Raw genomic sequence first — 922,746 nt, forward strand, 5'->3', positions numbered from 1 at the left:
GACGCATATGTGCAATGAATCGGACCCAACTCGTCTTCGGGCTCTGACCGCCTCGAGAGTGTCGTATCGCTAATGCTCGGTTCGTTACGGCGTCAACTCCGCATCGAGAGATATCTACCGCCGTAATACGCTTGCGCAGCTTTGCGACACACTCCCTCGTAGAACTCGTCAGCGTCTTCAATTGTGTAACCAGCGCCGGCGAAGCAGCCTCGTGCTACCTCGTGGAGCGTATGCCTTATTGACGTCGTATCGTCATATACCGCGTTCAGACACGCGATGATGACTACGACCTCCTCCTTTGAAAGGCGCGGCTGGCCACTCATCAAGCGCGCGTGATTGATGCAGGCGACCGCATTGGCGCGATCCGCCAAACCCGGGAACGTCGAGAAGCAAGGAATTGCCCATTTCGTGGAGCGCAGTCATCGAGCTAAGCTGTCAGGCAGTCCACGAACGATCCGCCGGCTGAGTGGCGAACATCGTGCCGGCTGGTTATTCCCAATTCACATCTCATGCTCGTCAATCACGGCCATGATGCAGGATCAACAGCCCGATTGCGGCCCCTCTTGGCGCGCGCGACATTTCGGTCCGAACACGACCGACTTGATGCACCGCGATATCCTAAAGCATGACCACTTCGAAGGACGCGTCGATGTGCGTAATATATCCACGATTGCCCGCTCGGCACCTCGGCTTTGCAAACCTGACGGGGAGCTACCATTTATCCTCGCCGCTGGTGCTGCCGGGAACGTGCTCCCATTTCACTTCCTTGTAGGTGAACGACCACTCTTCCATGTTCTGATAGAAGTTGTTCTTTGGATCGATCGTCAGCGGCATGTAAGCCATGCCCTCGACCAATGTCGCGTTCTTCCAGCTTATTTTGAAATAGTTTTGCGGCTGTGGCATGCCACCAGGGTCGGTGCGGTAGAACTCGCAAACCACATCTTCGAGCACCTCGTTGGTGGCCAGCGCCTGCCACAGTAGTGGCGAGGCACGATCGAAGAACTTGGTGAAGACCACCGGCTGGTGATTGCGAGCGCCCGTGGCGACTCCGCTCGTCGCGTCGCGCGGAAGGAAAATGCGGCTGGTGAAGGAGACAACGGTGATCTTGCCTTGCTTCCCCGCATCACCCTTGGCGACCTGCCCGATGCTGTCTGGCTTGGAGGCATCCTTCGAGATGTCGCCCTGCTTCTTTCCCTTAATGGTCAAGTAGGCTTCAAGTGACACGTTCGCCTCCCGTTTTGCGACATACGCCGGCACGCACCGGCAGATGAACATCGCAACATCCGTGCCAAGAGCTCTGGGTATCCGCTATCAAATATCGCGAGCCCTCCCAATCTGTGGGCGCAGCGCGGACGTCCCGGCACCGACACAATCGAGCGACGACATCGTCGCGATCGTGACAGCCCTGTCACGACGGAACCGGGCCGACCCGTTTCAATTGACAAGAGACATCAAGAAATGCACGCGTGGTAACGTCGAGGACGGCCCGCCCGGTCACACCGTAACCCGTGCTGTTATCGACAACGACACTACCCTTCAGGGCGTAGACGAGCACCGCGCGAGGTCCGCGTTGTTCCTGCCCGAGACAGTGCGTAGACAATTTGAGGCGCAATTCCCGTCCATCACGAAGCTGTTGCGACCGAATGCTATCGGTCGATGGCGGCGTTATGTTGATCCACACTGTCGGCAAGATGGTTGCGCGTGCCGTATTGGCGACCGCTTCCAATACTGGGTCGATCTCATGAGTCGCTGGACGCCAGGCGGTCATGGGGGCGAAGGTGTCGCAGGTCCGTCGAAGAATTCGATCTTGGAACCAGATTGCGATTTGAGGCAATTGAACAAGTGCGTGTCCGAAGTCACTCCTCCCTTCATATCTGGGTTGTGGACCGCGCCGATCACAACGGGTCGGTCGATGTCGCCGTTCAAGTAGCCGACCAGAACTTCCGTTCCAGGTACCAACGGGCAATGCAAGCCGGTTTGATTCGGACCTACATAAGGTTCGAGCTTGCGCACGTAGTCGCTGCCAGCGCCTTTTGCCAGTTCCTCGGCGAATGTAAACTGCAGCCTGTAGCGTCCCTGATCGTCAATCTCGGCCCGCCCATTCCAGGCTTCTCCATCGACCGTGGCGCTGTGGAGGCCGACGCCCAGAGGCACGGGCGTCATCGCGACCGGTCGATAAGGTACGTCTGAGCGGATGCAATGGACCATGTTCTGGTAGGCTCGCCCATTTTGCGTGGATGCATGGAATCCAGTCGGGGCCGGGCAATAGGCCGAGTGATCCGCCGCGATAACGAGATACTTTCCATCGAAGCGGGGATGGCCCTCGAGCTCGAAGATGACGCCAGCTCGTAGCTCCGGCGCGTCGCTGTGAGCGATGTACATTGTCTGGCCGGCACAGATCTGTTCGGCCCGGGTCCGGGCCAGCGAGGTCGCTTCGGCTTCGTTAGCAAGATGGCCGCCGAAGCGTGAGGCCTTGCCCACGAAACCGCTGCCTTGCCCGACCTGTTGATCGGCGGAGACGACGGAAGGCACCGTTTCATTATAATCGCGGAGCGCGACCGTCTTTGTCGAGAGAACCCGGCGCTGCCGGAATGAGCGAACGGCGCTTTCGTCGACGCTTCGCGGTGCCTGCCGTTCGTGCGGGTGCGCGTAAAGAATCCTCGACTTATCGCCGAACTTGACGCTGGGAAAGGCCAGATTCTTGTCGCCAAAAACGACGATTTCCCCGTCGTCTTCTTGCTTGAAGAAGTAGAAAATTCCATTCCGTTCGCAAAGCCGAGAAATGAACGTCAGATCACTTTCGTTGTATTGCACAATGAACTTTCGCTTCGGATAGCGATCAAGGTTGTATTCGCTGGGAATTGCGATGCTCACTTTGGCCAACTGCAATTTGATGATGTCGTCGACACCCACGGGTTGGTCAGGGCCATAAATGCGGCTCGCAACCGAGAGTTCGGCGACCGCAAAGCGCGGTCGCAGGACAAACTGGAGCACCCGCAGGTCGGTCACCGTAGGGTCGAGTTCCTCGATTTGGGCGCATAGGCCCGAGGCAAGCCATCGCCCACATGCGGTTTTGACAGACAGCGTGGCGCGCTCGCCAATCAAAGAGCTGGTATCGACATCGCTCGACGTCGTGGCGTAAATCACGTAGCTAAACGGCAAGGAAATACACTCTGTGCCCTCGAACCCTTGGACGTTGAGCTCAATGCTGCGCTTGCTGTGAATGTCTAAGTCAATTCTGAGATTGGATTCGTTGGTCATCGGCGCACCAAATCAACTGCGGCAGAGCTAACAACGCTTGTCACAGTGCCGCACAGCAAGGGGCAAACACCTAGCGCAAACGAATCTCGCGTTCTCGACCCTTTTACGGCGGCAGCAAGCGCCGACAGGAGACGCAGACTCGGGATGATCGAGGCGCCAGGCGAACTCGCCGATAGGCTCGATACGGTCGCGTCGGTGGCCTGTAGCGAGCCCGCCTGTTCCGCTGACGAAACGGCAGGGGGCCAGCCAGCCCGACGTCAGTTTCTCGTCGCCATGAATAAGGTATCGCAATCGCGCTGGCGCCGCATGGTGCACGTCCCAACCGTGGATCTGGCGCCCTTGATTGTGATGAGTTCATCGCCTCTCCAATGCTCCGAGCGCAAGACGCATCTTTCGGCGAGCCTTGCCCTCAGCAAGAGACCGACGGCCGGGTGGTGCATTTCGAATTGGCTGCGGCACTAGTATTGGCCACCTCTGTCGCGCCATTGTCGTGAGCCCAATCGACTGTGGGGATATCTTGGGTTTCCTTCTCGAAACGATGCGCGTGGGTTCAAGGGAAAGCGAGCGTCATTCCCAACGGTTTGTGTACTCTGCGCATCGGTGTTTCTGCATCTCAATAGCAACAGTTGTGCCAATGGCATTTCCTCTTTGAGCTCTGATCAGGTTTGAAAAGCGGTTTGCCAGTTAGTGTTCTCAAGCTGACAGAGGCGGCGCGACTGTCAGATACCCCACAAGTCAAGCTGGCCCGAACCCTGAGGTCCTTTTGCCACATCACATGATTTGTCGATTGAGAAGGATCGATACTTTTAAATGGCCGACTTGCAGATGGATAGCCCGAGATGATCGGCAGACGAAGTACGGCGCTGGAAGATAAGTCTTTGTCGGGTGCTGAGCTACCACATTGGAAATCGCACGTCGGGTCTAAGAATTGCCCAGCAGAAGAGCCTGTCGATAATGTTGTAACCGAACAGACGCTGCAGGCTGGTCTGTTTCAGTTCCCGGCATCGCGCTCGAATTGGATATCTTCGCCTGGCCTAAGCATCTCAGAAAGGCGCCGCTGGGAGCGTTATGATCAGTTCAAGCGCGGCCGAGGATTGTGGCTCCTATCTTCGAACCACTTTGGTTGCAAGGCCGTGATTACTCTGGAGCTATCGAGGACGCGGACATTACGACGCGAGAGGACGACCACGGAGTTTTGTCCGGGCCAGACAAAAGAAAGGGATCCAAGCGGCAGAGCGTGGGCGGCAGATGAGCCGCCCGCGTGAGCCTCTCGTCTCTCAGGATTGACTGCAGCCGACCGACTCGCTGTTGCTCCCATGGAGTTGCCTTCTATGAGCGAACGCGAGAACGGGTATCAAGAAGCCCAGATGATTGTGGTCGTCAGAGTTCTCGTGGTCATCGCGGCATATATGGCGCTGCCTAACGAGCAAGTATGGGCTGCGGGAAGATTGATCGCGAAGAAGCGACTGCAAATCGCGCTGCTTTTCAACTTTGAGGCATCGGGCCCAACCGAACTCACGTAACATCGCGCTTCGGATCGAGCGAGCATGCCTCAACGCTGCAATTGCACTTTTTGCCGGAGGTTCGCGTGAGTGACAGCAGCACCGGCTCCAATCAGTGGCCGCGCCCCTATCGGGTGGATACGCAACTCTACGACGACTTCTGGAACTGGCTTGCTGCGAAGCTTCCACGGCGCCGCTCCTATGGTGCCGCCCTTGCCGCTGGCGATATGTACGACTTCCTCGCGTGGATCCGCGAGACCAACAGACCCCCAATGGCCGACCGGATTGCGCAGTCGTCGTTGGACGCCGACGTGCAAGCCTATGCAGCTGACTATATAGGGCGCGATGTACCGTTGATGGGCGGGTTTCGTGACCGCCTGCTGAACTTGCGAGATATGCTTCGCGACCTGCAATTTGAGAACTGGGCTCGTGGAAGGAACTTGATGTTTCAGGCCTTTGAGGGAGCCAGGCCATCGTCATCGGGCAGCAGTAGCAGCCATACCACCAATAGCGGTAGCACCCATACCGCAGACAGTAGCATCTCCAATCCGGGACCCGGCCCTCATGACGTGGACTTGCGCCTCTATGAGGCGTTTTGGAATTGGCTGACTGAGAAGCTCCCGAGCAGCCGCTCCCGCGGCGCCGATCATGCCGCAGACGATATGAGCGATTTCCTCAAGTGGATCCGCGAAACCAACAGACCCCCAATGGCTGATCGGATTGCGCTGCCGTCGCTGGACACGGACATACAAGCCTATGTACGCGACTATATAGGCCGCGACGCGCCCACGATTGGCGGATTTCGTAACCGTCTGCTGAATTTGCGAGATATGCTTCGGGATTTCCACCGCGCCCAATTCGAAAACTGGGCACATGCGAGGGGGGCGATGTTTCAGGGCTTCGAAATTGGCGGGCCATCGTCAGCACCATTGGCACCCACAATGCCTTCGGATGGACCGATGCTTGCAGCCGGCGCAGAGGCTAACTCGGTGCGGCGTGACTTCGGAGCTTATGTCCTCCCCGGTTGGAGCGGCGGCGTTGCCCCGGACCCGCTGATCGCCGAATTGCGAGAAAGCGGCCTCCTTCCAGGATCGTTGCGGCCACAAAGTGTGCTGATCAACGGTATGCGCTATGCTGCGGTATTGCGGCCAGGCCGGGCACCCGTGACCCCAAATAATCCGCAAGGCGAAAATTTTGTTCTCACGCCTGGATACCCCGAATTGGGGCTGCCGCCTCACCCTCGAGTTGACCCGATCAACCAAATCGGGCCATTGCTCGATATCGGAGAGAGTGTCGGGCGTGACTGGATCCACGGCCCGCGCGTCGCCGACCGCTCCCTGATCAGCGTATTGAGCGAGTTCGGACTTCTGCCGACCCATCGGGTCCCAATGACACTGTTCCACATCCACCGCGAGCGATACACAGCCGAATCAGGACCGGACGGCCGCATCCTTGTCATCCATCGACCCCAAGCCGGCTAAGGGAACCGCGCTTGGGCTGCGACCGGAGGCATCAGCTAACCGCACCATCGATAGAACCGGCGCGGGCGGGCAAGACGCTGGACGAACTCACCGACAGTATCGATCCGGTCGCGGCGGTTGAGGGCAAGGCCCGAAGCGAGCACCTGCCACTGCGCCGACGAAATAGTCGGCGGCGGCGCCGGTGTGAGATTTGCGTTAAGTGCCTCGTCGGCTGGCCGCTGGGCATATGGGTGGTTGCCGGTCAGGGTCAGATAGGCGACCACCGCGAGAGAATAGACATCGTCGCTTTCTGCCCGTGACTTACCCATCAGCATCTCTGGCGATGCATAAGCCGGCGTCAATAGTCTAATGTCGTCGAGCAGCGCGGTGGCCCTGTCGCCTTGCGGCGGAAGGTCAAGCATGAGGACTGTCCCAAAGTCCACAATTTTGATCTCGCCGGTCGAGGTCATGAAGATGTTTCCCGGTTTGAGGTCACCATGGACGATCCCTAGACTGTGCATGTGAACGAGGCCCTGCCCGGCGGCGCGGACGATCTGAAGGGACACGGAGGGCGAAAGCGGCCGTCCCTGACGATCCGCCAGGATCTGCGCCAGCGAGCGGCCCTTTAAGAACTCCATGACCAGGTAATGGTACTTGCCATCGTAGTCGGAATCGTAGATCCGCACCAAATTCCGGTGTACGCAATCGCGCAAAAGACGCGCCTCGCGGTGCAATAACTCGACTAATTTCTGGCGCATCTTCGCATGTGGTTGGATGACCTTCACTGCGACTTCTGGATTTTGTTCACGCGCCCACAGGCCGATCCGATCAATCGCTCGATAGACGGTGCTGGTGCCGCCCTCGCTAATAATCTCTGCCAGGTCGAAGCGGCCGCCGAGCACGTATCCCAAGGGAGCCTCACTCACAGCACAATCTCAAGTAGGCATTCGAGGATCGCATTCATGACGCTGGTCGCATGTCGCGCAAAAGCGCAAGGAAGGCCCCTGCCCGTCGGAACGTCGATCGCCAATAATCCGTTGAGCTCATGATAAGGTGTTGCCGTTACGATCTGATTGCGGCCTGTCTGGAACGTGTCGCGTAGCTTACGGGACGGCCTACCAGCGTTGCGGCCGACCCCACCGCTCGCGCCAAGGTGCCGTCAGCGGCATGTGCCCTCTTCCTCCCGAAAAGCCAAGAAGAGCTCTCACGGCGCTCCTGTCATAGGTGATCCGGACATCGGAACGAACGAAGGACGCCCGAGCTGAACGGATTGCTTACACTTTCTGCCCGCAGTTCATAGGTCACGTCGGGCCGGTCAGGTCGACCGATCGTGATCGTGAAACGGTCGGGAGCGCCACGCGAGGTGGGCCGCGAAGCATCGATGAGACGGAACAGAGCCCAAGGGCCTGAGCGCTCAATCCTCTCCTCGGTTCCGTCCAGGGAAACAAGGGCGACGGAAGCCATGCTTGCATCAGTTCGACTCGGCCATTCAAGGTCGTAGGCACGGGGCGCCTCGTGACGATAGACGATCTCCTTGCCATCCATGACAAACGTCGCGCGCAGAAGTTTAGAGGCGAGATAGGCCGGTTTGATGCTGAACTTCACGGCCGGAGCGGAACCCGCGCCGTTGAAAAAGGACCTGCGAATTTCTCGCGCGCGTTGAAATTGAGTCAGGGCATCGGCATGGATCGGCGCCGTCGCACCGTCGATGGTTGCCAGTTTAATGCCGGTTCTGCCCTCGATGACGAACGGCGACAGGTACTTCTGAAAAAAATCATCGAGGATGCCGCCAGGACGAAAGAGATCGCTGAAGTCCTTTAAAGTTACGTCCTCGGTCGCGGTCGCAAACAATGGATAACGCTGGTAGATGCCCGCTTGGCAGATCGGCGCCACCTCCCGTGTCCAAACGGCATTGACATGACCGTGCGCCCGTCGAAGCAAGACGCTCCATGTCGAGAGCGCGATGTCGTTCATGATGGTACGGACCAGTTCGGGCCGTAGCGCCGAGTCAGCGCGCAAGGCGCCAAAGGCATCGTTGCTCGGATCCCTGACGCGTCGCTGAAAGAGCTGAAATGCAGCCTGGCCGGGATCGGGCGCGGTCGCGATATTGGCCATCGTTGCATACAGGCCGCCGAACAGATCGCGGATGTGATCCATGCTGGCCGCCTGTCCGGAGGCTCCGCCTATGCCCAGTTGAACCACAGGCCGGAAGGCTTCGGTGATCCGTGTTCCCGGCCAGGGGGCGTCGCCGAATGCCGCCGAGAATACGGCGGCCGCTGTCTTCCCGGCCTTGACCGCGGTCTGCTCTCCGGGCGGCGGCAGGTTCGTATTGTCGCGTACGAGGGAAATGATCTGCTGCAGTGCGCTTTCCGGGCCGGCCAGCCCGCGCAGGATCGCCGAGGCACGCTGCATATCGTCGAATTTGATGACGCGGACGCTGCTCAGTGCGCTTGTCCAAATGCGAATGTAATCGGCAACATAGCGATCGACGACCTTGCGCACGACCTGTTGTGTGTCCGCCACATCAAACGAGCTGCCAGCAAGCACCCAGTCGCCGCTTTGCTCGTCCTGGACAATGAGTGGAAGGTGCGGCAGCAGGAAATCGATCAAACCATCCCGCGTGAAGATGCCCGGGATGATCGCGGTGCCGCCCGACGAAGGGAGATCCTGCCGACCAATGGTGGGGAAAACAGCCTGGGGCTTTATCTCCAGCTGGCCGGCTCCCAGCAGACTAACGAGGTCGATTGGCCGGAGCTGCGTGTCCTCAGCGGCTTCGCGCAAAAGCCGGGCGTAGACCTGCTCGACGAGAGGACGTTCCATCAGCCGCAAGCCTACCGCAATCACGAACTTCCGGTCGCTCGTGATGGGCCTCGGCAGCAACTCAATAAGACGTGAAAAATGCTCCTGCAGTTCGCCAGCTGATGTCGTCTCGAGCGCAAACGTAAGCGCCACTTCACGGCGCATAGCCTGTTCGATTTTGCCGCGATCGAAATGCCTCGGATCGCCCAGCATCAAATAGGTGCGGAACATTTCCTTGGCCTGGTCCAGCAGAGTATCGTTGCCCGACTGCAATACCGTATCAATCCGAACGGCAAGCCTTCCAGCAAAAACCGGCAGCAGGCGGTCGACCAGAATCTGGTCATAGGTTCGTTGCGCAGCCGGCGCGAGCACCGGGGTCGCCGAAATCCCGAGGCCACCGAGCCATGCAACCCAAGTGTTCTCGCCGGCGGCCAGACGCAGCCGGCGCGCGGCGTTGAGGGTCGGCAGGAGCCTGGTCAGATCCAGCGGCTCGCGTGGTTCGTTCAGGCGCGCTTGCATTGTCTGTACGGCCATTCTGGTTTCAGCGATGCGTGCTTCGCTGCGAGCGAAGGCGCCGTACCACTGCGTCAGCGCAGCGACCGCCAGTATGACTGCCACGAGATAGCCACCACAGTGCACCATCGCGAGCTTGCGTTCGAGTTTGAGATTGCGGCCGACCAGTCCCTGCTCAGCGAAGATCACGTCGGTCAGCAACTTCTTGATGAAGAATGCTTTTCCCGGCCCGATGGACGGCGTGGGTGGGCTTGCGTGCAGACCGAAATTCCTCCTGATCGCAGCGCTCATCCTCTCGATCGGCACTCCTTCCTGGGCAGCGCTAGTCAAGTAGACCCCGCGCAGCATCGGTTGCACTTCGAATCGGCTCGGCCGGAAGACCTCACTAACGAAGGCGCTGACCGCGGTCCCGATGCTCCACAATTCTTTCGGGAACATATACATCATTGCACGACGGTCATTATTACGTTCGTCATGCATGCGGAACGCCAAGTTGCCCTCGAGCCGCTCGGCAAGTTGGTGAATCTCGAGGGCTACGGCGCCGTCGATCTGATCGCCTGGTCCCTCGAGAGGAAAGGTCCTGCCCCAGACCTGGGCACGACCATCATGGTCGAGATCGTCGAAATACTCGGTGAAGCCAACTACCAGATCGCATTTGGTTACCAGAACATAGACCGGAATACGCATCCTAAAGGTCTTGGCGAGCTCCTGTATCCGCGAACGAATCGACTGGACGAGCCTGCGCCGGTTGTCATCGCCCGATAAGAGATCGCGCAGGCTGATCGCAACCAAGATCCCGTTGATCGGTCGCCGGCGTCGATGCACGGTAAGAAGATCGAGAAAGCCATGCCAAGCCGCGCGATCGACCTCGGCATCCGTATCCTGTGTCGTATAACGGCTTGCCGTGTCGATGAACACTGCCTCTTCGGTAAACCACCAGTCGCAGTTTCGCGTGCCGCCGACACCGGCCACCGGATCGACGCCGAGCCGTTTGGCCAACGGAAACTCGAGCCCCGAGTTGCGCAGGATCGTTGTCTTTCCGGCCCCCGATGGTCCAATGATGATGTACCAGGGCAACTCGAACAGATAGCTCGGTCCGCGCTTGCCGGCGAACGCCGTATCGCGCAGGACCTTCAGCGCATCCTCGAAGCGTCCACGGATGAGATCGATCTCTTCGTCGCCACGATTTTTGGAGCTCGTGACGAGGCCCTCGCTCGCCATCAATGACTTGATAACACGTCGGTTAGCACGGCGCGCCAGCCAGTAACGGACAAGGATGGTGACGACGACCGTCAGGGAGAGGCAGCCGATTGTGGCCGCGCGAACCGTCATCGAAACCAGCGGGTGCTGATCGAACAGGTCAAGGTGGGGGCCGCCGAACCAGATCAACGCGTCGACCAGCAACAAGGTGACCAGCGTGATGACGCCTCGAACCGAAAAGAGGGCCGCGAATCGACCGCCAAACACCTGCATCTCCCTTTTAGCGTGATCCAGACTGGCCGATCATGACGAGCAGTTGCTCAACGGGCGCGAGTTCGTCCGATAGGCGCCAATGAAAGACACCGTAGCCGATCAGCCCAATGACGGCCGCAGCGGTGAAGATGATCCATAACGGCACGTAGCGACGCATCCGTGTATGTACTTTGGCGCCGCGCCATCGGATCGATAGTTCGGCCGGCGGTTCGCTCGTATAATCCCGCAACAGACGCCGAACGTCGGAACGCAGGTCTTCGAGCCGCTCGCGGCCTCCTTCCACCACGCGATATTTGCCCTCAAACCCCATCAACAAGCAGATGTTGATGAGCTTGAGCAAGGCGAGGTATTTGGCCGGCTTTGTCTGCACACGTTCGAGTATCTGGAAAACCCTCTCGCCACCCCACGTCTCGTTATGGAACTGGTTGAGCAGGCTGTTGTTGCTCCAGGCGCTCTCACTGCCCCAGCGCGTGGTCATCACCGCTTCGTCCAGCAACGCGCATATCACGTAACGGGCGGCTGTGACATCACTGCCGCTCGCCTGATCTTTGGCCGCACGCACCTCGAAACGGTGGATTTCCTCGACCATCTCACGTCGCAGCACGCTGATATCGGCGTTGTTGACGACGCGAAGCTGCGCGACGACCAAAAGGATCGGCGTCGCGGCCGCGACCAAGGCGTCCTCCATTGCCTTTGGCTCGAACGGGCTTTGCATGACCATCTCGGCATGGTTCGCCGCCCACACCTCGTCGGATTCAGATACAGGCGACGGCAGAGCGCCCGCTGGGAAGGCGATCTTCGGCGCAACGCACGCTGAGGATTGCCCGACTTGAGTGTTACGGGTCGGACCAACTGGCCTGCGACCGATGACTGTTGGTTCATCCATGTGGTTCGGGCCCGTCACGTATGTTGCCCACGGATGGCCCAGAACTCGAGATGGAGATCCGTGTAGTCACCGCTGACGTGGAACGCAAAGGCCGCCGAGCGCGGCAGGATCCGCCACAGCTCCACCGACTGGTCCAGCTCGAAATAGACGGCATTCTGGATGTAGGGCAACTCGCGCGGCGCCACGGCGAGCGCGTGAATCGGAACACCCGGGAGCTGAAGATTGACGAGATCGCGAATCTGCTCGACCGAGCCCACCTTCATCTGCGCCGGAAGCTGGTTGCGCAACGTCTCGCCTGGTACGCTTGCCACGGCGATGAGAACGAACCGAGAGTCCTGGAACAAGGTGCGGTCGGTGATCAGGCCAATTAGAATGCCATAGCCTCGGTCCTGCAACGGAAGCGATATTGCGGCGCTCTCGATCACAACAGCCAGCAGCCCACGCAGAATATGAGCCAACGGAGTGAAGCAGCTTTCGAGGTCCTCATGCCGATAGGAAGGCACCTCTTGCGCCTTCCGTCGGTCGCCAACGAAGCTCGATAGCTGTCCGGTAAGGCTCAGCAATGCTCGGAAGAGGGTTTCGGGATGATGCCCACGTGTTGCTGCGAAGTGGTCGAACACGGCTTCTGCACCATTCACGATCGATAAAGTGACAAGATCAATCAGTCCGGCTCCGTCCGCCGTCGTGCGCGAAGGATCCGCGCGCGCAGCAAGCGCCTCTGCGCGTGTCCGCAGCAGCGACCTGACCTCGTTCAGCAGCGCGATCAGCGACTCGGCTGCGTGGATGTCGATGGCAGGCGGAACGTAGGTGTCGGATAACGCAATCGCGCGAGCCGGATCGATATCACGGATGCGACAGATAGGCAGCGCGATCAGATCACCCTGTTCCTCGCCGTCAAAGATGAGATGTGTTGATAGCGACGCAACCTTGATATCGACCGGAGCCTTTTCAGGCGAGGTCGCATTGCGGATCTGCAAGACCTCCTGATCGTGGCGGCGCGTTAATGTATCCCCGGAACAGACGTCGCTGCCGGCCTGCCGGCGCGTACCCACCGCGATCTTGACCAGCAGATTTTTCGCAGCCGGTGGAGGGATTCGTCCGGTCGGAAGGCGGACATGCGCCGGCGCATGAAGGGCCGTGCCGTCGGGCATAATGGCTTCAAGTTCGGTAAGTGCGACTTGGCCAAGCGCCAGAAGATCACGATCAAAGCCAATTTTTCGAATGCCCCAGCCGTAGCCGAGCAGACCAGCAACACGGTTCTCGACCAGTTGTTCGACCCAGCGGTCATATTGCTGAAAGTGCTGCGGCCGCACCAACATGCCTTCGGACCAGATCGGTTTGCTTGTCGCAGACACCAGTTCAGTCGCCTCTTCGCTGGCTTTCCAAAAGGTGCATGTGCCCCCGGCAGCTGCTAGTGGTCACGACGGACCGGTCATTGGATTTTCCACCAGTTTCGGCTGGCTTCGTGCTCAATGCTGACAGCTTGAGCAGTCAATTTTACCGAGATTCTGTTGTCACGATCGGGCTTGATTTCGGCCGTTGAGCGCCACTGGGCATCGTTGCCCGCGCGGAAGCCCGCGATTACGCCGATATTTCGGGTCTCGATCGGCGTATCGCGCTCGAAGTCCATCTTATCGCCAGGCGCCAGCTCGACTTCGCGCTTGGCCACCAGATCCGGCCCAAGTCGTTTGGTGTCATCGTCGAACAGCTCGAAAAACTGCGCGTGGGTGAAGGTGGTCGTCGACCTCAGTTCATAAATGCGGACGACGACCGGCGACGGCTTGCCGCGCGCGTTCGGATTGACGAATTCATCGGCCTCGATCACGAACTTTATCGGCGTTGTCTTGGCGGTCTTGTCAGTCGAACAATTGGTGGCTACAGCGGCCATCAGCAACGCACCGCCAATCTGGGACAACCGATGGGCTGTATTCGGCGGCACCATTAGGCCGTCTTCCCTTCAATGCGGCCAGATTCTGAGCGTTGCGTTTCGTAGCTTCGAGCAAACTCTTCTGCGACATAGGAGCGAGCGGTTCGATCAATGTCATTGACCATCGATGCGTGCAGTTCCACAAATCTGTCCCACAACTTGGCCTTATTGATGCGAGCGCCGAAAAGCCCGCTGATTGCACCGTCGCTCTCGATACGCTGGGGGCTCATGTGCGTGAGCACATTGCTGACCGCGCCTCTCATTGCGGCCATTGCCGCGACCTCGTTGGCCTTGATGTCGTCGAAGCCTGCGCGCACCGACCGGGAGAGCAACCGGAATCCGTGATCCTTTGCGAGCGCCTCGCGGAGGACGTGACGGCTGTCCGTGAACTGTACTGCGTTGTCATTCCCGGCGCGTGTCTGCGTCGGCCTGATTTGGCACTCACTCTTGAGCATAGCCCACGCCGCCAGTATCGAATGCAGCCCGTTCGTCATCTCGGCGACCGCATGGCCGAGTTCGGCAAAAAACTCTCGACGCTGTGCTGGCGGCACAAGATCCGGATTGAAACCGAGCGCATCCCAGAACGCCTGCAATTCGTCTGTGTCGGATGGAGGGCTCGCAGGCAACGGCGGAGCACCGCTCCTTGTCGCGCTTCTTGTCTCAGGAACGCCGACCACGCGCGGCGCAGCGGTTTCCTTCAGTCTCAGCAGCAGCCGATCGAGCTCCCGCTCATCGGGCGGCGGCGTCCTTGATCCGGAATTCGGCAATTTCCCGAAGTGATTGGTCAAAGAAGAGGCGGTCGGCTTAGGCGCGATCCGGAGCGCTTCGTTCGACCCATTGAGGGGCGCTTTTGTTCGCTGCGATGACACCGACGCCATGCAGCACGAGACCGGTCCCGTCAATAGATCGCCAAGATCGAGATCCTCGGGGATGATTGGCGCAGGATGGCCATTCGGCAGTACACTCCTGCCATTGGAGGAGGCGGAGGGCAGCGGTTGGGATGGCTCGACAAATGGCGTGTCGACCGATGACAACAGAATTGATCCGACATTTCCCGATTGTGCGTGCGAGGATGGCCTCTGGGTCGTAGTAGCGCTCGACGGTCGCCGAGGAAGATCCGCCAGTATCGGATCCACAGCCTCGATGTCGCTGCTGAGCGGCTTGTCTCCAGGCAAGGATGGCGGATGAGGTGCCTGCGGCTCACATTGTGCCGCTGAATATAACATCTGGCGCGGGCCGGTCAGTCTTGAGGGTTCGGGCGGAAGATGCGCATCGCTTACCGACGGTCCGGCAGTCGGAACGGCTGCAGTTGCGGACTTTTGGGTGAATGCAGGAGGCGACGACGTCGGCGTTGCACGGTCGACACGCACCGCCTTCGACCCCGTCAAGCTTAGCCGTTGACGTTCCTCGACAGGATCGTCCTCGATCATGACCGAGAGGATGTAATGCGCCAAGTATAGCGTATCGCCATCAGCTAGCGGTGTGGTATTGCCGCGTCCCAGCGGTGCGTCCACCGTGTTGATGTACACACCATTGGTGCTTGTATCGGTGATCGTGAAACCGATGCCATTGAATGCGATCAACGCGTGGTGTCCTGACAGCGTGTTGGTTGGATCTGGAAGCCGCCAGTAGCAACCGCGCCCGCGACCGATGGAGCCCCCTTCCGGTCCAAACGCCTGCCTTGCGTTGCGGCCCAAGGGCTCGGCATTCTCCCCGAGGACTCCGAGTGTGAGATGCATCCTGCACCTTCAGGCTTGCTCGCCGGCACACGTGGTCATCCGCAAGCCCCATTGGAATTGCCGTGGCGGCAGCATTGCTTTCGACTGACGAGCATTGTTGCTGGGCCGATCGATTGTCTCATGCGCCGGTTGCGCAAGGCGAAAAGGAAGGTCTCTTCGTGCGCTCAGCGGTATCGGGCGCCGCGCGGGGCTTTCTCTCTCAGAAACAAGGAATGCGAACGCAAGCAAAGAAGCGCGGTCATCTTACGCATCTACGTGCACTCCGCCAATTAGTGTTGCTAGCTTTCGGTAGCAACGGTCGTGCCAATTGCGCCTCCAATCTAAGCCACTGATTGGAATACGACTCTCTGGTCCGGCGAATGACGCCGCTGTTCTCAAACTGACAGAGGCTCGTGCAGCCGTCAGACACCGGACAAGGTGCCGCCCTCAAGCAACTTTTTTGACTACCACCGCCCCAATGTCATCTCGCTATCCTTGACCAAACGGACAGCGGCAACTTGTCGAGCCAATATGGCGTCGACTTGGGACCCCAGAGATGCGTCGCCGCTTGCGGCAGGCAGTGGATTCGACGACACGGCAGTGCTTGCGTCTTGAAACGAGCGGACAGAAGTCCGTTATCCCCGGCAAGTTATTGCGGACGTGATGCCGCACCGAATTCTACCCCAGAGCTCGCATATTGGAGTTCGATATCGACGGCATCGACATAGGAAACCTTTTTTTTGCCGCGATCAGATTTAGTTTGTTGCTATCCAAAAAGAGTGCAGATGCGGTGCGAGTGTAGAGCCCGGTCGGCTTCTGCTTCACGAGGTTCGCATTCTCGTCCTCTTCACGGCGAGGCAAAGCCGCTTTAGGACGGCAAGGTCTAGGCGTCGCGGAGTGCACGACGCTGCGATATAGGCGACGGCGCCAAACGCAGAAAAGTTGCGCGGACGGCTGAAAAGACCGCGCGCACGTGTTGAGCGAGGCCTTGGCTGTCTCGCCGGGCGTCACGGCCAAGCAACCTAGCCATCACACGTCACAGCAACCGGCTTGCCGACAATCCTATGCGATGAAGGGAGGCCAAAGCAGCGTGCTTTCACGCCATGCCCGGCCAACCAATCGCGCCCTCGGCGACGGCTTCTGGCCTTACATGTCGCCAATCGGATACGAAAGCAGGAGGAGGTGTCTTCGCTCGGGCGTTCGCTATCGGAAGGCCTTGCGGTCCAGAGGGGGTTTTCACAGCCAGTCGCGATTCTTGACGAAAAGGTCGTCGAACAAGAGACTATCGAAGTTGATCACTCCACGCGCTGGATAAGACGGATCATTGTAGCACAACATGTCTTCTATCAGACCAGTCAGCACTATTATATGCCCGTTCCATGGTGGTTCGTTCCCGGAGATTGACGGCAGACGCAGCGCAGCCCAGATTGGCCCTCGTGCGATCAACGTTTCTGCAATAAAATCACGCGTAAATCCGTCATCTGGCTGGCTGAGCCTCTCTAATCCTTCGGTGCGCGCCAACCAGTCAAACTGGTAGCCATTGATGCCTATGTCGGCCCGCCAAACGGAAGGTAGACCCAGCCGAGGCCCTGGGCGAAAGTAGTACGACAGCATACAAGCGCAAGCATACCAACAATTGTGGTTCCCATGCGGTCGTACATTTCCGGCATAGTCTCGTCGCATGTTTAATTGGCCGTCATAGCCATGTCGTTGACCGACAAGCGGGACATCCAGCTTTACGTTTGGCACCCTGCACTCCCCCAAATTTACCAACGAGCTGTGGCAAATAGCGTGCCGAACGGCGTTAGCGCCAACCGCCGGTGGCCATGCCTACTCACACACTTGGCGCGAACGAGGTGGCTCTCATGGGCCCGGCGGGCGCGCACCGGCTCGTGGCTCGGATCGATGCGCAACATGATCTTCGCGACCTCGCGCCAGTCCGCGCTCTCTGCATCCGCATCCAAGGGGCGCGTGCAGGTGACGGCGTGCTGGCGGTCGTAAGGAGTCGTCTCGTGCACTGGCATGGCATTCGGTCATGGAAGCCATTGGACCGCAGCCAGCACGCGATGGTAACGTCTAACCAGGTTGACTGCGACTCTGGCCCATGATCCGTAACGCGCGATGATGGTCCAGTATCCTGTCATCGCGAGTGATCTTCACCCGAACGACTCGAAAACGATCACAATAGAACAAGGCTTCCGGTTCCATTGGGCGGGTCGATCCATGTCGTCCAACCTAACTCTCCTTCGCCCAGAGTCCATTGCGGTGTCTGACCGAGCGCCAATTCTAGCTGGAGATCCCATGCCAGGGGTTCGCGCAGAATAACGCTAAGGAGACGGCAAAGGATGGCATGGGTTTCGCAACCGGGCAGCAGTGACCGAAACTGCTGCTGGTTGAGCGGGCCGAGGCAAAGCCGAAATTTGCCTACGATGTCCGGCATGGTTTCACCGGCAAGGGTATCAACGCCGAGCTCAAGACCAGGTCGGCCAAGGCGCCACTGCGCCTGCCGTGGAATGTCGATCTCGCGCCAGATGAATTCCTCGACCCGGGCTGAAATGTTGAGATGGCTGGAAATCACACCGGCCACAAGCTTGGCGGACCGGCTGCATAAGGCAAGGACGCCGGCCTGCGGCAGTAGCCGCGCCCGCCATTCCCGTTCCCTAGCTGTGTCTTTCCCGGGCACGAGCCCAAAGAGCATGCCAATCAGCACCGAGATCGCGTCGGTTGCGCCCTCCTCGAACCGCAAATGGTGACGGTGGTACCGCCAGATCCGCAGCAGCAGGCTGATCAGACGGTGATTGAAGAAATCAAAGAAATCGCTGAGCGATCCCATGCCGTCTGCATGCATGACCCGTTCGGTGTAGAAGGGCGGCAGCGGCGAGGAGGGACCATGCAGCCCGAGGAAGTTGACGTTGACCTCCACGCGCTCGCCGGCGGCCTTGGCCTGTCTGATTCCCGCGATCTCTTCGGCAGGAAAGCCAAGCGTTGGTGCTGCACGGAAGCGCACCGCCTCATGCGCGGGATCAACGGTGGATCCGATCGGGGGAGCGTCGCTAAAGCGCCGCTCGAGATGCGCAACGAGCGAAAAGAACCCGAATGCCGAAAGCTCATCGCGTTCGTCGAGCGTCGTCAGAGTGCCGTCATCGATCCGCTTCTCGCTGGCCATAGGTAGTGTGCGTTGCTTTCCGTGCCACGAACCGAAAACCGGTGCAGCATATTGATGCCGGCAAACGTCGCGAAGAAGGCGTCGAGTACCGCTCCCAACAGGAACAATTCGCTCTCGCCCCCGATCTTGCTGTCGATCACGGCCATTTCGATATTTCGCATTCGGATCGGGGCGCCGCGCACCACGTGATCGGTGTCCGTGCTCACGAACTGATCGAGGCCTTCGAGCAACAATTCCAGGCGACGACGCGCCTGAACGTCGTAGACTGCACGGAACTCGTAGCTGGCAAGCACAGTCCGCAACGCATCGACGTTAGCCATCGCTCCGTAGTTGCGCGCCAGATTGGCCGTCAACCGCCGCAACAAGCCATCGCTGACCGGTGGCGGCACCTCTGCAACGACCGCTGTGATGTTGGAGAAGGTCACCGAGCGAGGTGTATCAGAGGTCGGCAGATCCACGCTACCGATGGGTAACCGGTCAGCAATGGGTCCATTGGAGCAGGTCAATTGCAGGGATGCGACGTCGATCGGCGGATGTTGGCCGATGTCGAGCCGGTCAACGAAGCTCACGTAGTGATCGACGCCCCGGCCGACCACCGCCGGCCGGATACGCTCGCGAAAGTAGGCGCGGTTGCGCTCGGCGCCCGGCAGATCGTGGCGCAACAGGTCGAATGGCTCGAACTCGATGCGTTCGGGACGGCCTTGGACATAGCCGGTCACATCATCGACGGACCGGATGGTGAAGTTTGGCCCTCCCGAGGCAAGTACGCGGTATTCGGTCTTGGTCCGATTCAGCCGAATTGGCGAGGCCTCATGGCTGAAGACATTGATTGCCGGCGTGCAGTTCAAGCAAATCTGACCTTTGCCGACGCGCAACTGGGCGGGGAACGGGCGCCGAAACTCGAAGGTGAGCCTGCACTCAGTCTCCGTGTGGCCTGCAAGCGGCTCAAGACCAGATAATTCGACGTAGAGAAATTTCGACGGATAGCTCAGATACTCCTGAATGATCCGGAACCCTGAGAAAGCGTTGTGCGGCCAGGGCAAAACCGCCTCGTCATCGCTAAAGCCGACAGGCGCGATCTGTGCTGAGCCGATTGCGGCGACCTGTCGATCGGCCACGCTCACAGTTCCCTGCGAGGCGTGACGGCACAGCCATGCCAATAGGCAGCGTCCCACTTGCGGCTCTCGTTCGGTCGAGAAGAAAAGACGGAGCCGACCCTTTTTAAGACATGACAGGTTTTGCTGGCCGGTTGCTTTGATATCCAAGGTAAGGCGAGCGGAACTCGTCCGGTTCTCGAGCTGGACATCAATCATCTCAAGCGGCAGCACGTCAATTGGGTAGCAGGTGACGAACGTGCAGTTCGTTCCTTCAATCGGCCGCGAACGCACGCTCGTGCCGGCCGGCACGTTCAGGCTCGCGGCGCTCGCCGATGACTTCAAGGCAAAAGATAGGGTCGTGATGGGCGGCAGGGCTTGAAGATATTGCGGCCACACCATCCGCAACAGGCCGTGGACGAATTCGGGAAATTCGTCATCGAGCTTTTGGCGAAGCCGCGCGACAAGGAAGGCGAAGCCTTCGAGCAACCGCTCGACGTCGGGATCGGTCGCATCCTGCCCGAGAAAGGGCGCAAGCTTCGGATTGGCCAACGCGAAGTCAGCGCCGAGCTCGCGCAAATAGGAGAGTTCGTCCTCGTAATAGGGATTAAGGGCCACCGCCGCCTCAGCCCCTTATCCGAACGTGCTTGTCGCAGATCGCATCGAAGGAAATTGGCTCCATCTGGTCGTCATAATCGAGCGTCGCGTTGACGTGAAAGCTCAGCTGCAGCGGGTTGTCGGGATCGGCATGAAAGCGTATCGACACATTCTTCAAGCGGGGCTCAAATGTCTCGATCTGCTGCTTGAGCGAACGGGCGAGCGCGCGTACTGCGTCGGCTCCCTGCCCGACCGCCTCGTTAAGGTCGGGCATGCCGAGGTCCGGCCGTGTTTCGCAGCAGCCCTGGCGCGAGTTCAGAACCCGACGCAGGTTTTCCAGAACGCTTGCCCGGAAACGGTCGAACGACACCCGATGGGTCGCCGCGCCGTCCTCCAAGCGCTCCATAAGGCTGCGGTCGAACATCGCCTACCACCATTATTTCTTGTCGAGCTTACCTTTGAGCGTCAAAGCAAAATCTGCGCCCATGTACTTCAAATGTGGAACGACGGCGATGCCGACGCGATACCAGCCCGGTTCACCTTCGATGTCCTCGACGATGATCTCCGCCTTTCGCAAAGGCCGCCGCGAGCGCACCTCTGCCGACGGATTCTCTTGATCGGCGACATACTGATGGATCCAGTTGTTCAGCTCGCCTTGCAGCTCTTGCCTGCTCTTCCAGGAGCCGATGTTCTCGCGTTGCAGCACTTTGATGTAGTGGGCGAAACGATTGATGATGAACATATAGGGCAGCTGGCTACCGAGCTTGTAGTTGAGTTCGGCCGCCTTGCCTTCCTGGGTGTTCCCGAAATATTTCGGCTTTTGCACGGAATTAGCCGAGAAGAAAGCTGCATTGTCGGAGCCCTTGCGCATGGTCAGCGCGATGAAGCCCTGCTCGGCTAGTTCGAACTCGCGCCGGTCCGAGATGAGCACCTCAGTCGGCACCTTGGTCTGCAATTGTCCCATTGCCTCATAGGTATGCAGATTGAGATCCTCAACCGCGCCGCCAGACTGGGGGCCGATGATGTTCGGGCACCAGCGATACTTGGCGAAGCTTTCCGCTAAGCGCGTCGCAAAGGCAAAGGCAGCGTTGCCCCAGAGGTAGTTGTCGGTTTCGCCGTCCGAGGCCTCCTGGTAATTAAAGTCCTTCACTGGAACCGTCTCTGGACCATAGGGCAAGCGCAGCAGAAAGCGCGGCAGCGTCAGGCCAAAATAACGAGCGTCCTCGCTTTCGCGGAACGAGTTCCACTTGGCATATTTTGGTCCCTGGAACACCGATTGCAGGTCCTTCAGACCCGCGATCTCCTCGTAACGTTCGACGCCGAACATGTCCGGTGCAGCAGAAGCTATGACTGGTGCATGCGACATGGCGGCCACTGCGCTCATGTACCGCATCAGCTTGACGTCCTGGCTGCCACGGCCAAACTCGTAGGCCGATATCATGGCGGCGACAGGCTGGCCGCCGAACTGGCCGTACTCTGCTGTGTAGACCTGCTTGTACAGGCCGGACTTGACGATCTCGGGACTGTCCTCGAAGTCGGTGAGCAGTTCATCCTTGCTGACGCTGAGGATTTCGACCTTGATGTTCTGGCGGAAGTCGGTGCGATCGACCATGAATTTCAGCCCGCGCCAGGCTGACTCGAGCGCCTGGAACTCGTCCGTGTGCAGCACATCGTCGAGCTGGGCCGAGATTTTGCGATCGATTTCGGCGATCATCCGATCGACGAGGCCGTTGTTGACCTGCTCGTCGGCGCGGCTCGGTTTCATGAGCTCGGCGAGGAAAGCTGCGACGCCGCGGCGAGCGAGGTCGTAACCCTCGTCGCGCGGACTCATCCTGGTCTCAAGGAGGACCTGATCCAGCAGCGAAAGCTCAGTGGTCGGGGTGGTGACTTCGGCCGGCTGCTGCGCACTTGTGTCGGTCATAGCGCCCTCGCCTCAAAACGGCTCGTTGGTCCGCTCACTCGCTCTTGCTGGTGAGCTCGCTCAAGAGCTGCGGCCGCGCGCCGTGGTCTTCGAGCAAATTTTGAATGGCTTTGCGGAAGCCCGGCACGTTGCCGAGCGGGCTTTTCAGGGTGATCAGTGCTGCGCGCAATTCGGTCAAAGCGCGCAGTTCGGGGATTTGCTGCACGATACGCTCGGGTTCGAAATCCTTGAGGCTCTGAAACTGCAGCGACACCGACAGCTTGCCAGCCTCAGGCTGATCGTCGAGCTTATTCTCGGCGGAGATATGAAGAGTCAGATGCTGGCTTTTGACAACCTCGTTAAAATTGTCCTTGTCGATATTAACGAGCTCGCGCTGTTCAATCGGGCGGTCATCGGCCTGTCCGGTGAAGTCACCCAGAACCAGCAATTTGAGCGGCAGCTCGACATCCTCCTTGAGGTTGCCGGTTGCCGGCTTGAAGCGGATGTTGATGCGCTCCTTTGGAGCAACCGAGCTTTCCTGTGCCATATCAGCTCCTGTTTAAGACTCTGCCTTGATTAAGTCAGCTAGCGACCAAGCTGGCTCTCCCGTGCGATATCGATGCTAGCGACCCTCTTTCGGATTTGTTCGAGCACGGCGCAACGGCGCGGCTCGTCAATCAATTGCTGAGAGTCGGAATGGGTCATTGCGCGAAAGCGCAATTCGGCGACGTCGAGCGCAAGCCGAGGCTCCCAGCGTTCGAGATTGCGCTCGGCGATCACCTCTTCCATGTGCTCGAGCAGCGGGACGGCGGTCGTCACGAAGCCGGTTTCGATGCAGAAACGTGCTTGCGCAAGCTGGCCCACGAACCGCGCTCGTTCTCCGCTTGCGCCATCCAGCGCACGTGACAGCTTCTCGAGGGCAGCCTGAGGCTGCCCATCGCCAACCAGCTTATGTGCCTCAACAACCGCTTCGTCGGCAGGATCACGGCCCGGCGACACGTCCGCACCACCGACGGCAGCCCAGGCGCGCGTTTCCTCATCCGCGAACGCCCGTCCGTCATTGAACTGAAACGTCAAGATCCGCGGATAGCGTGTGACCAGCAGGGCTAGGCTTGCGCGCACTGCCGCGGCCGCCGGCTCAAAGAGCGGCCCCATTTGCTGCAATGCTTTCGCGGCATGCCGGTGAACGTCGAGCCAGAACGGTGACATCCAGACGATCTCTTCGGCCAAATTCAAGACATCGGCGTGCTGACCGGCCGCTATTTTGGTTTCCAACGCTGCGATATTGTCCGCAGGTGCAAATATCGTTGTGCGGCCGCCCGTATCCGGCGGCAGGGCTTCAAAGCGCATCCAGGAGCCGACACGATTGAGCAGATAGACCGTCGGGTCTGTGGGGGACGTGACGCGCCGGGCGGCCGAAGCTAGCCGCAGCATATCAGGCAAGTGGTCGATCAAGCCGGCCCAGTCGCCGTCGGCGCCAACCGGTCGTGCCACCTCAACCGGCGAAGTGGATTCCGCCGGGGCGACGCCGGCCTGCTCGACAGCTCGGGCCGCCTCCGCCGTACGTTCCAAGGGCACGGCGGTTGCGCGCTTGGCTTCTTCGTAGTGCGGCCGCAGAGCCCTCAACAACTCGCCCAAAGAGGCTTGCTCATTGACCAGCTTGTCGCGCAGCTGGCTGTCGAGATTGTCAAGCGCCTCATAGGCAGCGAGCACTGCCGGATATTCAGTTTCGATCGGCACATTCTCGGCCACCTCCGGCCCAACGCGACCAACGAGCCAATCGATCGCTCCGACCCGCGCCCGTTCCCGCTTGATCGGCGGAAAGAGCCCCTCCCAATGTGCTTCCACCATGCCGCGCAAAACGCCTAGGCCGATCGCAAGGCCCTGGTATCCTCCGGTCCGGAACAGACCATAGGTGGCCCAACAGACCACCAAAAGGTCCTTTGACTGATTCGACAGGATATGGAGCGACAGCGTGCTGACTTTGCTCCAATCAACCGCAGTCGGTCCGTCGGCGTCCATGCGCCGGACCTCGGTTTCGAGCTGTTCAAATTCGGCCGCACCACGGACATTGATGCCGGCGGGCACGGGGCCCGGCACAGGCGCGGCACCGGGCTGCGCACGCGCATCGATGTCGTCTCGAACCGCCGCCCAGTGATCAATCACCGTGACAAAACCATACGCGAACACGCACTGCGACGGATGGCGGAAAGTCAACGTCGTACCCGCCGCATACAATAAGCCGAGAGGCGACACCCTTGTAAGCCATCACTACCGTCCTTGCGCAAGCGCTGCTGGATGACGTCCGCCTTTCGCCTTCACCTCCTTCAAGCCTTATGCCAATTGCAATGGCTTGATTAGTAAAAAGCGATTTTATCAATTCGAGGCGTCACGGCCTCGACAGCATGTTGTAAACCCGACATCAGAGGTGGTGGCTGTTGGGTCGGCTCAGTCATTGGCCTGAAGGGGCCATGGCTCAGGCAAAATGCGCCGCGCGCCAGCCTCGGGAAACTTTGAAAGAAGATGAGGCGAGGATTTTCAACTCGCTACGTCGATGGATCGTCGTTGGAACATCTCACGTCGTACACGACTTTAAGATCACAACGACATCGGCTTGCGCATCACCGACAGGAGGATCCGTAGACGGCGGCGCTGGCGCCGTCAGCTCCCACAAACCGTGCGATCTCGGATTGCCGTGCATCGGACGAACTCGTTTGACCTATGATCATCAATGACATCGACCTACACATGATTGAGCTGTCACAGAATCAACTGCAAGATTGTACGCGCGGTCTTACGCGTTATTGGGTCGCTGGACGCAATAAAGCCATTGGCCAACCGCCGGGCTCTCATAAATTCACTTAATCCGGTCGGTGGCATCCTTTGAGCAATTTGAGACAATCAAGCGATCATACATATGTTTGGCAAGAACATCCAATTTGGCGAGCCGGCGGCTGTCGCGTCCAACCCAGTCGCGGATGCTCGCGTATGCCCCGTCGGCAGGTCGCGCAACGGGCACCCGAGCAGTCGGCCCATTCCTTCAATTCACCCGAGCTTGAGGTGATAGCAAGGGGTTTGACCAGAGGTCGGGATTGGGAGGGCTTCGCCGCCCGAAGAGCCTTCACCGAGCCGTGAGTTCCCAGATGATACGGATATGTCCTCCTTCGATCGATGGCCGGAAGACATGCATGTTTCTAACACGCAGCTTACTCTCATCGATCAAGTTCACGACGCGCCCAACATCTCCCTGATCGGAAAAGACGACATACATCAGGCCATTGGAAGTGAGCCAGTTATGCGCTCTCCCCAGAGCTGAGGCCATAGTGCTGTGACCTTCGTCAAAGCAGGAGCGCTCCAGGTCGTCGTTTGCCTTTCGGTTCCAGTACGGGGCGGCAAACAGAATAAGGTCGAACCTTTCTTGAGGCTGCAGCGCAGAATAAACGTCACTGAGGCGCACTTCTGCCTGATCGGAATAACCTAACCGCTCGATGTTCGTCTTTGTGGTAAGAACGGCTTGTGGATTAATGTCGAGAGCCACCAAGCGTTCTGCCCCAGCGCGGAGTGCCGCCAGGCCCAGCACGCCTGATCCGCATCCCAGATCCAATACTGTCGCTCCAGATTGGATGTGCCACTTCGATACCAAGGCATCGGGAGCGTGACTTAGGCGTGGCGATAGAACACCAGGCAAAATGTGCAAGAGCATACCGCACACCTCTACATCATGCGGGTGTTCGCACGACCGGAGATCAGCGATCATTGCGTCTACATCGGTGGTTTGGCGTCGCACCGATATGGCTAGGGGGACGGTCATTTTAACTTTCCAATTCACTCGCGAGCGCGCCGCCTCATCGCCGTCCCATCCGATCAACGGATCGCCTGTTGAGCGAGTACGGTAGCTGTCGCAGGCTCGGTGCTCTGTACGGGGCCCGTTTTAAAGAAGTTGCGAGCATGGTTTGTCCCATCGTGTCTGAATGCACTTCGCGCCTTCACTGACTCGTCGCCTCCAAAGCAACGGCCGTGCCATCAGCATTTAGAGCGCGCTCGGCTTCTGATGTTCCCTAGAGAACGGCAGCCGGCAGGCGCTCGGATGTTCTGTCGCCCCAGCGAGCGTGTCGCGCCAGTGTCGCAAACCCAACACCTCTAACCGGGTTGGTGTATGAATTGACTTCGTGTCGCAATTCTCACGGCGGGATTGACCAGACGTCAGAAGTTGCGACCTTTAACTGACGCGCCAACGAAAGCTCGTCGGGAACGCACAAGACTTCGTGCAATTCACGATTTTGATGCCGCTCCAAATACCTATCTACTAGCTGATCTTAAGGAAGTGATATTTTACCCTACGCTGGCCTACGACGATCAAAAACTCGTCGATCATACCGGTCGCCCCAATCACAGCGCCGATCGCCGCAACTGAAATCTGAAAAGACGATCATTAATGGAGCGACATACTCCTCTTGCAACTCAACTCATCAACCGTCCCCCTTTTTTCACAAATTTCTCTTTGCGCCCCGACTCACGTTGCAACGCCTTAGAGCAGGCACCTTCAGGACCCCGTTCATTTTTACCTGACCGGCGGTCACGTCAAGTTTTGGAAAGCTAACATGAGTAGCGAGGAGCCAGAGAGCTATGCTGGCGGACGAGATCGTGGACCGATTGAACGCTATCAACCAGGCTGATCATGATTCGGCCGCATCCAATACAGCCGCGGAACAGCCGCAAGCGGAGTTTGAGCAGCACCTGCCGGACGCGCCCAGGCATCAGCGAGTAGGGCGTCGCGAATGCGCACGACCGCTCAGTCGATCCTGGAGTGCCCGCCGATCGGCGACGAGGTTGTCGAGGTGAAGCGACTCAGGCCGCTCTCCTTCCGCCAATCGTCTCGCCAGCGCCCGTGTGCCGTCTACCACAAAGACGCCGCAGTCATAATTGTTCCGCTGTTGGGCCATGGGGGCGGACTGAAGGTTGGCGCCAAGGTTTTCCGCGAGCTGTTCTGCGCTAGCGATGTTAGATTTCCCGGAGGAGTCGTAGTGATAGGCAACTACGTCCTCCCGATTGCGGCGATCAAGGAGCAGTAGTGACCAGTGGTAGCCGTCATCGGCCTTGACACCTCTACCATTGTTCACTGGCACGAACAGGAAGTCGGCAGTATCGTTCTCATCCTCGTCGTAGACGATTCCTTGCACGGCTAACAGCAATTCGGCCGCGTCGTGGTTCAAGCGCAGCATTTGGGCTTGCGCCGGCCGCAGCAGCCGCATCCGAGCAGCCAGATCCGGATGTTCCCTCTGCAGCTCCCGCTCCAGGAGCGTGTAATCCGCCCTGATATGCTCGTCAGTTAGCCAGCTGCGCTGAAGCACCGGCGGAGCCCGCACTCGGACGCCGGATCCGGAGGCCTGTCCATCCGGCTGATCCAGACGGGCCGACGAGTTTTCGCGACGGCTCCCTCGGAACGCTTTGGACAGTCCGGACTTAAAATACCGCCACAGTCCACGGCCTTTGCCATCCTTCACCGGCATCGCGGACGTCATAGCCGTGGTCGATGATGATTCTTCGCCATGTCTCGGGAAGCTATCGATGCCCGCCACGACTGGCTGGTGAGATTCAAGCCCATGCCCCGGGACGAGCGTTACGCTAAGCCCGCTCGGATTGTTTGAGGTCGGCTCTCTTGTTTCTTGCCCCAACTTAGGTGTGTAAGGCCGACCATGGATGTAAAAATGTGTTCGCGAATGGAGTGGTGTCGTCGGTAGAAGTCCTTTTCTGCTCAGGGAACCGATCAAGGCATCGGGGGCTGATTGGCAACCATGTTCCCATCCCAAGCCGACGAGATGTGTGAGGTCTGTTGTGCATGGGAAGTTCTCCGCGGGCACGCTGGCCGGCATATCAACGGCGGGGGCGGACAATTTGGGTAGCGGATCCAAATGGCTGCAAGCGACGCTGGATTCAGGAGCCGCCGGTCGCTCAAGGTGACCGCACGTCGGTGATGGCTCGGCCCTAGCAGTCCGCGATGGCAACATTGGCGGCGTCCTCCCAAGTATCCCATCCTGATGGGTCGGAAAATTGAAGTCATCATAGTCTCTGCGGCAAATGACCTCGAACGTCTGACGCTGCATCTCGGAGACCACACCATGCTGAGCACTATCCGCGTCATTGACCTCGATCAATTGACGGGCACCGGGCATGGCAAGTCCTTCGAATTCATTTCCACAAGAGGAACCAGGACGTCTCGCCCATCTCGCACAACTTCCCTCTGCTCATGATCAGCAACTGAGCAGAGTTCGCCAAATGAGGCGGTATGAGCGGAACAGCGCGAATGCCGCGACTTTCGCCGGGCAGGCGCGAAGCATCAGTTCAGTGACGGATTGCGGGGTGTAGCCGCCCGACTTGCCACTCGATGAAGATCTCCGCCGCATGCGAATGCCGGATCGGTTCGCCGACTCGGCCCGATGACTCGTAGCGCCATCTCTCAATTTTAGGGCGGGAAAATGGGTGACGTCCGTGCCGGCTGGTCAGCGCGATCTCGAGCTGATTTCTCTGGCTGACCAACGCGCCGTTCGTAATTGGCGGCCAGCTGCAACAAGCGCACCTTGATGAACGGGTCAGCTTGCTCGGCAAGTTCCCGCACGGTCCGCGCCCTCTCTCTACAAAACTCGTCGTCCATGACATCCTACCAGAAATTGTCTCGCTGATAATGCCAGTTGAGAAGCGGGACTGCATATGACCGAGGTTACACTGCAAGATATTTTCCCCCAGTCCCAGCCCTTGGAAGCAAGCGCTCGCCTCATTTAGCAACAAGGGTCGGCGTGTCCTTGCCCTTTCCGCCAGACGACTTTGCACGGGCAGGTCGTGTTCGGAGGAATGACCACTGTGAACCGCTCAGAAAGCGGCGAGGAGATCGCCCTTCAATGCTCCGCTCCTCTCCTCTGAGGCCTCCAGGTCCAGCACAGTGACAGGAGCCAAATCTGTCATGACATTATTGAGCAACAGATCACGCGGCAGGGCTTTCTTCATCCGGATGGCATTTTTGCTAAGTTAAGTGCCGCGCGCCTCGCCCCCGGTGCGGGTGACAGTTAAGGCAACCCTGCTTCATGCTGTTCGTCGACTGTGTCCGCGATTTCGCTCGGCGGCATCCGGGAGTCACGATGGTGGAAAGATCTGATCTGCCGGACCTTCAACAGTTCTGCAACGAGGTGGTGGACGCGTCTGATGATCCCAAAAAGATCGTGAATTTAGCCATCCGGCATGCGGAAGCGGTCATGACGTCGGTTCGTGGGACCGTTCTGTCACAACGAGTGGAAAGCCTCCTGAGTGGCCGTGCTAGGAACGCTCCTGACCAGGCAGAGCAAGCTGCCCTTTCTTTCTTATCAGACCCCTCGCCGAAGGGCCTAATACAAGTCCTAATGTCCCTCCGAGCAAGAAGAGGTACACGGCTGTTTCGGCCGGAGCTTTTCGAGGCTACCACTCAAACGCTGTCTCGCTGTCAAGCATTCAGCGAAATTCAAGCTAGCGCCGATATCATCAGAAACAGACGTCGCTTTTTGCCCCGGGCTCTTTACCAAAAATCTATCGGAAGCACCTTGCTGCTAAAGGGCTTGCAGTCACACTCAGCGATCGTACTCGATCACGGAGCCTTGCCTACACGCCATCTCTATGTTGCCCTGACAAGGGCTTCCAACAAACTCCTTGTATTATCCTCGCGCTAGAGAAGCGGCGTTGGACGAGATAAAATCGTACGCGTGACGTCTGCGCAGATGGCGCGCCTCACTCGGCGGCTTCAGCGGCCTGGTTTTTAAGCTCCGCGAACTTCGCGGCCATCGTCGGGTTAGACCGGGTCAGCTTCTTAATCGTCACGTCTTGCGCCTTGTCGTTCGCAAGGCGCAAGTTGCGGTCCGCGCCGATCAGCGCATCCTTTGTTTTCTGGAGATGATCGATGGACTTATCGATCTCAGTGATCGCCGTCTGGAAGTGCCTGGAGGCAAGATCGTAGTTCTTGGCGAACCCGTTCTTGAACGTCTCAAGCTGGTTTTCAAATTGTGTGATGTCGATGTTCTGCGCCTTAACGAACGCCAGCTCCGTCCTGTACTTCAGTGAGTTGAGAGAAGCATTCCGCAGAAGCGTGATCATGGGTAGAAAGAACTGCGGCCGGATGACATACATCTTCGGATAGCGATGGAAGACGTCGACGATGCCCGCGTTGTAGAGTTCGCTGTCAGGTTCGAGCAGTGAGACCAGGATAGCATATTCGCAGCCCTTCTCATTGCGATCCCGGTCGAGCTCCTTCAGAAAATCTTCATTCTTGCTCTTCGTCGCGGTTTTATCGCTCTCGTTCTTCATCTCGAACATGATCGAGATGATTTCGCTGCCGGCCTCGTCCGAGTCCCGAAAGATGTAATCACCCTTGCTGCCGGTCCGCGCGTCGTTGTCTTTCTCGAAATACGCTCGTGGAAAGGCCATCGATCGCACCCGGTTGAACTCGGTCTCGCAGTGCTGTTCGAGGGTCTCGCCAACCATCTTGGTCGACAGGCGGACCTTCATATCCTTTAGCCGTTCGATCGCGTCATCGCGATCCTTGAGCTGCGTTTCGTACTTGTCCTTGAGCGACTGTTCAGAGAGCTGCCTTTCAAGCTGTACCTGCTTGATGCCGTTTTTCAGCTCATCGCGCTCCTTTTCGATCGTGCCGACGGCCTCGGTCACGGCGAGCTTTTTCTCAAGCTCGACGCCTTGGAGCTTGGCCTTCAGCTCTCGGATTTCCTCTTCCTTGGCGGCGGAGACTTTGTGCAGCTCGCTGGCCAAAAGGGCCTCAGCAAGCTCTGAGGAAGCTTTCTTCTCGCGTTCAGCTTGCGCGAGCGCGTTCGCTAGCGTGTCACGCTCTTTTTCCACTGCACTAAGGGCTTCGGTGACGGCGAGCTTCTGAGTAACCTCACTCGCCTCAAGCTTGGACTTCAGTTCCTGGATTTCGGCATCCTTGGCGGCCGCGGTCTTCTGCAAATCGCTGCTGACCTTGGCCTTGGCCAATTCCACAGCGTTCTGCTTTTCCCGCTCGGCCAACTCCAGCCGTTCGTGCAGTTGTTTCTCAAAATCGCCGTCACGGACCTGCTTCAGAATCTCGGCATAGCCGGATTCGTCGACTTTGAAGGCCTTTTCACAGTGGGGACAGATGATCTCGTGCATTTTTCCTGTCCGAGGGGTTGGGGCGGCTGCTGTTGTCTAGAAAGCTTGGGGGGAACCCGGCCCAATCTGGCTGATCGGCTTTCTGATAGGCTCCCTTGCGCATGAGAACAAAATTAGAACTTGCCGCTTTGGACGGTCAAGCAATGCGCAACGTTTCCGGGCATTTTCCCCGGTTTTCCGATCGGGCGAGTTGGTTTGGCGGGCGTAGGGGAGAAAAGCTGCCCAAACGGAGGGCTCCGTCCTACCTAAGGAAAGGAAAACCAATTATCCTTTACTTACACGAATCGTAAGGAAAGGATAGCTTTCCTGGCTAATGCGACCGGAACCCGGCTGGGTACTTTCATCGAAAGCGCCGTGGGGGGCGAGGTCGTGCGCGCCTTCATGCCGCCCCCTCTCCCGCCGGTTCCGCCCATTGACCTGGTCAAGATCGTCGAGCTGCTGCATCGGGCGACGGCCGCCTTAGGCCGCCTGGACGGCGTGACCACCGTTCTACCAGCCCCGCCACTTTTCATCTACATGTACGTTCAGAAGGAAGCGGTCCTGTCGTCCCAGATCGAAGGCACGCAGTCCTCGCTTTCCGACCTCCTGCTCTTCGAAGCCGATGAACTTCCCCACGCTCCGATCGACGATGTCGAGGAAGTGTCGAGCTACGTGGCCGCCCTCAACCACGGCCTGCGCCGCCTGCGCACAGATAATTTTCCTCTGTCGCTGCGGCTGATCAGAGAGATTCACGGCGTACTGCTCCGCAACGGACGCGGAAGCACCAAACAGCCAGGCGAGTTTCGGCAATCCCAGAACTGGATCGGTGGAACGCGACCCGGGAACGCAACGTTTGTGCCCCCTCCCCCACATCTCGTCATGCAATGCCTTGATGAGCTGGAGCGCTTCCTTCATGCGGAGCATCAGGGCATTCCTCTCCTCATTAAAGCCGCTTTGGCGCACGTTCAATTTGAAACCATTCACCCATTCCTAGACGGCAACGGCCGTCTCGGCCGCCTGCTCATCACATTCCTTCTTTGTGAAGCGGGTGCCCTCAAAGAGCCTGTGCTCTATCTCAGCCTCTATTTCAAAACTCATCGAAAACGCTATTACGAGCTGCTTCAACGAGTCCGCGAGACCGGCGATTGGGAAAGCTGGATATCCTTCTTCCTTGAAGGCGTGATTGAAACCGCGACCCAGGCAACCGAAACCGCGCGCCAGCTATTGGAGCTGTTTGAAAAGGACCGGCGCGCCATATCCGCGCTTGGCCGGCCTGCGGCATCGACGCTGCGTGTGCATCAGCTTCTGCAGAAGCGCCCACTTCTATCGGTGCCGGCGACGACAAAAGAACTTGGTCTTTCGAAGCCTACTGTCGCCAAGGCGATGGAGCATCTGGAAAAACTCGGCATCGTCCGCGAAATCACCGCCAAGCAGAGGCGGCGGATATACGCCTACGTCCGCTACCTCGACATTCTCAATCAAGGCACCGAAGCGCCAGCATGAGACCATAACCACCAGCACGTCACCTTGGTCCAGCGCGGCGATGGCACGGGCGAGCTGTGGCCGATCGGCCCTCATACCGCTCATCTTTTCACTGAAGACCTTGACGGCGCCGGCAGCCTTTAGACTTGCCCAGCATGATCCTGCTCGGAGGTCGACACGCGGGCGTAGCCGTGTTTCACTGTCTGTAATTTGCAACAGACTGGTGCAACAGTCAAAGCGGTTACGAAGACTGATGACTACCAGTGTTGCAAGTTTTTGACTTGTGCAACAAGCTCGCCAGTGACTCACACATCATTCATCGTCGTGCGAGTCATCCTGATCCGATTCCAACTCCTCCTCGAGTGTTGGGATGAGCTCATCGTTCTCGCGAAGCGCTGAACGCTCGTTGGCATCTATAAACTTCACGGCCGTTACGGACTTGGCGGCTTCGAGTGCTTTGGACTGCAAAGCGCCATAGCCGCCCGAAGCCAGTTCGAAAAGAATCCAATCGTGATCGGCCATCCGGCAGCGCCTGCGCGACGCCGAGGCCATCCACAAGGCAACAAAGGGAGACCCAGATACTGGCCGTCATCGAATCCACGGTGGGAATGGTCGGCGACCTTCAGGCCATAGCTGGGAAAGCCATGCCAGAGATTCCAAGTTTGGAGGTGCGCTTGCTGGAAAGCGACAGCGAACTGGAGAGAAAGCTAGGATAGCACTGCAGCAGCTGGTGCTCCGGGGCCACAGGGCTAATCGCAGATGCTTATGTCAGTTTTCGGAGTCGATCGACCAGTTGAGCGTACCGGACGCCGCTTCCGCCGGAGAAGTGCCCGCACCACGCGGCAAGGAACTGTTTCTCTAAATCCAATCTCTTTTCGCGCCGTAGAATGATGGCAATGCGCCAGGGATAGTGCGGGGCCGGGACTTCGCCCATCTTCAGGTACTTGGAAAATGCGTCGGCAACGATGGCCGTCTACTCTCAGAGATTGTTATCGATTGCCTTCAGGTGGTGTCGGAATTCGCTTTCGCTTAGGGAAAGAAAAGCGGGCTCGGACGAGGCTTGATTCCAGCTTTCGCCGCTCGCGAGCATTCGCTCAATGACGGTATCCTGGTTGGCGGACAAAACAACGATCTCTTCGTGAGATAGCGGTGGCGTCTTCTCCATACAGTCGATGAGTACGCGCAGTGCATCAGAGTCCGCTTCACTCACCTTGGTTTCAGACATAGTGGGAGCCCCTCTAATCGGCACGATAATAAGGTACGCCAGATCAAATCGTATAATCGTAAATGCGATTTCACGATGATGGTGAGCTAACTCGTTGATAAGCCGCTGCGCCGCACGAAATCGGCCAAGCGTGCACCGACTTCAGGAAACAAAAACGATAGCGCAGGCATCCATTCTTGAGGCGGCGCGTACTTTGGATCTCCCTTGCGCAATTGGGTACGCATTACCTTACACCGTGAAGCCCACTTCCCGGTCGAATCTTGGCTTTTCAGCAACTCCTTGTGGCCCGCCACCTCGACAGCAAAAGCAAACGCAAGCAGGCTTTCCGGGTGCTTTTCGGCAGCCTGGTGCGCGCACTGTATCAACGTATCAAACTGCCATCCTACGCCGTGGCCCTTCAGGCCACTCAACACGGCATGCATCATACCCCTAAAGCAACTATCCCATGCCGGGCGGTCTGGCACGACGACGTGGCGCTCGGCAAGTTTCCCTTTGATAGCGAGCCAGCGATCCTGATGTCCCGGCCTTCCCTCCATCTGCCGGGTCATATTCTCCATCCAATAGGCAATGACTTCGTCACGCAACTGCCGGTCCAAAGCCTTCGCTTCTTCCGCCTCATAATCGAAATAGTAGGCGGCGCGTTGCTGCTCGATCTCCTTCTTGACCGCGCTAAAAGGAACCACGGCTTCCTGCCACTTGTCGCCGACGGAGCCGGCATTGCAGAACGGAACGCGGTAGTGGCATCGCAGGTGAAACTGCTTGGTTTCCTCCGACAAGCGAACCGTTTCCTCGTCGACGACAAAGACGTTTGAGTTATTGGAGAACAACAGGTCGTCAGTGGTCGTGCGCCTGTAGTCTTCCGAGAAACTCGCCAAAACCCAGATCAGGTGCGCTCCAACCTCGCGATAGAACATCCGACGACTGACCACGACATCCAGAAAGGTCGTCGATAGCTGGGCCTCAAAGGCAAACTGTCCTTCAGTCGAGGTCGCCTGCAGATCGGGCTTGCGCCAAGTCCGGGGATCGTCCGCCGCACTCCAACGTTTCTCTTGAACGATTGTCTCTGTGTCGAATGCCGGGTCGGCCCGCAAACTGCGTTCAATAAGCTGCTTGATGCGCTTGTGTGCTTCGCTTTCGCGCAGACCATGATACTTTCGCGCGCGGATTTCTTCTTCGCTTAACGCACCCCGCGTTATCGCGAGGCATGAGCCATCTTCTGTCTTATGGCGAAAGAAGAAGCGCTTGCGCATGTTGGCGACTAGGTGCACTGGCGTACCGCAAATCGCGCAAATATGCCGTGGCTGTCCCTTCTTCATCCGCTCGCGCATGGCGACACGCGCTTCCACCAATTCGCTGTAGCGGTGCGACGCTATGAACGTTGTTGCGCGCTGTACCTCACCTGAATTGAGGTCGATAACCTCTCGATCTCCGGGTCATTCACTCGCGCCGCGAAAGCGCGCGGTTCGATGATGACGTTATGGCCCTTGCGGATTCCGATGATCGCGCGCAGGTATTCCAATCTGATGCCGCGCAGCGTTCCGATCTGATCGCGCGCAGGTGAAGTACCCGATCGTTAAAGGCAATTGGCACTATCGTTAGCCCGTGGTCAAGCGGCTGCCGAAGAGATCGCGTCGCATGTTTGATGGTGTCGCTCGATGGAGCGAAGCTGACCGGACGCGCGCCCCCAACAGTGCCGTAGCGGCCGGTCAGCTTCGCGGGCTGCAGTCCCGGTCTTCATTGGCAGACCGCGTAATCAAGGCCGAGGAAGAACGGGCGGGCGACGCATGGAGTCACCGTTCAGTTCGAGCCTGTGAGCGTTGTGAAGCAGGCGATCGAGTATGGCATCAGCATAAGTTGGGTCGTTTATGAGCTCATGCCATTTGGCAATTGGAAGCTGGCTGGTGACGAGCGTCGACCGACGGCCGTAGCGATCTTCGAGGATTTCGAGCAGATGATGCCGCGCGTTGGCGTCGATGGCCTGGAGGCCCCAATCGTCCAAAATCAGGAGCTCGACGGCGGCGATGCTCTTCATCCGCGAGCTGAGTCGGCCGTCGCCCCGGGCAAGGTCCAGTTCTTCGAACAACCGCGGCAGCCGGGTGTAAAGTACCGAGTGGTTGTCCCGGCAGGCCTTGTGACCAAGTGCACAGCCAAGCCAACTTTTCCCGATGCCTGTCGGCCCGACAATGGCGCAATTCTCGTGGTTCTTGATCCAGTCTCCCTTGAGCAGCATGTCGAACAAGCGGCGGTCGAGCCTACGGGGGGCGCGGTAGTCGATATCCTCGGGCACGGCATGATGACGCAGCTTTGCCTTACGAAGGCGAAGCGCCAGGCGCCGGTTGTTACGCCAGGTCGCTTCATGGTCCAGCAGCAGCGCCAACCATTCGGCGTGAGCGAGGCCATGGACCTCCTCGTTGTCGGCAAGGCTCTTAAAGGCCTCGGCCATGCCGGTAAGGCCGAGCTGGGTAAGCAAGTGGAGCGTGGGGTGTGTCAGCATTTTCTTCCCTATTAGTGGTAATAGTCCGAGCCTCTGATGTTGGTGTGTAGGATCGGCTCGCGCTCGGGGGACGTGGGCGTTGCAACGCGATCGAGCCCCTTCTCGAGGATCGATTTGACGCTCGGGTAGTTGCGAGCCTGGATCTCAATTGCGCGCAGCGCGGCCGCCTCGAGGCGCTCGGCGCCAAAGCGCTTCTCAAGCCGGATGATCCCCAGGCACGAACGATAGCCCTGTTCGGGATGCGGCCGATCCTCGATGATCCGGTCGATCAGCAGGCGCAGCATCGGGCCGATCCGGCTTGCCTCGCTGCGGATCTTTGCCGGCGTCCACTCGCCATAGCGCCGGTGGCTGGAGGGCATGTGGGCGCTGATCGTCGTGTGCCGCCCGTTGCCGCTGCCGCGCATATGCGCGGCAATACGCTCGCCCCCCAGGAAGATTTCAATCGTTCGCGCACAGATCCGCGCTTCTACCTCGCGACGGGCGAAGCGATAGGGCACCGAGTAGTAGTGTCGTTCGACCTCGACGTGATAGTCGAGCCCGACCCGACATCGGCGCCATTCGGCATGGACCCACGGCTCGCCGGGAAGCGGTTTAAGATTCGGCGCGTCAATTTCCTCGAACAGCTGGCGCCGTGTGCGGCCATACTGGCGCAGCACCCGTCCGTCATTGAGCTTGGCCAGCCACTCGGCGATCGCACCGTTGAGTTCGGCCAGGCTGTAAAAAGTTCGGTTGCGCAGCCGCCCCAGCAGCCAGCGCTCGATGATTCCGACGCAGGCCTCAACCTTCGCCTTATCTCTCGGGCGACGCGGCCGTGCCGGCAAAATCGCCGTGCCGTAATGCTGCGCCATATCGCTGTAGCTGCGGTTGACCATAGGGTCATAGAGGCAGGCCTTGATCACCGCGACCTTGGCGTTGTCGGGCACCAGCAGTTGCGTCGCGCCGCCAAAAAAGCTGTAGGCCGCGTTATGTCCCGCGATCCAGTCGCCGAGCTGCTCGGTCCAGGTCGCCAGCGCGAACGACAAGCTGGATGCGCCCATGACCGCCACGAAGATGTGCGCGTCACGCACCTCGCCAGTCTTACGGTCAACCACCGGCACCGTGTCGCCGGCATAGTCGACAAACAATTTCTCGCCGCCGCCGTGGTGCTGGCGCATCACCTGCGGCAGCCGGCCTTCCCAATTGCGGAACAAGTCACAGAAGCGGCTGTACCGGTACCCGTCCGGATGCTCCGCAATGTACTCGTCCCACAGCACCTGCAGAGTCACATGCTTGCGCTTGAGCTCGCGGGCAACAACGGACCAGTCAGGCTCGGCCACCTTGCGGCGACCAGGCTTCACGCCAGGCACCCCGTACAGCAGTTGCTCCAGCTCGGCGTCGCTTGTCGCTTCCGGGACCGGCCATGCCAGACCCGCGCGCGCAAACCGCTTCAGCGTGTCACGTACCGTCGTCGGTCCGATGCCGACGCGCTCGCCAACCACGCGCGTCGAGAGCCCAGCCTCAAGGCTCAGCCTCACAATCTCGCGCACCTGGCGCATGATAACCCTCCTCGTTGGCATCCAATCCTCCCAGCTGCTTCCAGCCGGAGAATTGGCCCAACGATCGGGCTTCACACCATCCGAAACTGCGCGCGATCAAATCGGAATGCTGCGCGGAGAATGCTCGGAATGCTGCGCGCGATCATCTCGGAACCCTGCGCGCCATCAAGTCGGTACGGTGCGCACCATCATCTCGGAATCCGCAGGCCCTTAAAGGTCATTGGCGGGTGCCCAGGCAGGAGGTCGAACAGACGACAAGCTTGGCCGATTCGCTCGTAATATGGTTCAATGATCTGGCTGGCCACGACTTCACTAATCCAAGCTGCCTATAGGGAGTGAAAGATGATTCCCACTAGGAAGCCCATAATGCTCGTCCATTCATGCGACCAACTCTCGACAAACGGTCGTGCGAGACCGAGCCAAAACAAGAGGCTGGCGATGCCCACGATCATGGTGAGCAGGATGCTACCACGGATGAGCATTCGCTCCCGCGTCGTTCGCAGCAAAGCTGCCGCATCGTCATGAAGGGCCAACATGGCGACCCCGGTTTTGGCAGAAACCAGTACTATCGCCAGGATGACTGCTGACCAGAACCGGCCGTTTAGTGGAGTGAGGTGAGAGATCAGCCACCCCGCCGGTAAAACGAAAATTGACTTAAACAGGCCGTCCGCTGCTCCGTCGAACTTACTGGTCCACCATCGAAGCAGCGCATTGGGAACCTCTTCGGGGCTTCGCTTAAATTGGGTCAGAAAGCAGCCACCTATTGCGGAGCCAAATGCGAAAGAGCCGAAGAATGCGGCTGCTATAGAGTATTCTCGTGCTTCAGAAATAAGTGCGATCGCAAATAGGACCATCGTGTAAAATGCGCTGACCGTCGCCATGCCCCACGATGGACCGTCTTCGATCCTGTGTGGGTTCATCTCGGTCCACTTCTTGGCAGGGATGAGGAAAGCGGCAAGTATGCCCAGGAATAAGAGGTTATTGGCAAAAGGACTCATAGATTGCAGCCCCCGCGAGCCTTCGTAATAGGCAAAGCTGTATCAACTATAGCGAGTATGTCCGCCCTACTATTACTCGCAAGAACATTCTGGCGATAGGCCGCGCTTAAGGGTCAATGCCATGGCGATGTCCGTCGTGCCCCGGCTCTGATACGCTTCAATGCGAACTGTGCCAGTGCGGCCAATACGTCCCAATTCCCCGACCAGGGAACACGCGCCAACCAGCGTCGGCTGGATACGCTAGTGCCATAGCCACGCCACGATACCGACGATGAGGATGGCCGCGACGATCGCCTGCCATCCCTTGGCGTCGAAGTCGAAGCCGGGACCTTTGAATTTCAGTTGATGGTCGGACATACAGCTCTCCATTGAAAACCTTGAGAGCCGGTGGGATTCCTTTGTCGGGGTTTCGGAGCTGATCCGCAACGCACTAATCGGTTATGCACGTTTCCCACAGGCAGCTGTGCGAATCCCGGTTTTCGTCAGTTCTTCCAGTGAGTTGTGAATCTCTATCCCCGCTATATACAAGATTTTCCAACACCCGCCGCTGAACACGTCAGCGAGCACCGGCTGGCACATTCCGCACGTGCTGCATCGTCAGCACCTCGTGCGCTTTCCCGTCTTCCCAGCTCATCGTAAGCCAGTTGGTGGAGGTCGGATACGATATGACAATTCTGGCTGGTCGGTACTTTGCCCCCTGTAAGAAGGGATGCTTGCTGACATCGAGCGGTTCCAGCAGTAACACGAAAACCAGGCCCATGATGCTGAGCGCCAGAGCTTCGATATCGTCTTGCGCATTGGTGAGTGGCTGCAACTGAAAGCGCGACTGGTTCAGCAGCGTATCGCCCGTGTTCATTACACAATAGAGCCCGGCCCCGTCGGGCCAGTGACGCGGATCGTCGAGCATGTCCAGTATCGCCGCGTCCCGCGAGAACGTGCCGGATAGCCGCTCCCGCCCCCTTGCAAGATTCTTCGAGACGGCAGCCGCTTTGGCCGTTTTCAACAGCCAGCGCTCAATGTCGTGCTCCGACACCAGGGCATGCCTCATTCCCGCGTCGTGCTCAAGATACGATTTCAGTGACGCAAAGAGATACTGTGCCGCATCGTCGAGCGGATGTAGCGCGCTGTTGTGCTTGGTGCAAAGGCAGTTGGTCCGCAGGCTTTGGGACGCCAGTATCTTGGTCTCGTCCGGCGCAAGCCATGGCAGGCCGGCAACCGAGAATTCACCGTCCCCTTTTAACACCCGGATGACCGACTCTGAGATGATGTGTTCGCTGGATATTGGGGCAACACAAGACCCTAATTCCTTCATGTAACACTTGGCGACACTCGATGACGGCGGAAGCGACCTTAGCCCGAGAGTGGCGGCGGGCTTGTGCCAGTCTTTGCCGTTAAAGCAGCAATGGCGGGCGGTCTTCTGCGAACCGCACGGACAGGGGCCGTTTAAAACCGCTTCTCGCCTTCGCTTCCGCTCGCCCATCACTTACCCGCATGTTACGCCGCCTCAAACTTGTTTGTCGCATCTCCTCAGCACTACGGGTCAAATGCCGCACCTATCTTGGGTAGGGGACGGGTGGTAGTTGGCGTCAAGCCACTTCATGCTGTACGCCGATCAGACCGGGCCTTCCTGCGGCGCCGCCGCGACCTGCGACGGCGATCGCAGGGAGCAGCATGTGGCTTAGCGGCATCCAACGCATGCGCATGGAGTTCGTTGGACGAGGGATCGATGGTTGATTGGGGCCGCTCTCTTTGATCGGCGACCGCCCTTTCGAGTGCAGACAGGAATTGCCGCCCCTCTTGTGTGATTTCCCAGCCGAGAGCATCACGAATGACAAACTTCGCCGAAAAGATATTCAGATCCGGCGCATGTTCGGCCAACCGCTTCATGCGATCGGTCCAGTCGCGGCCGCTGTTCATCAGGATCTCCACGGCGCGCCGGACTTCGGCAACAGAGGCCCGCCCGGTGGACTGACCGGCCAGCACTTTCAGGACGGTCAGCTGGAAGGACACTTGCCGTGCCTCCGATGGGCTGTGTGGTGCAGTTCCCCTACAATGGATCAAGGCTTGGGGCGCATCGTCAACAGGATGGCGCCGTTAACCTCAACTATATTGGCTAACCCGGCGCCGGCGTCCTCAAATCGCTCGCCGGCTCATGCGCGAGGAGTCCTCGAGCGGGCACGCTATCAGCACGCCGCAGGCTCGTATCGTCCATAACGGACGAACTCGCCTCGGTGAGCTCGTTTTAGAATCGACAGCACAAGCTTTGCGTCGGCCGGTGCAGCAAGTTGCTACAAGGACATGCGCGGCGTACACCTCCTGGCCCGCTGGGCAGGAGTGTACGGTTCGGACCATTCATGGCACCGAGGATATTGTGTCAGGTCCACACTGCTCCAAGGCGGGCAGAATCCGGAACCGCTGTGGCACCGGCGAGCAATGCCTTGATTGAAGCCGCCACGGACCTCAGTTGGAAGCGACGGTCGTAAAGGACCGCCCGGCGCACCAGATACAAGGCATCGCCGGACAGGCGCGAGATCACAAGTTGCAGAGGGCAGCCCGGAGGTGCACTTCAATCAGCCAACCCGAAGATCCTCAGCTGACGTCTTGCCCGATCGCCCGGCCTTGAGCTCGTAACTGACCCGAGCCCCCTCCTCAAGGGTGGTGTAACCGGCCTTTTCCACGGCACTGATGTGTACGAACACATCGGCGCTTCCGTCCTCCGGCCGAATGAAGCCATAACCTTTGCTGGAATTGAACCACTTCACAATACCCATTGCCACGGCGGCATCTCCATCAGTGAACCTTCGTGATCTAGCGAAGACTCTCGCAGCCATCAAGGTGGGCGGCAAAACGACGCTCGTCCGCCGCGGCAGTCACGTCCGCAACTTTCTTGCCCGATGACTGAGATGCTGACTCTTTTGTGCGGCGGCCGACCGCAAGACCCTGACGTTGGAGATTCTCGCTTCAGGGGGGATTCGGATGGGCGTTCAGCCTGCGGCTCAATCATCGCGCGCCACCTTCTTACAGGAAAGTTGCAGAGCCAAGGACGTCGCATGCGCATCCGGAGCCGAGCTGGAGCGAATGCTGCGATCTCCCTTGCAGAACCAGGCGACGGCAAACTCCTTTGCGCAACCCGGCGCAGGATCGGCAATCCGTGCCGCCTCTGTACGAAACGTACACTCGCTCTTACCATTACACGTTTCTGCAAGCGCATCCGTGGTGTTGCCGCGCGCTGACATCCAGCGGCAATTGCCGCCATACGTACCGGAAACGACCGAAATGCCCGATTGCGTGATGGCATCTCCGGTCGCATCCCGCAGTGCATACGCGGCCGCCGCACCAACAAGAGCGGCAAAGCCGACAGTTCCCAATCGCACCAGGAGCCTGCGCTGTTCCGCCGAGGCCGCCTGATAGGCGCCGCGAATTCGCCGTCGGGCCGGCACTTCGAAGCCGAAATGCAACAGGATCGCGGCGCAAGTCGCCAGGGCGAAAGCAAGAGCGAGTGCACCGAGATGGCCAATTAGTTGACTCGCCGTTTCCCAACGCACCACCGGAAAACGCCGGAAGATGATGATGTGTATAAGATAGAGGGCAAAGCTGGCCTCGCCCAGAAAGACAAGCCACCTTGCTGACAACAGCCGTCCTGCAGTGCTGCTGGGCTGAGTCGCCGCGACAAGGATGAGCGCAACCGGCGCCGCCAGGGCGATATTGTTGCGTGCAATATCGAACAGACTCATGGAAGCCGCAAATGCCGGCTTGTGGGCGGTAAACCAGAACACCCAGCTAATCGCTCCGACGCCAACAATTGTTGCGATGTCGAGCAGAGCGCGAGACGGTCTAAAATCCTGCGCCGACCACACTTCATGGAGCCTTGCCAAGCAACAGCCGAGAACGAACTCCCACACCCTGCAAAACGGCGAAAAGTAGACGATCCAGAGGATGAGCGTGTTCTTCCAGTTCGGCAGAGCCGCCTCCGTTCCGTAGGCATGAAGCGCAAACAGGTTGATGCGGCCCTGCAGCATGAGCACGGCAAGGTCGATGCCCAGCTCGACTGCGACGGCTCCAATGGCGCACAAAACCGCGGCGGGCACAGTTCTGACCCGCGCAAGGAGAGGACAAACGAGTGGAAAAACGAGATAGAAAAACCATTCGGTACTCACCGACCAGGAGACGATGCCGACCTCCTCGTACTGCCAGACGGGCGCTACACCGGCGACATTTGCGAAAAACCAGGTTTGAACCATCCCGAGTTGAAATGGGATGAGGTGCGTTGAGAATCCTTCGGCCGACGCCTTGGTTCCGAGAAGCCACGGCCAGACCATCGGTCCGGTCAGCAATTCGACGAGAAACAGAACAACGAACAGAGGATAGATTCGCGCTATGCGCGCCACGAGAAAGTCCGGGATCGCTTTCCGCGGGCTGCTCACAATCGAGCTGCCATAGTTATATTGAATGACAAAGCCACTCAGCGTGAAGAAGACCGACATTCCGAGCAGGCCGAGTGTCCCGACGCTGATATCGAGTCCGAGGCTCGGTCCCTGCAAGAACACGCTGCCGCCGTGAGACAATGCGACCGCTGCCGCCGCGACAAACCGGATACCGGTCAGCGCGGGTATCTGCTTAACCATCGATGTCGCTCGTCATTTGCGAGGTGGGTACAAATCCTGGCGATCGATGGCACCAAAGGCCGGCGGTTGGACTGACCGCTAAAGGCAGGAAGGCTGATCGCATCGAGCGAGCGTGCCATGCGATCAGCCAAACTCCAGCGGTTGCTCAAATCCGTAATCAGAGCGCCCTCGCACCTTATTGGGAAGTCGGCTAGCGCTGAAACTCTGCCTTCTGGTAGGGCTACTCGGATCGAGGTCCATATTCCGACCGGCCCTGGCCCACGCTACGTCCCCTGACCTGTCAAACTTGAACTGCGCCATTGTCTCACCGGAAGCCTTCCGGAATGGGTTGGCACCAGCCAATTTGCTCCCTCTGCGAAGGGAGCTCGGGGCGCAAGGTAGTCGATGAAAGCCCAGGTCAGAGCAACGCGCTGTCGCCAAGGGCAGCCTCACGACGGATACTTGCACCAGTTCACGTCCTACGCGGAAAACCGCAAAGGCTATCATCAGCCAGCCACCAGGAGGTTCATGTGCAGAAGCAGAGCGCACAAGGCGCCTATCCTCGTGACACTCCTTGCGACGAGGTTTATTCTTACGCCCCCGCCGCCAGCCGGCCCAAGGCTGCTGAGCCTGAGATCGCGATACCTGAACGCATCGCAAAAGGAAGGGCGCAGCTATTGCTGCCGGCTCGGGCAGCCGATCCGAATCGCGCGTTCAATCTTTTTGACAACGACTGTCAAGGAATCTCGCTGCGGATTGGTGCAGCAATTTACTATTCTCGTCCTGCACGACTGGCCGCGCCTTCGCTTGGGCCTGGCGTGCCAGAGAAGGAAAGGAGCATATGATGAAAAAGAAGATCGCTGAGATCAAGACCACGATCCGCACCACCACTCCGTACACGGGTACGCTCTAGGTTGGTGTGACGGATGCCTTGGATGCATCTACCTGATGAGAGCATGGCGGCATCGGAGGGTGGTCGTTTCGACCACCCTCTTTTGTGACAGTTCGGGAGAGTAAAATGGTTGATCTGATCCAGCAGCGCGTGGTTTCAGCGATATCAGCATCCGTCGAGCTCAGTGCGATTACGATTTTGAAGGCAGAAGCGGGCATGGCGCCGCTGCCGACGATCAAATCGGCACTCGCGAGCTCCCATTATAACTTCTCTATCACCGACGGCGACTGGCGGACCGGCGGCTATCTTGCCGGGCTGCAAACGCTCATTGACGCCGAACTAAGGTGGGCCAAAGAAGCTAGGCCCAAACTGGTTGAGGCGGCACAACAATCCTTGAAGCGGCTATTCCCCCTCCTAAACAGCGACGCCTTTACCGTGCCGAAGGATCTCACGAATACCTCGAGCAAGGAGGAGCGTACCCGGTTCTATCATCATGAATATCAAAACAAGCTCCTGGTCGGACTAGCCGAATTCCTGATCAACTGCGCCCAACAGCTCAACGAGCGTCACATTATCGTCATCGATCGGGCGGCGGCCCTGTCCGGCTCGGCCAAGAACCTGATCAAGCTGCTCGTCAGGCTGGACGACGATGCGCGGCTGTTTCGCTTCGTTCTGATCGACTATGAGCAACGCCTCTATTTCCCGGACGCCAGCGAGGTTCATTTCGGCAGATATAGCTCGCAAGAGCTGGGACCAACCTTTGATCCGGATCTCGCCGCGGAGAAACATCGGCAGATCTATGAGGCAAGCGGCGGCAATCCGTTGATTGCGGAGGCTTTGAGCAAATGCGCTGCGGCAGGATTACCAGTCGTCGGCTATCTCGACCCGACCGCGACCGTGGATCTCTATCTGGCTAGCCTCAACACGGGGGAACGGCATAGTCTTCTCAAATCTTACATTGAATCCGATTGCACCACGCCCGATCTGATCGCGCAACGAAACTATGCAATTTTCGAACCGGCCACCGCAGATCATCTGCATGAAGAGCTGCACCACGCATGCCTGGAGCGTTATCTGGCGGGCAAGGCGCCTCTCGTCATGCTGCATGCGCTATCGGTACGGGACAAGTACAAGCGTCTGGAGCTGCTTGCAGAACCAAGTCAGATCCTCCAGAGCATTGGCCTGTATGATCTCTGGTTTGGCTACTTCGGGGAAATTTTCGCCGACCCTACGCTTCGCACCTACGGCTCCGGGGATGCTCCCGTGAATGCCGCCTTCATCAACGCGGCTTTTGTGCTGTACTCACTCGGCTGCGGGCGGGTGTCGGTCCCCTATCTGGACGAATTTGACAAAACCTTCCCAAAGAGCCGATACACGCCAACGGTTCTCTATGCCCAATCAATGACGTATGGACGCTATCAGCAGCCAGTCAATCTCACGCTGGCCGAAGAGTACGCGTTACGGAACCTGGAGACCATCGAGCGGGATTTCAGGGGGCACGACAAGTACGACTACATCAAGGTGTTTGCAGAGAACGCCTATGCTTACATCAAGGCCAAACAGCAGAAGTACGACGAAGCCCTCGCGCTGTGCGCCGAAGGGCTTGGCAAGATGCTCAAGGCGTATGGCGACGAGCGCTTCAAGCTTCACCAATCGATTCTGGTCTACAACACCAGTCAGGTCTATGAACTCATCGACGAACTTTCTCGGGCTGAGAAGCAGTTGCGTGAGGCCATTGCGTATGATCCCTACTATGGAGAGTATCACAACGACCTGGGGAACCTGCTTTCGAAAGTGGCTGGACGGGAAGCCGAGGCTTTGGAGGCCTATGCGCGCGCCATTGAACTTTGCCCACCCTATTATGAGGCTCACCTGAACAGGGCCGCACTTCGCAGCAGAATGGGGGATGCCGCAGGCGCGCTCGCCGATCTCGACAGGACACTTGTCATCAAGCCAAACGAATGGCGGGCTCACTTCGAGAAGGGCAACATTTTGATGCGGCAGGACAGGCCGAAGGCTGCCCTGGAGTCCTATCTGACGGCCGCCGAGATCAATTCCAAAAACCCCGACCTACAGAGCAATATCGGCCTTGCCTATTCCGAGCTTGGCAAGGCGCACGAGAGCATCGCGCACTATGTTCAAGCTCTTGACCTTAACCCTCGACATGCGCTCACCCACAACAATCTCGCCATCGAGTACTTCAACGAAGGCCGGCCAGATATTTCACTGAACCACGCGACAGTCGCTGTCGAGATAGGAGGAGATCCAGACTACGTCCTCACCCGTGAGCACATCGAGAAAAGCCTGCAAGCTGACCTGGCTTCGCGGCGGGAGCGAGCTTCTACATCTTCCGCGAAGCCGCGGTGAGCTTGCGGCTCATAGCACTCTTGCCATCGAGCTCGAGCGGCGTGAGACAGGATCGCTAAGGACATGGGTGCTGCACCTCACAGCTCCGGCGGGTCTAGCGGATGCTGTTGCGGCAAGCGCTGCAACTTAGGCTGACCGGAAAAGCAAGCGCCTGGGCCGGCATAGCCGGGAATGGCCGAACGCCGACATGGAGGTAGATAGGTAATACGATGCCTTGCCGAGCCGACCTATTGCGAGCGCGTTCGTCGTGGCGTCCGGGCTCATCGCACCGATGATGCGTCGCAAAACCAATGCCATCCAGCTTCCCTTCCGCGTCAAGCGATATCCAATGATCCTCGATGAGTTAAGCCAACAATGAGTGGGGCGAGCACACGGCAGTTCATCTATCTCTCGCATTTGATCATTCAGATCGGCGGTTGGGCGTTCCGTATCGGCATCCTGATCGGCCTTCTGCAATCCGGCATGAGCGCCGCGGGTCTCGGCGTTGCGGTTACTTTTGCGCCTATCATGCTCGGGAGCCTCTTCCTGTCGCCGTTGGTCGACCGAGGCGATCCGATCTCGGCCATGATGATCGTCAATGCTGTTCGCATATGCGCGCTGCTCGCCATCTTCGGCAGCGACGGAGCCGATTCCTTTCAGAGCTATGCCGCAATGGCCGTCCTGAGCCTGGTCCAGCCGGTCTATTTGTCTGCAGAGGTTGCTTTCTTCCGTCGTGTTACATCGGAAGACGGCATGATCTCGGTGCTACGCAATATCGCCAATATCGACTGGCTCACCTATCTTTTGGGAATGTTTGCAGGTGCCATGCTGTCCGATCAATTGCACTTGCCCGGCGTTTTGGCCTTCAACATATCGGCGATCATGCTGTCCTTGATTGTGCTCCTTGGCATCAAGCAGCAGTTCAGAAGAACGCCAGCAGTGCTTGAGGCGCGGCCGTCGGGAACCGTCCTGGACTTGGCACCGCTCTATCCCGCATTCTTGGCTGTTTTTCTGCTCAACCTCGGCGCCGGTATCATCAATGTCTATCCTGCGATACATGCCACAGCTGACGGGGTTCTCGACAAAAGCGTTCTACTGACGATTGTCATGACGAACGGCGTTTTTGCCTTGCTGGGCGCGCTGGCCGTCAAGCCGATTTACGACCTGCTAGGCGCTCTGCCGACCATTGCCGGGGCCGCGATGCTGCTTGCGGCATGCCTTGCGCTGATGTCGCTTGATGCCGGCCTTTCCGTGGTCATCGCGTCCAGCAGCGCAATGCTTGGTTTCGGCCAGATCTTTGCGGCTGCCGCTCACGCGCACATGGTGTCTTCAGTGGCTCCGGACCGCGCCGGTCGCCTTTCGGGCTTATTTCAATGTTGCACCTATAGCGGCGTTGCGGGAAATGGCATTGCTTTGTCGATTCTAGGTGATTGGCTCGCTCTCGGCACGATCGTTCTCTTATGCGCGGCGAGCGTATTTGTTGCCTTCGCCGTTGCGACCTTCGCGGTGGTCAGATCAAGGGATTCTCAAGCTTCATGTCCTGCCGATCGCTAGATCAGGGATCCACACCATGCCATGGGATCAGCTGTTCATTTTAGAACGCCCTTTTTCGGATCCGGCCTTGCCGGGACGGCAATTCTATTGTTGGCACTGCTTGCTATTAGACGGGTTGCTGTCCGCGTTTCCAAGCCGCGCTGCGAGGCTCGACGTTCGTCGGATTCCCTGGGTGAAGCCACGAGCCGCGCTTATCGAGAGGCTTGGGCAGGATCATCAGTCCGCGCCCGTTCTGATTTTGGAGAAGGAAAGCTCTTTACCAGTGAATGCGAAGTACGCGAACGGGCTCGCCTATGTCGACGATGTGTTTGCAATCCTTGATCTTCTGGCTGCGCGCCACGGATTTCCTGCGTCTTACCGTCGAACAGTCCGCAGCTGGTAGGTCCATGATGTGGCCGTCAACGACTTGATGCTAGCAGGGACCCATCCGGCGGCCCCTTCGATTGAGCGGCTTGCTTGATCTGCCGGGTTGGGGCCTCAAAGAGCGACTGCTGATGATCCCGGCTCAGGATTTCTGACAGCGCCCAGCGCTCAAACTGTTTGACAGCCGCGCTATTGCGCGATTGCCCATTGACGAACATATAGATTGAGCGATTAACCGGCACGAAGCCGAATGGAGCTACGAGCTCTCCCTTTTCAAGGTTGCTTTTGACCAGAATTTGCGAGGATATTGCGGCTCCCAGCCCACTTTTTGCCGCCTCCAAAGCCAAGGAAAATGTGTCGAACACGACCTTGCGCGATGCTTGCAAGCATATTGCAGCTGCGCTGGCCCATTCGCTCCAGGCGTTCAGCCTGTCGGCCTCGTGCAACAGAGAGATAGACAGAATATCTTCCGGGCTTTTGATCGCCTCGAGCGTAGCTGGCGCACAGACTGGGCCAATCATCTCATTTGAAGCGTGCACCTCGCGGACGGGAAGCGGCCGCTTCAGCGGGCCGGCAACAAACAATACGTCCAACGCACCAACAGCCAGCGCGTCAAGATCGGCTTCGGTTTCAAAGACAAGGTCAATGTCCGGATAGAGTTTGCGGAACCGACCGATACGGGGCAACAGGCCGTGCGACAAAAACGTGGTTGAGCACCCGACCACCACAGAACGTCCTGCATGGCGCCTTCGTAGCTCGTAGCATCCCTTCTCGAGCATGGTGAACGCGCTCGCGCAGCTGCGCTTGAGCTGTTCGCCGTCGGATGTCAGCCGCACGCCCGAACTATGGCGCACGAATAGTCTCCTGCCGAACCAATCCTCGAGCAGGCGCATTTGGTAGCTTACCGCGCCGGTCGTCATGTTTAGCCGCTCGGCCGCCCTTGAGAAACTTGGAAACTCGCTGACTGCCTCAAACAGATGGAGACTTTTCAGGATCGGTAGCTTGCGCATCTTCTCTCCTGCCTCTCACTGGGATAGCTATTGTGGAGCCGTGCAGTGTGCACCGATCTTCTCCAGCACCACCAACCGCCATCGCTGACTGCCGGGACCGCGCACGACTGAGACTTCTTTCGGGTCAGCCTGTCACGGCGAACTCAACGACCTGGCTCCCTACCCCACCCGCAGGACCAGATATCGATCCAGGTACACAAACCTTCGAATCTTGGGTTCCCTGAGGCACAGTTGGATTTGAGACCATTCGGTGCAGGGTTCATCGCTACGCGATTTCTCCAGAAAAGCCAGGACGGAGCTTTAGGTTTGGAATAGCTACGCATGGGCCAATCCGGCTCAGCAAAACTACGGTCCTTCATGGGGATGGGCCTGGCCAGCCATATTGCATGACGAACTAGGCATTGCGGGCTTGTGTTCGAACACCTCTAGCGCTGTCGGGATTCGTCCAGTTCCCCTTGAAATCTGCAGCATCTTGCCTGTCGATTGGCTGATTCTGTGTATCGCCTTGCATCTCGCTTCAATGATTTAGCTGGCGGATGTGGTAGGGATCATGAAAGGTCTGGAGCCTGGTTCGATTGACCCGTCCGCCGGCTCATTCAGAACAAAAGCCGCCTCGATGCGTAGGTGTATTCAAGGGCTAGTCGACGCGCCGTTTCGATGAGGTTGGCCGCCGCGCTGTGCCCCCCATCGATGTTCTCGTAATAGAAGTAAGGTTGGCCCAGGGCGGCGAGCTTTGCTGCAGCCTTGCGGCCGTGCGCGGGATGCACGCGATCGTCCTTGGTGGAGGTCAGAATTAATGGCGCGGGGTATGGCTTGCCCGGCACCAGTTTCTGATAGGGCGAGTAGCCTTCGATCCACGCGCGCTGCTCGGGAAAAGCGGGATCCCCGTACTCGCCGATCCAGGAGGCGCCGGCACCCAATTTGGTGTATCGAAGCATGTCAAACAGCGGCACCTGAATGATCGCCGCGTTGAAGAGCTCGGGACGTTGGGTGATTGCGGTGCCAACGAGTAGCCCGCCCTGGCTGCCGCCAATGACGCCGAGCCGGCGCGGACTTGTGATCTTGCGGCGGATCAGGTCCTCGGCAACAGCAATGAAATCATCCCACGTCGTCTGCTTCGCCGCCCGCTGGGCTGCTTGATGCCATTGCGGGCCAAACTCGCCGCCCCCTCGCAGATTTGCAACGACATAGGCATTGCCCTGTTCGAGCCAGAGCCGCCCCACAGGGCCTAGATAAGAGGGCAGAAGCGACGCCTGGAATCCGCCATAGCCATAAAGAAGGGTCGGAATGGCGCCGTCAAACCTTGCATTCTTCGGTCGCACCAAGGAATAAGGAATTAACGTGCCATCACGCGAAGTCGCTTCGAATTGCTCTACGACATGCTTAGACGCATCGAAGGCAGTAGGTGTTGTCTTCAATTGCTCGAGTTTTTGAGTTTTGGCATCAAAATACCAGACCGACGTTGGCCTGAGATAGCTTGAGACGGCGAACATGGCCTGGTCCGCCTCGTCGGAAGCGGCTGTCACACCTACATTGGTATGTTCCGGCAGCGGGATCGGCGTCGCCGACCAGGCTCCCTTATCGTACTTGTAAACGAACGCTTTGCTTTGAACGTTGTCCAGGATCGTCAGGATCAACAGGTTCTTCGTGAAACTAAGCCCGCTCAGCGCCTGACGAGGCCCAGGCTTGAAGACAAGCGAGGCTTTGGCGCGCAGCGGATCCGCTTTCCATTCGGTCAGGTCATACGAAATCAGCGAGCCGGCACTAAAGTTGACATCACCCGACGGCGCCCACTCCTCGTCAAGTTTCACAAGCAAGCGATGACTCACGAGGCCTACGATCTCCGCTTTCTTTGGCAGATTGAGTTTGACGGGCCCATCGGGGCGGAAGAGCACGTACTCATGCTCGAAAAACCCGATCGCACGAATGGCCCCCGTCGCATGAACATGACCTTCACTGTCTCGAAGTACCAAAGGCACCGCCCGAACATCGCCAGGCTCGCCGCGAAAGACCTCGCGCGCCTCGCTGAGCGGCTGAGCGCGTTTGAGCTCCTTCACCACGAACGGGTAGCCGGCCTGCGTCAAAGTGCCCTCGCCCCAGTCCCTTGCAACAAGGAGCGTGTCACGATCGACCCAGCTGACGCTCTGCTTGCCCTCTGGAAGATAAAAGCCGTTCGCAACGAAGGTCTTGGCCTTGCAGTCGAACTCGCGTATGGACGCGGCATCCTTGCCGCCATCGGACAGACTGATCAGGCAGAGACGCTCTTCAGGCGCAAGGCAGCTCGCGCCTTGAAAGATCCAGTTCTCGTTCTCGGCAACGGCCAAAGCGTCCACGTCAAGGATGGTTTCCCACTGTGGGTCTTGGCGACGGTAGCTTTCAAGCGTGGTGCGCCGCCAGATGCCGCGCACATGGTCCTCGTCTTTCCAAAAGTTCTGCAACCCGCGACGTCCCAAGGAAACGTATGGAATTCGATCCTTGGCCTGCAAGATGGTGAGCGCTTGTTCGTAGAAACGCTGATAGCGGGGATCTGCCTGGAGCACGCCGAGTGTCTTCTCGTTCTCGGCGCGGGCCCAAGCCAACGCGTCTTGTCCTTCGATTTCCTCGAGCCAGAGGAATGGATCGTCAGTGATCATCGCAGCCTTTCGCTCCTGTGAAAGCGAACGCTCCTGTGAAAGCGCAATGGCGGTGAAGCAGGCAATCGAAAGCAACGCTGCGGAGAGGACTGACGTGTTCATGGACTTGCTCCGGCTGAGGTCGAGCGGCCACGCTGGCCTGCGCGTCAAGCCGAAGCCGCAGAAAGTACGCAATACATGACATGGCTCGGCTCGCGCTCCCTCGCGAACCCTTCACTGCAAGCTGCATGCCGACCACAGCACCGCAAGTTTCAGCCGCTTAGGGCTGCACGACGATGTCCGCTTGCCGACATTGGTTGCCAAGCAGACAGGCGTGATGTCGGCAAGACCGAGTGTCAGACAGCACCATCAGATCTTTTGTGGCCAAGTACCGGAACAGAGGACCGCGGCCGCCGGCCATCGGAACGCTTACCTCCAAATGCGACGTATAATCTTCCGAGGTGGGTCATCGGGCAGACTTGTCGACGCGCGTCAGCATGTCATAGAGCAGCACGTTGATCAGCAGCCAGATCGCGATCAAGCTGAGGGCAGTGCGCAGGGCGATCTCCGATTCGTGATTGTAAGGATCCGCTGAGGCGTTCCGTTCATCATGCGGGCCAGCGCGGGCCGAAAGCACCGCGCCAGCCGTCAGACCTGTATTGTGCCTCTCGCCTGCTACAGAAGCGCAATTCGCCGTGTGCTGTTCGCCCCGTCAGTCCTCCTCGGCACCGGATTGTTCGGCGACCAGAACTAGGGCAAGCTGTCCGGTGCCGGCAGGACCCAGAGTCTGTCCTGCGTATGCATCAGTGGAGCCGCCAGCGCCTCAAAGTTTGACTTAACATCTGCATAGGCGGCCTCCCTCAAGGCGGCATCAGCGGGGTCGACCTCGTTGAAAGCAGTCAAAGCCGTGGCATAATTCTGGTACAGCGGCATTTGGGCTTCGTTGGTCCAGCCAAGACCGAGATGGTGGAACTGATCAGCCGGAACAGTGACGCGGCTTTTGTCCAGTTCGCTAACATAGTCCGCCGCCCAGTCGTGGATGGTATAGGATTCAATCTTGTCCATCATCGAGCGCCAGCGGGTGACACGCTCCTCAAGCGGCATGTGGGTCGCCTTCGAAATAGCAGCTGCGATCTCTTCAGGGTGGTTTGGATCCACCAGAAGTGCATCGTTCTCGTTGAAGTCTTCAGCTGCGCCCGCAAACTTGGATAGGACCAGCACGCCGGGATCCTTCGGGTCTTGTGCCGCGACATATTCTTTCGCCACAAGATTCATGCCGTCGCGCAACGGGGTCACGATGCCGACATGGGCGGCGCGGTAAAGACGGGCGAGTGCCGCCTGGCTGAAGGGCTCATTCCTGAAGTGGATAGGCTTCCACTCGCTTGTGCCATGCTCGGCATTGACGTGGTCGATAGCGCTCACCACGTCAGCTCTGTAGTTTTGATACTCCTCGACGTCGTCGCGTGAGGGCGGCGCGATCTGCAATAGCGAGATGCTGTGGGGCTCTGTCCTTAGATGCTGATTGAGCCCTTCGACCCGCTTGTCGATACCCTTGGTGTAATCGAGCCGGTCCACGCCGATCGCAAACTTGGATCCCTCGAAGGTTTGCAATAATGACGAGACTTTCTCTTGCTCTGCAGGAGAGAGGTCCGCAGCGAGATACTCTGCGAACTGCCTCGGATCGATCCCGATCGGAAATTTTTGAAGTCGCGTCTGGCCTCGCGCCGTGGTCACGACACCATCCCTGCTCTCCAATCCAAAATGGGTTTGCAGGCAGGCCACGAAATTGTTCAGGTCCCGATTCGTCTGAAAGCCCAGCAGATCGTAGTCCAGCATCGATTTCATCAGCTCGCGATGGTTGGCTACCCGCGCTATCATGTCGGGCGCCGGCCACGGCGTGTGCAGGAAAAAGCCGGTTGGCCGCTCAATGCCGAGCTTGTGCAGCTCGGCGCCGAGCGGAAATAAATGATAATCATGCACCCAGAATGCATCCCGATCCCGCAGGTTGAACGCCGCGCGCGCGATGAAATCGTTCGTCTGCCGATAGCTGTCGTAACCCTTCTCGGTGCGCGCCATCCGGTCGGACAGGGAGTGCAATGCCGGCCACAGCGTCGAATTCGAATAATCCCGATAGTAGCCGGCAAAATGCGCCGCCGGTAGATCGAGCTTGGCGATCTGACCTGTACCAATGTCCTCGAGTGGCAGGGGCCGGTCACTCCCGTCGCCGCGGACCTTCGATGAGAATATCCAAGCCGCGCCGGAGCGTTCAACGACCGGCTCGAGCCCAGCAGCAAGCCCGCCGGCCTGGGGTTTATTAGGATCGAACTCTGCGCCGCGGTTCGAAATGACGACCAGCTTCAAATCAGGTTGCTGGTTGACCACATTCGCCACCTCGTCCGAGGCAATAGAATGGGTGCGACCTGCGCCGGCTGGTTCATCCGGCTCCGGCGGTATCTCGTCCAGCTGATGGTCAAAAGCGTGCTGGTTTATGGTTTCATCTTGCTGGGCAGCGCCTGATGCGCTGCCGTAAGCCAATGTTGCCGTGTCGAGCGCATCGTGAATTCGAACCATCTCAAAACTCCGTTTGACGATGTTTGCGTTTGATTCAGTCGCAGATCAGCCCCGAGCGATATCCCCACGACGCCAGGATGGCAGGTCCAGCTTTCGGGAAGCTGACCAGTCACCCAGCCAAATGGCCGCATTGGTTCACCAATACAGGGCTGCAGCGCGATCGTGGCGGATGAGGCGTCGGTACGTTCAGATTTGATGGGAGACGCCCCTGGCGTTCATCGCCTCGATGAACGCACGGCGGCGTATCCGCACAGGAGGGTCGAAAATCCGACAGCGGCGAATGTCCGACGACTAACGATCACGGCGCACCGCCTTAAGCTCTCTGCCAGATTGTTCCTTCGCACCAACCGACATCTCGATCACCTCTACAATATCTGCCGCGTCACAATCTCCACAGGTGCAGTTAGCTGATCAGCAAAGCACTCAGGAGATGTCGTCCTAATCTTTGACCTTGCGCCGGAGCAAGTCGCGATAGCCGCCCCGCATGAGACGCAGCCCCATCTGGACCAGGCGAATGGTCCGGCTACGCAGATCGTGTGTCTTCCACCCTCGATCGGGAATGCGATGAACTCCAAACAGGCCTTGCGCGATTTTACGATAGCTATTCCCTTCCAGCCACCCGTCCACGCCACGCAAAGCGAGGACGTGCCGATGCCGCGACGTAACCGATTGAGTGAGAGGAGGCCGTCCAACCGGGCGCTGTTCGAGCGCCAGCCAAAATTGATGTGCTGCCTGCAAACGGATATCGAAGTTGCGATCTAGCGGCAGGTCAACGGCAACCAACGAGCCGCCGGGTAGAAATTTTCTTAGCCAAAGACGATGCCTCACTCCGCCGAGTGGCACGATAGCATGCCATCCATCTGGAGCCTCACGAAGGTCGCGGCCCGCGAGATTGGCGAAATCAAGCTCATACTTTTTGGAGGCCGTCGAGCAGAGGGCCTGGCGGACGGCTAGGATGGTCGACAGCGCCTCAGGTGCCCAGAAAACAGCTTGTTCGTCGAACGCCTTCTGCGGATCAGCCGGGAAACGTCAGCCCCCACTTTCTTCGGAAAGCGTCTGTCGCGCGCGATTGTTTGCTGCTCACCAGGGCCCTGTAGTCCTTTTGATATTCGCAATCGCGCCGTAGCCACTCCCAGGCTAGGTCGACCGTTTCGGCCTTCTTGACCTCGCGGTATGCGCTCTCTGATCTCCAGTCCGCACCTGGCATCGCAACTATTTCCTCGCATATTTTGAACGCACGCAAAGGAAACCGCAACTTGTGACGATTTATGGCTGTGCTCTTGCTGTAATTCAATGTTGGCGCACTTCCGCGATGGAACGATCGAGTTTTTCGATTGAAAGAAAATCTGATCTGTTCAGATGCTCACCGTTCACTACTCGGCGGCCGCCACGCACCAGATCACGCTAGTGGATCAAATCTGACATTTGAATCTCGGAAGGGATTCCGTCGGAGCCGATTGCATGCGACGCTGACGCATGCGCACCGGCATTTCCATCAAGGTTAGTCTGTCTGATCGCCACCGGCTGGAGGCGCTCTTGCGGGATCGCAATGCCCCACAGAAGCAGGTTTGGCGGGCCGAGATTGTGTTGTTGAGCGCCGCCGGGTCGGCACCAACGAGATCAGGCGGCGGACCGGGAAGTCCAAGACCTGCGTCTGGCGCTGGCAGGAGCGCTTCATGCAGGAAGGCTTCGACGGCCTTCTGCGCGACAAGACGCGTCCCTCGCGTATTGCACCGCTCGGAACGGAAGTTGCGGCACGCGTGGTGGCTCTCACGCAAACCGATCCGCCAGCCGAGACCACTCACTGGACCGCAACCATGATGGCGAAGGCGGCCGGTATCAGTGCCAGCTCGGTGCAGCGCATCTGGCGCGCACACGGGCTGCAACCGCATCGTGTCCGGCAGTTCAAGCTCTCCAATGATCCCAACTTCGTCGACAAGCTGCATGACGTGGTCAGGCTTTATGTCGATCCACCCGAGCATGCCATCGTGCTCTCGGTCGACGAGAAGAGCCAAATCCAGGCCCTCGACCGCACCCAGCCGGGCCTGCCGCTGAAGAAGGGGCGCGCCGCCACCATGACGCACGATTACAAGCGCAACGGCACCACCACGCTGTTCGCCGCCTTCGACGTCCTCGAAGGCAAGGTCATCGGGCGCTGCATGCAGAAGCATCGGCATCAGGAGTTTATCCGCTTCCTCAACCAGATCGAGACGCAAGTTCCCGCCAACAAGGCCGTCCACGTCATCCTCGACAACTATGCGACCGATAAGCACCCGAAGGTCTACAAATGGCTCGATCGCCATCCGCGCTTCACCTTCCATTTCACGCCCACCTCGTCCTCGTGGCTCAACGCCGTCGAGGGCTTCTTCGCCAAGCTCTCACGGCGACGCCTCAAGCGCGGCGTCTTCCGATCCGTCCGCGAGCTCAAGGCCGCCATCAACCGTTTCCTCGACGAGGCCAACAATGACGCAAAACCCTTCAAATGGACCGCAGACCCGGACAAAATCGTCGCCGCCGTCAAACGAGGGCATCAACTGTTAGATTCGATCCACTAGCCGGCGCGTCCTGCCCGGCGATCACACTGTCGCTACCGCTACCAGACTCTATGCTGGCGAACTGGGCTTCCCCAACCCGGCTCTGAGGGCGATTCGCCACTCTCGTTATCCGACCGCCTAATAAACCGAAGGTGGCGGAATTCAGGTTAACCGCACACGCAGACTCTCCAGATCGTTGGAGAGGATTGCCAGATCATCGTCGCTCGAGCAGCCATCTGTGATCGCCTAGCGTGACCAGCGTTAGCCACACAGCTTACGGCGAGATTCAGCAATTTGAGCTCAAGTCAACTCCCAAGGCTCGTGATTGATCGAGATGACAGACGCATGTCACCTTCATTAACGAACGTCGGCCGGTCAGGTGCACAAGGAATCGGCATGCAAGAACAATCACTATCTGTCCTCGCCAAAGGCTCCGTTCAGTCCGCGGATTCCTCGTCTGCAGAATTGCTGCGCGCTCAGGTCTGCTGCAGCAGCGAACTTTCATTTCTCATGGAAGCGCATGATGGCCTCTCAGCCGCAATCGCTGAGCGCGCAGGTTTCAAGGGTCTCTGGGCATCCGGTCTGTCGATAGCTTCCTCTCTGGGATATCGCGACACCAACGAAGCATCATGGAGTCAGCTTGTCGATGCCGTGGAGCGGATTGTGGAGACCAGCCAACTTCCGGTCCTGGTTGACGGGGACGGCGGCTTCGGCAACTTCAATAACGCTCGCCTGTTGGCGCGCAAACTCCATCAACGCGGCGCTGCGGGCGTCGCGCTGGAAGACAGCTGTTTTCCGAAGACGAATTCATTTGTTGGTGATCGGCATCCTCTTGCCGACATCGATGAATTCTCGGGCCGCTTGCGCGCTGTAAAGGACACGGTCTCGGACGATCTCATCCTCGTGGCCCGCATCGAGGCATTAATCGCCGGGCAAGGAATGGAAGAAGCAATTTCGCGCGCGCACGCTTACGCCGATGCAGGGGCCGATGCGATCCTCATTCATTCGCGACGAACCGCAGCGGACGAGATCCTCGCGTTCATGCGCGCCTGGCAGAACAGGCTGCCGGTCGTGATTGTTCCAACGAAATACTATCGAACTCCGGTGTCTGCCTATCGCGAAGCCCACATTTCTACAGTGATCTGGGCCAACCACTCCGTGCGAGCTGCAATAGCAGCAATGCGGCAGGTCTGCGATCGCATCTTCGCCGAGGAAAGCCCTGCGAGCATTGAGCCCAATATCGCAACACTCGACGAGCTCTTCGAGCTGTTTAAGTACAAAGAACTCGCCGAGGCGGAAGCGCGATATCTGCATTCTGGCGACGTCCGGCAATAACTTTCTTCGCGCATTGCATAGACACTCCTAAGGACTGCCGACATGCAACCATCTGCTCCGCTACAGCATTCCGCTTCACCGTCCGGCGACGTGCTCGTTAACAGTCCCGGTGTTGGAAATACCATCAAGCGGCACGAAAGTTCTTACCAGGCTGACCTATGCACCGCTGCGATGCCCCGCCCCGATCCCTTCACCGGGCGGAAGAACCTACTGAGATCTACGAGCGCGCTGAGCCGGCCGACACGGACAATATTTCGTCCCAGCTGAATTTTGCGTGCCTCCGGAAGATCTCCTAGGCGTTGCGCCGCAACCGCAACCTCCTACAGCATCTTGGATCGAGCGAAAGCGCCCATGGCGGCGGGGGCCAGCGTCCATTGCTATCACCGGCTGGAGCGGCCTGACATAGCGCGTCGCATTGGTGATGGCCTGAACAAAGACGAGATCCTTGGAAACTAAAGCTATTCAAATGGCTATCAATGCACCCAAGAACGCCGTCATCCTCGCCGCCGGCGTCGGCTCTCGCCTTCGACCGCTGACGGATCTACGGCCGAAGCCCTTGGTCGAAGTCAATGGCGCGCCAATCCTCCACAATGCGCTCCGCAACTTGGAAGCAGTTGGCGTCGAAGAGGTGACGCTCGTGGTTGGTTACCGCAAGGACGCTATTCAATACGCGTGCGGTCGCCGCTTCGGTACGCTTGGGATCAACTATGTGGACTCGTCAGCCTTCGACCGTACCGGCAGTGCCTATTCGCTATGGCTCGCGCGAGACGCGCTGCTTTCCGGAGACTGTTTTCTCCTCGAGGGCGACGTCATTTTCGAAGAGGATGCGCTACGTTATTTACTGCTGAGCCAGGCGAACAACGTGGCTGCAATCGTTCCTTTCGATGAATTGATGGAAGGGTCGGCAGTTCTGTTGTCGGATAGCGGCCTCATCTCGGAGTTCCGGATGAAGCAAACCGGAGCCAACCTGGTCGCGAATGGGCCAAGGCTTTTCAAGGTGATGAACCTGTTGAGACTTTCAGCAGCGACTCTCAAGGAGACGATCGTTCCAGCGCTGGACGAGATCATTGGGTCCGGAGCGACCCAAGCCTACACAGAGGAGCTTCTTTCTTATCTTGTCGAACTGCGTGGTCTGCAGCTGGCAACGGCCCGATGCGATCACCTCAAGTGGTACGAAATCGATACTCCTGAAGATCTGCAGATCGCAGAGCGCATTTTCAGAGGAGCGCAGCCTCAAGGCATGACCCGCAGAAAGTGAAAGTCAAATGCTTAGATATCTCTGGGATCCAGCGAACGCCATAACAACTGGCGGCCTTCTTCTTTCGTCCGCCAGTCTATTTCTTGCTCTTTCAGGTCGTCTTGAACTGTCGATAGCCGCGGCACTTTGGGCCGTCCTATGCGATCACCTCGACGGGATCGTGGCAGCTCGCACAAAGCATCGCCACCCGGATGTTGCAAAGATGGGAAAGAGCCTCGACGGATTTGCTGACATTATCTACGGTGCTGTTTTGCCCGCCGCAATTGTAATTCAACTCAGCCGCGCTTCCGTTCTCGCCTTGGTGACCGCAACTGCGCTACTCGCCGCAGGGGCAATTAGGCTCAGCTACTTTGCGAACTTCGGCAAATCAGCCGATGGGCGTTTCTTAGGGGTGCCGCTCTCATATGATGTTCCGATAATGGCTGCCGCTTTTGTTGTCCGACCGCTTCTTCCGAGCGAACTATTCGTAACCGTCACGCTCATCATTTTTCTCCTGCTTGCGGGATTGCATGTCTCGTCGATCCGGGTGCCATCGCCGGCTCCGGCTATGTACGCCGCGATCACCATCTTCGCCATAGTCGCGTCGGCTATCCTCGCATTAAGGCCTCTTGAATAGGCCGGTCCGAGCCGAAGCCTACACACCCACGCTCCGCAGAACCAAGGAGAGCAAAGCTATGCGCATCACTCCTGTCTGCATATCAGCAAGGGTAACAGGAGGTCGCTGACGGCTCGCCGCGCGATCGACGATGGCGAGGTGGTGACCGACTTGCTGATCAGGCGACCCAAGTATCGACAGCTCTTATTCGTCATAGGTGAAGATGGATTCGACCGCACAATTTGCATATCTTAATGGCCAAATCGTTCCCTGGAATGATGCCAAGGTGCACGTATTCGCACCTGTGACGAAGTATGGCATAGGTGTTTTCGAAGGAATCCGCGGCTATTGGAATGAAGATGCAGAGCAAATGCATCTCTTCCGCCTCGCAGAACACCTTGATCGATTTGCGTTCTCGCGAAAGGCAATGCGGTTCGACCTGGGGCCATCCCAAGAAGAGTTGACCGAGGCGCTCGTTAGCTTATGTCGCGCAAACGCGTTTTGTACGACGGTGCATATCCGGATGATGGCTTTCATAGACGGGACCGGCGACATAGGGGCAACAGGTCCCGTAGGAATCGCGATCACTGCGCTGCCGCGGCAGTCCGCTCAGGGATCGATCCAAGGCGCCTCTGCTCAGATTAGTTCTTGGATGCGCATGCCAGACAATGTGATGCCCGCGCGCATCAAGGCTAACGCAAACTATCATAACGCTCGATTGGCAACCATGCAGGCTCAGCGGGATGGTTACGATGTCGCTTTCCTCCTCAACACGAGAGGAAAGCTGGCCGAGGCACCTGCGACGTGCGTGTTCATGGTTCGCGATGATCAGTTGATTACGCCGAGCGGGACCAATGACATACTAGAATCGATTACACGCCGGACCGTGATCGAATTAGCCCGCAGCCATTTTGGGCTACTGACGGTTGAGCGCGATGTCGATCGAACCGAACTGATCCTCGCCGACGAAGTATTCCATTGCGGCACTGGTGCCGAAATTATGCCGGTGACATCAGTCGACCGCATACCTGTTGGGAACGGTCAACCTGGAATCAAAACGCAACGATTAATGGAGGTCTATAAGGCGGTCGCCACGGGCATGAATGGCGCATATGCCTCGTGGCGAACTCCCGTCTTTTGATGGCATGTGTTCAGACGCTTCTTTAACGACCTGGAAGGATCCTCGCGGAGGCGCGGCAGATGCCGTGCTAAATCTCGACGGGCGTGAGCCAATTCGGCCAGAGATTTGTACGCCCGTGGACAAGATCGAAGTAGGCCGCCTGTAATGCTCGTACAACCGGCCCGGGCTTGCCATCGCCCACTGGAAGCCGGTCGATGCCGAGAATCGGCGTCACCTCCGCTCCCGTCCCCACAAGGAAGGCCTCGTCGGCCGCATATAGTTCTGAGCGGTTCACAACCCGCTGCTCCACCGGTAGGCCGAGGCTTTCGCGCGCGAGCTTGAGGATCGTATCGCGGGTGATACTTTCCAGCACGTCTTCGCAAAGCGGCGGTGTCACCACCACGCCATTGCGGACGATGAAAGGCGTTGACGTCGGGGCCTCGGCCAAATTGCCCTGCTCGTTTAGCAGCAGGGCCTGCTGGTAGCCGTCTGCAACGGCCTGCATGTGAGCCAATCTTGAGTTGTGGTAGTTGGCGTTAGCTTTGATGCGGGCTGGCATGGCCCGATCCGGAATCCGCACCCAGGAGCTCACTTGAGCCTGGACACCATCGAGCACCGCCTTGGGCACCGGCCGAGCCAGCGCCGTGATAGCGGTGCCGATCGGCCCTGTTACTGTCATGTCTCCCTGACCGTTCAGGTAACTCATGATCCGCAGGTGGGTGCTCTCTCGATAGCCGCAGGCCCTGAGCAGGTCGGCAGTCTGCTTTGTCAGTTCCGCGGCGGTGAAGGGAGTGTCGAAGCGTACAGCCTTGTGACTGTAGGCCAAGCGCCGCATGTGGTCTTCCATTCGGAATAGGAGGAGACGGCCCTGCTGCTCGCTCCAGTAGGCCCGCACCCCCTCAAAGACTCCGAGGCCGTATTTTGCGGCCGGGCTGAAGATATGCATTGTGGCCTCCGGCCAGGAAACGATCCTTCCGTTCAGCGATGCGTATGGCGCAGGCAGGGTCATGTTCTCTCCTTAAGGAATGTTGATAGGAAGCCGGCCTCGATCCGCTTTGCCGGCTATTTGCCGCAGGCAGAGGAAATCCCAATGAGACGATCTCGCCCTTGAGCCAAGCTTCCCGAACGCTGGAGCGCCGCTACGTCGATGACACGAGCACAGAGCGGATTATCGAAGCGAACTCGTGATGGCTTAGTACGATCACATCTGCAGCCCCGGCGGCGTTCACTCGCCTTTTGGGCCATGACTTCCCAATGCCCGTCCCCATTCATCTTTGAGCTGCCCGCCACGCCTGCCGTTCCCCAGTCAACTCCCAGACCATAGGGGGTCTTCGCCAAAAGGTCTAGTGATATAGATCATTATCAGCTAGGCTGAATGTCCGAATTTCCTTCAGACCCTTGGAGCCCGCATGACTGTCGTCGCCGATCTCAGCCGCAACCTTCCGCCACCTGTTCCAGAAACCAACCAGGCGTTCCGAGCGGCGCTGACCGACCTTCTCGTTGAGACGGACTTCACCGCCCTGACGCGCACCCATCGTTTCATGGGGACGGAAAGAGATCGCATCCAAGGTGGGGAATGGCTGGCACGTCGCCTAGGCAAGGCGCCGGCTCCGGAGCGGGTTGTGCTTACCAATGGCACGCTCAGTGCAATGAACATGATTTATCCCGCCATCATGCGCCCCGGCGAGACCCTCCTCACCGAGCCACTCACCTATCCCGCGGTCCCAGCGATCGCCCGGCAGTATGGATTTCGCACCGAATCCGTGGCCTGCGACGTGGACGGCATGGTACCCGCCGCACTTGACGAGGCCTGCCGCCGGTTCAAGCCCAAAGCCTTGTATTGCCTGGCCACGTTGCAGAATCCCACGACCGTCGTCATGCCGCTCTCCCGCCGACAGGAGATCATTGAAATTGCCCGGCGCCATAACATTGCGATCGTGGAGGACGACATCTATAGCGCTTTGCCTGAAGACGCACCGCCCCCGATCTCAGCGCTCGCGCCCGACATCAGCTGGTATATCCTGGGCCTCGGCAAGAGCTTCACCGTGGGGCTGCGGTTCGCCTATGTGGCCGCCCCTTCTGGCGCGGAAGCCAAGCGGGCCTTTTGGCCTGGGGTACGCTCCACCTTCTGGATGGCGGCACCGATCACGGCTGCAGTGGTCTCACATTGGATGGAAAGCGGCATGGCTAGTCGGCTGTTCGAGGCAGTCCGCGCGGAGGCCGCCAGCCGCCACGCCATGGCCATTTCCGCACTTGCCGGCCTGGACTTCGCCTCTCCGCCTGGCGCGATCCATGGATGGCTGAAGCTGCCAAATGGGCAGCGCGAGGCATTCCACGCTCAGCTGAAGGCCCGGGGCGTGCTCGCCGGCGACGCGGCCCCTTTTGTGACCGATGGTGGTCCGGTGCCCGACGCTGTGCGGGTCTGCTTCGGGTCTCCGGAAACGCGTGATGAGCTTACCGTCGGTCTCAAGGCAATCGCCGAGACTACAGCCGAGGTTGGTGCGCACCCGAGCCTTACGGGCGAACGTAAATGATCTAGCGAATCACGCCAACGACTGTTGGCATCGAGGTCCTGGCAAATTCGGCGCTATCTGGGAGACCACATCTGCACATGGTGAAACGGACGGTGGAAGGGATCAGCATGTGGCGGAGAATCGTGGATTCCTTAGTCGACGACATCAACCGCGGCGCCCTAGCGCCCGGAGGGCGGCTGCCTTCAGCGCCGGCGATCGCAACCAGATTCGGCGTCAATCGCCTGACCGTGCTACGCGCTCTGTCGCACCTCGAAAACGAGGGCATAGTCAGCATGGAGCAGGGCCGCGGGACATTCGTTTCCCGCGGCCCAATTAACTATCACTTCGAGAACAGGAAGTACTTCGAGGAAAACATCCTCGAGAACCGAAAGAAGCCCTCCCGCAGACTGATTTCGATCGAGCGAGCCGACGCCTCGCCCCCGGTTTGCGCTGCACTTGGGCTCCGCGATGGTGAGCGTGTCGTCGTAGTGACCACATTGAGTGAGGCTGATGGCGTGCCGATCAGCTACGGACCAAGTTACTTCCCCGAAAGGTTGCTTCCCAACATAGATAAGGCTTTCGAAAAGGCGGCGCGGCCCGCCGATGCCATTTTGTCCACCTCGGCGGTGCTGAAGAAGCTCGGAGTAGTGGACTATCACCGCAAATCTGTTCGCATGCGATCGCGGCCGCCAACGACCATCGAAATCGAGCGACTGAAGATCCCAACGACGGAGCATGTGCTGCAGACTGATGTCATAAATGTCGACGCGGAAGAGCGTCTGATCTCCTTCGGTCAGACCGCCTATGCCGCCAGCCGGGTGGAATTTGTCTTCGGTGGCTGACAGCTGCGCCGGCAGCTGCCCTCTCGGTTGGATATCGTCGCGCGCAGAGAGCTGGAGAAAGCAGGTTGATTAAATGCCTCGGCGACATCCTCGCGTTCGCTCGTCCAACGGACTCCAGGACAAGTCGCTCGACATCATCAGGAACTTCGCCTGGGTCGCACTGCAAATTTTGCTCGACGATAAAGCTCGCCAAATCCGTTGAAGCATGTCGGCCAAGCGCAACGAGAACGAGATCAGCAAGCCCACGCTGAGCGATGCTCGCTTCGAGCAACGGTTCGCCAGATATGGAACGAAAGACGAGATGCCAGGCAAGCGGAATGGACCGAGTATTTGGGAACGCGGCCTGCGGCTTAAGTACAGCATCGTCATTGGCAGGTTTGCTGACCTGGCGGCAAATAAAATGCCGCCGCTGCGACATCCCCCTATCGCGCTCGACAAACTGGACAATGTCCGCGGCGAGGCCAAATCCATCCCGTTGTAGAATGAGCGTTCCAATGGCATGAAAGCGGCTACGCTGGATTGAAGCGCTATCCATCGCGGCGTTCGGATGCTGTGTTGCGCCTCTCTTCGCAAGCGTTTAGTCCGCTTGCGAGAGGCGTGCTCGGGTGCCAAATCCACCATTGCGCATTTGACGCGAAATGGCGAGATCTTCAGCGAGAGCGTTGGCTCATCTGAAGAACCCTACCGAAAGATCCTCAAATCTGTCGCGCTGGCAAAATATAGCGCGTTGTTGCCGAGAGCCCAGACGATCGTATCAAGGCTATGCCAAAGTATCGTGCCATGATTTAGGGGCTCGGGGTTCTTGAGCAGGCAGTCGATCCTCCATAACCCAAGGTCCCCCGCATCATGACCTTGTCAGAGCGCGGACTGGCAACTCGCTGTCGATTTAAAGTCGATCGCACATCCAAATGTCGGCCGCTCAGTCCGATCCGTACAAAGGTCTACCGTCATGAGGCTAGTCATCGACGTCGCGTCTAAGTACAACCTGGGGAAGTATGCCGCGCAACAGGGGATAAAAAAATGGCGCACGAGGTTGGACTTCATCCGGGTACGACATGGCATAAGTGCGACTTTCAATGTCATACACCGCGCGACCTCAACTGGGTTGGCTCACCCGGCCTGCCTGGCGGGAATGAGGCTGGCGAGTTGGCCCGCCAACAATGGGCTGACAGCTTTATCGATGCCGCCGAGGCTGCAAAACTGCAGGCTATCGCTGTCTCGGATCACCATGATATCTGCCTGTCCGCTTATGTTCTGCAGGCGGCGGAGCGCCGCGGTTCGACCGTACGCGTGTTTCCCGCGGTCGAGATCACCTGCTCGGACAACGCGCAATGCATTGTGGTCTTCGATCCAGCGATGAGCGTCGACACGCAGAAACTCGCACTGGCTGCGGCAGGCAATATCCTTGCCGCGCCGGCGGCGCAGGCCAAAACTTGCGCGATCGTTCCTGCTCGGGAAACCGTGGCCGGCTTCGTTCAAGCTGTCCAGGGCGAGCAGCATCTGCGCGACACAAGCGTGATCCTACCGCACTTCAGCAAGGAGGAAGATCACAAGACCCTGAATGAAACCGGCCATCACCCCAGATTCGCGAATTTGCCGATCGACGGCGTCTATATTGAGCGGCCATATCGTTCGCTGGATGCGACGACCTTGGAAAAGGTCCGCGGGAAAATCGCGGACTGGGGCAGTCGGCGGCGAGCGATTCTCGCGACTGGCGACAACCGCAACGCAGATTGGAGCCGATTGGGCGTCCACGACTGCTGGATCAAGCTTGGCGAGCACTCAATCGAAGCCTTTCGCCAAGCGCTCCTGGCCGACGAGGCGCGAATCGTGTTCGACGCGCCGACGTCTCCGACGGAATACCTGGTGGAGTTGCGCGTAAAGAGCAGCCTCACCGGACCTGCTCCTGTGAAAATATCGTTCAATGAGGGCTTCAACGCATTCATAGGCGGGCGAGGATCGGGAAAGAGCGCATTTCTAGAGTATCTTCGCTTCGGCCTCGGGCGGACCGACAAGGACTTCGATAACAAGATCGACCCTGAGTTTGACCGTGAAGCCAAGCTTATCAGCGAAACGTTGGCAGATGATGGTTATGTGGAGGTCGTGCTTGAACGCGAAGGCGTGAGGGAGACTTGGCGCCGTATCCTCTCGAACAGCGAGATGATTACCGTCAGCGCAGCCGGGCGGACGATTGAGGTGACGACCAGGATCGCTCGGGAACGCTTTCGAGGACGGGCTTTCCGGCAGAAGGGCCTGTCGAGCACCATGAATAACCCGGCCACCGCATCTGAACAGATCACAGGCATTGCCGCGGCGGAAGAGGTCGACCGGGAGCGAGACGTCAAGAGAGCCATCGAGAACGCCCAACGCAGCGTCGGTACCGCGCTGATCAACCTGGCCGCGCTGTGGCAATCTCGCGTCGACCTGCGCCAAACAACCGAGAAGGTGGAAGATCTCAGACAGCGCATTGCGGCGCTGACCAAACGGCTTGAGGAAGAAGGCCTCTCCCCTGAGGCTCTTAAGACAATCGAGGATGGTCCAAAGTACGGTCGAGCGAATGATTACATCCGCACTGTCGGCGATCAGGCGAGAGACGCCAAGGTCGAACTGGAACGGCTGGAAAGCGCTACGCTGACGGTCGAGTTGTCGGCTTACGAGGGCGCGAGCGACTTTGATGAAGCAGCAAGCTTGCAGCGAGCCCTGTCGGATGCCAAGGCTGCGATCAAGTTATCGTTCGAAGCGGCGAAGGCTGCTCTCGACGTTCTTTCAACAAAGCAAAGGGAAGCCGGGGACCGGTTTGAGGTTAAGCGTGCTGCTTTCGGCACGACTTACGCAGCGGCCGTCGAGGAGCAGGGTAAGCACAGCAATCTGATAGACGAGGTCGCTCGATTGAACGGCGAGCTGCAGACGGCCGAAGCCGCGCAGGCGCGCGCCCGAAGTGCGGAGCTTGCCAAAGCGAATGCCGAGAAGGACTACAAGGATGCAATCGCGCAATTGGATCGTCTCGTGAGCCAGCGGCGTGACATCCTAAAATCCGCCGCCGACGCCGTCGCCGGCAAGTCAAGCAACATGCTCAAGGCGCGCGCTCGCCGAGATCGACTGCCGGCGCAGTACTTGGCCGCGCTGCAGAAGCTGTTTGAGGCATCTCACACCCAATCGGTTGAAGAGAGCTGCACGGAGTGGGTCAGTGCGACACTTGCGGCCGACGAGGTCGAAGGCTGGGTCAAGCTGCGCCAGCAGTTTGTCGGGCTTTATGAAGCAAAGATCATGGCCGGGTCACCGCCTGATGCGAGTGATGGTATTCTCAGCTCCCTCCAAACGATCCTGTTCAATGGCGAAAGACAGCTGACAGAGCGGCAGCGCAAGAGGATTTATCTGAACCTCACGGACACAACGATCGCGGGCATCGTGGCAGCGGTTCCGGCGGATTCGATCATCATGTCCTATGTTGACGACGGTAAGGCAATCGACTTCAAAATGGCGTCGCCTGGTCAGCAGGCGTCCGCGTTGCTCGAACTTCTGCTGAAACAATCGGCTGGAACGCTGATCATCGACCAGCCGGAAGACGACCTGGATAACCGAGTGATCATGCGTATCGTGGAGCTTTTGAGGACCTCGAAGTCTACCCGGCAGCTCATTTTTACGACTCACAATGCCAACATCGTCGTCAATGGTGATGCTGATAAGATCATCGCACTGAAGTCTCCTGAGCCATCGTCAAATCCGAACAATAGCTCACCTCGCGTTCAGCTTGACTGCGACGGAGCCATCGAGACGCCTGCTGTGAGCGCCACCATCACTTCGATTATGGAGGGAGGACGTGAAGCCTTTGATCTGCGCAGCCGCAAGTATCGGTTTGATTTGCAAGCATGACGTCGCCCCCCAAGTTTCTCCTTCCGCAAGCTAAAGTCCCATTTACGATGCCGATAGCCGCAGGTTAGGCGCTCTTCATTGGCTTTCTGGCAAACTTATTCCCTCGTCACAAAGATAAGCTGAGCTCCAATCGACCAAGTCTCTGCCCCCACCACCAGCGCGACGGCTTCCGCGCGGCTACGGCCACTTGCCTGAAATCGGGCTAGTCGACGCCGACGAAGAGCAGCTTCTCGGCCATCGTCTGATGGAATCTGATAAGCGGCGCGATCTGGATCTTGGTGAAGCCCTTCGGCCGCCCGGCGGATTTCCGTGCGTTTTTCAAAGCCGGTAAGAACCTCTTCCAGAACCTCACCAAGGGATACCTTCTGGTCTTCAAGGTCAAAGCGGACCTTTTCAGCGATGTCTGCTTCGCGCGCAGTCGGAAGCTGCAGAGGACTCGAACAAAGGTATGCACGTTGATCGTCGTAGACGACCTTGTGTTCTCCATCCGGAACGCTGTTGTTGTCCAATACCGAGCGAATTGCCTTTGGCGTCACAATGAGCGACCGCCGCAGTATCTTTTTCTGCTCATAGTGACCCAGATAGACCTCCCAGTCGTGAAACATGGGAGCAACATAAAATACGCGCGCACCGTCGTGCTCAGCCTTTAACAGTAACTCGAACTGACCGTCAGGCTCTCCTGTATCGACCTGATTTCTCCAGAACTGCTGAGAAAGCTGAGGTCGCGGCGAAGGCCTAAAACGCCGCATGGCTTGGCCCAGCTTGAACTGGATCATCAACGGTATTCCCCGGACATTGAACGCAACATCAAAACCGACGGCGGCTTCTTGGATCAAGCTTGGTAAGAACGGTACCGCTGACAGACCCGCCGATTTCAGCCGGCGTTCGACTTCGCGGGTTACACCATACCCGTAGGAAAATTCAGATAGACGCTCGTGCAATTCGATTGGCATACCTTAAACCGGCGTGCTTAGCGCCCGACATCGCCGGTCACGTTAGCCCGCCCTCCCCGTTTGGATCCATTTGGACGTCGCATCGTACCTACGTATCGACCGAGATCAATCCAGGGAATTCAGTTGTCGTGCGAGCGGGCAGCCCTTGTCGCACTTGGCACTGTTCGCCGCGACCATCTGGTTAGGTTGCGCGAGGCCGGTAGAGCCGCGGAAACCAACGATCAACGGCATCCGTCGGAAATCCAAGCGGACCCAAGCCTGGAGCGATGGCTGGCCCGCGAAGTTACGCGACGACCAGCGCCGTTGTGGCGTAGACGAAGCGCTCATCATTTCGCCGGCGCTGCCGAGGCACATAGATGCAGTTCGATCTGATCAACGGAGGTCTGGGTTCCCCCCGCTGCGCCGTTCCTGTGGCAGTTGCGCTGCTTCAGGGACTTAACGACGTCACAAATTCCCGCCTGGTGCAGCAGGGCCAGCAAACCAAGATGGAGCAGGTCTACCACTATCTGACCGGGACGAAATTCCGGGGCCACGTCGATCGCCTAAGTCGAAAAGTTCACCGACATGCGCGAGGACCTCGATCAGGAACGAAAGTTCATTGGCGGCAATGGGCGAAGCGCGAACCGCAGATCCTATCCATTATTGACTCGACGGTGGGCATGGTTGGCGACCTTCGGGCGATCGCCGGCTAGGCTATTCCGGACATACGGAGCCTTGAGGCGCCCTGCTGAAGGTTCAGGTTGACCGCAAAGTCGGATGATTGGCCGGGCCGAACAAGACCAAGATGGCATGCATTGGGGTCTGCTGCGCTGCGGATCGCCATCATGCTAGAGCGCGCGGGGGCTGTTCACAGCTCGAGACCAATCGTCATCGCGCTGATGAAACATAAGCAAACTGATCCAAATGGTGACCGTACATGGCGTTCGCGTGAGAGGGCCACTCCCAAGAGTGGCCCAAGCCGGGACGAAACATGCCGCCGCAGACCTCTGGCTCTAGCCGCATGCTAGTCGATTGGTGCGCCGGACGTTCCCGGGCTTACGACGAAGTTGCTGTCCTCCAGTCGTCCGGCGGAATCTCACCAATTGCGCTGAACGCGTAGAAGCCCGACCAGTGCGCCCTGGTTCTTCAACTCATACACGGCAGCCGGTTTGCCGACGCCTGCGACTGCCGGCGCTTTGATTGTGCCAGAGTACTTCTGATCGAGGAACGTGGCATCGAGCTCGGCCGAGAAGGTCAGGTTCGTGACCGGCGACCAGCGTGTGATTGTACCGACCCCTGCAATGTTGAAATCGGGATTGCAGGCGCCCGTCAGGCCGAGAGCAGCCATGCCAGAGCTGCCGCAGATCTGGGCCTTAGCTGCGTCTGTATAGCGAACGGCGGCCCAGCCGCCATAAATGCCAGTGTTCCAGTACGGATTCCAATTGTGGGTATAACCGCCATTGAGACCAAAAGTCGTGGTCAGCTGCAGAGCTGTACCTGTTGCTGCCGCTGTACCGGAATAGATCGCATCCGCGATGCCTGCGATACCCATGCTTTGATATGCGCCACTTCTGGCAGAATTGGCGTACATCGCCCAGGAAGCTGGAATGTTTTCGTTGATGCCAAAGTTGATTGCGCCTTTGGCGTAGGCAGCTTGCAAGTTGATGCTATCGCCGGCGCCGGTCGGAATATTCTTGATCGACAAGGCCAGCTGACCAGCCCATCCCCATTTATCGGAGGCGTGTCCAGAGGTTTCGTCCGCGCCGTAATAGGCAGCATGATTATTGTGTGCCGCGACCGATGCCTGAAAGAGACCCCAGGCCTGGTCAAGACGCGTCATACCCACGACATCTGGAGCCAGGGTGCCACCGAAACTCGGTGAGCCATAAACGCCGGTCACAATGCCCGCTGCCGATGCATAGCTCGTGTTCCAGATATTCCTCTGATAGTAAGCGGTCGGGTCCTGCATTGAAACCGTCGCCGTCAAGCCCTGACCAAAATCGGCGGTATAGGTGAACTGATTGACTCCCGTATTATTTCCGCCGCTGCCCGGAAGGCCGTCGAAGTTGCCAGCCGGATATTGCACCCAGGGCGAGCTGTACTGCGAGACTGCCTTTCCGATCGTGAATCCGGCAAATTGAATGAACGCGAAATAGACGCCAACCGAACCATAGGCGACATTGCCAACGCCTGCATTGGCCGGCGCGGTTGTACCGCCGAGGGATTGGTAGACTGTGGAGCCGTTCCCAGCACCAGTGTAGCTACCGGACGCCCAGTTGAGAGTCGTTTCGAAGAAGGTGCGGACCAAGCCGTAGTCTGACGCTGTGCGCGTATCGATGGTGAAGTCGATGCGAGCACGACCGGTATAAGTACCGCTCAGCCGATTATTGGCGCCTGCGAGACCGGAAACGGGTGTCATCACAAAACTTGAGCTGTCCAGTACCGTGTCAGCGCGGACAAAGCCACCGAGTTTGATGCAGGTGTCAGAGCCAGGCACGTAATAGAATCCGGTACCGTACAGCGAGCACGCCTTCACATACTGGATCTCCTTGGCCTTTACGGCAATATCGGCCGCCTGTGCCCCGCTCAGCCCAATTAAGCCCGCCGTTGAACTCAGTACAGCTCGTTTGATCGTTCGATGTAAGCTTGAGCGCGCATCGGAAAATGTCATTGTTCCCCTGTCCTTGTTAGACCCCATCGGACTCAGGGGGTAGCACCGCAAAATAATCGTTTGACAGGCACTCATCGAATAGTGCGATGGTTAGGTTCGTGTTTGATGATGGATGCCCCATGAAAGCCGGCCTCCACTGGTCGGACTTCTATGCTTAAAGAAAGCAGCCCGTTACGATTGGCCGCGGGAGGAACGCGGCACATGTAGCGTAAGAAATCCATCACAAGCCAATCCAGAATGGAGCACGCCTAGCCGGTTGGCATGCCGCATTGCGGTGCACGGTTGGGAAAGCTCGAAGTTCCAAGATGCGCAAATTGCAGGTGCGGTCTATCGCTGGTTCGCAATGCGAACTGGCATGTGCGCGGCGGCGATCAGGGTGAGACTCCGTATTGCCTCACCTATCGATACTCCCGAGTGCGATCGGTTGCCTCATTTATTTTGCTCCCGGCTTGGGTTGAGGAGGAGGCCGGGTGCGGAGATGGCCGGGGTTTCGGAGCGCCCGGCCTCCTCCGCTGGCACCTGGCACATCATGGGGTTGTTGTGACCTCATGCCCCGGCTGCGTTTTCTCCGTAGGAACGAACAATAACGCGTTTGCTTGCTCGCTGCGCCAGGATTTAAGCCGACGTTGAAGCGTTCGAAGGAGCTTGCTCGGATAGGCTCCAGGATATTCCACCTGCAACCGGGAGAGCAGTTCGCTACCAGTCCGCCATGGCTCGGCTTCAAACCATTTTCGCAAATCTAGCGTTGCCCGGATGAGCGGGTCAGGGCGACGCCGGCCTCTTTTCGCTTTCACGATTGGCCGATCCGTCGGTCGCATAGCTCCGTCCTTCCAGGCGGTTCGTAGGCTTGCCAGGAAGAGATCGATCGATGGTGATGCCGCAGCAGGATTGGCGATTGGCTGGGTATCCGTGAGCGCCGCGAGGCGTTCCTGCGCGCCGCGGATATCGCGCAACAACGCGACCGGGTCGAGAGCGGCATAGAATTCTTGGAGATGGTGGCGAACCGCGTCGGGCGTGCGGGCGTCGGCGGCCAAGCGCTGGTGTGGCGTTGCCGGCGCGCTGTATGTCTTGCGCACACGAGCACCGTCGCGCTGCTTGGCCATCAGTTTGAATGAGGGTTGGAAGAAGTTCACGAACAGCCGCGCCGATCGATAGAGTTCAGCCAGCAGCTTGGCCGCTTCCAGGCCCTCGAACCGACGATAGCCGACCATCCTGCGCACGACAGCACCGTTCTTCTGCTCGACGAACGCCTGGTCGTTCTTCCGGTAGGGCCGGCAACGCGTGAAGACGATGTTGGCCGCATCGCAGTAGGCTTTCAGCGTCTCATTCATGAACACGGTATCATTGTCAGTATCGAGGCCGACCAGCGCAAAAGGCAATTGTTTGCGCAATTCCGTCAACACCGTGCTCAACAGCGTTTGTTCGCGCACGATCAGAGGAGCGCACTCCGTCCAGCCGGTAGCAATGTCGGTGAGCACGAGGGTCTGGATGAAGCTGCCGCGCGCCGATGGACCGCTATGCGCAACAAGGTCAGCCTCGACGAACCCCGGCGCCGGATCGTTCCAATCTGCCGACGTCCGTATTGGAATACTGCGACGCAACGAGTGCGTCGCGTGCCGTCGACGCTTGCGACCTAATCCTTCTCGGACCCGCGCCAATGCGCGGTCGATCGTCGCAGCGCTCATTGCCAAAAGTTTGTCGCGGATCTCGGGGGCAAGGTCGAGGTGGCCGTGCCGTTCCATCGCCTCAATCAGCGCAGGCATTAACGCCTTCAGCCGCTTCCCGCAGATCCGGTCTGACGCCTCCCAAAGGAGCACGAGCGCGTTGTGTTCCGCCTCATTATACACCCGGCGTCGCGCTCGCCGGCCGGGGCCTGCGTCTTCCTGACCTCGAAGAAGCCGCATCGCATGCTTGCGATGGAATCCGGTGATGTCGACGAACTCGTCCAATATCCGCGACTTCTTCGCGCGATCCGACGTCCGATAGCGCGCGCCTGCCGCCGCCGTCAGTTCCTTCCGCGTCGCCATGCTTAGCCGCCCCACCTTCGCCCCCCGCTCGTTCCCGATCCCAGGGAGCAATTTACGTGAGGCAACGGCTTAGCATCCGGTAACAATTAAGGTGAGGCAATGCGGCCATCGCAGAAGAAGACGCCGAGGGGCCAGCGCCGGTCCGATCCGCTCGCGCAGTATTGGGAGGCCGAGATCGTTCCGATCCTGAAGGCTGCGCCCGGCATCCGCGTGATCGGCGTGCTGGACGAGCTGCGCCGACGGCATCATGACCTGAACCCGAACATCCGCCGCACGCTGGAGCCGCGCATCAACGCCTGGCGGGCGCTCAACGGCCCCGAACAGGACGTGATCTTCCGCCAGCAGCACGAGCCCGGCCGCCTGGGTCTGTCCGACTTCACCGACGTGAGCGCGCTCGGTATTACCATCGCGGGTGAGCCGCTCGATCACCGGCTCTATCACTTCCGGTTGGCGTTCTCCGGCTTCGAGCATGCCCATGTCGTGCTCGGCGGCGAAAGCTTCGTCGCCCTGGCAGAGGGCTTGCAGAACGCGCTGTGGGCGCTTGGCGGCGTGCCGCGGGAGCATCGCAGCGACAGCCTGTCGGCAGCGTTCCGCAATCTGGCCGCCGACGCACGGGAGGATCTGACGCAGCGCTACGCCGGGCTGATGGGCCACTATGGCATGGCGCCAACGCGCAACAATGCGGGCATCGCACATGAGAACGGCTCGATCGAGAGCGCGCACGGCCATCTCAAGCGGGCACTGGAAGATGCGCTGTTGCTGCGGGGGACGCGCGACTTCGCCAGTCTCGATGCGTACCGGGCTTTTGTCGACGAGATTGTCGGCCGGCGCAACGCCAACCTCGCCAAGCCGATCGCGCTCGAGAAGGAGGCATTGGCGCCGCTGCCAAAAGGCCGCACGACCGACTTCGAGGAGAAAGTGATCCCGGTGACGTCGTCAGGCGGCTTCATCCTGCGGCGCGTGTTCTACACCGTGCCTTCAAGATTGATCGGCCATCGCCTGCGTGTACGCATCTTCGACGACCGGCTCGAATGCTTCCTTGGCGTCACACCGGTCGTGACGCTGCGGCGCGGTCGGCCTGTGTCCGAGAGCCAGGGCGGTCATGTCGTGGATTACCGGCACGTCATCCATGCCCTGCGGCGCAAGCCGATGGCGCTCCTCAATCTCGTTTATCGCGACCAACTCTTCCCGCGTGCAGCTTACAAACGTCTGTTCGAGACCTTGCGGGAGCATGGTGATGACCGGCGCGCCTGCAAGGTGACGGTCGAGCTTCTGGCGCTGGCTCACGAGCGCGTCTGCGAAGCAGAACTCGCCGAGGCGATCGCGATGGATCTGGACGCCCGACAGTTACCCGATCTTGCCGCGCTGCGCGACCGCTTCCGGCCCGAAGCGGCCTCGATCCCGCGTGTCGCCGTCAAGCTGGCGCCGCTCGACGTCTACGATGAGCTGGCCTCCGTCAGCATCGTCTCGGCCCACTCCAGCCTGGGAGACGCGGCATGACCAGCATAGCGACCTCCATCGATGCCGCCCGCGTCGAGCTGCTGCTCAATGAGCTGCGCCTGCCCGGTGTCAAGGCGATCTGGCCGAAACTCGCTGCGCAATCGGACAAGGAAGGCTGGCCCGCCGCCCGCTTCCTCGCCGCCCTTGCCGAGCACGAGGCCGCCGATCGCACCCGCCGTCGCATCGAGCGACACATGGCGGAAGCGCGTTTGCCCGCCGGCTAGACGCTCGCCACCTTCGACTTCGAAAGCGTGCCGATGCTGTCAAAGGCGCAGGTGATGGCGCTCGCCGCCGGCGACGTCTGGTTGAAGACCGGCGCCAATCTGCTGCTGTTCGGTCCACCCGGCGGAGGCAAGACCCATCTCGGCGCAGCGATCGGCCTGGCGCTCGTCGAGGATGGTTGGCGCGTTCTCTTCGCGCGCACCACCGATCTGGTGCAGCGGCTGCAGGTGGCGCGGCGCGAGCTGGCGCTGGAGTCCGCGATCGCCAAGCTTGACCGCTACGACCTCCTGATCCTCGACGACATCACATATGTGAGCAAGGACCAGGCGGAAACCAGCGTGCTGTTCGAGCTGATCGCCTCCCGCTACGAGCGACGCTCGCTGCTGATCACGGCCAATCAGCCATTTGGCGAATGGGGGCGTATCTTCCCAGATCAAGCAATGACGCTGGCGGCGATCGATCGCCTGGTGCACCACGCCACGATCCTCGAGATGAACGTCGAGAGCTACCGTCGAAAAGTTGCCCTCGATCGCAAGCGCGGTCCAGGCCGGCCGCCCGTTCACGCCACTCCAAACGAAGTCGACAAAGCGGTGATTGACGCGCTCTCATCCTGATTGTCGCGCTATAGGCATGCAGGCTACAGCACGACAAGATCAAGTGCGCGGGACGCATGGACCAGCAGACCCGCAAAGTCCTCACACTGCGACAACCATATGCGGCCTGATATTTTGGCTTAGTCCGTCCACAGCGAAATCAAATAGCGAAATGCAACAATTCTCGTGCCAGTCAACTACCAAGGTTGGCATTTGATTCAGATGACCCAAAGGTTAGATCAATATTGCACCTAGTCCCGTTTAAGGAGCAGAAGGCCGGCTGGCACACGTTGCATTCAGATAGCTCCTCGGCTCCTGTCCTCGTTGCGGCTATGCCGCGGGCCCTCACCCATCGAAGTGCAGGGGTTCAATGGCAAGTTCGTGGGGCTGCACTTCTCATCGCAAACCAGGCCAACTGGCTCGTGGCGCTGGGCAGCGGAAACTCAATGAGATCGAGGTGCTGTTGTCGTGGCGGCGACCGCTTTGCCATCGCCCTCCCTTCACGGACTTGAATACGAATTCAGGCGCGCGAGCAAAGCCTCAATGGTGGCCTGTCGGCCATCGGAGAATTCAACGAAAGCAGCTAAACGTATCCGTTCTTGCGAACATGGCCATGGCAACAACCTTCCCCAATTTTGCGACTCCATGGTCCGAGTTCGCCGGCGAGGGAAAGAATTATGATCTTTATCGGCCAGGCTACCCCAGCGAGGTTGCCAAGCTCATCGTGGATCACACTGTTCGCTACCGCCTGAACGGCGCCATTGTGGATGTTGGAAGCGGCACAGGCATTTTTACAAGGGTGCTCGCGACCGCGGCCCAGCGGCAACGCTCCATTATCGGCCTCGAACCGAACGCCGACATGATTCATGTTGCGGTTCAATCGACGCCGGACGAATTGAACATCGAATTCCGAATGGCACCAGCCGAGCGGTTACCCTTTCCGGACTGTTGTGTCTCTGCCATCGCGGCAGCGACAGCAGCTCATCGATTTGACAGGCCGGCGTTCTACAATGAAGTCGCGCGCATATTGGTTCCGGGCGGGCTCTTGGCGCTTGTCCACAATCGGCATCGGTACTCGGACAGTCGCGCACTGTCGGAATATCACGATTTCGTCGAACAGTGCATTCCGGAGTACCGCAAGGGTACTTTTACCTCCGCAGCCGGGACGTACTCCACGATCGATTTCTACAGTGAGCTCGAACCTGACTTCAGATTCGAGGACGTAAAGGTGCGACAATGGAAATGGGATTTTGATACGAGCCTTCCACATTTTCTCGCACTGAGTTTCTCCTCCAGCCTCATCCAACGGTCGGCTGTGATGATCGGCCAACAAGCCGTCACCAAAAAGCTGACCGAATTATTTGAGCGCTACGCGCAGGACGGTCTTCTGCGTCAACCGCACGTTACCGAGGTGACTTTTGCGACAAGCAGTAAACCGGTTGCTCCGCTGATCAAATAGATCGAGATTGGCAATGTTCGACGCAGCTTGGCGCTCGCAAGTTGAGATACCGTCTCCCTTCGCCTGATAGGCTGCTATTCAGCCGCAACGACCATTTGCGCGAGGGCGCCGCGTAAGGGATGATGCGGGCGCCCTCGCGTTGATGAGCGAAGCCGTCGGGGTCGGGTTCAGAGCGTGCTTGCCGATTTGAGCCGTTCCTGCCGGCTTTGGTGCTGAGCGGCAATGGCCTCCTTCCGCCTGCGGCTTTCGGCAACCATCGCCTCATAGAATTCAACAGCATCTGGATCAAAGTCGCGGCTCGGGCGAGGCTCGGCGACAAAATTCCGATACTTGTCGGTCCCGCGGACCAGGGTCGCACTGTCTTTGTACCCGCTGGTCTGGCTGACATGCGCTGCGACATATCTAATGGTGATCCCTAGCCGGCGTGTGTCGGAGAAGTTCGGCTTGGAACCATGGATGAGCATCGTGTGATGAAGGGAGATTTGGCCGGGCCGAAGCTCCAAATCGACGGCGTCGGCTTCATCGACCTTGACTTCGACATCCTGACCACGGCTCAACAGATTGTTTTTATCGTCAGTGTCTCTATGCGGCAATTGCCCCTGGTGATGGCTGCCAGGAATGACCCGCATGCATCCGTTGTTCCGGTTACTGGGCGTTAATGCGATCCAGGCCGTAACAACGCTTGGTTCGGAGAGCCCCCAATACGTCCCATCCTGATGCCAGCTTACAAAGCTCGGATCGTGTGGTTTCTTATCAAAGTGGCCGGTTGCCCATGCCATGATGTCGGGCCCAAGAACGTCTTCAACCGCGTCCAGAATATTCGAGTTCCTCATCAGATCATTCAGCCACATCATCAAAAGATGCGGCTTTATCTTCGAGCGCGCCCATAGATTCGGCTCCCGACTTTCGAGATCTTCCATGCGCGCCAAGAACTCGTTGGCCTCCTCTGCCGACAGAGCGTCAATCGGACAAACGAACCCCTTGGAACGATATTGTTGAACCTGCGCTTCACTCAATATTTTTGGCATTTTCTCTCCTGAGTAGGTCGTTTCACGTCGATTGACGTGAGAAGGAATGAGGCGACCAGCAGAACTGGTGGCCGATGTCGGTTCGGTCCAAAATCGGCGAGTGCCGACGAACGAAGGGGTCTATGGCCTCGTCTAAGATGGTTGGAATTGCTGCGGTCGACGACGTTTATATTGAAGAGGGCGACGAATGACCGAACCTCGGAAATTATGGATCTATCCTGCGGGAGATCAGCGAGAGCTCACGCGTTGAGCAGTTTGCGGGTCTGCTCGGCCATCGTGGCGAGCGCGGCTTTTGGCTGAATCCGATGCACAAGCACTAGCCTGATCAGCTCAGTCATCATATCGGTGATCTTGACCGCGTTGTCACTCGAGAACGAGACCTGATCTGTAGTGATTGCCAACTGATCAAGGATCGCCGCGTGATAGGGATTGACGGCGAGGTACTGGTTACGGAATGCCGGATCCTTAAGCGCCATCAGGTTGACGGGCAGATAGCCAGTGTGCCGGGCAAGAATCATCTGGCCCTCCGGCCCGGCGGCGAAGCGCAAGAACGCCCACAGCGCCTTCTGCCGCTCCCAGTCTTTGGTAAACATCATGAAGCCATGGGCAGCACCGACCAGTTGGCCCCCGGCGGCGGGAACTGGCAGCCTGCCGACTTTCATCTCGAAGCGCCCGTGGGCTGCCTTGGCGACCGATGTGACACCGCTTGCCGAACGAACAAGGATGCCGCAGGCGCCGGCGTTGAATGCTTGGCGCGCCTGTTCGCGGGTCATATTGACAGTGCTCACCTCTCCAAAGCGCCACACAACCTCTAACGCCCTCAAGCCTTCAGCTGTATCAAAGGCGATCTCGCTCAAATCGGACTTCATCATTCGTCCGCCGAATGTGGCGATGAGATTCTGAAACATCCAGGCGTTGGAGGCGTCGTACTCGACAAAACCACCATTAATCGTTCGGTCAAGTGCTGCAACTTTCACGCCGAGAGCGATGATGTCCTCCCAGGTCGAGGGCAGGCTGGGCGAGGTGTATCCAACCCGGTTTAGGAGATCCATGTTGTAGTAAATGACGGGAACCGTCGTGCCGAATGGCATGGCGTGGATTTCACCACCCGCCGATACGGCTTCCAAGAGCGCGCTTGACAGGCCGAGCTCGGCGAAGACCGTGCTTCCGCCAGCAACGGAATCAAAAGGCTGCGCGTAGCCACGCCGCGCGAGCAATGGCGCGTAGGTCAGTGACTGCCATGTGCCGTCAGGAAGATCGCTGATCAAACCGTCGCGCAGTGTGGTCTGGAGCAAGGGATCCCAGTTTTCGCCTTTGGCTACGAACTCTATAACGATGTCGGGATTGGCAGAGGTGAACCGGCGGGCAAGTTCACCAAGCATTTTCTGATAGGTGCCGATTGGGGTGCTGATCTTCAATGTTAGCTTACGGGCAGCGGCGCGCGACGAGCGCAAAGCCCCGATGCCGATCGTGGTCGTGCCGGCGACCAGAATATCTCTGCGTGTCAAAGGCATAAGGATCTCCCAGCGCTACTTCACCGCTCCCCCGGTCATCCCTTCGACGAACCATTTCTGTGCGGCAAGGAAGGCGATGACGAGAGGCAACACGACGAGGGTAGAGGCGGCCATGAGGGGGCCATAGTCGTTGCCAGCCTCTTCGTTCCTGAACGCCATGATGCCGAGCGGGGGCGGCATCAGGGACTGGTCGCGCACCGCAATGAGCGGCCAGAACAGACCGTTCCAATGGCTGACAACCGAGAAGATGGAGAAGGCGATGACGGCCGGCAGCGCCATCGGCAGCATGATCCTCCAGACGATGGCGAGTTCGGAAAGTCCGTCGAGCCGCGCCGCATGCACGACGTCATCTGGAATGGTCTTGAAGAACTGCCGAAACAGAAAGATACCAAACGGCGAGACAATATAAGGAAAGATGAGCGCCGCGTAGGTATTGAGGATGCCGAGCTGATGACCCAGAGCAAAGAGCGGTAGCGAGAGCACCTGGTGCGGCAGCAGCAGTCCCACCAACACCATGCCGAAGAGAAGGCCATATCCAGGAAAGCGAAGCTTGGCCAGCGCATAGGCACAAGGGGCACAGACGAAGATCTGCGACAGCAGAATCATTGCACAGACGATGAGACCATTGCCCATAAAGCGCAGCAGTGATGTCTCCGTCAGCGCTTTGGTATAGTTCTCGACGACATATAGTTGTGTAGGCCAGAAGGAGAAGGACGCCCGAAAGATCTCCCCCGGCGGCTTGATCGACAGCGAGACCATCCACACGAAGGGCAGGAGAATGAGAGTTCCGGTCATGAGCAGCACCGCGTGTCGAACGAGGGCTGCTGACAGCGACAGGCGGTTCGGGGAAATAGCGCCGTTCATTGGTAGTGCACCTTGGTGTCCATGAAGCGGACCTGAACGAGGGTAAGCGTCACCACGATGGCGAGAAATACGACCGCGACGGCAGCGCCGTATCCCGTGCGCAGATACTCGAAGCTCTCGCGGTAGAGGGTGTAGAGCAGAACTTCGGAGGCGTGGCCGGGCCCGCCTTGAGTTAGCACCTTTACCGTGTCAAAGGCCTCGAATGCCCGCAGCCCCACCACGATGACAACGAACATCGTGACCGGCCCAAGCATCGGCAGGGTGACAGTGCGCAACCGATCAATCCAAAGGTCGGCGCCGTCGACATCGGCGGCATTGTATAGCTCCTGCGGGGTGCTCTTCAGGCCCGCGAGAAACAACACCATCGCGTAACCGAGATTCTGCCAGATGCCGATCACGGCGAGGATCGGAAGAGCCATATTCTCATCACGCAGCCAGTTGGCGGTCGGCAATCCGATCGCGGCAAGCGCCTGGTTGACGAGACCAATTGTTGGATGCAACAGCGCTTCCCAGGCGATCGCCATCGCGGTGAGCGTCGCCATGAAGGGCAAGAAGTGGACGGCGCGATAGAAGCCGCGGCAGGACCGTCCGCTTTCGATGACGAGCGCGATCAGAAGACCGAGGATCACGGTTCCGGGCACGACGATCAAGGCGTAGACGACGGTATTGACGAGCGAGGCCCGGAAAGCTGCATCCGAAAAGACCTCGCGGAAGTTCAAAAGGCCGACAAAAGAAAGAGAAGTCGCCCCAAATCGCCAGTCGGTCAGCGCGATGACGAAGACGGCAGCAACCGGCAGAAAAAACAGGACAAGCAGAAAGAATAGCGCGGGCCCTGCCAGCGCCAAGGCCGTCAACGCTTCTGCAAGGGCTCGCCTGCGAGCCAGCGGAGCGGCTGACAATGGCTTTTCGATCGGCATGGATCGCTTGTCCGAAGCCCCGGATAGAGCAAGAGGTCCAATCATCCCGCGACCTCCCGGAACGGGGTGACGGAACCCTTAAAAGAATCCCCTTCCCGCCGTAAGCGTCGCCCATCCCGCGTGAACAGAAGAATGCGGTCCGGTCTCACGCCGACATGCAAGGTCTGGCCGGGCACAATATGCGGCGCCCGTTCAGCGAGCAGCCTTGCGATCAATGGCTGGTCGATGCCGGCCAGATCAAGATGAACGAAGAGATCTGACCCCATATGCTCGATCATTCGCACGGAACCCGTCAGCGTCCCCTGCCCGCCGCGGTCAGCGAGATAAAAAGCCTCCGGACGAATGCCGAGCGAGAGCGGCGTACCTGTGAGGGCATCGGCTTCGATCGTGAGCGTCGACCCGGCCGCGTCGATGAGGCCGCGTTCGCGCACCACGCCGTCAAACATGTTGATCTTGGGTGAACCGATGAATTCGGCGACGCGTCGATTGTCGGGATCGGCATAGATGTCTTGCGGCGGAGCAACCTGCAGCAACTCGCCGTCGAGCATTACCGCTACCCGGTCCGAAAGGGTCATAGCTTCGGCCTGGTCATGCGTGACATAGACGAAGGTGACCCCGAGCCGCTGGTGCAGTTCCTTGATCTCGGCGCGCATCTGCACGCGCAGTTTGGCGTCGAGGTTGGATAGCGGCTCGTCCATCAGGAAGACGGCCGCATGGCGCACCATCGCCCGACCGACCGCAACGCGCTGGCGCTGGCCGCCTGAGAGCTGCCCCGGTTTGCGCGACAACAGGTGGCCGATACCGAGCGATTTTGCGGTACGGGAGACTTCCATATCAATGTCCGCGGTGATCTGGGCGGTTCCTGGCAGCAGACGACCGAGAACGGGAAGCCTCTGTAAGGCAGAGAGTCCGCGCATCCGCAGCGGCAATGCCATGTTCGATGCGACGCTCATGTGGGGATAGAGTGCATAGGACTGGAACACCATCGCGATATCCCGCCGCTTTGGCCGCAGTCCGTCCACCACGCGTTCGCCGATCCGGACCGAGCCCGCATCCTGCACCTCAAGTCCCGCCAGGATGCGGAGCAACGTCGATTTCCCACAGCCCGACGGCCCCAACAGTGTCAGGAACTCCCCGTCGGCAATCGACAGTGAAACGTTGCGTAGGACAGGCGTCTGGCCGTAGTCCTTACGAATGCTTTCGATCGAAACCGATGCCACCGCGCTACTTCCCCACCGGCATGAAACTCTTCGCGCAAGCGCGACGAGGAGATCGTCTATCCCCTCAAGCCCAGGCCGAGCTTCAAGACCCTTAGTGCTACAGCTGGATGACACCGATCGAATAATTCGATGCAAAGCCAAGCTATATGCGATGGCGCGCTACTCCAGAGTTCGAAGCGAACGCTCAAGGCTTAGCGTGCCCGCTTAGTAATCGCAGTGCGCGGGAACAGAGCCTGCCACGCGCTGCACGAGCCTCAGCGCCGATCGCAGCTGGAACACAGCGCAATTGGCCACCGAACCTGACGCGCCGCGTCTCGCCGGTTCCCCCTGCTCGTTTTCTCCTGGACTAAAGGGTTTCCACGTGTCCGCGCCGCATCAACAAAAAGACCAACCAACCTTGCACGCCTTCTGCCGGATGACGCGCGCCTCTCGCCGTCCCTGGCGACACCACGCGGGGCATCGCAACTTACGATCATTTCGTTCAACAAACGCGACGGTCTGTTTGTTGGCCGCTCTGCGAGCGAGTAGAAGCCGTCGAGAATTCATGTCGAAGTCCGCAGGTGCTCCATTTTGTCTCTCGTTGCAGAACGGCTCAGACTTGTCCGCCCCTCTGAAACCAAGGCCATGACGGCGCGCGCGGCCGAGCTGCGCGACCGGGGTTTCGATGTGATCACGCTCAGTCAGGGCGAGCCGGATTTCGAGACGCCCACTGCCATCCGCGACGCCGGTATCCAGGCAATCCACGACGGGAAGACGAAATACACGCCGGTCGCCGGCATCAAGCCGCTGCGCGAGGCGATCCAGAAGAGCCTCGAGCGCGACCACGACCTCGCTTACGGGATCGACCAGATCACGGTTGGTTGTGGTGCCAAGCTGGTCATTTTCAACGCCCTGTTCGCCAGTCTTGATGCAGGCGACGAGGTGGTGATACCGACACCGTGCTGGGTTTCCTATCCCGATATGGTGGCACTCGCTGGCGGCAAGCCGGTCCTCGTGGCCTGCGATGAATGCCACGGATTCAAGCTGCGTCCTGAGGCACTGGAATCGGCGATCACGCCTCGCACGAAGTGGCTGATGCTGAACTCGCCCTGCAATCCGACCGGAGCGGTTTACAGCCGAAGCGAGTTGCAGGCGCTCGCCGCCGTGCTGCGCCGCCATGCCCATGTCCACGTGCTGTCCGACGACATCTATGAAAAACTCACCTACAACGTCGACTTCGCCACAATGGCAGCCGTGGCACCAGACCTCTACGACCGCACATTGACGATCAACGGTGTATCCAAGGCCGATGCGATGACCGGCTGGCGCGTGGGTTATGGCGCAGGGCCTCTGCCGCTCATCAAGGCCATGAACCTGATCCAGGGCCAGACCTCTTCACATACCAGCTCGATCTCGCAATATGCCGCGATCGAGGCGCTGTCCGGCGGACGGAAGCACATCGATGAATTTGCGAGCGCCTTCCTGCAGCGCCGCGATCTTGTCGTTGCCAAGCTGAACCAGGCCGAGGGACTTTCGTGCCGAGTGCCGGACGGCGCCTTCTACGTTTTCCCTTCCTGCGCCGGCGTTATCGGCAAGCGCACACCGAATCGCAAGGTGATCGAAACCGACACCGATTTTGCGATGTATTTGCTCGATGCGTTCGCCGTGGCCGTCGTACCCGGCGCCGGCTTCATGGCTTCGCCATACATCCGTATTTCCTACGCTTCGTCGCTCGCGGACCTTACTCGCGCCTGCGACCGTATCATCGCGGCCTGCGCCACCCTGTCCTGAAGGATCTCCCGTGTTCCCTGCCAAACGCCTGCGCGCCCGCATGGCCGAGACTGGACTCGTCCACGTCATGGCCGCGCATAGCCCGCTTTCTGCAATTCTTGCAGAGGAAGCCGGATTTGATGGCCTATGGGCCTCCGGATTCGAGCTGTCGGCGCTTTACGGCCTGCCAGACATGAGCCTGATCTCGATGACACAGCATCTCGACATGCTGCGAGCGATCGCGGGACACACGAGGCTGCCAATTGTCGCCGACATCGATACGGGCTACGGGAATGCGATCAACGTGATCCATGCGATCGGCGAATACGAACGTGCCGGCGCCAGCGCCATTGTCATCGAGGACAAGACTTTTCCGAAGGTGACGAGCCTTGTTGCCGATGGACGTCAGGAATTGTTGCGGATTGAGGAGTTCCAAGGGAAGATCGAGGCCGCCGTTGCGACAAGACGGGACCCGGACTTTCTCATCATTGCCCGCACCGAAGCCTTGATTGCAGGGCTCGGCGAAGCCGAAGCACTGCGTCGGGCCCATGCCTACGTAGAGACTGGCGCGGACATGATCCTGATTCATTCGAAAAAGAAGGATCCTTCTGAGATCGAAAGCTTTTCACGCGCCTGGACGGACTTGGCGCCGCTGGTCATCGTGCCGAACGCCTATCCGGATCTTAACGCCGAGCGGGTCAAGGCGTTGCGCAACATCCGCATGATGATCTATGGCAACTACGGGATCCGCGCTTCTGCCAGTGCCATGCAGGAGACCTTCCGCCGAATCATTGCCGACGGCGGTGTCCACCACGTCCACAAGGACATTCTACCTGTCGAGGAAATCTTCAGGCTTCAAAGGATGGATGAAGTCAAAGCGGCCGAAGCCCGCTTCCTTCGCTTAACCGTTCGCGAGTAACAATTTTTGAAACTATACCTAGCGCTAGAGGCCCGCTGAGACCTCATCCCGAGCATTAGGAAAGTTTGAGTAGCGGCCTAATACTCTAAAACGTCGCGCGCGGCCGACGCGAGAGCAGTGATCGCGCCACCCATTGGCGCTTAGTACCTGTGAAAAACCGCCGACAGCCGTTGCGCGCCCAACCGTACGAAACGCACCAAAATTGCGGATTTTGTGCGCGAAACCCGCGTGATAAGCGGTTATCCTGACGTACGCATCGAATAATGTGATACAGCATCCATGCTTGGCAACGGCCTGCCGTGGCAAGTAGCCAACAGTCAAAGAGCTACCGGAGCAGAAGATGGCTGCCGAATACGATGAGGTGCCCCTTAATGCGGTCCGGGCATTTGTGACCATTGCGCGAGAAGGAAGCGTAACGCGTGCGGCCAACGCATTGGGAATAACCCAGAGCTCGGTCAGCCGCTATTTGGCTGTGTTGCAGGAGTATCTCGGCACAGATCTCGTGGAACGGCGAGGCCGGCGAAGTGAATTGACTCAATTCGGACGGCTGTTCGCGAATACCGTTTCCGAACCGCTTGATACAGTGTGTTTCACCGCCAAGAGAATGCGACGCCGGAACCGATCGGACACCAACCGGATTGTGGTGCGCACGTCGCTTTCGACCTTCGCTTATTCCTTCCTCATTCCTAATCTCCAGGCGTTCTCTGCGGAGATGGATGGCGTGATCGTAGACGTGATCAGTTCATTGTCTCCGCCGACATCTTCCGACAATTTCGATATCTTGATTACGCGAGATCTCTCCGTCGTTGAACCGGCCGACGATTGGGAAATCTACAATGAGACCCTCGTATGCGTCGGCTCTCCAGGTCACGTCGCAGGAAAACCGCTGTCGATTGCGCGTTCAATGCCACTTCTGAACATCACATCGCGGCCTGACATAATGCCCACATGGCTGAGAGCGATGAACCTGACCGCAAGAGACATAAAGTCCGGGGCACGATACGATCACAATTACCTTGCCCTGCCGGCCGTCATGACGGGAAAATGCCTCCTGGTCGCGCCGGAAATCATTGTCGGCGATCTCGTGCGCGCGGGAGCACTGCACGTGATACCAGGATCCCGCGCGCCAAGCGGCATGCAGTATCGGGCCTATGCGGTCGATCGCAGTAACAATCCCGAAATCGCTCGCGCCTTCTGCCGCTGGGTCGCTCGGCTCTGTAAGAAGGCAGCAATTGCGGAAGCCGCCTAACTTCGCATCAGGCGATACCACAAATTATATGAATAGACACGGACGCCGCAGCTCAACGTGGCCGAAGCTGATCGTTCGAGCAGCGAGCGGTCCAATCCAGCCTGCCCCTTTACTTACATTGTTCTATAGGCCTTCCGCGGTCGCGAAAATCGAACCGAAGTAATGCCCAAAGGAAACCGCGCGCAATGATGCCCTCACGAGCTTACCTGCAAAGCGGCATTGTCGGGCCGCGGTTGCAACGAACCGAACAGCCAAGAGCTTAGGACTTATCGTACTTGCCTTTGCGCTTGTGACGGAGCAATGCGCGATAACCGCCACGGATGAGACGCAGCCCCTTCTTGACCAGGCGAACGATCCGGCTGCGAACATCGCTTGTTTTCCAGCCGCGATCGGGAATGCGAGGAGCGCCGAACAGGCCTTGCGCGATTTTGCGATAGCTATTTCCTTCCCGCCATCCATCTGCGGCACGCAGAGCAAGGATGAGCCGATGCCGGGTCTGGATTGGCAGAGCACGTGGGGACGGCCCGAGGGGGCGCCGTTCGAGCGCTCGCCAAAAGCGCTGTGCCGCTCGCAAACGAACATCGAAATCGCGGTCGAGCGCCAGATCGACGGCAATCACTGAGCCGCTCGATGGCAATTCTCTCAGCCAAAGGCGATGCTTCGCTCCTCCGAGCGGCACGACGGCATGCCATCCATCTGGCGCCCGACGAAGCTCGCTGCCCGTTAATTTCGCGAGATCCAGGTCGTACCGTTTGGACGACCTCAAACCGATAGCTGGATGGACGGGCAGCACGGTCGACAGCGCCTCGGGCGCCCAGAAAATCGCTTGTTTGTCGAACGCCGTTCGCGGATCCGCGGCGAAACGAAAGCCCCCACTTCCGCCGGAAGTCATCCGACATCGCGTCGGATCGTTCGCTGCTGCCCAGGACCTCATAGTCTTTTTCATACTCTACGTCGCGACGTAGACATTCCCAGGCTATGTCCTCCGTTTCTGCCGTCTTGGCATCAGGATATGCTTGCTTTGATGTCCAGTCAGCAGCTGCCATCGTACTTTCTTCCCCGCACATTTACGCAAGGAAATTGCAGCCATGATTGTGACGATTTCTGGTTGTGCCGATGCATTTGTTCGATATTGATGTGCTCTGACGATGGAACAATCAATTTTTGCGATTAGAGCTGGACAAGAAATCACGTCCCCTTCAAGTGGATCCATTATCCACTCTTCGGCCAACCGTGTCGCAGGAGATAACGATAGCCGTGACGCGCCATCCATTTGGCGCGAGTCAGATGAGAGTCGAAAGCACGACGCGCGCGATCCGGCTCAAGGGCCGGATCAACACCGAGCACAATGCGCGCCACTTCGCGCCAATCTGCATTGTCCGCCCGTGCATCGAGAAGACGCATGTAAGTAACGACGTGCTGTTCGTCGTATGGCGTAAGCTCGGGCGCGCTGGGCGCCACATCTTCGATCTTCGGATCGTCCGACACTGCCTGGAACCCCTATCAAACTGAAAAACCTCTATCGAAATCGACGCGATGGTAACCGTTTTCGTGGCACCTTGGTACCGTCCAATTGTCGTGATCCGCAGCAATCCCGTCGAAATCGATTGCAGCCGCCACCGGAAACGTTGGCATCCTTGGTTCCGTCGATCGTTTTCCGTCCGCTCGCCCCATTTTGGATTTGATGGAAGTCCATATCGCTCGCAACACGATCAGCAGATTTGCTATCCGGGCTTTTGCCATCCAGGCTAATGTGTGCTCGCTTCTTGCCTGCGACAAATGCGGTTGCGCGACACGTTGCGTGCTCGCTACCGGATGACTTTGTCACTCGGATCGGTCGGCTGGTGAGAACTTCATTCTCAATTTCGAACCCCACGCGCCTCACTTTTTCTGTTTGGTCGCGCAGCCAAGAAATACGGTTCAAGGATCATTAGAGGGTCTCCCGCGTAGATTGTCGAGAATACTCCGTGGAGAAATACCCTTCAATAGACCTCTCTCGTATCCATGGCGATACGGGAGATTTTGGCGCTCAATTTGATAAAGTACCGACAGGCTGCAGGCCTGTCTCAGGAGGAACTTGCGCACCGTGCCGACATAGACCGCACTTACATCAGCTCGATTGAGCGCTGCAAATATGCGGCCAGCATCGATGTTCTCGATCGGCTTGCCCGCGAACTCGGAGTTGAAGCAGCGGATCTCCTGCAAAAGAGAACCCGCGCGCCACGTGCGAAGCGGGGCACTTAACGCATAGAGTATGTACCCCAGCGGGTCTCCTCTGCCGCCGCTCAAAGCCTGCTGCTCCCCAGAGCCTGGATGCACTTACCCATCCCAGATCCCGGACGTCTGCCAACCGAGCCAATTAACGAAACCTAGAGACGATTCATGAAACCTCGTACCAGTTCGAGAAACCTGGGATATCGACACGCAGTTTCGGTTCACAACGTTCATCAGACGACATTTTGTCAAGTATATCGAGGTGCACGAGTAAGCCGCATCCTTTGCCGTATGGACTTGCGGGATACATTCGCCACCAATTTGCGCCGTCTGCGCAACGCGAGGGGATGGTCGCAAGACGAGCTTGCCTTCGAAGCGAAGATAAGTCGGGCTATTTGAGTAAGCTTGAAAAGGGCGAGTACTACGTCAGTATCAAAATTATAGATCGCCTTGCCGACAAGCTCGACGCTGCGCCTGCCGAGTTCCTGAAACGGCCCGCAAAGAAACCCGCTAGTACCTCAGCACGGTGATTATGACTCCTTGACCGAAGATCGGCTGGGGTAAGCGCGGCCCATTTTGGCGCGAGCTTTCTCGGTTGTGAACATCCATTTGATGCGGGCGCGGGAGGTATTGCGTTGTCGCTCCCAGGCCGCGACCTCGGATACGAGGCGTTGTTTGGATTCGATCCGCCGATCCAAGCATTGGCTGCGCAGCACGCCGATCTCGATCTCGACTATGTTTAGCCAGCTGGCATGCTTGGGGACGTAGTGGAACTCGAGCCGGCGCAGAATGCGACGCGCTTCGGCCGGCGGGAAGGCTTGATAAAGCGCGCCGGCGGAGTGGGTGGACAGATTGTCCAACACGACGCGGATGCGCTCTGCCTTTGGGAAGTAAGCATCGGTGAGTTCGCGCATGCAGGCGGCGAAGTCGACGGCGGCGCGGCTGTCGGTGACTTTGACCTTGCGCCAGGGTCGGTGCGCGTCGAAGAAGATGAACAGATTGACGGTGCCATTGCGCTTGTACTCGCAATCGTAGCGCTCGAGCTGGCCAACTTTGGCCGGGATCGGCCGGCGTACTTCGCCGATGAGTTGGGTCGGGCTTTCGTCAAAGCAGACGACCGGGCGCTTCGGATCGGATTTTTCGGCATAAAGGTTGAGCACATCCTCCATGCGGGCGACGAACTCGCCATCGACCTGCGGAATGCACTACATGTCCTTGCGCCAGGGCTTGAGCTCGTTCTCGGCCAGGCGCCGGCGCACGGTCTCCCGAGAGATGGTATCGTGCTCAGTAAGCCTGACCAATTCGCCCGCCAAGAGCTCCAGGGTCCAGCGCGCACGGCCTGCGGGCGGGTTTGAGCAGGCCGTTGCAACCAACAGCGCCTCCTCCTTGCCCGAGAGCTTGCGGTCCGCTCCGGGGCGCGGTTCCTCGCTGAGCGCTGCCTCCAGGTTGCCGAGCACGAAGCGGCGCTTGGTCCGATAGATTGTCGAGCCGCTGACACCGACACTGATGGCAATTGCGTCGTCGCTGGCGCCCGCATCGGCTGCCAGCAAAACCTGCGCTCGCTTGAGCTTGCGCGCGGCGTGCTTACCGCCACTCAAACGCGCTGTGAGTTCGGTCCGCTCGGTTTGGCTCAGTTCGGTAGAGTCGGAATGTGACGCGGTGGCTGTAGGCTGAACATATCTGTTTCCGCCTCTTTCGTCTGGCGGTGCCTTAGTGGTTCAGCCATGACTCCGTTTTCACATCCACCGGGTCACCGGAGGCGGTCGCCCGCCCCCGGTTCCCACAGAACGTGGCGTGCGGATTTCCCGCACCGACGCTCTTCGACAGTTGGTTCACAGCACCGCAAGCGCTTGCAGCTCCCGATAAGGGAGGCGCAGCTTAGGCTTCAGCAACGGTGTCCGTTCTTTGATTTGGTTGAAGGCGTCCCAAGTGAGGCGTCGGCCTGCCCAGCTGCGGCTGCGCAGCATTCCGCGCCAGTAACGCTCCACGGCCCGATAAACTTTTACGAGACTCCGGAGATTTCCGGCGACGCCGTAATAGGCATAGTGGCCGCGCAGGACGACGTTGATTTCACCGGCCTGGTCACTGATCTTGTAATGCCGTATTCGCCGCATCAGCTCCTGCAGAGACATAAGGCTGCGCTTTAGCCGAGATTTCTCGGTGCGCATCCCAACCTTGAAGTTGCCTTTTTGGTTTCGCGTGCAATAGAGCGTCAGACCCAGAAAGTAGATTGTTTCCGGGCGGTTTCTGCCGCGTTTGCTCGCGTGTCTTTGCGCGAACCGACCAAACTCGACCAACTTGGTCTTGGTCGGCTCTAGAGTGAGGCCGAACTTCCCCAACCGAAGACGCAAGGCCTCCTGTACGCGGATGGCGTCCGATCGATATTGGAAGCAGATCACAAAGTCGTCGATATAGCGCACCAGTCGGGCTTCGCCCCGCAACCGACCCTTCACCACGCGTTCGAACCAGAGGTCGAGAACGTAATGAAGGTAGAGGTTGCTCAAAAGTACACTGATCGATCCGCCTTGTGGCGTTCCTTGTTCGCTCGGGTGCACCGCTCCGTCTTCCAAGACGCCCGCTTTCAACCAGCGCCGGATCAAGCTGATCAGGCGCGGATCACCGACTCGATGTTCGACAAACCGGAGGACCCGATCATGATCGAGACTCCCGAAGAAGTTCTTCAAATCCGCCTCCAACACCCAGCTGATCATGCCGCCGGCGATGACCTCATTGAGGGTCGCCAAGGCATGATGGGCGCTGAGCTTCGGCCTGCCGCCGAACGAGCAGGGCAAAAAGTCCTGCTCGTAGATGGCGGACAATACCTCAGCCGTGCTGCGCTGGAGCGCCCGGTCGGCGACAGTTGGAACCCCGAGGGGGCGCTTCTCCGTCTTACCGGGCTTGGGGATATAGACCCGCCGAATGTTCGGCGCCCGATATCCCTGGCGATGGATGGATTGGAGCATTGGCCCTATCCAGTCCTCGAAGCTCTCCTTCGCCGCCTCCACCGTCTGTCCGTCCACCCCGGCGGCGGAGCGCTTCGGAATCTGTAATAGATTCTTTTGCACTCGGTCGCGCGTGATGTGATGGGCCAACGAGGTGAAGCGAAGATTTGGCTCGCGCCGAGCTTTCACTGCTATTTGTTCAAGTTTCGATTCCATGGTCAGCTGATCTTCTCTTAGAATAGAAGGCCGTGACTCCCGTTGAATGGAGCCCATGTCGCCCAAGAACAATTCAACTACCGCTGACCGCTTCCCCATGTGGCCGGCTCTCCCGTCCTCGGAGTACTATCGGTCAGTCTGACTTCCACCCGGTCGTCAGACCCTTCTCACCTCAGCGGCTTGGCAGGTCTTACAAGCTTGCGCTTGAACCGGATGGATCTCCCTTGTTCACGCTGCTTCCTTTGATTGCATGCTGGCGGTACGAACCCCGGGAGCACCTCTGACCGCTCGCGTTGTCGCGGCCCGCGGTTCCGCCTTCCCCTTTGAGAGACAGGGTCGGCTACTCCGATCACGTTCGATTTCGGGGCTATTTTCCCGTTCACTTCATTCCGGCCTACAACCTCCCTGTCTACGCTTCGCAACGGCCGTTACCGGACGCCACGCAAGACTCGGTTCGCGGCTGCTCGCTAGGCTTTGCCGCGGCCGTCATCTCAGACGGCAGACTTCAACGCGCTTGCAAGGCGCAACGCTCATCGAACCGGACAGGCGAATCTCTCGCATCCGGCTCTCGGACAAGACTTCACGCCTTCACCCACGGCACGCCGCGTCCAAGCGCAGTTAAGCGTACGAGCCCGAAGTGCCCGTAGAGGTGCGAGAGTGGATAGGTCCCGCCCTTGCGTCGCCTGACCTTGTGCTTGCTGCGCAACCACCGGCGCAACCGCACAGCGGTGTAGTTGTCGATCGCTCGGTACGCCTTATTGACGGTGCCTACATTGAAGTAGTTCGCCCATCCGCGCAACGTGCGGTTCAACTTGCCCACCAGCTCTGTGGTTTCTTGCCATGTCCCCGTTCGGTCCGTCAGTGCATGGATTTGCTCAACCATGCGCTTGATGCTCTTCTTCGATGGCCGATAACCCAGGCGCGCCTGGCCGGTTCTCGCAGAATACATTCGTCCGAACGTGTAGCCCAGAAAGTCGAACTCTCCTTCCGGGACCTTGCAGATCTGTGTCTTCTCCTCGTTAACCGTGAGCTTCAGCTTGCTCATGATCTTGCGCAGTTGCTGCAAGGCTTCTTCGGCCTTGCCTTTCCGACACAGAATCACGAGGTCGTCCGCGTAGGTCACTATGCGAGTGCCGAGGCTTTGCTCCAGCCCGAGCATCTTCCATCCCAGCACGAACCGGCGCATGTAGAGATTTGCCAGTAATGGGGAGATGGGTGAGCCTTGCGGGATACCGCACCGGTTGTCCCGGGCTTCGGTCGTGCGTGTCTTCCTTCCTCGATCGTCGGTCTCTTCCACGGGACATTCCAGCCACATCTTGATCAGATGCAGCACGCGCCGATCAACAATCCGGCGCGCTACCGACTTGAGAAGTTCGGCATGCGGAATGCTTCCGAAGTAGTCCGCGAGGTCGGCGTCGACGACTTCCGGGTGGCCGCGGAACAGCAGCTCTTCCACTTCGACCACCGCCTGTTGAGCATTTCGCCTAGGACGGTACGCGTACTGTTCGGGTGGAAGGTCGGCTTCGAAGATCGGTTCTAACACCAGCATCGCTGCCGTCATGCAGACCCGATCCCGCACGGTCGAGATGCCCAGCGGCCTGAGCTTGCCGTTGGCCTTCGGGATGAACACCCTTCTGATGGGATCCGGTTGGTAGCTCTCCTCCCGGAGCGCAAGCGCCAGTTCGCCAAGCCATCGCTCGACGCCATATGCCTCGATGTCCGCAAAGTTCTGGCCGTCCACACCCGATGCGCCCTTGTTGGAGCGGCACTGGGCATAGGCATGGGCCAGTATGTCCTCGCGGCTGATCTTGTCATACAGGGCGTAGAAGCGGTAGCCGGCTTCTGCCTTCGCTTTCGCGTGCAACGCCGTCTGCAGTTTCTGAACACTCTTCGGAGTTGATAGGTTGCCCAATCCCCAGGTCCCTCACTACGTCTTGAACTGAGGTCCCTTCCCTCCACCGGAGTTACCCGGCTTCCGCGGTACTGCGAACCTCTCCGTCTCCGCACGGCGCCCGGCCTGTCCCTCGCGGGCGTCCGGTTGGTCATCCCTGACCACGTCGTGGGGCCTCCCGTGTTGCGTACGCTTTCCTTGTGTACATGCTGTCGCCACTACCCCGGCGCAGCGGCTGGGCGTACTACTTCGCTCATTCGCCCGGCCATATCAGCCTTCCCCGAAAGGGTCGTCGGGTCGGCCTGCGCATCGTACTTTTCGAGGCTTGCTCGGCGTTCACTCGCGTTACGGCCTGCACACTCGCGCTGTCACCAATTCGTGACACGCTAATCGAAGGCTTCAGCCACTTCGTTACCTCCATGACTGCTCCGATTGCTTCCGGCTGGAGCGTTTGCCGGGTGGGGCTTGCACCCACTGGAAAGCGCCGCCTTTGCACGGCGCACACCCGATAGCGTACATTCATCCCTGCCTCCTCGTCTGAGGCATGGACGAACAGCTGAATCGGATGGCCGGCGTGAGTCTTGCTGCAAAAAACCTTCACGCCCAAGCAGGGGCAGTATCTGGCGTTTATCCACCTCTACACGCGCCTGCATCGCCAGCCACCGGCCGAAACCGACATGCAGCAATATTTTCGCGTCAGCCCGCGCTCCGTTCACCAGATGGTGCTGACGCTCGAACGCGAAGGCTTCATCAGAAGGCAACCGAGGGCCGCTCGCAGCATCGAGCTCCTCGTTGATCCGCGCCAGTTGCCCGAGCTATTGTGACCAGCGTGCAACCAGTCAAAATCACTGTGTCACGGTACTAGTGGATCGAATCTAACAGTTGATGCCCTCGTTTGACGGCGGCGACAATTTTGTCCGGGTCTGCGGTCCATGTGAAGGGTTTTGCGTCATTGTTGGCCTCGTCGAGGAAACGGTTGATGGCGGCCTTGAGCTCGCGGACGGATCGGAAGACGCCGCGCTTGAGGCGTCGCCGTGAGAGCTTGGCGAAGAAGCCCTCGACGGCGTTGAGCCACGAGGACGAGGTGGGCGTGAAATGGAAGGTGAAGCGCGGATGGCGATCGAGCCATTTGTAGACCTTCGGGTGCTTATGGGTCGCATAGTTGTCGAGGATGACGTGGACGGCCTTGTTGGCGGGAACTTGCGTCTCGATCTGGTTGAGGAAGCGGATAAACTCCTGATGCCGATGCTTCTGCATGCAGCGCCCGATGACCTTGCCTTCGAGGACGTCGAAGGCGGCGAACAGCGTGGTGGTGCCGTTGCGCTTGTAATCGTGCGTCATGGTGGCGGCGCGCCCCTTCTTCAGCGGCAGGCCCGGCTGGGTGCGGTCGAGCGCCTGGATTTGGCTCTTCTCGTCGACCGAGAGCACGATGGCATGCTCGGGTGGATCGACATAAAGCCCGACCACGTCATGCAGCTTGTCGACGAAGTTGGGATCATTGGAGAGCTTGAACTGCCGGATACGATGCGGTTGCAGCCCGTGTGCGCGCCAGATGCGCTGCACCGAGCTGGCACTGATACCGGCCGCCTTCGCCATCATGGTTGCGGTCCAGTGAGTGGTCTCGGCTGGCGGATCGGTTTGCGTGAGAGCCACCACGCGTGCCGCAACTTCCGTTCCGAGCGGTGCAATACGCGAGGGACGCGTCTTGTCGCGCAGAAGGCCGTCGAAGCCTTCCTGCATGAAGCGCTCCTGCCAGCGCCAGACGCAGGTCTTGGACTTCCCGGTCCGCCGCCTGATCTCGTTGGTGCCGACCCCGGCGGCGCTCAACAACACAATCTCGGCCCGCCAAACCTGCTTCTGTGGGGCATTGCGATCCCGCAAGAGCGCCTCCAGCCGGTGGCGATCAGACAGGCTAACCTTGATGGAAATACCGGTGCGCATGCGTCAGAGTCGCATGCAATCGGCTCCGACGGAATCCCTTCCGGATTCAAATGTCAGATTTGATCCACTAGGTAGGCACATCCCAATACGCGCCTTACTCCCTATCCATTTCGTCTCATCTATTCGGTAACCATTGAATGCTGGTCTAGGTGATTTCCGGCGACCGGTTGTGGGCTTTCCCGCGGCTAATATGGTTGTTCCGTGCCGTTTCGGTTATGTGTCGAACCGCTCGGTCTCGGCGACATGTTCGCGAGGCTTGATAAGATGAAGCTGCCCACCGGACGGGGCGAGGCTCTTTGCTCGCTTGCGGCTCTTGTGCGGCTGCGACCTGGCAGGACGTGAACTTCACTCCTAACAGATTCCCAGTTCGGGTCGAAGGATCGTCGAGCTCGAGCGACAGTCGCGGCTATCTTCGGACCACGTCGCCCCGATCGCCACCCTGCCTGCGCGCCCGATACGGCGCGCAGGCACGAGGACGAGAACCGGATCGATCCACTCGACGCCGGGGCGTCCACCGGTACGCAATTGGGTTCAAGGAACCCATTCTGCGATTGCGTACGGGGGGACTGCCCCGGCCCAGTCAAGATAGGGCCAGTGACGGCCCCAATGCTTAACGCGATGAGCTTGTCGTTAAACTAAACAACCGGCTCACCGCGTCGTGGCCCGCCACGAGCGCGCGTGGATTGTCCATCAGCACTTCCTCCGGCACGCCGCAGAAGCTCGTGAATGCGCTCTCGAGCCCGGCGAGTGCTCTTGCTTCTCGGCTCGGAACGCACGCACATGCAGCCGCCGCGAATGCCCGAGCGTTGCCACGAACACGAATGCTTTGATCTTCACCCCGCCGATCTCGACCAGACACTCGCCGAAGTCGATCTGTACCTGCCGCCCCTGGGGCGTCTCGAACCGCGTCGTCGCCAGCGCTTCGGCCTTCAACGCCTGGCGATAGGGCTGCACGGCCTATTGCAGCGGTTCGCCGGCTAACTGCAACGCCTTCCTCAGCCAAGAGGTCCTGACGCCGCACTGCCGCCGTGCCGAATGAACCTCTGGCGCAGCCAGCCTTCAAGAACGGCTCCCCCCGCCCGCCACCACGTGGCCCTTCACCGTATGATGGCTGCAGCCCAGCTGCCGCGTCATCTGCTTCAGACTCCACCCGCACGCCCTCAGGCGCAACGTCTCCGCCACATCATCCGGCGTCTTCATCACCTGCCCCCCGTCGATCAATCCACGACGAACCTTCCGTGATTCGTTCCTCGTTTATTCGCTCTCTCCTCGGCTATCCAAGGAGAAGGCAATTCCTCGTGACTCCGAGGGGGCAATTTCCATGGCGCGCAACACTCTCCACCGGTCCCAACTCGTAATGGAGGCATTTTTTTTGCGGGCGGCCCGTAATGGCACTCTCGAGTCGAGTGGCGCAAGTTGCAGAGTCATTAAGCTTGCCACGCTACCGCACAAGAAAGGTTTCACGCGGAACAAACTCTCTGGAGCTCTCGGCCTTACTCAAAGATGATTGTGAGCGATTTGAATTGTGATCGGCGTACGCCAGTGGGGTGGCGCCATGGATGCGCTCGAACGGACTCAAAAGCTCGCTAAGCGCCACGTCGTGGTTATTGCCCATCGAGATGCTTTCAAGCGTGGCATCGTTGGACATCCTCGCGCCAGATTCGATATTGGTTGGCTGCCAGCTAGCGATGTGAGGGGAATACTGGCATTGCTCTCTCAAATTCACCGAATTCCATGCCTGAAGGCGGAATGGTCTGCAACTGACGTACATAACTCGCGCGCCAGCTCGTTGCCGCGCGCTTTGTCAAAGAAGTGCATCCACGGCTCGACGTTCCCCGCCCGGACTACTTGCACAGACGGCTTTTGACGAGCCCTGTCCTGCGCACCAGTATCGATTGCTCCAATGCTGCGATGAGCGGTTCGACAGACGCAGCATATGGTATGCAGCTGGGGTTGTCGGTAGCCGGTCTGAGCGTCCATGCTGAAAATCAGTTCTCAAAGAACACCGGCTTGGTCGGTGCGGTGAAATGCCGCCGCGCTCATAGCGACGAAGCCTCAGCAAAAGACCCGATCACGGTGACCCAGATTGGTGGCCGGTCCTCACTGGGCAGATAACATCATCTGCGACGACGATCCAACATCCTATGATCGTCGGATCTTAGAGCATATTCCGATCACGTTGCGTCGTATCCTGCGGCGGCGAGATAGTTTCGACACTCGTGTGGCGTGAATCGTTGATTGCGTTGGCGATTGCTTGCCAAAGATCTGGCATCGAGCGCGCGGCAGCGGCGCGCAACAGCGCCTTCAATTTGGAAGGGCCATTTCGATCGGATTGAAGTCGAGGCTATACGGCGGAAGGTCGAGTAGGTTCGCTCCGACCGCCTGGATGGTCCTCTCCACGCCATGAACTTTATGAGCGGGCAGGTTGTCCATGATGACGGTGTCGCCGGGGCGCAGCGATGGCGCAAGCAGTTGTTCGACGTAGGCAAGGAAAGCATCTCCATCCATGGGGCCGTCCGGCACAAACGGCGCAACGAGACCGTCCGAGCGCAATCCAGCAGTGAAGGTTGTCGTCTTCCAATGTCCACGCGGGACGGCAGCACGGCATCGCTCGCCGCGGGACGAGCGACCGTAGAGGCGCGCCATTTTGGTGTTGGCTGCGATTTCATCGATGAAGACGAGACGCTCAGGATCAAGATCGAGTTGCGCTTCGAACCACTCCTCCCGCGCCAAGTTCACATCGCCGCGCCACTGCTCGGCGGCGCGCGCTGTCTTTTGTAAGGGTGATTTTCCTGCGCCGGAAAAAGCGCCAAAGCGAAGCGACGCCCACAGGTACGCCATGCTTCTTTAACTGGTCCCGCAGCTCGGCAAGCGTGATGTCTGGCTTCACCGCCACAGCTTCTAGAATCAATTGGGACTTCGCTGCGCCGCAACTTGCGGTCCTCTCTATTGTTTGGGGGCGATGTCGCCAGCCTCTCTTTGGCGTCCCCGCCAGCGGATTGCGCTGGTCTACGCTGACGCCGAAGCGCTCGACAGCTTGTAGACATGATAGACCGCCATCAATAGCGGCGATTACCCTTTGACGAAGATCAACGGAAAGTGCCCTGGCCATGCATGCCGGCCTCCTGCGCCAGCATGAAGCTTGAATCCGACTCGAGCCATCTTGGGAATCCCAGTCGATTCAGTCAGACCGAAAAATGCTCTAGCTAGTCTGACTGAGTCACAAAACCGCCGGCTAGAATCAATGATGGTTGCAGCATGGACCATTAGCCGATGAGGCCGACATGAGCGGGCGTGGCACGAAGACGAGCGAGAAGCGATTTGAGGCGTATTTGGAAGGGCTTGCTAGTGTCATCGGTCATGCTGATCGGAAGGCGCCGCTGCGCGACTATTGCGTCGGCCTGATGGCCTGTGGCGGTCGCAAGAGCGTGGAGCCGATGGCGGCGGTGACGGCTCCGGAGCGGACGGCGGCCCAGCATCAATCGCTGCTGCATTTCGTCGGCAGCGGCGCCTGGTCGGATGAGAAGGTGCTGGGCAAGGTACGCGAGATGGTCCTGCCGGCGATTGAACGCCAGGGCCCCATCGAAGCCTGGATCATCGATGACACCGGATTTCCCAAGCAGGGGCGACATTCGGTTGGAGTTGCACGGCAATATTGCGGGCAGCTCGGCAAGCAGGATAATTGCCAGGTGGCGGTGTCGCTGTCGATTGCCAACCACCACGCCAGCTTGCCTGTCGCTTACCGCCTTTATCTTCCGAAGGATTGGACTGAGGACCGCGATCGGCGGCGCAAGGTGGGCATTCCTGCCGAAGTCGGCTTCCAGACCAAGCCGGAGATCGCGCTGGAGCAGTTGCGGTGGGCCTGTGCGAGCGGCCTTCCGCGCGGTGTCGTGCTGATGGACGCTGGCTATGGCAACAACAGCGACCTGCGCACCGAGATCACGGCGCTGGGATTGACCTATGTGGCGGGTCTTCTGTCGAGCACGACGGTATGGGCGCCCGGCACCGGTCCCTTGCCGCCGAAGCCATGGTCGGGCCGCGGCCGTCCACCAAAACTGATGCGCCGCAACCGTCAGCATCAGCCAGCCGCCGTCAAAGCGCTCGCGATCGGCCTGCCGGCCCAAGCTTGGCGCACCATAACGTGGCGGCAAGGAACGAACGAAAAGCTGACCTCGCGCTTTGCCCGCGTGCGGGTTCGTGCCGCGCATCGTGATTATTGGCAAACCACCCGGCGAGCGCAGGAATGGTTGCTGATCGAATGGCCGAAAGGCGAGGACCAGCCTACCAAATACTGGCTCTCGACATTGCCGGAAGATGTGGCATTCCGGACGCTCGTTGAGACGGCTAAATTGCGCTGGCGCATCGAACGCGACTATCAGGACCTCAAGCAGGAGGTCGGACTCGGCCACTTCGAGGGACGCGGCTGGCGCGGCTTTCATCATCACGCAACGATGTGCATTGCGGCCTACGGATTCCTAATCTCCGAGCGGGAGACGATTCCCCCCTCAGGCGCTCGGCGCGCCCGGCCGATCCCGCTCAATCGCATTCCCGCAGATTACAGACCCCGCGGATCTGCCGCTGCGGACCCAACGTCACATTCCAAATTCGATCGCGACGATGCGACGGCGGCTCGAACATGGGCTCGTCCGAATGCTGTCGAGATGTCCTTGTTGTGCGATCAAGTTCGACCACTACACAGATCATCGTTTGTGATCCCGGTAGGGACGCTCATTGCTGAGCGCCCCCCGGACAGATCCGGACATGCAGCTTTCCCGCATCCGGCTCCCACCTCGGGTGCTTGACGGCGAAGCGCTGTTCTGGCCAGGGGTGAAGGATCCTCGCTTTCGGGAGCCAGTCATCCGACAGCTTCGTGATCCGCGCCCAAGTCAGGTGGTCCTTCTGGCTGCGTCGCCTTAGCGAGCGCCGCCATAGGTCGATGACGTGGTAGCGGAACGCCTCCAGCACGCGCCCATTGGTCGGCACGGCATGGTAGGCGAAGAAGCCGGTGACGACTTGCCTCAACCATTTCCCCTGGTCGGGGATCGGCTGATGCCGCCGTCGTCGCATCTCATCCTTAATCTCGCTGAGTTTCGCTCGTATGCGATCGCGCCGTGACTTCCGCTTGAGCAGGAAGCCGCCTCGGCGCGATGTGCCGCAGATGAAGCTGAACCCGAGGAAATTGAAGGTCTCCGGTTTTCCGAGCCCGCGCCGCTCGCGATTGGTCGCAGCACGGCGACCAAACTCGATCAGGCGGGTCTTTTCCGGATGGAGCGACAGTGCGAACTCCTGCAGTCGCGTTCGCATCGCGTCCCAGAAGCGACGGGCGTCGTCCTCATGTTCGAAACCGACGACGATATCGTCGGCGAAGCGCACGATGATCATATCGCCCGTAGCGTCGCGCCGTCGCCAGCGCTCGGCCCAGATATCGAACACAAAATGAAGGTAGACGTTGGCGAGGAGCGGCGAGATCACCGAACCTTGGCCCGTTCCCTTATCATTGGTCGTGACGATTCCGTCTTCAAGAACGCCCGCCTTAAGCCATTTCTGGATCAGGCGGATGATGCGTTTGTCGCCGACCCGATGCTCAACGAAGCGGGCCAGCCAAGATTGGCTGACCCCATCGAAGAACGACCGAATGTCGGCGTCCAGGATGTAGTTCACCTTCGTGCTGTTGATCCCGGCAACCAGGGCGTCCAGCGCATCATGCTGGCCGCGCCCGGGCCGGAAGCCATAGCTAAATCCGAGGAAGTCCTCCTCGAAGATCGCGTTCAGCACGGCAGCAGTTGCGCGTTGGACGATTTTGTCTTCCAGGGCAGCCACTGCGAGCGGGCGCTGACGGCCATCCGCCTTCGGAATATACCGGCGGCGGCTTGGTTGCGCCCGGTACGCTCCCCGATGGACCCGTGCGTGCAGGTCTGCGATCTTGCGATCGAGATCGGCCTCGTAGTCCCGCCACGTCACCCCATCCACTCCAGGCGCCGCCTCCCGCTTAAGCGCGAAGAACGCCGTCCTGAGCATAGGCAGGCTGAGATGGTGGTAGAGCGCGGTGAACCGTTCCTTCTTCCTTTGCCTTGCGGCTTGACGTACGCGCTCCAGCGCCTGTGACACGCTTTCCCGGTCCTGCGCCCGGCGCGTGCTGAGCTGGTTCGCGTTCCCCTTGGCCCCCGCCCTTCGCTCCGCCGACTCCGCCGCCGGTCGCTCGGCTTTGTTCGTCAGCTTCGTTGCTAATATGGCGGGGTCTGACTTCTCGTGTCCGTGCATCACCGGCTACGGCTCCTCGCCTTCCCGGTGCGGGCCGGGGCGGCCGAACCGTCCCCCGGTCAGACTCGAGATCTCCCGGTTTCCGCGCAAGGAACGTCCATACATGCCAGGGTCTACGACCACGCCGGGACGTCCAGGTGCTCGCGTTATCGCACCCGTCCGCGTCGCCTTCCGCTCTGAGTACAGCGTCGACTCCCGGGATAATCTTCTTTCGCGGCTCAATGGCCGGCCTGTATGCTCCCCTGCCGACGCTTCGCCAACGCCCTCACGGACGCTGCCGCACGGCTCGGGGCCGATGTGGGGCGCTACTCCTTCGTCGTAATGGACTCTCACCATCTATTCCTTGCCGGCCTCCCGGCGCACACGCAGTAAGACTAGCCACATTTCTTGCGCATCTATAGCGGGATGTAGAAACTTGTGCCACGGTCAACTACCAATGCCAGCAGTTGATTTGGATGGCAAGAACATGGCATCGGGTCAATTGATGAATGTCGCGCGGTCAAACAGTCCCGGCAAATAAAACTGGCACTTCCCGAGATGGATGCCGAATGGCACAGGTATGCCACCAAAATGAAGGCGCGCTATCATGGCCGCGAGATCGGGCGTCGATACGTCGCCGCCCGATGTTGTCCTTTGCATCAACAAGGTCGTGCCTGAGGGCGGCGCCCCATTTCCGGCGATATCTGCGCCGCGATCTGTTGATTAAGCCTTCAAGATTAAGCGTCACACGCTCTTTACCGCAGATGGCAATTCGCCGATGGGATATGTCGTTACCATTGCCAGAGCGAAAGTCGCGGCACCGTGCCGCCACGTGATTTCCCCCAATGGAGACGGTGACATGCAGCTGAATATGCAAGGGAGTCCCGGTCAACGAAGATTCGTAGCCTTCGCTACCGGTCAATCGCTTAGGTCTTTTCCCGCTCACGCTGAAACATTCGAGATGAAAGTACGCCAATACGCCGGAGCACCTGAGTTTCCAGGTTATCGGCCACTGGCAACTGGCGGGCGTGTCTAGTGTAGCTGTTCCTGTCAGAAACACGAGCTGTTCGGGCTTGCTAACACGCGCTTCGGCGTCAAATCCAGTCGATAGCACCGCCGGATCCAATGCGGTGCTTGCGCCGAATTTCCGACAGGCCGTTACCGTTGGGAGTGGCCGCGGGCACCATTCCCTTGGAATCGTATTTCGTGCCTTAGATGCGGCTCCGGGCCACGTCAAGAGCCCGCCATGGCAGGTGACCTTCCGGCAGCTACTGGCTACGAGGACGAGCGCTCATTGGCCACTTTTATCAAATTTGTGCTGGTCGGTATGGTCAACACGGCCTTCGGCTATGCTCTGTTTGCGCTTTTCTACCTGCTACTTGGATGTCATAGGCTTGCCATAACGCTCGCGACTGCCTGCGGCGTTTTGTTCAGTTTTCATTCCACCGGACGACTGGTGTTTCGCAATCGAAGACTGTCTGCGATCCTGCGCTTTGTGGCTGGCCACACAGCCGTCTGGCTGGTCAATATCCTGCTGCTGGATGAATTGACTGCTCTCGCAATATCGCCGCTCGCCGCGCAAATCCTTGCCCTCCCCTTTCTCGCTCTGCTCTCTTTCGTGATCAATCGCTTTCTTGTATTTGGCAAGCCCTGATAGAGACGAATTTCGATCGTGACGCCGTGTTTCGCTGAACGGCAGAGCGTCGGGATGTCTACGATCCCAGGGCCAGAGCATATAGGCCATGTGCGCGGCGCTGGAGTTCGACAGGTCCACCTACCGTTCCTAGTTTGGTCGCTCATGCCAGATTGCCCTCGGCGGTTCTCGAAGCCACGACAGAACACGTCGTTGGCGAGCACCAGCGCGATTTGCGGGCAATGCCCCTGAGCCGGGCATGATGAACGGTCTTCGCCTCCACCGAGCCGCTTGCTGTTGCCGATGCGCGGCCGCGTTCTCCACGTCGAGTACACTGATCTGCCTCTGCACCAACAGGTGCCGCTAATGCTCGCGACAGATTTTCGTCCTTCAAGCGCGGCAGCAGAGCGCGCCCGTCGCCGGTGCGCATCATATCAAGATTCGGCAGAAAGCTCGGCTTCAAGGTAATGGCATCGCGGATGCCCTGGCCATGTAGCGGTCCCTTGATCCGGTTGCTGTGCGCGGTTCGTTCGTGCAGCAACCGCTCACGCTCGCACGTCCGGCGCTTGCGGTCTTCCGTCCTCAGGCGCGGGAAACACGACCCATGCAGCAGTACGCATACCTCGCCGCGTAGAGGGACGACGCATAAGCTGCGCCAGATCAATCCGATCGGTCTTGGCTCGCCGCGCCCTTCGGCTAACCTCAATGCTCGAGGCAATCGATCTCGAAGTTGGCGATCCCGTTGCTCGTCAGCCAGCGATAGCCCGGCCTCTAGGAGACAGCACGCGAACCGGCTTGCCCATCCGCTCTACCTTCGCTCGAACCCGCGAAAGCGCACCAGACAGAGTCGCCATATCGCCGACATCAATCCGGTAGCGGCTCAGCGTTTGGGCGCCAGGCGGCACAATCCCGATCTGCCATTTCGATTTGCTCAATTCGAAAGCCACATAAATCGTGACATAATCGAATCTGGCGGATGCGTCAGTGCGATCAGTGCGCATGATTGATCCCCAGGGTCGGTTGGTGGTCGCAAACCCACCTTACTCCTGACCACCCGCCATCGATAGGATCTGCGAGCGTGAGTCATGCATCGTAGTACAACAAAGGCTCACGAACGCCCACAAAACCGTTCTCCGCGACTTATCGATTTTCATCCCTGGCTTGGTCGCCGAATTTGCGCTTTCAGCTGCTCTCTGGATGGATCGCAAGCGGATCGATCGTTGGAGGTTCCAGCATCGATGTTCGATTGGGTGCCATGCCATGGCGGGGAGACCAGTTTGTAGGCCTTCATCACTGTCTGCTTGTCGATATCGTACTGCTTACGTCCGGTTACACTCACATGTCCTCCTGCTCATCACAGTTGCATATGGTTCGGCCCCTTCCCTCCAGTTCCATTTCAGCACCTTTCATCACTACTAAGAGCCGATCCGCCCCAGTGTTGTGCTTCAGTACTCTTGTCTCGCGGTGTGCGCCGCTTGAACTTCTCCCTTGGCATCACAACGACTGCTTCCTGCAGTTCCCTGCAAGAACCTGTATCCAGGCCGCGCCCCCTAAACGCCGGTCGCCATCCGCGCAGTAAGCCAAGTGGAAGCGCGGCTCGCCAATATGTCGCGTTGCCTAATCGGCATGGAGGCCTGCGTCGGTGCACATCACCTGAGCCGCAAACTCGCATCGCTTGGTCACGATGCCAGACTGATGCCGGCCAAATACGTCCGCCCCTGCAGCAAGGGACAGAAGAACGAGTTCAATGATTCGAAGCGATTGCCGAGGCCGTGCAGCGCCCGACGATGAAGTTCGTCGCTAGCAAGACCGCCGAGCAGCTAGATCTGCAGGCATTGCATCGGGTGCGCGAGCGCGCTGGAGTCGCAACGCACCGGGATCGTCAACCAGATTCGCGCCTTCATGCTAGAGCGCGGGATCGCCACGCGACGGGGCATCGGCGTCCTGCGCACAGAACTACCCGCCATTTCTTGCGACGCGCGCCGATGCCCTGCCACACCGCATATTGTGTGCCATCGAGGAGTTGGCAGTCGATTGGCGCCGTTTGGATCAGCGCAACAGTGGCCTATCCGAAGAGATCGAAGCCCTTGCCCGTCAAGATCAAGCCTGTTCGCGTCTGATGACGGCGCCTGGCATCGGGCCGATTATTTCGAGCACGATGGTGGTCGCGATCAGCACTGGAGACGTATTCTAAGGCCGCGACATCGGCGCCTGGCTTGGACTGGTGCCCAAACAGATCTCGACGGGCGACCGCACGATCCTTGGCAAAGTCTCGAGGCGTGGTAGTCGCTACCTGCGCGTTCTATTCGTGCAGGCGGCACGGGTCGTGCTGGTCAGGATAAAGAGCTGGGAGCGTTGCGGGTGTACGTCCTGGATCGAAGCCGCCAAGAAGCGGCTACACCACAATGTGCTCGCGATCGCGCTCGCCAACAAACTTGCCCGCATCGCCTGGCGGTGCTGGCCAAAGGACGCGCCTTCGAGATAGCGAAGATCGGCGATGCAGGCGCCTGACGATCGCGCCGTGCTCGGCGCTGTCAAGGCGCGGCCTGGCGACGTCCAGTCGGTCGTAAGCCGAGGGCGACGGCCGGCCTTGACCGCCCCTGCGCGCGACGCGATCGACGTTCTGCGGGTCGGGACGAAGGAACGGCCCCGTGGTCCAAAGAAAGGAACTACGCAATAACAGGAGCAGGCGATGACATAGCCGCATCAACAGTCTCCAGCCGAGGTCTGCGAGAAGAGAAGACAAAATGGAGGATCGATCTTTCCGAGCGTGTGCGGATACTGGTGACAACGCTCGCGATCACGCCGCTTGAGCGCAGCCGCTTGGACTGGTCTGGGCCTGCGCCTGAATGCCGATGCCCGGGCACGGCCATACCTTTTAGCGAAGCTTACTCACAGGCGTAGTGTTCAGCTCGAACTCTCCTTTTCTATGCTGCTGCAGCGCACGCTCAATGGCTGGCCTATACGTTCCCCACCGGCGCTTCGCCGACGTGCTCACGGACGCCTGCGCACGGATCAGGGACGACGTGGATCGCTATTCCTTCATCCCACTGGACTTTCACCATCTATTCCTTGCCGGTTTATCCCGGCGCACGCGCAGTAAGACCTCCCAATTTCTGCGCCGGTTCCTTCGCTCACGCTCTCGCGCCCCCCAGCCTCGAACTGCTTCTCGCTGTACTCGGCGACGAAGTAGCTTGGCCGCGCCTTCAACTCGGATAGGATCTTGCCGATATATTCGCCGAGGATGCCGATCATGATCAACTGCACGCCGCCGATAGTCATGAGGCCGACTACGAGCGACGGATAGCCGGGCACCTGCTTTCCGGTGGTCCAGACTTCCCAGATGATCGAAAGCCCGAACAAGAAGGCGACTGATGCCAAAGGCACGCCGAGCAGGCTCGCAAAGCGCAAGGGCACCACCGAGAACGAGGTTAGGCCTTCGATGGACAGGCCAAGCAGCCGCATGAAACTGAAGGTGGTTACACCATGCGCGCGCGGCGCCGGCTCGTAGTCGACCCGGATCTGGCGGAAGCCGATCCAGCTCGTTAACCCTTTCAAGAAGCGATTTCGCTCGGGAAGCTGCCGCAGCGCTCCGACTGCGCGCGGCGAGAGCAGGCGGAAGTCGCCGGCATCTTCCGGGATCTTCTGCGCCGCGCCTAAGTTAATCAGGGCGTAGAAGCCGCGCACAGAAAGGCGCCGCAGCAGGGACTCATCGTTGCGATGGGCTTTGGCGGTATAGACCACGTCATAGCCGCCCTCGATCCAGTGGCTGACGAGCTGTTCGACTAACGCCGGCGGATGCTGGCCGTCGCCATCCATAAACAGCACGGCATCGCGGCGGGCATGATCGAGCCCGGCCAACAGCGCGGCCTCCTTGCCGAAATTGCGTGACAGCGAAATCACCTGCACGTCGAGCGAAGAGGCCGGCAGCGTGCGCGCGACCGAAAGCGTCGCATCGCTAGAGCCGTCATCAACATAGATGACTTCGCAACCGAGTCCGTAGCGCTGCCGCAGCACCTGGGCCAAATTGCAGATCCGCTGATGGAGTACAGCGAGGCTCGCCGCCTCGTTGTACGCGGGCACGACAATCGAGAGCCCCTTCGCCACGGCACTGTCCGCGGTCGTGGACAGGCTTGAAAAGTCACCACCCAGCGTCATCAATCAGACATCTCAGCTCGCACCGCGGGCAATATCTGGCAATCGTCTGAGCTCGTCGCCAACCCACCGCTAGCGGCACTTCGGCACCGCAATCACGCCGCAGGACCGACTCGATCCGCGCGAACAGCGGGTTCTGCCGGTGTCGAACACATAACCCAGCTAAGCAACCGACACCGCGTCCACGCCATTGGTCCGCGGGAAGCTGACGAGCGTATAAAGCTGCGCCGGCGGGCAGCCACCGTCCGAAACGATTATGGGCCTCGGCGAGCATGCTGCATCACTCCTTTAACCAAGTGCGGACCTCGCGGTATTTGCTGGCCAGCACACGGATTGACGACGCGCGCGGTCCCCAGTGTATCGTCCGACCCGTCGGCTTCGGGCGAGGCTACGAGATTGGCGTGGCTGCACACGACCACGCGGTCGTCCACTTCCGTCGTGCTCCGGCTCTCCTCGAACGAGATCAACGGTCGCCACCGATTTTGGATAGTTCCAAATTGCTTCGCGTGACGCTCCGTCGTACTCTGGCCACGCGGTCGCGGAGCCTATGAAACGCGATCTGGGCGCGGGTGTTGATATCGGCAATGCAGTCTCATAAGTGAGGGAAGACGCGCTTGACGTGTCCGCCGACCTTGCTCTTTTCGCCGCGATCCACCAAGTACCATCAGGGCTCTGCCGTGTTGCGGTGACTGTCGACGCAGCTCTCAGCGACGAGAAGAGTTACATCTGGCGTACCGAGAAAATAACTCACGAAGTATTTCTCAATCAGGTGACCGCGTGTAGGCTGGGCATGCGATGAAATCGTTGATGCCATAGTGCGAGTAGATTTTGAGGATGCGCCACAAAATCGGCTTGCCGCCGATCAAGGCCGCCGAGGATCACAGTTTCCACCATTGTCTCCATTTCTGGCTATGCGGCTGTTGCCGCCTGGTTTCATGGCAGGATTGCTCCGCCAGCGCGGCGGGGCGTGTGGGCTTCAACAAGAACTGCCTGTAAGCATTCGGAAAATCCCCATCATTGACGGGGCTTTCAAATGTAGCGGCGGCGACGTAGTCCGCCTGCCCGGATCCAAAGGAGGCCATGACACTGGCACGGTCAAGATGACGCGGGCCCTCCGGCTCGATCAGTATCCACGCTTTGGCCAGGTCGACGCAGCTCTCAAGTCCGAGCGTTTCGACCGCGACTGCGCTGCTGCCGGAAAATCCCCCCATCAGCGATGGTAGACCGAGCGATCGCGTTTCAAGCACATACACCAAGCCCGGCGAGCGGCCAGTGAGATCGATCACCGGGGTACCGACTTCAAGGCCGGCCGCACGAGCCTGGGCTTTGGCCGTGGCCAGATAGTCGTGGAGGGATTGCGAGAGCACCAATTTTCCACCACCCGGCATGGGCGTGACAGCGGTATAAGCACGCAAATTTCCGACCTGACCGTACGGCTGAAGGATGCCACCATTAACGACTGATGCAGTGAGCAACTGCGCCAGCACCGTCAGGGGCAATAGGATGGCGACGCTAGGTCCTTGTTGCGCGAGAGGGCTGAGGAAGGCAACGGCCGCGAGCATCCAGAACAAGGCGTCCTTCGAACCGATGACCCAGTAGTGGCCAGCGGTGCCTAGTGCGTACAGGTGCGGCAGGACCAAAAACGCTAGTGCTAAGGCGATGCTGGTGGGAGCCTGGGTGCGCAGAACCAATCCCTCACGATAGAACATGGCGCCAAGGCTTATGAAGGCCGGCACTAGGAATAGGGTCGAGACCTTGGTGCTGATCGGATCGGTCGCCAGCAGCGCAATCGGATCGATCCCCAGCAGCGCGATCTCTATCGTGACGACCAACACGGCAGCGAGAGCCAGCGATCGGAACAACTTGTGCGTAGATTCCATGAGAATGCTGAGTAGAAGGGCTATCGCCAGTGACACAGCGATAGCGAGTTGCGAGCGACTGGTGGGGAGCCAGTCGATCCGAAACATGAGGGACATCCCGTGCCCGTCACCCAGCAGGATTATCATTTCAGTGCTGTTGACCATACGGGTCAACAGCCCAGCGATGCGGCCGTCGATCAAGAAGGCAGTAACGATCAGTAGAGCGAGGGCGAGCAACGCCGCGTAGAGCATGGGCAGGAGCAACTTTCGACGCAAAACGACCACATAGATCATAACGACGAGAGCAATGCCCGCGGCGGTGGTCGGCTTGGCCATGAAGCAGCACCAGCCGCCAACGCCGACCAGGATCCATCCCAAGACCTGGCGGGCGCGCCCTGACCGATCGGCTAGCAGCAAGCCGATCATCACCATCAAGAGCGAATGAAAGCTCAGTTCGTAATAGCTAGGGGTGAGCAGCCAAAAGCGAAAGTCGACAAATCCCATGCTGGCGATCCCCGCCGATAGAATCGCAGCATGCGGCCAGCCCACTGTCCAGAGGCGCCGGATCGTAAGGAAGCTGAGAATCCAGCCCAGCGCCATGGTGAGCGTGACGTTTGCCATGCGAAGCACTGCGATGTCGCCACCCGCCCACTGATATGGCCAGTGATACACGAAGCCGAAAAGGGTTGGCGGACTATTGATTGTATAGGCGAATGGGTTCGCAATGGAGTTGAGGTGGAAACCTTCCCACTCGAGATCGAGGCCGCAACTGCTGTAGTATATTAGCCAAGCGAAAAGGATTGCTGTGGTCACTGCTGACAGAGTCAGCAAAGACCGATCCAGCAAGACTGACAATAGCTTTCGGTTGGCGAAGTGGTTGTCTCTTAGCATGGGCCGTTCCGCCTCGTAGAAGAGGCCCATATCCAATGGATATCAGCCTCGATGCGCTTCTAACTGCCCTGAGCCTCACAATCTCCTCCAAGAATTAGTAGCGAGATGGACATGAGGCCGAGGTTTCGGGCCCTATCGCCTCACCTATTTGCCAAGTAGCCGCTTTTGACTGACGATCAACGAGACCGATTCTTCGCTGTTCGCTACCGACACAGGTCCCAGCGTACTTTCAATGATTGTGGGCCCACTGATCGTCCGGGAGCAACAAAGAGGATAAAGTCCGATCCGATGCACGCGCGGCCGCTCGTTTTGGCTGAAATTCGTCGAAGATGGGCCTACCAATGCGGAATTCGAGCGTCGATCCGGGTCGCGTTGCATCAATCAACTCGACGATGTTGCTACAGTGGCGATCAATTTCTCGTTCCGATCAGCGCGCAGGCTAGCAAAAGCCGCTTGCGAGGAGGGGACTATGACCGATCGCGTGCCCACCGCGCTCGAAGCGCTTGACTGCTCCGCAGATGTAGGTATCAAGCAGCTGCCCGGCATACGGCCGGCGCTTCACGGGCCTCTTACGGAGCGTCTTATAAAGCGCCCCTACCCTAAGAATGCGATCTTGGCCCGTCTTTCTGTGCAGCACCTTGCGGCGATAGGGGAGCACCTAGAGCCGATCGTCTTGAAGGAGCGCATGGTTCTGCAAGAGCCACGGAGGCAGGTCGAGTACGTCTACTTTATAGAAACGGGCCTCGTCTCACTGAGAGTTGTTGCCGCGGAAAGCATGATTGAAGCGGCCATCATAGGATATCGGGGCGCGGTTGGCGCTTCGTTTTTGTGGGGAGGACATCTTTCGACGTATCAGTCCATGGTCGTTATCCCAGGAAGTGCGCACAGAATCCGGATTGAGGATTTGCGTCGCGTAATGAAGGCGCATCCTGATGTGCGAGACCATCTGTTTGAGTACGTTCAAGCGTTGACATTTCAGTGCGTCCAGACAGGATTATGCGGGGTTCGTCACCATCGTGAACAACGGCTTGCGAGCTGGCTGTGCCTTGCGAGTGAGGCTGTCGGTGCCCGCGTGCTGCCAGTTACCCACGATTACCTTTCCTCAGTGCTGGGATTGCGCCGCGCCGGGGTGACGGAGACGCTCATCCGATTCGAAGAGCAAGGGCTGATTCGCAAGATGCGCGGCGTCTTGCAGATTAATGAGCACAAATCGCTCGAAGAAAAGGCATGCTGTTGCTACAAGCTTGTCTCAAATGCGTATGCCCCGTCGTCGGTCCGCACTCTTAGTGAGGAAGATTCGAGCTAGTGGATCGAATCTAACAGTTGATGCCCTCGTTTGACGGCGGCGACGATTTTGTCGGGGTCTGCGGTCCATGTGAAGGGTTTCGGGTCATTGTTAGCCTCGTCGAGGAAACGGTTGATGGCGGCCTTGAGTTCGCGGACGGATCGGAAGACGCCGCGCTTGAGGCGTCGTCGCCGTGAGAGTTCGCGAAGAAACCCTCGACGGCGTTGAGCCACGAGGACGAGGTGGGTGTGAAATGGAAGGTGAAGCGCGGATGGCGATCGAGCCATTTGCGGACCTTCGGGTGCTTATGGGTCGCATAGTTGTCGAGGATAACGTGGACGGCCTTGTTGGCGGGAACTTGCGTCTCGATCTGGTTGAGGAAGCGGATAAACTCCTGATGCCGATGCTTCTGCATGCAGCGCCCGATGACCTTGCCTTCGAGGACGTCGAAGGCGGCGAACAGCGTGGTGGTGCCGTTGCGCTTGTAATCGTGCGTCATGGTGGCGGCGCGCCCCTTCTTCGGCGGCAGGCCCGGCTGGGTGCGGTCGAGCGCCTGGATTTGGCTCTTCTCGTCGACCGAGAGCACGATGGCATGCTCAGGTGGATCGACATAAAGCCCGACCACGTCATGCAGCTTGTCGACGAAGTTGGGATCATTGGAGAGCTTGAACTGCCGGACACGATGCGGTTGCAGCCCGTGTGCGCGCCAGATGCGCTGCACCGAGCTGGCGCTGATACCGGCCGCCTTCGCCATCATGGTTGCGGTCCAGTGAGTGGTCTCGGCTGGCGGATCGGTTTGCGTGAGAGCCACCACGCGTGCCGCAACTTCCGTTCCGAGCGGCGCAATACGCGAGGGGCGCGTCTTGTCGCGCAGAAGGCCGTCGAAGCCTTCCTGCATGAAGCGCTCCTGCCAGCGCCAGACGCAGGTCTTGGACTTGCCGGTCCGCCGCCGGATCTCGTTGGTGCCGACCCCGGCGGCGCTCAACAACACAATCTCGGCCCGCCAAACCTGCTTCTGTGGGGCATTGCGATCCCGCAAGAGCGCCTCCAGCCGGTGGCGATCAGACAGGCTAACCTTGATGGAAATACCGGTGCGCATGCGCCAGAGTCGCATGCTATCGGCTCCGACGGAATCCCTTCCGGGATTCAAATGTCAAATTTGATCCACTAGGACTATTGGGAGGGCCGTTCGCGCGCTCTATGCCATGGCGCTCGATGAGCTCAATCTTGAGCGCGGCTATTGGGAGGATCATGGCCGATCTCCGGCATCGCTCGGAAGCCGATTACGAGGACGTACCCACCAGGGTGGCGGGAGATTGTGGGGGCGGTGGCGAGGAGATCGCATTCTCGTATGGCGCGACCGAGACGCTGCAGTCTCGTCGGCAGCTACAACGCGTCGAAGCCCGTCGACGGCATGCTCTCCGATCTCGGGCGAATCGCGAACCGCCTAGTCGATGCACTCGAATTCGAGACCGGCACGAACGCGGGCGGAGGCGGCCTATCCTTGAATAGGGCTGCCACATCATGATCGGGAAAAGAATGGTGAGGCTGGAACGACTGCGCCATTGCCCGAGCCAAGCTGCAGCGACGGCTCACCGGCGCCAACAGTCAGAATATCATCCCGGCAGTGGAGTAAGTATCCCCCGGCAAAGCCGGGGGCTTTAGGAATTGGGCCGCTCAAAGCGGCCGTTGGGGACGCTAACGCGTCCCCCACTTTGTTGGCCGCCTAAAGGCGGCCTTAGCGCCACATGTTCATTTGGTCGAGCCGGGTATCCTCGGCCTCCTGCTTGCGGATGTATTCCCTGATCACCGCTTCGTCTCGACCGACGGTCGAGACGAAGTATCCCCGGGCCCAGAAGTGCTGCCCTACAAAGTTGCGTTTCCTCTCTCCATAGACCCGCGCCAGATGGATGGCGCTCTTGCCCTTGATGTACCCGATCACTTGCGAAACCGCATATTTTGGCGGAATCGAAATCATCATGTGAACATGGTCGGGCATCAAATGTCCCTCTTCGACCCTGCACTCCTTCTGCATTGCCAATCTGCGGAACACCTCCCCGAGATGCTGCCTCAACTCCCCGTACAGCGTCTTCCTGCGACACTTGGGAATGAAGACCACGTGATATTTGCACTCCCATTTGCTGTGGCTTAGGCTCTCGTAATCGTCCATCGCGAAACTTCCTCTCGTGTGCGTGGTGGCTCACAAGTCGCGAGTTTCGTCGATGGACGACTGCCTGAAATGTCAAACTTCTGCTGCCTCCCCGGCAGAGCCGGGGGGCCTCCCTTGTTAGGCTAGGCCCGTGCTCGCGCGGAAAATCAAAAAGGACGCACGAAACGGAAGCGCTGCGTCCATGTATGAACCCGGAGCCTCTCGGACATCTCTTGTGACGCCGAGAGGGCGGTTTCACCTTCGATTAATTGGACTTGATTGCGGTGCGCGGCAATCCGTATGGTTCCACTGCCAACTGCAATTCTTCGACCGGTTCGTCTTGGTCTATCCTTCGAAACTCGCTCTCGCGGCGACGTTTCGGTCGACTTTTGACCAAATTGTCAGGAGACGATGCCCACCTCACTCGAAATGCCCGTACCTCTCACGCTGAGTCCATGCGAGCCGCGAATGACGAGCTAGCACTACTGAGTCAAGCGGTCGCAGCCGTCGAGGCTGAGAATCAAGTAATTGGGGAGATTCAATATTTGGCACGCGGAGGGCCAGATGGATCTCGATCAGGGTTGAGACAGCGAGGCACGGTTTGTGGCGTATGTGGCCGGTCACGCGGAGCGGACAAGACCGTTGCGCGACTATTGCACGGGCCTAATGTTGCCCGGTGAACGCAAAAGCGTTGAGCCGATGGCAGCGCGAACGGCTCCGGCACGCACGGCGGCACAACACCAGTCGCTGCTGCACTTCGCCGCCAACGCGGCCTGGTCGGACGAAGACGTGCTGGCCAAGATGCGCGAGACGGTGTTGCCGGCGATCGAGAAGAATGGACCGATCGCGGTGTGGATCATCGACGACACGTCGTTCCCCAAGCAAGGCAAGCATTCGGTCGGCGTGCACCACCAATATTGCGGGTAACTCGGCAAGCAGGCCAATTGCCAGGTCGCAGTGTCGCTGTCGATCGCCAACCACTCTGCCAGCCTGCCGGTCGCCTATCGGCTGTATCTGCCACAGGAGTGGACCAAGGACCGTGCTCGACGGAAGAAGGTGGGCGTTCCGAAGGAGATCAAGTTCAAGACCAAGCCGGAGAACGCGCTGGAGCAGATACGCTGGGCCTGCGAGGCCGGCCTGCCGCGCGGCGTCGGATTGATGAACGCAGCCTACGGCAGGGACGCGCGGCTGCGTTCAGGCATGACGGAGTTGGGCGTACCTTATGTGGCCGGCATCGTGCCGACCATCTTGATGTGGGCCCCTGGCAGCGGCCTGCGGCGGATCGACAAGCCGATGACCAACATCGGCCGGCGCGACGAGCCCGATCTGGTCTCGGCCAAGAAAGTGGCGCTCGGTCTACCGAAGCAGGCCTGGCGCACGGTGAGCTGGCGCGAAGGCTCGGCCGACCGGCTGTCCTCGCGCTTCGCGCGTGTGCGCGTCCGTATCGGGTACAACAAGCTGATCCCCGAGACATTGTCGCCCGAGTGGTTGTTGATTCGAATGGCCAGAGGGCGAAGCAGAGCCGACCAAATACTGGCTCTCCAGCCTGCCGGAGACCGTCAGCTTCGAGCGGCTCGTCGATCTTGCCAAGCTGCGCTGGCGCATCGAGCGCGACTATCAGGGCTCAAGCAGGAAGTCGGGCTCGGTCACTACGAGGGACGCGGCTGGCGCGGCTTCCATCACCACGCAACCCTGTGCATCGCAGCTTACGGGTTCTTGATCGCCGAGCAGACGACGATCCCCCCTCAGCACCTCGTTCCGCTACGCTAGTCCCGGTCCCTCGCTTACCCGACGATTACCGACCCGGAGGCTCCGCCCGCGCGGCCCGAACGCCACGTTCCGAACTCGATCGCAACCATGCGCGCGCGGCTGATACAGGCGCTCATCAAAACCTTGCCGCGATGTCCATGCTGCGGCGCTCGTGTAGCATCAAATGGACGTCGGCCATGACGCAGTAAGACTAACCAAATTCGAGCGACGGGGGAACATTCTTGCACCTAAGGGTCGAAGCCGCAAGCCGTTGCAAATTTATCGTCTTGCAGAGGGTTGGACCACCGACGGCGGGTTTTTGGCAGCTCGTTTCATCCGGAAATGCAGAAATCAAGCCGCTATCCGACAGTACAGCAGAACATGAGACATCCCCTTCGAGAATATAGCAGTCGCCAGATAGCAGTAGGTCGCGGGAAAGCCACAGCGAATAGCCACTTCCGCTACTGCCAAAGGTACGGGAGTGGAGATCCTTGATCTCAAGTGCGCCGGAGGTGAGTGTTCTGCAATTCATGGGTTGTTGTGAATATCGAGTTCGATTTCACGCGTCACCTCAATGATGCTCTCTGGCTGGCGGCGGATCTCGTAGAGAGCGTATTTCATAGCTTGCGCGCGGTTGACAAACAAGCCGCCAAACGCACCGAGTTGTTCGCGGACAACCCAGTTACCGGCCCGATTCCTGCCGACAAAAACGATGCGCGGGGCGGAGTTACGCGAAGGAAGCTCGAAAAGTTGAATCATGGTGTCCACCCTCAGTGAGATGACAGCACAGACGCATGTAAGGGAACCCCATTCCATGCAGGTCGAGCGCCTCGACGAACACATCGATCACATGGACCGCGTTGCCCTCGCTTACCCAATCCTCCAGACATTCCGGCAAGAGCGTCAGCTGGGATGACACAACCAAGGTAGAGTCGAGATGTGGCGCGGTGGTTGTAGGCTGAACATATCTGTTGCCGCCTCTTTCGTCTGGCGGTGCCTTAGTAGTTCGACCGTGACTCCGTTTCCACATCTCGCTCATCGAACCGGACATGCAGATCGCCCGCATCCGGCTCTCGGACAAGACCTCACGCCTTCACCCACGGCACGTCGCGTCCGCGTGCAGTTAGGCGTACGAGCCCGAAGTGCCCGTAGAGGTGCGAGAGTGGATAAGTCCCGCCCTTGCGTCGCCTGACCTTGTGCTTGGAGCGCAACCACCGGCGCAACCGCACAGCGGTGTAGTTGTCGATCGCGCGGTACGCCTTGCTGACGGTGCCTACCTTGAAGTAGTTCGCCCATCCGCGCAGCGTGCGGTTCAACTTACCCACCAGCTCTGTGGTTTCTTGCCATGTCCCCGTTCGGACCGTCAGCGCATGGATTTGTTCGACCATACGCTTGATGCTCTTCTTCGATGGCCGGTACCCCAGGCGTGCCTGGCCGGTTCTCTCTGAGTACATCCGCCCGAACGAGTAGCCCAAGAAGTCGAACTCCTCTTCCGGGACCCTACAGATTCGTGTCTTTTCCTCGTTGACCGTCAGCTTCAGCTTTCCCATGATCATGCGCAATTGACGCAAGGCTTCTTCAGCTTTGCCCCGTTTACACAAGATTACGAGGTCGTCGGCATAGGTCACGATGCGAGAGCCGAGGCTTTGCTCGAGACCGAGCATCTTCCATCCCAGCACAAACCGGCGCATGTAAAGATTCGCCAGCAATGGTGAGATGGGTGAGCCTTGCGGGATGCCGCGCCGCTTGTCCCGGGCCTCGGTCGTTCGTGTCTTCCTTCCTCGATCATCGGTTTCTTCCACGGGACATTCCAGCCACATCTTGATCAGATGCAGCACGCGCCGATCAACAATTCGGCGTGCTACCGACTTTAGGAGTTCGGCATGCGGAATGCTCCCGAAGTAGTCCGCGAGGTCGGCGTCAACGACTTCCGGGTGGCCGCGGAACAGCTGCGCTTCCACCTCGACCACCGCCTGTTGGGCATTGCGCCCGGGACGGTAGGCATACTGCTCTGGTGGAAGATCGGCCTCAAAGATCGGTTCCAGCACCAGCATCGCTGCCGTCATGCAGACCCGATCTCGCACGGTCGAGATGCCCAATGGCCTGAGTTTGCCATTGGCCTTCGGTATGTACACTCTTCTGATAGGGTCCGGCCGATACGTCTCCTGCCTGAGCGCAAGCGCCAGTTCGCCAAGCCACCGCTGCTCCCCATACGCTTCGATGTCCGCGAAGTCCCGCCCATCTACCCCCGGTGCGCCCTTGTTGGAGCGGCATTGGGCATAGGCATGGGCCAGGATGTCTTCCCGGCTGATCTTGTCGTACAGGGCGTAGAAGCGGTAGCCAGCTTCTGCCTTCGCTTTCGCGTGTAACGCCGTCTGCAGTTTCTGAACACTCTTCGGAGTTGATAGGTTGCCCAATCTCCAGGTCCCTCACTACGTGTTGCGTTCGTCTTGAACTGAGGTCCCTTCCCTCCACCGGCGTTACCCGGCTTCACCAGTACTACGAACCCCTCCGCATCCCCACGGCGCCCGGCCTGTCCCTCGCGGGCGTCCGGTTGATCATCCCTGACCACGTCGTGGGGCCTCCCGTGTTGCGTACGCTTTCCTTGTGTACATGCTGTCGCCACTACCCCGGCGCAGCGGCTGGGTGGATTTCGCTCGTTATCCCAGCCGTATCAGCCTTCCCCGAAAGGGTTGTCGGGTCGGCCTGCGCATCGTCCTTTTCGAGGCTTGCTCGGCGTTCACTCGCGTTACGGCCTGCACACCCGCGCTGTCACCAATTCGTGACACGCTAATCGAAGGCTTCAGCCACTTCGTTACCTCCATGACTGCTCCGATTGCTTCCGGCTGGAGCGGTTGCCGGGTGGGGCTTGCACCCACTGGAAAGCGCCGCCTTTACACGGCGCACACCCATAGCGGACGTGTTCCCACTCGTGATCGCGAATAGGTCGCTAAACTGAAAGGCTTCGTTTTTGTGGTTTCCGAGAGTTAAGGTGGAATGACATCAAACCTCAGTTCTGCCGCGATCCAATTATACGCTGTGGCTTTAGCGTCGGGCCGAGCATCGATCTGCGCTTGAAGAAATACCGTAAACGTGAACAGAGTTCTCCTACCAATTCTGGACAAGGAGAGAGATTCCGCAAGGATGCATGGCCCGAGCGCGGTAACGACGAAGAGTTGTCCGGTGCCTGCTGCTTGTGCGCGGTTCTATGTTTGTGCCGGACCAGCTGTTCTGTTGGCGCAAGTACCGGAAGCGGCAGCTCATGCGGCGCCAGCGTTTGTTCAGTCAGGACGACTATGTTGGGATGCGTGTCGGATTCATTGTAGTGCCGAGCCAATAGGCGGTCGCCAAAAGTCGCGATGACGAGGCTGCGGCGAGTTATCGGAGCATAGTTGCTCACAATCAGGAAATCGCCGATACTCGCTACTGGTTACGCAATATAATGGTTCTCTGGCTTCCTGTCCTTCAATCGTCAGTACACCGGCGTCGACGCGGCCGTCGCTTCTGGCTGCTGCGGCAATGCCTCGTGTTCGCAAGCGGAACGGCCTCGAGCGTAGGAGCATGACACGGCAGAAACTCGGCCACGGCCTTTTCCCAAGCGAACACGCGGGATCGCTGATATACGCCGTGAACTCGTGTGAAGCTGTTTGCTAGCTTGGCATCCCAAAATGTCTTCACATCCATCGCTTAAAGTCTCGCCGGTCCGCCGCCACCTGTCAGCATCTCGTAAGTTAACGCTGAGCGGTTAAACGGAGTAGCGCTTGCATCCCTCAATCGCTTCAACTCCTTCAGGCTATCGAAGTTTATATTAGGGATACGCGGGCCTTCCCCACGCATCATGCAATTGAACAGGTCTTCGCAGTAAATGCGGACATCGTTAATGAACTTGTGCCGAGCGCATCGTCATCGGCCGCAATGGCGGCAGCATATTTGTGCCTCGGCGTGCTGCCGTTCACCACCGTGGCGACGCGCCGCCTTGTTGACCGGTATCGGCGTCGATAGCTTTGCGATCGAGCGTGCCGTTTCGGCGTCCACAAGAAGACGTAGGTCCTTGAGCGGTACCAGCGCGTCGGCGATAGTGGATCAAATCTGACATTTGAATCCCGGAAGGGATTCCGTCGGAGCCGATAGCATGCGACTCTGGCGCATGCGCACCGGTATTTCCATCAAGGTTAGCCTGTCTGATCGCCACCGGCTGGAGGCGCTCTTGCGGGATCGCAATGCCCCACAGAAGCAGGTTTGGCGGGCCGAGATTGTGTTGTTGAGCGCCGCCGGGGTCGGCACCAACGAGATCCGGCGGCGGACCGGCAAGTCCAAGACCTGCGTCTGGCGCTGGCAGGAGCGCTTCATGCAGGAAGGCTTCGACGGCCTTCTGCGCGACAAGACGCGCCCCTCGCGTATTGCGCCGCTCGGAACGGAAGTTGCGGCACGCGTGGTGGCTCTCACGCAAACCGATCCGCCAGCCGAGACCACTCACTGGACCGCAACCATGATGGCGAAGGCGGCCGGTATCAGCGCCAGCTCGGTGCAGCGCATCTGGCGCGCACACGGGCTGCAACCGCATCGTGTCCGGCAGTTCAAGCTCTCCAATGATCCCAACTTCGTCGACAAGCTGCATGACGTGGTCGGGCTTTATGTCGATCCACCTGAGCATGCCATCGTGCTCTCGGTCGACGAGAAGAGCCAAATCCAGGCGCTCGACCGCACCCAGCCGGGCCTGCCGCCGAAGAAGGGGCGCGCCGCCACCATGACGCACGATTACAAGCGCAACGGCACCACCACGCTGTTCGCCGCCTTCGACGTCCTCGAAGGCAAGGTCATCGGGCGCTGCATGCAGAAGCATCGGCATCAGGAGTTTATCCGCTTCCTCAACCAGATCGAGACGCAAGTTCCCGCCAACAAGGCCGTCCACGTTATCCTCGACAACTATGCGACCCATAAGCACCCGAAGGTCCGCAAATGGCTCGATCGCCATCCGCGCTTCACCTTCCATTTCACACCCACCTCGTCCTCGTGGCTCAACGCCGTCGAGGGTTTCTTCGCGAACTCTCACGGCGACGACGCCTCAAGCGCGGCGTCTTCCGATCCGTCCGCGAACTCAAGGCCGCCATCAACCGTTTCCTCGACGAGGCTAACAATGACCCGAAACCCTTCACATGGACCGCAGACCCCGACAAAATCGTCGCCGCCGTCAAACGAGGGCATCAACTGTTAGATTCGATCCACTAGGGTCGAAACGGCAGCAGATTGTATCTATCAGTCCGACGACATTTTCTTTGCTTTTGCGAGCTCGCCCTCGGAAAGCATCGCCGTACCTATGATACCCGCCTTCACCAATTGCGCGATGTCGGTTTCGGAGAGGCCCAGATCTCTTGACAGGATCTCTCCGTTGTGCTGCCCCAACGTTGGCGCCCCTCTGTGGATGACAGTGCGTCCTCCTCCTTCGCGGATCGGCATCGAGGCCTGCGGATGCCAGCCTATGAAGGCGCGTTCGACCTCCTGCAGAAAGGCGCGCGACCCGAGATGCCTATCGTTGAGCAGGTCAACTGGCAGGCGGGCCACACCGGCGGCGACCCTTGCCGCTTGCAATTCGGACATCGCCTGATCCGCATCGCGAGTTAACGTCCAGGCTTCGATGCCACTCTCGATGGCATCCTCGATTTCACGACGACCGTGCGCATTTCTGAGCGATACGTCAGTGGCCCAATCTCTGCGACCAATATGCAGTGCAAGCCTCTGCCACATGTCTTCGTCCGTTGCGGCTACCACAATCCAACTATCCTCACCCGCACAGCGGAAGCAGCCATGTGGCACGAACTGCGGATGTCGATTGCCATACCTTCTCGGTGGCGTGCCATCGATCGAGTGGATAGTGATCCATGGTGCCGCAAAGGGCATCATACATTCGATCTGCGCAAGATCAATAAACTGGCCCTCCCCGGTCCCAAGGGCGTGGATGAGCGCAATCAGAACTGCGGCGCAGCCGTTCAACCCGCCGACAGCATCTCCAAACGCGATGTGGCTCATCACGGGTGGCCCGTCAGCATTTCCGCTCACGCTCGGCAAGCCGGAGCCCTGCTCGAGAGTAGAGCCATAGGCCCGGCAATCTCGATGTATGCTTTCCCCACCAAATGCCGACATTGACATCATCACAAGCCGAGGGTTCAACGTCTTAAGAACGTGGTAACCTAGCCCGAGCTTCGGCAACACATCGACTGAATAGTTGTCGACCACAATGTCGGCTCCAGCCACAAGCCGTTTAGCAATATCGGCCCCCTGCGGCCGCGTTAGATCGAGTGTGATACCACGCTTGTTGCGATTCATGGCGCAGAACCGTGCAGTCTTTTCGTACATCTGTCCGTCGACGTAAGCGGGCCGCCGATCAACGCCACGCCACCAATCTGGGTATTGGATGGCCTCAATCTTGATTACGTCTGCACCGAGATCAGCCAGCGTGCGAGTACACAACGGCCCCGCCCAGCCCATCGAGAAGTCGATGACACGAATCCCATGTAACGGCTGCTGCCGGTCGGCATCGCCGCAGCCGGAGGCTGGCAACGAGGCGCTTATACCATGCCTTCGGCTATGTGCAGAAACTTGCTGCTCGCCTGGAGCCGGCACTTTTCCCCCGCGAAGAGGTGGCGTCAGGGTCAACCGCTGAGCTGGGCCAACCGTGAAGGCTTCTTCTTTGCCAAACAGAATTGGCACGATCGCACCACGCAGCTTCTTCTCCGCGTCATGGAGTAGACTGGATATTTCAGGCACTGGCACGATCGGGATTTTGCACTTTAGTCCCTCCGCGAACCACTCCACCGCCGTGCGCGCCTTCAATCCAGGAATAAGCTGTCGTTCGATTTTTTCCATGTGAAGCAGACGATCTTCAGCGACGATCAAAGCTGGATCATCGCGCAATTCGAGCAGGCCTAGAATATCGCAGAATGCGCGCCATTGTGCCGGCGTTCCCACCGAAACGCCCAGCCAACCATTCTTCGTTTCGTAAATGCCCCACGGAAACCCCGGCCAGAAGCGGTTAATGCCAATCCGGCGCATCACGTCCCCGCGCTCAAACGCTTCAAACATAAGATACTCGCTGAGAGAGATGCTCGCCTCAAAAACACTGAGCGACCAGGAGCGCCCTGTCCCGCCTTCCATCCGTCCGACCGCTGAAGAAACCGCGGCAATGAAGCCCCACAGGCCGGCGAGGATTCCCGTTTGGAAATCCGGTGCATGCAACGGAGGCCCCTCGGCGGGTCCAACGAGCTTGATAAGGCCGGCGAGCGCACGGACAGTCGAATCAGTTGCGGCGAATCCCGCATAGGGGCCATCGCAGCCGAACCAGCTCGCTTCGAGATAGATCAATCCGGGATTCAGGCGACGGATCGCCGCCATATCAATGGCGGGGCAATCTGCGGAGTCAACGTCGCGACCATCTACCAGAATGTCGCATTCCTCGATCAGTGCCGATAGCCGTCTGCTAGCGTCCGGTTCAATAGGGTCGATGATGATGCTCGACTTATTGAAGTTCAAGAATGCAAACCAAGCACTCTGGCCACCGACCGTGAGCGGCGCACTGCGGCGCGCTGGATCGCCTGCTGGTGGCTCAATCTTCTGAACATCGGCGCCGAAATCGGCAAACAACCGCGCACAATAACTAGTTGCATCCGAGCTGCCGATCTCGATGACTCGCAAATGCGATAAAACTTTCGTCGAGCGCCCTATTTTCCTAACCATGCTGATGCTACGGAACCCGATCCGCCCTCAAATGGAAATCTATTGACCACGATGGCGGTGGCGCTCGCCACACGGCCTTTCACGGCAGTTTGTGATTTGTGATACTGGCGGCACTACCGACCACGGGCGAGCCGCCTGTGTCAGAGGTCTGACCTCCGACAATGCTGTGGAACACCAACATGCAGTACATTGCCCACTTAGGCGCGGTCCAGAAGCGCCAGATCTATCTGGAGATATATCTGGCCCGTTTGGGGGTGGCACACGTAATGGATTCAGTCTCACCGAAGTCAAATCCCATCAAAAGCTTGGCGCGTCTGAGCTGAGTTACCCGCTTATGCTACACGAGAAACAATGGATCGAAGCACTACCTAGTTTGGTAAGGATTCGTGGGTGTCGAAGGTGTCATTATTCGACCGCACCCGTGATCCGCATCCAAGCCCCGGCAGCAAACTCGATCTCAATCGACCCGCCGCTGCTGGCCGGCGTCACTGGACAAGGCGTCGGTCCTGATTCCGCGACCACCACTGCGGGTACGAAGCCAGGCTGGGCGGAATCCTTCGGCTCAGGCCGAAACGACCGTCGACATCGCAGCAGCAATGAGCGCGAAACGCCATACCGCCGCGCTGTTGCCGCGACCTGGCGCGGCGCCTGTACGCTCTCCAGGACGATCTTGAGCTTCTCGTCCTCGGACCAGCGCCGCCGCCGACCCGTGTCCACCACCCCAAGCCGTTCGAGTTGGGCACCGCGCCTATCACTGTCTATAAGGACAGTTCTCAACAACACGCCTCATTCCGGAAGGCGGCCTTCACCGGACGGATACCCCTGATTTTTGCGACGTCTAAATAATTTTCGACGCGTCATCGAAAGATTCGCTTTCGCTCGCCTTCTGGATACGTACCTGCTCCGTAAACCCGGAACTTTTGCAACACTTGCTGATGACCGCGCCTTTTAAGCGAAGCCACAGTGTCGTGGTTTTGCACCTGCGCCTGGAACGCCGATGCAGGATGGCCGTCCTCTATCTCTCATAAAGCTGCACGCATTAAATTCGGTTATTCACCTCCGCAATGCCCTGCAGCACACCGTGCCAGATCACTTTCAATAGATCGCCTCTGCATCCGCGGAAGCAGAACAAATAACCACTCAGCGGATCGCTGCGCAGCACCTCTTACACCTGCAGTGACAATGAGGCGAAGCCTTTGCGCATGTCGGTGTGGCCCGTCGCCGGCCACACCCGAACTCCAATAGGAACCGGAATCATTGCGGATCCAGAGCTTCGATGATCTGGCGAAGTGCCTCAACATCGACGCCCGCCTCGACAATGACGCGCCGCGCGCCGGCCAGCTCGATTTCAATCCGACGCTCCGTCAAATGGGGTCTCGCGCTCTTCTATGAAGCCGCCACCGGCGCCACAGGCCCATCTTCGGCCACAACTGTCCTGACAAAGTCAGCCTCGGATTGGGTCGGGTTCGCCACGAAGGATCTTCGCCAAGTCACCAGCAGAGAACGCGACAAGCTGTATCGCCGGGCTGTCGCCGCAACCAGGCGCGGCTCGGATAGGCTCTCCAAAACAATCCGCACCTTCTCTTCCTCAGACCAACGCCACCGCCGGCCTGTACCAACCACTTCCAGTCGATGCAACGTACTGATCGTATGGTTGTCCATACATACGGTTCTCAACCATCAGGCCAGCCCGCCCCAAGGCGTCTCTCCTCGGAGACTTACCTTGAAGTTGGTACAAGATCCTTGAAGTTGGTACAAGATCGTGTGCTGCGCGATCACGTGGACTTGCGGACTTTGATTGCAGCAATCGCTCCTGCGCGCACGGATGATGGGCGCTGGATGATGACTTCGCCGCCTGCTAGGTCGACGACCTGTCGCCGCAGCTCCTGTGGCCGCCTCACGGCCGGCAGCGGTGCCCGAGCCCGACAGCAAAGAAATCCGTTGCGCCACGTGTCCGCTGATTTCGTAAGATGATCTTCGACTTCGTCAAGGTGGTCCCAACCGCTTAGTCATCGGCGCATAGTCAGCTTCAGCAGATATCGCTCTCTTCTGTTCGACAATGACCCGCCGCAACCAAATGGAATCCTTAAGGGTCTATGTCTCTTGAAGTGCTTGCATCTAGCAATCGCCCGACACGTGAGGCATCGGTTCAGATAGGCCAGCGTCGTGTAAAGCGCCGAGTTATAGTAACCGCCAAGCGAGCTTTTCAAGGTTTGCGTTTAGCGCCCACTTAACAACTCGATCCTCCGGTACAGTTCCGCCTCACTCACGCCTAATCGTCGGCCGACACTCACCGGTCATGTCACTACGGATCCTCGATTGTTTTAGCGTTTGAGCAAAAGACTCCTCGAATATCTCAAGGCCATGTATTAGAGTCTCAACGTCAATCGTCAGTGCAGGCAAGAATTTGACCACCTGATCATTGGGGCCGCATCGTTCGACCATCAACCCCTTCTCGAACGCCTTGCGTGTTGTAGCCTCAGCGAGCTCCGGCAATTGGCAATCAAATCCCAAAGCCAAGCCCCGCCCTCGGATAGTAACACTGTTTGCATGTTCGGATGCAATGGCCTCAAGTCGGCGCCGCATGACTTCCCCCTTACGATGAACTTCCTCCGAGAAGATCCGATTACGCCAATAAATATTTACAGCTGCGGTCGCGGATACAAGTGCAAGATTGTTTCCTCGAAACGTGCCAGAGTGTTCTCCCGGTCGCCATGCGTCGATACTCTCTTTGATCAACAGCATTGACAATGGGAGGCCGTACCCACTGAGCGATTTTGACAGTACGACGATATCTGGTGACAATTCCGCAAACTCGAAGCTAAAAAATTCGCCCGTGCGACCACAGCCCATCTGGATATCGTCAACTATGAATAAGGCTCCAACACCCTTTGCTATGGCCTGAATTGATTGCAACCATCGCTTTCCAGCTACATTTATGCCCCCTTCTCCCTGCACAGTTTCGACGAGAATGGCCGCCGGACAATCGATGCCACTGCTCTCGTCAGTCAATAAATCTCGCAGGTACTCGGCAGTATCAACATCCGACCCAAAATACCCGTCGTAAGGCATGAAAGTTGCACCAGACAGAGAAAGGCCGCTGGCCGCGCGAAAAATACGATTTCCGCTCGTCGCAATCGCTCCTAGACTCTGGCCATGATATCCCTGCGTGAATGAAATAACATTTTGACGGCCCGTGACTTTGCGTGAGAGCTTCAGAGCCGCTTCAATAGCATTGGCACCTGTTGGTCCCGTGAACTGGAAACGGTATTGCAATCCCCGTTCCCGAAGTATGATCGAGTTGAAGACCTCAATAAATTCGAGCTTTGCAGGAGTGGCCATATCAAGCCCATGAACCACAGCATCTGACGCTAAGTGCTCAGCAACAGCAGCTTTGATCTGGTGATTGTTGTGGCCGTAGTTCAATGCTCCAGCACCAGAGAAAAAGTCTATGATTTTTCGACCACAGTTTGTCAACATAATGGATCCATGCGCTCGACTGAAAACAGCCGGAAACGAACGCGAGTATGAGCGCACATTTGATTCCAAGGCTTCGAGAATCTGCATGTTACGCGAGTCGTTAATGACTGCACCCATGAGCGGCCTCCTCGGCAAGTACTTTAGTTCAACGAGCAAGCACAGTTCTTGAGATTGCCCGAGCTTGCCCCGCCCGAACGAGCGCTCGGTTCGACGGGCCCTATATCGCACGAATGATCTTCTAGAACCGCTTAACTCCTTATCCGAGAACCGGGAATAGCGAACCTACCAACACGGATAGTGCGCATTTACCCAAATGTAGGCGTGCATCGAGGATTCGAAAAATTCAAAGACCGTTCAGCTTCGGGCTGTCCTCTTCTTCCAGTCCGTCGTGGATCCGACTTACCATTACAGTCCGGCCGCCTCATGACCTTGCCCCTGAATTTTCATCCAGCGGCAGTTAGAGTCTCGGGGAGTTGTACGCCTTGCGGCGCGGTGGAAGCAACGGGCGATCGGCGGAGCTGGTCGGGGTTGCGCAGCCGAGCGCCCGTTGCGGTGAGAGAGGCGGCGTAGGCCGCGGGCGTGAGGTATTGCAGCGAGGAATGGGGGCGTTCGCCATTGTAGTCGGCGACCCATGCCGCGAGTTTGGCCCTGGCATCGTCGAGACCGAAGAACAGCGTCTCATTCAGGAGCTCGTCACGCATCCGGCCGTTAAAGCTCTCGACGAAGCCGTTCTGCATTGGTTTGCCCGGTGCGATGAAGTGCCAGTCGATGCCGGTTTCCTTGCACCAGGCCAGCATGGCGTTACAGGTGAGTTCGCTGCCGTTGTCGGAGACGATCAGGCCGGGTTTGCCGCGCCGCGCGACAACCGTCGTCAGTTCCCGCGCCACACGCCGGCCCGAGATCGATGTGTCAGGAATGGCGCCCAGACATTCCTTGGTGACATCGTCGACGATGTTGAGGATGCGGAAGCGACGCCCGTTGGCGAACTGGTCGTGGACGAAGTCCAGCGACCAGTTCGCATTCGGCTTCGCTTCCACCGGGATCGGCGCCCGGCACCCCATGGCCTTGCGGCGAGCCCGCCGCTTGCGGACCGTCAGTCCTTCTTCCCGATAGATCCGGTGAATGCGGTTGAGCCCTGATGGCTCGCCCTCTCGTCGCAGCAGAATGAACAGCCGATGGCAGCCGAACCGTCGGCGCTCGTGGGCGAGGTCGCGCAGCCGAACACGAAGCTCCGTATCCGCAGCGCGGCGAGATCGGTAGCGGATCATCCTCCGATCCGCGCCGACGATCATGCAGGCCCGTCGCTCCGACAGGCCCATCACGGCCTTCAGGTGCGCCACAGCGGCGCGCTTGGCGGCGGGCCCTACCATTTTTTTGACAGAAGCTCGCGCAGTGCCGCCGCATCGAGCATTTGCTCGGCCAGTAGCTTCTTCAGCTTCGCGTTCTCCTCCTCCAGCGACTTCAGCCGCTTGGCTTCGGAAGCTTCCATGCCGCCGAACTTGGCCTTCCAATTGTAGATCGTCGCCTCCGAGACCCCGTGTTTGCGAGCCAGATCGGCTGTCGTCGCTCCGGCCTCATGCTCCTTCAACACTGCGACAATCTGCTCTTCCGTGAACCTTGCTCGCTTCATCTGTCCGTCCTTGCTCAGGCCGGACTCTAGCTCCATCTGGAGGAAATACTCAGGGGCAGGTCAGTTGCAGTTCGAATGGACACAGTCACATTCCCACTCGCCATCGAATTACTCCCCAAACAGATCCGCGACCTTTGGGGAGGACGCATTATCTCTCACAGAACGTGGTGGTCGGCTCAGGCCACTATAAGCTTTTCAAAAACCAAAATGTCATAATGCTTCCCACCCTCTGAGAAGACCTCTGGAAGGCACCCGGCGCCTAAGAATCCACATTTCTTTACGAAAGAAAGAACCTCGGGCCTATCTTTAAACGTCATTGTCAAAATGCAGTGCAAATCAAGGTTCCTCGATCGATCTAGAAGGGTGCGCGCAAGCGCGGAGCCTATTCCCCTACGACGGACCGATTCTTGAACATGGGTCGACATCTCGACTGTATGCCTAACGTCTTCCCTGACGCGGTACGGAGTGAATGCCGTCCAGCCGACCACACTGCCGTGGTCCACGCAAACATAGGACTCGAGTGACGGGGCCGACCCAAATAGAAATCCTTCCATTTCCTCGACGCTCCAGGGCCGCATTCCATGCGTTGATTCCCTTGCACGACATGCTGCGTTATAGATCGCTGTCACGGTCGGAAGGTCGCCGGTTTGCAATCGGTGCACTTGGTATGACATCAGACGTCCTCCGATCTCATCTCGCAACAGCTGTCTCATTGCTGGTCGCCGAAGCTCGCGGCAAGCTACTAGAGGCGGTAGCTTGTGGGGACATATCCGACTGTGGTCTGTTCGACTTGTTGAGCACAGACCCGCGCGTCTCCGCACTCTCGGCGCAACCGGCTTTCCGAACGCCAAGGACGAATAGAACCAAAATTGCAGGCATGACCGTGCTTCAGTGGACCCTAAGCGCATACCCCTAAAAGCGCTCGGCGCGCAGACGTAAACGAAAGCGGACCAGTCAGACAAATGTTTCGACGCGCAACTATTACCGATGCCGATGACATCGTAAAGATCTACAATCAGGCAATGAAGCCGGGCGTCTTTGCTATAAATCAGATTACTCCAGATACTCGCAGCGACCGCGTCGCATGGCTTAGAGAACACCAAGATCCCTATCCTGTGTTCGTCTATGAAATTGAACGTCGTACAGTGATAGGCTGGTGCTCTTTGAGTAAGTTTTCCGTGCGCCCGGAGTATACAGGCGTGGCCGAAATATCACGCTACATTGATGAGAATCATCGAGGAAAAGGACTAGGCGGCCTCATGCTTACATATCTGATTGAAGCCGCTTCTGGTCTGGGATTGCGATTACTAGTTTCAAATGCGTATGAAAGGAATATCGGAAGTATAAAAAGTGTTAACTCCCACTTTCGATGCGTCGCGGTATTTCATGAAGTCGCACGTGTTCATGGTGAATGGCAGAACGTCGCATGGTTCTGGAAAAAATTGCGATGAGACGATCCATCCCGAAGACGCCTGCCGCGGTTGGCATCCAAAATGGCGAAGACTCGGCCTTCGTTTCGAACTCCGCTGAGTTCTACAACCGCGTAGCTGTCCCTTCCGGTTTGACGCCCGCCTTACGCTTGTGCGATCGGGGTATGCCTATTAGATGGGGCCGCATCGCACAGGACCAAGCCTTGCGGCGACCGAGCAGCACTCGATGAATATCGACGCCACATGTTGCGCAGAACATCAGGAATGTCACGGCTCCGCATGGCTTGAGGGCGTGGATCGAAGAGCGATAACAAGGAAGCTTCACACTAAGCCCATCTGGGGCAGAATTTTCTGCTATCCAAGCCCTTATATATATTGGCTAGATTCAAGTCTAAGGTTCGAGAATAGGAGCTGGAGTGTCCGGTTGATCAAGGTCGGAGCCGAATTGCGCTGGCGAGCGAGCTCTGATAACCTCCAAAAACGTGCGGAGGCATCAATGTTGCTTCCACGCTGCACGTACACCGAAAGCGAATGAATTGGGATTTTGCGGAAGTCAGATCCGAAAATGACGCATAACGGCGGCGCACTTGGCATATTGCAGTTACAGAATGTACCACAGACGATGGCCGGATCGCTCAGCAATCCCGCCACTTTTTCATTTCCAACAATTTTCCGTCAAGTTCCAGGCGCTTGGACCAAGAATGTCGTTCTTGGCGGTGAGGACAAAAAATTGGAAGCCGCGTTCATAAGCGCCGCAAAGGAGTTGGTGAGTGATGGCGCAGTCGCGATCACGAGCAATTGCGGATTTACCGTCAAGTACCAGAAGGCAATGACGCAAGCCCTCTCAGTGCCAGTTTCGATGTCTTCTTTGCTGCTCCTCCCGTATCTCATGGCGACCGTCAAAGGACGCGTCGGCATCTTAACGTTCGACTCAAGACCTCTGACGTCCGATCTGCTAAAATGTGCAGGTATTGAGTCGCGCGATCGAATAGCGGTCGCTGGCATCGAGTATTCCGAGACATGGGAAATCATGTCGGGGCCCGAAAATAACTATACGACTCCGCAGGTGTCGAAAGATCTACAGGCCGCAATCGCATTTATGCGTAAGCGATATGATGACGTCGAGGCCATCTTATTTGAATGCGCGGGATTTCCAATAGCGACGCAGGAAGTGCGCAAGCAGACACAGCTGCCGGTGTACGATGCCGTGACCAATGCGAATCTATTGATGAGCCGATATAACATCTCAATCCCAGAATCTGCACGAAAAGAAGCTTAGCATGTCATTGAAGATTCAACCGCATTCGCAGCCGACGCCTGGACCGTAACGAGGGGGTGCGCTTGCCCGCCCTCCTATTCGAGGCGGCCAACGTGTTGCAGTAACCCAGCGCGGATTGCTGTTGAAGCGTTGACTGGCTAAACGAGCCGCGAAAAAAGACCAAAATCGCCGCCACGCGTAAAATGGCTGCCATCCTCCATACGATCTGAACCGACGGGATGGAATGGAGGAGCGCAAACTCTAATGTTTGGGTGGTTCAAACTTCGGTCTCGCTACACAAAATCCGGGACTCTAACTGCCGATGAGTAAAAGTTTGTTGGCAGGTCACGCGGTGTATGGGTCTGCATAGACCACTGAGGTCCGACAGCGTGATCCGGCAGGGATGCTCTGATGTCCGCTGTCAAGGATTAGAACGCAGACCATCGTCCGATCGTCGATCAGCTGTTCATAGAGAGGCGCACATAGGTTGGGGGCGGAACAACGACGTCGGTGATCAAGCTCTGATGCGCTGATCTGCTACCGCATTCCCGATTGTGCGTCCGAGGTTTGCTCCTATCTTAGAACGCGAGTCGGCACTCTTGCCGGCCACAAGCTGCGATGCGAACAGTTTCGACATTTCTTGTAGCGCGATCAAATAGCGCATCGTCCAGCCCTTCTTGCGGGGATAGGTACAGCATAAAGGCGCTCGCCTGCAGCCGGTGGATTCGCAGCGTCTCAACCGATCGGGCGCGAACGAGATCGCGCATCGCTTGTGTGACCTTCATCGGGAACCCACACGGCCGTTAGCTCGCCGGCGCGGAGCAGCCGCACGAGACAAATGGCGTCCCGGCGGTTCGTCTTCACCCGATCCCAGGCTTCCTTGGGATCAGCGATGGCGCCACCACCAAGCACTCGTGGCCGAGCGACCGATTCAGACGATAAAAACCATAGCCAGTTGGGCCGGCTTCGTAACAGAAGTGGATGCGGTCAAACGGGTTGGCGATCCGCGCAATGATGACACCCGCTTTGGTTGCAAAATCGTCGACCTCGCCGAAGAAGAGAGCTTCTCCCTCGCGGCCTGCCTCCGCCTTTTGCGATGGTGTTTCTCAGCTTGGCCACATCGATTCCGACGAATGCTTCGCTATAATCCGGCACGGTTCGTCCTGCTGTGACGAGGATCTGCTCGGTCTGCCCGAGCCCCCGGACGCGCAGTCTAGGGCGGGTCACCTCATGAGGTGGACATACGCACCTATCCCGCCGGAGCAGAATCCCGCTTATGATGATACTCCGCGGCCGCTCTGATGCCATGGTGCGTCCGGGAAATCCGACCGCGGAAAGAGCCATGAACTCGACAAAGGACGATCATTCAAAGCAGATCACGGTCGCGATCAAAGGGACGCCCCCTCCTAGTGTTCTGTCCCAGAAATTCGTCGACAAAGTCGGGCGAGTTTCTGGAGGATGGAATCCGCGGTAGCAGTCCGAACGAAGGGACGTGAATTTGCATTGTGGGTGCGGATAAGGCGGTCGATTTTGTGATAAGGTCGGTGGTGGACTCGAACGATGCTCGCCGAATGGCGCGTTGGGTGATGAGCGCGAAGAAGCGTTCGACCTGATTGAGCCAGGAGGCGTAGGTTGGCGTGAAGTGAATGTACCAACGCGGCCGGCGGGCAAGCCAGGCCCTGACCTTGGGATGCTTGTGGGTGGCGTAGTTGTCGACGGCGAGATGGATGTCCAGTTGGTCCGGCACGTTACCTTCGATGTAACGCAGGAAGGCGAGGAACTCCTGGTGACGATGGCGGGGTTTGCATTGAGCGATGATTTCGCCGTCGAGCACGTTGAGGGCGGCGAACAGGGTGGTCGTGCCATGACGCTGGTAGTCGTGGGTGCCCCCCTCGATGTAGCCGAGTCCCATAGGAAGCATGGGCTGGGTGCGTTCGAGGGCCTGAATTTGGCTCTTCTCGTCAACGCAAAGCACGACAGCTTTGTCAGGCGGATTGAGATAGAGCCCGACGACGTCACGCAACTTCTCGACAAAGAAGGGATCGGTCGAGAGGTGCTTTTGGCAATTCCCGTCTCTTGGGCGACGGCGCGCACGCTCCAATGGGTTGCGGCTTTGAGCTTGCGAGCGAGCGTTTTGGCGATCAGCTCGGCCACAGCCTCATCCTCAACGGTGCGGGGCCTGCCTGTCGGTACGCATCTCGTCGTAGAGACCCTCGATGCGATTTGCGATGAAGCGATTGCGCCATTTGCCGATCGTATGTGGACCGACACCAAGCCGCGTCGCCACGAGGGCGTTGTTCGGCTCACGTTCGCAGGCAAGCACGATCTTTGCTCGCAGCGTCAACGCTGCAGGGAGCGACCGCGATCGTGTTATGGCCGCGAGCTGCGTGCGTTCGTCGCCGGAAAATCGTCAGCATCGCCTTCGGTCGGTGCGCATCGGGTACCTCCTTCGATCGGGACACCCGAAACACTTGCAATTATTATGCTACGAACTAACGGGACAGAACACTAGTGTCCTGAACCAGACGTTTTCAACATCGCGTCGAGTTCTGTCTGGGCATTGTATCGGCAGAAGCAGCTCGATGGATTGCAAGGATGTCATGCGGATTTGGTCCATCGGAAAGGCTTGGGATCGGCGTTATGTCCGTCGATGAACGAAGTGATGTCGGCCCTGAGGGCGGCGGCGGCGACGCTGCGATAGACCGCGCTAATCTTCTTATCGGTGAGGAGCGCGAAGAAGCGCTCGACCTGATTGAGCCATGGCGAACTGGTCGGGGTCAGGTGCACATGTCAACGCAGCCTTCCAGCCATCGCCGGATCAGCGGGGTCTTGTGCGTGGCGTAGTCATCTATGACGAGATGGACGTCGAGTTCACGCGGCACGGCGGTTTCGATCTCGTCGAGGAACTTGCGGAACTCGGCAGCACGGTGCCGTCCGTAGCATTTGCCGATGACCCGTCCGGTCGCGATGTCGAGAGCGGCGAACAGCGATATGGTGCCGTGCCTTTTGTAGTCATGGCTCCTTCGGGCCGGCTGACCGGGACGCATCGGCAACATCGGCTGACTGCGGTCCAGCGTAAGCGATTCTCTGTCCCCACCTTGTCGGGAGCGAGCTGACCGGCAAGATACGAGCCATCAGATACAGTACGCTTCGCATATATGGTTGACCATATAGTTGACGCTTCGAAGCCGCGTGGCTGGCTGGATATTCAGGTCGGTGCGGACGTCGTCGTCGGTGGAGCGATGAGGTCAAGGGGCGGATCGTGGCGGAGTCCTATGCGCCGGGCGCGATCGTGTCGGGGGTGGCGCGCCGGCCGGTATCTCGCCGCAACATCTTTTCGTGTGGCGTAAGGCAGCGCGTTCCGGCCTGCTCCGCCTGCCGATCGAGGAGGTGCATGTTTCGCGGGATCGTGAGCACGGATTTCAGGGGATCGTGAGCAGAGATTTCAGACGATCGTGAGCACGGATTTCGCGGGATCGTGAGCAAGTTTTCAGCAGCTCAGCCCGCTTCGGCCGACAACTCAACCGGCTTAGGAACTGCCTCGTCAGTGAACGAGGAAGGCCGATGCCCACCCAGAGATTGTCGATGCGCCGGATCAAAGAGGTTCTCCGCTTAAAACATGTTCAAGGCTTGCCGGAGCGAGCCATCGCGCGCACCCTGGGCATCAGCAACGGCGCCGTGCACAGCTATCTGCGCCGAGCCGGGGCTGCCGGGCTGAACTGGCCGTTGCCGGCCGGAATGACCGACGAAGACCTGGAGCTGCTGCTTTTCACCGCCTCGGCCGGAGCGGGCTGCTCACGATCGTCTGAATTCGGCGCTCATGATCGCGCGAAATCGCTGCTCACCATCAGTGAAATATGCAAGGAGGCGCCGCTCTTCGTTCCGGTGGCCTTCCGTAAAAGTGCTGACGGCCCCGCCACGCTGGTACGCGAGCAGCTCCGCCATGATGCAACGCGCGCAGTTAGGCCGCCGCTCGGAGAAGCTCGATCCGGAACACTGCTGCTGACAATCGAGGACATCGAGCAGGCCGTTGCAGCCAACGAGGCGACTGAGGACAAGAAGGACCCTGCGCGCGCACGCAAGCGCGCTGATAAGCGACGCGCCGATCGTGGCGCGCTTCCGGCCCATCTGCCGCACATCGACGTGACGATCGCTCCGGAAGATACCAATTGCCCGTGCTGCCGCGCGCCGATGCATGTGATCGGCGAGGAAACGTCCAAGCGGCTCGACGTCGTCCCGGCGCAGTTCCGCGTGATCGTCACGCATCGTCCCAAGTATGCCTGCCGGGGCTTGCACGGATGGCGTGGTTCAGGCACCGGCGCCAGAGCGGCTGATCAAGGGTGGGCTGCCGACCGAGGCGATGGTCGCCTATGTGCTGGTCGCCAAATATGCCTGGCATCTGCCGCTCTATCGGCAGGCTCAGATGCTGCTTGCGCAGGGCATCGACATCAAGCGCGCGGTGCTTGCGTTCTAGGTAGGCTATGCGGCCGCGGAGCTTCATCCTCTCTGGCTGCGGCTGCACGAGATCATCCTGACCGCGGGCAAGATCGCGGTCGACGAAACCACGGCACCGGTGCTGGATCCCGGTCGCGGCCGCACCAAGAAGGGCTTCTTCTGGGCGATCGCGCGCGACGATCGGCCGTGGGGCAGGGCCGACCCGCCGGCAGTGGCCTACACTTATGCCCCCGGTCGTGGCGTGGTCCACGCGCTCAAGCTGCTCGACGGCTATCGCGGCATCGTGCCATGCTAGTGGATCGAATCTAACAGTTGATGCCCTCGTTTGACGGCGGCGACGATTTTGTCGGGGTCTGCGGTCCATGTGAAGGGTTTCGGGTCATTGTTAGCCTCGTCGAGGAAACGGTTGATGGCGGCCTTGAGCTCGCGGACGGATCGGAAGACGCCGCGCTTGAGGCGTCGTCGCCGTGAGAGTTCGCGAAGAAACCCTCGACGGCGTTGAGCCACGAGGACGAGGTGGGTGTGAAATGGAAGGTGAAGCGCGGATGGCGATCGAGCCATTTGCGGACCTTCGGGTGCTTATGGGTCGCATAGTTGTCGAGGATAACGTGGACGGCCTTGTTGGCGGGAACTTGCGTCTCGATCTGGTTGAGGAAGCGGATAAACTCCTGATGCCGATGCTTCTGCATGCAGCGCCCGATGACCTTGCCTTCGAGGACGTCGAAGGCGGCGAACAGCGTGGTGGTGCCGTTGCGCTTGTAATCGTGCGTCATGGTGGCGGCGCGCCCCTTCTTCGGCGGCAGGCCCGGCTGGGTGCGGTCGAGCGCCTGGATTTGGCTCTTCTCGTCGACCGAGAGCACGATGGCATGCTCAGGTGGATCGACATAAAGCCCGACCACGTCATGCAGCTTGTCGACGAAGTTGGGATCATTGGAGAGCTTGAACTGCCGGACACGATGCGGTTGCAGCCCGTGTGCGCGCCAGATGCGCTGCACCGAGCTGGCGCTGATACCGGCCGCCTTCGCCATCATGGTTGCGGTCCAGTGAGTGGTCTCGGCTGGCGGATCGGTTTGCGTGAGAGCCACCACGCGTGCCGCAACTTCCGTTCCGAGCGGCGCAATACGCGAGGGGCGCGTCTTGTCGCGCAGAAGGCCGTCGAAGCCTTCCTGCATGAAGCGCTCCTGCCAGCGCCAGACGCAGGTCTTGGACTTGCCGGTCCGCCGCCGGATCTCGTTGGTGCCGACCCCGGCGGCGCTCAACAACACAATCTCGGCCCGCCAAACCTGCTTCTGTGGGGCATTGCGATCCCGCAAGAGCGCCTCCAGCCGGTGGCGATCAGACAGGCTAACCTTGATGGAAATACCGGTGCGCATGCGCCAGAGTCGCATGCTATCGGCTCCGACGGAATCCCTTCCGGGATTCAAATGGAGGGCCTCGTCGCCGCCGGCTCGGTGCCCTCCGGCAGCTTCAACAAGCCGTCGCGGGCCGCCCTGGCCGAAAGTTGCTGCGGCGAGATCTCGTGCTGACGAGCGACCTCCAACATCACTGCGCATGGCGCGTAGGATTTCGCCACGATCTCTGCCTTGACATCATCGTACCAACGACGGCGCCGAACCCAAGCCCGCAATGCGTCAACAACATCCGCAATCATGCTGCGACGCCTGGATTTGGGACTTCTCATCCACACACAGAACGATGGCATGCTCCGGCGGTGAGACATAGAGGCCCACGACGTCGCGCGCCTTGGCCTCGAAGCTTGGATCGGTCGGGAGCCTGAACGTCTCCAGCCGGTGCGGCTGGAGCCCAAAGGCCCGCCAGATGGGTTCACCGTCGACACCGACAGGCCGCTGGCCTTCGCCATATCGCGAGAACTCTAATGGGTGGCGTTCTCGGGGCAGTTCTCCAGCCTCCGCACGATCACAGCTTCGATGCGGACATCGTCAATCGTGCGCGGCGCCCCGGAACGCGGCTCGTCGTGCAGCCCGGCCAAGCGCCGCTCGACAAAACGCCGCCGCCACTTGCCCACGGTCTGCCGGCCCAGCCCCAGCTGCGCCGCCACTTCGTTGTTCTGACCGCTTTCCGCGTAGGTCAGCACGATCCGGGCTCTCAGAGCGGGCGCCTGCGCTGTCTTCTGACGCATCGTCAGCGACCGTAGTCCAATACGCTCATCATCGCTCAATATCAGGGCAGCAAGTTACCGAGCCGCCATCAGATCCTCCGTCGCTGCTGCAGTCGCCATCTCTGGCACAGCGACGCGAATCCAATGCGAATCTACGATTGCGAACTAGTGACTCGGGACACTAGGTGTACTCGGTCGATGGTCTCGGTCTAGTCAACGAAGTCGACAGCATGAGGATAAGCGGAAGCATTCGTATACCTGTGAGTTATTTCCTCGTCCACCTTTATGTCCTTTATCGCCACAATGCTCGCCCACGCGCCCGCCGCTTCATCGGTCCATACTATTTGTGTATTCGGATCCGACGAGTGATTCACTATCGAGATCAACCCGAAAACAACGTAACCTATCAGAGGGTCTCCTTTGAGATGCCGATCATGCCGCACGAAGTAGTACTCGAAGATCCCTGTGCGATCGAGCAGCTGGGCTTGAGCATAATCAAATCCCCAGGTTGGAGCGCGCTCAATTACATCTCCAACCTTGAATGAAATGTTTGCAAATACGCCTCGACCCTTTCGTGACACAGTTTTCACATACATAGTGTTGCTGCGATCAAAGACCTTCCCGACCATCATGTGTGCCTTTTCGGCGCCGAGTGTTGACCATTCCTTCACTGTGTTTATCTCTTTCGGACTTTAGAATGCTGGTATTCGAGCAACTATCACCGGTGGCTTCGGCCAAATCGAGATACACCATCCCACTACGTCTTCCACCACGCCCACTAACCAACATCGCCGCACCTTTCCTGCTGAGGCCAGTACAATGGGTAACGCCGACAATCGGGCGCGTCTTCTCCAGTCTGGACGAATCTCGAGCGTCTCATTTAAATACCTCCACGTTGGCGAGCGAACATAGCTGATCCCCAAGCGCCTGCTACCTACCTACAAAGATGGCCCCGCCTCTTTGCAGCCTAGCCGTCAAAGAAAGGGGCCGCCGGCATCTATTGATGATGCCGAGAGACAGCCATTCTCCCGATCCAGAAGGTCAGTGGCCAATTCACCACGTTCCACGATTCGAAGTCAAAGTTGTTCTTGGCGTCGGGCCGGTTCAGTAACGAGCAGTGAAGGTCAGGACCCCGTTGGACAATTCGCTAATTCGTCTCTCGCAGTTCGCCTTGCTTCGCGAATTGCTCGATTTGCTGCGCAGCGAGGTCGATTTCGGAAAGCACTTCGCTTGTATGGGCGCCGCGAACTGGCACATGGGTCGGCGCGACCGACGGTGTGGCCGAAAAGCGAGGCGCTGGTGCAGCCTGCAGGATGCCATCGACGGTCGTATACACGGCCCGCGCGACGTTATGCGGGTGGACAGCCGCCTCCGGTGGACTTAGCACCGGACCGAAACAGGCATCGGTGCCTTCCAGCAATTCTCGCCACTGGGCGCGCGTCTTGGTCGCGAACAGGGCATCGAGCTCCACCGAGAGAGCCGACCAGGACTCGCGATTATTTTGCCCATTGACGAAGCGCTCATCGTGGTTGAGGCCAAGACGCTTTATTAATTCGGTGTAGAACTTCGGTTCAACGGACTCGACACGAATCCACTCGCCGTCGGAGCAGCGATAGGAGCGGACGAAGTGCCTGCCGTAACCGTTCGACCTGATGTACTCGAACCTTCCGTCGCAGCTCGGAACGACCGCGAGCATCAGATTGAGCAAGCTCGCGGAGCCGTCGACTATCGCAGCCTCCACTACTTGGCCGCGTTTGTCCTCTCTCGCGCGCAGGACGCCAGCCAACACTCCGAGCGCGAGATAGAGCGCACCGCCGCCGACGTCACCCAGGAGCGTGAGTGGCGCATCGGGCCGCTCTCCAGGTTGGCTGGCAAGCCACAGCGCGCCGGAAAGAGAGATGAAGGTGCTGTCGAATCCCGGAGCGCGTGACAAGGGCCCGTCGTGGCCAAAGCCGGAGACGCGGCCATAGACGAGCGACGGGTGACGTACGAGGCAAACATCGGGGCCCAACCCGAGCCGCTCCATCATGCCCGGCCCCATGCCTTCGATCAGCGCGTCGGCTCTTTCGGTAACCTTCAATATGGTATCGACTGTTCCGGGCTTGTTAAGGTCCACAGCGATCGAGCGCTTTCCACGATTGTAGATTTCCGAGGGTCTCGGACGATCAGCATCGGTAGCAGAACGCTCCACGACGATGACGTCGGCGCCGAGATCGGCTAGCAACATGCCGCACATCTGAACAGGCCCAAGCGATCCCATTTCGACTACCTTCATTCCGTCGAGAACACCCATCGATGACTCCTTCCGCGCTAGACGGCTATCCGAATATTTAAGCTTGTCGATATCAGAACAGCGAACCTTGCGCGGTTAAGAGGCATTCCTGACAAACATCACCTCGCCAATAACAAACAAATTCAAGCCCGATAGGCCGACACGATGGGATTCCGCTCTCGTGTACTTTGGTCGGCGTTGATCGACAATTTTGGATTGCTAGGTGACCTTTACTGTTTGTTAGGAGCCAATAGCGCGATACCTGTATCGCCAGCTGCCGATGATCGAAACCATAGATCAGCGCATAAGTACAGGACGCACATTTGAGGGTCCTAGAGCAGTCACTTGCGTTCCGTCCGTCTTCAAGACTCGCGTGCCCGCCTGACACTCATGTGCGTCATCATCACTCCGCGGCGAATCGAGGCGGACCCAGCGCACCCGATTTCGTCAGTTGCTTGATCTGCTGAGGGGTGAGCTTGAGCTTAGAAAGCACTTCGCGCGTATGGGCTCCGCGCACGGGCACATGACTCAACTCGTTAGAAGGTGTGGCCGAGAAGCGGGGCGCCGGGCCAGCCTGCAAGATGCCGTCGACAATCGCATACACGCCGCGCGCGACGTTGTGCGGGTGGACGGCAGCCTCCGGCGGACTCAGCACTGGCGCGAAACAGGCATCGGTGCCCTCCAGCAGTTTGCACCATTCACTGCGTGTCTTGCTCGCGAACACTCTCGCGAGTTGATCTGTCAGATCGGGCCACACCTCAGCGTTCATCAGGCCACCGACGAAGCGCTCCTCACCGTCGAGGCCGAGCCGTTTGATGAGTTCGGCGTAAAACTGTGGCTCGATGGCGCAGATATTGACCCATTCGCCATCAGAGCAGCGATAGGAGCGTGCAAAGGGTTGGCCGTCCGACGCCGGCTTTCCGGTCTTGTAGACTCGGCTAGGGATGATCGAGAGCAACAGGTTGAGCAAATGCGCGGATCCGTCGACCATGGCGGCGTCCACGACCTGACCACGCCCGTCCTTGCGCGCGCGCAGGACGCCAGCGACAACGCCTATGGCAAGATAGAGCGCCCCACCTGCCATGTCGCCCAGCAGACTTGGCGGCGGCTCCGGCCGCTGGCCGGATGCCGTGGCGAGCCATAGCGCGCCGGATAGAGCAACATAATTGCCATCATGCCCAGCAGCGCGCATCAGAGGTCCGTACTGGCCCCAGCCGGTCATGCGGCCGTAGACGAGTGATGGGCGGCATGCGAGGCATACATCAGGACCCAGACCGAGGCGCTCCATGACCCCCGGCCTCATGCCTTCGATCAGCGCATCGCTGCCCTCAACAAGTTTTAGCGCAGTATCGATTGCCCCTGGCTTCTTCAAGTCCAGGATGATCGAGCGCTTGCCGCGGTTGTAGATCTCGGCGGGTCGTGCGCGTCCTGCATCGGCGGCCGGACGCTCCACGTTGATCACGTCTGCGCCGAGATCCGCGAGCAACATGCCGCATGCCGGGGCAGGCCCAAGCGACGCCATTTCGACAACCTTCAATCCATCCAGCACGCCCATCTCGATCCTTCCTTTGTGTTCAGTGCAGGTGCTGCTTGCGTCAACCGAGACGACTCTCTCCCAATGGATACACGTTGACAGCATCTTGTAGCCAGACCTGCTGCCCGAGCTACACGCGATTGCTCCCACGACTCGGACATTACCATCGAAGCAGCGTGGTCGGTTCTGGGCTGGAGCTCTTAGCGAGCGCGTGACCGAGCAGGCTCGTTCCAATTTGCCAGCCGTCTGGGCTGCGTGGCCCAAGCGCCTGGTGAAGTTCACCGCGTGGGCCTGCTTTGGCGGCAGGCCGTCGCGCGCAATGATTTCCTGCCACCTCCCGAAACCTGGTGAGCGCCCCGATTCCCCGGGCGGCTTGGCGATTATGACATGCCGAATTGAGGTCGCGGCTCAGCGCAACCTGATACCTGCGCCGACCCGCTCCGGACGGGGCAACTCCGCGTGGAGTCGCGCAAGCTCCAGCAAGCGCTCACGCACGTTTCCCTGCACGGGTCCATGGCGTCCGCTGGGAACGTCGATGTGAACCAGCATCTGCTCGCCCGTGGCCGCCGGCGTCTCGTCACCCTCGCGCATCAGCACGTGAAACAAATGGAGGCTCTTGTCGTCGGCGGCAAGAACGTGCGTGAGCACCTGGACACAATCACCGGCGTACAATTCCCGGAGTCGGGACAGGTGCGTTTCGACCGTGTCGTACCCGCCTCTCCTAGAGAGGTACTCATGGCCGATGCCGACGGAACGGAGCAGAGTATTGTTGGCATTGATGCAGAGCTGGAGGTAGCGGGTTTCAGAGATGTGGCCGCTAGCGTCCAGCCAGTCATGCGGAATTTCCTGCGTCGGAGACCGCAGCGGGCTTGAATCGGCTGGGAAGAGCTGGGGGACTCTGTCAGGTAGCTCCTGCTCCCAACGCGCGAGCGTCTCACCCGCTCCGTGACGTTGTGACCGCAGTCCCTGCAGCAACGCAACGAGGCAGTCGTCGCGCTCCTTCTCGGTAATATTGTCAGTCCTCACCTGCGCGTCCGACTGTTCGGCAAACTTGTCCAGGAATGCGTCGGTCAGTTCGGGCACGTCGGTGAGTTTCGACAACGGCCATTTTAGATAAGGCCCAAATCGCTCCATAGCCTGACGCATGCCAGTCTCGCCGCAGGCCATGCGGTAGGTCATAACAGGGCCCATGATCGGCCGGCGGAGTCCGAAAGAGTAACAGACCGCATCATCCACCTCCTGCACGGTGGCCAGGTCGTCATGCACCAACCATAGCGCCTCGCGCCATACCGCCTCCTGCAGCCGGTTTGCAATGAAGCCGTCCACCTCTTTACGCACCACAAGCGGGTGCATTCCAATTTTCCGGTAGATCTCGGCAGCCCGCACCAGCGTCTCGGGAGCGGTGTTCTGCCCGGCACATAGCTCAACCAATGGCAGAAGGTAGACTGGGTTGAAGGGATGCGCGACGAACACGCGCTCGGGATGATCAGTGCCCTCCTGGAGCAATGACGGGCGAAGCGAGGATGTCGAAGAACAGATTAGGACGTCGCGTGCCGCCGCCCGGCTGGCAGTCGTAAGCAGCTGCCGCTTAAGCTCAAGCCGCTCGGGCGCAGATTCTTGCACTAGCTCGACGTCGTAGACAGCGTCCGCGACCGAGGTCGCCACTGTGAGCGCTCCCTCGGCCGGTAGGGTGACCTGCGTCAGCCGACGATATGCCCGCCGCGCATTGGCGAGGATATTCTGTACGCGCTCGACAGCACGAGCCGAGGGACCATACAGCCGCACATCCACTCCATTTAAGAGGAACCGCGCTGCCCACCCGCCCCCGATCACCCCGCCCCCTAGCAGCCCGACTCCGCGCGGTAGCCTTCCAGACATGGTCTTTGACCTCTCAGGCATGAACTTTGAGCGCGAGCTTGGCGCGTACATCATCTGGACCCATCACCCGGACGCCAACTCGTTCGAGAATCTCGACAGCTCGCTGCACGAGCTCAGCGTTGGTCGCTAGACGCCCGCGGGATAGGTACACGTTGTCCTCTAACCCTACCCGCACGTTCGCACCCACCAATGGCGCCAGCGCCACATATGGAAGCTGCTTCCGTCCGATCGAGAAGGCCGAGAAGATAGAGCGAGGCGGAAGCCGATGTACGAGCGCCATCAGCGTAGTCAGATCGTCCGGCGCGCCGTAGCGAATCCCCATGCACAGCTGGATTAGAGCCGGATCATCGATGAGCCCCTCCTCAATAAGATCGTTCACCATAACAAGCTGGCCTGCATCAAAGACCTCAAGCTCGGGGCGAACACCGAGCTCCTTCACGCGCACGGCCATCGCGCGCAACATCGCCGCGCTATTGACCAAGATGTAGTCGCTACCAGCACCCCAATTCATCGTTCCGCAATCCAGCGTGCAGATCTCAGGCCGCAGTTCTTCCACATGCACCAACCGCTCGATCGCACCGGCCATATCTGTTTTTGCAGGGTCAAGCGGGAGGGGAGAGTTCGCCCCCCCGAGCACAAGATCGCCGCCCATCCCTGCAGTTAGGTTGAGCACCGGATTCACATCGGAGTTCCGAATGCGCTCAACAACTTCCCGATAGAGCGAGACATCTCGCGAACCGCGCTTGGTATCAGGATCGCGTACGTGGATGTGCACCACAGCTGCGCCAGCGCGCGCCGCCTCGATAGCCGAATTAGCAATCTCTTCAGGGGTTATCGGTACGAGCGGACTACGTACGGCGAATCCGCCACCTGTGACCGCACAAGTAATGAAAACCTCGGAAATCATCCTGAGCTTCCCTTTTTCTTGCACATCCCAAGCCGGGCCAGAAAGTTTGATCTCATGATGTTCTTCCATTCGCGTTCTATTGGGAACTCTCGGCGACATCGCCTCGGCGAACACCACGGCTGCAGTTGTCCTCATCGTAGCAAACGGCGTGCCGCTCGCGGAATTTCGTGAGCGGCTTGCCTAATGGGAGAGAGCATATATAGCGAGCGGCTCGCCGTTGGAATCGCACTGCTGGTTGTCGGAGTTCCGACATCATCGAAGTCAACCAGACACGATTTGGACGACAGATGACGCCTCATGTGATGTGGCGCGCCTCGTGCAGAGCTTGAACACTGCTAGAAGATGATGCGCCCATAGCCAACCACCGCCGACGTTGCCGCAATCAGTCTATTGTCTGCCACCATCTTCCTTTAGCCGAATAGATTCGAGTTGATCTGACTGACAGCGTTTCCTCGGCCTCGCTGTGAGACGCCGATCACAACCGAAAGCCGAGAAGAGAATCCGCGCCAAGACCAGCTTGCTCGATTAGCTTAGTGTTCCGGTTCCCGACCAGCCGCTCCAGTCGCTCATGATCGGCCGCGCCGATCAAATCAGTTCGATTTTCCTCTTCGGCGTAGACTTGGGGGCTCGTACCGACTTGTGAATCGTCCGTCAGTGACCGACCATTACACGGCTCACAACCCATCGCGCTGTCGTAGCATCAGCGCCCACAGGCGCTTTGCGGCCTCATCGTTTCTTTCCTTGTCGCTCACCGCATGGAGCCGCTCCCCAGCACTTGCTAGCTAGTCTTACTGTGTCATGGGCGTCGACGTCCATTTGATGCTGCGCCAGCGCCGCAGCATAGACATCGTGGCAAGGTTTTGATGAGCGCTTTGATCAAGCGGGCGCATGGTTGCGAGTGAGTTCGGGACATGGCGTTCAGGCCGCGCGGGCGGAGCCTCTGGGTCGATAAGTCTCGGGTAAGGGAGGCACTTGGACCGGCGCGGCGGAACGAGGTCCTGATAGTTGCGCTCGATGCGCCAGCGCAGCTTGGCAAGATCGACGAGCCGCTCGAAGCTGACGGTCTCCGGCAGGCTGGAGAGCCAGTATTTGGTCGGCTCTGCTTCGCCCTCTGGCCATTCGAATCAACAACCACTCGGGCGACAATGTCTCGGGGATCAGCTTGTTGTACCCGATACGGACGCGCACACGCGCGAAGCGCGAGGACAGCCGGTCGGCCGAGCCTTCGCGCCAGCTCACCGTGCGCCAGGCCTGCTTCGGTAGACCGAGCGCCACTTTCTTGGCCGAGACCAGATCGGGCTCGTCGCGCCGGCCGATGTTGGTCATCGGCTTGTCGATCCGCCGCAGGCCGCTGCCAGGGGCCCACATCAAGATGGTCGGCACGATGCCGGCCACATAAGGTACGCCCAACTCCGTCATGCCTGAACGCAGCCGCGCGTCCCTGCCGTAGGCTGCGTTCATCAATCCGACGCCGCGCGGCAGGCCGGCCTCGCAGGCCCAGCGTATCTGCTCCAGCGCGTTCTCCGGCTTGGTCTTGAACTTGATCTCCTTCGGAACGCCCACCTTCTTCCGTCGAGCACGGTCCTTGGTCCACTCCTGTGGCAGATACAGCCGATAGGCGACCGGCAGGCTGGCAGAGTGGTTGGCGATCGACAGCGACACTGCGACCTGGCAATTGGCCTGCTTGCCGAGTTACCCGCAATATTGGTGGTGCACGCCGACCGAATGCTTGCCTTGCTTGGGGAACGACGTGTCGTCGATGATCCACACCGCGATCGGTCCATTCTTCTCGATCGCCGGCAACACCGTCTCGCGCATCTTGGCCAGCACGTCTTCGTCCGACCAGGCCGCGTTGGCGGCGAAGTGCAGCAGCGACTGGTGTTGTGCCGCCGTGCGTGCCGGAGCCGTTCGCGCTGCCATCGGCTCAACGCTTTTGCGTTCACCGGGCAACATTAGGCCCGTGCAATAGTCGCGCAACGGTCTTGTCCGCTCCGCGTGACCGGCCACATACGCCACAAACCGTGCCTCGCTGTCTCAACCCTGATCGAGATCCATCTGGCCCTCCGCGTGCCAAATATTGAATCTCCTCAATTACTTGGTTCTCAACCTCAACGGCCGCGACCATCTGATCCCGGTAGGGACGCTCATTGCTGAGCGCCACCGGGTCGCGGAAGGCGGTCGCCCGCCTCCCGCTCCCACAGAACGTAGCGTGCGGATTTACCGCACTACGCTCTTCGGCAGTTGGTTCACAGCACTGCTAGTGCCTGCAGCCTCCCGTATGGGAGGCGCAGCTTTCGTTTCAGCAACGGTGCCCGCTCTTTGATTTGGTGGAAGGCGTCCCAAGTGAGGCGGCGACCTGCCCAGCTGCGGCTACGCAACATCTTGCGCCAGTAACGCTCGACGACCCGATAGACTTTTACGAGGCTCCTGTTCACTGATCGTTTGATGTCGTATTCGCTGCATGAGCTCTTGCAGAGACGTAAGGCTGCGCCGTAGCCGAGATTTCTCGGTGCGCATCCCGACCTTGAAGTTACCTTTCAGGTTTCGCGTGCAATACAGCGTCAGACCCAGGAAGTAGATAGTTTCCGGGCGGTTCCTGCCGCGTTTGCCCGCGTGTCTTTGCGCGAACCGACCAAACTCGACCAACTTAGTCTTGGTCGGCTCCAGAGTGAGGCCGAACTTCCCCAACCGTAGCCGCAAGGCATCCTGTACGCGGATGGCGTTCGATCGATATTGGAAACAGATCACAAAGTCATCGATGTAGCGCACCAGTCGGGCTTCGCCCCGCAACCGTCCCTTCACTACGCGTTCAAACCAGAGGTCGAGAAGGATGGTAGAGACGAGCCTTGAAGCGGTAGCCTTTGCGGAGCCTCACTGTTGCTGACGCTTTCACGTCAGTGCCCTCACCGAGCCGGCATGGCTTCTTGAACTCGCCTCCTCAAGCAGAACCCGGCGTGCAGATTTCCCGCACCGGGCTCCCCAGATGACATTCGCGAAGAGCGCCTCATCACACCGTCGGATGCAAGTTTCGAGCGAACGGAAGCTCGAACCACGGGCAGTCGCCCAATTGTGCCCAACTCAGCCGACGGCGTTGGCCACGGCGTTGTAGGGCTTGCTTCCACTGTCGCTGGGTTTCAAGGCGGATCCAGCTCAGCCTACGGTCGCAGTGGTGCAGAGCGAAGTACTGGTAGAAGCCGCGCAGCATCACCGTTAGGTGTTGTTGCTGTTCGCGTCTCTTCCAGTGCCGATGCTCGAGCAGCCACTCGCGGGTACGAGCGAGGAACTTTCTGCAGCTCTTGGTGCTGGGGATACGGATCAGGGCGAACCGCCCGCTCCGATCCACCCCACAGACATGCTTGAAGCCGAGAAATTCAAATGTCTCCGGCCTCTGTCCGTGCTTGCCCCGCATGGTGGCAGCAAAGCGTCCAAAGAGTAGCAGCCGAGTCTTGTCCTCGGCCAACTCCAGATTGAACTGCGCGAACCGCTCCTGCAACTGGCGCTGGAAGTTCTGCGCATCGTCCTGGAACTGGAAGCGCCCCACGAGTCGAGTCGCCCGGGGGAGTTTCACCCCCAGGCGCTCACAGATCCGGACGTGAACGTCTCCGCTCATCCGGCTCTTACCGTCCAACCGCCGCCTTGTGCAGCATCGGCCAATGGGCCAACAGCGTGGGGGTGCGGCAAGCAATGTCCCGTACCCAGTGCTCTGCCCGTCTTCGATGTCGCCGCAGACGTTTGTATTTTGACATCGCCCATCGCGCGAGACATCGGTCGAGATGGCGTAGTGTCGGGTAAAGCGCCGATTTGTAGTACCGACCGTAGTAGTTCATCCAGCCTCGAATGATCGGGTCGAACATCCTCGCCAGGTCGTCGATCCTCTTATCCACCCGGCAGCGTAGTTGCCAGGCACGGATTTCCTGTCGGATTGCCTTCGTCGCGGCATTGCTGACACCGGGGCTGAAGTTGACGAAGTGCTTTCTCCAACGGTTCTTCGAACGACGGGCACGGAACGTGTAGCCCAAAAAGTCGAATTTCTGTTCAGGATAATCACCTCGCCGGTCGTCATCCTTACAATAGACTATCTTCGTCTTGTCCGGATGAAGCTCCAGTCCGCATTCGGCAAAGCGCTTCGCAAGCGCTTCCTTCAGTTCTTGTGCCTGCCGCTCACTGTCGCAATGGCAGAGAATATCATCGGCATAACGCTCGAACTGGATGCTCGGATGATTTCTTCGCATCCACATGTCGAACGTATAGTGGAGAAAGAGATTCGCCATCAGCGGTGATACCACCGAGCCCTGCGGCGTGCCCTTCTCTCGGGGTTCAAGGGTGCCGTCTTCCAGTTGAACGGGAGCTTTAAGCCACCGTTCAATGTACAACAACACCCAAGCGCAGTCCGTGTGCTTCCGAATCGCCTTGAGCAAAAGCTCATGCGATATCGAGTCAAAATAAGCCCGAATGTCGAGATCGAGCACGAAGGGATGCCGCCAGCATCGCTGGCGAGCAACCCCAACGGCATCGAGCGCCGATTTTCCGGGTCGATATCCGAACGAATCTGGATGAAAGTGCTTCTCCAAATCCGGCTCCAGATATCCTTTGACGACCGCCTGAGCAACGCGATCCGACACCGTAGGTACGGTTACGTCGAACTGCACTTCAACCCCGTCAGGATTTGGGTTCGGCTGAGATAACCCATCCCTTCCATGTACTTCGTGGTCAGCGATTTGCTGTCCTCAAGGTCAGAAAGGTCTCTGGCGTAGAGACTTTGAGCCTGCGCCACGCCGAGATCGGATCGCTTGCTGTCGCGCGCGACTGGACGGACTGGGCGCTTCCCGGTGATCGGAGCGAGCCTATCAATGGCCAGCAGCCGTTGCTCATCGACGCCCTTGGTCTGCTTGCGCTCGCCGAATTCGCCTCTTCGTTGAAGCACAAGAAATGAGGCTTGACCAATGACTCAGCTTCTGAATCACTCGGACATCAATTCGATTCGGTCCGCAAATGAAGAAGCCTTCTTCCGCGGCCCTGCGAAAGCGCCGCCACCAGCTCTTGCGTGCCCTGCCGCCGATCGAGCAGATTGTGCGCGGGTCGCTCATCGAGACCTACAAGCGCTGCGGCCGACCCCGCTGCCACTGCGTCGACGGACCGGGACACGGCCCCAAGCGTTACCTGTCCACAATCGCTCGAACCGGCGAACGCCCGCGGCTCGGCTATGTGCCGAATGGCGCGTATCCTCAGGTGGCCGAGTTTCTCGCCAACTACCGCAAACTCCAGGAGATGCTCAACGAGATTTGCGCGATCAATGCCGAGCTTCTGCGTCGCCGCGAAAGTCTCGATTAGATGGATCCGGCGGTCGCAGCCCTCGACTTTGCCGAGGCGGGCGCCATCATCGCCAACATGATCGACTCCTATCTCGCTGCAGGCGCTCCGCCGCCCGATGTGGAAGGACCCGATCATGATCAATCCCAAGATTGCCGATCATCATCTCGCGCGGCAGGCCTGCATCTACATCCGTCAGTCGACGATGGGGCAAGTCCGCTTCAATCAAGAGAGCACAGAGCGCCAGTACAACTTAGCGGACCAAGCGAGGTCGCTCGGGTGGACTCCGGAGCAGATCCGGATCCTCGACCGGGATCTCGGTCACTCCGGCGAGCAGGCGACCAATCGCGACGACTTCAAGACGCTGGTCAGCGATGTGGCAATGGGCCAAGTCGGCGCGATCTTCTCTCTGGAAGCCTCGCGCCTGGCCCGCTCGAACAAGGATTGGCATCGCTTGCTGGAGCTGTGCGCGGTGACACGTACATTGGTGTTCGACGGCGATGGCTGCTACAATCCGGCGGACTTCAACGACAGCCTTGTGCTTGGCATGAAGGGTACGTTTGCTCAGGCAGAGCTGCACATCATTCGCGCGCGCCTCCACGGAGGCAAACTCAACAAGGCGCAGAAAGGTGAATTGCACTTCCCTCTGCCGGTCGGTTTGGTATTCGACGGCGATAGGATCACCCTCGACCCCGATCAGGAAGTGCAAGGCGCGGTTCGAACAGTCTTCGAACTATTTGAACAAGAGAGCAGCGCCTACGGCGTAGTTAAACGGTTCAATGAACTCGGCCTTGTCTTTCCACGCCGAGCCTATGGCGGCGTCTGGGACGGCAAGCTGATCTGGGGACGACTTACGCATTCACGCGTGCTCGGTGTTCTTGCCAATCCCTCTTACGCCGGCACTTACGTGTTTGGCCGATATCAATCTTGTAAGCAGGTTGGTCCTACCGGTGAGATCCAAACTCAGTTGCGCCGCATGCCACAAGATGAGTGGCGTGTTGTCATTCCCGATCACCATGCTGGTTATATTACCTGGGATCGATTCCTTACCAACCGCGAACACTTGGCGGCGAACAGGACCAATAGCGAAGTTATCGCCGGACCCGCTCGAGAGGGACTTTGTTTGCTGCAAGGTTTATTGCTTTGTGGCGCTTGCGGACGGCGTCTAAATGTGCGCTACGCCGGCAATGGCGGTCTTTATCCGATCTATGAATGCAATTGGAGGCGTCGGGAGGCACTGGCGCCGCAGCACTGCATGTCTCTGCCATCAAAACCGCTTGATCACGCCATTGCAGAGCGCCTGTTGACCGCCGTCACGCCACTGACGGTTAAACTGGCGTTGCAAGCGCTGACAAGCTTGGAGGAGCGCGATAGGTCAATTGCTGCGCAATGGCAACGAAGGATAGACCGGGCCCGTTATGATTGTGACTTGGCAGAACGACGCTATGAAGAAGCAGACCCCAGCAATCGGTTGGTTGCCAGTACGCTCGAGAAGCGCTGGAACGATGCAATGGAGCGGCTTCTCGAGCTCGAGACTGAATTGGCCAATTTTGAGCGCCAGAACCTGCGTAGCATCACAACCGAACAGAGGCAGCAAATACTGCAGCTTGGCAGGGACTTCCCCCGACTGTGGAAGGCTTCAAGCACTTCAGCTCGTGACCGCAAGCGCATGCTCCGCCTGTTGATACGCGACATCACCGTCGCTAAGGGTCCAGAGCCCAAACTGCTGCGATTGCAAATTCGCTGGCAAGGTGGGGCTACTGAGACAATTGAGGTCCGGCAGCGGCCGAACCGCCCCGAAGCAGTTCGTTATCCCGAAGAGTTCGTTGCCAAAATCCGCGCGCTGGCGGAACTACATGATGATCATGAGATCGTCGCGCAACTCAAAAGCAATGGCCAGACAAGCTCGACCGGCAGGCCGTTCACCGTCAGCATGATTCGATGGATCCGCTACAAGCATCGTATCACTGGCCGATCTCTTCCCGCCGGAACGTTGAACGTCAGCCAGGTTTGTGAGAGATTTGGCGTCAGCCTGTGGGTCGTCCATTACTGGATCGAACGTGGTATAGTCTCGGCGCTGCAACGCAAGCCGAATGCGCCATATGCAATCACCATCGACGATTGCGTCGACCGGCGTCTCCGAAAATGGGTTGCGACTTCAAGCCATCTTCACCCACCATCCCCAACGCAAACTGTATGAGGTGTATTATGCCCGGCGCGTCGGAATTCCTAGCGGCCTCTTCCCGCCGTCGCGCTTGTCGATCTGCACACGCTTGACCGGCGGTGGAAAGTAGCTACCCGAAGACATTCGATTCCAGAGCTTGTACAGATTGCTCTGCAAGTCTGCCTCGAACACCTCGATCGACTGCTCGTCCACACCGGCTGCGCCCCGATTTGCTTTAACCCGTTTGTACGCCTCCCAAACCCAGCGCTTGGGGATGTCATACGGCTTTGCTTGACCCAAAAGAGTCCTCCCGTTTCCGGTTGTTCTTCCAATCAAGCGGGACAGTGCCGTGCCTTCGCTCCGCCACCATTACAGTGCCTTCGTCACTACTACACACGGCTCCGTCCCTGCATCGCGCATTGGTACTCAGACTCTTGTGGGGCTTCCACTTGAACCATTCCCTTGGCATCGCGATACAGGTTCCCACGTTCCGCACAGAAGCCTGAACCGAGGTCACGCCACCTCGCCTGCCGGACGCCGCCTGAGCCGTAAACAGGTATCGCTCAGACTGATCCCAAGATAACGACTACCCCTTGGTTTTGACGTCTTCCCTACGCTTTCGACAGTTCATCGGTGGTTCGCTTGCGCTCGTCTCCTCGATCCTTACCTGACAGAGTCTTGCTCTGCCTTTTCCGGTCTCGCTCACCACCTCGACCATTGGGCCGAAGCAGCAGCCGGTGGTTTGAACCCTGATCCTGCAACCCGAGTTCGAGGGGCCGACCCCCATCTTCTGTGCAGCAAGGCTGCTCAAAGGTGCTCTACATCACACCTCCTTCGCACCGTCGTGGCGCACCGTCATCTGCATAGCGGCACCATGGGAGGTCAGGGTGCTTCCGTGTCATCCAGAGGTCGAAGCAATAGTGCAGGAAAAGATTGGAGAGAATCGGACTAACTACGCCCCCTTGAGGGGTACCGCGAGTTCGCTCGATCAACACTCTGTCCTTTTCCATGGGTGCCTTGAGCCATCTTTCGATGTAGAGCAGAACCCATTTGCACGTCACATGCTTTCGAACCGCTTTGAGCAAAAGATCGTGCGAGATGTTGTCGAATAGTCCTTTGATGTCGAATTCAAGAACCCAATCATACTTCCAGCACCGCTCGCGCGTAACATCCACGGCATCCAGGGCCGATTTCTTCGGTCTGTAACCATAGGAGTCTGGAAGAAAAATTGGATCAAGAATCGATTCAAGGTACTGCGCAACAACCAATCTGCGCGATGCGATCGCTGACGGTCGGAACACCCAGAATCCTTTCGCCATCTCCCCCCTTTTTCGGAATGGAGACTGCACGCACTGAGGGAGGAAAGTAGCTGCTCGAGCTCATCCGATTCCAGATCTTATAAAGGTTGCCCTTCAGATCTTTATCAAACTCCCCGAGCGTCTGTCCGTCCACGCCAGCCGCACCACGTTTGGATTTAACCGCTTTATAAGCCCGAACCACACTTCTCTTATCTCTTATCGATGCTCAACGGCTTGCTTGTCGTGATCGTCGTATTCATCCTGTCTCCAGTTGGTCCATGATCACAACCGTCCTGATCCGACCCCTTTGCTCCGGCCCCATTACAGAGCCTTCAACGCTCTTACGAGTCGGTCCGCCCCAGACCTTGGCATCGGCACTCTGGCCGCGCGATTTTGGTCGCTTCAGCTTCTCCCTTGGCATCCAGAGTTTGGTTCCTGCAGTTCCACGCGAAAGCCTGCATCCGCTTCACGCCCCCTCTACGCCGGTTGCTGCCTACCCAGTAGTCAGGTTGCCGATAGGCTTATCCCAGAAGATTGAGCCGCCTCTGGTTTTAGCAACGTCCACCAGCTTTCGACGCGTCATCGAGGGTTCATTTTCATTCGTCTCGCGAACGCTCACCTGCCCGAATTTCTCTTCGGACTTTTGATCCAACGCTCACGACCACACCTTTTGAGCGCAGCCGCTTGGACTGGTTTGGGGCCCGCGCCTGAACGCCGATCCCGGAGGGCCCACCCCCATCTTTTCGCGCAGCTTACGCACATGGCTAGGCGTTCATCTCGAACTCTCCTTTTCTATGCTGCTGCAGCACACGCTCAATGGCTGGCCTGCATGCTCCCCTACCGACGCTTCGCCGACCCCCTCGCGGAGGCCTGCGCACGGCTGTGGTTCGCCACACCTTCATCGCAATGGACTTTCACCATCTACTCCTTGCCGGTCTCCCGGCGCACACTCAGTACGACCAATTAGGAGTCGGCACGGGTACCGAGATCTACTTGCATGATCTTCACATTGTCGGCAAAGCAAAGAGGACGGTTGGATATTGCCTTTCGTGCGCACGATGGCCGCCGCGGCCACCGCCAGGACGATTGCTGAAGCGATGTGACCACGAACGTGTTTGTGTGTACATAAGGGCTCAGCGTCGCTCGCGCACGAAGCCCTCCTGGGCGACGGACGCCACCAGCGTGCCGTCGGCCTTGAAGATCAAGCCACGCGCGAGGCCTCTTCCAGAGTGCGCGCTCGGCGACTCCTTGGCGTAAAGCAGCCAATCGTCCGCCCGGAATCCGCGGTGAAACCACATCGCATGATCGAGGCTCCCCGACATCATGCGGTCATCGAACACCGTGCGACCATGGCGAGCCATCACCGCATCCAGCAGGGAGAAGTCTGATGCATAGGCCAGTACGCACATGTGCAGCATCGGATCATCAGGCAGCTTTTCGGTGGTCCTGATCCAAATGTGAACGCGGCCATCGTCAATCTTTTGACCAACATAACGGCCGATTTCTACCGGGCGCAATTCAATTGGACGATCGGATCTATAATAGCCGCGGATGATTTCCGGCATCTCCGTAAATATCGCCAGCTTTGACAATTTTGCCGCTGCGAGTTCTTCCGGCGGCGGCACGTCAGGCATTCTGTCTTGATGATCGAACGCCGCCTCCTCCTCGGCATGAAACGATAGCATGATAGAGAAGATCGTGTCGCCGTGCTGGATCGCGATGACGCGGCGGGTCGAATAGCTCTTGCCGTCGCGCAGACGTTCGACCTCGTAGATAATCGGGACCTTCGGGTCTCCGGGCTGCATGAAATAGCAATGCAACGAATGCGGGAGCCGACCTTTCACCGTGCCATATGCTGCGACCATTGCCTGTCCGATCATCTGGCCGCCGAACACCCATTGCGAGCTAGTTTTCGGACTGTTGCCGCGAAACAGATTCACCTCGATCGGTTCGAGATTGAGGCTGTCGAGCAGGTCGACGAGTATCGTGGACATTGACGTGTCCTTGGTTTATTCTGCCTCATTCCGAGGCATAGCAGGAAAGCCTTGGCCAAAATCCATCCTGGGATCGGCTCTTTCGAGGCTCACCGGTCCTTCGCCGTCTTCCAGCAATCGGCGTGCCAATAAAGGTCGTGCAGGCCTGCTTGAAGGACGGAAATCCATTTCCATGCCGTCGCTGACGGAATGGTCGCGCTGTATGTTGAGTTTCGGACGTAGACGTATCCAGCCGGACACGCCTGGACACGTCAACAAGGCCGCGAAGCCACAACAGCGTTCGGTCTCGTCCCGAACTCTTCGCGGACGGCCTCAATACACATATTCTTTCTATCGATAATTCGCGCTTCGCATGAACTTTGCAGTTTGACGAAGACTCGGTCGCGGTAGGGACGCTGGTTGCCCAGCGCCCGCCGGTCACCGGGCGGTCGCCTGCCCCCGGTTCCCTCAGAACTAGCGTGCGAGTTTATCACACTACGCTCAGCACAGCTGTTACCTGCAGCTTCCGTATGCGAGGCGCAGTTTTGGTTTCAGCAACTGTGTCCGCTCTTTGAGTTGGTGGGAAGGCGTCCCAAGTGATGCGACATCCCGCCCAGCTCCGGTTACACAACATCTTGCGCCAGTAAGGATCGACGATCCGATAGATCTTGACGAGGCTCCGGAGATTTCCGGCGACGCCGTGGTAAGCATAGTGACTGCGAAGGCCGGCGTTGATTTCGCCATCTCGTTCACCGATTATTGGATGTCTTATTCGCCGCATCCCACTCTTCAAGTAATCCTTTCGGTTTCGCGTGCAATAGAGCGTCAGACCCAGGAAGTGGGTAGCTTCCGGGCGGTGCGCGGCGGCGATCAGGGTGAGACGCGCTCTCATCCTGATTGTCGCGCTATAGGGCGGCTCCTGCCGCGCTTGCCCGCGTATCTTTGCGCGAACCGCTCTAACACTCGCCACCGCGGCTCTTTGCTGCAACAACTTGGAGCGGTTTGAGACCTGCTCCTGCAAGCCTATGCCGAGGGACCTGCACTCATCTTTCACGCAGCAACGACACTGCTTTCCCCTTGCTGTTTCCCTCCCTTCTATGTGTCTCTTCAGCACACACACAAAAGCTCAGGAAGCCATCTCGTGGATTGCATTCAGAACCATCGTCACCGCGTGTTGGACGATCTCATCCTCCAACGCAGCGATTCCGAGCGGCCTCGGCTTGCCATTCGACTTGGGGATATATTCGGCCCAGACGGGAGTGCTTGGCAGCGGCCGGATTTGGATCGCATCTCATAGCGCTGCTATTCGCTCGTCGAGCGTCTTCCTCGTGATCGCCGACGTCACGCTGTCGACGTAGAACGCTTCAATTGCTTGAAGCGTTCAGTCAGCAATTTGCGGGTCTCGTGATGCATAAACGCCGTGAACCGTATCCTTCTACCCAGTTTTGTCAGTTCACGTATGGCGTTCAACCTCGTTAACGATCTGGTCCAGTTCTGTTTCCGGGGCGCGGGAGGCCGCTTGCTAATGCCCATTGGCTGCTCACCTTGCCTCCAGAGCTCGCGCGAACAACGGTGTCGACCCATCGCTTTTTTCAGATCGTTCATTGGTGTCAGATCGAAGGAGGCGCGCTCGATGCTCTTGCCCTGCCCCGTCCGCCCCACAACTGGACGTGCAGTTTTCCCGCATCCAACTTTCATGAACGGGCTCTCGCGGCCTTAAGCGAAGGGATCAGTGAGCCAGCCCTACCAGCTTGAACTCTGCGCGCAGCCGTTTCGTTGTACATTCCTTCCAGGCTGCGCTCTGCCACCACTTGGTGCGATGGAACCAGAGCCTTCGAACGATCCAACCATCCAGTTGACGGAAGCGTTTTCTGATATGGGAGCAACGGTAGTGGTTTCGCGATATACAGCGCACAACATCTTGCCTCGCTTAGCGTAACAGCGCCTACGCTCCAGAGTTTCGATTCGCGGACGAGCAGGCCGGCGGAATCTCAGCGCCGGCCTCTCTCAGAATCCAGCGTGAGGGTCTCCCCTCACTGGGTTCCCATCAGGCCAACGAGCCGCGTAGTCCGAGTTTCCTGTGTGCGAAAAGGTCACTCCATTCTCGAGATAGTCGAGCGATGATTTTTCCCGCTCGGGTCTTCCTTCGCTTCGTCCGTTGCTGTCTTTGCGGCGAACGCTGTAACGGGCCAAGCAGTTCTATCGCCAGGCGCGGATGGCGTTTGACAAAAGGACCATCGGACCCAGCCTTGACAATCTCGCCGAGACAACCACATGCGCCAAACACGCACCACTTGATTGGTGAACCAACGCAACCGTCGACTGCTGCCACAACGCCATAGTAGCCGAAGTGGCCCCGCATCATCGAGGACCGATGGCGATGCTGGTCGCGGGAACGACCAGTGGCAGTGCATCCGCCACGTCATTAGCCGTGGCCACCATGCGGGCAAACCGGCCCTTGGTCGTTACTTGCCGAACCATACTCTTGCCGTTCTTACCGTTGCGAGACCCCATAACCAACGAGTTTGGCCAAGAAAGTCGAAACCGGTCCCATCCGTCTCGGGATGGCGCGCTCGCTTTACCCTCCTTAAGCGGAAGAAGTCAACAAAGTGCGTCTTTTCGGTATGGACAGCGAGTCTCCGTCCAGCACCTGATCCATTTGAGAAAAACACCTATCGGTACAGCCATAACAAAGCTGCGCCGGTCCTATGATCTAGCCCTTCTACTCCGCACCCGGCGCTGCCACAACGACACGTTTCTATGCTCGAGCCCTATTCGATTTGGTAGCTGAGCAAGCGAGGCAGGCAATGGTTTAGTTCGCCCGGACTAACGGGTCGATCGAGCGACCCGTGCGATTTGTATAGCACTCCCCGTTCGTTCCGACTTCGTGCAAATCAAATTGGAGAACGAAATGCAAGAGCGGGTCGTTCACTCCGAGGCTGGTCACTCGACAGCACTCCTTCGGAATATCGCTTATGCGACCGGAGAAAGCAGGCCGCATCTAGATACAGGAAGGACGGATTGTCTCAAGCCCGTCGTTGGATGTTCCACGACTCGGGGCATCGTTGTTTCCGGCGATGGCTCAACTGATGATCGTTCGCAGTTAGCTGATTTTGTGCGATGTTCCTACTTAGGCCTGGACAATCATCCAGTAATCGTGGGTAAAGCGATCGAGGCGCAGCGGTCACTACATTCCTCAACCGCCCGAACGCGTCTCAATTTCGATCTTCTGGGAGACCTTGAAGCGGCTCTCTCCGAACTGTTCTGGGCGCGCGTGGTCGTCTTTTCTAGTGGCATGCTCGCCAATCTGGGCGCGATGTCCATTCTTGCTTCGGGCCAATTGACCGGTGGAACGAAGCCCGTCGTCGTGTTTGATAGCTTTGCACATATTTCGCTCGCCTGTCACAAGCCGCTGGTGGCTGATGAAACGAGGGTGGAAACGATCGCACATAATGACATGGACGCACTTGAACGCTTGTGCAGTGAAAATGCGGTGGTCGCCTATGTATGTGATGGTGTTTATTCCACAGGAGGCCATTCGCCGCTCAAGGCATTGTGTCAACTCCAGGAACGTTATGGGCTCTTTCTCTATATCGACGATGCTCACGGCATAACAATCGTCGGACGCCAAGGCGAAGGATTTGCCCGCTCTCATTTTTCAACAATTCTTGGTGAGCGAACGATCATTGCAGCTTCGCTGACGAAAGGCTTCGGCGCATCGGGTGGCATGTTGATGCTCGGAACGACCGAGCAAGAGGCTCTGTTTCGGAGGTGTTGCATTCCGTACATGTTTTCGGCGCCTCCCACTCTGGCGGCAATTGGCGCTGCGCTTGGCTCCTGCAAAATTCACCATTCGACAGAACTGGGTGAGCGGCAGAGGCGACTGGCGCAAAGGATCAAGGTCTTTGACCGTCGTGTCGCAACCGCCGAGCAAGGCAATTCACTTCCGATTAGAAGGATCGTCATCGGATCGGAGGCCAATGCGCTTGCAGTTGCAAGAGGACTTCTTGATCGTGGCTTTTATACCCAAATGACGCTCTTTCCAAAGCTCGGGCAAGAAACGGCGGGAATTCGAGTGCGCATTACAGTGGAGCACGAGGTCAGCGATATAGAGCGGCTGTGCAACAGCATCTTGGAAACAGTCGACGAAATAACCGAAAAGCCCTACCCTTTGAGGTGACGTGATGATTCAACGGACGAATTCATGTAGCTGACCGAAGGACTATGCGGACTAGGAGAATGGAAGCATGTCCTTCCTTAGGGCGTCGCGAGGGAGCCATCCATCTCTATGTCCGATTGAGATACGCGCACATCCTCTTTTGGTACGCTAGATAATACTTCAGAATCAGGACGTTGGCACGACGATTTGGCACCTGAACCGCTCTCGACGCAATCTTTTTGACGGAACCTTACAATATCTAGAAATATAAGACCTAAACAATCGGCTCTCTAGTCACGCGACAGCGATGCTGGAGTGCGATCGGCTCTTTTGATGCAAGGATCGCACTCTAAATGCTTCAGCTCACCTGTAGGTCAGCAAACGGTGAACGCCATGCGGACGACGATCGAGGCTAGAGAATTCGCAAGTGGACCGAGGCTACTGGCTGCACTTCTTCCAGTGGTAGCGATTCCCGGACGCGACGATCGGGCGACGCCTGCGGGAAGGTCTCGTATGCAATGCTGCTTAAGACACGACCCAAATGGATGACTGATTCTGTGACGGATGACGCGGAGAAGGCCTGCAATGCAGCTCAGCCTTAGGGCGCGGGCAATGCTAGGACAGCATCTCGGCTGCGCGTGGCACCGTGGGCATCGTCAGAATCTGCTTCAAGCCGAATAAGCGCGGATGAGCTGATCGAGACGATTGTCGACGAAGTCTTTCGGCGATGACTCCCTTGAGGAAGAAGGCCGCGGTTCGTACAAAAGCTAAGTGCGTCAACTCTGGCAGTCCTAGCGTCTCTCGCGTGGATTCGAGAAAGAATTGAAACGGTGGAACCATTCTGGGCCGCTCACGCGTGATACACAAAGAAACGCCCCTCGACACTCTTACGAGGCTTCGCATTGGGATAAGCGCGACGATTGTCGAACGCCGAGTGAGCCGTTATGGGGTTACAATACACCTCGGAATCGTAGCTCTTAAACAGAATAAGCTCGTCCGCGGTCATTTCCGGAAAATAGTACCAACGTTGAGCCGGATTGAAGTGCACAAAGCCGAATTTAATCGTGGTGTCGAGAGACGCATAGTTCACGGCGTCAATATCGGTATCGTGAAAGGACGCTCCATCGCAGAACGCTAAGGGAAAGTCCTGCGGGGGTGGAGAGAGCGCATGCCAAGTTTGAATTATCATCAATCGAGAATACGATCGAATCGTAACTCCCGCTAGTTGGCTAGCAATCGCGGCCAGCACAGGCCCGTCGATCGGCACGTAATCAATGTGAGCCAGTGCAACCGGATCCTTTACGCTGGGAATGGAGCTCCCACCGGCAGAACGAACGATGCCCCCCCCTCGCCGGGGCACGACCCACGAGGCGTTGAAGTAGTCTTTGATGAATGGCACCATTTCCTCCAGGTACTTATCACCCATAAGTTCTGGATCACGCTCGTTTGCACAGGATATCTTGTGCTGAATTAGAGTGAAGCCTTCCCGGTCAAGGGTGAATTGGTTCATTATCGGACGCGCGTTGCGAATGGTGACTTCGTAGGTTGACATAGACGGCGGGTCGTCTAGGTGACCAAGCAGCATGTTGGGAAGCCGTGCCGGAACCGCAACTTCGGGAGCTTTTTCGTCGGACGTACGTCGAGCAAAGGTAATTTGACCTTTGACACCCTCCGAGCATTGGCGGCTTACTTGCGCTGTCAGTGAGGCTTGTTTCGCATTTCCCATGATGCTTGGCTCCAGATCAGGATGATGAAAGCCCGTTCGGTCGCGGGTACTATTGTGAACCGGGCATCCTCGAAAGAGTACAGCAACAGGGAAAGGAGTCTTCCTACCAATTCTGGCGGACGCGGAAGATTACTCTCACTTTTTACAGACACGGATAGTTCAAGTGAGAAACCTGTGAGGCTGCAGAGGTCGGGCGAGGTGCCGGTCGAGCACCTCGGCCATTCAGCTTGGCCTTCACAGATCCGGGCATGCGGCTTTGGCGAGTAGGCCAGCAGGCTCTCACCGCCGCCATTCATAAACCCCAGCGTGAGACTCTCGCCTCACTGGGCTCACATCAGGCGATGGCACCCCTCCGAGGACGGACGCCTTGCGACGAGCTGGCCTGATGGTTGAGAACTGTACGTATGGACAGTAATATGATCTCAGTGCGCTGAATCGACTCGAAGTGGTGGAGACAGGCCGGCGGCGGCCTTGGCCTGAGGAGGAGAAGATGCAGATTGTTTTGGAGAGCCTGCCCGAGCCGCGCCTAGTTGTGGCGACAGCGCGACGATACAGCTTATCGCGTCTCTGCTGATGACTTGGCTAAGGGCCTTCGCGGCGAACCGGACCAAATCCGAGACTGCCTACGTCAGGGCAGTTGTAGCCGAGGATGGACCTCTAACGTCGATGGCGACGTCATCGGAGATTACGACAGCCCATTCGACGGAGCGTCGGATTGATATCGAACTGACCAGCGGGCGGCGCGTCATGGTCGATGCGGGCGTCGACGTCGAGGCGCTTCGTCGGATCATCGAAGCTCTGGATGCGCGATGATTCCAGTTCCTACGCGAGTGGTGTGGCTGGCGACGTGCCGACATGCGCAAAGGCCGCCTTTTTGGCGGAGGAGGTGCAAGAGGTGCTGCACCGGGATCTGCTGAGTGGTCATTTGTTCTGCTTCCGCGGGCGCCAAGGCGTTTACTGAAGGTAATCTGGCATGACGCCAAGGGGCGTGCCTGTTTACGAAGTAACTGGAGAGAGGTCGTCTTATGCGGCCATCGTTGGCTGGGCGGCATGGTGTCGAGCACGGATGAGCTATCTATTGTCCGGCATTTGATTGCCGCAATCCTCAAGACTCCTGGCGTCCGACGAGCGCGGGCTGAGAGTTTGTTGTTTGAGTCTTGCCGCGAATGTGATTCCATCTGGTTATGGACACCAGCGCCGCCCTGCCGCCCGATCTTGCCGCCGCACATGCAATGATCTGGCCGAGCGCGCGGACAGGCGTGCGACGGAAGTTAGGCTTGCTGAAGCGGCCAATGACCAGGCGAAGCTATCGAGTACCGAAGCGCTGATTGCCCATCTCAAGCTCGAGATCGAGCAGCTGCGACAGATGATCTATGGCGAGCTCAGAGCGGTCGGCGCGGCTGCTCGATGAGCTTGAACTTGAGGAACTCGAGGCGGACGCAACTGAAGATGAACTCGCTGCCGCGCGGCCGGGAAGATGCAAACGGCGTTCGTTTGAGCGCAAGCGGCCGGTGCTCCAACCCGTTCCCGATGATATCGAGCGGGAGCGCTTGGTTCTGCCGGCCCCGACGCAAAATGTCCCTACTGCGGATCGGCCCGGCTGTCGAAGGTTGGCGAAAGCGTGACCTCGACGCTGGAGGAGATCCCACGGTGGTTCAAGGTGATCGGTATCCCTCCATTGAGGGCCTGCGGGCAGCGTGATCACCTCGGTCCAGCGGCAGCGTCGATGGTCGCAGGCGGCTGGTTGCAGCATCGCTCGAGCCCGGAGTCACTGTTTCCGAGATGGCTCGCATGTCCGGCCCTCATGTGAGCCAGCTGTTCAGGTGGCGCAAAGAGTTTTGCAAGCACGGTGAGACGAGCATGGCGCCGTTAGTGCCGGTCGAGATTGGGTCGTTTGTGGCGCCGCGGGATGTGGCCGAAGGGCCATTGACGACGCCGGCGCGTCGACGGAGGAGCCAGGGCATCATCGAGATCGATCTTGGTAGCGGACACCGCATCCGGGTTGATGGAGACGCGCTGCGTCGAGTTCTCGAAGACCCGGCGCGCCAATGATCTCGATTCCGATCGCGTGCGAGTGTAGCTCGCGACAGGCTACACGGATATGCGCAGAGCCCTTCCGTCGTTGGCACTTCAAGTGCAGGAGGTGCAGCGCAAAGACCCGCTCAACGGGCATCTGTTCGTCTTCCGCGGTCGCCGCAACCAACACGCGACATTCTGCATACAGTCTTCGAAGCGCGACAATTGCATATCCGTGACATCCGCTTTTTCGGCGGATGCTTCAGGTCGCACCTTTCCGACGCGGCAAGGATTTGAAGTGCATCTATACCGAGGAGCGGCGTGGGTTTAGCCGCGAGGTTCCCAATTGGATGTTCGACGAAAGCTACTGTGCCGGCATGGCGCTTGGGCCGCCGCAGGTCAGTATTGAGGGGCTCAACGAATTTGCCGCAGTTCTGAAGCTTCTCGGCACGACTCAGGCGTCGGGCGCACGATCCCGTCCTTCAATGAAGAGGGAGAAAGGACGTGCGGAGAAAACACCAATATCGCGAGCCGATGCAACTGGGTCTGGATCTGGGGCATCGGATTCCCCAGAACCCGCTGGGCGCCAATCCCAACGACCTGATCCAGGCGCTCGCCGATCTCCTGCTGGAGGCGGCAGGCGTCGAGACGCTTCAGATGACGGGAGGTGATCATGAGCATCAAGATCACGCCTGATCACCTCAGTCGCGTCGCCGTCGTCTATGTTCGCCAATCGACGATGTCCCAAGTCATGGGGAATCTCGAAAGCCAGCGGCGGCAATATGACTTGGCGCAGGCCGCGGAAGCCGCCGGATTTAAATCGGTGACAGTCAATTGACGACGATCTTGGCCGCTCAGTATCCGGCAGCACGCAGCGGCCTGGATTTGAACGGCTTGTGGCGATGGTATGTTCGGGCGACGTCGGTGCTGTTTATTGCATCGAGGCGTCGCGGCTGGCGCGCAATGGACGTGACTGGCATCACCTGATCGACCTCTGCGCGCTCGCTGGCGCGTTGGTTATCGATCCCGACGGAGCCTATGATCCGCGGCTTGTCAACGACCGCCTGCTGCTCGGATTGAAGGGGACGATGTCGGAGTATGAGCTGAGTCTGCTTCGCCAACGGGGAATCGCCGCTCGAGACTCCAAGGCCCAGCGCGGCGAGTACCGCTTCATGCTTCCACCCGGATTTTGTTGGAATGAACTTGGCAAGATCGAAATCGATCCCGACGAACATGTGGCGGGAGTAGTCCGACTCGTCTTCACGAAGTTCCGCGAGCTCGGCAGCGCCCGGCAGGTCTTTCTTTGGCTACGCGCCGCCGACATCAAAATGCCTGTGGTCTTGAGGAACGTTCAAATCTACAAGCTTAGCTGGAAGGCGCCGGCCTATCACACGGTGATGCAGATCCTGCACAATCCACTCTATGCTGGCGCCTATGCGTTTGGCCGAATCGCCCAGAAGACACGGATCGTGGACGGTCGCGCTCGCAAGTTCAGCGGGTTGAAGAAGCCGCGGGAGGAATGGAATGTCCTCCTGCGCGACAATCATCCCGGTTATATTAGCTGGCAGGAGTATGAAGACAATCAGAGGCTGCTGCTGGAAAACGCGCACATCAAAGAAGAATTGCTCGCGTAAATCGGCGCGCGGGGGACGCGCACTCCTGACCGGCTTGATGCGGTGCGGACGTTGCGGGCGAATGATGCGTGTGTTCTATGGCCAGGCCAAGGGGAATGCCCATCGCTATCAATGCCGCGGCGATGACGCCCATGTCGGAGCAGGCCCATGTATCGGCATCGGCGGAGTGCGCGTCGATCGTGCGGTCGCGCTGCAAATCCTTGAGGCGGTCTCCGATCGGGCTGTTGAAGCCGCGATATTGGCGTCGGACCAGGTTGAGCGCTCGAGACAAGAGATCATCGCTGCCGTCGAACGGGAGCTTGAAGTTGCAAGCTACGAAGCGTCCCTTGCCGCACGCCGATACGAACTTGTGGATCCGGCGAAGCGTCACGTTGCCCGCGAACTCGAGCCACGCTGGAATGGCGCATTGGAGCGGGTTGCCGAGCTTGAAGGTCGTATCAAGGAGCAGCGCGTCGCGTCAGCGGAAACCCCCAAGATCGACCGCGCCCTGCTTCTGCAACTTGCGCACGATCTGCCGCGGGTCGGGAATGCACCGTCCACGGACACGCGCACCAAGCAGCGGCTAGTTCACATCGTGGTCCGAGAGATTGTTTGCGATCTCGACGAAAACACCAATGAAGCGGTTCTGCTCGTCCACTGGACCGGCGGCCGGCACACGGAGGTTCGGGTTGCTCGCGTAAAGACGGGCCGATATCCGGCCGATATGACACCCACTGCCGTTGACGCACTTCGCAAACTCGCTGGTCATTGGCCTGACCGGGAGCTCGCCGTGTCGCTCAATCGGATGCGTTGCAAGACCGGCGACGGCGAAACCTGGACGACTGTTCGCGTGCGGGAAATGCACGAACGCCTGGGCTTGCCGGAATACGACCCCGCATCATCCGACGGCAAAATGATCAGCCTTGCGAAGGCTGCGGCACACTTTGGGATTTGCGTCGGATCAGCAAAGAGCCTCGTGCTGAAGGGCATCCTGCCGGCAACGCAAGCGATCAAGGGGGCGCAATGGTTGGTTCCGGTCGACGCGCTGACGTCGGAGTCAATGCGCATAGCGGTGCAGCGCGTGATCGAACGTCGGCCGAAAAACTACATTGATTATCAGTACGATAGGTTGATCCGCCTGCCTGGAATCTGACAAAGGGACGTACAATGAAACGAGCTGTAGTGATCTTGTGAAGGTGATCTGGCACGGTGTGCTGCAGAGCATGAAGGAGGTGAATAACCAAATTTAATGCGTACAGCTTTATGAGAGATGGAGGACGACCCTCCTGCATCGGGCGTTCCAGGCGCAGGTGCAAAACCAGGACACTGTGGCTTCGCTTAAGAGGCGCGGTCATCAGCAAGTGTCGCAAAAGTCCAGGGTTTACGGGGCAGGTAAGTACCCAGAAGGCGAGCGAAAGCGAATCTTCCGATGACGCATCGAAAATTACTAAGGCGTCGCCAAAATCAGGGGCGCGTGCCATCCCTGAGATCAATCCGTGAGGCGCCTGGACTGCCGCGCGGATGGCGTCGGCGTTTAGGGGACGCGATCTGGATACAGGCTCTTGTAGGGAACTGCAGGAACCAGTCGTTGTGATGCCAAGGGAGAAGTTCAAGCGGCGCATACCGCGAGACGAGAGTACCGAAGCACAACACTGGCGCGGATCGGCTCTTAGTAGTGATGAAGGTGCTGAAATGGAACTGGGAGGGACGGGGTCGAAACAAGTGGGTCACGCCCATATCCAACTGTGATGAGCAGGAGGACATGTGAGTGTAACCAGACGTAAGCAGTACGATATCGAAAAGCAGACAGTAATAAAGGCCTACAAACTGGTCAAAGCCAATGTGGGCGCGGTCGGCGTGGATAAGGTGTCGCTCGACGCTTTTGAGAAGGACTTGAAGGGCAACCTTTATGGAATTGAATGTCTTCTGGCAGCTACTTCCCACCTGCCGTTCGGGCTGTCACCATTCCCAAGAAGAACGCCGGACAACGCATTCTAGGCGTGCCGACAGTAGCAGATCGCGTGGCGCAGACGGTCGTCAAGCTGCAGATTGAACAAGCACTCGAGGAAAGCTTCCTTCCCGATTCCTACGGCTACCGGCCCGGAAAATCCGCGCTGGATGCCGTCGGGCGTCGCCCGACAACGGTGCTGGAAGATGGACTGGGTGCTGGAGTTCGACATCAAAGCCTGTCGGATGTTGCGTCATACTGCACCTTCAGTTTTTTTGAGAGGGTCGAAGAGGCCCGGAGCAACTTCACGTACTTGAATTCACTTGCCTTTTGCCCGTCCGCGATAGACGTGAACGGCCTTAAGCTCGCCGCGCTCTACACGTTGCAAGATGGTTTGCCGCGAGACGCCGAGTAGCTTCATGGCCTTGAACATCTTCACGTAACCTTCGGGCGTGCTCTCCACAAAGCGCGACCGCAACCTCGTCATTGATACGGATGCGCCACGGCGCGCCAGGTGTGATCTGCTCTCCGGCAATGAAGCCATCGTTGAGGCAGCGATGCAAAGTAGAGGGTGCGCTCCTGAGAGCGCGTGCTGCTTTCTCGATTGTCATGCAGTCGCCGTCCTGCACTTGCTGTTTCGGCTGGAAGCACGGGATGTCCAAGTGCGTCCGCAGGCTCGACACACGATTTGCCGTAAACGACAGTCCGGTGGCCGTTGTACGGCCTTGGCGATTGAGGATGCCGGCGATCTTGGTGTCGGGATAATGTGCAGCCAGGTCGCCGCAGCACATCGATCGTATCGTCGGCGGTGCGGATCGGCGATGGATGCGAGTGCGGCAACGGGACATTAACTTCACTGAAGAGACCGCCGCGCCAACGCAGCGTCAGGTGATCATTGTATTTATCGCGCTCGACTCTCAAGGTGACATCGTCGAGCAGCGTGCGGAGCAACTCTTTGCGATCGCGATCGCTCGTCATGGGAGCGAACCAGATACGCTTGAGGTCTTTACCGAGTGCAAGGATCGCGTCGCGTTCTTCGTGCGTAAGCGAGCGCGGTAAGGCATGTCCGCGGTCCGAGAGTTCGGATTCGGCAGTCCTCAGTTCCAGCAGAGCGCTTTCCCATTCTCCTTCGAGTCTACGCGCGACGAGTCTATTCTCCGGGTCCACGGCGCGATAGCGGCGCTCGGCGCGCTGCGCGTTGTAGCGCGCACGCTCGACGTCGCGACGGAACTGCGCGAGAGTCATCTTGTGATCGGCGTCGAATTGCTCGATCGTCTGGAGAGAGGATTCCAGGCCTGCGGGCGCGAGAGCCGCAAGGAACGCTTCGGCGACAGCCGCATCGATCTGCACACCGCCGATGTTGAGGCAGTACTCGCCCCGGCCGTTGACGATGTTCTTGCCGGCGCCGTGATATCCGGGCGCTGAGAACCGGCCGCTGTAGTGTACGGCCAGGCGCCGACCGCAGTGTCCGCATACGGCGAGGCCTTGCAGGAGTGCTGCGCCTTCTCTCACGGCACCCCCGCTCTGGTGCGGTCGAGGACGGATGTTCTGAGCCAGGCGCTTCTGGATCGCCTCGAAGGTATTCCAATCGATGTATCCGGCATGATGGTCACGAATGAACACCGGCCACTGCTCGCGGTCGCGTTGTCGGATGCGCTTCCGGATTCGACCGCCCGCATCGAGATAGCATGTCTGCTGGGTGCGGCCATACACATAAACGCCGGCATAGAACGGGTTGGTGAGGACTCGGTGGATCTTTGTGTAAGTGGGGGCGACCCAGCGGAGATCGACAAGGCTGTTGGAGTGCAGCGGAAAGCGCAGGCCTTGCGAGCGGCACTACAGCCACACGCGTCGTGCCGAGCCGAATTCGGCAAAGCGGTCGAAGACAGCATGGATCGCGGCTTGCACCGACTCGTCAGGATGCAACAGCACCTCCCGTCGGCGACGCCCCGTACCAGACCCACCGGCAGCCCGCGGTGCAGTTCTCCGCGTGCGGCCTTGTTGCGGATGCCACCGAGCAGCCGCGCACGCAGCACATGCAGCACATGCAGCTCGGCCTCTGACATCGTACCTTTGAGCCCGAGCACCAGGCGGTCATTGAACAAGCCCGGATGATAAATCCCATCTCCATCACCGATGAGCGTGTGGGTCAGGCCACATAGATCGAGCAGACGGTACCAATCTGCATTATTGCGCGCTAGTCGCAAGACTTCCAAGCCGAGCACGATGCCCACCTGGCCGAGGCCGACCTCCGCGGCCATACGCGCGAAGCCGGTGCGCTCGGAAAGGCCGGAACCGGAAGCACCGAGGTCCTCATCGAGGACCTTCACCTGATCGCGTCGCCAACCAAGCCGCGCGGCGCGTTCGGCTAACTCGTATTGACGGCCAGTGGCCTCGCGATTATGCTCGACCTGCGTCGTACTGGACTGACGCACGTAGACGATTGCGCATCGGCGTAGGTGCTCAGCGGTGATCTTGCTCAGTTCGTTCATCGTTGTGATCTCCGGCAGTGGCGATTGCTCGGGCGATTAGTCGGGCGAATCGCAGCACGAGATGTGCACGCTGCTCTCTATCGAAGGCCTCCCATACGGGTACGGCACCGTGCTGAGGTGGTGGGTCGAGAAAGCTTAGCTGCTGCATGGCTTTCCTCCGATTCCGGTGGCAGGACAGTATGCGCGGCATCCAATTGCCGCAGCAAAGCGTCGACGATCGTCCGGGCGTGCAGCAGTTCGGCGTGGGAAGCCAGGAATGCCGCTCGAGCGCATTGCGGGCTTGCACGCGGTAAATGTTGTGCGATAGGCAGATCTGTCCACGCGGCCGGTACAAGGGCACGGGTACCATCGGGCAGTACAAGCGTCAGATGAAGTTCGCCGCGTCGATGACACCAGCCAAGCACATTAAGCGCAGATCCCTCAAAGGGATGGCGCGACCGAACGATGGTCACCCGATCGGTATAGTCGTCGAGATGATGAGCGCGGTGGTGGGTAGTCTGTCGAGTAGTCTTTCGACAATATCAGCCACGAGCTACTCATGAAGGCGCCGTCAGGAAGCGTGTGCAAGACGAATGGGCTCTGCTCTAGATCGAACGCTGGCTAATAGCGCCGATGCAAGGCAAATATGGAGCGATCACCGCTCGCGACCGGGGCGCCCCCCAAGGCGGCGTGATGGCGATGACGATCTTGTCGTCGCCGACGAGGACTTCCTTCACGAAAAGGCGCAGCACGCGTCGGCGTTCGATTATATCGAGTGCGCCGACGGACGAGCGCAGGCGGTCGCGGAAGCTCGTCACGGATTCGGCGAGACGCAGACTAACTTCCTGCTCCTTCGATTGGTCTTCGATCGCTTGTAGCTCCAACAGGCACGCCTGTTCGCGGCTGCGCAACTTTGGCATGCGACTACGCAGCTCTTCAGGTGAGAGAAGGCTGTCCTGATAGGCCGTGAGGAGACGCTCGATACTTTTTCGGGAGCGCGCAAGATCGCGGCGAAGCGTTTCCTCCCGGCGTTGTGTGGGATCGGCGTTGCGCGCCGCCTTGAGCCGACGCTCAAGTTCATCTTTGATGAGGTGTCGGTCCTCAAGTAAACGCGCGATCTTTCCATACCACCTCGTCCAACAAATCCTGGCGCATCGGGCGACTGTCGCAGACCGGCCCGCCGAGCCGGCGCCAGCCATCCGAGCCCAAGCAGCGGTAGTAATGGATGGTTCGAGCGCTCGGCCCGGTGGAGGTACGATAGAGCCCATAGCCGCATTTGGGCAGCTCAACAATCCTTGCAGGGCGCTCGGCGTGATCGTGCGTCGCTGGGCATGCTTCTTGTTGGCTCCAAAAGCTCGTTCGCAAATGCGAAGGTCTCTTCGCTGATGATGGTCGGCACAGCGGTTTCGATCCACTCTGTGCGAAAAAGTTCATGATTGGCGCTATTGCGAGGCGCGACGCCGCCGCGCAATAGCAACGGCCGCGTCACACGCATGCGCGGCGCGATCCGCGTCTTGCCAAAGCAGGCCGTTCCTTTATGCCCGGGATTGCGGAGCATCGCCCAGACCGTCGCGCGCTCCAAGCGGCCTGTTTCTTTGGCTGGTGGAATCTGGCGCTCATTGAGCAGGCGCGTGATGGCGCCGACGCAGTGGTTTTTTGCGGTGTAAAGCTTGTCAACCTAGCGCACGATGCGGCCTCTCGCTCGTCGAGCTCATAATAGGCGGCAGAGTGATCGATCTTGCGCTTGTAGCGACAGCCAAACGGAGCGTCAGAAGGCACGCTCACTTGGCCTTGAAGGGCGCGATGGCGCTTCCCTCGCCGCGACCGCTCCAGGAATTGCGCGCGTTCATACTCGGCGATCATGCCTTGAAACTGCAGCAGAAGCTCGTCTTCCGGCGTCGCCGCCCGTCTCGAGCGAATGAGCAAGACCTCGACGCCGGCGCGCGCGAAGCGCACCTGATCTGGAACGAGAATTTCGTAGACTGCAAGCGGAGCGCTCCTCGCTGTCGCGTTCGTCTAACGTGATCGACCCGATCAACTATCTGTTCAAGCGGTGGGATGGCCTCGACCGCCTCGTCCATGAACTGGACGCCTCGCACGTGGGCGTTCTCCGTTCAGGATCTGTAGCCACCTCGGCGAAGTCGAGGACTGGCTCGAGACGTGGCTAACGGAATGGACCCGGAGGACGGCGTCATCTGGGTTTACGGCATAGGTGGCGACGGCGTCATGACGTTCACCGGCTTCGGCATCGAAAACCTGATGGAGCTCATCAGGATACAGAAGGAAGACCCCGGACTCCTCGGGCGGCGGATTCGGTGATCCACTGTCCGCGGCCTAGCCCAGATGGACACGGCGAACGAGCGGCGTATGCTGATCTCCCGGTGTGCGAACAAGCCGGGACGTTCCGACATAGTCGTTCGAGGACGCTGCCAGCCTTGGCCTTGCGATCCATAAAGCGTTTGAACTTCCGCATCATCCAAGCCTAGATTTTCTGATTGACGTATCGAAGGATTGGCCCCAGAGCCGCGCGCGTGAATCGACCTTCGGAGGTTCAAATCCCTGATTGCCGCCCGGACGGATTTCAGCGCCGAAGCGCTGGACTCTAGGCAGAAAATCGCAAAAACCGATGCGTCTTGAGAATTCTTTGCTCGTCGGGGCCGAAGGCTGTAGCCAATGAAGTTACGCTTGACGTTCGCATAGCTTCCTTTCCGCCAGCAGTCCTTACAGACCGACCAACTCCACGCCTTGGGAATTTGTAGTGCGCGAACTTGTAGGCGCTAATCTCACCTTATAGCCTGCGGCCGATTCTCGTCGATCAGCTTTGCCAAAGCGTACGCCTTCTCGCGAAATGCATCTATTTCCCCTTCCATTCGGGATCCCGCTTTTCAGCGAAAGCTCGGAACCCCTCAAGCCGGTCCTCTGAGCCGTAGAGGATATCAACAGTTGCGAGCTGGCGCCGTGTGACCCGGTTCATAGCATCTTGGAAGGTGAGCGATTCAGCCACGCGCGCAGTCTCTTTTATAGCGGCAAATACCAGCGGCGGTCCGCTGGCGAGCAGCCGCGCAATCTCCCAGACCCGTTCCTGAAGTCGTTCTTTGGGGAGCACCTCGTTGACTAGCCCCCAGCGATGCGCCTCTGCGACATCCATCCATCGACCGGTGAGCAAAAGATCCATTGCTACATGGTACGGAATACGCTTTGGGAGTTTGATCGTTGCCGCGTCAGCCAGCGCTCCGGCGCGGATCTCCGGCAGCGCGAAGCTTGAATGTTCAGAGGCAAAGATCAAATCGCACGCGAGCGCCAGCTCCACACCGCCGCCGACAGCCATGCCATTGATGCAAGCAATCACCGGCTTGTTGAGATCACGCAGTTCCTGCAGCCCGCCGAAACCGCCGACACCAAAGTCACCGTTAGATTCACCGTCGGCCGCCGCCTTTAGATCCCAGCCCGCGCAGAAGAATTTATCGCCAGCAGTTTTGATAACAGCGACGCGCAACTCCGGATCATCACGAAATGCCTTAAACGCCTCGCCCATGAGGCGCGAGGTCTTAATGTCGATAGCGTTCGCTTTGGGTCGGTCCAGCATGATTTCGAGGATCGCGCCTTCACGACGGGTGGTTATAACCTCAGCCATTTCATTTTTCTCCAGAGACCAATAAGGCATCAGTAATCCAGGCGCCGTTGCCCTCGCCGCAGACTATGAGCGGGTTGATATCGAGTTCCTCGACACGCTCGCATTGCGCTGCACGAACGCAGCAATATCCGATATGACGTCGATTGCCGCCGAGACATCGGACCTCGGGCGCCCGCGGTAGCCATCTAACAGCGGATACAGCCTCAGACTGCGCAATGCTTCAGCGATGTCTTCTTGTGAAGTTGGCAGTATCAGCGTGACACTGTCGCGCAGTAGCTCGACCAGGACACCGCCGCTGCCCAACGTCATAACAAGACCGAACATTTGATCGCGGGTGAAGCCGACAATCAGCTCGGCGACGCTGTCGCGCACCATACGCTCCACATAAAGCCCAGTGCCGAGCGGCAAAAGCTCATGGGCAGCGGTTCTAACCGATTCGGCATCCTTGAGATTGAGCCTTACCGCCCCGACTTCCGATTTGTGGGCCACCCCGAGCGCTTTTAATGCTACGGGGAACTCAAGCTCCACAGAGAACCTCACCGCCTCGTCCGCGTTAGTGGCACGCTTGCCTTTCGGGACGGGTAACCCGGCTTCGATTAGGCGAGCCTTCGCTCGGGCCTCGTCGAGCGTGACAGTATGACCTGCGTGCGCGCTGCAGGCCGAAGTGTTGGTCGGACGCGCCTGCGGCTTCCGCCAGGCAGTGCCGATAGGCGCCGCCGCCTCCGCGGCGTCCATCGCCTCCGAGATGCCAAACAAAGGCGCCATGCCCTGCGCCATGAGCTCTGCCGTGTACTCTTCTGGGAGATTTTCGGGCAGTGACGAGACGATTGCGCCATGCGCATGGTTGGCCTTCAGCCCCGCTGCGAACGCACGTACGTTTGGTAGGCGGTCAGAGGTCGAGCAACGGTCCGACCGCTGAAAGTCAAGTACCAGCATGTTGAGATCAAAGCCGCCGGACACCATCGCGGTAAAGGTTTCCGTCATCGCCGGCTCGTTACCCCAAATAAACGCATGATAATCCGGCGGATTCGCAACAGAGACCAAAGGCCCTAGCGTCGACTTGACGTGCGCGCGATGCTTGTCGGTTAGGCGTGGAAAGCCCACCGCGCGCCCCTCTGCACTGTCAGCCATCACCGAAGCTTCGCCGCCAGAGCAGCTCATTGACGAGAGTCGGTAACCTGCGATTGGTCCGACAACGTGCAGGAGCTTCAATGTCTCGATGAACGCAGGAATGGAATTGACGCGGGCGATTCCAATACGCTTTAGGAAGGCACCGCAAGCAGCGTCTGAGCCGGCAAGCGACGCTGTATGCGACACCGTTGCCTCCCGTGCCTGCTCGGAACGGCCGACCTTCATCGCAATAATCGGCTTCCTCAGGTCTCTAGCCCGCGCCGATAGCCTTTCGAATCCGTGCACGGAGTCAAAGGCTTCGATGTGTAGACCGAGAGCGGTAACGCGATCGTCCTCGATGAGCCCGAGTGCAATCTCAGAAAGACCGGTCTGCGCCTGATTGCCAGCCGTCATCAGATAAGCGATAGGCAGACCACGCTTCTGCATAGAAATGTTGATAGCGATATTGGAGGACTGTGTGATGACGGCGACACCCCTTTCTCTCTCAGCCAGTCTAACGCCACCATGCTGATCGGGCCACAGTAGTACGCCGTCAGCAAAGTTGATCAAACCATAACAGTTTGGCCCGATAATCGGCATCTCGCCGGCGGCGGAGACTAGGTCGGCCTGTAGTTGCTCACCCTCCGCATCATACGATCCCGTTTCTCGAAAACCCGACGCGTAGCATACCGCGCCGCCCGAACCGCGTGCGGCAAGCGCCTTAACGGTCTCAATGGTGAGGTGTCGGTTGACGCCGATGAAGGCGGCATCTGGCGCACCCGACAGCTCAGCCACCGAACGATAGACTTTGCGACCAGAAATTTCGGTTTTGGTAGGATGCACAGGCCAGATCTCGCCGGAAAACCCCAACTTGATCGACTGCACAACGATGTGAACCGCGTGGCGGCCACCGAAGACAGCGATCGATGTTGGGCGCAAAAGACGTTCTAATCTATGCATTGGCCGGGCTCCCGCACGCAACCGCGCTTGCGCGACTCCTGCGCATCTTCTTCAATTCGCTTGGTCGGCGCTGAGCCCTCCAAGCGCGGCAAGCCGTCTCAGGTGATGGTTGGTGTCGCCGAGGAGCGTGTCCAGCATGATCACATGCTTGAAGCAGTGACCGATGGTGTATTCCTTGGTCATTCCGATACCGCCGTGGAGCTGGATCGCCTCATGACCAATCGCCTTCGCCGACCGGCCGATCTGGATTTTTGCCGCCGAAGTCGCGCGCTCGCGCTCGGTCGCGTCGCTTTCGCCTGTCATCAAGGCGGCGTACATTGCCATCGAGCGCGACTGCTCCAATTCGACGAACATGTCGACTGCCCTGTGCTGCAAGACCTGGAAGCTGCCAATCTTCTTGCCAAACTGCTCACGCGCTTTGAGATAGTCAAGCGTGATGGTCTGCATCCTTTCAAAGCAGCCGACGGCTTCGGCGCATAGCGCTGCGACCGCCTCGTCCGCAACTCGCGTGATGATTGGAAACGCTCTTGTCGGATCGCCAATCACGTTGGCTTGCTTTACACGTACATTCTCGAGCGTGATTTCGGCCGCGCGCAGACCATCCTGAGTCGGATAACTCCGGCGTGTGAGACCTGGCGAATTGGCATCGACCAGGAAGAGACCAATTCCATCCTTCTCCCGACTCTCTCCTGTCGTTCGGGCCGACACAATAATCCGATCAGCCATATCGCCGTGCAGGACGAGGCACTTGGTGCCTTTCAGGATCCATTCGTCGCCGTCTTTCTTCGCCTGCGTCTCAACGTCAAAGAGGTCGTAGCGCGACTGCCGCTCGCTATAGGCGAAGGCGAATTTCATCCGGCCTTCGGCAATCGAAGGGATCAGATCGGACTTCTGTACTTCGCTTGCCCCAAGCCGAAGCACCCCACCGGCAAGGACCACGGTCGCGAAATAGGGCTCCAGAACTAGTGCCTTGCCGAACGCTTCCATAACGATCATGGTCTCGACCGCGCCGCCACCGAATCCGCCATGTTCCTCAGAGAACGGCAATGCCAGCAGCCCCATCTCGGCGTAGCGGGCCCACATCTCCTCGCTGTAGCCTCGCTCCTCCGCCTGATACAGGCGGCGGTCTTCGAATCCGTAGCTGTCGTTTACCAACCGCTCGACGCTGTCCTTGAGGAGCCGTTGCTCTTCCGATAAATCAAAGTCCACTTTAGAAAATCTCCTGAATCAGGGCACGCAGCCAGCGCCCTTGGCTCATCAGAGGCCGAGGATCGCCTTGGCGATGATATTCTTCTGAATCTCTCTGGAGCCCGAATAGATCGACGCCGCACGGCTGTAGAAATATGCGGGCGCGATCGTAGCAGCCCAATCGGGGCGGATCGGCGACTCGTTGCGGCTCTCAAGTTGCTCCTCCGAGAAATAGGGAAGCGCGTAAGGTCCGACCACTTCCATCAGAAGCTCCGCCGTCGCCTGCTCGATTTCAGCGCCCTTAAGCTTAAGAATGGAGCTTGCAGGATCGTGCGTGCTCTTCTGTTGCCTCGATGCGTTAGCTAAGACGCGAAGCTGTGTCACTTCGAGCGCCTTCAACTGGACTTCGACTGCGGCAACCTTCTCGCGGAATGCAGCCCTATCGATTAGTCGTTCACCGCCGACGCACGACTGTTGAGCGAGGTCCTTGATGCGACGAATGCAACCTTTGGAAGAACTTACGCCAGCGTCGGAAAAGCGTTCGTTGCCGAGAAGAAACTTAGCGTAGTCCCAGCCCTTGTTCTCCTCGCCAACGAGATTTTCGATCGGAACACGGACGTTGTCAAAAAAGACCTCGTTGACTTCGTAACCCCCGCTAATCAACTCGATTGGGCGCACAGTGATGCCGGGCGTCTTCAAGTCGATCAGGAGGAAGGAGATACCCTGCTGCTTCTTCGCATCCGGATTGGTCCTGACCAAGCAAAAGATCCAATCAGCGTATTGTGCCCAGGTCGTCCAGGTCTTCTGGCCATCGACGATATAGTGGTCCCCATTGCGCACGGCTCGGGTCCTGAGCGAGGCGAGGTCCGAGCCAGCGCCCGGCTCTGAGAAGCCTTGGCACCACCAGTCCTCAGCCTTGGCGATACGAGGCAGATAATATTGCTTCTGCGCCTCATTGCCGAAGGTGTAGATGACCGGGCCAACCAGAGACTCGCCGTAGCCGAACTGTGTCCACGCCGGAAACGCGCGCACCTCTTCTACGAAAATATAATATTGTACGGGGGTCCACCCCGCTCCTCCATATTCCTTTGGCCAAGTGGGGACGCCCTTCTTATAGAGGACACGGACGCCGGCAGCCTTTTCGTCCTTTGACAGCTTCCGGCCTTCAGCCAGCTTGCGCCGCAACTCCGGCGGCACGTTTTCACGCAAGAACTGACGCACCTCTTCGCGGAACGTACGCTCTTCGCTTGTGAATGCGATATCCATAAGACCTTCTCGTGAGCAAATTAAGCTTCGAATTCAGCGCAGCCGGATGGCGCCGCCAGCGCACTCTGGATGAGGCAGCTTGGCATTGGGTTTAGCAAGCTCCATCAATCGCTCTTGCAGCTCACCCTGGGCGGGTGCACTCCGTCGAGTGCTAGCGTCGATATAGGAAAAGTACTCCTTCCCGGGATCAGAATTTGACCAATATGGCGGCTGCCGAAGCAGAAATTCTGCAGCCGATATCGAAAGATGAAGGTTTTATCACGTCAGGCCTACGGATGACGCAAGCAATCCACGCCGAAGTTTTGCAGTAGATCTGGCTCGACTCTTCAAATGGAAACCTCCACATTCGTCGGCAGCGCGGTCATCTCGATTGGAAATTGGACTACAGCCTCTTGATGAGTGTCCCAAATCAAATGAGGGCCCTCTCGCCCCTTTCTCTTCTCAGAAGTAAGATTTTGCGAAGACAAGCGAGCAGCATTAGCGTCCGTTCAGACGCCTCATCTCAGCTTAGCTTGGTAGGGTGCTCCTGTTAGGCTGCGAGTTGAAGCGCCGGGACTCGATCGAGGCAAACGGTGCGAGTCATCGCGTGCTCAAACGTGCCAGCAAGCTTCTTGACCGATCCCGTTTCCAACCTTTGGTCGTACTCGTCCTTACTCTTTCAACTCGATCTCGACGAATTGCATCGACCGTACCATGTCATCAATCTTGTCCGGACGGTCAAGACCAAGCAAGTAACCTCGAAGTTACCCGGGCGCCAGTTGGCGCATCGACTTGGTGTCACGCCGTTTATCAGTCAGCACAACTATCGTGCGAATTATGCGGTAATAATGCTATTGCAGCTCCGATTGGTGCGCCGGCTTCAAGTTACAATGGAAACAGCCTCTTTCATACGCGGTGCGCTCGCTAACGGCAGATAGTCGTGCGATGCAAAATCGATCCCCCCGCGCATCCTGAGCGCGCGTAGCCGGTCGCTCTCCTTCGCCAGAATTTCATTTTTCAGTCCCCGAGCGGCCAGCGACGGCCGGAGACTTTCTTGACTGCCCGCAAGAACGACGGCTCCGCGCTCCGCTCGGCCTTCACCTTGCCAAGATCCGATTTTCTCGATCAACCATCACAACTCGCGGGTTGAATGTCTTGGCTTCGGCCTCATCAAAGGAGGCATATGCAACGATGATAATTTTGTCTCCAGGCATTGCGAGTCGGGCAGCCGCACCATTAAGGCCTACGGTGCAAGAGCCGCGTCGCGCCTCGATCACATAAGTGGCGAAGCGAGCTCCGGTTTCGATGTTGTAAATGTCGACCCGTTCGTTTATCAGAAAACCTGCTGCATCGATCAGCGCACGATCGATCGATATCGAGCCTTCATAGTGCAGATCGGCTTCGGTCACCGAGGCGCGGTGGATCTTACCTTTCGTCAACGTAATTTGCATTTTTTTCTCACTGGTTGAGCGTAGCCATGCCCTCGTTGGGCGGCTTCCCTCACGGATGCGATTCCGAGCAAAACAATTCGGCGCCGCGATCTTGCGGAGGTCTTTGCGTCAACAGCACGTCGCCGGTAAACTTTGAATCTGCGCCGGCTACAAAACACGGCGCCTGCAGCTCATCGGTCATATACCGGGCGTAGCACACCATTCGGCAATATGATTCAAGCTATTGCCATCAAAGTATTGGTGGAAACGTCTCGCGCGCTTGCCGCGTCGCCACTATCGTGCCGTGTAGCGCCGACCCGATGATATCTCCGCAAGTCGTGAGGGATCGACTTAGGGATGGCCTTCATTCATGGGAATGACCCGCACGTCGTTTGTGTTGATAGTAACGTTGAGGATGTCGCCTGGATTCGGATTGCGGCCAAACAGAAAGCGCTCCTGCATCGTCAATTGCTCTCCGTTGACGTCAAGCAAGAGTCGTGTCGCGCCTCCGTAATAGTGGGACTGAAGGACGCGGGCCTGCTGCAATACTCCAGCAGCCCCATCGGTTGAGAGCTTGACCTGTTCCGGCCGGATCACTGCAGTGCCAGGACCAACACTCCAATTGCCCACGAGAGGTAGGCCCGCCTTGGACGTGAAAGTGCCATCAGCGCGTACTGTTCCCTTGAGCAGAGAACACCAGCCGATAAATTTCGCGACGAAAGATGTCGCCGGGCTCTCATAGATCTCACCTGGCGTTCCGACTTGCTCGACCTGACCAGCATTCATCACGACAATGCGGTCCGACATTGTAAGCGCCTCTTCTTGATCATGTGTCACAAACAGCGTCGTAACGTTGACGCTGCGCACTACTTCCCGGAGCTCCTCTCGCATGCGCAGCCGCAACTGCGCATCCAAATTTGAGAAGGGCTCATCGAGAAGGAGTACTGCAGGCTGCATCGCTAGCGCGCGCGCGAGTGCGATGCGCTGTTGCTGCCCTCCAGAAAGTTGACGCGGCAGGCGTCCGGCTAAATGAGAGAGCTCGACAAGCTTGAGCATCTCCTCAACGCGTTTTGAGCGCTTATCACGCGGCCATTTCAAGTTTTCCAGGCCGAAAGAGATGTTTTCAGCGACCGTCATGTGCGGAAACAGAGCGTAGCTCTGAAACACCATTCCCGTATTGCGCCGGTAGGGCGGTTGGTGCGTCACGTCGGCGCCGTTGATGTACACGGCTCCAGAAGTGGGCTCCACAAATCCAGCAACCATTCGCAACGTCGTTGTCTTGCCGCAGCCCGACGGCCCCAATAGGCAAACCAACTCGCCGCGGCGCACGCCCAACGAGATGTCGGCGACAGCCACCGTTTCGCCATAACGCCTGGAAACGGAGCGCAGCTCCACGACGAAATCACCGACAGTGCGCATTGTGCTCTCTTGTTCTCCTTGAACAACCAAAATCTATCCTCCGCCTAGACAAGTCGTTCGGTGCCAATCAACTGCTCGATCGTCAGGATGACAGTCATGGTCACGAGGATCGTCAGGCTTGATACGGCAGCGACGAGCGGATCATAGCTGGTATCTACATAGGCGAAGATTTGTACCGGCAGCGTCACGTTGCCACCGTAGGTGAGGAACGATGTGACCGTCACGTTTCCGAACGATGTCACGAATGCAAAAATCGCCGCGGAAAGCAGACCGGGAAGAATAAGCGGCAGAGTGATACGTTGAACCACACCCAACGGCGTGGCGCGCAGGTTCATCGCCGCCTCCTCGAGCGTCCGGTCATGTAACGTCAGACTGGCGAGAATGGTGCGCACGACGTAAGGGATCGCAAGAACCAGATGGCCCAGCAGCAACGGATAGATTGTCTGCGTCAGGCCCAACCACGCGAAGAGCTGCAACAGTCCGATGCCGAGCACGACGGCCGGGACAATCAAGGGCGAGAATGTGAGGCCCTGCAGCAACGCTTTCCCGGGGAACGAATAGCGATTGATCGCAAACGCGGCGGAAAAGCCAATCGCTAGCGACACGATGGCCACGAGCACGGCAATGTACGTACTTGTCCAGAGCGACGTCATGAAGAGCTCATTCTCCCAGGCCTTTTGATACCAGCGTAGCGAAAAGCCAGTAGGGGGGAATTTCATTGAGTCGCCGCTAGTGAACGACGAAATGATCACAAGAACCGCCGGTAGCGCCAGCGTTACGTACACGATCGCGCGAATGACCGCGCCGGACACGGCCATTGCATAGTCGCTGAAATCAGACCGCATAGCGCTGCCCCCTCATAATGAAACGTGACGCAGCCAGAGCGTTAAGCGCCGCTGTGAAGCTGAGTACAAATACGAACAGCACGAAAGCCAAAGCCGCACCGGACGGCCAGTTCAGCTCCACCATGATGCGCTCATAGATGAGACTCCCGAACATGGCGACGCGACTTCCACCGATGAGGCGGGGCGTGATGAAAGCCGAGATCGACAAAACGAACACGAGATTGAACCCAACGAGTATACCGGGAAGTGCGAGGGGTATGATCACCTTCCGGAAGGTGACAAATCTATTTGCGTGCAGATTGGCCGCGGCTTGCTCAAGCACTGGATCGATTTGAGTGACGACGCTCATGACAGAGAGAATCATGAACGGAAGAAACTGCTGTACCAACACGATAATTACGGCAGGCCTTGAAAAGAGGAGAGTCTTTGGTGAAGAGAAAATGCCGAGCTTTACGAAGAGCGAATTGAGGAGGCCATTACGGCCAAGGATTATCAACCAACCGAATACAACGACCACGAGACTGAGCGTCAGCGGCAGGATCACTATAATGGTCCGCCACCGCCGAGCCCGTGGTGGGAGGCGGGCAAGCGAGTATCCAGTAGGGAAGCCGATCACCAAGCATACAAGGGCGACAAGAAGCCCATCGACAAACGTCTCAATCAGTATTGACGAGTAGAAAGGCTCCGAAAAGATGCGCATATATTGCTGCAGGCTGAAACCGGTTCCATCGAGAAGATGGTTGCCCGATAGAAAGCTCGATCGGAGCAATCCCAACACCGGCACTACCAAACATGCGATAAGAAGCAAGACTGCTGGGGCAAGCAAAATCGCTATAGTCATGTTTCGGCGATTGAGAAGGGGCTCTTTCACGATGCCCCTCAAGAGTTTAACAGCTGCCATCCTAGTATTCCGCTAATCCGCGAAGTCGCTCTCGGTGTCAACGTGAGTATCAACGCGCACGCCGCGCATCGAAACACGACCTCTTTGATGTTTCGTCCTAGAGTCCCGTCTGCTCGCAGAGCTTACTTTGGTTTAAGGTCATGTTTGGACGACGACCTCTCAGCTTCGAACGGAGCAAAGATCGGCTCCTGCTTATTGTTTGCTGCCATCAACCAAGGCCGGGCGAAAAAAGGCAGGCTTCCCAGCGCTCATCACCGGGATAGCCCGAACTTCCGGAGACCATTGATAATCGCGCGCGCATCCTGAAATTCGCAGTATGCTCGGCTCGCTTCACCGTCATTTCGTATCTCGGCCGTTTGCACTTGACGCAGGAACTATAAGTGCTTCGCCCTCCTCCCGCCCCGCGTGCGAAGAGAGCGGATGGCAGATTTGTCTGGGCCAAGCGGATTGGACACTTACCAAGTGGAGTGACTGGACGCATACCGGCGCATCTTAGATCATAGCCACCGATCGGGTCGGCGTCATACCCAGACACCCGATCGACGGCCTCAGACTTCTCGTTCGGCAGACGGCAGCCAACTAGGTTCGAATGATACCATTGAACCGTTCGATCCGAGCACTGCGACCTTCCGCCCACTTTCGCCAGTCAACGTTCTTCTTCAGGGCGACGCGCTCAGGCGATGAAAACACAAGTTGCTTGCGAAGCTCTTCGGGCATTTTGATATCGGTGGTTACGTCGTACCGGACGCCCTCAGCAAATGCGAGCAACCCCTGATCGGAGAGCAGCTGCTCTGCAAAGGCGTACGCAGCTTCCGGATACTTCATTCCCTTCACAACATTGAAATAGACAGGGTACGCGTAAATGCCCTTTTGTGGAACCACGAATTCCGTGGGGAATCCCTTGGTCTTTAGTTGGTAAGCAGCGCCATAATAGCAGATCGTTGCACTGATCTCTTCGCTTTGATACATTTGGATGAGCGGAACTTGCGCCTGCGCGATAGCGACAATGTTCGGCTTAGCCGCCTCAAGGATCTTCCACGCCGGCTCCATGTTCGAGATCGAGCCACCGTTCTCCTCGGCGAAGGCAAGAAGATATAGGCTGGTGGTGTTTGTGGTCGCGGGGTAAAGAGCCACGCGCTCCTTCAGATCCGGCCGAGCTATATCCGAGTACGACGTCAGCGGCTGCTTGATCAATTTTGGATTGTACGTCGGACCGATCGCCCCGACAGCGAATGGCGCACCATAATCACCGAATTCGCGGAAACTGGTAAGGACCCGCTTGATGTTGAGAACGTCCGACGCCTTGATCTCTTCGATGACTCCGGCGTTAAGGAGCTCGACCATGACAGCACTATCCCCCTGAAACATGTCAAACGGGGGATTGTCTTTCTCCGCGATTAGCTTGACCATTTGCGTCGCTTGCTGGCCGATAGCTATTTCGACCTTTAGACCGTACTTCTCCTCTAGCGGAGCGATCGTGCCCTTCTTCAGCGCTTCATCCCACTCGCTACCCCATCCGTTCACACGCAAGGTAATGCCGGCAAATTTTTTCGACTGAGCATGGACGTAGGGCGCGGCCAGAGCACCCGCAGCAGCCGCCGTCGCGAACTTTAGAAAAGTGCGCCTTTTCATTTCCCGATCTCCACCCAGGGATGATGACAGTTCTTGTTTCTCGGCAACTTAGAAATGATCTCGCCCTTGTTTGCGACGAGCCGCCGACCTGCTCGTGAAACAGGAAGAGGGCATCGGCGCGGACAATGACCATCCACTGCTGCTATCCGTTGCTCAGCTGGGGAGCGGCGGCTTCGCAGTAACTACCATTTGATCATAGGCGAGGGCTTGAAATCGAATTCATCAAATTTTGAGCTGGTTTCGCGGAAATTGTGCGCGCAACGGGCCTGCAAAGCTTTCATGCGACTAGGAGCTGCTCTATCCCCGACCCGAGGCGCTGCAGCGCGACTTTGAACCTGCGGGAGGCCATGAATATTCCGACATGATCTCGGGCTCTGCCGTCATCTGTTCGGTGCTCACCGCTTAGTGTCGGTGACCTCACACTTGTTTAAGCTCCGGCTCGTGGACTGGTGGATGAAGCCGCACGAATCGTCATGCTTGACGCGCTGCGTGGCTAGCGAAATGCACGGTTCGGCGACCGTATCAGGCGATGGGCGCCGTGACCGAAATTCTGTTAGGTTCGCTCGACGTATGGTAAGCGCCCTGCTGTGAGCGGCGCGGCGTGCGTGGGGATCGAGCGCGACATCCTGGAAAAAGCGACGGCGTGCTTCGCGAGAGTGCAGCAGTGAAGCGTGCCTTCGATCGAGTGCAATTGCCGCTACATCTGACCGGTGTCGATGGTGTGTGAGGTGCTGCATAGCCCGGCCGCGGTGATCGGCGCTTCCCTTGGCCTCCTCGACTTCCGAGGCCTTGGCCAAGGCCCAAATTGGGATCACTTTTCCCAGGTGGCGAACCATCGCGCTCAAGCTTCGTCGGGCTAATGTAGCCATTAGAGAGTGGCGTCAGTGTTGGCAAAGCTGAAGCGGGCATGCGCCGTGTCGACCGATGCGGATGACGCGGCAGCGGACTCAGGCAAGCGACCGCCTTGCGCACCAGGGCGCCAAAGTCCTTTTTCTCGTGGAATTTCCTCTAATCGCCTGCAAATCTTGCGTGTTTCGGCGAAGATACGCTTTACATTTGGCCTCCCACCCGTTGAGCAGCAGAGAGAATATAGTGCTTCCACGCTTCCGTTCCGCTATGTCGGCGCCAGCCAGCGAAGGCGGGCTATCGGCTCTCTTCCGACCGAACTCGGTAGCGGTGATCGGCGCAAGTCCAACTTCGGAGACGCGTCGTCAACCCCTCGAACTCTATAAAAAGATCGGGTATTCGGGGAAAGTGGCCGCGGTGAATCCCAAGTACGAAGAGGTTGCAGGTTACCCCTGTTATCCGTCCCTCAAGAGAATGCCGTTCGTGCCGGATGCGGTACTCATTCTGCGAAATCGTGAGGCGACGCTGGCCTCGCTTGAAGAGGCCGCAGACGTCGGGGTACGGGCGGCGGTGGTCCCAGAGATCGGATTCGCGGAGTCTGGTGTGGAGGGGGCGGCGGCGCAAGCCCGGATTGTGGATGTAGCACGAGCGTCAGGAATGGCCATTCTCGGTCCGAACTCCGGTGGAGTGATCAATTGGGTTGATCGCGTGCATCTCAACCTGTCAGCCTTCGAGGTCCGCCGTCCGGGCCGCGTTGCCCTTTTTTCGCAAGGTGGAGGAACAAAACTTGCTCTAATGGGAAGTGGGCGTGGGATCCGCTGGAGCCACGCGATCACCTGCGGGAATGAAGCCGTCACGGGAAGTGCCGACTTCCTTCGCTACTTCGTGGACGATCCACACGTGGGAGTGATCTGCGGTTTTATCGAAACGATTCGCGATCCTGAGCGCTTCTTTTTTGAATGCGACCGAGCGCGCACCGCCGGCAAGTCAGTCATCCTCCTGAAGCCAGGACGCACGGAGGCCTCCCGAGAAATGGCCACGGCGCATACAGGCGCACTTGCCGCACCATATCGGTTTTACCGCGAACTGTTCAAAAGGTATGGTGTGGTGCAGGTGGACTCGTTTGAGGGATTGATCGCCTCTGCCATCGTTGCGCTAGCTGGACGATCTCCGGGTGAAGGCAGACTTGGAGTGGCCTGCCCATCAGGTGGGCTGATCCAAATGTATCTGGACGAGTCGGCGAAGTGCCCCGCGCTCAGTTATGCTGAATTTCAGCCACACACTGCGAAAGCGCTACGCAGCCTTCTAACCGACTCCCTCGCCTGCAGGAACCCTCTGGACTTCTGGGGCATTCAGAACCCACAGGAAAACTCCGAGAAGATTTTTCAGACCATCGCAAGCGACCCGAACGTCGACATTTTCGCTTCTCTCTATGATCCAAATCATACGGGCGCGACCGGCGCGGCATACGAGACGTGGGCTGACTGCGCAGTGGAAGTCGCCGCGGCGACGGACAAGCTCGTTACCTTGATTACACCTGTGGATGGTTCGACTCCGCCCGAGAAAGTCGAGGATCTCCTCGATAAGAATGTTGCCGTCCTGGGCCAACGGGAGGCGTTTCTCGCCCTCGATCGCGCGGTGAAGTCGGCGCGGCCCGTGCCACCATTGGCAGAGGAGCCGCCGGTCGACAGATCTAGCATGGCGAAGCGGCTCGATGGGTTCGACGGAAAGCCATTCTCAGGGAGGCCGGCGCTCGACTTCCTGGGCGCTGCGGGCATTCGGGTCGTCGAGAGCCGTTTTGTAACGAGCGTTAATGCCGCCGTAACCGCAGCAAACGAACTGGGATACCCGGTCGTCGCGAAAGTCGGCGACACGGGCGCGTTGCATCGAACCGAACTATCCGGCGTGATAACGAACCTGAGGGATGCGCACGAATTATCCGCGGCAGCGGCAAAGATCTTTGCGGGAGGCTCGCAACTTCTCATCGTTCAGCCGTACGTACGAGATGGGATTGAGATGATTCTCGGCCTCGAGACCGATGATGTCCTCGGGTCATTCGTACTCGTTGGTCAGGGCGGCATCTGGACGGAGATCATGGATGACGCAGCTCTCCGCCCGGCCGGTCTTCGGATCGGCGAGCCAGAGCAGATGCTTGCCGAACTGCGCGTACAAAAGCTTCTGTCCGGGTTCCGCGGCAGTCCTGTGCTTGATACAAAAGCTCTAATTGCGGCAGTGAGGAGGCTCGATGCGATTGCGCGAAATCTGGGCGACCAACTGCGCTCGATCGACATCAATCCTCTTATCGTAACCAGCCAGGGCGCCGTGGCTGTCGATGCGCTTGTCGTCCCCGCGCGAAGAGCGCGCGACCTACACAGGAAATGGGAATAACACTTAGCTGTGCGACACATGACATCGCCGGGTTCAAGGTTGAAAGGCGTTGTGGCGCTCACCTTTGCGTCAACCTCTAGCGTCCCAAAATGGTGACGCAGGCGGAGGCAGAAGTGATGACGATTTCCGGTCGCAGCAAGAACAAATTTGCGAACTTCAGCGCTTTCTCGACAGGGAAATGGTCGATGCCGACATTTTGAAGTAAGTGCGCATGACGTCGTGGGCGATACTAAGAGAACCGACGTTGCGACGGTTCGCGATAGAGACGGTCTGCAAAACGCTTCGCGTCACGCGTCCGAGATGAGAGCCGTCGTGACCGTACAATTGTGGTCTTGCGCGGCTACGATGGCTTTTAGATGAGCTGCGACGACGTTGAAAAGGTTCGCGTCGCATTCGCACTCGACTGTTGCGACCGCGAGGCGATAAGCCATGTCGCGACCACCGCAGGCTTCAGAGGCGAGGACGTCCGAGATCTCATGGTAACTGGTAAGCTATCGCAGATGTCCTCCTAGAAGCCTCCGTTGACGGCGAAGGCCATGAGTCGACTGGGAAGTCCGGGAATGGGCGCGACGCCGCCGTCGGTCGCGCCCAGGCTGTCACGCGTAGGTCAACTGAAGCATTCGAGGTGAATGCTGCTCAGGTTGCTCCATGCTCAACCCTTCCCTGGCCGTTTGGGTGCTGTGCGCGAGGAAACCCATGATGTTTCGGATTCGAATGGCGCGAAGATTGAGTCGCGCCACTGGAATGCTGCCTTCGCCCCTTCAGTGCGTGCCAACTCACGGAAGTGCTTGAACTCGGAATCCGATCTACTAATGATCAAGTCGGCGGCGAAGCCATATCGCAGAGCAGAATCGAGGCCTGCCGCGTGGAGCGTGTTGTTGAGTACTTTCTTGTTCCACACCAAGGTTGGCAGTGCGACCCGAGACATGCGCTTCGCGATGCGCGTCACCTCTTCCTCAAGTCGATCCTTGGGGAAGACACGATTTACGAGGCCGAGCCGGTACGCCTCTTGGGCGTCGAACATGTCTCCCGTATAGATCAGTTCGCGGCAACGCTGACCGATCAAGTGCGACATCATCGGCAGTTCCGTGTCACCAATCCCCATCCGGGCCTCAATCAAACCGAATCGCGAATCGTCAGAGCAGTAGCGAATGTCACACAACGTAGCCAAGTCCAAGGCCCCGGCCAGACAGTAACCGTCGATCATCGCGATAACGGGCTTGGAGCAGTGAAACACTGAATGCAGAAACTTCACGCCGTGATCGAAAGACCTGTTCAAATCATTGATGGTCCAATCATCAATGTTTGCCGGCCCGAACTCGGTCTTATCTTCATCCATATCAAATCCGGTAGAAAACGCCCGGCCGCCCTCTCCCTTGACCACGATCACGCGAACGTCCGGATCGCGTTCGGCGATCACGAGCGCATCTTGAAATTCGTTGCAGAGCTTAATTGAGAACGCATTCCTTTTGGTCGGCCGATTCAGAGTTATCCACGCGACACGGTCGTCCGCTTTGTAGAGAATGGTGCTGTACTCCATCAGATGCTCCTTTGGTTTTGTTGCTGATGACTCTTCATCGAATTTAGAGAACTCTATCCGAACGCGGCGACACCTGCGGGTAGACGCCTATCTTCCGGTACAACGACGTCTCTTTGCCGGTCGTTTCCGGATGTTCTCGCGCGGCCGCACGAAAAGCGCATGAATCTAATCGAACGTGCTTTATCTCCAAGGCCGCGCACAATCACGTCTAATCGTCTTACAGCTCCAACAAGAGCTTTCGTATCGACAGCAACAGCGACTCCCACATCGCGGAGGCGTTTTTGTGCTCGCAGTTCAGCGAGCATCTGTACTCGTCCACCCAATCGAAGGCTTGGCGGTATGGAGTGGAAGCACTTATTTTCTCTGGGTGGCTATCCCGTCAATCCAGACAAATCGAACGATAAACTATGTCATCGCCGAGAAACCCCGAATTTTGCGGGTGATTGGAGCAAATTCTGCGAAAAAGATAGTCTGACGCCGCACGTTGGCGCTGAACCAGCGCGCTTGCCCGAGTCGGCAGCTGGCGCGACATCATTCGCCACTGGTCGAACCCGCGCACGGCCGAACTAGCGTTCCGAACACCCACGCCATTTTCGAAGTCCTTACGGTTCATAGAGACACTCTAAAGCGCATCGAGCTGACGCAGCACAGGCATAAGCGCAGAGGCTCACAATGCGTGATAAAGCATGTCGCCGAGTTGCGAAGGGGGCATCCGCTGCGGGTTGCAACAGCAGCAGGCAGGCTGGTCGCAGTGCGATGTGACGCTTAGACAGCTTCGCAGCGATCCATTGAAAGACGTCAGTCATGATCTGCACGACGCACAGAATGTCTCCGTTGCGAAGACCGCCCCATTGTTTCATTGAGGGTCACGGGGCGGCCGCCGGACGTTCCACGACGATCATGTCGGTGCCAAGATCGGCGAACAACATCCGGAAAACGGCGACCTTCCCCCATTCAGAAGGCCCACCGTCGATCCGTTAACGCCAGCGCTCCTCCTCGCTATCGTAGGCGCCCGACAGCGGATCTCCGACGTCCATCAGCTCACGTTTGAGCACCTTATTGCTGGTGGTGGTCCGGGGGAGCGCTGACGTGAATGCGATGTATCGCGGCACCTTGAAAGATGCCAGGCGCGCACGAGCATGCGCGAGGATGCGTTCCGGCGGCAGATCGGCCGACCTGAGACCTTTGTGCAATTCCACGTAGATCTTTACTTCCTCCCCGCGCTTATCGTCGTGAACCGGTACCGCGGCCACGTCAGCAATCTCCGGGATCTCTCGAATGACAGATTCGACCTCGCGAGCAGCTATGTTCTCGCCCGAGCGTCGAATCATTTCCTTTTTGCGTCCTACAATCCAATGAAATCCAAATTCGTCCTGGCGGAAGAGATCACCAGTTTTAAACCATTCGCCTTCGAACAATTCGGCATTCGCGTCTGGCTTATTCCAATAGCCCAGTAGTATTCCACGACCTTTCACCCAAAGCTCGCCGATCTCGCCGACCGGCGTCGGACTGCCGTCGTCGCCTACTAAACGAATCTCTCGAAAGGGGGACAGAATCCCGACCGAGCCAGATTCGTCCATCTCTTCAAAGTCATTTGGGAACTGAGTACCCATACCGATCTCAGTCATTGCATAAGCGTTCTGGCCGCGCACGCCGAACCGCTCACGAAAGCGGCGCACCGTGTCCGCATTCCATACACCGCCAGACATCCCTGCCTCCTTGAGGTTTGTCGATGCGACGTCGGCAGTCGCGGCAATTGGCCCGGGGATCGGACACCACTCAATACGGTATGTCTTGAGCCAATCAACAAAACGCGTTGAACTGAGATGCTGAGCTACATAAAGTGTACCGCCCTGTAGCCACGACTTAAGGATCAACAGCTCGCCGAGGACATAGGAGAAAGGCGACCAACACAGGTACGCCTTGTAGGGGCGACGGTCCATAAGGGCATACTGATACGTAAACACACCCCAGTAATCGTGGGTCAACATGCAGCCCTTCGGAAAACCCGTTGTCCCCGAGGTGTATTGGATGTTCAGCAGATCGTTCGGGCGAACATCCTCTTCGACCGGCGACTCGTCGGCACCCTTGAGCAATTCATCGAGGGTAGTAGCTGTCTCGCGGGAGGGCTGCCCGACGAGGATCACGCGCTCTTTGGCGAGATCTTGCGGCCAAGGATCCATCGCGGAAAGCACGGACCACACTGACTCATCGACGATTGCGAATTTTGCCTGTGCATCGCTCAAGACGTATCCGACTTCTCTTGACGTATAGCGCATGTTGATCGCGACCAGCACCGCACTGAGCTTTGCGCACGCGAACCACAGGATCGGGAATTCGATCCGATTGGGAAGCATCACGCCGATGTGATCGCCCTTGCGCACCCCGAATGCGCGCAGCGCATGCGCACACTGATTTGACCTACGGTCCATCTCTGAGTAGGTAGCGCGCTGGCCGCGCTCGAAGATGTCGATCGCAATCGTTGAGCCATGTGTTCTCGCGCGCTCGGAGACCAGCTGAGCAACCGTAACGGTCTGATAAGCAGACTCAAGCTTGCCAAACGTACTCAACGCGTTTACCACGCGGTCGTGCAACCGGTGTTGCGTCAGATCTGTTGAATTCATCGATGATTCACCTGATATGCGCCGTACGAGCTCTCGGCGAAGATATTAGTCCAGCCCTCATGCCTCGGGGATATCGCGCTTCACCTTAGCGCGATTCTTGCGCCGGCCCGCCGTGGACGAGGCAGCTCCGCGTGAAGCTGCGCCAACTCCATCAATCGCTCGCGCACGCATCCTTGCATGCGTCCGCTGCGTCGGGTGCCGGCATCGACATGGACCAGAACCTGCTCGCCCGTGGCTGCCGGCTCGGCTTGACCATCAAGCGCAATCACGTGAAAGAGATGGATGCGCTTGTCGTCTACTCCCAAAATCTGTGTGAGCACCTGAACGCGGTCGCCAACGCGGATCTCCCTGAGGTGCGACAGGTGCGTTTCCAGAGTATAGTAGCTTCCATATTTTGAGCGATAGTCGCGATCGACACCAATGCGATTGAGCAGGTTGCTGGTCCCGAACGTGCAAAGCTCAAGGTAACGGCTTTCGGTGACGTGGCCGTTAGCATCTAGCCAATCAGATGGCATATCTAGCATCGCAGACCGCAGTGGGCTTGAGTCGCCGGCGACGACTGCGGGAGCGCTGTCGCGCAGCCCCTGCTCCCAACGCGCGAGCGTCTCACCCGCTCCGTGACGTTGTGACCGCAGTCCCTGCAACAAGGCAACGAGGCAGTCGTCGCGCTCCTTCTCGGTAATATTATCAGTCCTCGCCTGCGCGTCCGACTGTTCGGCGAACTTGTCCAGGAATGCGTCGGTTAGTTCGGGCACGTCGGTGAGCTTCGACAACGGCCATTTTAGATAAGGCCCAAATCGCTCCATAACCTGGCGCATACCCGTCCCGCCGCTGGCCATTCGGTAGGTCAGAAAAGGCCCCACGATCGGCCGACGGAGTCCGAAAGAGTAACGGACCGCATCGTCGACCTCCTGCACGGTGGCCAGGTCATCATGCACCAGCCATAGCGCCTCGCGCCATACCGCCTCCTGGAGCCGGTTTGCAATGAAGCCGTCCACCTCTTTACGCACCACAAGCGGGTGCATTCCGATTTTCCGGTAGATCTCGGCAGCCCGCACCAGTGTCTCGGGAGGAGTATTCTGTCCGGCACACAGCTCAACCAATGGCAGCAGGTAGACGGGGTTAAACGGATGCGCGACGAACACGCGCTCGGGATGATCAGTGCCCTCCTGGAGCAACGACGGGCGAAGCGAGGATGTCGAGGAACAGATTAGGACGTCGCGTGCCGCCACCCGGCTCGCCGTCGTAAGCAGCTGCCGCTTAAGCTCAAGCCGCTCGGGCGCAGATTCTTGCACTAGCTCGACTTCGACAACTGCGTCCTCGATTGATTGGACCAACTTCAGCGTCCCCTCGGCCGGCAGGGTAACCTGCGTCAGCCGACGATATGCTCGCCGCGCATTGGCCAGGATCTTCTGTACTTGATCCATTGCACCAGGTGCCGGATCATACAGCCGCACATCCACTCCATTTAAGAGGAACCGCGCTGCCCACCCGCCCCCGATCACCCCGCCCCCTAGCAGCCCGACTCCGCGCGGTAGCCTTCCAGACATGGTCTTTGACCTCTCAGGCATGAACTTTGAGCGCGAGCTTGGCGCGTACATCATCTGGACCCATCACCCGGACGCCAACTCGTTCGAGAATCTCGACAGCTCGCTGCACGAGCTCAGCGTTGGTCGCTAGACGCCCGCGGGATAGGTACACGTTGTCCTCTAACCCTACCCGCACGTTCGCACCCACCAATGGCGCCAGCGCCACATATGGAAGCTGCTTCCGTCCGATCGAGAAGGCCGAGAAGATAGAGCGAGGCGGAAGCCGATGTACGAGCGCCATCAGCGTAGTCAGATCGTCCGGCGCGCCGTAGCGAATCCCCATGCACAGCTGGATTAGAGCCGGATCATCGATGAGCCCCTCCTCAATAAGATCGTTCACCATAACAAGCTGGCCTGCATCAAAGACCTCAAGCTCGGGGCGAACACCGAGCTCCTTCACGCGCACGGCCATCGCGCGCAACATCGCCGCGCTATTGACCAAGATGTAGTCGCTACCAGCACCCCAATTCATCGTTCCGCAATCCAGCGTGCAGATCTCAGGCCGCAGTTCTTCCACATGCACCAACCGCTCGATCGCACCGGCCATATCTGTTTTTGCAGGGTCAAGCGGGAGGGGAGAGTTCGCCCCCCCGAGCACAAGATCGCCGCCCATCCCTGCAGTTAGGTTGAGCACCGGATTCACATCGGAGTTCCGAATGCGCTCAACAACCTCCCGATAGAGCGAGACATCTCGCGAACCGCGCTTGGTTTCAGGATCGCGTACGTGGATGTGCACCACAGCTGCGCCAGCGCGTGCCGCCTCGATAGCCGAATTGGCGATCTCCTCAGGGGTTATCGGTACGAGCGGACTACGTACGGCGAATCCGCCACCTGTGACGGCACAAGTAATGAAAACCTCGGAAATCATCCTAACTTTCCTGTCCCTGAAGCTGGCTATCCCAAGCCGCCACACAACGGCAACGATCTCTCAACTCGTACGCCGCAGTAAGATCAGGATTCAACGAATTTAGCCCGCTCCAGCGCAGTAATTCCTCGCCATGACCCGAAAACGTAGGTCATTGAATCGCGAATAGCGCAGCGAGGCGCCATTCGCCCATCTTCGTCCATGGGAACCCGCCACCGAAGACTCCGCATCCGGCTTGTATCTCGGCCATTGCGTTGCTTTTTCTGTGGGACTGCGATGACCGCCGTCAAAACCAACCGGTCCGAGCGACGTCGACGCTTGAAAGTCGAGTATGCCTGATCCGCGCAACCCGATCTTTATCAAAAAAGGTTCGCGACCTCCTCACGTCGGCGCCAAGGTGCACGAAAGCTTCCCATTCTACCGATGAAGTCCAGAATCTCTGCCACGCGAGGCTTGCACCAGCAACTCAGATCTGGGACGCAGCAATAGTTCCGGAGGGAGATCGAACGTTCCAAAGTCGCCAAGAGACACTTGCACTTCCTGGCGCCGTCGCTTGTGTAGAAGAAATGGCGGAGATATCACTTACTTGCCGCGCCGCCGAGAGATTGGCCGTGTACGGATGGCGGCAATAATCTAATTCTTGATGGAGTAATATCTGAACATGGCGCAGAACAGTGGCGCACTCGGCATATTGCAGTTGCAAAATACCCCACAGACTATGGCGGGATCGCTCAGCAATCCCGCTACCTTTCGATTTCCTACAATTTGCCGCCAGGTTCCAGGCGCATGGACTAAAAATGTCGTTTTTGGCGGCGAGGACGACAAAATGGAAGCCGCATTCATAACCGCGGCAAGGCATTTGGTGCGTGAGGGCGCCATCGCGATCACGAGCAATTGCGGTTTCACGATCAAGTACCAGAAGGCAATGACGCAGGCCCTCTCGGTGCCAGTTTCGATGTCCTCCTTGCTCCTTCTGCCGTATCTCATTGCCACCATCAAGGGACGCGTCGGCATATTGACGTTCGATTCAAGGCCGCTGACGTCCGTACTGCTCAGACACGCAGGTGTTGAGTCACATGATCGCATAACCGTTGCCGGCATCGAAAATTCCGAGACCTGGAGGATCATGTCGGGACCAGAGAATAATTACTCGATTCCGCAGGTAGCGAGAGATGTTGGGGCCGCAATTGCACTTATGCGCAAGCGGTGCGATGACGTTGAGGCTATCCTATTTGAATGCGCGGGATTTCCGATAGTAACGCAGCAGGTGCGCGAGCAGACGCGGCTGCCGGTATATGATGCGGTAACCAATGCGGAACTATTGATGAGTAGATACGAAATCGCAGTCTAAAAACGGACCAAAGCGTCGTTACCCATCGAGACAGAGGCGCAGTAGATCCCTTTGCATGAAGAAGTGGAGCCCCCCCGGAGAACGGCATACCGGTTCGTTGGAGACTCACTGCGTTGTTTCGACGTTCAGGCGTGCTCGCAATTTCTGTACGATAGGCGGACGGCAAACTGGGAGAGCACTGAGCAGCTGCTTATAAGATCTGCAAGTCCGAAGCTCCAGATTAAAGACTTCCGAGGGGTACGCTGGAGGCCTTGTCGATCAAGTGCGTTTCTAGAGACCCGCTCGCTTACTTTCCTCCTTTTCGGCGGTTGAACGAGACTCAAAAATTACGCTGAATGGCGAGAAGCGTCGATCCGGCGGGCGCACAGCATCTCATCCAAAAGCTTGTGCTTGCGCTCCAGGATAAACAGGCCGCCGACAAGCGGCGCTGGCAGGCCAGGCTGCCCCGGACCGGTTTGGCACACCGAGCCCAAGCGGTCATCCTGAGACTTCCAGTCGATCACGCCGCCAACGGCACCAGCGAGTTGCCCATCACCTCAACGGCGGACGGAGCATGCAAGAGTCGCGCAACTCTGCTTCTGAATGAAATGAAAAGATTTCCACGACTGCCCCCGCTCTTCAGTCCCCTCACATGGCGACTAAAAAGAAGAACGTTCGCTCGCCGGAAAGCCGACCTTCTTCGTCGTCCGATACGCGGATGACTTTGTCATCCGAGTTGAGGGAACACAGGACGAGGCGGAAGCGGAGTTTCTCAAAGAGGAATTTGCGCATGGAGCTGTCTGCGGATTCCGATGATCGCGCGCAGGTATTCCAATCTGATGCCGCGCAGCGTTCCGATCTGATCGCGCGCAGGTGAAGTACCCGATCGTTAAAGGCAATTGGCACTATCGTTAGCCCGTGGTCAAGCGGCTGCCGAAGAGATCGCGTCGCATGTTTGATGGTGTCGCTCGATGGAGCGAAGCTGACCGGACGCGCGCCCCCAACAGTGCCGTAGCGGCCGGTCAGCTTCGCGGGCTGCAGTCCCGGTCTTCATTGGCAGACCGCGTAATCAAGGCCGAGGAAGAACGGGCGGGCGACGCATGGAGTCACCGTTCAGTTCGAGCCTGTGAGCGTTGTGAAGCAGGCGATCGAGTATGGCATCAGCATAAGTTGGGTCGTTTATGAGCTCATGCCATTTGGCAATTGGAAGCTGGCTGGTGACGAGCGTCGACCGACGGCCGTAGCGATCTTCGAGGATTTCGAGCAGATGATGCCGCGCGTTGGCGTCGATGGCCTGGAGGCCCCAATCGTCCAAAATCAGGAGCTCGACGGCGGCGATGCTCTTCATCCGCGAGCTGAGTCGGCCGTCGCCCCGGGCAAGGTCCAGTTCTTCGAACAACCGCGGCAGCCGGGTGTAAAGTACCGAGTGGTTGTCCCGGCAGGCCTTGTGACCAAGTGCACAGCCAAGCCAACTTTTCCCGATGCCTGTCGGCCCGACAATGGCGCAATTCTCGTGGTTCTTGATCCAGTCTCCCTTGAGCAGCATGTCGAACAAGCGGCGGTCGAGCCTACGGGGGGCGCGGTAGTCGATATCCTCGGGCACGGCATGATGACGCAGCTTTGCCTTACGAAGGCGAAGCGCCAGGCGCCGGTTGTTACGCCAGGTCGCTTCATGGTCCAGCAGCAGCGCCAACCATTCGGCGTGAGCGAGGCCATGGACCTCCTCGTTGTCGGCAAGGCTCTTAAAGGCCTCGGCCATGCCGGTAAGGCCGAGCTGGGTAAGCAAGTGGAGCGTGGGGTGTGTCAGCATTTTCTTCCCTATTAGTGGTAATAGTCCGAGCCTCTGATGTTGGTGTGTAGGATCGGCTCGCGCTCGGGGGACGTGGGCGTTGCAACGCGATCGAGCCCCTTCTCGAGGATCGATTTGACGCTCGGGTAGTTGCGAGCCTGGATCTCAATTGCGCGCAGCGCGGCCGCCTCGAGGCGCTCGGCGCCAAAGCGCTTCTCAAGCCGGATGATCCCCAGGCACGAACGATAGCCCTGTTCGGGATGCGGCCGATCCTCGATGATCCGGTCGATCAGCAGGCGCAGCATCGGGCCGATCCGGCTTGCCTCGCTGCGGATCTTTGCCGGCGTCCACTCGCCATAGCGCCGGTGGCTGGAGGGCATGTGGGCGCTGATCGTCGTGTGCCGCCCGTTGCCGCTGCCGCGCATATGCGCGGCAATACGCTCGCCCCCCAGGAAGATTTCAATCGTTCGCGCACAGATCCGCGCTTCTACCTCGCGACGGGCGAAGCGATAGGGCACCGAGTAGTAGTGTCGTTCGACCTCGACGTGATAGTCGAGCCCGACCCGACATCGGCGCCATTCGGCATGGACCCACGGCTCGCCGGGAAGCGGTTTAAGATTCGGCGCGTCAATTTCCTCGAACAGCTGGCGCCGTGTGCGGCCATACTGGCGCAGCACCCGTCCGTCATTGAGCTTGGCCAGCCACTCGGCGATCGCACCGTTGAGTTCGGCCAGGCTGTAAAAAGTTCGGTTGCGCAGCCGCCCCAGCAGCCAGCGCTCGATGATTCCGACGCAGGCCTCAACCTTCGCCTTATCTCTCGGGCGACGCGGCCGTGCCGGCAAAATCGCCGTGCCGTAATGCTGCGCCATATCGCTGTAGCTGCGGTTGACCAATAGGGTCATAGAGGCAGGCCTTGATCACCGCGACCTTGGCGTTGTCGGGCACCAGCAGTTGCGTCGCGCCGCCAAAAAAGCTGTAGGCCGCGTTATGTCCCGCGATCCAGTCGCCGAGCTGCTCGGTCCAGGTCGCCAGCGCGAACGACAAGCTGGATGCGCCCATGACCGCCACGAAGATGTGCGCGTCACGCACCTCGCCAGTCTTACGGTCAACCACCGGCACCGTGTCGCCGGCATAGTCGACAAACAATTTCTCGCCGCCGCCGTGGTGCTGGCGCATCACCTGCGGCAGCCGGCCTTCCCAATTGCGGAACAAGTCACAGAAGCGGCTGTACCGGTACCCGTCCGGATGCTCCGCAATGTACTCGTCCCACAGCACCTGCAGAGTCACATGCTTGCGCTTGAGCTCGCGGGCAACAACGGACCAGTCAGGCTCGGCCACCTTGCGGCGACCAGGCTTCACGCCAGGCACCCCGTACAGCAGTTGCTCCAGCTCGGCGTCGCTTGTCGCTTCCGGGACCGGCCATGCCAGACCCGCGCGCGCAAACCGCTTCAGCGTGTCACGTACCGTCGTCGGTCCGATGCCGACGCGCTCGCCAACCACGCGCGTCGAGAGCCCAGCCTCAAGGCTCAGCCTCACAATCTCGCGCACCTGGCGCATGATAACCCTCCTCGTTGGCATCCAATCCTCCCAGCTGCTTCCAGCCGGAGAATTGGCCCAACGATCGGGCTTCACACCATCCGAAACTGCGCGCGATCAAATCGGAATGCTGCGCGGAGAATGCTCGGAATGCTGCGCGCGATCATCTCGGAACCCTGCGCGCCATCAAGTCGGTACGGTGCGCACCATCATCTCGGAATCCGCAGCTGTCTATGGAAAAGACCCGCGATCACCGAAATCCAGGAATGATTTGACTTGATCGGATATTGGGTGATTCAGAACGGGGCTCTATACTGGGGCGTCGGTTGGCAAGCTCTTCATTCCGAAGAGCAAGCTGAAAGATCTGCATCATAAGATCAAGGTCATGGTCAGGGCGACGCCGACGGGCGACACGCTGGCGGATCTCATCGACAAGCTCAACCACATAATCACCAGATGGCGAAACTACTATTGGTACGCCACCGGAGCCAACAGTGCCTTCAGCTCGCTCGACTGGTGACTCTGGCAGCGCGTCGGGCCCTGCCTGAAGAAGCACGGGCAAGCGACGTGAACGCATTCACCGCCGCGACCCTGTCCGGCGTGGAAACAAAAGGGCATAGGCAGACGGGAAGACCCAAGTGCGGCCGTTCGCCGAACGGGGCACCCTGCACTTTCCCGACCGACGCATGCGCATATTATTCAATCGATGGAATGCCGACCCGGACGAGTGGTTCCTGCCAGGAGCTGACAAGTTCTGAAAGACAACCAACGCTCTCGCACAACTGCGAGGGCCACCCAAGGCCAGCGCCTCGCATGGAGAACCGGATGCAGGGAAACTCGCATGTCCGGTTCGGTGAGAGGGAGGAAGAGACCCACCTAGCAACGAGGCACGGCGCTTCATCCCTACTCTACAAGGAAGGCTTCCGAGGCATCGATGGGCGGAACCAAGCCGAGCCATCGCGCCCCGGCACGACAGAAAACACCCTCAAAAATGAAACACTGGCCGGAGTGTAGCTCGCGTTTTTACTTGCCGAGTTCGGCCGTGAGCTCCGGAACCGCCTGGTAGAGGTCGGCGACCAGGCCGTAATCGGCGACCTGGAAGATCGGCGCGTCTTCATCCTTGTTGATGGCGACGATCACCTTGGAGTCCTTCATGCCGGCCAGATGCTGGATCGCGCCGGAGATGCCGATCGCGACATAAAGTTCCGGGGCCACCACCTTGCCGGTCTGACCGACCTGCCAGTCGTTCGGCGCATAGCCGGCATCGACCGCGGCGCGCGAGGCGCCGACACCGGCGCCCAGCTTGTCGGCCAGCGGCTCGATGTACTTGGCAAAGTTCTCGCGGCTCTGCATGGCCCGGCCACCGGAGACGATGATCTTGGCCGAGGTCAGCTCGGGGCGGTCGCTCTTGGCGACCTGCTCGCCGAGGAAGGACGACAGGCCCGGATCGGCCGCCGCCGCAACGCTCTCGACAGCCGCGCTGCCGCCCTCACCGGTCGCGGCGAAGGTCGAGGTGCGCACTGTGATGACCTTCTTGGCGTCCTTCGACTTCACGGTCTGAATGGCGTTGCCGGCGTAGATCGGCCGCTCGAATGTGTCGGGGGCGACGACCTTGATGATCTCCGAGACCTGCATGACGTCGAGGAGAGCAGCAACGCGCGGCATCATGTTCTTGAAGCGCGAGGTCGCGGGCGCCACGAAGGCACCATAGGAGGGCGCGAGCGAGACGATCAGCGCAGCGAGCGGCTCGGCGAGATCGTGAGCATAGGCATCGCCGTCGGCGAGCAGCACCTTCGTCACGCCGTTGAGCTTGGCGGCGGCGTCCGCCGCGGCCTTGGCGTTCTGGCCGGCGACGAGCACCTCGACGTCGGCGCCGAGGGCAGCGGCCGCGGTCAGCGCCTTGTTGGTCGCATCCTTGAGCGACGCATTGTCGTGTTCGGCAATCAGAAGCGTCGTCATCAGAGCACCCCGGCTTCGTTCTTGAGTTTCGACACCAGCTCGGCGACGTCCTTGACCTTGACACCCGCCTTGCGGCCCGGTGGTTCCGTCGTCTTGAGCACTTCAAGGCGCGCGGTGACGTCGACGCCGTAGTCGGCGACGGTCTTCTCCGCGATCGGCTTCTTCTTGGCCTTCATGATGTTGGGCAGCGAGGCATAGCGCGGCTCGTTGAGGCGGAGGTCCGTGGTGACGATCGCCGGTCCCTTCAGCTTCACGGCCTGGAGGCCGCCATCGACCTCGCGCGTGACCTTGAAGTCCGAACCTTCGACCTCGAGCTTGGAGGCGAACGTTGCCTGCGACCAGCCGAGCAGAGCAGCCAGCATCTGGCCGGTCTGGTTGCTATCGTCGTCGATCGCCTGCTTGCCGAGGATGATCAGGCCCGGCTGCTCTTCTTCCGCAACCTTCTTCAGGATCTTGGCGACCGCGAGCGGCTCGACATTGCCTTCCGCCTTCACCAGGATGCCGCGGTCGGCACCCATGGCAAGACCGGTGCGGATCGTTTCCGACGCTTGCGCCGGACCAATGGACACCACCACGACCTCGGTGGCCTTGCCGCCTTCCTTCAGGCGCAGCGCTTCCTCGACCGCGATTTCGTCGAACGGGTTCATCGACATCTTGACGTTGGCGAGTTCAACGCCCGATCCATCGCCCTTGACGCGGACCTTGACGTTGTAATCCACCACCCGCTTTACCGGCACTAAGATCTTCATCGATCCCCTCACTTGAACCTGGGAGGGGATTATCATGAATAGATTGAGCCAAATCGTGGAGATCGCAAGGAAAACGCCGGTTTTATGCACGAGCGACCCTTGGCACGCAGCAAAGCGCCTGTGTCTGGCTAACAGCGTGATGGAGCATTTCGGTTTCGGCTATGGTTTGCCATGAAACCAGATATTTCAGAACCCCGCCAGCAGCTGATGGCTGCCCACGTTGCGTTTTTTGGCCTCATTGATCCGTGGGGCAATCGTATCGCGGCACAATAGCTGCTTCACGTGAGGCGATTGAGGCGGTGCGCGTGGCAGAGATGAGCCTGCACGGGTTCCTAAACGTCCCGGCAAGGAGCTCCGTAGTCTTTGCGCGATGATCGAAACCAGATGGGTGGGCGCCGTTGAGGCATGGGGAAGAAGGGAGTGTTCGAAAGAATGGAGTCTGCTGGTTTTTACCGGTGGCGGACTAAACTGCGAAAGCAGAACGGGATCAGAGCATGCCGGGAAGCGTCTCAAAATTGGGCACCGCAGACCGATGGAGAGCACAAGGTCAGGCGTGGAAGGTGAAGGCTGTATTGCCTGAATCCCAGTTTCCAGTCGGAGGGTGGCAGCGGCGACGCAGCTGACCGGCTGCGCCACGCGGGGCGGATCCCACCGGCCAGTGCGATTTGGCACCAGTTCGCGTGGAACGACCACCGATCTGTGGGGGGCGAGACGAATGGACAACTAAACACACTGCAACTCCCCACGCACGCAACTACGGGATCGTCTGCAGCAGGTTCTTTCGAGATCCTGTATGGCGGCGGAGCCGTCATAGTACCCAAACGCCTAGCGTAATGGCTGGACAGCCGCTGTGAGGCGGTCGATCATGCTTATAAGGCCGGGCGACAGGATGGAATGCGCCTCCGATCGGGGAGGACCTTGCCACCCATAGCGGCATATTTGCAGTATGCGTAAAACACGTTCTTCGACGGAGGGGTTCTGCCGATGCAGACCGTCATGTTTTCGTAGGACCACTCGAAGAGGTGCGGAGATCTCGTCAGGCGGAAGGCCGAGTTTTGGTCGAGGACCGGCATTGCATTGGCAAGGTTTTCCCTTAGGAAGCTCTCGCGCTCGGCGGCCTCGTCATGCACCACGACATCTAGGCCTGCCCGCATGAAGTGCGCGGCCCAGCCAGATCCGATCAGGCCGCCGCCGACACAAGTGACCTTGGCGATCTTGCGAGCTCCAGGAGTTCCGACGTCTGACATCCCTCTACTCCAGTGTTGGACTGTCGTCTTGGGATGACATGAGGACATCGACTGCCTCCATCTCCGCTCGAGCACGTGACGGAATTGATATTGGAAACTTCACTAACTTGAGCTTGAGCTGCCAGCCATCGCGAAGAAAGAGCCGGGCCGTGTCGTCCCTTGTCGCTTTGATGTGGCAGCGCGGCCCGAAACACGTTCAACGCTACCGCTCAATCATTTCCGTGATCTCCTGGTGGCGTCCGCCCACTCCGAAGTGACTGGAGGCTCTCAGAAGACCTGCATCGACGATGGACCTTTGCTTCTGAGAAAACGGCAGCGAGCGGTTGGCGGCGCCGACCAGTCATTCTATGCATTTACTGGTTCGGATCCGGAGCTGCATGAAAGCCTCGCACAGCGACCAGATGTCTGAACGCTCACGCTGCGATTTGACTATTGATCGGGAGGAACGATCGTGCATCTCTTGGGCATTGGACGAGGAGCACGACTGTCGAGAGGTGAAGGGCTCGCATGAAGGTGAGGTGACGTTCTGGCCTGGCAGGTCTCGATGCCGAGGCCGAAACGATCGGTGACGACATCGTTCCCGACCCTTGTTGCAAACAGGATCGCTCATGGAAGGCTCGGCGGACGGCCGGGCCGCTCGACGTAGCGTCTCGGCAAGATCTTCTGGAGATCCTCGACGATCGCTGCGGCCGCCGCTCCACCATCGTCACCAGCCAGCTCACCGTCGAGCACTGGCACGCACTCATCGACGACTCCCACCTACCACAACTGAGACTCTTCGTTTCGTGTTAAGTCTTTCGGCGGCTCTCGACAGGACGCGCGACACCTAGGCGGGATAGTCGCAACTGTTGGGTGCTGCTGCCTTGGGCATCGTAGCTTCCGCCCCACCTAACGCGTTGCTGTGCCCCCCTCGGCGCTGCGTTCACGGGTGCAGAATTACCTTGCCCATCGCCTTGCGGCTCGCGAGCACATCCATCGCCTCAGCTGTATGAGCGAGTGGGAAGGTCGCGTGGACGTGGGAGGAAAGCTTGCCTTCCGCAGCCCAGTTGATAAGCTTCCGCAGATTGGCGCGGTTCTTCACCGGATTGCGCTCCGCCCATACGCCCCAGAACACGCCGCGGATGTCACATGACTTCAAGAGCGGCAGGTTCAGTGGCATCTTCGGGATTTCGCCGGCAGCAAAGCCGATTACCAGGAAACGGCCTTCCCAAGCGATCGCGCGCAGCGAAGCCTCGGCAAGCTTGCCACCGACGGGATCGAAGATAATGTCGACGCCTTTGCCATCGGTCAGTCTGCGGAGTCCTTCCTTTAGGTCCTCCTTGGCGTAGTTGAGCGTCAGCTCAGCTCCGTGGGCTTTGGTGAATGCTAGCTTGTCCTCGGATGACGCGCAGGCGATCACCCTCAAGCCCATCAGCTTGCCGAGTTCGCAGGCGGCAAGGCCGGTCCCTCCGGCCGCACCGAGCACCGCAAGGCTTTCGCCCGGCTTCGAGCTACCGCGATCCATCAGCGCATGCAGTGCCGTGCCATAAACAACCGGGATACCCGCGGCCCGATCGTAGTCGAGGTTATCCGGAATCTTGAGAACAGAGCTCGCGGTGACGGCCACCTTCTCGCGGGCACCGTTGTAGCATGATGCGACGACACGATCGCCCACCTTCAGGTCAGTTACACCGGGGCCGACGCTGTCAACCACGCCCGCAACTTCCCCGCAGGGAGAAAATGGAAATGCTGGCGCGCCCTGGTACTTACCTTGAATCTGCAGGATGTCGTAGAAATTCAATGCCGCCGACTTCACAGCGACGACCACCTGGCCCCTTTCCGCCACAGGCTCGGGGAACTCTTCGAACGTCAAGTCTTCGGGTTTGCAAAACTGCGAGCAGAGAATGGCTTTCATTTTTTTGTCACGCGTAAGGTTGGAGGTTTTTCTTCATAGAGGATTGGCTAGAGCAGCTCGCCGCCAGCCGCCGAAGCTGTCGTGCCGTGGGTCTTATATGCCTTAATCACATTTCGACCGATCATCCATTTGTGCACCTCGTCTGGCCCGTCGACGAGGCGTTGCTGGCGGATCTGGGTGTACCACTGCGCCAGCGGCGTATCCTGACTGTAGCCGAGCGCGCCGTGTAACTGTATCGCAGTATCGACCACCTTGTGCACCATGTGCGCTAGGAAGAGCTTCGCCATCGAGTTCTCCTGGCGAAGGTCCATACCTTTCTCAGCCTTGTATGCAATGTGGAGCAGCATTAGACGAGCTAGGTAGAGTTCACTCGCGCACTCGGCGAGCATGAACTGCACCGCCTGGCGATCCGCCAGCATCGTCCCGAATGTCGATCGACTCGTTACGCGCGCCGTTGCCATGTCAAGCGCGCGCTGTGCCTTTGCGATGTTGCGCATGCCGTGACGCAGCCGACCGTACGCTAAGCGATGCTGCCCCATTGCGAAACCATTGCCTTCACCACCCAGCAGATCTTTGGCGGAAACCTTAAGGTCCTTGATCTCAATTTCCGATTCGCCGCCGTAGAGCTTGTCTTCATGCGGGCTTTCGATCGCCATTGTCTTGATGACGCGTTTGATCCGATAACCGGGATTCGGCAGCTCGACGAGAAAGGTCGAAAACTGCTTGTGGCGTGGTGCATTCGGATCGGTCTTCGCCATCACGAAAGCGACGTCGGCGACGCTCGCTGCGCTTGAAAACCACTTTTCCCCGTTCAGGATATAGTTCTCGTCCCCGTCCTTGACTGCCGAGGTTTGAATGCCGGTAGCATCGGCGCCGGCCGCCCTCTCGGTCATCGAAAAGCAGACGCGCTTCTCCCCATTCAATATGGGCTTCAAATATTTCTCTTTCTGATACTCTGTGCCGTACTCCAAAATCGTCAACATGGACGCATCGTCCGGCCCCTGCGTGTTCATCGACAGCTCGGCGAGAGTACTCTGGCTGACCTCCATCTGGACCAACGCGTTGGCGAGCTGACCCAAGCCCATGCCCCCGTATTCCTTTGGGATAAACGGACACCACAAACCCCGCGATCTCGCCTTCTTCCGCAATGGGCCAAGGACTTCGTCAAGGGACTTTTTGTCCAACTCCTTTTCCGCCGGAATGCATTCGTCTTGCACCCACTGGCGCACTTTTTCCCGAATTGCTTTTGCCTCGGAGGGAATTTCGAAATCGATCGCCATCTATTTCCTTTCTCATCCTCATTGCTGATGAATTCAATGAATTCTTCGCAGGCTCGGCAGCTCAAGCCTGCGAACTGTGATCGCCACGAGCGATCTTGATTTAGGGATGATCATCAGCTGCCGAAACACCATCTTCTCAGATTTCGCTGCAATGCAGTCGATCATCGCGATCACTTTGATGCACGCGACACGATCGTCGACCTGATAGAAAAAGATCAGGCGCCGCCCGCGGAGCAGATATCCAAGAAACACGCGTATTGCGTGCCGGCTTCCCTGAGCTTCCTGAACGACCACACGATGAGCGTTTTGATGCCGATGGAGCGCATTCGGACGCCTAAGATTTCGCCAAGTGCGTCTCAAGTCTATGCACGGCGGCAGCACGAAAGACGCAGAGATAGCTGACACCAGATTGTCGAGGCCTATTCTTAAGCACAACGCTCATGGCTTCCCCTCCAAGTTCCCATAGGGCTAAGCGCCGACTGTAAGGAAGACTCAAGATGGATAACTGCATTGATTCACGATCCGGCGCTAAAGTTCTGCGCTTCTCGACGTTATTTTGAGTTTGAGCGACGTGATTCCTTTTGGACTAAGGCCTGTTTACAGTCGGGGGATTCCCAGATCGGTCGAAGATTGATTCAAGGCTGAAAATGGAGATCAGCCTTGATTCGATTGATGTTAAGCGACAGCCAGTGGGAGCGGATCGCGCCGGAGCTGTCGGGCAAAGCCGGTGATCCTGGCGGCACAGGGCGCAACAACCGGCTCTTTATCGAAGCGGTGCTTTGGATTGCGCGCACCGGCTCGCCGTGGCGCGATTTGCCGGAAGCGTTCGGCAAGTGGTTCACCGTCTACACGCGCTTCTGGCGCTGGGCGCAGAAGGGAGTCTGGGAGCGGGTCTTCAAGGCGCTCTGCGAGGATCCAGATTTCGAATATGTCCTCATCGATGGCACGCTGGTCCGGGTCCACCAACATGGCACCGGCGCAAAAGGGGGACTCAAAATCAGGCCATAGGTCGCTCGCGTGGCGGCTTGACCACCAAAATCATGGCCTTGGTCGACGCCCTCGGCAATCTCATTCGCTTCGTGCTGTTACCCGGCCAGCGTCACGACAGCATCGGCATCGAACCTTTGATCACCGGCCTCGATTTTGCGGCGCTGATCGGCGACAAGGCTTTCGACAACAACTGGCTGCGCGCCAACCTCGATGAACGCGGTGCTGCTGCGGTCATTCCGTCCAAAGCCGATCGCGCCGGCCGTATCCCGCATGACGCCGAAATGTACAAATGGCGCCATCTGGTCGAGAACTTCTTCTGTTCCCTCAAGGCATTCCGGCGCATCGCAACTCGTTACGAAAAGACCGATACCAGCTTTGCCGGCCTTCTCAATCTCATCGCGAGCTTCCTCGCAAGCCGCTGACTGTAAACAGGCCTTAGCATTACAGTTGCAATTGATTGAGGGTTCTGAATCCATGGGTGACCATGATTCGGGATCTGATGATTGGTGGTGCGTCGGTTGAAGATACGCTGACGCTGTGGGCTTCCTCGTTGCGAGATGCCAAGCAACGCATCCGTCCGCTGTTTACGCAGGAGCGGGTCGCGGCCTCGGCGTGGCAGTTTCTCGACGGACTGTTGGGTAACGAGCCGCGCAAGACGGGTTGGATGCGGGCGGAGGCGGCTGGCGATCCAGGCCCGTGGCGCCAGCAGGCGATTCTGGGCCGAGGGCATTGGGATGCCGACGCGCTGCGCGACATTGTGCGTGAGTACGCACTGGAGACGCTTGGCGATGAGGACGCGGTCCTGGTCATCGATGAGACTGGCTTTTTGAAACAGGGCAAGGCCTCGTGCGGGGTCGCACGTCAGTACACTGGCTCGGCGGGCAAGATCACCAATTGCCAGATCGGAGTGTTCGCCTCCTATGTGTCACGGCATGGCCATGCCTTCATCGACCGGGCGCTCTACCTGCCAAAAGAATGGACGGACGACTCCGCTCGCCTGAAGGCAGCGCATGTACCGAGCGATGTGAGCTTTGCGACGAAACCCAAGATCGCGCGTCAGATGATCACTCGCGCGACCGCGGCCAACGTGCCGTTCTCGTTCGTGGCGGCGGACAGCGTGTATGGCACTGGAGAGATCGAAACCCTGCTGCGCAAGGCGGGCAAAGGCTATGTCCTGGGTGTTGCGTCCAATCATGTGTTCCGCTCCTGGGGCAAGCAGCAGCCTGTCGCCGGCACCGCCGCCGCGATCGCGCAGAGCCTTCCCAAAAAGGCCTGGCGCCGCCTGTCGTCCGGCGGAGGGACCAAAGGTCCGCGCTGGCACGACTGGGCCTATCTCGAGTTGGCCGATCTCGAAGCCAGTGAATACAACGACGACCTTGCCGGGGAATGGACGCGGGGTCTTCTGATCCGCCGCAACATCGCCGACGGCAGCTTGGCCTTTTTCTCCACATGGTGCCCCAAGGGCACCTCCATGCAGAAGCTGGTGTCGGTGGAAGGCCATCGCTGGGCCATCGAGGACAGCTTTGAAACCGCCAAGAACGAGCTCGGCCTTGATCACAACGAAACCCGCTCCTGGCATGGCTGGCATCGCCATGTCTCACTCGTCATGCTTGCCTTCGCCATGATGGCCGTCATCCGTCATCGGGCCAACACCGGGCCATCGCTCAAAAAAACGCGACAGCGGCCGCGACCGACGCATCGTTCTTGATCCGCTGGTCGATCCAAGAAATCCGGCGCATCGCCATGAAGCTCGCCCAGCGGCGCATCCCGCACGCCCGCATCCTCGCATGGTCGTCCTGGCGCAGGGCTCATCAGGCCAATGCGCGCAAAGCCCATCTCAAGAAAAAACTACAACTGTAATGTTAGTAGGGTCGGCTCTTCTCTACTGTCATGCACCTTTTTCGTTTGATCGAGCCCACCCCTGCGATGCAGGCTAGCGAGCGCGCATATCATGAATCACCAGAAAAATGGGATCGCGCGCGTCGCGTGGTCAGTCTGGTCAAAGTCTCGGCAACATTCTCTGTACATCTGACCATGTCCGGGCAAACGGCAGCGCCCCCCTCTTGAAGCGGGCTTGATCGAATGGAATTTAAGTCCGGACCGACCCGAGCTACTACCCGACGCATTCAGAAATGGCTTGCAGATGGTCCGCGAAGGCGGACCACCGGTCGAGTCGCCCGGGGGAGTTTCACCCCCAGGCGCTCACAGATCCGGACGTGAACGTCTCCGCTCATCCGGCTCTTACCGTCCAGCCGCCGTCTTGTGCAGCATCGGCCAATGGGCCAACAGCGTGGGGGGGGCAAGCAATGTCCCGTACCCAGTGCTCTGCCCGTCTTCGATGTCGCCGCAGACGTTTGTATTTCGACATCGCCCATCGCGCGAGACATCGGTCGAGATGGCGTAGTGTCGGGTAAAGCGCCGATTTGTAGTACCGACCGTAGTAGTTCATCCAGCCTCGAATGATCGGGTTGAACATCCTCGCCAGGTCGTCGATCCTCTTATCCACCCGGCAGCGTAGTTGCCAGGCACGGATTTCCTGTCGGATTGCCTTCGTCGCGGCATTGCTGACACCGGGGCTGAAGTTGACGAAGTGCTTTCCCCAACGGTTCTTCGACCGACGGGCGCGGAACGTGTAGCCCAAAAAGTCGAATTTCTGTTCAGGATAATCACCTCGCCGGTCGTCATCCTTACAATAGACTATCTTCGTCTTGTCCGGATGAAGCTCCAGTCCGCATTCGGCAAAGCGCTTCGCAAGCGCTTCCTTCAGTTCTTGTGCCTGCCGCTCACTGTCGCAATGGCAGAGAATATCATCGGCATAACGCTCGAACTGGATGCTCGGATGATTTCTTCGCATCCACATGTCGAACGTATAGTGGAGAAAGAGATTCGCCATCAGCGGTGATACCACCGAGCCCTGCGGCGTGCCCTTCTCTCGGGGTTCAAGGGTGCCGTCTTCCAGTTGAACGGGAGCTTTAAGCCACCGTTCAATGTACAACAACACCCAAGCGCAGTCCGTGTGCTTCCGAATCGCCTTGAGCAAAAGCTCATGCGATATCGAGTCAAAATAAGCCCGAATGTCGAGATCGAGCACGAAGGGATGCCGCCAGCATCGCTGGCGAGCAACCCCAACGGCATCGAGCGCCGATTTTCCGGGTCGATATCCGAACGAATCTGGATGAAAGTGCTTCTCCAAATCCGGCTCCAGATATCCTTTGACGACCGCCTGAGCAACGCGATCCGACACCGTAGGAATTCCTAGCGGCCTCTTCCCGCCGTCGCGCTTGTCGATCTGCACACGCTTGACCGGCGGTGGAAAGTAGCTACCCGAAGACATTCGATTCCAGAGCTTGTACAGATTGCTCTGCAAGTCTGCCTCGAACACCTCGATCGACTGCTCGTCCACACCGGCTGCGCCCCGATTTGCTTTAACCCGTTTGTACGCCTCCCAAACCCAGCGCTTGGGGATGTCATACGGCTTTGCTTGACCCAAAAGAGTCCTCCCGTTTCCGGTTGTTCTTCCAATCAAGCGGGACAGTGCCGTGCCTTCGCTCCGCCACCATTACAGTGCCTTCGTCACTACTACACACGGCTCCGTCCCTGCATCGCGCATTGGTACTCAGACTCTTGTGGGGCTTCCACTTGAACCATTCCCTTGGCATCGCGATACAGGTTCCCACGTTCCGCACAGAAGCCTGAACCGAGGTCACGCCACCTCGCCTGCCGGACGCCGCCTGAGCCGTAAACAGGTATCGCTCAGACTGATCCCAAGATAACGACTACCCCTTGGTTTTGACGTCTTCCCTACGCTTTCGACAGTTCATCGGTGGTTCGCTTGCGCTCGTCTCCTCGATCCTTACCTGACAGAGTCTTGCTCTGCCTTTTCCGGTCTCGCTCACCACCTCGACCATTGGGCCGAAGCAGCAGCCGGTGGTTTGAACCCTGATCCTGCAACCCGAGTTCGAGGGGCCGACCCCCATCTTCTGTGCAGCAAGGCTGCTCAAAGGTGCTCTACATCACACCTCCTTCGCACCGTCGTGGCGCACCGTCATCTGGGTATCGAACCAGATGGCGTTGCGCCTTTGAGCCGTATGCGCGCTATCTGTTCGAACTATCCAGCACATAGCCGCAGGTACAAGTTCGCAAGCAGTGGCGTTCCGCCAACGCGGGGCGCAGGATACCTTTTCGCACTTCCCAGCCTTCAACCATTTCCTTCGGATGACTTCGTCGGGGACTCGCTAATCGAGGACATTGAAGCAGGTGCATTCGCTCGGTGATGTTGAACTTTTGGGGCTATGGCTGCCAGCGACCCAGAGCAGCGCTTGCTCCATGAACCCGTTGCACAGAGCGTGCAAGGTGAGCAAAGCGAAGCGCGAGAAGCGAATTCAGCCACCATAAACGTGGTGGCACAGCACAAGATCGCCTTCCCACCTACGAGGCCACGGGCCTTTGAAGCGCAATTGCGCTTCGGGGCGTCTCCATATTCCGGCCTGAACACGCGGGAATAACGGCACGAGCCCCCCCTATCTATTCCTCTGCTCGAACGCGTTGCGCATTGCCATATAGCTCTGATGCTGCTGCGTCCAGTTGCGGCCGCCCGTGAGAGCGCCATCGACCACGAGATCGTGCCCGTTGATGAAAGAGGATTCGTCACTCGCCAGGAACGCCGCGGCATGCGCGATGTCGTCGGGAAGTCCGGCGCGAGGGATCGGCTGCGCGCTCTTGTAGACCTCCTGCATCAAGGGTGGCGTGTTTTCTGCCACCTCCACCGACAGACCCATGGCCTTCGCGAAAATGCCGGTTGCGATCGCGCCCGGCGAAATCGAGTTTACGCGCACGCCCGTTTCACCCAACTCCATGGCCACGCATTTGGTGAGATGGATCACGGCAGCCTTAGCCGCGCTATACACCATCGAGGAGGAGAAGCCGGCGAGCCGCCCGGCGATGCTGCCATTATTGATGATGCTGCCAAAACGCTGCTTCTTCATGATGGGCGCGGCGTGCTTCATGCCCAGCATCACGCTTCGCACCAAGGTCGCCATGGCAAGATCAAAGCGTTTGACCTCCAGTCCTTCGACACCTCCGGTCTGTGCCGGCCCGCCTGCATTGTTGAACATGCAATCCAGGCGGCCGAATTTCTCGACCGCCAGCACGATCAGAGCCTCGACCTGGGCTTCCACCGTAACGTCGGTCTGGCGGAAGATGCAGTCCGTGCCCAGCTTCTTTGCCAGCGCCTCGCCTTCAGCCATTCGCCGACCAGCGATCACAACCCTGGCACCTTCGGCAACGAAGATTTCGGCTGTGCGCCATCCGATACCCACTGGTGGCGCCCGTGATGATCGCGACCTTGCCGCGGAGTCGACCCATGACGTTTCCTCTTCTTTGGAGTTGAATCGACCTGATGCAAGCTTCTGGCGCGCTAACTAAACCGCGCCCGCCTTCTGCGCATATTCCCATGAGGCCTTTGACAGTGGCACGGTGCGCTCGGCGGCTTCGGTCGCCCTAGCGCTGGCCGCTGTGCCGTCACGGACGCGGCCCGCGATCCCCTGCGTGATTCCGGCCAGGCGAAACAGATTGTAGGCGAAGTACCAATTCAGATCTGGCAGGGCCGTCTTCGTGATGTTGCAATAGATTTGGGCCGCCTCCTTGGCGCTCGGGATGTTCAGCGCCTTGAGGTCGGCGCCGTCGAGCCCCGGCATGATCCATTGCATCAGCAGATACGTGAAATCCGCCATCGGATCACCGAGTGTCGACAATTCCCAGTCGAGCACGGCTTGGACGCGCGGTTCCGTGGCATGAAAGACTATGTTATCGAGGCGGTAGTCGCCATGAACGATCGAGACGCGCTCTTGCTGCGGAACAGTCCTCGACAGCCATTCAGCAACCTTCTCAAATTCTGGAATGTGCTGCGTTTCGGAGGCGCGGTACTGCTTGGTCCAGCGATCGATCTGACGCACGAAATAATTGCCAGGCCTGCCGAAGTCGCCGAGCCCGATCGCCTCGGGATCGAACAGGTGGAACTTTGCCAGGGTCTCGATCTTGCTGGCAAATATCTTTCTTCGAACCTCCGGCGGTTGGCTGGGCAGCGTGGGATCCCAGAATACGCGTCCCTCCTCCATCGACATGATGTAGAAGGCCGCGCCGATAACGCCATCATCCTTGCAGAGTTCGTAGGCCTTCGAGACGGGAAAGCCCTGCTTGCTCAGTGCTTCGATCACACGATATTCGCGGTCGACCGCATGCGCCGATGGCAGCAGCTTACCGAAAGGCTTGCGGCGGAGGACGTAGGAGCGGGCGGGGGTATTGAGCCGATAGGTCGGATTGGACTGGCCACCCTTAAACTGAAGGACCGTCAACGGCCCCTCATAACCTTCGATTTTCTCGCGCATCCACGCATCAAGGCGCGCTTCATCGAACCGATGCCGCTCCTCTACAGGCTTGGTGCCCGACAATTGGTCGTCCTTCCCGACGCCCTCAGTCACGATGATGCTCCCTTGTTTGTTGCTGGTGACTGGCGCGCTGGAAGAGCTTGGGAACGCCGTTGTATCTCTGACTTAACATAGCGCCCAACACATGAGGCCTCAGAAGATCTCGAACAAGCCCGCCGCCCCCATGCCGCCGCCGACGCACATGGTGACCACACCGTATTTCGCGCCGCGGCGCTTGCCCTCGTACATCAGGTGCATGGTGCAGCGGGCGCCGGTCATGCCGTACGGATGGCCGATAGCGATGGAGCCGCCGGAGACGTTTAGCTTCTCGTTCGGGATCCTCAGCTTGTCACGGCAATACAGCACTTGGCTGGCGAAAGCCTCGTTCAGCTCCCAGATGTCGATGTCGTCAATCTTGAGGCCGTTGCGCTGCAGCAGTTTCGGGATAGCGAAGACCGGGCCGATGCCCATCTCCTCCGGTCCGCAACCAGCCACCGCAACGCCGCGATAGGCACCCAGCGCCTCCAGCCCGCGCTTCTCGGCTTCCTTGCGCTCCATCAGGAGCACGGCAGCGGAACCGTCCGACAGCTGACTGGCGTTACCAGCGGTGATGTACTTGCCCTGCTTCACGTAGCGGCCTCCCTTGAACACCGGCGTCAGCTTCTTGAGGTCCTCAAGCGTAGTCTGCGGGCGGTTGCCTTCGTCGGCAGAAAGGGTCACCTTCTTGTCGGCCGTCTCGCCGGTCTCCTTGTTGACCACCACCTTCATGACCGTGGTGACCGGTACGATCTCGTTAGCGAAGCGGCCTTCCGATTGTGCATGCGCCGTGCGCTGCTGGGACTGTAGCGCATATTCGTCCTGAGCCTCGCGACTGAGGCCGTAGCGTTCGGCAACGATCTCAGCGGTCTCGATCATCGAGGTCCAGAGCTCGGGTACGCGCTCGTTCAGCCAAGGGTCGGCCGCCATGAAGGAGTTTGACTTGTCGTTCTGCACCAAGCTGATTGACTCAATGCCGGCCCCGATGGCGATCGGAGCGCCATCGTTGACGATGTGCTTGGCCGCCGCGGCTACGGCCATCAGTCCGGAGCCGCACTGGCGGTCGATCGTCATGCCCGAAACAGTGTTCGGCAATCCCGCCCGCAGGGCAGCCTGGCGGGCGATGTTGTACCCCGTGGTCCCCTGCGGCATCGCCGCGCCCATTACCAAGTCATCGATCTCGCCCGGGTCGACGCCGGTCTGAGCGACCACTGCTCGAATGGACATCGCACCGAGCGTTGCGCCGTAAGTGTTGTTGAATGCGCCTCGGTACGCCTTGCCGATGGGCGTCCGCTTGGCCGCGACGATGACTGCTTCACGCATAGAAAGGTCCTTTCTGCTCTACCGTGAGGTGGAGGGGCGCGTCCGCCGGACGGCCTACGGTGTGAGGGGCGAGCAACTGAAATTTCACGCCGATTGCGTGGCGATGCGGCTACTTGAAGTCGCTGAACTTCTTGCCCTCGGCGACTATCTTCTCAAGCAAAGTCGCCGGCTTGAATTCGTCGCCTAGGGTCGCATGGAACTCTTTCAGCTTCGCCAGCACCTTGTCCAGCCCGATCTGGTCCGCCCAATGCATCGGGCCGCCGCGATAGATCGGCCATCCAAAGCCAAACAGCCAGACCACGTCGAGGTCGCTCGGCCGCACCGCGATCCCTTCTTCGAGGATTTTCGCGCCCTCATTGATGACCGGGTACATCAACCGCTCGAGGATCTCGTCGTCACTAATGACGCGCTTCTTGCGGCCCAGGCGCTCGATCGTCTCGTCGATCAGCTTCTCGACCTCGGGATCGGGCAGCGGCGCGCGCGAGCCCGCTTCATATCTGTAGTAACCCTTGCCGGTCTTCAGGCCGTAGCGGCCGGCTTCGCACAGCGCATCCTCGATCTCCGACTTGACGCCTCGGTCCTTTCGTGAACGCCAGCCGATATCGAGGCCTGCCATATCGTACATCACAAACGTTCCCATTGGCATGCCAAATCTGGTCATCACCGCATCCACCTGCTGCGGCAGCGCGCCTTCAAACAACAACTTCTCGGCCTGCTTACCCGTTCGATCGTACATCCGATTACCGACGAAGCCATGGCAGACGCGGACGACCACCGGCACCTTCGCGATCTTGCGCGCAATGTTCACAGCGGTGACCAGCGCATCCGGCGCGGTCTTGTCCGCGCGCACGATCTCGCACAGCTTCATGATGTTGGCCGGCGAGAAGAAGTGCATGCCGAGCACGTCTTGCGGGCGCTTGGTCGACTTTGCGATCTCGTCGATGTTGAGATACGAGGTGTTGGAGGCGAGCACGGCGCCGGCTTTTGCGAATTGGTCGAGCTTGCCAAAAATCTCCCTCTTGACTGCCATGGTCTCGAACACGGCCTCGATCACGAGATCGGCATCCCTGACGCCCTCCAGCCCGACAACGCCGTTGATCAGCGCCATCCGCTTGGCGGGCGCATCTGCCGGGATGCCGCCGCGTACGGCGGTCGCTTCCCAGTTCTTCTGCATGACGCCAAGGCCGCGCTTGAGCTGCTCCTCGCCGGTCTCGATCAGAGTGACGGGAATGCCGGCATTCGCAAACGACATTGCGATGCCGCCTCCCATGGTGCCTGCGCCGACGATCGCGACGCGGTTGACAGGACGCGGCTCGGTACCCTCAGGCAAGCCGACGATCTTCTTAGCCTCGCGTTCGGCGAAGAAGGCATATTGCTGAGCCTTCGCCTGATCGCCGGCGGAAAGTCTATTAAAGTCCTCGATCTCCTTTTTCAGGCCTTCGTCGAATGGCAGGTCGATCGCCGCACCCACAGCGTCTGCGGCGACAAACGGCGCTTCCCGACCGCGCGCCCTCTTGGTTATCGCGGTGACAGCATTGGTAAAGATCGAGCGGTCCGCCTTGGCCTCCGCAAGTTTGGAGTCGTCATCTCGCAACCTGCGGAGCGGGCGCTTCTCAGTCAAGACCTTGCGGGCAAACATCTCGCCGCCAGAAGCCGCATCCGCGACGATCTCCTCGATCAAACCGCTCTTTAGCGCATCCGCCGCGCTGATCGGATCGCCACCGACGATCATCTTAACGGCAAGCTCCACCCCCACTGCGCGCGGCAGGCGCTGTGAGCCGCCAGCCCCCGGCATTAGGCCGAGCTTGACCTCGGGCAGACCAAGCTTGGAGTCCGGCGTCGCAACCCGATAATGGCAGGCCAACGCCACCTCGAGTCCACCGCCGAGGCCGTTACCGTGGATAGCAGCGACGATAGGCTTTGGAGAGTTCTCCAGCACCGCCATCATCTCGGCCCACCCCGGCGACTCCGGTGGCTTGCCAAATTCGGTGATATCCGCGCCCGCAATGAACGTACGGCCTGCGCACGTGAGAACGATCGCCCTCACCTCCGGATCGACTATCGCGGCATTCATACATTCCACGATACCGCGGCGCACTGCAGCGCTCAGCACATTCACGGGCGGATAGTTGATCGTAATAATGCCGATCACGTCATGACGTTCGAGTTTGACTACGTTACCCACGCAACACCCCTTGGGTTTGTATTTTGCATCCTGCGGATGAAGTCCTCGCCAGGCAAGCCGCCACAGGCGATCCTCGTTCCGCAAATAGCGTATCGATCATTCTCACGCGCGCCAAATTCTGGCCAGTGCAGCACTCAATCGTCAGACCGACGCGAGCGCTGATCGATTCCTGATCTGTAAGGTTAAATGCTCCCCACTGCGCATCACGACGCAAGTAAATCCGATTTACCAGGCTTCTTCGAAACACTTGCGAGCCTGTGCGCGTTGAGTTCCTGTGAAACTAAAACGGTACCGAGGCATAATGTCGGCAAGATTCGCATCGAGGTCGGCGAAATTCTGCAAGGCATGGTCGCTTTTCTCAGTTTCCACTAGGAAGCGAGGATCGGCGCAAGATCGTCTTGGTTGTCCGCGATCAGCTCGAACCATTTGCGAAGGATGCTGTAGCGCTCCTTCGCCGTTAGCTCGACCAAGGCCGGAAGGCGCGCTCGGCGGCTTCCGCCGCCTCCTGGGCCTCCGCTGTGCTCATGAACCAGCAGAGCACTTTGTTTACTGCCGCTGAGTGCACCATTTCGCTCGAGCTGTTCTGCTCCATCGGATCGAATCGATCAAGAGGCGGGCTCTCGAAGTTCGCGCCCGCCGTTGCTCTTCGACAAACTCGCGGCTCCCAATCACCGATGCTGGCCCAGCGCATTCTGTCTACATAGCGCAGCTGCACTTAACACGAGGATGGTCCCTCAGCCGCATGGGTCGCGAGCGTCCGCTGTGTTCAGCCAAGACATTGAGGCCATCGCGACCTGAAACCAACACAACGTTGAGGCCATCACGGCCTGCAATCCAAGAGACACAATGCCTTCCATGTCATTTGTTGTGAGGTACGGAAATCGAATGCCCCTGAAATGGCTGCGTCGATAGCAATCGTATTCGCAGTAATGTTTTCGCGTTATCACGTCTCGCAGGTAGCCTGGCCCGAGCGACCGAGAACATCCGGTGCAGGTGCCGTCGCCGCGCGGGGACCTGTAATTCACGAGGACGAATTGCATCGCACTGACTCGTTGCTGTATGTCCGAAGTCGCTGAGCTGTCAACGAACTAGGTGCAGGTTGAATCAGGGACATAGTCGGCACCGACACGTCTACTCGCTTGGTTTATTTGCGCACCCCAGAACGGCGCTTCCATCGGCGACGCTTGTGCATGGATTTTTCTGTTTTCAAAGTCTGCCTGTTACCGAACGTGGCGTATTCACACGCTCACAACTGGCGAACCATTTATGATCGGCCTCACGGCGAGCCGCGAAACGGGCTACGCATTTCTGCGAGCAAAGAGCCATCTGCCGGGAGTAGTGGCGGATCAGTCCGAACTTTCCACCGCATATGGCGCAGCACTCTACTGCACCGAGGTGGGTGTGGGAGCTATTGCGCATTCTCGCCTCCTGTTGATACCTGGGCATGGTCTCGCGCACATCTTGGAACGCAGCTCACGTCACGTGGACGCGTTGATATGTCAAAAGCTCACTGCAAGAACGGACAACGGCGCAACAAAACGACTTTTACGTGCGCCTTGCTGAACGAAGCGGCATGCTATGCCGCAGCTTCGCTAGCCAGATCTCGATCGTTAGCTGTACCGATATTTGAGTCCTGCATAATGCAATGATTCGTACTTTGCCGCCAAAATTCTGCACCAAGTCAGATAGATCATCGAAACTCGACGAAGTGAGCGGGTCGGCTGCGCATGACTCTGTGCGCTTCCGATAGTCCAGGAGCGGAGCTCTGCGGGAATGCGCGTATGACGGCCTCAGATAGGCGGCGTATCGGGCGGGCGTCGAAGCCTGCCAGAACATCTCAACGAGAGTGATACGTCATGAACGAGACTAGCAATATTGTCCCCGCGTCGTCAGCCCGAGGAGATCAATGATCCACTGACCAATATCCTGCGCGCTGGTGCGCTGGAGCTTTTTACACAGGCTGTCGACACGGAAGTCGAGACATTTCTTGCCAGTGGTGGAGTTGAAGCTTGCCAACGGGCGCGCCGATTCGTGCAGCAAGGGTATGGTTCGGCGCGAACGATCCGGACCCGCATAAGTTCGGTCGAGGTCGCGCGGGTCGAAGATTTGCGACGACAGGGCGGCCAGCGATGGCGAGCGCATCGGTACAGCTCGGCGATTCTGCCGCTGTGGGCGCGCGGACCCGAAGTCTGGATGCGCTGTTCTTGCTGTGCAAGGTCGCGCCGAACCTGTCACCCGCGGTGGTGTCCCGGTTGACACGGCTGAAGAGACCTTTGACCGATGCTATGCTGGACAATGCTGCCTTGAAGTACCTCCCCGAAAAAAAGCCGCACGAGCCTAAGATTGAAGGGCACCCAGGTGGAGGATGCCGGCCTTCGCCAGTGCATGAAAGATCGCCCAGGAACGCCGCCGTTTCGGCTATCGCGGCCTGCATGTGCTCAAGGGGAGGGCTACCGGATCAACCACAAGAAGCTCATCCGGATCTTCCGATGAGCTGTCAATTGCCGCCGGCACGCCAGGGTAGCCGATTCCCAGAAGTGTTCGTGCCGAAGTGCTTGTCCCGTCGCTAGCGATCGCGGAGAGGCGCGATCGCGCGGTAAGTTCGCCTAGACCTTTAGAATTACGTTGTCGATGAGCCGGGTCGACCCGACGTGTGTCGCCACGCAAAGGGCCGCAGGACGGCTAAGAGGACTCGCAGCCGGCCTGAGAGTGTCAGCATCGACGAGCTCAACGTACTGCACCAGATCGAGTTGGTCCAAATGCTGCTTGGCAATTCCTAAGAGGGTCGCGGCGTCACGTTCGCCTGCACAAAATTCGGCCTCTGCCGCGAATAGAGCGCGACTAATCGCGAGAGCGCGCCGGCGCTCCTCGTCGTTAAGGTATCGATTTCGACTGCTCATCGCGAGCCCATCTGGCTCCCGAACAGTTGGTACGGTGGCACACTCGAGCGGAAGATTGAGATCAATCGCCATGCGACGAATGACCGCGCATTGCTGAAAATCCTTCTGTCCGAAGAACACAACATCCGGCTGTACCATATTAAGTAGCTTGCGGACGACAGTCTGCCACTCCGCGAAAGTGTCCTGGCCTGAAACTTCCGCACAGCGGGTTTGCGAGCTCACCTGGTTCTACAAACGTCTCGAGCCCAGCCCGATAAATCTCCTGCGGATCCGGCGCAAAGACGATTGCGACACCGGCATCCCGGCACAGCCTTTCATCGCGCCGAAAGTCGCGCGGATACGCGCTGAGATCCTCATTTGGTCCAAGCTGAGTGCGATTGACGAAGATACTTACGACCGTGACTTGGCTCCGCGCCCGGCTCGCCTGGACGAGCGCCATATGGCCATCGTGCAGGTATCCCATAGTAGGTACGAAGGCGACGCGGTTGCCCCGATTTCGAAACTTTGTAAGAGCATGACGCAGCTCGGCAATCGTCGTGATCGTTTGCATACCTAGCTTTACATCAGGTTCACTTGGAAGGCGCTCTGAACTGTGGCTCATGTTAGACCCTGCCTCGACTACTGAAGTTCCTGCTGCTTTGAGAGCGTTGAGACGAGAGCTTCACAGACAGGTCCTTGCGATACTCCGTCGATAAGGATCTCGGCCGTCATGAGCCTTCGCTGCGGATCGACTTGAGACGGCGCAGTTGCCTCAAGCATGATATCGCCCTGCTTCCCCGGCCGAAGCGTGATGTTTCCCGCCTCTCCATGCGACGCCCAACCAAATGCCGGTAGGAGGCGGGCGCTGTAGACAGCCGTGCGCTCCAAGTTGTTGCGCACCTTGACCGTGAAGGTGACCTTGCCATTCGGGTGAGTTTCCGACACATAAGGCAGCATTCTTGCCCAGAATAAATCGATGAAATGGTTTACGGGCTCGTCGACGACGTCGCGAAAGGCTGCTTCCTTGCGTTCGATGTAGTCCTTGTATTCGGCGATCCTCGACGCATCCATGGTTATCAGCTCGTTGTGTCCGGGGCACACGAGATCCGGCTTAGCGGCCTGGATCACCGCTGCGCAGCGGCGGTGCATCTCCAACTGAAAGCTATTTCGCATGACCGTCGACTGGACGAGGATGTCGCGGTCAATGCCACCTGCCTGAGGATTAAAGAGAGCCATATTGTCGCCGCCGAACAGGATTCGCTTATCGTCGATCTTACCGAGGATAATGGCGTGGTATTCGGTTTGACCCGGAGCGTAATAAACCTCAAAGTCGAACCCTCGCCAGTGAAATACCTCGCCGTCATGCAGAATCCGCTGTACCTTGATCGGCTTGTGGAAACAGCACGGCGTGCTGGCCCAGGCGGCCGGATTGGCAATGACCTCGGCAACACAGTCGAGTGCCCAGCACTGTGTGCCGAAATGTCTTTGAAGGTATGGTATTCCGCAGACGTGGTCATTATGAATGTGTGTGGGAACCACAAGTTCGATGTCCCGCACTCCATAATCGTCACGCAGTTGATCGATGTGATGCTCGACGAAACGCAGCGCCTGCATGCCGTCGTGGTCGGTGCCAAAATGGAGATGCCCGTAAGAGACCAGTCCGTAGTCGATCAGCATAGCGTGGCCGCTTCCACTCAAAACAATGTAGAAATTGGAGCAGGTATATGGACCCGCCCATAGCAAATTTTTCGAAATTCTCTGGAGTTTGCTCTCGCGAAGGGTCTGGGTATCACTAAAATAGCCCTGTCCCGACGTATTGAGCCGTCCTATGCTGGCAAGTTTTTCCAAGCGTGATTCAAGCCTAGCAATATCCGCGTTCACTTCCCGGATTGGCTCGCCGTGCGAGGGAAAGGCAGTTTCGATATTTTCCTTTTTGAGGGCAAGGATCGACTGCATTGTAAATTCAACGCCTAGAAGATCGCCGTAGCCATATTCCATGGCATGGAGTTGATAGAGCTTCCCGCCGCTGATCATCAGATCGCCGGTGAAGGCACTCTTCTTTCCATCCACATCTGCGATGAGACAAACCATGCCATATGTATGGCCTTTGGCGGGTAGGATGCGAAACGTGTACTCCTTCCAGACAAAAGTGCCGTAGTCCTCAAGAATAGCATCCACCACTAGGTTAGCGCCTATCGAGAAAAACGTGTTGCTGTCGTTGTAGTTGTCGTAGATACGCCGAGTCTGCCAATAGGCTTCGACGTTCTCGAACAGGTGACGTTCGTATTCAGGCACCGCAATTTTCGCTCCAGCCTTCTGCACGAGAGGCGTGCCCCAGCACTGATCGCGATGGTGATGAGTATGTAGAACCCAATCAACTCGCTCGATACCGATAGCGGGAAGGTGCTGCATGATAGCCCCGGATCCTGTATCGATCAGCAGGCACTCCGTGCCACTCTTCAGAATGTAAACGTTACAGGTATCCTGAAATTGCCAAAGGTTTTCGGAGCGCTGGATGAGAGACATTTTTTCCTTGTAACGAGTAAGAGTGCGAGCGAGCCATCTACGAATCGAGGAACATGTGTTGCCGCTACGCGAGGCTTCAGTCGTCGTCATCGAACTTTAGCTGAACCGATGGAGGACATTCAACGTAACGCGTAAAGCCACGTTTTGTAGCCGTTGATCGGCAGGCATCCTATCCAACAGATCGAACCGGTTGAAAAGATGCCCCGTCTCTTCGTATCAAGCCAATCATGTCCCCACGAATTTGCGGATTCTGCGAGCCGCCTTATTCTCCTGGAAAGATGTAAGTGCAATCTGCGATGAAGGCCTGGCAGTCATTGGTCAGTCCGACCGATATTGCGAGCACGGTTGTTTTGGATGGTGTTCCAAAGCCAGCTAGATTATCGGTTTGATCGCCGACCGCTTCGCCTAGCATCATTCTTTGCGTACCGATCAGATCCTCGATGACACTCCGATGATCCATTCGTGTTCGGCGGCTTTGGCGTGAGAGCTGGGTTTGTATGGAACGATCTCGCAAGAGCCCACCGCCCCGAACTTGCTCCCGGTGATAGACGAGCCAAGTCATAGAACATCGACGGCGTCCTGGTGATGGGCCGTAGACCCCTCTTCGGCACCGAGACCGTTTGTGGCGGCAGTCGTCGGCGATTCCACCGCCCGCCTAGAGTACAAAGAGCTCGCGCGGCGCACGAGTCAGCGTCTCAACACCCGTGTCAGCTACGCGGATAGTTTCGCTAACCGTGACGCCGAATTCCTCTTCCACCCAATTGCCCAGCATCAGATGAAAGGTCATGTTCGTCTTGAGCTCAGTCATATCCTCCCTGGCAAAACTTGCGGTCGGTTCGATCCATGCCGTGAATTGGTTTTCGATACCAATGGAGTAGCCACAGCGCGACTCTTTCGGAAAGCCGTGCTTCTCGATCGCGCGATACATAGCATGGGCAACCTCGCTGCAAGTGCGGCCAGGTCGAATGAGATCAAGTGCCGTTTCGATAGCAGCAACCTGCGCATCATGTAAGCGGCGCACGCGGTCGGTAGGCGCACCGATCGAGAACGTTCGCATCAGAGCAGCAAGGTAGTTATAGCGATTTCCGCTGACTTCCGAGTTGATCTGCATGCCTTCGCGGAAGACATTCTCGCTCCACAAAATATGCGGCGTACCCGTCCGTGGGGTTGAGGAAATCAACGGCGGCCGCAATCCGGTCGCGGCGGGTCCGCCCTTAACGCCATTGACCTGCGCCGCCATAATCTCGACCGCCGCGTCGGCCTCCCGCACACCAGGGCGGATAACCTCCTTAGCCCGCATAACGGCCGCGTCAGCAAGGGCTGCAGCTTCGCGCATCACCGCGATCTCCAGATCTGACTTGACCCCGCGGATCCAATCGACCGCCCGCGTACAATCAACGACCCGGGCTTGCGGCAATCTCGTCTTGAACTTCTCTACCGCCGGGGCCATCAGGTTGCCCTGTTCAAGCCCAATGCCACGCTGCGCCACGCCAATGTCATAGAGGAAATCAATCACGGCGTCATAGCCGTCGCTATTAGCCTTGCCGACTAGATTTTCGGAGTAGCCAACAATCTTTTCTCTCGCCATGAAGCTCTGGTGAGCTGCCCCGGGCGCGCACATTTTGCGTACGATCAGGGTCGGCTCCTCATCTTTGATCGAGACGACAAGCGCGTGCACAGCCAACATGCGCGTCACGTTGCCAGTCAGATAAGTGATATTGCCCCAACTTGTGATGACAAGCGCATCGATATCGCGCCGCGCCATGTCCGATTTTACTGCGGCCAACCTGCGTAGATATTCTGTTCTTGGGAACGCTTGCCGCGCTTTTGCGATTGCCATTGTCGTGGGCTCCGTGGTCGCGTAGATTGTATCGGGCAGGCGCCCTGCTTGACCAGAGCGCGACACTAGCTTCTTGATCGCGTGAATAGGTACAACGCGTCAGAAGCCGATTTTCTCCCAAATATTAGGAACGTATCGCAGGTTTGTGCATCAAACGTCGATTACATGCATTTTTCCGGCATTCCGACGGGAATGTAAGACATTGAACGTTGCGCAGCAATGCTGTCGGGGGCGAGGGCAAACTACAACTTAAGAATGATCAGTCGAATTGGCGCCATTCCAAGGAAAAATTGATGCGTCAACTCGCTTTGCTAATCCCACTGCCGAGCTTCCTTGCGCGCCCTCGTTCGGCCTAAAGTTGCTGGGCGATGAAATCACGTCCCATCTTGATCATCATGAGCTTACCTGCGACGTGCGGCGTAGCTTTCGCGCATTCCCACCTCCTGACGATACAGACCGGCTATAGTCGCAAGGGTGGTGACAGGAGCGGTATCTGTTCGCCGAAAATCAACCTTGGCTGCTCGAAAACGCAGAGTTTCGGCGGACGATAGCTTCGAAGGCGCGCCTTCCTCGCACTATCATCACTATGATGGATAAGTCGTTTCAAGATTTGGCCACATCGTCTCTCCTAGAAAGCGGGATCACCGCCCATGAGCACCAACACTATGCCGATCGCGCACGCCCAATTGTCAATGGTATTCCAACATATCGAGACGAATAAAGATCAGTTCGCCAGCCGTTTGTGCGATTACCTGAGGCACCCGAGCATCAGCGCGCACAACATCGGTATGGTTCAGGTCGCTGCGCTCCTCGTGAGCATGTTAAGCCGTTTGGGATTTGAGGCGTGGACAATCGCGACATCCGGCCAACCGATGATCATCGGGCGCTGGGAGCGCGCGCCTGGCGCACCAACAGTCTTGCTCTACGGCCACTATGACGTCCAGCCTCCGGACCCATTGGAGGCCTGGGTCAGTCCGCCATTTGAACCAACGATCCGAGATGGACGCATATATGCTCGCGGTGCCGGAGACAACAAGGGCCAACACTTCGCTCAGATCCTAGCTCTCGAGTCATATTTGGCAGTACATGGCCGGTTACCATGCAACGTTTTAATACTGCTCGAAGGCGAGGAGGAGATCGGAAGTCCGAACATTGCGGAATTTGTTCGCACTCACCGCGACCTGCTCAGAGCAGACTTGGTGGTAACAGCCGATGGTCCTCTGCACGAGTCGGATCGTCCAATTATCACATACGGCGTCCGCGGAATCGCGGCATTCGAACTGCGCGCCCGAGCCGCTAATCGAGATGTTCATTCAGGCAACTTCGGCGGCGTAGTCCCAAACCCGATCTGGACGCTGGTGCACTTGCTGGCAACCATGAAGAATGCAGACGGGGAGATTACAATTGATGGATTTTATGATGATGTCGTGCCCCCTAAAGACGTTGAGCGTGCCGCGGCAGCACGACTGCCTCTAGATTCTGAGGACCTTAAGCGCACTCTCGGGCTCGCTAGACTCGATAATCCGGCAGATAGGCCGTTTGCAGATAGGCTGATGTTTCATCCGACGCTGACGGTTAACGGATTCCACGGCGGCTATGGCGGCCCTGGTTCGAAAACGGTCTTGCCGCACGAGGCGATGGTCAAATGTGATGCCCGTCTTGTGGAACGCCAAGACCCTGACGACATCCTTACGAAGATTGAGGCTCACGTAAGAAGGCACGCTCCGGAGGTCGCGTTCCTCAGAGTTGAATCCATGCCGCCATCAAAAACGCCGCTTGATGCGCCGTTCTCACGAGTTGTTCAGTCTGCGGTGTATACTGCGCACGGTATTGAGCCTCTCATCTATCCTTCGCTCGGAGCAACCCTGCCGGATTACGTCTTCACGAAGATCCTCAGTATACCATCTTTTGTGGTACCCTATGCCAACGCTGACGAAGCCAATCATGCGCCGAACGAGAACATCAAAATTGACTGCTTTCTCAAAGGAATACGCACTGGAGCGGCTCTATTGGACCTGTTGGGTAGCTTTGTATGCTCAAATTGAAGTGTTCACTTAAGTAGCGAATTGAGGAGCCGGACCCAAGCGTAATCGGGTCCCTACTCCTTGCAACCTAGGACGTTCTGCCGTTGTGCAGAGTGCATTCGGTCGGATCGGTGGCTAGGGCGAGCTGGCCTACGATCAAGCCGAAATTGATTGCGTCCGCTCGCTGATGCGAGAGTAAACGGGATTAATTCGGTGCCTACTGCGACCGGGGGGCGGCGCAATGTTCGCGTCCATTTCAATTGGCTGTGCCGCGAGCGCGCATAGGTGCCAGGTCCATTGGCAAGCGAAACTCTGGGTTACCAATCAACGCAACCTGCCACAGCGAATACTTTGCAGACGCAAGGCTTGGGTTTTCTGAATAGAAGCCGCGTCAGTGGACGACAAGCTCTTAGCTTGCTCGTGCTGCGTCACGATCGCCCACCCTGCAATGAGATGCCGGTATCGAGCCAAAGTGTCCTTCACGTGCCAGGCGCTCGGTCTTCATTTGTTTGAAGGACGCGGATCTCGTTGGTGTTGATGGTAATGCTGAGTGTATCACCGGGCGTCGGATGGCGCCCAAATGAAAAACGCTCCTGCATCGTCAGTTGCTCTCCGTTGACGTCAAACACGACCCTCGTCGCTCCTCCGTAATAATGGGACTCAACGACTCGCGCCAGCAGCGATTGCCCAGCATCGCCATCGCTCGACAGTCTAACCTGTTCTGGCCGGATCACCACGGTACCCGGCCCGGCACTCCAATTCCCCGCTAGACGCAGGCCGCTATCAGACGTGAAAGTACCGTCGGTCCCTACTATTCCTTTCAGCAAAGAACACCAGCCGATAAACTTCGCGACGAAAGATGTCGCCGGCGTCTCATAGATCTCACCAGGCGTCCCAACCTGCTCGACCTGACCAGCGTTCATGACCACAATGCGATCTGACATTGTCAGCGCCTCTTCCTGGTCATGTGTTACAAACAGAGTAGTAACGTCAACGCCTCGGATAACCTCTCGCAGTTCTTCCCGCATGCGAACACGCAACTGCGCGTCCAAATTTGAGAATGGCTCATCAAGAAGCAATACTGCAGGTCGCATCGCCAATGCACGCGCCAGCGCAATCCGTTGTTGCTGCCCCCCGGAAAGCTGGCGCGGCAGGCGCCGGGCCAAATGAGATAGCTCGACAAGCTTGAGCATCTCCTCAACGCGCTCCTCGCGCTTGTCGCGTGGCCACTTCAGGTTTTCCAAGCCAAACGCAATGTTTTCGGCTACCGTCATATGCGGAAATAAAGCGTAGCTCTGAAACACCATTCCAGTATCTCGCCGATAAGGCGGTTGATGGGTCATGTCGACGCCATTGATGTTGATGGTGCCAGAGCTCGGCTCTACAAATCCGGCGACCATGCGCAGGGTCGTTGTCTTGCCGCAGCCCGACGGTCCAAGCAGGCACAGCAGTTCGCCGCGTCGCACCGAAAGCGAAACACTTGCTACAGCAGCTACTTCGCCGTAGTATTTAGAAACAGAGCGCAACTCGACGACAAAATCGCCGGCTTCTTGCACAAGATTTTCACGCTCTTTCGACAACGCCAGCATCTTCCCTCCGTCTTAGACTAGAATTTTCGCCCCGATCAGACGTTCAATTGAAAGAATGACAACCAGTGTCACTACGATGATGAGACTCGATACGGCTGCCACAAGTGGGTCATAGCTGGCGTGCGCATGCGGGGTAACAGAAATGCGTAAACGCTGGCGTTTTCGACCACGTCACAAAGGCAAAGATCGCAGCAGATAGCAAGGCAGGCAGGTTGAGCGGCAGGCCGGTACGCCGAATGAGCTGCAATCGCATCGCCAGAAGGTTCATCGCCGCCCGTTCAAGCTGCTGGTTGTTGGGCGCAAGCCTCGCGGGAATCGGCACGACATACGGGATCGCAAGAACCAAGTAGATTGTCTGCGTAAGACGCAACCACGCGAAGAGCTGCAACAGTGCGATGCATAGCACGACGGCTGGTACAATCAATGGGGAGAAGGCCAAGCCCGGCAGGACCGCCTTCGTTCGAAAGGAACTCAGGTTGATTGCAAACGCGCCGGCCAAGCCAATCCACAGGGCGATGTTGGCGAGCGTCGCCTCAACGTACGTGCTGGTCCAGAGTGTGCTCATGAACAGTTCATTTCCCATGAACTCTGGTACTAGAGCAGCGAAAGGTCGGCGGGAGCAAAATTCAACGTGGCGTCGCTGGTGAGCGACGGCACAGTTATGAGAAGGGTGGTGGCGCGAGGAAGTCGCGTGTACAATCTCGCGAATGAATTCGCTGAACACAGCTATCGCATCATCAGCGAGATCAGACCGCATAACGTTCCCTCGTGTCACCACGCGGCCCCACTTAGCTTCGAATTGTTGTATTGACCCGCTCGATCAAAGTGCTGCGAGCCGCCCACAGCTTTTCCCAATCAATTTTCGCTTTTAGGGCATTGCGTTCGGGTGAGTTGAACAGGAGGTCTTTGCGAAGTTCGTCCGACAAATTCACATCGGTTGTTACGCCATACCGAAGCGCTTCAGGTATTCCGAGTATGCCCTGATCAGAGAGTAGCTGCTGAGCATAGGCGTGTGCGGCTTCCGGATATTTTGTACCATTGACTAAGTTGACATAGCTGGTCGTCGAGTAAATGCCTTTAGGTGGTACAACGGTCACGAGGGGGACGCCCTTGGTGCGCAACTCGTGGGCGCGGCCATCCCAGAAGACACCCGCATAGCCCTCTTCATTTTGGAACATCTGCACCTCGGCAACGTTTGTCTGCGCGAGCGCGACAATGTTGGGCTTCGCGGCAGCCAGCACCTTGAACGCTGGCTCCATATCCGAAATCGAGCCACCATTTTCCTCAGCTATGCCGAGTAGGTATAGACTGCTGGCTATTTGATCCGCGGTCGGAATGATCACGCGAGCCTGAAGATCAGCTCGGGCAACATCGGAATACGAGGTAAGCGGCTGCTTGATGTATTTTGAATTGTATACGGGAACTACGGAAGCGACACTGAACGGCACACCGTAATCACCGAACTCGCGCAACCCGGGAAGTATCCTTGCGATGTTGGGAACGTCTGGGGTCTTTATCTCATCGACAACGCCGGCTTTAAGAAGCTCCACCATATAGGAGCTATCAGCCATAAACATGTCGAACGGAGGGATGTTCTTGTTCGCGATCAGTTTCACGAGATCCGCTTGCGTAGTGCCGGCGACGAACTGAATCTTTAACCCATACCTTTCTTCTAGAGGCGCGGCCACGCTCTTTCTGAGGGCTTCATCGTAGAGGCCGCCGTATCCGTTGATACGCAGTGTGATGCCGGCAAACTTTTTCGACTGAGCCTGCACGTAGGGCGCAGCCAGAGCGCCGGCAGCCGTCGATGTCACTAGCTTTAAAAATGCTCGCCTTTTCATTTCCCGATCTCCTCCCTCTTGTACCCCTCAGCGAACATGACGGTGTTGTCGACACTGAGAGGGAAGTAACGCAGCATGCGCTGATGCTGGCTGCCAGTCAGCTGACCTTCCATCGACGCGGGGCCCCGCATTTGGAACGGAAGTTCGAGTTTCCGGCGCGCCGCACGGCGCAGGAGCAGCGCGTACCTCCGGATCACGAGACCATTGTCACGCCAGCAAGGCGACGCTGAGGCGAGATCTGTTCTGACAATAGAGCCCATCTCATCCTGCGAGTCGAAGTCGGCGAGCAGCATCAGCCTTCCGATGGAGCTCGAATCGCTCCGAGCGAGATAATCAGGGGCTCGCCGCGATGAACGGCCGGCAACAAGTGCCGGATCCCGGCGATGCGCCGCTACGCTTTGCCGACCTCGCAAGATTCGATACTCCTCCGCGCTTTTTGATTCCGTGACCCCGATCCTCCGGGAAACCAATATTACCGAGCTACAGATCAGAGTTTAAGTAATATAACATCTCGATCCGCAGGAATTCTGCGTTATAGAGCCAGCGGCGTAAAGATTTCCTGCGCTCCTACACCAACCCGAACAGGCCCCGAGAGTGCTTTGAGCTTTGGGCCCCGACATGGTGTCTGGTCCTGGTTCAAACGGGAGCATCAGCCGCAAAACGGAATGCCCCCCGACAGCGCCGTTGCGATATCGTATGTGTTCAACACGTTCTCGATTGAATGAAAGTGAGCCGCGAGCAGGCGATGACAACAGAATCCCCCGGTCCTGCGGCAGCCGTGCTTCATCGGCGTGAGAAGTTGGGAAGTTGAGCAACGATGAAGGAGGGCATTATTCAGCTATGTCGACCTTTAAGGCGGATTTGCGAAAGCGATCTGCTCCTCGCAAGCCGGCGATCGAGAACGAAGCACCGATCAGCCTGGTCAGCGGTTTGCGCTGCTTTATCCCCTGTTCTGCGGGAGAGATGCTTTTTGCTGCGAATGCCCGTACGGCCACAGATTCGGTCGGCAAGTCGCCTGGGTTCCGGTTGCCTGTGGATAGCCCACACTTCGTGCCGTTAAGGATGGGAACGAAGATTTGTGCGGTCTTCGGTTGCTCGTGAAGTACCCGAAGATGACCGGCCAATCGCCTTCAGGTCCACAAACAACTTTATCGCCTGCCGCATGGAAATGGCAGATCCCAATCTCAAGCGCCACGAATGGTAGGAATTGCCGACGCGTCTCAAAACGGCGTCCCCTGATCATTCTGACGAGATCGCTACAGACCAACTTGCACGAGCTTACTCTCGGGCGGGGGATCGCCACATGTGGCGGATCTCGAACTCATCCCCAACGACAAACCTCGTCGCGAAACTGCCGCACTCAGTGTGTTCGCGAGCAAGTAAGCGACAGTCATGGGCCCGACACCACCGGGCACCGGGGTTATGTAGCTCGCGCGTCTGCTCGCTTCTGCGAAGACCACATCTCCTACGAGCTTCGCCGTGCCCGTCGAATCGATCACACGATTAATACCTACATCAATGACGATAGCGCCCGGCTTGAGCCAATCGCCCCGGACCAGTCCCGCGCAACCGGCAGCAGCGATGACAATGTCTGCCTTTCGAGAGAGGTCCGGCAGGTTCCGGGTCTGGAGCTGGGCACCCGTCACAGTGCATCCAGCATCGCCGAGCAGAAGCGCCAAAGGCTTTCCGACTATATTCGAGCGACCGACGACGAGCACATCAAGCCCATTCAAGTCGCTCACGACAGTCCTGATGAGATGGACGATCCCAAGCGGGGTGCAAGGAGCAAGAGCCGGTCGGCCCGCTGCTAATCTTCCAACATTGTACGGGTGAAAGCCGTCCACGTCCTTTGTCGGATCGATGGTCTCAAGCACGCGCCAACGGTCGATGTGCCCTGGCAGGGGAAGCTGAACGAGGATACCATCGATGCTATCGTCAGCATTAAGCTCCTCGATTAATCGCAGCAGCTCGGCCTCACCGACATCGTCCGGCAGCCGGAACTCTTGAGATTTAAACCCCACGGCCTGCGCGTGTTTGGCTTTCGTCTTCACGTAAACGGAACTGGCTGGATCCTTACCAACTAGCACCACGGCCAAACCCGGGGTGACATTGCATTTGGCTTGGAGCAATGCAACATCACGCGCGACGCGATCCCGAAGGGCTCCGGCAATGGCTTTTCCATTAATTTGAATGGCATTCATGATCAATTCCAGAGGATATCTGTCAAGCTCGCTTTGTGATCTCTCAAAGGTGCGAGGACGGAATCCGCGTTCTCCAACGATCGCTGGCTACGCCCCGCTATGTCTGATTTTCCGCCGTGCGTTCAAACACGCCCACGAGTGAAATCTGGATCTACAACTTGCCGACGTGCTCCGCCAACTCAGCGGCACAGGATCACAGACAAGCTACGACTGAGATCTGATATTGAGAAGACGCTCTCGCGCGCAATGCTGATTTGATCTCAAGAGCAGCCAGGGCGGGTGAACGCTCTAGATCTTTGACACGCTCGAGGTGCGAACGCCTAGACACTCGCTCCACACCGTACACGTTAGACGTCTGCCAGACAGCTCGGAGTCTATCCTTTAACCCATTGATGATTGTTTCGCGAGCTCGTCCATCACTTGCTTGGTCGCTTGATAAGCGAGGTCAACGATCTCTTGGATCTCGCTCTCCGATACGACCAGAGGCGGGGCAAAACCAAGAATGTCTCCATGCGGCATTGCTCGTACAATAAGCCCCCGGTCACGAGCAGCCTTCGAGACCCGGGCGCCCACCTTGAGCTGCGGATCGAACCGCCGTTTCGTCTGACGATCGGCGACGAACTCGATCGCCCCGAGCAACCCCACACCTCGAACTTCGCCAACGATCTCCAGCTGAGCAAATTTTTCGTTGAGTCTCTTATGGAAGAGAGAGCCTACAATTCTCGCACGATCGCTTAGTCGCTCCTTCTCAACAATATCGAGAACTGCGTTGGCAGCAGCGGCTGCAATCGGATGGCCGGAATAGGTGTATCCATGCGAAAATGCCCCGACACGATCGGCTGCCTCCTCCATAACCGCGTAAACCCGGTCACCGACGATGGCCCCAGAGAGTGGCACGTAGCCGGATGTCAGACCTTTGGCGACCGTCACCAAGTCTGGTTCAATTCCGTAGAGTGTGCTGCCGAAATCCGCGCCGGTACGACCGAACCCACAAATAACCTCGTCGGCAATCAGAAGAACGTCGTAGCGCCTCAGCACGGCCTGAATTTCACGCCAATAGCCGGTAGGCGGTGGCGTAATACCGCCCGTCCCTAACACCGGCTCAGCAATGAAGGCACCAATCGTTTCGGGCCCCTCTCGCACGATTAGCTCTTCAAGTTCGGCTGCGCGCCGGCAAGAAAAGGACTCCTCTGTCTCGCCCGGTTCAGCGCCCCAATAGTAGTGGGGCGTGCCCGTGTGCAGAATACCTGGAAAGGGAAGGTCCATGTGGTCATGGTAAAACGACATACCAGTCATCGAACCGGAAATGACCGAGCAGCCATGATACCCGCGCTCGCGCGAGATGATCTTCTTCTTCTTCGGCTGGCCGCGTAGATTGTTATAATACCAGACGAGCTTCGCTTGGGTTTCGTTGGCGTCTGATCCGGACAGCCCGAAGAATACTTTGCTCGGCTTACCTGGCGCCATTCGCACAAGGCGATCCGATAAGTTCGCAAGCTCCTCCGTCGTGTGGGCCGCATAGGTGTGGTAGTACGCCAGCTTGTAAGCTTGCCGCGCAATGGCTTCAGCCACCTCGGTTCGGCCGTAACCGATGTTAACGCAATACAGGCCAGCAAACCCATCGATGTAACTACGTCCCTGCGCGTCTTCGATTCGGATTCCCTTACCCCCAGCGACGATCGTGGGGTTGCCGATTTTGCCACTGGCGAAGTCTTTGAGCTGAGTAAAGGGATGCAGGACGCTCGCGCGATCTCGTTCTGCGATGGTTTTGACATCAATCATAACCGCTCTCCTAAGCCGACAGATCGCCGAAGCAGACGTACTTCAGCTCCATGTATTCCGCTAAGCCGTGTCGCGAGCCCTCGCGACCGATACCCGATTGCTTCCATCCGCCGAACGGAATAGGGGGACCGGTGAATGACGCCGTGTTGACGCCAATCATGCCGCACTCGATTCGCTCGGAGACTCGAAGCGCTCGACGTAGATTGTCTGTGTAGACATATCCGGCCAGCCCCATCTCGCTGGCATTAGCTCGCGCAATAACCTCTTCTTCAGACTCGAACGGAAGGACTGCAGCTACCGGCCCGAAAGTTTCCTCGCGAGCAATGAGCATGTCTTCCGTGACTTCACTTAGCAGTGTCGGAAGAACAAAGTTCACACCTAGACCGGCGCCTTCATTTGCGGAAATCGCTCGCGCGCCCTTCCTCACGGCATCGTCGATATGGGCCCTGCACTTGTTGGCCACCGACAACTTGGTCATTGGCCCTATATCTGTTCCAGGATCCAGACCGTGCCCAACCTTGAGTTGATCCACTGCCGCAGCTAACGCCTGGACGAAGGCTCCATAGACGCCCCTCTGCACGTAGATACGGTTAGCGGCCAAGCAATCCTGACCTGACGTAGCAAACTTTGCGGCCATCGCCCCTCTTACGGCCTTGTCGAGATCGACATCATCAAAAACTACGAAGGGGGCATGCCCCCCTAGTTCGAGGGACACCTTCTTTACCGTTTCGGCAGCCCCCTCCAGAAGCAAGCGGCCGACTTGAGTAGAGCCTGTGAACGAAAGAGCGCGAACTCTTGTATCACGCAACAGAGGAGCGGACAGCTCGACTGGATTGCCGATGACCACTTGAAAGACGCCGGGCGGAACCCCAGCTTGTTGAGCCAACCTAGCTACTGCAAGAGCAGAAAGCGGCGTCTCTGGGGCGGGCTTCACGATGATTGGACAACCGGCCGCGAGGGCAGCTCCGGCCTTTCGTGTAATCATGGCAACAGGAAAATTCCACGGAGTAACTGCCGCCGCGACACCGATCGGCTGCACTCGCACGTACAGTAGACTTTCAAGCTTGTGGCTAGGGATCGTCTCTCCGTATGCACGCTCTCCCTCCGCAGCGAACCACTCAAGGAATCCCGCGCCGTACGCAATCTCGTGGCGCGCGTCTGCGAGGGGCTTGCCCTGCTCACTTGTCACCAAGGTGGCGAGATCGTCCAAATGCTCGAGCATCAACGCCGCCCACGACCTCAGGATTGCGCCACGCTGGGCTGGCAATAACGCTCGCCACGCCGGGAACGATCGCTCAGCTGCAGCGATTGTCAGATTTATCTCTGCGACACCGCAACGAGCAACGTCTGCGATCTCTTCTCCGGTTGCGGGATCAATCACAACATCTCTATGATCACTCGCAACCCAGCAACCATCGACTAGCGCTGCCCCCTCCAGAAAATCGCGACGTCTAAGATTTTGCAGGTGCCTAGTAGCAATACCCGCGAAGCGCGGACTTTTGCGCCGTACAGTTTGAAAGTCCATTTGCAAGTCCCGGGCGGTCATGTGTTGCAATTTTCAACATTCACGATAGTCATATCGGCAAGATGTTTGCCTTGCATTTTCCTGCCGATCGGATGATTTCCTGCATCGCGCGGGCGCCTTGCGGCGAAATTCACCTGAAGGCTTGGGAGCCGATATGCAGTACGATCGAATAGACGCCCGCATCCTTGAGATCGTGCAGAGGAACAACCGTCTGACTACTGAGGTGCTCGGTGAACAGGCAGGCCTTTCTGCTACCGCATGTCAACGACGCCTGAAGCGGCTCCGCTCGGAAGGCATCATTGAAGCTGATGTCTCGATCGTTTCACCGAAAGCTGTAGGAAGAACTATTCAGATGCTCGTGCTGGTGAGCTTGGAGCGAGAGCGTTCAGACATAATCGACAGATTCAAAAAGGTCATCAGATCATCGACTGAAGTTGTAAATGGATTCTACGTCACCGGCGACGCTGACTTCGTTCTCTACATTACTGCGCGTACGATGGAAGATTATGAACAGTTCACCCGGCGTTTCTTCTATGAGAATCCGGACATAAAGGGCTTCAAGACGATGGTCGTAATGGACCGTGTCAAGACGAGCTTTGCCGTTCCAGTCGAGGTCCCGCCCGAGGACTGATCCGGCATTAACGCTGCTTAGACTTTGAGCTAAGGAGAAGTTTCTTTGTACCTGACAACTGAGGTGCGCAAAGTTATCCCCAGCGGAGAATGGGTCCTGAGGCAGCCTGCACTTTCAACCAGGAGCGCGATGCAACTCGCCACCCTGTCGCGCTATATATCGGCTCATAGGGAACACCGACTAGGAAGGTCTTAAAGAGAGCGTGCGGCTGTCGCTGCCGCGCTCAAGTGTCATCGTGTATTTTGCTTTGTGACTGCGACGTTCGGGGATCTAATTTCGCCCATCCGCCATCTAGGTCAGCACGTTTTTTCGTTGGTCCATTGGGTGTGCTTCGATACCGGGCGCTCCGCCCAGCCAACGATCTCGGTGGAGCTTGGACTAAAACCCGAGAGTTCGGTTGGATTCGAAGGCGAACGGTCGCCGTTACCTGGATAGTGCTCCATTTCATTCAGCGGCACACCCGAGTCTCTTGTGCAACTCGGTTCTTACGTCAAGCTCGGTGTCAGCTAGCAAAAACGACGGTCTTTTTGCCATTCAGCATCACGCGATCTTCGAGGTGATGACGTACGGCGCTGGCGAGTACACGCCGCTCGATGTCGCGCCCCTTACGGACGAGGTCGTTCGGCATATCTCGGTGAGAGATTCGCTCCACGTCCTGCTCAATGATAGGTCCCTCGTCGAGATCGGAGGTGACGTAGTGCGCCGTCGCACCGATTAGCTTGACGCCTCGCTCGTGAGCCTGGTGGTAGGGCTTGGCGCCTTTGAAGCCTGGCAGAAAAGAATGATGAATGTTAATGCAGCGCCCCGCCAACTTGGCCGAGAGTCCATCCGAGAGAACTTGCATGTAGCGTGCGAGCACAACAAGATCCGTATTGGTCTCCTGCACGAGCTCCCAAATTCGTGCCTCTTGTTCCATCTTCGTCTGCTTGGTGACGGGCAAATGGTGGAACGGGAGTTCGTCCAGATCGGTGCAAACCAGATGCTCGCGATCGTGGTTGGAAACGACTGCCGTCACTTCCATTTGCAATTCGCCGATGCGCCACCGATACAGCAAATCGGCCAGACAATGGTCGAATTTGGAAACGAGCAGCATCACCCGCTTCTTCGCGGAACGCTCCCGCAGAGTGAATGTCATGGCGAAGCGCTCAGCGAGGCCCCTGATCGACGCAGCGATCTCAGCCTGTGATTTTGCCTGATCGAGGCGATCGAAGACAACGCGCATGAAGAAGCGACTTGTCTCGGTGTCGTCGAACTGCTGAGCATCAAGGATGTTGCAACCAGCCTCGAACAGAAGACTCGAGACCGCTGAGACGACGCCTGGACGATCAGGACAGGATAAAGCGAGAATCATGGAAGCATCGCACAAGAGGGGGGTCCTCGTAAGCCGCGTTCAACAAAGCTGAAAGTCATTTCTTGAGCCGCATTGCGAGCAATTCGGGAGCGATGAGCTCTTCGAGCTTGCGTCGTTCGCCCTTAACTCTAGTGCGGTTCGAATCGTAGAAGCCCCGAAGAGATGCGATGGCAGCATGTCTCTCACCCGCGATCTCTATCTCAAAGGTCCCTTCAGATAGCCACTTGGCGCTCACCCCACTCTCAGAGTTCAGGTACCCCATGCCGACGCCACAACCAAGAGTGTGGCCGAACCCTGCAGAGCGCAGGTAACCAACGAGCGATCCATTCCGCCAGACCGGCTCTGTTCCAAACATGAGCGGCGCGGCCCGAGGCGCGGCCAATTGCACAAGGCGGCGGCGTGGAGTCTGGCCGCGCTGGGATTCGAGAACTGCTCGCCCGATGAAGTCCTCACACTTGTTCCAGGCAACCGTGAATCCTAGTCCCGCTTCGAGCGGCGAATCTTCATCACTCACGTCCGCACCCCAGTCACGGTAACCCGCCTCAAGGCGCAACGTGTTCAGTGCCACGTACCCCGCATGGCACAGGTCGAGATCCCGTCCCGCGGCGATCAGCGCATCATAGACGCCTAGCGCCTGTTCGCTTGGGATGTGCAGCTCCCACCCAAGTTCCCCCACGAAGGTCATGCGGAAAGCAAGCGCTATGCCATAGCCGATCTCGATTTCTCGAGCGGTTGCGAAGGGGAATGCAGCATCGGAAAACTCCGCCGGGCTCACGCGCATGAGCAGCTCTCGGGAACGGGGCCCCATGACCGACAAGCACGCATAGCCAGACGACACATCAGTGACGAACACGTGGCCCGCACCTTTGGCGTGCCTTCGCAGCCAAGCGAGATCTCGGATGCGTTGCACGGCCGCCGTAACCACAATGAATTCCTCATCGCCAATTCGTGCGATCGTGACGTCGGACTCCATGCCGCCGCGCTCATTGAGCCAGGGCGTGTACACAATATGGCCCACTGGAACGTCAACGTTGTTAGTCGAGAGGCGCTGGAGAAACACGAGCGAGTCACGACCTTGCACCAACAGATGCGCGAAGGAGGTCTGATCAAAAAGCGAGACCCCGGAACGAGTCGCCTCATGTTCCGCGCCGCTCGCCTTGAACCAGCCATCGCGAGCGAACGTGGCCCGCGCGTTTGCCGGCGCCTCACGGGTGCAAAACCATTGCGCGCGCTCCCATCCAGCAGCCTCACCGAAATTCGCACCAGCGGCCGCCAACCGATCGTGCAGCGGCGATACGCGAACGTTGCGAGCTGTAACAGGTGACTTGTGAGGCCAATGCAGGGCGTAAAGAAGCCCAACTGCCTCGCCTGTTCGATCGCGCAAGTATCGACGATTGCGCTGGAATGGCATTGCGCGTCGCACGTCCATTTCCCAGTAGTCATTGGCGGGTGAACCCGTCGACATCCACTCGGCCATGACCTTCCCGGCGCCGCCAGAAGACTCGATACCACACGAATTGAATCCCGAGGCCACATAAAGGCCGGCGATGTCAGGTGCGGGCCCTAACAGGAATCGATTATCGGGCGTGAAACTCTCCGGACCATTGAAGTTCAGTTGCAGCCCCACGTTTTCCAGCGCCGGCATGCGCCGCAAGGCATTGGCGAGGTAAGGCTCGATGTGATCGAGATCATCCGGCAGCGAGTCGAAGCTGAACTCGCGTGGAATCCCCTCCATGCCCCAAGGCTTGCCATTGAGCTCGAAGAAACCCACCAGCAATTTGCTAGCGTCTTCTTTTGCATAGAAGCAGGCGTCAAGATCGCGCAGCGTGGGCGTATCGGGTGATAAGCCCGAAATAGATTCCGTTACGACGTAGAAGTGCTCTGCCGCGTGCAAGGGCACCGTCCAATTGAGCTCCGCAGCTAACGTCCGCGTCCACATCCCCGCGCAGATGACGGCTCTTTCGGTGCGCACGGTGCCTTCCGCGGTTTGGACGCCGGCAACTCGCCCCTTTTCGACGAGGACGCGTGTCACCGGTGTGCGCTCGAGGATTTTAGCTCCCCCTTGCCGCGCGCCGGCCGCGAACGCGCGCGCCGTGTCGACTGGATTCGTCTTGCCATCGGAAGCGATCCACGCCGCGCCAAGTACATCGGCCACGTCAAGCAAGGGAGCGCGGCGCTTGGCTTCGGCGGCGTCGATTATTTCGACATCGAGACCGAACGAGCGCCCCATCGACGCACCTCGCTTCAGTTCCTCGAGCCTCTCGGGTGTCGTCGCGACAGTAATCGATCCGCATTGCCGGAAACCCGTAGGCTGTCCAGTCAACTCCTCAAGCTCTCGGAACAGCCCCGCAGTGTACTGTGCTAGCTTCGCCATGTTCTCGCTGGCTCGAAGCTGGGTAACCAGTCCTGCTGCATGCCAAGTAGTACCGCAAGTGAGTTGGTCGCGCTCAAGTAGCAGAACGTCGCGGTGGCCGAGCCGCGTGAGGTGATAGGCGATGGACAGACCGATTATACCACCACCGACGACGACGTACTCGGCATGGGAGGGCAGCTTACCTTCCATTTCACGACCTCAGACATATGACTACCGGCCAGACGGGCTTGGCCGAGAATTGAGTCCATTGATACCTTTGGCGTCCACGTATGAACTCTGGTAGCAAAGTGCTGAGCACCGCCTTCTGGTCGCGAGATGCGTCGACAAGTACAGCACCCCGGCCGCCCAGAACGGTCGATTGCCGGCTGCAAACAGAGATTATTCACCGCGGGACCCGTTGAAATTGCCCGTGCATTCAGGATACTGACGTCGTAAAGATATTTGCGTCGCACTTTGCTGCCATTTGGATGATTTGCTGCGCCCTCCAGCTGCTTTGCGACGGAATTCGCCTTGGAGCCGATTATGAAATACGATCGAATAGACGCGCGCATTCTTGAAATTGTGCAGAAGAATAACCGTCTAACGTCGGAAGTGATCGGCGAACGTACAGGGCTTTCCGCCACCGCGTGTCAGCGAAGACTCAAGAGGCTGCGTTCGGAAGGCATCATCGAGGCCGATGTCTCAATCGTTTCACCGAAGGCGGTGGGAAACCCTATTCAAATGCTTGTGCTAGTAACGCTGGAGCGGGAACGCGCAGATATAATCGACAGGTTCAAGAAGGCCATGAAGTCGTCGGTTGAAGTAGTCAATGGATTTTATGTTACCGGCGACGCTGACTTCGTCCTCTACATTACCGCGCGTACGATGGAAGATTATGAGCAGTTCACTCGACGTTTCTTCTATGAGAATCCGGACATTAAGGCGGTCAAGACGATGGTTATAATGGACCGCGTAAAGGTGGGCTTTGCCGTTCCAGTTGAGCCTCCGCCCGAGGATTGATGCGATGTTCCACCGGCGGATCTATGCGTGAGCGTTTTTTTCATCCCTCACTCGCATAGAACGCGGGAATTCCGCACTGTCGCTCCTCTTTGTTCAAAGATACCGTTTACGTTTTTGGCTTGCACCCACCAACTCGCCACGGTAGCAGAGTCGTGCCGACCCGCACCAAGATAACCGACGCGATCATCGACTGATGCCGCCGCTGAGCGAGAGCCAATTTCGGGCTGCTCACTGTCTTCCAGAGCGTGCTCCTGCTTACGGTCTCCTAGGAGAAGTTTATATGAAGGTCGTGATTGCGATGTCCATCTCGCCTCCGATCACATTGGCTGGTGTAGTCGGGGGAGAATTACGTAGGCCTTCCGAACCGTCTCAATGATGTTCCATTCCCCATTTGTGTTTGGATGAAAATATATGGAGTCGCCGGCTTCAAGGACGATAGACGAACCACCATCGTGGCGTAAACGTACAACGCCCCGAAAGGAACGTGGAGAATTCCACCTCGGCTACCTGACGGCGCCATCTTCCAGGCGAGCATTCCCAAACGCCGGCGCAGGTAACGTTGGTAGAAGACTTGAACGCGAGCTTGCTGCGCATGATAGAAACAGGCTCGCCGATCGGGCCTTTATACTGGGTAATGTTAGTTGCGCCGGGAAGGCACGTATCCGACGGGAGCAAGGTTCGCGATCGCAAGAGTAAGGAAGTCGGGACGCCGGGCACGGTCTTGGAGGCCCTCTTTTCGGCGCAACGCTTCACGCACAAAGATGGAGCCGGCGTAGCGGAAGGTTCTATTGGGAATCGCTCTACATCGTCTCGGACCAGTCCGCAGTCGGACCACTGGCTCGCTTCGTCGAGGGCAAGTGAGGCAAGTATCTTTCCCCCGAGAACGGTCGGCCCGACGCCCTGACCGGAAAAGCCGATCCCCAAACTATGTCCGGGTGATTGTCTAGATGACCGAAAAACGGCAGTCCGTCCACTGACCGGTCGATCGGGCCGGTCCAAGATGATTCGATATTCAGACCATTGAACACCGGGTAAAGCGTAAGCAGCAAGCTAAGGCCGTCAGGCGGCGTGGTTCCATGGCATAGGCGCGTCGAGTTCGCTGTTCGGCCAACCGTTGGCGATACGCTGAAGTGTTACGGCGAGCCAGGCGAACGGATCGACGTTGTTCATCTTCGCCGTCTGCAGCAGTGTCGCGATGGTCGCCCAAGTTCGTCCGCTGCCGGCGAAGAGGCTATTCTTTCTCGTGATTGTTTGTGGCCGGATGGCGCGTTCGACGATGTTGGAGTCGAGCTCGATACGTCCATCGGTCAGGAAGCGTTCGAAGATGGCACGGCGCGAGACGGCATAGCGGATCGCCTCGGCCAATTTTGATTTGCCGGAGATCCGCCGTAAGCGGCAAGCTGAGGCCGTCAGGCGGCGTGGTTCCATGGCATAAGCGCGTCGATTTCGCTGCTCGGCCAGCCGTTGGCGATACGCTGAAGTGTTAGGGCGAACCAGGCGAACGGATCGACGTTGTTCATTTTCGCCGTCTGCAGCAGTGTCGCGATGGTCGCCCAAGTTCGTCCCCCGCCGTCGCTGCCGGCGAAGAGGCTATTCTTTCTCGTGATTGTTTGTGGCCGGATGGCGCGTTCGACGATGTTGGAGTCGAGCTCGATGCGGCCATCGGTCAGGAAGCGTTCGAAGATGGCACGGCGCGCGACGGCATAGCGGATCGCCTCAGCCAGTTTTGATTTGCCGGAGATCCGCCGCAAGGTCTGCTGCCAGAGATCGAAGAGATCTGCGACGATCGCCGCGGAGGTTTGCTGGCGCGCGGCAACGCGAGCGTCGGGGCTTTGACTGCGCACGGTTTTCTCGATCTGCCAGAGCTTCGCCATCCGCTCGACCGTCGCCGTTGCCACTTCTGAGCTCCCTGCAACATGCAGCTCGTAGAACTTGCGTCTGCAGTGTGACCAGCAGCCAGCCAATGTGATGCCATCATTGCCGCGATCGGATCGCGCGAGCTTGTTATAGGCGGCATAACCATCCACTTGCAGGATGCCGCGATAACCATTGAGGTGGCGGACCGCGCATTCGCCGGAGCGGCTGTCTTCGAAGCGATAAGCCACCATCGGCGGACCGTTGCGGCCAAAGGTTCGGTCATCTCGGGCATAGGCCCATAAGTAGGCCGTCTTGGTCGATCCGGAGCCCGGAGCGAGCGTCGGCAAAGTGGTTTCGTCGGCAAAGACCCGTTCGGCCTTCTTGACCTCGCTGAAGATGTAGTCGGCCAGGATCTCGAGCTCGAAGCCGAGCTTGCCCATCCATTGGGCCATCAGCTGGCGGTCAAGCTCGACATGATCGCGGGCGTAGATGGCCTCCTGCCGGTAGAGCGGCAGGCCATCGGCATATTTGGCGACGGCGATGTGGGCCAGAAGCGCTTCAGTCGGAATGCCTCCTTCGATAATAGAGGCACACGCCAGAGCCATCCCACCATACGATCTTGATTCGGTCGGCCCTTTTCGCCCGGAACACGTAAAGCGCACCGTCGAACGGTTATGTTGCACGCAACATAACCGTTCTTGGACGAAGCCGCTCCGCGGCAGAACACTCGGCAAGGGTGGCCCATCGTCGGATGAAGGAATGCGGCTGAAGCAACTGTAACCGCTTTGGCGTGCCATGGTGAGACGTAATTTGCAGCGTTCATGCCAAGGAGCCTTCAATGACCCCGCTTCGGTTACGCATGATAAACGACATGCAGATCCGCAACTTGTCACCGCACACGCAGGAATCCTATCTGCTGCAGGTTTCGCAGTTCGCCCGCCATTTTGCGAAGTCGCCGGCTTTGCTTGGGCCGGAAGATGTCCGCGCCTACCAAGTCTATCTGACGAACGAGAAGAAGCTGGCGCCGAAGTCGATCCACGTGACCGCCTCAGTGCTCCGTTTCTTGTACCGTGTCGCGCTCGGCTTCGAATGGGATTTCGACCTCATCATTCCATGTCCAAAGGTGCCCAAGACGCTCGCCGTCATCCTCAGTCCCGAAGAGGTGCTGCACTTCCTCGGCTGCGTGGAGAGCCTCAAGCATCAAGTGATCCTGACGACATGCTACGCCGCCGGTCTGCGCATTTCCGAAGCGGTACGCCTAAAGCCGGGGGCCATCGACCGACAGCGGATGGTGCTACGCGTTGATCAAGGCAAGGGGAAGAAGGACCGTTACGTCATGCTCTCGGCACGGTTGCTGGAGACACTGACCGACCGTTGGCGCACCGTCCGGCCGAGCACGTGGATGTTTCCCGGCGGTATCCCCAACGAGCCGATATCGACCAACGCGGTGCAGGACGCCTGCAGCAAGGCACATCGGTTAACGGGCCTTGCCAAGCCCGTAACGCCGCATTCGCTGCGGCATGCTTTCGCCGTCCATCTACTCGAGGCCGGCACCGATCTTCGCACCATCCAGCTCTTGCTTGGCCATCGCAGCCTGTCCACAACCACGCAATATCTCCGGATAGCCACAAACAAAGTCTGCGCGGCGACCAGCCCGCTGGAGCTGCTGCCGCGCCCAATCCCTAAGGCACCACCACGGCCGCCGCCTGAACATTTCTGACGGCGGCCCCATGGGACGCTCAGGTTCGGAAGTGGCGGATATCTTCCGCCGCTATGGTGTTGCCTGGCGCGAGCAGCACTGGAGGTCTCTATCGACCGAACGACGTGCAGCAATGACGGCGATCGAGCGCTGCCGAACGGCCGCGCTCGGTGGCCATGTCGAGCAGTGCGATCACTGCGGAGAGCGGCGGATCTCCTACAATAGCTGCCGCTCGCGCAACTGCCCCAAGTGCCAATCGCTCGCGCGGGCAGAATGGATCGAGGCCCGACAAGCCGAGCTTCTCGATACGCAGTATTTTCGCGTTGTTTTCACCATACCCGACCAAATCGCAGCGATCGCATTCCAGAATGCCGGCACCGTGTACGATATTATGTTCCGCACAGCTGCAGAGACTTTGCGAACTATCGCTGCCGACCCCAAGCACCTCGGTGCCGAGATCGGGTTCTTTTCTGTCCTTCATACTTGGGGCCAGAACCTCCTTCACCATCCCCACCTCCATTGCGTCGTTCCTGGAGGAGGACTGTCCCCGGATGGCAGCCGCTGGATCGCGTGCCGGCCCGGCTTCTTTCTTCCCGTGGCCGTGCTTTCCCGTCTGTTCCGGCGCCTATTTCTCAGCGCCTTGCAAAAGTCGTTCGATACCCGGCGAGCTACAATTCTTCTCTCGTCGGCTGGAACCGTTGCGTGATCCGGCTGCGTTTCAGCGTTATCTGAACGAGGTCCGCAGAATCAATTGGGTTATCTACGCCAAGCCGCCATTTGGCAGCGCCGAACAGGTTGTGCACTATGTCGGCCGCTATACGCATCGAGTAGCGATCAGCAACAGCCGTGTCATCGATATCGAAGACGGCAAAGTACGCTTTCGATGGAAGGATTACCGCCACGGAAGCCAGCAGAAAGTAATGACGCTGGACGCCGGGGAGTTCATTCGGCGTTTCCTCATCCATGTTCTGCCCGAAGGCTTCAAACGTATTCGCTACTATGGTTTTCTGGGTAACCGCTACCGCAAGCAAAAGCTCGCTCGCTGCCGTGAACTGCTCGGAATGATATCCGCCGATGCTCATTCGGAGCCGGAAGAGCCATCCGATTGCCCCGAGAAGGCTGAGCACTGCAATGCCGCTTCCTTGCGTCAATGTCCATCCTGTCATCAAGGCCACATGGTGTGCGTCGAGGTCTTGCAGCCAGGTTCGTTCAGCGCCGCTCGTTCACCGGACACTTCTTGATGCGAGACCTCGATCAAACCGCCACCTTCCTTTTCGCAATTCTTCCGGCCGTCGTGGCAGCCGATAGATGCCCTGTTGTCGTTCTTCCGACGTCAAACCTCCGGCGCTTCGCATTTTTCGGCTACTTCGCTTCCCAGATGTTCCTTCCACCCAGTACTTTCGTAACAATGTCTGCTTTGGACTTGTCTCCAGCCCAGATCACGACGTCCACAAATAACGGCGCAGTGATTCAACACCCATAGCTGCAGCGGCGTGCCCGCGGCTTCGTCCAACACGTTTTTAGATTACCGGCGCCCCTCGCGAGTGCCCGTGTTGGGTGCTGAACCACGCGCCGCCAATCTAAAAACGCTCTCTATTATGTGTCGGACGAGATTAAGTGGCGGAGGCTCCCTAACGCCAGCCAGGGCCGGCCATCCAGGGTTTCTCCGCCACATAATAATCAGATGTTGGCCAGCAGCTGCAGGATGGTGTCGTTCGGCCGGAAGCGCGCGCTGCGGTCGCCTGAGACGCCCGCCTTCTCGAGTCCCAGGCGCATCATCTCGACATCCGCAGCGGCGTATCGGTGGGTTGTGGCGACCTGAGCATGGCCAAGCCAAGCCTGGATCGTCAGGAGGTCCACGCCTGACCGGAGAAGCTTCATGGCGAGGGAATGCCGGAAGATGTGCGGCGATATCGGCTTGCCCTCCAAGCTTGGCCTCGTGGACCCGGCCTGGGAGGCGGCACGCCGCACGATGTGTGTCGCGCCGAAACGCGTCAGGCGCTCGTTGTGGACCCCGACGAAGATCGGCCGCGGTTCATGATTGGCGAGGCCGCGTTCGCTCAATAGGTCCGTCAGCGATCGCACCAGATCCTTAGGAATGGGAACGACGCGATCTCGGCGTCCCTTGCCGTGAAGCTGAACCTGCGGGCGTCCTCGCTCCAACTCAAGGTCGTTCGCGTTGACGCCGGTCGCTTCGGACACGCGAGCGCCGGTTCTCGCCAAGAAGAGCAGAAAGGCCCGGTCGCGCCGGCCGCGGGGCGTCGTCTGATCAGGGGCTTCGATGATGGTCTCCACCTCGGCGTTGGTGAGATGATGCGTCACCTCGATGTGGGCCCGTTTGGTGGGGATCGTCAGAACCCGTTGGGCGACGCCGAACGAGGCGGGATCGGCGGCAGCGACGTGATGGAAGAAGGATCGGATCGCGGCTAGTCGGGCGTTGCGCGTTGCGACGGAGTTGTTCCGCTTCTCCTCAAGCTCGTCAAGAAAGGCGAGAACGAGGTCCCGATCGAGATCCTCAAGGGCCAGCGCCGCCGGCTTCTTCCCCAAATGGGCGGCGGCAAAGAGGATCAGCATGCGCAAGGCATCGCGATAGCTGGCTAGTGGATCGAATCTAACAGTTGATGCCCTCGTTTGACGGCGGCGACAATTTTGTCCGGGTCTGCGGTCCATGTGAAGGGTTTTGCGTCATTGTTGGCCTCGTCGAGGAAACGGTTGATGGCGGCCTTGAGCTCGCGGACGGATCGGAAGACGCCGCGCTTGAGGCGTCGCCGTGAGAGCTTGGCGAAGAAGCCCTCGACGGCGTTGAGCCACGAGGACGAGGTGGGCGTGAAATGGAAGGTGAAGCGCGGATGGCGATCGAGCCATTTGTAGACCTTCGGGTGCTTATGGGTCGCATAGTTGTCGAGGATGACGTGGACGGCCTTGTTGGCGGGAACTTGCGTCTCGATCTGGTTGAGGAAGCGGATAAACTCCTGATGCCGATGCTTCTGCATGCAGCGCCCGATGACCTTGCCTTCGAGGACGTCGAAGGCGGCGAACAGCGTGGTGGTGCCGTTGCGCTTGTAATCGTGCGTCATGGTGGCGGCGCGCCCCTTCTTCAGCGGCAGGCCCGGCTGGGTGCGGTCGAGCGCCTGGATTTGGCTCTTCTCGTCGACCGAGAGCACGATGGCATGCTCGGGTGGATCGACATAAAGCCCGACCACGTCATGCAGCTTGTCGACGAAGTTGGGATCATTGGAGAGCTTGAACTGCCGGATACGATGCGGTTGCAGCCCGTGTGCGCGCCAGATGCGCTGCACCGAGCTGGCACTGATACCGGCCGCCTTCGCCATCATGGTTGCGGTCCAGTGAGTGGTCTCGGCTGGCGGATCGGTTTGCGTGAGAGCCACCACGCGTGCCGCAACTTCCGTTCCGAGCGGTGCAATACGCGAGGGACGCGTCTTGTCGCGCAGAAGGCCGTCGAAGCCTTCCTGCATGAAGCGCTCCTGCCAGCGCCAGACGCAGGTCTTGGACTTCCCGGTCCGCCGCCTGATCTCGTTGGTGCCGACCCCGGCGGCGCTCAACAACACAATCTCGGCCCGCCAAACCTGCTTCTGTGGGGCATTGCGATCCCGCAAGAGCGCCTCCAGCCGGTGGCGATCAGACAGGCTAACCTTGATGGAAATACCGGTGCGCATGCGTCAGAGTCGCATGCAATCGGCTCCGACGGAATCCCTTCCGGATTCAAATGTCAGATTTGATCCACTAGGGTCGCGAAGGTTGCGTTGCGCTGCTTGGTCAACCGGCGACGAAAGTACGACTCCAGGAGCGGCGCCAGCAGGAGGTGTTCGTTCATGCCGCGCCTCCGTCGAGGAAGGCGCGCTCAGCCGCGATGGCGAGGAGATCCGACGAGCCGGTGAGGTAGTAGGCTGTGTCGCTATAATTGGCGTGGCCGAGGTAGGTGGCGAGTAAGGGCAGCAGCGCTTGGACGTCTTCGCGCTGTTGGTGCCACAGCCTGAGCCTGGTCACCGCGAACCGGTGCCGGAGATCGTGCGGTCGCAGAGGCTTGCCATTGTCAAGACCCGCGAGCTTGCGGGCCTTAGCGAAGTTGCTTTGCAGGCCGGTCGCCGACAGACGGCAGCCTCGCGAGCTGAGGAAAAAGGCCTCGCCTTTGGGCCTGGGAAACACGGTGTCGCGCTCACGGGCGTATCGACGAAGGGCTGCCTGGGTCGTTGGGTGAACAGGAACCAGGCGGTCTTTACGGAACTTGGTTTTACGGACGAGGACGACCCCGTTGGTCAGATCGACGTCGCCGCGATCAAGGCTGACCACTTCGCCCGATCGTAATCCCGTGCTGGCCAACAATCCAATTAGCGTCGCCATCGTGCGGCCCCTGAGAGGATTCCCTGGCGAAATGAAACTGCATGCGTCGATAAGCGACGTCAGCTCAGCCTCACTTAGGATGCGCGGCGGCGGAATCGCCCTGGACCGCGGGAAAGCTTTGCGCTCCAAGACCTCGGTCTGGGGGGCGTAGACGACCAGGTACTCGTAGAATCGGCGGAGCACGCCGTGACGGACCGCGCGGCTGTCGGCGGCACCACCGAACGACAGGACGAAGTCCAGCACCATCGTCCGGGTGGCGGGCGCACCCAGCTGAGATCGCTCGACGTAGCGAACGAAAGCCCGCAGCGTGCCGGCTTGCTTGTTGAAGGCGTAGCCGAGGGAGCGGCGCAGCTCGATGTAGCGCTCGACCTTGTCGTCGAGGAATGCGGCGAAGGCGGTCATGCGGCGCCTCCCGGAAAGGGAAGCGCGACCTCAGCGAGCTGCGAGGCCGCGACCTTCACGTAGAGCGCCGTTGTGTTGATGCTTCGGTGCCCTAGAAGATCGGCGACCTCGTTGATCGGCCTTCGTCGCCACACGAGCTGGATGGCTAGACTATGGCGCAGGAGATGTGCGCCTCCGACGCGACCGAGCTTGATCCCACCATGCTGCAATCGCTTCCGCACGATCCTCGAAACAGACGACGCGTACGTGAATGGTCCCACGGGCGGCGTGAAGGACAGGAACAGATGCTGACTATCGACCTTCGGTCGAACCCGCAGGATGTAGTCGGCGAGCGCGGCGCCGGTCTCCTCGATGAGCGGGGCCACTCGGTCACGCTTGCCCTTGGTGCGCCGGACAAAAACCTCGCCAGCTCGCCAGTCGATATCCCGGAGCTGAAGAGCGCGTAGCTCGCCGTTGCGAATGCCTGTGGTGGCGAGCAACAACAGGGCAGCTCGATCGCGAAGGTCGATCGGCGTCGCCTTGCCGATCGCATCGATGGCGCGGCGAACATCATCCCACGAAAGCCGGGGCGGTAACTGGGCCAGTCGCCAATATGACGTTCTTGGAACGACGGGAGCCAGATCCTGCTCGTGGTGGCCACCCCAATGCAGAAAGCGGAGAAACGTTCGGATGTGAGAGATCGCCACCGTTCGAGTGCCGGAGGTCGCCGAGAGCGACAGCCGATACTCGACAGCGGCAAGGACATGCTCTGCCGCCAACGCCTCGAGGTCTTGGCCAGGATGGCGATGGCGGAGCCAATCCAGAAAGCGCCGTGCGCCCAAGAGAACGCCATCGCGGGACCTTGGCTCAAGGCCTCGTCCCCAGCTCAGATAGTCAGAAAAGGAGCGCAAAAGCGGAGCGTCCGGATCATCGACTACAATGGGCGTCGAGGCAATGAATCGTTCGGGCGCCACCCGTCGCGCGTGTTGGCGCGCAGACACTGCCGCAATCCGCGATGAGTCCGTGGTGAATGTGCATAGATAGCTATCGTCGCTTCGCCGATCGGCCGTGAACCGCAATGTGCTGCAGCAAAACGGCCGAACCGCGCGATCCGGCTCAGATAAAGCTTAGCGGATGCTTGCTTGTAACCGAGCGAGAAAAAGTGCCCCGCGATGCGATCCATCTCGGCGCCGAGCGCCCCGTCACGAAGGCGTTTAAGCACCCCGCGGTACGAAAAATAGAACTCGAACATTGTGCCCCTCCGGCGTTACGGCGCAGGGGAATCCCGCGTCCGCACGAGGGGCACGAAATATCATGTGGCGGAGGAATCCAGCCGTGGCCGGCCCGGATGGCGTTAAGGCGCCTCCGCCACATAATCTCGTCCGACACATAAGAACGGATCTGAGCCGGCATCGCGCACCAGCGCAACAAGCCCATCGATACCCTTGCGGAAGTCGACTGGATGGCTGGCCAGGAACACCTTCACGCCAGAGGGGATCATGCCGAACGTACCGCCCGGATCACCCGCTGCAGCTGCGCCTCGTCGACGTCCACGCCGGCGCGCACGATCACCTCGCCAATGGCAATTTCGATCACTGCGCCTGACAAAGACGCCATCTCACCCCCGCAACTCGAGTGCCGCTCGCGATAATGTCGTTCCGCCCGAGCATCACGGCGCCAAGCAAACAGCTGCGACGGGTGAATGCCAATCCGGCGAGCGATCGCCGAGACGCTCGCGCCAAGCTCCAGCTTCACGACTTGGGCCTTAAACTCGTCCGACCAGCGTCGGCGAAGCTGCCGCGGCGCTCCCTCAAGACGGTCGGCGACAGATTCGATCATATGGAAGGTTCTAGTTCCAGAACTAGGCGCAGACGTAGAAGCTCACATCGGCTCACAAACTCAGTAGCCGATAGCCGATTGTTCATCCCCCGCGCCAGACGGGGTTACGGTAAAGCGTGCGGAAGTTGTCCCCGACTTCCGCAGCTCTGGGCGATGGCCCATCATAGTGATTGGCTACCTGTCCGGCGAACGCAAAGTGCTACAGCAATTTGCCGAAAATGATGCGACCATCAGGGTGTGTTTCGGTAATAGTTCAGGAACATTCGGGAATCGCATATTGTGACGCCTTTCCTAAAGCCGATCTCATTCAGCTTGTCGGGCCTCGCCGTCGTCGCGATCATGTCACTGGATAACGATCGCCACCTTGCGCCGCAGATAGGGGAACTGGGCTCCCAGGCGTTCATTGCCAGTACGACCTTCTTGCTCGTAACCGAACCTTTGTGCGTTATGGCATTTGGTGTTCACGCGGATCATAGGCGAATGCTCATAGATCGTTACACCTAGCTTGTGGGCGTGAGGTCGCCTCATCGCTTCTCCAAATCGGGAGCGGCTCAACTGCGTCATGGTTTTTGCGGGCCGCAAACGGTCAATCCGTAAAGCAGGGTTACGTTTGACCCTGCACAGTAACGTCGTGTCGATACTGAAAAGGGCACCGCATTGACGCTTAAACTCCGCGTTCGAACGTCCTTGAAGAGTTTCGCTACACCGCCTGCTCGTCTGCGCTAGCAACGCGCCAGTGATCAGCGGATTTTCGGCGACCCCAAGGTAACCCGGAAGCTCGTCGAAGTGCCCGACGATCTAACCGCGCTGTGAAGCTCGACTGGATTTGTTCGAGCAATTGCGCTGTTCCCATTTTTTATCTCCGCTAACGGGAAGGAGACCAAGAATGGACCCCTCGACGTACGATGCCGCCGGATTTGCTCAGCCCAACGAAACAGGCCGGCAGCAGTTCTGCCGAGCTCAGGGCACTTTGCCATTGATGTTACGAGCGCCGAATCGATCGCGACTTTTGGCGCGAACGATCCAAACCAAACAAGAGGCTCGCCATCGGCGTGCGCATCCGCCGGATCTTTAGGGCTGCTGTGGCCAAGAAGCGGCCCGTTCGGAAGCCGCTCCGTCCGGACGTTGGGGACACTGGCGAGCGTCCAGGGACTACGGCAGGGCATCATCGGTTCCTGTCCCCAGTTTCTGAGCAAGCGGATCGGCTCACTGAGGGAGAGGGTTAGTATGTACATACAGCTGCGGCGGTGGGGCCGGGTTCAGCTCCGGCATCACAAGCTTCACTGCGGGTCAATCAAGCGCGGCAAATCGACGCTCAAGCAAACCTTGGAGCTGATGCCGGGATAGGGCGGCGCAATGCGCGTCGCCGCCGAGGACCTAACCGCGATAGGGCCGCAGGACTACCTTCCGTTCGTCGGCCAGCTAGGCCGTGCAACGGCAATTTGAGGCGTGGCCCGATCTCTGCAAAACCGGCCTTGAGGTACAATGCTGAGTTGGGGCTGCGGCTCCACATCGGCTGATTGGGCACCCCCACTTCAAGCTGGCCCCAGCCTTTTGCCGTCCCCAGATCCACGGCGGCCTCAATGAGGCGCATCGCGACCCCAGATGATCGCTGATCTGATACCACGTAGAGCTCCGTGATAATGCCGTAGGTTCCGCGCGCGAAAAGGGCGGCGCTTTCCGACAACATGATGATGCCGACGGGGCGCTCTTCTGTGAAAGCGAGAAACCCTGAGATGCGCTCTTTCATGGCGAGGAGGTCGTTAACTAGCTGGGTATCTAATTCGGCCTGCAGGTGGCCGGCCCCAAGTTCGGCAAGCAGGGCACCAACCATCTCGGTCACCGTTGTGGCGTCATCGACAGACACTTTACGCGTGGTCACCATGTCACATCCTCCTTCAAGCTCACCATGTAGTCCAGCGGCAGCATCGGGGCAGGAAAGCTGCCGCAGCAGCGACCCAAAGCAGATATGCTGCCATGTTGAACGTCAGATGACGCCTTGGTTCACACCATTGAGAGGCACTAACTTCTTCGCTTCACTCTTAGCTGAAAGTATCGCCAGAAGGTCGAAAAGGAACAGGGCTGACCGCTAGCGATTAACCTCGCGAATTTGGATCTACTCTCCTCCCGTAGAACAAACCGACCAGCGACTTGCCGGTCCAGTTGCCGAGCAATGACGTTCGAGGGGGCCCATTGCGATTGCCGCCCGGGCGGCGCGAAGCGAACGCTCGTTGAGTCTGCGGTGATAGCCGTAAACCTTCCGTCACGATCAGCAGCTCTGTCGCGACATCGAATTCCTGCGTTGCCTCGTGGATCTTTCGTCCCGTGGCCCTCTTCGAGACGAAGTACGTCCACTCCTGTCGCAATCCCGGCCACTGGGCAGCCCCTCCTTACGCCTATTCGGCGGCCTGAACGTGCATCGGCGCCTCTAACGTCGGAGCAGCGGGATCGCATGCTTGCCGAAATATTCGACTTCCTCCTGAAAATACCGGAAGCCGAGTAGGATCGACGACATGACAAGACCGCAGGACACGTTCGGCGCCAAATAGCCGCATTTGGTGGGGTCGTTGGTCGTGGTCATCATGCTTTCCTTGGCGGTGCGAGTTTGGACAGAAGGGCAATCGATTGACGCGGGCATCATTTCGCATTCACGCCGCGCGATGCGATCGAGCAGCTGTTCACCGCAGCGCCTGGCTACTATCCGCGATCTGCGGCGTCAGCACGCGGAGGCGAAATGATAGGCCCATAGCGCGACGCGCAAATCGTACGTCGCAGGCACTTGTGCAAATCAGAGTTATCGGATTCGAAGAGGTTTTTTCCAGATCCTCAGGCATTCACCTCTGTCAAGCAGCATTGACTACCGCCAATGATCTCAAAGAAAGAACGACTGCGCGAGTCGAAGATGAACTCTTTTTCACAGCGGTTGGAGAACCCGCTTTCTTAGATTTACAACGAACGGATGTTTGTTGCCGAGTGAGAAAACTATCGCCGGCGAGAACTCACTTGTCGGCAACCCGCGCTACCGCATTGACCGCCTCTCGAATATGTTTCTGCTCTCACGGGCCGGCTGTTCCAGGCTCAGGCGACAATTTCCTCTCGATCCCTCATGCGACGAAATTGCACGACGAAAGGGTCTCCCTTCACATCGATTTGTTTCAACGAAGACAAACTACTCCAGTAACTTCAACACAAGATGGCTCGCAGAAGCTGACACCACGACCTCATATCATGCGGCAAAGGCAGGATCGACCTCCTCAATGCCGTTACGGTAGATAGACGCGCGGGTGCGCTTCCATTTCGGCTGTCCCGGTGCTCCGGCCTCCAGACGCTTCCATCCTAGCGCGCATCCTTCCAGAGCGCTCCCAATAGATGAGGCGCAACGCCCTGCGATCTATGTCGGGACGAAAGCACCGAGATTTGTCCAAACTCGCCGCCCGCGTAGACCGCAGTTCATTCGTCCAGAACTATGACGCCAACCGCCTCGTTGTCTCCACGGGCGATCACCGCGACACCGACATCCGCAAGGCCTGTCTCCGCGTTTTCCGCGACGATTTGGATTCCGGGAGCCTTTCCAAGAGCTCGTCGAGGAGCGCTTAGGCGAAGCCGGCGATGGTTACCGCATCTGTGACTCCAGCGCGGCGTGCGGACAAGTCGGCACCGCTCTCTTTCCGCTCCGCCTTGAATCGTTGTGCGCCACGAGCCTCAGCGTGAGATTTGGGCACACAAAGGTGCGGATTCCGAGATGATGGTGCGCACCGTACCGACTTGATGGCGCGCAGGGTTCCGAGATGATCGCGCGCAGCATTCCGAGCATTCTCCGCGCAGCATTCCGATTTGATCGCGCGCAGTTTCGGATGGTGTGAAGCCCGATCGTTGGGCCAATTCTCCGGCTGGAAGCAGCTGGGAGGATTGGATGCCAACGAGGAGGGTTATCATGCGCCAGGTGCGCGAGATTGTGAGGCTGAGCCTTGAGGCTGGGCTCTCGACGCGCGTGGTTGGCGAGCGCGTCGGCATCGGACCGACGACGGTACGTGACACGCTGAAGCGGTTTGCGCGCGCGGGTCTGGCATGGCCGGTCCCGGAAGCGACAAGCGACGCCGAGCTGGAGCAACTGCTGTACGGGGTGCCTGGCGTGAAGCCTGGTCGCCGCAAGGTGGCCGAGCCTGACTGGTCCGTTGTTGCCCGCGAGCTCAAGCGCAAGCATGTGACTCTGCAGGTGCTGTGGGACGAGTACATTGCGGAGCATCCGGACGGGTACCGGTACAGCCGCTTCTGTGACTTGTTCCGCAATTGGGAAGGCCGGCTGCCGCAGGTGATGCGCCAGCACCACGGCGGCGGCGAGAAATTGTTTGTCGACTATGCCGGCGACACGGTGCCGGTGGTTGACCGTAAGACTGGCGAGGTGCGTGACGCGCACATCTTCGTGGCGGTCATGGGCGCATCCAGCTTGTCGTTCGCGCTGGCGACCTGGACCGAGCAGCTCGGCGACTGGATCGCGGGACATAACGCGGCCTACAGCTTTTTTGGCGGCGCGACGCAACTGCTGGTGCCCGACAACGCCAAGGTCGCGGTGATCAAGGCCTGCCTCTATGACCCTATGGTCAACCGCAGCTACAGCGATATGGCGCAGCATTACGGCACGGCGATTTTGCCGGCACGGCCGCGTCGCCCGAGAGATAAGGCGAAGGTTGAGGCCTGCGTCGGAATCATCGAGCGCTGGCTGCTGGGGCGGCTGCGCAACCGAACTTTTTACAGCCTGGCCGAACTCAACGGTGCGATCGCCGAGTGGCTGGCCAAGCTCAATGACGGACGGGTGCTGCGCCAGTATGGCCGCACACGGCGCCAGCTGTTCGAGGAAATTGACGCGCCGAATCTTAAACCGCTTCCCGGCGAGCCGTGGGTCCATGCCGAATGGCGCCGATGTCGGGTCGGGCTCGACTATCACGTCGAGGTCGAACGACACTACTACTCGGTGCCCTATCGCTTCGCCCGTCGCGAGGTAGAAGCGCGGATCTGTGCGCGAACGATTGAAATCTTCCTGGGGGGCGAGCGTATTGCCGCGCATATGCGCGGCAGCGGCAACGGGCGGCACACGACGATCAGCGCCCACATGCCCTCCAGCCACCGGCGCTATGGCGAGTGGACGCCGGCAAAGATCCGCAGCGAGGCAAGCCGGATCGGCCCGATGCTGCGCCTGCTGATCGACCGGATCATCGAGGATCGGCCGCATCCCGAACAGGGCTATCGTTCGTGCCTGGGGATCATCCGGCTTGAGAAGCGCTTTGGCGCCGAGCGCCTCGAGGCGGCCGCGCTGCGCGCAATTGAGATCCAGGCTCGCAACTACCCGAGCGTCAAATCGATCCTCGAGAAGGGGCTCGATCGCGTTGCAACGCCCACGTCCCCCGAGCGCGAGCCGATCCTACACACCAACATCAGAGGCTCGGACTATTACCACTAATAGGGAAGAAAATGCTGACACACCCCACGCTCCACTTGCTTACCCAGCTCGGCCTTACCGGCATGGCCGAGGCCTTTAAGAGCCTTGCCGACAACGAGGAGGTCCATGGCCTCGCTCACGCCGAATGGTTGGCGCTGCTGCTGGACCATGAAGCGACCTGGCGTAACAACCGGCGCCTGGCGCTTCGCCTTCGTAAGGCAAAGCTGCGTCATCATGCCGTGCCCGAGGATATCGACTACCGCGCCCCCCGTAGGCTCGACCGCCGCTTGTTCGACATGCTGCTCAAGGGAGACTGGATCAAGAACCACGAGAATTGCGCCATTGTCGGGCCGACAGGCATCGGGAAAAGTTGGCTTGGCTGTGCACTTGGTCACAAGGCCTGCCGGGACAACCACTCGGTACTTTACACCCGGCTGCCGCGGTTGTTCGAAGAACTGGACCTTGCCCGGGGCGACGGCCGACTCAGCTCGCGGATGAAGAGCATCGCCGCCGTCGAGCTCCTGATTTTGGACGATTGGGGCCTCCAGGCCATCGACGCCAACGCGCGGCATCATCTGCTCGAAATCCTCGAAGATCGCTACGGCCGTCGGTCGACGCTCGTCACCAGCCAGCTTCCAATTGCCAAATGGCATGAGCTCATAAACGACCCAACTTATGCTGATGCCATACTCGATCGCCTGCTTCACAACGCTCACAGGCTCGAACTGAACGGTGACTCCATGCGTCGCCCGCCCGTTCTTCCTCGGCCTTGATTACGCGGTCTGCCAATGAAGACCGGGACTGCAGCCCGCGAAGCTGACCGGCCGCTACGGCACTGTTGGGGGCGCGCGTCCGGTCAGCTTCGCTCCATCGAGCGACACCATCAAACATGCGACGCGATCTCTTCGGCAGCCGCTTGACCACGGGCTAACGATAGTGCCAATTGCCTTTAACGATCGGGTACTTCACCTGCGCGCGATCAGATCGGAACGCTGCGCGGCATCAGATTGGAATACCTGCGCGCGATCATCGGAATCCGCACACAAAGGCAAGGCTAGCCGAGATTCGCGAACACCTTGGACCAGAACCTGTTGGCTCTTCCCATGCGCGGAGATTCCCTTCTAACTCAGTTAATCTCTGCCGTGAGAAAACGCCCAGATGATCCACGGTTTTGGCTATCAATCGGCATCTACAATTGCGTTTCGATACCAATTGGTGCTGATTCCGCTCGATGTCGCTCAGGATTGAAACGAACCCGCTGCGCGGGAGTTGGGGGGAGCCCGCTGAACTGAGGTGTCCTGTCTGAGAGGATGTTGGTCTTCGCACCACCCCTCTCAAGACAGGGAGACCCAGATGGCTACGATGAGCCCTCTTCGCCAGCGCATGATCGAGGACATGACGGTCCGCAATCTGTCGCCGTCGACCCAGAAATCCTATATCTATGCGATCGCAAAGTTTAGCCGCCATTTCGGCTGCGCCCCGGAGCGGCTGAGTTTCTAGCAGGTCCGCGCCTACCAACTGCATCTCATTAGCCAGAAGCGTTCGTGGTCCCACATCAATCAGGTGGCCTGCGCGCTGCGGTTCCTCTACGGCGTGACGCTCGGGCAGTCGGAGACATTCGAGCGGATCATCGGGGGCCAGAAGCCTGACAAGCTCCCGCTCGTCCTCAGTGTCGAAGAGATCGAGCGCTTCCTCGGGGCCGTTACGGGATTGCGCAACCGCGTCGTGCTGACCTCCACTTACGCGGCGGGCTTACGGGTTGGCGAGGTCGTCCGCCTGAAGGTGAGCTCAATCGACAGCAAGCGAATGTTGCTCCACATCGAGAACGGCAAGGGCGGCAGGGATCGCTACGCGATGCTTTCGCCGCGGCTGCTGGAGATTCTGCGTGCGTACTGGACGCGAACACGGTCGGGCCTGTGGCTATTTCCAGGCCAAGACCCAGGTGAACATGCCAGCATCCCCGCCATCCGGGCCGCCTGCCGGGCCGCCCGTCGCCGTGCTCGGATTGCCAAGCCGATCACTGTCCACACGCTCCGGCACTCGTTTGCCACCCATCTCCTGGAAGGCGGGATCGACATCCGCATCATTCAGGTCTTGCTCGGACATGCCTACCTGGGATCGACCGCGCGCTACGCTCAGGTTGCGACGAATCTGCTCGCCCGCACGACCAGCCCATTCGACCGGCTCTCCATCACGGTGATCCCACCCGACTGAGCTGCGCAGATGCGCCCCGTGCTCGAGGTGGCGGACATCTTCCGCCGCCACGGCGCCGCATTCCGTGCCGCACAGAGCTCTCGGCTTTCATCCGACCAGCGCCGTGTGATGGCGGCCATCGAGGCGTGCCGCACCGCGACGCTCGGCGGCCATGTCGAGCGGTGCGACGACTGCGGCCTGGTTCGCGTCGCCTATAACAGCTGTCGCGATCGGCACTGTCCAAAGTGCCAAGAGCTCGCGAGCGCCCAATGGCTCGCCGATCGCCAAGCCGACCTGCTGCCGGTGCCCTATTTTCATGTCGTCTTCACCGTGCCGGCGCCCGTGGCCGCCATCGCGCTACAGAACAAGGCGGTGGTCTACGACATCTTGCTCAAGACGGCAGCCGAGACGATCCGTCTCATCAGTGCCATGACCTCGTATGCAATGAACAGCACCTCCGAGGCCTCGCAGATCCGCTTCATGAGCACCCATGCTGGGTAAATCGGAATTCCGCCCGTCCCCAATATCAAAAGGCCCGGCCGGAATTTCATTTCGGCATGCAAACTCGAGTGCATCGAGCGTCACCTGTTCATGACCTCTCGCAGGGAATGGGACCGAGGTGACGTCGAACAGTAGGGGTCCGCATGCTTCGTTAAACACGCCCCGGGTGCCGACTGACATTGCCCCAACCTTATCGTCGCGATAGGAGTGCTGCATCAGGACGCTGCTCGCTGACATTATGCCAATAGCCGAGTGCCATCTTCAGCGCTACTTCCACACTCGTCGAGCCACTGTCGGAAGAAGACGTGGTCAAGATCAGAAGGCGCAAATAGAGTAGCGCAGCAACCTTTCAGCCGGATCATGAATATGGCCGGCGAAGATGATCTGGTTGAGCTTGCTTCCTGCTCCTGAATGGCCCTCACGATATGCGGGTGGCAATGGCCTTGGGTCAACCCGCCAGGATGAGATTGCATCGACGATGCGACGACCATCCGCGATGTGGAGATAGGCGCCCTGGCCACGCGCGACCTTCGTCATTTCGCCTTGATGTGCGTGTTGCGTGAACGGATGCCAGATCGTCGAGACTTCACGTTTGGCATCATGGATTCAAGAAATCATCACGAACAAACGACCTCTTGAATGCGACTTGCAGCGCTTCGGACGTGAGAGGGATAAGCTAGAACATCCGCTCGACAAGCATCTCTATGCCCAGCGTCATCTCGTCGAATGCTGCTTCTGAAAGCTCAGGCAATTCCGACGGGTCGCAACCCGATTCGAAAGGTGTCCCTCGGCGAAAACTGCACTAGATTGGCAAAAAGCGAACTGTTTGTGCGATCCGAAGCAGAGTCTATCGAAATTCACAAATTCGATATACACGATCTCAATCCTCTCGCCGCCAAGACCGAGATGGCATCTGCCTTGCGCTTCTGGAGCCGTGCAGTCAGTAGAAGTCCTCGATATTGATCGTCGCCTTCTGCCGGTACCTGCTGATTCGCCTCCGCGCAGTACGGATCAATATTGATGAATGCAACGAGGATGGTTCTGCGATTGAACGAGCGTAACCAGAACGCGCGGACCGTGTCGTCATGCTCGCGATCGCCCTATGTATTCTTCAGCGCGACGCGGAATTCCGCTTCGGTCTTGGCCTTGACCTCGTCGAGCGTGACGCCGTCGGCGAGCTCGATCAGCGCCATGCCGTCCTTGCCGTGCTTGTCGATGGTGAACACCGCCAAATCGGTGACCACCATGTCGACCACGCGCTCGCCGGTCAGCGGCAGATTGCACTGCTTGAGCAGCTTGGGGCCGTCCTTGGCGGAATGCTCCATCACGACCACGACGCGCTTGACGCCGGCGACGAGGTCCATGGCGCCGCCCATGCCCTTCACCATCTTGCCGGGGATCATCCAGTTGGCGAGGTCGCCGTTCTGCGCCACCTGCATGGCGCCGAGGATCGACAGATCGATATGGCCGCCACGCACCATGCCGAAGGAATCGGCCGACGAGAAATAGCTGGTCGAGGGCAGCTCGCTCACGGTCTGCTTGCCGGCGTTGATCAGGTCGGCGTCGACCTCGTCCTCATAGGGGAACGGGCCCATGCCGAGCATGCCGTTCTCGCTCTGCAGGCTGACGTCGATGCCGTCGGGGATGTAGTTCGAAACCAGCGTTGGGATGCCGATGCCGAGATTGACGTAATAGCCGTCGCGCAACTCCTTGGCGGCGCGGGCGGCCATCTGTTCACGGGTCCAGGCCATGAGGCTCTCCTGAGGAAAAATGTTTTAAGCTGCGGGCCGCGGACGGGTGTTGCGGAACTCGATCCGCTTCTTGGCCGAGCCGACCTCGATGATGCGCTTGACGAAGATGCCGGGGGTATGGATGTGATCCGGGTCGATCTCGCCGGCCGGCACCAGATGCTCGACCTCGGCGACGGTGACCTTCGCGGCGGTGGCCATCATCGGGTTAAAGTTGCGCGCGGTCTTGCGGTAGACCAGGTTGCCGGCGGTGTCGCCCTTCCAGGCGTGGACGATGGCGACGTCGGCGAACAGGCCGCGCTCCATGATGTACTTCTCGCCGTCGAATTCCTTCACTTCCTTGCCTTCGGCGATCAGCGTGCCGACGCCGGTCTTGGTGTAGAAGGCCGGGATTCCGGCGCCGCCGGCGCGGATGCGCTCGGCCAGCGTGCCCTGCGGGTTGAATTCGAGCTCGAGCTCGCCGGCGAGATATTGCTGGGCGAACAGCTTGTTCTCGCCGACATAGGACGAGATCATCTTCTTGATCTGGCGCGTCTCCAGCAGCCGGCTCAGGCCGATGCCGTCGACACCGGCATTGTTGGAGACGACCGTGAGGCCCTTGACGCCGGAGTCGCGGATCGCGTCCGACAGGGTCTCGGCGATGCCGCAGAGGCCGAAGCCGCCCGACATGATCATCATGCCGTCCTTGAGGAGACCATCGAGTGCCGATTTGGCGTCGGGATAAACTTTGTTCATGAATGACTAACGTGATGAAGGGGCACTGACGGCCGAAACCGCTGACAGCTGGTATTGGTCCGGAGTTGTTAGGAGAACTCTTCGCCGCGGGTCACCGAGATGGAAACAAGCCCGTCCCAGGGAACCTGCGAGCGCCGAGCGCGCACCTGATCGCAGGCTACGAAAAACGGTTTATTGCCCGTTTGGCCGATTGCACTGCGATAGGGTCGAGCGCTACGGCCGGGGATTAGGTCGCGCGCTACCTAGCCGCGTCATGGCGGGGCACCATTCGGTCACCACGTGACTCCGCGGATTGGACAAAGCGTGTTGGTGCTCATTCGATGCAACTCCTTGCCGCGCCGTTTGGCGGGGCTCCATCTACACATGAATTTAAATTGGATTGAGGAGGAAAGTCGGCCGCTCTCGCCCCTAAAGAGTCTACATCCACCGAATTTCTTTCCTTAATGCAGGACATCATCGCGAAATTCGCGCCGACCACTACGAACCTTTTGAAACCTGGGCAGCTACCTATCTCAGGCCGGTTAAGAGAGCCGTCCGCTAACTATCCGCCGGTTTCGGGAGTTCTCCGCCAAGGTCGATTACGCTACATTTTTCTTGGTGCGAACACGCTTGTGGCCGCGGCAACCAAGCGAACCTCGAGATTATGGCTTTCGGTCAAATTAAGCACGGACCTAAACCCGGCCGAAGTGACGAATCTCGGAGCGGGACGACACTCGCGATCTCATGGACAAACATTTGCAATCGATCTGGCGCCAATTGCTCGTCAGGTCACGATGGGTCCATTCAGCGCAAAAAATGCAATGCACGCTCGAAACTCACAGCTAATCGGCGCCCGAAATGCTGTTCATCAGACACGACAAAAGAATGGTCTCGGAACCGATAGTTCCACAAGCCTGGAGTTCTCGGTGAGTAATCGATCTGATCATCTCGATGCTCCATCACTGGCTAATAGGGGCATTTCCTAGTGATTTGGCTGCGTGTAAGGCTCGCGGGGCCGTTGTTCTGGAGCCAGGTCGCATCGTCAGGCCGGCTCTTGGGATAGCAGCGGCCAGGGTGACCATTGGCTTTCAGGTGTCCGATGATGGGTTCGATGGCGGAGCGGCGTCGCAGCTCGCGCTTGATGACACCCAAGACGCCGCACCTTCAGGCCAGAGATGAAGACTTGGGGAATTTTGTGCGTTGCGGCCGCGGCAACCCTTGTCGACATGGGCCCGCTCGGTCGCGCGGCCGCGAGTGTCTCGGTGCGTCGATGACGTCCCGCAAGGTGTGACCGTCGTACGGGTTATCGGTAGCGCCCTTGGGTGCAGCACGAACGGTCGACCGGGAGCACGGCGGTTGTTGGTGACAATGGAGGTTTTGACACCAAAATCGTAAGGCGCTGCTGCTTTGCCCTTGCCGATGCACCTCACCGCCGGGGAGTGGAAGGAATAAGGCTTCCAGCCGCGCTGGCGCTGCTGCGAGCGGATCTGCGAAGCTCGGCTGAGCGGGAGGGCGGACGCGTTCTCGAGCACAGCCTGACGTTCTACCTTGCGGCGGATATCGCGGATGATCCGACCCAGCCGGCCGCGAATGATGCGCAACTGCCGCTGATGCCGCTTGAATTGCTTGGCGGCTCGGATCGTCCAGTCCTCGTCCCAGTGATAAGCATCGGCAGGTCAGCTCGACGGCGCACTCGCGCAGCGGAGGGAACGGACGCGTGATCGTCTCACGATGTCGCACCAACACACGTTGCAGTTGAGGCTTTCGAAAAATCCAAAAGTCAAAGCTAGCGCCCGAACATGGCCAATCGTGATTGAAAAGAAAATCGCCTCCAGCGGGCATGCCGGGGGCGCTGTTTGGAGGCCAAATGCAGATAAAGAAATCCGCTCCGTTTCTCTTCTTGTGGCTTTGCCAGAGTGTCACCAATTGCGCTGAGCTTGGATTGCCAGCGTCAGAACGTTTTGGTTCTTCAGCTCATATGCAGCACCCGGCTTTGCGATATTTGACTGCTGCGGTAGTGTGACGATGCTTCCGCTCGCGTACTTCTGGTCTAGCATTGTGTAATTGAGATCGGCCGCGAAGGTCAGGTTCTTGACCGGAGTCCAGCGGAGAGTTGTACCGACACTCGAATAGTTGAAGTCGGGATTACAGCCGGAGAACCCGCTCGACAATGCGAGCCCCGCGACTACCGCACCGCAGATGTAGCCTTTAGCCGTGTTATCATAGCGTACGGCGCCAATCCCACCGTAGATAGAGCTGGCCCAGTGCGGATCCCAATTGTGAGTGTACGCGCCGTTAAAGCCAAAGGTTGTAGTCAACTCCTGGCCGGAGCCAGTCACGAACACGGAGTCGGAAAGTCCAGCAAGTCCGACGCTCTGGTAAACACCCGCCAAACTCGTTCCGCCGTACATCGCGAAAGTGCTGTTCATGTAGCTGTGGAAGTTATAACGGCTTGCACCTTTCGTATACACGCCCGCCATATTGATGGTGTCGCCCGGGCCGGTCGGGATATTCTTGATCGACAATGCTAGCTGACCAGCCCAACCCCACTTGTCGTCCGGATGGCCGGTGAGCTCAGTTCCACCATAGTAGGCTGCATGGTTGTCGTGAGCAGCAAACGACGCCTGGAACAGGCCCCACGCCTGGTCAACACGAAGCATGGCGACGAGGTCTGGAGCGACCGTTCCGGCAATATCATTGCCACCGTACGAACCCGCAGCGAGACCTGCGGCTGATGCGACACTCACGTTCCAGATGTTGCTTGTGTAGTTTTGGACTTGATCTTGAGCCGACAATGATACTGTGACGCCTTGACCGAAATCGGCAGTATACGTGAACTGGTTCACGCGCTCCCAACCGCCGCTGCCCGTAATGTCGTAGTAGTTGCCCGGATAGTCGGCCCAAGGCGCAGAGAACTGCGAAAGTGCGTGACCGACGGTGAACCCAGCGAACTGGATGAACGCGTCGTACGTACCGAGTACACCGCCAGCGACAGCGCCCGGGTTGGCATTGTTCGGCGCCTGAACCCCGCCGAGCGACGCGTAAACCGTCGATCCGTTTCCGGCCCCGCTGTAACCCGCATCAGTCCACTTGAAAACGCCTTGGAAGTAGGTGCGCACCACGCCATACTCGGTCGCGGTACGAGTATCGATGTTTAAAGCTCCACGAGAATGGGCTGTGTATCCGTTGGAAAGTCGATTACGTGCCCCACCCAAACCGGCATCGGCAGTGTACAAAATACTATTTGTGTTGAAACCGGCAGTGACACGCAAATAGCCACCAATCATCACGCAGGTGTCAGTGCCCGGGATGTAGTAGAAACCGGGGCCATAGAGCGAGCAGACCTTTACGTACTCGATAGGCTTCGGCTTCGCCTTCGCCGGAAGATCGGCCGCCTGCACCCCCGCACTCGCAATGATTGCTGCAGAGCCGAGTAACAGACTATTCGTAAGTTTCATGGATATCCCCCTTTGGAGCGGATTCTCCCTCCGCTTAATACATATTAAGCGTCTCCAAAGTCGATATTTCCCAATGTAAGGCGCGCATTGCAGAAATTCTGCATCGAATTCGAGAATTCATCGATTCACGACCGACTCCAACGGACGCCAGAAGCAATCTCGTTCGCGCAGGCAATCATCACAACCAGCCCATGGCGCTCTTCATGAAGCGGCCTCCGTATCGAACTCGCGCGCTGAAAACCGCTGGTAGCCGCCACTCGCGAAGTGAGCGGATCGTCAAGACCAACTTCATCGTGCTCTTGAGAATACTCTCGTTGCTGAATCCACGATATGGACACCATAGATTGCGGAGCTGGCAGAATTGTCCGCATAGGAGCCTGCATACTGAGCCCACGAAGACGCCCCCCGGCCGGCGATTGCTTGGCAGGCGAGACGCTGAATCGAATAATCGGCACTTCCGGCAACTGCGGACAAGAACCATCACCGAACATTCGTAGTCTAGTTCTAGCTCTTTCCGGTCGTACTCCTGTCGCCAAAGTAACCTGCTCATTGGCAAGACTTTCGTGGGGTCGCGCACCTCAGCGTAGCGCACCTCGCCAACTCTCGCCGGGGAGTACACAGGTTAAATCCAGACTGAACGGTGGAGTTGCTGGCCAGCGTCAAGCTCTGACCGACAAGAGCAATTGCTCGTCTGCCGTTTGGGACGGAGAAGCAATACAAGGCTTTCGACATCGAACTGCCCGCCTTTCGCGCTCATTGGCAAGCGCCAGTGAAGCTTTATGGCTCAAAGCGAATTCTGGCGTGATGGTATTCGTGAGTTCACATCCCGGGTCGAGCTCGATCAGCCGAATGACATAGCCACGCGCGAGTGGCGAGGCCAAAAAGCGCTCGGTGTAATTTGCGAAAATGCCCCCGTCACGCAAATCGGAAGTCCAGTGCAACAGCGCCTCCTGCAAAAACTAAAAGCCTTCTACATACATAGCTGCGAACGAATTTGGGACGATGGGGTCATGGTTTGAAATCATCAGCAAGGAACGCGGCCTGCCGTGTGTTAGGCGTCAGTGGAGAAAGCCAGGGTAATCGGCCTAACCAATGCACCCGGCCGATCTCGCGTATTGCGACCTGAGCCTCAGCATTTTTTGCCAATGGAGGCGGTGCCTAGGATGGGAATCTCGCGCTTTCGCAGAGCCTCTATCGAGAGCAGCGAGTGATTGACGGTGCCGAGCGCCCTGCTTGGAGATCGATATAGAGTGCGTCGCCTCTCAGCGGCACCATCAGCCCGCCGTAGCCCTCGATCACGAACGGTCGCTCGCCAGAGGCCGGCACATCGAGTGAATCCGAATCGATGTCGATTCCATCAATTTCGGCGGAACAATGAGGCGAAGCGAATGTCCGAAGCCGATAACGCTCCGGCACAATCCGTTCGGGCGAAAGATTGCTCAACCGTGCGGCCACCTCAGAATCGGTCTCTCCTTTCACGACAGCCTGAATCGGCTTCCAATAGTCCGCGCCGAGAAGGTCAGCGAGCCCCGCGCAAAAGACCGTTTTTCCGATCCAGGCGTCCGTGCCGGTCACCACGATCTGCATAGATACCAGCCTCCTCGTCCCCTCAATCAGCAAGCTTGGCCTCCTCATCTATCATCCTGACAAGATGCGACTTTTGCCGTCGACCGGCACTACCTCGACTTTGCCTGAACAGGAATAGGCAACGATAACAACTTTCTCTCCGGGTATCGCCAGTCTCGTGGCCGCGCCGTTCACGCGTCAATCGCGCCCGAACCTCGGGGCGCCTCAATCACGTAGGCAGATAGTAACGCGCGCTCCAGTTTCGGTGTTGAAGACTTCGACGTTTGTCGGCGACAATATCTCGGCGCGTCCATCAGACCACGATCGATCGAGATTGGGTTGTCATACTGCCTGCAGATCAACTTGGGTGAACGATGCACGATCGATTTTGCCCTTGATCAAGGTAACTTGCATTCAGCACCTATATTGGAACCATGCACATCGCTCGGTGAGCTACCGAGCCTCGATGCGACATAGAGCCGCGCGCGAATGCGCATGGTGCTTGGTTGGCCACTGCGCGGTAGGGACGACGACCACGCGATTGACCAAGCCCGTGGCTTTCGGTCTGATATCACAGTGAGCGCCCTGCGAGCAGGAGCCGTACCGCACCTTTTGCAGCTCTCTTGCGCTACGGCAAGCTGACGATTGCGTCGAGTTCGCCCGAACGCTTCTTAAAGCTAAACGGACGGGACGTCGAAACGCGCCCCATCAAAGGCACGATTGCACGATCGGCTGCCCTCGGGAAGATCAGCGCCGCGCTGAGATTCTAAATTCATCCGAGAAGGGCCGTGCCGAGAACACGACGATCGTTGATCTGCTGCGGAACGATTTATCACGTGTTTGCACTGCGGACTCAGCGGAGGTTGTGGCGCTCTGCAAGCTCGAAACCTACGCTTCGGTGCACCAACTGGTGTCAATCGTTGAAGGGAAACTTGCAAAAGAGCCGCGCCCGCAATCGTGACGCCAGGAAGGCAAGCTCGAAGTAGCGAGATGGGTCTTGCTCGCGCAACACGTTCGATCTCCGAGATAAACTCCATCGAGCGCACCTTCGGCGCGCGATCGGCTTCATCGAGTTCAACGGCCGCATGGATGCGAATATCGCGATCCGTACTGTAGCACTCAACTCTGATCTTGCGGTATTTCATGCCGATAGCGGGATAACAGCGATGTCGGATCCACGGAACGAATACGAGGAGACGCTCATCAAAGCGCGGTGAATCTTCGACGCATTCCTAGCTGGAACATCTGGTGCATCTTGATTGTCATCGTCGACAGTTGCGTCTCCTCCGTCTTCAACGTTGTTCGATACTTCAATAAACTTGGTGAAGCGACGGAAGTGATTCCGAACGACGTGGCGACCGTCCGCGATCTCGCTGGATTCACGCCGCGGGCAATCGTTATCTCTACCAGTCCCCGCGCTCCGGCGGAGGCCGGAATATCAATGCCCGTCATTCGCGAACTTTCAGGTCGCGTGCCGGTTCTGGGCATTTGCCTCGGGCACCAATGCTGGAAGCGTCTTCGGCGGTCGCGTGGTGCGTGCAAGCCGCCCCATGCACGGTCGCTCCTCGGCCGTAACGCGTGACCACCGAAGGCTGTTCAGGGTCTCCCGTCGCCAATCCGCGTTGACCGTTACCATTCTCCTGTCATCAAAACTCGATCAGTCACGCGCGTCCCCTCTCAGGGTCACGGCACGTTCGGAGGAAGGCGAGAACGTGGCCCTCGCCCATTGCAACCAATCAACTTTTGGCGTGCAGTTCCACCCGGACTCGATCCTCACCGAAGAAGGCGACATGTTCCTGCAGAACTTCTTGCGAAGCACAGTCCGCTTTGAGCGCTAGGACCTGAGATTATGTCGCACACACGTGTAGACCCACGCGCTCGCTCAATGGCAACTCGGTCAATAATGAGCTAACGCACCACGGAGAACCAAAATGCCTCGGAGACGTTGCTAACCCGACTCCCAGCGATGTAACCGCTGTCAAATCCGTGCTTCGCCCCGGGGGCGTAATGAGCGCATCGGGAAACACAGTCCAGCGTGGCGGCCAGTGAGGGCAATGTATCAAGTCGCTCGTGAAGAACTGGCGCCGGCGCCCGGCTCAAGCGGTGTTTCGAGCCGGGACGGTCTCGAAGAAGGCTCGGATGATGACACGCAAGATCTCTGCGAGCCATCTCAGCAGCAGGCCGAAGTTATAGCCGGCGGCGGCGATAACAGCGTTGATGCGGTCGCCGGGGCGTCCCTTGAGATAATTTCTGTCCATACGGCGCTCGGCCTTGACGTGGCCGATGAGGGGCTCGACAGCCGCGCGACGCTTCATCTCGCGACGGATGGAAGCGCTGACGCGGCGGACTGACCCGAGATCCAGACCCTGAATCGATGCGGGTGGTTATCACCGCGATATCCTTTGTCGACGTGGATACGGCGAGCCTCCACCCCGGTGAGCTTCTCCATGTCGGCGATTACGGGACCGAGCGTGTGCTCATCGAGGGGATTGCCATGCAGGGCCTTGGCATGGAGCACGAACTGGCCGCCCTTCGGAGACGTCACAGGGGTGGCTATGCTGACCTTGCAGCCTAACTCGTAGGGCGCGCCGGCTTTACCCTTGCCGATGCACTCAACCTCCGGAGCATGTAACGCATAGACCTTCGGACCGCGCTGATGCTGATCCTGGCTGCGCATTTGCTGCGCTAAACCGAGCAACGGGCGCAACCGAGCTTCCAGTACCGTATCGCCATTAATCTTGTGGCGGAGGTCGCGGATGATCCGGCGAAGCCGTGTCCGCAGGAACTTGAGCTGCCGCCGGGCGCGTTTGAACTGGTGGGCGTGGGTATAGCGGCCGGTCATGATGGCGGCGCGCTTGGCCAGGCGCAGATAGCTCTGGCGTAGCGGCACACGGTTGCGCTTGGCGAGCCCGACCAGCTTGATGATTGCTCGATGCAGCAGCCGCGCGTCGGTCGGATGCTCAACCGCCTTGGGCTGCACCGTGGTATCGACCACCACGCGCTCCTGGTCCTTCGGGCCGATGGCGCCTGTCTTGCTTGTGCGCCACCGACAGGCTTTCCTAGATTAGCGCAACGAGCTGCTCCTCGCCGAGCCGCTGCCGCCAGCGCGTCATCGACGATCGATCGAACGGCAAGCGGTGGCGGAAGCTCAGCTCGCCGCAGAAGTATTGGTAATAGGGGTCTCGATCCAGCGAGGCACAGCACCTCATCTGACAGGTTGTGCATGTGCTTCAAAATGAACAGCCCAGCGACTAGCCGCGTCGGCAAGCCCGGCAGCCCCGACCCTGCTTGGCATACCGAACTGAAGCGCTCATTCAGGATGTTCCAGCCGATCAGCGCGGCCAACCGCACCAGCGGATGACCCATGTCGATGATCTGATCAAGCGCCGGAAGCAACAGGTCTTTCTGGCGATCATCCCGCGGCTTGCTCATCGCATTCCCCAATGTCGACGACGCCGTCAGGGAATCACGAACCGCCAAAAGCAAAACCTAAAACGCAAGAAAACGAGGTCCAACACCCCGCTTTCTTGCAAAATCGAATACTACATCAAAGACCAATTCTGCTTATTTCTTAGGTCAATCCGCATTCTTCACGGACGACTATCTATCGTTACCCTTTGCACGACGCTCCTAACGTCAATATCGCGATCCGGCGGCGTGCTCACCGGGCCGTCAACGCGACAAGTTCCTGTTCCGTACGCACGCAGCGGACGTCCGCGCCCTTCGAAAAACGTCGCAATGGAATTGGTTCGACGTCGCAGCGCCCGGGAATACGCACAGAGCAACGCTCGAAGAAGCTGCAGGTCGGACCCGGGCCGCGGCGGGCCTCGCCAGTGGACGCCTCCTTCCGGGCCGTTTCGCTGATCTCATCGAGCCAACCCTGGCGCAGCTCCGGCACCGAGGAGATCAGGAGATCGGAATAAGGATGGAGGGGGCGGTCGTGCAGCGCCCTGCGGCTGCCGTACTCCATCATTTGCCCAGCATAGAGGATCATCACCTCGTCGCAAACTGCTTTGACTGTCGACAAGTCGTGACTGATGAAGAGGTAGGAAACACCGAGCTCTCGCTGCAGGTCGGCTAGAAGGTCGAGAATTGCAGCCCCTACTACGGTGTCCACCGCGGAGGTCACTTCGTCGCAGAGGATCAGCGACGGCTCGGCAGCGAGGGCTCGCGCAAGATTCACGCGTTGCTTTTGCCCTCCCGAGAGTTCGCTCGGGTAGTGATGAACCATGGTAGCCGGCAGGCGCACCATTTCAAGTAGCTCGGCGACACGCCGCCGCCGCTTTTCGCCGCCAAATCCGTGATAGAACTCAAGCGGGCGGCCGAGAATACGCCCAATCGGGCGCGCCGGGTTCAGCGCGGTGTCGGCCATCTGAAACACAATCTGAATGCGGCGAAGCTGGTCGCATGTGCGTTCGGCGACGCTGGCCGGAAGCTTTGCACCATTGAGCAGCACGTCACCCCGCTGCGCTGGCAGAAGGCCAGCGATGACGCGGGCCAGCGTGCTCTTGCCGCAACCGGATTCCCCGATGACACCGAGCGTCGAGCCCGGCTTGATGGTGAGGTTGACATCGCATAGCACCGGCACCGCGGGCACGCCTTCGCGATCGACGGAGGCATAGCCCGCAACGACATTTCTAATCTGTAGCACCGGTGGTACGGACGTCTCCTGCGCTTGGTCGTTGCTGACCGGCCGAACCCGCGGCTCCGCAGCCGCCAGGAGGCTCCTAGTATAGTCATTTTTCGGCTGTGTGAGGATGCGGCCGGTCGCGTCGACCTCGCGGATCATACCGTCTCGCAGCACAATAATTCGGTCAGCCATCTGCGCGACCACCGCAAGATCGTGCGACACGTGAATCGCCGTCGTGCCACGTTCCTTGATCGCCTTCTTGAAAGCCCGTAGCACCTCGATTTGTGTTATCACATCGAGTGCCGTGGTCGGTTCGTCGAAAATGACGAGCTTAGGATCGTTAACGAGTGCCATTGCTGCGAGCAGGCGTTGCAGCTGGCCGCCCGAAACCTGATGTGGATAGCGGTCGCCCACATGCTCAGGATTTGGCAGCACGAGCTCGCGGAAAAGCGAAATCGCCTTCGTCTCGGCATGGGTCCCCGACATGGTGCGATGGATCTGCGAACTCTCAATCACCTGCTTGAGAAGAGGATGAGCCGGGTTGAAGGCAGCCGAAGCACTCTGCGCAACGTAGGCAACGTCGCGCCCGCGAAGGCCGGACAGCTCGCGCGAACTCATGTCGAGGACGTTGCGTCCGTCAAAGGTCACGCTGCCGTCGACGATGTGTGCGCCCGATCGGGTATAGCCCATTAGGGATAAGGCAATGGTCGTCTTACCCGAACCAGATTCGCCGATCAGGGCAACCACCTCGCCTGGGTTCGCCTCGAAGCTGACGTCCTTGACGATGATGTTCTGCCGCCCGCCTTCACCGCGTCCAATGACACGCAGGCCTTCGACTTTCACGAGTGGGGCCATCTCAGTCCTCTCTAGTCGAGAACCAACGGTCTGGTAAGTTGTCGATGAGAAGATTTACACCGATTGTCAGCGTTGCGATCGCAACCGCCGGCATGACGACCGCGAGCGCGCCGTCAGCCAACCCGCCGATATTCTCGCGTATGAGCGAGCCCCAGTCTGCATTGGGCGGCTGGACCCCGAGGCCGAGGAAGGAAAGGCTCGATAGCAGCACCATTGAATACACGAAACGAAGGCCGAAATCCGTCAGAACTGGGCCAGCGATGTTCGGCAGGATCTCCTCGCGGATGAGATAGCCGGTGCCTTCCCCGCGGGCGCGCGCTACCTCGACGAAGTCAAGCGCGTTCACGTTCACCGCTAGCGCGCGCCAGATGCGGAAGGCGCCGGGCGTATAAATCACCGCAACTGTGCCGACTAGGATTGGAATCGAGGAGCCGAGCGCAGCGATGGCGACCAGGGCGGACATCTTGCTCGGAATCGCGATGAGCGCGTCGAAGAAGCGGCTGAGCGTCATGTCGACCGCCCCCCGCGAGACGGCAGCCAGCATGCCAAGCGTGCCGCCCATGAAGATAGCGAAAACGGTCGCTGCGGCGGCGGCGCCGATCGAGTAGCGAGCGCCAACAAGAATGCGGCTGAGCACATCTCGACCGAGATAGTCGCTACCGAGCGGCACTCCCCGGTGCATCGGTCCGAACACGTCATCGTCTACCATCACGCCAACGTCATGTGGCGCGATGTAGGGCCCCACGATCGCCATCACTGTCCAGAAGGTGACGATGATGGCGCCAAACATACCGACTGCCGGTAGCCACGGACGGCGACGCGGCGGGGCCAGCGTCTTGAGGGCAGCGATCGTCTTATCTACGCTCATTCGTTGCGAAGCCTCGGGTTTGAGAGAATGCCGGCGATGTCGGCGAGCATGACCAGGATCAGGTAGGCTGAGCAGAACATCATGACGCAGGTCTGGACGAGCGGCATATCGCGCGTCGAAACCGCGTCGACTAGAAGACGCCCCAGCCCCGGATAGTTGAAAATGATCTCGACGATGATTGTGCCGCCGAGAAGGTAGGACAGACTGAGCGCCACTGCGTTCGCGATGGGACCGATCGCGTTCGGAAGAGCATGAACCAGAACGACGCGCATGGGGCGTGCGCCCTTCAAGATAGCCATCTCGACATAGGATGAACGAAGCGTCTCGATCACAGCGGCGCGCGTCATGCGCATCATCTGTGCGATCGTCACGCAGCTTAGCGTCAAGACGGGAAGCGCAAATAGCCGAAAGAATTGACGGAGCGAGACGATCCCGGTCGCGTATGACAGCGCGGGAAACCAGCGCAGGTGGACGGCGAAGACAATGACGGAGAGCGTCGCGATCAGAAATTCCGGTACCGCAACGACCGAAAGCGTCAGGAAACTGGCTGCGCGGTCAAAGAAACTGCCACGCCAAATCGCTGATAGCACACCGAGTGCCAGCGCAATCGGCACGCAAACCGTGGCTGTTATAGTTGCGAGCATGAGCGAGTTAGGTAGACGGCTTGCGATGAGGGTCGCAACAGGTAGATGGTTAACGAGCGAGTGGCCGGGATCGCCGGTGAGCAAACCACCAAGCCAAAGGAAGTAGCGGATATAAGGCGGCTGATCGAGATGAAGGGCTTGCCGCAAGCCAGCAACCACCTCTGGCGTTGCGCTTTGGCCGAGTACGGATTGCGCGACGTCGCCAGGCAGGATTTCGGTACCAACGAACACCGCGACTGAAACAAATAGGAGCGTCAAGATCGCAATAGCGACCCTGTTCACAACGAGACGGATCAACACTGTCTTGATAATCATCGTCATGGCCCCGACGTCCCGCCATGCACGACCCCACTTTCAAAAGCATTAGGGACGTTCACTGGTCGAGCCAAATGCTTTCGGCGAAGTTGAAGCCCATCATGCCGCCTGTTGGAATTGCCGTGAGCCCCTGCACCTGCCGCACATGCGCATCAAGGATTGTCGCAAACACCGGGATGCATACGCCGGAGCCCTCGTGCACGAGGCGCTGCATTTCGCCGTACATCTGATGTCGCCTGTCATTGTCGGTCTCGGCGCGGGCTTCGAGTAACAGCTGATCAAAACGGTCGTTGTGCAAGGCACTCTCGTTCCAGGGGGCCTTTGTCGCAAAACCCAAACTGAACGCAAGATCAGCACTTAGCTTAGGTTGAGTGTTTGAAAAACCGATTGGGTGCTTCATCCAGTGGTTGGACCAGTAGCCGTCGGCTGGGACGCGCTGCAGGTCGAAGTTGAGACCAATCTGGCGACCGCTCTGCTGTAGCAGTTGCGCAATCTCTTCCGAACTCAGCGCTGCCGGCGAGACGACGATCGGAAATGTCTGATGGGCAAAGCGGGACCGTTGCAGATGAAAGCGCGCCTTGTCAAGATCGAAGGGACGTTGAGGCAAGCTCCAGTTGTAGAAGCGGTTGGTGGGATCGATGGGCTGATCATTGGCGACGACCGCAAAGTTTCGGTAGACCACGCGTCGGATCTGCTCGCGGTTGAACATATGCTTTATAGCGAGCACGAAATCTGGGTTCGAACCAGGCGTCTGGTCAAGCCGAAGTGCGAGGTCTTGATATCCGTTGGCCTTGGTCTCAAACAAGGAGAGATTGGGGGCCGAGATGATGCGCTGCGCCGAGCGCGGGTTGATAGCACTGATGAAGTGGACATCACCCGAGAGCAATGCGTCGACGCGCGCCAGTTCGTCAGTAATACCGAAAAGCTCAATCTCGTCGAGATAGGGCTTCCCGGATTTGAAGTACTCAGGATTGCGCACAGCGATAGAGCTCGCGCCTGGCTGAAATTCTTGGCACTTATATGGGCCGGTGCCGTTCGCCGTACGAAAGTCGGTTGCGCCATACTTAGCAATCAGGAAATGCCAGTATCCCAACATGGCTGGCAGGTCGGCATTCGGGCCAGAGAGGCGGATACGCACCTCTCTCGGACCAGTCGCCGTGATCTCCTCCATTAGCATGGCTAGGCTTCGTACCGGCGAGCCGAGAGATGGGTCTTTATGGCGTTGCAGAGAGTAGACGACATCGGCAGAGCTGAGCGGGGATCCATCATGGAACCGTACATCGTCACGCAACTTGATATTCCACGCAGTTGCACGCTCACTCGAAGCAATCTCCTCTGCAAGGCAGAGCTGCGGGGTCAGTGTCTCATCGAGCACGGTGAGCCCATTATAGAACATGAATGCGCGCGAATAGTCCGTGTGGTTAAGACCTTTCGCAGGATCGAGCGTCTCGCCGGTCGAGCTCGCGGCCGTCGCAATCTTGATCTTGCCGCCGCGGCGCGGAGTTTGCGCATAGACTGGGTTGAATGTCGCAACCGCGCCATCAGCGATCGACATACCGGCCGCAACAAGCAGGTTCATCATCTGGCGGCGAGACATCCCATGCTCATCCTGTGACGCGACGCATCAGTACTGCACACTTCGATGATCTTCAGTTCTGATTTCGACAACTCCTCTTGCATCCAACAATTTAACAAGGATGGCCCTTCCAAGCTTCCGTGCCAGCTCGTCGTATAGTTTGAGAACATGAACATCAAGGTTTTGCATCCAAATCTCTCATTGTGTGCAGCCATTCGACGGGATTCAGCTTAGAATACAGCTTCGTCGCTGATCGATCCGAGGTGGCGCTGTCGCCGCAAGCTTTATCTGGTCTAACTTTCCCAGCTGAAGGGTGATGCTCTTTCCGCGCCCTCCCGCGAGGTCCAGCCAAATACTGGCAGGAGGTGAGCGCTGTACACGCTGGCGCGCTTCAATTTGTTGCGAACACGGATCGCCTTTACGACCTGTTATTCGGGCGCGCCACTGCAAGATCTGGTAGCATTCGCGCCTGGAACACATCGAATATGGTCAGCGGATCACGACCACGATTCCGGAGTAGTGCTGATGCATCTCCAATTGAAAACTTTTTTGTGTGTGAATCGGTTGCCGGCGAAGGCCATGAGTCGACTGGGAAGTCCAGGAATGGGCGCGACGACGCCGTCGCGTCGCGCTCAGGCTGTCACGCGCAGGTCGTCGTTCGTGAACAGCCTGTAAGCGATTGAGCGGGAGTCTGTTTTTGGGGATTTGATGGCGTTTGAGATTGCAGGGATTTGAGGCATGGGCGCCGCAAATCTTGCAAATTCAATTTTTGAGGATTCCTCTTCGTTGTGAACCGTGGTTCTGTGGTGCATCGGAGGAGCGATGCGGCCGAATAAGCGCAAGACGACGGGATCGAACGATCTGTTCCGGGCAGGGTTGGATCAGATTATCAACTTGAAGCACGAGCTGGTTCTGCTCGCCGGCAGAATCGATTGCGACTGAATCGATGGGGAGATTGCCCCGCTCTACAGCGAGAACGGCAGACCGGGGATCGAGACCCGCTTCATGATCGGGCTGTTGCTGCTCAAGCACATTTATGGGCTGTCCGACGAGGGGGGAGCGCTGGGGTCGACGACCCGTACTTCCAGTTTTTCACCGGCGAGGAGTTTTTCCAGCACGAGCGCTCGGACCTGAGCCATTGGCGCAAGCGGCTCGGCGATAAGCTGGAGCGATTATTGGCCGAGAGCCTTCGGGTGGCGCACGAGGCCGGTGCGTTGCGCAGCCAAGACCTTAAGCGGGTCTCGGTCGACATCACCGTGCAGCCGAAGGCGATTAGTTTTCCGACCGACGCCAAATTGCTGCATGCAGCGATCCGCGGGCTGAACCGCGCGCCTGGCGAGGAAGCACGGGGTCAGGCTGCGGCAATCCTATTCTCGCGTGGCAAAAAGCGCGGCGATGATGGCGGGCCGTTACGCTCATGCGAAACAGTTCAACCGGCATCAGCGGCAGCTGCGCATCCTGCGCAGCCGGCTGGGACGGATCATTCGTGACGTCCGCCGCAAGATCGAGGGTCAGGCGACACTGGAGGAGGCGTTCGCCCTCCCGCTTGGCAGGGCGCCGCAGATCCGCTCGCAGCAGGAGCGACAACGCGGCTGGAAGCCGTATTCCTTTCATGCCCCGGAGGTCGAGTGCATTGGCAAGGACAGGGCCGCCGCGCCTTATGAGTTCGGAGTGAAGGCCTCCATCGTTACCAACAACCGCCGAGCTCCCGGCGGCCTGTTCGCGCTGCATGCCAAGTCGCTGCCCGACAACCCTTACGACGGTCACACATTGCGGGACGTCCTTGACCGCACCGAGGCATTCACCGGCTGTGCGATCGAGCGGGCTTATGTCGACAAGGGCTATCGCGGCCACGACGCGCAAAATCCCCGCCGCGTCTTCATCTCCGGCCAGAAGCGCGACGTCTTCGGCGTCATCAAGCGCGAGCTGCGCCGCCGCTCCGCCATCGAGCCCATCATCAGACATCTGAAGGCCGAAGGGCACCTCGGCCGGCGCTATCTCAAAGGCCGTGCCGGCGACGCCGCCAACGTCCTCCTCTCAGCTGTCGGCCACAACTTCCGCCGCGTCCTCGCCTGGTTCAGAGAACTTTTGTGCCTATTGTTGGTCTCGCTCTGGCGCTCGCTCAACTGTCCAGTTCAGCTCAATCCGGCTTCTTAACGGGCGACTAGGTCAACTGAAGCATTCGAGGTGAATGCTGCTCAGGTTGCTCCATGCTCAACCCTTCCCTGGCCGTTTGGGTGCTGTGCGCGAGGAAACCCATGATGTTTCGGATTCGAATGGCGCGAAGATTGAGTCGCGCCACTGGAATGCTGCCTTCGCCCCTTCAGTGCGTGCCAACTCACGGAAGTGCTTGAACTCGGAATCCGATCTACTAATGATCAAGTCGGCGGCGAAGCCATATCGCAGAGCAGAATCGAGGCCTGCCGCGTGGAGCGTGTTGTTGAGTACTTTCTTGTTCCACACCAAGGTTGGCAGTGCGACCCGAGACATGCGCTTCGCGATGCGCGTCACCTCTTCCTCAAGTCGATCCTTGGGGAAGACACGATTTACGAGGCCGAGCCGGTACGCCTCTTGGGCGTCGAACATGTCTCCCGTATAGATCAGTTCGCGGCAACGCTGACCGATCAAGTGCGACATCATCGGCAGTTCCGTGTCACCAATCCCCATCCGGGCCTCAATCAAACCGAATCGCGAATCGTCAGAGCAGTAGCGAATGTCACACAACGTAGCCAAGTCCAAGGCCCCGGCCAGACAGTAACCGTCGATCATCGCGATAACGGGCTTGGAGCAGTGAAACACTGAATGCAGAAACTTCACGCCGTGATCGAAAGACCTGTTCAAATCATTGATGGTCCAATCATCAATGTTTGCCGGCCCGAACTCGGTCTTATCTTCATCCATATCAAATCCGGTAGAAAACGCCCGGCCGCCCTCTCCCTTGACCACGATCACGCGAACGTCCGGATCGCGTTCGGCGATCACGAGCGCATCTTGAAATTCGTTGCAGAGCTTAATTGAGAACGCATTCCTTTTGGTCGGCCGATTCAGAGTTATCCACGCGACACGGTCGTCCGCTTTGTAGAGAATGGTGCTGTACTCCATCAGATGCTCCTTTGGTTTTGTTGCCGATCACTCTTCATCGAATCTAGGGAACTCTATCCGATTTGGCGAACTCTATCGGAACGCGGCGGGTAATCAGCAAGGCCAATGGCGTAAGTCGTCCCCTCCGGTGAGTTGTGCCGAGCAGCTTGAGTAAAGGTGTCGTCGCCGAGACACCGCGAATTTCGCTACGATTGGGAGAACTCGTGTGAAAAAGTTGACACCGCGCCCTTGCGCGGACCAGCGTTTTTGCTCGTCAATGTTGCCGCGGCATCATACGCACCGAGCCGGCGAACACCGCCTTGCTTTCCCAGGTTCCACGCCATTCCCGAAGCTCTTCGGCGCCTATATAAGCATTATCATACGGATCGAGCTGACGCAGAACTACCAAGAGCAGGAGGAGTCCAGATGCGTTAACAGGCATTTGGCGAGTTGCGAAACCAAAATCGCGAGCCAGCAGAGCGCGTCAGCCCATACGGATAACTTACTGAAAACTACAGATAGTTGGAGCATGTGATCAGCCCTGACGTAGTTCGCTGGAATCCCGTGGCGCCGAGCTTCACCAAGATACGTAGTTCAGTGGTCCGCCGCGCGAGTCGGTAACTCCTAGTACATGGGAGATGGAGTTCCACGACGGAACGCCGACGGCCGCGGGAAGTTCAAACGCCAGTTTGCCGACGAAAGGGCTTTCCTCCAAAGCAAGCATGCCCAGGCCATCCCGGGCGCTTTAGGAATTAAGCCGCTCAAACGGGTCAATGGCGTCGCTGACGCGTCCCGTTGATGCCGAAGCCATTGTGCACTGCCCTTTTTAAGTCGACGGATCTCGAATGGAAGTCCCATGGCGAACGCGCTCTCGCTCCTTACGACTACCCTCACGTTGTCATCGAGAAAGTCCGTCTCGTGCGCGTGGTAGCTCACGAGTCGACAACTTCATCGGAGGACAACTGCTTTTAAATATACTTCTGCTTCCATCCCGGCAGGGCCGGAGAGACACTCCCTTGGTAGCCTAGAGGATCCGTCCCCGGGCCTCCTGCTCTAGCAACTGCTTAGTGGGCGCGACACGGTCCGCCTCCACGATCGTACAATCCCTTGAACAGGAGCTGTCGCGCGAATATTCCATCATCTTGCAGGCCCAGCTGGCATTGCCGATTGTCCGGCCAATCGAGCGGTCGGATTTGGCGCTGATGAGTTTCTGGCCGTCGTACTCGGTGTCTCACAAGAATTCGACAAAAATGCTCTCAGATCAACCCGAAGCCACATGCCATCGGCGCGTCTCGTCAAGCTTGTTCAAGCTCGGCACGAGGACGACCGCCTCACATGAGACGGCATCTGTAGTGCCAACTGGGTCCAACCAGACGTGTTCGGTTGACTACGTCGATGTCAAACTTCTGACGACCCGCAGCGTGATTAGCTAGATGTGTTCTCTTTCGTAACAACCCGCGCACAGAATTCCACGAGCGGCACGCCGATTGCTAGGATGCGGACAGGCCGCAACCAAGGCCTTCGCAGAGGCGGTGCCGCAGGAGTTTCCGATGGACCAGTTCGATGAATTCTAGTCAACGCTGGCGCTAGCCTCTGAAATCGAACATCGTGAGATGGGAAGGTGAGGACGATCTCTGAAGTGAATCGGATGGATGCAACTTCCGTATGTCACGTCGGCGCCGATGGTGGAGACCAATGCGCGAGTGGGGTTGGAAGATAACCCGAACCTCTCCCAGGCGCGGCTGGCGACAAGGCCTAACTCTAGTCTAAGGCGGCGCAAACATCCTCGATCGGATGGGGGGTGCGCGTGATGAGCCCGGATTAGGTGCGGGAGAAGCTCGCCCTCAAGATGCACACTGAGACAAGTTCATGTCAGAGAAGATTTATGTTTGAGAATTCGAAGTTCATGCCTTGGCGGCCGCCGCGTGCGGTTGGACTGCTGGGAGGCGGGGTAGTCGGCGGCGAGCGGACCGCACGGCTTGTCCTCAACGGAGTCGACGTGCGGCCGTGCGGTCGAGCGCGTGCAACAGATTTTTTTGAGCGCGCGGCGGGCGTATCGTTGGCTGACGCAAGCTCCTCTGCCGGCCGAGGCCTGCTCACAATGGTCAGCTCGGTCGCGGACGTTGTGCCCGGCGTGGGCCTTGTGCAAGAATCCGCGCCGGAGCGACTCCAGCATAAGCGGCAGCGAATGTGGCGAACCCCGAGAAATCATCAGCGGCGCGTGAAGACAGCTATGCGCGCCCGGAGAATCAGACCGCTCACTAGGTATCGTGAGGCTTCAGAGGACGCCCAATGGCGCGCAAGCAGTTCCGCGGCAAGCGAACGTTCTTCGCCGGGCCCACCCGAGACGTCGAGGATGTAGTGGGCGCCGGCCTCTGCACAGGCTGTGGCGTGTGCGCGAGCATCGCCGCCCCTGTGATATCGATGGGCATCAATATCGAAGGTAACATGCGGCCTCTCGTCCGAGGTGAACTCGTTGCCAGCAAGAACGAACAGATCATGGCCGTCTGTCCGGGCGTGTCGGTCCAAGGCCCCGGCAGGCCTCAAGGGGTCACCATTCATCCCGTATGGGGACCCATGCGCGAATTACATAGATCTTGGTCCAGCGACCCGGTCGTTCGTCACAAGGGTGCCGCAGGCGGCACATTGACCGCCCTTGGCCGATATCTCCTGACTAGTGGCCGCGTTCATGCGGTGCTGCATGTCCGCGCCGACGATCGAAAGCCGTGGCTGACAACATCCACGATATCGAGAACACCGGACGAAGTGCTGCGCGGCGCCCAATCTCGCTATGGCCCATCGTCACCTCTCGTGGAGGTGCACCGGTTGCTTGAAGAAGGCAAGCGCTTTGCCGTGATCGCCAAACCTTGCGATATCTCGGCCGTTTGTGCGCTCGGGCGTGTTGACCCGCGGATCGAGCGGCTGATCCCCTACAAGTTGACCAACTTCTGTGGTGGTGTTCACTCCGTCCACATCGCAAAAGCTGTAATGCGCCACCACGACGTCGACGAGTTGAACGTCGCCTTGTACCGATACCGTGGGGAAGGATGGCCCGGCCCGCTGCGTGTGCAGACCTTCGACGGAACCGTTTACGACCTACCCTATCCGGGGGGTTGGCACATGGGCAAATTCCGCTACGAACTCCAGTTTCGCTGCAAGATCTGCCCAGATGGAGTAGGCGAAGTCGCAGATATCTCCGCGCCAGATGGCTGGATACTTCAGAACGGAAGACCGGTTTATGCTGAAGCACCAGGAGTCAACGTGGCCGTCGTTCGCACGCCAATTGGCGAGGAGTTGCTCCATGCGGCGATCGACGCAGGATATCTTGAGGTTGCACCGGCTTCGGTCGAGGAGATCGATCAGATGCATACTAACCATCACGCGAAGGCGGCTGCTTCCGCTGCTTTGTTCGCCCTGCGACTCATGGGCCAAAGGACGATCAAGGCTTCCGGCTACCGCGCGAATGAGGGCCTGAAGCGCGCAGGCTTGCGCAGCATCTTCCGGCAATTCGTAGGGACGGTCAGGCGCGTGCTCACCGGAGAGAACCGTGAGCACCTGATCTGATCTGTTGTCACTATTTGAAAGTCGTAACTTCGCCGGCCGTACGTGGTCCGTTCGGCAATGACCGCGAGCTCGCACCGCACAACGGCACCCGACCGGATTGCATCGATGCAGCTCGACGAGCACGTACCTCCACGGAAGCTCGCCGCAAATGTGGCGGAAAGCAACGGTCCCGGCGAACACCTCGCATAGGCATATCCGGCATTCGTCCTGACCGCCCGGTTAGCAATTTCGGTCAATGCTTCGCCTTCATACGCCGAAGGTTAAATCAAAATCGCCTTCGCCCGTTTCAGTCCTGAATCCGGCGTGCGTTGGTATTTCTGCCTGTTCGCAGCCAAGATATTCCAGCCGAACACGGTTTGACCTGCCCCTGAGTATTTCCTCCAGATGGAGTTAGATTCCGGCCTGAGCAATGACGGACAGATGAAGCGAGCAAGGTTCACGGAAGAGCAGATTATCGCAGTGTTGAAGGAGCATGGGGCTGGGGCGACGACAGCTGACCTGGCTCGCAAACACGGAGTCTCCGAAGCGACGATCTACAATTGGAAGGCCAAATTCGGCGGCATGGAAGCTTCCGAAGCTAAGCGGCTGAAGTCGCTCGAGGATGAGAACGCGAAGCTGAAGAAGCTTTTGGCCGAGCAGATGCTCGACGCGGCCGCTCTTCGCGAGCTTCTGTCAAAAAAATGGTAGGGCCCGCCGCCAAGCGCGCCGCTGTGGCGCACCTGAAGGCCGTGATGGGCCTTTCGGAGCGACGGGCCTGCACGATCGTCGACGCGGATCGGAGGATGGTCCGTTACCGATCTTGCCGCCCTCCGGATACGGATCTTCGTGCCCGGCTGCGCGACCTTGCTCACGAGCGCCGACGGTTCGGCTACCGTCGACTGTTCGTCCTGCTGCGGCGGGAGGGCGAGCCATCAGGGATCAACCGCATTCACCGGATCTATCGGGAAGAAGGGCTGACGGTCCGCAAGCGGCGGCTCGCCGCAAGGCCATGGGGTGCCGGGCACCATCCTGGTGGAAGCAAAGCCGAATGCGCGCTGGTCGCTGGACTTCGTCCACGACCAGTTCGCCAATGGACGACGCTTCCGCATCCTCAACATCGTCGACGATGTCACCAAGGAATGTTTGGGCGCCATTCCTGACACATCGATCTCGGGCCGGCGTGTGGCGCGGTAACTGACGACGATTGTCGCCCGCCGCGGCAAACCCGGCCTGATCGTCTCCGACAACGGCACCGAGCTCACCTGCAACGCCATGCTCGCCTGGTGCAAGGAAACCGGCATCGACTGGCACTTCATCGCACCGGGCAAACCGATGCAGAACGGCTTCGTCGAGAGCTTTAACGGCCGGATGCGCGACGAGCTCCTCAATGAGACGCTGTTCTTCGATCTCAACGACACCAGGACCAAACTCGCGGCATGGGTCGCCGACTACAATGGCGAGCGCCCTCATTCCTCGCTGCAATACCTCACGCCCGCGGACTACGCCGCCACTCTCACCGCAACGGACGCTCGGCTGCGCAACCCCGACCAGCTCCGCCGATCGTCCGTTGCTCCACCCGCGCCACTTGGCGTACAACCCACCGAGACTCTAACTTCCGCTGGATGAAAGTTCAGTGGCAGGTCAGGTTAAACACTTGGGCGATTGATGAACTCCAATACGTTGGCTTGCAATATAGTTAAGTTATTACTTGATCGGCTTTTGTCCCAGCTACGCACTTGGTTTGGAGATCGACCTTGGCGCGTTTGATGCCTGAATTGGGCTTATCAATAGACACGAATGTTCACGAGGGATCCTCGTCCTGCATTCCCAGTTCCCCGCGGCAGGCTCTCGCGTCATGGCCGTTACTTAACAACATAAATGACGCCTTTTGGAACCTTGAGAGATTTTTTTACTCAGCAGGCTGACGATGCAAGAAAATTCACAAGTGAGTCTAGGTGCCGCGGACTCTCCGGTGCCCCATTAATTCGGAGCTCTTCGTCCATTCGCTGACCATGAGCTATGCTCACGCACGTCCTATTCTGATAGCGGCAACTCGACAAGCCCGTTAGGTTCACAATCCGGGACAACGTCTCGACGACAGCGGCGGTAATTAGCCTGAATCTTCCTCTTCAACATTGGCAGCACGGGCTATTCTGAAGCTCAGCTGAATCTCGTGCGACGCCGTCCGCGCCGGAACGTTCAACGTCTCGAATCCTTCGAACCTGAATGAGCTGGTGATTTGGCACGAACATTCTCGACTTTCTCGATCGTGAGTGGCGCCCTTCCTGCTCATAATGGCCGGCGAAAAAAAGGCGTAGAAGACGGCCGCTCATCGGGCCGGCCGGCGAGATTCTGCGACCGCAAGCCGCATGCCCCGTTGCGCCCGCTATCGCTCAAAGCGATGCCGCCTTGAATGCTGATGTTTGCCTAACCGTTGCTTGAATGGCGAATGCAATATTCCTCACCAGACTAAGTAGGGTTTTCATGCTTGTTAATGATGTACCGTCAAATACCAACTCGACGAATAGATTACAACGCAATTTGCCGACAGGACAGGACAAGGTGCAGCAATGGCAAGCATAGATCCGTTGTACGTCTCACGCCCCTATATGACAAACGCCACTTCTATCCCGATACGTCCCGGCGGTTTGTCTGCCTTCAGCGAGCGCAGAAGGTCACGATGATTTCCGAGCCATTTATCTCAATCACAGGGGCGGTTTGCGGTGGAGCCAGCCCGCATCTGCCGGTGAGCACACGGATCGCGAGATCGCCGCGGAAAGCATACGCCAGATCCATAGGATCGTGTCGCAGTCGGCATTTGGGTTCCAGAGCCGATCTGACGAAGTTCGCGGGCCATTGCCGCTACCATCTTCGAGCCCGTCTGCACCACAACCGTTCTGCACCACGAAGAGGGGTTATGAGGAAAGCCCGAGGGCGGTTGATTTGCGTGTCAGGGGAGACCTAGACAGAGCGAGTCCCAGCATCTCCAGCGGGCATACCAATGCGCACAGCCTCCTGATGACCTCGAGGGCGCCGGATTTCATCCTATACGAATCCGATCGGCATACTTGACGCCGACAATACCGATCCCGGACAATCGAAGAGTAATAGCGATGCGACGTTCAAGCCTTCCTCTCTTCGGCGTCAAGGTCGTCGATTTCGGCCAGTACATTGCTGGCCCGGCGGTGGCGATGATCCTCGCCGATCTTGGCGCCACGGTCGTACATATCGACCCGCCGTCCGGTCCCCTATGGGACAGCCCGGCCAATGCGACCCTCAATCGAAACAAGTTAATCGTCTCGATCGACTTGAAGTCTGAGGAGGGGGTGTCGCAGGCGCACGCGCTTATCGGGAAAGCGGACATCGTAGTCGAGAATTTTCGCCCGGGGGTACTGAGCCGCCTTGGAATTGACTTTACGGCTCAGCGCAAGACCCGACCTGACCTGATCACCGTGTCCATTCCGGGCTTTGCTTCCAACGACAGGCTCCGTCGCGAGTGGCGTGCCTTTGAGGCCGTAATCGCGGCAACCTCGGGCGTGTTCACCGACATGGGGCTGAGCCGCGTGCTGATGGGTATCAATCCGTCGTTTTCGCCGCTGCCTCTGGCATCGGCCTACGGCACGATGCTCGCCGTATCGGCCACGGTGCTGGCGCTTCAGGCGCGCGAGCGCAGCGGAATCGGCGACCAGATCGAGGTACCTCTTGCATGCGCGGTTATGGAGGGCCTTGCGTACAACTCGATCAATATTGACGCCCTTCCGCTCCGCTACAAGAATCGACGCGAGCGCGAGATCGACCGGCGGCGCGAAGCGGGCTTGCCTATGGATCTTTCCTACGAGTCCTCGCAAGAGCTCCTAAATCCATTTTGCCGCAACTACAAATGCAAGGATGGACGCATGTTCTATGTTGTCTGTCCAAGCCACAAGCATCACGCCAGGCGCTGTTTGCAGCTTTTGGGACTATACGACGAGCTCGTGGCCGAGGGGTTGACGGAGGAAGCCGATACCTACCGCCCTATCCGCGAATGGCGATCCGACGTCTCGCTTGCCGACTATTCCGTGCCAAAATATTGGGCCGACAAGATCGCCGGACGGATGAAGGCGATCTTTCTGACCCGAACCGCAAAGGAATGGGAGCGTATCTTCGGGAAAGGCCGGGTCCCTGGTGCACCGCAGCGCTGGCTGCAGGAATGGATCAGCGACGATCACGCGGAATGCGCGGGCTTAATGATTGAGCTTGACGATCCCGTATACGGGCGGATGACCCAGCCGGGACCTGTGGTCTGGCTTGAGGAAAGTGGGGAAGCGATGTTGAGCGCGGAGCCACGGAAATGGGTCGCCTTCCACCAGGCACTCGCGGCACTCTTGGCGACACCTGCTAGGCCGCAGGCGGTCAGGGCGGCCAAGGCATCCGCGGGATGGCTCGACGGCGTGCGGGTCCTCGACATGTGCAACGTCATCGCTGGCCCGCATTCGTCGTCCTATCTCGCGCGTTTCGGGGCCGAGGTGATCAAGATCGATCCAGCGAGCCCCTTTTACGACTGCTTGTTCACAGTGATCCTTGGCATGACCCACATGCGGGGCAAGCGCTCGATTTTGGTAGACATTGGCTCATCTGGCGGCCGAAAGGTCTTTGAGAGGCTGGTGAAGTCAGTTGATGTCGTAGTTTGGAATGCAACTGACCGGCAGATCAAGCAATGGGGACTCGATCTGGAGGGCATGAAAGTGCTCAATCAGGACGCGATCTTCTGCCAGCTCGATTGCTTCGGCGGCATCCGTCGCGGCCCGCGTAGCGACTACCTCGGCTATGATGACCTGGTCCAAGCGACAACTGGCATCATGTTGAGGTGCGGGGGCTCCGAGGATACGCCCGAGCAACATGCGCACATCGGTACGATCGACGTGATGTGCGGGTTCGGCGCGGCTCTCGGCATTGCTGTCGCGCTGTACCAGAAGGCTAGGACCGGCCGTGCTGGGCGAAGCCGGACGTCGCTGTCGGCCCTCTCCGGCGTCTTGCAAATACCGTTCTGCTACGACTTTAAACGGCGTGGGGAGTTCAATGAGCCGGCAGGTATCGATGTAAAGGGCTATGATGCACTGACCCGACTCTATCAGACGGCCTCGGGCAGCAGTCTCCTGTTGAGCGCCTTCGAGGACGACCTGGCTCGCTTTGTCCGGGTCGAGGGGCTTGAAAGGCTTGCTGACGTACCGAAGGAGGAACGAGATTCCTTCCTTGTTACGACTATCGGAAAGGTTTCCGCCAAGGAATGGTTATCGAGATTTATTGCAGCCGATATCGGCGCCGCAATCTGCGAGAACATCGCAGCCCTGCTGTCGGCAAATTCGAGGCCCGCAGATGGCACTTCAGGGGTCGAGCAGGGCAGCTATTCCTTCTCAATATTTCGAGACCATCCCAGCGGGCATGCCGTTACGCAGGTTGATCCTTATGCGGTCCGCTCGGCGGTCGGAAAGATCTATGCGTTGTCCCCGGCGGAAAAATACGGCGCCTCGACGCGGCAAGTCCTACAGTGGTTGCAATACTCAGAAGCCGAAATAGATGCTTTGCTCGCCACAGGCGCCGTAAGCGAGACCTGGAGTCGCGAGTATTTGCCTGGATGAAGCAAGTAGATCAAATATATTTATGCGCTGATCCAGTCATCTCTGCCACAGGATCCTTTCGATTGATGACCCACACGATCAGACGCCTATCAATCTTGTTGGACCGCCTCTGGCTGAGGTTTGGCCTAGAGCAAGCCCTTATTTCTTCCGCCCCGTACAGCTCAATCAGATCAGCCAAGATCACCGCGCTATGGACACTTGCTGGAGACGTACGAGTCTTTTGGCTCTAGTCATCTGGAATACAAGCTCATCATAACATGATACCTGAAATCTCTTTAGACAGACGAGAGCGCTTGTGGCGAATGAAGTGTGCGGCCCGGTAGATCGCACCGCTACTGCTGCGTGCGCTGGAGAAAAACGTACTTGACGACGCAAGCTCGCCGTCATCGTGCTGCCGGTGGCTATCTGTGCGACGCGGTGCGATTCTGCTGTTGGAGATGATTTACCAAGCAAATCCGTGGTTGCCAAACTCAGCATTCATGAGCACATATGTGGCGCACGTTATCCAGACATTCAAATCATCGAGCGATCCGCCGCTCGTCGCAGGTGCGCGATATCGTCGCCTCCACCTATCCCACCGAATCGCGTTCTTGTGCTCAGAATCGATGAGAAACACTAGATTCGGGCGCTCAAGCGCGAGCAGCCGGTCTTGCCGATAATGCCTGGCGTACCGTAACGTCGTACTCTGCGAAGGTTTGCCGCATCATGCCTTCCATACGGCGCGAGATCAAGCGTCGTGTGGCTGTCGAGCCTGTCATCCGCCAAGTCAAGGCTGAGCACCGCATATGGACCCGCAAAACTACGGCAATGGATACACTTCGTCGACCGCATCAAGCGGTCCTCGCCGCGGCCGACTACAAATTTGCCCTGCTCCCGCGGTTGGTTGCAGAACTTTTGTGTGCCATCACCCGGGCGTTCGCCACAGCCGTGCGGGCTCAAAACATCACCTAAATCACAGGTCGCGCGCCTCTTTCAGAGGACTACTGATGAACTTCTTGCAGTCGCAGCGACTTTCTGAGCATGGGCGACTGGTTGCTCCCGAGAGGAGCTCGGCATGACAAATGGTGCTTTAGATGTGAGCGCTGCGAACAAGTGTGAGATTCTGCGACGGACGACGGGGAGAACGTCTGCAATTTGCGCTGATCCTCTCAGGCGCGGGCAAGCTTCGAGCACGCCGCTCTCGGTAAGCAGTGTCAGGATTTGTTTCGAGCTAAATCACGCAAGCGAGCTGATCGAGGCGAGTTGACGACGTCACCCGGCAACGATCTCCCGGACGATGAAAGCCGCAATGACAATCCGGTCAGAGCGCTACAGCGAGGCGCGTCTGTCCGTTGGACAACCACGATTCTTGCGGGCACCGACGGAATACCAACTCGCTCGAAGCCCTCAGACATAGACAGCCTGAGTAGGGCCTCGATTCTGGCGTCAACTCCATCAGGGCTCGGATCTCAGACGCTCCTCGGCATATGCTTTTGTTGCACCGCTGCAGTCATGCGCTAACCATAAGAGAGAAGCACTCTCTTTCCGTCAGGGTGGCAGCAATGAAATTTTGTCGACCAACCCAATCTTGAGCCACGCTCCGCGCGTCATCAAGTATGAGCGCGTTTCAAGCCCGAGGTCGTCATTGTTTTTTGACCGATTGAAGTATTGAACGGCACTGTGTGCGCGCGAACTGTGGCGTAAAGTTTCAACTTCAGCGCCAGCGTTCTTCCTTGGCGTCGTAAGCGCCGACGAGCGGATCGCTTACGGCCATCAGCTCACGTTTAAGCACTTTATTGCTCGAGGTCGCTCTAGGAAGCGCCGAGGTGAAGGCGATGTACCGCGGCACCTTGAAGGCGGCAAGTTGCGCACGAGAATGTTCGAGAATGCGCTGCACGGCCAGACTGTCTGGCGTGACACCTTCCCTCAGTTCGACGTAAATCTTGACCTCCTCTCCGCGCTTCACATCGCAAACGGGCACAGCAGCCACGTCCGCAATCTCAGGAATCTCGCGAATGACAGCCTCCACCTCCCGCGCAGCGATGTTCTCGCCTGAACGACGGATCATGTCCTTCGTGCGTCCCACCAGCCAATGAAAGCCGAGTTCGTCGCGACGCATCAAATCACCCGTCTTGAACCATTCGCCTTCAAACGAAGCGCCATTTGCTTCCGGCTTGTTCCAATAGCCCTTGAGAATCCCCCGCCCCCTCACCCACAGCTCACCGACGTCACCGATCGACGTCGCGCTACCGTCCTCTGCCACCAGCCGCAGCGCTCGAAAAGGCGCGCGTATCCCAACGGAGCCTAAGTCGACAACTTCATCGAGCTCCTTCGTCGTTAGTGTACCGAAGCCGATTTCCGTCATCCCGTAAGCATCCTGGGTACGCACCCGAAATCGCTTGCGAAATTGGCGTATCGTCTCAGGACTCGAGCCCCAATTCAGGGTTTGCTTCAGGCACGTCGCCCCGTCTTCGTCCACGGCTTCGGCTTGGCGAGCTATCAGCTCGGTAACTTGGCACCAGTTGATGCGGTACTGCTTGACCCAACCGATGAAGCGCGTCGTGCTGAGCTGCGGAGCCAAGAAGAGCGTGCCACCCTGTCGATACGACCTCAGAAGATCCCCTTGCGGATCGCCATAAAAGAAGGGCTTGGCAGATAAATACCTCCGGTACGGCTGCTCGTCCCAGCACACTCCCTGGTACGAACTCACGCCCCAATAATCGTGCGTCAACATGCAGCCCTTCGGAAAGCCGGTTGTCCCCGATGTGTATTGAATGTTCAACAAGTCATCGGGGCGGATATCCTCCTCTAACGGAGATTCGCTGGCGCCCTTGAGCAATTTATCGAAAGTATTGGCTGTCTCACGGGAAGGCTGTCTAATCAGAATTACTCGCTCCTTGACGAGGTCCTCCGGCCAAGACTCCATCGCCGAGAATACTGGCCACGCGGCCCCTTCCAGAACGGCGAACTTGGCCTGTGTATCACTGAGAACGTATTTGATCTCCCTCGGCGTGTAGCGCATGTTGATCGGAACCATCACCGCACCGAGCTTCGCAAGCGCGAACCAAAAGATGGGAAATTCGATGCAGTTGGACAACATCACCCCAATGCGATCGCGCTTGCGTACACCAAACGCACGCAGTGCATGCGCAAATTTATTAGATAATACGTCCATCTCGGAGTAGGTTGCGCGCTCGCCGCTCTCGAAGACGTCGATTGCAGTCGTTGAGCCATGCGTTCTCGCCCGCATTGAAACCAGCTGTCCGATCGTGATAGTCTCATATGCCGCTTCCATGTCCTCGATCTTGCGCAACGCATTTGCGACGTGCTTTTGCAGCTGGGTTTGTGTCAATTTTGGAGAGAACATTATTGGTATCCTTGGTTTTGAGGTGAACAAAGGCAACTCTGCCAACGGGAGCAGCCTCGGCAATGGATAGCTCGCTGAGGTTGCCGAGCGCTAAAACCGTACGATGCGCTGCCCATTCCAGGACCTCGATCTGCATGCGCGTAACGAACATGACCGCGGATCAGGCGCGCTGTCATCCGGAGCTCAAATCCAACGTGCGCCTCATCGTTTGATTCAACTCGAACGGCGCGACGGCGGAGTGGGCAGCTCCCGTGATCGGATATCTTATCGAGCTTCGTGGCCTTTCAGGGGAGCGTCCCTCCGCGTCCTCGAGGCGAACATGAGACGTCGAACGAACTAAGTACATTTGCCATTGCCACACCTTTTTATGGTGATGAGCTGCATCATAGCCCGTGCGGCGAATTATTGATTGGGTAATATACCATTGTCGACGATCGAGACACTACCTACTCTGGTGAAGGACTTGTTTTGGGCTGTTGAAGAAACGGATTTTGGCACGTGTCAGCATTCAAATGCAGAAGAGCGTCGTGGAGTCGCAGCTACGTCCTTGGAACTGCAGCTTGCGGTAGAGATGACCGCTTGCCAGGCCGTGAGAAGCCCAGCGAAACGCTGCGCTGGTTGGCCCACAGATCAGGATCGCGCGATACCGAACTCGCGGCCTTGATCGACGCTGATCGTCGCCGAAACTCCTCACTGACTTGCGGGCACTTTCCTGCACCGGCACAACGTCAGTGCTGCGGGACGTAGAACCGTGACGCCAACGCCGGCGAGAAGAGGGAAAAGGTATCGACCATCATGAGTCGCTCGTGAAGAACTGGCGGCGGCGCCCCGGCTCAAGCGGTGTTTCGAGCCGGGACGGTCTCGAAGAAGGCTCGGATGATGACACGCAAGATCTCTACGAGCCATCTCAGCAGCAGGCCGAAGTTATAGCCGGCGGCGGCGATAACAGCGTTGATGCGGTCGCCGAGGCGTCCCTTGAGATAATTTCTGTCCATACGGCGCTCGGCCTTGACGTGGCCGATGACGGGCTCGACAGCCGCGCGACGCTTCATCTCGCGACGGATGGAAGCGCTGACGCGGCGGACCTGACCCGAGATCCAGACCCTGAATCGATGCGGGTGGTTATCACCGCGATATCCTTTGTCGACGTGGATACGGCGAGCCTCCACCCCGGTGAGCTTCTCCATGTCGGCGATTACGGGACCGAGCGTGTGCTCATCGAGGGGATTGCCATGCAGGGCCTTGGCATGGAGCACGAACTGGCCGCCCTTCGGAGACGTCACAGGGGTGGCTATGCTGACCTTGCAGCCTAACTCGTAGGGCGCGCGGGCTTTACCCTTGCCGATGCACTCAACCTCCGGAGCATGCAACGCATAGACCTTCGGACCGCGCTGATGCTGATCCTGGCTGCGCACCTGCTGCGGTCGCGGTAGGGACACGGATTTCTCCGTGCCCCCCGCCCAGATCCGTACGTGCGGAACTACCGCATACGGCTCCTGCCTTGGGTCATGACGTATACCTTGGGTTGGGATGCGGATGACATGCGCGGACTTTCGGGATGTATCGCCCAATGAATCGTCGGAACCTTTCCCAGGTCATGCGAGAGCGCTGGCTGCGTCGACGAAGCGAGCGCAGCCAGGCCCGGCAGACCTCGGCGCGGAACATGCCGAGCCGCTTCAGGTTCCCCGGGATCGCGTGGTAGTTCAGGTATCCCTGCATCACGCGACGGAGCCAAACGCCGGTCTCACCGATAGGCGCATGGCGACGTTTCATCAGGTCGTGTCGTATCGCACTCAGCGTCGCCCGCAAGCGAGAGGCGATGGTCACGCGCCGGATTGTGAAGTGCGGGTTTATCCGGGTCACCGCGCAGATGTGCGTGAACCCGAGGAAGTCGAACGTTTCCGGGCGGCGTTGCCCCCGGCGTGCGCGGCGCTCGGCCGCGTACCGTCCAAATTCCAATACCCGCGTCTTCTCCTCATTCAGCGACAGACCGAACTTCGCCATCCGCTCACGCAGTGCGTCGAGAAAGTGCAGGGCCTCGGACTTTGTTTCGAAGCCCATGACACTGTCGTCCGCATAGCGGACGACGATGACATCCCCTTTTGCCGACTTACTTCGCCACTGATGAGTCCAGAGGTCGAAGACGTAGTGCAAGTAAATATTAGCAAGAAGCGGTGAGATCACTGCTCCTTGCGGAGTACCTACTCGCGCTACGGACTTCAATCCACCTTCGACAACGCCAGCGGTTAACCACTTGCGTATCAGTCGTAAGAGCCGGCGGTCTGCAATCCTGTGCTCGAGGAACTGCATCATCCACTCGTGATCGATCGTATCGAAGAACGAACGGATGTCAGCGTCGAGCACCCAGTTCACTCTTTTCTGATGAACGCCGATCCACAGTGCGTCCAGCGCTTGGTGCTGGTTCCGCCCCTCCCGGAATCCATAGGAAAAGCCGAGAAAGTCCACCTCGTAAATCGCATTCAAGACCGTCGTCACCGCGTGCTGGACGATTTTATCTTCCAACGCTGCGATTCCGAGCGCTCTCAGTTTGCCATTTATCTTGGGGATATTCACTCGGCGAGACGGGAGTGCCCGATAGCGACCTGACTGGACCGCGTCCCAAAGCACTTCGATTCGCTCGTCGAGTCCTTCCTCGTAGGCACGCCATGTCACTCCGTCGACGCCGGATGCAGCGGAATGCCTCAGTCGCCTGAAGCTTTCCGTTAGCAGTTCGCGCGTCACATGGTGCATCAGCGCTGTGAACCGTGTCTTCCTATTCCGTCTTGCCAGTTCACGTATAACATCCAACCTCGTCGACGCGCTGGTCCGGCTCTGTGTCCGGGGCACAGGAGGATGTTTGCTATTGCCCTTGGCTGCCCGCCTTCCCTCCGGACCTTCCGCGAGCATCGGTGTGGACCCGTCGCTCTTGTTCAGATCGTTCATTGGTACTGTGCAGACATCCGACTTCTCGTCGACGGTGGTGCTGGGCTTACGGCATTCAGCCTTCCCCAGCCTGCCCGAAGGTTGTTCCCCCTCGGGCGACGACGAGATCTCCCAGTTCCTGTGCGAAGGATTTCCCCGCATGCTCAGGGTCTCCGACCGCGTGGAGCCGTTGGGTGGCTTGCGATAAACGCCGTCCAACGTGTTGCCTTCCGCATTGCATAACTGCGTCGGCGCTCCAGACTTTCGATTTCGCGGCTCAATGGCTGGCCTGCGGTTTCCCCTGTCAACGCTTCGAAGTCGCCCTCACGGACGCCTCCGCATGACTCGGGGTCAGGGTGGGTCGCTACTCCTTTTCTGTATCGAACTTTCATCGACTATCCTTCGCCAGTTTCACTGGCGCACTACGCATACGACGAGGACCGCCTGATTGACGCACGCGCGCGGGCACAGTGAGCTCTATGATCGGTTGGGTGAAGGTCAGGCGGCCTGCTGACCGGCAGGCTTATCGGCTTGGCGCAGGAGCTTCCATTCCCAGGGCAGCAGTTCGTGCAGCCGCGACGTGGGAAGATCGGCGATCCGGGCGAGGACGTCGGCGAGCCAGGCCTTGGGATCGACGTCGTTGAGGCGACAGGTCGTGATCATCGTCAGCATGATAGCGGCACGGTCGGCGCCACGCTGGCTACCAGCGAAGGTCCAGTTGCGCCTTCCCAAGGCAATGCCTCTCAATGCACGCTCAGCGCAATTGTTGGTCAAGCAGATCCTGCCATCGTCGAGGAAGCGGGCGAAGTCGTCCCAGCGCCTGAGCATGTAGTTCATGGGCTTTAGGACCTCGGCGGAGCGCGAGAGGGTTTCTCGCTCGCGCAGCAGCCAGGCGTGCTTGTCGTCGAGCAGCGGCTTGCTCCGCTCCTGGCGCACGGCGCGCCGCTCGTCGGCACTACGGCCGTTGATGGCGCGCTCGATCTCGAACAGGGCGTCAAGACGCCTAACCGCCTCCAGCGCGATCGGGGAGACCGGTTTGCCCTTGCGGCCTTCCCGTGCGGTTTTCTCGATGTCGGCCAGCTCGAAGAAGGCTCGCCGCGCATGGGCCAGGCAAAATGCCGGCGTGATCGGCATCGCTTTCCTTTTTGGGTCGAACAACGGCTCGAAGCCGCCATAGCAATCCGCCTGCAGGATGCCGGCGAAGGCGGCCAGATGCTTCTGGGGATGTTCGCCCCGTCGGTCGCCCGAGGCATAATAGACCGCCGCCGGCGGCGCAGGCCCGGCGAACGGCCGGTCATCCCGCACATAGGTCCAGATCCGGCCGGTCGTGCACTTGCCCTTCGCCAGGATGCGGATGGTGGTGTCGTCGCCATGAAGGCGCTCGGCCGCGAGCACATGACGCTCAATCAGCTGGAACAGCGGCATGACAGCGAAGGTTCCGTGGCCGACCTGGTCGGCCAGCGTCGACAACGGCAGGTCCATCCGCTCGGCCTTGAAGCGCACACTCTGGCGATTGAGCGGGATATGCATGCCGAACTTGTCGAACAGGATCGTCGCCAGCAATTGCGGACCGATGAAGCCGCGCGGCGTGGCATGGAACGGTGCCGGCGGCTGGCTGATCTTCTCGCAATCGCGGCAGGTGAACTTCTCGCGTACCGTCTCGATCACCTTGAAGCGACGCGGGATCTCCTCCAGCGTCTTGGTGACATCCTCTCCGACCTTCGCCAGCCGAGATCCACCGCAGCAGGCGCAGCTCGTTGGAGCCTCAATGACGACGCGCTCGTGTTCGATGTCGTCCGGCCATGGCTGGCGAACCGGCCGCTTGCGCATGAAGGGGCGGACGTTCTGCGTCTTCGCCGCTGCGGCCTGCGCGGCAAGCTCATCCTCGCTCGCTGTGGTGACGAGTTCTTCGAGCTCCAACTCCAGCTGCTCGAGCAGCCGTGCCGAGCGCTCGGAGCGCTGCCCGTACAGTTCGCGTTTGAGCTTCTCGATCCGCAGCTCGAGATGCGCGATCAGCGCCTCGTTGTCCGACAGCTCCGCCTGTGCACTGGCAGCCACCGCCTCGGCTCGCAGCCGCGCCTCACGCTCGGCCTGCAGCGCCGCCAGGGCACTCGCAAGGTCCGATGGAAGATCGTCCGGCTTCGATATCATGAAGCCATTGAATCAGATCACATAGCAGATTCAAACCGTAAAAGCGGCTATCCGACCCGCGTCGGCCGATGGGTTTCTTGAGGGTTACGCCAATCGATCCCGGACAGCAGATAGCTCAACTGCGCCGGCGAGATCGTTACCGATTCACCGGCAACCGATGGCCAGATGAACTTTCCTCTCTCGAGTCTTTTTGTGAACAAGCAGGCTCCCTGGCCATCGTGCCAGATCGCCTTCACAAGATCGCTGCGGCGACCGCGGAAGACGAACAGATGACCGCTGAGCGGGTCTTTGTGCAGCACCTCCTGCACTTGGAGTGCCAGCGACGGAAAGCCTCTGCGCATATCCGTGTAGCCTGTCGCGAGCCACACTCGCACATTCCCCGGTATCGCAATCATCGGCGTCCAAGCACATCGAGGACCCGCGCCAGCGCCTCCGGATCGACGTGCGCATCCACCCGGATGCACCGTCGGTTGCCGAGATCGATCTCTATCAATCCAGTACGCGCGGCTGCCACGGAGCGAACTCGGCCATCAACCGTAGGCAAAAGCTTCGGAGTTTCCTCAGCCGATGCCGCTACGGCGGCGATCTGCACCGGCGTAAAAGATGGTACAATTTGTTCCGATGTCCGTGCTTGTCGACGCCAGGTAAACACCAGGCTGGCCGCTACTCCGTTGCGACGCGCAACCTCAGTCACCTTCGCGCCCGGCGCCAACGTCTCCTCGACAATCCGTGCCTTGTCGTCCTGCGACCAGCGCCGCCGCCGCTCCAGCCCGCCCAAAACCTCGACCCGCATCGCCTGATGACCTTAAAGCTAGACTTAAGGTCACACGCTTCGCGAATTACCACCCGTCACGCAAGACGGCCCCTGTCGGATGCGTACCCTGCTGCGCTGCTGCGCCCATCCGCTGCCAACAGAACGATCCGCGCCCACTTCAAATCGCGCTGCAACTTCATCGGTGAGCGACAGCACGCCTCAAGCACCTTGCGATCTTTCCTCGAAAGGTGGACTTCTCTTGCTTCGGGTATCATCCATATCTTGAATCACGACACACGATCCAAGAAAAGTGGGTCCTAGAGCGCCGCGTCTTTCTGACCGTGGCGTGCCCTTCTAGCACCAGGATGTGAACGTGGCGATAGCCGTACTGAACGCGAGGATGACAGATCTACTTGGTCTTCTGTTCAAGAGCAGCCTGGTCGAAGCGACAGGCATGCAATGGTAGGTTATTTGGCCAGACTTGAGAGCGTCACAGAGACCTGCCATCGCTGCGGATCTCGTCGACCTGCTCGCGCTTCCTGCGAGGCTTCATAGATTTCGGGATCTCGTCCTGCGGCATCTCCTTGTCGGCGACAGCTCTACCGCTAGCCTTCTTCAGTTTGCCGTTCTCCTTCTCGAGCTGTTTCAACGGTCGTTCTTTCTCCAATTAAAATCGGTCGCCGGGCTGATCCTGGCCTTGCAGCAGATCTCCGCAACCGCAACGCCATCGCTGCTCCAGGATGATCGCATTCTGGGCGTCCGAACACTTCGAGACCGTCATCGTCTTGCCTCCTCCCAGCCAATGGGATTTCGGCAACGAAAGCTCTAGCCAAAAATGGTCCAGTTTGCCCGTCTCAGATCAGCGTCGCTCAAATCCGACGTCAACGGTGCAAAACGACGGTCACCGTCCATCTTGATCGAGAGCGCGCAATGCTTCCCCGACCACGAGCGGGTTCTCGCGTGCGGCGAACTGTGGTTCAGTTCAAACTGCAGGGCTAAGTCGATGAGCATTAATGCCAGGTGAGCAGCACGCCGCTAGCACAGCACTGAAGCACCGAGCGGATCCTGCCCGCGTCAGGCCGCGATCGCATTCACTTATGGCGTTTTTGTCCATAGCAAGCCCTCGCACCATATGTGCTCAACGCGCCCCCACTGGCAGGCCGCCGCAGCATCCGGAAAGAACCCACGTCCATGGTGGTTGGCACTCGTATTGCAAAGCAACGGAATTCCGGTGAGTCTTTCACACTCGACGAGGAGTTTGGCGACGTTGTGCTGGGACGTTCTGGAAATTGTTTGCAATCGTGCAGACCCGTCAAGATGCACAACTGCGGGAACTTTGTCCAGCCATTCCGGCCGCGTTTGGTGATCAAAAAGCATGTAAGGATCCGGCGTTCCTGGGCTGAAAATATCCGGTGCTCGATCCTCTAGGCATATCGGTGCCACTGGTCGGAAATGTTCGCGAAGCTTGATCTCGTTGAGATGATCCTTCATTCCCGCAGATGTCGCGGCTGCGAGAATGCTCCTGCTACCTAGTGCTCGTGGCCCAAGCTCGGCACGGTCAGCAAGGAAAACAACGGGCTTGTTGCGCGCCAGGATGGCCGCAAGCTCACGCATGCTGCACGACGCCGAATCCCAACCAGACGGAACCTCGCTGCACTGCAGGGCCGGACCGCTATAAACTGACCACTCCAACGGAACGAAGCCTTTGTCTGCCGCCACTGCGGAGCAGGCAGCACCGATTGCCGAGCCGCTGTCATTCGGAAACGGTGGCACCCAGACAGCATCGAATTGACCTGAGGCACGTAGCGCACTGTTCCATTTGATGTTCAGACCGCACCCGCCCGCTACGCACAAATGTCGCGCTCCTGGTAGATACGAATGCCGCTGCAAGACATTCGTCACTTCGCGGACAAGCAGACGCTCAAGGAAGCAATGAAAGGACGCAAGCACATCTTCGGGTGACTTGGCCGCCAACCGGAGCTCGCTACCATCGAGAATGTCATGTAGTGCCGCGAGCGCGGCATCCATACTGTTATCGTCCCCACAGTATCTAAGAGAGAGAGCATCGGCCGCAAAGCGATCCTCGTAAAGCTCCCGAAATGCCGCCACGATGTCTTCATCAACAGACCCGCGCGCGATGTAGGCCATCAACTTACCGGCAATAGATCGGTCCCCCCAGCCGCGACGGTTCGCTCTCCTATAGGGTCCGAAATGATGACCCATCGCAACATAGGCGCATCCAATTATTGGAAATAAGCATTCGATGAACCGGGCCCCTTTGCGTTCCACATAGTAGAGGCGCGGAAACATGCCGCCGTCCCACACCAAGCAGAAGGCGGGTTCTCCAGCCTTGGCAAATGGGCTAGTGCAGTATGCAGAGGCTACATGGCCTGTGACGTGCGGATAGCTTCTATAAGGGAAGGCCCTCCCGTCGAGCTTCAGGCCAAAGCCGTTGCGCGAAGTAAGCAGACCCTCGGCATGGCGTTCAAGATACGGCCCCCCTTTGAGGATGAGAGGCGCCGCACCACTGACGACGTTGAACCGCGATTCTACCTCCCCGACCCAGCCGTCGATAACAAACTGGTCAACGTCCCGCGTATCCAAACCATGCTCCGCCAAAGCGACGACAATGTCATTGAGATTGTCGATGCTTTGGTACCGCGGGTTGTTGCCCCGCTTCTCCTGTTCAACACAAAAGACGAGCCGCTCATCCTCGACAAGAGCAATCGCTCCGTCATGCGTGAGCTTGATACCGCAGATTCGCATAAGCCCTCCAAATCTAACGCCGACCGTTCGCTTTGATCGAATATCCAATCAGTCTGGAAGCTGGCGATCAAACGTTCTTTCTTGACCGACGCACCTTCGCATGGCGGACGCTCGCCTCAATAAACCTTCGTTTGCGCCCGCGTTTCATTAGCGTTCACCAGAAATGGATTATTTTCGAACGGCCCTTCACCAAAACAAGGCGGCGCCATCGTCCTTGAGCGGCCACGAGGCTAGCCACGCGGGTTGCATCGAAGTACGGGCTGCTCTGATTGATCATGTATGCGGCGTTCCGAAATCTCCGGTCCGCCGATCGCCTACTTGGTGAGCCACTCGCCTCTTTTGCATTTCATTCTTCATTTCCTTCACCCGCTGCGCCGACCGCGCATAAGTTGAGTGGGCGGGACCGACGCATTGACGACGTCGGAGCGAACAAGGGGTTCTGTAATACTGCAGACGGTTTGATCGGCTCCCTTGGTACGCGAACTAAATCACTGGTGACGTCTCCTGGGCAGCTACCACATTTGATAGCGTAACAGAGTAAGGATCATCATGTTGGACACGCCTCGTTTTGACAAAGTCGCCACGACCGAAACAAGCCGTCAATGCGAGCCTAACCAGCGCGTGGTTGCAGCTCTACCGATCCAGCATACCGGTCGATGCTATCCCGATGGATTTACCGGCTTCAAGAAACGAAGTGATCCATTGCGAGACTTGACTTTAAGACGTTCCTCGCGCCCAGCTGCGATCGTTGTTACAAACAGTGGGCGCAATCGTCCTGTAGAAGGTCAGCATTGCGTAGCCATCAGAGCATGTGAAGGACCGAGGCATACGACTCTTGTCCCCAATCGACTTTACTCGTAGCCAAGGGGATGCACTCAGACCGATGGTAGCGACGAGTTCATCACCGACGCAGATTGAACTTTTCTACCCCGAAGACGCATTGCCAGCTCGAGCTCAGAGCAGCCACGAACACGTACATCATCGATCATGTGCCCTGCTGCGCATATTCACGGCTGTTGCATCAGGTTACATAGCGGCGTGTGGCTCTCGCAGCGATCGACCAAAACATTAGCGACGGATCAAGATGACACGCATGGAACTGATTGGTTTCAGAGCTGCGCGACGGCTCACAAGTCAAATTATCTTGGCATGCGTGGTCGTTCATACTCTGATTTGGAGAATGGCCCGGACGGAGTCGCGCCGACTTGTTGTCAACTGAAATGTTGCGCGCTCACGCTGACGATCGCATCGAGCTCTCCTGAGCGATTTCTGAGACTTGACGGACGGCTAGTCGAAACACGACCGATCAAGGGTACAATCGCGCGCTCCGCTGATTCCGCCGAAGATCTGCACTGTACCGAGCTCCTTCTCGCGTCAGAGAAGGATCGCGCTGAGAACATTATGATCCGTCGACCTGCCGCGCAACGATCTGTCACGCGTTTGCACAGACGATTCGGTCGAGGTTTCAGCACTATGCAACTTCGAAACCTATGCCTCAGTCCGCCATCTCGTGTCCGTGGTCAGGGGCGCGCTTGCCAGTGACCAAGATGCTATCAGTCTGCTTCGCGCTTGCTTTCCCGGCGGCTCCGTCACTGGCGTCCCAAAGGTGCGAGCAATGGAGATCATTGCGGATATCGAGAAAGTGGCGCGAGAGGTCTATTGCGGGGCGATTGGCTTTATCGGATTCAATGGACACATGGACACGAACATTGCGATCCGCACCGTCGTGATCGAGGTTTGACGTGGCTGTGTTTCATGCAGGCGACGGAATAACGGCGATGTCGAATCCTGAGTCCGAATATGAGGAGACGCTGGCCAAGGCAAAACGACTGTTCGAGGCCTTTGGTGCCGATCAATCTGGTGCTTTTTGATCTTCATCATCGACAATTACGATTCTTTCGTTTTCAACATGGCGCGCTATTTCCGCAAGCTTGGTGCAGAGACGCAAGTGGTCCGAAATGACGCGATCAGCGTGGCTGATCTCGCTTGGCTCCAGCCGCGTGCAATCGTCATATCGCCCGGACCCTGCACGCCAATGGAGGCTGGTATATCCACCGCGGTTGTCCACGAACTTTCGGGGCGGGTCCCAATGCTTGGCATCTGTCTGGGTCACCAATGTATTGGAAGCGTTTTCGGCGGACGCGTGGTGCGTGCACGTCGTCCCATGCACGGGCGGGCCTCATACATAACGCACGACCGTCGTGGGGTATTCAAGGAACTGCCGTCTCCACTTTGTGTCGGGCGCTACCATTCTCTGGCGGTCGAACTCGATCTACCAGACGCACCGGATCTCATGGTGACAGCCCGTTCGGATGAGGGAGAGATCGTGGCTTTGGCACATCGGCATCAGTCGACCTATGGCGTACAGTTCCACCCCGAGTCGGTACTTACTGAGCACGGTCACGTGCTGCTTATGAACTTCTTGCGATTGGCAGAGAGTTTCGGAGCATGAACCGGAGACTTCATCGCGAACTGGTAACCTGGTCCGCAGAAGCAACTGCGAGCTGCGCATTTGGCGAATCTGGTTGGACGCAACGTCATGCGAAACAGCTAACATGCAACGATAGCGATACGAAAGAGCTCAGTCGGTACGACGCGTACCCAACTTTTTCTTATAGTGCAGTCTCAATTGATTTACTTGAAGCCAACGATATGTGGCCCTTTTCGCATTACCTCGATTCGATGAGTCGGCGGATTATCATCTAGCCTCGTCGCAAATGTTTACTCGAGATCCGCCAAGAGACTGGCGGTGCCATGCGGCAGTCTCGCTACCGCTGCCCTCACGGGCGTTTCCTCCCTTGACTTGGCCGCCGATCCGCTAGGATCGGCGGTTCCCGTCGATGCTAAGTCAACGTTCTCATGATTGAGGAATCGTAGATCAATCTGCACTCGGCTGACGCGGTGTCGGACAGGGGACAACGTGTGTGATGGGGGCTGGAAGAACTTATGTAACACAGACGCGTGCAATTCAACATTCGAGAAGCCTTGCCAGGCGAATGGCGCTACAGCTTTAAGATCGATGGCAAGACGATCAGTGGCAAGACCCAGACGAGATTGCAGCTTCTTGCGGTTCGTCGGGTCAAGATCGCACCAATCGTGAACTCAATCGCAGCGCGGAAAGTAAGACTTGATATTGGTGTGGATGCTTCTCTCGGGTACGCTAGTTCGAAGTCTGCCGTTTCGAGACGCAGCAGCGCGAGTTGGCGCGTCGTCTCGAACTTGATGTGTGGCACGCGCGAAAACGCTGTGCATGATCCGATTGACATCGCCCATCTCAGCACGAGGGGAGGCGCCTCTTTGTCCTGGCCGACGTGCACCTTGCGAAGCGTTCCTCTCCATGTCTCCCATCCATCGGCCGTCATAGAGCTCTGATAAAATAGATTGAATCGGCGCAACTCAGGCAATAACGAGCGGAGACCCACATATGCGTCACGCGATTTCTATCGGCTTTCTAGCCTTGGCTCTCGGCGTCGCGGCATCCCCGGCCCACGCATGGTGGGAGCGCCTCTCCGATCCTGTCCGCGACAAGGCGAACGCCTTGCTGAAGCTCAACAAGGATTGCGCGAAATGGACCTCCGGCGCCGCCGACGACAAGACGGCGAAGATGCACGCTTTCGTCCATGCCGCGACTTGGGCCGACAACATCAAGGCCAAGGAGTACGGCTACACACGCGACGCAGTCACCAGCTCGACGACCGGCCAGAACATCGGTTATTCTGACCACAACCAACATGCCTACTGGCATTTTTAATGACATCGACTTCACACCCGACGGCACGCCCCTGCCCGCCGCGGCCCCAGTGGATTTCGTCACGCAGCTCAAGCTGATGATCGCAGCGCTGCCGGCATCCTCGGGCGTATCCGACGATTTGCGCTCGTATAACCTCGTGTGGATCTTTCATCTCGTCGGCGACGCCCATCAGCCGCTGCACGCCGCCGCCCGCTCCACGCAGCAGATCCCCAACGGAGACGCCGGCGGCAATGCGGAATCCGTGATACCGGCGATTGGATCCAGCATGACTCCGCACGCCTACTGGGACGCAATCTTCGGCGATTCCTCCTCGCCCTATGGCGCAATCTTCGACGCCGACGACAAGGACGGACTGTCGAGCGTCGGCGTCAATGATGCCCAGGCACGGATCGCCGATCCAGCCGTCTGGGCTCAGGAGAGCGCGGAACTGGCCAAGCAATACGCCTACGCTGCGCCGATAAGCACGGGAAAGAATCCCGTCCTTCTGACGCGCGAGTATGAGACGAGCGCCAAAAACGTGGCCCGTGCCCGCGCGGCGCTTGCCGCCGCGCGACTGGCCAACCTGTTCGAGACGGCACTCAAGTAGATTTTTGCCGGATCCCGGCAAACGATGATCTGGAGACCAGACCATGTTGAGAATTTTCGCAGCCGTCGCCTTGTCAGTTGCGTCGCTCCTTTCCGCGCCCACCTTCGCGGGAGCGCCTTTGGCGCAGCTGACGTCGACCTCCGGCACTCCCGTTTTCTTCGATGCCAAGCGCATCACGGCGGTCACTTCGCTGCCGCTGGCCAACGAATTCAACGTGAACGCCGAAGACGTTCCGCCTTTCACCGCAGATATTCTTCCCGACGTCCGCCCAAATCGAGTCGACCACCCCGAAGGCGCCGATCACGCAAGTGCTGGGCGTCTTCGCAAACCTGATGGCGGTAAAAGAATCCGTAGACGACGCTCTGAAGCTGGTTGGCCGCGATCAGTTCGCCGAGTTCACCCTGATGGACGGCTCGAAGGTGTGGATGCGCGCCTCCGCTATCGGGTGGGTCTCCCACGAATTCCCGGCCGCGGGGATCCCCAATGCCGGGTGCTTCGTTGGCCTTGGGCTTTCGCCTGGCCGGCCACCGCGTTGAAGGAAGACGTGGATACCGTGCGCAAGGCCATCGATCAAATTACGCCTCATTGGCCGACGGCGTTTCGCACTTTCAGCTGACGAAACGCGTGCAGCGTCGGTTCCATGCACGGCGGGCATCGGCGGCCGTCGCAGAATCCGTCGTCCAATTCACGGTTGAGAGACCGCGGATGCAGTATGCACTGCGGAGCCGGCACTCCCGGAGATCCACTCAAAACGGTGAAAGAGCATCGGCCGCATGTCCGCGGGTAGACGGACGTCGACAACGTCGCACACGCGCGGCTCCTGCTCGATCCGACCTTGAGATCAACGATTTCGACATCGAGGACAGGCATCGTTTAGATCGATGGCCGCGCGCCGCCGCCAAACATCGACCAGGCGCCTGCCGATACCCGTGAGATGCTCCGCGCCCATGCGGAGGTTATCGGTTTCCCCTGTAGCACCGCCCGGCGCGGCAAAATGACCCCCGCCGGCCTGACGTCGACCAATTGCCTCGACGAACTGGCCGACTGCCACGTCGTTACGAGCACCGAAGCCGATCCCTCGCATTGCATCGGCGCGCCGGCCCGATCCCGCCGCGATTGCCCAGGAGACGGCGGTGGATCCTCCTTATGATCGCTACTCTCGCAGCTGCCGGCTGGCCTGGCAGTACGTCGACAGCCTGCTGTCAATGGTCGGCAGCGGCGCCTCCGAGCCGAATGCCATGCTCGGCGGACGAGGCAATGTTGACCGACGTCCTTGCTGCCCAGCAGAAGCCCGGCGTCTCCACAGAGCGTCCGAAAGAAGGGGACCATGGGGGTCACACTTCGTCGGACTCTCTTTTTCAAGTCGCCGAGGACCTTGTGGCAGGCAGAGCGCGCGAGTAATGCACCAACTGAAAGCAAACGGACACCGGACGGACCAGAAAACGCCGCGCAGACACATGGAACACGCTCGGGCCTTTCAGACTGTTCAGTATGGCCGGATCGAGGTCGGGAAGATCAAGCGGCCTATGTTTTACCTGATAAAGCGTCCGCCAAATATCAGCGGGTTTAGAATACGCGAAAAAACGAAAGTCGCTCGAATACCAGGGAGCGAGACCTAACAGGAGCGAATTGCGTCCGAATTTCACGCCTCCGAAAGGCGATCTCCGAGAGATTGCGATTGCATCCCATACGAGGTTGAAGCGTTCGCTCGTACAGATCTCTCCGTTGAATGGTGCCTCGATGTTCTGCGTGCGCCTTTGATCTCCATCGATCGCCTTGCAGCTCTTGTCGCCCCTTATCCCATTTCCCTATGGACTCTTGAGAAATACTCTCGAAATCGGCGAGTAGGATAGCTTATAGTCGCCCGATACGCGTACAAGGGGGCTTTCTCGGTGCACGACAGTTCGGTGGAAAGAGCCAGATGGCTCCGCGATTTGCTGCGCTTTCTGCCTCTGCGCAGCCAATTCGTGCTCTCCGGCAATACCCGGGACCTTCAGATCCACGAGGTCGGTCCGAGCGAGGTGACCGCAGCGCCGCTATCGAGGGTCCTGCCAGACCATTTAAAGGCAGCTGGTTATGGGCGGATCATCTGGTTCGATCTTCTGAACGGATTTCGCGACGTCGGGGCCGACGGAAGTTACCTCACTCAATTGGGTCTAGTGCCGACCAATGGCACTGCGGCAGGCGGGATCGATCTGTTGTCGACGACGCTTGAACGGCACGTCACGGCTGAAGGCCAGCCCTCCGCCCTGGTCGTGGACTTCGCCTCGAGACTGGTCGCACGAAACGAGGCATTATCACCTGCCGAGCACCAGCTTTTCTCCCGGGCGCTGATCCTGTCTCATGCGGCGCGGGCGCGTCCGGCAGGCGACAAACGCCTTCCCTTCTTCAATACCGTCGTCTGGATCGTCGACAAGGAGGGTGATCTGCCCGATTGGTTTCTGATCGGAAACCCGAAAGTCAGACACGTCCCCATCGGCCGACCGGATCATCTGGCGAGAAGCAGCATGATCCGCTCCCTTGTCCGCAGCCTACCCGGCGCGCAGAACGCGGGCCAATCGGACCTAGAAAAGTGTACGCAAGGATTTGTGGACGAGACTGAAGGGCTTCTGTTGCTCGACGTCAGCGCTGTCGCGCAGCTCGCCCGCAGCGAAGGCGTGCAGTTCGATCGTATCGGGGACGCCGTTCGGCGCTTCAAAGTGGGCGTGACTGAGGATCCCTGGCGCAAGATCAACCGCGACAAGATCACTTCGGGTGAAGAATTCGTCAGACGCCGCGTCAAGGGACAGCCCCACGCGGTCACGCATATGCTTGATATCGTCAAACGAGCGGTGACCGGGATCGGACAATCGCCGCGCGGCGGCCGGCCAAGAGGTGTGGTCTTTCTTGCCGGGCCGACCGGCGTCGGCAAGACGGAGCTTGCCAAAACCATCACCAGCCTGCTGTTCGGCGATGAATCCGCGTATGTCCGCTTCGACATGTCAGAGTTCAGCGCCGAGCACTCCGACCAGCGGCTGATCGGCGCACCGCCTGGCTATATCGGATATGATGTCGGCGGCGAGCTCACGAACGCGATCCGTGAAAAGCCATTCAGCGTCGTCCTGTTCGACGAAATCGAGAAGGCTCATCCGAGGATTCTCGATAAATTCCTGCAGGTTCTCGACGACGGCGTCCTCACCTCCGGCCGGGGCGATCGGGTCTATTTCTCAGAAGCCTTCATCGTCTTCACCTCGAATTTAGGCATCTACGTACCGGGGCCGTCCGGCGAGAGAATTGCCAATGTCACGCCCGAGGAGACTTTCGAGGCGGTACGCAGCAAGGTGCGCGGCGAGATCGAAAGGCACTTCAAGCAGGTCCTCAACCGGCCCGAGATATTGAACCGGATCGGAGAGAACGTCATCGTTTTCGACTTTATCCGCCCCGAGGTCGCAAACGAGATATTCGATTCAATGGTCGACAACCTGCTCAAGGACGTCAGCTCGCTGGGCCATGACGTGACCATGAGCGGAAGTGCCCGCGAGGTGCTTCGCGGCCTCTGCGTTTCTGATCTTTCCAATGGCGGCCGAGGCATCCGCAACCAGGTCGAAGCTCACCTCATCAACCCGCTATCGCGGGCTCTGTTCGATCGCGGAGCGGAAACCGGGCGCAGATATAGGATCGAAGCGGTCCGCCCCGCGCCATCGACCTCGATTGATCTCGTGAGCGAGCAGTCCGTATGAGCATGATGATCAATCTATCGCGCATCCATTTCCCGATCACGACGCTTGGGCCCGGTCGCAGGATCGGGATCTGGTTCCAGGGCTGCTCGATTCGCTGCCCAGGATGCATCTCCATGGACACATGGGCGCAGGGACGCGGAACAACGACCATAACAGACGTCGTCCAGACTGTTTCACCATGGCTGTCGGCGGCCGATGGGATCACGATTTCGGGTGGAGAGCCCTTTGACCAGCGTGAGGCATTGTTCGATCTATTGGCACAGCTTCGCGGCCGAACGGATGCGGACATCCTCGTGTTTACCGGCTACCCATGGACTGCGATCTGCGGAGCACTCGCTATCTCGACCTCTCTCATCGACGCGATCGTTTCCGGGCCATTCGATATTAATGAGACGCAAACTCTCGCGCTTCGTGGCAGCGACAATCAGGAACTGCACCTGCTGACGCCCCTGGGCCGCGCTCGGTTTGCAAGCTTCGAGCGCCGCATCGACGAAACAGACCGCGCGTTCGATATCATGTTCGACGACCATGGCGATCTCTGGCTTGCCGGCATTCCCGCGCGCGGCGATTTCCGGCGGCTGCGACATATTCTCGAAGACGGCGGATCGACGCTTGGAACTTCGGAAGATACTCGTTTCCTTTCTCTTTAGAATCTAATGATGATCAGACTTTGCCCGAACTGCACGACCGAACGGCCTGTCACCGAAATCTTCTGTGAAGGCGTGGTGAATGGACAAACCTGCGGCTGGGACCTGTCGCCGGTCGATATAACGGCTCCCGGCACAACAAAACCGAAGCCTGGTCCGCGGGCGACGTCGCAGTCGAAAGATCCGACCTGCCGAAATGGTCATCAGGGCTCTCCCGGCGACCTGGTTTGCGGCGTCTGCGGCGAGCCGATCATCGAAAGTGCTGAGCCGCCCTTACCAGCCGAACCCCTTCCCGCGCCGGAGCTTCCGCCAGAGACCGAGACGGTCGTCGACGGTTGGCGTCTGGAGGATCGAATCGCCTCGTCCAGCGCGGTTCGCGAGCGCTTCGTCGCAACCCGCGCCTCAGATGGACAACGTGGAATACTTACACTTTACGCCGTAGGTTCGGAGCCGGATCAAGCGATCTATGATCTGCTCGTAAAGCTTCCTCGAGATCATGTCCCCGAATTCTTCGCGACCGGCCGTTGGCAAGAGCGCGCCTACGAGGTCGCGGAGGAATTCAAGGGCGGCACTTTGGCGGATTTTGCCGTCGATCCTGCCGATCCGGCGACCATTGCGACGTTGGTTGGCGAGCTCGGCAAGGCAGTTCATGCGCTCACCGAAGCCGGATTGCGGCACAGAGATCTGCGCCCTTCCGTCGTCTTCGTGCGGTCAAAAGAGCCGCTTGACCTTGTCATCGGCGGCTTCGGATCGGCACGGCTGTCTGAATTCGACCTCGATATCGTGTCTCCGCTCGAAACCACCCGCTATATGGCGCCCGAGGCGATCGCCGGCGGCGTAGCTCCAGCTTCCGACTGGTGGAGCATGGGGATGATCCTGCTGGAGAAGATCACTAAAGGCGCCTGCTTCGGAGGCATCAATGAGCAGGCCTTTCTGATCCACATTCTCACCAACGGCGTACACCTGCCCGAAAACCTGGACGAGCGGATCAGCACCTTGCTGCGGGGCCTGTTGGCCCGTGACAGGCGCCAGCGCTGGCAGTGGAAGGAAGTTCAGGCATGGCTGCGCGGAGAGAGCGTATCAGCACCGGCAGCTGAGGCAGCGGGCGAGAAGGAGGGGCAAAGCTCGATTTCTCTGGGTGGCAAACAATATCGCTCCGCAAACATGTTCGCATTGGCGGCGGCGGAAGCTGGGAATTGGGACCAAGCCAAGGCCCTTGTCCTCAGGGGCGCTGTTGCAAGCTGGGCGTCCGAAGCCGGCTTCGAGGCGGCGATTGCGGCAGGTCTTCGGCAAATCGTGCGAACCGAACATCTTCAGGAGGATTTGAAGCTCTCCATCTCTTTGAAGACGCTCAATCCTTCGATGCCACTGATCGTCAGGGGCAACATCGTCACCCCCGCTTGGCTACTCGATCACCCGAGCGACGGTTACACTCTGATCACGGGGCCGGCCCCCGACCTGCTCCGGAAAATCGATGCGGACGATTGGCTTTGGCGTCTGAAGGTCCGCTCGGATGCGGTTCGAAAGCGACTGGACCAACTCGAAATCGCGGTCGAGGAGGACGCCTTGCGCGTCCACCTGCTGTCGACCTCGATGGCCCGCCTGACCGCCCTGTGGGAGGAGCGGCGAAAGCTCTTTCCCGACAGCGATCATGCTGGCGTCGCCACCCTCACCGAGCGCCGCATCTCGGCGGAAGAAGACCTCATCATCCTGCTCAGCGCGACCTCGAACCAGTTCCGCTCTGCCTCCGAGATCATCGAAGAAGCAGAAAAGGAAGCGTCCACAGCAGGGCTTGGCAGTTTTTCGGCCGAGGAAGCGATGCAACTGCTTGGGCGGCCGCGTCGCGAGATCTACCAGGCAATTGACGAGCGCATTCAAAACTTTGCCAGATGCGGCATCCAGCAGGTCGACGAATGGGCGGATCAGTTTCGCCTCGACAGACGCATGCCGCTTGGCCGCGCGCTCGCCCTTCTTTGTGTGGAACTGGGCGCCTGGAGACCGCTTCCAAAGCAAGGCTATGTGTCCACCATCCTCGACTTCTTCGCCAAGCGGATTTCGGGCGGGGTTTTGCGCGGTCCGCTGACGCGGATGCTGATCGGAAAGTCGACCAGGATCGACCTCACCGAGCTCGATACGTCCAGAGTGCCGGCGGCTCAGATTCTCGATCAACTGATTGGTCGCACGAGCCGGATCGTGAACCTCGATCCAGCAGCTTTCGCCGATGACGATGGCCTTGAGCGAAGGTTGCGATCGCTGCATTCCCACGCGCTGCTCTACAAGCGTGACACCGGCATCGATGGCCTGTTCATGGGATTTCCGTTCCTGATCATGCGCGATCATCGGCCGAACGCCAGGCCCCGGATCGCCCCGGTCCTGCTATGGCCGGTCCGCATCAATCCCGAGGTCGGAAACCGCGGTCATGTCACTTTAAGCTATGGACGCGAGAAAAACCCGGACACAGAGGTCGAGCACGTTCTCGTCAACCCGGCGCTCGAAGCCATGCTCGGCATCCCGGAGGCGAGACGTTGGCAAGAGGCTGCCAATGAGCTTCTGACCCATGCGAGCCTGTCGGTCCAGGCGGCGATGGACGCATTCAGCCGATTGGCCGAGCCAGCCGGCAATGAACTGACGGCCCTTCCCGGAAAAGACGTCCAGGTCGGCGCCCAAGAGCGTCAGCTGGTGCCAGCAGCCGTGCTGTTCCACTTGGCCTTCATGGGCCAAGCGGTGATGAAGGATCTCGAGACCCTCCGCGGCTTACCGCCGACAGCCACGGCACTCGAGGCCGCTCTGCGCCTGAATGAACAGCAGGCGGCATCTTCGGCATTCCCTCCGGTGAAAGAGGCCGACCGCTACTTTACTGCGGACAGCGATCCCTCACAGGAGGCGGCCGTGCTCGAAGCACGTCAGGCCCCCGGACTCGTGATCGAAGGGCCTCCCGGAACCGGCAAGAGCCAGACCATCGTCAACATGGTTGCGGACGCGATCGGCACCGGAAAATCGCTTCTCGTGATCTGCCAGAAGCAAGCCGCCCTCGAAGTGGTCCGCAAACGCTTGGACAAGGAACGTCTGACGGACCGCTTCGTCATGATTACCGACGCCAATCGCGACCGCGAGCCGATCGTCGGCGCAATCCGTTCGCAGGTTCAGGCTTTGCACAACCAGCCTGCTGGCGGGTCTCCGGCCTGGAAGCGCGAGCGCGATCGCCTGGCTGCGCGCATCGAGACCCTCGAGATGGAGCTGGACCGCCGTCAGATCGCGCTTCATTCCGTGGACGATCGGACCGGACTGTCGTATCGAACGATGCTTGGCGAACTGCTCGAGATCGAAGAAGGCAAGACCAAGCCGATCGATGCCCCTGAACTCCGCTCTCTATTGGCTGATCTACATCCAGCGGACGTGGCGACGATCGAGGAGAATTGCGGGCCGCTCGCGAAATCCTGGCTTGCATCGAAATTCGAAGACAATCCCTTATCCGCCCTCAAGCCGTTCAGTCCTGACCGAGGAACCGCCGCCGCCCTCGCCTCGCATCTGCAAGCATTTTTACAAGCCGACGCCCGGCGGGAGCAAACCGACGCTGAGACAGCGAATTGCCTGAAAATATCGGATGCCGTGGAATTTCGTTCCTGGCTTGCCGAAGCAGATGAGCTGCGCTCGATCAGCGCTTCAGTCTGCGCAAATCTCGCTCGGTTGCGGCCGCTGTTTCGGAACGTCGAGGATGGGACATCGGAAGCTAGACGTATTCTCGAAGGCCTATCGGCGATCAAAGAAATCCTCTCATCGCTCGACGGTCCGTCCTACAAGCCAAACTTTTGCTCCAAACTCATCGCCTTAGATGAGGAAGAGCTCTGCTCCGCTGGAGAGCTCGCGGGCCAAGTGCGCTTGCCGGCAAGCGCCATACAATGGATCAACCCGCTCAATTGGCTACGAACGCGCCGTGTACGCCAACTCCTTGCCTCATTGCAGCTCCCGCAAGATAGCGACGCCATCAGCTCGTTGTATTATGCGGTCGAGCTCGAATTGGCCATACGCCAGCCACGGCGCGAACTCGAGCAATATTTCACGATTCTGTTCGGCCGCGCCCCCAGTCTGGATCTATCGCCCGGCAAGCTCGCCGATTTCGCCGGGCGTCTCAGCTCGTTCCTCAATGGTCTGGGCGGCCACAACTCGCTCATAGATCGGTGCCCTAGCCGGCTTGAGCTCGATAGAGCGTTGTCCGCCGGAACCACCGAAGAGCTCGGCACGTTCTTTGAGCGGGCTGATCTCGCGCTCACCAGGCATGACACCCGAGAGGAGAGCCGCGCCGCCTTGGAGCAGCTCAAGACCTATTTCGACGAACTGTGGCTCGGATCGAGACGCTCGGCAATCGAGAATGGCCGCTCCAATGCGAGCGCCATTGATCAGATCGCGCAGGCCCTGCCGATGCTCCATAACTACCAGGAATATCGACTTCGATCTTCGCGACTGGACGCCAAGGAGCGCGCCATATTCGCAACGCTCAGGTCCAGAGAGAGCGAACTTGCGCAAGTGGCTTCCGAAGACCTCGACGCCTGCATTCGCGCCACCATAGGGCGCGAGGCCCGTTTGGCATGGAAGGCCGACATGGAGGGCACAAATCCTGACGTCTTGTTCGACGCCGACGAGCTAGATGCGAAGATAAAATCGCTCGCTGAAGCTGACGCGCAGATCAGGCAGTACAACCGCGATCTTCTCGTCCAAGGTATCGATGCAGCAAACGTGCGTCCGACCGGCGATTGGGAGGCAATCACCAGGCTCCGTGGCCCAAGGGCGCTCAGATTGCGCGAATTCATCGATCGCGCCGCTCCGCTCGGTCTTTTCGCGCTCCGGCCGGTCTGGCTCATGACACCGGATGTCGCAAGCCGCGTTCTGCAACCGCGCGCCGGACTATTCGATACTGTCATCTTCGACGAGGCTTCGCAGATGCCCGTTGAATATGCCCTGCCCTCCCTATTCCGAAGCCGGCTCGTTGTCGTCAGCGGCGACGAAAAGCAGATGCCGCCGACCTCCTTCTTCGCAAGTAGGGTCGAGAACGACGAAGCGGCGATATTCGATGGTGAAGAACCAGAAGAGGGAGCCAGCGAGGAGGAACGCGAGGCCTTCGCGGAGACGTGGAATCGCAGAGAAATCAAGGATTGTCCTGACCTCCTCCAACTCGCCCGCTCCGTCCTTAGGACCCGCACTCTGCAGGTGCACTATCGCTCAAAGTATCGAGAGCTGATTTCATTCTCGAACGCATCGTTCTACGGCAACACACTCAGCGTCCCCGTTCGCCATCCCCAAGAAATAATTCGCAGGCTCAAGCCGATCGAAGTGGTGCGCTCCGACGGCACTTACAAGGCCCAGACGAACCAAAAAGAAGCAAGCGATGTCGTGCAATACCTAGCCGAGCTTTGGGAGGATTCGTCGCCGCCATCCGTCGGTGTCGTCACGTTCAACCGCAAGCAGGCCGACGCCATAGAAGATGCTTTGGAAGATCGCGCCGAAGACGATGCAGCATTCCGAGAGGCATTGATGCGCGAGCGCGAACGTGTCGAGCATGGCGAGGACATGGGCTTTTTCGTCAAGAATGTGGAGAATGTGCAAGGCGATGAACGTGACATCATCGTTTTCTCCACGACCTTTGGTCGCAACGAGCACGGCGTCTTCCGCAAGACCTTCGGCGCGCTGGGGCACGCTGGCGGCGAGCGCCGCCTGAACGTCGCCGTGACGCGCGCAAGACAGAAGGTGGTCATAGCCACATCCATGCCGGTATCGGAGATATCGGATCTATTGACCAGGCGGAGCGGACCCAGGATCCCGCGCGACTATCTGCAAGGCTATCTCGAATATGCCAGGACCATCTCCGACGGTCTTACAGATTCCGGAAAGACGCTTCTGGACCGCATGGTCAGCGAACAGCGCCCTCACAACGATTCTGGAAGTTATGAGGACGACGGCTTCACAAGATCAGTCGAAGGGTTCCTGGAGGCGAACGGCTACAAGCCCAGTCGAGCCCGCGATGGCGGCGCATTCAGCCTTGATTTCGCCGTAACCGATCCCCGGACCGGCCTTTACGCGATCGGCGTGGAATGCGACGCGCCGCGACATCGGTTGCTGGAAAGAGCGCGTGCCCGCGAAATCTGGCGTCCCAACGTGTTGGGAAGAGCCGTCCCTTACGTCCACAGGGTTTCGTCGTATGCTTGGGCTCATGCCCCAGACGCTGAACGCCAGCGGCTCAAGAAAGCTGTCGAACACGCACTTCGTGGGGGAGCATTGCAATGAGCGGACCCAAGGCATTCAGGATCGTTACCCGAGCCGAGATCATCGCGATCTGTCGCCGCAATCTGGCGCGGCTTGACGCGGCGATCGAAAGCTGGACTTCCGCGGGCAGACGTAACGGAACGGTTGAGCAGAAGGACATCGACAGGGTCGTAGCCCGTAGAGATGAACTTCGTCGCCTGCTCGAGGCCGATCGTTTCATTGAACTCCAGAAGCAGGTTGCCGCCGAGATCGGCTTCCTTCAGGTGGACTCCGAGCGCCGGATCGAACGCGCTGCCGAAATGGCGGCCCGTTCGAACCGTGATTTGAGGCGTTCGAAAGCCGCAGCCGAGGCGCTGCTACAGAGGCTGCAAGGTCTGAAGGTCGAGATTCCCGTCGACATTCGAAGCGAGCTCAGTGGCTCGGCGGCATCTTCCGAACGCCTGGAAGCGGCCATGGCAAAGGCGCTCTTGCTGCTTCCTTCCGAGGCGGCACAGGATACCACAACGGACCGGCAACGGAAGCTTGCTGCTCGCCTAGGAGCAGGTGAGCGCCGCGACACCCTGCAGGAATGGATCGCTCGACAGCCTCAGCAGATGGAGGATCCCGCGCTGGGGCGCGTCGATGCTCTTCTCGGCGAGTTGCGCGGGCTCGGCATCGATTTCTCCCCATTCTCCGCCCGTGTCGCTCTCTTGGAAGCGGAGCCGCCGGCTCGAAGATCGCTCATCGCAGATAGCGTTCTGTTGGACCTGGCCGTTGCCGTGAAGGATGGCCGCGCCAGGGCGCAACTAGCGGACGAGCTTCGGGCGCGACGCGCCGAGCTTTCCGTAATGAAGTCAGCGGAGGCTGCCGCGATGCTGATCGAGATCGAGGAGACCCTCGCCTCGCCGACGCTCAACAATGGACAACACCTCGTCAAATGCGCAGACTTTCTCATCGAGGAAGAATTCAAGGCAATGGCAGCCGCCGAGCGCAGGCGCGCGGTGCTCGAAGGTCTTGCCAGCCTGGGATATGAGGTATCGGAGGGAATGGCGACCGCCTGGGTCCAGAATGGCCAGATCGTCCTGCGTAAGGCGGCCAATCCTGGCTACGGAATAGAACTCTTGGGTGGATCGAGATCGGATCTCCTCCAGGTGCGCGCCGTAGGTATCGGCAGCTCGGCCGAAGCTCGCGATGCAAATCGTGACCGCGACATGGAAATGATCTGGTGCGGCGAGTTCGATCGCCTCAAGGCGCTGGTCGCTCAAGCAGGCGGCAACGTTGCGATGGAATTCGCAAGGCCGGTCGGTCAATTCCCTCTGAAGATCGTCTCAGATCCGGGTGCAAGCCACCAAGCGGATGTCGCCATACGAGCACAACGAGAACTACCTCTCGACCGCCGCGCTTAGCAACTTGCGATACTCAAGTAGGGATCACTTTGAAATGGAACAAAAATGTCGATTTTTCCAAGAATCGGATCAATCAGCTAAAATCGCGGCTGCGCAGCTGACAGGCAATGGGGTCTCAGTTCAAGCCAAGGTTGGTACATTTCAGGTTCTGCCGCTGCTATCCGGCAGCGAACGGCCCGACGGCGTGACCGGGCTCTCATGAGACCCCGCCGCCTGGCTCGGTCAGTCGGCCCTTTCAGACATCGTCGGCATGCTCAAGTTCCGCCCCGCGAGGTGGGCTGAGGTAAGATCGTATTGATCCAATTCGTGTCACGCGCCCCAAAAAAACTACTTCTTTTCAATAGGTTGAAGGCGAGATGCAATGGAAAAGCGCCTCGACAGATTGACAAACGCTCCCAAAAAGGGAACATTCTTCGGGCATGAGAATTATCGCTTGGAGCACCTTGGCAGCCTACGCGGCGAAGCATCCGGAGACGAAAACTTCCCTTACGCGGTTCAAGAACCTAGTTGAAGCCGCCAGTTGGACGTCGATGGATGAGGTCCGGCAGGCTGCGCCCCATGCGGTGATCTTGAATGCTCAGCGTGCAAGGTTTGAGGTCGCGGGCGGTAACTATCGGCTGATCGTAATGATCCATTTCCGGAGACAAATCGCCTACGTGAATTTCATCGGGTCCCATGCCGAATACGACAAAATCGACGCTTTGACGGTTTCGATGTTTTAGAGGACGCAACATGGAAATTCGCCTGATCAAGAACGATGAGGACCATGCCGCAGCGCTCGCGGAGATCGCGAAGCTTTGGAATGCTGTCGAAGGTTCGGAGGATGACGACAAGCTCGATCTTCTCGCGACACTGGTCAGCCGCTACGAGGCGACACGCTGGCCGATCGATAGTAACATGGATCCCATCGAGCTTATCCAATTTGCCATCGATGAACTCGGACACACCCAAGCCGAACTCGCGGAGCTGCTCGGATCGCGATCGCGTGCATCAGAGGTTTTGAATCGGAAGCGCGCTCTCTCGATCGATATGATCCGGAGGATCAACGAAGCTTGGAAGCTTCCTCTTGAGCTCCTGATCAAGCCGTACTCATTGCAGCCGGCAGCCGCCTGAGCAACGACGCGCTCGCACGGCCTGGCTGGGCGCGCCCCCAACCCAACGCCGAAGGAGCGCTCGATCTCCTTTGACCTGCCACTGAACTTTCATCCAGCGGCGGTTAGAGTCTTGAGGTCTTGTCCGCCACGTGGCGCGGGTGGAGCAACGGACGACCGGCAGAGCTGGTCGGAGTTGCGTAGCCGGTCGTCCGTTGCGGTGAGGTGAGCGGCGTCGGCCGCAGGGGTGAGGTATTTCAGGGACGAGTGAGGCCGCCGAATGTTGTAAGTCGGCAACGCAGGTGGCAAGCTTGGCACGGACGTCATCCAGATCGAAGAACAGGGTCTCGTTGAGCAGCGCATCGCGCATCCGGCGAGCCAGGTCAGTCGTCTTCGCCCCAGCCTCACGCTCCTTCAATACCGCGATAATCTGCTCTTCCGTGAACCTTGCTCGCTTCATCTGTCGATCCTTCTTCGGGCCGGACTCTAACTCCATCTTGAGGAAATATGCAGTGGCAGGTCACCTTGCGAAACGCCGGGAGCGCTTGCTCCCGCCAATCTTTTCCGCGAGACGTTCAGCGAACAAGTTATAGCTCGTTGACGCCGGCGAAGTGGAGACAGCGATATCGAAGATATTACGCTGCCAACGGATAATGCTCACCGGAATAGCAGGAAAAGGCTCTTGCAGAAGCGACAAGCTGCGCATCGCTGATGCCGAATTGATGTGCGAACTCTTTCTGCAAGGACCGCTCAACTTCACCGAAGAAAGCTGCCATGTGTCCAGGCACAGTCTTAGCGGTAGCTGGATCGTTTAGACAAAAAACGAGCGTCTGCGCGTCCAGCTGTTTGCTGTGAGGCGCATTGATAGTGGCCAGAACTATAGCGATCTTCATACGTGATCCTTATACCGCCGAAAGCGCGCGTATTGCCAATCAGCAACGCGAACATTCACCATTCAATTCGAGTCCAACTAAATCATCGAAGAATCGTTCATCCATGCGTCAGGGTTGGCGCCCGTCCTGCTTGGCTTCCAGCTTTAGAAGAACCTTATGTCGAACCAATGGCGGCAGCGAGGTTGGCTGCAATCGCTCAAACCAACTGGTGTTTCGTAGGCTGCGCGATTAACGCCACTTACCGTGTCGGCAACTCAGAACACTTTCCGGCAGCAATTGGATCCGTGCTCGTCGCCACGCTCCGGACGTTTACATCGATCAATTTCGAGCGCTACCGCGCCGGCGTTCCCTTTCAAGCTGCGATCGCCCAAGCGCCTGACGGGATTACCGCCTGCGTCTGCTCGCATACGAATTACAGAATACCAATTTGCGCATCTCAACTTTGGATTGATATAGACGATCGTTCAATCACGGACAATCGAGGAAAATTATATCAAGGATTGCTGCCTATCATACGGATTCGCTCGAATAGCCACGCGTTTTGGCTTGAACGTCAACAATCTTACGACTTTCTACGTTTGAGCTCCCGCAGAAAACTAGTGATCAGCTCGATCACGAGGCGCGTATTCCCCGTGTCATGTTGCTCAGGAAAGTCCGTATCTCTTCATTTGATTTAATCGACCGCAACGTCGCATTTGGGAAATGAACTATGCTGGTGATGTTTAGCCGTATGCCCTCTAGCGCTCCGGGAGCAGCATGTTGAGCCGCGGTCTGACACACGGCCGACGACCGTCTTCTCGATCGTCAGCTCGCCTTGCCGCGAGGCATCATCATCGCCGGGATGGCCCCGTAGACCCGACCTGGAGCGCCCCCCTGAAAGTCCAATGATCGATAATAACGAGTGTCGCCCCTTCAGATAGGATGCTGGGCGTCTCGCTCTCTGCGCTGGATCACAACGGGCAGGAAGAACCCCAACTCGGCTTGCGCATCGGCTACGTATCGACGTTCCAACGTCGACTCTCTCGCCACGATCTCGAGGCAATCAGGAGAACCCCGGCGGGCGCGCGGCGCTCTCGGATTCAAGCGCCTCAGCCGGCTCGTCAGCGACATGGGTCTTCAGATTGCGCAGCATGTCGCGACAATAACCTGCGACGTAATCGGAAAGCCGCTTGTAGACGGGCGAGGCCTTCAGTGCATTCAGTTCGTCGACCACGGACGGCAGCGCTTCGAGAACAACTTGAGATAGGCCGCTAACGCGACGCCGCACCTGCGTGGCCGAAAGTTGGTTCTCCTCGGCCATGCTGTTCCAATGCCGCGCGTGAATGTAGTGGCCACGGTTCTTGCCCGCGATCTTCATCGCCAGATTGCGCGTGACGTCCGGATAGATGTCGCCGTTCACCACGTCGTAGAGCGGTGCCATCGCAACGGCTCCGCCGGGCAGAAGGAGCAATGAGTAGTTCTTCGAGTGTGCGTCGACGTTTCCGCAGAGCACGTTGAAAATGACGTAGTCGAGAAAACGCGCCGCATTGAATGCGCCGCCTTGCGTGTTCCTCAAGACGTCGAAGCAGTCCTTCAGCGCTGGTCCCCGCAGTTTGCTCGCCGGATTGGACTCGTACTTCGTCGAGGGGATGTGGCCGGTCGCCTGGCAGAAGTCCTCCTGGTGGACTCTCCGGAGGCTTCGCCCATGGGGTTCGCGGTCGTAACGCTTCACCAGAAGATAATCGAGGTCCTCGGCCTTGCCGATGGTGCACTCGGCGACGGGCAGCTTCACCTTGGCTGCTAGACGAAGGCAGAAGGCTTCGTTCTCGACCGCATTGTTGAGATGCTTGTTGGCTGGCTTGAGGATGTGCGTCGTAGGCGCGCCGTCGAGCGCGAGGCCGATGCCACCGTCTGGGTATCTGACGACGGGAAGTTTGTCCTGCGCGCCGGCCAAGGACATGTGGATGCCCTCTTCGCCGACGAGAAGCGGTTTCTCCGGAAGTCGGCGGATCGCTTCGGCGACCTCGGCTTCCGTCAGACGATGATAACGCGGTCTGCGCTGCGGGCGCTGGTCGGCGGGACGATACACCTCGAGCGCGCCGGGAAGGTCCTCTCCCAATTCTCCCAGAAGCGCGAAAACGTCGGCCTCCGGAACCTTGAGGATCGTGCCTACCGTGGCGAGGGTTCGTCCTTCGGGCAGCAGGTTCAGAAACCACCGGTACACGACGCCCGGTTCATGGACCCGTTGCGCCAACGGCATGCGGGTAGAAACCGCAAACGCCTGCGGATCCGCCGTCCATGCGTCGTCGTACACGAACTCGATGTCTTGGATCTCTTCTGAGCGACGGCGCAGCAGTCCGACGAGCTTGTCTCCGAAGCGCACTTCGAGAGTTTCGCCGGCGCCGCCGAATTTCTTCGTGTCCTTCATGGGTGAAATTGCTCTGGGTCGAAGGGCTCGGCATCGTCGGCCGACCGTGCAGGTGGCGCCGGGTTCATCTCGGCAGTCAGCGTTATGCCGAGCGCGCTGAGCAGCCGAAGGACGAGGCCCACTTGACTGGTTTCCTTGCCGTTCTCGATGTCGACGATAAACCGCACGCCAACGTTCGCCGCGAGCGCTAGGTCCTGCTGCCGTAACCCAAGCGATCTGCGTCGGTTCCGAATGGCTTCGCCCAGTTCCGACGTTGTTATGATAGCCATTTCCATTTCCCGAGCGGGAATATTTAGCAAGATAAGCTAAGCTTTTCAATGCATATTTCCCGAGCGGGAACGTCTAGGTTGGGAACTAGTTGGTCACGCCAAAATTTACTGAACGGTAAATTAATCCCCTATCCAGGACTGGCCACGGGGTTTATTTTCCCGATCGGGAACCTACGCGCGAACGGAGCCCAATTCTCAAACGATCCTGGTCGCGCCACGAGCCGCTACCGCGCAAATGTGCAGAGCATTGCCGGACAAACCGCGCCGCACTCACGAGACCGAGTGACATCGCCCGCAGCGGCGACGACCTCATGATTGCGGACCTTCACGGCACCGATCTCGCTGATGCGGTCGCCATTCGACCAGGCGCCGGTGTCTCGATGCCAACCACGAAGCAACCCTGCTCGGGGTCGAAGCGGTGAAGCGGTGATCGTGTCCCCAGGCGTGGTGTAACTGGCGGTGGGGCACCGCGTTCACCGGCAAGGGCCGGACAGGTCAGCTGGCGATTGCCGGAAGGCTGACGGTGGGATCATCGCTCAACGGCGCGATGGTTTCCAGCGTCATGTAACGGGCGCGCTGGACGGCCCATTCATCGTTCTGCTCGAGCAGGATCGCGCCGATAAGGCGGACGATGGCGTCTTCGTTGGGGAAGATGCCGACCACCTCGGTCCGCCGCTTGATCTCGCCGTTGAGGCGCTCGATCGGGTTGGTGGAGCGCAGCTTGGTCCGATGTTGCGGCGGGAAGGTCATGTAGGCGAGCACATCGGTCTCGGCCTCGTCCAGGAAGGTTGCGAGCTTGGGCAGCTTGGGGCGGAGCTGGTCGGCGACCTTCCGCCACTGCGCTCGTGCCGTCTCGGCATCGTCCTGGGCAAACGCGGTGGCGATGAAGGCAGAGACGACACGCCGTCCGCTCTTGCCGGCATGGGCGAGCGCGTTGCGCATGAAGTGCACGCGGCAGCGCTGCCAGCTGGCGTTGAGCACCTTGCTGACGGTCGCCTTGATGGCCTCATGGGCGTCGGAGACGACCAGCTTGACGCCGCGCAGGCCGCGGCGGGCGAGCTTGCGCAGGAACGCGGTCCAGAACGTCTCGGCTTCGGAGGGACCAATGTCCATGCCGAGCACTTCGCGCCGGCCGTCGCTGTTGACGCCGACCGCGACGATCACCGCGACCGAGACGATGCGGCCCTGCTGGCGCACCTTCACGTAGGTGGCGTCGATCCACAAATACGGCCAGTCGCCCTCGATCGGGCGGCCGAGAAAGGCCTTCACCTTGTCATCGATCTCGGCGCAGAGCCGGCTCACCTGGCTCTTTGAGATGCCGCTCATGCCCATGGCCTGCACCAGATCGTCGACCGAACGGGTCGAGACCCCCTGCACATAGGCTTCCTGCACCACCGCGGTGAGCGCCTTCTCGGCCATGCGGCGGGGCTCCAGGAAGCCGGGGAAGTAGGAGCCCTTGCGCAGCTTGGGGATGCGCAGTTCGACCGCGCCAGCGCGGGTCTCCCAGACGCGATCGCGGTAGCCGTTGCGCTGCGCCAGCCGCTCGGGATTCTTCTCGCCATAGGCTGCCCCGGTCTGGCCTTCCACTTCCAGCTCCATCAGGCGCTGGGCGGCAAAGCCGATCATCTCGCGCAGCAGATCCGCATCAGGGGTCTTCTCCACGAGCGTCCGCAGGTTCATCATCTCGTCGGTCATCGGTGGTTCCTCGAATCAGGTTGGTGTCAGCAACCCGACCCTACCGGCGAATCGCCGGTGACCACCGCAAAGCCGTCCGCCCGCTACGGCGCTATCTGAGGGCGCGCGTGCGGACGGCTTTGCTCTACCGAGCTACACCATCACTGGGGACACGACCTGAAGCCGAAGCGGTAGCGCAAACGCAATAATCCGCCACCACCTGAGCGGACGTCGACCAGGGTCAAGCTGCCTTTTGCGAAACCGCCTGCGAGCTGCGAGCGCACCGCCTCCCGTTGCGATGCGGCTCGCCGTTGCCTTGGCGCTGAACTCAGCTAGGGAGATTGTTGGGTGCCGTTTTCGTCGCTTAGCCATCACGCGTCCCACGGCTATCGGCGCGAAGGCGATGGCGTGACACCCGAACAAAACGCCAACCTTAGGCGCTCCACGCATCCTCCGGACTTCGATGCTCACCTGGGATAGACCGCAAGCTGAACTCGACGACGGAGGAAGCAGTCCAGCGGGTTCGACCTCATTGGGGTGTAAGGAACCATTAGCGCAGCCCAAAGCTGCTTGCGCTTGGCTTGACGAAGAACGGTGAGCACGAAATAGCCGGCGGGCGCACTATCAAGATACTCATAGGATTGGTCATTGGGCCATCGCCCCGACAATGCGGCCACGGACCATCTTGCTGACGTGGCACTCGCCCAGTATTCGCTCATCCCGGAAAACAAAGGGATGCCGTCGTGGGCCTTGCGAGAACGACGACGAAGTCGGTCTTCTGTTCCGTCGAGGAAGCAGGGCCGCCCAAAGCGGCTGGCGCGTTCTCCGCGAGTGAAGTCGCTGCGGAAACGACCCACTTCTCTTCCAGACGCCTCGCCAGTTCGGCCGCCTCGAACAAAGTGAGCTCGAAAGCCCGTCAAATCATCTAGTTTGTCCTGCTAGACGGCCGCTATCCAGAATGGTGCTGTAACGTTGATCGAGGCCACCACGAGTGCGCGCGCCGCGTGTCATGAGCCATGAGAAGAATGCACCCACTTGTACTTGGTTGGCGAGCTCGGTCCGCCAGCGCGCGAGTTCCGCGGCTGCAAGGTTGCGATGGGTCTTTTCCGGACCATCAGCCGCCAACGCCACCAGCAGGTCACCTTGGAGCCGGTTAGCCTCGAAAAAATAGACGGCGCCGGCACGACGAGCCTGCTGCAGATACCCAATTGCGCCATCCACATCGGGGGGGTTTTGCGCGAGACGTTGATGCGCCGCGAGAATGGATGCATCTGCGAGCCAACGGTGGTGCCGTGCCAGTTCCTCGAGCCAGTAGTCGTTGTCCCGAAGCCAACCCAGTCGCAGCATCAACACGCCTACCGCCACTGAGACCCACGGATCATCACCAACGTCGGCGCTCGCATAGCGGGCCAGATGGGCTGGACCATGCCCGATTTCGTTCCAGATGCCGGTCGCGATTTCCATCGAATTGGAGGTTAGCGCTTGGAGTAATGCGTGCGTCTCCGGGCGGGACGGTACGATGCTCAGCGTATCGCTACTGAGATAGGGAGCCTCTGCGGTGCGGAGCCTTACTCTGACCCCCCCAGCGAACAGAGGAACGAGTACACGCTGAACACGGTTGGCTTCGATTGCAATCGAAAGTCTCAGGCGCGCTCCCGAATTGGCCGGCGGAAGTGTGTCGTCGCGATCGAATTCGACTTCGACATCTCCTGAATCAGTCCGGCGCGTGTTTACGGTACGCGCTGTGAAGGGTCGCCAACCGCCGGAGCGGAGCGGCTGGCTGTCATAGGATAAGCCGAGACTATAGGCCACCCCGGGACCGGGATTGAAACTCATGGTGGGGCCCGCTGACACGTTGCCGACGTCGAGCCGCCTCTCGAACGCAACGGCATCCGTCGGGAGTATGTTTGGCAGTGTCTCGGGATGGTGGTCGGCCCAAAGTTCGATCGCCGCGATCTCCCCCGGCACCGCTGTATTGGATCCACCTGATCGATTGCGCGCGCCCGCACGCTCGGGACGTTGAACCCGCAGCGAGTCGAGTGGGGGAACTTTCAGTGTCGATGTGTCAGATGCAACTGAAAAGCTCCACAGTACTTGGCCCGCGCCGAGCGACTCCAGACTCGCCGTGTAGGTTCCTGGCTTCGGCGCGTCGAACTCGAACGCACCGGTCGGCGGAAGGACCAACCGAGGGTGTACGAGCAGCTGTCCGTCTGGAGCGAACACGCCGATTCGCACAACTCCGGCCTCGCTCGGCGGCTCTATAGTGATCTTCGGCATCATGTAACCCGATGGAGAAGAACCGGATCGACCCGCATTTCGGACAAGTCAACCCGCGTCAGCGACTGCGAGACATAGGGAACGTTAGGCTTATTGAAGGTCGCTTGGACGAAGCACAAGTCCATACGGGCCTGCGCCTTTCCGATCCACTGCTCGGCTTGATCGGCACGAGCGACGATCACGTTATCGGCTGCATCCCGCAGACAAACCTGGTCGGCATGGTTGATTGCGACGGCCGGATCAAGCATCACGACGAACGGCACCTCGGGCGGCGTCTGATACTTGACGATCGGACCGGAACTAACAAGCGACCTGATTGGTGTCGGGTTGAAGGCGTCCGAGGACCAGCCGCGCAACCGATAGAGTGTGTTCATTGCTCGCGGAAGGCCGTCCAGCAGCACGCCCCACTGTCCAGCCCCCGTGTAATTTCTTGCCCCGGCTCCGTTTAGCGCCTCCACAAGAACTTGTGTGAAGCGTCCTCCGCCGCCCTGGCCATCGTCATAGGTCAACTGCCCCATCGGTCCGGGCACCAGGAGCAGCACCTTGTTCCTTGGCGTAGCGGCGCCTTGAGGGAAGAATCGTAGCATATCGCCCATGCCGACGGATGGATCGATCTGACCAAGCACTATGTCGGTGATGAGCTCCTGACATGCGTCAACAAAGAGATAGCCTTCCCGAAGGTCTGCTTGGCGAGACATGACACTCGCGAGATATTGGACATCAACATGTGACTGCCAAGCAGTGTTTGTAGCGGCAACATTCCCAGCGACATCCGACAGTAGCACAACCGATCGCGTGGGCACTGCCGCCCCGTGCCCGCAGATGTAAAACACGGCAACTTGGTCCGGTATAGCCAGAAGCCGCCCGGACCAATCGGTTCCGTCTTGCTGGATCGAGGCTCCATCGGTTGATGATACGGCAGTCGAGCTTCCGCGGGGATCAACGGCCGATGTGTTAGCCAACCTTCCTTTCCATTCGTACTGAGAAGCAGACGGCGGCGCCGTCGGCGGGGCCGAGAGCGCGAGGTGAACGCTCCCGAGCGGCGCGGGCAGACCATCCGCGTGGCTGAGCAGCCAGTCGCAAAACAACTTGGCACCGACGGGCGCACTATCCAGATCTGGCACATTGGAAAGAGGCAGAGGTGTATTCGGCCCGAAGAGCGAAGCGCCCGGCTTTGCGTAGGGATAGGAGCCGACCCCGATGATGAATGCATGGGTCGCCGGGCCGTTGATTTGTCTCTCGTACACGAGGCTCATGCGCCGATACCGATTTCCTTAAGGCGCTCGCGCAGCCGCGCGTAAAAGCGCGGTCGCTTGAAATAACTTGTGTGTGCGTCGATGAGCCCTGCCACCGAGCTAAACTCAAAGTCGGTCACGTCCTGAAACATCGGTGCGCAGCGGAACGATAGCAGATCCACGGGGTCATAAACGTTCCACCAAGAGCCGACCGTAGCGACAAGCGAGACCTTCTGGGGAGCTTTCGTAAGATTCCCCAGCAAGCTCATTTCCTGAAAAAGGCCGGGCTGCGATCCGACCGTCGCCAACAAATCTATCCTGATGTTCTGATCGAGGCCAGACAATGGGTCCCCAAGCATGTCGCGCAGGATGACGCCTCCGAGGCTATGTCCGATGAGGACGACCTTGCCGCCCTGCTTCTTCGCCTCAGTCGCTGCTGCATTTACATCGTTTGCGATGATTTCGCGGATTTTCACGCGCTTCGACGGCGTTCCGCGATCGTATAGGTACACAAAGATATCACCGAGAAAACGTGCCACAAGCGGACTGGCCCCATCACGTATTATCGGCGCGATACCGGATGACACCAAGTTGCGTGCTCGGTCGGCAAGCGACTTTGCCGCACTGGCGATGTCGTCGCTGAGTCCGAACGACACGGCCGCGGTTGGGGCGACCCGTTTGCGTAGTTCCGAGACGATCAGTTGGTCTGATGATGCTCCGCTAGCCCAGGAAGGAGCGGCGACCGCATTGTTCACCGCATAGTCGCCCGCGGTCCGAAATTTCGCGATTTGGTCGCCGGTCAGAGGCTTGCCAGCCGCTTCGGCCTCATCAATCAAGGCAACGAAAATCGCATCGACCATGGCGCCGAAGTCGGTTGACGCGAGTCCACTCAAGGGCTGAGCCTGCAGAACCGTTGCAGGGGTCGCGACACTGCCAAGCAAGCCAAAACTTGCAGCCTTGGGGCCGTTGCTCGGCAGGCAGGCAAGATCGTAGCCGAATTGCGCGCCCAAGTCGCCCCAGTAGACGTTGCGGATGTTGACGGGCGCCCCCGCCCACGCCGCTTCCTTGAAGAGTCTGTCGCGGTTATCAACCTCTAGATCATAGCCCTCCCCTTTGCGAGTGTTGACGCCATGTACGAACACAAGTTGATCCATCGCATCCTCCGGATTTGTCGCGGTGACGGCGGGTAACCATTTTGATCCTAGTGAATAAAAAGATGAACTTCGGCGGCCACAGACATCTCTTGCAAGTAATATCGAGCACGCCAAAAAAGAAAATCTCTTCAAGACCCCCCTATCTCACACGTCGCCATCGACGCGTATTGCTGGACGATGGCTACTTCAGCAACAGGTTGAGCAAATTCGCCAAACGCGCCGCCATTAATGCAGCCTGATTCCTGGAGATGTTCCTTGCGTTCGTCTCATAATCGCGGGTCAACTGCACGGCTGTATTGTCGGCGCGGATGGGGCCGCGCAGGCATTTTGCTTTGCCAATTCGAAACTCTCTTGTGCCCAGACATCGGGATCCAAGATGAGTGCCTTTTCGCCGTCCGGTGCGACGCTTGCCAGGCCCTCTTTTTCGTCGGCATCGAACATCGCGGCGAATACCGAAGAGTATCCGCCGAAGATCCGATCCCAGTAGGCGTGCAGCGCGATCGTTTCGCCTGTGGCTGGAATGACCATTTCGGCATTGCCTCCCCGGTCTCCGTCCGGGATTTTCGCCGCATACCGCGCAATTGGGTGCAAGGGCTGGTGAAGATCGCCGACAAGATGGACCATCCAGGTTAGATCATAGGAACGCAAATTATCTGATGCTCCTGACACGCCGGGAGTTTGGCGTTCATCAATTTCAGTCGCGTGACAGCATCTGGGGCGGCCGGCGCAGGCAGGGTCGTGCCATCAGGCGAGTAGAGAATATCTTTGAAGTGCCAATAGCCATGTTTCAGGTGCCCATAGGGCACGATCTGACCGGCGGTCGAGCCCGTGACTTCGTCGGCGTAGTAATCGGCCTTGGTCTCGTCCGCCCAGGTCGCCGCGTGAACGAAAGCATAAAGCTTTTCCTTCCGCTCGGGTGCATTGCTAGTCCAGGTCTGATGGTCCGGATTAAGCCTAAGGAGGACGTCGGCCCTATCTTTCACCGCCGGATCGAGTCGCTGGTACACCAAATAGGCAATCTGCATATGCCCTTCGTCCCACCAGGCGAACGCCGGACTGGATACCGACTCAAGCAGTATGACGAAGAGAAACGCGAGGACACGCATCGGCCTAAATCCCAGTTGGCATCCCGTTAGTTCTTAAGAGCAGCATTGAGCAGATTGGCAAGGCGTGCTCCTGCAAGAGCGACGCGATCGCGGGCCACTTGGCTTGCGGTCGCCTGGTACGCTTCATCCAGCGTGAATGGACCCGAGCCATCACCGATTGCGGCAGTATAAACTACCTTCTGCGCGAGCGCGGCTCCTTCCTTAAACCAGGTCTCTGGATCGTTGATGGAGGCTGCAGATGAGTCGGGCGACGACAAGGTTGAGGCGATTACAATTGCATCATCCGGACGCCCAGTATCGCCCATGAGACCATCCCAGTAAGCGCGCAGCTTCAATCCACACACCGTCGTGCGGCACAAGGCTTCGGCATTGCCGCCGTTGCCGCCCTTAGGAAGTTGATGAGAAAAGCGTGATGTCGCATGAAGCGGTTGGTGGGCATCGCCCACAAGATGCAACAGCCAGACGAGATCATAGGATTTGACGTCGTCGCTTGCATTTGAAGACAAAATCGATGTGAAGGTTCTGATCTGCGTCAGCCCATTGGGCTCTTCAGGCCGGATCAGCGGTGTGCCGTCGTCGGAGAACAGAAAATCAATGTAGTGCCAATAGTTGTGCATCGCATGGTCGACATAGCCTATGTTGTCGAAGGCATGGCTTCCATCCTGCGCGAGCGTTCCAAAGTGGTAGTCGTGACGCTTCTTGATGTCATCAGCCCAGGTGCTGGCGCGGGTAAACGCGATGAGGTCGACATTTTGGAGCGATGCGTTCCGGACCCAGTTCTCATAATCGGGATTGAGCTTGACAATCCTTGCCCGTATGGGAGCATCAAGGCGCTGAAAGGCAAAAGCGGCCACTGTCATGTGCCCCATGTCAAACTAGGCACGTGCTGAAGCCGGCAGAAGCGAAACGAGCGCCATAATCGCCACAAATACCGCTCGCATAGTCGCACTCCTAGCAATCTTCTCTGGATTTGCCTGGCTCAGACTTGACCGGGTTTCTCGCCCTTCTTCAGAGCATCAACAATGTGCGAGCCGACACGCAAAGCGTTGGCCACAACGGTCACCATCGGATTGAGGCCAAGGCCAGTTGGCATGAAGCTCGAATCGACCACAAAGACGTTTTCCGCGTCATGCAAACGGCAGAACCTGTTCACGACTGAGGCCGCCGGGTCATCCCCCATGCGGCACGTCCCCATCTGATGGTCACCGACCAATTTGAGGATGGCAGGGCTCGTGCCGACAGGCGTGTTCACGATGCCATTTTGTCGATACTGCTCAAAGACCTTCGGCATCAGGTCCGTTCCAAGGCGATCAACGTTTTGCTCGTTGCGTCCCTTGGCTCGCGAGATGCAAGCGACGGGATAGCCGTACTCATCGACATAAGTTGAGTCGAGCGTGATGCGATTTGCCTTCATCGGAAGATCGTCGGCGGTCAGGCGGATCTCCAGTTGGCGATTGGTGACTTGCATTTGATTGAGAATGTCGATGCCGAGCTTTGGTGGATTTCCTGTCGCGGAGCCAACAGCCGCCTCGAGCGGATTCTTCTTGGCGGCACTGGTGAGATGACCGCCCTTGACCCACGTATCGCCAGTGCCATCCTTCATGAAATAGGTGGCAAAGGTCGTCGTGTTTCCGGTTGGTCCCAATTCACTATGCAGGAAGCCTTGGAATTTCTCATCCAAGGTTGCCGTGGCGCCCAACCCAAACATATGGAACATGGCGTAAGCGCCGAGCTGATCGGTCTTGTTGCCGAGCCCCGCCGCAGGTCCCGACATCAGTAGCAAGCGCGTGGTCTGCACGGCTCCGCACGACACTATGACATGATGGGCATCGACCGTCTGCATGGTCGCATTGTCGGGATCGCTCAGATCAAGATAGGCTACGCCTGTGGCGCGCGAGGTCTTCTCATCGAATATGATTTCCACGGCCTTCGCGTTCGGCCGGATTGTCGCATTCTTGACGTTGGCGAGTTCATACAGCGTCGAGTCCTGGGTACCCCATTTGGGGCCGGTTCGTCCCCAGCAAAGATACTCGCCGCAATAGCCGCACATATTGCAAGCTTGGCGGATGCGGTCAGACCAAAGTTCATCTGCCTTATTTTGCCAGAACGCACCCGGAAGCGCGCCCTTTTGCCGCCGAAGAGCGGCGCCAAGCGCACTGCGTGTATCGGCCCCGCTTGAGCCGGGCTGTACAATCGCAACCGGTGTTGAGAAGGCCTTCCAGCTTTTGTCAATCGATTCAATTCCTTCGAACACAAATTGACCGACCGGTGTTCGTGGATAAGCGCCAAGTGGGAACGGCTCGTCCGGAAACCATTGCTTCTCGTCACCCCAATAGGCCTCGTTCTTGAAGCGCTGGTACCAATCGCTCTGCCGGACGCTCTCATTGATGGCCTGTCGGTCGCCGCTGACGCCAAGAAGGGCTTCGGCTACAGAAAAATATGGCATCATCTCAGTGTAGGCGATTGGCCAATCCACGACGCAATAACCGGCCCTTTCAAGACCGTTCGCCCCCTTCAATTGGCCGGTCGCCTCAAAATGGGTCTTGAGCTTGAAGTCAATGGGCAGCGGCCGAAAAGCCCAGCTGCCCCACAAGACAGACCCCCCGCCGACGACGGAGCCGGTCCAACCGCCATCGAACGGAGTTGGCATGGAGCCTGGAACGCCGCGCTCAAGGAAAGTGTTGTAGTCGCCGCGCCGCCGCCGCTTAGGGTCAGGCTTCCCGAGCCGGAAGAAGAATTCGTCATGGACGGCGGGATCAAAATCCTTAGCCGGATCGCGATGTTCCTTCGCCAAGTCAGGTCCCTGCTCGAGCAACAGAACGTCGTATCCCGCTTTGGCGAGAAGCCAGGCGATCGTACCTCCTCCTCCTCCACTGCCTACAACAATGAAATCGCGTGGCTTGGCCATGGCCCGCCCTCCGAAGCTCTATGAACGACTTGGCAATATGGCCTTAGATAAGGCTCTTAAAATGTTGGACCGCCGTTGCAGCCTCGGCGACCGTATAGGCATTACTAGGCTGTCTATTTTCGCCGGCCTCGATCAAGATGGCACGCGGCCAAAGAAGCCCCTTGCTGCTCGCAGCGGGATTTTTCTGTCCAAGGATTGCGACCAGAATATCGATCGTGAATTGACGCACAAAAAGTGACGAACGAATGTTTCTCGTAGAGGGCCACGCCTGAATGCCATCGGAACGCAAGCGGCTGGCGAAGTTCGGCCATCCGTTCGCATCGGGATTCGATGCCTTGTGAGCATCCTCGAGCGGACCCCAGCACGCGTCGTAAAATCCTTCCCGGGAGATGGCATCTTTCGGATTGCCTTGAGCGTCCTGCGTATAGAATCCAAAATTGCTGCTGGTTGACTCGAAAGCACCAAAGCGAGGCGCAGCGTTCAGGTTCGCGCGCCGCGCTCGCCATGCCGCTGCTTGTTCTCCCGTCCACGACTTAAAGAACGCCGTCGGATTGGCTCTGACCTGCCGCCATCGTGCGGCAAGCGGTTCAAGCGGCTCGTCCTGTTTGGCTCGGTATTCGAGGTAAGCGACGATGTCGAAATCATTTATGCTTAGGCTGGGTGCAGCGCCCGCTGGACGCCATGGGACATTGGCGAGCGCGGGGATAAATTCGGTACATTTGGGCGGCGCCTTGCCTGCTTGGTTAATCCAGTCAGCAATTGGAACGATGACGTCCGCGAGACGCGCCAGGATCGGCCGAATATTTGCCGGGATCTGATAAGCCAAGGCCGCCTCCCCCTCAGAAGACCGCGATCTACCTATAAATGCATGTCACTTTGTTGCACGCAACAGGAATTTTGTACGTTGCGCTACCGCATGATCAATTAAGGTCTAACCTACGCTTTTCGAATTGAATGCACTTGAGAGTTATCCTGTTTCACTCGATAGCGCCTTCGACGATCGCGTTACTTAGAGCTTGCGGGACACAATCATAGCTCCAGCCATTCCCGCCTAGAAATATCGTCCGGATCGAACGAAGACATTTGCGTCCGGCAGAGTGTATCCCAATAGACGCATAACGGTACGTTTTGAATTGAGTCCGCTAGGTTTGGCGTCATTGACGAATCGTCTTCTCCGGAAAACATTCATCGACGGATAAGCGCTTACAGACGGGTTCGCAGAACGATGGTCGTCAACTGCTGTGCCGGTATCACGACACGGCAATCTCCAGTCGTCCCAGATAGCGGCGAAATGTTCGTCGTCTATTCATTGCAGGCGATAATCAACCCACAGGAGTTCGACGGACCAGGTTTGCCAAATAGTTGGGTTCTTTTTAGTATTCGTTTTTCGGTTTGGCGATCTGCTTTATGGATACTTCTGTCGCGTCAGGGATGACGCTTGCCGAGCGCTTGGCGGCCTTAACCCGGCGGGGTCTCGATCTTTCAGCGGTTTTTACAACTGTCACAACGCACGCCGCGGTAGACGGTACAAAAGCCGTTGCCCATTGCCATCATGTCGCGCTCGACGGCAGCTCCTTGCCCCGCCTCTCTGACTTCACGGATGAAGTGGCGAACTGGCTGCTCGATTACGTCACGCCCCGTCGGTTGCTGATGGCTGCAAGCTCATCAACAGATTTGGAAGCCCGTTTGAAAAATGAAAGGCTGCGGCGCCGCGCGATCGACACCTTCAAAAAGCACGGGATGTCCGGCGAGCAGGGAGAGATGCTGCTGTTTGTTCTCGCCGAGAGCTTTTTGAAATTGCCGCAGTTGCTTTGCAAAATGGACCTCAAGACCGATGGCGAGATGCATTTCCACGGGTTGGACGGTGTGCATTGCGGGCCAGGAGATGGACCCGACGAGCTCGCCATTTATTGGTGCGAATCAAAGGTCCATAAAGATCTCGATGGAGCGTTATCGGAGGCCTTCGACGGCCTGAAGCCTTTTCTCCTTGGGCCGGGAACAGGTGGGTCGGACAAACGACGTGAACTCGCACTTCTCGATCATTACATGGATCTCGCCGACGCCGAATTGCAGAAACAAATTCTGGACTCGATCAATCCACACTCGGTCGCTTTCAACAAGGTTTCGTGGCGGGGAATCTGTCTCGTGGGATTCGATTACGATTACCCACAAAAGCCTAATCAGATCAAACACGCCGAATTCACGGCCAAAGTGAAGGCGGCATTCCCCGATTGGTGCAAAATGGCCAAATCGCGCGCGGTAAACCGCGGGGTCGAAAGTTTCGAGATCCACATTTTCTATGTGCCGTTCGGATTTTGTGACGACTTTCGTAACGCAATGAAAACGTCGTTGGGGTTGACGTCGTGACGGTACAAGCGCTTGCCGAATTGATATGGAATGACGGTGGTCTGCAGGCAGCCGTCAGAGAGATAACGTTGAGCGCTGTGGCCGGGGATTTTCCAGCTCTTGCCGAGCAGCCTTCCGTCGCCAAACGCGACTGGTTTCATCTCGTTCGATGCGCGAATATTTTTCTCAACAGCGATTCAGAGCTGTATCACGACGCTGGGTTGCGCATCCTTCACTCGTGCCTGTCATCAGGCAACGAACAAAATGAGCGGGCTTTCGCGGCCGCAATTCTCGCGAAGGCTTCAAATAATCCAACCGTTCAAGTCGCCATCAAGCGTAACTTGTTGCCAGCCGACGTCCTGGAACGTCTCCCGTCGAGCCTGTCTCTCGATATCGCATCCCACCAGATCGCCTCGACCGTCAATATAGGCTCGCCCAGGGAATTTATTGGCAACGATTTTCAGCAGGCGCTGTGGAGAGCACTACAGACGCACGACTGGGTAAGTGCGTCAGCTCCCACTTCTGCCGGCAAGTCCTACGTGCTGAAAAAGTGGATCGAAAATGTCGTTCTGACGAGAAAGGGAACAACTACATTCTTTCTGGTTCCGACGCGTGCCTTGATATCGCAGGTCGAAAGCGACCTTCGGAATCTTGTGGGCCAAAAGCATGATATCAATATCACGTCGCTTCCGCTTTCCTTCAACAACGCAAAACCGCACAACATCTACATTTACACGCAGGAACGTTTCCATCTGTACATGCTCCGTCGCGCTTCTCGCAAGCCGGCCGATTTGATCGTGATCGATGAGGCGCAGCAGATCGGGGCAAATCAACGCGGGGTGCTCTTGCAGCAAGTTCTTGAGCTCGCACAAAGCGAATTTCCAGGCTCGAAGTTCTTATTTGCGAGCCCTTCGACGGACAATCCGCAAAGTTTGCTGCAATTTGCTCCTGAGGGCAAACGCGTAACCGCGGTCACCGGCACCAAACCGACGGTGAACCAGAATTTGATTTGGGTGGAGCAGATAAGGGGAAAGCCTAAGGTTTGGGACTTAAGCCTGCTCGCTGACGAAGAGCCGGCAAAGATAGGCCAGCTAACGCTATCCGACAGACCTTCTGCGACCCAGAAACTGCCCTTCATTGCGTATGAATTGGGCAGGTCCGGCGGCAATGTAATTTATGTCAACCGGGCTTCCGACGCCGAAACCGTTGCGGAGATCCTTTGCCAGTTCATCAAGCATGAAATACCGGATCCAGAGCTGTCAGCGCTGAGCGAGCTCTGCGAAAAGGCGGTGCATCCAAAATTCAAACTTCGCCGGTTTGTCAGAAAGGGCGTCGCTTTTCACTACGGCAACATTCCTCAGCTGATCAGAACTGAAGTAGAGCGGCTCTTCTCAGCGGGTAAAATCAACTTCCTCGTTTGCACGTCCACACTGATCGAGGGCGTCAATCTGTCCTGCCGCAGCGTATTCATGAGAAATCCAAAGCGGGGCCAAAAAGAGCTCATGAAGCCAGAGGACTTCTGGAATCTGGCTGGTCGCGCTGGCCGCTGGGGTAAGGAGTTTCAGGGGAACATTTTCTGTATCGACCCCTTGCATGAAGCGGAATGGTTCGATGGAAGCGCGCCACGATCCAAGCGTAAGCAGACGATACAGATCGCTACACAGCGTCTGGCTTCCGAATTTTCAGAGTTCATACAGTATACGCAAGCCCGTGCGGGAGCGACAAGAAACCGCTTTTACGAGTACCTTCTGTCCTATCTCATCTTCCGCCGTATCGCTTATGGTTCAATCATCGGCTCGCCAAGCATAGACTCTTTGACGGAGCGCGAAATCTCTACCTTGTCGACCGCCGTGGACGAACTTCTGGCGAACCTCGAGGTGTCGGCACAGATCGTTCTGCGAAATCCAGGCATCAATCCGTGGGGCATGAATGATTTGCAAAGACATTTTCTGGCGAAGCCGGATATTGAATTGGAAGGCCTTCTCCCGGCCGATCCCCTGAGCGAGGCCACTATTCAAGATGAGAAAGGGGATAGCCGGGAAGATGCAATAAGCAACTTCATTGAGATTTTTTCGCGCCTCACGGATCATTTGGGAGCAGGCCTGGGAAGCGGCAGTTCCGCTTATCGCAATGCTCGTCTCGTCATCGAGTGGATGCGGGGCTTGCCTCTCAGCCGTATTATCGACAATCAAATTCGCTATTGGTCGAGGAAGCGGCCTTCCAAACCCGCGACTTCCGTCATTAGGGAAACGATGGAGAGAGTGGAGCGGATTGCCCGTTTCGAGACGCCAAAATATCTTCATGCATATCTCGATATCTTGCGAACGGTGCTGATTGCCCGCGGCAGGGAAGATATTCTGCCTCCGACGGAAGACTTTTGGCTGTATCTGGAGTTTGGCGTGTCCAAGCGGACTCAGCTTTCGCTGATGGCGCTCGGCCTTTCAAGATCGAGCGTGACGTCTCTTTCGAATTTCATAGTCGAGGATAACTTCTCCGAGGCTCAGTGCCTCAATTGGTTGTTGACGAATGATTGGCGGGAGTTTGGTCTTGCCAGACTGGTCGAAGTGGAGATCGAAGCAGTCATTAAACGACACAGTGTCGGATCGACCTCATAGACGAGGTGTTGGTTGCGAATCATGATCTGAACCACCTGGCGGGATAATTGGTCGCAGCTAGCGTGATTTGTATTCTCAACACAGCTTCAGTCCACAGCTTCAGAGCCTCGCTCGGTTAGCGACGGGCCGCCGAGTTGAGCTGGAATGAATGAGAAGGCGCCGTCGCGTTCGAGGCGGTCGCTGCTGCTGAGCTGCCCATGCGCGCGGAACCGCTCTGGCTCTGTCGCCGTCGCCTTTCCGCGGACCGGAGACTCCGCCCAAAGGCGAATTCGGCGCACACCAAGCTTATCGGGAAATTCGCGGAGCTGCCGGACGACCTCAGCGTATCCGAAGGACAATCGTCCTCTCCAGGCTCGGACGTTCGCGGCGCTCGAACTCACAGAGTGTCAGCCTCCGTGTAGGAAGAAGCTGATGTGCGTAACGATGTCGTCGCAGTCGCGCGCTTTTCGTTGGCGGATGATTGAAGACTCTACGAATCTAGTCGAACTACTCGTCTTCCGGGAGGTCATCGGCATCGAAAAGCGTCAGCGCTGTCTGAGCGCCTGATTTCGCGCAACGAGCTTTGCGACTGTCGACATCTGGGTTTCCGCTGTGCACGGCATGTGATTTCGCCTTCGAGCTGCTCGGTGAGCAGAAGCACGATTCGGGAGCCCAGCCCGCCCGACTGCGCTCCCTCTCGGAGGCCGACGCCATCGTCTGAGGTCGACAACTCGATGCCGTCCCCTTTAGATAACGAGACCACGATATGGCCCGGACTGTCGGCGGGAAAGGCGTATTTCAGTGAGTTCGTGACGAGCTCGTTCGTAATCATGCCTATCGCGAGCGCGTGATTGTTCGGCAGGTCGATATCGTCGCAAACCACCTGGAAGGCGACCGGCCCGGACGGAGCCAAGGAATGGAAGACCTTTTCGACAACGTCATTCAGGAAGTCGCGCATGTTCACCGAGCGCGAGTCCTCCTTCAGCAAGAGATGATCGTAGACCTCGGCCATCACTTGCACTCTGCGCGCTGTGGCCTCTAGCGCAGCTGCGACCTCCGGCCCGCCGTGCCTTGCCTCAAGCCGGATCATGCCGCCGAGAATAGCAAGATTGTTTTTCGTCCGGTGCGCCACCTCCTGCAGCAGCACAGTCTTCGTCTTGTCCGCCAGCATGACCCGCCGGAGTTCGGCTCGCTGGAATTCGGCTATGGTGGCTGTCCCGGCGGCCGTGATAACAAAGAGCGCATTCGGTGCAAGGAAATCAATGGCGAAGTGGCCCGCGTAGGTGACGTAGGCGCCCACGGCGATCGCGATGATCGCCGCGAATATTCCGGACCCGCGATCAAAAATTAGGCCCGACAAAAACACGCCGGGGAGTAGCAGGAAGTATCCCGGCGCCCCGGTCTCCAACTGAAGCGCGATCTGCAGGACCGCGCACACCACCATAATGCACGCCGAGATACAGTACCGAACCAGGCTCGGAAGCCGGTGCTCCAGAACTAGCGGGTAGAGCCTGTTCATGGAATTCAAGCCGCGCGATTAAAATTCAGTAGCCATTAATTTGCCCACCCGCCCACAACATGGCAAGGGCAATCGGAGCCTCACCCATGCGAGGACTTCGTCCTACCACTTTGTAACTCAACAACGCTCGTCGGAGCGCAGGAGCATGCGCCGGCCGCGCGCTCGATTGCGGATCCGGAGCCTGGTCCCATATGGCTGAGTGAGCTCCTCCTCATCGCCCGGAGCTCGGTTCAGGACGAGCGGCGCTTTTCGCAAATCGCGGTCCCGAGCTAGCCCGCTTACTTTCTCGTTGGCAGCTCGGGCGGTCGACCGAGTTCGCCGACGTCCGTCAGCATCAGAGCCGCGCACGCAGCACGACGATAAGCCCGGTTCCGCGGCTCCCTTTCCATAGTATCCTGCGGCCTTAGTCGTCCGCGGATAGGCAATCGTGCCGCCGGCACGCTGTATTTGAGCCCGAAGACGTGCCTTCTTGACGGTTGATTGGCGCAGGTCGCTTCGACGGCTTCATTCGAGAGGTACGGAAAGTACCCAAGGCGACTTCTTGCCGTGCTCGCAAGCTGTTTGTCGGTTGAGCGGTAGGATCGGAGTTGAGGTAGCCGCCGCGACCTCGGTCCGGTTGATGAATTCCGTCAGATTGGTGTTCGAGGACCACTCCAAATAACGAACGAGCGCAAAGACAAGCGCGACGACAATGAGAACGCCGAGCCCCGACGCTACGGCTGTTCCCGACCAGCTTTCGCTACTGAATAATGACATCATGGTGTCCGAGACCGGAGCTGCTAGGCCCATCTAGGTCATCTCTCGATCATCACGTGTGAACGGCCTCACATCTCACGCGCACTTGATGTCGATACAAGTCATACCAAGGCTCGCTGACGCCAACGGGCAAGTCGTTTCGGACCTCCTGCCGATCTAAGTTGAGGATCGGAGCGACAATCCTCGCCTAGCTGATCGTGCAAACCTTCCCTGCCGATCCGGTCAACACCGGGCCGCCTCTGTCGACCTAGCATAGCGACGGCGACCGGAGTTGGGCTGGCTGGACTCGGACGAGGTGAGTGTTTGCATGCCCACCGCATCGATTCGGATGCCACGAACGCGCTTTCGAAAGATGACTCGGCCACTGGCACGGGCCGTGCAGTACGTTCGTTGCTGGGAATTTCAGTGTCCCGGTTCAGGAATAAAGCGCGGATCGTGTTTTCTTGACACGAGTATCGTTTTTCCCTGGAACAGAGATTTGCAGGTGGCAGGCCAATAAAGGAGGAAGTATTGAACCGGGAATTACCACCGCAACAGCCCAGGTTCCTCGTTCGAATGGGGACCACTGGCTGGATGGTTTACGATCGAGAACGCAAGGGGCCGGCTCTTTTAAAGGATCATAGCTTGGCCGAGAAGCTGTCCAAGGAACGGGCCGAACAAATAAGGCAGGCATTGATCGATGGTTCGATCAAGTGTCGACTCTGAGCCCTTGGGGTTGAGCGTTCGATTGAGGGGAATGAACGACGCGATAGGCCCGCGCACCAGCCGTGCAATGTTCTTCAGCTGAGCAGCCGAAGGACGAGCCCCCACTTGACTGGTTTCCTTGCCGTTCTCGATGTCGACGATAAACCGCACGCCGACGTTCGCCGCGAGCGCTAGGTCCTGTTGCCGTAGCCCAAGCGATCTGCGTCGGTTCCGAATGGCTTCGCCCAGTTCCGATGCTGTTGTGATAGCCATATCAATTTCCAAGCGGGAATATTTCGCAAGCAAGCCAAGCTTTTCAATGCGTATTTCCCGAGCGGGAAAATCTAAATGGGAACCAGTTGGCCAGGGCCAAAATTTTACTGAGCGGTAAATCCATCCACCATCAGGACTGGTCACGGGGCTTATTTTCCCGATCGGGAATCTATAAATGCGCTGAGCATTGCCGGTACAAATCGCGCCGCACGCACGAGACCGAGTGACGTCGCCCGTAGCGGCGACGGCCTCATGATTGCGGACCTTCACGGCACCGATCTCGCTGATGCTGTCGCCGTTCGACCAGGCGCCGGTTGTCTCGATGCCAATCACGAAGCAACCCTGCTCGGGGTCAAGTGGTAGCGCAAGCGCAACAATCCGCCACCACGTGAGTGGACGTCGACTAGGGTCAAGCTGCCTTCTGCAAAGCCGCCTGCGAGCTGCGAGCGCGCCGCCCCCGGCGGGGAGGACGACCTCTGGGAAGCGAGCGCGTCAAACGCGGCAAGTCCGCCGGGATTTTCGCATCCGTTCAATAGAGCCTCGGGAGCCCTTAACCGTCTCTCCTTGGGCGGAGTGCTCCGAGCGATGGAAGTCGCAAAGGCATGATTGGATAAAGTCCGGGAGATCGCCAAAACCCTTCACGGCTTCAACCGAAAGCCGACCCGATGCTAGCCGTCAGCGTGACATTAGACATTCGGCTCGAGACCTATACCTGATGCATTAGGTCACGTGCCTTAGCAAGATGTGTCTCGATTTCGACCCTTGCCTGACTACTCCTACAGCTTCTTCTTTAGCGTCATGGCTTGAAATCATCCGGCCAAAAGGATGCTTTGAATGCGGCTTGCAGCGTGTCTGCCGACAGAGGCGCAATCCAGGGCAATCGCCCTAACCACCGCACCCGGCCGATTTCGCAAATTGCTCTCACAGCATCCGAATTCTTTTCGCCAACGAAAGCGAGTCCAAGAATGTCGATCTGGCGTCGCCGGAGCGCCTCTATGGACAGCAGTGAACAATTGATCGCGCCCAAAGTTGTGCTCGCGCAGAGCACGACAGGAAGGCGCCATTTCTCCAAGACATCAATATAAAGCGAGCCGCAATTGAGCGGCTCCATGAGCCCCCCGGTCCCCTCGATCACGAGCGGCTGCCCTCCAGTGTCGGGCACATCAAGCGAGTCCGTGCTGATGCGAACTTCGTCAGTCTCCGCTGAACAGTGTGGCCAAGCGGCCGTCTGCACTCGGTAACGCTCAGGCACAATGCGATCCGACGCAAGATTGGCAAGCCGAGCGACGCGCTCGGTGTCCGTTTCTCCTTCAAGGCCAGCTTGAATCGGTTTCCAGTATTTCGCCCCGAGGAGACCGACGAGTCCTGCGCAGAACACCGTTTTTCCGACGCCGGCGCCTGTACCTGTCACCACGACCTGCTGCTGGCTCATCAAGCTTGTCCTCTTGCCCAGCATTGTACGCACCAACCTCCATTATATGCAGTAACGGCGCAAAACGGGCTCCAGCCGATGGGACCGCCTTGCTCTTGCGAGAATGATTGACGCTCAGTGCCCTCGCCTCCCGGTTCGAAGCAAACGCTGCTCAGCAATTCAAACGGGCCGTGTATCCACAATTCATGCCAGATAGCTGCACAATTCATGCAAGATACCCGTCGCGATCACGGCTCATCGCTCCAAACTTAAAACGGCTACGGGATGCCAATGTTGTGTTGAATGCTAGAAGGTCGCCGCGGATGACTGCCGCTTCCCAGAGTTGCGCTTTGTGCCTTGTGACAGGTTAAGATTGCTATCGGCGCACAAATACGGTCCGGATCGGACGGCGGCGTTCAGCTGCGGCAGGATGTATCCTAATCGATACAGAACGGTACCCTGCGAACGGAAGCTGTACGATTGGTGACCGACTTCGCTTGATTCTTCGCATTGAAATAGCGCGATAAATCGTCTTGCCGGAAATTAGCCTCGACGCTTATCAGCTGCGATCAGGGCAATCTTCGCGTTTGGACTTGCGCGCGGGGAGTATCTACCGAGGTACGAACCGGTGGGCCGATTTCGCTTCATCGATCACTGTGATCGCCAAATAACACGCCGACGTTCAGTCGTCTGGCAAACATTGCCCCCAATCGAAGAAGACAAGCCGGTAAGATCCCGAATTTTTTGTCGTAGGCAGGCCTTCTAACAGCGATCAGAGCACGCCAGGTTGATCACGTCTCGGCCTCTCGTACGCCACATTCGGACCATTGGGAAACGGACAACTCTCACATCCGCTCAAGCAAATTAATGCGAACTCGTACCGCAACGTCGCGGCATCGTGCAATTTCGGGCCGCTCGGATGTCGGGACTGTCCAGCATTGCGTCGAGCTACATCCCGATATAAGAACGCGGCCAAGTTGCGGCGTCACGTTTACGGTCACCATGATCCGTCACATCGTCTTCTTCACAGCGAAGGATAGAGCCGATATGGACCAAATCATCGACGGTCTCTCGGTTCTCACCTCAATTCCATGTGCACGCCGGCTCGAGATTGCCCGCAACCGCAAGAGCGATCAACTGGGCAACGACATCGATGTCGTGGTGTATGGTGAATTCGACAGTGAGGCGGACCTCGCTGCGTACAAAACGCACGATCTTTATCGAGAAGCGATCCAGCGCGTCAGACCACTCCGGGAGCTAAGGTTTGCAGCTGACTACGAGCTGTCAACAGATGTGCATTTCGCTGGAACAAGGGGGCTAAGACAAGTCGCTCGGAGCCATGGACCAGTTGGCCGCGAGTAGCTTAATGATCAGCTGCAAGCTCTGCTACGTCTCCGGCGGAGAGAACCCTTATTCGGAAGGGCCTCACGAGGCGCGGGCAACTGCTGGTCGCCAGTAGCGGAGAGCCTATGCACGTCCGCGAGTTGCCGTGGATTGAGCCTGTCACGGCCTTGCGAAGCGTTGCGCAGCGGCCGCAGCTTACCTTTCTCGATAGCGCGGCAGGGCATGAGTTGCTTGGACGTTACTCATATTTGACCTGCGAGCCGTTCGGCACCTATTTGGTCGCCGACGGACAGGCAGGTTGGAATGGAAAGGCTCTCATAGGCGACCCCTGGCAAGCCCTCCGCGACCTCCTTGCCAGATACAAACAAGACCATTGCTCCGATCTACCCCCATTCCAGGGCGGCGCAGCAGGCTTCCTTGCTTACGATCTGAACCGCACACTGGAGCGGCTGCCATCGCCGTCGGATCTTGGTCTCGGAGTGCCCCAGTCAATACTGCATTTTTACGATGTGGTGGTCAGCTTCGATCATCGAAACCATAGGTGCTGGATCGTCTCGACCGGATGGCCGGAGCAAGACTCCACTCGACGAGCCGAGCACGCGCGTCGTCGCGCCGACGAGTTTGCGGCACTGCTTGCCAGGCCAAAGCCGCCGCGGATCATAATCCCTAGCACCGCGGGGCAATGGCATTCGAACTTTAGCCGTGAAGGCTTCATGGCGGCGGTCCAGCGGGTCATCGATTTGATCCTGGCTGGAGATATATTCCAGGCAAACATCGCGCAACGGTTCAGTGCGGAAGTGTCGCCCTTGTTCGATCCGCTCACCTTTTATTGCCAGCTCCGTTCGTTGAATCCGGCCCCGTTTGCAGCCCTCCTGCGTTATGACAGGCTGACCATCGCCTCGAGCTCTCCTGAGCGATTTCTGAGAGTTGACGGACGCCAGGTCGAAACACGCCCGATCAAGGGCACAATCGCGCGCTCTGCTGATTGTTCGGAAGATGTGCGCCGCGCTGAACTCCTTCTTGCCTCCGAAAAGGATCGCGCCGAGAACATTATGGTTGTCGACCTGCTGCGCAACGATCTGTCACGCGTTTGTACAGACAATTCGGTCCAGGTTTCAGCCCTGTGCAACCTCGAGACCTATGCCTCAGTGCACCATCTTGTGTCGGCAGTCACCGGCGCACTTGCTGCAGATCAGGATGCCGTCAGTCTACTCCGCGCCTGCTTTCCCGGCGGTTCCGTCACTGGCGTTCCAAAGGTGCGAGCAATGCAGATCATTGCGGACATCGAAAAAGTGACGCGAGAAATCTATTGCGGAGCGATCGGCTTCATCGGATTCAATGGACAGATGGACACGAATATTGCGATCCGCACCGTCGTGATCGAGGGTGATCTGGCTGTATTTCACGCAGGCGGCGGAATAACTGCGATGTCGAATCCTGAAGCCGAGTATGAGGAGACACTTACCAAGGCAAAACGGCTGTTCGAGGCCTTTGGGTCCGATCCATCTGGTGCATCTTGATTGTCATCATTGATAATTACGATTCCTTCGTGTTCAATATTGCGCGCTATTTCCGCAAGATTGGTGCAGAGACGAAAGTCGTTCGCAATGACGCGATCGGCGTCACCGATCTCGTTGGGCTTAAGCCGCGTGCAATCGTCATATCTCCCGGCCCCTGCACGCCGATGGAGGCTGGTATATCCACTGCCGTTGTCCGCGAGCTTTCGGGGCGCATCCCGATTCTTGGCATCTGTCTTGGGCACCAGTGTATCGGAAGCGTTTTCGGCGGACGCGTGGTGCGCGCACGTCGCCCCATGCACGGCCGCGCATCGCGCATAACGCATGACGGTCGTGGGTTGTTTTTGGCACTTCCGTCACCACTTTGGGTCGGGCGCTACCATTCTCTTGCGGTCGAACCCGATCTGTCAGATGCACCTGATCTCATGGCGACGGCCCATTCAGATGAAGGCGAGATCATGGCCTTGACACATCGGCATCAACCTACCTACGGCGTACAATTTCACCCGGAGTCGGTCCTTACTGAGCAAGGTCACTCGCTCCTTGTGAACTTCTTGCGATTGGCGGAGAGTTTCCGATTGTGAAGCCGATACGTCCTCCTTGCGCTCCCGGCAATCTTGTCCGCAGACGGAAATGACAAGCTGCGGCGCGACTCCAGCTCAGCGCAACGTGGTGCGGGAGAGCTCCGGCTTGATCAGGATTGCAACAGACAGCACGAAACAGCTCACTTTGTACGCTGCGTACTCAATTTTTTCTTTTAGTGCCGCCTCGATTGAATTACTTCAAGCCCGCAACGCGTTAGTTCTCTTCGCATCAGCTGCATTGGGTCAATAGGCGGAAAACACCCTCTGCCTAAACGCAAAGATGCTTTCTTGAGATCCGCCAAGAGCTTGGCGGTGCCTTGCGGTAGTCTCGCTACCGCTGCCCTCACGGGCGTTTCCTCCCTTGACTTGGCCGCCGGTCCCATCAGGATCGGCGGCTCTCTTACAGGTGGGTCAGCGTCATTATGCTCGAGGAATCAAGATCAATCTGCACTCGGGCCGACGCGGTAACGAACTGGCGCAAACGGCGGTGATGAGGCTGAAAGAACGATGCAACACAGAGGCGTGCAATTTTGCATTCGAGAAGCGTCGGCAGGCGAATGGCGCTACAGTTTCGAGATGGGCGGCAAGACGATCAGCGGCAAAACCCGAACGCGATTGCAGCTTCTTGCAATCCGTCGGGCCAAGGATCGCATTAATCGTGAACTGAATCGCAGTGCGGAAAATCAGAGTTGATATCGGCATGAATGCTTCTGCCTGCTGTGCTAGCTCAATCTTTGCCGCCTTGGAACGCAGCGGGGCGGAGTTGGCTCGCATATCGCACTTCCTGTGCACGCTCCACACGGGGCCCGATTCGCCATTGGACATCGCCCACCTGACAACGAGCGGTACCTCTGCGTCCCGCCCGGCGTCGACATTACGGAGCCTTCTTCACGAGGTCCGCATCCATAGGTCCGCATCCATCGGCGCGTCACAGAGCACTGGTAAACTTACCCGAGTTGGTGCAACCTCAGGTAACAACGAGCTGGAGACCCACCTATGCGCCGCATGGTTTTGAACAGCGTTCTGGCCTTGGCTCTCGGCGTCGCTTCATCCCCGGCCCGCGCGTGGTGGGACGAAGGGCACATGCAGATCGCTTATTTGGCGTATAAGCGCCTCTCCGATCCTATCCGCGACAAGGCCGACGCCTTGCTGAAGCTCAACAAGGATTATGCGAAGTGGACCTCCGGCGCCGCCGACGACAAAACGGCGAAGATGTACGCTTTCATCCATGCCGCGACTTGGGCTGACGACATCAAGACCAAGGAGTACGGCTATACGCGCGATGCGGTCACCAGCCCAACGGCCGGCCAGAACATCGGCTACTCGGATCACAACCAACATGCCTATTGGCATTTCAAGGACATCGACTTCACACCCGACGGCACGCCCCTACCCGCCGCGGCTCCAGTCGACTTCGTCACCCAACTCAAGCTGATGATCGCCGCGCTGCCGGCGTCCTCGGGCGCATCCGACGATGTGCGCTCGTATGACCTTGTCTGGATCCTTCATCTCGTCGGCGATGCCCATCAGCCGTTGCACGCGAGCGCCCGCTACACGCATGAGATCCCCGACGGAGATTCCGGCGGCAATGCGGAATCTGTGATACCGGCGAGTGGATCCAGCATGGCGCTGCACGCCTACTGGGACGCGATCTTCGGCGGTTACTCCTCGCCCCATGGCGCCATTTTCGACGCCGACGATAAGGACGGGCTATCGAGCGTCGGTGTCAACCAGGTTGAGGCGCAGATTGACGATCCCGCCGTCTGGGCTCAGGAAAGCGCGGACCTCGCCAAGCAATACGCCTACGCTCCGCCGATCAGCACTGGAAAGAATCCTGTCCTTCTGACACGCGACTATGAGACTAGCGCCAAAAACCTGGCCCGCGCGAGGGCTGCACTTGCCGCGGCCCGACTAGCCAACCTGATCGAAACGGCGCTCAAGTAGATTTTTTGCCAAATGCTGCAGACGATAATTTGGAGGAGGAGATCAAGCCCAGATTTTTCGCGTCCGCAGCCTTTTCCTTGCCTCTGCATGACCCGCAGGCCTTGGCAGGGCGGCCGGATCGAAGGCCAAGCTCTGAATACCGCTTTCCAGCACCCCTTACCTTAGTAGTGGCGCGGCGCCCCCGTAATAACCCCCAGTTGCATCACAGGACCCTGTCATGCTCTATGGCGGCGTCAATAAGATCCAGGGACTCAAAATGAAGCAGATCGTACTTGCCACGGCCTTGCTGCTGGCAACCACAGCCGCCCAAGCGCAGTACCTCGGCGGCACCGGTTCAAATCCAAACAGCCATGGTGTGTCGGGCTATACGCGCAGCAATGGCACGTACGTGCAGCCCTACCAAGCGACGAACCCCAACGGCACCCAGCGCGACAACTACGGCACCAGCGGCAACGTCAACCCCTACACCGGCGCCACTGGCCATCGCACGCCGCGCTATTGAGCCCGTGTCACCTCCTGCTTAGGCAATGAGGCGCGGGCACATCTGCATCCCACGAGATTCAGTAAGCAGAAGTCTACTTGCTATTCGCGATGATCATTTTTGTCTCACCAACTGAGCGTTCGGGATAAAGAAAGGGCTAGTGGAATGAACAAAGAAAACGAAGGCACCAGGCACCAGGGAGTTGCGCCAGCTCCAAGCAGGCCATCTCCTTCCCCATCGCGGCCAAGTCCTGACGTTCATGCTCCGGTTCGCCCTGCTCCGTCCGTGCCTTCGCCAAGCCCGCCGCCAAAGCGGGATTGAGCCGCGAGCATGGTCGAGGAAATCAGTGCCCCGAAATTTGATGCGCTACGGAACTCGATCTACCACGCTTCGCGTCGCGAATATTATGACACTCTCAATCGGATACTGAACTTCCTAGTCATCGTTTTCGGAGCCGGCGTCGCAGGAAAAGTCTCGGAGCTCTTTCATTTCAGGGAGCTTTGGCTTGAATTCGGCGTTTTGATTTTCGCCACCTCGCAGCTTACGTTCGATTTCGGCTCGAAAGCACGAACCCACGAGTTTCTGCGGCGCAAGTATCAAGAGATGCTTGCAGAAATTGAGCTTGAACCTACGCCAGAGGCGGCGAGATGGAGGTCTAAGCTTCAGACGATCGCTGGCGAAGAGCCTATGCCTATGCGAGCGTTAGACGCTCTCGCCTATAATGCTGCGCTGGATGCCACTTATAGCGATCCTGAAATTCGGAATGGAAACAGACTTTACGTGCCGTTCTGCCACCGCTTGCTCAGACACCTGATCGCGCGCGAGGGCTATGAATATCGACTCGAAAGTGAGCCACGTAGTTGGTGGCAAAGGTTTTTGAGCTGCTTCAAATCTTAATCAGGAGTTGGCATTGGCGAAGAAAGCCAAGAAAGCAAAGAAGGCCAAAAAAGTCGGCAATAAAGAAGACCGCCAAAAAGACCAGGAACATTGCAAAGCATCATGGTGTTCAGCCCTCCTCCAAAATGAGGAAAGCAAACCCCAACGCAGGACCTTGGCGTCGCGCTATGATTGACCTGCCCCTGAATTTTCATCCAGCGGCAGTTAGAGTCTCGGGGGGTTGTACGCCTTGCGGCGCGGTTGAAGCAACGGGCGATCGGCGGAGCTGGTCGGGGTTGCGCAGCCGAGCGCCCGTTGCGGTGAGAGAGGCGGCGTAGGCCGCGGGCGTGAGGTATTGCAGCGAGGAATGGGGGCGTTCGCCATTGTAGTCGGCGACCCATGCCGCGAGTTTGGCCCTGGCATCGTCGAGACCGAAGAACAGCGTCTCACTCAGGAGCTCGTCGCGCATCCGGCCGTTAAAGCTCTCGACGAAGCCGTTCTGCATTGGTTTGCCCGGTGCGATGAAGTGCCAGTCGATGCCGGTTTCCTTGCACCAGGCCAGCATGGCGTTACAGGTGAGTTCGGTGCCGTTGTCGGAGACGATCAGGCCGGGTTTGCCGCGCCGCGCGACAACCGTCGTCAGCTCCCGCGCCACACGCCGGCCCGAGATCGATGTGTCAGGAATGGCGCCCAGACATTCCTTAGTGACATCGTCGACGATGTTGAGGATGCGGAAGCGAGCCCGTTGGCGAACTGGTCGTGGACGAAGTCCAGCGACCAGCGCGCATTCGGCTTCGCTTCCACCGGGATCGGCGCCCGGCACCACAAGGCCTTGCGGCGAGCCCACCGCTTGCGGACTGTCAGTCCTTCTTCCCGATAGATCCGGTGAATGCGGTTGAGCCCTGATGGCTCGACCTCTCGTCGCAGCAGAATGAACAGCCGACGGTAGCCGAACCGCCGGCGAGGTGACGGAGGAGGCCGAGCCGACCGGGTGATCATCAGCGGCGGGCTCCCGGATGAGGCTGTTCTTTGGTTTGGCGCAGAGCCGGTCGCTGTCGCCGCGGACAATCAGCGCGTAGCCGTGGTGCAACAGCTGCTTCAGGATCACCCGAATGCAAATGATGACCTCGGATCAGTGGACATGGTGCCGGATTCGTCAACGCTGCGGTTCACGCGATCGGCATTGCGCCGGTTTCATGACGCCGGCTGACCAGCTGGAACAACAGATGCGTCTGCGTCAGGCTCCGGCTTCACTCAAGTATAAGTCAGTGGACTAGAGAATGGCCGGCGCACTTCAGTGCGCAGCACTTAGTGGATCTGCTGGTCGAGATACCAGATCAACGATTGGTTAGTGTGTCACAGGGAGGCACCTCAACGGGAACAGCGAAGCCAGCCTTTACCCGATCCAAGACGACCAGCGTCTTGAAGCATTTGATGTCCGGCATCTCGTAAAAGAACCGTCTGGTGAATTGCTCGTAGTCCTCCATGGTACGTGCGGTAACGTATAGGATAAAGTCAGCATCACCGGTGACGTAGAAGCCATTGACGACTTCGACTGAAGACTTGATGGCCTTCTTGAACCTGTCAATGATATCAGAACGTTCCCGCTCCATAGTCACCAGTACAAGCATTTGGATAGGTCTACCAATGGCCTTCGGCGAAACGATCGAGATATCCGCCTCAATGATGCCTTCCGAGCGCAGCCTCTTCAAGCGGCGTTGGCACGCTGTTGCAGAAAGCCCCGCTATTTCGCCGATCACCTCGGAGGTCAGGCGATTGTTCTTCTGCACGAGTTCGAGGATGCGAGCGTCTATCCGATCATATCGCATTGCATACCAGCTCCAAGCCTAAGATGAAATTCTCCGGCAGATCCACGCGCGGGCGACGAGAAGCGCCCAAAGGCATGAAGATATAGAAGATGTTCAGCGTACCCTTGATCGATCAAGCTCGGGAAACTACCGGCTTTCGGCGGGCACTCGTCAAAACACGCCCGCGTTTCGATCGTCTCGGCTATTCGAGGCCCATTTCCGCTCCAGCTCGAACTGATTCCTATGCACATGCAGGACTTCCCCGATGCCGTTCGCACGGTGCACTGCGAATCCTTTCGGGCACTGCTGCACCCACTTCGGCAGAAATGAGCCAGGCCAAGTTCGCGGTTGACGGATTCGCCATCGATTAACGATCGCCGGGTCGTGGCACTTTGAAGTCGAGCGGCAGCGCTTCAATTGGTCGCCGCGCATGATCGATGAGTGTCGGCTCCGCCCTCTTTGCTCGCCCAATTGGCCGCGCATTGACACGCAAATACGAGAGAGCGGCACTGGCCAGTCGATCATGCTCGATATGGCGGGTGCACCAATCACCTTCGATCATTGACGTTCATGCACGCCGACAAGCTTTTTCAAAACGGTTGGCCGCCCGCTCAGCGATGCGTCGTATCCTCCCGATGCGCTTTCTGAAAGAACTGAAGCGCATTGCCGCGCATGATCCGGTCAATGAGGCCACGGGTGTCCTCGAGCGCGATCCAGCCTTCGGTGACCAATTGCGAGATGGCTTGTGCGATTCCACGACGCGCTACGCACGCATGGCCATAAATTGGCTCGACAGCGACATAGTCGCCGCCGAAGGTGAAGATCTTGTTGGATGGAACCGCCATCAAAAACTCCTTCAAGAAGCGAACGCCCGCCACCGGATTGATGATCCATGCCCAGCACATGTCGATCGCCGCGTTAGGATAATGTTTGGCCAGCGCGATAAACTCGTGCTCGTATGGGTAGCCAATATGCATCAGCACGAATCGGGTTTCAGGAAAATCCTGCAGCAGACGGCAGACATCTGCGGCATTGCTGCGAGTACGGGCGAGTTGCATCACGCCGTAGCCAGCCAAAACGCCGGTGTGGAGTTTGACAGGCAAGCCGTACTCGCCAGCCTTGCCGACGCAATAGCGGAATAGATAGTCTTGCAGCGCCTTGAGGTCCTCAGGACCCAGAGCGTGCAAAGCGCCTACCCTGTCGGCATGGTGGGGAAATAGTCTTGCGGCATGCGCCTTGGTGACCGGCTCGAAATCGAGGGCGCGCGAATAGGCAATTTGCGATTTTACGGCCACGGCTTTGGCGCCGTATGTTGCAAAATAAAAGTCAATAACATCGAGCCATTCATCGAGCGTGGTCGGGCGCCTGCCCGTTTCGGCTTCCACCCACGCAAAGTCAGCAGCACTACACCGGCACAATTGAAGAATGCTTATGTCGTGGTCGAGCAGCCCTGGCTGCTCGGTCTCCATAAAGATGCGCTGGAGCGAATTGACGTGACAGCCTTTGATGTTTGCCAGCTCCAGAATCCGTGCGTAAAAACCCGGCTTTACGGTTTGATGGTATTTCTCGGCGATGCGGGGCAGGCTTTCATCCGTCAGGTCCTCTTCACCGTAAACGCCACGAAACGTATGGCGCAGCGCCTGGGCGTAGCCGGTGTGGCGGATCCTTTCCCAATAGGGCGCGATCAACCGATATTTTTCTTCGCTCGTAAGGTCCGGCCCGAGAAACCCTCGAAGGTCGCTCGCTGGCAGGCCTGCAACCACCAGATCCTCGGCAGCGTAGGATCTGAACAGATAGGCCCAGTCGTTGCATGGCAATGTTCGTGGATGGATTGCTCCGGAAAGGCGCTGACTTTCCTCGATCAGGTGTTCATGGGTGTCGACAAATGGCGTCTGCTCGACCCATTGTGCGATTTGTCGATCCACGTCTGTCATCGACTTCCAGTCAACTGCTCCGCTTGTCATTTCGCGCTCCCTTGAGGTGACGACAGTTGCTTGCGTCCGCATTAGCATTCGCAATCAGAACCAGCATTGGACCATGCTGATAGGTCTGGCGTTGACGTCCTATCGCCGCGACGGCTTCGGCTCGCCGCGGTCAAGCTCAGTAATTGACCACATCACTGGGGTGAGCGACGCGCTCCTTGAGCGCATCAGTCATTGGAAAGTTCAGATTGATGTTTTTCGGCGGAATCGCAGCCACGAACCATTTGTCGTAGATTTTGGTGAACTCGCCGGAAGCCATGAGTTTGGAGAGAACGTCGTCGACTAACTTTTTGAAGTCGGGATCATCCTTCGAGAACATCAGGCCATAATAATAGATGGTACCATAGTTAGCATTTAGAAAGATGAGGTCGGCCGGTTTCGCATAATCCGCCTTCATGCCGGCCAAGAGAATGTCAGCTTCCACCCACGCCGCCGCACGACCGGTCGTGAGTAGCAGCAATGATTCCGCATGGTCTTTGGCTTGCGCGATGGTCAGGTTGAGATCGTCCTGCTGCGAAATGCCTTTGGCAATGCCGAGAGCATCGGAACCCTGAGTTACGACAACGGTCTTCCCTTTCAGATCTTTCGGCGTCTTGAGCCCGCTCGACGCCTTTGCGAGCCAGGCCGTTTGACTGGCGAAGGTGGCAACACTGAATGAGACCTGTTCTAGACGCTGCTTACTGCTGGCGGTGCCGCCGCACTCGATGTCGATCGTGCCGTTCTGGATAAGTGGAATCCGGTTGGACGAGTTGACGGGCGTCAGCTTTGTCTGAATGTCCGGAGTACCAAGATCAACTTTCAGACGATCGACGACGTGCGCGCACAGGTCGAGCGAAAAACCAACAGGCTTCTGATCAGCGCCGAGATAGGAAAAGGGAATCGAAGCCTCGCGATAACCAATGGTGATCACCTTTTTCGATCTGATGTTGTCAAGCGTTGGACCCGCGTCCGCCGTGGAAATCGCGGTTGCGGTGATCGCGATCGCTGAAAGCAGTGCAAATATTTTAGCCATGGGAATTCCTCTGATTCATATGAAACGCGCTTTTTGCGCTTCTGATCTTGGGCAGCGCCTGCGCTCCCAGGCGATCCGTGCGCGATCAGGCGTCGCTGAGATGACAGCTTCCAACCGCCGGCAGACACCTAGTTCCCGAAGCAGGGCAACGTACGATCCGCTCATTCCGCACCGCACATTAACCGGGCAGCGTTCAGCCATGGCTAAATGATAGGCCTCTCGAGCCATTTGGCACTACAAAATGTCAGTTTGCGAACATTTAGATTTCGAAATATGAGAATTTGTTGGATGAATGTCATGAACCCGACGGGCCGTCGTCCCCGCTTGTGTGAGGCGCTCCCGCCCATCGGCGATCATGCTCAATCGGAAAACACGAAATCCGGGCGATATGCATTTTCTAGTTTTGGTTGGCCGAAGTTTTTCATGGTTCGCAATTTGCTCCATCGCCGGGGCATCAGAGCGTCTTTCCGCAGCACAAAGCTTGTGGTTTTAGAGCAAGGCAGCGCCGACTAAGGCTACGGGATGGTCGAGGCCGAGCCGAAGGGATACCGGACCGGGTCGAACCGCGAGTAGAGCTGGCGATGCTTTTATTGATGTTGTCGGCGCTCCCCCGATCGCACGGCATCTCGCCTCGTCGTGTGCAGGCGAGACAACCGGTCGAGTTTTGCAACTCAGTCCCCACCCAAACGCCAAGTCGAACGGCTCGAGCGAAAGAGCGGCCACAGCCTACGCGGTGGCCAAGTCAGGACGTAGACATGCTGATCGCCGAGCTTGATGGTCAGACGACGACCGTGTCACGCGGCCGGCCCGTACTGAACAGCCCCGCTTGCATGCTTCGAGGTCCTTGAATTGCCCGGCATCAATTTTCATTTTGGCTACGTCTTGGCGGAACACGCACCGCCGGTAGGCGTGTCGCTTAAGCGTTTCCTCCGACTCCCGAGCAGAATGATCTGACGAGCGCGTCGTCGAGGGCAGCCGAGGTCGATCAGTTCCATGGATCGATCCGGCTTGCTTCTCTGCTCTTGTGAAAGATTTCTGAAAAAGTGACGATCTATATATCGTCGTCTCGTACTTGCCTTTGAGCCTTGATCGGGACCTATGATGCCAATCGCGTCCGCGTTGGCCTAGTAAGTCGATGCGGATCGGCCGTCTGGGCAATCAAATCCGGGGAAAGACCCGGCTCCTCGTCAAATACTTCGCGGATTGTCTTGCCCGAGATGAGCACCTTTTTCGCCAGCTCCGCCGCACGCTCATAACCAATCGCCGGCGCGAGGGCTGTCGCAACCGCAGCGCTGGCCTCGAGGTGTCCAAGGCATACTTGCACGTTTGGCGTGATCCCGGCGACGCACTTCGTGCGTAATACCTCGATCGCATTCATCAGCAGTTCGAGAGAGTGGAGAATATTGTATGCTATCACCGGCTCCATGGCGTTCAATTGGAGCTGCCCGGCTTCCGCAGCAAGCGTGATCGTTAGATCGTAGCCGATGATTTGGAATGCGACCTGATTGACGACTTCCGGAACCACCGGATTGACCTTCCCAGGCATGATGGACGAGCCGGGCTGAAGCGGTGGCAGATTGATTTCGTTCAGTCCTCCGCGTGGGCCACTAGAAAGTAGCCTCAGGTCGTTGCAGATCTTCGACAGCTTAGTCGCGGTGCGCTTGAGCATCCCGGAGAACAAAACGAAGGCTCCGGTATCCCAACATGCTTCTATCAGATTGCCGGCGGCAACGAGCGGGAGACCCGATATCTCGCAAAGCTCCGAAATGGCAAGTGCCTGATAGTCAGGGTTAGTGTTGATGCCGGTACCGATCGCCGTGCCTCCAAGATTGATCTCCTGGAAGAATGAGGCGATCTCTCCAAGTCGAGCGACATCCTCGCGAAGGGTCGTCGCAAAGGCTTGGAATTCCTGCCCCAAAGTCATGGGGACGGCATCCTGCAATTGCGTTCGGCCGAGCTTTATCACCTCGCTGAAGCTAGTTGCCTTCTCCTCAAAGCCAGTCGCCAGACGCTCAAGGGCAGCCTGGAGTTGCCCATGGGACAGCAATATCGCAAGCCGGATTGCCGTCGGATAGACGTCATTCGTGGATTGCGACAAGTTGACGTCGTTGTTGGGGTGGACGACGTCGTATCGCCCCCGCGGCAGTCCCATGATTTCGAGAGCGCGATTTGCAATCACCTCGTTTATGTTCATGTTGGTCGACGTTCCCGCCCCTCCCTGGAAGACGTCCAGCGGAAATTCTCTCCACAACACTCCTCGCGCTATTTCGCCGCAAACCGCGCAGATTACATCGGCCTTATCTTTCTCAAGGTCCCCGAGGCGCGCATTTGCCCTGGCTGCGGCCATCTTCACGAATGCCAGCGCCTTTATGAAGATGGGAAAGTGACTAATCGGAATACCTGAGATCGGAAAATTTGCGATCCCGCGCGCGGTCTGCGGACCATAGTAGGCTTTGAGCGGGATCGTCACCGGGCCAAGGGAATCGCTTTCGATGCGCTCTGTTGGCGATGCGCTGGTCATATCAAGCTCTCATTTTCTGTGGTGGCATTTCAGGGAAGACCGCGCGGGCCGCGGTTTCAGTGAATGATCTGATTGAGGAAGGCCTTCGCGCGTTCCGTCTTGGGCGCGCGAAAGAAGGTGCTCGGATCGCCCTCTTCCACGATTGAGCCGCGATCCATGAAGACCACTCGATCCGCAACTTCGCGCGCAAAACCCATTTCGTGCGTGACGCAGACCATCGTCATCCCATCCTGCGCGAGCTCAACTATGGTTTCGAGCACCTCCTTGACCATTTCCGGATCGAGGGCAGAGGTCGGCTCGTCGAAGAGCATGATCTTGGGCTGCATGCACAGGGCACGGGCTATCGCGACACGTTGCTGCTGGCCGCCCGACAATTGCGCGGGATATTTGTTGGCCTGATCATGGATCCGGACTTTCCTCAACAGCGCCATCGACCGCTGATGCGCCTCGGACTCAGCAAGGCCCCTGACCTTCATCGGAGCTAGCATGCAGTTTTCGAGCACCGACAGATGCGGAAACAGGTTAAAGCTCTGAAAGACCATGCCGACTTCAGAGCGAACGTTGTTGATGTCGCCAATCCGGTCTGTCAGTTCGATCCCATCGACGACTATACGTCCGGAATCGTGCTTTTCGATATGATTGATGCAGCGAATGAGAGTCGACTTTCCGGAACCCGATGGTCCGCAGAGTACGATCTTTTCTCCTTTTGCGACTTTGAGGTTGACGTCGCTCAAGGCATTGAAGCTACCGAACCGCTTGACGAGGTGCTCGACGACAACCATCGGGAACGGGTCAGCTGGGCTAACTGTGCGCTCTTGCTGCATGCTGATCTCCAGGTTGTAGCCCCAGGGAATGACGGGCCATCAGATTGTGATTGACTATCGGCGGGCGCCCGCGATCGCGTACTTCCTGCGAAGCGAGGCAACGAATTGGGACGCGGCGCAGCCTATGATGAGATAAACAACGGCCACTGCGAGGTACATCTCGACGAGACGACCATTGAGCTGTGCAAGCTTGGAAGCCGCACCAAGGAGATCAGTGAGCGATAGAACGTAAACAAGGGACGTATCCTGAAACAGGATAATGGTCTGGCTCAGTATGATGGGGCTTGCGACCCGAAACACCTGCGGAAGGACGACATGACGATACGTATCGAACGTCGACAGGGCGAGAGCCTGGCACGCCTCGAATTGTCCTTTGTTGACGGCGCGCAATCCGACACGGATGATTTCCGAATAGTAGGCGGCTTCAAACAGGCCGAAGGTGATGAACGCTGTATAGGTGGCACCGACTGGAACCGGGCGACCGTTGCCTGACAGGTGCCCCAGAACGAGGGGCACCAAGAAGAAGAACCAAAACAGGACCAGAATGAGCGGAATCGATCGCATCAGCGCGACATAGCTACGGACGAGCTGGCTCAGAATGCGGAGCTCAAAGTGCTGCACGAGGGCGAAGAGCGTTCCAAGAAGCATCCCAACCAAGAAGGCGGCTGCCGTCAAGGAAAGTGAGAACAGCAATCCTGACCACAGATAGGGCCATGCCTGTACGACAATCGAGAAATCGAGACTGTTCATTTCACGACCTCCATACCGTTAGGGACGGAGCTTTCCAGCTGCACAGCGTCGAAATCTGACCCGCCGGCCTCCCTGCCGGGTGCGGTACCGGGTATGCGCAGGGCTTTGTCGATGAGCATCATCGTCTGGTAGGCGATCAAAGCCAAAGCGAGATAGATGAGTGTGGCGGCGCCGAATGCCGCGAAGGTTTGGAACGTCGCATCGCTGATTTGGCGCGCCTGGGCAGTCAGCTCCATCAAACCGATGGTTAGAGCAACGGATGTATTCTTGTAGATGCCCATCACCTCGCTTGTCAGGCTTGGCACGACCAGGCGAAGTGCCTGCGGCAAGATGATATGGCGATATGTTAGATAACCGCTCAGGCCGAGTGCGGCAGCGGCTTCGTCTTGCCCCCTGGGCAAGGCTTCGATGCCTGCGCGAACCTGTTCTGCGATGCGCGCGGCGGTGTACAGGCCCAGGCACCACAGGGCCGGAAAGAAAGTTCCCCAAGGTGGAGGTATCTGCTTTATCCAGTCGCCCATGGTCGTTGGAAGAAGCTCGGGCAGGACGAAGTACCAGAGAAACATCTGTACGAGAACGGGGATGTTTCGGAAGATCTCAACGTACAATCGAGCAAGGACCCGGAAGAAGGGGTTCTGCACAGTTCGACCTATGCCGACGACGATTCCGATTGCGAATGCAATCCACCAGCCGAAGAAGGCAAGCGCCAGCGTCCAACCGAGACCCGAAACAAGCCAGTCGATGTAACGCTGGCCATCCACGGTCTTTTCAAGAAGAACTGTGAACATCGCGAACCTCACGATTGCGGGTGTGCACGACGACCACGCTCGGCATGGTCGTTCATCGTGCGCGTTGTGCCGGTACTAATCGACCGCGTCAGCTGAATGCACGATCCTCTCCTTCAGCGTATCGGCAAGCGGAAGGCCAAGATCTTCGCACTTTGGCTCGATCAGGCCGTCCGCTTCGAGCGCATTTTCTCGAACTGATCCCATGCCTAATCCTATGCAGCCTTGGATGCCTTTTTTGACAGCCGTCCGCGGATAAGATGCACTAAGCGATCCACATCGTCGATCGTGTTGAACATGCCGAACGATATACGGATGCCGTCACGCTCTGGGGAAACACGCACGCCATTCTCTTCGAAGTAGCTGAGCCATTCTGTCGCAGGAAGACCGACGACGTAGATGTGAGGCGATCGATGTTGCCGCTGATGCGGACCGATGAGACTGACGCCGAGATCGTCCAGCTGGGCAAGCAGATGATCACCTAAATCGAAGCAATGGTTCTGAATGTTCTTCACCCCGATCTGCTCGATCATGTCGAGCGAGGCTCCGAGCGCATGAATTGCAGGAAGGTTGAAGTTGCCTAACTCGAAGCGTCGCGCGGTCGGAGACGACGCCAAGCGATCGGGGCGAGCGATAAGGTCGTCAGGAATTTCTGCCAAACTGGCAGCGGCAAGATAGGCCGGCTCCAGCTCCTTCAGAGTCTGGTCCCAATAGAGCAATCCGAGACCTTGAGGGACGAGCAATCCCTTGTGACTTCCGCAGCCCACGAAGGTTGCCTGGATGGCCCTCACATCGATCGGAACGACCCCGATTGCCTGCATGACGTCGACGACGAAGTAGAGCTTCTTATCCGCGCAAAGAGCGCCGATACTCTCGATATCGAAGCGATGGCCTGCGTGGAAGGTCACGTGCGACAGCGAAATCGCGCGAGTCGTATCGTCGATGTAGGGAAGAAAAGCCTCAGCGTTTACGACATCCGTCATGGGAAGGAAGTCGATCCGGATCCCCTTCCTCTTCAAATTGAGGAAAGCATAGGTGTTGTTTGGATGATCGCCATGGATCATCAAAACGCTATCGCCGGCTCGCAGAGGCAACGCGTTTGCCGCGATGTTCATGCTTTCCGATGTGTTCTTGGTGAAGGCAATTTCGTCGGCCGATACCCCAAGGAAACGGGCTACTTTGGCACGCGTTTGCTCAACCCGATCGAGCCACACGCTTTTCGGCCCGGCGCTCTCCAAGCCTTCACGAAGAAAGGTTTCGATGGCGGCCATTACGGGACGGGCGAGCGGCGCCTGAAAACCGGAGTCGAGGTAGACCATCCTTTCGGCTGCAGGGAACTCCTTGCGCACAGCTTCCACGTCGTAGTGACGAGACATTCCCACTCCCCTTTCAAAACGTGTCGCCCGTACTGCCAAATTTCCTGGGCTTGATGGGCCATACCGAGCCTGTGCAGTGCACAAAAACCGATCAACGACCGACGACGCCAACGATATGAGCAAACCCGAGTTCGATCCAGGCCGTTTTTCATATTTCAGTAGCAATAGTTCCGAAAAATGATAATTTACCTCGACTAGGGAGATTGCGATGGCTGACCAAAAAAAGACTGCCGGGCCCCTCGACCGAGCGTTCGCGATAGTTGGCCATGTCGCTCATCAGACAAAGGCCGTCTCGGTCGTTGAGATCGCGAGCGCCCTTTCGTTACCCGTTCCGACGGCGCATCGACTTGTCGGAAATCTGGAAGAACGCGGCTTTCTTCAGAAAGCGCTTGGATCGAAGCGCTACGTGGTAGGCAATCAGTTGGTGATGCTGTCCGCCAGAGTCATCGGCGCGGCTTTTCGCACGGCTCGGCGCCATGCGGTGCTGCGCGCGGTTGCTGGCGAGATCGGCGAACAGTGCGAGATCGGCGTCGTGCGCGACAATCTCGTCACTTACGTTGACAGCGTACGCGTGTCCCAGCCACAGGGGCTTCAATTCAATCCCGGCGAGGCGGCTCCCCTTCACTGCACCTCGACGGGAAAGATCTACATGAGCCGACTGCCCAAGAGGCCGCGTGAAAAGTTATGCCGCTCACTCGCTCTGACCCAGTACACTGACAATACCATCGTCGATTGCGAGACGCTTCTGAAGGTTCTCGAGGAGACGCGCCATCATGGGTGGGCCAAGACCAATGAGGAATACGTGAAAGGCGTGGTCGGCTGCGCGGTCCCTATCGTTTCTCCGGACCGGGAGCTGATAGCCTGTCTCGGCGTCTCGGTGCCCGCGGCGCGAGTGAGCTTCGCAGAGCTTGACCGGTTCATTCCTCCACTCCAAAGAGCCGCCGTGCTCCTATCGCAAACCATTCTTCAAACCGACAGCGAGGATGAAACGCTCGAGGATAGTTGAGGAAAACGATCCCTCGACTTCGCCGCTTCTGGTCGGGAGAAAGCACGGATATCTTCGGAAACGATCACCGTTTGCTTCGGTATAAGTCATTGCGGCAAGCACTTCTAGTCTCCGCAAGATCCGAGCCATCAGAGCTCGAACTGCGCCGCAGCGCCATCGTCAACTAGCATGTCTAGTGGTTGATTGAGATGGAGGGCACCTGGCAAGATGGAAGCCAGAGCAGAGTTCAAATGGGGCTGATAGTTCCAGTACATAGACCTGTCACGCATGATCGTTTCGGCTCCGCTATCGCTGAAAACGGCAGGCGCATCTTTGCCGATCCGGCTCACGCCCAATCCTTGGCATGTACCGCTCGCATGTTGCGGCTTGCTGCCATGCACGGTTCGCGCCTCGTTGACGGACGGCATACCGATATCGTCCCGCATCCGCTTTTTGCGTGACCGGCTCAAAGCGCGAGTCTCGCCGTTTGACGTATATAAATTGACCGCCGGTGACCGCATGACATGTCTTCAGACAATCTCACCCTATGACCATCCTCTCTATGAGCGATCGCGGCCGATGCATTGCTGTCTATGCCTACGATTCGCGGCATAAGACCATCATGCCTTTACCTTCCAGGTCCCCAAGGAGAGTGTGGATAAAGCGCGATGCCGAACTAAGCGGCATGGCTCATATTGTTTTCGCTGGCCTGATCTTCGTTACGATGTCTTCGGCCATCAAGGTTGTAACGCGGACAATTTCTCCTTTGCAGGTGACTGCTCTGCGCAGCATGCTGGCGATCCCGATACTCTTCTTTATTCTTCCTAAGCATGACCGCTGCGACTTTCGCCTCCTGTTCTCGAAGGAGCAGTTCTTCAGATCCGTCTTCGGTTATACGGGATTTCTGGCATTCGTCGCTTGTGCGTCGAAGCTCCCCTTAACGGTAGCTGCGTCAATATTGTACACCTCCCCCATCTGGTCCTTACTATTGTCGGCGCTAGTACTGAAGGAACGACAGAACATTGCGCCGGCCTTCGGACTGATTATCGGGTTCTTCGGCATGCTTGTCGTAGTTCAGCCCACCATCAGCAGCGCAGACGGCTGGATTGTCATTGGCTTGATTGGCGCAGCGCTCGACAGTCTCGCTGTTATGATGATACGGCGCATAGCAAGCATCGATGCTCCGGAACGGACGGCCCTGTGCTTTATGCTTTGGAGCTCTGCGATCGGCCTGCCTTTTGCAATCCCTGTGTGGGTTTGGCCGGCACCCGCTGATTGGCCGTTGTTGTTGCTTATAGCGGTGCTGGCCGCGCTGTCACAGATCGCGCTGGGACGAGGCTACGCTCTCGTCCGCCTCGCACGCGCCGCTCCTCTCGACTTTGTCCGTCTGCCAGCAAGTTTACTGGTTGATCTGGTGTGCTTTGGTACCACTCCCACACCCATGATGTGGCTTGGCACCGGACTTATCCTCGTCGGATCTTCGGCCTGTCTGGCAGGGCGAGTGATGCGCGAGTGATTATGAGCGTGTTCACGTTCAACTTCATTCCCGCGGATCGCGCGGACAGGATAGAAAACTCGTAAGCATCGACGCCTACGAAAGATCGACCTGAACTGAATCCTCCTACGTCAGCCATTTCTCATTGAATAACGGCAGCCCCTCTGTGTTGTCCCTGACAAACGCGCTCAAGCTTGCAATGCCGCGATGCTTGTCGGTCGATGTGACCACGTCTCCGATCAACTTTCCAAGCTGAACGAATTGCGCTTCGTCAAACCCTCTCGTCGTGAGAGCGGCACTACCGATTCTCAGTCCACCGGCTTCTGATGGCGGACGCCTGTCGAACGGAATCGGATTCCTGTTGGCGATGACCTGCGCCCCTGACAAGGCGACTTCAAGTTGACGACCGCTCATATCCGAGCTCATCAAACTAAGAAGCAGCAAGTGCGACGAAGTGCCTCCGGAAACGAGCGTAGCGCCCGCCTCAAGTAAGCCATTTTCCAGCGCCTTCGCGTTTTTCAGTACCTCCCTGGCATATCTCTGAAAGCAAGACGTTTGCACTTCAGCAAACAATGCTGCTCTTGCTGCAATCAAGTCCATTTTCGGCGCCCCTTGCAATCCGGGAAATATGGCCCGATCAATCGCCTTCCCCAAACTGCTTTTGCATAAGATAAGCCCGCCGCCCCTGGGACCCCGGAGTGTCTTGTGTGTGGAAGTTGTTACAATGTCGGCGTGAGGGAACGGAGACGGAACGGCACGGCCAGCAACCAGGCCTGCGGTATGAGCCAGATCCACCCAGAGAAGCGCGTCAATCTCACGTGCGATCTCATGCATCTTCTCATACTCAATCAAGCGTGGATATGACGACCCGCCACAGATGATTGCTAAGGGTCTGTTCTCGAGGGCTATCGAACGCACCTCATCATAATTCAGTTGCTCGTCGCTCTTTGACACTCCGTAGAAGCACCACCGAAAGTTTTGGCCGCTCGCATGAAACGAGGCACCGTGGCTCAAATGACCACCATCTTGAAGACGCATTGCCATCAGCCTGTCTTGAGGCTGAAAAAGCCCGTTCATTACTGCGAAATTTGCGATGGTGGCACTCATCGCTTGCACATTCGCATGTTCGCATCCGAATACGGATTTTGCTCTCTCTATTGCCAAACGTTCCAATTTGTCGGCATGCTCGCAGCCTGATACACAACGGCTTCCTGGGTAACCCTCCGCATTCTTGTCGGCAAATAAGCTGCCTTCAAACTCCCTGACTCTGGGAGAGGAATAGTTTTCAGAAGCCACTAAGCTCAGCTGGCTTAATTGGCGCTGCTCCTCTAAGCGCAGTAAATCCCCTATTTCTTTGTCGAACGTTTCGCATCGATTACCCATAACCGCCCTATTCTCAGTGATGCCGCCATCGTGGTCAGTTTCTCGTATGCGACAGTTGAGCCAACTCACGCTCAATAGCCTGAAGCTCTTCGAGATCTTTTCCGAAAATGACAAAGTCATAGGGGCCTGCATCTTGATGGCCCTCCACCATCACAACGACGCCCCGTCTATCAACAGGCCTGTAGTGAAGCTGCTTTCGCTGCAGCAGATCGATGAGATCGGAAAATCGACGTGCGATCGAGATGCAGTTTCGGGAGAGAGCAACACGTGATCCACTTTTGATATCGAACTCCAGTCCAAGCGCTTTTGATACGGCCCTGATGGAAGAGAATCCGCCGTGGCGTCCATTCACTTCACATGCAAAGAACCCAATCTCCTTGGCTCTAACGATGTCGACACTAAGCGGCCCGAAATACCCGATCTCTTGAGCATAGTTGCCAAGACTTTTGCACCAGGACAGAACATCGCCCGGCAATTGATCGAGCAGAGCGCTACTCCAGTATGCCCCGCCGTATCCCGGATTGAGGAGGATCGACGCTACGCCCACAAGGTCAACACTATCTCTTCTGACGTCAAAATGGACGCCCATCGACGACTCATTTTCGCTATACACCTCAACAATCACGGGCTCTTCGACCGTCGGAGACAGCCTAAGTTCATGAACGGTCTCGCGCAAAGAAGCGGCGTCAATTTTTGCTGCTGCCACCGACCGCGTCGCGCCTTGGGACGAGCGCGCCGCGCGTTTCGAAACGACGATATTACCGTCCCCACCTGCATGACGCGCCATCTTCAGTATGGCACTCTCGCAATCCGACAGGACTTTACATACGGCGTCGACTAATTGTTGTGTGCTCGCACAATTGCGGCCATTAGCGATAGGCACGCCAAGATCGGGGGCGAACTGGCGGAACTTTTCCTTATCATTAAGAAGTCGAGTTGCGACAGGGCTTACTCCGACGTCCTCGTCTGAAAACCTTACAGGAAGATCCCCCAAGACCCTCGCGATGGAAATTGATACCTCGTCGGCGATATACGGCTCCAGACATGACAATTGAGCACCCGAAGCCATCAGACGTAGCGTGCTAGAAAAGGCGCTGCCGGGCGCGATGTCCTTTTCCGAGATTGGCAAAGGACGCTTCGTTGGCGTCGATGAGGTCGACAGTAACGTGATGTTACTTCCACCTGTTAGGGAATTGACGTAGTTCAAGAACTCCTTCGTGACCGGAGTTGGGGTAATAAGTATATCGTTGCCGTTGGCAAGCCAGAGTAGCCTCTTGGCGGCGGCTGCATTTGTTCGCAGGAGTTCATCCGAGAGCGTGTGAGCCGAGGGCGCCATTGCGGCGGAGCCGGTGTTCGCAAGTATTACCCGGCTCATCATTCTCCTCCGTTACGCGCCGCGGTTACGAGCTTACTTTCGCTCTCCCACCAGGCAATGCAGGCGTCGGCAAGAATGCTGATTGGATCAATGATGTCATCGTCGTCTACCAGACCGCCGGAAATGGCGGACAATTCACTGCAACCAAGAATAATTGCGTCAGGCGCGAAGGATCTGATCTGATGAACAAGCTGCTTCAACTTTGGTCGTGCTTCTACGGTATTTCCAGACTTGACATCCGCGATGATCTCAATTGCTTCCCGTTGAATATCTGCACGGCAGCGTGCGAATTGTTCGCCGAAACATTTCTCATCCGTTTGCGGATATAGAGAGCGCTGCATAGTTGCGTTCGTCCCCAGCAGGATCAACCGAAGATCGCGAGCTGCAGCATCCCTCATGCCACAGATCACCTTGGCTGTGATTTCGGTTACGTCAATCAAAACGGTCGACAGCCCCTGCTTGATCTCGCCAATCCAGAAGTGCGCGGTATTGCAGGGGATGGCTATCGCTCCACATCCCGCCTGCTCTAACCAGCGAGCCCGCTGCAATATTTGCTGCAGCGGCGCGTCGCTCCCCTCTGAGATTGCTCGCGATCGATCGGAGATATCGGGAAGCGATAGGGCGACATACGGGATGTGATCCTGATCTTTCTCCGCTCGGCGTCTTTGAGCGAGCGATTCCAGAAATTTGGCAGTTGCGAAGCTTCCCATTCCGCCCACTACTCCAAGCGGTCTTTGTTGCCTGAACGGTCCAGCAAACGGCATATCGAGCCTCGAGACGAAGTTCATAATGTGATGACCTGCCTTTCACGCCACTTTGACCGCAACAGAACTTTCCGCTCCGCGACCGCTATTTCGAGAGACGATGCTCGCGTAGTAGCCGAAAAGTTCGCTCCCTCAAGTTGCGACAACCTTCGACGCCGGTTGTGACGTTAAGTGATGAGCCGTGCGAACAGCAAAGCGCATGCCAACTCAACGAAAACGTCTTCCGAGGCTCAATCGAGATTGCGATATCGATATCTCTCGACGCATTGCCTGCGTCACGAAACAGACACGCTGGCCGACGTTATGTGTGCAGCCCTACAAACACGACCAGCGACATCGAGTCCATGTCGGACAGCTTGCTCTAACGGTCACAGAAAATGTAGAGATCGCCATCGACGTGCGAATTGAGCGCAATTTATTCTTTGCTGGACAAAGCTGCTCTCGGAGGCAGACAGACCATCCGAGCAACGGCTTCCGTAGAGGAAAGGACAAAGAGGCATGTCTTCGAAAGTGTCCCGGGAGGATCGCCATCACATGCCCAAGCAGACAGTTGAAGAGGCCCTGCGGCATGCGGACATCAACCTGGATGCCAGCCTCAATCGGCTCTTCCAATTGCTGCGAATCCCCTCCATCTCGTGCGACGCGCATTATGCACGGCAATGCCATGAGGCAGCTTCCTGGTTAGCTAACGAGCTATCTGGCATTGGCTTTGATGCATCCATCAGAGCTACAACTGGAAACCCCGTCGTAGTCGGACACAGCAAGCAGGCCGCCGGTCCACACATCCTGTTCTATGGTCACTACGATGTTCAACCTGCAGAGCCTCTGGATGAATGGGGGTCTCAGCCGTTCGAGCCGACGCTTAGGGTGCAGCCCAACGGAGAAACCCACATTGTTGCCCGAGGCGCATCTGACGATAAAGGCCAGCTCCTGACCTTCATTGAGGCGTGCCGTGCCTTGAAGGCGACGACAGGAAGTCTGCCCGTCGGCGTATCGATGTTGTTCGAGGGAGAGGAAGAAAGTGGCAGTCCAAGCATGCCGGCATTCTTGGACGAATTCGAACATGAATTGCTTGCCGATGTCATGCTACTTTGCGACACCGCCTTGTGGAACGACTCGGTACCCGCGATCACCGTTATGTTTCGCGGCCTATTGGAAGAAGAGATTCGCGTAACGTGCGCCCACCAGGACTTGCATTCGGGTGCTTATGGGAATGCTGCACGCAATCCGATCCAGGTGCTCGCTGAACTCATCGCCAACCTGAGAGGTCAGGACGGGGAAGTGGCGATTGAAGGCTTCTACGACAACGTGGTGGAGTTGGACAGTACTATCAGAGACGAACTACTGAAGCTGAATTTCGACGCCAAGCAATTCCTGGCAGCTGCTGGCCTCTCCCAATCGGCTGGAGAGGTTTCTTACTCGGTAATGGAGCAGATCTGGACCCGCCCTTCGTGCGAGATCAATGGAATAGCAGGCGGGTATTGCGGAGTAGGTCTGAAGACGATCATTCCGTGCAGTGCCGTGGCCAAGGTCTCTTTCAGGTTGGTAGAAGGTCAAGATCCGGAAAGCATACGATCGAAGTTTCGCAACCATATTTGCGCTCGAACACCGCGCGACTGCAAAGTGCAGTTTACCGGGCTTTCAGGCAGCCCCGCATCTGTTATCAGGCCAAGCAGCTCGTATCTGGACTGCGCGCGCGCCGCGCTGAAACAGGAGTGGGGTTGCGAGCCGGTTCTGATAGGAAGCGGCGGGTCGATCCCCATCGTAAGCATTGTCAGGAATCGGCTAGGGCTGCAGTCTCTGCCCATCGGCTTCGCGCGAGCTGATAATCACCATCATAGTCCAAACGAAAAGTACGACCTCTCTACGTTTCGAAAGGGAATTCGCTCGTGGATTCGCATTCTTGCGGAGCTTTCAAGATACACAAGCGATCGGATCGAATCCCAAGCCGGACGCGTTAGGCGGACGAAATGCGAATGATCGATGAAGCCGGCCTGCAATGACCCGCTGACGCTTCGACGCCACCTTCTGGAGGCTCCTTCCGTTCCAGTTGAAGCCATTCAAAGTGGCACGGGAATACGCTGACCGTCAGTTAGCAATGATCTGGTTCGCGTATGTCGCGCATGCAGTTGCGCCAGACCGAACACGCACCCCTGTACGCTAACGGACAAACTGCTGGTGGAATGACATTCCGGATCTAAAACGTCAGGCGATTCCGCTAGTTGGCCCGCTTTCTGCATTATCGTAACGCGGTGGAACTAGATGTTCGACGTTAGACATGGAGACGCAATGCGGATCTGCGGCATCAAATTGAGGCATGACGGAGCGATTGCTCTCATCGAGGACGGAAGGCTGGTTTTTTGCGTCGAGCAAGAGAAGCGGCACAACAATCTGCGGTATCAGGCCATCGAAACTCTTGACGACGTCGTTACCGTCTTGGCCGAGTACGGACTGGATTCGCGTGACGTTGATCAGTTTGTGATCGACGGCGGAGGAGACGGTCAGTCCGAAGTGCTCGCTGGTGCTAGATCTATCATTCTCAAATGGGGACCGTACGTGGAATCCCATGCGGAAGGGCTTCTCACGCCGTACAAAGGCTCTGGCTTGATTCTCGAAGGCAAAGCATTTCCCTATAGAAGTTACTCACACGTCTCGGGCCATGTGGCTTCCGCGTACTGCACAAGTCCATTTGCGCAATCCGGAGAGTCGGCTTTGTGCCTTGTGTGGGACGGCTCCATCCTTCCGCGTCTCTATCACGTTGAACGTCGGGGCGCTCGGTTCCTTGAATGTCTGTTTCCAATTGTAGGCCACGCCTATGCTGTGGCCGGCGATCACTTTGGACCTTATAAAGACCTGGATCGTAAACCCTGGGATTTAGGTGTCGCCGGCAAGCTGATGGCCTACATCGCACTGGGCTGTGTCGATGATACGATCGTGAGTGTGTTTCGGGAGCTCTACGAGGAATGCTTTGCCGGCGACACGCAGCGTGCCCGCAGCTACCGGACGCAGATCGAGAGCGGGGATTGCTTTCCGGCTATGCATGCCTTCTTTGAAGCCAGCGCCTCGCGATTGGATCGCAAGCGAGATGAAGATATACTTGCATCATTTCACTCGTTTCTCGAGCATCTCCTCGTCGAGCAATTGGCTACTGCTGTACAGCGTCATTCACGCCTCCCAGGGCGACACAATCTATGCATAGCAGGTGGCTGTGGTCTTAACATAAAGTGGAACAGCGCAATACGATCCGCCGGACTGTTCGATGCTGTTTGGGTGCCCCCATTTCCGAACGATAGCGGCGCGGCTATAGGTGCAGCTTGTGCCGCATTAGCAGAGCGGAACGGCTTCGTGCCGATCGAATGGTCGGTCTACAGTGGTCCGCGATTGCTGCAGAACGAGGTGCCGTCAGGATGGAAAGCCGTACCATGCAATATGCGCGAGCTTGCTAAGATTCTTGCGAGTAACATGCCGATCGTCTTTCTGGCCGGCAGCGCTGAGCTTGGACCGCGGGCGTTAGGCGGACGAAGCATCCTATCGGCTGCGACATCAGCGAGGATGAAAGATCATCTCAATCAGATCAAACGTCGTGAATGCTTTCGGCCGGTGGCACCGATATGCATTGAGGATCGTGCGCCGGATATTTTCTGCCCCGGAACCCCGGATCCTTACATGCTGTTCGATCATCAGACCCGGGCGGAATGGCTCGATAGAGTACCTGCTGTTGTACATCTTGATGGATCTGCACGATTGCAGACTGTCTCCAGAACCTCTGAACACAAGATCGCCGAGCTTCTCGTGGCCTACGAAGGGCTTACCGGCATCCCACTGCTTTGCAATACGAGTGCTAATCTCAACGGACGCGGGTTCTTCCCGGATGCCGCAGGGGCTTGTGAATGGGGAGGCGTTGACCATGTATGGTGCGATGGCCTGCTGTGGACAAAAGCTGCATAGGCATGGTGGTGATCAGCAATGTGTTCTGCTTTTAGATCTCGGCTAGAAACAATTCTCTACGGCTCGCGCTGCTGCGAACTCCGTAACCCAACCTGCCGCCGCGGATGGGCTGTCGACAAGAACGCTCTAGCGAACTTTGGTCGAGCAAGACGCAAGAAGGCCCACCGTGGTTGAGAATCTTACTCCTGCGTCAAGCCGAAGCCTCTCCTGACATGTGCGCCGTGATCGAAGCCCGGCTCTGAAACATTTCCATGTCCGCAGCGCGCGGCCGCGATTCATCGGGCACTGGCGATGGGGAGTCATCTGCAGCGAGTCCGAGTCCGCGCCAGGAAGCCATAAGGTCGCTCCGCCGCCCCACTGACGCGGGACGAACCCAGAGGGTTCTCTTCAGAGAATCGGATGACAGAGCCAGGCGCTAGCGCCGTTCCGCCGTATCTTTTGCGGAGAATATGGGCCCTCCGGTGCTCCTAGCGGCCATTTATCCGGCCAAAATCAGAGGCAAATGAGAGCTGGAATGCACTCTAAATTATTGCTATCGCTATAAAAATGAGCGACGGCAAACAGGACAAGAAACCGGCCAAGTCAGCGGACCCAGACCGAGACGAAAGCACCGGCCTGATGGAACCGATGCTCGTCTCGGAAAGCTCGGGACGCCGGACCCAGCTCGCCGACCTGACGGTAGAACTGGCGGCAAAGTCGGCCGCTTTCAGGCACAGCCTGCCCGGGGGAGTTCTGATCTCCCTGGCCAGGCTCGTACGCTTGATGAATTGCTACTACAGCAACCTGATCGAGGGGCACGACACTCACCCGGTCGATATAGAACGCGCGCTCAAGCACGACTACAGCGCCGACCCCGAGAAACGCGACCTGCAACAGGAAGCCATCGCCCATATCGCCGTACAGAAGTGGATCGATGAGGGAGGCCTCAACGGTCGCGCGACGACGCAAGACGGCATCATCGAAGTCCATCGCCGCTTCTGCGAACTGCTCCCGGCAGAACTGCTTTGGGTCGAGAATCCGGACACCAAGGAACGGATCGAGGTCGTCCCCGGCAAGCTGCGCGACCGCGACGTTGCGGTAGGCCGCCATGTGCCGGTCAGCCCAGGCGCCCTGCCGCGCTTCCTCACCCGCTTCGAGGAAGCCTATGCAAAACTCGGCAAGACCGACGCAATCATCGCCTCGGCCTGCGCCCACCACCGCCTGCTCTGGATTCACCCGTTTCTGGACGGCAATGGCCGCGTTGCGCGGCTCATGTCCTATGCCATGCAGCGGGACACGCTCGACACCGGCGGCATATGGTCGATCGCGCGCGGCCTTGCCCGCAACGAGGCGGCCTACAAGCAACATCTTACCGCCTGCGACATGCAGCGCCGCAACGATCTCGACGGGCGCGGCACACTGAGTGAAGAAGCATTGGCGGAATTCTCAATCTTCTTTCTGCAGACCTGCATCGATCAAGTCACCTTCATGCAAGCTCTCGTGCAACCCGATCAGCTCCGTAACCGCATCCTGATCTGGGCCGAAGAAGAAGCACGGGCCGACCGCCTGCCCCAAAAATCAGGAGCCGTTCTAGAGGCGATCCTCTTCCGTGGTGAACTTCCGCGCGGCGATGTCACTGCTTTACTGCAAACAAGCGAGCGCAGCGCCCGCAGGGTTACATCGGCCCTGCTTGAAGCGGAAATTCTAACCTCCGAAAGTCCGCGAGCGCCGCTACACCTCGCCTTCCCGGCAAGGTTCGCGTCCCGTTGGATGCCGGGACTGTTTCCCGGGTAGGATTGCGCGGCAATGACAGCGATAGAAATCAGTTACCCCGCATGGACCGACCACCGCAGGAAAAACGGGCTCGACCCACTAGGCATGCAGAACAGCAGCCTCGCTCTCTATCAGACCTTGCTGCCCGGCGTCGGCAACGTGACCCTACGCATGCGCTACTACGGCCTTTATGCCTGGCTATGCCGCACCCCGGCGGCATTGCGCTCTCGCACCTGATTCCTCTTTGCGTGAGTCGGATAGTCGCCGCTGGCGGACGCACGTCAGACACCTGCGGAGATTTCCTCGGAGCACTACAGCCACCTATGAATGCCTATGCGTCGGAAGATTCGGAGTGATCGCTCGCCGGCGACATCATGAAACGCGCTGGGCGTATCGATGCAAATCTTTGCCCTCCGGAAACGGCATGGATGGCGGTAAAGCTGATCGCAATTCTGCACAGACAACAAAGATGCACATTTTCAGAGAAGACGATGAAAGAATGCGCCAGAACCACAACAACGCACCCCGCGCAGCCGAGCTATAGTGCAAGATGCACAAGATTGCGGGTTCCAAGCCGACGGTGGTCGCGAGCATATAGTAACTTTCACAGGCATCATTGCGAGCGATGGCAGTTAGGCCGCTGGCGAAGTGGTCAGTCTACAACTCGATCGACGCATAGTGGGTTACGTAGAAGGTCTAGGTAACTTAGAAGGGGCAAGCTGTCTGAGGCGTAAATTCTACTACCGGCTGAGATGCAAAACTCATTACAACTATGGATTTCTGCACAGAACAGGCTTAGCTTACTGGTCATTTCGGGGCTGGTTATTGCATGTTACTCCACATTGCTTTGGTCTCCCTCACCAAGGAAGTCTCCCTGGCGCAGCTCGCACCGGTATCTGCCGCCATCCAGAAACAGGTCTCGCGCGATTTCGGCCCACTGTGGAACGTGGACGCCACGGTCGATGCCTTCGGCAAATTGGAGGACGTCCCTGTTGGCTATTGGCACGTGCTGCTCCAGGACGAATTGCGAAACGGCGCCGCCGGCCTACACCAGCGCGACGACGACAAACAACCGTTCGCTCTCGTTGGCTTGACCAACAACTGGACAGTATTCATGAGCCATGAAGTGCTCGAAATGCTGGTGGATCCTCAGGGTACGCTGACCCGAACGGGCAATTCTCTGAAGTCTGGCCAAGGCCGCGTCGAATATCTGATCGAAGTATGCGATCCTTGCCAGTCTTCGAAATTCGCCTATTCAGTCAACTCTGTCCTGGTATCTGATTTCTATACCCCTCACTATTTCGACCCTGTGAAGACCAGTAGCGTGCGCTACAGCTATTCGGGGCAAGTGCGTGGTCCGCGCGAAGTGCTGGATGGTGGCTATCTTTCGTGGTTCGACCCACAGACCCGCCATTTGTTCCAGTTCCAGGTTGACGGAACCAAAGCCACGATCGCAGACAAGGGCGATATTCCGCTCAAAGCCGAAAGTTTGCGAGCATTTTCGGATCGCGTTTCGGTGGACCGGCGCGAAGCGGTGATCGAGGGTGGCTCGCGCACTGGGCTTCTCTTGAACGCTGCAACCGACTACCGAACGACAGCTCGTATCGTGAAGCCAAAGCCGACAGTCGCGGATGACGCACAAGCTGCTCACGCTCGCAATCTGCGAGCGCAGCTCGAACAAATCACTTCGGCACGCTAACGCCCGATCCTCGAGGGAAGTGAAATGAACCTTTATCTGTTGATCGGATTTTCAATTGTCTTGGCGTCTTTCAACTCGGCGAGCGCTACCGCCGAGGAAGATACTCCAGTTTTTGGACAGGTGACAACCAACAAGAAAACGGCCTTCAAGATCGCACCGAACGCCCAAGCGGCTGCGTCAAAGACGATCGACCCCAACACGGACCTGCGCTGGGTGAGGGGCGATCGCAAAGGAAAGTATCTGCGTGTCATGCTCCCAAAGGGGCCGATCGGGTGGGTTCTGGCGGCGGACGTCAAGACCAGTGCCCAACCGGATCTATCCAGCATCGCACTTGAAGGATCAGCGCAGCCATGCGTATCCCCGGAGACGTTGAACGCCTGCACCACAAGAAAGCCTACGGGCTGCGCGGCGGCCGACAGTGCCCATGGCCTGCTCAATCAATTAAAACGGACAACGCCGCCAGTCGGCGCGCCGACCACAGTAACTTTCGACACCTTCTCCCAGCTGCAAAGCAGGGCGGAGGAGCTCGTGGACCAGGGCGTGGACATAGCACCGTCCGATCGAGACAAAATCAAGAACATTGATACAGCCGAGGGAACGGTGGGCGAAGGCTCCCTGGTGCGCCTGGTTGCGTTCTTGTCGAAAGGAAAGCCACACGCAAATACGGGCGAATCCGTGAACTGCAATTTGAAGGGCGAAGCCAAAAACGATCTTCACATCTCGGTCACAGAAAAACGAAACGGCAGTGAATTCGATGGGATCGTTGTTGAGATGATCCCGCAGGATCGGCCAGATAACTGGACTTCGGCAGACATAGCCACATTGCGCGGAAAGGTGCTCCTCATAGAAGGAGCCCTGCTGTATGACAACATGCACGTAACGAATGGCGATGAGAACAATCCGCTCAATGGACAACCGAAGCGTTTCTCGCTCTGGGAAATTCATCCGATCACATCATTGAAGGTGTGCAAGAAGTCGGCAGTCAGTCAATGTGATCCAGACCGCGCCTCCGATTGGAAGGACTTTTAGTGCGAGAGGCTGACTTGCCAATCGAGCGGCGAAAAGTCGGAACATCAAGGCTGTCGAAAAAACGTCCGGTGGCTATCAACGTGAACACGCTGTTCGCGGTGCTCGCAGCCAACGAGGCGATCACATGGCAACCCCCGTTTCGCGAGAAACTAAATCGCGCACGCGAACATCGGCCTCAGCCTCAGCGAGATGGCGTTCTATCCTGAAGCTGAGCGTTAAGACGTTGTCGCTACACGAGCAGTCAACGCTCGACATAGACCATTTTGCGCAACCAAGGCTCGCCAGGCCTCCAATTTCCCATACTTCGGGAATTTATTATCGAGGCCTGCGTTTCACGTGCTCGGAATTCAGTGCGCCATCACGACTGTTTTCGAGTCAATAGCAAACTGACGGTGAGTGCGGAATTGATTGATGGGACCTTGTATCGTTCGCTTCTCACAAGTTTGCGCAGCTTTTCCTGTTTGGCATTTGGCGGTTTGCTTGGCAAGCTGCGCCCTCATCTTACAACTGAAAACGCGCTCACAGCCCTACAAAGGAGCTTGGATATGCCGAGAACACGGGTGCGCGCGCATCGCATTTGCAGCATCATCCCAAAAGACTTCGATATCGATTCTACCGCCCATTGAGGCAATTCCGGAAACGCTGATTTTGATTGGTCGCGACTGGCACATCTGGCTCTGAGCGAGGGCTCGAGCATTGCGTCTGCAGGCCGACGTTCGTTCGCGGAGTACCGCGATCCTCTGCTATCCGTTGAAAAGCGCGCTCCAAATTCTGGACCAACAGGGGATCTGAAAGCACCACGTCGCTGGTCATTATCTCTCGCACCCGCGCGAGATCGTGAGCTGGCAGATTCCGTATCAGGATAGCGACAAGTTCGCTCACGACCCCGGTCGTGCCCCACCCTGCTCTCGTCGCATCCAAATTGGCCGATCTAGCCGATCTTCGGCCGCCTCCGACACGCGGTTGAGGTTCGGTGGAACGAAACATTTTTAGCTCGAATTCTTCTGGCGGCCGGATGCACAGAGCAAGTAGAGGGCTGACGGCGACAAACGCGCGACGGTTACGTGTTTGTCTGCGACCCACTTGGCAGCCCGCATGTAGGCTTGAGCAGAACGCGATGCACACCTCACTTTCGATCCAACGAAGGAACTCACCGTGAGATAGGTATCGCTTCGCCTCTAATTAGGGCCTTGCCGATCCGAATAACTGAGATGGCACATTGCTGCCTAATACGGTCAGCTTGCGAATTTGCGCGAGCGCCACCGATCAAGCGCAAGGTGATGTTGCAAGACTTGTTTGTTCGACAATTGGCTGCTGAGCCCACCCGCGCTGTTTGGCCAGTACTTGGTTGGCGATGGCCAGCAACTCGTTTCAGGATACAGGCAGCTCAAATATGAGGCGGCCTCATCGCGAAAGGCGGATGAACCCTATCGCTGGAGAGAACCGAAGCTTACTGGACGTGAAGGGTCCAACGCGAGGAGTTTCCGGTTCGGCTTCATCAGGCCTATGCGACGCCTCTGCCTGCGCAAGCCGGAAGGCCCGGTAGCTGGGCTAGATGGGCAAGGTCGGGACTAGTTGATCGCGGACAGTGTCCTGCCAATCGGCGAAGCCGTTCGACTCTAGTCGTGAGCCCGAAGTCAACGCTCACCGAGCCAGTCAGGAAAGGCGAAGGCTCGATGGGTTGAGGCGCTGCTCTCATCTTGATTGTCGCGCTGTAGGCGTCGATTGTTGCCGACTCGAATACCGCGACGTCACAACCGAAAGGTTGCGACGCGCCAGTTCGTTCAAGGGCCTGCCCGGGACGTAGGAACGCATGAAGCTCCCGTCCGTTGAAGCTCCGGAGAAATCCTATGAACAAACGGATTGACGAAACAGTCGCAGTGCGCGCCTATCAGCTCTGGGAAAAGGCCGGCAAGCCGGAAGGACGCGACGAGGAATTCTGGCGTCTGGCCGAACAACAGTTGCTCAACGAGGATAAGAGCTCGCCTCTACGCACCCCCGACACTCTCTGAGGACGCCAACTGCTCATTTGCCGGGGCCTCGGATGGATGTCGCGCCTCGCCTCGATGTGAGCGGAGTGCTCAGTGAGATTCCGGCCCGGCAAGGCTTAGCGTCGACCTTGTTTGGGCATCTTCTCGGGCGGGCGTTACCTTGATGCCCGTGAGCTTCTCGAACTCCGGCAATTCGGCCGCGACCGCGTCGGCATACGGATGAATGTCGTAGGCCCAGACGATCGATGCGCCTTCAAACTGGCGCCAATTGATGTCGTCCGCCTTGGTTTGGGTGAAGATCACGGCCGTTCCAGCAAAAAGCGTGGAACAGAACGTTTCGGGCAACCAATAACCGCGAGAAGCGGCGAGCTTTCTTGTCATCATTCCCTTCCAGGCTCTTTGGCCCGTGAACCCACGCGCCCTCCCCTTCCGGGGCCGCGAGGCAGGGATGCTAATCCGTCATTTTTTGCGCCTTGAGGCGGCTTTCAAACCAACGTTGGGTAACATTGGGCAATATCCAAATTCACGCTTGGTGCCGACGACGCACCTGGTGGGTAAGACAGCATCACGGTCGGGTTCCGTGAAACAGGTCCTTCTCGGCGAAGCATGATCGCTTTCGCTGACTTGGCTATCGACCTGACGAGGGCCCCGGCCTTCGAACCGGACGCGCATGCGCTCGGCACGCTTGACTTGCAAACACCTGAAAGCAGGGGCGCCAGTCCCGCCCGATTCGACCGCAGTCGATCGCTCGTCAGGACTGAGAGGGTCAGTTGCCGGAATCCGAGGGGCAATGAGCTCGAGAGTCCGCCATTTTCTCGGACGTATCGAAGGTGATCCTCGCTCTCTTGATCGGCGCATGATCTTGCGGTGTGCTAGTAATGTTCAAATTATCCACGCTGGCTGTCCAATAATCAGCTAGGTTGCCGCCCAGAAACAAGACCTCGGTCTCCTCGCGCGGTATTCCCCCTAACCAATCTCGCAGCTCCTCATCTCCGGGAGCATGCCCACGCTCTAGAATATCGTTGATCTTTTTGATCGGCCAGGCGGTGACGCTTGGTAACGTATAAGTGTGCAGCTTCTTAGCGTTCCTTGCAATCGCGTTTGCGCCGTTCTCGCTGTGGTCCTTTGAAAGGAGCAGTCGCGAGGGGGTCTGGCACAATGACACAAAAGCACTCTCTGTAACGCCTTTCGTGTGCCATGCCGCGAGACGCGCCATATCAATTTCGTCCTCCCGTTCGTCGTCCGAGCAGATGGCAGCCTTATAAACATGCGGGCGAGCCTGAGCACGCAAACCCGCTAGTGAACGCACATGCGCGATGGCACTCACCTCCTTGTCTAGAATAGGCTCACAATCGATGTCCTCGTTCTGAAAGCGGTGCAGCGACAGATACGATGATGCCAGCACATCGTCGAAAATGCAGTCGCCGTCGATACTGTCGGCAGAAGATCCGGCGGTTTGTTGCCACTGTGCGGCTCGCTGTGCAGCGAGTTTGATCTCGTTCTTCAGCGCCTTAACGCTCGCTCCGGCTAGCGATGCGGCAAGTTCGGCGCGCCCCCTGACGAAGGATGCGGCCGGGCACCGCTCGCTTTCCTGGATGGCGCCCGCTCTCCGATTGCCCCTCGTCATGGTCGAGGGTGATCCAATCCGGGAATCCGTCGAAGCAGCAGTTGAATCTGATGTTCGGTGTGACCGCAGTTCGCTCAGCTGCTGCTCAAAGTCCGCTTGATCCGGCGACGGGTGTGCTGGTGAGCTGGTTTGTGCGCTTAGGCCGCTCGGCTGTTGCTGCGTCCGCTGCTGCCGGGTCAAGCGTTCTAATGTATCCAGTGGATCGATGTTCATCTGTTCCCCTCGCGCATGGGACGTTCAGTTTGATCTTGGCAGGTGCGGCTTTCGAGAAGCTGACAAGTGAGGAAAGGAATGGGACCGACCGCCAATTTTTCGGGGGCTTCCCGCTCGGCTACCGACGCTACGGTGCGTACGCCGGGTAATCCCGCGTCTTCGGCGCGCATGAAGGGTTATCGGGTAACGTTGCGGCTGTGTAGCTCCCTGCCAATAGTTGAACAGCCGCTGGTAGTGTGCGCGCAGCCGTGCTGTCCCACATCCTTTTACGCGGCTGGAAGTCGCGCAGAGCCTCGGAACGAAGCCACACTTAGCAAAGTATCGCGGCAGAAAAGTAAAGGAAGGGAAGAATTCTGCGCACAATCTGCACATCGAATCTGCCAAGCATCTGCGCGCTTTGTGTCCCCCAGCTACTTCCAGGAGGAGCGAACGTAACCGGCGGACACCGGCCTAGGCTAAGCAAGCGGACGGCTCGTTGGCATGCAACACCCCAAATGCCCGCGTTCTCGAGCGCAGTCCACCGGTCGGTGGCCAAGGCAAAGGAGGAGGAGCTTCTGCGCGAGGCAGCATTCCTCTTTCTATGCGAATATATGCTCTCCACCTATAAGATGTCCGGGTGCGAGTCCTTCGCCGCGCGATGAACCAACGGTTTTCAATGGATGACGCCTTGCGAGTGCAATGATTCAAGCTTCCTCCTGGCGACACGCAACATGTCGCCACGTCGGTCCTCCTTCACATCGGTCGCAGCTGCAAGAATTCCTGCACCGTCGCACCGCGACACGTGCCAAGATTGCTGGATCCGATTTCCTCTTTGCGGCCAAAGTCCGGACCTTCTCGGCAAAGCATGCCTTCAACGAAGAAGTCCGCCTCAGTTGGGGCACCATCCGGACGGCATCGTCAGAGCACATCCCAGCTCAGTACACACTCTATTTGGGACGATTTTGTAGATCTCATGATGCTACTCAAAATAGAATCTGTTCGTGCCGGCTCCGACTCAGCCCAGCCAGTGTTTTTTGAAAAATGCAATCCGGCATCCCTAGCGCGTCCCTCGGGTGAGTGTGGCAGTCGGGCTAGCCAATTTGGCTCTCTCAAATCCCTAAGTGCGTCAGCTTGTCGACAGCTGAACCTAATAGAGCGAGAACACAGAGCGACACTATCTGCTCGGGATTGCGACCGGCTCAAACGGGAGGTGACATGGACCCATTTAACAGCATCAACCCATTCAACCAAGATCGCGCTGCTCACAACGCCGCGGAGCCACAACCGCAACAGCAGCAAGCGGCGTTTGAGCCGTACTTGGATGAAGTGCCGCAGCTTGATACCAGTGCCGTCGCAGGGGTTCCTGTTTCTCCAGGTCACTACTATCCTCGTTTATCCGACGAAGACCGTAGACTCACCGAGGCGTTGGAACTTGTGCACCATAGGGCCCGCGGTCCTCATCCCGAAGACGCAGGACGCCCCGGGGGCGCCGTCGCGCAGCACAGCGCGCCGCGAGAAGCTTTAAGTTGGCCGAACGAGCTGACTGCGGAACATCACGATCAGGATCCGCTGCGAGGGATGATGGGCGCAGCCATCCCGGCACCGTCTCTCAACCCAACCGCGCGCGATCACCAGGCATCGGATCCCGGAGAAGCCGTTCGTCACTTCAACTGGAGCGACAGTTACCAGCCGGCTCCGAACGAACGGACCGGCAGCTCCTCCCTTTCAAGTCACGCGGCCCTCATGGGTGAGGATTTCAGCGGGCAGTTGAGTCCTGCGAAGAGGCAGAGGACGCTAAGCCATGCGGAACTGGATGCTATTGAGCGCCAGCTGAGCGAGCCGGGCAATTCAATGGCTCGTGTGCTGATGGAAAGCGCCGGCGCACCGTCGCCTTTCGGGCCAGCGGTCGGTTCGCCATTGGTCCTTCCTGAGGAAGGTTACGATCAGGATCAGCTGTGGGCGATGGCGGAAGACGCCGGCCCATCATCGTCTCTCGAGCCAACCGCGCGCCATCAGCAGACCCTGGATTTAGGAGCGGTCGTTCGTCCCTTCAACTTCCGGCAGGGCGACCAGCACGCGTCGGCTGCGCTTGACGGTAGCAGCATCCCGCCGGGCCAGGACAGCCGACCCAACAGTTTCGTGGTCCACACTGACCGCTACACCGCGCTGTTCGTGCCCGCGGCGACGATGAGGCGAAGCAGCCCACTCAATCCGCCAGGCGCTGCCATGCGTCCCGGCTTTCGACTGGAAGGCGTTCCGAACCCCAGTGCGCAGCCGGCGAATCGGGCCTCGCAAGAACAGCTTGGACGGTCGACGGAAAAAGCCGCTCCGGCGTCCGCCAGGGCTGAGACGCCGTCCCCCGCGGCCCGCGAGATTTATGCTGCATCATGGGCCGTTCCCGAGGGCTTTTCGCACGGCACCCAACCCGCCCCGGACACGATGCTCTCGAAGCTCGGCCGCTGGGGCCTCTTGCCGGACGCGGCGCAGCCGGCAAAACAGTACGACATTCGTGGCGAGCGCTACACCGCCCTCTTGGGCCCGGGAGGGCCCAATGACGTTCGGCTCATCCATCACCCACGAATGGAGGCCGACTGACACTCCCGACGCTAGGAGCCCGTCCAGATAGCTCTGGTATCGGGCTTGTTAATGGACGATAGCTTGCTCCAGCGACTCTTGCGAGCTTGGCGACCTTATGGGCGGTGCAGATGAGCGCTCCCCGATGAACTTGCGCGCATCATCGCTCAGCGACTCCTCGTTCAACCGAACGGCCACCGCCTCTTGTTAGCAGGCCGCCAAAGCTGCGAAGAAACACCTACGGTGTTCTTGACGGCACGTTTGGCGGCATTGCCCTTCGTAAGGCCCTGCTCAAGCCCCGAAATAAAGGAAGCATCCTCGGAGTAAAGAGGCTGCTTCCTGCCTCCCATTGAAACCCCGGTCGACTGAGCTGGCGGCACCCGACGACGACGGATCTGGTGGTCCATCAGCCCCAGATGCATATCCTGGTCGTGGCCTTCCGCAAAAGCTCCTCTGGCCAACGGCGTCTGCGGCGTCGTCCATCCGCCTCGAGCCTATCAGTGCCGTATCTTCGGGATCAGCAATGGTCGGGATACCGGGCGCGATCGCCATCGCTCTAGCGCCCACCGATGACTTCCGCAGCTGAGCCAGTGCTGCGCCGACGTTGCCGCCAACGCCAGTGTCCTGGTTATAGCTCTTGACATCAGCATCCAGCGCCTCCGCGGAAAGCCGGCCAGCAATGCCCTTCCTATTTTTTGAGGCAGATAGTCGCTGAAACCTCTGAGAGCTGTGCATAGATCCTCCCAACTATGCCACCGACGCTCGCCGAGTTCACTGAGAAGCCTGATCCGACATCCGCAGCACCGAAAACAATGCAGAGATCGAAGAAGAATCGAAATTGTGGCGGAGGCGCGATTAAACGACCCTATCAATTCTTACAGGAGATTTGCGAGACTTAGGTCAGTTAGCCTGCTGGGTGTTAGTCACTTTTGGAGATATTTCAGTGTTGATTGTTGAAACCATTTTGAAGCCAGACCGCTTTGGCGGCATCGGACTTTTCTCTGCTACTCTTTTACCTAAAGGCACATTGGTTTGGATTCATAATCCAATCGTTGACATTGCCGTGACGCCTGAACAGTACGAAGCCCTTCCTCCAACATTTCAAGCTTTACTTGACAAGCATGCCTATCCAAGAGACCGCGATGTTGATGATGGTGTTGTAGAGTACAATGCTGACAATGCCCGTTTCATGAATCACAGCAGTCAGCCAAATACATATCAAGACGATCATTGCCGAATTTTCACAGCCCGTGACGTACAACCCGGTGAAGAACTGACCTGCGATTACTTGTCTTTCGATCCAAGGTGCGACTTATCGTGGGTTAAAGAGCTGGCGCCGAATCCTGGAGCCGGAAGGCGCCAGGCGGCGTTGGATTGAGTTTGCGGTCTGGCGACGTTGATTCCGTCGGCGAATTTACACCGGGGAGAGTTTCGGCAGCGGCTGTCCCCATCGAGACGACGCGAGTTGAAGATCATCGTGAGCGCGGTCTTGTTCGACGTCCCTCGGCCGCGCACGAACGCGGGAGTTCACTACACCTGTTGTGCCAACCTAAGGCTTCGTTACTGACTCGCTTTTTTGCTCGCGAATGTCCGCAACGCGTCCTGGCAGCGAAAACACTGGGCTGCTGTTACGATTCCCCCGCGAGTCGTTAAGGGAATTGGTGCGGCGTTCATGCAGACGCAGACCGTGGGAGCGGACGCTGCTGCCCCGAATGCCTCGACGACTTGATTGACGAGAGCAGCCCGGTTCGCGTGACGACGTATTTGTCGATGCGCTCGGCTGAGATAGGCTTTGAGGTTGCAGAGCCGGCGGCGGTTGGCCATCGTACCATCCCTCGGCGCTCCTCAGGCTTTACATTTAGGCTATCTAAACTCGGGTGCAGTCGGGCTGGCGGCTGGAACGAGAGGCCGGGCGCAATGTCGACGTGATGAGGCTGCTGGTTCGGCTCGCTCCCGATCACAGACGATTGCGGACTTCCGCAAGGACGACGGCCTGGCGCTGCGCAAGGTGTGTGCGAGCTTCGTCGAACTCTGCCAAGAAACGGGCCTTCTGGCGGCGGCCAGCCGTCGCCATCGACGGTAGCAAGTTCAAGGCCGCGAACAACCCGGACAGGAACTTCACGCGCGCGAAGATGGAGCGACGGCGTGCTCTGTTGGAGGAGAGCGGCACGCTATCTGAGCCAAACAGACACGGCCGAAGCCAAGAGCCGACGAGCCTCCGACCACGAAGGTGACGAGGCTTATCCACAAGCTGACAAAGCCGAAGGAAGGAAATGGACATGCTTGCTTTCTGCGAGAAGCAAATGCTTGCTTCACCAAGTGACCTGCCGCTGAAGTTTCATCCAGCAGCGGTTAGGTACGCCAAGTGACTTGCAGTGAGACTGAAGTTTGGACCACCGAGAACTAGAGTTTTGCGCCTTGGTCACGTTGGCGGGCTGGTTGCGCCGATACGCAACAGCCCCCCTGAGACTACGATTTGCGGCGTAAATAGAAGCCCTTAGAAGCCATTTGGAGAGTCGCTGAGCGGCCTCCCGGATGGCCGGTGTTCTTGCCCTGCCCGCCCGAAATAACGCATGGGCGACTCGCTTCCGCCGACTGTGAAGCGTCGGAACTTCTCTGAACCATGCCTCGTCAAGATCGTTAATCCGAGCACTGTGCGAAGGAGGGCAACATGCAGGACATGGCGGCCAGACTGGAAAAACTCCGCAAGGACGCTGCGGAATGCGCACTCATCCGAGACTTGGCAACCGATCCAGCAAAGCGCGAACTGTTCAAGCAACTGGCGGAGCAATACGGAGCGCTCGCAGATGCCGTCGAGCAAACGATGAACCGCTTCGGCGGCGGCTCAAACACGTTTCTCGCCACAAATCCCATTGTAGCGCACGGAACCGGCTCGTTAAAAGTTGAATGATCCTGCCAAAAATATCTTAGAGGTTGCACCGGCTATCTAGCGCACCTAGCGTATTCTCCCTGACTTTTAGGGATGATTTTGCCATGCGAAGTAACGTGCTTTCTAGCATTTGCATTGTGTTGATCGGACTGACCCCTCTGGTCGTTATCGGAATAGCTATGTTGATCTGGTGAAAGTCTCGGCGCGGATGCATGTGAAGTACACCTGATGACGAAGGTCCCATCGCCCGACGACCGGTTCGAGCAACGGGGACAGCGCGGTCCAAGCGCGTTGGCAAGTCTGCGCGCCATGAATTTAGAACCCGCCGCGCTTGGACACAGCAACACCGTTTCTGGCTGTTCGTTCCGCTTTCTCGCACCTGCTATTCGCCGTAGCTGCGCTCCGGAGGTTTGTGCGGCGTACTGACGAGTCGCGAGGGCCGGAACCATTTCCGCTTTTCACGACTTAGTGGAGTCCGCCAGCGCAGTGCGCGGTCCCTGATGGTTCATCCGCCAGCCCCGGATATCAGGGACCGCCTTACTGCACTGCGGCGAGGGCCATGACTGGTTTGTCCAATGACCGAAGCGACATTGTTCATGTTGGGCGTGGCAGGTTTGGCTGTGTGGTCCGCTATCGTCGCGGTGTTTGAAATCAATGCGGCATGGCGACGAAGCCAGCTACGACGGCGAGGCTCTACACGATCTCGATAGCTTGGACGATCGCCGGGCCGCTCAGCACCGCCCCTGCTTCCAGAGACCGGGCGGGCACCCGTGTCCGCGCCAGCCGACCTTGCGACCGCGACTCCAGCCAAATGGTCGATAACCGTAGCCACGACCCCAGCCGTGACCGTGACCCCAGCCGCCACCGCCTCTTACTTGAATTAGCTCAGTGCTGTTCGTGGTACCCGCCGCGAGCGGGTAAGCAGGCGATCGGGGCAACGCCGTCACCGGCGAAGTCATGAAGGCGATCGGCAGTGCGAGCGTCACTCCAAGAAACAATTTGCGCATGGCGCGGTCTCCTTCCGCATTTCGATACCTTGATAGCCTGAACGGGAAAAATGGGGGCGAAACCTTTCACCCCGGTCCGGTTCGTCCCCAGAGGAAAGAAACAGGCGGTCCTGACCGTGGGGTAGTCCATTGGGTGGCAGGACCGCCTGACGGCGCAGCTTCAGCCGTGCCTGATTGAGTAATTCCAATTCGGGCAGCATCAGGGCGGTGCGAATGTTGGGCGATCGGTGAGCGGTCGAGGCGATTGCGGATCGGCACGATACGCCGGACGAGTCGATTTCTAGTTCAACCGAGCACCTGAGGTGATTGGGTCCGTCTTGTTGTCGAACAGGACTAGGACCTCACCTGTATCAAGGCCAAGGTCCCGCAACTCTTCTTCGCTGAGTTGCGAAGCCGCCGTTGCCGCTTCGCCGGAGCAGTCGTTCATAGCAGCCGTGATGGCGTCGGCTGCATTAGGGATCGCCACCGCGTAGGTGATGTGCCCGAAATTGCCGCCCTCATCGAAGACGGCGACCATGATCACCCATCCCGCCGCAGCGACGCCCTCGTTTGTCATCCAAAGAACCACCAATAGGTGAGATATCCGATCGCCCAAAATATGACGATCAGCACGCCAGCTTCAACGAGGCGGCGTGACAGGCGATCGTCATACGGCATCGGGCGGTTACCTTGTGCAGGCGAGACGGTCCCGGCCGTGGGGTAGCTATGGGATGGCCGGGACCGCCCGCCCCAGCACCGCAGAACCGCCGCTGGCGCGCGTTTAATCTCTCGTGGCCTTGGCAGTCGCAGAAGTGTCTAAAGTCATGAACCAGAGCTGTCCGTAGGATACCGGAAACCTCTTCCACGCGCGTCGCGTGTTGCGCTAGGCTTACAACTTCAAGAGGAGCATCCGGGATGACGAGCGAGAAACGGGCCGGTGTTTTTGAGGAGCGTCCACCGATCCTGCCGCGCCTCCGTCGCGTGCAGGCATGGCGCAGGGCGCGGCTGCAACGCCTTTTAGCTGATCCTGATATTGCCAAGAACGACCCGAGGCGGTTGAAGTCCATCAAGGCCGCGAAGCACTACATGGCCGTCTCTGCGCGCGCGGAAGCCATCCTGCGGGGTCTGATCGACCGCTAGCGACGAGCCATCTGCGCTGCCCCCGACAGTGCGTTTGGTAGTGGGTAGACCTTCGCACAGCTTGCACGGGTCTGTTACTTCCGGTCAGTCAGGGCCTGCTTTGAACGGGCGAGGTTAATCTTTCCATGAAATTGTTCGCAACCGACGCTTTCACGCCGAACCAATTCCCTGAGTACACGTATATCGAACGTCCGAAGGAGGACCTCGAAGGTAAATTGAAGAGGCTCTCGCGACGCCCAATGTAGTGACGTCACTATCCGGCCCCTCGAAATCGGCAAAAGACCGTTTTGGCGAAAAGGCTGGTCGGGGAGGACAATCTGATCCACGTTTTTGGGGCTGAGGTCAGAAGCGGATCGGAGCTTTGGGAGCGTGTTCTTTCGTGGATGGATGCACCGAGCACTGTCGCTGAACAATCTAGTGGGAGCCGCGCCAACAAGTTGGGGATAGAGGCTGGCGGCAAAGGCTCGTTATTCGTCGCTGAGGCTAGTGGTAAAGGTTCGTTTGACACCACAGTCACCAAATCCAGCAGCGTCACGACGACGAGAGCCGACGCCTCGCTTTCTCGCATCGTGCGGGATATCGGAAACAGCGAGTACGTCGTATTCTTGGACGATTTTCACTACATTCCGACCGCTGAGGCGCAGGAGGACGTTGCTCGCCAGATCAAAGCGGCGAGCGAGCGCAGCATCAAGATTTGCACCGCTACGGTGCCGCACCGCGCCGACAACGTTGTGAGGAACAATCCAGAGCTGGGGGGGAGGCTCGCGCAAGTTGACACGACCTTTTGGGCCGCATCCGGTCTGGTCGAGATTGCGAAGTCCGGTTTTGCGAGGCTGCAAGTCAATCTGCCTGTATCCAAGATGATGGACCTCGCACGAGAGGCTTGCGGGTCGCCGCAACTCATGCAGCGCATCTGCTTGGATGTTTGCTTCACGTAGCGGGTGAGGAGAAGATCGAAGTGCTGATTGCGTTCCTTGGAGAGCGCAAGCAGCCGTGCACAGACCGAGGCGCCGACATTTTTGGGTTGGTTAGCCATTGGCTGTCATCGCCTCGATGTAGGGTTGCATTGCTTTCCAAACCCCGGCCTTGCGCGCAAAATCCCGCAATCTCGGAAGGCTTGGCCTTGCGTGTACGCAGGGCCTCGCGCAGTCCTTCGAGCGCGAGATTGAGGCCGGTGCTGTGACGATAGCGCGTCCCGGCGCTCCGCCGGTAGCGGAAAAGATCGACGACGGTCTTAGCCGGGCTGAAGATCTTCACCGGGCAACCTTCGATGATATGCGTCTCGACACCCTCCAGAAGCCGTTCCGGGCTGAAGCGAACGAATTGCATAGGCGGGTTTGCCGGGAGCGGTTGCCGGTCTTTGGGACCGATGGCGATCCAGACCATCGAGGGGATGGTGTCGGTCAGGTCATGGAAGGAGAATGCCGAGGTCAGCGCGACGACCCCTTTGGGCACGCGCTTGGCGGCCTCGGCGAGGGAGTGATGGGTGTCGATAGGCGCGTCGGGTAGTTGGTAGAGCCCGCGTCCGAGTTGGACAACGAGGCCCTTCTGTTTCATGCGGGCGATGGTCGCCGCCGTAACGCCCGCCGTGGCAAGCTCAGAGAGGCGCGCGATACCGCGTTCCTTGAGGAACTCAATAGCGCGGTCTTGTTGCGAAGCGGCTTGGTCATGGCGCGATTTAATTTGTCGGATATAGGATATTTATATCCGACATTTCATATCATAGACGGCTTGGCTGTTTATCTTCGCGTCTCCAGACAGGCCAAGCTTGGCGTAGCACACTCGGCGCGGGTGGCTCCTCCAGACGCCCGCGCGTCTTTTTCCGCTAACCCCAGGCCGCGGCCGGTCCAAAGACGCTGTGGAGACCATTCCATGAACGTGAAGCCTTCTGAACGTGGCGAGTGTCTGCGCCCGTTGCCAGACTAGCGCCTTGACTTCGGTTTCCACCAGCGCCTCGCGCTGAAGCGGCCGGCATAACGCTTCGGTCGCGACCCGGGCAGTATTTGTATTTTATCGGCCTTCAGCTCCACACTTTTTGCAACCTCGCCGCCAGACCATTCGCTAAACTGAGCTGGAATGATCCGGATTTTCCTTCGATAGGCGACCGATTCCAGCATCGCCTGAAGCGTCGCGCAGTTGTTTTTCAAGACCGCCCGTTCGGCTCCCGGAATGACGGACCTTGCAAAAACGGTGAGTGTTTTTGCAGAGGCTGTAACCTTGCGTGGAAAGGCTCCGCAGCGGAAGCCGTCCATGCCGTAGACGCATCTCATCCTTCGAAGCTCGATAGGCCGCCCAATGAACTTGGCGGGGTCGGCACAAACGTCGTTCCAATCAACAAGCCGAAAATCATTCACGGGGAAAGTCATAACGAACTTGTTTGCAATCTCTGTTTCCGGCGAGCGACGTACGTCGGCAGTGAGCGCGGGCCGCGGCGAACAGAGCATGATTGCAGCTCCAAAAGAACACCATAGCAATCTACTGAATCGCACATTCGACATCAAAGCTAGCCTCGTTTTGAATTGTGAATTCGCATCGTCGGCGCCATAACCGAATTTTTCGACTGCTTGGGCACGAGCAAGAACCACACCAACGTTCTACGGCAAAGGCGACGAAGCGGCACGCCGCAGATGCGCGGTACAATCAATTATGTCTGACGAGGATCACATCGCGCTGCGTTCCCTACACTCAGCCTCAACACTTAATGTAAGCGATTTAACGTGCGAGCTGCTCGATGAACCAACAGCGTTTTCGTGCAAGATCGCGGGACCAAACCGGCTCGGAAGCGCAATGCATAGCCACCCCCTAAGACTAGCGAAGCGGCCGACCGCGTTGAGCGACACCTCACTTCGCGTGGACAATTGGAAAAGAGTCACTTCGAGGTCACGGCCCAAGGGTTGACTTCGAAGTTTAATCCGCTTGGAGACGAGGTTATCTCAACGCCGTATTGGACGATGGTTCGTATGGTCCCGCCGGCCTATTCCGGGGGGCACGCCGCAAAGGGGCTCCAGCCGCTGCCGCTGCTTTTCCAGAGCTCGTCCGCAGCGCGCGAGGGTTTCTCCAGAGCCTCGACCTCGGCCAGGATGGCCGAACCCGTTGCGCGTACTCGCTCCCGGCTTTGTCCAGCGCTGCCTGTCCCGAAGCCATTGACTTGTCGCGCCGGTCGCGACCCGTTGCGTCGAGGTTTCCTTCCCGCAGGCGCTCGGTCCTTCGGCCCTACCGTTGGAATTCAGCCGGGACCTCCGCCTCACGCTCGGTGATGCGAGCGCTTCACTTCACCGGCTTTACGGGAGACTTCTCCCGCCGATGCCGGTTTGCGCCTGCCCCGAGTCGGACGGAAAATCGCAGTGCCGGCGGAGCGGCCGCTCGATCCCACCCGACGCTCGAGGCGCTCAAGACGATGTCGGAAGATCGTCAGCGCTGATAAAAACGCTGCTTGCCCTCGAGCGAGTTCGCTCCGACATCCCGCGTAGACGCCAGCACCGGCGTTCAGGCAGGCTGACCTCGATCGGCGGCGTCAAGTTCTTGTCGACGAGATCTGGATTGAAATCAACGTGATCGTTGCTGTGCAGCACGCCGGGCCGAAATGCGTTGCGTGCGTATTAGAACTTCACGTTGAAGGTGGCATTCAGTCCGTTCTGGGTGATGCCTGAACCGAACTGACCCTGGTAGGCGATGCCAAGGGTGCTGTTGCTCGAAAGCTGGAAGTCCAAACCGGATTCGACGAGTGCCACGTCCTTGCCAATGGATACGCCTGAAGCTGCAAAAGCGCTGGAACCAGCAACAAAGCTCGCGGTCGACAGCGGAACGATTCCACCTAACGCATGACGCCAGCCAATATCGGCTCGCGCAGTCGTGGCGATTTGGCCAAGTTGAAAACGGGTGGTCGCGTAGACGCCGAGCGTGGAGAGCGTCGTATCCATCGTGTCAGCGCGAATATTAAGCGCCGCTCCGTTCAATCCCCTCTCGCTAAAGCGGTCCGTCGCCGCACGAACATGGGCGAGACTGGCATAGGGCTCGATGACGGAAGACTTGCCGAGAGCGACTTTGTAACCCAGTTCTCCAAAGATCTGGAAAGTGCCTGCATCGTAATCCGAGATCAAGTTGTCGTTGAAGCCCGGGAACCGAACGTTGCGGCTCATCTCGAGATCGTGCCATGTATAGGCAAGGCCTGAGCGGAAGGCGATGGCCCCTTCTGGCACGGTCCTCTCGGTGCCGGCATAGGTCCCGAACGTGTAATTGTCGCTGCGGCCTGACGAGGAAGCAGCGCCAACCTTGAAACTGGAACGGCTATAGCCCGCAAGGACACCGACGCGCCAGTCGTCAAATACCGGCGTGTCGATCCCGGTCATGAGGCCGCTGATGGTGGATTTGGTGCTCGCACCATTGCTATCGCCCGATTGGGTCGTCCATCCGCCAAAGGCAGAAGCCCACGCTGCATACCCCTGCAGGTCATAGGAGGGTAGGCCAGACGAAGCCGGGCCGAACAGGCCGGTGGCAGAGGCAGAATTGCCGCGCGACCTGTTCTGCTCAGGACCATAACCTATCACCGCCATCGCCGAGGTTGACGCGCCGCCAAACGCCTGGTCGAGACGGTTGTAGACTGCCGAACGCGCATAGTAGCTGTCGTTGACACGTCTGCCCTGCTCCGACGCATAGATGGACGGCGAAAGCTGACGCAGCCCAGATGTCACCGCCGTGCCGTCCGGCGCGGAAAAGTCGAGCGCCGCGAGAAGCGGGTGCAGCCCTATAGCCGCGTTGCCAGCTACTCGATCGAGCGCCGTGCCCACCTGGCGGCTGTTGGCATCGGCTCCATAACGCGAATAGGCATCGGATGGGCGGGAGAGTGTCAAGGCGTAGGTGTTATCACCTTGAGCCGAGGCACTCGCCAGCAAGGTGGGCGATTGCAGGGCTGTCGTCACGTTCGCGAACGAGCCCGTAAGATTTGTTGCATTCAGCCACTGATCGGAGGAGACGTTAAAGCCGCTGCCATACCAGCCGCGCTGCGGGGTGATCGTGAGCGTACCGTCGAGCGTTGCATTGCCATTGACCACGAGATGGCTGAACGCGCCAGCATCGTTTACGGCGACCTGCAAGCGACCGGTCGAGGTTTGCAGATAGTCGCCATTCACCTTGATGCTGTTGCCCAGACCGTTGATGAGGGGCGCGACAACACCGCTATTGGCGAAGCGGCCGTTGGCATTGAGGAGATAACTGCCGCTACCGGCCAAGATCGCGTCTTGTGCGACACTTGCCTCGTACAGCTCGTGATTGCCAGTCAATGTCGTGGCGCCACCTGCGAACTGCAGCGAAAGATTGTTGCGTCCAACGATATTACCGTCGTAGCGGGTTGCAAAATTTGCGTCGGGCTCCTGCGTTGAGTGACCGTTCGCATCAGGCTTCAACCCGAACGTTAATTTGGTCAGACGCGGAGCACCGTTCTCGTCAACCTGGTTGTAATCAGACAGGATATCCCCTGACAGGATTGCGCCACGCATCACATTGATCTCTCCGACGTAACCATTGTTCGACATGTACATCGCTGCATGATTGCCGACCAGGCGCCCGGTCAGATCGAACTTGCTGACAAGCGGACCTGCGATCTCGTTCAGCATGGGGGCCGCGTTATCGCCAATCGTTCGGATATACGAGCCACGATATTCATAGTCATTGCCCATCGCATTGTTACCAAAATCGAAACTTGCCGCGATGCCATGCTCACCGAGAGCCTGCACATCCCCACGCTGAGTCAGTATGTGATCCCTGCCATAGGCGAACATGACGCCGCGCCCATAGGCGCCGTCGGCGTACACGCGGGTTCCGGGCGGGACCGTGATGTGATTGTTTTCGCCGTCGACGCGGATGCCGGCGCCCCCTGCTCCTTTCGAAAGCAGGTCGGCGCGCTGGACCACAGTGTTGCCGCTGCCATAGACGTGCAGTCCCAGTCCGAGCGTAGCTGTATTGTATGTATTTGGCAGATAGGTGGTACCCTCAGCACTGCGAGCGAAGAAGGGATTGTCGTTGACCAGATTCTGGCCGTTTCCGTAGATGGAGTACCCCAACAAATTGCGCCGATCGATACTGTAACCTATATCTTGAAACGCGGCGATCTCCGCCTCCATCAGGGCGGTGTAGTTCCGGTATCCCTGATGGCTCATCAAACTGTTCTTCAGTTCGCTGTGCGAGACAAAGGGGACATCCAGCCCACCGTACTCACCCTTCACTCGCACCGGAATACCTGGCATGGCACCGGCCAGCACTTCGCTCACATGCTTTCCGGCGAAGTAGCCACGATCACGGCGCAGGTCAAAGACGTCATCAGCCGCAGGATTCAGGCAGGTGGAGCAATAGATCACCTGCCCCGGCCTGGCTTGTTTGCCGTTGTCGTCATACAAATGGTTAGTCCAGGCATTTATCGCCTTAGGGAAGTACGGTGATATCGGCTCGGTGCGCCAACCATCATAACCGTCAATGGTAGCGGCCATTCCCAGCTGATGAGCTAACTCATGAATCATAACAGGTGCCAGGCCGATCTTCGGCGTCATTGGCAATTGCGAAGGAATGTATGCTTCGGATGAAAATCCCATTTCGCCGATCGCAATCATACCATGTGCGCCATGGTTCAACTCGCCCGGATTCTGACCGGTGACTGCCGCCTGCACCTTGTTCTCGCCATCAGGCGACGTCTGGACTGAGGCCCATGCCGTGTTGCCCTGAATTCCGCCGATGTTGACGACGGCCGGCGACTGCCCGGGTTTGACCCTTATGATTTCGGCCCAATAGCGGATCGCTGCGAGCGAATGGTCCTTTTCCCATTGCGGCAGATTCCGAACTGAATACGCCGGCTCGCGACCTCCGCCACAACAGAAAGGGCCATCTCCGGGACCGAATATTCGTGCTCGGATGAAGGACACGCCGTTCGAATCCCTAACATTGTAAGTTTCAACCGCTCTACTGGGAGAATCCAGCAAGGCGCTAGCCGCAAGCACGATGGTCGTAATTGTCTTCGTCTTCATTTACAGATTCTGTTCGAGGTCTTGATTGCCGGCGTGCTTCGCCGTCCAACTTGGAGCGCGCGTGCACGCAGATGCGCCAGCGAAGCGCAGCCGTCATTGATCGGACATCGGCCTTGCGCCTTCGTAGCCCGAGTCTGACGGTAGAACTTCAATTCAAAAGGAAGGCTAGTTCTCTGCAGCGAAGTCAGCCTTGATGAAGTCAAGTCAACTCACAAGTATGTCCCTCATTGCTGGTGACTTTGATTTCAACTTCCTCAAGCTCAAGCTCTGGCGCTTCACGCGTGCCATTTGCGATCCGCCGAGCCGCGGCTCCCCTGAGCGAAGATGACCGCCCGATGCTTCGCGGCCGTGGCCGATGTCGAGCGTTTTCATGGGCCCCGTTAACAATGCGAGCTCCTATTGTCTTTTGATCGCAGACAGATCCTGCATTCTGCAGCGCCAATCCCGACAAAGCAGGCGACTGCACGCAACTAACAAGCAGCGGAGCAAAAGCCGGGCCAAATCGCCTGATGCCTTCGCCGTGCGCAAACAGATGAATGCAACGCCGCGCGGCGGGCCCTTCTGCGTGAAAACGGGCGATGCCTGTTCGTCGCCTGCCAATGTTGTCGCAAACTCGCCATTGCACAGGAGCAAAACGACTGCCCCGCCCGACAATTGCGGCGCGCCCTGTTCATCTTTGCTGGCGATCGCCGTGATCGCTTCAAGGTTTGAATGGGGCGCAAGAGGCAGGCATTTTTGTTGCACTCATCGTCGTGAGCTTCGCCCCGGCATGCGTCAGGCAGATGTAGAGCACCGGGACGTAAGCCCGGCCACCTCAAGCTAGCTCGGCGATGTTTACAGAGAGGAAGTACAGCCTGCTGCATCGCAGCTACCTATTCAACGCTTACGCCGTTTGCTCTCAGCCTGTTCGCGGCCTTAAGCGGGTCTGCGATGTGATCGGAGATGTCGCCGATTTCAGCTTGCAAGTCGGCCTGGATGTTCGGAAACCGAGCCCGTAATAGCGAGACTCAGCCCGTTCGTTGAATATCTCAAGTGCGGCCCGAATCGAGCTCCTCTGGAGCGATCGGGCCATCATAGCGGGAACACCCTGGAGGGCGCGGGGCTGGCGTTGCTGGTGACCATGATCATCATCGGCGCGCCGATCATCGCGTTCCGGCAATTCTGGCGCCGGCGCCGCCGACGGCGATCATGGGCGCGATGATCGCGCTGTCGACATTGATACCGACGCCGACGATCCTCATCCTGCTGGTGCCGGTGTTGGTGCCGCCAGCGCTGGCCCGCTCGCACGCAGCCCCTTAGGCTGAAAGTGTCAACGGTCGTTTATAAGACCGATGCGGCGAATAGCGGCGACTCTTATCGAGTCTGCCAATTCTTTGGGAAAGCCCTTGGGGAGGTCCTTTATCACTTTCGCAAAGGCTGCCTCGAAGTTTTCGACGAGATCCTCAAAGATTGCGTGGACTACGACCGGCCCAACGCCGGAGATTTCGGCGGTCTGTAGGAAATGACGCGGCAAAATATCAGTCATTCCATAGTGGCGATTTTTGCCGACCGACATTGCAAGTTTAAAAGCTTTGCGCTGAATTTGTCCGGCGTCGAGGCTTGGTTGCGCGCTCAAGACATCATAAAGCGGCGTGAGCCGGAAGCGCCCGCCGGGGCTCAGGAATAGGCTAAAATTCTTGGCGTGTCCGTCGGTTGCGCCGATGAGCCAGAACACGATGCTGGCCCGCAAAAATGTCGCGATGTCTTCGGTCGGTTCATCGCTACCCTTGAGCAGTTGCAGGATGTCTTTCATGCCGGGGCCGCCATCCGATTGATATTTCCGGGTGGTGGGTACGGATAGAGCCTGGCAGCAATCTTCCTGAGGAAGGCGCAGCAACCTTTTATCATTGGTCCAGCGCCTATCGAAGCGCTCGACAATCAACGTGCGGCGACCACCAAAATCGGCGATCTCGACGTTCGCCGTTGGTACGCCAAGCGCGGCCAGCAGCTTGAGGCAGAAATATTCGTTCTCGACGCTGTTCGAGAGATCGATCCCGTTCGGCAAACGACCGATTTGCGGTTTGAGAATGTGCGTCGTCGCCGTGGTACCAGTCGGCTTGTACCATTTGCCATCTCGCCGCAGCAGGGCGGTCTTCTCCTGGGCACCAGCGATGGAAATCCGGAAATCGTCGTCTTCCCCCATCCCAAGTGGAGCGCTGGCAAGGTTCTTGATGATGGCGGCGACATCGCGGTCGGTGACAGCCTTCCCTTCGATCGTACCGGCAGGTCCAGGATCGACACGCTGTGGAAGAAACTGGAGTGCACCAACGCAATCATGCCCGAGTGCAAAGAGCATGCTGTAGGCGTCAGTACCTTTTGCCCCCACCCGCTCCGCGACTCGTTTGCGTGTCTGTTCGCTATCGGGCAACAGGTTGTCAAACACGGCGATTACAGGTGCGCCGATATAGCGGTCTTCGCGCAAGGGCAGCGATAGCGAGATTGGGAAGGTCGATTCCCAGGAGAGCCATTGCGGAGTGTAACGAAAGTCGATCGCACCGCTGGACTCGCGCCGGAGCATGCCTGCCAGGCGTGCGTTGACGAACACATTCAGGGGCGCGTTTGCTGGAGGCCGGCCCATCAGAAAATGTCCTCGATGTCAGTCGAGGTGGCCTTGCTGCGGGTACGGACCACCAGTTCAAGATTGAGCGCGGCCAGCGCCTCCATGAGGGTGTGGAGCTGAATGGCAGGCTCGCCCGCTTCCAGTCGGGATACGGTGCCCTGACGCAGATGGATCTGCTTTCCTAAGCCTGACTGGGTAAGTCCGGCCTGTCGGCGGGCCCGCCGTAGAATGGCGCCGAGTTGCTTTTCCGTACGAGCAATATGCTGCGTCATGTGAATCTCCGCGTTCAATATACGCGAATCCGTATAGATCGTCAATATACGCGAATGCGTATATTATAGTAATATACGCGTATGCGTATATAAAGCAGATATACGCGATCGCGTATCGGCTATTCTCGATTGCGGGCCGTGCGGGTGGTGCTTGGCAAGTCAGTGTTCGGCAACATTCCAAAATGTCATCGATCGCCGCCATCAATGCTGCCGTACTCGAGAGGCGTGCTTATCCGTCGTGCCAGATGGTCGCAAAGACGCATCCGCTGTTGGGATCGAAAAATGCGGCTTGCTCGTCCTTCTTGATCTCCTTGCGCTTGGCCCGAAGCAACTGAGCGAGACAGCGTCCCTCACCCGCATTGACCAGAAAGTGGCCGGTCGGTTTGTCCTTGGGGCCGCGTTCGGGTTCGACGACAGGAAATTGCAGCATGCCGAGGATGCGATACTGGCGGCGAGAGCTTCGACTTCAGCCTTTCGAATTTGGCATCTTACGAGCATTCTTGGGCGACTTCTTCAGTTTGCCGCGCGGCACCATCACGACGGGCTGCGGCGGAGGTCTTGGTTCTGTTGTTTTTCTCCTTAAGGCTGAGGTTGTGCGCGGCAAAAAGCCGCCATAACCCCTGCCTCGCAGCGCGTAGCGAGGTGTGCAAGGCGCAAGGGCTGAAGGAAGTTGGAACAACTTTTTTGGGGCACCGCCGACCGTGGGGGGGAGCCAAAACCGAAGGCCTGTCCTTGCGCCGCGCCGAGGGGCGACGCCCCTAAGCTGCTGCCGCGGCAGCGGCGATACAATGCTTTGTAGAACTAAAGGCGCGCAAGGCTTGGGAATAGAGGCATTTCCAAAGCCTCGGGGAGAGTGGTGCTCCGGCGGCACCAGCCTTTGAGCGGCACCCGTCTGACGCGGCAGCGATAGCGACGGCGGCTGACCGCCGGACCGCTTCAGCGAGTGCCCCCCGCGAGGAGAACCTTATGTCTTGCGCGAGAGTCGTGACCCGAGGCCGAGACAGCATGCTCGGTGAGCTGGCGCATAGACGAGGTCGTCACCGCGTGTAATAGCGATCTGCGCAGCGCCCTCAAGGTCCTCTTGCTCGGTTTGAGCACACTCTAAACTGTTTGAACGCCAAATTGAACGAGCATATGCGGCGGCATCATCGACAGCAGGCGTTGCATTAGCCGGCAAAGTTCTAGTTTGGACCCCCGATCTCCCTAAGCTTTTCGGCGGCAAATGAATCTTACTTCGCGCCACCTCAGGCGGGCGCGGCGCCGCGACGTCGTGGCATGTCTTCGGCTGATGGCGACGGCAAGACCGCTGTGAGGCGCCGGTGGCGGCATTCAGGTGAGCTCGATGGCCGGCCAAGCTTTTGCCGACGAGATGTGGACGGAAATCAACATGGCTCACTGCACAGCGGCGCCGGAGCCACGCATCCCCATTCATCAGAACTTCACGTTGAAGGTGGCATTCAGTCCATTCTGGGTGATGCCTGAACCGAACTGACCCTGGTAGGCGATGCCAAGGGTGCTGTTGCTCGAAAGCTGGAAGTCCAAACCGGATTCGACGAGTGCCACGTCCTTGCCAATGGATAGGCCTGAAGCTGCAAAAGCGCTGGATCCAGCAGCAAAGCTGGCGGTCGACAGCGGAATCAGGTCACCTATGGCATGACGCCAACCAATATCGGCTCGCGCAGTCGTGGCGATTTGGCCAAGTTGAAAACGGGTGGTCGCGTAGACGCCGAGCGTGGAGAGCGTCGTATCCATCGTGTCAGCGCGAATATTAAGCGCCGCTCCGTTCAATCCCCTCTCGCTAAAGCGGTCCGTCGCCGCACGAACATGGGCGAGACTGGCATAGGGCTCGATGGCGGAAGACTTGCCGAGAGCGACTTTGTAACCCAGTTCTCCAAAGATCTGGAAAGTGCCTGCATCGTAATCCGAGATCAAGTTGTCGTTGAACCCTGGGAACCTCACGTTGCGGCTCATCTCGAGATCGTGCCATGTATAGGCAAGGCCTGAACGGAAGGCGATGGCCCCTTCTGGCACGGTCCACTCGGTGCCGGCATAGGTCCCGAACGTGTAATTGTCGCTGCGGCCTGACGACGAGGCCGCGCCAACCTTGAAACTGGAACGGCTATAGCCCGCAAGCACACCGACGCGCCAGTCGTCAAATACCGGCGTGTCGATCCCGGTCATGAGGCCGCTAATGGTGGATCTGGTGCTTGCACCATTGCTATCACCTGATTGAGTCGTCCATCCGCCAAAGGCAGAAGCCCACGCTGCATACCCCTGCAGGTCATAGGAGGGCAGGTCAGACGAAGCCGGGCCGAACAGGCCGGTGGCAGAGGCAGAATTGCCGCGCGACCTGTTCTGCTCAGGACCATAACCTATCACCGCCATCGCCGAGGTTGACGCGCCGCCAAACGCCTGGTCGAGACGGTTGTAGACTGCCGAACGCGCATAGTAGCTGTCGTTGACACGTCTGCCCTGCTCCGACGCATAGATGGACGGCGAAAGCTGACGCAGCCCAGATGTCACCGCCGTGCCGTCCGGCGCGGAAAAGTCGAGCGCCGCGAGAAGCGGGTGCAGCCCTATAGCCGCGTTGCCAGCTACTCGATCGAGCGCCGTGCCCACCTGGCGGCTGTTGGCATCGGCTCCATAACGCGAATAGGCATCGGATGGGCGGGACAGTGTCAAGGCGTAGGTGTTGTCGCCTTGAGCCGTGGCACTCGCCAGCAAGGTTGGCGATTGCAGGGCTGTCGTCACGTTCGCGAACGAGCCTGTGAGATTTGTTGCATTCAGCCACTGATCGGAGGAGACGTTAAAGCCGTTACCATACCAGCCACGCTGCGGGGTGATCGTGAGCGTACCGTCGAGCGTTGCATTGCCATTGACCACGAGATGGCTGAACGCGCCAGCATCGTTTACGGCGACCTGCAAGCGACCGGTCGAGGTTTGCAGGTAGTCGCCATTCACCTTGATGCTGTTGCCCAGACCGTTGATGAGGGGCGCGACAACACCGCTGTTGGTGAAGCGACCATTTTCATTGAGCAGATAACTGCCGTTACCTGATAGCGTTGCGCCTTGCGCAACCGTTGCGTCGTACACCTCGTGATTGCCGGTAAAAGAAACGACGCCGCCGGAAACCTGCAGAGAAAGATTGTTGCGTCCAACGATATTACCGTCATAGCGGGCTGCAAAGCTTGCGTCAGGCTGTTGCGTTGAGTGACCGCTCGCGTCAGGCGTCAAACCGAACGTTAATCTGGTCAGACGTGGAGAACCGTTCTCGTCGACCTGGTTGTAGTCAGACAGGATGTCCCCTGACAGCATTGCGCCACGCATCACATTGATCTCGCCGACGTAACCATTGTTCGACATGTACATCGCCGCATGATTGCCAGCCAGGCGACCGGTCAGATCGAACTTGCTGGCGAGCGGACCCGCGATTTCGCTCAGCATCGGGGCAGGTTTGGTGCCAATCGTGCGAATATACGAACCACGATATTCATAGTCATTGCCAACCACATTGTTGCCAAAGTCGAAACTTGCCGCGATGCCATGCTCGCCGAGAGCCTGCACGTCGCCACGCTGAGTCAGCGTGTGATCCTTACCATAGGCGAACATGACACCGCGCCCATAGGCGCCGTCGGCGTACACGCGGGTCCCGGGCGGGACCATGATGTGATTGTTTTCGCCGTCGACGCGGATGCCGGCGCCCCCTGCTCCTTTCGAAAGCAGGTCGGCGCGCTGGACCACAGTGTTGCCGCTGCCATAGACGTGCAGTCCCAGTCCGAGCGTAGCTGTATTGTATGTATTTGGCAGATAGGCGGCACCCTCAGCACTGCGAGCGAAGAAGGGATTGTCGTTGACCAGATTCTGGCCGTTTCCGTAGATGGAGTACCCGAACAAACTGCGCCGATCGATACTGTAACCTATATCTTGAAACGCGGCGATCTCCGCCTCCATCGGGGCGGTGTAGTTCCGGTATTGCTGGTGGCTCAACAGGCTATTCTTCAATTCGCTGTGCGCCATAAAGTCCTTCGATCGCAGCGGAATACCTGGCATGGCACCGGCCAGCACTTCGCTCACATGCTCCCCTCTGAAATAGCCTTGATCACGTCGCAGATCGAAAACGTCGGCAGCTGGCTGGTTCGGGCATTGGGAACAATAAATCGCCTGCCCCGGCTGAGCCTGTTTGCCATTGTCATCGTACAAATGACTCGCCCACCGATTTATCGTTTCGGAAATATACAGCCCGTCGGCACGACCAATGAAGGCAGCACCAGTCATACCGAGCAGATGCGCGTTCTCGTGCACGCTAACGGCTGAAAGGTTTGTGCTCGGTGTCATAGACACTTGGGACGGGACGTAGGTGTACGGTGAAAATCCCATCTGGCCGATGCCGATCGCGCCATGAGCACCAGATTCAAGTTCGCCCGGATCCTGACCGGTGAGCGCAGCCTGCACCTTCGTGCCGGCTCCATGAGAAGGGGACACGCCCCAGGCGTTGTTATCGTAGTCCGCGCTGATACTAATAATCGCTGGCGATTGACCAGGGATGACCTTGATGATTTCAGCCCAATACCGAATCCCGGTAAGCACCTGATCTATCTCCCAACGAGACAAATTGCGCGATGAAGATCCCGGATCGGCCTCGTCGGCGCTGAGTATGCGAACCCGCATGAACGGCACACCGTTCGAATCAGCGACATCGTAAATTTCGACGGCCCTACTGGGCGACCTCAGCACCGCTATAACTGTAAGCACGACGGCCGCGATTGTCTTCGTATTCATACTACCCATTCTATTCGAGGCGTTGATTGCAGCTGGTTGCCATCACACGTTCGACCATGCGCACGCGTGATGCGCTTGAGCAAAGCGCGCCTGCCGTTGATCAAACACTGGCTGTGCGCATTCGCGGCGACAACCTGACGGCCGCACCGCAATATCAAAGGAAGGCTCCTCCCGTGGAGGTGACCTGATGAATCCGGGTCAACTCACAGAGGCGCACTCGCTGATGACGTTTACTTCCATTTCCTGGAGCTCAGTGCCCGGTGCATGAAGTTCGCCATGTGCGTCCGGCTGAACGCGGCCCACCATGAGCGGATATCCTAGACGTCTGCAGCGCAGGCTGCGATCCGTCCTTTAGATTGTGTCGTCAACAATGCGAGCTCATGCTACCTCTGATCGTAGGAAGATCCCTGGGTTCTGCAGCGACATCCCGACAAAGTAGGTGGCTGCACACAATTGGTAAGCAGGGGAGCAAAAGCCGGGCCAATTGCCTGACGCTTTGCGCATACGCGCAGCCGGCTGAACCCCGCGTGCATGCGCGGTCATCTGTGTGAAAGCAGGCGGCTTCTGTTCGGCGCCCACCAATATTGTCGCAAACTCGCCATGCATAGAAGCACAACGAGCGCTGCGCCCGACAATTGCAACGCGCTTGCTCTTCTTTGCCGGCGATTGCCGCGATCCGTTCAAGTTTTGAAACGGGCCGCAAGAGGCAGGCATCCTTATTGCATTCATCGTCGTGAGCTTCGTCCTGGCATGCGTCAGGAATGTAGGGCACCGGGACGCGGGCCCAGCCCACCTCAAGCTAGATGACGTGCAGAGCAAGTGAAGTGCAATGCGCGCGACCTCGCTGGTCGAAATGCTCAGGCCGGCGATCGTGCCTCAGACGGATCGAGGATGGGCAAGCAATCTACTCGGCAGAAACCGGAGCCGGTCCTCGTTCCGGCAGACGAACGCTTGACCGGCCGCGCCGTGTTAGGTGCAACGATCGGCAATATTCTCGAATTCTACGACTTTGGGACCTATAGCTTTTTCGCGATCCAGATCGGACAAGCGTTTTTCCCGGCAAGCGACCCGTTCGCCAGCCTCATGCTGTCGCTCGCAACCTTCGGCGCGGGTTTTGTGACCAGGCCGATCGGGGCCATCGTGCTCGGCTCGTATTCGGATCGGGCCGGGCGCCGGCCCGCGATGACCGCCAGCTTTGTCCTGATGAGCGCCGCGATCCTTGTGTTAGCGCTCACCCCCTCATACGGGACAATAGGAGCTGCTGCTCCGCTCCTGGTCATTGTCGCGCGTTTGGTGCAAGGCTTCGCGCTCGGCGGTGAGGTTGGTCCGACAACTGCCTATTTGCTGGAAGCGGCGCCGGCCGAGGGGCGCGGTCTTGCTGTCTCGTTTCAGCCTGCCAGCCAACAAATCGCTGCAACGGCCGGGGCGCTTGTTGGAGAAATACTCTCCCTGACCATGACAAGCGAGGCACTCAACGCGTACGGATGGCGGATCGCGCTCTTGCTCGGCGCCGCTACGCTGCCGTTCGGATTTTGGCTGCGGAGCGGCTTGCCCGAAACGTTGCACCGGCCCCAAGCGCCGACTCCGGGCGTTCACCCTGTAAGAAGATTGCCTGCCACTCGCCGTATCATGAGCTTGGGATTCGTCGTCCTGGCCAGTTGCACGATCATCACCTACATCACGGGATATATGACCACCTATGCACTGAACACCCTACAAGTTTCCGCGCCTCTCGCCTTTGGCACCACGCTCGTTAGCAATACGGTAGGAATTGCTGCCGCGCTGCTGGGCGGCTGGCTCGCAGACCGCGCGGGCCGCCGGCACATCATGATATGGCCGCAGATCGCTGCGTTGTTGATGACCTATCCGGTGTTCTTCTGGATCTCAGAGAGCCGCAGTGCCCTCGCACTTCTCGGGGGTCTCGGCGCGCTCACACTTATCGGAACGATTCCGTATAGCGCCTTCTATGTGAGCATGGCCGAAGGTTTGCCCAAGAACATTCGTGGTGGCGCCTTCGCGATCATCTACGCTTTTGCGATAGCGATCTTCGGAGGCACAGCTCAACCAGTCGTCACCTGGCTGATCTATCTTACCGGGAGCGCGCTGGCGCCCGCCTGGTACATGCTTATCGCTAGCGCGGCTGGGCTCCTTGCCATGCTCATGATGCCGGAGACGGCACCGCTCAAAATTAACAGCGCTGTAAACAAGCAAAGCCCGCTATAGCGTGGCGAATGCGCTATTTTTCCAACGTGCAGCAGCGCGTGCTGGGGCTCATCTTCGGCAATCCTCAGCACAGCTTCTATACGTCGGAAATCTTTCGAAGCGTCCGTTCCAGCAACCGGCCTTACTTACTATTTGCGCGCCGCTGCAGAGCTTCACAGCGCTTCATGAGCTGCTCAAACGGCTCAGGTTCGCCGAGAAGTAATCCAGCGTCGATCGTCTTTTGATAATCGGCCTCAAGGTCCTTACGCATCTTTTCGTCAGGAACTAACTGAAGCTTGCCGGATACCGCGGCGTGATAGTCGATGACATTGCCGTCGCGATCTTTCTCCCGGAAGAACTTGCTCTTCCAATCGGCGACTTCCTGCGCCAGCACTTTGTCATCGAAGGCAGCTTGCGCAAATCCCTTATCATCGAGCTTCACGAGATCGTACCAATGGCGCGACACACGATCGCCCGCGATACCCTGAGCGCAAAGAACGTGGACGGCCGTTGCTTTCTCCCAAACGGTGCGCTTGGGAAGCATGATTTTTGGGGTCGCTACAGGAAACTCGAGCTCGGGCAGGGATTTCGCCGCATCGCAGGTGATCTCTCTCGTCTCGGACGGCTCACCGGTCGAGCGCGCACCGAATTCAAGCTTGATCCAGGGCGGAACATAGTCGAAGCCCTGGGTCAGCTTTTCATAGTCGACATAGATGACATCGTTCTCACCACGGAACGTGACGTCGACTCCTGTAGCTGCTGCGTGTTTCTGTAGGACAGGAAGGGTCTTGTCTTTGACCCAGGCGGTGAGCCGCTCGCGCGCAAGCTTTGTCCACTTGTCGGCCTGGGTTCGCGAAGCGGGTATGGGTGGGTCGCCCGTGGCAAGCTCAGGAATGATCCGGCGGATATCGTAAGTGAGATCGATATCCTCCGAGAACCGTTCGATGACGTCGTAACCTTTGGAGAGGGACGTACCTCCCTTAAAGACAAGATGCTCACCCAATTCAGAGTCAAAGAGTCCTTGCAGGGCCCAAACGGCCCAGATGTCCTTCTCCAAAAGATGGACCGGGCGGCCTGAGGCGGTGGCGGCGACGCCAAGTGCCTCAAGCCTCTCGTCACGAGAGAGCGTCAGGTAAAGTTCAGCCATGATTTAGAAGGGATTGGCTGACGGATTTCGACATCCACGGAGGCATCGCGCGACGCAGCGCGACGAGATCCTGCAAAGTGTCGTCGGGCAGCTTGCGCTTCAATACCTTAAGAGCCTCGCCCGCCTCTCGCTCGCCGAGCCAGGCAAGAGCCCGGATTGCCTGTCCAGCAATCGAGTCTGTCGGCAGAAGCATCCAGTGCGGTGCATGCCGCATCTCAACCGTCTGTGCTCCGAGACGAAACTGACGATCAGGACCGGAGGTCAAATAGACGAGCTTCGTCGGCACTTGCGTAGTGAGACCAAGTTTATTCGCGGCCGCGGCTCCGTGTGGAACGATCGTTTCCGCGTGCGTGGAAGCCAGCGCTTCGATGACCTTTTCGGCAGCCGGCGCGCGTATGCCAAAACGTGTTTTCACTGGCAGAGCGTAGAGCCCATGGGCAAGACGCATCAACTCGTTGCGTTTGGCGAGACGCTTCAAAGCTTGATCGACCGCAGCACGGCTTCCCAAATGCAAAACTTCCTTAGCACCGATCAAAGTGCCTTCTGGAAGCGCTTGGGCATAACTCAAAATACGCTCGGCGACGGTTTGCATGGCTTCCCTCCGTTGTCAGAAACATATGCCAATTTCTGACAAAACGCAAGGTTTATCGAAATAAACAATAAAAATCAACAGCTTATCCACTGCTTGATATTACTTGGCAGGGGCCAAGATCAGAACGGCAAGGGCATGAAAGGCCATGAGCGTGTGGGGTCTCATTGCTCGGGGCATCGAACGGTGGGCTCAATCCTCAAGCCCTCCGTCGGCAAACGAGATAGAGGCGGCAGAAGCGCGGCGTGGAGGGCCAGGAAAAAACGTGGGATCGGACATCGCGAGCGCGATTCCGGCTCTCCCTTGAACACTCTATTATGGGTGCTGGGTATCGAAGAACACGCACACTGAAAGATTGGCCGTTACACACTTCAGCGGTTAGCAGGGCACAAACTACAGATCACGACTACCTTAGCACCACGCCCGGCTTGGAAACTCAACGGAGCCCTGCTCGTCCGGAGGCTTCCGTCCTCAATAGTTCTTCCCTAAGATCTCCGCGCCTACTTCGGCCGAATAGCGGGGCTTTTTTGTCTCATTGGACAACATAGCTTGCCGAAGTTCTTAGAACGGCCCTTCTCCGAAGACCCATCCCTCCCTGAAACCGCCGGCACGGAGCCCTGAGGCTCGACAGCTTCCCTTCGGCAAGCTATATACGAACATACAGCGAACAAAACCCTTCTAGTTGCGAGTGCCTCGCGATACATCTCGACTGAAGTATTTCCCCAGTAGATCATGAAGTTAGGGGCAGGCAGCTCGCCCCTTTTCTGGATGACGCCGACTCTGGAGTGGTAGCGATTGTCCTTGTTCCGTCATTTGCATGACGAGGCTTTTTTGGCCTTCTCGCGCGATCACAAGCACCTGTACGCGGCTTGTCTGCTCGACCTCCTTGAACGCTTCTTTTCAGGCGCGCCGTCGTTCCCGACTCCGCAGCAGGTCGTCCACGCGATCTACGACGTCATGCGCGCCAACCCGACCCTCTGGAGCGAAGGCGATGACTTCGGCACCCTGCCTGAAATGATCTCGGCAGGTCGCCGCCGTATCCGGAAGGCCGACGTCGCGCTCGCGTCCGAGAAGGGCGACAAGGCGCTCGGTCTGGCGCGGCAACTCTACGCGCGGCTGCTCGCCTGGGGTTGGCTTGAGGAGGAGGAATACGGGCTCCGTGTCACGGTCGACATGGCTATGGGACCGCTGCTCGTGATCCAGCGGCTCGCGAGCCTCAATAAGGATCTCTCGCAGCGGTTCGGCGGCTTGATTGTGCAGATCCGCCTCAATCTCGAGGCTGTCGAAAAGCTGAAGCCCGAGATCACCGACCGCAAGCAGCGCGAAGCCGCGCTCGCCGTCCGCGAGGCACGCAACCAAGCCGACCAGTTTACCAAGAGCCTGCGGGCCATTCTGGCCGACCTGAAGCGGATCCGACGGACCGTCATGGAATCGAAGACGGTGGCTACCCGGCTGGAAGCCTTCTTCGAGGAGTTCGTCGACCAGCTCCTGCTGAAGGATTTCGAGTCCATCCTCACCGTCAACCATCCGTATCGCTTCCGCGATGCCATCGTCGATCTCGCACGGCGGATCTCCTACACCCCGGACACCATGCAGGTCCTCGCCGAGGAGTACACCGCTTCCAGCATGGCCGCCGACGTCGAGGACGGTCGAATGGCGGCGGCCGACGATCTGCTCGCAATCGAAAACATCTTCGAACAGATCGGCGAGATGTTCGAACGGATCGAGGCCTTCCGCAGGCAGCTCGAAGCCCGGGTCCGCAACACCATCAAGTACGCCGAGCGCGGCGGGCAAGGACTCGTCGGCCGGGCCGGCGACCTGGTGCGGCGGCTGGACGCTCTGCTGCGAGACGGCAAGCACGACAAGTCGACCGTCGAGTGGAGCATCGAGCCGCTGCGGTCGCCCTGGTCGGAGCACCATCAGGCGCCGGCCAGGCAGCCGCGCCGCCCGGTCGAGGCGAGGGAGCTCGCCGGCCCGCCCTCGGACCCGTTGTACGAGCTGAGGAAGAAGCTCCGTCTCGAGTACATCGCTCGCATCGCGCCCCGGCCCGAGGATGTCCGACGATTCCTTGAGGGCCAGGTGCCGCCATTCGCGACCAAGGAAGCTCGCTTCATGGAAATCGACACAGTGGACGACTTCCTCGCCTTCGATTGCGCCCGCCGCTATGCGCTGACGGGCGAGGTTCCGCCGCAGGTCGCGGCCGGATTCGATCTGGAGCCGCGCCCAGACACGCCGCCACACGACAGCGAATGGCTTCGTTGCGCGAACTTCCTGGTCAGGCGGTCCGGCAGGCTCCGGAAAGCGGAGGCGCCCCATGCTCAGTGAGTTCGAACACGTCGAGCGCTCCTTCGGTGCGGAAAAGGCGGCCGATCTCCGCAAAGCGCTGCACTTCCTGCTGCGGCGGCAGTTCGTGTTCGCGGGAGATCCCAGAACCGGAACCGTCTACAACATGATCATGGACGGCCGCTTCCGCAATGTGGTCGATGACTTCTTCGATAGTTGCGGATACCGCCTCCATCGCGATCCGGAGGCGCAGTGGGCCGGCATCGTCGCCATGGACGAGGACGTGCCGCTGCCCCGGATGAAGCTCGACGAAACCGTCGTCATTCTGGTGCTGGCAGCGTACTGGCAGCAAGAGGTGAACGTCGGAGCGGTCGAAGACCGGGCCGTCGTGGTCGCCACCTTGAACGATCTGTTCGACCGCTACCGCGAGATGGCGCAACACGGCGGCGGAGGCGCGATCTCGGCCGCCCGCTTCCGCGACATTCTGCGCGAGGCTGCCCAGCGCAGCCTTGTCGAGATCGGCGACTTCGACGACGAGCAGCAGGACTGCGAGGTCAGGATCCGCCCGATGATCAAGCTGATCAGCGGCGGCGACGCCCTGCAACGGCTCGAGCGCTACGTGCGCAGCGAGGAGGCCCGCTTTCCGCAGCCCGCGGGAGACGAGGCATGATGGAGCTACGCCACCTTACGATGGTGAACTGGCACCTGTTCGACGTCGCGGACATCGACGTGACGGGGCACGTCGGCGTCCTTGGCGAGAACCGTTCCGGCAAATCGACGATCCTCGACATGGCCCAAGTCGTGCTCACCGGCGGCAGCCGGCGGTTCCTGCGCCTGAACGCAGTCGCCGGCGACAGCGGAAAGTCGCGTAGTGGCTCGAAGCGCAGCGTCGTCGACTACTGTCTCGGCACGCTCGGCGAGGACCAGCGCCGGCGCGACGAGGCGCGCACCTACATCGCGCTCGGTTTTGAAGACACGGAAGGCGCGCGGCCGCCGGTCACAATCGGCATGGCGCTCGAGGCGCGGAAGTCAGACAGCAGGGAAACCGTGCTGGCGCTGTTCGTCACCGTCGGCACCGTTCTAAGCTCCAAGGACTTCATCGAACAGCGAGGGAAGTTGCAGTTCCCGGCGCCGTGGGAAGACGTGCGCGCCCGGATCGTCGCGGCGGTTGGCGAAGGCAACTTCGTCAACCACCGCGATCGGGCCGGCGACTACGTCCGCGAGTACATGCGCCATCTCCTGCCGCATTCGCCCTACGGCGAGCAGAACGCAAGCGCCCTGCAAAAGTCGATCGTCAATGCGATGACGCTCGATCACAACCAGACGGCAACGCAGTTCGTGCGGAACTATATCCTCGAGGACAGTCCGATCGGGATCAAGGAGCTGCGCGAGTCGATCCAGACCTACCGCAATATCAGCGAAACGATCCGGAAAATGCGCCTCAGACTCGAAGCCCTGAGGGCACTTCGGGGGGTTCTCGCCGCACTCGAAGAGGCGCTTGAGACCAAGTTCAGGGAGGAGTGGATCGCCAAACGCGCGGCCTGGCTCGCGGCGCGGGCGATCAACCTGGACTTTAAGACCAAACGGCGTACCGAGATGGCGCGCCGAGATGCCGCAGCAAAAGAACTCGAATTCATCGAGGAGGACGTCAAGGCCATCGATCAGGAGATCGAACGCCTGACGGCGGCGATCGCCGAGCACGATGCCAAGACCGGAAGAAAGTCGCTGCAGCAGAGCGCCGATGTGGCCGCGCAGGCGGCGCACCGCGCCTCGGCCGAGTTCAAGGCACGCCTGGATAACATCCGCAGCCTATATCCGCTCCGGGCGATGTGCGCGGACTCTTTCGAAGACTTCGTCCCTGCGCTGGAGCGTCTTCTAACCGCCGCCGTCGGGGCCGACATAGCGGGCGTCTCAGACGAGCTCTCCGCGGCCGAGAAATCCTTCGCGACCAGCGGTGCGAAATGGCTGCCGAAGATCGACGAAGCGCGTCAGGCGATCATCGCGGAGCTTTCCGGGCTGCGAGGCCGGCGCGACGAGGTGCTCGAACGGGTCCGACAGCACGCCTCCGGAGGGGCGCGGGCCTATCTTGGCGACGACACTGAACTCCTCTGCCGAAGGCTCCGGCAGAAGGGAATGGCCCCGCGCGTGCTCTGTGACATCATCGAAGTCGCCGAACCCGAATGGGTGGGGGCCGCCGAGGCGCTCCTCGGCCGCGACCGGGAGGCGGTGTTCGTGGACAGAGCGGACATCAGCGCCGCCACGGCGATGTTCAAGGAAGGCCGCCGCGAGTTTCGCCACGCATCCCTCGTGAGCCTGAACAAGCTCGAGCAGTTCAGGGCCAAGCCGGAGCGCGGCAGTTTCCCCTCCATCTTCCGGAGCCAGGATCCGGACGCGATGGCGTTCATCATGCGCCGCTACGGCACGGTCCGTCTCGCCGACACGCTCGATCAGTTCAATAGGCCCGGCCGGGCCATCATGAAGGACGGCCTCTACGACGATGGACTCGTCAGGACCCATCGCTGGATCGAAGCCTCGCAGCACAAGATCGGAAAGGCGGCCCAGGCGAACGCCCTGCGCTCCCTGCATGATCTGGCCGAGGAACTGGATCGGCTCCTGGCCGACAAGAGCAAGGAGGCCCAAGCCGCGGAGCAGGCCTTTGCCGCTCTGAAGAACATCTGTGAGGGGCGTGACGACCTGAAGGCTTTCGCTGCGGCCTTCGCGGCCGCGCAGATCGAGATCGGCGAAGCCCATGCCAGACTCGATGCACTCGATGGCGCGGGCGACGGCGGCCTTCGCGACAAGAAGCGAGCGCAGCAGAAGCTGAAGGACAAGAGGCTCGACGAGAGAAGGACCCAGCAGAAGGCATTTGGCGAGCATGACGGCGAACTCAGATCGGCCGAGAGGAGGCTCGGAGATGGGGAGAACGTGCCGGGCTCCGAGCTCAACCTGCGGGTCGCCCGATCGATCTACCGCAAGACCTTCCCGCTCTACTCCGCCGCGAAAGGCAGGCTCGTCTACCGCGAGCGCCTCGATGCCGCAGCAAAAGGCGGTTTTGCTGAGAAACACCGTGCCATCGCAGACAAGGCGGTTAAAGATGCCGACGCCTCGGACGTCGAGCGCGTCCGGATCGAGCGCCGGGTTCGCGAGTTCCTCTACGATTACTTCGACCAATTCGGAATGAGCTCGCAAGTTGGCGCCGAAAGCGAGCCGCTACGCGAGGTGAAGCCCTGGATGGAGCAGCTCATCTCGGATATCGAATCCAATGAGCTGCGCCAGTACGAACGGCAGGCCCGAGAAGCAGCAGAAAAGGCCTCGACGCTACTTCGCGGCGAGTTCATCAACGCGCTCACGGCCCGGATCGGCAAGATGGAGCGGGAACTGCAGTCGTTGAACCGTAGCCTCTACGCACATCCCTTCCACAACGAGAGATATTCGTTCCATCGCACCCAAGTGGTGGAATTCCAGCCCATCCTGAAGATCATCGAGATCGCCAAGACCTCTCCGGAGGCGCTCGACATGCTGTTCCGGGGCGATGTGCCCGATGACTTCCCGCACAAGGATACGATCCTTGCACTCGAGGCGCTGCTAGAGGATCCCGACAAGGACTTCACCCAGTTTGAGGACTACCGCAACTTCTACACCTTCGAGATCCACATGGAGGATGTCGCTACCGGCCGCTCGACCCGCTGGGAGCAGCGGCGCGGCACCGGATCGGGCGCCGAACAGCAGGTCCCCATCTACGTCGCCATCGGCGCTTCGCTCGCCGCCGTCTACGGCAGCGCCGAGCGTCGTACGGGCAAGCCCGCCGGCTTCGCTCTCGCTATGTTCGACGAGGCCTTCTCGAAAATGGATGGCAAGAACCAGCGGCAGATGATGAGCTTCTATAAGAATCTCGGACTCCAATTCGTGATCGCGGCGCCGTTCGAGAAGCGGGTCGCCGTGCTCGAGCACATGGATACGATCGTGGAAGTGGACCGCATTGGCGAGCAGTCCAGAGCCACAGTGGTGCAACTGAAAGAGAAGGCCAAGCGCGAGCTGATGGCCATCGATCCGGACCTGATGTCCGAAGATGAGCTCGCCAGCCGTTTGGCCGCCGAATAGCCATGGCGCGGCGTTTCACGGACGCGAACGGCCTCTTGAATGACCTGCTCGATCGCTTCGAGGCCGGCGCCGCGAGCCCGATCGCGCACCCGGATTATGCCGCCTTCGCCTCGGTCGTCGCGGCGGACGGCTTCCTCAAACAGATCAGGGAAGCCGAAGGTACCGGCGCGGTGTCCGTTGGCTGGGGCCGAGGCGTCAAGCGGGATCAGGTCGCACACGTGCGGCTGGCCTCGGCGGAGATCCTATACCGATATCTCGACCGCACCCCCGCGTCACGGATTGCGCAGGACGCTGCGGCAAGGCTTGCCGCCGGATCGGCGCTGCGCGACTCTCTGAAGAACAGCGCTTCCCAAATCGCCGAGGTCTGGGGACGGGGGAAGACGTGGCACGGATTCGCGTCGTCCGACGTCGAGATGCTGCGCGACGCCTTCGTTCTCGCCCAGGCCATCCTGGACGACAAGCATCTGGACGTCGACTACAAGACCTTCTCGCGACGGACGGTGGGTCACAGCAAGACGCTCGAACGCATCGAGGGGGCGGTCGTGCGGCTCCTGAGCGGCATCCTGGAGTTTCCGCCCGGCGCGCGGCCCCGCGAGGCACTGCGGGCAATCGGACTGGAACGCTTCGCGCCACCGCTGCTGGTCGCAGGAAAAATCGACCTCGAGGGAGCCGACCTCTCCAGGATTTCTCCGCATTATCTCGGAATCACTCCCAAGGAAGCAGATCGCGTCCGTTTTCGGGAGCCGCCGGCGTACATTCTGACGATCGAAAACTTCGCAAGCTTCAACCGGCACATTGCCGAGGCGGACCCCGGTCGACTGGGAACGACGATGTACGTCGGCGGTTACCCCTCGCTCGCCACCCAGCAGGCACTGCGGATGATCGCAGGGTCGGTATCCGAACAGACGCCAATCTTTCATTGGTCGGACATCGATCCCGACGGGACCTGGATCTTCCACACCATCGAGCGCGCCATCGGCCGACCGATCCGCCCCCACCTGATGAGCGCCGAAATTGCCGAGCGCTCGGGACAAGTGCCGTCCAAAAAATCCGCACCCGCCAGATGCTCACCACAGTCCGGTATCGCGCGGCTGGCAGCGTACCTGGCAGAAGATGGAGCCAAGACGCTTGAGCAGGAAGAACTCGATCCCGTTTTGCCAGAGCTTCGTTAGAAAATCCGTGTCGGTGTGAGGCCGACATCGCGCCGTCCGCAGTTCAAGGATCTCGGCCGGCGATGGTTGAACAACACCTGCGATCGGCAAAGCGGACGCCATGAGTAAGGCGGCTGCTTGCCGGGATCGAAAAACGCCGTCGGCACGCGCTCGACACGCCCCCAAGTACCGCCTGCTCTCTGAAAAGATCGCGTCCCCCGTTTTCCTGAGTTGCATACCCACCCTCGTGGTCAAGCGCATGCGCGCAAGGGCGACGCCTGCGATCCAGGTGACGGCGCAGGACCATGTCCATCTCGCCAATGCCGCGAAGGCATCGTGGCCGATGTTGTCGTCCGGACGCAAGTAATGGGTAGTGGGGCGATGTCTACCTTGTCGACGAGCTCATCAATCGCGGCACATATGCGCAGAATTCCGTCTGGTGCAGCCTGAATTCAGGACGAAGGAGCCTGTTCCGACCGCAAGCCGGCCGATCGCCAATCTTACACCCGCCCCTGCCGACTGGCGTCGCAGATTGGCAATCGGCACCCTGGAATACTTCACGTCTACCGGAGCACAGGGCCCCGATTCCATCATAGATACCGAGGATGGTCTCTATGACGTGGGCAGCTCCTTGAACGGCGAAGGCATCTCGTCCGGCGATGCACCTTCTGTGCGGCGTCAACGCGCCGGGCCGATCATTCACTTCGCCTATGTCACTGATAAGCCGCAGTCGGTCAGGTCGACCACGACGTCGCTTGTAGAAACGACGCCCTTGCGGTGAGTGATCGCCAGCACGGTCACATCTTTGGCTAGCGTACGGATATGGTTCATAATGTCCTGCTCGGTTTCTTCGTCGAGCGCGGAGCTGGCCTCGTCAAGAAGAAGGATCGCCGGCTCGCCATAAAGCGCGCGGGCAATAGCAATGCGCTGGCGCTCCCCGCCGGAAAGCTTCAAACCACGTTCTCCAATTGCAGTGTCAAATCCTTCAGGCAAGGCCTCGATCAAGGGGAGAATAGCGGCTTTTTCCGACGCAGCGCGAAGGCGCACCTCGTTGCGGGGCCGCCCTAGCAGGATGTTGTCGGCTAGGGACTCATTGAGCAACATCACGTCCTGCGGCACGACAGCAACTGCGGCATACCAATCCGCGCGTTCGATGCCCGCTATATCGGTTCCATCTACCAGAATACGACCGCGGTCCGGTTCAATCGATTTCAAGACGAGCTTAAAGATTGTCGATTTTCCCGATCCCGATTCACCGACAAGGAAGGTGATTCCACCCCGCCCAGCCACAAACGAGACGTTCGTAACGCCACGACCGTTGTCGTAGGCATAACCAATGCCCTCGAAAGAGAGCTGGCCAGCGGAGGGCGTGAAATCTTGAGCGTGAGATGGTCGCCGCTCTTCGGGTGCGGCCCATAGTCTAGCCAGAGGGATGAGGTCGGCTCGCGACCGCGCCGCGTCAGAGATGGCACGCGCAACCATCTCGAATGGCATATTGAGCTGAAGTAAAAGCGTGTTGAATAGCACCATATCCCCGATGGTGACCGCCCCGACCTGGTATTCAGGTATGAGAAGGAAAAACGTGACCGCAAATTGTAGCGCGACGGCTGGGCCGAGCACGGCGATGTAGGCAACGCGTTGCAACACATAGGCGCGCCAGTTATCACGCACCTCCCGCGCCGTTATCGTAAAGCGCTGGCTCATCCAGGAATGACTGCCGAAATAGCGCAGGGTGTCCATGGAGCTCATGACGTTGCCAACGAAACGCGCATTGTCCTGTCCGGCTTCTCTGGCTCGTTCCAGGAACACGTACGCCCGACGCGTGGAACTCCACGTCAATGTAATTAAGACTGCCCCATAGATGACGACGATTGCAGCGATCTGGATATTGAGGAGCGCGCCGAGAGTAGCGAACGTAAGTAGAAGTTGTGTTGCAGCAGGGATGAAGACGACGATCCCAAGCTGGACCAACGCCGTCAGGGCGCTGCGCCCGCGCGCGGCCGCATTCTGTATCTCTACGGGATTGTGCTCAAGAAAAAAGGCTGCGGTTTTCCTCAGGATGCGATCAAAGAAGCCCGTTGCAGCGATGAAGCCCAGGTTCTCGGCTGTCATGAAGGACAGATACTGCAGCATGCGCTGCAACGCGGAGGCTACCCCGAGTAGGACCGCATAGCCTGCGAACCCCCACGCAAGCACCGACATGTCTTGCTCGCGCGGGAGACGGTCAATGAGACATGAAAATACATAGGGCGCTGCGACGCTGGTCGCGCTTGAGATCAGCACCACTGCGACAACGACGAGAAGCAACCACCGATCGGAGCGCCAGTACGCATGCAAAATTTCGGAAACCGGTGATAACGTGCTGCCGTTCGACATATCTAGCGGATAGAGGAAATGCGCTTTGCTGAGGCTGAAAGAGCCGACATAGCCCTGTTCGCACGATGATTCCATGCGAGCTCACATGAAGATGCTCGATGAGGGCTCGCAGGACTTTCCTGTGTATCATTGCTTGGCTTCAAATCAATCGATCCAGCACGGTCATCAACTCACCAAGGCTGGTAGGTTGTCGTCCGCCTTCTCACATGAGAGATCATTTTTGTGGCGGGGTGGCTGAACGCCAGCTGCGAATTTTGCGATTCTTGTTTGGCGATTGACAACTCGACGGAGCGCTATGGATCTCACCTCGAAGCGCGCCGAGGCGACATTAGGCAGAAGGTCTGAACTCAACGATTTTACCCGCGTTTTAATCTCGTCCCGGCCTTGGTGACAAAGCGGAGCTCAGCAGTGCGCGTTGCCTGATCGTTGTTAAGCACCCAGTCCTTATCCGCGCGATCCCAAAGCTCCTGTGGCGAAACTTGAACAGCTTCAGAGACCGGAACGCAACGGCTTTGATCAAATCGCAGTTGGCTTGGCCTTTGAACATAGCCGGACGCACACATGTGCTCGGTAAGTCTTGATCTTTACCGGCAGGTGAGCCTTGGAGGCTTACGGCGAGATAAATGTATTCGGGCGTTCTGAAGTTCGCGGCTATATTGGAAAGTATTGCACCCGGTATGCTCAATCGCGAACACCGAGTAGCGACGTCCGCCCACATTGTCCGCCTGCCCTCTTTGCCTCGGACGGATTTCGGAGTTGTCGGGATGCTCGCACGCACGCCGCGATCCAGCGCACTTCTTTTCCTGTCCGCAGTGCTCCTCACAGACCGGCTGGCCGCGTCATCAAGAGCAGATTCAGCCAGCTCGACCAGGCGAAGCCTCATATGGGACGCGCCGAGTCGCCTGCGAGTCCCAGACCGCGTTCAGCCTCTCAGACGGCTTTGCAGTGCCCGCCGATCGACGACGAAGTTCTAAGGTTCAGGTCTGGCTGCGGACCTGCCGCTAATCGACTGACCAATGCCCGCGTGCAATCAACCGCGACGACGCCGCAGTCATACTCATTCCTCTGCTGGCTTATGGGCGCGTCTTGCAGGTTGACCGCGACTCGTTCAGCGATCCTGCTGCGTATCATTATATCCTAGAACTGAGTCATAGTGATAGGCAACGAGCCGAACGCGGCGATCCACCAGCAGGAACGACCAATGGGAGCCAAGGCGATTGAGGTCTGTAGCGCTAGCATCATTCACCGGCAAGAACAGGAAGTCGGCTGTAGCCGGAGGAGGAGGACGCGACCGCTGTCCAGCTAGCGGCCGGCGCCTCTATCCTCGTTCTATGCTTGGTTGTCTTCCGTCGTTAGTGCTGCACGCACGAGGGATCGGTCAAACAGAAGAATAAGTCGCAGATACCATCCAACGGGTCATCCGCGCATTGAGGATATGACGTATCGGCTACCTGCACCTTGGTGGCGACCGGTTGGGCGGCAACCTCAGCAACAAAGGTCGGCACCGCCGCCGTTCCAAGCGCGAGGGCGCTCGCAGTCACAATCACGAATTTCTTCATTCTAGAGTCGCTTCCCTAGGTTGGCCCCAGCCGTCCGCCACGTCTATATGACCTCACCGCAAGTGGTAAAATTGATTTTCTTGATTGGGTCTATCTACGGAATGGATACGTTTGGATATCTCGGCAGGGCCTCGCCTTAAGTCAATCGGAGTCAGCGGAGCCGTTTATGCTCGAGCTCTCGCCCAGCCATCGAAGCTATCGATACATCTGTCGAAGCAATCGAAGCATTGATCCTGGCACAAGGTGCGTTGCATTGGTTGGGCTGCACGGGGTTCCCGACGGCCCCTGCGTCACTTTCCGGATGAGCGTATACGCGATTTCTTCACCGCCGATACGACCGATTGCGGAGATCGCTCTACTAGTTCCTTTTTCTTATGGCTGCGCTGCAGGCCACACCGCAAGGCTTTCGTCAATGCAGAAATGCAGAAATGGAGCCATCTTGGCTTTGATGTGATGAGCAACAAATGGCTCCATGAGGGGCCGATGGATCTAGACCTTACGTGCCCCGCCGGCGGCTGGATGTTGTACGTGAAAGGCCGACGTGATTTCGATCCTCCGGAGGGCATGAATGTCGAGTCCATGGGGGATGGCATCGTGGTGTCCGTAACCTCCGAGATTTTCTCAGATGCCCAGCCGGAGCACGTCGACGCAGCAAATCGGCTGAACGAGGCTGTCGTTTCAGTGCGGACGGCGGAGAATGAATTAGCCTCCCAACCGGACAGCCGGCGGGTCAGTCCTATCCGGTGAAAAAAAAGGCGTCGGCACCCGCGAGTTTGCGGAACCTGCCCAACCATGTAAGGGGCCAAAAAGGGCCAAAACCGCGAAATTGCAACCTACTAGGCCTCCAATGATCGACTAATCGAGAGGAAAGTCTATATTTTGTCGATGGCTTACGTAGCAACCGAGGAGCACAAGACTAGTACGGCCGGGGGCATCTCGGCCGTCGACAAGGTTGTTTTGGCCACGGTCAACGCACCGTTCAAGCGGGATATCAGCGCGGCAACGCTCCAGCACTGCATTGCGCGGGCGGAGCTTGGCGAGTGGCCAGTCCACGTCGCGACGTTCTTCACCGACGTTTCGCCGCACTTGATTTTGAGCTTTGCTGCCGGTCACGGTATCTCCAAGTCCAAGCTTGCCGAAGCGTACGTGGTCATGAAGACCAAAACGGGCGAGCAAAATCTGGATTTGGAGAGCGATCTTGTCCCACTGGCGGCTGTTGCTCGATGGAGCAATTACCGGTTTAGAGCGCTTTCGATCCAACGGACAGCCTGTTCCTGATTGGGTGCTTGGAGGCGGTACCGCTCTGATGATTCATAGCGCGCACCGCCTCAGCAAAGCATTTGCGCTTGGGCTTGCCGTCGAGGACAGCTGAACGATCTCGATCGAACCGCAACACGCCATCTTGGCGGCGTCCTTGATGTTGGCCTGAGGCCACGGCAAAGGCGCTGCCCGACGCCGTCCAGGTCGCCGAGCCCACGCGAATCCTCGCGCTCCGTCAGGAATCCCAGTAGAGCACAATGTCGCTTCCACGCAACGCCAACCGGTCACGAGCCCGATGGCTGTGACAAGATCGGCTATTCCGACCAGAGCCAGCGTCTCGAGCGGCACGTTCGGGCATCGATTCACGATCGATGCAAGCCTGGCTCGGCAGCCTTCCTTACGCAACTCAAGCTCAGGATCGTTGCGCCTCCGCCGGGCTGCGTCTGCCAGACTTTCGCACTGCTGGATTTAGCGACGATGGCGCCATCTCGCCAAAATCAGCTCTGCGATGAACAATGGACGGCCAGCACAGTCGCAAGTGCTTCAATTTCTTCAAGCGATGAAACTCGTCAGCTGATCGACAGCTAAACCCTCTAGCAATGAGACCGTCTATATCCGGACAAGGCTGGGCTTGATGGGCTCAAAATCTGGAACAGAAGAAGGAGCGGGATCCCCTCAACATACCGCCCCGTCGAGAACCAGATCCGCTCCATTTTATAGCCGTTTGTGCATGTCTCGGTTTCCGACCCTCGCGGCTCGCTCAAATCGGATCAACTTGTCCGATTGATATCGACAAGGCTACCAAAGGGAAAATGGAATGAACCCGTTTGACAATATCGGCCCGTCTGCGGCTTTTACGAATTGCGTCGAGCAGAAACCAGAAGAAACCGGGCAAGCAGACTTTGAGCAGCGGCTTGGAGAGCCTCAGCCGAGCCTCCAAACATCAGATGCGCCCGGGGCCGGATCGTCCCGGACTGACACGGAAGGCAATTTGAGAGCGCAGGCTATTCAGGGGGACGAACGGTGCGCAGCTGCATCCTTTATCAGGACGCGCGCTCAGCTTGCCGCGACGCTGACCTGCGCAACCGTTGCGGAACTCAGAAGAGAAATCGAACTCGCTGCGCAAAAATCGGCACGATGGTCGAAAGCAACTGGGCCATCAGCCGGCGGCATCGATCGTGGTCGCGTTTACGACGAGGTGGTGGCATCGTCGTACGCTGAGCTGCAGCGCTTTCAGAATCACGCCAGCCATTGCAAGCCACATGTACTGGACCGTCAAAGCGCGATGGACCATTTGCGTTCCATGGCGGCTTTGCGTTACGATGTCGCCCCCTGGAATATTTGGGGAGGCCAACAACTTGATCTGGGTCGCGCAGCGGCAGCGCACATGAGAGGGGACACCTATTCTTCGCCTTTTGTATCACTGTCCGAGGAGGCCTCACAACTGCTCCTGTCGCCGGACGATGACAACGAGTATGGCGCCAAAGCAATTGCGGAAAGCGCGAATGAGTTGCACACCTACACGGTGCCACGGGTCACCACCTGGACGGCCGAAGAGATCGTCAGTATCCTTGAGGACGGGACCGAGAATGATGAACCCAATCTTGCATGGGTGAGCGATACCCCAACCGAGGAGCGCGAGGTACTGTTTCTGGGCGGGAATCTGGATGACTATCGGACCGCTAGCGAATTGAATCCATACAGAAAGTCACAGACGAGAGGATGAGGCTAAAAGGGTGCGAGAAAGCGCGACATCTCTTGTTGCGCTGCTTGGAAAAATCGGAAGCAGCGTTCGCGGCATCTATAATGCCTGATCGGAGTGGCCCGCGGGGGAGCTGACCGGGTAGCGCACGTCGACCATCAAAGTGTCCGCCGAGATCTGTATCGTCTTCAAATTCGTCGCACTTGTCGTCGGAGGGAAGCGAGGTATTTCGCTCGCCGATAGGCCAATATGGCCCCGTTATAATCGCCAGAGCTCCACGCTCGAGCCTGACAGCAATGCCGGCAGAGCACAACGAGCTTCCCGCCACGCCGACGCGGTCGTGGCCGTCACAGGATCAATGTTTGCAGAGAAGCAGCTCCGCCCTCACCGGCTGGGACACTCGGAAGAACGAAAAACCCCAGCATCTTCTGGGGGCCTGGAGGCCGGGATGCTGGGGCTCTCGTCGCCTTATCCAAGAGAAGCAAACGGATAGGCGGGCTCATTGTGCATTGCGAAGTCGATTCGTCAAACCAGAGCGCATAGTTTTCTTTTGGCATGCCAACCATCCGAAGCAATCCCTCTGGAGGTTTACTTGTCAGTTGGCGGCGCACATGCAGGCCTTTCGCGACGAGCGCGACGACATCCGGCCGTATCGTCTTCGGGATCACGCACATGTTTCTCCGGCTGCCGCGCTCAGCGGCTGGCTTCGTGCCGACGCGCCGATCTTCGGCGTCACCAATGGCCTCATAGAGAGCTTACTTGCCCGTGATTGGAAATGATCCGGCTCTCCGGCCGACGAGCGTCTCGTGGATTTGGTGCGTGTTCTCTTCCTCCGAGCTCCATCCTTTGGGAGATGGAGCCTGAGGAGGCCCGGTGCGGCTCAGGTAATCCGCCGAGCCGACTTGGAGGCATGAAAGCTGCCATCGAACGGCATGCTGCCGCAAGACAAGAAGCTCACTAGATTCCCAGTCGCCCTATCTGCGCTGACACGTGCCCAGCGTCGGGAAGGTGGTACAACGCCTGGCCGCCGGCTGCGGTGCTCAACAAGGACTTGCAAAACGCAGGTGTGAGCTTGCCGCGGTGGATCACGACGTTGTTGTGCCCCTCGGCGGCTCGAGCGTTCTGCCAGTGCCGATTATAGCCGCGCTGTTCATCGGACTTCACGTGGCAAGCGGCGAAGTCACGGTCCCCCAGCATTGGCAATTGCCAGGCATGTACCGGCCGCTTGGTATGGATGTGCACCCACATCGGGCTTGGCCTCGCACCACTGCTCAGCGCCTTGGGCTGCAGCTTGACCTCGAACAGCTTCCCTGGCTCTCCCTGCAAGGCGCGCGGTGGATCGACTGGCGCCAATTCCCCCTCCGCCCGCAATTGTTCAAGGTACCTTTGCGACGGAAACGCATAGGTCTTCATGCAATCGCTCGTGATTGCCGCCTTTCGCCCGCTCAATGAGTTTGCCTGCCCCTGCACCTCGGACCACATCGCCCTGAGCCGCATTATTTTTTCGTGCACTTCGGGCAGTTGCGCCGGCGTGAGCAGGCCCCGGCGGCGAGGCTCCTCCAGCGCGACTACACAGGCCTCAATCTCGGCCGCCTGCGTCTGCAAGCGCTTACTGACGAGATCCAAGACGTGGTCGGCGTCCTCGGGCTTCATCTGGCGCGCCTGCGAGACGGCACTTTGCTGAGCCCGCAGATCGAATTGCAGCAGCTCGTCCAGTCGCTCGAGTAATCCCGCCAGCGCTTTCCTGGAGGGCGGAGCCTGCCACATCTGGAGGTGCTCGGTAGCAGAGGTTGACGCGCTCGCCCGTGCCTCCTCCGCGGTCGCGAGTTTTTTGGTACCGAGGTCCGAGAGCACGATAACCTTGCCGGTCGGCGCCGTGGCCGCATCGGGCCTGGCGAGTTGCGGCTCGGGCGGGCGCGCCGTCGAACTCCCCTCGCCTGCGGCCGCTGCGCGCCTTCCTTTGCCCTTTCTGCGCGCTCTGCTGCTTTCGCCCACCATGGCGGTATTTTCCGGCAACGCAGCCCAAGCCGGCGGTTCAATTGTGGCTGCCAACTTTGGCTGCACTGCCAGCAACCGCATGACTTCGTTCGCCGTAAGCCACGCACCTTCCACGATCTGGTCCAGCAACTGCAACGGAAGGTCAGCTCCTGATCCGGCTTCCCTCAGCGTGGCAACCATGGAACTCACTCCTGAAGCGAATTCCGAAAGCCGCTCCATGACACCTTCCAGAACGGCGCGATGCTCGGCGTCGAGCGATGCCCCGTTGCTGTACATTACGGCATGGCCGGTCGAGACGAATGCTGGAAAAACATCTTCGATGAAGGTTCCGAGCAGACGCACCCGCCCGTTCTCGTCCATGAGGGCTTCGTGCGCGTCTGGCTCCAACGTGCTCGCTTGCGAGTCAATCAAGAGCTCCGCGAGAGCTATCCGGGTTTGCAGATACATGCACTTCGTATTGAGCGCATGGCCGGTATGCAGCCTTAGTGCGGCCTCTTCGGCCTCGCGCATCGCGGGCGTAGCGCTTGGCAAGTCCGCAGTAGCTGCGCAGACGGATTGCATCCGCTCCAAGCGCAGTGTCTTCTTTCCCCACCACTCCATGTGGGCCGCATAATGTTCCGCCACGCTTGCAACCGAGCGGCTCAGCTGGTGGGGCGTAGCGATGCCTTTCAACCTCTCGAGGCATCTCAACGCTTCTTTTCTCTTCGTCTCCAGTTGGTCAACAATCTGCCTGGCCACGGTGTTACATTGGGTGGCTGCGTCAAGCACGTCATCGCGGAGAAGGCGGGCCCGATCGTCGGGCAGAATGCGACGCGCCAAATTTGGGGGCAGATCGGCGTAGTAGTCCAGAGCTGCTGAGCCTGCCCTGACGACTTGGTCGATCAGCTCTTGCGCCTCGGGCAAGTCCCGGGCGCGCATGGCCGCTCGACGACAAGTTTCAAGCTCCTCAAGCAGGCTCTCCAATCTTCGCCTTGCTGCTCTGATCTCGTCCCGCGTTGGCACCACCACATCTGAATCTGGTGGCTGGTGCGCGAGTGGCACGGCTCGCTCCTGAGGCCCGGAGCGCATCCGCTCCACGACGGCGTCGAAGGATCGACTGCGTTCTCCAGGGAGGACGCCGAGTTCCACGGTGCTGTCGGCTGCTGCCGCCCCAACGTGCGATTTCCCGGATCGGCCAATGCCCGTCATGCTTTATCTCCGATTAAGTCGACGATGTGCAGCCTGTCTGGATAGACCGCTTGGCTGACGAGTAGCTGACCAAGAGCGTTCTCCAGGGATGCGCAAAAAATTATGTGGCCTGTGGCTTCATTTCCCGTCGCACCTCCTATGTTGCTGAAGTGCGGGGATGACCGCGTAGGTTGCCGAATAATCAGCTGAAGCACATGACCGCGGACTGACCTGTCCTGGTCGTGATCTGCTTTTCCGAATGCGATAGTACAGGCCGCGAGGCGATCCGTGATCATCCTGCCTCCAGAGCAGTGGTGAGTTCACACGAACTGGATCCAAATGCTGGAGAACACCAGGCAACGACTGTGGTCAGGCAGAAATTGGCCAGCGTAGATCGATCAAGATCTACGACCCCCGCACGCGTCTCACTATCCGGCAAGGAGACTTCGAGAAGAGTTTACGAAGCCAACGGCAACGCACCGACCGTGATGAAACGTTGAAAGCCGATCAGCAACAACATTAGCCTCCGTGCGAAGCGAGCAGAACCGACGTTGCGCAGGTCCTATTCAAACTACATCTCGCCGAAGCCAGCACCCATCCAGGCTCAATCAGAATACCCTCATAGACATATGGCAGCGAGCGTACCAAGCGCACCGAGCATCAGCCCGATCAGCGAACCGGTTGTCGGAACGTCTCTAAAGAGGAGAAGAGTGAGTATCGGCTCCACCACCAGAATAGCTCCCACCGATATTGCGACAATGATCCAGATATTCTTCAGATGCATGTAGCCCAGCGCGTATCCGAAAACGAGAAGGATGCCACCGAAAGATATCAGCAGAAACATCGGCAGGAGCATTGTCACATCCCCGCCGGCTTTTCCAAACCGCCTTGAGGCAATCAACTCGGCGATGATCGAAATCGCTTCTCCAAGGAAAATCGCTGCCACCGCTACAATCTTCAATATCAAGCTCATCGGCCTTTACCGTTGCAGCTATCCAGGCGGCCCGGAGATAGGGCATTGGGGGGGGCACCGTTGGCGTTGCCTTTTTCGCTTGTCCGGCGCCTGCACGGCGCCGGGCTGGCTCAACTGTCGCTCCTTACACGGGCTCGTCAACGCCCGCCTGATTGCCGACCGGCTCGCGACATGCAGCGATTGTTTGGCGCCGATCAAGCCGCTTTCGCTAGCGGCGTCAACGAATGCGGTTCAAGACGAGCCCAACCGCACCGCGTGCCGCGTGCCGCCGACGCGATCAGGGACTAGGCTGCAATCCGCACTGGGAGTGAGGAATAGCCGTGCACGAAATTAGATGCGATTCGCTCGGGTTCGCCGACAACGCTTACGTCTAGCCCTGCACGCAATATTTCGTCCCAGAGGATATTCAACTGCAGTTGTGCAAGATGCCGACCAACGCACCGATGGATACCAAATCCGAACGATAGATGCTGCCGCACATTCTTGCGGTCGATCACAAAGCTGTCGCCATTCTCGATGACTTCTTCATCCCGGTTGCCAGAGATATACCACATAACGACCTTGTCGCCCTTGCTGATCTGCTTGCCACCCAGAATGCAATCTGCCGCGGCGGTGCGGCGCATATGGGCGATCGGTGTCTGGTATCGAATAATCTCCGACACGGCGCTCGACACGAGCGCAGGGTTATCGCGCAGTTTTCGCAGCTCGCCGGGGTACTGATTCATGAATAAGACGCCGCCGGTCATCGAGTTGCGGGTGGTGTCATTGCCTCCGACGATCAGCAGGATCAGATTGCCGAGAAACTCATCCGGCTTCATATGGCGCGTGTCGGGCGAATGTGCCATCAAAGAAATCAGGTCCAGGCGCGGCTCGGCATTAATGCGCTCGTTCCAAAGTCGCGTGAAATACTCAAAACATCCGGACAGGATTGTCCTTCGCCTTTCCCAGCTATCGATGGGATGGCCGGCTCTCGGAGGTGTGACAGCTACATCTGACCAATAGGTCAGGAGCCGTCGGTCTTCGAAGGGAAAGTCGAAGAGCGTGGCAAGCATCTGCGTCGTCAGCTCGATCGAGACCATATTCACCCAATTGAACGGATCATTGCGCGGCAACCCGTCCAGAATCACCCTGACCCGCGAGCGGATCAGACTTTCAAACTTCGCCAGGTTATCCGGTGCAACTATCGGACTTACGGTATTGCGCTGCCCGGCGTGTTTTGGAGGACCCATCTTAATGAAGCTCGGGGTCCAGTGCTCGTCAGGCACATCGACGATCGTGACACCCTGTTCTGACGAGAATGCCTTATGGTTTGTATCCACCGCGACAATATCGCGGTACTTCGTGACGGACCAATAGGGGCCATAGCAGCTGTCTTGGCAGTAGTGAACGGGATCCTCCCTTCGCAGCCGCTCGAAGTACTCCCATATGCTATCATCCTGAAAGCGCTTGGCTTCGCTAACATCCAGCTTGCTCAGCGGGATACTCGACGCCTCATCGGCTCTACGTGCCGATCTCGCTTTCATGATGGTCTCCGCAGATTTTGTTCATTCGAGAGCATACGGGTCCGCATAGTCGCTCTCCACGACCGCCCTGATGTGTTGGTTGCGAGCATGTCCTCGCTCCAACAGAGTATCTCAAAGCGCGAGCCGGCCTCTCCTACCATTTCTGGCAGGACAGATCGCATTGACTTTCCAAGTCGATCCAATCCAGTGGACCTTAGAACCATCACGGCAACGCTGGCATCGCCTGAGATCGGCTATATCGTTGCTCGAAATCAAATAGCTGACATGCCACCACAGCTCTCCAGGTCTTGAATATCTCAAATGCGAACCTCTTTGGCTCCTCACGGCCGCATTGAAGCTATTTTTGGGCCGCAGCGCGTGCGACGACAATCATTAGCGCTGCTCATCCTCCATGACACCACTTAGCCGCAGCACCACCGAGAGTACGCAAATGTTCTATTCGACCCGACAAACGCCTGCTTAATCCAACATCCTGGCGGGCAGCCCAGCACCTGAACGAGACAGGAGCTCTCGAGGACGATCGTCTCCAAGGCTACGATGCTCAATCGCTATCCACCCAGTTCATGGCCGCGGAACCATTCGCAAGGACGATGGCTTGCGCGACAAGTAAAAAGGATGGTCCGGACCTGGCACCGTCATCGGCAGAACTCCAAATAGCCGTTTCGCCCGGTCAGCTTCTGATCAGCATCGCCGCTGCTCGGCAAGCTCTGCGCAGACCATTGCGACGAGGAGGCCAGGCCTGGCGCCCGGCTCACGCGAAAGCTAGACGAGGATGTCAGTGACAGCGAACGGTACTATGCGCAGTCAGCACGTAGAAAGCGGCATTCGACCCCGAGAGATCGGCGCCACGTACAGCAAACGCGTTGTTGAACCCGGCGCATTGCCGACCGCCCCTTGCTCTCCTTCCAGCAGTTCCACCTGAAAGGATCAAAGAGAATGACGGCATACCCGACGACGTTGCAGAATCTGCGCGCGGCCGATCCTGGTAGCAAGATATTGGAGATAACCACGACCACCGGCTGCATCGTCAGATGTTCTTATTGCTCCCAGGACAAGTTTGCAGATCGCCAAAGGCTCGTATCCCAAGCCAAGCATCTGGGTGTTCAGGATTTCAAGCAATGTCTATCACGCGTACCGACAGCTACCGGCATTAGTTTTGCCGGATATTCGGAGCCCTGGTTGCATCCGCATTGCAGCACGATGGTTGAGCATGCTTACGCACGCGGCCACGACGTCCGGATCTTCACGACCCTTGTTGGAATGAACGGAACTGACGTTCGGCGCTTGCAAGTGCTCCGGTTCAAGACTTTCGTCGTTCACGTACCCGACGACGGCACCTATATGAACAGCCGCCTCGTCGGAAAAAACTACATCAATGTCATGCGCCGACTGATTGAGGCAAACATTCCCTCAATTCAATTTGTGGTCCTGGGTAAAATCCATCCTGATCTAGCCGACGTAATCCCCGCCAAAATGCTACAACGCTTGCGGCCGCTGAGTAGCAGGCGAGGACGTATAGATCCGAGAATGATCACCTCCCGGCAGCCGATCGCCGGCACTCTGACATGCAATGGGAAACAGCAGCATCGGAATGTCCTTCTTCCAAACGGCGATGTTACTTTGTGCTGCATGGATTTTGAGCGGCGTCATGTCCTTGGGAATCTTTTGTGCGACGAGTACGAAGATCTGTTCGAAGGCCGGATATTTAGCGAAATCGCCGACCGCATGAACGGTACGGATGGCTTTCTGCTTTGCAGGACGTGTGAATTTGCCAAACCGGAGCCGGAATGCTGTAGGACCCCCGCCCGCGCGCTGTGAGGAATGGCCATACCGATGGAAGCTCGCCGCACCAGCTGGACTAGTATCAGAAGGCGGATCAGAGCCGCGCTTCGGCGAAATGCACGAGCCGGGACCTGCCCGTAAGAGAGCCCCAAGGATCGCCTTTTGCTCAACTGGTGCGACTGGAGGTGGTAGATGCTTTTCCCGCAAGATGACGGACGATTCGGCTTCGCCGTTGATCTCGTGCCTCTCGATCGATCCAAAAGCCCTTGCCGTCTTCAGTAATTCAACGAGCCGCTCTCCAATGGGAGTTCGAGCGTACAAGAGAGCGTAACGGGCCTGACCCACATGCCTGCCATGACGAGACCAACGTTGCGCTTACAATTCAGCAAGGTGAATAGCTACAGAATATTCCATCCACGATCGATCAGAACGACATCGACTTGCGGATCGTCCCAAGAAAGCCCGCACACGGCGGCGCTGGTGCCGTCAGCTCCCACAAACCGTGCGATGTGGGCATCCGACAACTCGCTCCCCGGAAGGTCATCACCTGCGCATCGTGAGATGCTGCCGCGGAATCTACTGCGACATTGTACGCTGATCTTCCGCTCAATAGGACGCTCATAGCGCAAACAGTATTGGCCGACGGCCGTTCTCATGAGGGGAGGGATTATCCGGCTGAAGGAGCGATACGCTCTCCTCTCATCAATCGCGAACTCGGCCCAATGGCAGACCGATCATCACGATGACAGGCCTGGGATCGTCGCGATCGCGAGCTGAGCGTTGGATCGAGATCCTCGCATCGCATTGCAGCTCGAACTCCAGTTCGACTCTTTTGTCATCCCGCGCTCTCCTTTTCGCGACGCGAACACACTGCATCGCCTTGGGTGCCGCCCTTGTTAGCCTATCGTTCTCTGTCTTGCTTGGGGGCCATGTCAGGTTTTGGACAGCCAACGCTAGTAGCGAGGCACCGAGACCGATGCAAGCGGAGACGCGACCATGAACCAATTCAATAATATCAACCCTGCCGACAATCGTCCCGCTGCGTCTGAGACAACCGTGGAACAACCGCAGCCACAGCAAGTCCACTTTGAGCAGCAGCTGGCAGACGTGCAACAGCTGGGGCCTATATATGCTCACAGGCAGCTTTACGATGTCACTCAGGAAGACGATCGCCTGATCCAAGCAGCGTCTGGTGCGGCCCTCGAGCGAGGACCACCGCCCGGGTCGACAACCATCAGCATTTACGATCGCCGCCTTCGCAAGTTGGCTGAGGCGCTGAAGCAGGATGGCAAATCAATGGCGACCCTCGATGATGATACGCTGCTCGATTGCGCCAAGAAGCTGCTGCCAAACGATAAGGTTATCGCCCCAGCATTGTTGATGGTCAGCCGCTACCGCAAGCCTGGCGCCACCGTTCGGATCACGACACATTACCGTCCATCGCACGAAGACGAACGCCTCATTAGGAAGGCCGCCGAGGCAGGCTTCGGTCGCGGGATCGACGCGAAAACGGTCGGAAATTACGCAAGCAGCCTCCGGAAGCTGGCGACAGCTCTCCGTCCCCTGTCCATTGCCAAGCTCAGTGCCGACAAATTGCGCGGTCACGCCGATACTTTGTTCCCGGATGACAAGAAACTCCGCTACGCCTTGAACAGACTCCGCGACTATCGCGCGATCATCAGGCAGGACAATTTGGAAGGACAAGGAGGCGGCTCGCATCTGCCAACACAGCCGGCCGCGCATTCGTCCATGCTGACTGTCGAGAACCAGCCTTTGGGGAATGCTGCGGATCAGGGCGTATTGCTGGCTGGCAGCTTCAATGCTCCGCAGGTTTGGGGCGAAATGGGTTTAGCCGCTCAGTCTCCCATACAAAGTGTCGCGCAGGATGTGCTTTTCGATGACGCGGAGCGGAGCGGAGAGCTTGCGGTCGCCGGTTTCGATGCACCGTTACTTTGGCAGGGAGTGCGCGCCCCCGATTTCTCGTCCCTACAGCGGTTTGCTCAGGACGAGCTTTTCGATGCTACGGATCGCGAGAGCCTGCTGGCAGCCGCGCCCGACGATCAATTGGCGCTTTGGCGAACGATGAGCTCAGCCTCCCATTCGAACCTGCAGAGCGCCGACCAGGCAGAGCGTTTCCATGGCATCGATCGAGATGATTTGCCGCCTGGGATGGCCTTCGATGCACCGGAACTGGCATCGCGGGTGGATCCGGTCGTCCCTTCGCCGGTGCAAAGCGTAGCCCAGGAAGAGCTTCTTGAAGCCGCGGATCTTGAGGGCTTCATGGTCGCGGACGATCTTGTTAGTCCGGAGTTTTGGCGGGAACTGGACTCTACTGCCAACGTGCCCATTGAAAGTGCCGGCCGAGAGGAGCTTCTTGATGCTGCAACCTCACAGCGGAACTCGCGATTGCAGAACCTTGCCTCTGAACAATACTTCGCACGGATGATTGACCAAGGCGGTGCCGCCCTGGCCACAACGCCACTCCCAGTCAGCGAAAGCTTTGACGCTTCTTTGGTCGTTCCACATGACTTCTCCCACGGCAACCAGCCCGCGCCGGATATGATGCGCTCCAAACTGGGCCATTGGGGTCTGTTGCCGGACGCGACGCAGCCGGTGAAGACCTACGACATTTACGGTGAGCCCTATACTGCCGTGTTAGGACCCGGAGGACACAATGATATTCAGCTTATTCATCTGCGCTCTCTCGCCGTCGGCGACACGTTTGATGTTTCATTCGCCGTACCGAAGGACTTTTCCCATTGCACCCAGCCGGCACCCGACATGATGCTTTCTCAGTTGGGTAATTGGGACTTCTTGCCTGATGCGGAAAATCCGGTGATGAACTATGAGATTGCCGGTCAACGCTACACGGCTGTATTGGGACCGAAAGGGCCCAACGACGTTCAACTTATCCACCACCCTAGGTTCGCTTTGCGGGGTGAAGCTGCCCTTGCGACGCCGACGGCTCCCCTGCATACCTATGGCGGCCCTGTACCCGGGTTTAATCCATCCGCCACGCTCGAATTACGAAAGGATGCCCCTTCGGCACTGGGGCCAAACCTTCCACTGCCGTCTGCGGCTTCGGCATGGAGCCATCAGTCGGCCCCGCAAGTGCCTGAACTTGGAGAGTTGTTCGGCCAAGACTGGAGGCACGGCCCACGAGAGGCTTCGCCTCTCGTGATCGACATGCTCCAAGACCTGGGCCTTCTGCCGAGCCAGGGCGTCCCCATGACCTGTTTTTTGATCCACGGTCAGCCCTACACGGCCGAAAGCCTACCCGGAGGCCGCATTCTTCTGTTTCATCGGCCGCAATTCGACTGAGTGAGGGGCTCGTTGGCACCTTGCACGGCTACTCAGGCCGCGAAACCACATCGAATCGCTATGGTTTGTAACCATACACCCTTTCGAGGATGGAAATGGACGCATCGCGCGAGCCATCGCCGATCTAATGCTGGCGCGTTCCGAGAACATCACGCACCGCTTCTACAGTATGTCGGCCCAGATCCGTCGCGAAAGGAACGATTACTATGCGGTTCTCGAAAGAACCCAAAAAGGCGACCTGAATATCACCCAGTGGATTAAGTGGTTCCTAGATTGCTTGGACCGTGCCTTTGACGGGGCTGCGGTGGTCCTCGCCAGCGTTCTGCGGAAGGCTACTTTCTGGGACGAACATGCGGGAAAGCAACTCAATGAGCGTCAGCGGGCCGTTCTCAACCGGCTTCTGGATGGCTTCCATGGAAAAATGAGCTCATCCAAGTGGGCGAAGTTGACAAAGATTTCCCAAGCGACGGCTTCGAGAGATATTGATGAACTCGTTGCACTCGGCGTCCTGAAGAAAGACGCAGCAGGCGGCAGAAGTACCAGCTATTCTTTGATCGAGCCGATGGTAGAAAGCTCATGAAGGACAATCAAGAAAAAGCCTTCGAGAAGACTCTCTCCACGCAACTTGTCCGAACCATCGATTTCGTCAAGTTCGCCGAAATCAAGAATGCCGCCCTTCTTACGTTCTCCTCGGCTTGGATCATCGGCACGATCAACCTGCTAACGAGCCAGGCCAGCTTGCCACTGGGTTACAACGTCGCATTCTGAGCGGCGCTTCCTCTTCGCTGTGGGCGGTCTGGTTTGTATTCTGTCGTTTGTCCCGCAGGTGTTGGCTCAGTTTTTCGAGACGGATGACGACTCCATCAGCTTGCTGTATTGGGGCGCCGCGCCGGGCACACATTCAGGCGCTGCCTTATTCCATATGCGAGGCGCTCCAGACCCTGAGGACCCGGGGTGCCAGTCTGGTATCGACGAGTTTGCTCCAGGACTTGCCTACTTCGATCCAGCGGCATTTTCGCGCGGGCAAGGTCTCCAGCACTTTTTGGGCAATAGGTGCGAGACTCGCAGCTTCGGAGGTTGGGTCAAGTCCAGCATCTGCAAGGATTTTTAGGGCTGCCTCTTTGGATCGCATCCACGCCGCTTCGGTGAACCTGCTCTCCGAGAAATACTCGAAACAGGTGCGAAACGTCAGAGCACGGCCGACGACCTTATGGTTTGGTAATCCCGTCTCACTGAGCCATCGGCGCAAATGGTCGCACCATTCCTTGTTGCTGAAGTCGAGAAGATTGCCACCTTCGAAAATCAAAAGCGCCGCCATGCCGGCGATCTCACATCGCACGTCTTCATCTTGTTTTTCGAACCAGTCGCGGATTGCTTGCAAGGGCGTCCTCGGCATCTCGGCCGCGCCGGTCCGCTTGAACGGGACGACGTTTTCCAGTGGGGGCATGCGCGGCCAAGGCTTCCCTTTTGCGTCCCATAAGACCCAACGCTCTGCGATCGCTTTTGCTTCTTCCGGTGACCTGGTCCGCCAAAGTTCCTTGAGCGCCTCGTCGACGTAATATGAAACATCCGCCTTCAAGCCACATGTACGCGCGATTGCTGCTAGGCGTCCGGCGTCAAGGAGCCGGGCCGCGAAGTTGTTCTCTGCGTTCATTTTCCGAGGTCTTTCGCGCCCTCTCCAGCGCGTCCCGTTCATTCTGCTCTAAGCGCACTACTAACCCGCTATTCACGCCGTTGAAAGTTAGCGGCGACGTGACAAGACGCCCGTCGGTATCGGCCGAGCAGACGCCGTCTGCTTTATGTCACGCGCCGCTAACTTCAGTGGCCAGCCACGGCCGCAACCTGCGATGGTAGCCATGCCCGGAAAGCTCCTAGGCATGGCTAGGGGTGTGCATTCTTCGTGCCAAGCAATAGTCGACAGTTTGGATGACGTTTGTGTTGGGTTTGTCTGCTTCCCGACATACTAAGGTCTCGATCCTAGCAGTGGAGCTTGTCGGCAGCGGGCTCATCTTGATGCTGCCGTCTCCGCAACCACGCGAGCGAACCTCGCTGGTGGGTCAAAACGCCTTCTGTTTTCGCTATTTGCGCTTTAATCGGCGCCCCTGCAACCACGCTGGGCTCCCTTATGGTTAGCTTAGTCCGTCCAGTTCGTACAAAATTCCTGCTCCAAGCTGGTTGCGGTCACTCTGACACACAACCTGCGTTCCAACCATCTCAATAGCAGTCTGGCCATTGATGATTGTGCTTTCTCTCTCAGGCGTCTTCAAAATCTTTCAACAACGACGGCAGTTTAACGTCGCTGGCACGTGCATAGGAGAGGGATGCACTGATACTCAGTTAGGACAATTTTCATTCGTCGAATTTTGGACATCTTAATGAGCGTATCGGGTGCGGAGACTCTAACAACAGATCGTTCCTTTCCGAGGAAGATCATTTCTTTCTTCCATCGCCAAAAAGGGAACGGTCGGCTCTCAACTCTTGAGGAGGTCGATCGGCGCCGTGTTGTGTTTGCCTTAGTCGAATAAGGAATTTATCGAATTGGCGCGTCGGCTTCGCCGACTAGGCTCTACGCGCTACGCGCGCCGAGCCTCCTATCCCGGCCTTCGGTCACGCCCCCTCGCGCGGGGCTCCGCCCCAGCGCCCACAAGGGCTGCTGCGCTCCCCGCGGCCGTCCCCCCAAGCCTTCCGCGCTGCGCTTGTGCAGGCTGGGTGATCCCGCTCGGCAGCGTCGGCCCTGCGTGCGCCACCCCCGGTCTCAGTGGGCTGGCATGACGATTCAGCGCGGAAGTCTGCGCTGAATCGTCACCCCAAAAGGAAAACTGAAAAACCAAGAATTGCGTCCAAACGACAGCTTAAGCGGCATGCAAACCCTACCGCGGCAGTCGCGCCACGATCTTAAGCGGGATGGTTCAATCACTGTAACCGCGTTTGGAAGCACGAAACTCTCAGATGAACGGACCCAAAAGACGCGGGATGCATGATACGAGCGCATTGTCGGGCGGCCAAGGAGTAAGCGTCATCATCGCGGGCCAGCAGCTTGATCGGGTTGAGCAATAGTCCTCATCGGATCGCGGATCAGGTGCGGACGTACTTCGGAAAGGCCCGTCTGGAATGTTCAAATGACAGGCCTGTCTCCGAACAATATGAGGATAGCCGGAACCGCCGATCTTCCGACAACTGAGGTTCAATGAGAATCGATGGCCGTCATACGGTACTTTGGGACAGCAAGTTCGTGCACTCGATGCGCCTTAGGAAATGACGGCCAGAAACAATCTGGCCGTCTCTCACGATCGAAACCATCCGTCATGACCTGCGAAGGTGTTTGCGCGGTTAAAGGATCAAGGTTTCGAAGCGCGTCCCCCTGCGCTGTTCTCTTCGTTTACCAGATGAACTTAGCGCCATCCGGCAGTTCGCAGATGAATTCGCCCTGGTCCACGAGTTCGGTGGTCCCGACAACAAGCTTCGAAGCCCGCACCGTGAGCCTGCCTTCGCGGCTGAGGCTATGGCGGATGTACTCGGTCACGGCATGTCCGGAGCTGTCCACCGTTTGGTGAGCATTGGCGAAGCTAATGCCGTTCTGGGGGGTCACCCTGAAGGCATTGATGACCAGACCAGCCTGAGTTGCCGACGCAGCTTTGCCACCCTCCGCGGCGGTACAGCGGCTCATGTCCAATACGAGCTTCACATTCTTGCCGGTCTGCAGGGCATTGAGCACCTCGATGTATTTCGGCGAGGGCTCATCGGCTCTCGCCATCGTGCTCACGCCTACGGTCGAAAGCAAGGACAATACGATCGCCAGTCCTTTGCCAGTACACTTCATACGCTCTTCTCCCTCAATAAGTACCACAGATCGCACGTTGCAAGACGTCGTGTAAGCCGATTGGCGGATTTAAGACATCAAGCGCCTACGACAAAGACAATTTGCCGCAAATAGACGCAAGTGGTTGTGACGGCTATTCCGACGTCACAACCTCGTAGGTCAGGTTTGCTAAAGCGGCTCGCCCCCGTGCGAAATCGACTAGAACGATTTGATCGAGCGTCGGCCGCTTGGAAACCACAAAACGGTAACCGGTCGCGCTCATCCATCGCAAGTTCGACGGCCGAGAGGATGCCGTTCTTGCGTCTTTGTAAGCAAACGACTTGAAAAGAACACGTCGGCCCGTCGCATCCGCCAGCTTGTCCATGTGATAGGCGGGCAATGACTGCTGACCCAGAGGGCGCAACCGCAAAGAGGTGGTGGTGGAGCGAACCTGACGCGGCGGTCCGAACGAGCTCAGTCAAGGGGCCTGATCTCGGCCCATTCGAAACAGCAACGACAGAGAGCACAAGACAGCGCCGACTTGTGATCCCTGGCTTTTCGCGCCTTCTGGCTGACGATCGCCTCACTGATAAAATCCATCCGGCTCCCCTCAAAGGCCAAGGCAAATGGCTTCCTTCCTGGTCCGTCAGCTTCTCGAAAGCTCCGCCTGCAATAGTCTCCGCCAATAGCCGGCACTCGAACGGAGACTGAAATGAATGTTGATCCCCGGAATGCCGCCGACACTCCATTCGAGGTTCACAACGTGCTGCAGCAGCCGAGCCGGATCGACAGGCAATCAGACGAGCTTAGCGCCCAGCCCAGCGCACCCGCACACAGTTCCGAAGATCAAGCAAGCTTTGAGCAGCAGCTGTATGACCTGGACCTCAATGACCAGGATTCGGTTTTGCCAAGGTCGGATTCAGTCTCGTCGGTGGCAAGCTCCGCAACCGGCACGTCGTCGTCTGCGTCGAACCAGGCGGCCCCGGAAGCCGGTTGCTATCCAGCCTCATCATTTGTCAGCGCGCGCGCCCAACTTGCCGCAACACTGACAGGTGCCACTCTTGAAACGCTCCGGAACGAGATCAACCTTGCCGAGCAGCAATCGGCACGTTGGTCACCGGCGACCGCACCTCCCGTCGATCGGGACCGCGTATTCGAGGACGTGGCGGGCTCGTCATATGTCACACTGCGGCGCTTTCAGAATCAGAACAGCGATTGCAAGCCGCGCAAGGAAGAAAACACAAGCGCAATATCGCATGTTCGTAACACGGCTCGGGATCACTCTTCCGTTGGATACCCGCTAGAGCGCTATCCTCTGGACCGGGCGCGCCAAGCTGGCTGGCATATGCGCGGCCAGACAACCACATCTGCCTTCGTATCGTTGGTCGAGGATCCGGAAAAACTCGCCGTTTCGCGCGACCCTTGGGCAAGAGCGATCGCCAACCATGCGGACGCGCTGCACACCTACACGGTACCGAAGTCCGCGGTCTGGACGCCTGACGACGTGCTGAGCAGCATCGGTCTTGGAATGAATGCCGAAGATCCGGACCACGTCGACGGGGACGTCGATTTGATGTGCTCACTCGGCAGAACTCCAACCCGAGAGACTGAGCGCCTGTTCCTGGGCGGCAATTTGGAGAGTTACCGAACCGCAAGCGAAGCCAATCCCTACAAGCGCGGGAGTAATGAATAGATAATCTGTCGACCGCGCCATTTGGCAGGTTCGTTTGGGTTCATGCGCCGAGACGACCGCCTCAAGGTAGACCTGGAGCACGGCACATCTCACGCGTTACAATTTGAGCATAGGGCGTGGCACGACCGATGTCTGATTAACTTGTCGATCGAACGGGGCAGCCCTCTACGCAGTGCGCAACAGGCGGTTGAGGGCTCCGAGACGGAAAGTCGCACTACGACGGCCGGGAGGAGCTGGCCGTTTGGGGCATCCTGGTATCTTGACTGCGTTCTGACATCGCACGGCATCAATTTGTTAATGGCCATCCCGCGTGGCCGAAGACGTGATGAAATAAGCCGCTGAACGCGAAGCATCGCCCCTTTTAGCTAGCTTGACCTGACATTGAACAGGCGATCAACGCTTTGGCCGCGATCGCATCAGCTGTCCACTCGTCCGCGGCAAGCGATACTGTTGCAGCAAGGCCGATCCGTCACCTGGATGTGTTCCATCAAAACAATCGATTTTGCCGGGGACGGTTAAACGGCTCATAGTCGACCGCGATCTATGGAGGCAGCATTCAAAAATGACGTCTGGCAATCGATTCTCTCCTCAATCTCTTGATGATCAAATTGGCTCGCGCGATCACTCGTCCGCATCTCGGCTGTTAGCCCGTGACCGTCACGTGAACGCATACCCGCCCCGGTCTTCCCGCAAAATTGCCACGTATGTGGCGGATCCGTCGATCGTCCGATTGTGACGCCATGGCTTTGCTCAAAGCCTGGCACGAACGACTGGCTCTTCGTGCACATCCATGGCTCTGGCGCCAAGCTTGATCGGACGACGAAATGGTGACGACCTGGACAGCGCGAGACAAACCGCCATGCGCAGGTCGATGGTCTGGTCCAAACTGTGTCACCGTTAGCTCACAAGGCTTTCGACTTTGATGGCACCGCCACAAGCAGTCGAAGGCCCTTGAATCTTACCTAGCGTCAGATTGTAGGATTTCCGACAGTCTCGCGACAGAATCCGCTCGCGTGAACTCTTCCCGACAGGTAGCAAGAAATGCGAACGTCTCAAAAACTCAATGCTCGGTGGCTCCGCCTCGTTACGCTCCTCGATGGCTTCTCTTCAGAGCGGACATCGTGCGTCGCCTCTGCGCACAGCAGAGGACGAAGCATCCCACGCGTAACCAGAGCAGGATCCAGCCGGCGAGAAGAACGGGGGCAGTCGCAATTTTGCTCATGCCGGTCACACACCGAGTTGGAGATCAAATCATTCATTCGCCGTTCATCCCGTGTGATGACACGGTGCCAGCGTAAGCACCTTAGGCGATGCGCGATGACAACACCGGATTCGATTCGTTCTTTGTTCGCAGCATTCGCTCCGCGGCGTGGGAGGACTTCAGCGCGTCCCAACTTCGGGACGCTTGGCACCTCGCGTGGCAATCCAGCGAGAGGATGCCTATCAGGCCGCTAGACGTACTGATCTTTTGTCATGCATCTCGGCCCTATCCAGCACTCGGCCAGATGCAGAGCGCGTGAACCGTCTTAAAAGCGCGGGAAAACTTGCATTGTCGTGGCTTGACGACACTACAGGCTCAACAGCCTAGCAGGACCGACCGCGGATTAAGACGAATTGGGGGAGTTTCCAAAATGTCAACTTCGCTTGTCTGTTCGGCCAATTCCGCCGCTCTCGCCTGCGATTTCGTTTCGCTCGTGCGGTTTGGCGCAATCGCTCCTGCAGGCGGCGGGCTCGGCCCACAGATGCATCAGCGCGCTGCCAAGGCTTTCAACCTTGTTGGAAATCGCAGAGCTCTTGCCGACATACAGGGTCTTTTGAACGGTGTCGCCGGCGGAGATGCGCGGCAGGCCGCCTATCCGATGACGATAGACCGGCAGACATTGATCGCCTGCCACTATGCTCCACCCTGGCATTTCCGACTTTTCGAATTCGCGTCAAAGCGGCCGCCTCTCGGATCCACCCAGCTTCATGGTCAACCGTGACACGCTCAAGTCCTGCCGAGGATGGACGAGAGGCAATGAATGCGAATTCTCCTGGTTGATCATCATGCGGACTTTGGCCGCGCCGTGAAGGAAGCGCTCTTGAATTGCGGCTTCGCCGTTGATGTGACGCGCACACTGGATGAGGCGTCGGCCGCGCTGGAATGCGCGAACTACCACATGGTCCTGCTCGAATCTGTCTTGCCCGACGGAGACGGACTGGACTGGCTGAAGCAGTTACGGCGCGAGGGACGATCAATGCCGGCGATGATGATGAGTAGTCTCAATGATCTCAGCCGCCGAATTGCAACTTTCAATGCAGGTGCGGATGATTTCCTGCCCAAGCCCGTGTCTATCGACGAACTCATCGCCCGCATGCGAGCTATTCTGCGGCGGTCGACGCAAATGACGGCGCCGGTGGTAACATTCGGCAATCTGCATTTCGACCCGATCGCAAGGCAAGTCTCGGTCGGCGGCCGGATACTGAGAATTGCGCGGCGCGAAGTGTGCATTCTCGAACATCTGCTCAACCGCGCCGGCCGCACCGTGCCGCGCACATCGCTGGAAGATAGCTTGTATGCGTTTGACGACGAGGTCTCGACCAACGCGCTGGAAGTCGGGATCTATCGCTTACGCGCGCATTTGAACCAGGCCGGTGCGACGCTCAGGATCAAGACCGCGCGCGGGGTCGGCTACACCCTTGAACTCGTCGGCGCAGCATCGGCTGCCTAGCAATCTAACTTGAAAGCAACAATCCCTTGAAGGTCGTCAAGAATGCTGCCGGCGCCAATCTGCCGCCGATGGTCATGATCGCGCAACGCTCTGCCGCTCTGCCCCGCTTGTGCTACGTCCTGTGCGGACTTGCTCTGCTGTTTCCGCTTGCCGGCGCAGCCGAGACAAAACGGGACGGCAAAGGAGAGCCGCCACGTGCGGCGCCTGGCAGCACCACCGGCACGCTCAACCTCACCTCCTCACAGGGCAAGACTGTTCATCTGAACGCGCCGGCAGCGAGCATTTTTGTTGCCGACCCGGCGATCGCCGACTACCAGGCGCCATCGAGCAGCACGATATTCGTATTTGGCAAAAAATCCGGGCGAACCAGCCTGTTCGCCTTGAACGAGAACGGCGAGGCTCTCGCCGAGCTGCGCGTCGTTGTCACCCAGCCGATCGAGGACCTGCGTGCCACGCTGAAGGCTGAGATCGGCGATTATCCGATCCAGGTCAGCTATACCCCACGCGGCGCAATCCTTGGCGGGACGGCTCCCAACGCCGATATCGTCGAGACGGCCAGGAAGGTGACCGAGCAGTTTCTCGGTCCGGGTGCGCTGGTCGTCAACAAGATCCAGGTGGCAGGTTCGCTGCAGGTGAATCTGAGTGTGCGGGTGGCAGAAGTCTCCCGCAGTGCCGTCAAGGACCTCAATATCAACTTTACGGCTTCCGGTCCGAACGGCGCTTTCCTTGTCACTGGAAAAGGTGGCGGTTCTGGGCCGGCCCGCGGCGGCGGCACGATCGGCATCGGGTACAGCGCTGGCAATACCAACCTGAGCGCTGTTCTCGACGCGCTCGCCAGCGAGCACCTCGCCTCGATCCTGGCTGAACCGAACCTGACCGCCATGTCTGGGGAATCCGCAAGTTTTCTGGCCGGTGGCGAATTTCCAATTCCGGTGATGCAGGACAACCGGCAAGTCTCGGTCCAATTCCGACAATTCGGAATCAGCCTGGAGTTCGTCCCGACCGTCCTCAGCAATAATCAGATCAATATCCATGTGAAGCCTGAAGTCAGCGAACTGTCGAAAGAAGGCGAGGTCAGCGTCAACGGAATATCGGTGCCCGGTCTCTCCACGCGTCGTGCCAGTACTGTTGTCGAGCTTGCCAGCGGCCAAAGCTTCGCCATTGGGGGGCTCATCAGGCGCAATTTCAGTACCGACATCGGCACTTTTCCTTGGTTAGGAGATGTTCCGATCCTTGGTGTGCTGTTTCGCTCCTCTTCATTTCAGAAGCAGGAGACCGAACTGGTCATCATTGTCACTCCCTACATCGTCCGACCGGGATCTGGCCCGGGCAAGATGAGCGCTCCAACTGATCGCATCGGGCCGCCTTCGGACGCAGGGCGCACCCTGACGAATACGCTGGCTGGTTCATCGAAGGGGCGTGAGGCGGCGCCCGCCACGGTCAGATCGGGTGCAACCGTCGGTGCCGGCTTTATCATTGAATGAGGACTGCCAATGACCTTGCGACGACACCTATGTCTTTTGATCGCAGTTGCGGCTGCCCTTGGCGGATGTGCAAATAGTACTGCGATTTCTTCCGGACCGGTCGGACAAGCGGTCAGGGTGGAGCGGAAGACCAGTGTCCTGCTGCTTCAAAATCTTCGTCGCAACGAGAGGTACGGCCTGCGGGATTTCATTGCGAATGCCAGCCGCGGCCGGCGCGATGCACTCCAACTCGACGTCGCCGGCTCACCGCGGCTCGTAGCGCAAGTTGCCCATGAGGCGCGCGCGATGGGCATTGCCCCCTACAATATCCGCCTGTCCGCCTCTCCCGTCGATCTACCCGCACATTTCGGGGTCCGGATCGAGGCAATTACCTACGAAGCACATCCTGCCGCTTGTCCGCCGTTCGCTGTCACCGGCCCTTCTCTCGGCGACAATTCGTTCGATCCAACGCTTGGCTGCTCAGTCCGCAATAACCTTGCAGTCATGGTCAACGATCCCGGCGACCTGCTCGGCAATAGCGTCGTCATGCCGACCAGCGGTGATCGGGCAGTGCTTCCCATCACAGTCCGCGGGCCCGCGGCGACCGGCAATCGCAGCAATTTGGAGGATGGAACCCAAAACAAGGGTGCGCCCGAAACCCAATAATATCCGGCCAGGACCAACGACGCCGGGCACTCTGGTTTCCATATCAGTTTTGCGATCGGCCGACGAGCTCCTGGACTCCGGTCTGTGCTCGGCCGCTGTTTTTGGTTCGCGGAGCTCTTACCAAGTTCTGCGACAATAGCGGTTTTGACCGAAGGTCTGAGCGCGTCGACGCTACACAAGGCCGGCGGCAAACACCGCCTTTGCGACCCTCTCGAAACAAACCATGGGAACGGCCTTGCCCATCGCACCTTTACTGATCAGCTGACGCGCCAACACATGATCCTCGACAATGCTCAGACGCTGGGCCCGCGCCTGCGCCAGTAACTCTGACGCCGCCTCGCCTTCACCGCGGCACACCAGGACCGGGACGCCTGTCTCGCCCCGCACGTAGCGCAGCCCAATCACCGTCGCCGGTCCAGTCAATATCAATGTTGCCCGGTGGATGCCGAGCGGAGACTCGTTCGCCGACTCGCGACGGAGCCTGCGGTGTTCACCCTTGATATGCGGATTACCATCTTGTTCCTTGGACTCGCGCTTGGCCTCGCTCTGCGTCATGCGCATGTCGCGCAGGAATAACCAACGCTGAATGAGCAGATCGGCGAGCCCACCAATCAGAAAGGCGCCGGCAGCAATCGCTATCAGTACTTTCAGCTCGTTAAAGACAAAACCAAGGCAGCTTAAATCGCACACCGGCAAATAGACCAATGCCCTCCAACCTGAGAGCACAGTGAAGACGAACGTGGCGCCAAGAACCAATACTTTGACGAGGGACTTTCCAAGCTCCACAAGCGAGCGCTGGGAGACAATCCGCTTCAGCCCTTTGACCGGATCCAATTTCTCAAAGCTAGGTTTCAGTGGCTCGACGGAAATCGTCAGCCCGCCGTTGGCCAAGATGCCGGCCAAGATGGCCGCAACCAACGCCGCACCCAGAATGGGGGCTACGGCTGCCATAGAAAGGTCCATCAATCCGACCAAGGCCTGCCGGACCGCACTGTTGAATGGCTGGCCCTGCAGCTTGTCGATGAGCCGCACCGCTTCGCGCCATCCGTCTTCGATCGGGCCTGCCCTGAAGCACAGGCAGCCGAAACCAGCGCAGAGGCTTGCCGCGGTCACAAAGTCGGCGCTGCGCGGGCTCTGCCCTTTCTTACGCGCGTCCCTCAGCTTCTTGTGACTCGGTGGAAGCTTTTTCTCTTCACTCGTATCATTCATTTCAAGAACTTCTCGAGCCGCTCCAGCACACCGTCGAACTGAACGATCTCGGCGCCCATATATTCGATCAGGAAGACGGTGTAGCTCACCATGATGATGCCAAAGGCAGCATTCTTGATGGTCGGAGAGAGATCGTTCAGCTTGATTTGCGGCGCAAAGCGCCCAAGCAGCATGAGGGATACGTCAATCAGAAGCAGCAGAGCCAGCACAGGCCCGGCGACCACGAGCGTCGCATGCATGATATGGTCGAGAAGCTTGATAAATTCCATTGCCCCCTGCTGGGTCAGGGGCGGTAGCAGCCGATACACGGGCCAGATCAGATAACTCCCGTAAAGGCATCTGACCATTGTCTGCAGGCCTCCCGATACGACGAAGATCGTAACCGCCGCAGTTCCGAGAAAGAGCCCCATTGCGGAGGTTTGGCTGCGTGTCGCGGGATCGTCTACCTGACTGGAGATGCCGCGCTGGGTATCAATGATGTCACCAACGGCTTGGATGCTCCAAAGTGGTATGCTGAGCAGAAAGCCGAACAATAGGCCGATAAATATCTCCTTCACACCGAGGAGCGCGACCGCAATCATACGGGTGCCGGGATCCAGCGCCTGCAAGCCGCTCTTGACTTGCATCAAGCAAGGCAATCCAATTACAATCGTCGCGCTTGCGCGGATCATCCCGCCAATGTGCGGCCGCGTGAATACCGGATGAACCAGCATAATGCCAAGCGCACGGGCCGCGCTAAGTCCAGCCGCAACGACGAATTCGACGGCAGTCTGAACCAGACTTTGCGTCTCGGTGGGTGACAACGCATCCATTTGAGCTCAGCTCACCGCTCGCTTCAAGCTAATCTAATCGCCCGGGCGCCTCGCCATTATGCGAGTCGTCAACTCTGCTGGTCATCTACCTCGTGTCCGAGCGGCTGCAAATCGACATACCTAGCGCTAGGGCCACGTCACTTGCGCTTCCACTCTCCGCAGCCACGGCTGTCCACCAATAAGGTATGACCATCTCAATGATAGGCCCCCCCAAATAGCGCCGTTACCGGGCCAGCAAGCCAAGCTCCTTTGGCTGTCACCGGCCCGTAGGGCGGTTTCTGGTGACCTGGAGCTTCGGAGCTTGCATCAATTCAACAGTTCGCGGCGATCGGTCTCGGCCGGCACTTCATCGCGGCTTGATCCATCAGATCGTCAAAACCCTGCGCCCACTTGAGATCAAATCGGTTCGCCTATCCACCTAGTTAACAACTCGCCAGGTTATGCATCGAGGGCCAGGCCTCACAGCAGATCATTTCATCGTGGAGCCAGACTCGAATTGAGTGGATGGCAATTTCAGATGAGGTCATTCCTCCTTCGAAGGCCGATCGAGCCGAACAGGACAGTCCGGACATCTATCTGTCCCATGATAATGAGGCGAGCTTTCGGTAAGCTGACGAAACTCGTCTCTTCCATGGTTCAAAATGAGGACAGACAAGCGCGACGCCATAGCTGCAGGCTTGGTCCGCCTTGCGTTCCCCGCACTAATACCTCGCTGTGAGCGCCGGGAACTCGGTGAAGATGTGCTGTGCTTGCTCGATCAGTGGCGCGCTCAGCACCGGGGCAAACAGAACGAGAACCGCGACGACGACGAGGAGCTTCACTGTCAGTGGCAAGGTTTGATCCTGGAGCTGGGTTGCTGCCTGCACGATGCCGATACCCAGTCCGGCCACGAGCGCTGCCAGGAGCGGCGGAAGAACCCAGATCATGAACAGGACAAGTGATCGGCTCAGGTGGGTGAGGATGCTGGCTTCGTCCATCTCAACCTCCGGGGGATGCGTAGCTTAACACCAGTCCGTGCATGAGCCGCGACCAGCCGTCGATTGTGACGAACAGAAAGAGCTTGAAAGGAACGGATATCATTGTTGGTGACACCATTGACATGCCCATGGCCATCAGAATTGTCGTCACGATCAGGTCGATCGTGATGAACGGAAGGTAGAGAAGGAAGCCGATCTCAAATGCACGCTTAAGTTCCGAGATCAAAAACGACGGCACGAGAATTGCCAAATCATCGGCTGTTGCGTTGCTGCGCATCTCGTCCGACCAGATATGTTCCGTCGATGACAGGAAGAACGTGCGCTGCTCCTCAGTAGTGAACTTTTTGAGGTGGGCGCGCAGCGGCTCGCTGCCCTCCTTAGCGGCGGTCAACCAGTCGTCGGCGGTTTGGTAGCGAAGTTGCGGATCGGTCACGCGGTTGTAGGTCTGCTCGAACACTGGAGCGCCTATGAACACGGTAAGAATCAATGCAGCGCCATACAGAACGATATTCGGTGGTATGGACTGAGTCCCGAGCGCGTTGCGAACCAGGAACAGAACGACAGAAACCTTTATGAAGGCGGTCGTTGTGACGACTGCGAACGCCAGCAGGCCAAGGCCGACCGTCGCCGCAAGAAGTGCAAGGATGCTCGGTTGAATGTCAACCATTGACCGCCAACCTGCTACGCAACCGGATCCCAAGCGCCTCACCGATGCGCACGATGTCGCCCCGGCCGATCAATTGACCGTTGGCTACAATATCGACCGCACCGTCCAGGGACCGCCCAAGTTCGAACACGTGTCCCTCGTTGATGCTTCTCAACGTACCCAGCGGGATAGGCCAGCGGCCGCATTCGAACACAAGCGTGATCTCAACACTGTCGATGTCGGCTTCCGAGGGCGGGATTGCTTGTTCCATTTGGGGGCGTATCGTCATATTTACATACCTTAGAGGATGAGGCTGCAGGCGGAATGGTCCGCGAAGGACAAGTCTGTCGTCCACGGCCTGCGCCGGCGCCCACAACTTGTCCGCCGTGAGGATCAGCTGGCTATGGGCAAAGGGAATGACGTCGGGCAGCAGTGCGTCGCCGGGCTGTGCTTGGCGAAGTAGCCTGACAGGCGCCCGCAGCGAGCCGATCTCTGTCTTAAGCACGACCGGAAATTCCGACGAAATCTTGCCTTGCTCTCGCGGTAATTGACCAATCAACTCGCCTAGCAAGCGAAACGCAGAAGGAATCAGACCGTCAAGCGGCGCGAACAAGAACAGGCGAGCCTTTCCCGCCAGCGCTCCGATGGCAACATCGAGCTCCAGATAGGGGTCTTTGGCCGTTGCGTCTTCGATGCGGATCAGCTGCACATTCGATGCGAGAACGTTCTCTAATCCAGCGATCCAGGGTTCCAGTGCGAGCTCGAGAACGAGCGAGCGGGTTGGGTCGGAAGGTAACGTAAGGCCCTGCTGGACCGTTGAAATCAGTGTCTCGACGAGAAGACGAGGCAAGGACAAAACAGCTGTCTCGCCGCCGGCGCAAAATACGCAGTCGAGCATCGACATGTCATATGGCTCCGCCTGCCAGACAAGCCGGCTCACACGGATGGATAGTGGCTTGTCGCCAAGGCGGCTCTGCAAGATGGTACGCCGTGCGGCAATCTCGTTGGCCCACGAGACCACTTCATGCGCCAGCTTCACCGCTGGCTGAAATAGTGCGGGTTCAGCCACGGCGCTTACCGACAGGTTGCACAGGCGCAGTTCGCGACGTCATAACAGAACCAGCCATTAGAACGCCCCGCCGATCGTCTGGCTGCGCGAACCACCCTGATATCGGAGCAAAACCTCATCGTCGGCGTCGATTTCGGCCGCAGACTCCGAACGGACGGCGCTCGCGCGCTGGACATTGCCCTCAATCTCTTGCCATTTCTGGCTCGCCGCCGAACGCCCGGCCCATAGTGCCCGCGCCTCACTCACCGCCCGCTGTGCCTCCTCATGCGCGATGCGTGCCTGCTCAAGCGCCTGACGCGCCGATTCGATCTCTGCTGCCAGTCGCCCAATGACGAGTTGACACCGTCGATCGAGCTCGGTCACGGACGTTGTCTCGAGCTGCGCCAGTTCCCGATAAAGTTCAGCTTCGACCTTGGCGCGATGCTTCTGCGCGGCTTCAAGACCCTCAGACGCCCGCTGCAGCGCGTCGGCTGCAATTCGGCGCTTGGCTTCCATGTTCGACAATTCACGAAGCGCGCTTCGCTCCCTCATGTCTTTCACCAGCCGCAATTTCGACGCTTGCACGGGATTCAGGCCGTGAGACGCGACATCCATGAAACGGTCTCCTCAAAGCTGGACGGCTCGTCCTGTCCCTGGCGCAAGAATGCGCGCAGTTCCTCGATTGAATCGATTGCCCGATCAGTCAGTGGGTCGCTGCCGGGCTTGTATTCACCGACCTTGATCAGAAACTCAGCCTCATTGTAGCGCGAGAGCAGATCGCGGAAGACGGAGGCCGCCTTGCGATGTGGCGCGGAGGCGACCGCATCCATGACACGACTTCGGCTCGACAGCACATCGATGGCGGGAAAATGCTCGCGCGAAGCCAGCGCGCGCGAAAGAATGATATGACCATCAAGAATGCCGCGCGACTCTTCGGCAATCGGATCGCCCGTGCCGTCACCTTCGACAAGCACTGTATAGAATGCCGTGATGGAGCCCCGCTCTCCCATACCGGCACGTTCCAACAGACCGGGCAGCAGCGCAAAAACGGAAGGAGGAAAGCCGCGTCGGGTGGGAGGTTCTCCCGCGGCGAGGCCGATTTCGCGCATCGCGCGGCTAAAGCGCGTCAGCGAATCCATCATTAGCACGACCTGCAGTCCTTGATCCCGAAAATACTCCGCGAGTGCGGTCGCCATATGAGCGCACTGCGCCCGCTCCATTGCGGATCGATCGGATGTCTCAACGACAACGATCGTGCGCGCAATGGCATCTCCAATATGACGTTCAATGAATTCACGCACCTCGCGGCCGCGCTCTCCTATGAGTGCAACTACGGTGACATCAGCGGCCGCCCCTTTTACAATTTGCGACATCAGCGTCGACTTACCGCACCCAGCATCTCCATAGATTCCGATCCGCTGACCTTCGCCACACGTCAGAAGCCCATCCAACACGCGAACGCCGAGAGGAAATGACTGCTCGATGCTGCGCCGTTTCATCGGGTTGGGTGCCCTGCCGCGGAGCGGACAAGTGTGGACCGTCTTTATGGGCCCCTTGCCGTCGAGTGGACGGCCGAAGCTGTCGATCACGCGACCGAGCAGGCCGGGCCCGACCGACACTTCCTGCATGCGCCCGGTCGGGACCACTTCCGCGCGGTGTGACAGGCCCACCATATCGCCGATAGGCGTCAGCAGAACCCCATCCGGCAGCAAACCGATGACTTCCGCCTCAAGCGCCCATCCGGATGCGTGATCCTGCAACAGGCAAAGTTCTCCGACACGGGCCCCTGGTAATACGGCATGAAGTAACGTGCCGATCGCCCGCGTGATCCGTCCCCGCACAGCGCGCGTATCGACATCCTTTGCTGCGGACCTTACAGATGCTAGCGCCGCATGCAAATCTCCTTCTCCGGCTGCTTGATCAGGGTCTGATCGTTGCATCGTCACGATTCGCCTTCCTGAGAAGATGGATCAAGGCTGAGACGCAGTTTGCGGAGCTGTGCGGCAAGTCCTAAATCCACATTGCCAAACTCGCTCCACAGAATGCACTGGTCAGGCCCCATAGCCGGGTCCGGATCAAGTCTGACTTTCGGCCGACCATCCGTCCCGTCGAACGCCTGGAATTCATGTCTTAGTGCATCAGCGTTCACAGGAGACACGTGAAGGCATACTTCTGCGCTGCCATATCTTTGCTCGACGGCGTGACGAACGGTCCTTACCAGCATCTCGCCGGGATCAAAGGAGCCCAGCAGGTCGGTCAATATCTCAAGGACGAGCTGTGGCAACTCCTGTTGCAGAACGGCTTTTCGCCGGGCCACATCGGAAGCAGCTCGGGCGATCAGCTGTGCCATTTCATCCGATCCTGACCTAAGACCCTCGCTGTGGCCGCGCTCCCGCTCTTGCTGATGGGCTTTGCTTGCCCAGCTGCGAACCTGCCGCAGATAGCGGTCGGCTAGCGCACGCGTCTGCACCGCATCGTACCAGATGCCGAGTTCCGCGGCTGGTATGAGTGGACCAAGCGGCCTTATCCGTGGGCTATCTGGCCGGGCTATTTCATCGGCCGTCATGCCGCTGACGCCTCGCTGGCCAAGTGGGCTACCACCAAAGACAGCAAACGACTCGCTGCGTTGTGGTGTTCGGCTGCTGGGGATTCGGCGGCGGTCCCCACAGGTAAACGGAAAAGGACGCGCACACGGTCAAGCTCTGATGCGTCCTTGAGCCAGGCACCAAGGCAGGCATGTCCGTCATGTTCAATCTGGCTCGATAGTTTATGCGGATCGACAATCGATGTGGTCGCGACTGCGCCAGATAAGTGTCGGATTGCGAAAGCATGTGCTTCCGCACCAATATTTTCGGTCAGAATCGCCACATCATGCTTTGACACAAGCTTCAGCACCGAACGGGCATGCCAGATACTGCCAGCGAGCAAGGCCGCCCGACGCGGATCATGCCCGAACAGAACGTCCCTGCCCCAGTCAGTTACATTCGATGCCAGTTCACTTTTCAGCAGCAATTCGGCCAGTCTTTGCTGCAGCCTCGGAGTCTTCTGCAATTGAAGCACTGTGGCCTCCGACAGGAGCCCATCAAGATGGCCGGCCAAACGGCTGGGATGGATCAAGACGGCAAGCTCGCGCAGGCGATCGGAATGCGCGTTGAGTGAATGATTTTTGTCGAGGGATACCATCTATACGGACCTGAATGTCCGCCTATTTCGCATCGGCGGAGAGCTTTTTGCCAGCGGACTGGACCGCTGGCTTGCTGGCACCACTGCCGAGATTTATCAGCTTACGCCAGGATTGGCGAAGTTGCCCCCCGCGTGCGCTCAGCAGTAGGCAAGATACGATGCCCAATACGGCGAGCGCACCTCCTGCGCCGATCGCAATGGGAGCCGCAACGAACCTGCTTGGCTCGTTTGAAGCTGCCGCTGGTGTAACCGAGACCTCATGCTGAGTCCGCTCAACGGGCACAAACACGACCGCCACCTTGTCGTATGATAGACCTTCGATGCTGTTGGCGACGAGCATCTTGATTTGCGGCAGCAAGGCTGAGAGCTTCGCGCTGGAGGCGTGCCGAATGAAAACCGACGCCGAGGACGGGGTTGCATCCTGCCGCAGAAGATCATTCTTCGGCAGAACGACATGAACACGGGCGGAGAGAACCCCATCAATATCGTTGATCGTGCGCGACAATTCTTCACTTAGGGCATAGACGTAGCGAGCCCGCTCCTCGACCGGAGAGGCAACGAGCCCCGACCCCTTGAACACCTCACCAAGGCTCTTGAAGGGCTGGCGCGGCAAGCCCTGGTCATTTAGCAACTCGATGGAATAGGCGAGCTGCTTTTCTTCGACCTGAATGGTGCTCGTCCCATCCTTGCCGACGACCCGGATGGCATCTACGCCCCTGCTCAGCAGCAGCCCAAGCATCTCGTTGGCGTCCCGCTCCTGAACTTTGGTATACAGATCCGTTTTGCAACCGGTGAGGATCGGTAAAAGCAGCAGCAGAACAAGAGCATGAAGCCGCTTGCTCGCGGGCCGACCGTTACCGATCTTACCTTTCGTCAAGACAGCCAACGGCTCGCTCAGCCTGCTGATAGAAGTTTATTCAGAGATGAACTGACGGCACCTGTACCCTTGGAGATGAGCGAAACCTGGACGACGCCGTTGTAAACATCGCGCAAATTCGTCAACGCCGAATCGAAATGATCAGCACCTTCCGGCTTGCCCGCCGGATGCACCTCGACTTGCTGCGGCCGCAGGAGCGGTTGCGCGGCCGGCCCAAGCTGGAAACTCTTCGCAGGATCAAGGTCGCCGACGAGCGTCGGCGAAACTGCACCTCCAGGAAATGGTTTACCCTGGTGGATAGCAGAAATGCTCTGAAGGACGCGATCGCCAAGCGGGCTCGCCGGCGTGACTGCGCGCTGCACTTCCGGCACCGATGACACTGGCGCGCGCTCGGTCACAGAAGAGGCGCCCCCCTGTTTCAAGGCGGCCTGCGTGAGACTCTCGTGAAACTGAGCGTCTGCCAGCGAACAGCCGCTGGATGCACACTCGACGGGGTTGGCGGAGACCGACGCAATTCCAAGCAACATGGGAGAAATCATTTCTGTCACGTGGTGAGATTAGCCATTCGCTCGCATGAATGGGCTGGCACCCTAGAGACGCAAGCTGACCAAAAGCTGACGAGCATCTGTCATCTAATGATCACGGTTGGCTTCCAATTTCGGGCGAAGCGTCGGCCTCCAAATTTTGGGACGAATTCCGGTGCTTGGTCTTAAGTAGAAGAAAATCGCTGGAATGCTCATCCCGTCTACAAGGCTGCATATCTTGAAGAAAGTTCTCTATCTTGCTGTTTTCATGTGCTTGGGCGCCATCAAGGCGCTCGGCGCCCCGCTGGCGCTGCCGTCGACGCCGTATAGTTACACAGTGCTGGATCAGGACCTCGCGGCCGCGCTGCAGGAGTTCGGCAACAACCTCAATATCAGAGTCAATATCAGCACCGGGGTGAAGGGACGAATTCGCGGGCGAATGCCGGATCTCCCACCGCGGGAGTTTCTCGAACGGTTGATCAATCTCTACAATCTTCAATGGTACTACGATGGGCTGGTGCTCTACGTATCTGATGCGCATGAGGCGCAAAGTCGCCTTCTGATACTGGATCCGATCAGCTTTGACGCGCTCAAGGCGGCACTCGATGCACTCAACATCTCGGACGAGCGCTACATCGTGAGAGCCGTGCCGGGAGATGGGCTCGTCTTCGCGTCCGGTCCACCTCGCTTTATCGCGCTTGTGGAGCAAACACTCAAAGGAATGGTGACGGAGGCACAGGCGCGACGAAACCCAAACGGAGCCGAAAAGCCACCGCATGAGTCGGTCTTGATGCTGTTTCGCGGATCTTCCAGCGTGGTCGTTCGCGGAGGACGCCCCAATGACGCTCCTTCGCCCGAGCTTTCACATCAAGACGGCATGGTTCACGCACCTGATACTGGCAAGAAATGAACGGATGTAGCAGATGGGTTGGAAGAGATGTAATTTCTACTCTACTTATGTCCTCTGTCAGCTTTTCGAAAGCTGCTGCTGTCATGATTAGAGGGCGGCTGTCCAGCGGCGATGCCGCAAGACAGGCGATAAACGTCCGGGCCCGCACCACGGATGCTCGAGCCGGAAAGGGCAAGCAGTATCCGTGACCTGCTTTGCATCCTTAGCGCTTCATGCGAGCCTTTGAAAAGCTCTAGGAAGTCCGTCATGAACTTCGCCGCATCGGTTGAGAGCCGCTTTGTTGTGCAAAAGGTAGGAACAGGATGGACTTCAATGCGCTAGGCGGAGCAGACAAGAGCCCACCACCCCGCTCGGCCTCATCGCCAGCCGATCGAAGTGAGTTTGAGCGTGAACTGATGGCATTGCATGAAATGCCCGAATACAACCAGGACCTGATTTGGCAGGAGCTGGGAGGCCAATCATCGCGCGGCGAGCCGTCATTGATCGACGGCGAGCAGTCCAATTCCCAACAAGCGGCCGCTCAAGATCGCGCGGACTCCTCCGATTTCGGCAAGGACCCTGTTTGGCAAGATCTTGAGCCTGGACTCATGCAGGCGGGGTCGCCTCACGCCGGACGGTCCCAAGGGCGGCCCGCGCTGCCCGCACGCGTCGCGCCGCCGGAACTTGGCGATTTCGTCATGGCGAACGGATATCCCGCCAGGGACAACTGGGTCTTCATCGGCCAAACAGCTACGCCTGCTCAGATCGAAATGCTGAGAGGCCGTGACGTCATGCCGAGCAGAAATGTCCGGACTACAACGTTCACCATCCTGGGTGTGCCTCACACGGCGCAATGGCGAGCAGAAGGGTTCATTCGTCTCGAACCGTCGCTGGACGCCGCCCTTGGGCCCGCAGGTTCGAGTGAACACCCGCCAGGTGACGAAGCACAATGACATTGACAGAGGTGCATCTGAGATCCGAGGTGTCCGGAGTACCATGCACCGCTCAACTTTTTGGGCGATGGATTGATTCGTGCGGCCACCCCAGCAATCTGATCCGATCATGCTGCATCGCCCCGATCGGGCAGACGCCAACAACTTGTTTGACACGCAGGCGCGAGCTGGCTGAGCGCTGGTGAGTTGCCGAGAGATGTTGCGGAACCCGCGATGTGTTGCATGAATCAGCGCACGCGAATCCTGCGAAGAGCGGCAGACTCGTTGACCTGGCTGTCGCAGAGGCGAGCGACCGAGCACCGAAGCAAGCCGATGCCGAATTGAGGACCCGTCGCCGCCTTGAGCGACGTCATTTCTCAACTCATTGTGAAATCCTTTGAGCGCCGTCAGCTTCTCGAAAGCTAATCGCTCCTACCATACGGCGTGAATATCTAGACGGCGATATGCCTATAGATTGTAGCCAAACTGAGCGCTGGGAGCGCTGTGCAATCGGAAGCAAGCGGTAGGAGCCATTGAAGCCTATCGACCTCTCTTGCTCGTTGTTCGCCGCGATCTCAGGCTGCGCCACATAGCCAGCTTGTGGTGCGATCTCAAATCAGAGGACGTATGATGTCAGTCAACAATCTGCCGCTAACCACCAGCTCGAATTTGGCTTTGTCGGGGCTAGCTTCCGGGCCCTCGCCGGCGCGTGACTTTTCAAGCTTCGAGGCGGTGCTGGTCAGTTTGTCGTTGAAGGGCGCGACTGACGAGCATTCCCCACCGCAAGGTCCGGCGACCGAGGACTCGGCCAAGCAACTGACGGAGGAACTCACGCAAGAGGTGCGGAACATCATCCCGCCGGAGATTAAGGCCGCACTGGACGCATGTCAGGAGACCCCCGAGCCGTCCTCTGAGGAAGCCTCCTCCGCTGCGAACGCCCCAAAGATTGCAGAAGCCCCCGTACAAAGCTCCAGAATTACGTGGAACAGCGGCACCCCGACTGAGGCCGAGCTGCAGATTGTGTCGGTGCTGATCCGACACAAGGACAAATGCCCGCTGGATTGGAAATCTCTGGGAGATTTGGCCAACGATCCCTCCACACCGCCGGATCTGAAGGCGGCGATCGAGGCACTGCAGCGAGACCCCGAGCTCTTCTACGCGATAGGCTCGCAAGGCGACGGCCGCTGCGGCGGTAAAATCAAAGCGGGTGATCTCTCCGGCTTCTCCGATCACCACCCGCAAGTTGCTGAGTTCCAGGAGCAGCGGGCAAAGAACTATACGCAAAACTACATCCCCTCCGACGGCAGCGGCAATGGCGAGCCATCGGTTATGATGCTGACCGATGCATTGCGCGAGCTCTATCGCTATTCCGACAACCTGCCCAAGAACCTAAGCCTTTCGGATTTCAAGCAGATCGTCGACGGCGAAGCTAAGACGGGCAAATGCCCGCCGCAGGTTCTTGCGGCCGCTCAATACTTCCTCGACCATCCGGATGAATGGAAGCAGTTGTATGGCGGCTCGATAGACAAGGTCCACAAAGAGGACTTCCTGCAGGTTGCTTCATCATCGGTGAATCTCACGAAAGCCGAGCTCGATACGCTCGACACGATCAGCAAGAACCAAAGCGCCTTTTTCGGGAAGGGCGACCTGACGCGGGAAAAGCTGGCGAGCATGGCCGATGACAAGAGCCTCGCGCCCGCGGTGCGAAAGGCGGCATCCCAGCTGCTGTCCGACCCTGTCCTGTTCGGGTTGATGAACAACGCGATTACGGGCTACAAAACCCACCACAAGTTCTTCGACTTCGGCGGCGGCCATACGGTCGATTCCGGCAATATCAGCAAGAGCGACTTCAACCAGTTCTTCAGCAACATGTCCGGTGCGAACCGCACCGTTCAGCATGTGAAGACGCATGTCGCCCGAACGGCCGCCGAGAAGGACGCGGTCGCGGACATGTCGATGGGCGTGGCAGACCAACCCGACATCAAGTCTCCCAAAAAAAACGGTGGCGCCTTCATGCACGCAATCAATGACGTGCTCAAGGTTGGCTCGAAGGTACTCGACTGGGCCGCGACAGCAGTCGGTGTACTTAGCTTCATTCCAGGCCTGGGCGAATTGGCCGATCTGGCGTCAATGGTGCTCGAAGCCGAAGCGCAAGCTGCAAATCTTCTTCACACGGCGATCAGCGGTGGCAACATAAAACAAGCGCTCGAAGAAGCTGGCCTGAACCTTGCGGCACAGGCGGTAGGCTGCATCGGCGGCCCTGAGGTCAAATTGGCAATGCGAGAAGGCTTGGTGAAGCAGGCAATCCAAGAAGCGGCCACGGCGGGGGTCAACCTCCCGGTTTCGGTAGCCCAGTCCTACGCGGAGGACTACCTGAACAACTTGAAGGCTCGCATCGAGTCCGAACGCATGCAAGCTGCAGGCGCTAACGCCTAGCCGGATCGCACTACCTGTCAGGATCAGGCTGAAAACGCCAGTCGAGCTTGTGCGGCTTACGCGCGGTCGGGTCTCCCTGCCGAGCAGTCGGTCGCGCAAGCTCTACCATCCTCGATGCCGTCCGCCGGATCCGAGGAACTTGCTCGCTCTCCACTGCGCACAGTTTATGTAGGCCGCGCCCGATCGCGCGAGGCCGACCTCAAATCCAGTCTGCCGCTGCGAAGGTCAATCGGCTGAATACGCAGCCCGGCAAGAAGGTCGATGCATTAAAGCCGCGCGACAGAACCGGTCAGAGGTGCGGATCCTGCCGGCTTGCGCAAGGATCAGGAGCATGCTGATCGCAGAGCGCCAGGGCGATGGACCGCTTCTCGAGCGGGAGGCTGCTGTTCGCTCTCCTGAAGGCGGGCCCCGATTGACGGATCCTTCATGAGCCCTCCAGGACCGAGGGATCATCCTTGACCGCTGAATCGCCGTCAATCTGGCTTTCCGCCCCGCCCCAAACCAGGTCAAGCTCCGCCCCGCTGCGCCCGGCCGCAAGAAAATTGTCGAAAGACCCCGCGGGCATCGAAAGTGACGTCAGCCCAATTGCAGCGCGTCGACTTCAAACGCGATCTATTAATAGTCGCGTTAACATCCGCCTGCTGAAGCTTTCGACTTGATGAGCAGCGATCCGACCCGATCGAGCTCCACAAACGAACGTTTGTCCTGGTACATACCATCTGATCTGCAGCTTTCGCAGATCCAGCATCGGCCCATTGCATTTTGTAGAACTCGTCAGCTTCTCGAAAGCTAACGTTTGCACATTGGTGGGCGGAGACTGCCTCCATTGGCACGATTGAATTGACATAGGAGAACCCGATGCGCGTTACAAGCTCCAGCGCCACTGGGCACGTTGATGCCGACCTCCATGCGGCTGGCGGCAAAAGCAGCGGCAAAAAAGGATCTCACAAACCTGACGAGCGCGATGATCATGGCCGATCGCCAGATGCGAACATTCCCGTAAACGGCGGCGCGTCCACGCCAGGCGGAACCTCGCGCGAAGCCGCTATGCAGCAAGCATTCAACGTCGCTCTGGGAGCCGCTGCTCTGCAGCTTGCAAATAGTGCAATGAGTCATTTCGACGACGTCATGGCCGAAACAGAAGAGGATTCCTGACGTCGCATGTTGCGGCGTCAGGAAAATAGGAGCCGCACGTTGCGGCGAAATTCAAGCAAACAGGAGAACTAGTATGACTAAGGGTGTTGGTGCAGCTGGCACCGCTGCTGCTGCAACCGCTTCCACCGCCGCTGAAGTTGCTGGAGAGGCGGCATTCCAACGGCAAATCGCCGCTCTGACTATCACCAGCACCAAGGCTGCTGAGAGGGATGTGGAACTTCGCGTCGTCTCGACCGAGCTATCGACCGTCAAGAAAGCAGCCGATGAGCGGGTGCAGTAAGAGATGAGGCGGGGCGACGTACGTCGCCCACTTTCCCGGGCTGCTTAGTCCGTGAAGTCGCAACGGGCCGTACGGTTTTGCCGTACGGTCCCGTTCGCAGTTCAGGAGAGCGACCGTGAATGAACCACATTGCCCGCGTTTCGAAGTGCTGCTGGGGTGCTATTCCGGGTTGACGGGCAAAGTAGGGGTCGGATCGTGTCTGGTCGGCAGCAGCCTCGATGCTGATTTAATCTTTGTCGAACAGGGCCTCGAACCGCACCATCTTCGTGTCACCCCGCATTCCAACTCGATCGAGATCGAGGCACTGGCGAGCGACGTTCGTGTCGAGGGGCATGAGACTGTTTTGCCAAACACGCCCATCGTTGTCCCTCTTCCTGCCGTCCTTCATGCCGGCGAAATGTCGATCCGGTGGTCTTTCGAGGATCTCGAAAAACCTGGCTCTATCGATCGCCGGCGTGTATCGCTCGCCAGACTCGCCATGGTCGTGATCAGCTTTGCCGCGGTTGGCACATTCTCAACCAGTTTTGTCCAGACCGACACCGCTGCGGTGCCAAGTTCCTCCCCTCCTGCCGCGGACGTTGCACCAAAGCTGGCGCTCAGCGCTCCTGATGCTCCGGCCAGCGATGCAGCTGCCGGGCTTCTGCAAGAGGAAGTTGACAGAGCGGGCCTTGTCGGCATCAAAGTCGGTTCTGGGGCCGGCGTTGTCACGGCCGACGGCAGCGTTACGCCCGCTGCACTCGCCACTTGGCAAGACATCCAGCAACGGTTTGATCGCACTAGCAACGGCGCTTATACGCTCGTCAATGCAGTCGCCATCAAGGATGAGAAGACACCTTCCGCAATCGGGATCCAGGCTGTGTGGCGCGGCAGCGATCCTTATATCGTCGTCGCTGGCCAAAAGTATTTTGTTGGCGCGCTCTTGAGCAATGGATGGACCGTCAACGGAATTGAGGAAGGGCGTGTTCTGCTAAGCCGGAATGGCCGGCTTGCCGTTCTGTCCTACTAGCGTTTCAGGCTGCAGGTAAGGAAGCAAAGTGCCATGACTAGGCTGCCCCCGAATTCCGTCGAGCCTGGCCCATCTTTTCAGGGACCAAGCGTTGATCATCATGCATCTGCCATCACGCCGGTCAATTCTCGAGCCAGGTCCATCGGGATTGACCGGACGCGTGGCAATGATGAGAAGAGCCACAGCGCGTTTTCCCGGCATAGTGACGCACCGGATCGCTTGGTTGAAGCCACGGTCGACAGCGCGCTTGAGCTCGGTTCGATCAATGCGATTTCGCGCGTCAATCTCGACGAGGCTCGCGCCCAGCCAGGTCAGATTGAGCCAGGCTCGGAACTCGCTTGGCTTAACGGGCCTAATCTCGCGCATAGCCTGCTCTCTTTCGTGACGCCGCGCCTACGTCATTCGCACGTTCTGCGTCCCGAGCAACACGGCCCTCTTTTGGAACGTTTAGCCAATACGCTATCTGCCGCCCCGGAGGACTTGGTGGCACGTGAAGGAGCCGCCCTTCTGCAGCTGGAGCTGCAGCGGTTAATCTTGCTCCGGCAGAGCCACAACGGCCTGATCAAAGGCTAGCAATGGCCGATCCAGACAAATTGCAACACGTCACATCTACACAGCCGCCAAACGTTTCCGAAGCCGATGCTCTCGAGCTGGTCTCTGGGCCGGAGCGAGATTTGCTCTGCGTGCTTTCTTATATCTATCTTTCGTGCGGGCAGAGCGCAAAGAGCCTGGCTCTGTTGCGGCTGGTTGCTCACGAGCAGTCTCGAGACATCGGCTTGCTGCGGATCCTGGCCTACGCTCTCATCTCGGAGCGTCGCGGTGACGAAGCACTGTCGGTATTGGATCGCCTTGACAAACTAGATGACGAACCGTCCTCGTCTCTGCCCTTGATGCTGATGCGTAGCCACGCCCTGCGCCACGCCGGCCGCATGACCGAAGCGCAGGCTGTCTTCAAGCGCTATGTTTCATTGCGGGGCAACACAGCTGCAGCTAGGCAACAATAAGGCTTTTCATGGCCAACGTTCTACGAAATCTCATCACGCGCGCGCCCGCCCACCCGGATTTGATGGTCGCGCTGATGCTTCTTCTGGCGATCGGAATGATGATCATGCCGATCCCGATCGTCGTGATCGATATGCTGATCGGCTTCAATCTTGGCTTTGCCATACTGTTGCTGATGGTCGCGCTGTATCTCAACACGCCGCTCGACTTTTCGTCCCTGCCGGGCGTGATCCTGATCTCCACTGTTTTTCGTCTCGCTCTTACCGTTGCAACGACGCGGCTGATCCTGTCTGAGGGTGACGCCGGCAGCATCATCCATACGTTCGGCGATTTCGTCATATCCGGCAACATCGCCGTCGGCATTGTCATATTTCTGATCGTAACCATGGTGCAATTCATGGTTCTGGCCAAGGGCGCCGAACGAGTGGCAGAGGTGTCGGCGCGCTTCACGCTCGATGCGCTGCCGGGCAAGCAGATGGCGATCGACGCGGAGCTGCGCAACGGCCATATCGACCAGCACGAAGCGCGCAGCCGACGCGGCGTGCTGGAGCGGGAAAGCCAGCTTCACGGCGCGATGGACGGCGCCATGAAGTTCGTGAAGGGCGATGCCATCGCCGGACTCATAGTCATCTGTATCAATATGCTAGGTGGCATCACGATCGGCTCGCTCTCCAGGGGTATGTCCCTTGAGGAGGCGATGCATCAATACACTATCCTGACAATCGGTGATGCGCTCATTTCGCAGATCCCAGCCCTGCTGCTGTCAATTACAGCCGCAACCATTGTCACTCGTGTCAACGGTCCTTCCAGACTCAATCTCGGCGCCGATATCGTCAACCAGCTTACGGCCAGCACACAAGCGCTCCGGCTGGCCGCCTGCGTCCTGCTTGTGATGGGGCTCGTTCCTGGCTTCCCTTTGCCCCCCTTTGTCATACTGGCCGCGCTCTTTTCCGCCGCCAGCTTTGTCAAGGTTGGCGTGCCAGAGAGCAAGACCGCTCCCAAGGCCGGCGTCAATCCCACCGGTTCAGCTCCCGCTTCCACGCAGGGTCAGAAGCAAACCGTGCCGGCCGAAGCACTTCCGATTACCCTGTTGCTGGCGCCGAACCTGATGAAGGTAATGGACGTGAGGGAACTCGAGCAGTGCGTCGCACGGGTTTCAGCACTGGTCTCAGCTGATCTGGGTATCACGATTCCACGCATTCCCGCCCAAAGCGCCAACCACCTCGCCCGATCGCAATTCAGTGTGGCCGTCGAGGGCGTACCCGTAGAAGAGGGCGCTATTGACCCGACAAAGCTCTTGCTTGACGACGACGTAGCGAACATCGAATTGAGCGGCATCCCGTTCTGGCAGGATCCAGACACGAATCGGATCTGGATCGAACAGGGCCATGCGGCTGCTCTCAAAGCGGCCGGCATAGGGCATCACGGTCCGAGCGAAATCATCGCCTTGCGCGTCCGGTCCACGTTGACGCGCTATGCACAGCGCCTGGTTGGCATTCAGGAGACGCGCCAATTGCTTGGCCGGATGGAGCAGGAATATGCCGATCTGGTAAAGGAGGTGCTGCGCACGACACCGATCCCTCGGATCGCGGATGTCCTGCGTCGTTTGCTGGACGAGGGCATCCCGATCCGGAACACCCGCTTGGTTCTGGAGGCGCTTGCGGAATGGAGCGAGCGGGAGCAAAACGCTGTACTGCTCACCGAATATGTGCGCTCTGTTCTGAAGCGGCAGATCTGTCACCGCTATGCCAACGCACATCGCGTTGTGGCCGCCTTTATCGTCGAGCGTGAGACTGAGGATATCGTGCGGGGTGCCGTGCGCGAGACCGCCGTCGGCCCATACCTCGTTTTGGAGGACCGGCAAAGCGAGATGCTGCTTTCCCAATTTCGCCAGATCCATTCGAGCATCGCGCGCAGCCAGAACCAGCCAGTTATTCTAGGTTCGATGGATATCCGGCGTTTTGTTCGCGGCTTTCTCACGCGTAACGGAATCGACCTACCTGTCCTTTCTTATCAGGATCTCGCCGCAGATTTCACGGTCCAACCGATCGGGTCCGTGAAGCTGGCAGCTGCCAAGGACAAGAGCCCTTCCCCGGGCGGTCTCCTGAACGCTGCGAGTTGAAACTGCACAGCAGATCATCGTGAGCAGGCTATGAATTTAAATGGAACCAAACGTCGGCGGCGCTTGTGCTTCGTTAGTCCAGGCCCATGGTCGGCTCTGCCTGCGATACTCACTACTGTGATGCTCGCCGGTTGCGCGAGCCCGTCCGACCTTTCACGCCAACAGTGGTCCACGTCAGCCTCGGCAGGCACCAAAGAAGTTGATCCCGCCATGCGCGAGCAGAGTTCGCGCACTCTCGTTGATGCTGATGGGCAGAGTCTGCGCGATGCCTTTAACCAACAACCGAACAACGTCAATGCGGCGATTTCTCTTACCCGGGTCTTGTTGGCGCGCAATTCCGCAGATGAGGCACTTCAAGTGCTTGATGAGGTACTATTGGCAGCACCCGGTGACCTGCGCGCATTGAACGCCAAAGGCGTCGTACTCGATCAACAGGGGCGCCACCAAGAAGCGCAAGCGCTATACCGTCAAGGTCTCGCGATCGAGCCGACAAATTCGATGTTGCGCAACAACCTCGAACTATCGGCCGCAATTGAAGGCAAGACGGGCATCCGAAACTCCAATCAGGAGCTGCAAGGCGAACAGTACGCCTTAGCCAGATCGAGATCTCACAGCCGACAAAGGTAAATCGCGGATGCATATCCATGTCAGTCGGCTGGCCGACAGACAGCCAGATGGCCGACAGACCGCCAGATAATGATCACGTGGAGATTACAAGGCGCATTTCCTTTCGAACGATGTGGTCGCGCGGAACGCAAATTTCTCGCGTACAATCGCGAGAGCCGAGCGCCTTCTTCTGGCTAGACGGCGTGAGCCCACCACGCACTCGTCTGGGCGAAGCATGCCTCCACCCTCAATTAGACGCCATTAGGTCACCCCTCTCTTACACGACTTCGTAACCAAGTCACCTGGCCAACATTCTGTATCTTGAGTCTACCCATTCTTGGGTAACGAACTCGGTCGTCCGGTCACTTCAACGAGGACATGCAGTCGAACAGTCAAAATATCTCTCAAGCTCCGCAACTGCGCGCTCTTCCCAATCTGCAGCTTGCGCCAGCAATGAGCCCCCTTGGATTGGCCGGAACGCAGCAGCCTGACGACATAGCGAAGCTATGGCGCGGTAGCGCCGCACGTTTTCCATAACGGCCAGTCCGATCATGTTTGCATCTCCCCTGCCATCTCGGGCTAGAACTTGCTACACAACTGTTTTCGAACCGTTATCGGGCAGAACGGAAAGCGAGAATAGTTGGCAAAAGCTTGCCGACCTGCCCGACGTACTTTTCCACACTGGACGTCCACATTAAAGGCTCTTCGGAAAAGCTACAGCGCGGCGCTGCCGCATGCAGGGAGGACGTTGATAGCAAGCAAGAGCGCCGCACTTCCCGGCCAGCCCCTCGACCATGATCTTGCTTGACCTTCCAGATGGATCTGAAGCCGGAGGACGGTGTCTCGTAAGAATCATTTACCGATCACGTTCGGGACCTACGCTGACGCGGATCAAGCATCCATCGGTACCCGCCTCGCGGCTGAGCCTTAATCCGGTGTCCGTGATGGCGCCGATTATAATCGAAATATGCGCAGGGCCACGGGCATGATCGCGGGTAGGGCCTGAGCCCCTCGCTCGATGTTTTGTCGCCAGACGTCCTGTCAGCATGCCAGATCACGATGGCGACACTCCTGTCGTCAGGCGAGCCCTCCTGCCGGGCGATTTGAACACGCAGCCTTGACTAAAACACGCGCTGAGCTCCATTCAAGACGACATTTCAGGCGGAACGCTCCGCAGCAAACAATAAACCTCTTAAAGCAGATAGGCGACGGCACAGCTTGTCTGCGGCAGATTGTCTTGAGACCGTTCGGCCCGCAATGCTGCGCCAGAGCGCTCGCACCACGATTAGGGGCACTGAGATGATTACCCCGGTCCGGCGGCACTGGAGTCCAAAAGAACTATTCAATGATCTTACACCAGCGATGTTCAACGCCGAGCCGTCAGCTGTACGCGCACGTTGGGATAAATTGTGGCCCGACCTGTATACGGAATACGATGCGAGGTTCTTAAAAGAGGAGCTGACGCACCGAAACCTCATCATTAGCGATGAAGCTGCGGCATTCTTCAGCGCCTGGGCGATCGACGAGGAGCGCCACACCGATGGCTTCATCCGCATCATTGAACTCGTCGCTAATGGATCCGAAAAGGATCTTCGGGAGAGATTGGACGCTCGGTCGCACGACTTTGGTCCAATCGTTGAACACCTGAAAGACGAATTCTCCCTAATGGTTATGATTGCATTTGATGAGATGTGCACTTGCCGTGCCTATGCAGCAGAGAAGCCCTTCTACGACGCCCTTGGTAACAACACGTTTCATCACTGGCTGAGGGAGGTGATTGCCGACGAGGCTGTTCACTCGATGAACGCCGTAAACGTTATCCGTGCGCGCTACCGCGACCGCATTGGCCAAGTGGAGGCAATTCTCGATAACCTGATCCGCGCGACCGAAAGTCTACGCTATTCCGGCACCTTCGTCCTCGACTACTTCGGCGCAGTGTACTCTAAAGAGCTGCTCGCCAACTCTCGCCTCGTGACCATGAGAAATATCGCCAGGCCATTCACGGTGTAGAGTAGAATGTTGACAGCGAGCCTATCGATACTTGAGTCGACGCCACATCGCCGCCCTTCCCCGTCACTTTCCACCAGCTTTTCATTTGCGTTCGAGCGCGCCGAATTTCGATGACCGCGTCGGGAAGCCGCAATTGGATACGCCCGATCTTCTGCAAGTCCGCCTTAGCTAGATAGATGCGGTTGCCGTCGCGCACGATGTTGTCGGACCGCGCTGCCGGGCAGGCGGCCCGGCTTCCCTGCCTACCTCGTCCGCGACAAGATAATCCTGCTTCGACGCGAACAGATGCAGGATTGCGATTTGCGTCGTTGCGGATTCAAGCGCTCGCACATCCCGACACCCTCCCACGAGGGAGAGAGCGAGTTCGTTTCAACCCATTTTTAGAACTGACGAGCCGCATTCTAGCGAAGACGTCATCACGCTTCTGGAGACACTAGATCGGGCCAACCCATGTCGAACGAGCTAGATCCGCGACTTTTCTCCAGGCCATGTAGCGCCACCTCGATCCTGTTTTCATCGAGGCCACAAGCTGACGCAGCGTAAGATTCACGTCCTTTCATGCCGACCCAACGTTCGGTAGATAGAACGCTATCGCTATCGCAACGATCACCAGGATCACGGTTGATCCTTCGGCGGTCGGCCTTTCGGCTACTCACAAACCTGACGTAGAACACGAGAAGGAGCGATTACTCGCTGCTCTCAGCGTGCGCCGTCGTCTCAATCAGACGACGCAACTCGCTCGATGTTGAAAACGTTCATCAACCTGAGGAGCTCTCGCATCGAAAATTCAATTACCCTTCATTCTGCCATGTTCTCACCCAAAGCAGAGACGCGCCGATTGCGCACGTTGCGCGCGGCAAGAGCGAGTGTCTCAGGAGATTTCGATGGTGAAGCCAGTTGTGATTGTGGTGGGCGCAGACAAGGGAGGAGTCGGCAAGACGACCGTATCACGAACGCTGCTGGACTACTTCAGCGTCAACAACGTGCAAACGCGCGCCTTCGATACGGAGTCTCCGCGTGGGACGTTGAAGCGCTTTTATCCCGAGATCACCGAGATCGTCGACATGACGACGACCGCGGACCAGATGAAGATTTTCGATACCCTGAACTCCGGGCTATCCGTCACCGTCATCGACGCTCGCGCCGGATTGCTGTCCTCAGCACTGGCCTCCTTGCGCGACATCGGATTTCTGGATTCGGCGCGATCCGGCCAGATTACCTTTGCCGTATTCCACATCCTAGGATCGTCTATCGCTTCGCTCGACGAGATCGCGGAGACCGCTACCTTCATGAGCGGCGCAAAGTACTATCTGGTCAAGAACTTCATCAATGACACTCAGTTCTTCCAGTGGGACCAGTCGACCTATAATTCCTATTTTCACCGCATCAAACAGGCGACCGAGTTGACCATCCCGAAACTTAACGAGATGGCCTATGAGCAGGTCGAAGTCGCATCCGTCCCGTTCGTCGATTTCGTGGCAAACAAGGGCCGCAACGATGAGCCCGCGAACAACTCCTTCGTGCTGCGCGGTTATGTCCGGCACTGGCTGGCAAATGTCTGGAGCGAATTTGATCGCATCAACTTGACGGAATTGGCCGGCGCTAAGTCCGCAACGCGAAGTGGCGAGAAGTAGTCGCATATTCTTGCGGGCCAAGAGCAGGCCCATATACGAAACGAGATTGATCTGCTGGCTATGTTAGCGACCCCTATCTACATCATCTGCTCTCCTAGCCCGCAGGTCGGAAAAACCCTCATCGCTCGCGTCCTGAGCGAGTTCTTGCTGCTCAAAGACGGCACCGCCCTGTCGTTCGATGTCAATCTAAAAGAGCCATCACTGCTCGATTACCTGCCTAAGATCACCGAGACCGCGAATGTGACGGATACTTACGGCAAGATGCAGTTGATGGACCCGCTTATCGTCCACGACCGGGTACCCAAGGTGATCGATCTCGGCTTCCATGCCTTCGACGAATTCTTCAAGATGTGCGAGGAAATCGGCTTCATAAAGGAGACGGCGCGCCGCTATGTCGTTCCTATCATTCTCTTCATCGCAGGCGCTGACCGCATTTCCTTTCGCGGTTATGACATGCTGCGGCGGCGGATTCCGCCAGCATCGCTGGTCACAGTCCACAATGAATTTGCGCTGCGCGACGGATTACCTGAAGTCATGGATGGCGAGCGAGTGCTTCAGATTTCCGCGCTGCCGCTGTTTCTCAAGAGATATATAGACCGACTTGGCTTTTCCTTCACCGGATATCTGCGGGACGAAAAGGACTGGTCCACCGAGCTGCATCAGTGGATACGACGGAACTACACGACGTTCCGCGATCTAGAATCGAGTTTGATGCTGCGAAGATCCTATCGATCGCGTGGGACGAACATCGAGAGCCTGCGTTGCACAAAGGCAACTTGAGGCTGGGACTACTCGCCATCTATTTGTCGAGCTTATGGGCAGTCGTTTGACCGGCGATAATGAAATGCACCGCGCGAATCCCCGCCTGGATTGGGTGCAATCAAGCGTACTTTTCCTTGAGCTCATCCGCACCCAATCGCGCGACCGGCAACTGCCCTCTTGGGCTTTGCGGGCGGCGAGACGCATCGATGATGCCAGCGGAGGAGCTCATAGCTCGAAGCCGAGCCTCCCGAGCACCCGGTCCATGACCGCGCCTTTGATCTCGCGGGCGATCTCGTTGCGTATCTGGACGCCGAGCATCCGCTCGGCATCGGCGTCGCCTGTCAGCCCATCTTCCGCCAGCCGCCGATCCAAGCGGGCTTGAAACGGCTCGCTCATCGCATCGACGAGCCGTTCCTGCATCTTAGCATAGTCTTCGGGCGCGATGCGCCTTAGCACACTTTCCCATGGCTGCCATCGGGTCGCCAGGAACTGCGCAAATTCGGTCGCTTCCTGGTTCCGCACTGCCGTCTCGGCCCTGGCGACATCGTCCCGAGTAACGTGAGAGACGCTCATGAAGCGCATGTCGGGAGCGATGTGCCGCAGCTCCAGCGCATCACGCAGTTGGGTCTGGTAGGCAAGGTAGACTTCGATCTCATCGACGTCCGTGTCCGGATCGGCTCGACGAAGCGAGTTGACGGTCTCGCGCGCGATTCGGTCCAGGGCCTCCAAGCGAAACATGACGCGGCCGTGCTGGAGCAGTTCGCCAAGGCGTCCGTCATAGGCGCCGTCCTCGACATCCGCGTTCAGGCGTGCGCTCTGCATGCCGTTCCAGGTCAAAGTGACGCGATCTTCGCAGCTCGCGCTCGCTCCGGAGGCCAGTTCGAAATACTGCTCGCGCAGATTCGACCTGATGGCTGCCTGCCGCAGATCTTCGGCGACCGCGTGCCGGAACGCGTCGCTGCCATAGTTCACGGTGCCGCGGAGCCTGTCGAGAAAGCGTGCATAATCTAGGGCACCTGGCTCTTCGGCGAAGGCCTGCCAAGCGGTTATTGTTGCCGGCTCGCCCTCGAGCCAGTGCGCGACAACCTCCTGCAGCGACCGCAGCTCAACTTGCACAGCGCCTGCGGTGTTCGAGAAAAAAACCTGCGGGCCGGCATAGTCTCCGGCATGCATGGCGGTCGCCAGGCCGGCCTGCACCGCGTCGGACAGAGGATTGTTCTCCAGATCAACACTCGCGTCACGGCTTAGCTGTGTCAGCACAGTCTCGGGCACGCTGGTTAGCTGATTGTTGCTGGCGCCAAGCCATAGCAGCACGGCCGGAAACGTCTCGGGCAGACTGGTCAGCCGATTATGGCTGGCACTAAGCCATTCAAGCCCGGCCGGAAGAGGCTCGGGCAGATCGGTCAGCTGGTTATGGTCGACATTCAGGCGCGCGAGCCCGGCTGGAAGCTCGGGCAGACGAGTCAGCTGATTACCCGCGACGTCCACCTCCTGAAGCGTCGCTGGAAGGCGATCGGGCAGACTGGATAACTGATTGTTGTCGACATTCAGGCGCCGCAATCCAGGCGGCAGCTCTGCGGGCAGGCTGGACAGCCCGTTGCTAATGGCATAGAGCCGCCGCAGACCGCGCGGAAGCTCGGGCAGCCCGGTCAAGCGATTATTGTTCGCATAGAGCCGCTGCAGACTGGCCGGAAGTGTTTCTGGAAGGCTGTTCAGCTGATTGTCGTCGACATTCAGGCGGCGCAAGCTGGCCGGGATCGGGGCCGCCAAGGTGGTCAGGGACAGGGATGACAGATCTATTGGTTCGTTCAGATCGCCCGTGTCCCTCCAGGCCCTCATTCGACTTACCACCAGCTGCCGATTCTCATGCTGCCCCTGCCCGTCTTCGGCAGCCCAATCCGTCAAGACCTGGTCCGGCAAATCGGCAGACGCCAGCTCATCCGTCAAGGCTTCGTCCCATTGCGATGAGGCCGGAGACCCTGGTTCGGAGCTTTCCCAATCGGAAGCTTCGGAAGGAATCCCAGTGCCAAGCTGTTCTGTATTCACAGATGTCGTCTCTTCGGTAGCTAAAGGAAGCGAATGCACCGGGGCGTCGTATCATGAAGCCGGTAGAGCCCCGCTATGGATGCGCTTCATCGGTTGACGAGGGCACATCACGAAGCGGTCGCCACGCAGGGCTTGGTGCGATTACTCTGCGCCCGATGGCGACCGAGGACCATTCTCAACGGGCCTCGCTCGCGGATCGGGTTGATACTGGACTCCATCTCCCCTCTCCTGCCATGCCTGAGCACATCGAGCCGGCCTTGCGAGCAATTCGGGGACATTCAGCCTACGAGATATAGCTGTCGACAAGCTGACAGCCTCGAAGCGATGATCAATACGCCGCCCAACATTCCTTCGATGTCTCTCGACGCTTAGGCGCAGCGCTCCGCAAAAAGTCCGACGGGATCGAAACAGTTTCCTGCTCGGCAAAATTGGTGTCCGAGCGGCGGCACTCCGGCAGCGTGATGCTGACAGGACGGCGACGTTGCCGCTCCTGTGCCGGCGAGCTAAGCTACCCCTCCTGCGAAAGGTCGTGTTTGATCGCTGAGCCGAAAGCTAACAGATCTTTGCGCGTAACGCGCTAGCTGCTCACCGAGGCCAAGGCGCGTACCCAATCAGCCCGACCTGAACGATGAACCTACAGCTATTAATGATCGGGGCCATGATCCTCAAGCTCGACTGGCGCTTTCGCGGATTGCGGCAGGCAAGCGGTAATTCCGCTCGCGGATCCCTTTCGTATCGAACAGACACCGCGTATCGCTGCCGGGACCGCATTTCCCTACGTCGCGCTCAGTGTAGCCGGCCCTCGCCGCGACCAACGAACTCGAGCACTGACTGCGCTTGGTTGATCTCGCGCGACACGCGCTTCAATACCCGTATTGCGACCTCTTCCGTCGCGATCAATCCCGCTCTTTCGCAGGCCAGCCCGAAATGATGCATCACTTGTTCGTCGGATGGCGCGATACGATTCTGAAACAAGCTGATCGTCAATGATGAGAGCATATGCTCGACGACGTCGTTTTCAGCCTGACTCACGAATCTACGTCCTTCTGATTAGTCGCGCAATTCTGTACAATATGGGCGTCGCCGATAGAGCTATGACACCTCTCATCGTTCCGGGTTGTCGTGTCGTGACATCGCCCCGCGCGTATCGAACACCACTAGCCTGGCGCTTTCTTTGCTCGATCGCCTCATCTGGTAACATCGCTTCTCCTCTCACGGGCCTACGCGGTCTCAGACGCGAGTTGCAGCTCCCTGATGATCTCAGTCACCCTCCCTTGCCCGGCGGCGTGTTGCGGCCACTTGCTAAAGCCACTCAGCAAATTCTCCGCTTCCAGCTTGGTAAAATTAAAGAGCCTAATACCCCGCCCAAGGACCTCATTGACGATCGTGATCGTGGCCTGGCGGCCGGCACTTTCTGGCGGCGATCTGTTGAAGCCGATCAGCAGGCCCCTGAGATCCTGGGTAGTGAAATCCGAGAGCCCCGTCCTCCGATCGGCGCGGCGAAGGACCTCGCCTGCGAGCACCACGGTCACTTGACCGCATGGTAGCTCGTCCAGCCAGTTACTGAAGCCGCTCACTAGGTTCGCAAGTCCCTGCTGTGAGAACTCGCAGAGCTGATCAGCGCGGCGCAGGACCTCGCGAGCGAGTGCGACCGCAGCTCGGCGAGACGCGGCCTCTTCCGGCCACTTACTAAAACCGTTCACCAGGTTTGCCAGCCCCTGCTGAGTCAGATCGGGAAGCTGGGCAGCACGGCAAAATACCTCACCGGCGATCGCGACCGTAGCCTTACGGCAAGTCGCATCTTCGGGCCATTTGCAGAACCCGTTCACTAGGTTCGCTAATCCTTGCTGGGTATAATGGGGAAGCTGGGCGGCACGGCGCAGGAGCTCGCTTGCGATCGCGACTGTTGCCTGACGAGATGCATTCTCCTCTGGCCATTTGCTGAAGCCATTCACCAAATTCGCTAGATCCTGCTCGCTAAACTCGTGGAACCGCGTCGCACGTCCAAGCACTTCGGTTGCAACCGCGACCGTGACTTGACCGCAGGGCAGCTCTTCAGGCCACTTGCTAAAACCGTTTACAAGGATGGCCAACCCCTGCTGAGGGAAATCGGCGAGCCGGCGGGGGCGCCGCAGGATTTCTAGTGCAAGCGTGGCCGCGGCTTGGCGCGAGGCCGCCTCTTCTGGCCACTTGCTAAATCCGTTTACCAGGCTCACCAATCCTTGCTGTCTAAACTCAGAGAGCTGGTGGGGGCCGTCCGCTCGGCGGATGACCTCACCCGCGATTGCAACCGCGGCCTGTCGAAAGTCACTCCCTTCCGGCCACTTGCTGAAGCCGTTTATCAGCCCTGCCAAGCTGAGATTGTTCAATTCTTGAAGCGATCTGCTTTCCTCGCGACAAAATTTGGCTATTCGGACCGCCCCATCGCGACATTCCGCTCTCCTGGCGTGCCTGCCGAATGATGCCGCAAATATGGAAAGCGCCCTGATACCGATCTTTCTCATCAGAGCATGGTCCAGCTGCGACACGCGAGAAGCTATTCTCTCGCAAGTATCCCGCCCCACCTGACCTCCAGCCCTTCGGCTCACCGCATTGCATGTCGTGGCATAGCCCCACGATTTCTCTGCACGGATGCTTTCCTCGAAACTCGGTAGAAATCTGGATTGAAACTCAACGGCTGCTTGTTGCAGAAACACCGGCAGGTCCGCCTTGCACAGTTGCTTGTCGCGCCTGACCACTGCAGTTGAGAATTCAACAATGCCGCCAGCACGATCGATTTCGTTTAGCGCCGTCGTGAGACTAGTTTGAACGGACATAGGACCTTCCGAGCTTTCATCGCAGCGCCCTTCGGCTATATGCGACCGGTCATCGCCTCTGGCTAGATATTTATCATCTACGGTCTTGAAGCATCTGCCTGTGGGCGCCGGCCTGTTCATTCAGGGCGCCTTGCTTGCGCGACTAAATGATTGCAGTTGTGGCAAGCCACATTTTGCTGCCCGCATCATTCCGTCGGTCCAGCCATATGGCGACTCCACTTGCCAGCTGCCCGCCCAGAGTTCCCGTGGCGATGGTGCAACTGCCCTTCCTGGCTATCGCCTGCAAGCTCCAAGATGGCAATCAGCAAGCCGTCTCCCTCGATCCCGATTTGCCAATGAGCCGTCGACGCCTGCCCAATCCTGAGCTTTGTCTTGACGCATCGGCGCAAGTCTACAACCTGTCGCAACGTGAGATTCAAGCTATAAATCGGTCTCCTGGAGCGGAGGCGGATTGTATACGGCGGGTGTCGATCGCAATGATTCCCGGTGGAGTGCTTATTTAGCGAGATACCGCGTCCAGCTGACATTGCCGTCGATAGCTGAGATCCCACCCTTGGCTCATGCGCTTTGTTTGATCGATTCGCGAGCGCCGGAATCGCGGTCAGGCCCACCCGCCTTCCCCATAGGGGAAAACATCTCCGCCATACCATTTCTCATGCTGTGGATGAGGGTGCCTCACTCATAAATTTATCCATTGGGAACGACGATAGGCAATGCCCGGTGGCAGCGCGGGACTGCCCAATCATTAGAGAGGAGGCCTGTGCAATGAAGGCGCCACTCATTATACCGCTCGCACGGCCAGAGAACGACGTCGCTTCATTCCGGGTCTCGCGCTATTGTCCTACAGTTTCGCCGCGCCCACCCTGGGCAATCAACAAAGCCGCCGGACGCTTGTAAGTTTTGGTGCCATAGAGCATGGCGAGATGCGCCCTAGTTTGCCAGCTCATGCTCAAGCTACCTAATGCCGGACGTGATTTAACATCTCTCCATCTTTCGTATCTGATGGGCACGAAACTATAGAGCGCAGGAATTATGCAAGATACGCTATCAGGGCGCGGAGAACACTCGCGGATCTGCCGCGATTTCTCGTCAGACGTGCGGTGTAAGGTGATATGGATTAAGAGGGGCCTTGCACAAATCGAACCGCTCGCCACATCTGCGCAGAAACGGGTGAGCAGTCACAAGTCCTCAGACGGAATTATTCGGCATGAATGCGGAGCCACCGCTACTCATGAAGATCCGCGTGCTTAAGCTCGAATGCCAAAGTGAACTACATCTGCAATGACTTCGATCGATGATAGATTAAGTGAGATCAGGTGGCTGCGGAACGAGATCTGGCGCTGCCGGCGGTTACTTAAGACGGACCTATCTGGCGCGGAACGCGAGGGTGTTGAGAAGCGCCTGCTTGAACAGCTGTCAGCCTTTGAGCGGCTCTTGTCGACGACGTTTCCTTTGGTTTTAAACCCTAATGTGAATTCGACCACGAGCACGCCGACCCGGCCAAACGGCTCCTCTGAAGCGTCCATCGAAAACGCCGCAATGGCATCATGCAGTTCCTTCGCGAATTCGATTGGGGGTTAACCTCTGTGGTCTCTTCGGCTCGATTCGCACCCCCGAGCCCAACCTAATCCCAATGTGAGAATATCTGGAAGACCGCGATCAAATGCCCACCCCAACGCGAGCATTCCGGCGCTCTTTTGCCAGTCATAGTCGATCTAGTCACCTGCGAGAAATGCTAGGCTGCCGACAACAACGTCATAGATTGATGGACAATACGGGCTCCTGAACGATGTGCGGCCTAACGACCTCCGACGTTGAAGCAGATTCGTCCGTCGGATCATTTCCAGCCAGCCGATGGCAACTTCACGGTTGCCTTGTCCGCCGAACGGGCTGCAGCGCAGATAGCGCGCAACCGCCGCAGTAGCACATCGAACCTCAAAGCGAACCATGACCTCGTAACACGCGTGGTGGCCCTGTCGATCGCCGAACGAGGCCAATCGGTTCACGACGTTCAGTGCCGCTGGCGGATGCGTCCGGCTCAACAGGGTGACGATTCCAGCCCGATAGACTTTCGAACAGCAGGCAGATCAAAGTCCAGCGCTAATCAGCCTGGAACACGTCACCGTGCGTCAATTTCTGTAGCTTCTGCTCGGACGGATCACTCTCGATGGAGGACGATCGGAACCCTATTGAGACGTCGTTTTCGTCCTCCGCTTCTATCCGCGGCGGTTGGCATCGCGCGGCGACATTCGACGCCCAAGCTTTTGAAATTGTCCCTAAGACAAAACATGGCTGCGTCTACATCCCTACGTCCTGTGAAGCGCTCACAGAAGCGCATTACGTCTGGTCTGCACGACGTAAGGACTTCTTCAGCCCGCTGATCTCGCGCGCGAGCGTATCCTGTACACCACATGGCCGCGATCGCGATCGCAGCAAGGGCGGTTGCCGAGCGGTGCGCATTGTAAGTCCACCCCATTCGTCGTTCTTGATCCACCAAATCCCTCTTAAACCGCATATCCTTCACTATGGTTCTTTGCCCAACGAGCGTCATCTGTTTATCGGGAGCTAGGCAACCGCTCGGCAGCGGCCGTCGCGGGGCCGCCGTAATCATGAGGTCTCCCGAATCATCGCCTCGCCACGCGCAACCCGTTCACTGCGAAGACCGAGACACGACAGAGGCCGGCTGCGCTTTGCAGCGCGCGCAATGCGTTCCAGCCTCTGTGACATTCGCGATGCTAGTTCCCAATGTGGCGTTCCCTGATGCGAAGCTCTGCTTCGCAATGCCTACAACCTGACGCTACGATCGATTCAAGCATTTTGAGCGTCCAGCAAGTGTGAATACGCTCTGAGACGGGCACATCCGCATTGTGGACGAACTCGCGCCAGCTGCACGCTTCACCGGCTGCCCCGGGTATGAAACGTCGCCGGTGTTGGTCGATCATCGCTCGGCCTAGTGTTGGGTTGAAGGCGCGCTGGGACGATCGGCGATAAGTTGTCGCCGACGCTGCTCGCTTGTTCGTCGCCAACGGTCTTAGAGCCCGCAGACAAGAGTTTGGCACGATAGTTTTCCGAGAAGCACAAGACTTTGGACCGGTGGGTCAGAATGGCTTGTTCTGAATTGTGACGGCCGCGGCTCTGACCGACGGCGGATTCCGCAGGCTCAAGCTGCCCGCTGCCTATTACTAGTGTGGAATTGCTCGATGCCAGCTCAGCGGCTTCGATCTTGAGCTCCGCTGGCACGGCAGTTGCTACTCAGCGCGTGAGCTGGATTTGCGTGCAGCCTAGCCGCAACGCGGAAGATATCATTCGTCGTTGATTGCTGCGGGTCTTTCTGCGGACGGACTGAAGCGCCCGCACCGCCCTATGCTCGCGATTGCCTGATCTACGACGAAAGAGGCTTAATATGAGGAAACCAGCGACAGGCCAGCTTTACATGGTAGGCAAGCTATTTGTCGTGGCCATTGCCATTCTGGTTTCGCCGGCAGCAGGTGCCAATGATGATCTAATGAGCGCCGCCAGGCGACTCTTCAAGCCAATCCCCTCAATGGTTCCAGCGGTGAAGGACAACCCGATCACCCACGAAAAGGTTACCCTTGGCAAATCCCTGTTCTTCGATCCGAGGCTTTCGGCGAGCGAGGTCATTAGCTGCAACACGTGTCATAACGTTGGGATGGGCGGGGTAGATGCCGGTCCGACTTCGATCGGTCATCGCTGGCAGCAGGGTTCACGTCGCGCGCCAACTGTCTACAACGCGGTCTTCAACGTGGCGCAGTTCTGGGACGGGCGCGCGGCAGATCTCAAGGCGCAGGCCGCGGGCCCTATCCAGGCCGGTGTCGAAATGAATGCGACGCCCGATCGCGTGCTCAGCACGTTGAATTCCATGACGGAATATGTCGTTATGTTCAGTAAGGCGTTCCCCAACGATGCGGCGCCCGTTACCTTTGAAAATGCTGCCAAGGCCATCGAGGCTTTCGAGGCGACCTTGATCACACCCACCGCCCCCTTCGATCAGTACCTTGAGGGCGATGCATATGCTCTCAGTGACCAGCAGAAAGCCGGGCTACAGCTATTCATCGAAAAGGGATGCTCCTCTTGCCACAACGGAATCAACGTCGGTGGACAGGATTACTTCCCGTTCGGCGTGATTAAAAGGCCCGACGCAAACTTGCTTCCGAGAGACGATAAGGGACGTTTTGCCGTCACTAAGAATCCTAGCGATGAGTATGTTTTCCGCACCGCGCCATTGCGCAACGTCGCATTGCGGTCTCCCTACTTCCATTCCGGTCAGGTTTGGAGCCTCAAACAAGCGGTTGGCGTAATGAGTGAGGTTCAACTCGGCATAAAGCTGAGTGACAAAGAAACTGACGAAATTGTCGCCTTTCTACATTCGCTTACCGGTCAGTTGCCGAAGATCGATTATCCGATACTACCCACACGCACCAACGTCACCCCAAGGCCCTCTTTAGACAAATAGGCCGTCACGATCGCGAAACTCCGTGTGATTAGCGAGAATACAGCGCAGTGACTCAGGCCGCGACGAAGTCAGGATCGTGTGGTCGAGCTAAAGCTGTCAGCCAAACCTTTAGGCCGCTACTCTTTCGCAGCCGACACAAGTACTCTTTGGGCGCGGGTCGACTTCATCTCGATCCTAGGTGGCTCAGCCCCGGAAGGAACAGCTGGCACTGCAACAAAAGTCGCACTGAGACGCGCCAAGTAACGCTGCTACAAGGGACCCGCGCCTTCCGTAGCTCGCGGGCACCGCATATCATCTTACGCCGGCGATTTTTCCAACCCCGACTTCAACGATCAAGACGCCCTACCCTTGCGCAAGGAGCAAGCGCGACGTCGCAGCAATTTGCGACACCGTCCAATTATGCGAAAGGCACCACTCTCTCGAACAGGCGCAAAAGTGATGCGGCAGCCGCACGTTTTTGGGAAACATCGCTCTGTACGATCTCACTCCAGTTGAGCATGTCGGATTTGCGGGGAGCAGTTTTGCTTCCCGATTTGCGCAATGTTGCGACGGCACGGCAGCTTCGATCTCGTGTGCCGGGCGCGCGACGCTGACGGGCGGACGCAGGCGCATTCGAAGATGCGCACAAGCTTCCGGAGGCTGCAAGCTGAAATTGCCGCCTCAGCCGCGATGAGCTTCTTAAGAAGCCATTCGGTTGTGAATGGCCGTTTTGCCTGAAATGCTACAGAGCCCGAGTTTCGGGAGAGCCGTCGTGCGAAGTGTCATGGCGATAGCGAAGCGACCAAAATGATCAGGCGTCCTTACGCCATCACCGCTTTATTTTCCCTTCGGCAGCTCGCTCATTGCGGCATTCCAGTTCGGCGTTCTCTGACCGAGAATGTTGCAAACAAAGAAGTCCAGCAGCTTGAGCTCGGCATAATTGCCCGGTGTTCCGTGATTGCCGCCGGGCACATAAAGCATATCGAAGAATTTTCCCGCCTTGATCAGCCGATCTGCAAGCTGCAACGTGGAGGACGGATCGACATTTTGGTCCATTTCGCCGACGACAAGCATCAGCTTACCCTGCAACCGATGTGCGTTGTCGATCATCGAAGACTGCGAATATTCGACGCCGACCGGCCAACCCATGTACTGTTCGTTCCACCAGATTTTGTCTATGCGGTTGTCGTAGCAGCCGCTGTTGGCCACGGCTACTTTGTAGAATTCAGGATAAAACAGCAGCGCGCTCACCGCATTCTGCCCGCCGGCGGACGTGCCAAAGATGCCGACATTGGAGATATCATACCAAGAATATCTTGCGCTGACCGCCTTGTGCCACAGGATTCGGTCGGGAAAGCCGCCGTCCTTCAGATTCTTCCAAGCAACGTCATGAAACGCGCGCGAGCGGTTATTCGTACCCATGCCATCGATCTGAACAACGATAAATCCCAACTGGGTGAGCGGTTCGACGCGGGTCGAGAAAGATTTCGGAACGGAGGATCTGTGTGGTCCGGCATAGATGTCCTCGACGACCGGATATCTCCTGTTTGGATCGAAGTTGACCGGCAGGTGAATGACGCCCCATATATCGGTCTTGCCGTCCCGCCCCTTGGCAGTGAAGCTCAGTGGCGGCTTCCAACCGACGCCGATCAGGTCTCTTATATCGGCGCGCTCGACATCCGTAAGTTCGGAATTATCGCTGGCCCGGTACAACACCATGCGCGGCGGCAAGTCAATGCGTGACCACAGGTCGACATAGTAGCGTCCGCTCGGTGAGAACTCGATGTGATGATTGGCCTGCTCAGGCGTCAGCGCAGTCAGTCCCCTCCCATCGAAGTCGATGCGATAGGCGTGGACGAAATAGGGATCCTCCCCAGGGTTCATCCCGCTGGCGCCAAACCAGATCTGGCGTTTGATCGGATCGACATAATAGACCGCGCGGACCACCCAATCTCCTCTGGTGATCTGATTTTTGAGCTCACCGGTCCGGCCATTGAACAAATACAGGTGCTCATGCCCGTCGCGCTCGGACGCCCAGATGATCTCCTTGCCATCCTCAACGTCGTACCGGAAGGTCTTTCCAGTACGTGGCTGCAGACGCCCGTACTCGATAAAGGTCTCGCTGACCTCGTCAATCAAGGAGCGCACCTGCCCGGTGGCGGCGTCCACCTCGACAAGTCGATAGAGCTGATGCCCACGTTGATTGTATTCGAAGGTAAAGCCACGTCCGTCCTTCCACCACTTGATCGGCGAGAGTTTATACGGATTTGGGAAAGCGGCGCTGTCGATTGCGATCACGCGCCGGCTGACGACATCAATGAGCACCGGCTGGGACAACGCCAGGGCATCACCCGGCTTTGCGTATGTCATCGACAAAGGCCTGGGTTGAATCCGGTCAGTTGGAGACGATTCGACGTAATGAATCTTCCTTTGGTCGCCTGGACGGATCCGATAAGCAGCCAGGCGAATTGAGTCCGGAGACCATCTTAACGTCGACAAAGCATAGTAGTTTCCTTCTGATCCGTCCCAGGTCAATGGGATGTCCTGCAGGCCGTCCTTGCTGCGCAGAAATATATTGTAGTTTCTAATATAGGCGTCCCATCTCCCGTCGGGAGATGTACTTGTCTTCGACGAATGATTGACGGCAGGTAGCGTGTCGTCAGCACTCAGCCCCTGATGGACCTGCATGCTTGTGCAGACATAACTCGCAAGTTCGCAGCTCCAGCGGGTATTCTCGATTTCGAAACTGAGCCTTTGACCGCTATCGGCCAGCTCGAAGCGGGCGAAGGGCAGATCGTCGGCTTTGTAGTTCTTATGGCTCCTCTTGTTTAGCGCCGCCGCGAGGCGAATCTGATCAAAAGCTGGTCGCTTTACACCTGTGGCAGCATTCACCAGCATGAACTGGCGTTTGCCCTGGGTTGTACGTCGGTAGACGAACGACTCGCCCTCTGGCAGCCAGAACGGCACTTCGGGTACATTGACGGTGAGTTGGCCATAGCGATCGCCGATCGTCAGCGCTCGCTCATAATCGGACTGAACTAGCGGCGGACGGGCGATTTCGTCGGCCAGGGCGTGCGCGGCAGCAGATTCCGGCTGGACCAGCATCGCAAGCGCTACAAGAACTCCAGGTCGCATTTCATCCCACGAAAATGACAAGCTCGTGCCAACCGCGGCGACCTGACCAATGTCCGATCGCTGCTCGGCCGCCGGTGATATGCAGGGGCCATGCCAGCCGATGCGGGGCGTGCCGGCTCTTTCGATCTCAACGTCGTTTGAGCACCAAGATCTGTGACTGTTCAACGCACAGCTGGTCGGAGGTCGAACACAAAGTGCATATCGCACGTGGTCTAGTGGTTGATTTCAGGCCAGTATGCTGAAAGACGTGAACTCCGGCTCCAACAACTGCCGGGGCAGCATGAAGATGCCAAAGGCAACCGATTGGCTCCTACTGCCACCACATTCAAGGATGCAGCGCTCGCCTCTTCGTTCGCCATAGCTGTCGTGATTGTTGCAGCTCATCAGATAGGTGATGATCTTCGTTGTCAGATCGCGCGCCTCGGCCTCGACGGCAATTGCAACCGGACGCTAAGTGCCGCTGGTTAGACGTACATCATTTGGTCGACAGCTCTTTGACTTTCCGTGCGGTGCGATCGATGGGCAGCCAATGATCAAGCCTCTGTCGGTATCGTTGCAGACGACCCTGCCGGTCGAACCCGTCTGCACCGGGAACGCAACGTCGTAGTCTCGATACCTTGATGCGGGAGTTGATGCGCAATGGAGCAATGGTGTTGCGGTGTGCTGCTCCTAATGAGAGAATATTCCACGCAGCGGCACCGTTGATCGTTCGCAACCGAATCCACCTGGGTGCTGATGTGACCAGGAGATCGATCATAAGTTCGCGCGTGACGCCTCCCCCTCGGGTTGCTGGGACGATCGCGTGCGGCTACGAACTGGGCTGGCTCTGAATGCTCATGACCTAGCGATAACTCGCATCCGTGAGATATCCGTCCAGGCGATCACGAAAGCTTCTAGATAGCCAGTCAAGTCCCTCAGGTTGCCAATGAGCCCCCCTTCTCTCCTCCGGCAGATCGGTAAGGTCTGACAAACTGGATCACATCGCCTTGTGCATTATTGGCGAGTTTGACGGCCGCATGTTCGCCAACGCACCATCTCCAGCGTAAGTGACGATGGTACCGCGCCCAGCTTCCATCTCATCGCCCTGCATGTGCGGTTGATGACGCGAGCGTCCAAAACCTTACCATAAGATACGTCCATCTAGGACGCCGGGCAGGAGAACGATGCGAAGCCCCTTTGCCCCGCCAGCCGCGCACCATATTCCTGGGAACGGCACGCGGATTGCTCGGCAAGGATCAACGAGCTGCCGCGAAGAAAGCGGTCGCAGCGGACCCGGAGTCTAAAGTGAGACTTATCCGATTGATCTTGATCGATCTGACTTTGATGCTGCTTGCGCCCGGGAACGCTGAAGCTACGATTAGGGGTGCTGGCGCAGCCTTCACATCTGCTACCAAAACTGTGGCGTCATCGGAGCGGATTTCGGCCCCAGAGCCAATCTTGAGCTCTGGCGCGAGCCGACAGCCTTCCCGCCCAACGACACAAGCGGCGCCATTTCAGCTTGCAACGAACCCCCTCGGTCCGGCCAAGCCGGCTGAGCATTCCACGATGCTGGAATTTGGCTCTCCCTGTGTGATCGGCAAGCGCGCAGGGCAGCTTCCGATTGCCACGATCATCGATGGCTCGGAGATGCCCAACAAGCCGCTCGTCCTAACACCATCGATCTGTAACGCCGCAGCCATGCGTTATGGCCTCTTGGGGGCGGAGACACCGCGCTGGAGCGGAACAGACTGGATTCTCGGAGGCATGGTGATCGCGGCGATTCCGCTCGTGATCTTGGTAGAAAGATGCATCACAGGCGCGGGCACGTGAGAGAAGCAAAACCTGGCTATATCGAATTCGCCTTCAACGGCTCTCTCGCAAACATCCCGCTAGTGGCCCAATTCAGCGCACCAGCCAAAGGCGTCACGGCTATTTTCGGGCCGCCTGGCTGCGGCAAGACCGCGCTCGCACGCTGCATCGCCGGCGTGCAGCGTCTGCCGGGTGGATTTTGCGCAATCGATGGTGAGATTTGGCAAGATCAGACGACGTTTCGGCCGCCTCATCTGCGTCCCGTCGCTTATGTATTCCAACGACCAATTCTTTTTTCGCATTTGTCCGTCAAGCGCACCCTTCTGTTCAACGCGTCGAAATCGAAACCGACACTGATCGATTTTGATGGCGTGGTCGAATTGCTCGCCCTTACCCCGCTGCTCGAGCGTTCGCCGTCGCATCTTTCTGACGCCGAGCGACAGCGCCTTGCCCTGGGCAGCGCGCTGCTGGCACAACCTCGGCTACTTTTGCTTGACGACCCACTCATTTTGCTCGACCGCTCCGCTAAATGCGAGATATTGCCGTTTCTCGAGCGCATGCGGGAAGAGCTCCCATTACCCATGATCTATGTCAGCCATGACATGGCTGACATCGAGCGCTTTGCCGATCATCTCGTCATGATGAAAGATGGCGTTGTGACTGCGGCCGGGCCACTCAATGTCGTTCAGATCGCCCCGGCTCTTGCCGCGCGCGGCGATGCGGCAGTCTGCCTTGATACCGTGGTCGGCGGCTATGACGGGCGCTATGGGCTGATCATCCTCCGCCTCAAAGGTGCGCGCCTGTTGATCCCTGGATCGCCGCTTAGGCCGGGCGCGCAGTTGCGGCTGCGCGTCGCAGCCGGCGATGTCAGCATCGCGTGCGAGCCGCCGCGCGCCAGCTCCATCCTCAATGTCTTTCCGGCACGCATCAAAGCCTCTCTGCCGTTCGACGATGCTGAGGTCACCTTGGTCCTGGCTCTCGAAACTGGCCGTTCGGGCGTACCGCTTCTGGCCCGCATCCCGCGTCGCTCCTTTGATGCGCTACGGCTCAGCAATGGCATTGACGTATTCGCCGAGGTCGCGCGCGCCGTGCCGGTCGCAGTCCCCGAGCGGTTGCTCGCAGGGCCCTCAACATCAACAGGAGGCGTTCGACGGGTAAGCGCCGATACGAGAAACGAACAGCAATCGGAGTACGACAGTGAGCGACAATCTTGATGAGATAGATCCGAAGCATATTGCGGCTGCCTTCGACCGACCAGACGATGTAGATATGCTACAGGGCGACTCAGCCCAGGATCTCGCGCGGCGAGTCTGTACGCGTCGGCGGCATCATCCGGCGACACTTGACGGGCGCACACGGTACCCGGCCTGGTCGCAGGGGACATTGCGTCAGGGCGAGAAATCTCGATTTCCGAGCAAGTCGGCAGCGCAGCTTTGTCTATAAGCTCGATACAAATGGACTCGCGAAGGCCGCAGCTATCGCTTTCCGCGCGCTTCGCGACCTGGTCGATCTCCTCGCGATGAGCACATTTTGCCGGCAGCAAGCAACCGGCCGCCTGCGCGCCGAATTCGTCGACCCAGTCGCCCGTGACGTACCACTTCTGACAGCCGTTCTAGTTAGATGTCTTGCCGCTTGGCGAACTTTCACAGGTGATGTTGGCACGTTGCTATTTTGCGATCGCCAAATCGTTCAGCGATGGTGGCGCGATATCTCCACGCGCCTGGCGCGCAGCTGGGCTTTCATTCCCAGCTGCGACTATTTAGGCACTATGATACCGGAGCGCTTGATGACGACAGTACGACCACCGGACACGCCGCTCCGAAATCGCCCGTCGGACTCCTTCGCCGCCTCTGAAAACAGCCTTAGCTCCGGGCTCCGCTCCTCGTTACGAGACACCATGATGCTTTGCGAAGGCTCCGATCGTGCACGTTCAGCCGGCGAGAAGTCGCAGTTCAATCAACTTGGCGCTATTCAGTCGAGGCGGATTTCAGCCCCTCAGCCGGTTTTGCAGTGCCTGCCGATCAATGACGAGATTGGTGAGACTGAGGTCTGACTGCCGTCTTCCCGCGAGCCGCCTGACCAGCGCCCGCGTACCGTCGACCACAAAGACACCGCAGTCGTAGCCGTTCCTCTGCTGGCGCATGGAGGCGCCTTGCAGATCGGCTTCCATCCGCGCTGCGAGCATTGCTGCAGGTCTGTCATTGTATCCCTGAGCTGAGTCGTAGTGGTAGGCAACCGGCCCGTCGCGATCGCGGCGGTCCACCAGCAGCAACGACCAATGGGAACCGCGGCGATCGAGGTCCGTGGCGCTGGCATCATTGACCGGCAAGAACAGGAAGTCGGCTGTATCGTTGCCATCCCGATCGTCGACAATGAGATGGAATGCGACTAGCGCGTCGGCATCGGTCCCCTGGCCCACCCGAAAGGCCATGAGAGGATCGACGAACCGAGTCCTGGCGGCGAGGTTTGGATTGCTCGCCCACAACTCCTGCGCCAGGAGTTCGTAGTCCCGCTGGATATGCTCGTCGCCCAGCCATTCCCTCGCTCCGAGAACCCGTCCGCTGCGGTCGCCGGCAGAGGCACCCGCAGCCGAACCAGCGACCCGGGTCTTAGGAACCGAGGATGGGCCAGCATGATGGATCAGCTGAGCGTCGCGGCGTCCTCGCGGACCCAACGTGATGGAGTAGGTCTCCCCGTTGATGGAGACCGGCTGGGGAGCCATTCGCGAAGTCGGCAACAGCATTTTATTGTCCAGTACATCGAGCAGGAAATCCGGCACCGGCTGTGAGCCATGCTGCCAATCCTCGCCAACGAGATATCCGATGTCCTCGAGCTCTTGAGGCATACCCGATGGCCCGATGAAGAACGGAGGTCTCTGCACCGACCCTGACTGGGCATCGTCACGCATGTCCTGCGGTGTGGACGGCAGGTCAACCAAAGAACCGAGACCCCGATAGATGTCTGAGGACCGAGCTGGCTCGCCCATCGGCGTTGGAAAGTCGAAATAGGACGGCAGTTGCGGGGACCAAGTCGAGCTCGCCCCAGCCTGCTCATGCAAGCCGGCCTGGCCAAACGGGCCTAACACCGGCGGCCACTCACTTTCGGACGGCGGCGTCGGCAAATCTCGTATCCAGGTCGAGGTGGAGGTTGAGTCCGAGCCTGCTCTTTGCTGAGGAAAGGGTACACCCAGCGCTCTGTTTGCCTCGACGACTTGCACATACTGCCTGAGCTTCTTGAGCGTCACGCCAGATTTCCCGTTGGCTTCGGCGTAAGCCCGGTAGTCTGCATCCAGCGAGCGTTGCTGCTCATTATTGCCGTTGATTCGGCTCGCGATGCTCGCCTTGCCCTCTGTGCGGAGCCAATCACTGAACTTGCGTTGCGCCGAAGCAGTACTTTGAATGGCTTTTCTCCTATTCTGGGAACTCGGGTCGAGCTTGCTCAGCTCTTCGTTGGCAAGGCCCGCGATGAGGCTGGCGTCGTCGTCGTAAGGACGAAATCCTTGTTGGGGCTCGAGACCTAGGTATTCTCTAAAGGGATCGAGTGGGGCCGTCCGCTTTGTCGCTTTACAGAATGCCGCATAATCTGCGTTCAATGACGATTTCTGCGCAGCATTGCCGTCGATTCGATCCATGATGCTTGGCCTGCCCTCCCTCTGAAGCCAATCACTAAAGGAGCGTAGCCGGGAAACCATCGTCGAAACGGCGGCTTTCTCTTTCTTGGTCGCGTCAGATCCAAGCTTGGACAGAGCGTCGGTCAAAAAGTCATCGATGGTGGAGATATCCTCCGGATGAGCCGACAATGTTTCGCGTCCCATCAGCCGAGCCCCGGCACCGACAGCTTGGAGCCCGTCAGCCCCGATCCTGCGCAGATGAGATAACGCCGCGCTGAGGCGGTCACGATCATCACCGCCAGCTTCGACGTACTCGTCGATGTCGTCGGCGAGCGACCTTGGTTCATTGAACGCCCGAAGAGCCAATGGCCCCTTATTCTGTGCTCGGAGCCAACGAGCAAACGTATTGAGCGCCTGCACATTGGACTTGATCGTAGCAGCCGGGACCTTTCCAGTCCCGCGGCCTCTGGTACCATCGGGAGTAATTCTGTAGTCTTTGACGTTTTCCACGAACTGGTGGATCATCCGCTCGTCCTGGGGATGCATCGGTTGCTCTCGCGTATTCACAAAGGCCGGGGCCGGAATGGGATTTCCAGCCTGGAAATTCCGGAGTGTTTCCAATGCTCCACCCACATAGTTCCTGCTGTTGGCGCTGGCCACCTTCATAAATTCATCTTTATAGGCGGCTAGCCGATCAGCGTTGCCAAGCAGGTCCTTTAGCGTGATGCCTTTGGGTCGGAGGAACTCGCTGAACATTCGAAGAACCGTCACGTAGTTCTCGATGGTCTTGGTCTTACGGTTCGCGCTACCCAATGCCGTCTTGAATTCTTCAATCAGCTCCAGGTCCGCTTCGGACGGGCGACTGCGCTTTGCAAAGTCGATGCGAAGCTCCGAGTAGAGTTCATCAGACGGTGGGCCGCCGGCCTCCTTCTCACGACGGCTTGCTCCAAAGAATTTGGTTAAGCCTGATTTGACCTTAGAGAACAGTCCTCGGGACTTTTTATCGTTCCTCCGGGCCATCGATTGTGCTTCCGAGGGCGCTGCGTAGCGCATGCTGCTAAATGGCCTGTCCCGCAAGTCAGACCGGTAATCGTTTGCAGACGAACCCAGATGAGCGTGCGGAGCGTCGACGCTGTAACGCGTGCTGCTGAACGAACTGTCTTGCAGGTTGGACCTTGTGGGCATCCGCATCGAACCACCAATGTCCGCGCGCTGCAGATTTCCATGCGAGCGTGCGGCCGGAGCGTCGGGCGAACCAGCCTCAGGCGAACTCTCCTCAGGGGAACGGAGTTGCAGCCCACCCAACTGCTGCTCGAAGCCAGCTTGATCCGAAGGACCGGCCTCTGCCTCTTGTTGCGCGCGCTGCAGCTCCTGCTGCTCAGCGTACCAGCGCATCCAATAGTTCGGATCGTTATAGACCGGTTCCACACCATTCTCCTTTGATGAGATGACTCTTCACAGCTGCACCAGCTCGCGCTTCGGTGCGATCAATCACAGAGCCTCCGGCCTAAGAAGCCGGATGCCAAGATCGTCAAATTCAACAAAAGCGACTGTCATCGCGCCCCGCTACGAGCGCGCATTACTCAGATCTGCCCAACCCTGGCTGCTGCAGAGGGCGTTCCGGCCCCCAGGGCACCCCTCAAAACAATTCAAGAGAAACGACGGCCGGATACTGCCATTCGAAAGGCAGCGGCGTTCGGCCCTCCTCCCGGCCAAGGTCGCATGCGGCACCTCGGGACAGAATCCGGGCCGCCCCATTGCCGCTGGACCTTCGGGATCTGTTCAGATTCTGCTTCGTCTCGACTCTTCAGTTTATGTCCTCACATTAGCTACAACCGGCCGGGCCATGCCTGCACATCAACATGCTCCAGCGCACCACCAAAGAACCTGACATATCGAAGCCTTTCCTCGTGGTCATGACGCCTCAGAACGATAGCCGCATGTGCGTTGACACTCTACAACCTGACGCTACGTGGATTTCAAGCCTTCATTGCCACCGCAGCGAGCCTGGGTGGGTTCATTCCTGTTTCAGATGCGGCAAATCCTCGTAGCTTGGTGATCACCTGCCGTTTCGAGCGGCCTTGATGCGCGAGGCGAACTCTGCAGCCAAGTCGCTGCGCGGCGCAACTAGGACAATCGGCTCTTGAGAACTGATGGCATATCGTTTGCTTCACCAGCGTGGTCACCATGTCCGGAAAACAAACGTGTGAGGACCGTATGCTTGGAATTGGAAGTCAATTGCCGCCGTTCGAGATCACAGGCGTGAAGCCTGGCTTTCAGGCGCAGGAGGAAGATGGGCAGAGTGCATTCGAGACGTTGACCGAAGCCAGCTTCCCAGAAAAATGGAAGATCATCTTCTTCTATCCCAAGGACTTTACCTTCGTCTGCCCGACCGAAATCGCCGAGTTTGCCCGGCTTTCCAAGGAATTCGTCGACCGCGATGCAGTGGTACTGGGCGGCTCGACTGACAACGAGTTCTGCAAGCTTGCGTGGCGACGCTCTCATTCCGACTTGCACAATTTACCAATCTGGCAGTTTGCCGACACAAAGGGGACCCTGGTCGATGGCCTTGGTGTGCGTTCCCCCGAAGGGGTCGCGTATCGCTACACCTATATTGTTGACCCCGCCAACACGATCCAGCACGTCTATGCGACCAATCTCAACGTCGGGCGCAGCCCCAAGGACACACTGCGCGTGCTGGACGCCCTCCAAACCGACGAGCTCTGTCCCTGCAACCGCGAAATCGGCGGCGAAGTCCTGAAGGTCGCTTGAGGCAGCATGTCGTCGATTGAACAGTTGAACGAAAAGATCCCCGATTTCGCCAAGGACGTCAGACTCAATCTGACGTCCTTGATGGCCGATGAGACACTCTCGCCGCAGCGGCAATACGGGCTGTTGCTGGCGAGCGCGATTGCGACCCGCAATGCAGACGTCATTGCCGCAATGGAATCCGCCGCGGTCGCTGTGATGACGCCCGTGGCGATCGCGGCAGCGAAATCTGCGGCCGCTGTGATGGCGATGAACAATGTCTACTACCGCTTCGTTCACCTCGCCTCTAATCCGGAATACAAGACAATGCCGCCACGGCTGCGCATGAACGTGATTGGCAGTCCGGGTGTTGACAAGTCTGATTTCGAGCTATGGTCACTTGCTGTCTCCGCCATAAACGGATGCGGTGCTTGTATCGATGCCCACGAGAAGACACTGCGAGCTGCGGGCCTCAGCTCCGAAGTGATCCTCACTGCCGTGCGCTCTGCTGCTATCGTCCAGTCAGTGGCGATTGCTATCGAAGCCGTTCGGCCGAGCCCATCCCAGGCAACGGGCTGACTCCTCTTCTGCCATCCGATCGACAGGGTGTGGCGCCGTTCCGTATCGCCACACCGGTCCTGTTACCTTAATACGTGTCTAGCTCAAATTGCGCGCACCGTGCCAGAGGCGGAACGCGCGAAAGATGCTAATATCACGACGCTTAGGGGCGGTTCGTACCACGGCTTCGTTCCATCCTCACCTTACCCTCAGCCAAACTTGAACAGCACCCCATATCCGCCGCGCGGGTAACTCCACTGGACATCGCCGGTGGGCTCGGCGATCACCCGACAGGTACCGCACTCGATACAGCCGTCAACAGTCACCTCGACCCGCCCCTCATCGTTCAGCTCATAGCATCGCGCGGGGCACGCTTTCAAAAGCGCGACTAGCTGCGGCGATGGGGACGTGTGTGCGCGAACCTTTACGTGAGGACGACCAATGTCGACAAGGTAGCGGTTGTAATATAGCTTGTCTTCTACGCGCACCGAGGCTTCGGCATCCATGCTCTGTCCTTCCATACTTGGAACTCACACTGTTGATAATTAGCGCCAGGCTCGCGCAAAACGACATGCATCGCCGAACAGCCCCATCCATGAGCGCGCCTTGACAAAGGATTTCAAGGTCGCCTTCTCCTTCTCAACCTTGGGCGTACCATCGACCCGCACAAAGTTTTGCATTGCCTTAGAGATGAGCTGCGGATAGGTGAGAAAGAAGTTTTGTGAGTGAGTATGCATCAGGGGCGGCAAATCCTTGTACTTCTTGAGGTCCTTAATGACGAAGGACTCATCCAACATCTTCTTGTAGAGCGACAGATTTGTCGCTGTCATCGGCTCGCCGCGCGATTTCACCAGGCCGATCGCTTCGGCCGCTATGCGACCTGAGGTCATCGCGAGATTGGACCCCTCTCGATGAACGGCATTGTTGAGTTGCGCCGCATCGCCAACGACTACCCAGCCTTCCCCGTAGAGCTGCGGGATCGATTTGTAGCCTCCTTCAGGGATGAGATGCGCCGAATATTCCTTGACTTCGGAACCTGCTAGCAGAGGCAACACAGAGGGATGCCTTTTGAATTGATCGAGCAAGCCGTAGGGCGTCTGGCCGGTGCGCTGGAAATCGGCGACGAGACAACCGATGCCCAGCGAAATACACTCTTTGTTGGCATAGATGAAACCCATTCCGGTCATACCGCGGGAAATGGTGCCCGCCGCTTCGATCACGACGCCTTCTTCGCCCTTAAGATTGAAACGCGCTTCGATAGTCTCGCGAGGCAAAAAGTGCATTTCCTTGACGGCGAGCGCAACGTTATCGGGTGTCGGCCGCGCGCGCAGGCCCGCGCGCGTCCCAAGCAGACCATTGACCCCTTCAGCGAGCACGACGACATCGGCATGTATTTCGCCGTCGCGGCGATCTGTACGAACGCCAACAATCCTTTCACGCTCGTCCCGTACGAGCTCCGTCACGGTCGTCTCGCAGAGCACGGTCGCGCCGGCTTCGCGCACCTTTGACGAGAACCATTTGTCAAACTGCGCGCGTATGATCGTGTAACGGTTCGGCCGCTCCTCGTTGAAGTCGTCCGAGCGGTAATGCATCCCGACATGCGAGCGGTCGTCCATCATCCAGAACCGTTGCTCAACCAGATGACGTTCGAGCGGCGCCTCTTCGCGAAACTCGGGGATTAGCTTTTCCATCATGTCCGCGTAGAGGATTGCGCCCTGCACATTTTTCGATCCAGGATATTCGCCGCGCTCGAGCTGCAGCACCTTCATGCCTTGCCTGGCCATGGACAGCGCCGCCGCGTTACCAGCCATACCGGCTCCTACCACGATGGCATCGAACCTCTCTTCGATCATCATCATCTCCTCTAGACCGCGATCCGGGCGCGCGAATTCGGCAAGAGCCGAGCGCGAAATGCCGCCGTCAGCGCCGGCAGCAATTGCATGGCATCACTGACGATCGCAACATGGGCGAAGTCGAAGATCGGAGCACGTTTGTCAGTATTGATGGCGACGATCAGATCCGCCCCCTCGACACCCACCCGGTGCTGGATCGCGCCGGAAATACCGGCCGCAATATAGAGCTTTGGCCGGATCGTCTTGCCGGTCTGACCGATCTGCCGATCAGACGTAACCCACCCCTTCTGCACCAGAGGACGCGAGCAGCCATATTCAGCGCCAAGAAGAGTTGCGAGCTCGCGCACCAGCCGGAAGTTCTCAGGCGATCCCAGTCCCAAGCCACCTGCAACCACGACGTCGGCATAGGCCAGATTTGATGTCTCGGAATCACGATCTGGGAGGAACGACAGAACTTTCGTGACAATATCGTCTTCGACAAGGCCGAGCGGATGGACGATGATACGGGCCGCATCACGTTCGACGCGCTCAGGCATCGGCATGACCCGCGGGCGCACTGTTGCCATCTGCGGACGATAGTTCAAGGTATAGATCGTGCAGAGCAACGAGCCGCCAAAGGTTGGACGCGTCGCCGCAAGAGAACCATCGGCGTCGACATCGAGCGCGGTGCAGTCGGCAGTGAGTCCCGTTGACAAAGTCGTCGCCACGGAACCCGCGAGATCGCGCCCCAGCGTGGTCGCGCCCAACAGCAGGATCTCGGGCTTGTAGGTATTGACGAGTTCGGTGAGCGCCTTGGTATAGGATTCATTGCGGTAATCGGCCAAAACGTTGTCGCTCACGAGATAGGTCAGATTGGCCCCATAGCAAAAGGATTCAAGTGCGGCGTTACGGGTGGACTGCCCCTCCGGGCCGACAACGACCGCGGCGAGATTCACCTTCAGCTTGTCGGCAAGCCTGCGCCCCGCTCCCATGAGCTCCCAGGAAACCGGATGCACCTGGCCGCGCTCCAGCTCGACGAAAACCCAGACATGCTTGTAGGCCTTAAAGTGCTCCGGCAGTTCCTTCTTGGCTGCTGCCCGGCCGGCCGCCGCAGGCACAGCCGTTTTGGTGACATTGCTCATGCTTTAAAGTCCCCTCAAGAATACGCGCGCCCGCGCCACAGGTTTGTATCTAGATTCAGTTGACTGAGGATCAGTTCTGATCAGCAAGTGGCCGGCTGCTCGGTTGCCCGGCCCGCCTGGTGCAAACCGACCAGGCAGTAAAACTCGTCATCGACGTAGACGCTCCGGGCGGGCCAGAGCCAGAGATGTCCTCGACGGTAGTGCCTCGCGCGCTCGGTTCGACAAGCGCCACGGTGCCGGCGACGCCGCTACGGCATCTGTGCCCGGAAGAGTTGTTGCGTCCGCCTGCTCTGCAGTATCGGCGCCTCGCTTTCGGCCCAGCGCTCTGCACCGGGTGCGACCACCAAGGCGATCGGAGCTGCACACCTTTCATGCACTGCGTGGTCAGCCTCCAGCCCCGGCACCTTGCATCGGCCGCGCTTGGCGCCTCCGCCGGACGCATGTTGCTATCCGCGTTGCGACGAATGCCACTTTGCGCGCAACCGCGGACTCGCTCGACGCTGACGACTATGTACATGCCCTCTCCAGATGTTGCGCAACGGACGACTTAGCCACTGACCACCATCTCACGGTCGGTGTCGGCTTCGTCCGCATCAAAGGCCATATCGAACGGACCGGGCGCGAGCGTGAGCCGCGAGATCATTCCGCATCGCTCGGTAGGCGGTAGAAGCAGTGTCATAGGTGTTTCTTTTCATCTCGGACGACCGCCATCTGTCAGCATCGATGACGGGATAGGCACGACAACAGCAAGTGTCGTACCACTTGCAAGAACCATCGAAAGTCAGGCGGAAGCAATGATTTGACAGACACTTAAATGCTCGCTCAGGGCCTTGGACACGATCAGTCCGGACATGGGTCGGGAATGCGACAGCGTCGCTCGGGTCATGGCTGGCAGATAGATGATCTGATGAAGGAGCTTTCAGACCGCACGGCAATCGTTAGAGAACACCTCATTGCGGTGGAGCGCGAAGTCACTTCAGCTCGCTCAACGGAACAAAGGCTGTCGGTTTGCCTGGGCCTGCAACCGCATCCTTCAAAACCTTGAATACTCGCTGATCAATCGGCCGCGATGCCACGAAATCAGCATAAGCCTGCTCCAGCATCGCTTTGCACCGAGCTCTGATTTCCGGCTCTGTGGCGCCAAAAAATTGCTCTTTGGCGAAATATTGTCCCATGCGCTTTAGGATGTGAAGGCGCGCGACATTTACAATCTTTGGATCATAATCGACGCCAAGCAGCGAAAAGAACTCCTCTGCCGACGAGGCGTTGCTAAGCCGGTCCAGAATAGGGGCTGCCGGGGATGAGTTGATCATCGAAAGGTCTCCTTTGGATCTGCTTCGGACGCCAAATTAGATACTCTTAGCGCCTGATGATATTGCCGGGGTTCTACCTCGTGCAGCGGGTGCGCATCGCCAACGCCCGCCCTGGAGCGCCTACGCGCTCAACTTCGCTATCCAGATCTGCAGGTTCGGCGGACGGCGACGGCAGCCCGGATGAGGAAGGGACATGAACGGCCAAACCGCAATCGGTGCTGATGCTCGTCCGACCGGTGGTCGGGCGGGACGGCAGCCTCAAGAGAAGACGTCGCTTGGCAGTCCGCGGACGGCTCGCTGCCGGATTGCAGATCACAGCATGAATGCCGGAATAGCCCGTAATAACCGGAGCGCAGATTTGCGACCAGCGAGTTGGCATGCGGAAGTGCGGCATTTTCGCGCCAATCAGTGGCATCGGATGGCCTCCTTGCGACGCACTTGGTCTGTCGAATAGTCGGCGCAAACGATGCTAAGCACGGCTCTTCACCCGCTTTGGGTGGCTGGGCATCCGCACACGTCGCGCCAGATCGCCGCCACCGTTTTGCGCTCGACCGGCAGCTTGTGTTCGATCGCATGCTTGCGAACCTGCGACAGGATCTGTCTGGCTTGATCGGCGCTGGCGGCCAGCTTGAGTTCATCGAGCAACGCCGTAATCGCCGCAAGTCCGGAATGCTTGCCGATCACAAAGCGGTTGCGGCGGCCAAGCAAAGCCGGATCAAGCGACTGATAGGTGCGCTGATCCTTCAAAAGGCCATCGACATGAATGCCGGATTCGTGCGTAAATGCGTACTCTCCAACGATGGCCTTATTCAGAGGAATGGCACGCGCGGCCGCTGCAGCCACCAGTGCGGCGACGTTCTCGAGCTCCGGAAGTATGATGCCGGTCTCGCGCCCGTAGAGCTGCTTGAGTGCGACCGCGACTTCCTCAAGCGGCGCATTTCCGGCCCGCTCGCCTAACCCGATGACGGTCACTGAAGCGTGGCTCGCGCCAGCTTTGATGGCTGAGAGTGTATTGGCGGTTGCGAGTCCGAGATCGTCGTGGCCGTGAAATTCGAGTTCCAAATCGGTGGTCACACGCAGTTTCCTGACCAGCGCGTAGGTTGCGTCGGGATCGAGCACACTGAGCGTATCTGCAACACGAAAACGACGCGCGCCCGCGGCTTTTGCGACTGCAATCAGCCGGATCAGAAACTCGACGTTGGCGCGCGAAGCGTCCTCGCCGCCCACAGAAACTTGAAGCCCCTTCTGACGAGCATAGCCGACCAATTGCCTCACCTGTTCCAGTGCCAGGCTGCGATGACCGCCGAGCTTGGCTGCGATCTGCACATCGGAAGTCGGGATCGACATGTTGATCATGGACACCCGGGCTTCAATCGCCGCATCGACGTCCGCTTTCCTCATCCGGCACCAGCCTATCGTCGTCAGCGGAAGATCTGCTTCGACAATGGCGCGGATTGCTGTGATTTCCTCATTGCCCATCACGGGCGTTCCCGCCTCGATCTCCGTGACCCCGGCCCGCGCAAGCGCCTGCGCGATCGCCAGCTTTTCCTTCGTGGTGAACGCAACACCGGGCGCCTGCTCCCCGTCCCTTAGCGTCGTATCGTTAAGCACGGTCGGCTTCGCGCGTTCTTGATCGAACCATGAGGGTTCGTCGCTAGAGGCGATCACGCAGGCTGGCTCCTTATCTTTGACCACATCCATTTCAGCAACCCGCATGCCACTGCGCTATCCCTGCCAACGGATTGAAAATCTACGCTTCCTTCCTTAACCTCCTCCCGCCAATGGATTGCCGCAAACGCGACTGGCTCATGAAAAGGGCGCTTTTGCCATTCCCAAGTCGAGTTCGAAAGCCAACCCGATTGCAGCGCGACGCGATGTTGGCGATTGATCCCGGAGCAATTCTGGCCGGCATGTCTTGGATCCATGGTCACTTGCTCGCATTAAAGCGGCGTTTATCCGCACGATGACATGCCGCGGGGATCGCTAGATCCTGGAAGCGTTGTCGCGCTGCAACGCACGAGAACATTTGTGGCAAGTCAGATGGGCCAATCAGCGGTGACCCGCTGGCGAGCCGCCTCCAGCAACTGGTCGCGCCGGCGCTCGGCCATCCGGCTCTCACCGCTTTCTTCGCCGAAACAAAGGTTGAAGTCGTTACATTGCGTGCACACTGGTGTTGTGCACATCGCGAGGCCTTCATCCTCGCAAAGCATGCGATAGAAGAAACGCTTCCAACGCATATTGTTGACATTGCGCGCGGCGAGCGGCGCGTAGTGACGGCTGAGCAGCCGAGAGAGCTCGCCACGATTGCGCAATCCGAGATCTTCCCATAGATGGTCTGGTTCGATGGCTCGTCGGGCGATCATGGCAGCCAGCCAGCGGCCGAGATCTCCTTCCGTCGAGCGGTGCTTCAGGAGAAGATCGCGCACCATTGCGATTTCGTCGTTCTCGTTGCATTTGGACCTCAGGAGCTCATCGGGGAGTTCGACCTCAAGTGAGGGAAAGTACTGCGCGAGCAAAGCCGCGAGTTCATCGCCCGATAGGCCAGTCTTCTCCGGAAGAGCGCCACCATCCATCGTGGCAGCCGCCAGAATAGATGCCAAAGCGTGGCGGTCGAAATGACCGTCACTGGCAATGTCGGCATCCGCAGGAAGTACGCCGGTGAGGAGGCGGTAGGCTACAATTCCGTTGGAACTGCTCGCATCAGGCTCACAAGCAGCCATAAACGGAAGGAAGTGCACTTCGGACATGATTTTGTGGGTCTCTATAGCGGCCAGGTTTGCGCCGCCGCATCCTGGTCCCGGCCGGGGGGCGCTGATCAGAATGCCGGCCTCCCCGGATGGGGGGTGAGGGAGGCCGGCATCCGTCGCGCGCCTTCGCAAGGCCGCGACTCACGACCTTTACTCGGCCGCGAGCTCGGCGGCAGTTTTGCCGATGATGGATTCGTCGACCGGCTTCATAATGCCATGCTCCATCAGCATGTCCTCGAGCTCGTCCATGGAGATCGGAGTCGGAATGATGCCCTTGCCGCCATTGTTGTGAACCTTGGTAGCGAGATTGCGATAGTGATCGGCCTGCTTCGAATCGGGCGCATACTCAAGCACCGTCATGCGGCGGAGTTCGGCATGCTGCACCACGTTGTCGCGCGGCACGAAGTAGATCAGCTGAGTGCCTAGCTTCTTGGCCAGCGCCTCCGCCAGTTCCAATTCCTTGTCCGTCTGTCGTTCATTGCAGATCAGGCCGCCCAGCCGCACACCGCCCGAGTTGGCGTATTTCAGGATACCCTTCGAAATGTTGTTGGCGGCATACATGGCCATCATTTCACCGGACATCACGATATAGATCTCCTGCGCCTTGTTTTCACGGATTGGCATCGCAAAGCCACCGCAAACGACGTCGCCGAGCACATCATAGGATACGTAGTCAATGTTCTCATAGGCGCCGTTCTCCTCGAGGAAGTTGATCGAAGTGATGACGCCACGACCGGCGCAGCCGACGCCCGGCTCAGGACCACCCGACTCCACGCAACGGATGTCCTTGTAGCCGACCTTCATCACGTCCTCGAGTTCAAGATCCTCCACGCTGCCGGCGCTCGCCGCCAAGCTCAGAATCGTGTCCTGCGCCTTGGCGTGCAAGATCAAGCGGGTCGAGTCCGCTTTAGGATCGCACCCGACAATCAGGATTTTCTGACCCATCTCGGCCAGCGCCGCCAACGTGTTCTGGGAAGTCGTCGACTTGCCGATGCCACCTTTTCCGTAGAACGCGATTTGCCTTAGTGAAGACATGTTGCTCTCCATCAACCGATTTGCCAAAAGTTGCGCGCCTCTGACGCGCGAGCTTGTTTCTCTCTCTCAGAAACGGGGCACACGGGTTCAAGGGAAGGAGCACATCGCTCGTCTTACGCGTCGGCGTGCACTCAGCCCTCACTCAGTGTTGCTGCCCGATATTAGCAACCGCCGTGCCAACGCTCGTAAGCGCTGCCCAAGTCTTTGATTACATTTAAAAAGCCACCTGCCCGCGAGTGCGCCTGGCTGTTTTGGAATCTATCGGTCAGCGCGGCTGTCAGAAAACGAACAAGAGCGGCAACCGCCGACGCGAAGCCCATTTGCATGGGCTGTCCCATATCCTCAGCCACGGAATGGGACTTGCTACTCCTCTCGTGAACCGGCTCTCTGGGACTTGAGCGGTGCGACAATGTCGGTTGTGATCCAGACTGACCGGACAGCGGATACCAGCGGCGCTTAGCCGACCGACATTGAAGATAATTGGCAAGACCATCGAATGGGCGTCGAACGCAGCAGCGACATGGCCATCGCTCAGCTCAGCCCTGCCAACATAGGTATGACATGGCGACAATCATCTTTTATCAAAAGCCCGGCTGCGCGACCAACGCGCGTCAGATTCAAGCGTTCAACGCTGCCGGTCACGACATCATAGCCAAAGATGTTTTGATGGAGCCGTGGGCTTCGGAAGAACTGCGCCGCTTCTTCGGCAATACCCCGGTCGCCTCCTGGTTCAACCAAGCGGCCCCCCGTATCAAATCAGGCGAAGTCAATCCCGCCATGATTGACGCCCAGCGCGCACTAGCGTTGATGTTAGACGATCCGCTCCTGATACGCAGACCTCTGATCGACGTCGACGGATCACGATGCGCCGGATTCGATCATGAGCTCGTGCTGTCGCTGCTTGGCCGCAAGACCCCAGATGATCTCGATGGATGTGCGCATGACGCAAACGAGACGCGCTGTCCGCAAACGTGAGGCTAGGACAGAAGGCTTTGATGCGAAGAACCACATTTTTCTGCTTCCGGCTTGGTTCGTGACCGCCGACTCGGACCCTCGCTGAGAGGGCCAACCTGGCTGCTCCGTAACACGGATCTGCCGATATTGCCCCTCGGGTGAATGCTGCCTCTACCGGCCCTGCAATGTGCGGGGTTGCTGCGTTGCCACTTTAATCGCGATGGCACAACGGGACTGGATAAGGCATCAAGCCACCAAACAATTTCCTGAAGAGATTGAGACTCAGCACAGGCTATGAATCGAACAGCTATAAAGCAAAGACAACGACGCTTCGATAGCCGTGCTTCTTATGCAACTCAGCCGCATAATTGCTGTGAGCCAGGCACCTTTTTGATCCGCATCAAATCCTCCGCCGCTCGTCATGTGTGACAGAGATCCCGCGCGCCTTATCGCGCGACTTTTGGAATGGAGAATTCGATGAGAACAAGAACAATTTTGACGACGACGTCGCTCCTCACGCTCGCGATCTCGTTGGCCAGCATCTCGGCACAGGCTGCAGATCTCGGTCCGGCGCCAGTTTATTACAAAGCGCCCCCGATCGAACCGTTCAATCCATGGATGATCCGCCTGCGGGTGCTCGGCGTTTTGCCGGATACCGCAGGCAGTTCAGTCCACGTCGCAGGAGTGCCCTCGCTGTCTTCTCCCAACTCCGGGCTATCGATCAGCGATCAAGCCATACCGGAGCTCGACATCACCTATTTCTTCACGAATAACATCGCGGCTGAACTTATTCTCGGCGTGACCCGCCATCACATCAACGGCACTGGCACGCTTAATGGACTCGATATCGGCAAAGCTTGGCTATTGCCGCCGACGCTGACCCTGCAATATCACTTCAACGATTTCGGCCCACTGAAGCCTTATATCGGCGCAGGCATCAACTACACCGCATTCTTCAATCAGTCGGCGGCCAATACGTCGCTCGCCGGCCTTACCGTGACGGATCTGCACATCAGCAACAAGTTCGGCGCGGCGGTCCAATTTGGCTTCGATTACATGCTTGACCGTCACTGGGGCCTCAACTTCGACGTGAAAAAGCTGTGGCTGCGGCCAGACTATTCTGCGACCGTAAACAATGCGATTCCCGTCTCCGGGCGCGCCAATATCGACCCATGGCTCATCAGCGGCGGCATCGCTTACAAGTTCTGACGTCAGAATAGGGTCCAGAGAAGAAGACAAGGTTGTCAATCCGGACGCGGCGAGCCATCGAGCGCGTCCTTCAACCGCACCGCAGTTCATCCGCGAGCGAGATGGCGTGTCAAAGACGCGTCGTCTCGCGAAGAAAGTGAGCGCCATCCGCTCCTTGCGCTTGCCCCGTGCAGCGTACCAGACAATAGAGTGACGCGAACAGATTGATCCAACAGCCATCAAAGAAACACGTTCTTGCTTTGTCAGGCGTTGCGACCGCGCCAGTTGCTGATCGGGTCTGAAAATTCAAGGCGCCGCGCTGCGCCGTGACAATGATAGGCTGACAAGGGAGTTGACGCTCAAGGTTCAGCGCCCGGGCACGAGCAGCGCTCTAATCTGGGCCCGTCTCACCGAACATCTCAAAGAGCGCCATAACGACAAGCTCCATGACGCGCTGTTCGCACGTCCCGACGCCTGAGGGCCGCCCGGTCATCGTGAGCCGACCGACGTGCCGAGGGGACAGCTCATCGACGGAGAAGCTGTCCATGCTTGATTGCCCGGCCAAGCGGCGCGAAGCAAGGCGTTTAGCTGCGCTTTAGCACCATCACGAGGCGGTCGACGCGTTTACCCTGCTTGAGATGGGATTCCAGGATTTCATCGACGTCCTCCGGCGTAGTCGCGCGGTACCAGATTCCGTCAGGATAGACGACCATCAAGGGACCGGAGTTACAATAGCCGAGGCAGCCAGCCATCGTGAAACCGATATCGTTAAGGCCTTGCGCTTCGATCGCCTTGCCCATGCGATCCCACAATGCTTGCGCGCCGGAGGCGCCGCAACTGCCGTGCGGATGAGTGGGCGGACGCTGCGTGTTGCAGGCAAAGACATGATGCCTATAAATTTGGGGGAGCCCGAATTCGGTTTCTGAGTCCATGCGCTTATCCTGTGATCAGTGCGAGCGATCCGAAAGAGACATGGCCCGGGCTCGCATCGCCCTCACAGGGTCTCTTGCTGTCGAACGCCGCATCGATAGATTGATGCTACTGATTTCGACGCGCGCCTGCGAACGCAGGCGAAATGAGCGAACGCAACTTTAATTGTAAACGCTGAAGATCAGCCACACATGACTCACGTCTGGCACAACCTTCCTGATTCGTTTCAACGTCTTCTCCTACCATCGCAATCTCTTTGCTCCTACATTGCTCAACCATCCGATTGCTCCGAAGCAAGTTCCACACCAAATGCGGAATCCTCGCGTTTTTACGACTATCTCTTGCTCTGCCGAGGCGCTCCTCATCGTTGATGCTGGAATTCCGACAATGTCGTTTCTCTTCTGCTTTTTGACAGGACAATCGTTGGCTTCGCATTTGACGCTCCCCATTCTGCTTCGGCCGTTCGCACGCATGATGTGCGCTCTGCTGTTTCCGATCTATTGTTTACCTCAACAAGAGAGCGCCTGACGCAAACGTCCCGACAGTCAGAGTGAACGCAGACCCGCGTTCAAGACTATAGGTTAAGCTGCCTGGACTTGATCGGCTGTCACGAAACCCGCAATACAGCGGACCTGGATCGCGCCCACAACCGTGCACGATACGGTCAAGGCGGACTTGCCGCCTCAATGCCGAACAGCGAACACGTGTTCATTCATGCATGCGTCCGCAAACCTGCGGTGCGCTGAGGATCGCGGCGCCACTCGCTGAGAGGTCGCATTGAGGCGTTTGGCATTGCAATTGCAGCGCAGAAAATAAGCCGGCCGTCGCTGACGGCCAAAAGCTTCTGACACAGGATCGTCATTGTTCCTCCCAAACGATCCTGTCAGTCTGGGTCTCCCCATTCTCGCAGCCCAGACGGTGTCCTCGGCGGACTTCCAGCCGCCGAGGACATTTCTTGAACATGTTCTATCGGCCGGCAGCAAGAAGCACGTCCCGCCTGCGAGATCCATTTGGCGAGTTGACGTAAGAGCAACCTTTTGTTGGTACGGCGGAGCTCGCTGGCGCCCGGCAGCAATGCGTTGGACTGCCGTTCGCTCTGACAAGCTAAGAGAGCATAATACCCATCTGCACCAACGCTCAGGAGCGACGATTTCGTCCTCCGATAAAATCCCTCAGCCACCTTGAACAACAGCCAAATGATACGCCGTTAATCCGGATGGATCGTGATATCCATTGTTTCTTCGCTGTCCTCGAAGCGCTCGGAAGCCCGATCCTCCTCCAGCAGCTTGACGCCACATAGGCAAACGTCACCTTCGATCACGGCGAGCGCTACTGGCTCAAGCGCTTGTCCATTGCAGGGACCATCGATGCACACTCCGGTCTCGATCTCGAACCTTGCACCATGCCGGCCGCATCTGAGAAAGGAATGGTCTGCCGAGAAAAACTCGCCGGATCCGATGTTCAGCCAGACGCCGTCATGCGGACAACGGTTGACATAGCCAAAATAGTCGTTGCCGAAGGTGCGCACCACGATAATGGAAAACAACCGGCTCTCGCCGCTATCATCGATACGCGACAGGCTAAAGCCCCTGGCGCCACTCCGCTCGATGGCATCGGCCGGACAGACGGTAAAAACCTCGATCTGATCGCCCATTGTGTTCCGGATCATCGCTTGGCTCATCCCGGCCTCGCAGTTTCCTGCTTGAAGGCTTCGACCGTAGTACGGCTCAATCGGAAGATGCCACGACCACGAGCGAGCGGTCGATATGCCGAGCTAGCGCGGGCGCTGAGAACTTCAAACCATTGGTTCGGCGTGAGCTTTGCCGGGCGTTCGCTGATCTGGACCACCCTTCCATTCGGAGCGAAGCGGACGTGAATGATGACTTCCTGTACGTTCATGGTAAGCTCTGTTTGACTAACTCGAGACACCCCAGCCGAAACCGATGGTGGCGTGCTCGGATTCGAGCATCTTGGCGCGTAGGCCTTAAGCCACGGCGTGGGCACGACACTTTGCGACGATCGAGCAGGCTTTCTGCGAGCGCGAGGCTGGAGCATTTCTCCCGCAGCTTCCCGAACAGTACATGATGCGGCGGCATGCGACGTGTTCCGCATTTATGCGGATATCTATCCGCCCGCGGGGCATCGCATGACATGCGCTCGATTGATTTCTCATCTCGCGCACGCCCAGAGCTACGATTGTGCTCAATCAATCCTCCTTTCATGTGGTGCACAACGATCATCTCAGTAAATCGCCGCACCTGCGCCCACGTTGATCGAGGCATCTTTCATGGTCTCCACGATAAACGCGATCTGCTTGTTCGTGAGATGGGTGTGAAACGGCAGCGCTAAAGCGCGATCAGCGACCTTTTCGGTAACCAGGAAATCGCCACGGCGATAGCCGAGGTCAAAATAGTGGCGTTGCAAATGCAACGGCTGGCTGTAGGCAGCGGACTGAATCTGGGCGGCGCGCAGATCATCGATGATGGCGTCCCGACCGGATCGCGTGAAGCGTGTCCCCAATTGAACGAGATAGAGCATCCAGTTCACATCCGTCACATCGGGACCGACATAAGGCGGCTTGATGCCTTCAAATGACTGGATATGCGCGTTATAGAGCTGCTCGATGAGCCGACGCCGCTCCAGGATTTCATCGAGACGCTTCAGCTGCGCCAGCCCCAAGGCAGCAGTGAGATCGCTGATGCCAGCCTGGTAAGGTGCTGTGCTCGCGACGACGACTGAGAATCGCTCGTCCAGGCAGTGGGCGCGATGGCGGCGCAACCCAAGCGCAATATCGATGTCATCCGTCACCACCATTGCGCCTTCACCGCAGCTTAGGGCTACCGGCTGGGCAAAGTCGAACACGGCCAGGTCGCCAAATCGGCCGACGAGCTCCCCCTTGTAGCTCGACCCGATCGCCTCGGTAGAATCCTCCAAGAGCAGCAGCCGGTGGCGCTGTGCGACCGTCCGCAGTTCTGCCCATGGCGCAGGATGACCGTTGGGATTGCCGGCGACAATCGCCCGCGTGCAGGCCGTAATCCTCTCTTCGACCTTCGCTGGAACCAATGTTCCCGACCAATAGTCGACATCGGCAAATACCACTCGTGCGCCTGCGAGACTGATGGCATGCGCGGTTTCGCGAAAGGCGTAAGGCGAGGCGATGACCTCATGTCCTGCTCCGATCCCGAGCGCCTTCAGTGCAAGCAGGAGCCCAATGGTACCACTCGAAACCGCAACGGCATGTTTGCGGCCCAGATAGACCGCGAAAGCCTGCTCGAACGCCTCAGTGATCCGCCCACTGGAGATCTGCGACGAACACAGCAGGGTTTCCACTGCAGAGAGCTCAGCGACGGTAATATCCGGGTCCGACAGTGGGATGAAGGATGCATTATTCTCCACATTGTGCGCGCCATCGCACGGATGCTCTGCGAGCTCAGTGCCGCTCACTGCGCAGCGTTCCTTTTGGCCAATATGATGCCAGTCGCCCGTGCTGGATCGGCCGTAATCTGCACGCAGTGATCCGATCCATCGATCAGATGGAGATCGAAACGCACAAACTGCCGGAACGGCTGATCCGGCATATCCGACGCATCACAGCGCACACAAGCAAGCTGCGGAAAGCGGCGCCGCAGCTCGACAAACGGCCCCTCCTCGGCCCTGTCGGCCGCAAGCAGCTGCTCGATTTCAATCAATTCCTGCGCAGTGAGCGTCATCGTGGCTCCTCTGTGACCCCTCAAAAGCCGCCCCTCATTGCCAGAACAGACGCTCCGGATCCGTGTTCAATTCGTCGATCGCTGAAGTCAGGCGGTGATATAGGCTGTAAAATTCCCAGATTCCTTGGGCGTGGTTCTTGCAAAACACCTTCCAAATTCCGCTCACGCCATCATAAAGAATCAGCGCGACGTCGATTAGCGCGCCGTCCTTATCAATATTGCGCGAGCAACAGGGGCTCTCGACGAGGTAGCCGCCCTTCACCGGCGTCACCTTCGGCGAGACGTAGAGATAGCGCGTGCGGGAGCTCAAGCTGCGCTCGATCCGCTTGCGATCAAGCTCGTTGGGGTGCGCCACCAGCCCGGTCTTGACCTTTCTCATCAGCCCGGCATTCATCGCGGAAGCCTCCCTTCAAAGACCTGTGATTTCTTCTTCAAGACAGCCGATGAGCCGCCGTTCTCCAAAATCGACAGTATAGATCGGAACGTTCGCTTCGGTATGGATGGCAACCCTGATGATCTCTCCAGCCACTCCGGCGCCGAGCAAGACGCCGTCAGGCTCCGCATTGGGAAAAGAGCCGTCGTTGATGATATCGACTACGGTTTTAACCTGCTGGCCCCGCCGATATTTCAGAAAACCGCCTTCACTCACCACACGGCCTCCTCCGGCAATGGCAGATCATCGATCTCCTCGCAGGCATCCACCGGCTCGAGTTCCTTGCGCTTCATGCCAACGCGGTAGCCGCTTTCCAGAAACTCGACACCGTAGATGTAGAACTGCTGCAGGAATGTGCCGATCGAGATGACGTAACCGATCTCACCCTTCTTGACCAAGATGTCGCCAATCTCCTTGCCGCGAAAGGTGCCATCATTCCGGATGCTGCGATTGGCTCGTACCTTTTGGCTAAAACTGAAGACAGGCGGCTCGTCGAGCTCGACGACGTCGCTGTCGCGAACAATACCGCTCATGTAGCGCTCCTCATGCATCGCTCGCTGGCAGACATGCAGGGGTGCTGCCCGGTCCGACCAGGAGACATCCTCCACGATTGTGTTCATCCCTCGCCGCACTCAGCCGATTCGCCCACCGCAATGCGGTTCGCCAGTTCGTGCCGACGCCAGGATGTCGCTGTAGGGCAGTCCGTGCCCCGAGTGACAGCCATTCCGCGATATCTAGCCGCGCTCTGGCGTATCGGCCCGTAGCCACACCAAGTAGCCCCGCAACGGCAGCGCGACGCGGCACGATGTGTCGGAACTGGACGTCCTCAGCGCAGACCGATTGATTGCGGAGCTGCGGGGCGAAGTGGCGCGCGACGGCGTCGCCGGCTCCTTGTCGGTCAGCATCGGCATCATTTCCCCGTATGAAACGATGTTCCGGCTTGGGCGACGAGGTTTCTATAGCCGTCAAGCATCGACGATAAGACAATGGCATTAGCCTGCGCGGACACGATCGCTGGGGCCTCGACGTCTGCGCGCCAAGCGCCGCCGTTGCCGAGCGCGGGATTCCGCCGGGAGACGTGCTGGAGACGTTGCCGGCATGATCATTTGCGCAAATAGCCGAACGCCGGCAGTCGCAGCCCTTCTTGCGCGACGGACGAACGCAGGCACCGTAACTGGAGTGATGCCCCGGGGCGGCGTTGCCAATGTGACCGATCTTCGGATTGGCTCCTCCGCTCCAGGACGTCCGCGAACGATTCGGTACCGATCGTGTCAGCCGGTTCGAGTTCGAGCAGCTTGGTCGCGGCCTCGCCCCTGCTTCCAAATTGCCGGCCCATATTGGGAGGCCGGTGAGGTCCTTCAACACGGTGGGATGCAACCGCGGCATGATGATATCGGCGTGATCAAGTGCAGCATCAGTCGCGTTAACCATCCACCAGTCTTGGCCCGGGACTTCGCCGAACAAAGAGCGCGCGATCAGCGCTCCCTGACCGGCAGATGGCGACTTGGCTGCTGCCTCGAAGGTCATCGGCGGCTTCGCTCGCCCGGCACATTCCGCGATGTTGCGGCTCGGTAAGGCTGATCCCGCCGGGCATGCGCCGATCAGCGTGACCTCGTCAGTCACATCAACGATAACGGCGCTGCCCAGAAGCCTACGCTCGGAGCTGAGAGGCGGTTTTGGCCTGCCGCGCCAAATGAAATGCCTGCCGACGCTCCGCTGCCGGCGAGCAACAGCACGATCGCGGGGACATCCGGAGCAGTCGTCTTCGCGAAGGGAGGTGCGAAGGTCGAGACCTGCCGTGTTGACAACGCGCCGCACGAAGTTTGCAAATTTTTCAGCCCCAGCTCTTGGCATGCCGTTCATGGAAGCTCGCGTCCTAGGCTGGCGCCTGATAGCGGGGCAAGGAGGTGTCAACTACGCAGGTATTGTCGACCGGACAGGCCGCGGCGCATTGCGGCTCGTCGAAATGGCCAACACATTCGGTGCATTTCGTCGCTTCGATGACAAAGCTTCCTCCCTTTTCCGAGATGGCAACGTTCGGGCATAAGGGTTCGCAAGCCGAGCAGCTGGTACACTGAGAGGCGATGATCTTGAATGGCATATATCCCCCTTACGCCGCGGAGATCAGAGCTCCCTGGCGGATCGCGGCGTCGCCGCGCTTCTCATGCTGGACATCGCCGCTCTTCACCTTGTCTAGATAGGACCTGAACCAGGCGATCGTCGACTTCTCGATGAACTCATGCGCGTATTGATCGACTGGCTCGATCCCGGCCTTGATCAGGTTGCTTTTTGGGCAGCCACCGATCTTGGCCACGAACACCGCATGGCAGTCATGGATGCCACGAATGATGGTCGAAAGCCTGTCCTCCTCGCCATAACCGTCCTGGCAGTAGACGTCGACGCGACGGTGACCGATGAATTTGGCGCCGGATGTAGAAAGTTCGTATACTTGGAATTCCTTTGCATGCCCAAAGTGCTCGTTGATGAGTCCCGCGCCCTTGGTTGCGACCGCCACCACAACCGTGATCGCGCTCGTCTCGCCGGCGAACTGTGAAAGCTCTTCTTGGTGGGCCACGACGCTGGCGGCACGCTCGTCCTCCACCCTGCCCTGATGAGCCTTGCGCGTCCCAAGGTCATATTTGACGTCCATTTTCATGATCTGATCGGTACTGAACTCCGCGCTGCGATCCTCTCCGATCAGTCCGACAGCATCAGCGCGGCACTGGCGACAATGCCGCATCATGTTCATCTTCCCTTCACAAGCATCCTGCAGCGTCTTCAATTCCTGCGCCGTCGGCCCCCGCTGACCGTTTAGGCCAAACACCGTGCCGTACTCAGGCGCGGAGATCAGCGGCATGATATTGTGAAGGAAGGCACCGCGGGCCTTCACCGCCTTGTTGACCTCAACCAGGTGCTGATCGTTGATGTGGGGGATCATCACCGAGTTGACCTTGCACAGGATCCCCCGTTCGCTAAGCATCTCCAGTCCTTGCAGCTGACGGTCGATGAGTATCCTCGCCGCATCGATGCCGGTGTAGCGTTTATGGTTGAAGAAGATCCAGGGATAGATCTTGGCGCCGATTTCGGGATCGATCGTGTTGATAGTGATGGTGACGTGGTCGATTCTGGACCTGGTGATCGTGTCAATATGGTCCGGCAGAGCCAGTCCGTTGGTCGACAGACACAGCTTGATGTCGGGCGCCGCCTTGGCGACCAGTTCGAATGTCTTGAACGTCTTTTCTGGATTAGCGAGAGCATCGCCGGGACCAGCGATTCCGAGCACGGTCATCTGCGGAATGGTGGTCGCGACCACGAGCACTTTTCTCACCGCCTGCTCGGGGGTGAGCTTCTCGCTCACCACGCCCGGGCGAGATTCATTGGCGCAGTCATATTTGCGGTTGCAGTAATTGCACTGGATGTTACAGGCCGGCGCGACCGCCACATGCATGCGGGCGTAATGATGATGCGCCTCTTCGCTGTAGCAGGGATGATTCTTCACCTTTTCCCAGATTTCGCTCGGCAGATCGCCTTGGCTTGTCCGTGACCCGCAGCCTGCCTGGGCGGTCTTGGCTGCGGTGCGACAGCCCTGTTGCTCGGCGGCAGACTGCATCATCGTGCCGTTATCCAGCGCAGCTTTGGCGTATCCTCCGCCCCCCACGACCGCATTCATTCTCTTTCTCCCCGCAGGCACATTGGCTTCCCAGGACCATCCGTGAGCGAGCCTCTAGACGAGCCATAGCAACTCACATGCCACGGCGCAGAAGACGCACTTTCGTCGGTTTGTCATAGCGTTAGCTGACCCGGCCGACGTTGAGACATGTAAGAGCCGCAATGATACGCTTGTTAAGAATGCGACAGATGCGTCCCCATCCTCACTTAGAGCTTCGCGGGCTGGCGCATCAATGATGGCCGCAACGCGCGCGCAACACCCGGCTCCATCTGAGCGGGCCTTTCGTGCGCCGCCCCCACTCACAACTGGTGATACCAGTCGGGCTATCCAGCTTCGCACATCTAACGGGTGAGCAGTATCTCAACCGCGCAAGGGAGCCGAATCGCAAGCGGCGCCAGACCTTGTTCGAGCAGAAAACGGAGCTCGTTGCGCGACAGCGTGTCCGGATCGACGATCGCATAGTGGGCGCCACCCGAGCGCTTGATAATCTGCCGCGCATAGCCGCGCAACAGCTGGTCGTTAAAGCGACAACCGATGAAGAGAAAGGCCCGTCCGCTCCGCCTTTCCTTGATGATGTCCGGAATTGGCGTCTGAATGTCGATCTCGGTCAAGGCCTCGACATAGTCAGCATCGGAGATCAGGAAGTTGTTGGCTGGATGCACGCTGCCATGCGGCTTATAGAGCACTGTCGCCCAGCTACCGGCCACGGCACTGTCGACCTCTTGGCCAGAGAAATCATAGAAGCGGTACCAACGATTCTCGCCAATGCCGGCACGGGTAATGCCCTGAACTTCACCCCAGCCCTCGCGCTTGCCCAGCGCGGCGCGCATTGCGCCGTCGTACCATGCATCGACGATGACGGGAAGCGACAGGGACGCGAAATGATGATGTAACGGCGTCGGCTCCGCTGACCGAGCGAAGGCCTGCACCATCAATGTCGTCAGCGTAGAGCGATGTTTGCTGACCTCGATATGCTGCGCCGATGCCCATGCATTGCCTTTGGCCCGCCGAGGCAGTGCAACCTTGCTGGCGAAGAAGTCGGACAGCGCCTCGGGCGAGGTCGGCACATCGGATCTGGACAGTTCGGTGAGGCCAGGACCGAGATAGGGCACCACGCGCGCAGCCCTTAGCCCGGCAGCGATGTCGACGAGAATGGTCCTAGCCTCAGCTGCATCGACCAAGTCGATCCGCCGAGTCCCCTTCACTGACCCTCTCCGTCCGCTCCTCGTTTTTTGGCGTCGATTGTGATTGGTAATTTTGTATCGCTCGCCATCTTGGGCAAATCGAGTACCCAACCGTTGGCTATTTTGATCCACCCACCCCAGAGCGTCTCATACTCGGACTCAACGATCGGCTCCTCGAGATCTTTCTTTGGTACGTAGATCGACAGGCCTGCCTCTGGAGACCGGCGGATCATGATTTTCACATTGAACTCCTTGACTGTGAACCATGGCTGGCCAAGCGGGCCGACTCCCGCGAAGCGGCGCGCAGGCGAGCCACGATGTCAGACACGGCGCACACGACCTCGTCGACCTCTGCAAATGAGGTTTCTCGCGATAGCGAGAAGCGCACCGCGCCACGCATGCTCCACGCCGGCACCTGCATGGCCCGCAAGACATGCGATGGCTCCATTGAGCCCGCGTTACAGGCTGATCCGAGCGACACAGCAATGCCGGCCCGATTGAGATGATGGGCGATCGCTTCGCCTTCGAGATGGTCGAAGGCAATATTGGTCGTGTTCGCCAGCCGGTTACTGATATCGCCGAGCGCAATGCACTGACCAATGTGCAGTATCCCCTGCTCCAGGCGGTCGCGCAACGCAGCAATGCGAACGCGCTCCGGTTCAAGCCGCTCCGCCGCGAGCTCTGCAGCCTTTCCAAGGCCGACGATTGCGGGAATATTCTCCGTTCCGCCGCGGCGCCGTCGTTCCTGGGATCCGCCCCAGATCAGCGGCCGGAAACTTGTCCCTTTGCGCAGATATAGCGCGCCGATGCCTTTGGGACCATGCAGTTTGTGCGCGGATAGCGACAGCATGTCGATCGCACTATCCTTAAGGTCTACGCGCATCTTGCCGACGACCTGGACCGCATCGGTGTGAAACAGCGCGCCCGCCTCATGGGTCAACCCTGCAAGAAACTCTACAGGAAATATCGTACCGGTCTCGTTATTGGCCCACATAACGGAGGCAATCGCTGTCCTTGGTCCGAGCGCACTGCGAAACGCCTCGATATCGAGCCGGCCGCGGGAATCTACCGGTACGACATGCGTCTTGACTCCGCTTGCCGCCAATTGCTCGGCTACGGCGAGAACGGCAGAGTGCTCGACTGAGGTGGTGACGATCTCGTCGCGGCCTTCCTGGGTCGCAAGCGCAGAGAGAATCGCGGCATTGTTGGCCTCGGTCCCTCCCGAGGTGAAAACGATCTCACGATCGTATGCGCAGCCTAGCAACCCCCGTAAGCTACTCCGGGCCTGCTTCATGGCGACTGCGACTTCGCCGCCAAAGACATGCGTGGATGACGCGTTGCCGAATTGCTCTGTGAAGAACGGCAACATGGCTTGCACGACGGATGGATCGGTCCGGGTCGTTGCATTATTGTCGAGGTAAATCGGCACTTGAATCCCGCTCAATCCAGTGCCTGGCCGACAGCTGCAATCGGGACGAGACGAACGCATTCGCCGATTTTGTCGACCAGCCTCGTCTGAATGCGGTCCAGCGTCAGTCTAGGACGCTTATAGAACGCGGATGCGCCGTTCAGACTGGCGATGGTCCTGTGGCTATTGGTCCCGATGAGCCGACAGTCGCCACGATCGCCAAGCGGATCCGCTCGCATCTGTCCGATTGCGTCACGAATGCGAAGCGCTCTCGCAGCCGACGATTGCCATACTTCTTCCGGTTCGGCCAGCATGCTGCGATGTTTCCTCTTCATCAGCTGAACGATTTGCCGCAGGAGCAGCTCGCGGCGGCGTTCGGGTTTTGAAAGATGAATCCGGAGCTATCCGGCGCCAGGACGAAATCAATGGTCGTGCCGATCAGATGCTCATGGCTCTTGCTGTCGACAAATACCTTCAGACCGGCGCATTCGATCACGGTGTCACCAAGCGTCGGCACCTCGGCCAAGCCCATCTTGTATTTGAACCCACTGCAGCCGCCTGCTTCGACCATAATGCGCAGGCCGCCGGTTGGGTGCATTGATGATGCCATCGCGCCTTTGATGGCACTCACTGCGCTATCTGTCAGGTTGATCACGGCTTACCCTCTCATGAGCTTAGGTCTGCCCGACAATGGCAAGTCATGTGCCAGCGTGCACAAGCTTGATCCCGCTTACTTTTTTTGATCGCATCTGTCGGCCTCAGCGCCGGTGTCGAGTTCGTGACAACGCTGCCCGGGACGATCGCCTCTCGCATACGCGTTTTGTTTCGCGGCACGGGTGGAGGTCGTTACAGAGGCGGCGGCAAGCAATTTGCATCGCATCTGGCATCGGCCAGCGCGCCGGTGGAAAGCTCAAATCGAGGACGAATTTAATGACTGCAATCGAGAACACCGCACTCGGTCGACTTGAAAAGGAGGGCCGCCTGCTCAATGCTGTACTGAAGGGCTTGACGACTAAGCCGGGCCGGTTTGGCTTTCGCGGCGACATAGCACTCAAATTTCAGACTCAAGTCGCGGACGAGAAGCGGCCGCCGGACTATTCGATCGAACAGGTTCTGACGGTCGCGCAGGACGGAGAACGTACTATCCCGGTGCTGGCCGGCTACCTGCACTCCTTCGCCTATCTTGCCGACGTCGCGGCCGTGCTTGACGGTGCGTTGAGCCAAAAGGGCAGTTATTTCATGTTCTGTAACAACGTCGATTTGCTGGCGAAGTACCACATCAAGCTCGGTGGCATTACCTTCCACGTCCTGCCGTGCGATGAATCCACTGTTTGGAAGGAGATGATGGACCTGGTCGGGCTCAACAAGGACGACCTCAAGAAGCTGGATGCGGGCGGCAAGCTTGATTACCTCCTCGATGCGGCGAAGGCTCTCGATCTGTCCTACGACGAGATCTCCTACGAAGACGGGCTGGAGAGGATGGAGCCGGTAAAAAACCGCAACGAGAACCGGCCGGTCTGAGCGCGGAACGTCATTCGTTCCGGGACGCATCGTCTTCGACAAGACGCACGCCGACGACACAGATATCGCCATCCAGCACTGTCAAGGCGATCGGCGTGAGCGTTCTGCCCTTACACGGACCATCGACGCACAGCCCGGTTCCGAGCTCGAAGGTGGATCCGTGTTTGCCGCACATCAGCCGGATGCCGTATGGATCGAGGAACTCGTTTCGTTCCCAGTCCAAAGCAACGCCGTTGTGCGGGCATCTATTGAGATAGCCAAGCACCTTCTTACCCCAGCGCACCACAACGATGGACCACGGCCGGTGATTGCCGTCATGATCGAGGACCATAAGGTGGAATCCCATGGCCTTGCGGCTCGGAATGTCGTTAAAACCACAAATCGCGTAAATAGCATCTACCTGCATTTATTGCTCGTCTATCCCAAGGGCTCTGCACTGTTCCTGTGCCTTGTGCTTGCAAGAACCATAGGACTGCTGCTCGGCTTCCTCCTAGCCCGACGCACAGCCTTAGCGCTGCCGCACGACTTGACCGGCTAGCAGAATCGCAAGCGCGTGCGCGACTCGCTGCTCCTGGCGCAGCGATCCATTCCGCCTCTCGGCGTACGCGCATTGGCGCTCTCGGGCGTCTCTATAAAGCTGATGTTCTATTTTACCGATAATTTCGTCCATTTGCTGGACGAGCCCGACAAGACGCTTCATCGTATGCTGGAACGTCCGTTTCGTCGCACACCCGATCGGGGCACCTCGCGCTAGCCGTCGCAAAACGATTTTCACGATCGCCAACTTCGCAACCGCCTAAGTGATACCGGATTCAACGGAAGTACTGATTTCGTGAGCGCAATCGGTTCTCGCATTTGCCTCAGATTGCCGCTCAAAAAGCCGGACTAAAGCAGGTCCTCTCCCAAACCGTACCAAAGCCCCGCTGGCTCGGCGCCGCAGGCCCTCCGGCACGTATGACACAAGGCCGGCTCAGCTCCACCAACCAACTCGCGAACCGGTATCTGGCAAGCATAAGGGAGCGCGACGTGGCGCACGCCCCCTTCAAGGCTACGACTTCTGCTCGTGCGCGAGCTATGGCGAAAAACCGATCAGTTCCGCCGCACTCCGATTATTCCGAATCGTCTTCAACAGCCATTCGTCGAAGTTCGCGCTCCAAGTAAAACGAAGGGTCATCGTCAGATGAATTCGTCTCAACGCTCTCTTGACGACCGCTGCGGGCCTCTTCGACTTTGGAAAGATATTTTGTAGGCTTGTCTACTCGCTGCCACTTGTCGTTCTCGTTCTTCGTCCACACTTCGGGATGCTGGTGAGGGTCGAGCACCCAGTGATTTTGAGCCACGTGAACAAAACCCATTTCAGCCAGACGGGGCTCCATCCCCGGTCGGGCAGGACGTGACAATACCAATGGATGATCGCCGTCCAATCGCAATTGATGCTCGAGCAGGATATCGCCTGCGTTTTCGACAAGCGGGTGAGTAACGCGTAGATCTACGACGGACGTGATATCGTTACGCCCGAACTGTTCTCGAAACCGGTCTCCCTTGATCCGGACCGGGCCGCCCACTGCTAGCAGGCCGACACTTTCGTTACCCAGTTGATAGCTGAAGAACCGCGCGGGTCTATTCGGGTCATGGTAAGTGTTGGCATAGGCTCCAGCGACAGTTGCAGCCCACTCAGCTTTCTTCGAGACAAACTCGGGGTACTCTTCTTGTGGGTCGTCTGCGATGTCCATGATATCGCGACGCAAGTATCTCTCCACGAGATCCATGAAGTCGTCTTGTTCGTGGATTTCGATAATGGGTGGATCGGAACTCAGAGAGAATGGCGCCGCGGCCCCCGACGACGACCCACCTCGCTCCATGCGCGCAACTGTTTCCGCAAAACGGGGGCTATCTCCCGCCTCGCTCGAATCATCAGCCTGATTAGCGCTTGTGGACTGGCTGGATGAGCCAACGATTCTGCCATACATCCGGATCGTTCTCCTATCGGCGAATTGCACGCAATCGAGCTCGTGCCGCGCAAGCTCTGCCGATGAGGATACAATCTCTAGCTGACCACAAGCTTACCGCGCCACCGGCCCACTACGGGGGCGGCAAGGCATCCGCCGGAAGACAGACAACGACTCGGCTGCCTTAAGGCTCAACTGGATAGGTGAACCGCGTGTCCCTTGTCGCGGACAGGCGATCAACGACGTGCCGCTCGACGTTGTTGCTCTCAACCAACTAAAATACCCAATCAATCATTTCCAAGTCACTTGGTCTCGGAGGTTTGAGCACGATGGCCTGATCAAAGCGGCGAGCTCACTAATCACGTGCGCGTCATCCGCAGGCGGCGCATGTGAGTGCACTATCCTCTGCTGCGGCTGGACGGGGCGGTCTTCGCTCACGCGACTTCAGCTCCGACGGAGGTGTGGATCTGGCAATTGGCCGGGCACACCCTTGCGCAGGCGCCGCAGCCGATGCAGGCGCCCTGATCATTTAGAACCATGATCTTCTTTTCGATCTCATCGTCCGCGTCATCGTCTAGATCGACAAGCTCGCCCTCTTCGCTGATTCCCTTCAAAGTCATGACATCTCGACCGCACACCTTGAAACAGCGGCCACAACCGATGCACTTCTTGTCATCGATCGATGTCAAGTATTCCGGTATCCACTCGCGGCCATCGCGCGCTGCAAATGACATAAGTCAGTCCCTCTGGTTATTTTTCCAGCGCCTTCAAATCATGGCTCTTGCGCTCGAGTTCGGCATAGGCATCGTACGCCTTCTGCGCCACCGTCATGATCGATCCCCAGTTGACAGGCAATTCCTCCGACAGGTCGTGCAAATCCATTTTGGCTTGCAGCGCTTTTCCTGACAGCTTCTTCAGTTCTGCTTTCAATGCGTCACGATCACTCATGAGCGCCCTCAATAGTTCGCCACGTCCGGAAATCTGCGAACCATCTCGATTCCGTCGTTGACATATTTGTCGCCTTCCTGTGCAAGCTTTACGAGATTAACGAAGCCAAAACGATGCACATCGCGTAGCTGCTTGTTAACGGCGATCAGACGGCCTGCGATCAACACCACGCGGCCGAAGCCTTCATGATGCAGCTTCATAATGGGCTGGATCATCACGCCGGTGACCCTCTCGATCGAGATCGCGACCGCGTCGAAGAACAACTCAAGCCGCCACAGCGTGTCGGGATCGGGATCGCCGACAATCGGCAGGGCGCGCCGCTTCTCCTTATCCAAGATATAGGGTTCGAGCAGGTCGAGATCGCTCTTCTTCGTCCAGGCGCCGTTGGCATCCTGAGCGCGCCAAATCTTGATCAACTCCATGAGGAACGGTGTGTCGATGCCGCTACCCTGCCGCACTATTTCTTCGGTCATCTCACCTCATTCGTCGAACTCAAACGCGCGGCGCTGGTCCTTGGCCATGGCCTTGCGCAGCCAGGGAGGTGGCGTTCCCTTCAGTACGTCCTGAAGCTTTTCAAGCAGCACTAGGATACTTTCCGGCTTGTTCACCTTGATAGGATGGATCTTGTTGGCCACCACCCGCGCGGCAGCAGCACCACCGATGGCGGCGACGTACAAAATTGCGCAATCTTTGATTGCCTCGATCTTCGGCGCCAACTTATCGTCGTTGCCGTCTTCCTTGAGATCGCCCTCGAACTCAATTGCTTTAAGAAAGACGTGCCCGCCCGGCGTGACATCATAGATTGCGATGTTCTTTGCCCATCCAAAATGTGCATCGACCCGTCTGAGATCTTGCGTAGCGAAGGCGACCTTCATGCAATCGACCTCTCAGCTGTGCCAGGCGAGCTGTGGTCGGCTCGTCGTGGTAGTGCGGCCGGAGCCCGCCAGCTATCGGGCGTTGGCTGATGGCTCTCCTCGCGGTCAGCAATCACGAGATTGGCGATATCGAAGATCATATCGCGCGTACCACGGTAGCCGACGGATAGCTGGTGTCCTGCTCCAAGCCGATCGAACATCGGAAAACCCGCGCGATAGAACGGGATTTTCAGCCGAGCCGCCGCTTGCCTGCCATGCGAATGCGTGACCAGTAGGTCGCATTGCTTGGTTCCGGCGAGTTCTTCGAGGTCCTCGAGGTCGCCAATGAGGACCTCCTCGGCCTTGACTCGCTCAATAACGACCGACTGCGTCGTTGTCACTGCTGCGGTCACCTGCGCACCCATGTCATGCAGCATACTGGATAGGTCGAACAGGAGGTCTGGCTCGGCGGCGATCGCAACTCTGCGACCACCAATATGGAAGTGCGCGTCCAGCATTGCATCGGTGAGCTGGCCACGCTGACGCCGATATTTCACCGGTACGGGCCGGCCGCTGATCTCGCTCAAAAAGGTGATAAATTCGTCGTTGGGATCGAGACCGCAAAGCCGTTCGAACAGGCGAAATGGCACGCCGGCCTTGGCCTGCAGGACCTCCGCCGCGCGTCGCATCTGTGCGCCAATTGCGATCGTCCATTGAGCGCGTCCCATGCTCGCAATTTCGTCGATGCCGATGCCGCCTATGGTTGTCGGCGTAAACTCATCGGGGATATGCCCATCAAGCGAGCCTGCCAGATCAGGCAAAAAGGACGGCCGCAACCCGAAATCCTCCAGGATGGCCCGGAGTTCGTCTAGATCACCGGGAGTAAGGTGGCATCCTGGAAGAACATTCACCTTGGACGGGTCGCGCAGTCCACTTACGCCCGGCCCCTCGACCAACGCCTCCACAATGCGCGCCACAGCCTTCTCCCAGCCGTCCTGGAACGCTCCCTTGAAATCTGGTGTCGAGACATAGACCAGCGGCAATTTTGCAAGTTGCGGATGCTTGTCCCGGATCAGCTTGAGGTAGGCATCGACATCGTCGCCATTGGTCTCTGTAACCCCGGTCGAGCAGATCCCCACGATCTTTGGCTTGGCTCGGCTGTGGATATTGAGTATCGCCTGCTCGAGATTCTCGTAGCCACCGAGCACGGTGGCGACCTCGCTCATAGCGGTGGTTTGCAGCGGCACTGCTTCCTTGAAATGGCGCACGAAGAGCGTGAGCCCGAAGGATGTACAGCCTTGCGAACCATGCAGAAGCGGCATAGCCCCACGCAACCCCATAAAGGCGAAGGCTCCGCCGATCGGCTGGCTCATCTTCAGCGGATTGACCGCACAAGATTTAGTAGACGCTTTGACGAGGGCCATAACAGGTCCTTATTCTGCGGCCTGTGGCAGGGCAGATGGTGAGGCCGCCAAGATTCCCTCGATGCGTCTGTTGCAGCAGCCGCCGACCGCATTGGTGTGCTCTCTGACAGCTTCCACGCTGATCAAGCCATGCGCGGTGATTGCATCCTCGATTGTTCCGAGATCGACCTTGTTGCAGCAGCAGATCTCCTTGGCTCGGCGCGCCGTTTCGCCGAGCGCAGGATCGCAAGCGATCTCGGCCAGCGGTGATCGCATCTGCACCATCGCCTTCGCCAAGACCTGCCATGGCGCAGGTCGACGCAGCTGCTCCCACATCGGATTGGAGAGCGACTTGTCGATCTCCTCCACCAATTTGACCATTCCAAGATAGCCCAGATAGGCATGGCACCGCTCCTGGTTGATATCGATCCAAGGCATCGCCGCCTTCAGTGCGACAAACTGCGATTTGCCGCCCGACAGCATGATGTCCGCTTCCGCTTCTTTCAACATTCTGTACATTTCGCGCGGCGTCATCTCCTCGATCATGTGGGCATCCTGCCCCATCAGCTCCTTGATGCGTTCCTTGTCCTCCCTGGTCGATTTCTTCACGCTGGTTCCGACCAATTCGAGACCGGCTTCCTGCAGTGCCGCCACGACCGACCATGACTTGACGCCGCCGGTAATCAACAAGACCTTCTTGCCTTTGAATCGTGGCTTGTACGGTTCGATGGCAGCCCAGGCGCGCGTTTCCTCGCGCGCGATCACCGCATCAGTGCGCCCGAGCAACTCTTCGGGGGCGCCGCGCTCGACCAATAAGCGGGCGATCTGGCGAAGCGAATCACTCGAATCCTGGATACCGTAGAACGACCCCTCGAAGAACGGGATCCCGTAGCGTTCCTTCATTTTGCGTGCGACGTTGATCATAGATTTTGAGCAGACCAACATCGCCGCCCGCGCACGATGAGAAGAAGCGACCTCGCGATACTTTCCGTCTCCAGAGATGCAGGAGAGAATCCGGACTCCGAGCTCGTCCAGCAATGGCTTCACTTGCCAGAGCTCTCCTGAAAGGTTGTATTCTCCGATCAGGTTGATGTCGTACGGCGTTGTGTAGTCCGGCTCCTGCGTTCCGATGACATGTTCGAGCAGAGCCTCGCCGGCGAGCTTGTTACCCAGGTTCTTGGAGCCAACGAACCCCGGGGAATTGACCGGGATAACTGGTTTTCCGAACCTTTGAGACGCAGCCTTGCAAACCGCATCGATATCGTCGCCGATCATCGCCGGGATGCAAGTCTGATAGACGAAGATCGCGGGAGGGTCCCACTTATTGATGATTTCTGTGATTGCCTTGCACAGCCGCTGCTCGCCTCCGAATACGATATCGGTTTCGTTCAGATCGGTTGTGAATGCGGTCCGCCACAGATTTGAGCCAGACGACGCCGAGCCGCGATTGTCCCAAGAGTTGCCTTCGCACGCAATCGGACCGTGCACCAAGTGAGCGACATCGGTAAACGGCTGCAGCGCGATCTTGGCACCGTCGAAGGCGCAGCCGCCCGCAGCACTGCCCGGCTGCGGTTGCCTGGTGCAGCCCTTCCTGCGATCAGCCTTCGACTTACTGCCATTCTTGGCGCAGCCCGGCTCGTCGAAGATATTCTGGACCGTGGCCGCTAGCGAACTCATCCGCTTTCCCCTCAGCAAACTAATTGAAGGATTAACCGCCGTGCGTTTGTGCCATCGCCGGGTTTGGCGATGGCACGCGCACCGTTCGTCATCAGCGAATGATGTCGAAGCTGTAGTCGGTTTTGCCAAGAAGGTTGGTCTTCTTGTCGATTTCGTCGAAGATCTTGTCGAGGATCTTGACCAGCACATTCAGGCCACCCTGATAACCCCAAACGGGCGAGCGGTGATGGTGATGCCGATCAAAGACTGGAAAGCCAATTCGGATCAGTGGCGTTCCAGTGTCGCGCTCGAGGTACTTGCCGTACGTGTTGCCAATCAGAAAATCGACCGGCTCGGTAAATAGGAGCGAGCGCATGTGCCAGAGGTCCCGCCCAGGGTAGACTTGGCAGCCCTGCCCAAACGGCGAGCTTGCAAGCAGCGCCGCCATTTTTGTCTGCCATGCCTTGTTGCCGTTGGTGGAAAGCACATGGGTTGGCTCGGCGCCCAGTTCGAGCAGAAAGGCAGCTACCCCGTAGCAGAGATCCGGATCACCATAGATCGCGAACTTCTTGCCATGGATATGCGCACTGGAATCGGCGATGGCATCGACCAAGCGGCCACGCTCTCGTGCGAGTTGCTCCGGAATGTCCTTGCCGCCGATCCGCGATAACGCCACCAGCAAGTCATCAGTTGCGGATATGCCAATCGGGTAGTTGAAGGACACGACATCCTGCCCATGCTCGGCCACGAATTGCAACGTTTTCTCCGTACACCACTCCTGCATGGAGATTGTCGCCTTGGCGTGAACGGCGTTGGCCGCGTCTTCCAGCGTGGTGCCACCGTCATACATCCGGAACTCGCCATCTGTCGGGGTGTCGAAGACTTCGGAGTTGTCGGCGAGTATGGTGTGCTGGATTCCCATCAGTTCCAGGATGCGCTTGATCTCGCGAAGGTTTCCGACGGTATAGCCATCGAAACCGCCGATGATGTTGATGGCCTGGTTCGGCCTGCGCTCCAGCTTCGGCACCGTTCCAGCCTTGCCGTCCCAAAAATGCTCCAAGATGCCCTTGAGCGCGTTGTCGTAGCCGGTGACGTGGCTGCCGACGAAGGCGGGCGTGTGGGCGAATGGCACGTCGAACTCCGCCGGAACCGAGCCCTTCTCCTTGGACGTCTTGATGAAGGCGTTCAGGTCATCGCCGATCACCTCAGCCATGCAGGTCGTGGAGACCGCAATCATCTTAGGTTTGTACATGTTGTAGCTGTTGGCGAGCCCGTCGATCATGTTGTTCAGGCCACCGAATACAGCAGCGTCCTCCGTCATCGACGAAGAGACGCAGGAGCTCGGCTCTTTGAAGTGTCGCGACAGATGGCTGCGATAATAGGCCACGCAGCCTTGCGAGCCGTGAACGAAGGGCAGCGTGCCTTCAAAGCCGACGGAGGCGAATACGGCGCCAAGCGGCTGGCAGGCCTTGGCCGGGTTTATCGTTAGCGCCTCCCGCGCAAAATTCTTCTCGCGGTACTCCGGCGTTTTCGTCCATTCCTTGACACGCTCGACTTCGGCGGGCTCGCGGGGATCCTCGAACATCTTCTTCTTGTCCAGCATCTGCTGGTATTCTGGACCGCGGAACAGTTCGAGATGATCGAGCACGTGCTCGGCACTTTGCGCCATTATTAGGATCCTTTTACTATCGAAATTGACCGCCCCGCTCTCCGCTGAGAGCGAGACTTGTTGCCCTATTCTGCAGCCAAGAGCTTGGCCCTCGGCGTTTCCTTCCAGGGCGCCTTCGTCTTTTTCCAGATTGGCGAGTTGACAGCCATGTCCATGTCGCGCGCGAAGATCGCAAAACCGTCATAGCCGTGGTATGGACCCGAATAGTCCCAGGAATGCATCTGCCGGAACGGCACACCCATCTTCTGGAACACGTATTTTTCCTTGATGCCCGAGCCGATGAGGTCAGGCTGGAGCTTTTCGACGAAGCGCTCGAACTCGTAGCCATTGACGTCGTCATAGATCAGCGTGCTGTCCTTTACGTAGTTCTGAGCGGTGCGCTGATAATCGTCGTTGTGGCCAAACTCGTATCCGGTGCCCACGACTTCCATCCCGAGGTCTTCGTAGGCGCCAATCACATGACGCGGACGAAGCCCGCCGACATACAGCATGACCGTTCGGCCCTCCAGGCGCGGGCGATACTTCGCAACCACCGCGTTCACCAGCGGCTGGTACTTTTCAATCACCCGCTCGGCCCCTTCCTTGATCTTGTCGTCGAAATAGGCCGCAATCTTCCGCAGCGATTCTGCGATCTTTGAAGGTCCGAAGAAGTTGTATTCGCACCAGGGGATGCCGAATTTCTCTTCCATGTGACGGGAGATGTAGTTCATTGAACGGTAGCAATGCAGAAGGTTGAGCTTGGCTTTCGGAGTTGCCTCGAGTTCAGCGAGTGAACCGTCCCCGGACCACTGCGCGATCACCCGCAGGCCCATTTCCTCCAGCAGAATTCGCGATGACCAGGCATCGCCGCCGATATTGTAGTCGCCGATGATCGCAACATCGTAAGGCGTCGACTCGAACTTTGGTGCGCCGTCGGGCTCGAGCTTGTCGAAGATCCAGTCACGTACCGCGTCGTTGGCAATGTGGTGACCTAGTGACTGCGACACGCCACGAAAACCCTCGCAGCGGACCGGCACGATGGTCTTGCCTCCATACTCCTTGGATTTAGTTCTTGAGACAGCCTCGATATCGTCGCCGATCAGTCCGATCGGGCATTCCGATTGGATGGTGATGCCGTTGTTGAGAGGAAACAGCTCCTGGATTTCGTCAAGAACTTTGACCAGCTTCTTGTCACCACCGAATACGATATCCTTTTCCTGGAAGTCGGAGGTGAATTGCAGGGTCACGAAGCTATCGATCCCCGTCGTACCAACGTAATAGTTGCGGCGCGATCCCCACGAATACTGACCACAGCCAACAGGACCATGGCTGATATGGACCATGTCCTTGATCGGTCCCCAAACCACGCCCTTGGATCCCGCATAGGCGCAGCCTCGGATCGTCATCACGCCGGGTATGGATTTGATGTTGGACTTCACCCCGCAGTCGGACTTGCCGGCCTGGTGAACGTTGAGGTGCTTGGCACGCCTTTTCGCGGTTTTCTCCGGATAGACTTTCAGCACCTCCTCGATCAGCTGTTTGTTGCGAGCCCTGATATCTGCGATACTCTGGGTCGTGGCGAGACTCATCTGATGTCCTCAAGGTTAGCTGTTGCAAGAGCGGCTTCTGACCAGGACTTTTGCAACCAGCATGCCAGCGCCTCGTGAACACAAAACCCATAACGATTAACGGCAGTTAGCGCGTCTCGCGCGGGGGGCAACGCCGTTGTTGCGAACGCGACATCGCGCTTTGCTCGCAGACTTCTTGGTTTGACCTGTTCGAAATGGAACAAGGGCGAGCTATGCGCGAAATGGCCCCGCTCAGCTGTCAGCGCGTGTTTTCGTTCTAGACGTGAACCCATCTGTGGACGCCCCGCCAGATGCAAGCGGTATTTTGAAGAAGATTGGCACGTGGTCGGATGCTGCCATCTGTCCGGCCTCTGGTGCAGCGATGGAGCTGCGGGCCCGTATGGGAGTTCGCGGACCGGAACCAAATCATAAATGCGTGCTCTGGGCACGATGGGTACATCTGGTTCTTCCGGCCCCGTCTCGCCGACTGTTGCGCCATACCCTCCTTCGACCGACTGCACCTGCGACGACCTCAGGCCCGCCAGGCTCACGCCTTGGCTGCGACCGGAGCCCTGTAGTTCTCCTGCTTGACAAGCAGCGCCCAGACGATCCGCGCCATCTTGTTGGCGAGCGCGACGGTGACCAGCATGCGCGGTTTGCGAGCCAGCATCTGTTCGAGCCACGACCCCTTTGGTGCGCCGCGTTTGCTTGCCTGCTGCACAACGGCGCTGCTGCCGATGATGAGTAGGCGCCTGAGCGTGCGTTCGCCCATCTTGGATGTCGCGCCGAGCTTCTGCTTGCCGCCCGTCGATCTTTGAAGGGGCGTGAGACCGAGCCAGGCCGCGAAGTCACGCCCTTTGGCAAAAGTCTCGGCCGGCGGTGCTAGGGCGGCGATCGCGGTGGCGGAGATCGGGCCGATGCCGGGAACGGTCATCAGCCTGCGCGATACTTCGTCCTCGCGAGCGCGTCGCGCGATCTCCTTGTCGAGATCCGCGATCTTGCCATTGAGGCCGGCGAGAAGGTCTAACATCAATCGGAACATGGTGTGGGCCGCTTCGGGAAGCGAGCTGGCCATCGCTTCTTCCTCGATCAGGTCGGCAAGCGTCGCCACATGCGACGGACCCTTGGGTGCAATCCATCTGTGGACGCCCCGCCAGATGCAAGCGGTATTTTGAAGAAGATTGGCACGTGGTCGGATGCTGCCATCTGTCCGGCCTCTGGTGCAGCGATGGAGCTGCGGGCCCGTATGGGAGTTCGCGGACCGGAACCAAATCATAAATGCGTGCTCTGGGCACGATGGGTACATCTGGTTCTTCCGGCCCCGTCTCGCCGACTGTTGCGCCATACCCTCCTTCGACCGACTGCACCTGCGACGACCTCAGGCCCGCCAGGCTCACGCCTTGGCTGCGACCGGAGCCCTGTAGTTCTCCTGCTTGACAAGCAGCGCCCAGACGATCCGCGCCATCTTGTTGGCGAGCGCGACGGTGACCAGCATGCGCGGTTTGCGAGCCAGCATCTGTTCGAGCCACGACCCCTTTGGTGCGCCGCGTTTGCTTGCCTGCTGCACAACGGCGCTGCTGCCGATGATGAGTAGGCGCCTGAGCGTGCGTTCGCCCATCTTGGATGTCGCGCCGAGCTTCTGCTTGCCGCCCGTCGATCTTTGAAGGGGCGTGAGACCGAGCCAGGCCGCGAAGTCACGCCCTTTGGCAAAAGTCTCGGCCGGCGGTGCTAGGGCGGCGATCGCGGTGGCGGAGATCGGGCCGATGCCGGGAACGGTCATCAGCCTGCGCGATACTTCGTCCTCGCGAGCGCGTCGCGCGATCTCCTTGTCGAGATCCGCGATCTTGCCATTGAGGCCGGCGAGAAGGTCTAACATCAATCGGAACATGGTGTGGGCCGCTTCGGGAAGCGAGCTGGCCATCGCTTCTTCCTCGATCAGGTCGGCAAGCGTCGCCACATGCGACGGACCCTTGGGTGCAATCCATCTGTGGACGCCCCGCCAGATGCAAGCGGTATTTTGAAGAAGATTGGCACGTGGTCGGATGCTGCCATCTGTCCGGCCTCTGGTGCAGCGATGGAGCTGCGGGCCCGTATGGGAGTTCGCGGACCGGAACCAAATCATAAATGCGTGCTCTGGGCACGATGGGTACATCTGGTTCTTCCGGCCCCGTCTCGCCGACTGTTGCGCCATACCCTCCTTCGACCGACTGCACCTGCGACGACCTCAGGCCCGCCAGGCTCACGCCTTGGCTGCGACCGGAGCCCTGTAGTTCTCCTGCTTGACAAGCAGCGCCCAGACGATCCGCGCCATCTTGTTGGCGAGCGCGACGGTGACCAGCATGCGCGGTTTGCGAGCCAGCATCTGTTCGAGCCACGACCCCTTTGGTGCGCCGCGTTTGCTTGCCTGCTGCACAACGGCGCTGCTGCCGATGATGAGTAGGCGCCTGAGCGTGCGTTCGCCCATCTTGGATGTCGCGCCGAGCTTCTGCTTGCCGCCCGTCGATCTTTGAAGGGGCGTGAGACCGAGCCAGGCCGCGAAGTCACGCCCTTTGGCAAAAGTCTCGGCCGGCGGTGCTAGGGCGGCGATCGCGGTGGCGGAGATCGGGCCGATGCCGGGAACGGTCATCAGCCTGCGCGATACTTCGTCCTCGCGAGCGCGTCGCGCGATCTCCTTGTCGAGATCCGCGATCTTGCCATTGAGGCCGGCGAGAAGGTCTAACATCAATCGGAACATGGTGTGGGCCGCTTCGGGAAGCGAGCTGGCCATCGCTTCTTCCTCGATCAGGTCGGCAAGCGTCGCCACATGCGACGGACCCTTGGGTGCAATCCATCTGTGGACGCCCCGCCAGATGCAAGCGGTATTTTGAAGAAGATTGGCACGTGGTCGGATGCTGCCATCTGTCCGGCCTCTGGTGCAGCGATGGAGCTGCGGGCCCGTATGGGAGTTCGCGGACCGGAACCAAATCATAAATGCGTGCTCTGGGCACGATGGGTACATCTGGTTCTTCCGGCCCCGTCTCGCCGACTGTTGCGCCATACCCTCCTTCGACCGACTGCACCTGCGACGACCTCAGGCCCGCCAGGCTCACGCCTTGGCTGCGACCGGAGCCCTGTAGTTCTCCTGCTTGACAAGCAGCGCCCAGACGATCCGCGCCATCTTGTTGGCGAGCGCGACGGTGACCAGCATGCGCGGTTTGCGAGCCAGCATCTGTTCGAGCCACGACCCCTTTGGTGCGCCGCGTTTGCTTGCCTGCTGCACAACGGCGCTGCTGCCGATGATGAGTAGGCGCCTGAGCGTGCGTTCGCCCATCTTGGATGTCGCGCCGAGCTTCTGCTTGCCGCCCGTCGATCTTTGAAGGGGCGTGAGACCGAGCCAGGCCGCGAAGTCACGCCCTTTGGCAAAAGTCTCGGCCGGCGGTGCTAGGGCGGCGATCGCGGTGGCGGAGATCGGGCCGATGCCGGGAACGGTCATCAGCCTGCGCGATACTTCGTCCTCGCGAGCGCGTCGCGCGATCTCCTTGTCGAGATCCGCGATCTTGCCATTGAGGCCGGCGAGAAGGTCTAACATCAATCGGAACATGGTGTGGGCCGCTTCGGGAAGCGAGCTGGCCATCGCTTCTTCCTCGATCAGGTCGGCAAGCGTCGCCACATGCGACGGACCCTTGGGTGCAATCCATCTGTGGACGCCCCGCCAGATGCAAGCGGTATTTTGAAGAAGATTGGCACGTGGTCGGATGCTGCCATCTGTCCGGCCTCTGGTGCAGCGATGGAGCTGCGGGCCCGTATGGGAGTTCGCGGACCGGAACCAAATCATAAATGCGTGCTCTGGGCACGATGGGTACATCTGGTTCTTCCGGCCCCGTCTCGCCGACTGTTGCGCCATACCCTCCTTCGACCGACTGCACCTGCGACGACCTCAGGCCCGCCAGGCTCACGCCTTGGCTGCGACCGGAGCCCTGTAGTTCTCCTGCTTGACAAGCAGCGCCCAGACGATCCGCGCCATCTTGTTGGCGAGCGCGACGGTGACCAGCATGCGCGGTTTGCGAGCCAGCATCTGTTCGAGCCACGACCCCTTTGGTGCGCCGCGTTTGCTTGCCTGCTGCACAACGGCGCTGCTGCCGATGATGAGTAGGCGCCTGAGCGTGCGTTCGCCCATCTTGGATGTCGCGCCGAGCTTCTGCTTGCCGCCCGTCGATCTTTGAAGGGGCGTGAGACCGAGCCAGGCCGCGAAGTCACGCCCTTTGGCAAAAGTCTCGGCCGGCGGTGCTAGGGCGGCGATCGCGGTGGCGGAGATCGGGCCGATGCCGGGAACGGTCATCAGCCTGCGCGATACTTCGTCCTCGCGAGCGCGTCGCGCGATCTCCTTGTCGAGATCCGCGATCTTGCCATTGAGGCCGGCGAGAAGGTCTAACATCAATCGGAACATGGTGTGGGCCGCTTCGGGAAGCGAGCTGGCCATCGCTTCTTCCTCGATCAGGTCGGCAAGCGTCGCCACATGCGACGGACCCTTGGGTGCAATCCATCTGTGGACGCCCCGCCAGATGCAAGCGGTATTTTGAAGAAGATTGGCACGTGGTCGGATGCTGCCATCTGTCCGGCCTCTGGTGCAGCGATGGAGCTGCGGGCCCGTATGGGAGTTCGCGGACCGGAACCAAATCATAAATGCGTGCTCTGGGCACGATGGGTACATCTGGTTCTTCCGGCCCCGTCTCGCCGACTGTTGCGCCATACCCTCCTTCGACCGACTGCACCTGCGACGACCTCAGGCCCGCCAGGCTCACGCCTTGGCTGCGACCGGAGCCCTGTAGTTCTCCTGCTTGACAAGCAGCGCCCAGACGATCCGCGCCATCTTGTTGGCGAGCGCGACGGTGACCAGCATGCGCGGTTTGCGAGCCAGCATCTGTTCGAGCCACGACCCCTTTGGTGCGCCGCGTTTGCTTGCCTGCTGCACAACGGCGCTGCTGCCGATGATGAGTAGGCGCCTGAGCGTGCGTTCGCCCATCTTGGATGTCGCGCCGAGCTTCTGCTTGCCGCCCGTCGATCTTTGAAGGGGCGTGAGACCGAGCCAGGCCGCGAAGTCACGCCCTTTGGCAAAAGTCTCGGCCGGCGGTGCTAGGGCGGCGATCGCGGTGGCGGAGATCGGGCCGATGCCGGGAACGGTCATCAGCCTGCGCGATACTTCGTCCTCGCGAGCGCGTCGCGCGATCTCCTTGTCGAGATCCGCGATCTTGCCATTGAGGCCGGCGAGAAGGTCTAACATCAATCGGAACATGGTGTGGGCCGCTTCGGGAAGCGAGCTGGCCATCGCTTCTTCCTCGATCAGGTCGGCAAGCGTCGCCACATGCGACGGACCCTTGGGTGCAATCCAACCATATTCAGTGAGGTGACCCCGGATCGCGTTGATGAGCTGGGTTCGCTGCCGCACTAACAGATCACGGGTCCGAAACAGCAAACCCGCCGCCTGTTGTTGTTCGCTCTTCACGGCCACGAACCGCATGCTCGGCCGCTGTGCCGCTTCGCAGATCGCCTCGGCATCAATCGCGTCGTTCTTTTGCCGCTTCACGAACGGTTTTACATAGGCGGGCGGGATTAGCCGGACTTCATGGCCAAGCTGGGTCAGCTGACGGGCCCAGTGATGCGCTCCACCACATGCCTCCAGCGCTACCGTGCAACTCGGCTGGGCCGCGAAGAAATCCAGCAGCTTTCCTCGGCTGATCCGCTTGCTGAATATTGCTCGACCCCGCTCATCCGCTCCGTGCGCGTGAAAAACGTGCTTGGCGATATCCAGACCGATTATGATAACCTCTGACACGGACGCCTCCCTTGAGTGGTGCTCAACACCTCCACTTTGGCACATCGATGCCGCCGGCGGGGCGTCCACCCCATCATAAATGTGCCGAGCGGAGGGCTTGCCAGAATCCGCTATGGCCCGATAGCGACCAAATTCCGCAGCGCGACGAAATAACGCGAAGGGTCAGAGCGGACGTCAGCTCCGGCTCACGCTTCGCTATAAACTTGGCGCAATCTCAGACCTGATCCATTCCACGAAGGTCTGCAAAGCGCGGCGCTGACGGCCAGCGCGCGGGAACACTAGATGATGACCAACGTAGCGGATGTCGGTGGAGCGGCCAGCCAGGGGCGCTATCAGGCGCCCCGATGCTATCTCACTTTCAGCCAACCGAGTTGATTCCAACGTCACGCCAACCCCGCCGCAAGCCATGGCTATCGCGAGGAAGCTGCGGTCGAATCGCATTCCATGGATCGCCGGAGGTTCGAGCCCGTTCGCGGTGAACCATTGATACCATTGAACCTGCTTCACGTCGGAGCGAATAAGAACTTGGCTCAACAAATCCTTTGGCTGGCGGATTCTCTTCGCGATCTGAGGAGCACACAGAGGGGTGACGGTTTCCTCACCAAGCGGGATCACTTCGAGGCCCTCACCGCGAGGTGAACCGTAGACGATGTCCAGATCGAAATCGTCGTTCGTGAAGCGGGCGTACTCCGTATTGGCGGCGAGCCGAACCTCCAGTTTCGGTTCGGCCGCTAGAAATTTGGTCAGGCGCGGGGCCAGCCATTGCGCGGCGAAACTTGGGGCACAATGCACCCTCAGGAGCTGCGGCCCGCGACCTGCGACTTCTTCGATCCCGCGCCGCAAATTGTCGAAGGCCGCACCGGCGTGGCGCATCAGGTTCTCGCCAGCGGGCGTTAGACGGACGGAACGAGCACTCCGCTCGAACAGAACGGTGCTCATGGTGCTTTCCAGCTTGCGGATCGCGTGGCTGACGGCGCTCGGCGTCAAATGCAACTCGTCGGCCGCGTCGCTGAAGGAGCCAGTGCGCGCAGCCGCTTCGAAGGCCCGGATAGCGGAGATCGGGATGCTCGACAGCAGCATACCCATAAGTGAACCAGATTCACACATCCAAGACAACTGCGCGTTTGTCCCGGCCGGCCCCTCGGCTCTAGCAATGGGGCAAGAGGACCGGCTGCCACCCGCGGCGTCCAAAACGACAGGGACAGGGAGGATTCGAATGCTGCTTCGCGGCAAAACGGCGATCATCACGGGGGCGGCCTCGCCTCGCGGGATTGGCCTCGCAACCGCCAGGCGATTTGCCGAAGAGGGCGCGCGGGTCGCCATCCTCGACATCGATGGGACCGCCGCACAGGCCGCCGCGCAAGGCCTCGGCGACGCTCATATCGGAATTGCTTGCGACGTCGCCGACCAGGCTTCGTGTCAGAAGGCAGTCGAAGCTGTCGCTGACGCTTTCGGCCAAATCGATATCCTGATCAACAATGCCGGCATCACACAGCCGGTCAAATTCCTCGACATCACGCCGGCCGACTGGGACCGCATCCAGGACGTCAACCTGAAGGGCATTCTGTTCCTGTCCCAGGTAGTGATCCCGCATATGCGCAAGCAAAAATCGGGATCGATTGCATGCATGTCGTCGGTATCGGCCCAGCGCGGCGGCGGCATTTTCGGTGGTCCGCACTACTCGGCGGCGAAGGCGGGGGTCCTTGGGCTTGCCAAGGCGATGGCTCGGGAATTTGGCGCCGATGGTATCCGCGTCAACTGCGTCACGCCGGGATTGATAGGCACCGACATCACCTCTGGCAAGCTCGACGACGAGATGAAAGCGAAGATCCTGGAAGGCATTCCGCTCGGACGGCTCGGGGAGGCCAAGGACGTTGCCGGTATCTACACATTTCTTGCATCGGACCTCTCGGCATACGTCACCGGCTCCGTGATCGACGTCAACGGCGGGATGCTCATTCACTAAGAGCAGCGATGGAGAGACGGATGTCCACGAGTTTACTTGTCAACACGCCCAGCCTTTCGCAGCGTGCGCGCAACATTCGCCGCAACGCCCTGCGCATGGGCGAAGTTCAAGGCCAAGGCTATATCGCGCAGGCGCTCGATATTTCCGACGTGTTGGCGGTCGCATATTTTCACGCGATGCGCTACCGGCCCGAGGAGCCCACCTGGGAAGATCGCGATCGTTTCCTCCTTTCCAACGGTCACTACGCGATCGCCCTTTATGCCGCACTGATCGAGGCCGGTATTATCCCCGAAGTCGAACTCGAGACGTATGGCTTCGACGAAAGCCGCCTGCCGATGTCAGGCATGGCGTCCTACACGCCCGGTATGGAAATGTCCGGCGGGTCCCTGGGGCTCGGACTGAGCATCGCGGTCGGCATGGGGCTCGGGTTGAAGCGCAAGGGCTCCAAGAGCCGCGTTTTCACGCTGTTCTCGGACGGAGAGCTCGACGAGGGTTCGAAGTGGGAAGCGATGATGTCGGCTGCACACCACAAGCTCGACAATTTGATCGCGATCATTGACGTCAACAACCAGCAGGCCGACGGCCCTTCGAAACAGATGATGGGGTTCGAGCCGTTGGTCGACAAGCTCGAGGCCTTCGGCTGGTTCGTACGCCGCGTCGACGGCAATGACCTGGACGCCGTCGTGGCAGCATTCGACGCGACGATTTCGCACCCCGAGCCGCAACCGAGGATCATCATCGCCGACACTCTCATGGGCAAGGGAGTTCCGTTCCTCGAACAGCGAGAAAAGAATCACTTCATTCGGGTCGAAGCGCACGAATGGAAATTGGCGCTGGCAGAACTTGATGCGGGAGACAGGTCATGAAGTCGGTTACCTCAGCTACGCCCGGGAAACCGCGGCTCACCACCTCCGCGATGATCGCGTCGATCGCCGCCGAGGGACAAAAGACGAAACCAGCGCCGTTCGGTCACGCGCTTGTCGAATTGGCCCGAAGCTGCCCCGAGGTGGTGGGCCTCACCGCCGATCTGGGCAAGTACACGGATCTGCACATTTTCGCGAAGCAGTTTCCAGACCGCTACTATCAAATGGGTATGGCGGAGCAGCTCCTCTACGGTGCGGCTTCGGGCATGGCGGCTGAAGGATTCATGCCCTTCGCAACGACTTATGCCGTGTTCGCCTCGCGGCGCGCCTACGATTTCATCCACCAGACGATTGCAGAGGAAGACCGCAACGTAAAGATCGTCTGCGCCTTACCAGGTCTCACTTCCGGCTACGGCCCAAGCCACCAGGCGGCGGAAGACCTCGCGCTGTTCCGCGCAATGCCGAATATGACCGTGATCGACCCCTGCGACGCTCACGAGATCGAGCAGATCGTTCCGGCCATCGCGGCGCATCACGGGCCCGTATATATGCGGCTCTTGCGTGGTCAGGTGCCCCTCGTCCTGGACGAGTACAACTATCAATTCAGGCTCGGCAGGGCATCCTTGATTCGGGACGGTCGGGACGTCCTGATCATCTCCTCTGGAATCATGACCATGCGAGCGCTGGAAGCCGCAAAGGAACTCGCCGGTGATAGCGTGGACGTAGCCGTGCTGCATGTACCGACAATCAAGCCGCTCGACCACGGAGCGATACTGCGCGAAGCAGCAAAACCCGGCCGTCTCGTCGTGGTCGCCGAGAACCATACCATCATCGGCGGGCTCGGAGAGGCGATTGCAGCGCTGTTGATGCGCTCCGGCGTCCATCCAGCTTTCCGCCAGATCGCGTTGCCCGATGAGTTCCTTGCCGCTGGGGCGCTTCCCACGCTGCACGATCGCTACGGCATTTCGACTGCGGAAGTTGCAAGGCAGATCAAGGGGTGGCTGCGCTAAGCGCGCACCTAGATACGTCAACTTCGACTGAGGGAAGCATCGCCTACGCGGCGTCGCCGCGGAGAACGATGGCCGCTGCCTGACGGCCGGTGCCCGAGAACCGGCCGGAGGCTGCAGAAGCGTGCTGCTGCCGATCAACATACCGATACTCAACAAGGAGGAAGCAATGACCCAACGCAAATCGACTGCCATCACCCGTCGCAAGTTGCTCCTGGCCGGCGCGGCTGTCCCGTTGTGCGCCGTCCTCAGTCGCCCGGCCGCCGCCGCAGAGTTCACTTACAAGCTCGCGACCGGGCAGGACCCCGCGCATCCGGTGAATGCTCGGGCCAAGGAGGCCGCCGATCGCATCAAGGAAGCGACTAGCGGGCGCTTGGAAATCAATCTCTTTCCCGCCAACCAGCTTGGCTCGGATACGGATCTGCTGACGCAGGTTCGCAACGGTAGCGTCGAGTTTTTCAACCTCTCCTCTCTGATCCTCGCTACCCTTGTACCCGCCGCGGGCGTCGTGAATCTCGGCTTCCTCTTCCCCAACTACGATGCCGTCTGGAAGGCCATGGACGGCGAACTCGGCGCCTACATCCGCGCGCAGATCGCCAAGACGCCCATCATGGCGGTGTCCAAACCTTGGGACAATGGCTTCCGCCACATCACGTCGTCGGGCCGTGAGATCAAGACACCGGACGACCTCAAGGGCTTCAAGCTTAGGGTACCTGCCGCACCCAATCTGACGTCGCTGTTTCTTGCGCTCGGGGCAGGACCAGCGCCGATCAACTTCAACGAGGTCTATTCCGCGCTCCAGACCAAGGTCGTGGACGGTCAGGAAAATCCCCTTCCGATCATAGCAACGGCGCGGCTGTATGAGGTGCAGAAGACCTGCAGCCTGACGGGTCACGTCTGGGACAATTACTGGATTCTCGGCAACAAGCGCGCGTTCCAGAAGCTTCCGCAGGACGTGCAAGAGATCGTGACGCACGAACTCGATCGCTCGGCCAACGATGAACGAGCCGACATCGCAAAGCTCAGTGAATCCCTCCGCACCGACTTGACAGCCAAGGGGATGCAATTCCTCGACGTCGATCGATCCGCCTTCCGGCAGGCGCTGGCAAAGACGAGCTTCTATGCCGACTGGAAATCCAAATTCGGCGCGGAGGCCTGGGTTCAACTTGAGAAAGCCGCGGGCAAGTTGGGGTGAGCCATGGAACATGTGCACATGGACGGGGCGACACTTGCTCTTCCTGAGCCTGCCTCCGGATGGCGCAAGGCCATTGCGAACCTGAACAAGGCACTGAAGCCCGTCGTCGCCATTCCTGCCGCACTGCTGGTCATCGCAGAGGTGATAGTCCTTTTCGTCGGCATCGTCTCTCGCTACGTGCTCCATACCCCGATTGTCTGGTCGGATGAGCTCGCCGGCATCCTGTTTTTGTGGCTGGCGATGCTGGGATCGGTCGTCGCCTTCCAGCGGGCCGAGCATATGCGGATGACGGCCATCGTTGGCATGATCCGCCCGGAAGCCAGGTTGTTCCTTGACGTCTTTGCGACGGCTGCCTCGTTCGCGTTCTTGCTTCTGGTAGTTCGCCCCGCCTACGAGTTTGCGGCCGACGAAGTCTTCGTCACAACTCCCGCTCTGGGAATAGTCAACACTTGGCGCGCCGCCGCCCTGCCGGTCGGCATCGGCTTGATGCTGGTCGTTGCCACTCTGAGGCTGGCAGCCACGGCCAATGTGAAGCACCTCGCGGCTGCAATCGCTGCGGTGGGAACGCTGATCGGGGTTCTCGCGCTGCTCGCACCAATCCTTAAACTGCTCGGCAATCTGAACCTGCTGATCTTCTTCGTGTTTATCGTTGGCGCCATGGTTTTCGCAGCGGTGCCGATCGCCTTCGCGTTCGGCCTTACGACCATCGGCTACATAACGCTGACGACCAGCACACCCGACGTGGTCGTTATCGGTCGCATGGACGAAGGCATGAGCCATCTCATCCTGCTTGCGGTACCGATGTTCGTGTTCCTCGGCTTGTTGATCGAAATGACCGGCATGGCCCGCGCCATGGTCGGTTTCCTCGCCAGCCTGCTTGGCCACGTTCGGGGCGGCCTCCAATATGTGCTTGTCGGTGCGATGTATCTGGTCTCGGGTATTTCGGGATCCAAGGCGGCCGATATGGCAGCAATAGCGCCTGTGCTCTTCCCCGAAATGACCAGACGCGGCGCGAAGCGTGGTGACCTGGTCGCGCTCCTGGCGGCGACCGGCGCTCAGACCGAGACAATCCCCCCATCATTGGTGTTGATCACAATCGGATCGGTGACGGGTGTGTCGATCGCGGCCCTGTTCACGGGCGGGTTATTGCCGGCGATCGTGCTCGCGGCCGGACTGTGCGCGGTGGTGTGGTGGCGGTACCGTGGAGAGGATTTGTCGCACGTTCAGCGGGCGACCAGCCGTGAAATCGGCCGTTCCTTTCTGATCGCGCTTCCCGCCCTTGCCCTTCCATTTGTGATCCGCGCTGCGGTGGTCGAGGGGGTAGCAACAGCCACCGAGGTCTCGACGATAGGCATCGTCTATTCCGTATTGGCCGGGCTTTTTATCTATCGCCGGTTCGACTGGCGCCGCCTCTATCCGATCTTGGTTGAGACCGCGTCTCTTTCCGGCGCGATCCTCTTCATCATCGGTGCGGCGACGGGGATGGCCTGGGCTTTGACCCAATCGGGCTTTTCGGCATCACTTGCGAAGTTCATGACCTCCTTGCCGGGTGGTGCGCCGATATTTCTGATCGTCACGATCCTTGCGTTCGTCGTCCTGGGAAGCGTGCTCGAAGGCATCCCTGCCATCGTGCTCTTCGGTCCGCTGCTTTTCCCCATTGCCCGTCAGGTGGGGGTGCATGAGGTCCACTATGCCATGGTCGTCGTTCTGGCGATGGGGATTGGACTTTTCGCGCCGCCATTCGGCGTCGGCTACTATGCGGCGTGCGCCATCAGCCGGATTCATCCCGACGAAGGCATGGGTCCGATCCTGGCGTACATGCTGGCTCTGCTCCTCGGCACGGTCATAGTGGCTGCAGTGCCGTGGATTTCGATAGGTTTCCTTTAAAGTCCGCAAAACGTCTCAGCTGCGGAGATCGTCCGCAAGGTGAGCTTCTGGCGAGCAGACAGGTTGTTCGCACAGTTCTTTGCCCCTCGTGGAGGCAACGATCCGGGCGCGAAGCGACACACCGCGTTCAGGGCCATACGCGACTATGGATCGCGCATCGACCAGATCGCCATGCGAGTTTTCGAAAAGGCCTGACGTGAATCCGGGTCGCCCTTCGCTCGAAGCTCCGATTACTTTCACGACAGCGCGACTAGCCTCTGGAAGGCCGATCCTACGTCATGTCCACTTCGATCATGAACGACCGGGTCGAGCCACTAGCAAGCCCGGCCAAGTCCGCTATGCCGCCGAAAGCGGAAGTATATGCAAAGCGTTACCGGTACGGCCGCGGGGCGTTGCCGGTTGATGGCGCGGCCCGAGACATGATTCAAGCTCCGAAACCGGAGCCTCGAATCATGCGCCACGAACTCAGCGATTACGAATGGACCGCCATCAAACCGATGCGGCCGAACAAGCCGCGCGGCGTTCAGCGCATAAATGTCCGTCGCGTGCTTAATGGCATCTTTTGGGTCCTGCGTTCAGGTGCGCCATGGCGCGACCTGCCGTTAGAACTACGGCCCCCGCGCTCGACGAAGGCGGACGCAAAGGAAAAACGGCTGCAAGGTGCCCTGGCCGACCAGGCTTGCCAATGCGAACTTTGCTTGCCGAGACTCAGGTGTTGACCTTCTGCGATGACGATGATCAGGCACGACGTCATTATACTTTGCAGCTCAATGCAGCCTCCCTCTCACCTCGACGCAGCACGCCCGCCGATCACGCCAATAGCTGGCGTGCCTTGATAAGTGCACGCGCGAGCACATCAATTTCTTCACGGGTGTTGTAAAGTCCAAGGGACGCACGGCATGTTGCCAGTGCGCCGAAGCGCTTGAGCAGCGGCATCGCGCAGTGAGCCCCCGCCCGCACCGCTACACCGGCGCGATCGACGACGGTGGCAATATCGTGCGCATGCGCACCTTTCACATCAAACGAGATGATCGGCCCCTTCTCGGCCGGCGTCCCGATCATGCGCACGAAGTTGATGTCCTCGAGCTTCTCCTGCGTGTAAGCGAGCAGTGCGCTCTCGTGCTTGCGGATCTCCGCCTTGCCTATCGAATTGATGTAATCCACGGCTGCGCCCAACCCGATCGCCTCGACGATCGGCGGCGTACCCGCTTCGAACCGGTGCGGCGGATCCCCATAAATGACGCCGGAACGCGAGACCTCGCGGATCATCTCGCCGCCGCCATTGAAGGGCGTCATCGATGCCAGATGCTCGGATTTTCCGTAAAGAACGCCGATTCCGGTCGGACCATAGAGTTTGTGGCCGGTCATGACATAGAAATCGCAATCAATATCGCAGACGTCGACGCTCAGATGGACGCATGCTTGCGAGCCATCGACCAGCACCGGGATACCACGAGCATGTGCGACCCTCACCAGGTCTTTCACCGGCAAGACCGTGCCGAGCACGTTCGACATCTGTGTGATTGCGACCATCTTGGTGCGCGAGGTCAGCAGTCGCTCAAATTCATCGAGTAAGAAGTTGCCGGCATCATCCACTGGTGCCCATTTGATCACTGCACCGAGCCGTTCCCTAAGAAAATGCCATGGCACAATGTTGGAGTGGTGTTCCAAAATTGACAGAACGATCTCATCACCCGGGCTGATGCGCTCACGACCAAGCGTCTGTGCGACCAGATTGATCGCCTCGGTGGCGCTGCGCGTGAAGATAATCTCTTCGTTCAAATGCGCGTTCATAAACCGCGCTACCTTGGTACGGGCGCCCTCATACGCTTCGGTCGCCGCATTGGCGAGATAGTGCAAGCCACGATGAACGTTGGCATATTCGCTGGAGTACACCTGCATCATGCGGTCAAGCACCGCATTTGGCTTTTGCGCGGACGCAGCGTTATCGAGGTAGACAAGCGGCTTGCCGTACACGGTCATGGCCAGCGCCGGAAAGTCACTACGCAGACGGTCGACCTCGTAACGACCATTGCTGACCGCGGGATGTTCGCTCATTGCCGTTCCTGCAGCCAGTGTTCAGCTTGCGCGGTCACAAAATCGCGCAGGTTATCGGCGAAAATCTCCTCAATCGACTCTCCAATGAACGCTTTAATCAGCAACATCTGCGCATCCTTCTCGGACAGTCCCCGCGCGCGCAAATAGAATACGAGATTGCCGTCTAGCGCTCCTGAGGTCGCTCCGTGGCCGCAGGTCACGTCGTCGGCCGATATTTCAAGTTCCGGCTTACTGTCCGCCTCGGCCTGGTCGGATAAGAGCAGCGCTCGCGTCGACAGGCTGGCGTCGATCTTCTGGGCGACGGGACGAACGACGATTCGGCCCTGAAACACCGAGCGGCCGCAATCATCAACGACCGCGCGGAAGTTCTGCCGACTGGTGCAATGCGCCACGGCGTGGTCGACCACGATTGTTGTGTCGGCGTGCAGTTTATCTTTGATGAGATTAACCCCGTTCGCAGAGAGCTTGGATCCCTCGCCACCCAGCGTCACGAATCCCTGATAGCGATTGATGGAGCCGCTGCACGTCATGCTGAAGAGATCGAGCTTAGCTCTGGTGCCGACCGCGATGATCCCCGACGAGATGTTCACCGCATCAGCGGCGTCAGCCGCTATGCGGATATGCGAAAGGCTCGCCTCGTCCCCAGCCAGGGCGATTAAGACATCGTTGGCCTGATAGCCGCTCGCGCCTTCGGCCGAGATGAAACTTTGCACCACGGTCGCATGCGCCCCTTTATCGAGCTGTAGATATGAGCGTGTAAAAGCGGACACCGACGATCCCGTTGCGACCTGAACGATTTGAATAGGGCGTCTGATCGTGTTGCCTTCGGCAATCGAAATCACCAGACCATCCGAGGCCATTGCCGCATTGAGCGAGATCACCGCATCGTCCGTCGTCGAAAGCACCAACCCGGCCATTGCGCCAGTGGCCGAATTCTCCAACACCTCTCGCAGTGACTGCACATGGAGCCCATTTTCCAGCTCGCCGAGATCCGATAGCTCAGGCGCGAATATGCCGTCCACCAAGACCAATTTGACCGCCTGATCGACAGCCACTCGCCTGGCCGACGCCTTTGCGCGCGCCAACGCCGCTGCATCCGGTCGCGGAGCGAGTGGCAACACCTCGCCGATCAGGGCACGCAGATCCGTGTATCTCCAGGCCTCCATGCGCCGATGCGGCAGGCCGGCGCGCTCATAGGCTTCGAATGCCCTCGCACGGATGTGGGGGACGATGCCCGCGCCAGGCAACCGTCCGAGCGCGGCTGCGAGAAAATTGCTCGTTGCGCACCCGGCATCGGCCTTAGCCAATACTTGCTTCATGGGAAATCCCTAAAGCCGTCAGGCCGCGGTTTCGAACTGGGCGTAGCCACAGGCCTCGAGTTCCAGCGCGAGTTCCTTGCCGCCGCTCTTCACGACGCGGCCTTTCGACATCACGTGCACATAATCGGGCACGATGTAATGAAGGAGCCGCTGATAGTGGGTGATCACGATCATCGCCCTTTCCGGCGAGCGCAGGCCGTTGATGCCGCTCGCGACAATACGCAGGGCGTCGATATCCAGCCCGGAATCGATCTCGTCCAGTATGCATAGACTCGGCTCGAACAACGCCATCTGCAGGATCTCGTTGCGCTTCTTCTCGCCGCCCGAGAAGCCGACATTGACGCCGCGCTTGAGCATGTCGCGGGTAATGTTGAGTGACTCGGCCACCTCACGGACCTTTTTCAGAAGTTCGGGCGTGGATAATTCCCCTCGGCCGCGCGCCTTGCGCTGGGCGTTCAGCGCCGTGCGCAGGAAGTTCATGGTGGTGACGCCGGGGATCTCGACCGGGTACTGGAACGCCAGAAACACGCCCTTGGCGGCGCGCTCATTGGGCTCCATCTCCAGGAGGTCCTCGCCCCTGAACAGGATCTGGCCGCCCGTGACTTCATAGCCCGGCTTGCCGGCGATGACGTGCGACAGCGTCGACTTGCCGGAGCCGTTCGGCCCCATGATCGCGTGCACTTCGCCCGCATTGACCATAAGATCGAGGCCACGGATTATTTCACGACTGTCGACACCAACATGCAGATCTTGGATTTCGAGCAGCGTCATTTTTGATCTGATCCCTCAAAATGCGTCGTCCGGAACGGCGAGCCGCGTTCGGGGGCTCGCGGGACGTTTGGTTATCCGACAGATCCCTCGAGAGAGATCGAGATCAGCTTCTGCGCTTCCACCGCGAATTCCATCGGCAGTTGTTGCAGCACGTCCTTCACGAAGCCGTTGACGACGAGGCCGACGGCTTCTTCCTGCGAGAGCCCGCGCTGGATGCAGTAGAACAGCACGTCCTCGGAAATCTTCGACGTCGTCGCTTCATGCTCGAACGTCGCCGAGGAATTCTTGGCCTCGACATAGGGCACGGTGTGCGCGCCGCATTTGTCACCGATCAGCAGCGAGTCGCAGGCGGTGTAGTTGCGCGCGCCGGTGGCCTTGCGATGGGCGCTGACCAGGCCGCGATAGGTGTTCTGCGACTTGCCGGCGGCGATGCCCTTGGAGATGATCCGGCTCGACGTGTTCTTGCCGAGGTGGATCATCTTGGTGCCAGAGTCGACCTGCTGGAAGCCGTTCGAGATCGCGATCGAGTAGAACTCGCCGCTCGAATTGTCGCCGCGCAGGATGCAGCTCGGATATTTCCAGGTAATCGCCGAACCGGTCTCGACCTGGGTCCAGGAGATCTTGGAGTTCTTGCCGCGGCAGTCGCCACGCTTGGTGACGAAGTTGTAGATGCCGCCCTTGCCCTCGGAATTGCCGGGGTACCAGTTCTGCACCGTCGAATACTTGATCTCGGCGTCGTCGAGCGCGACCAGCTCGACGACGGCGGCGTGCAGCTGGTTCTCGTCGCGCTGCGGCGCGGTGCAGCCCTCGAGATAGGAAACGTAGGAGCCCTTGTCGGCGATGATCAGCGTGCGCTCGAACTGACCGGTGTTGCGCTCGTTGATGCGGAAATAGGTCGACAGCTCCATCGGGCAGCGCACGCCCGGCGGCACGTAGACGAACGAGCCGTCGGAGAACACAGCCGAATTCAGCGTCGCAAAATAGTTGTCCGAGGTCGGCACCACGGTGCCGAGATATTTCTGCACCAGCTCGGGATGCTCGCGGATCGCCTCCGAGATCGGCATGAAGATCACGCCGGCCGCCTTCAGCTCCTTCTGGAAGGTGGTCGCAACCGAGACCGAATCGAACACGGCGTCGACCGCGATCTTGCGGTTCGGCGTCTGCTCGCCACCGGGCGGCGGCTCGACGCCCTCGAGGATCGCGACCTCGCGCAGGGGGATGCCGAGCTTCTCGTAAGTCTTGAGGATTTCCGGATCGATCTCGTCGATCGAGGACAGCGTCTTCTTCGGCTTCGGCGCCGCGTAGTAATAGATGTCCTGGTAGTCGATCTTCGGATAGTTGACGCGCGCCCAGGTCGGCTCGGTCATGGTCAGCCAGCGGCGATACGCCTCGAGACGCCATTCCAGCATCCAGGCCGGCTCATTCTTCTTTGCGGAGATGAAGCGGACGGTGTCTTCCGACAGCCCCTTCGGGGCCTTGTCGGACTCGATCAGCGTCTCAAACCCATATCGATACTGGTCGACGTCGATGCGCCGGACGCGCTCGACCGTCTCTTGTACAACTACCATTGACCACTCCGTTCACGCATGGACGATTCCCGGCGGCGATGATCGCGTCGTCTCTCCTCCGAGCGGATCGCGCAAGTCACGGCCGACTCGAAGCCAGGGTGCGAAAGAACCAGGAGACGAACCCAAAAGGCAGCCGCCCTCGGTAGGGTTTCGATCATGTTTTGCGCCGGAGTGCCACCCGTCGGCTACTCGATCTATGCTGGCACACAGGTATCAGGCACCGGACAAACGACGGCGCATTGCGGCGCATCAAAATGCCCTTCACATTGAGTGCACTGGCTCGGATTGATCACATATATGTCGTTCTTCAGGCTGATCGCGGCGTTAGGGCATTCGTACTCACACGCACCACAGACCGTGCATTGTGACGCGATTATTTTGTAGGCCATCACTACGATTCCATAAGCAAAGGTGCGGGACTACGCCTTGCCTTCAAGTCTCATGCCAAGGAGTCTTGTGCTTGATTTGTCTTGGCTACTTTCGATAGCGCAAGCCGCCGCCTCGACCAGGTGTCGTAAACTCTACAATCGGCATCGCAGCTACTTGATCTCGTAGCTTGCGCATTGTCGAGATTTCGCGATAGCCAGCGATCTTGTGAAGGAGTTCGCCAATAAGACGCAGCTCGGCTCGACCTGACGTGGCGGCGGAGCGCTTTTGAAGTGGTATCGATTGTAGCCGTGCCACCGTCTCGGGGGGATCGCAGATCGCCCTCTGGTGATGGTTCTGCTCACCCGGACAGCGGCAGCGAAGGCACCACGATGTCAATCGGGCGACGTCGGTCATCGGCTCAAGCAACGTCTCTATATCGCAACCAGAAAAATCGTCGCGATGGCGCTAAATAGAGCCGCTCCGGTGATCGAGCGCCCCCTGGCCGAGCCGGCGCACGCAAATGTTCAAATCTCGCAGATTACGGCCGCGCTCGGCGTCGCAAATAAATCTCAGCGGACCCCAGCAGATTGATAGAGCCGAAAAAAAGCCACCCCGGAGGGTGGCCCAAGTCAGGGAGGAAACGCCCGTAGGGGCCTCTGGGATCAGGCTGCAGCCTGCTCGATCGGTGAGAACGGGAGCCCGAGACTGTCGGCCACCGCCTTGTAAGTCAGCCGGCCTCGATGGACGTTGAGGCCTGCACGCAAATGCGGATTTTCCAACACGGCGGAAAAACCCTTATTAGCCAGAGCCAAGCCAAACGGCAGCGTGGCGTTATTTAGTGCCTGGCTCGAGGTCAGCGGCACGGCGCCGGGCATATTGGCCACGCAATAATGAATGATGCCATCCACTTCATAGGTTGGATCGGCGTGGGTGGTTGGGTGCGAAGTCTCAAAACAGCCGCCCTGATCGATAGCGACATCCACGAGCACGGCCCTCTTACGCATCGAGCTCAGCATGCTCCGGCGGATCAGCTTCGGCGCACTCGCACCTGGAACGAGCACGGCACCAATCACAACATCGGCCGCAAATACCTCTTCCTCCACAGCTTCGATGGTCGAAAACCTGGTTCGAACGCGCCCTTCGAATAGCTCATCCAACTCGCGCAACCGAGGTATCGAGCGGTCGATGATGCTCACCTCTGCACCCAGACCGGCCGCCATCCGTGCCGCGTGCGTACCAACGACGCCACCACCGATCACCACGATGCGGGCCGGCTGAACACCGGGCACGCCACCGATCAACAGCCCTCGTCCGCCTGCACTGCGCTTTAGGGCGCTACCCGCCGCTTCGACCGCGAGCCTGCCTGCGACCTCGCTCATCGGAGCCAGCAGCGGAAGACCACCATGCCCATCAGTCACGGTCTCATAGGCGATTGCGGTGCATCCCGATTTTAGAAGCCCCTTGGCCTGCTCCGGGTCCGGCGCCAGATGCAGATATGTGAACAGGATCTGGCCCTCCCGCAGCTGGCTCCATTCGGACGGCTGAGGCTCCTTGACCTTCACAATCATTTCGCTCGATGCGAATACCTCAACTGCAGAATCCAGAATCGCTGCGCCAGCGCTGCGATAATCATCATCGGTTGCGCCAATGCCAGCGCCGGCATTGGTCTCGATCATTACGCGGTGTCCTGCTGCCGCGTATTCGCGGACGGCTCCAGGGGTCAGGCCCACTCGATATTCGTGTGCCTTGATTTCCTTGGGAACTCCGACCTTCATTTGCAAACTCCCTGCCTAGTGCGCCTTTCTAATTGAAAGAGCGCAGCGATATTGCGACGCAGCAGCCCAAATTGCGCAGGAATTCAGCGATCTTTGACCAGCCATGCAGGTTTTCGATGCCGAATGGGTTGAGCGACCGTGCTCGCTAAGCTTAACCGTCGTACTCCGCGATGGAGATGACGCGCTTAATCGGATTCTCGGCTCGCGGAAAAGTTAACAACGATTCCAGTCTTGCCGACCTTGTTAAAGAACGAACAACGTAGTCTGCCAGTGAGGCAGGATTTGCCCAGAGGCTGGATTGTTTGCCACCGCTGATGGCCAAATGACCATTGATCATCAATCTGATTCCTAGATGCGCACGCTTGACGCCTTCATGCTCGTCGCAAATGGGCGTGGATTGTTCAACAAATCCGAGGCAACTGTTCGCCTGACAACCAATCGACGATCCGTCCGCCGCCGAAACTGGTCGCTATCTGCACAAATTTGTGATCGTCAGCTACCGTCTCGCCAATATCAGCAGCATCGCGTCCGAGCGGATGCGCCTTCATAGCTGCAAGCACTGCATCGGCCAAATCGGGCGCGACGATCGCAACGAGCTTGCCCTCATTGGCGACATGGATCGGATCAAGCCCAAGGAGTTCGCAGGTTGCCGCGACCGCTGGCTTCACCGGAATGGCTGCTTCCTGTAGACGGAAGCCAAGGCCCGATTGATGCGCAATTTCGTTGAGGGTTGCGGCAAGACCGCCGCGCGTGGGGTCGCGCATCACCCGGATGCCGGCGCCGCCAGCCGCAATCATAACGGCGACAAGGTCATGTAGCGCTGCGGAATCCGACACGATCTCGGTTTGAAACCCGACGTTCTGGCGTTTTGACATGATCGCCACGCCATGGTCGCCAAGGCTGCCGGACACCAACACACGGTCCCCGACCATAGCCTTATCGGCGGAGAGATCGAAGCCATGGGCCAGAGCCCCGATTCCTGTCGTGGAGATAAACAGACCATCAGCCTTGCCGCGCTCGACGACCTTAGTGTCCCCCGCAATGATGTAGACGCCCGCGCCGCGCGCTGCCGCGCCCATCGAATCCGCAATCGCCTTCAGATCAGATAGCGGGAACCCCTCCTCAATGATGAAGCTGGCCGACAGATAGAGAGGGCGCGCGCCGGACATCACGACGTCGTTGATCGTCCCGTGCACAGCGAGTGAGCCGATATTGCCGCCAGGGAAGAACAGCGGCGAAACCACATAACCGTCGGTCGTCATCACCATTTTACCCGTCGCAACGTCAAAGGCCGATTGATCATTGCAGCGGGCAAGCCATTCATTACCGAAGGCTCGGTGAAAAAGGCTGGAGATCAGCTGTGCCATGGCTCGTCCCCCGGCCCCATGGGAAAGATCAACGCGTCCGTTCTCGAGATCGAGCTTGCGTTGATAGCCCTGCACGCTCATGACGTTCGCCTCACCTGATCATCGCGAACGCGGCCATATGTCCAATACGCCGCACAGGCGCCTTCCGATGAGACCATGCAGGATCCTATGGGAGTTTCCGGCGTGCAGAGGGTTCCAAACAGCTTGCAATCGACTGGCCGCTTGGCGCCGCGCAGGATGGCGCAGCACTCGCACGCCGGATTGTCGGCGACCCGCAGTTCGTGCATCGCAAAACGCGCCTCCGCGTCGAACCGCGCGTAGGCCCGCTTCAGCTTCAGTCCACTATTTGGTACGAAACCGAGCCCGCGCCATTCGAACTGCTCACGCGGTTCGAATGCCTGCGAGACCTCGTCTTTGGCGCGCCGATTGCCTTCACGCCTCACTGCACGGCTGTATTGGTTCTCCACGTCGTAGCGGTCTTCGTTCACCTGTCGCACCAGCATCAGGATCGCCTGCATCACGTCGAGCGGTTCAAATCCCGCGATCACGATCGGCTTGCCGAATTGTTCCGCCAGGAGCTCGTAAGGCTGCGTCCCGATGATCGTGCTGACATGTGCAGGCCCGACGAAACCGTCGATTGCAGCCCCGCCGATATTGCGGATCTTCGGGTTCTCGAGAATGCTCTGCATCGCAGAGGGTGTAAGCACGTGGTTGCAGAACACGCTAAGGCTCTTCAGCCGCTTCTTCTCGGCTATCCGGATCATCACGGCCGTCGGGGGTGTCGTGGTCTCAAATCCGATGGCAAAGAACACGACCTCGCGGCTCGGCGCCTGTTCGGCGATCCGGATAACGTCGAGCGTCGAGTACACCATCCGGATGTCTGCGCCGAGCGCCTTGGCTCGCAACAGGGACTGTCCTTGCGAGCCAGGCGCCCGTATCAGATCGCCGTAGACGCAAAGGGTGACCTCCGGCCGCTCGACGAGACGAATCGCCATGTCGATCCGGCTGGCAGGTAGAACACAGACCGGACAACCGGGCCCGTGGATCATGCGAATATTCGCGGGCAGCAGATCCTCAAGGCCATAGCGTGATATGGCATGAGTGTGTCCACCGCAGAATTCCATGAACCGATAGGCTTTTTGCCGATCGGCTTCGGCGCTAATCGCAGCGGCGAGCCCCTGCGCAAGGGTCTTGTCGCGAAATTCGTCGGTATATCTCATGGCCGGAGTTCCTGCCCTGTGCTGCCTAGCTCCTGCAGGAGCTCCAGCGTGCGCTTGGCTTCTATCGGATCGATCTTGGCCAGCGCATACCCAACATGGACAAGGACGTGATCACCGACGTCGAGCTCGTCGATAAGAGCAATCGATATCTCCAGGCTAACACCATCGATGCACACGGCGGCCATGTGGTCAGGAAGAATTTTTACGATCTTTGCCGGAACCGAAAGACACATATCAGCCTCTCCCTTCGCTGGCGGACGACTGTTCAGCAATCTGCAAAGCGGCAATCCAGGCTTGGCCAAGGCTCAAACCACCGTCGTTGGGCGGCACCCGCTGTGGCACCAGCGGGGTCAGGCCGGCGGCGCAGCACCCGCGCCAGATTTCATCCATCAGTATCGCGTTCTGAAAGCAGCCGCCGCTCAGAACGACGGTATTGACGCCGGTTGTCCGCGCGGAGCGCATGACCCAGTCAACGCAGGCGGCGGCAAAGGTGCCATGAAACAGGCCGGCTCCGCCCGCGGCGTCAATGTCGTCTGCAATCAACCGCGCAAACATCGGACGAAGCGACAGCACGCCACCATCGATCGTCCACCCGGCCTCTAGAATCGTAGTCCGCCGCACCAGCGCCTCGAGCTTGATCGCGGCTTCCCCTTCATAGCTCTGCCAACTCACAATCCCCAAGAGCGCCGCCACCGCGTCGAATAACCGGCCTGCGCTGGTCGTGGTGGCCCCGCCCGACTGATCGAGCAAGGCCGAGATACATCGAGCTTGCCGTTGCGCTGCAAAGCGCGGCGCGATTTCGTTACCCCGTCCGAGCCAGTGTAGTATCGCGCTCGCCATGCGCCACGGCTCACGGGCTGCGCGATCACCACCAGGCATTGGCAGCGGCACGAGATGCCCGATGCGTCGGCACATCGCGCCTTCGCACAACAATAGCTCGCCACCCCAGTTACCGCTATCCGAGCCAAAGCCATGGCCGTCGAGCACCAGAGCAAGCGCCGGTCCCGCATGACCATGTTCAGCGATCACGGCGGCAGCGTGCGCGTGGTGGTGCTGGACTGCAATCAGCCCGCGGCCGCTTGCTTGCGCAAAGCGTGTGGATGCCATGTCGGGATGCAGATCATGAGCGATGACGACAGGCTCTACGTCAAGAATCGATGTGAGGTGCTGGATCGTTTCCTCGAACACACGGATGCCTTCGGGCGTGTTGAGGTCGCCAATATGTTGGGAGACGAACGCTTGGTTGTCTCGCGTGATGGTGACGGTCGATTTCAGCGCGCCACCGACGGCGAGCACGGGCGGCACAGACTGCGCGAGCTGGATCGGTTCGGGAGCATAGCCACGAGCGCGACGAATGAATTGGGAGCGGCCAGCTACCACTGCGACCACGGAGTCATCAGCACGCGTCACAATATCCCGATCATGGGTCACGACAAGGTCGGCAATCGCCTCGAGTCGGCGCAGCGCCTGCGCGTTGTCGATCAGGAGCGGCTCGCCGCAAGGATTGGCACTGGTGACGACGATGACCGGGCTTGGTTCCGCAATCCACGCTCCTGTCGAGCGAAGCGCATGAAAGATCAGATGATGCAGCGGGGCTACAGGCAACATGACGCCAACGCGAGACAAGCCGGGCGCTATGGCGGGCGCCAGACATTTGCGCGAAGTTAAAAGCACAATGGGCCGCGCTGCGGATTCGAGTAGCGCGAGCTCGAGAGCGTTCGCTTCCGCGAACTCGTTGACGCACTCTATGGAACCGAGCATAACTGCAAACGGCTTCTGACGGCGCTGCTTTCTGCTGCGCAGGCGCTGCACAGCGTCCTGGTTACGGGCATCGCAGAGGAGCTGGTAGCCGCCGAGACCCTTTATGGCTATGACTTGACCGGCCGCGATTGCAGCGACAATGGCGTTGATCCGATGGCTAAGCCGAGGGCCGCATTCTGGACACGCGATCGCCTCCGCATGAAACCTGCGGCTCGCCGGATCCGCATATTCGGCCGTGCAGGCGGCGCACAGCCTGAACGCCTTCATCACCGTGTTGTGGCGATCGTATGGGAGCCGCCCGGCAATAGTGTAGCGTGGACCACAATGGGAGCAGCTAATGAAGGGATAAAGGTAATGGCGATTCTGTGGATCGAACAGCTCGCCGAGGCATTGCCCGCAGGTCGCGGCGTCGGCGATGATGTGCGTTGACAATTTGCCGCCTTCGCTCGCGCCGATCGAAAAGTTTTCTGTCGCGAGCGCCGCTGTCTCCTGAACGCAGATGTGGTCGATGCGCGCCAACGGAGGCGCCTCGAGCGGCAATGTGGCAAGAAATTCCGACGCACGGCCACCTTCGACTTCGATTGTGACGCCCTCCGGGCCGTTGGCGACAAATCCCGCCAATCCGTACCGCGTAGCGAGGCCATAGACGTAAGGACGAAAGCCGACCCCTTGCACCGCTCCGCTCACGCGCACGCGCAGTCGTGTCCGGTCGCAAATGGTTGCGGCGCTCATCGCCTGGCGTCCTCTACGGCCTGCCTTTGGTGGGCCACCTGTCTATCGATCCAAGCGTAGAGCGCGCCAAAACCCTCGCCGGTACGGGCCGAGACCGTAAGCACTTCGATCTTTGGATTGGCGCGTCTGGCATATCCAACGGTCTTGTCCAGATCGCACTCAAGCAGTGAGGCCAGATCGATCTTGTTGATCACCATGAGTGAAGAAGCCGCGAACATATCGGGATATTTCAGCGGCTTGTCTTCACCTTCGGTCATCGACAACACAACGATCTTGCAGGCCTCGCCAAGATCGAAGGCCGCGGGACAGACCAGGTTACCGACGTTCTCGATGAAGAGAATACCGCGCGTGAGCCGCGGCAAGCGGCGATAAGCCTCGCCAATCATTGCAGCATCGAGATGGCACCCCTTACCCGTATTGACTTGAATAGCTGGCACGCCGGCCGCTCGAATGCGTTCGGCATCGTTTGAGGTCTGCTGATCGCCCTCGATGACTCCGGTCGGATAGCTGAGCTTGAGCTCGGATACGGCGCGGACGAGCAGCGAGGTTTTGCCCGCACCGGGACTCGACATAAGATTAAACACCAGCAGCTCGTCGGCCGCAAAGAGCGTCCGGTTGTCGGCCGCGATCGCATTGTTCTTGCCGAGGATGTCACGCTCGACCCGAATGACGCGTTCGCGGCTCGTGCCCTTGACCTTCAATCCAGCTGGGCCGGCGCCGCAGCTCAGAAGCGCTTGCCGACCATCACTCTGATAATGTTCGTGATCATGACTGTGGCGGGCATGGGACGAATGCTGCACCCTCTCGTCGCCGTGAAAATGCGCGTCATGGCGCTCGCCATCGTCCTGCCTATGAGGATAGCAACGGCCTTGGCTCTCCGGATCACGAACTCTGGCAAGTTCGATCGAAGACGTCGCTTGGCTACAACCGCAAACGGTACACATCAATCGATCTCCAGTTCTTTCACTCGCATCTGCTCGCCGCCCGTTACTTGCAACTGATAGCTGCCGCAGCAAGGACAGGGGTCACCGCGGCGAGCAATTTCGACACTGTTAGAACAGCTCATGCACCAGGCGATACCCGGAAGTTCGAGGATCTCAAGAGCTACCCCCTCGGCAATCGTTCGCGTCGCAACGACAGCAAAGCAGAACCTGATCGCATCAGGCGCGACATGGCTGAGCGCCCCGATTTCCAGACAGATGCTCCGCACCCGCGACAACGATCGCTGACGCATCTCCTCCTCGACGATTTGGATGATGCCCAGACAAATCGCCATTTCATGCATCGTCAACTTTGCGAAACCTGAGTGTGAATCCGACACAGGGATCAAGCGATTCAATCACCGCACGAACCGCTTTCTGATGCCGTCTCGCCCTCAGCACCACGCCCTGCAGGTTCCGGACAAGCGGTCCGCTCCTATGGAAATTCCATTCCGTCGGAGCAAGAAATTCGAAGCGGCATATCTGGCCCTGAGGATCAAGCTCAACCGCGTGATAGAGCCTGCCCCTGGCGCATTCGACCGCGGTCGCGGCGCGTCCCGAACCCAACCGGTAGCTTTCGATGATCCCAGGCTCCGCTGAGTCGATATGAGCGCCGGACTTGAGCCAATCGCAGAGCCGAACGATTTCTGCAATTCTGGCCTTCAGCCGCTCGACCGCACCCGACCGACCCAGCCAGAGCCGATCACGCGTCATTTGGCGTGCCCATGGACCCGTCTCGGGCGCACGCCCCCCAAGGTCGGGACAATGACAAAATGTCGGGTCATCGCCGAGCAGCCGTTCAATGATGTTGCGGTCGTCGGCAACGGACAGGAACGAGTGCGCGATCCGGATCGATTTCAGGTCGATCTCGTCCAGCGCGGCTATGCGAATTGCCAATGGGCTGCAGGGCCTGGGCACGTCATCTCCGTTCGGCATGCCGATCGCGGCCAGCCCAGCCACAATTCTTGCCGTCGCTTCGCGTCGAGCAGGCCCGCAGGCCGGTTGTCCGCTACCGATAAGTGCGGACATTCCCTGCATCACGGAGCGAATAGCCGCGGCACTGGCGGTGTCCCGGGCAAGATGTCTGACCAAGAGACCCCGCAACAATTCCGCGATGCGCTCGGCAACGACCAGCGCAACACGATGCTGCCTTGTCGTGGGGCTGATCGTTTCGTCGCGCGCCGTCTCGATCGCAGACAGCAGCGCCGTTTGCTGCGCAACGGCACACAATGCGAAGAGCCGCGGGATCTGTTTGAGCAGCGACGAGGCCGGTTTGCCGACGAACAGCCGCGCCAGCGGTGGCCGGCCTCGGGGCATGATCTCGACCGCGGCAATTACGTCGGCAGCGAGCCAGACCGAGACATCGATTTTGTTGCGGACCGCGAAGCTCATATGCACCGCTGCGTCATTAGCCCACGCAAAACATGTCGGCAGCAGCCGTCCGCGCGCAGTCTGCGACGTCCCACCGGATTGCGAGCATTCTTTGAGTTCTTCATGTGAAGTACGCCTCCATAATTTCCTGCAGGCGCTCGGCAGAGTCCTCGAAATCCTCGTCAGCAGCCAAGGCAACGATCGGCACGTCTCCGACCTCCACCGTATCAAGGATGACGTCGTCCAAAGAATTGAAGTACTGCACCGACCAGACGTTCCTCACTCCGGTCGCCTGCACGCGGCATGTGCCGTAACCGCGGAAGATGAGCTGGACCGGACCATTGCCCAAACTTTGCTGCAGGAACGCCATGTCCACAGCACTCATCGGCAGCAACGTCAGATTGATAACATGCGCCCGCGTGCCCGACCGCCAGACACGCGCCCGCTCGCGTATTTCCGCAAGCACCGCGAGCACGTTCATGGCGCCGTCCGGTGCCGCGCCGATCGGAAAGTCGGCAGACGTCAACTCAGTTGCGGCGCGCTGCACAATCTGCGGGATTGCCCCAACCTCAACATATTCGTGCGCCGGTTCGGCCCCGATACGCACGCGCCAGATTCCCGCAAGGACCGCCTCCCGGAGTTGCGCAAAAGAGCCATCTGGCAGCGCAACCACGCCGGCGACCTCGCCCTCCCCGAGCACCTCGCCAATCAGCTTGCGCTCGAGCTCGCTGAGATCGGCGAGTCCGTACAGCTGCGTCCGAGTGCTCTGCCTCTGGCCGCGAGCGGCAGCGGCGACATTCGACAGCAGCACCGTGACATTCGGATAGTTCCTTGCAAGCTCGTTGCCGTCGCGCCGGGCGCGCTTGGCTACCACCCCCATAGTCGTCAGCCCGCTATGGAATACATCGAGACTTTCCGTGCCCGTGGCAGACTTGCTCACCACCTGCTCGGCGTCCTCGGATACGACGCGGACCGCTGTCTTCATGATACGATGTCCCGTTGGATCTATCGGGAGGCATAGCCGGCACAAATGCTACCCGCGTACAGCCAAACGATCGATACGACGATGCGGTCGATCTTGACCAAACGGTCCAGACGCCTGCCGATCAGGCAGAGCGTATCGTGCCGATGGCACAAAATTGGCGTCGATCGACGACGCGGGCCGAGTCTTCCGACCAGCTTTCCAGCCAACGCATGCGCAGGCCCTGCGCTTTGCACGCAACGCCGAAAAGCCTTGATCAATTCAGGAAGGGATAATGCGACATGGACGGCCCGGAGCGAATGCACGGCAGCGGCCGCCAGCAGCACTTCGGGTGCGCTCGCGGAAGCGTGCGTGGCCAGGCGTGCATGCGCGCTGATGCTCTCCACCTCGGACGGACAGGGTGCGAGATCATGCCGCGCCGGCTGGAACTTCATCAGACTCCCTCAGATAGTCCTTGGTTTGAGCTAGGTGAGATGTAGCAAGGCACGTGCCAATCATCGTCGCGCTGTGAGGGAGACTGGAATCATCGCTCGAAGCATTGACCTTTCCATGCGGAAGGTGCGCGCGATTGATCGATTTGCGAGCAGGCGTAGTCACCGCAACATCCGCAGCAGAACCGCTAACGTAGATGCTCGGGCAATTGCGGCTCACGACCGACCAGGTCCGCAAAGAAGGGGCCGCAGTCCTGGCCGTTACGGCTAGCGTCAAGCCCGTCGAGTGCTTCCGAGATCAGTCTTGCTTCATCCTCATCCAAGAGTCGCACGGCGGTGTCGATATGAACGAGCACCCTGGCGCCGACCGGGGCGCAGTAGAGCAGCATGACCGAGACACGCCGCTGTTCGTTGCGATACTCACAAAGTGCCGTGATGTCGTCCGTCTCAACAATCATCATTGGTAAGCCAAGGCACATGATCAATTGCGGGCCACTAGATCGGCTGCGCTCCCATCTCATAACTTGCATGGTCGATATTGTTCGCCAACAGCCGTTCTGATGCAGGCAGCGGCGCCGTTCGCAGTGTGGCCGGCGAGCCCCACTGCGCCAGGAGTTTGCAAGCCAATTCGATCGCCGGCGCAATCTGGAAGCGCACCGGAGCTGTCAGCGGACCGCCCCAGTGCTCCAGGTCCAGCGCCTGACATCCGATGAGAGCGAGGTCTCGGGGGCAGCGGCCAAGCAGATCGGCCGCGCTCAAGACCTCCTGAAAGCCGGTCTGATGTAGGCTTATCTTCTTGGCGCCAGCAAATTTTGGCACCTCGGCATCCCGCATGAGCTTCAACTCTCCGGGTGGGAGTGCAAAGTCGATGGCATCGAACACGATCAGGCAATCGGCCTGCTCAAGATAACTCACGAGGTAGAGCCCCTGCGTGCCGCCATCAAGGACGGTGACGTTGTCAGCGACTACATATCGGCGATGGAACTCCTCTACCGCCCGCACGCCGAACCCCTCATCGGCCCACAGGATATTGCCGATGCCAAGCACAAGGATCCGTTGCTTGTTCTCCGGAACTAGTAACCGCGTACCATTCAATCGCGAAACTCGCGCTCACCCGAAATCATGGAGGAGATGCTCCGGCGCGACATGATGTCCTCCCGGATCACTGCGTAGATGTGAACCAGCACAAAGACCAAGATCACCCACAGGCCGAGATGATGCCAGGTATGGACGTCCTGGCTATTCGGCCAGATTGAAAACACCCAGCCGAACAGCCTGTCCTGCCAACTGTCGCTACCGGCGCCCTGCCCATAAAGTGCAAAGCCTGTGATGATCATGAACGTGATCATTTGCGTAAACATGAGGAACATTGCGAGCTGAGCCAGGGGGTTGTGCCCGACGCGTCTGTCGGGCTCAACTGCAAGGAACCCGTACCGGCGAATCTCGTGGTGCACCTCGCGCCAAAAGCACCCGCGCCAGAGCGGAACACAAAAGATCTGCGTGGCATGTCGATTTCCAATCAGGGCCGAGTAAATGCGCAGAACAAAGCCGACGCTGAGGACATATCCCGCAGAGAAATGCGCAAATCGGATATAGCCGAACAGGAAATTGCCGCTTGCTTGTCCCGACATCGCCGGTGTGCCCGTTCCAATCAGATAGCCGGTTAAGGCCAGCATCAGAATGGCCGCCGCATTGACCCAGTGCCACAGTCGCACCGGTGCGTCATAAACGTAGGCGCCGCGATGGCCGATGCCGCACTCGGTCGGTGCCGCATCGACGGCAGCGGGGGGTTGCGGAGCCTCGTTTCGCATGTCCCTAACGAACATTGACTAAAGCCATTTCTTGGCCGTCAAGACTCATCACATGGGTCGAGCACGCCAGGCACGGATCAAAGGAATGGATCGTACGCAAGATCTCCAGGGGTCGCAGCGGATCGGCCAACGGGGTGCCGATCAGCGAGGCTTCAAAGGCGCCAATATTGCCCTTGGGATCGCGAGGAGATCCGTTCCATGTCGTCGGCACGACACATTGATAGTTGTCGATCTTTGTGTCCTTGATCTTGATCCAGTGTCCAAGCGCACCGCGCGGCGCCTCAGCGAAACCGTAGCCCATCGCCTCCTTGGGCCAGCTTTCCGGCTTCCATCTTGTGACATTGGCAGTTGCCGTATTGCCTGCCTTAATATGGACCACCAACTTATCCTGGAAATAACGCAGCTGATGCGCCGCCCACTGACATTCGAGTGCCCGCGCCGCGGTACGGCCGAGCGTCGAGAACATCGCCGTCAGGGGAAGATTCAGTCCCTTGAGCAGTCTGTCGGCCGGCTCCTTGAATTCGGCTTTGCCCTGCGCATAACCGATGATGTATCGCGCCAAAGGCCCGACCTCGACGGCGTGGCCGCGCCAGCGCGGCGCTTTGATCCACGAATACTTGCCGCCTTCGTCGAGTTCCTTGATATCGGTCTGACTGCCCTTGACTTTTGGCCCGAGCTCGAAACTCGGTTCGGTGATGCCATCCCATGGATGCAGTCCACAGCAATCGTGCGGGTATTTATACCACGAATGCGTGACGAACTCCTGGATCTGCTCCGGATCACTATGGTCGATCGGCAATATCTCCGTGAGGTTGCCATCAAGGATCACGCCGCGCGGCAGCTTGAGATTGTTCGAAGAACAGTCGTTGGCGTTTTCGAGGATGTCGCCATAGGACATTACGCTTTTGCTTGAAAGTCCGCCGCCATGGAGCCAATCCTTATAGAACGAGCCGATCATTGCGACGTCGGGCAGATAGACCTGCTCGACAAACTCGATCGAACGGTCGATGATCGAGGATACGAGATTAAGGCGCTCCATGTTGATCGCACCCACCGCACCAGTTCCGTCGATGTTGATCGCGCAGGGCACGCCGCCGACCAGCCAGTTCGGATGCGGATTCTTGCCCCCATAGACGGCCTGGATTTTGACGATCTCCTTCTGGAAGTCGAGCGCTTCCAGATAATGCGCCAGGGCTATCAGGTTCGCCTCCGCCGGCAGCTTGTAGGCCGGATGCCCCCAATAACCGTTCTTGAAGGGACCTAATTGCCCTGATCCGAAGAATTTAGTCAGCCTGATCTGCAGATCCTTAAAATAGCCAGGAGACGACAACGGCCACGGCGAGATGGACTGCGCCAGCGCGGAGGTCGACTTGGGGGCGGCCTGGAGCGCGGAGACCACGTCGACCCAATCGAGTGCATGCAGATGGTAGAAGTGCACGAGATGATCATGCACGAGCAAGCACAGCTGCATGATGTTTCGGATCGAATTGGCATTCTCCGGAATCGTGATCCCTAACGCATTCTCAACCGCGCGCACAGAGGTCAGCGCATGGGTGCCGGTGCAGACACCGCAAATCCGCTCAGTAAACGCCCAGGCGTCGCGTGGATCGCGCCCGCGCAGGATGACTTCGATGCCACGCCACATCGTCCCGCTCGAAACAGCATTGCGGATCACGTTGTCGGAATCGACATTGGCTTCGACACGCAGGTGGCCTTCGATGCGCGTCAACGGATCGATGACAATTCGCTTGCCGGAGCGATCGAGATTGAACCCATTTGGTATCTGTCCGGCCACCGTCGCCCTCTTCTCAATTCCGTTTACTTTGGTGGAGCTGTGCGATCCGGCTTGTTGGTCAACCGCTTCACGGCGGTGACCGCTGCATGGGCGGCGACGGTCAGCCCAACCACCCCGGCAGCAGCCATACCAATCTGATCGGCGTTCTTCTCAATGCCGAACTGCTTGATGGTCGTCAGTCGGTCGTAAAATGAACCCTTGTCCCAAAAGCCGTCTTCGGAGCAACTGAGGCAGCCGTGGCCGGATTGAATCGGAAATGAAACACCGCCGTTCCACCGAAGGGCCGAACAGGCATTGTAGGTGGTTGGCCCCTTGCAGCCCATCTTGTAGAGGCAATAGCCCTTGCGTGCGCACTCATCGTCCCACTCTTCGACGAATTGGCCGGCGTCGAAATGGGAACGTCGATAGCATTTGTCGTGAATGCGCTCGGAATAAAACATCTTTGGGCGCCCTTGGCGATCGAGCTCCGGAAGCTTTCCGAACGTGGTGATGAAAGTCACCAAGCCGCTCATGACCTCTGCGATAGGCGGACAGCCGGGCACCTTGATGATCGGCTTGTTCTTGATCACCTGATCGATCGGCGCAGCGCCAGTCGGATTGGGCTTGGCCGCCTGGACGCATCCCCAGGACGCACACGTGCCCCAAGCGATGATCGCCATCGACTCTTCCGCCATCGACCTGAGCTTTTCAACGAACGGCTTGCCGCCGTCAATGCAGAACATGCCCCCCTGCTTCAGCGGCGGATTACCTTCGACCGCAAGCACATACTTGCCTTTATACTTGGCGCGGATTTCCTCCAGGATAGCTTCAGCCTGCTCTCCTGCCGCCGCCATGATCGTATCGTCATAGTCGAGCGAAATCATTGACAGCAGCGTGTCTTTGATCAACGGATGGGCCGAGCGGATAAAGCTTTCCGAGCAGCAGGTGCACTCGAGCCCGTGCAGCCAGATCACGGGTACGCGCGGTTTGGTCTCCAGGGCGTCGGCAATAGTGCTTGCGGCAAGCGGACCAAGTCCGAAGCTGGCGGCCGTCAAACTACAGAACTTATGGAAACTACGACGCGTGATGCCCTGACGTCTGATCACGCTGTAAAGCGTCTCCGTTGCCCCACTCATGAAGCCTTCCATGTGAGTCGTCGTCGGCCGAACGAACTGCTGACGCAGCAGCAAGAAACAGGCCATCGGAACCCAACGCTTGACTGGATGCCAAGCCAGCCTTTCGACTCTTGCCCTATCGGCGAGCCGGCCAGCAAGCCCCAGGCTCGCGCCGTTGAGCCCTGTCACGCCAGTGATGTCGGGCTTTGAACGTCGATGTGAGAACTTCAACAGAGCAGCACAATGATTTTGCCAATCCAGGGCGACCACGTCATACCCGCTTTTGCACGATCGGAACACGCGCGCGCTTGCCGGTTGTTGAACGAGTTGGTGCAGTTGACGGGCACCGTCCATCTCAATCAGACTCGCTCTCTGCGGGCCAAATGGGGTTCGATCCGTGTCATAGTCCGACTGCGGAAACACGCCAAAGTGGCCGGCCCAGCGCCGAACAGAACGCGATGCCGAGCCGCGCAGCGCACATGCTTTGATTTGCGAGGCGAATCGATCCGATCTGTCTGTCATTCAATGTGGCTGCCGCACGGCATTACCAAGGGATCGGGCGCGACGGTCTGGATGTTCTAAAGCGATCATCTAGGAGAGCATCGCGCGAGCCAGTCGACGGCAAGCCGCGGTCCTCTTAGCATATCGCGACACCGCACTCGCCTGCGAGAGTCTCTTCGCGATGCCGGAAGCGTCACGTTCGTTCCTAGCACCGGCGCAATCCGGCCGAGGATAGCCGCTCCGGCGCTGAGTTCAGTCATCGGTGTCCAGCGGCAACGCCGGTTTCCAACCACCCAAAACTGTCGTCGGGTCTTTCAACGCCGGGCGAATTATCGAATTATTCCAGCATAGACGATGTACTGGACTTGTTCGCGATAGTACTTGCGAATTTCTCCGGGCGCGGCCGTTCCGACCACCACGATCAGACGCTCCTTCGGGTCGCAGAAAAATTGTGTTCCGTAAGCGCCGGTCCAGGTGAACTCACCTGGATTGCCCGGAACCGCCGAGATACCCTCGCTTATGCGCACAGCCACTCCGAGTCCGAAGCCGAAGCCGGCACGATGCGCCTCCACATTGGCGACCTTATTCTTGATCTCCGGCCCGAGGTGGTTGGAGATCATGTGGCGCACCGTCTTCGGGCCGAGAATGCGCTGCCCATCGAGTTCCCCGCCGTTTAGCAGCATTTGCCCGAAGCGCACATAGTCACCGACTGTCGCAAACGCGCAGGCCCCTCCGCAGTCAAACATTGTCGGACTTTCGAGGAGCTCGATCTCTTGTGGCTTTCCAGTCAGCGGGTCGTCTGGAAACGGATGCGCGAGGCGCTCGCGTTGTGATGTGGACAAATGGAAAGTGGCATCCTGCATCCCGATCGGCTTCCACAGGTTGCTGGCAAGATAGTCGCCCAATCGTTGTCCGCTGACCTGTTCCACGACAGCTCCGAGCACGTCGGTCGAGAAGCCGTATTCGAATTCCGTCCCCGGTTGGTGCGCTAGCGGCAACTTGGTAATGGCCTGGATGAAAGCCTGCTTGTCACCCTTTAGCGGCGGGGCTGCAAAATCCGGGTAGAGACGCGCCACTTGGTCTGGACTATCTGGAGGCGCGCCATAGGTGAGACCTGATGTGTGCCGATAAAGATCGTGGATGTAGATCGGAGAGCTCTGCGCTTGATACTTTAACGAACCGTCAGGCCGTGGCACCGCGACCTTCATGTTTGCGAATTCCGGGTAATAATCCGTAAGCCTGCCCTGTAGAGGCAGGCGACCCTGCTCCATGAGGGTGAGCCCGGCAACGGCCACCATCGGCTTGGTCATAGATGCAAGCGCGAACATCGCATCGAGCCGCATCGACGATCCTTTTGCAGGATCAAGTTGGCCATACGCCTTGTAATGAATCAGCTTGCCGTCTCGGGCGATTGCAACTACCGCGCCCGGCACGCGCTTGCTTTCGATCTCACGATCGAAGAACTCGTCTAGCTTGGCAAGGCGTTGCTGAGAAACTCCGACGTCATCGGCCATGGCCTCGGGCAGAGGCGCTGAATGCACTGAGTTGAAGCTGATTCCAGCAACCACTGCGGCCATAACAAGCTTGTTCATTCTATCCTCGCCAATAGACGGAGCTGGCTTGCGCTGCTCCAGCTCTGGCATGTCTGGTCTGGCAAGCGGAACGCCCCTCGACCCGGCTTGGCGTGCCTGCGCTCATGTGCTTCTCCTGGAACAGCGTCTGTCGAGGAGAGCTAAGGTGAAGATGACCGCAAAAGCGAACATCACCATACCGCCCGCAACCACACTCGCCTCGCGCCAGCGTGATGCTTGGACGTAGTCTATGACGTAGGCCGACAACACCTTGGTGCGCCCGGGAATATTGCCGCCGATCATCATCACGACGCCGAATGTGCCGATCGTATGAGCAAAACCAATCACAGCGGCTTTGACAAACTCCAATCGCGCCAGCGGCAAACCGATGGTAATGAAGGCATACAACGGAGAAACCCGCGCCGCAGCTTCCAGCGGAGGGTCGCCCATCGCAGCAAAGGCGTTGCGGATTGGCTGCACCACCAAAGGCAACGCCGAGAGCACCGATCCGACTACGATTCCTGCGAAGGTAAAGGCGAGCGAGCGTTCGCCCCAGAAAGAAGCGAGAAGCCCGCCCGGGCCGCTGGGGCCGAGCAGCACGAGGACGCAGAAACCGAGTGCCGTCGGCGGTAGCACCAGCAGCAGCGTGATGATCGCTGCCACCGCCTCGCGCAGAGCAGTCTTTGAACGCGCTAGCCACCACGCGAGCGGCGCACCAATCACCAGGAGGATCATGGTCGTCACGCTGGCGAGCTCGACCGTAAGCGCAACGGATTGCCAAATCTCTGCCGAAAACGCATCCATCGCCGTCAGCCCCCCAGCGAGAGACGGTCGCCGTCTCGGGGCAGTGATCGCCTGCACGTCCGGCGCGCCGAGGCATGGGGCGCGCAGCGCCTCTTAGTCGTGCGGAACTTCGTGGCGGCCCCCACATTGACGCGCGTCGTTCTCGAAAGCAAGAGCAGCGTCGCAAGCTTCATAGGAAACTCCTGTTACGGGGCCGCTTCGACCGATCTTGACGGCGGCAGCTCCTCGCTCGTCGTCCAGCAATCCCTGTGCCGCTTGCGCAATGTGGTGCACCTAGGCTCAACGCGAGAAAATACGCACAGCCGACGAGTTCGCTGTGGAGTGGATCTTGCGCTCTGTCAGGTTTCCGGCATCTTTGTTCCCGAGCAGACAGCGGCGGCACAATGATGCGGCAGAGTTTGACGCCCTCAGGGTTGCTATTGGATCTTACGGCGCTTCATGATCACTCGACGCGACCCTTAAGTGGATTCTGTTTCGAAAATTGCCCCGGTCGTTTAGAGTTCGCTCGAGCGCGGGCGCGGCTGAGCGCAAGCACAATCCGCCACAGTCCCATTTACGATAATGGACGCGGCTGGTAGCAAGCGTATCGGAATTCATGCCTTGCTGGACATTGCCGCAAAGGGCCTCCAAGCAGCGACGCCTTCATCCGGTAATCATGTGCGCACCGTGATAAACGAGCGCACAACCTTGCGACATGCAGCTAGTGTGCCGGGAGGCACCGAAAACGGTTTGCAGCGACCTACAGAGCGTCCGGGCGGTGCCGTATATCGACCGTGATAGTGCCCCGGGCGCGGGAGACACATGCACAGATCTTTTCGTTCGCGCGTTTCTGCGGCTCGCTGAAGAAGACGTCACGATGATCAAGCTCACCGTCGATCTTGATGATGTCGATGGCGCAAACACCACACTCGCCGCGCCGGCAATCCGCAATCACCTCGCAACCGGATTCATTGAGTACGTCCAGCAGCGAGCGATCACTCGGAATTTCGATTTCGAGGTTCCGATCGACAAAGCGAACCCGAAATCCTTCAGTCGGCAGCGAGCCGCTCGACCCGAAGGTTTCGTAGCGCAGGTCGGACACCGTTCGTCCTGCGCTATCCCAGGCCCGGCGCGCGGCATCGAGCATCCGCATCGGACCGCACAACATGGTCAAGGCGTCAGGCGGCAGCGAGGCGAACAGATTATCGAAATTGAGCCGGCGCCCCTCATCGGCTGCATGGACAATAAGCCGCTCGTTCAGCAAGGGGGCGAGGACATCCAAATAGGCGGCTTGCTCGCGGCAGGGCACAGCATAATGCAGCGTGAAATCGGCATCGCGGCAGGCGAGCACCTGAGCTGCCCCAACCAGTGGCGTAATGCCGATGCCGCCCGCGATCAGGCAGTAGTGCCGGCGCGCCCAGTCGATCTGCAGCAACGAGGCAGGCAATGTGATGCTCAGCCGCGCACCCGGCGCAAGGGACCACATGTACCGCGAGCCGCCGCGGCTGTCCTCGGCGCGGCGCACCGCGATACGATAGCCGCCTCGGTCGGCTTCGCCGACCAGCGAGTAAGACCGCGTCTCTGGGCGCCCATCGATAGTGACAGCGACATTGATATGGCTGCCGACCGGATAGGTCGCGCCATCAAAGCTTTCCGGTCTGATCAGCAACTCGCGGATCGAAGGCGTCAGATCGCGCGTCGCGACAAGGGTTGCCGGTATCCAGCTTTCAATGAACCGCATGCAGATTCCTTTACTCGCCTGCCATCCTGATAAGCGCCAGCCCCGGCAGTAGGTCAAAATGCGTCTTGTTCTGGAGCACCAAGCGCAAATTGCGCGCCGCCACTCGCGCATGCTCGCGCATGATCGCCTCAGCGCGCGCACCTTCGCGGTTTTCGATTGCGTCGATCACGACGCGGTGTTGATCTTGCACAATCATGAGCGTGTCGCGCGCATCCGGCAGTGTCGATTGGGTCATCACAAAGCCGCTTGGGGAGGCAAAGGGCAGCGCGGAGGCGCGATCCACCTGCCGGATCAAGGGCGGGCTACGCGACAATTCAGTCAACATGGCGTGAAGGCGCGCATTGAGCGCGACGTAGGAAGAGAAAGCGTCCACAGAGATTGGATCCTGCCGCACCACGCCGTCGATCTCGTCAAGGCATCGTTTCAAGGGCTCGAGATCGCGCGACGAAGCACCGCGCTCGGCTGCAAAACGAGCGGCGAGACCTTCGAGCGTGCCACGCAGCTCAATCGAATCCATGACATCTCGCTCGGAGAACGTCTTCACCATGAAGCCGCCAGAAGGAATGGCTTCCAGAAGTCCCTCCTCCTCCAGGCGGACCAATGCCATTCGCACCGGGGTGCGCGAAGCGCCGGTCGTCTCAACAGCCTGCAATTCGGAGATCCGCTCGCCCGGCCGCAAGTCGCCGGACAGGATCAGATCGCGCAAGCTGAGCTGGGCACGTACAGTTTGTGAGACGGAGCGATCGCTTTCGCGCTCGGCCATGCCCTACTCCGCGGCCTGCCGACTGTGCGATTTCTCGGCGTCGATCATCCGGTCTACTAGGCGGCGGGCCCACATCGCGCCCGCATCGATATTAAGATTGTAAAAGGCGCGGTCAGGATTTTCGTCAATCGCGCGCTGCTGCGCCTCGAGGATGACCTCGTCCTCACGGAAGATGCCAGAAACACCTTGGCGGAGCTCGGTGGTCAGGCGCTGTTCGTTTAACCGATAGTTGCGCACAAATGCCCAGAAATAATGGCAGCTCGTTTCCGTTTCGGGCGTGATCGTGTTGAGGACAAGACCATTGACCCCGGCAGCGCGATTGCCTTCGGGCGCGCCGGTTCCAGTGGGCGCCACGCCGACGTCGATATTGATCGTGCACGGAGCCTCGAAACGAATGATTTGCCAGCGGTCCACCGGACCAGGTTTTTGCAACTGCTTGGCCCAAAATGGCGGCGCGGTAATCCCCTTCATCCAGCGCGTCACGGTGGCGGTCTTCTCCCCATGAGTGACGTCAAACGGCGCTTCCGCGATGGCGTCGTTGCCGATGCTGGCGCCGTGCACAAAAGTTTCGTGCGTCAGGTCCATGAGGTTGTCGATAACCAGACGATAATCGCATTTCAGATGAATGGTATCACCATCGCCGGCCCAAGCGGGATCATCGTTCCAGTGCATGTCCGGCACCAAGGCCGGGTCGGCTAGCGCCGGATCACCCATCCATAGCCAGACGAAGCGATGGCGCTCGACGACGGGATAAGCACGCACACAGGCGGAGGGGTTGATCGTTTCTTGCGAGGGCATGAAGGTGCAGCGGCCCTGCGCGTTGAATTTCAGACCATGATAGCCGCAGACAACGCTGTCGCCCTCAAGGCGGCCTTTTGAGAGAGGCACTAGTCGATGCCAACAGGCGTCCTCGAGCGCTACCACTTCGCCATTGGTGCGCCGATACATCACCACGTGCCTGCCGCAGATCGTGCGCGGCAACAAGGCCTGCTTCACCTCGGCATCCCAAGCGGCTGCGTACCAGACATTCATCGGAAAGCACCGGCTCATGTATCACCCCAACTCTGGACACTTTATGTATACAATGACGGGTAACTTCGGTCGAAGTGCGGCCATAAATGCACAATTGCGCGGCTGGCCCAGGAAAACTTGTATACAGAAAAGGGTCCTAAATTGATCTCGCTAGCCAAGCATCAGCTTGGGTTAGCGCGCGGCAAAACGGCAGTACCCGCTGAGTTCGACCTCGCCGGCGCGCATGTCCGACGGCATCTCGCGCCAGAATCTGCGCTGTCCTCATATGGCGGTCTGCTGGGTCCCTAGCCTGATGGGACTCTCAGCACCGTCCAGCGTGCGCAACAACCGCGCGATAGCCCGAGATCGGATCGAGCTTGATAGCTCCAGGTGAAATGCGCAGCGCGAATCGCAGCAACTTTATTGATGCCAACATCGTGCATACGCGCGCTCCCCGAAGCGATAGCAAAGTCGATGGGCGACATTCAACACCCAAGCAGAAGGCGCCATTCGTCCGTGCGATCCGAATGGCCTCCGCCAATTTTGCCGAAGCGCGCCTCTGCGCGATTTACGATAGTGGCAGCCCCTCCCCCGATGCGCATGGATGGCGTGAAGGCGCGTTGCTCAAGCATCGCGCAATGCTTGAACAATCCGATAAAAACGACGGAATCAGCGCGCCCATTCATCTTACGCCGCGCCGCATGCGCTCGTGCTCGGAGATTCTCATCAAACGACGATTCGGCTCTGTAGTGCGCGCCTACATGCGGGAGCTATCGAGTATGTGCGGTGTTCCCATTCTGGCCAACCGCGAGGTCGAGCAGAGACGACGGTACCCCGTCTTGAGGGGCCACGTTGCCGCTGAACTCGGCAACAGACGGCAGGACTTCAAGGGCCATAAGATTGCTTCTTCTTGGACGACCTCTGCGGGCTCTTGTGCGCACAGCCAGATCTCCGCCTTCTGCTGAGCTGTGCGTTCACTTCACCTGGAGACAAATGCCCCGCGAACGGACATGCTTTGCCGCTAGCGAAAATGCAGCGCCTCCATCACAGAATTTGCGGCAATCGGGTTCTAGATCTTCGATGCGCCAGACTTCCATCCTATGAATGCCTACGATCAAAACTATCGATTTTACCAATCTCACGCAGTGTTGCATCAATCTCATCAGTCGGGGCATCCGATCACGCCAAGTTTCCAGGTCGAGACGTGCCCGCGCTACGCCCAGCCGACCAAAGATACGCATTATGCTGCAACGTCATGTTCGAGCTTGCAACCGCGGTCCGAGCACCTGGACCGAGCCAACGGCGAGAGACGGTTTATCCGCGGACACTTGATTGGCCGCAGATCGGGCATCTGGTGCATATCTTGCTTAGCGAAAAAAGATAACGTAACTGAACGCCTGCCTTTGGGATGACGCGCCGCCTCTCGGATCGTCTTCAATCGGACACGGCTAAAACGACGAGCCTCGCATGATGCTGTCGCCTCTCAACGACGCGGCGGCTTGCATTCGAGTATATTCGGGAAGGAAGCGTCATGACCACCATGGCAACCGCGGCGCCCGCGCGCGCGTCGCAAACTTGGTATAAGATCCTCTATGTCCAGGTGTTGATCGCCATCGTGGTTGGCGCCTTGGTCGGTTGGCTGTGGCCATCTGTCGCGACCAACGATTGGGTCAAGGCGCTCGGTGACGGATTCATCAAACTCATCAAGATGGTGATCGCGCCGATCATCTTCTGCACCGTCGCATCCGGCATCGCACACATTCAGGATGCAAAGAAAGTCGGGCGCGTCGGCGTCAAGGCATTGGTCTATTTTGAGATCGTCTCCAGCTTTGCGCTGCTGTTGGGCCTTATTATGGGTAATCTGGTCCAAATCGGTCATGGCCTTGCAGTCAAGCCGGACGCTGCAGCGGTCGCCAATTACGTCAAGCAAGCGGAAGCCTCCAAGAGCGTCGATTTCGTTCTCAACATCATTCCCGATACCATAGTTGGCGCGTTCGCTCGCGGCGATGTTTTGCAGGTGCTCCTGTTCGCGATCCTGTTCGGTTTTTCTCTGATGGCGCTAGGAGAACGCGGCGAGCGGCTGCGCGGCATGATTGACGACGTCGCGCACGCGGTGTTCGGCGTAATCGCCATCATCATGAAAGCGGCCCCGATCGGGGCCTTCGGCGCCATGGCCTTCACGATTGGCAAGTTCGGGCCGGCAGCGCTCGGCAGTCTGGTCGGTCTGATCGCGCTATTTTACGTGACGGCTGCGCTTTTTGTGGTGGTGGTGCTCGGCATTATCGCACGCATCGTCGGCTTTTCGATTTTCAAGTTCATTGCCTATATCAAGGACGAGCTTTTGATCGTGCTCGGCACTTCGTCCTCGGAAAGCGCGCTGCCGCAATTGATGGGGAAGCTTGAGCGGCTGGGCTGCTCCAAGCCCGTGGTCGGCCTGGTGGTCCCAACTGGGTACTCCTTCAACCTCGATGGCACCAACATCTATATGACGCTTGCCACATTGTTCATTGCCCAAGCACTTGGAGTCGATCTCACCTTTGGCCAACAGCTCACGATCTTGCTCGTGGCAATGCTGACCTCCAAGGGGGCAAGCGGCGTCACCGGCGCGGGCTTCATCACGCTCGCCGCAACATTGTCGGTCGTCAACCCAGCGCTGGTACCGGGTATGGCAATCGTGTTCTCGATCGACAAGTTCATGAGCGAGGTACGCGCCCTTACCAACATCACCGGCAATGGCATTGCAGCCGTGTTCGTATCCTGGTGGGAAGGCGAGCTAGAGCACGCGACGTTGCACGCTCGGCTCGACCGGCCCACCACTGTCGACACAAGGAGGTAGGCCCCGGATCTTGGTCGCCGTCATTGCAAGACGCGTCGAATCCAAGCGCAACCGCATTCACGATCCTTCGTAGTTCAAGTCGGCACCGTGCTTGAACTGCGAACTCCCACGGGATCTCCAGAACGCAGCTCTTGCTCCGCGTCACGCCCCCGGCAGTCGCCTGTGAGACGCTAGCGCACGCGAGAAGGAGCTGCAATTTTGGAAAGTCATTTTCAAGCGTGGTCTTTCGAGGTTAGGCTTCTGGCCAGCCGAGCGCCTGTGCAACATTGCCGAGCCAGACAGTAAGACTGCGAAAGAACGTATCCAGCGTGACGGACCAAGGCCTTGGCCTGCCCACAAATGGCCACGTCGTGGTCACCGCACTCGCCTCGCCCGGCCGGCTAGGCGGTAGCCACTTGCGCGTTCGACTCAGTCTAACGGTGCGTATCCAGATCGCGATAAGTGTGATCTGCGTGGACTAGATTGGCACCTTGACTGAGACGAGGCGGCTCGAAGAAGCTAGTGTCGGCTCGGCGTTATGTACGCGCTCTCGATTCCGGCTAACGGCTCATCGGCACGAAACCTGGGCTGAGATGGCCGCGAGGCATAGACAGCCGTTGCATAACTTCGCCTTGCTATCTTGGCACATTACATTGCGTTCCCTTCCGCATGATCGATCGCGAGATGCGTGGTCCCGCAGCTTGCATCTATCCTTTCCGGATTCGGCGAGCGGGGTGCTTTTCGGCCGCGACGTCCTCGCTGAACTGCAGCCCTTGTCCTCGTCGTGGCGTGCCAACAGGTTCCGGCGGCGATCCTAGGGCCGCAACCTCGAATGCCTGCCCCGAGGTCACCGGCCGCGGAGGAAACCAGACAACGCAGCCTCGATTGTACACAGGTTAGCGCGCACTATTGAAAGGTTTAGGACAACTATACGTACGTTTGTAATGCGAATTTCTTCGGCGCGTGCTGAGTTCAACAGAAGGCAATCGATCTTGGATCCGCTCACGAACGTCTGTCGGCAGCGAAAGGATTGCCCCATTTTTGCCTAAAATGTTATAGCTCTCCCGCCGGAGAAAAGGCCGGACGGTACAAAAATGCGTAGCCAGATCAGCAGTTTCAAAGTTTCAGCGCCTCAGTTTACCTTCGGCAGCATAACGTTGGCCGTGGTAACGCTGGCTTGCTTGTACCTTCACGCGCAGTTCGCTGCGACGGCGTTCGCCTATTTGTTAGTCGTATTGCTGTTTTCGTTGATGGGCAGCTTCATCGCGTCAGCCGCGCTTTGCGTCGTGGCCATCGCGGCTCTGGCTTACTACTTTGCGCCGCCGGCGTTCAGTCTGCGGATCGATGATCCACAAGATCTTCCGGTGGTCGTTGCATTTTTCATTGTCTCGATCGTCGGGACGCACTTGATCGGAAAAGTCCGCCAGGAAAGCCAAGCCGCGCGTGAGGCCGCATCCAAGCTCCGGATCAGCGCAGCCGATTTGGAGGACCGCGAGAAACGCTGGCAAGCAATCTTTGAACACAATCCGGCCATGTACGTCATGGTCGACGAAGCCGGTACCGTCCTCAATACCAATACGTTCGGCGCGTCACAGCTCGGCTATGCGCGTTCCGAACTGATCGGCCACTCCATCCTGGGAGTCTTTCTGGAGGAGGATCGCGAGTTAGCTCGCGAATGCATTCGCGCTTGCCTTGAAGATATCGGTCAATCGCGAATCTGGGAGGCCCGGAAAGTCAGGAACGACGGCTCGGTACTGTGGGTACGTGAAAATGCCAAAGCCATGATCTGGGCTGATGACCGGCCCATTGTTCTGATATCCTGCGAAGACATCACCGAACGGAAGCGGACCGAGTTTGCCCTGCAGCGGAGCGAAGCACATTTGGCCCAGGCCCAGGAGCTGAGCCATACAGGCAGCTTCGGCTGGAATGTCGTCACCGGCGAGGTCTTCTGGTCAAAGGAGACGTTTCGAATATTTGAGTTGGACCCGCAGACCGTTCCGTCGCCGCACCTCGTCGTCGAGCGCACGCATCCAGATGATAGGGCTTCGGTTCAAGAGGTCATTGATCGGGCGATGCGAGATCCGAAGGATTTCGAACATGAATACCGGCTGCTGCTGCCGGACGGCTCGGTGAAGCACATCCATGCGCGGGCACGAGCCACGAGAACCGCCAGCGGTGATATTGAGTTTGTCGGAGCAGCGACGGATGTTACCGCGGAGCGGCAAGCAGAGCAGAAGCTGCGCCGCAGTGAGGCCTATCTCGCCGAAGCCCAGCATCTCAGTCACACGGGCAGTTGGTCCTGGGACGTTCACGGGCTCGATTTTGTGTATCGCTCCGCCGAGGTCGATCGTCTGTTTGAGTTTGATCCGCAAGAGACTGTATCAATAGAGACCATTCGCTCGCGCATCCATCCAGACGACCTCCCCGGGCTCCAGGAGGTGCAGCGCCAGGCTATCGAGCTCAAGCAAGATCGCTTTGAGTATGATTTTCGAATTCTTCTAAAAGACGGCGGGATAAGGCGCATACACTCCGTTGCGCACATCGTGGTCGGCAACGATGGCTGCGTGAGCGAATTGATCGGAACGCATATGGATGTGACCGAGCAATACGCCGCTAGAGAGCGCCTGGAAAACACACTGGCTGCGCTGCGCGAAAGCGAGCAGCGCTTTCGCGATTACGCCGAGACGGCTTCCGATTGGCTCTGGGAGACTGGGCCGGATCACCAGGTTACGCGCTTGTCCGAGCACATCAGCGCTGCGGGAATCTTAGCGACAGGATTGATGGGCCTGCTCCGCTGGGACATTGCGTGCGATGTGGAAGAGGAACCTGAGAAGTGGCGACAGCACCGGGCCACACTGGAGGCGCATCTGCCGTTTCGGGATCTGGTCTACCGTACTGTCAACCGGACCGGATCTCCGATCTACGTTCGGACGAGCGGCAAGCCCTTTTTTGATGCGAACGGCAAGTTCCTTGGCTACCGCGGCGTCAGCACCGACATCACCGCTATTATTCGCGCAGATCAAGCCGAACAACAGTTGCGGAAGGCACAGGCGGAACTTGCCCATGTGACACGTGTGACGACGTTAGGAGAGCTGACAACCTCCATTGCCCATGAAATCAACCAACCACTCGCCGCTATTATCAGCAACGCTGACGCGTGCCTCGGTTGGATGGGCCGCGAACCTCCTGATCTATCCGCGGCGCGCTCTTCGGTTGAGTGGATCATCGAAGACGCAATACGGGCAAGCGAAGTAATCCGTCGCGTGCGCGCACTTGCGAAGAAGGGCGAGATCGAGATGGTGCCGCTCGATATCAATGAGGTCGTTAAGGACGTCATTGCACTGGTGACACGAGAGCTGGTGAGCCACCAGGTGGCGTTAAGAACCGAGTTGACGGCAGCGCTGCCTACGATTCTCGGTGACCGGATTCAGCTGCAGCAAGTGATCATCAATCTGGTGATGAACGGAATCGAAGCCATGGACGCAGTCACGGACCGAAAGCGTGAGTTGCTGATTCAGTCGTCTATGGACGATATCGGGCATGTGCAGGTGGCCGTGACAGATTGGGGCGTCGGGATCGCCGAGAATGATGCGGACCGCGTGCTAGAGCCTTTCTTCACCACGAAATCCAGCGGCCTTGGAATGGGTCTTTCGATCTGCCGGTCGATCGTTGAGGCTCACGGAGGACGGCTGTCAGTGGTGCGCAAGGAGCAGCCGGGCGTGACATTCCAGTTTGCCCTGCCGTTGCATGAGGAGGCCCTCCCGTGACGCGACGCTTTGACTCGCCAAGCAGCAATCCCGAGACCTCGACAAAGGCGATCGTCTTCGTCGTCGAGGACGACATCTCCATGCGTCGGTCGCTCACCAACCTTTTTCAATCGGTAGGATTAGACGTCGTTGCATTTGGATCGGCCCGCGAAATGCTGCAGAGCGCACTTCCGGATGTTGTTAGCTGTCTGGTTCTTGATATCCGGCTCCCGGGCTTGAGCGGCCTGGAGTTCCAAACTGAGCTAGCGAAGTTGAACATACATATTCCGATCATTTTCATTACCGGCCATGGCGACATTCCCATGAGCGTCAGGGCGATGAAAGGAGGCGCGGTCGATTTTCTTACCAAACCGTTTCGCGATCAGGAATTGCTTGACGCGGTGATCGCCGCGACCGAGCGCGACCGCAAAAGACGGGAGGCCCAGCAAACCGTCGCAAAATTGCAGTCCCTATTTGAGACCCTAAGCCCGCGCGAACAGGCGGTGATGAAACTGGTCGCTTCCGGCCTGATGAACAAGCAGGTAGCCGCTGAGCTTGGGCTCGCCGAGATTACGGTCAAGATCTACCGGGGACACGTAATGAGAAAGATGCGTGCCCGCTCGCTGGCCGATCTGATCAGAATGGCTGAGACTCTGGGGATCGGCGCCAATCGTCCTGAACAAACCTAAGTATGATTTTACAATTTCGTCACTCGAGCCCACTTTTCGCCCAGGGTGGCTAATGCCTCGGCAGCCGTTAGTCCCGCGCCAGGAGGGATCGTCTTGTCCACGCCTTTGATTTCTGTCGTTGACGACGACGCATCTGTCCGTGCGGCGACGGAGAACCTATTGAAATCGCGCGGCTACATCGTTCAAACGTTTGCGTCGGCCGAGGATTTTTTGAGGTCCCAGCGGTTGAATGAGACCTCCTGCGTAATTACGGACATGCAGATGCCGGTTATGAGCGGCCTGGATCTGCTGGCGGAAATGCGGACCCGCGGCTACGGGGTGCCGTTCATTTTCATTACTGCCTTCCCGAACGACCGCGTGCGCGCCTCAGCTCTGAGCGCAGGGGCGATTGGCTTCTTGGCCAAGCCCTTCGCCGGACATGCACTGATCGAGCACCTCGATGCCGCACTGAAGGAAAGCCGCAACGGAGGACGCACTTGAAACGATCAGCCGGCGGCGAGTCATTTCAGCCCTGAATGTTGAGATCCGGTCGCGAGCTCGGTACGATCTTATATGAAGCGGACTCTCCGAAATCTGGCGGCACCAGCGGTAGTCGATGTCGTATTGCCTTCTTGGCCCGTGAGCTGCCCACCAGGCATCAGGCCGCTCAGAACGACGTTGTCACCAACGGCCGCAGTACTTGGCACTTCTAGGCTCCGCTCGTCTCTGCTTTTTGACACTTCGGGTGACCTTGCGCAGAAGTTATTCGACAAGCTCAAGCGCTTCTTCGCTCAGATTCGTAGCAGCAAAATACGATTGCGACATATCGCTTGGCGCAACAAAAGAGCTTCGTTCAACCCAGAAGCTCTCTGTGGGGCCATCGTGAGAAGTCATGCGTGTTTTGGGTGATATGGGTTGGCGCGCAAAGGCCCTGCGCGAGTTCTTTCGGCCACGACGCCAGTCACCACATTTTTGCCCTGCTTGTCTATTGGAGCTTGGCATCGCTCCGCGCCTTCTTCAGGCCACCCCTTGTGACGACCTCTTCGACCCTCCCCAACTGCTGCGCATGTTAGATGGTGCACAAGACCTCCACAGCCAAGCCGCCCAGATACTCATGCGAAACGCCCGGCCGCCTAACGGCGGCCGGGCGGAACTGGTCTGATCTGACGCAACCAATCAGCGGATGCGAGCTATTCCATCTATTGGATTGCGCATCGGATCGGCTGCCCAGTAGGCACTAAGCCCGGTGGCGCGGCTGCACTCCAGGCGGTATCTCGCTCGAAACCAGCAGGCTCTCTACGGGCTGCGGCGGCAATAGACCGCTTAGCTACGCAAGATTTTGCGAAGAGCGGCGCTAAATAGTCTAGATGCCGACCTTATGTAAGATCCTCTCGTCACATGAAATCGTCCTCGTAGTCGTACCTTGAGGAGCTTTCTACGTTCTCGCTATCGCTACCGTCACTGTCGTCAGCTTTTGAAAGGTACCGCCCAGTGGTGCCTTTCCGCTGCCATTCACCATCACTGTTCCTTATCCAATTGGCCGACTTCTCTGGGTCGAGAACCATGTTGTCTTCATCAACCTCGACGAACCCCATCTTTGCCGCACGGGCTCTTGCTTCTGGATTAGCCGGACGCAAATTGAGCAATGGCCTTTCGCCGTCCATTCGGAGCTGGTGCTCAAGCAAGATATCGCCGGCGTTCTCGACAAGCGGATGAACGACTTGAAGGTCCACAGTTGATGTAGTCCCAGTTCGCCCAGGAAATAGCTGCTGCCATCTCTTGACGTCGAACTCCGTCATGCTGTCGCCGCCCTCCATTCTTAGAAGTCCGACACTCTTGTTCCCCAACTGGTAGCTGAAGTATCGCGCGTCGTCGGAATCTCGGGTTGTTCCATAGTCTTCGGCAACTTCTGCAGTTCGCCTTGCTCTAGCGGACACGAAGTCGGAGTACTCTTGCGGGTTATCGGCGATGTACTTGATCTCGTCGCCATGATAGGCCTTCGCGGCTTCCCGGAACGATCTGCGATCTTTGAATTCTATCACAGGAGGAGTTGAAACCAGCGAATACGGCCTTGTCGCCGAAGATGAGCTGCCGCTTGAGCCAGATTCGCCCAACCGCATGTTGGTGAACGCATCCGCAAAGCTGTTTGCATCCGCTTGCTCGTCAGCTTCGGCAGAGGGCGGTGATTGGTCGTAGTACGAGCCGTTGATGCGATTATACATGGCGATTGGTGCTCCCGTCGGGCAAGATTTCTGCACTTGGTCAAGGCCTGTTAGGCCGTGTGGAGCTGATAGGCAGCCTGGCTTACGAAAACCTGACGTGGATCCCGCTAATCGTACTTCACTCTGGCTTGTCACCGTGCTTGCTTCCAAACGAGCACGGCACACGCTCAAGCCATTGGCATTCAGTAGGCTTGATGAGGCCGCGAGCAAGTCCCAGAATGCCTCTTCACAAACAATTGGATCGTTCGATGTTGGCCTGCTGACCCCATACAAAGTCCCGCCGCACCGCCTCATATCCTTGTTCTTCGTTGCGATGGTTCAGTGGAGCTCGTGGACGGGCCGTCTTAAATAGATTGACGACGTCCAGGCTTTGACCGGCGATATCGCTTATCCAACTACGACTCGTAGAAGCGCACCCTTCGTCAGCGTCAACGCTCATTTATCCAAATCCGCATTTCGCCTTCACCGCGGTTAGCCCAGCTGAACCACGGAATGAATGTCAACCGCTGCGGTTCTAGCTGTCCAGGCACCTTGTCGTACTGATAAAGTTCCGCTTCTTCGCATTGCGTGTGTTGCAGTCGCACTCCGTCAGCCTGCAGCAAAATCTTGCCCTTGAAGAGACCAGTTCCGTCGACAAGCGAAAACCGGCTGTCTGCAGGAAGCCAAACGTTGTGTAACTCGGTCCCGTTGTCGACTTCCTCAAGGCAATAAACTAACGGGCCACGCTCTATGGCCACCTTGCCGGCCAAATTACGAACTTGCGGATGGCCGTAGACGCGACGCACTTGCATCGGCAGCAATAGTTTGACGCGATCTCCCTGCCTCCATGTCCGGTGAATGTGCAAATAGCCATTTCGCAGCTCGCAATTGATACGCTCCCCGTTCAGGCTCGCCGCCGGCGCGCTGCACCATTGTGGTAGGCGCAGAGCGAGCGTGTGAGAGATTGGCCGTGCAGATTCGACGGCGATCTCCACCTCGTCTTTCCAGGGATAGTTGCCGCTCATGAGCAGTCGCAGCTTAGCCCCGCCGACCGATATTTCCACCCTATTGCCGACGTAGAGATTTACATAGAGCGTATCGGCGCGAGGCGTATAGATATAGTGACCTATCGATGCGAAAAGCCGTGCGATGTTCGGTGGACAGCACGCACAGCCAAACCAGGGCCTTCGCACTGGCGAGACATGATTATAAATGCCATTGAACCTCAGCGTTTTTGGATGCATTTCAAGCGGGTTAACATAGAAATAATGACGACCGTCGAATGCGATACTGCCGAGAACGGTATTGTAGAGCGCGCGTTCCATCACGTCGGCATAGTGACCATCCAGCTCCATCTCCAGCATACGACGCGCGAACATCATTATTCCAATGGACGCGCAACTTTCCGCGTACGCAGTATCGTTCGGCAGATCGTAGTCGCAGCTAAACGCTTCGCCCGCGCTTTGCGAGCCGATGGCTCCGGTGATATAGAACTGGCGTTGCACCATGTTTTGCCACAGCCGTAGGCAAATCTGACGTTGCTGATCGTTCTGACGCAGACGCGCAAGATGCGCTACCCCGGTCATAAGGTATACAAAGCGCACCGCATGGCCGGTGGCAGTCCGCTGCTTGGAAAGTGGCAAATGCGCTTGGCTATATGCTTTGTTTTTTAACATCCAGGGCGGGCCGCCTGATTCGGTGGCGCAGGATTGCCGGCGCTTCTCGTACTCAATGTCGTAAAAATGTGGCTCCGAGCCGCGTTGCTCCACGAAAAAATTGGCTAGCGTGAGATATCGCTGCTCATGCGTCACTTCGTAGAGGCGCGCCAACGCAAGTTCAATTTCCGGGTGGCCATCGTAGCCATGTAGCTGATCGCGCTCCGGGCCGAAAACTGTGTCGACGTGGTCAGCAAGTCTGCAACCAACCTCGAGCAATCGCCGTTTGCCCGTCGCCTGAAAGAAAGCGACACCCGCTTCAATCAAATGGCCGGCGCAGTAAAGCTCGTGGCACTCTGCTAGGTTGCTCCAGCGCTCCCGAGGCGCGTTCAGTATGAAATAGGTGTTAAGATAGCCATCGCCACATTGGGCGGTTGCAATCAATTCAATCAGCTCGTCGGCAGCCTTCTCCAGCTCTGGATTGGGCGCCTGGCATAGTGACCAAGCAACCGCCTCTAGCCATTTTGCGACGTCACTGTCCTGAAAAGCCGTTCCATGGAACTCGCCTCTCGCATCTCCTGCGGCGATGCGGAAGTTCTCCACCGCGTGGCTCGGTATCGCCTCGGGATTGCGATCGTTCAGCACCTCCCATTGGTAGGGAATTGCCACTTCCCTTACCAACTGCTGGCATTTCCCAATCAGCGGATCCAAGACGTGCAGGTTGTGAAGATCGATTTCGGCAACATTCCGCTCACTCATTTCGTTCCTCCCTGGTGGGTCGGAAGGACGCCTAGCAAGGCAAGCCGACTCACCATGATTGCGTTGCTGGGGTTGCGGCCCAGAGGTTTGCGGCTGCACAGTCCTATTCCCGAAGCGAGCGTTGCAGTGACAGAAATGGAGAGGGTTCTCCTGCGGCGTCGTACGACCAGACATGGGCGGGCAGCGGCTCGTTCGAGGAGCGGGCCAGCAATTCCCATGCCGAGAATGAGGACTGTTCTTCTGGTCGATCCGATCTGCGGCTCTGCGATAAGCATCCGTTGCGATCGCTGGTCCACCAACCGGATTTGCCAGTCGAGCTAAATCCCGCATCGCCGCGGCGCTGGGTCGATCCTGATACACGAACCGGTCGGCTGTCCCCGGGCAGATAATAGCCCACGACCCTCGCCGGCCGCAGATACAGCCGGAACGCCGCTCCCTTCGTCGCGACCAGCCGCCCGCACCTGATTCGAGCCTTCAATACGCTGCGCGGGAATGTCCGGTTTCAAACAGTCCTTTGATGACGCGTGGCAGGTGGGAGGGCCGCGCAGGGCGCGTGAACCCCAGTCGGATCGAATGGGCAGCCGCTACGCAGGATTCAACGGAGAAACTGGGCCGTTAATCCTAGGCAATTCCGACGGGTCGAAGCGCATGCTCAAGTCGGCCGACATGGCGCGCATGCTGGCATATGGAAAACAGTAAGTTGCCGCGCCTACGCGCTGCCAATGAGCTAGCCGCAACGAAGCAGCCCGAAGATCTCTACGCCGGTCTGCTCGTCGGCTTTGGCAAGGGCGCGAGGATACGGAGCATCGGTTCTGAATCGGCTTCAGGCTGATTTAGCCTTGTGGAACGGTAGCCCTCGCTCCCATCGCGTTAGTCAGGGCTACGATGATGACCCAAGCAAGATCGAATCTGCTCGTCCAGCTGATCGGTCTATTGATTGACCCGTTGATGCCGGGATCGTTCTCCTTCGAAGCCCACCCGTCCGGCCGATCAGCGGAGCCCGAGGCGAAGGCGACAGCATTGCCTGAGCGCGCAACCAGCAGAAACTACGAGCAACTTCGGATGCAACTAGATCAAGGACTTGTCCGCTCCGTCATCCACAACCAACGCAACGGAACGCAAATCCAACACCCCCATGCCGAGGCGAGAGGCTCCGACATTAATACTGCGGTTTCATTCGACGGTCACCGATTTGGCGAGATTACGTGGCTGATCTACGTCCGCACCTCTTATGAGGGCGGCATGGTAAGCCAAGAGCTGAAGCGGAATGGCATAGATCATCGGCGTAAAGTTCGCGACCGTCTCCGGCAACACAATGGTCATGAGTGTGTCCAGCGTCGCTTCCAAAGCGCCCTTCGCATCGGTGATCAGGATGATCTTGCCGCCGCGAGCCGCAACTTCTTGCATATTCGATACGGTCTTCTCAAAGAGCTCGTCGTAAGGCGCAATCATCACCACAGGCACGGCCTCATCGATCAAGGCGATCGGTCCGTGTTTGAGCTCGCCGGCGGCATAACCTTCTGAGTGGATATAGGAAATTTCCTTCAACTTGAGTGCGCCTTCCAACGCCAGGGGGGCCGACGTGCCACGACCGAGATAGAGCACGTCCCTCGAGTTGGCGATATCACCCGCGAGCTTTTCGATCTGCGGCTCGGTCAACAGCGCCGCAGCAATCAACCGCGGCACTTCGATGAGCTCGCGCACGAGCTTCGATTCATGGATCTCTGACAGCTTACCGCGCTCTCTTCCTGCTGCGACGGCAAGCACCGCCAATACCATCAGCTGGCAGATGAATGCCTTCGTAGAAGCGACGCCTATTTCTGGCCCCGCCAGCGTCGGCAGCACGGATTCGCTCTCGCGCGCAATCGTCGACGTAGGGACGTTGACCACAGATATCGTGTGCAGGTCCTGGCTCTTGGCGTATCGCAACGCAGCTAGTGTGTCAGCGGTTTCGCCGGACTGCGAGATGACAATCGCGAGATCGCCCTGACGCAAAGGCGCCTCCCTGTAGCGGAACTCGGAGGCTACATCGATCTCGACAGGCAAGCGAGCCAACCGCTCGAACCAGTATTTGGCGATGTGACCGGCATAGTTTGCCGTTCCGCATGCGGTAATCGAGATGCGCTGAATGGAGTTAAAATCGAACGGCAATGTGAGCGGCAGGGCTACGCGCTCGCCTGCGCTATCAAGATAATGCGCCAGTGTTTTGCAGGCCACTCTCGGCTGCTCGTGGATTTCCTTGGCCATGAAATGGCGATAGTTCTCTTTATCCACAAGGAGTGACGATACGCCAGGCTTTGATGTCTCCCGCTGGACGACGGAGCCGTCTGCGCCATAGATCACGCAGATCGCGCGGGTAAGGACGGCCCAGTCGCCGTCTTCAAGATAGGTAATGGTGTCGGTCAACGGCGCGAGCGCGATCGCGTCCGATCCTAGATACACTTCGCCGTTGCCATATCCGATCGCGAGGGGCGATCCCTTGCGCGCACCAATCATAAGGTCGTCGTGGGCCTTGAAGAGGAATGCAAGCGCGAAGGCTCCGCGCAGCCGCGGGAGCGACGATTGTACTGCATCCTGCGGCGAGTAGCCATTCTTGAGATAAGATTCGACGAGATGCGCCACCACCTCCGTGTCCGTCTCTGAGCGGAAGTTGGCCCCATCCCGCTCCAGCTCGGCTCGCAACTCGCGGAAGTTTTCAATGATCCCGTTATGAACGACCGCGACATTTTCCGTCGCATGCGGATGAGCATTGCTCTCGGTCGGTTTTCCATGAGTCGCCCAGCGGGTATGACCGATACCGGCATGACCCTCGGGCGGACAATAGCGCAGCCGCTCCTCAAGGTTTCTCAGCTTACCTTCAGCCCGCCGGAGCTCGATACGTAGCCCTTCGAGCGTCGCGAGGCCTGCGGAGTCGTAGCCACGATATTCCAATCGCTTAAGCGAAGCGACCAACTGCCCCACGACCGGACCACGCCCCAAGATGCCGACAATTCCACACATATCGATTAATGCCGCCCAAGTTCAAAGAGCCCGACGTCCCCGACAGGAAATCTGGTCATGAAATTCGCTTTCGACAAAAACTGACTTTCGCTGGATAGCGACGATGGCGTCATTGCCGAACGAGGCCGCCGCAAGGATACGTCGTGCAAGTAGTGTGGCGTCACCTTACAACGTCCTGCTCTCGCATTCACGCAACCGTTCTAGGGTTTGTCGCGCTGGTGTAATAGGCTCATCAGCCTCTGACGGTTTCCAGCTATGTTGGTCGGGATGAGACTAATTGATTGCCACCGAAGCTCCATTGTACGAACGTAAGCTTTCGATATCGAACTTGTTCGAAGAACTATACCAACGTTTGCTGCATTCTCACATTTCGTGCTCGCGTCGACCATTCGCCGCTTACGACAGCGGGCCGTCAGCAGAAGAGCGATGATCATCGTCGATGATCCTGCCGCCCAGACTATGGGTTCCGTTCAGAAGAAGGATCGGGGCATTTTGTAGAGCTAATGTTGTTGATGCGCGGGCTTCGCCGTGCTCTGGCTTACGTGCCAGAGTTCAGACGAATGCATCGACTACCGCGGCTTGAGCAAGTCACCCTCTTGCGCCATCGCCACACCGAGCGAATGCACGCACCCAATGAAAGACAGGGAACACGGACTTTCGGACTTTCGGGCTCTCTCATTGACGTATGCACATAACGGGGTTCGCCATCTGCGATGGTCGTTGGCTTTCATTTTGAAGCTCGATGGTATTCCCCCTCCAGCACGATATAAATCAATGTATATAGTGTGCATTCCTGCACGATGTGTATGACTAGATCTAACGATCGGCTTCCTCTGATTGCGGGTGAAGTGCGCCGGCGGATTTCTCGAGAAGCCCGTTTCGCAAAGTACGATTCGAAGGGAAGCTTTCTTTCCAGCGTAGCTAAGAGAGACCATGGCGACTCAGGATTCGAAGCAGCGCGTTGCGCTGATCACCGGCATCACCGGGCAGGACGGTGCGTATCTCGCCGAATATCTGCTCGGTCTCGGCTACACCGTCCACGGGATCAAGCGCCGGTCGTCCTCGCTCAACACCGCGCGCGTCGATCATCTCTATCAGGACCCGCATGCCGGCAATGTGCCGTTCCTGATGCACTACGGCGACATGACGGATTCGACCAATCTGATCCGCTTGATGCAGCAGATCCGGCCGACCGAGATCTACAATCTGGCCGCCCAGAGCCACGTCCAGGTCAGTTTCGAAAGCCCGGAATACACCGCCAACGCGGACGCGATCGGCGTGCTGCGCTTGCTGGAAGCGATCCGCATCCTCGGCATGGAGAAGGACACCCGGTTCTATCAGGCCTCGACCTCGGAGCTCTACGGGCTGGTGCAGGAGGTGCCGCAGAAGGAGACCACGCCGTTCTATCCGCGTTCGCCCTATGGCGTTGCCAAGCTCTACGGCTACTGGATCACGGTAAACTACCGCGAGGCCTACGGCATGTTCGCCAGCAACGGCATCCTGTTCAACCATGAGAGCCCGATCCGCGGCGAGACCTTCGTGACGCGCAAGATCACCCGCGCCATCGCCCGCATCGAGGTCGGCCTGGAGAGCAAGCTCTATCTCGGCAATCTCGATGCCAAGCGCGACTGGGGCCATGCCCGCGACTATGTCGAGGGCATGCACAGGATCCTGCAGATCGACGAGCCCGGCGACTTCGTGCTCGCGACCGGCGAGACGCGGTCGGTCCGCGAATTCGTCGAGCTGGCGTTTGCCGAGGTCGGCCGCAACATCGAATGGCGCGGCAAGGGCGTCGAGGAGGTCGGTGTCGACAAGGCGTCTGGCAACACCCTGGTGCAGATCGATCCGACCTATTTCCGCCCGACCGAGGTCGATCTCCTGATCGGCGACGCCAGCAAGGCGCGCGCCAAGCTCGGCTGGACGCCGAAGACGCCGTTCGCGCAGCTGGTGAAGGAAATGGTCGAAAGCGATCTCGTCGAGGCCAGGCAGGATGCGGCCAATGGCAAGCACGTTTGAACTGAAGGGCAAGGCTGTCTTCGTCGCGGGCCATCGCGGCATGGTCGGCTCGGCGCTGATGCGCCGGCTGGCGCGCGAGCAGGCCGATCTCTTGACGGTGTCGCGCAGCGAGGTCGACCTGCGCGACCAGGCCGCGGTCAACGCCTGGTTTGCCGCCAAGCGGCCGCAAGCCGTGTTCCTCGCCGCCGCCAAGGTCGGCGGCATCGTCGCCAACAACACGCTACGCGCCGAATTCCTCTACGACAATCTGGCGATCTCGACCAACGTGATCCAGGCGGCGCACGCCAATGGATGCGAGAAGCTGATGTTCTTCGGCTCGTCCTGCATCTATCCGCGCCTCGCACCGCAGCCGCTGCGCGAGGACTCGATGCTGACCGGCCCGCTGGAGCCGACCAACGAGCCCTATGCGATCGCCAAGATCGCCGGCATCAAGATGGCCGAGGCCTATCGCAGCCAGTACGGCGCCGATTTCATCAGCGTGATGCCGACCAACCTCTACGGTCCCGGCGACAATTATCACCCCGAATACAGCCACGTCGTCGCCGCGCTGATCCGCCGCTTCCACGAGGCCAAGGTCTCGGGCGCGACCAACGTCGTGGTGTGGGGCACCGGCACGCCACGCCGCGAATTCCTCTATGTCGACGATCTCGCCGACGCCTGCATCCATCTGATGAAGACCTATTCCTCCCCTGAACTGGTCAATATCGGCACCGGCGAAGATATCACCATCGCCGAGTTCGCCCTGTTGGTCGCGGCCGCCATCGGCTTTCGCGGCGAGATCAGCTTCGACACCTCGCGCCCGGACGGCACGCCGCGTAAGTTGCTCGACGTCAGCCGACTGGGCAGGCTCGGCTGGCGCGCCCAGACCTCACTGCAGGAGGGCATTCAGTTGGCGTATCGGGCGTATCTCGCCGACAGCAGATGGACGGCCAGAGTAACCGCGTGTCCCGACAAGCGGGCGCAGGGCCGATCCCAGAATACTCGGCGGTGAATGTCCCAACATAGCCGGGCTAACCACTCACGCAGATAATCAACCTCGCCGCGCAGTCAACCCAGTTCGTTAACAACAATGCTCGGTGGGACGCCCAACGCCGAGTGATCCGGTATGTCAAAGCTGCGGCTCAGCCGGCCGACTTGCAGGGACAGAGGCATGATCGACGTGCTTTCCACAGCCATCAAGTTGCGAGCTATCGACGGTCGGCACGAACGCCGCCTTGCGACCGGTCATTAGCTCGACGCGCGTCGCTATTCCCTCTGAGCCGACGTTTAGAGAGACTCTGCCATCACCATCCGCGCCGACAGCGTCGCGATGCACATGAGCACGCCTAACATCGCGAACGCTAACGGCAAGCCGACCATGTGTGCGACGAGCCCGATGCTGGCGGGACCGACCAGTATACCCGCATACCCGGCTGTGGTGATGACTGCAATCGCAACGCCTACGGGCATCACTCTCTGCTTGCCGGCGCGTCGACACAGTACGGGTACAACATTTGAAACACCCAATCCAATAAGCACGAACCCCGCCATGGCAATCAACGCAATCGGCGCGGCCACCACGGCCAAGAAGCCGGTCAAAATTGGCACGGTCCCGAGCATCAATGTGGTACGGTCGCCGAGCCGAGCTACCATGGTATCTCCGCTGAGACGGCCTGCGGCCATCGCAATTGAGAAGAGCATACAACCAAGGCCGCCGTGCGCCTCTGCGAGGAGGCCTTGCCCAACGAGAAGCAAAGCGCTCCAATCAAGCATTGCACCTTCGACGAGAAAGGTGACAGCCGCGAGTACGGCTACCAGCAACACACTGCGATTGGGCAAGACAAACAACGGTTCCTGCGGTTTCAAACTCATGGCGAGCAGCCGCGGCCATGCTGACATAATCGCGATCATCATTAAGGCCGAACAGACCAACGTCGAGATAAGCGGGCCACGCTGCAGCGAAAGGAACGAGGTCACCGCGGCAGAGCCGGTGAATTCGCCAATGCTGTACTGGGCGTGGAAGCCGGACATCAATGGACGTCCTGTGACGTGCTCCAATTCGATCGCATGAATATTCATGGCTACGTCGATCGAACCAAGTGAAACACCGAAAGCAAACAGCATGGCACCAAGGCTGAGAGGTGTGCCGGCAACTGCAAGCCACGGCAGGATGAGCGAGATGCCAAGCCCACCCGCGATGATGATGGGCTTGCTGCCGTACCGCGCATTCGACACACTGGTCAAAAGCATAGCGATGACGGACCCCGCTCCGAGACAGAGTAGCAGAAGACCGAGCACGCGGTTATCCACCCCAAGCCGCTCCTTCGCGAGCGGCACCAAAGGCGCCCAGGCCGCGAGGCCGAAGCCGGCCACAAAAAATGCGAGCCGCGTCCCGAGCAGGCCCGCAGACCAATTGGCAGATGGTATCACAGGCACTCCTGAGAGAACGGCTCGCGAGCGCAGCGCACCTCATCCCGTGCGCTACGCCTGCAAGCGGCCCGAAGCTCGATGATGACGGCCTCAAGTTGACGATCTTCATCTCTGCAAATGCTATGCCGTCGCAAAACGGGCCCAAGTCCTGGCGCGCGAACGTCAAATGAGAGTAATTGTCGATCACCATCCGGCGTGTCGCGCAATCTTTCTGGGATAAACCAGCCCTACGAGTGACAATCGTCTTTGCTGGTACCCGACGGAGCGCAAAGCTCAAGGATCCTTGTCGGAAAACATACAAAGCCCAGCGCGCCCTTCCATGCGCTGATTCACCTCGAACACGGTCGTCAGTTTTTATGACATCCCTTTTCAGCCAATCCGGAAGCTCTCATCATAAGCAACGACACTGGTTGCAAGATCAATACAACGCGCATCACCAGAGCGGGCTTCCAGATCAACACCTAGCTTTATTCGGCACTGTCGCGGAGGCCAAGGCCCCCTTCATTCGTGCGGCGTGCGCGACGCCTCGGGCCGTGCATCTGGCTTCTGCGCAAGCGCTTCCGTCAGCCCAATGATCTCAGCGAATTGCCATCTCGTTATCTGGGAGAGATTGCGCCGAGTGCGACGATGGTAGAAGCTGAGCAGGCTGAACGTGTGCGCGGGGATCTCTGGGACGAGCTGGGACGTAATTAAGTCCCCGCTGATGACGAAAAAGACCTCTCCGCCGATAAAGCCGCCGGGGACGATTGAGCCTTAGTGAAAGGCGATGACCGATAGGATGGCGGTCGCGCGCAAGCCGTCAATGCCGGTCCAATACTTGTGAAATTCCTTTTATTCCCGGCTTCAGGCTGGTGATCCCCTACGCCGTGCCAAATGTCTTCGCATTTCGGGTGATCCGGTCTTTCAAGGTTAGTGTGCACTGACGAAGATCACCACCATTTCGAGTGGAACGGCAAGAACATCAGCCTCCAAATGTTCTGGGCTTTCCTCTGATATTGGATATCTGGCTCGTGCGCTGTGTTGTCTTTGGAGCAATCAGCTGGATGTCCATGTCGTTCTCGTCGACACCGAAAGGGGCAGCGCGGCGCCGCGAGCACATCAATTCAATTAGCTCCGCGATCGCTTGGCCAGGTCCAGGACGGGTGCCTTCGACATCAAGGGCCCGCTGGCATCGTTCAAGCGCTTATACCCGCACCTTGCCGAGGTCGCCGTTCTGACCAGCTCGAACGGCGCGTGGTAAGGAACGAGTATAGCAACCAAAGATCGATCAATATCGTCGCGGCCATCACGCTATAAGCCCATGCGCTCTGCACTAGATTGAGCTCGATCAGAACCCGTGACAAACCGAAGCCCACGATCCAAGCATCGAAGCTCATGCAGATGCGTCGAAATATCTCCGGATCAAGTCGGCGAATGACGTAGGATCCCAGCGGGATGCCGAGCACAACGCTGGGTACTAAGACATGGAGAAGACTGCCGCTTTCGGAAATGAACAGACCGAGCTTGTAATAGACGAAAGCGGTCACGCTCGATTCCGCCACGCGCACCAGGGCAAGGCCGGCGCGAAATTCGTTTTTGACCAGGCCCTGATTGTTAAACAGCATCGCCAAGGGCGGGCCGGAGATAGTCGTCACCGAATAGAGGATGCCCAGCATCGATCCGAATGGCAGACCGATCAGCCAGCTTGCTTCGATAGGGCGGCGCCAACCGGCGGCTTGCAGCAGGATCAAGGGAAGAATGATCGTGTAGGTGGCGAATTTGATCCAGCCTGGCTGCAGTGAAGCCAATGCATAGCCGCCAAGCGCAATGCCTGGCAAGAGCCCAACCAAGATGGGAAACACGCGTCTCCAAACCGCCGGTACGCCCTTCAAATTGATGAGGAGCACGTAGACGTTGACGAAGACTTCGACGATGACGATGGCAGGATTGAGAATGCGATTGGTGTAGAAAACCAGCGCAAGCGGCACAGTGAGCGACGAAAAACCGTAGCCAATGGCTCCGTTTACGAAAGCCGCAAAACACGTCGTTGCGGCCAGGAACCAGATAGAAGCATCAAACCCGGGCATTTCCTTAACTTTCTCACGCCAGAGGGCGTCCAATCCCGCCAGGGAATCAGGCGTAAACATTGGTCTTCAAGATTGCGAAAGATTCTGACCACTCGCTTACGAGCTCCGGCCGCCTTGATAATGGCGACGGCCGTGGTCAAGTGCAGAGCTTCTACATTCGCTCCCTGTTACGGGCTGCAGTTGTGCAACAATAAGCGGCGCTGTACTCCCCGCTACCTAACTAAATCACCCAGCCATGCGCCTCAGTTTGCTCAACCAATGGCCTTCGTATCGAAATCGCAACAGCGTCAGCATCCGTATAAGTGCGGACAACCAGTTCTCCAATCCCACAGAATTGCACTTGCGGTAGCACCCTAAGGCGGATCAGACCGGAGTTCATCTCTTTCAGCTAGCAATTCAACGCGGCCAGACGAAAGAAAGCAAATTCTCTTTCAAGAGCAATTTGGATGATAGAAAAGCTGTCTTCTGCTCGAGAACGCATTAATTCTCTCCGCGCGCGGCGCGGTGGGCCAACGTTCGGCTGCGGTGAACATGCGGCAATTCATCGTGGCGAAGCAACAGCGGATTGTTGACGTGTTCTTCGAGAGCCCGATGCGCGGCAACCTCGGCGGCAATGGCGCGAAGATCTCGATGCAACGGAGCGTTACGCCCCTCCTGAGGCTCCGCCGTTCACGACGCCGACACCTTGAAATGATCTTCTTTCCCCTCTATGAGGCAGTCCTTTGCCGCGGGCGAACGATGGGTCGAGAGGAGCGCCGCCACGAGAGACCGTCCTTTGGTCCCGCCCCGAATTTCGGGCAGCATTACCACGTTTGGCAAGAAACGTCCCTACCGAGAGCAGTAATCAGTCAATCCGGCCTGATCCTGGCGTTATTGCTCGGCCGGCTGGGCCTCGGCAGCGCTGGTGAGGTCGAACTTGGCGCCCTTCTTCGCGTGACCGGCACTCGCATCGACACGGTGATCGGAGGCGATCGCGACATAGACCGCCGGCAGGACGAAGAGCGTGAACAGCGTGCCGATAGACATGCCCGCGACGAGCACCAGCCCAATCGAGAAGCGGCTCGCGGCGCCAGCTCCTGTTGCCGCCAACAAAGGTACCACGCCTGTGACCATCGCCGCCGTCGTCATCAAGATTGGACGAAGTCGGACGCGAGCCGCCATCTCTATCGCCGAGCGACGGTCAAGTCTCTCCTTGAGCTGCAGCTCGTTGGCGAACTCAACCATCAGGATCCCGTGCTTGGAAATTAAACCGACCAGCGTCAGCAACCCGACCTGAGTGTAGATGTTCATCGTCGCCCAGCCAAAGAATAGTGGTATCAAGGCGCCGACAATTGCCATGGGTACACTGATCATAATAATGAGGGGATCGCGCAGACTTTCGAACTGCGCCGCAAGCACCAAGAATATGACGATCAGTGCAAATGCGAAGGTGATGGCAAGTTGGTCACCCTCGTGCACATATTGCCGCGCGTCGGCAAGGAAGTCGTGGCTGAAACCCGCCGGCAGCTTCTTTGCCTCTGCTTCCAAAAAGTCCACGGCTTGACCGATCGTGACCCCAGGCATCGGCACGGCCTGAAAGGTCGCGCAGTTGAGCTGGTTGTAGTGGGTGAGCGCGTTCGGATCAGTCGCAGTCTCGACCGAGACGACGGTAGATAGCGGAAGCATCGAGCCCGTCGCAGTCTTTACATAGTAGTTCCCAATCGCTTCCGGGGCCATGCGTTTCTCGCGCGGCACCTGCGGGATCACCTGGTAGGAGCGGCCCTGCAGATTGAAGCGATTGATGTAGTTTCCGCCAAGTAGGGTGGCGAGCGCGTCGCCGATATTCTGCATGGTGATGCCAAGATCGTTGGCCTTGGACCGATCGACCTTGATTCGCACCACCGGCTGGTTGAATTCGAGGTCAGAGTCGCTAACGATGAACAGACCGCTCTTGCGCGCGGCGTCCTTCAGTTTCGACATCTGCTCATAGACGGATTGGAAGCCAAGCGTCGAATTGATCACCATCTGAACGGGCAGGCCGTCCGATCCGCCCGGAAGCGCCGGTAAGCTAAAAGCAAATGCGTTAATGCCTTCGATTTTCGACAGCTCAGCTTGAACAAGGGACCTAAGCACGATCGATGATCGCTTGCGCTCGTCCCATGGCTTCAGCAACATTCCGGCCATGCCTGATTGCGAGCCGCCACTTCCGTTGAGCACGAAGCTCAAATCGGTCTCGGAAAACTTCCGGAATGCCTTTTCGAGCTTGGCACCGTAATAGTCGAGATAGTCGATATTGGCATATTTCGGCGCCTTCGTGAGTGCGAATACGATACCTTGATCCTCCTCGGGTGCAAGTTCCTTAGAGGTATGCACATAGAGAAAGCCGACAAGGCCCAGCATGGTCAGCGCAAACAGCCAGGTAATTGGGCGATAGTCGAGCGAGCGATCAAGCTTGCGGCCGTACCAGCATGTCATGGCAGCGAACACGCGGTTCGCGGATCTTGCAAACCGCCCCTCCCCGGCGCTCTTTAGAAAGACCGAGCACATCATCGGCGACAGCGTCAAAGCGATCACGCCAGACACGATCACCGCCCCGGCCAGCGTGAACGCGAACTCGCGGAACAGCGCACCGGTGAGGCCACCGAGAAAGCCGATGGGGGCGTATACGGCCGCCAACGTAATCGTCATGGAGACAACGGGGACCACGATCTCGCGCGCTCCCCTCGTGGCGGCCTGCAGGGGCGGCGCCCCTTCCTCTAGATGACGATGGATGTTCTCCACCACGACGATCGCGTCGTCGACCACAAGACCTATCGCGAGCACCATCGCAAGCAGGGTCAGGAGGTTGAATGAGAACCCCAGCGCCAGCATCAAGCTGCAGACGCCAACGAGCGACAGCGGAATGGTGACGACGGGAATGACGACCGATCGCAGCGAGGCCAGGAACAGGAAGATCACCACCACCACGATCACGATGGCCTCGATGAGCGTCTTCTCCACTTCATCGATCGACGATTGGATGAATTTCGTTGAATCGTAGGCCACTTTCATCTTGAGCGATGGCGGCAGGTTACGCTCCATTTCTGGAAACAGCGCGCGAACACCTCGCACTATGTTCAGCGGATTGCCTTGTGGACCCGCCTGCACGCCGATGACGACCGCGTGCTCGCCGTTCATGACGGCACTGACGTCTGTCGTCTGTGCGGCAAGCTCGACTGTCGCAATGTCCTCAATGCGCACAAAGCCACCATCATTGGCTTTAACGATCATGCGCTTGAAGTCATCTACACTCCGTAGGTCGGTATTTGCCGTGACGTCGGAGATAGTGAAATATCCCTTGGTCTGGCCGGCCGCCGCCTGGAAGTTATTGGCGGCGATTGCAGCCGAAACATCAGCCGGCGAGACGCCGCGCCCTGCCATTTTCGCCGTATCGAGCCATAGCCGCATCGCAAAACTTTGGCCGCCCAGGATGTCTGCCGCGGCGACGCCGTCAACGGTTGACATAACCGGTTGCACGACGCGCGAGAGATAGTCAGAAATCGCGCTGGCCGTCAGTTCCTCGCTGGAGAAAGCGATATACATGACAGCGGTGGCCTGACCCGTTGCCTTAGTGACGACTGGATCGTTTGATTCCTTCGGGATTAAATATTTGATTGAGTTGACCTTAGAAAGCACCTCGGTGAGCGCCTCGTTGGGATCGAAATTCAGCTTTATGTGGACTTGGATCGTCGACGTACCGAGTACCGATGAGGAAGTGATGTAGTCGACGCCCTCGGCGGAAGCGACGGCCTGCTCCAGTGGAGCGGTGATGAACCCCTGGATCATGTCGGCGGAGGCGCCAGGATAGGAAGTCGTGATATTGACGACCGTATTGGACAGCTTGGGATACTGCCGGATCGGCAGAACGGCGGCCGCGCGAAGTCCGATCAGCAGGATCAGGAGACTGAGGACGACGGACAGCACCGGGCGTTTGATGAAAAGTTCGGTAAATGCCATCTCGACTCGCATTCAAGGTAACGCAAATTCGCGAGCAGGTCGCGCTGCCCGCGGCTAATGCGCGTAAAATTTGGGAGCTGGAAACGCCTGATCCAAAGGCACACGCTCCCAAGCAGGGAGCTCAGTGCTGCGCTTCTTACATCTTGGTTGCTTGGATGGACATCGGCCCTACCCTTCTCATCACTGACCGCGACCTCGAATTGCGGGAGCACTTCCCAAGTTAAACATCCATGTCTTTTTTGCGCCTAAGCAGCCTGCGGGCCGCCTCGAGACGTGGAATTGGGCTCACCTGTTTCCATGTAGTTTCGTCCTCAGACCTTGATGGAACTCAACGACTTTCCAGCAAGGAATCAAGCCAGCTCAAGGCTTCGCTTCGATCGCTCGTTCGAATGATCCGGCTTCGATGTCGAAAGTAGAAACGATCTGATGGATGCTCAACTCTACAAAGGTGAGTGGGTAATATAGGATGGGCTGTCAAACCTATACCAAGGTTTTGTCAAAACGGAACGCTGAAGCCTCATCGCCCGCCTCAACACCAGTGAAGAGCTCGCTAGGTTGGAAAACCGTATCTTTTGACTCGGCTCCGGCGCGGCCTGCTAATTCTACGCACGTCGCGCGCCTTCATAACGACACATGATAACTGCGCCAAAGCAGGCCTTCGGACCGAATTCACGCTTCGAGCTACAGAACGGGAAAGGAACGTATGCGGAGAAGTCCGAAGCCCGGGCGCGGAAGTGTGACTGAACCTTGCGGGAGCGACAGACAACCTGTAACGATGCCAGCATGCCGCGCCGCCGCCTTTTAGTGGCGGGGCCTGTAGCTCAATGGTTAGAGCCAACCGCTCATAACGGTTTGGTTGCAGGTTCGAGTCCTGCCGGGCCCACCAATTTCGTTAATAATATGTTGGTCCACTTTAAGAACGACTCGCTTGGGCTATAAGAGCGACTCGATTCCGGGCTCTAAGAACGACTCGATTTTGTAAGTCATTGCCAGATCACCTCAAATCGGAAGAAAATCTCGAACCCAAACATTAACGCTGCGCTGCTTTCACCGTGAGTACGGTGCGCGATTTCGCTGAGATCGCAACTATGGTCAGCGGCCCCTGGGCCGTCGGCTAGTCCGACGGCGCCGATCGGGATGCGAGGATGGTATTGCCGCCGGTGGTGGTGGTGCTGCTGCTGGTAGTGCTGGAGATGATGATGCCGGTGACGATGCCGATGCCGTGGCGATCATCATCGACATGCCGACGAGCAGCAGCACCATGCTGATCATGCGGCGCCGATGATCGGCGCCTGCTAGGAGGTTTCTCTGGGTCCCATTCGTACATTTCGACGATGATGATCATCGTCGCGTCGCTGGCATTTCCGGCGCCTACTCTCGAGCGGCATCCAACTCGGCCAGCCGCTCCAATGCCTGGTCTATTGACCGGTCGTCTGCCTCGGTCTGCGCGCGCGCGACGTCGCGGTCCAATTGGTAGACCAGATCCGCAGATCCCGGTCGTTCAATGAGGGTACCAGATCAAAGGCCTCATGCTCGATCACCAAAAGCGGGACACCGTCTTCACCGTAAAGCTTGAACGCTTCGGCCGTCTGCGTCGGCAGCCACCGTTCGTAGTCCCGCAACGGGACGCGGAACGCGCCGTCGTATTTCCTGAGAGCAAGGCGGTTGCTCAGCAGACCTTGATAGTCCTCGTTCCGTCGAGCCCGAGCCCGCGTCTGGCGGGCCCGTTCGTAAACCGCGCGTCTGGCTGCGCGAAGAGCGTCCATCTCCGCCGCGGCGGCATTGCTGGCGAACGCCACCCCACCGCCCTTCGCGGTTCGCACCAGAAAGCCTTGTTTCTCGGATAGGCGGCCTTTGTAGCCCTTTTTGACCGTGCAAGCCTGCCAGACGTCTACGACGGTAAGCGAGGCCGGTCCTCGAAGAATTTGGGACGGCACCCTCTTCAAGCTCAACGGATGATATTCAAGAACAGAATGCAATCCAGTGTCGTAGACGGCGGTTAGCCAGTCCCGATGAACGGGCAGAACGTCGCGGTTGAACATTGCACAAGCTTCTTTGTGATCGTCGACGACCTGCACGTTCCACCCTCCGACCCTGGATGGCATCACCTGCCTGACCAGCGCCGCAAACCTTTCATCAGCCAATCTCGGCATCCGTCGCCCCCTCGCTTTGTGCCGTTTCTGCTCTCGCTTTGGCTTCCAGAAGATTAAGTCGAGGCCGCCGACGGCGATGCCGACGGGGCAACCGTCGCTTCTTCGTCAACGAATCCTTGAAAGCTCCAGGCATCAATCGTCTCGAAAAGCGACGGATTATTTTCGACGACATGTACCGGTGTCATTTCTCACCGCGACGCCTTCAATTTTAACGATCCGCGCGGGACGCCGCCGGTCTCCGCGTCCACCCTTTCAGGGCCGCACGTTTTGACCACGCTTCATATCGCCGACGTGTTTTCCTCGCTCGCGTCTTGCAGGATGCGGTCATAGAATCTTCGGCAGCAGGAGTGCGACGATGAGAGCCACCGATATCGCAGCCTACTTTGTGAAGAAGATCGCCAAGCCGATTCAGTTTGATCTTGTTTGTGGAAGCGACCACCGCTTCTATGCGATCGAGCCGACTGCAGTCGAAGACGACGTCATCCATGTGCTGGTTTCGCTGAAATACGAGATGTCGGGGCTCGAGAAGCGGAAGCGGGACGAGTATCTCGGGGCAGTCGCGATCCCCTTTTGTGATGGCGACACCGTGGAAAGCGTCTTCGATACGGCGATCGCAGTCGCCGCCTTTGGGGAACGAAGTGAAAGGACCCACACCGGCGGAGACGACGACAACCGAATCCGCCGGGCCTACGCAAAGTACGTGGAGCGTTCAGAAGCGCAATCAGCCCGACCGCGGATCTAGATGGGCAGCACCAAGCTTAGGGGTTAGCCAGGGAAGGCCTCGGAACGTTGCCAGGATCTAGAACCGGGCTCATCTCCTCGATTTTTGCATCGATCTTACTAAGAACAGCGGCCGGAACGACTTCCCGTTCTGGGAGCTGCCACCAATGGTCGTTCACCAACGATACGACCTCCTCGACGGCCGAGATGACCGCCGGTTCAGGTAGCCGGGCGCGATTGGCGAACTTTCGCCAGCGGTCCGGAGTAAGCGCTTTGAAGGATTTCTCTCCTCCCAAAGAGAGCGCCATATCGTCCTTCGGAAAATAAGCGGTGGTTGATAGGACGTCGTACACGGGGCCGATGGCCGGAGTGCAACCATCACCTGGATATATTGTTGACCAGTTCTTCAAGTGCATGTCGCCGTTGCCGACGAGCGCGGCAAGTGCCAGTCGGCGGACGAATTCGAGTGCGGCGTCGGTCGAAACCGCGACATTCAGCGCGGAGGCGATGTCGTGGTATGATGCGTCATCGTATTTTTGGGATGGCTGCCGGCCAAAGATCTGAGCGAAGTCTTCGATGTGAATTCGAGTACCTTTGGGCCCACGGTCGAACCGCTTCACCAGCAAGACCTTGCCGGTCGATAGCGTATTGAATTCTTCGGGAATTCCCTCGAAATCGGATTTTTCGACAAGCTCGCGTTCCGGCACATCCATTCCGAGGACCTCGGACAGCGCCAAAATGGCGAATTCGTTTTCTGACAATCCGACAAGATTGGTCGAGGGGAATTTTGCGATGTACTGACCTTGCCCGTCGCCGATAGGCAAAGTCAATCCGCCACCCTTGCCCGTGTTTTTCATCACGGAGAGCTTCATCTGAACTCCCGCCAAGGAAAACCGCGCTTTGATCTCACGTGGATTGTCTTGTACGGCTATCGTGGTGCTGCCGTCGCTCGGCACGACGCGCACTGCACCTGGCAGGTCTTCGCCAAGCGCCGCCAGGAGGTCGAAATCGTTTCCTTGCCTCACTGCTCCCGCGTGGTGCTTTTCCATCGCCTCGCGAAGCTTGTCCTCGGGCAACATATTCGCGAAGAACGCGGGCAGCATGTGCGCTGCGGGCTTCGGATCCTTGCGAAGGCCACCATCGGCGGAGCGGAGCGAGAGGCTTAGTATCGGGGGCTTCGCCATAGCTCGATAGGCCGGATCGAGACTGAAGGCGTTGAAATCGCCCGGCGTACGCACAACCGTTCCGACCTTGAGGTCTTTAAGGAACACATCCAGCGACTGAATGGTGTTAGGGGCGCGGACCCGGGTGCTCATCATCATCATCCATATCGGTGGTGAACGCTGGTCGGTCCTCGTCTTCGGACGGCCGAAGGAGTGCGTTGACGCCGGGCACCATGGCCTGTGGGATCAGCATTAGCTCCATGCCGAGGGCGCGCGCGACGTTGATCAGCGTGGTCGCCCGCGCAGCGGCGTTGCCCTGCTCAATATCGCGGTAACGTGGCCGGGAAATACCCGCTCGTTCGGCCACCTGCTCTTGAGTCAGGCCCGCTTGCTTTCTTGCATCCCGGAGGAGGCGTCCTAGTTGTTGGGTTGCTTCGGAGTTCCGTTCCATGATCTGTTTACGTATCTTTTTTCTTTTATAAGATACGAGAAGGTATCATTTCTCGTCACCCTCGTCAAGGATCTGATCTGTTTACGTATCATTTAACAATGAAATGATCCTCAAACGTATCTTCTAGGCCAAAAGCACGGTTCCCTAAAGCAATCTGCGACCAGCGCGGGGCGAACCGCGGCGTCCGTATGGACTTCCACGGCTCCCGCCGCCCCGCCAAAACGGCTGTAGAGCAAAGTCTCCGACGGCGCCGGCGACACGCCAAAATCAAGGAATTTTTTCAAGTGCAGGCAATACGTCCGCCACAGGTAGTTTTGCAGATCCACGCTGGTTACCTACGCCGGTAGTTTAACTCCGGTCAGCTCGCCCAACTTATCGATGAGTTCGTCCTGGAAGCTCGGATCAGTCGCCTGATTCGCCGGCTCCTGTTGCCGGAGTTGATGCCAGTAGCGGCCGCTAACTAGCGCGGCCGGATCGTCGCTCACGGCCAGCCAGGCTTGCGTCTTCTGAGCCGTTTCGACATCTACCGGGGCGCCCGCGCCGCCCATCTTCGTGCGCGCCCAGCCTGGATCGACCGCGTTGCTTAGGACGCGCGGCCAGCGTCGCGCCAGCGCGGACGCCAGCGCAACGAGGTGCAGCTTGCTCTCTGCGTAGGCCCTGGCCGAATCCCAAGACCTTTTCGTCCAATCGAGGTCGTCCAACGAGCCTTCCCCGCCACGATGCAGCCCGCTGCTGAGATAGACCAGTCTAGCGGGGCGCTCGATCAGTGCCGTCAGCAAGTAGGGTGCAAGAGTATTGATCGCCAGCGTTCCAGCATGGCCTTCCGGGGTCGAACCACGACTCCGCTGTGTGTAGACGCCCGCGTTATGGATGACCGCATCCATGCGCCCGATCGCATTCACTTGGTCCGCGATGCCTTTCGTCTCGACGCCGCTCTGCAGATCCCCAACCACAACTCGTTCGGAGCGCAACGCGAACTCTCCGAGGGCTGCGGCGCGATCCGCCGATCGCGCGTGCAGCACCACTCGATGCCGAGAAGCGACTGCGCCGCCGCCCGGCCGAGACCATCCGTACTGCCAGTAATGAATACGATCGCCATGCGCTGCACCTCCGGATGTTTCCGAACGCACTCTACAGCACGTGGTGCTATTTCAGCCACGTACCAAAACTTGCCCCGCATCTAGACGCCAACCACGCCCCAAATTTCTTCGGTCGGAAGTAAGACGTCCCGTGTTGAGGGGCAGAGAGGTTTCAGATCGCAACGATTTGCCAACCATAGATGCTTTCCGAGCCGGCCGCTAACCAATCGAAAATCGATCCGCCTCATGTTCGCGTCTCGAAGCTGAATGGGGAAATCAAACATGACGGGATCGGCAATTCTGGAGAACGTGGGTCGCTATCGCGCAATCGCTTCGCTGTGCCGTCAAGCCGCAGCATTCCGCCCAGTCCAACGAATCTCATTGCTGACACAGGCCGACGAATGGGAGCAGAGAGCGGTTGGTGAGATCGAAGAATACTTTGACGCCCAAGACTCTCCAATACCGGGTCAGCCCTCAAGCAGCGTCAATTGACCTAGAGCTCAGTACGAAAGCGGACAGCTTGACACGTCAGGGGACAAAGTCGCCTAGGTGCTTGACTATTTGCCACGAGTTAGTCGTGCGCGGCGAGATCAACCCCGACCACCCGGCTTAGTGGGTTGTTGCAAGACGCTTCCTGGTCTCAATGCCTGGATCAGCGCCAGATTTTTGCTCGCGATGATCGAACTCTTTGCTGCGACCTCGCGGTTGACATCACCAATATGATCGGCGTCGGTTAGTACCCGCGCTGGCAGGTCCGCCCGCCCCCAGAGAACTGCCGCAAATCGGGGCGTAAAGGCTAACCATACCTCCACCGAACTGTCGTGGAGATCGTTCGGACCATTGGACGTCTTAATGACATTCGAGCTTCCGATGATGTATTCGGAATTGCTTGGAGCCTCGACGATCACCAGCGACTTTTCCTGAAAGGCCCTCAGCACTTCTCCGCTTGACTTCCTGAGCGCACGCCCTGGGATCTCCTTCAGGACGTCTGGGTTATCGAGGCTATCAATGAGACGGGCCTTCTCGTCTTCGGGCAAAGGGCCCTTTGTCCGCTCGTAGTCGCCTATCGCAGTTTCGACCCGGGAGCGGAAGGTTTCGGGCTTCAGAACTCGCGCGTGCATATCGGGCACGCGCCGCCACTGCTCATAGATGAAATGATCTAGGAGCCGACGGCTCCGGGCCGAAAGTACCGGACTTCCTCCCTCATCGAGCTTCTGCTCAATTCGATCGAAAAGCTCATTCGCCGCTCCTTCGAGGCGGCTGTATCGCTCCTCAAGGGAAAAGTCCCGTTCGCCATCCGCATTTGCCGGCGAATACAGATAACGTTGGAGCAGGATGTTTTTCGGAGTCGAAGGCCGGATCAGATTGTCGTCCAACCTTTTATCATGGAAAAAGAACTTGCCATCTGGGCGCGCGAAGCGCTTTGAAAGCATTTCGGGAATGAAGTGCTGCTTCTTCGTCGTGTTCATCAGATCCTTAGCGCCCCTTCTCAGAGCGTTGCGACTAGCCCTCTTCGATCCATGCATATGACGCCCAGCAACCGCCTCGGGGCATCGATGGAACGCTAAACTCATGCGACGCAACTGCCGCCATCGGCGGATGCTGGGAGGCCGGTGCCTCCCCTCATCAAAAGTCGAAAGACAGTTGACCGGGTGCCGATCGGTAGTGAGAACAAACCTGTTCCAACTTCCCGAATCTCCACCGGAGATACGCGTTTACAAAAACTGACTTCCGACTGGCGCTATGACTTCGCATAGCTCTGCCTCCTCTGTTGCGCGGAAAAGACAACCCGCAGGCTCGCTCCTTGTACGCGGAGCCCGGACCGATTGAGCCTCCAGCCTTGCGGCTAGATCACAGAAGAGATGCCGATGGCGGCAGACCGAGACTACCCTCACAGGGGAGCCCCGGACCGATGAGAGTCGGCGAGTCGTGACTACTCGGCAAGTCGCGATTCTTGAAATTCACCATTTGCCACGTTGGGCGAAGGACCAAATCTATCTGTTTGGTACAGCACCCAAGGTGGACACTCGAAGATGCCGTCGAGGCATCGGAAGGGTGGATGACGGTCAACTTGCGTCGTCCACGAGACGCTTTAAAGCGTCAGTCGGCAGGATCCATCGTCTCCACTCAGGGTCCTCTGTCGCACCGACACCGCGGTAAAACGATTGCGCCGGCGCATTGTCGGTCAGCACGAACCAGCAGAAGCGCTCGTGACCCGTTTTACGAGCATGCAGCGCCATCTGGCGCATAAGCCTTCGGCCAATACCCGTGCCTCGATATTCGGGATCGATATAGAGCCACTTCATCATCAAAAGGGGCTGCAAAGTATGCATGAATGGGATCTCGTAGTGGACCGCCATTCCGGCGAGTGCCCCTGGGCCGACGTCTGCAACGTAAGCGCCGAACTCTGGCCGCTCACCGAAGCCACGGCGAAGCAACTCCGCTTCGCTGAGCGCGAAGTTCTGACCACGCTCAAAACTGACGATCGCATGCATTAGCCGAAGCAATTCCGGAACGTCGCTCTCGACCATTGGCCGTATCGCAATTGTGTTCGTTCTACCGTGGCTTGTCGGCTGCTCCATGTAGCGCGTACCTTTTCCTCGGCTGATGGACGGAGGGATCACTTTTATGCGGTATCGCTCTCCGCGGCCAGCCGAGATGATAGTTCACGTCCGAATCTAGCCGCTCGCAAGATATCGCCATGCCGCAAAGCTTTGTCGCTGTGGGAGTAATGCGGCTGTAGTCCGCGTCCCCGCCGGGTTGGTGCGTACGCGGCCTATCATTGGTTATTGCAGCCTTATGGTGGCAACGAATAATAGGCCCATCAAACGTAGAAACTACTGTACCATCCCTGGGATCAGCAGACACCTTGATCGACCGTTCGCGTGGCCGAACTAGCAAGCCGACGCTTGCATCCCGCTGTAGAGGCCTTTGACTGCCGGCCGGGCGCCAAACGTCACGCAACACGCCTGCAGTCCTTGGTCCGAAACAAGGGCGGGCTGCGACCGACGGCGTCGCAGCCCGCATAGGCTTGCGCTACGGGATCAATGGACGATGACGTCCAGCTTCTTAAACCCGCGCAGTGTGTTGTTTATGGCTCGTTCGCTGGATCTGATCTCAAAACGCTTCACTCTCTTGGCAAGCGCAGTCAGCAATGCTGCCATCTCCATGCGAGCCAGGTTTATCCCGATGCATGAGTGTTCACCGTGGCCAAAGGCCAGTTGGCCGGACACTCCCTCTCGACGTACGTCGAACCGGCCCGGATCCACCCATCTCCGCTCATCACGATTGGCGGAGCCGTAAAGCACGATAACACGCGATTCTTGCGGAATCGCCATGTCGTCGAACGAGTGCTCTTGCACAGCAAACCGTGAGAATCCTTGGATCGGCGACTCCATCCGAATCACTTCGCTGATCGCGTTGGGAATCAGCGTCGAATCCTCCCTGATGAGATCCCATTGATCGGGATTATTGGCGAATAGCCAAATCGCACTGGAGGTCGCAAAGATCGTTGTATCGAGGGAAGGCTCCACATAAGACAGCGCCATGAGGCTCGCTTGCTCCTTGGGTATTTCTCCTCGATCCGCCGCATCGTGCAACATCTCGGCCCACTGCCTGGCTTGAGCTTTCCGCGACCCTCGGCAATGAACTGTGCGAGCGCGAGATGAGTTGCCGTCGCGAAGGACGGCGACAGACACGCTGCAGCTTCCCCAAACCGCGATTTTAGATCATCTGGGACTACCAAGAAGCCGAGGTTCAGGGACGGTTTCAGCGTCTTGCTGAAACTCCCGATGTGAATGACTTTTCCGTAGCCGTCTTCAGACGCGAGTGCCGGCCGGGCACGCCCCACTAGCTGAAGTTCGCTCAGATAATCATCTTCGATGATCCAGCGGTCACCATACGTGGCCATTTGAGTAGCTGGCTCCGCCTTTCCCTAGACATAGTAACCCCAGTTGGGGCGTGCTGGCCTGGTGTCACGAGGCCTATAACCTCCCGCTTGGTTGCATCTCCCACCTCTATCGCAATATCGCTGCACGCGGTCCCGGCGTGATCTCCAAGGTCGGGCTGAAGACTTTCGTGGATCCGCGCCTCGAGGGCGGCAAACTGAACGAGAAGACCACCGAAGATCTCGTCGAACTGATGCGGATCAATGACGAGGAGTGGCTTCGCTACAAGTCCTTCCCGATCAACGTAGCGTTGCTGCGGGGCACGACGGCCGATCCGGCGGGGAACATCACCATGGAGCGGGAGGCGCTTACGCTCGACAATTTGGCGATGGCAATGGCCGCGAAGAATTCTCGCGGCTTCGTCATCGCGCAGGTGGAGCGGATCGCCGCCAGTAACTCGCTCAATCCGCGGGAAGTGCAGATTCCGGGCATCCTCGTCGACTGTGTCGTCGCCGACGCTATCCATGCCGCTGGTGACTCGTTCTGCCCTCCAGAAGCTTAAGCTGGAACGCCGCCTGCGATCCTGACGGAATGCTCGTTCGAGTCTTCCTCAACGAATCCTTGGGAAATCGCCAGAGCCGAAGTCTCGAAGGCAACGGATTCTTTCCCATTAAACGAACCGGCCCCGCCCTTCGCCGGAACGCTTCAAATTGTAGCGATCGTTCGCGGCACTCGTTCACCGCCGCCGGCCAATCCTCGAAGCACACGCGAGAGCTTCTCCCGCGCACAGAAACTTTGCCGCAGGCGACGTGCCTGGCCGGCGCCAAAAATGGAAGTGCGACGTGTCCTCGGCCCCCTCAAGCATCTGCAGGCGGAAACTGCCTTATCGGGACTGCCACGTAATCGTCTCAGGACCGGAAGATCCGGCGGGCCCGGGCACCGTCACCTGTATCGACGTCGAGACCGGCACGTTCGTCGGTAACGCGCGGATCGCCGATCGGGACGATCGTCCGATCGGGGACGAGGAAGTCACGCGGATGGTCGGGGGAGCGTACCGATTGGCCTCGATCGCGGTGGATTTGGAGACGGATCTCCTGTCTCGCCGCAGCAGGCGCATTTCGGATATCCTGCGGACCCGCCGACGTCTCTGGCGTCGCCGCTGCCACGCCCGACTGCACGCTCTCGGCTGATTTTTCGCGCCGCCCGCGTCTTGCAGGGCCGAACCATTAAAATCTTGAGCACGAATGTAGCGCGATCACGGCCACTTCGGACCGGCCGGGAAATCATCCGGATCAGGCTCGTCGGGATCGACCTCATCTTCCTGACGGCCGGTCAGCCGAGCGCAGGCATCGTCGAGGAGCCGCTGGCCGACCTCCTGCCAGACCGACTCGGGACCGTACAGTCGTAGCGCGAGCGCCGGCGCCCGCCGGTCCTTTGTTCGAATCCTGGATGTCCCGATGGCGCCATTACATTATCTGCCCCTCTCTCGGGAGGCCCCCAATAGCGAGTTCGGGAAGGCAGGCGATGATGAATATCCTTATCGACCTCAATATCGAAGCAAAATGGCGGATCCAATTATCGCCAACAGGATCGCTCTTGATCTCGGACGCGCCCTAGCTGCCATTCGACAGATAAGGCTCCGTTTAAGGCGCCCTGAGAAGACGGCGGAGTCTTGCTGTGGACATGGACGCCGCTGGTCTAATCGAAACCGTTGACCTCCCGACAGCACACGTCCCGGTCGCTCTAGCATCGCCACCGGCAATGGAGAGCTATTTCACAAGAGAGACATCTCATGTGCGAAGGTTGGGGATGTCCCCCTGTTCGACTTACTCTCCCCCCTCGTAGAAGAGCTCCAGCGGCAGACCGACCACTGCCTTCCCGATCCAGTCGCGCGCGATGACATTGGACGGCCCCATCGCGATCGCTGCACGGGCGTCGCGATAGGCGCGCTCGATCGGGCCGCGATGATAACCGTAGCCGCCCGTCACCGTCAGCGCGGTCGCGGCGACCTTGTTGGCGACCTCGGCGGCGTGCACCTTGAACTCGGTCAGCGGGATCAGGATTTCGCTTTGCGGCTTGCCGGCGCGCCAGAGCGCGTCGAGCTTGCCCGCGAGCTCATTGCGCCACGGCCGCAGCGTCTCGACCAGCACCTTGGCCGCGCCGAGCTCCTGGCGGATGGCCTGATAGTCCGACAGGCTCTTGTTCCTGTCCTTGTGCACGAAACTCGTGGTGTGGGCGATCGCAGCATTCAACGCGCCGCGCGCGACGCCTTCCCAGACCGCGCCGAGCCCGATCAGATAGACCGGCGACACGCCGTCATAGATGATTTCCTTGCCCTGCCCTTCGGCGCCGAGCCGGTCGCGCTGCGGCACGCGCACATTGCTGTAGCGGATCGGGCCCGAATGGTTGGCGCGCACGCCGAGCGCGTCCCAGGGCCGCGACTCGATCCCCTCCGCCTTGCCGTCGACAATGAAGAAGATGATGTCGGCCTGGTCCTTGGCGCCTGGCGTGCGCGTCTGCACCACGTAATAGTCGGCCTGGCCCGAGCTGGTCGTGAACGACTTCTCGGCGTTGACGCGGTAGTCTTCGCCGTCGCGCGAAGCTTCGGACAGATTGTACCACCAGTGACCGCCGGTGGCGCGTTCGCTGGTCGAGTAGGTGCCGAGCAGGCTGCCATTGCTGGCCTTCAGCCAGCGCTCCTTCTGATCGGTGTTTCCGAACAGGTTGATGGTCTGGGCCGCGCCGACGTGCATGACATAGACCAGGCCGGTGGAGGCGTCGGCCTGCCCGATCCGGTACGCCGCCTCGGCGAAATCCAGATGGCCGAGGCCGAGCCCGCCGAACTGGGTCTCGTTCAGCACGCCGGTCCAGCCGGCCTCCGCCAGCGCGCGAAGATTCTCGCGCGGGAAGCGGCTCTCGCGATCGTTGCGGTCGGCATTCACCTTCACCGTCGCGTCGATGGCGGCATCGAGCCTGGCATAAACGTCGTCGTCGATCTTGCGTGCGAGATTGTCGTTGGCCATGGTCAGTCTCTCCGGGTTGCAATCATGCGACAGCCTGCGTCGGCTGCTTCCGGCTGAGATCGCCCTGCGACGATCCGCCGAGATAATGGGTCTTGATGTCGGCACGCTGCCGCAGCTCGGCTGCGCTCCCTGCCAGCACGCTGCGCCCGTTCTCGAGCACCACCGCGTGATCGGAAAAGCGCAGCGCCACGGTCGAATTCTGCTCGGCGACCAGGATCGACAGCCCCTGCTCGCTGTTGAGCTGCTTGAGCGCGCGAAAGATCCCTTCGACGACCAGCGGCGCGAGCCCCATCGATGGTTCATCCAGCACCAGGAGCCGAGGCCGCGACATCAGGGCCCGGCCGATCGCCGTCATCTGCTGCTCGCCGCCGGAGGTCAGACCGGCGAGCGCGCGGCGATGCTGCTTCAGGCGCGGAAACAGCTGATAGATGCGCTCGAGGTCTGCGGCGATCTCGGTCCGCCGCGCATCACGCCCCATGGCGCCGGTGATGAGGTTTTCCTCCACCGTCAGCGAGGCAAAGCAATGCCGCCCCTCGAGCACCGGCACGAGGCCGGCGCGAACCAGCGTCGCCGCCGACGTGCCCGCGACATCGCGGCCGTCAAAGATGATCCGCCCGGCGGTGATCTGGCCGCGACGCGCCGAGAGCAGCGCCGAAATGGCCTGCAACGTGGTCGACTTGCCGGCGCCATTGGCGCCGAGCACGGCGACGATCTCGCCGCGACGCACCGCGAGCGAGACGTCGCTGACCGCCGCGATCGCGTGGTTGTAGGTGGCTGCGAGTGCCTCGACCGAAAGCAGGGTTTCACTCATCTGTTGATCCATGGCGTTGCAGGACGCGGGAGCCGGATAGCTCCCGCGGCCTGTGGCGGCGTCAGTTGCTGACCGCGTCGTCGCCGGAGGCTCGCACCTTGATGCCGTGCTCCTTGGCATAGGCGGCGGCCGACTTCTCGATGATCGGGCGAAGGAAGGCCCAGTCCGGCGCGATCCAGCCCGAGACGACTTTCCATTTGCTGCCATCCCACTGCTGGAAGGTGACCCGGCCGTCGCCTTCGTGATTGTCCCAGGTGACGTTGATCGAGTGGAACAGATCCTTGGCTCCGAGCGCTTCGACCCGCGCCGGATCGAGTTGAAGGTGCTCGAAGCCCCAGCGCACTTCGTCACCGGTCAGGGTGCGCTGGCCGAACTTCTTCTGCGCGATCCTGATCGCCTCGACATTGAGGATGCCGTTCACGATTCCCAGATTGTGGTAGACGCTGCCGATCCGCTTCTTGTCGTCGAGATTGCCCCTGCCGGCGCCGTAGACCGTCTTGATCACCTCCTGCAGCACCGGATATTGCTCGCCGGATGCCTGCGTCGTGATCGCGATATAGCCCTTGGCGGCGTCGCCGGCCGGAATCACGTCTTCCTCGGAATTGGACCAGACGTTGCCGATGATGTGGTCGGCGGGGAACCCGACCTTCTGCGCGGTCTTCAGCGCCACCGGATTCATCACGCCCCAGCCGCGCAGCACCACGTAATCGGGCTTCGCCCGGCGGATCGACAACCATTGCGATTGCTGCTCGTTGCCGGGGTGCGGGACCTCGATCTGCTCCAGGCTGAACTGATACTTGTCGGCCAGCAACTTGTAGATCGGGATGGTCTCCTTGCCGTAGGGCGAGCCGTGGTAGAGCACGACGAGCTTCTTGCCCTTCAGCTTGTCGACCCCGCCCTCGCGGCTCGCGATGTAGTTCACGATGCCCGAGGTCTCGCTGTAGGGATTGAGCAGCAATGGGAAGACGTAGGGAAACACGCGACCGTCGGTCGAATCGGTGCGGCCGTGATTGATGGTGATGAGCGGCACCTTGTCTTTGGTGATGCGGTCGATCATGGCATAGGCGATGCCGACCGACAGCGGATTCCACGCGGCAACCCCGGGCCGCCCCTTCAGCCGCTCATAGACCTCGACGCCACGCTCGACTTCGTACTGGGTCTCGCCCTCGTCCCAGGTCAGCTTGACGCCGTTGACGCCGCCATCGCGGATGTTGATCAGGTTGAGATAGTCGATGAACCCGCCGAAGAAGCCGGTGCCCCCGGCCGCATAGGGGCCGACCCGGTAGCTTTGCAGGGGGAAAAACTGCTCGTCGGCCCGCGCGGCAGGTAGCCCGGCCAGCACCGAGGCGACCGCCGCGGCAAAGGCAAATTTCAGATATCTCGATTTAATCATCTTGGACTCTCCAGTGGTGCGAAATGTCATGTGTTGCTGATGGCGGCCGGCCGCGTGACGGCGCTCCAAAGCCGATCCCACAGCGCGACCAGGCCGCGCGGTTCGGCAATCAGGAAGGCAATGATGAGCGCGCCGACGACGATGCGCTGGCTCATCTCCAGCACGCCCGAATCGAACACGCCGCCGAGCAAGGCCATGCCAGCGCGTGACAGGATCAACGGAAACACCACGATGAAGGCGGCGCCGAGAAACGCGCCGCGCAGCGAGGCCAGCCCGCCGATGATGATGATGAACAGGATCTGGAAGGAGCGGTCGAGATTGAAGCCGGCCGGCTCGACCGTGCGCAGATAGGCGAAGGCCCACAACACTCCGGCGATGCCGATCAGGAACGAGGAGACGGCGAAGGCCAGGAGCTTGGTGCGCAGCAGCGGCACGCCGATCACCTTGGCCGCGAGCTCGTGATCGCGCACCGCGATGAAGTTGCGGCCGCTCTGCGCGCGCAGCAGCCGCAAGGTCAGGAACGTCGCCACCACGACGACACTCAGCGAGAACACATAGCGCCCGGCCGGGCTTGTGAAGGTGAGCCCAGCCACGCTGAGCACCGGAGCATCGATCACGCCGGACGGATTGTCGTTGGAGAACCAGCCGAACTTGGTGAGGGCCCATTGCACGAAGAACTGCGCGGCCAAGCTCGATACCGCGAGATAGAACCCGCGCAGGCGCAGGCTTGGCAAGCCGAACACGATGCCGATCGCGGCCGCGATCAGGCCGGCGAGCACCAGATCGACGATCAGCGGCAGCTCCGGAATCCGGAGGTGAAGGTTGTAGGTGGCATAGGCTCCGACCGCGAGGAATGCGGCGGAGCCCAGCGACACCTGCCCGGCATAGCCGGTGAGAACGTTGAGCCCGACGGCGGCGAGCGCCAGCGCCAGAAATGGCGTCAGCACCGCGTCCATCAGATAGTCGGAACCAAGCAGTGGAACGGCGCCAAAGGCGATGACCGCTGCGGCGGCGATCGCAATGGTCCCGACGCCAGGCGCGAGCCGTCCTCCCGGTGCTGCTGCGCTCATCGCCTAGACCCTTTCCACCAGCTTCTGCCCGAACAGCCCGGACGGCCGCACCAGCAGCAGCACCAGTGCCACCACATAGGCGGCCCAGGCCTCGATGCCGCCGCCGAACAGCGGCCCGACATAGACTTCCGCAAGCTTCTCGATGGCGCCGATCAACAGACCGCCGATGATCGCACCGGCGATCGAATCGAAGCCGCCCAGCACCAGCACCGGCAATGCCTTCAATACGACCAGCGACAGCGAGAACTGGACGCCGAGACGCGCGCCCCACAACAGCCCCGCGACCAGCGCGACGATGCCGGAGGCGGTCCACACACTGGCCCAGACCCGCGACAGCCGCAGGCCGACGGCAAGTGCCGCGAACGGGTCGTCGGCAACCGCGCGGAACGAGAGCCCGGTTCGGGTGTAGCGGAAGAACAGCGCGAACAGCGCCACCAGACTCCCTGCGACTGCTGCGGCGAACAGATCGAACCGGCTGATGAAGACCCCGGCGATGTCGAGCGGCACGTCGCTGATCCCGATGTCGAGGCCGTGAACCTGCGTGCCCCACAACAGCTGCGCCGCGCCCTCGATCACGTAGGACAACCCGAGCGTTGCCATGAACAGCGTAATCGGCGGCTGGTTGACGAGCGGCCGCAGCACGGTTCGCTCGACGCTCACGCCCAGCACGACCATGATCGCGAGCGTGACCAGGAATGCGACCGGAAACGAGATGCCCCGCTCGATCAGGCTGACGAAGGTCAGCGCCGCGAACAGCAGCATCGCTCCTTGCGCGAAATTGAGCACGCCCGAGGTCTTGTAGATCAGCACGAAGCCGATCGCGACCAGCGAGTACATCACCCCCGACAGCAGGCCGCCGACCAGCACCTCGATCAGAAACTGATAGTCGAACATCAGATCACGAGCTCCGTGACGTCCTGATGCGCGACGCCGAGATAGGCGTCGATCACCGCCTGGTTGGATCTCACCTCGTCGGGCGTGCCGTCGGCGATCTTGCGGCCGTTGTCGAGCACCGCGATGCGATCGGACAATCCCATCACCACGGCGATGTCGTGCTCGATCAGCACGATGGTGGCGTCGTAGCTGTCGCGCGCGTTGCGCACGTGCTCGGACAGCTCGAGCTTCTCGCTCAACGTGACGCCCGCGAACGGTTCGTCCAGCAGCAGCAGCGCAGGCCGCGCGACCAGCGCCCGCGCCAGCTCGACCCGCTTCTGCAAGCCATAGGGCAAGGTTCCGGCGGCGCGCTCGCGGACATCGCCAAGATGCAGGAAGCGAATGACGTCGTCGGCGGCGGCGCGGTTCTCCGCCTCGATCCGGCGCGCCAGTGGCGAGCCGATGATCTGGCGCAGGAAACCTGTGCGGACACGATGCGCGAGCCCCATCAGGACATTGTCGAAAACCGACAGCCCCTTGAAGATCGCGAGGTTCTGGAACGTGCGCGCGACGCCGTGCGCAGCCAATCGCGCTGTCGGCACCTGAACGAACGCATGCTCGCCGAGCCACACCTGGCCGCGGTCGGGCCGATAGAGCCCGCTGATGACGTTGAGCAACGAGCTCTTGCCGGCGCCATTGGGCCCGATCACGGCGCGGATCTCACCCGGCGCCACCGCAAGGTCGACGTCGCGCAGCGCCGCGACGCCGCCGAATGTCAACGCGATGTCGCTCAACGCCAGCACCGGCCGTGCCGCGCGATCGGCGGCCGGCGCGAGCCGCCGATCGGGAGCATCGGCCATCGCCGTTGCCCGCGGCTTGCCTTCCGCTGGAGCCGCCTCCAGCGCAAGGACGTCAGCATTCGTCGCCATCGCCGTCACGTCGAAAGGCTCCCGATTATTCGGCGGCCTGGGCGTGCACGGCGGTTTTCGCCTCCAGCGCACGGACCAGCGGAATGACGCGGCGGCCGAAATATTCGACCTCTTCCTGGAAATGCAGGAAGCCGAGCAGCACGAGATCGACGCCGACTTCCTTCAGTGCCACGATGCGCTCGGCAATCTGCTCAGGCGTGCCGATCAGATTGGTCTTGAAGCCGTCATTGTACTGGACGAGGTCCTCGAAGCTCGACTTCGCCCAATTACCCTGACCTTCCGGCGAGGCCTTGCCGGCATTCTTCACCTCATGCGCGAAGGCGTTGACCGCATCGGGATCGGCGTTGACGACGATCTCGTCCAGCACCGCGCGCGCCTCGGCCTCGCTGTCCCGCGCGATCGCAAAGGCGTTGACGCCGATCTTGACGAAGTGATTGTTGGCTCGCGCCTTGGCCCGGATGTCGTCGACCTGTTTCTTGATCTCCTCGACCGAGTTGCCGTTGGTGAAGTACCAGTCCGACACCCGCGAGGCCATGTCGCGCGCGGCGCGCGAGCTGCCGCCCTGGAAGATCTCGGGCAATGGATACGCCGGCTTCGGCTTCAGCGTGTAGTCCGAGAAGCGGTAGAAATCGCCGCGGAACGTAAAATTGTCCTGCGTCCAGATCCCGCGCAGCGCGCGGATGAATTCTTCGGAGCGGCGATAGCGCTCGTCGTGGTCGAGCCAGGGCTCGCCGATCGCGGCGAACTCGCCGCGGAACCAGCCGCTGACGATGTTGACGGCAACGCGCCCCTCGGTCAGCTGGCTGATGGTGGCGATCTGCTTGGCGGCGACCGCCGGATTCCACGGTCCGGGCAGCAGCGCCGCGATCACCTTCAGCTTCGTGGTTGCGGCGAGCAAAGCGTGGCTGAAGGCGACCGGCTCATGCTGGAACTCGGCGCCATAACCGGCGGTGAAGCGGATCTGGCTCAGCGCATAATCGAAGCCAGCCTGCTCCGCGATCTGCGCCAGGCGGCGGTTATAGTCGATGTCCCATCCGGTTCGCTGTTCGATCTTGCTGATTACAAGGCCACCGGAAACATTTGGAACCCAGTAAGCGAATTTGACCTGATCATGGCTGGTAGTCATTTGAATTGCCTCAAACGTTGGACGCGAAGGGGTGAGGAAGGCAGCACGAAGCGTTCGCGCGGGTGCCCATCCAGCGGGTTACAGCGCGGCTCATGCGAGCTGCCGGCAGATTTGAACTAGGGGAAGGGTGGCCGATCAGTGTCCGTGATACGCGCCGGCACACGCTCGCTGCGTCAACAACACACCGTTCGACACGATGTCAGCGGCGCGGCGCGACTTCGAGATCGGTCAAACGGGCCATTGCAAGTCATCCGCATTCCCCTCGCAGGCAGCATCGGCGAACGATCAATAGTCTCAGAGAAAGCAGAGACGAGCGAGCCCAAGGCAATCTCTTTTTCAGCCAGTCCGGGAAAGCGGTATTCTTTTGTTGATGCAAAATGCATCGTTTGATGCTGAACGGTCGATTTTCTTCGGATTGAATGCGCCGCTAAACACCGAGCGACGCTTATAACGCGCTGGTATTGCGTCTAGCCCAGAGCCTTGCTGCTCCATTCGTAAGGCGAGCATGCATGCGCGAAGAGATGAGGAGCTGATTATCGCGGACCAATGTGGCTTTTGCGCACCTCCAGGAGATGTCGGCAAATTCTTCCAGCGATTGGTAATTGCCCGATGAAGCCAAAAGCATTTCTCTGTCGAAGCCAATATCAATTACCGCATGGTAGGCCGGAGTGGCCGTCCGGTTAGAAATGCGAGCAATATTCGGGATGGCTTTTTTTGCTTTTGGGTTTCTGCGTGGCAACCGAAGCCACGGCATCAAAAGCGATATGGCAATATGTGTTTTTGTACCTTAAGCTGTATCTGCAATGCTCAGGAGGTTGCCAGCATGGATGGTGCAGACTCGATGTCTGATTTGGTCGATTTCGCGTTCGAGATCGCTGGAAGCGCAGGTTCTCACGCCACCGAATGGTTTCGACGGCCGATAGACATCAACACGAAGGATGACGAGAGCCCCGTTACGGAGGCGGATCGGCGTGTCGAGGAAGCCATCAGAAAGGCGATTTCCGCTCGATTTCCAGAGCATTCGATTTTCGGTGAAGAATACGGGATCCAGGGTGATCTCGATTCGCCGACGTGGGTGGTCGATCCCATAGATGGCACGCGCAGCTTCATTTCCGGGTCTCCGCTTTGGGGAACGCTGGTCGCGCTCGCTATCCAAGGGCGATCACAGATTGGCGTCGTCGAGATGCCCGCATTGCGGGAACGCTGGACGGGCGCAACCGGCCTGGGTAGCTGGTTTGTCAACTCGAGCGGCATTCGCACAAAATGCCAAGTTCGCGACTGCCGGCGCCTCGCCGATGCGAACTTCTACACCACGTCGCCCCTCTATTTTGCAGAATCAGAACGCGATCAAATCCTGGGCATCAGCCAAGCTGCCCGGATGTGTCGCTTCGGCGGCGATTGCTATAATTATGGGTTGCTTGCATCGGGGCACATCGACCTCGTCATCGAGACGCGGATGGAGCCTTACGATTTCATGGCGTTGGTGCCGGTGATCGAAGAAGCCGGCGGCATTGTCACCGACTGGGAGGGCAAGCCGCTCACGATCACCTCCGGCAAGCGGGTCATCGCTGCAAGCACGGCAGAACTCCACGCCGAAGTTCTGCCGTTGCTCTAGAAACGATAGAAGCGCGGCTGAATCGGTCAGTACGTGGAAGGATGGGCACCAGCATCATGTCGGTTGGACGCATAGAGCCTATTGTCGTATCGCGCTATGGCCCGAAGTCGACGATAGAAACTGCTAAGATACTGGGGAGCATCTATGGGGCAAGGGGAACGACGGCGTTACATTCGAGCGATCTTGGCAACGTTCGGCACGCTAAGCGTTGATCGGCTGACGGAAGATTTTGGAGTATCGCTCGAACCGATACGCCGCGATCTCATGGAAACGAAAAGAGCGGAAAGCTCCGCCGGGTCCGCGGCGGAGTCATTCCGGTTGCCAAGGACAAGGAGGCTCCCTGCCAATTGCGCACTGCCGTACGTAGCCGCGAGAAAAGAGCGATTGCCAGGGCAGCGGCAGCAATGGTCGAGGCCGGTCAGACGATCTATCTCGACGCGGGAAGCACGACAACCACCCTGGCCCAACGCTTAGCTCAGATGGAAGGGCCCATTGTCGTCACCAGCTCGGTAAATGCCGCCAAGTGCATGACATCCGTGGGAGATTGCACACAGCGCGGAAACAGGGCGGTGATCCTGGGTGGGGACAGACGATCCGCCCGCAACGCTCTGGGCCATTACCGTCAATGAGATAGCTCGCTACCGAGAAGATTTCGCGATGGCCTCTCCTTTCGGTCTCGATGCGACCGCTGGTGCGACGAGCCACATCCCGACGAAGCAGAGATAGCAAGAGCGATGCTTGCTCATGCGCGGAAGCGCGTTATTCTCGCCGACTATTCCAAAGTAGGTGTCGTTAGCCGGGTTTCATATTGCGCGCTGGTAGACGCTGACTGCGTGATCGTCGACGTCAGAGCCCGTCAGAACGCCATGTTTTCCGCAACTGTGCTCAGTCAATCCGAACGTAGTTGTCGCTGGGGGACCGCGGCGCATCGAGAGGCACGTGAGGCATTTCCCACATCCCCAACATACCTAGGCTCCAAATTTCTAAAAACTCAGCAGGCCAGTATCCAGCCCGATACGATAGAGAGTTCATTGTCGAAGAAGATCGTAGTTTGTCTTGAGAAACTGGACCCTGACGCCTTGGGCTTGGTCCCGTACCAAGCGGCGGATCTTCAAGGTTGCGGGCCAAGCGGATCATAGAGTGTCCCCTTTCCGCATGTAGCCGATCACCTGCGCCGTTTCCTTGGCGAGGAGAGATCGATGAAGGAGCGGTGAAGGTGTATACTGACGAACTGACGATCGATTCTGAGGGTGTCTAACCCATCATAACAACCTGCCCCGTCCTACCCTTTCAGTGACTCACGTGCTGTCAAAAAAATCTGAAACGAACCCAGTTGTGAGCTGCGGTGAGGCTCTAGCGACCGCTTGCGGCTCGCGCCATTGTACGGCCATCGAATTGCTCAGAAGTGAGCGGAGCGCGTGTCCGATGTAGCGCAGCGCTGTGCTGCCTGTGCGGATATAGCCGCGCACCCGGATCGCTCGTGGGCACGTGCACGTGGTTGCTGCGCGATTGTCCGCGGAAGTCGCTGCCGCCCTCGTCATCGCCGTCCTCCTTGAAACTGCTCTGCCCGGCCCAGGCCTAGATCAACGTGCCATCCACACTGAAATGTTCGCCCGACAACCATCCCCGGTCATTGACGATCTCCACCACTTTGTTGAACAGCGCGACCACCGCATCGTGTTCGATCAATCGCTCGCAGTTCTTACGACCGTAGCCGGCCGCTTACCGATCCAGCATGACGTCCGGATGGTCGGCCTTGCGCCGGCTCAGGGCGGTGTCGCTCATGTTCGCTCCATCGGTCGCATTGGGCGACGAATCGGACCGACGGCAGTGCGCGGACGCCATCGCCTCCCGCGCGTTCAGGCCGGCGCACGCTAGCCTCCCCCCACAGCGTCGCTGCGGTAGCGGCTGGTCGAGGTCTGGTAGTACTGAGCGCGGATGGCCGCCATGGCCTCGATCAACGCGCCCCATGGCGCGGGAAAGCGTTCTTCCGCCATCACCCCGTGCAGCATGCGCGTATGGCCGGCCAGCTCGTCGTTAAGGAACTCCACCACAGGCATAGCCGGATAGCGTTGCAGCAGCAGGATCGCGGCGTTGCCGGCCTCGCCGGCCGACCTGTCCTTGTCTCGTCCATGCAGATCGTTCTGTAGGCGCCCTATCGCGGAAATGAGTCGCAGGACCTGACGAAACGCCGGACGCGCGCGCAAGGTCGCCATGTCCAACCCCCACAGCAACGACAAGCAACAGAACACGTTCACGTAGGCGATCGAATCGATGCCGTTGTGCAGGTACTCGGCGTAAGACCAGCGTTCCGCCTCTGGCGCCCGCGCCTGTCCGGCGCGCAGCGCAGCGCAGTAGCGCCGGGTATCGTGGAGAAGCTGAGCATAGTCGCGACGATCGTAGGCAAGCGCCGCCAGCGAAGCGCGTAGCACAGCGCAGCCCTCGAATCCGGGGAGCGCGCACGGCTCGCCCTGCCCTAGTGCCTGCTCCACCGCGGCGAGTTGTTCCGACGCGATCAGGCCGAGGTCGTTGCAATCGTCGAGCCAGAACAGCAGCGCCAATTCGCGATAGAACGCCACGATCAGCGTTTCGTCCTGCGGATCGCGGCCGGTGCGGGCGCTGGTATCGCGTAGGCTCGGGTGGATGCACTGCAGGATGTACTGGCCGCCCCTGACCGCTTCCATGGCATGCTCGTCGGCGAACCCGGTCAGGGAACGCCCCCACTCCAGCACCTGCTGCAGCGCGCGTTGGGGCTGGATCATCGCGCCGCTCCTGTTTCCTCGGCCTGGACGCGCCGCCCCCAATGAAGCGAGAGCCACAACCCGGCGAGTTCGGCCACGCGCACGACCCGGGTGGGGCAATACAGTTCCTTGCCGATCCACAGCGGCGTTTGCGGCAGTGCATACGCCGCATGGCGGGCGAGCATCCACTCCAACGCACGCGCGACCGCCTGCGCGATGCGCCAGCGCCCTGTCGGCTCTTCGCTGCCGTCCATCACGCGCAACGCAAACAACGCATAGGCGGTTTCCTCGAATGTGGACGCGCGACCCGCGCCCCAGCCGCCGTCGTCGCGCTGCGCCTGTATCAGCGCCGCCAGCGCGCGCTCGTCGCGCCACTGGGGCTTGCCTTGCGCCAGCGCAGCGATCGCATGCGCGGTGGGATACAGCCACGAAACGTGCCATTTTTCGTTGTTCCATAGACCATACGGGTTGCGATTGGCCTCAACGTAGGCGCTGGTGCCGGCGGCGGGCTTTCCCAATAGTCGCAAGGCATGCAGGGCATGGATGTTGGTCGACACCGAAGCATTTCGCTCGCCGGGGAAGGTGGCGAACAGATCGCCGATTTCGAAATGGCGCAACGCATCGACCGCCGGGTCACGGCCAGCAAGGTGCAGGACGCATAACGCAACGGCGGTGTCGTCCGCATCGGCCGCGAAGTGCAAGGCCGGCCCCAGACCGCGCCCGCTCAGACGCGCGTCGAGCCGCGCGACTATCCCGCGCACCGCCTCGGCGAGCGCGGGATGCGCAAACAGCCCGGCCAAATGCAGGGTGTACAGCGACCAGCATGGCTCGAACACATTGATCGGCCAGACGTTGGGAACGACACCTTCGATGCCGCTGCGCGTTGCCCGCGATGCCGTCTGCAAATACGCGTCGGCGCGCGCGACCTGCGGCGTGCTCCCCTGTGTCGCGACATGCGCGCGCCACGCGACGGTGGCCGCCGGACTGATGCCGATGCTGCCGTCCTCATCCGGGCGTGCAGTGGTCGGCGACGTCCCCCAGGCTTCCCAGGAGTGCAGCAGCGGATGGCCGCTCGGCAACGTCGCCACCGCCGCCAGCTTGATCAGGCACGCTTGCCGCAACGGCAACAGCGCTGGGTGGCGCGGAAACGTCACGCCGCCCAGCAAGGATGCGGCCTCGCCGCAAAGCTGTGGCAGAATGAGTTCCGCGCCGATCGGCGCGTCTTCCGGGACTGCACGCGCATAGGGATCGGGCTGGCGCTGGAGGAACCGGGTTGCAGCCTGGACTGCGTCGGCAGCGCCGGAAAGAGGACAGGCGCGCTGCAATGCCAGCAATGCCGCCCACGTAGGCGCATGGCGGAACAGCGGAAAGTCCGCGCTTCCCCATCCGCCATCGGCCTGTTGCTGCGCGATGACCCACGCGTATGCGTCCTGCCGACCGGTGACGTCGCCGTGAAACCGCAGAGCTCGCGCCGTGTCGTAGACGGACGGACCGACGCTGCCGCCATCGCTCATCTCGCTCAGCAGATGACGCAATTCGGAAATGATCTGTTCGGAGAGCGCGTTCACGCGGGATGCTCCTCCTGCAGACGGATGGGCAGACGTCGAGCATGTCGCCGCGGGCCGTCGCATAGGCAGTGCCGGACGGCCGCTCTGCTCCGGCGCGGGCGCCCCGATGCTGGCGCCGGGCCGCCGCATAGGCTTGCGCTCAGCGTGCCGCGGCCGTGCGGGGCAACCGCTGCGATCGGTGCCGGAGACTTCGCACACAGTGCAGCATGCACCGCTGCCGCCAGCCGATCGCAGCGGCACACGGGCATCTCCAAGCGGACGGGCACGCTCATGCGCATGGCGCGTGCTTGAACAGATACGCGTTGGCCTGCTGCAGGATGTGCGCCAACCGTTCTGCACCCGGCCCCAGCGGCGCGATGGCCTCCCCGGCATCGCGCAACAGATCCAGCGCGAACTGGCGCGCTGCCTGCAGTCCCATGATCGACGCGCAGGTCGGCTTCTTCGTCGCCGCGTCCTTGCCGGGGGTCTTGCCCAGCGTCGCGGCATCCGCTGTCACGTCGAGAATGTCGTCGATCACCTGCAACGCCAGGCCGAAACAGGCGCCGTAGCGATCGAGCGCACAGTACAGCGCAGCGTGCGCGGCATCCTCCGCGATGGCACATAGCGCGCCCATGCGAACGGACGCGCGCACTAGCGCTCCGCTCTTCATCCGGTACATCGCCACGATCCTGTCCAGCTCCGCGTGCTTTCCAACCAGCGACAGATCGATGGCCTGCCCGCCTGCGGCACCCTCGGCGGACACCGCCTGCGCCAGTTCGCGCACGAGCGCGATACGGTAGTCGCCCGGCGCATCCAGGCTGGCCAGGGTCAGAAAGGCGTGCGCCTGCAACGCATCGCCGACCAGGATCGCAGTAGCTTCACCGAACTTGACGTGCACGGTCGGAAGGCCGCGGCGAAGCACGTCGTCGTCCATCGCCGGCAGATCGTCGTGGACCAGGGTGCAAGCGTGCATCATCTCGATGGCAGCGCCGACGCCGTCGAGCATGTGCGCCGGCGTGTCGGACAGTGCGCCGGCAGCCAGGCAGAGCAAGGCACGGGTGCGCTTCCCGCCATGCAAGGTGGCGTAGCGCATCGCGGCCATCAGCTCGGTCTCGCCGTCACGTTCGACAAAGAGAAGGCGCGCCAGCACCTGTTCGACCCGCTTTGCACCGTCCTGCATCCAGATCTCGGGCAGCAGCCCGCCGGATGTGCCGCGCGCCGGCGCGCCCAATCCGCGGAGCGCGGAATCACCAGTTCTGTCGTCCTGTGGCGTGGAACCGGTCTGCATGTTGTTCATGTCCTTGTCCCCGACAAGCGAGCCCCCGAGGTTTTGTCGGCGTCGGACCGTGCGCGCGCCGAGTGCAGCATTGCCGCGCGTCGCCGGCGCCGCTGCCTCGCCTCATGCGCATGGGATGCCGGCTCATGAGAATCCGATGCGCATAGTCATGGACGGATGTGCGGTCGGGTAATAGCGCCGGCCTTTTTCGGCGTCGCTCAGCAACCGCGGCCGCACCCCGGCCTCGTGCATGGTCAGCGCCAAGGCGATGCAGAACTGCACCAGTTCCAGCCATGCCAAGTGGTAGCCCATGCAGACGTGAGGGCCGGTTCCGAACTGCAGCATGTCCATCGGACGGATCGGTTCGGTGCGTTGCAGCCACCGCGCCAGCCGAAACTGATCAGGCGCCTCGTGCAGCAGCGCCGAGGTCGAGAAATGCAGCAGCGGGATGCACAGATCGGTGCCCGCGGGAATGCGCCGTTGGCCGACTCGCAATTCACGCACTGCGCGACGCACCAGGAGCGGCGTCGCCGGATGCACGCGCAGCGTCTCGCGGAACAGCGCCTCGGCGACCGGACACTGCGCCAGATCCGCGTGCCGGGTCGGCACCGCACCCACGCGTTGCGCCTCCTCGACCAGGGCGTCCCACAGCCCAGGCTGCCGCGCCATCTCGATCACCATCCAGGCCATCGTCGAGGCGGTGGTGTCGTGACCACCAAGCAGCAGCAAGCGGATATTTGCGACCAGGACGTCATCGGAAAGCGCATCGTCACTGCGATCGAAGGCGCTCACCATGTCGTTGATCAACCCGGTGCGCGAGGCATGTTCGCGCGCGGCGCGGACGAACTCGCGCAACCGTGCATCGATCCAGTCGCGGGCGGCGCGGCCGCGCCGCAATGGCAGTCCGGGCAGGTCGACCGGGGGCGCGACGATCAGCTGCAGCAGTTGCCGGTACTTGCGATGCCATCCCGGCAGGTCCTGCGCGGGGATTCCCATGAGACTGAAGATGAGCTTGAGCATCAGATCGCCGGTTTCGCGCAGGATGGTTACGTCGCCGCGGTCGCGCCACCTCTGCACGCGCGCCCGGATGACGGGCGCGAACAGCTCGCCGATGCCGGCCTGGGTCAGTCCCTTGGGCAGAAGCGCCACCTGGATCGCATCGCGCGCCTGCCGGTGCGCGATGCCGTCCTGGGCAACCAACGTTCCGCCAAACAATTCGGGCGCGATGTCTTCGATCAGCGCCGAAGACACGTCCTTGTGCCGGAGCAGTGCGAGAGCGTCCGGATCCAGACTGGTCATCAGATGTCCGGCAGGGCCGAAATCCAGCCAGAAGTGGCTGCCCAGCGTCCGTTCCGCGCGCCGCAGCAGGCGCGGCAGGTCGCAGACGACGGCGGGAAGATGTCCGACCAAGGGGAAAGCGCCCGGCACGACCGGGATGTCGTGCCGCAGCCGATGCCGACGGTTCAGCGGGTTGAGCAACATGTCCATCAGCAGCCCCGCGACGCGTCCGCTTCGGCGGTCTTGCCGGAAGGCCGCGCGGCGCGGCTGTTGCCACCATCGGCGTACGTCGGCACATGCGCCAGCATGCCGCCGTCGATGCACACGACCTGGCCAGTAATGAACGCAGCATCGTCGGAGAGCAGGAACTTCACCAGCGCGGCCACGTCGTCGGGGCGGCCGACGCGCGGCAGGAGCTGGTGCCGGCGCAGATGCCATTGCGTGCACTCGTCCAGCTTGGCGAGGAGACGATCGGTCATGATGAGACCCGGCGCAACCGCGTTGCAGCGGATCTGCGCATGACCGTACTGGGTGGCGAGCGAGGCGGACAGCATGTTCATCGCTGCCTTCGACGCGGCGTAGGACGTCTGCGCGGTGTCACCGCTGAGCCCCTGGCACGACGACATGTTGACGATCGCGCCACCACCGCGGGCGATCATCCGTGGGATGGCCTGCCGGCAGCAGAGCAACGTGCCGCGCAGATTGGTCGCCATTGTCTGATCCCAGACCGCCAGGTCCAGGTCGAGGATCGCGCTGTCGCGCGGAGTCAGATGCATGGCGCTCGCGTTGTTCACCAGCAGGTCGACCCCACCGAAGTGTCGCTCCGCCGTTTCGAACAGCGCAGCCACCGCCTGTGCATCGGCGATGTCTGTGGCCGAGGCAAGCGCCCGGTCCGCCTCGGATGCAATTTGCGCGGTGCAGGCGATGGCCGCCGAGCCATCAATGTCGGCGACCACCACCCTGCCTCCCTCGCGCGCGATAGCAAGGGCGCATGCCTTGCCGATGCCAGCGCCGGCACCGGTCACCACGGCCACCTTGTCTTCAAACCGTCCCATCGTGTCCTCCTGGATGGCGTTGGTCTCTTGCGGCATGCCGCTCGGCCTCCGGTGGAGAAGGCGGAGGGTCGGCGCTGCCGCGCTCGTCATCGCCAGCGTCGCTTTCGATGACCCGAATGGCGGCGACTGGGCACTGGCTCGCCGCCAGCCTCACGGCGGCGTGCAGCGCCTGCGGGACCGTCGCCACGCATACTTCGGCCACGCCGTCCGATTCGCGCTGGCGAAAGGTGCCCGGCAGCGTCAGCACGCACTGCCCGCTGGTTCCGCACAGATCCTGGTCGACCACGACGCGCATCTCAGCTCCGCTGCGCATGCAGCCGCACCGGCAGCGCGCGGAACGTCCGAAGGAACGCGGAGGGCTCCCGGGTCGGCTGCCCGGCCAACGCCAGCGCGGGGAAACGGGCCTGGATCCGCGGCAGGCTCTCGGCCAATTGCACCCGGGCCAGTTGCGCACCGAGGCAGAAGTGAATGCCGTGGCCGAAGCTCAGCATGATCTGCCCGTCGGTCGACATACCTGGACTGGTGCCGTAGAACCGCGCCGGATCGAAGCGATCGGGATCGGCGAAGGCGTCCGGGTCGCGATTGCCGGACGCGATCAGCACGCGCACGTCCGCGTTCTTCGGGATCACCACGCCGCCCAGTTCGATGTCGCGCTGGGCGATACGCGGAATGGAGCTGAACATCGCGGGCGCGTCGCAGCGCAGGACTTCTTCGACGAACGCCTTCACCCCCACGGCGTCTCCCTGCAGCCAGTGCCTCTGTTGGGGATACGCCAACATCGCCAGGACCGCATGGTCGATGGTGGCAGCAGTGGTGGCGAAGCCGCCGAGCAGCATGCCCCACAACATGCTGATCAACTCCGCATCCGACAGCGTGTCGGCATCATCGTCGTGTGCGCCGACGAGCATCGACACGATGTCGTGGCGGGGATCGGTGCGCTTGCACTGTATGAGGCCGCCGAAATAGGCCTTCACTCTGGCACTGGCCGCGTCCGCCGCGGCGAGCTGGGGATCGCTGGCGTGCGGGCTCAGGCCTTCCAGAATGGCGCCGATGCCGACGGCGAGCCCGAACATGTCGTCCTGGGGCATGCCAAACAGTTCAGCGAAGACCAGCATGGGCAAGACCAGCGCGAATTCCCGATGCAGGTCCACGGCGTCCCCGCGCTCCAGTGCGGGCGCCATGCCGTCCAGGCGCGCGGCGACGATGCGCGCGATGCTCGGCCGCAGGTCGTCGATCTGGCGCATGGTGAAATCGCGCGAGATCAGCCGGCGCAGACGCGTATGCGCCGGTGGGTTCTTCATCGCCAGCGTGGACGCCAGCAGATTGAGCGACAGGCTGGTCGCCGCATGCGGAAAATAGCGCGCCAGCTCGCCCGGCGCCGGTCCCAGAAACGCATCGCCCGTGGCCTTGAGCGCCCAGTAAATGTCGGCGTGGCGGCTCAACAGAAAGAGGCCCGACGCCGCACGATGCACCGGATCGGTCTCGCGCAACCACCGCATGAACGGATATGGGTCGTGGATGCACGCTGGCGACGCCAGTTCGGCGAAAGCATCCGGGCATGCTGCCGTGGTTTCTTGCACGTCCATCCTGATTACCTGTCGGCGGCTTGATCTGACCGGCGCGCCCCAGGCGCGCCGGCAAATTGCGGAGAGGATCGCGATCAGCGTTGGCGTCCGTGCATCACCAGAGCACCGGGAATTCCTCGAAGCCGCCAGTAATGATCTCCTTGCGCAACTTCAGTTCTTCAGGCGCCACGGCCAGACGCAGCGCGGGAAAGCGCTGGAAGATCGAACCGAACACCGCCTTGAGTTCCAGCCTGGCCAGCGCCCCGCCGATGCAGGAGTGCGGCCCGTAGGAGAACGCCAGGTGCGGCTCTTCCTGGCGTTCGATATCGAAGATTTCCGGGTCATCGAAATGGCCCGGATCGAACGACGTCGCCGGCAGGCCGACCAACACTTTGCTCTCCGCGGGAATATCCACGCCCGCGATGGTCACGTCGGTCCTCGGATAGCGCATGATGCCGTCCCAGCCCGCGCCCGGCGGGTACATGCGCAGGATTTCCTCCACCGCCATGTCTACCAGGGATGGATCGCCGACCAGGCGTTCGCGCTGTTGCGGATGGCGGAACATGGCCAGCAGGCCGAATTCGATCTGCGCGACGGAGCTCTCGTGCCCCGCCACCAGCATGCCCGCCGCAAGGCCGACCGCCTCTTCCTCGGTCGCCTTGCCCTGGTCGACCGCCGCGAGCAGATCCGTCAGCAGGTTGTTGCCCGGAGCCTGGCGCTTGTCGCGCATCTTGCCGCGCATATAGGCGCGCAGTTCTTCCCAAGCCCGGCGCGACGCACTGCGCGGGCCGCTTTCATGCTGGTGCGTCATCACCTCGTCGGACAGCCGGGCGAAAAAGGCGTGATCCTCGTAGAGCACGCCCATCAGCGCGCTGATGACCATGGCCGGAAGCGGAAAGGAGAGGTGGCGCCTCAGGTCGGCGGGCTGAGGCTGGGCCGCTAGTTTCTCAAACAACTGCGCGGCGATCGCTTCGACCTGCTGCGCGAGCAGCTTCACCCGGCGGTCGCTGAAGGCCGGCGCCACGATCGTGCGTAACCGGGCATGCTCGCCCCCCTCGTGCGAGACCAGCCAGCCCGGCGAACCGAGAATCACCGAATCCGGGGTGAATGCCGCCGGCGGCATTCCCGCGGGCCGGAACGCCGCGTCGGACAGCACTGCCTTGGCCTCGTCATAGCCTGTGACCCACCAGCCTTCGTGTCCGGACGGGAAGCGCACGCGGTGGATCGGACCGTTGGCGCGTAGCGCCAACATCTCCGGCGAAGGCTCGATGTGATCGACGCGCCACATCGGCAGCGTCGGCAAGGATTGTTCGGACATGGTGGCACATCACTCTCTAAGCGATGAAAGGCGGAAGGTGACCGATAGGAGCCGCAGGCAGCGAAGACGGCAGATAGACGACAGCCTCCGCGACGTTGGTCCGCACCAGATCCCCCATCCGCACGAGTGGCGCGAAGAAGGCCCATCGCAATTCCAGGCGTCCCAGCGCACGCTCAGGCAGAAGGGCGGCCCCTAGCCGAACGGCAGGTGCGGGTTGTGCCGCCGCATGACATCGAACCTGTCGGCATCGCCAAAGATCGACTGACCGTAGGGATTGGTGAAGGAGCCTCGAGGTACCCGCCACCAACTTGCCCGCCAATTTAGCCTGCGGAGCAGTCGCACTTTTCCGGTGGCAGTTTCGCTGGCTCCCAAAAGAAGAACTCTAGATCGCATCCAACCCTTCCCTGCATTTCTCGGTCCACTACCGAGCGCCAAGTCATGCCACAGCAAACCGTCGGAACGGACCAAACGCGAACGGCGACGCGCGCCGTGTCCGTCCCGAAGATCATCGCACCGCGATTGTGATGATGCCGTGAACAGAGCAAATCGCGTGCCGAGATGAGTTCGCAGGCTCAGCAGGCACTTCGTAGCGCGCGTATGTCAGGTTTCTGGCATTGAGTCTCAATGCCGACAACGGCGAAGCAAGTGCCCGACAAAGGCCTGCTCTCGCGCTGAATGTGCCGGGCGGCCTTGGACGGATTTCAAGCAACCGGATTGGCTGTGGAATGTGGTTCGCAGGAAACCACTTCGATGTCGGCGGTAGTTATCCCGAAAATGAAACCCGCCTCTCCGACATCTCGCTGAGTTGGATGGCGCATGCTGCCGAGACCTTTCCGGACCACAAGGGACCCGACGGATTCGGCATCAAGGTACACGATAGATTTCTGAAGCTGAATGCGGATCGCTTGGTCCCTGGCACGACGAGCGCGAACTCGGTCACATTTGACTGCAAGTCAGGGGCCGTCCACCCCAACACGAGAGCGCGGTGCGGCTCTGCCTGCACGCGCAAAGACCTAAGCGCACGTGATGCAGACCATTCTACAAGAACCGCCCGGCATCTTTCACAGGGATCTCAGAATTGGGGAAACCTTGTCCTCTGCTTACTGGGAATCCAGCCTTGTGCGAGGAGCCGGAACAGATGGCGGACCACAGGATTCGTCGTATTCGGAGCCTACTTCAATGCTGATGACTACTGAACGAAGGCCGACAATACGGACGCTGCGCGGATGGGAGATCCACGTGCTCCGGGAAGCGGGCGCCATCAGCGAGTGCGAGGAGCACGGTTGGATGCAGGACCGCGCCGATCCGCGTGCACGAGAGCGGGCCTTTCAATATCGCCCGTCGAGACCCGCCAATAGGCGCATCCGCTGGTGCAGCGGAAGCCGCTGTTCGCGACGTGCTGGACTCGATTGGAGACACCTGTCCAGAATGCCCCAACGAGGATGACCGGCACTAAGCGTCTACGCCAATTCGTCTCTGACTCTGCGGCCTAACTGTTTCTCCATCCGCTTGCGCGCGTCGCCGACCTTTTTGACGGCCTTCTTCACCACCGGCGCCGACTTTCCGGTCTTCTTCGCCTCGTACTGCACTTCGTAGTCCTGCCCGCCTGCCACCCGCGGCCGGTCCTGCTTCGTTCGCGCGCCGTGTTGCATTCTTCGCTGCCGCCATCGGTGCCTCCTGTTGTGACATTGAAAGCACTGCGACAGGGTTCCGGCACGATTCGAACTGTGCCAATTTGAATCGGCTGCAACGTGGAGTTCTTCCTGTGCCGTTTCAGCGTAAAGCCAATAGCTACCGGCGGCCGACGGCACGACCGACTTCTCGGTCCTGCAGAACGAGCTCAAGGGCAAATCGAAGAGCATCGTCCTCGTAGCGTTCGATCTGCTCTATCTGAACAGCCCCGCGACATCCGACTCCTGCTCTTTCAGCGCAAAGCCGAACTTAAGAAAATCCTAATAGCGGTACCCGGGAACGGGCAGTGATAGCCACGCCAGCATACGCCATGACGGCGGGCCCCTTTCCCGAGTGCCGACGGCGAGGAGCTTCATGAGTCCTTGCGCGAGGGATCGAACCCGCATGGCCGAGACGCTGCGCGGCTCGGTTCAGGAGAGCCCGTTGCGGCATCGGCCGCACGCGCCAAGCGGAAGAAGTGACCCGGGCTTGAATCTGAGGGTCTAGATTTCCTCACGCGCATGCGTCTGCGCGTCATAGATCCTGACCCGAAGCTTGGGAAAGCGTCTCTTCAGTTCTTCTCCGCCGGCCCTGGCGCCCTCTTTCGTTGCAAACTCAGTTTTTAACAGGCCATCGACTTCGATCGCGAAGCCTGAAGTCGGCATCTTGCGGGCGGTAGCAACCATCTTGTTTCGTCTCATATTGGATTTTGCGCACAAACTGCTTAGCCTGAGTCGGCGAGAAGCCGCCAGTCACAACGGCCATTGTTGACCACCAAGTGGCGCCTGTCTGCAATTCGCATGCTGGTCTGGATGCTTTTCGGTCTACGCCTCCCCCAACCTAGGCCGCCTGGATTCTAGCGAGGAAGTCGTCCAGCTCGCGCTTCAGCCGAGTACCTTCCTCAGAAAGCAGTTCGGCAGACCTTAGCACTCCCGCCGAAGCCTCCTCGGTCAGCTTTGCGCCCTTAGTGACCTCACCGGCGCTTGTCGCCACCAGCGTCGTCCTGGCTGCGGCTTCCTGCACATTGAGTGCGATGCTTTGGCTGGTCGTCTCCTGCTTTCCGATGGCCTCCACCACGGTCCCCGCAATCTCCGAGATGCGTCCGATGAGGCCGCCAATTTCGGCAATAGTCCCGACCGAATCACGTGTCGCAGCCTGTATTCCGCCGATGTGTTCGCTGATCTCAGCGGTGGCATGGGCGGTCTGTGTCGCGAGAGATTTCACTTCCTGTGCGACGATCGCGAATCCCCTGCCGAAGCCTCCGGCGCGTGCAGCCTCGATAGTGGCGTTCAGCGCGAGCAGATTTGTCTGCCGCGCGATCGCGGCGATCAGCTGAACGACGCCGCCTATCCGCTCCGCCGCGACCGCCAAACCGGATATTCGCTGGTCGCTCAGTTGCGCCATACGGACCGCTTCGTGCGACATACTGGCCACCTGGTCAACCTGCCGGCCGATGGTGGCGATGGTTCCCGCCATTTCGCCGGTAGCGTCAGCGAGGCGCTGAACGTTGGCGGAGGTCTCCCCCGATGAAGATGCGACCTCGACGGAGAGTTGCCTGCCGCGATCGGCCGCGCCGGTAAGGCTGCGCGCGGACGCTTCGAGCTCTGATGATGCGGATGAGACGGCGCCGATAATCTGACCCACGGCGCTTTCGAACTCACCGGCGAGCCGCGCGATATCGGCCTTACGCCGTTCGGCAGCGACACGATCCAGTTCGGCGCTCGCATCGAGCTCGGCCCGCGCCCTCTGGCGGGCTTTCAGCTTGAACATTTCGACCGATTCGGCCATCTCGCCGAGCTCGTCCTTTCGGCCAAGTCCTGGCAAAATCACGTCGAACCGCCCCTCGCCGAGCTGGCGCATGGCCGCCGTCATCGAAGCCACTGTTTCGGCGATGCGCTGGCCGAACAGCACTGCGGTGAGCCCCACAAGAACCGTTGAAAGTCCAATCACCCAGATGAGCGTCTGCCGGATCTCTTCAGCATGGGCTTCAGCAACCTGCGAACGCGCGCCGGCCGAAGCCATGATCTTCACGAGCGCCGGACGGACACGGTCGTAGATGTGTCCAAGATCGTCCACTTGGTCATTCAGCGCTTGCTGCGTGACCATGAACGCAACGAAACTCAACTTGTATGCGCGGATCAGGTCGAGGATCTGGGATTTCGCCTCCTCTGGCAGGTTGGCTTGAGCAAGCGCGGTCTCGAATATCGCCTCTTGATCGACCAGTTGATCGCCATATTTGTCCTCGCCGCGCAGGATGAAATCCTTCTCGTGCCGGCGCATCATCAACATCAAGGTCGTGAGGCGCGGCTGGCTCAGCTCTTTCAGCCGTTGCTCGACGTCGTGAACGGCATTGCGCAGCTTGCCTTGAAATCCCTCATTCTCATTGAAGCCGAGATTGCGTTGGGCGGAGACAATGTTATGAAAGCGCGTTGCGTAGAGACCGATCACCGAGCGCAGGGACGTCACCTGCTTGAGCGGGTCGTTATCGGGCAACATCGTCGCAAATGTTTCAACGTAACCGAGGTCTGAAAGCTGCCGTTCATAATTCTCGGCATGGTTCTTGATCAAGACATCACTTGGTTTGCGGAGGAAGTCGTTTGCGATTTGTCGCGACTCCAGGAAGCTCTGTGACAAGGATGCGATATGATCCTTCAATTTGTTGCTGTCGTTTGATTCGCTCTGAACAAGACGCGCGTAAGTCAGTGCGCCGGCGCAGATAACGCCAGTGACAAGGACCCCGGATATCCCGAGCAGCGCCATTTGGCTGCGCAACCCGATGCGGAAACGCTTCGATGGCTTGCCGTTCCTTGTCACAACTTCTCTCATGTTACCCCTTGAATGAGTTCGTGCCCCGGTGGCCGTGTTGGTTAACACGGCGCCGACAGACGTTGGCCAGTATTGGCTGAACGGAAGTTGTTGACCTGGTTCATTCGGTCGATGTTGACCGGCTCAATAGGTCAGATTGATTTCGAAATCCTGAACTTGCACTGTACCTGCTGGTCGGCGTGAACGACGAGCACTCTCCGGCGATTGCAACAGCATGCCCGCAAGGTGGGACTCGTCGATCGCTTTTGCAGAAAAGATGCGAGCCTTGCGCGAAATTCGCCGTCAACCGGCGTGAGACATCGATATCGCTATAACCGCTCGCGCAATTGGGGGCCGTAATAAGACCCAACTGGCTGCGGGCTGGATACTTCCGGTCGAATCATCGTGATAATTATCTTCGGTTGATGTTGACGTGCGTCATTGGCACTTGGCGATAATACGCCCTTTCGTTGCACGGAGATTTCTGCGACGCACTGCACCGCTCAGTACATACAATCGTGCGCAATGGACAAAGATGGGGAGTAGATAGTGCGTTGGTTGTTTGCAAGTAACGCGGCAGGCGCCTCTGGACGGGCGCGCCGAGCGAGCCTGCGTCCGCAATCACGCCAAGCAGACGCCGGATTTCACGCCGCGTGGCCATGTCCGCGTTCTGCAGCGGTTTGAGCAGCGCCGCGGCGCGGTCGCCATTTGATCCATAGCCTCAGAATTGCTGATCGGTTTGATGTTTGTCGACGTAGAACCCGAGCCACTTCACAAGCCATTTTGTCCGCTGCTTTGTGTCGAAGCGCTCTGCGAAACGCAGGAGCGCAAGAGCTGCCGACGGGGAGTAGGCCGTGGCAGTGACCCAGCCGTCGATGGCGGGCAAGGTCGCGTCAAGGTGAGGCCAATCAGGAGGAATCGGCGACATATATGCTCCGACGAAACCTGCAGCTGCGGCTCCCCTGCCAAGATCATCGAGGTCGGACCTGTAATCATGCGCTCGAAGATGTAATTGGCAGGCGGCTGCCGCACTGCCCAAAATCTGGCATCTGGCGCGCGCCCGCTCTGAACGAACTCGGTCGCGATGGCATCGAGGTAGTCCCCGATGAGATCATCACCGGTAGCGATGTTGATCCACCGCCGGCGGCCAGGCGTCCTGTCGCGTTTGCCACAGCGTGCACCACTTCGTACCCTCATGGGCGATGCGAAGTACCGGGCTGACAACAAAACCTACTCGCCTGCAGAGGGCTGCGGTTCGCTTGCACGATCGCCTGGTGAAGATTCATCCGTTTCTTAAGACAACGGAAGGCATGCCCGCATCATGGCGGCTACGGTTCTGGACCGTGTCTACAACGCAAAGCCGATTGATTGGGCGGGCGGGCAGGATCTTCAAAAAATGAATGAACGCCGAACGGCATATATCGCTCCGCTTAAGGCAGCGGACAAGGACGATATCAATCCGTTACTGGAATTTGTAGGCGAGGCGTGATGAACGCTCCGTCGAATGCAGTACGAGGACACGAGCAAGAAAGCCAACTGTGGCTTCAGCCACAAAATCCAAAACAACGCGGAAAAGACGCGATCCGATCATCCATGGCGCTCCATCCAAACGGCGTCGACCAAGAGTCCTTGCGGAAGAGTCCCTTCGAGGTGGTTTAGCTTTCTGTTCGCTTGCTTAGCCACACCTGGCTCAAGGTTTGAAATCTGCCAATTTACGCAGTCAAGCTAAGTAAAAATGCGTAAACGTAAACTCCTCCGGGCCATCGACGAGAATTTTGAGGCTGAACACGCATTGTCCCGTGCAACCATCCGATTTGTGCGCCGCTGCACGCATGGGCTTCCGAATCGGACCGCGTGCCCTTGTTTGGACGAGCCAAGCATGTTGCGATGCACAGATCGGCGGAATGGATCGCCTAGCATAGGGCATCGCGATGCCACGGCAAACAGCGCTACCGCCATCACTTGCACCACGGCTCATCAGTCGCGAAGCCGCCGCCGCTTACGTCTGCGTGTCACCCAACACGTTTGATGAGATGGTGAAAAACGGCCAAATGCCCCGAGCACGATTGCTCGGGGAGCGGCGTCGGGCTTGGGATGTCCGTCAACTAGACATCGCCATTGATGAACTGCCTTCCGATGGCAATAATACTCGCGTTGATGACACGTGGAATGATGTCGATGCCCCGCAAGCTGCCGCCTTACGTCGAGCGTAATCACGTCAAGGGCCATACCTATCTATCGTTTCGTCGTGGCAAAGGACCGCGCTCTCGTTTGCCGAATGATCCCACGAGCGAAGAATTTATGGTGGCGTACCAAGCCGCGTTGCTAGGCCAATTTGTACCGGTCCGAAATCGGTTTGTGCCGGCCGCGTCAGGCACTATCGCGGCGCTCATTGCTTCCTACATGAAGAGCGCCGAATACATTGGCCTCCGTGACACAAGCAAGACGGGCTACATTGGCCGTCTTGAGACGCTCCGGATCGAACACGGTCATCGCACAATCGCCGGGCTCTCGCGCGAGCGAATCGTCACCGGCATTCTTCAACCCTATGCGAATCGCCCAGGTGCGGCACTCGATACACTGAAGAAGCTTCGGATACTGATCCGTCACGCGATCAATATCGGATGGCTGAAGCATGATCCGTCATTGGGTATCAAACGGCCGAAGATCAAGAAAATTCGGTCGTGGACCGACGACGAAATTGAGCAATTCAAAGAATGCTGGCCGCTCGGCACCAAACAGCGCACTGCGTTTCACCTGTTCCTCAATCTGGGTCAGCGTCGCTCCGACGTAGTCAGGATGGCGCAGACGCACATCACGCCAGAACGCAAGATCAGGATAAGGCAACAGAAGACCGGGCGCGAGCTTCTCATCCCGTTGCATCGGGACACCGTCGAGGCGCTCGACGCATATGACATGCAAAGCGTCGTGATCATTACTACTGCTTATGGCAAGTCCTTCACCGTTGATGGTTTCAGTGGATGGATGCGCGACGCTATCTCGAAGGCCGGACTGCCTCTCGATTGTAAGCCGCATGGTCTACGGAAAGCCGCCGGACGTTTGCTCGCCGAAGCCGGCGCAACGGCGAAGATGATCATGTCTGTCCTCGGCCACACGACGCTAGCTGAAGCTGAGCGCTATACGGAGGAGGCTGATCAGGCGGCCCTCGCTGAAGACGCGGTGATCAAGCTTGAAGGACACAACGCGAACAGGATTCCCCAAACCACTTCCGCGAGTTTGGGGAAAAAGCCGAAAATGAAAGGGAAATCAAGCCGAAAGGTGTCAGGCTGGCGCTCCCTAGGGGAATCGAACCCCTGTTTCAGCCTTGAGAGGGCCGCGTCCTAACCGCTAGACGAAGGGAGCGTTGAGAGGCAAGGCAATAGCCTTGAAATCCGGCCGCCGCAAGATGCCTTGTGCATTGCGGCGGGGATTTTGTCACGCATGCTTTACGAACGCCCCCGGGGGCATCCGGCGCCATAGCGCTGGATTCCGGGTTCATCGCCGCGCGATGCCCTCAGGTGTGCAATCGCGCATCCGGGAAGACGAGGCCGGGCGAGATGCCGCGCGTGCCTTTGCCGAGCGCGTCGCACCTGCACGCTACAGTGGCACCGCCCGCGCGATCGCATGATGGCCACCCTGAGATGTCATGTCGTCGTCGTGCACGGCCCTGCTTTCGCCAAATGGCAATGCAAAACACTTGGCTGTGAAGTCACCCGGCGTCCGTCTCTGCTAACATCGCAGCCCTTCACCATGCTGCGCCCCGCACGGCGCCGGACAAGCGAGAGGAGTGCTTGGAACAAAGCGCAAGCGCTTGACGGCCTTGGCGCACGGCAGATTTGGCTCACGAATATCTTGGCACAACAAACATCAGCGCGGTCGCAGGCCATGGAAGACGTTCCGCACCTCGCGCCGCACAGGTCAATAGCTTAAGCAGAGCGAGGACAGACCATGATCAAACTAAAAATCAACGGCCAGGAACAGAATTGGGACGGCGACCCGGATCTTTCGCTGCTCTGGTATCTCCGTGACGAAGCAGGCCTCACGGGCACCAAGTTCGGCTGCGGCCAGGCGCTGTGCGGCGCCTGCACCGTGATCGTCGACAAGGAGGCGGTTCGCGCCTGCATCACCTCGGTGTCCGACGTCGTCGGCCGCGAGGTCACCACCATCGAGGGGCTGCATCCGACCGGCGACCATCCGGTGCAGAAGGCCTGGCGCCAGGTCAACGTGCCGCAGTGCGGCTACTGCCAGGCCGGCCAGATCATGCAAGCCGCGGCGCTGCTGGACCAGAACCCGAAGCCCAGCCACGACCAGATCCGCGAAGCCATGGCGGGCAATATCTGCCGCTGCGGCTGCTACCAGCGGATCGAGAATGCCGTCCATCTCGCATCGACGGGGGTGTGACATGAATATCCGCACCAATCCCAGCAAGCTTCGCGGCTTCGAGAAGCACGTGAAGGTCGAGAACGTTTCGCGCCGCAGCATCCTCAAGGGGCTCGGCATCGCCGGCTCTTTCGTGCTCGCCGCGCCCGTGATGACGCGCCAGGCGTTCGCCTATGAAACCGGCGCCGGCAAGATGCCGCACGGCGTCGTGGTCGACCCGCGCGTGTTCGTCGCGATCGCCCCCGACGGCATCGTCACCATCCTGGCGCACCGCTCCGAGATGGGCACCGGCGTCCGCACCAGCCTGCCCTTGATCGTCGCCGAGGAAATGGAGGCCGACTGGTCGCGCGTCCATGTCCAGCAGGCGCATGGCGACGAGGTCAAGTTCGGCAACCAGGACACCGACGGCTCGCGCAGCACGCGGCACTATCTGATCCCGATGCGCCAGATCGGCGCCTCGGCGCGCTCGATGCTGGAAGCCGCCGCCGCCAAGAAATGGGGCGTGCCGGTCACCGAGGTGAAGGCGCAGAACCACGAGGTGGTGCACAGCGCGAGCGGCCGCAAGGCAGGCTTCGGCGAACTCGCGGCCGACGCCGCAAAGGAGTCGGTGCCGAGCGTCGAGGGCCTCAAGCTGAAGGACCCCAAGGACTTCCGCTATCTCGGCAAAGGCCAGGTCTCGATCGTCGACCTGCACGACATCACCACCGGCAAGGCGAATTACGGCGCCGATGTCCGGCTGCCCGGCCTGAAATACGCCGTCATCGCGCGTCCGCCGGTCACCGGCGGCAAGCTCAAGTCGTTCGACGACAGCGCGGCCAAGAAGGTGCCGGGCGTCGAGAAGGTGATGGAGGTCAAGGGCTGGCCGTGGCCGTCCAAGTTCCAGCCGCTCGGCGGCGTGGCCGTGATCGCGCGCAACACCGGCGCCGCAATCAAGGGCCGCGACGCGCTGAAGATCGTCTGGGACGACGGCGCCAACGCCAAATACGACTCCGTCACCTATCGTGCCTCGCTCGAGGAAGCCGCGCGCAAACCCGGCCTCGTGGTGCGCAAGGAAGGCGACGCCGATGCGGCCCTGAAGACCGCCGATAAGGTGATCACGGGCGAATATTATTTGCCGCATCTCGCCCATGTCAGCATGGAGCCGCCGGTCGCGGTGGCCGACGTCAAGGGCGACAAGGCCACGATCTGGGCGCCGGTGCAGAGCCCCGGCGGCACCCGCGAGGATGTCGCCAAGACGCTTGGCATCCCCGAGGACAATGTCACCGTCAACGTGACGCTGCTCGGCGGCGGCTTCGGCCGCAAGTCGAAATGCGACTTCGCGCTCGAGGCGGCATTGCTGTCGAAGGAGCTCGGCGCGCCGGTCAAGGTGCAGTGGACCCGTGAGGACGACGTGCATCACGACTTCCTGCACACCGTCTCGGTGGAACGGATCGAGGCCGGTCTCGACAAGAGCGGCAAGGTGATTGCGTGGCGGCACCGCAGCGTGGCGCCAACCATCGCCTCGACCTTCGCCGCCGGCGCCAATCACGAGGCGCCGTTCGAGCTCGGCATGGGCCTGATCGACAACCCGTTCGAGATCGCCAACCTGCAGTGCGAGAATCCGGAAGCGGCCGCGTTCACGCGGATCGGCTGGTTCCGCTCGGTCTCCAACATCCCGCGCGCCTTCGCGGTGCAATCCATGGTCGGGGAAATCGCGCATGCGACGGGCCGCGACCAGAAGGAGATGCTGCTGGAGCTGATCGGAAGCCCGCGGATCGTCAACCTGTCCTCGGTGAAGGATCCCTGGAACTACGGCGAGCCCTATGACAGCTACCCGATCGACACCGCGCGCTTGCGCAAGGTGGTCGAGCTGGTCGCCGAGAAGGGCGAGTGGGGCCGCAAGGTGCCGAAGGGCCACGGCCTCGGCATCGCGGTGCACCGCTCGTTCGTCAGCTACATCGCGACCATCGTCGAGGTGGCGGTCGACAACAAGGGCAAGTTCTCGGTGCCGCGGGTCGACACCGCGATCGATTGCGGCACCTATGTCAATCCGGAACGGATCCACTCGCAGATCGAGGGTGCCGCGATCATGGGGCTGAGTCTGGCCAAATACGGCGAGATCAGCTTCAAGGACGGCAAGGTGCAGCAGGGCAATTTCGACGACTTCCCGGTGATCCGGATGGACGAGTCGCCTGTGATCACCAACGTCTACATCGTGCCGCCCGGCGCGGACACCCCGCCGAGCGGCGTCGGCGAGCCCGGCGTGCCGCCGTTCGCGCCGGCATTGATCAACGCGATCTTTGCCGCGACCGGAAAGCGCATCCGCGCCCTTCCGATCGGCAAGCAGCTGGAGACCTGAAGCTGGAACGTCGGACGAGATAGGTCGTTCTCATCGATCCACTGGAGCAGATCGATGAGAACCCCACCTCAAACATTCGGGACGCTCGCGGCAACCCTGTCCGCGGGCGTCTTGCTTTTTGCGACACAGACGGCGCTTGCCCAGACCGCCTCGCCGCCGAACGCAACGGCGACCCGTCCGGCGCGGGTGCTGCCCGACCAGAACTCGGTTCCGAGCAGCGGCCCGCCAGCGACCACCGGCCAGACCACTGGCGAGGTCAGCCGCGATCCCACGATCAAGCAGATGAACGACGACGAGAAGCGGAAGGTCGATACCAAGGGCAAATAAAGCAAGCGCGGACCGGGAAGCGGCGGTCTCCCCATCCGCCGCTTCCCGATCGCATCGCCCCCTATAGGTGAGAAGCGTTTTCGAACGGAACGAACACCGTTTCGCTTCGAGAAAACGCGTCATAACAAGCCGGCGCTTCGGTCCTGATTCAATCAGGACCGAAGCTCGGATCACGTGGCTTACTTCTTGTCGAGCGCGAACACCCAGATCACGCCGCCTTGCGGGACGTTGTTCTCGAAGCCCTTGACCTTGCCGGCCAGAGCATCCTGGATGCGTTGCGCGTCGACGCCCCAACCCGACTGGACCGCGATGTATTGCGTTCCGTCGACCTCATAGGACATCGGCATCGCCATGATGCCGGAGTTGGTCTTCTGCTCCCACAACAGCTCGCCGGTCTTGGCGTTGAAGATGCGGAACATCCGGTCGTTGGTGCCGCCGGCGAGAACCAGATCGCCCGCGGTCGCCGTCACCGAGCCGAACAGCTGCGAGGTCTTGAAGTCGTGCTGCCAGACCTTCTTGCCGGTGGCCGGATCCCACGCCTGCAACTCGCCGAAATGATCGGCGTTCGGTGCCGGCGTCAGTCCGATGTCCTCCGGCTTGGTGCCGAGCCAGAGCTGGCCGGGTACCAGCGGCTGCTTCTCGCCCGTGAAGCCGCCGCAGAAGTTCTCGTTGGCGGGAACGTAGACGAGCTTGGTGCTCTGGCTGTACGCCGCCGACGGCCAATCCTTGCCGCCCCACAGCGACGGGCAGAACTCGACCCGCTTGCCGATCACCGGCTTGTGCTCGGGATCGACGATCGGCCGACCGGTCTCGGCCTCGATGCCCTTCCAGACATTGGTCTTCACGAACGGCCAGCCGGACACGTAGTTGATCTTGTCGGGCTTGTTCTCGAGCACCCAGAAGATGGCGTCGCGTCCCGGGTGGATCAGGCTCTTGAACGAACGTCCGTCACGCTGCAGGTCGACCAGCATCGGCGCATCGACCTCGTCCCAGTCCCAGGAATCGTTCTGGTGATACTGGAAGTGCTTCTTGATCTTGCCGGTCTCGGGATCGAGACCGATCACCGAGCTGGTGTAGAGGTTGTCGCCGGCGTGAGCCGAGCCCGGCCAAGGCGCAGCGTTGCCGACGCCCCAGAGGATCGTCTTGTTGTCCTTGTCGTAGGTGCCGGTCATCCAGGCCGATCCACCGCCCGACTTCCAGTCGTCGCCACTCCAGGTCTCGTGCCCGGGCTCGCCTTCGCCGGGGATGGTGAAGGTGCGCCAGAGCTCCTTGCCGCTCTCGGCATCGTAGGCGACGACATAGCCGCGCACGCCGAACTCGCCGCCGGAGCCGCCGACGATCACCTTGCCGTCGACCACCAGCGGCATCAGCGTCAGATACTGACCCTTCTTGTAGTCCTGGACCTTGGTGTCCCAGACCACCTTGCCGGTCTTGGCATCGAGCGCGACGACATGGTCGTCGGTGGTGGCGAAGTAGACCTTGTCCTGCCACAGGCCGACGCCACGGCTCGTCGGGTGCAGCTGGAACAGATCGTCGGGAAGCTGCCGCTTGTAGCGCCAGTACTCCTCGCCGGTCTTGGCGTTGAGCGCGATCACCTGCCCCATCGGGGTCGCGGCAAACATCACGCCGTTGTTGACGATCGGCGGCGCCTCATGGCCCTCGATGACGCCGGTCGAGAAGGTCCAGACCGGCTTGAGGTCCTTGACGTTGGAGGTGTTGATCTGGTTGAGCGGACTATACCCCTGTCCGTCATAGGTCCGGCGATACAGCATCCAGTTGCCGGGTTCGGGATTTTCGAGACGCGCCGAGGTCACCGAACTGTAGTTTTCGATCGGCCCCGCGACGGCATAGGTCGAAATGAGGCACGTGAATGCGACACAACTCGACAGTAACCACTGCTTGCTTGTCATGAGATGCTACCTCCCTGCTCTGTTTTGATTTTTTCAGTTTAGGTCATGCAGAAATCCCGATGTGGCCTCATCCTCCCTGCTGAGCACCCACCTTTCCGACGAATGGCGCTGCGACCGTGATCGCGCCGTCGGCAACCGTCAGCGGCAATGCCGCGAGGCGACGTGGCGCCGGCCCGAACACGACCTGCGCATTCTGCCGCGGATCGTATTCGGAGTTGTGACAGAGGCATTTCAGAACGCTCTTGTCGCCCTGCTCTTCCTTCAACCAGGCAGTGATCGGACATCCGGCATGCGTGCAGATGACCGAGTAGCAGACGATGCCGTCAGGGGCGCGGGCGCGCGTGGCATCGTCGAGTTCGGCGGGATCGAGCTTGACCAGCACGACCTCGTTCAGCCGCGAGCCCTTGCGAACGACCGAGGTGTTCGGGTCCTGCGGCCAGGCGCGAATAGGCGGGCCGCCCAAGGTCAGATCTTCCGACTTGATGACCTGGCCGGCCTTGTCGCCCTCGGCGCGCACGAGCCGATCCGCTTTTTGCGGCCGCTCATTGGCGCCGGGCTGTTCGTCATCATCGGCGGCCGCAGGCTCGATCGCGGCGAGGCAGGCGCAGCCTGCGAGCGCGGTCAACACCGCGCGGCGCGTCGGGTCGGCGCACGAGCCCGACAGATCGGACTCACCGGACTGTTCGATGGAAGCGCTCGGGTTGGATCGCGACATGGCGCAAGCTGAACGTGCAACTCGGCCGAAAAGATGGCGGCACACCTTCTCGATGCGCGAACGCATGCGCAAAAAATACGCTGCAGCTTTCGGTTGATCGACCGCGCGGCTTCGCGATTGCTGCGATCAGGGTTCGTTGACGAAGCTCAGCCTGCCGACAGGTTTCAGCGTCTTTGCATCAAATGTGCGAATCTCTGTTGCACCGCCCACGTCAAGCGTGAGGACCAATCGTTCGCCGGCGACACCGGTGGCGACGATGCGCGCGCCTTTCGGCAGCGCAGCAGTGACGTCGGAAACGGAAACGGGGCTTCCCTCGCTGCGATAAAGGCGGTAGCCGATGGCAATCAATACGACGGCCACGGCCAGTGCCGAGGTCAGGCCCGCGATCAGCATCATGCGCCGCACCCGCGCGATCAGCGCGGCCTGGTCGGGGGTCGGTTCGGTCACAGCGGTGTCGGTCATCACAAGGCTCTATCTTTGCAAGTGTCTTCGCAACAAGTCTCTTCGAATGGCGGTCGGAAGCTGGAGGTCGTCGTCGCCGGCGACGAGGGCTCGGCCCGGCTCGACCGCGTGCTCGCGCAGCGCAGTCCCGAGCTGTCCCGGTCCCGGCTGAAGGCGCTGATCCTCGCCGGTTCCGTGACCGTCAAGGACGCCGTCGTCCGCGACCCCGCTTATCATGTCGCCAAAGGCGATACGATCATAATCGACGTGCCGGAGGCCGCGCCCGCCGAGCCGCAGGGCGAGGACATCGCGCTCGATATCGTGTTCGAGGACGACGACATCATCGTCATCGACAAGCCGAGGGGCCTCGTCGTGCATCCCGCCGCCGGCCACGCCAGCGGAACGCTGGTCAACGCGCTGATCGCCCATTGCGGCTCGAGCCTGTCCGGCATCGGCGGGGTCAAGCGGCCGGGCATCGTGCACCGCCTCGACAAGGACACCACGGGGCTGATGGTGGTCGCCAAAAACGACCACGCCCACCAGTCGCTGACCGCGCAGTTCGCCGACCATGGCCGCACCGGGCCGATGGAGCGCGGCTACATGGCGTTCGTCTGGGGCGTGCCGAACCGGCCCCACGGCACCATCGACGCGCCGATCGATCGTCACCCGCACGCCCGCGAGAAGATGGCGGTGCGCCAGGGCGGCCGCGAGGCGATCACCCATTTCGAGGTGCTCTCGAGCTTCGCCGGCCGCGACGGCAAGCCGGTCGCCTCGCTGCTGGCGTGCCGGCTCGAGACCGGGCGGACCCATCAGATCAGGGTGCACCTCGCCCATCTCGGCCATCCCCTGCTCGGCGACAGCGTTTACGGCGCCCACTTCAAGACCAAGGCCGGGCAGCTCGGCGCGGAAGGTAAGGACACACTCACTGCGCTGGGCCGGCAGGCCCTGCACGCCTATCTGCTGGCATTGGAGCACCCCCGGACCGGAGAACTTTTGCACTGGGAGGCGCCTTTGCCGGAGGATTTGCTTCTTCTGCAACGGGCGCTGGAAGCGGCGGTATGACGCACCCCTCCCGGAAAAGCCGCGTTATGACAACAGGTTATACCTGCCACACGGGGACGTGACGTCAGCAATCCTTCCCTATCACGGACAGTTTGGTGTATGTTGCACCTGCGCTGAATACCCAGCGCGGAACATCGCAGCATGGCCGGCTTTAACCCAGCGGCCACCTGCCGGGCCCGCCGCTATCGGGGGCCTGAACCACTGGAGGGCGCTCTAATGGCCCGTACAGCTACGTTGCCGGTCCTCAATGGAGAATCCGGCCTCTCTCGATACCTCGCCGAGATCCGCAAGTTCCCGATGCTGGAACCCCAGCAGGAGTACATGCTCGCCAAGCGTTGGCGCGAGCATGACGATCGCGACGCGGCGCATAAGCTCGTCACCAGCCATCTCAGGCTCGTGGCCAAGATCGCCATGGGCTATCGCGGCTACGGCTTGCCGATTTCCGAGGTCGTCTCGGAAGGCAATGTCGGCCTGATGCAGGCGGTGAAGCGATTCGAGCCCGAGAAGGGCTTCCGTCTCGCCACTTACGCCATGTGGTGGATCAAGGCGTCAATACAAGAGTACATTCTGCGTTCCTGGTCGCTCGTGAAGATGGGCACCACCGCGAACCAGAAGAAGCTCTTCTTCAACCTGCGCAAGGCGAAGAGCAAGATCTCCGCCCTGGAAGAGGGTGATCTCCACCCCGACCAGGTCAAGCTGATTGCCAAGCGCCTCGGCGTGACCGATCAGGACGTGATCGACATGAACCGCCGCCTCGGCGGTGACGCGTCGCTCAACGCCCCGATCCGCGACGACGGCGAAGCCGGCGAATGGCAGGACTGGCTGGTCGACAACTCGCCCAACGCCGAAGCCCTGATGGCCGAGAGCGAGGAGTTCGATCATCGCCGCCAGGCCCTGAACGGTGCGATCGGCGTGCTCAACCCGCGCGAACGCCGCATCTTCGAGGCGCGGCGTCTGGCGGACGAGCCGATGACGCTGGAAGACCTCGCCGCCGAGTTCGGCGTGTCGCGCGAGCGCGTGCGGCAGATCGAGGTCCGCGCGTTCGAGAAGGTGCAGTCGGCCGTGAAGGGCACGATTGCCCGGCAGGAAGCCGCGCTCGAAGCCGCGCACTGATCGCGCAGCAGCGAGCCAACAGACACGAAAGCCGGCGGCAACGCCGGCTTTTTTGTTGTTTGCAAAGTGGTGCTCGGCACGCACCTCGATCCGGGGCGTGTAGCCATCAATCCGCCTGCCGACGAATGTCCGCATCAGCCTCGGGTGCGGACTCGCGAGGCGCATTCGGTCATGCCGGCTAAGGGGCCAGTTTCGGACCTTCCCGACAGGCTGCAGTGTCTTCGTGCAACGCCACCCGTTCCCCGGATGCGTCAGGTGCCGTAGAATGTCACGGCCCTTGAAGCGGGACGTGCCGAAATCACCGTCCGGGCAAACGAGCAGCACTGGTGCTATCGGCAGGCACACGCTCTCCTAGAGGCCGTTCTTTTTTCGGTTTCGCACCACCGTTCACCACGAACTTTGCGCGCTGCATTTGCGGCCGCTCGTTCGGTAACGTCGGGAGAAAAGCGATGAGGAAGGTCGATCGAAGGTCCGCACTGGGAATCGCGTTGGCAGCGGTTTCGACTGCCATGATCAAGCCCGCCAAGGCTCAAGCCACGGGCTACAAGGATGCGGCACCTTGGCCAGGTGTCGTGGTGCGTGAATATGAAGGCGAGACACCATCCCTGATCCCAGGATTTAAGACGGTCTCAATGCGCGATGTCATTATGCAGCCGGGATCGAAGACCATGGGCCCCCCGATGATGAATGCCATGATCTGCCATATCACCGAAGGGGAGCTTCGGCTTGAGCAGGACGGAAAGACCTTTACGGGCAAGAAGAATTTTGTCTGGACCTGTAACAAGGAAACAAAAGAGCAGGCGTACAATGATGGGAATGTGGTCGCGATCATGCGGATCACGGACCTGAAGGCCTGAGGCTCTTTTTCTTCGCAAGAGATAGCAAGAGATAGATTGCAGGAGCGGATGGCGCACGCGACGACGCCATCCGCGTGCAGGACCGCTTCGGGTCAGAAGGCGATATCCGTGAACTTGGATCGGGTTTCCGCTTCGTCCCCGAAAGCAGGCGTTCTGGATTTTGATGGAGTACGCGGCCCTACTCGCCCACTGCCGCGCTTCGCCGCGACATCGCGATGAAACCCGAGCCGCCCACGCTCATTCCGCCGAAAACCACGGAGTGTCCTATGGCTTCGCCTTCACCGACTTCGACGGCACCTTCAAGTAGCCGCCGGGAATCCGAGGGCGACGATGAACCGGCATAAACTCCAAAGCGACCCATTGATACGCGGATATTTCAATCCGGGTCCTACCCGATTCCGCAGTCGGTCTCTCCGTTGGGAGATAGTCAACATGGCATCACCTGGAAAAATCCAGGAGTACGGATCGCAGGCACCGGATACGATTGCGGCGAAGTTGTTCAACTTTGAAGTCGGCAAGTTCGCCATAAAGCCGGAACATTCCAATTGGCTGATCAGTGTCGTCGCTCCAAAATTGAGGAGCGGAGGAAGCCTTACAATCATAGGACTTGCGAGTCGTACCGGCAGCGACGATTTCAACATGGAATTGTCGCAGAATAGGCTGCGGGCCGTAATTGATTTGCTTCGCAAGCAAGTGCCCAACAATTTCAAAGTTGCGCTCGAGGTGGCGAAAGGGGAACGCGCGGCCAAGTATGCAGGTGAAATGGATGGGGTGGAAAACGAAGCCTGGCGTGGTGTGATCATCTCGGTTTGGAATAAGCCAAATCCACCGCCGCCGCCGCCACCACCGCCGCCTCAACCGAAACCTCAATTTTATCCGGAGGAACGCAAGTTCTTCAAACGTTGGCTTGGCTTCGGCGTCAAGTCTGGCGGACAGTTGTTGATCGGCGGCATCGAGAGCACGACCGCGTACGTCGTGAACCTGGGAGATTTGGAGACCTTTGATCTCCAGATTATTAGCAGCCGGTGGGGACTGGGTCTTGGAGGCAGCGGAGGGGCGGTTGCTGTTATCGGCTTTGGTTTCAGCGTTCCATATGAGTTGCACCGTGAACCCCTGAATGACTGGGGCGTCAATGTCGCATTTACCGAAAAGCTGATCTCGAAATCGGCACTACAATCGATCCATAACAGCAAGTACTTCATCGATGGCTTGAGAAACGGCAGGTACGTGGCACCCGCGCTGAATACGCGTAACACCTTTACGGCTATTGGCTTACTTCAAAACGTGAGAAATGCACTCCACACGCTGTACGGAGGATTCGAGGCAGCCAAGGGCTCGGGCGTCATTGTGCTCGACTTGCCGTTTTTAGGTGTGGGACTTGAATTGTCCGCTTTCTTGACGCGAGGAACCATGTACGTCTCGAATCCTTCCCATTGGATTGAACCGAGCTGAAGGCTCGGACGAGACTCGCCAAAGCCTTGCCGCTACCGAGGGACTTCCGGTTCACCTCGAAGACCCGGCGTTCTCGATGGTCACGCAGGCCGTCAGCGATGGTGTCCGGCGGCCCCGCGACGGGAGGGGTTCCTTTTTGCTCGCCGCCGGTGTTTGCTCTGCACGGCGGAGAACGGGCATGCGAGGATCGCTGGGGGAAAAGATCGGTGAAGGCGCCTACTCCGAAGCCTACGCCTGGGCGCCGGGGCGAGTCGTCAAACTGTTCAAGCCCGGCTTGCCGCGGCGGATGCCCTGGTTCGAGGTGCACATGATCCGCGCCGTCCACGCCGCCGGCGCTCCGGTGCCGGAGGTGTTCGGAGAGGTGACCCTGGACGGGCGCTTCGGCATCGTGCTGCAGCGCCTCGACGGACCGACCCTGCTGCAGCTAACCCGAACCGGCGCGGTGACGTTCGAACAGGCCGGCGCGATCATCGCGGCTCTTGCCATGTCCATTCACAAGACGCCCCTGCCGCCGGAGGTCCTCTCCATGCACGAGTATATGGAGGCTCAGTTGGAGCACGACGACGGCAAGCTCCCGAAGCACATCGCCACTGAAATCCTCGCGCTGATCGATCGCTTGCCGCCGGGCGACGGGCTCTGCCATACCGACCTGAGCCCCGGTAACGTGATCATGACAGCGGAAGGCCCAAAGCTGGTCGACTGGGTCAGCGCGATGCGCGGGCCCGCCGTCCTCGAGCTTGGGTTCTTGCGCGTGATCCTGTCCGAGCTCGGGCCGGAAGTCGCCGACAATCCGGAGCGGCCGCGCGCGACCAATGCGGCGGCGCAATCCGAATATGCCCGGCTCAACGGCATGTCTCTCGCGGATCTAACGGCGGCAATGGAGCCGTATTTGCCCATCGTCCGCACCTTCGCCGTTCTCGGCAACGCGGTGCCTTCACTGCGGGAGCGGCTGATCCAGCGCATCGAAGCGACTCTGCGCTCGGAAGACTGAATGGTGACCTCTCCGCACGCTTCAACAGCGCTCCGTCGCAATTCATCGAACGGCGGTTAATTGCCTGGCGTTTTCGAACCTTGCCTGGGCCTCTGAGAGGGCTCTGCCGATGGCGAGTCCCAGTCAATCATTTTCAAGCAAATGAGGAGTTCGACATAGCTTTGTACTTGCCCTGACCCTGCCATGAGTTCGCAACTTTCTCGCGGTCCCGCCGGGACAGCTAGCCAGATCGAGTTTAGCTGCTGCCGCGCAACCGCCTCGTCACTCACGCACTTGCTCGCGTCCTGGGGAAGTCCCGACGCTTTATCGTCAACGGAAACGTCCGCGCAAAGCGACTTGATGTCGAAGTTGGGAACACTGTCTGAAATTTGTACGGGCGGCTGACCAACGAGCGATAATGCCAAGAGCGCTGCCCTCATGAGATCTCCCTCCCCGTCCGGTGCGCCCAGCTGGAAGGCGGATTGAGCTGGGACTGACGCGGCTTCGGAGGCTGTAGCGGCCGCCCTCCGCCCACGACGTTACATTGCGCCTTTTTCCCAATTTCTATCCACTACGAACCGCAATGCTGCGGCGCGCTACTACTTTTGCGCATGCGATTTGCCTGCCCGTCTGTTGGTTAGGACCAGTTCCGAATGGCAATTGCCGCGGGCATTTGCCGATTTACGATGTGCTCAGTGAGACGTGATCGCTAACGCGAAAGGGCGCCTGTGACCGCGGTCCCTGCATGCTGGTGCTCTTGGCCGTCGCGATGGTGTGGGGGTTGTAGGGCTGATCATCCGAGCAGAAGAGCGCCCCCGCCGACGACGAAGAAAACGATCGCTAGACCTATCAGGCTGTACTCGACGCCATCCATCCCGATCGACCATCGAACGAGGAACCAAGCAAGCCCCAGCTCAGGGGGTGAGCTGGGGCTGCCGGGGCTGGAAGGCTGTAGCGGCACAGCCTCTACTCACGACGCTACGACTTTCCCGAATTTGATCCACAAGAAACCGCTGTTGCTGCAGCGCGCTACTACCAATGCCCCACGCACGCGATCATACGGTCTCATACAGCGCACCGACGCCTGGCATGCCGCAGGTTACGGTGCGGCCACCCAGCCCATTTTGAACGGGGCTGCTTCTCAAGTTGTAGATCTGGGACAGAAGAATTGAGTTACTGGGCGTCGGCCATCTTCGATCGAGAAGCCTGCGGTTGCGCGTTGGCTGCCGAGGGCCGGCTCGACGGCGACGCCGGTTCCTGCGATGAGACGGCGGCGTCGGGCGGCGCGCCCGGGGATGGTCGATGGGCAGCTGGTGCCGGAAGCACGATCACTTTCGCGCCGACTTTCACCCGATCATAGAGGTCCATGACGTCGTCATTGGTCAGCCGGATGCAGCCGGATGAAACCCGCTTCCCGATCGTGTCGGGCTTGTTGGTGCCGTGGATTCTGTATTCGGTATCGCCCAGATACATCGCCCGGGCACCGAGCGGATTGCCAGGACCGCCCGCCATGAACCGCGGCAGATAAGGCTGGCGCGAAATCATCTCTGCCGGCGGACGCCAATCCGGCCATTCTGTCTTGCGGGCCACGACCTGCTCACCGGACCATGTGAAACCTTCGCGGCCGACACCGATGCCGTAGCGCATCGCCTGCCCGCCATTCAGAACCAGATAGAGGAATGTGTTTCCGGTATCGATGACGACGGTGCCCGGCGGCTGGTGACTGACGTAGTCAACCACCTGCCGAGCGAATTTTCCGGGAGCGTCAGCGGCTTTTGGTGTTTCGATCCGGGGCGCGGGGACCGGGATCGGAACCGGAGCTGGCGCTGGCGCCTGAACCGCCGCCCCTACGTGAATGGGAGTCGACGGCGTTGGACTAGATGGTGCCGGCACCTGGTGCGCGGCTTGCTTCCGTATCGGTTGAACGCCCGCCGGCCGCCACAGCAAGCCGTACCCCAATGCGGCAGCGGCCACGACGCCAATTACAACTCTTCCGGCCACTGGTAGCGCGAGCGTCTCGGTCTTTCCACGTTTGGCCCGCTTACCCATACTTCTCCCCTGATCGCAATGCCCGGAAGGGGTACCCGGCAAATTTTAACAAGCTTCGAAGGGATGTCGCCCAGGCTGGAAATCGCCAAGCGTCGTTAACGCCAGCCCCTGTGCTGCAACACCCATCGTCCACATTCGATCGCCGGTTCGGGCAAAGCAAGGGCCGCCCAAAAGGCGGCCCCCGCGCAAAGATGCAACATCACTTCAACGTATAGGTACCAGTCTGGTGATTGCAGTCTTGAAAGGTTCCCTCTTTGATGACCGGGAAAGGCCCTAAGGGTTGTATCGTTGCGGTCATGACCATGCCGTCGTACTTCCCAGTCCCCGCGACTGTCTCTCTGGTTACCTTTCCTTCTGACGTCGAGAAGTACGAAAGTCGCTTATCACCGTCTCGGTCAATGGACTCGCAGACCGTGGTGCCAGTAATCTTCCCACCAAGAGATGCACTAACCCCTACGCACCGGAATGTATCTTTGTCGAAAAGCCCAACCGGAGGATTGCTTCGGATAGAGCCGGTATGCTCATAGCTTCGCGCGATGTGGGTCTTGGAAAATGAGATAGTGTTGCTCGTGCCCGACCAGCACGCCGTGTAATCGAAGTTGCCTTCTTTTGGGAGCTCGGCGGCGAAAGCAGACGGTGCCAACGCAAAGACGATCAACGCTAAGGGATACCTGCATGCGCTTTCCATAGTACCCTCCGTATGGATTGGCGGAACGAACGATGCCAACGCGAACGTGAGGGGACGCATTGATCCAGATCAATGGATGAAGACGAGGAAATGTCCGCGATGGGTCAAGGCTGCCCTGGCCAGTCCGTAGGATGGGTGGAGCGCAGCGATACCCATCATCCGAACGCGCAGCACAAGCTTGATGGGTATCGCTTCGCTCCACCCATCCCACGAAGCGGACAAAACAGGCGCTCTTGGCTATGTCGGCTAGGGGCTCAGAAGGCGATATCGGCGAGGTCCGGTCCGGTTGCCGCTTCGTCCCCGAACGCAGGCGTCCGGGATTTTGATGAGTACCCGCCCTACTCGCCCCACTGCCGCGCCATGGTGGCGAGCGCGCAGCCCTCGCAGTAGCGGGCATCCTTGAAGTCGATCCAGTTGTGGGCGTAGACGCGCTCCGGCGGGATGCCGTAACGCGCGCGCAGCAGCTTCACCAGCACCCGCCAGGCCGCGACCTGTGCGTCGGTCGGGCCCGTCGTGACGTCGGGATAATTGCCGGAGAACTCGACGCCGATCGACGTGTCCTTGTTCACCTGGTGATAGGTCTTGCTGTTGTCGATGTATTTGTTGTCGTTGCGATCGGCGCCGTCTGTGTGGGTCGGAACGAGGCTGTCGGCGACCGCCCAATAGACCGTGCCGTCGGTTTCGACCCAGATCATGACGCCGCGCCGGGTCGGGTTCTTGTGCTGCGCCTCGGCGCCGTATCGCGCCGAGCCCTGCGGCCCCTCGGTCTGGTGCACGATGATATTGCGCCAGGGATGCGATTTGGCGACGTCGCCCCAGGGCGCCAGCCAGACCATCTTCAAGCCGGGAATCTCGGGCGTGCCTTGCGATCGCGCGATGGCCGCGAGATCGGGCGTTTCGGCCGATGCGGCAGCGAACAGGACAAGCACAAGAAGTGCGGTGAGCAGGCGAGGCATCATCACGGAGATCCGGTGTCGTCTCTCGTTAGCACGCTCAGGCGCGCTTGCGCAGGCTCGCCTCGACCGTCTCGGGCGCCGGCTTCGGCTCGTAGGTCGCGTAGCCGTTCTTGCCGCCCTTCTTGGCGTCGTAGAGCGCGTGGTCGGCGGCGGCGACCAGGCGATCGGGATGCAGGCCGATCTCGCGGGTCCATTGCGCGACGCCGATCGAGACCGCGATCGGAATGTCCCTGCCGGTGCACTGCTCGGCATCGGCGCGGCAGACCTCGAGCACGCGGCGCGCGATCATCGCGCCTTCGCGCAGCGTCGAGGACGGCAACACGATGCAGAACTCGTCGCCGCCGGTGCGGGCCAGCATGTCGCCCGGGCGGAGCCGCGTCTGCGCCATCAGCGTGAAATGCTGCAGGCAGGCGTCGCCGGCGGCGTGGCCATGGGTGTCGTTGATGCCCTTGAAGCCGTCGAGGTCGATCACCAGCAGCGCGAACGCCTCGCCGTTGCGGTCGGAGCGCGCGCATTCCTCGGTCAGCCGCTGCAAGAGATGGCGGCGGTTGCCGACGCCGGTGAGATCGTCGAGCAGCGCGAGGTCGGCGACCTCGTTGCGCAGCCGGTCGATCGCCATCAGCAGGAAGCCGAAATTGAGCGCCATCGACAGGAACACCATCAGCAGGATCACCAGCGACTGCCCCGCAGAGAAGCGGACGAAGGAGAACTCGCCGGGCTGCAGCAGCGCGCCGATGGCACGCAGCGCATAGATGCCGATCAGCACGGAGGCGACGATGCCGGCGAGCCGGGCACCGGGGCTGACGCGGCCGTTCTCGGACGACAGCAACAGCTTCAGCGTCAGCGCGAACGGCGTGACCTGGGCAATGGTGTAGACCAGGATGCGCATCGGCATGCTGTCATAGGCGAAGATGAAGGTGCCGAGACCGGCGAAGGCCAGCGCCGTGGTCAGCAGGGTGGCGCGCCAGGTCGCAGGCTTGTCGTAGAACCGCTCGATGCCCATCGCGGCAAGGCCGGCGGCGAACACCATCAAGGTCCCGGCCGCAAGCAGCGGCAGCAGCGAGTCCGTCAGCATCACGCGAAGCATCGCGCAGCTGGCCCCGGCGGAGGCGACGAGGGCCGACGCGGTCCAGAACCGCGCCGCGCCGAAAGCAGGATAGCTGCGCGCGACATAGGCCCAGATCAGCCCGAGCGCGAGAAAATTGATAATGAATACCGTCCAAAGCGTCGGAACGCTCAACATCGCCCCTGTTCGAGAGCCGTATCGGCCTCGCCTCTCCTGAAATGACCGTCTGCCGCTAAAGCGCGATGAGATCAGGCTGAATCATCATCGCGCGTTAGATTCTTGTTTTGGCATGATCTTTTCGGAAAACCGCTTCGCACTTGTCCGGATCATGCCCCCGGGGCGCTTCCTCAAATGACAATCCCCGTTGTCTTACGGAACAGCATGCGGCCGCGCCGCTTAACGGAGCGTCACCCACAACGTGCCAATCCGCGCCGTGGTTTTGAATTGATGAAGATCTGCGCATCCGCCGTTTGCGCATCGTTAAGCATGACGGATGCGCGACGCCGCGACGCGCGAGATGCGCAACGCTTTGCGAAAAAGCTGGCGAAAACGCGTAACAGTTGTGGATAACACGATGACGGCGCCGTGACAGCACGCGGCAGCAGCCTCCGAATCTGCTGAGTTTGATATCGAGGATGTTGCGAGGCTGGCCCTCCGCCAAGCATGCCTCGGAGTCGCGTTCAATCCATGAAACCCTGAGAGGATACTATGGCTAAGAAAGCGAAGAAGGCGAAGAAGGCGAAGGCGAAAAAGGCCACCAAAAAGAAGGCCGCCAAGAAGTAACGAATTCCAGCCCGGGTAGCGGCTCTTGCCCTGCCCGGGCACCCGGACCGGGACAACCGGTCGCAGCGACGTCAACCTCGAATTCACCACCCTACATCGATCGGCCCCGAACTGACGGGGCGCAAGGCAGCAGGCGCAACGCCTGCTTTTTTATTGCCTGCGTCCGGGCGTGACGGCCGCGACGTCAGCGCTCCGCCAAGGCGAGCCTGGCGCCGAGCAGGGCAAAGCCCGCGGCAAAGCTTCGCCGCAGCCAGGCCATCACCTTCGGCCGGGTGATGACGCGGTCGCGCACCGAGGCGGCGAACAGCCCGTAGACCGCGAACACCGCAAAGGTCATCGCCATGAAGACACCGCTGAGCTCGACCATTCGCGCCAGCGGGTGTGGCTCGTCGACCGCGATGAACTGCGGCAGGAAGGCCAGGAAGAAGATCGACAGCTTTGGATTGAGGATGTTGATCAGGATCGCGGTCACGATCACCCGCCGGCGCGAGCGCGGCTTGATCTCGGTGTCGACGGCAAGCGCGCCGCGCTCGCGCAGCGCCTGCCAAGCCATGTAGAGCAGATAGACGACGCCGCCCCATTTCAGCGCCGCGAACGCCACGGCGCTGGTGTGCAGGATGGCGGCGAGCCCGAGCATCGCCGCGATCATCTGCGGCACGATCCCGAGCGTGCAGCCGAACGCCGCCGCGACGCTCGCCCGCGCTCCCCGGGTCAGCGCCACCGCCAGCGTATAGAGCACGCCGGTGCCGGGCGAGGCCACCACGATCAGCGACGTCAGCAGAAAGGACCAAGTCACTTCAAATCCTCGGCGGGCGGGACAGGCGGACGGGACATCGTCCGCCAATATCACGGCGACGGGGACGGCGGAAGCGGCTGCCGGCCTCCGCCCGGCGCCAGCGTCGACACCCCGTTACGACGACCTGCGCCATCCGCGATGCGAAAGCTCCGACGCCTTCATCTCGGCGACCCGGATCACGTCCAGCGGCGCCCAGGGCTTGGCCCAGAACAAGGCGCCTTCGGGCAGGCGCTGCCGCAGCGGCTTGCCCGAGGTGACGATCACGTCGAGATCGGGTCTGTACTTCTTCGCGGCATAAGCGAGCTCGATGCCGGTCATGTTTCCGGCCAATTCGACGTCGGTCATCATCAGCACGACGTTGTCGCCGTTGCCCTGCAGCACCAGCTCGGCGGCCTCGGCGCTCTCGCAGGCGATGACGTCGAACTCGCTCTCCTCCAGCAGCAGCCCGATCATCTCGCGCTGCATCGGGTCGTCCTCAACCACCAGGGCCTTCGCACGATAGGGCTTTGACTGTCCCATGGGTGTGGCTCCCTTGGTTTGAATGCTTCGCTTCGAGCGCGTAACATAGATTAAATGCCCAAAATCACTGGATGGTTCAGTTCCAATTTGAGAAAAGCGTGGAAATGCCGTGTTCCTCGCTTGGCAACCACCACCCCCGTTGAGATGGAGCTCACCCGACATGACCGCGATCCCTGGATCCGCCGCTGCCGTGACCGGAGCCGCCAGCGGCATCGGCCGCGCGCTCGCGCATGAACTGGCGCTGCGCGGCTGCGATCTGGCGATCGCCGACCGCGACGAGGCCGGCCTGCAGGCCGCCGCCGCGGAGATCGCGAAAGCGAGCCCGCGCAAGGTCACCGTGCATCGGCTCGATGTCAGCGAGCCGGACCAGATCACGGCGTTCGCGGAGGCCGCCGTTACAGCGCACCCCTCGCTCAACATCGTCGTCAACAATGCCGGCGTCGCGCTGCTCGGCGAGTTCGGCGAGTTCGATCAGGCGCAGATGGAGTGGCTGTTCAACATCAATTTCTGGGGCGTGGTGCACGGCACCCGCGCCTTCCTGCCGCAGCTTTCGCGGCGGCGCGAGGCGCATATCGTCAACATCTCGTCGATCTTCGGCATCATCGCCCCGCCCGGCCAGAGCGCCTATTGCGCGGCCAAGTTCGCGGTGCGCGGCTTCTCGGAAAGCCTGCGCCACGAGCTTGCGGTGGCGAACAGCCCGGTGCGTCTGTCCGTGGTGCATCCGGGCGGCGTTGCCACCAGCATCGCGCGCAACTCGCGCGCCGGCACCGGCGTCACCGACAATGCCCGCCGCGCCGAATCGATCGAGCGCTTCGACGCACTGGCCAGGACCACGCCGACCGCGGCCGCGCAGCGCATCATCGCCGGCATCGAGAAGAACCAGCCGCGCATCCTGATCGGCAAGGACGCATACTTCATGGACCTGCTGCAACGCTTCCGCCCGGCGACCTACTGGAAAACGATGCAACGGATGATGGAGAAGACGGCGGCGCGGCGGATCGCGCGCGATGCCGCGAGTGCGAGCCAGTAGCACGATAGCGCGGAGTAACCCGCGCACCGCCGTCGTCCCGGCGAAAGCCGGACCCATAACCACAGGATTGGGTTGGTGAGGCACGCCGGGGGCCACAGCGTCGTGCAACACGGACATTTGTGGTTATGGGTCCCGGGTCAAGCCCGGGACGACACCGGGGATGTTGCACGGCCCGCGGGTCATACCATGCCTGCGAGTCACGCCTGCGCGTCATCGCGACACGAGATTACCCGCCCAGCTGCTTCTTCACCCCGAGCGCCAGCCGGAACAGCGGATCGCTCCGCTCCGAGGGATAGAGCGCGCTCCTCGCCACCTGCGGAAAATTATCATTCTTCCAGAACGACGCCGGCGCGAACGAGAATTTGGCGACCAGCCGCCGGCCGAAATCCATCTCGTAGGGAAAGTAGTTTTCCTTCTGCTCGGTGCCGGACATCTCCGGATACTCGCCGAGCAGATAGCCCTCCTGGATGTGCGGCCGCACCGCCGACGGCGGGCAGACGCTGGCGAGGCGCACGATCTGCAGGCCGGCCTCGGCGCTCGCGGTGATCGCGCCGCTCAGATTCGGCACGCCGAGCACATAGAGGAAGGCGGTGCCGGTCTCCGCCAGCGAGGCAAAGGAGGCGGCAATCCGGATCGAATGGGTGACGTCGAGCAGCGGCGTGGTGCAGACCTCGTAATGCTGCAGGATCGACCAGCGCAGGATGCGATGCCGCTTCAACCGCTCGAGCCCGAGCAGCTTTTCCCTGGCGTATTCGGCGATCAGGATCCGCTCGGCGCGTTGCAGCGCATCGAACCGCCCGACCAGCGTCGCTTGATCGGGATTGCCGCGGCCGCCGCGAAACAGCGTCGGCTTCAGCGACGAGTTGCGCTTGATGTTCCTGTAGTCGGCGCCCTGGCCGCGAAACAGCAGCACATGATCGCGGTTGAGGAATTGCAGCTCGGCGATCTTGGTGGCGAGCTCGAGATAGGAGCCGACGCGATGGCCCGGCCCCTCCCGCACCGCCGAGTTCTTCGCGACCTGGCATCCGCGGCGGTCGAAGAACGACCAGATTTTTTGGCTGCCGATGGTTTCCATGGAGACACCAGAATTCTCAACCGTCATTCCCCGATGCGCAATTGCGCATCTGAGGGCAGCCCGCAGGGCTGAACCCGGAATCCATTTTTCCATGCGTGATGCGGCCCGATGGAAACGATCGTCATTGCGAGGAGCTCGGCGACAAATTTGCGAAGCAATTTTGCGCTGAAGCGACGAAGCAGTCCATCGCCCCGCATGTGCCGAAAGATGGATTGCTTCGCTCCGCTCGCAATGACGGACAAGGCCGCCGCGCCCTCACCGCCCCACGAGCTGATCGGCAAAATACCCGATGGTCTTGCGATAGATCACCGCCCTGTTCCACTCGCGCATCGCCTCGAAATTCGCGGTGCCCTCGCCATAGGGCGCGCCCATCTTGAAGCCGCTGGTGTGCAGGAGGTTCGCGGTCGAGGCCAGCACGTCGGCGACCGAGTGGCGCAGGTCGACATGGCCGTCGCCGTCGAAATCGACGCCGTACTTGATGTAGGACGACGGCAGGAATTGCGTCTGGCCGATCTCGCCGGCATAGGCGCCGATCATGTCGTTGAGACGGAGATCGCCGCGCTGCACGATCTTGAGCGCGGCGAGCAGTTCGCCCTGGAACAGGTCGGTGCGGCGGCAATCATGCGCCAGCGTCGCGAGCACGCGGAACACCGGCAGCTTGCCCATGTCGCCCTTGCCGAAATCGGTCTCGAGCCCCCAGATCGCGACCAGGATCTGGCGCGGCACGCCATACTGCTGCTCGATCTTCGAAAGCAGCGCGGCGTGCCGCTGCAGCATCGCGCGGCCGCCATTGATGCGCCCGGGCCCGACCCGGGTTGCGACATACTGCTCGAAGGTCTTGTTGAAGGTGTAGCGCTGCCGGCGGTCGAAGGCGAGCACCCCGCCATCCTGCTGCACGCCGCCGAGCGCCGCGGAGATCACGTCCTGCTGGATGCCGGCGCTCGCCGCCTCCTGCGAGAACGACTGGACGAAGGTCGGAAAACTGCCACCGCAGCGCGCGGCATAGGAGGGGGTGGCAAGCAGCAAGGCGCCGAACACAACCGCCAAACGACACCTGAACATGCAAAAAATCCCCCTGCTTCGATTGGCCGATCATGCCATGGAGCAAACGAGGCAGTCAAAGCGTCGGCACGACACTCCATCCTCGACGGGCAGCTACGCGCCTCTATCCATGTTCGCACGGTGAATGACCACGGCGCATCCATCAACCGATCGGCACGTAGCCGAAGCTCAATCCCTGAGCTGGCGCTCCAGGTCCACAAAATCGATCTCCGCCCAGCGCTCGGAAATCCTGCCGTCCTGAATCCGCCAGAACGTCATGCCGCGGAATTCGACGTGGCGGCCGGTTGGCTGAATGCCGCGCCACGGGCTGCGGTGCCGGCCACGCCAGACGAAGCGGCCGGCGACGATGTCGCGCTCGGCCACCAGGCATTCCGCCACCGCCGACAGGTCGGCGAAGGTCTCGTGCATCGCGGCCGAATGCGCGATCACGTCCTCGGCGCTCAGCCGCTTGCCCACCGCATGGTCGAAGAAGTCGGGCGCCAGCTGCGCCCGGATCGCCTCGGGATCGTGGCGGTTGGTCACGGCGTCGTAATGCGCGAGCACGAGCGCCTTGTTGGCGTCGATTGTGGCGTTGGACATCGGCGATCGATTCTCGAAGGAGAGGTTGTAGAAATAGAAGGATGCGCCTCATACGCGAATCGGACGGCATGACGCAAGTGACGATGGTCAGAAAAAGCTCGGCTTTCGGCCGTCGTTCGTTTGCGCGACGATACGAAAGACCGCTGCCGGAAAAGTGCGCTGGCGCGCGAGGCTCCACCGCCAGCCATTCCCTCACCTCTGCCCTCGCCTCTGCGCGAACGGCGGGCCGGCGGTAACATCGTCCGTTGGCTTGACTGCCGGTGGCATGCAAGCGGCGGTGCCCGGGCGAGCGACGCACCGCACGGCAGCATTTGAGGATGCGACGCATGAACGCCGAAGCCGCCGGCCGCGACCAAGAAGCACAGGCCGGACAAGCTGCTTCCGCCGGCAGGCGGCCGGCCGCGCTGTCTTGTTCATGCAAAGCCGCGCCGCTAAAGCCAGGCACGCCGGCTGCAACGCCGCCGTCATTCGGGGACGCCATCCGATGACGCGTTTGGGGATGAGGATGCTGCCGATGACGATCGCCTTGGGCTTCCCCTTGGGTTTCGCACGCGCGCGCAGGGCTGCCGCATCGATCGGTGTCGTGCTCGCGCTCGGCGCTGTTTTGAGCACAGCGATCGGCACCGCCGCCGCGCAGAACGCCGCCGCCAAGCGCGCGCCGGCGCAAGGCGCCGGCAGCACGCAGGCGATCGCCGCGCAAATGAAGAACGCCATCGCGCTGACGCGCGGCGGCAAGTTCGACGCGGGCTATGCACAGCTGCTTGCAGCACTGGATGCCGCCGACAAGCTCGACGACGCCCAATTCGTCATGGAGCAGTATTTCGACGCGACCACGACGCTGCGCGCGGTCAAGCGCGACGATCTCGCCGAAAAACTGTTCGTGCGCGCGTTCCAGAGCAAGGCGGCGGCGCAACGGCCGCCCGGCAATGCCGACGTGCTGCTGATGTACGCGATCCTGCTGTCCGACCACGCCAGGATCGCCGAAGCCGTTCCGCTCTACATGAAGGCGATCGCGGCGTTCAACGCCTATTGGGGCGAAGGCTCCGAGGAATCGCTGATCGCGAGCGACAAGCTCGCGGTCGCGCTGTCCGCCAACGGCTCGGCGGCGTCGGCGACCAATTTGGGCCGGCACAATTTCGAGCGTGCGGAGAAGGCGCTGGGGCCCGACCATCGCACCACCTGGAAGCTCGCCAACAATTATGCCGACATGCTGCGCGAGATCGGCGCGCCGGCGAAGGCGCTCGAGCTCGATCTGTTCGCGATCGAGAAGCGCGCCCGACATTATGGCGAGAACCATCTCAACACGCTGGTGACGGTCAACAACGCCGGCCAGGATTTCCTCAATCTCGGCCGCTTCGACGACGCCCGCCGCTACTTCCGCCGCCACCGAGCGATCGCGGCCGCGATGGCGCCGAAGGATCCGAGCTTTGCCGGACAGGCCGACGCCTGGCTGTTCTACACCGACATGCTCGCCGCCGGCGATGCCGCGATCGCGCCGGCCGATCTGGGGCGGCTGGAGGCGATCGTCGCCAATGAGGCGAATTATGCGGATTTCCTGCGCATCAAATCCGCGGTGCTGGCTGCCGGCCAACGCGCGCAGCGCCGCGAGCGGGACAAGGGGATGCGGCTGCGCGAGACCGCGCTGGCGATCTCGACCCGCGCCTTCACCGCGCAGCATCCGATCAGCTTCGAGATCAAGCTCGGCATCGCGACCGCGCTGATCGCCGATGATCCGAGCCGCGCGGTGCAGGCCTTCGCCGCGCTTGACCGCGAGATGTTCGACTGGATGAGGCGCGAGGTCGGCACATCGGGTGATCGCGCCGTCGCCGAAGCGATCCGCGCCCATGCCGACCATCTCTTGTTCGCGTTCGGCCGCTTCGCCACCGGCGCCGGCTCCGCCGTGGCGCAGCCGGCCTTTGCCGCCGCCGTGCTGCACTGGAAGACGCTCGGCGGCGCCGACGCCACGGCGCTGCGCCAGCTCGAGACAGAGGTCGCCGGCAAGGACGAGGAGACCGCGACGCTGCTGCGGACGGCGCTCCGGCTCAACGGCGAGAAGCAGGAGCTGTTCTCGTCGGGCAATATCGACGACTGGGCGAGGTCGGTGTGGGGGCGGCAGGACGCCGCCGAGAAGGCGCTGCAGAAGCGGCTCGATGCGATCGGCATGAAGCTGCCGCAAGACCCGATCCGCCCGTCACAGCTGCTCGCGGCGCGGGAAGCCGTCGTCAACTATTTCATCACCCGGCAATGGAAGGCGGATCGCCAGGCGAAAGACCCGTTGGCGGCGACCGTGCTCTACGCCATCGTCGAGACCGCAACGAGCGAGCCGCGCGTGGTCGATCTCGGCGATCCCGGCCGGATGGTCGACACCGGCGTGCGCACCGAGATCGCGCGGCTGCGCGCGACGCGGGCCGCTGCGCCGGATCCCGACACGCACGCGCCCGACGTCAAGGGCCGCTTCCAGAACCTCCGGGCGCGGCTGTTCGCGCCGCTGGAGCCGCTGCTGAAGGACAAGACCACGCTCTATGTCGTGCCTGACGGCTTCCTGTTCGCCGTGCCGTTCGCGCTGCTGCCTGGCAGTGGCGGCGGCCTGCTGGAGGACAAGTTCACGATCCGGATGCTGACCAGCCCCGATGCGCTGATCGCGATCCATGCGCGCGAGACGCTCGATCAGCGGGGCACGATGCTGCTCGCCGGCGGCATCGAATACGGCGAGCCGGGGCCGATGCCGCTGCCCGCGACCCGGACCGAGATCGAGGCGATCGCCAAACTCGCCCGCGCGCGCGGCGCGCCGGTCGAGATGCTGACCGGGCGCGGCGTCAGCGAAGGCACGCTGCGCGCGGCGATCGGCAAGGCGCGCATCGCGCATCTGGCGACGCACGGCTTCTATCGCGACAGCACGGCCTCCGGCCTCGATACGCTCTGGCAGAGCGGCATCGTGCTGTCGGGCGCCGGCGACAGCCGATTTCCGCTGCGCGACGAGAACGACGGCTATCTCTATGGCTTCGAATTGATGGACTGGGACCTGTCCGGTCTCGACTTGCTGGTGCTGTCGGCCTGCGAGACCGGCCGCGGCGACGAGAGCTTCGTCAGCGGCCTGCGCGGCCTGCCGACCGCGCTCGGCATCGCCGGCGCGCGGCGCGCGCTGCTGACGCTGTGGCCGGTCGCCGACCAGGGCACCGCGAACTTCACTGTGCGGTTCTACGAGCACCTCGCGGAGGGCCTGACCTATTCCGATGCGCTGCGCCAGACGAGGCGCGATGCGCGCGACGACAAGGTCGCGGGCGCGGGCGACGCCAGCGTGTGGGCGGCGTTCGTGCTGTTCGAGGGCTGAGCCGTATATGTCGTTGATGTGATCGGACGGGCACCGCGAGCGCATGCCGGGCCGAACTGCGCCCGACGTTGCGCAAGGGCCGCACGCAACCCCATCGCGCAGGGCAGACCGGCGCGCGGACGCAGGCGATTTGCTTTGACAGCGGCGCCCCGATCGAGGACAAGCCGCGCATGCCGAAAAAACCCGGGACCAATCCCAAAGGCGAATTCGCCTTCTTCAACGTCTTCTATGAAGACGGCTCGCAGCGCTCCAACCGCCGCGTGCCGTCGGAGCTCATTGGCGGGCTCGACGGCGACGAGCCGGTGCGTGCCTTCCTGCGCGAGCAGGACCGCGAGATCGCCGAAAAGGGCGGCCGCCCGCCGCTCGAGATCAAGTCCATCGAGCGCGTCGGTGCGAAGAAGAAGTAGCGGCGTCCACACAACTCTATCCACGTCATTGCGAGCGCAGCGAAGCAATCTCCTCGCAATGACGTCGGAGACGGATCAAAATGAAAACGGCGGGCCCAGGCCCGCCGTTGTTGTCTCGATGGATTGCCGGGTCGAGTCCGGCAACGACAATCGGAAATATTAGTTGTCCAGGAAGCTCCGCAGCTTCCGCGACCGCGACGGGTGCTTCAGCTTGCGCAGCGCCTTGGCTTCGATCTGGCGGATGCGTTCGCGGGTGACCGAGAACTGCTGGCCGACTTCTTCCAGCGTGTGGTCGGTGTTCATGCCGATGCCGAAGCGCATGCGCAGCACGCGCTCCTCGCGCGGGGTGAGCGAGGCCAGCACGCGCGTCGTGGTCTCGCGCAGGTTGGACTGGATCGCAGCGTCGATCGGCAGGATCGCGTTCTTGTCCTCGATGAAATCGCCGAGATGCGAATCCTCTTCATCGCCCACAGGCGTTTCGAGCGACAGCGGCTCCTTGGCGATCTTGAGGACCTTGCGCACCTTCTCGAGCGGCATGCCGAGCTTCTCGGCGAGCTCTTCCGGGGTCGGCTCGCGGCCGATCTCGTTCAGCATCTGGCGCGAGGTGCGGACGATCTTGTTGATCGTCTCGATCATGTGCACGGGGATGCGGATGGTGCGGGCCTGGTCGGCGATCGAACGGGTGATCGCCTGCCGGATCCACCAGGTGGCGTAGGTTGAGAACTTGTAGCCGCGGCGATATTCGAACTTATCGACCGCCTTCATCAGGCCGATATTGCCTTCCTGGATCAGGTCGAGGAACTGCAGGCCGCGGTTGGTGTACTTCTTGGCGATCGAGATCACGAGACGGAGGTTGGCTTCCACCATCTCCTTCTTGGCCTGACGGGCCTCGCGCTCGCCCTTCTGCACGCCGTGCACGATCTTGCGGAATTCGCCGATCTCGAGCCCGGTGAGCGCCGCAAGCGACTGGATCTCGTGACGCAGGTCCTTGATGCGGTCCTTCTCGTGATGGACGAAGTTCTTCCAGCCCTTGGCCGACAGCTTGGAGACGCGGTTGAGCCAGCGGGGGTCGAGCTCGGAGCCCTGGTAGTTGCGCAGGAAGTCCTCGCGCGCGACGCCGTGGCTGTCGCCGAGGCGCAGCAGGCGGCCCTCGAACGAGACCAGCTTCTTGTTGATGTCGTAGAGCTGCTCGACCAGCGAATCGATGCGGGCCTGGTTGAGGCGCAGCGACTTCACCTCGACGATGATCTCGTCCTTCAGCTTCTTGTACTTGCGCTCCTGCGAGGGCGACAGCGACTCGCTCTGCAGCTGGTTGGCGATGTCCTGCTCCTGCAGGCGGCGCAGCTTCTTGTACTCGGACGCGATCTTGTCGAAGGTCTCGACCACCTTCGGCTTCAGCTCGGCCTCGATGGCGGCGAGCGACATCTGGTTCTCGAACTCGTCGTCGTCCATGTCGCCTTCGGCGGCGGCCTCGGCGGGATCCTTCTCCTCGGTGGCGGCTTCGCCACCGGCGGGCGCGGCGCGGAACGGGGTCGGCGACGGCGGCGCTGCCGGCGGCGCGACATGGGCCGGCGCACCGGCCTGCGCGTCGCCGCCATTGCCCTCAGCGGCGGCACCCTCGGCGCCGTTGCTGCCGATCAGGTTCGGATTGATGCCGCCCTTGGACTCGGGGCCGGCATAGGTGGCTTCGAGATCGATGATGTCGCGGAGGAAGATCTTCCCTTCGTTGAGCTCATCGCGCCAGATGATGATGGCCTGGAAGGTCAGCGGGCTTTCGCAGAGGCCCGCGATCATCGCCTCGCGGCCGGCCTCGATGCGTTTTGCAATCGCGATTTCGCCTTCGCGGGAGAGCAGCTCGACGGTGCCCATCTCGCGCAGATACATGCGCACGGGATCGTCGGTGCGCTCGCCGGGCTCCGACTTCTTGACCTCGGTGACGGCCTTCTGCGTGACCTCGACGAGTTCGTTATCGGTCTCGTCGTCGCCGTCGTCCTTCTCGTCCTCGCCCTCGCTATCGTCGGCCTCGGTGACGTTGATGCCCATGTCGGACAGCATCGACATGATGTCTTCGATCTGTTCGGGCGAGGTCGTATCGGAGGGCAGCACTTCGTTGAGCTGATCGAAGGTCACGAAGCCGCGCTTCTTGGCCTGCTTGATCATCTTCTTCACCGCGGCATCCGACAGGTCGAGCAACGGCGACGGCGCGTCAGCGGCATCCTTCTCAGGAGCATCCGCTGCCTTGTCGTCCTTTTCCTTGTCCTTAACCTGCAGCGTCTTTGCCTTGGTGGCCATTCACTAAGCTCCCGAAACGCGGTCATGCAAAATGGCGCCACGCACGCGCATCCGCACGAAATCTAGATTTACTCTCTCGACGCACAAAGGGCGGCGCAATATCTCGCCACCCCTGTCATCCGTCTCGACGGTTTCCAATCTGCAATAGCCCGTTGCGTCTTCCGTAAAAGTGGACACCGGTTTTACGATCGGAAGACGCGACAGATCTAGATCTGACGCATTTTCTGACGGCGAACCCGGAACCACTTCGCCTGAAAATGCTACGGTAGCTATTAAGTTTCGCTTAACCCTGTTTTTGCAGCCAAACCATGGATTTGGCGAGTCTTTTCGCGGGTGCGGCCAGCGCCGTCCGCAGCATTTTTGTTATCAGACATTACGCTGGAACCGGCCCGATAATTCGCCGAACCCTTCAATCAGGGCTTCGGTCCCGTCGGCTTCTGCCATCCGGGCCTGGATATCCTGCAACCATGCCAGATTGGCCTCGCTGGAGTCTTCAGCCAAAGCCGCTTCCGCATCTTTTCTTTCCCTAAGTAAGGCGTGGGTTTTCTGATGCAAGGCAACGAGTTGACGCCAGGTTGATAAAACATCCTCGCGCGCCGCGCCGACCTGCGCGCCCCACACCGCCTGGGTTGTGATCGCCCGCTCAACCCTTTGAAGAATCGGGGATAATCCGTCCGCTTCGAGGTCGGCCCGCATCTTCTCGGCCTGCTCCTCGGCGTCAGGGGAATGGTGATGGTCGTGGGCAAAGGCGGCGATGATGGCGGCCCTGAGCTTGTGGGCCTCGGGATGGGCGAGCTCCAGCGCCGCCACCTCCTCGAGATGGTCGTGCAGCAGCCAGGGGTGGTTGATCAGCGATTGCAGGATCAGGGCCTCGCGGCGGGAGACCGCGCTGCGCTGGCCGCGCATGATCGGGCTGTTGGCCAATTGGGGGCTGGCGGCCTGATAGGGACCCCGTGAAATCCCGGGGGTGACACCGAACCGGCCGCCCTGCGGGCCTCCCTGTCGGCCGTTTTGGGCAGGTCCCCGGGGGACAAACTGGCGGGGTGATTCGCCGCCGCGGCCGCCGCCGAAATTGCCCCTTCCGTAGCCGCCGCGGCCATAACCGCCGCGGCCGCCCTCGGGCGCAAAATTGCGCTGCAGCCGCTCCTGCAGGTCCTGCCGGTAATAGCGGCGCACCACCTCGTCGCGGATGCCATTGGTGAGCTCGCCGATCCGCGCCTCCAGCGCGGCGCGGCGCTCGGGCGTATCGAAATTGCCGCCCTCGATCTCGCGCGACCAGATCATTTCGGCGAGCGGACGCGCGGCCGAGATCACGTCCTCGATCGCGCCGCGGCCGCCGGAGCGGGCGAGATCGTCGGGGTCCTGCCCTTCCGGCAGCAGCGCAATCCGCAGGCTCTTGCCCGGCTTGAGCTGCGGCAATGCAAGGTCGGCAGCACGATAAGCCGCCTTCTGGCCGGCGCGGTCGCCGTCGAAGCAGAGGATCGGCTCGTCGACCATCTTCCAGAGCAGGCCGAGCTGGTTCTCGGTCAGCGCGGTGCCGAGCGGCGCGACGGCGCCGGGAAAGCCCGACGTGACCATGGCAATGACGTCGACATAGCCCTCGACGACGATCAGCTGTGCGCCGTCATGCGCGGCCTGCCGCGCGGTGAACAGATTGTAGAGATTGTCGCCCTTGTGAAACAGCGTGGTTTCCGGCGAGTTCAGGTACTTTGCCGGAACGTCCTTCTCCAGCGCACGCCCGCCGAATGCGATGACGCGGCCGCGGGCATCCGTGATCGGGAACATGACGCGGTCGCGGAAGCGATCGAACGGCACCGGCTTGTCCTCGCCGGACACCAGAAGCCCGGCCTCTACCATGTCGTCGGTGGAGATACCTAGTGCGCCGAGATGCTCCTTCAGCGCGAAGCGATCCGGCGGCGCATAGCCCATCCGGAACTGGAGCTGGGTCGCCGGCGAGATGGCGCGGTCGGCAAGATAGCCGCGCGCCTTGGCGCCGCCCCGCGAAGCCAGCGTGTCGGCGAAGAACTTGGTCGCCAGTTCCATCACGTCGTGCAGGGTGCGGCGGTGCTGCTCGTGTCGCGCGGCATCGGGCGTCACCGCCGGCAGCGGGACACCCGCCATCGCGGCGAGACGTTCCACCGCCTCGGGGAAAGTCACGCCCTCGGTCTTCATCAGGAAGTCGAAGATGTTGCCATTCAGCCCGGACGAGAAGTCGAACCAGGCCTGCTTCTGGTCGTTGACGAAGAACGACGGCGTCTTTTCCTGCTGGAACGGCGACAGCCCCTTCCACTCCCGGCCGGCCTTCTTGAGCTTGACGCGCCTGCCCACGACTTCCGAGACCGGAAGCCGGGCGCGCAGCTCATCGAGGAATTCGGGCGTGAAACGCATCAGTCAGGATTTTGGGCTCGGGCGGCGAATCGCGGACAACCGGTTAGCCATATAGCGGCACGGCCCGCCATGCCGAACAATGTGGGGCTTTTCCGGGCTATTCACAGGTCTGGCCCGTCGCCTCCGTCGAGCGGGTTACCCCCAAATCCACGGTGGAGAGCCTGTGCGGCAAGCTTGCCCCCTCCCCCCTTCCGGGATTGGATAGGCCATGTTCACGACATTCAGAGGCGGACAGAGCGGCGGCTGGCAGGTCACGTCCATCACGCGGGTGAAGGGCGAGACGCTGCCGAAGGTCGCGGCGTTGTCGATCGTTGCGAGCGAATCGATCGCGCTGCCGCTGCTGCCGGCGCAGACCTCCTGGCGGCTCGCCGGCGTCGCCAGCCATCTGCGCTACACCGAGAAGGAGGAGCGCGAGAAGCTCTTGGCCGTGCAGGCCGGGCTCGGCCGCAGCGAGGCAACGCACGCGGCGCTGATCCCGATCCGGAAATCCGCGGCGTGGTGGGAGCTCACGCAGGAGGAGCGCCGCAAGATCTTCGAGGACAAGTCGCACCACATCGAAGGCACCCTGAAATTCCTCCCCGCAATCGCCCGCCAGCTGTTTCATTCGCGCGACCTCGGCATGCCCTTCGACTTCCTGACCTGGTTCGAATTCGCCCCCGACCACGTCACCTTGTTCGACGAACTGGTCGGCATGCTGCGCGCGACCGAGGAATGGAGCTATGTCGAGCGCGAGGTCGACATCCGCGTGGTGCGGGAGGATTGACTTCTCTTTCGTGGTGGCCGGCACAGCCGTCAGAATGACGGCGTCGCTTCCGCTCGCCTGTGACCCGGCAATCCATCAAAAGAATGACTATTGCGAAGTGAGATGGATGCCCGGGTCAAGCCCGGGCATGACGAAACATGCGGTACGTCCGAGCGCTAATGCTCGAGGAATTTTCCTGACGCGATCCGCGGCAGCTCGGTGACCGGCCAGTTGTAGAGATAGGTCCACGCCTCGCTCACGCTGCCGTCGGCGAGCGTGACGGCAAGCATCTCGCGGACATATTCGGTCGGCGGCGGAAAGCCTTCGCCGCAGGCTTCGTACATGTCGAATTCACGCAGCATGGCCTCACGCTCCCGCAAGCGGAACAGCTCACCATGCACGATGTCGGCCGGATCGTCCGACACCACGAGGCCCGGATAATGCTTCACCAGATAGAGCCGGCCGCGGCACTGCGCCGGCCCGAGGAATTCGGCATTGCCCGCGAGCAGCTTCGCCATCGGATGGTCAAAGCCGCGCATCAGCGTGCCGTAGACGAAAAGAATATCGGAGGTCATAGGTTCAGTTGTCATTCCGGGATGGTCCGAAGGACCAGACCCGGAATCTCGAGATTCCGGGTCTGGTGCTAACGCACCGTCCCGGAATGACAGAAAATCCCGGGGGACGCTAGGCCGCCGCCACCTCGTCCGTCACCACGACGAACTTCGTCAGCGTCATGCGGCCGAAGCTCGTGGTGAGGGCGACGTCGGCGGCGTCGCGGCCGGTCGCCATCAGGATGCGGCCGATCCGCGGCGTGTTGTGGCGGGCATCGAAGGTGTACCACTGGCCCGACAGATAGACCTCGAACCAGCCGGAGAAATCCATCGGCGCCGGGTCCGGCGGCACGCCGATGTCGCCGAGATAGCCGGTGCAGTAGCGTGCCGGAATGCCCATGCAGCGGCAGAAGGTGAGCGCCAGATGCGCGAAGTCGCGGCAGACGCCGGCGCGGCTTTCATAGACGTCGTGCGCCGACTTCATGTGATGGGCGTGCTGATAGCCGAACGTCACGTGGTGGTGCACGAAATCGGTGATCGCCTGCACCCGCGCCCAGCCCTGCGGTGTGTTGCCGAACAGCGACCAGGCGACATCGGTCAGCTTGTCGGTCTCGCAATAGCGGCTCGGCATCAGATAGAGCAGCATGTCGTCCGGCAATTGCTCGACCGGCAGCTGCTGTCCAGCCGGATTGACGATGTCAGGCAGTCCGGAATCGCGCACCAGCGCGCTGCCGCGGAAGGTGACGCCACCGCTGGGGGCAACGAGCCGCCCGCAGACATTGCCAAAGCCGTCGCGATAGAGGCCGATCGGCACGTCCGGTTCGGTCGAAAGGCGCTCGGTGCCGACGATGTCGGCGTAGCGCGACGGATGGATCGACAGCATGATCACCATCGGGGTCGGCTGCGCCGCCGTGTAGGTGATCTCGAAGCCGACCTTGATCTGCATCGTCAGGCCGTCTCCTGCTCCGCGTTCTCGCCGACCGAGACCACCTTGATGTCGACATCCATGCCGAGAAAGGCGTCCGCCGCGCCGAGATAGACGCCGTGCAGCGGGATCGCCTGGCGCGGGTCGCGCGCCACCGCGACGCGGATCAGATCGCGCGTGCCAACGATGCCGTTGGTCGGATCGAACTCGATCCAGCCCGCGCTCGGCAGATAGACTTGCACCCAGGCATGGGTCGAGCCGCCGCCGACATAGCCGTGCGCGCTGCCGGGCGGCATGGCGAGATAGCCGGAGACGAAGCGCGCGGCGACGCCGAGCCGGCGCAGCGCCTCGATCATGAACAGCGCATAGTCGCGGCAGGTGCCGGACTGCGTGCGCAGCGTGTCGAGCGGATGTTGGGTGCCCTGCTCATAGCGCTTGCGATAGCTGAACGCCTCGCGGATGCCGTGGGTCATGCCGCTGAGGATCTTGAAAGTCGGCGTCGGCGCCTCGACATCGAGGAAGCGCCGCGCCCAGGCCGACAGCTCGCTATTCGGGTCGCCATATTGCGGCGTAATGAACTGCTGCAGGTCGGGGAATTCCTCATCGTCGTAGAGGAACGGATAGAAATAGGCGGGATCGTCCGGCGTCAGCGCGAACGTATCGGCCGGATTGTGCTCCACCGTCGCGGTCGAGACGAAGGACAGCATGTCGGCGCGCTCGTCGAAGGCGGCGATCGCCATGCTGTTGCCGAACACGTCGTGGATCCAGCGCAGCGACATCGGCTGTGGATCGATCACAAGTGCGCTGTCGAGCACGCGCAGATCATGGCCGTCACGGGGGCGCAGCATGATGCGGTGCTCGCCGAACGCCACCGGGCGCGCGTAGCGATAAACGGTCTTGTGGTGAATAGTCAGCAGCGGCATCTTCAAACAATCATCGTGATTTCGGGCTGCATAATCTATAGAGAAAGCTGCCCGATTCCAGATCAGCATGCCGCCTGAATAGGCAAAGTTGAGGAAAAAAGCCCTTGAATTACGGAGGCGGTCCATCGTTCCTGCTCGCGAGCACCGACGCTTCACCGGTTCTTGAACACAATGCCGGCGGCCGCTCGCCGTTCCTGTTCACCTGCGACCATTACGGCAGGCTGATTCCCTCTCCGCTCGGCGACCTCGGCCTGCCCGAAGACGAGCTGGTGCGGCACATCGCCTGGGACATCGGCATCGCCGGCGTCGCAGCCCGGCTCTCGGAGCGGCTCGGCGCGCATTTGATCGCGCAGCGCTATTCGCGGCTCGTGATCGACTGCAACCGTCCGCCGCATGTCGCAAGCTCGATCCCGCTGATCAGCGAGGCCACCACGGTACCGGGCAATGAAGGCCTGTCGCGCGAGGCCGCCGAGATGCGCCGCGCGCAGATCTTCGATCCCTATCACAAACGCATCGACGAGATCATCGACGCGCGCGCGCGTCGGGGCCTGCCGACGATGCTGGTGTCGCTGCACAGCTTCACGCCGATCTACGCCGGCATCGCGCGACCCTGGCACATCGGCACGCTCTACCACCGCGACACGGTACTGCCGCCGCTACTGCTGAAGCATCTGCGCGCCGAGGGCGATCTCGTGGTCGGCGACAACGAGCCCTATGCGGTCAGCGACGAGACCGACTACACGATCCCCGTGCATGGCGAGGCGCGCGGCCTGATGAACTCGGGCATCGAGATCCGCCAGGACCTGATCTCCGACCAAGCCGGCGAGACGGCGTGGGCCGAACGGCTGGCGCGCATCCTCGGCGAGATCGAGGCGACGCTGCGCACGGAAGCGCTGATCTAGCGACTAGCGGTCAGCCAGGGCGTGGCCTCTAGCCCGAAGCCAGCTCGACGTGCTTTAATTGGCTGGGTTGAACTTCCAAGTTAGGGTAGTCCGTGGCGCCCGAGCGAGTGGAAAGGCGACTGGCAGCAGTGCTGGCGGCAGATGTCGCCGGCTACAGTCGCCTGATGGGAGCGGACGAGGAAGGCACGCTCGCGCGGCTCAAGGCGGCCAGAAAGAATCTCATTGATCCAACGATCGCCGCTCATCGAGGCCGCATCGTCAAAACGACCGGCGACGGCATGCTGGTCGAATTCGGCAGCGCCGTCGACGCAGTGCGCAGCTCTGCAGAGGTTCAGAGCAGGATGGCGGAGCTTAACGCATCCGCACCGCAACAGCAGCGGATCGAATTTCGCATCGGCATTCACGTCGGCGACATCATCATCGACAACGACGACATTTTCGGCGACGGCGTCAACATCGCCGCGCGGCTGGAGAACATCGCGGACCCGGGCGGCATATGCCTGTCTGACGACGCCTACCGGCAGATCCGGAGCAAGGTCGATGCAGCCTTCGAAGACATGGGCCAACAGAATCTGAAAAACATCACTGAGCCGATCCGCGCCTGGCGAATGAAGATCGGCGCCAGAACTTCACCTGAGCGCCATCCGGCTCCTGCCGAATCGCATCACATGCGCCCGTTTTCGGGAAAGCCCTCCATCGCGGTGCTGCCGTTCCAGAACATGAGCGGCGACAACGAGCAGGAGTATTTCGCGGACGGGATCGCGGAAGACGTCCTTACGACCCTGTCGAAGATTCAGGAACTGATGGTGATAGCTCGCAACTCGAGCTTCGCGTTCAAGGGACAGAACCGGGACATTCGCGAAATCGGGCAGATCCTGGGTGCTCGTTATCTGCTGGAGGGGAGCGTTCGAAAGATCGGCAATCGCATCCGGTTGACGGCGCAGTTGATTGATGGTCGAGACGGCGGTCATCTCTGGGCGGATCGCTTTGACGGAGACCTGGACGACGTGTTCGATCTCCAGGACCGAATTACGCAAGAGATCGTCGAAGCGCTCGAGGTCCAGTTGACGGTCGGCGAACGCGCAAGGGTGTGGAGAAAGCGCTCGGGCAGTCCGCTGGCTTATGAGTATGTTTTAAAGGGGCGCGCCCTGTACGTTAATTTCGCAAGGCAAACTCACGCACAGGCCCGGAAGCTTTTTGAACAGGCGCTGGAGATCAACGGCTCGTTTATGCCTGCGCTCTACTTGTTGGGTCTGACCCTGACTGACCAGGCGCGCTTCGGTTGGATCAAGGATGAAAATGAAGCGTATCAAGCCGCACTGGGCTGCGCTGATCGGGCTCTCGCCGCCGACCCCAGCTTCGGGGAAGCATACCTGGTGATCGGCTATGTTCGTACCTATCAACGCCGTCATGATGAGGCTGTGGCAGCAGGAGAAACCGCGATCAGCCTCGCTCCCAGCAGCTCTGACGCCCATCACATGGCGGGCATGTACCACGGCTACGCCGGCAATTTCCGAAAAGCCGTCCTCTACGAGGAACACGCCCAACGGCTCAGTCCGATTGAGCGCAACGAATCCATGGTGGACGAAGCGCGCGCAAGATTTCATCTCGGAGATTTCGCGGCGGCGCACGATATAGCCTCCCGCGTTCTGAGGCAGCGGCCGTTCTGGCTGACCGCGCAGTCGACACTCATAGCGGCGCTTTGGAATCTCGGCCGGCAAGATGAAGCGCGCATGATCTCAAGCGACTTGCTGGCGGGCCACCCCAATTTCAGCCTGGCCCGCTGGGCCAGGCTGCTTCCGTATCGCCGACAAGGCGACCTGGATGCATTGGTCAACCCGCTACGCATGGCGGGGCTCCCGGAGTGAAGACCTGTCATCTTACAATGCCGGCGCGACGCCACACGCCAGACACCTGCGCGGCCGCGACTGCTTATTCGATTGCTCGTTCGGCTTCTTGCGCATCTCCGCGGATGAGACACCGCAGGATCGGCATATTCCGATTGGACCGGCTTTGCTGATTGCCCGGCCGGTTCGAAGCGCGATCAGGCAAACCCGATCAATTCGGCTGGCGCCGCCAGATGAACACCAGATAGAGCAGGAGAGGCAGGCCGAGCCCGGCCCACGAGACCGCATCCCACCAGCCGTCGCCAACCAGCGCGCTGATCAATCCGACCGTGCTCACGATCGCGATGACGAGCGGGGCAGCGAAGATCTGGGTCAATGAACGATGCGAGACCATGCTGACGTCACGACGATAATGCGGGGTTGTCGAGGGAGTCGGCGTTGGCGATCGCGCGTTCCTGGCTCACGCCCGCCTTGCGGCGACGCATCCACAGATACACGCCGGTCACGAGGATGAAGATGGTCAGGATGTCGAGCAGCGCCCAGACGATCTTGAGCGGCATGCCGCCATAGTCGCCGAAATGCTGCGGCTGCGAGACGAACAGGGTCGTCACATACCAGGGCATGTCCCTTGTGTCGGTCAGCTTGCCGGTTTCCGCATCGATCAGCGCCGGCTTCAGCAGCCGCGAGGTCAGCGGCGTATCGCCGTGCAGGAACACCGCGTAGTGGCTCTTGCTGCTGAACAGGGTTCCCGGGAAGGCGACGAAGCTCGGCGTCATGCCGGGCACCGCATGGGTGGCCACTTCGACCGCCGCATTCAGCGAGGTCAGCTTCGACGGCACCGGCCGGTCCTTGTACTGCGCGGTCATTTCGGCGAGCTGGCCGAACTGCCACATCTTGAGCACGAGGTCGGCCCAGGTGTTGATGACCCCGGTGAAGCCGACGACCAGCGTCCAGGCGACGAGCAGGATGCCCGCGAGATTATGGACGTCGAGCCAGCGCACGACGCGGGTCCGCTGCGCGCGATAGGCGCCGAAACGCAGTTTCCGCATCGACGGCGCGTAGACCACGATGCCGGAGATGATCGCGACGCAGAACAGGATCCCCATCAATCCGAGGAACAGCTTGCCGGGCAGCCCGGCGAACATGTCGGTGTGCAGCTTCAACATGATGTAGGTGAAGCGGCCTGTCACATCGGGCGCATCGAGATAGGCGCCGGTATGGGTGTCCATCCGGATCAGCAAATTGTTGGTCGGATCGGCATCGATGGTCGGGCCGACGCTGACGAACATCGCGCTCGGATCGTCGCGATCCCAGATCAGGAAGTGAGGCACCTTTCCGGGCGCCTGCGCCAGCGCGTTGCCGAGCAGACGGTCCAGATTGGCCGGCGGCGTGCCTGGCGGCACGTCGGCCGGCTTGACCTGGCTGTGCAGGAGATCGTCGATCTGCTCGTGGAAGATCAGCGGCAGGCCGGTGATGCAGAGCAGCAGCATGAACAACGTGCAGATGAGGCTGGTCCATTTATGGACAGCGCCCCATCGCCGCAAGGATCTGGTCGTCGCAGTCAATTTCGTTACCTAAAGCGCGATGAGATCAGGTTGGATCGTCATCGACCTTAGCCTCCTGTTGAAGCATGATCTTTTCGGAAAACCGCTTCGCACTTTTCGGGATCATGCTTTAGTTCCAGGTGTACTTCATCGTGCCCAGTACCGTGCGGCCATTGCCGAGGCCGCAATAGGGAAGCCCGGTCAGGCAGGATGCAACGTAGAAGTGGTCGGTCAGGTTGGTCACGTTGACCTGTGCCTTCCAGCCCTTCAGGTCCGGCCGCAGATAAGCGAAATCGTAGCTGACCGACGCATCGAGCAAGGCATAGGAGGGAATGACAAAGGTATTGAAGTTGTCGCCGTAGGTCTCGCCGACATAGCGCACGCCGAGGCCGAGCCCAAGGCCCGCGAGCGCGCCGTCATACCAGCTATACTCGCCCCAGACCGCGACCTGGTCCTGCGCCGTGTTCATCATGTACTTGCCGGCATAGCCGGCAATGCTCGTCGTCACCCGCGGGTCGAGATGGGTGTATCCCGCCGTGATCTCGAGCTCGCGCGTGAGATTGCCCTTCAGCTCGAGCTCGAGGCCGCGGACGCGCACGGCATCGGTCTGCACGTTGAACAGCGGGTTTAACGGATCGGCCGTCAGTACGTCCTGCTGACGGATATCGAACGCCGCGGCCGTCACCATGAAGTTCGAGCCGTTCGGCTTGAACTTGACGCCGACTTCCGCGCCCTCGCCCGTCGTCGGCCTGAACGACCGGCCGGCGCTGTCGGCGCCGAGGTTGGGCGTGAACGAGGTCCCGTAGCTGACATAGGGCGCGAGGCCGATATCGAACAGGTAGCTCAGGCCGATGCGCCCGGTTTGCGCCGAGTCATCGCGCGAATAGTGGCCGGCCGGCGGATAGAACGCCATGCTGGTGAAGCCGGAGCTGACCCAGTCCTGGCGGCCGCTCATGGTCAGCGTCCAGCGATCGAGCTTGATCTGATCCTGCAGATAGGCGCCGAGCTGCGACTGCCTGTCGTCGCGCAGAATGAAAGGCGCCAGCGAGCTGGCTAACGGAACGGCGGTGCCGTAGACCGGGCCATAGGCATCGATCGGCGCAATCGGCGTCGTGCGATAGTCCGTGTTCGCCCACAGATCGAAGTAGTCGACGCCGGCCAGCACCTTGTGGACCAGCGGCCCGGTGGCGAAATCCGCCTGCAGCTGATTGTCGAGCGCGACATTGGCGGCGTTGGCCTTGACGTAGTTGTAGGTGCGCGCGACCAGACGATCCGTCACCATGCCCTCGGTCCGCACCGATGCGAGGTCGTTGCTGGCCTGGGTGTAGCGGAGGTTTTGCCGAAACTGGAAGATGTTGTCGAAGCGATGCTCGAACGCGTAGCCGACCGCGAACTGCTCGAGATGATAGCCATCCAGCCCGGGCTCGCCGAGGTAACGGCTGTAAGGAATATGTCCGTTGGGGTTGGGCAGGAAGGACACCTGTCCCGGGACGTATTGCTGGTAACCCTTGTTGTCGACCTTCTGGTACTGCGAGAGCACGGTGAAGCTGGTGTCGTAGGTCGGGCGCCAGGTGAAGCTCGGCGCGATGAACAGCTTGTTGTCCTGAACGAAGTCGGTCTGGCTGTTGCTGTCGCGGCCAAGGCCGACGATGCGGTAAAGCACCCGGCCGTCCTTGTCGGCCGGGCCACCGATGTCGAAGGCGCCTTGGAAGCGATCGAACGAGCCGAAGCTGCCCTCGATCTCGTAATGCGGCGTCTCGGTGGGCCGCTTGCTGACCAGGTTCAACAGGCCGCCCGGATCGGACTGTCCGTACAGGCCGGATGATGGCCCCTTCAGGACCTCGATGCGCTCGAGACCATAGGTCTCGATGCGCGGGACCGCGAAGGTCGTGGTGTCGGTCGGCAGCCGCAGCCCGTCGAGATAACGCGGCGCGGTGAAGCCCCGCAGCTTGAACTCGTCGAAGAACGCGTTGGCACCAAAACTCTCGATCGTCACGCCGGGCGTGTAGCGCAGCGCTTCGGTGATGTTCTGCGCACCCTGCGCCTGGATCTGATCCTGGGTGACGATCGAGATCGACTGCGGCGTCGTCAGCACCGGGCTGTCGGTCTTGGTTGCGGTGACGCTCTGGCTGGCGAGATAGCCGGTGACCGGCCCGTTGCCGCGCTCTCCGCCGCCACCCGCCCCCGGTGCTGGAACGTTCTGCGCGGGCGCCCGGTTCGCGATCAATCGCGGCGTCGTACGTGCAGGACGCGCCGCGCGTCGCGCCGGCTGCGTCCGCCGCGCCTGCTGCTGTTGTTTCGGCGCCTCGACCGTCACCGGCGGCAGCGCCGATTGCGCAACGCTTTCACGCGGCATCACCACACTCAGCACGAACAAACCACTGCCGGCCATGTACCCGGCCGCCAGCGCAGTGCGACGAAACATCCGACCCCCGTCAACTCACATCGCCTTCATCCTGGCCGTCACTAACACGATGAAAGACGTACGCAGCCGATCGGTGATTAGAACACGTCCAGTGTTGGGCTTATCGCCGATGGTGTTGCGTGCTCGCAACGTGAACGCAGCGAAACTGCGTCAATGCGCCTCAGATTTTTCGAGCGCTTCTAAGAGTCTGACTCATAAATCACCCAACCTTAGCTGCAGCCGCGAGTCTGCGGGTCAGGAGCCTGATGTGTGCAATCAGCAGCCAGGCAGCTTCGGTTGCCACCGTCGCCTCGAAGTCCTTGGCGAGGCGGCGGCATCTGCCGAACCAAGCGAATGTGCGTTCAACCACCCACCGCCTCGGCAGAAGCTGGAAGCCTTTGACGCCTTGAGGCCGCTCGACGATCTCGACAGTCCATGGACCGCAGTCTGAGAGCGCGTCGAGGAGTTGATTTCCGCGGTAGATCCGGTCGGCAAAGACGTGGCGCAGCCGGGGGAAGTTCATCCGCACGTTCTTCAGCAGCGGTACGGCGCCATGGCAGTCCTGAACGTTGGCCGGATGAACATGAACCCCAAGGAGGAGGCCATTGGTATCCGTCACGATATGCCGCTTGCGGCCGTAGATGCGCTTGCCTGCATCGTAGCCGCGCGGTCCGCCAGCTTGCGTGGTTGGCGCACTTTGACTGTCGATCACGGCTGCCGTCGGCTTCGGTGTCCGTCCAAGCTTTTTTCGCGCCCGTCGGACAAGCACGCTGACAATCCTCTGCCACCGGCCTGTATCCCGCCATCTATAAAAATAGCCCTGCACCGTCGAATAGGGCGGGAACTCCTGCGGCAACGCCCGCCACTGGCAGCCGGTCGAAACGATATAGAGGATCGCTTCGATCACACGACGCAGCTCCGTCTTACGCGGCCGGCCGCGCCGGTTCGCTCGCGGCAACAGGCGTCTGATCACCGCCCACTCCGCATCGGTCATATCGCTTGCATAACGCAGATCGTCCCGCCGATATTGCTCCCGAGTGATCTTGGTCCAGGGCATCGTGCTCTCCCTCGAATCTTTGCAAATCCGATGGAATCACACCCCACTGAGATCACTCACCCATTTTTCAGTCAGGCTCTAAGGACGATTCTAAACTGCGTTTCGCTCCGCGATACTTCGAGTCAGTTCCGCGCACAGCGATCGAACGACGCCGTGCGCGGAAGCGATGATCGCAGTTGCGGTGCTCTCGCCGAGCTCAGCGTCAGACTTCGGTGACGTGCTCCGGATCGGCCGATGCCAGCGCCGCGGCACGCTCGGCGCGCGGCGGATAGATCCAGACGGTGTTGATCTCCCGCTTGGTCTTCTTGGCCACATCGCCGACCATCTCGACCTTGCGCTCCCAGCCGCGGGTGAACAGCGCACCGGCCTCGCCGAGGTCGAGGCAGGTGACATAGGCCTTCTGGTGATACGGCCTGGTCGGGACACCGAGCAGCTCGGCCGCGGCGTTGTTGCCGGCAAAGGCGCCCATCCGCGTCGCGTGCTGGCACGACATCAGCGCGTAATTGCCGACATCGTCGCATGCGGCACGCGCCGCATCGCCGGTGGCGAACACACCCGCGACCGACGGTACGCGCAGATCGCGATCGACCAGCAGCCGGCCGAAATTGTCGCGCTCCGCCGGGATCTGCGTGGTCAGCGGCGCGGCGCGAATGCCCGCCGCCCAGACCACGGTCGCGGCCTCGATATGCTCGCCGCTGGAGAGCGTGACGCCGGACTTGCTGACCTCGGCGACGCCGGCGCCGAAGCGGCCTTCGACGCCGAGCTTGCGCATCGCGTCCTCGATGATCGGGCGCGGGCCCTCGCCCATGTCGGGCGCGATCGCCACGTTGCGATCGACGATCACGACGCGCGGCTTGGCGTCGCTGCCGAGAATGTCCCGGAGCCGCGCCGGCATCTCGGTCGCCGCCTCGATGCCGGTGAAGCCGCCGCCGGCAACGACCACGGTGTCGCGTGCCACTGATGCCGGCTGCCTGGCGAGGTCGTGCAGATGGCGATCGAGCGCGATCGCATCCGCAAGATTGTCGACGCTGAAGCCATGCTCGGCGAGACCGGGTACGTTCGGACGGAACAGCCGGCTGCCGGTCGCCACCACAAGGCGATCATAAGGCAGCGTCTTGCGCGCGTCCTTGGCGGTGACGATCTGCACGGTGCGGGCCTTGGTGTCGACGGCTTCGGCGCTGCCCTGCACATAGACGACGTCGATCGCGTTGAAGACGTCGAGCAGCGGCGCGGTCAGTGTCTCCGGCTTCGGCTCGTAGAGCCGCGGGCGCACCACCAGGGTCGGCTCCGGCGCGACCAGCGCGATCTCGAGCTCCTCGGGCGAAACGCCCTTGATGTCGCGCAGGCGGGCTGCGGAGAGCGCGGCGTACATGCCGGCAAAGCCGGCGCCGATGATGACAATTCGCATGGGTATCTCCTCTGGGTTGGCAGTCTCTGATGTCCGCGCGTTGCCGCCGCTGCCTGCCGCTTGCGGCGAAGCCTGTCGCGATCGGCGACGCGAAGAGGTGAAACGAAAAGCGAGCGCCTATTGCCGGGCGGCGCAGCTCGACAGGAACGGCGTGCGCGCCCCGGGCATGCAGGCTGCGCGGCAGCCTCTCGCGCCCGACAGCGCTCCATGCTGAAGGCCGATCGGCAGCGCGGCCCCCGGGAGCCAGCCCCGGTAGAGCGCCTGGGCGGCGTCGCTGATCATCACCGACGTCATGGCATCGGCGCCCTGAACGGCCTGCGCCGGCGCATCGGCATCCTCGCCGGTTGCCGACGTGAAGCGCACGGTGAGCGTAAGCCCGTACATCAGTGCAGTCGCGAGGACCCGGCGTCGCCGTGTCACTGCAAGGGAGCTACCGAAATCCTTCCAGGCCATCGCTTGTCTCCGTTGTTGGCGTCGGCGCCACGGTGATCTAGCGAATTGGCCTTATGAGTGCCCCAGAGCGATTGCCCGACCTGAAGAGCGATTGCGGCTACCGCAGGCGCCGCCGCCAATCGCTCGGGGTTTTCGCCGGTCAGCTTCCTGAACGCGGCCGCGAACGCGGTCTGCGAACTGTTAGCCGAGCGCCGCCGCGATCGAGACCACGGATGCGTCGGTGTCGCGCAGCATGTTCATGGCCTGCTCGAGCCGGTGCTGGCGCAGCCAGGCATGCGGCGAGAGCCCGGTGCTTTCCTTGAAGGCGCGGCAGAAGTGAAAGCGCGACAGGCCGGCATCCGTCGCCAGCGCCGCGAAGCGCAACCGCTCGATGGCGCGGCGCAGCGCGGTCGGCGCCAGACCGCCCACGGTCGCCTGCACCGTAGCAGGCACGCCGGCATGCGCCGACAGCAGGCGCGTGGCCAAGAGATCCGTCAGTTGCTGCCGGAACAGCGCATCCAGCGCCGCGCTGCCATCGAGCGCATCAGCGGCGCTCAGCAGCAACCGCGATGTAATTGGATCGGGATGCCCGGTGCGCTCCAGCAGATCGCCGGGAGCGGCGGTGTCGGCCTCGCCGGCGACGCGCGCCAGCGTCGCATGCGGAAGATAGAGCTGAACGACGTGCACCGACTGGTGGATATCCCAGCGCGAGCTCGAGCCGGCCGGAATGATCGTCACGACCCCGGACCGCGCCGTTCCGATCGAAGCCACCCTGCCGGTCCGCCGCTCCAGCCGCTGCGAGCCGGCGGGATAGCTCATGACGACATGGTCGACCATCGGCCTGACCACGTCGTGCAGGGCGTCATGCTTCCAATAGGCGATCGCGCCGCTCGACGGGTCGGCCGCCATGCGAAGCGGCTGCGTCTTGAGCACGCGGGCCATCTCCTGGCCGGCCGGGCAGCGCGGACCGGCCGGTGCCTCGGCCGGCCGCGCTTCGGATGCGGCGGGCGAATCCCGCAAAGGATCGTGCAGGATCGGCTTACTCATCACCTGTGCTCGCGTTTGAAGGCTCATGCGCTCCCTCCTTGCGGGCCGGTCTGTCGGACCCATGAGGCGCGGAACTGCCCGCCGGACCTAAGCGCCGCGCAGTTCGAATGTCTTTCCTGAAACGGCCATGCTTTGCCCAATTCTGCGCCAAGCGCGCGGCTGCGACATTTCTGCGTCCGGCACGGTCGATTGGACCAAAGCAGTTGAATTCATTCCGGAATCGCATTGCGCTGAACGACCGGCAGCATCGTTCATGATCGCCTGAGACAATTGGACTGCGCCGCAGCAATCCCGGATAATGAGTGACGGCTTCGCAGGCTGACTGACAAGTCCCTGCCCGGCCGCACATCAATGATGGACTCAACACGCATGGCACAGGCGGGCGCCTACGGGCAGCGGCTCGGGCAATTCCTACGCCTGAGGGATACGCCGCCGGCGCTGATCACGCGCACGCTGCGCAGCGCCGAACTCGCGGTCACCGAAACCCGGGACGACAACCCGGTGCCCGGGCTGTCCGGATCGCTCACCGCCGAGGATGCCTTTCTGGTCAGCCTGAAGCTGCACGATTATCCGGACTGCGAATTGTGGGAGGGCGGCAAGTGCCTCATGAAGCGGGACATCCCGGCGGGCGCGACCTATCTCTACGATCTCAAACGCGATCCGCGCTACGTGATCGACAAGCCGTTCCACTCGCTGTTCTTCTATCTGCCGCGCTCGGCGCTCACTGACTTCGCCGAACAGACCGGCTCGCCGCGCATCGGCGAACTGGCCTGCGAAATCGGCACCGGTCACGACGACGGCGTCATTCGTCATGTCGGGGCGCTGCTGCGCGAGGGATTGCACCGGCCGGACGAAACCAACCAGCTGTTCATCGATCACATGATGCTGGCGCTGACCGCGCACGTCACCCGGACCTATGACGGAATACAACATCCGACCGGACCGACCCGCCTCGCCGCCTGGCAGATCAACCGCGCCTGCGAAAAGCTCGAATCCGACCTCAGCGGGAAGATTTCGCTGAAGCGGATTGCGGCCGAGCTCGATCTGTCGGTCGGCCATTTTTCGCGCGCCTTCCGCATCTCCACCGGCCTGCCACCGCACCAATGGCTGCTTCAGCAGCGCCTGAACGTGGCCAAGCAGCTGATGGCGGCGCGCGACCTGTCGCTGTCCGAGATCGCGATTTCGGCCGGCTTTGCCAATCAAAGCCACTTCACGCGGGTGTTTTCCACCGTGGTCGGCGTCAGCCCGGCGGCGTGGCGGCGCGAGATGTACCGCCCGGCGAGAAGCGAGAGCTGAACAGCGCCGCGCTCAACCGGCGGGCGCAGCTTGAACGGCGTGCTTCGCATGCCATTTGGGACCCGGTCCGCGCATGTAGTGCAGCTCGGGCCGGTAGGGATCGCGAATTCGCGCGATCAGATTCTGCAAGCCCGCCGTAATCGCGTTCCAGCTGTCGTGCAAAGAGAGCAATGATGCGTGCGGTGACAGCATGGCGCCCTCTCAGTGCGGCTTGCCGAGCACGGATGCGAAGGACAGGATCACGATCTCCTCGCCGGACTCGTCGCTGACATGCACGACCCAGTCGCGCCAGTCTTCCAGGCTGACCGTTGCGACCAGCGATCGCATCATGCACGTCGCCGCCTCGCAGGCCTCCGAGAGGCTTGTCACCGAGGTGCCGCGGCGATCCATCAGCACCCCGTGCGTGGTCGAGCAATGGAAAAAGACCTGGGTCATGTGCGTATCCTCGCAAGCTCCGGACCAGAAGGTCATCTTTGGAGCTCCACGTTTCTTCGACGCGACCATTCGCAAGGCGGTTCACATGGGCGCCGGCCGCGCGGCGGCCTCGCGGAATGGTGATCAAGCCCCAGCACCGCCTCCTCACCAAATCGCGATTTGACAGTTTTTCTATATTTGTCAAAATCGTCAAATGGGACCGAAAACCCGCATTCTCGATGCCACCATGCTGGTGTTCCGCCGGCACGGCTTTCGGCGCTCCTCGATCGAGCAGGTCGCCGAGGCGGCCGGCCTGACGCGGCAGGCGCTCTATCACCACTTCGAATCCAAGGAAACGCTGTTCCGCGCCGTGATCGAGCGCGTGCATGAGAGCGCGATCGCAGCCGAGGACACCGCCATTGCCGAGGCGGAGGCGGCGGGCAGCGATCTCGGCGACATCCTCGCTACGGGCATGACCGCGCGGATGTCGACCATGATCGGGTCGCTGGACGGCTCGCCGCATCTCGAGGAACTGTATTCCGAGCACCTCGTGCATGCGCGCGACCTCTTCCAGACCTACGCTGCGCGCTATGCTGAGCGCATGGTCGCGACGGTCGCGCGGGTCGTGCGCAAGCAGCAGCTTGCACTGCCGCAGGACCTGACGCCGGCCGAGTTCGCGCGGCTGGTCGAAATGTCGATTCACGCAGCGAAGTCGCAGTATCCGGCGATGCAGCCGGCGGAAGCGTTCCTGAAGGACATGGCGATCATCGTGCGGACGCTCTGCGCCGGCGCCGAGCCGAAATTCAAGTCCAAATCCTTGCCGAAACCGCAGAAGCCGTACGTCAAGAGGGCGGCAATCCCCAAGAGGCCGACACGCAGGACAACTGGAGGACATCCATGAGCACGACGACCGTCAATGGCCGCGTCGAATCCCTGCCCGATGATCCCGATGCGCTCTTGATCGACATCGTGCGCGACCAGCTCAAGCTCACCGGCACCAAGCTCGTCTGCGGCGCCGGCGTCTGCGGCGCCTGCACCGTGCTGGTCGACGGCGCGCCGGTCGCAAGCTGCCTGATGCCGGCACACGCCGCCGCCGGCAAATCGGTGACGACGGTGGAAGCCATCGGCGCGTCCGGGCTGCATCCGGTGCAGAAGGCGTTCATGGCGCATGACGCCCTGCAATGCGGCTTCTGCACGCCCGGCTTCATCGTGGAAGCGACCGCGTTCTGCGACCATTGGCGCGCGACCAGGGGAACGGCGGTGCCGTCGCGCGAGGAGATCGGCGCGGCGCTGTCCGGCCATCTCTGCCGCTGCGGCGCCTATGACGGGATCTACCGCGCGGTGGCGGATGCCTGTGCCGGCCGCTTCGACGGCGATCACGTCACGGCGCCCCGCATCGAGGCGCGCGACAAGGTGACGGGCGCGGCGAAATACACCGTCGACATCCATCATGACGGCCAGCTCGAAGGCCTGATCCTGCGCTCGCGCGAGGCGCATGCACGCATCGCCACGCTCGATCTGGCGCCGGCACGCGCGCTCCCCGGCGTTAGTGCGGTGTCGCTGCTCGGCGACGACCACATCGTGCGCTATGTCGGCGAGCCGATTGCGGCGGTTGCAGCTCCGGACCGCAAGACGGCGCTGGCCGCGCTCGCCGCGATCAAGCTGACCAGCGAGCGCCTGCCCGCGGTGGTCGGGCTCGACGCCGGACGCAAGGATGATGCGCCCGTGGTGTTCGACAAGGCGAGCCGCAAGCGGGCCGGCAACGTCTCGGAGGCGGCCGGCGGGCCGGCGCCCTGGAAGCAGAACATCCGCGGGCCGACCGCTGTTTTCTCGACCCGCGCCAAGAAGGCCCGCAACTGGGTGGACGAGGCGCGCCAGGCCAACAACAAGCTACTCGTCGAAGCCACCTTCCGCACCGCCACGCAGCAGCATGCTTGTCTCGAGCCCCACGCCGCGGTGGCGCGCTTCGACGGCGACCGGCTGACCCTGCACGCCTCGACCCAGCAGGTGTTTCACCTGAAGGAGCAGATCGCAAAACGCTACAAGCTCGATCACGACAAGGTCCGCGTGATCGCGGAGCACGTCGGCGGCGGCTTCGGCTCGAAAGCGAGCCTCGGCACCGAGACGATCGCCGCGATCGAGCTGGCCCGCGCGGCGAAAGCGCCGGTGCGGGTCGCCTATGATCGCCAGGAAGAACTCTCGGTCGCCGGTTATCGGCCGGCCGCGGAGTTGAAGGTCGCGCTGCTACCTTCCGAGCAAGGCGGCCTGAAGGCGCTCTCGGTCACCGCGCATGCCGATACCGGGGCCGCGACCAACTCGACCATCGCGGGACTGGCGCGGCTGATCTATCCGGCCGAGGCGAAGGACCTTTCGGATTTTGACGTCATCAGCAATCTGCCGCCCGGCGCCGCCTTCCGCGGCCCCGGCGGTCCGCCGATGGCATTCGCCGTGGAGCAATCGATCGACGAGGCCGCGCTGCGGCTCAAGGTCGATCCGATCGCCTTGCGCAAACGCTGGGATCCCGATCCCAACCGGCAGCGGCTCTACGATTGGGCATCAGGGCTCGAGATCTGGCGCAACCACAAGCCGGCGCAGAACGGGCGCTATCGCCGCGGCATCGGGGTCGCGACGGGCTACTGGCTCTATCTGTGGCAGCCGAAGGTGAAGGTCGAGGTCGCGGTCAGGGGCGGCCGCATCGTTGCTAGCACGGCGACGCAGGACATCGGCACCGGCACCCGCAGCGTGCTTGCCGACGCGATCGCGCGCGAGTTCGATCTCGAACCCGGTGAGATCGATGTGCGGATCGGCGATTCCTCGCTGCCCGAAGGCCCCGGCTCCGGCGGCAGCCGCGTCACCGCCTCGGTGATGCCGCCGACGCTGCAGGCAGTGCGGAAGCTGAAGGACGCGATGCTCGAACAGGCCACGCGAAAGCCGGCGCCCGGCTCGAACGCGCCCTGGCGCGAGCTGATCGCGCGCTCGCCCGATATCGCAATGGTGGAGACGCGCGGCGAGGACGGCAAGAACACTGCGCCCGGCATCCGCTCGCCGTTGCGCGAAGTCGGCCTGATGGGCATGGTGTTCGGCTGGATGATGCGCCGCTTCTCGAACATCGCCGTCGGCGCCGGCGTGCCGAGCTCGGTGCAGGTGATCGAGGTGGAGGTCGACACCTGGCTCGGCCATGTCCGCGTGCTCAACGTGCACACCGGCATCGCGGTCGGCAAGATCGCAGCGCCCGCGCTGGCGCGCAGCCAGGCCTGCGGCGCGGTGATCCAGGGCCTCGGCTACGCGCTCTACGAGGCGCGCGAGCTTGATCCGACCAGCGGCGACGTCCTGACCGCGGGAATGGAGGATTATCGTATCCCTGGGATCGCCGACACGCCGGAGATCGAGGTCCATTTCGACGAAGCCGGCTTCGACCATGTGCTCGGCAACAGCGTCGGCATCGGCGAGGCGTCGACGGTGCCGACCTCGGCCGCCGTCGCCAACGCGATCCACAACGCGATCGGCGTCCGCCTCACCGAGATTCCGATCCGGCCCGACCGCATCGTCGCCGCGCTGAAGGGGAGGGACGCCGCATGAGTGTCGCGACTGCAGACGTCATCTCCGCGCCCGAATTCCGCGCCGCCGGCACCGATCTGTCGGAGCGCCGCCGCAGCGGCCTGTCGTGCGGCTCGATCATCGATCTCGCCGCCAGTCCCGATACGATCGGCGTTGCGTGGAATGCGGACGGCTCGGCCCGCATCGGCGCCCTGACCACGATCGCTGCGATCGCATCCGATCCGCGGCTCGCCGAGGCTTACCCCGGCATCGCCGCAGCCGCGCAGGGCCTCGCCACGCCGCAGATCCGGCACATGGCGACGCTCGGCGGCAACCTCGCCCAGCGCTCGCGCTGCTGGTATTTCCGCAATCCGCAGATCGCCTGTCTCAAGAAGGGCGGCCCCGACTGCCCGGCGCGATCCGGCAACCACCTCTATCACGTCGCGTTCGATCTCGGCCCATGCGTCGCGCCGCATCCGTCGACGATGGCGATGGCGCTGCTCGCCTATGATGCGAAGGTCACCACCGATCGGCGCAGCGGCTTGTCGATCTCCGAGCTGCTCGGCGACGGCAGCAACGGCGCGGCCGACAATCTGCTTGCACCGGGCGAACGCATCGAGCGGATCGAGCTCCCCGTTCCGCTGGCCGGCGAGCGCGCGCTGTACAAGCGCGCCATCAGCCGGACGCATGCGGAATGGCCGCTGGTCGAGATCTGCGTGCGTGCGGTGATCTCCGGCGGCGCGTTCCAGCAGGTCCACATCGCCGCCGGCGGCATCGCCCCGGTCCCGCTGCGTCTTGCCGCGTCCGCGGCGGCGCTGCAAGGTAAGCAGATTAACGCGGCGACCATCGCGCAAGCCACCGAGCTGGCGATCTCGGGAGCCAGGCCGCTGCCGATGACCGGATACAAGCTCGAGCTGCTGACGGGCCTGGTGCGCGACGTGGTCGAGCGGATCGTGGCGTAGGATCAAGCGCCCATTCGCGGCCTCGAGGCAACGTCGCGTCTAGAATGCATAGATCCAGGAATTCCTACGCCGGAATGCCGGCCTCACACAGCACGGCGACCATGCGTTCGCCCCATTCGACGGTCCTGGTCGGAAAATTCTGCCGCGCGTAGGACGCGCGGAAATCGGGTCGCAGCTTGAGCAGGCGGCCGGCGATGACGCGCGCCTCGTCGAGGCGCCCCGAGCCGACTTCGTTCATGATCAACGCGCTGAGCGTGTGTGCGTCTTCGCCGATCACCAGCGCCTTGGCGGCGGCCGCGCGGCCCTGCTCATACTGACCGAGCATGAAATGCGCGAAACTGATTCCGTTCCACATCGACGCACGCCCGGGATCGATCGGGCTGAGCCGGAGTCTGTGCTCAAAACTTTCGATCGCGCGTGCCGGCTGGACGCACATGAGCGAAATCCAGCCACGATATCCCCATGCCGCAGCATCGTTCGAATTGAGCGAGATCGCCTCTTCGATCATGGTCTCGGCGCGATCGTAGTCGTGGCCGAGATAGGCAAACATGTGAGCCGCGCGCGCCAGCACGAACGGATCGTCGCTGGCCAGCACGCAGGCGAATTCGGCGATCCGCAGCGCCTCCGCCAACTCCTCCGCGCCGGGGGGCGTGCCGCGCGTGGTCTGTTTCAGCAGCGACGAATAGGCCAGCATGACCTGAGCGGCTGCATAGTTCGGATCAAGCCCGCAGGCCTTGTTGAACCACTCGCCGAGTTCAGCGTCGCCCCACTTGGAGCGATCTGCATAGGCCGCAATGCCTCTCAGAAAGAGATCGTAGCTATCGAGACGGTCGGTCGGCTTGGTTCGGGTTCGTTCGATTTCGCTCTGCTGGATCTTCGGAGCTATGATGCTGACGACATTCGCGGTGACCTGGTCCTGCAGGTCGAACACATCCCTCAGTTCGCCGTCGAACCTGTCCGCCCAGAGATGCGTACCGCTGCCGGCCTCGATCAGTTGCGCGGTGATCCGAACGCGCCCACTCGACTTGCGCACTGATCCCTCCAGCACGTATCGCACACCGAGCTCGTGCCCGACCTGCTTGATGTCGACGGACTTCCCCTTGTAGGTGAAGCTTGAATTGCGCGCGATCACAAACAGCGATCTGAAGCGCGACAGCGCGGTAATGATGTCCTCGACGACGCCGTCGGCAAAGTATTCCTGCTCCGGATCACCGCTCATATTCTCGAACGGCAGCACCGCGATGGAGGCCTTCTCGGCAATCGCGGCTGGGGAAGCCGGTGCAGTGAACGCGTGCTTCGCGATCGCGGCCGCTGCGGAGGCGCCGCCGACGCGAACTCTCCATGTCCGAATAGGCTCGGCAATATTCTTCAGGACCTGCGGCCCCATGTCCTCGAAGGTTGCATCGACCTTGCCGCGAATGTGCCGTTGCACGTCATCGGAAATGCAGACGCCACCCGGCTCGGCAATCCCCTCCAGGCGCGCTGCGATGTTGACGCCGTCGCCAAAGATATCGTCGTCATCAAAGATGATGTCGCCGACGTGGATTCCGATTCGGAATTCGAGCCGCTGCTCCGTTGGCACGGCAGCATTCTGATCGGCCATGCGGCGCTGCACTTCGACGGCACTGCGCACCGCGTCGACGGCGCTGGCGAATTCAACGAGGATTCCGTCGCCGGTCGTCTTGACGACGCGGCCGCGATGTGCCGCCAGCGCTGGATCCAGCAACGCTCGCCTGACCGACTTCAGCTTGGCCAGAGTGCCTTCCTCGTCGATTCCCATCAGCCGGCTGTAGCCGGCGATATCGGCCGCCAGAACCGCTGCCAGACGCCGATCCATGCTATCGGTGGTCAAAGACATGCCCCCGGACGAGGGGTTAATTTTCGTCGCCGATCAAAGCACGGCTGACGGCCTCCGGGCTAGAGCAAACGTCTGCGCTGCTTGCCCAGGCTGGAAATCGGCGGCATTGTCAACGACGACCTTGAGGCTATCGCCCAGCGGGTCTATCGCGCCCGGGTCAGCGCCAGCCAGATGCCGCCGCCGATCATGAAGCCGCCCGAGATGCGCGACATCAGCCGGGTCCGCTCCTTGGAGAAGAATTTGCGGGCGCGGCCGGCCGCCAAGGCGTAGGCGGCGTCGGTCAGCACGGCGGTCGCCATGAAGGTGAGGCCGAGCAGCGCCACCTGCGGAACGTGCGGCTTGTCCATATCCATGAACTGCGGGATGAAGGCGCCGAAGAACACCAGCACCTTCGGGTTCGAGAGCAGCACCAGAAAGCCTTGCAGGAAGAAGCCGCCGCGCGGCGGCGGCGGCGTGTCGTCGGTGCTGACGCCCTCGACCGGAGAGCGGATCAGCTTGAAGCCGAGCCAGACCAGATAGGCGGCGCCGGCAAAGCGCACCCAGTCGAACCAGTAGCCCATCGTCGCCATCAGCGAGGTCAGCCCGACCGCGACGGTGCCGATCACGATCGCAAGCCCCACCTGCGCGCCCAGCACGTTGGTGAGCGCGGCGCGCGTGCCGTAGCGCAGCCCGTTGGCGATCACCATCGTGACGATCGGACCGGGCAGCAGTGCCAGCGCGATGCAGGCGGCGACGAAGGCGAAATAGGCTTGCAGGGACATGGGAGAGCTCGTTTGTTTCTTATCGTCATTATGCACGCAAGAGCCGAACATGGAAGCGGCCCGCCGCCTCTCCCCGTTCTTCGCGGGGTCGAGACGGGCGAAGCTCGCTCTTAGAGGGTTGGGGTGAGGGGCTCTCTCCGCCAGGCGGTGCGAGTCGTTAGACCTGTACCCCTCACCCGGATCGCATCTGACGATGCGATCCGACCTCTCCCCGCAAGCGGGGCGAGGTGAAGAGAGATCACGCTCAACGGCCTTCCATTGCCGCGATCATCCATGACCTGATCTCTCGCCCCTCCAGAAATTTCAACGTCGCGCCTTGCACACGCCCAACATCGCCGCTCCCCTGCGCCACGACCGCCATCAGGTCGCAGCGATGCGACACCGCGATGCCGATCGCAGTGCGCTTCCCGTTGGGCATCTCGAGGTCATAGACCCTGATCCGCCCCGGCATATCGGCGACAGCAACGACATCGCCGGCCTTCAGCGGCACAAAGCGCGGGCTGATCATGTCGACGTCGGAAACGCGGTCGACCTCGTCGTCATCGGCGACGCCGCCGTCGCAATTGCAGAAGCCGAGCTTTGGCCTGAGATAAACCTCGACGTCGCCGCCGCACTCGGCCGCACCACACCGGAACGCGCGGCCGGCGGGCCAGCCGTCGCGCGGGAACGGCCAGCCGATCTCGTACCACGCGGCTGCGCGCGGCGGCGCCATCTCGTAGCCGGCGACGGCGGAGAGCCCGCCGAGCGCCAGGACCATCGCCGCGATGACCGGCCATGAGCGCATCATCGCGCGCTCACGGCAGACCGGCGATGGCGCGCGCCGCGCCGGTCAGTTCGAGGATGTGCAGGCCGGTGTTGGCGCGGTCGACCGCGTAGATGTAGCCGCGCTCGTCGGTCTCGACATTATTGGTCTGGATCGCGACCTTGCAGCGGTCCTTGCCGTCGATGGTGACGCATCGCTTGTCGGTCGCCGCCGTGATGGAGGGAATGAAGTAGCCGACTTCCCTGGGATGATAGGGATCGCGGATGTCGAGCGCGCGGACGCCGGCGTTGAAGAAGGCGAGGAAGGCCAGCTTCTTGTAGTAGACCGGCGCCATGCTCTCGTTCGACGAATGCGAGCCGAACCGGCCGCCGCGCTCGCAGAACGCTCCGGAGGCCTCGGGCACCGTATAGCTCGAGATCAGCATCGGCCGCGCCTCGGTGGTGACGTCGGCGAACCACACCATCTGCCGGGCCTCGCCACATTCGTTCTGGATCGCCTCGTCGACGATCATCACGATGTCGCGGCTCTTGCCGTCCTTGTCGCGGGCGAACTCGGCGATCGGCATGCCGGGCATCGGAAACACCGTATGCGCGCCGTTCATGGCGGACAGCGGCATCCGCGCGATCTCCGGGAATTTCAGATTGTCCGGCGTCGGCTCCTTTGGTCCGTTCAGCAGCTTGTCGCGGTCGACGATCTGCAGGAAGCCGCCCTTGTTGGTGCCATAGCCGAAATAGACGCGATTGCCCTGCGGCCCGGTCGAGATCGGCCCGTGCAGTTCGGTCGGCACCGCGCCGGTCGCGCCCGGCTCCTGCCCGGGCAGGCCGAAGTCCCTGATCTTCGTGGGATGCGCGGGATCGGAGAGATCATAGACCTGCGTCATGCGCCGCGTGCGCCAGTCCGGCGCGCCCGACACCAGGAAGGCGATGCCGGTGCCGCATTCCCAAAAACTCTTGTGCGTGTCCTTCAGGCCGCCGATCCGGGTGACGAGCGCCGGATTGGCGGGATCGGCGACGTTCCAGATCTCGTGCGCCTCGCTGCCGAAGGTGCGCAGCATGTAGACCGCTTTGCGATCGCCCTTCGGCAAATCCTTGCCGTCGCAGATCCGCACCATCTGCGCGCCGCCGGATTCATACTTGCCTTCCTGTCCGGGAATGTGCCGCAGATATTTCGGGTGCGCGGGATCGGTGACGTCGACGATCGAGGTGCCGTTCGGCTCGGCCTTGCCGGTCACCGGGTTGACGGGATCGGGAATGTCGTCGGTGCCGCCGTGATGACCGATATAGGCGATCCATTTGTCGCCCTGATGATGAATGGTCGGCTGATAGGCGCTGCGGGCCTGCAAATCGTTGGTTCCAACCAGCCTCATGTTGGAGGCTTCAGGCGGATCGCCGATCTTCTGCTGGGCGCTCGCACCATTCGCGAGCAGGACAAGAACCAACGTGCAGCAAACTGCCGTAACGCGACCGCCCATGCGCACCACCCAATGTTCCACACCAATCTGCGTTGGCTGCCGGCAAGGCTAGCACGGCGCTGCCGATGCCAAAACACACGCTCTTGACATGCAACCATTTGGTTGCCTATTATCCGACCCATGGATGAAGTCTTCAAAGCCCTCGCGGATGCCTCACGGCGAACGCTGCTTGACCGGCTTCACGATCAGAACGGGCAGACGCTCGGTGAGCTCTGCGACGGCCTCGACATGACGCGTCAGGCCGTCACCAAGCACCTTGTGATTCTCGAGGAGGCCAACCTCGTCACCACGATCAAGCATGGCCGCGAGAAGCTGCACTATCTCAACCCGGTTCCGATCCATCAGATCGGCGAGCGGTGGATCAGGAAGTTCGAGCGCGGGAAACTCGCCGCGCTGAGCGAGTTGAAAAGACAATTGGAGAAGCGTGATGAGTAAACCGGACTACGTCTACGTCACCTATATCGAGACCACCGCCGACAAACTGTGGCACGCGTTGACCTCGAGCGAATTCACCGAACGCTTCTGGTTCGGCTATCGCGTCAGCTCCGACTGGAAGGTCGGCTCCCCCTACCACCTCACCAAGGACGGGCGACGCAGCGTGCAGGGCGAGGTGCTGATCGCCGATCCACCGAACAAGCTCGCCTACAGCTGGGACGTCGTGAAGGAAGGCGTCGAGCGCGAGCAGCTCTCGCGCGTGACCTTCGACATCGAACCGCACGGCACGGTCGTCAAGCTGACCGTGACGCACGACAATCTCGGCCCGAAGACGCTGCGCGACATCTCCGGCGGCTGGCCGATGGTGATCGCAAGCCTGAAGAGTTTCCTGGAGACCGGGCGCGAACTGCCGGCCGACCTGCTCACCAGCGGCGCCAGGGAGGCCTACCATGCCTAAGCCCGAATTCGCCTACGTCACCTACATCGAGACCACGCCGGACAAACTGTGGGACGCGCTGACCAAGAGCGCGTTCACGCGGCAATACTGGTTCGACACCGAGCTACAATCGGACTGGAAGGTCGGCTCGCCGCTCGCGCTGGTGATGGGCGGCAAGACCACCGACACCGGTGAGATCCTCGAGGCCGACCGGCCGCGACGCCTCGCCTACACCTTCAAGCACGTGCTCGACGAGGACATGCGCAAGGAGCCGGCAACCAAGGTGGTCTTCACGCTGGAGGCCCATGGCAAGATCGTGAAGCTGACCGTGACTCATGAGGGCTTCGGTGCGGGCAGCAAGCTGCTCGACGGCATTTCCAAGGGCTGGCCGGCGATCCTGTCGGGACTCAAGAGCCTGCTCGAGACCGGCAAGGCGGTCACGATCCCGCCGGCCGCGCTCGGGATCGACGGCTTCGAATGACAATGAAAATCTATCGACGGGTGCGTACAGACATGAACATCGAGAAATTCAAACCGGCAATCGTCTACGCGATCTACATCGCCGCCACGCCCGAGAAGGTGTGGCAGGCTTTGACGACTGCCGAACTCAGCCGGCAGTATTTCTCCGGCAACGCGGTCGAGGTCGACCTTCGGATCGGCGGCGCCTACGTCGTGCGGACGCCCGACGGCGCGCTGCACATCTCCGGCGAGGTGATCGAGTGCGATCCGCTGAAGCGGCTGACCGTCACCTTCAACGTCAACTGGCCGCAGCTGGTCGAAAAGCTCGGGCCGACGCTCGTCACCTGGGAGATCGAACCGGCAGGCGACGGCGTGAAGCTGACGCTCCTGCAATCGCATGACCGTCCGATCAGCGACGACATTCTCGCAGGCGGCCGCACCGGCTGGCCGGCGATCCTCTCCAGCCTCAAGAGCCTCGTGGAGACCGGCAAGGCTATGGTGATCCCGATGCAGCCGCCAGCGCGCATGATGGCCGCGCTGAAGGAATTGGGAATCGCGATGCCGACGTGAGGTTGGCGATACAGCCGCTCCATACTCCGCTGTCGTCCCTGCGAAAGCACTAGTGCATCTACACGTTTGTCGGGCCATTTGCGAGGATTTGGAAGCGGGCCATTCCGGTGTGGAAGGTGATTGGTCCAGGTGGACGGTGGGAGGCGTAGCCGGTCCATCCGCCGAGTTTTGCGATGATCCATGCCGCCCAAGCAAGGGTGTTGGGGCGATGGTGGTTTTTCTGAAGCTCGGTGCGACCTTTCATGGTTTTGTTGATGGCCCTGAGCGTCTCGATCTCTTCTGCGGTGAAGACAAATTCAGCCGGCAATTCTTCGCCACTGTTGCGGGCCTGAACGAGTTGAATGACGATACATGCCGCTCTGATGGCGACCGCCACGAGCTTGATCAGGCCTTCGGCGCTCTCGATCTGACTATCCTCGATGCGCAAACCCTGGCTCTTCAGCGAGCGAAAGAGTTGCTCAATGATCCAGCGCTGGCGGTACCAGGAGACGATCTGCCAGGCGTCTTTAACGGTGGCGACCGGATGAGTGGTCAGGAGCAGCCAGCGAATGGGCTCCGCACCTCTCGGCGGATGCAACTCGACCACTTCTACGAAGCTGAGTTTGATGCCCTCCGCCAAGTCGGTGACGCCGGGCCTCTGCGGCCGCTTGAGCACGACGGTTCCGAAGCGCATCGAGAGATGGGCCTGCCGGCCGCGCCGATCCATTCGCTGCGGCAGATCGATCACCGCGTTGTCGCAGAAGCGGCTCCGCTCGACCGCCTGATAAAGTGTGTCGCCATCGACCAGCGCATGGTCGTGCATGGCACGCGACAGAAGATGGACATTCTCAGCTGGCGTCAGCGCCCAGTGAGCAAAGAAATCCCCCTCGCGGTCGTTGACGACGGTGATCATGCGGGCATCTGCCAGGACGTCGCGGCCTTGCTCGGCGGCCGTCACCCAGCGCGCCGACTCCTTGTCGGCCAAGGCGCGCCGCTCATGCGGGATTTTTACCTTGCCTTTGCGCGTCCAAACGTTGCCGCCAGTAAGGCCAAGACAGACCCCGCTGTCGGCATCCACCGCCATCATCGCATGCAACAGCACGCCGCGAGCATTGCCCTTGCCGACTTTGCCCAGCCCGCGCCGCCGTCCCGCCTGGGTCTGGAACTTGACCTCGCTCGTATCCTGGATCGCCAGCACATGACGCCCGCTGACCGCAGTCCGCGTCTGCGTGCTCCAGCCCTCAATCAATTTATCGATCGTGACTTGGGGGTTGTTCACAAACCGCCAGAACGCCATATTGGCAGCCCAATCGCCCCGGGCCATCTGGCGCAAGCAGACGCTGCGCGTGCAAAGCATAGCCCGGAGAAGCGTCGCCCCCTTTTGTCGAGACGAACGTCCCCGAACTCACCCAAAGACAAATCCGGCTGCATCGCTGGCGCTCCTTCGAATCAAAGCGCCAGTGAGAGAATCATACAACATGCTGCAGAGACGCCACTTCTTGCTGCACCGAGTCAATCTGTCGCGCCCCAAAACCGTGTAGACACGCTAGTGCGAAAGCAGGGACCCATAACCACCGCTCCAAACGTTTAGAGTTCGCTGGGGCCATAGCGTCGCACAACAACTTTACCTTGTGGTTATGGGTCCCGGGCCGCGCTGCGCTTGCCCGGGACGACGACGGAGAAAACTACCCCAGCGCCCTCAGCTCCCGGCGCAGCACCTTGCCCGTCGCCGTCATCGGCAGGCTATCGGCGAACTGCACGAAGCGCGGATACTCGTGGGCGGCGAGCTGGACCTTGACGAACTCCTGGATCTCGCGCGCCAGGGCATCGCCCGGCGCGTAGCCCGGCCGCAGCACGATCCAGGCCTTGATCGATTCGGTGCGGATCGGATCGGGGATGCCGACCACCGCCGACATCGCGACCGCCGGATGCTTCATCAGCGTGTGCTCGATCTCGGACGGGCCGACACGATAGCCGGCCGTGGTGATGACGTCGTCCTCGCGGCTGACGTACCAGAAATAGCCGTCCTCATCCTGCACGCCGAGATCGCCGGTCAGCAGGAATTCGCCGGCATATTTCTTCGCGGTCGCTTCCGGATTGCGCCAGTACTCGATCATGGTGCAGGGGCACGGTTGGCGCACGCCGATGATGCCGCGCTGGCCCCGCGGCAGTTCCGCGCCCTTGTCGTCGACGATGCGGACGTCGAAGCCCGGCGTAGCGCGGCCCATCGAGCCCGGACGGATCGGAAACAGATTGGAATTGCTGCCGATCACGAGATTGCATTCGGTCTGCCCGAACACCTCATGGGCGTCGATGCCGAAGGTGTCGCGCACCCAATCCAGCAATTGGCCGCCGAGCGACTCGCCGCCGGTGAAGATGCTGCGCAGCCTGACGCCGGAATTCTTTACATTGGCCTGCCGCATCAGCTTCAGCGCGGTCGGCGGCAGGAACACGTTGCGGATGCCGAGCTCGGCCATCATCCGCATCGCCGCCTGCGGCTCGAACTTGCGGGCGCGGTGTCCAACCATCGGGATGCCGTGGTACCAGAATGCGAACAGGCCGTTGATCAGGCCGCCGATCCAGGCCCAGTCGGCCGGCGTCCACATCAGGTCGCCGGGCCTCGGCAGGAAGTTGTGGCACATTTCGACATTGGGCAGATGGCCGAGCACGACGCGATGCGCATGTAGCGCGCCCTTCGGGTTACCCGTGGTGCCCGACGTGTAGATGATCAGCGCGGGATCGTCGGCCGAGGTGTCGACGGTCGCGAACTCGGGCGATGCCGACTTGACCGCGCTCCAGAACGGTTTCGTCCCCGCCGGCGTCTTATCGCCGACGATATAGACGCTCTTCAACTCGGGCAGGCGATCGCGGACTTTCGCGATCTTCTCCCAGCCTGCTTCATCGGTGATCACGGCCTTGGCAACAGAATTCGACAGGCGGAATTCGAGCGCATCCTCGCCGAACAGCGCGAACAGCGGGATCGAGATCATCGCTGCGCGAAACGCCGCGAGATGCGCGACCGGCAGTTCGAGCGATTGCGACAGGAACACGGCGACGCGGTCGCCGCGCACCAGCCCGTCGTTGGTCAGCACATTGGCGAAACGGCGCGAGGCGTCCGCGACCTCGTCGAACGAGGTGCGCGTGGTGCCGCCATCCTCGTCGACATAGACCAGCGCGAGCCGCCCGGTGCCGTCGGCATGGCGGTCGCAACACGCGGTCGCCATGTTGAAGCGCGCGGGAACGTCCCAGCGGAAGTTGCGATAGAGCTCGTCGTAAGTAGCGGCTTCCTTGAGCATGGTGTGTGTTGCTTCCGTCCCTCGTCATGGCCGGGCCTTTCCCCTGCCATCCGCATTTGCTGCGGCAGATTGTAGAGACGTCGATGCCCGGGACAAGCCCGGGCTGACGAAGAATGTGATGCCCGGATAAAGAACCCCGGATGGAGCGGTCGCGCGAACGCGCGCCCGATGACAGGCTCCGCGCAATCCGGGGTTCTCATCGAGTGGACAGACTCCCCCGGATTTCGCTTCACTGCATCCGGGCTACGAACATCCTTGAGGAGAAAGCCGTCAGGCTGACGCCCGCTCCATTGCGACCTCGGCCTTGAGGTTATCGAGGTCGCGATAGATCGACGCGACCGCGAGCACGCGCCCGCCGCGCTTGTAGCGCAGCACGCAATCCCTGCCGGCGATGCTGCCGTCCACCGCGATCTCGTCCCACTGCTCGGCATGGCCGACATAGTTGATCGGCACGTCGTAATGCTGGCTCCAGAAGAACGGCACCGCGTCGAACACCTCGCGCTGCCCAAGCATATTCCGCGCGGCGGTCTGGCCCTGGCGCTCCGCCACCACCCAATGCTCGACCCGGATCGTCTCGCCGCTGTGCGGATCGGGCCAGCGCGCGATATCGCCGGCCGCGTAGATGCCGGGAACGCTGGTCTCGAGATAGGCGTCGACTGTCACGCCGCGGTCGATGGCGAGCCCGGCCGCTTCCGCCAGCGCCAGCCGCGGCTTCACGCCGACACCGACCACGACGAGATCGGCATCGAGCACAGGCCCGCTCTTCAGGCGGGCTCGCTTGCCCTCGATCGCGGTCACCGTGTCGCCGAGGTGGAATACGACACCATGCTCTTCGTGCAGCGCACGGACGAAATCGCCCATCTCCGGCCCGAGTACGCGCTCCATCGGCCGCTGTTCCAGCCCGACCACGTGAACCTCGATCTGGCGCGCGCGGAGCGAGGCCGCCACCTCGAGACCGATGAAGCTTGCACCGATCACCACCGCGCGGCGCGCTCCGCTGGCCGCGGCGATGATGGCCCGGCAATCGTCGACGGTGCGTAGCACATGAACGTGGGGCTGGTCCGCGCCCGGGATCGGCAGCCGCACCGGCTCCGCGCCGGTCGCCAGCAGCAGCCGGTCATAGGCGAGCGTTTCGCCGCCGGCGAGCACGACGTTGCGGCGGCCGGTATCGATCGACTTGACCTCGGTCCTGAGTTTCAGATCGATCGCCGCGTCACGATAAAAATCGTCCGGCTTCAGCGGCAGCCAGTCTTCCGGCGCGCTGCCGGCGAGGAAGTCCTTTGACAGGTTCGGACGATCCACCGGCGGCGCGGCCTCGCCGCTCAGCATGACGATGCTGCCGCGATAGTCCTGCCGTCGCAGCATCTCGGCGGCGGCAAACCCCGCCCCGCCGCCGCCGACAATCACGATGCTGCCGGGCGCATCGACCGGGCCCTTGACGCGGAGTTTCGGCTGCGCGCGCTTCTCGCGCACGATGATGCGATCGCCCTCCCGCTCGACCTTCCAGACAGCGAGCGCGTTGAAGGCGGGCGCGGCGGTCGCTTCACCGGTGCGAATATCGAAGCAGGCGTGATGCCAGGGGCAATGGACGGTCTCGCCCTCAAGGAGGCCTTCGGCGAGCGGGCCGTGGTAATGGCTGCAATGCGCGTCGATGGCGAAGATATCCGCCCCCGAGCGCACCAGCAGCACGTCCTCGTCGCCGACATGGCCGAGCAACATCGCGCTCGTGAAGTCGGAGAGGGCAACGCCTTGTGTCAGATCCGGACCGGAAGGAGCTTGCTGATCGGCCATATCATTCCTCCATCGCCCTGTGACGCTCTAAACCGCTATGCCGAGGAATTCCTGGCGGGTTAGCGCATTGTCGCGAAAGCAACCCAGCATGCGGCTGGTCACGAGATCGGTATCCGGCTTGTGCACGCCGCGGGTCGTCATGCAGTGATGCGACGCCTTGATGATGACGCCTACGCCCTGAGGCTTCAAGACGTCGTTGATGGTGTTGGCGATCTGCGCCGTCATCTTCTCCTGGATCTGCAAACGCCTGGCATAGATGTCGACCACCCGCGCCAGCTTGCTGATGCCGACCACGCGGCCGTTCGGGATGTAGGCAACCCAGGCCTGACCGATGATCGGCGCCATATGATGCTCGCAATGGCTCTCGAAGCGGATGCCCCGCAGGGCAATCATTTCGTCGTAGCCTTCGATCTCCTCGAAGGTCTTTTCCAGGATCTCCGCGGGACGTTGGTCGTAACCCGCAAAGAATTCCTCGAACGAACGCGTCACACGCGCCGGAGTTTCAAGCAAACCATCCCGCTCGGGATCGTCACCAGTCCAGCGGATGATGGTGCGGACTGCTGCCTCGACTTCGGCCCGGGTCGGCTTGTCGGATTCGGTTTGAGCGGCTCTTGCACGATCCAGCGCATGCACAATCGGGTTCATCGGGGCCTTTCCTTTGCGGAGTCATCGCGAGGTCATGCCCGTCAGATGCTCCGTCAGCAGAAAGGTTCCCGCAATTCGGTCCGCGGCACTTTGCGCCGCAAGCCAGCCGGGACGAACGGCTAGCCCGTCAGCGCCGCCTTCACCAGGCCGCTGGCCTTGCCGAAATCCATCTGGCCGGCGTATTTCGCCTTCAACGCGCCGATCACCTTGCCCATGTCCTTGATGCCGGCGGCACCCGTCTCGGCGATGATCGCCGAGATCGCCGCCTTCACGTCGTCATCGGACATCTGCTTCGGCAGGTACGCCGAGATCACGGCGATCTCCTCGCGCTCCTGGGCCGCGAGCTCGGCGCGGCCGCCCTTGTCATAGAGCTCGACCGACTCCTGGCGCTGCTTGATCATCTTCTGCAGCAGGCCGAGCAGGTCGGCATCGGAGAGGGGCGGCTTGCCCTGCCCGCGCGCGTCGATGTCGGCGTTCTTGATGGTCGAATTGACCATGCGCAGCGTGGACAGCTTGCGCTCGTCCTTCGCCTTCATCGCTTCCTTGACCGCAGTATTGATGTCGTCGCGCAGCATTTCGTTGTCCTTGAGCCAGCAATCCCCTCATCTAGGCAGTTTGCACCGGCAGAACAACCTAGTTCCTCAGCCATTCGACCAGCGCATCGGCGCAGGCCTGCGGCAGTTCCAGCTGCGGCAGGTGACCGCAATTGGCGAGCACTACAAGTTTTGCGCCGGGAATGCCGTTGGCCATCTCGTCCGACAGCGAATTTGGCACGGTGTTGTCGGTATCCGACGTCAGCACCAAGGTCGGGCACTTGATCCAGGCCATGCTCGGCCGCGAATCCGGCCGGCTGAGCACCGCGTTCTGCTGGCGGATGAAAGCCTCGGCGCCGACGTCCTCGCTCATGTCGTCGACGATCCGGCGCAGGCTTGCATCGCCCTGCCGCGACGGATGCACGAAGCCCGGAAACAGCTCATCGACCACGCTGCGATATTGGCCGCTTCTGGCACGCTCGATCATGCCGCGGCGACGCGCGGTCGCTTCCGGCGTATCGGCCCGCGCCTGGGTGCTCATCAGCGCCAGCTTCGCAACCCGGTCCGGCGCCTGCCGCATGATCTCGAAGGCGATGTAGCCGCCCATCGAGTGCCCGGCGAGCGCAAAGCGCGGCGGCGCCTCGGCCAGGATCCGGCGGGCGATGGCCCCCATATTGTCGTCCCTGATATGGTTGGCGACCGTCACCGGCCCGCATCGCCACAGCGCCGGAATGACGGGGGCGAAAATCCGCGGCGAGCAGATGAGGCCCGGGACGAGCAGGATCGGCATCGTATTATCCATGCGGGAGCTCCGGACGGGTCATTTTCGGCAAGCAAACGGCCGCTTCAGGGAACTTTAGATTAAAAGGCCGTTCGGGCCTGTCAAATCGGCCGGTATTGCCGTGTGAATCCGTGCCCTTTCGCTTTGACGCCGCCGGGTGCGGCGTCTATTTAAAGGGCTCATGACAACATCCGAAAACGCTCCCGCCTGGCCGGACCATAAACCGACCGCGCTCCTTGTGCTCGCCGATGGTACCGTGCTGGAAGGCTTCGGTCTCGGCGCGGAAGGCCACGCCGTCGGCGAGGTCTGCTTCAACACCGCGATGACCGGCTATGAGGAGATCCTCACCGATCCGTCCTATGCCGGCCAGATCATCACCTTCACCTTCCCGCATATCGGCAATGTCGGTACCAACGAGGAAGACATCGAGACGGTGAACATGGCGGCGACGCCCGGCGCGCGCGGCGTGATCCTGCGCTCGGCGATATCAGATCCCTCGAATTACCGCGCCACCCGCCATCTCGACCTGTGGTTGAAGGCGCGCGGCATCATCGGCCTCTCCGGTATCGACACCCGCGCGCTGACCGCGCTGATCCGCTCCAAGGGCATGCCCAATGCGGTGATCGTGCACGCCAGAAACGGCGAGTTCGACCTGCACGGCCTGAAGGAAGAAGCCCGCGAATGGCCCGGCCTCGAGGGCATGGACCTGGTGCCGATGGTCACCTCCGGCCAGCGCTTCACCTGGGACGAGACGCCCTGGGTGTGGGGCAACGGTTTCGGCCAGCAAACCGCGCCGGAATTCAACGTGGTCGCGATCGATTACGGCATCAAGCGCAACATCCTGCGCCTGCTCGCCGGCGTCGGCGCCAAGGTGACCGTGGTGCCGGCGACGACCGCCGCCGAAGACATCCTGGCGATGAAGCCGGACGGCGTGTTCCTGTCGAACGGCCCCGGCGATCCCGCCGCCACCGGCAAATATGCCGTGCCCGTGATCCAGAAGGTGATCGCGTCGGGGACGCCGACCTTCGGCATCTGCCTCGGCCATCAGATGCTTGGCCTTGCCGTCGGGGCCAAGACCATGAAGATGCATCAGGGCCATCACGGCGCCAACCATCCGGTCAAGGACGAGACCACCGGCAAGGTCGAGATCACCTCGATGAACCACGGCTTTGCCGTGGACCAGGCGACGCTGCCGAAAGGCGCGACCCAGACCCATATCTCCCTGTTCGACGGCTCCAATTGCGGCATCGCGCTTGAGGGCAAGCCGGTGTTCTCGGTGCAGTACCACCCGGAAGCCTCGCCCGGCCCGCGCGACTCGCACTATCTGTTCCAGCGCTTCGCCGATCTGATGCGGAAGAACAAGCAGGCCGCGTAGACACACCCGTCATTGCGAGGAGCGCAGCGACGAAGCAATCCATCTATCCCAGCCTGGAGCGATGGATTGCTTCGCTTCGCTCGCAATGACGGAGATTTTTCTCAATGACCGCCCCCGCCACCCCGAAGCCCGTCTACGGCGTCTCCTCGATGGCGGTGATGGCATCGATGTCCGGGCTCGACTTCGTGCGCGGCATCTTCGCCCGGACCCTGCCGGAGCCGCCGATCATGGAGAATGTCGAGCCGTTCGACTGCTCCGCCGAGACCGGCCATGTGGTGATCCACAGCGTCCCGGGCCTGCGCCACTACAACCCGATCGGTTCGGTGCATGGCGGCTACGCCGCGATCCTCTTGGATTCCGCGATGGGGCTTGCGGTGCAGACCACGCTGCCGCAAGGCTTTGGCTACACCACGCTGGAGTTCAAGATCTCCTTCGTCCGCGGCATGAGCCAGGACACCGGCAAAATCCGCACCGAGGGCCATGTGCTCAACGCCGGCCGCCGGGTTGCGACGGCGGAAGCGCGGATTACCGACGACAATGGCAAGCTGCTCGCCCATGCCACCACGACCTGCCTGGTGTTCGAGTTGCCCAAGACGACCTGAAGGCAATCGCGTCTTGGCGCCAGATCTTGGCGCATTGGAGCCATGACGAAGCGCGCTGGATCGCGGCCTGCGCTCTGTGATTGAGTTTCCCTGTCCGAGATCAGGCAAACATGATCCGGCCTGGAAGGAAACGCCGATGATTTCAGCCCATTCAGACATGACCATCCACGACATCCGCGTGACGATGCTGCGGCTGCCCTGGGCCGACGATCCCTGGCTGAAAGGCGCGGCGCTCGGCGCGACGCGCGACATTCTGATCTGCGACGTCGAAACGTCCGGCGGCGTTACCGGCATGGGCTATCTGTTCGTGTTCAAGCCGGCGATGAAGTCGATCGCGGCCTGTCTCGAGGAATGCATCATCCCGCGCGTCATCGGCAAGGACGCCACCGCGATCGAGGCGATCTGGCGCGATCTGTGGACGGCGACGATGACCTATGGCCGCGGCGGCATCGCCACGATGGCCATGTCGGCGCTCGACATCGCGCTGTGGGACGCGGTCGGGAAACGGGCCGGCCTGCCGCTGCACCGGCTGTGGGGGCACTATCGCTCGGAAATCCCGATCTATGGTTCCGGCTGCCTCCGGGGCGCCGGCGGCGACGGGATGATCGAGAAGGCGCTGCATTTCGTGAAGCAGGGCTACAAGGCGATCAAGATGCAGGTCGCGCACGTCCACACGCCGGCGCAGGACCTCGACAATGTGCGCCGCATGCGCGAGGCGCTCGGGCCCGACATCGACATCATGATCGACGTCAACATGGGCTGGAGCGCCGATGTCGCGATCGAGATGGGACGCAAGTTCGAGAAGTACGATATCTACTGGCTTGAGGAGCCGGTGCCGGCCGATGATTTCGCCGGCTATCAGCGGATCGCGGCGGCGCTGGACATGCGCGTCGTCGGCGGCGAGACGCATTTCACGCGCTACGATCTGCGGCCGTTCTTTCTCAATCCCTGCCTGCCGATCCTGCAACCCGACCCGATGCGCGGCGGCATGACCGACCTGCGCAAGATCGCGGCGCTTGCGGACACGTTCGGCATCACGATCGCGCCGCATCTGTTTCCCGAACTCAATGTGCACCTCTTGGCTTCGATTCCGAACGGGATCTGGTGCGAGAACATGGCGCTGATCGACGATCTCTGGGTCGACCCGCCCGAAATCGCCAACGGCATGATCACCGCGCCGGAGCGGCCCGGGCACGGGCTCAGGTTCAGGGAAGACGTGTTGAAGTTCAAAATCTAGCTGGAACGGTTTGCGGACCGACGGTTTGATGGTCTGGAGACCACCTCGCAGCGCTGGAGAGCCACCATGTCGGTCGTCCGTACCGATATCGAACCCCAGACCATCGTCTTCCGGGACGACGGCCTCGTGCCGAACAATCCGATGCCGTTCCTAGTCTACAAGGCCGCCGTCGACGTCAGCAAGAATCCTGAGGCCACCATCGAGCAGCTGTTCGGCGAGAACGGCTGGGGCGCGATGTGGCGCAACGGCGTCTACGACTTCGCGCATTACCACGCCACCGTGCACGAGGTGCTGGGCGTCGCGCGCGGCCGCGCGCGCGTGCAGTTTGGCGGCGAGCGCGGGCAAGCAATCGAGATCGCGGCCGGCGACGTTGCGATCCTGCCGGCCGGCACCGGGCATCAATGCCTGTCGGCGAGCGACGATTTCTGCGTCATCGGCGCCTATCCGCCAGGCCCGCCGATGGATCTGCAGCGGCTGACGCCGGAGAACCACGCCAGGGCGCTGAAGACGATCCCACAGGTTGCGACCCCCGCGACCGATCCGGTGATGGGCAAGGACGGGCCGCTGGTGCGGCTGTGGAAGCGATAAGATCTAGGATGGTCGAACGGGTTGCTCTTGCCCTGCCCCCTCGCGAGAGGTGACCGGATACAGGCAACCTGAATCGATCATCGGAATTGCAGGCCATTTCAATCAAGCCTGCCGGCTTCACATTTCCAAGCTCCTTGATTTAAGTCAGCATCGCTGCGGCGATTTATGCCGCCAATGACACCTTAAAGCGCGCGATTCATCTGCGGGAGTGACAGAGCTTCCGCTTCCGCGTCCGCTGCTGCTCTTTTTGCAGGAGCAATGGAGGTCATACACATCACCTGACGGCATCAGATGCTCCGCGCTTCCCACAAGCAACCGCAACAGAGATCAGGAGAGGAGAATTCGACATGTTTCGAGGAATTCTGACGCTGACATTGTCGCTCTGCATTGGCGCGGCTACCGCGCCTGCAGCGCTGGCCCAGACGGCGCCGGCAATCAACGAGCAGGAGGCACACGCGATCGCGGTGGACGCCTATATTTACTTCTACCCGCTCCTGACGATGGACATCACGCGAAAGCAGTTCACCAACGTCGAGCCCGGCAAGGATAACTTCAAGGGCCCGATGAATACCTTCGTCAACGTGCCCGAATACCCACCGGCGAATTTCAAGGGCGTGGTGCGGTCCAACTTCGATACGCTCTATTCCGTTTCATGGCTGGACATGACCAAGGAGCCGGTTGTCGTCTCCGTTCCCGATACCGATGGACGCTTCTATTTGCTGCCGATGCTGGACATGTGGTCGGATGTGTTCGCCTCGCCCGGCTGGCGCACCACGGGCACCAAAGCGGGGACCTTTCTGGTGACGGCTCCGGGATGGCGGCCTGATCTGCGCGACAGGTTTGCGGAGGAGTTCAAGCTTCCGAAGGATAGCCAGCGCATCGACGCGCCGACGCCTTACGTCTGGGTCATTGGCCGCACCAAGACGGACGGCCCGCCGGACTACGATGCGGTCCACAAGATACAGGCCGGCTACAAGGTCACGCCTCTTTCCGAGTTCGGCAAGACTCAGAAGCCGACCGAGGTCAGGATCGATCCCAGCGTCGACATGAAGACGGCGCCCAAGGTGCAGGTCGATACCATGTCGGCCGGCGTCTACTTCGCGCAGGCCGCCGAGCTGCTCAAGCTTCACCCGCCGCACATCACCGATGAACCAATCATCGCGCAGATGAAGAGGATCGGCATCGAGCCCGGCAAGAGCTTCGAAATCAGCAAGGTGGACCCGGTGCTGCAACGGGCGCTGGAGACGGCGCCGCAGGACGGGCAGAAGCTGATGGCATGGAAGGTGCCGACGCTGGCGCGCGTTGCGAACGGCTGGTCGATGAACACCGACACGATGGGCGTTTACGGCAACTACTATTTGAAGCGTGCGATCGTCGCGCAGCTCGGGCTTGGCGCCAACCTGCCGGAGGACGCGATTTATCCGCTCAATCTCGCCGACAATACCGGCAAACCGCTCGACGGCGCCAACAAGTATACGATCACCTTTGAGAAGGGCGCGGCCCCGCCGGTCAATGCCTTCTGGTCGATCACGCTTTACGACCAGGAAGGATTCCAGGTCGGCAACGTGCTGAACCGCTTCGCTGTGTCCAGCTGGATGCCGTTCAAATACAACCCGGACGGCTCGCTCGATCTCTACTTCCAGAACGAAAGTCCGGGCGCGGACAAACAAGCCAACTGGCTCCCGGCGCCGAAGGGCGCTTTCAACCTGACCATGCGCCTTTACGGTCCGAAATCGGAGGCGCTGACCGGAAAGTGGAATCCTCCGCCGATCGTGCGATTGGAGACAGCGGTGGGTCTGTCAGCTCAGTAGGCTTCAACCGCACTGACCGCAGCCGGGCGGCCAGACCGCAAGCTTCGCGAAGCAGTCCGGAGCAAAGCAGCTCTGGATTGCTGCCTCGCGGGTGCGGGCGCGCAGCTTACGCCGCGTTGCTGCCTTCCTGGCGGCTTGCCTCGAACAGGAACCAGGTGCGGCGCTCGGTTTCGTCGATGAAGGTTTCGAGCAGGCCTGCGGTGCCGGAGTCCTCCTGGTCGTCAGCCAGCTTGTGCGCCTTGCGCATCGCAGCCGCCATGTGCTTGTTGTCTTGCATCAACTCGCGCAGCATTTCGCGCGGCGGCACATAATCGTCGTCATTGTCCTTGATGGTCTGGTGCCTGGCGATATCGCCGATCGACTTCAGCGTCGCGCCGCCAAGCTTGCGCACCCGCTCGGCGAGCTGGTCGGTGGTCGCGAAGATCGCCTCCGACTGCTCGTCCAGCAACAAATGGTAATCATGGAAATGCCGGCCGCTGACGTGCCAATGGAAATTCTTGGTTTTCAAATAGAGCGCGAAGGCGTCGGCCAGAAGCGTGTTGAGCGAGGCCGAGATCGTGTCCACCGCAGCCTGCGGCAGGTCGCTCGGCGTGTCGAGATCGGGCGAGATCTTGTCAGTCTTGGCTTTGCTCACGTTGGACCTTCCTGTTAGGAACCCGTATTTCGGCGCATTGAACATTGGCCGCCGGACCGCTAACGCATCATCAGCCCACCCGTTCCTGAGGCCAGGAACCCGTTCTGCCGGATACCAAACGCGATGGATGAATGGATCGATTATTACGATTCCACGCATACGATCTATGCGAGCCGACTGCACCGTGACCTGCATTTCCAGATCATCGCAAACGACATCATCGGCTACATCGCTTCGCCGGATGCCGTGGTGCTCGACTATGCCTGCGGCGAGGCGCTGTCGGCGGCGAAGGTCGCCAATGCCTGCGCCCAGCTCTATCTGGCGGAGCCGGCGCCCGGCGTACGCGGCCGTCTGGTCGCGCGCTTTGCGCCCGACACCCGCATCCGTGTCCGCTCGCTCGATGACCTGAAGCACATGGACGCGGACTCGATCGACCTCGTGGTGATGAACTCGGTGGCGCAATACATGACGCCGCAGGAGCTCGATTCCGCGTTCGACGTGATCCACCGCCTGCTGAAGCCCTCGGGCCGGTTCGTGCTCGGCGATATCCTGCGGCCTGAAGTCGGGATGGCGAGGGACGTCGCGGCCCTGCTGCGCTTTGCGGCGACCCACGGTTTCCTGCGCGATGCGCTGGTCGGGCTGGCTTCAACCGCGCTGTCCGACTACCGCCAGCTGCGCACCCGGATCGGACTGCAGCGCTACCGCGAGGACGAGATGATCGCCAAGCTCGGCGCCGCGGGGTTCAGCGCCCGCCGCGCGCCGCGCAACATCGGGCACAATCCGTGGCGGATGACGTTCGTGGCGCACCACTGATCCTGGGTTGCGCCGGCTATTAACGTTACCCATCAGTAAACGTGGCGGCCGCTGAAATAATCAGCAATGATCCACTCGGCCCGGTGGCGGAAGCTTCGACGCGGCAGTGGTGCAACACTGTTTATCCTGGTTCAAATCCAGGCCGGGCCTCCAGCCTTCGCTGCTGACGCAGCTTCGGCTCGGCAGGCCTTCTCGTAGCGAAGGCTGCCGCGGCGTAGCCCGCAGGGCGAAGCCGGGCCGGTAGCCCCTCCCAATCCCGAGCACCCCCAACCGGGCATACGCCGAATGCGGATTTTCCCCCAGAATCGCGGTTGATTGCGCGTTTTTGGGGGTTTCGCGGGTGCGGAAACTGGTCTAAAGACCACCCGCGCGCGAGGGATCGCGCTTCCGGCGCTACAACATGTAGCGCATGGCTCGAGGGACGCGCGGGAAGCGCGCCCTTTTTTTGTGCCTAAATTCCAGTCCGCGAGAGCTGATGCCCAAAAGAACCGACATCTCCACCATCCTGATCATCGGCGCCGGTCCCATCGTGATCGGCCAAGCCTGCGAGTTCGACTACTCCGGCACGCAGGCCTGCAAGACGCTCAAGGAAGAGGGCTATCGGATCGTCCTGGTCAATTCCAACCCGGCGACGATCATGACCGACCCGGAGCTGGCGGATGCGACCTATATCGAGCCGATCACGCCCGAAATCGTCGCCAAGATCATCGAAAAGGAACGCCACGTCGTGCCCGGCGGCTTCGCGCTGCTGCCGACCATGGGCGGCCAGACCGCGCTGAACTGCGCGCTGTCGCTGCGCAAGCAGGGTACGCTGGAGAAGTTCGACGTCGAGATGATCGGCGCCACCGCCGACGCCATCGACAAGGCCGAAGACCGCCAGTTGTTCCGCGACGCCATGGAGAAGATCGGGCTGCAGACGCCGAGGTCGCGGCTCGCCAATGCGTCGGCGCTGAAGAAGTCCGACCGCGACAAATACCTCGCCGATCAGGCCAAGCTGTCCGGCCCCGAGCTCGAAGCCTTCGAACGGCAGTGGGAAGGCGGCGAGAACGAGCGGCGCAAGCGCTACCAGCAGCAGGCCTTGGCCGAAGCGCTGATGGCGCTGTCCGACATCGGCCTGCCCGCGATCATCCGCCCCTCCTTCACGCTCGGCGGCACCGGCGGCGGCATCGCCTACAACAAGGAAGAATATCTCGACATCATCGAGCGCGGCCTCGATGCCTCGCCGACCAACGAGGTGCTGATCGAGGAATCCGTCCTCGGCTGGAAAGAGTTCGAGATGGAGGTGGTGCGCGACAAGAAGGACAATTGCATCATCATCTGCTCGATCGAGAACGTCGATCCGATGGGCGTGCACACCGGCGATTCCATCACGGTGGCGCCGGCGCTGACGCTCACCGACAAGGAATACCAGATCATGCGCGACGCATCGATTGCGGTGCTGCGCGAGATCGGGGTCGAGACCGGCGGCTCCAACGTGCAGTTCGGCATCAATCCGGACGACGGCCGCATGGTCGTGATCGAGATGAATCCGCGCGTGTCGCGCTCGTCGGCGCTGGCCTCGAAGGCCACCGGCTTCCCGATCGCCAAGGTCGCCGCCAAGCTTGCGATCGGCTACACGCTCGACGAGATCGCCAACGACATCACCGGCGGCGCGACGCCGGCCTCGTTCGAGCCGACGATCGACTACGTCGTCACCAAGATTCCGCGCTTTGCGTTCGAGAAATTCCCCGGCGCCTCCTCCACGCTGACCACCTCGATGAAGTCGGTCGGCGAGGTGATGGCGATCGGTCGCACTTTCCAGGAGAGCCTGCAGAAGGCCCTGCGCGGGCTCGAGACCGGGCTGACCGGCCTCGACGAGATCGACATCGAGGGCCTCGGCCGCAGCGACGACAAGAACGCGATCCGCGCGGCGCTCGGCACGCCGACGCCGAACCGCCTGCTGCAGGTCGCGCAGGCGATGCGGCTCGGCTGGTCCAACGAGGATATCTTCAATTCCTGCAAGATCGATCCCTGGTTCCTCGCGGAGCTGCGCGCCATCGTCGAGATGGAAGGCAAGATCCGCAGCAGCGGCCTGCCGACCAATGCGTTCGCCATGCGGATGCTGAAGGCGATGGGCTTCTCCGACGCACGGCTCGCCGTGCTCACGGAGACCACCGAGGCCGACGTCACCGCCAAGCGCCACGCGCTCGGGGTGCGCCCGGTATTCAAGCGCATCGACACCTGCGCGGCGGAGTTCGCTTCACCGACCGCCTACATGTATTCGACCTATGAGCGGCCGTTCGCCGGCGAATTTGCCGATGAGAGCGCGCCGTCGGACCGCAAGAAGGTGATCATCCTCGGCGGCGGCCCGAACCGCATCGGCCAGGGCATCGAGTTCGACTATTGCTGCTGCCACGCCTGCTTCGCGCTCGAGGACGCCGGTTACGAGACCATCATGGTCAACTGCAACCCGGAAACGGTGTCGACCGACTACGACACCGCCGACCGGCTGTATTTCGAGCCGCTGACCGCCGAGGACGTGCTCGAGATCATCGCGACCGAGCGCAAGAACGGCACGCTGCACGGCGTGATCGTGCAGTTCGGCGGCCAGACCCCGCTGAAGCTTGCCCGCGCGCTCGAAGCCGCCGAAGTGCCGATCCTCGGCACCTCGCCCGACGCGATCGACCTCGCCGAGGACCGCGACCGCTTCAAGCGCGTGCTCGACAAGCTGCGTCTCAAGCAGCCGAAGAACGGCATCGCCTATTCGGTCGAGCAGGCCCGCCTCGTCGCCGGCGATCTCGACCTGCCGCTGGTGGTGCGTCCGTCCTACGTGCTCGGCGGCCGCGCGATGCAGATCATCCGCGAGGAGAACCAGCTCAACGACTACCTGCTGGGAACGCTGCCCGAGCTGGTGCCCGCCGACATCAAGGCGCGCTACCCGAACGACAAGACCGGGCAAATCAACACCGTGCTCGGCAAGAACCCGCTGCTGTTCGACCGCTATCTGTCCGACGCGACCGAAGTCGACGTCGACTGCCTCTGCGACGGCAAGGACACCTTCATCGTCGGCATCATGGAGCACATCGAGGAAGCCGGCATCCATTCCGGCGACTCCGCCTGCTCGCTGCCGCCGCATTCGCTCGACGCCAAGACCATCGAGGAGCTGGAGCGGCAGACCCGCGAGCTCGCGCTCGGGCTCGACGTGGTCGGCCTGATGAACGTGCAATACGCCATCAAGGACGGCGAGATCTACGTGCTCGAGGTCAACCCGCGCGCATCCCGCACCGTGCCGTTCGTCGCCAAGGTGATCGGCACGCCGGTCGCCAAGATCGCGGCGCGGATCATGGCCGGCGAAAAGCTCGCCGACTTCAAGCTGAAGAAGAAGAAGCTCGGCCATGTCGGCGTGAAGGAATCGGTATTCCCGTTCGCGCGTTTCCCCGGCGTCGATACTGTGCTCGGACCGGAGATGCGTTCGACCGGCGAAGTGATGGGCATCGACCGCTCCTTCGAGGTCGCGTTCGCGAAGAGCCAGCTCGGCGGCGGCACGCGCGTGCCGCGGCAGGGCACGGTGTTCGTTTCGGTGCGCGGCGACGACAAGATGCGCATCGCGGATGCGGTGCGGCTGTTGCACTCGCTCGGCTTCAAGGTGATGGCAACCTCGGGCACGCAGCGCTACCTCAGCGACAACGGCGTGCCGACGGAAAAGGTGAACAAGGTGCTCGAAGGCCGTCCGCACATCGTCGACGCCATCACCAATGGCGACGTCCAGCTGGTCTTCAATACCACCGAAGGTCCGCAGGCGCTGGCCGACAGCCGCTCGCTGCGGCGGGCTGCCCTCTTGCATAAAGTGCCATATTACACCACTCTTTCGGGCGCGGTGGCGGCCGCACGGGGAATCCGGGCCTATCGGGCCGGGGACCTTGAGGTCCGCACGCTTCAGAGTTACTTTTCCGAAAGCTGACCGCTGCCCGGGCTGAAGGCCCGAAGCGGTCAATTAGCCGAATGGCTGGAACTCACCGCGCGATTGGATGTTGTCACGGCCCTTAGCGGGGCCGAATATCACTGGGCTTCCGGGCGCGTTGGCGCCCTGATTCCTGCGTTAGCTGAACTGGATATTCGTGCACGGCCGCCGGGCGCGCGCGATGAAGGACGAAGATGATGGATAAGGTTCCGATGACCGCGGGCGGATACGCCGCGCTGACGGACGAGTTGAAGCATCGCCAATCGGTGGATCGTCCGCGCATCATCGAACACATCGCGGAGGCGCGCTCGCACGGCGATCTCTCGGAGAACGCCGAGTATCACGCCGCCAAGGAAGAGCAGTCGCACAACGAGGGCCGCATCGCCGAGCTCGAGGACAAGCTCGCGCGCGCCGACATCATCGACATTTCGAAACTGTCAGGCGACACCATCAAGTTCGGCGCGACCGTGACGCTGATCGATGAGGACACCGAGAAGAAGGCGGTGTGGCAGATCGTCGGCGAAGTCGAGGCCGACGCCAAGAAGGGCCGCATCTCCATCACCTCGCCGCTCGCGCGCGCGCTGATCGGCAAGAAGAAGGGGACCACCGTCGAGGTGATGGCGCCGGGCGGCGCCAAGGCCTACGAGATCACCAAGGTCGAGTGGCGGTAGTTACCTTCACGTGACTGGTGCAGAAAAGCCGCGTCCCGCACGCGGCTTTTTTTATGCCCCGCGCTTCTCCCCGGTCTGACAGCAATGTGAATGGAGAGCCGCTGCACGCCATGCCAGTGAGGCCGTGACATGTTTATGCAGTATAATCATGTCGGGGGACGGAGTTCGGGCTGACGATTGCGTCGCAACACGCATCGCTGCGCGTCACCGTGTCACTGCCGCGTTCTCTCGCAACTGCCATCGCGCGAGGAATGATTCCAGGCGCAAGGTGTTGACATCACACTCCGGTGGCGGACACCGTGTGTTTCTGCATCTTGCAACGTTCCAGTGTGTCAAACAGGGGGTAAATGACAATGGACCAGATGTTCTCCAAGCTCCAGCCGGTGGCGCTCAGCCTGTTCCGGTTCATCACCGGACTGCTGCTGTTTCAGTTCGGCGTTGCCAAAATTTTCAAATTCCCACCCGGGACAATGTTCGAGAAGGTCGAGCTGTTCTCATTGATCGGCGCGGCCGGCGCCCTCGAATTGGTGCTCGGCGGGCTCCTGATGATTGGCCTGTTCTCGCGGATCGTAGCCTTTATCCTGGCGGGTGAAATGGCCTTCGCTTACTTCATCGGCCATTTCCCAAAAGGGTTCTACCCGCTGCTCAATAACGGCAGTCTGGCGATCGCGTTCTGCTTCGCCTGCCTCTACCTCGCGACCTCGGGTCCGGGTCCGATCAGCGTCGACGCTGCGATGGGGAAGAGGTAGCAGCGCTAGGCGCTTCCCACTCATTGACGACGTCATTCCGGGATGGCGCGTTAGCGTCAGACCCGGAATCTCGAGATTCCGGGCTCAATGCTAACGCATCGCCCCGGAATGACGCGCACGGCGCTCTAGCCGACCGCCTTCAATCCCAGCGGCACCGCGGCCTCATATTTCGAATTGTGCAGCACCAGTGACGTCCTGACGTTGCGCACATGCGGCGCGGCCGTCAGGTGGGTGACGAAATCCTGGAACGTCGCCATGTCGGGCGCGACGCATTTGAGGATGAAGTCGACTTCGCCCGACAGCATCCAGCATTCCCGCACCAGCGGCTCGGCGCGCACGAAATTCTCGAAGGCGCGGAGATCGGCGTCAGCCTGGCTCGACAGATGCACCGAGGCGAACACCGTGACGTCGTAGCCGAGGCGGCGCGGATCGAGCAGGCCGCGGTATCCCTGGATGTAGCCTTCCTCCTCCAGCGCCCGGACCCTGCGCAGGCAGGGCGGCGGCGAGATACCGACGCGCTTGGCCAGTTCCACATTGGTGATTCGGCCATCGGCCTGGATCTCGGCGAGGATTTTGAGGTCGATCTCGTCAAGGTTCTTCGACACGCGACTACAGTTCCCTAGGGGTTTGGAAGGCTTGGCGGGTCCGCCGGCAACTCTCATAGCGCAGCCCGCTGGCATTGCGCAATTTTATTGCGCGTGCAGCGCACGATTTCGCGAATGTGACTTCAGTTCCGGGGAAAAATCGCTGCCATGGATTGCAAATCTTGCATAGCTTCCCAGATATCCTAGACTTGGATTTGACACTTTTAGCACCGCCGTGACCTGCTTCCGGGGTGCTTCCCACACAAGTCCCCGTCAAAGTCCCCAGAAGAGAGGGATCAGCTAATGCCCGCGCCTGTCCACGCCAAGGTCGTCATCATCGGGTCCGGCCCCGCCGGCTACACCGCAGCGATCTACGCGGCGCGCGCGATGCTCGAGCCGGTGCTGATCCAGGGCATCCAGCCGGGCGGGCAGCTCACCATCACCACCGACGTCGAGAACTATCCCGGCTTCGCCGATGTGATCCAGGGCCCCTGGCTGATGGAGCAGATGGAGAAGCAGGCGGCCCATGTCGGCACCAAGATCGTCACCGATCTTGTCAACAAGCTGGAACTCGGCCAGCGCCCGTTTCGCCTGACCTGCGATTCCGGCGACGTCTATCTCGCCGAGACCGTGATCCTCGCCACCGGCGCCCAGGCGCGCTGGCTCGGACTGCCCTCGGAAGCAAAGTTCCAGGGCGGCGGGGTGTCGGCCTGCGCGACCTGCGACGGCTTCTTCTACCGCGGCAAGGACGTCGTGGTGGTCGGGGGCGGCAACACCGCGGTCGAGGAAGCGCTGTACCTGACCAATCACGCCTCCCAGGTCACCATCGTGCATCGCCGCGATCATTTCCGCGCCGAGCGCATCCTGCAGGAGCGGCTGTTCAAGAATCCCAAGATCAAGGTGGTGTGGGATTCGGCGATCGACGAAATCTGCGGATCGGAGAACCCGAACAAGGTCACCCATGTGCGGCTGAAGAACGTCAAGACCGGTGCGCTCACGAACCTCAAAACCGACGGCGTCTTCATCGCGATCGGCCATGCGCCGGCGACGGAGCTCGTCAAAGGCCAGATCAAGCTGAAACCGTCGGGCTACGTCGAGGTTGCGCCGAACTCCACCGCGACCTCGATGCCCGGCCTGTTCGCCGCGGGCGACGTGGCGGATGAAACCTTCCGGCAGGCGGTCACCGCCGCCGGCCTCGGCTGCATGGCTGCGCTCGAGGCGGAACGCTTCCTGGCTCTTCGCGCGAGCGATCGCGCAGCGGCGGAATAATCATGGCACGATCTCGCGACGGATTTACGGATATGGATTGGGACAAGCTGAAGGTCTTTCACGCAGCGGCGGAGGCGGGCAGCTTCACGCATGCCGGCGAACAGCTTGGCCTGTCGCAATCGGCGGTCTCCCGCCAGGTCAGCGCGCTGGAGCAGGAGCTCTCGGTGTCGTTGTTTCACCGCCACGCCCGCGGCCTGATCCTCACCGAGCAGGGCGACCTCCTGTTCCGCACCGCGCATGACGTGTTCATGCAGCTGCAGGCGGCCCGCGCAAAGCTCACCGACAGCCGCGAGCGGCCGAGCGGCGACCTCAAGATCACGACGCCCCCGGCGCTCGGCATCAACTGGCTGATCCCGCGGCTCGACGAGTTCACCGCGCTCTATCCCGACATCCGGATTTCGCTGATCGTCACCGACGAGGATCTCGACCTCTCGATGCGCGAGGCCGACGTCGCGATCCGCACCCGCAAGCCGACCCAGCCGGACCTGATCCAGCGTAAGCTGTTCTCCATCGGCTTCCATGCCTACTGCTCGCCGGAATACATCAAGCGCTTCGGCACGCCACGCACGCTCGATGATCTCGACTCGCACCGCATCATCATGCTCGGCGACTCGCAGGTGCCGGCGCATCTGCAGAACCGCAGCTGGCTGATCGATGCCGGCCGCAACGGCTCCGGTCCGCGCGAGCCCTACTTCAAGGTCAACAACATCCTCGGCCTCGTGCGCGCCTGCCAGCAGGGCCTCGGCATCGCCGCGCTGCCGGACTATCTGGTCGAACAGAACAACCTCGTGCAGCTGTTCGGCGAGTCCGACTCGATCGCGCTCGACACCTACTTCGTCTATCCGGAAGAGCTGAAGACGGTGGCCCGGGTGCAGGTGTTCCGCGACTTCGTGGTCAGCAAGGCGCAGCGCTGGCCGTCGTGATTAAGCCGCCCTTATAGGGCTGCTTTATAGGGATATCCGTGCTGCCCCCGGTCTCCGCATGACTGACATGCGACCTGGATAGTTGCTGCAAGCCGTCGATGGGGATCATAGTGCTTACACGCTGAGCGTTCGCGTCGCGCATATGTCCCCCTCCTCCAGTGGCGCGGAAGTTCAGTAATCCCTCTTGGAAGGTGATTGTGTCGGCCTCACGTGGCCAATACCTTAAGCCGGGCTCACTCGAGCCCGGCTTTTTTTCATCGCCGTGCCTTTTCACCTCCATGGCATGCGCAAAACGCGCCGCACGCGCCGGTCAGCATGTGCATTGACAACAACCTCGCAGCGCAGCATCATTATCCCATGATCACGACTTCGTGCGCCGTTCTGTCGTCGAAAAAAGCTCCCCTCCCGGGGACACGAGATCGCGCGCGATAAGATCACCTTCGCATTCAGACCGATCCCGAAACCCCGCCGCCTGGACGGGGTTTTTTGTTGGTCCCGTCTCCGGCTTTGCCTTCTTAAGGAGATGGAACATGACCGATCTACATCAGCAATTGCAGGGCCTCTGGCTGCCTTTGATCACGCCATTCCGTAACGGCGAGCTCGACGTCACGTCGCTGCGGCGTCTCGTACGGCACTACGCCAATGGCCGCGTCGACGGGTTCATTCTCGGCGCAACCTCCGGCGAGGGCATGGCGCTCAGCGTGGAGGAACTGGAGGGGCTGGTGAGCGTCGTGCTCGACGAGCTCAGTGCCAGCTCCCGCCATTTGCCGGTCTGTCTCGGGCTCTCCGGCGCCTCGACCGCCCGGATGAAGGAAGCGCTGGATGATACGGCCGACTGGCCGATCAACGGCTATCTGATCGCCAGCCCCTATTACATCAGGCCCTCGCAGCGCGGGCTCGTGCAGCACTTCAACGCGCTCGCCGATCACGCGTCGTGGCCGATCGTGCTTTACAACATTCCCTATCGCACGGCGGTGAACCTGACCAACGAGACGCTGCTGGCGCTCGCGGACCATCCGAACATCGCCGGCATGAAGGATTGCTGCGCCGACCGCGCGCAGTCGATCGACTTCCTCAACCGCCGGCCGGCCGGCTTTCGCGTGCTGACCGGCGAGGACGCGCAAACCTTCGATGCGCTCTCGGACGGCGCCGACGGCGCGATCCTGCTGTCCGCACATCTGGAAACAAACACCTTCGCTGCGATCCGCACGCTGCTGCAGCAGGGCCAGCGCGACGCGGCGCTGGCCGCCTGGCAGAGCGTCGTCGGCCTGACGAGGCTGCTGTTCGCCGAACCGAGCCCCGCGCCGGCCAAGCACTGGCTGTGGCGGCAGGGGCTGATCGACAGCCCCGAGGTGCGGCTGCCAATGGTCGCGGTCAGCGAGGATCTCGCAACCTGGCTCGACGCCGAGATGGAGCGCCGCGCGCAGCTGCTGCTGCCAGCGTGATCGCTCCGCTCCCTCTCCCCGTTCTTACGGGGAGAGGGCTGGGGTGAGGGGCTGCTTCCGCACAAAAGGCGAGAGACAGACTCGTGGAGAGCCCCCCTCACCCGGATCGCATTTTGCGATGCGATCCGACCTCTCCCCGCAAGCGGGGCGAGGTAAGAGACGCCTAGTCCAGCTTCACCTGCGAAAGCCGCAGCGCATTGCCGATCACGCTGACCGAAGACAGCGCCATCGCGGCGGCGCCGACCATCGGCGACAGCAGGATGCCGAACAGCGGATACAGCATGCCGGCTGCGATTGGCACGCCGGCGGCGTTGTAGACGAACGCGAACGCCAGGTTCTGGCGGATGTTGCGCATGGTCGCGACCGACAGCCGCCGCGCGCGCACCAGGCCCATCAGGTCGCCGGTGAGTAGCGTGACGCCGGCGCTCTCGATCGCGACGTCGGTGCCGCCGCCCATCGCGATGCCGACATCGGCGGCGGCGAGCGCCGGTGCGTCATTGACGCCGTCGCCGGCCATCGCGACGGTGCGCCCCTCGCCGCGCAGCCGCTGCACGACCTCGCTCTTGCGCTCCGGCAGAACGCCGGCCTCGACGTCGCCGATGCCGAGCGTCTTTGCCACCGCCCGCGCGGTGGTCTCGTTGTCGCCGGTCAGCATCACGATGCGCAGGCCCTCGGCACGCAGTGCCTGCAGCGCGCTGGTCGCGGACGGCTTCACCGGATCGGCAATCGCGATCACCCCGGCGATGCGGCCATCGACCGCGACATAGATCGCCGTCGCGCCGTCCCGCCGTGCGGCCTCGGCCGCCTCGTCGAGCGCTGCCGTCGCGATCTTCAGCTCGGCCATCAGCACCGCGTTGCCGAGCGCAACCTGCCTGCCCCCGACCGTGCCGGTCGCGCCCTTGCCGGAGGGCGAGGCGAAATTGCTGACGGCGGACGATGCGAGCTTGCGCTCCCCGGCGGCGGCGATAATCGCCTGCGCCAGCGGGTGCTCGCTGCCCTGCTCGACACTGGCGGCAACGCGCAGCAGATCGCTCTCGTCGAATCCTTCGGCGGCAATGACGCGCACGACCTTCGGCTTGCCCTCGGTGAGCGTTCCGGTCTTGTCGATGACCAGCGTATCGATCGCCTCCATCCGCTCCAGCGCCTGCGCGTCGCGGATCAGGATGCCGGAATGCGCCCCGCGGCCGACGCCGACCATGATCGACATCGGCGTCGCCAACCCCAGCGCGCAGGGGCAGGCGATGATCAGCACCGTGACGGCGGCGACCAGCGCGAAGGTCAGGCGCGGCTCGGGGCCGAACACCGTCCAGGCGATGAAGGCGAGCACGGCAGCGGCGATCACCGCCGGCACGAACCAGCCGGCGACACGATCGGCCAGCCGCTGGATCGGCGCGCGTGAGCGCTGCGCCTTCGCCACCATGTCGACGATCCGCGACAGCATGGTGTCGCGGCCGATCTTCTCGGCGCGCATCACGAGGCCGCCGCTCTGGTTGACCGTACCGCCGATCACGCTCGCGCCTTCGGCCTTCGTGACCGGCATCGACTCGCCTGTGACCATGGACTCGTCGATGACCGCACTGCCCTCGACGACGACGCCGTCGACCGGAACCTTCTCGCCCGGCCGCACGCGAAGGCGGTCGCCGACCTTGATCGCATCGATGTCGATGTCCTCGTCGCCATGATCGGTGATTCGCCGCGCGGTCTTCGGCGCGAGACCGAGCAGCGCGCGGATCGCGCCCGAGGTCTGCGCGCGGGCGCGCAATTCCAGCACCTGGCCAAGCAGCACCAGCACCGTGATCACCGCCGCCGCCTCGAAATACACCGCGACCGCGCCATGCATGTCGCGGAACGCGGGCGGGAATAGCTGCGGCGCCAGCGTCGCGACCACGCTGTAGACATAGGCAACGCCGGTGCCCATCGCGATCAGCGTGAACATGTTGAGATTGCGGGTGACCAGCGACTGCCAGCCGCGCACGAAGAACGGCGCGCCGGCCCACAGCACGACCGGCGTCGCCAGCACGAGTGAGACCCAGTTCGACCAGTGCTGCGGCACCAGCTGCATCAATCCGAGATGGCTGCCCATCTCGAGCACGAACACCGGCACGGTCAGCGCGAGACCGATCCAGAACCGCCGCGTCATGTCGATCAGTTCGGGATCTGGACCGTCGTCGAGCGAGACCTGCTCGGGCTCCAGCGCCATGCCGCAGATCGGGCAGCTGCCGGGGCCGACCTGGCGCACCTCGGGATGCATCGGGCAGGTGTAGATGGTGCCCGCGGGCGCCGGCGGCTCCTCTTCACGCGGCTTGAGATACTTCTCAGGGTCGGCCTCGAAACGCTCGCGGCAGCGGCCGCTGCAGAACAGGTACTCCTCGCCCTGGTAGCTGAAGCGATGCTTGGCGGTCGCCGGGTCGACCTTCATGCCGCAGACCGGATCGATCGCGAACGCCGTCTCGGCCGGCGGCGTGTCGTGATCATGCTTGCCGCCGCAGCAGGAATGCGCGGCCGCGCCATTGTGGTGATGATCCGCGTGCGAATGGTCGTGCTTTGCGTGTGCCACGAAACTCTTCCCGGCCGGTAACCCGACCTCTTGATTTAGATACCCTAGGGGGGTATATGAGACCTATGAGAGACGAGGTCAAGACATCCTGCTTAAAACGGCTCAAACGGATCGAAGGTCAGATCCGCGGATTGGCCGCCATGGTCGAGGACGACCGCTATTGCATCGACGTGGTGACGCAGATCGCGGCCGCGCGCGCGGCGCTGCGCCGCGTCGAGGAAGAGGTGCTGCGCGATCATGTGGCGCATTGCGTCGAGCATGCGATCTCGTCCGGCGACAAGGCCGACCAGCGGCGCAAGATCGCCGAGCTGATGGACGTGATCGGCCGTGCGGATAGGTGATCTAAGCGCCAGCCCATACTCGATGTCGTCCCTGCGTTCGCATTGCGAAAGCAGGGACCCATAATCACAGGACGCCGGGATGGAGCGAGCTAGGCCACAGCTCGCTTCAACAACGCGACCCTGTGGTTATGGGTCCCGGGTCGCGCTTCGCTTGCCCGGGACGACGTGGGAAAGAGCGGCACCCGCACATTCAGCGTCGTCCCGGCCTTCGCCGGGACGACGTGGGGAGAAAGCTCTCTCGAAATCGATGCTCAGGTATTGAATCTGAAATGCATGACGTCGCCGTCGGCGACGACGTACTCCTTGCCTTCAAGCCGCAGCTTGCCGGCATCGCGCGCGCCGGCTTCGCCGTTGCCGGCGATGTAGTCGGCATAGGCGATGGTCTCGGCACGGATGAAGCCCTTCTCGAAATCGGTATGGATCACGCCGGCGGCAGCGGGCGCCTTGGTGCCGCGGTCGATGGTCCAGGCGCGGGCTTCCTTCGGGCCGACGGTGAAATAGGTGATGAGATCGAGCAGCCGGTAGCCGGCGCGGATCAGCCGATCGAGGCCGGCCTCTTCCAGACCCAGCGTCTCCAGGAAGTCAGTGCGTTCCTCACGCGACAACGTCGCGATTTCGGATTCGATCTTGGCCGAGATCACGACCGCGACCGCGCCCTCCTCCTTGGCGCGCTCGAACACTGCCTTGGAGAAATTGTTGCCGTCCTTGGCCGAGCCTTCCTCGACGTTGCAGACGTACAGCACGGGCTTCGAGGTCAAGAGCCCGAGCATGCGGAACGCACGCTCCTCCTCCGGCTTGCGTTCCAGTCCGCGGGCAGGCTTGCCGTCGCGCAGCAACACCAGCGCGCGGTTGACCAGCTCGAGCTGCTCCTTGGCTTCCTTGTCGTTGCCCTTGGCCTTCTTCGAGAGGTTGTCGACGCGCTTCTCGAGGCTGTCGAGATCGGACAGCATCAGCTCGGTCTCGATGGTCTCGATGTCGGCGAGCGGCGCGATCTTGCCTTCGACATGGGTGATGTCGGAATCCTCGAAGCAGCGCACCACATGGGCGATGGCGTCGACCTCGCGGATGTTGGCGAGGAACTGGTTGCCGAGACCTTCGCCCTGCGACGCGCCGCGGACGAGGCCCGCGATGTCGACGAAGGTCAGCCGGGTCGGAATGATCTGAGCGGACTTCGCGACCGCCGCGAGCTTCTCCAGCCGCGGATCGGGCACCGCGACCTCGCCGACATTCGGCTCGATGGTGCAGAACGGATAGTTCGCCGCCTGGGCGGCCGCCGTCTCGGTCAGCGCATTGAACAGCGTCGACTTGCCGACGTTAGGCAGCCCGACGATCCCGCATTTGAATCCCATGTCTTCCTCGATAATCTCTGGTTCGTCATGGCGGGCTCGTGCCGATGACGGATAAGGGAGATCAGGCCGGCTTCTCGCCGCCGTTCTCACCCTTGTCGAAAAATCCCTTGGCCTGCATCGTCAGATGCACCTTGTTGGCGAACGACGCGTCGTGCCCCGCAGCCAGCAGGCCGGCATTGTCGGCGACGGCCTGGCACAAGGCCTCCACCCACGCCCGGTCGCTCTTGGCGAAGTCCGACAGCACGTGGCTGTGCACGAGCTCCTTGACGCCGGGATGACCGATCCCGAGCCGCACCCGCCGATACTCGTTGCCGATATGCGCGGAGATCGAGCGCAGGCCGTTGTGGCCGGCGATCCCGCCGCCGATCTTGACCCGCACCTTGGCGGGCGGCAGTTCGAGCTCGTCCTGGAACACGGTGATGTCGGAGGGCGCGAGCTTGAAGAAGTTCGCCGCTTCCTGCACCGCGCGCCCGGAGTCGTTCATGTAGGTGGTCGGCTTCAGCAGCACGACCTTCTCGCGATCGACGACGCCCTCGGAGGTCTCGCCCTGAAAGCGACGGCGCCATGGTCCGAAACCATGACGCCGTGCAATCTCATCGACCGCCAGGAAACCGATATTGTGCCGGTTGCTGGCGTATTTCGCGCCGGGATTACCGAGACCGACAAAGAGGCGCATGGCGCGGCATCCCGCGTCGGCGCGCCATCAGACGATCGCGCGCCGACCTGATCGATTACTTCTTCTTGTCGCCACCGGCGGGAGCCTTGGCACCCGCGGCCGGAGCCGCAGCACCCGCAGCCGGAGCCGCCGCAGCGGCCGGAGCTGCAGCACCCGCGGCCGGAGCAGCGCCACCGGCAGCAGCCGCAGCCGCAGCTTTCTGCTCTTCGGCGTAGCCGGACGGCGGCACGAGGGTGACCAGGGTCGCGTCCTCGCGGGTCAGCGACTTCACGCCCTTGGGCAGCTTGATGTCGGTGAGATGCAGCGAGTGGCTGATCTCGAGGCTGCCGACGTCGGCTTCGATGTATTGCGGAATGTTGTCGACCGCGCATTCGAGCTCGAGCGCGTGGGTGACGATGTTCACGGTGCCGCCGCGCTTGACGCCGGGGGCGGTTTCGGCGTTCACGACGTGCAGCGGCACGCTGACGCGGATGGTGGCGCCTTCGCCGAGCCGCATGAAGTCGACATGGACCGGGAAGTCCTTCACCGGGTCGAGGTGGTAGTCGCGCGGAATCACGCGATGCTTCTTGCCCTCGAGATCGATGTCGAACAGCGTGGTGAGGAACCGGCCCGCCAGGATGCGCTGGCGCAGTTCACGGTCGTCGACCGAGATGGTGACGGGGGGCTGGTTGTCTCCGTAGATCACTCCGGGAACTCTCCCGGCGCGACGCTCTGCCCGGGCGGCCCCCTTGCCGCTCTTCGGACGCGCGGTCGCCTTCAATTCCTTGACGGTCGCCATAGCGTTAAGTCCTTGTATTTAAAAAGTTAAAGGCCGCAGCGCGGCCCATGCTCAGGTCCACAGCAAGCCTCCAGGGGTGCGGGGGCCGCGGACGTGGCGGGCTTTTAGCCCCAAAGGGCCGAAATGACAAGGAAATGAAGGGATTTTTCTTGGGTTACCGAGCGAGGATCGTAGCCCGGATGGAGCGAAGCGAAATCCGGGACCACTGCCTCCGCGGGCCGGCCCCGGATTGCGCTTCGCTCCATCCGCTACGGGGCTGCGCTCCGGGCCGTATCAGCCGGCCGTACCGCCGAGCTTGGCCTCCAGCGCCGCGATCCTCGCCTTCAGCGCCTCGTTCTCCTCGCGCGCCAGGCGGGCCATGTCCTTGACCGCGTCGAATTCCTCGCGCTTCACCACGTCGAGGTCGCGCAAGATCCGTTCCGCCTGGTTGCGCATGACCGTGTCGACCTCGCGCTTGACGCCCTGGGCGGCGCCCGCGGCATCGTTCATCAGACGGCCGATCTCATCGAAAAACCGGTTGCTGGTCTGGGTCATTTCGCAAAACTCTCCGCGTTCACTGCCTCGCGCCAAAGACAATGGCGATCTCAGCCATCCGGTTCAAGTCCGCCGCGAATGGCAGGCCTCCCGAGGCTTGCCTTGTCATGCTCCGGTTTCCTTGCAATCGTATGAACTCACAACAGAAATCGCACACATAACGCGAGCAGAAACGCCATGATCGACCAGACCGTCGAGATCCCGACCAAGGACGGCAAGACCAGTACCTTCATCACCCATCCCGAGCGCGGCGGCCCCTTCCCCGTCGTCATCTTCTACATGGACGCGCCGGCGATCCGCGAGGAGCTGCGCGACATGGCGCGCCGGCTCGGCACGTCAGGCTATTATGTGATGCTGCCCAATTTGTATTACCGCGCCGGCGTGATGGAGCTCGGCCCGATCAATCCCGATCCGGAATCGCCCGAGCGCAAGCGCATGTTCGAGCTGATGCACTCGCTCAACATCCCGCTGGTGATGGAAGACACCAAGGGCCTGCTCGCCTATGCCGAGACGCAGAAGGCCGCCAACACCAGGATCATCGGCACTGTCGGCTATTGCATGAGCGGCCGCTATGCGGTGAACGCGGCGACGCATTTCGGCGATCGCGTCAAGGCCGCCGCCTCGGTCTACGGCACGCATCTGGCGACCGACCAGCCCGACAGTCCGCATCTTGCCGCGCAAAAGACAAAGGCCGAACTCTATTTCGCCTGCGCCGAGACCGATATCTACGCGCCCCAGGACATCATCGAGCAGGTGAAGGCCGGCATGAAGGGATCGAACAACGAGGTCGAGATCTATCCCGGCACGCATCACGGCTTTGCGTTCCCCAAGCGTCCGGTCTATGACCGCGACGCCGCCGAACGCCATTGGGAGCGGCTCCTCGCGCTTTACCGGCGCAACCTCGTGGGCTGAGCCTCAAGACGCACGATGCCGTTCCTGCTGATCGACTTTCCGGTGTTCAATCCCGTCGCGCTCTCGCTCGGGCCGATCGTGATCCGCTGGTATGCGCTGGCCTACATCGTCGGCATCGTGCTGGGCTGGATCTACGCCCGCTCGCTGATCAAGAAAGAGCGGCTGTGGGGCGGCCCGGCGCCGATCACGCTGCCGCAGCTCGACGATTTCATCCTCTGGGTCACCATCGGCATCATCGTCGGCGGCCGCACCGGCTATGTGCTGTTCTACAATTTGCCCTTCTTCATCGCGCATCCGGCCGAAATCCTCGAATTGTGGAAGGGCGGCATGTCGTTCCACGGCGGCTTCCTCGGCTGCGTCGCCGCGGTGATGCTGTTTGCCCGCCGCAACAACATCCCGATCCTGTCGCTCGGTGACATCACCACCGCGGTCGCGCCGATCGGGCTGTTCCTCGGCCGGCTCGCCAATTTCATCAACAGCGAATTATGGGGCCGTCACGCCGATCCGAGCCTGCCCTGGGCCATGATCTTCCCTAATGGCGGGCCGCTGCCGCGGCATCCGAGCCAGCTCTACGAGGCCGGGCTCGAGGGCATCGTGCTGTTCGCGGCGCTGGCGATCATGATCCGGATGGGTGCGCTCAAGCGTCCCGGCCTGATCCTCGGCAGCTTCATCACGATCTATGGCGTTGCCCGAATCATCGGCGAGCACTTCAGGGAGCCCGACCCGCAACTCGGATTCCTGTGGGGCGGACTAACCATGGGCATGCTGCTGTCGGTGCCAATGATCATCGTGGGCGTTATCATCATCACGGCCGCCGTCCGCCGCAGGGCGAACGGTCCGGCACCGAGTTCAACCTGAACAAGTTCAATCCAAAGCAAGTGCAATCCAAGGAAGGCCGTGAACGAACCCTCCCCGCTGCTGGATGAGATCAGGAAGCTGATCAAGCTGTCCGGGCCGATGCCGGTCTGGCGCTACATGGAATTGTGCCTGATGCATCCGCGGTACGGCTACTATCTGTCGCGTGATCCGCTCGGCCGCGAGGGCGATTTCACCACGGCGCCCGAGGTCAGCCAGATGTTCGGCGAACTGCTCGGGCTGTGGAGCGCCTCGATCTGGCGCGCGATCGGCTCGCCGGAGACGTTCCGCCTGATCGAGCTCGGGCCCGGCCGCGGCACCATGATGTCCGACGCGCTGCGTGCGCTGCGCGTGCTGCCGCCGCTCTACCAGTCGCTCAGCATCCACCTCGTCGAGGTCAACCCGGTGCTGCGCGAGAAGCAGTACGCCACGCTGACGGGCGTGCGCAACATCACCTGGCACGATAGCATCGACGACGTGCCCGAGGGACCGGCGGTGATCCTCGCCAACGAATATTTCGACGTGCTGCCGATCCACCAGATGGTCCGCCGCGAGACCGGCTGGCACGAGCGGACGGTCGGGATGGATGCCAATGGCAACCTGTATTTCGCGCCCGCGCCCGAGCCGACACCGCATTTCGAGGTGCTGCTGCCGCCGCTGGTGCGCGCCGCGCCACTCGGGGCAGTGTTCGAATGGCGGCCCGACAACGAGATCATGAAGCTCGCCACGCGGCTGCGCGACCAGGACGGCGCCGCGCTGATCATCGATTACGGCCATCTGCGCAGCGACGCCGGCGACACCTTCCAGGCGATCGCGCGCCACAGCTTCGCCGACCCGCTGAAGAACCCCGGACAGGCCGACGTGACCGCGCATGTCGATTTCCAGGCCCTGGCGCGGGCCGCCGAGGATGTCGGCGCGCGCGTCCACGGACCGGCGACGCAGGGCGACTTCCTCAAGCGTCTCGGCGTCGAGGCCCGTGCCGCCGGGCTGATGGCGAAAGCAAGCCCCGAAGTATCCGCCGACGTTGCCGGTGCGCTGAAGCGGCTGACCGATTCCGGGCGCGGCGGGATGGGCTCGATGTTCAAGGTCATGGCCATCTCCGACCCGCGCCTCACCTCGATCGCCGGATTGAGCGATCAGCCTGACGAGACCGAACAATGACATTGGGATCACCGCTGCTGTCGGCCATTCCGGGCCTGCGCCATGCCTTCTTCTCGCGCGAGGGCGGCGTGTCGGAGGGCATCTATGCCGCCCTCAATGGCGGGCTCGGCTCGCGCGACGATCCGGCCAAGGTCGCGGAGAACCGGCGGCGGATGGCGGCGCAGCTCGGCGTGCCGCTCGATCACCTCGTCAGCGTGCATCAGGTTCACTCGCCTGACGTCGTGGCCGTGACCGGTCCATGGAATGGCGCCGTGCGCCCGAAGGCGGACGCGCTTGTCACGCGCACCGAGGGCCTTGCGATTTCGGTCACGACGGCCGACTGCGGCCCGATCCTGTTCGTCGATCCCAATGCGCGGGTGATCGGCGCGGCGCATGCCGGCTGGAAGGGCGCGCTGACCGGCGTGCTGGAATCGACCATCGACGCGATGGAGAAGCTCGGCGCCGAGCGCGGCGGCATCGTCGCCGCCATCGGCCCGCTTATCCGCAAGGAATCCTACGAGGTCGGCAACGAATTCGTCGAACGCTTCATCGAGGCCGATGCGGAGAACGGCATGTTCTTCATGCCCGCCGAACGCGACGGACACGCGATGTTCGATCTTGCCGGCTTCATCCGCATGCGGCTGGAAAATGCCGGCGTGCTGATGATCGACGATCTCGGCATCGACACCTATTCCGACGAGCGCTGCTTCAGCTACCGCCGCTCCGTGCACCGCAAGGAAGCCGATTACGGCCGGCTCGTTCACGCCATCGCGCTGGAACGGCCGGCGTAATCATCGACCATGCGCGAGCGCCACGAAGCGGGGTTCACCCGTTAACAGCTGCCGACGGCCTGATAGTAGAATACTGTTCCGCCTGCGCCGTCCGATTCGACGTAAACGTCGTACAGCGTGCCTCCGCCGCATTCCTGCCCTCCATAGGAGGAGCCCGGCGCCCGCGCAATGAGACCGCCTGCCGAATCCGATCCCCGCATTCGCATGAGCCGGTTGAACGCCGATCGCCTGAGTGCGGAGGTCTTGTCACCGGACGCCACGAGCGTGCCGGCCTTCGTGCGTGCGAAGGTTTCGATGATGACGAAAGCATCCCGCGCCAGGTGATACTCGTACAGGGCTTCTCCAGCCTTGTTCTTGCCTTTTGCGGCCACGCGCTTGCGAACGTCACCATCCAGCAGCCAGACGATCGGGCCGTCCGGATCGTCGCAGGGACAAGGATCGGTTACACAAACGCACGAGGACAGCAAAACCGGAGAATATCCCTTCAGCCTCAGTGGATGGTCCCCCGGGAGGTCGAGCGGGGCGGCGGCTATCGTGGTCGTGTCGGCTGCGGCAAATTGCTTTTCGAGTTCGTCGGCATAGGATGGCATGACAACTATCTCCTGAAACCTAAAATTGCATAAGTATCGATGAATGCCTAAACCGGTTGTCGGTCTGGCGGTATGCGCTGCTTCACATTTTCAGGCGAATTTTGTCTGACGGGAAACAAACCCGAATGTCGCGGCTGGATCGCGGATATGCGCTGCACGACGCTGGTCGCCATGAGATGCGCGGCCAAACCGCCGACGTCTCAGAGCCGGAAAATCCGCTCAGGTTGGTGGCGTCGTACGGCAACATGACGGAGCACGGAATTCGATCCTGGCGCGGCGCTTGAACCGTCGACTGTTAAGCGCTGTGGCCGTCCTGCCCTAGACGTTAAGCCGTTTTAACGATATCGCAGGACGCAATGAGGGAAGCGTCGAACCGCCAGTTTCAAACTGGGACAGCCGTGCGTGCCGCGATCGCATGCTCGTGGCTCGCGATCGCGTGCGCGCTTGGCGGCTGCGCGGCCGGCGGCAACGTGGCCGATTCCTACGCCATGGCCACGCCGGCAAGCAGCGGCGCAACGGTTGCGTTCGAATCGATCGACGGCCCGCCGCCCCAGGTGTTCGACCGCATGGTCGGCGTGCTCGACAGCGAGTCCAAGCTGCGCAGCCTGTCGATCGTGTCGCGCCAGGGCGCTGCCGCCTATCGCGTGCGCAGCTATCTGTCGGCTCAGGTGGTGCGCGGCCGCACCATGATCGCGTGGGTGTGGGACGTCTACGACAGCAACCAGCAACGCGCGCTGCGGCTCTCCGGCGAGGAGCCCGCCGGCAAGGCCGGCCGCGACGCGTGGGCCGCCGCCGACGACCTGGTGCTGCGCAAGATCGCCCAGGCCGGCCTCAGCGGCCTGTCCGGCATGATCAATGGCGGCCCGGCGGACGGCCCCGCGCCCGCCCCGGCACCGGACCTCCGCGGGCCCACGGTGGCAAGCGCCCCGGCCGCCGCCGCGCCCGAGACCGTGGCGCTCGGCTATTCCGCCGACTAAACCCCGTTATCGCCCGGGGAAATGCGTTTTTTGCCCAGGAAAACGGCGGCCAAGCCCGGCTAATGGGTTGCCATCGGATGCGCCTGCCTGATATTCCCTCGCGCACCGAAAACCCGCCGGTTCTGTAAGGACTTGAGATGCTGAACGTCGTATCCAGCAAGGCGCGGGGGGAAGCATCGATGTCGGCAAAGAACGGATCAATCAAACTCGTCGCCGGCAACTCCAATCCTGCGCTGGCGCAGGACATCGCCAAGGGACTTGGCATCGAACTGACCAAGGCCGTGGTCCGGCGCTTCGCCGACATGGAGATCTTCGTCGAGATCCAGGAGAACGTCCGCGGCTCGGACATGTTCATCCTGCAGTCGACGTCGTTTCCGGCCAACGACAATCTGATGGAACTGTTGATCATCACCGACGCGCTGCGCCGTTCCTCGGCGCGCCGCATCACCGCGGTGGTGCCCTATTTCGGTTATGCCAGGCAGGATCGCAGGTCCGGCTCGCGTACGCCGATCTCGGCCAAGCTCGTCGCCAACCTGATCTCGCACGCCGGCGTCGACCGCGTCATGACGCTCGACCTGCATGCCGGCCAGATCCAGGGCTTCTTCGACATCCCGACCGACAACCTGTTCGCGGCGCCCCTGATGGTGCGCGACATCAAAGAAAAGTTCGACCTCGCCAAGGTGATGGTGGTGTCGCCCGACGTCGGCGGCGTGGCGCGTGCCCGCGGCCTCGCCAAGCGCATCAACACCCCGCTCGCCATCGTCGACAAGCGCCGCGAGCGCCCCGGCGAGTCCGAGGTGATGAACGTGATCGGCGACGTCGCCGGCTACAACTGCATCCTGGTCGACGACATCGTCGATTCCGGCGGCACTCTGGTGAATGCGGCCGAGGCGCTGATCGCGCACGGCGCCAAGGAAGTCTCGGCCTACATCACCCACGGCGTGCTGTCCGGCGGCGCCGCCGCGCGCATCGCCTCGTCGCGTCTGAAGGAACTGGTCATCACCGACTCGATCCTGCCGACGGAAGCCGTCAACAAGGCACCGAACATCCGCCAGATCTCGATCGCCGGACTGATTGCCGAAGCGATCGGCCGCACCGCGGCGGAAGAGTCGGTTTCCAGCCTGTTCGATTAAGCCCCACTGTCGTCCCGGCGAAAGCCGGGATCCATAACCACAGGCCTCCATTGTGGAGAGCCACTGTGGCCCCAGCTTTCGTGACAACAAACATTCGTGGTTATGGGTCCCTGCCTTCGCAGGGACGACACCAAGTATGTGGCGCCAGACGCGTTAGAACCCCGGCCGTGGAACGTGGCTCATCAGCGTCCGCGCATAGCCGCCATCGACGATGATCTCCTCACCATTGACGTATGACGAGCGGTCGCTGGCTAGGAACAGGGTCGCGTCCGCCATGTCCTGCGGTGCGCCGATCCGGCGCATCGGCACCACGGCGGTGCGCCGCTCGGTGACCCCTGGCGTGTCGTAGAAGGCCTGGCTCATCGGCGTCACGACAAGGCCGGGGCTCACCACATTGCTGCGGATGCCATGCGGCCCCCATTCGGCGGCGAGTTGCTGCGAGAGCATGACGACCGCGGCCTTGCTGACGCTGTAGGCGCCGCTCTGCCCCTGCGCATTGCTGGCAGCGATCGAGGCGACGTGGATGAGGCTGCCGCGTCCGGCCTTGCGCATCTGGTGGCCGAACGCCTGGGCGCAGATGAAATAGCCGGTGAGATTGACCGCCAGCACCGCATTCCACTCCGCGAGCGGCAGCGTGTCGAGCTCGCCCGGGCGCAGCACCGCCGCGGTGTTGACGAGGATGTCGCAAGCGCCGAGCGTGCGCGCGACGGCGTCGGCGGCTGCCGCGACATTGTCCTCGCTGGTCGTGTCGCAGGTCGCGACGAGATGACCGTCGCCGAACTCGCCAAGCTTTGCCTTGGTCTCCGCGAGGGAGCGCTCGTCGCGATCGAGCGCGGCGACCCTGGCGCCGGCCCGCGCGAAACTGACCGCGGTAGCGCGGCCGATACCGCCGCCTCCGCCGGTGACGACGGCAACGCGGCCCGACAGGCCGAGCCAGTCGGAGGAATGTTGTTCGGTCATGGGGCGCCTCCCGCGCGTTTTGGTTTTATGCCGCAAGCATAACCGAACGCGCCGCGGGCGAGAGCGATCCCGGCACGCATGCCGGAATCGCTTTTCCGCCGATGCTAGCCGGGAATCCCCGCCGCGACCTGGCCGCGCAGACGCTCGAGGCTGAGCAGCGTGTTGGCGCAGGCTTCCGCGACCTCGATCCCCTTGATGACGAAGTGCTTGCGGAAGAACTCGTAATGCACCTCGGTCTCGTGGAATTGCTGCGGCGTCAGCACCGCCGAGAACACCGGCACCTCGGTGCGCAATTGCACATCCATCAACGCCTTGATCACGGTGTCGGCGACGAATTCGTGGCGGTAGATGCCGCCATCGACGACGAGCCCGGCCGCGACGATCGCGGTGTAGCGGCGGGTCTTCGCCAGCAGCTGGGCATGCAGCGGGATCTCGAACGAGCCCGGCACCTCGAACACATCGACATTGGTGATGTGCCTCGCCTCGATCTCCTTCAGGAAGGAGATGCGGCACTCTTCCACCACGTCCCGATGCCAGGACGACTGTACGAAGGCAACACGCTGCGGCTTTGCGAAGTGCGGATGCTCCGGCGTCGGCGGAATGGCCGGCGTATCGGGAGCGCTTTCTGCCTGGGGGGTTTGGACTTGAGAAGCTTGAACGTCTTGGTCTTGCAACATCTGATTCATGGCTTTCCTCTTTCAGGACCAGAATCAGGGCACACGGACAACGACACGAGCCCACGCGAAAATCGCGTTGGCTGCCGCAACCGTTCTCTTTCATCCGGACTGTAACCGTCGGCTTCGGAATTGCACCGAATCTGCTGACCCTTCTCCCGGCTTCGCGGAGGAAGGCGCTCGCGGGCTTGGGCTCATCACCCTTACCGCCGGTGGGGATTTTCACCCCGCCCTGAGAACTCGGCACGCCCGGGATGGACGTGCCTGAGACGAAATATGACCAAAGCGCGACAGCCGGGCAAGGCCTTTGGCATGGGGAAACGGCATGTCCCCATGAGCGCGTTGCGGCTCTGCGAGGTTGATGCGAGGGCCCGACAGCTGATTCACAGGCGCGGCGAAGCGCCGGCAAATGGTTAACAAAGCGTTACGCAAACGCTTAGATTCCGATTTGTTCTCAAAATCACAGATGTGGCGGAGATCAGCTGTGGACGATGCGCGCTTTGGCTGTGGACGGACTCGGCGTGCGGTTGCGCGGATTCCGCAAATCACATCACTTCATCGGCGTCAGGTCCAGGGGCATCCGGAAGCCCGGTCAAGGAACTGCACTCGGCCACGACGCAGTATGTCGCAAGTGCCGGCTTCCGTGTGCGTATCAAGCGATCATAAGAACAAGGTCCGAGACGGCATGTCCCTCCTCGAAAGCATTATCGATTCCCGGAATAACCCGCTTGCGGTGGTCGAAGATATCGCCACCGACAACAACTGGGCGTTCGAGCGTTCCGGCGAAGACGAGGTGACGATCGTCTCCAAGGGAGACTGGATCGATTATCAGCTCTCGTTCACCTGGATGGGCGAGATCGAGGCGCTGCATCTCGCCTGCGCCTTCGACATGAAGATGCCGCAGGCGCGCCGCGCCGAGGTGCAGCGGCTGGTCGCCGCGATCAACGAACAATTGTGGGTCGGCCATTTCGATCTGTGGACCCACACCGGCATGGTGATGCACCGTCAGGCGCTGGTGCTGCCCGGCGGCCTCACCGCCTCCACCGCGCAGTGCGAGGCCATGGTGGTCAACGCAATCCACGCCTGCGAGCGCTACTACCCGGCGTTCCAGTTCGTGGTGTGGGCCGGCAAGTCGACCGCCGAGGCGATGGCCGCGGCGATGTTCGATACCGAGGGCGAGGCGTAAGGGTTTCGCTCCAGCGCTCCCACACGCTCGGTGTCGTCCCGGCGAAGGCCGGCAACTGTTATGTTGGTTTGGTCTGCAGGTACGGCTTTCGGTCTCGCATCATGGCATTGAGGACCGTCAACAGCTTCCTGGCGACGGCGATGAGGGCGAGTTTGGCTGGTTTTCCGGCCTGTCGCAGTCGTGCATAGAAGGCCTTGAACGGATCAGCCCTGCGAATTGCGTTGAGGGCCGCCATATAAAGGGCGTCACGAACGCGCTTTCGGCCGCCCGCAATTTTGCGCTTGCCGCGGAAGGCGCCGCTGTCGACGTTGAAGGGAGCAAGGCCAGTTGAAGGGAGCAAGGCCAGCAAGCGCTGCGAGTTGTTTCGGTCCGACCCGCCCGAGTTCCGGCATCTGGGCGATGAGCTGCATGCAGGCCACCGGACCCACGCCGGGCAGCGAACGCATTAACTTCGCATCGTCCGCGATCTCCGCTTCGGCTTTAATCAAGGCGCCGATGTCGGCCTCGATCTCGGCGATCTCGCTGTCGAGGACCTCGATGAGGCGGCCAATGCGTTCGGCCATTGCACGATCGTCGGCCTCGCTGCGCCGGTTCTTCTCCTGGGCGCGCATGAGGACCAGCTGATCCCGCCGTTTTGCAAGCCTCGCCAAGGCGCCCCGTGCAGGATCGGCGACCTGCTCGGGGGCGGGCTGCATGGCCCGCGCAAAGGCCGCCAGCATCCGCGCATCGATCGGATCGGTCTTGGCCAGCAGGCCGCTAGCCCGTGCAAAGTCGCGGGCACGGGCCGGGTTGATCCGTGCGAACTGGATCCCGGCCTGACGCAGCGCCTCGCGCAGCGCGAGGTCATAGATACCCGTCGCCTCGAAGACGACCAGCACATCGCATTGCCAACGCGCCACCTGCTGTGTGATGGCCTGTGTCGCGTTGGCAATGCGCCTCGGCACGCCGTCAGCCTCATCAAAGATATCGAGGTGCTTCTTGGAGATGTCGATTCCGACGTAACGAAGAGCTATGGTCACGGTGCCTGTCCCTGTGATGCGAGGTCTGTTGCTGCAGCCTCGTGCAACTGTTCAGGTTGATAGATGGAACGGGCGGGACACCGAGCCGGCTCACGGCGTCAAGCGCCAAGGACCCAACGGCTTCCCGCCCACCCACATCCTGACAGACTTCCAAGACACAGGGACCCATACTCCGCGGCCCCTGGGCTTAAGCAAACTGCTTGTGGCTGATCGCGTGCCTCACTAGAACCGCCTGTGGTTATGGGTCCCGGCCTTCGCCGGGACGACGTGAGAGTTTGCGGAGTCACCTGTGAGCACATCCAACAGCGCACTGACGAATACTTCCGGCACCATCGCGCTCGCGGGCGCGGGCAAGATGGGCGGCGCCATGCTGACCGGCTGGCTCGCGCAGGGCCTTGCACCCGAGCGCGTCGCGGTGATCGACCCGCATCTCTCGCCGGAGATTTCCGCGCTTGCCGCAAAGGGCGTGCGGCTCAATCCGCAGGCGAAGGATCTCGGCACGGTCGACACGCTTGTCGTCGCGGTGAAGCCGCAATCGTTCCGCGACGCCGGCGCCGCACTGAAATCCTTCGTCGGTCCCTCGACACTCGTCGTCTCGATCATGGCCGGCACGACCACGTCAGCGCTGGAAGAGGTTGTCGGCGGCGCGGTGGTGCGCGCGATGCCGAACACGCCGGCAGCGATCGGCCGCGGCATCACCGTCGCTGTACCGTCGAAGCGCGTCACCGCCGCGCAGCGCGCGATGACCGATGCGCTGCTGAAAGCGACCGGGCTCGTCGAATGGGTCGACGATGAGAGCCTGATGGACGCGGTGACCGCGGTCTCCGGCTCGGGCCCTGCCTATGTGTTCCTGCTCGCCGAGGAGCTGGCGCGCGCCGGCGTTGCGGCCGGCCTGCCCGAGCAGCTTGCGACCACGCTGGCGCGGGCGACCATCGCCGGCTCCGGCGAATTGCTGCATCGCTCGGATCTGCCGTCGGCGACCCTGCGGCAGAACGTCACCTCGCCCGGCGGCACCACCGCCGCGGCGCTCGAGGTGCTGATGGCCAATGACGGCATGCAGCCACTGATGACCCGCGCGATTGCCGCCGCGGCAAGGCGCTCAAGGGAATTGGCGAAGTAGCGCATGCACCGTCATTGCCGGGCTTGACCCGGCAATCCATCGAACAAGGACGCTTTCTTCCTTAATGGATGCGCGGGTCAGGCCCGCGCATGACGAGTTCGCCGGACCAACGACACAGGCCGCCTACTGCGCCGAACCCGACGTCCCGGCCAGCCGCTTGTTGAAGCTTTCGACATTGATCAGACCGCGGGCGTGGCGGCCTTCGCCGAGCTTGCGCGTGCCCTCAAAGGCCTCGACCTCGAAGCGGATCACGCGGCGCTCGACCGCGATCACTTTTGAGGTCGTCCGCACGGTGGCGCCGACCAGCGCGGCGGCGAGATGGCGGATATCGACCTCGGTCCCGACCGTGACCCAGCCGGGCTGCAGCGCGGCGCGAATGGCATCGCCCGACGCCATCTCCATTTCGAGGATCATCATCGGCGTCGCATAGACCATCGGCATGCCCGGCACGAAGTGACCGACGGTGCGCTCCGGCGGCACCACGAGCATGCGCTCGGCGCTCATGCCGATCCTGATGAAATCGCGTGCGTCCATGGATGCCTTGCTCGTCATTCCGGGGCACGCGAAGCGTGAACCCGGAATCTGGAGATTTTGATCGAGATCCCCGGCTCGCGCTAATGCGCGCCCCGGGATGACGCGCTTTCGCGCGTCACTTCTTCGCCGCAGCCGCGCGCTCGACGAACGACTTGCCGCCCTTCATCTTGTGATGCAGCGGCGCTTCGTTGATCTGGATCACGACCGCGTCGGCATCGACGCCGAGATTCTTCACCAGTGCCTGGGTGATGTCGCGCATCATGCCGAGCTTCTGCTCGTCGGTGCGGCCGGCGGCCATGCTCACGGTGATCTCAGGCATTGTTGCTCTCCCTCTTGTTGTCGCCATGGCCGGGCTCCTCCCGGTCATTCACGTCGCCGCGCATCAAACAAGAGGTGGATGCCCGGCACAAGGCCGGGCATGACGTCACAAGCGAATGGCTATCCCCACGCCACGTCATGCCGCGCCAGGACCTCGCGGACCCTGGCGACCAGATCGGCCTCCGCGCAGGAGAACTGCGCCGGACGCGTCTCACGCCATTCTTGGTTGGAGGCGATCGCAGCTGCGGCCTTGGCGCCTTCGATCAAATCCTTGATCTGCACCTCGCCGCGCGCCTTCTCGTCCGAGCCCTGGATGATCACGCAGGGCGAGTTGCGGCGATCGGCATATTTGAGCTGGTTGCCCATGTTCTTCGGATTGCCGAGATAGAGCTCGGCGCGGATGCCGGCCTGGCGCAACTGCGCGACCATCTTCTGGTAGTCGGCGACACGATCGCGGTCGAACACGGTGACGACGACAGGGCCGAACTCGGCCCGCGTGTCGAGCTCGCCGAGCATCGTCAGCGCCGCCTGCAGGCGCGACACCCCGATCGAGAAGCCCGTTGCCGGCACCGGCTCGCCGCGGAAGCGCGAGACCAGGCCGTCATAGCGGCCACCGCCACCAACCGAGCCGAATCGCACCGGGCGCCCCTTCTCGTCCTTGGTGTCGAGCAGCAGCTCAACCTCGTAGACCGGGCCGGTGTAGTATTCGAGGCCGCGAACAACGGTGGGATCGATGCGGATGCGATCCGCGCCATAGCCGGACGCCGCGACCAGCTTGGCGATCTCCTCGAGCTCGCTCACGCCGGCCTGACCAACTTCGCTCTTCGCCAGATAGGTCTCCGCCGCAGCAATCGCCTCTCGCCAATCGTCGCGCTGCTGCGTGACGGCCAGGACGATATCGGCATCCGCGGGGCTCAGGTCGGCGCCCTTGGTAAAGTCGCCCTTGCCTTCTTCGCCGCCATCCCATCGTCCGGGACCAAGCAGCTTGCGAACCTCGTCGGCGGGAAATTTGTCCAGCTTGTCGATCGCGCGCAGCACCGTGAGACGGCGGCCCGCATTCTCCTCACCGCCGAGGCCGATCGCCTCGAGCACGCCGTCGAGCACCTTGCGGTTGTTCACCTTCACGACATAGGAGCCGCGCGGAATGCCGAGCGCTTCCATCGTGTCGGCCGCCATCATGCAAATCTCGGCGTCGGCCGCCGGCGTCGCCGAGCCGACCGTGTCGGCGTCGAACTGCATGAACTGGCGGAAGCGGCCGGGACCGGGCTTCTCGTTGCGGAAGACATAGCCGAACCGATACGACCGATAAGGCTTCGGCAGCGCGTCGAAGTTTTCCGCGACATAGCGCGCCAGCGGCGCGGTGAGATCGTAGCGCAGCGATATCCACTGCTCGTCATCGTCCTGGAACGAGAACACGCCCTCATTGGGCCGGTCCTGGTCGGGCAGGAACTTGCCGAGCGCGTCGGTGTATTCCATCGCCGGCGTCTCCACCGGCTCGAAGCCGTAGAGCTCGTAGACGGCGCGGATCTTCTCGACCATCGCCCGCGTGGCATTGATCGCGGCCGGGCCGCGATCTTCCAGCCCGCGCGGCAGGCGCGCCTTCAGTTTCTGGGGTTTTTTGGGTTTCTCGGCCATGTCATGCGCTGCAAGGTCTGTAAGCCGCGGTAGCTTACAAAGATACGCCGGGTTACCAGCCGAGGCGGCGCGGAGCAAGGCATCCGGCCGCTCTTACCTCGCCCCGCTTGCGGGGAGAGGTCGGAATTCAAGCGTAGCTTGAATTCCGGGTGAGGGGGACTCTCCGCGAGCCGTGCTCTTACCATGTTTGCGCAAGCAGCCCCTCACGCCACCCTCTCCCCGCAAGAGCGGGGCGAGGGAGCGAGAGAGAGTGCCTACCGTACAGCCCGCGCGTCAGGCGACGTTCCTGATCCAGTTATGCGGGTCGTTGGTGCGACCGTACTGGATGTCGACCAGCTTCTTGCGCAGGCCCATGGCGACCGGGCCGGCCACGCCGCCGCTGATCTGGAAGTCGCCGCTCGCCGAGCACACCTTGCCGATCGGCGAAATGACGGCCGCGGTGCCGCAGGCGAACGCCTCCTTCAGCTTGCCGCTGGCGGCGTCAGCGCGCCATTGCTGGATCGTATAGGGCTCCTCGCGCACGCGCGTGCCGGCATCCTTGGCAAGCGCGATGATCGAGTCGCGGGTGATGCCGGGCAGGATGGTGCCGAGCGGCGGCGTCAGCAGCGAGCCGTCGTCGAATGCGAAGAACACGTTCATGCCGCCGAGCTCCTCGATGTAGCGGCGCTCGACCGCATCGAGGAACACGACCTGGTCGCAGCCCCGTTCGATCGCCTCGGCCTGCGCGCGCAGGCTGGCGGCGTAGTTGCCGCCGCACTTGACGGCGCCGGTGCCGCCGATCGCGGCGCGCGTGTAATTCTCCGACACCCAGATCGACACCGGCGCAGGGCCGCCCTTGAAATAGGAGCCGACCGGCGAGGCGATGACCGAGAAGATGTATTCGGCCGACGGCTTCACGCCGAGGAAGACCTCGCTCGCGATCATGAAGGGCCGCAGATAGAGACTGCCCTCGCCGCCCGGGATCCAGGCGCGATCGATCCGCACCAGCTGCTCGACTGCATCGATGAACAAATTCTCGGGCAACGGCGCCATCGCCATGCGCTCGGCCGAATCATGGAAGCGGCGGGCATTGGCGTCCGGCCGAAACAGGTTCACGCCGCCGTCGTCGCGCTTGTAGGCCTTGAGGCCTTCGAAAATTTCCTGGGCGTAGTGCAGCACCGCGCCGGCCGGATCGAGCGGAAAATTCGCGCGGGCCTCGACGCGGGCGCTGTGCCAGCCCTTGCCCTGGCTGTAGCGGACGATCGCCATGTGATCGGTAAAGACCCGGCCGAAGCCGGGGTCCACGAGCTTCGCCGCGCGATCCTTGTCGGACGTCGCATTCGGCGAAGGCTGGATGTCAAATTTCAAAGTCATTTTTCTTGCTTTCCGCTGTCGGAACCGGCGCGATACCCGGCGCCGGCCTGTTTCCCCCGGAGCCATCAGGCTCGGCTGGCCCGAACTTCACCACCGCCGGCCACGCCGCCGGCTTCCATCGCCAACATGCCGTTTAGACATGCTTTTGCGGAATGCTGAAGTCCAGTATGTTTGCCGAAATGCCGCTCGACAATCGCACGGTAGTCCAATTTGCGGCCCAAACCGCCTCACAGGCTCGTTCAGGCCGCCTTAAACGCTGTCGAGGACAAAACGACCTAATGTTTCGTCGTGACAGGCAGTTTTGTAACATTGAACCCAAGATACGTCAATATGACTGACATAAATTTCTCAGGCATGGCTGCCAAGCCCGATTCGCAGGGAGACGACAACGCCCCGGCGGCGGGGGCGCGCGACCTGCGCTGGGATATCATCGAGCTGTTGTTCTTCGCCTACCGCGACTTTGTCGGCGATGCCGACCAGGAGCTGGAGGCGTTCGGCTTCGGCCGCGCCCACCACCGCGTCATCCACTTCGTTACCCGCTATCCGGGGCTGAAGGTCGCCGACCTGCTCGACGTCCTGCGCATCACCAAGCAGTCGCTCGGGCGCGTGCTCAAGCAGCTCCTGGACGAGGGCTACATCGTGCAGAAGACCGGCAACAACGACCGCCGGCAGCGCCTGCTCTACGCCACACCGAAGGGCGAGGCGCTGGTCGCCAAGCTCGCGGGGCTGCAGACCGACCGCATCAACCGCGCGGTCGCCGGCATCGATCCGGCCGGCGTCGAGACGGTTCGCCAATTCCTCCGCGCGATGATCGACCGCGACGATCCCGACAAGGTGCTCGAAGCGATCTTCGGCGGCGGCAGAAAAACGAGGGAGTGAGCTGGTGCAGGCTGCAACCATGATGCGCGCGCCGGTCGAGCCGGCCGACGACGCGCCGCATCTTCTGCTGGTCGACGACGACCGCCGCATTCGCGACCTGTTGTCGCGCTTTCTCTCCGGCGAAGGCTACCGGGTCACGACGGCAATGAGCGCCACCGATGCGCGCGCCAAGCTGCTCGGGCTGCATTTCGACCTGCTGATCCTCGACGTGATGATGCCCGGCGAGAACGGCTTCGACCTCGCCCGCTTCATCCGCAGCTCCTCGACGGTGCCGATCATCATGCTGACCGCCCGCCACGAGGCGGAAGCCCGCATCGAGGGCCTGCAGATCGGCGCCGACGATTATGTCGCCAAGCCATTCGAGCCGCGCGAGCTGGTACTCCGGATCGGCAATATCCTCAAGCGCACCGCGCCGCCGCAGGTCGCGGTCGTCGAGCAGATCGCGTTCGGCCCCTATATTTTCCACATCGAGCGCAGCGAACTGCGTCAGGGCGAGGAGATCATCCACCTCACCGATCGCGAGCGCGAGATGCTGCGCATCCTCGCCAGCGCGCCCGGCGAGACCGTGCCGCGCGCCGAGTTGACCTCCGGCGGCACCGTCAACGAACGCGCGGTCGACGTGCAGATCAACCGCCTGCGCCGCAAGATCGAGCACGATCCTGCCAATCCGCTGTTTCTGCAGGCGGTGCGCGGCATCGGCTATCGCCTGGTGGCTTCGCCCTGAGCATGACCCAGAAAGTAGCCCGCATGAGCGAAGCGATATGCGGGGTTGGCAAGCCCCGGATATCGCTCGCTCATCCGGGCTACGAAATCCCATCGCTCAATAAGTATCGAACATGAGCACGCTCGACTCCGGCCTGACCCTGATCCGCAACGCCTCGCAGCGCGTCTCGAAGGCGAACGGCTGGATGGGCAACGCGTTCAAGAGCTGGATGCCGACCGGCCTCTATGCCCGCGCGCTGTTGATCATGATCGTGCCGATGGTGATCCTGCAGACCGTGGTGGCGTTCGTGTTCATGGAGCGGCACTGGAACACGGTGACGCGGCGCCTGTCGGCCGCGGTGGTGTCCGATATCGCCGCGCTGATCGACGTCTACAAGAGCTACCCGCAGGACAAGGACCGCGCGCAGCTTCGCCGCATCGCCCAGAAACTGCAGCTGGTGGTCGACTTCCTTCCCGCCGGCGACATGCCGCCGCCGGGGCCGAAGCCGTTCTTCTCGCTGCTCGACCAGACGCTGTCGGTGCAGCTCGGCCGCCAGATCAGCCGCCCGTTCTGGATCGACACCGTCGGTAAATCCAATTTGGTCGAGATCCGCGTGCAGCTCGACGATTCGGTGATGCGGATCTTCGCCCAGCGCAGCGCGGCCTACGCCTCCAATTCGGAGATCTTCATCTTCTGGATGCTCGGCACCTCGACGATCCTCCTGATCGTCGCCGTGCTGTTCCTGCGCAACCAGATCAAGCCGATCCTGCGGCTCGCCGACGCCGCCGAAAGTTTCGGCAAGGGCCGCGAGGCGCCGAACTTCCGGCCACGCGGCGCGCGCGAGGTGCGGCGCGCGGCGCAGGCCTTCATCGAGATGAAGGCGCGCGTCGAACGTTCGATCGAGCAGCGCACCGCGATGCTCGCCGGTGTATCGCATGATCTGCGCACCATCCTGACCCGGTTCAAGCTCGAGCTTGCCCTGATCGGCGAAGGCCCCGAGATCGACGCGATGCGTAAGGACGTCGACGAGATGTCGATGATGCTGGAGGACTACCTTGCCTTCGCGCGCGGCGATTCCGGCGAGGTCGCGCAGCCGACCGACATGGCGTTGGCGCTGGAGGAATTGCGCAGCGACGCCGAGCGCCACGGCCACACCGCAACCGTTGCATTCCACGGCCTGCCCGTCGTCACGGTGAAGCCGGCCTCGTTCAAGCGCTGTCTCGCCAACCTCGTCTCCAATGCAGCGCGCCACGCCAACACGATCTCGATCACCGGCCATCGCGACCATCGCTATCTCAACGTCACGGTCGACGACGACGGGCCGGGCATCCCCGCCGACATGCGCGAGGAAGTGTTCAAGCCGTTCCTGCGGCTCGACGATGCCCGCAACCAGGACGAAGGCGGCACCGGGCTCGGGCTTGCGATCGCCCGCGACATCGCCCGCTCGCATGGCGGAGACATCATGCTCAGCGAAAGTCCGATGGGCGGCCTGCGCGCCGTCGTGCGGGTGCCGGTGTAACCTACCAGCGGTAGGACAAGGTGCCGATGACCTGTCGCCGTTCGCCGGCATAACAGTAACCGGACTGGCAGGTCTGGTAGTGCGTATCGAACAGATTGGTGGCGTTGACGCGCATCGTGGCGCCGAGGAAGCGGCGGTCCAGCTTGCCCAGATCGTAATCGATCACCGCGTCGAACAACGTCGTCGCAGCGTTCTGGAACGTGTTCTGGTCGTTGCCGAAGTTCGTGCCGATATAACGCACGCCGAGACCAAGCCCGAGGCCTTCGACGGGCACGCCGGACTGGAACGTATACTTGCCGAAGGCGGCGAAGGAATTCCCCGGAATGCCGGAGAACTCATTGCCGGTCGTATCGGGATTGCCCTGCGTGATCACGACGTTGAGATGGGTGTAGGCGGCGGTGAGATCAAATCCCTGCTTGAGCGCGAGCTTCGCCTCGAGCTCCACACCCTTGGATTCGACCTGCCCGGTCGCTGCCTGGAATGCCATGTTGTTCGGATCGGTACGCAGCACATTGTCCTGCGTGATGTCGAACACCGCGGCGGTCAACAGCACCGGAACGTTCGGCATCTGGTACTTGATGCCCACTTCCTTCTGCTCGCCGGTGGTCGGCCTGAACGGCAATCCGGATGCGTCGACGCCGACCTGCGGGGCGAATGCCGTCGCGTAGCTGATATAGGGCGCAATGCCGTTGTCGAAGACGTAGCTCAGGCCCGCACGGCCCGTGAAGGCGGTCGCCTTCTGCGTTGACGGCACGCCGTCGAGACCCGCGGTCGTGGTCTGCGACACCCAGCTCTGGCGGCCGTTGAGCGTCAGAATAAAGGCTCCGAGCTTGGCCTGCTCCTGCGCATAGACACCGACCTCGTCGGTCGACTGCTTGTTGAAGATCGAGAATGCCGGCGTCGCGATGGCCTGGGCGCCGTAGTTCATGGTCAGGAGATTGAGATCGGGCGCCGGGCCGTAACCGATCTTGTCGTTGTAGTAGGAGTGACCGTAGTCGACGCCGAACAGCACGGTATTCTTGATCGCGCCGAGCATGAACTTGGCCTCGGCCTGATTGTCGAGCGTCACCGTGTTGAAGCTGTCCAGGATCCGCCACGCGGACCGCGACGCCAGATTGGTGCTGCTGTCGATTGAATCGATCTGGGTGTATTTCGCGTCGACGTCGACCTGGTAGAAGCGGAAGTTCTGCCGCACCGTCCACACGTCGTCGACATTGTGCTCGAACGCGTAGCCGATGCGATATTGCTTCTGATCCATCGCGCTGAACGCCGGATCATTCGAATAGATGTTGGTCAACTGTCCGTCAGGCGTGCGGAAGTTGCCGATGCTCGCGGCGGTTCGGCTGCTTTGATATTCGCTCAGGATGGTGAAGGACGTGTCGGCGTCGGGCCGCCAGGTCAGCGCCGGCGCGATATAGGCGCGATCGTCGTCGTTGCCGGGGTACCAGGTCTTTGCGTCGCGAAGCAGGCCCGTCAGCCGGTAGTACAGCTGATCGCTGCCGGGCACCGGACCACCGACATCGAAACTGCCCTGGTAACGGTCGTAGGTGCCGCCCTGCAGCTGCACCTCACCGAATGCCGTCAACGGCGGCCGCTTGGTCGTGACATCCACGATGCCTCCCGGAGAGCCGAGGCCATAGAGGCCCGAGGCTGGTCCGCGGAGGATCGACACGCTGTCGAGACCGTAGGGTTCGATCTTGGGAATTGCGAAGTTGCCGCCGCCCTGGCGCAGGCCGTCGCGATAGATCCCTGTATAGGTCGCGTCGAAGCCACGGATGTAGAAACTATCGAACCTTGGATCATAGCCGAACGCCGTGGTCGTCACGCCGGGCGTGTAGCTGACGGCGTCCTTGAGCGTCTGAACGTTGCGATCCCTTAGCTCCTTTTGCGTGACGACCGAAAGCGACTGCGGCGTTTCGATCAGCGCTGTGCTGGTCTTGGTGCCGGCCGTGCTCGCGGTTGCGACGTACCCCGTGGTCGTACCGATCGCGCCTCCTGTGCCTTGCGACCGCGGAGCCTGGCTCCGGGCGGGCGCCGCGGCACTGCGGCGCCGGTTCGCCGCGACCGCGCGCGAAGTCCTGGTGTTCTGGCTTGAAACGACGGCACCGCGCTTTTTTGCGGCGCCAGGTTCATCCACCGTCACTGCGGGAAGTTCGCTGACATTGCTCTGCGGAGGACTTGTCTGCGCCTGAGCGCTGGCGACGTCTGCACCCATTGGCACAAGTATGACCGAACCGAGCAGCGCCGCATTGATCGCAGCCGTTGATGCGAGCAAGCCGCGCTTGCTCCGCAACGAAGCCATTCCCACCGAACAAATCCCCACATTGCCTTACGCCGACATCGATCGAGCCGCGTTTGCGACAAGGCCGACATCGATTGGGGCGGACTTCTATCGGCGGGATGATCGAAATTCCACACGCGCAAAATAGAATCGATGGAAGCAGCAACGAAGCGCAACACTGGAGTGATTCAAGATGCGCAACGCTGGAACGATTCAAAACGACATGTTGGCGCGTCAGGCTTTCGACACGACGAATGCGATGCGCGTCGTCTCTCGCAGAGAGTCTCTCGAACGCGAGGTACGCGGCGATCATTCAATGACGTTGCATCCCGTCGACGTCATCACGCGCCGAGGAGCACACGAACGCGCTGAACCGTCATCTCCGCGCAAAGGCTATCGCTTTTCGTGGCGGCGTGCTCGTGGCCATCCTTCGAGACGCCCGCCTTCGGCGGGCTCCTCAGGATGAGGTCTTGTTCTGCGGCACAATAGTAGACCCTCATGGTGAGGAGCGCCTCTTGCGGCGCGTCTCGAACCACGAGGCCAAGCACTTGCGCGGTCGCCAAGGGGCATATGCGATAGCCCTGGTGACGGGAAGGATCGGATGGATTGCACATCGCCTCAGCGCAAGATTGCTTTGCAATTTTGTCGCGAGCTACTCGAAGTGATGGTGGTGCAAGCTGCGCAGCCTCTCAGCATGCGAGGCGATGCATTCGGGCGCCCGGCAACAGCCGGATGCGCTGCGCGCTACTTCTGCTTGGGCATGAGGCCCTTCAGCTTTTCCATGTCCTTGACGTTCATCTTCATGCCGCCGGGCATGATGATGTCGCCGGCCTTCTGGTCGCTCTTGCAGGCGCCGAGCCATTTCGCCTCGATGGTCATCGTGGTGTCGCGCGAGCCGGCCGCGCCGCCCTCGGCATGCGAGGTGCTCTTCACCGTGTAGGCGGAATTGAAATCGCCGACGATCTCGGCATGGCTCTGCATCGTCATGCCGGCGACGCTGCAGACGCTGTCGCTGACATAGCCGGTCGCGGTCTTCTTGATATCCTGCTTCGAGCAGACTTCCTTGGCCATCGGCGAGGCCGCCGCGCTCATCTCCTTGTCGGTGGTCTCGTCGGTGCAGTGCTGCATGGTGATTTCGGGCATCGGCCCGCCGGTGCGCACCATCTTCATCTCCCACAGACCGGCCTTGCGGATCGGCAGGTCGACGGCACTTGCGGCGCCAGCGGACAGGACAAGGCACACAGCCGAACCAAGCAAGGCAAGCTGTCGGGTCATGCGGTCGGCTCCCGGCTGAACGATCGAAAGATCCGGTGCGCGCTCAGTAGAGCGTGCGCAGCGGCCTCTGGGCTGCGCCATAAGGCACCCAGCGACAGGCGAAAGAGATGTAGCCGCCCGGATAGTTCTGCATCGCAAGGAACTTAACCACCTTGCCGTAGGAGGCGCAGTGATCGACTGCGAGTTGCCGGGCGTCGCTCTGGGTCGCCAGCGTATAGGCGATGATACCGCCGGTATCATTGCCCTTGAACGGCGGTACCGGCTGCATCCAATCCGCCCGCGCCGGCACAACGGCCAGCATCCCGCAAACGGCAACCAGGCACGCGGCCAATTTCCTTCGCATCGCAGACTCCATTTCGCTTCGAGCCAACATAGAGTGCGCCGGCGACCGTGAAAAGAACGAGCCGGCTCCCCAAAGTGGACTTCTCCGCAGGTGTTGCCGCCCTGCACTTGACCTTGCCGGGGCTTCGCGGCACCGTCCGCGGCATCGGATAATCGGGTGGATTCCCATGCGCAACCTGTTCAACTCCCGCAATAAACTCGGCCGCAAGCTCGGCCTCGGCGCCGCACTCGTGGTCGGCCTGCTGACTTTCGGGGGTACGGCCCAAGCCGCCAATCCGCTCGAAATGAACTTCTGGCTGTCCGGCCCGCGCTATGACGGCAATGTGGCCCCATGCGAGAAGGCCCTGACAGTCATCAGCACGCAATTCCAGGAAAAGGAAGCCACCTTCTGGAATTCGCCGCTCGTGATCACCGGCTTCAACGGGATTCACGAAACCGCCTTCCGCCCCTGGCAGTCCGACAATATCCCGCGCCGTTATTGCACGGGCGAGGCGATGCTGAGCGACGGCAAAGTGCGCAAGGTGCACTATTCGATCATCGAGGACGGCGGCTTTGCCAGCATCAATCAGGGCGTCGAATGGTGCGTCGCGGGGCTCGACCGCAACTGGACCTATAACCCGTCCTGCAAGGCCGCGCGGCCCTGATCTCCGACCAGATTGCTAAAGCAGGAGCCGCCGCCATTTGGACGGCGGCTTTTTGTTCTTGAAATGTTCTCGCGGCCTGCTAGGCTCTGGGCGGTCGAGTGAGGGAGCGTTTTGATGCCTCGGTTGGACACGATTTCCCGATTTTTGATTTCGGTTGCCATTATTCTGTGCGGTGCGGTCGGGGCGTCGGCCCAGGATCGCCGCCAGAATGCGCCCGGTGAGTTCGATTTCTATGTGCTGTCGCTGTCGTGGTCGCCCTCGTTCTGCGAGGCGGCGAGCGAGCGCGGCAACAACGGCCGCGGCACGCAGGCGCAATGCGGCGGACGGCCCTATTCCTTCGTGGTGCACGGCCTGTGGCCGCAATATGAGCGGGGCTTTCCGGAATACTGCCAGCGGCCTTCGCCGCGACTCGCCCGCAGCATCATGAGCTCGATGCTCGACCTGATGCCGGCGCCCGGGCTGATCTACAACGAGTGGGACAAGCACGGCACCTGCTCCGGTCTCGGCGAGCGCGCCTATTTCGAAGCCATCCGCAAGGCCCGCGCCACGGTGAAGATCCCCGAGGAATTCCTGCAATTGTCGGAGCCGAAGACGGTCGCGCCCGACGAGCTGGAGACGGCATTCATCAAGGTCAATCCGGGCCTCAGCAACTCCGCGATCTCGGTGACCTGCGACAGCAAGCGGCTCAGCGAGGTGCGGATCTGCCTCAGCAAGGATCTGCAATTCCGCTCCTGCGAGGAAATCGACCGCCGCGCCTGCCGCCGCGATCAGGTGCTGATGCCGCCGGTTCGCGGCGGCTGAAACTCTGGGTCATGGCCGGCAGACCCGCGCTGCGCGTCGTCGCGCAGCATGTCCCGGCCACCTGCGCCATCGCGAAACAAGCAAGATAAGGCGCAGATGCCCGGGAGCCGGCTACGCCAAGGCTTCGCCGAGCTCGGACGTTACCCCCGCCGAAGCTTTAGCGAAGGCCGGGACAAGCCCGGGCATGACGAGTACAACATGCGCACCCTTTGGGAGCGCAGCACGATCATCACATGAACTACCGTCACGCCTTTCATGCCGGCAGCTTTGCCGACGTCATCAAGCACATCGTGCTGGTGCGCATGCTCACCTATCTGCAGGACAAGCCGGCGCCGTTCCGCGTCATCGACACCCATGCCGGCGCCGGTCTCTATGATTTGACGTCGAGCGAAGCGCAGCGCGGCGGCGAATGGCTCACCGGCATCGCGCGGCTGATGCAGGCGCGGCTCTCCGACCAGGCATTGCCGCTGATCGCGCCCTATCTCGACATCGTCAGAGCATTCAATCCGAAAGGCGAGCTGAAAGCCTATCCTGGTTCGCCGTTGATCGCGCGGGCGCTGCTGCGTCCGCAAGATCGCCTCACCGCCTGCGAGATCGAACCGACGGCGCGCAAACAACTGATCGACGCGCTGCGACGCGACGCGCAAGCGCGCGTCGTCGATCTCGACGGCTGGATGGCGCTGCCCGCATTCGTGCCGCCGAACGAACGGCGCGGCCTGGTGCTGATCGATCCGCCGTTCGAAGCGAAGGACGAGTTCGAGCGGCTGGCCAGTGCTTTCACGGAAGCGTACGCGAAGTGGCCGACCGGCTCGTATCTTTTGTGGTACCCCGTAAAAACCCGGAGAGCCACCGATGAGCTAACGCGCAGTGTGGCTGCTGCAGCAGCAAGCAGCCGGCCCGCCGGCAAATGCCTGCGATTGGAATTCAGTGTGGCACCGCAAGAAGCAGGCGCAGGCCTCGTTTCCACAGGGCTTTTGCTGGTGAATCCGCCGTGGACGCTGGCGAATGAGTTGAAGATCATCCTGCCCGAACTCGAGAAGCCGCTCGGTCAAGGCGGCGCGGGACGCTTCAGACTCGAGACGCCTAAACCATGATCGACAACCTCCTACTGAAAAGTTCAATTTTGAGCATAGGCAATTTGCGCGGAACCGTATTATGCTCATCCTGTTACGACTGGCTTTACGTTCCGCTTCCGCGAATGGTTGCGGCGGAGTGACAAGGCCGAAATAAATCCAGGCAGACCGGCGGCGTGACGCCGGCCTGTTCAGGTGGCCAAGCTTCCGACAAGCGAATGTCGGTCAACCGCTACGCGGCGTGCGCGTAGCGGTGGAGCAATACGGGGGAGGAGTTTCCCGATGGCCATGACTGGGACAGTCAAGTTCTTCAACGGAGAGCGTGGCTACGGCTTCATCAAGCCTGATGATGGCGGCCGCGATGTGTTCGTTCACATCACAGCTGTCGAGCGTGCAGGATTGAAGGACCTGACTGAAGGACAACGCATTACGTTCGAGGTTGAGCCCGACAAGAAGGGCAAGGGCCCGAAGGCGGTCAACCTGGTGGTCTCATGACGAGCGCTCGCGATGCGCGGCTCGGAATGAACACCGAATGAGGCGTTGCGTGTGAGTTGGCTGCCGAGCGCGTGGCTGGCGCTCGCTGGATGACCACCTGCATGATGCGGACGCGACCGGCGGAGCCGCATATCCCACACGTGCGGCCCACCGATTGGATTCGCGCACGCCGCGGCATGCATGTCGCATGCGCGACGTTGAGATCATCAACACAAAGAAAAACCCGGCCGCGCTAGGCGCGGCCGGGAGTTGATGGTCGACGTTTTCTTGTTCTCAGAAGTGATAGTTGATGCCGGCGCGAACCAGGCTGAAGCTGTAGCCGTTCGACACGCCACCGGTGATCGTGAAATTGCTGTTGGCAAGGTCGACGTAGAGATACTCGATCTTGGCGCTCCAGTGCGGGGCAAAGCCCATTTCGGCGCCGGCACCGACGGTGAAGCCCGCATTGGTGTGGCTCTCCGTGATGCCGAACGTCTCGCCGCGCAGTTCGCCGAAGGCGAGACCGCCGGTCGCGTAGAACAGCACGTTATTGACCGCATAGCCGGCGCGGCCGCGCACCGTGCCGAACCACGGGTTGGAGAACTTCCACGGCGCGAACCGGTCGTCGGCTGTGGTGCCCTGGATATCGGCCTCGATACCGAACACCCAGGGGGAGCCGTTCTGGAAGTTGTAGCCGGCCTGTACACCGCCGACGAAACCGGAGGGCTTGGTCGGGTTGTTCTCCACCGAGCCCCAGCCATAGCCGACATTGCCGCCGAGATAGGGGCCGGCCCAGCTATAGGCATTGAGCGGCTGATAGACGGTATAGGGCGATCCGTAATTGAGGTCGGCCGACGCGGCCGAGGTCGTCCAGCCTGCAACGATCAGTGCCAGCGCACGCGCAACAAACCGGGTCATTGGTACTCTCCAGAACGCAACTGCCGCAGCCCGCCGGCGAGGGCCGGCGTGGTTACGGAATTCCACTTTTTTCGCTAAGGTTTATCGAGAGTTTTAAGTTAAAGGGCTGTTAAGCCCGGTTACCGGCCCGCTCATCAGTCTTAACAAGGTGTTACGCACCCCTTCCCGGCGCCCGTGCGGGGCCGGTAACCTCCTGCAATCGAGGTGCTTTTTGTAGGTGCCGTCAACGCTGGCGACCGCTCGCCCAAGCACTTAGTTTACGGCCCATGGTTCACGATTCTCCCGAGCGCCCGACGCCGGCCCCCAAGGTTGACTCCAAGGTTGACTCCAAGGCTGCCCCCAAACCACGGCGCGGTTCGAAGTCCGACCTGCCGCAGGACGATCTGACGCTCGATACAAGTGACGTCGATCCCGAAACCTCCGCCGCCGAGGAGGAGGACGAGGCGCGCCTGCCCGAGACTTCGGAGGACGCCGCCGAGGCGGTCGCCGAGGGCACGCTCTCGGTCGGGCATGCCGCGATCGAGAACGCGGTCCGCCTCGCCCCGACCTCGCCCGGCGTCTACCGCATGCTCAACGCCGCCAACGACGTGCTCTATGTCGGCAAGGCGAAGAACGTCAAAAAGCGGCTGTCGTCCTATGCGCGGGCCAACGCGCCGCTGCCGGCGCGCATCCTGCGCATGATCGCGGCGACCACGCAGGTCGAGATCGTCTCGACCATGACCGAGACCGAGGCGCTGCTGCTCGAAGCCAATCTGATCAAGCAGCTCCGTCCGCGCTTCAATGTGCAGCTGCGCGACGACAAGTCGTTTCCCTATATTCTGATCACCGGCGACCATTGGGCGCCGCAGATCCTCAAGCATCGCGGCGCGCAGTCGCGGCCCGGGCGCTATTTCGGCCCGTTCGCCAACGCAGGCGCAGTCAACCGCACCATCACGGCGCTGCAGCGCGCGTTTCTGATCCGCTCCTGCACCGACGGCTTCTTCGAAAGCCGCAGCCGGCCCTGCCTGCTCTATCAGATCAAGCGCTGCGCCGGCCCCTGCACGCGCGAGATCGACTTCCCCGGCTATAGCGAACTGGTGCGCGAGGCGACCGAATTCCTCTCCGGCCGCAGCCACGCCGTGAAGGAGCTGCTCGCGGCCGAGATGGAGAAGGCCTCCGGCGAGCTCGAGTTCGAAACCGCGGCGCTGTACCGCGACCGTCTCGCGGCGCTGTCGGCGATCCAGTCGCAGCAGGGCATCAATCCGCGCACGGTCGAAGAGGCCGATGTGTTCGCAATCCACCAGGAGGGCGGCTACTCCTGCGTCGAGGTGTTCTTCTTCCGCACCGGCCAGAACTGGGGCAACCGCGCCTATTTCCCGAAGGCCGAGAAGAGCTTCACGCCCGAGGAGGTGCTGTCCTCGTTCCTCGCGCAATTCTACGACGACAAGCCGCCGCCGAAGCTGATCCTGCTCTCGCACGAGATCGAGGAAAGCGCGTTGCTCGCCGACGCGCTGTCGGTCAAGGCCGGATCCAAGGTCGAGGTCACCGTGCCGAAGCGCGGCGAGAAGAAGGAGCTGATCGGCCACGCCCTCACCAACGCGCGCGAGGCGCTCGGGCGCAAGCTCGCCGATACCGCGACGCAAAGCCGGCTGCTGGAGGGCATGGTCTCGACGCTCGGCCTGCCGCACACACCCAAGCGGATCGAGGTCTACGACAACAGCCACATCCAGGGCACCAACGCGGTCGGCGCGATGATCGTGGCGGGACCCGACGGGTTCATGAAGAACCAGTACCGCAAGTTCAACATCAAGTCCGAAGGGCTGACGCCGGGCGACGATTACGGAATGATGCGCGAGGTGCTGGAACGCCGCTTCAAGCGGTTGCTGAAGCCGCCGGAGGGCGAGGCCGCAGCCAAGACGAAAGCGGATGACGATTCGTTCCCGCAATGGCCCGACCTCGTCATCATCGACGGCGGCCGCGGCCAGCTCAACGCGGTCCGGGAGATCTTCCAGAATCTCGGTCTGACCGAGGTCTCGCTGATGGCGGTGGCCAAGGGTCCGGAGCGCGATGCCGGGCGCGAAACCCTGTTCATGCCCGACCGCGAGGCCATCAAGCTGGAGCCGCGGGACCCGGTGCTCTATTTCATCCAGCGGCTGCGCGACGAGGCCCACCGCTTCGTGATCGGCTCGCACCGCAAGCTGCGCAAGAAGGACATCCGCGAGGCCGGACTGCAGGAGATCCCGGGCATCGGCCCGTCCCGCAAGCGTGCCCTGCTGCACCACTTCGGAACGCTCAAGGAGATCGAGCGGGCCTCGATCGCCGACCTCGGCAAGGTTCCCGGCGTCAGCGCCGAGAGTGCCCGCAAGATTTTCGAGTTTTTCCACGCCCAGCCGGGTTAAACCAAAGGCGAGTCATCAGGGCGTCGGCTGCGACAGGGCATCTAGGGCATGATGCGGAAAAGTGTGAGGCAGTTATCCGAAAAGATCATGCTTAAACAACGAGCTAAGGCGCTATGACGATGCAGCGCAATCTGGTCGCGCTTGACGCCTCCGCACGGTTGACCTTCTCGCTTCAGCGGTATTGGTAGAACGGATGAACATCGCCACGACCCGGGGACAGACCAAGACCATGTCCCTTCCGAATATCCTGACCTACGCCCGGATCGCCGCGATCCCGGTGGTGATCGGCTGCGTCTACTGGCAATCGATCCTGGACGGCCCGTTGTGGCTGCGCTGGGTGGCGCTGGCCGTGTTCATTGCGGCGGGAATCACCGACTATCTCGACGGCTATTATGCCCGGATCTGGGACCAGCAGTCCGCCTTCGGCCGGATGCTCGATCCGATCGCCGACAAGCTCCTGGTCGCCTCCAGCCTTCTGATGCTGGCCGCCGACAATTCGATCCATGGCTGGACGCTGTGGGCGGCGATCGTGATCCTGTGCCGCGAGATCCTGGTCTCGGGCCTGCGCGAATATCTCGCAGGGCTCAGGGTCAGCGTTCCCGTCACCAAGCTGGCGAAATGGAAGACGACGATCCAGCTGGTGGCGATCGGCTTTCTGATTGCCGGCGAAGCGGGCGAGCAGGTCTTCCCAGCCACCACCCTGATCGGCATCGTGCTGCTCTGGATGTCGGCTATCTTCACGATCTACACCGGCTGGGATTACTTCCGTGCTGGCATCCATCACCTCATCAAGGAGGATGAGGGATGAAGCTGAAATATTTCGCATGGGTGCGTGAACGCGTCGGCAAGGCTGAAGAGATCGTCGAGCCGCCGGCTGAGGTGCGCACCGTCGGCGACCTGATCGGCTGGCTTGCGGCGCGCGACGATGCCTACGCCTATGCCTTCGAGAAGCCGACGGTGATCCGCGCCGCGATCGACCACGCCCATGTCAAATCGGACGCGGCGATCTCCGGCGCCCGCGAGATCGCGTTCTTTCCGCCAATGACCGGCGGCTAAATCTTAACATGACCGTCGCAGCGACCATCCGTATCCAGCAAGCCGACTTTGACGTCGCGCAGGAGATCGCGGCCTTGAGCAGGGGCCGCACCGATGTCGGCGCGGTCGTCAGCTTCAGCGGCATCTGCCGCGGCAGCGAGCAGGGCGAGCCGATCGCGGCGCTGACGCTCGAACATTATCCGGGCATGGCGGAAGCAGAGATTGGACGCCACGCCGACGAGGCGCTGTCGCGCTGGCCGTTGCAGGGCCTCACCATCATCCATCGCTTCGGCCGCATCGCGCCGGGCGAGAACATCGTGCTGGTCGTGACCGCCTCGGCGCACCGGCAGGCCGCGTTCGAGGCCGCCGAGTTCCTGATGGACTATCTGAAGACCAGCGCACCGTTCTGGAAGCGCGAGGAAAGCGCGCGCGGCGCGAGCTGGATCGAGGCGCAGGGTCATGACGACGCGGCCGCCGCGCGCTGGACCAAATCCTGATGGCCAAGCGCAGCAAAGTGCCGGCCAGGCGCAGCCCCGCCGTGCCGAAAGCGCCGAAAGTCGGCGCCGGCGAGCTGCAGACCCTGTTTGATTTCCTGCGCTATGCGACGAGCCGCTTCAACGCGGCGAAGCTCGTGTTCGCGCACGGCACCACCGATCCGGTGGCCGAGGCCGCGTTCCTGATCTGCGAAACGCTGCACCTGCATCCCGACCAGTTCGAGACCTTCGCCACCGCGCGCGTCACCGTGGCCGAAGGCAAGCAGATCCTCGACCTGATCGAGCGCCGGATCGCGACGCGGAAGCCGGCCGCCTATCTCGTCAACAAGGTCTATATGCGCGGCCTGCCGTTCTATGTCGACGAGCGCACCATCGTGCCGCGCTCCTTCGTCGGCGAATTGCTGGATTCGCATTTCGGCGGCGACGAGGACGGCACCTCGCTGATCGGCGATCCCGAGGAGGTCGAACGCGTGCTCGACCTCTGCACCGGCTCCGGCTGCCTCGCGATCCTGGCCGCCCGGCATTTCCCCAACGCCGCGGTCGATGCCGTCGATATTTCAAAGGACGCGCTCGAGGTCGCCGCGCGCAACGTCGCCGACCACGGCCTCGACGGTCGCCTGACGCTGCATCGCGGCGACCTGTTCAAGCCGCTCGGCGGCAGCAGATACGATCTCATCATCTCGAACCCGCCCTATGTCGACGCCGAAGGCATGGCGGCGTTGCCGCGCGAGTGCCGTGCCGAGCCGAAGATCGCGTTCGATGGCGGCGCCGACGGGCTCGACATCGTCCGCCGCCTGCTCGATGAGGCGAGGCAACATCTGACCCCGCAGGGCGGGCTGCTCTGCGAGATCGGCCGCGGCCGCGACAATCTCGAGGCCGCCTATCCGAACCTGCCGCTGCTCTGGCTCGACACCGAGGACTCCGAGGGCGAGGTGTTCTGGATCGCTGCCGCGGACCTCTGACCGGCGTGCCGCCGCCGGCTCCGGCGCTTTACGGAGCCCGACCCCGGCGAAACGAAAATCGTGTGCAGTTCCAGCCGGTTCCGAAGATCGCTGGCCCGTCGAATCAACAATGGTGCTAAGGTCGCGGTCCGGGGACGTTCGGACAGAGGGCGCGGGCGCGCGACATGATTCGCATTTCGACGATCTTCATCGCCATCTGCATGGTGCTGGTCGCAGCCTCGCTCGGCTTCGTGCTGTATTCGGTGGCGGGCATCAGCGGATCGGAATCGGCGATCGTGGCGCTCACCGCCCTCACCTGCCTGATCCTCTACAACGCGGTCTCGATGCGGCTGCGTGACCGCAGCGACGTCGGCGGCCAGATCGCGGATCTGTCGCGCGGCACCGCCGACCTTGCCCGCCAGGTCGCCGAATTCGGCCGCCGGCTGGCCGCGGTCGAAGGCCGCGTCGCCTCGGCCAACTCCACCGGCGCCGACCGGATGCAGGGCATGGCCGGCGAGATCAGCGAGCTCGGCGGACTGGTGCGGCAGCTCGCGGCATCCGTCGCGCATCATGAGGATCTGCTGGCGGCGGCTCCGGCGATGCAGCCGGTCGTGTCCCCGCGCGACGATGTGCTGCAAAGGGTTGCGCCGGCGCCGACCGTCGTGGTTGCGCCTCCGCCGCCACCTGCGGCTCCGCCGGAGGTCTCGCGCAGCCAGACCCAACTTATCGGCGCGATCAAGCAGGCCATCGACGAGAACCGCCTCGACATCTACCTGCAGCCGATGGTGACGCTGCCGCAGCGCAAGGTGCGCTACTACGAGGCGGTGACGCGGCTGCGCGACGAGCGCGACCAGGTGCTGGCCGCCGAGGATTTCATCGAGGCGGCCGAGGCCGGCGGCCTGATCGGCCGCATCGATCACATGGTGATGCTTCGCTGCGTCCAGGTGCTGCGCCGCCTGATGATCCGCAGCAAGGATGTCGGCGTGTTCTGCAACGTCTCGGCGGCGACGCTGTCCAACCCGGCGCATTTCACCCAGTGTCTCGACTTCCTCGAGGCCAACCGCGCGCTGGCGCCGTCCTTCGTGCTCGAGTTCAAGCAGGCGACCTTCCGCAATCTCGGCCCGACCGAGAGCGAGAATCTCGCGGCGCTGGCGCAGCGCGGCTACCGGTTCTCGATCGACCATGTCAGCGACCTTCGCCTCGAGCCGCGCGAGCTCGCCGATCGCGGCGTCCGCTTCATCAAGGTGCCGGCGGCGCTGCTGCTCGACGCCAGGCAGATCGCGAGCACCGATATCCATCCGTCCGATCTGTCCGACCTGCTCGGCCGCTACGGCATCGACCTGATCGCCGAACGGATCGAGGGCGAACGCTCGGTGGTCGACCTGCTCGACTACGATGTCCGGTTCGGCCAGGGGTTCCTGTTCGCGCCGCCGCGGCCGTTGCGGCCGGAGGGGGCATCTGCTACCGCCGAGGCTCCGCAGACCAACCCCCAGGATCTTAATGGCGCCAGCACTTCAGCCCCTGTCTCCAGCCCCGCAGCTCCGCCGCGCGCGACCGGCAGCGCCGCGCTGGCGCGCCGCGCCCTCGGTCCAAATTAGCCGGCAATTTGCATCATGACCTCACTGCGTTTCGTGGAGCAGCTGCGCGACCTCGTCGGCGGCGTCGATGTGGTGCTGTCGGACATCTGGGGCGTCGTGCACAACGGGCTCGAGTCCTTTCCCGAGGCCTGCGAGGCACTGCACACCTTCCGCCAGCAGGGCGGCACGGTCATCCTGATCACCAACGCGCCGCGGCCGGCCGATTCCGTGCAGCGCCAGCTGCGCAAGCTCGGCGTCGCCGACGAGACCTATAATGCGATCGTCTCCTCGGGCGACCTGACGCGCCACTTCGTCGCCGATCATCCCGGCCAGAAGATCTTCTGGATCGGCCCGGAGCGCGACAGCTCGATCCACCGCGGCCTCGACGCCACGCTGGTACCGCTGGAGCAGGCCGACTACATCATCTGCAGCGGCCTGTTCGACGACGAGACCGAGTCGGCCGAAGACTATCGCGACACGCTGCTGAAGGCGCTCGAGCGCAAGCTCACGCTGGTGTGCGCCAATCCCGATATCGTGGTCGAGCGCGGCGACCGGCTGATCTATTGCGCCGGGGCGGTCGCCGAACTCTATCGCGAGCTCGGCGGCGAGGTGATCTTCTACGGCAAGCCGCACCGGCCGATCTATGAGCGCGCCATGGCGCTGGCCGCCGAGCGCCGCGGGCGTCCGACCGAGCTCAGCCGGGTGCTCGCGATCGGCGATTCCGTGCGCACCGATCTCACCGGCGCCCTTGGCTTCGGCATCGATCTCCTGTTCGTCACGCGCGGCATCCATTCCGAACAGTTCGAGGGCATCGAGCAGCTCGATGCGGCCTCGATCAAGGAATTGTTCGGCCATCCGCCCCGCGCGCTGATGCGCGAGCTGAAGTGGTAGCGGCAAGCGACGCTGTCCCTCGCCCCGTTCTTCACCGGGTCGAGACGAGCGAAGCTCGCTCTGGGAGGGTTCGGTGAGCGGCTGCCTCCCCAGGCGCCGGATGCCGAGAGACCTGTACCCCCTCACCCGGATTGCATCTCTCGATGCAATCCGACCTCTCCCCGCAAGCGGGGCGAGGTGAAGGGGCGCGCCGCCAAAATATCGAAAACAACCCCATGCAAAGTAGCCCGTGGCGCGCGGGGTTCGCCAGTCGCCTTGACACGTCGGGCAACTCAGCGATACTCTTCTAATATTCCGAAATCGTGCAGCCGCCCTCCCCCTCGTGTTGCACAAGCGGGGCGGGTAAAGGGAAGCGTGATCAAATGCAAATGCCCGGGACATCTAGCGCGAAGACGCGCTTCTGCCCGGGCATGCGTGAATTTCAGCCGATGCGATCGATGTCGGGCGGTTATGCCGTCGCCATGTCCGGGAACACCGCCTCGATCTTGGTCTTCAGCGTGGCCGCATTGAACGGCTTGACGATGTAGTTGTTCACGCCGGCCTTCTTGGCCGCGATCACGTTCTCGGTCTTGGATTCCGCCGTGATCATGATGAAGGGCGTGGTCGCAAGGTTGGGATCGGCGCGGACTTCCTTGAGCAGGTCGTAGCCGGTCATCGGCTCCATGTTCCAGTCGGAAATCACCAGGCCATACTTCTTGCCGCGCATCTTGTTCAGCGCTGCGGAGCCGTCGGAGGCATCGTCGATATTTTCAAATCCAAGCTGCTTGAGAAGATTCCGGATGATGCGGATCATGGTGCTGTAATCATCAACCACCAGAACCGGCATGGACAAATCAACCGCCATCTTTCCCCCCAAAACACAAACGCAACTTGGCTTCTGCACAAACGCAGCTTTCCGCCAACGACTAACAGCAGCCGTTAAACAGCGCGTTAACCGGCTGAATCCGGATTGTTACGGATTTGACGCGATTTTCGTTAGCCTTGACTTCCACGCCGCCGCCGCGTCACGGTCCGGCCCGCACCAATCATGCTTAAGAATCCTTGAAGAATACCGCTCATGAGCACCGGCTTTACCGTTATCCGCGACAACACCCCCGCAAGCGCCATTCCGAAAGGCGCCGTGGTCGCGATGGGGAATTTCGATGGCGTCCATCTCGGTCACCGCGCCGTGATCGGCGCGGCGCTTGCGATGGGCAGAGCGCGCGGCGTGCCCGCGCTCGCCGTGACCTTCGAGCCGCATCCGCGCAGCTTCTTCAGCCCGAACACTCCGCAATTCCGTCTCACGGACGAGACCAACAAGCTGCGGCTGCTCGCGGCCACCGGCCTCGCGGGCGCCGTCGTCATGACGTTCGACAAGGCGCGCGCCGGTACCACGGCACAGGATTTCATTCACCATGACCTGATCGGCCGGCTCGGCATCAGCGGGATCGCGGTCGGCTACGACTTCCATTTCGGCAAGGGCCGGGTCGGCTCGCCAAGCCTGCTGGTCAGCGAAGCGCCGCGGCTCGGCATCGAGGTCGATGTGCAGGCCCATGTCGACATCGAGGAGCGCCCGGTCTCCTCCAGCGCGATCCGCATGGCGCTCGCCGAAGGCGAGATCGCGGATGCGACCACGATGCTGGGCGGACCGTGGTTCGTCACCGGCAAGGTGGTCCACGGCGAGAAGCGCGGCCGAGATCTCGGTTACCCCACCGCCAATATCCGCCTCGACAAGCATTGCGGCTTGAAGCACGGCATCTACGCGGTGCGGGTCGGCAAGGGCTCGCAACGGTTCGACGGTGTCGCAAGCTTCGGGCGCCGGCCGACCTTCGACAACGGCGCGCCGCTGCTCGAGGTGTTCCTGTTCGACTTCAAGGGCGATCTGTACGACGCGGTCCTTGATGTCGCATTCATCGGTTTCATTCGCGAAGAGCTGAAATTCGACACCATCGAGGCGTTGATACGCCAGATGGATGACGACAGCGCCAAGGCGCGCGCGGTGCTGGCCGCGGCGCCCGACGCGTTCCCGCAGCTCGGAGTGATTGGTTGAACCGGACTGAAAAGCAAAAAATGCTGGCGGGCGAGCTGTATCGCCCGGATGCAGAGCTCGCCGCCGAGCATACAGCGGCGGAACAATGGATGGCACGCTACAATGCGTCGGGCGCGTCGTCCGCGGCCGAGTTGCACGCGCTGCTCGGCGAGCGCTTCCGCAAAGTCGGCAGGGATGCCGTGATACGCCCGCCGTTCTTCTGCGATTACGGCAGCAATATCAGCCTCGGCGACGGCGTGTTCCTCAACTTCAATTGCGTCATCCTCGACGTCGTCGAGGTCGTGATCGGCGATCGGACCCAGATCGGACCCGCGGTGCAGATTTATACCGCCGACCACCCGCGCGATGCCGAAACCCGCCGCGCCGGGCTGGAATTCGGCCGCCCGATCCGGATCGGCAGCGACGTCTGGATCGGCGGGGGTGCCATCATTCTGCCCGGCATCACGATCGGCGACGGCGCCCTGGTCGGGGCCGGCAGCGTGGTCACACGGAACGTCGCCCCCGGCGCGATCGTGGCGGGAAATCCGGCCCGGGCACGGCCGGCCTGAACCGCGCTATGCGCGGCCCTGCGAGCCACCGGGGGCTTTGCGATTTCCCCGTCCGGCTGCTATGGAAACCCCATGTTTTCGCGGCGCATCATACGGATTAGCGGCCCGGCTTCCGCCTGAGCCTGAAGGCTCGGCGCAAGACCGGGACTTCGCCGTTTCACCCGCGATTGATCGCGTATCCGCGCCCGCACCTGCCAAATCAGAGCTTTCATGTCCGACAAGCCGCAAAAGACCGACGCCCAAAAGACTGACGTTAGGGACTATTCCAAGACCCTTTACCTGCCGCAGACGGATTTCCCGATGCGCGCCGGCCTGCCCCAGCGCGAGCCGGAAATCCTGAAATACTGGAACGACATCGGCCTCTACGACAAGCTCCGCCGGGAAGCCGAGGGCCGCGCCAAATTCGTGCTGCATGACGGCCCGCCCTACGCCAACGGCAACATCCATATCGGGCACGCGCTGAACAAGATCCTCAAGGACGTCGTGACCAAGAGCCAGCAGATGCTCGGCTTCGACTCCAACTACGTGCCGGGCTGGGACTGCCACGGCCTGCCGATCGAATGGAAGATCGAGGAGGAGAACTACCGCTCCAAGGGCAAGCAGAAGCCCGACTTCCGCGACTCGGCGGCGATGGTCGCGTTCCGCAAGGAATGCCGTGCCTATGCGACGCACTGGATCAACGTACAGCGCGAGGAGTTCAAGCGGCTCGGCATCATCGGCGACTGGGACCATCCCTACCAGACGATGAGCTATCCGGCCGAGGCCCAGATCGCCCGCGAGCTGATGAAGTTCGCCGCCAACGGGACGCTCTATCGCGGCTCCAAGCCGGTGATGTGGAGCGTGGTCGAGAAGACCGCGCTGGCCGAAGCAGAGGTCGAATACGAGGACTACACCTCCGACATGGTGTGGGTGAAATTCCCGGTCACCTCGCCGGCGCATGGCGCGCTGGCCAATGCCTCGGTCGTGATCTGGACCACCACGCCGTGGACGCTGCCCGGCAACCGCGCCATCTCGTTTTCGCCGAAGATCGCCTATGGCCTCTACAAGGTGACGGATGCGCCGGCGGACAATTGGGCCAAGACCGGCGATCTCCTGATCCTGGCCGACGCGCTTGCCGCCGAGGTGTTCAAGCAGGCCCGCGTCACGTCCTATGAGAAGGTCCGCGATATTCCCGGCGACACGCTGGACGCCGTGGAATGCGCCCATCCGCTGCGCGGCTTCGGTGGCGGCTACGAATTCATCGTGCCGCTGCTGGCCGGCGAGCATGTCACCGACGACACCGGCACCGGCTTCGTGCACACCGCGCCGAGCCACGGCCGCGAGGACTTCGACGTCTGGACGGCCAACACCCGCGAGCTCGATGCGCGCGGCATCCCGACGGCGATCCCGTATACGGTCGACGAGAACGGCGCCTACACCGCGCAGGCTCCGGGCTTCACCGGCAAACGCGTGCTCAACGACAAGGGCGAGAAGGGCGATGCCAACGAGGCCGTGATCAAGGCGCTGATCGAGGCCGGCAGGCTGCTCGCGCGCGGCCGCCTCAAGCACCAGTATCCGCACTCCTGGCGCTCCAAGAAGCCGGTGATCTTCCGCAACACGCCGCAATGGTTCATCGCGATGGACAAGCCCATCGCCGAGAACGGCCATGCCAGGAAGGGCGACACGCTGCGCGCCCGCGCGCTGCACGCGATCTCGGTCACGCAATGGGTGCCGCCGGCCGGCGAGAACCGCATCAACGGCATGATCGCCAACCGTCCCGACTGGGTGATCTCGCGGCAGCGCGCCTGGGGCGTGCCGATCGCCGTGTTCGTGAGGGAGAACAGCGACGGCTCGGCCGAGATCCTGCAGGACGAGGTCGTCAACCAGCGCATCACCGAGGCGTTCATGGAGGAAGGCGCCGACGCCTGGTACATGGACGGCGCCCGCGAGCGCTTCCTTGGCAGCCGCGCGTCCGAGAACTGGAAGAAGGTCGACGACATCTGCGACGTCTGGTTCGATTCCGGCTCCACGCACGCCTTCGTGCTGGAAGACCGCCAGAACTTCCCGCAGCTCGGCAACATCGTCCGCAAGGTCGATGGCGGCAACGACACCGTGATGTATCTCGAAGGCAGCGACCAGCATCGCGGCTGGTTCCACTCGTCGCTGCTGGAAAGCGCCGGCACGCGCGGCCGCGCGCCTTATGACATCGTGCTGACCCACGGCTTCACGCTCGACGAGAACGGCCGCAAGATGTCGAAGTCGCTCGGCAACACCGTCGAGCCGCAGAAGGTGATCAAGGATTCCGGCGCGGACATCCTGCGCCTGTGGGTCTGCGCCACCGACTATGCCGACGACCAGCGCATCGGCCCGGAGATCCTCAAGAACACCATCGAGACCTACCGCAAGCTGCGCAACTCGATCCGCTGGATGCTCGGCACGCTGCATCATTTCAAGCCGAGCGAGAAGGTCGCCTTTGCCGAGATGCCCGAACTCGAGCGGCTGATGCTGCACGAGCTCGCCGGCCACACCGAGACCATCCGCAAGGCCTATGCCGACTTCGACTACAAGACCGTGGTCGCAAGCCTCGCGGCCTTCATGAACTCCGAGCTGTCGGCGTTCTACTTCGACATCCGCAAGGACACGCTGTATTGCGATCCGCCGTCCTCGGTGGCGCGCAAGGCGGCGCTGACCACGATCGATCTGCTCTGCGACGCGATCCTGAAATGGCTGGCGCCGATCCTCAGCTTCACCACCGACGAAGCCTGGCGGATGTATCGGCCGAACGCCGAGCCTTCGGTGCATCTGACTCTGTTTCCCGAAGGTCTCGAGCAGTTCCAAGACGACGCGCTTGCCGCGAAGTGGGAGACGGTCCGCAACGTCCGCCGCGTCGTCACCGGCGCGCTCGAACTCGAACGCGCCGCCAAGCGGATCGGCTCCTCGCTCGAGGCATCGCCGGTGATCTACGTCGCTGACAGGGAGATGCTGGCCACGCTGTTCGATATCGATCTTGCCGAAGTCTGCATCACCTCGAACTACGAGGTGCGCGAGGGCGAGGCGCCGGCGAACGCCTTCCGCCTCGACGCCGTGCCTGGCGTTGCCGTCGTGGTCGAGAAGGCGGTCGGCACCAAATGCGCCCGTTCGTGGAAGATCCTGCCGACGGTGGGCGAGGACGGCGAATATCCCGACGTCTCGCCGCGCGACGCGCAAGCGCTGCGCGAATGGAAGGCGCTGGAGGTCAGCATCTCCTAACTGTCCGTCGTCCCGGCGAAGGCCGGGACCCATAACCACTGCTGTCTCGAATGGACGAAGGTTGATGACCCCGAGTCATTCAAACGATACCCGACACGGCGTATGGGTCCCGGCCTTCGCCGGGACGACACCTTTGGTGGGCTGGCAATGAGCCCACCCGTGCGCGCCGGTGTGCTTGCGGCGATCATCACCCTGATCGCCGACCAGGCCTCCAAGCTCTGGCTGCTCCACGTCCTCGACATCGTGCATCACGCCCCGGTGCGGGTGACGCCGTTCTTCGACCTGGTGCTCGCCTGGAATCCGGGGATCAGTTTCGGCTGGTTCCAGAGCGAGACCCCGGCGGCCCAGATCCTGCTGATGGTGATCAAGGCCGCGGCCGTGATCGCGCTGGCGATCTGGATGGCGCGGTCGCGGACCTGGCTCGCGACGGTGTCGCTCGGCCTGATCATCGGCGGTGCCATCGGGAACGGCATCGACCGCTTTGCCTATGGCGCGGTGGTCGATTTTGCCCTGCTTCATGCCGAGATCGGGGGAAAAACCTTCAATTGGTACGTCTTCAACCTTGCCGATGTAGCCATCGTTGCTGGCGTGGCAGCCCTATTGTATGATTCCGTGGTGGGGACCCCCGCCGTAAAAGCGCCCTGATCCCGGCCGATACGAGCCGGTCAGCGGCCCACACCTGTATCAAGCGGAACTGTGCCTAAGCCAGTGATCGCTTTGGCGAATTTTGAGATGGGAATGGCGCAATGCGCAACACCAAAGCCCGCGGTTACCTGATCGAGACGTCCCGGCTGTCGCTGATGCGCGGCCTGCGCCTGGCGTTCGTCGCAGCCGGGATCGGCCTTGTCATGACGGCCGGCCCGGTGCGCGCCGGCGACGATGAAGATGACGGCGACGACGGCCTGACCTTCGAAGAGCGGATCGTCGACAATCTGATGACCGGGCTCGGCGCCAAGAGCGCGGCCAGCAAGGGCATCGACTACCGCGAGCGCTCGCCGCTGGTGGTGCCGCCGAAGCTGGATTTGCCCCCGCCGGCATCGACCGCCCAGGTCAACGCGCCGAACTGGCCGAAGGACCCTGATATTGCGGCGCGCAAGGCTGCGATCGCGGCGCGCAAGAAGGAAGTCAAGAAGGAGCCCTGGCAGTCGGCGGTAGCGTTGACGCCGGCCGAGATCGAGGCGGGCCGCAAGCAGCAGACCGCCACCGATGGGCGCAAGGAGCCGCTGGAGCCCGGCGTGAGCACCAATCCGTCGCTGATGCCGAGCCAGCTCGGTTACAACGGCGGCCTGCTTGGCATGTTCAAGGGGAACAGCAGCGAGTCCAAACCGTTCAAGGGTGAGCCGACGCGCGAATCCCTGACCGAGCCGCCGCCGGGCTACCAGACGCCGTCCGGGGGCTATGCCTACGGCACCGGCCCGCAGGCGCCGAAGGCGAAAGAAGGCCAGTACGACGTCATGACCGGAAAACCGGTGCAGTGATCGCCTGGCCTCCGCGGGCGAAGGCTGACATGAGCAAAGCTTAATGCGGGGCGGCGGGTGTCTCTCCGCTTCGTGACCATCGGCACGGGAACGACCGCGTACGATGGCTTGCTTTCGCGCCCCGGCCGGTGTCCGGGCTTTCATAAGGACCATGATGCGCTCTCGCCGATCGATCGCCCTGTTCGCTGCCGCATTCGTTTCCACCATCCCGCTGCCGGGTGCCAGCCTCCGCGCCCAGACCACCGTCACCTCGGAACGCCCCGCCAGTTTCACGCTCGACAACGGCCTGCAGGTCGTGGTGATCCCCGACCACCGCACGCCCGTGGTCACGCAGATGATCTGGTACAAGGTCGGCTCGGCCGACGAGACGCCCGGCAAATCGGGCCTCGCGCATTTCCTCGAGCATCTGATGTTCAAGGGCACCGCCAAGCATCCGGCGGGCGAGTTCTCGCAGACCGTGCTGCGCGTCGGCGGCAATGAGAACGCCTTCACCTCGGTCGACTACACCGGCTACTTCCAGCGCGTGCCGCGCGAGCAGCTGCCCACCATGATGGAGTTCGAGGCCGACCGCATGACCGGCCTGATCCTCAAGGACGAGAACGTGCTGCCGGAGCGCGATGTCGTGCTGGAGGAGTTCAACATGCGGGTTGCCAACAACCCGGATGCAAGGCTGACCGAGCAGATCATGGCCGCGCTTTATCTCAACCATCCCTATGGCCGGCCGGTGATCGGCTGGCATCAGGAGATCGAGAAGCTCGACCGCGAGGATGCGCTCGCCTTCTACCGGCGCTTCTACGCGCCGAACAACGCCATCCTGGTCATTGCCGGCGACGTCGACGTCAAGGATATCCGCCCGCTGGTCGAGAAGAACTTCGGCCCGATCCCGGCGCAGCATGCGATCCCCGAGAAGCGGGTCAGGCCGCAGGAGCCGACACCGGCCGCGCCGCGCACCGTGACGCTGTCGGATCCGCGCGTCGAGCAGCCGAGCCTGCGCCGCTATTACCTGGTGCCGTCGGCGACGACGGCGGCAGCGGGCGAGAGCCAGGCGCTCGATGTGCTCGCGCAGTTGATGGGCGGCGGCGCCAATTCCTATCTCTATCGCTCGCTGGTGATCGACAAGGGCCTCGCGATCTCGGCCGGCGCCGGCTACCAGGGCACCTCGCTCGATCCGTCGCAATTCTCGATCTCGGTGACGCCGAAACCCGGCGTCGAGTTCGCGCAGATCGAGGACGCGATCGACAAGGTGATCGCCGACCTCGCGCAGAACCCGGCGCGCGCCGAGGATCTCGAACGGGTCAAGACCCAGCTCATCGCGGAGGCGATCTACGCCCAGGATAACCAGGCGACACTGGCACGCTGGTATGGCGGCGCGCTGACCACCGGGCTCAGCATCGAGGATATCCGCAGCTGGCCGGATCGCATCCGCGCCGTCACTGCCGAGCAGGTGCGCACTGCTGCCGCCAGTTGGCTCGACAAGAAGCGGTCGGTGACCGGCTATCTGATCAAGGATACTGCGCCGAAACGCGAGGAGAAGCGCTCGTGATCTATTCCCTCACCCGCCGTGCGGCGCTGATCGGCGGCGCCTGCACCGCGCTGCTGACGCTGACGTCGGCGCCCTCGCAGGCTGCGGCCAAGATCCAGCGGCTGGTATCGCCCGGCGGCATCGAGGCGTGGTTCGTGCAGGACGCGACCGTGCCGCTGATCGCAATGGAATATGCCTTCAGCGGCGGCGCCAGCCAGGATCCGCCCGGCAAGCCCGGCGTCGGCAATCTGGTCGCCGACCTGCTCGACGAGGGTTCCGGCGATCTCGATTCCAAGACCTATCATGAGCGGCTCGAGCGCCGCGCCATCGAGCTCAGCTTCCAGTCGAACCGCGATCAATTCCGCGGCTCGCTGCGCATGCTCAAGGACAACAAGGACGAAGCCTACGACCTGTTGCGGATGGCGCTGACCTCGCCGCACTTCGAGCCGAAGGACGTCGAACGGATCCGCGCCCAGGTGATCGCCAATCTGCGCCGCGAATCGACCAATCCGTCCTCGCTCGCCGGCCGCAAGTTCCTCGAGCTCGCATTCGGCGATCATCCCTATGCCAGGACGGCCACCGGCACGCTCGACAGCGTGCCGACCATCCAGATCCCGGATCTCAAGGACTATACCCGCCGCATCATCGCCAAGGATACGCTGCGCGTTGCCGTGGTCGGCGACGTCGATCCCGATACGCTCGGCAAGCTGCTGGACAAGACCTTTGGCGGCCTGCCGGCGAAAGCCGAATTGACGCCCGTCCCCGACGTCGTGGCGACCAGGCCGCCGCAGCGCGCCTTCGTCCCGCTCGACGTGCCGCAGACCGTCGTCACCTTCGGCGGCCCCGGCATTGCCAGGCATGACCCGGACTTCATGGCGGCCTATGTGGTGAACCACATTCTCGGCGGCGGCGGATTGTCGTCGCGGCTCTACAAGGAAGTGCGCGAGAAGCGCGGGCTGGCCTACTCGATCTATGAAGCGCTGGTCTGGATGGATCACTCCTCGCTGTTCATCGGCAACACCGGCACCCGCGCCGATCGCGCCGGCGAGACCGTCGATGCGATCGAAGCGGAAGTGCGCCGCATCGCCGAGGAAGGTCCGACGCAGAAGGAGCTCGACGAGGCGAAGTCCTACCTGAAGGGCTCGCAGATGCTGGCGCTCGACACCTCCTCCAAGCTCGCGCAGGCGATGCTGCAATACCAGCTCGACAAGCTGCCGATCGATTACATCGAGAAGCGCAACGCCATCGTCGACGCGGTGACGCTCGACGATGCCAAGCGGGTCGCCAAAAAGCTCTGGGGCAACGGCCTACTCACCGCAATCGTCGGCCGCGCCCCGCAAGCCGCGGCGCAGCCGGTGTCGGCGCCGCCGAAGGCGAACTGACGCGTTTCGGCGGGCCACCTTCCCTCTCCAACCCCGAGAGCGAGCTTCGCTCGCCTCGGCCCCCGCAAGGGGGGAGAAGGGGGAGCCGCGCACTCGGACGCCGACGTAACAACCACTGCATCAACACCACCCAAGCAGATCCAAACCCGCTATCCTGCGGCCTGCCGATTCTTCCCTCCACGGGTGATGTCATGCTGCGGGTGTCCCGCGACCTTACGATCGATGAGAACGACATTGAGATCGTCTTTGTCCGCGCCTCCGGCCCGGGCGGACAGAATGTCAACAAGGTCTCGACCGCAGCGCAGCTTCGCTTCGACACCAACAAGATTGCATTGCCGGCAGACGCCGCGCAGCGGCTGGCGCGGCTCGCCGGCAGCCGCATGACCAAGGAAGGCGTGATCGTGATCCACGCCTTCCGCTTTCGCACCCAGGAACGCAATCGCGCTGATGCGATCGAGCGGCTGCTCGAGATGTTGAGGGAGGCGATGATGCGGCCGACACCGCGGCGGCCGACCAAGCCGACGCTCGGCTCCAAGCAGCGCCGGCTCGAGGGCAAGAAACGCCGCAGCGACATCAAGGCGGGGCGCGGGGCGCGTCGTTTCGACGATTAGATCATAATGCGTTTCCACGGAATCGCATCATGATCTCATCTCCTTGTTTGAGCATGATCTTTTCGGAAAACCGGTTTCCACTTTTCCGGATCATGCTCCAGGGAACGCCGGACGCAGCGCACGCGGCACTGCATCCGGGATCCGGTCAGCGTAACCAGAAGCGTTTTCGCGCGAAGCGGATGTCGGTTCGCGCGAAGGAACGCGTCAGAACAAGAAGCCTGAGCCTTGGTTCCGATTGATCAGAACCGCGAAGGCCCTCGTGCTTCAGTACTTCTTGGTTGCGGGCGCCATCTCGGAACCACCCGACTTCGGTGCCGTGCGTCCGCTGCCGACCGTTCCCTTGCTGCCCGACTTGGCGGCGGCGCCGCTCTTCTGCGTCGTCGCGCCAGGTTGCGCCGTCATTTCCTCATCGCCGCTGCCGGACATGCCGCCGCCCTGCTGCATGGTACCTCTGCCCTGTGCACCGCCGCGGGTATCCGGTGCAGTCGTTCCCTGTGCCAGGACGGGGCCGGCCATCGCGGCCGAGATGGCAAGGGCGAGCACGCTGGTTTTTGCAAACGTCATCCATTTCTCCTGGGACTTTAATTGACGATGGAGGAGCGGCGCAGGTGGTGCGCCGTTTGCAGCGCCGACCCTGAACCCCATCGCGCAAGACTGCATTTTCCGCAAACGGCGCACACGAGATGCAAGCTGCGTCGTGTGGTGATCGTGCAGGGATTTCGCGGTCATTTTGCGAAATTGTCGTCCGCATATGCGGCAACCACCGGTTCCGCGCCAGATCACCGCCCAGCTTTGTTCTGCTGTGAAACAGCCCGCTACTACCAACGGCGGATTTCAGCCTCCTACAGTCACCGCACAGAGGCGGTGATGTAGATGACAAAGCTGCGCGCAAGGTGGACGTTGGGGCTGGGATTTTGCAGCGCAATGCTTGCAGTGCAAATGGCCGGCGCGCAGATGCCCTTGCCCGCCGCCAAGCCGCCCGATGGGGCGACGCTGTTCAAGCAGCAATGCGCGACCTGCCACACCACTAACATGTCGGATGCCGTCCGGCAGGGACCGTCGCTCTACAAGGTCGTCGGCCGTCACGCCGGCAAGGCCGACGGCTTCAAATATTCCGCGGGCTTCAGCAAGGCCGACTTCGTCTGGGACGACGCCAGGCTCGACGCCTGGCTGACCAATCCGCAGGAGGTGATCCCCGGCGCCGTGATGGCCTACCGGCAGGCCAAGCCGGAAACCCGCGCCATGATCATCGCCTATCTGAAGGAGCTGAACTGAATGGCGAAACCCGTGCATTCGATGATCCGCGTGTTCGACGAAGGAAAAGCGCTCGACTTCTACCAGCGCGCGTTTGGCCTGGAGATCGCGGACAATCTGAGATTTCCCGATTTCGCGCTGATCTATCTGCGCCATCCCTCCTCGCCGTTCGAGGTCGAGCTCACGGTCAACTTCGATCGCAAGGAGCCCTACACGCTCGGCGACGGCTACGGCCATCTCGCCGTCATCGTCGATGACGTCGATGCCGAGCACGCGCGCTTCGAAAAGGAGAAACTGTCGCCCGGGCCGCTGCGCGACTTCAAGCACGAGGGCAAGACGCTGGCGCGCTTCTTCTTCGTCTCCGATCCCGACGGCTACAAGATCGAGGTGATCCAGCGCGGCGGGCGCTTCGGCTAGAGCATGCTCAGACAACAAGGCAATTGCACAAATAAAAATTGACGGAGGAACCCATGAGAGAAATCGATCGACGCAGCAAATATGACCGGCGTGTCTTTCTCAAAGGCGCGGCCGTGACCGCACCCGCAGTCGCGATTGCGACCTCGACGGGGCTCGGCATCACCGATGCGTGGGCCGAAGGCGCCACGACGCTGACGCCGGCCACGATGAAGACGTTGCTGAAGATGGCGCGCGACATCTATCCGCACGATTTCCTCGGCGACAGCTACTACATAGCAGCGGTCAAGCCGTATGACGAGAAGGCCGCGAAGGATCCGGCGGTCAAGTCGCTGATCAATGACGGCGTCACGAGGCTCGATCAGGCGGCCAACGACCGCCACAAGATGCCTTATGTCGAGGTCGCCTGGGAAAACGATCGCGTCGCGCTGCTGCAACAGATCGAACCGAGCGCCTTCTTCCAGAAGATCCGCGGCGACCTCATCGTCTCCATCTACAACAACAAGGAGGTGTGGCCGCGGTTCGGCTACGAGGGCTCCTCGGCCGAGCATGGCGGCTACATCAAGCGCGGCTTCGCCGATATCGACTGGCTGCCGAAGGTCTAACGGGTCGGGAGGAAACAATGGCAAAATTCGATCTGAATGACAGCGGCGTTGTGGTGATCGTCGGCTCCGGTGCCGGCGGCGGAACGCTCGGCAATGAACTGGCGCAGAAGGGCGTCAAGGTCGTGATCCTCGAGGCCGGCCCGCGCATCGAGAACCAGGACTTCATCAACGATGAATGGGACAGCTTCACCCAGCTCGCCTGGTCCGACGCGCGCTCGACCTCGGGCAGCTGGCGCGTCCACCAGGACTTTCCGGGCCTGCCGGCCTGGATCGTGAAGGCGGTCGGCGGCTCGACCACGCACTGGGCGGGCGCCTCGCTGCGCTTCGACGAGCACGAGTTCAAGATCAAGTCGGCCTATGGCGCCATTCCCGGCGCCAACCTGATCGACTGGCCGATCACGCTCGCCGAGATGGAGCCGTGGTACGCCAAGGCCGAGGACAAGATGGGCGTCACCCGCACCAACGGCATCCCAGGGCTGCCCGGCAACAATAACTTCAAGGTGATGGAAGCCGGCGCCAGGAAGCTCGGCTACAAGGAGGTGCACACCGGGCGGATGGCGATCAACAGCGAGCCGCGCGACGGCCGCGGCTCCTGCCAGCAGATCGGCTTCTGCTTCCAGGGCTGCAAGTCGGGCGCCAAATGGTCGACGCTCTACACCGAGATCCCGAAGGGCGAAGCCACCGGCAATCTCGAAGTGCGCCCCGGCAGCATGGTGATCAAGATCGAGCACGACCAGTCCGGCAAGGTCACCGGCGTGGTCTACGCCGATGCGACGGGCGCGATGCAGCGCCAGAAGGCCCGCGTCGTCGCGGTCGCCGGCAACTCGATCGAGAGCCCGCGGCTCTTGCTCAACAGCGCGTCCAGCATGTTCCCGGACGGGCTCGCCAATTCATCCGGCCAGGTCGGCCGCAACTACATGCGGCATATGACCGGCAGCGTGTATGCGAGCTTCGAGAAATCGGTGCACATGTATCGCGGCACCACGATGGCCGGCATCATCCGCGACGAGGCCAAGAACGATCCGAAGCGCGGCTTCGTCGGCGGCTACGAGATGGAGACGCTGTCGCTCGGCCTGCCCTTCATGGCCGCGTTCCTCAATCCCGGCGCCTGGGGACGCAGCTTCACCAGCGCGATCGAGGGCTATCCGCGGATGGCCGGCATGTGGCTGGTCGGCGAGGACATGCCGCAGGAGACCAACCGCATCACGCTGGATCCGAAGATCAAGGACAAGTTCGGCATGCCGGTCGCCAGCGTGCATTTCGACGATCATCCGAACGACGTCGCAATGCGCGACCATGCCTACAAGCAGGGCTCCGCGGTCTATGAGGCGGTCGGTGCCACCGTCACCTATCCGACGCCGCCCTATCCCTCGACCCACAACATGGGCACCAACCGGATGAGCGAGAAGCCGCGCGACGGCGTGGTCAACAAGTTCGGCCAGACCCACGACATCAAGAACCTGTTCGTTTCCGACGGCAGCCAGTTCACGTCAGGCGCAGCGTGCAACCCGACGCTGACGATCGTGTCGCTGGCGATCCGCCAGGCCGACCACATCGCCGGCGCGATGCAGCGCAAGGAGATCTAGACCAGACGACCATTCGAACCGAGTCGCGGATTCCGCCTCACGTCGCCCCGCGCGCGGGGAGAGGTCGGAGCGCATCGTTAGATGCGTTCCGGGTGAGGGGGAGTCTCCGCAAACGCAGCTGTCACCGGATACGCGGAGACGGCCCCTCACCCCAACCCTCTCCCCGCAAGAACGGGGCGAGGGAGCGCAGCGCCGTCGTGGTCGCCACTGCGCTTTAGCAAGAAAATACAATTCCCCTCTCACTGAAGCGGCCTTGCCCAACTGGACAAGGCCGCTTTCTTCTTTGCGTGATGGACCGGTGCGAAATCTATTCCGCCGCATCCATGATCGCCGCCGCCCCGCGATAGTCCGGGACCACCGCCGGAGCATTGGCCTTGGCGCGGTAGATCAGGCAGGAGCAGCGCAGCAGCGACGCGAAATTGTTCACCTCGCCGTGATGATCGAGCACCTCGTTGTGCAGGGTGGTGAGGAACTTGGCCAGCGTCATGCCTTCCTTGGCCGCGATCTCCTCCAGCGTGTCCCAGAACGACATTTCCAGCCGGATCGAGGTGCAATGGCCGTCGATCCGCAACGATCGGGTCTGCGATTCATAGTCGCGTTGCGGCTGATGCGCGAAAAGATGGCACATGGCGTTCCTCCGGCGAGAACTTATAATTTTTCTAAACGATATACCTGTGCGCGCGGCCCCACAATCGGGACGTAGGGCGTGACGCGCCGGCCGCCGAAGCCAAGCGTCTTCAAGGCGATAGGCCGGAATCATCCCCAACCTGCTTGCGGCCGCCAGATCGGTCCCATGCATTTGCCGGCGCGGCGATTTATAGTAACGGCCAGTCTCGAATCGCGCTCCGAACGTCCAATCCATGCCTGTCCGCCAGCTTCCCGAACAGCTCGTCAACCGCATCGCCGCCGGCGAAGTGGTCGAACGCCCCGCGAGCGTGGTCAAGGAACTGGTCGAGAACGCGATCGACGCCGGAGCCAGCCGGATCGACGTTTTCACCGATGGCGGCGGGCGGCGCCGGATCGGCATCACCGACGATGGCGGCGGCATGACCCGCGCCGACCTCGCGCTCGCGGTCGACCGCCACGCCACCTCCAAGCTCGACGACGAAGACCTGCTGCGCATCCGCACGCTCGGCTTCCGCGGCGAGGCGCTGCCCTCGATCGGGGCGGTCGCAAAGCTCGGCATCACGACGCGTCATGCCAGCGAGCCGCATGCCTGGTCGCTGTCGGTCGAAGGCGGCGAGAAGTCGGAGGTCATGCCGGCCGCGCTCGGCCAGGGCACCCGCGTCGAGGTCAACGAACTCTTCTACGCAACGCCGGCGCGGCTGAAATTCCTCAAGACCGACCGCACCGAGGCGGAGGCGATCCGCGAGGTGGTGCGCCGCCTCGGCATGGCGCGCCCGGACATCGCCTTCACGCTGGCCGGCGAAGAGCGCGCGCCGGTCACCTGGGCCGCAGCGCTGCCCGGCGCGGCCGGCCGGCTGACCCGGCTCGGCGACATCCTGGGTGCGGATTTTCGTGCCAACGCGATCGAGGTGCGCGCCGAGCGCGAGGGCGTCGTGGTCGAAGGCTTTGCCGCCGCGCCGTCGCTGACCCGCGCCAATGCGCTCGGGCAATATCTGTTCGTCAACGGCCGCCCGGTGCGCGACAAGCTGATCCTCGGCGCCGTGCGCGCGGCCTATTCCGACTATCTGCCGCGCGACCGCCATCCCGTCGTGGCTCTGTTCGTGACCTGCGACCCCGAGGGCGTCGATGCCAATGTGCATCCGGCCAAGACCGAGGTGCGCTTCCGCAATGCCGGCCTGGTCCGCGCGCTGATCGTGCACGCCCTGAAGGAAGGCCTCGCACGCGAAGGCAGGCGCACCGCGGCCAATACCGCCGACGGCGCCGCGCTCTCGGCCTTCCGCCCCGCCTTCACCACGCCGCCGCGTCCGGGCAATTGGGACTGGCGCGGCTCGCCGTCCTATCCGGCTGGTCCGCTGCGCGCGTTCGACGGTGCGGCGGCGCCCGCCTTCGCCGAGCCCGGACAGGCCGCCTTCGACGTCGGCGCGCCGACCGCCGATGTGCGCTTCGAAGCCGCGCCCGCGCCAGACCTGCTCGACCGGCCGCTCGGCGCCGCGCGCACCCAGATCCACGAGACCTACATCGTCTCGCAGACCCGCGATGGCCTCATCGTGGTCGACCAGCACGCGGCGCATGAGCGCATCGTCTATGAGAAGCTGAAGGCCTCGCTGGCGAAGAACGGCGTGCAGCGGCAGATCCTCTTGATCCCCGAGATCGTCGAGCTCGATGAGGCGACTGTCGAGAAGATGCTCGATCGCGCCGAGGAATTGGCATCGTTCGGGCTCGCGATCGAATCCTTCGGCCCCGGCGCGGTCGCCGTGCGCGAAACGCCCTCGCTGCTCGGCAAGGCCAATGCGGCTGGGCTGTTGCGCGACCTCGCCGAGCACATGGCCGAGTGGGACGAGGCGCTGCCGCTGGAGCGCCGGCTGATGCACGTCGCCGCCACCATGGCCTGCCACGGCTCGGTCCGCGCCGGCCGCCGCCTCAAGCCGGAAGAGATGAACGCGCTGCTCCGCGAGATGGAAGACACGCCGAACTCCGGCCAGTGCAACCACGGCCGCCCGACCTATGTCGAATTGAAGCTGAGCGATATCGAGAAGCTGTTCGGGCGGCGGTAGTCTCCATCCCCGTCGTCCCGGGCAAACCAACGGGTCGGCGCAAAGCGCGGCCCTATGATAAACTCAGCGAAACCCATCATCTCTCCCGCGGCCCGGAAGTCGATGGGTTTCGCTGGCTCTACCCACTCTACGAATTGTTCCGCCGGGCAAACACGTCCAGCAACCGTGCGAAGTTGCGCGATCCATTCGTGACCGTCCTCGAACCCGCCTGCCGCGATCCGCGTGCAGATCTGATCGAGATCTTCGCCCCCAGGTGATGCTTGATCCTTGCCGACCTGCCTCGCAATCGCGACATAGCCCCCCGTCAGCAGCACGAGGCCGGGCGCGCTCGCGACAACATAATGCTCGCGTGCTTCGCGAAACATGCTGATCGCCTCCTCATAGCGGCCAAGCGCCAGGTCAAACGCCCCCACCATCCAGACGCCCGTCGCCTCGCGCAGCGGTCCGAGCTCCAGAGTCCGCACCAGCCGGAGCGAACGTTCCGCAAGCTCGCGTGCGGCCAGCAGATTGTCCTGATTGATCGGCTTATCGGACACGCTCCAACCCGGCCAGCAATCGGCCGCCGCATTGAACGTCCAGCGCTGGACCATCATGAGCACTTCACGTTCGTCACCATCCCGCGCGCCGCAACCGTGCTCGATCTGATCGGCGGCATCGCGCGCTGCCGCAAGCAGCGCCGCATCATCGCCAGCGCCGCGCAACGCCTTGACCTGCGTCTCCAGCTGACCGGCCAGCCCGGCAAGAGTGTCGGCCATGGTTCGCGCTCCCCTAGCGGTGATGAATCAGTATCGCGTAGGATGGGTAGAGCGCAGCGAAACCCATCATCTTTCCCGCGGCCCGGAAGTTGATGGGTTTCGCTTCGCTCTACCCATCCTACGAATTCTAGATTGCGGTGACAGCACGCAAAAACACGAACTCCGTGTCGTCATACGCGCGCCGCTCGAGCTCCTCGAAGCCCTCGGGCGCCGCGAACGCCGCGGCCTTTGCCTCTTCCACCACGAGCAGCGCGCCCGGCGTCAGCCAGCCGCCGTCGCGCAGCGAGGCGAGCGCCTTGTCGGCCAGCCCCTTGCCATAGGGCGGATCGAGAAACACCAGCGAGAACGGCTCGACCGGATGTGCCGGTCCAAGATCGGTGGCATCGCGGCGATAGACCTTGGTCGAGCCGCCGAGGCCGAGCGACTCGACATTGTTGCGCAGCAGCGCCCGCGCCTCGGCGCCATTGTCGACGAACAGCGTGAACCTGGCGCCGCGCGAGACCGCCTCGATGCCGAGCGCGCCGGTGCCGGCAAACAGATCGAGCACGCGCGCGTCCTCAATCGGATTGTCGTAGGCGTGGATCAGAATGTTGAACACGGACTCGCGCAGGCGGTCCGCGGTCGGACGAATCTCGCGGCCCGCAGGCGAAGCGAGATTTCGGCCCTTCAGCCTGCCCCCGACGACGCGCATTGACCGTTACTCGTCCCGCGGCTTGAGATCGCGCTTGCCGTGATAGCCGCGCTTGGGACGACGCGGCGGGCCGTAGCCGTTGGCCTCGTCTTCATTGCGGGCACGCGCTTCCTCGCTGCCGGTGCGCTGCACCAGCACGCGGCGGCCCTTGCGATCGTTGATGGTTTCGCGCTTGCTGGGCTTCGGCTTCCTGGCCGGCGCAGCGTCGCCGTCGGCTGCGTCACGCTGCTCCGGCCGCGTGAAGTCGGCACCCGCGATCTTGGCGATCTTCTCGCCGAGCTGCTCGCGCAGCACCCGCGTCTTGACCTCCTCGACCTTGCCCTCCTCGAGCTCGCCGAGCTGGAACGGGCCGTAGGAGATCCGGATCAGGCGGTTCACCTCGAGCCCGAGATGCGCCATCACGTTGCGCACCTCGCGGTTCTTGCCTTCGCGGATCGCGAACACCACCCACACATTGGCGCTCTGGTCGCGTTCCAATGTCGCGTCGATCGGCCCGTATTTGACGCCGTCGACCTCGACGCCGCCCTTGAGCTGGTCGAGCTGGCCCTGCGTCACCTCGCCATGCGCGCGCACGCGGTAACGGCGCAGCCATCCGGTGTCGGGATGCTCCAGCGTCCGCGCCAGGCCGCCGTCATTGGTCAGCAGCAACAGGCCCTCGGTGTTGAAATCCAGCCGGCCGATCGAGATCAGCCGCGGCAGGCCCTCGGGCAGATTGTCGAACACGGTCGGCCGCCCCTCGGGATCGGCATGCGTCGTCATCAGCCCACGCGGCTTGTGATACATGAACAGCCGCGTCCGCTCGCGCGGCGGCAACGGCTTGCCGTCGACCGCCACGACATCGTTGTCGGTGATATCGAGCGCCGGCGAGTTGATCACGCGTCCGTTGACGGTGACGCGCCCTTGCGTGACGATCTCCTCGGCATCGCGGCGCGAGGCAAGACCGGCGCGCGCCAATACCTTGGCGATGCGTTCACCTGTCTTCTTCGGCTTCGGCTCGGGACGCTCGCGCCGGTCGTCGGTGGCGCGTTCGCGATAGGCACCGCGGCCGCCGAAGGCCGGGCGCTTCGCAAAGATCCTGCTGTCGTCCTCATTGTCGCGGCGCGGCCGGTCGGAGAAGCGACCCTCGCTGCGCGGGTGCTCCTGCCAGTCGGTGCGGCCTTCGGGCCGCTCACGCCGGCGATTGTCGCGGCCACCATCTTCATCATGACGATCCCAGCGCGGCCGGCCGAACTTCGGACGATCACCATGCTCGCGGTCGTCGCGTGACTTCGAGAACCGCGGACGTTCGCCGCCACCGCGATCGTCGCGCGAACGCGAAAAGCGCGGGCGCTCGTCGCCGCCGCGGTCGTCGCGCGGTTTGCGATCCCGCTTTTGCCAGGGCTTCTCGTCGCCGCGGTCGCGGCCCTCGAAGTCGCGGTCGCGCTTGAAGCGCGGCCGATCGCCGAAATCGCGGCGCGGTGCGTCGCCATCCTCGCGGCGACGGAACGGGCGGCCTTCGCCCTTGTCCCCGAACGAGCGCTTGTCACGATCGCCGCGCGAAAACTTCCTGTCGTCGAATTTGCGCTCGGCGCGCTCGCCGCGCGGCGCAAAGCTCCGCTTCTCGCCGTCGCTCTTGCCACGCGGCGTATAGGGACGCTTCTCGCGATCGCCATAGGACCGCTTCTCGCCGAACTTGCGGTCGGATGACCGGCCCTCCGAGCGCGCGCCACCGCGCTGCGGACGATCGCCCGCATCAAAGTCGCGGCGCTCGCCGCGCGGCTTGAACGGGCGCTTTCCGCCCCCCTCGCCGCCACGGTCGTCGCGCTTGAAGCGCGGCCGGTCGCCGTAATCGCGGCGCGGCGCATCGCCGTCCTCACGGCGGCGGAACGAGCGGCCCTCGCCCTTGTCGCCGAAAGAGCGCTTGTCGCGATCACCACCTTTGCCGCCGAAGCTGCGCTTGCCGAACGGCTTGTCCGATCCGCGGGAACCGCTGGGCCGCCCCTTCCCGGGCGCCCCCCGGTCCCGCCGGCCGCGCGGGGAATCGTTGTTTTTGTCGCTGTCGCGGGGCATGAATGTTCTCGCCTGGAGGTTCAATTGGGGCGCAGGGCAACCGGCGATACGCGCGCCATCTGGGCGCGACTGGCGCAAAACCGGCATCCACTTCTGCTGAAGGCGACGCTACTAGCAGGTTTCTTCCGATGATACGAGGCATGTCTGCCCCTTCTTTCATGGATTTGGCGCTAAAAACCGCCGAAAGTGCCGGAAAAGCTGGCGAGGTTCCGATCGGATGCGTGATCGTGCGGGGCTACGAGGTGATCGCCACCGCCGGCAACCGCACCCTGACCGACCACGATCCGACGGCCCATGCGGAAATCCTTGCGATCCGGCAGGCCGCCGAGGCCATCGGCACCGAGCGGCTGGTCGATTGCGACCTCTACGTGACGCTGGAGCCCTGCACGATGTGCGCCGGCGCAATCTCCTTTGCCCGCATCCGCCGGCTCTATTACGGCGCCGCCGACCCCAAGGGCGGCGCGGTCGAGTCAGGCGTCCGGTTCTTCGCGCAGCCGACCTGCCACCATGTGCCGGAGGTCTATGGCGCGGTCGGCGAGACCGAGTCCGCGCGCCTGCTACGCGAGTTCTTCAGGGAGCGTCGCTGAGGAATTCGTAGCGCGGGCGACCTGCAGCCCGGATGAATCCGGGGGATATCTCCGCGGAGACGGTCCCGGATTTCGCTCCGCTCCATCCGGGCTACGAAGCTCTCAGCTGTTGATCCCGTCATCCTGAGGTGCGAGCGGAGCGAGCCTCCCACCTCCAGCGACAAAGGCGAAGCCTTTGCGCGGGGATGACGGCGCGCGAACGGAGTCATCCCGCCAGGAAAAACTCCCGCAGCAGCTTCGCGGTCGCGTCCGGAGCTTCCTCGGGCAGGAAATGCCCCGACGCCACCGGCGCGCCGCTGACATTGGTGGCCCAGGTCTTCCAGGTGTCGAGCGGCGTTGTTGCCGCGCTGGCAACCCCGGCATCGCCCCACAGCGCCAGCATCGGGATCGTGATCTTCTTGCCGGCGTCGACATCGGCCTTGTCGATCTCGTAGTCGGCATAGGCGCCGGCGCGATAGTCCTCGCACATCGCATGGATGCGCGCGGGATCGCGGAATGGCGCGAGGTAGTGCTCGAGCGCGCGCGGATCGATCGCCTCCAGCGTCTTGCTCCTGGTCTGGCTCGCCATCTTCTCCTTGAGGAAGAATTCGCCATTGTTGGAGATCAGCGTCTCCGGCAGCGGATAGGGCTGCGCCAGGAACGCCCAGTGGTAGATCTTCAGCGCCGAGAGGCGATTGAGCTTCTGCCAGTAATCATAGGTCGGCGCGATATCGAGCACCGCAAGCTTCGACAGCCGGCCGGGATGATCGAGCGCGAGCCGGTACGACACCCGGCCGCCGCGGTCGTGGCCGGCGAGCGCGAAATGCACGTGCCCGAGTTGCTCCATCACCTCGACCATGGTCTTCGCCCAGGCCCGCTTGGTGTAGGGCGTATGGTCCTTGTCGCTGTCGGGCATGTCGGACCAGCCGTAGCCCGGCAGGTCGGCGATGATCAGCGTGAACCTGTCGTCGAGTTTCGGCGCCACCGTGTGCCACATCACATGCGTCGAGGAGAAGCCGTGCAGCAGCAGCAATGGCGGGCCCTTGCCGCCGACGCGGGCGAAGATGCGGCCCTGCGAGGTGTTGATCCATTCGGACGCATAGCCGGGAAAAAGATCAGCGAGATCAGGCATCGGTAGCTCCTTCCCTGGGGCGGCCGCGCTGCTTCAAACTTTGTTCGGCGTTGCCGCTGGCTTTGGCGAGGTTTATGCCATCCTCAAGTCCTGCCAACAACAACATGAAACGAGGAAGTGCCATGTCGATCGACTTCGAAATTCCCGCCGAAGCCAAGGCGATCCGCGAGAAGGTTCGCAAATTCGTCCACGACGAATGCATTCCGGCGGAAAAGGAACTCGACACCAAGCCGCTTGCCGAGGTGCTGGGACCGCTGCGGAAGAAAGCCCGCGCGCAGGGCCTGTGGTGCCCGTTCGTGCCGAAGGAATATGGCGGTATGGGCCTCGGCCCGCTCGCCAACGCCCTGGTGCAGATGGAGCTCGGCGAAAGCATGCTCGGCGCGCTCTCGATGAACACGCAGGGACCGGACGACGCCTCGATGATGACGATCCTGGCGCACGGCACCGAGTACCAGAAGGAAAAATTCCTCAAGCCCCTGTTGAACGGCGAAAAGCGCATCTGCTTCTCGATGACGGAAAAGGCCGCCGGCGCCGATGCCACCGGCATGCAGACCACGGCGGTGAAGGACGGCAACGAGAACTACATCCTCAACGGCGAGAAATGGTTCTCCTCGTCGGCGAGCGTCGCCGACCTCGCGCTGGTCATGGCGAAGACCGATCCCAACGCGCCGCGCCACAAGCAATATTCGACCTTCATCGTCGAGCTGCCCAACCCCGGCTACCGCATCAAGCGCAACGTCGCCAACATGGCGATCGAGGGTCCGCATGACGACGTGATCCACGGCGGCCACTCCGAGATCGAGATCAAGGATCTGAAGGTGCCCGCCGACAATCTGCTCGGCGGCGAGGGCAACGGCTTCAACATGGGCCAGCACCGCCTCGCCTACGGCCGGCTGCGCCACGGCATGCACAACGTCGCCAAGGCGCAGCGCGCGCTCGACATGGCGGCCGCCCATGTCACCAAACGCTCGACCTTCGGCCAGTTGCTGGCCGACCGCCAGGCGGTGCAGTTCATGCTCGCCGACTGCGCGAGCGAGCTCTATATCGGCCGGCTGATGCTGCTGCACATCGCCTACAAGGCCGAGAAGGGCCTCGACATCCGCCAGGAGAACTCGATCGCCAAGATCTTCCACGCCCACATGGTGCACAAGGTGATCGATACCGCGATCCAGCTGCACGGCGCGCTCGGCTTCAGCCAGGATACGCCGCTGGCGAAGTGGTACACCCAGGTGCGCTCGCAGCGGCTGGTCGACGGCCCCGACGAGGTGCACAAGTGGAAGATCGGCAAGAACGTCATCAAGGCGTTCCGCGAGCACGGCACCACAGCGTCAGCGGCGGGCGGGGATTTGCTTTAGCCCACTTCGTCATTCCGGGGCGGCGCAACGCGCCGAACCCGGAATCTCGAGATGAGGTGAGAAGGTGTCCACAACATCGAGATTCCGGATCGACGCGCGATGCGCGTCGTCCGGAATGACGGCGTGGGGCCGAACCTAGCCGCTCGCCGCAAACAGCTCCCATGTCCCGGGCAGTCCCTTCAGCTCGAACGCGCCGCGCTCGGCGAATTTCAACCCGGCGCCCGCGACCAGATCGGTCACCACGCGTGACACCAGCACCTCGTTCGAGCCGCACTGCGACATCACGCGCGCCGCGGCGTGGACCGCTATGCCGCCGATATCCGTCCCCCTCACCTCGATCTCGCCGGTGTGCAGGCCCGCTCGTACCGGCAGGCCGATCTGCCGCGCGGCCGAGCCGAACGCCAGCGCACAGCGTACGGCGCGGCCGGGACCGTCGAAGGTCGCCAGAATGCCGTCGCCGGTGCTCTTCACCAGATGGCCGCGATGGCGGCCGACCACCTGCTGCGCGAGTTGATCGTGATCGTCGAGCAGACGTCGCCAACGATGATCACCCATCGCGGCGGCGCTGCGGGTCGAATCGACGATATCGGTGAACAGCACGGTCGCAAGCACACGGTCGAGCTCGGCATCACCACCATCGCGATGGCCGGTAACGAATTCCTCGATATCGCCGAGCATCGCCTCGGTCTCGCCGACCCAATAGTAGTGATCGCAGCCGGGATATTCGACGTATTTCGCGGCGGGGATCGAGCGCGCGACGGCACGGCCGAGTGCCACGGGAACGCGGGCATCGCCGGTTCGATGCAGGACAAGCGTCGGAGTCTGGAGCATCGGCAGGATCGTCGTGACGTCGATCGCGCGATTGAGGATGAGCAGCGTCCGCAACGCTCCCGGACTGCTCGACAGCCGCTCGAATTTCGCGATCTGCGCGATCACTTCTGCATTCGTTGCCTGGCTCGGCGCGACAGTCTTGACCGTGTCGCCAGAACCCCAGCTCTGCACGATCTCGTCGCAGCGCAGCTGCCACACGTCATCCGGCAGGCGATCCTTCGAGCGGGCAAAACTGCCGAGCAGAACGAGATGCGAAACGCGGTCCGGATAGGTCGCTGCAAACAGCACACTCATCGGACAGCCCTCGGAGAAGCCGAACAACACCGCCTTCGCGGAGCCGATGGCATCCATGATGGCCCGGACGTCGTCCATGCGCTGCTCGAGGGAGGGCGCGCCGGTCATCCGATCCGACAATCCCTGTCCGCGCTTGTCGAAGGTCACGACCCGGGCGAAGCGCGACAGGCGGCGCAGCACGGCGGTGTAGCCGGGCATCTCGTGCATGAACTCGATGTGCGAGAACAAGCCGGGGACAAGGATGATGTCGACAGGACCATCGCCCATCACCTGATAGGCGATGCTCGCGTCGGCGCTTTGCGCGTAGTGGGTCTCGGGCAGTCTGAAATCGGTCATTCGAAGGCCCCGGGGCGCGCCATTGTCGCCGCTGAGGCCGGATCGATCAACCCTTCTCCGCCTCCACCGCCTGCCAGGCGATGTCGTGGCGGCAGAAGCCGTCCGGCCATTTGATGCGATCGACGGACTGATAGGCGCGGTCGCGCGCCTCGGTCACCGTCTTGCCCATCGCGCAGACGTTCAGCACCCGGCCGCCATTGGCGATGATTGCGCCATCCTTCGCCACCGTGCCGGCGTGGAAGATCTCGACGCCCTCGACCTTGGCGGCGGCGTCGAGGCCATCGATCCGCGTGCCCTTGATGTAGTCGCCGGGATAGCCCTTCGCCGCCATCACCACCGTCAGCGCCGGGTCCGGATACCAGCGCAGATCGAAGTTCTTCAATTGCCCGTCGATCGAGGCGAGCAGCGCCGGCACGATGTCCGACATCATCCGCAGCATCAGCACCTGGCACTCGGGATCGCCGAAGCGGACATTGTACTCGAACAGTTTTGGGCCCTGCGCGGTCAGCATCACGCCGGCATAGAGCACTCCCTTGAACGGCGTGCCGCGGCTCTTCATCCCGGCAACCGTCGGCAGGATGATCCGCGCCATGATCTGGTCGTGCACCTCAGGCGTCACGAACGGCGTCGGCGAATAGGCGCCCATGCCGCCGGTGTTCGGCCCCTTGTCGTGATCGAACACCCGCTTGTGGTCCTGCGCCGAGGCCAGCGGAATCGCGGTCTCGCCGTCGCACAGCGCGAAGAAGCTGATCTCGCGGCCCGACAAGAATTCCTCGATCACGACCTCGGCGCCGGCCGAGCCGAACGCGCCCTCGAACATCATCGCAATCGCGGCCTCGGCCTCGGGCAGCGTCTGCGCCACCACGACGCCCTTGCCGGCCGCAAGCCCGTCGGCCTTGACCACGATCGGCGCGCCCTGGGCGCGGACATAGGCCACCGCGTCCTTTGCATTGTCGAAGCGGCGATAGGCACCGGTCGGAATGTTGAACTCGCTGCAGAGGTCCTTGGTGAAACCCTTCGAGCCCTCGAGCTGGGCGGCCTGCCGGCTCGGTCCGAACGCCTTGATGCCTTCAGCGGCGAGGTCGTCGACGATCCCGGCGGCGAGCGGCGTCTCCGGTCCGACCACCACCAGATCGACCGCATTGCCCCGGCAGAACTCGATCACCGCGGCATGGTCGGTGACATCGAGCGCAACGCATTCGGCCTCGCGCGCGATCCCGGCATTGCCCGGCGCGCACCAGAGTTTCGTGACCAGCGGGGATGCGGCGATCTTCCACGCCAGCGCATGTTCGCGGCCACCGGAACCGAGCAGGAGGATGTTCATCTGTGTCGCCGATCAGAGGGGTTGTAACGCCATTTCGTCCGGTTTAGCACGCTCCCGAACCGCGGCAACACGCGGTTCGATCAGATGTGGATATGTGATTCGACGCCCGAAACGCGGCGTCCGGACCTTGCACACGGGGTCGAAAACCCCGATTCTATAGATCAGATGACCGCTGCTCCGAATCTCGTCAACGCGCCTGAATTCACCGTCTCGGAACTCTCTTCCGCCCTGAAGCGGACGGTGGAGGACCGCTTCGGCCATGTCCGTGTCCGCGGCGAGATTTCGGGCTTTCGCGGCCCGCATTCCTCCGGCCACTGCTATTTCGCGCTGAAGGACGAGAGCGCCAAGATCGAGGCCGTGATCTGGAAGTTCGCCCATGCCCGGATGCGCTTCAAGCCGCAGGAGGGCCTCGAGGTCATCGCCACCGGCAAGCTGACCACCTATCCGAACTCCTCGAAGTACCAGATCGTCATCGATTCGCTGGAGCCCGCCGGCGTCGGCGCGCTGATGGCGCTGATGGAGGAGCGCAAGAAGAAGCTCGCCGCCGAGGGCCTGTTCGACGAGGCCCGCAAGCAGCTTTTGCCCTGGCTGCCCGAGGTGATCGGCGTCGTCACCTCGCCGACCGGCGCCGTGATCCGCGACATCCTGCACCGGCTGGAGGACCGCTTCCCCCGCCGCGTGCTGGTTTGGCCGGTCAAAGTGCAGGGCGACGGCTCGGCGGAACAGGTGGCGGCCGCGATCCGCGGCTTCAACGCGCTGCCGGAGGGCGGCAGGATTCCACGGCCTGATCTCTTGATCGTCGCGCGCGGCGGCGGCTCGCTGGAGGACCTGTGGTCGTTCAACGAGGAGATCGTGGTCCGCGCCGCGGCCGAGAGCCATATCCCGCTGATCTCCGCGGTCGGCCATGAGACCGACATCACGCTGATCGACTTTGTCGCCGACAAGCGCGCGCCGACGCCGACCGCCGCCGCCGAAATGGCGGTGCCGGTGCGCAGCGAGCTGTTCGTCGAGGTTGCCGCGCTCGCCCGCCGCACCATGGTGTGCTGGCAGCGTGCCCAGGAGGCGCGCCGCAACGAGCTGCGCGCCGCGGCGCGGGCGCTGCCGGCGGCGCACGAACTGCTGGCGATCCCGCGGCAACGGCTCGATCATCTCGCAGCAGGTTTGCCGCGCGGGCTGAAGGCCAATACGCACGCGCATTTCCGCCGCTTTGCCGCCAGCAGTTCGCGCCTCACCATCGGCGTGCTGCGCGGCCAGATCGCGCATGCGCGGCAGCGGCTCACCGCATCCGGCGAGCGCATCACGCTATCGGCGCGCGCGCTGCTGCATCGCCGCCGCGAGCGCTTCAGCGGGCTCGAGATCCGGCTCAAGGCCTCGAAGCTCGCCAACGCCAAGGCCCAGCGCAACGCCATCGCCCGCGACCTCGAGCGCACCCACCGCCTGGCCGAGCGCGCCCGCCGCGCATTGGTGACGACGATGCAGCGGCTCGAGGCGCGCGTCGCCCATAGCGGCCAGCTGTTGTCGGCGCTGTCCTATCGCGGCGTGCTGGCGCGCGGCTTCGCGCTGGTGCGCGACGCGCACGGCCACGCCCTGCACTCCGCCGCGGCGGTCGGCCCGAACGCCGGCCTGTCGATCGAATTTGCCGATGGCCGCGTCGCCGCCACCGCGAACGCCGATCAGCCCCCGGCGACGGTGGCGCCCGAGAGCCAGCCGAAGCCTCAGCCGCGCGAGGCGAAACCGGCAGCGCCGAAGCGCGTCACCAAGCCGGTCGATCAGGGCAGCTTGTTCTAGCCCGGCAACAGCTGTCTTAGCGCGACAGCCACTCGGCGACTTGCTTTTGCGCATCCTTGCGCGCGCCGGTATCGGTGCCGACGTGACCGCGCTCGGCGATCTCGGCATCGGAGGCCGCGACCGCGTGCAGCGGCAGGTTGGGCCGGTCGAAGTCGTGATAGGCCTCGGGATAGACCACGATCCGCGCCAGTGCGCTGCGGCCGCGGGCGCCGTCGACCATCTGGTGGCAGGCCGATGACGATGTGACGTCGTCGCGCGCGCCGATCAGCACCAGCGTCGGCACCCGCGCGCTCCAGCCGAGGCCGAACGAGGCGCGGCAATCCGGATAGAACGCGACCGCCGAGCGAAAATCCGGCTCGACGTTGCGCGACCACATCTGCGGCCGCACCGCCCACAGCAGGGCGGCGGCGCCGTTGCCCCAGCCGATCAGGCTGATGCGGCCCTTCGCCACCCATTTCTGCTGCACCAGCCACTGCCGCGCCGCGTTGATGTCGGCGACCCGCGCACGGCGGGTCTGGACCTGATGCTCTTTGATGCGGCACTGCGGACCGAGCGCGCGCGAGCCGTAGCTGTCCGGCAACAGCACCGCATGGCCGGTCGTCAGCAATTGCTCGGCCCAGTCGCGATAGCGCGGCAGCACCGGCTCGGAACGGCCGGCGAGACCGCCGCAGCCATGCAGCGCGATCACGGTCGGGAACGGGCCGTCGCCATCGGGCCGGTAGAGCTGCGCGTGCAGCGTGACGTTGCCTTCGGGGATCTCGACCTGATGCGGGTCCGGGAGCGGCGCCGCGGCCGCGGCCGGCACGGCAAGCATGGCGAGGCACATGAAAACTGACGTGAGGCGCATCCGATCCGGCCCGCTCGTTATGGCGCTGCAAACACAGCGGACCACACCTACAAGGCTACCATGCGCCTCCGCCGCCAAATCATCACAAGTCGGTGGTTTAACGGGCGGACATGACACCCTATCTGTGATAGACGGTTTCATCGACATCGAGATGGCCTCATTGGAGGCAAGGCGGAGAGCTCAATCGTGCTGAACAAGTTCGGTCCCTCGGGCCATGGCGAAGCGCAGGTGCAATATCTCGACGGCGATTTCCGCGTGATCTCGCCCGGCACCTTTGTGCGTTGTGCCATCACCGACGTCCGGATTCCGCTCGACGAGCTGAAGTACTGGAGCGTCGATCTGCAGGAAGCCTACGCCACCCCGACCGCCGTGCTGCAGCGCCACCATCCTGGCGTCCTCAAGCCGCAGGCCTAGGCTCAAGGCCGGGTTCATTTGGAGCGTCTCCTGTCCCGCGCCCTGAACAGCTGATCGGCCACCAGGCGCCGCAGCGCGTCGCCATCATCGAATTGCAGCGTCACCGCAAACGGCACGATCGTCTGTGCCCATGCAGGCATCCCGTCCGGACCACGCAACCGCGCGAGATCCTTTTCCGTCGTCACCAGCGTCAGGGCGTCGCCACGCGCGTCAGCAACGAGCGCTTCGATCTCCTCCTTCGTGAAGGCATGATGATCGGCGAAAGCCTTGCTGCGCACGACGTCGACGCCGCTTGAGCGCAACGTGTTGAAGAAGCGCGCGGGATCGCCGATGCCGGCAAAGGCGAGCGCACGTGTTCCGTTCAGCGCCGCCAGCGAAGCCTGCTCCGGCTTCAGATGCGCCGACAGCACCGGCTTGCCGCGGGACGCGAGATCGGCCGCAATCCTTTGCGCCGCGCTCCCCTCGCCGACCACGATCAGCGCGTCGGTCCGTTGCAGCTGCGGCACCAGCGGCGCGCGCAGCGGTCCCGCAGGAATCACACGGCCGTTGCCGACGCCGCGCGTGCCGTCGATCACGATCAGGCAGACATCCTTGAGCACGCTCGGATTCTGGAAGCCGTCATCCATCAGGATCACGCTGGCATCCTGCGCGCGCGCCAGCGCCAGGCCCGCGGCACGGTCGCGCGACACCACGACCGGCAAGCTCGTCGCCATCATCAGCGGCTCGTCGCCGACATCGGCCGCCGTGTGGCTGTCGCGATCGACCTTGACCGGGCCAGCGAGCCTGCCGCCATAGCCGCGGCTGAGCACCACCGGCCGCTCGTCGAGCTCACGCAGCAATCTTGCCAGCGCCAGCACCGTCGGCGTCTTGCCGGCGCCGCCGACATGGTAATTGCCGACGCAGACCACGGGAATGCCGGCATCGACGCCGGATTGCCGCATCCGCCGTGCGGCGACCGCGCCGTAAAGCGCGGCGAGCGGTTGGAGCAGTTGCGATAGGCAAGACGACGGCCGGTGCCAGAAGGCCGGCTCACGCATTGGCGGCTCCCATCTCGAGCCGCAACTGCAACAGATAGGGCTCGAGAGCGGTCACCGTGCGCTCCAGCGCGCCACCGAGCTGTTCGACGACGCGCTCGGAGGCCGCCAGCGAATTGTCGCGGGCTGTGGAATCCGCAAGGAACTGGCCGAGCTGCTTGACCAGCGCTTCCCGATCATCGGCGCGGCGCGCGCCGCCGGCGCGATCGAGCGCCTCATAGACATCGGTGAAGTTGAACACGTGCGGGCCGTGCACGATCGCCGCGCCAAGCTTGATCGCTTCGATCGGATTCTGGCCGCCATGCGCAACCAGCGAGCCGCCCATGAACACGATCGGCGCGAGGCGATAGAACAGGCCGAGCTCGCCCATCGTATCGGCGACGTAGATATCTGTTGTCGCGACCGGCAGATCCTCATGCGAGCGCAGGCCGGGGCGCAGGCCGGCCTCCGTCACCAGCCGCGCCACCGCCTCGCCGCGCGCGGCATGCCGCGGCACGATGACTGTGAGCAGGCCGGGGAAGAATCCCGCGAGCGACTTGTGCGCCTCGATCAGGATCTCTTCCTCGCCGGGATGGGTCGACGCCGCAACCACGATGGCACGGCCGCGGGTCACCGACATCAACCGCTCCAGCTTGGCCGGATCGGCCGGCGGCGCCGCGACGTCGAGCTTGAGGTTGCCGGTGACGACGACGTTGTGGCTGCCGAGCGCGGCAAAGCGTTCGGCGTCGGTGTTCGACTGCGCGAGGCAGATGTCGAACCGGCCGAGCAACGCGCCGATGGTGTTGGAGACCCGGCGCCAGCGCGGGAAAGAGCGCTGCGACATTCGCCCATTGATCAGCACCATCGGCAGCCGCCGCGCGGCGCTCGACAGGATCAGATTCGGCCACAAATCGGATTCGATGAACAGCGCCAGCGACGGATGCCAGTGATCGAGGAAGCGCGTCACATAACGCGGCGAGTCGTACGGCACGTATTGATGGATGACGTCGGGCGGGAAGCGCTTGGCGACGATCGCGGCCGAGGTCACCGTGCCCGAGGTGAGCAGGATGCGCAAATTGAGCGCGCGCAGCCGCTCGATCAGGCCGGCCGCTGCCAGCACCTCGCCGACGCTGGCGCCGTGAATCCATACCAGCGGGCCCTGCGGCCTGGTATCGGCGCTCACGCCGCGCCGCTCGCCGACACGTTCGGGATCTTCCTTGCCGAGCTTGAGCCGCCGCTTGATCAGGGCAGGCGCGAGCGGCACCATCGCGGACGACAGCTTGCGGTACACACGCAACGTCATCGGTAGCGAGCTAGCCAAGCGCTGCCTCCGGCCGCCCGACCGCTGCATAGGCACGTCGGGTCGCTTCGTTGAGAAGTTCCTCCACGTGCTGCCGAAGCTTTTCCATCGTCGCGGCGTCGGCATCCGGCGGCACATAGACCGGCTCAATACCTACCACTGCGCCGCGCCCGAATGGCAAATTGATGGTGGTCGAATCCCAGTTTTTCAACCGGATGAATCGGCTGGTGACCATCGCAAAGGGGATGATCGGCCGGCCGGTCTCCCGCGCCAGCATAATGGCCCCGAGGCCCGCCACCCGCGCCCGCTTCGGCACGTCGGCGGTGGTGGCCATGTTGCAGCCGTCTTCCAGCGCCCGAACCATCTCCAGGAAGGCGCCGACGCCGCCCTTGCGATGGAACGCGCCGGAATGATCGCCGGAACCTCTGATGGTGCCGATGCCGAGCCGCTCCACCGCGAGGGCGTTGAACTCGCCGTCGCGGTGGCGGGAGATCAGGACCTTGGCGCGGTAGCTCTCCTTGGTCTTGATGAACGGCGTCATGAAGTGCTGGCCGTGCCAGAACACGAAGATCGCCGGCATCAGGGGCTCGACGATCCCGTACACGTCATGCGGCTGGTAGCTGAAGCGGTTGGTGTACCACACCAGCCGCAGATACTCGGCCGCAAGCACACCCAGCGCGCGCTGCACGAAGCCGCTGCGCAGCAGATCGCGAAAAAGTCGTTTCAATGGGAATGCTTTGTGTCCTGCTCAGGATCGAGCAACCGGTGGAGGTGAACGACGAAGTAGCGCATCTGGGCGTTGTCCACGGTCTGCTGCGCCTTCGCCTTCCAGGCCGCATAGGCGGTCGCATAGTTCGGGTAGACGCCGACGATCTCGACTTCGTCCAGATTCTTGAAGGTGTTGTGCTCGAGATCGGTCAACTCGCCGCCGATCACGAGGTGAAGCAGCTGGGGCTGGGCATTGTCTGACATGATGGTGCTTTTCCTAACGAGATGCCCGGCAAACAAATGAAGTCGTGGTCGTCACAGGTCTGGTCGTCACAAGGCTAGTCGTCACAAGGCTGTCGCAACAGGTCTGGTCGTCACAATCGGAAAGCGGCGTGGATCGGCGAGGCCTCACGGCAAAGGACGGCTGCGAAAATGCTCGACAATGCGTGCATGACGGTCGCGTCCTGCTGCCACCAGCACCCCATGCGTCACCTCCCGGCGATTGTACTCAATCGCGTCCCCCGAGAGCGCGGTCATCTTACCACCCGCTTCCTGCACGATCAAATTCGCGGCGGCAAGATCCCAGTCGCGGCTTTGCCCGCCCGCAAAGGCCGCGTCAAGTCGACCTTGTGCTACACGGCACAACCGCAGCGCCAGCGATCCGATGCGCGGATAGAGCGTGATCTCGTCCGGCGTCGGGCTGAGCCGCTGCACCAGCGGCTTCGGTCCCGCCATCCGCGGAAAGTTGAAATCGGTGCCTGCGGTTGCATGCACCGCGCCGTCGTTCAGGGTGGCGCCCTGTCCACGGGCGGCGAAGAAGAATTCCTCGCTGACCGGCGCATACACCGCCGCGAGCACCGGAGATGCATTTTCAACCAGCGCCACACTGACGCACCAGTCCTCGCGGCCGGCGAGATAGGCGCGGGTGCCGTCGATCGGATCGACGATCCAGGTGAAGCGCCTGCCGAGGCGGGTGTCGTTGTCGGCGCTCTCTTCCGACAGCCAGCCATAGCCGGGCGTTGCCGAACGCAGCTGCTGCTCCAACAGGTCGTTGACCGCGATGTCGGCCTCGGAGACCGGCGAGGACGCGCCCTTGATCCAGTTCTTCAATTCGGTGCGGAACAGTGACGATGCGAGCCGGCCCGCTTCCTGCACCGATCTGGTCAGCAAGGCGGCATCGCGCGCCTTGGTCCAGTCGTCCGTATCAGCGTCCGCCAAGCGTCAGGCCCTCGATGCGCAGCGTCGGCGAATTGACGCCGTAGCGGAATTCCAGATCGTTGGCGGCGACCAGCGACTTGAACATCGGCAGCAGATGGCCGGCGATGGTCACTTCGCTGACCGGATAGGTGATCTCGCCGTTCTCGATCCAGAAGCCGGACGCGCCGCGGCTGTAATCGCCGGTCACGCCGTTGACGCCGGAGCCGATCAGGTCGGTGACATAGAAGCCCTGCTTGATGTCCGAGATCAGCTCCTTCGGCGTCACCGCACCCGGCTCGAGATGCAGATTATACGTTCCGGGAGACGGCGAGGACGACACGCCGCGATGCGCATGACCGGTCGTCACGAGGCCTAGCTCGCGCGCGGTCGCCGAATCCAGCACCCAGGTGGTGAGCACGCCCGCATCGATCAGCGCCGTCTTCTTCACCCTGACGCCCTCGGCATCGAAGGTCTGCGAGCGCAGGCCGCGCACGCGCAACGGATCGTCGATGATGCGGATGTCCCTGGAGAACAGCTGCTCGCCGAGCTTGTCCTTCAGGAAGCTGGTCTTGCGCGCGATCGAAGCGCCGTTGATGGCGCCGACGAGATGGCCGACGATCGAGCCGGCGACCCGCGGATCGAACACCACCGGCACCTTGCAGGTCTCGACCTTGCGCGGATTGCCCCGCGCCACCGCGCGCTCGCCGGCCTTGCGGCCAACGGAAGCAGGTGAATCGAGATCGGAGGCATGCGGCGCGCTGGTGAAATCGTAGTCGCGCTCCATGCCGGTGCCCTCACCGGAAATCGCCGTCGTCGAGATGCCGTGGCTGGAGCGCAGATAAGAACCGTGGAAGCCGGTCGACGTCACCAGCACCATGCCGCCGATCCCGGTCGAGACCGACGCGCCGCCGGACTTGGTGACACCCTTGACCGCGAGCGCCGCAGCCTCCGCTTCGATCGCGCGCTGCTCGAGTTCGGCCGTGCTCGGAACCTTGCGATCGAGCAGATCGAGGTCGGGGAAATCGTGGGCGTGGAGCGCCGGATCGGCGAGACCGACATATTTGTCGTCCGGCGCCACGCGCGCCATCGCGACGGCACGCTCGGCAAGCTTGGCGACCCCGTCGCCGCTGACGTCATTGGTCGACACCACCGCCTGGCGGTGGCCGACGAACACCCGCAGGCCGACGTCATCGCCTTCGGAGCGCTCGGTTTCCTCGACGCGGCCGTCGCGCACCTCGACGCCCTGCGAGACGCCGCGCACCGCGATGGCATCGGCCGCATCGGCGCCCGCGCGCCTGGCGGCATCGACCAGGCGCTGCGCAAGGTCGCTCAGGCCCGATTGGTCGAACAGATCGGAGCTATCGCCGTGTCGCGATGCAGATGGTGAAGAGTTCACGAACGAATTCCTGCGGATTGAGGGGGGCCCGGAACGAGGTCGACAGACCCACCAGATGTGCCGGTTTCACAGGGATTTCAAGCACTTTGCGCCGGCAGGCAACAAAGATTTGAGTGATCGGGGCAAGGCTTCGTCAATCATGCGGGCCAACCTCTTGTCAATCATGGCACGAGGTGAGGAGGGGTTAACCAGGCTTTTTAAGGGGGAACGGACATCGCTCGGCTAGGCTCTCACCCAACGACCGGGAACAAAATCCCGGCGGGGAGACAGAGCTTTGAGGCGTCAAACACCAACAAGCGGAATCAATTCCGCCGGGTCGAGCTGCGCGTTGCGGCTCGACCCTCTTTCCCTTCCGCTCAGCTTCCACGCGCAGGACGCGCGCGCGGATGGCGGCATGCGGCAGGTCGAGCTTCATCGCGAACACGTCGTGCTGCGCCGTGCCGTTCTCGGCATGCGGATGGCGGTCAATGTTCGCGTCAGCGACTTTCTCGGCGTCGCGGTGCGCGGCATCGACGACGCGCAGATGCTGGTGCTGGTTCACCGCGATCCCGCGCTCAGCGTTCCGCTCGGCTCCAGTTCGGATGCCGAGGAGATCAGCTCCGCCTGGCAGATGTGGAGCGACATCTTCCGTCTCCCGCAACTGACCGAGCCTGCGCCGCGGACGCCCTCCCCGCGCCGCCGTCGCCGCAACGCGATCCGCGCGCGGAGACCGAAATTCCTGGTCCGCCGCCGCGCCGGTGTCAGCCTCAACGGCACCAGCATACATCGCGGCGAACGCGAGATCATCGCGCGGGATTAATCTGACCGTCTCGCTCCATTTGCCTCACAATCGGTGTCGTCCCGGCGAAGGCCGGGACCCATACGCCGCAGCAGATGTCGTTGACGGGACTCGTCGTTCCAGCGTCGCACAACAAGAAGCATTGGTGGTTATGGGTCCCGGCCTTCGCCGGGACGACGGCGAGTTTGTGGCGCGGCCGCCGAATCATGGGTTTGTACGCTTCGCTCCGCCCATCCTGCGAAGTCATCACGCCGCGCGCAGCACCGCGTCGACGACGAGGCTCGCGAACAGGATCAAGCCGGCGTCGCGGTTGGACTTGAAGATGCGCAGGCAGAGCGCGCCATCGCTGATGTCGAGCCGCCGGACCTGCCAGGCGAGATGCAACGCAAACGCCGCCAGCCCGATCCAGGCCGGCCAGCGCGCCCCTGCGAGTGCGAACGCCACGCCGATCAAGAGCACGGCGAGACCATAGAAGATCACGAGCGCACGATGGGTGCGTGCACCGAACAGGCGCGCGGTGGATTTGACGCCGATCAGCGCATCATCCTCGGCGTCCTGATGGGCGTAGATGGTGTCGTAGGCGATCACCCAGGCGATCGATCCGGCGTAGAGCGCAATCGCGGCCAGATCGATGCGCTCGAGCGTCACCGCAAATCCCATCAGCGCGCCATAGGAGAAGGCAAGGCCGAGCACGACCTGCGGCCACCAGGTGATCCGCTTCATGAACGGGTAGATCGCGACGATCAGAAGCGAGGCGATGCCGGTCATCACCGCGAAGCGGTTGAACTGCAGCAGCACGAGAAGCCCGATCAGCGCCTGCAGGACCATGAAGACCACCGCCTGCGTCACCGTGACCTGCCCGGCCGGGATCGGCCGCGACCGCGTGCGTTCGACCTTGGCGTCGAGATCGCGATCGGTGATGTCGTTCCAGGTGCAGCCGGCACCGCGCATCACAAAGGCGCCGATGAAGAACAGCAGGACCACGAGCGGCAGCGAACGCACATCATGCGCGACGCCGGCGGCGAGCGCCGCCGACCACCAGCACGGCATCAACAGCAGCCAGGAGCCGATCGGCCGGTCGTAGCGCGCAAGCCGCAGATAGGGCCGCGTCCAGACCGGCGCATGGGTATCCACCCAGTTGCCTGTGGAGTCGGCAACGCGGGTGGAGACATCGCTCATGGGTGATCCCTCAACGGGTGAGGACGTTGCCGTTCAGCGTATCGAAGGTGCTGCCGCCCTTCTTGGTCGGCGTCGCTTCCGGCAGCGAGGCGGACGAACCGAGTACGTCGCTCAAGCTCGGCCCCGCTGGCCCACGCGGCTGCGCCGCCGCCTGCTCCGCGACATTGCAGACCTTCTTCAGCAGCGCTTCGGTATTCTTGTGTCCGGCCTTGAGCTGGTCGGCGATCTGCGGCGGAATTCCGCACTTCTGTGCGTTGGTGTCGACATATCTGATCATCTTGATCTCGGCCTGGCTGTAATTGCCGATCAGCTTGCAGGCCTCCTGGGGGCTGGCGTGGCGATCGCTCGCCGCCTTGATCGCCTTGCCGCGCTTCTCCGCATCCTCGCGCAGCGGCGTGAAATTCTTCATGCAGGCGTCGGCGGCACCACCACCACCCGCACCCGGCGGGGGCGGCGACGACAGCCCGCCGCCGGCGATGGGGGCCGCGCCACTGCTCGGAAATGCCGACGGCGTGGCACCGACCCTGGCCGCCGGCGCGCCGTTGACCGGCGGGAATGCGGAATCCGAGGCGGTTCCGGCCTGGCTTGGACGCATGCCATTGACCGGCGGAAACGCGGGGTCGGACGCGGTGCCGGCCTTACCGGCCTGATTGGGCAACGGGGCCGGAAAAGCGCTCTGGGCAGCAGCTTGCCCCGCGGACAGGGCGGTCGCAGCAACGGTCAGCACGATCAGACGGCGGATCATCGAGGGTGTTTCTCCGGCAAAAGGTCCAGGCAACCCCAGCGCAACAAAAACGAAGCAACGAATTTTGGGGGCGTTTTACGATTCCTGTGAGGCCTTAACAACCCGTGGATTTGGGCGACAGCGCGGCGTAGGGCCACACCGGCCATATTAAATTGTTCCCCGATTCTAAGCCTTTAGGCTACGAACGGCGGTAAAATGGACCATCAAATTTGCCTGAACAGGATTTTCGGTAAGGCCCCGGTTTGGATTCATGGGCCGACGCCGCGGGCGACCGAACAGCAAAAGGGACCGCGTGCAAGCGGCCCCTTGGACTAAAGAAATGACTTGGTGACAGAAGCAATATATCGACGCTCAATATTACCTGGCTGGCGAGTTCCTGAGGAGTCCGCGGGATTACGGTGTCGCGCAGTTTGGTAAACTGGCCACACCGCACTGAAGCCGCCTCGGATATGCCTGAACTCGATTTCCGCAGCCCCCGCCTGTTTGTCGACGCCCCGCTCGGCGCCGGCGCAACCGTTCCGCTCGAACGCGATCAGAGCAACTATCTCGGCAACGTGCTGCGGCTCGGCGCCGGCGACAGCGTGCTGGTGTTCAACGGGCGTGACGGCGAATGGCGCGCCGAGATTTCCGGCCGCAAGCGGGCCGACATGCTGACGGTCGCGGCACAGACCCGCGCGCAGGACCGGCTGCCCGACGTCACCTATGTGTTCGCGCCGCTGAAGCATGCGCGGCTCGACTACATGGTGCAGAAGGCGGTCGAGATGGGCGCCGCGCGGCTGGTGCCGGTGCTGACACGCTTCACCCAGGTGTCGCGGGTCAACGGCGAGCGGATGCGCGCCAATGCGGTCGAGGCCGCCGAGCAATGCGGGATCATCTCGCTCGCCGAAGTCGCCGACCCCCTGCCCCTCGAACGTTTCCTGGCGGGCCGCGACCCGGCGCGGCTGCTGGTGTTTTGCGACGAGGCGGCCGAGGTCGAAAGCCCGGTGCAGGCGCTGGCGGCGGCATCGGCTGCGAACGCCGGGATCGATGTCCTGATCGGCCCGGAAGGCGGCTTTGCCGAGGAGGAGCGCGCGCTGCTGCTGCGCCAGCCCGCCATCCTCCGCCTCGCCCTCGGTCCGCGTATCCTGCGCGCCGACACCGCCGCCGTCGCCGCGCTGGCGCTGGTGCAGGCGGCACTGGGGGACTGGCGAGGAAATGGGCCACACACTCCCTCCCCGTCAACCTGAGGTGCGAGCCTCTTCGGCGAGCCTCGAAGGATGCACGGCCCGGCTGGTGGCCGTCGATCCTTCGAGGGCTCGCTGCGCTCGCGCCTCCAGCGACAAAGGCGAAGCCTTTGCGCCGGGATGACGGAACCTGCAGCTCGTTTGCCCGATGAAAGGCGAGGACAAACATCTGCCCCTAGCCAAGTCGTCGCAAAATCGTTAACGAACCCAATCATTAAGCCACTTGGCCGATCCCTGTCGAAAGCATGGGCCGACCGTGCTAAGGGCTCCGCAAACACCACTCATGGAACCCGCTCTGGAACGCGATTTCGGAGCGAATTGGACGTCGAGATGACCGAAGCTGCCGCACCACGATCCGCCGCCGGATCCGCCGTTTGGGCGGATGCGCTGCTGGCCTCGTTCGCGCAGGCCGGCTATCAGAGGTCCGAGCCCGCGATCCTGCAGCCGGCCGAGCCGTTCCTCGATCTCTCCGGCGAGGACATCCGCAAGAGCCTGTATCTGACGACGGACCCGAGCGGCGAGGAGCTCTGCCTGCGCCCGGACCTCACGATCCCGGTGGCGCGCGACTACCTCGCCTCCGCCCGCGCCGGCCAGCCCGCCGGCTTCAGCTATCTCGGCCCCGTTTTCCGCTATCGCGGCGGCGCGCCGAGCCAGTTCCTGCAGGCCGGCATCGAATCGTTCGGGCGGCAGGATCGCGCCGCGGCCGATGCCGAGATGCTGGCGCTGGCACTGGAGGCGACCACGGCGTTCGGGTTGAAGGACGTCGAAATCCGCACCGGCGACGTCGCGCTGTTCAACGCGCTGATCGATGCGCTCGACCTCTATCCGGTGTGGCGGCGCCGGCTGATCAAGGACTTCAACCGCAAGGTCTCGCTGACCGACGACATCGAGCAGCTGACGCTCAAGACGGCGCCGGGCCGCAACGAATATGAGGGCGTGCTCGCCGCGCTGGCCGGCTCCGACCGCAAGGCGGCGCTGGCGCTGGTCACCGATCTGATGTTGATCGCCGGCACCACCAATGTCGGCGGCCGCACGGTGGCCGAGATCGCCGACCGTTTCCTCGAGCAATCGACGCTGAAGGGAGGCGCGCTGCCGCGCGATGCGGTCGCGACCATCAAGCGCTTCCTGGCGATCGCGGGCGATCCCGACGACGCGGTCGCGCAATTGCGCGCGCTGGCTGGCGACGCCCAGCTGAACCTTGCCGTCGCGATCGACCAGCTCGAGAGCCGTATCGGCTTCATGGCCGCGCGCGGCATCGACATCCGAAAGACCCGGTTCTCCACCGCGTTCGGCCGCGGCCTCGACTATTACACCGGCTTCGAGTTCGAGCTGCACGCCAAGGGCAACGGCGCCGAACCGCTGGTCGCCGGCGGGCGCTATGACGGGCTGATGACGCAGCTCGGCTCGGCGGCTCCGATCCCCGCGGTCGGCTTCTCGGTCTGGATCGAGGCGATGACCCGGCATGGCCAGGCCACCTCCTTCGGAGCCGCCCAATGAGCACGCCCTTCGTCGTCGCCGTGCCCTCCAAGGGGCGGCTGCAGGAAAACGCCGAAAGCTTCTTCGCCCGCGCCGGGCTGACCTTGTCGAAGGCCGGCGGCGCCCGCGACTATCGCGGCACCATCGCCGGCGTCGACAATGTCGAGATCGCCTATCTCTCGGCGAGCGAGATCGCGGCCAATCTGGCTCGCGGCTCAGTGCATCTCGGTGTCACCGGCGAGGACCTGGTGCGCGAGAGCATTCCCGATGCCGACAAGCGCGTGCTGATGATCGAAGGCCTCGGCTTCGGCTTTGCCAATGTCGTGGTCGCGGTGCCGCAGGCGTGGATCGACGTCCGCACCATGGCCGATCTCGACGACGTCGCAAGCGGCTTCCGCGAGCAGCACAATCACCGCATGCGGGTGGCGACCAAATACATCAATCTGACGCGCGGCTTCTTTGCCAAACACGGCGTCGGCGACTACCGCATCGTCGAAAGCGCCGGCGCCACCGAGGGCGCGCCCGCCGCCGGAACCGCCGAACTGATCGTCGATATCACGACAACCGGGGCGACGCTTGCCGCCAACGGGCTCAAGGTGCTCGACGACGGCGTCATGCTGCGCAGCCAGGCCAATCTGGTGGCGTCCAAGGATGCCGACTGGTCGAAGGGCGCCCGCGAGACCGCGCGCGTGATCCTCGACCATATCGCTGCGCGCGCCCGCGCCAGCAAGTATCGCGAGGTCCGCACCCGCTTCGCCGGCTGCAACGATGCGCTGCTCTCCGAGGCGCATAACCGTTTCGGCGTGGTCGCCCCGTTCGGCGGCCCGACCTCGTCGGGCATGCTTACGCTGCACTGCCCACCGGGCAAGCTCTACGCGCTCGGCAGCTTCCTGCGCGAGCACGGCGCCGAAACCGTGTCGGTGGTGTCGCTGGACTATGTGTTCGACCGCGAGAACCCGCTGTTCGCCAGGCTCGAGGCGTTCCTGCGACAATGAGGCGGCCACGCCGTTCATGTTGGCGACAGCTACCCTGCGGTACCATATTGTGTTCGAGGGATCTCTCGTTTTGACGCGGTTTCTTCGTGCGAGGCGGAAGGCCATTTCGCTCGAAAACGCTCTAGTTCTGGAACCTGATCGATGATGCTGGGCTCTGACGTTTCCAGCCTGACCACGACCGCCAAGACCGCCGCCGGGCAGGGTCTGTCGATCGTCGTGCCCGTCTACAACGAGGCCGCCGGGCTTGCTGCGTTGCATGAGCGGCTGATCAACCTCGCCAAGACGCTGCGCGCCCGCTACGGCCTCGTCTGCGAGGTGATCTATGTCGATGACGGCAGCGCGGACAACACGCTGATGATCGCGCGCGGCCTGCCCGCCGACGGGCTCGACCTGCAGGTGGTGTCGCTGTCGCGCAATTTCGGCAAGGAGGCGGCGCTGATGGCCGGCCTCGACCACGCCCGCCGCGGCGCGGTGCTGTTCATGGATGGCGACGGCCAGCATCCGCCGACGCTCGTCGAGCAACTGGTCGCACACTGGATCGATGACGGCTACGACGTGGTCTACACGGCGAAGGCGCATCGCGACAATGAATCGGCCGCGCGGCGGCTGGCCGTGCGCGGCTTCTACGCGCTGATCAACTGGGGCGCCCGGCAGCAGATCCCGGAGGATGCCGGCGACTTCCGTCTGCTGTCGCCGCGCGCGGCCGCGGCGCTGCGGCAATTGCCGGAGCGCAACCGCTTCTTCAAGGGCCTCGCCAGCTGGATCGGCTTCCGGCAGATCCGCGTCGACTACGAGCCGGCGCCGCGCGCGCATGGCGTCACCACCTTCAATGCCGGCCGGCTGATCGGTCTGTCGATCGAGGGCCTGACCTCGTTCTCGGTGGCGCCGCTGCGCTTCGCCAGCCTGCTCGGCGCGCTGCTCGCCGGCGTGGCGTTCCTGTTCGGCCTCTCGATCCTGTGGGAAGTGCTGACCACCGGCAAGCAGGTCCCCGGCTATCCGTCGCTGATGATCGGCATGATGACGATCGGCGGCGTGCAGCTGATCATGATCGGCATCGTCGGCGAATATATCGGCAAGATCCTCTCCGAGTTGAAGGCGCGGCCGATCTACTTCGTCGCCGAGCACACCGAGAAGCACGCCGACGGCGGCGCGGCGCAAAATGCCTCCGAGCGGACCGCCGCGGAATGAACACCGATACGCCGCGCCGGATCTGGCTGTGTGCTGACGATTATGGCTTGAGCGACGGCGTCAACCGCGCGATCCGCGACCTGATCGAGCGCGGCCGCCTCAATGCGACGTCGGTGATGACGGTGACGCCGGCGATCGGCCGCGATGCGGCCAGCGCACTCACGGCGTCGGTGGCGAACAGCCCGCGCTGCGCGATCGGGCTGCATGTGACGCTGACCGCGCCGTTCCGGCCGCTGACGATGCATTTCCGCCCGCTCGACAGCGACATGTTCCTGCCCTTCCCGCGGCTGCTGCGCGCCGGGCTGATGCATCGGCTCGACGCCGAACTGGTCCATGCCGAGGTGCTGGCGCAGCTCGACGCCTTCCATGATCTGTTCGGCCGCGCACCCGACTTCGTCGACGGTCACCAGCACGCGCAGCTGTTCCCGCAGGTGCGCGACGGCTTCCTGCGCGCCGTGAAGGAGCGCGCGCCGGGCGCCTGGGTGCGGCAGTGCGGCCGCGAAGGCCCGCTGGCGCGCCAGCTGGCGGCGCCGAAAGCGCTGGTGCTGAACGTGCTCAGCACGCAGTTCCGGATCAAGGCGCAGCGAGCAGGCCTGCGGTTCAATCCGGCCTTCGCCGGCGCCTATGATTTTACGCGCGGCAATGATTTCGCGGCGCTGATGCAGGGCTTCCTCGACGGCATGCCCGAGGACGGACTCGTGATGTGCCATCCCGGTTTCGTCGACGAAACGCTGAAGAGCCTCGACCCGCTGACGACGCAGCGCGAGATCGAGCGTGCCTATCTCGCAGGCGACGATTTCCCCGCGCTGCTGGCCCTGAATAAAGTTACACTGGCCTGACAAGGCTCATAGGAATCCGCCGGTCGTATTGTCGCATACATAAATTTAATTCTGGCCCCCACTCCTTGCGCCACAAACCCCGTCCTACATCTCGGACGCGCCGATTCGATCGACGCGATGGAGAACGCCATGACACCGCAAGAACGCCAACTGATCGACGATCTCTTCGACCGGCTCGCCAAGCTGGAGAATGCCCCGCGCGACGGCGAGGCCATGTCCGCGATCATGCAGGGCCTGCGCAGCGCGCCGAATGCGGTCTACGCGCTGGTGCAGACCGCGCTGGTGCAGGACGAGGCGCTGAAGCGCGCCCATGACCGGATTCAGGAACTCGAGGCCGCGGTCGGCCAGCAGCAGACAGCCCAGCAGCAGGGCGGCGGTTTCCTCGATTCGATGCGCGATGCGATCTTCGGCGGACAGGGCCAGCAGCATGGTTCGGTGCCGCCGGTGCGGGCACCCGACATGGGCGGCCGCGATCCGGGCAGCCGCCCGGTCTGGAACTCGGGCCAGGCGATGCAGCAGGCCGGCGGCGGCTATGGCCAGCCTTACGGCCAGCCCGCGCAACCCTACGGCCAGGGCTATGGCGGCCCGCAGCCGCCGGCACTCGGCGGCGCGCCGGGTGGCGGTGGCGGCTCGTTCCTCGGCACGGCGGCGGCGGCCGCGGCCGGCGTGGTCGGCGGCGGACTGTTGCTCTCCAGCATCCGCGGCATGATGGGTGGCGGCAGCCACCAGTCGATGGCCGATGCCGGCGGCCTCGGCGGCGGTTCGCGTCCCTGGGGCGGCGACCAGTCGTCGAGCGACCTCGCGCGCGACGCCGGGGTCAACGACATCGGCTCCAACCGCGACAGCGGCTCGCGCGCCGGCGCGTTCGACCAAGCGCAGGCCGACCGGGACAGTGACGATGATCAAGACGCCGACGACTTCGACAATGATGACGACGGCTTCGACGGCGGCGGCGACGGCGACGACAGCAATTACGCGTAAGCGTCTCACCTGAAACACAAACGGCCGCTCCATCGAGCGGCCGTTTTCATTTGATCAGTCGTAGCCTGGGCGGAAGCTGTTCTCCTTCCCCCTGAAAGGGGGAAGGTCGGGATGGGGGTCAGCCACAAACGCCGCTGCTCGTGGAGAGAGATGATCCCCACCCGCTTTGCTCTGTTGAGCAAAGCGACCTCCCCTTTTCAAGGGGAGGTTGACGCATCGTGCGGCTCGCTGTCCCGGATTTCGCTTCGCTCCATCCGGGCTACAACTTCACATCACAACGACCCTGGCCCCGACATTGACGCGGCCGTAGAGGTCGATGACGTCCTCGTTGCGCATCCGGATGCAGCCGGACGAGACGTTGGTGCCGATCGTCCAGGGCTCGTTGGAGCCGTGGATGCGGTAGAGCGAGGAGCCAAGATACATCGCGCGGGCGCCGAGCGGATTTTCCGGGCCGCCCTCCATGTGCCGCGGCAGATCGGGACGGCGCGCCAGCATTTCCGGCGGCGGCGTCCAGGCCGGCCACTCCTTCTTCGCCGAGATCGTCTTGACGCCGGCCCAGGTGAAGCCGGGCCGGCCGACGCCGATGCCGTAGCGCAGCGCGCGGCCGTCGCCCTGCACCAGATAGAGAAACTTGTTCGGCGTATCGACGACGATGGTGCCGGCGCTTTCCTTGCCGCTATAGTCGACCAGTTGCTTCTCGTATCTCGGATCGAACGGACGCTGCGCCGGATCGCCCGCGGCCTCTTCCTGCTGCCGGAGCATCTGCTGCTGCGGATCCATCGGCGGCAGCTGACGGTTGCCGTAATAGCCAGGCTGCTGCTGATACGGCTGTGGCGAATAACCCTGCGACGACGGCGCATCGCCGAACAGGAATTCGATGAAGCCGCCGCCCATGTTGGAGCGCTGCGGCTGCACATAGGCGGTGCGCATCGGCGGCTGCGGAGCGCCCTGATTGGCATAGATGACGGCGGGCCCGGCGGGCGCTGCCGCGTCGATCGCCATGGCGTGATGGGGAACGGCAATAAGAGAAGACGCGCCGGCGAGCAGCGCAAGCGTGGTTTTCCTGAACATCGACGTACTCTGTACTGGTTTCGTCGTGACGTGATGCGCGCGGCGCCGACTTTGCGCCGTTGCACGTGGTCAATAAGCAATGAAAACCGCATCGGTTTGGTAAACGGATCGGCCGTTTCGATTCACCACATCGGCAATGGAGCGCGGTTTTCCCTGACAGCGTTTATTTTGCGTGAACGGCGTGGCGACATGGTTAATCGCCGGTATCGCCGCGCTTGCGCGCTATCCGCGCAAACAGTTCCGGCGTGAACCTGACGTTAAATCCGCTCTGTCTAGAACGGACTTCAGTGAAGGGGCGGGAATGAAAATCATGTCAGTGAAGCGCAAGCGTTTTCGTGTCGAGCAGGCGATGGGCGAGGTTGTGATGCCGGAGCCGGATGTTACGGGCGGCGCCGATCTCGGTCCGATGCATCGCGAGATCATGGCCGAGCTTCGCTCGATCCGCGCCCAGATGGCCGCAGCCCCGGCACAGCGCACCGGCGACAGCGTCGATGCGGCGGTCGCCCGCGAAGTCGCCGAGACCCACGCGCTGCTCGAGACCTACCGTGCGCAGGTCGAACAGTGCGAGAAGCTCAAGGTCGAGCTCGACCTGATTCACGACGCGATCAGCCGCACCAAGCGCGAGATCGCCGTGCTGCACGGCAAGAGCTTCAACGGCGAGGAGATGGCCAAGGTCAATGGCGAGCTCGGCGCCGTGGTCGGCGGCACCGAACAGGCCACCCAGCAGATCCTCGAGGCGGTGGAGGCGATCGACCAGGCCGCGTCCGCGCTCGCCAACAACGTCACGCCCGACCAGCAGAAGCGGCTCAGCGAAGATATTCAGGAGCGCGTGGTCTCGATCTTCGAGGCCTGCAACTTCCAGGACCTCACCGGCCAGCGCATCAGCAAGGTGATGCAGACAATGAAGTTCATCGAACAGCACATCAACGAGATGATGAACATCTGGGGCGGCGTCGACGCCATCAGGTCGCACGTCCCGGCGATCGTCGACACCCGCGAGGGCGATGCCCGCCTGCTCAACGGTCCGAAGCTCGACGGCGACGCCGGCCACGCCTCACAGGACGACATCGACGCGATGTTCAACTGAGGTTCGTCAGATCAACACGAAAAACGCCGGCCCTCGGGGCCGGCGTTTTTGTTTGAGCGATGTTGCACTCCCGCGAGGATCGCCGCCTCGCCCTCCGCGCAAGCCGATCGTCGCAACGCGTCGGATCGGTCAAGGCGACTTACCAATCGCAGCATCCTTTATCCTCCGTCGCCATACAACATCGCCATACTGGCTGCCGGCTGGCTCGCCATCTCGCTCACGCTCGGAGCGGTGGTTGCGCACGCCGTATTCCGGCGCGGTCGCGTCACCTATCATCGGATCATCGGCGCGGGCCTGCTGTATCTGCTGATCGGGCTCGGCTTCGGGACGCTATTCGTCTTCCTCGGGTTGCGGTTTCCGGATGCATTCAAGGGAATGAACTTCGAGGATGACTCAGCCCCTGCGAGCTCGGTCTATCATCTCAGCTTCGTCACGCTCACTTCTACCGGCTACGGGGACATCATCCCTGTGCACCCGCTAGCGCGCAGCCTGTGCAATGTCGAGAGCGTGATCGGCCAGCTTTACCCGGCCACGCTGCTGGCGAGGCTCGTTACGCTCGAACTGAGAGACCAGGGCTTATAAGGCTTGTATTTCACGCTGCGAACCCGGCTCGCGCTACTTCGGGCTTCGGGCGACCGAGCCTCGCTCCCTTGGCACAAACCGCCCTATCGCCTTCAAGTTTTCCGACGTAGATTAGGTGCCCGATGGAAGGGATCGTTCATGGCACCCGGGTGCTTAAAACCGAACCCGTCAAATCACGTCCTCTATGACGAGAAGAGCTTGCTGCGACATCGAGCCGCGCCACCTCCCATCGGCGCTGCAAAAGTCGGATCGGCTCGCCAACCACAACGCGCATTTCAATCGAGCAAATTGCCTCGTCAGCTCAGGCGTCGATGGGTCGAACCGTCGAGCGGTGACGTGGTGCTCCGCATCACTCTGGCTGCGAGCGCGCTCTGGCCGATCCTGCTGTTGACCGTCCTGTTGCTCGAAGCTCAGTAAGGCACGGCAGGCCCGACGGATTGTCGCCGCTGATTGTCATGGATGATTTAGAAGCGGCATTCGACCGGATGCACTACAGTACTGGCGCCCAGTCGCGACCTGAACGCCAGTAGAGTCGTTCATTCATACAAGGCGCAGACGCCTCCCTGCCAGCGCACGCATCTGCGAACGGCTCGGCGAGTTTGACGGACGGTCGTCCTTGCTACGCATACACCATTGATACGCGTCCGGCCCGGACCGCAGCCGACGGCCACCGGTATTGCCATTGTTTCCGTCTGGGGGAGCGGCGCGGGTGTCATGGCTTGCGCAGGTGCTCCAACACACAAAGCGAAGATAAAGACAGCAAACAAGCGGATCATTGTGTTCCTCCATTTAATCCTTTGAGGCACCACAGCTCCACTCCATAGCGATGGAAAGGCCCGGCCTTGACTTGCGTCAAGGCTCGCAGGCATGCGTCCCCTTACCGCAGGCATATGCTACTTGATCACCAGATGAAGTTGCCGAACCACCCATATCGCGGACGTCGCTCCGCAAAATGCGCATAAGGTGACGGCGCGTATCTCCTGGCATGGGCATACTTCCGAGGCGGCTTGGCTTCCCTCGCCTTGCGGCCCGACGATTTTGGCCGCTCGATTTCGGATTTCTGCATCTGGGTAAACGCTTCCCGCTCGCGAACGATCGGGAAAGGCCCGACAGTTTCGGCCGCGGCTGGAGCAGGAATTTCCGCAACCTGTTCAGGAACGATAGTCGGGAGACTGGTGTCGTAAACGACAAGGTCAGGCAGCTTTTGCATCGAACGGATGCGAATGGTCGGACGACTCGAGTCGGGCTGCTTTGCCAGTGGAGAATTGGGGATGGTGGCATCCAGAAGGAATAGCAGCGCGAGCAGCACTCCGCCGATATACAGGAAATACCGCGCCACTGGCATGGATCGCTCCATCCGCCATTGTGCACATCGCCAGGCTTCTTTGCCCAAGGGCACGCATCTGCGCTGAAGCATGACTCAGCACAGCGTCAGGCGGCTACCGGCCGACGAGACCGCATTGACGTGCGCGTGGTCGACACCAGCGTCCCATTCAAGAACTTCAGGACCTTTGACATAGATCAACAGTATCGCGTCAAGTGATGAATCAGTCCGATCCTCCGTCTCGACAACATGCATCTTGTGCCAGCGTCGACGGTTGCAAATCCGCTGGCAGGTTTGTTGTCGCGGGTGCATATTACTGCGTGAGGGAAATTGTCATGCGTATGCCGGGAGCCAACATTGGGTGCCGGTTGCATGGGACTTCCGGAATCATTCCGGTCGCCCAGCGCGAGGATTCGCATTTTCGTCCAGCGCTGGATCATACATTCGCGGCCGGCTCGCTGCGTGTGACCAACGTGCAGAGCCTCCTATTAAAAATTGGCAAGCAGTTCGTATCGCAATAGCAATCGCCGCAAGTGCAACAAGCGGCGCGTGGTGGAAGCGAGCGTTTGAGCTTGTGGTGAGGACAGCCAACCGCCGGTAAGCACAGCGCGAGGTCGTCTTTGAAGGTGCGACGATGAGCGCCGGGCTTCTTTCAATCGCGCTGATGGCGTGCGCCTTGCTACCGGATCACTGATTGGGGCGGAGCCACTGGAGTACTCAACACTGGAGATTGAACATGACGCAAAGAATTGTCCGAAATACTGCAATTGCGCTTTCGACTATCGCTTGTGCGACACTGTTCTCCATCACCTGGTCCGAGCGGGGCGGTCTTTCGGCGTCGGTCGAAAGTGCCCAGGCGCGTGTGGGCCGGCCGCTGACGCCCGTGAGCGTCGCCGGCGTCGCGCGTCGTCAGACCCGGCGCGCCGCGTACGGGTACGGGGTGGGCGCGGGTGTCGCCGCTACGGCAGCGGTCGCTGCGGCCGCCGCTACCGCGCCGGCCTATTCCGGCTGGGGCACAAACGATTGGACCAATTCGTATGCCGCCCAGACGGATCCCTACTTCGGCCAGCCCTACTATCCGGCACGAGCCTACCAGAGGATCAGTCCGTATTACGGATATGCCGGATGGACGGAGTACAAGGCAGCCAATGGTATCGGCTGCGAGCCCGGCACGATGACCAAGATGGCTGACGGCCGCATGTACGTCTGTCAGTGAAGCCGGCGCAACGGCAGCGCAAGAGGGCGGCTCCCTGAGCCGCCCTCTTTCACGATGAAGCAGATCAACCCCACGCGGCGACGGGTCGCGCGCGGCGTTGATCTACGTCAACATCGCCTCCCCCTTTTGCCACTGACGATACCTTGGGCCGCATCTGAAGCGGGCTCCATCACCTTCAGTTCACGTGCGATGAGGAGGATCACCATGCGTCGGACGAACATTTTTCCAACCAAGTCAGTGACGGTTGCGGGAATAGCGGCGAGCCTGATGTTGGGGTTTGCAGGCGCCGCTCTCAGTCCAGCACCGGCCAACGCCGTGATTTACTGCACGTATGTCGGTTATCCGGCAGGCTGCGTGGCGCGGGCAGGCGTTGTGCTCAGGCCTCGTCCGGTGGCGCGCGCTGCGGTCCGCCACAATGCGGGCGGCAATTTGAATGGCGGCGTCAATCGGGTTGGCGTGCGGCGATAAGGCCGTGTTTGCGGGTCTCCTTCCCTTCTCCCCTTGTGGGAGAAGGTGGCGCGGATGCAATCCGCGGCGGATATGGGGTTCTATCCGCTAGCCAGAAGAGGGGCTCACTCGCGGTGAGAGACCCCTCGCCTGGATTTCATCTGGCGATGCAATCCGGCCTCTCCCACAAGGGGAGAGGCGAACCGGCAAAGATCGGTGGAAAACTGATCGCCGGCCTTTACGCCCTCGGGGCGCAGCGGACGTAGACCATGTTGCCGTAGCGGACCCCGGCGTCCTTGTCGACGAAGCGGGTGATCATGACGCGGCCGTCGAACGAGACGATCTCGCGGTCCTGCTCGCCGGGCGTCGGTCCAGGCGGGCCGATATAGTTCTTGCCACTCGGGGAACCCTTCAGCCGCAGTTCCTGCGGGGTGGCCTGGTCGGCCAGATGCATGATGACGCCGCCGTTCTGGCCGGCGCCGATCACGTAAGGCTGCTTGCACTGGCCGCGCGCGGCGGCCTCGGTGCGGGCGCGATCGGCGGGATTCTGGAACGAGGCGAGACCCCAGCGGCCGACGATCTCATCGGCGCGGATGCTTGCGGGCATTTCGGGGGCGACCCCCGGCTCGGCTGGCGCCGGCTCAGGGTTCGACGACAACGACGGCAGGCTCATGCTGCCGCACGCCCCCAAGAGTGTCGTCAGCGCCGAAACAGCCGCGAACCGTGCGACCAATCGCGCGTTGAATGACCTGATCATATGCATCCCCCGACTATGTCCCGGCCGCACCCGTCCTGCAGCCAAGCGTAAAACTTAAGACGGAGCAATGACGTCTGACAAAATTACGTCATCGCTACGATTTGGTTTCTGGTCCACCATCCTATATTGGCCTCACCAAGGCCTTAACCCGTTTGCTTGACAGAAACTGCGCCAGGCCATATTTCCCGGCCCACAATTAGCACTCTCGCACCACGATTGCTAAGAGCGTCGGGCGTCCTGCCCAGCGCCGACCGGGCCGGCATCCAACGCCGGTCCCGATGAACCGGACCTGAAACCGAGCCTCCAAGAGGGAACGTCATGGCTAAATCCACCTTCCGCCCCCTGCACGACCGCGTCGTGGTCAAGCGTATCGATGCCGAGGAGAAATCCAAGGGCGGCATCATCATTCCGGACTCGGCGAAGGAGAAGCCGTCCCAGGGCGAGATCGTCGCCGTCGGCCCGGGTGGCCGCGACGAGGCCGGCAAGCTGATCCCGATCGACCTCAAGGTCGGCGACCGCGTGCTGTTCGGCAAATGGTCGGGCACCGAGGTCAAGCTCGACAACCAGGAGCTCCTGATCATGAAGGAGTCCGACATCATGGGCGTGCTGGCCTGATCGCCATTCAACCGCGCGACCGCACCACTCGCATCGTCATGCCCGGACTTGATCCGGGCATCCATCACGCTTCCGAAGAGTTCTTACCAAGGCGATGGATCGCCGGGTCAAGCCCGGCGATGACGAGCGCGGAAACGGCAAGCGCGTCTCTCAAAACTGACAGGAGTTCAAATCAATGGCTGCCAAGGACGTAAAATTCGCCGGAGAGGCCCGCGACCGCATGCTGCGCGGTGTCGACGTGCTCGCCAACGCCGTGAAGGTGACGCTCGGCCCCAAGGGCCGCAATGTCGTCATCGAGAAGAGCTTCGGCGCTCCCCGCATCACCAAGGACGGCGTCACCGTCGCCAAGGAGATCGAGCTCGACGACAAGTTCGAGAACATGGGCGCGCAGATGCTGCGCGAGGTCGCTTCCAAGACCAACGACACCGCCGGTGACGGCACCACCACCGCGACCGTGCTGGCGCAGGCCATCGTCCGCGAGGGCGCCAAGTCGGTCGCCGCCGGCATGAACCCGATGGACCTCAAGCGCGGCATCGACACGGCAGTATCGGCCGTGATCAAGGACATCGAGAAGCGCGCCAAGCCGGTCGCCTCCTCGTCCGAAGTCGCCCAGGTCGGCACCATCTCGGCCAATGGCGATGCCGCGATCGGCAAGATGATCGCGCAGGCGATGCAGAAGGTCGGCAACGAGGGCGTGATCACCGTCGAGGAGAACAAGTCGCTCGAGACCGAGGTCGACATCGTCGAGGGCATGAAGTTCGACCGCGGCTACCTCAGCCCCTACTTCATCACCAACGCCGAGAAGATGACCGCCGAGCTCGAGGATGCCTACATCCTGCTGCACGAGAAGAAGCTGTCCGGCCTGCAGTCCATGCTGCCGGTGCTGGAAGCCGTGGTGCAGTCGGGCCGTCCGCTCTTGATCCTCGCCGAGGACGTCGAGGGCGAGGCGCTGGCGACCCTGGTCGTCAACCGCCTGCGCGGCGGGCTCAAGGTCGCCGCCGTCAAGGCGCCGGGCTTCGGCGATCGCCGCAAGGCGATGCTGGAGGACATCGCGATCCTGACCGGCGGTCAGCTGATCTCCGACGACCTCGGCATGAAGCTCGAGAGCGTCACGATCAACATGCTCGGCCGCGCCGGCAAGATCGTGATCGACAAGGAGAACACCACGATCGTCAAGGGCGCCGGCAAGAAGAAGGACATCGACGCCCGCGTTGGCCAGATCAAGGCGCAGATCGAGGAGACCACCTCGGACTACGACCGTGAGAAGCTGCAGGAGCGCCTCGCCAAGCTCGCCGGCGGCGTTGCGGTGATCAAGGTCGGCGGTGCGACCGAGGTCGAGGTCAAGGAGAAGAAGGACCGTGTCGAGGACGCGCTGAACGCGACCCGCGCCGCGGTGCAGGAAGGCATCGTGCCGGGCGGCGGCGTCGCGCTGCTGCGCGCCAAGAAGGCGGTCGGCCGGCTCACCAACCCGAATGCTGACGTCCAGGCCGGCATCAACATCGTGCTCAAGGCGCTCGAAGCTCCGGTCCGCCAGATCTCGGAGAACGCCGGTGTCGAGGGCTCGATCGTGGTCGGCAAGATCCTCGAGAACAAGTCGGAGACCTTCGGCTTCGACGCGCAGACCGAGGACTATGTCGACATGGTCGACAAGGGCATCATCGACCCCGCCAAGGTGGTGCGCACCGCCTTGCAGGACGCCTCCTCCGTGGCCGGCCTGCTCGTGACCACCGAAGCCATGGTCGCCGAACTGCCGAAGGACGCGGCGCCGGCAATGCCGGGCGGCGGCGGCGGCATGGGTGGAATGGGCGGCATGGGCGGCTTCTAAGCCTCCCCCATCCCTATCGAGATCGAAGGCCGCCTCCGGGCGGCCTTCTTTTTTGCAGTTTGATTACGATCGGGATGCAAGGATCATCTGATGTCCCGCGACGCCAAATCACTGACGTCAACGCTCGTGCTGTTCTACGCGATCGGCGCACTGCTTGCGCTCGGCGCCTATGCCCTGGACAGCCTCGATGATCTTGCGGTCGTCTTGACGTTCTGGCTCAGGCAAACGCTGACGTTTGTCGTCCTCGGCGCGGGTTATGGCGTCTATTACGTCATTTCGGGTTCTGCCGGTCATCGTCCGAAAGCGCCGTTGCGATTTCTGGACATCTCGTTTCTGGCCGCTGCTTCCACGCTTGGGGTTGGCATCCTCGTGCACAGCTGAGCGATCCTTGATGCGACGGCCTGACAGTCCGTTACGCCACGCAGATGTCCGGCACCGCCACCTTCTGGAACAGGTGCGGCGAGGCTACCGCCGAGGCCGGATAGGCCGAGAGCTTGGCCCTGAACTCGGGGTTCATGAAGGCGGCGCGGAAGGCGGCGGTCGATTCCCAGACCGCGTAGTTCAGATAGGCCGGGCTCTCGCCGAGCGCGCGGTGCAGCTGGGTCGAGATGAAGCCCGGCTGCCGCTTCATGATGGCGGCGTCGTCCTGCCAGGCCTTGAGAAACGTGTCCTCGTCGGCCGCATCGAGCGTGAAGAGGTTGACGAGCACGACGTTGCTGGCATCGACCGCGAGCTGGCGGTCGATCGGGAAAGCGGGGTCCAGGGGGCGCATCTGCGGCATGGTTGGCTCCGTTCGATATGGTGTTATGATGTCATTCCGGACTGATGGATACATACAGAAATTGACATCATGGTGTCAATACGTTTATATGGTGACAAATGCCGAATGCAAAACGAACGCCGGCGGGTGAAGCCCTGAGCACCCTGATTCCCGACCTGTTCAGGCTCAACAGCCTGCTGTTCACATCAGGCGACCGGCTGGTGGCCGGGCTCGGGCTGACCAGCGCGCGCTGGCAGATCCTCGGCGCCATCGTCGCCACAGAGCGCCCGCAACCGGTCGCATGGCTGGCGCGCGACCTCGGCGCTGCCCGACAGAACGTGCAGCGGATCGTCAACGACCTCGAACGGGACGGGCTCGTCGCCTTCGAAACCAACCCGCATCACCGCCGCGCCCAGCTCGTCGTGCTGACCGCCAAGGGGCGGCAAAGCTTCGACGCGGCCATGCGCCTGCAGCTGCCTTGGGTGAACGGCCTCGCCGACGGGCTGTCGATGAAGGACCTCGAAACCGTGAGCCGGGTCGTGACGGTGCTGCGCGGCCGACTGGAGGGCGGCGAGGAACCTGACGAACGCACATGACCGCGATCGCGGCGCGCGGCCGCCGTTAGGCGGCCTTCTTTTTTGGCCAATGACATGGAGGTTTGCTAGTTACGACGGAACCGATTCTGCCCTTCGAGGACTTATCGTATGCGCGCGCTCCCGCTCCTGCTGCTCGGTCTTGCCGTCACCTCGGCGCCTGCCCTCGCCCAGATGAAGCTGCAATCGAAGGCGGCTCCCGCCAATGGCCCCGAGACGCGCTATTTCACCTCGATCGACGGCCTGATGGACGGCAATGCCGACGTCGTGCTGAAGGAAACCCGCCAGGGCAAGACCGTGACCGCGGCCGTGCTCGACGTCTGCTATCCCGCCGACAAGAGCTCCGACCGCAAGGACCGCTTCGTCGCCAACCTGACCGTCAGCGGCCAGACGCTTTCCGGCACCGCCCAGAGCGTCGCCGACAAGCAGCCGGTCACCGTCAAACTGAACCGCAAGCAAACCGGCGACGGTTTTGAGTTCCGCGGCCAGATCACGATCGGCCAGACCGTGACCGAGGTCGCCTCGACGGACAATTCCGATCTCAGCGAGAAGGAATTCCAGGACAACCAGGCCACCGAGGACGGCATCACGCCGCAGCCGAAGGATTTCACTGACGTTTCGCCGGAATCGATCGGTGTGCGGGTGAAGCTCGATGCGGCGGCGGATTTCCTCAAGAGCCTGAAAGGCGAGGCCGTCGAGATCGGCACCTCCAGCCTTGCGGTGACCTGCGATGCGATGCGCTCCGGCGAGCAGACCATCAACCTCACCGTCGATCCCGAGCACGCCGGCGCGCTGCTCGCCAAGGCGAAATCCGCGCCCGGCGTGACCGCGGCCGGCTGGACCAGCGGGGTGGTCGAGATGGACCGCACCATCCGCTTTGCTGCCGCCGATTGGCGCGAGGGCGACAAACTCAACCATGACAAGCTGGCAACCGCGATCGCGGGCGTGCTCGCGAAGACGCTTGCCGCAAAGCCCGCCTCGGCGACGTGGAACGCGAACACCGGCAAGCTCAAGCTGGTGCTGAAGCGGCCCAGCGCGATTTACCCGGCACTCGGCCTCACCCAGAATTACGAGATCACTGCCCTGGTCTCACCCGACAAGCCCGGCAGCTCTGACCGGCTGATGCTGTGGGTCTCGAGCCCCACCGTTTCGACATCGGACGACAGCGCCGGCGCCAAGCTCAATCTGTCCGACGATTCCAGCAGCGACGAGGAAGGCAGCGAGACCAGGGACGACAACGGCGCGATCGACGCGCTGCTCAAGGAGTTCAAGGGCCAGCGCTGGGACGCCGACAAGTCGGTGTGGCGGTAAGGCCGCCGCTGTCCTGAGTTAAGCCGCCTTCGTCTTCAGCGGCACGACGTTGTCGCGCACGGCCTTCGGGGTGGCGTCCGGACCGGACTGAAGCATCCCGTCGCTTCTGACGAACAATTCGGAACGAGGCTCGATCGCAGCGCGATCGAGCAGCGCCCGCAGCTCGGGACGAAGTCCGTCGCCACGCAGCGCGGCGATCGCATCGAAGTTGCGCATGATATTCTCCTGCGTGATCGCAATCAGATTCTCGCATTCGTCTTCCGCGAGCCACCCGCTTCCCGATTCCGCGACGACGCTCGAGAAGCGGTGCTAAGCGCCATATCGACAAAGCGGAATCTCGTCTGAAACTCGATCGCTCGCCCGATCTGAAATCGGGTGGTGCGAGACACGCCTCCAAATGTTCACTGCGCGCATCGAGAGAGTGCCGGTCGCGATACCGGCAACGCGCAAATGGAGACGAAGAGATGTCAGAGGAAAACAAAAACGTCGTCGGCCGGTGGTTCAAGGAGTTCTGGGGCAACCCCTGGAATCCGCGCATCATCAACGAGCTCGCCACAGCAGACATTGTCGTGCATTACCCGATGCACGAGCCGAAGAAGGGCCGCGCCGCGGTCACGCAGTTCATGACCGAATTTCGCGAAGCCTTTCCGGATCTCAATTTCTGGGGCGTCGGCGATCTCGTCGCGGAAGGCGATCTCGTCGTCGGCCGCTGGGAAGGCGGCGGCACGCACACGGGACCTGCGTTCAGCGACTTCCGCCTCGGCTCACTTCCTGCGGCCTCCGGCCGCAAGATGACATTCGCCGGCACCACCGTGCTGCGCGTGCAGGACGGACGGATCGCCGAAGAGTTCGGACAGGAAGATGCGATCACCGCCATGCTGCAGCTCGGCCTCATTCGTTTGCCCGAAAGCGACGGAGCCGCTTCGCGGCCGGGCGGCGAGCTGCCCGACGGCTGGAACAACATGCCGGGATATCCGGAGGGGCCGCGCTGAGCACGGCCAGAGTGCATGGCTCCATCGACGATCGCATCATGACTACCCGAACGCGCTTGATGCGCGTTCGGGTAACGCAATCGATCGGCACGGTGAACTTGAAGGTCTCTAAGCCGCAGGCTTGCTGGAGGCATTCCAATATTGCTGCGCCGGCATCGTATCTCCCGATGCAGCGCCGGCGCGGTCTCGCGGCCGCAATTTGCGTCAAGACGGGAAGATCAAGCACGTCGTCGTGCCGTGGGCGAGCAATCTTCCCTTCCCGTCGGTGACCCTGCCTTCGGCGGTGCCGATGCGACGGCCGCAATTGAGCACCCGGCCCTCGGCCCTGATCGGACCGGTGTCGGGCGTGATCGGACGCACCAGCGAGATCTTGAACTCGAGCGTGGTCTGGCTGGTGCCGGCATCGAGCGTCGACTGCACCGCAAGCCCCATGCAGCTGTCGAGCAGCGTCGCGGTGAGGCCGCCATGCACGGTGCCCGCCGGATTGAGATGCGCGTCGGTCGGCACCAGCGTGACGACGACGCGGCCGCGCTCGGCCTCGGCGACGTCATAACCGAGTGTCCGTGCGATGGTGTTGAGCGGCAATGCGCCGCTGGCGAGACCCTGCACGAATGCGAGGCCGCTCATCTTAAGCTTCTGTTCCGCACTGACGGTGCCGTAGCTCTTGGCCATTGCCGATCTCCATCGGGGTTTATTGTATCGCGACGGTTGGCCGCTTGCACCGCAGCGACGCGCCGGAGCGGCCGTAGAGTTTTGCGAATGCGGCATTCATGCGCCGCGCGCTGGAGAAGCCGGCGTGCTGCGCCACCAACGCAAGCGGCAGCTCGCTGCCGTCGATCAGGCGCTTGGCGCGCTGCACGCGCAGCGACAGCGCGACCTGGAGCGGCGAGGCATCGAGATGCTCGGCGAACAGACGCGACAGATGCCGCGCGCCGACGCCGAGCCGCCCCGCCAACGCCTCGACATTGCCGCGGTCGAGCGCGCCCTCCTCGATCAGCGCCAGGGCGCGCTCGACCGTGGTCCTGGTGCCCTTCCAGGCCGGGCAGAACGGCGCCGCCTCGGGACGGCAGCGCAGGCAGGGCCTGAAGCCAGCACGCTCGGCCGACGCCGCGCTGCCATAGAACCGCACGTTGCGCGCGAGCGGCGTGCGCGCCCGGCAGACCGGGCGGCAATACACGCCGGTGGTCTTGACCGCGACGAACACGACGCCGTCCCAGGCCGGGTCGCGGCGCTGAAAGGCTGCATATTGTGCGGCGAAATCGAGCATGCGACCGCTATAGCCCCGCCCGCGCGCCGCGACGACCCGCTTTGCGGGGACGACGTCCGGAAACGACCGCTGGTGCGGAAGATACCCGGGCATCTACGGGGGCCTGCGACCAAAAGACTTCGTGCCGCCGCAGTTCGGTCACCGAAAATTAAGGCTCGATTTAGTTTCGAGGATCATGCTTCGCGCTATCGAACACAGGTCACGCCATGCAAGACCGCGAGCCGATCAACGCTGCGAACATCTGGCCGACGGATGTGCCGGAGGGTCATTCGCCGGCACAGACGGCGGACCTCTGGGATGTCACCGGCGAGAACCACGACGCCGCCCTGCTGCTGCGGGAGCCGTTTGCCGACCGCATCGGCACCGCGCTCTTGGCAGCGACCGCACTCGCTGCAAGCTTCGTGCTGGGATGGACCGGCGGAGCCAACTGGCACGACCTTGCAGCTCCCGCCCCGGTCCCGGTGGCCCAGAAGGAAGCGCCGGCCCCGCACATTGCGGAGGTGGCGCCGAGCCGAAAGAACGAGGGCCCGCGCCGGGCCGCGTCCAACGCCGACCCCGTCGTCACCGGCAGCATTCCCAAAACCACACCGGCCAGCCCGCGCCCGCTCGCCTTGGGCGCCGCGCCGACGACCTTGAATGCACAGGCCGCCGCATTGGGGCCGAAGCAGGCGCCGGCGGCGGCGCCGGAGACGCGGCCGAGCACCATCCCGGGATGGTCGGTGGTCGAAGTCCGCGACGGCACCGCCGTGCTCGAGGGGCCCGAGGGCGTCAAGATGGCCGCGCGCGGCGACGTCGTGCCCGGCCTCGGACGGGTCGATTCCATCGTGCGCTGGGGCAACCGCTGGATCGTCGCCACCGCAAGCGGACTGATCGCAACGCCCTGAGCGTTTTGTCTTGACGCGTTTCCTTGAACGCGAACCGCCGTCCGCTTCGCTTAACGCTTTAGTTGCTGTTGATCACGAAACGCAACGACTTGCTGCCGGTGAAGGTCACCTCGTCACCGTGCCGCCGCCAGCCCGTCATGTCGCCGAGCGCCGCCAGCAGATCCTTGTCCGCCTGCGCCCGCTCCGGCGTGCAGGTGCGGTTCTCCATCGCGCCGGGAACGAAGACGATGGTGTTGCCGGCCACCGAAAACTGGCCCTTGCCGCCGTCGCACCACAGCTCGAGGATCACCTCGCCATTGTCGCCGACCTCGATCGAGGGAATCCGCTTGGAGCCCGGCATGCGCGCGGCGTCGAGCGTCATCACGAAGCCGAACGGGAACTCCTCCTGGGCCCGCGCCGGACCCGCGCCGAGAGCCGCGGCAACCAGCGCCAACGCGGCGATGCCGCCGTTCAAACCTCGCCTCATCGAAACCATGCCAATCCTCGAAATGCGACGCGCAACTGCGGGCCCCTTCTATGGGAGCAGAACGCGATTGGCCAGATTGGCAACGCCGGAAAATGTGCTGGAAAAGCAAATCCCCGCGAGCTGTCCGCTCGCGGGGATTCCTGGTTCGCCAAATGCGTCGTGGCGCTATTTCAGCACCAGCATCGTGAACGGATAGACATAGGCCTGCAGGGTCACGAACAGACCGACCAGACACGCCAGCACGATCGAGTGCAGGAACACGTAGCGCAGGATCGAGCCCTCGTGGCCGTACCAGTTGGTCGCGGTCGAGGCGACCACGATCGATTGCGCGTCGATCATCTTGCCCATCACACCGCCCGAGGAGTTCGCCGCCGCCATCAGGATCGGCGACAGGCCGAGCTGCTCGGAGGTGATCTTCTGCAGATTGCCGAACAGCACGTTCGACGCGGTATCCGATCCGGTCAGCGCCACGCCCAGCCAGCCGAGCAAGGTGCCGAAGAAGGGATAGAGCACGCCGGTCGCCGCGAAGGCGAGGCCGAGCGTGGCGTCGACGCCGGACAGCCGGGTCAGCGTTCCGATCGCCAGCATCGCCGAGATCGTGATCAGCGAGATCGCGCAGATGCGGATGGTGCGGCCATACTCGGCGATCAGCTTGAGCGGCGAGAAGCCCATCAACAGACCCGAGATAATCGCGGCGATCAGCATGCCGGTGCCGGTGAACGACAGATAGGTGAAGCCGAACACGGCGCCTTCCGGCGTCGGCTTGGCGGCCACCGGCGGCACCTTGAAGATCAGCTTGTCGAGCTCGGGGACCGGATAGTTCCAGACGAAGTTGGCGTTCGCCCAGGCCTTGAAGGCACCGTTGCCCCAGATCAGCATCAGGATGCAGACGATGATCCACGGCAGCAGCGCGCTCCACATTTCGCCCTGGGTCAGCGGCGTCTTGTCGAGCGGAGGTGCGGCGGCCATCGTCGCCGCCGATTCATCGCGGCCGCGCAGCGCCGGCGACAGCCAGAGCTGCCGCGGCTGCCAGACCTTCAGGAACAGGATCAGGGCGCCCATCGAGATCAGCGAGGCGCCGATGTCGACGATCCAGGGATTGATGTAGTTCGAGATCACGAATTGCGGGACCGCAAACGACACGCCGGTGACCAGGATCGCTGGCCATACCTCCTTCATGCCGCGCCAGCCGGCAAACGCCCACACCACCCAGAACGGCACGATCAGCGAGAACAGCGGCAGCTGACGGCCGACCATCGCGCCGAGGATGTAGGGGTCGAGCCCGGTGACCGAGGCGAGGCCCTGGATCGGCGTGCCGAGCGCACCGTAGGCAACGGGTGCCGTGTTGGCGATCAGCGACAGGCCGGACGCAGCGAGCGGCGAGAAGCCGAGCCCGATCAGCACCGCGCCGGTGATCGCGACCGGCGTGCCGAACCCGGAGGCGCCCTCGAAGAAGGCGCCGAACGAGAACGCGATCAACAGCAGCTGCAACCGCCGGTCCTCGGTGACGCCGCCGACCGCGCGCTTGAGCAGCTCGAACTTCCCGCACCTCACCGTGACCTGGTAGAGGAAGATGACGTTGAGCACGATCCAGCCGATCGGGAAGAACCCGGTGATCACGCCGAGCAGGGTGGCGCGGATCGACATGTTGGCCGGCATGGTGAAGACGAAGATCGTGATCAGGTTGGTCACGATCACGGCGATGATGGCCGCAATGTGCGCCTTCACCTTGCCGCTGGCGATCAGCACCAGCAGCGTGACCACGGGAATGGCGGCCGCGACCGTCGACAGCGCCGCATTGCCCAGCGGGTTGTAGATTTGATTCCAGGTGTTCATCTCGGGATCCTTCCCACATTATTATGCAGCGCGCCGGCCTGCATGCGGGCAGGCGCGACTGGCGCGATTGCGGGAGTCCGTCGGAAAAGCTGCAGCCCCGGCTCGCGAATGAACGATCGGTAAGAATCGCTCACATCCTCGCGAAAAATCGAAGGTCCCCCGCCCCTCGCCGTTGTCGTCATGCTAGGATTGACTCGATTGCCGGGACAAGCCAACGCTTGCATGCCAGAACTACGACTTTAGTCGAGGACTACCCCGATTGTCCCGATTCTTCAGGCCTTTGCGGCCCCTTCCCCGGAGACGATAATCTGTGAACAACATTCGCTCGACGCTCGCGACGGTGTGGCGCATCGCCTCGCCTTATTTCAACTCCGAGGACAAATGGGCCGGCCGGGGGCTGCTTGCGGCGGTCATCGCGATCGAACTGGCGATCGTGGGCATCAACGTTCTGATCACGCAGTGGAACAACCGCTTCTACAACGCGCTGCAGGAACGCAATTGGGATTCCTTCGTCAGCGAGATCATCTATTTCTGCGTCGTCGTCGCGTTCTTCATCCTGCTGGCGGTCTACCAGCTCTACCTCAATCAATGGCTGCAGATCCGCTGGCGGCAATGGATGACCACACACTATCTTGGGGACTGGCTGCATCAGGCCAATCACTACAGGATGCAGCTGCAGGGCGACGCGGCCGACAACCCCGACCAGCGCATGACCGACGACGTCAAGCTGTTCGTCGACCGCACGCTCACGCTCGGCCTCGGCCTGTTGAGCTCGGTCGTCACGCTGGCGTCCTTTCTCACCCTGCTGTGGGGCCTTTCCAATGAGGCGCCGCTGCATTTGTTCGGCACGGAATATTCAATTCCCGGCTACCTTGTCTGGTGCGCGCTGATCTACTCGGTGCTCGGCACCGTGCTGACCCATCTGATCGGCTGGCCGCTGGTCGGCATCGATTTCAAGCAGCAGCAATATGAAGCCGATTTCCGCTTCAACCTGGTGCGCGTGCGGGAAAACTCCGAGCAGATCGCGCTGCTGCAGGGCGAACCGGCCGAGCGCGAGCGCCTGCGCGTTCGCTTCGGACGCGTGGTGGAGAACTGGATCGCCCTGATGAACCGGACCAAGAAGATCACCGCGTTCACGGCGAGCTATAATCAGGCCTCGGTGATCTTCCCCTATGTGCTGGTGGCGCCGGCCTACTTTGCGCAAAAGATCCAGCTTGGCGGCATGATGCAGACCGCATCGGCGTTTTCGAACGTCCAGGGCGCGTTCTCGTACTTCGTCAGCATCTATCGTCAACTGGCCGAATGGCAGGCCGTGGTGAACCGGCTCGATGGATTCGAGGCAGGGATCGCGGCGGCATCAAACCTCGCCAAGCGCGACGACCGAATTCATGTCACGGCGACGCCGGGCGACGGCGCCGTCAGCCTAGAAAACCTAGTGCTGCGGCTGCCGGACGGCACGCCGCTGCTGAACGCGGACCGGTTCGGCTTCCGCAAGGGCGAGCGCACGCTGATGACCGGCCCCTCCGGCGCCGGCAAGTCGACGCTATTCCGCGCGATCGCCGGCATCTGGCCGTTCGGCGACGGCGCGGTCGAGATCCCGGCCAATGCCAGCCTGATGACGCTGCCGCAACGTCCCTATCTGCCGATCGGCTCGCTGCATGACGCCGTCGTCTATCCGGGCGAGGCCAGGCAATTCGATGCGGGACGGGTCCGCGAGGTTCTCACCGCCGTCGGACTGCCGCAGCTTGCGTCGCGGCTCGAGGAACAGGCGCACTGGAACCGGATGCTGTCGCTCGGCGAGCAGCAGCGGCTCGGCATCGCGCGGGCGCTGCTGCATGCGCCGCAGTTCCTGTTCCTCGACGAGGCGACGGCCTCGCTCGACGAGCCGGCGGAAGCCGCGCTGTACAGGCTGATTGCCGAGAAGCTGCCCGGCACCACGGTGGTTTCGATCGGCCACCGCTCGACGCTCGACACCTTCCATCAGCGCAATGTCACGCTGGTCCGCGACGGCGACCGCTTCACCCTGCGCGACGCGGTCAAGGTCGCCGCGTCGTAGCGGCATCATGGGTCAGCCGCGCCACGGCTTGCCGCTGACCCCGGCGGGGGCAGCCCGCAGGTCTCGCGAGCGCCTTTAGCTATTGTCCGCCCTGTGCCGATTAGACCTATCCGCAAAAACAAAAGGGGCGGCAGATTGCTCTGCCGCCCCTCGATCCCCGGAGGAGAGATTACTTCAGGTTGGACATCGCGGTCAGGTCGACCGAGAGCTTGGCGATGCCGGCGGCGCCGCACCAGTTGGAGCTCGTGCCACCCGGATTGATCGGGGTGACGGCAGTGGTTCCGCCCGCGGTGAAGTCGCTGGTGAAGGCGCTGCAATCACCCTTCGACATGTCGGTGTCGGAGTAGCGCAGATCGAGCGTGAACACCTTGTAGGTGAAGCCGATGCCGATGTTCCAGGTGTTGTAGTCGGCATACTTGATGCCGTTCGGAAACGCCGGGACGCCGTAGAAGCTGTCGGAGGTGCCGAGCCACTGCCGGCCGAACTCACCCGACACGTACATGCCGACGCCGCTGCTGCCGAACACGGTGCTCGGCGCAGTGTACTTGCCGATGATCGAGGAGTAGTTGCCCCAGGCGCCGGTGTTGAGGAAGTTCGGCGAGTAGTATTCGTTGATGGTGAACGCCCAGTTGTCGTTGATGGTCCAGGTCGCCTTGCCATAGACTTCGAAGAACGAGACGTCCTTCTTCATGACGGCGAGGTTGGTGAGGGTGTTGGCCTGGCAGTCGGCGCTCAGCGGATTGCCGGCGAAGTCGGCCACCGCACCGCCGCCGTAGTAGCAGGTCCCGCCCGGATACAGGTAACCCCAGACACCGATGTCGAAGGCGAAGGCGCCGAAGGTCGGGCGGATACCGCCGTAGACGTCGACTTCAGCCGCGGCGCGGTTGGCGAAGGAGATGCTTTCGGTCGACGTACCGACGTAGAGCTGCAGGTCCTTGCTGACGTTGTAGCGCGGCTCGAAATAGGCGGTGACCGACGGATTGTGGTTGGACTGGGTGACGCCGCGGAAGATGTAGTCGCTCATGATGCCGGCGCCAAAGGCGATGTCCCAAGGATCGAAGGGAGCCGGCGGCGGCGCCTTGACGGCCTTCACCGCCATGTCAGCTGCCATTGCCGAGCTCGAAATCATTGCTAGCGCCGTTGCTAACAAAGCCAGTTTCTTCATGACGATCCCCATCTACCTGTTCAGACAGCCCAGCTCCGGTGGCCCCCCAGGGCGCGCGATAACGGACTGCAACTAAATCGCGTGTGGCCAATCTGAGGCTCATGCACGGTACCGTGAAGCCAAAAAGACATGCATGTGCCGCCTTTTTAGGCGTTCTAGCCATCTTGCCGCATGTTGACTTGCCGGTGTTGCATTTGCACCACAATACCGCTGCTCTCGCACCGGTTGAACGTGTCCATCCGGACCGGGAAACGGCAACAGCCGGCTCGGCGGGAGAGCATCGGCGCGAATCGCCGTGCCCGTAAAAGCACGGATTATCGTCGCACCTACGGAAGAAGCCGCAGCGTGGCGCGCTGCGGCTTCGATCAGTTGAACCTCGGCAATGTGGCAGCGGCCTAGAGCATTTTTGGTTCTGATTGAATCAGAACCGAAGCTCTAGATTCTTGTTTTGACGCGTTTTCTTCACGCGAACCGGTGCCCACTTCGCTCGAAAACGCTCTAGTGGTGCTCGCCCCCGTCGGCCGACCCGGCAATCCAGCCCGGCGCCGGTTCGTGGCTCGGTGTGGCCCAGCTCGGCGCCGGCTGCGGCTCGGGCGCCGGAGGTGCTGCGACCGGAGCGGCCGGCTTCGGCGCGGCAGCCTTCTTCGGAGCAGCGGCCTTCTTCGGCGCGCTCTTCTTGGCAGCGGCTTTCTTCGCAGCCTTCTTCGGCGCAGCCTTCTTGGCGGCTTTCTTTGCCGTTTTCTTTGCAGCTTTCTTGGCCGACTTCTTCGCCGATTTCTTTGCAGCCTTCTTGGCGGATTTCTTCGCAGCCTTCTTGGCCGACTTCTTCGCGGACCTCTTCTTCGCCGCTACCACCTTCTTGGCCTTTTTGGCCTTCTTGCTTTTCTTCGCCTTCTTCGACTTCGCCATCGTGGTCCTCCTGTTGCCGCTATCTGAGTCCACCGGGCGTATTGAAGTGATCGCTTGCCGGACGTTGGCTGCACCTCGAAGAGAGGCACCCTCCACTTCGCTTGTCGGGCATGATGGCCGCGCGATCGCTTCGCGTCTGTGGCAAGGAAGCGCCGGTCCTTCACGTTGCGTCAGGGCAAGGCTGAGGTCCGGATCATGCTCGAGTGGCAGTCGATCAATTCAATCCTGGCCGGGGACCTCCTGTCGCCCAATCGAGAAGCTCAATCGTGTGCACCACAGGAACTGACGTACCGCCGGCAATCTGAACCATGCAGCCAATATTGCCCGCAGCGATCATGTCCGGTTTGACAAGCGCAATATTGGCGACCTTGCGATCGCGCAATCTGCTCGCAATGTCGGGCTGGAGAATGTTGTAGGTCCCCGCCGAACCGCAACACAAATGGCTCTCGGGCACATCTTTCACCACGAATCCATTCTTGGAAAGCAATTCTTTCGGAAGTTGAGTGATTTTCTGTCCATGCTGCAACGAACAAGCGGAGTGATAGGCGACGGTGACGTCGCCTTTCTGTGTTGAAGGCGCGAGCTCGAGGCCAGCGAGATACTCGGTGATATCCTTTGCCAGCGCCGAGATTCGCTTGGCCGGCTCCGCGAATGTTTTGTCCTCGCGCAGCAGGTAGCCGTAGTCTTTGACAACTGTCCCACAGCCCGAGGTCGTCACCAGGATGGCGTCGAGCCCGTTCTGGTCCGCTTCCCTTTGCCACACCGTGATGTTGGCCCGCGCGCGCGCCAGCGCGTCGCCGTCCTGTCCCATGTGATGGGTCAACGCGCCGCAGCATTGCTCGTCCTTGACCAGCACCACCTCGACGCCGTGCCTGGTCAGGACATTGATCGCGGCCTGATTGATGCGTGGCGCCAGCACCTGCTGGGCGCAGCCCTGCAGCAGCGCGACCCGGCCGCGCCGCCGGCCGATCGGCGCAAACACGGTTCCCGCAGCCGGCCCCGGTTGCGGCAGGCCGCGCGGCGCGAGCGCCAGCATCGCCTTGATCCGCCGCAGCAGACCCGGGCTCGACGCACCGACCGATGGCGTCGGCAGCAATGCGGCGAACGGACGGGCGAGCCCGGCCAGGATCATACTGATCCGGAATAGGCCCGGCCGCGGCAGCACGAGGGCGAGTACCGAGCGCAGCAGCCGCTCGGTCAGCGGTCTCTGGTAATCCCGCTCGATCCGGACCCGGGCCTGGTCGACGAGGTGCATGTAGTTCACGCCCGACGGACAGGTCGTCATGCAGGCGAGGCACGACAGGCAGCGGTCGATATGCTTGACCACGTCGGCCGTCGGCGGCTTGTCTTTCTCCAGCATCTCCTTGATCAGGTAGATGCGGCCGCGCGGGCTATCGAGCTCGTCGCCGAGCAGCACATAGGTCGGGCAGGTCGCGGTGCAGAAGCCGCAATGCACGCAGGCGCGCAGGATCTTGTCGGCTTCCTTGATGTCGGGATCGGCAAGCTGCGCCAGGGAAAACTCGGTCTTCATGCAGCCCCGCCTCGCATCATCCGGCCGCGGTTGAGGACGGACCTCGGATCGAAGCTCGCCCGGACCCGTTCACCGAGCGCGGCAAGCCCGGCCGCCTGCGGCTGGAACACATCGACCGCCCGGCGCACATCCTCGGTGGCGCGGATCAGGGTGGCGTGTCCGCCAATCGCCTCGACCTGGCCGCGGACCGGCGTGGCCTGGGCGTCGGCGCCCGGCGGCACCGCGGCCCAGATCAGCCCCCCGCCCCAGTCGTAGATCACGTCGCCGCCGGTGGCGCGCGACAACGCCTGGCCCAGCGCGCCGCCAGAGGCCGGCGGGCAAACGATACGCCACACCGGCCAGGCCCCGAGCGCGCCGTTCGCCGCGAACGGCACCACGTCGCGCAGCGCACTCCAGATTGCGGCCGACCCGTCGTCGGCGAGGCTGTCGACCGTTCCATAGGACGAGAGCGTCTGGCTCAGCGAGGCCGCCCGATGTGCCGCCGACGCCGAAATCCCCTCGAGCCGCACCAGCGTGACCGGCTGGCCGGAGGCTGCGAGGCCGGCGAGCGCACCGCCCCCGGTCCGCAACGCCGAACCCGGAAGATGCGCGGCGCCGGAGACGTCGAAGGGCGAACCCAGCGCCGCCGTCATCGCCTTGTTGGCGGTGACGTCGTCGAGCCCGCGCAGCAGCAGCGTCCGCTCGGCTTCCGGCTTCGGCATGACCTTAAGCGTGACCTCGGTCATGACCGCGAGCGTGCCCCAGGAGCCGGTCAGCAGCTTGCAGAGATCGTAGCCGGTGACGTTCTTCACCACCCGCCCGCCGGTCTTGAAGCTGTCACCGAACCCGGACACCGCGTGCGCCCCAAGCAGATGATCCCTGATACCGCCGGCCTTGATGCGGCGGGGACCAGCCAGTCCGGCGCCGATCATGCCTCCGATCGTGCCGGCGCCCGCGGTGCCGAGCAGCACCGAGGTGTCCATCGGCTCGAAGGCGAATTGCTGGTTCTTGGCGTCGATCAGGGATTGCACGTCGGCGAGCGGCGCGCCGGCCTGCACGGTGATGATCAGCTCGTTCGGCTCATAGGAGGTGACCGCATTCAGCGCCGAGACGTCGAGCAGCGCATTGGTCGCCATCGGATGGCCGATGGCGCGCTTCGATCCATGTCCAATGACCTCAAGCGGCTGCTCGCTGGCGACCGCCGCGCGCACCACTTCCTCGACGTCTTTTGCGTCTCTGACCTTGAGCGTATCCACGCCATAGCCGGTAGCCAAATTCGGCTCCGAAATCAAATGCGCGCGCCGAACAAATTTCTGAATGCGAGGAGTCCGGCGTCGGTGATTTCGACGGAGCGGCCCTGCGGCCGGCGCCGGATCCAGTCCCGTTGCAATGCAAGGTCGGCAACCGCAGCCCCCGCCCGCCCGGCCAGATGCGGACGCCGCTCGCTCCAGTCGAGACAGGGCCGGCACAAGATCCGCCGGCTCCGCGCCGGCGAACGCAGGTCGATGCCGAGATCGCCGAGAAAAGCACGGCCGCAAGCAGTCAGCTCGCCGGCCTCATGGTCGAGATTGAGATGGCCGCGATCCCGCATCGCGTCGGTGACGGCGACGCCGAGCTCGCCGGCAAGGTGGTCGTAGCAGGTCCGAGCCCGGCGCATCTCGGGATCGATGCGCGGCGGCGGCCGGGACGGCTGCGGATCGATCGCGGCAACCGTCATCATGCCCTCGAGCATCTGCGCAACCAGCGGCGTAGCCAGCCGGTAGAAGCGGCGCGGACCACGCCGCTCGACCTTGAGCAGCGCCCGCTCGACCATGCGCGAAAGGTGCCAGCTCGCGGTCTGGGGCGTCACGCCCGCGACCAGCGCCAGTTCGCTCGCAGTCTGCGGGCGTCCGTCCATCAGCCGCGACAGGATGCTGGCACGGCCGGGATCGGCGATCAGCCCGGCGAGTTCGGCAAGCTCCGGTGCGATGGTCTGCATGGCCGGCTCCGCATCGATCGAAATATGCCTCTTGCGCTTGTCGCACGTCATGCCGCTGCAACGCTTCGATCATGATCGAAATGTTCACGACATCGACAATTCGACCATCACCGAACTGGGACGCCGAACGATCGACTATCTCTCGCGTTGCGGTTCGGCCGGCAGGACGCTTGGCGCGAATCATCTGGAGGCGAACATGAAACGTTCGGAAGTTTCGACCACGACGATGATCCTCACCCGACGATCGGCCATCGGCTCGTTCGCGATCATGGCGATCGCCGGCGTCTCGCCCTGGGCCGGATCGCAAGCTCGATCGGAGCACAGCAACGGAGGAATGCCAATGAAGCACTATGCGATGAGCACGAGAACCATCAGCGACGCGATCAACACGTCAGGCCTTCTGGTTGTGGCGCAATGGGAAGCCAAGGAGGGACAGGCCGATAAGGTCGCGGAAATCCTCGACGGCTTCCTGCCCGAGGCGCAGAAGGACCCCGGCACCAAGCTGTTCCTGATCGGCCGCGGCAAGGATAATCCGGCGCAATTCCTGTTCTACGAATTGTTCCAGGACGAAGCCGCGTTCAAGGCACACCAGGACAGCGCGGCTTTCAAAACCTACATCGCGGAGCAGGCGCTGCCGCTGCTCGCCAAGCGCGAGCGGTCGCAATACGCGCTGCTGTGAAGAAAAGCGCGGCGGGGAGGATGCTAGAGCGTTTTCGAGCGAAGTGGACCCGGTTCGCGTGAAGAAAACGCGTCAAAACAAGAAGCGAGAGCTTCGGTTCTGATTCAATCAGAACCGAAGCTCGTCCTTCCCGCCGGCGCGGGTCAGATCGACGCGCCGCTGTTGCCGAGCGTTGCGCGCAAGCCGGCCCGCTCGGGCGGCCTGCGCCAGAAGCCGACGATCGAGATCCGCGACAGCACCGCCGCCTCGAGGCTCTCGACCTGGGTTCGGAGCCGAAGCGCGCGTTTCTCGACGAGATGCCAGGACGCGGCGGCGACGCCGAAGGCGAGCGGCAGGCTGATCAGGAGGTTCAGATACCAGTGCTGGACCGGCGGGCCGAAGGTGGCGACGCATTGCTGGATGACGAAGCCGTAGAGATAAAGCCCGTAAGAGTAATCGCCTGACGAGACGATCCAGCTCCGCCGCGGATTCATCAGGCCGAGATAGCATGCGACATAGGCGGCCGGCACGGGAGCCAGCGCGTCGCCGCGCCCGGTCGCCATGCCGGCGGCGCACAGCACCAGCGCCAGCAGGCACAGCGTGCGGTTGAACGGCACCTTGTCGCGCCAGAGGTAGAAGCCGACGCCGGCAAGGAAGCAGAACACCAGAAGGTGCGGGCGAAGCTGGATCGGCACCTCGTCCCAGCGCCAGATGTCGTAGACGATGAGCCCGATCTGGGCGATCACCATGACCCCGAGGAACGCCACCCGGTTGAAGCAAATCGTGAGCACGGCGAGCAGTGCCAGGATGACGTAGCACCATAGCTCGTACGGCACGGTCCAGAGCTGGGCGTTCACCAGATCGGGCAGCGGATTGTGCAGGAATACGCCCGGCAGCTCGTAATGGATGTCGCCGACGATATTGAGAAAATAGGCGTGGAATTTCGGATCGGCGACATATTGCGCCAACGGCAGCGCGGTGAAGACCGAACCGATGATGATTGCCGATAGCGTGGTTTCGACCGCGAGCGCCGGTCCGATCCGCAGCACGCGCAGGCCGAGGAAGGAAATCAGGCTCTTGCACCGGAGCAGGCTTGCGGTCACCAGGAAGCCGCTCAACGCAAAGAACAGCGCAAGGATCATCGCGACGCCGATGCGCAGCGTGCTCTGGATTTCCAGCGCGCGGCCGAGCCCGAGCGTCACGTTCGTGCTGTGCAGGCCAATGATCGACGCCGCCAGCGCGATCCGCATGTAGTCGAAACCCGCGGGCCGATTGCGCGAAAGCGCCAGCTGATCGGCCAGGCTGGGCATCGATGTGCTCCCGAAGACGTGCATCTGCGGAAAATACCGAGCAACAGTCTAAGGCCGTGTAAATGGGTCCGCGCTGTAATTGCAGCGACGCACGGGCGCCGGCCACCGCGCAAGGATCGGTTAAGGTTATCGGCCGGCTAGGGCGATCTGTCGAATTGTATCGACCGGCCCTCGCGCGTTGGTGGCTCTGGGCGCACGCTCACGCATGTTGGCCTCGGGGCCAATAGCTGACGTGGCTCCTGATGCCCTGGAAGCAGACTTGTTATCGTCATTCGGCAACCATTGATTTGATCGCAGCTCCGCCGGGAGAAACCACCACGATGCACATCAAACTGACAGCCATCGCGCTGCTCGCGATCATCGCGCCGGGACAGGCGGGTGCTGCCATGCTCACCGACGCCGAGGCGACGTTCCTCGACCAGCTCGCGACCGCAGCCGCGGTACTCGAACAACGATGCACCGGCTATGAGGCCAATGGTGCCGGCGGCGTTCAAACGGGCGCCAGACTTCTCGGCAGCCCCGACGCCGCGATGGCCATGATCAATGCGTTCGACGCGGCCATCAAGGCTCACGACGGCAATGACTACGATCCGCGCAAATTCCGCCCCGAGGTGTCCGAAGCGGCCGGCAAGACCTTCAAGCGAGTCCGGGCGGCGTTGATCACAGACCCGGAAGGGGCCTGCGCCGACTATGGCGATAGCGGCGCGGCGTCGGGGCTGCTCAGACGGTACTAAAGCGCGATGAGATTGGGTTGAATCGTCATCGCGCTTTAGCTCTTTGTTTGACCATGATCTCCGCGCAAACGCGTTCCGCGTTTGTCGCGAGGGAAAACCGCTTCGCACTTTTCCGGATCATGCTCTAGTGTGCTGAAGGCGAAGTTCGTGCGATTTCGCGGCAGCCACTTTCACGAACTTCGCATTCACAAAGCACACTAGAATCAGAAGTTTGCTAGTGTCCTTATCGAATCCGAAGTTCGCTCCGAAGGTGCGGCAAATGATGCGAACTTCGGATTCGGGACACTAGAACCGCGGGATATCCGGGAAGGCCAGCTTGCCGGCGTGGACATGGACACGGCCGAGCTCGGCGCAGCGGTGCAGGGTCGGAAACACCTTGCCGGGGTTGAGCAGACCCTCCGCATCGAAGGCGCATTTCAGCCGCTGCTGCTGGTTGAGGTCGATCTCGGTGAACATGTCCGGCATCAGGTCGCGCTTCTCGATGCCGACGCCGTGCTCGCCGGTGAGCACGCCGCCGAGCTCGACGCAGCAGCGCAGGATGTCGGCGCCGAACGCCTCCGCCTTTTCGATCTCGCCCGGCTTGTTGGCATCGTAGAGAATCAAGGGGTGCAGATTGCCGTCGCCGGCGTGGAACACGTTGGCGACGCCGAGGCCGTATTTCTCCGAGAGGTCGCGGATCCGCGCCAGGGCCTTCGGCAAGGCGCCGCGCGGGATGGTGCCGTCCATGCAGAGGTAGTCCGGCGAGATGCGCCCGACCGCGGGGAACGCCGCCTTGCGGCCGGCCCAGAACAGATTGCGCTCGGCCTCCGAGGTCGAGATCTGGCAGGAGGTCGAGCCGCAGCCTTGCGCGATCGCCTCGACCCGCTTGATCAGCTCGTCGACCTCGACCTGGGGGCCGTCGAGCTCGATGATCAACAGCGCCTCGACGTCCAGCGGATAACCGGCGTGAACGAACGCCTCCGCGGCGTGGATCGCGGGCTTGTCCATCATCTCCATGCCGCCCGGGATGATGCCGGCGCCGATGATCCGCGCGACGCATTCGCCGGCCGCCTCGACCTCGGCGAAGCCGACCATCAGCGCACGCGCCGTCTCCGGCTTCTGCAGGATGCGCACGGTGATCTCGGTGATGACGCCGAGCAACCCTTCCGAGCCGGTGATGATTCCCATCAAATCATAGCCGGCATTCTCGGCCGACTTGCCGCCGATGCGCAGGATCTCGCCACTCATCAGCACGATCTCGCAGCCGAGCACGTTGTTGGTGGTCATGCCGTATTTCAGGCAGTGCACGCCGCCGGAATTTTCCGCGACATTGCCGCCGATCGAGCAGGCGATCTGCGACGACGGATCGGGCGCGTAATAAAAGCCGGCATGCGCGACCGCCTGGCTGATCGCGAGGTTGGTGACGCCGGGCTCGGTGACCACGACGCGGTTGTCGAAGTCGATCTCGCGAATCCGCTTGAACTTGCCGAGCCCGAGCAGCACGCCGTCGGCAAGCGGCAGCGCGCCGCCGGACAGCGAGGTGCCGGAGCCGCGCGGCACCACCTTGATGCCCTGGCCCTGGCAATATTTGAGCACCTTCGACACCTGCTCGGTGGTATCGGGCAGCACCACGACCATCGGCGGCTGCCGATAGGCGGTCAGGCCGTCGGATTCATAGGCCAGCATCTCGGCGGCGCTGTCGATCACGCCCTCGCCCGGGACGATTGCGCGCAAGGCGGCCACGATTTCGGCGCGGCGAGCGAGGACGGCCTGGTCGGCCGCCGGCATCATGATGGACATCGTTGTTCCCTCGGCTGGGCTTTTGCCCTTCGCCGATTTGTTACGACAAATCAATCACGTCTGCACCTGTTTCAGTGCACCGGCCGAAGGTCGGATTGCCCCACCCCGCAATGGCGAGTTCTCTCTCGGACAAGCGGGCGGTCGCGAAACCTGTCAAAGTTTCGTGGCTTGTCCTGTCCAAGCCGGACATGCCACAAACGATCACTACCTCCCGGGACGAAACGAAGAGAACCCCATGAACCTAAAGACCTTGAGCGCGCTGGCGGTCGTCACATCGCTGGCTTCCGCATCCTCCGCGCTGGCGCAGGATGCCGCCGCCGGCAAGACCTCGTTCAATAAATGCCTCGCCTGCCACGCAATCGGCGAAGGCGCCAAGAACAAGGTCGGCCCCGAGCTCAACGGCCTCGACGGCCGCCATTCCGGCTCCGCGCCCGACTACAATTATTCCGATGCCAACAAGAATTCCGGCATCACCTGGAACAAGGAAACCTTCCTCGAATACATCAAGGACCCGAAGGCCAAGATCCCCGGCACCAAGATGGCATTCGCCGGCATCAAGAACGAGAACGAGGCCAACAACCTCTGGGCCTACGTCTCCTCGTTCGACAAGGACGGCAAGCAGAAGTAATCGGCGGTATCGGTCGCGCCGTCCGCCCGGCGCCTATGCCGGGGCGGACGTTAGAACGGGGATGGCCTTTCTTCGGAACGCCATCCCCTTTCAGCGCGGCAACAGATTGGTCTTGGCGAGATCGACCACCTCGTCGCCGCGGCCGCTCATCACCGCGCGCAGCACCCACAGGCTGAATCCCTTCACCTGCTCCAGCGTAATGGTCGGCGGCATCGACAGCTCCTGCGTCGCGGTCACGACGTCGAGCACGGCCGGGCCGTCATGCGCGAGCACGTCGCGGATCGCACCCTCGAGCTCGCCGGGATCCTCCACCCTGACGCCGTGAATGCCCATGGCGCGGGCCATCGCCGCGAAATCGGGATTCTTCAGATCGACCCCGGTCTCGATGAAGCCGGCGGCCTTCATCTCCAGCGCGACGAAGCCGAGCACGCTGTTGTTGAAGATCACGACCTTCACCGGCAGCTTGGCCTGGGTCAGCGTGATCAAATCGCCCATCAGCATGGCGAAGCCGCCATCGCCGGACATCGACACCACCTGCCGTCCGGGCTGCGCCGCCTGCGCGCCGATCGCATGCGCCATCGCATTGGCCATCGAGCCATGGACCCAGGAGCCCACCAGACGGCGGCGGCCGTTCATTTTCAGATAACGCGCGGCCCAGATCGTCGGCGTGCCGACGTCGGCGGTGAACACCGCATCCTCGCTCGCCTGCTCGCTGAGCAGGCGCGCCAGATATTGCGGATGGATCGGCTTCTGGCCCGGCTTGCCGCGGGCGAGATCGTCGAGCCCGGCGCGGGCGTCCTTGTAATGCGCGAGGCTGGCATCGAGATGCTTGCGGTCGGTCTTCACATGGAGCTTCGGCAGCAGCGCGGCGATGGTCTCGCCGACCTCGCCGACGATGCCGAGATCGAGCTTGCAGCGGCGGCCGAGATTTTCGGGGCGGATATCGACCTGCGCGATGTTGATGCCGGTCGGGAAGAACTGCTTGTAGGGAAAATCGGTGCCCAGCATCAGCAGCACGTCGCAGCCGTGCATGGCGGCATAGCCGGAGGAAAAGCCGATGAAGCCGGTCATGCCGACGTCGTAGGGGTTGTCGTATTCGACATATTCCTTGCCGCCGAGCGCGTGCACGATCGGGCTCTTCAGCGTCTCGGCAAGCTTGATCAAGCCGTCATGCGCGCCGGCGCAGCCGCGGCCGCAGAACAGCGTGACACGTCGCGCGCCGTTGAGCAGTGCCGCCAGCGCGTTCAACTCGGTGTCGGCCGGACGCACCACCGGCGCCGGCGGCAGCAAGCCGGCATTCGGCGCGATGTCGCGCTTCGGCGCCGTCCGCATCGCGACGTCGCCCGGCAGCACCAATACGGCGACGCCGCGCTTGCCGACCGCGGCGCGGATCGCGTTCTCCAGCATGTAGGGCAGTTGCGCCGGATCCGACACCAGTTCGCAATAATGGCTGCATTCGCGAAACAGGTCCTGCGGATGCGTCTCCTGGAAATATCCGCCGCCGATCTCGGCCGACGGGATCTGCGCCGCGATCGCCAGCACCGGCGTGCGGCTGCGATGCGCGTCGAACAGGCCGTTGATGAGATGCAGATTGCCCGGACCGCAAGAGCCCGCGCACACTGCGAGCGCGCCCGTGATCTGGGATTCGGCGGCGGCGGCGAACGCGGCCACCTCCTCGTGACGCACATGCAGCCAATCGATCGTGCCGCGCTTGCGCAACGCCTCGGTCAGGCCGTTGAGGCTGTCGCCGACGACACCGTAGATGCGTTTGACGCCGGCCTGGGCAAGGGTTTCAGCGATGAGGTCGGCAATGTTGTCGATCCGCATGAGAGGTGTCCTTTGCTGCAATCCGAAACCGCGTGGGCTGCATGATGTTCGGCGCCACGCGGCGGCGCAAGCCTTGCCGGATCACATTCGCGCGGCGCAAAGGCGCGGCAGCTATTGCGCCGTCACCGCGTCCCGCACCATCAGGCCGGCCATCGTCTCGATCTCGGACGCCACGAGATCGGGCACGACGTACTGCACCATGTGGCCTGTGTCCGGCAGCACGGTCAGCTTCGCGTTCGGCGCCGATGCGGCGAGCGGCCGCGAGTGGATGCCGGTCGAGACCGTCTTGTCGACGTCGCCCGAAATGATTGACAGCGGCGCCCTGATCTCGGCATAGCGCGGGGCCTGTTCGACAACGGCCGCCTTCAGCGTGACGAGGTCGCGCGCATTGGCGATGAACTCGCGCGGACGCAGCAGGAGCAACGACTGGCTGTCGCGGACGAAATCAGCCGGCACCGGCTGCGGCGCGAACACGCCGCGCGTAGCCGAATTGGCGACGAGGAAACCGAGCGGCAGCGTGATCGTGTGCGCAAGCAATGGTCCGATCAAAGGTGTCGAGATCGCATCATTGTAGCGTCCGGCGCCGCCGCGCCACGGATAGGCGACAGGGGCGAGCAGCACGAGGCCGGCGACGCGGTCCGGATGATCCAGCGCAATGCGCAAGGCGAGTGCGCCGGCCCAGGAATGCGCCACCACGATCGCCCGCTCGACGCCGAGCCTGGTCAGCGCCTCCACGATCATCCGGGCCTGGATCGCGGGCGTCGAATCCGCGACGCGCGCGCGGGTGCTCCAGCCGTGACCCGGCCGATCGATCAGGATCACCCGGCGCGCTTTGGCAACGCGATCGCCGAGCGGCTGCATCGCGCGGAGATTGGAGCTTGCACCATGCAGCATCACGACCGGCGGCCCGACCGCATCGCGCGGGCCGAGTTCGACCACATGCAGCCGCGCCCCGGCCACATCGATCATTCGCCCCTGCGGCGGGAAGGCCCGCTGGATCAGCAGGGCGCCGAGCTGTGTCACCAGCGCCAGGGCCAGCCCTGCGGCCGCCAGCGCAATGATTGCGGTCAACATCGAGGGGATCCGAAAGGTCTTAGGCACCTGATTGGGCACCTGACAATTACGACGAAGCCGAAATCAGGTTTCGCGCGGATGTGCCCCCTGCCAGGGCATGCTCTTGTTCGGAAAGCCAATTGTCGATTATCCGGCTCGCGCCCCGGCGCGGAGTTGTCCACAATGCGCCCAGCCTGTGGATAGCGGGTTCATACCTGCGTCATTAGTCATTTCATAGATTGGCGGTGGCAATTTCGCCATCAGACGCGAGGCTTCATCGAAACCGGGACGCCATTGGAATGCTTCCTGGTTTGTACACGGTATCCACAGGAACCGGCGTCCGCATGACGAGTTCAACGGGAAGTAATCGGAGGAGTACCATGATTTCCGACCCTAGCGATGCGGCCATCGATCAGATCGTGGCGAGCTGCAATGGCGACCTGCGCGGCGCCCTGAAGGCACTGTTGCTGGTGAATGAGCACCTGGAGGCGGAGCTTCAGCAATTCTATGCTGCCGTAGCCCAGGATACCGCGTCCCGCGGCAAGTTCTTGCACTAGCCTCCTGCGCCGGACCGGACCGCGAGCAAGCATCAAGCTCGCGAGCAACGTGCCCATTCGCGGCCATCGCCCCACGATCGCGATCAATCGCACGCAATCAGATATCGCGGCCTTCGACCTTTTCGGTCAGCTGCTTGACGATCTGCGGCACCTTCTCGAGGTAGGGATCGACAGCCAGCGCCTTGCGGAAGGCGTCGAGCGCACGCTTGTCGTCGCCCATGTCCTGCATGATCATGCCGACGCCCGCCAGCGCGCCGAAATGGCGGGGTTCGCGGGTCAGCACCTGCTGCAGGTCTCCAAGCGAACGAACGTAATCGTTCTTCAAATAGTAGATCGTCGCACGCCGGTTCCAGGCCTCGACATAGTCGGGGCGGAGCTTGATCACCGCGTCCAGCAGCTTCAGCGCGACATCGACATTCTGGGCGTCGATCGCCGCCTTGGCGCGCACCATCAACAGCGCCGCGGTATCGCTCGGGGTTTGCAGCCACAGCGCCCAGATCCGCGCCTCGACATGGCGGGCACTGTCCTCGTCGGGCGCGGCCTTCAGCGCGCCGAACAGGAAATCCAGCCCGCGGGTCCGGTCGGCCGGCACCTTCGGCAGCTTGGTCGGAGCTTCAGGTAGTTTTTTCTGGGCCCTGGGCGGCGGGACAACCCGCGGATCGTCCTGCGCGACGGCCGCAACGGGCAGCACCAGAAGCGCGGCGATCAGGATCGCCAGCCGGCGGTTGGTGGGCCCCAGGAACTTCAATCCGAGCTTTAATCCCATGGCCGAAGTCTAGACGCACAACGCCGCACTGCAAAGCAGCGCGGCGTCAAAGACCTGTGAAGGAAGGATCGGAATCGGCCGGCGATCCGGGCGGGATCAGCCTTGTCGATCAGATTTGTCGGATCAACCCTGGCGCGCCTTGAAGCGGCGCTGGACCTTGTTGATCACATAGACGCGGCCCTTGCGGCGAACCAGACGGTTGTTGCGATGGCGGCCGCGCAGCGACTTGAGCGAGTTACGGACCTTCATGGGACAATCCTGTTACTTCGAAAGGCCCGTGTTGGAGGCCGTACCTGATCAATGCCATTATTTGGCAAAATGGGATTTATCCCGACAAGCGGCCTGCCGCCCGGGACGGCCGGGTTCTAAGCCATCGGACCGTTAAATGTCAACCGAGATGGGCCGATTTTCGGGCCTGTCCCGGCCGGGAACCCGCGCCAGGCACCGCGCCACGCCATTGAGATCGCTTCGGAAACGGGGACAGCCACAATTATCCGAACCAGCGACGGACCCGCCGTCGCCCTTTGACGATGGCGCCGCGGCCGCCGAATCGAGTTTTCGTCCTCCTCGCGCCCGCCCCCGACCGTGACCGAACCGGACTTTGCGCTGGATTGAGCTCGGCGCGACCATAAGCCTTCAACGCTACGGCGCTTGCGAAAATCGTTATATCATATAATTATTTTCCATCACCCAATGAACAGGCCGCCGGGGAAACCGAATGCCCACGCTCAAACTGCCCGACATCGAAAAGGTCACCGCGATCGACATCCACACCCATGCAGAGGAGCCGTGCGGCATGCATGGCGACGACGGCTATGACGACTTCCAGGCGCAGATGGCCGACTACTTCAAGTCGCCGCACAAGCATCCGCCGACCGTGCCGGAGACCGCGGCCTACTACCGCGCCAAGAACATCGCCGCGGTGATCTTCCCGGTCGACGCCGAGCGCGAGACCGGCTTCCGCCGCTACAACAATTACGAAATGCTCGAGGTCGCGTCCGACCATCTCGACGTGCTGATCCCGTTCGTCTCGATCGACCCGCACAAGGGCAAGCTCGGCGTCCGCGAGGCCCGCAAGCTGATCGAGGAATACGGCGTCCGCGGCTTCAAATTCCACCCGACCATGCAGGGCTTCTACGCCAACGACCGCATGGCCTATCCGCTCTATGAAGCCATCAATGACGGCGGCGCGATCGCGCTGTTCCACACCGGCCAGACCGGCGTCGGCTCCGGCATGCCGGGCGGCATGGGGATGCGGCTGAAATATTCCAACCCGATGTACATGGACGACGTCGCGGCCGATTTCCCCGACCTCAAGATCATCCTCGCGCATCCCTCCTTCCCCTGGCAGGAAGAGGCGCTGTCGGTCGCGACCCACAAGCCGAACGTCTATATCGACCTGTCCGGCTGGTCGCCGAAATACTTCCCGCCGGTCCTGGTCCGCTACATCAACTCGATCCTGCAGGACAAGATGCTGTTCGGCTCCGACTGGCCGGTGATCACGCCGGACCGCTGGCTCGCCGACTTCGCCAAGCTCGACATCCGCGAGGAGATCCGGCCGAAGGTCCTGAAGGCCAACGCGCGGAAGATTTTGGGAATCTAAGGGAGTATTGTCGGCGGCAAGCTTCGGAGGTGGTTCATGACGAACTTCACCGGACTTGCCACCCTCTTCGCACTCCTGATCGGAAGCGCAGGGCTCTGCTGCGCGGAACGCGGCGGGCAGCCGCCCGCGTTCGTCGAATTCGAGAGCCCGCTTGTAAGTGCGCAGCCGCTGCAAGGCTATCTGCGAACACCCGATGGACCCGGCCCCTCGCCCGCCGTGGTGCTGCTGCACGGCTGCGGCGGCTTCTTCAAGCAACTCGACGAGCGCTGGGGCAAGCGGCTGGCGGCCTGGGGCTATGTCACGCTCACGGTCGACCGGTTCGGGCCGCGCGGCATCAGCAGCGCCTGCACGGGCGGCGCGCCGGCCGCAACCGTCCATGACGCCTATCGTGCGCTGAGCTATCTCGCGCGGCAATCGGCGGTCGATCCCGGTCGCGTCGCGGTGGTGGGGTTCTCGCAAGGCGCCTGGCTCGCCCTGCTCTCGGTCGAGCGTGGCGCGATCGAACATAACGCGGCAGAGAAATTCCGCGCAGCCGTTGCATTCTACCCGCCCTGCCTCAGCATCAAGGGCGACATGACGGTGCCGACGCTGATCATGGTCGGCGAGCTCGACGACTGGACGCCGGCCAAGGAGTGCCGGACCTTGGCCGAAGGCCGCGACGACTACGGCATCTCCCGGCAGAATAGTGCGGGACATCCGATCGAGCTGATTGTCTATCCCGGCGCCTATCACGGTTTCGACGTGCCGCATTACAGCACGCCGGTGCAGCTGCTCGGTCATCACCTCGAATTCAACGAGGTGGCCAGGGATCAATCCATCGACGCACTCAGGAAATTCCTGTATGCGACAATCGGCGGGCAAGAGAGATCACAATGACCATCAAGGCAATCGTCTTCGACGCCTACGGCACACTCTACGACGTCCAGTCGGTCGCCGACGTCACCGAGGATGCGTTTCCCGGCTATGGCGACATCATCACGCAGGTCTGGCGCATCAAACAGCTCGAATACTCCTGGCTGCGTTCGCTGATGCGGCGCTACCAGGATTTCGCCGTCGTAACCCGCGACTCCCTCGCCTACACGCTGCGCTGCCTCGGCCTGCAATATGACGCGGCGACCTTCGCCCGCATCATCGACAAATATCAGCATCTGGCGCTGTATCCGGATGCGGTCGGCGCGCTCGAGGCGATGAAGGACAAGAAGCTCGCGATCCTGTCCAACGGCAGCCCCGACATGCTGAATGCACTGGTGCGCAATTCAGGCCTCGACCGCGTGCTCGATGCGACCATCAGCGTCGATGCCCACAAGGTGTTCAAGCCGGCGCCGGAGGCCTACACGCTGATCGAGGAGGTGCTGAAAGTACCGCCGGCGGAGGTGCTGTTCATTTCCTCCAATCCGTGGGACGCCTGCGGTGCCAAGTCGTTCGGCCTCAACGTCGCATGGATCGAGCGGGTGACGCCGCAAGCGATGGCGCTGGCCTGCGTCGAAAGCGAGACGGTCGCCCCATTGACGATGTTCAAGGCGCTGCGTACCCAGATGGACGAGCTCGGCGTCGCACCCGATCACCGGATCCACGGTCTCTCCGAACTTCCCGCACTGGTGTCTGCAAGGTCCTGAACAACATGAGCCTCGAGTCTGTCCGCGCCTTCTTCGCCGAGAAGGCGCCCGAAATTTCCGTGATCGAATCTACCACGAGCTCCGCGACGGTCGTGCTGGCGGCGGAGGCCTATGGCGTCGAGCCGGCGCGGATCGCCAAGACGCTGAGCCTGCGGGTCGGCGACCGCGTGGTGCTCATCGTCGCCGCCGGGACGTCGCGAATGGACAACAAGAAGGTGAAGGCGGCGTTCGGCGGCAAGCCGAAGATGCTCGGCCTCGACGAGGTCGCCGACATCACAGGCCACGAGGTCGGTGGCGTCTGCCCGTTCGGGCTGAAGACGCCGCTGCCGGTCTATTGCGACGTGTCGCTGAAGGCGTTCGATGTCGTGGTGCCGGCGGCAGGCTCGACCCACAGCGCGGTCCGCATCACGCCCGACAGGATGGCGGAGCTGACTGCGGCCGAATGGGTCGACGTCTGCGAAGTCAGACCTGGGGATTAATCCTCATCGTCGAACGGCGGCCGCGATGGCGCGGGCTGCATCGGCTGTGGTGCGCGCGGCCGCTGCTGCATCTGCGGCTGCTGCGGCGCACGGCCCTGCGCTTGCGGCTGTTGGGCCCGCCCCTGGGTCTGCGACTGTTGCGCGTTTGATTCGAACACGGCGCGACAACTGTTGGAAAGTTGCGGCGTGTTCTGCCGCAGGCAAGCCACGATGCGCTGCACGTCGGGCACCTGGTCGCTGCAGAGCCGCCACACGTCCGGTGTGCACGCCATCTGCTGTTCCCAGGTTCCCCGATACTCCTCGGCGACGGCGGCCGTTGCCGTGACAGCTCCGCCGATCGCTATGGCAAGGCTCAGGACGATCCGCTGCGATCGCATGTCGGGCTCCCGTTGTTCCAGATACTGGCCCGCGCGCGCATGTTCCCGCGCCGCGATTTGCTCCAAAGCTGCCCAATGAATGCGGCCAAGGATCGTTCGCGCGGACAACTAAAAGTGAAGAGAGTTTGTCCCGGGAGTTCCCTATTCGACCTTGCCGATCTTCTTCACCGCCGCGATCAACCGCGCGCTGTCGTCTGCAACAAATTTTGAGAACGCCGGCGCGTCCATATAGGCGACAGGACTGCCCGCAGTCTCGAAAGTCTTGATCACCTCCGGCGCCTTCACGGCATCAGCCATCGCCGCGCGCAGCCGCTCCATGATCGGCGCCGGCAGCGCTGACTGCGCGAACAGTCCCGCCCAGATGTAGAACTCGACGTCCCTGTAGCCGAGTTCCTTGAAGGTCGGCAGATCGGGGAAGCTCGCGATCCGCTCGGCGCCCCAATTGGCGAGCACGCGCATCTTGCCGTCCTCGACCTGCTGCTTGAGCGTGCCCGGCGCCGACGCCAATGCCTGCACGGTGCCGGAAAGCAGTGCGGTGAGCGCCGGGCCTGCGCCGCGGAACGGCACATGCAGCAGCTTGATTCCTGCGCTCGCCGCGAACATCTCCATCGCGACATGCAGCGTGCCGTACGGACCGGACGAGCCGTAAGGAATCTGTCCCGGGCGTTTCTTCGCATCGTCGACGAATTCCTGCAGCGTCTTCCACGGCGCCGAGGCCGGCACCGCGAGCAGCGTCGGGTCGGCAAGCACACGCGCGATCGGCGCGAACTGCGACACCTCGTAGGCAACCGGACGATCGAACAGCCGGTCGGCCTCCGGCAGCACCGCGAGCGAGGACAGCGTCATCAACAGCGTATAGCCATCGGGCTCGGCGCGCGCGGCCTGCGCATTGCCGATCGATCCGCCCGCTCCGCCGGCGCGATTGTCGACGATCACGGGCTTGCCGAGGATACGCTCCAGCGCGAGCGCCACCGGTCGCGCCGCAAGGTCGGCCTGGCCGCCGGCCGGAAACGGCACGATCATCGTGATATTGCGGTTGGGATAGGCGGCTTGCGCAAACGCGGAGTTGGCGAGCGCAGCCTGCGCAAGCGGCAATGCGGCAGCGGCGCGCAGGAGTTCGCGGCGGTTCATCGAGAGTTTCTCCCCAATCATCTTTTTTGGCGATCGCAACCGATCGCGATGCCGCAGTCAGAGCCGCGGCTTGGTCGCATCGTGCAGGACCGGAGCGCTGATCTCAAGCGTCCCGCGCGTCGCACCTGACGCCGACTGACCGATGGGGAAGATCGAGCCTGGTCGGCCGAGTGCATGTTGAGATTCGATCGAATAACGACGGCGCTGTGCTCCCTCTCCCCGTTCTTGCGGGGAAAGGGTCGGGGTGAGGGGCTGCCTCCGCGTAAACGGCGACAGTTGGACTTGTGGAGGCTCCCCCTCACCCGGAACGCATCTAACGATGCGTCATAGCCGAAGCTCCGCTTCGGCGTTCTTGAGAACGGCCGCCAAAGGCGGCCTATACCTCTCCCCGCACGCGGGGCGAGGTAAAGCTGAATCCGCTGCGCGATGTGATGTAAGTCATCTTGCTCTAGCGCTTGCGCGCCGCCCTGCGGGTCTTTCCGACCGACCGCTTGCTGGCCGCGCCGCGCTTGGTCGCGGTCTTCTTGCTGGCGGCCGCGCGTCGGACCGGAGCAGCCGCGGCCGGCCGCTTGCGCGCCGGCGCCTTCTTCGGCGCCTTCCTGGCCGTTTCCCTCACGGCTTTCCTGGCGGCCTTCTTCGCTGCTTGCGGACGCGCGCGTCGCGCGGTTGTCGCGCTGCGGCGCCGCGTGCTGCTGCCTCCGATCGGAACGAGGTGGTCGTTGGCATCCAGCGTGAGCTGCTGGAGCGGGAACGCCGGCAGGAAGCTCGGGTCGTTGTAGAGCTTGCTCAAACTGTCCTGGTCGAACTTGCCGCCCTGCCCGCGGTCCTCGCCCGCGCCGGCGCGCCAGGCCGCTTCCCAGACCCGGGCCAGGGTCTTGGCACCGTCCTGCATGCAGGCCGCGGTGGCGTCCTTCAGCTTCGACCACAGCGCCTCGACCTGTCCGCTGCCCATATGCGAATTGAACAGGTTGACGATGGTCATCGGCGGCAGCCGCTTCACGGTCCGCTGCATCAGCGCGACCACGGCGACCGCAGCGTCGCGCCCGGTCGGCGTGCCGCCCGGAGCAATCTCCGCGACGTCGCTGGTCCGGGCGTCAGGAATCATCTTGATGAGATCCTTGCCGTGGCGGCCGATCATCGTGGTCTCGTACACGCTGTGCACCTTGGCATGCGCCTTGTCGCTCGGATCGAGGCCATGGTGGAATTGCGAGATGTGCAGCGGCTGGCAGGCATCGCCGATGTAATGCGCGACGATGCCCGCGGCGCAGACGAATTCCAACTTCTTGTTGGCGGCGGCGTACTCGACCATCTCGTCGAAAATCTGCCAGACCCGGAACGGCAATGCGCCGCGCCGGTCCTCGCCGATCCCTTCGTAATAGTCGTTCCAGACCTTCGGATCGACGTTGCGCGTCGACTCCGCACAAAGATCGAGCAGCGTCTTGCCGTCCTTGCCCGGCTTGTCCATGTCGGCGAAATGGTTGCTTTCGTCGGTGTGCCGGGTGAAGCGCCAGACCAGGTCGGCGACGTCGGCCAGCGGCGAGAATGTCCCTCGCTGATGCGGCTTGAGGTCGGCAAGCAGCTTGTCGTCGAGGCCGATATTGTCGGAATTGGCGTCCATCATGGTGGCGAGCTTGGGCAACTTCGCATCGATCAGACTGGTCGCGTAGGCGCCGATCTTGACGTGGCCCCATTCGCCCCAATACTCGGTGTGACCGGCGTTCCAGTCGCCGATCAACTCGACATCGAGCTCACGGCACAGCGTCGACATGCAGATCCCGAGCGCGACCTGCATCGGGACCTTGCCGCTCGATCCGAACAATTCCTGGCCGCCCCATTCGAGCGCCAGAGGACTGAGGATCCGCGCGCCGCTGGGGTTCTTCTTGGCGTCCGGATCGTCGACAAACCAGACCGTGCCGGAGTCGCCCGGATAATTGTTGAGCGGCGTGTCGCCGTCGCGCGGGCCGATCACGAAATCGCTGACATATTCCACGCCGCCGACGGTCTTGTAGCGATAGAATAAGCCGAGGATCTTGCCCTTCATCAATCCGCTGGTCGCACCGAAGGCGATCAGCGGCTGGTTGATGATGTCGAGACGGAAGGTGCCGACATTGAGGTCGACGACGTCGCCGACCTGGCCGACGCCGTAGACCTGTGCGGTCCAGCCCTTGACGTCATCGACGCGGATCAGGCCGGCATCGAGATTGGCCACCACGCGCGAGCCGGGCCAGCCGGGATAGACCTCGCTGAAGGCGCGCTTGCCGAGTTGCAGCGCATCGCTGACGCCGAGGCGGCGGTCGGTGTTCTTGAAGCCGGCGAAGATCTCGCGGCCGGCGGCGCCGACCACGTGACGGTTGGACAACGCAAACACCGTCTCGCCATTGGTGACGAGACAGCCGATCGAGCCGCGGTGGATCTTGCCCTGGATCATGGTCTGCACCGGAAAGCCGCCGCCGACCAGATCGCTCTTGAACACCGGCGGATCGACGGTGCCGGGGCTGCCCTCGTTCGGATCGACCTTGACGACGCAGGTGGGCACGACGCGACCATCCGGCAGATAGAGGAATGGAGGCACCAGCTGGTCCTGCTTCTCGGGATGGTTCTTCAGCTCGGAGCGCTTCATCCAGTCGCGGACGAAGACGAGGATGCAGGGCCACGACCAGTCCTTGACCGACGAGTTGAACAGCGTGCGCGGTCCGAGCGCCTGCGGCTTGGAGTGCGCCTTTCTTTCCGTCGCGTTGCGGTCGTTGTCCCGGATCAGATAGCGGCCGATCGCCGTGGCGTAGACCGATTGCAGATGGGCCAGATGCACGTGATAGGCCTCGCGGGCATCGAGCAGATCCTTCACCGACAATGACGTGAAGTCATGCTTGGTCAGATCAATCATCTGGTTCCTCCGAAAATGCGCTTTGCGGCAACACCGGTGCAGGACGCAGAAATAGACGATCGCGGCAGCCCTCGATCGTGGGTTAGTTCACATAAGCAATACAATTTAAAAGGGATGACACGAATGTGACGGGGCGGGCCGGATGTCCCTCCACCGCTCCGCGTGCGGATTTCTATTTCCGCTGCGCACGCCCTTTGGCGAAATGCTTCGCCAGGAAATCCGCCAGCACCTCGACGCGCGCGGGCCGCGGGCCGCCGGGCGGGGTGACGAGATGCACGGCGCCCTCGGGCTGCTTCCAGCCTTTCAGGATCACCTCGACCTCGCCCCGCGCGATCGCGTCGCCGACGATGAAGTCGGGCAGATCGGCGATGCCGAGACCGGCGAGCAGCGCGGGCATCACAGCCTCGCCATTGTTGACCCGGAGCTGGCCGGCGGGACGCACGCTCGCCTGCTCGCCCGACGCGTTGGTGTAGTGCCAGACGCCCTGAGTCGAGAGATAGGCGTAGCCGAAGCATTTGTGCTCGGCGAGATGCATCGGATGGGTCGGCCGGCCGTGGCGCTTCAGATAGGACGGCGCGGCCACCGTGTAGCGCGGCATGCCGCACAGCCGCCGCGCGATCAGCGAGGAATCCGGCAACCGCGCGATGCGCAGGCCAGCATCAAAGCCCTCGCCGATCAGGTCGACCGTGGCATCGCTCAAGTGCAGGTCGATCGAAACCTCCGGATAGGCCTCCATGAATTCCGGCAGCAGCGGCGCCACTGTCTTGATGCCGAAGCTCATCGGCACCGCGAGCCGCACCAGGCCGCGCGGCGTGGTCGATTGCGCCAGCGCCTCATTCTCAGCCGCCTCGCCGTCGGCGAGCAGCCGCGCGGCGCGCTCCGACAATTTCTGGCCGGCATCAGTCAGCGCCAACCGCCGCGAGGTGCGGTTGAACAGCCGGGCGCCGAGCCGCTCCTCCAGCCGGCTGACCGCCTTGGACACCGTCGCCTTGGACAGCGAGAGCTCGGTCGCGGCCGCCGCAAACGACCGTAATTCCACGACTTTTGCGAAGATCGCGAGCGCCTCGAAGTCCGGCAGTTTCGACATGGGCCGCTGTCCTGATTGCTCAATACTGGAAACAATGAGTTTCAATAGTTTCTATTTCTATACCACAGCCGGAGGCATATCCAAGTGCCATCAAATTCAACCGATGGAGAAATCCAATGACAAAGAAGCTCTCAGGCAAGGTTGCCCTCGTCACCGGCGGCTCGCGCGGCATCGGCGCGGCCAGCGCCCGTGCACTCGCCGCGGAAGGTGCGAGCGTCGCGATCAGCTACGTCGCCTCTCCCGAGAAGGCCGAGGCCGTGGTCGCCGAATTGAAGGACAAGGGCGTCAACGCCCGCGCCTACAAGGCTGACCAGGCCTCGTCATCCGATGTCGATCAGCTGGTGAAGACCGTCGCCAAGGATTTTGGCCGGCTCGACATCCTGGTCAACAATGCCGGTGTCGCATCGGGCGGCGCGGTCGACGACCCCAAGGCCGACACCGCGACGCTCGCCCGCCAGGAGGCGATCAACATCAACGGCGTGATCACCGCGATCCGCGCCGCCTCCAAGCTGATGGGCGAAGGCGGCCGCATCGTCACCGTCGGCTCCATGCTGGCGGACCGCGCCTCGTTCCCGGGCCTTGCCGACTACGTCGCTACCAAGGCGGCCGTCGTCGGCTACACCAAGGGCGCGGCGCGCGACCTCGGACCGCGCGGCATCACGGTGAACGTGGTGCAGCCCGGCTCGATCGACACCGACATGAACCCGAAGGACGGTGGCGAGTTTGCCGAGACGCAACGCTTGCAGCACGCGGTGCAACGCTTCGGCCGCCCGGAGGAAGTCGCAGCGGGCGTCGTGTTCCTGGCAAGCCCGGAAGCCTCGTTCGTGACCGGCACCGTGCTCAACGTCGACGGCGGCTTCGGCGCCTGATCGCAAAATTTTCTGGAGACGCCGGGCGCGGTGCGCCCGGCCTGCTCCTCAACATCGACATCAAGGGGAATGACCATGATCGAACTCAGACCATTCGCAAAGCTTGGCGGCGCCGACCACGGCTGGCTGAAGGCCAAGCACCACTTCTCGTTCGCGAGCTACTACGATCCCGATAATGTCAGCCACGGCGCGCTGCGCGTCTGGAACGACGATGAGATCGCGCCCAACTCCGGCTTCCCGGCACATCCGCACGCCAACATGGAGATCATCACCTATGTTCGCGAGGGCGCAATCACGCACCAGGATTCGCTCGGCAATAAGGGACGCACCGAAGCCGGCGACGTGCAGGTGATGAGCGCCGGCAGCGGCATCCGTCACTCCGAGTACAATCTGGAGCCGGCGAAGACCAAGATCTTCCAGATCTGGATCGAGCCGACGACGAAGGGCGGCCACCCGACCTGGGGCTCGAAGCCGTTCCCGAAGGCGGACCGTTCGGGCAAGCTCGTCACCATCGCCTCGGGTATCGACGGCGACAATGACGCGCTGCCGATCCGCGCCGATGCGCGGGTGCTCGCCACCACGCTGAAGGCCGGCGAGAGTGCGGAATACGCCGCCGACAAGGCCCGTCACCTCTATCTGGTGCCGGCGGCCGGCAGCATCGAGGTCAACGGCGTGCGCGTCAATGCCCGCGACGGCGCCGCGATCCGCGACGAGGCCAAGCTGAAGATCACCGCGCTCGAGGATGCTGAGCTCGTGCTCGTCGACGCGGCCTGATCACCACATCCACACTCGTCATGCCCGGGCTTGACCCGGGCATCCATCGGGCTTCGCAAGGGTTCTCCGTTTGATGGATTGCCGGGTCAAGCCCGGCAATGACGGGGTTCCTTAACTTCACCCTACTGCCAAACCACAAGGAGGCCATCATGGCCAAGGTTCTCGTTCTCTATTACTCCGCCTACGGTCACATCGAAGCGATGGCGAATGCCGTCGCGGAAGGCGCGCGCGAAGCCGGCGCCACCGTCGACATCAAGCGCGTCCCCGAGCTGGTACCGGCCGAAGTCGCCAAGGCCTCGTACTACAAGCTCGACCAGGCCGCGCCGATCGCCAAGATCGACGATCTCGCCAACTACGATGCGATCATCGTCGGCACCGGCACCCGGTTCGGCCGCATGGCCTCGCAGATGGCCAACTTCCTCGACCAGGCCGGCGGCCTCTGGGCCAAGGGCGCGCTGCACGGCAAGGTCGGCGGCGCCTTCACCTCGAGCGCGACCCAGCATGGCGGCCAGGAGACCACGCTGTTCTCGATCATCACCAACCTCCTGCATTTCGGCATGACGGTGGTCGGCCTGAACTATGGCTTTGCCGGACAGATGAAGCTCGACGAGGTCACCGGCGGCGCGCCCTACGGCGCAACCACGATCACCGGCGGCGACGGCAGCCGCCAGCCGAGCGAGAACGAACTCGCCGGCGCCCGCTATCAGGGCCGCGCGATCGCGGAAACCGCGAGAAAACTTCACGGCTGATGCGATGGGGGCGGCATTCTCGTTCACGATTGCCGCCCCTGCCTAAGTCGCGACGTCGTTCCCGGACAACGGCGCAAGAGCGATCGCTGCTGGAACGCCAACAGACGCCAAGAAAGGCCGATAATCGACGTAATAGGCGTCCATGCCCAGGATTGCCTGACAATTGGCCGCGAATTGAGCCCTTGAGCGGCGACAAGCCGCGTGTCATCGTGCCCGTCAATATCCAGGCCGGAGCAACATGACGGTTCCCTGTCGCGTCCTAATGATCTATCCGAAGTTCGTTCAGGACTCCTTCTGGAACTATACGGAAGCTTGTGAACTCGTCGATGCGAAGTATCCGGCGGCGCCGCTCGGACTGATCACCGTCGCCGCCATGCTGCCGAAGCATTGGGATATTCGCCTCATCAACCGTAACACCGAGCCCTTGACGGACGCCGATCTCGACTCGGCCGATCTTGTCATGATCGGCGGCATGCTCAACCAGCAGCCTGATTTTCTCCACCTGATCGATCTCGCACACCGGCACGGCAAGCCGGTATGTGTCGGCGGACCTGACGTCTCCTCCAGCCCGCATCTTTACGCCGACGCGGACTTCCAGGTGATCGGTGAGGCAGAGCAAATCATTCAGCAATTTGTCGCCGCCTGGGAAAGTGGAGAGCGCAAGGGCGTGTTCATCGCCGAGAAATTCAAGATCGACGTCACGCTAAGCCCGATGCCCCGCTATGACCTGATCAAGTTCGAGCACTATCTCTTCATTGGCGTGCAATATTCGCGTGGCTGCCCGTTCACCTGCGAGTTCTGCGATATTATCGAGCTGTATGGTCGTGTGCCGCGCACCAAGACCCCCGATCAAATTCTCGCTGAGTTGCAAGCGCTCTACGATCACGGTTATCGCGGACATGTCGATTTCGTCGACGATAATTTCATCGGGAACAAGAAAAACCTCCGCATCCTGCTGCCGCAGCTCAAAGCCTGGCTGGAGGAGCGAGATTATCCGTTCGAGTTTTCGACGGAAGCCTCGATCAATATCGCTGACGACAGCGAGCTGTTGCAGGCGATGAAGGACGCGAACTTCTTCGGGATTTTCGTCGGCATTGAGAGCCCGGATCCGGAGACCCTCGTGCAGATGAAGAAGAAGCAGAACACCCGGCGCGACATCGCCGAATGCATTCACAAGATCTATGGCTACGGCATGTTCGTCACCGCGGGTTTCATCGTCGGGTTCGATACCGAGAAAGCCTCGATGGGGCACGCGATGATCGACTTCATCGAGGAGGCGAGCATTCCAGTCTGCATGGTTGGACTGCTCTATGCACTGCCGGGCACACAGCTGACGCGGCGGCTGGCGAAGGAAGGCCGCCTGCACGAAGGCCACGATCTCATGAAAGTCGAGCAGGCGGGCGACCAATGCACGCTCGGCTGCAATTTCGACACCATACGTCCGCTGCGTGACATCCTTGAGGACTACAAGGCCGTGATCGGGCACGTGTTCGACCCGACGGCCTATGCAGGACGGCTGTCGCGGCTCGCCGCCATGCTCGACCGGTCCGACCGGCGTCGCGACCTGCCGGATGGCGACATACGCAAGAGGCTTGGCGGCATCGAGGGCGTGCACACGATCATGCGTGCCCTGCCGGAGGTCCACGAACCGTTCTGGAAGACCTTCGTTGAGGTCGCCAAGTCCAATCCGGGCGCGCTTCGCTACATCGTGATGTTGATGGCGCTGTATTTGCATTTCGGGCCATTCTCGAAACACGTGATCCGTGAGATTGACCGCCGGATTGCCGCCCTCGACGATATGCCGCCGGTGAGGGCCACGGAGCTTGGGCCGCGAACTAACCTACGTGCGGTTTGACGGCAAAGCGCGTTCGTGCGCTTCGCCGACCAGAGCACGTCGCGCGGAACCAGAGGATCGGTTCCCCCGAGGTCATCGCGACCAATTCGTAATAGCCGAAACACTGTACGTTGCGCAGCCCAGAGGTTTGTCATGACCAACACACAGAAGACCCGCTGGCCGGAACTGCCGACCGCGGCGTGGCGCGACAGCTGTGCCACGCTCCAGCTCTTCACCCAGATCGCCGGCAAGATCCGGCTGGCGAAGTCGCCCTGGCTCAATCACTCCTGGCACGTCACGCTCTATGTCACGGCGCGCGGGCTGACGACCTCGCCGATCCCCGACGGCGATCGCACGTTCCAGATCGACTTCGATTTCATCGATCACGTGCTCCGCATCTCGACCAGCGACGGCACCGAACGGCAATTCGCGCTGGCCGGTCAATCGGTCGCAAGCTTCTACGCGGCGGTCATGAGCAATCTGAAGGACCTCGGCATCGACGTCGCCATTGACGAGATACCGAACGAAGTCGCCGATCCGATCCGCTTTTCGCAGGATACGCAGCATGCGTCGTACGACGCGGATGCCGTGCGCCGGTTTCACCAGATCCTCGTGAACTGCGATCGCGTGTTCAAGCAATTCCGGACCGGCTTCCTCGGCAAGGCGAGCCCGGTGCATTTCTTCTGGGGCAGCTTCGATCTCGCGGTGACGCGCTTTTCCGGCAGAACCGCGCCGCGGCATCCCGGCGGCGTGCCCCATTTGCCCGACGAGGTGGCGCACGAAGCCTATTCGCACGAGGTCAGCAGCGCCGGCTTCTGGCCGGGCGGCGGCGCGATCGATTATCCGGCATTCTATTCCTACGCCTATCCGGAACCCGCGGGCTATCGCAACACGCCGGTACGGCCCGATGCTGCGTTCTTCAGCGAGGCGCTTGGCGAATTCATCCTGCCCTACGACGCCGTGCGGACGGCTGCCGACCCGGACAAGGCGCTGCTCGAATTCCTGCAATCGAGCTATGAGGCCGCGGCCATCAACGCGAACTGGGACCGTGCTGCGCTGGAATGCGCACCGGGCCAGCCGGGCGTGGTCCGAGGGATCTAGCGGCGCGCCGCACCGGCGGCTCAATCCTCTTCGCGACGGGTCGCCTTGGACAGTCGACGAAGGCGCATAGGTTAAATTTCGTGTTACGTCTTTACCGCATCGTTGCTTGGCCGAGCTATCTTTCGGACGACGCCCCGCGACCCCGGCCGGCTCGAACACTACAGGCAGTATATTCGTGAGCGCCCCGCAACCCGTCACGATCCCGCGACAACCATCGCACGCTGATCGGTCATGACGCGGCCATCGATCCTTGCCCTCGCGGTCAGCGCGTCGATTCTGCTGTCGGTCGCCGCGCGGGCCTGTCCCGCCTTGATCGAAGGCGTCCCGGCCGAGCGGCTCGAGGCGCTGTCACGCGGCGTCAATGCCGACGGCTGGATCGCCGATCCGCGGTCGGCGCCGCCCCGCGGCCTGCTGCGCGAGCTGCGCAAGGCCGGCATGACCCACATCCGGCTGCCGGTGCCCGCCGACTTCGTCATGCCGCGCTTCGCCGCGAAAGCCGAGATAGACGGCCGCCTGCGCACCGTCGATGCGACGCTCAAGACCCTGCTCGCGCTCGGCTATGCGGTGTCGATCGACTTGCACTCCGGCGAGCGCTTCAACGCGCTACACAAGGACGATCCGCCCAATGCGATGACCGAAATGAAGCGCGCCTGGACCGAGCTCGCACGGGTCATGCAGCGCTATCCGTCCGACCGTGTGTTTGCGGAACTGTTGAACGAGCCGGATGTCGAGGCCGCGCAATGGCAGGGCGAAGTCCGGGAGCTGGCCGGCTTCATTCGCGCCCTGCTGCCGCAGACCACACTGGTCACCGGGCCGGTCAACTGGCAGCGCGCGGATTCGCTGCCGGATTTCACTCCGCTCGACGATCCGAATGTCGTCTATGCCATCCACTTCTACGATCCGATGGTGTTCACCCATCAGGCCCATTGGGATCCGAATGAACCGCTGCACGACGTCACCGGATTGCCCTATCCGGTCCGCTCCGACGATCCCAAGGTTCAGCAGCTGCGGGAGCAACTCACCGCGCTGGACAGGCGCACGGCGCTCGCGATGGTGGACCGTGCCATTCCCGACCGCGGCATTGACAAATGGCTCGAACCGGCGGCCGCCTGGCAACGGCAATATTCGCGGCCGATCATCATCAATGAATTCGGTGTGCTCAAGGCCGGCGCGCCGCGCGATAGCCGGCTGCGCTGGCTCGCCGGCGTGACCGCCTACGCCCGGCAACAATGCTGGGGCTGGACTCATTGGGAGCTGTCGCAAGGCTTCGGCCTCGCCGACCCGGTCACTGGCAAGGTCGACCGCGAGGCGCTGAGGGCCTTGCTCGGGACCCGCTGACCCATCTGGTTAACCAGTTCTTACACAATGCGCGGCTAGATCGACGATGCGGTGTGGCACGCCCACACGTCCGGTCACGCTAGGTCAGAGCCTGTGCGAGCAGAGATAGCCCCGCGGCCGCTGTTGGCCGGCGATCTGATTCCTGCACTCGGCATCGCCGTGGCATCGATCGCATTCGCGCCGATCATGCAGACGGCCAACGCCGGGCTCGCGATCGTCGTCGAAAGCCTGATCGGCTGCGCCATCGTGCTCGCGGTGCCGGCCTACGCGCCGTCGATCGCCATCTTCATCATCTTCTTCCAGAACCTCTTCGTCTCGATCCTGTCGTCCTACATGACGACCGAGCAGGAGATGGATTTCGTCAAGGGCTACAATTTCCTGGTCATCGCGGTGATGTGGCTGGTCACGCTGGCGCTCTACGCGCTGCACGAGCGGAAACATTCCGCCGAGATCGACCAGATCATGAAATGGGGGTCGTTCACCCTCGCAACCGTGACGGCGTATTTCCTGCTCGGCGCCACGCAGGATTCGCACGCGGCCCTCGTCTATCTGCGCAACATTGCGCTGCCGCTGTTTCTGTTTCAGCTATCGCTGCTGACGGCCGCAACCTTCGAGATCCGCATCACGCCGTTCCTGGTGACGGTTGCGGCGCTGCTGATCGTCTGCGGATATGTCGAACTGCTGTTCCGCGATTTCTGGCTCTCCATCACCAACGGCTACACGTTCTGGCATTTCGACGAGCTGAAGGCGACCCGTTCCGGATCCTGGGAAGCCGAGATGCGCGCAACCGGCAGGGTGCCGGTGGATCTGATCGATCGCTTCCGTTTCAGCTTTCTCAACAGCCCGTTGTTCGAAGACCTCGGCCTCTCGTCGTTGCTGCGTATCTTCGGACCGAATATGAGCCCGATCAGCTTCGGTTACGGGATCGCCTTCTCCATCCTGTTCCTGTTCGCGGTCGGATATCGCTGGCTGGCCTTGGCCGCGATCCCGCTGCTGATTTGCTGTAGCGTAAAAGGCGCGCTCATCCTGGTCATCTTCGTGGCCCTGGCCTGGACGGCAACCTGGCTGCTCGGCGCCACCATCACCCTTGCCGTCGCGCTGGTCGGGCTCGTGCTGTACGCCATCGCGGCGATCTATATTGGACTCCAGATCGGCGACTTCCACGTGATCGGCTTCATGGGCGGGTGGGACGGCTTTCGGCAGAATCCGATCGGCCGCGGACTTGGCGTCGGCGGCAATCTCTCCGAAGGTTATTTCTCGATCGACTGGAACGCAGCGCAGGCGGCCGGCACGATGGACGGCGCGGTGGAGAGCGCCGTCGGCGTGCTGCTCTACCAGATGGGGATCGGCTCACTGGTGCCGCTTGGCTACTTCCTGGCGATGGCGCTGAAGGCCTGGCGGCTCTACGCCTCGTCGGGAATCCTCATCCAGGGGCTCGCCGCTTTCGGCACGATGGTCGTGCTGGTGAACGGCATCTTCCAGGAAGAGGCGCTGTTTGCGCCGCCGGCACTTGGGCTGTTGCTGTGCCTGACCGGGCTCGTGATCGGCCATCATCTGCGGACGCAGAGTGACGATCGGAAGGTCTCTGCGACCGACAGTGCTCCTCAATGAGGAGGGGCCCCGTCGCAGTGCGACCGAGGCCCCGCTCAACCCGCGCCGTCAGAGCGGCTTGATCTGCACCTTGCGGAACTTGACCACGCCCGAACCATACTGGAGCGCGATATAGCCGTTGGCGTGCTTGGAATCCTGGGCGTCGACGGTCTTCTGGCCGTTCAGCGTCACGACGAAATGCGGCCCCTGCGCCGTGATCTCGTAGACGTTCCATTTGCCGGCCGCCTTCGGCATCGGATCGACCTTGCCGACGTCGACAATCGCGCCGGTGCCGTAGGTCGGGTCCGGCCGCTTGTCGAAGATGTTGACCTCGTAGCAGACCTTGGAGTCGATCACCTTGTTGCCTTCGCAGCGGATGAAGATGCCGCTGTTGGCATCCTCGTCGGTCCAGAACTCCGCCCTGATCTGGAAATCCTTGTATTGGGTCTTGCTGACGAGATAGGAGAGATCCTTGCCGTCGAGCTTGTCGGCGACCAGCGCGCCGTCCTTCATCGCCCAATTGGCCTTGCCGACCTCGTCCCAGTCACCCTTCTTGGAGCTGTCGAGCAGCGTGACCCAGCCGTCGTCCCCCGAGGCGGCGGTGGAAAATTGCAGCGCGGCCGCACCGATCACAAGTCCCGCCGCCAGTATCGACAGATGCTTCTTCAAGGTTATCCTCCCGTCTTTTGGTTGGCGCGCAACCTATCATCGTCTGCGGCGGCGTAAATGCTTTTTCATATTGCAACTGCGTTGTGTCACGGATCGTTGCCGCAATCCTGAGATCAGACATGCACGGCGGCGTCTTGCCGGGCGGAAGCGAGGACGACTAGCATGGCGCGACGTACGGGCGCGGCAGTCGCCCGAGTAATCCGATCTGGGAGCATACCGATGACGGCGTCAAACCGACCTTGGCGATATCTGATGATGCCGTTGGCTTTTGCCGCGACGCTGAGCGTCAGCTCCGCGGCCGAGCTCAATCCGGCCGCCGTGACCTACAAGCTGCCTGATCAGATTCCCTGGAGCCCGGCTGACGCGCGCGGCGCACAGAATGCGGTCGTGGTCGGCGATCCCTCGAAGCCCGGCTTCTACATGGTCTACACCAAATGGACCAAGGGCAATCACTTCAGCCGTCCGCATTTCCATCCCAACGACCGCTACATCGTGGTGCTCAAGGGCACCTGGTGGGTGGGCTCGGGTCCAAAATTCGATCCCGATCACGGCACCGTGGCGATGCCGGCCGGCAGCTTCGTCACCCATTTCGGCAAGCAGGTGCACTGGGACGGCGCCAAGGACGAGGACGCCGTGCTGCTGATCATGGGCGAAGGCCCGGCCACCGCGACCGAGGTCGAGCAGAAGTAGCCGGAACCGGCTAGCAACCTTTGCATCCAGGCGGCGTTTCATCCCCTCATCATCATGACGAGGAAATGACGCATGGCAAACGCCGCTGATATTCGGGAAGATATGGATGTGATCTCGTCGGACAAGAAAACGGTCGGCAAGGTCGACCACATGGAAGGCACCGACCAGATCAAGCTGACCAAGCAAAGCTCGCCTGACGGTCAGCACCATCACCTCATTCCGCTGTCCTGGGTCGACCATGTCGACCAGCACGTCCACCTCAACAAATCGGGCTCCGACGTGACGGCGCATTGGCAGCACGGCCGCCAATAGCCGCGTTGCGCGAGGTGGGAGCGATGCTATCATCCCGGCCCAAGGAAGGGCCTTCGATGCATCCCGCCGCCAAGCTGCAATTTGCCCGCATCGTCGACGAGTTCGCGCGCTGGCGCGCCATTGCGGAACCGGAACGGCCGCCCGCTCCGGCCTGGTGGTGGGGGCCGGCATTCGAGATGCGCGATGCCGCCGAACCGCTGCCATCCGCCTGGAGCCGCCAGCTCCGCCTTGCCGACGGCGCGAGCTTTGCGGAGGCTGCCGTTGTGTTGCGCCAGACGTTGGCCGGCCAGGACATCCTGCCGTGGCCCTATGATTTCTCGCGCAAGGTCGCATCAACCGATTCCGACGTTCGCGACCTGCCCGTGCAGCCGTCAGACGACGGCGCGTTTCCGCCCTAGATCCGGCCCGGCCTCGCTGGTCGCCTCGCCATCCAGCGACGGCTGCAACGGCGGCGACGCCTCTGCCTGCGACGGCTTCAACAATTCGGCGAGATCGCGCGGCGGCAGCGGCCGGCTGAACAGGAAGCCCTGCATCTCGTCGCAGGCATGGGCGCGCAGGAACTCCTGCTGCTCGGAGGTCTCGACGCCCTCGGCGACGATGGTCATGCCAAGCGCCTTGCCCATCGAGATGATCGCCTGCGCGATCGCGACGTCCTCGGAATCATTGGGCAGGTCGCGCACGAAAGAGCGGTCGATCTTGATGGTGTCGATCGGGAACTGCTTCATCAGCGACATCGATGAATAGCCGGTGCCGAAATCGTCGATCGCCAGCCGAATGCCGCGATTCTGGATCGCGTCGAGCACGCGCACCGCACGCGTCACGTTGCGCATCACCATGCTCTCGGTGACCTCGAGCTGGAGCAACGCCGGCGACATGCCGCTCTCCTCCAGCGCCGCGTCGATGTCGTCGAGCAAGTTCGGATCGCCGAACTGCCGCGGTGAAAGGTTGACCGCCATCGTCACGGCCCTGAGGCCGCAGCGCTGCCACGCCATGTTCTGCCCGCAGGCTTCCTTCAACACCCAGCGGCCGATCGGCACGATCAGGCCGGTCTCCTCGGCAAGCGGGATGAACTGCCCCGGCGATACCTTGCCAAGCTCGGGATGGGTCCAGCGCAGCAGCGCCTCGACGCCGCTGATCTGCCCGCTCGCCATGTCCACCTTGGGCTGATAGTCGAGCGAGAATTGCTTGCGCTCGAGTGCGCGGCGCAATGCGCTCTCCATCGTCAAGCGCTCGATCGACTGCGCCCTGATCTCGTTGGAGAAGAAGCGGAAGCCATTCTTGCCGTCTTCCTTGGCGAGATACATCGCCATGTCGGCATTCTTGGTCAGCGTCTGCACGTCCGAGCCATCGGCCGGATACATCGCGATGCCGATTGAGGCCGTGGTGTGGCACTCATGCCCGCTGAGCTGCAGCGGCTGGCTGAGCGAAACCAGAAGATCGCCGGCGATGCGCTCGACGTCGTCGCGTTCGGCGGTTTCCTCGAGGATGACCACGAACTCGTCGCCGCCGAGCCGCGCCACCACGTCGCTCGCGCGCAACGATCCACGCAGCCGCTCGGCGATCGCCACCAGCAGCATGTCGCCGGCGTCGTGGCCGAGCGAGTCGTTGATCACCTTGAAGCGGTCGAGATCGATGAACAGCACCGCGAGCTGCCGGCGATGGCGATCCGCCGCCGAGATCGCGTGATGCAGCATCTCGTTGAACGTCTCGCGGTTCGGCAGATTGGTCAGGCTGTCGTGCGAGGCAAGATATTCGATGCGCTCGTCGGCCTTGTGTTTCTCATCGGCGCGATCGAAGCTCTCGAGCGCGAACGCCAGATTGTCGGCAAGGCGCTGCAGCAATTCGGCGAACTCCGGCGTGAACGTGTCCTTGTCGATCGCGACGAAGATCATGACCCCGACCACCTGCCCGCTGACAACAAGCGGAAACGAGGCGCTGGACTGCGTTCCATCGAGCCGCGCGCGCTCATGGAAAGCGGCGGTCTCGGGATCGGCAAAATAGTCGTTGATGATGCACGCCTTGCCGGAGCGGAACGCCCGACCGCAGGCGCCGCGCCCCTCGGGGTGCGCCTCGCTGGTCGAGAGCGTCACCTGGCGCGCGCCCTCCGCCGCCGGCCCCGCAATCGCGACGATCCGCAGATAGTCGCTTCCGGTCTGCGCCAGCGCGATCGTAGTCGAGGTGAACTTGCCGCCGGTCGCCGCCGCCGCGCAGACCAGTCGATACAATTCTGCGCGGGACTTCGCCCGCATGATCGCCTCATTGGTCGCGCTCAGCGCCGCGAACATCCGCGACAGCCGCTCCTTCTGCTCGTCGTCCCGCGCCTTCTCGTCGGCGCGATCGAAATTGGCAAGCGCGAACGACACGTTCTCGGCAAGCCGCTGCAACAGCGCCATCATCTCCGGGCTGAAGGTGCCGAACTCGCTGGAGAGAAACACCAGCGCGCCGATCGCCTCGCCGTTCTTGAGCAGCGGCAGGGCTGCGCCCGATTTGCTGCCGCTGTCGCGCACGGCCGGATAGACGTGCGATTCGGGGCCGAAATCGCTGAGATAGTCGTTGCTGATGCAGGGCCTGCGCGTGCGGATCGCAACGCCGGTCAGCGTCTGTCCCTCCGGACGCGTCGCGTCGGCCGACAGCTGAACCTCTCGGGCCCGCACCCGGTCCGGGCCCGAGGCGGCCACATTGTCCAGGAAGACCTCGCCCGGCCGCACCAGCCTGATCGTGGCCGAGACGAACTGGCCGCCGACCGCCGCGGCATCGCAGACCAGATCGAACAGTTCGCTGCGGGATTTCGCCCGCATGATCGCCTCGTTGGTCGCGCTCAGCGCCGCGAACATCCGCCGCAGCCGCTCCTTCTGCTCCTCGGTCCGCGCCTTCTCGTCGGCACGGTCGAAGCTGCCGAGCGCATAGGAGACGTTGTCGGCGAGCCGCTGCAGCAGCTCGGCGAATTCAGCCGAGAAGGTGTTGCGCTTGGCGGAGATGAACAGCATCACGCCGACCGGCTCGTCGTCGACGATCAACGGGAACGCCGCGCCCGATCGCGCATCCTCGCGGTCGATGACGTCGCGGAACGGATTGCTGGCGACGTCGCCCAGAAAATCGTTGTTGATGCAGGCGCGCCGCGAGCGGAACGCCCGGCCGCAGACGCCGCGCCCTTCGGGGCGAGCCTCGCTGCGCGAGACGTTGAGGCGGCGCGCATTTGCCGCGGTAGGCCCCGCGACCGCCATCATCTCCAGGAAATCGTCGCCGGGCTTCGCGATCAGGATGCTGGTGGAGTTGAATCCGCCGCCATGCGCCGCCGCCGCGCAGACCAGCTCGAACATCTCGAGCCGCGACCTCGCGCGCATGATCGCCTCGTTGGTCGCGCTCAGCGCCGCGAACATCCGCGACAGCCGCTCGCGCTCGGCGTCGGCCTTGGCCTTTTCGGTGGCACGGCCGAAATTGTCGAGCGCGACCGAGACATTCTCGGCGATCCCCGCGAGCAGCGCGATGATCTCCTCGTCGCGCGCCCAGGAATTGCCGGTGAAGAAAATCAGGACGCCGACGCTCTTGCCGAACCGGGTGAGCGGCAGCGCCACGCAGGCCATCAGGCCGCTGCCGCCGATCGGCATATGCGACGGGCCCATCGATATCGGGATGTCGTGCTCGACGCAGGGCCGCTGGGTCCGGAACGCCTCGCCGCAAATCCCCTTGCCATAGACGTTGTCCGGATCGGTCGAGAAGCGCGTCTGGGTGATCAGGTCGAGCGCCTCGCCGGTGCCGGCGACAGGCTCGAACCAGTGCGTGTCGGGTTCGGCCAGCAGCACCACCGTCGCGAAGGACTTTCCGCTGAACACCGCGGCATCGCAGACCCGCTGATAGAGATCGTGCTCGGTCTTGGCGCGAAGGATCGCCTCGTTGGTTGCGCTGATCGCACCGAACATGCGGTTGAGCCGACGCATCGCCCGCTCGCCGCTCTTGCGCGAGGCCTCGTGGTCGAAATTATCGAGCGCGAAGGACACGTTCGCGGCCATGCGCTCCAGCAGCGAAACGGCCTCGTCGCTGAGCGAATTGATCTCGCGCCGCGTCACCATGAAGACGCCGACGCTGCGCCGGTTGCAAACCAGCGGCACCGCGGCGGCCGCCCCGACGCCGGCCGCTGCCGCGCCGCTGCGCCAAGCCGCCGAAACAGCGTCGTTGACATAGTCGTTGCGGACGCAGGCCTTCTGGTCGCGGAACGCGCGGCCGGCCACGCCTTCGCCCTCCGGGGTGTTGGCGATCGCGGAAATGGTGATGCTGCATAGTCGCGCGACATCGTCGCCGTAGCCAGCCGCGAACCTCAAGAGACCGGTATCCGGCTCCAGCAAAAACACGGTCGCGGCCAGGAAGCTCCCGCTCGAGAACGCGGCTTCGCAGACCTTGCCGTACAATTCTTCTGGTGATTTCGCGTACAGGATCGCTTCGTTGGTGGCACTCAACGCCGCGAAGGTACGCCCGATGCTCGACTGCACGATTCCTGAAGGCCCGGGGGCCAACCCCTCCAATCTGGCAGGGAACATTGCCCGCGAGAGGCCTAAGTGGTGGTTAGCGTATCCGGCAAGTTGCACGACAAAGTAAACGGCTGACGAACGCCGGCGGCGGTTTTCCGGGATATTACGGACACCGGTGTGCCAGCCTGAGGCGGAGGGTGGCGAGGCGCGGATGGACGTCCTGCTCGCGCCGCCCGAGCAGCCAAATTCCGCATCGCGACCGCGCCCGTTCCACTCCGTGAAATCGCGGCGGCGAGCACCCTGCTGGCGGTATGGCCGCCCGGATTTTTCTGCCCTTGCTCGCCCCTCGGCGCTTTGAGAGCATGACGTCGACAACAGCAAGCACGACCCGCGCATCACGCGGGCAGACCGCGAGGAAAATCCCATGCCGATCGTCCAGGCCGACCGTCTCACGCGCATCGGCGCGGCACTCCTCAAGGGTGCCGGCGCATCGGAGGAGGAAGCCAGCGCAGTCGCCTCCGGCTGCGTCAACGCCAACCTCGCCGGCCACGACTCCCACGGCGTGATCGCAATCCCGACCTATATCGACCGCATCAAGGCCGGCCACATCGTGCCCGGCGCGAAATGGACCATCGTGCAGGAGACACCGACCACGACTGTGATCGACGGTCATTGGGGCTTCGGCTTCCACGTCAACGCCAAGGCGATGGAGATGACCATCAACAAGGCGAAGACCGCCAATGTCGCGGCCTGCACGGTGTTCCGCCAAAGCCACGTCGGACGGCTCGCGCATTACCCGATGATGGCGATGCGCGAAGGCATGATCGGGATTGCGGCCGCCGATTCCGGCCGCTCGCCGAAACACGTGGCGCCGTTCGGCGGCCGCGAGGCCCGGCTCGGCACCAACCCGCTCTCGATCGCGGTGCCCTCCGACCTCGAGGCGCCATTCTATCTCGATATGGCGACCTCGGCAGTCGCCGCCGGCAAGATCCAGCTCGCGGTGGCGCGTGGCGAGAGCATCCCGAAGGGTTGGATCATCGATGCCGAGGGGCGCGACACCACTGACCCGAAAGACTACCGCAAGGGCGGCGCGCTGCTGCCGCTCGGCGGCAGCGAAGGCTACAAGGGCTCGGGCCTTGCCGCGATGATCGAGGTGCTGTGCGGCCTCCTGACCGGGCTCGGCTTCGGCGTCGAGCCGACCGGCCGACACAACGACGGCTGCTTCATGGCGGTGTTCAACGTCGCCGCATTCCGTCCGCTCATGGACTTCAGGAAGGAGGTCGCCGACTTCGCCCGCTACCTGAAATCGACGCCGCCCTCGGAAGGGAGCCGCGGCGTGTTCTATCCCGGCGAGATCGAATATCTGCGCGAGCAGCAGCGGCGCAAGGACGGCATCGAGATCGAGGATGCGACCTGGGACAAGCTCAAGGCGCTCGCCGCCGATTACAAGCTCACCGATGAGCTCGACCTTCGCTGATAGTTGCGGACACAGGAGAACGACATGACACGGCAAATGGCGCTGGTTGGCTTTTTGCAGGCGCAGAACTGCACCAACCTGCCGAGCTCCTGGCGTCACCCGGAATCGCGCGACGATTCGATGTCGGCGGACTACTATCAGGAGATCGCGCGCATCCTGGAGCGCGGCAAGTTCCACATGGCGTTCTTCGACGATCGCCTCGCAATGCCCGATCGCTACGGCAACGATCACGCCCACACCGTCGAATACGGCATCCGCTGCGTGAAGATGGACCCGATCGTGGTGCTGACCACGATGGGCATGGTCACCACCAAGCTCGGCCTCGCCTCGACCGCCTCCACCACCTATTTCGAGCCGTTCGACGTCGCCCGCCGTTTCGCCACGCTCGACCTGATGACGGGTGGCCGCGCCGCCTGGAACGTGGTGACGTCGGTCAATGACGGCGAAGCGCTCAACATGGGCCGCGAGCAGCATCTCGAGCACGACCATCGCTATGACCGCGCCGACGAGTTCATGGAGGTGGTGCTCGGCCACTGGGACGCCTGGGAAGACGGTTCGCTGCTGATCGACAAGAAGAGCGGCCGCTTCGCCGATCCGACCAAGGTGAAGCGGCTCGACCACAAGGGCACATTCTTCACCTCGCGCGGCCCGTTCACGGTGCCGCGCTCGCCGCAGGGCCATCCCGTCGTGATCCAGGCCGGCGCCTCCGGCCGCGGCCAGCGCTTTGCCGGGCGTTGGGGTGAGGTGATCTTCACCGCGGCGCGCAACCTCGCCAATGCCAGGCAGGGCTATGACGCGATCCGGGGCGAAGCCGCCAAGGCCGGGCGCGATCCCGACCAGATGTTCCTCTGCAATCTGATCACGCCGGTCACCGGCGCGACCAAGGCCGAGGCCGAGGACCGGATGGCGGTGATCCAGAAGCTGCCGCTCGAGATCGACGCGTTGTCGCTGCTCGCCGAAGGCCTCAACTTCGATTTCGGCGCCAAACCGATCGACGAGCCGCTAACCACCGAGGAGTTGCAGGGCATGCAAGGCATGCTCGGCATCCGCGACGGCGTGCTGCGCACCTCCGGCAAGACCAATCCCTCGACCCGCGACTTCATCACCTTCTCCGGCCGCGGCCAGGTGCAGGACGCGATGGTCGGCGGCCCGAAGGAGATCGCCGACCGGCTGGAGGAGATGTTTGTCAATCGCGGCTGCGACGGCTTCGTCGTCGCGGCGAGCTACGTGCCGGGCTCCTATGCCGACTTCGTCAACCACGTGGTGCCCGAACTGCAGAAGCGCGGGCTGTTCCACAAGGACTACGCCGGCACGACGCTGCGCGAAAATCTCGGGCTCAAGCGCCCGGCCGCGGGCGCCTGGAAGACCCGCACGCAGGCCGCGGAATAGAGGGACATCATCATGCGCTGGCTGAAATTCACCGCCGCAGGCAATACATCCTGGGGCCTCGTCGAGGGCGACACCGTCACCACCGTCAACGGCGATCCGTTCGGCGAATGGAGCAAGACGTCGAAGACGCATGCGTTGAAGGACGTCAAGATCGAGCTGCCGCTGATCCCGCGCACCTTCTACTGCGTCGGGCTGAATTATTTGAAGCACCTCAAAGAGGCCGCCGACAAGGCCGGCACCGTGCCGAACGTTCCCGATCGTCCCGAGATCGGCTACCGCGCGCAGAACGCGCTGATCGCCCATGACGAGAACGTCGTGATCCCCGCGAGCGCGACCGAGAAGATCCATTACGAGGGCGAGCTCGTCGTCGTGATCGGCAAGACCGCCAAGCACCTGACCGAGGCCAACGCGATGGACTGCGTGTTCGGCTACACCATCGGCAACGACGTCTCCGAACGCAGCTGGCAGAAGGCGGATCGCGGGCTGTGGCGTGCCAAGAACGCCGATACCTTCAAGCCGATGGGCCCGTGGATCGAGACCGATGTCGACCTCGACCGCATGGAGACCGCGATCCGCGTCAACGGCAAGGAAACCGGCCGCTTCCACACCAACGAGATGATCTTCGGCATCGTCCCGTTCCTCGTCGAACTGACCAAATATTTCACGCTGTCGCCCGGCGACGTGATCTGGATGGGCACCGACGGCGCCTCGCCGGACCTGAAGGACGGCGACGTGGTCGAGATCGACATCACCGGCATCGGCACGCTGCGGAACAGGTTCGTGAGGGAGAAGGTGTGAGGCGGCTTGCACCACTTTAGAGCCGTCATCCTGAGGTGCTCGCGAAGCGAGCCTCGAAGGATGCACGGCCGCCGCTCCATCCTTGCGTCGAGAGCCGGGCCGTCGTGCTTCGAGGCTCGCTGCGCTCGCACCTCAGCATGACGGTGATGGACCGGGTCGCTTCTCTCTCCATTTGTCGTCCCGGCTTTCGCCGGCACGACGGCGAGTTTGTGGCGCCGCTGGTGGATCACACACTCGCATTCTCGCGACGGCATTTGCCCGACGGGCCATCGTGACGTGATCACACAGCCGTTCGCATCGTGACAACACAGGGCAAAGCGCAATAAGGTCCGCGCGCACTCATCAGACAAGTCAGCCATGCCACTTTCACGCCGAACGTTGCTTCAGGGCTCCCTGCTATCGGCCGCAGGGATCGTTTGCGGGCCGTCGACCGCCCTTGCCGAGCAGCCCGCGGAGCTTCCGACGTCGGAGCAACGCAAGCAGATGGCTGACCTGGCCGCCGACTTCATGAAGGACTACGATGTACCGGGTCTTTCGATCGCGATCGCAATCAAGGGAAAGCCGGCTTATGTCGAGGCGTTCGGGGTTGCGGATCGGGAGACCGGCGAAGCATTGACCCCGCAACACCGCTTCCGGATCGCGAGCATATCGAAGCCTGTGACCTCGACCGGGATCTTCACCCTGATCGAGGCCGGCAAATTGCGGCTCGGCGACTATGTGTTCGGCGCAAGCTCCATTCTCGGCAAGGACTATCCGACGACACCCACGCTGCCAAGCTTGATGCCACCCGGCTCGTCTCGCTCCCATGTCGAGCAGATCACGGTCGAGCATCTCTTGACCCACACCACCGGGACCTGGGGAAACCAGTCTCGCGATCCGATGTTCATGAACCAGAACCTGAAGCATCGCGAACTGATCAGCTGGACGCTGGAGCATATGCCGCTCACCAGTCCGCCAGGCGAAGCCTATGCCTATTCGAACTTCGGCTATTGCATCCTCGGCCGCGTGATCGAAAAGCTGAGCGGCCAGAGCTACGAGCAATACATCAAGGACGCCGTCCTGAAGCGATGCGGCATCACCGACATGCAGATTGCCGGCAATACGCTGGGCGAGCGCGCAAGCAACGAAGTGAAATACTACAGCCAGACCGGCGATCCGTACCGGATGAACGTCGCCCGGATGGATTCGCACGGCGGCTGGATTGCGACGCCGGGCGATTTGACGACGCTGTTCGTCCATATCGACGGCTTCAAGGACACTGAGCAGCTGCTGACCGACCGACAGCCTCCGCGTCATGAGCACCCCCAGCGCCATCAACCCCCGCTACGCCAAGGGCCTGTTCGTCACCGCGAACAATAATTGGTGGCACAGCGGCCTGTTGGACGGAACGACGACGATCTCGGTGCGAACCAGCGGCGATTTCTGCTGGTCGGCGTTCACCAATACCAGGTCGCGGGAAGGCATGACCCGCGCCCTCGACCTGCTGGTCTGGCACATGGTCAAGACGGTGCCTGACTGGCATCCTCAGAAGCGCGCCTAGACCCTCCCGTCATTCCGAGATGACGTGAACGAGCAATGCAAATCCGGGCTCTCCTCACCGCGCGGCCCGCGGCCTGCTCTTCACGTGATCGATGAAGGCGCGCAGCTTCGGCATGATCTGGCGATGGCCGGGATAGTAGAGGAACACGCCCGGCGTCGTCGGCGCGAATGGCTCCAGCACGCGGACGAGCTTCTTCTCCTTGACGGCGCCTGATATCAGCGGTGCGGGGACTTGCGCGAGGCCCACGCCTTCGATGGCGGCGCCGACCAGCGTCGGAAAATCATGGCCGATGAAGGATCCCGACACGGCAAGCTCGATCGAACGGCCATTGTCGTTCAGCGACCACGGCGCGAGCCCTCCGTTCGACCGCCGGAGCCGCAGGCACGCGTGCGCGCGCAGATCGTCCGGACGCTTGGGGCGGCCGCGGCGCGCGAGATAGTCCGGGCTGCCGACGATGGCGAACGGGAACGGCTTGGTCAGGCGCACCGCGACCATGTCCGGATTGATGAACTGGCCCATCCGGATGCCCGCATCGAAGCCGCCGGCGGCGAGGTCGACCAATTCCTCGCTGGCGGCGAGCTCGACCTCGATCTCGGGATAGGCCTTGCAGAACGAGGCGATCAGCGGCTCGAGCAGGATCGGCACCACCGAGCGCGGCACGGTGAGACGCAACAGCCCGGCGGGCTTCTGCCCGAGCTCCCGCGCCGCCCCGCTCGCCGCGACCAGCTCCTCGAATGCCGGTCTTGCGCGCGCCAGAAACCGTTCGCCGGCGTCGGTCAGTCCGACGCTGCGGGTGGTGCGAATGAACAGCACCGCGCCGAGGCGCGCCTCGAGGGCGCGCACCGCCTGGCTGATCGCCGATGGCGTGACGCCGAGCTCGGCCGCCGCACGGCGAAAACTGCGGTGCTGGGCGACGGCAAGGAATGCCTCGACGCCGTCGAGCGCGCCCTGCCGGACTGTGAAGTTCTGCTTCATGGCCCGTGAACATTATCGCGAATAGTCGCTCGCGGAAAGCTGCCTTACATCGGAGCCACAAGCGGCAGCAACGCGACGCGCGCTGCTCACGCGACATCACGACATCCGTCGTGAACGGAGACATGCGACCGATGCAAGCAATCCGTCACACAATCCTGGCTCTCACCCTCACTCTGACAGGCGCCACCATCATGACCGCTCCCTCCCCTGCTCAAGCCCAAGTACAGGCACAAGCCGCCTCCACCATCACCACAGGCGTGATGGTCATCCTCACTGCGAAAGCCGGCGTCACCCGCGATCAGGTGATGGCCGTGATGCCGGACGAAATCCGGCAGACCGTGCAGCTCTATCTCAACGGCAAGATTCGCGAATGGTATTCGCGCTCCGACGGGCGCGGCGTGGTCTTGCTGCTCGACGCCAAGGATGTATCCGAGGCGCACGCGATCATGGAAGGGCTGCCGTTGTCCAAGCTCGATCTGATGGATCACGAGTACATCGGGGTCGGCCCGCTGCTGCCGCTCCGCCTGCTCGTCGCCAAGCCCTGAGCGTCAAGGTCCTGAACGCAAGCCAACCGAACCGATCGACAACAAGGAAATCCGCCGATGCCCCCGGGCTTCAATCTTCCATTCGTCCTCAGCGTCGCCGGCGGGTTTCTGACAAGTGCCGTCGTGGCCGTCACCTACGTCTGGCCGGCGATCCGCGCGATGCCACGTGACAACGCGCTCCGACTGCTCGCAGCGTTCCATGCGTTCAGGTTCCTGGGCATGAACTTCATGGTGGCCGGGTTCGTGTCGCCGCAGTTGAGCACGGATTTCGCAAGCGAGGTCGGATGGGGCGATCTCGTCGCCGCCGTTCTCGCGCTGCTTGCGATGGCGGCGCTGTCCTGGCGGTGGGCGATCGCGATTCCGATCGTCTGGGTCTTCAACATCTGGGGCACGCTGGACCTTCTCAACGCCTATTACAACGGCGTGAAGATCGGCGATCCCGGCCTGTTCGGCGCCGGCATCTATATTCCGGCGCTCTATGTGCCGCTGCTGCTGGTCAGCCATGTCATGGTGTTCATGATTCTGTTGAAGACCAAGTCGACAGAACAGGCAGCATGACCCGTATCTTCGTAGGATGGGTAGAGCGTAGCGAAACCCATCAAGTCGAACCCGCGGCACCAGGATGGGTTTCGCTTCGCTCTACCCATCCTACCGACTGGTTCGACCGTCATCCCCGCGCAAAGGCTTCGCCTTTGTCGCTGGAGGTGCGAGCCTTGCGGCGCACTTGCGCCGCTGGGCGAGCCTCGAAGGATGCACGGCCGGGCTGGAAGGCCGTTCGCCCTTCGAGACGGCCGCTACGCGGCCTCCTCAGGGTGACGGGACAAAATTGAGCGCGCGGCCCCATCATCGTCGTCACCTCAAAACGGCAACGCCACGCCGGTCTTGATCTCCTTCAGGATCACGTTGGTGCGGACGTGGCGGATACCGGGAATGCGGAACATGAACTCGTCGAGGAATTTGTTGTAGGCGTCCATGTCGCGCACCACGACGCGCAGATGATAGTCGGCGTCGCCGGTGGTCGCGAAGCATTCCAGCACTTCGCGGCGCTTCATCACCCGCGCGACGAACTCGTCGACGAATTTGACGTCGTGGCGCTCGAGCGAAACGTGCAGGATCGCCGAGGTCGCAAAGCCTGCGCGCTCGCGCGCGACCAGCGCCGAATAGCCCGAGATGACACCGGACTCTTCCAGCGCACGAACCCGGCGCCAGCACGCCGAGGTCGACATCCCGACGGTTTCCGCAAGCTGCTGGTTGGTGGCGCGGCCGTCCTTCTGCAGTTCGGCGAGGATTTTCTCGTCCTGCTCTTCGACCATTGCGAGGCCCTCGATTTGGTAGATCCTACCGAACTACATCGTTCTCAGCAATATCCTGCCGATTTTTCCGCGACAAATGAATGGATAGGTAAGACCTACCACGCCCACAGGCATAGCCTTGTCGGATCAGACATCGCGAATCCCGGAGAGGTCAGTCATGGGCCAGATGCCGTTGCTCGACGCCTATCAGCTGTCCGAGCGCTACAGCCGCGACCGCGGCCGCGTCTTCCTCACCGGCACGCAAGCGATCGTCCGCATCGTGCTCGACCAGGCGCGGCGCGACCGCGCTGCCGGCCTCAACACCGCGGGCTTCATCTCCGGCTATCGCGGCTCGCCGCTCGGCGGCGTCGATCTCGAACTGTGGAAGATCGGCGAGCAGCTCAAGGACAGCCGCATCGAATTCCTGCCCGCGGTGAATGAGGACCTCGCGGCGACCGCCGTACTCGGCTCGCAGCAGGTCGAGACGCAAAGAGATCGCGAGGTCGATGGCGTGTTCGCCCTTTGGTACGGCAAGGGCCCCGGCGTCGACCGTTCCGGCGATGCGCTGAAGCACGGCAATGCCTATGGCTCCTCGCCGCGTGGCGGCGTGCTCGTCGTCGCGGGCGACGACCATGGCTGCGTGTCGTCCTCGATGCCTCATCAGTCCGACGTCGCCTTCATGAGCTGGTTCATGCCGACGCTGCATCCGGCCGATATCGGCGAATATCTCGCATTCGGCGAGTATGGGTACGCGCTGAGCCGGTTCTCCGGCATGTGGGTCGGCTTCAAGGCGATCTCGGAGATCGTGGAGTCCGGCGCCTCGGTCGAGCTGCGGCCGCCGCGCCGTTTCGTGCAACCGGATTTCGTGCCGCCGCCCGGCGGCCTGCATTATCGCTGGCCGGATCTGCCGGGCCCGCAGATCGAGGAACGGCTGGAGGCGAAGAAGCACGCGGTCTACGCCTTCGCGAAAGCCAATCCGATCGATCGCCACATCTACGACATCAAGGATGCGAGCTACGGCATCGTCACCACGGGCAAGGCGCATCTCGATCTGATGGAGGCGCTGCGGCTGGTCGGGCTGGATGAAGCCGCGTGCCGCCGCTTCGGCATCGACATCTACAAGGTCGGCATGGTGTGGCCGCTGGCGCTGCACGATGCGATGGAGTTCGTGAAAGGCAAGCGCGAGATCCTCGTGGTCGAGGAGAAGCGCGGCATCATCGAGAGCCAGTTCAAGGAGTATTTCTACGACTATCCCGGCGCCAAGCCGGACCGGATGGTCGGCAAACATGACGAGAGCGGCGCGCGGCTGATCTCCTGGACCGGCGAATTGTCGCCGCGCATGCTCGCCGACGTGCTGGCGCGCCGGCTCGACCCGATGTTTCCGGAATTGCAACTCGCTCGCCGCGTTGCCGCGCTGGTGCCCGAACAGGACCGCATGATCGCGGTGCCGGGCGCGACCCGTACGCCGTATTTCTGCTCGGGCTGCCCGCATAACACCTCGACGAAAGTGCCCGAGGGCTCCAAGGCGCTGGCCGGCATCGGCTGCCATTTCATGGCAAGCTGGATGGACCGCGAGACCTCGTCGCTGATCCAGATGGGCGGCGAAGGCGTCAACTGGGCGGCGTCATCGAAATTCACCGGCAACAGCCACGTCTTCCAGAATCTCGGCGAAGGCACCTACTATCACTCCGGCTCGATGGCGATCCGGCAGGCGATCTCTGCGAAAGCCAACATCACCTACAAGATCCTGTTCAATGACGCGGTGGCGATGACCGGCGGCCAGCCGGTCGACGGCCCGGTCAGCGTGCAGGCGATCGCGCACTCTGTCCGCGCCGAGGGCGTCGCGCGGATCGCGCTGGTGTCGGACGATCCCGCGCATTTCTCGCCGGTGGATCTGCCCGCCGGCGTCACCATCCATCCGCGCGAGGCGATGGATGCCGTGCAGCGCGAGCTGCGCGCAATTCCCGGCGTCACCGTGCTGATCTATCAGCAGACCTGCGCCACCGAGAAGCGGCGGCGGCGCAAGCGCGGCACGATCGGGGATCCCGCGCGCTTCGCCTACATCAACGACCTCGTCTGCGAGGGCTGTGGCGACTGCTCGGTGGAATCCAACTGCCTCAGCGTCGAGCCGAAGGAAACGCCGTTCGGCCGCAGGCGCCGGATCAACCTCTCAACCTGCAACAAGGACTTTTCCTGTCTCAACGGCTTCTGCCCGAGCTTCGTCACCATCGAGGGCGGCAAGCGGCGGGCGAAGAGCGCGAGCGCGATCGATCCGCTGGCGCGCGCAGCCGCGCTGCCGGTACCGGAGCTTGCGGGACTGGAGCGGCCCTATGATCTCCTTGTCACCGGCGTCGGCGGCACCGGCGTCATCACGGTCGGCGCATTGATCGCGATGGCCGCGCATCTCGAGGGCCGCGGCGTCTCGGTGCTCGACTTCACCGGTTTTGCGCAGAAGTTCGGCCCCGTGCTGAGCTACCTGCGGCTGGCGGTTACGCCCGACGCGCTGCATCAGGTGCGGATCGACCAGGGCGCGGCTGACGCGCTGATCGGTTGCGACCTCGTGGTGAGCTCGTCGGCAAAAGCATCCGGCACCTATCGCAAGGGAATGCGCGCCGCGGTCAATATCGCCGAGATGCCGACCGGCGACGTGGTGCGCTTTCGCGATGCCGACCTCGCCTCGCCGGTTCGCTTGCGCGCGATCGAGCGAGTGATCGGGTCGGGCAACCTCACCATGATCGACGCCAACGCGCTGGCCGAGCGGCTGCTCGGCGACAGCGTCTTTGCCAACATCATGATGCTCGGCTTCGCCTGGCAGCAGGGCCTGGTGCCGGTCTCGCTGGAGGCGCTGACGCGCGCGATCGAATTGAACGGCGTCGCCATCGAGCGCAACAGGCAGGCGCTGGCCTGGGGCCGGATCGCCTTCGCCGATCCGGAGTTCTTGCCGAAGGCCGACGGTGCTGCGGCCGATGTCCCGGAGACGCTGGAGCAGGTGATCGCGAGGCGCGCCGATTTCCTCAGGGCGTATCAGGACGAGGCCTATGCCGCGCGCTATCGGGCGACAATCTACCGCGTGCGTCGCGCCGAAGTGGCGCTCAGCAGCGAGACCTTGACCGACGCCGTGGCCCGGTCGCTGTTCAAGCTGATGGCTTACAAGGACGAATACGAAGTGGCGCGGCTGCATATGCAGAGCGGCTTCCTCGACGAGCTCAGCCAGGAATTCGACGGCGACTTCACGGTGCAATATCACCTTGCGCCGCCGTTCCTGCCAGCGCGGCGCGATGCACGGGGACGGCCGAGGAAGCGCGCGTTCGGACAGTGGATCCAGACGCCGCTGCGGTTGCTCGCGAGCCTGAAAGGGCTGCGCGGCACACCCTTCGACCTGTTCGGCTACGCCGCGGAGCGCCGCACCGAGCGCGAGCTGATTACCTGGTATGAGGCGCTGATCGAGACCATGCTCGGCAAGCTCGACAAGGCACGGCTGCCCGATCTCGTCGCGCTGGCAAAGGCGCCGATGGAGATCCGCGGCTATGGGTCGGTGAAAGACGCCGCGATCGAAAAGACCAGGGCGGAGGTTGCGCGGCTCACCGCGCGACTTGCCTCCGCCCCGTCAGACCAAGGCGACGGCTCAGGCCGCCGCGCGGCGCTTGGCGGGTGATATCAGGCCGACCACGACAGTCGCGAGCACCGCCACGACGATGTTGAGCAGCAACGCGCCGAGGCCGACATAGAAGCTGTAGCTGGCATCGCCGAGCGAGATGCTGGCGAGCGGCTTCAGCCCGTTGCTCCACGCCGTATACGTGCCCCAGCCGATGCCGACCGCCCAGCCGAGCAGCAGCCCTTCGGCGCGGAACCAGACGGTGAACAGCCCGAACACCAGCGCCGGCAGCGTCTGCACGATCCAGAGGCCGCCAAGCAGTTGCAGGTCGAGCGCATATTGCGTCGGCAGGAACAAGATGAAGGCGAGCGCACCGACCTTGACCACCAGCGATGTGATCTTCGCCACCGACGCCTCACCGGCGTGCGAGATGTCCGGGTTGACGTAGGACTTCCAGACATTGCGCGTGAACAGGTTGGCGGCGCCGATGCTCATCACCGCCGCCGGCACCAGCGCGCCGATCGCGATCGCCGAGAACGCAAAGCCCGCGAACCATTCCGGGAACAGCGTCTTGAACAGCATCGGCACCACGTCGTTCGGCGAAGTCACCTTGATGCCGGCGGCATAGGCCATGTAGCCGAGCAGCGCGATCAGGCCGAGCAAGAGCGTATAGGCCGGCAGCAGGATCGCATTCTTGCGGATGGTATCCGCCGACTTCGAGGCGAAGATGCCGGTCAGCGTGTGCGGGTACATGAAGGCGGCGAGCGCCGAGCCCAGCGCCAGCGTCGCATAGGGCAGATACTGTCCGGGCTTCAACGTCAGGCCGGTGGCGCCGCCCTTCGCCGTGAAGGCGTCGTTGGCGGCCGAGAACACCGCGCCGTAGCCGCCGAGCTTCGCGGGCACCACGACCACGGCGGCCAGCACCACGATGTAGATCATGATGTCCTTGACGAAGGCGATCAGCGCCGGCGCGCGCAGGCCGGAGCTATAGGTATAGAGCGCGAGGATCACGAAGGCGGCGATGATCGGCAGTTCGCCGGATAGCCCCATCGCCTTGATCACGACCTCCATGCCGATCAGCTGCAACGCGATGTAGGGCATGGTCGCGACCAGGCCGGTCAGCGCCACCGCGAGCTCGAGCGCGCGCGAGCCATAGGCGCCGTGGACGACATCGGCGGCGGTGACGTAGCCGTTCGCATGCGCCTTCTTCCACAGCACCGGCATGACAGCGAACACGAAGGGATAGACGATGATGGTGTAGGGCAGCGCGAAGAAGCCGTAGGCACCGACCGCGTAGACCAGCGCCGGCACCGCGATCACGGTGTAGGCGGTGTAGAAATCGCCGCCGACCAGGAACCAGGTGATCCAGGTGCCGAACTGGCGACCGCCGAGGCCCCATTCGTCGAGATGCTCGCTGACCGGGCCGGATTTCCAGCGCGCCGCGAAGAAGCCCATCACGGTGACGAGCGCGAAAAAGAAGATGAAGACGGAGAGCGCCACCCAGGCGATGTGATCGGTCATGGCTGTCCCCTCACCGCGGCTCGTCGGTATCGGGCCGGCGGCTGCGATAGACCAGCCAGATCAAGAGCGAGGAGATCGGCACCCAGGCGAGCTGGTACCAGTAGAAGAAGGGAAAGCCGAACAGCGACGGCTCGACGAAATTATAGAACGGCACGCACAGCAAGCCGATGAACGGCAGCAGCAACAAAATCCACATGGCCTACTCTTTGACGCAAGACACAGCTCAAGGCGGGAGGTTCCGCTGATCATGGCAACGATCCAGGAACCGGTCCGTTGCGTCTAGAATCACGGTTACGGCAATGCGACGCAAAAAGATGTGATCGTCACCTGGCGCATGCCGCCTATTCGGCCTTGATGCCGGCGTCCTTTATCACCTTGCGCCAGCGCGCCTCCTCGCCGGCAAAGTAGCGGTCGAGCTCGGCCGGAGGAGAGGCCACCATCACGAGGCCCTCATTGACGCTGAGCTTCTTGAAGGCCTCCGCCTGCACGGCCTTGGCCGCCGATCTGTTGAGGCGGTCGATGATGTCGGTCGGCGTATTCGCCGGCACGTAGAGGCCGTACCAGGATTCGGCGACATAGCCGGAGGCGCCGGCTTCCGAGACCGTCGGCAATTGCGGGAACGCAGGCGAGCGTTCGGCCGACGTCACTCCGATCGCGCGCAGCTGCCCGGCCTCGACCAGCGAGGCGCAGCTTGCCACCGTGGTGAACATTACCTGGATCTGGCTACCCAAGAGGTCGGTGATGGCAGGCGCCGCGCCCTTGTAGGGAACGGTCGTGAGATTGACCCCGGCCATGTGCTTGAACAGTTCGCCGGCGAGATGCGCCGAGGTGCCGGTGCCATAGGTGCCGTAGGACAGCTTTTCCGGATCGGCCTTCGCGGCCGCGATCAGATCGGCAATCGACTTGATCGGCGAAGCGGGATTGACCACAACGACGTTGAAGGAGCGCGCCACCAGCGCCACGGGCGCAAAATCCTTGTGCGCATCATAAGGCAGCTTGCTGTAGAGGCTCGGATTGACCGCGTTGGCGAAGGTCGCCATCAGCAGCGTGTAGCCGTCGGATGGGCTCGCCGCGACGCTCTGCGTGCCGATGATGGTGCCCGCCCCCGGCTTGTTCTCGATGATGACGGTGACGCCGAGATCCTTCTGCATCTCCTGCGCCAGCGTCCGCGCCACGACATCGGTGCCGCCGCCCGGCGCGAACGGCACCACGATCTTGACGATGTGGTCGGGATAGGCGGCGCGCGCCGGCAGTTGCAGCAGCAGGTTTGCTGCGAGCGCGAACAGGAGTGATGCGAGGAGACGAAACGGCATGACGGACCCCGGCAGGTGAGGCGATCTTCATACACGCAACGGCTATGCAACGGCTGCCGGGTGGTCATGACGCGGAAGGAACGTCGTACTATTAGTCCCGTCATCCCCGCGCAAAGGCTTCGCCTTTGTCGCTGGAGGTGCGAGCGGAGCGAGCCTCGAAGGATGAACGGCCAGCAGCCGGGCCGTGCATCCTTCGAGACGCCGCTGCGCGGCTCCTCCAGCGACAAAGGCGAAGCCTTTGCGCGGGGATGACGGTGGATAAAGGGCGCACGCGTGCCATCATCGCAAGCGCCCGCGCCGCTCACGAATACGGATTGATCAGCTTCTGCTGCTCGGTGGCGTGATGGACCAGCAGGTCGATGAAGGTGCGGACCTTCGCCGAGAGATGATGGCGATGCGGATAGACAGCATTCATGGTGAGCTCGACCGGCCGGTATTCGGGCAGCAGGCGGACCAGTTGTCCCGACTCCAGCTCGTCGCGAACCAGGAAGCCGGCCGCGAGGAAGACGCCGACGCCGGCCAGCGCCGCGAGCTTCAGGGTTTCGCCGCTGTTGGAGATCAGATTTCCGGAGACGCGCACTGCGGCCGGCGTGCCCTTGCGGTCGGCGAAGCGCCACTCGTCGCCATAGGGATAGTTGGCGTGGCGCATGCAGTTGCGCGCGGAGAGGTCGGCCAGCAGCGTTGGCTTGCCGTGCTGTTCGATATAGCCGTGCGAGCAGCACAGCACGTGGCGCCAGGTCGCGATGGTGCGCACGATCAGGCTGGAGTCCGGCGGCGGCACCATGCGCACGGCGAGATCGTAGTTCTCGTCGATCAGATCGGCATTGCGCTCGCCGATCGTGAGATCGACCTTGACCTCGGGATAGGTGGCGAGGAACTCGGCCACCGCGGGCGACAGGAACTGGACGAGATGGGTGTTGGTGAAGATGCGCAGGGTGCCGCGCGGCACCGATTGCTGGGCGCCCGCGATGTCGTCGGCCTGCTCGATGTCGGCGAGGATCTGGACGCAGCGGTCGTAATAGGCCTGGCCGACCTCGGTGAGGCTGACCTTGCGCGTGGTGCGGTTGAGCAGCCGGGCGCCGAGCCGGTCCTCCAGCGACTGCACGTGGTTGCTCACCATGGTGGTGGACATGTTGAGCTTGCGGCCGGCCGCGGAAAAGCCGCCGGTGTCCACGACCCGGACGAAGGCGGTCAGGCTGGTCAGGCGATCCATGCGGCAAGGTCCGGATTATCAGCGCTGGGTTGATAATGCTTCCAGTTTTATCGGGATTATCACAGCGGGGAGGACATTGCATCTAAGGGGCGTACTGGGCGCCCTTTCTGGAAGGACGCGAATGTTCGACCCGGAGGATGCCATGTCGACCACCACTTATGTCCCTGAACAAGCAACAAAAATCGGCCTCCGCCCGTCGCGGAAAGCGGTCAAGCGGGTGGCGCTCGGGCTCGCCGCGATCATCGGCGTCGCCGTGGCAGCCGACTTTGGCTACGACTACGTCACCACCGGCCGCTACCTCGAAACCACTGACGACGCCTACGTGAAGGCGGACTCCACGATCATCGCCCCGAAAGTCTCGGGCTACATCGCCCGCGTGCTGGTCACCGACAACCAGCCGGTGAAGGCCGGCCAGCTGCTGGCCGAGATCGACGACCGCGATTACCGCACCGCGCTCGGCCAGGCCAAGGCCGATGTCGACGCCGCTACAGCCTCGGTACGCAACCTCGATGCCCAGCTCGAATTGCAGCAGCCGATCATCGACCAGAGCACGGCCGACGTCACCGCCGCCGAGGCCAACCTGAAATTCGCGCAGGAAGAGCAGACCCGCTACGACGGGCTGATGAAGTCCGGCTCCGGCACCATTCAGCGTGCGCAACAGACCGACGCGGCGCTGCGCGCCAACACCGCGCAATTGCAGCACGCGAAGTCGGCGCTGTCGGCGGCCCAGCGCAAGGTCGACGTGCTGACCACGCAGCGCGCCCAGGCCGCAGCGCAGGTGGACCGCGCTCGCGCGGTCGAGCAGCAGGCCGAGCTCAACCTGTCCTACGCCCGGATCACCGCGCCGGTCGACGGCACGGTCGGCGCCCGCACGCTGCGCGTCGGGCAATATGTGCAGGCCGGCACCCAGCTGATGGCGGTGGTGCCGCTGGACGCGGTCTATGTGATCGCCAATTTCAAGGAGACGCAGCTGACCCATGTGCGCAACGGCCAGCCGGTCGAGCTCACGGTCGACAGTTTTCGCGGCACCACGCTGAAGGGTCATGTCGACAGCCTGTCGCCGGCCAGCGGCCTCGAATTCGCGCTGCTGCCGCCCGACAACGCCACCGGCAATTTCACCAAGATCGTGCAGCGCGTGCCGGTCAAGATCGTGCTCGACGATCAGAGCCTCACCGGCCTCTTGCGCCCGGGCATGTCGGCGATCCCGACCGTCAACACCAAGGCGACGGTGCTGGCCGAGCGCGAGGAGAAGCGGCGGCTGGCATCAGCGACGCGGGCGAACGGCGGATAGGACCAAACGCTTCTTCGGCTGGCTCCGCGCGATCGATCACCCATCGGTGGTCGATCGCGTTTTGCTGTCTACGCCCTCTTCGCCTCTCCCGCTTGCGGGTGGGGGGCTCTCTCCGCGAGTCATCTTGTGGAGCCCCCGCAAGCGGGAGAGGGAGCTTGAGAGGCGTGCTCACCTCACTAGTCGACGGCACGCAGGCCAAACGCAGCCGTCGTGCCGTGGCCATAACCGCAGTCGCTCTCTCAGCCGCAACCGTTGATTATCAACCTCTACCGGACAATCCTTCCAGTCTTTCCCGGATTATCGAAAGCGACCGCCTAATACATTTTGCGTGTGTAAGCCAGAGAACACGCCGATGACCGCACTTCAGCCCACAGCCGACGCCCCGAACGCCACCGCGCTCCCCGCCCCCGCAGCGCCGGCGGCGCCGGCGATCCCCACGAAAACCTGGATCGCGGTGATCGGGGCGACGCTCGGCGCGTTCATGGCGGTGCTGAACATCCAGATCGTCAACGCCTCGCTCGCCGACGTGCAGGGCGCGATCGGCGCCGGGATCGACGACGGCGGCTGGATCTCGACCTCCTATCTGATCGCCGAGATCGTGGTGATCCCGCTCTCCGGCTGGCTCGCGCAGGTGTTCTCGGTGCGCATCTATCTGCTCACCAATGCGCTCCTGTTCCTGGTGTTCTCGGCGGCATGCGCGCTGGCGCAGGACCTGCCGCAGATGATCGCGCTGCGCGCGGTGCAAGGCTTCACCGGCGGCGTGCTGATCCCGATGGCGTTCACGCTGATCATCACGCTACTGCCGAAGGCCAAGCAGCCGATCGGGCTCGCGCTGTTCGCGCTGTCGGCGACGTTCGCGCCGGCGATCGGCCCGACCATCGGCGGCTATCTCACCGAGAACTGGGGCTGGCAGTATATCTTCTATGTCAACCTGGTGCCGGGCGCCGTGATGATCGCGATGCTCTACGTCTCGCTCGATCCGAGCCCGATGAAGCTGTCTCTGATCCGCCAGGGCGACTGGCTCGGCATCATCACCATGGCGGTCGGCCTCGCCGCGCTGCAGACCGTGCTGGAGGAAGGCAACAAGGACGACTGGTTCGGCTCGCCCTTCATCGTCCGCCTGTCGGTGATCGCCGCCGTCGCGCTGGCCGCCTTCCTGATCGTCGAGTTCACCGTCGAGAAGCCGCTGCTCAATTTGCGCCTGCTCGCCCGCCGCAATTTCGGCTTCGGCATGCTGGCCAACTTCCTGCTTGGCATCGCGCTGTACGGCTCGGTGTTCATCCTGCCGCAGTACCTCGCGCGCATCCAGGGCTACAATGCCGAGCAGATCGGCATGGTGCTGGCCTGGACCGGGCTGCCGCAGCTCGCGCTGATCCCGCTGGTACCGCGGCTGATGCAGCGCTTCGACCCGCGCCTCATCATCGGCGTCGGCTTCGCGCTGTTCGCCGGCTCCAACTTCATGAACATCTTCATGACCAACGACTACGCCACCGACCAGCTGTTCTGGCCCAACATCGTCCGTGCCATCGGCCAGGCGCTGGTGATGGCGCCGCTGTCGGCGGTTGCGACCGCGGGCATCGAGCTGGAGAATGCGGGCTCGGCCTCCGCGCTGTTCAACATGATGCGCAACCTCGGCGGTGCGGTCGGCATCGCCGTGCTGCAGACGCTGCTGACCAAGCGCGAGCAATATCACTCCAACGTGCTGATGCAGTCGGTCTCGCTGCTGGAACAGGCCACGCGCAACCGGATTGAGCAGCTGACGCAGTATTTCATGAACCACGGCGTCGCCGACCAGGCCGCGGCCGCCCACCGCGCAATCGCGGCGATCGGCAAGGTCGTGCAGAAGCAGGCCTACATCCTCGCCTTCAGCGATACCTTCTACCTGCTCGGTGTCGCGCTGATCATCGCACTCGCGGCGACACTATTCCTGAAGAAGCCGGGCCACCTCGCTGGCGGCGGTGCGCACTAACCCAAACCACAACTACGGAGAACGACCATGAAACCCCGTATGAACTTCTACCAGGCCGCACCCGAGACCATCAAAGCGCTGGTCGCGGTCGAAAACCAGATTGCTGCGAGCGGCCTCGAGCAATCGCTGATCGAGCTGGTCAAGACCCGCGCCTCGCAGATCAACGGCTGTGCCTACTGCATCAACATGCACACCGAGGACGCCCGCAAGCATGGCGAGACCGAGCAGCGGCTCTATCTGCTCAACGCCTGGCGCGAATCCCCGCTCTACAGCGAGCGCGAGCGCGCGGCGCTAGCCTGGACCGAAGCGCTGACGCTGGTGTCCGAGACGCATGCGCCCGACGCCGACTATGAAGCCGTGCGCGCCCAGTTCTCGGACAGCGAGCTGGTCAACCTGACCACGCTGATCGGCGCGATCAACGCCTGGAACCGGATCGCCATCGGCTTCCGCGCGGTGCATCCGGTGAAGGCGAAGGCGGCGGCGTGAGCAGCGCGGACGATCCATCCCCGTCATCCTGAGGAGCCTGCGCAGCAGGCGTCTCGAAGGATGCACGGCCACAGTCGGGCCGTCGATAGTCGGGCCGTCGATCCTTCGAGGGCCGCTGAAGAAGCGGCCACCTCAGGGTGACGGTGCCAAGGCGATGCGCAGACCGTAGGGTGGGTTAGCCGAAGGCGTAACCCACCATTCTCTCCGTGGTGAGCAAAGTCGGTGGGTTACGCTGCGCTAACCCACCCCACCCAGTGTCAAACCGCCGTCGCCTTGGCGAACTCGACATAGATCTCGCGCAGGCGGTCGGTGATCGGACCCACCTTGCCGCCTCCGACCTTCTTGCCGTCGATCGCGACCACCCCCTGCACGAACACGGAAGCGCTGGTGATGAAGGCTTCCTTGGCGGCGAGCGCTTCCTCGATCGTGAAGGCGCGCTCCTCGATGCGCAGCTGGCGTTCCTCGGCGAGCTTGACCACCGCCTTGCGGGTGCAGCCGGGCAGGATCTCGTTGCCGTTCTGCCGGGTCACGATGACATCGTCCTGGGTGACGATGAAGGACGAGGACGAGCCGCCCTCGGTGACCTTGCCGTCCTCGATCATCCAAGCTTCGCCGGCGCCGGCCGCGGCCGCCGCCTGCTTGGCCAGCACCTGCGCCAGCAGCGCCACGCTCTTGATGTCGCGCCGTTCCCAGCGGATGTCGGGCACCGTGATGACGTTGATGCCGGTCTTGGCCGAGGGCGCGTTGATGATGTCCTTTTCCGAGGTGAACATCACGAGCGTCGGCTTGACGTCGGCCTTCGGGAAGGCGAAGTCGCGACCCTTGTCGGCGCCGCGGGTGACCTCGAGATAGACCATGCCGTTGACGAGGTCGTTGCGCGCAACCAGCTCCTTCTGGATCTCCTCGATCCGCTCCAGCGTCTCCGGCAGCGCGAGCTGGATCTCGCCGACCGAACGCTTGAGCCGCGCCAGGTGTGAGGCGTTGTCGATCAGCTTGCCCTCGAGCACCGCCGCCACCTCGTAGATGCCGTCGGCGAACAGGAATCCGCGGTCGAACACCGAGACCTTGGCCTCCGAATGCGGCACGAACGAGCCGTTGACATAAGCGATCTTTTCCACGCGAGTTCTCCTGCGGACGAAGGGGGGTTCAGGCCTTCGTATACGCAAATTGTTAACGGGGGAAAACCCTGTAGCAGCCGTCATTCCAGGGCGATGCGCAGCATCGAACCCTCAGGTGCGCCTCTTCGAGGCGCCCCGGAATGACAGGCGGAGAGGCTCCCTAAGCTCAGTGCTGCAGGATCTTCGACAGGAACTTCTGCGCGCGGTCGCTGCGCGGCGTGCCGAAGAAGTCGGCCTTCTTGGCATCCTCGACGATCTCGCCGCGGTCCATGAAGATGACGCGGTCGGCGACCTTGTTGGCAAAGCCCATTTCGTGGGTCACGACCATCATGGTCATGCCCTCGCGGGCGAGGTCGACCATCACGTCGAGCACTTCGCTGATCATCTCCGGGTCGAGCGCCGAGGTCGGCTCGTCGAACAGCATCGCGATCGGGTCCATCGCCAGCGCGCGGGCGATCGCGACGCGCTGCTGCTGGCCACCGGACAACTCCGCCGGAAACTTTTTGGCATGATCCTTCAGCCCGACGCGCTCCAGAAGCTTCATGCCCTTGGCGGTGGCGTCCTCAGACTTGCGGCCGAGCACCTTCTCCTGCGCGAGGCGGAGATTGTCGATGATGCGCAGATGCGGAAACAGCTCGAAATGCTGGAACACCATGCCGACGCGCGAACGCAGCTTCGGCAGGTCGGTCTTGGGATCGTTGACCTTGACGCCGTCGAGCGTGATGTCGCCGCCCTGGATCGGCTCCAGCGCATTGACGCATTTGATCAGGGTCGACTTGCCCGAGCCGGACGGGCCGCAGACCACCACCACCTCGCCCTTGGCGACGCTGGTGGTGCAGTCCTTCAGCACCTGGAAGCTCGGCCCGTACCATTTGTTGACGTGGTTGATCTCGATCATGCGTGACTCAGGCGTTGCAGCGAGCGCGCTTCCACCTCTCCCATCGGGAGAGGTCGGCGCGCAGCGCCGGGTGAGGGATTGCGGTCTATCGATGGAGCAAAACCCCTCACCCGGATCGCTGACGCGATCCGACCTCTCCCGATGGGAGAGGTGAAGGGGGCCGTGTCTTGAATGTTCGAAAGCATGACTGGCTACCGGACAATCGCGATGCGCGACTGCAGGCGGCGAACGCCATAGGACGCGACACAGGAAATGACGAAGTAGACCAGCGCGGCGAACAGGTACATTTCGACCAGGCGGCCGTCGCGCTGCGCGACCTTGCTGGCGGCGCCGAGGAAATCCGGGATCGACAGCACGTAGACCAGCGAGGTGTCCTGGAACAGCACGATGGTCTGCGTCAGCAGCACCGGCAGCATGTTGCGAAACGCCTGCGGCAGCACGACGTAGCGCATCGACTGCGCGTAGGTCAGGCCGAGCGCGCTGGCCGCGGCCGGCTGGCCCTTCGAGATCGACTGGATGCCGGCGCGCATGATCTCGGAGAAATACGCCGCCTCGAACGCGATGAAGGTGATCAGCGAGGAGGCGAAGGCGCCGACCGTGATCGGCCGCGACGCGCCGGTCAGCCACTGCCCGATATACGGCACCAGGAAGTAGAACCAGAAGATCACCAGCACCAGCGGCAGCGAGCGGATGAAGTCGACATAGAAGCCCGCGATGCGCCCGAGCACCTTGTAGCTCGACAGCCGCATCAGGGCGATCAGGGTGCCGAACACCAGGCCGCCGAACGCTGCGAGCGCGGTCAAGGTCAGCGTGAAGCGCATGCCCTCCAGGAACAGGTAGGGCAGCGAGCGGCGGATGACGTCGAAATCGAAACTGCCGATCATCGTCATTTGCCCGTGATGTAGCCGGGGATCGCGACATAGCGCTCGAGGAAGCGCATCGCGGTCACCACGACGAAATTGAGGAGCAGGTAGAGCACGGTTGCCGCCGTGAACGCCTCGAACACCTGGAACGAGAACTCCTGCATCGAGCGGGCCTGGCCGGTCAGTTCGATCAGGCCGATGGTGATGGCGACCGCGCTGTTCTTGATGGTGTTGAGGAATTCGGAGGTCAGCGGCGGCAGGATGATGCGGAATGCCATCGGCAGCAGCACGTAGCGATAGGTCTGCACCGTGGTGAGGCCGAGCGCGGTCGAGGCCTGCTTCTGCCCGCGCGGCAGCGAGGTGATGCCGGCCTGCAATTGCACGGCGACGCGCGCCGACATGAAGAAGCCGACGCCGATCGCGGCGGTCCAGAACGGCGCATTCGGCAGTTGCTTCAGCCACAGCCCGGCCGACCGCGGCAACAATTCGGGCAGCACGAAGAACCACAGGAACAGCTGCACCAAGAGCGGCATGTTGCGGAAGAACTCGACCCAGCAGAAGCCGATCCACGACGCGGTCCGCGACGGCAGCGTGCGCAGCACGCCGATCACCGAGCCGGACACCAGCGCGATGATCCAGGCCAGCACCGACACCTTGACGGTGACCACCAGCCCCGACAGCAACAGGTCGAGATAGGTGCCGGTCCCCATCGGGTTCGGCTCAAGGAAGATGTGCCAGTTCCAATTGTAGTTCACAGGTCCCCCACGCGGCCGTGCCGGTCACGGCATTACGCCGGCATCGCGCGCGGCGTCTATGCAAATGTCCGGCCATTCTCCTCCAAAAATGGCCGGACATGCTAACTTTCAGGACCCGCTCCCAAAAGGGACGACGGGTCATACACAGCGGTCAGTTGACTAGATAGGCATCCGGATCCGGAGAGTCCGACGGCTTCGCAAACTGCTTCTTCATCTCCGGTCCAGCCGGCGAGTTGAGATTAAGGCCCTTCGGCGGGATCTTTTGGGTGAACCACTTGTCATAGATCTTCTGGCCCTCGCCGCTGGTGTAGAGCGCGGCGGTTGCGGCGTCGACGACCTTCTTGAACGGCGCGTCGTCCTTGCGCAGCATGATGCCGTAGGGCTCGGGCTTGGAGAACGCGTCCTTGGAGATCACGTAGTCATCCGGCGACTTCGAGCCGGCGACGAGGCTCGCGAGCAGGATGTCGTCCATCACGAAGGCGACCGCGCGGTCGGTCTCGACCATCAAGAAGGCCTCGGCGTGATCCTTGGCCGGGATGATATTGACGCTCAGCCCGCGCGCGAGGTTGGCCTCGGTGAGCTGCTTGATGTTGGTGGTGCCGGCGGTCGAGACCACCGTCTTGCCCTTCAGATCGTCGATCGAATTGATCTTGCTCGCCTTCTTGGTGACGTAGCGGCTGGCGGTCAGGAAGTGGCTGTTGGTGAAGGAGACCTGCTTCTGGCGCTCGGCATTGTTGGTGGTCGAGCCGCATTCGAGGTCGACGGTGCCGTTGGCCATCAGCGGAATACGCGTCGCCGAGGTCACCGGGTTGAGCTTGACCTCGAGCTTGTCGAGCTTCAGCTCCTTCTTCACGGCATCGACGATCTTGTAGCAGATGTCCATGGCGTAGCCGACCGGCTTCTGGTTGTCGTCGAGATAGGAGAACGGGATCGAGGAGTCGCGGTAGCCGAGCGTGATCGCGCCGGTGTCCTTGATGTTCTTCAGCGTGCCGGTCGGCTCCTGGGCTTGCGCCTGGCTCGCGCCCAGCGCGGCGGCGAGCGCGAAGCCGATCAGATAGTTGCGTGTCATACGTCTACTCCTTGCGTGGAAACGGTCGTTCTAGTGCGTGAGAATATCAGCGAGGACGGGTGCGATATAGCGGCGAAACAGTTCCGGATTCTCGCTCATCGGAAAATGACCGAGCTGCTCCATGATCGTGACGCTGGCGCCCCCTATTGCCGCTGCGGTCCGCCTCGTATCCTCGGGCGTGCAGGAGAAATCATACTCGCCCGTAAGCAGATAGAGGTTGCATACTTTAGTATCGATTGACGCGACCCGGCCGCGCAGGTCGCCGTCGACACGGTAGAAATACAGGTCGCCCTTGAACACGCCGGGGCCGCCCTGCTTGTAGGCCCACAGCGTTTCCATCCGCGCAGGCTCCGGGCTTTGCGGGGCGATCAGCCCGGACACCAGCGCGGCGCAGACTTCGCCGCCGTGAACGTCCGGCCGGTTCAGCCAGTTCGTGTCATACCACGGCGCCTGGAAATCGGCAGCCTCGAGCCCGATCAGCGCGCGGAACTCGGCGGCATATTCGATCGCAAGGTTAAGCACGATGCGGCCGCCGATCGAGCAGCCCATCACGACAGGCTTCTCCAGCCGCAGCGCACGGCAGAAAGCGCGGATGGTCTCGGTGTAGCGCGCAGTGGTGAGTTGGTATTCATCGCCGGTCCAGCTCATCGGCGGATTCGACTTGCCATGCCAGGGCATATCGAAGGCAATGATGCGGAAATTTTCGGCAAATTGCGTATCCGCGAGCAGATGGCGCCACTGCCGCGCATCCGATCCCGCGGTGTGCAGGCAGACCAGCGGAATGCCCGTGCCGTTCTCCTCGAAATAGATCCGGTGCAGCTCGCCGCCGATCTCGACGTGAACGTAGCGGCCGACCATCGGCTCGATGTGGCCGTCCATGATCTTGCCGCTCATGATACGGCCGCCGCGAAATGCTGCCGCGGCAGCGCCAGCAGGTCCTTGAAGTATTGCAGATGCGCCATGAAGGGATGCAGGTCGCCTTCCAGCACGGCCTCGCCGCGCCTGGTCAACGCCAGCAGATCGTGCCAGCCGGGCTTCGGCTCGGCCTGCCAATAGGCGGACCAGGCCTGCGGCGTCGCGCGATAGGAAAAGCGCCAGGAGCGCATCAGGATCGGCGAAGGCGCAAGTTCGACGATGCGCCCGGCCCGGATCGCGGCATGAAACGGCCGCGCCATCGGGCCGATCAGGCAGTCGCAATCAAGCAGCCGCCCGCGCGCAAGCAGCCGAGGGGCCTCGTCGAGCAACGCGGGAAGGCCGGCAAACGCCCTCGTCACAGCGTCGTCGGTGGCGTCAGGCGATGGCGTCATCTGTCGGGCGGCGTTCCTGCAGCGGGCGGCGCCATGATGACGGCAAGCGCGCAATCCCGCAAGGCGCCGATGCCTTTGGGTTCCCTTGATTATTCGCTTGACCAAACCCGGCTTGCCGGTCAGGCGCGCACACCCCGCGCCCTCCCGGCACAGTGCCAGGAACGGCCAATCCGTCCGACCAAAGGCCGATTGAATTCCGCGGCTCGGCAGGTCGCGCCAAATCGCGGCAGACCAATTGTCGCAGCCGGCGCTTCGAGCGCAATTCGCGCTTCCGTTGCCCGCCCCGTTCTGTCCAATGCGCTCGGTCCCAGCATGACAGGGACGATCATTGCCAACACCGAACAAGACGCGGCCGCGATCGAACGCGGTCATAAGGGAGAGATCGAGATGTCGCACCGCAATCGCTTGATGGTCCTGCTCGCCGCCGGCATGCTGGTGTCAACAGCGGCGCTCGCGCAGGACTATCCGACCAAGCCGATCACGCTGATCGTGCCATGGCCGGCGGGCGGCTCGACCGATATCTCGATGCGCGCGATCGCCGAGAGCGCCTCGAAGGTGCTGGGCCAACCGATCGCGGTCGACAACAAGGCGGGCGGCGGCGGCACCGTGGGCCCCGCGACGATGGCCGCCGGCGCCAAGCCCGACGGCTACACCATCGCCCAGATCCCGATCACAGTGTTCCGCCTGCCCTTGATGCAGGAGGTGTCCTGGGATCCGGCGAAGGATTTCTCCTACATCATTCACCTCACCGGCTACACCTTCGGCGTCACCACCAACGCGGAGTCGCAGTTCAAGACCTGGCAGGACGTAGTCGATTTCGCCAAGAAGAACCCGGGCAAGGTGACCTATGCGACGCCCGGCACCGGCACCTCGCTGCATGTCGGCATGGAGCAGATCGCCCTGATGGCCGGGATCAAGCTGACCCAGGTGCCGTTCAAGGGCGGCGCCGAGACCAATGCGGCCGTGCTCGGCCAGCACACCATGCTGCAGGCGGATTCCACCGGCTGGCGGCCGCTGGTCGATGCCGGCAAGCTCCGCCTCTTGATGGTGTGGACCGGCGCGCGCTCGCCGAACTATCCGGACGTACCGACGCTGAAGGAGCTCGGCTACCCCATGGTCTATGACTCGCCGTTCGGCATCGCCGGCCCCAAGGGCATGGACCCCAAGATCGTCGCCAAGCTGCACGATGCCTTCAAGAAGGCGATCGAGGACCCGGCGGTGATCGCAACGCTGGCCAAATACGACATGGTGCCGAACTACAAGAACACCGAGGACTACAAGAAGTTCGTGGGGGAGGTCACCGAGTCCGAGCGCAAGGTGATCGACACGCTGGGGCTGGCGAAGAAGTAAGGACTGGCCGCGAAGTCTCCGTCCGTCATTGCGAGGAGCGAAGCGACGAAGCAATCCATCCCTCCGCACATGCGGTGAAATGGATTGCTTCGCTTCTCTCGCAATGACGGGGATAGGTCGATGCCCCACCTTGCGACTTGACGAGAGCACATCCCATGACAGACCAAACCAACGTCAAATTCCGCCTCAACAACTCCGAGCTCTGGGGCGGGCTGATCGGGCTCGGGCTCGGCGCCTTCGTGATCTGGTCGGGCCTCAAGCTGAAGCTCGGCACCATCAACGATCCCGGCTCCGGCTACGTGCTGTTCTACACCGGCATCCTGATGTGCGTGTTCGCGGCCTCGATCATGATCGCGGCGGTCACCGAGGGCGGCCCGACCTTCGCCTCGCGCTGGGAGAATGCGCGCTGGGGCAAGCCGGTGCTGGTCATCGTCTGCCTCACGGCGTTCGCCTTTGCGCTGGAGCCGCTCGGCTTCCTGCTGTCGGCGATTCCGCTGATGCTGTTGCTGCTCCGCGTGATCGATCCGGTGCGCTGGTCGCTGGCGATCCCGCTGTCCATCCTTGCCCCGCTCGGGATGTGGTGGGTGCTGAAGCACCTGCTCGCGATCCAGCTGCCGAGCGGCATGTTCGAGATCGGTTGAGCGCCCATGGATACTCTCGTCAACGTCGCCCACGGCCTCGGCGTCGCGCTGCTGCCGATCAACCTGCTCTACTGCTTCATCGGCGTGTTCATCGGCACGCTGGTCGGCGTGCTGCCCGGCATCGGCCCGATCTCGGCGATGTCGCTGCTGCTGCCGGTGACGCTGTCCGGCACGCCGGAATCCGGCATCATCATGATGGCCGGCATCTATTACGGCTCGATGTATGGCGGATCGACCACCTCGATCCTGGTCAATATCCCCGGCGAAGCGGCTTCCGTCGTCACCTGCATCGACGGCCACCAGATGGCCAAGCAGGGCCGCGCCGGCCCCGCGCTCGGCATCTCCGCCTTCGGCTCGTTCATCGCCGGCACCTTCGCGCTGATCGCCCTGATGCTGGTGGCGCCGTCGCTCGCCAGCGTCGCGATCGCGTTCGGGCCGGCCGAATATTTCAGCCTGATGGTGCTCGGCCTCGTGGTGCTGACCTTCCTCACCCAGGGCTCGATGGCCAAGGCGCTGTTGATGGCCTGCATCGGCGTCGTGCTCGGCCTGGTCGGGCTCGACAGCATCACGGCGCAGCCGCGGCTGACCTTCGGCCGCCTCGAGCTGATCGACGGCATCGGCCTGGTGCCGGTCGTGATGGGCCTGTTCGGCGTCGCCGAGGTGCTGCTCAACACCGAGCAGGCGATCAAGCGCGACATCATCAAGACCAGGATCAACCAGTTGCTGCCGAGCAAGGAGGACTGGAAGGCCAGCGCCGGACCGGTGGCGCGCGGCACGGTGCTCGGCTTCTTCCTCGGCATCCTGCCCGGCGGCGGCGCCGTGGTGGCATCGTTCGCCTCCTACGCGCTGGAGAAGCGGCTCTCGAAGCATCCGGAGCGCTTCGGCCACGGCGCGATCGAGGGCGTCGCGGGGCCGGAATCGGCCAACAATTCCGCGGCCGGCGGCGCCTTCATTCCGCTGATGACGCTCGGCATCCCACCGAACGTGGTGATGGCGCTGCTGCTCGGCGCCTTCGTGATCCACGGCCTGCAGCCGGGGCCGCTGATGATCTCGCAAAACCCGACGCTGTTCTGGGGCATCGTCGCCAGCATGTATATCGGCAATTTGATGCTCTTGGTGCTCAACCTGCCGATGATCGGCATGTGGGTGCAGCTGCTGCGGCTGCCCTACAACGTGCTGTTCCCGCTGATCATCCTATTCACGATCATCGGCGTCTACTGCTCCAGCAACAACGTGTTCGACGTCCACGTCATGATCGCGTTCGGCGTGATCGGCTATTTCATGCGCAAGCTCGGCTACGAGCCGGCGCCGCTGGTGCTCGCCTTCGTGCTCGGGCCGATGCTGGAGAACAATCTGCGCAAGTCGCTGATCCTCTCGCAGGGCGACCTCATGACCTTCGTGGAGCGGCCGATCTCGGCGATCTGCCTCGCCTTCGCGCTGGTGCTGCTGGTCGGCCCGCTGCTGCCCTCGCTGCGCAAGAAGCGCGAGCTGGTGGCGCTGGATGAGGGGGCGTAGGAGAGCGAGCCCGACTTCAGCCGCGCCGGCAGCGCGCCCCCTCGCCCCGTTCTTACGGGGAGAGGGTTGGGGTGAGGGGCTGCCTCCGCAAGCACGGTGATAGCAGTATCCGCGGAGGCCCCCCCTCACCCGCACGCGGGGAGAGGCGAAGCGGCAGCTCAACCGACCTTCGCCGCACGCCCGTTCTTCGGCGCCTGGGCGAGCGCGCGGGCCAGCACCTGGGCTTCCTTCTTCAGCATGTCGGCGAGCTCGCCTTCGCGGCGACGGATGCGGTCGGACGCGGCGCCGATCGAGAGTGCGGCGACCACCTCGCCGGCATCGTCGCGGACCGGCACGCCGACGCCGCCCATGCCGGGGAACGCGGCGTCGATCAGCACGGTGTGGCCGGCCTTGCGCGCCATGGCGATCCGCTCGCGCAGGAACTTTGGCGTGATGCGCGGCGATTTCGCCAGCCGCGGCACGATCACCTCGATCACAGCCTCGATCTCGGCATCCGGCAGCCAGACCAGCAGCGCCAGCGCGCCGGCGCCGACACCGAGCGGACGGCGGCTGCCGATCTGCAGATAGTTCGGCTGCAGCGGATGGTTGCCGACCGAGCGCGCCAGATAAAGCGCCTCGACGCCGGATCGCACCGACAGCAGCGCGGTATCGGCCGAGCGCTCCGACAGCCGGAGCAGGCTCGGCTGCGCCAGCTCGGCGATGTCGACCGAACGGCGCGCGCCGACCGCCATCACCCGCGCCTCCTGGCCGAGCTCATAGGTCTTGGCGCCGGCGACGCGGCTGACGAAGCCTTCCTCGATCAGCGAGTTGAGAATGCGCAGCGCGGTCGCCTTGTTCAGCGAGGTGGAGTCGGCGATGTCGGTGAGCCGCAACGGCGAGCGCTGCGCCAGCACGCGCAGGATCGCGCACACCTTCTGGATCGCGTTGAACTTGTCGGGTTGGCCCGGCTCCGGCAGTGGCCTCTTGCGGCTGGTCCGTGCGGTCGCAGTCGTGGAGGCGTTCATGCCCTGGCCTTCCTTGCCGTCAATTCCAAATCCTGAACCGGGCAGGACGAAGATGCGCGCCCGGCCGAAATCATCCTAGGACGGATGACGTGCGCCGGACACCGTATACTTTCGTCAGATGAAACTTTGATTTCGACTATCTACGCTGCTGTGCAACAATGAGGATATTTGAATTTCGCATCACGAAATCTGATGCGGTTAGCATGATCCTTTCGAAAAACCGCTTCGCACTTTTTCGGATCATGCGCTACGCCAGCCGCAGCCTGCGGATCGTGAACAGCGCGCAGAGGCTGAGGATGCAGACCGCGGTGAGATAGTAGCCCGGCGCGAGCTCGCCGATCGCCGCGAAGCCACCCATCCAGGTCATGATCGCCGGCCCCATGCCGCCGAACAAGGTGACGCCGATATTGTAGCTGAGACCGAGCCCGGTCGCACGCGTCGCCGCCGGAAACAGTTCCGACATCAGCGCGGCGAGCGGCCCGTAATACAGCGACTTGAGGACGCCGAGCCAGAGCACGCCGATCAGGATGATCATCGGCGTCGGCTTGCCGGTGAGCAGGAGGAAGGCCGGGAAGATCGACACCAGCAACAGCAGCGCGAACAGGATCATGTGGGTGGTGCGTCCGATCTTGTCGGAGACCATGCCTGCGATCGGCGCCAGCAGCGCAACCGCGGTCTGCGCGGCGAACGAGGCGATGAAGCCGACCGATGGCGCGAGGTTGAGCGTCTTCACCACATAGGTCGGCATGTAGACGATCAAATAGTTGACCGCGGTCGACACCGCGAGCGCGCCGATCGCGAGCATCGTGGCGAGCTTCTGCCGCGCGAACACTTCCCTGACCGGCGATTCCTTCTTCGCCGCCGGCGGCGGGGTCGCATCGTCGACGTGGTTGCGGATGTAGATGCCGACCGGGCCGATCAGGACGCCGAACAGGAACGGCAGCCGCCAGCCCCAGTACTGCAAATCCTCCGGGCTCATCAGCGAGGTCAGCAGTGCACCGAAGCCCGCGCCCAGCAGCCCGCTGACGCCCTGGCTCGCGAACTGCCAGCTCGCCACGAAGCCGCGCCGCTCCGGCATGTGCTCGACCAGGAACGCAGTCGAGGAGCCGAACTCGCCGCCGGCGGAAAAGCCCTGCACCAGCCGTGCCAGCAGCACCGCGATCGGCGCCAGGATGCCGATGGTCTGATAGGTCGGCATCAGCGCCAGCACCAGCGTGCCCAGCGTCATCAGCACGATCGACAGCATCAGCGAGGCCTTGCGGCCGTGCCGGTCGGCATAGGCGCCGAGCACGACGCCGCCGATCGGGCGGATCAGAAACGACAGGCCGAAGCTGCCGAAGGTCAGGAGCAGCGAGGTGGTCGGATCATTGGCCGGGAAGAACGCCTTGGAGAGATACACCGCGAAATAGGCATAGACCGAGATGTCGTACCATTCGAGCGCATTGCCGACCGAAGTCGCGACGATCAGGCGGGTGATGTTTTTCTTGTCGACCGCTGTTGCGCGCTGAGCGTCCGCCGAAGTTGATAGTGTCATTACATTTTCCTTGCCGGTGAAGGCACCAGCTTTTCAACTCGAAATGGCCGGCTTGACCCGGCCATCCACGTCTTCCCCGTCATCCGCGCGCAAAGGCTTCGCCTTTGTCGCTGGAGGTGCGAGCTCTTGCGAGCCTCGAAGGATGCACGGCCCCACTGGTGGCCGTCGATCCTTCGAGGGCCGCTGAAGAAGCGGCCACCTCAGAATGACGGGGAACAAGCGAGCCCAGCTCCTTATCCCTTGTGCTTTGCCTCGCCGAGGTCCCAGAACAGGCCGGCCATGATGGTCAGCGCCTCCTCGGTCACCGGCAGCAGGATGTGCTCGTCGGGGGCGTGCTGCGAGCAGCCCGGATAGGAATGCGGCACCCAGATCGTCGGCAGGCCGAGGCCTTCGGAGAACACGTCGTTCGGCAGCGAGCCGCCGAAATTCGGCAGCACCGCCGGCGCCTTGCCGGTGGTGGCGCGGATCGAGTTCGCCGCCCAGTCGATCCACGGGCTATCCATGTCGGTGCGCGAGGCGGCAAAGCGCTGCGTGCCCGAGACCTCGACCATCGGGAAACCGTTGTTGTGCAGATAGTCCCGCACCGCGTCGATCACCTCGAGATGCCGGGTGCCGACGACGAAGCGGAGCTGCAGCACGGCGTTGGCCTTGCCGGGAATCGCGTTGGCGGGCTTTTCGATATTGCCCGACGACATCGCCAGCACCTCCAGCGTGTTCCAGGCGTAGAGCCGCTCCGCCGCGGTCAGGCCCTCCTCGCCCCAATCTTCCGCCAGCGCCGGTTCGTCCGCCGTCGGCTTGATCTCGACGTCGGCGAGCGCGGCGCGGACGCGGTTCGAGATCGGCGGCGGTTTCAGGATCTCGAGCTTCATGCGGCCCTTGCCGTCGACCAGGCTCGCGATCGCGCTCGCCAGGATCGTGGCGGGGTTGGCGAGCACGCCGCCCCAATTGCCGGAATGGTTGCCGCCCTCGCGCAGATTGACGTCGAGATGGATGCGGTTGCCGCCGCGGCAGCCGAGGAAGATGGTCGGCCGCTCCGCCGACAGCCGCGGCCCGTCGGAGGCAATGAACAGGTCGGCCTTCAGCTCCTCGCGATGCGCCTCGCAGACCTCGCGCAGATCGGGCGAGCCGATCTCCTCGCCGGTCTCGATGATGAATTTGGCATTGAAGCCGAGCTTGCCGCCGCGCGCCTGCTTCACCGCGCGCAGCGCCGCCATGTTGATCGAATGCTGGCCCTTGTTGTCGGCGGTGCCGCGGCCATAGACGCGCTCGCCCTTGACCGTGGTCTGCCAGGGATTGAGCCCGTCGCGCCATTCGCCGACCATGCCGTCGACGACGTCGCCATGGCCGTAGGTCAGCACGGTCGGCCGCGAAGCGTCTTCCTGGTAGTCGGCAATCAGATAGGGCCCACGGCCGGTCGGCGACTCGATCAGGTGGGTCTTGAAATCGAGCTCGGCGAAGGCCGGTTGCAGATTCTCCACCAGATAGGCGCGCAGCGCATCGGCCTTGTCGGCATTCAGGCTCTCGGTCTGGTAGCCGACCCTGCGGTCCAGTTCCTTCAAGAACTCTCCCGATTGAAAATGCTCTCGCACCTTTGCGATTGCGTCGGCCCGTGTCGCCATGATTGTTCCTTCGTCCGGTCGCGTCTTGGCATGATCGCACCGGAACGCCATGCTTTGCGTCCCGATCATGCTTCTGGAGGGGCGCAACCTATCGGGATCGGCTCGCGACCGGAAGGGCGCGAAATGCGAATGGGCCTTGCCAAAACGTGGGAAGTCGCAACAAGTTGAAGCGGGACGCCCGGCATCGACCGGGCAGCATTCGAAGCGGCGCGCAAGGTTTCGACCAAGGTTTTCTACAATGACAAAACAAATCCGGCTCAACGCCTTTGCCATGAACTGCGTGGCGCATCAGTCGCCGGGTCTGTGGACCCATCCGCGCGACCGCACCAAGGACTACAACAAGCTGTCCTACTGGATCGATCTGGCGAAGACGCTGGAGCGCGGCCGGTTCGACGGCCTGTTCCTCGCCGATGTGCTCGGCGTCTATGACGTCTATGCTGGCAATCCGGATGCGGCGCTGCGCAACGCGGCGCAGACCCCGGCCAACGAACCGTTGATGCTGATCCCGGCGATGGCCGCGGTGACCGAAAATCTCGGCTTCGGCGTCACCAGCAATCTCTCCTTCGAGCCGCCCTACCCGTTCGCGCGGCGGATGTCGACGCTCGATCACCTCACCGGCGGCCGGGTCGGCTGGAACGTGGTGACCGGCTATCTCGATTCCGCCGCGCGCGGCGCCGGCAAGGACAAGCAGACCGCGCATGACGACCGCTACGAGCTCGCCGACGAATATATGGAGCTGGTCTACAAGCTCTGGGAAGGCAGCTGGGAGGACGACGCCGCGATCCGCGACGTCGCGCGCGGCATCTTCACCGATCCGAGCAAGGTGCATCCGGTACGCCATGACGGCAACAACTACCGGCTCAACGCGATCCACCTGTCGGAGCCGTCGCCGCAGCGCACGCCGGTGCTCTACCAGGCCGGCACTTCGCCGCGCGGCCGGCAGTTCGCCGCCGAGCACGCCGAATGCGTGTTCATGTCGGGACCGTCGGCGAAGGTGATCGGTCCGCGGGTGTCGGCGATCCGCGAGCTCGCCGCCGCGAAGGGCCGCAACGCGGCCGAGATCCTGATGTTCTCGATGATGTGCGTCGTGGTGGCGCCGACCGAGGCGGAGGCGCAAGCGAAGTACGCCGAGTATCGCAGCCATATCAGCCATGAAGGCGCACTGGCGCTGATGTCGGGCTGGACCGGAGTCGACTTCTCGACCTATTCGCTCGACCAGGAGGTCCGGCACGTGCAGAACGACGCCGGCCGCTCCGCGATGGACAACGTCACCCGCGCCGATCCCGACCGGGTCTGGACCGTGCGCGAGGTCGCCGAGCATGTCGGCATCGGCGGCGCCGGCCCCGTGGTGATCGGAACGCCGGAGCAGGTCGCCGACAAGATCGAGCAATGGTTCGAGGACACCGACGTCGACGGCCTCAATGTCGCGTTTGCGATCTCACCCGGCGATTTCGAGGACATCGCCGACATGCTGGTGCCGGAGCTCGTCAAGCGCGGCCGCTACAAGCGGGAGTATGCCAAGGGCACCTTGCGGGAGAAGTTGTTCGGCGCAGGGCGTGCGAGGCTGGACGCGACGCATCCGGCGACACGGTATCGGGTGAAGCGGAGTGCTGCGGCGGAATGATCCGCGCCGTCATTGCGAGCGAAGCGAAGCAATCCATCGTTCCGCATATGCGGGATCATGGATTGCTTCGTCGCTTCGTGCCTCGCAATGACGCGGCACACACATCTGCCCATCCCGTCATCCTGAGGAGCGCGCTCTTGCGCGCGTCTCGAAGGATCGACGGCCATCGGCCGGGCCGTGCATCCTTCGAGGCTCGCTCCGCTCGCACCTCAGGATGACGGTGAGAGGAGAGCGCATCGTGAAAAGTCAATTCACCGCATTGCTCACCACCACCTCGATCAGCTTCGCACCCGGGCGGCTGAACGCCGACTTCATCACGCTCTTCAGCTCTTGCGGGTCGGTGATCCTGATCGCCTCGAGCCCAAGCGAGCGTGCGACGCCGGTGAAATCGACCGGCGGGTCGATGAAATCCATGCCGACATAGTTGTCGTCGCCGTGGAAGGCGAGCAGGCGCTGCTTGATGATGCGGTAGCCGCCATTGTTGACGATGACGAAGGTCAGCGGCAGCTTGTGATTGGCGGCGGTCCACAGCGACTGGATCGAATACATCGACGAGCCGTCGCCGGAATAGCACACCACCGGACGCTCTGGATTGGCGAGGCTGACGCCGACCGCGGCCGGCAGGCCCCAGCCGATGCCGCCGGATGCCAGCGCGTGATAGCCGTAGCGGTCGCGATGCGGCCGCAAGCCAATGATCTGACGCGACGAGGTCAGGCCCTCGTCGACCAGGATCGCGTTGTCGGGCATCGCCTCCACGACCTGCAACGCCAGCCAGTCCGGATCGATCGGCGAGGTCTGACTCGCCTTCGAGATCTGTTCGACCAGCGCCTTGCGCTTCGCCGCCCAGTTCTTCGTCAACAAGGCCGCGAGTCCCTGCCTGGCACGCGTCTCCAGCGCGCCGCCGCCGGCCTCCTTCAACGCCGGCACCAGCGCGCGCAGCGTTTCCTTGACGTCCGCCTTCACCGCGATCTCGGCGCCATAGTTCCTGGCGAGGTCGCTGTCGACCAGGCCGACCTGCACGATCGAGAGGCCGTCCGGCAGCGGATCGACCTCGCTGTAGACCGACATCCGCAGCGGATCGCCGCCGAGCGCGATCAGCAGATCATGCGGCGCCAGCACGTCGCGCGCGACCTTCTGCAGCCGCGCGATCGCGCCCATGAAGCTCGGGCTTTCGGAGAGGAAGTGCGAACCATAAGGAGTCGGCGATTGCCAGGCCGGGCAGCCCAGCGTCTCGGCGAGATCGGCTGCCTCGCGCAGCGCATCGCTTTTCACGATCTCGTCGCCGACGACGATCACCGGTCGCTCCGCTTTCAGGATGCGCGCGGCCAGCGCCTTGAGCGAATCCTCCGACGGCCTCACCCGCGTGTCGATCCGGGTGGAGCGGCCGAGCTCGATGCCGGCTTCGGAATTGAGGATGTCGCCGGGCAGCGAGATGAACACCGGCCCGGTCGGCGGCGTGGTCGCGATCTTGGCGGCGCGGCGCACGATGCGCGGCAGGTCTTCGAGCCGCGTCACCTCGACCGCCCATTTCACCAGCGGCGTCGCCATCTGCACCAGCGGACCGTAGAGCACCGGTTCGGTCAGGCCGTGGCCCTGTTCCTGCTGCCCGGCGGTCAGGATCAGCGGCGTGCCGGTGAAGCTGGCATTGTAGAGCGAGCCCATCGCGTTGCCGAGGCCCGGCGCAACATGAACATTGCAGGCGACCAGCTTGCCGGAGGCGCGGCTGAAGCCGTCGGCCATCGCGACCACCAGGCTCTCCTGCATCGCCATCACATAGGTGAGATCGGGATGGTCCTTCAGCGCGTGCATGATCGGCAGTTCGGTGGTGCCGGGATTGCCGAACAGATGGGTGACGCCCTCATCCTTCAGCAGCGCCAGAAATGCCGAGCGGCCGGTAATGCGATTTTTCATGTTCCCTCCAGGCCTGTCGGCGCGTTGGCCGACGGGGATCAAGGGAGATGACCAAACTTGCGCGCGAGGGGCAATCGAGCGAGCGGTCATGGCCGCATTCCGCAGGCGCGCGCCTGAGGTGAAGCGCTCGCTAGAACATCCCCTCGCGCGCGCTGCGCTTCCTCTTTTTCGAGCGCTGCCAGACCACGCCGGGATAGCCCTTCAGCGGCACCAGCGGCTCGCCGGTGTAGGCCCATTCCTGCAGTTCCTCGATCGCGATGTGATAGAGCGGCTGCCGGCCGGTGCGCCCCGAGAACAGCGCGCGCGGGATGTTGACCATGTGCGGCGACCGCGCGCGTTCGTAGATGATGGGCGTGCCGCAATTGGCGCAGAAGCTGCGCGCGGTCTTGCTTTTCGCGTCCTCGTAGCGCGACAGCTCGCTTTCGCCTTGCGTAATGCGGAAGCGCTTCTTCCAGCTGCCGACATAGGTCGCATAAACCGCACCATGGGCGCGGCGGCTGGCGGCGCTGTGATCATGCCAGGCCCAGCGCGCCGGCACGTCGATCTCGAACCGCACCTTGCCGCACAGGCATTGGCCGGCCGCGGGCTTCGCCAGCGCCACCGGCTTTGGCTTCTTGGTCGGCTCGAACTCGTCGTCCGGAAACATCGCGGTCTCCCATCAAGGCGTTGTTGCCCGGACGAGCGAAGCGATATCCGGGCTACGAAGAGTTACGCCTGCGCCAGTTCGTCGTGCACGGGATAATCCGTGTAGCCCTTCTCCTCGCCGGCATAGAAGGTGGCGCGGTTGTACTTGGTCAAGGGATAGCCGCGCTGCAGACGGCGCGGCAGATCCGGGTTGGAGATGAAGTAGCGGCCGAACGCGATCGCATCGGCATGACCTTCGGCGACCGCGCTCTGCGCGGTTTCGCCGACGAAATTGCCGGCGGTGATCAGCACGCCGCTCCACATCGGGCGGTACAGCACCATCGCCGACGGCACGTTCTGCCAGTCGACCTCGGCACGCCCGGTGCCCGAGGCGCGCGGCTCGATGAAATGCAGATAGGCGAGCCCGAGCTTGTCCAGCGCCTTGATGGCGTGGCTGTAGAGCGGCATCGGGTCGGCCTCGCCGCTGCCATTGGCGATGCCGTAGGGCGAGAGCCGGACGCCGACGCGGCTGGCGCCCCAGACCTCGGTCACCGCCTGCGTCACCTCCATCAGGAAGCGGACGCGGTTCTCGATCGAGCCGCCATACCGGTCGGTGCGCAGGTTGCTGCGCGACTGCAGGAACTGCTCGATCAGATAGCCATTGGCGCCGTGAACCTCGACGCCGTCGAAGCCGGCGGCGAGCGCGTTCTTCGCGCCTTGCCGGTAGGCCTCGACCATCAGGGCGACCTCGTCGGTCTCGAGCGCGCGCGGCGTCTCGTAATCGACCACCTTGCCGTCCGCGGTCATGCACTTGAACTCGGAGGGGATCGCGACCGCCGACGGCGCCACCGGCAGCGCGCCGCCCGGCTGGAACGAGGAATGCGAGACGCGGCCGACGTGCCAGAGCTGCAGGAAGATCAAGCCGCCCTTGGCGTGCACGGCATCCACCACCTCGCGCCAGCCCGCGATCTGGGCCTCGCTATAGATGCCGGGAACACCGGGATTGCCGAAGCCGGTCGCGACCACCGGCGAGGCCTCCGCGATCAGCAAGCCGCCCGGGGTGGCGCGCTGCGCGTAGTATTCCGCGTTGATCGGCCGCGGCGCGAGGCTCGGCCGCGCCGCCCGCATACGCGTCAGCGGCGCCATCACGACGCGATGTTCGAGCTGGTAGGGACCGATCTTGAGCGGAGAGAACAGCGACGGAGGATTCATGCCTGCCCCAATTAATCTTGTGTCATTTCCCGTTGTAGTCCGGGCATGATCCGCCCGGAAAACCGGTACCCACTTTTCCGGATCATGCCCGTTATCTAACGAGTTCATCTTGTTCATGAAAGCGGGTAGTGGCAATCTGTTGCCACGAGAACAGGTCTCCCATGTCGAAATCGAGCGCCTCATCGCTCCCCTCCCTCAGCGTCCGCATCGACCTCGATGCCGAGGACCGGATCGGGCCGGGCAAGATCCTGCTGCTTGAGCGGATCAAGGAATGCGGCTCGATCTCCGCCGCCGGTCGCGCCATGGACATGAGCTACAAGCGCGCCTGGGACCTGGTCGACGAGATCAACCGCATCTGCCGGCAGGCGGCGGTGGAACGGCAGACGGGCGGCAAGAATGGCGGCGGCGCGGTGCTGACCCCGTTCGGCCTCTCCTTGGTGGCGCGCTACCGCAAGATCGAGCGCGACGCGGCAAGCGCCGTGCGCAAGGATCTCGAGGCGCTGCGCAGCGACATCGGCAAGCCGAAGAAGGCCGCGGGGCGGTGAACGCAGGAACCGGCGGCTGTCGCTGGGGCGCTTACGAAAATATCGAAAACAACCCCATGCAAAGGAGCCGGCGACGGCCGGCGTTCGACAACCCAACTTGACGCGTCGGGCAAATCAGGGGTGTTATTCTAATTTCCGAAATCATGCGGGCGTTGGAGCGGAGAGCTCCCCTCGGCGAACACGCCGAGCGTTGAGACCTGTACCCCCTCACCCGGATTGCATCTGGCGATGCAATCCGACCTCTCCCCGCAGGCGGGGAGAGGTGAAGAGAAACAGCGGGACCAGCCCTAAGCTGTCTTGATCCAGACCGCCTTGACGTTGAGATATTCCTCGACGTGCTGCTTGCCGGACTCGCGGCCGTAGCCGCTCATCTTGTAGCCGCCGAACGGCACCGCCGGATCCATCGCCTGGTAGCAATTGACCCAGACCGAACCGGCGCGCAGCGCCTTGGCGACCTGGTGCGCCTTGCTGACATTGGTGGTCCAGACGCCCGAGCCGAGGCCGAAGGTGGTGGCGTTGGCGCGCTTGATCAGTTCGTCCGGATCCCTAAACGAGATCGCCGAGATCACCGGGCCGAAGATCTCCTCCTGCGCGATACGCATGTTGTCCTGCACGTTGGCGAACACGGTCGGCTGCACGAAATAGCCCTTCGACAGCGCGCCCTCGGTGAGGCGGCCGCCGCCGGCAAGCGCCTTGGCGCCCTCCTTCTGGCCGATGTCGAGATAGCCCGACACGCGGTCCATCTGCTGCTGCGACACCAAAGGGCCGATCTGGGTGTTGGGATCGAGGCCGTTGCCGACCTGCAGCTTCCTGCCGAACTCGGCGACGCGGCCGACGAATTCGTCATAGACCTTCTGCTCGACGAACAGCCGCGTGCCGGCGCTGCAGATCTGGCCGGAATTGGCGAACACCGCCATCGCCGCACCGGGCACCGCGGCGTCGAGATCGGCGTCGGCGAACACGATGTCCGGCGACTTGCCGCCGAGTTCGAGCGAGACGCGCTTGAGGTTGCCGGCCGAGGCGCGGATGATCGACTGGCCCGTGACGTGCGATCCGGTGAAGGCGACCTTGTCGACATCCGGATGCGAGGCAAGCGCGGCGCCCGCGGTCTCGCCATAGCCCGGCACGACGTTGACGACGCCGGGCGGAATGCCGGCCTCCATGCAGAGTTCGCCGATGCGCAGCGAGGTCAGCGGGGATTCCTCGGCCGGCTTCAGCACCACGGTGCAGCCGGTCGCGATCGCCGGGCCGATCTTCCAGATCGAGGCGGTCAGCGGCCCGTTCCAGGGGATGATCGCGCCGACCACGCCGATCGGCTCCTTCAGCGTGTAGGAGAAGATCTCACCGGGCAGCGAGTTCTCGATGGTCTCGCCGTGGATCGCGGTCGCCTGGCCGGCATAGTAGCGCAGCATGCCGAGCGCGCGCAGGCGGTTGCCGCGGGTCCGGCTGATCGGTGCGCCCATGTCGAGCGTGTCGAGCTGAGACAGTTCCTCGAAATTGGCTTCGACCAGTTCGGCCAGCTTGAGCAGCATGTTCTGCCGCTCGAACGGCTTCACCTTGCTCCAGGGCCCTTCGAACGCGCGGCGCGCCGCCGCGACCGCACGGTTGATGTCCTCGGCATCGCCCTCGGCGACCGACGCGAGCAATTCACCGGTCGCGGGATTGTGCGTCTCGAACTTCTTGCCGGAGGCGGCGTCGACCCATTTGCCGTCGATCAGCATCTTCTTGTAGGAGCCATCGGCATAAGGATGGCGCGTGATCGGAACAGCCTGCGAAACAGCCATGTTTGCACTCCCTGTAAAATGTCGGCTGAGGTCTTTTGGAAGCGTTATATCCCGAATTCTACAGCGCGAACGCGAAACCGTAAAGCCGAGCCGGCGTTGATCAGGGCGGCACGCACGAAAACCTCCCATGCGCGTGCGTGCATGGTACGATAGCGACCGCACCTCAGCCACACATGTGTCCGGAGACCGCAGATGCCCCACCCCGTGATATCAGCCAATCATGTTGCCGTGATCACCGGCGGCGCCTCCGGCATCGGACTTGCCGCCGCATTGCGGTTCGCGCAGGCCGGCATGAAGGTCTGCATCGCCGACCTCGACGACGACCGGCTGAAGGATGCTGCGACAAAGCTGTCATCTGCGGCGCCGGGCGGCGCTGATGACATTATGACGGCGGCTGTCGACGTCAGCCGCGCCGACGCGGTCGCAAGCCTGGAGGCCGCGGTCGCGAAAAAGTTCGGCGGCACCGACATCCTGATGAACAATGCCGGCATCCAGCCCGGCAGTGCGATGTTCGGGCCCGCGGACAATTGGCAGCGCATCCTTGGCGTCAATCTGTGGGGCGTGATCAACGGCACCCAGGCGTTCGCGCCCAACATGATCAAGCGCGGCCGGCCGGGATTGATCATCAACACCGGATCCAAGCAGGGCATCACCACGCCGCCGGGCGATCCCGCCTACAACGTTTCCAAGGCCGGCGTGAAGGCATTCACCGAAGCGCTGCAGCACGAGCTGCGCAACACCGCCGGCTGCAAGATATCGGCGCATCTCTTGATCCCCGGCTTCGTCTTTACCGGGCTGACCGCGCGCGGCCGCACCGAGAAGCCGGCCGGCGCCTGGACAGCGGAGCAGACCATCGACTTCATGATCGAACGCCTCGATGCCGGCGATTTCTATATCCTCTGCCCCGACAACGACGTGCCGCGCGCACTCGACGAACGCCGCATCCTGTGGGCCGCCGGCGACATCGTCGAGAACCGCCCGCCGCTGTCGCGCTGGCATCCGGATTACGGCGATGCTTTCGCCGCGTTCGTGAAGGGGAGGTAGGGCCACCCGTCATTGCGAGGAGTTCGCGACAAAATTGCAAAGCAATTTTGCGCTGAAGCGACGAAGCAATCCATGGCACCGCATACGCGGAAGGATGGATTGCTTCGCGGAAGCCCGTCATCCGGCGGCGCTTCGCGCCGACCGGGTGGCTCGCAATGACGTGGAAGCGTCGTCGAGAATTGTAGCGAGCGGCCTCCGCACGCTGTCGTCCTGGCGAAAGCCAGGACGACGCTGAATACATTCACATTCTGTCAGGATGACGGGAGCGCGGCCCCGCTCACAGCGTTTCCTGCTTGTGGTCGCAGTTCTTGCAGGTGAACTTGACGCGGGACTGGCCCTTTTCCGCCTGCACCCGGTTCGGCGCACCGCATTTGCCGCAAACGGCCTCGATCCGGGTCGTGCCCTGCTTGATGACCAAGTTCCGCTTTTCCATGGTCTCGCGGATGAGGCGTTCGGCCTCCTCGCGCAGCGATTGCTTCGACATCATCTCCACCGGTCGTTGGTTAGCGGGCGGCGTCATAGCACGACCGCGTGAAGTTTTGACAGCGGGGATTGCAGCTTAATTTTCAGACAATGAGCCGGTCAACCGGCAACCGGAAATGCCGCGGTTTGATCGGTTTTGACGGCCGGCCGATGCGGAACACATTGACGAGGCGCAGATCGGCGCCAATTTTGCCGAGCTTTCGCAGCCGGTCGTTGAAGTCAGGATGATCTGATAGCGCCGAAATCGGGCACGCCGCGAAACCGGCGCGATCGATCTCCAGCCAGGCGCGGTAGAAATGGCGTCCGGTCGTGAGTGGATCCTCACCGACGGGACGGCAAAACAGCACGATCGCCGATGCCGACGCGGTCTTGGCGCCGTCGGCAAGCAACGACGCGGCGAGGCCGAGACGATCGAGCGGCTTGAACAGGCTGCCGAGCACGTAACGCGCGGCGGTGGCCTCGACCACATTCATGGCCAGCGCATCACGGTTGAGGCCATCGAGCAGATAGTGCGGATGGCCGGGCGACAGCCGCATCCATGCGAGCAGCTCGGCCCGGTAGTCGTCACCGCGGACAAAGGAGAATTCGGCCCGATCGGCCCAGCCGGCGATATCGGCAATCGCCCGGCGATCGCCAATGCAGATCACATCGTCGCGCGCGGCAACCAGCTGCGCCAGCGCCGCCGCATCATCAAGCGACGCCGCGAACTTGCCGCGCCACGACATGCGGCGCGCCACGAGGTCCGCCAGCAGATCGGGCTCGGCTCCTTGCTTGATCGCAAAGGAGCAGAGCACGGTAAGTTGCGGCGACAGCGGCTGCTCGAGCGTGGTGATGCCCGTGATTGCGAAGCCACGGCGGTTAAGCGCGAGACTCATACCCTCCAGCGCCGCGCCGTGCGACACCAGAACATCATGCCCCGCGGGATCGGCGACCGGGGCGCGGACGCGGGTCGCATCGACCAGCGCCAGCCGCCCGTCGCCGAGCAGGCGCCAGCGGGTCGGCTGGATGTTGTGGACGCTCGGCGCCAGCCGCGCCTCCGCGACCAGCTCGCGCAGCAGATCCGGCGTCAGCGCGCTCATGCTGCGGCCAGCCGCTTGGTGAACAGATGCAGCCGGTGCAGCGGCCTTGCGCCGACCTTCTCGACCTGGCGCAGCGACGGACCGTTGATATCGGCGATCCAGGTGCCGCCCAGCGTGCGGTAGCCCGCCTCCTGCAACGCCAGCGCGGTGCGGTAGAGCATCGCGCCGTTGAGGCCGCGATTGTGCAGGTCGCGGCAGACCGACTGATAGATCAGCACCGCGCGCCTGTTCATCACGCGGTGCTGCACGAATTTGAACGGCGCTGACAGCCCGACCCGGCCATCGATCGCCTTGATCAGCGGATTGAGGTCAGGGATCGCGATGATCGCGCCGGCGGGCCTGCCGCGGTGATAAACCACGGTCGAAATCCGGTTGTCGATGATCCACATCATGTCGCCGGCCTGGAACAGATATTCGGCGGCGGTCGGCGGCACGAACATCGGATTGTCGGCAAAGCCGTCATTGAGGATCAGCCGCGCATCCTCCAGCCGCACCTTGAAGGCGGAACGCTTGATCGGCTGCCAGACGAAATCCGGGTCAGCGAGCACGGCGCGCTGCTTGTCGCCGAGCAGTTGCTCCGGCTTGCCGCCGTCGAGCGCGATCTCGAACGTCGTCATCGGGAAGGTCGCGGCGTAGCCGGCGCGTTCGAGATGCTGTGCAATGTGCGGCGGCGACCACATCATGTCGGTGAAAGGCGCATGGTCGAACCCGTCGGTCATCACGCCGATCTGCTGCATCGCCGTGAGGTTGAAGTTGCCGGTGACGCGGCTCATGCCGCGCGCCGACAGCCATTGCTCGGCGGCGCGCAGCAGCGCATCGGCCACTTCGTCATCGTCGATGCAATCGAAGAAGCCGAATGCACCGTGGCGGGTGCCGTGCTTGCGGTTGGACGCGTCGTGGATCGAGGCGGCGATGCGGCCGACCGGCCGCCCATCGCGATGCGCGGAGAACAGCGCATAGCGGCCGTGGCCTTCGGTGACGAACGGGTTCTTCGCCGGATCGAACATCCGGTCGAAATCGCTCCACAGCGGCGGCACGTAAAGGCTGTCGGGCCCATAGGCGTTGAGCGCGGCGTCGAATGCCGCCCTGCGGTCGCCCTCGCGGATCTCTGATGTCATTTGGCCTCCGGGGTCAACGCCAGCAGCCGGCGCACCAGCGCCAGCGCGGTCTCAGTGGCGGGGTCGGCCGCGGTGACGGGCACCGCGAGCACGATCAGGTCGAGCGGATCGTGTCCGAGCACGATGACATGGGAGGCGTTGTTGGCTGCGATCAGCGACACGATGCGCTCGGCCGCGGGATCGGTCGGCGCCAGTCCCCACGGCGCGTCGGACCGCCGCAGCACACGCCGTGTCGACAGGAAGTCGTGCAGCAGCGGCGGATCGTAGAGCGCAAGCTCGTTCTCGCGGAAGCGCCGCGCGCTTTCGAAGATCGGGTGCCGCGCCAGCTCGGCGATCAACTGCTCCCTTGTCTGCGCCGGCGATGCCGCGACTGAGTTGAGCACGCCCGGCTCCTGCGATTCGAACAGCGCCCGCAGCGCGTCCGTCATCAACCCGATGGTCAGGACGCCGGCGATCGCAACCGCGACGAAACGGATCATCTGCGCGGCGTCGACGTCGGGCGCCATGAAGGCAGCGGCGAGGCCTAGCAGGCCCGACGAGATCAGCCGCAGCGCCATCATCGCAAGGCCGTGCCGGCGCGTCTCGGCGCCGCCGCCGGCGATCAGCATCACGGTCACGGTGAGCAGCGCGCCCAGCGCGCCGAGCCGCACGGGGATATCGGGAAACAGCGTGCGGAAATCGGTCAGGATGAACGGGATCACGACCAGCGCGCCAACCGCCATGCGGCCGATGCTGCGGTTCTCCGCAGCCATCAGCGAGGCGCGATCGCGCGTTGCCAACAGCAGCGCGCAGGTGGCGAAACCCAGCAGCTGGAACAGCGCCAGCGCGATCGCGTAAGGCATCGCCAGCCGTTGCAGTCCGAACAGGCCGCCGAGACCGAGCAGGATGGCGCCCGCGAGCGCCGCGATCTTGACCGCGCGCGGCGCGTGGCGCCGCAGGATGCCTTCGGTGACGATCAGGGCGCCGAGCGGGACCAGCGAGGCCGGGATCACCGAGAGGCGGTCGAGCAGGCGGCTTCCGGTCCACCAGGCAAGACCGCGGTCGAGGAACAGAATCGCGATCACGCCGAGCGCGAGCAGCAGGCGGCGCGTCAACGGGCTCCTCGGATCGCGCCGGTAGAACGTCATCATCGCCACGGCGAGCCCGATGGCGCCGCACAGATTGACGATGGAATCGGCGATCACCCCGGAGGTCATTTGCCGCCCGTCAGTTCATCGATGGCCCGCCGCACCAGCGGACGCATCAAGGCGGCGACCAGCGCATTGCGCGGCTTCTCGATCGCGGGCCGGTGCGGGTTGAGAAACCAGCCGCGACAATCGGTGCCGGAGGTGCGGCCGAGGATCAGCGCGACCGCCTCATAGGCCATCAGCATGCCGGTCGAGATCACCATCGGCGCAAACGACATCCGGCTGCGGCGGCCGGCGGCGACTTCGCCGGCGATGGCGAGGTCGACATAGTTGCGCGACGAGGAGTGCAGCATCACGTGCTCGATCTCGGCGCGCATCGCGGCGCGGCGGTCGTCCTCGGTGATTTCGGTCCAGTCCTTGCCAAGCGTCGGAAAGCCGAGGCGCTGCTCGGGCCGCGGATCGTGCGGGCGCACCACGATCACCGACGGCAGCGGCGACATATAGGCGTCGATCACCGTTGCATCGGCGCGCTTCGCGGTCCGGTACAGATGCACGCCGGCGGCGATATCGTCCATGCCGTTGACGATGACCGGGCACTGCGCGGCGATCCCGGCCAGCTCGCTGGTCCAGTTCTCGCCAAGCACCTCGATCTCGATGGTTGGATTGATCCGTTTTGCGGCTTCGGCGGCAACCGCCGCCTTCTCGCGCCCGACCTCGTCGGCGAAGGCGAACACCTGGCGGTTGAGGTTGGAGACCTCGAAGCGGTCGATGTCGGCGATCACGAATTTGCCGACGCCGGCGCGCGCCAGCGCCATGAAGGCCGCGCCGCCCATGCCGCCGACGCCGCAGACGAACACCCGCGCCTGACGCAGCAGCTGCTGCTCGTGCTCGTCGATGAAGCCGATATTGCGGCCGGTGAAGGAATAGTAGTCGAAATTCATCGCGCGGCCCCGTTATCCTGCTTGCGCGGACGCAGCGTGCCGAAGGCGCGGCTGTCGTCCATCCAGTAGACCACCGGCAGCACCAGCCGCTGCAGCGCCAGCATCGCGGACGCCGCGAGCAGCGACGGCAGCGAGCCCGAGGGCACCTCGCTCATGAGATAGCGGCGTGCGCCGGCAAGATCGACACGGCCGAGTTGCAGCACGTCGTCGCCGCGGCCGTAATCCAGCTCGCGTGCGCAGAACTCGTTGTAGATTGTGTTGCGATGTTTCGGGGCGATCTCGAAGGTCTTCTTCAGCGCGTCCGAGCCGCCGGTATAGGCGTTGGTGATGACCGAGCGCGCCTCGTCGAAGCCGGCCTCCTCGCCGACGCCGAACACCGCGCGATGCCTTGCCATGATGCCGCGCGCCAATTGGAGATGCGCAAAGCTCTGTCGCGCGCCCGGCAGCGGCGACGGGTAGACGTCCGAGAATGTATCACTGACCATGCCGACCACCGCCGGCACCTGGGTGACGTTGGAGATCCATTTCGGCCGCAGCCCGTCGCGGGCGAACAGCACCAGCGCGGTCAGGCCGTAGAGCACCCAGGACAGCCCCTGCCCGCGCACATCGGGATCGACCATGACGAGGCCGAGATGGGTGACCTCGGCCGGCTCGCCGTCGAGCGGCACGTCCATCACCGACAGCGCGTTGAAGGCGATCGGCCGCCCGGTGTCTTCCTCCGAGATCAGCGTGACGACGGCGCGCGACAGCCGCTCGGGTTCACCGGAGAAGATGCCGTAGGTCAGGCTCTCCTCGGGCAGCGTCTTGGCGGCGACGATGCGCAGCTGCTCGACCAGCGCGTCGAGCTCGTCCCTCGGCAGCGACAGACCGGGCGACTCGACGATCCGGGTGCGTTGGCCGGCCTGGGTGCGCAAGCTGAGATCGATGGTCGGCTGCGACAGCGCCTTCAGCCAGAAGCCGCCATGGCTGCGCAGACCGTCAAAGGCGGCGCGCGCCTTGCCGAGACTCTTGGCAAGGCTCTTGCTGCCGCGCGAAGCCGGCGTGGGATTGTCCGTGGACGCCATTTCTCTGTCCCTCGGGCGCGATCTCTGCACTCGCCCCTGTTAAGGAGCCATGAGCGCAACCTGACGCTGTTTGCCGCACGGTAAACAAGGCCTTCCGGAAACGGAACAAGTTGGCCGTAAGCGGTCGGCGGCCTATCCACACCGTCATTGCGAGGAGCGATAGCGACGAAGCAATCCATCGCTCGGCATACGCGGAAGAATGGATTGCTTCGCTGCGCTCGCAATGACGGCGGGGTCGGCCAAGTCCCCGGAACGACGAAAGCGGCGGGTGAGAAACCACCCGCCGCTTCGACTTGACTTCGGCTCACCCTGCCTTGGAGACCTCCATCAGCAGGCGCTCCGCCTTGGCGTCCTCGATGCGGTTGACGAACTTGCTGCTCTCGTAATTGTCGCGCACCGTCTTGGTGAGCGTGACGCAGGTCTGGATCAGCATCACGATGCCCATCGTGAGATAGCCCTTCATCCAGAGGTCGATCGGCAGGAAGAACACGCCGACGGCGACGAGGAAGGCGGAGGCTGCAAAGGACGCGTAGGTGAAGGTAACCCAGCTGCCGCTGTGGGGTTGGATGGTCTGGTTCATGGTCGTCTCCTTGATGATAGATGGTTTGAAATTGGCTTGGTTTCAGACTTGAAGTTCAGGCTTGAGGTTTCAGGCTTGGGATTTCAGGCTGCTGGCGGGCGCTTGGCTTTCAGCCGCGCCAGCACGTCGTCGGCGGTCGATTTCATGCGCGGGCCAAAGCCCTGCTCGGCGAGCTTCTCGGCGGTGGCTGATGGTCCCGAGGCGGCGTCGATCTCGACCAACGCCTCGTCGGCGGCCTGGATCTCCATCTGCCGCTCGCGCAGCCGCTTCAGCGTCGCCTCCGCTTCCGGCAGCGTCGACTCGTAGGGGCGCGCCGCCTCGATGCCGCTCCGGCGCAGCGAACGCACCGCTTCCGATGCGCGGGCCAGCCGGCGGCCGCGGTCGAGCTCGGCGATGCGCGCCTCGGCGGTGCCGACATGGCGCTTCAGCCGGGTGATCTCGGAAGCGAACAACGCGCGTGCGGTCATCGCGGCGTCGCGCTCGGCTTCGAGATTGGCGATCGCCTGCGCGGCTTCGCGGGCGAGGTCTTCCCGGCCGCCATTGAGTGCCGCCGACGCGCGCACCTCGAGATCGGCGATCCGGGCGTTGGTGGCGTCGAGCCGCCGGCCCTCCTGCTGGTCGCCGGCGATCGCCAGCGCCAGGGTCCGCTTCGAGCGGTCGACGGCGGCGGCGGCATCGCGCATCTGCTGGTCGAGGATGACCAGCGCGGTGCGGTCTTGAAGTTCCTCTTCGGCCACCGCAACGGTGCCGCGGAAAAGAGTGAAAACAGTTTTGAACATTTCATCGCTCCCTGTTATGAGCATCGCTCATGAATCTCTTGTACCATATAATGAGCATTGCTCAAGAATTATTTGAGCAACGCTCAAGACAATGGTTAACGAAGGATCGAAGATGTCCAAGGCATTGGAACGACGTGCAAAACTGCGGGAAGCGCTGATCGAGGCGGCGGAACGGGCGATTGCGGCAAAGGGTCTCGGTGGCCTGAAAACCCGCGAACTGGCCCAGGAAATCGGGGTCGCCAATGGCGGCGTCTACAATCTGGTCGAGGATGTCGACGAGCTGATCCTGCGCGTCGGCTCGCGCACGCTGGCGCGGCTCGATGCGTCGCTGTCGCTGGCCGAGATCGGCGGGGCTGCCGCGCCGCGCGAGCTGCTGGTGCGGATCGCGGTCGCCTATTGCGATTTCGCCGCCGACAATCTCGAACTGTGGCGCGCGCTGTTCGAGCATCGCATGCAGCCCGGCAAGCCGGTGCCGGAATGGGCAATCACCGAGCAGATGGAATTGTTCCGCCACATCTACAAGCCGCTCGCCGCGCTGTTTCCGCAGCGTTCGCCGGCGCAGCTCAGCGTCACTGCGCGCAGCCTGTTCTCCGCCGTGCATGGCATGGTCGCGCTCGGGCTGGAGCACAAGCTGATCGCGGTGCCGATCGGCGCGCTGCGCAGCGAGATCGCAACGTTGACGCGCGCAATGGTTGACGGGCTGACGGCGAAGAAGGAATAGGCCGCGTGGCCCCAAACCGCACGATGTCCCCGCCATCCGGTCAAGCAAAGTTGCCGCAGAGCACCGTGAATTGCAGCCGTTGCCCCAGGGGGACGCAGCGGTCGAGGTCAGAAAGGGGAGAAAGCCACTTGCGGAATCACCGAACCGTAGCTATCTACCGCTGATCGAATTTCGGCCGAACGACTTGGCCTCGCCGCTGATAGCGTGCCTGACTGACGACCCTCACCCCCTGAACTTCGAATTCGCCCGCTGCACTCGTGAGTGCGGCTCCAAACACGTATCTATAGGACGATTTTCCATGAGCATGGGAACTGTGAAGTGGTTCAACAGCCAGAAGGGTTTCGGCTTCATTCAGCCGGACCAGGGCGGCCAGGACGTTTTCGTTCATATCAGCGCAGTCGAACGCGCCGGCATGAGCACCCTCAACGAGGGACAGAAGGTCTCTTTTGAGATCGTTGCAGACCGCCGGACCGGCAAATCTGCTGCGGACAATCTGCGCGCGGTGTAAGCTGCGACAATTGGCCATGCTGCTTTGACCACGGATGAACTGGCAAAGCCTCTGGTTACGCGACCCCGCGACCGGTCACCCGGCCGCGGGGTTCTCTTTGTCAACACCGCGCGCAATGCCCGCCAGGACCAGGACTTGAACCGTCTGCCGGCGAAACGGCCCGCGCATCGAAGCAGCTGAGGTCGCGAGCGTGTCCACCAATATCGATCCAGCTCGGCAGCACGACGACATCATGTACCCGCAGGTCCTCCCGTTTCTGCTGGTCCACGCAGGGTGTCTGGCGGCGATCTGGACGGGCGTCTCATGGCAAGCGATTGCAATTTGCGTCGCCCTATACTGGCTGCGCATGTTTGCGATCACCGCCGGCTATCATCGGTACTTCTCGCATCGGGCCTACTCAACGAGCAGGGCGTTTCAATTCATCCTCGCATTCCTCGCCCAAAGCAGCGCTCAGAAAAGCGTCCTTTGGTGGGCCGCGAAACATCGACATCACCATCTTCATTCGGATACCGAGCAAGATGTGCATTCGCCGGGGCATAAGGGCTTCGTGCACAGTCATCTCGGGTGGATTTTTTATCGACAGCACGATGCAACTGATCTGACGAAAGTTGCGGATTTTGCCTCGTATCCGGAGTTGATGTGGCTTCACAGATTGGAGGTCTTGCCGGCGATCGTGGTCGCAGGTCTGTGCTTCCTCATCGCCGGATGGCCAGGGCTCGTGGTCGGTTTCTTCTGGAGCACCGTGCTGCTGTATCACGCCACGTTTTGCATCAACTCCCTCGCGCATGTTCACGGGCGCAAGCGGTACGTTACGGGCGATGACTCCCGCAACAATTGGCTGCTGGCTCTGTTTACGATGGGTGAGGGTTGGCACAACAATCATCACGCCTACCAAAGCAGTGCGCGGCAAGGCTTCCGGTGGTGGGAGATTGATGTGACCTATTATGTTTTGGTGACTTTGTCCTTGCTCGGTATTGTCTGGGATCTGAAGGCGCCGCCCACGCTGGTTCTCCGCAACGAGCAGCGCTTGGGATCGCGTGTGATAAGGCGAACGGCTGAACAACTCGCTGGTCGCTTCAATCCCGAGTACATCGCGCAGGCCATCAAATCGTCGGTCCACGACACCGGATTGTCGGTGCGGGAAGCGCTTGTTCTGTTACAACATCGCGCCGACTTGCATCTGCCCAGCATACCAACGCGCGACCGGTTGTTGGCTGAAGCCCAGGCCATGTTCGCGAAGACAAGTTCGTTGGACGACATTGTCGACCGTGCGCATGAACTCCTGGTGGAGTCGGTTTGCCTCCTGCTCGCGGTTCCACCTCGGATGGCCGGCGCAAGCCCGAAACCTCAGGTGAGCCAACCGTAACATTTTGCCTTGGCCTTTTCCCGACCTCACGGCTCCATCGCGTAGGCGCGCCCGGGCTCGAGCGCGTAGATCGTCAGGAAGCGCAGCGGCCGTTCCGGATCGCAATTGCGAAACAGCGTGTGCGGAACGTCAGGGCGATCCTGCAAGGTCTCGCCCGCCCGATACTGGCGCGGCGCCTCGTCGTCATACGCGGACTCGGCAACGCCTTCGACGATGAAGACCACGCCGCCAATGGGATGCCGATGCAGCGGGGCGACCCCGCCGGGCGGAAAGGTCACCTCGGCAACGACAAGCTCGCGATCATCGCCGGGCAAAGCGAGACGCTCAAGGGTCTTGCGGGTGACGCCGGCGAATCCGGCTTGTTGAGCTTTTGCCTGACCGTCGCTGCCCTCAGCCATTGGAACCCTTCCCTGTCACGCGCGCCTTTGCCCCATTCAGATCAAGGCTGCGGTGACTATGGGGGCGCTTCAACGACACAACAAGCGCCCAAGCATTTCAACACATGTCGCGCGGGCGAGGCGAAGCCCTTGCCACCCCTGCTCCCACGTTGCAGGATTCCTGCGAGAACCTTCAGCAGTGGGCCTTGCATGAAAACGAGTATCGTCACGACGCGGGCGTCGGGGATCGCCGCCCTGGCGCTCATCTTTGCATTAAATGTCACGCCGGCATCTTCGGCGCAGCCCGTGCCGGAATGCTCGATGTCGATGACATTGGCGGATTGGGGCGAGAATTCGAGCGGCGATATCGACGTCGCCTCGGGCCAAAGCTGCCAGATCCCGATCGGGATCCGCGGCACGGTGACGGACTCCGCGATCTCGCAGAAGCCGGCCTACGGCAAGCTGAAGAAGATCAACGCATCGACCTTCGAATACAGGGCGAAGGCCAAGTACAAGGGCAGCGACACCTTTGCCATCAAGGCAACGGGCCAGGGGCCGAAAGCATCCGGCACCTCGGTCATCACCGTGCACGCGACGATCAAGTAGTCCCTCGGTCGCGCGCCGCCTAAACGCGACGCGCGAGCATTACATCGGTATCAGGCCGGCCGCGCGCCGGTGCGGATGATCGACCCGACATGCTGGCCGCGCAGCGCCGCCGTGAGCCGCCGGGAACGAGGCCGTTCACGACCTGCACGCGTTCGATATGCCGCGCATTGGCCATCACCTCGAGCAGCGCGGGATCGAACGGCAGCGTGCCCTTCAGCTTGGCGAGGTCGGCGAGGCTGGCCTCGCGCAGCAGCTGCGCCTTCTTCCCCTCGGGACCATTCGGATCGTCGGTGTAGACGCCGTCGACATCCTCGACGATCGTCAGGCCGGCGGCACCGAGCGCATCGGCGATCAGGAACGCACCGGTGTCGGCGCGATGCAACGGGATGCGCGAGACCGGGAATTCATGATGGTGATAGGGCGGAAACGCGCTGCCCACCACGGCGCGGGCCGCGGAGAGATGGATCGCAAGCTGGCTCGCGATGGTCGGATGCTCGAGATAGGACACGCCCTCCGGCGCGAGCAGGCAGGCCAGGATGTGGCCGTTTTGGCCGGCTTCGCTTGCCGCGAGCGGCGCGAGCGAGCCGACCGGCAGGCCGAGATCGAGGCCGACGCTGTAGAGATGACGGGCGCGGATGCCGGCGCCGGTCAGGATCAGCAGGCGGTGCTCGGGCAGCAGCGAACGCAACTCGGCGACGATCGGCAGGATCGCCTCGTGGCCGCGATCCATGATGGAGCGGCCGCCGATCTTCACCACCTGCACCCAGGGCAGCAGCGGGATCGGGCGACCGCCGGCAACGGGACGGGTGAGATCGCTGTCGAGCAGGGTCTGGCGCGCGAGCGGCGAGGCGACGTGCTTGATGGTGTCGTCCATGGTCGTGTCCCTGCTCAGTTCGCGGTGATGATGGTGCCGACATGCTCGCCCGCAAGCGCACGGGTGAGGTTGCCGGGGACGAGGCCATTGACGACCTGCACCTGGCGGACATGGCGCGCGGTGGCGAGCAGATCGAGCACCGGGAATTCGAGGATCGAATCCTGCAACCCCTTGGCCTTCATCTCGGCGACCGAGATTTTCGGGATGAAGGTCGCGCCCTTCGAGGTCTTGGGGTTCGCGGTGTAGAGACCGTTTTCGTCCTTCACATAGATCATCGCCTTGCAGCCGAACTGTTCGGCGACCAGGAAGCATCCGGCGTCGGTGCGATAGGGCGGGATCATGCCCTCGGGTGCCGGCCGCATCCAGAGGCCGTAAGGCGGCATGCCGCTGAAGATCACGGCGTTCACCTCGGCGAGATAAAGCGGCACGGGCCGAAAGCCCGGCGCCGCTGACCGCGGAGATGCCGTGCCTGGCGAGCAGCTGGCCCAGCATCACCGCGTTCTGGTCGGCGACCGAGGCGCCGAGCTGCGACAGCACGCCGGCCGGCAGCCGCAGCCCGGCCGCGATCGAATAGAGGTGCCGGGCGCGGGTGCCCGCGCCGGTCCCGATCAGGATCTTGTGCGCCTTGCGGGCCGCGACGATCTCATCGACCAGTGGGTAGACGGCGGCGCGGCCGCGGTCGATGACGCTTTGCCCGCCGATCTTGATCACGGTGGCATCCGGCAGGATCCGGAAGTCCGATGCCGCCTCCGCCGTCGCCAGAAGCTGCGGATCGGTCAACGATCGCTGCATCAGCAGCGCTTCAAGCTCCGCCGTCGTATTCGCCATGAGAAACGTCCTTTCTCCAATGCGCCTGGCATTGCTTCCGTCGGCCCGCGATGTTCGATGTCTCCACCGGTGTCTCGCAAAGACCGGTGTTCGAATTGCACTGCTAACGGCAAGCCTGGCGCGTCTCAAGCCGCAACGGCGGGGATAGACCATCGCGAATGGCACCGGCGAGTGCGTGTCGCGACACCCGGTGCGAGGCCGCTCGGAACCGGATACCTATGACGTTTTGCCGCACGCGACCTGACTGATGGGTGTGACACCCATCATAGATGCTGCATTGAAATTCTGCGATCCTGAATTTGATATTAACGATTTCTTCGGAATGCGCTGATCTCAGCCGGACGATACTAATCTCAGCCTGGCCCGCCTCACGGGCCAAAATTGATTGCCTTGCACCTTGGAAATTAGCCGGTCTCGACCGGCGCACCCCACGAGGAAGCAAACCATGGCCAATTCCGCACCGGTCGTCACGATTGGTAACCACAGCCTGTTGTACAATCAGTGGCAAAAAATACAGCCATGGCTCACTTATGCCGACTCGGACGGCAATCCCGCGCAGAAATTTCAGTTCTGGGACGGCGGCACAGCTGCGAACAGCGCCTATTTCTGGACTTCCACCAACGACCATTGGGCCGCCAACACGACGATCGAAGTTTCGGCCTCTGACCTCTCCGACGTGTGGGTGCGTGCCGGCGCGGTCGGCGGCACAGAGACACTGTGGGTACGCGCTTTCGACGGGACCGATTGGGGTAACTGGACGTCTTTCACGCTCACGACGATTCCAAACACTGCGCCGGTCGTTACGGTCCCCGACGTGCAGCTGCACACCAATACATGGACGCAAGCCAAGAATTGGCTGACCTACTCCGATGCCAACGGGGATGCAGCCACCAAATATCAATTCTGGGACAGCGGCACCTCCGCAACAAGCGCCTATTTCTGGACTTCCACCAATGACCATTGGGCTGCCAACACGACGATCGAAGTGGCGGCCGCCGACCTGGCCGATGTCTGGATCAAGGGTGGCTCGACAACCGGTGCCGAGACGTTCTGGGTCAGAGCGTTCGACGGAACAGACTGGAGCAACTGGGACAGCTTCACGCTGACGTCGGCCAATACTCCGCCCGTCGTGACAGCCGGTGATCATTCCATACATATCGATCAATGGGTCACCGTCGACAACTGGTTGACCAAGACCGATGCCAATGGCGATGCGATCACGAAGTACCAGTTCTGGGATAGCGGCACCGCCGCCACCAGCGCCTATTTCTGGACACCCGACAATTCCCACTGGGCTGCCAACACGACGATAGACGTTTCGGCTGCGGACCTCGCCAATGTCTGGATCCATGGCGGCTCGACAACCGGTTCCGAGACGATGTGGGTAAGGGGATTCGACGGAACGGAGTGGAGCTCCTGGGACACATTCACCGTGACGTCGACGCCAAACACGGTCCCCGTCGCGACCATCAACGACCAGTCGCTACACGTCAATCAATGGGTCAAACCGCAAGGCTGGCTCACTGCCAGCGATGCCGAAGGTGACACGATCACCAAATACCAGTTCTGGGACGCCGGCGCGGGTGCGACCAGCGCCTATTTCTGGACACCCGACAATTCCCACTGGGCTGCCAATACGACGATCGACGTTTCAGCATCCGATCTGGCCAATGTGTGGATCAAGGGCGGCTCGACGACCGGTTCCGAGACGATGTGGGTAAGGGCATTCGACGGTACCGCCTGGAGCAATTGGGACAGCTTTAATCTGACGTCGACCAATACTGCTCCGACCGCGACGATCAACGATCAAACGCTGAACGCCGCGCAGTGGGCGCAGCTCGTCAACTGGACGACGGCATCCGACACTGACGGCGATGCAATCACCCAATACCAGTTCTGGGACGGTGGCGGGGCTGCGACCAGCGCCTATTTCTGGACGCCCGACAATTCACACTGGGCGTCCAGCACGGTCATCGACGTCTCGGCGTCCGACCTCGCCAATGTATGGGTGCGAGGTGGCACCGCGGCCGGTACCGATTCCATGTTTGTGCGCGCTTTCGACGGAACGAGCTGGAGTGCCTGGGACAGCTTCACCGTGACCAGCCTGGCAAACCACGCACCCGATGCCTCGATCAGCAATCAGACCTTGCATGTCAACGAGTGGAGCCAGGTCGGCAACCTGGTGTCCTATGCTGACGCTGACGCGAATCCCGCGGCCGCCTATCAGTTTTGGGATGGCGGCGGCAACGCCAACAGCGGCTATTTCTGGACCTCTGCGAATTCCCATTGGGCAGCCAGCACCGTGATCGACGTCAATGCCGCCGACCTCGATGATATCTGGATGCGTGGCGGCGCCACCACCGGCAGTGAGACGATGTATGTGCGCGCCTATGATGGTATTGACTGGAGTGCGTGGCACGCGTTCACGCTCTCGACCATCGTCTAGCTGCCCCGGCGTGACGTCGTGCGGACATGCGCCGGCGTGTCGCGCCGGCGAATATCGGGGGGTACGACCTAACTTGGCGTGAAGATCACCTTGCCCTTGAATGCCGCCGCCTGCGCGATCGCCTGTGAAAAATCCTCCAGGCGATAGGTGCCGACCACCGGCGCGCTGATCGCACCCGATGCGACCATCGGCACCAGATGGTCGTACATTCCGGCCAACGCTTCGTCCGTCGCAGTCTTGCCCCAATGACCGAGCCAGAAGCCGCGCACCGACACCTCGTTGAAGATCACGCTCAAGGCCGAGCCGGAGAACGGCTGTCCGCTCATCGCGCTGTAGATGACGAGCACTCCTTTTGGCGCGAGGCAGTTCATCAGGTTCAAGGCGGATGAGCCGCCGACCATGTCGAGCGCCAGCTGGATCGGCGCCCCACCCGTTTCCCTGGCGACGCGCTTGGCGAGATCCGGCCCGTCGAGCAGCACGATATCGCCGCCGACCGACTTGACCTCGTCCACGACGTCCTCGCGGCGGACGATGTTGACGGTCTTGAGCCCGAGCGACTTGGCGATGGCGATCACCGCGCGCGCCGTCGCCGAATTGGCGCCGTTCTGGATCACCCAGCCGCCGGGCGGCACTTTCACGAAATCGGTCAGCAAGAGATAGGCGGTGGCCGGATTGACCCCGATCATGGACAGTTGCTGGACATCGGCATTGTCAGGCAGCGCACGCTGCCATGATGCGGTGAATTTGACCCGCTCAGTCCAGGTCGGGACCGTGAAGGGAATCAGCGTGCGGTCGCCCTCCTTCAGATTCCTCACCTGCGATCCGGCGGCAACAACCCGCCCGACGCCCTCGATCCCGAGCGTGGCCGGCGGTGACGGCAGATAGCCGTAGCGCCCGGCGATGATCATGAAATCCGAATTGTTGATCGGCGCAGCCTCAACCGCGACCACGATCTCGTCGGGGCCGGGGCTGCCGACGTCCAGCACCTCGTTGAGCTTGACCACGTCCGCTGCACGTCCGAACGCAACGACCTGAACCGCTTTCATGGCGTCATCTCCCGATTTCGTTATGTACTTCTAAGTACAGAATATGGATTGCGTCAATAGCCGGACCTGCCTTCACAGCAAGTTGAAGGCTTCACATCCGACGCGGGAGTACATAAAAGATGGGATATGGCAAGGCCGCGCAGCTTCGATCCGGACGATGTCCTGGAAATCGCCCGCCAGATGTTCTGGCAGAAGGGCTTTCAGGCGACTTCGCTCGACGACATCACGGCGGCGAGCGGCGTCGCGAAACCCAGCCTCTATGCGGCGTTCGGCGACAAGAACGCGTTGTTCCTGAAGGTGCTGGACCGCTATCACGACGGCATCCTCGGCTGGGCCGAGCGCGTGCTGGCGCAGCCGGGGCCCACGCGGGACGTCATCAGGCAGTGGCTTACCGGCTTCATTCCCTATTGCTCGGGCGAGAAGGGACAGCGCGGCTGCCTGTCGATCAATTCCGCGACCGACGGCTCGCTCGACCAGGTCGAGCTCCGCAAGAGCATCGAGCGCTACAACCGGCGGCTCGAAGAGCTGCTGCGCGCGCGGCTGCGCACCGATCGCGTCCAGTTCAGGAAGGGCTTTGACCCCGACGTCACCGCCCACACCATCATGGTGGTGCATGCCGGACTGCTGGCGCTCGCGCACCAGAGGCCGGATTCGAAGCAGGTGAAGGCCGTGATCGACCAGGTGATGAGCCTGCTCGCCTGAGTTTGTCGGCACCCGGCCTTCCGGCAGCCCCCGCGCGCTCTCACGATTGTGATTATATGACGATTATCATCTGATTGATGTCCTGATCTCGATGACCATCTCCGGGCTGGCTGTCATGGGCTTTCCGGATTTTGGGGATCAGATGAACAAACGGTTTTGGCGTGCGGCAATCGTTCTAGTCACCGCCCTGCTGGCGAAGCCGGCGATCGGGCCGGTGCAGGCCCATGATCACGGGCATCCCGAATTGAACGCCTGGTATGAGAGCCTGCGCACCGTCAAGGGCCCCTGCTGCGACGGCAGCGACGCGAAGCGTGTCGATGACGCCGATTGGGACACCAAGGACGGCCACTATCGCGTCCGGCTCGAAGGCGAGTGGGTCGACGTTCCCGATGAGGCCGTCGTCGCCGGACCGAACCGTGCCGGCCGCACCATGGTCTGGCCGTATTATCTGGACGGGCACCCGAGGCCACGCTGCTTCATGCCGGGCAGCATGGGCTGAGTGCCCGCGAAAGCGCTATGCGCCCGGTTCGGTCACAGCGCGAGCTGGATCCGGTCCTCGCCATCGCCCTCCGGCTTCGCCGGCACGGCGCAGCAGATCAGCACCTCGTCATCGCCCACCTTTGCGGTGGGCTGCTTCACATAGGTCACGGCGCCTGCCAGCAACCGCGTTCGGCAGGTTCCGCAATTGCCCTCCCGGCAGCTGAAGGCGGGGCTAAGGCCGCGCGCTTCCGCCAGTTCGAGCAGCGTCCCCGCCTCCGGCGTCCAGCGCGCCTCCTTCAACGAAGTGGTAAAGGCGACCGGGACCGGCGTTGTCGCCGGCGGTCGCCGCGGCGGCGCTGCGGTGACGAGGTCGGGCTTCCGAACCAGCGATGAAGGACCGAATGCTTCGGCGTGAATCCTGCCGTCGGCAATGTTGTAGCCGCGCAGGGCGTCATAGAGCGATTGGGTGAACCGCGGCGGTCCGCACAGATAGAAGTCATAGTCGTTGAACGGCAGGACGCGCGACAACAGCGCCATGTCGATCCGTCCGGCCGCGTCGTAGTCTGTGCCCTGCTCGGCGCCGTCGACATCGCCGAGGACGCGGACGATCCGCACCGCGCCGCCGGCGGCATCCACCAGCTGCTGCAATTCATTGCCGAACGCGCGGTCCTGTTTCGCATGCGCGGCCTGGATCAGGGTCGTCGGCCGGATGCCGCGGGTGCGCAACCCTTCATAGACCACGTGGCGCAGCATCGCGAGCAGCGGCGTGATGCCGACACCGCCGGCGAGCAGCACCGCGGGCCGCTTCTCGCGCGCATCGATCGCGAAGGCGCCAGCCGGAGCGCGCGCTTCGATGATGTCGCCGACATGGATGGTGTCGTGGAGATGCTGCGATACGACACCGTCGCGCTTCACGCTGATCCGGTACATGCCGTCCGACGGCGCGACCGACAGCGTGTAGGTGCGGATGACCGGCTTGTCGATACCGGGCAACGAGAGACGAATCGGCAAATGCTGTCCCGCCCGGTGCGGAAGCAACCCCGCGCCGTCGTCCGGCTGCAAATGAAACGAGCGGATCGATCGGCTCTCGTCGACGATCCCAGTGACCTTGAACGGCCGCCACTGCGTCGCGCGCTCGGCGGCGCGGATTCGGTCGGCGGTCTGCACCCAGTCGCCGGTCATCAGCGAATTCGGCGACCAGCCTTCGGCCCGGAACGCCCAGCGCAGCGGCAGCGCGCCGCGCCGGCGCACCACGCGGCGGGCACGGAAGCTCCACAGCCGCTCGGCACCCTGAAACGCCGCGATCTCCGGCGAGTCCAGCATCACCTCAGCGTCACCGCTCAGCTGCAGCAGGTCGCCGGTTTCGAAATCGACAAACACCAGCCCGGCCTTGCCGTTGACGAGGATGTTGCCGAGCGTGTTGAAGAACAGATTGCCGGCGAAATCGGGAATCGTCAGCGTGCCGTCGTCGGCGACGCGGACGAAGCCCGCCCGGCCGCCGCGATGCGAGACGTCGACCTGGCGACGGTCCTCACGCTCGGCATAGGACGCCACGAAGAACGTGTCGGACGCCTTGATCATGTCGCGCGCGGCCTGATCGAGCGTCGTGCTCGCCTCGATCTCTCCCGCGAACGGTTCATCCGGCGCGCGCACGAAGGCGAAATCGCGCAGCTGGATGTACTGCGGGCAATTGCCAAAGCTCTGATCGAGCTCGAAGCTGAGCGCCTTGCCTGATGCCGCGCGCAGCAGCCCGTTCGCACGGTTGCGGCGCCGCGTGTGCAGTTCGATTCCGAGCAGTCCGATCGCATCGCCCGCGCGCATGCCTTCGCTGACGGGATCGCTGGCGTCAGGCCGCGCATCGATCTCGAGGCTGCGCGGCGTCGGCGAGGAGATGAAGCCCGGCCGGCCGGCCAGCAGCGAGGCCCAGGCGTCGCCGCTTCGGTCCACGCTGCCGACGACGATGAAGGGAATCTGCGCGAAGAAATCGCGATGCTGGTCGGGCATGAAGTCGCGCACCGCACGCTGGCCGACGGCCTCCATCTTCTCGGCGACACCAACCTGCTGCTGGATCGCCTTTTCGCCGGCATGCCAGGTCGCGAGCTTGCTCTTGGTTCGTCTGTCGCTCATCGTATCGCCCTCCCCTTCGGGGGTTGGACGGGCGCGCCCGACGGCACGCCCGGTCAGCAGGTCACGCGGCCGCCAGACCGACTGGGGTCTTGGCGAAGGCCACGAAGCCCGGCAGCGCCTCGATCCGGCGCAGCCACGCGTTGACGCGCGCATAGGCGGAGAGATCGACATTGCCTTCGGGCGCGCTGGACAGATAGCTGTAGAGCGCAACGTCTGCGATCGTCGGCGCCGCGCCGACCAGCCAGTCGCGCCCGGCGAGATGGGCTTCGAGCCGCTTCAGCAGAACATGCGCCCGCGCGATCACGTCGTCCGGATTGTGCTTCGCGCCGAACACGGTGATGAGCCGCGCCGCAGCGGGCCCAAACGCAAGATCGCCGGCAGCAACCGACAGCCAGCGCTGGACCGCGGCAGCGCCCCTTGCATCCTGCGGCAGCCAATCGGTGCGGCCGAGCTTGGTCGCGAGATAGACCAGGATCGCGTTGGAGTCCGGGATGATTACGCCGTCATCGTCGAGCACCGGCACCTGGCCGAACGGGTTGATCGAGAGATATTCCGGCCGCTTCTGCGCGGCGGACTTGAGGTCGACGTCGACCAGTTCGTGCGGAATTTCCAGCAGGGACAAAAACAGGCGCGCGCGGTGCGCGTGGCCGGAGAGAGCGAAGTGATACAGCTTCATGTGCCGTTCCTGATGTGGTGGACGGGTTCATTCCCGATCGCCAGCTCAAGGTGGCCCATTGCAGCGGTTATTATAATTGCCGTCGACGGTACTTCATTATTGCATAAATCGCAATAACACCTACTTGCGTCATGGCCGGGACTGTTCCTGCCACGACGAGGCCCTCGGCGGCGCACACGGTCGCGCGAACTGCGCCAACCTAAATCTCGACGATCACGTAGTTGTCCTCGATGTGCACCGGGAACGTCTCGGCAACATACGGCCCCTTCTGCAACTCGGCGCCGCTCTCGACCGCGACCGGATAGGAGCGGATCCTGAACCGCTTGGGATCGAACCAGGACTGCCCGTTGCGCATGTCGAATTCCCAGCCGTGCCACGGACAGCGCAGCATCTCGCCGACCCGGTCGCGCTGATAGATGCCGGGCTCCGGCGAGGTCAGGCGCGCGACGCAGGCCGCCTTCTCCAGCGGCGCGCCTTCATGCGGGCAGCGATTGAGCAGCGCGAAGAACTCGCCATTGACATGGAACACGACGATGTCGCGGCCCTCGATGCCGAACACCTTGTTGCCGCCGGCCGGAATCTCACTGGTGCGCGCGACGATGTGACGGGTCATCTGTGTCCTAGAATTTGTAAACCGCGCGGGCGTTGGCATTGAAGATCTTGCGACGCTCGGCGTCCGTCAGCGGCGTCTTGAAGGCGTAGCGCGCGTCGTCATAGTCCCAATGCGGATAGTCCGACGAGAACAACAGCCGGTCGATGCCGACCCATTCGATCAGCTGCCGCAGGTGCCTGGCTACATCCGGTTCGTCGATCGGCTGGGTCGTGAACCAGAAACGCTCCTTCACATATTCGCTCGGCCGGCGCTTCAGATGCGGCACCTCGCTGCGGAAGCGTTCGAAGTGCTGATCCATCCGCCACATCGTCGCGGGAATCCAGCCGAAGCCACCTTCGATGAACACGATCTTCAGTTTCGGGAAGCGCTCGGGAACACCTTCCAGCACCAGGCTGGTGAGGTTCGAGGCCACCGTGTGCGCGTTCGACTGATGCTCCTCGCAATAATAGGACGGCCAGCCGCCGCCGGTCGAAGCATGCCCGCCATAGCCGCCGACATGGATGCCGAGCGGCAGATCGAGCTCTTGCGCGCGTTCATAGATCGGCCAGTAGCGGCGGCGGCCGAGCGGCTCGTTGGCACGCGGCGAGACGTTGATCTGGATGTATTCGCCTGATTTGGCGCAGCGCTCGATCTCGGCGAGGCCGAGGTCGGAGCCATCCTGCCCGACCAGGATCGAGGCCTTCAGGCGCGGATCGCGATGAGCCCAGAACGCCAGTTGCCAGTCGTTGATGGCGCGCTGGATCGCGGCGCCGAATTCCAGATTCTGCTGCGAGAAGATGAAGAGATCGAGCACCTGCAGGATCCCGAACTCGACGTCGAAGGGATCGAGATGCTGCTTGCGCATGAAATCGAGGTCGGAGCCGGGCACGCCGCCGGTCGGCGGCCAGGCATCGCGCCGCGCGATCAGCGGCGAGGAGCGCGGATACGGCGTGGTGCCGATATAGGGCGTGCGCAGATGACTGCCATATTCCTTCAGATGCTGCTGCCAGCGTTTCGGCAGGAACTCGTTGAGGTCGCTGTGCGCGTGAAGGCTCGGATGGATGTCGCAGTCGATGATCTTCAGCCGCGTCGCCGCGGTCTTCTCCTGGTCGAGCATCGGGCGATCGATGACGTCACTCATGCGATCCTCCTTTTTGTTTGCGCATGTTCTTGTCGGAAAACCGGTTCCCACTTTTCCGGATCATGCGCGCGAATTACGAATTCAGCTTCAAACGCGGGAACGTTTCAATCGGGTTGTCTTCGCACATCCGCTTGATGATGCTGTCGGGCAGATGCGGCGGGATCGGATCGTCGCCGTCGAACTGCCAGTGCGGATAGTCGGATGCGAACAGGAACATCTTGTCGGAGCCGATCTGATCGATGATGTCGGCGACACCTGTTGCGTCCAGCGGCGCGTCGAACGGCTGCATGGTGACGCGGAAATGGTCGCGGATGATCGCGGCCGGCTCGCGCTCCACCCACGGCACCTCGACGCGCACGCCGCGCCAGGTCTTGTTGGCGCGCCACATGAACGCCGGCAGCCAGCTGACGCCCGACTCCATCAGCACGACGGTCAATCCGGGATACTTCCCGAACACGCCCTCATAGATCAGGCTCAACGCCTGCGCCTGGAACGCCTGCGCCTCGGCGAGATAATATTCGTAGCGGTAGGACGGCCAGCCGATCGAGCTCGGCGCGCCCCGGTAGGCACTGCCGGCGTGGATCGCGATCGGAAGCTTGTATTTCTCCGCGGCCTGATAGATCGGCCAGTAATGCCGCCGGCCGAGCAGCGTCTCGCCCTGCGAGGGCACCAGCACCGAGACGAAGCGATTGTCGCCGGCCCTGCGCTCGATCTCCTCGACCGCAAGGTCGGGCGCCTGGATCGGCACCACGATCGAGGCGCGCAGCCGCGTGTCCCTGGCGAGCCACTCGGCCGCGATCCAGTCGTTGATCGCCCTGCAGAAGTCCGCGGCCATGTAGGAATCGAACACCGCCTGCGCGCCATAGACGACGTTGCAGATCGCGTGGCTGGCGCCGAGCTGGTCGAATGCGCCGCGCTGCACCATGGCAAGATCACTGCCGGGCTTGCTGCCGTCCGCCGGCCGCCAGTCGGCGCGGCCGGACAGCGGCATCGACGGCGGATAGGAATTGAGGTCGAGCCCATCGATGGCGCGGCTGACGACCTGTTCCTTCCAGTGATCACTCAGATAGGGCAGCAGCGTGGTGCGCGTTCCCCCCACCGCGGGATGGATGTCGCAGTCGATGCGCGTGGCCGCCATGGCGTTCCCCGGATTGATCTTCTTGTCGTCGTTGTTGGCGGCATCGCTGCCACGGATCGGACTGTGACGCCGATGGCGCGATCGTGCAAGCGGGTCCACGCGGGGCCGCCCTGCCCTGTGCGCGCACCGCACCTCACGCGAAGTTGCGGGATCGCCTATGAATGGCGTCACCTGTTCAGGCCGCGAGATGTGCTAGCGATTCCGCGCCGCGGAAAGCGCGGGCACCGGGAGACGGGAATGAGACTGGGCCGACTGACGATCCTCGCATGTTCATTGTTACTGGCCTCGTCGGCCACATGGGCCGCACCCGCGACCACCTCGGGCTCGGTCGCGCTGGCGCTCGCCGGCGTGGTGGCGCCCTATTCGCCGTTGCCGGCCAAGGAGAAGAAGGCGGTCGCCGCGTTCTTCAACGGCGACAGCAATGTCTCCTATGCCAGCAAGATCATCGTCACCGCCGACAAGGTGGTCTGCCGCGCCAGCAATGTCGACATCACCTCGCGTTCCTGCGCGCTGACCTTCGGCGGCAACACCCACACCGTGAAGGGCAGCGAAGCCAACGCGATCTTCGCCACTGTAGCGCTGGCCGGCGTGCCGCCCGACGGCGCCGCCGGCACGATCTACGAGGCATTGTCGAAGCTGTCGTGCACGTTCGATCCAACAGTGATCAAGGACAAGGCCGGCGGCGGCGCCGACTGCAGCTTCGAGCCGGGGAATTAGTCCCGCTCAATCTCCCTGCACGGCGACGCCCAGCCTCGCCGCGACACGGCGCGCAGTCTCTTCCCGCTGCTCCGTGATCGCGCGCACGGCCTGGCGCGACTGCTGCAGGATTTCGGGTGGCGCGGTCTCCGGCGTGCCGCTGTCGAACGGCGGCTCCGGCGCATACACCATATAGAGCTGGATCGCGCGCGCGGCATCGTCGCCGCGCAGTTCAGCCGCGAGCCGCAATGCGCCATCGATGCCTGCCGTGACTCCGGCGGCAAAGACGAAGCTTCCGTCCACCACTACGCGCTGGTTCACGGGCGTAGCGCCGAACAACGGCAGCAGATGAAACGACGCCCAATGCGTCGTCGCCCTGCGCCCCTTCAGCAGGCCGGCCGCTCCGCAGATCAGCGCGCCCGTGCAGACCGAGAAGATGCGGCATGCCCCCGCCGCCTGCCGGTTGATCCAGCCGAGCACCTCCGTGTCCTCCATCAGGGCTTGCTGACCGAAGCCGCCCGGCACATGCAGCACGTCGAGCGGCGGCGCATCGGCCAGCGTCGCATCCGGTGTCAGCCGCAATCCCTTGATGTCGCGGACCGGCTCGGCGGTCTTGCCGTAGATGCGGTAGGTCGAATTCGGAATCCGCGACAGCACCTCGAACGGCCCGGTCAAATCGATTTGGTCGACGCCTTCGAACAGCAGCGAACCGATCCGCAGATGAACATCGTGAGCGATCATCGAACTTCCCTCGAACTTTCCTTGCGCTATGGACAAAGCGAATCTAGCGCGGCAGGTTTCGGCGATGACGCCAACCAGCCCACGTTTTTCGCCAAACCGCCGCCGCTCGATCGAAGTGCTGGCATATCCGGCTGTGCAATTGCTCGACGTCACCGGGCCATTGCAGGTGTTCGCGTCCGCCAATGCGCTGGCGGCCAAGGCTGGCAACGCCGAGCCATATGAAGTCCGCGTCGTTGCAAAGGATGGCCCGAACGTTGAGTCATCCGCCGGCGTCGGGCTCGCGGTGCATCCGCTGCCCGCGATCGGCAGCCCGGTCGACACGCTGGTGATTCCGGGCGGCGACGGCGTCAACGCCGCGGCGGCCGATGCCGTCCTGGTGGACTGGGTGCGCGAACGCGCCGAGCAGGCGCGCCGCACCGCATCGGTCTGCACCGGCGCGTTCCTGCTCGCCGCATCGGGCGTGCTCGATGGCCGGCGTGCCGCGACCCATTGGGGATTTTGCGCAGAGCTCGCCGAGCGTTTTCCTGATGTCCGCGTCGAGCCCGATCCGATCTTCGTGCGCGACGGTTCGTTCTGGACGTCGGCCGGCGTCACCTCCGGCATCGATCTGGCGCTGGCGCTGCTGGAGGAGGATCTCGGCCGCACGGCGGCGCTTGCCGTCGCCCGCTATCTCGTGGTGTTCTTCAAGCGGCCGGGCGGACAGGCGCAATTCAGCGAAATCCTGTCGCTGCAAGCCACCGACGACAGGTTCAGCGCGCTGCACGACTGGATCAGCAACCATCTGGCCGGCGACCTCTCGCTGTCGACGCTGGCGAAACAGGCCGGCATGAGCGAGCGCAGCTTCAGCCGCCATTACGCCGAAGCGACCGGCTTGACGCCAGCACGCGCAATCGAGCGGCTCCGGGTCGAGGGCGCGCGGCATCTGCTCTCGGAAACGCGCCTGCCGATCAAGCGCATCTCACAGCGCTGCGGCTTCGGGTCGGAGGAAACGATGCGGCGCAGCTTCCTGCGCCTGCTGTCGACCACGCCGCAGGACTATCGCGCCAGGTTTGCGCTCTGACGTGCACGGCCGGCCGCGCGGTCGACGTGCAATGATTGACGCCAGGCGAGACCGTCTCAGCCGTTCCAGGCATATTCCTGCAACGCCGCCTCCAGCGGCGGATTGGTGACGCTGCCGGTGTAGTTGGTGATGGTCGACGCCGCCACGATGGTGATCACCTCAAGCACGAGATCCTTGTAGAACCCGGCAGCCAGGAATCGTTCGATCTCCTCGTCGTCGAGCCGCCCACGCTTTTCGATCAGCGACCGCGCCAGCGTCGAGAGCGCGCCGAGCGTCTTGTCGGCAGGCGAGCGGCCGGCACGCATCGCATCGACATCGGCCGGATCGAGGCCGGCCCGCAAGCCGAGCGCGGAATGCAGCGCGACCGCCCAGGCGCAGCCATTGGTCACCGCGTCGGTGAGCAGCACGGTCTGGATCTGCTGCTCGGTGAAGCTGCCGCCGTGAACCTTGTCGAAGATGCCGAGGAAGCTCTGGATCAGCACGGGCGACGTCGCCATCGCCGCCGCAAGGTTCGGGATCATGCCAAACCGCGCCTCGACCTCGCGCAAAGTAGGCCTCGAGGCTTCGGGGGCAGACTCGAGCGTATGGACAGGAAAACGCGCCATTGGAAATGCCTTTCGCGGTGTTGATTGAACCCGAAGCCTCCGGTCGCAACCAGGCTGTTGCGATCCGTGCGCCGGCAATCGAGTTTGATGGAGCTGTCTAACCGCGCCCGGATATGCGCGTTCGCCAAACTCCCCACATTCCGCGCCACCAGCGGCAGCGGCGACGTTCAGCCTCGTCGCGCAGACTCCACTAGCCGCCGGCACGGTCCTTCACCCGTCGCGTCACGATCCCGAGCAGGCGGCCGAGCGTGCCGGCGGCGGGGCCCTTCTTGCGCGCCAGCGCCAGCGGCGCGACGAGGCCGGTGGCGCGGTCGAGGCGGAGATAGGAGACGCCGGCGGTCTCGAGCCGCGCCATCGATTCCGGCACGATCGAAATGCCGAGCCCCGCCGCGACCAGGCTGAGCGTCGACACCATCCGCGTCGCCTCCTGCGCCACTTTCGGGCTGAAGCCCGCGGCACGACAGGCCGCAATGATGCTGTCATAGAGGCCGGGCCCGGTCGGACGGCGGTAGAGGATCAGCGGCTCGTCGGCGAGCGAGGCCAGCGAAATCCGCCGCCGCGTATCCTTGCGGGCGCGCGGATGATGGTCGGGTAACGCGACCACCATCTCCTCGTCGAGCAGATGCGTGATCGTGAGGTTCTCCAGCCGCTCGCTCGGCGCGCGCACGAATGCGGCATCGAGCCGGTCGGCCTCGACGGCTGCGATCAGTTCGCCGGTCGAGGCCTCCTCGAGCGACAGCGTGATCGCCGGCGCGCGCTCGCGCATTTCGCGCATCACGCCGGTGACGAAAGGATGGAAGGCGGCCGAAGAGGTGAAGCCGATCGCAAGCTGGCCCTCCTGGCCGCGGCTCGCGCGGCGCGCGGCTTCAACCGCGAGGTCGGCGTCGCGCAGGATCGCGCGCGCCTTGCCGACGAAGGCACGGCCGGCCGCGGTCAGCTCGACCCCGCGCGGCTGCCGGCGAAACAGCGGCGCGCCGATCGCGGCTTCCAGGGCGCGGATCTGCTGGCTCAGCGGCGGCTGCTGAATGCCGAGCCGCGCGGCGGCGCGGGTGATATGGCCTTCCTCGGCGACCGCGACGGCATAGCGGAGATGGCGCAGTTCGATCATCGGGCGATCCATATGCAACAGATATGCGAATTCCCGTATCCATATATTGGAAATTTGTCACGCGGCCAACTAGAGTCGGCTCAAGAACAAATCGAACCGGAGCCGCCCCGCCGATGGACGCCATCCCCGCCGCGCAAACCACTAAGCATCACGCACCTGACGTCGGCGAGTTGTTCACGGGCTTCTTCATCCTCGGACTGACCGGCTTCGGCGGCGTGCTGCCGCTGGCGCGCCACATGATGGTGGAGAAGCGCGGCTGGCTCACCGGCGCGGAGTTCACCGACCTGCTCGGGCTGTGCCAGTTCCTGCCCGGCGGCAACATCATCAACATGTCGGTCGCGGTCGGGCTGAAGTTTCGCGGCATTCCCGGCGCGTTCGCGGCGATCCTCGGCCTGATCGCGGTGCCGACCGCGGTCGTGATCGGCCTTGGTGTGATCTATAGCCGCTTCGCCGACGACCCGGTCGTCCGTCATCTATTCGGTGGCCTCGCCGCCGCAGCGGCCGGGCTCCTGATTTCCACGGCGATCAAGATCGCCTGGCCGCTGCGGCGCGATGTGCTCGGCCTCTTCATTGGCGCGCTGTGCGTGCTGGCGATCGCCGTGTTCCGCTTGCCGCTGCTGCCGACCCTGCTGACGCTCGCGCCGCTCAGCATTGTTCTCCGGTCGAGGCAGGCGTCATGAGCGCAACCCTCGTCACGCTCGCGCTGATCTTCGCCGAGCTGTCGTTGCTCGCCTTCGGCGGCGGCAACACCATCCTGCCGGAGATGCAGCGTCAGGTGGTCGACGTCCATCACTGGATGACGGCGCAGGAATTCGGCGCGCTGTTCGCGCTGGCGCAGGCAGCACCCGGGCCGAACATGATGGTGGTGCCGCTGGTCGGCTGGCATGTCGCGGGCTTCTCCGGCGTGCTGGTGACATCGCTCGCCAAGTTCGGGCCGTCGTCGCTGGTGACAGGCTTCGCGCTGCGGCTCTGGGAACGCTTCAAGGACCGGCCCTGGCGCCGCACCGTGCAGGCGGGGCTGGTTCCGGTCACCGCCGGGCTCGTCACGGCCAGCGCCATCGTCATCACCCACGCATCGGCCTCGAGCTGGGGCACCATCCTGATCGCGGCCGGCGTCGCGATCGCCACCACCACGACGCGCATCCATCCGCTTGTCGCGCTCGCCGCCGGCGCGGTGCTCGGCCTGTCCGGCATCGGACAGCCCTGACGCTCTGCTTGCGGCGATGGCGTCTCGTTCCACGCGGCGATGTGCGCGCTTTCGCCGCAATGGATGCGACGTCGCCAGCGGCTATGTTGATAATGCCATGATCGACACGCTCCGCATCGACACCCGTATTGCGCGCCGCGAATTGCGCGCCGGACGTCTGCACGCAGGCAATTAGCCGGCCGGCGATCGCGCGCCGTCCGGATTCCTCTACGTCACCAAATCATTTCAGTCCGTCGCGTCGCGAGATGTCCGCGCGCCGGCGCTCGTGCGCCTCCGATCAACCGCAAAGATCAACCGACATGACCCGAACCATTCAGAACAGCTTTACCGCCCCGGCATTGCCGCCGATCGTGATCACCGCGAGCGAGGCGCATCGCCTCAGCGCGCTGGCCGATTCCAGCATGGCGGTGTTTCCCCGCGTCGCCCAGTTCCTCGCACGCGAGACGGACCGCGCCCAGCTGGTCGCCGACGATGCCGATCTGCATGACGTGGTCCGCATGGGCTCGCTTGTGCGCTACCGCGACGACGAGACCGGCGACGTCAGGGAGGTCGTGCTCGTCTATCCGCACGAAGCCGACATCGCGCTGCGGCGCATCTCGGTGCTGACGCCGGTCGGTGCGGCGCTGATCGGATTGTCGGTCGGCCAGACGATCGATTTTCAGACGCCGAGCCAGCAGACGCGTTCGGTGACGGTTTTGGCCGTGACGCATGAGGGCTAGCGACTTTACGCCGCCTGATGACACTGTCCCATCTCGATCCCGTGCCGGCGCCCGCGCGCGATGCCTTCGGCGATCGCCTTCACGACGATCTCGGCGTCTTCGGGGGAGAGGTGATCGAGCGGCTGCCAGGCGCGCATGATGTCGCGTGCGCGATCGAGGTCGCCGTAGATTGCAAGGAGAGGAAGCGATTTGCTCGGCATGTCCGTTGCTCCCAACCGCAGCTGAGCGAGTCTACCTCATCTGGACAGGTCGAGCCATGCGTCCGGCAACCGCGATTGCGTGCATTGCAGATCGCCGATGCATGGCGAGGGCGTTCCTGCCCCCGCCGTCAACGCATTCGGTTACTCCGCGCCGGAGCCGCCCTGCACGATCTTCTCGTTCAGCTTCTGATCGACGGTCTCGACCGTGCGGTCGATCTCGGCGCTCGGCGTGCCGAGCTGATGCGAGATCAGCTTCACCAGCAGGTCGACGCGTTCTATGAAGGGCGCGCCGGCGGCGACCGCGCGGGCCGCCGATGACGGCTTGAGCAGGCTTTCCGCGGCCTTGGCGTATTTCGCGAACGGCACCTGATCCGCGGGATCGGCGCCGAGCTTGCGCGCGATGGCGTCGACATGATCATAGATCGCCTGCGAGCGCGTCAGGTCGCTGTGCACGGCATCGCGGATCGATTGCGGCTCCGTCGGCGTGATGCAGCGATAGTTGCCGGTCAGCAGCATCGACCACTTCGCCAGCGGCACGAACAGCGAATCGAACACCTTCAGCTTCACCGGAACGTCTTGGCCGTCGAGCGTCACCGCGTCGATGTCGGCTTCGAGCTCGCGCAGCACCTTGTTGTGCTTGTCGTCGGCGAAGGCGGAGGCCTTGAAGTTGGTCGGCAGGCCGACATGCAGCACATTGGCCTTCTCCTCCGGCGGACGGAAGGCCTGCGGATCGGGCGAGCACAGCGTGACGAGGCCCGGCTCGAAGCGCTCCCACACCTGCGCGTTGGTGTAGGCCTCCTCGAGGTCCATGCCGGCGAGTGCGGGGATCCGCTTCAGATACGGCAACGGCGGCATGTTCATGATCGACAGGCAGGGCAGCTTCGCCGCCGCGATCTTGATCATCAGCACGCGAACCGTGTGGTTGGTGTATTGCGGCTCCTGCATCGCAAGGCCGACCATGTCGTAGCGCGAGACGTCGACATCGGCAGGCGTGACGGCGTCGAGCTTGCCCGGCAGATCGCGCGAGAAGATCGAGCGGTGCTCCTTCTCGTCGCGCAGCTTGATCCGCACCTCGGTGCCTTCGCGGTTGATCAGGTCGGCGGTGTTCTTCCGGCACACCAGGGACACGTTGTGACCCGCCATCAGCAGCTTGGTCCCCAGCAGGGAGCCGTAGGAAGCTCCCAAAATCAGAATGTTGCGCGCCATGCTCTCTCCAATGGCCCTCCTCACGAAAGGCTTGCTCTCCAAAATCCTGTCCGAAGCTGCTGCCGAACCGATGCCCGGTCGATATTGGCCGTCCCGCATCCACGGGCCGACGGTCGCCAAATCACCAGACAATCAAGACCGCTGGTGTATGGTATGCCACCGTCTATCGCAGATCGACAAGCGGCTGCCAAGGGGATTATCTCGCGTGCGGACTTTCGTTCCGCGGTTAAGAAGGGCATTCGAGCTTGCAAGTCGCCGCCGACCCGACGGATCGGGCTGAAGAAATCCTCGTCTCAGCTTCCCGGCTGTTTGCCCGCCACTCCTATGCCAACGTGACGATGGAGCAGGTCGCAGCATCGGTGCAGGCCGTGCCGGGCGCGCTGTATCACTATTTCCGCGACAAGGAAGATCTGATCTTCCACTGCTATCTGCGCGGCCTTGCGATCTATCGCCACGAGATCGAGGCGGCCGCCGAGCCCGGCATCGACGGGCTCGAGATCATCAGGCGCTTCGTGCGCGGCAGGCTGAGGCCCGAAGGCCAGCGCATGATCCTGTTCAGCGATATCGATGCGCTGGCCGCGCCCTACAGCAGCGAGGTCCATGCCAAGCGCTGGCAGAACGCCGCGCTGCTGGCGGACATCCTCGATCGGGGCGTGGCGGACGGCTCGATCGCCTGCGACGAGCCGCTGCTCACGGCGGTGGCGCTGATCTCCATCCTCGACTGGGTTCCGTTCTGGCTGTCCGAACGCGACTACTACACGCGGCAACAGGCGATCGATGCCATCGACGACATCATCACGCATGGCGTCTACCGGCGCGAGATCGCGCTCCCCAAAATGCCCGAGCCGCTCAGCCTCGCCCCTTTTCTCGAGGCTCGCGCAGCGTTGAACAAGCGGGCCGCCAAGTTCGACAGGATGCTGTCGATTGCTTCCGACAGTTTCAACCGAAGGGGCGCCTCGGGCACGTCGCTCGAGAGCATCGCCGTGGATGCGGGCATGACGCGCGCCGGCATCTACTATCACTTCAGTGAAAAAGAGAGCCTGCTGCTGGCCTGCCTGCGACGCGGGCTCGCCGGCGAGGTCAGCATTCGCGAGCATCTGCAAGAGCACAGCCTTGGAGCATTCGATCACATCGTTCAGCGAATTCGCCTGCTGTTGATGCTGCACGACACGCCCTGCGGCCCAAAGGCGACCTACCACAACATCAACTATCTCAACGACGCAGACCGAAAAGCCTATGTCGGAGACGTGCTGGCGACGATCCGACAAGACCAGAACAGCTATCAGCGCTGGGTCGACGAGGGCCGTTTCCGCCGCATCGATACCTATTTCGCGGAGCGCATTCTCACCGGAATGGGCCACTGGTATCCGATCTGGTTCAAGACCAGGCGTGACTGGTCTCCAGCCGAGATCGCCGATCATTTCGCGCGGCTGTTCCTCGCGGGCCTCAAGCCGCGCCGACATCCAGGCTAGATCCGCCACGGTAGCGATCCCGGTTTCCCCTTCCCCCTGAAAGGGGGAAGGTCGGGATGGGGGTCAGCCGCAGGCGACGCTCCAAGTGGAGACAGCCGATCCCCACCCGCTTCGCTCTAACGAGCGAAGCGACCTCCCCTTTTCAAGGGGAGGTTTTGGAGACGGACGACGCCGGTTCGGAACCGAGAATAAGCGTGAGCCCCATCCAAAAGTTTACCTGTAATTCAAAACTGCGCCCGATTCCGGCGACATATGGCCTATAACATCATAATACCTTCTGCTAAAACTTGACGCAGTATTCAAAGCGAAAGTTGCGAAGGCTCGGCGATTGGGGTTATGAGACGGCCTCGATCGCTAAAGATCAAGAAACACGAGCAAGGGAGAACGCAGGATGCATAGGCTGATCGTTGCCGCCGCGGCAGCGCTGACGGTGTTGGGAGGCGCGGCGTCCGCGCAGGAATCCATCAAGATCGGCTATATCGATCCGCTCTCCGGCGGCGGCGCCAGCGTTGGCGAAGGCGGCCTGAAGACGTTTCAGTATCTCGCCGACGAGTTGAACGCCAAGGGCGGCATCCTCGGCCACAAGGTCGAGATCGTCCCACTCGACAACAAGACCAATCCGCAGGAAAGCCTGGTGCAGGCGCAGAAGGCGGTCGACGCCGGCGTCCACTACATCACCCAGGGCAACGGCTCGTCGGTCGGCGCGGCGCTGGAAGACTTCGTCACCAAGCACAATTCGCGCAACCCCGGCAAGGAAGTGCTCTACTTCAACTACGCCGCGGTCGATCCGGCGATGACCAACGAGAAGTGCAGCTACTGGCACTTCCGCTGGGATGCGAACTCGGACATCAAGATGGAAGCGCTGACCAACTACATGAAGGGCCAGCCGTCCATCAAGAAGGTCTACCTGATCAACATGGACTATTCGTTCGGCCAGTCGGTGCGCACCACGGCGCGCAAGATGCTGGGCGAAAAGCGGCCGGATATCCAGGTCGTCGGCGACGAACTGCACCCGATGCTCAAAGTCACCGACTTCTCGCCCTACATCGCCAAGATCAAGGCGTCCGGCGCCGACACCGTCGTGACCGGCAACTGGGGCCAGGACTTCGCGCTGCTGCTGAAGGCGGCGGCTGACGCCGGCCTCAAGGTCAACTGGTACACCTATTATGCCGGCGGCGCCGGCGGACCGACCGCAGTCAAGCAGGCCGGCCTCGAGGGCCAGGTGTTCCAGATCAGCGAAGGCGTCCCGAACTCCGGCAACAAGGCGGCGATGGATTTCGAGAAGGACTTCCGCGCCAAGACCGGCATTTCCGTCTGGTATCCGCGCGCGGTCAACGAGATGCGGATGTTCAAGGCGGCCGCCGAGAAGGCCAATTCGATCGATCCGGTGAAGGTCGCGGCCGCACTCGAAGGCATGAAGTTCGAAGTGTTCGACGGCGGCGAGGGCTTCATCCGCAAGGACGACCACCAGTTCTTCCAGCCGATCTACATCTCCTCGTTCGGCGCGCTGGCCGACAAGACCAAGGAGCCGTTCGACGAGGAAAACACCGGCTGGGGCTGGCGCATCGTGTCCAAGATCGACACCGCGCAGACGATGCTTCCGACCACCTGCAACATGAAGCGGCCCTGATCGGCCACATCAGTCATTCCGGGATGGTGCGCAAGCACCAGACCCGGAATCTCGAGATTCCGGGTTCGCCCGCTGACGCGCGCGCCCCGGAATGACGGGTAAGTTCCTTTCACTCGACAGGCTTTACTCACGTGAACCGTTCCAGTCTCAAGCGAGTGCGCCGTGGCTGAGCTGATCGTCATCTCGACGCTCAACGGCGTCCTGTTCGGCATGCTGCTGTTCCTGTTGTCCAGCGGGCTCACCGTCATCTTCAGCATGATGGGCGTGCTGAACTTCGCGCATGCCAGCTTCTACATGCTCGGCGCGTTCTTCGGCTTTCAGCTCACCCGCTGGATCGGATTCTGGCCAGCCCTGGTGCTGGCGCCGCTGCTAGTCGGCGCGGTCGGCATGGCGGTCGAGCGCTACGGTCTGCGCAACACCCACAAGCACGGCCATGTCGCCGAACTGCTGCTGACCTTTGGTTTAGCCTTCGCGATCGAAGAGATCGTCTCGATGATCTGGGGCAAGAGCCCGGTCGACTACCGCGTCCCGGCGGCGCTCGACTTCCCGGCCTTCACCGTGTTCTCCACCAATTACCCCGCCTACAAGATCTTCATGCTGGTGATCTCGGTAGTGATCTTCATCGCGCTGCTGGTCACCTTGAAGAAGACGCGCGTCGGCCTGATCGTGCAGGCCGCGCTGACCCATCCGAGCATGGTCGGCCATCTCGGCCACAATGTCGGACGCGTGTTCATGCTGGTGTTCGGCGTCGGCAGTGCCCTTGCGGGTCTCGCCGGCGTCATCGCCGGTCCCTCGCTGGTGACGCAGTCCGACATGGCCGCGCTGCTCGGCCCGATCCTGTTCGTCGTCATCGTGTTCGGCGGCCTCGGCTCGCTGCCCGGCGCCTTCATCGCTTCGCTCCTGATCGGCTTGATCCAGACCTTTGCAGTTGCTTTGAACGGCTCGCTCGCCAGCGTGTTCGGCCCGCTCGATCCGAGCCTCGGCCCCTCGCCGCTCACGGACATCTGGAACGTCACGATCGCGCAGATCGCGCCGATCCTGCCTTATGTGCTGCTGGTGCTGGTCCTGATCTTCCGCCCCATGGGCCTATTGGGGACGCGCGAGTCATGAGCAACGCTTCCACGCCCTCCATCGCTGCGGGCAAGCAGGAGCCCGGCAGCGCCTTGAGCTTCTATGGTGTCTGGCTGCTCGCCGCGGTCGCGCTGGTCGTGCTGCCGCTGGTGTTCGGCACCGGCGGCTCGCTGACCTCCTTCAGCCTGATCGGCATCGCGATCATCTTTGCGCTGTCCTACAACATCCTGCTCGGCCAGACCGGGCTGCTGTCGTTCGGACACGCGGTGCAGTACGGCCTCGGCGGTTTCCTCGCCGTGCATGTCATGAACGCGGTCGCGAGCCACAACTGGCCGATCCCGCTGCCGGTGATCCCGCTAGTCGGCGGCATCGGCGGCATGGCGTTCGCCCTCCTCGTCGGCTGGGTGATGACCAAGCGCGCCGGCACCGTGTTCGCGATGATCTCGCTTGGCATCGGCGAGCTGGTCGCCTCGTCGTCGCTGATCCTGCGTAGCGTGTTCGGCGGCGAATCCGGCATCACCACCGACCGCACCTCGCTGATGCCGATGTTCGGCTGGACCTTCGGGCCGCAGATCCAGGTCTATTACCTGATCGCGTTCTGGGTGATGGTGTCGGCGATCGCGATGTATGCGCTGACCCGCACGCCGCTCGGGCGGATCTGCAACGCGGTGCGCGACAATCCGGAGCGCGTCGAGTTCATCGGCTACGATCCGCATGTGGTGCGCTATCTCGCCTACATGTTCGCCGGCTTCTTCGCCGGCATCGCCGGCGGGCTGACCGCGATCAATTTCGAGATCGCCAACTCGGCCTATCTCGGCGCGACGCAGTCGGGCCTCGTGCTGTTCTCCGCGTTCATCGGCGGCACCGCCTATTTCTTCGGTCCGATCTTAGGTGCCATCCTGGTGACCTATCTGCAGCTCGGGCTGACCAGCGTCACCTCGGTCTGGCAGCTCTATTTCGGCATCATCTTCATCGGCATCGTGATGTTCGCACCCGGCGGCATCGCCGGCATCCTGATGAAGCACCGCCCGCTGATCCGCGCCGGGACCCTCGGCACCGTGATCCCGTCCTATCTGGTCGCGACGATCCCGACGCTGGCGCTGGCGCTCGGCATCATCCTGAC

At 60.7% G+C, this 922,746-nt stretch carries 741 protein-coding genes, 3 tRNA genes, 61 pseudogenes and 1 riboswitch (1 of these 806 running past the window's edge); of the genes and pseudogenes, 322 read left to right on the forward strand and 483 right to left on the reverse strand.

Translation table 11 applies throughout. The features are described 5' to 3' along the window. Positions 1-711: 711 nt before the first annotated feature. Together J2R76_RS18175 and J2R76_RS18180 are read right to left on the reverse strand one after the other, a co-directional pair. A complete protein-coding gene (locus tag J2R76_RS18175) occupies positions 712-1,224 on the reverse strand; it encodes an Hcp family type VI secretion system effector (protein ID WP_253624440.1) in 513 nt (170 codons plus the stop codon). Between the two features lie 540 nt (positions 1,225-1,764). Continuing rightward, entirely contained in the window at positions 1,765-3,261 is a 1,497-nt protein-coding gene (locus tag J2R76_RS18180) for a type VI secretion system Vgr family protein (protein ID WP_253624441.1), read from the reverse strand. Between the two features lie 1,331 nt (positions 3,262-4,592). Between J2R76_RS18180 and J2R76_RS18185 the strand changes: the two genes are divergently transcribed. After that, positions 4,593-4,784: a hypothetical protein gene (locus J2R76_RS18185; protein ID WP_253624442.1), complete on the forward strand. Its 192-nt coding sequence runs from the start codon at positions 4,593-4,595 to the stop codon at positions 4,782-4,784. 65 nt (positions 4,785-4,849) lie between these two features. Next, positions 4,850-6,244 (forward strand): hypothetical protein, encoded by a 1,395-nt coding sequence (locus J2R76_RS18190; RefSeq protein ID WP_253624443.1) that lies wholly within the window; start codon positions 4,850-4,852, stop codon positions 6,242-6,244. A 35-nt stretch (positions 6,245-6,279) separates the two neighbouring features. Here J2R76_RS18190 and J2R76_RS18195 read toward each other — a convergent pair whose 3' ends face one another. From J2R76_RS18195 to J2R76_RS18275, 18 genes are all read right to left on the reverse strand, one after another. Beyond that, positions 6,280-7,125 carry a protein kinase gene (locus J2R76_RS18195; protein ID WP_253626028.1) on the reverse strand — a complete coding sequence of 282 codons (846 nt, stop codon included), beginning with the start codon at positions 7,123-7,125 and terminating at the stop codon, positions 6,280-6,282. 316 nt (positions 7,126-7,441) lie between these two features. Next, on the reverse strand, positions 7,442-11,008 hold the full coding sequence (gene tssM, locus J2R76_RS18200) for a type VI secretion system membrane subunit TssM (RefSeq protein WP_253624444.1): 3,567 nt from the start codon (positions 11,006-11,008) through the stop codon (positions 7,442-7,444). Between the two features lie 7 nt (positions 11,009-11,015). Further along, positions 11,016-11,723, reverse strand: coding sequence for a type IVB secretion system protein IcmH/DotU (icmH, locus tag J2R76_RS18205; RefSeq protein WP_253624445.1), 708 nt, complete (start codon positions 11,721-11,723; stop codon positions 11,016-11,018). Positions 11,724-11,908: 185 nt separating this feature from the next. After that, entirely contained in the window at positions 11,909-13,249 is a 1,341-nt protein-coding gene (gene tssK / locus J2R76_RS18210) for a type VI secretion system baseplate subunit TssK (protein ID WP_253624446.1), read from the reverse strand. 77 nt (positions 13,250-13,326) lie between these two features. After that, the gene (gene tssJ, locus J2R76_RS18215; protein WP_253624447.1) at positions 13,327-13,836 is read right to left on the reverse strand and encodes a type VI secretion system lipoprotein TssJ; all 510 of its coding nucleotides are present in this window, start codon (positions 13,834-13,836) and stop codon (positions 13,327-13,329) included. Then, the gene (locus J2R76_RS18220; protein WP_253624448.1) at positions 13,836-15,560 is read right to left on the reverse strand and encodes a type VI secretion system-associated FHA domain protein; all 1,725 of its coding nucleotides are present in this window, start codon (positions 15,558-15,560) and stop codon (positions 13,836-13,838) included. Before J2R76_RS18220 ends, tssJ begins: the two co-directional genes overlap by 1 nt. Positions 15,561-16,775: 1,215 nt before the next feature. Next, the gene (locus J2R76_RS41010; protein WP_375166574.1) at positions 16,776-17,222 is read right to left on the reverse strand and encodes a papain-like cysteine protease family protein; all 447 of its coding nucleotides are present in this window, start codon (positions 17,220-17,222) and stop codon (positions 16,776-16,778) included. Between the two features lie 496 nt (positions 17,223-17,718). Beyond that, positions 17,719-18,705, reverse strand: coding sequence for a type VI secretion system baseplate subunit TssG (gene tssG, locus J2R76_RS18230; RefSeq protein ID WP_253624450.1), 987 nt, complete (start codon positions 18,703-18,705; stop codon positions 17,719-17,721). Further along, positions 18,669-20,417 carry a type VI secretion system baseplate subunit TssF gene (tssF, locus tag J2R76_RS18235; protein WP_253624451.1) on the reverse strand — a complete coding sequence of 583 codons (1,749 nt, stop codon included), beginning with the start codon at positions 20,415-20,417 and terminating at the stop codon, positions 18,669-18,671. The genes tssG and tssF overlap by 37 nt, the downstream gene beginning before the upstream one ends. A gap of 7 nt (positions 20,418-20,424) precedes the next feature. After that, positions 20,425-20,820, reverse strand: coding sequence for a type VI secretion system baseplate subunit TssE (tssE, locus tag J2R76_RS18240; protein WP_253624452.1), 396 nt, complete (start codon positions 20,818-20,820; stop codon positions 20,425-20,427). 12 nt (positions 20,821-20,832) lie between these two features. Further along, on the reverse strand, positions 20,833-22,317 hold the full coding sequence (tssC, locus tag J2R76_RS18245) for a type VI secretion system contractile sheath large subunit (protein WP_253624453.1): 1,485 nt from the start codon (positions 22,315-22,317) through the stop codon (positions 20,833-20,835). Positions 22,318-22,351: 34 nt separating this feature from the next. Next, positions 22,352-22,843, reverse strand: coding sequence for a type VI secretion system contractile sheath small subunit (gene tssB, locus J2R76_RS18250; RefSeq protein ID WP_253624454.1), 492 nt, complete (start codon positions 22,841-22,843; stop codon positions 22,352-22,354). Between the two features lie 38 nt (positions 22,844-22,881). Then, positions 22,882-24,513, reverse strand: a complete 1,632-nt coding sequence (gene tssA, locus J2R76_RS18255; protein ID WP_253624455.1) for a type VI secretion system protein TssA — start codon at positions 24,511-24,513, stop codon at positions 22,882-22,884. 904 nt (positions 24,514-25,417) lie between these two features. Continuing rightward, entirely contained in the window at positions 25,418-26,107 is a 690-nt protein-coding gene (locus tag J2R76_RS18260; protein ID WP_253624456.1) for a 50S ribosomal protein L11 methyltransferase, read from the reverse strand. A gap of 946 nt (positions 26,108-27,053) precedes the next feature. Further along, positions 27,054-27,806 carry a Ulp1 family isopeptidase gene (locus J2R76_RS18265; protein WP_253624457.1) on the reverse strand — a complete coding sequence of 251 codons (753 nt, stop codon included), beginning with the start codon at positions 27,804-27,806 and terminating at the stop codon, positions 27,054-27,056. A gap of 953 nt (positions 27,807-28,759) precedes the next feature. Next, complete coding sequence (locus J2R76_RS18270; protein WP_253624458.1) at positions 28,760-28,948, reverse strand: hypothetical protein; 189 nt, start codon at positions 28,946-28,948, stop codon at positions 28,760-28,762. 215 nt (positions 28,949-29,163) lie between these two features. Next, a complete protein-coding gene (locus tag J2R76_RS40665) occupies positions 29,164-29,298 on the reverse strand; it encodes a hypothetical protein (RefSeq protein ID WP_256521019.1) in 135 nt (44 codons plus the stop codon). 750 nt (positions 29,299-30,048) lie between these two features. Then, on the reverse strand, positions 30,049-31,458 hold the full coding sequence (locus J2R76_RS18275) for a DUF2130 domain-containing protein (protein WP_253624459.1): 1,410 nt from the start codon (positions 31,456-31,458) through the stop codon (positions 30,049-30,051). A gap of 381 nt (positions 31,459-31,839) precedes the next feature. Here J2R76_RS18275 and J2R76_RS18280 point away from each other — a divergent pair, with 381 nt between their 5' ends. Continuing rightward, positions 31,840-32,940, forward strand: a complete 1,101-nt coding sequence (locus J2R76_RS18280) for a Fic family protein (RefSeq protein ID WP_253626029.1) — start codon at positions 31,840-31,842, stop codon at positions 32,938-32,940. A 291-nt stretch (positions 32,941-33,231) separates the two neighbouring features. Here the strand turns inward: J2R76_RS18280 and J2R76_RS18285 are convergent, their stop codons facing one another. From J2R76_RS18285 to J2R76_RS18330, 10 genes are all read right to left on the reverse strand, one after another. Continuing rightward, positions 33,232-33,441: a hypothetical protein gene (locus tag J2R76_RS18285; RefSeq protein WP_253624460.1), complete on the reverse strand. Its 210-nt coding sequence runs from the start codon at positions 33,439-33,441 to the stop codon at positions 33,232-33,234. A gap of 457 nt (positions 33,442-33,898) precedes the next feature. Continuing rightward, the gene (locus J2R76_RS18290; protein ID WP_253624461.1) at positions 33,899-34,144 is read right to left on the reverse strand and encodes a hypothetical protein; all 246 of its coding nucleotides are present in this window, start codon (positions 34,142-34,144) and stop codon (positions 33,899-33,901) included. Positions 34,145-34,230: 86 nt separating this feature from the next. Further along, on the reverse strand, positions 34,231-35,472 hold the full coding sequence (locus tag J2R76_RS18295) for a DUF6035 family protein (RefSeq protein WP_253624462.1): 1,242 nt from the start codon (positions 35,470-35,472) through the stop codon (positions 34,231-34,233). A gap of 425 nt (positions 35,473-35,897) precedes the next feature. Then, entirely contained in the window at positions 35,898-36,638 is a 741-nt protein-coding gene (gene istB, locus J2R76_RS18300) for an IS21-like element helper ATPase IstB (protein WP_253624463.1), read from the reverse strand. 11 nt (positions 36,639-36,649) lie between these two features. After that, positions 36,650-38,173 (reverse strand): IS21 family transposase, encoded by a 1,524-nt coding sequence (istA, locus tag J2R76_RS18305; RefSeq protein WP_253624464.1) that lies wholly within the window; start codon positions 38,171-38,173, stop codon positions 36,650-36,652. Positions 38,174-38,499: 326 nt separating this feature from the next. Beyond that, positions 38,500-39,171: a hypothetical protein gene (locus J2R76_RS18310; protein ID WP_253624465.1), complete on the reverse strand. Its 672-nt coding sequence runs from the start codon at positions 39,169-39,171 to the stop codon at positions 38,500-38,502. A gap of 556 nt (positions 39,172-39,727) precedes the next feature. After that, on the reverse strand, positions 39,728-40,483 hold the full coding sequence (locus J2R76_RS18315; protein ID WP_253624466.1) for a hypothetical protein: 756 nt from the start codon (positions 40,481-40,483) through the stop codon (positions 39,728-39,730). Positions 40,484-40,767: 284 nt separating this feature from the next. Next, positions 40,768-41,181 (reverse strand): hypothetical protein, encoded by a 414-nt coding sequence (locus J2R76_RS18320; RefSeq protein ID WP_253624467.1) that lies wholly within the window; start codon positions 41,179-41,181, stop codon positions 40,768-40,770. A gap of 560 nt (positions 41,182-41,741) precedes the next feature. Further along, a complete protein-coding gene (locus tag J2R76_RS18325) occupies positions 41,742-41,948 on the reverse strand; it encodes a cold-shock protein (protein ID WP_050424578.1) in 207 nt (68 codons plus the stop codon). A gap of 219 nt (positions 41,949-42,167) precedes the next feature. Beyond that, positions 42,168-43,796: an acyltransferase family protein gene (locus J2R76_RS18330; protein ID WP_253624468.1), complete on the reverse strand. Its 1,629-nt coding sequence runs from the start codon at positions 43,794-43,796 to the stop codon at positions 42,168-42,170. Between the two features lie 509 nt (positions 43,797-44,305). Between J2R76_RS18330 and J2R76_RS18335 the strand changes: the two genes are divergently transcribed. The 4 genes from J2R76_RS18335 (at position 44,306) to J2R76_RS18350 (ending at position 48,949) form a co-directional block, all read left to right on the forward strand. Continuing rightward, positions 44,306-44,620: a hypothetical protein gene (locus J2R76_RS18335; protein ID WP_253624469.1), complete on the forward strand. Its 315-nt coding sequence runs from the start codon at positions 44,306-44,308 to the stop codon at positions 44,618-44,620. Between the two features lie 173 nt (positions 44,621-44,793). Then, complete coding sequence (locus tag J2R76_RS18340; RefSeq protein ID WP_253624470.1) at positions 44,794-47,034, forward strand: tetratricopeptide repeat protein; 2,241 nt, start codon at positions 44,794-44,796, stop codon at positions 47,032-47,034. A 354-nt stretch (positions 47,035-47,388) separates the two neighbouring features. Further along, positions 47,389-48,567, forward strand: a complete 1,179-nt coding sequence (locus J2R76_RS18345; protein ID WP_253624471.1) for an MFS transporter — start codon at positions 47,389-47,391, stop codon at positions 48,565-48,567. Between the two features lie 16 nt (positions 48,568-48,583). Then, complete coding sequence (locus J2R76_RS18350; RefSeq protein WP_253624472.1) at positions 48,584-48,949, forward strand: DUF3088 domain-containing protein; 366 nt, start codon at positions 48,584-48,586, stop codon at positions 48,947-48,949. Positions 48,950-48,965: 16 nt separating this feature from the next. Here the strand turns inward: J2R76_RS18350 and J2R76_RS18355 are convergent, their stop codons facing one another. The 6 genes from J2R76_RS18355 to J2R76_RS41015 form a co-directional block, all read right to left on the reverse strand. Beyond that, positions 48,966-49,940, reverse strand: a complete 975-nt coding sequence (locus tag J2R76_RS18355) for a LysR substrate-binding domain-containing protein (protein WP_253624473.1) — start codon at positions 49,938-49,940, stop codon at positions 48,966-48,968. 596 nt (positions 49,941-50,536) lie between these two features. Then, the gene (locus tag J2R76_RS18360) at positions 50,537-52,675 is read right to left on the reverse strand and encodes a prolyl oligopeptidase family protein (protein WP_253624474.1); all 2,139 of its coding nucleotides are present in this window, start codon (positions 52,673-52,675) and stop codon (positions 50,537-50,539) included. A 343-nt stretch (positions 52,676-53,018) separates the two neighbouring features. Then, a complete protein-coding gene (locus tag J2R76_RS18365; RefSeq protein ID WP_253624475.1) occupies positions 53,019-53,189 on the reverse strand; it encodes a hypothetical protein in 171 nt (56 codons plus the stop codon). Positions 53,190-53,302: 113 nt separating this feature from the next. Further along, the gene (locus tag J2R76_RS18370) at positions 53,303-55,123 is read right to left on the reverse strand and encodes a trehalose-6-phosphate synthase (RefSeq protein ID WP_253624476.1); all 1,821 of its coding nucleotides are present in this window, start codon (positions 55,121-55,123) and stop codon (positions 53,303-53,305) included. A gap of 438 nt (positions 55,124-55,561) precedes the next feature. After that, on the reverse strand, positions 55,562-55,966 hold the full coding sequence (locus J2R76_RS18375) for a DUF2285 domain-containing protein (RefSeq protein WP_309143541.1): 405 nt from the start codon (positions 55,964-55,966) through the stop codon (positions 55,562-55,564). Positions 55,967-56,138: 172 nt separating this feature from the next. Beyond that, positions 56,139-56,330 carry a transcriptional regulator domain-containing protein gene (locus J2R76_RS41015; RefSeq protein WP_375166503.1) on the reverse strand — a complete coding sequence of 64 codons (192 nt, stop codon included), beginning with the start codon at positions 56,328-56,330 and terminating at the stop codon, positions 56,139-56,141. Between the two features lie 269 nt (positions 56,331-56,599). On the opposite strand from J2R76_RS41015, the pseudogene J2R76_RS18380 reads away from it, so the two are divergent. The 5 genes and pseudogenes from J2R76_RS18380 (at position 56,600) to J2R76_RS18400 (ending at position 61,986) form a co-directional block, all read left to right on the forward strand. Further along, a pseudogene (locus tag J2R76_RS18380) lies at positions 56,600-57,678 on the forward strand (IS630 family transposase). A gap of 444 nt (positions 57,679-58,122) precedes the next feature. Then, positions 58,123-58,992 carry a phosphoenolpyruvate mutase gene (aepX, locus tag J2R76_RS18385; protein ID WP_253626031.1) on the forward strand — a complete coding sequence of 290 codons (870 nt, stop codon included), beginning with the start codon at positions 58,123-58,125 and terminating at the stop codon, positions 58,990-58,992. Positions 58,993-59,458: 466 nt separating this feature from the next. Further along, on the forward strand, positions 59,459-60,250 hold the full coding sequence (locus J2R76_RS18390; protein ID WP_253626032.1) for a phosphocholine cytidylyltransferase family protein: 792 nt from the start codon (positions 59,459-59,461) through the stop codon (positions 60,248-60,250). Positions 60,251-60,257: 7 nt separating this feature from the next. Beyond that, a complete protein-coding gene (locus tag J2R76_RS18395; protein ID WP_253624477.1) occupies positions 60,258-60,866 on the forward strand; it encodes a CDP-alcohol phosphatidyltransferase family protein in 609 nt (202 codons plus the stop codon). A gap of 202 nt (positions 60,867-61,068) precedes the next feature. After that, on the forward strand, positions 61,069-61,986 hold the full coding sequence (locus J2R76_RS18400) for a branched-chain amino acid transaminase (RefSeq protein WP_253624478.1): 918 nt from the start codon (positions 61,069-61,071) through the stop codon (positions 61,984-61,986). Between the two features lie 67 nt (positions 61,987-62,053). On the opposite strand, the gene J2R76_RS18405 is transcribed toward J2R76_RS18400, so the two are convergent. Next, a complete protein-coding gene (locus tag J2R76_RS18405) occupies positions 62,054-62,974 on the reverse strand; it encodes a branched-chain amino acid transaminase (RefSeq protein WP_253624479.1) in 921 nt (306 codons plus the stop codon). Between the two features lie 400 nt (positions 62,975-63,374). On the opposite strand from J2R76_RS18405, the gene J2R76_RS18410 reads away from it, so the two are divergent. From J2R76_RS18410 to J2R76_RS18425, 4 genes are all read left to right on the forward strand, one after another. Then, complete coding sequence (locus J2R76_RS18410) at positions 63,375-64,499, forward strand: PLP-dependent aminotransferase family protein (protein WP_253624480.1); 1,125 nt, start codon at positions 63,375-63,377, stop codon at positions 64,497-64,499. A 77-nt stretch (positions 64,500-64,576) separates the two neighbouring features. After that, positions 64,577-65,320, forward strand: coding sequence for a phosphonate metabolism transcriptional regulator PhnF (gene phnF / locus J2R76_RS18415; protein ID WP_253624481.1), 744 nt, complete (start codon positions 64,577-64,579; stop codon positions 65,318-65,320). Positions 65,321-65,525: 205 nt separating this feature from the next. Then, on the forward strand, positions 65,526-65,801 hold the full coding sequence (locus J2R76_RS18420) for a hypothetical protein (RefSeq protein ID WP_253624482.1): 276 nt from the start codon (positions 65,526-65,528) through the stop codon (positions 65,799-65,801). Positions 65,802-66,340: 539 nt separating this feature from the next. Then, positions 66,341-69,193, forward strand: coding sequence for a TrlF family AAA-like ATPase (locus J2R76_RS18425; RefSeq protein WP_253624483.1), 2,853 nt, complete (start codon positions 66,341-66,343; stop codon positions 69,191-69,193). Between the two features lie 95 nt (positions 69,194-69,288). On the opposite strand, the gene J2R76_RS18430 is transcribed toward J2R76_RS18425, so the two are convergent. Continuing rightward, a complete protein-coding gene (locus tag J2R76_RS18430; RefSeq protein ID WP_253624484.1) occupies positions 69,289-70,146 on the reverse strand; it encodes a hypothetical protein in 858 nt (285 codons plus the stop codon). Positions 70,147-70,502: 356 nt separating this feature from the next. On the opposite strand from J2R76_RS18430, the gene J2R76_RS18435 reads away from it, so the two are divergent. Beyond that, positions 70,503-70,838, forward strand: coding sequence for a DUF2130 domain-containing protein (locus tag J2R76_RS18435; RefSeq protein ID WP_253624485.1), 336 nt, complete (start codon positions 70,503-70,505; stop codon positions 70,836-70,838). Positions 70,839-71,221: 383 nt separating this feature from the next. On the opposite strand, the gene J2R76_RS18440 is transcribed toward J2R76_RS18435, so the two are convergent. Beyond that, positions 71,222-72,796 (reverse strand): porin, encoded by a 1,575-nt coding sequence (locus tag J2R76_RS18440; RefSeq protein ID WP_253624486.1) that lies wholly within the window; start codon positions 72,794-72,796, stop codon positions 71,222-71,224. Between the two features lie 527 nt (positions 72,797-73,323). Further along, the gene (locus J2R76_RS18445) at positions 73,324-74,838 is read right to left on the reverse strand and encodes an ISNCY family transposase (RefSeq protein ID WP_253624487.1); all 1,515 of its coding nucleotides are present in this window, start codon (positions 74,836-74,838) and stop codon (positions 73,324-73,326) included. A gap of 90 nt (positions 74,839-74,928) precedes the next feature. On the opposite strand from J2R76_RS18445, the pseudogene istA (J2R76_RS18450) reads away from it, so the two are divergent. From istA (J2R76_RS18450) to J2R76_RS18460, 3 genes and pseudogenes are all read left to right on the forward strand, one after another. Next, positions 74,929-76,323, forward strand: a pseudogene (istA, locus tag J2R76_RS18450) (IS21 family transposase); the annotation flags it as partial. Continuing rightward, positions 76,320-77,159: pseudogene (gene istB / locus J2R76_RS18455) on the forward strand (IS21-like element helper ATPase IstB). The pseudogenes istA (J2R76_RS18450) and istB (J2R76_RS18455), both read left to right, overlap by 4 nt. 592 nt (positions 77,160-77,751) lie before the next feature. Next, a complete protein-coding gene (locus J2R76_RS18460) occupies positions 77,752-78,597 on the forward strand; it encodes a class I SAM-dependent methyltransferase (protein ID WP_253624488.1) in 846 nt (281 codons plus the stop codon). A gap of 167 nt (positions 78,598-78,764) precedes the next feature. Here J2R76_RS18460 and J2R76_RS18465 read toward each other — a convergent pair whose 3' ends face one another. The 5 genes from J2R76_RS18465 to J2R76_RS18485 all read right to left on the reverse strand — a co-directional run bounded on the left by J2R76_RS18465 (position 78,765) and on the right by J2R76_RS18485 (position 84,140). After that, positions 78,765-79,625 carry a phytanoyl-CoA dioxygenase family protein gene (locus tag J2R76_RS18465; protein WP_253624489.1) on the reverse strand — a complete coding sequence of 287 codons (861 nt, stop codon included), beginning with the start codon at positions 79,623-79,625 and terminating at the stop codon, positions 78,765-78,767. 239 nt (positions 79,626-79,864) lie between these two features. After that, a complete protein-coding gene (locus J2R76_RS18470) occupies positions 79,865-81,139 on the reverse strand; it encodes an extracellular solute-binding protein (protein WP_253624490.1) in 1,275 nt (424 codons plus the stop codon). 15 nt (positions 81,140-81,154) lie between these two features. Continuing rightward, complete coding sequence (locus J2R76_RS18475; RefSeq protein ID WP_253624491.1) at positions 81,155-82,003, reverse strand: carbohydrate ABC transporter permease; 849 nt, start codon at positions 82,001-82,003, stop codon at positions 81,155-81,157. Next, entirely contained in the window at positions 82,000-82,920 is a 921-nt protein-coding gene (locus J2R76_RS18480; protein ID WP_253624492.1) for a carbohydrate ABC transporter permease, read from the reverse strand. The genes J2R76_RS18475 and J2R76_RS18480 overlap by 4 nt, the downstream gene beginning before the upstream one ends. A 41-nt stretch (positions 82,921-82,961) precedes the next feature. Next, positions 82,962-84,140: an ABC transporter ATP-binding protein gene (locus tag J2R76_RS18485; RefSeq protein WP_253624493.1), complete on the reverse strand. Its 1,179-nt coding sequence runs from the start codon at positions 84,138-84,140 to the stop codon at positions 82,962-82,964. A gap of 570 nt (positions 84,141-84,710) precedes the next feature. On the opposite strand from J2R76_RS18485, the gene J2R76_RS18490 reads away from it, so the two are divergent. The 3 genes from J2R76_RS18490 (at position 84,711) to J2R76_RS18500 (ending at position 88,057) form a co-directional block, all read left to right on the forward strand. Further along, a complete protein-coding gene (locus J2R76_RS18490) occupies positions 84,711-85,910 on the forward strand; it encodes a pyridoxal phosphate-dependent aminotransferase (protein WP_253624494.1) in 1,200 nt (399 codons plus the stop codon). A 10-nt stretch (positions 85,911-85,920) separates the two neighbouring features. After that, a complete protein-coding gene (locus J2R76_RS18495) occupies positions 85,921-86,808 on the forward strand; it encodes an isocitrate lyase/phosphoenolpyruvate mutase family protein (RefSeq protein WP_253624495.1) in 888 nt (295 codons plus the stop codon). 340 nt (positions 86,809-87,148) lie between these two features. Continuing rightward, positions 87,149-88,057: a LysR family transcriptional regulator gene (locus J2R76_RS18500; RefSeq protein ID WP_253624496.1), complete on the forward strand. Its 909-nt coding sequence runs from the start codon at positions 87,149-87,151 to the stop codon at positions 88,055-88,057. A 259-nt stretch (positions 88,058-88,316) separates the two neighbouring features. On the opposite strand, the gene J2R76_RS18505 is transcribed toward J2R76_RS18500, so the two are convergent. The 3 genes and pseudogenes from J2R76_RS18505 to J2R76_RS18510 form a co-directional block, all read right to left on the reverse strand. Then, on the reverse strand, positions 88,317-88,949 hold the full coding sequence (locus J2R76_RS18505) for a DUF2285 domain-containing protein (RefSeq protein ID WP_253624497.1): 633 nt from the start codon (positions 88,947-88,949) through the stop codon (positions 88,317-88,319). A gap of 25 nt (positions 88,950-88,974) precedes the next feature. Beyond that, positions 88,975-89,124, reverse strand: a pseudogene (locus tag J2R76_RS41020) (transcriptional regulator domain-containing protein); the annotation flags it as partial. Between the two features lie 145 nt (positions 89,125-89,269). Next, positions 89,270-89,545, reverse strand: a complete 276-nt coding sequence (locus J2R76_RS18510) for a DNA -binding domain-containing protein (RefSeq protein WP_253624498.1) — start codon at positions 89,543-89,545, stop codon at positions 89,270-89,272. A gap of 516 nt (positions 89,546-90,061) precedes the next feature. On the opposite strand from J2R76_RS18510, the gene J2R76_RS18515 reads away from it, so the two are divergent. Further along, positions 90,062-90,301: a helix-turn-helix transcriptional regulator gene (locus tag J2R76_RS18515; RefSeq protein WP_139481413.1), complete on the forward strand. Its 240-nt coding sequence runs from the start codon at positions 90,062-90,064 to the stop codon at positions 90,299-90,301. A gap of 500 nt (positions 90,302-90,801) precedes the next feature. On the opposite strand, the pseudogene J2R76_RS18520 reads toward J2R76_RS18515, so the two are convergent. The 3 genes and pseudogenes from J2R76_RS18520 to ltrA (J2R76_RS18530) all read right to left on the reverse strand — a co-directional run bounded on the left by J2R76_RS18520 (position 90,802) and on the right by ltrA (J2R76_RS18530) (position 95,341). Continuing rightward, positions 90,802-91,905: pseudogene (locus tag J2R76_RS18520) on the reverse strand (IS630 family transposase). 198 nt (positions 91,906-92,103) lie between these two features. Further along, on the reverse strand, positions 92,104-93,429 hold the full coding sequence (ltrA, locus tag J2R76_RS18525; RefSeq protein ID WP_253624499.1) for a group II intron reverse transcriptase/maturase: 1,326 nt from the start codon (positions 93,427-93,429) through the stop codon (positions 92,104-92,106). Positions 93,430-94,009: 580 nt separating this feature from the next. Next, the gene (gene ltrA / locus J2R76_RS18530) at positions 94,010-95,341 is read right to left on the reverse strand and encodes a group II intron reverse transcriptase/maturase (protein ID WP_253624500.1); all 1,332 of its coding nucleotides are present in this window, start codon (positions 95,339-95,341) and stop codon (positions 94,010-94,012) included. A 560-nt stretch (positions 95,342-95,901) separates the two neighbouring features. Between ltrA (J2R76_RS18530) and J2R76_RS18535 the strand changes: the two genes are divergently transcribed. Beyond that, positions 95,902-96,144, forward strand: a complete 243-nt coding sequence (locus tag J2R76_RS18535; protein WP_253624501.1) for a LexA family transcriptional regulator — start codon at positions 95,902-95,904, stop codon at positions 96,142-96,144. A 37-nt stretch (positions 96,145-96,181) separates the two neighbouring features. Here the strand turns inward: J2R76_RS18535 and J2R76_RS18540 are convergent, their stop codons facing one another. Next, positions 96,182-97,261, reverse strand: a complete 1,080-nt coding sequence (locus J2R76_RS18540) for an IS630 family transposase (RefSeq protein WP_253624502.1) — start codon at positions 97,259-97,261, stop codon at positions 96,182-96,184. 747 nt (positions 97,262-98,008) lie between these two features. On the opposite strand from J2R76_RS18540, the gene J2R76_RS18545 reads away from it, so the two are divergent. Continuing rightward, positions 98,009-98,242 carry a hypothetical protein gene (locus tag J2R76_RS18545; protein WP_253624503.1) on the forward strand — a complete coding sequence of 78 codons (234 nt, stop codon included), beginning with the start codon at positions 98,009-98,011 and terminating at the stop codon, positions 98,240-98,242. Positions 98,243-98,702: 460 nt separating this feature from the next. On the opposite strand, the gene J2R76_RS18550 is transcribed toward J2R76_RS18545, so the two are convergent. Next, positions 98,703-98,909 (reverse strand): hypothetical protein, encoded by a 207-nt coding sequence (locus J2R76_RS18550; RefSeq protein WP_253624504.1) that lies wholly within the window; start codon positions 98,907-98,909, stop codon positions 98,703-98,705. Between the two features lie 526 nt (positions 98,910-99,435). Further along, positions 99,436-100,373, reverse strand: a pseudogene (locus J2R76_RS18555) (IS630 family transposase). A 172-nt stretch (positions 100,374-100,545) separates the two neighbouring features. On the opposite strand from J2R76_RS18555, the pseudogene J2R76_RS18560 reads away from it, so the two are divergent. After that, positions 100,546-101,841, forward strand: a pseudogene (locus J2R76_RS18560) (IS701 family transposase); the annotation flags it as partial. A 148-nt stretch (positions 101,842-101,989) separates the two neighbouring features. Here the strand turns inward: J2R76_RS18560 and ltrA (J2R76_RS18565) are convergent. Further along, on the reverse strand, positions 101,990-103,522 hold the full coding sequence (ltrA, locus tag J2R76_RS18565; RefSeq protein WP_253624505.1) for a group II intron reverse transcriptase/maturase: 1,533 nt from the start codon (positions 103,520-103,522) through the stop codon (positions 101,990-101,992). A 1,225-nt stretch (positions 103,523-104,747) separates the two neighbouring features. On the opposite strand from ltrA (J2R76_RS18565), the gene J2R76_RS18570 reads away from it, so the two are divergent. After that, positions 104,748-105,155 carry a GtrA family protein gene (locus J2R76_RS18570; protein ID WP_253624506.1) on the forward strand — a complete coding sequence of 136 codons (408 nt, stop codon included), beginning with the start codon at positions 104,748-104,750 and terminating at the stop codon, positions 105,153-105,155. 142 nt (positions 105,156-105,297) lie between these two features. On the opposite strand, the gene J2R76_RS18575 is transcribed toward J2R76_RS18570, so the two are convergent. Next, complete coding sequence (locus J2R76_RS18575) at positions 105,298-105,675, reverse strand: hypothetical protein (RefSeq protein ID WP_253624507.1); 378 nt, start codon at positions 105,673-105,675, stop codon at positions 105,298-105,300. 208 nt (positions 105,676-105,883) lie between these two features. Further along, positions 105,884-106,135 (reverse strand): hypothetical protein, encoded by a 252-nt coding sequence (locus tag J2R76_RS18580; protein WP_253624508.1) that lies wholly within the window; start codon positions 106,133-106,135, stop codon positions 105,884-105,886. A 580-nt stretch (positions 106,136-106,715) separates the two neighbouring features. Between J2R76_RS18580 and J2R76_RS18585 the strand changes: the two are divergent. After that, positions 106,716-107,645: pseudogene (locus J2R76_RS18585) on the forward strand (IS110 family transposase); the annotation flags it as partial. A gap of 531 nt (positions 107,646-108,176) precedes the next feature. Here the strand turns inward: J2R76_RS18585 and J2R76_RS18590 are convergent. Both J2R76_RS18590 and J2R76_RS18595 read right to left on the reverse strand, forming a co-directional pair. Beyond that, the gene (locus tag J2R76_RS18590; RefSeq protein WP_253626033.1) at positions 108,177-109,292 is read right to left on the reverse strand and encodes a glycosyltransferase family 2 protein; all 1,116 of its coding nucleotides are present in this window, start codon (positions 109,290-109,292) and stop codon (positions 108,177-108,179) included. A gap of 875 nt (positions 109,293-110,167) precedes the next feature. Next, positions 110,168-112,075 (reverse strand): hypothetical protein, encoded by a 1,908-nt coding sequence (locus tag J2R76_RS18595; RefSeq protein ID WP_253624509.1) that lies wholly within the window; start codon positions 112,073-112,075, stop codon positions 110,168-110,170. A gap of 433 nt (positions 112,076-112,508) precedes the next feature. Here J2R76_RS18595 and J2R76_RS18600 point away from each other — a divergent pair, with 433 nt between their 5' ends. After that, complete coding sequence (locus J2R76_RS18600; RefSeq protein ID WP_253624510.1) at positions 112,509-113,345, forward strand: Crp/Fnr family transcriptional regulator; 837 nt, start codon at positions 112,509-112,511, stop codon at positions 113,343-113,345. On the opposite strand, the pseudogene J2R76_RS18605 reads toward J2R76_RS18600, so the two are convergent. Together J2R76_RS18605 and tnpA are read right to left on the reverse strand one after the other, a co-directional pair. Next, positions 113,342-114,423, reverse strand: a pseudogene (locus J2R76_RS18605) (IS630 family transposase). The gene J2R76_RS18600 and the pseudogene J2R76_RS18605 overlap by 4 nt on opposite strands. A 639-nt stretch (positions 114,424-115,062) precedes the next feature. Beyond that, entirely contained in the window at positions 115,063-115,494 is a 432-nt protein-coding gene (gene tnpA / locus J2R76_RS18610) for an IS200/IS605 family transposase (protein WP_253624511.1), read from the reverse strand. A 645-nt stretch (positions 115,495-116,139) separates the two neighbouring features. Here tnpA and J2R76_RS18615 point away from each other — a divergent pair. Further along, a pseudogene (locus tag J2R76_RS18615) lies at positions 116,140-117,243 on the forward strand (IS701 family transposase). Between the two features lie 507 nt (positions 117,244-117,750). Here the strand turns inward: J2R76_RS18615 and J2R76_RS18620 are convergent. Beyond that, the gene (locus J2R76_RS18620) at positions 117,751-117,981 is read right to left on the reverse strand and encodes a hypothetical protein (RefSeq protein ID WP_253624512.1); all 231 of its coding nucleotides are present in this window, start codon (positions 117,979-117,981) and stop codon (positions 117,751-117,753) included. Positions 117,982-118,307: 326 nt separating this feature from the next. Then, on the reverse strand, positions 118,308-119,639 hold the full coding sequence (ltrA, locus tag J2R76_RS18625; protein WP_253624513.1) for a group II intron reverse transcriptase/maturase: 1,332 nt from the start codon (positions 119,637-119,639) through the stop codon (positions 118,308-118,310). Between the two features lie 1,730 nt (positions 119,640-121,369). Here ltrA (J2R76_RS18625) and J2R76_RS18630 point away from each other — a divergent pair. Further along, positions 121,370-122,451, forward strand: a pseudogene (locus tag J2R76_RS18630) (IS630 family transposase). A 27-nt stretch (positions 122,452-122,478) separates the two neighbouring features. On the opposite strand, the gene J2R76_RS18635 reads toward J2R76_RS18630, so the two are convergent. The 6 genes from J2R76_RS18635 to J2R76_RS18660 all read right to left on the reverse strand — a co-directional run bounded on the left by J2R76_RS18635 (position 122,479) and on the right by J2R76_RS18660 (position 130,971). Further along, entirely contained in the window at positions 122,479-124,953 is a 2,475-nt protein-coding gene (locus J2R76_RS18635) for a CoA transferase (protein ID WP_256521074.1), read from the reverse strand. 405 nt (positions 124,954-125,358) lie between these two features. Continuing rightward, complete coding sequence (locus J2R76_RS18640) at positions 125,359-125,736, reverse strand: transposase (RefSeq protein WP_309143542.1); 378 nt, start codon at positions 125,734-125,736, stop codon at positions 125,359-125,361. Between the two features lie 603 nt (positions 125,737-126,339). After that, positions 126,340-126,615 (reverse strand): transposase, encoded by a 276-nt coding sequence (locus tag J2R76_RS18645; RefSeq protein ID WP_253624515.1) that lies wholly within the window; start codon positions 126,613-126,615, stop codon positions 126,340-126,342. A 600-nt stretch (positions 126,616-127,215) separates the two neighbouring features. Next, positions 127,216-128,520: a diaminobutyrate--2-oxoglutarate transaminase gene (ectB, locus tag J2R76_RS18650; protein ID WP_253626035.1), complete on the reverse strand. Its 1,305-nt coding sequence runs from the start codon at positions 128,518-128,520 to the stop codon at positions 127,216-127,218. A 356-nt stretch (positions 128,521-128,876) separates the two neighbouring features. Further along, positions 128,877-130,063 (reverse strand): IS3 family transposase gene (locus J2R76_RS18655; RefSeq protein ID WP_253624516.1). Its coding sequence is split into 2 segments (ribosomal slippage): positions 128,877-129,811 and positions 129,811-130,063, totalling 1,188 coding nucleotides; the frame shifts between segments, so codons are not numbered across the junction. Between the two features lie 176 nt (positions 130,064-130,239). Next, entirely contained in the window at positions 130,240-130,971 is a 732-nt protein-coding gene (locus J2R76_RS18660; protein ID WP_309143569.1) for a GNAT family N-acetyltransferase, read from the reverse strand. Positions 130,972-131,025: 54 nt separating this feature from the next. Between J2R76_RS18660 and J2R76_RS18665 the strand changes: the two genes are divergently transcribed. Together J2R76_RS18665 and J2R76_RS18670 are read left to right on the forward strand one after the other, a co-directional pair. Then, positions 131,026-131,514 carry a GNAT family N-acetyltransferase gene (locus J2R76_RS18665; protein ID WP_253624518.1) on the forward strand — a complete coding sequence of 163 codons (489 nt, stop codon included), beginning with the start codon at positions 131,026-131,028 and terminating at the stop codon, positions 131,512-131,514. A 544-nt stretch (positions 131,515-132,058) separates the two neighbouring features. Next, positions 132,059-132,772 carry an aspartate/glutamate racemase family protein gene (locus tag J2R76_RS18670; RefSeq protein WP_253624519.1) on the forward strand — a complete coding sequence of 238 codons (714 nt, stop codon included), beginning with the start codon at positions 132,059-132,061 and terminating at the stop codon, positions 132,770-132,772. Positions 132,773-133,388: 616 nt separating this feature from the next. Here the strand turns inward: J2R76_RS18670 and J2R76_RS18675 are convergent. From J2R76_RS18675 to J2R76_RS18685, 3 pseudogenes are all read right to left on the reverse strand, one after another. After that, positions 133,389-133,906, reverse strand: a pseudogene (locus J2R76_RS18675) (IS110 family transposase); the annotation flags it as partial. 251 nt (positions 133,907-134,157) lie between these two features. Continuing rightward, a pseudogene (locus J2R76_RS18680) lies at positions 134,158-135,168 on the reverse strand (IS630 family transposase). Between the two features lie 181 nt (positions 135,169-135,349). Further along, a pseudogene (locus tag J2R76_RS18685) lies at positions 135,350-135,825 on the reverse strand (IS630 family transposase); the annotation flags it as partial. A 122-nt stretch (positions 135,826-135,947) separates the two neighbouring features. Here J2R76_RS18685 and J2R76_RS41025 point away from each other — a divergent pair. From J2R76_RS41025 to J2R76_RS18695, 3 genes and pseudogenes are all read left to right on the forward strand, one after another. Then, entirely contained in the window at positions 135,948-136,187 is a 240-nt protein-coding gene (locus J2R76_RS41025; RefSeq protein WP_375166575.1) for a transposase, read from the forward strand. A 128-nt stretch (positions 136,188-136,315) separates the two neighbouring features. After that, a pseudogene (locus J2R76_RS18690) lies at positions 136,316-136,549 on the forward strand (sigma factor-like helix-turn-helix DNA-binding protein); the annotation flags it as partial. 148 nt (positions 136,550-136,697) lie between these two features. After that, a pseudogene (locus J2R76_RS18695) lies at positions 136,698-137,498 on the forward strand (IS66 family transposase); the annotation flags it as partial. On the opposite strand, the pseudogene J2R76_RS18700 reads toward J2R76_RS18695, so the two are convergent. The 12 genes and pseudogenes from J2R76_RS18700 to ltrA (J2R76_RS18760) all read right to left on the reverse strand — a co-directional run bounded on the left by J2R76_RS18700 (position 137,498) and on the right by ltrA (J2R76_RS18760) (position 150,565). Then, positions 137,498-138,579, reverse strand: a pseudogene (locus tag J2R76_RS18700) (IS630 family transposase). The pseudogenes J2R76_RS18695 and J2R76_RS18700 sit on opposite strands and share 1 nt — an antisense overlap. Before the next feature lie 47 nt (positions 138,580-138,626). Continuing rightward, a complete protein-coding gene (locus tag J2R76_RS18705; protein ID WP_253624520.1) occupies positions 138,627-138,857 on the reverse strand; it encodes a transposase in 231 nt (76 codons plus the stop codon). A gap of 222 nt (positions 138,858-139,079) precedes the next feature. Next, positions 139,080-139,301: a helix-turn-helix domain-containing protein gene (locus J2R76_RS41030; RefSeq protein ID WP_375166504.1), complete on the reverse strand. Its 222-nt coding sequence runs from the start codon at positions 139,299-139,301 to the stop codon at positions 139,080-139,082. Between the two features lie 233 nt (positions 139,302-139,534). Then, positions 139,535-139,996 carry an SET domain-containing protein-lysine N-methyltransferase gene (locus J2R76_RS18720; RefSeq protein ID WP_253624521.1) on the reverse strand — a complete coding sequence of 154 codons (462 nt, stop codon included), beginning with the start codon at positions 139,994-139,996 and terminating at the stop codon, positions 139,535-139,537. Positions 139,997-140,472: 476 nt separating this feature from the next. After that, the gene (locus J2R76_RS18725) at positions 140,473-141,618 is read right to left on the reverse strand and encodes a CaiB/BaiF CoA-transferase family protein (RefSeq protein ID WP_253624522.1); all 1,146 of its coding nucleotides are present in this window, start codon (positions 141,616-141,618) and stop codon (positions 140,473-140,475) included. Between the two features lie 382 nt (positions 141,619-142,000). Continuing rightward, on the reverse strand, positions 142,001-143,152 hold the full coding sequence (locus tag J2R76_RS18730; protein WP_253624523.1) for a CaiB/BaiF CoA-transferase family protein: 1,152 nt from the start codon (positions 143,150-143,152) through the stop codon (positions 142,001-142,003). 387 nt (positions 143,153-143,539) lie between these two features. Beyond that, complete coding sequence (locus tag J2R76_RS18735; protein ID WP_309143543.1) at positions 143,540-145,063, reverse strand: 3-hydroxyacyl-CoA dehydrogenase NAD-binding domain-containing protein; 1,524 nt, start codon at positions 145,061-145,063, stop codon at positions 143,540-143,542. Beyond that, positions 145,023-145,916 carry a 3-keto-5-aminohexanoate cleavage protein gene (locus J2R76_RS18740; protein ID WP_253626036.1) on the reverse strand — a complete coding sequence of 298 codons (894 nt, stop codon included), beginning with the start codon at positions 145,914-145,916 and terminating at the stop codon, positions 145,023-145,025. Before J2R76_RS18740 ends, J2R76_RS18735 begins: the two co-directional genes overlap by 41 nt. A gap of 918 nt (positions 145,917-146,834) precedes the next feature. Next, a pseudogene (locus tag J2R76_RS18745) lies at positions 146,835-147,932 on the reverse strand (IS701 family transposase). Positions 147,933-148,286: 354 nt separating this feature from the next. Continuing rightward, positions 148,287-148,685 (reverse strand): reverse transcriptase domain-containing protein, encoded by a 399-nt coding sequence (locus J2R76_RS18750; RefSeq protein ID WP_253624525.1) that lies wholly within the window; start codon positions 148,683-148,685, stop codon positions 148,287-148,289. Between the two features lie 238 nt (positions 148,686-148,923). Beyond that, entirely contained in the window at positions 148,924-149,457 is a 534-nt protein-coding gene (locus J2R76_RS18755) for a maturase (RefSeq protein ID WP_253624526.1), read from the reverse strand. Positions 149,458-149,533: 76 nt separating this feature from the next. Beyond that, positions 149,534-150,565 (reverse strand): group II intron reverse transcriptase/maturase, encoded by a 1,032-nt coding sequence (gene ltrA, locus J2R76_RS18760; RefSeq protein WP_253624527.1) that lies wholly within the window; start codon positions 150,563-150,565, stop codon positions 149,534-149,536. Positions 150,566-150,582: 17 nt separating this feature from the next. Between ltrA (J2R76_RS18760) and J2R76_RS18765 the strand changes: the two genes are divergently transcribed. From J2R76_RS18765 to J2R76_RS18775, 3 genes are all read left to right on the forward strand, one after another. Then, positions 150,583-150,849 carry a DUF5372 family protein gene (locus J2R76_RS18765; RefSeq protein WP_253624528.1) on the forward strand — a complete coding sequence of 89 codons (267 nt, stop codon included), beginning with the start codon at positions 150,583-150,585 and terminating at the stop codon, positions 150,847-150,849. A 59-nt stretch (positions 150,850-150,908) separates the two neighbouring features. Then, positions 150,909-151,247, forward strand: coding sequence for a DUF6788 family protein (locus tag J2R76_RS18770; RefSeq protein WP_253624529.1), 339 nt, complete (start codon positions 150,909-150,911; stop codon positions 151,245-151,247). A 115-nt stretch (positions 151,248-151,362) separates the two neighbouring features. Next, positions 151,363-153,426 carry a recombinase family protein gene (locus tag J2R76_RS18775; protein ID WP_253624530.1) on the forward strand — a complete coding sequence of 688 codons (2,064 nt, stop codon included), beginning with the start codon at positions 151,363-151,365 and terminating at the stop codon, positions 153,424-153,426. An 18-nt stretch (positions 153,427-153,444) separates the two neighbouring features. Here the strand turns inward: J2R76_RS18775 and J2R76_RS18780 are convergent. The 3 genes and pseudogenes from J2R76_RS18780 to tesB form a co-directional block, all read right to left on the reverse strand. After that, positions 153,445-153,690, reverse strand: a pseudogene (locus tag J2R76_RS18780) (group II intron reverse transcriptase/maturase); the annotation flags it as partial. 551 nt (positions 153,691-154,241) lie between these two features. Further along, positions 154,242-154,908: pseudogene (locus J2R76_RS18785) on the reverse strand (group II intron reverse transcriptase/maturase); the annotation flags it as partial. A 913-nt stretch (positions 154,909-155,821) separates the two neighbouring features. Next, positions 155,822-156,682, reverse strand: coding sequence for an acyl-CoA thioesterase II (gene tesB, locus J2R76_RS18790; protein WP_253624532.1), 861 nt, complete (start codon positions 156,680-156,682; stop codon positions 155,822-155,824). A gap of 2,890 nt (positions 156,683-159,572) precedes the next feature. On the opposite strand from tesB, the gene J2R76_RS18795 reads away from it, so the two are divergent. After that, positions 159,573-160,841 (forward strand): aminotransferase class I/II-fold pyridoxal phosphate-dependent enzyme, encoded by a 1,269-nt coding sequence (locus J2R76_RS18795; protein WP_253624533.1) that lies wholly within the window; start codon positions 159,573-159,575, stop codon positions 160,839-160,841. A gap of 829 nt (positions 160,842-161,670) precedes the next feature. Here the strand turns inward: J2R76_RS18795 and J2R76_RS18800 are convergent. Then, positions 161,671-162,546 (reverse strand): CmcJ/NvfI family oxidoreductase, encoded by an 876-nt coding sequence (locus J2R76_RS18800; protein ID WP_253624534.1) that lies wholly within the window; start codon positions 162,544-162,546, stop codon positions 161,671-161,673. A gap of 666 nt (positions 162,547-163,212) precedes the next feature. On the opposite strand from J2R76_RS18800, the gene J2R76_RS18805 reads away from it, so the two are divergent. The 3 genes and pseudogenes from J2R76_RS18805 to J2R76_RS41035 all read left to right on the forward strand — a co-directional run. Then, a complete protein-coding gene (locus tag J2R76_RS18805) occupies positions 163,213-163,359 on the forward strand; it encodes a hypothetical protein (protein ID WP_253624535.1) in 147 nt (48 codons plus the stop codon). 371 nt (positions 163,360-163,730) lie between these two features. Beyond that, a pseudogene (locus tag J2R76_RS18810) lies at positions 163,731-164,212 on the forward strand (IS66 family transposase); the annotation flags it as partial. A 74-nt stretch (positions 164,213-164,286) separates the two neighbouring features. Continuing rightward, positions 164,287-164,391: pseudogene (locus tag J2R76_RS41035) on the forward strand (transposase); the annotation flags it as partial. Between the two features lie 24 nt (positions 164,392-164,415). Here J2R76_RS41035 and J2R76_RS18815 read toward each other — a convergent pair. Then, complete coding sequence (locus tag J2R76_RS18815) at positions 164,416-164,595, reverse strand: hypothetical protein (protein ID WP_253624536.1); 180 nt, start codon at positions 164,593-164,595, stop codon at positions 164,416-164,418. Between the two features lie 52 nt (positions 164,596-164,647). Here J2R76_RS18815 and tnpB (J2R76_RS41040) point away from each other — a divergent pair, with 52 nt between their 5' ends. After that, the gene (gene tnpB / locus J2R76_RS41040) at positions 164,648-164,893 is read left to right on the forward strand and encodes an IS66 family insertion sequence element accessory protein TnpB (RefSeq protein ID WP_375166505.1); all 246 of its coding nucleotides are present in this window, start codon (positions 164,648-164,650) and stop codon (positions 164,891-164,893) included. An 83-nt stretch (positions 164,894-164,976) separates the two neighbouring features. Here the strand turns inward: tnpB (J2R76_RS41040) and J2R76_RS18820 are convergent, their stop codons facing one another. Then, entirely contained in the window at positions 164,977-165,243 is a 267-nt protein-coding gene (locus J2R76_RS18820; RefSeq protein ID WP_253624537.1) for a hypothetical protein, read from the reverse strand. Here J2R76_RS18820 and J2R76_RS18825 point away from each other — a divergent pair. From J2R76_RS18825 to J2R76_RS40835, 4 genes and pseudogenes are all read left to right on the forward strand, one after another. Continuing rightward, positions 165,236-165,400, forward strand: coding sequence for a hypothetical protein (locus J2R76_RS18825; RefSeq protein ID WP_253624538.1), 165 nt, complete (start codon positions 165,236-165,238; stop codon positions 165,398-165,400). The genes J2R76_RS18820 and J2R76_RS18825 overlap by 8 nt on opposite strands. Before the next feature lie 64 nt (positions 165,401-165,464). After that, a complete protein-coding gene (locus J2R76_RS18830; RefSeq protein WP_253626037.1) occupies positions 165,465-166,196 on the forward strand; it encodes a recombinase family protein in 732 nt (243 codons plus the stop codon). A gap of 61 nt (positions 166,197-166,257) precedes the next feature. After that, on the forward strand, positions 166,258-167,328 hold the full coding sequence (locus J2R76_RS18835; RefSeq protein ID WP_253624539.1) for a hypothetical protein: 1,071 nt from the start codon (positions 166,258-166,260) through the stop codon (positions 167,326-167,328). 611 nt (positions 167,329-167,939) lie between these two features. Then, positions 167,940-168,359: pseudogene (locus J2R76_RS40835) on the forward strand (reverse transcriptase domain-containing protein); the annotation flags it as partial. Positions 168,360-168,606: 247 nt separating this feature from the next. Here the strand turns inward: J2R76_RS40835 and J2R76_RS18850 are convergent. From J2R76_RS18850 to J2R76_RS18870, 5 genes and pseudogenes are all read right to left on the reverse strand, one after another. Continuing rightward, on the reverse strand, positions 168,607-169,944 hold the full coding sequence (locus J2R76_RS18850; RefSeq protein WP_309143570.1) for a recombinase family protein: 1,338 nt from the start codon (positions 169,942-169,944) through the stop codon (positions 168,607-168,609). Positions 169,945-170,117: 173 nt separating this feature from the next. Next, a pseudogene (locus J2R76_RS18855) lies at positions 170,118-170,615 on the reverse strand (recombinase family protein); the annotation flags it as partial. Positions 170,616-171,199: 584 nt separating this feature from the next. Continuing rightward, positions 171,200-171,793 carry a hypothetical protein gene (locus J2R76_RS18860; protein WP_253624542.1) on the reverse strand — a complete coding sequence of 198 codons (594 nt, stop codon included), beginning with the start codon at positions 171,791-171,793 and terminating at the stop codon, positions 171,200-171,202. Positions 171,794-171,879: 86 nt separating this feature from the next. Next, complete coding sequence (locus J2R76_RS18865) at positions 171,880-172,230, reverse strand: recombinase family protein (protein ID WP_309143571.1); 351 nt, start codon at positions 172,228-172,230, stop codon at positions 171,880-171,882. A 209-nt stretch (positions 172,231-172,439) separates the two neighbouring features. Next, positions 172,440-172,550, reverse strand: a pseudogene (locus J2R76_RS18870) (recombinase family protein); the annotation flags it as partial. A gap of 216 nt (positions 172,551-172,766) precedes the next feature. Here J2R76_RS18870 and J2R76_RS18875 point away from each other — a divergent pair. Continuing rightward, the gene (locus tag J2R76_RS18875; RefSeq protein ID WP_309143544.1) at positions 172,767-172,913 is read left to right on the forward strand and encodes a hypothetical protein; all 147 of its coding nucleotides are present in this window, start codon (positions 172,767-172,769) and stop codon (positions 172,911-172,913) included. 535 nt (positions 172,914-173,448) lie between these two features. On the opposite strand, the gene J2R76_RS18880 is transcribed toward J2R76_RS18875, so the two are convergent. The 9 genes and pseudogenes from J2R76_RS18880 to J2R76_RS18925 all read right to left on the reverse strand — a co-directional run bounded on the left by J2R76_RS18880 (position 173,449) and on the right by J2R76_RS18925 (position 184,958). Next, the gene (locus J2R76_RS18880; RefSeq protein WP_253626040.1) at positions 173,449-174,228 is read right to left on the reverse strand and encodes a carnitinyl-CoA dehydratase; all 780 of its coding nucleotides are present in this window, start codon (positions 174,226-174,228) and stop codon (positions 173,449-173,451) included. Between the two features lies 1 nt (position 174,229). After that, positions 174,230-176,298, reverse strand: a pseudogene (locus J2R76_RS18885) (acetate--CoA ligase family protein). A 51-nt stretch (positions 176,299-176,349) separates the two neighbouring features. Continuing rightward, entirely contained in the window at positions 176,350-177,507 is a 1,158-nt protein-coding gene (locus tag J2R76_RS18890) for an acyl-CoA dehydrogenase family protein (RefSeq protein WP_253624543.1), read from the reverse strand. 48 nt (positions 177,508-177,555) lie between these two features. Next, positions 177,556-178,752 (reverse strand): acyl-CoA dehydrogenase family protein, encoded by a 1,197-nt coding sequence (locus J2R76_RS18895; RefSeq protein ID WP_253624544.1) that lies wholly within the window; start codon positions 178,750-178,752, stop codon positions 177,556-177,558. Between the two features lie 1,076 nt (positions 178,753-179,828). Beyond that, the gene (gene panD / locus J2R76_RS18900; RefSeq protein WP_253624545.1) at positions 179,829-180,182 is read right to left on the reverse strand and encodes an aspartate 1-decarboxylase; all 354 of its coding nucleotides are present in this window, start codon (positions 180,180-180,182) and stop codon (positions 179,829-179,831) included. Positions 180,183-180,512: 330 nt separating this feature from the next. Further along, complete coding sequence (locus J2R76_RS18910; RefSeq protein WP_253624546.1) at positions 180,513-181,580, reverse strand: ABC transporter ATP-binding protein; 1,068 nt, start codon at positions 181,578-181,580, stop codon at positions 180,513-180,515. A 44-nt stretch (positions 181,581-181,624) separates the two neighbouring features. Beyond that, positions 181,625-182,425 (reverse strand): ABC transporter permease, encoded by an 801-nt coding sequence (locus J2R76_RS18915; RefSeq protein WP_253624547.1) that lies wholly within the window; start codon positions 182,423-182,425, stop codon positions 181,625-181,627. Further along, complete coding sequence (locus tag J2R76_RS18920; RefSeq protein WP_253624548.1) at positions 182,415-183,326, reverse strand: ABC transporter permease; 912 nt, start codon at positions 183,324-183,326, stop codon at positions 182,415-182,417. Before J2R76_RS18920 ends, J2R76_RS18915 begins: the two co-directional genes overlap by 11 nt. Positions 183,327-183,905: 579 nt before the next feature. Beyond that, complete coding sequence (locus J2R76_RS18925) at positions 183,906-184,958, reverse strand: extracellular solute-binding protein (RefSeq protein WP_253624549.1); 1,053 nt, start codon at positions 184,956-184,958, stop codon at positions 183,906-183,908. 1,116 nt (positions 184,959-186,074) lie between these two features. Here J2R76_RS18925 and J2R76_RS18930 point away from each other — a divergent pair. Further along, a complete protein-coding gene (locus J2R76_RS18930) occupies positions 186,075-188,192 on the forward strand; it encodes an acetate--CoA ligase family protein (protein WP_253624550.1) in 2,118 nt (705 codons plus the stop codon). Positions 188,193-188,844: 652 nt separating this feature from the next. Here J2R76_RS18930 and J2R76_RS18940 read toward each other — a convergent pair. The 4 genes from J2R76_RS18940 to J2R76_RS18955 form a co-directional block, all read right to left on the reverse strand. Beyond that, complete coding sequence (locus J2R76_RS18940; protein WP_253624551.1) at positions 188,845-189,732, reverse strand: enoyl-CoA hydratase/isomerase family protein; 888 nt, start codon at positions 189,730-189,732, stop codon at positions 188,845-188,847. A 977-nt stretch (positions 189,733-190,709) separates the two neighbouring features. After that, positions 190,710-192,356, reverse strand: coding sequence for a class I adenylate-forming enzyme family protein (locus J2R76_RS18945; RefSeq protein ID WP_253624552.1), 1,647 nt, complete (start codon positions 192,354-192,356; stop codon positions 190,710-190,712). Between the two features lie 80 nt (positions 192,357-192,436). Next, a complete protein-coding gene (locus J2R76_RS18950) occupies positions 192,437-193,960 on the reverse strand; it encodes a 3-hydroxyacyl-CoA dehydrogenase NAD-binding domain-containing protein (protein ID WP_309143545.1) in 1,524 nt (507 codons plus the stop codon). Then, positions 193,920-194,813: a 3-keto-5-aminohexanoate cleavage protein gene (locus tag J2R76_RS18955; protein WP_253624554.1), complete on the reverse strand. Its 894-nt coding sequence runs from the start codon at positions 194,811-194,813 to the stop codon at positions 193,920-193,922. Before J2R76_RS18955 ends, J2R76_RS18950 begins: the two co-directional genes overlap by 41 nt. A 658-nt stretch (positions 194,814-195,471) precedes the next feature. Between J2R76_RS18955 and J2R76_RS18960 the strand changes: the two genes are divergently transcribed. Beyond that, positions 195,472-196,161 carry an aspartate/glutamate racemase family protein gene (locus J2R76_RS18960; RefSeq protein ID WP_253624555.1) on the forward strand — a complete coding sequence of 230 codons (690 nt, stop codon included), beginning with the start codon at positions 195,472-195,474 and terminating at the stop codon, positions 196,159-196,161. A 627-nt stretch (positions 196,162-196,788) separates the two neighbouring features. Here J2R76_RS18960 and J2R76_RS18965 read toward each other — a convergent pair. The 3 genes and pseudogenes from J2R76_RS18965 to istA (J2R76_RS18975) all read right to left on the reverse strand — a co-directional run bounded on the left by J2R76_RS18965 (position 196,789) and on the right by istA (J2R76_RS18975) (position 199,486). Next, entirely contained in the window at positions 196,789-196,932 is a 144-nt protein-coding gene (locus J2R76_RS18965) for a hypothetical protein (RefSeq protein ID WP_253624556.1), read from the reverse strand. A gap of 277 nt (positions 196,933-197,209) precedes the next feature. After that, positions 197,210-197,950, reverse strand: a complete 741-nt coding sequence (gene istB / locus J2R76_RS18970) for an IS21-like element helper ATPase IstB (RefSeq protein WP_253624463.1) — start codon at positions 197,948-197,950, stop codon at positions 197,210-197,212. 11 nt (positions 197,951-197,961) lie between these two features. Further along, a pseudogene (gene istA / locus J2R76_RS18975) lies at positions 197,962-199,486 on the reverse strand (IS21 family transposase). Positions 199,487-199,829: 343 nt separating this feature from the next. Between istA (J2R76_RS18975) and J2R76_RS41045 the strand changes: the two are divergent. Continuing rightward, complete coding sequence (locus J2R76_RS41045) at positions 199,830-199,985, forward strand: group II intron maturase-specific domain-containing protein (protein ID WP_375166576.1); 156 nt, start codon at positions 199,830-199,832, stop codon at positions 199,983-199,985. A gap of 503 nt (positions 199,986-200,488) precedes the next feature. Here J2R76_RS41045 and J2R76_RS18980 read toward each other — a convergent pair. The 3 genes from J2R76_RS18980 to J2R76_RS18990 form a co-directional block, all read right to left on the reverse strand. Then, on the reverse strand, positions 200,489-201,424 hold the full coding sequence (locus J2R76_RS18980; protein ID WP_253624557.1) for an electron transfer flavoprotein subunit alpha/FixB family protein: 936 nt from the start codon (positions 201,422-201,424) through the stop codon (positions 200,489-200,491). Continuing rightward, the gene (locus tag J2R76_RS18985; protein WP_253624558.1) at positions 201,424-202,173 is read right to left on the reverse strand and encodes an electron transfer flavoprotein subunit beta/FixA family protein; all 750 of its coding nucleotides are present in this window, start codon (positions 202,171-202,173) and stop codon (positions 201,424-201,426) included. The genes J2R76_RS18980 and J2R76_RS18985 overlap by 1 nt, the downstream gene beginning before the upstream one ends. 869 nt (positions 202,174-203,042) lie before the next feature. Beyond that, positions 203,043-203,420, reverse strand: a complete 378-nt coding sequence (locus J2R76_RS18990; RefSeq protein WP_253624559.1) for a 3-hydroxyacyl-CoA dehydrogenase NAD-binding domain-containing protein — start codon at positions 203,418-203,420, stop codon at positions 203,043-203,045. Between the two features lie 636 nt (positions 203,421-204,056). On the opposite strand from J2R76_RS18990, the pseudogene J2R76_RS18995 reads away from it, so the two are divergent. Then, positions 204,057-204,182 (forward strand): annotated as a pseudogene (locus tag J2R76_RS18995) (ATP-binding protein); the annotation flags it as partial. Between the two features lie 160 nt (positions 204,183-204,342). On the opposite strand, the gene J2R76_RS19000 reads toward J2R76_RS18995, so the two are convergent. Genes J2R76_RS19000 through J2R76_RS19010 form a run of 3 tightly spaced genes read right to left on the reverse strand, consistent with a single transcriptional unit; the run spans position 204,343 to position 206,888 of the window. Continuing rightward, complete coding sequence (locus tag J2R76_RS19000) at positions 204,343-205,314, reverse strand: NADPH:quinone oxidoreductase family protein (protein WP_253624560.1); 972 nt, start codon at positions 205,312-205,314, stop codon at positions 204,343-204,345. Between the two features lie 47 nt (positions 205,315-205,361). After that, positions 205,362-206,594 (reverse strand): acyl-CoA dehydrogenase family protein, encoded by a 1,233-nt coding sequence (locus J2R76_RS19005; protein ID WP_253624561.1) that lies wholly within the window; start codon positions 206,592-206,594, stop codon positions 205,362-205,364. Positions 206,595-206,627: 33 nt separating this feature from the next. Then, a complete protein-coding gene (locus tag J2R76_RS19010; protein WP_253624562.1) occupies positions 206,628-206,888 on the reverse strand; it encodes a hypothetical protein in 261 nt (86 codons plus the stop codon). Positions 206,889-207,254: 366 nt separating this feature from the next. On the opposite strand from J2R76_RS19010, the gene J2R76_RS19015 reads away from it, so the two are divergent. The 3 genes from J2R76_RS19015 to J2R76_RS19025 all read left to right on the forward strand — a co-directional run bounded on the left by J2R76_RS19015 (position 207,255) and on the right by J2R76_RS19025 (position 209,444). After that, positions 207,255-208,006, forward strand: a protein-coding gene (locus J2R76_RS19015) for an IS5 family transposase (protein ID WP_253624563.1) whose coding sequence is annotated in 2 segments (ribosomal slippage) — positions 207,255-207,585 and positions 207,585-208,006 — 753 coding nt in all. Because the reading frame shifts where the segments join, the coding sequence is not laid out codon by codon here. A gap of 62 nt (positions 208,007-208,068) precedes the next feature. Then, positions 208,069-209,292, forward strand: a complete 1,224-nt coding sequence (locus tag J2R76_RS19020) for an IS701 family transposase (protein ID WP_253624039.1) — start codon at positions 208,069-208,071, stop codon at positions 209,290-209,292. Next, a complete protein-coding gene (locus J2R76_RS19025) occupies positions 209,289-209,444 on the forward strand; it encodes a hypothetical protein (protein WP_253624038.1) in 156 nt (51 codons plus the stop codon). The genes J2R76_RS19020 and J2R76_RS19025 overlap by 4 nt, the downstream gene beginning before the upstream one ends. Before the next feature lie 370 nt (positions 209,445-209,814). Here J2R76_RS19025 and ltrA (J2R76_RS19030) read toward each other — a convergent pair whose 3' ends face one another. The 9 genes and pseudogenes from ltrA (J2R76_RS19030) to J2R76_RS19070 form a co-directional block, all read right to left on the reverse strand. After that, entirely contained in the window at positions 209,815-211,074 is a 1,260-nt protein-coding gene (gene ltrA, locus J2R76_RS19030; protein ID WP_253624564.1) for a group II intron reverse transcriptase/maturase, read from the reverse strand. Between the two features lie 1,030 nt (positions 211,075-212,104). Further along, positions 212,105-212,948: pseudogene (locus J2R76_RS19035) on the reverse strand (SDR family NAD(P)-dependent oxidoreductase). Positions 212,949-213,004: 56 nt separating this feature from the next. Next, positions 213,005-214,063, reverse strand: a complete 1,059-nt coding sequence (locus tag J2R76_RS19040; protein WP_253624565.1) for a phosphotransferase — start codon at positions 214,061-214,063, stop codon at positions 213,005-213,007. A gap of 99 nt (positions 214,064-214,162) precedes the next feature. Next, the gene (locus tag J2R76_RS19045; RefSeq protein WP_253624566.1) at positions 214,163-215,368 is read right to left on the reverse strand and encodes an acetyl-CoA C-acyltransferase; all 1,206 of its coding nucleotides are present in this window, start codon (positions 215,366-215,368) and stop codon (positions 214,163-214,165) included. Positions 215,369-215,477: 109 nt separating this feature from the next. Next, positions 215,478-217,553, reverse strand: coding sequence for a 3-hydroxyacyl-CoA dehydrogenase NAD-binding domain-containing protein (locus J2R76_RS19050; RefSeq protein ID WP_253626041.1), 2,076 nt, complete (start codon positions 217,551-217,553; stop codon positions 215,478-215,480). Positions 217,554-219,419: 1,866 nt separating this feature from the next. Beyond that, on the reverse strand, positions 219,420-219,695 hold the full coding sequence (locus J2R76_RS19055; RefSeq protein ID WP_253624567.1) for a hypothetical protein: 276 nt from the start codon (positions 219,693-219,695) through the stop codon (positions 219,420-219,422). Between the two features lie 464 nt (positions 219,696-220,159). After that, positions 220,160-221,003 (reverse strand): annotated as a pseudogene (gene panC / locus J2R76_RS19060) (pantoate--beta-alanine ligase). A 68-nt stretch (positions 221,004-221,071) separates the two neighbouring features. After that, on the reverse strand, positions 221,072-222,958 hold the full coding sequence (locus J2R76_RS19065) for an MBL fold metallo-hydrolase (RefSeq protein WP_253624568.1): 1,887 nt from the start codon (positions 222,956-222,958) through the stop codon (positions 221,072-221,074). A gap of 655 nt (positions 222,959-223,613) precedes the next feature. Further along, complete coding sequence (locus J2R76_RS19070; RefSeq protein WP_253624569.1) at positions 223,614-224,798, reverse strand: Xaa-Pro peptidase family protein; 1,185 nt, start codon at positions 224,796-224,798, stop codon at positions 223,614-223,616. 650 nt (positions 224,799-225,448) lie between these two features. Here J2R76_RS19070 and J2R76_RS19075 point away from each other — a divergent pair. Continuing rightward, entirely contained in the window at positions 225,449-226,843 is a 1,395-nt protein-coding gene (locus tag J2R76_RS19075) for a M20/M25/M40 family metallo-hydrolase (protein WP_253624570.1), read from the forward strand. 458 nt (positions 226,844-227,301) lie between these two features. Here the strand turns inward: J2R76_RS19075 and J2R76_RS19080 are convergent, their stop codons facing one another. From J2R76_RS19080 to J2R76_RS19110, 7 genes are all read right to left on the reverse strand, one after another. Continuing rightward, positions 227,302-228,411 carry an ABC transporter ATP-binding protein gene (locus J2R76_RS19080; RefSeq protein ID WP_253624571.1) on the reverse strand — a complete coding sequence of 370 codons (1,110 nt, stop codon included), beginning with the start codon at positions 228,409-228,411 and terminating at the stop codon, positions 227,302-227,304. A 109-nt stretch (positions 228,412-228,520) separates the two neighbouring features. After that, entirely contained in the window at positions 228,521-228,976 is a 456-nt protein-coding gene (locus tag J2R76_RS19085) for an ABC transporter permease (protein ID WP_253624572.1), read from the reverse strand. A gap of 223 nt (positions 228,977-229,199) precedes the next feature. Next, a complete protein-coding gene (locus J2R76_RS19090) occupies positions 229,200-230,252 on the reverse strand; it encodes an extracellular solute-binding protein (protein ID WP_253624573.1) in 1,053 nt (350 codons plus the stop codon). Next, positions 230,249-230,545 carry a hypothetical protein gene (locus J2R76_RS19095; RefSeq protein ID WP_253624574.1) on the reverse strand — a complete coding sequence of 99 codons (297 nt, stop codon included), beginning with the start codon at positions 230,543-230,545 and terminating at the stop codon, positions 230,249-230,251. The genes J2R76_RS19090 and J2R76_RS19095 overlap by 4 nt, the downstream gene beginning before the upstream one ends. A 963-nt stretch (positions 230,546-231,508) precedes the next feature. Further along, entirely contained in the window at positions 231,509-232,453 is a 945-nt protein-coding gene (gene folD / locus J2R76_RS19100; RefSeq protein WP_253624575.1) for a bifunctional methylenetetrahydrofolate dehydrogenase/methenyltetrahydrofolate cyclohydrolase FolD, read from the reverse strand. Positions 232,454-232,834: 381 nt separating this feature from the next. Then, a complete protein-coding gene (locus J2R76_RS19105) occupies positions 232,835-234,235 on the reverse strand; it encodes an aminotransferase (protein WP_253624576.1) in 1,401 nt (466 codons plus the stop codon). A gap of 10 nt (positions 234,236-234,245) precedes the next feature. Further along, positions 234,246-235,760 carry an NAD-dependent succinate-semialdehyde dehydrogenase gene (locus J2R76_RS19110; RefSeq protein WP_253624577.1) on the reverse strand — a complete coding sequence of 505 codons (1,515 nt, stop codon included), beginning with the start codon at positions 235,758-235,760 and terminating at the stop codon, positions 234,246-234,248. Between the two features lie 154 nt (positions 235,761-235,914). Between J2R76_RS19110 and J2R76_RS19115 the strand changes: the two genes are divergently transcribed. Further along, positions 235,915-236,391 (forward strand): Lrp/AsnC family transcriptional regulator, encoded by a 477-nt coding sequence (locus J2R76_RS19115; protein WP_253624578.1) that lies wholly within the window; start codon positions 235,915-235,917, stop codon positions 236,389-236,391. Between the two features lie 502 nt (positions 236,392-236,893). Here J2R76_RS19115 and purU read toward each other — a convergent pair. Together purU and J2R76_RS19125 are read right to left on the reverse strand one after the other, a co-directional pair. Continuing rightward, entirely contained in the window at positions 236,894-237,757 is an 864-nt protein-coding gene (gene purU / locus J2R76_RS19120; RefSeq protein ID WP_375166506.1) for a formyltetrahydrofolate deformylase, read from the reverse strand. Positions 237,758-237,797: 40 nt separating this feature from the next. Then, complete coding sequence (locus J2R76_RS19125; protein ID WP_253624580.1) at positions 237,798-240,305, reverse strand: FAD-dependent oxidoreductase; 2,508 nt, start codon at positions 240,303-240,305, stop codon at positions 237,798-237,800. A gap of 333 nt (positions 240,306-240,638) precedes the next feature. On the opposite strand from J2R76_RS19125, the gene J2R76_RS19130 reads away from it, so the two are divergent. Continuing rightward, positions 240,639-241,115 (forward strand): Lrp/AsnC family transcriptional regulator, encoded by a 477-nt coding sequence (locus J2R76_RS19130; RefSeq protein WP_253624581.1) that lies wholly within the window; start codon positions 240,639-240,641, stop codon positions 241,113-241,115. Between the two features lie 317 nt (positions 241,116-241,432). Here J2R76_RS19130 and J2R76_RS41050 read toward each other — a convergent pair whose 3' ends face one another. The 5 genes and pseudogenes from J2R76_RS41050 to tnpB (J2R76_RS41060) form a co-directional block, all read right to left on the reverse strand. Continuing rightward, positions 241,433-241,552 (reverse strand): cupin domain-containing protein, encoded by a 120-nt coding sequence (locus tag J2R76_RS41050; protein ID WP_375166577.1) that lies wholly within the window; start codon positions 241,550-241,552, stop codon positions 241,433-241,435. Next, positions 241,542-241,709: a cupin domain-containing protein gene (locus J2R76_RS41055; RefSeq protein ID WP_375166507.1), complete on the reverse strand. Its 168-nt coding sequence runs from the start codon at positions 241,707-241,709 to the stop codon at positions 241,542-241,544. Before J2R76_RS41055 ends, J2R76_RS41050 begins: the two co-directional genes overlap by 11 nt. Before the next feature lie 465 nt (positions 241,710-242,174). After that, positions 242,175-242,612, reverse strand: coding sequence for a transposase (locus J2R76_RS19135; RefSeq protein ID WP_253626042.1), 438 nt, complete (start codon positions 242,610-242,612; stop codon positions 242,175-242,177). Continuing rightward, positions 242,525-243,574 (reverse strand): annotated as a pseudogene (locus J2R76_RS19140) (IS66 family transposase); the annotation flags it as partial. The pseudogene J2R76_RS19140 and the gene J2R76_RS19135, both read right to left, overlap by 88 nt. Then, entirely contained in the window at positions 243,531-243,623 is a 93-nt protein-coding gene (tnpB, locus tag J2R76_RS41060; RefSeq protein ID WP_375166508.1) for an IS66 family insertion sequence element accessory protein TnpB, read from the reverse strand. The pseudogene J2R76_RS19140 and the gene tnpB (J2R76_RS41060), both read right to left, overlap by 44 nt. Positions 243,624-243,810: 187 nt before the next feature. On the opposite strand from tnpB (J2R76_RS41060), the gene J2R76_RS19145 reads away from it, so the two are divergent. Together J2R76_RS19145 and J2R76_RS19150 are read left to right on the forward strand one after the other, a co-directional pair. Continuing rightward, positions 243,811-244,692: a site-specific integrase gene (locus J2R76_RS19145; protein WP_253624582.1), complete on the forward strand. Its 882-nt coding sequence runs from the start codon at positions 243,811-243,813 to the stop codon at positions 244,690-244,692. Positions 244,693-244,702: 10 nt separating this feature from the next. Beyond that, positions 244,703-245,912, forward strand: a pseudogene (locus tag J2R76_RS19150) (IS91 family transposase). A gap of 439 nt (positions 245,913-246,351) precedes the next feature. On the opposite strand, the gene J2R76_RS19155 reads toward J2R76_RS19150, so the two are convergent. The 8 genes from J2R76_RS19155 to J2R76_RS19190 all read right to left on the reverse strand — a co-directional run bounded on the left by J2R76_RS19155 (position 246,352) and on the right by J2R76_RS19190 (position 253,837). Next, on the reverse strand, positions 246,352-247,245 hold the full coding sequence (locus J2R76_RS19155; protein ID WP_253624583.1) for a tyrosine-type recombinase/integrase: 894 nt from the start codon (positions 247,243-247,245) through the stop codon (positions 246,352-246,354). A gap of 23 nt (positions 247,246-247,268) precedes the next feature. Continuing rightward, positions 247,269-248,348, reverse strand: coding sequence for an IS630 family transposase (locus tag J2R76_RS19160; RefSeq protein WP_253624502.1), 1,080 nt, complete (start codon positions 248,346-248,348; stop codon positions 247,269-247,271). Positions 248,349-248,502: 154 nt separating this feature from the next. Continuing rightward, positions 248,503-249,435, reverse strand: coding sequence for a tyrosine-type recombinase/integrase (locus J2R76_RS19165; protein ID WP_253624584.1), 933 nt, complete (start codon positions 249,433-249,435; stop codon positions 248,503-248,505). Beyond that, entirely contained in the window at positions 249,432-250,256 is an 825-nt protein-coding gene (locus J2R76_RS19170) for a tyrosine-type recombinase/integrase (protein ID WP_253624585.1), read from the reverse strand. Before J2R76_RS19170 ends, J2R76_RS19165 begins: the two co-directional genes overlap by 4 nt. Positions 250,257-250,348: 92 nt before the next feature. Next, positions 250,349-250,666, reverse strand: coding sequence for a hypothetical protein (locus J2R76_RS19175; protein ID WP_253624586.1), 318 nt, complete (start codon positions 250,664-250,666; stop codon positions 250,349-250,351). 245 nt (positions 250,667-250,911) lie between these two features. After that, complete coding sequence (locus J2R76_RS40670; RefSeq protein WP_256521136.1) at positions 250,912-251,253, reverse strand: transposase; 342 nt, start codon at positions 251,251-251,253, stop codon at positions 250,912-250,914. Positions 251,254-252,568: 1,315 nt separating this feature from the next. After that, complete coding sequence (locus tag J2R76_RS19185) at positions 252,569-253,138, reverse strand: GNAT family N-acetyltransferase (protein ID WP_253624587.1); 570 nt, start codon at positions 253,136-253,138, stop codon at positions 252,569-252,571. A 543-nt stretch (positions 253,139-253,681) separates the two neighbouring features. Further along, positions 253,682-253,837, reverse strand: coding sequence for a hypothetical protein (locus tag J2R76_RS19190; protein WP_253624588.1), 156 nt, complete (start codon positions 253,835-253,837; stop codon positions 253,682-253,684). Between the two features lie 1,350 nt (positions 253,838-255,187). Between J2R76_RS19190 and istA (J2R76_RS19195) the strand changes: the two genes are divergently transcribed. The 5 genes and pseudogenes from istA (J2R76_RS19195) to J2R76_RS19210 all read left to right on the forward strand — a co-directional run. Continuing rightward, a complete protein-coding gene (gene istA, locus J2R76_RS19195) occupies positions 255,188-256,711 on the forward strand; it encodes an IS21 family transposase (protein WP_253624464.1) in 1,524 nt (507 codons plus the stop codon). An 11-nt stretch (positions 256,712-256,722) separates the two neighbouring features. Continuing rightward, complete coding sequence (gene istB / locus J2R76_RS19200) at positions 256,723-257,463, forward strand: IS21-like element helper ATPase IstB (RefSeq protein ID WP_253624463.1); 741 nt, start codon at positions 256,723-256,725, stop codon at positions 257,461-257,463. Positions 257,464-258,043: 580 nt separating this feature from the next. Further along, positions 258,044-258,190 carry a phage integrase N-terminal SAM-like domain-containing protein gene (locus tag J2R76_RS41065; protein WP_375166509.1) on the forward strand — a complete coding sequence of 49 codons (147 nt, stop codon included), beginning with the start codon at positions 258,044-258,046 and terminating at the stop codon, positions 258,188-258,190. Between the two features lie 63 nt (positions 258,191-258,253). Beyond that, positions 258,254-258,904 (forward strand): tyrosine-type recombinase/integrase, encoded by a 651-nt coding sequence (locus tag J2R76_RS19205; RefSeq protein ID WP_375166510.1) that lies wholly within the window; start codon positions 258,254-258,256, stop codon positions 258,902-258,904. A gap of 9 nt (positions 258,905-258,913) precedes the next feature. Further along, positions 258,914-259,312, forward strand: a pseudogene (locus J2R76_RS19210) (transposase zinc-binding domain-containing protein); the annotation flags it as partial. Here J2R76_RS19210 and J2R76_RS19215 read toward each other — a convergent pair. The 7 genes and pseudogenes from J2R76_RS19215 to J2R76_RS19245 all read right to left on the reverse strand — a co-directional run. Then, positions 259,312-259,921, reverse strand: a pseudogene (locus J2R76_RS19215) (aminotransferase class III-fold pyridoxal phosphate-dependent enzyme); the annotation flags it as partial. The pseudogenes J2R76_RS19210 and J2R76_RS19215 sit on opposite strands and share 1 nt — an antisense overlap. A gap of 563 nt (positions 259,922-260,484) precedes the next feature. Continuing rightward, positions 260,485-261,135, reverse strand: coding sequence for a 3-oxoacid CoA-transferase subunit B (locus J2R76_RS19220; RefSeq protein ID WP_018268725.1), 651 nt, complete (start codon positions 261,133-261,135; stop codon positions 260,485-260,487). Between the two features lie 24 nt (positions 261,136-261,159). Further along, positions 261,160-261,867, reverse strand: coding sequence for a CoA transferase subunit A (locus tag J2R76_RS19225; protein WP_253624589.1), 708 nt, complete (start codon positions 261,865-261,867; stop codon positions 261,160-261,162). 1,014 nt (positions 261,868-262,881) lie between these two features. Next, positions 262,882-263,477: pseudogene (locus J2R76_RS19230) on the reverse strand (IS5/IS1182 family transposase); the annotation flags it as partial. Between the two features lie 288 nt (positions 263,478-263,765). Next, positions 263,766-265,304, reverse strand: a complete 1,539-nt coding sequence (locus J2R76_RS19235) for a porin (protein ID WP_253624590.1) — start codon at positions 265,302-265,304, stop codon at positions 263,766-263,768. Positions 265,305-265,963: 659 nt separating this feature from the next. Beyond that, on the reverse strand, positions 265,964-266,245 hold the full coding sequence (locus J2R76_RS19240) for a hypothetical protein (RefSeq protein WP_253624591.1): 282 nt from the start codon (positions 266,243-266,245) through the stop codon (positions 265,964-265,966). A 67-nt stretch (positions 266,246-266,312) separates the two neighbouring features. After that, positions 266,313-266,939, reverse strand: a pseudogene (locus tag J2R76_RS19245) (dethiobiotin synthase). Positions 266,940-267,475: 536 nt separating this feature from the next. Between J2R76_RS19245 and J2R76_RS41070 the strand changes: the two are divergent. The 3 genes and pseudogenes from J2R76_RS41070 to J2R76_RS41075 all read left to right on the forward strand — a co-directional run. Then, positions 267,476-268,087 (forward strand): annotated as a pseudogene (locus tag J2R76_RS41070) (chorismate-binding protein); the annotation flags it as partial. Continuing rightward, positions 268,084-268,452, forward strand: coding sequence for a hypothetical protein (locus J2R76_RS40840; protein ID WP_309143546.1), 369 nt, complete (start codon positions 268,084-268,086; stop codon positions 268,450-268,452). The pseudogene J2R76_RS41070 and the gene J2R76_RS40840, both read left to right, overlap by 4 nt. Beyond that, the gene (locus tag J2R76_RS41075) at positions 268,421-268,708 is read left to right on the forward strand and encodes a hypothetical protein (protein WP_375166511.1); all 288 of its coding nucleotides are present in this window, start codon (positions 268,421-268,423) and stop codon (positions 268,706-268,708) included. The genes J2R76_RS40840 and J2R76_RS41075 overlap by 32 nt, the downstream gene beginning before the upstream one ends. 258 nt (positions 268,709-268,966) lie before the next feature. Here J2R76_RS41075 and J2R76_RS19265 read toward each other — a convergent pair. The 5 genes and pseudogenes from J2R76_RS19265 to J2R76_RS19285 form a co-directional block, all read right to left on the reverse strand. Then, a pseudogene (locus J2R76_RS19265) lies at positions 268,967-270,302 on the reverse strand (IS5 family transposase). Positions 270,303-270,531: 229 nt separating this feature from the next. After that, positions 270,532-272,355, reverse strand: coding sequence for an ABC transporter ATP-binding protein (locus J2R76_RS19270; protein WP_253624592.1), 1,824 nt, complete (start codon positions 272,353-272,355; stop codon positions 270,532-270,534). A gap of 1 nt (position 272,356) precedes the next feature. Then, the gene (locus J2R76_RS19275; RefSeq protein ID WP_253626043.1) at positions 272,357-273,145 is read right to left on the reverse strand and encodes an ABC transporter permease; all 789 of its coding nucleotides are present in this window, start codon (positions 273,143-273,145) and stop codon (positions 272,357-272,359) included. Positions 273,146-273,219: 74 nt separating this feature from the next. Next, entirely contained in the window at positions 273,220-274,176 is a 957-nt protein-coding gene (locus J2R76_RS19280; RefSeq protein ID WP_253626044.1) for an ABC transporter permease, read from the reverse strand. A 64-nt stretch (positions 274,177-274,240) separates the two neighbouring features. Continuing rightward, positions 274,241-275,779 carry an ABC transporter substrate-binding protein gene (locus tag J2R76_RS19285; protein ID WP_253624593.1) on the reverse strand — a complete coding sequence of 513 codons (1,539 nt, stop codon included), beginning with the start codon at positions 275,777-275,779 and terminating at the stop codon, positions 274,241-274,243. Positions 275,780-276,580: 801 nt separating this feature from the next. Between J2R76_RS19285 and J2R76_RS19290 the strand changes: the two are divergent. Further along, positions 276,581-277,915, forward strand: a pseudogene (locus tag J2R76_RS19290) (IS5 family transposase). Positions 277,916-277,972: 57 nt separating this feature from the next. Here the strand turns inward: J2R76_RS19290 and J2R76_RS19295 are convergent. Then, positions 277,973-278,860, reverse strand: a complete 888-nt coding sequence (locus J2R76_RS19295) for an enoyl-CoA hydratase/isomerase family protein (protein WP_253624551.1) — start codon at positions 278,858-278,860, stop codon at positions 277,973-277,975. 2,271 nt (positions 278,861-281,131) lie between these two features. Here J2R76_RS19295 and J2R76_RS19300 point away from each other — a divergent pair. The 4 genes and pseudogenes from J2R76_RS19300 to J2R76_RS40755 form a co-directional block, all read left to right on the forward strand. After that, positions 281,132-282,403, forward strand: coding sequence for a Coenzyme F420 hydrogenase/dehydrogenase, beta subunit C-terminal domain (locus J2R76_RS19300; protein ID WP_253624594.1), 1,272 nt, complete (start codon positions 281,132-281,134; stop codon positions 282,401-282,403). A gap of 420 nt (positions 282,404-282,823) precedes the next feature. Further along, a pseudogene (locus tag J2R76_RS19305) lies at positions 282,824-284,008 on the forward strand (IS3 family transposase). 1,487 nt (positions 284,009-285,495) lie between these two features. Continuing rightward, the gene (locus J2R76_RS19310) at positions 285,496-288,000 is read left to right on the forward strand and encodes a CoA transferase (protein WP_253624595.1); all 2,505 of its coding nucleotides are present in this window, start codon (positions 285,496-285,498) and stop codon (positions 287,998-288,000) included. 497 nt (positions 288,001-288,497) lie between these two features. Next, positions 288,498-288,616: pseudogene (locus J2R76_RS40755) on the forward strand (IS630 family transposase); the annotation flags it as partial. Between the two features lie 1,077 nt (positions 288,617-289,693). Here J2R76_RS40755 and J2R76_RS19315 read toward each other — a convergent pair. The 9 genes and pseudogenes from J2R76_RS19315 to nodU (J2R76_RS19355) form a co-directional block, all read right to left on the reverse strand. Then, on the reverse strand, positions 289,694-291,346 hold the full coding sequence (locus J2R76_RS19315; protein WP_253624596.1) for a class I adenylate-forming enzyme family protein: 1,653 nt from the start codon (positions 291,344-291,346) through the stop codon (positions 289,694-289,696). Positions 291,347-292,179: 833 nt separating this feature from the next. After that, positions 292,180-292,764 (reverse strand): annotated as a pseudogene (locus J2R76_RS19320) (IS5/IS1182 family transposase); the annotation flags it as partial. 88 nt (positions 292,765-292,852) lie between these two features. Then, entirely contained in the window at positions 292,853-294,097 is a 1,245-nt protein-coding gene (gene ltrA, locus J2R76_RS19325; RefSeq protein WP_256521781.1) for a group II intron reverse transcriptase/maturase, read from the reverse strand. Between the two features lie 669 nt (positions 294,098-294,766). Next, the gene (locus tag J2R76_RS19330) at positions 294,767-296,419 is read right to left on the reverse strand and encodes an IS66 family transposase (RefSeq protein WP_253624598.1); all 1,653 of its coding nucleotides are present in this window, start codon (positions 296,417-296,419) and stop codon (positions 294,767-294,769) included. A gap of 47 nt (positions 296,420-296,466) precedes the next feature. Next, the gene (tnpB, locus tag J2R76_RS19335; RefSeq protein ID WP_028340773.1) at positions 296,467-296,814 is read right to left on the reverse strand and encodes an IS66 family insertion sequence element accessory protein TnpB; all 348 of its coding nucleotides are present in this window, start codon (positions 296,812-296,814) and stop codon (positions 296,467-296,469) included. Then, on the reverse strand, positions 296,811-297,212 hold the full coding sequence (locus J2R76_RS19340; RefSeq protein WP_253624599.1) for a transposase: 402 nt from the start codon (positions 297,210-297,212) through the stop codon (positions 296,811-296,813). Before J2R76_RS19340 ends, tnpB (J2R76_RS19335) begins: the two co-directional genes overlap by 4 nt. A gap of 95 nt (positions 297,213-297,307) precedes the next feature. Continuing rightward, positions 297,308-297,448 (reverse strand): annotated as a pseudogene (locus J2R76_RS19345) (IS630 family transposase); the annotation flags it as partial. Between the two features lie 215 nt (positions 297,449-297,663). Further along, entirely contained in the window at positions 297,664-297,822 is a 159-nt protein-coding gene (locus J2R76_RS19350) for a hypothetical protein (RefSeq protein WP_253624600.1), read from the reverse strand. Positions 297,823-298,268: 446 nt separating this feature from the next. Then, on the reverse strand, positions 298,269-299,939 hold the full coding sequence (nodU, locus tag J2R76_RS19355; protein ID WP_253624601.1) for a nodulation protein NodU: 1,671 nt from the start codon (positions 299,937-299,939) through the stop codon (positions 298,269-298,271). A gap of 1,236 nt (positions 299,940-301,175) precedes the next feature. Between nodU (J2R76_RS19355) and J2R76_RS19360 the strand changes: the two are divergent. The 11 genes and pseudogenes from J2R76_RS19360 to J2R76_RS19410 form a co-directional block, all read left to right on the forward strand. Further along, positions 301,176-301,810, forward strand: a pseudogene (locus J2R76_RS19360) (anthranilate synthase component I family protein); the annotation flags it as partial. Beyond that, positions 301,807-302,391 (forward strand): aminodeoxychorismate/anthranilate synthase component II, encoded by a 585-nt coding sequence (locus J2R76_RS19365; RefSeq protein WP_253624602.1) that lies wholly within the window; start codon positions 301,807-301,809, stop codon positions 302,389-302,391. The pseudogene J2R76_RS19360 and the gene J2R76_RS19365, both read left to right, overlap by 4 nt. A 972-nt stretch (positions 302,392-303,363) precedes the next feature. Further along, on the forward strand, positions 303,364-303,690 hold the full coding sequence (locus tag J2R76_RS19370) for a hypothetical protein (RefSeq protein ID WP_253624603.1): 327 nt from the start codon (positions 303,364-303,366) through the stop codon (positions 303,688-303,690). Beyond that, on the forward strand, positions 303,671-304,276 hold the full coding sequence (locus tag J2R76_RS19375; protein ID WP_253624604.1) for a S1/P1 nuclease: 606 nt from the start codon (positions 303,671-303,673) through the stop codon (positions 304,274-304,276). Before J2R76_RS19370 ends, J2R76_RS19375 begins: the two co-directional genes overlap by 20 nt. A 43-nt stretch (positions 304,277-304,319) precedes the next feature. After that, positions 304,320-304,892 (forward strand): hypothetical protein, encoded by a 573-nt coding sequence (locus J2R76_RS19380; protein ID WP_253624605.1) that lies wholly within the window; start codon positions 304,320-304,322, stop codon positions 304,890-304,892. A 1,276-nt stretch (positions 304,893-306,168) separates the two neighbouring features. After that, positions 306,169-307,995 carry an AAA family ATPase gene (locus J2R76_RS19385; protein ID WP_253624606.1) on the forward strand — a complete coding sequence of 609 codons (1,827 nt, stop codon included), beginning with the start codon at positions 306,169-306,171 and terminating at the stop codon, positions 307,993-307,995. Beyond that, positions 307,992-308,645, forward strand: a complete 654-nt coding sequence (locus tag J2R76_RS19390; protein WP_253624607.1) for a 4Fe-4S single cluster domain-containing protein — start codon at positions 307,992-307,994, stop codon at positions 308,643-308,645. The genes J2R76_RS19385 and J2R76_RS19390 overlap by 4 nt, the downstream gene beginning before the upstream one ends. 6 nt (positions 308,646-308,651) lie before the next feature. Continuing rightward, positions 308,652-314,921: an AAA domain-containing protein gene (locus J2R76_RS19395; RefSeq protein WP_253624608.1), complete on the forward strand. Its 6,270-nt coding sequence runs from the start codon at positions 308,652-308,654 to the stop codon at positions 314,919-314,921. After that, on the forward strand, positions 314,918-316,285 hold the full coding sequence (locus tag J2R76_RS19400) for a hypothetical protein (protein WP_253624609.1): 1,368 nt from the start codon (positions 314,918-314,920) through the stop codon (positions 316,283-316,285). The genes J2R76_RS19395 and J2R76_RS19400 overlap by 4 nt, the downstream gene beginning before the upstream one ends. Positions 316,286-316,704: 419 nt before the next feature. Beyond that, the gene (locus J2R76_RS19405) at positions 316,705-317,007 is read left to right on the forward strand and encodes a type II toxin-antitoxin system HigB family toxin (protein WP_253624610.1); all 303 of its coding nucleotides are present in this window, start codon (positions 316,705-316,707) and stop codon (positions 317,005-317,007) included. 10 nt (positions 317,008-317,017) lie between these two features. Next, positions 317,018-317,398, forward strand: coding sequence for a type II toxin-antitoxin system HigA family antitoxin (locus J2R76_RS19410; RefSeq protein WP_253624611.1), 381 nt, complete (start codon positions 317,018-317,020; stop codon positions 317,396-317,398). 89 nt (positions 317,399-317,487) lie between these two features. On the opposite strand, the pseudogene J2R76_RS19415 reads toward J2R76_RS19410, so the two are convergent. The 15 genes and pseudogenes from J2R76_RS19415 to J2R76_RS19480 form a co-directional block, all read right to left on the reverse strand. Next, a pseudogene (locus tag J2R76_RS19415) lies at positions 317,488-317,749 on the reverse strand (transposase); the annotation flags it as partial. Further along, positions 317,747-317,836: pseudogene (locus J2R76_RS41080) on the reverse strand (transposase); the annotation flags it as partial. The pseudogenes J2R76_RS19415 and J2R76_RS41080, both read right to left, overlap by 3 nt. Positions 317,837-318,011: 175 nt before the next feature. Beyond that, entirely contained in the window at positions 318,012-318,269 is a 258-nt protein-coding gene (locus J2R76_RS19420) for a hypothetical protein (protein WP_253624612.1), read from the reverse strand. A gap of 1,042 nt (positions 318,270-319,311) precedes the next feature. Continuing rightward, complete coding sequence (locus J2R76_RS19425; protein ID WP_253624613.1) at positions 319,312-320,676, reverse strand: type II toxin-antitoxin system HipA family toxin; 1,365 nt, start codon at positions 320,674-320,676, stop codon at positions 319,312-319,314. Beyond that, positions 320,673-320,945 (reverse strand): helix-turn-helix transcriptional regulator, encoded by a 273-nt coding sequence (locus J2R76_RS19430; protein ID WP_253624614.1) that lies wholly within the window; start codon positions 320,943-320,945, stop codon positions 320,673-320,675. Before J2R76_RS19430 ends, J2R76_RS19425 begins: the two co-directional genes overlap by 4 nt. Before the next feature lie 495 nt (positions 320,946-321,440). Then, on the reverse strand, positions 321,441-322,640 hold the full coding sequence (locus J2R76_RS19435) for an IS256 family transposase (protein ID WP_253624615.1): 1,200 nt from the start codon (positions 322,638-322,640) through the stop codon (positions 321,441-321,443). A gap of 694 nt (positions 322,641-323,334) precedes the next feature. After that, complete coding sequence (locus tag J2R76_RS19440) at positions 323,335-323,517, reverse strand: hypothetical protein (protein ID WP_253624616.1); 183 nt, start codon at positions 323,515-323,517, stop codon at positions 323,335-323,337. 23 nt (positions 323,518-323,540) lie between these two features. Then, the gene (locus J2R76_RS19445) at positions 323,541-324,899 is read right to left on the reverse strand and encodes a hypothetical protein (RefSeq protein WP_253624617.1); all 1,359 of its coding nucleotides are present in this window, start codon (positions 324,897-324,899) and stop codon (positions 323,541-323,543) included. Further along, positions 324,896-326,152, reverse strand: a complete 1,257-nt coding sequence (locus J2R76_RS19450) for a hypothetical protein (RefSeq protein ID WP_253624618.1) — start codon at positions 326,150-326,152, stop codon at positions 324,896-324,898. Before J2R76_RS19450 ends, J2R76_RS19445 begins: the two co-directional genes overlap by 4 nt. Beyond that, the gene (locus J2R76_RS19455; RefSeq protein WP_253624619.1) at positions 326,149-327,285 is read right to left on the reverse strand and encodes a hypothetical protein; all 1,137 of its coding nucleotides are present in this window, start codon (positions 327,283-327,285) and stop codon (positions 326,149-326,151) included. Before J2R76_RS19455 ends, J2R76_RS19450 begins: the two co-directional genes overlap by 4 nt. A 279-nt stretch (positions 327,286-327,564) precedes the next feature. Continuing rightward, positions 327,565-327,909, reverse strand: a complete 345-nt coding sequence (locus J2R76_RS19460; protein ID WP_253624620.1) for a S1/P1 nuclease — start codon at positions 327,907-327,909, stop codon at positions 327,565-327,567. Between the two features lie 5 nt (positions 327,910-327,914). Next, complete coding sequence (locus J2R76_RS19465) at positions 327,915-328,391, reverse strand: S1/P1 nuclease (protein ID WP_253624621.1); 477 nt, start codon at positions 328,389-328,391, stop codon at positions 327,915-327,917. Between the two features lie 26 nt (positions 328,392-328,417). Further along, positions 328,418-329,251, reverse strand: a complete 834-nt coding sequence (locus J2R76_RS19470; RefSeq protein ID WP_253624622.1) for a S1/P1 nuclease — start codon at positions 329,249-329,251, stop codon at positions 328,418-328,420. 119 nt (positions 329,252-329,370) lie between these two features. Continuing rightward, complete coding sequence (locus J2R76_RS19475) at positions 329,371-331,299, reverse strand: GMC oxidoreductase (RefSeq protein ID WP_253624623.1); 1,929 nt, start codon at positions 331,297-331,299, stop codon at positions 329,371-329,373. 43 nt (positions 331,300-331,342) lie between these two features. Beyond that, positions 331,343-332,125 (reverse strand): hypothetical protein, encoded by a 783-nt coding sequence (locus tag J2R76_RS19480; RefSeq protein WP_253624624.1) that lies wholly within the window; start codon positions 332,123-332,125, stop codon positions 331,343-331,345. Positions 332,126-332,706: 581 nt separating this feature from the next. Here J2R76_RS19480 and J2R76_RS19485 point away from each other — a divergent pair. Both J2R76_RS19485 and J2R76_RS19490 read left to right on the forward strand, forming a co-directional pair. Next, positions 332,707-333,666, forward strand: coding sequence for a DUF1837 domain-containing protein (locus tag J2R76_RS19485; RefSeq protein ID WP_253624625.1), 960 nt, complete (start codon positions 332,707-332,709; stop codon positions 333,664-333,666). Then, on the forward strand, positions 333,663-336,260 hold the full coding sequence (locus tag J2R76_RS19490) for a DEAD/DEAH box helicase (RefSeq protein ID WP_253624626.1): 2,598 nt from the start codon (positions 333,663-333,665) through the stop codon (positions 336,258-336,260). The genes J2R76_RS19485 and J2R76_RS19490 overlap by 4 nt, the downstream gene beginning before the upstream one ends. Before the next feature lie 505 nt (positions 336,261-336,765). Here the strand turns inward: J2R76_RS19490 and J2R76_RS19495 are convergent. From J2R76_RS19495 to J2R76_RS19510, 4 genes are all read right to left on the reverse strand, one after another. Continuing rightward, entirely contained in the window at positions 336,766-337,758 is a 993-nt protein-coding gene (locus J2R76_RS19495; protein ID WP_253624627.1) for a sensor histidine kinase, read from the reverse strand. Positions 337,759-338,262: 504 nt separating this feature from the next. Then, complete coding sequence (locus J2R76_RS19500) at positions 338,263-338,517, reverse strand: hypothetical protein (protein WP_253624628.1); 255 nt, start codon at positions 338,515-338,517, stop codon at positions 338,263-338,265. A 606-nt stretch (positions 338,518-339,123) separates the two neighbouring features. Further along, the gene (locus J2R76_RS19505; protein ID WP_253624629.1) at positions 339,124-339,804 is read right to left on the reverse strand and encodes a helix-turn-helix domain-containing protein; all 681 of its coding nucleotides are present in this window, start codon (positions 339,802-339,804) and stop codon (positions 339,124-339,126) included. Positions 339,805-340,267: 463 nt separating this feature from the next. Beyond that, the gene (locus J2R76_RS19510; RefSeq protein WP_253624630.1) at positions 340,268-340,903 is read right to left on the reverse strand and encodes a dethiobiotin synthase; all 636 of its coding nucleotides are present in this window, start codon (positions 340,901-340,903) and stop codon (positions 340,268-340,270) included. 981 nt (positions 340,904-341,884) lie between these two features. Here J2R76_RS19510 and J2R76_RS19515 point away from each other — a divergent pair. The 3 genes from J2R76_RS19515 (at position 341,885) to J2R76_RS19525 (ending at position 344,327) form a co-directional block, all read left to right on the forward strand. Further along, positions 341,885-342,244, forward strand: a complete 360-nt coding sequence (locus J2R76_RS19515; RefSeq protein ID WP_253624631.1) for a Dabb family protein — start codon at positions 341,885-341,887, stop codon at positions 342,242-342,244. A 107-nt stretch (positions 342,245-342,351) separates the two neighbouring features. Further along, a complete protein-coding gene (gene pabB, locus J2R76_RS19520) occupies positions 342,352-343,746 on the forward strand; it encodes an aminodeoxychorismate synthase component I (protein ID WP_253624632.1) in 1,395 nt (464 codons plus the stop codon). Then, positions 343,743-344,327: an aminodeoxychorismate/anthranilate synthase component II gene (locus J2R76_RS19525; protein WP_253624633.1), complete on the forward strand. Its 585-nt coding sequence runs from the start codon at positions 343,743-343,745 to the stop codon at positions 344,325-344,327. Before pabB ends, J2R76_RS19525 begins: the two co-directional genes overlap by 4 nt. 420 nt (positions 344,328-344,747) lie before the next feature. Here the strand turns inward: J2R76_RS19525 and J2R76_RS19530 are convergent, their stop codons facing one another. After that, on the reverse strand, positions 344,748-345,101 hold the full coding sequence (locus tag J2R76_RS19530; protein WP_253624634.1) for a hypothetical protein: 354 nt from the start codon (positions 345,099-345,101) through the stop codon (positions 344,748-344,750). Positions 345,102-345,323: 222 nt separating this feature from the next. Here J2R76_RS19530 and J2R76_RS19535 point away from each other — a divergent pair, with 222 nt between their 5' ends. The 4 genes from J2R76_RS19535 (at position 345,324) to J2R76_RS19550 (ending at position 347,824) form a co-directional block, all read left to right on the forward strand. Continuing rightward, positions 345,324-346,271 carry a S1/P1 nuclease gene (locus J2R76_RS19535; RefSeq protein ID WP_253624635.1) on the forward strand — a complete coding sequence of 316 codons (948 nt, stop codon included), beginning with the start codon at positions 345,324-345,326 and terminating at the stop codon, positions 346,269-346,271. A gap of 217 nt (positions 346,272-346,488) precedes the next feature. Continuing rightward, complete coding sequence (locus J2R76_RS19540) at positions 346,489-346,773, forward strand: hypothetical protein (protein ID WP_253624636.1); 285 nt, start codon at positions 346,489-346,491, stop codon at positions 346,771-346,773. Between the two features lie 309 nt (positions 346,774-347,082). Continuing rightward, complete coding sequence (locus J2R76_RS19545; protein WP_253624637.1) at positions 347,083-347,649, forward strand: hypothetical protein; 567 nt, start codon at positions 347,083-347,085, stop codon at positions 347,647-347,649. Between the two features lie 13 nt (positions 347,650-347,662). Continuing rightward, positions 347,663-347,824 carry a hypothetical protein gene (locus tag J2R76_RS19550; protein ID WP_253624638.1) on the forward strand — a complete coding sequence of 54 codons (162 nt, stop codon included), beginning with the start codon at positions 347,663-347,665 and terminating at the stop codon, positions 347,822-347,824. Between the two features lie 15 nt (positions 347,825-347,839). On the opposite strand, the pseudogene J2R76_RS19555 reads toward J2R76_RS19550, so the two are convergent. From J2R76_RS19555 to J2R76_RS19595, 9 genes and pseudogenes are all read right to left on the reverse strand, one after another. Further along, positions 347,840-348,618, reverse strand: a pseudogene (locus tag J2R76_RS19555) (IS3 family transposase); the annotation flags it as partial. 347 nt (positions 348,619-348,965) lie between these two features. Further along, entirely contained in the window at positions 348,966-349,457 is a 492-nt protein-coding gene (locus J2R76_RS19560; protein ID WP_253624639.1) for an Lrp/AsnC family transcriptional regulator, read from the reverse strand. A gap of 590 nt (positions 349,458-350,047) precedes the next feature. After that, complete coding sequence (locus J2R76_RS19565; RefSeq protein ID WP_253624640.1) at positions 350,048-351,400, reverse strand: amidohydrolase family protein; 1,353 nt, start codon at positions 351,398-351,400, stop codon at positions 350,048-350,050. A gap of 136 nt (positions 351,401-351,536) precedes the next feature. Next, positions 351,537-352,430 carry an amino acid ABC transporter substrate-binding protein gene (locus J2R76_RS19570; RefSeq protein ID WP_253624641.1) on the reverse strand — a complete coding sequence of 298 codons (894 nt, stop codon included), beginning with the start codon at positions 352,428-352,430 and terminating at the stop codon, positions 351,537-351,539. A 1,096-nt stretch (positions 352,431-353,526) separates the two neighbouring features. Next, positions 353,527-354,951 carry an aspartate ammonia-lyase gene (locus tag J2R76_RS19575; RefSeq protein ID WP_253624642.1) on the reverse strand — a complete coding sequence of 475 codons (1,425 nt, stop codon included), beginning with the start codon at positions 354,949-354,951 and terminating at the stop codon, positions 353,527-353,529. Positions 354,952-355,007: 56 nt separating this feature from the next. Continuing rightward, positions 355,008-355,775, reverse strand: a complete 768-nt coding sequence (locus tag J2R76_RS19580; RefSeq protein ID WP_305884409.1) for an amino acid ABC transporter ATP-binding protein — start codon at positions 355,773-355,775, stop codon at positions 355,008-355,010. Positions 355,776-355,829: 54 nt separating this feature from the next. After that, entirely contained in the window at positions 355,830-356,525 is a 696-nt protein-coding gene (locus tag J2R76_RS19585; protein WP_253624643.1) for an amino acid ABC transporter permease, read from the reverse strand. Then, on the reverse strand, positions 356,522-357,313 hold the full coding sequence (locus J2R76_RS19590) for an amino acid ABC transporter permease (protein WP_253624644.1): 792 nt from the start codon (positions 357,311-357,313) through the stop codon (positions 356,522-356,524). The genes J2R76_RS19585 and J2R76_RS19590 overlap by 4 nt, the downstream gene beginning before the upstream one ends. 212 nt (positions 357,314-357,525) lie before the next feature. Further along, positions 357,526-358,686, reverse strand: coding sequence for an aminotransferase class V-fold PLP-dependent enzyme (locus J2R76_RS19595; RefSeq protein WP_253624645.1), 1,161 nt, complete (start codon positions 358,684-358,686; stop codon positions 357,526-357,528). Positions 358,687-358,894: 208 nt separating this feature from the next. Between J2R76_RS19595 and J2R76_RS19600 the strand changes: the two genes are divergently transcribed. Further along, positions 358,895-359,692, forward strand: coding sequence for an IclR family transcriptional regulator (locus tag J2R76_RS19600; RefSeq protein WP_253624646.1), 798 nt, complete (start codon positions 358,895-358,897; stop codon positions 359,690-359,692). Positions 359,693-359,820: 128 nt separating this feature from the next. Here the strand turns inward: J2R76_RS19600 and J2R76_RS19605 are convergent, their stop codons facing one another. Beyond that, positions 359,821-360,192 (reverse strand): hypothetical protein, encoded by a 372-nt coding sequence (locus J2R76_RS19605; RefSeq protein ID WP_253624647.1) that lies wholly within the window; start codon positions 360,190-360,192, stop codon positions 359,821-359,823. A gap of 164 nt (positions 360,193-360,356) precedes the next feature. On the opposite strand from J2R76_RS19605, the gene J2R76_RS19610 reads away from it, so the two are divergent. After that, entirely contained in the window at positions 360,357-361,187 is an 831-nt protein-coding gene (locus J2R76_RS19610) for a DMT family transporter (protein ID WP_253624648.1), read from the forward strand. A 105-nt stretch (positions 361,188-361,292) separates the two neighbouring features. Here the strand turns inward: J2R76_RS19610 and glyA are convergent, their stop codons facing one another. From glyA to J2R76_RS19625, 3 genes are read right to left on the reverse strand one after another with little or no spacing between them, the layout of a single operon-like run. Continuing rightward, positions 361,293-362,618 (reverse strand): serine hydroxymethyltransferase, encoded by a 1,326-nt coding sequence (glyA, locus tag J2R76_RS19615; protein WP_253624649.1) that lies wholly within the window; start codon positions 362,616-362,618, stop codon positions 361,293-361,295. Beyond that, positions 362,584-363,927, reverse strand: coding sequence for a peptide ligase PGM1-related protein (locus J2R76_RS19620; protein ID WP_253624650.1), 1,344 nt, complete (start codon positions 363,925-363,927; stop codon positions 362,584-362,586). Before J2R76_RS19620 ends, glyA begins: the two co-directional genes overlap by 35 nt. Then, positions 363,924-364,712 (reverse strand): amino acid racemase, encoded by a 789-nt coding sequence (locus tag J2R76_RS19625; protein ID WP_309143547.1) that lies wholly within the window; start codon positions 364,710-364,712, stop codon positions 363,924-363,926. The genes J2R76_RS19620 and J2R76_RS19625 overlap by 4 nt, the downstream gene beginning before the upstream one ends. Positions 364,713-365,222: 510 nt before the next feature. Between J2R76_RS19625 and J2R76_RS19630 the strand changes: the two genes are divergently transcribed. From J2R76_RS19630 to J2R76_RS19660, 7 genes are all read left to right on the forward strand, one after another. Continuing rightward, positions 365,223-366,668 (forward strand): M20/M25/M40 family metallo-hydrolase, encoded by a 1,446-nt coding sequence (locus J2R76_RS19630; protein ID WP_253624652.1) that lies wholly within the window; start codon positions 365,223-365,225, stop codon positions 366,666-366,668. Between the two features lie 309 nt (positions 366,669-366,977). Further along, positions 366,978-368,636, forward strand: coding sequence for a nodulation protein NodU (gene nodU, locus J2R76_RS19635; protein ID WP_253624653.1), 1,659 nt, complete (start codon positions 366,978-366,980; stop codon positions 368,634-368,636). A 546-nt stretch (positions 368,637-369,182) separates the two neighbouring features. Continuing rightward, positions 369,183-370,409 carry a Fic family protein gene (locus tag J2R76_RS19640; RefSeq protein WP_253624654.1) on the forward strand — a complete coding sequence of 409 codons (1,227 nt, stop codon included), beginning with the start codon at positions 369,183-369,185 and terminating at the stop codon, positions 370,407-370,409. Between the two features lie 12 nt (positions 370,410-370,421). Next, entirely contained in the window at positions 370,422-370,625 is a 204-nt protein-coding gene (locus J2R76_RS19645) for a hypothetical protein (RefSeq protein WP_253624655.1), read from the forward strand. Between the two features lie 592 nt (positions 370,626-371,217). After that, the gene (locus J2R76_RS19650; protein WP_253624656.1) at positions 371,218-372,087 is read left to right on the forward strand and encodes a hypothetical protein; all 870 of its coding nucleotides are present in this window, start codon (positions 371,218-371,220) and stop codon (positions 372,085-372,087) included. 24 nt (positions 372,088-372,111) lie between these two features. After that, the gene (locus J2R76_RS19655; RefSeq protein ID WP_253624657.1) at positions 372,112-373,116 is read left to right on the forward strand and encodes a hypothetical protein; all 1,005 of its coding nucleotides are present in this window, start codon (positions 372,112-372,114) and stop codon (positions 373,114-373,116) included. Between the two features lie 1,850 nt (positions 373,117-374,966). Continuing rightward, positions 374,967-375,128 carry a DUF2934 domain-containing protein gene (locus J2R76_RS19660; RefSeq protein WP_253624658.1) on the forward strand — a complete coding sequence of 54 codons (162 nt, stop codon included), beginning with the start codon at positions 374,967-374,969 and terminating at the stop codon, positions 375,126-375,128. Between the two features lie 69 nt (positions 375,129-375,197). Here J2R76_RS19660 and J2R76_RS19665 read toward each other — a convergent pair whose 3' ends face one another. Then, a complete protein-coding gene (locus tag J2R76_RS19665) occupies positions 375,198-375,491 on the reverse strand; it encodes a hypothetical protein (protein WP_253624659.1) in 294 nt (97 codons plus the stop codon). 382 nt (positions 375,492-375,873) lie between these two features. Beyond that, positions 375,874-376,947 carry a hypothetical protein gene (locus J2R76_RS19670; protein WP_253624660.1) on the reverse strand — a complete coding sequence of 358 codons (1,074 nt, stop codon included), beginning with the start codon at positions 376,945-376,947 and terminating at the stop codon, positions 375,874-375,876. A 1,194-nt stretch (positions 376,948-378,141) separates the two neighbouring features. Here J2R76_RS19670 and J2R76_RS19675 point away from each other — a divergent pair. From J2R76_RS19675 to J2R76_RS19685, 3 genes are all read left to right on the forward strand, one after another. Next, positions 378,142-379,521: a hypothetical protein gene (locus tag J2R76_RS19675; protein WP_253624661.1), complete on the forward strand. Its 1,380-nt coding sequence runs from the start codon at positions 378,142-378,144 to the stop codon at positions 379,519-379,521. Positions 379,522-380,443: 922 nt separating this feature from the next. After that, positions 380,444-380,878, forward strand: coding sequence for an SET domain-containing protein (locus J2R76_RS19680; RefSeq protein WP_253624662.1), 435 nt, complete (start codon positions 380,444-380,446; stop codon positions 380,876-380,878). Positions 380,879-382,171: 1,293 nt separating this feature from the next. Beyond that, positions 382,172-382,411, forward strand: coding sequence for a hypothetical protein (locus tag J2R76_RS19685; RefSeq protein WP_253626144.1), 240 nt, complete (start codon positions 382,172-382,174; stop codon positions 382,409-382,411). A 1,266-nt stretch (positions 382,412-383,677) separates the two neighbouring features. Here the strand turns inward: J2R76_RS19685 and J2R76_RS19690 are convergent. Beyond that, the gene (locus J2R76_RS19690; RefSeq protein ID WP_253624663.1) at positions 383,678-383,953 is read right to left on the reverse strand and encodes a hypothetical protein; all 276 of its coding nucleotides are present in this window, start codon (positions 383,951-383,953) and stop codon (positions 383,678-383,680) included. 338 nt (positions 383,954-384,291) lie between these two features. On the opposite strand from J2R76_RS19690, the gene J2R76_RS19695 reads away from it, so the two are divergent. Beyond that, entirely contained in the window at positions 384,292-384,516 is a 225-nt protein-coding gene (locus J2R76_RS19695; protein ID WP_253624664.1) for a hypothetical protein, read from the forward strand. A gap of 287 nt (positions 384,517-384,803) precedes the next feature. Next, positions 384,804-385,454 (forward strand): hypothetical protein, encoded by a 651-nt coding sequence (locus J2R76_RS19700; RefSeq protein WP_253624665.1) that lies wholly within the window; start codon positions 384,804-384,806, stop codon positions 385,452-385,454. On the opposite strand, the gene J2R76_RS19705 is transcribed toward J2R76_RS19700, so the two are convergent. The 8 genes and pseudogenes from J2R76_RS19705 to J2R76_RS19735 all read right to left on the reverse strand — a co-directional run bounded on the left by J2R76_RS19705 (position 385,447) and on the right by J2R76_RS19735 (position 399,179). Beyond that, positions 385,447-386,073, reverse strand: a complete 627-nt coding sequence (locus J2R76_RS19705; protein ID WP_309143548.1) for a transcriptional regulator — start codon at positions 386,071-386,073, stop codon at positions 385,447-385,449. The genes J2R76_RS19700 and J2R76_RS19705 overlap by 8 nt on opposite strands. A 6-nt stretch (positions 386,074-386,079) precedes the next feature. Further along, positions 386,080-386,217, reverse strand: a pseudogene (locus tag J2R76_RS40845) (hypothetical protein); the annotation flags it as partial. Between the two features lie 221 nt (positions 386,218-386,438). Beyond that, entirely contained in the window at positions 386,439-386,960 is a 522-nt protein-coding gene (locus J2R76_RS19710) for a hypothetical protein (RefSeq protein WP_253624666.1), read from the reverse strand. 1,155 nt (positions 386,961-388,115) lie between these two features. After that, positions 388,116-391,529, reverse strand: coding sequence for an autotransporter domain-containing protein (locus J2R76_RS19715; RefSeq protein ID WP_253624667.1), 3,414 nt, complete (start codon positions 391,527-391,529; stop codon positions 388,116-388,118). A 1,309-nt stretch (positions 391,530-392,838) separates the two neighbouring features. Then, positions 392,839-394,146: a type II toxin-antitoxin system HipA family toxin gene (locus J2R76_RS19720; protein WP_253624668.1), complete on the reverse strand. Its 1,308-nt coding sequence runs from the start codon at positions 394,144-394,146 to the stop codon at positions 392,839-392,841. After that, entirely contained in the window at positions 394,146-394,400 is a 255-nt protein-coding gene (locus tag J2R76_RS19725) for a helix-turn-helix domain-containing protein (RefSeq protein WP_050399954.1), read from the reverse strand. The genes J2R76_RS19720 and J2R76_RS19725 overlap by 1 nt, the downstream gene beginning before the upstream one ends. A 229-nt stretch (positions 394,401-394,629) precedes the next feature. After that, positions 394,630-394,830 carry a hypothetical protein gene (locus J2R76_RS19730; protein WP_253624669.1) on the reverse strand — a complete coding sequence of 67 codons (201 nt, stop codon included), beginning with the start codon at positions 394,828-394,830 and terminating at the stop codon, positions 394,630-394,632. Between the two features lie 1,001 nt (positions 394,831-395,831). Beyond that, on the reverse strand, positions 395,832-399,179 hold the full coding sequence (locus tag J2R76_RS19735) for an autotransporter domain-containing protein (protein WP_253624670.1): 3,348 nt from the start codon (positions 399,177-399,179) through the stop codon (positions 395,832-395,834). Between the two features lie 26 nt (positions 399,180-399,205). Here J2R76_RS19735 and J2R76_RS19740 point away from each other — a divergent pair, with 26 nt between their 5' ends. After that, the gene (locus J2R76_RS19740) at positions 399,206-399,367 is read left to right on the forward strand and encodes a hypothetical protein (RefSeq protein WP_253624671.1); all 162 of its coding nucleotides are present in this window, start codon (positions 399,206-399,208) and stop codon (positions 399,365-399,367) included. Between the two features lie 703 nt (positions 399,368-400,070). Next, positions 400,071-401,402, forward strand: a complete 1,332-nt coding sequence (locus J2R76_RS19745; RefSeq protein ID WP_253624672.1) for an MFS transporter — start codon at positions 400,071-400,073, stop codon at positions 401,400-401,402. 121 nt (positions 401,403-401,523) lie between these two features. On the opposite strand, the gene J2R76_RS19750 is transcribed toward J2R76_RS19745, so the two are convergent. Together J2R76_RS19750 and J2R76_RS19755 are read right to left on the reverse strand one after the other, a co-directional pair. Next, positions 401,524-402,528: a nucleotidyl transferase AbiEii/AbiGii toxin family protein gene (locus J2R76_RS19750; RefSeq protein WP_253624673.1), complete on the reverse strand. Its 1,005-nt coding sequence runs from the start codon at positions 402,526-402,528 to the stop codon at positions 401,524-401,526. After that, positions 402,521-403,120 carry a DUF6088 family protein gene (locus tag J2R76_RS19755; protein ID WP_050420737.1) on the reverse strand — a complete coding sequence of 200 codons (600 nt, stop codon included), beginning with the start codon at positions 403,118-403,120 and terminating at the stop codon, positions 402,521-402,523. The genes J2R76_RS19750 and J2R76_RS19755 overlap by 8 nt, the downstream gene beginning before the upstream one ends. 792 nt (positions 403,121-403,912) lie before the next feature. On the opposite strand from J2R76_RS19755, the gene J2R76_RS19760 reads away from it, so the two are divergent. The 4 genes from J2R76_RS19760 to J2R76_RS19775 are packed head-to-tail and all read left to right on the forward strand — an operon-like array spanning position 403,913 to position 410,673. Further along, positions 403,913-405,442 (forward strand): Wadjet anti-phage system protein JetA family protein, encoded by a 1,530-nt coding sequence (locus J2R76_RS19760; RefSeq protein ID WP_253624674.1) that lies wholly within the window; start codon positions 403,913-403,915, stop codon positions 405,440-405,442. Continuing rightward, on the forward strand, positions 405,432-406,070 hold the full coding sequence (locus J2R76_RS19765) for a DUF4194 domain-containing protein (RefSeq protein WP_253624675.1): 639 nt from the start codon (positions 405,432-405,434) through the stop codon (positions 406,068-406,070). Before J2R76_RS19760 ends, J2R76_RS19765 begins: the two co-directional genes overlap by 11 nt. Next, positions 406,067-409,501: an SbcC/MukB-like Walker B domain-containing protein gene (locus J2R76_RS19770; RefSeq protein ID WP_253624676.1), complete on the forward strand. Its 3,435-nt coding sequence runs from the start codon at positions 406,067-406,069 to the stop codon at positions 409,499-409,501. Before J2R76_RS19765 ends, J2R76_RS19770 begins: the two co-directional genes overlap by 4 nt. 2 nt (positions 409,502-409,503) lie before the next feature. Then, positions 409,504-410,673 carry a Wadjet anti-phage system protein JetD domain-containing protein gene (locus tag J2R76_RS19775; RefSeq protein ID WP_253624677.1) on the forward strand — a complete coding sequence of 390 codons (1,170 nt, stop codon included), beginning with the start codon at positions 409,504-409,506 and terminating at the stop codon, positions 410,671-410,673. A 687-nt stretch (positions 410,674-411,360) separates the two neighbouring features. Here J2R76_RS19775 and J2R76_RS19780 read toward each other — a convergent pair. Together J2R76_RS19780 and J2R76_RS19785 are read right to left on the reverse strand one after the other, a co-directional pair. Next, on the reverse strand, positions 411,361-413,103 hold the full coding sequence (locus J2R76_RS19780; protein WP_253624678.1) for an ABC transporter ATP-binding protein: 1,743 nt from the start codon (positions 413,101-413,103) through the stop codon (positions 411,361-411,363). Positions 413,104-414,380: 1,277 nt separating this feature from the next. Then, positions 414,381-414,587: a hypothetical protein gene (locus J2R76_RS19785; protein ID WP_253624679.1), complete on the reverse strand. Its 207-nt coding sequence runs from the start codon at positions 414,585-414,587 to the stop codon at positions 414,381-414,383. 420 nt (positions 414,588-415,007) lie between these two features. Between J2R76_RS19785 and J2R76_RS19790 the strand changes: the two genes are divergently transcribed. From J2R76_RS19790 to J2R76_RS19805, 4 genes are all read left to right on the forward strand, one after another. Continuing rightward, positions 415,008-415,334 carry an Imm52 family immunity protein gene (locus J2R76_RS19790; protein WP_253624680.1) on the forward strand — a complete coding sequence of 109 codons (327 nt, stop codon included), beginning with the start codon at positions 415,008-415,010 and terminating at the stop codon, positions 415,332-415,334. Positions 415,335-415,466: 132 nt separating this feature from the next. Continuing rightward, positions 415,467-415,865 carry a hypothetical protein gene (locus tag J2R76_RS19795; protein WP_253624681.1) on the forward strand — a complete coding sequence of 133 codons (399 nt, stop codon included), beginning with the start codon at positions 415,467-415,469 and terminating at the stop codon, positions 415,863-415,865. A 799-nt stretch (positions 415,866-416,664) separates the two neighbouring features. After that, the gene (locus J2R76_RS19800; protein ID WP_253624682.1) at positions 416,665-417,573 is read left to right on the forward strand and encodes a hypothetical protein; all 909 of its coding nucleotides are present in this window, start codon (positions 416,665-416,667) and stop codon (positions 417,571-417,573) included. Between the two features lie 587 nt (positions 417,574-418,160). Continuing rightward, positions 418,161-418,328 (forward strand): hypothetical protein, encoded by a 168-nt coding sequence (locus J2R76_RS19805; RefSeq protein WP_253624683.1) that lies wholly within the window; start codon positions 418,161-418,163, stop codon positions 418,326-418,328. A 178-nt stretch (positions 418,329-418,506) separates the two neighbouring features. On the opposite strand, the gene J2R76_RS19810 is transcribed toward J2R76_RS19805, so the two are convergent. From J2R76_RS19810 to J2R76_RS19820, 3 genes are all read right to left on the reverse strand, one after another. Then, positions 418,507-420,735 carry a hypothetical protein gene (locus J2R76_RS19810; protein ID WP_253624684.1) on the reverse strand — a complete coding sequence of 743 codons (2,229 nt, stop codon included), beginning with the start codon at positions 420,733-420,735 and terminating at the stop codon, positions 418,507-418,509. Between the two features lie 598 nt (positions 420,736-421,333). Then, positions 421,334-421,687, reverse strand: a complete 354-nt coding sequence (locus J2R76_RS19815; RefSeq protein WP_253624685.1) for a hypothetical protein — start codon at positions 421,685-421,687, stop codon at positions 421,334-421,336. Positions 421,688-421,971: 284 nt separating this feature from the next. Beyond that, the gene (locus J2R76_RS19820; RefSeq protein WP_253624686.1) at positions 421,972-423,210 is read right to left on the reverse strand and encodes a cytochrome P450; all 1,239 of its coding nucleotides are present in this window, start codon (positions 423,208-423,210) and stop codon (positions 421,972-421,974) included. Between the two features lie 936 nt (positions 423,211-424,146). On the opposite strand from J2R76_RS19820, the gene J2R76_RS19825 reads away from it, so the two are divergent. The 5 genes and pseudogenes from J2R76_RS19825 (at position 424,147) to J2R76_RS19840 (ending at position 429,081) form a co-directional block, all read left to right on the forward strand. Next, positions 424,147-425,028 (forward strand): radical SAM/SPASM domain-containing protein, encoded by an 882-nt coding sequence (locus J2R76_RS19825; RefSeq protein ID WP_253624687.1) that lies wholly within the window; start codon positions 424,147-424,149, stop codon positions 425,026-425,028. Positions 425,029-425,988: 960 nt separating this feature from the next. After that, on the forward strand, positions 425,989-428,313 hold the full coding sequence (locus J2R76_RS19830) for a hypothetical protein (protein ID WP_253624688.1): 2,325 nt from the start codon (positions 425,989-425,991) through the stop codon (positions 428,311-428,313). Positions 428,314-428,362: 49 nt separating this feature from the next. Beyond that, positions 428,363-428,440 (forward strand): annotated as a pseudogene (locus J2R76_RS40675) (Fic family protein); the annotation flags it as partial. Next, positions 428,441-428,893, forward strand: a complete 453-nt coding sequence (locus tag J2R76_RS19835; protein WP_253624689.1) for a Fic family protein — start codon at positions 428,441-428,443, stop codon at positions 428,891-428,893. Next, positions 428,890-429,081 (forward strand): hypothetical protein, encoded by a 192-nt coding sequence (locus J2R76_RS19840; protein WP_253624690.1) that lies wholly within the window; start codon positions 428,890-428,892, stop codon positions 429,079-429,081. The genes J2R76_RS19835 and J2R76_RS19840 overlap by 4 nt, the downstream gene beginning before the upstream one ends. Before the next feature lie 145 nt (positions 429,082-429,226). On the opposite strand, the gene J2R76_RS19845 is transcribed toward J2R76_RS19840, so the two are convergent. Further along, positions 429,227-429,967 (reverse strand): hypothetical protein, encoded by a 741-nt coding sequence (locus J2R76_RS19845; RefSeq protein WP_253624691.1) that lies wholly within the window; start codon positions 429,965-429,967, stop codon positions 429,227-429,229. Between the two features lie 1,725 nt (positions 429,968-431,692). Then, positions 431,693-432,133, reverse strand: coding sequence for a VirK family protein (locus J2R76_RS19850; RefSeq protein WP_253624692.1), 441 nt, complete (start codon positions 432,131-432,133; stop codon positions 431,693-431,695). Between the two features lie 691 nt (positions 432,134-432,824). Here J2R76_RS19850 and J2R76_RS19855 point away from each other — a divergent pair. Beyond that, complete coding sequence (locus J2R76_RS19855) at positions 432,825-433,805, forward strand: hypothetical protein (protein WP_253624693.1); 981 nt, start codon at positions 432,825-432,827, stop codon at positions 433,803-433,805. A gap of 1,634 nt (positions 433,806-435,439) precedes the next feature. On the opposite strand, the gene J2R76_RS19860 is transcribed toward J2R76_RS19855, so the two are convergent. Continuing rightward, positions 435,440-435,700 (reverse strand): hypothetical protein, encoded by a 261-nt coding sequence (locus tag J2R76_RS19860; protein ID WP_253624694.1) that lies wholly within the window; start codon positions 435,698-435,700, stop codon positions 435,440-435,442. A 126-nt stretch (positions 435,701-435,826) separates the two neighbouring features. Between J2R76_RS19860 and J2R76_RS19865 the strand changes: the two genes are divergently transcribed. Genes J2R76_RS19865 through J2R76_RS19875 form a run of 3 tightly spaced genes read left to right on the forward strand, consistent with a single transcriptional unit; the run spans position 435,827 to position 438,645 of the window. Beyond that, positions 435,827-436,516, forward strand: a complete 690-nt coding sequence (locus J2R76_RS19865; protein WP_163152289.1) for a response regulator transcription factor — start codon at positions 435,827-435,829, stop codon at positions 436,514-436,516. A gap of 26 nt (positions 436,517-436,542) precedes the next feature. Beyond that, entirely contained in the window at positions 436,543-438,000 is a 1,458-nt protein-coding gene (locus tag J2R76_RS19870; protein ID WP_253624695.1) for a type II and III secretion system protein family protein, read from the forward strand. 9 nt (positions 438,001-438,009) lie between these two features. Further along, entirely contained in the window at positions 438,010-438,645 is a 636-nt protein-coding gene (locus J2R76_RS19875) for a CpaD family pilus assembly lipoprotein (RefSeq protein WP_253624696.1), read from the forward strand. A gap of 171 nt (positions 438,646-438,816) precedes the next feature. Here the strand turns inward: J2R76_RS19875 and J2R76_RS19880 are convergent, their stop codons facing one another. The 11 genes from J2R76_RS19880 to J2R76_RS19930 all read right to left on the reverse strand — a co-directional run bounded on the left by J2R76_RS19880 (position 438,817) and on the right by J2R76_RS19930 (position 447,936). After that, positions 438,817-439,854: an EscU/YscU/HrcU family type III secretion system export apparatus switch protein gene (locus tag J2R76_RS19880; protein ID WP_253624697.1), complete on the reverse strand. Its 1,038-nt coding sequence runs from the start codon at positions 439,852-439,854 to the stop codon at positions 438,817-438,819. Continuing rightward, entirely contained in the window at positions 439,851-440,666 is an 816-nt protein-coding gene (gene sctT / locus J2R76_RS19885; RefSeq protein ID WP_253624698.1) for a type III secretion system export apparatus subunit SctT, read from the reverse strand. The genes J2R76_RS19880 and sctT overlap by 4 nt, the downstream gene beginning before the upstream one ends. Positions 440,667-441,367: 701 nt before the next feature. Further along, positions 441,368-441,643, reverse strand: a complete 276-nt coding sequence (locus J2R76_RS19890; RefSeq protein ID WP_025038819.1) for an EscS/YscS/HrcS family type III secretion system export apparatus protein — start codon at positions 441,641-441,643, stop codon at positions 441,368-441,370. A 1-nt stretch (position 441,644) separates the two neighbouring features. Continuing rightward, positions 441,645-442,310, reverse strand: coding sequence for a type III secretion system export apparatus subunit SctR (gene sctR / locus J2R76_RS19895; RefSeq protein WP_076828271.1), 666 nt, complete (start codon positions 442,308-442,310; stop codon positions 441,645-441,647). Continuing rightward, positions 442,303-443,358, reverse strand: a complete 1,056-nt coding sequence (gene sctQ, locus J2R76_RS19900) for a type III secretion system cytoplasmic ring protein SctQ (RefSeq protein ID WP_253624699.1) — start codon at positions 443,356-443,358, stop codon at positions 442,303-442,305. The genes sctR and sctQ overlap by 8 nt, the downstream gene beginning before the upstream one ends. Positions 443,359-443,415: 57 nt before the next feature. Next, positions 443,416-443,952 carry a hypothetical protein gene (locus J2R76_RS19905; RefSeq protein ID WP_253624700.1) on the reverse strand — a complete coding sequence of 179 codons (537 nt, stop codon included), beginning with the start codon at positions 443,950-443,952 and terminating at the stop codon, positions 443,416-443,418. Continuing rightward, a complete protein-coding gene (gene sctN, locus J2R76_RS19910) occupies positions 443,928-445,277 on the reverse strand; it encodes a type III secretion system ATPase SctN (RefSeq protein ID WP_253626046.1) in 1,350 nt (449 codons plus the stop codon). The genes J2R76_RS19905 and sctN overlap by 25 nt, the downstream gene beginning before the upstream one ends. A 2-nt stretch (positions 445,278-445,279) precedes the next feature. Next, entirely contained in the window at positions 445,280-445,903 is a 624-nt protein-coding gene (sctL, locus tag J2R76_RS19915) for a type III secretion system stator protein SctL (RefSeq protein WP_253624701.1), read from the reverse strand. Then, positions 445,900-446,520, reverse strand: a complete 621-nt coding sequence (locus J2R76_RS19920; protein WP_253624702.1) for a nodulation protein NolU — start codon at positions 446,518-446,520, stop codon at positions 445,900-445,902. Before J2R76_RS19920 ends, sctL begins: the two co-directional genes overlap by 4 nt. 22 nt (positions 446,521-446,542) lie before the next feature. Continuing rightward, positions 446,543-447,382 carry a type III secretion system inner membrane ring lipoprotein SctJ gene (sctJ, locus tag J2R76_RS19925; RefSeq protein WP_375166578.1) on the reverse strand — a complete coding sequence of 280 codons (840 nt, stop codon included), beginning with the start codon at positions 447,380-447,382 and terminating at the stop codon, positions 446,543-446,545. 32 nt (positions 447,383-447,414) lie between these two features. Continuing rightward, positions 447,415-447,936, reverse strand: coding sequence for a nodulation protein NolB (locus tag J2R76_RS19930; RefSeq protein ID WP_253624703.1), 522 nt, complete (start codon positions 447,934-447,936; stop codon positions 447,415-447,417). A 253-nt stretch (positions 447,937-448,189) separates the two neighbouring features. Here J2R76_RS19930 and J2R76_RS19935 point away from each other — a divergent pair, with 253 nt between their 5' ends. The 10 genes from J2R76_RS19935 (at position 448,190) to J2R76_RS19980 (ending at position 458,370) form a co-directional block, all read left to right on the forward strand. Next, positions 448,190-448,831, forward strand: a complete 642-nt coding sequence (locus J2R76_RS19935) for a secretin N-terminal domain-containing protein (RefSeq protein WP_305884428.1) — start codon at positions 448,190-448,192, stop codon at positions 448,829-448,831. Positions 448,832-449,133: 302 nt separating this feature from the next. Beyond that, on the forward strand, positions 449,134-449,763 hold the full coding sequence (locus tag J2R76_RS19940; protein WP_253624705.1) for a hypothetical protein: 630 nt from the start codon (positions 449,134-449,136) through the stop codon (positions 449,761-449,763). Positions 449,764-450,372: 609 nt separating this feature from the next. Then, positions 450,373-452,178, forward strand: coding sequence for an HrpF/NolX family T3SS translocon protein (locus tag J2R76_RS19945; protein ID WP_253626048.1), 1,806 nt, complete (start codon positions 450,373-450,375; stop codon positions 452,176-452,178). An 858-nt stretch (positions 452,179-453,036) separates the two neighbouring features. Further along, positions 453,037-453,333: a hypothetical protein gene (locus J2R76_RS19950; RefSeq protein WP_163152309.1), complete on the forward strand. Its 297-nt coding sequence runs from the start codon at positions 453,037-453,039 to the stop codon at positions 453,331-453,333. A gap of 73 nt (positions 453,334-453,406) precedes the next feature. Further along, positions 453,407-453,613 carry a nodulation protein NopA gene (locus tag J2R76_RS19955; RefSeq protein WP_253624706.1) on the forward strand — a complete coding sequence of 69 codons (207 nt, stop codon included), beginning with the start codon at positions 453,407-453,409 and terminating at the stop codon, positions 453,611-453,613. Between the two features lie 115 nt (positions 453,614-453,728). Next, complete coding sequence (locus J2R76_RS19960) at positions 453,729-454,619, forward strand: hypothetical protein (protein WP_253624707.1); 891 nt, start codon at positions 453,729-453,731, stop codon at positions 454,617-454,619. A 219-nt stretch (positions 454,620-454,838) separates the two neighbouring features. Further along, a complete protein-coding gene (locus tag J2R76_RS19965; protein WP_253624708.1) occupies positions 454,839-455,192 on the forward strand; it encodes a hypothetical protein in 354 nt (117 codons plus the stop codon). A gap of 2 nt (positions 455,193-455,194) precedes the next feature. Continuing rightward, complete coding sequence (locus tag J2R76_RS19970) at positions 455,195-455,623, forward strand: histidine kinase (RefSeq protein WP_253624709.1); 429 nt, start codon at positions 455,195-455,197, stop codon at positions 455,621-455,623. Between the two features lie 8 nt (positions 455,624-455,631). Beyond that, entirely contained in the window at positions 455,632-457,743 is a 2,112-nt protein-coding gene (sctV, locus tag J2R76_RS19975; protein WP_253624710.1) for a type III secretion system export apparatus subunit SctV, read from the forward strand. A 210-nt stretch (positions 457,744-457,953) separates the two neighbouring features. Then, positions 457,954-458,370 carry a tetratricopeptide repeat protein gene (locus tag J2R76_RS19980; protein WP_253624711.1) on the forward strand — a complete coding sequence of 139 codons (417 nt, stop codon included), beginning with the start codon at positions 457,954-457,956 and terminating at the stop codon, positions 458,368-458,370. A 346-nt stretch (positions 458,371-458,716) separates the two neighbouring features. Here J2R76_RS19980 and J2R76_RS41085 read toward each other — a convergent pair whose 3' ends face one another. Next, positions 458,717-458,902 carry a hypothetical protein gene (locus tag J2R76_RS41085; RefSeq protein WP_375166512.1) on the reverse strand — a complete coding sequence of 62 codons (186 nt, stop codon included), beginning with the start codon at positions 458,900-458,902 and terminating at the stop codon, positions 458,717-458,719. Positions 458,903-459,648: 746 nt separating this feature from the next. Here J2R76_RS41085 and J2R76_RS19985 point away from each other — a divergent pair. Further along, positions 459,649-460,359, forward strand: coding sequence for a hypothetical protein (locus J2R76_RS19985; RefSeq protein WP_253624712.1), 711 nt, complete (start codon positions 459,649-459,651; stop codon positions 460,357-460,359). On the opposite strand, the gene J2R76_RS19990 is transcribed toward J2R76_RS19985, so the two are convergent. Continuing rightward, the gene (locus tag J2R76_RS19990; protein WP_253624713.1) at positions 460,349-460,555 is read right to left on the reverse strand and encodes a hypothetical protein; all 207 of its coding nucleotides are present in this window, start codon (positions 460,553-460,555) and stop codon (positions 460,349-460,351) included. The two genes, J2R76_RS19985 and J2R76_RS19990, sit on opposite strands and share 11 nt — an antisense overlap. 688 nt (positions 460,556-461,243) lie before the next feature. Here J2R76_RS19990 and J2R76_RS19995 point away from each other — a divergent pair. Both J2R76_RS19995 and J2R76_RS20000 read left to right on the forward strand, forming a co-directional pair. Further along, positions 461,244-461,993 carry a hypothetical protein gene (locus J2R76_RS19995; protein ID WP_253624714.1) on the forward strand — a complete coding sequence of 250 codons (750 nt, stop codon included), beginning with the start codon at positions 461,244-461,246 and terminating at the stop codon, positions 461,991-461,993. A gap of 60 nt (positions 461,994-462,053) precedes the next feature. Next, complete coding sequence (locus J2R76_RS20000) at positions 462,054-462,773, forward strand: hypothetical protein (RefSeq protein ID WP_253624715.1); 720 nt, start codon at positions 462,054-462,056, stop codon at positions 462,771-462,773. Between the two features lie 207 nt (positions 462,774-462,980). Here J2R76_RS20000 and J2R76_RS20005 read toward each other — a convergent pair whose 3' ends face one another. The 3 genes from J2R76_RS20005 to J2R76_RS20015 form a co-directional block, all read right to left on the reverse strand. Further along, positions 462,981-464,801: an NEL-type E3 ubiquitin ligase domain-containing protein gene (locus J2R76_RS20005; protein WP_375166513.1), complete on the reverse strand. Its 1,821-nt coding sequence runs from the start codon at positions 464,799-464,801 to the stop codon at positions 462,981-462,983. A gap of 786 nt (positions 464,802-465,587) precedes the next feature. After that, a complete protein-coding gene (locus tag J2R76_RS20010) occupies positions 465,588-465,833 on the reverse strand; it encodes a hypothetical protein (protein WP_229157577.1) in 246 nt (81 codons plus the stop codon). A gap of 188 nt (positions 465,834-466,021) precedes the next feature. After that, entirely contained in the window at positions 466,022-467,617 is a 1,596-nt protein-coding gene (locus J2R76_RS20015) for a hypothetical protein (RefSeq protein WP_253624717.1), read from the reverse strand. Positions 467,618-471,020: 3,403 nt separating this feature from the next. Here J2R76_RS20015 and J2R76_RS20020 point away from each other — a divergent pair. After that, entirely contained in the window at positions 471,021-472,091 is a 1,071-nt protein-coding gene (locus J2R76_RS20020) for a cytochrome-c peroxidase (protein ID WP_253624718.1), read from the forward strand. 816 nt (positions 472,092-472,907) lie between these two features. On the opposite strand, the gene J2R76_RS20025 is transcribed toward J2R76_RS20020, so the two are convergent. Next, positions 472,908-475,175: a S9 family peptidase gene (locus J2R76_RS20025; protein ID WP_253624719.1), complete on the reverse strand. Its 2,268-nt coding sequence runs from the start codon at positions 475,173-475,175 to the stop codon at positions 472,908-472,910. Between the two features lie 1,575 nt (positions 475,176-476,750). On the opposite strand from J2R76_RS20025, the gene J2R76_RS20030 reads away from it, so the two are divergent. The 3 genes from J2R76_RS20030 to J2R76_RS41090 all read left to right on the forward strand — a co-directional run bounded on the left by J2R76_RS20030 (position 476,751) and on the right by J2R76_RS41090 (position 479,046). Further along, positions 476,751-477,014 carry a hypothetical protein gene (locus J2R76_RS20030; RefSeq protein WP_253624720.1) on the forward strand — a complete coding sequence of 88 codons (264 nt, stop codon included), beginning with the start codon at positions 476,751-476,753 and terminating at the stop codon, positions 477,012-477,014. After that, positions 477,011-478,207, forward strand: a complete 1,197-nt coding sequence (gene modC, locus J2R76_RS20035; protein ID WP_253624721.1) for a molybdenum ABC transporter ATP-binding protein — start codon at positions 477,011-477,013, stop codon at positions 478,205-478,207. The genes J2R76_RS20030 and modC overlap by 4 nt, the downstream gene beginning before the upstream one ends. A 128-nt stretch (positions 478,208-478,335) precedes the next feature. After that, a complete protein-coding gene (locus tag J2R76_RS41090) occupies positions 478,336-479,046 on the forward strand; it encodes a DUF2478 domain-containing protein (protein WP_375166514.1) in 711 nt (236 codons plus the stop codon). Here the strand turns inward: J2R76_RS41090 and J2R76_RS20040 are convergent. Beyond that, positions 478,981-482,031 (reverse strand): Ulp1 family isopeptidase, encoded by a 3,051-nt coding sequence (locus J2R76_RS20040; protein WP_375166515.1) that lies wholly within the window; start codon positions 482,029-482,031, stop codon positions 478,981-478,983. The two genes, J2R76_RS41090 and J2R76_RS20040, sit on opposite strands and share 66 nt — an antisense overlap. Positions 482,032-482,820: 789 nt before the next feature. On the opposite strand from J2R76_RS20040, the gene J2R76_RS20045 reads away from it, so the two are divergent. Together J2R76_RS20045 and J2R76_RS20050 are read left to right on the forward strand one after the other, a co-directional pair. Continuing rightward, on the forward strand, positions 482,821-483,375 hold the full coding sequence (locus J2R76_RS20045) for a peroxiredoxin (RefSeq protein WP_253624722.1): 555 nt from the start codon (positions 482,821-482,823) through the stop codon (positions 483,373-483,375). Between the two features lie 6 nt (positions 483,376-483,381). Next, complete coding sequence (locus tag J2R76_RS20050; RefSeq protein WP_253624723.1) at positions 483,382-483,930, forward strand: carboxymuconolactone decarboxylase family protein; 549 nt, start codon at positions 483,382-483,384, stop codon at positions 483,928-483,930. Positions 483,931-484,118: 188 nt separating this feature from the next. Here the strand turns inward: J2R76_RS20050 and J2R76_RS20055 are convergent, their stop codons facing one another. The 7 genes from J2R76_RS20055 to nifH form a co-directional block, all read right to left on the reverse strand. Continuing rightward, positions 484,119-484,415: a ferredoxin family protein gene (locus tag J2R76_RS20055; RefSeq protein WP_253624724.1), complete on the reverse strand. Its 297-nt coding sequence runs from the start codon at positions 484,413-484,415 to the stop codon at positions 484,119-484,121. 39 nt (positions 484,416-484,454) lie between these two features. Beyond that, on the reverse strand, positions 484,455-485,762 hold the full coding sequence (locus J2R76_RS20060) for an FAD-dependent oxidoreductase (RefSeq protein WP_253626050.1): 1,308 nt from the start codon (positions 485,760-485,762) through the stop codon (positions 484,455-484,457). Between the two features lie 11 nt (positions 485,763-485,773). Then, positions 485,774-486,883: an electron transfer flavoprotein subunit alpha/FixB family protein gene (locus tag J2R76_RS20065; RefSeq protein ID WP_253624725.1), complete on the reverse strand. Its 1,110-nt coding sequence runs from the start codon at positions 486,881-486,883 to the stop codon at positions 485,774-485,776. Positions 486,884-487,854: 971 nt separating this feature from the next. Continuing rightward, positions 487,855-488,196, reverse strand: a complete 342-nt coding sequence (gene nifW / locus J2R76_RS20070; RefSeq protein WP_253624726.1) for a nitrogenase stabilizing/protective protein NifW — start codon at positions 488,194-488,196, stop codon at positions 487,855-487,857. 483 nt (positions 488,197-488,679) lie between these two features. Then, a complete protein-coding gene (gene nifV, locus J2R76_RS20075; RefSeq protein ID WP_253624727.1) occupies positions 488,680-489,912 on the reverse strand; it encodes a homocitrate synthase in 1,233 nt (410 codons plus the stop codon). 320 nt (positions 489,913-490,232) lie between these two features. Then, positions 490,233-490,943, reverse strand: coding sequence for a nitrogen fixation protein NifQ (locus J2R76_RS20080; protein ID WP_375166516.1), 711 nt, complete (start codon positions 490,941-490,943; stop codon positions 490,233-490,235). 150 nt (positions 490,944-491,093) lie between these two features. Next, positions 491,094-491,978: a nitrogenase iron protein gene (nifH, locus tag J2R76_RS20085; RefSeq protein WP_253626052.1), complete on the reverse strand. Its 885-nt coding sequence runs from the start codon at positions 491,976-491,978 to the stop codon at positions 491,094-491,096. Between the two features lie 561 nt (positions 491,979-492,539). Between nifH and J2R76_RS20090 the strand changes: the two genes are divergently transcribed. Both J2R76_RS20090 and J2R76_RS20095 read left to right on the forward strand, forming a co-directional pair. Then, entirely contained in the window at positions 492,540-492,953 is a 414-nt protein-coding gene (locus J2R76_RS20090) for an ArsC/Spx/MgsR family protein (protein WP_253624728.1), read from the forward strand. A gap of 444 nt (positions 492,954-493,397) precedes the next feature. Then, positions 493,398-494,141, forward strand: coding sequence for an OmpW family protein (locus J2R76_RS20095; protein WP_375166517.1), 744 nt, complete (start codon positions 493,398-493,400; stop codon positions 494,139-494,141). A gap of 563 nt (positions 494,142-494,704) precedes the next feature. Here the strand turns inward: J2R76_RS20095 and J2R76_RS20100 are convergent. The 14 genes from J2R76_RS20100 to J2R76_RS20170 all read right to left on the reverse strand — a co-directional run bounded on the left by J2R76_RS20100 (position 494,705) and on the right by J2R76_RS20170 (position 506,110). Further along, the gene (locus J2R76_RS20100) at positions 494,705-495,052 is read right to left on the reverse strand and encodes a ferredoxin (RefSeq protein WP_253624730.1); all 348 of its coding nucleotides are present in this window, start codon (positions 495,050-495,052) and stop codon (positions 494,705-494,707) included. Between the two features lie 1,205 nt (positions 495,053-496,257). Then, positions 496,258-496,731, reverse strand: coding sequence for a Rieske 2Fe-2S domain-containing protein (locus tag J2R76_RS20105; RefSeq protein WP_253624732.1), 474 nt, complete (start codon positions 496,729-496,731; stop codon positions 496,258-496,260). 560 nt (positions 496,732-497,291) lie between these two features. Beyond that, the gene (locus tag J2R76_RS20115; RefSeq protein ID WP_253626053.1) at positions 497,292-498,446 is read right to left on the reverse strand and encodes a DegT/DnrJ/EryC1/StrS aminotransferase family protein; all 1,155 of its coding nucleotides are present in this window, start codon (positions 498,444-498,446) and stop codon (positions 497,292-497,294) included. A 44-nt stretch (positions 498,447-498,490) separates the two neighbouring features. Next, on the reverse strand, positions 498,491-498,760 hold the full coding sequence (locus J2R76_RS20120) for a hypothetical protein (protein ID WP_253624735.1): 270 nt from the start codon (positions 498,758-498,760) through the stop codon (positions 498,491-498,493). A gap of 34 nt (positions 498,761-498,794) precedes the next feature. Next, entirely contained in the window at positions 498,795-499,154 is a 360-nt protein-coding gene (locus J2R76_RS20125; RefSeq protein WP_253624737.1) for a DUF3024 domain-containing protein, read from the reverse strand. A gap of 15 nt (positions 499,155-499,169) precedes the next feature. Then, complete coding sequence (locus J2R76_RS20130; RefSeq protein WP_253624738.1) at positions 499,170-499,409, reverse strand: nitrogen fixation protein NifZ; 240 nt, start codon at positions 499,407-499,409, stop codon at positions 499,170-499,172. Then, positions 499,406-499,726: a nitrogen fixation protein NifZ gene (locus J2R76_RS20135; protein WP_253626054.1), complete on the reverse strand. Its 321-nt coding sequence runs from the start codon at positions 499,724-499,726 to the stop codon at positions 499,406-499,408. The genes J2R76_RS20130 and J2R76_RS20135 overlap by 4 nt, the downstream gene beginning before the upstream one ends. A 1,343-nt stretch (positions 499,727-501,069) precedes the next feature. Further along, positions 501,070-501,294, reverse strand: coding sequence for a 4Fe-4S binding protein (locus J2R76_RS20140; RefSeq protein WP_253624740.1), 225 nt, complete (start codon positions 501,292-501,294; stop codon positions 501,070-501,072). Positions 501,295-501,303: 9 nt separating this feature from the next. Beyond that, complete coding sequence (gene nifB / locus J2R76_RS20145) at positions 501,304-502,863, reverse strand: nitrogenase cofactor biosynthesis protein NifB (RefSeq protein WP_253624741.1); 1,560 nt, start codon at positions 502,861-502,863, stop codon at positions 501,304-501,306. A 341-nt stretch (positions 502,864-503,204) separates the two neighbouring features. After that, positions 503,205-504,050, reverse strand: a complete 846-nt coding sequence (locus tag J2R76_RS20150) for an SIR2 family protein (protein ID WP_253626055.1) — start codon at positions 504,048-504,050, stop codon at positions 503,205-503,207. Between the two features lie 14 nt (positions 504,051-504,064). Further along, positions 504,065-504,289 (reverse strand): putative nitrogen fixation protein NifT, encoded by a 225-nt coding sequence (gene nifT / locus J2R76_RS20155; protein WP_253624742.1) that lies wholly within the window; start codon positions 504,287-504,289, stop codon positions 504,065-504,067. Beyond that, positions 504,286-505,536, reverse strand: coding sequence for a cysteine desulfurase NifS (gene nifS / locus J2R76_RS20160; RefSeq protein ID WP_375166518.1), 1,251 nt, complete (start codon positions 505,534-505,536; stop codon positions 504,286-504,288). The genes nifT and nifS overlap by 4 nt, the downstream gene beginning before the upstream one ends. Continuing rightward, positions 505,488-505,769, reverse strand: a complete 282-nt coding sequence (locus J2R76_RS20165) for a hypothetical protein (protein ID WP_253624744.1) — start codon at positions 505,767-505,769, stop codon at positions 505,488-505,490. Before J2R76_RS20165 ends, nifS begins: the two co-directional genes overlap by 49 nt. Before the next feature lie 20 nt (positions 505,770-505,789). Next, positions 505,790-506,110, reverse strand: coding sequence for an iron-sulfur cluster assembly accessory protein (locus tag J2R76_RS20170; protein ID WP_253624745.1), 321 nt, complete (start codon positions 506,108-506,110; stop codon positions 505,790-505,792). A gap of 275 nt (positions 506,111-506,385) precedes the next feature. On the opposite strand from J2R76_RS20170, the gene J2R76_RS20175 reads away from it, so the two are divergent. Next, positions 506,386-506,976 carry a hypothetical protein gene (locus tag J2R76_RS20175; protein ID WP_253624746.1) on the forward strand — a complete coding sequence of 197 codons (591 nt, stop codon included), beginning with the start codon at positions 506,386-506,388 and terminating at the stop codon, positions 506,974-506,976. Between the two features lie 10 nt (positions 506,977-506,986). On the opposite strand, the gene J2R76_RS20180 is transcribed toward J2R76_RS20175, so the two are convergent. After that, a complete protein-coding gene (locus J2R76_RS20180; protein ID WP_253624747.1) occupies positions 506,987-507,382 on the reverse strand; it encodes a Rieske 2Fe-2S domain-containing protein in 396 nt (131 codons plus the stop codon). Between the two features lie 147 nt (positions 507,383-507,529). Between J2R76_RS20180 and J2R76_RS20185 the strand changes: the two genes are divergently transcribed. After that, positions 507,530-507,730, forward strand: a complete 201-nt coding sequence (locus J2R76_RS20185) for a hypothetical protein (protein WP_253624748.1) — start codon at positions 507,530-507,532, stop codon at positions 507,728-507,730. Between the two features lie 355 nt (positions 507,731-508,085). On the opposite strand, the gene J2R76_RS20190 is transcribed toward J2R76_RS20185, so the two are convergent. The 16 genes from J2R76_RS20190 to J2R76_RS20265 form a co-directional block, all read right to left on the reverse strand. Beyond that, entirely contained in the window at positions 508,086-508,946 is an 861-nt protein-coding gene (locus J2R76_RS20190; RefSeq protein WP_253624749.1) for a host specificity protein, read from the reverse strand. Between the two features lie 413 nt (positions 508,947-509,359). After that, the gene (fdxB, locus tag J2R76_RS20195) at positions 509,360-509,659 is read right to left on the reverse strand and encodes a ferredoxin III, nif-specific (RefSeq protein WP_253624750.1); all 300 of its coding nucleotides are present in this window, start codon (positions 509,657-509,659) and stop codon (positions 509,360-509,362) included. A 16-nt stretch (positions 509,660-509,675) separates the two neighbouring features. Beyond that, the gene (locus J2R76_RS20200; protein ID WP_253624752.1) at positions 509,676-509,873 is read right to left on the reverse strand and encodes a CCE_0567 family metalloprotein; all 198 of its coding nucleotides are present in this window, start codon (positions 509,871-509,873) and stop codon (positions 509,676-509,678) included. A gap of 8 nt (positions 509,874-509,881) precedes the next feature. Continuing rightward, entirely contained in the window at positions 509,882-510,346 is a 465-nt protein-coding gene (locus J2R76_RS20205; RefSeq protein ID WP_253624753.1) for a NifX-associated nitrogen fixation protein, read from the reverse strand. 6 nt (positions 510,347-510,352) lie between these two features. Next, positions 510,353-510,748: a nitrogen fixation protein NifX gene (nifX, locus tag J2R76_RS20210; RefSeq protein WP_253624754.1), complete on the reverse strand. Its 396-nt coding sequence runs from the start codon at positions 510,746-510,748 to the stop codon at positions 510,353-510,355. Beyond that, complete coding sequence (gene nifN / locus J2R76_RS20215) at positions 510,745-512,151, reverse strand: nitrogenase iron-molybdenum cofactor biosynthesis protein NifN (protein ID WP_253624755.1); 1,407 nt, start codon at positions 512,149-512,151, stop codon at positions 510,745-510,747. Before nifN ends, nifX begins: the two co-directional genes overlap by 4 nt. 9 nt (positions 512,152-512,160) lie before the next feature. Further along, positions 512,161-513,807 (reverse strand): nitrogenase iron-molybdenum cofactor biosynthesis protein NifE, encoded by a 1,647-nt coding sequence (gene nifE, locus J2R76_RS20220; RefSeq protein ID WP_253624756.1) that lies wholly within the window; start codon positions 513,805-513,807, stop codon positions 512,161-512,163. 91 nt (positions 513,808-513,898) lie between these two features. Further along, positions 513,899-515,455 carry a nitrogenase molybdenum-iron protein subunit beta gene (gene nifK / locus J2R76_RS20225; protein ID WP_253624757.1) on the reverse strand — a complete coding sequence of 519 codons (1,557 nt, stop codon included), beginning with the start codon at positions 515,453-515,455 and terminating at the stop codon, positions 513,899-513,901. 65 nt (positions 515,456-515,520) lie between these two features. Further along, a complete protein-coding gene (gene nifD / locus J2R76_RS20230; protein ID WP_253624759.1) occupies positions 515,521-517,023 on the reverse strand; it encodes a nitrogenase molybdenum-iron protein alpha chain in 1,503 nt (500 codons plus the stop codon). 526 nt (positions 517,024-517,549) lie between these two features. Then, positions 517,550-518,347: an IS110 family transposase gene (locus tag J2R76_RS20235; protein ID WP_375166519.1), complete on the reverse strand. Its 798-nt coding sequence runs from the start codon at positions 518,345-518,347 to the stop codon at positions 517,550-517,552. Positions 518,348-518,395: 48 nt separating this feature from the next. Beyond that, on the reverse strand, positions 518,396-519,193 hold the full coding sequence (locus J2R76_RS20240) for an IS110 family transposase (protein WP_375166519.1): 798 nt from the start codon (positions 519,191-519,193) through the stop codon (positions 518,396-518,398). A gap of 48 nt (positions 519,194-519,241) precedes the next feature. Then, entirely contained in the window at positions 519,242-520,039 is a 798-nt protein-coding gene (locus tag J2R76_RS20245) for an IS110 family transposase (RefSeq protein ID WP_375166519.1), read from the reverse strand. A gap of 48 nt (positions 520,040-520,087) precedes the next feature. Beyond that, entirely contained in the window at positions 520,088-520,885 is a 798-nt protein-coding gene (locus tag J2R76_RS20250) for an IS110 family transposase (RefSeq protein WP_375166519.1), read from the reverse strand. Between the two features lie 48 nt (positions 520,886-520,933). Beyond that, positions 520,934-521,731 (reverse strand): IS110 family transposase, encoded by a 798-nt coding sequence (locus J2R76_RS20255; RefSeq protein ID WP_375166519.1) that lies wholly within the window; start codon positions 521,729-521,731, stop codon positions 520,934-520,936. Between the two features lie 48 nt (positions 521,732-521,779). After that, positions 521,780-522,814 carry an IS110 family transposase gene (locus J2R76_RS20260; RefSeq protein WP_253624760.1) on the reverse strand — a complete coding sequence of 345 codons (1,035 nt, stop codon included), beginning with the start codon at positions 522,812-522,814 and terminating at the stop codon, positions 521,780-521,782. A 195-nt stretch (positions 522,815-523,009) separates the two neighbouring features. Then, on the reverse strand, positions 523,010-523,891 hold the full coding sequence (locus J2R76_RS20265; RefSeq protein WP_253626056.1) for a LysR substrate-binding domain-containing protein: 882 nt from the start codon (positions 523,889-523,891) through the stop codon (positions 523,010-523,012). 139 nt (positions 523,892-524,030) lie between these two features. Between J2R76_RS20265 and J2R76_RS20270 the strand changes: the two genes are divergently transcribed. From J2R76_RS20270 to J2R76_RS20295, 6 genes and pseudogenes are all read left to right on the forward strand, one after another. After that, positions 524,031-524,780: an SDR family NAD(P)-dependent oxidoreductase gene (locus J2R76_RS20270; RefSeq protein ID WP_253626057.1), complete on the forward strand. Its 750-nt coding sequence runs from the start codon at positions 524,031-524,033 to the stop codon at positions 524,778-524,780. Between the two features lie 20 nt (positions 524,781-524,800). After that, entirely contained in the window at positions 524,801-525,646 is an 846-nt protein-coding gene (locus J2R76_RS20275; protein ID WP_253624762.1) for a transketolase, read from the forward strand. Beyond that, positions 525,643-526,653 carry a transketolase family protein gene (locus J2R76_RS20280; RefSeq protein ID WP_253624764.1) on the forward strand — a complete coding sequence of 337 codons (1,011 nt, stop codon included), beginning with the start codon at positions 525,643-525,645 and terminating at the stop codon, positions 526,651-526,653. The genes J2R76_RS20275 and J2R76_RS20280 overlap by 4 nt, the downstream gene beginning before the upstream one ends. A gap of 166 nt (positions 526,654-526,819) precedes the next feature. Further along, on the forward strand, positions 526,820-527,845 hold the full coding sequence (locus J2R76_RS20285) for a TRAP transporter substrate-binding protein (protein ID WP_253626058.1): 1,026 nt from the start codon (positions 526,820-526,822) through the stop codon (positions 527,843-527,845). 3 nt (positions 527,846-527,848) lie between these two features. Further along, a complete protein-coding gene (locus J2R76_RS20290) occupies positions 527,849-529,732 on the forward strand; it encodes a TRAP transporter large permease subunit (protein WP_253624765.1) in 1,884 nt (627 codons plus the stop codon). Between the two features lie 452 nt (positions 529,733-530,184). Further along, positions 530,185-530,349 (forward strand): annotated as a pseudogene (locus J2R76_RS20295) (transposase); the annotation flags it as partial. Positions 530,350-530,542: 193 nt separating this feature from the next. On the opposite strand, the gene J2R76_RS20300 reads toward J2R76_RS20295, so the two are convergent. The 5 genes from J2R76_RS20300 to J2R76_RS20320 form a co-directional block, all read right to left on the reverse strand. Beyond that, positions 530,543-531,790: a cysteine desulfurase gene (locus J2R76_RS20300; protein WP_253624766.1), complete on the reverse strand. Its 1,248-nt coding sequence runs from the start codon at positions 531,788-531,790 to the stop codon at positions 530,543-530,545. Beyond that, on the reverse strand, positions 531,787-533,109 hold the full coding sequence (gene sufD, locus J2R76_RS20305) for a Fe-S cluster assembly protein SufD (RefSeq protein WP_253624767.1): 1,323 nt from the start codon (positions 533,107-533,109) through the stop codon (positions 531,787-531,789). The genes J2R76_RS20300 and sufD overlap by 4 nt, the downstream gene beginning before the upstream one ends. Positions 533,110-533,127: 18 nt before the next feature. Further along, positions 533,128-533,880 (reverse strand): Fe-S cluster assembly ATPase SufC, encoded by a 753-nt coding sequence (gene sufC / locus J2R76_RS20310; protein WP_253624769.1) that lies wholly within the window; start codon positions 533,878-533,880, stop codon positions 533,128-533,130. A gap of 71 nt (positions 533,881-533,951) precedes the next feature. Beyond that, positions 533,952-535,448 (reverse strand): Fe-S cluster assembly protein SufB, encoded by a 1,497-nt coding sequence (sufB, locus tag J2R76_RS20315; protein WP_253624771.1) that lies wholly within the window; start codon positions 535,446-535,448, stop codon positions 533,952-533,954. Between the two features lie 194 nt (positions 535,449-535,642). Continuing rightward, the gene (locus tag J2R76_RS20320) at positions 535,643-535,837 is read right to left on the reverse strand and encodes a 4Fe-4S dicluster domain-containing protein (protein ID WP_128971097.1); all 195 of its coding nucleotides are present in this window, start codon (positions 535,835-535,837) and stop codon (positions 535,643-535,645) included. A 325-nt stretch (positions 535,838-536,162) separates the two neighbouring features. Here J2R76_RS20320 and J2R76_RS20325 point away from each other — a divergent pair, with 325 nt between their 5' ends. Further along, a complete protein-coding gene (locus J2R76_RS20325; RefSeq protein ID WP_253624772.1) occupies positions 536,163-536,408 on the forward strand; it encodes a hypothetical protein in 246 nt (81 codons plus the stop codon). Positions 536,409-536,479: 71 nt separating this feature from the next. Here the strand turns inward: J2R76_RS20325 and ald are convergent, their stop codons facing one another. From ald to J2R76_RS20425, 20 genes are all read right to left on the reverse strand, one after another. Next, the gene (gene ald / locus J2R76_RS20330; protein ID WP_163156063.1) at positions 536,480-537,592 is read right to left on the reverse strand and encodes an alanine dehydrogenase; all 1,113 of its coding nucleotides are present in this window, start codon (positions 537,590-537,592) and stop codon (positions 536,480-536,482) included. Between the two features lie 401 nt (positions 537,593-537,993). Beyond that, positions 537,994-539,040: a hydrogenase expression/formation protein HypE gene (gene hypE / locus J2R76_RS20335; protein WP_253624773.1), complete on the reverse strand. Its 1,047-nt coding sequence runs from the start codon at positions 539,038-539,040 to the stop codon at positions 537,994-537,996. Beyond that, a complete protein-coding gene (hypD, locus tag J2R76_RS20340; RefSeq protein WP_253624774.1) occupies positions 539,037-540,179 on the reverse strand; it encodes a hydrogenase formation protein HypD in 1,143 nt (380 codons plus the stop codon). The genes hypE and hypD overlap by 4 nt, the downstream gene beginning before the upstream one ends. Then, a complete protein-coding gene (locus tag J2R76_RS20345) occupies positions 540,176-540,412 on the reverse strand; it encodes a HypC/HybG/HupF family hydrogenase formation chaperone (protein WP_094193819.1) in 237 nt (78 codons plus the stop codon). The genes hypD and J2R76_RS20345 overlap by 4 nt, the downstream gene beginning before the upstream one ends. 1 nt (position 540,413) lies before the next feature. Then, positions 540,414-542,672 carry a carbamoyltransferase HypF gene (gene hypF / locus J2R76_RS20350; protein WP_253624776.1) on the reverse strand — a complete coding sequence of 753 codons (2,259 nt, stop codon included), beginning with the start codon at positions 542,670-542,672 and terminating at the stop codon, positions 540,414-540,416. Next, a complete protein-coding gene (hypB, locus tag J2R76_RS20355) occupies positions 542,669-543,616 on the reverse strand; it encodes a hydrogenase nickel incorporation protein HypB (RefSeq protein WP_253624777.1) in 948 nt (315 codons plus the stop codon). Before hypB ends, hypF begins: the two co-directional genes overlap by 4 nt. After that, a complete protein-coding gene (hypA, locus tag J2R76_RS20360) occupies positions 543,616-543,957 on the reverse strand; it encodes a hydrogenase maturation nickel metallochaperone HypA (RefSeq protein ID WP_229159175.1) in 342 nt (113 codons plus the stop codon). The genes hypB and hypA overlap by 1 nt, the downstream gene beginning before the upstream one ends. Next, positions 543,950-545,044 carry a hypothetical protein gene (locus J2R76_RS20365; protein ID WP_253624778.1) on the reverse strand — a complete coding sequence of 365 codons (1,095 nt, stop codon included), beginning with the start codon at positions 545,042-545,044 and terminating at the stop codon, positions 543,950-543,952. Before J2R76_RS20365 ends, hypA begins: the two co-directional genes overlap by 8 nt. 100 nt (positions 545,045-545,144) lie before the next feature. Then, positions 545,145-546,008, reverse strand: a complete 864-nt coding sequence (locus J2R76_RS20370) for a hydrogenase expression/formation protein (protein WP_253624779.1) — start codon at positions 546,006-546,008, stop codon at positions 545,145-545,147. A 20-nt stretch (positions 546,009-546,028) separates the two neighbouring features. After that, entirely contained in the window at positions 546,029-546,439 is a 411-nt protein-coding gene (locus J2R76_RS20375) for a hypothetical protein (protein ID WP_253624780.1), read from the reverse strand. A 185-nt stretch (positions 546,440-546,624) separates the two neighbouring features. Then, positions 546,625-546,915, reverse strand: coding sequence for a HypC/HybG/HupF family hydrogenase formation chaperone (locus J2R76_RS20380; protein ID WP_050402936.1), 291 nt, complete (start codon positions 546,913-546,915; stop codon positions 546,625-546,627). A 16-nt stretch (positions 546,916-546,931) separates the two neighbouring features. Continuing rightward, positions 546,932-547,531: a HyaD/HybD family hydrogenase maturation endopeptidase gene (locus tag J2R76_RS20385; protein WP_253624781.1), complete on the reverse strand. Its 600-nt coding sequence runs from the start codon at positions 547,529-547,531 to the stop codon at positions 546,932-546,934. Continuing rightward, the gene (gene cybH / locus J2R76_RS20390) at positions 547,528-548,247 is read right to left on the reverse strand and encodes a Ni/Fe-hydrogenase, b-type cytochrome subunit (RefSeq protein ID WP_253624782.1); all 720 of its coding nucleotides are present in this window, start codon (positions 548,245-548,247) and stop codon (positions 547,528-547,530) included. The genes J2R76_RS20385 and cybH overlap by 4 nt, the downstream gene beginning before the upstream one ends. Positions 548,248-548,251: 4 nt before the next feature. Beyond that, positions 548,252-550,042, reverse strand: a complete 1,791-nt coding sequence (locus tag J2R76_RS20395) for a nickel-dependent hydrogenase large subunit (protein WP_253624784.1) — start codon at positions 550,040-550,042, stop codon at positions 548,252-548,254. A 23-nt stretch (positions 550,043-550,065) separates the two neighbouring features. Then, positions 550,066-551,157: a hydrogenase small subunit gene (locus J2R76_RS20400; protein WP_253626059.1), complete on the reverse strand. Its 1,092-nt coding sequence runs from the start codon at positions 551,155-551,157 to the stop codon at positions 550,066-550,068. Between the two features lie 809 nt (positions 551,158-551,966). Next, positions 551,967-553,229, reverse strand: a complete 1,263-nt coding sequence (locus J2R76_RS20405; protein ID WP_253624786.1) for a serine hydrolase — start codon at positions 553,227-553,229, stop codon at positions 551,967-551,969. A gap of 102 nt (positions 553,230-553,331) precedes the next feature. Beyond that, positions 553,332-554,012 carry a molybdenum ABC transporter permease gene (locus tag J2R76_RS20410; RefSeq protein ID WP_253624788.1) on the reverse strand — a complete coding sequence of 227 codons (681 nt, stop codon included), beginning with the start codon at positions 554,010-554,012 and terminating at the stop codon, positions 553,332-553,334. A 739-nt stretch (positions 554,013-554,751) separates the two neighbouring features. Next, positions 554,752-555,732, reverse strand: coding sequence for a PDR/VanB family oxidoreductase (locus tag J2R76_RS20415; protein ID WP_253624790.1), 981 nt, complete (start codon positions 555,730-555,732; stop codon positions 554,752-554,754). A 10-nt stretch (positions 555,733-555,742) separates the two neighbouring features. Continuing rightward, positions 555,743-556,495: a GntR family transcriptional regulator gene (locus tag J2R76_RS20420; RefSeq protein ID WP_253624792.1), complete on the reverse strand. Its 753-nt coding sequence runs from the start codon at positions 556,493-556,495 to the stop codon at positions 555,743-555,745. 3 nt (positions 556,496-556,498) lie between these two features. Continuing rightward, positions 556,499-557,545 carry an aromatic ring-hydroxylating dioxygenase subunit alpha gene (locus J2R76_RS20425; protein ID WP_253624794.1) on the reverse strand — a complete coding sequence of 349 codons (1,047 nt, stop codon included), beginning with the start codon at positions 557,543-557,545 and terminating at the stop codon, positions 556,499-556,501. A gap of 356 nt (positions 557,546-557,901) precedes the next feature. Between J2R76_RS20425 and J2R76_RS20430 the strand changes: the two genes are divergently transcribed. From J2R76_RS20430 to J2R76_RS20450, 5 genes are all read left to right on the forward strand, one after another. Further along, positions 557,902-558,471 carry a hypothetical protein gene (locus tag J2R76_RS20430; protein WP_253624796.1) on the forward strand — a complete coding sequence of 190 codons (570 nt, stop codon included), beginning with the start codon at positions 557,902-557,904 and terminating at the stop codon, positions 558,469-558,471. 566 nt (positions 558,472-559,037) lie between these two features. Further along, positions 559,038-560,342: a dicarboxylate/amino acid:cation symporter gene (locus J2R76_RS20435; protein ID WP_253624797.1), complete on the forward strand. Its 1,305-nt coding sequence runs from the start codon at positions 559,038-559,040 to the stop codon at positions 560,340-560,342. 1,073 nt (positions 560,343-561,415) lie between these two features. Beyond that, positions 561,416-564,088: a PAS domain S-box protein gene (locus J2R76_RS20440; RefSeq protein ID WP_253624799.1), complete on the forward strand. Its 2,673-nt coding sequence runs from the start codon at positions 561,416-561,418 to the stop codon at positions 564,086-564,088. Further along, positions 564,085-564,756, forward strand: coding sequence for a response regulator transcription factor (locus tag J2R76_RS20445; RefSeq protein WP_253624800.1), 672 nt, complete (start codon positions 564,085-564,087; stop codon positions 564,754-564,756). Before J2R76_RS20440 ends, J2R76_RS20445 begins: the two co-directional genes overlap by 4 nt. A 93-nt stretch (positions 564,757-564,849) precedes the next feature. Beyond that, positions 564,850-565,236: a response regulator transcription factor gene (locus tag J2R76_RS20450; RefSeq protein WP_253624801.1), complete on the forward strand. Its 387-nt coding sequence runs from the start codon at positions 564,850-564,852 to the stop codon at positions 565,234-565,236. Positions 565,237-566,129: 893 nt separating this feature from the next. Here the strand turns inward: J2R76_RS20450 and J2R76_RS20455 are convergent. From J2R76_RS20455 to glmS, 3 genes are all read right to left on the reverse strand, one after another. Then, positions 566,130-566,957 (reverse strand): Effector protein NopP, encoded by an 828-nt coding sequence (locus J2R76_RS20455; RefSeq protein ID WP_253624802.1) that lies wholly within the window; start codon positions 566,955-566,957, stop codon positions 566,130-566,132. Between the two features lie 428 nt (positions 566,958-567,385). Then, positions 567,386-569,350, reverse strand: coding sequence for a glycoside hydrolase family 127 protein (locus J2R76_RS20460; RefSeq protein ID WP_253624803.1), 1,965 nt, complete (start codon positions 569,348-569,350; stop codon positions 567,386-567,388). 1,173 nt (positions 569,351-570,523) lie between these two features. Continuing rightward, positions 570,524-572,350 (reverse strand): glutamine--fructose-6-phosphate transaminase (isomerizing), encoded by a 1,827-nt coding sequence (gene glmS / locus J2R76_RS20465; RefSeq protein ID WP_253624804.1) that lies wholly within the window; start codon positions 572,348-572,350, stop codon positions 570,524-570,526. A gap of 933 nt (positions 572,351-573,283) precedes the next feature. Between glmS and gmd the strand changes: the two genes are divergently transcribed. Both gmd and J2R76_RS20475 read left to right on the forward strand, forming a co-directional pair. Next, positions 573,284-574,366 (forward strand): GDP-mannose 4,6-dehydratase, encoded by a 1,083-nt coding sequence (gene gmd / locus J2R76_RS20470; protein WP_253624805.1) that lies wholly within the window; start codon positions 573,284-573,286, stop codon positions 574,364-574,366. Next, the gene (locus J2R76_RS20475) at positions 574,350-575,357 is read left to right on the forward strand and encodes a GDP-L-fucose synthase (RefSeq protein WP_305884410.1); all 1,008 of its coding nucleotides are present in this window, start codon (positions 574,350-574,352) and stop codon (positions 575,355-575,357) included. The genes gmd and J2R76_RS20475 overlap by 17 nt, the downstream gene beginning before the upstream one ends. Before the next feature lie 275 nt (positions 575,358-575,632). Here the strand turns inward: J2R76_RS20475 and J2R76_RS20480 are convergent, their stop codons facing one another. The 3 genes from J2R76_RS20480 to J2R76_RS20490 form a co-directional block, all read right to left on the reverse strand. Continuing rightward, the gene (locus J2R76_RS20480; protein WP_253626061.1) at positions 575,633-576,772 is read right to left on the reverse strand and encodes an MFS transporter; all 1,140 of its coding nucleotides are present in this window, start codon (positions 576,770-576,772) and stop codon (positions 575,633-575,635) included. A gap of 1,178 nt (positions 576,773-577,950) precedes the next feature. After that, positions 577,951-578,901: a sulfite exporter TauE/SafE family protein gene (locus J2R76_RS20485; protein ID WP_253624806.1), complete on the reverse strand. Its 951-nt coding sequence runs from the start codon at positions 578,899-578,901 to the stop codon at positions 577,951-577,953. 810 nt (positions 578,902-579,711) lie between these two features. Further along, complete coding sequence (locus J2R76_RS20490) at positions 579,712-582,816, reverse strand: efflux RND transporter permease subunit (RefSeq protein ID WP_253624807.1); 3,105 nt, start codon at positions 582,814-582,816, stop codon at positions 579,712-579,714. Positions 582,817-583,626: 810 nt separating this feature from the next. Between J2R76_RS20490 and J2R76_RS20495 the strand changes: the two genes are divergently transcribed. Then, positions 583,627-583,702: transfer RNA gene (locus tag J2R76_RS20495), tRNA-Ile, on the forward strand. 228 nt (positions 583,703-583,930) lie between these two features. Here J2R76_RS20495 and J2R76_RS20500 read toward each other — a convergent pair. Together J2R76_RS20500 and J2R76_RS20505 are read right to left on the reverse strand one after the other, a co-directional pair. Then, entirely contained in the window at positions 583,931-584,161 is a 231-nt protein-coding gene (locus J2R76_RS20500; protein ID WP_253624808.1) for a hypothetical protein, read from the reverse strand. Positions 584,162-584,234: 73 nt separating this feature from the next. Further along, a complete protein-coding gene (locus J2R76_RS20505) occupies positions 584,235-584,894 on the reverse strand; it encodes a hypothetical protein (RefSeq protein WP_253624809.1) in 660 nt (219 codons plus the stop codon). A gap of 430 nt (positions 584,895-585,324) precedes the next feature. Between J2R76_RS20505 and J2R76_RS20510 the strand changes: the two genes are divergently transcribed. Next, on the forward strand, positions 585,325-585,711 hold the full coding sequence (locus tag J2R76_RS20510; protein WP_253624810.1) for a hypothetical protein: 387 nt from the start codon (positions 585,325-585,327) through the stop codon (positions 585,709-585,711). 16 nt (positions 585,712-585,727) lie between these two features. On the opposite strand, the gene J2R76_RS20515 is transcribed toward J2R76_RS20510, so the two are convergent. The 6 genes and pseudogenes from J2R76_RS20515 to J2R76_RS20540 form a co-directional block, all read right to left on the reverse strand. After that, positions 585,728-587,005, reverse strand: coding sequence for a type II toxin-antitoxin system HipA family toxin (locus J2R76_RS20515; RefSeq protein WP_253626062.1), 1,278 nt, complete (start codon positions 587,003-587,005; stop codon positions 585,728-585,730). Further along, positions 586,980-587,303 (reverse strand): helix-turn-helix domain-containing protein, encoded by a 324-nt coding sequence (locus J2R76_RS20520; protein ID WP_253624811.1) that lies wholly within the window; start codon positions 587,301-587,303, stop codon positions 586,980-586,982. Before J2R76_RS20520 ends, J2R76_RS20515 begins: the two co-directional genes overlap by 26 nt. 335 nt (positions 587,304-587,638) lie before the next feature. Then, positions 587,639-588,402 (reverse strand): annotated as a pseudogene (locus J2R76_RS20525) (SDR family NAD(P)-dependent oxidoreductase). Positions 588,403-588,972: 570 nt separating this feature from the next. Next, positions 588,973-589,851: a DUF4238 domain-containing protein gene (locus J2R76_RS20530; protein WP_253624813.1), complete on the reverse strand. Its 879-nt coding sequence runs from the start codon at positions 589,849-589,851 to the stop codon at positions 588,973-588,975. A gap of 597 nt (positions 589,852-590,448) precedes the next feature. Continuing rightward, positions 590,449-590,913: a GNAT family N-acetyltransferase gene (locus J2R76_RS20535; RefSeq protein WP_253624814.1), complete on the reverse strand. Its 465-nt coding sequence runs from the start codon at positions 590,911-590,913 to the stop codon at positions 590,449-590,451. Between the two features lie 513 nt (positions 590,914-591,426). After that, positions 591,427-591,930, reverse strand: a complete 504-nt coding sequence (locus J2R76_RS20540) for a cytochrome P450 (RefSeq protein ID WP_253624815.1) — start codon at positions 591,928-591,930, stop codon at positions 591,427-591,429. Between the two features lie 430 nt (positions 591,931-592,360). Between J2R76_RS20540 and J2R76_RS20545 the strand changes: the two are divergent. Then, positions 592,361-592,780, forward strand: a pseudogene (locus J2R76_RS20545) (CoA-transferase); the annotation flags it as partial. Between the two features lie 1,315 nt (positions 592,781-594,095). Here the strand turns inward: J2R76_RS20545 and J2R76_RS20550 are convergent. The 7 genes from J2R76_RS20550 to sfnG form a co-directional block, all read right to left on the reverse strand. After that, positions 594,096-595,292 carry an acyl-CoA dehydrogenase family protein gene (locus J2R76_RS20550; RefSeq protein ID WP_253624816.1) on the reverse strand — a complete coding sequence of 399 codons (1,197 nt, stop codon included), beginning with the start codon at positions 595,290-595,292 and terminating at the stop codon, positions 594,096-594,098. 22 nt (positions 595,293-595,314) lie between these two features. Next, positions 595,315-596,103, reverse strand: coding sequence for an ABC transporter ATP-binding protein (locus tag J2R76_RS20555; protein WP_253624818.1), 789 nt, complete (start codon positions 596,101-596,103; stop codon positions 595,315-595,317). 61 nt (positions 596,104-596,164) lie between these two features. After that, complete coding sequence (locus J2R76_RS20560; protein ID WP_253624819.1) at positions 596,165-597,496, reverse strand: ABC transporter substrate-binding protein; 1,332 nt, start codon at positions 597,494-597,496, stop codon at positions 596,165-596,167. Between the two features lie 26 nt (positions 597,497-597,522). Continuing rightward, entirely contained in the window at positions 597,523-598,566 is a 1,044-nt protein-coding gene (locus J2R76_RS20565) for a branched-chain amino acid ABC transporter permease (protein ID WP_253624820.1), read from the reverse strand. 3 nt (positions 598,567-598,569) lie between these two features. Next, positions 598,570-599,460, reverse strand: a complete 891-nt coding sequence (locus J2R76_RS20570; protein WP_253624821.1) for a branched-chain amino acid ABC transporter permease — start codon at positions 599,458-599,460, stop codon at positions 598,570-598,572. Beyond that, the gene (locus tag J2R76_RS20575) at positions 599,460-600,368 is read right to left on the reverse strand and encodes an ABC transporter ATP-binding protein (RefSeq protein WP_375166520.1); all 909 of its coding nucleotides are present in this window, start codon (positions 600,366-600,368) and stop codon (positions 599,460-599,462) included. Before J2R76_RS20575 ends, J2R76_RS20570 begins: the two co-directional genes overlap by 1 nt. Before the next feature lie 25 nt (positions 600,369-600,393). After that, the gene (gene sfnG, locus J2R76_RS20580) at positions 600,394-601,494 is read right to left on the reverse strand and encodes a dimethylsulfone monooxygenase SfnG (RefSeq protein ID WP_253624822.1); all 1,101 of its coding nucleotides are present in this window, start codon (positions 601,492-601,494) and stop codon (positions 600,394-600,396) included. 823 nt (positions 601,495-602,317) lie between these two features. Between sfnG and hisN the strand changes: the two genes are divergently transcribed. From hisN to J2R76_RS41100, 3 genes and pseudogenes are all read left to right on the forward strand, one after another. Next, positions 602,318-603,109 carry a histidinol-phosphatase gene (gene hisN, locus J2R76_RS20585; protein ID WP_253624823.1) on the forward strand — a complete coding sequence of 264 codons (792 nt, stop codon included), beginning with the start codon at positions 602,318-602,320 and terminating at the stop codon, positions 603,107-603,109. 144 nt (positions 603,110-603,253) lie between these two features. Then, complete coding sequence (locus J2R76_RS41095; RefSeq protein WP_375166521.1) at positions 603,254-603,583, forward strand: DeoR family transcriptional regulator; 330 nt, start codon at positions 603,254-603,256, stop codon at positions 603,581-603,583. After that, positions 603,487-604,248: pseudogene (locus tag J2R76_RS41100) on the forward strand (hypothetical protein); the annotation flags it as partial. The gene J2R76_RS41095 and the pseudogene J2R76_RS41100, both read left to right, overlap by 97 nt. Before the next feature lie 273 nt (positions 604,249-604,521). Here J2R76_RS41100 and J2R76_RS20590 read toward each other — a convergent pair. From J2R76_RS20590 to J2R76_RS20630, 9 genes and pseudogenes are all read right to left on the reverse strand, one after another. Further along, positions 604,522-604,813: pseudogene (locus J2R76_RS20590) on the reverse strand (IS5/IS1182 family transposase); the annotation flags it as partial. 170 nt (positions 604,814-604,983) lie between these two features. Further along, a complete protein-coding gene (locus J2R76_RS20595) occupies positions 604,984-605,871 on the reverse strand; it encodes a hypothetical protein (RefSeq protein ID WP_253624824.1) in 888 nt (295 codons plus the stop codon). After that, entirely contained in the window at positions 605,868-607,418 is a 1,551-nt protein-coding gene (locus tag J2R76_RS20600; protein ID WP_253624825.1) for a hypothetical protein, read from the reverse strand. The genes J2R76_RS20595 and J2R76_RS20600 overlap by 4 nt, the downstream gene beginning before the upstream one ends. A gap of 268 nt (positions 607,419-607,686) precedes the next feature. Further along, entirely contained in the window at positions 607,687-608,685 is a 999-nt protein-coding gene (locus J2R76_RS20605; RefSeq protein WP_253626064.1) for a polyprenyl synthetase family protein, read from the reverse strand. Positions 608,686-608,817: 132 nt separating this feature from the next. After that, entirely contained in the window at positions 608,818-610,161 is a 1,344-nt protein-coding gene (locus J2R76_RS20610) for a cytochrome P450 (protein ID WP_253624826.1), read from the reverse strand. Continuing rightward, positions 610,161-611,006: an SDR family oxidoreductase gene (locus J2R76_RS20615; RefSeq protein ID WP_253626065.1), complete on the reverse strand. Its 846-nt coding sequence runs from the start codon at positions 611,004-611,006 to the stop codon at positions 610,161-610,163. The genes J2R76_RS20610 and J2R76_RS20615 overlap by 1 nt, the downstream gene beginning before the upstream one ends. Then, entirely contained in the window at positions 610,993-611,301 is a 309-nt protein-coding gene (locus J2R76_RS20620) for a ferredoxin (RefSeq protein WP_076827908.1), read from the reverse strand. Before J2R76_RS20620 ends, J2R76_RS20615 begins: the two co-directional genes overlap by 14 nt. Before the next feature lies 1 nt (position 611,302). Further along, positions 611,303-612,592, reverse strand: coding sequence for a cytochrome P450 (locus J2R76_RS20625; protein WP_253624827.1), 1,290 nt, complete (start codon positions 612,590-612,592; stop codon positions 611,303-611,305). Between the two features lie 94 nt (positions 612,593-612,686). Next, positions 612,687-613,889 (reverse strand): cytochrome P450, encoded by a 1,203-nt coding sequence (locus J2R76_RS20630; RefSeq protein ID WP_253624828.1) that lies wholly within the window; start codon positions 613,887-613,889, stop codon positions 612,687-612,689. Positions 613,890-614,614: 725 nt separating this feature from the next. Between J2R76_RS20630 and J2R76_RS20635 the strand changes: the two are divergent. Together J2R76_RS20635 and J2R76_RS20640 are read left to right on the forward strand one after the other, a co-directional pair. Next, positions 614,615-614,746, forward strand: a pseudogene (locus J2R76_RS20635) (phospholipase effector Tle1 domain-containing protein); the annotation flags it as partial. Between the two features lie 322 nt (positions 614,747-615,068). After that, a pseudogene (locus J2R76_RS20640) lies at positions 615,069-615,345 on the forward strand (hypothetical protein). A gap of 4 nt (positions 615,346-615,349) precedes the next feature. Here the strand turns inward: J2R76_RS20640 and J2R76_RS20645 are convergent. Further along, the gene (locus tag J2R76_RS20645; protein WP_253624829.1) at positions 615,350-615,541 is read right to left on the reverse strand and encodes a DUF3606 domain-containing protein; all 192 of its coding nucleotides are present in this window, start codon (positions 615,539-615,541) and stop codon (positions 615,350-615,352) included. A 175-nt stretch (positions 615,542-615,716) separates the two neighbouring features. On the opposite strand from J2R76_RS20645, the pseudogene J2R76_RS20650 reads away from it, so the two are divergent. Next, a pseudogene (locus J2R76_RS20650) lies at positions 615,717-615,844 on the forward strand (DNA ligase); the annotation flags it as partial. Between the two features lie 219 nt (positions 615,845-616,063). Here J2R76_RS20650 and J2R76_RS20655 read toward each other — a convergent pair. The 3 genes from J2R76_RS20655 to J2R76_RS20665 all read right to left on the reverse strand — a co-directional run bounded on the left by J2R76_RS20655 (position 616,064) and on the right by J2R76_RS20665 (position 619,293). Beyond that, positions 616,064-616,246 (reverse strand): hypothetical protein, encoded by a 183-nt coding sequence (locus J2R76_RS20655; RefSeq protein ID WP_076827915.1) that lies wholly within the window; start codon positions 616,244-616,246, stop codon positions 616,064-616,066. Positions 616,247-616,400: 154 nt separating this feature from the next. After that, a complete protein-coding gene (locus J2R76_RS40850) occupies positions 616,401-618,374 on the reverse strand; it encodes a methyl-accepting chemotaxis protein (RefSeq protein WP_253624830.1) in 1,974 nt (657 codons plus the stop codon). 712 nt (positions 618,375-619,086) lie between these two features. After that, entirely contained in the window at positions 619,087-619,293 is a 207-nt protein-coding gene (locus J2R76_RS20665; protein ID WP_253624832.1) for a hypothetical protein, read from the reverse strand. 393 nt (positions 619,294-619,686) lie between these two features. On the opposite strand from J2R76_RS20665, the gene J2R76_RS20670 reads away from it, so the two are divergent. Further along, positions 619,687-619,854, forward strand: a complete 168-nt coding sequence (locus J2R76_RS20670; RefSeq protein WP_253624833.1) for a hypothetical protein — start codon at positions 619,687-619,689, stop codon at positions 619,852-619,854. Positions 619,855-620,735: 881 nt separating this feature from the next. Here the strand turns inward: J2R76_RS20670 and J2R76_RS20675 are convergent. Then, positions 620,736-621,002, reverse strand: coding sequence for a hypothetical protein (locus J2R76_RS20675; RefSeq protein ID WP_253624834.1), 267 nt, complete (start codon positions 621,000-621,002; stop codon positions 620,736-620,738). Positions 621,003-621,011: 9 nt separating this feature from the next. Here J2R76_RS20675 and J2R76_RS20680 point away from each other — a divergent pair. Beyond that, a pseudogene (locus J2R76_RS20680) lies at positions 621,012-621,464 on the forward strand (tyrosine-type recombinase/integrase); the annotation flags it as partial. Positions 621,465-621,653: 189 nt separating this feature from the next. On the opposite strand, the gene J2R76_RS20685 reads toward J2R76_RS20680, so the two are convergent. Then, positions 621,654-621,728 (reverse strand) — tRNA-Glu (locus tag J2R76_RS20685). A gap of 585 nt (positions 621,729-622,313) precedes the next feature. On the opposite strand from J2R76_RS20685, the gene J2R76_RS20690 reads away from it, so the two are divergent. From J2R76_RS20690 to J2R76_RS20700, 3 genes are read left to right on the forward strand one after another with little or no spacing between them, the layout of a single operon-like run. Then, positions 622,314-622,766 carry a (2Fe-2S)-binding protein gene (locus tag J2R76_RS20690; RefSeq protein WP_028333166.1) on the forward strand — a complete coding sequence of 151 codons (453 nt, stop codon included), beginning with the start codon at positions 622,314-622,316 and terminating at the stop codon, positions 622,764-622,766. A gap of 1 nt (position 622,767) precedes the next feature. Then, on the forward strand, positions 622,768-625,083 hold the full coding sequence (locus J2R76_RS20695) for a molybdopterin cofactor-binding domain-containing protein (RefSeq protein ID WP_253624835.1): 2,316 nt from the start codon (positions 622,768-622,770) through the stop codon (positions 625,081-625,083). 54 nt (positions 625,084-625,137) lie between these two features. After that, complete coding sequence (locus tag J2R76_RS20700) at positions 625,138-625,410, forward strand: hypothetical protein (protein ID WP_253624837.1); 273 nt, start codon at positions 625,138-625,140, stop codon at positions 625,408-625,410. Between the two features lie 179 nt (positions 625,411-625,589). Here the strand turns inward: J2R76_RS20700 and J2R76_RS20705 are convergent, their stop codons facing one another. The 3 genes from J2R76_RS20705 to J2R76_RS20715 all read right to left on the reverse strand — a co-directional run bounded on the left by J2R76_RS20705 (position 625,590) and on the right by J2R76_RS20715 (position 628,497). Next, positions 625,590-627,320, reverse strand: a complete 1,731-nt coding sequence (locus J2R76_RS20705) for a methanol/ethanol family PQQ-dependent dehydrogenase (protein ID WP_038387773.1) — start codon at positions 627,318-627,320, stop codon at positions 625,590-625,592. Between the two features lie 67 nt (positions 627,321-627,387). Beyond that, the gene (locus J2R76_RS20710) at positions 627,388-628,035 is read right to left on the reverse strand and encodes a ubiquinol-cytochrome c reductase iron-sulfur subunit (protein ID WP_253624838.1); all 648 of its coding nucleotides are present in this window, start codon (positions 628,033-628,035) and stop codon (positions 627,388-627,390) included. 126 nt (positions 628,036-628,161) lie between these two features. Next, the gene (locus tag J2R76_RS20715) at positions 628,162-628,497 is read right to left on the reverse strand and encodes a hypothetical protein (protein WP_028333161.1); all 336 of its coding nucleotides are present in this window, start codon (positions 628,495-628,497) and stop codon (positions 628,162-628,164) included. 21 nt (positions 628,498-628,518) lie between these two features. Between J2R76_RS20715 and J2R76_RS20720 the strand changes: the two genes are divergently transcribed. The 5 genes from J2R76_RS20720 to J2R76_RS20740 all read left to right on the forward strand — a co-directional run bounded on the left by J2R76_RS20720 (position 628,519) and on the right by J2R76_RS20740 (position 633,951). Beyond that, a complete protein-coding gene (locus tag J2R76_RS20720) occupies positions 628,519-629,538 on the forward strand; it encodes an RluA family pseudouridine synthase (RefSeq protein ID WP_244435987.1) in 1,020 nt (339 codons plus the stop codon). A 216-nt stretch (positions 629,539-629,754) separates the two neighbouring features. Next, positions 629,755-630,651 (forward strand): RNA polymerase sigma factor RpoH, encoded by an 897-nt coding sequence (gene rpoH / locus J2R76_RS20725; RefSeq protein ID WP_024581019.1) that lies wholly within the window; start codon positions 629,755-629,757, stop codon positions 630,649-630,651. A gap of 449 nt (positions 630,652-631,100) precedes the next feature. Continuing rightward, positions 631,101-631,508, forward strand: coding sequence for a hypothetical protein (locus J2R76_RS20730; RefSeq protein ID WP_057018049.1), 408 nt, complete (start codon positions 631,101-631,103; stop codon positions 631,506-631,508). Between the two features lie 432 nt (positions 631,509-631,940). Beyond that, positions 631,941-632,960 carry a hypothetical protein gene (locus tag J2R76_RS20735; protein ID WP_253624840.1) on the forward strand — a complete coding sequence of 340 codons (1,020 nt, stop codon included), beginning with the start codon at positions 631,941-631,943 and terminating at the stop codon, positions 632,958-632,960. Positions 632,961-633,138: 178 nt separating this feature from the next. Further along, positions 633,139-633,951: an aminoglycoside phosphotransferase family protein gene (locus tag J2R76_RS20740; protein ID WP_253624841.1), complete on the forward strand. Its 813-nt coding sequence runs from the start codon at positions 633,139-633,141 to the stop codon at positions 633,949-633,951. Positions 633,952-635,103: 1,152 nt separating this feature from the next. On the opposite strand, the gene J2R76_RS20745 is transcribed toward J2R76_RS20740, so the two are convergent. The 5 genes from J2R76_RS20745 to J2R76_RS20765 form a co-directional block, all read right to left on the reverse strand. Continuing rightward, positions 635,104-635,979, reverse strand: a complete 876-nt coding sequence (locus tag J2R76_RS20745) for a L,D-transpeptidase (protein ID WP_253624842.1) — start codon at positions 635,977-635,979, stop codon at positions 635,104-635,106. A gap of 1,026 nt (positions 635,980-637,005) precedes the next feature. Beyond that, positions 637,006-637,626 (reverse strand): peptidoglycan recognition family protein, encoded by a 621-nt coding sequence (locus J2R76_RS20750; RefSeq protein ID WP_057018053.1) that lies wholly within the window; start codon positions 637,624-637,626, stop codon positions 637,006-637,008. Positions 637,627-637,660: 34 nt separating this feature from the next. Next, positions 637,661-638,866, reverse strand: coding sequence for a GGDEF domain-containing protein (locus J2R76_RS20755; protein WP_168855216.1), 1,206 nt, complete (start codon positions 638,864-638,866; stop codon positions 637,661-637,663). Positions 638,867-639,656: 790 nt separating this feature from the next. After that, positions 639,657-640,268, reverse strand: a complete 612-nt coding sequence (locus J2R76_RS20760; protein ID WP_038386831.1) for a LysE family translocator — start codon at positions 640,266-640,268, stop codon at positions 639,657-639,659. 114 nt (positions 640,269-640,382) lie between these two features. After that, positions 640,383-640,787 (reverse strand): response regulator, encoded by a 405-nt coding sequence (locus J2R76_RS20765; protein WP_057018055.1) that lies wholly within the window; start codon positions 640,785-640,787, stop codon positions 640,383-640,385. Positions 640,788-640,947: 160 nt separating this feature from the next. Here J2R76_RS20765 and J2R76_RS20770 point away from each other — a divergent pair, with 160 nt between their 5' ends. Then, complete coding sequence (locus J2R76_RS20770) at positions 640,948-641,817, forward strand: SDR family oxidoreductase (protein WP_057018056.1); 870 nt, start codon at positions 640,948-640,950, stop codon at positions 641,815-641,817. A gap of 226 nt (positions 641,818-642,043) precedes the next feature. Here J2R76_RS20770 and J2R76_RS20775 read toward each other — a convergent pair whose 3' ends face one another. From J2R76_RS20775 to J2R76_RS20790, 4 genes are all read right to left on the reverse strand, one after another. Beyond that, positions 642,044-642,892, reverse strand: a complete 849-nt coding sequence (locus tag J2R76_RS20775) for an FRG domain-containing protein (protein ID WP_076827937.1) — start codon at positions 642,890-642,892, stop codon at positions 642,044-642,046. Between the two features lie 23 nt (positions 642,893-642,915). Further along, positions 642,916-643,134, reverse strand: a complete 219-nt coding sequence (locus J2R76_RS20780) for a hypothetical protein (protein WP_158074192.1) — start codon at positions 643,132-643,134, stop codon at positions 642,916-642,918. A gap of 13 nt (positions 643,135-643,147) precedes the next feature. Then, positions 643,148-643,954 carry a lytic transglycosylase domain-containing protein gene (locus J2R76_RS20785; RefSeq protein ID WP_253624844.1) on the reverse strand — a complete coding sequence of 269 codons (807 nt, stop codon included), beginning with the start codon at positions 643,952-643,954 and terminating at the stop codon, positions 643,148-643,150. A gap of 168 nt (positions 643,955-644,122) precedes the next feature. Further along, positions 644,123-644,533 carry an ester cyclase gene (locus tag J2R76_RS20790; protein WP_076827941.1) on the reverse strand — a complete coding sequence of 137 codons (411 nt, stop codon included), beginning with the start codon at positions 644,531-644,533 and terminating at the stop codon, positions 644,123-644,125. A gap of 514 nt (positions 644,534-645,047) precedes the next feature. Here J2R76_RS20790 and J2R76_RS20795 point away from each other — a divergent pair. Continuing rightward, positions 645,048-647,864, forward strand: a complete 2,817-nt coding sequence (locus J2R76_RS20795; RefSeq protein ID WP_253624846.1) for a CHAT domain-containing protein — start codon at positions 645,048-645,050, stop codon at positions 647,862-647,864. A gap of 170 nt (positions 647,865-648,034) precedes the next feature. After that, complete coding sequence (locus J2R76_RS20800; protein WP_026192271.1) at positions 648,035-648,271, forward strand: hypothetical protein; 237 nt, start codon at positions 648,035-648,037, stop codon at positions 648,269-648,271. 159 nt (positions 648,272-648,430) lie between these two features. Here the strand turns inward: J2R76_RS20800 and rpoD are convergent, their stop codons facing one another. Both rpoD and dnaG read right to left on the reverse strand, forming a co-directional pair. Then, positions 648,431-650,563: an RNA polymerase sigma factor RpoD gene (gene rpoD / locus J2R76_RS20805; protein ID WP_225159702.1), complete on the reverse strand. Its 2,133-nt coding sequence runs from the start codon at positions 650,561-650,563 to the stop codon at positions 648,431-648,433. A gap of 366 nt (positions 650,564-650,929) precedes the next feature. Then, entirely contained in the window at positions 650,930-652,951 is a 2,022-nt protein-coding gene (gene dnaG, locus J2R76_RS20810) for a DNA primase (protein ID WP_253624848.1), read from the reverse strand. Positions 652,952-653,159: 208 nt separating this feature from the next. Here dnaG and J2R76_RS20815 point away from each other — a divergent pair, with 208 nt between their 5' ends. Beyond that, positions 653,160-653,714, forward strand: coding sequence for a chlorite dismutase family protein (locus tag J2R76_RS20815; protein ID WP_076827947.1), 555 nt, complete (start codon positions 653,160-653,162; stop codon positions 653,712-653,714). A 155-nt stretch (positions 653,715-653,869) separates the two neighbouring features. Here the strand turns inward: J2R76_RS20815 and J2R76_RS20820 are convergent, their stop codons facing one another. The 3 genes from J2R76_RS20820 to J2R76_RS20830 form a co-directional block, all read right to left on the reverse strand. Further along, the gene (locus tag J2R76_RS20820; RefSeq protein WP_057018063.1) at positions 653,870-654,268 is read right to left on the reverse strand and encodes a gamma-glutamylcyclotransferase; all 399 of its coding nucleotides are present in this window, start codon (positions 654,266-654,268) and stop codon (positions 653,870-653,872) included. A gap of 109 nt (positions 654,269-654,377) precedes the next feature. Then, complete coding sequence (locus J2R76_RS20825; protein WP_229193082.1) at positions 654,378-655,190, reverse strand: transglutaminase family protein; 813 nt, start codon at positions 655,188-655,190, stop codon at positions 654,378-654,380. Positions 655,191-655,192: 2 nt separating this feature from the next. Then, on the reverse strand, positions 655,193-656,092 hold the full coding sequence (locus J2R76_RS20830) for a transglutaminase family protein (RefSeq protein ID WP_253624850.1): 900 nt from the start codon (positions 656,090-656,092) through the stop codon (positions 655,193-655,195). A gap of 104 nt (positions 656,093-656,196) precedes the next feature. On the opposite strand from J2R76_RS20830, the gene J2R76_RS20835 reads away from it, so the two are divergent. Beyond that, positions 656,197-656,994, forward strand: a complete 798-nt coding sequence (locus tag J2R76_RS20835) for an N-formylglutamate amidohydrolase (RefSeq protein ID WP_253624852.1) — start codon at positions 656,197-656,199, stop codon at positions 656,992-656,994. A 128-nt stretch (positions 656,995-657,122) separates the two neighbouring features. Then, positions 657,123-658,862, forward strand: a complete 1,740-nt coding sequence (locus J2R76_RS20840; RefSeq protein WP_253624854.1) for an adenylate/guanylate cyclase domain-containing protein — start codon at positions 657,123-657,125, stop codon at positions 658,860-658,862. A 190-nt stretch (positions 658,863-659,052) separates the two neighbouring features. Here J2R76_RS20840 and J2R76_RS20845 read toward each other — a convergent pair whose 3' ends face one another. The 7 genes and pseudogenes from J2R76_RS20845 to J2R76_RS20875 all read right to left on the reverse strand — a co-directional run bounded on the left by J2R76_RS20845 (position 659,053) and on the right by J2R76_RS20875 (position 666,733). Beyond that, complete coding sequence (locus tag J2R76_RS20845; protein WP_057018065.1) at positions 659,053-659,235, reverse strand: hypothetical protein; 183 nt, start codon at positions 659,233-659,235, stop codon at positions 659,053-659,055. Between the two features lie 7 nt (positions 659,236-659,242). Beyond that, positions 659,243-660,385 (reverse strand): PepSY domain-containing protein, encoded by a 1,143-nt coding sequence (locus tag J2R76_RS20850; RefSeq protein ID WP_256521231.1) that lies wholly within the window; start codon positions 660,383-660,385, stop codon positions 659,243-659,245. 130 nt (positions 660,386-660,515) lie between these two features. Beyond that, the gene (locus tag J2R76_RS20855; RefSeq protein ID WP_375166579.1) at positions 660,516-662,777 is read right to left on the reverse strand and encodes a TonB-dependent siderophore receptor; all 2,262 of its coding nucleotides are present in this window, start codon (positions 662,775-662,777) and stop codon (positions 660,516-660,518) included. Between the two features lie 232 nt (positions 662,778-663,009). Further along, a complete protein-coding gene (locus J2R76_RS20860; protein ID WP_076824982.1) occupies positions 663,010-663,846 on the reverse strand; it encodes an IS5 family transposase in 837 nt (278 codons plus the stop codon). Positions 663,847-664,048: 202 nt separating this feature from the next. Then, positions 664,049-665,254 carry an NAD(P)/FAD-dependent oxidoreductase gene (locus J2R76_RS20865; protein WP_057018068.1) on the reverse strand — a complete coding sequence of 402 codons (1,206 nt, stop codon included), beginning with the start codon at positions 665,252-665,254 and terminating at the stop codon, positions 664,049-664,051. Between the two features lie 117 nt (positions 665,255-665,371). After that, the gene (locus J2R76_RS20870) at positions 665,372-665,707 is read right to left on the reverse strand and encodes a hypothetical protein (RefSeq protein WP_253624858.1); all 336 of its coding nucleotides are present in this window, start codon (positions 665,705-665,707) and stop codon (positions 665,372-665,374) included. A 97-nt stretch (positions 665,708-665,804) separates the two neighbouring features. After that, positions 665,805-666,733: pseudogene (locus tag J2R76_RS20875) on the reverse strand (helix-turn-helix domain-containing protein). Positions 666,734-667,102: 369 nt separating this feature from the next. Between J2R76_RS20875 and J2R76_RS20880 the strand changes: the two are divergent. After that, a complete protein-coding gene (locus J2R76_RS20880; RefSeq protein WP_253624860.1) occupies positions 667,103-668,029 on the forward strand; it encodes an AraC family transcriptional regulator in 927 nt (308 codons plus the stop codon). A 12-nt stretch (positions 668,030-668,041) separates the two neighbouring features. Here the strand turns inward: J2R76_RS20880 and J2R76_RS20885 are convergent, their stop codons facing one another. Then, positions 668,042-668,221, reverse strand: coding sequence for a hypothetical protein (locus J2R76_RS20885; protein ID WP_076827959.1), 180 nt, complete (start codon positions 668,219-668,221; stop codon positions 668,042-668,044). Between the two features lie 9 nt (positions 668,222-668,230). Continuing rightward, entirely contained in the window at positions 668,231-668,464 is a 234-nt protein-coding gene (locus J2R76_RS20890) for a DUF6894 family protein (protein WP_028333132.1), read from the reverse strand. A 193-nt stretch (positions 668,465-668,657) separates the two neighbouring features. Between J2R76_RS20890 and J2R76_RS20895 the strand changes: the two genes are divergently transcribed. From J2R76_RS20895 to J2R76_RS20905, 3 genes are read left to right on the forward strand one after another with little or no spacing between them, the layout of a single operon-like run. Next, positions 668,658-669,344 (forward strand): TetR/AcrR family transcriptional regulator, encoded by a 687-nt coding sequence (locus J2R76_RS20895; RefSeq protein WP_253624861.1) that lies wholly within the window; start codon positions 668,658-668,660, stop codon positions 669,342-669,344. Then, positions 669,341-672,022, forward strand: a complete 2,682-nt coding sequence (locus J2R76_RS20900; RefSeq protein WP_253624863.1) for a molybdopterin-dependent oxidoreductase — start codon at positions 669,341-669,343, stop codon at positions 672,020-672,022. The genes J2R76_RS20895 and J2R76_RS20900 overlap by 4 nt, the downstream gene beginning before the upstream one ends. Continuing rightward, positions 672,019-672,942 (forward strand): xanthine dehydrogenase family protein subunit M, encoded by a 924-nt coding sequence (locus tag J2R76_RS20905; protein WP_057018074.1) that lies wholly within the window; start codon positions 672,019-672,021, stop codon positions 672,940-672,942. The genes J2R76_RS20900 and J2R76_RS20905 overlap by 4 nt, the downstream gene beginning before the upstream one ends. A gap of 64 nt (positions 672,943-673,006) precedes the next feature. Here J2R76_RS20905 and J2R76_RS20910 read toward each other — a convergent pair whose 3' ends face one another. The 4 genes from J2R76_RS20910 to J2R76_RS20925 all read right to left on the reverse strand — a co-directional run bounded on the left by J2R76_RS20910 (position 673,007) and on the right by J2R76_RS20925 (position 677,795). Next, positions 673,007-674,779 carry an adenylate/guanylate cyclase domain-containing protein gene (locus tag J2R76_RS20910; protein WP_253624864.1) on the reverse strand — a complete coding sequence of 591 codons (1,773 nt, stop codon included), beginning with the start codon at positions 674,777-674,779 and terminating at the stop codon, positions 673,007-673,009. Between the two features lie 164 nt (positions 674,780-674,943). Next, complete coding sequence (locus tag J2R76_RS20915; RefSeq protein WP_028333127.1) at positions 674,944-675,561, reverse strand: LysE family translocator; 618 nt, start codon at positions 675,559-675,561, stop codon at positions 674,944-674,946. 244 nt (positions 675,562-675,805) lie between these two features. Next, on the reverse strand, positions 675,806-676,348 hold the full coding sequence (locus J2R76_RS20920; protein ID WP_253624866.1) for a hypothetical protein: 543 nt from the start codon (positions 676,346-676,348) through the stop codon (positions 675,806-675,808). Positions 676,349-676,355: 7 nt separating this feature from the next. Then, positions 676,356-677,795: an LVIVD repeat-containing protein gene (locus J2R76_RS20925; protein ID WP_375166522.1), complete on the reverse strand. Its 1,440-nt coding sequence runs from the start codon at positions 677,793-677,795 to the stop codon at positions 676,356-676,358. Positions 677,796-677,915: 120 nt separating this feature from the next. On the opposite strand from J2R76_RS20925, the gene J2R76_RS20930 reads away from it, so the two are divergent. Genes J2R76_RS20930 through J2R76_RS20945 form a run of 4 tightly spaced genes read left to right on the forward strand, consistent with a single transcriptional unit; the run spans position 677,916 to position 679,695 of the window. Then, positions 677,916-678,230, forward strand: coding sequence for a helix-turn-helix transcriptional regulator (locus J2R76_RS20930; RefSeq protein WP_028343393.1), 315 nt, complete (start codon positions 677,916-677,918; stop codon positions 678,228-678,230). Next, positions 678,223-678,687 (forward strand): SRPBCC family protein, encoded by a 465-nt coding sequence (locus J2R76_RS20935; RefSeq protein ID WP_057018076.1) that lies wholly within the window; start codon positions 678,223-678,225, stop codon positions 678,685-678,687. Before J2R76_RS20930 ends, J2R76_RS20935 begins: the two co-directional genes overlap by 8 nt. Beyond that, a complete protein-coding gene (locus J2R76_RS20940) occupies positions 678,680-679,147 on the forward strand; it encodes an SRPBCC family protein (RefSeq protein WP_057018077.1) in 468 nt (155 codons plus the stop codon). Before J2R76_RS20935 ends, J2R76_RS20940 begins: the two co-directional genes overlap by 8 nt. 32 nt (positions 679,148-679,179) lie before the next feature. After that, positions 679,180-679,695 (forward strand): SRPBCC family protein, encoded by a 516-nt coding sequence (locus J2R76_RS20945; RefSeq protein ID WP_057018078.1) that lies wholly within the window; start codon positions 679,180-679,182, stop codon positions 679,693-679,695. Between the two features lie 58 nt (positions 679,696-679,753). Here the strand turns inward: J2R76_RS20945 and J2R76_RS20950 are convergent, their stop codons facing one another. The 6 genes from J2R76_RS20950 to J2R76_RS20975 form a co-directional block, all read right to left on the reverse strand. Then, on the reverse strand, positions 679,754-680,971 hold the full coding sequence (locus J2R76_RS20950; protein WP_253624169.1) for an IS4 family transposase: 1,218 nt from the start codon (positions 680,969-680,971) through the stop codon (positions 679,754-679,756). Between the two features lie 388 nt (positions 680,972-681,359). After that, positions 681,360-682,970 (reverse strand): acyl-CoA synthetase, encoded by a 1,611-nt coding sequence (locus J2R76_RS20955; RefSeq protein WP_253624869.1) that lies wholly within the window; start codon positions 682,968-682,970, stop codon positions 681,360-681,362. A 270-nt stretch (positions 682,971-683,240) separates the two neighbouring features. Beyond that, entirely contained in the window at positions 683,241-684,761 is a 1,521-nt protein-coding gene (locus J2R76_RS20960; RefSeq protein ID WP_253624870.1) for an FAD-dependent oxidoreductase, read from the reverse strand. Between the two features lie 27 nt (positions 684,762-684,788). After that, the gene (folE, locus tag J2R76_RS20965) at positions 684,789-685,406 is read right to left on the reverse strand and encodes a GTP cyclohydrolase I FolE (RefSeq protein WP_028333118.1); all 618 of its coding nucleotides are present in this window, start codon (positions 685,404-685,406) and stop codon (positions 684,789-684,791) included. Between the two features lie 119 nt (positions 685,407-685,525). Then, on the reverse strand, positions 685,526-685,981 hold the full coding sequence (locus J2R76_RS20970) for a GatB/YqeY domain-containing protein (RefSeq protein WP_028333117.1): 456 nt from the start codon (positions 685,979-685,981) through the stop codon (positions 685,526-685,528). A 58-nt stretch (positions 685,982-686,039) separates the two neighbouring features. Continuing rightward, on the reverse strand, positions 686,040-686,741 hold the full coding sequence (locus J2R76_RS20975; RefSeq protein WP_253624871.1) for an alpha/beta fold hydrolase: 702 nt from the start codon (positions 686,739-686,741) through the stop codon (positions 686,040-686,042). A gap of 160 nt (positions 686,742-686,901) precedes the next feature. Here J2R76_RS20975 and carA point away from each other — a divergent pair, with 160 nt between their 5' ends. From carA to J2R76_RS21000, 5 genes are all read left to right on the forward strand, one after another. After that, entirely contained in the window at positions 686,902-688,095 is a 1,194-nt protein-coding gene (carA, locus tag J2R76_RS20980; RefSeq protein WP_076827979.1) for a glutamine-hydrolyzing carbamoyl-phosphate synthase small subunit, read from the forward strand. Between the two features lie 104 nt (positions 688,096-688,199). Beyond that, on the forward strand, positions 688,200-688,697 hold the full coding sequence (locus J2R76_RS20985) for a PaaI family thioesterase (RefSeq protein ID WP_168855236.1): 498 nt from the start codon (positions 688,200-688,202) through the stop codon (positions 688,695-688,697). A gap of 136 nt (positions 688,698-688,833) precedes the next feature. Beyond that, the gene (locus tag J2R76_RS20990; protein ID WP_253624873.1) at positions 688,834-689,934 is read left to right on the forward strand and encodes a mandelate racemase/muconate lactonizing enzyme family protein; all 1,101 of its coding nucleotides are present in this window, start codon (positions 688,834-688,836) and stop codon (positions 689,932-689,934) included. Positions 689,935-690,000: 66 nt separating this feature from the next. Further along, positions 690,001-690,522, forward strand: a complete 522-nt coding sequence (locus J2R76_RS20995) for a cupin domain-containing protein (protein WP_229191362.1) — start codon at positions 690,001-690,003, stop codon at positions 690,520-690,522. 347 nt (positions 690,523-690,869) lie between these two features. Next, positions 690,870-692,333 carry a DUF1254 domain-containing protein gene (locus tag J2R76_RS21000; protein WP_253624875.1) on the forward strand — a complete coding sequence of 488 codons (1,464 nt, stop codon included), beginning with the start codon at positions 690,870-690,872 and terminating at the stop codon, positions 692,331-692,333. A gap of 106 nt (positions 692,334-692,439) precedes the next feature. On the opposite strand, the gene J2R76_RS21005 is transcribed toward J2R76_RS21000, so the two are convergent. Beyond that, a complete protein-coding gene (locus J2R76_RS21005; protein WP_253624877.1) occupies positions 692,440-692,967 on the reverse strand; it encodes a Dps family protein in 528 nt (175 codons plus the stop codon). A 123-nt stretch (positions 692,968-693,090) separates the two neighbouring features. Between J2R76_RS21005 and J2R76_RS21010 the strand changes: the two genes are divergently transcribed. From J2R76_RS21010 to J2R76_RS21030, 5 genes are all read left to right on the forward strand, one after another. Further along, positions 693,091-693,780, forward strand: a complete 690-nt coding sequence (locus J2R76_RS21010) for a class I SAM-dependent methyltransferase (protein ID WP_057017034.1) — start codon at positions 693,091-693,093, stop codon at positions 693,778-693,780. Between the two features lie 77 nt (positions 693,781-693,857). Continuing rightward, positions 693,858-693,933 (forward strand) — tRNA-OTHER (locus J2R76_RS21015). Between the two features lie 322 nt (positions 693,934-694,255). Beyond that, the gene (carB, locus tag J2R76_RS21020) at positions 694,256-697,720 is read left to right on the forward strand and encodes a carbamoyl-phosphate synthase large subunit (protein ID WP_253624879.1); all 3,465 of its coding nucleotides are present in this window, start codon (positions 694,256-694,258) and stop codon (positions 697,718-697,720) included. A gap of 197 nt (positions 697,721-697,917) precedes the next feature. Then, positions 697,918-698,391 (forward strand): transcription elongation factor GreA, encoded by a 474-nt coding sequence (gene greA / locus J2R76_RS21025; protein WP_018269816.1) that lies wholly within the window; start codon positions 697,918-697,920, stop codon positions 698,389-698,391. Positions 698,392-698,744: 353 nt separating this feature from the next. Continuing rightward, entirely contained in the window at positions 698,745-699,140 is a 396-nt protein-coding gene (locus J2R76_RS21030; protein ID WP_057017035.1) for a DoxX family protein, read from the forward strand. Positions 699,141-699,265: 125 nt separating this feature from the next. On the opposite strand, the gene J2R76_RS21035 is transcribed toward J2R76_RS21030, so the two are convergent. Next, positions 699,266-699,745, reverse strand: a complete 480-nt coding sequence (locus J2R76_RS21035; protein WP_016845095.1) for an Lrp/AsnC family transcriptional regulator — start codon at positions 699,743-699,745, stop codon at positions 699,266-699,268. A 282-nt stretch (positions 699,746-700,027) separates the two neighbouring features. On the opposite strand from J2R76_RS21035, the gene trxB reads away from it, so the two are divergent. The 3 genes from trxB to dapA all read left to right on the forward strand — a co-directional run bounded on the left by trxB (position 700,028) and on the right by dapA (position 703,361). Continuing rightward, positions 700,028-700,993, forward strand: a complete 966-nt coding sequence (trxB, locus tag J2R76_RS21040) for a thioredoxin-disulfide reductase (protein WP_057017037.1) — start codon at positions 700,028-700,030, stop codon at positions 700,991-700,993. A 2-nt stretch (positions 700,994-700,995) separates the two neighbouring features. After that, positions 700,996-701,916, forward strand: coding sequence for a LysR family transcriptional regulator (locus J2R76_RS21045; RefSeq protein ID WP_026192264.1), 921 nt, complete (start codon positions 700,996-700,998; stop codon positions 701,914-701,916). Positions 701,917-702,446: 530 nt separating this feature from the next. Further along, positions 702,447-703,361, forward strand: a complete 915-nt coding sequence (dapA, locus tag J2R76_RS21050) for a 4-hydroxy-tetrahydrodipicolinate synthase (protein ID WP_253624881.1) — start codon at positions 702,447-702,449, stop codon at positions 703,359-703,361. A gap of 163 nt (positions 703,362-703,524) precedes the next feature. On the opposite strand, the gene J2R76_RS21055 is transcribed toward dapA, so the two are convergent. Continuing rightward, complete coding sequence (locus J2R76_RS21055) at positions 703,525-705,918, reverse strand: heavy metal translocating P-type ATPase (protein WP_309143549.1); 2,394 nt, start codon at positions 705,916-705,918, stop codon at positions 703,525-703,527. A gap of 65 nt (positions 705,919-705,983) precedes the next feature. Between J2R76_RS21055 and J2R76_RS21060 the strand changes: the two genes are divergently transcribed. Continuing rightward, the gene (locus tag J2R76_RS21060) at positions 705,984-706,259 is read left to right on the forward strand and encodes a metal-sensitive transcriptional regulator (RefSeq protein WP_018269815.1); all 276 of its coding nucleotides are present in this window, start codon (positions 705,984-705,986) and stop codon (positions 706,257-706,259) included. Between the two features lie 251 nt (positions 706,260-706,510). Here J2R76_RS21060 and ychF read toward each other — a convergent pair whose 3' ends face one another. From ychF to J2R76_RS21080, 4 genes are all read right to left on the reverse strand, one after another. Then, complete coding sequence (ychF, locus tag J2R76_RS21065) at positions 706,511-707,608, reverse strand: redox-regulated ATPase YchF (RefSeq protein WP_057016605.1); 1,098 nt, start codon at positions 707,606-707,608, stop codon at positions 706,511-706,513. 61 nt (positions 707,609-707,669) lie between these two features. Continuing rightward, positions 707,670-708,284 (reverse strand): aminoacyl-tRNA hydrolase, encoded by a 615-nt coding sequence (pth, locus tag J2R76_RS21070; RefSeq protein ID WP_253624882.1) that lies wholly within the window; start codon positions 708,282-708,284, stop codon positions 707,670-707,672. Positions 708,285-708,339: 55 nt separating this feature from the next. Further along, positions 708,340-709,062, reverse strand: a complete 723-nt coding sequence (locus J2R76_RS21075) for a 50S ribosomal protein L25/general stress protein Ctc (RefSeq protein WP_168856580.1) — start codon at positions 709,060-709,062, stop codon at positions 708,340-708,342. Positions 709,063-709,335: 273 nt separating this feature from the next. Further along, a complete protein-coding gene (locus J2R76_RS21080; protein WP_050384261.1) occupies positions 709,336-709,596 on the reverse strand; it encodes an accessory factor UbiK family protein in 261 nt (86 codons plus the stop codon). 177 nt (positions 709,597-709,773) lie between these two features. On the opposite strand from J2R76_RS21080, the gene J2R76_RS21085 reads away from it, so the two are divergent. The 4 genes from J2R76_RS21085 to pgeF all read left to right on the forward strand — a co-directional run bounded on the left by J2R76_RS21085 (position 709,774) and on the right by pgeF (position 713,294). After that, a complete protein-coding gene (locus J2R76_RS21085) occupies positions 709,774-710,508 on the forward strand; it encodes a dienelactone hydrolase family protein (protein ID WP_253624884.1) in 735 nt (244 codons plus the stop codon). A gap of 15 nt (positions 710,509-710,523) precedes the next feature. Beyond that, a complete protein-coding gene (lgt, locus tag J2R76_RS21090; RefSeq protein WP_057016609.1) occupies positions 710,524-711,366 on the forward strand; it encodes a prolipoprotein diacylglyceryl transferase in 843 nt (280 codons plus the stop codon). A gap of 99 nt (positions 711,367-711,465) precedes the next feature. Further along, entirely contained in the window at positions 711,466-712,524 is a 1,059-nt protein-coding gene (locus J2R76_RS21095; RefSeq protein WP_168856587.1) for a class I SAM-dependent methyltransferase, read from the forward strand. Beyond that, entirely contained in the window at positions 712,521-713,294 is a 774-nt protein-coding gene (gene pgeF, locus J2R76_RS21100; protein WP_168856577.1) for a peptidoglycan editing factor PgeF, read from the forward strand. Before J2R76_RS21095 ends, pgeF begins: the two co-directional genes overlap by 4 nt. Positions 713,295-713,335: 41 nt before the next feature. Here pgeF and J2R76_RS21105 read toward each other — a convergent pair whose 3' ends face one another. Then, positions 713,336-713,884, reverse strand: coding sequence for a hypothetical protein (locus J2R76_RS21105; RefSeq protein WP_168856576.1), 549 nt, complete (start codon positions 713,882-713,884; stop codon positions 713,336-713,338). A gap of 356 nt (positions 713,885-714,240) precedes the next feature. On the opposite strand from J2R76_RS21105, the gene J2R76_RS21110 reads away from it, so the two are divergent. After that, on the forward strand, positions 714,241-714,861 hold the full coding sequence (locus tag J2R76_RS21110) for a hypothetical protein (protein WP_076825524.1): 621 nt from the start codon (positions 714,241-714,243) through the stop codon (positions 714,859-714,861). Between the two features lie 179 nt (positions 714,862-715,040). Continuing rightward, on the forward strand, positions 715,041-715,994 hold the full coding sequence (locus J2R76_RS21115) for a ribose-phosphate pyrophosphokinase (RefSeq protein WP_028344316.1): 954 nt from the start codon (positions 715,041-715,043) through the stop codon (positions 715,992-715,994). Between the two features lie 153 nt (positions 715,995-716,147). Here J2R76_RS21115 and J2R76_RS21120 read toward each other — a convergent pair whose 3' ends face one another. Both J2R76_RS21120 and J2R76_RS21125 read right to left on the reverse strand, forming a co-directional pair. Continuing rightward, a complete protein-coding gene (locus J2R76_RS21120; protein WP_253624886.1) occupies positions 716,148-716,954 on the reverse strand; it encodes an SDR family NAD(P)-dependent oxidoreductase in 807 nt (268 codons plus the stop codon). 104 nt (positions 716,955-717,058) lie between these two features. Further along, positions 717,059-717,640, reverse strand: coding sequence for a 6,7-dimethyl-8-ribityllumazine synthase (locus J2R76_RS21125; protein WP_057016614.1), 582 nt, complete (start codon positions 717,638-717,640; stop codon positions 717,059-717,061). A gap of 78 nt (positions 717,641-717,718) precedes the next feature. Beyond that, a riboswitch (FMN riboswitch) is annotated at positions 717,719-717,872 on the reverse strand. Positions 717,873-718,313: 441 nt separating this feature from the next. Here J2R76_RS21125 and J2R76_RS21130 point away from each other — a divergent pair. After that, positions 718,314-718,814 carry a YbjN domain-containing protein gene (locus J2R76_RS21130; protein ID WP_016844492.1) on the forward strand — a complete coding sequence of 167 codons (501 nt, stop codon included), beginning with the start codon at positions 718,314-718,316 and terminating at the stop codon, positions 718,812-718,814. 58 nt (positions 718,815-718,872) lie between these two features. Here J2R76_RS21130 and J2R76_RS21135 read toward each other — a convergent pair whose 3' ends face one another. Both J2R76_RS21135 and J2R76_RS21140 read right to left on the reverse strand, forming a co-directional pair. Beyond that, the gene (locus J2R76_RS21135; RefSeq protein WP_309143550.1) at positions 718,873-719,163 is read right to left on the reverse strand and encodes a transposase; all 291 of its coding nucleotides are present in this window, start codon (positions 719,161-719,163) and stop codon (positions 718,873-718,875) included. Then, entirely contained in the window at positions 719,060-719,833 is a 774-nt protein-coding gene (locus J2R76_RS21140) for a transposase (RefSeq protein ID WP_253624888.1), read from the reverse strand. Before J2R76_RS21140 ends, J2R76_RS21135 begins: the two co-directional genes overlap by 104 nt. 355 nt (positions 719,834-720,188) lie before the next feature. Here J2R76_RS21140 and proC point away from each other — a divergent pair, with 355 nt between their 5' ends. Further along, positions 720,189-720,953, forward strand: coding sequence for a pyrroline-5-carboxylate reductase (gene proC, locus J2R76_RS21145; RefSeq protein WP_253626068.1), 765 nt, complete (start codon positions 720,189-720,191; stop codon positions 720,951-720,953). 123 nt (positions 720,954-721,076) lie between these two features. On the opposite strand, the gene J2R76_RS21150 is transcribed toward proC, so the two are convergent. The 4 genes from J2R76_RS21150 to J2R76_RS21165 form a co-directional block, all read right to left on the reverse strand. Then, positions 721,077-721,487 (reverse strand): thioesterase family protein, encoded by a 411-nt coding sequence (locus J2R76_RS21150; protein ID WP_057016658.1) that lies wholly within the window; start codon positions 721,485-721,487, stop codon positions 721,077-721,079. A gap of 115 nt (positions 721,488-721,602) precedes the next feature. Continuing rightward, complete coding sequence (locus tag J2R76_RS21155; RefSeq protein ID WP_018269806.1) at positions 721,603-721,806, reverse strand: tautomerase family protein; 204 nt, start codon at positions 721,804-721,806, stop codon at positions 721,603-721,605. A gap of 119 nt (positions 721,807-721,925) precedes the next feature. Continuing rightward, positions 721,926-723,440 carry a histidine--tRNA ligase gene (gene hisS / locus J2R76_RS21160; RefSeq protein WP_076825529.1) on the reverse strand — a complete coding sequence of 505 codons (1,515 nt, stop codon included), beginning with the start codon at positions 723,438-723,440 and terminating at the stop codon, positions 721,926-721,928. 273 nt (positions 723,441-723,713) lie between these two features. Continuing rightward, on the reverse strand, positions 723,714-724,793 hold the full coding sequence (locus tag J2R76_RS21165; protein WP_168856574.1) for a branched-chain amino acid aminotransferase: 1,080 nt from the start codon (positions 724,791-724,793) through the stop codon (positions 723,714-723,716). Between the two features lie 330 nt (positions 724,794-725,123). Here J2R76_RS21165 and J2R76_RS21170 point away from each other — a divergent pair, with 330 nt between their 5' ends. The 3 genes from J2R76_RS21170 to J2R76_RS21180 all read left to right on the forward strand — a co-directional run bounded on the left by J2R76_RS21170 (position 725,124) and on the right by J2R76_RS21180 (position 727,894). After that, the gene (locus J2R76_RS21170; RefSeq protein WP_038375766.1) at positions 725,124-725,672 is read left to right on the forward strand and encodes a MarR family winged helix-turn-helix transcriptional regulator; all 549 of its coding nucleotides are present in this window, start codon (positions 725,124-725,126) and stop codon (positions 725,670-725,672) included. 19 nt (positions 725,673-725,691) lie between these two features. Next, on the forward strand, positions 725,692-726,396 hold the full coding sequence (locus J2R76_RS21175; protein WP_038377300.1) for a response regulator: 705 nt from the start codon (positions 725,692-725,694) through the stop codon (positions 726,394-726,396). A 112-nt stretch (positions 726,397-726,508) separates the two neighbouring features. Next, positions 726,509-727,894: an ATP-binding protein gene (locus J2R76_RS21180; RefSeq protein WP_028333083.1), complete on the forward strand. Its 1,386-nt coding sequence runs from the start codon at positions 726,509-726,511 to the stop codon at positions 727,892-727,894. Position 727,895: 1 nt separating this feature from the next. On the opposite strand, the gene J2R76_RS21185 is transcribed toward J2R76_RS21180, so the two are convergent. The 3 genes from J2R76_RS21185 to J2R76_RS21195 all read right to left on the reverse strand — a co-directional run bounded on the left by J2R76_RS21185 (position 727,896) and on the right by J2R76_RS21195 (position 731,793). Beyond that, positions 727,896-730,169, reverse strand: coding sequence for a TonB-dependent siderophore receptor (locus tag J2R76_RS21185; protein ID WP_253624890.1), 2,274 nt, complete (start codon positions 730,167-730,169; stop codon positions 727,896-727,898). 750 nt (positions 730,170-730,919) lie between these two features. Then, on the reverse strand, positions 730,920-731,450 hold the full coding sequence (locus J2R76_RS21190; RefSeq protein WP_057016619.1) for a DUF3617 family protein: 531 nt from the start codon (positions 731,448-731,450) through the stop codon (positions 730,920-730,922). A gap of 43 nt (positions 731,451-731,493) precedes the next feature. Next, positions 731,494-731,793: a hypothetical protein gene (locus J2R76_RS21195; protein ID WP_028341043.1), complete on the reverse strand. Its 300-nt coding sequence runs from the start codon at positions 731,791-731,793 to the stop codon at positions 731,494-731,496. Between the two features lie 166 nt (positions 731,794-731,959). Here J2R76_RS21195 and J2R76_RS21200 point away from each other — a divergent pair, with 166 nt between their 5' ends. From J2R76_RS21200 to J2R76_RS21215, 4 genes are all read left to right on the forward strand, one after another. Then, the gene (locus J2R76_RS21200) at positions 731,960-732,436 is read left to right on the forward strand and encodes a hypothetical protein (RefSeq protein WP_253624892.1); all 477 of its coding nucleotides are present in this window, start codon (positions 731,960-731,962) and stop codon (positions 732,434-732,436) included. Positions 732,437-732,550: 114 nt separating this feature from the next. Further along, entirely contained in the window at positions 732,551-733,237 is a 687-nt protein-coding gene (locus J2R76_RS21205) for a ribonuclease T2 (protein ID WP_057016621.1), read from the forward strand. Positions 733,238-733,470: 233 nt separating this feature from the next. Beyond that, complete coding sequence (locus tag J2R76_RS21210) at positions 733,471-734,331, forward strand: 23S rRNA (adenine(2030)-N(6))-methyltransferase RlmJ (RefSeq protein WP_057016622.1); 861 nt, start codon at positions 733,471-733,473, stop codon at positions 734,329-734,331. A 261-nt stretch (positions 734,332-734,592) separates the two neighbouring features. Beyond that, positions 734,593-734,805 (forward strand): cold-shock protein, encoded by a 213-nt coding sequence (locus J2R76_RS21215; RefSeq protein ID WP_016844477.1) that lies wholly within the window; start codon positions 734,593-734,595, stop codon positions 734,803-734,805. 273 nt (positions 734,806-735,078) lie between these two features. Here J2R76_RS21215 and J2R76_RS21220 read toward each other — a convergent pair whose 3' ends face one another. Continuing rightward, the gene (locus J2R76_RS21220; RefSeq protein ID WP_016844476.1) at positions 735,079-735,702 is read right to left on the reverse strand and encodes an outer membrane protein; all 624 of its coding nucleotides are present in this window, start codon (positions 735,700-735,702) and stop codon (positions 735,079-735,081) included. Positions 735,703-735,968: 266 nt separating this feature from the next. Between J2R76_RS21220 and uvrC the strand changes: the two genes are divergently transcribed. The 7 genes from uvrC (at position 735,969) to J2R76_RS21255 (ending at position 743,018) form a co-directional block, all read left to right on the forward strand. After that, on the forward strand, positions 735,969-738,080 hold the full coding sequence (gene uvrC / locus J2R76_RS21225) for an excinuclease ABC subunit UvrC (protein ID WP_057016623.1): 2,112 nt from the start codon (positions 735,969-735,971) through the stop codon (positions 738,078-738,080). A 193-nt stretch (positions 738,081-738,273) separates the two neighbouring features. Beyond that, positions 738,274-738,888 carry a CDP-diacylglycerol--glycerol-3-phosphate 3-phosphatidyltransferase gene (gene pgsA, locus J2R76_RS21230; protein ID WP_057016624.1) on the forward strand — a complete coding sequence of 205 codons (615 nt, stop codon included), beginning with the start codon at positions 738,274-738,276 and terminating at the stop codon, positions 738,886-738,888. Next, positions 738,885-739,136: a molybdopterin converting factor subunit 1 gene (gene moaD, locus J2R76_RS21235; RefSeq protein ID WP_028333074.1), complete on the forward strand. Its 252-nt coding sequence runs from the start codon at positions 738,885-738,887 to the stop codon at positions 739,134-739,136. The genes pgsA and moaD overlap by 4 nt, the downstream gene beginning before the upstream one ends. Before the next feature lie 8 nt (positions 739,137-739,144). Then, positions 739,145-739,612 carry a molybdenum cofactor biosynthesis protein MoaE gene (locus tag J2R76_RS21240; protein WP_168856570.1) on the forward strand — a complete coding sequence of 156 codons (468 nt, stop codon included), beginning with the start codon at positions 739,145-739,147 and terminating at the stop codon, positions 739,610-739,612. Then, complete coding sequence (prmB, locus tag J2R76_RS21245) at positions 739,612-740,571, forward strand: 50S ribosomal protein L3 N(5)-glutamine methyltransferase (protein WP_076825545.1); 960 nt, start codon at positions 739,612-739,614, stop codon at positions 740,569-740,571. The genes J2R76_RS21240 and prmB overlap by 1 nt, the downstream gene beginning before the upstream one ends. A 164-nt stretch (positions 740,572-740,735) precedes the next feature. Beyond that, positions 740,736-742,148: an EAL domain-containing protein gene (locus J2R76_RS21250; protein WP_253624894.1), complete on the forward strand. Its 1,413-nt coding sequence runs from the start codon at positions 740,736-740,738 to the stop codon at positions 742,146-742,148. Between the two features lie 15 nt (positions 742,149-742,163). After that, positions 742,164-743,018 (forward strand): TIGR01459 family HAD-type hydrolase, encoded by an 855-nt coding sequence (locus J2R76_RS21255; protein ID WP_253624896.1) that lies wholly within the window; start codon positions 742,164-742,166, stop codon positions 743,016-743,018. A gap of 448 nt (positions 743,019-743,466) precedes the next feature. On the opposite strand, the gene J2R76_RS21260 is transcribed toward J2R76_RS21255, so the two are convergent. Then, positions 743,467-743,862 (reverse strand): response regulator, encoded by a 396-nt coding sequence (locus tag J2R76_RS21260; protein ID WP_016844467.1) that lies wholly within the window; start codon positions 743,860-743,862, stop codon positions 743,467-743,469. A gap of 213 nt (positions 743,863-744,075) precedes the next feature. Between J2R76_RS21260 and J2R76_RS21265 the strand changes: the two genes are divergently transcribed. The 8 genes from J2R76_RS21265 (at position 744,076) to arfB (ending at position 753,816) form a co-directional block, all read left to right on the forward strand. Further along, positions 744,076-745,047 carry a bifunctional riboflavin kinase/FAD synthetase gene (locus J2R76_RS21265; protein ID WP_076825550.1) on the forward strand — a complete coding sequence of 324 codons (972 nt, stop codon included), beginning with the start codon at positions 744,076-744,078 and terminating at the stop codon, positions 745,045-745,047. Beyond that, on the forward strand, positions 745,044-745,595 hold the full coding sequence (locus J2R76_RS21270) for a sugar O-acetyltransferase (RefSeq protein ID WP_253624898.1): 552 nt from the start codon (positions 745,044-745,046) through the stop codon (positions 745,593-745,595). The genes J2R76_RS21265 and J2R76_RS21270 overlap by 4 nt, the downstream gene beginning before the upstream one ends. 210 nt (positions 745,596-745,805) lie before the next feature. Further along, positions 745,806-748,823 (forward strand): isoleucine--tRNA ligase, encoded by a 3,018-nt coding sequence (ileS, locus tag J2R76_RS21275; protein ID WP_253624899.1) that lies wholly within the window; start codon positions 745,806-745,808, stop codon positions 748,821-748,823. Positions 748,824-748,970: 147 nt separating this feature from the next. Continuing rightward, a complete protein-coding gene (gene lspA / locus J2R76_RS21280; RefSeq protein WP_253626069.1) occupies positions 748,971-749,468 on the forward strand; it encodes a signal peptidase II in 498 nt (165 codons plus the stop codon). Between the two features lie 101 nt (positions 749,469-749,569). Beyond that, entirely contained in the window at positions 749,570-750,301 is a 732-nt protein-coding gene (locus J2R76_RS21285) for a hypothetical protein (RefSeq protein ID WP_076825555.1), read from the forward strand. Between the two features lie 151 nt (positions 750,302-750,452). After that, on the forward strand, positions 750,453-751,844 hold the full coding sequence (locus J2R76_RS21290; protein ID WP_194295318.1) for a pitrilysin family protein: 1,392 nt from the start codon (positions 750,453-750,455) through the stop codon (positions 751,842-751,844). Beyond that, a complete protein-coding gene (locus J2R76_RS21295) occupies positions 751,841-753,205 on the forward strand; it encodes a pitrilysin family protein (RefSeq protein ID WP_194295319.1) in 1,365 nt (454 codons plus the stop codon). Before J2R76_RS21290 ends, J2R76_RS21295 begins: the two co-directional genes overlap by 4 nt. Positions 753,206-753,396: 191 nt before the next feature. Further along, on the forward strand, positions 753,397-753,816 hold the full coding sequence (gene arfB, locus J2R76_RS21300; RefSeq protein ID WP_057016633.1) for an alternative ribosome rescue aminoacyl-tRNA hydrolase ArfB: 420 nt from the start codon (positions 753,397-753,399) through the stop codon (positions 753,814-753,816). Positions 753,817-754,080: 264 nt separating this feature from the next. Here the strand turns inward: arfB and J2R76_RS21305 are convergent, their stop codons facing one another. Next, complete coding sequence (locus J2R76_RS21305) at positions 754,081-754,380, reverse strand: hypothetical protein (RefSeq protein WP_057016634.1); 300 nt, start codon at positions 754,378-754,380, stop codon at positions 754,081-754,083. Between the two features lie 390 nt (positions 754,381-754,770). Here J2R76_RS21305 and J2R76_RS21310 point away from each other — a divergent pair, with 390 nt between their 5' ends. The 4 genes from J2R76_RS21310 to J2R76_RS21325 are packed head-to-tail and all read left to right on the forward strand — an operon-like array spanning position 754,771 to position 757,675. Beyond that, on the forward strand, positions 754,771-755,091 hold the full coding sequence (locus tag J2R76_RS21310) for a cytochrome c family protein (RefSeq protein ID WP_253626070.1): 321 nt from the start codon (positions 754,771-754,773) through the stop codon (positions 755,089-755,091). Continuing rightward, entirely contained in the window at positions 755,092-755,487 is a 396-nt protein-coding gene (locus tag J2R76_RS21315; RefSeq protein ID WP_253624900.1) for a VOC family protein, read from the forward strand. It begins immediately after the preceding gene. Between the two features lie 53 nt (positions 755,488-755,540). After that, positions 755,541-756,089: a twin-arginine translocation pathway signal gene (locus J2R76_RS21320; RefSeq protein ID WP_057016636.1), complete on the forward strand. Its 549-nt coding sequence runs from the start codon at positions 755,541-755,543 to the stop codon at positions 756,087-756,089. 17 nt (positions 756,090-756,106) lie between these two features. Further along, complete coding sequence (locus J2R76_RS21325) at positions 756,107-757,675, forward strand: GMC family oxidoreductase (RefSeq protein WP_253624901.1); 1,569 nt, start codon at positions 756,107-756,109, stop codon at positions 757,673-757,675. A 307-nt stretch (positions 757,676-757,982) separates the two neighbouring features. Here J2R76_RS21325 and J2R76_RS21330 read toward each other — a convergent pair whose 3' ends face one another. Continuing rightward, the gene (locus J2R76_RS21330) at positions 757,983-758,303 is read right to left on the reverse strand and encodes a ribbon-helix-helix domain-containing protein (RefSeq protein ID WP_016848007.1); all 321 of its coding nucleotides are present in this window, start codon (positions 758,301-758,303) and stop codon (positions 757,983-757,985) included. Positions 758,304-758,535: 232 nt separating this feature from the next. Between J2R76_RS21330 and mutL the strand changes: the two genes are divergently transcribed. Beyond that, positions 758,536-760,356, forward strand: a complete 1,821-nt coding sequence (gene mutL, locus J2R76_RS21335) for a DNA mismatch repair endonuclease MutL (RefSeq protein WP_253624902.1) — start codon at positions 758,536-758,538, stop codon at positions 760,354-760,356. Here mutL and J2R76_RS21340 read toward each other — a convergent pair. From J2R76_RS21340 to J2R76_RS21350, 3 genes are all read right to left on the reverse strand, one after another. Continuing rightward, a complete protein-coding gene (locus J2R76_RS21340) occupies positions 760,305-761,111 on the reverse strand; it encodes a tetratricopeptide repeat protein (protein ID WP_253624903.1) in 807 nt (268 codons plus the stop codon). The genes mutL and J2R76_RS21340 overlap by 52 nt on opposite strands. Positions 761,112-761,238: 127 nt before the next feature. After that, the gene (gene rsmD, locus J2R76_RS21345; protein ID WP_253624904.1) at positions 761,239-761,802 is read right to left on the reverse strand and encodes a 16S rRNA (guanine(966)-N(2))-methyltransferase RsmD; all 564 of its coding nucleotides are present in this window, start codon (positions 761,800-761,802) and stop codon (positions 761,239-761,241) included. 6 nt (positions 761,803-761,808) lie between these two features. Beyond that, complete coding sequence (locus J2R76_RS21350) at positions 761,809-763,851, reverse strand: pseudouridine synthase (protein WP_253624905.1); 2,043 nt, start codon at positions 763,849-763,851, stop codon at positions 761,809-761,811. A 140-nt stretch (positions 763,852-763,991) separates the two neighbouring features. Between J2R76_RS21350 and J2R76_RS21355 the strand changes: the two genes are divergently transcribed. Next, positions 763,992-764,438, forward strand: a complete 447-nt coding sequence (locus J2R76_RS21355; RefSeq protein ID WP_225163883.1) for a nucleoside deaminase — start codon at positions 763,992-763,994, stop codon at positions 764,436-764,438. Between the two features lie 205 nt (positions 764,439-764,643). Here the strand turns inward: J2R76_RS21355 and J2R76_RS21360 are convergent, their stop codons facing one another. Beyond that, entirely contained in the window at positions 764,644-765,549 is a 906-nt protein-coding gene (locus J2R76_RS21360; protein WP_253624906.1) for an alpha/beta fold hydrolase, read from the reverse strand. Between the two features lie 122 nt (positions 765,550-765,671). Here J2R76_RS21360 and J2R76_RS21365 point away from each other — a divergent pair, with 122 nt between their 5' ends. After that, on the forward strand, positions 765,672-766,904 hold the full coding sequence (locus tag J2R76_RS21365; protein ID WP_038388024.1) for an acyl-CoA dehydrogenase family protein: 1,233 nt from the start codon (positions 765,672-765,674) through the stop codon (positions 766,902-766,904). 135 nt (positions 766,905-767,039) lie between these two features. Here the strand turns inward: J2R76_RS21365 and J2R76_RS21370 are convergent, their stop codons facing one another. Both J2R76_RS21370 and purD read right to left on the reverse strand, forming a co-directional pair. Continuing rightward, positions 767,040-768,365: an adenylate/guanylate cyclase domain-containing protein gene (locus tag J2R76_RS21370; RefSeq protein ID WP_253624907.1), complete on the reverse strand. Its 1,326-nt coding sequence runs from the start codon at positions 768,363-768,365 to the stop codon at positions 767,040-767,042. A gap of 46 nt (positions 768,366-768,411) precedes the next feature. Continuing rightward, the gene (purD, locus tag J2R76_RS21375; RefSeq protein WP_253624908.1) at positions 768,412-769,689 is read right to left on the reverse strand and encodes a phosphoribosylamine--glycine ligase; all 1,278 of its coding nucleotides are present in this window, start codon (positions 769,687-769,689) and stop codon (positions 768,412-768,414) included. Between the two features lie 165 nt (positions 769,690-769,854). On the opposite strand from purD, the gene xseA reads away from it, so the two are divergent. Beyond that, positions 769,855-771,477 carry an exodeoxyribonuclease VII large subunit gene (xseA, locus tag J2R76_RS21380; protein WP_253624909.1) on the forward strand — a complete coding sequence of 541 codons (1,623 nt, stop codon included), beginning with the start codon at positions 769,855-769,857 and terminating at the stop codon, positions 771,475-771,477. 16 nt (positions 771,478-771,493) lie between these two features. On the opposite strand, the gene J2R76_RS21385 is transcribed toward xseA, so the two are convergent. After that, a complete protein-coding gene (locus J2R76_RS21385) occupies positions 771,494-772,291 on the reverse strand; it encodes a dienelactone hydrolase family protein (RefSeq protein WP_375166523.1) in 798 nt (265 codons plus the stop codon). 219 nt (positions 772,292-772,510) lie between these two features. On the opposite strand from J2R76_RS21385, the gene J2R76_RS21390 reads away from it, so the two are divergent. Then, complete coding sequence (locus J2R76_RS21390) at positions 772,511-772,738, forward strand: DUF2093 domain-containing protein (protein ID WP_016848019.1); 228 nt, start codon at positions 772,511-772,513, stop codon at positions 772,736-772,738. A gap of 14 nt (positions 772,739-772,752) precedes the next feature. On the opposite strand, the gene lpxK is transcribed toward J2R76_RS21390, so the two are convergent. From lpxK to J2R76_RS21420, 6 genes are all read right to left on the reverse strand, one after another. Continuing rightward, positions 772,753-773,775, reverse strand: a complete 1,023-nt coding sequence (gene lpxK / locus J2R76_RS21395; RefSeq protein WP_253624911.1) for a tetraacyldisaccharide 4'-kinase — start codon at positions 773,773-773,775, stop codon at positions 772,753-772,755. Next, complete coding sequence (locus J2R76_RS21400; protein WP_229192932.1) at positions 773,768-775,102, reverse strand: 3-deoxy-D-manno-octulosonic acid transferase; 1,335 nt, start codon at positions 775,100-775,102, stop codon at positions 773,768-773,770. Before J2R76_RS21400 ends, lpxK begins: the two co-directional genes overlap by 8 nt. Further along, positions 775,065-775,778: a lysophospholipid acyltransferase family protein gene (locus tag J2R76_RS21405; RefSeq protein ID WP_050384219.1), complete on the reverse strand. Its 714-nt coding sequence runs from the start codon at positions 775,776-775,778 to the stop codon at positions 775,065-775,067. Before J2R76_RS21405 ends, J2R76_RS21400 begins: the two co-directional genes overlap by 38 nt. Beyond that, a complete protein-coding gene (locus J2R76_RS21410; protein ID WP_016848023.1) occupies positions 775,775-776,023 on the reverse strand; it encodes a DUF4170 domain-containing protein in 249 nt (82 codons plus the stop codon). The genes J2R76_RS21405 and J2R76_RS21410 overlap by 4 nt, the downstream gene beginning before the upstream one ends. Before the next feature lie 144 nt (positions 776,024-776,167). Beyond that, on the reverse strand, positions 776,168-776,977 hold the full coding sequence (locus J2R76_RS21415) for a 3'(2'),5'-bisphosphate nucleotidase CysQ (protein ID WP_253624912.1): 810 nt from the start codon (positions 776,975-776,977) through the stop codon (positions 776,168-776,170). Next, a complete protein-coding gene (locus tag J2R76_RS21420; protein ID WP_253624913.1) occupies positions 776,964-778,352 on the reverse strand; it encodes a TldD/PmbA family protein in 1,389 nt (462 codons plus the stop codon). The genes J2R76_RS21415 and J2R76_RS21420 overlap by 14 nt, the downstream gene beginning before the upstream one ends. A gap of 274 nt (positions 778,353-778,626) precedes the next feature. On the opposite strand from J2R76_RS21420, the gene J2R76_RS21425 reads away from it, so the two are divergent. After that, the gene (locus J2R76_RS21425) at positions 778,627-779,151 is read left to right on the forward strand and encodes a DUF6101 family protein (protein ID WP_057016649.1); all 525 of its coding nucleotides are present in this window, start codon (positions 778,627-778,629) and stop codon (positions 779,149-779,151) included. A 225-nt stretch (positions 779,152-779,376) separates the two neighbouring features. Here J2R76_RS21425 and ubiA read toward each other — a convergent pair whose 3' ends face one another. Then, positions 779,377-780,309 carry a 4-hydroxybenzoate octaprenyltransferase gene (gene ubiA / locus J2R76_RS21430; protein ID WP_057016651.1) on the reverse strand — a complete coding sequence of 311 codons (933 nt, stop codon included), beginning with the start codon at positions 780,307-780,309 and terminating at the stop codon, positions 779,377-779,379. Between the two features lie 10 nt (positions 780,310-780,319). Continuing rightward, positions 780,320-781,054: a hypothetical protein gene (locus J2R76_RS21435; protein ID WP_253624914.1), complete on the reverse strand. Its 735-nt coding sequence runs from the start codon at positions 781,052-781,054 to the stop codon at positions 780,320-780,322. A 449-nt stretch (positions 781,055-781,503) separates the two neighbouring features. Here J2R76_RS21435 and J2R76_RS21440 point away from each other — a divergent pair, with 449 nt between their 5' ends. The 6 genes from J2R76_RS21440 (at position 781,504) to J2R76_RS21465 (ending at position 787,756) form a co-directional block, all read left to right on the forward strand. Further along, positions 781,504-782,280 (forward strand): 16S rRNA (uracil(1498)-N(3))-methyltransferase, encoded by a 777-nt coding sequence (locus J2R76_RS21440; protein WP_253624915.1) that lies wholly within the window; start codon positions 781,504-781,506, stop codon positions 782,278-782,280. Positions 782,281-782,607: 327 nt separating this feature from the next. After that, positions 782,608-783,774, forward strand: a complete 1,167-nt coding sequence (locus J2R76_RS21445; RefSeq protein WP_253624916.1) for an ATP phosphoribosyltransferase regulatory subunit — start codon at positions 782,608-782,610, stop codon at positions 783,772-783,774. Further along, positions 783,771-784,748, forward strand: coding sequence for an ATP phosphoribosyltransferase (gene hisG, locus J2R76_RS21450; protein WP_092086859.1), 978 nt, complete (start codon positions 783,771-783,773; stop codon positions 784,746-784,748). The genes J2R76_RS21445 and hisG overlap by 4 nt, the downstream gene beginning before the upstream one ends. Before the next feature lie 141 nt (positions 784,749-784,889). After that, on the forward strand, positions 784,890-785,936 hold the full coding sequence (locus J2R76_RS21455) for a glycosyltransferase family 2 protein (RefSeq protein ID WP_253624917.1): 1,047 nt from the start codon (positions 784,890-784,892) through the stop codon (positions 785,934-785,936). Continuing rightward, positions 785,933-786,775, forward strand: coding sequence for a ChbG/HpnK family deacetylase (locus J2R76_RS21460; protein ID WP_076825586.1), 843 nt, complete (start codon positions 785,933-785,935; stop codon positions 786,773-786,775). The genes J2R76_RS21455 and J2R76_RS21460 overlap by 4 nt, the downstream gene beginning before the upstream one ends. Positions 786,776-786,904: 129 nt before the next feature. Continuing rightward, positions 786,905-787,756 (forward strand): DUF2076 domain-containing protein, encoded by an 852-nt coding sequence (locus J2R76_RS21465; RefSeq protein WP_253624918.1) that lies wholly within the window; start codon positions 786,905-786,907, stop codon positions 787,754-787,756. 267 nt (positions 787,757-788,023) lie between these two features. Here J2R76_RS21465 and J2R76_RS21470 read toward each other — a convergent pair whose 3' ends face one another. Further along, entirely contained in the window at positions 788,024-788,827 is an 804-nt protein-coding gene (locus J2R76_RS21470) for a L,D-transpeptidase (RefSeq protein WP_076827521.1), read from the reverse strand. Between the two features lie 310 nt (positions 788,828-789,137). Here J2R76_RS21470 and J2R76_RS21475 point away from each other — a divergent pair, with 310 nt between their 5' ends. Continuing rightward, positions 789,138-789,914 (forward strand): protein phosphatase CheZ, encoded by a 777-nt coding sequence (locus tag J2R76_RS21475; protein ID WP_253624919.1) that lies wholly within the window; start codon positions 789,138-789,140, stop codon positions 789,912-789,914. A 231-nt stretch (positions 789,915-790,145) separates the two neighbouring features. Next, positions 790,146-790,496: an ion channel gene (locus tag J2R76_RS21480; protein ID WP_253624920.1), complete on the forward strand. Its 351-nt coding sequence runs from the start codon at positions 790,146-790,148 to the stop codon at positions 790,494-790,496. A gap of 901 nt (positions 790,497-791,397) precedes the next feature. Here J2R76_RS21480 and J2R76_RS21485 read toward each other — a convergent pair. Beyond that, on the reverse strand, positions 791,398-791,841 hold the full coding sequence (locus tag J2R76_RS21485) for a hypothetical protein (protein ID WP_253624921.1): 444 nt from the start codon (positions 791,839-791,841) through the stop codon (positions 791,398-791,400). Between the two features lie 314 nt (positions 791,842-792,155). On the opposite strand from J2R76_RS21485, the gene J2R76_RS21490 reads away from it, so the two are divergent. The 3 genes from J2R76_RS21490 to J2R76_RS21500 all read left to right on the forward strand — a co-directional run bounded on the left by J2R76_RS21490 (position 792,156) and on the right by J2R76_RS21500 (position 793,504). Then, the gene (locus tag J2R76_RS21490; protein ID WP_156436301.1) at positions 792,156-792,341 is read left to right on the forward strand and encodes a hypothetical protein; all 186 of its coding nucleotides are present in this window, start codon (positions 792,156-792,158) and stop codon (positions 792,339-792,341) included. 215 nt (positions 792,342-792,556) lie between these two features. Further along, positions 792,557-793,036 (forward strand): hypothetical protein, encoded by a 480-nt coding sequence (locus J2R76_RS21495; protein ID WP_244558799.1) that lies wholly within the window; start codon positions 792,557-792,559, stop codon positions 793,034-793,036. A 189-nt stretch (positions 793,037-793,225) separates the two neighbouring features. Continuing rightward, on the forward strand, positions 793,226-793,504 hold the full coding sequence (locus J2R76_RS21500) for a hypothetical protein (RefSeq protein ID WP_141339615.1): 279 nt from the start codon (positions 793,226-793,228) through the stop codon (positions 793,502-793,504). A 217-nt stretch (positions 793,505-793,721) separates the two neighbouring features. Here J2R76_RS21500 and J2R76_RS21505 read toward each other — a convergent pair whose 3' ends face one another. After that, positions 793,722-794,240, reverse strand: a complete 519-nt coding sequence (locus J2R76_RS21505; RefSeq protein WP_026192247.1) for a hypothetical protein — start codon at positions 794,238-794,240, stop codon at positions 793,722-793,724. Between the two features lie 318 nt (positions 794,241-794,558). Here J2R76_RS21505 and J2R76_RS21510 point away from each other — a divergent pair, with 318 nt between their 5' ends. The 3 genes from J2R76_RS21510 to J2R76_RS21520 all read left to right on the forward strand — a co-directional run bounded on the left by J2R76_RS21510 (position 794,559) and on the right by J2R76_RS21520 (position 797,061). After that, on the forward strand, positions 794,559-794,855 hold the full coding sequence (locus J2R76_RS21510) for a co-chaperone GroES (RefSeq protein WP_018269780.1): 297 nt from the start codon (positions 794,559-794,561) through the stop codon (positions 794,853-794,855). Positions 794,856-795,030: 175 nt separating this feature from the next. Continuing rightward, entirely contained in the window at positions 795,031-796,680 is a 1,650-nt protein-coding gene (gene groL, locus J2R76_RS21515; RefSeq protein ID WP_253624922.1) for a chaperonin GroEL, read from the forward strand. Positions 796,681-796,770: 90 nt separating this feature from the next. Next, complete coding sequence (locus J2R76_RS21520; RefSeq protein WP_253624923.1) at positions 796,771-797,061, forward strand: hypothetical protein; 291 nt, start codon at positions 796,771-796,773, stop codon at positions 797,059-797,061. A 31-nt stretch (positions 797,062-797,092) separates the two neighbouring features. Here J2R76_RS21520 and J2R76_RS21525 read toward each other — a convergent pair whose 3' ends face one another. Next, complete coding sequence (locus J2R76_RS21525; protein ID WP_076827529.1) at positions 797,093-797,461, reverse strand: antibiotic biosynthesis monooxygenase; 369 nt, start codon at positions 797,459-797,461, stop codon at positions 797,093-797,095. A 98-nt stretch (positions 797,462-797,559) separates the two neighbouring features. On the opposite strand from J2R76_RS21525, the gene J2R76_RS21530 reads away from it, so the two are divergent. Further along, positions 797,560-798,036 carry a MarR family winged helix-turn-helix transcriptional regulator gene (locus tag J2R76_RS21530; protein WP_057018090.1) on the forward strand — a complete coding sequence of 159 codons (477 nt, stop codon included), beginning with the start codon at positions 797,560-797,562 and terminating at the stop codon, positions 798,034-798,036. A gap of 108 nt (positions 798,037-798,144) precedes the next feature. After that, a complete protein-coding gene (locus J2R76_RS21535; protein WP_229192773.1) occupies positions 798,145-799,344 on the forward strand; it encodes a hypothetical protein in 1,200 nt (399 codons plus the stop codon). Between the two features lie 18 nt (positions 799,345-799,362). On the opposite strand, the gene J2R76_RS21540 is transcribed toward J2R76_RS21535, so the two are convergent. After that, positions 799,363-799,560, reverse strand: a complete 198-nt coding sequence (locus tag J2R76_RS21540; protein WP_076827533.1) for a hypothetical protein — start codon at positions 799,558-799,560, stop codon at positions 799,363-799,365. A 248-nt stretch (positions 799,561-799,808) separates the two neighbouring features. Here J2R76_RS21540 and J2R76_RS21545 point away from each other — a divergent pair, with 248 nt between their 5' ends. After that, a complete protein-coding gene (locus J2R76_RS21545) occupies positions 799,809-800,336 on the forward strand; it encodes an ester cyclase (protein ID WP_309143551.1) in 528 nt (175 codons plus the stop codon). A 204-nt stretch (positions 800,337-800,540) separates the two neighbouring features. On the opposite strand, the gene J2R76_RS21550 is transcribed toward J2R76_RS21545, so the two are convergent. Beyond that, positions 800,541-801,008 (reverse strand): PaaI family thioesterase, encoded by a 468-nt coding sequence (locus J2R76_RS21550; protein ID WP_253624924.1) that lies wholly within the window; start codon positions 801,006-801,008, stop codon positions 800,541-800,543. A 19-nt stretch (positions 801,009-801,027) separates the two neighbouring features. Continuing rightward, positions 801,028-801,603 carry a bifunctional transcriptional activator/DNA repair enzyme AdaA gene (locus tag J2R76_RS21555; RefSeq protein ID WP_253626071.1) on the reverse strand — a complete coding sequence of 192 codons (576 nt, stop codon included), beginning with the start codon at positions 801,601-801,603 and terminating at the stop codon, positions 801,028-801,030. A 206-nt stretch (positions 801,604-801,809) separates the two neighbouring features. On the opposite strand from J2R76_RS21555, the gene J2R76_RS21560 reads away from it, so the two are divergent. Beyond that, positions 801,810-802,487, forward strand: coding sequence for a hypothetical protein (locus J2R76_RS21560; RefSeq protein WP_253624925.1), 678 nt, complete (start codon positions 801,810-801,812; stop codon positions 802,485-802,487). A 58-nt stretch (positions 802,488-802,545) separates the two neighbouring features. Here J2R76_RS21560 and J2R76_RS21565 read toward each other — a convergent pair whose 3' ends face one another. Together J2R76_RS21565 and J2R76_RS21570 are read right to left on the reverse strand one after the other, a co-directional pair. After that, positions 802,546-802,962 (reverse strand): META domain-containing protein, encoded by a 417-nt coding sequence (locus J2R76_RS21565; protein ID WP_253624926.1) that lies wholly within the window; start codon positions 802,960-802,962, stop codon positions 802,546-802,548. A 156-nt stretch (positions 802,963-803,118) separates the two neighbouring features. Continuing rightward, positions 803,119-804,789 carry an L-lactate permease gene (locus J2R76_RS21570; protein WP_038380167.1) on the reverse strand — a complete coding sequence of 557 codons (1,671 nt, stop codon included), beginning with the start codon at positions 804,787-804,789 and terminating at the stop codon, positions 803,119-803,121. 310 nt (positions 804,790-805,099) lie between these two features. On the opposite strand from J2R76_RS21570, the gene J2R76_RS21575 reads away from it, so the two are divergent. Next, on the forward strand, positions 805,100-806,845 hold the full coding sequence (locus J2R76_RS21575) for an ABC transporter ATP-binding protein/permease (protein ID WP_253624927.1): 1,746 nt from the start codon (positions 805,100-805,102) through the stop codon (positions 806,843-806,845). A gap of 169 nt (positions 806,846-807,014) precedes the next feature. On the opposite strand, the gene J2R76_RS21580 is transcribed toward J2R76_RS21575, so the two are convergent. The 5 genes from J2R76_RS21580 to J2R76_RS21600 form a co-directional block, all read right to left on the reverse strand. Continuing rightward, positions 807,015-808,010: a TorF family putative porin gene (locus J2R76_RS21580; protein WP_057018099.1), complete on the reverse strand. Its 996-nt coding sequence runs from the start codon at positions 808,008-808,010 to the stop codon at positions 807,015-807,017. Between the two features lie 498 nt (positions 808,011-808,508). After that, positions 808,509-808,919 carry a histone gene (locus tag J2R76_RS21585; RefSeq protein WP_076827546.1) on the reverse strand — a complete coding sequence of 137 codons (411 nt, stop codon included), beginning with the start codon at positions 808,917-808,919 and terminating at the stop codon, positions 808,509-808,511. 214 nt (positions 808,920-809,133) lie between these two features. Continuing rightward, positions 809,134-810,450 carry a glycolate oxidase subunit GlcF gene (gene glcF / locus J2R76_RS21590; RefSeq protein WP_253624928.1) on the reverse strand — a complete coding sequence of 439 codons (1,317 nt, stop codon included), beginning with the start codon at positions 810,448-810,450 and terminating at the stop codon, positions 809,134-809,136. Next, positions 810,447-811,685: an FAD-binding protein gene (locus J2R76_RS21595; RefSeq protein WP_253626072.1), complete on the reverse strand. Its 1,239-nt coding sequence runs from the start codon at positions 811,683-811,685 to the stop codon at positions 810,447-810,449. Before J2R76_RS21595 ends, glcF begins: the two co-directional genes overlap by 4 nt. 32 nt (positions 811,686-811,717) lie before the next feature. Then, positions 811,718-812,407: a helix-turn-helix transcriptional regulator gene (locus J2R76_RS21600; protein WP_244558800.1), complete on the reverse strand. Its 690-nt coding sequence runs from the start codon at positions 812,405-812,407 to the stop codon at positions 811,718-811,720. Positions 812,408-812,603: 196 nt separating this feature from the next. Between J2R76_RS21600 and J2R76_RS21605 the strand changes: the two genes are divergently transcribed. Beyond that, positions 812,604-813,086: a putative quinol monooxygenase gene (locus tag J2R76_RS21605; RefSeq protein ID WP_225162242.1), complete on the forward strand. Its 483-nt coding sequence runs from the start codon at positions 812,604-812,606 to the stop codon at positions 813,084-813,086. A 143-nt stretch (positions 813,087-813,229) separates the two neighbouring features. Here J2R76_RS21605 and J2R76_RS21610 read toward each other — a convergent pair whose 3' ends face one another. Beyond that, positions 813,230-814,375, reverse strand: a complete 1,146-nt coding sequence (locus J2R76_RS21610) for an acyltransferase (RefSeq protein ID WP_253624929.1) — start codon at positions 814,373-814,375, stop codon at positions 813,230-813,232. A gap of 320 nt (positions 814,376-814,695) precedes the next feature. Between J2R76_RS21610 and J2R76_RS21615 the strand changes: the two genes are divergently transcribed. Then, positions 814,696-815,109, forward strand: a complete 414-nt coding sequence (locus J2R76_RS21615) for a hypothetical protein (RefSeq protein ID WP_253626073.1) — start codon at positions 814,696-814,698, stop codon at positions 815,107-815,109. Between the two features lie 285 nt (positions 815,110-815,394). On the opposite strand, the gene J2R76_RS21620 is transcribed toward J2R76_RS21615, so the two are convergent. After that, positions 815,395-816,888, reverse strand: coding sequence for an FAD-linked oxidase C-terminal domain-containing protein (locus tag J2R76_RS21620; protein ID WP_076827554.1), 1,494 nt, complete (start codon positions 816,886-816,888; stop codon positions 815,395-815,397). A 235-nt stretch (positions 816,889-817,123) separates the two neighbouring features. Here J2R76_RS21620 and cycA point away from each other — a divergent pair, with 235 nt between their 5' ends. After that, complete coding sequence (gene cycA, locus J2R76_RS21625) at positions 817,124-817,516, forward strand: cytochrome c-550 CycA (RefSeq protein ID WP_018269764.1); 393 nt, start codon at positions 817,124-817,126, stop codon at positions 817,514-817,516. A 90-nt stretch (positions 817,517-817,606) separates the two neighbouring features. On the opposite strand, the gene poxB is transcribed toward cycA, so the two are convergent. Next, the gene (poxB, locus tag J2R76_RS21630) at positions 817,607-819,343 is read right to left on the reverse strand and encodes a ubiquinone-dependent pyruvate dehydrogenase (RefSeq protein WP_057018106.1); all 1,737 of its coding nucleotides are present in this window, start codon (positions 819,341-819,343) and stop codon (positions 817,607-817,609) included. A 111-nt stretch (positions 819,344-819,454) separates the two neighbouring features. After that, positions 819,455-820,417, reverse strand: coding sequence for an alpha/beta fold hydrolase (locus J2R76_RS21635; RefSeq protein ID WP_057018107.1), 963 nt, complete (start codon positions 820,415-820,417; stop codon positions 819,455-819,457). Positions 820,418-820,776: 359 nt separating this feature from the next. Between J2R76_RS21635 and J2R76_RS21640 the strand changes: the two genes are divergently transcribed. Further along, complete coding sequence (locus J2R76_RS21640; RefSeq protein WP_018269760.1) at positions 820,777-820,953, forward strand: hypothetical protein; 177 nt, start codon at positions 820,777-820,779, stop codon at positions 820,951-820,953. 97 nt (positions 820,954-821,050) lie between these two features. Here J2R76_RS21640 and J2R76_RS21645 read toward each other — a convergent pair whose 3' ends face one another. Together J2R76_RS21645 and ykgO are read right to left on the reverse strand one after the other, a co-directional pair. Beyond that, positions 821,051-821,719, reverse strand: a complete 669-nt coding sequence (locus J2R76_RS21645) for a tetratricopeptide repeat protein (RefSeq protein ID WP_057018108.1) — start codon at positions 821,717-821,719, stop codon at positions 821,051-821,053. A gap of 123 nt (positions 821,720-821,842) precedes the next feature. Continuing rightward, a complete protein-coding gene (gene ykgO, locus J2R76_RS21650) occupies positions 821,843-821,968 on the reverse strand; it encodes a type B 50S ribosomal protein L36 (protein WP_002718645.1) in 126 nt (41 codons plus the stop codon). Between the two features lie 469 nt (positions 821,969-822,437). On the opposite strand from ykgO, the gene J2R76_RS21655 reads away from it, so the two are divergent. From J2R76_RS21655 to J2R76_RS21670, 4 genes are read left to right on the forward strand one after another with little or no spacing between them, the layout of a single operon-like run. Continuing rightward, complete coding sequence (locus J2R76_RS21655) at positions 822,438-823,322, forward strand: amidohydrolase family protein (RefSeq protein ID WP_076827560.1); 885 nt, start codon at positions 822,438-822,440, stop codon at positions 823,320-823,322. A 36-nt stretch (positions 823,323-823,358) separates the two neighbouring features. Then, entirely contained in the window at positions 823,359-824,198 is an 840-nt protein-coding gene (locus J2R76_RS21660; RefSeq protein ID WP_057018110.1) for a dienelactone hydrolase family protein, read from the forward strand. Beyond that, positions 824,195-824,938 carry a haloacid dehalogenase type II gene (locus tag J2R76_RS21665; RefSeq protein ID WP_076827564.1) on the forward strand — a complete coding sequence of 248 codons (744 nt, stop codon included), beginning with the start codon at positions 824,195-824,197 and terminating at the stop codon, positions 824,936-824,938. The genes J2R76_RS21660 and J2R76_RS21665 overlap by 4 nt, the downstream gene beginning before the upstream one ends. A 5-nt stretch (positions 824,939-824,943) precedes the next feature. Continuing rightward, on the forward strand, positions 824,944-825,417 hold the full coding sequence (locus J2R76_RS21670) for a YbaK/EbsC family protein (RefSeq protein ID WP_050384246.1): 474 nt from the start codon (positions 824,944-824,946) through the stop codon (positions 825,415-825,417). On the opposite strand, the gene J2R76_RS21675 is transcribed toward J2R76_RS21670, so the two are convergent. The 4 genes from J2R76_RS21675 to J2R76_RS21690 all read right to left on the reverse strand — a co-directional run bounded on the left by J2R76_RS21675 (position 825,414) and on the right by J2R76_RS21690 (position 830,896). Continuing rightward, a complete protein-coding gene (locus tag J2R76_RS21675) occupies positions 825,414-825,794 on the reverse strand; it encodes a hypothetical protein (protein WP_168856521.1) in 381 nt (126 codons plus the stop codon). The two genes, J2R76_RS21670 and J2R76_RS21675, sit on opposite strands and share 4 nt — an antisense overlap. Positions 825,795-825,935: 141 nt before the next feature. Continuing rightward, the gene (locus J2R76_RS21680; protein WP_076827566.1) at positions 825,936-826,925 is read right to left on the reverse strand and encodes a tripartite tricarboxylate transporter substrate binding protein; all 990 of its coding nucleotides are present in this window, start codon (positions 826,923-826,925) and stop codon (positions 825,936-825,938) included. Between the two features lie 448 nt (positions 826,926-827,373). Beyond that, entirely contained in the window at positions 827,374-829,809 is a 2,436-nt protein-coding gene (locus tag J2R76_RS21685; protein WP_076827568.1) for a hypothetical protein, read from the reverse strand. 172 nt (positions 829,810-829,981) lie between these two features. After that, entirely contained in the window at positions 829,982-830,896 is a 915-nt protein-coding gene (locus tag J2R76_RS21690) for a LysR family transcriptional regulator (RefSeq protein WP_016846155.1), read from the reverse strand. A 116-nt stretch (positions 830,897-831,012) separates the two neighbouring features. Between J2R76_RS21690 and J2R76_RS21695 the strand changes: the two genes are divergently transcribed. The 7 genes from J2R76_RS21695 to J2R76_RS21725 all read left to right on the forward strand — a co-directional run bounded on the left by J2R76_RS21695 (position 831,013) and on the right by J2R76_RS21725 (position 839,172). Continuing rightward, on the forward strand, positions 831,013-831,765 hold the full coding sequence (locus J2R76_RS21695) for an SDR family NAD(P)-dependent oxidoreductase (protein WP_076827570.1): 753 nt from the start codon (positions 831,013-831,015) through the stop codon (positions 831,763-831,765). Between the two features lie 75 nt (positions 831,766-831,840). Continuing rightward, positions 831,841-832,539, forward strand: a complete 699-nt coding sequence (locus J2R76_RS21700; protein WP_057015482.1) for a pirin family protein — start codon at positions 831,841-831,843, stop codon at positions 832,537-832,539. Positions 832,540-832,688: 149 nt separating this feature from the next. Further along, on the forward strand, positions 832,689-833,288 hold the full coding sequence (gene wrbA / locus J2R76_RS21705; protein ID WP_076827573.1) for an NAD(P)H:quinone oxidoreductase: 600 nt from the start codon (positions 832,689-832,691) through the stop codon (positions 833,286-833,288). 238 nt (positions 833,289-833,526) lie between these two features. Beyond that, positions 833,527-835,143: a B12-binding domain-containing radical SAM protein gene (locus J2R76_RS21710; protein WP_076827575.1), complete on the forward strand. Its 1,617-nt coding sequence runs from the start codon at positions 833,527-833,529 to the stop codon at positions 835,141-835,143. Between the two features lie 132 nt (positions 835,144-835,275). Continuing rightward, a complete protein-coding gene (locus J2R76_RS21715) occupies positions 835,276-836,223 on the forward strand; it encodes a DUF5996 family protein (RefSeq protein ID WP_076827577.1) in 948 nt (315 codons plus the stop codon). Positions 836,224-836,454: 231 nt separating this feature from the next. Next, entirely contained in the window at positions 836,455-837,561 is a 1,107-nt protein-coding gene (locus J2R76_RS21720) for a glycoside hydrolase family 5 protein (RefSeq protein ID WP_076827578.1), read from the forward strand. Between the two features lie 123 nt (positions 837,562-837,684). Beyond that, a complete protein-coding gene (locus J2R76_RS21725) occupies positions 837,685-839,172 on the forward strand; it encodes a hypothetical protein (protein ID WP_076827580.1) in 1,488 nt (495 codons plus the stop codon). Positions 839,173-839,220: 48 nt separating this feature from the next. On the opposite strand, the gene J2R76_RS21730 is transcribed toward J2R76_RS21725, so the two are convergent. Then, positions 839,221-839,820, reverse strand: coding sequence for a DUF1080 domain-containing protein (locus tag J2R76_RS21730; RefSeq protein WP_057015457.1), 600 nt, complete (start codon positions 839,818-839,820; stop codon positions 839,221-839,223). A 252-nt stretch (positions 839,821-840,072) separates the two neighbouring features. Between J2R76_RS21730 and J2R76_RS21735 the strand changes: the two genes are divergently transcribed. From J2R76_RS21735 to J2R76_RS21745, 3 genes are all read left to right on the forward strand, one after another. Beyond that, positions 840,073-840,510, forward strand: coding sequence for a cupin domain-containing protein (locus J2R76_RS21735; RefSeq protein ID WP_057015484.1), 438 nt, complete (start codon positions 840,073-840,075; stop codon positions 840,508-840,510). Between the two features lie 72 nt (positions 840,511-840,582). After that, positions 840,583-840,822: a DUF2171 domain-containing protein gene (locus tag J2R76_RS21740; protein ID WP_076827582.1), complete on the forward strand. Its 240-nt coding sequence runs from the start codon at positions 840,583-840,585 to the stop codon at positions 840,820-840,822. Positions 840,823-840,878: 56 nt separating this feature from the next. After that, positions 840,879-841,220, forward strand: a complete 342-nt coding sequence (locus tag J2R76_RS21745; RefSeq protein WP_076827584.1) for a hypothetical protein — start codon at positions 840,879-840,881, stop codon at positions 841,218-841,220. Here J2R76_RS21745 and J2R76_RS21750 read toward each other — a convergent pair. Further along, entirely contained in the window at positions 841,194-845,309 is a 4,116-nt protein-coding gene (locus J2R76_RS21750) for a GAF domain-containing protein (RefSeq protein ID WP_076827586.1), read from the reverse strand. The genes J2R76_RS21745 and J2R76_RS21750 overlap by 27 nt on opposite strands. 403 nt (positions 845,310-845,712) lie before the next feature. On the opposite strand from J2R76_RS21750, the gene J2R76_RS21755 reads away from it, so the two are divergent. The 5 genes from J2R76_RS21755 (at position 845,713) to J2R76_RS21775 (ending at position 850,492) form a co-directional block, all read left to right on the forward strand. Next, a complete protein-coding gene (locus J2R76_RS21755; protein WP_057015461.1) occupies positions 845,713-846,765 on the forward strand; it encodes an Ldh family oxidoreductase in 1,053 nt (350 codons plus the stop codon). 24 nt (positions 846,766-846,789) lie between these two features. Further along, complete coding sequence (locus tag J2R76_RS21760) at positions 846,790-848,154, forward strand: LLM class flavin-dependent oxidoreductase (protein WP_076827588.1); 1,365 nt, start codon at positions 846,790-846,792, stop codon at positions 848,152-848,154. Positions 848,155-848,166: 12 nt separating this feature from the next. Continuing rightward, entirely contained in the window at positions 848,167-848,952 is a 786-nt protein-coding gene (locus J2R76_RS21765) for a fumarylacetoacetate hydrolase family protein (RefSeq protein WP_076827590.1), read from the forward strand. A gap of 483 nt (positions 848,953-849,435) precedes the next feature. Further along, complete coding sequence (locus tag J2R76_RS21770; RefSeq protein WP_244558803.1) at positions 849,436-850,311, forward strand: serine hydrolase; 876 nt, start codon at positions 849,436-849,438, stop codon at positions 850,309-850,311. After that, entirely contained in the window at positions 850,247-850,492 is a 246-nt protein-coding gene (locus J2R76_RS21775; protein ID WP_244558804.1) for a hypothetical protein, read from the forward strand. Before J2R76_RS21770 ends, J2R76_RS21775 begins: the two co-directional genes overlap by 65 nt. Positions 850,493-850,546: 54 nt before the next feature. On the opposite strand, the gene J2R76_RS21780 is transcribed toward J2R76_RS21775, so the two are convergent. Then, positions 850,547-851,467, reverse strand: coding sequence for a LysR family transcriptional regulator (locus J2R76_RS21780; protein WP_076827592.1), 921 nt, complete (start codon positions 851,465-851,467; stop codon positions 850,547-850,549). 131 nt (positions 851,468-851,598) lie between these two features. On the opposite strand from J2R76_RS21780, the gene J2R76_RS21785 reads away from it, so the two are divergent. Both J2R76_RS21785 and J2R76_RS21790 read left to right on the forward strand, forming a co-directional pair. Continuing rightward, complete coding sequence (locus tag J2R76_RS21785) at positions 851,599-852,012, forward strand: hypothetical protein (RefSeq protein ID WP_244558805.1); 414 nt, start codon at positions 851,599-851,601, stop codon at positions 852,010-852,012. Positions 852,013-852,069: 57 nt separating this feature from the next. After that, on the forward strand, positions 852,070-852,570 hold the full coding sequence (locus J2R76_RS21790) for a hypothetical protein (RefSeq protein WP_076827596.1): 501 nt from the start codon (positions 852,070-852,072) through the stop codon (positions 852,568-852,570). Between the two features lie 299 nt (positions 852,571-852,869). On the opposite strand, the gene J2R76_RS21795 is transcribed toward J2R76_RS21790, so the two are convergent. Continuing rightward, the gene (locus J2R76_RS21795; protein WP_057015467.1) at positions 852,870-853,325 is read right to left on the reverse strand and encodes an Lrp/AsnC family transcriptional regulator; all 456 of its coding nucleotides are present in this window, start codon (positions 853,323-853,325) and stop codon (positions 852,870-852,872) included. Between the two features lie 157 nt (positions 853,326-853,482). Here J2R76_RS21795 and J2R76_RS21800 point away from each other — a divergent pair, with 157 nt between their 5' ends. Continuing rightward, a complete protein-coding gene (locus J2R76_RS21800) occupies positions 853,483-856,959 on the forward strand; it encodes an indolepyruvate ferredoxin oxidoreductase family protein (protein WP_253624930.1) in 3,477 nt (1,158 codons plus the stop codon). Here the strand turns inward: J2R76_RS21800 and mctP are convergent. The 4 genes from mctP to J2R76_RS21820 form a co-directional block, all read right to left on the reverse strand. Next, a complete protein-coding gene (gene mctP / locus J2R76_RS21805) occupies positions 856,930-858,420 on the reverse strand; it encodes a monocarboxylate uptake permease MctP (RefSeq protein ID WP_076827599.1) in 1,491 nt (496 codons plus the stop codon). The two genes, J2R76_RS21800 and mctP, sit on opposite strands and share 30 nt — an antisense overlap. A 10-nt stretch (positions 858,421-858,430) precedes the next feature. Further along, a complete protein-coding gene (locus J2R76_RS21810; RefSeq protein ID WP_076827601.1) occupies positions 858,431-858,616 on the reverse strand; it encodes a DUF3311 domain-containing protein in 186 nt (61 codons plus the stop codon). A 145-nt stretch (positions 858,617-858,761) separates the two neighbouring features. Then, positions 858,762-859,733 carry a tripartite tricarboxylate transporter substrate binding protein gene (locus J2R76_RS21815; protein WP_253624931.1) on the reverse strand — a complete coding sequence of 324 codons (972 nt, stop codon included), beginning with the start codon at positions 859,731-859,733 and terminating at the stop codon, positions 858,762-858,764. Positions 859,734-860,034: 301 nt separating this feature from the next. Continuing rightward, on the reverse strand, positions 860,035-860,946 hold the full coding sequence (locus tag J2R76_RS21820; protein ID WP_057015472.1) for a LysR family transcriptional regulator: 912 nt from the start codon (positions 860,944-860,946) through the stop codon (positions 860,035-860,037). 142 nt (positions 860,947-861,088) lie between these two features. Between J2R76_RS21820 and J2R76_RS21825 the strand changes: the two genes are divergently transcribed. From J2R76_RS21825 to J2R76_RS21835, 3 genes are all read left to right on the forward strand, one after another. Further along, the gene (locus tag J2R76_RS21825; protein ID WP_076827751.1) at positions 861,089-862,237 is read left to right on the forward strand and encodes an HlyD family secretion protein; all 1,149 of its coding nucleotides are present in this window, start codon (positions 861,089-861,091) and stop codon (positions 862,235-862,237) included. Between the two features lie 352 nt (positions 862,238-862,589). Further along, positions 862,590-864,206 (forward strand): MDR family MFS transporter, encoded by a 1,617-nt coding sequence (locus J2R76_RS21830; RefSeq protein ID WP_076827605.1) that lies wholly within the window; start codon positions 862,590-862,592, stop codon positions 864,204-864,206. Between the two features lie 27 nt (positions 864,207-864,233). Continuing rightward, positions 864,234-864,692: a carboxymuconolactone decarboxylase family protein gene (locus J2R76_RS21835; protein ID WP_057015474.1), complete on the forward strand. Its 459-nt coding sequence runs from the start codon at positions 864,234-864,236 to the stop codon at positions 864,690-864,692. Between the two features lie 257 nt (positions 864,693-864,949). On the opposite strand, the gene J2R76_RS21840 is transcribed toward J2R76_RS21835, so the two are convergent. The 7 genes from J2R76_RS21840 to J2R76_RS21870 all read right to left on the reverse strand — a co-directional run bounded on the left by J2R76_RS21840 (position 864,950) and on the right by J2R76_RS21870 (position 870,702). After that, positions 864,950-865,810 (reverse strand): D-amino-acid transaminase, encoded by an 861-nt coding sequence (locus J2R76_RS21840; protein ID WP_057015475.1) that lies wholly within the window; start codon positions 865,808-865,810, stop codon positions 864,950-864,952. A gap of 166 nt (positions 865,811-865,976) precedes the next feature. After that, the gene (locus tag J2R76_RS21845; protein ID WP_057015476.1) at positions 865,977-866,708 is read right to left on the reverse strand and encodes an amino acid ABC transporter ATP-binding protein; all 732 of its coding nucleotides are present in this window, start codon (positions 866,706-866,708) and stop codon (positions 865,977-865,979) included. 191 nt (positions 866,709-866,899) lie between these two features. Further along, a complete protein-coding gene (locus tag J2R76_RS21850) occupies positions 866,900-867,592 on the reverse strand; it encodes an amino acid ABC transporter permease (protein ID WP_057015486.1) in 693 nt (230 codons plus the stop codon). Positions 867,593-867,594: 2 nt separating this feature from the next. Continuing rightward, positions 867,595-868,326, reverse strand: a complete 732-nt coding sequence (locus tag J2R76_RS21855; protein ID WP_050385176.1) for an amino acid ABC transporter permease — start codon at positions 868,324-868,326, stop codon at positions 867,595-867,597. Between the two features lie 151 nt (positions 868,327-868,477). Then, positions 868,478-869,395, reverse strand: a complete 918-nt coding sequence (locus J2R76_RS21860) for an amino acid ABC transporter substrate-binding protein (protein WP_057015477.1) — start codon at positions 869,393-869,395, stop codon at positions 868,478-868,480. Between the two features lie 30 nt (positions 869,396-869,425). Next, positions 869,426-870,289: an alpha/beta fold hydrolase gene (locus tag J2R76_RS21865; protein ID WP_200844555.1), complete on the reverse strand. Its 864-nt coding sequence runs from the start codon at positions 870,287-870,289 to the stop codon at positions 869,426-869,428. Next, a complete protein-coding gene (locus J2R76_RS21870) occupies positions 870,286-870,702 on the reverse strand; it encodes a hypothetical protein (protein ID WP_076827607.1) in 417 nt (138 codons plus the stop codon). The genes J2R76_RS21865 and J2R76_RS21870 overlap by 4 nt, the downstream gene beginning before the upstream one ends. A gap of 387 nt (positions 870,703-871,089) precedes the next feature. Between J2R76_RS21870 and J2R76_RS21875 the strand changes: the two genes are divergently transcribed. The 3 genes from J2R76_RS21875 (at position 871,090) to J2R76_RS21885 (ending at position 874,208) form a co-directional block, all read left to right on the forward strand. Next, a complete protein-coding gene (locus J2R76_RS21875; RefSeq protein ID WP_076827755.1) occupies positions 871,090-872,052 on the forward strand; it encodes a tripartite tricarboxylate transporter substrate binding protein in 963 nt (320 codons plus the stop codon). A gap of 155 nt (positions 872,053-872,207) precedes the next feature. Continuing rightward, the gene (locus tag J2R76_RS21880) at positions 872,208-872,693 is read left to right on the forward strand and encodes a tripartite tricarboxylate transporter TctB family protein (RefSeq protein ID WP_028332964.1); all 486 of its coding nucleotides are present in this window, start codon (positions 872,208-872,210) and stop codon (positions 872,691-872,693) included. A 6-nt stretch (positions 872,694-872,699) separates the two neighbouring features. Beyond that, complete coding sequence (locus J2R76_RS21885) at positions 872,700-874,208, forward strand: tripartite tricarboxylate transporter permease (protein WP_028341157.1); 1,509 nt, start codon at positions 872,700-872,702, stop codon at positions 874,206-874,208. 158 nt (positions 874,209-874,366) lie between these two features. On the opposite strand, the gene J2R76_RS21890 is transcribed toward J2R76_RS21885, so the two are convergent. From J2R76_RS21890 to J2R76_RS21900, 3 genes are all read right to left on the reverse strand, one after another. Next, the gene (locus J2R76_RS21890) at positions 874,367-875,212 is read right to left on the reverse strand and encodes an IclR family transcriptional regulator (RefSeq protein WP_057015479.1); all 846 of its coding nucleotides are present in this window, start codon (positions 875,210-875,212) and stop codon (positions 874,367-874,369) included. 247 nt (positions 875,213-875,459) lie between these two features. Then, complete coding sequence (locus tag J2R76_RS21895; protein WP_076827609.1) at positions 875,460-876,746, reverse strand: MFS transporter; 1,287 nt, start codon at positions 876,744-876,746, stop codon at positions 875,460-875,462. A 233-nt stretch (positions 876,747-876,979) separates the two neighbouring features. After that, entirely contained in the window at positions 876,980-878,365 is a 1,386-nt protein-coding gene (locus J2R76_RS21900; protein ID WP_076827757.1) for a M20 family metallopeptidase, read from the reverse strand. Positions 878,366-878,603: 238 nt separating this feature from the next. Here J2R76_RS21900 and J2R76_RS21905 point away from each other — a divergent pair, with 238 nt between their 5' ends. Then, positions 878,604-879,989: an LLM class flavin-dependent oxidoreductase gene (locus J2R76_RS21905; protein ID WP_076827611.1), complete on the forward strand. Its 1,386-nt coding sequence runs from the start codon at positions 878,604-878,606 to the stop codon at positions 879,987-879,989. Between the two features lie 246 nt (positions 879,990-880,235). Here J2R76_RS21905 and J2R76_RS21910 read toward each other — a convergent pair whose 3' ends face one another. The 3 genes from J2R76_RS21910 to J2R76_RS21920 form a co-directional block, all read right to left on the reverse strand. Then, entirely contained in the window at positions 880,236-881,900 is a 1,665-nt protein-coding gene (locus J2R76_RS21910) for a thiamine pyrophosphate-binding protein (RefSeq protein WP_141339597.1), read from the reverse strand. A 130-nt stretch (positions 881,901-882,030) separates the two neighbouring features. Then, positions 882,031-882,546 carry a GFA family protein gene (locus J2R76_RS21915; protein WP_076827615.1) on the reverse strand — a complete coding sequence of 172 codons (516 nt, stop codon included), beginning with the start codon at positions 882,544-882,546 and terminating at the stop codon, positions 882,031-882,033. A gap of 62 nt (positions 882,547-882,608) precedes the next feature. After that, a complete protein-coding gene (locus J2R76_RS21920) occupies positions 882,609-883,736 on the reverse strand; it encodes an alkene reductase (RefSeq protein ID WP_076827617.1) in 1,128 nt (375 codons plus the stop codon). A gap of 161 nt (positions 883,737-883,897) precedes the next feature. Here J2R76_RS21920 and J2R76_RS21925 point away from each other — a divergent pair, with 161 nt between their 5' ends. Continuing rightward, a complete protein-coding gene (locus J2R76_RS21925; RefSeq protein ID WP_016846469.1) occupies positions 883,898-884,281 on the forward strand; it encodes a winged helix-turn-helix domain-containing protein in 384 nt (127 codons plus the stop codon). Positions 884,282-884,568: 287 nt separating this feature from the next. Here the strand turns inward: J2R76_RS21925 and J2R76_RS21930 are convergent, their stop codons facing one another. After that, positions 884,569-886,065, reverse strand: a complete 1,497-nt coding sequence (locus tag J2R76_RS21930) for an aldehyde dehydrogenase family protein (protein ID WP_057017888.1) — start codon at positions 886,063-886,065, stop codon at positions 884,569-884,571. Between the two features lie 192 nt (positions 886,066-886,257). Between J2R76_RS21930 and J2R76_RS21935 the strand changes: the two genes are divergently transcribed. Then, positions 886,258-887,109, forward strand: coding sequence for an SDR family oxidoreductase (locus J2R76_RS21935; protein WP_076827619.1), 852 nt, complete (start codon positions 886,258-886,260; stop codon positions 887,107-887,109). Between the two features lie 277 nt (positions 887,110-887,386). Here the strand turns inward: J2R76_RS21935 and J2R76_RS21940 are convergent, their stop codons facing one another. The 8 genes from J2R76_RS21940 to J2R76_RS21975 form a co-directional block, all read right to left on the reverse strand. Further along, on the reverse strand, positions 887,387-887,593 hold the full coding sequence (locus J2R76_RS21940) for a hypothetical protein (RefSeq protein ID WP_024581255.1): 207 nt from the start codon (positions 887,591-887,593) through the stop codon (positions 887,387-887,389). A gap of 82 nt (positions 887,594-887,675) precedes the next feature. Further along, complete coding sequence (locus J2R76_RS21945) at positions 887,676-888,671, reverse strand: hypothetical protein (RefSeq protein WP_253588138.1); 996 nt, start codon at positions 888,669-888,671, stop codon at positions 887,676-887,678. Beyond that, on the reverse strand, positions 888,668-889,789 hold the full coding sequence (locus tag J2R76_RS21950; protein WP_076827623.1) for a GNAT family N-acetyltransferase: 1,122 nt from the start codon (positions 889,787-889,789) through the stop codon (positions 888,668-888,670). Before J2R76_RS21950 ends, J2R76_RS21945 begins: the two co-directional genes overlap by 4 nt. Next, complete coding sequence (locus tag J2R76_RS21955; RefSeq protein WP_076827625.1) at positions 889,786-890,985, reverse strand: hypothetical protein; 1,200 nt, start codon at positions 890,983-890,985, stop codon at positions 889,786-889,788. Before J2R76_RS21955 ends, J2R76_RS21950 begins: the two co-directional genes overlap by 4 nt. Beyond that, the gene (locus tag J2R76_RS21960) at positions 890,982-891,857 is read right to left on the reverse strand and encodes a ThiF family adenylyltransferase (protein ID WP_076827627.1); all 876 of its coding nucleotides are present in this window, start codon (positions 891,855-891,857) and stop codon (positions 890,982-890,984) included. Before J2R76_RS21960 ends, J2R76_RS21955 begins: the two co-directional genes overlap by 4 nt. Continuing rightward, positions 891,854-892,921 carry a hypothetical protein gene (locus tag J2R76_RS21965; RefSeq protein WP_200844554.1) on the reverse strand — a complete coding sequence of 356 codons (1,068 nt, stop codon included), beginning with the start codon at positions 892,919-892,921 and terminating at the stop codon, positions 891,854-891,856. Before J2R76_RS21965 ends, J2R76_RS21960 begins: the two co-directional genes overlap by 4 nt. A 304-nt stretch (positions 892,922-893,225) precedes the next feature. Then, the gene (locus J2R76_RS21970) at positions 893,226-893,501 is read right to left on the reverse strand and encodes a YiaA/YiaB family inner membrane protein (RefSeq protein ID WP_038384293.1); all 276 of its coding nucleotides are present in this window, start codon (positions 893,499-893,501) and stop codon (positions 893,226-893,228) included. Positions 893,502-893,584: 83 nt separating this feature from the next. After that, the gene (locus J2R76_RS21975; protein ID WP_076827629.1) at positions 893,585-894,280 is read right to left on the reverse strand and encodes a PspA/IM30 family protein; all 696 of its coding nucleotides are present in this window, start codon (positions 894,278-894,280) and stop codon (positions 893,585-893,587) included. Between the two features lie 112 nt (positions 894,281-894,392). Between J2R76_RS21975 and J2R76_RS21980 the strand changes: the two genes are divergently transcribed. From J2R76_RS21980 to J2R76_RS21990, 3 genes are all read left to right on the forward strand, one after another. Then, on the forward strand, positions 894,393-895,001 hold the full coding sequence (locus J2R76_RS21980; RefSeq protein ID WP_076827761.1) for a TetR/AcrR family transcriptional regulator: 609 nt from the start codon (positions 894,393-894,395) through the stop codon (positions 894,999-895,001). Between the two features lie 298 nt (positions 895,002-895,299). After that, entirely contained in the window at positions 895,300-895,509 is a 210-nt protein-coding gene (locus J2R76_RS21985) for a cold-shock protein (RefSeq protein WP_028341292.1), read from the forward strand. A gap of 190 nt (positions 895,510-895,699) precedes the next feature. Beyond that, on the forward strand, positions 895,700-896,875 hold the full coding sequence (locus J2R76_RS21990) for an acyl-CoA desaturase (protein WP_371852130.1): 1,176 nt from the start codon (positions 895,700-895,702) through the stop codon (positions 896,873-896,875). Between the two features lie 26 nt (positions 896,876-896,901). On the opposite strand, the gene J2R76_RS21995 is transcribed toward J2R76_RS21990, so the two are convergent. Then, positions 896,902-897,273, reverse strand: a complete 372-nt coding sequence (locus J2R76_RS21995; RefSeq protein WP_076827631.1) for a cupin domain-containing protein — start codon at positions 897,271-897,273, stop codon at positions 896,902-896,904. Between the two features lie 189 nt (positions 897,274-897,462). Here J2R76_RS21995 and J2R76_RS22000 point away from each other — a divergent pair, with 189 nt between their 5' ends. Then, positions 897,463-897,858, forward strand: coding sequence for a hypothetical protein (locus tag J2R76_RS22000; RefSeq protein ID WP_244558806.1), 396 nt, complete (start codon positions 897,463-897,465; stop codon positions 897,856-897,858). Positions 897,859-897,908: 50 nt separating this feature from the next. Here the strand turns inward: J2R76_RS22000 and J2R76_RS22005 are convergent. Next, positions 897,909-898,732 (reverse strand): annotated as a pseudogene (locus J2R76_RS22005) (molybdenum storage protein subunit alpha). A 14-nt stretch (positions 898,733-898,746) separates the two neighbouring features. Continuing rightward, positions 898,747-899,560 (reverse strand): annotated as a pseudogene (locus tag J2R76_RS22010) (uridine kinase). A 445-nt stretch (positions 899,561-900,005) separates the two neighbouring features. On the opposite strand from J2R76_RS22010, the gene J2R76_RS22015 reads away from it, so the two are divergent. Continuing rightward, entirely contained in the window at positions 900,006-902,006 is a 2,001-nt protein-coding gene (locus tag J2R76_RS22015; RefSeq protein WP_245311534.1) for a hypothetical protein, read from the forward strand. A 68-nt stretch (positions 902,007-902,074) separates the two neighbouring features. On the opposite strand, the gene J2R76_RS22020 is transcribed toward J2R76_RS22015, so the two are convergent. Then, positions 902,075-903,052, reverse strand: coding sequence for a zinc-dependent alcohol dehydrogenase family protein (locus J2R76_RS22020; RefSeq protein WP_076827633.1), 978 nt, complete (start codon positions 903,050-903,052; stop codon positions 902,075-902,077). Positions 903,053-903,178: 126 nt separating this feature from the next. Between J2R76_RS22020 and J2R76_RS22025 the strand changes: the two genes are divergently transcribed. Then, positions 903,179-903,754 (forward strand): TetR/AcrR family transcriptional regulator, encoded by a 576-nt coding sequence (locus J2R76_RS22025; RefSeq protein WP_076827635.1) that lies wholly within the window; start codon positions 903,179-903,181, stop codon positions 903,752-903,754. 142 nt (positions 903,755-903,896) lie between these two features. Then, on the forward strand, positions 903,897-904,253 hold the full coding sequence (locus J2R76_RS22030) for a hypothetical protein (RefSeq protein ID WP_057017927.1): 357 nt from the start codon (positions 903,897-903,899) through the stop codon (positions 904,251-904,253). A gap of 32 nt (positions 904,254-904,285) precedes the next feature. Here J2R76_RS22030 and J2R76_RS22035 read toward each other — a convergent pair whose 3' ends face one another. From J2R76_RS22035 to J2R76_RS22055, 5 genes are all read right to left on the reverse strand, one after another. Then, positions 904,286-906,361 (reverse strand): pyridoxamine 5'-phosphate oxidase family protein, encoded by a 2,076-nt coding sequence (locus J2R76_RS22035; protein WP_076827636.1) that lies wholly within the window; start codon positions 906,359-906,361, stop codon positions 904,286-904,288. Positions 906,362-906,422: 61 nt separating this feature from the next. Beyond that, complete coding sequence (locus J2R76_RS22040) at positions 906,423-907,037, reverse strand: glutathione S-transferase family protein (protein ID WP_076827638.1); 615 nt, start codon at positions 907,035-907,037, stop codon at positions 906,423-906,425. 199 nt (positions 907,038-907,236) lie between these two features. After that, a complete protein-coding gene (locus J2R76_RS22045; RefSeq protein ID WP_141339593.1) occupies positions 907,237-907,650 on the reverse strand; it encodes a Rieske (2Fe-2S) protein in 414 nt (137 codons plus the stop codon). Between the two features lie 7 nt (positions 907,651-907,657). After that, positions 907,658-908,770 (reverse strand): amidohydrolase family protein, encoded by a 1,113-nt coding sequence (locus J2R76_RS22050; protein WP_253624932.1) that lies wholly within the window; start codon positions 908,768-908,770, stop codon positions 907,658-907,660. Between the two features lie 73 nt (positions 908,771-908,843). After that, positions 908,844-909,908: an amidohydrolase family protein gene (locus tag J2R76_RS22055; RefSeq protein WP_253626074.1), complete on the reverse strand. Its 1,065-nt coding sequence runs from the start codon at positions 909,906-909,908 to the stop codon at positions 908,844-908,846. A gap of 237 nt (positions 909,909-910,145) precedes the next feature. On the opposite strand from J2R76_RS22055, the gene J2R76_RS22060 reads away from it, so the two are divergent. Further along, complete coding sequence (locus J2R76_RS22060) at positions 910,146-910,625, forward strand: hypothetical protein (protein WP_253624933.1); 480 nt, start codon at positions 910,146-910,148, stop codon at positions 910,623-910,625. 6 nt (positions 910,626-910,631) lie between these two features. Here the strand turns inward: J2R76_RS22060 and J2R76_RS22065 are convergent, their stop codons facing one another. Next, entirely contained in the window at positions 910,632-911,345 is a 714-nt protein-coding gene (locus J2R76_RS22065) for a DJ-1/PfpI family protein (RefSeq protein WP_253624934.1), read from the reverse strand. A gap of 64 nt (positions 911,346-911,409) precedes the next feature. Between J2R76_RS22065 and J2R76_RS22070 the strand changes: the two genes are divergently transcribed. Then, complete coding sequence (locus J2R76_RS22070; RefSeq protein WP_253624935.1) at positions 911,410-912,405, forward strand: GlxA family transcriptional regulator; 996 nt, start codon at positions 911,410-911,412, stop codon at positions 912,403-912,405. A gap of 56 nt (positions 912,406-912,461) precedes the next feature. On the opposite strand, the gene J2R76_RS22075 is transcribed toward J2R76_RS22070, so the two are convergent. After that, the gene (locus tag J2R76_RS22075; protein WP_253624936.1) at positions 912,462-913,010 is read right to left on the reverse strand and encodes a carboxymuconolactone decarboxylase family protein; all 549 of its coding nucleotides are present in this window, start codon (positions 913,008-913,010) and stop codon (positions 912,462-912,464) included. 190 nt (positions 913,011-913,200) lie between these two features. Then, complete coding sequence (locus J2R76_RS22080; RefSeq protein ID WP_199805264.1) at positions 913,201-914,118, reverse strand: LysR family transcriptional regulator; 918 nt, start codon at positions 914,116-914,118, stop codon at positions 913,201-913,203. Between the two features lie 113 nt (positions 914,119-914,231). Between J2R76_RS22080 and J2R76_RS22085 the strand changes: the two genes are divergently transcribed. The 3 genes from J2R76_RS22085 (at position 914,232) to rnk (ending at position 916,044) form a co-directional block, all read left to right on the forward strand. Further along, positions 914,232-914,798 (forward strand): chromate transporter, encoded by a 567-nt coding sequence (locus tag J2R76_RS22085; RefSeq protein ID WP_057017907.1) that lies wholly within the window; start codon positions 914,232-914,234, stop codon positions 914,796-914,798. Further along, entirely contained in the window at positions 914,795-915,325 is a 531-nt protein-coding gene (locus tag J2R76_RS22090) for a chromate transporter (RefSeq protein ID WP_057017908.1), read from the forward strand. The genes J2R76_RS22085 and J2R76_RS22090 overlap by 4 nt, the downstream gene beginning before the upstream one ends. A gap of 299 nt (positions 915,326-915,624) precedes the next feature. After that, on the forward strand, positions 915,625-916,044 hold the full coding sequence (gene rnk, locus J2R76_RS22095) for a nucleoside diphosphate kinase regulator (RefSeq protein WP_057017910.1): 420 nt from the start codon (positions 915,625-915,627) through the stop codon (positions 916,042-916,044). A gap of 5 nt (positions 916,045-916,049) precedes the next feature. Here rnk and J2R76_RS22100 read toward each other — a convergent pair whose 3' ends face one another. After that, complete coding sequence (locus J2R76_RS22100) at positions 916,050-916,244, reverse strand: hypothetical protein (RefSeq protein WP_076827654.1); 195 nt, start codon at positions 916,242-916,244, stop codon at positions 916,050-916,052. A gap of 141 nt (positions 916,245-916,385) precedes the next feature. Continuing rightward, a complete protein-coding gene (locus J2R76_RS22105) occupies positions 916,386-917,450 on the reverse strand; it encodes a ketopantoate reductase family protein (RefSeq protein WP_253604417.1) in 1,065 nt (354 codons plus the stop codon). Between the two features lie 245 nt (positions 917,451-917,695). Here J2R76_RS22105 and J2R76_RS22110 point away from each other — a divergent pair, with 245 nt between their 5' ends. The 4 genes from J2R76_RS22110 to J2R76_RS22125 form a co-directional block, all read left to right on the forward strand. Next, the gene (locus J2R76_RS22110; protein ID WP_076827656.1) at positions 917,696-918,922 is read left to right on the forward strand and encodes a TetR/AcrR family transcriptional regulator; all 1,227 of its coding nucleotides are present in this window, start codon (positions 917,696-917,698) and stop codon (positions 918,920-918,922) included. Positions 918,923-919,313: 391 nt separating this feature from the next. Beyond that, positions 919,314-920,552: a branched-chain amino acid ABC transporter substrate-binding protein gene (locus J2R76_RS22115; protein ID WP_057017914.1), complete on the forward strand. Its 1,239-nt coding sequence runs from the start codon at positions 919,314-919,316 to the stop codon at positions 920,550-920,552. 162 nt (positions 920,553-920,714) lie between these two features. After that, positions 920,715-921,662 carry a branched-chain amino acid ABC transporter permease gene (locus J2R76_RS22120; RefSeq protein WP_016847025.1) on the forward strand — a complete coding sequence of 316 codons (948 nt, stop codon included), beginning with the start codon at positions 920,715-920,717 and terminating at the stop codon, positions 921,660-921,662. Beyond that, on the forward strand, positions 921,659-922,746 hold the 5' portion of the coding sequence (locus J2R76_RS22125) for a branched-chain amino acid ABC transporter permease (protein ID WP_076827658.1). Its footprint extends 205 nt past the window's final position; the window shows 1,088 of its 1,293 coding nt (coding positions 1-1,088); it begins with the start codon at positions 921,659-921,661; the stop codon falls past the right edge of the window. The genes J2R76_RS22120 and J2R76_RS22125 overlap by 4 nt, the downstream gene beginning before the upstream one ends.

It is taken from the genome of Bradyrhizobium sp. USDA 4532 (assembly GCF_024171315.1).
Classification (GTDB): domain Bacteria; phylum Pseudomonadota; class Alphaproteobacteria; order Rhizobiales; family Xanthobacteraceae; genus Bradyrhizobium; species Bradyrhizobium australafricanum.

Bases quoted from the DNA above. Each gene is read 5' to 3' on its own strand.
- J2R76_RS18180 (WP_253624441.1), bottom strand. From the start codon at position 3,261: ATGACCAACGAATCCAATCTCAGAATTGACTTAGACATTCACAGCAAG.
- J2R76_RS18185 (WP_253624442.1), top strand. From the start codon at position 4,593: ATGAGCGAACGCGAGAACGGGTATCAAGAAGCCCAGATGATTGTGGTC.
- tssM (WP_253624444.1), bottom strand. From the start codon at position 11,008: ATGCAGGTGTTTGGCGGTCGATTCGCGGCCCTCTTTTCGGTTCGAGGC.
- icmH (WP_253624445.1), bottom strand. From the start codon at position 11,723: ATGCAAAGCCCGTTCGAGCCAAAGGCAATGGAGGACGCCTTGGTCGCG.
- tssJ (WP_253624447.1), bottom strand. From the start codon at position 13,836: ATGGTGCCGCCGAATACAGCCCATCGGTTGTCCCAGATTGGCGGTGCG.
- J2R76_RS18220 (WP_253624448.1), bottom strand. From the start codon at position 15,560: ATGCATCTCACACTCGGAGTCCTCGGGGAGAATGCCGAGCCCTTGGGC.
- J2R76_RS41010 (WP_375166574.1), bottom strand. From the start codon at position 17,222: ATGCGACGAGACTATGCCGGAAATGTACGACCGCATGGGAACCACAAT.
- tssG (WP_253624450.1), bottom strand. From the start codon at position 18,705: ATGGCCAGCGAGAAGCGGATCGATGACGGCACTCTGACGACGCTCGAC.
- tssE (WP_253624452.1), bottom strand. From the start codon at position 20,820: ATGTTCGACCGCAGCCTTATGGAGCGCTTGGAGGACGGCGCGGCGACC.
- tssC (WP_253624453.1), bottom strand. From the start codon at position 22,317: ATGACCGACACAAGTGCGCAGCAGCCGGCCGAAGTCACCACCCCGACC.
- tssB (WP_253624454.1), bottom strand. From the start codon at position 22,843: ATGGCACAGGAAAGCTCGGTTGCTCCAAAGGAGCGCATCAACATCCGC.
- J2R76_RS18260 (WP_253624456.1), bottom strand. From the start codon at position 26,107: ATGACCGTCCCCCTAGCCATATCGGTGCGACGCCAAACCACCGATGTA.
- J2R76_RS18265 (WP_253624457.1), bottom strand. From the start codon at position 27,806: ATGCCGGTGAAGGATGGCAAAGGCCGTGGACTGTGGCGGTATTTTAAG.
- J2R76_RS18270 (WP_253624458.1), bottom strand. From the start codon at position 28,948: ATGGACGACGAGTTTTGTAGAGAGAGGGCGCGGACCGTGCGGGAACTT.
- J2R76_RS40665 (WP_256521019.1), bottom strand. From the start codon at position 29,298: ATGAAGAAAGCCCTGCCGCGTGATCTGTTGCTCAATAATGTCATGACA.
- J2R76_RS18275 (WP_253624459.1), bottom strand. From the start codon at position 31,458: ATGCACGAGATCATCTGTCCCCACTGTGAAAAGGCCTTCAAAGTCGAC.
- J2R76_RS18280 (WP_253626029.1), top strand. From the start codon at position 31,840: ATGCCGCCCCCTCTCCCGCCGGTTCCGCCCATTGACCTGGTCAAGATC.
- J2R76_RS18285 (WP_253624460.1), bottom strand. From the start codon at position 33,441: ATGGCCGATCACGATTGGATTCTTTTCGAACTGGCTTCGGGCGGCTAT.
- J2R76_RS18290 (WP_253624461.1), bottom strand. From the start codon at position 34,144: ATGTCTGAAACCAAGGTGAGTGAAGCGGACTCTGATGCACTGCGCGTA.
- J2R76_RS18295 (WP_253624462.1), bottom strand. From the start codon at position 35,472: ATGCGCGAGCGGATGAAGAAGGGACAGCCACGGCATATTTGCGCGATT.
- istB (WP_253624463.1), bottom strand. From the start codon at position 36,638: ATGCTGACACACCCCACGCTCCACTTGCTTACCCAGCTCGGCCTTACC.
- istA (WP_253624464.1), bottom strand. From the start codon at position 38,173: ATGCGCCAGGTGCGCGAGATTGTGAGGCTGAGCCTTGAGGCTGGGCTC.
- J2R76_RS18310 (WP_253624465.1), bottom strand. From the start codon at position 39,171: ATGAGTCCTTTTGCCAATAACCTCTTATTCCTGGGCATACTTGCCGCT.
- J2R76_RS18315 (WP_253624466.1), bottom strand. From the start codon at position 40,483: ATGAAGGAATTAGGGTCTTGTGTTGCCCCAATATCCAGCGAACACATC.
- J2R76_RS18330 (WP_253624468.1), bottom strand. From the start codon at position 43,796: ATGGTTAAGCAGATACCCGCGCTGACCGGTATCCGGTTTGTCGCGGCG.
- J2R76_RS18340 (WP_253624470.1), top strand. From the start codon at position 44,794: ATGGTTGATCTGATCCAGCAGCGCGTGGTTTCAGCGATATCAGCATCC.
- J2R76_RS18345 (WP_253624471.1), top strand. From the start codon at position 47,389: ATGAGTGGGGCGAGCACACGGCAGTTCATCTATCTCTCGCATTTGATC.
- J2R76_RS18350 (WP_253624472.1), top strand. From the start codon at position 48,584: ATGCCATGGGATCAGCTGTTCATTTTAGAACGCCCTTTTTCGGATCCG.
- J2R76_RS18355 (WP_253624473.1), bottom strand. From the start codon at position 49,940: ATGCGCAAGCTACCGATCCTGAAAAGTCTCCATCTGTTTGAGGCAGTC.
- J2R76_RS18360 (WP_253624474.1), bottom strand. From the start codon at position 52,675: ATGAACACGTCAGTCCTCTCCGCAGCGTTGCTTTCGATTGCCTGCTTC.
- J2R76_RS18370 (WP_253624476.1), bottom strand. From the start codon at position 55,123: ATGGTTCGAATTCACGATGCGCTCGACACGGCAACATTGGCTTACGGC.
- J2R76_RS41015 (WP_375166503.1), bottom strand. From the start codon at position 56,330: ATGCCAGGTGCGGACTGGAGATCAGAGAGCGCATACCGCGAGGTCAAG.
- J2R76_RS18390 (WP_253626032.1), top strand. From the start codon at position 59,459: ATGGCTATCAATGCACCCAAGAACGCCGTCATCCTCGCCGCCGGCGTC.
- J2R76_RS18395 (WP_253624477.1), top strand. From the start codon at position 60,258: ATGCTTAGATATCTCTGGGATCCAGCGAACGCCATAACAACTGGCGGC.
- J2R76_RS18400 (WP_253624478.1), top strand. From the start codon at position 61,069: ATGGATTCGACCGCACAATTTGCATATCTTAATGGCCAAATCGTTCCC.
- J2R76_RS18405 (WP_253624479.1), bottom strand. From the start codon at position 62,974: ATGACCCTGCCTGCGCCATACGCATCGCTGAACGGAAGGATCGTTTCC.
- J2R76_RS18410 (WP_253624480.1), top strand. From the start codon at position 63,375: ATGACTGTCGTCGCCGATCTCAGCCGCAACCTTCCGCCACCTGTTCCA.
- phnF (WP_253624481.1), top strand. From the start codon at position 64,577: ATGGTGAAACGGACGGTGGAAGGGATCAGCATGTGGCGGAGAATCGTG.
- J2R76_RS18420 (WP_253624482.1), top strand. From the start codon at position 65,526: ATGTCGGCCAAGCGCAACGAGAACGAGATCAGCAAGCCCACGCTGAGC.
- J2R76_RS18425 (WP_253624483.1), top strand. From the start codon at position 66,341: ATGGCGCACGAGGTTGGACTTCATCCGGGTACGACATGGCATAAGTGC.
- J2R76_RS18430 (WP_253624484.1), bottom strand. From the start codon at position 70,146: ATGCCAATCGAATTGCACGAGCGTCTATCTGAATTTTCCTACGGGTAT.
- J2R76_RS18435 (WP_253624485.1), top strand. From the start codon at position 70,503: ATGCAGTTCGATCTGATCAACGGAGGTCTGGGTTCCCCCCGCTGCGCC.
- J2R76_RS18440 (WP_253624486.1), bottom strand. From the start codon at position 72,796: ATGACATTTTCCGATGCGCGCTCAAGCTTACATCGAACGATCAAACGA.
- J2R76_RS18460 (WP_253624488.1), top strand. From the start codon at position 77,752: ATGGCAACAACCTTCCCCAATTTTGCGACTCCATGGTCCGAGTTCGCC.
- J2R76_RS18465 (WP_253624489.1), bottom strand. From the start codon at position 79,625: ATGCCAAAAATATTGAGTGAAGCGCAGGTTCAACAATATCGTTCCAAG.
- J2R76_RS18470 (WP_253624490.1), bottom strand. From the start codon at position 81,139: ATGCCTTTGACACGCAGAGATATTCTGGTCGCCGGCACGACCACGATC.
- J2R76_RS18475 (WP_253624491.1), bottom strand. From the start codon at position 82,003: ATGAACGGCGCTATTTCCCCGAACCGCCTGTCGCTGTCAGCAGCCCTC.
- J2R76_RS18480 (WP_253624492.1), bottom strand. From the start codon at position 82,920: ATGCCGATCGAAAAGCCATTGTCAGCCGCTCCGCTGGCTCGCAGGCGA.
- J2R76_RS18500 (WP_253624496.1), top strand. From the start codon at position 87,149: ATGGCTGCCGAATACGATGAGGTGCCCCTTAATGCGGTCCGGGCATTT.
- J2R76_RS18505 (WP_253624497.1), bottom strand. From the start codon at position 88,949: ATGACTTCCGGCGGAAGTGGGGGCTTTCGTTTCGCCGCGGATCCGCGA.
- J2R76_RS18515 (WP_139481413.1), top strand. From the start codon at position 90,062: ATGGCGATACGGGAGATTTTGGCGCTCAATTTGATAAAGTACCGACAG.
- ltrA (WP_253624499.1), bottom strand. From the start codon at position 93,429: ATGGAATCGAAACTTGAACAAATAGCAGTGAAAGCTCGGCGCGAGCCA.
- J2R76_RS18540 (WP_253624502.1), bottom strand. From the start codon at position 97,261: ATGCGCACCGGTATTTCCATCAAGGTTAGCCTGTCTGATCGCCACCGG.
- J2R76_RS18550 (WP_253624504.1), bottom strand. From the start codon at position 98,909: ATGTCCAACGATGCCACGCTTGAAAGCATCTCGATGGGCAATAACCAC.
- ltrA (WP_253624505.1), bottom strand. From the start codon at position 103,522: ATGCACGGACACGAGAAGTCAGACCCCGCCATATTAGCAACGAAGCTG.
- J2R76_RS18570 (WP_253624506.1), top strand. From the start codon at position 104,748: ATGGCAGGTGACCTTCCGGCAGCTACTGGCTACGAGGACGAGCGCTCA.
- J2R76_RS18580 (WP_253624508.1), bottom strand. From the start codon at position 106,135: ATGCGCACTGATCGCACTGACGCATCCGCCAGATTCGATTATGTCACG.
- J2R76_RS18590 (WP_253626033.1), bottom strand. From the start codon at position 109,292: ATGACGCTGGGTGGTGACTTTTCAAGCCTGTCCACGACCGCGGACAGT.
- J2R76_RS18600 (WP_253624510.1), top strand. From the start codon at position 112,509: ATGACCGATCGCGTGCCCACCGCGCTCGAAGCGCTTGACTGCTCCGCA.
- tnpA (WP_253624511.1), bottom strand. From the start codon at position 115,494: ATGGACGATTACGAGAGCCTAAGCCACAGCAAATGGGAGTGCAAATAT.
- J2R76_RS18620 (WP_253624512.1), bottom strand. From the start codon at position 117,981: ATGATTCAACTTTTCGAGCTTCCTTCGCGTAACTCCGCCCCGCGCATC.
- J2R76_RS18635 (WP_256521074.1), bottom strand. From the start codon at position 124,953: ATGGTTAGGAAAATAGGGCGCTCGACGAAAGTTTTATCGCATTTGCGA.
- J2R76_RS18645 (WP_253624515.1), bottom strand. From the start codon at position 126,615: ATGGACAACCATACGATCAGTACGTTGCATCGACTGGAAGTGGTTGGT.
- ectB (WP_253626035.1), bottom strand. From the start codon at position 128,520: ATGCAGATTCTCGAAGCCTTGGAATCAAATGTGCGCTCATACTCGCGT.
- J2R76_RS18660 (WP_309143569.1), bottom strand. From the start codon at position 130,971: ATGCGCTTAGGGTCCACTGAAGCACGGTCATGCCTGCAATTTTGGTTC.
- J2R76_RS18665 (WP_253624518.1), top strand. From the start codon at position 131,026: ATGTTTCGACGCGCAACTATTACCGATGCCGATGACATCGTAAAGATC.
- J2R76_RS18670 (WP_253624519.1), top strand. From the start codon at position 132,059: ATGACGCATAACGGCGGCGCACTTGGCATATTGCAGTTACAGAATGTA.
- J2R76_RS18705 (WP_253624520.1), bottom strand. From the start codon at position 138,857: ATGATTGCGGATGTTGTTGACGCATTGCGGGCTTGGGTTCGGCGCCGT.
- J2R76_RS18725 (WP_253624522.1), bottom strand. From the start codon at position 141,618: ATGGGTGTTCTCGACGGAATGAAGGTAGTCGAAATGGGATCGCTTGGG.
- J2R76_RS18730 (WP_253624523.1), bottom strand. From the start codon at position 143,152: ATGGGCGTGCTGGATGGATTGAAGGTTGTCGAAATGGCGTCGCTTGGG.
- J2R76_RS18735 (WP_309143543.1), bottom strand. From the start codon at position 145,063: ATGATGTACGCGCCAAGCTCGCGCTCAAAGTTCATGCCTGAGAGGTCA.
- J2R76_RS18740 (WP_253626036.1), bottom strand. From the start codon at position 145,916: ATGATTTCCGAGGTTTTCATTACTTGTGCGGTCACAGGTGGCGGATTC.
- J2R76_RS18770 (WP_253624529.1), top strand. From the start codon at position 150,909: ATGAAGAAGCCTTCTTCCGCGGCCCTGCGAAAGCGCCGCCACCAGCTC.
- J2R76_RS18775 (WP_253624530.1), top strand. From the start codon at position 151,363: ATGATCAATCCCAAGATTGCCGATCATCATCTCGCGCGGCAGGCCTGC.
- tesB (WP_253624532.1), bottom strand. From the start codon at position 156,682: ATGTCCACGATACTCGTCGACCTGCTCGACAGCCTCAATCTCGAACCG.
- J2R76_RS18795 (WP_253624533.1), top strand. From the start codon at position 159,573: ATGCAAGAGCGGGTCGTTCACTCCGAGGCTGGTCACTCGACAGCACTC.
- J2R76_RS18800 (WP_253624534.1), bottom strand. From the start codon at position 162,546: ATGGGAAATGCGAAACAAGCCTCACTGACAGCGCAAGTAAGCCGCCAA.
- J2R76_RS18805 (WP_253624535.1), top strand. From the start codon at position 163,213: ATGGCGACGTCATCGGAGATTACGACAGCCCATTCGACGGAGCGTCGG.
- tnpB (WP_375166505.1), top strand. From the start codon at position 164,648: ATGCGCAGAGCCCTTCCGTCGTTGGCACTTCAAGTGCAGGAGGTGCAG.
- J2R76_RS18825 (WP_253624538.1), top strand. From the start codon at position 165,236: ATGAGCATCAAGATCACGCCTGATCACCTCAGTCGCGTCGCCGTCGTC.
- J2R76_RS18820 (WP_253624537.1), bottom strand. From the start codon at position 165,243: ATGCTCATGATCACCTCCCGTCATCTGAAGCGTCTCGACGCCTGCCGC.
- J2R76_RS18830 (WP_253626037.1), top strand. From the start codon at position 165,465: ATGGTATGTTCGGGCGACGTCGGTGCTGTTTATTGCATCGAGGCGTCG.
- J2R76_RS18835 (WP_253624539.1), top strand. From the start codon at position 166,258: ATGATGCGTGTGTTCTATGGCCAGGCCAAGGGGAATGCCCATCGCTAT.
- J2R76_RS18860 (WP_253624542.1), bottom strand. From the start codon at position 171,793: ATGGCTGGCGCCGGCTCGGCGGGCCGGTCTGCGACAGTCGCCCGATGC.
- J2R76_RS18875 (WP_309143544.1), top strand. From the start codon at position 172,767: ATGGACCCGGAGGACGGCGTCATCTGGGTTTACGGCATAGGTGGCGAC.
- J2R76_RS18880 (WP_253626040.1), bottom strand. From the start codon at position 174,228: ATGGCTGAGGTTATAACCACCCGTCGTGAAGGCGCGATCCTCGAAATC.
- J2R76_RS18895 (WP_253624544.1), bottom strand. From the start codon at position 178,752: ATGGATATCGCATTCACAAGCGAAGAGCGTACGTTCCGCGAAGAGGTG.
- panD (WP_253624545.1), bottom strand. From the start codon at position 180,182: ATGCAAATTACGTTGACGAAAGGTAAGATCCACCGCGCCTCGGTGACC.
- J2R76_RS18910 (WP_253624546.1), bottom strand. From the start codon at position 181,580: ATGCGCACTGTCGGTGATTTCGTCGTGGAGCTGCGCTCCGTTTCCAGG.
- J2R76_RS18915 (WP_253624547.1), bottom strand. From the start codon at position 182,425: ATGCGGTCTGATTTCAGCGACTATGCAATGGCCGTGTCCGGCGCGGTC.
- J2R76_RS18920 (WP_253624548.1), bottom strand. From the start codon at position 183,326: ATGGCAGCTGTTAAACTCTTGAGGGGCATCGTGAAAGAGCCCCTTCTC.
- J2R76_RS18925 (WP_253624549.1), bottom strand. From the start codon at position 184,958: ATGAAAAGGCGCACTTTTCTAAAGTTCGCGACGGCGGCTGCTGCGGGT.
- J2R76_RS18930 (WP_253624550.1), top strand. From the start codon at position 186,075: ATGTCGGCGCCAGCCAGCGAAGGCGGGCTATCGGCTCTCTTCCGACCG.
- J2R76_RS18940 (WP_253624551.1), bottom strand. From the start codon at position 189,732: ATGGAGTACAGCACCATTCTCTACAAAGCGGACGACCGTGTCGCGTGG.
- J2R76_RS18945 (WP_253624552.1), bottom strand. From the start codon at position 192,356: ATGAATTCAACAGATCTGACGCAACACCGGTTGCACGACCGCGTGGTA.
- J2R76_RS18950 (WP_309143545.1), bottom strand. From the start codon at position 193,960: ATGATGTACGCGCCAAGCTCGCGCTCAAAGTTCATGCCTGAGAGGTCA.
- J2R76_RS18955 (WP_253624554.1), bottom strand. From the start codon at position 194,813: ATGATTTCCGAGGTTTTCATTACTTGTGCCGTCACAGGTGGCGGATTC.
- J2R76_RS18960 (WP_253624555.1), top strand. From the start codon at position 195,472: ATGGCGCAGAACAGTGGCGCACTCGGCATATTGCAGTTGCAAAATACC.
- J2R76_RS18965 (WP_253624556.1), bottom strand. From the start codon at position 196,932: ATGCGCAAATTCCTCTTTGAGAAACTCCGCTTCCGCCTCGTCCTGTGT.
- istB (WP_253624463.1), bottom strand. From the start codon at position 197,950: ATGCTGACACACCCCACGCTCCACTTGCTTACCCAGCTCGGCCTTACC.
- J2R76_RS18980 (WP_253624557.1), bottom strand. From the start codon at position 201,424: ATGACGACGCTTCTGATTGCCGAACACGACAATGCGTCGCTCAAGGAT.
- J2R76_RS18985 (WP_253624558.1), bottom strand. From the start codon at position 202,173: ATGAAGATCTTAGTGCCGGTAAAGCGGGTGGTGGATTACAACGTCAAG.
- J2R76_RS18990 (WP_253624559.1), bottom strand. From the start codon at position 203,420: ATGTCAGACGTCGGAACTCCTGGAGCTCGCAAGATCGCCAAGGTCACT.
- J2R76_RS19000 (WP_253624560.1), bottom strand. From the start codon at position 205,314: ATGAAAGCCATTCTCTGCTCGCAGTTTTGCAAACCCGAAGACTTGACG.
- J2R76_RS19005 (WP_253624561.1), bottom strand. From the start codon at position 206,594: ATGGCGATCGATTTCGAAATTCCCTCCGAGGCAAAAGCAATTCGGGAA.
- J2R76_RS19020 (WP_253624039.1), top strand. From the start codon at position 208,069: ATGATTCGGGATCTGATGATTGGTGGTGCGTCGGTTGAAGATACGCTG.
- J2R76_RS19045 (WP_253624566.1), bottom strand. From the start codon at position 215,368: ATGCGTGAAGCAGTCATCGTCGCGGCCAAGCGGACGCCCATCGGCAAG.
- J2R76_RS19055 (WP_253624567.1), bottom strand. From the start codon at position 219,695: ATGCGCTCGCCATCGCTGGCCGCCCTGTCGTCGCAAATCTTCGACCCG.
- J2R76_RS19065 (WP_253624568.1), bottom strand. From the start codon at position 222,958: ATGTCTCTCATCCAGCGCTCCGAAAACCTTTGGCAATTTCAGGATACC.
- J2R76_RS19070 (WP_253624569.1), bottom strand. From the start codon at position 224,798: ATGGCAATCGCAAAAGCGCGGCAAGCGTTCCCAAGAACAGAATATCTA.
- J2R76_RS19075 (WP_253624570.1), top strand. From the start codon at position 225,449: ATGAGCACCAACACTATGCCGATCGCGCACGCCCAATTGTCAATGGTA.
- J2R76_RS19080 (WP_253624571.1), bottom strand. From the start codon at position 228,411: ATGCTGGCGTTGTCGAAAGAGCGTGAAAATCTTGTGCAAGAAGCCGGC.
- J2R76_RS19085 (WP_253624572.1), bottom strand. From the start codon at position 228,976: ATGAGCACACTCTGGACCAGCACGTACGTTGAGGCGACGCTCGCCAAC.
- J2R76_RS19090 (WP_253624573.1), bottom strand. From the start codon at position 230,252: ATGAAAAGGCGAGCATTTTTAAAGCTAGTGACATCGACGGCTGCCGGC.
- J2R76_RS19095 (WP_253624574.1), bottom strand. From the start codon at position 230,545: ATGCTGCTCGCCGACTTCGACTCGCAGGATGAGATGGGCTCTATTGTC.
- folD (WP_253624575.1), bottom strand. From the start codon at position 232,453: ATGAATGCCATTCAAATTAATGGAAAAGCCATTGCCGGAGCCCTTCGG.
- J2R76_RS19105 (WP_253624576.1), bottom strand. From the start codon at position 234,235: ATGATTGATGTCAAAACCATCGCAGAACGAGATCGCGCGAGCGTCCTG.
- J2R76_RS19110 (WP_253624577.1), bottom strand. From the start codon at position 235,760: ATGGACTTTCAAACTGTACGGCGCAAAAGTCCGCGCTTCGCGGGTATT.
- J2R76_RS19115 (WP_253624578.1), top strand. From the start codon at position 235,915: ATGCAGTACGATCGAATAGACGCCCGCATCCTTGAGATCGTGCAGAGG.
- J2R76_RS19125 (WP_253624580.1), bottom strand. From the start codon at position 240,305: ATGGAAGGTAAGCTGCCCTCCCATGCCGAGTACGTCGTCGTCGGTGGT.
- J2R76_RS19130 (WP_253624581.1), top strand. From the start codon at position 240,639: ATGAAATACGATCGAATAGACGCGCGCATTCTTGAAATTGTGCAGAAG.
- J2R76_RS41055 (WP_375166507.1), bottom strand. From the start codon at position 241,709: ATGCGCAGCAAGCTCGCGTTCAAGTCTTCTACCAACGTTACCTGCGCC.
- J2R76_RS19145 (WP_253624582.1), top strand. From the start codon at position 243,811: ATGACCCCGCTTCGGTTACGCATGATAAACGACATGCAGATCCGCAAC.
- J2R76_RS19155 (WP_253624583.1), bottom strand. From the start codon at position 247,245: ATGCTGATCCTCTTTGCCGCCGCCCATTTGGGGAAGAAGCCGGCGGCG.
- J2R76_RS19160 (WP_253624502.1), bottom strand. From the start codon at position 248,348: ATGCGCACCGGTATTTCCATCAAGGTTAGCCTGTCTGATCGCCACCGG.
- J2R76_RS19165 (WP_253624584.1), bottom strand. From the start codon at position 249,435: ATGACCGCCTTCGCCGCATTCCTCGACGACAAGGTCGAGCGCTACATC.
- J2R76_RS19175 (WP_253624586.1), bottom strand. From the start codon at position 250,666: ATGTTCGAGTTCTATTTTTCGTACCGCGGGGTGCTTAAACGCCTTCGT.
- J2R76_RS40670 (WP_256521136.1), bottom strand. From the start codon at position 251,253: ATGATCGAATCTGTCGCCGACCGTCTTGAGGGAGCGCCGCGGCAGCTT.
- J2R76_RS19185 (WP_253624587.1), bottom strand. From the start codon at position 253,138: ATGGTGACCACGCGTAAAGTGTCTGTCGATGACGCCACAACGGTGACC.
- J2R76_RS19190 (WP_253624588.1), bottom strand. From the start codon at position 253,837: ATGATGACCACGACCAACGACCCCACCAAATGCGGCTATTTGGCGCCG.
- istA (WP_253624464.1), top strand. From the start codon at position 255,188: ATGCGCCAGGTGCGCGAGATTGTGAGGCTGAGCCTTGAGGCTGGGCTC.
- istB (WP_253624463.1), top strand. From the start codon at position 256,723: ATGCTGACACACCCCACGCTCCACTTGCTTACCCAGCTCGGCCTTACC.
- J2R76_RS41065 (WP_375166509.1), top strand. From the start codon at position 258,044: ATGGCTACGATGAGCCCTCTTCGCCAGCGCATGATCGAGGACATGACG.
- J2R76_RS19220 (WP_018268725.1), bottom strand. From the start codon at position 261,135: ATGGCCTGGACCCGTGAACAGATGGCCGCCCGCGCCGCCAAGGAGTTG.
- J2R76_RS19225 (WP_253624589.1), bottom strand. From the start codon at position 261,867: ATGAACAAAGTTTATCCCGACGCCAAATCGGCACTCGATGGTCTCCTC.
- J2R76_RS19235 (WP_253624590.1), bottom strand. From the start codon at position 265,304: ATGAAACTTACGAATAGTCTGTTACTCGGCTCTGCAGCAATCATTGCG.
- J2R76_RS41075 (WP_375166511.1), top strand. From the start codon at position 268,421: ATGCACGGTCGCTCCTCGGCCGTAACGCGTGACCACCGAAGGCTGTTC.
- J2R76_RS19270 (WP_253624592.1), bottom strand. From the start codon at position 272,355: ATGGCCCCACTCGTGAAAGTCGAAGGCCTGCGTGTCATTGGACGCGGT.
- J2R76_RS19275 (WP_253626043.1), bottom strand. From the start codon at position 273,145: ATGTTTGGCGCCATCATCGTCACCTTCTGGACAGTGATGGCGATCGTG.
- J2R76_RS19285 (WP_253624593.1), bottom strand. From the start codon at position 275,779: ATGTCTCGCCGCCAGATGATGAACCTGCTTGTTGCGGCCGGTATGTCG.
- J2R76_RS19295 (WP_253624551.1), bottom strand. From the start codon at position 278,860: ATGGAGTACAGCACCATTCTCTACAAAGCGGACGACCGTGTCGCGTGG.
- J2R76_RS19300 (WP_253624594.1), top strand. From the start codon at position 281,132: ATGGCGCGCAAGCAGTTCCGCGGCAAGCGAACGTTCTTCGCCGGGCCC.
- J2R76_RS19310 (WP_253624595.1), top strand. From the start codon at position 285,496: ATGCGACGTTCAAGCCTTCCTCTCTTCGGCGTCAAGGTCGTCGATTTC.
- J2R76_RS19315 (WP_253624596.1), bottom strand. From the start codon at position 291,346: ATGTTCTCTCCAAAATTGACACAAACCCAGCTGCAAAAGCACGTCGCA.
- ltrA (WP_256521781.1), bottom strand. From the start codon at position 294,097: ATGCACCATGTGACGCGCGAACTGCTAACGGAAAGCTTCAGGCGACTG.
- J2R76_RS19330 (WP_253624598.1), bottom strand. From the start codon at position 296,419: ATGATATCGAAGCCGGACGATCTTCCATCGGACCTTGCGAGTGCCCTG.
- tnpB (WP_028340773.1), bottom strand. From the start codon at position 296,814: ATGATTGCGATACCGGGGAATGTGCGAGTGTGGCTCGCGACAGGCTAC.
- J2R76_RS19340 (WP_253624599.1), bottom strand. From the start codon at position 297,212: ATGCGGGTCGAGGTTTTGGGCGGGCTGGAGCGGCGGCGGCGCTGGTCG.
- nodU (WP_253624601.1), bottom strand. From the start codon at position 299,939: ATGCGAATCTGCGGTATCAAGCTCACGCATGACGGAGCGATTGCTCTT.
- J2R76_RS19370 (WP_253624603.1), top strand. From the start codon at position 303,364: ATGCGTCACGCGATTTCTATCGGCTTTCTAGCCTTGGCTCTCGGCGTC.
- J2R76_RS19375 (WP_253624604.1), top strand. From the start codon at position 303,671: ATGCCTACTGGCATTTTTAATGACATCGACTTCACACCCGACGGCACG.
- J2R76_RS19380 (WP_253624605.1), top strand. From the start codon at position 304,320: ATGTTGAGAATTTTCGCAGCCGTCGCCTTGTCAGTTGCGTCGCTCCTT.
- J2R76_RS19390 (WP_253624607.1), top strand. From the start codon at position 307,992: ATGAGCATGATGATCAATCTATCGCGCATCCATTTCCCGATCACGACG.
- J2R76_RS19395 (WP_253624608.1), top strand. From the start codon at position 308,652: ATGATGATCAGACTTTGCCCGAACTGCACGACCGAACGGCCTGTCACC.
- J2R76_RS19400 (WP_253624609.1), top strand. From the start codon at position 314,918: ATGAGCGGACCCAAGGCATTCAGGATCGTTACCCGAGCCGAGATCATC.
- J2R76_RS19405 (WP_253624610.1), top strand. From the start codon at position 316,705: ATGAGAATTATCGCTTGGAGCACCTTGGCAGCCTACGCGGCGAAGCAT.
- J2R76_RS19410 (WP_253624611.1), top strand. From the start codon at position 317,018: ATGGAAATTCGCCTGATCAAGAACGATGAGGACCATGCCGCAGCGCTC.
- J2R76_RS19420 (WP_253624612.1), bottom strand. From the start codon at position 318,269: ATGAAGATCGCTATAGTTCTGGCCACTATCAATGCGCCTCACAGCAAA.
- J2R76_RS19425 (WP_253624613.1), bottom strand. From the start codon at position 320,676: ATGAAGGACACGAAGAAATTCGGCGGCGCCGGCGAAACTCTCGAAGTG.
- J2R76_RS19430 (WP_253624614.1), bottom strand. From the start codon at position 320,945: ATGGCTATCATAACAACGTCGGAACTGGGCGAAGCCATTCGGAACCGA.
- J2R76_RS19435 (WP_253624615.1), bottom strand. From the start codon at position 322,640: ATGACCGACGAGATGATGAACCTGCGGACGCTCGTGGAGAAGACCCCT.
- J2R76_RS19445 (WP_253624617.1), bottom strand. From the start codon at position 324,899: ATGATGCCGAAGATCACTATAGAGCCGCCGAGCGAGGCCGGAGTTGTG.
- J2R76_RS19450 (WP_253624618.1), bottom strand. From the start codon at position 326,152: ATGAGCCTCGTGTACGAGAGACAAATCAACGGCCCGGCGACCCATGCA.
- J2R76_RS19455 (WP_253624619.1), bottom strand. From the start codon at position 327,285: ATGGATCAACTTGTGTTCGTACATGGCGTCAACACTCGCAAAGGGGAG.
- J2R76_RS19460 (WP_253624620.1), bottom strand. From the start codon at position 327,909: ATGGTCCATCTTGTCGGCGATCTTCACCAGCCCTTGCACCCAATTGCG.
- J2R76_RS19465 (WP_253624621.1), bottom strand. From the start codon at position 328,391: ATGCGTGTCCTCGCGTTTCTCTTCGTCATACTGCTTGAGTCGGTATCC.
- J2R76_RS19470 (WP_253624622.1), bottom strand. From the start codon at position 329,251: ATGACAGTGGCCGCTTTTGCCTTTCAGCGCCTTGATGCTCCCATACGG.
- J2R76_RS19475 (WP_253624623.1), bottom strand. From the start codon at position 331,299: ATGGCCAAGCCACGCGATTTCATTGTTGTAGGCAGTGGAGGAGGAGGA.
- J2R76_RS19485 (WP_253624625.1), top strand. From the start codon at position 332,707: ATGGATACTTCTGTCGCGTCAGGGATGACGCTTGCCGAGCGCTTGGCG.
- J2R76_RS19495 (WP_253624627.1), bottom strand. From the start codon at position 337,758: ATGAACAGGCTCTACCCGCTAGTTCTGGAGCACCGGCTTCCGAGCCTG.
- J2R76_RS19500 (WP_253624628.1), bottom strand. From the start codon at position 338,517: ATGATGTCATTATTCAGTAGCGAAAGCTGGTCGGGAACAGCCGTAGCG.
- J2R76_RS19510 (WP_253624630.1), bottom strand. From the start codon at position 340,903: ATGAGCCAGCAGCAGGTCGTGGTGACAGGTACAGGCGCCGGCGTCGGA.
- J2R76_RS19515 (WP_253624631.1), top strand. From the start codon at position 341,885: ATGATCCGTCACATCGTCTTCTTCACAGCGAAGGATAGAGCCGATATG.
- pabB (WP_253624632.1), top strand. From the start codon at position 342,352: ATGCACGTCCGCGAGTTGCCGTGGATTGAGCCTGTCACGGCCTTGCGA.
- J2R76_RS19530 (WP_253624634.1), bottom strand. From the start codon at position 345,101: ATGCGAGCCAACTCCGCCCCGCTGCGTTCCAAGGCGGCAAAGATTGAG.
- J2R76_RS19535 (WP_253624635.1), top strand. From the start codon at position 345,324: ATGCGCCGCATGGTTTTGAACAGCGTTCTGGCCTTGGCTCTCGGCGTC.
- J2R76_RS19540 (WP_253624636.1), top strand. From the start codon at position 346,489: ATGCTCTATGGCGGCGTCAATAAGATCCAGGGACTCAAAATGAAGCAG.
- J2R76_RS19545 (WP_253624637.1), top strand. From the start codon at position 347,083: ATGGTCGAGGAAATCAGTGCCCCGAAATTTGATGCGCTACGGAACTCG.
- J2R76_RS19560 (WP_253624639.1), bottom strand. From the start codon at position 349,457: ATGCGATATGATCGGATAGACGCTCGCATCCTCGAACTCGTGCAGAAG.
- J2R76_RS19565 (WP_253624640.1), bottom strand. From the start codon at position 351,400: ATGACAAGCGGAGCAGTTGACTGGAAGTCGATGACAGACGTGGATCGA.
- J2R76_RS19570 (WP_253624641.1), bottom strand. From the start codon at position 352,430: ATGGCTAAAATATTTGCACTGCTTTCAGCGATCGCGATCACCGCAACC.
- J2R76_RS19575 (WP_253624642.1), bottom strand. From the start codon at position 354,951: ATGACCAGCGCATCGCCAACAGAGCGCATCGAAAGCGATTCCCTTGGC.
- J2R76_RS19580 (WP_305884409.1), bottom strand. From the start codon at position 355,775: ATGCAGCAAGAGCGCACAGTTAGCCCAGCTGACCCGTTCCCGATGGTT.
- J2R76_RS19585 (WP_253624643.1), bottom strand. From the start codon at position 356,525: ATGAACAGTCTCGATTTCTCGATTGTCGTACAGGCATGGCCCTATCTG.
- J2R76_RS19590 (WP_253624644.1), bottom strand. From the start codon at position 357,313: ATGTTCACAGTTCTTCTTGAAAAGACCGTGGATGGCCAGCGTTACATC.
- J2R76_RS19595 (WP_253624645.1), bottom strand. From the start codon at position 358,686: ATGTCTCGTCACTACGACGTGGAAGCTGTGCGCAAGGAGTTCCCTGCA.
- J2R76_RS19600 (WP_253624646.1), top strand. From the start codon at position 358,895: ATGGCTGACCAAAAAAAGACTGCCGGGCCCCTCGACCGAGCGTTCGCG.
- J2R76_RS19605 (WP_253624647.1), bottom strand. From the start codon at position 360,192: ATGCGGTCACCGGCGGTCAATTTATATACGTCAAACGGCGAGACTCGC.
- J2R76_RS19610 (WP_253624648.1), top strand. From the start codon at position 360,357: ATGGCTCATATTGTTTTCGCTGGCCTGATCTTCGTTACGATGTCTTCG.
- J2R76_RS19620 (WP_253624650.1), bottom strand. From the start codon at position 363,927: ATGATGAGCCGGGTAATACTTGCGAACACCGGCTCCGCCGCAATGGCG.
- J2R76_RS19625 (WP_309143547.1), bottom strand. From the start codon at position 364,712: ATGAACTTCGTCTCGAGGCTCGATATGCCGTTTGCTGGACCGTTCAGG.
- J2R76_RS19630 (WP_253624652.1), top strand. From the start codon at position 365,223: ATGCCCAAGCAGACAGTTGAAGAGGCCCTGCGGCATGCGGACATCAAC.
- nodU (WP_253624653.1), top strand. From the start codon at position 366,978: ATGCGGATCTGCGGCATCAAATTGAGGCATGACGGAGCGATTGCTCTC.
- J2R76_RS19640 (WP_253624654.1), top strand. From the start codon at position 369,183: ATGAGCGACGGCAAACAGGACAAGAAACCGGCCAAGTCAGCGGACCCA.
- J2R76_RS19645 (WP_253624655.1), top strand. From the start codon at position 370,422: ATGACAGCGATAGAAATCAGTTACCCCGCATGGACCGACCACCGCAGG.
- J2R76_RS19650 (WP_253624656.1), top strand. From the start codon at position 371,218: ATGTTACTCCACATTGCTTTGGTCTCCCTCACCAAGGAAGTCTCCCTG.
- J2R76_RS19655 (WP_253624657.1), top strand. From the start codon at position 372,112: ATGAACCTTTATCTGTTGATCGGATTTTCAATTGTCTTGGCGTCTTTC.
- J2R76_RS19660 (WP_253624658.1), top strand. From the start codon at position 374,967: ATGAACAAACGGATTGACGAAACAGTCGCAGTGCGCGCCTATCAGCTC.
- J2R76_RS19665 (WP_253624659.1), bottom strand. From the start codon at position 375,491: ATGATGACAAGAAAGCTCGCCGCTTCTCGCGGTTATTGGTTGCCCGAA.
- J2R76_RS19670 (WP_253624660.1), bottom strand. From the start codon at position 376,947: ATGAACATCGATCCACTGGATACATTAGAACGCTTGACCCGGCAGCAG.
- J2R76_RS19675 (WP_253624661.1), top strand. From the start codon at position 378,142: ATGGACCCATTTAACAGCATCAACCCATTCAACCAAGATCGCGCTGCT.
- J2R76_RS19685 (WP_253626144.1), top strand. From the start codon at position 382,172: ATGCAGGACATGGCGGCCAGACTGGAAAAACTCCGCAAGGACGCTGCG.
- J2R76_RS19690 (WP_253624663.1), bottom strand. From the start codon at position 383,953: ATGACAAACGAGGGCGTCGCTGCGGCGGGATGGGTGATCATGGTCGCC.
- J2R76_RS19695 (WP_253624664.1), top strand. From the start codon at position 384,292: ATGACGAGCGAGAAACGGGCCGGTGTTTTTGAGGAGCGTCCACCGATC.
- J2R76_RS19705 (WP_309143548.1), bottom strand. From the start codon at position 386,073: ATGAAACAGAAGGGCCTCGTTGTCCAACTCGGACGCGGGCTCTACCAA.
- J2R76_RS19710 (WP_253624666.1), bottom strand. From the start codon at position 386,960: ATGCTCTGTTCGCCGCGGCCCGCGCTCACTGCCGACGTACGTCGCTCG.
- J2R76_RS19715 (WP_253624667.1), bottom strand. From the start codon at position 391,529: ATGAAGACGAAGACAATTACGACCATCGTGCTTGCGGCTAGCGCCTTG.
- J2R76_RS19720 (WP_253624668.1), bottom strand. From the start codon at position 394,146: ATGGGCCGGCCTCCAGCAAACGCGCCCCTGAATGTGTTCGTCAACGCA.
- J2R76_RS19725 (WP_050399954.1), bottom strand. From the start codon at position 394,400: ATGACGCAGCATATTGCTCGTACGGAAAAGCAACTCGGCGCCATTCTA.
- J2R76_RS19730 (WP_253624669.1), bottom strand. From the start codon at position 394,830: ATGCTGCAATTTCCTGTCGTCGAACCCGAACGCGGCCCCAAGGACAAA.
- J2R76_RS19735 (WP_253624670.1), bottom strand. From the start codon at position 399,179: ATGAATACGAAGACAATCGCGGCCGTCGTGCTTACAGTTATAGCGGTG.
- J2R76_RS19745 (WP_253624672.1), top strand. From the start codon at position 400,071: ATGGGCAAGCAATCTACTCGGCAGAAACCGGAGCCGGTCCTCGTTCCG.
- J2R76_RS19750 (WP_253624673.1), bottom strand. From the start codon at position 402,528: ATGGCTGAACTTTACCTGACGCTCTCTCGTGACGAGAGGCTTGAGGCA.
- J2R76_RS19755 (WP_050420737.1), bottom strand. From the start codon at position 403,120: ATGCAAACCGTCGCCGAGCGTATTTTGAGTTATGCCCAAGCGCTTCCA.
- J2R76_RS19765 (WP_253624675.1), top strand. From the start codon at position 405,432: ATGCTCAGTGAGTTCGAACACGTCGAGCGCTCCTTCGGTGCGGAAAAG.
- J2R76_RS19770 (WP_253624676.1), top strand. From the start codon at position 406,067: ATGATGGAGCTACGCCACCTTACGATGGTGAACTGGCACCTGTTCGAC.
- J2R76_RS19775 (WP_253624677.1), top strand. From the start codon at position 409,504: ATGGCGCGGCGTTTCACGGACGCGAACGGCCTCTTGAATGACCTGCTC.
- J2R76_RS19780 (WP_253624678.1), bottom strand. From the start codon at position 413,103: ATGGAATCATCGTGCGAACAGGGCTATGTCGGCTCTTTCAGCCTCAGC.
- J2R76_RS19785 (WP_253624679.1), bottom strand. From the start codon at position 414,587: ATGAAGAAATTCGTGATTGTGACTGCGAGCGCCCTCGCGCTTGGAACG.
- J2R76_RS19790 (WP_253624680.1), top strand. From the start codon at position 415,008: ATGCAGAAATGGAGCCATCTTGGCTTTGATGTGATGAGCAACAAATGG.
- J2R76_RS19800 (WP_253624682.1), top strand. From the start codon at position 416,665: ATGAACCCGTTTGACAATATCGGCCCGTCTGCGGCTTTTACGAATTGC.
- J2R76_RS19805 (WP_253624683.1), top strand. From the start codon at position 418,161: ATGCAGGCCTTTCGCGACGAGCGCGACGACATCCGGCCGTATCGTCTT.
- J2R76_RS19810 (WP_253624684.1), bottom strand. From the start codon at position 420,735: ATGACGGGCATTGGCCGATCCGGGAAATCGCACGTTGGGGCGGCAGCA.
- J2R76_RS19815 (WP_253624685.1), bottom strand. From the start codon at position 421,687: ATGAGCTTGATATTGAAGATTGTAGCGGTGGCAGCGATTTTCCTTGGA.
- J2R76_RS19820 (WP_253624686.1), bottom strand. From the start codon at position 423,210: ATGAAAGCGAGATCGGCACGTAGAGCCGATGAGGCGTCGAGTATCCCG.
- J2R76_RS19825 (WP_253624687.1), top strand. From the start codon at position 424,147: ATGACGGCATACCCGACGACGTTGCAGAATCTGCGCGCGGCCGATCCT.
- J2R76_RS19830 (WP_253624688.1), top strand. From the start codon at position 425,989: ATGAACCAATTCAATAATATCAACCCTGCCGACAATCGTCCCGCTGCG.
- J2R76_RS19835 (WP_253624689.1), top strand. From the start codon at position 428,441: ATGCTGGCGCGTTCCGAGAACATCACGCACCGCTTCTACAGTATGTCG.
- J2R76_RS19840 (WP_253624690.1), top strand. From the start codon at position 428,890: ATGAAGGACAATCAAGAAAAAGCCTTCGAGAAGACTCTCTCCACGCAA.
- J2R76_RS19845 (WP_253624691.1), bottom strand. From the start codon at position 429,967: ATGAACGCAGAGAACAACTTCGCGGCCCGGCTCCTTGACGCCGGACGC.
- J2R76_RS19850 (WP_253624692.1), bottom strand. From the start codon at position 432,133: ATGAAGTGTACTGGCAAAGGACTGGCGATCGTATTGTCCTTGCTTTCG.
- J2R76_RS19855 (WP_253624693.1), top strand. From the start codon at position 432,825: ATGAATGTTGATCCCCGGAATGCCGCCGACACTCCATTCGAGGTTCAC.
- J2R76_RS19865 (WP_163152289.1), top strand. From the start codon at position 435,827: ATGCGAATTCTCCTGGTTGATCATCATGCGGACTTTGGCCGCGCCGTG.
- J2R76_RS19875 (WP_253624696.1), top strand. From the start codon at position 438,010: ATGACCTTGCGACGACACCTATGTCTTTTGATCGCAGTTGCGGCTGCC.
- J2R76_RS19880 (WP_253624697.1), bottom strand. From the start codon at position 439,854: ATGAATGATACGAGTGAAGAGAAAAAGCTTCCACCGAGTCACAAGAAG.
- sctT (WP_253624698.1), bottom strand. From the start codon at position 440,666: ATGGATGCGTTGTCACCCACCGAGACGCAAAGTCTGGTTCAGACTGCC.
- J2R76_RS19890 (WP_025038819.1), bottom strand. From the start codon at position 441,643: ATGGACGAAGCCAGCATCCTCACCCACCTGAGCCGATCACTTGTCCTG.
- sctR (WP_076828271.1), bottom strand. From the start codon at position 442,310: ATGGTTGACATTCAACCGAGCATCCTTGCACTTCTTGCGGCGACGGTC.
- J2R76_RS19905 (WP_253624700.1), bottom strand. From the start codon at position 443,952: ATGGATGTCGCGTCTCACGGCCTGAATCCCGTGCAAGCGTCGAAATTG.
- sctN (WP_253626046.1), bottom strand. From the start codon at position 445,277: ATGCAACGATCAGACCCTGATCAAGCAGCCGGAGAAGGAGATTTGCAT.
- sctL (WP_253624701.1), bottom strand. From the start codon at position 445,903: ATGACGGCCGATGAAATAGCCCGGCCAGATAGCCCACGGATAAGGCCG.
- J2R76_RS19920 (WP_253624702.1), bottom strand. From the start codon at position 446,520: ATGGTATCCCTCGACAAAAATCATTCACTCAACGCGCATTCCGATCGC.
- J2R76_RS19930 (WP_253624703.1), bottom strand. From the start codon at position 447,936: ATGATTTCTCCCATGTTGCTTGGAATTGCGTCGGTCTCCGCCAACCCC.
- J2R76_RS19935 (WP_305884428.1), top strand. From the start codon at position 448,190: ATGTGCTTGGGCGCCATCAAGGCGCTCGGCGCCCCGCTGGCGCTGCCG.
- J2R76_RS19940 (WP_253624705.1), top strand. From the start codon at position 449,134: ATGGACTTCAATGCGCTAGGCGGAGCAGACAAGAGCCCACCACCCCGC.
- J2R76_RS19945 (WP_253626048.1), top strand. From the start codon at position 450,373: ATGTCAGTCAACAATCTGCCGCTAACCACCAGCTCGAATTTGGCTTTG.
- J2R76_RS19950 (WP_163152309.1), top strand. From the start codon at position 453,037: ATGCGCGTTACAAGCTCCAGCGCCACTGGGCACGTTGATGCCGACCTC.
- J2R76_RS19955 (WP_253624706.1), top strand. From the start codon at position 453,407: ATGACTAAGGGTGTTGGTGCAGCTGGCACCGCTGCTGCTGCAACCGCT.
- J2R76_RS19970 (WP_253624709.1), top strand. From the start codon at position 455,195: ATGGCCGATCCAGACAAATTGCAACACGTCACATCTACACAGCCGCCA.
- sctV (WP_253624710.1), top strand. From the start codon at position 455,632: ATGGCCAACGTTCTACGAAATCTCATCACGCGCGCGCCCGCCCACCCG.
- J2R76_RS19980 (WP_253624711.1), top strand. From the start codon at position 457,954: ATGCGCGAGCAGAGTTCGCGCACTCTCGTTGATGCTGATGGGCAGAGT.
- J2R76_RS41085 (WP_375166512.1), bottom strand. From the start codon at position 458,902: ATGATCGGACTGGCCGTTATGGAAAACGTGCGGCGCTACCGCGCCATA.
- J2R76_RS19985 (WP_253624712.1), top strand. From the start codon at position 459,649: ATGATTACCCCGGTCCGGCGGCACTGGAGTCCAAAAGAACTATTCAAT.
- J2R76_RS19995 (WP_253624714.1), top strand. From the start codon at position 461,244: ATGGTGAAGCCAGTTGTGATTGTGGTGGGCGCAGACAAGGGAGGAGTC.
- J2R76_RS20000 (WP_253624715.1), top strand. From the start codon at position 462,054: ATGTTAGCGACCCCTATCTACATCATCTGCTCTCCTAGCCCGCAGGTC.
- J2R76_RS20015 (WP_253624717.1), bottom strand. From the start codon at position 467,617: ATGTCCGTTCAAACTAGTCTCACGACGGCGCTAAACGAAATCGATCGT.
- J2R76_RS20020 (WP_253624718.1), top strand. From the start codon at position 471,021: ATGAGGAAACCAGCGACAGGCCAGCTTTACATGGTAGGCAAGCTATTT.
- J2R76_RS20025 (WP_253624719.1), bottom strand. From the start codon at position 475,175: ATGCTGGTCCAGCCGGAATCTGCTGCCGCGCACGCCCTGGCCGACGAA.
- J2R76_RS20030 (WP_253624720.1), top strand. From the start codon at position 476,751: ATGCTGGAATTTGGCTCTCCCTGTGTGATCGGCAAGCGCGCAGGGCAG.
- J2R76_RS20045 (WP_253624722.1), top strand. From the start codon at position 482,821: ATGCTTGGAATTGGAAGTCAATTGCCGCCGTTCGAGATCACAGGCGTG.
- J2R76_RS20050 (WP_253624723.1), top strand. From the start codon at position 483,382: ATGTCGTCGATTGAACAGTTGAACGAAAAGATCCCCGATTTCGCCAAG.
- J2R76_RS20055 (WP_253624724.1), bottom strand. From the start codon at position 484,415: ATGGATGCCGAAGCCTCGGTGCGCGTAGAAGACAAGCTATATTACAAC.
- J2R76_RS20060 (WP_253626050.1), bottom strand. From the start codon at position 485,762: ATGATCGAAGAGAGGTTCGATGCCATCGTGGTAGGAGCCGGTATGGCT.
- J2R76_RS20065 (WP_253624725.1), bottom strand. From the start codon at position 486,883: ATGAGCAATGTCACCAAAACGGCTGTGCCTGCGGCGGCCGGCCGGGCA.
- nifW (WP_253624726.1), bottom strand. From the start codon at position 488,196: ATGATCAACTCATCCCCGGCAGCCCCTATTCTGGACCGGCTTAGCAAC.
- nifV (WP_253624727.1), bottom strand. From the start codon at position 489,912: ATGCGGGTTGCTGAAATGGATGTGGTCAAAGATAAGGAGCCAGCCTGC.
- J2R76_RS20080 (WP_375166516.1), bottom strand. From the start codon at position 490,943: ATGTCCGAAGTGCACTTCCTTCCGTTTATGGCTGCTTGTGAGCCTGAT.
- nifH (WP_253626052.1), bottom strand. From the start codon at position 491,978: ATGTCTTCACTAAGGCAAATCGCGTTCTACGGAAAAGGTGGCATCGGC.
- J2R76_RS20090 (WP_253624728.1), top strand. From the start codon at position 492,540: ATGGCGACAATCATCTTTTATCAAAAGCCCGGCTGCGCGACCAACGCG.
- J2R76_RS20095 (WP_375166517.1), top strand. From the start codon at position 493,398: ATGGAGAATTCGATGAGAACAAGAACAATTTTGACGACGACGTCGCTC.
- J2R76_RS20100 (WP_253624730.1), bottom strand. From the start codon at position 495,052: ATGGACTCAGAAACCGAATTCGGGCTCCCCCAAATTTATAGGCATCAT.
- J2R76_RS20105 (WP_253624732.1), bottom strand. From the start codon at position 496,731: ATGAGCCAAGCGATGATCCGGAACACAATGGGCGATCAGATCGAGGTT.
- J2R76_RS20120 (WP_253624735.1), bottom strand. From the start codon at position 498,760: ATGACGCTCACTGCGCAGGAATTGATTGAAATCGAGCAGCTGCTTGCG.
- J2R76_RS20125 (WP_253624737.1), bottom strand. From the start codon at position 499,154: ATGAATGCCGGGCTGATGAGAAAGGTCAAGACCGGGCTGGTGGCGCAC.
- J2R76_RS20135 (WP_253626054.1), bottom strand. From the start codon at position 499,726: ATGAGCGGTATTGTTCGCGACAGCGACGTCGTCGAGCTCGACGAGCCG.
- J2R76_RS20140 (WP_253624740.1), bottom strand. From the start codon at position 501,294: ATGCCATTCAAGATCATCGCCTCTCAGTGTACCAGCTGCTCGGCTTGC.
- nifB (WP_253624741.1), bottom strand. From the start codon at position 502,863: ATGAATGCGGTCGTGGGGGGCGGAGGATACGCCAAAGCTGCGCTGGAT.
- nifS (WP_375166518.1), bottom strand. From the start codon at position 505,536: ATGCGTTCGTCTCGTCCCGATTGCAGCTGTCGGCCAGGCACTGGATTG.
- J2R76_RS20165 (WP_253624744.1), bottom strand. From the start codon at position 505,769: ATGCTGGCCGAACCGGAAGAAGTATGGCAATCGTCGGCTGCGAGAGCG.
- J2R76_RS20175 (WP_253624746.1), top strand. From the start codon at position 506,386: ATGACTGCAATCGAGAACACCGCACTCGGTCGACTTGAAAAGGAGGGC.
- J2R76_RS20180 (WP_253624747.1), bottom strand. From the start codon at position 507,382: ATGCAGGTAGATGCTATTTACGCGATTTGTGGTTTTAACGACATTCCG.
- J2R76_RS20190 (WP_253624749.1), bottom strand. From the start codon at position 508,946: ATGTATGGCAGAATCGTTGGCTCATCCAGCCAGTCCACAAGCGCTAAT.
- fdxB (WP_253624750.1), bottom strand. From the start codon at position 509,659: ATGTCATTTGCAGCGCGCGATGGCCGCGAGTGGATACCGGAATACTTG.
- J2R76_RS20200 (WP_253624752.1), bottom strand. From the start codon at position 509,873: ATGAGTGATCGTGACGCATTGAAAGCAGAACTGAAGAAGCTGTCAGGA.
- J2R76_RS20205 (WP_253624753.1), bottom strand. From the start codon at position 510,346: ATGACCGAAGAAATAGTGCGGCAGGGTAGCGGCATCGACACACCGTTC.
- nifX (WP_253624754.1), bottom strand. From the start codon at position 510,748: ATGAAGGTCGCCTTCGCTACGCAAGATCTCAGACGGGTCGATGCACAT.
- nifN (WP_253624755.1), bottom strand. From the start codon at position 512,151: ATGGCCCTCGTCAAAGCGTCTACTAAATCTTGTGCGGTCAATCCGCTG.
- nifE (WP_253624756.1), bottom strand. From the start codon at position 513,807: ATGAGTTCGCTAGCGGCCACGGTCCAGAATATCTTCGACGAGCCGGGC.
- nifK (WP_253624757.1), bottom strand. From the start codon at position 515,455: ATGGCGCAAAGTGCCGAGCACGTGCTCGATCATCTCGAACTGTTCCGC.
- nifD (WP_253624759.1), bottom strand. From the start codon at position 517,023: ATGAGTCTCGCCACGACCCAGAGTATCGCAGATATCAGGGCTCGCAAC.
- J2R76_RS20235 (WP_375166519.1), bottom strand. From the start codon at position 518,347: ATGGCGCAACAGTCGGCGAGACGGGGCCGGAAGAACCAGATGTACCCA.
- J2R76_RS20240 (WP_375166519.1), bottom strand. From the start codon at position 519,193: ATGGCGCAACAGTCGGCGAGACGGGGCCGGAAGAACCAGATGTACCCA.
- J2R76_RS20245 (WP_375166519.1), bottom strand. From the start codon at position 520,039: ATGGCGCAACAGTCGGCGAGACGGGGCCGGAAGAACCAGATGTACCCA.
- J2R76_RS20250 (WP_375166519.1), bottom strand. From the start codon at position 520,885: ATGGCGCAACAGTCGGCGAGACGGGGCCGGAAGAACCAGATGTACCCA.
- J2R76_RS20255 (WP_375166519.1), bottom strand. From the start codon at position 521,731: ATGGCGCAACAGTCGGCGAGACGGGGCCGGAAGAACCAGATGTACCCA.
- J2R76_RS20270 (WP_253626057.1), top strand. From the start codon at position 524,031: ATGCTGCTTCGCGGCAAAACGGCGATCATCACGGGGGCGGCCTCGCCT.
- J2R76_RS20275 (WP_253624762.1), top strand. From the start codon at position 524,801: ATGTCCACGAGTTTACTTGTCAACACGCCCAGCCTTTCGCAGCGTGCG.
- J2R76_RS20280 (WP_253624764.1), top strand. From the start codon at position 525,643: ATGAAGTCGGTTACCTCAGCTACGCCCGGGAAACCGCGGCTCACCACC.
- J2R76_RS20285 (WP_253626058.1), top strand. From the start codon at position 526,820: ATGACCCAACGCAAATCGACTGCCATCACCCGTCGCAAGTTGCTCCTG.
- J2R76_RS20290 (WP_253624765.1), top strand. From the start codon at position 527,849: ATGGAACATGTGCACATGGACGGGGCGACACTTGCTCTTCCTGAGCCT.
- J2R76_RS20300 (WP_253624766.1), bottom strand. From the start codon at position 531,790: ATGAGCGAACATCCCGCGGTCAGCAATGGTCGTTACGAGGTCGACCGT.
- sufD (WP_253624767.1), bottom strand. From the start codon at position 533,109: ATGAAGCAAGTATTGGCTAAGGCCGATGCCGGGTGCGCAACGAGCAAT.
- sufC (WP_253624769.1), bottom strand. From the start codon at position 533,880: ATGACGCTGCTCGAAATCCAAGATCTGCATGTTGGTGTCGACAGTCGT.
- sufB (WP_253624771.1), bottom strand. From the start codon at position 535,448: ATGGTAGTTGTACAAGAGACGGTCGAGCGCGTCCGGCGCATCGACGTC.
- J2R76_RS20320 (WP_128971097.1), bottom strand. From the start codon at position 535,837: ATGGCCTACAAAATAATCGCGTCACAATGCACGGTCTGTGGTGCGTGT.
- ald (WP_163156063.1), bottom strand. From the start codon at position 537,592: ATGAAGGTCGGAGTTCCCAAGGAAATCAAGGCACACGAATATCGAGTG.
- hypE (WP_253624773.1), bottom strand. From the start codon at position 539,040: ATGAGCGTGCAGGGCTATCAACGCAAGCTCGATCTCGAGAACGGACGC.
- hypD (WP_253624774.1), bottom strand. From the start codon at position 540,179: ATGAGATATACCGACGAATTTCGCGACAAGACCCTTGCGCAGGGGCTC.
- J2R76_RS20345 (WP_094193819.1), bottom strand. From the start codon at position 540,412: ATGTGTCTTTCGGTTCCGGCAAAGATCGTAAAAATTCTTCCTGACCAC.
- hypF (WP_253624776.1), bottom strand. From the start codon at position 542,672: ATGAGCGCCGCAACCATTTGCGACCGGACACGACTGCGCGTGCGCGTG.
- hypB (WP_253624777.1), bottom strand. From the start codon at position 543,616: ATGTGTACCGTTTGCGGTTGTAGCCAAGCGACGTCTTCGATCGAACTT.
- hypA (WP_229159175.1), bottom strand. From the start codon at position 543,957: ATGCATGAAATGGCGATTTGTCTGGGCATCATCCAAATCGTCGAGGAG.
- J2R76_RS20365 (WP_253624778.1), bottom strand. From the start codon at position 545,044: ATGAGCTTCGCGGTCCGCAACAAAATCGATGTCTCGGTCTGGCTCGCT.
- J2R76_RS20370 (WP_253624779.1), bottom strand. From the start codon at position 546,008: ATGAAGACAGCGGTCCGCGTCGTATCCGAGGACGCCGAGCAGGTGGTG.
- J2R76_RS20375 (WP_253624780.1), bottom strand. From the start codon at position 546,439: ATGAAGTTCCAGCCGGCGCGGCATGATCTCGCACCCTGTCCGTCCGAG.
- J2R76_RS20380 (WP_050402936.1), bottom strand. From the start codon at position 546,915: ATGTGCCTTGGCTTACCAATGATGATTGTTGAGACGGACGACATCACG.
- cybH (WP_253624782.1), bottom strand. From the start codon at position 548,247: ATGCGAAACGAGGCTCCGCAACCCCCCGCTGCCGTCGATGCGGCACCG.
- J2R76_RS20400 (WP_253626059.1), bottom strand. From the start codon at position 551,157: ATGAGTGGGGCAACGGAGACGCTTTACAGCGTGATCAGACGTCAGGGC.
- J2R76_RS20405 (WP_253624786.1), bottom strand. From the start codon at position 553,229: ATGAACAAGCTTGTTATGGCCGCAGTGGTTGCTGGAATCAGCTTCAAC.
- J2R76_RS20410 (WP_253624788.1), bottom strand. From the start codon at position 554,012: ATGGATGCGTTTTCGGCAGAGATTTGGCAATCCGTTGCGCTTACGGTC.
- J2R76_RS20415 (WP_253624790.1), bottom strand. From the start codon at position 555,732: ATGCGGTTCATTGAAAGCTGGATACCGGCAACCCTTGTCGCGACGCGC.
- J2R76_RS20420 (WP_253624792.1), bottom strand. From the start codon at position 556,495: ATGGCCGAGCGCGAAAGCGATCGCTCCGTCTCACAAACTGTACGTGCC.
- J2R76_RS20425 (WP_253624794.1), bottom strand. From the start codon at position 557,545: ATGAGCCGGTGCTTTCCGATGAATGTCTGGTACGCAGCCGCTTGGGAT.
- J2R76_RS20430 (WP_253624796.1), top strand. From the start codon at position 557,902: ATGCGCAGCGCGAATCGCAGCAACTTTATTGATGCCAACATCGTGCAT.
- J2R76_RS20435 (WP_253624797.1), top strand. From the start codon at position 559,038: ATGACCACCATGGCAACCGCGGCGCCCGCGCGCGCGTCGCAAACTTGG.
- J2R76_RS20440 (WP_253624799.1), top strand. From the start codon at position 561,416: ATGCGTAGCCAGATCAGCAGTTTCAAAGTTTCAGCGCCTCAGTTTACC.
- J2R76_RS20455 (WP_253624802.1), bottom strand. From the start codon at position 566,957: ATGTATAATCGCATCAACGGCTCGTACTACGACCAATCACCGCCCTCT.
- J2R76_RS20460 (WP_253624803.1), bottom strand. From the start codon at position 569,350: ATGAGTGAGCGGAATGTTGCCGAAATCGATCTTCACAACCTGCACGTC.
- glmS (WP_253624804.1), bottom strand. From the start codon at position 572,350: ATGTGTGGAATTGTCGGCATCTTGGGGCGTGGTCCGGTCGTGGGGCAG.
- gmd (WP_253624805.1), top strand. From the start codon at position 573,284: ATGGCGACTCAGGATTCGAAGCAGCGCGTTGCGCTGATCACCGGCATC.
- J2R76_RS20475 (WP_305884410.1), top strand. From the start codon at position 574,350: ATGGCAAGCACGTTTGAACTGAAGGGCAAGGCTGTCTTCGTCGCGGGC.
- J2R76_RS20485 (WP_253624806.1), bottom strand. From the start codon at position 578,901: ATGTTTACGCCTGATTCCCTGGCGGGATTGGACGCCCTCTGGCGTGAG.
- J2R76_RS20490 (WP_253624807.1), bottom strand. From the start codon at position 582,816: ATGGCATTTACCGAACTTTTCATCAAACGCCCGGTGCTGTCCGTCGTC.
- J2R76_RS20500 (WP_253624808.1), bottom strand. From the start codon at position 584,161: ATGATCATCATCGTCGAAATGTACGAATGGGACCCAGAGAAACCTCCT.
- J2R76_RS20510 (WP_253624810.1), top strand. From the start codon at position 585,325: ATGAGAGCCACCGATATCGCAGCCTACTTTGTGAAGAAGATCGCCAAG.
- J2R76_RS20515 (WP_253626062.1), bottom strand. From the start codon at position 587,005: ATGAGCACCCGGGTCCGCGCCCCTAACACCATTCAGTCGCTGGATGTG.
- J2R76_RS20520 (WP_253624811.1), bottom strand. From the start codon at position 587,303: ATGGAACGGAACTCCGAAGCAACCCAACAACTAGGACGCCTCCTCCGG.
- J2R76_RS20530 (WP_253624813.1), bottom strand. From the start codon at position 589,851: ATGAACACGACGAAGAAGCAGCACTTCATTCCCGAAATGCTTTCAAAG.
- J2R76_RS20535 (WP_253624814.1), bottom strand. From the start codon at position 590,913: ATGGTCGAGAGCGACGTTCCGGAATTGCTTCGGCTAATGCATGCGATC.
- J2R76_RS20540 (WP_253624815.1), bottom strand. From the start codon at position 591,930: ATGGCGCTGTCTTATGTGGAGCCTTCCCTCGATACAACGATCTTTGCG.
- J2R76_RS20550 (WP_253624816.1), bottom strand. From the start codon at position 595,292: ATGGCCAACGACAATCTCGCACGCAAGATCGACGACGACGTTTATGCC.
- J2R76_RS20555 (WP_253624818.1), bottom strand. From the start codon at position 596,103: ATGAGTGAAACCCTGCTTTCGGTCGAGGCACTCGCAGCCACCTACAAC.
- J2R76_RS20560 (WP_253624819.1), bottom strand. From the start codon at position 597,496: ATGATTAAATCGAGATATCTGAAATTTGCCTTTGCCGCGGCGGTCGCC.
- J2R76_RS20565 (WP_253624820.1), bottom strand. From the start codon at position 598,566: ATGAGCGCAGCAGCACCGGGAGGACGGCTCGCGCCTGGCGTCGGGACC.
- J2R76_RS20570 (WP_253624821.1), bottom strand. From the start codon at position 599,460: ATGTTCGACTATCAGTTTCTGATCGAGGTGCTGGTCGGCGGCCTGCTG.
- J2R76_RS20575 (WP_375166520.1), bottom strand. From the start codon at position 600,368: ATGGCGACGAATGCTGACGTCCTTGCGCTGGAGGCGGCTCCAGCGGAA.
- sfnG (WP_253624822.1), bottom strand. From the start codon at position 601,494: ATGACTACCAGCCATGATCAGGTCAAATTCGCTTACTGGGTTCCAAAT.
- hisN (WP_253624823.1), top strand. From the start codon at position 602,318: ATGGATGGTGCAGACTCGATGTCTGATTTGGTCGATTTCGCGTTCGAG.
- J2R76_RS41095 (WP_375166521.1), top strand. From the start codon at position 603,254: ATGGGGCAAGGGGAACGACGGCGTTACATTCGAGCGATCTTGGCAACG.
- J2R76_RS20595 (WP_253624824.1), bottom strand. From the start codon at position 605,871: ATGATCCAGCCCCAACGCGCGCTGCAGCAGGTGCTGGAGTGGGGGCGT.
- J2R76_RS20605 (WP_253626064.1), bottom strand. From the start codon at position 608,685: ATGCAGACCGGTTCCACGCCACAGGACGACAGAACTGGTGATTCCGCG.
- J2R76_RS20610 (WP_253624826.1), bottom strand. From the start codon at position 610,161: ATGGACATGTTGCTCAACCCGCTGAACCGTCGGCATCGGCTGCGGCAC.
- J2R76_RS20615 (WP_253626065.1), bottom strand. From the start codon at position 611,006: ATGGGACGGTTTGAAGACAAGGTGGCCGTGGTGACCGGTGCCGGCGCT.
- J2R76_RS20620 (WP_076827908.1), bottom strand. From the start codon at position 611,301: ATGCGCGTCGTGGTCGACCAGGATCTGTGCGGAACCAGCGGGCAGTGC.
- J2R76_RS20625 (WP_253624827.1), bottom strand. From the start codon at position 612,592: ATGGACGTGCAAGAAACCACGGCAGCATGCCCGGATGCTTTCGCCGAA.
- J2R76_RS20630 (WP_253624828.1), bottom strand. From the start codon at position 613,889: ATGTCCGAACAATCCTTGCCGACGCTGCCGATGTGGCGCGTCGATCAC.
- J2R76_RS20645 (WP_253624829.1), bottom strand. From the start codon at position 615,541: ATGCAACACGGCGCGCGAACGAAGCAGGACCGGCCGCGGGTGGCAGGC.
- J2R76_RS20655 (WP_076827915.1), bottom strand. From the start codon at position 616,246: ATGGTTGCTACCGCCCGCAAGATGCCGACTTCAGGCTTCGCGATCGAA.
- J2R76_RS20665 (WP_253624832.1), bottom strand. From the start codon at position 619,293: ATGTCGCCGATTCCTCCTGATTGGCCTCACCTTGACGCGACCTTGCCC.
- J2R76_RS20670 (WP_253624833.1), top strand. From the start codon at position 619,687: ATGGCGGCTACGGTTCTGGACCGTGTCTACAACGCAAAGCCGATTGAT.
- J2R76_RS20675 (WP_253624834.1), bottom strand. From the start codon at position 621,002: ATGCTTCAGCCATCCGATATTGATCGCGTGACGGATCAGTATCCGAAG.
- J2R76_RS20690 (WP_028333166.1), top strand. From the start codon at position 622,314: ATGATCAAACTAAAAATCAACGGCCAGGAACAGAATTGGGACGGCGAC.
- J2R76_RS20695 (WP_253624835.1), top strand. From the start codon at position 622,768: ATGAATATCCGCACCAATCCCAGCAAGCTTCGCGGCTTCGAGAAGCAC.
- J2R76_RS20700 (WP_253624837.1), top strand. From the start codon at position 625,138: ATGAGAACCCCACCTCAAACATTCGGGACGCTCGCGGCAACCCTGTCC.
- J2R76_RS20705 (WP_038387773.1), bottom strand. From the start codon at position 627,320: ATGACAAGCAAGCAGTGGTTACTGTCGAGTTGTGTCGCATTCACGTGC.
- J2R76_RS20710 (WP_253624838.1), bottom strand. From the start codon at position 628,035: ATGTCGCGATCCAACCCGAGCGCTTCCATCGAACAGTCCGGTGAGTCC.
- J2R76_RS20715 (WP_028333161.1), bottom strand. From the start codon at position 628,497: ATGACCGACACCGCTGTGACCGAACCGACCCCCGACCAGGCCGCGCTG.
- rpoH (WP_024581019.1), top strand. From the start codon at position 629,755: ATGGCCCGTACAGCTACGTTGCCGGTCCTCAATGGAGAATCCGGCCTC.
- J2R76_RS20730 (WP_057018049.1), top strand. From the start codon at position 631,101: ATGAGGAAGGTCGATCGAAGGTCCGCACTGGGAATCGCGTTGGCAGCG.
- J2R76_RS20735 (WP_253624840.1), top strand. From the start codon at position 631,941: ATGGCATCACCTGGAAAAATCCAGGAGTACGGATCGCAGGCACCGGAT.
- J2R76_RS20740 (WP_253624841.1), top strand. From the start codon at position 633,139: ATGCGAGGATCGCTGGGGGAAAAGATCGGTGAAGGCGCCTACTCCGAA.
- J2R76_RS20745 (WP_253624842.1), bottom strand. From the start codon at position 635,979: ATGGGTAAGCGGGCCAAACGTGGAAAGACCGAGACGCTCGCGCTACCA.
- J2R76_RS20750 (WP_057018053.1), bottom strand. From the start codon at position 637,626: ATGATGCCTCGCCTGCTCACCGCACTTCTTGTGCTTGTCCTGTTCGCT.
- J2R76_RS20755 (WP_168855216.1), bottom strand. From the start codon at position 638,866: ATGTTGAGCGTTCCGACGCTTTGGACGGTATTCATTATCAATTTTCTC.
- J2R76_RS20765 (WP_057018055.1), bottom strand. From the start codon at position 640,787: ATGGGACAGTCAAAGCCCTATCGTGCGAAGGCCCTGGTGGTTGAGGAC.
- J2R76_RS20770 (WP_057018056.1), top strand. From the start codon at position 640,948: ATGACCGCGATCCCTGGATCCGCCGCTGCCGTGACCGGAGCCGCCAGC.
- J2R76_RS20775 (WP_076827937.1), bottom strand. From the start codon at position 642,892: ATGGAAACCATCGGCAGCCAAAAAATCTGGTCGTTCTTCGACCGCCGC.
- J2R76_RS20785 (WP_253624844.1), bottom strand. From the start codon at position 643,954: ATGTTCAGGTGTCGTTTGGCGGTTGTGTTCGGCGCCTTGCTGCTTGCC.
- J2R76_RS20790 (WP_076827941.1), bottom strand. From the start codon at position 644,533: ATGTCCAACGCCACAATCGACGCCAACAAGGCGCTCGTGCTCGCGCAT.
- J2R76_RS20795 (WP_253624846.1), top strand. From the start codon at position 645,048: ATGACGATCGCCTTGGGCTTCCCCTTGGGTTTCGCACGCGCGCGCAGG.
- J2R76_RS20800 (WP_026192271.1), top strand. From the start codon at position 648,035: ATGCCGAAAAAACCCGGGACCAATCCCAAAGGCGAATTCGCCTTCTTC.
- rpoD (WP_225159702.1), bottom strand. From the start codon at position 650,563: ATGGCCACCAAGGCAAAGACGCTGCAGGTTAAGGACAAGGAAAAGGAC.
- dnaG (WP_253624848.1), bottom strand. From the start codon at position 652,951: ATGCGTTTCACGCCCGAATTCCTCGATGAGCTGCGCGCCCGGCTTCCG.
- J2R76_RS20815 (WP_076827947.1), top strand. From the start codon at position 653,160: ATGTTCACGACATTCAGAGGCGGACAGAGCGGCGGCTGGCAGGTCACG.
- J2R76_RS20820 (WP_057018063.1), bottom strand. From the start codon at position 654,268: ATGACCTCCGATATTCTTTTCGTCTACGGCACGCTGATGCGCGGCTTT.
- J2R76_RS20825 (WP_229193082.1), bottom strand. From the start codon at position 655,190: ATGCAGATCAAGGTCGGCTTCGAGATCACCTACACGGCGGCGCAGCCG.
- J2R76_RS20830 (WP_253624850.1), bottom strand. From the start codon at position 656,092: ATGCCGCTGCTGACTATTCACCACAAGACCGTTTATCGCTACGCGCGC.
- J2R76_RS20845 (WP_057018065.1), bottom strand. From the start codon at position 659,235: ATGGTCTCGCATCGTTCATTGACCCAGATCTTCGCTGCCCCGCTCGTC.
- J2R76_RS20855 (WP_375166579.1), bottom strand. From the start codon at position 662,777: ATGGCCGGCAGTGGTTTGTTCGTGCTGAGTGTGGTGATGCCGCGTGAA.
- J2R76_RS20860 (WP_076824982.1), bottom strand. From the start codon at position 663,846: ATGCCCTGGACCAAGATCACTCGGGAGCAATATCGGCGGGACGATCTG.
- J2R76_RS20865 (WP_057018068.1), bottom strand. From the start codon at position 665,254: ATGCGAATTGTCATCATCGGCGCCGGCTTTGCCGGCATGTACGCCGCG.
- J2R76_RS20870 (WP_253624858.1), bottom strand. From the start codon at position 665,707: ATGGCCTGGAAGGATTTCGGTAGCTCCCTTGCAGTGACACGGCGACGC.
- J2R76_RS20880 (WP_253624860.1), top strand. From the start codon at position 667,103: ATGGCACAGGCGGGCGCCTACGGGCAGCGGCTCGGGCAATTCCTACGC.
- J2R76_RS20885 (WP_076827959.1), bottom strand. From the start codon at position 668,221: ATGCTGTCACCGCACGCATCATTGCTCTCTTTGCACGACAGCTGGAAC.
- J2R76_RS20890 (WP_028333132.1), bottom strand. From the start codon at position 668,464: ATGACCCAGGTCTTTTTCCATTGCTCGACCACGCACGGGGTGCTGATG.
- J2R76_RS20895 (WP_253624861.1), top strand. From the start codon at position 668,658: ATGGGACCGAAAACCCGCATTCTCGATGCCACCATGCTGGTGTTCCGC.
- J2R76_RS20900 (WP_253624863.1), top strand. From the start codon at position 669,341: ATGAGCACGACGACCGTCAATGGCCGCGTCGAATCCCTGCCCGATGAT.
- J2R76_RS20905 (WP_057018074.1), top strand. From the start codon at position 672,019: ATGAGTGTCGCGACTGCAGACGTCATCTCCGCGCCCGAATTCCGCGCC.
- J2R76_RS20910 (WP_253624864.1), bottom strand. From the start codon at position 674,779: ATGGATCGGCGTCTGGCAGCGGTTCTGGCGGCCGATATCGCCGGCTAC.
- J2R76_RS20915 (WP_028333127.1), bottom strand. From the start codon at position 675,561: ATGTCCCTGCAAGCCTATTTCGCCTTCGTCGCCGCCTGCATCGCGCTG.
- J2R76_RS20920 (WP_253624866.1), bottom strand. From the start codon at position 676,348: ATGATGCGCTCATGGCCGGTCATCGCGGCGATGGTCCTGGCGCTCGGC.
- J2R76_RS20925 (WP_375166522.1), bottom strand. From the start codon at position 677,795: ATGGGCGGTCGCGTTACGGCAGTTTGCTGCACGTTGGTTCTTGTCCTG.
- J2R76_RS20930 (WP_028343393.1), top strand. From the start codon at position 677,916: ATGGATGAAGTCTTCAAAGCCCTCGCGGATGCCTCACGGCGAACGCTG.
- J2R76_RS20935 (WP_057018076.1), top strand. From the start codon at position 678,223: ATGAGTAAACCGGACTACGTCTACGTCACCTATATCGAGACCACCGCC.
- J2R76_RS20940 (WP_057018077.1), top strand. From the start codon at position 678,680: ATGCCTAAGCCCGAATTCGCCTACGTCACCTACATCGAGACCACGCCG.
- J2R76_RS20945 (WP_057018078.1), top strand. From the start codon at position 679,180: ATGAACATCGAGAAATTCAAACCGGCAATCGTCTACGCGATCTACATC.
- J2R76_RS20950 (WP_253624169.1), bottom strand. From the start codon at position 680,971: ATGGCGTTCTGGCGGTTTGTGAACAACCCCCAAGTCACGATCGATAAA.
- J2R76_RS20955 (WP_253624869.1), bottom strand. From the start codon at position 682,970: ATGCTCAAGGAAGCCGCTACTTACGACGAGCTCTATCGCAACTTCCGC.
- J2R76_RS20960 (WP_253624870.1), bottom strand. From the start codon at position 684,761: ATGGCCGATCAGCAAGCTCCTTCCGGTCCGGATCTGACACAAGGCGTT.
- folE (WP_028333118.1), bottom strand. From the start codon at position 685,406: ATGAACCCGATTGTGCATGCGCTGGATCGTGCAAGAGCCGCTCAAACC.
- J2R76_RS20970 (WP_028333117.1), bottom strand. From the start codon at position 685,981: ATGCTGCGCGACGACATCAATACTGCGGTCAAGGAAGCGATGAAGGCG.
- J2R76_RS20975 (WP_253624871.1), bottom strand. From the start codon at position 686,741: ATGGATAATACGATGCCGATCCTGCTCGTCCCGGGCCTCATCTGCTCG.
- carA (WP_076827979.1), top strand. From the start codon at position 686,902: ATGACAACATCCGAAAACGCTCCCGCCTGGCCGGACCATAAACCGACC.
- J2R76_RS20985 (WP_168855236.1), top strand. From the start codon at position 688,200: ATGACCGCCCCCGCCACCCCGAAGCCCGTCTACGGCGTCTCCTCGATG.
- J2R76_RS20990 (WP_253624873.1), top strand. From the start codon at position 688,834: ATGATTTCAGCCCATTCAGACATGACCATCCACGACATCCGCGTGACG.
- J2R76_RS20995 (WP_229191362.1), top strand. From the start codon at position 690,001: ATGTCGGTCGTCCGTACCGATATCGAACCCCAGACCATCGTCTTCCGG.
- J2R76_RS21000 (WP_253624875.1), top strand. From the start codon at position 690,870: ATGTTTCGAGGAATTCTGACGCTGACATTGTCGCTCTGCATTGGCGCG.
- J2R76_RS21010 (WP_057017034.1), top strand. From the start codon at position 693,091: ATGGATGAATGGATCGATTATTACGATTCCACGCATACGATCTATGCG.
- carB (WP_253624879.1), top strand. From the start codon at position 694,256: ATGCCCAAAAGAACCGACATCTCCACCATCCTGATCATCGGCGCCGGT.
- greA (WP_018269816.1), top strand. From the start codon at position 697,918: ATGGATAAGGTTCCGATGACCGCGGGCGGATACGCCGCGCTGACGGAC.
- J2R76_RS21030 (WP_057017035.1), top strand. From the start codon at position 698,745: ATGGACCAGATGTTCTCCAAGCTCCAGCCGGTGGCGCTCAGCCTGTTC.
- trxB (WP_057017037.1), top strand. From the start codon at position 700,028: ATGCCCGCGCCTGTCCACGCCAAGGTCGTCATCATCGGGTCCGGCCCC.
- J2R76_RS21045 (WP_026192264.1), top strand. From the start codon at position 700,996: ATGGCACGATCTCGCGACGGATTTACGGATATGGATTGGGACAAGCTG.
- dapA (WP_253624881.1), top strand. From the start codon at position 702,447: ATGACCGATCTACATCAGCAATTGCAGGGCCTCTGGCTGCCTTTGATC.
- J2R76_RS21060 (WP_018269815.1), top strand. From the start codon at position 705,984: ATGAGAGACGAGGTCAAGACATCCTGCTTAAAACGGCTCAAACGGATC.
- ychF (WP_057016605.1), bottom strand. From the start codon at position 707,608: ATGGGATTCAAATGCGGGATCGTCGGGCTGCCTAACGTCGGCAAGTCG.
- pth (WP_253624882.1), bottom strand. From the start codon at position 708,284: ATGCGCCTCTTTGTCGGTCTCGGTAATCCCGGCGCGAAATACGCCAGC.
- J2R76_RS21075 (WP_168856580.1), bottom strand. From the start codon at position 709,062: ATGGCGACCGTCAAGGAATTGAAGGCGACCGCGCGTCCGAAGAGCGGC.
- J2R76_RS21080 (WP_050384261.1), bottom strand. From the start codon at position 709,596: ATGACCCAGACCAGCAACCGGTTTTTCGATGAGATCGGCCGTCTGATG.
- J2R76_RS21085 (WP_253624884.1), top strand. From the start codon at position 709,774: ATGATCGACCAGACCGTCGAGATCCCGACCAAGGACGGCAAGACCAGT.
- lgt (WP_057016609.1), top strand. From the start codon at position 710,524: ATGCCGTTCCTGCTGATCGACTTTCCGGTGTTCAATCCCGTCGCGCTC.
- J2R76_RS21095 (WP_168856587.1), top strand. From the start codon at position 711,466: ATGCCGGTCTGGCGCTACATGGAATTGTGCCTGATGCATCCGCGGTAC.
- pgeF (WP_168856577.1), top strand. From the start codon at position 712,521: ATGACATTGGGATCACCGCTGCTGTCGGCCATTCCGGGCCTGCGCCAT.
- J2R76_RS21105 (WP_168856576.1), bottom strand. From the start codon at position 713,884: ATGCCATCCTATGCCGACGAACTCGAAAAGCAATTTGCCGCAGCCGAC.
- J2R76_RS21110 (WP_076825524.1), top strand. From the start codon at position 714,241: ATGAGGGAAGCGTCGAACCGCCAGTTTCAAACTGGGACAGCCGTGCGT.
- J2R76_RS21115 (WP_028344316.1), top strand. From the start codon at position 715,041: ATGTCGGCAAAGAACGGATCAATCAAACTCGTCGCCGGCAACTCCAAT.
- J2R76_RS21120 (WP_253624886.1), bottom strand. From the start codon at position 716,954: ATGACCGAACAACATTCCTCCGACTGGCTCGGCCTGTCGGGCCGCGTT.
- J2R76_RS21125 (WP_057016614.1), bottom strand. From the start codon at position 717,640: ATGAATCAGATGTTGCAAGACCAAGACGTTCAAGCTTCTCAAGTCCAA.
- J2R76_RS21130 (WP_016844492.1), top strand. From the start codon at position 718,314: ATGTCCCTCCTCGAAAGCATTATCGATTCCCGGAATAACCCGCTTGCG.
- proC (WP_253626068.1), top strand. From the start codon at position 720,189: ATGGGCGGCGCCATGCTGACCGGCTGGCTCGCGCAGGGCCTTGCACCC.
- J2R76_RS21150 (WP_057016658.1), bottom strand. From the start codon at position 721,487: ATGGACGCACGCGATTTCATCAGGATCGGCATGAGCGCCGAGCGCATG.
- J2R76_RS21155 (WP_018269806.1), bottom strand. From the start codon at position 721,806: ATGCCTGAGATCACCGTGAGCATGGCCGCCGGCCGCACCGACGAGCAG.
- hisS (WP_076825529.1), bottom strand. From the start codon at position 723,440: ATGGCCGAGAAACCCAAAAAACCCCAGAAACTGAAGGCGCGCCTGCCG.
- J2R76_RS21165 (WP_168856574.1), bottom strand. From the start codon at position 724,793: ATGACTTTGAAATTTGACATCCAGCCTTCGCCGAATGCGACGTCCGAC.
- J2R76_RS21170 (WP_038375766.1), top strand. From the start codon at position 725,124: ATGACTGACATAAATTTCTCAGGCATGGCTGCCAAGCCCGATTCGCAG.
- J2R76_RS21175 (WP_038377300.1), top strand. From the start codon at position 725,692: ATGATGCGCGCGCCGGTCGAGCCGGCCGACGACGCGCCGCATCTTCTG.
- J2R76_RS21180 (WP_028333083.1), top strand. From the start codon at position 726,509: ATGAGCACGCTCGACTCCGGCCTGACCCTGATCCGCAACGCCTCGCAG.
- J2R76_RS21190 (WP_057016619.1), bottom strand. From the start codon at position 731,450: ATGACCCGACAGCTTGCCTTGCTTGGTTCGGCTGTGTGCCTTGTCCTG.
- J2R76_RS21195 (WP_028341043.1), bottom strand. From the start codon at position 731,793: ATGCGAAGGAAATTGGCCGCGTGCCTGGTTGCCGTTTGCGGGATGCTG.
- J2R76_RS21200 (WP_253624892.1), top strand. From the start codon at position 731,960: ATGCGCAACCTGTTCAACTCCCGCAATAAACTCGGCCGCAAGCTCGGC.
- J2R76_RS21205 (WP_057016621.1), top strand. From the start codon at position 732,551: ATGCCTCGGTTGGACACGATTTCCCGATTTTTGATTTCGGTTGCCATT.
- J2R76_RS21210 (WP_057016622.1), top strand. From the start codon at position 733,471: ATGAACTACCGTCACGCCTTTCATGCCGGCAGCTTTGCCGACGTCATC.
- J2R76_RS21215 (WP_016844477.1), top strand. From the start codon at position 734,593: ATGGCCATGACTGGGACAGTCAAGTTCTTCAACGGAGAGCGTGGCTAC.
- J2R76_RS21220 (WP_016844476.1), bottom strand. From the start codon at position 735,702: ATGACCCGGTTTGTTGCGCGTGCGCTGGCACTGATCGTTGCAGGCTGG.
- uvrC (WP_057016623.1), top strand. From the start codon at position 735,969: ATGGTTCACGATTCTCCCGAGCGCCCGACGCCGGCCCCCAAGGTTGAC.
- pgsA (WP_057016624.1), top strand. From the start codon at position 738,274: ATGAACATCGCCACGACCCGGGGACAGACCAAGACCATGTCCCTTCCG.
- moaD (WP_028333074.1), top strand. From the start codon at position 738,885: ATGAAGCTGAAATATTTCGCATGGGTGCGTGAACGCGTCGGCAAGGCT.
- J2R76_RS21240 (WP_168856570.1), top strand. From the start codon at position 739,145: ATGACCGTCGCAGCGACCATCCGTATCCAGCAAGCCGACTTTGACGTC.
- prmB (WP_076825545.1), top strand. From the start codon at position 739,612: ATGGCCAAGCGCAGCAAAGTGCCGGCCAGGCGCAGCCCCGCCGTGCCG.
- J2R76_RS21250 (WP_253624894.1), top strand. From the start codon at position 740,736: ATGATTCGCATTTCGACGATCTTCATCGCCATCTGCATGGTGCTGGTC.
- J2R76_RS21255 (WP_253624896.1), top strand. From the start codon at position 742,164: ATGACCTCACTGCGTTTCGTGGAGCAGCTGCGCGACCTCGTCGGCGGC.
- J2R76_RS21260 (WP_016844467.1), bottom strand. From the start codon at position 743,862: ATGGCGGTTGATTTGTCCATGCCGGTTCTGGTGGTTGATGATTACAGC.
- J2R76_RS21265 (WP_076825550.1), top strand. From the start codon at position 744,076: ATGAGCACCGGCTTTACCGTTATCCGCGACAACACCCCCGCAAGCGCC.
- ileS (WP_253624899.1), top strand. From the start codon at position 745,806: ATGTCCGACAAGCCGCAAAAGACCGACGCCCAAAAGACTGACGTTAGG.
- lspA (WP_253626069.1), top strand. From the start codon at position 748,971: ATGAGCCCACCCGTGCGCGCCGGTGTGCTTGCGGCGATCATCACCCTG.
- J2R76_RS21285 (WP_076825555.1), top strand. From the start codon at position 749,570: ATGCGCAACACCAAAGCCCGCGGTTACCTGATCGAGACGTCCCGGCTG.
- J2R76_RS21290 (WP_194295318.1), top strand. From the start codon at position 750,453: ATGATGCGCTCTCGCCGATCGATCGCCCTGTTCGCTGCCGCATTCGTT.
- arfB (WP_057016633.1), top strand. From the start codon at position 753,397: ATGCTGCGGGTGTCCCGCGACCTTACGATCGATGAGAACGACATTGAG.
- J2R76_RS21305 (WP_057016634.1), bottom strand. From the start codon at position 754,380: ATGACGTTTGCAAAAACCAGCGTGCTCGCCCTTGCCATCTCGGCCGCG.
- J2R76_RS21310 (WP_253626070.1), top strand. From the start codon at position 754,771: ATGCCCTTGCCCGCCGCCAAGCCGCCCGATGGGGCGACGCTGTTCAAG.
- J2R76_RS21315 (WP_253624900.1), top strand. From the start codon at position 755,092: ATGGCGAAACCCGTGCATTCGATGATCCGCGTGTTCGACGAAGGAAAA.
- J2R76_RS21320 (WP_057016636.1), top strand. From the start codon at position 755,541: ATGAGAGAAATCGATCGACGCAGCAAATATGACCGGCGTGTCTTTCTC.
- J2R76_RS21325 (WP_253624901.1), top strand. From the start codon at position 756,107: ATGGCAAAATTCGATCTGAATGACAGCGGCGTTGTGGTGATCGTCGGC.
- J2R76_RS21330 (WP_016848007.1), bottom strand. From the start codon at position 758,303: ATGTGCCATCTTTTCGCGCATCAGCCGCAACGCGACTATGAATCGCAG.
- mutL (WP_253624902.1), top strand. From the start codon at position 758,536: ATGCCTGTCCGCCAGCTTCCCGAACAGCTCGTCAACCGCATCGCCGCC.
- J2R76_RS21340 (WP_253624903.1), bottom strand. From the start codon at position 761,111: ATGGCCGACACTCTTGCCGGGCTGGCCGGTCAGCTGGAGACGCAGGTC.
- rsmD (WP_253624904.1), bottom strand. From the start codon at position 761,802: ATGCGCGTCGTCGGGGGCAGGCTGAAGGGCCGAAATCTCGCTTCGCCT.
- J2R76_RS21350 (WP_253624905.1), bottom strand. From the start codon at position 763,851: ATGCCCCGCGACAGCGACAAAAACAACGATTCCCCGCGCGGCCGGCGG.
- J2R76_RS21355 (WP_225163883.1), top strand. From the start codon at position 763,992: ATGTCTGCCCCTTCTTTCATGGATTTGGCGCTAAAAACCGCCGAAAGT.
- J2R76_RS21360 (WP_253624906.1), bottom strand. From the start codon at position 765,549: ATGCCTGATCTCGCTGATCTTTTTCCCGGCTATGCGTCCGAATGGATC.
- J2R76_RS21365 (WP_038388024.1), top strand. From the start codon at position 765,672: ATGTCGATCGACTTCGAAATTCCCGCCGAAGCCAAGGCGATCCGCGAG.
- J2R76_RS21370 (WP_253624907.1), bottom strand. From the start codon at position 768,365: ATGACCGATTTCAGACTGCCCGAGACCCACTACGCGCAAAGCGCCGAC.
- purD (WP_253624908.1), bottom strand. From the start codon at position 769,689: ATGAACATCCTCCTGCTCGGTTCCGGTGGCCGCGAACATGCGCTGGCG.
- xseA (WP_253624909.1), top strand. From the start codon at position 769,855: ATGACCGCTGCTCCGAATCTCGTCAACGCGCCTGAATTCACCGTCTCG.
- J2R76_RS21385 (WP_375166523.1), bottom strand. From the start codon at position 772,291: ATGCTTGCCGTGCCGGCCGCGGCCGCGGCGCCGCTCCCGGACCCGCAT.
- lpxK (WP_253624911.1), bottom strand. From the start codon at position 773,775: ATGCGTGAGCCGGCCTTCTGGCACCGGCCGTCGTCTTGCCTATCGCAA.
- J2R76_RS21400 (WP_229192932.1), bottom strand. From the start codon at position 775,102: ATGCAGCGGTCGGGCGGCCGGAGGCAGCGCTTGGCTAGCTCGCTACCG.
- J2R76_RS21410 (WP_016848023.1), bottom strand. From the start codon at position 776,023: ATGTCAGACAATGCCCAGCCCCAGCTGCTTCACCTCGTGATCGGCGGC.
- ubiA (WP_057016651.1), bottom strand. From the start codon at position 780,309: ATGAGCGATGTCTCCACCCGCGTTGCCGACTCCACAGGCAACTGGGTG.
- J2R76_RS21435 (WP_253624914.1), bottom strand. From the start codon at position 781,054: ATGATCCGCCGTCTGATCGTGCTGACCGTTGCTGCGACCGCCCTGTCC.
- J2R76_RS21440 (WP_253624915.1), top strand. From the start codon at position 781,504: ATGCCTGAACTCGATTTCCGCAGCCCCCGCCTGTTTGTCGACGCCCCG.
- J2R76_RS21445 (WP_253624916.1), top strand. From the start codon at position 782,608: ATGACCGAAGCTGCCGCACCACGATCCGCCGCCGGATCCGCCGTTTGG.
- hisG (WP_092086859.1), top strand. From the start codon at position 783,771: ATGAGCACGCCCTTCGTCGTCGCCGTGCCCTCCAAGGGGCGGCTGCAG.
- J2R76_RS21455 (WP_253624917.1), top strand. From the start codon at position 784,890: ATGATGCTGGGCTCTGACGTTTCCAGCCTGACCACGACCGCCAAGACC.
- J2R76_RS21460 (WP_076825586.1), top strand. From the start codon at position 785,933: ATGAACACCGATACGCCGCGCCGGATCTGGCTGTGTGCTGACGATTAT.
- J2R76_RS21465 (WP_253624918.1), top strand. From the start codon at position 786,905: ATGACACCGCAAGAACGCCAACTGATCGACGATCTCTTCGACCGGCTC.
- J2R76_RS21470 (WP_076827521.1), bottom strand. From the start codon at position 788,827: ATGTTCAGGAAAACCACGCTTGCGCTGCTCGCCGGCGCGTCTTCTCTT.
- J2R76_RS21475 (WP_253624919.1), top strand. From the start codon at position 789,138: ATGTCAGTGAAGCGCAAGCGTTTTCGTGTCGAGCAGGCGATGGGCGAG.
- J2R76_RS21485 (WP_253624921.1), bottom strand. From the start codon at position 791,841: ATGCCAGTGGCGCGGTATTTCCTGTATATCGGCGGAGTGCTGCTCGCG.
- J2R76_RS21490 (WP_156436301.1), top strand. From the start codon at position 792,156: ATGCGTATGCCGGGAGCCAACATTGGGTGCCGGTTGCATGGGACTTCC.
- J2R76_RS21495 (WP_244558799.1), top strand. From the start codon at position 792,557: ATGACGCAAAGAATTGTCCGAAATACTGCAATTGCGCTTTCGACTATC.
- J2R76_RS21500 (WP_141339615.1), top strand. From the start codon at position 793,226: ATGAGGAGGATCACCATGCGTCGGACGAACATTTTTCCAACCAAGTCA.
- J2R76_RS21505 (WP_026192247.1), bottom strand. From the start codon at position 794,240: ATGATCAGGTCATTCAACGCGCGATTGGTCGCACGGTTCGCGGCTGTT.
- J2R76_RS21510 (WP_018269780.1), top strand. From the start codon at position 794,559: ATGGCTAAATCCACCTTCCGCCCCCTGCACGACCGCGTCGTGGTCAAG.
- groL (WP_253624922.1), top strand. From the start codon at position 795,031: ATGGCTGCCAAGGACGTAAAATTCGCCGGAGAGGCCCGCGACCGCATG.
- J2R76_RS21520 (WP_253624923.1), top strand. From the start codon at position 796,771: ATGTCCCGCGACGCCAAATCACTGACGTCAACGCTCGTGCTGTTCTAC.
- J2R76_RS21525 (WP_076827529.1), bottom strand. From the start codon at position 797,461: ATGCCGCAGATGCGCCCCCTGGACCCCGCTTTCCCGATCGACCGCCAG.
- J2R76_RS21530 (WP_057018090.1), top strand. From the start codon at position 797,560: ATGCCGAATGCAAAACGAACGCCGGCGGGTGAAGCCCTGAGCACCCTG.
- J2R76_RS21535 (WP_229192773.1), top strand. From the start codon at position 798,145: ATGCGCGCGCTCCCGCTCCTGCTGCTCGGTCTTGCCGTCACCTCGGCG.
- J2R76_RS21540 (WP_076827533.1), bottom strand. From the start codon at position 799,560: ATGCGCAACTTCGATGCGATCGCCGCGCTGCGTGGCGACGGACTTCGT.
- J2R76_RS21545 (WP_309143551.1), top strand. From the start codon at position 799,809: ATGTCAGAGGAAAACAAAAACGTCGTCGGCCGGTGGTTCAAGGAGTTC.
- J2R76_RS21550 (WP_253624924.1), bottom strand. From the start codon at position 801,008: ATGGCCAAGAGCTACGGCACCGTCAGTGCGGAACAGAAGCTTAAGATG.
- J2R76_RS21555 (WP_253626071.1), bottom strand. From the start codon at position 801,603: ATGCTCGATTTCGCCGCACAATATGCAGCCTTTCAGCGCCGCGACCCG.
- J2R76_RS21560 (WP_253624925.1), top strand. From the start codon at position 801,810: ATGCAAGACCGCGAGCCGATCAACGCTGCGAACATCTGGCCGACGGAT.
- J2R76_RS21565 (WP_253624926.1), bottom strand. From the start codon at position 802,962: ATGGTTTCGATGAGGCGAGGTTTGAACGGCGGCATCGCCGCGTTGGCG.
- J2R76_RS21570 (WP_038380167.1), bottom strand. From the start codon at position 804,789: ATGAACACCTGGAATCAAATCTACAACCCGCTGGGCAATGCGGCGCTG.
- J2R76_RS21580 (WP_057018099.1), bottom strand. From the start codon at position 808,010: ATGAAGAAACTGGCTTTGTTAGCAACGGCGCTAGCAATGATTTCGAGC.
- J2R76_RS21585 (WP_076827546.1), bottom strand. From the start codon at position 808,919: ATGGCGAAGTCGAAGAAGGCGAAGAAAAGCAAGAAGGCCAAAAAGGCC.
- glcF (WP_253624928.1), bottom strand. From the start codon at position 810,450: ATGAAGACCGAGTTTTCCCTGGCGCAGCTTGCCGATCCCGACATCAAG.
- J2R76_RS21600 (WP_244558800.1), bottom strand. From the start codon at position 812,407: ATGCAGACCATCGCACCGGAGCTTGCCGAACTCGCCGGGCTGATCGCC.
- J2R76_RS21605 (WP_225162242.1), top strand. From the start codon at position 812,604: ATGAAACGTTCGGAAGTTTCGACCACGACGATGATCCTCACCCGACGA.
- J2R76_RS21610 (WP_253624929.1), bottom strand. From the start codon at position 814,375: ATGCCCAGCCTGGCCGATCAGCTGGCGCTTTCGCGCAATCGGCCCGCG.
- J2R76_RS21615 (WP_253626073.1), top strand. From the start codon at position 814,696: ATGCACATCAAACTGACAGCCATCGCGCTGCTCGCGATCATCGCGCCG.
- J2R76_RS21620 (WP_076827554.1), bottom strand. From the start codon at position 816,888: ATGTCCATCATGATGCCGGCGGCCGACCAGGCCGTCCTCGCTCGCCGC.
- cycA (WP_018269764.1), top strand. From the start codon at position 817,124: ATGAACCTAAAGACCTTGAGCGCGCTGGCGGTCGTCACATCGCTGGCT.
- poxB (WP_057018106.1), bottom strand. From the start codon at position 819,343: ATGCGGATCGACAACATTGCCGACCTCATCGCTGAAACCCTTGCCCAG.
- J2R76_RS21635 (WP_057018107.1), bottom strand. From the start codon at position 820,417: ATGTTGACCGCAATCATTGCGCTGGCGGCCGCAGGGCTGGCCCTGGCG.
- J2R76_RS21640 (WP_018269760.1), top strand. From the start codon at position 820,777: ATGATTTCCGACCCTAGCGATGCGGCCATCGATCAGATCGTGGCGAGC.
- J2R76_RS21645 (WP_057018108.1), bottom strand. From the start codon at position 821,719: ATGGGATTAAAGCTCGGATTGAAGTTCCTGGGGCCCACCAACCGCCGG.
- ykgO (WP_002718645.1), bottom strand. From the start codon at position 821,968: ATGAAGGTCCGTAACTCGCTCAAGTCGCTGCGCGGCCGCCATCGCAAC.
- J2R76_RS21655 (WP_076827560.1), top strand. From the start codon at position 822,438: ATGCCCACGCTCAAACTGCCCGACATCGAAAAGGTCACCGCGATCGAC.
- J2R76_RS21660 (WP_057018110.1), top strand. From the start codon at position 823,359: ATGACGAACTTCACCGGACTTGCCACCCTCTTCGCACTCCTGATCGGA.
- J2R76_RS21665 (WP_076827564.1), top strand. From the start codon at position 824,195: ATGACCATCAAGGCAATCGTCTTCGACGCCTACGGCACACTCTACGAC.
- J2R76_RS21670 (WP_050384246.1), top strand. From the start codon at position 824,944: ATGAGCCTCGAGTCTGTCCGCGCCTTCTTCGCCGAGAAGGCGCCCGAA.
- J2R76_RS21675 (WP_168856521.1), bottom strand. From the start codon at position 825,794: ATGCGATCGCAGCGGATCGTCCTGAGCCTTGCCATAGCGATCGGCGGA.
- J2R76_RS21680 (WP_076827566.1), bottom strand. From the start codon at position 826,925: ATGAACCGCCGCGAACTCCTGCGCGCCGCTGCCGCATTGCCGCTTGCG.
- J2R76_RS21685 (WP_076827568.1), bottom strand. From the start codon at position 829,809: ATGATTGATCTGACCAAGCATGACTTCACGTCATTGTCGGTGAAGGAT.
- J2R76_RS21690 (WP_016846155.1), bottom strand. From the start codon at position 830,896: ATGTCGAAACTGCCGGACTTCGAGGCGCTCGCGATCTTCGCAAAAGTC.
- J2R76_RS21695 (WP_076827570.1), top strand. From the start codon at position 831,013: ATGACAAAGAAGCTCTCAGGCAAGGTTGCCCTCGTCACCGGCGGCTCG.
- J2R76_RS21700 (WP_057015482.1), top strand. From the start codon at position 831,841: ATGATCGAACTCAGACCATTCGCAAAGCTTGGCGGCGCCGACCACGGC.
- wrbA (WP_076827573.1), top strand. From the start codon at position 832,689: ATGGCCAAGGTTCTCGTTCTCTATTACTCCGCCTACGGTCACATCGAA.
- J2R76_RS21710 (WP_076827575.1), top strand. From the start codon at position 833,527: ATGACGGTTCCCTGTCGCGTCCTAATGATCTATCCGAAGTTCGTTCAG.
- J2R76_RS21715 (WP_076827577.1), top strand. From the start codon at position 835,276: ATGACCAACACACAGAAGACCCGCTGGCCGGAACTGCCGACCGCGGCG.
- J2R76_RS21720 (WP_076827578.1), top strand. From the start codon at position 836,455: ATGACGCGGCCATCGATCCTTGCCCTCGCGGTCAGCGCGTCGATTCTG.
- J2R76_RS21735 (WP_057015484.1), top strand. From the start codon at position 840,073: ATGATGCCGTTGGCTTTTGCCGCGACGCTGAGCGTCAGCTCCGCGGCC.
- J2R76_RS21740 (WP_076827582.1), top strand. From the start codon at position 840,583: ATGGCAAACGCCGCTGATATTCGGGAAGATATGGATGTGATCTCGTCG.
- J2R76_RS21745 (WP_076827584.1), top strand. From the start codon at position 840,879: ATGCATCCCGCCGCCAAGCTGCAATTTGCCCGCATCGTCGACGAGTTC.
- J2R76_RS21755 (WP_057015461.1), top strand. From the start codon at position 845,713: ATGCCGATCGTCCAGGCCGACCGTCTCACGCGCATCGGCGCGGCACTC.
- J2R76_RS21760 (WP_076827588.1), top strand. From the start codon at position 846,790: ATGACACGGCAAATGGCGCTGGTTGGCTTTTTGCAGGCGCAGAACTGC.
- J2R76_RS21765 (WP_076827590.1), top strand. From the start codon at position 848,167: ATGCGCTGGCTGAAATTCACCGCCGCAGGCAATACATCCTGGGGCCTC.
- J2R76_RS21770 (WP_244558803.1), top strand. From the start codon at position 849,436: ATGGCTGACCTGGCCGCCGACTTCATGAAGGACTACGATGTACCGGGT.
- J2R76_RS21775 (WP_244558804.1), top strand. From the start codon at position 850,247: ATGAGCACCCCCAGCGCCATCAACCCCCGCTACGCCAAGGGCCTGTTC.
- J2R76_RS21780 (WP_076827592.1), bottom strand. From the start codon at position 851,467: ATGAAGCAGAACTTCACAGTCCGGCAGGGCGCGCTCGACGGCGTCGAG.
- J2R76_RS21785 (WP_244558805.1), top strand. From the start codon at position 851,599: ATGCAAGCAATCCGTCACACAATCCTGGCTCTCACCCTCACTCTGACA.
- J2R76_RS21790 (WP_076827596.1), top strand. From the start codon at position 852,070: ATGCCCCCGGGCTTCAATCTTCCATTCGTCCTCAGCGTCGCCGGCGGG.
- J2R76_RS21795 (WP_057015467.1), bottom strand. From the start codon at position 853,325: ATGGTCGAAGAGCAGGACGAGAAAATCCTCGCCGAACTGCAGAAGGAC.
- J2R76_RS21800 (WP_253624930.1), top strand. From the start codon at position 853,483: ATGGGCCAGATGCCGTTGCTCGACGCCTATCAGCTGTCCGAGCGCTAC.
- mctP (WP_076827599.1), bottom strand. From the start codon at position 858,420: ATGACCGATCACATCGCCTGGGTGGCGCTCTCCGTCTTCATCTTCTTT.
- J2R76_RS21810 (WP_076827601.1), bottom strand. From the start codon at position 858,616: ATGTGGATTTTGTTGCTGCTGCCGTTCATCGGCTTGCTGTGCGTGCCG.
- J2R76_RS21815 (WP_253624931.1), bottom strand. From the start codon at position 859,733: ATGCCGTTTCGTCTCCTCGCATCACTCCTGTTCGCGCTCGCAGCAAAC.
- J2R76_RS21820 (WP_057015472.1), bottom strand. From the start codon at position 860,946: ATGGATCGCCTGACCAGCCTGACCGCCTTCGTCCGGGTCGTGGACACC.
- J2R76_RS21825 (WP_076827751.1), top strand. From the start codon at position 861,089: ATGTCGACCACCACTTATGTCCCTGAACAAGCAACAAAAATCGGCCTC.
- J2R76_RS21830 (WP_076827605.1), top strand. From the start codon at position 862,590: ATGACCGCACTTCAGCCCACAGCCGACGCCCCGAACGCCACCGCGCTC.
- J2R76_RS21835 (WP_057015474.1), top strand. From the start codon at position 864,234: ATGAAACCCCGTATGAACTTCTACCAGGCCGCACCCGAGACCATCAAA.
- J2R76_RS21845 (WP_057015476.1), bottom strand. From the start codon at position 866,708: ATGATCGAGATCAACCACGTCAACAAATGGTACGGGCCGAGCTTCCAG.
- J2R76_RS21850 (WP_057015486.1), bottom strand. From the start codon at position 867,592: ATGATCGGCAGTTTCGATTTCGACGTCATCCGCCGCTCGCTGCCCTAC.
- J2R76_RS21860 (WP_057015477.1), bottom strand. From the start codon at position 869,395: ATGACACGCAACTATCTGATCGGCTTCGCGCTCGCCGCCGCGCTGGGC.
- J2R76_RS21865 (WP_200844555.1), bottom strand. From the start codon at position 870,289: ATGAGCGGCAAGATCATGGACGGCCACATCGAGCCGATGGTCGGCCGC.
- J2R76_RS21870 (WP_076827607.1), bottom strand. From the start codon at position 870,702: ATGACGCCATCGCCTGACGCCACCGACGACGCTGTGACGAGGGCGTTT.
- J2R76_RS21875 (WP_076827755.1), top strand. From the start codon at position 871,090: ATGTCGCACCGCAATCGCTTGATGGTCCTGCTCGCCGCCGGCATGCTG.
- J2R76_RS21880 (WP_028332964.1), top strand. From the start codon at position 872,208: ATGACAGACCAAACCAACGTCAAATTCCGCCTCAACAACTCCGAGCTC.
- J2R76_RS21885 (WP_028341157.1), top strand. From the start codon at position 872,700: ATGGATACTCTCGTCAACGTCGCCCACGGCCTCGGCGTCGCGCTGCTG.
- J2R76_RS21890 (WP_057015479.1), bottom strand. From the start codon at position 875,212: ATGAACGCCTCCACGACTGCGACCGCACGGACCAGCCGCAAGAGGCCA.
- J2R76_RS21895 (WP_076827609.1), bottom strand. From the start codon at position 876,746: ATGACACTATCAACTTCGGCGGACGCTCAGCGCGCAACAGCGGTCGAC.
- J2R76_RS21900 (WP_076827757.1), bottom strand. From the start codon at position 878,365: ATGGCGACACGGGCCGACGCAATCGCAAAGGTGCGAGAGCATTTTCAA.
- J2R76_RS21905 (WP_076827611.1), top strand. From the start codon at position 878,604: ATGACAAAACAAATCCGGCTCAACGCCTTTGCCATGAACTGCGTGGCG.
- J2R76_RS21910 (WP_141339597.1), bottom strand. From the start codon at position 881,900: ATGAAAAATCGCATTACCGGCCGCTCGGCATTTCTGGCGCTGCTGAAG.
- J2R76_RS21915 (WP_076827615.1), bottom strand. From the start codon at position 882,546: ATGTTTCCGGACGACGAGTTCGAGCCGACCAAGAAGCCAAAGCCGGTG.
- J2R76_RS21920 (WP_076827617.1), bottom strand. From the start codon at position 883,736: ATGAATCCTCCGTCGCTGTTCTCTCCGCTCAAGATCGGTCCCTACCAG.
- J2R76_RS21925 (WP_016846469.1), top strand. From the start codon at position 883,898: ATGTCGAAATCGAGCGCCTCATCGCTCCCCTCCCTCAGCGTCCGCATC.
- J2R76_RS21930 (WP_057017888.1), bottom strand. From the start codon at position 886,065: ATGGCTGTTTCGCAGGCTGTTCCGATCACGCGCCATCCTTATGCCGAT.
- J2R76_RS21935 (WP_076827619.1), top strand. From the start codon at position 886,258: ATGCCCCACCCCGTGATATCAGCCAATCATGTTGCCGTGATCACCGGC.
- J2R76_RS21940 (WP_024581255.1), bottom strand. From the start codon at position 887,593: ATGTCGAAGCAATCGCTGCGCGAGGAGGCCGAACGCCTCATCCGCGAG.
- J2R76_RS21945 (WP_253588138.1), bottom strand. From the start codon at position 888,671: ATGAGCGCGCTGACGCCGGATCTGCTGCGCGAGCTGGTCGCGGAGGCG.
- J2R76_RS21950 (WP_076827623.1), bottom strand. From the start codon at position 889,789: ATGACATCAGAGATCCGCGAGGGCGACCGCAGGGCGGCATTCGACGCC.
- J2R76_RS21955 (WP_076827625.1), bottom strand. From the start codon at position 890,985: ATGACCTCCGGGGTGATCGCCGATTCCATCGTCAATCTGTGCGGCGCC.
- J2R76_RS21960 (WP_076827627.1), bottom strand. From the start codon at position 891,857: ATGAATTTCGACTACTATTCCTTCACCGGCCGCAATATCGGCTTCATC.
- J2R76_RS21965 (WP_200844554.1), bottom strand. From the start codon at position 892,921: ATGGCGTCCACGGACAATCCCACGCCGGCTTCGCGCGGCAGCAAGAGC.
- J2R76_RS21970 (WP_038384293.1), bottom strand. From the start codon at position 893,501: ATGAACCAGACCATCCAACCCCACAGCGGCAGCTGGGTTACCTTCACC.
- J2R76_RS21975 (WP_076827629.1), bottom strand. From the start codon at position 894,280: ATGTTCAAAACTGTTTTCACTCTTTTCCGCGGCACCGTTGCGGTGGCC.
- J2R76_RS21980 (WP_076827761.1), top strand. From the start codon at position 894,393: ATGTCCAAGGCATTGGAACGACGTGCAAAACTGCGGGAAGCGCTGATC.
- J2R76_RS21985 (WP_028341292.1), top strand. From the start codon at position 895,300: ATGAGCATGGGAACTGTGAAGTGGTTCAACAGCCAGAAGGGTTTCGGC.
- J2R76_RS21995 (WP_076827631.1), bottom strand. From the start codon at position 897,273: ATGGCTGAGGGCAGCGACGGTCAGGCAAAAGCTCAACAAGCCGGATTC.
- J2R76_RS22000 (WP_244558806.1), top strand. From the start codon at position 897,463: ATGAAAACGAGTATCGTCACGACGCGGGCGTCGGGGATCGCCGCCCTG.
- J2R76_RS22015 (WP_245311534.1), top strand. From the start codon at position 900,006: ATGGCCAATTCCGCACCGGTCGTCACGATTGGTAACCACAGCCTGTTG.
- J2R76_RS22020 (WP_076827633.1), bottom strand. From the start codon at position 903,052: ATGAAAGCGGTTCAGGTCGTTGCGTTCGGACGTGCAGCGGACGTGGTC.
- J2R76_RS22025 (WP_076827635.1), top strand. From the start codon at position 903,179: ATGGCAAGGCCGCGCAGCTTCGATCCGGACGATGTCCTGGAAATCGCC.
- J2R76_RS22030 (WP_057017927.1), top strand. From the start codon at position 903,897: ATGAACAAACGGTTTTGGCGTGCGGCAATCGTTCTAGTCACCGCCCTG.
- J2R76_RS22035 (WP_076827636.1), bottom strand. From the start codon at position 906,361: ATGAGCGACAGACGAACCAAGAGCAAGCTCGCGACCTGGCATGCCGGC.
- J2R76_RS22040 (WP_076827638.1), bottom strand. From the start codon at position 907,037: ATGAAGCTGTATCACTTCGCTCTCTCCGGCCACGCGCACCGCGCGCGC.
- J2R76_RS22045 (WP_141339593.1), bottom strand. From the start codon at position 907,650: ATGACCCGTCACATCGTCGCGCGCACCAGTGAGATTCCGGCCGGCGGC.
- J2R76_RS22050 (WP_253624932.1), bottom strand. From the start codon at position 908,770: ATGAGTGACGTCATCGATCGCCCGATGCTCGACCAGGAGAAGACCGCG.
- J2R76_RS22055 (WP_253626074.1), bottom strand. From the start codon at position 909,908: ATGGCGGCCACGCGCATCGACTGCGACATCCATCCCGCGGTGGGGGGA.
- J2R76_RS22060 (WP_253624933.1), top strand. From the start codon at position 910,146: ATGAGACTGGGCCGACTGACGATCCTCGCATGTTCATTGTTACTGGCC.
- J2R76_RS22065 (WP_253624934.1), bottom strand. From the start codon at position 911,345: ATGATCGCTCACGATGTTCATCTGCGGATCGGTTCGCTGCTGTTCGAA.
- J2R76_RS22070 (WP_253624935.1), top strand. From the start codon at position 911,410: ATGACGCCAACCAGCCCACGTTTTTCGCCAAACCGCCGCCGCTCGATC.
- J2R76_RS22075 (WP_253624936.1), bottom strand. From the start codon at position 913,010: ATGGCGCGTTTTCCTGTCCATACGCTCGAGTCTGCCCCCGAAGCCTCG.
- J2R76_RS22080 (WP_199805264.1), bottom strand. From the start codon at position 914,118: ATGATCGAACTGCGCCATCTCCGCTATGCCGTCGCGGTCGCCGAGGAA.
- J2R76_RS22085 (WP_057017907.1), top strand. From the start codon at position 914,232: ATGGACGCCATCCCCGCCGCGCAAACCACTAAGCATCACGCACCTGAC.
- J2R76_RS22090 (WP_057017908.1), top strand. From the start codon at position 914,795: ATGAGCGCAACCCTCGTCACGCTCGCGCTGATCTTCGCCGAGCTGTCG.
- rnk (WP_057017910.1), top strand. From the start codon at position 915,625: ATGACCCGAACCATTCAGAACAGCTTTACCGCCCCGGCATTGCCGCCG.
- J2R76_RS22100 (WP_076827654.1), bottom strand. From the start codon at position 916,244: ATGCCGAGCAAATCGCTTCCTCTCCTTGCAATCTACGGCGACCTCGAT.
- J2R76_RS22105 (WP_253604417.1), bottom strand. From the start codon at position 917,450: ATGGCGCGCAACATTCTGATTTTGGGAGCTTCCTACGGCTCCCTGCTG.
- J2R76_RS22115 (WP_057017914.1), top strand. From the start codon at position 919,314: ATGCATAGGCTGATCGTTGCCGCCGCGGCAGCGCTGACGGTGTTGGGA.